Source organism: Stieleria varia (assembly GCF_038443385.1).
GTDB classification, from domain to species: Bacteria; Planctomycetota; Planctomycetia; order Pirellulales; family Pirellulaceae; genus Stieleria; species Stieleria varia.
Window position 1 is genome coordinate 4498067 of the sequence record NZ_CP151726.1, and the last position, 922746, is coordinate 5420812.

At 55.8% G+C, this 922746-nt stretch carries 643 protein-coding genes, 5 tRNA genes and 3 pseudogenes (1 of these 651 running past the window's edge); 291 read left to right on the forward strand and 360 right to left on the reverse strand.

All coding sequences use genetic code 11. From position 1 onward, the window contains the following. Positions 1–786 precede the first annotated feature (786 nt). A complete protein-coding gene (locus tag Pla52nx_RS15110) occupies positions 787–4890 on the forward strand; it encodes a carbohydrate-binding domain-containing protein (protein ID WP_146521763.1) in 4104 nt (1367 codons plus the stop codon). Between the two features lie 628 nt (positions 4891–5518). Here Pla52nx_RS15110 and Pla52nx_RS15115 read toward each other — a convergent pair. Beyond that, positions 5519–7675 carry a hypothetical protein gene (locus tag Pla52nx_RS15115; protein ID WP_197454847.1) on the reverse strand — a complete coding sequence of 719 codons (2157 nt, stop codon included), beginning with the start codon at positions 7673–7675 and terminating at the stop codon, positions 5519–5521. A gap of 253 nt (positions 7676–7928) precedes the next feature. On the opposite strand from Pla52nx_RS15115, the gene wecB (Pla52nx_RS15120) reads away from it, so the two are divergent. Then, positions 7929–9098, forward strand: a complete 1170-nt coding sequence (wecB, locus tag Pla52nx_RS15120) for a non-hydrolyzing UDP-N-acetylglucosamine 2-epimerase (protein WP_146521766.1) — start codon at positions 7929–7931, stop codon at positions 9096–9098. A 272-nt stretch (positions 9099–9370) separates the two neighbouring features. Here the strand turns inward: wecB (Pla52nx_RS15120) and Pla52nx_RS15125 are convergent, their stop codons facing one another. After that, the gene (locus tag Pla52nx_RS15125) at positions 9371–12517 is read right to left on the reverse strand and encodes a carboxypeptidase regulatory-like domain-containing protein (protein WP_197454848.1); all 3147 of its coding nucleotides are present in this window, start codon (positions 12515–12517) and stop codon (positions 9371–9373) included. A 901-nt stretch (positions 12518–13418) separates the two neighbouring features. Between Pla52nx_RS15125 and Pla52nx_RS15130 the strand changes: the two genes are divergently transcribed. After that, the gene (locus Pla52nx_RS15130; protein WP_146521768.1) at positions 13419–14033 is read left to right on the forward strand and encodes a hypothetical protein; all 615 of its coding nucleotides are present in this window, start codon (positions 13419–13421) and stop codon (positions 14031–14033) included. Positions 14034–14039: 6 nt separating this feature from the next. Here Pla52nx_RS15130 and Pla52nx_RS15135 read toward each other — a convergent pair whose 3' ends face one another. The 3 genes from Pla52nx_RS15135 to bcp all read right to left on the reverse strand — a co-directional run bounded on the left by Pla52nx_RS15135 (position 14040) and on the right by bcp (position 17392). Further along, positions 14040–15140 (reverse strand): hypothetical protein, encoded by a 1101-nt coding sequence (locus tag Pla52nx_RS15135; protein WP_146521769.1) that lies wholly within the window; start codon positions 15138–15140, stop codon positions 14040–14042. Between the two features lie 109 nt (positions 15141–15249). Then, a complete protein-coding gene (locus Pla52nx_RS15140) occupies positions 15250–16110 on the reverse strand; it encodes an inositol oxygenase family protein (RefSeq protein ID WP_146521770.1) in 861 nt (286 codons plus the stop codon). A gap of 811 nt (positions 16111–16921) precedes the next feature. Further along, positions 16922–17392 (reverse strand): thioredoxin-dependent thiol peroxidase, encoded by a 471-nt coding sequence (gene bcp, locus Pla52nx_RS15145; RefSeq protein WP_197454849.1) that lies wholly within the window; start codon positions 17390–17392, stop codon positions 16922–16924. Between the two features lie 226 nt (positions 17393–17618). Between bcp and zwf the strand changes: the two genes are divergently transcribed. Together zwf and Pla52nx_RS15155 are read left to right on the forward strand one after the other, a co-directional pair. Further along, on the forward strand, positions 17619–19076 hold the full coding sequence (gene zwf, locus Pla52nx_RS15150) for a glucose-6-phosphate dehydrogenase (RefSeq protein WP_146521836.1): 1458 nt from the start codon (positions 17619–17621) through the stop codon (positions 19074–19076). A gap of 71 nt (positions 19077–19147) precedes the next feature. After that, positions 19148–19921, forward strand: a complete 774-nt coding sequence (locus Pla52nx_RS15155; protein ID WP_342190410.1) for a class I SAM-dependent methyltransferase — start codon at positions 19148–19150, stop codon at positions 19919–19921. A gap of 1243 nt (positions 19922–21164) precedes the next feature. Here Pla52nx_RS15155 and hemC read toward each other — a convergent pair. Beyond that, complete coding sequence (gene hemC / locus Pla52nx_RS15160) at positions 21165–22100, reverse strand: hydroxymethylbilane synthase (protein WP_146519075.1); 936 nt, start codon at positions 22098–22100, stop codon at positions 21165–21167. A gap of 257 nt (positions 22101–22357) precedes the next feature. Here hemC and Pla52nx_RS15165 point away from each other — a divergent pair, with 257 nt between their 5' ends. Beyond that, entirely contained in the window at positions 22358–24970 is a 2613-nt protein-coding gene (locus tag Pla52nx_RS15165) for a protein kinase domain-containing protein (RefSeq protein ID WP_146519074.1), read from the forward strand. 958 nt (positions 24971–25928) lie between these two features. Here the strand turns inward: Pla52nx_RS15165 and Pla52nx_RS15170 are convergent. The 4 genes from Pla52nx_RS15170 to Pla52nx_RS15185 form a co-directional block, all read right to left on the reverse strand. Beyond that, entirely contained in the window at positions 25929–26270 is a 342-nt protein-coding gene (locus Pla52nx_RS15170) for a hypothetical protein (protein ID WP_146519073.1), read from the reverse strand. A 126-nt stretch (positions 26271–26396) separates the two neighbouring features. Further along, a complete protein-coding gene (locus Pla52nx_RS15175; protein WP_315854993.1) occupies positions 26397–27446 on the reverse strand; it encodes a Gfo/Idh/MocA family protein in 1050 nt (349 codons plus the stop codon). A gap of 351 nt (positions 27447–27797) precedes the next feature. Beyond that, the gene (locus Pla52nx_RS15180; RefSeq protein WP_146519072.1) at positions 27798–29096 is read right to left on the reverse strand and encodes a Gfo/Idh/MocA family protein; all 1299 of its coding nucleotides are present in this window, start codon (positions 29094–29096) and stop codon (positions 27798–27800) included. A gap of 137 nt (positions 29097–29233) precedes the next feature. Then, positions 29234–30727, reverse strand: coding sequence for a DUF1501 domain-containing protein (locus Pla52nx_RS15185; protein ID WP_146519071.1), 1494 nt, complete (start codon positions 30725–30727; stop codon positions 29234–29236). 360 nt (positions 30728–31087) lie between these two features. Here Pla52nx_RS15185 and Pla52nx_RS15190 point away from each other — a divergent pair, with 360 nt between their 5' ends. The 3 genes from Pla52nx_RS15190 (at position 31088) to Pla52nx_RS15200 (ending at position 33588) form a co-directional block, all read left to right on the forward strand. Beyond that, the gene (locus Pla52nx_RS15190; protein ID WP_146519070.1) at positions 31088–32098 is read left to right on the forward strand and encodes a PIN/TRAM domain-containing protein; all 1011 of its coding nucleotides are present in this window, start codon (positions 31088–31090) and stop codon (positions 32096–32098) included. A 64-nt stretch (positions 32099–32162) separates the two neighbouring features. Next, positions 32163–32236, forward strand: a tRNA-Arg gene (locus Pla52nx_RS15195). 452 nt (positions 32237–32688) lie between these two features. After that, positions 32689–33588 (forward strand): phosphatidylserine decarboxylase, encoded by a 900-nt coding sequence (locus tag Pla52nx_RS15200; RefSeq protein WP_146519069.1) that lies wholly within the window; start codon positions 32689–32691, stop codon positions 33586–33588. A gap of 57 nt (positions 33589–33645) precedes the next feature. Here the strand turns inward: Pla52nx_RS15200 and Pla52nx_RS15205 are convergent, their stop codons facing one another. Then, positions 33646–34866, reverse strand: coding sequence for a HEAT repeat domain-containing protein (locus tag Pla52nx_RS15205; protein ID WP_146519068.1), 1221 nt, complete (start codon positions 34864–34866; stop codon positions 33646–33648). Positions 34867–35133: 267 nt separating this feature from the next. Here Pla52nx_RS15205 and Pla52nx_RS15210 point away from each other — a divergent pair, with 267 nt between their 5' ends. The 3 genes from Pla52nx_RS15210 to lpxK are packed head-to-tail and all read left to right on the forward strand — an operon-like array spanning position 35134 to position 37481. After that, a complete protein-coding gene (locus Pla52nx_RS15210) occupies positions 35134–35955 on the forward strand; it encodes a phosphoadenylyl-sulfate reductase (protein ID WP_231741834.1) in 822 nt (273 codons plus the stop codon). 12 nt (positions 35956–35967) lie between these two features. Then, complete coding sequence (locus Pla52nx_RS15215; protein WP_146519066.1) at positions 35968–36393, forward strand: Rrf2 family transcriptional regulator; 426 nt, start codon at positions 35968–35970, stop codon at positions 36391–36393. Between the two features lie 11 nt (positions 36394–36404). Further along, the gene (lpxK, locus tag Pla52nx_RS15220; protein WP_231741833.1) at positions 36405–37481 is read left to right on the forward strand and encodes a tetraacyldisaccharide 4'-kinase; all 1077 of its coding nucleotides are present in this window, start codon (positions 36405–36407) and stop codon (positions 37479–37481) included. A gap of 670 nt (positions 37482–38151) precedes the next feature. On the opposite strand, the gene Pla52nx_RS15225 is transcribed toward lpxK, so the two are convergent. Beyond that, on the reverse strand, positions 38152–39531 hold the full coding sequence (locus Pla52nx_RS15225) for an IS4 family transposase (RefSeq protein ID WP_146520886.1): 1380 nt from the start codon (positions 39529–39531) through the stop codon (positions 38152–38154). A 364-nt stretch (positions 39532–39895) separates the two neighbouring features. On the opposite strand from Pla52nx_RS15225, the gene tnpA (Pla52nx_RS15230) reads away from it, so the two are divergent. Then, positions 39896–40429 (forward strand): IS200/IS605 family transposase, encoded by a 534-nt coding sequence (gene tnpA / locus Pla52nx_RS15230; protein ID WP_231741832.1) that lies wholly within the window; start codon positions 39896–39898, stop codon positions 40427–40429. A 1142-nt stretch (positions 40430–41571) separates the two neighbouring features. Here the strand turns inward: tnpA (Pla52nx_RS15230) and aspS are convergent. Together aspS and Pla52nx_RS15240 are read right to left on the reverse strand one after the other, a co-directional pair. Further along, on the reverse strand, positions 41572–43353 hold the full coding sequence (aspS, locus tag Pla52nx_RS15235) for an aspartate--tRNA ligase (protein WP_146519065.1): 1782 nt from the start codon (positions 43351–43353) through the stop codon (positions 41572–41574). 231 nt (positions 43354–43584) lie between these two features. Further along, the gene (locus Pla52nx_RS15240; RefSeq protein ID WP_146519064.1) at positions 43585–45105 is read right to left on the reverse strand and encodes an MFS transporter; all 1521 of its coding nucleotides are present in this window, start codon (positions 45103–45105) and stop codon (positions 43585–43587) included. 271 nt (positions 45106–45376) lie between these two features. Here Pla52nx_RS15240 and Pla52nx_RS15245 point away from each other — a divergent pair, with 271 nt between their 5' ends. Further along, complete coding sequence (locus Pla52nx_RS15245) at positions 45377–45910, forward strand: glutathione peroxidase (protein ID WP_231741901.1); 534 nt, start codon at positions 45377–45379, stop codon at positions 45908–45910. A 468-nt stretch (positions 45911–46378) separates the two neighbouring features. Here the strand turns inward: Pla52nx_RS15245 and Pla52nx_RS15250 are convergent, their stop codons facing one another. Together Pla52nx_RS15250 and Pla52nx_RS15255 are read right to left on the reverse strand one after the other, a co-directional pair. Further along, positions 46379–47812: an IS4 family transposase gene (locus Pla52nx_RS15250; protein WP_146523889.1), complete on the reverse strand. Its 1434-nt coding sequence runs from the start codon at positions 47810–47812 to the stop codon at positions 46379–46381. A 476-nt stretch (positions 47813–48288) separates the two neighbouring features. Then, positions 48289–48900: a thymidine kinase gene (locus tag Pla52nx_RS15255; protein ID WP_146523545.1), complete on the reverse strand. Its 612-nt coding sequence runs from the start codon at positions 48898–48900 to the stop codon at positions 48289–48291. 160 nt (positions 48901–49060) lie between these two features. On the opposite strand from Pla52nx_RS15255, the gene Pla52nx_RS15260 reads away from it, so the two are divergent. Together Pla52nx_RS15260 and Pla52nx_RS15265 are read left to right on the forward strand one after the other, a co-directional pair. After that, complete coding sequence (locus Pla52nx_RS15260; protein WP_146523544.1) at positions 49061–49453, forward strand: heavy-metal-associated domain-containing protein; 393 nt, start codon at positions 49061–49063, stop codon at positions 49451–49453. A gap of 20 nt (positions 49454–49473) precedes the next feature. Then, positions 49474–50259 (forward strand): sirohydrochlorin chelatase, encoded by a 786-nt coding sequence (locus Pla52nx_RS15265; protein ID WP_146523543.1) that lies wholly within the window; start codon positions 49474–49476, stop codon positions 50257–50259. Between the two features lie 57 nt (positions 50260–50316). On the opposite strand, the gene Pla52nx_RS15270 is transcribed toward Pla52nx_RS15265, so the two are convergent. Together Pla52nx_RS15270 and Pla52nx_RS15275 are read right to left on the reverse strand one after the other, a co-directional pair. Continuing rightward, positions 50317–51666, reverse strand: a complete 1350-nt coding sequence (locus tag Pla52nx_RS15270; protein ID WP_146523542.1) for a DUF1552 domain-containing protein — start codon at positions 51664–51666, stop codon at positions 50317–50319. A gap of 89 nt (positions 51667–51755) precedes the next feature. Then, positions 51756–54098: a DUF1588 domain-containing protein gene (locus Pla52nx_RS15275; protein ID WP_146523541.1), complete on the reverse strand. Its 2343-nt coding sequence runs from the start codon at positions 54096–54098 to the stop codon at positions 51756–51758. A 351-nt stretch (positions 54099–54449) separates the two neighbouring features. On the opposite strand from Pla52nx_RS15275, the gene Pla52nx_RS15280 reads away from it, so the two are divergent. From Pla52nx_RS15280 to Pla52nx_RS15310, 7 genes are all read left to right on the forward strand, one after another. Then, complete coding sequence (locus Pla52nx_RS15280; RefSeq protein WP_146523540.1) at positions 54450–55370, forward strand: TIM barrel protein; 921 nt, start codon at positions 54450–54452, stop codon at positions 55368–55370. Positions 55371–56209: 839 nt separating this feature from the next. Next, on the forward strand, positions 56210–58069 hold the full coding sequence (locus Pla52nx_RS15285) for a hypothetical protein (protein WP_146523539.1): 1860 nt from the start codon (positions 56210–56212) through the stop codon (positions 58067–58069). A 632-nt stretch (positions 58070–58701) separates the two neighbouring features. Next, positions 58702–58968, forward strand: a complete 267-nt coding sequence (locus Pla52nx_RS15290; RefSeq protein WP_146523538.1) for a DNA-directed RNA polymerase subunit alpha C-terminal domain-containing protein — start codon at positions 58702–58704, stop codon at positions 58966–58968. A 332-nt stretch (positions 58969–59300) separates the two neighbouring features. After that, a complete protein-coding gene (locus Pla52nx_RS15295; protein WP_146523537.1) occupies positions 59301–60365 on the forward strand; it encodes a hypothetical protein in 1065 nt (354 codons plus the stop codon). Further along, positions 60362–60742 (forward strand): hypothetical protein, encoded by a 381-nt coding sequence (locus Pla52nx_RS15300; RefSeq protein WP_146523536.1) that lies wholly within the window; start codon positions 60362–60364, stop codon positions 60740–60742. Before Pla52nx_RS15295 ends, Pla52nx_RS15300 begins: the two co-directional genes overlap by 4 nt. 46 nt (positions 60743–60788) lie before the next feature. Next, positions 60789–61499 carry an ATP-binding protein gene (locus Pla52nx_RS15305; RefSeq protein WP_146523535.1) on the forward strand — a complete coding sequence of 237 codons (711 nt, stop codon included), beginning with the start codon at positions 60789–60791 and terminating at the stop codon, positions 61497–61499. Between the two features lie 3 nt (positions 61500–61502). Continuing rightward, a complete protein-coding gene (locus Pla52nx_RS15310) occupies positions 61503–62171 on the forward strand; it encodes a hypothetical protein (RefSeq protein WP_146523534.1) in 669 nt (222 codons plus the stop codon). A 58-nt stretch (positions 62172–62229) separates the two neighbouring features. Here the strand turns inward: Pla52nx_RS15310 and Pla52nx_RS15315 are convergent, their stop codons facing one another. Continuing rightward, complete coding sequence (locus Pla52nx_RS15315; RefSeq protein ID WP_231742824.1) at positions 62230–63183, reverse strand: SMP-30/gluconolactonase/LRE family protein; 954 nt, start codon at positions 63181–63183, stop codon at positions 62230–62232. Positions 63184–63384: 201 nt separating this feature from the next. On the opposite strand from Pla52nx_RS15315, the gene Pla52nx_RS15320 reads away from it, so the two are divergent. Continuing rightward, complete coding sequence (locus Pla52nx_RS15320) at positions 63385–63828, forward strand: 6-pyruvoyl trahydropterin synthase family protein (protein ID WP_146523532.1); 444 nt, start codon at positions 63385–63387, stop codon at positions 63826–63828. 96 nt (positions 63829–63924) lie between these two features. Here Pla52nx_RS15320 and Pla52nx_RS15325 read toward each other — a convergent pair whose 3' ends face one another. From Pla52nx_RS15325 to Pla52nx_RS15335, 3 genes are all read right to left on the reverse strand, one after another. After that, the gene (locus tag Pla52nx_RS15325) at positions 63925–66489 is read right to left on the reverse strand and encodes a serine protease (RefSeq protein ID WP_197455118.1); all 2565 of its coding nucleotides are present in this window, start codon (positions 66487–66489) and stop codon (positions 63925–63927) included. A 113-nt stretch (positions 66490–66602) separates the two neighbouring features. Continuing rightward, positions 66603–66824, reverse strand: coding sequence for a hypothetical protein (locus Pla52nx_RS15330; RefSeq protein ID WP_146523530.1), 222 nt, complete (start codon positions 66822–66824; stop codon positions 66603–66605). A 100-nt stretch (positions 66825–66924) separates the two neighbouring features. Then, a complete protein-coding gene (locus Pla52nx_RS15335) occupies positions 66925–67605 on the reverse strand; it encodes a redox-sensing transcriptional repressor Rex (protein WP_231742823.1) in 681 nt (226 codons plus the stop codon). 603 nt (positions 67606–68208) lie between these two features. Between Pla52nx_RS15335 and Pla52nx_RS15340 the strand changes: the two genes are divergently transcribed. Together Pla52nx_RS15340 and Pla52nx_RS15345 are read left to right on the forward strand one after the other, a co-directional pair. Beyond that, on the forward strand, positions 68209–70059 hold the full coding sequence (locus Pla52nx_RS15340; protein WP_146523529.1) for a hypothetical protein: 1851 nt from the start codon (positions 68209–68211) through the stop codon (positions 70057–70059). Positions 70060–70512: 453 nt separating this feature from the next. Beyond that, on the forward strand, positions 70513–72156 hold the full coding sequence (locus tag Pla52nx_RS15345) for a prenyltransferase/squalene oxidase repeat-containing protein (RefSeq protein ID WP_231742822.1): 1644 nt from the start codon (positions 70513–70515) through the stop codon (positions 72154–72156). Between the two features lie 125 nt (positions 72157–72281). On the opposite strand, the gene Pla52nx_RS15350 is transcribed toward Pla52nx_RS15345, so the two are convergent. Continuing rightward, entirely contained in the window at positions 72282–72488 is a 207-nt protein-coding gene (locus Pla52nx_RS15350; protein ID WP_146523528.1) for a hypothetical protein, read from the reverse strand. Positions 72489–72665: 177 nt separating this feature from the next. Here Pla52nx_RS15350 and Pla52nx_RS15355 point away from each other — a divergent pair, with 177 nt between their 5' ends. The 3 genes from Pla52nx_RS15355 (at position 72666) to Pla52nx_RS15365 (ending at position 75767) form a co-directional block, all read left to right on the forward strand. Beyond that, positions 72666–73223, forward strand: a complete 558-nt coding sequence (locus tag Pla52nx_RS15355; protein WP_146523527.1) for a hypothetical protein — start codon at positions 72666–72668, stop codon at positions 73221–73223. Positions 73224–73386: 163 nt separating this feature from the next. Further along, positions 73387–74691: an FMN-binding protein gene (locus Pla52nx_RS15360; RefSeq protein WP_146523526.1), complete on the forward strand. Its 1305-nt coding sequence runs from the start codon at positions 73387–73389 to the stop codon at positions 74689–74691. Continuing rightward, a complete protein-coding gene (locus Pla52nx_RS15365) occupies positions 74691–75767 on the forward strand; it encodes a non-reducing end alpha-L-arabinofuranosidase family hydrolase (RefSeq protein ID WP_146523525.1) in 1077 nt (358 codons plus the stop codon). The genes Pla52nx_RS15360 and Pla52nx_RS15365 overlap by 1 nt, the downstream gene beginning before the upstream one ends. A 149-nt stretch (positions 75768–75916) precedes the next feature. On the opposite strand, the gene Pla52nx_RS15370 is transcribed toward Pla52nx_RS15365, so the two are convergent. The 6 genes and pseudogenes from Pla52nx_RS15370 to Pla52nx_RS15395 form a co-directional block, all read right to left on the reverse strand. Beyond that, complete coding sequence (locus Pla52nx_RS15370) at positions 75917–76912, reverse strand: AAA family ATPase (RefSeq protein WP_146523548.1); 996 nt, start codon at positions 76910–76912, stop codon at positions 75917–75919. A gap of 92 nt (positions 76913–77004) precedes the next feature. Continuing rightward, positions 77005–78327, reverse strand: coding sequence for a hypothetical protein (locus tag Pla52nx_RS15375; RefSeq protein WP_146523524.1), 1323 nt, complete (start codon positions 78325–78327; stop codon positions 77005–77007). Further along, positions 78327–79139, reverse strand: coding sequence for a DUF4129 domain-containing protein (locus Pla52nx_RS15380; protein ID WP_146523523.1), 813 nt, complete (start codon positions 79137–79139; stop codon positions 78327–78329). The genes Pla52nx_RS15375 and Pla52nx_RS15380 overlap by 1 nt, the downstream gene beginning before the upstream one ends. 50 nt (positions 79140–79189) lie before the next feature. Next, a complete protein-coding gene (locus Pla52nx_RS15385; RefSeq protein ID WP_146523522.1) occupies positions 79190–80188 on the reverse strand; it encodes a hypothetical protein in 999 nt (332 codons plus the stop codon). Next, positions 80178–81305 (reverse strand): stage II sporulation protein M, encoded by a 1128-nt coding sequence (locus tag Pla52nx_RS15390; protein ID WP_146523521.1) that lies wholly within the window; start codon positions 81303–81305, stop codon positions 80178–80180. Before Pla52nx_RS15390 ends, Pla52nx_RS15385 begins: the two co-directional genes overlap by 11 nt. A gap of 239 nt (positions 81306–81544) precedes the next feature. Next, positions 81545–82441: pseudogene (locus Pla52nx_RS15395) on the reverse strand (RDD family protein); the annotation flags it as partial. On the opposite strand from Pla52nx_RS15395, the gene Pla52nx_RS15400 reads away from it, so the two are divergent. The 4 genes from Pla52nx_RS15400 (at position 82440) to Pla52nx_RS15415 (ending at position 90925) form a co-directional block, all read left to right on the forward strand. Next, positions 82440–82760 carry a hypothetical protein gene (locus Pla52nx_RS15400; protein WP_146523519.1) on the forward strand — a complete coding sequence of 107 codons (321 nt, stop codon included), beginning with the start codon at positions 82440–82442 and terminating at the stop codon, positions 82758–82760. The pseudogene Pla52nx_RS15395 and the gene Pla52nx_RS15400 sit on opposite strands and share 2 nt — an antisense overlap. 6 nt (positions 82761–82766) lie before the next feature. Then, positions 82767–84455, forward strand: coding sequence for an Nramp family divalent metal transporter (locus Pla52nx_RS15405; RefSeq protein WP_146523518.1), 1689 nt, complete (start codon positions 82767–82769; stop codon positions 84453–84455). Between the two features lie 1268 nt (positions 84456–85723). Continuing rightward, positions 85724–89449 carry a PVC-type heme-binding CxxCH protein gene (locus tag Pla52nx_RS15410; RefSeq protein WP_197455116.1) on the forward strand — a complete coding sequence of 1242 codons (3726 nt, stop codon included), beginning with the start codon at positions 85724–85726 and terminating at the stop codon, positions 89447–89449. A gap of 36 nt (positions 89450–89485) precedes the next feature. Further along, positions 89486–90925: a sensor histidine kinase gene (locus tag Pla52nx_RS15415; RefSeq protein ID WP_231742821.1), complete on the forward strand. Its 1440-nt coding sequence runs from the start codon at positions 89486–89488 to the stop codon at positions 90923–90925. Between the two features lie 121 nt (positions 90926–91046). Here the strand turns inward: Pla52nx_RS15415 and Pla52nx_RS15420 are convergent, their stop codons facing one another. Beyond that, positions 91047–92036 (reverse strand): CvpA family protein, encoded by a 990-nt coding sequence (locus Pla52nx_RS15420; protein WP_197455115.1) that lies wholly within the window; start codon positions 92034–92036, stop codon positions 91047–91049. Positions 92037–92201: 165 nt separating this feature from the next. Between Pla52nx_RS15420 and Pla52nx_RS15425 the strand changes: the two genes are divergently transcribed. The 6 genes from Pla52nx_RS15425 to Pla52nx_RS15450 all read left to right on the forward strand — a co-directional run bounded on the left by Pla52nx_RS15425 (position 92202) and on the right by Pla52nx_RS15450 (position 97846). Beyond that, entirely contained in the window at positions 92202–93710 is a 1509-nt protein-coding gene (locus tag Pla52nx_RS15425) for a sulfatase family protein (RefSeq protein WP_146523515.1), read from the forward strand. A gap of 633 nt (positions 93711–94343) precedes the next feature. Continuing rightward, a complete protein-coding gene (locus Pla52nx_RS15430; protein ID WP_146523514.1) occupies positions 94344–94859 on the forward strand; it encodes an ankyrin repeat domain-containing protein in 516 nt (171 codons plus the stop codon). A gap of 10 nt (positions 94860–94869) precedes the next feature. Further along, complete coding sequence (locus Pla52nx_RS15435) at positions 94870–95466, forward strand: suppressor of fused domain protein (RefSeq protein ID WP_146523513.1); 597 nt, start codon at positions 94870–94872, stop codon at positions 95464–95466. Positions 95467–95759: 293 nt separating this feature from the next. After that, positions 95760–96176 (forward strand): hypothetical protein, encoded by a 417-nt coding sequence (locus Pla52nx_RS15440; protein ID WP_146523512.1) that lies wholly within the window; start codon positions 95760–95762, stop codon positions 96174–96176. Between the two features lie 694 nt (positions 96177–96870). Continuing rightward, complete coding sequence (locus Pla52nx_RS15445) at positions 96871–97179, forward strand: hypothetical protein (protein WP_146523511.1); 309 nt, start codon at positions 96871–96873, stop codon at positions 97177–97179. A 67-nt stretch (positions 97180–97246) separates the two neighbouring features. Beyond that, positions 97247–97846, forward strand: coding sequence for a tetratricopeptide repeat protein (locus Pla52nx_RS15450; protein ID WP_231742819.1), 600 nt, complete (start codon positions 97247–97249; stop codon positions 97844–97846). Positions 97847–99121: 1275 nt separating this feature from the next. Here the strand turns inward: Pla52nx_RS15450 and Pla52nx_RS15455 are convergent. Then, positions 99122–100687 carry an IS110 family transposase gene (locus Pla52nx_RS15455; protein ID WP_146521838.1) on the reverse strand — a complete coding sequence of 522 codons (1566 nt, stop codon included), beginning with the start codon at positions 100685–100687 and terminating at the stop codon, positions 99122–99124. 917 nt (positions 100688–101604) lie between these two features. Next, positions 101605–102411, reverse strand: a complete 807-nt coding sequence (locus Pla52nx_RS15460) for a transposase (protein WP_342190412.1) — start codon at positions 102409–102411, stop codon at positions 101605–101607. Between the two features lie 342 nt (positions 102412–102753). Between Pla52nx_RS15460 and Pla52nx_RS15465 the strand changes: the two genes are divergently transcribed. From Pla52nx_RS15465 to Pla52nx_RS15480, 4 genes are all read left to right on the forward strand, one after another. After that, positions 102754–103680, forward strand: a complete 927-nt coding sequence (locus Pla52nx_RS15465) for an Rpn family recombination-promoting nuclease/putative transposase (protein ID WP_342190413.1) — start codon at positions 102754–102756, stop codon at positions 103678–103680. Then, positions 103622–104677: a site-specific tyrosine recombinase XerC gene (xerC, locus tag Pla52nx_RS15470; protein WP_342190414.1), complete on the forward strand. Its 1056-nt coding sequence runs from the start codon at positions 103622–103624 to the stop codon at positions 104675–104677. Before Pla52nx_RS15465 ends, xerC begins: the two co-directional genes overlap by 59 nt. Positions 104678–105158: 481 nt before the next feature. After that, a complete protein-coding gene (locus Pla52nx_RS15475; protein ID WP_146523552.1) occupies positions 105159–105578 on the forward strand; it encodes a hypothetical protein in 420 nt (139 codons plus the stop codon). Next, positions 105575–106183: a hypothetical protein gene (locus tag Pla52nx_RS15480; RefSeq protein ID WP_146523553.1), complete on the forward strand. Its 609-nt coding sequence runs from the start codon at positions 105575–105577 to the stop codon at positions 106181–106183. Before Pla52nx_RS15475 ends, Pla52nx_RS15480 begins: the two co-directional genes overlap by 4 nt. A 431-nt stretch (positions 106184–106614) precedes the next feature. Here the strand turns inward: Pla52nx_RS15480 and Pla52nx_RS15485 are convergent, their stop codons facing one another. The 4 genes from Pla52nx_RS15485 to Pla52nx_RS15500 form a co-directional block, all read right to left on the reverse strand. Then, positions 106615–107154 (reverse strand): hypothetical protein, encoded by a 540-nt coding sequence (locus Pla52nx_RS15485; protein ID WP_342190415.1) that lies wholly within the window; start codon positions 107152–107154, stop codon positions 106615–106617. A gap of 569 nt (positions 107155–107723) precedes the next feature. After that, a complete protein-coding gene (locus Pla52nx_RS15490) occupies positions 107724–108092 on the reverse strand; it encodes a transposase (RefSeq protein ID WP_342190426.1) in 369 nt (122 codons plus the stop codon). A 2205-nt stretch (positions 108093–110297) separates the two neighbouring features. After that, positions 110298–111386: a calcium/sodium antiporter gene (locus tag Pla52nx_RS15495; protein WP_146523556.1), complete on the reverse strand. Its 1089-nt coding sequence runs from the start codon at positions 111384–111386 to the stop codon at positions 110298–110300. A 141-nt stretch (positions 111387–111527) separates the two neighbouring features. Beyond that, complete coding sequence (locus Pla52nx_RS15500) at positions 111528–112049, reverse strand: DinB family protein (RefSeq protein ID WP_146523557.1); 522 nt, start codon at positions 112047–112049, stop codon at positions 111528–111530. A 95-nt stretch (positions 112050–112144) separates the two neighbouring features. Here Pla52nx_RS15500 and Pla52nx_RS15505 point away from each other — a divergent pair, with 95 nt between their 5' ends. Then, positions 112145–113470, forward strand: a complete 1326-nt coding sequence (locus Pla52nx_RS15505) for an acetylxylan esterase (protein ID WP_231742833.1) — start codon at positions 112145–112147, stop codon at positions 113468–113470. A 282-nt stretch (positions 113471–113752) separates the two neighbouring features. On the opposite strand, the gene Pla52nx_RS15510 is transcribed toward Pla52nx_RS15505, so the two are convergent. Beyond that, positions 113753–114550, reverse strand: a complete 798-nt coding sequence (locus Pla52nx_RS15510) for a hypothetical protein (RefSeq protein WP_146523558.1) — start codon at positions 114548–114550, stop codon at positions 113753–113755. 174 nt (positions 114551–114724) lie between these two features. After that, positions 114725–115522: a hypothetical protein gene (locus tag Pla52nx_RS15515; RefSeq protein WP_146523559.1), complete on the reverse strand. Its 798-nt coding sequence runs from the start codon at positions 115520–115522 to the stop codon at positions 114725–114727. A gap of 131 nt (positions 115523–115653) precedes the next feature. Between Pla52nx_RS15515 and Pla52nx_RS15520 the strand changes: the two genes are divergently transcribed. The 7 genes from Pla52nx_RS15520 to carB all read left to right on the forward strand — a co-directional run bounded on the left by Pla52nx_RS15520 (position 115654) and on the right by carB (position 125022). Then, complete coding sequence (locus Pla52nx_RS15520; RefSeq protein ID WP_146523560.1) at positions 115654–116946, forward strand: hypothetical protein; 1293 nt, start codon at positions 115654–115656, stop codon at positions 116944–116946. A 100-nt stretch (positions 116947–117046) separates the two neighbouring features. After that, positions 117047–118024, forward strand: a complete 978-nt coding sequence (locus tag Pla52nx_RS15525) for a rhomboid family protein (RefSeq protein ID WP_231742827.1) — start codon at positions 117047–117049, stop codon at positions 118022–118024. Positions 118025–118127: 103 nt separating this feature from the next. Further along, complete coding sequence (locus Pla52nx_RS15530) at positions 118128–118733, forward strand: redoxin family protein (RefSeq protein ID WP_146523561.1); 606 nt, start codon at positions 118128–118130, stop codon at positions 118731–118733. 30 nt (positions 118734–118763) lie between these two features. Then, positions 118764–120014, forward strand: coding sequence for a precorrin-6y C5,15-methyltransferase (decarboxylating) subunit CbiE (gene cbiE, locus Pla52nx_RS15535; protein WP_146523562.1), 1251 nt, complete (start codon positions 118764–118766; stop codon positions 120012–120014). A 29-nt stretch (positions 120015–120043) separates the two neighbouring features. Continuing rightward, complete coding sequence (locus Pla52nx_RS15540) at positions 120044–120379, forward strand: histidine triad nucleotide-binding protein (RefSeq protein ID WP_146523563.1); 336 nt, start codon at positions 120044–120046, stop codon at positions 120377–120379. Between the two features lie 2 nt (positions 120380–120381). Then, on the forward strand, positions 120382–121566 hold the full coding sequence (locus tag Pla52nx_RS15545; protein ID WP_231742828.1) for an aminotransferase class I/II-fold pyridoxal phosphate-dependent enzyme: 1185 nt from the start codon (positions 120382–120384) through the stop codon (positions 121564–121566). 204 nt (positions 121567–121770) lie between these two features. Then, positions 121771–125022, forward strand: a complete 3252-nt coding sequence (gene carB, locus Pla52nx_RS15550) for a carbamoyl-phosphate synthase large subunit (RefSeq protein ID WP_146523564.1) — start codon at positions 121771–121773, stop codon at positions 125020–125022. 270 nt (positions 125023–125292) lie between these two features. Here the strand turns inward: carB and Pla52nx_RS15555 are convergent, their stop codons facing one another. Beyond that, a complete protein-coding gene (locus Pla52nx_RS15555; protein ID WP_231742830.1) occupies positions 125293–126996 on the reverse strand; it encodes a glutaredoxin family protein in 1704 nt (567 codons plus the stop codon). A gap of 184 nt (positions 126997–127180) precedes the next feature. Here Pla52nx_RS15555 and Pla52nx_RS15560 point away from each other — a divergent pair, with 184 nt between their 5' ends. The 13 genes from Pla52nx_RS15560 (at position 127181) to Pla52nx_RS15620 (ending at position 138263) form a co-directional block, all read left to right on the forward strand. After that, on the forward strand, positions 127181–127627 hold the full coding sequence (locus Pla52nx_RS15560) for a universal stress protein (RefSeq protein WP_197455127.1): 447 nt from the start codon (positions 127181–127183) through the stop codon (positions 127625–127627). Positions 127628–127801: 174 nt separating this feature from the next. Beyond that, the gene (locus tag Pla52nx_RS15565; protein ID WP_231742832.1) at positions 127802–128635 is read left to right on the forward strand and encodes an FAD/NAD(P)-binding protein; all 834 of its coding nucleotides are present in this window, start codon (positions 127802–127804) and stop codon (positions 128633–128635) included. Continuing rightward, positions 128632–129453 (forward strand): oxidoreductase, encoded by an 822-nt coding sequence (locus tag Pla52nx_RS15570; protein ID WP_146523567.1) that lies wholly within the window; start codon positions 128632–128634, stop codon positions 129451–129453. The genes Pla52nx_RS15565 and Pla52nx_RS15570 overlap by 4 nt, the downstream gene beginning before the upstream one ends. After that, the gene (locus tag Pla52nx_RS15575) at positions 129450–130751 is read left to right on the forward strand and encodes a Ni/Fe hydrogenase subunit alpha (protein ID WP_146523568.1); all 1302 of its coding nucleotides are present in this window, start codon (positions 129450–129452) and stop codon (positions 130749–130751) included. Before Pla52nx_RS15570 ends, Pla52nx_RS15575 begins: the two co-directional genes overlap by 4 nt. Position 130752: 1 nt before the next feature. Beyond that, positions 130753–131241 carry a hypothetical protein gene (locus Pla52nx_RS15580; protein ID WP_146523569.1) on the forward strand — a complete coding sequence of 163 codons (489 nt, stop codon included), beginning with the start codon at positions 130753–130755 and terminating at the stop codon, positions 131239–131241. Continuing rightward, entirely contained in the window at positions 131216–131656 is a 441-nt protein-coding gene (locus Pla52nx_RS15585; RefSeq protein WP_146523570.1) for a hydrogenase maturation nickel metallochaperone HypA, read from the forward strand. Before Pla52nx_RS15580 ends, Pla52nx_RS15585 begins: the two co-directional genes overlap by 26 nt. Continuing rightward, positions 131649–132320: a hydrogenase nickel incorporation protein HypB gene (hypB, locus tag Pla52nx_RS15590; protein WP_146523571.1), complete on the forward strand. Its 672-nt coding sequence runs from the start codon at positions 131649–131651 to the stop codon at positions 132318–132320. The genes Pla52nx_RS15585 and hypB overlap by 8 nt, the downstream gene beginning before the upstream one ends. Continuing rightward, positions 132317–134617 (forward strand): carbamoyltransferase HypF, encoded by a 2301-nt coding sequence (gene hypF / locus Pla52nx_RS15595; RefSeq protein WP_146523572.1) that lies wholly within the window; start codon positions 132317–132319, stop codon positions 134615–134617. Before hypB ends, hypF begins: the two co-directional genes overlap by 4 nt. Beyond that, positions 134608–134865 carry a HypC/HybG/HupF family hydrogenase formation chaperone gene (locus tag Pla52nx_RS15600; protein ID WP_146523573.1) on the forward strand — a complete coding sequence of 86 codons (258 nt, stop codon included), beginning with the start codon at positions 134608–134610 and terminating at the stop codon, positions 134863–134865. Before hypF ends, Pla52nx_RS15600 begins: the two co-directional genes overlap by 10 nt. After that, the gene (hypD, locus tag Pla52nx_RS15605) at positions 134862–135971 is read left to right on the forward strand and encodes a hydrogenase formation protein HypD (RefSeq protein WP_146523574.1); all 1110 of its coding nucleotides are present in this window, start codon (positions 134862–134864) and stop codon (positions 135969–135971) included. The genes Pla52nx_RS15600 and hypD overlap by 4 nt, the downstream gene beginning before the upstream one ends. Then, complete coding sequence (gene hypE, locus Pla52nx_RS15610) at positions 135968–137020, forward strand: hydrogenase expression/formation protein HypE (protein WP_146523575.1); 1053 nt, start codon at positions 135968–135970, stop codon at positions 137018–137020. Before hypD ends, hypE begins: the two co-directional genes overlap by 4 nt. 267 nt (positions 137021–137287) lie before the next feature. Beyond that, positions 137288–137770, forward strand: a complete 483-nt coding sequence (locus Pla52nx_RS15615) for a hemerythrin domain-containing protein (protein WP_146523576.1) — start codon at positions 137288–137290, stop codon at positions 137768–137770. 37 nt (positions 137771–137807) lie between these two features. Then, the gene (locus Pla52nx_RS15620; RefSeq protein WP_146523577.1) at positions 137808–138263 is read left to right on the forward strand and encodes a CBS domain-containing protein; all 456 of its coding nucleotides are present in this window, start codon (positions 137808–137810) and stop codon (positions 138261–138263) included. A 411-nt stretch (positions 138264–138674) separates the two neighbouring features. Here Pla52nx_RS15620 and Pla52nx_RS15625 read toward each other — a convergent pair whose 3' ends face one another. From Pla52nx_RS15625 to Pla52nx_RS15665, 9 genes are all read right to left on the reverse strand, one after another. Then, positions 138675–140216, reverse strand: a complete 1542-nt coding sequence (locus Pla52nx_RS15625; protein ID WP_146523578.1) for a sulfatase family protein — start codon at positions 140214–140216, stop codon at positions 138675–138677. A 338-nt stretch (positions 140217–140554) separates the two neighbouring features. Then, positions 140555–141511, reverse strand: a complete 957-nt coding sequence (gene ylqF / locus Pla52nx_RS15630; RefSeq protein ID WP_146523579.1) for a ribosome biogenesis GTPase YlqF — start codon at positions 141509–141511, stop codon at positions 140555–140557. Positions 141512–141890: 379 nt separating this feature from the next. After that, on the reverse strand, positions 141891–144404 hold the full coding sequence (locus Pla52nx_RS15635; protein WP_146523580.1) for an ABC transporter permease: 2514 nt from the start codon (positions 144402–144404) through the stop codon (positions 141891–141893). Then, positions 144401–145186 (reverse strand): ABC transporter ATP-binding protein, encoded by a 786-nt coding sequence (locus Pla52nx_RS15640; RefSeq protein WP_146523581.1) that lies wholly within the window; start codon positions 145184–145186, stop codon positions 144401–144403. Before Pla52nx_RS15640 ends, Pla52nx_RS15635 begins: the two co-directional genes overlap by 4 nt. 359 nt (positions 145187–145545) lie before the next feature. Further along, positions 145546–146997, reverse strand: a complete 1452-nt coding sequence (locus Pla52nx_RS15645) for an IS1380 family transposase (protein ID WP_342190199.1) — start codon at positions 146995–146997, stop codon at positions 145546–145548. Positions 146998–147599: 602 nt separating this feature from the next. Continuing rightward, positions 147600–149225: a serine protease gene (locus Pla52nx_RS15650; RefSeq protein ID WP_146522754.1), complete on the reverse strand. Its 1626-nt coding sequence runs from the start codon at positions 149223–149225 to the stop codon at positions 147600–147602. Further along, positions 149225–150565: a DUF1501 domain-containing protein gene (locus Pla52nx_RS15655; RefSeq protein ID WP_146522755.1), complete on the reverse strand. Its 1341-nt coding sequence runs from the start codon at positions 150563–150565 to the stop codon at positions 149225–149227. The genes Pla52nx_RS15650 and Pla52nx_RS15655 overlap by 1 nt, the downstream gene beginning before the upstream one ends. 10 nt (positions 150566–150575) lie before the next feature. Then, a complete protein-coding gene (locus Pla52nx_RS15660) occupies positions 150576–152843 on the reverse strand; it encodes a DUF1549 and DUF1553 domain-containing protein (protein ID WP_146522756.1) in 2268 nt (755 codons plus the stop codon). A 558-nt stretch (positions 152844–153401) separates the two neighbouring features. Continuing rightward, positions 153402–154880, reverse strand: coding sequence for a Gfo/Idh/MocA family protein (locus Pla52nx_RS15665; protein ID WP_146522757.1), 1479 nt, complete (start codon positions 154878–154880; stop codon positions 153402–153404). Between the two features lie 211 nt (positions 154881–155091). Here Pla52nx_RS15665 and Pla52nx_RS15670 point away from each other — a divergent pair, with 211 nt between their 5' ends. The 3 genes from Pla52nx_RS15670 to Pla52nx_RS15680 all read left to right on the forward strand — a co-directional run bounded on the left by Pla52nx_RS15670 (position 155092) and on the right by Pla52nx_RS15680 (position 159958). Further along, positions 155092–156135: a hypothetical protein gene (locus Pla52nx_RS15670; RefSeq protein ID WP_146522758.1), complete on the forward strand. Its 1044-nt coding sequence runs from the start codon at positions 155092–155094 to the stop codon at positions 156133–156135. A gap of 63 nt (positions 156136–156198) precedes the next feature. Beyond that, the gene (locus Pla52nx_RS15675; RefSeq protein WP_342190416.1) at positions 156199–157275 is read left to right on the forward strand and encodes a glycosyltransferase family 4 protein; all 1077 of its coding nucleotides are present in this window, start codon (positions 156199–156201) and stop codon (positions 157273–157275) included. Between the two features lie 184 nt (positions 157276–157459). Next, on the forward strand, positions 157460–159958 hold the full coding sequence (locus tag Pla52nx_RS15680; RefSeq protein ID WP_231742547.1) for a DEAD/DEAH box helicase: 2499 nt from the start codon (positions 157460–157462) through the stop codon (positions 159956–159958). Positions 159959–160049: 91 nt separating this feature from the next. Here the strand turns inward: Pla52nx_RS15680 and Pla52nx_RS15685 are convergent, their stop codons facing one another. The 11 genes from Pla52nx_RS15685 to Pla52nx_RS15735 all read right to left on the reverse strand — a co-directional run bounded on the left by Pla52nx_RS15685 (position 160050) and on the right by Pla52nx_RS15735 (position 172329). Beyond that, a complete protein-coding gene (locus Pla52nx_RS15685; protein WP_146522760.1) occupies positions 160050–162710 on the reverse strand; it encodes a type II secretion system protein GspD in 2661 nt (886 codons plus the stop codon). A 442-nt stretch (positions 162711–163152) separates the two neighbouring features. Beyond that, positions 163153–163734: a hypothetical protein gene (locus tag Pla52nx_RS15690; RefSeq protein WP_146522761.1), complete on the reverse strand. Its 582-nt coding sequence runs from the start codon at positions 163732–163734 to the stop codon at positions 163153–163155. Beyond that, entirely contained in the window at positions 163724–164422 is a 699-nt protein-coding gene (locus Pla52nx_RS15695) for a hypothetical protein (protein WP_146522762.1), read from the reverse strand. Before Pla52nx_RS15695 ends, Pla52nx_RS15690 begins: the two co-directional genes overlap by 11 nt. After that, on the reverse strand, positions 164419–165039 hold the full coding sequence (locus Pla52nx_RS15700; protein WP_146522763.1) for a hypothetical protein: 621 nt from the start codon (positions 165037–165039) through the stop codon (positions 164419–164421). The genes Pla52nx_RS15695 and Pla52nx_RS15700 overlap by 4 nt, the downstream gene beginning before the upstream one ends. Then, complete coding sequence (locus Pla52nx_RS15705; RefSeq protein ID WP_146522764.1) at positions 165036–166142, reverse strand: hypothetical protein; 1107 nt, start codon at positions 166140–166142, stop codon at positions 165036–165038. The genes Pla52nx_RS15700 and Pla52nx_RS15705 overlap by 4 nt, the downstream gene beginning before the upstream one ends. Before the next feature lie 144 nt (positions 166143–166286). Further along, positions 166287–167324: a type II secretion system F family protein gene (locus Pla52nx_RS15710; protein WP_197454996.1), complete on the reverse strand. Its 1038-nt coding sequence runs from the start codon at positions 167322–167324 to the stop codon at positions 166287–166289. Between the two features lie 182 nt (positions 167325–167506). Next, on the reverse strand, positions 167507–169333 hold the full coding sequence (locus tag Pla52nx_RS15715; protein ID WP_146522766.1) for a GspE/PulE family protein: 1827 nt from the start codon (positions 169331–169333) through the stop codon (positions 167507–167509). A 17-nt stretch (positions 169334–169350) separates the two neighbouring features. Next, complete coding sequence (locus Pla52nx_RS15720; RefSeq protein WP_146522767.1) at positions 169351–169683, reverse strand: STAS domain-containing protein; 333 nt, start codon at positions 169681–169683, stop codon at positions 169351–169353. A gap of 21 nt (positions 169684–169704) precedes the next feature. After that, positions 169705–171237, reverse strand: coding sequence for an ATP-binding protein (locus tag Pla52nx_RS15725; protein WP_146522768.1), 1533 nt, complete (start codon positions 171235–171237; stop codon positions 169705–169707). After that, positions 171234–171743, reverse strand: a complete 510-nt coding sequence (locus tag Pla52nx_RS15730) for a response regulator (RefSeq protein WP_197454997.1) — start codon at positions 171741–171743, stop codon at positions 171234–171236. The genes Pla52nx_RS15725 and Pla52nx_RS15730 overlap by 4 nt, the downstream gene beginning before the upstream one ends. A gap of 160 nt (positions 171744–171903) precedes the next feature. Further along, a complete protein-coding gene (locus Pla52nx_RS15735; RefSeq protein ID WP_146522770.1) occupies positions 171904–172329 on the reverse strand; it encodes a prepilin-type N-terminal cleavage/methylation domain-containing protein in 426 nt (141 codons plus the stop codon). Between the two features lie 578 nt (positions 172330–172907). Between Pla52nx_RS15735 and Pla52nx_RS15740 the strand changes: the two genes are divergently transcribed. The 6 genes from Pla52nx_RS15740 to Pla52nx_RS15765 all read left to right on the forward strand — a co-directional run bounded on the left by Pla52nx_RS15740 (position 172908) and on the right by Pla52nx_RS15765 (position 181668). Continuing rightward, positions 172908–173846: a hypothetical protein gene (locus Pla52nx_RS15740; protein WP_146522771.1), complete on the forward strand. Its 939-nt coding sequence runs from the start codon at positions 172908–172910 to the stop codon at positions 173844–173846. A gap of 229 nt (positions 173847–174075) precedes the next feature. Further along, positions 174076–175527 (forward strand): transcription termination factor NusA, encoded by a 1452-nt coding sequence (gene nusA, locus Pla52nx_RS15745; RefSeq protein WP_146522772.1) that lies wholly within the window; start codon positions 174076–174078, stop codon positions 175525–175527. 349 nt (positions 175528–175876) lie between these two features. Next, on the forward strand, positions 175877–178816 hold the full coding sequence (infB, locus tag Pla52nx_RS15750) for a translation initiation factor IF-2 (RefSeq protein WP_146522773.1): 2940 nt from the start codon (positions 175877–175879) through the stop codon (positions 178814–178816). A 230-nt stretch (positions 178817–179046) separates the two neighbouring features. Continuing rightward, positions 179047–179496 carry a 30S ribosome-binding factor RbfA gene (rbfA, locus tag Pla52nx_RS15755; RefSeq protein ID WP_146522774.1) on the forward strand — a complete coding sequence of 150 codons (450 nt, stop codon included), beginning with the start codon at positions 179047–179049 and terminating at the stop codon, positions 179494–179496. A 56-nt stretch (positions 179497–179552) separates the two neighbouring features. Beyond that, entirely contained in the window at positions 179553–180848 is a 1296-nt protein-coding gene (locus Pla52nx_RS15760) for a hypothetical protein (protein ID WP_146522775.1), read from the forward strand. A 73-nt stretch (positions 180849–180921) separates the two neighbouring features. Then, entirely contained in the window at positions 180922–181668 is a 747-nt protein-coding gene (locus tag Pla52nx_RS15765) for a YebC/PmpR family DNA-binding transcriptional regulator (RefSeq protein WP_146522776.1), read from the forward strand. Here the strand turns inward: Pla52nx_RS15765 and nagB are convergent, their stop codons facing one another. From nagB to Pla52nx_RS15785, 4 genes are all read right to left on the reverse strand, one after another. Then, the gene (nagB, locus tag Pla52nx_RS15770) at positions 181669–182442 is read right to left on the reverse strand and encodes a glucosamine-6-phosphate deaminase (protein WP_146522777.1); all 774 of its coding nucleotides are present in this window, start codon (positions 182440–182442) and stop codon (positions 181669–181671) included. Beyond that, positions 182442–183797, reverse strand: a complete 1356-nt coding sequence (locus Pla52nx_RS15775; protein WP_146522778.1) for an HD domain-containing protein — start codon at positions 183795–183797, stop codon at positions 182442–182444. The genes nagB and Pla52nx_RS15775 overlap by 1 nt, the downstream gene beginning before the upstream one ends. 428 nt (positions 183798–184225) lie before the next feature. Beyond that, positions 184226–184369, reverse strand: a complete 144-nt coding sequence (locus Pla52nx_RS15780) for a hypothetical protein (RefSeq protein ID WP_342190417.1) — start codon at positions 184367–184369, stop codon at positions 184226–184228. Positions 184370–184785: 416 nt separating this feature from the next. Further along, positions 184786–185490: a hypothetical protein gene (locus tag Pla52nx_RS15785; RefSeq protein ID WP_146522779.1), complete on the reverse strand. Its 705-nt coding sequence runs from the start codon at positions 185488–185490 to the stop codon at positions 184786–184788. A gap of 157 nt (positions 185491–185647) precedes the next feature. Between Pla52nx_RS15785 and Pla52nx_RS15790 the strand changes: the two genes are divergently transcribed. From Pla52nx_RS15790 to Pla52nx_RS15830, 9 genes are all read left to right on the forward strand, one after another. Next, complete coding sequence (locus Pla52nx_RS15790) at positions 185648–186154, forward strand: tRNA (cytidine(34)-2'-O)-methyltransferase (protein WP_231742553.1); 507 nt, start codon at positions 185648–185650, stop codon at positions 186152–186154. A gap of 79 nt (positions 186155–186233) precedes the next feature. Beyond that, on the forward strand, positions 186234–187754 hold the full coding sequence (locus tag Pla52nx_RS15795; RefSeq protein WP_146522780.1) for a redoxin family protein: 1521 nt from the start codon (positions 186234–186236) through the stop codon (positions 187752–187754). Positions 187755–187950: 196 nt separating this feature from the next. Next, on the forward strand, positions 187951–191430 hold the full coding sequence (locus tag Pla52nx_RS15800) for a family 43 glycosylhydrolase (RefSeq protein ID WP_315855014.1): 3480 nt from the start codon (positions 187951–187953) through the stop codon (positions 191428–191430). A gap of 253 nt (positions 191431–191683) precedes the next feature. Then, positions 191684–191998, forward strand: coding sequence for a hypothetical protein (locus tag Pla52nx_RS15805; RefSeq protein ID WP_146522781.1), 315 nt, complete (start codon positions 191684–191686; stop codon positions 191996–191998). Continuing rightward, complete coding sequence (locus Pla52nx_RS15810; RefSeq protein ID WP_146522782.1) at positions 191991–193397, forward strand: MFS transporter; 1407 nt, start codon at positions 191991–191993, stop codon at positions 193395–193397. Before Pla52nx_RS15805 ends, Pla52nx_RS15810 begins: the two co-directional genes overlap by 8 nt. Next, positions 193381–194142 carry a hypothetical protein gene (locus tag Pla52nx_RS15815; RefSeq protein ID WP_146522783.1) on the forward strand — a complete coding sequence of 254 codons (762 nt, stop codon included), beginning with the start codon at positions 193381–193383 and terminating at the stop codon, positions 194140–194142. Before Pla52nx_RS15810 ends, Pla52nx_RS15815 begins: the two co-directional genes overlap by 17 nt. Before the next feature lie 30 nt (positions 194143–194172). After that, positions 194173–195648: a RimK family protein gene (locus tag Pla52nx_RS15820; RefSeq protein WP_146522784.1), complete on the forward strand. Its 1476-nt coding sequence runs from the start codon at positions 194173–194175 to the stop codon at positions 195646–195648. Positions 195649–195693: 45 nt separating this feature from the next. Then, positions 195694–196935, forward strand: a complete 1242-nt coding sequence (locus tag Pla52nx_RS15825; RefSeq protein WP_146522785.1) for a glutamate-cysteine ligase family protein — start codon at positions 195694–195696, stop codon at positions 196933–196935. Between the two features lie 2 nt (positions 196936–196937). Further along, positions 196938–197717: an N-formylglutamate amidohydrolase gene (locus Pla52nx_RS15830; RefSeq protein ID WP_146522786.1), complete on the forward strand. Its 780-nt coding sequence runs from the start codon at positions 196938–196940 to the stop codon at positions 197715–197717. A 7-nt stretch (positions 197718–197724) separates the two neighbouring features. On the opposite strand, the gene Pla52nx_RS15835 is transcribed toward Pla52nx_RS15830, so the two are convergent. Both Pla52nx_RS15835 and Pla52nx_RS15840 read right to left on the reverse strand, forming a co-directional pair. Next, positions 197725–198537: a PP2C family protein-serine/threonine phosphatase gene (locus Pla52nx_RS15835; RefSeq protein WP_146522787.1), complete on the reverse strand. Its 813-nt coding sequence runs from the start codon at positions 198535–198537 to the stop codon at positions 197725–197727. 12 nt (positions 198538–198549) lie between these two features. Continuing rightward, a complete protein-coding gene (locus Pla52nx_RS15840; protein ID WP_146522788.1) occupies positions 198550–199389 on the reverse strand; it encodes a serine/threonine-protein kinase in 840 nt (279 codons plus the stop codon). A 270-nt stretch (positions 199390–199659) separates the two neighbouring features. Between Pla52nx_RS15840 and Pla52nx_RS15845 the strand changes: the two genes are divergently transcribed. The 3 genes from Pla52nx_RS15845 to Pla52nx_RS15855 all read left to right on the forward strand — a co-directional run bounded on the left by Pla52nx_RS15845 (position 199660) and on the right by Pla52nx_RS15855 (position 205370). Continuing rightward, positions 199660–200718, forward strand: coding sequence for a peptidase M42 (locus tag Pla52nx_RS15845; RefSeq protein ID WP_146522789.1), 1059 nt, complete (start codon positions 199660–199662; stop codon positions 200716–200718). A 91-nt stretch (positions 200719–200809) separates the two neighbouring features. Continuing rightward, positions 200810–202378: a bifunctional GNAT family N-acetyltransferase/carbon-nitrogen hydrolase family protein gene (locus Pla52nx_RS15850; protein WP_146522790.1), complete on the forward strand. Its 1569-nt coding sequence runs from the start codon at positions 200810–200812 to the stop codon at positions 202376–202378. 2110 nt (positions 202379–204488) lie between these two features. Next, positions 204489–205370, forward strand: coding sequence for an HDOD domain-containing protein (locus Pla52nx_RS15855; RefSeq protein WP_197454979.1), 882 nt, complete (start codon positions 204489–204491; stop codon positions 205368–205370). A gap of 244 nt (positions 205371–205614) precedes the next feature. On the opposite strand, the gene Pla52nx_RS15860 is transcribed toward Pla52nx_RS15855, so the two are convergent. The 7 genes from Pla52nx_RS15860 to Pla52nx_RS15885 all read right to left on the reverse strand — a co-directional run bounded on the left by Pla52nx_RS15860 (position 205615) and on the right by Pla52nx_RS15885 (position 212520). Then, positions 205615–206982, reverse strand: a complete 1368-nt coding sequence (locus Pla52nx_RS15860; protein ID WP_231742480.1) for an HTTM domain-containing protein — start codon at positions 206980–206982, stop codon at positions 205615–205617. After that, complete coding sequence (locus Pla52nx_RS15865; RefSeq protein ID WP_342190418.1) at positions 206979–207779, reverse strand: hypothetical protein; 801 nt, start codon at positions 207777–207779, stop codon at positions 206979–206981. The genes Pla52nx_RS15860 and Pla52nx_RS15865 overlap by 4 nt, the downstream gene beginning before the upstream one ends. A 338-nt stretch (positions 207780–208117) precedes the next feature. After that, entirely contained in the window at positions 208118–209389 is a 1272-nt protein-coding gene (locus Pla52nx_RS15870) for a TIGR03000 domain-containing protein (RefSeq protein WP_231742485.1), read from the reverse strand. A 381-nt stretch (positions 209390–209770) separates the two neighbouring features. Next, complete coding sequence (locus Pla52nx_RS15875) at positions 209771–210973, reverse strand: protein-L-isoaspartate(D-aspartate) O-methyltransferase (RefSeq protein ID WP_231742490.1); 1203 nt, start codon at positions 210971–210973, stop codon at positions 209771–209773. A gap of 128 nt (positions 210974–211101) precedes the next feature. After that, positions 211102–211887, reverse strand: a complete 786-nt coding sequence (locus Pla52nx_RS15880) for a class I SAM-dependent methyltransferase (protein ID WP_146522651.1) — start codon at positions 211885–211887, stop codon at positions 211102–211104. Then, entirely contained in the window at positions 211884–212150 is a 267-nt protein-coding gene (locus Pla52nx_RS32945; protein WP_390620410.1) for a PF20097 family protein, read from the reverse strand. Before Pla52nx_RS32945 ends, Pla52nx_RS15880 begins: the two co-directional genes overlap by 4 nt. Before the next feature lie 67 nt (positions 212151–212217). Beyond that, a complete protein-coding gene (locus Pla52nx_RS15885; RefSeq protein WP_146522652.1) occupies positions 212218–212520 on the reverse strand; it encodes a P-II family nitrogen regulator in 303 nt (100 codons plus the stop codon). Positions 212521–212680: 160 nt separating this feature from the next. Between Pla52nx_RS15885 and Pla52nx_RS15890 the strand changes: the two genes are divergently transcribed. Then, positions 212681–214012, forward strand: coding sequence for an NRAMP family divalent metal transporter (locus Pla52nx_RS15890; RefSeq protein WP_146522653.1), 1332 nt, complete (start codon positions 212681–212683; stop codon positions 214010–214012). Positions 214013–214559: 547 nt separating this feature from the next. Here Pla52nx_RS15890 and Pla52nx_RS15895 read toward each other — a convergent pair. The 4 genes from Pla52nx_RS15895 to Pla52nx_RS15910 form a co-directional block, all read right to left on the reverse strand. Next, the gene (locus tag Pla52nx_RS15895) at positions 214560–216776 is read right to left on the reverse strand and encodes a DUF4340 domain-containing protein (protein ID WP_146522654.1); all 2217 of its coding nucleotides are present in this window, start codon (positions 216774–216776) and stop codon (positions 214560–214562) included. An 8-nt stretch (positions 216777–216784) separates the two neighbouring features. Beyond that, complete coding sequence (locus tag Pla52nx_RS15900; protein WP_146522655.1) at positions 216785–219721, reverse strand: Gldg family protein; 2937 nt, start codon at positions 219719–219721, stop codon at positions 216785–216787. A 111-nt stretch (positions 219722–219832) separates the two neighbouring features. Next, complete coding sequence (locus Pla52nx_RS15905; RefSeq protein WP_146522656.1) at positions 219833–220591, reverse strand: ABC transporter ATP-binding protein; 759 nt, start codon at positions 220589–220591, stop codon at positions 219833–219835. 311 nt (positions 220592–220902) lie between these two features. After that, entirely contained in the window at positions 220903–221085 is a 183-nt protein-coding gene (locus tag Pla52nx_RS15910) for a DUF6800 family protein (RefSeq protein WP_146522657.1), read from the reverse strand. 379 nt (positions 221086–221464) lie between these two features. Here Pla52nx_RS15910 and Pla52nx_RS15915 point away from each other — a divergent pair, with 379 nt between their 5' ends. The 3 genes from Pla52nx_RS15915 (at position 221465) to Pla52nx_RS15925 (ending at position 230590) form a co-directional block, all read left to right on the forward strand. Then, positions 221465–223132: a hypothetical protein gene (locus tag Pla52nx_RS15915; protein WP_146522658.1), complete on the forward strand. Its 1668-nt coding sequence runs from the start codon at positions 221465–221467 to the stop codon at positions 223130–223132. Positions 223133–223134: 2 nt separating this feature from the next. Next, complete coding sequence (locus tag Pla52nx_RS15920; protein ID WP_146522659.1) at positions 223135–225270, forward strand: caspase family protein; 2136 nt, start codon at positions 223135–223137, stop codon at positions 225268–225270. 79 nt (positions 225271–225349) lie between these two features. After that, on the forward strand, positions 225350–230590 hold the full coding sequence (locus Pla52nx_RS15925) for a CHAT domain-containing protein (RefSeq protein ID WP_146522660.1): 5241 nt from the start codon (positions 225350–225352) through the stop codon (positions 230588–230590). Between the two features lie 5 nt (positions 230591–230595). Here Pla52nx_RS15925 and Pla52nx_RS15930 read toward each other — a convergent pair whose 3' ends face one another. Then, a complete protein-coding gene (locus Pla52nx_RS15930) occupies positions 230596–230817 on the reverse strand; it encodes a hypothetical protein (RefSeq protein WP_146522661.1) in 222 nt (73 codons plus the stop codon). A 226-nt stretch (positions 230818–231043) separates the two neighbouring features. Further along, positions 231044–231979, reverse strand: coding sequence for a hypothetical protein (locus tag Pla52nx_RS15935; RefSeq protein WP_146522662.1), 936 nt, complete (start codon positions 231977–231979; stop codon positions 231044–231046). Positions 231980–232089: 110 nt separating this feature from the next. Here Pla52nx_RS15935 and Pla52nx_RS15940 point away from each other — a divergent pair, with 110 nt between their 5' ends. The 4 genes from Pla52nx_RS15940 (at position 232090) to Pla52nx_RS15955 (ending at position 239281) form a co-directional block, all read left to right on the forward strand. Next, on the forward strand, positions 232090–232740 hold the full coding sequence (locus Pla52nx_RS15940) for a flavodoxin family protein (RefSeq protein WP_197454981.1): 651 nt from the start codon (positions 232090–232092) through the stop codon (positions 232738–232740). A gap of 1545 nt (positions 232741–234285) precedes the next feature. Beyond that, positions 234286–234882, forward strand: coding sequence for a hypothetical protein (locus tag Pla52nx_RS15945; RefSeq protein ID WP_146522663.1), 597 nt, complete (start codon positions 234286–234288; stop codon positions 234880–234882). Between the two features lie 691 nt (positions 234883–235573). Further along, entirely contained in the window at positions 235574–237973 is a 2400-nt protein-coding gene (locus Pla52nx_RS15950) for a TolC family protein (protein ID WP_146522664.1), read from the forward strand. Between the two features lie 519 nt (positions 237974–238492). Further along, a complete protein-coding gene (locus Pla52nx_RS15955) occupies positions 238493–239281 on the forward strand; it encodes an SDR family NAD(P)-dependent oxidoreductase (RefSeq protein ID WP_231742493.1) in 789 nt (262 codons plus the stop codon). Positions 239282–239446: 165 nt separating this feature from the next. On the opposite strand, the gene Pla52nx_RS15960 is transcribed toward Pla52nx_RS15955, so the two are convergent. Next, complete coding sequence (locus tag Pla52nx_RS15960; RefSeq protein WP_146522665.1) at positions 239447–241006, reverse strand: glycosyl hydrolase; 1560 nt, start codon at positions 241004–241006, stop codon at positions 239447–239449. Positions 241007–241033: 27 nt separating this feature from the next. Then, the gene (locus Pla52nx_RS15965) at positions 241034–241900 is read right to left on the reverse strand and encodes an HAD-IIB family hydrolase (protein WP_146522666.1); all 867 of its coding nucleotides are present in this window, start codon (positions 241898–241900) and stop codon (positions 241034–241036) included. A 55-nt stretch (positions 241901–241955) separates the two neighbouring features. Here Pla52nx_RS15965 and Pla52nx_RS15970 point away from each other — a divergent pair, with 55 nt between their 5' ends. Both Pla52nx_RS15970 and Pla52nx_RS15975 read left to right on the forward strand, forming a co-directional pair. Further along, positions 241956–242132 (forward strand): hypothetical protein, encoded by a 177-nt coding sequence (locus Pla52nx_RS15970; protein WP_342190419.1) that lies wholly within the window; start codon positions 241956–241958, stop codon positions 242130–242132. 193 nt (positions 242133–242325) lie between these two features. Further along, positions 242326–244509 carry an HAD-IIB family hydrolase gene (locus Pla52nx_RS15975; protein ID WP_146522667.1) on the forward strand — a complete coding sequence of 728 codons (2184 nt, stop codon included), beginning with the start codon at positions 242326–242328 and terminating at the stop codon, positions 244507–244509. 203 nt (positions 244510–244712) lie between these two features. Here Pla52nx_RS15975 and Pla52nx_RS15980 read toward each other — a convergent pair whose 3' ends face one another. Next, positions 244713–245183: a PA2169 family four-helix-bundle protein gene (locus Pla52nx_RS15980; RefSeq protein WP_146522668.1), complete on the reverse strand. Its 471-nt coding sequence runs from the start codon at positions 245181–245183 to the stop codon at positions 244713–244715. Between the two features lie 425 nt (positions 245184–245608). Beyond that, complete coding sequence (locus Pla52nx_RS15985; protein ID WP_146522669.1) at positions 245609–246892, reverse strand: DUF2254 domain-containing protein; 1284 nt, start codon at positions 246890–246892, stop codon at positions 245609–245611. Positions 246893–247119: 227 nt separating this feature from the next. Between Pla52nx_RS15985 and Pla52nx_RS15990 the strand changes: the two genes are divergently transcribed. From Pla52nx_RS15990 to Pla52nx_RS16010, 5 genes are all read left to right on the forward strand, one after another. Beyond that, positions 247120–247665, forward strand: a complete 546-nt coding sequence (locus Pla52nx_RS15990; protein WP_231742494.1) for a DUF4112 domain-containing protein — start codon at positions 247120–247122, stop codon at positions 247663–247665. A gap of 650 nt (positions 247666–248315) precedes the next feature. Then, positions 248316–249269 (forward strand): zinc-dependent peptidase, encoded by a 954-nt coding sequence (locus tag Pla52nx_RS15995; protein ID WP_146522670.1) that lies wholly within the window; start codon positions 248316–248318, stop codon positions 249267–249269. Between the two features lie 230 nt (positions 249270–249499). Further along, entirely contained in the window at positions 249500–249886 is a 387-nt protein-coding gene (locus tag Pla52nx_RS16000; RefSeq protein WP_146522671.1) for a GntR family transcriptional regulator, read from the forward strand. Then, a complete protein-coding gene (locus tag Pla52nx_RS16005) occupies positions 249883–250851 on the forward strand; it encodes an ABC transporter ATP-binding protein (RefSeq protein WP_146522672.1) in 969 nt (322 codons plus the stop codon). Before Pla52nx_RS16000 ends, Pla52nx_RS16005 begins: the two co-directional genes overlap by 4 nt. Next, positions 250848–252938 carry a hypothetical protein gene (locus Pla52nx_RS16010; RefSeq protein WP_146522673.1) on the forward strand — a complete coding sequence of 697 codons (2091 nt, stop codon included), beginning with the start codon at positions 250848–250850 and terminating at the stop codon, positions 252936–252938. The genes Pla52nx_RS16005 and Pla52nx_RS16010 overlap by 4 nt, the downstream gene beginning before the upstream one ends. A gap of 59 nt (positions 252939–252997) precedes the next feature. Here Pla52nx_RS16010 and Pla52nx_RS16015 read toward each other — a convergent pair whose 3' ends face one another. The 3 genes from Pla52nx_RS16015 to Pla52nx_RS16025 all read right to left on the reverse strand — a co-directional run bounded on the left by Pla52nx_RS16015 (position 252998) and on the right by Pla52nx_RS16025 (position 259266). Continuing rightward, positions 252998–254353, reverse strand: a complete 1356-nt coding sequence (locus tag Pla52nx_RS16015; protein ID WP_315855012.1) for a DUF1501 domain-containing protein — start codon at positions 254351–254353, stop codon at positions 252998–253000. 27 nt (positions 254354–254380) lie between these two features. Next, positions 254381–256756: a PSD1 and planctomycete cytochrome C domain-containing protein gene (locus Pla52nx_RS16020; RefSeq protein WP_146522675.1), complete on the reverse strand. Its 2376-nt coding sequence runs from the start codon at positions 256754–256756 to the stop codon at positions 254381–254383. A 413-nt stretch (positions 256757–257169) separates the two neighbouring features. Continuing rightward, positions 257170–259266, reverse strand: a complete 2097-nt coding sequence (locus tag Pla52nx_RS16025) for a sigma 54-interacting transcriptional regulator (protein WP_231742496.1) — start codon at positions 259264–259266, stop codon at positions 257170–257172. 476 nt (positions 259267–259742) lie between these two features. Between Pla52nx_RS16025 and Pla52nx_RS16030 the strand changes: the two genes are divergently transcribed. Together Pla52nx_RS16030 and speA are read left to right on the forward strand one after the other, a co-directional pair. Continuing rightward, the gene (locus tag Pla52nx_RS16030; RefSeq protein ID WP_146522676.1) at positions 259743–261131 is read left to right on the forward strand and encodes a DUF1598 domain-containing protein; all 1389 of its coding nucleotides are present in this window, start codon (positions 259743–259745) and stop codon (positions 261129–261131) included. A 92-nt stretch (positions 261132–261223) separates the two neighbouring features. Beyond that, a complete protein-coding gene (gene speA, locus Pla52nx_RS16035; RefSeq protein ID WP_146522677.1) occupies positions 261224–263275 on the forward strand; it encodes a biosynthetic arginine decarboxylase in 2052 nt (683 codons plus the stop codon). 516 nt (positions 263276–263791) lie between these two features. Here speA and Pla52nx_RS16040 read toward each other — a convergent pair. The 4 genes from Pla52nx_RS16040 to queF form a co-directional block, all read right to left on the reverse strand. Next, on the reverse strand, positions 263792–264646 hold the full coding sequence (locus Pla52nx_RS16040) for a hypothetical protein (protein ID WP_231742497.1): 855 nt from the start codon (positions 264644–264646) through the stop codon (positions 263792–263794). Between the two features lie 549 nt (positions 264647–265195). Next, on the reverse strand, positions 265196–265420 hold the full coding sequence (locus tag Pla52nx_RS16045; protein ID WP_146522678.1) for a SlyX family protein: 225 nt from the start codon (positions 265418–265420) through the stop codon (positions 265196–265198). Next, positions 265417–266418 carry a sugar phosphate isomerase/epimerase family protein gene (locus Pla52nx_RS16050; RefSeq protein WP_146522679.1) on the reverse strand — a complete coding sequence of 334 codons (1002 nt, stop codon included), beginning with the start codon at positions 266416–266418 and terminating at the stop codon, positions 265417–265419. Before Pla52nx_RS16050 ends, Pla52nx_RS16045 begins: the two co-directional genes overlap by 4 nt. A gap of 83 nt (positions 266419–266501) precedes the next feature. After that, positions 266502–266864: a preQ(1) synthase gene (queF, locus tag Pla52nx_RS16055; RefSeq protein ID WP_231742499.1), complete on the reverse strand. Its 363-nt coding sequence runs from the start codon at positions 266862–266864 to the stop codon at positions 266502–266504. A 65-nt stretch (positions 266865–266929) separates the two neighbouring features. Here queF and Pla52nx_RS16060 point away from each other — a divergent pair, with 65 nt between their 5' ends. From Pla52nx_RS16060 to Pla52nx_RS16070, 3 genes are all read left to right on the forward strand, one after another. Beyond that, positions 266930–267616, forward strand: a complete 687-nt coding sequence (locus tag Pla52nx_RS16060) for a 7-carboxy-7-deazaguanine synthase QueE (RefSeq protein WP_231742500.1) — start codon at positions 266930–266932, stop codon at positions 267614–267616. A gap of 315 nt (positions 267617–267931) precedes the next feature. After that, positions 267932–268597 (forward strand): CPBP family intramembrane glutamic endopeptidase, encoded by a 666-nt coding sequence (locus Pla52nx_RS16065; RefSeq protein ID WP_146522680.1) that lies wholly within the window; start codon positions 267932–267934, stop codon positions 268595–268597. 273 nt (positions 268598–268870) lie between these two features. Next, positions 268871–269548, forward strand: coding sequence for a zinc metallopeptidase (locus Pla52nx_RS16070; protein ID WP_146522681.1), 678 nt, complete (start codon positions 268871–268873; stop codon positions 269546–269548). Positions 269549–269816: 268 nt separating this feature from the next. Here Pla52nx_RS16070 and Pla52nx_RS16075 read toward each other — a convergent pair whose 3' ends face one another. After that, complete coding sequence (locus Pla52nx_RS16075) at positions 269817–270998, reverse strand: GIY-YIG nuclease family protein (protein ID WP_146522682.1); 1182 nt, start codon at positions 270996–270998, stop codon at positions 269817–269819. Positions 270999–271472: 474 nt separating this feature from the next. Between Pla52nx_RS16075 and deoC the strand changes: the two genes are divergently transcribed. Both deoC and Pla52nx_RS16085 read left to right on the forward strand, forming a co-directional pair. Next, a complete protein-coding gene (gene deoC, locus Pla52nx_RS16080; protein ID WP_146522683.1) occupies positions 271473–272198 on the forward strand; it encodes a deoxyribose-phosphate aldolase in 726 nt (241 codons plus the stop codon). 45 nt (positions 272199–272243) lie between these two features. After that, on the forward strand, positions 272244–273455 hold the full coding sequence (locus Pla52nx_RS16085) for a nucleoside monophosphate kinase (RefSeq protein WP_146522684.1): 1212 nt from the start codon (positions 272244–272246) through the stop codon (positions 273453–273455). Positions 273456–274053: 598 nt separating this feature from the next. Here the strand turns inward: Pla52nx_RS16085 and Pla52nx_RS16090 are convergent. Further along, positions 274054–274314 (reverse strand): cold-shock protein, encoded by a 261-nt coding sequence (locus tag Pla52nx_RS16090; protein ID WP_425289850.1) that lies wholly within the window; start codon positions 274312–274314, stop codon positions 274054–274056. A 250-nt stretch (positions 274315–274564) separates the two neighbouring features. Next, positions 274565–277435 carry an ATP-dependent DNA helicase RecQ gene (locus tag Pla52nx_RS16095; RefSeq protein WP_231742501.1) on the reverse strand — a complete coding sequence of 957 codons (2871 nt, stop codon included), beginning with the start codon at positions 277433–277435 and terminating at the stop codon, positions 274565–274567. 529 nt (positions 277436–277964) lie between these two features. Between Pla52nx_RS16095 and Pla52nx_RS16100 the strand changes: the two genes are divergently transcribed. Next, positions 277965–278576, forward strand: a complete 612-nt coding sequence (locus Pla52nx_RS16100) for a hypothetical protein (protein ID WP_146522808.1) — start codon at positions 277965–277967, stop codon at positions 278574–278576. Positions 278577–278673: 97 nt separating this feature from the next. Then, positions 278674–279417, forward strand: coding sequence for a hypothetical protein (locus Pla52nx_RS16105; RefSeq protein ID WP_146522685.1), 744 nt, complete (start codon positions 278674–278676; stop codon positions 279415–279417). 674 nt (positions 279418–280091) lie between these two features. Here Pla52nx_RS16105 and Pla52nx_RS16110 read toward each other — a convergent pair. The 10 genes from Pla52nx_RS16110 to ndk all read right to left on the reverse strand — a co-directional run bounded on the left by Pla52nx_RS16110 (position 280092) and on the right by ndk (position 293270). Further along, the gene (locus Pla52nx_RS16110; RefSeq protein ID WP_146522686.1) at positions 280092–283367 is read right to left on the reverse strand and encodes a hybrid sensor histidine kinase/response regulator; all 3276 of its coding nucleotides are present in this window, start codon (positions 283365–283367) and stop codon (positions 280092–280094) included. After that, entirely contained in the window at positions 283357–284433 is a 1077-nt protein-coding gene (locus Pla52nx_RS16115) for a hypothetical protein (RefSeq protein WP_146522687.1), read from the reverse strand. Before Pla52nx_RS16115 ends, Pla52nx_RS16110 begins: the two co-directional genes overlap by 11 nt. Further along, a complete protein-coding gene (locus Pla52nx_RS16120) occupies positions 284433–284951 on the reverse strand; it encodes a hypothetical protein (protein WP_146522688.1) in 519 nt (172 codons plus the stop codon). Before Pla52nx_RS16120 ends, Pla52nx_RS16115 begins: the two co-directional genes overlap by 1 nt. Continuing rightward, positions 284948–285502, reverse strand: a complete 555-nt coding sequence (locus tag Pla52nx_RS16125) for a response regulator (protein ID WP_146522689.1) — start codon at positions 285500–285502, stop codon at positions 284948–284950. Before Pla52nx_RS16125 ends, Pla52nx_RS16120 begins: the two co-directional genes overlap by 4 nt. Before the next feature lie 9 nt (positions 285503–285511). Further along, positions 285512–286741 carry a sensor histidine kinase gene (locus Pla52nx_RS16130; RefSeq protein WP_197454984.1) on the reverse strand — a complete coding sequence of 410 codons (1230 nt, stop codon included), beginning with the start codon at positions 286739–286741 and terminating at the stop codon, positions 285512–285514. 83 nt (positions 286742–286824) lie between these two features. Then, entirely contained in the window at positions 286825–288750 is a 1926-nt protein-coding gene (locus tag Pla52nx_RS16135; protein WP_146522690.1) for a 6-phosphogluconolactonase, read from the reverse strand. A gap of 19 nt (positions 288751–288769) precedes the next feature. Then, positions 288770–289765: an ROK family protein gene (locus tag Pla52nx_RS16140; protein ID WP_146522691.1), complete on the reverse strand. Its 996-nt coding sequence runs from the start codon at positions 289763–289765 to the stop codon at positions 288770–288772. A gap of 79 nt (positions 289766–289844) precedes the next feature. After that, on the reverse strand, positions 289845–291635 hold the full coding sequence (locus Pla52nx_RS16145) for a GumC family protein (RefSeq protein ID WP_197454985.1): 1791 nt from the start codon (positions 291633–291635) through the stop codon (positions 289845–289847). 388 nt (positions 291636–292023) lie between these two features. After that, the gene (locus Pla52nx_RS16150) at positions 292024–292446 is read right to left on the reverse strand and encodes a hypothetical protein (RefSeq protein ID WP_146522693.1); all 423 of its coding nucleotides are present in this window, start codon (positions 292444–292446) and stop codon (positions 292024–292026) included. Between the two features lie 365 nt (positions 292447–292811). Continuing rightward, positions 292812–293270 (reverse strand): nucleoside-diphosphate kinase, encoded by a 459-nt coding sequence (ndk, locus tag Pla52nx_RS16155; RefSeq protein ID WP_146522810.1) that lies wholly within the window; start codon positions 293268–293270, stop codon positions 292812–292814. 242 nt (positions 293271–293512) lie between these two features. Between ndk and Pla52nx_RS16160 the strand changes: the two genes are divergently transcribed. Beyond that, positions 293513–294271 (forward strand): hypothetical protein, encoded by a 759-nt coding sequence (locus Pla52nx_RS16160; RefSeq protein ID WP_197454986.1) that lies wholly within the window; start codon positions 293513–293515, stop codon positions 294269–294271. A 12-nt stretch (positions 294272–294283) separates the two neighbouring features. On the opposite strand, the gene lexA is transcribed toward Pla52nx_RS16160, so the two are convergent. The 3 genes from lexA to Pla52nx_RS16175 all read right to left on the reverse strand — a co-directional run bounded on the left by lexA (position 294284) and on the right by Pla52nx_RS16175 (position 295849). Then, entirely contained in the window at positions 294284–294889 is a 606-nt protein-coding gene (gene lexA, locus Pla52nx_RS16165; RefSeq protein ID WP_146522694.1) for a transcriptional repressor LexA, read from the reverse strand. 333 nt (positions 294890–295222) lie between these two features. Next, on the reverse strand, positions 295223–295426 hold the full coding sequence (locus tag Pla52nx_RS16170) for a hypothetical protein (RefSeq protein ID WP_146522695.1): 204 nt from the start codon (positions 295424–295426) through the stop codon (positions 295223–295225). Positions 295427–295660: 234 nt separating this feature from the next. Next, positions 295661–295849 (reverse strand): hypothetical protein, encoded by a 189-nt coding sequence (locus tag Pla52nx_RS16175; protein ID WP_146522696.1) that lies wholly within the window; start codon positions 295847–295849, stop codon positions 295661–295663. A gap of 14 nt (positions 295850–295863) precedes the next feature. Here Pla52nx_RS16175 and Pla52nx_RS16180 point away from each other — a divergent pair, with 14 nt between their 5' ends. Further along, complete coding sequence (locus Pla52nx_RS16180) at positions 295864–297699, forward strand: DnaA ATPase domain-containing protein (protein ID WP_146522697.1); 1836 nt, start codon at positions 295864–295866, stop codon at positions 297697–297699. A 142-nt stretch (positions 297700–297841) separates the two neighbouring features. Continuing rightward, entirely contained in the window at positions 297842–299290 is a 1449-nt protein-coding gene (gene dnaB / locus Pla52nx_RS16185; RefSeq protein WP_390620412.1) for a replicative DNA helicase, read from the forward strand. 320 nt (positions 299291–299610) lie between these two features. Here dnaB and tsaD read toward each other — a convergent pair whose 3' ends face one another. The 3 genes from tsaD to Pla52nx_RS16200 are packed head-to-tail and all read right to left on the reverse strand — an operon-like array spanning position 299611 to position 304615. Continuing rightward, on the reverse strand, positions 299611–300633 hold the full coding sequence (gene tsaD, locus Pla52nx_RS16190) for a tRNA (adenosine(37)-N6)-threonylcarbamoyltransferase complex transferase subunit TsaD (RefSeq protein ID WP_146522699.1): 1023 nt from the start codon (positions 300631–300633) through the stop codon (positions 299611–299613). Then, a complete protein-coding gene (locus tag Pla52nx_RS16195) occupies positions 300630–303218 on the reverse strand; it encodes a tetratricopeptide repeat protein (protein ID WP_146522700.1) in 2589 nt (862 codons plus the stop codon). Before Pla52nx_RS16195 ends, tsaD begins: the two co-directional genes overlap by 4 nt. Further along, a complete protein-coding gene (locus tag Pla52nx_RS16200; RefSeq protein WP_146522701.1) occupies positions 303215–304615 on the reverse strand; it encodes a tetratricopeptide repeat protein in 1401 nt (466 codons plus the stop codon). Before Pla52nx_RS16200 ends, Pla52nx_RS16195 begins: the two co-directional genes overlap by 4 nt. 201 nt (positions 304616–304816) lie before the next feature. On the opposite strand from Pla52nx_RS16200, the gene Pla52nx_RS16205 reads away from it, so the two are divergent. Then, positions 304817–306337 (forward strand): carboxypeptidase M32, encoded by a 1521-nt coding sequence (locus tag Pla52nx_RS16205; protein ID WP_146522702.1) that lies wholly within the window; start codon positions 304817–304819, stop codon positions 306335–306337. 31 nt (positions 306338–306368) lie between these two features. On the opposite strand, the gene Pla52nx_RS16210 is transcribed toward Pla52nx_RS16205, so the two are convergent. The 6 genes from Pla52nx_RS16210 to Pla52nx_RS16235 form a co-directional block, all read right to left on the reverse strand. Then, complete coding sequence (locus Pla52nx_RS16210) at positions 306369–307328, reverse strand: response regulator (RefSeq protein ID WP_146522703.1); 960 nt, start codon at positions 307326–307328, stop codon at positions 306369–306371. A gap of 119 nt (positions 307329–307447) precedes the next feature. Next, complete coding sequence (locus tag Pla52nx_RS16215) at positions 307448–307690, reverse strand: BON domain-containing protein (protein ID WP_146522704.1); 243 nt, start codon at positions 307688–307690, stop codon at positions 307448–307450. Positions 307691–307788: 98 nt separating this feature from the next. Further along, positions 307789–308208, reverse strand: a complete 420-nt coding sequence (locus Pla52nx_RS16220; protein ID WP_146522705.1) for a hypothetical protein — start codon at positions 308206–308208, stop codon at positions 307789–307791. Positions 308209–309087: 879 nt separating this feature from the next. Next, positions 309088–310992: a sulfatase-like hydrolase/transferase gene (locus Pla52nx_RS16225; RefSeq protein WP_146522706.1), complete on the reverse strand. Its 1905-nt coding sequence runs from the start codon at positions 310990–310992 to the stop codon at positions 309088–309090. A 53-nt stretch (positions 310993–311045) separates the two neighbouring features. Further along, complete coding sequence (locus Pla52nx_RS16230; protein WP_146522707.1) at positions 311046–312215, reverse strand: sialate O-acetylesterase; 1170 nt, start codon at positions 312213–312215, stop codon at positions 311046–311048. Between the two features lie 291 nt (positions 312216–312506). After that, positions 312507–313835, reverse strand: a complete 1329-nt coding sequence (locus tag Pla52nx_RS16235; RefSeq protein ID WP_146522708.1) for a hypothetical protein — start codon at positions 313833–313835, stop codon at positions 312507–312509. A gap of 285 nt (positions 313836–314120) precedes the next feature. Here Pla52nx_RS16235 and msrA point away from each other — a divergent pair, with 285 nt between their 5' ends. Together msrA and Pla52nx_RS16245 are read left to right on the forward strand one after the other, a co-directional pair. Further along, on the forward strand, positions 314121–314624 hold the full coding sequence (msrA, locus tag Pla52nx_RS16240; protein ID WP_146522709.1) for a peptide-methionine (S)-S-oxide reductase MsrA: 504 nt from the start codon (positions 314121–314123) through the stop codon (positions 314622–314624). A 410-nt stretch (positions 314625–315034) separates the two neighbouring features. After that, positions 315035–315604, forward strand: coding sequence for a hypothetical protein (locus tag Pla52nx_RS16245; RefSeq protein ID WP_146522710.1), 570 nt, complete (start codon positions 315035–315037; stop codon positions 315602–315604). Between the two features lie 295 nt (positions 315605–315899). Here Pla52nx_RS16245 and Pla52nx_RS16250 read toward each other — a convergent pair whose 3' ends face one another. Further along, a complete protein-coding gene (locus Pla52nx_RS16250; protein ID WP_231742506.1) occupies positions 315900–317351 on the reverse strand; it encodes a BNR-4 repeat-containing protein in 1452 nt (483 codons plus the stop codon). 474 nt (positions 317352–317825) lie between these two features. Between Pla52nx_RS16250 and Pla52nx_RS16255 the strand changes: the two genes are divergently transcribed. Further along, the gene (locus Pla52nx_RS16255; protein WP_342190172.1) at positions 317826–319277 is read left to right on the forward strand and encodes an IS1380 family transposase; all 1452 of its coding nucleotides are present in this window, start codon (positions 317826–317828) and stop codon (positions 319275–319277) included. A gap of 295 nt (positions 319278–319572) precedes the next feature. Here the strand turns inward: Pla52nx_RS16255 and uvrA are convergent, their stop codons facing one another. Then, positions 319573–322104, reverse strand: coding sequence for an excinuclease ABC subunit UvrA (gene uvrA, locus Pla52nx_RS16260; protein ID WP_231742554.1), 2532 nt, complete (start codon positions 322102–322104; stop codon positions 319573–319575). Between the two features lie 594 nt (positions 322105–322698). On the opposite strand from uvrA, the gene dgt reads away from it, so the two are divergent. Next, on the forward strand, positions 322699–323841 hold the full coding sequence (dgt, locus tag Pla52nx_RS16265) for a dGTP triphosphohydrolase (RefSeq protein WP_146522647.1): 1143 nt from the start codon (positions 322699–322701) through the stop codon (positions 323839–323841). Between the two features lie 67 nt (positions 323842–323908). Here the strand turns inward: dgt and Pla52nx_RS16270 are convergent, their stop codons facing one another. Continuing rightward, positions 323909–325225, reverse strand: coding sequence for a PQQ-binding-like beta-propeller repeat protein (locus Pla52nx_RS16270; RefSeq protein WP_146522646.1), 1317 nt, complete (start codon positions 325223–325225; stop codon positions 323909–323911). A gap of 169 nt (positions 325226–325394) precedes the next feature. Here Pla52nx_RS16270 and Pla52nx_RS16275 point away from each other — a divergent pair, with 169 nt between their 5' ends. Further along, entirely contained in the window at positions 325395–328277 is a 2883-nt protein-coding gene (locus tag Pla52nx_RS16275; protein ID WP_146522645.1) for a hypothetical protein, read from the forward strand. A gap of 64 nt (positions 328278–328341) precedes the next feature. Further along, positions 328342–329013 carry a tRNA (adenine(22)-N(1))-methyltransferase gene (locus Pla52nx_RS16280; RefSeq protein WP_146522644.1) on the forward strand — a complete coding sequence of 224 codons (672 nt, stop codon included), beginning with the start codon at positions 328342–328344 and terminating at the stop codon, positions 329011–329013. A 129-nt stretch (positions 329014–329142) separates the two neighbouring features. On the opposite strand, the gene Pla52nx_RS16285 is transcribed toward Pla52nx_RS16280, so the two are convergent. The 4 genes from Pla52nx_RS16285 to Pla52nx_RS16300 all read right to left on the reverse strand — a co-directional run bounded on the left by Pla52nx_RS16285 (position 329143) and on the right by Pla52nx_RS16300 (position 334319). Beyond that, positions 329143–330684 carry a family 43 glycosylhydrolase gene (locus Pla52nx_RS16285; protein ID WP_146522643.1) on the reverse strand — a complete coding sequence of 514 codons (1542 nt, stop codon included), beginning with the start codon at positions 330682–330684 and terminating at the stop codon, positions 329143–329145. Positions 330685–330731: 47 nt separating this feature from the next. After that, entirely contained in the window at positions 330732–331733 is a 1002-nt protein-coding gene (locus Pla52nx_RS16290) for a sodium:calcium antiporter (RefSeq protein WP_146522642.1), read from the reverse strand. Between the two features lie 353 nt (positions 331734–332086). Further along, the gene (locus Pla52nx_RS16295) at positions 332087–332824 is read right to left on the reverse strand and encodes a prolipoprotein diacylglyceryl transferase (RefSeq protein ID WP_146522641.1); all 738 of its coding nucleotides are present in this window, start codon (positions 332822–332824) and stop codon (positions 332087–332089) included. Further along, on the reverse strand, positions 332814–334319 hold the full coding sequence (locus Pla52nx_RS16300; protein ID WP_146522640.1) for a radical SAM protein: 1506 nt from the start codon (positions 334317–334319) through the stop codon (positions 332814–332816). The genes Pla52nx_RS16295 and Pla52nx_RS16300 overlap by 11 nt, the downstream gene beginning before the upstream one ends. Positions 334320–334388: 69 nt before the next feature. Between Pla52nx_RS16300 and Pla52nx_RS16305 the strand changes: the two genes are divergently transcribed. Then, entirely contained in the window at positions 334389–334841 is a 453-nt protein-coding gene (locus Pla52nx_RS16305; protein ID WP_146522639.1) for a hypothetical protein, read from the forward strand. Between the two features lie 75 nt (positions 334842–334916). Here Pla52nx_RS16305 and Pla52nx_RS16310 read toward each other — a convergent pair whose 3' ends face one another. The 4 genes from Pla52nx_RS16310 to Pla52nx_RS16325 all read right to left on the reverse strand — a co-directional run bounded on the left by Pla52nx_RS16310 (position 334917) and on the right by Pla52nx_RS16325 (position 341454). Further along, positions 334917–335576 (reverse strand): hypothetical protein, encoded by a 660-nt coding sequence (locus Pla52nx_RS16310; RefSeq protein WP_146522638.1) that lies wholly within the window; start codon positions 335574–335576, stop codon positions 334917–334919. A gap of 161 nt (positions 335577–335737) precedes the next feature. Further along, positions 335738–338098, reverse strand: coding sequence for a hypothetical protein (locus Pla52nx_RS16315; RefSeq protein WP_146522637.1), 2361 nt, complete (start codon positions 338096–338098; stop codon positions 335738–335740). A 714-nt stretch (positions 338099–338812) separates the two neighbouring features. After that, positions 338813–340147 (reverse strand): ATPase, T2SS/T4P/T4SS family, encoded by a 1335-nt coding sequence (locus Pla52nx_RS16320; RefSeq protein ID WP_146522636.1) that lies wholly within the window; start codon positions 340145–340147, stop codon positions 338813–338815. A 101-nt stretch (positions 340148–340248) separates the two neighbouring features. Then, positions 340249–341454, reverse strand: coding sequence for a type IV pilus twitching motility protein PilT (locus tag Pla52nx_RS16325; protein WP_146522635.1), 1206 nt, complete (start codon positions 341452–341454; stop codon positions 340249–340251). A gap of 459 nt (positions 341455–341913) precedes the next feature. On the opposite strand from Pla52nx_RS16325, the gene Pla52nx_RS16330 reads away from it, so the two are divergent. From Pla52nx_RS16330 to Pla52nx_RS16340, 3 genes are read left to right on the forward strand one after another with little or no spacing between them, the layout of a single operon-like run. Next, positions 341914–342918 (forward strand): sugar phosphate isomerase/epimerase family protein, encoded by a 1005-nt coding sequence (locus Pla52nx_RS16330; protein WP_146522634.1) that lies wholly within the window; start codon positions 341914–341916, stop codon positions 342916–342918. Positions 342919–342929: 11 nt separating this feature from the next. Further along, positions 342930–343133 (forward strand): sulfur carrier protein ThiS, encoded by a 204-nt coding sequence (gene thiS / locus Pla52nx_RS16335; RefSeq protein WP_146522633.1) that lies wholly within the window; start codon positions 342930–342932, stop codon positions 343131–343133. A 22-nt stretch (positions 343134–343155) separates the two neighbouring features. Then, positions 343156–344040 carry a thiazole synthase gene (locus tag Pla52nx_RS16340; RefSeq protein ID WP_342190420.1) on the forward strand — a complete coding sequence of 295 codons (885 nt, stop codon included), beginning with the start codon at positions 343156–343158 and terminating at the stop codon, positions 344038–344040. Between the two features lie 13 nt (positions 344041–344053). Here Pla52nx_RS16340 and Pla52nx_RS16345 read toward each other — a convergent pair whose 3' ends face one another. From Pla52nx_RS16345 to Pla52nx_RS16360, 4 genes are all read right to left on the reverse strand, one after another. Next, positions 344054–345736 carry a hypothetical protein gene (locus Pla52nx_RS16345; RefSeq protein WP_342190421.1) on the reverse strand — a complete coding sequence of 561 codons (1683 nt, stop codon included), beginning with the start codon at positions 345734–345736 and terminating at the stop codon, positions 344054–344056. A gap of 219 nt (positions 345737–345955) precedes the next feature. Then, the gene (locus Pla52nx_RS16350) at positions 345956–346417 is read right to left on the reverse strand and encodes a putative molybdenum carrier protein (RefSeq protein WP_146522630.1); all 462 of its coding nucleotides are present in this window, start codon (positions 346415–346417) and stop codon (positions 345956–345958) included. Between the two features lie 18 nt (positions 346418–346435). After that, positions 346436–347275, reverse strand: coding sequence for an RluA family pseudouridine synthase (locus Pla52nx_RS16355; RefSeq protein ID WP_146522629.1), 840 nt, complete (start codon positions 347273–347275; stop codon positions 346436–346438). Next, on the reverse strand, positions 347272–348522 hold the full coding sequence (locus Pla52nx_RS16360) for a prolipoprotein diacylglyceryl transferase (protein ID WP_146522628.1): 1251 nt from the start codon (positions 348520–348522) through the stop codon (positions 347272–347274). The genes Pla52nx_RS16355 and Pla52nx_RS16360 overlap by 4 nt, the downstream gene beginning before the upstream one ends. A 160-nt stretch (positions 348523–348682) precedes the next feature. On the opposite strand from Pla52nx_RS16360, the gene Pla52nx_RS16365 reads away from it, so the two are divergent. Next, positions 348683–349489, forward strand: a complete 807-nt coding sequence (locus tag Pla52nx_RS16365; protein ID WP_146522627.1) for a hypothetical protein — start codon at positions 348683–348685, stop codon at positions 349487–349489. 80 nt (positions 349490–349569) lie between these two features. Here Pla52nx_RS16365 and Pla52nx_RS16370 read toward each other — a convergent pair whose 3' ends face one another. From Pla52nx_RS16370 to Pla52nx_RS16380, 3 genes are all read right to left on the reverse strand, one after another. Continuing rightward, positions 349570–351243, reverse strand: coding sequence for a DUF1598 domain-containing protein (locus Pla52nx_RS16370; RefSeq protein WP_197454977.1), 1674 nt, complete (start codon positions 351241–351243; stop codon positions 349570–349572). A gap of 310 nt (positions 351244–351553) precedes the next feature. Beyond that, positions 351554–352297 (reverse strand): arginyltransferase, encoded by a 744-nt coding sequence (locus Pla52nx_RS16375; protein WP_146522625.1) that lies wholly within the window; start codon positions 352295–352297, stop codon positions 351554–351556. Positions 352298–352694: 397 nt separating this feature from the next. Further along, positions 352695–354086, reverse strand: a complete 1392-nt coding sequence (locus Pla52nx_RS16380; RefSeq protein ID WP_231742477.1) for a DUF1598 domain-containing protein — start codon at positions 354084–354086, stop codon at positions 352695–352697. A gap of 560 nt (positions 354087–354646) precedes the next feature. Between Pla52nx_RS16380 and gnd the strand changes: the two genes are divergently transcribed. Next, a complete protein-coding gene (gnd, locus tag Pla52nx_RS16385; RefSeq protein WP_146522624.1) occupies positions 354647–356125 on the forward strand; it encodes a decarboxylating NADP(+)-dependent phosphogluconate dehydrogenase in 1479 nt (492 codons plus the stop codon). A gap of 779 nt (positions 356126–356904) precedes the next feature. On the opposite strand, the gene Pla52nx_RS16390 is transcribed toward gnd, so the two are convergent. Continuing rightward, positions 356905–358761, reverse strand: a complete 1857-nt coding sequence (locus Pla52nx_RS16390; RefSeq protein WP_146522623.1) for a Xaa-Pro dipeptidyl-peptidase — start codon at positions 358759–358761, stop codon at positions 356905–356907. Positions 358762–358875: 114 nt separating this feature from the next. Between Pla52nx_RS16390 and Pla52nx_RS16395 the strand changes: the two genes are divergently transcribed. Next, positions 358876–360180 (forward strand): Gfo/Idh/MocA family protein, encoded by a 1305-nt coding sequence (locus Pla52nx_RS16395; protein WP_146522622.1) that lies wholly within the window; start codon positions 358876–358878, stop codon positions 360178–360180. 954 nt (positions 360181–361134) lie between these two features. On the opposite strand, the gene Pla52nx_RS16400 is transcribed toward Pla52nx_RS16395, so the two are convergent. Genes Pla52nx_RS16400 through Pla52nx_RS16415 form a run of 4 tightly spaced genes read right to left on the reverse strand, consistent with a single transcriptional unit; the run spans position 361135 to position 365069 of the window. Further along, complete coding sequence (locus Pla52nx_RS16400; RefSeq protein WP_146522621.1) at positions 361135–361806, reverse strand: hypothetical protein; 672 nt, start codon at positions 361804–361806, stop codon at positions 361135–361137. Between the two features lie 31 nt (positions 361807–361837). Next, positions 361838–362308 carry a hypothetical protein gene (locus tag Pla52nx_RS16405; RefSeq protein ID WP_146522620.1) on the reverse strand — a complete coding sequence of 157 codons (471 nt, stop codon included), beginning with the start codon at positions 362306–362308 and terminating at the stop codon, positions 361838–361840. A gap of 50 nt (positions 362309–362358) precedes the next feature. Then, positions 362359–363216 carry a YgfZ/GcvT domain-containing protein gene (locus Pla52nx_RS16410; protein ID WP_231742472.1) on the reverse strand — a complete coding sequence of 286 codons (858 nt, stop codon included), beginning with the start codon at positions 363214–363216 and terminating at the stop codon, positions 362359–362361. 41 nt (positions 363217–363257) lie between these two features. After that, positions 363258–365069, reverse strand: coding sequence for an ATP-binding protein (locus Pla52nx_RS16415; RefSeq protein WP_146522619.1), 1812 nt, complete (start codon positions 365067–365069; stop codon positions 363258–363260). 235 nt (positions 365070–365304) lie between these two features. Between Pla52nx_RS16415 and Pla52nx_RS16420 the strand changes: the two genes are divergently transcribed. After that, positions 365305–366315, forward strand: a complete 1011-nt coding sequence (locus tag Pla52nx_RS16420; RefSeq protein WP_146522618.1) for a hypothetical protein — start codon at positions 365305–365307, stop codon at positions 366313–366315. 444 nt (positions 366316–366759) lie between these two features. On the opposite strand, the gene Pla52nx_RS16425 is transcribed toward Pla52nx_RS16420, so the two are convergent. Together Pla52nx_RS16425 and Pla52nx_RS16430 are read right to left on the reverse strand one after the other, a co-directional pair. Continuing rightward, the gene (locus Pla52nx_RS16425; RefSeq protein WP_390620409.1) at positions 366760–368148 is read right to left on the reverse strand and encodes a DUF1501 domain-containing protein; all 1389 of its coding nucleotides are present in this window, start codon (positions 368146–368148) and stop codon (positions 366760–366762) included. 6 nt (positions 368149–368154) lie between these two features. Further along, a complete protein-coding gene (locus Pla52nx_RS16430) occupies positions 368155–370908 on the reverse strand; it encodes a PSD1 and planctomycete cytochrome C domain-containing protein (RefSeq protein ID WP_146522616.1) in 2754 nt (917 codons plus the stop codon). A 241-nt stretch (positions 370909–371149) separates the two neighbouring features. On the opposite strand from Pla52nx_RS16430, the gene Pla52nx_RS16435 reads away from it, so the two are divergent. From Pla52nx_RS16435 to Pla52nx_RS16465, 7 genes are all read left to right on the forward strand, one after another. After that, a complete protein-coding gene (locus Pla52nx_RS16435; protein WP_146522615.1) occupies positions 371150–372172 on the forward strand; it encodes a hypothetical protein in 1023 nt (340 codons plus the stop codon). A gap of 85 nt (positions 372173–372257) precedes the next feature. Further along, a complete protein-coding gene (locus Pla52nx_RS16440; protein ID WP_146522614.1) occupies positions 372258–372869 on the forward strand; it encodes a nitroreductase family protein in 612 nt (203 codons plus the stop codon). Between the two features lie 586 nt (positions 372870–373455). Then, complete coding sequence (locus Pla52nx_RS16445; protein ID WP_231742468.1) at positions 373456–374724, forward strand: PP2C family protein-serine/threonine phosphatase; 1269 nt, start codon at positions 373456–373458, stop codon at positions 374722–374724. Then, positions 374702–375553: a sulfite exporter TauE/SafE family protein gene (locus Pla52nx_RS16450; RefSeq protein WP_231742466.1), complete on the forward strand. Its 852-nt coding sequence runs from the start codon at positions 374702–374704 to the stop codon at positions 375551–375553. The genes Pla52nx_RS16445 and Pla52nx_RS16450 overlap by 23 nt, the downstream gene beginning before the upstream one ends. 252 nt (positions 375554–375805) lie before the next feature. Continuing rightward, positions 375806–376669 (forward strand): TerC family protein, encoded by an 864-nt coding sequence (locus Pla52nx_RS16455; protein ID WP_390620411.1) that lies wholly within the window; start codon positions 375806–375808, stop codon positions 376667–376669. 59 nt (positions 376670–376728) lie between these two features. Beyond that, complete coding sequence (locus tag Pla52nx_RS16460; RefSeq protein WP_146522612.1) at positions 376729–377370, forward strand: hypothetical protein; 642 nt, start codon at positions 376729–376731, stop codon at positions 377368–377370. Between the two features lie 75 nt (positions 377371–377445). Next, positions 377446–378483, forward strand: coding sequence for a hypothetical protein (locus Pla52nx_RS16465; RefSeq protein ID WP_146522611.1), 1038 nt, complete (start codon positions 377446–377448; stop codon positions 378481–378483). 41 nt (positions 378484–378524) lie between these two features. Here Pla52nx_RS16465 and Pla52nx_RS16470 read toward each other — a convergent pair whose 3' ends face one another. From Pla52nx_RS16470 to truB, 4 genes are all read right to left on the reverse strand, one after another. Beyond that, positions 378525–380318 (reverse strand): arylsulfatase, encoded by a 1794-nt coding sequence (locus Pla52nx_RS16470; RefSeq protein WP_146522610.1) that lies wholly within the window; start codon positions 380316–380318, stop codon positions 378525–378527. Positions 380319–381003: 685 nt separating this feature from the next. Further along, positions 381004–384552 carry a hypothetical protein gene (locus tag Pla52nx_RS16475; protein WP_231742463.1) on the reverse strand — a complete coding sequence of 1183 codons (3549 nt, stop codon included), beginning with the start codon at positions 384550–384552 and terminating at the stop codon, positions 381004–381006. 444 nt (positions 384553–384996) lie between these two features. Then, positions 384997–387789, reverse strand: coding sequence for a DNA translocase FtsK (locus Pla52nx_RS16480; RefSeq protein WP_408022649.1), 2793 nt, complete (start codon positions 387787–387789; stop codon positions 384997–384999). A 177-nt stretch (positions 387790–387966) separates the two neighbouring features. Continuing rightward, positions 387967–388905: a tRNA pseudouridine(55) synthase TruB gene (gene truB, locus Pla52nx_RS16485; protein ID WP_342190171.1), complete on the reverse strand. Its 939-nt coding sequence runs from the start codon at positions 388903–388905 to the stop codon at positions 387967–387969. Between the two features lie 458 nt (positions 388906–389363). Here truB and Pla52nx_RS16490 point away from each other — a divergent pair, with 458 nt between their 5' ends. The 7 genes from Pla52nx_RS16490 to Pla52nx_RS16520 all read left to right on the forward strand — a co-directional run bounded on the left by Pla52nx_RS16490 (position 389364) and on the right by Pla52nx_RS16520 (position 397197). Continuing rightward, a complete protein-coding gene (locus tag Pla52nx_RS16490) occupies positions 389364–389900 on the forward strand; it encodes an NUDIX hydrolase (RefSeq protein WP_146522607.1) in 537 nt (178 codons plus the stop codon). Between the two features lie 3 nt (positions 389901–389903). After that, positions 389904–390563 (forward strand): MIP/aquaporin family protein, encoded by a 660-nt coding sequence (locus Pla52nx_RS16495; protein WP_146522606.1) that lies wholly within the window; start codon positions 389904–389906, stop codon positions 390561–390563. 598 nt (positions 390564–391161) lie between these two features. Next, positions 391162–391392: a hypothetical protein gene (locus Pla52nx_RS16500; RefSeq protein WP_146522605.1), complete on the forward strand. Its 231-nt coding sequence runs from the start codon at positions 391162–391164 to the stop codon at positions 391390–391392. A 677-nt stretch (positions 391393–392069) separates the two neighbouring features. Further along, complete coding sequence (locus Pla52nx_RS16505) at positions 392070–393437, forward strand: tail fiber domain-containing protein (protein WP_146522604.1); 1368 nt, start codon at positions 392070–392072, stop codon at positions 393435–393437. Positions 393438–393694: 257 nt separating this feature from the next. Further along, positions 393695–394945 carry a tail fiber domain-containing protein gene (locus Pla52nx_RS16510; RefSeq protein ID WP_146522603.1) on the forward strand — a complete coding sequence of 417 codons (1251 nt, stop codon included), beginning with the start codon at positions 393695–393697 and terminating at the stop codon, positions 394943–394945. A gap of 544 nt (positions 394946–395489) precedes the next feature. Then, a complete protein-coding gene (locus tag Pla52nx_RS16515) occupies positions 395490–396404 on the forward strand; it encodes a tail fiber domain-containing protein (RefSeq protein WP_146522602.1) in 915 nt (304 codons plus the stop codon). A 13-nt stretch (positions 396405–396417) separates the two neighbouring features. Continuing rightward, entirely contained in the window at positions 396418–397197 is a 780-nt protein-coding gene (locus Pla52nx_RS16520; protein ID WP_146522601.1) for a hypothetical protein, read from the forward strand. Between the two features lie 1934 nt (positions 397198–399131). Here the strand turns inward: Pla52nx_RS16520 and Pla52nx_RS16525 are convergent. The 3 genes from Pla52nx_RS16525 to Pla52nx_RS16535 form a co-directional block, all read right to left on the reverse strand. Beyond that, positions 399132–402650, reverse strand: coding sequence for an efflux RND transporter permease subunit (locus Pla52nx_RS16525; RefSeq protein ID WP_146522600.1), 3519 nt, complete (start codon positions 402648–402650; stop codon positions 399132–399134). Between the two features lie 4 nt (positions 402651–402654). After that, positions 402655–403824 carry an efflux RND transporter periplasmic adaptor subunit gene (locus tag Pla52nx_RS16530; protein ID WP_197454976.1) on the reverse strand — a complete coding sequence of 390 codons (1170 nt, stop codon included), beginning with the start codon at positions 403822–403824 and terminating at the stop codon, positions 402655–402657. 736 nt (positions 403825–404560) lie between these two features. Next, positions 404561–406327, reverse strand: coding sequence for a di-heme oxidoredictase family protein (locus Pla52nx_RS16535; RefSeq protein ID WP_146522598.1), 1767 nt, complete (start codon positions 406325–406327; stop codon positions 404561–404563). Between the two features lie 255 nt (positions 406328–406582). On the opposite strand from Pla52nx_RS16535, the gene Pla52nx_RS16540 reads away from it, so the two are divergent. Continuing rightward, complete coding sequence (locus tag Pla52nx_RS16540) at positions 406583–406945, forward strand: PilZ domain-containing protein (RefSeq protein WP_146522597.1); 363 nt, start codon at positions 406583–406585, stop codon at positions 406943–406945. A gap of 318 nt (positions 406946–407263) precedes the next feature. Then, the gene (locus Pla52nx_RS16545) at positions 407264–408277 is read left to right on the forward strand and encodes a hypothetical protein (RefSeq protein WP_146522596.1); all 1014 of its coding nucleotides are present in this window, start codon (positions 407264–407266) and stop codon (positions 408275–408277) included. Between the two features lie 604 nt (positions 408278–408881). Here Pla52nx_RS16545 and Pla52nx_RS16550 read toward each other — a convergent pair. After that, positions 408882–409133: a hypothetical protein gene (locus Pla52nx_RS16550; RefSeq protein ID WP_231742460.1), complete on the reverse strand. Its 252-nt coding sequence runs from the start codon at positions 409131–409133 to the stop codon at positions 408882–408884. 574 nt (positions 409134–409707) lie between these two features. Between Pla52nx_RS16550 and aroH the strand changes: the two genes are divergently transcribed. The 3 genes from aroH (at position 409708) to Pla52nx_RS16565 (ending at position 412122) form a co-directional block, all read left to right on the forward strand. After that, entirely contained in the window at positions 409708–410133 is a 426-nt protein-coding gene (gene aroH, locus Pla52nx_RS16555) for a chorismate mutase (protein WP_146522792.1), read from the forward strand. A gap of 6 nt (positions 410134–410139) precedes the next feature. Then, positions 410140–411090, forward strand: coding sequence for a hypothetical protein (locus Pla52nx_RS16560; protein WP_146522594.1), 951 nt, complete (start codon positions 410140–410142; stop codon positions 411088–411090). A gap of 177 nt (positions 411091–411267) precedes the next feature. Continuing rightward, a complete protein-coding gene (locus Pla52nx_RS16565; RefSeq protein WP_146522593.1) occupies positions 411268–412122 on the forward strand; it encodes a tripartite tricarboxylate transporter TctB family protein in 855 nt (284 codons plus the stop codon). A 4-nt stretch (positions 412123–412126) separates the two neighbouring features. Here the strand turns inward: Pla52nx_RS16565 and Pla52nx_RS16570 are convergent, their stop codons facing one another. Next, positions 412127–412513, reverse strand: a complete 387-nt coding sequence (locus Pla52nx_RS16570) for a ribonuclease E inhibitor RraB (RefSeq protein WP_146522592.1) — start codon at positions 412511–412513, stop codon at positions 412127–412129. 269 nt (positions 412514–412782) lie between these two features. Between Pla52nx_RS16570 and Pla52nx_RS16575 the strand changes: the two genes are divergently transcribed. Further along, entirely contained in the window at positions 412783–416088 is a 3306-nt protein-coding gene (locus Pla52nx_RS16575) for a DUF6797 domain-containing protein (RefSeq protein WP_231742451.1), read from the forward strand. Here the strand turns inward: Pla52nx_RS16575 and Pla52nx_RS16580 are convergent. Next, positions 416058–416876 carry an alpha/beta hydrolase gene (locus Pla52nx_RS16580; RefSeq protein WP_197454974.1) on the reverse strand — a complete coding sequence of 273 codons (819 nt, stop codon included), beginning with the start codon at positions 416874–416876 and terminating at the stop codon, positions 416058–416060. The two genes, Pla52nx_RS16575 and Pla52nx_RS16580, sit on opposite strands and share 31 nt — an antisense overlap. A gap of 617 nt (positions 416877–417493) precedes the next feature. Here Pla52nx_RS16580 and Pla52nx_RS16585 point away from each other — a divergent pair. The 3 genes from Pla52nx_RS16585 to Pla52nx_RS16595 are packed head-to-tail and all read left to right on the forward strand — an operon-like array spanning position 417494 to position 419427. After that, on the forward strand, positions 417494–418738 hold the full coding sequence (locus Pla52nx_RS16585; protein ID WP_197454973.1) for a TIGR03032 family protein: 1245 nt from the start codon (positions 417494–417496) through the stop codon (positions 418736–418738). Continuing rightward, on the forward strand, positions 418735–419034 hold the full coding sequence (locus Pla52nx_RS16590; protein WP_146522590.1) for a hypothetical protein: 300 nt from the start codon (positions 418735–418737) through the stop codon (positions 419032–419034). The genes Pla52nx_RS16585 and Pla52nx_RS16590 overlap by 4 nt, the downstream gene beginning before the upstream one ends. Before the next feature lie 27 nt (positions 419035–419061). Next, entirely contained in the window at positions 419062–419427 is a 366-nt protein-coding gene (locus tag Pla52nx_RS16595; RefSeq protein ID WP_146522589.1) for a DUF2200 domain-containing protein, read from the forward strand. Between the two features lie 693 nt (positions 419428–420120). Here Pla52nx_RS16595 and Pla52nx_RS16600 read toward each other — a convergent pair. From Pla52nx_RS16600 to Pla52nx_RS16620, 5 genes are all read right to left on the reverse strand, one after another. Next, positions 420121–422262: a hypothetical protein gene (locus Pla52nx_RS16600; protein ID WP_146522588.1), complete on the reverse strand. Its 2142-nt coding sequence runs from the start codon at positions 422260–422262 to the stop codon at positions 420121–420123. Positions 422263–423213: 951 nt separating this feature from the next. Then, positions 423214–423813 (reverse strand): hypothetical protein, encoded by a 600-nt coding sequence (locus Pla52nx_RS16605; RefSeq protein ID WP_146522587.1) that lies wholly within the window; start codon positions 423811–423813, stop codon positions 423214–423216. 1210 nt (positions 423814–425023) lie between these two features. Beyond that, positions 425024–429163, reverse strand: coding sequence for a non-ribosomal peptide synthetase (locus tag Pla52nx_RS16610; RefSeq protein ID WP_146522586.1), 4140 nt, complete (start codon positions 429161–429163; stop codon positions 425024–425026). 9 nt (positions 429164–429172) lie between these two features. Beyond that, on the reverse strand, positions 429173–435880 hold the full coding sequence (locus Pla52nx_RS16615; RefSeq protein WP_146522585.1) for a type I polyketide synthase: 6708 nt from the start codon (positions 435878–435880) through the stop codon (positions 429173–429175). A gap of 196 nt (positions 435881–436076) precedes the next feature. Then, a complete protein-coding gene (locus Pla52nx_RS16620; RefSeq protein ID WP_146522584.1) occupies positions 436077–437234 on the reverse strand; it encodes an ABC transporter permease in 1158 nt (385 codons plus the stop codon). A 251-nt stretch (positions 437235–437485) separates the two neighbouring features. Between Pla52nx_RS16620 and sppA the strand changes: the two genes are divergently transcribed. Beyond that, complete coding sequence (sppA, locus tag Pla52nx_RS16625) at positions 437486–438625, forward strand: signal peptide peptidase SppA (protein ID WP_146522583.1); 1140 nt, start codon at positions 437486–437488, stop codon at positions 438623–438625. A gap of 213 nt (positions 438626–438838) precedes the next feature. Here sppA and Pla52nx_RS16630 read toward each other — a convergent pair whose 3' ends face one another. The 3 genes from Pla52nx_RS16630 to Pla52nx_RS16640 form a co-directional block, all read right to left on the reverse strand. Continuing rightward, positions 438839–440998, reverse strand: a complete 2160-nt coding sequence (locus Pla52nx_RS16630; protein WP_146522582.1) for a hypothetical protein — start codon at positions 440996–440998, stop codon at positions 438839–438841. A gap of 206 nt (positions 440999–441204) precedes the next feature. Further along, on the reverse strand, positions 441205–441597 hold the full coding sequence (locus Pla52nx_RS16635) for a hypothetical protein (protein WP_146522581.1): 393 nt from the start codon (positions 441595–441597) through the stop codon (positions 441205–441207). A 743-nt stretch (positions 441598–442340) separates the two neighbouring features. Further along, positions 442341–445688, reverse strand: a complete 3348-nt coding sequence (locus Pla52nx_RS16640) for a DEAD/DEAH box helicase (protein WP_146522580.1) — start codon at positions 445686–445688, stop codon at positions 442341–442343. Between the two features lie 124 nt (positions 445689–445812). On the opposite strand from Pla52nx_RS16640, the gene Pla52nx_RS16645 reads away from it, so the two are divergent. The 3 genes from Pla52nx_RS16645 (at position 445813) to Pla52nx_RS16655 (ending at position 450900) form a co-directional block, all read left to right on the forward strand. After that, a complete protein-coding gene (locus tag Pla52nx_RS16645; protein ID WP_146522579.1) occupies positions 445813–446175 on the forward strand; it encodes a 2Fe-2S iron-sulfur cluster-binding protein in 363 nt (120 codons plus the stop codon). 400 nt (positions 446176–446575) lie between these two features. Further along, positions 446576–448561 carry a thioredoxin domain-containing protein gene (locus tag Pla52nx_RS16650; protein WP_146522578.1) on the forward strand — a complete coding sequence of 662 codons (1986 nt, stop codon included), beginning with the start codon at positions 446576–446578 and terminating at the stop codon, positions 448559–448561. 50 nt (positions 448562–448611) lie between these two features. Beyond that, positions 448612–450900 (forward strand): alpha/beta hydrolase family protein, encoded by a 2289-nt coding sequence (locus Pla52nx_RS16655; RefSeq protein ID WP_146522577.1) that lies wholly within the window; start codon positions 448612–448614, stop codon positions 450898–450900. Positions 450901–452010: 1110 nt separating this feature from the next. Here the strand turns inward: Pla52nx_RS16655 and Pla52nx_RS16660 are convergent. The 5 genes from Pla52nx_RS16660 to Pla52nx_RS16680 form a co-directional block, all read right to left on the reverse strand. After that, positions 452011–452376 (reverse strand): DoxX family protein, encoded by a 366-nt coding sequence (locus tag Pla52nx_RS16660; RefSeq protein WP_146522576.1) that lies wholly within the window; start codon positions 452374–452376, stop codon positions 452011–452013. A 123-nt stretch (positions 452377–452499) separates the two neighbouring features. Beyond that, positions 452500–452970 (reverse strand): DUF1579 domain-containing protein, encoded by a 471-nt coding sequence (locus tag Pla52nx_RS16665; RefSeq protein WP_146522575.1) that lies wholly within the window; start codon positions 452968–452970, stop codon positions 452500–452502. Positions 452971–453287: 317 nt separating this feature from the next. Further along, entirely contained in the window at positions 453288–455948 is a 2661-nt protein-coding gene (locus Pla52nx_RS16670) for a hypothetical protein (protein ID WP_146522574.1), read from the reverse strand. Between the two features lie 1872 nt (positions 455949–457820). After that, positions 457821–459272: an IS1380 family transposase gene (locus tag Pla52nx_RS16675; protein WP_342190172.1), complete on the reverse strand. Its 1452-nt coding sequence runs from the start codon at positions 459270–459272 to the stop codon at positions 457821–457823. Positions 459273–459813: 541 nt separating this feature from the next. Continuing rightward, a complete protein-coding gene (locus tag Pla52nx_RS16680) occupies positions 459814–461508 on the reverse strand; it encodes a S41 family peptidase (protein ID WP_342190173.1) in 1695 nt (564 codons plus the stop codon). A gap of 204 nt (positions 461509–461712) precedes the next feature. On the opposite strand from Pla52nx_RS16680, the gene Pla52nx_RS16685 reads away from it, so the two are divergent. Beyond that, positions 461713–461913, forward strand: a complete 201-nt coding sequence (locus Pla52nx_RS16685) for a hypothetical protein (protein WP_146519077.1) — start codon at positions 461713–461715, stop codon at positions 461911–461913. Positions 461914–463311: 1398 nt separating this feature from the next. Further along, positions 463312–466371, forward strand: coding sequence for a vitamin B12-dependent ribonucleotide reductase (locus Pla52nx_RS16690; protein ID WP_146519078.1), 3060 nt, complete (start codon positions 463312–463314; stop codon positions 466369–466371). Between the two features lie 151 nt (positions 466372–466522). Here the strand turns inward: Pla52nx_RS16690 and Pla52nx_RS16695 are convergent, their stop codons facing one another. After that, entirely contained in the window at positions 466523–466741 is a 219-nt protein-coding gene (locus Pla52nx_RS16695) for a hypothetical protein (protein WP_146519079.1), read from the reverse strand. A 10-nt stretch (positions 466742–466751) separates the two neighbouring features. Beyond that, positions 466752–468428, reverse strand: coding sequence for a S8 family peptidase (locus Pla52nx_RS16700; protein WP_197454385.1), 1677 nt, complete (start codon positions 468426–468428; stop codon positions 466752–466754). A 318-nt stretch (positions 468429–468746) separates the two neighbouring features. Here Pla52nx_RS16700 and Pla52nx_RS16705 point away from each other — a divergent pair, with 318 nt between their 5' ends. The 4 genes from Pla52nx_RS16705 (at position 468747) to Pla52nx_RS16720 (ending at position 477171) form a co-directional block, all read left to right on the forward strand. Further along, positions 468747–472298: a hypothetical protein gene (locus Pla52nx_RS16705; protein ID WP_146519081.1), complete on the forward strand. Its 3552-nt coding sequence runs from the start codon at positions 468747–468749 to the stop codon at positions 472296–472298. Between the two features lie 969 nt (positions 472299–473267). Further along, entirely contained in the window at positions 473268–473813 is a 546-nt protein-coding gene (locus Pla52nx_RS16710) for a cysteine hydrolase family protein (RefSeq protein ID WP_146519082.1), read from the forward strand. Positions 473814–473907: 94 nt separating this feature from the next. Then, positions 473908–476271, forward strand: a complete 2364-nt coding sequence (locus Pla52nx_RS16715; protein WP_146519083.1) for an ATP-dependent helicase — start codon at positions 473908–473910, stop codon at positions 476269–476271. Between the two features lie 147 nt (positions 476272–476418). Further along, a complete protein-coding gene (locus Pla52nx_RS16720) occupies positions 476419–477171 on the forward strand; it encodes a hypothetical protein (RefSeq protein ID WP_146519084.1) in 753 nt (250 codons plus the stop codon). Positions 477172–477757: 586 nt separating this feature from the next. On the opposite strand, the gene Pla52nx_RS16725 is transcribed toward Pla52nx_RS16720, so the two are convergent. After that, positions 477758–478636, reverse strand: coding sequence for a formate/nitrite transporter family protein (locus tag Pla52nx_RS16725; RefSeq protein WP_146519085.1), 879 nt, complete (start codon positions 478634–478636; stop codon positions 477758–477760). Between the two features lie 39 nt (positions 478637–478675). Further along, positions 478676–480538, reverse strand: coding sequence for a transketolase (locus Pla52nx_RS16730; RefSeq protein ID WP_146519086.1), 1863 nt, complete (start codon positions 480536–480538; stop codon positions 478676–478678). A 213-nt stretch (positions 480539–480751) separates the two neighbouring features. Between Pla52nx_RS16730 and Pla52nx_RS16735 the strand changes: the two genes are divergently transcribed. Both Pla52nx_RS16735 and Pla52nx_RS16740 read left to right on the forward strand, forming a co-directional pair. Further along, positions 480752–480961 (forward strand): acetyltransferase, encoded by a 210-nt coding sequence (locus Pla52nx_RS16735; protein WP_146519087.1) that lies wholly within the window; start codon positions 480752–480754, stop codon positions 480959–480961. A 314-nt stretch (positions 480962–481275) separates the two neighbouring features. Beyond that, complete coding sequence (locus tag Pla52nx_RS16740) at positions 481276–482667, forward strand: sulfatase-like hydrolase/transferase (protein ID WP_231741835.1); 1392 nt, start codon at positions 481276–481278, stop codon at positions 482665–482667. Between the two features lie 731 nt (positions 482668–483398). On the opposite strand, the gene Pla52nx_RS16745 is transcribed toward Pla52nx_RS16740, so the two are convergent. After that, on the reverse strand, positions 483399–484724 hold the full coding sequence (locus tag Pla52nx_RS16745) for a Gfo/Idh/MocA family protein (protein ID WP_146519089.1): 1326 nt from the start codon (positions 484722–484724) through the stop codon (positions 483399–483401). Positions 484725–484990: 266 nt separating this feature from the next. Between Pla52nx_RS16745 and Pla52nx_RS16750 the strand changes: the two genes are divergently transcribed. Beyond that, on the forward strand, positions 484991–485935 hold the full coding sequence (locus tag Pla52nx_RS16750; protein ID WP_197454387.1) for a hypothetical protein: 945 nt from the start codon (positions 484991–484993) through the stop codon (positions 485933–485935). Positions 485936–486015: 80 nt separating this feature from the next. Here the strand turns inward: Pla52nx_RS16750 and Pla52nx_RS16755 are convergent, their stop codons facing one another. Next, the gene (locus Pla52nx_RS16755; protein WP_197454388.1) at positions 486016–487083 is read right to left on the reverse strand and encodes an NAD(P)/FAD-dependent oxidoreductase; all 1068 of its coding nucleotides are present in this window, start codon (positions 487081–487083) and stop codon (positions 486016–486018) included. 101 nt (positions 487084–487184) lie between these two features. Next, positions 487185–488375 carry a glycosyltransferase gene (locus tag Pla52nx_RS16760; RefSeq protein WP_146519091.1) on the reverse strand — a complete coding sequence of 397 codons (1191 nt, stop codon included), beginning with the start codon at positions 488373–488375 and terminating at the stop codon, positions 487185–487187. A gap of 1222 nt (positions 488376–489597) precedes the next feature. Between Pla52nx_RS16760 and Pla52nx_RS16765 the strand changes: the two genes are divergently transcribed. Next, positions 489598–490257, forward strand: a complete 660-nt coding sequence (locus Pla52nx_RS16765) for a class I SAM-dependent methyltransferase (protein WP_146519092.1) — start codon at positions 489598–489600, stop codon at positions 490255–490257. A 33-nt stretch (positions 490258–490290) separates the two neighbouring features. On the opposite strand, the gene Pla52nx_RS16770 is transcribed toward Pla52nx_RS16765, so the two are convergent. The 4 genes from Pla52nx_RS16770 to Pla52nx_RS16785 all read right to left on the reverse strand — a co-directional run bounded on the left by Pla52nx_RS16770 (position 490291) and on the right by Pla52nx_RS16785 (position 495607). Then, positions 490291–491061, reverse strand: coding sequence for a tetratricopeptide repeat protein (locus Pla52nx_RS16770; protein ID WP_146519093.1), 771 nt, complete (start codon positions 491059–491061; stop codon positions 490291–490293). Next, positions 491058–491609, reverse strand: coding sequence for a hypothetical protein (locus tag Pla52nx_RS16775; protein ID WP_146519094.1), 552 nt, complete (start codon positions 491607–491609; stop codon positions 491058–491060). Before Pla52nx_RS16775 ends, Pla52nx_RS16770 begins: the two co-directional genes overlap by 4 nt. A 13-nt stretch (positions 491610–491622) precedes the next feature. Continuing rightward, on the reverse strand, positions 491623–493473 hold the full coding sequence (locus Pla52nx_RS16780) for a polyprenyl synthetase family protein (protein WP_390620373.1): 1851 nt from the start codon (positions 493471–493473) through the stop codon (positions 491623–491625). 85 nt (positions 493474–493558) lie between these two features. Then, on the reverse strand, positions 493559–495607 hold the full coding sequence (locus tag Pla52nx_RS16785) for a prenyltransferase/squalene oxidase repeat-containing protein (RefSeq protein WP_146519095.1): 2049 nt from the start codon (positions 495605–495607) through the stop codon (positions 493559–493561). Positions 495608–495876: 269 nt separating this feature from the next. Between Pla52nx_RS16785 and Pla52nx_RS16790 the strand changes: the two genes are divergently transcribed. Both Pla52nx_RS16790 and Pla52nx_RS16795 read left to right on the forward strand, forming a co-directional pair. Beyond that, positions 495877–497703, forward strand: a complete 1827-nt coding sequence (locus Pla52nx_RS16790) for a BBP7 family outer membrane beta-barrel protein (protein ID WP_197454389.1) — start codon at positions 495877–495879, stop codon at positions 497701–497703. A 5-nt stretch (positions 497704–497708) separates the two neighbouring features. Continuing rightward, positions 497709–498662: a hypothetical protein gene (locus Pla52nx_RS16795; RefSeq protein ID WP_146519097.1), complete on the forward strand. Its 954-nt coding sequence runs from the start codon at positions 497709–497711 to the stop codon at positions 498660–498662. Between the two features lie 263 nt (positions 498663–498925). Here Pla52nx_RS16795 and Pla52nx_RS16800 read toward each other — a convergent pair whose 3' ends face one another. The 5 genes from Pla52nx_RS16800 to xrtU (Pla52nx_RS16820) form a co-directional block, all read right to left on the reverse strand. Beyond that, positions 498926–500317, reverse strand: a complete 1392-nt coding sequence (locus Pla52nx_RS16800; protein WP_146519098.1) for a DUF1552 domain-containing protein — start codon at positions 500315–500317, stop codon at positions 498926–498928. An 11-nt stretch (positions 500318–500328) separates the two neighbouring features. Beyond that, a complete protein-coding gene (locus tag Pla52nx_RS16805) occupies positions 500329–502200 on the reverse strand; it encodes a DUF1592 domain-containing protein (protein WP_197454390.1) in 1872 nt (623 codons plus the stop codon). Positions 502201–502662: 462 nt separating this feature from the next. Beyond that, entirely contained in the window at positions 502663–505185 is a 2523-nt protein-coding gene (locus Pla52nx_RS16810; RefSeq protein WP_146519100.1) for a polysaccharide biosynthesis tyrosine autokinase, read from the reverse strand. A 399-nt stretch (positions 505186–505584) separates the two neighbouring features. Next, on the reverse strand, positions 505585–507354 hold the full coding sequence (locus Pla52nx_RS16815; protein ID WP_146519101.1) for a tetratricopeptide repeat protein: 1770 nt from the start codon (positions 507352–507354) through the stop codon (positions 505585–505587). Beyond that, entirely contained in the window at positions 507351–509144 is a 1794-nt protein-coding gene (gene xrtU / locus Pla52nx_RS16820) for an exosortase U (RefSeq protein WP_146519102.1), read from the reverse strand. The genes Pla52nx_RS16815 and xrtU (Pla52nx_RS16820) overlap by 4 nt, the downstream gene beginning before the upstream one ends. Positions 509145–509608: 464 nt before the next feature. Here xrtU (Pla52nx_RS16820) and xrtU (Pla52nx_RS16825) point away from each other — a divergent pair, with 464 nt between their 5' ends. The 4 genes from xrtU (Pla52nx_RS16825) (at position 509609) to Pla52nx_RS16840 (ending at position 514768) form a co-directional block, all read left to right on the forward strand. Then, the gene (gene xrtU / locus Pla52nx_RS16825) at positions 509609–511402 is read left to right on the forward strand and encodes an exosortase U (protein WP_342190174.1); all 1794 of its coding nucleotides are present in this window, start codon (positions 509609–509611) and stop codon (positions 511400–511402) included. Positions 511403–511405: 3 nt separating this feature from the next. After that, positions 511406–512944 carry a tetratricopeptide repeat protein gene (locus tag Pla52nx_RS16830; RefSeq protein ID WP_146519104.1) on the forward strand — a complete coding sequence of 513 codons (1539 nt, stop codon included), beginning with the start codon at positions 511406–511408 and terminating at the stop codon, positions 512942–512944. A 258-nt stretch (positions 512945–513202) separates the two neighbouring features. Further along, positions 513203–513799: a hypothetical protein gene (locus Pla52nx_RS16835; protein WP_342190175.1), complete on the forward strand. Its 597-nt coding sequence runs from the start codon at positions 513203–513205 to the stop codon at positions 513797–513799. Between the two features lie 135 nt (positions 513800–513934). Beyond that, complete coding sequence (locus Pla52nx_RS16840) at positions 513935–514768, forward strand: glycosyltransferase family 2 protein (RefSeq protein ID WP_146519106.1); 834 nt, start codon at positions 513935–513937, stop codon at positions 514766–514768. A gap of 59 nt (positions 514769–514827) precedes the next feature. Here Pla52nx_RS16840 and Pla52nx_RS16845 read toward each other — a convergent pair whose 3' ends face one another. The 35 genes from Pla52nx_RS16845 to Pla52nx_RS17015 form a co-directional block, all read right to left on the reverse strand. Beyond that, positions 514828–515376 (reverse strand): putative colanic acid biosynthesis acetyltransferase, encoded by a 549-nt coding sequence (locus tag Pla52nx_RS16845; RefSeq protein WP_146519107.1) that lies wholly within the window; start codon positions 515374–515376, stop codon positions 514828–514830. A 15-nt stretch (positions 515377–515391) separates the two neighbouring features. Continuing rightward, entirely contained in the window at positions 515392–516726 is a 1335-nt protein-coding gene (locus tag Pla52nx_RS16850) for a hypothetical protein (RefSeq protein ID WP_146519108.1), read from the reverse strand. A gap of 146 nt (positions 516727–516872) precedes the next feature. Continuing rightward, positions 516873–517970, reverse strand: coding sequence for a glycosyltransferase family 4 protein (locus Pla52nx_RS16855; protein WP_146519109.1), 1098 nt, complete (start codon positions 517968–517970; stop codon positions 516873–516875). 82 nt (positions 517971–518052) lie between these two features. After that, positions 518053–519231: a glycosyltransferase gene (locus tag Pla52nx_RS16860; RefSeq protein WP_146519110.1), complete on the reverse strand. Its 1179-nt coding sequence runs from the start codon at positions 519229–519231 to the stop codon at positions 518053–518055. Positions 519232–519565: 334 nt separating this feature from the next. Continuing rightward, the gene (locus tag Pla52nx_RS16865) at positions 519566–520465 is read right to left on the reverse strand and encodes a glycosyltransferase family 2 protein (protein ID WP_146519111.1); all 900 of its coding nucleotides are present in this window, start codon (positions 520463–520465) and stop codon (positions 519566–519568) included. Positions 520466–520566: 101 nt separating this feature from the next. Continuing rightward, on the reverse strand, positions 520567–522618 hold the full coding sequence (locus Pla52nx_RS16870) for a beta strand repeat-containing protein (RefSeq protein ID WP_146519112.1): 2052 nt from the start codon (positions 522616–522618) through the stop codon (positions 520567–520569). A gap of 393 nt (positions 522619–523011) precedes the next feature. Then, complete coding sequence (locus tag Pla52nx_RS16875; RefSeq protein WP_197454393.1) at positions 523012–524253, reverse strand: acyltransferase family protein; 1242 nt, start codon at positions 524251–524253, stop codon at positions 523012–523014. Further along, complete coding sequence (locus Pla52nx_RS16880) at positions 524246–525202, reverse strand: FkbM family methyltransferase (RefSeq protein ID WP_197454394.1); 957 nt, start codon at positions 525200–525202, stop codon at positions 524246–524248. The genes Pla52nx_RS16875 and Pla52nx_RS16880 overlap by 8 nt, the downstream gene beginning before the upstream one ends. A gap of 49 nt (positions 525203–525251) precedes the next feature. After that, entirely contained in the window at positions 525252–526457 is a 1206-nt protein-coding gene (locus Pla52nx_RS16885) for a glycosyltransferase family 4 protein (RefSeq protein WP_146519115.1), read from the reverse strand. Continuing rightward, positions 526457–527524 carry a glycosyltransferase family 2 protein gene (locus Pla52nx_RS16890; protein WP_146519116.1) on the reverse strand — a complete coding sequence of 356 codons (1068 nt, stop codon included), beginning with the start codon at positions 527522–527524 and terminating at the stop codon, positions 526457–526459. The genes Pla52nx_RS16885 and Pla52nx_RS16890 overlap by 1 nt, the downstream gene beginning before the upstream one ends. 38 nt (positions 527525–527562) lie before the next feature. Continuing rightward, positions 527563–528519, reverse strand: coding sequence for a glycosyltransferase family 2 protein (locus Pla52nx_RS16895; RefSeq protein WP_146519117.1), 957 nt, complete (start codon positions 528517–528519; stop codon positions 527563–527565). Continuing rightward, complete coding sequence (locus Pla52nx_RS16900; RefSeq protein ID WP_146519118.1) at positions 528509–529381, reverse strand: sulfotransferase; 873 nt, start codon at positions 529379–529381, stop codon at positions 528509–528511. The genes Pla52nx_RS16895 and Pla52nx_RS16900 overlap by 11 nt, the downstream gene beginning before the upstream one ends. 38 nt (positions 529382–529419) lie before the next feature. Further along, complete coding sequence (locus tag Pla52nx_RS16905) at positions 529420–530229, reverse strand: sulfotransferase domain-containing protein (RefSeq protein ID WP_197454395.1); 810 nt, start codon at positions 530227–530229, stop codon at positions 529420–529422. 7 nt (positions 530230–530236) lie between these two features. Next, positions 530237–531085 (reverse strand): FkbM family methyltransferase, encoded by an 849-nt coding sequence (locus tag Pla52nx_RS16910; protein WP_146519120.1) that lies wholly within the window; start codon positions 531083–531085, stop codon positions 530237–530239. 34 nt (positions 531086–531119) lie between these two features. Beyond that, a complete protein-coding gene (locus tag Pla52nx_RS16915) occupies positions 531120–532100 on the reverse strand; it encodes a glycosyltransferase family 10 domain-containing protein (protein WP_146519121.1) in 981 nt (326 codons plus the stop codon). A 1-nt stretch (position 532101) separates the two neighbouring features. Next, the gene (locus tag Pla52nx_RS16920) at positions 532102–533073 is read right to left on the reverse strand and encodes a sulfotransferase (protein WP_146519122.1); all 972 of its coding nucleotides are present in this window, start codon (positions 533071–533073) and stop codon (positions 532102–532104) included. Between the two features lie 8 nt (positions 533074–533081). Then, entirely contained in the window at positions 533082–534137 is a 1056-nt protein-coding gene (locus Pla52nx_RS16925; RefSeq protein ID WP_315854994.1) for a galactosyltransferase-related protein, read from the reverse strand. Positions 534138–534164: 27 nt separating this feature from the next. Further along, positions 534165–534755 (reverse strand): acyltransferase, encoded by a 591-nt coding sequence (locus Pla52nx_RS16930; RefSeq protein WP_146519124.1) that lies wholly within the window; start codon positions 534753–534755, stop codon positions 534165–534167. Positions 534756–534821: 66 nt separating this feature from the next. Then, positions 534822–536180, reverse strand: coding sequence for a glycosyltransferase family 4 protein (locus tag Pla52nx_RS16935; RefSeq protein ID WP_146519125.1), 1359 nt, complete (start codon positions 536178–536180; stop codon positions 534822–534824). Further along, on the reverse strand, positions 536156–537094 hold the full coding sequence (locus tag Pla52nx_RS16940; protein WP_146519126.1) for a class I SAM-dependent methyltransferase: 939 nt from the start codon (positions 537092–537094) through the stop codon (positions 536156–536158). The genes Pla52nx_RS16935 and Pla52nx_RS16940 overlap by 25 nt, the downstream gene beginning before the upstream one ends. 85 nt (positions 537095–537179) lie before the next feature. Further along, complete coding sequence (locus Pla52nx_RS16945) at positions 537180–538559, reverse strand: glycosyltransferase family 4 protein (protein WP_146519127.1); 1380 nt, start codon at positions 538557–538559, stop codon at positions 537180–537182. A gap of 63 nt (positions 538560–538622) precedes the next feature. Continuing rightward, positions 538623–539807 carry a glycosyltransferase gene (locus tag Pla52nx_RS16950; RefSeq protein WP_146519128.1) on the reverse strand — a complete coding sequence of 395 codons (1185 nt, stop codon included), beginning with the start codon at positions 539805–539807 and terminating at the stop codon, positions 538623–538625. Positions 539808–539812: 5 nt separating this feature from the next. Continuing rightward, positions 539813–540586, reverse strand: a complete 774-nt coding sequence (locus Pla52nx_RS16955; RefSeq protein ID WP_146519129.1) for an FkbM family methyltransferase — start codon at positions 540584–540586, stop codon at positions 539813–539815. Between the two features lie 3 nt (positions 540587–540589). Then, positions 540590–541579, reverse strand: coding sequence for a class I SAM-dependent methyltransferase (locus Pla52nx_RS16960; RefSeq protein WP_146519130.1), 990 nt, complete (start codon positions 541577–541579; stop codon positions 540590–540592). A 241-nt stretch (positions 541580–541820) separates the two neighbouring features. Beyond that, positions 541821–543140 carry a polysaccharide ABC transporter ATP-binding protein gene (locus Pla52nx_RS16965; protein WP_146519131.1) on the reverse strand — a complete coding sequence of 440 codons (1320 nt, stop codon included), beginning with the start codon at positions 543138–543140 and terminating at the stop codon, positions 541821–541823. Between the two features lie 48 nt (positions 543141–543188). Then, complete coding sequence (locus tag Pla52nx_RS16970; protein ID WP_146519132.1) at positions 543189–544091, reverse strand: ABC transporter permease; 903 nt, start codon at positions 544089–544091, stop codon at positions 543189–543191. Positions 544092–544166: 75 nt separating this feature from the next. Beyond that, complete coding sequence (locus tag Pla52nx_RS16975; RefSeq protein WP_146519133.1) at positions 544167–545255, reverse strand: glycosyltransferase family 4 protein; 1089 nt, start codon at positions 545253–545255, stop codon at positions 544167–544169. 139 nt (positions 545256–545394) lie between these two features. Then, on the reverse strand, positions 545395–546504 hold the full coding sequence (gene wecB, locus Pla52nx_RS16980; protein WP_146519134.1) for a non-hydrolyzing UDP-N-acetylglucosamine 2-epimerase: 1110 nt from the start codon (positions 546502–546504) through the stop codon (positions 545395–545397). Between the two features lie 111 nt (positions 546505–546615). Continuing rightward, entirely contained in the window at positions 546616–548928 is a 2313-nt protein-coding gene (locus Pla52nx_RS16985; protein WP_146519135.1) for an O-antigen ligase family protein, read from the reverse strand. Positions 548929–548988: 60 nt separating this feature from the next. Continuing rightward, positions 548989–549987 carry a GDP-mannose 4,6-dehydratase gene (locus tag Pla52nx_RS16990; RefSeq protein WP_146519136.1) on the reverse strand — a complete coding sequence of 333 codons (999 nt, stop codon included), beginning with the start codon at positions 549985–549987 and terminating at the stop codon, positions 548989–548991. A 379-nt stretch (positions 549988–550366) separates the two neighbouring features. Then, positions 550367–551683, reverse strand: coding sequence for a glycosyltransferase family 4 protein (locus tag Pla52nx_RS16995; protein WP_197454397.1), 1317 nt, complete (start codon positions 551681–551683; stop codon positions 550367–550369). Further along, positions 551680–552660, reverse strand: a complete 981-nt coding sequence (locus Pla52nx_RS17000; RefSeq protein WP_231741837.1) for a GDP-mannose 4,6-dehydratase — start codon at positions 552658–552660, stop codon at positions 551680–551682. The genes Pla52nx_RS16995 and Pla52nx_RS17000 overlap by 4 nt, the downstream gene beginning before the upstream one ends. A 510-nt stretch (positions 552661–553170) precedes the next feature. After that, complete coding sequence (locus tag Pla52nx_RS17005) at positions 553171–553953, reverse strand: PEP-CTERM sorting domain-containing protein (RefSeq protein WP_146519139.1); 783 nt, start codon at positions 553951–553953, stop codon at positions 553171–553173. 160 nt (positions 553954–554113) lie between these two features. Then, positions 554114–554449 (reverse strand): hypothetical protein, encoded by a 336-nt coding sequence (locus Pla52nx_RS17010; RefSeq protein ID WP_197454398.1) that lies wholly within the window; start codon positions 554447–554449, stop codon positions 554114–554116. Further along, the gene (locus Pla52nx_RS17015) at positions 554446–554823 is read right to left on the reverse strand and encodes a 4a-hydroxytetrahydrobiopterin dehydratase (protein ID WP_146519140.1); all 378 of its coding nucleotides are present in this window, start codon (positions 554821–554823) and stop codon (positions 554446–554448) included. The genes Pla52nx_RS17010 and Pla52nx_RS17015 overlap by 4 nt, the downstream gene beginning before the upstream one ends. A gap of 181 nt (positions 554824–555004) precedes the next feature. On the opposite strand from Pla52nx_RS17015, the gene Pla52nx_RS17020 reads away from it, so the two are divergent. Next, positions 555005–556267 (forward strand): redoxin domain-containing protein, encoded by a 1263-nt coding sequence (locus Pla52nx_RS17020; protein ID WP_146519141.1) that lies wholly within the window; start codon positions 555005–555007, stop codon positions 556265–556267. Between the two features lie 49 nt (positions 556268–556316). Here Pla52nx_RS17020 and Pla52nx_RS17025 read toward each other — a convergent pair whose 3' ends face one another. Further along, positions 556317–557489 carry a beta-propeller fold lactonase family protein gene (locus Pla52nx_RS17025; protein ID WP_197454399.1) on the reverse strand — a complete coding sequence of 391 codons (1173 nt, stop codon included), beginning with the start codon at positions 557487–557489 and terminating at the stop codon, positions 556317–556319. A gap of 53 nt (positions 557490–557542) precedes the next feature. Beyond that, on the reverse strand, positions 557543–563206 hold the full coding sequence (locus Pla52nx_RS17030) for an SdrD B-like domain-containing protein (RefSeq protein WP_146519143.1): 5664 nt from the start codon (positions 563204–563206) through the stop codon (positions 557543–557545). Positions 563207–563588: 382 nt separating this feature from the next. Here Pla52nx_RS17030 and Pla52nx_RS17035 point away from each other — a divergent pair, with 382 nt between their 5' ends. After that, complete coding sequence (locus Pla52nx_RS17035) at positions 563589–564956, forward strand: IS4 family transposase (RefSeq protein WP_146523890.1); 1368 nt, start codon at positions 563589–563591, stop codon at positions 564954–564956. Between the two features lie 161 nt (positions 564957–565117). Here Pla52nx_RS17035 and Pla52nx_RS17040 read toward each other — a convergent pair whose 3' ends face one another. Next, positions 565118–566482: a Gfo/Idh/MocA family protein gene (locus Pla52nx_RS17040; protein ID WP_146522133.1), complete on the reverse strand. Its 1365-nt coding sequence runs from the start codon at positions 566480–566482 to the stop codon at positions 565118–565120. 240 nt (positions 566483–566722) lie between these two features. Here Pla52nx_RS17040 and rsfS point away from each other — a divergent pair, with 240 nt between their 5' ends. The 6 genes from rsfS (at position 566723) to Pla52nx_RS17070 (ending at position 574134) form a co-directional block, all read left to right on the forward strand. After that, positions 566723–567256, forward strand: coding sequence for a ribosome silencing factor (gene rsfS / locus Pla52nx_RS17045; protein WP_231742307.1), 534 nt, complete (start codon positions 566723–566725; stop codon positions 567254–567256). A gap of 21 nt (positions 567257–567277) precedes the next feature. Beyond that, positions 567278–569272 (forward strand): arginine--tRNA ligase, encoded by a 1995-nt coding sequence (gene argS, locus Pla52nx_RS17050; RefSeq protein ID WP_146522132.1) that lies wholly within the window; start codon positions 567278–567280, stop codon positions 569270–569272. Positions 569273–570233: 961 nt separating this feature from the next. Further along, the gene (locus tag Pla52nx_RS17055; RefSeq protein ID WP_146522131.1) at positions 570234–570629 is read left to right on the forward strand and encodes a hypothetical protein; all 396 of its coding nucleotides are present in this window, start codon (positions 570234–570236) and stop codon (positions 570627–570629) included. Positions 570630–570836: 207 nt separating this feature from the next. Beyond that, positions 570837–572333: a serine/threonine-protein kinase gene (locus Pla52nx_RS17060; protein WP_146522130.1), complete on the forward strand. Its 1497-nt coding sequence runs from the start codon at positions 570837–570839 to the stop codon at positions 572331–572333. A 275-nt stretch (positions 572334–572608) separates the two neighbouring features. Further along, a tRNA-Cys gene (locus Pla52nx_RS17065) sits at positions 572609–572681 on the forward strand. Positions 572682–572847: 166 nt separating this feature from the next. Next, a complete protein-coding gene (locus tag Pla52nx_RS17070; protein WP_197454906.1) occupies positions 572848–574134 on the forward strand; it encodes a tyrosine-type recombinase/integrase in 1287 nt (428 codons plus the stop codon). Here Pla52nx_RS17070 and Pla52nx_RS32950 read toward each other — a convergent pair. From Pla52nx_RS32950 to Pla52nx_RS17080, 3 genes are all read right to left on the reverse strand, one after another. Further along, positions 574131–574544: a DUF1580 domain-containing protein gene (locus Pla52nx_RS32950; protein ID WP_146522128.1), complete on the reverse strand. Its 414-nt coding sequence runs from the start codon at positions 574542–574544 to the stop codon at positions 574131–574133. The two genes, Pla52nx_RS17070 and Pla52nx_RS32950, sit on opposite strands and share 4 nt — an antisense overlap. Positions 574545–574624: 80 nt before the next feature. Continuing rightward, a complete protein-coding gene (locus Pla52nx_RS17075) occupies positions 574625–575044 on the reverse strand; it encodes a hypothetical protein (RefSeq protein ID WP_146522127.1) in 420 nt (139 codons plus the stop codon). A gap of 303 nt (positions 575045–575347) precedes the next feature. Then, entirely contained in the window at positions 575348–577651 is a 2304-nt protein-coding gene (locus tag Pla52nx_RS17080; protein ID WP_197454904.1) for a DNA primase family protein, read from the reverse strand. A 1791-nt stretch (positions 577652–579442) separates the two neighbouring features. On the opposite strand from Pla52nx_RS17080, the gene Pla52nx_RS17085 reads away from it, so the two are divergent. From Pla52nx_RS17085 to Pla52nx_RS17130, 10 genes and pseudogenes are all read left to right on the forward strand, one after another. Next, positions 579443–580387, forward strand: coding sequence for a hypothetical protein (locus Pla52nx_RS17085; protein ID WP_146522125.1), 945 nt, complete (start codon positions 579443–579445; stop codon positions 580385–580387). Positions 580388–581124: 737 nt separating this feature from the next. After that, the gene (locus tag Pla52nx_RS17090; RefSeq protein ID WP_146522124.1) at positions 581125–582000 is read left to right on the forward strand and encodes a hypothetical protein; all 876 of its coding nucleotides are present in this window, start codon (positions 581125–581127) and stop codon (positions 581998–582000) included. Continuing rightward, positions 581997–583223, forward strand: a complete 1227-nt coding sequence (locus Pla52nx_RS17095; RefSeq protein ID WP_146522123.1) for a hypothetical protein — start codon at positions 581997–581999, stop codon at positions 583221–583223. The genes Pla52nx_RS17090 and Pla52nx_RS17095 overlap by 4 nt, the downstream gene beginning before the upstream one ends. A gap of 38 nt (positions 583224–583261) precedes the next feature. Beyond that, entirely contained in the window at positions 583262–583714 is a 453-nt protein-coding gene (locus Pla52nx_RS17100; protein WP_146522122.1) for a phospholipase D-like domain-containing protein, read from the forward strand. Between the two features lie 303 nt (positions 583715–584017). Continuing rightward, on the forward strand, positions 584018–584152 hold the full coding sequence (locus Pla52nx_RS17105; RefSeq protein ID WP_261344269.1) for a hypothetical protein: 135 nt from the start codon (positions 584018–584020) through the stop codon (positions 584150–584152). Between the two features lie 15 nt (positions 584153–584167). After that, positions 584168–584386 (forward strand): hypothetical protein, encoded by a 219-nt coding sequence (locus Pla52nx_RS17110; protein ID WP_231742306.1) that lies wholly within the window; start codon positions 584168–584170, stop codon positions 584384–584386. Between the two features lie 533 nt (positions 584387–584919). Beyond that, positions 584920–585204 carry a transposase gene (locus Pla52nx_RS17115; protein WP_231742305.1) on the forward strand — a complete coding sequence of 95 codons (285 nt, stop codon included), beginning with the start codon at positions 584920–584922 and terminating at the stop codon, positions 585202–585204. A 20-nt stretch (positions 585205–585224) separates the two neighbouring features. Continuing rightward, positions 585225–585893, forward strand: a pseudogene (locus Pla52nx_RS17120) (IS3 family transposase); the annotation flags it as partial. 101 nt (positions 585894–585994) lie between these two features. Next, a protein-coding gene (locus Pla52nx_RS17125) for an IS3 family transposase (protein ID WP_146522120.1) occupies positions 585995–587117 on the forward strand; the annotation gives its coding sequence in 2 pieces (ribosomal slippage) (positions 585995–586261 and positions 586263–587117; 1122 coding nt in all). 90 nt (positions 587118–587207) lie between these two features. After that, on the forward strand, positions 587208–587414 hold the full coding sequence (locus tag Pla52nx_RS17130) for an integrase core domain-containing protein (protein ID WP_390620404.1): 207 nt from the start codon (positions 587208–587210) through the stop codon (positions 587412–587414). Between the two features lie 128 nt (positions 587415–587542). Here Pla52nx_RS17130 and Pla52nx_RS17135 read toward each other — a convergent pair whose 3' ends face one another. From Pla52nx_RS17135 to Pla52nx_RS17165, 7 genes are all read right to left on the reverse strand, one after another. Beyond that, positions 587543–588445, reverse strand: coding sequence for an ankyrin repeat domain-containing protein (locus Pla52nx_RS17135; RefSeq protein WP_146522119.1), 903 nt, complete (start codon positions 588443–588445; stop codon positions 587543–587545). Between the two features lie 34 nt (positions 588446–588479). After that, the gene (gene brxL / locus Pla52nx_RS17140; RefSeq protein WP_197454903.1) at positions 588480–590543 is read right to left on the reverse strand and encodes a BREX system Lon protease-like protein BrxL; all 2064 of its coding nucleotides are present in this window, start codon (positions 590541–590543) and stop codon (positions 588480–588482) included. Positions 590544–590557: 14 nt separating this feature from the next. Then, on the reverse strand, positions 590558–593047 hold the full coding sequence (gene pglZ / locus Pla52nx_RS17145) for a BREX-1 system phosphatase PglZ type B (RefSeq protein WP_146522118.1): 2490 nt from the start codon (positions 593045–593047) through the stop codon (positions 590558–590560). Continuing rightward, positions 593044–596550: a DNA methyltransferase gene (locus Pla52nx_RS17150; protein WP_146522117.1), complete on the reverse strand. Its 3507-nt coding sequence runs from the start codon at positions 596548–596550 to the stop codon at positions 593044–593046. Before Pla52nx_RS17150 ends, pglZ begins: the two co-directional genes overlap by 4 nt. Positions 596551–596640: 90 nt before the next feature. Continuing rightward, positions 596641–600090, reverse strand: coding sequence for a BREX system P-loop protein BrxC (brxC, locus tag Pla52nx_RS17155; RefSeq protein ID WP_197454902.1), 3450 nt, complete (start codon positions 600088–600090; stop codon positions 596641–596643). A 53-nt stretch (positions 600091–600143) separates the two neighbouring features. Continuing rightward, positions 600144–600698 (reverse strand): BREX protein BrxB domain-containing protein, encoded by a 555-nt coding sequence (locus tag Pla52nx_RS17160; RefSeq protein WP_146522116.1) that lies wholly within the window; start codon positions 600696–600698, stop codon positions 600144–600146. Further along, positions 600685–601479, reverse strand: coding sequence for a hypothetical protein (locus Pla52nx_RS17165; RefSeq protein WP_146522115.1), 795 nt, complete (start codon positions 601477–601479; stop codon positions 600685–600687). The genes Pla52nx_RS17160 and Pla52nx_RS17165 overlap by 14 nt, the downstream gene beginning before the upstream one ends. Positions 601480–601664: 185 nt before the next feature. Here Pla52nx_RS17165 and Pla52nx_RS17170 point away from each other — a divergent pair, with 185 nt between their 5' ends. The 7 genes and pseudogenes from Pla52nx_RS17170 (at position 601665) to Pla52nx_RS17195 (ending at position 610305) form a co-directional block, all read left to right on the forward strand. Then, complete coding sequence (locus Pla52nx_RS17170) at positions 601665–603203, forward strand: SAVED domain-containing protein (protein ID WP_197454901.1); 1539 nt, start codon at positions 601665–601667, stop codon at positions 603201–603203. 17 nt (positions 603204–603220) lie between these two features. Beyond that, positions 603221–604366, forward strand: a complete 1146-nt coding sequence (locus Pla52nx_RS17175) for an SMODS domain-containing nucleotidyltransferase (protein WP_146522113.1) — start codon at positions 603221–603223, stop codon at positions 604364–604366. A 917-nt stretch (positions 604367–605283) separates the two neighbouring features. Then, positions 605284–606177 carry a HesA/MoeB/ThiF family protein gene (locus Pla52nx_RS17180; protein ID WP_342190176.1) on the forward strand — a complete coding sequence of 298 codons (894 nt, stop codon included), beginning with the start codon at positions 605284–605286 and terminating at the stop codon, positions 606175–606177. Next, complete coding sequence (locus Pla52nx_RS32955) at positions 606177–606662, forward strand: Mov34/MPN/PAD-1 family protein (RefSeq protein ID WP_197454900.1); 486 nt, start codon at positions 606177–606179, stop codon at positions 606660–606662. The genes Pla52nx_RS17180 and Pla52nx_RS32955 overlap by 1 nt, the downstream gene beginning before the upstream one ends. 439 nt (positions 606663–607101) lie before the next feature. Continuing rightward, entirely contained in the window at positions 607102–607560 is a 459-nt protein-coding gene (locus tag Pla52nx_RS17185; RefSeq protein WP_146522111.1) for a hypothetical protein, read from the forward strand. A gap of 36 nt (positions 607561–607596) precedes the next feature. Then, a pseudogene (locus Pla52nx_RS17190) lies at positions 607597–608652 on the forward strand (IS1634 family transposase); the annotation flags it as partial. 78 nt (positions 608653–608730) lie between these two features. Beyond that, positions 608731–610305: a hypothetical protein gene (locus tag Pla52nx_RS17195; RefSeq protein ID WP_146522109.1), complete on the forward strand. Its 1575-nt coding sequence runs from the start codon at positions 608731–608733 to the stop codon at positions 610303–610305. A 1077-nt stretch (positions 610306–611382) separates the two neighbouring features. On the opposite strand, the gene Pla52nx_RS32960 is transcribed toward Pla52nx_RS17195, so the two are convergent. Beyond that, complete coding sequence (locus Pla52nx_RS32960; protein WP_146522253.1) at positions 611383–611487, reverse strand: helix-turn-helix domain-containing protein; 105 nt, start codon at positions 611485–611487, stop codon at positions 611383–611385. Between the two features lie 1950 nt (positions 611488–613437). On the opposite strand from Pla52nx_RS32960, the gene Pla52nx_RS17200 reads away from it, so the two are divergent. Then, positions 613438–613743 carry a hypothetical protein gene (locus Pla52nx_RS17200; protein WP_146522108.1) on the forward strand — a complete coding sequence of 102 codons (306 nt, stop codon included), beginning with the start codon at positions 613438–613440 and terminating at the stop codon, positions 613741–613743. Positions 613744–614654: 911 nt separating this feature from the next. Here the strand turns inward: Pla52nx_RS17200 and Pla52nx_RS17205 are convergent. The 5 genes from Pla52nx_RS17205 to Pla52nx_RS17225 form a co-directional block, all read right to left on the reverse strand. Beyond that, positions 614655–614993: a hypothetical protein gene (locus tag Pla52nx_RS17205; RefSeq protein ID WP_146522107.1), complete on the reverse strand. Its 339-nt coding sequence runs from the start codon at positions 614991–614993 to the stop codon at positions 614655–614657. Between the two features lie 1751 nt (positions 614994–616744). Next, the gene (locus tag Pla52nx_RS17210) at positions 616745–617113 is read right to left on the reverse strand and encodes a hypothetical protein (protein WP_342190177.1); all 369 of its coding nucleotides are present in this window, start codon (positions 617111–617113) and stop codon (positions 616745–616747) included. Between the two features lie 130 nt (positions 617114–617243). Continuing rightward, a complete protein-coding gene (locus Pla52nx_RS17215) occupies positions 617244–617705 on the reverse strand; it encodes a hypothetical protein (RefSeq protein WP_146522105.1) in 462 nt (153 codons plus the stop codon). Between the two features lie 706 nt (positions 617706–618411). After that, positions 618412–618834: a hypothetical protein gene (locus Pla52nx_RS17220; RefSeq protein ID WP_146522104.1), complete on the reverse strand. Its 423-nt coding sequence runs from the start codon at positions 618832–618834 to the stop codon at positions 618412–618414. 62 nt (positions 618835–618896) lie between these two features. Beyond that, entirely contained in the window at positions 618897–619472 is a 576-nt protein-coding gene (locus Pla52nx_RS17225; RefSeq protein WP_146522103.1) for a hypothetical protein, read from the reverse strand. A gap of 336 nt (positions 619473–619808) precedes the next feature. Here Pla52nx_RS17225 and Pla52nx_RS17230 point away from each other — a divergent pair, with 336 nt between their 5' ends. After that, the gene (locus tag Pla52nx_RS17230; protein ID WP_342190178.1) at positions 619809–620381 is read left to right on the forward strand and encodes a hypothetical protein; all 573 of its coding nucleotides are present in this window, start codon (positions 619809–619811) and stop codon (positions 620379–620381) included. Between the two features lie 118 nt (positions 620382–620499). Here Pla52nx_RS17230 and tnpA (Pla52nx_RS17235) read toward each other — a convergent pair whose 3' ends face one another. Next, positions 620500–620979: an IS66 family insertion sequence element accessory protein TnpA gene (tnpA, locus tag Pla52nx_RS17235; protein ID WP_146523860.1), complete on the reverse strand. Its 480-nt coding sequence runs from the start codon at positions 620977–620979 to the stop codon at positions 620500–620502. A 445-nt stretch (positions 620980–621424) separates the two neighbouring features. Here tnpA (Pla52nx_RS17235) and Pla52nx_RS17240 point away from each other — a divergent pair, with 445 nt between their 5' ends. Beyond that, positions 621425–622225, forward strand: coding sequence for a hypothetical protein (locus Pla52nx_RS17240; RefSeq protein ID WP_146523859.1), 801 nt, complete (start codon positions 621425–621427; stop codon positions 622223–622225). Between the two features lie 390 nt (positions 622226–622615). Here the strand turns inward: Pla52nx_RS17240 and Pla52nx_RS17245 are convergent, their stop codons facing one another. Together Pla52nx_RS17245 and Pla52nx_RS17250 are read right to left on the reverse strand one after the other, a co-directional pair. Further along, complete coding sequence (locus Pla52nx_RS17245) at positions 622616–622954, reverse strand: hypothetical protein (protein ID WP_146523858.1); 339 nt, start codon at positions 622952–622954, stop codon at positions 622616–622618. 45 nt (positions 622955–622999) lie between these two features. Further along, complete coding sequence (locus Pla52nx_RS17250; protein WP_197455177.1) at positions 623000–623803, reverse strand: AAA family ATPase; 804 nt, start codon at positions 623801–623803, stop codon at positions 623000–623002. A 1486-nt stretch (positions 623804–625289) separates the two neighbouring features. Here Pla52nx_RS17250 and Pla52nx_RS17255 point away from each other — a divergent pair. From Pla52nx_RS17255 to Pla52nx_RS32965, 7 genes are all read left to right on the forward strand, one after another. After that, positions 625290–625736, forward strand: a complete 447-nt coding sequence (locus Pla52nx_RS17255; RefSeq protein WP_146523861.1) for a hypothetical protein — start codon at positions 625290–625292, stop codon at positions 625734–625736. Positions 625737–625940: 204 nt separating this feature from the next. Next, positions 625941–626513 carry a hypothetical protein gene (locus tag Pla52nx_RS17260; RefSeq protein WP_146522102.1) on the forward strand — a complete coding sequence of 191 codons (573 nt, stop codon included), beginning with the start codon at positions 625941–625943 and terminating at the stop codon, positions 626511–626513. Between the two features lie 218 nt (positions 626514–626731). Continuing rightward, positions 626732–627136 (forward strand): hypothetical protein, encoded by a 405-nt coding sequence (locus tag Pla52nx_RS17265; protein WP_146522101.1) that lies wholly within the window; start codon positions 626732–626734, stop codon positions 627134–627136. 881 nt (positions 627137–628017) lie between these two features. Continuing rightward, entirely contained in the window at positions 628018–628476 is a 459-nt protein-coding gene (locus Pla52nx_RS17270; protein WP_342190179.1) for a hypothetical protein, read from the forward strand. Between the two features lie 27 nt (positions 628477–628503). Beyond that, positions 628504–628932 carry a hypothetical protein gene (locus Pla52nx_RS17275; RefSeq protein ID WP_146522100.1) on the forward strand — a complete coding sequence of 143 codons (429 nt, stop codon included), beginning with the start codon at positions 628504–628506 and terminating at the stop codon, positions 628930–628932. A gap of 209 nt (positions 628933–629141) precedes the next feature. Beyond that, complete coding sequence (locus tag Pla52nx_RS17280; RefSeq protein ID WP_146522099.1) at positions 629142–630296, forward strand: hypothetical protein; 1155 nt, start codon at positions 629142–629144, stop codon at positions 630294–630296. A 110-nt stretch (positions 630297–630406) separates the two neighbouring features. After that, a complete protein-coding gene (locus Pla52nx_RS32965) occupies positions 630407–630706 on the forward strand; it encodes a hypothetical protein (RefSeq protein ID WP_146522098.1) in 300 nt (99 codons plus the stop codon). Positions 630707–630862: 156 nt separating this feature from the next. Here the strand turns inward: Pla52nx_RS32965 and Pla52nx_RS17285 are convergent, their stop codons facing one another. Both Pla52nx_RS17285 and Pla52nx_RS17290 read right to left on the reverse strand, forming a co-directional pair. Next, the gene (locus tag Pla52nx_RS17285; protein WP_146522097.1) at positions 630863–631072 is read right to left on the reverse strand and encodes a helix-turn-helix domain-containing protein; all 210 of its coding nucleotides are present in this window, start codon (positions 631070–631072) and stop codon (positions 630863–630865) included. Next, entirely contained in the window at positions 631072–631281 is a 210-nt protein-coding gene (locus tag Pla52nx_RS17290) for a hypothetical protein (RefSeq protein WP_231742302.1), read from the reverse strand. Before Pla52nx_RS17290 ends, Pla52nx_RS17285 begins: the two co-directional genes overlap by 1 nt. 201 nt (positions 631282–631482) lie before the next feature. On the opposite strand from Pla52nx_RS17290, the gene Pla52nx_RS17295 reads away from it, so the two are divergent. Continuing rightward, entirely contained in the window at positions 631483–631863 is a 381-nt protein-coding gene (locus Pla52nx_RS17295) for a YceK/YidQ family lipoprotein (protein ID WP_231742300.1), read from the forward strand. Positions 631864–632090: 227 nt separating this feature from the next. Here the strand turns inward: Pla52nx_RS17295 and Pla52nx_RS17300 are convergent, their stop codons facing one another. Further along, positions 632091–632444 carry a hypothetical protein gene (locus tag Pla52nx_RS17300; protein ID WP_146522095.1) on the reverse strand — a complete coding sequence of 118 codons (354 nt, stop codon included), beginning with the start codon at positions 632442–632444 and terminating at the stop codon, positions 632091–632093. A gap of 273 nt (positions 632445–632717) precedes the next feature. Continuing rightward, positions 632718–633011: a hypothetical protein gene (locus Pla52nx_RS17305; protein WP_146522094.1), complete on the reverse strand. Its 294-nt coding sequence runs from the start codon at positions 633009–633011 to the stop codon at positions 632718–632720. Positions 633012–634090: 1079 nt separating this feature from the next. On the opposite strand from Pla52nx_RS17305, the gene Pla52nx_RS17310 reads away from it, so the two are divergent. From Pla52nx_RS17310 to Pla52nx_RS17340, 7 genes are all read left to right on the forward strand, one after another. Then, the gene (locus Pla52nx_RS17310; protein WP_146522093.1) at positions 634091–636004 is read left to right on the forward strand and encodes a putative bifunctional diguanylate cyclase/phosphodiesterase; all 1914 of its coding nucleotides are present in this window, start codon (positions 634091–634093) and stop codon (positions 636002–636004) included. Positions 636005–636277: 273 nt separating this feature from the next. Further along, entirely contained in the window at positions 636278–637540 is a 1263-nt protein-coding gene (locus Pla52nx_RS17315; protein ID WP_146522092.1) for an SDR family oxidoreductase, read from the forward strand. A gap of 34 nt (positions 637541–637574) precedes the next feature. Continuing rightward, entirely contained in the window at positions 637575–643826 is a 6252-nt protein-coding gene (locus Pla52nx_RS17320) for a type I polyketide synthase (protein ID WP_146522091.1), read from the forward strand. A gap of 222 nt (positions 643827–644048) precedes the next feature. After that, positions 644049–645341 (forward strand): OmpP1/FadL family transporter, encoded by a 1293-nt coding sequence (locus tag Pla52nx_RS17325; protein ID WP_197454897.1) that lies wholly within the window; start codon positions 644049–644051, stop codon positions 645339–645341. A 726-nt stretch (positions 645342–646067) separates the two neighbouring features. Further along, positions 646068–647072, forward strand: a complete 1005-nt coding sequence (locus Pla52nx_RS17330; RefSeq protein ID WP_197454896.1) for a hypothetical protein — start codon at positions 646068–646070, stop codon at positions 647070–647072. Positions 647073–647359: 287 nt separating this feature from the next. Then, positions 647360–648835 carry a BON domain-containing protein gene (locus Pla52nx_RS17335; RefSeq protein ID WP_146522089.1) on the forward strand — a complete coding sequence of 492 codons (1476 nt, stop codon included), beginning with the start codon at positions 647360–647362 and terminating at the stop codon, positions 648833–648835. A gap of 70 nt (positions 648836–648905) precedes the next feature. Next, the gene (locus Pla52nx_RS17340; RefSeq protein WP_231742299.1) at positions 648906–650282 is read left to right on the forward strand and encodes a mechanosensitive ion channel family protein; all 1377 of its coding nucleotides are present in this window, start codon (positions 648906–648908) and stop codon (positions 650280–650282) included. A gap of 799 nt (positions 650283–651081) precedes the next feature. On the opposite strand, the gene Pla52nx_RS17345 is transcribed toward Pla52nx_RS17340, so the two are convergent. The 3 genes from Pla52nx_RS17345 to Pla52nx_RS17355 form a co-directional block, all read right to left on the reverse strand. Continuing rightward, positions 651082–651828, reverse strand: a complete 747-nt coding sequence (locus Pla52nx_RS17345; RefSeq protein ID WP_146522087.1) for an FAD-binding oxidoreductase — start codon at positions 651826–651828, stop codon at positions 651082–651084. A 68-nt stretch (positions 651829–651896) separates the two neighbouring features. After that, a complete protein-coding gene (locus Pla52nx_RS17350; RefSeq protein WP_146522086.1) occupies positions 651897–652703 on the reverse strand; it encodes an SDR family oxidoreductase in 807 nt (268 codons plus the stop codon). A 34-nt stretch (positions 652704–652737) separates the two neighbouring features. After that, positions 652738–652956, reverse strand: a complete 219-nt coding sequence (locus tag Pla52nx_RS17355; RefSeq protein WP_146522085.1) for a DUF2945 domain-containing protein — start codon at positions 652954–652956, stop codon at positions 652738–652740. Between the two features lie 192 nt (positions 652957–653148). On the opposite strand from Pla52nx_RS17355, the gene Pla52nx_RS17360 reads away from it, so the two are divergent. Continuing rightward, positions 653149–653334: a zinc ribbon domain-containing protein gene (locus tag Pla52nx_RS17360; RefSeq protein WP_146522084.1), complete on the forward strand. Its 186-nt coding sequence runs from the start codon at positions 653149–653151 to the stop codon at positions 653332–653334. Positions 653335–653552: 218 nt separating this feature from the next. After that, positions 653553–654278 (forward strand): hypothetical protein, encoded by a 726-nt coding sequence (locus Pla52nx_RS17365; RefSeq protein WP_146522083.1) that lies wholly within the window; start codon positions 653553–653555, stop codon positions 654276–654278. Positions 654279–654716: 438 nt separating this feature from the next. Here the strand turns inward: Pla52nx_RS17365 and Pla52nx_RS17370 are convergent, their stop codons facing one another. The 3 genes from Pla52nx_RS17370 to Pla52nx_RS17380 form a co-directional block, all read right to left on the reverse strand. Further along, positions 654717–655205, reverse strand: a complete 489-nt coding sequence (locus Pla52nx_RS17370; RefSeq protein ID WP_146522082.1) for a hypothetical protein — start codon at positions 655203–655205, stop codon at positions 654717–654719. 851 nt (positions 655206–656056) lie between these two features. Further along, positions 656057–656129: transfer RNA gene (locus Pla52nx_RS17375), tRNA-Lys, on the reverse strand. Positions 656130–656223: 94 nt separating this feature from the next. Then, a tRNA-Ser gene (locus tag Pla52nx_RS17380) sits at positions 656224–656312 on the reverse strand. Between the two features lie 315 nt (positions 656313–656627). Between Pla52nx_RS17380 and Pla52nx_RS17385 the strand changes: the two genes are divergently transcribed. Continuing rightward, entirely contained in the window at positions 656628–657617 is a 990-nt protein-coding gene (locus Pla52nx_RS17385; protein ID WP_146522081.1) for an FAD:protein FMN transferase, read from the forward strand. A 186-nt stretch (positions 657618–657803) separates the two neighbouring features. Here the strand turns inward: Pla52nx_RS17385 and Pla52nx_RS17390 are convergent, their stop codons facing one another. The 5 genes from Pla52nx_RS17390 to Pla52nx_RS17410 form a co-directional block, all read right to left on the reverse strand. Beyond that, the gene (locus tag Pla52nx_RS17390) at positions 657804–660404 is read right to left on the reverse strand and encodes a hypothetical protein (RefSeq protein WP_231742297.1); all 2601 of its coding nucleotides are present in this window, start codon (positions 660402–660404) and stop codon (positions 657804–657806) included. A gap of 267 nt (positions 660405–660671) precedes the next feature. Next, positions 660672–662249 (reverse strand): 4-hydroxy-3-methylbut-2-enyl diphosphate reductase, encoded by a 1578-nt coding sequence (gene ispH / locus Pla52nx_RS17395; protein WP_146522080.1) that lies wholly within the window; start codon positions 662247–662249, stop codon positions 660672–660674. Between the two features lie 130 nt (positions 662250–662379). Next, entirely contained in the window at positions 662380–662760 is a 381-nt protein-coding gene (locus Pla52nx_RS17400; RefSeq protein WP_146522079.1) for a transcriptional regulator, read from the reverse strand. A gap of 5 nt (positions 662761–662765) precedes the next feature. Next, a complete protein-coding gene (locus tag Pla52nx_RS17405; protein ID WP_146522078.1) occupies positions 662766–663374 on the reverse strand; it encodes a hypothetical protein in 609 nt (202 codons plus the stop codon). A 503-nt stretch (positions 663375–663877) separates the two neighbouring features. Beyond that, positions 663878–664606 carry a hypothetical protein gene (locus Pla52nx_RS17410; RefSeq protein ID WP_146522077.1) on the reverse strand — a complete coding sequence of 243 codons (729 nt, stop codon included), beginning with the start codon at positions 664604–664606 and terminating at the stop codon, positions 663878–663880. A gap of 416 nt (positions 664607–665022) precedes the next feature. On the opposite strand from Pla52nx_RS17410, the gene hisE reads away from it, so the two are divergent. Both hisE and hisG read left to right on the forward strand, forming a co-directional pair. Next, the gene (hisE, locus tag Pla52nx_RS17415) at positions 665023–665397 is read left to right on the forward strand and encodes a phosphoribosyl-ATP diphosphatase (protein WP_146522076.1); all 375 of its coding nucleotides are present in this window, start codon (positions 665023–665025) and stop codon (positions 665395–665397) included. A 105-nt stretch (positions 665398–665502) separates the two neighbouring features. After that, complete coding sequence (hisG, locus tag Pla52nx_RS17420; protein WP_146522075.1) at positions 665503–666366, forward strand: ATP phosphoribosyltransferase; 864 nt, start codon at positions 665503–665505, stop codon at positions 666364–666366. 227 nt (positions 666367–666593) lie between these two features. Here the strand turns inward: hisG and Pla52nx_RS17425 are convergent, their stop codons facing one another. Next, the gene (locus Pla52nx_RS17425; RefSeq protein ID WP_146522074.1) at positions 666594–668237 is read right to left on the reverse strand and encodes a hypothetical protein; all 1644 of its coding nucleotides are present in this window, start codon (positions 668235–668237) and stop codon (positions 666594–666596) included. A gap of 391 nt (positions 668238–668628) precedes the next feature. Between Pla52nx_RS17425 and Pla52nx_RS17430 the strand changes: the two genes are divergently transcribed. Further along, complete coding sequence (locus Pla52nx_RS17430; RefSeq protein ID WP_146522073.1) at positions 668629–670107, forward strand: oligosaccharide flippase family protein; 1479 nt, start codon at positions 668629–668631, stop codon at positions 670105–670107. A gap of 674 nt (positions 670108–670781) precedes the next feature. On the opposite strand, the gene Pla52nx_RS17435 is transcribed toward Pla52nx_RS17430, so the two are convergent. The 3 genes from Pla52nx_RS17435 to Pla52nx_RS17445 are packed head-to-tail and all read right to left on the reverse strand — an operon-like array spanning position 670782 to position 673128. Then, positions 670782–671135, reverse strand: coding sequence for a P-II family nitrogen regulator (locus Pla52nx_RS17435; protein WP_146522072.1), 354 nt, complete (start codon positions 671133–671135; stop codon positions 670782–670784). Positions 671136–671137: 2 nt separating this feature from the next. Then, positions 671138–672202: a Gfo/Idh/MocA family protein gene (locus Pla52nx_RS17440; RefSeq protein WP_146522071.1), complete on the reverse strand. Its 1065-nt coding sequence runs from the start codon at positions 672200–672202 to the stop codon at positions 671138–671140. A gap of 29 nt (positions 672203–672231) precedes the next feature. Next, entirely contained in the window at positions 672232–673128 is an 897-nt protein-coding gene (locus tag Pla52nx_RS17445; protein ID WP_146522251.1) for an AAA family ATPase, read from the reverse strand. A gap of 192 nt (positions 673129–673320) precedes the next feature. Here Pla52nx_RS17445 and Pla52nx_RS17450 point away from each other — a divergent pair, with 192 nt between their 5' ends. The 3 genes from Pla52nx_RS17450 to glgB all read left to right on the forward strand — a co-directional run bounded on the left by Pla52nx_RS17450 (position 673321) and on the right by glgB (position 679224). After that, entirely contained in the window at positions 673321–675009 is a 1689-nt protein-coding gene (locus Pla52nx_RS17450) for a PQQ-binding-like beta-propeller repeat protein (RefSeq protein WP_146522070.1), read from the forward strand. A 1107-nt stretch (positions 675010–676116) separates the two neighbouring features. Then, complete coding sequence (locus tag Pla52nx_RS17455) at positions 676117–676920, forward strand: ribonuclease HI (RefSeq protein WP_342190180.1); 804 nt, start codon at positions 676117–676119, stop codon at positions 676918–676920. A 57-nt stretch (positions 676921–676977) separates the two neighbouring features. After that, a complete protein-coding gene (gene glgB / locus Pla52nx_RS17460; RefSeq protein WP_146522068.1) occupies positions 676978–679224 on the forward strand; it encodes a 1,4-alpha-glucan branching protein GlgB in 2247 nt (748 codons plus the stop codon). 396 nt (positions 679225–679620) lie between these two features. Here the strand turns inward: glgB and Pla52nx_RS17465 are convergent, their stop codons facing one another. Together Pla52nx_RS17465 and Pla52nx_RS17470 are read right to left on the reverse strand one after the other, a co-directional pair. Further along, a complete protein-coding gene (locus Pla52nx_RS17465; RefSeq protein ID WP_231742295.1) occupies positions 679621–680511 on the reverse strand; it encodes a polysaccharide biosynthesis/export family protein in 891 nt (296 codons plus the stop codon). 16 nt (positions 680512–680527) lie between these two features. Then, the gene (locus tag Pla52nx_RS17470; protein WP_231742294.1) at positions 680528–684415 is read right to left on the reverse strand and encodes a hypothetical protein; all 3888 of its coding nucleotides are present in this window, start codon (positions 684413–684415) and stop codon (positions 680528–680530) included. A gap of 392 nt (positions 684416–684807) precedes the next feature. Between Pla52nx_RS17470 and Pla52nx_RS17475 the strand changes: the two genes are divergently transcribed. Next, positions 684808–688149: a mechanosensitive ion channel domain-containing protein gene (locus Pla52nx_RS17475; RefSeq protein WP_197454893.1), complete on the forward strand. Its 3342-nt coding sequence runs from the start codon at positions 684808–684810 to the stop codon at positions 688147–688149. A 229-nt stretch (positions 688150–688378) separates the two neighbouring features. Here Pla52nx_RS17475 and Pla52nx_RS17480 read toward each other — a convergent pair whose 3' ends face one another. The 5 genes from Pla52nx_RS17480 to Pla52nx_RS17500 all read right to left on the reverse strand — a co-directional run bounded on the left by Pla52nx_RS17480 (position 688379) and on the right by Pla52nx_RS17500 (position 695785). Next, positions 688379–689356: a DUF1207 domain-containing protein gene (locus Pla52nx_RS17480; RefSeq protein ID WP_342190181.1), complete on the reverse strand. Its 978-nt coding sequence runs from the start codon at positions 689354–689356 to the stop codon at positions 688379–688381. A gap of 49 nt (positions 689357–689405) precedes the next feature. Next, positions 689406–691103, reverse strand: coding sequence for a phospholipid carrier-dependent glycosyltransferase (locus Pla52nx_RS17485; protein WP_197454892.1), 1698 nt, complete (start codon positions 691101–691103; stop codon positions 689406–689408). 53 nt (positions 691104–691156) lie between these two features. Continuing rightward, complete coding sequence (locus tag Pla52nx_RS17490; protein ID WP_146522062.1) at positions 691157–692350, reverse strand: LptF/LptG family permease; 1194 nt, start codon at positions 692348–692350, stop codon at positions 691157–691159. A gap of 42 nt (positions 692351–692392) precedes the next feature. Next, positions 692393–694897 carry a glycosyltransferase gene (locus Pla52nx_RS17495; protein ID WP_146522061.1) on the reverse strand — a complete coding sequence of 835 codons (2505 nt, stop codon included), beginning with the start codon at positions 694895–694897 and terminating at the stop codon, positions 692393–692395. A gap of 510 nt (positions 694898–695407) precedes the next feature. Further along, on the reverse strand, positions 695408–695785 hold the full coding sequence (locus Pla52nx_RS17500; protein ID WP_146522060.1) for a BlaI/MecI/CopY family transcriptional regulator: 378 nt from the start codon (positions 695783–695785) through the stop codon (positions 695408–695410). Between the two features lie 291 nt (positions 695786–696076). Here Pla52nx_RS17500 and Pla52nx_RS17505 point away from each other — a divergent pair, with 291 nt between their 5' ends. The 5 genes from Pla52nx_RS17505 (at position 696077) to Pla52nx_RS17525 (ending at position 704528) form a co-directional block, all read left to right on the forward strand. After that, positions 696077–697453 carry an OprO/OprP family phosphate-selective porin gene (locus Pla52nx_RS17505; protein ID WP_231742291.1) on the forward strand — a complete coding sequence of 459 codons (1377 nt, stop codon included), beginning with the start codon at positions 696077–696079 and terminating at the stop codon, positions 697451–697453. A gap of 143 nt (positions 697454–697596) precedes the next feature. Next, on the forward strand, positions 697597–698952 hold the full coding sequence (locus Pla52nx_RS17510; RefSeq protein WP_146522058.1) for an NAD(P)/FAD-dependent oxidoreductase: 1356 nt from the start codon (positions 697597–697599) through the stop codon (positions 698950–698952). A 26-nt stretch (positions 698953–698978) separates the two neighbouring features. Further along, the gene (locus Pla52nx_RS17515; RefSeq protein WP_146522057.1) at positions 698979–700118 is read left to right on the forward strand and encodes an HlyD family secretion protein; all 1140 of its coding nucleotides are present in this window, start codon (positions 698979–698981) and stop codon (positions 700116–700118) included. Further along, entirely contained in the window at positions 700115–702316 is a 2202-nt protein-coding gene (locus tag Pla52nx_RS17520) for an ATP-binding cassette domain-containing protein (protein ID WP_146522056.1), read from the forward strand. Before Pla52nx_RS17515 ends, Pla52nx_RS17520 begins: the two co-directional genes overlap by 4 nt. A gap of 334 nt (positions 702317–702650) precedes the next feature. Further along, the gene (locus Pla52nx_RS17525; RefSeq protein WP_231742289.1) at positions 702651–704528 is read left to right on the forward strand and encodes a heavy metal translocating P-type ATPase; all 1878 of its coding nucleotides are present in this window, start codon (positions 702651–702653) and stop codon (positions 704526–704528) included. Positions 704529–704678: 150 nt separating this feature from the next. On the opposite strand, the gene Pla52nx_RS17530 is transcribed toward Pla52nx_RS17525, so the two are convergent. From Pla52nx_RS17530 to Pla52nx_RS17545, 4 genes are all read right to left on the reverse strand, one after another. After that, entirely contained in the window at positions 704679–706805 is a 2127-nt protein-coding gene (locus tag Pla52nx_RS17530; protein WP_146522055.1) for a hypothetical protein, read from the reverse strand. Next, positions 706802–707314: an RNA polymerase sigma factor gene (locus tag Pla52nx_RS17535; protein ID WP_197454891.1), complete on the reverse strand. Its 513-nt coding sequence runs from the start codon at positions 707312–707314 to the stop codon at positions 706802–706804. The genes Pla52nx_RS17530 and Pla52nx_RS17535 overlap by 4 nt, the downstream gene beginning before the upstream one ends. 396 nt (positions 707315–707710) lie before the next feature. Continuing rightward, positions 707711–709306: a YHYH protein gene (locus tag Pla52nx_RS17540; protein WP_197454890.1), complete on the reverse strand. Its 1596-nt coding sequence runs from the start codon at positions 709304–709306 to the stop codon at positions 707711–707713. 317 nt (positions 709307–709623) lie between these two features. After that, positions 709624–709887 (reverse strand): hypothetical protein, encoded by a 264-nt coding sequence (locus tag Pla52nx_RS17545; protein ID WP_146522053.1) that lies wholly within the window; start codon positions 709885–709887, stop codon positions 709624–709626. Between the two features lie 47 nt (positions 709888–709934). On the opposite strand from Pla52nx_RS17545, the gene Pla52nx_RS17550 reads away from it, so the two are divergent. Beyond that, the gene (locus tag Pla52nx_RS17550; RefSeq protein WP_146522052.1) at positions 709935–710312 is read left to right on the forward strand and encodes a hypothetical protein; all 378 of its coding nucleotides are present in this window, start codon (positions 709935–709937) and stop codon (positions 710310–710312) included. Further along, positions 710302–711018 (forward strand): hypothetical protein, encoded by a 717-nt coding sequence (locus Pla52nx_RS17555; RefSeq protein WP_146522051.1) that lies wholly within the window; start codon positions 710302–710304, stop codon positions 711016–711018. The genes Pla52nx_RS17550 and Pla52nx_RS17555 overlap by 11 nt, the downstream gene beginning before the upstream one ends. A gap of 109 nt (positions 711019–711127) precedes the next feature. Here Pla52nx_RS17555 and Pla52nx_RS17560 read toward each other — a convergent pair whose 3' ends face one another. The 3 genes from Pla52nx_RS17560 to Pla52nx_RS17570 form a co-directional block, all read right to left on the reverse strand. Beyond that, the gene (locus tag Pla52nx_RS17560) at positions 711128–712948 is read right to left on the reverse strand and encodes a sigma 54-interacting transcriptional regulator (protein WP_146522050.1); all 1821 of its coding nucleotides are present in this window, start codon (positions 712946–712948) and stop codon (positions 711128–711130) included. Between the two features lie 253 nt (positions 712949–713201). Next, the gene (locus tag Pla52nx_RS17565; RefSeq protein ID WP_146522049.1) at positions 713202–714452 is read right to left on the reverse strand and encodes a PQQ-binding-like beta-propeller repeat protein; all 1251 of its coding nucleotides are present in this window, start codon (positions 714450–714452) and stop codon (positions 713202–713204) included. A gap of 126 nt (positions 714453–714578) precedes the next feature. Next, a complete protein-coding gene (locus Pla52nx_RS17570; protein WP_146522048.1) occupies positions 714579–715775 on the reverse strand; it encodes a hypothetical protein in 1197 nt (398 codons plus the stop codon). Positions 715776–715986: 211 nt separating this feature from the next. Here Pla52nx_RS17570 and Pla52nx_RS17575 point away from each other — a divergent pair, with 211 nt between their 5' ends. Next, the gene (locus tag Pla52nx_RS17575; RefSeq protein WP_146522047.1) at positions 715987–717279 is read left to right on the forward strand and encodes a DUF1559 domain-containing protein; all 1293 of its coding nucleotides are present in this window, start codon (positions 715987–715989) and stop codon (positions 717277–717279) included. 725 nt (positions 717280–718004) lie between these two features. Here the strand turns inward: Pla52nx_RS17575 and Pla52nx_RS17580 are convergent. Next, positions 718005–718367: a thioredoxin family protein gene (locus Pla52nx_RS17580; RefSeq protein WP_146522046.1), complete on the reverse strand. Its 363-nt coding sequence runs from the start codon at positions 718365–718367 to the stop codon at positions 718005–718007. Between the two features lie 1447 nt (positions 718368–719814). Between Pla52nx_RS17580 and gdhA the strand changes: the two genes are divergently transcribed. After that, on the forward strand, positions 719815–721152 hold the full coding sequence (gene gdhA, locus Pla52nx_RS17585; protein WP_146522045.1) for an NADP-specific glutamate dehydrogenase: 1338 nt from the start codon (positions 719815–719817) through the stop codon (positions 721150–721152). Positions 721153–721325: 173 nt separating this feature from the next. On the opposite strand, the gene Pla52nx_RS17590 is transcribed toward gdhA, so the two are convergent. From Pla52nx_RS17590 to Pla52nx_RS17600, 3 genes are all read right to left on the reverse strand, one after another. Next, a complete protein-coding gene (locus tag Pla52nx_RS17590; protein WP_146522044.1) occupies positions 721326–722987 on the reverse strand; it encodes a sigma-70 family RNA polymerase sigma factor in 1662 nt (553 codons plus the stop codon). Positions 722988–723176: 189 nt separating this feature from the next. Beyond that, the gene (gene dnaG, locus Pla52nx_RS17595; protein ID WP_231742287.1) at positions 723177–725168 is read right to left on the reverse strand and encodes a DNA primase; all 1992 of its coding nucleotides are present in this window, start codon (positions 725166–725168) and stop codon (positions 723177–723179) included. A 582-nt stretch (positions 725169–725750) separates the two neighbouring features. Next, positions 725751–726479: an apolipoprotein acyltransferase gene (locus Pla52nx_RS17600; protein ID WP_146522043.1), complete on the reverse strand. Its 729-nt coding sequence runs from the start codon at positions 726477–726479 to the stop codon at positions 725751–725753. A gap of 706 nt (positions 726480–727185) precedes the next feature. Between Pla52nx_RS17600 and Pla52nx_RS17605 the strand changes: the two genes are divergently transcribed. The 5 genes from Pla52nx_RS17605 to Pla52nx_RS17625 all read left to right on the forward strand — a co-directional run bounded on the left by Pla52nx_RS17605 (position 727186) and on the right by Pla52nx_RS17625 (position 734165). Then, a complete protein-coding gene (locus Pla52nx_RS17605) occupies positions 727186–727611 on the forward strand; it encodes a BlaI/MecI/CopY family transcriptional regulator (protein WP_146522042.1) in 426 nt (141 codons plus the stop codon). Beyond that, complete coding sequence (locus tag Pla52nx_RS17610) at positions 727611–730199, forward strand: M56 family metallopeptidase (protein WP_146522041.1); 2589 nt, start codon at positions 727611–727613, stop codon at positions 730197–730199. Before Pla52nx_RS17605 ends, Pla52nx_RS17610 begins: the two co-directional genes overlap by 1 nt. Further along, entirely contained in the window at positions 730189–731502 is a 1314-nt protein-coding gene (locus Pla52nx_RS17615; RefSeq protein WP_146522040.1) for a DUF1549 domain-containing protein, read from the forward strand. Before Pla52nx_RS17610 ends, Pla52nx_RS17615 begins: the two co-directional genes overlap by 11 nt. A 1-nt stretch (position 731503) precedes the next feature. Beyond that, positions 731504–732724, forward strand: a complete 1221-nt coding sequence (locus Pla52nx_RS17620) for a DUF1501 domain-containing protein (RefSeq protein WP_146522039.1) — start codon at positions 731504–731506, stop codon at positions 732722–732724. 145 nt (positions 732725–732869) lie between these two features. After that, complete coding sequence (locus Pla52nx_RS17625) at positions 732870–734165, forward strand: DUF481 domain-containing protein (RefSeq protein ID WP_231742286.1); 1296 nt, start codon at positions 732870–732872, stop codon at positions 734163–734165. A 638-nt stretch (positions 734166–734803) separates the two neighbouring features. Here the strand turns inward: Pla52nx_RS17625 and Pla52nx_RS17630 are convergent. From Pla52nx_RS17630 to mch, 8 genes are all read right to left on the reverse strand, one after another. Continuing rightward, on the reverse strand, positions 734804–735799 hold the full coding sequence (locus Pla52nx_RS17630; RefSeq protein ID WP_197454889.1) for a patatin-like phospholipase family protein: 996 nt from the start codon (positions 735797–735799) through the stop codon (positions 734804–734806). Between the two features lie 121 nt (positions 735800–735920). Continuing rightward, positions 735921–737975 carry an acyl-CoA dehydrogenase family protein gene (locus Pla52nx_RS17635; RefSeq protein WP_146522037.1) on the reverse strand — a complete coding sequence of 685 codons (2055 nt, stop codon included), beginning with the start codon at positions 737973–737975 and terminating at the stop codon, positions 735921–735923. Positions 737976–738041: 66 nt separating this feature from the next. Further along, on the reverse strand, positions 738042–740234 hold the full coding sequence (locus Pla52nx_RS17640) for a 3-hydroxyacyl-CoA dehydrogenase NAD-binding domain-containing protein (protein ID WP_146522036.1): 2193 nt from the start codon (positions 740232–740234) through the stop codon (positions 738042–738044). After that, positions 740234–741544 carry a thiolase family protein gene (locus Pla52nx_RS17645; protein WP_146522035.1) on the reverse strand — a complete coding sequence of 437 codons (1311 nt, stop codon included), beginning with the start codon at positions 741542–741544 and terminating at the stop codon, positions 740234–740236. Before Pla52nx_RS17645 ends, Pla52nx_RS17640 begins: the two co-directional genes overlap by 1 nt. Next, positions 741537–743357, reverse strand: a complete 1821-nt coding sequence (locus Pla52nx_RS17650; protein ID WP_146522034.1) for an AMP-binding protein — start codon at positions 743355–743357, stop codon at positions 741537–741539. The genes Pla52nx_RS17645 and Pla52nx_RS17650 overlap by 8 nt, the downstream gene beginning before the upstream one ends. A 758-nt stretch (positions 743358–744115) precedes the next feature. Beyond that, positions 744116–745801, reverse strand: a complete 1686-nt coding sequence (locus Pla52nx_RS17655) for a fatty acid CoA ligase family protein (protein WP_146522033.1) — start codon at positions 745799–745801, stop codon at positions 744116–744118. Beyond that, positions 745798–746721: an ATP-grasp domain-containing protein gene (locus Pla52nx_RS17660; RefSeq protein ID WP_146522032.1), complete on the reverse strand. Its 924-nt coding sequence runs from the start codon at positions 746719–746721 to the stop codon at positions 745798–745800. Before Pla52nx_RS17660 ends, Pla52nx_RS17655 begins: the two co-directional genes overlap by 4 nt. Next, complete coding sequence (gene mch, locus Pla52nx_RS17665) at positions 746718–747716, reverse strand: methenyltetrahydromethanopterin cyclohydrolase (RefSeq protein WP_231742284.1); 999 nt, start codon at positions 747714–747716, stop codon at positions 746718–746720. The genes Pla52nx_RS17660 and mch overlap by 4 nt, the downstream gene beginning before the upstream one ends. Positions 747717–747995: 279 nt before the next feature. On the opposite strand from mch, the gene def reads away from it, so the two are divergent. The 5 genes from def to Pla52nx_RS17690 all read left to right on the forward strand — a co-directional run bounded on the left by def (position 747996) and on the right by Pla52nx_RS17690 (position 753324). Continuing rightward, on the forward strand, positions 747996–748580 hold the full coding sequence (def, locus tag Pla52nx_RS17670) for a peptide deformylase (RefSeq protein WP_146522246.1): 585 nt from the start codon (positions 747996–747998) through the stop codon (positions 748578–748580). Positions 748581–748664: 84 nt separating this feature from the next. Then, a complete protein-coding gene (gene fmt, locus Pla52nx_RS17675) occupies positions 748665–749618 on the forward strand; it encodes a methionyl-tRNA formyltransferase (protein ID WP_146522245.1) in 954 nt (317 codons plus the stop codon). Positions 749619–749740: 122 nt separating this feature from the next. Continuing rightward, positions 749741–749977: a hypothetical protein gene (locus Pla52nx_RS17680; RefSeq protein ID WP_146522031.1), complete on the forward strand. Its 237-nt coding sequence runs from the start codon at positions 749741–749743 to the stop codon at positions 749975–749977. A gap of 146 nt (positions 749978–750123) precedes the next feature. Further along, positions 750124–751284, forward strand: coding sequence for a hypothetical protein (locus Pla52nx_RS17685; protein WP_146522030.1), 1161 nt, complete (start codon positions 750124–750126; stop codon positions 751282–751284). A gap of 495 nt (positions 751285–751779) precedes the next feature. Continuing rightward, positions 751780–753324: a DUF1559 domain-containing protein gene (locus Pla52nx_RS17690; RefSeq protein ID WP_146522029.1), complete on the forward strand. Its 1545-nt coding sequence runs from the start codon at positions 751780–751782 to the stop codon at positions 753322–753324. Positions 753325–753510: 186 nt separating this feature from the next. Here the strand turns inward: Pla52nx_RS17690 and Pla52nx_RS17695 are convergent, their stop codons facing one another. Continuing rightward, on the reverse strand, positions 753511–754776 hold the full coding sequence (locus Pla52nx_RS17695; protein WP_146522028.1) for a transglutaminase-like domain-containing protein: 1266 nt from the start codon (positions 754774–754776) through the stop codon (positions 753511–753513). Positions 754777–755011: 235 nt separating this feature from the next. Between Pla52nx_RS17695 and Pla52nx_RS17700 the strand changes: the two genes are divergently transcribed. Beyond that, on the forward strand, positions 755012–755890 hold the full coding sequence (locus Pla52nx_RS17700) for a sugar phosphate isomerase/epimerase family protein (protein WP_146522027.1): 879 nt from the start codon (positions 755012–755014) through the stop codon (positions 755888–755890). A 32-nt stretch (positions 755891–755922) separates the two neighbouring features. Here the strand turns inward: Pla52nx_RS17700 and Pla52nx_RS17705 are convergent, their stop codons facing one another. Beyond that, positions 755923–756276 carry a hypothetical protein gene (locus Pla52nx_RS17705; RefSeq protein ID WP_146522026.1) on the reverse strand — a complete coding sequence of 118 codons (354 nt, stop codon included), beginning with the start codon at positions 756274–756276 and terminating at the stop codon, positions 755923–755925. A 494-nt stretch (positions 756277–756770) separates the two neighbouring features. Between Pla52nx_RS17705 and Pla52nx_RS17710 the strand changes: the two genes are divergently transcribed. From Pla52nx_RS17710 to Pla52nx_RS17720, 3 genes are all read left to right on the forward strand, one after another. After that, on the forward strand, positions 756771–757733 hold the full coding sequence (locus tag Pla52nx_RS17710; protein WP_146522025.1) for a cytochrome c: 963 nt from the start codon (positions 756771–756773) through the stop codon (positions 757731–757733). A 132-nt stretch (positions 757734–757865) separates the two neighbouring features. Continuing rightward, the gene (locus Pla52nx_RS17715; RefSeq protein WP_146522024.1) at positions 757866–759548 is read left to right on the forward strand and encodes an alpha-keto acid decarboxylase family protein; all 1683 of its coding nucleotides are present in this window, start codon (positions 757866–757868) and stop codon (positions 759546–759548) included. An 82-nt stretch (positions 759549–759630) separates the two neighbouring features. Beyond that, complete coding sequence (locus tag Pla52nx_RS17720; RefSeq protein ID WP_146522023.1) at positions 759631–761166, forward strand: PQQ-binding-like beta-propeller repeat protein; 1536 nt, start codon at positions 759631–759633, stop codon at positions 761164–761166. A 42-nt stretch (positions 761167–761208) separates the two neighbouring features. On the opposite strand, the gene Pla52nx_RS17725 is transcribed toward Pla52nx_RS17720, so the two are convergent. Then, positions 761209–761931, reverse strand: coding sequence for a PEP-CTERM sorting domain-containing protein (locus tag Pla52nx_RS17725; RefSeq protein ID WP_146522022.1), 723 nt, complete (start codon positions 761929–761931; stop codon positions 761209–761211). A 431-nt stretch (positions 761932–762362) separates the two neighbouring features. Here Pla52nx_RS17725 and Pla52nx_RS17730 point away from each other — a divergent pair, with 431 nt between their 5' ends. Then, positions 762363–764786, forward strand: a complete 2424-nt coding sequence (locus tag Pla52nx_RS17730) for a DUF1549 domain-containing protein (protein ID WP_231742281.1) — start codon at positions 762363–762365, stop codon at positions 764784–764786. Positions 764787–764808: 22 nt separating this feature from the next. After that, positions 764809–766263 (forward strand): DUF1501 domain-containing protein, encoded by a 1455-nt coding sequence (locus Pla52nx_RS17735; RefSeq protein WP_197454888.1) that lies wholly within the window; start codon positions 764809–764811, stop codon positions 766261–766263. A 114-nt stretch (positions 766264–766377) separates the two neighbouring features. Here Pla52nx_RS17735 and Pla52nx_RS17740 read toward each other — a convergent pair whose 3' ends face one another. From Pla52nx_RS17740 to ychF, 3 genes are all read right to left on the reverse strand, one after another. Then, positions 766378–766737: an amidohydrolase gene (locus Pla52nx_RS17740; RefSeq protein ID WP_146522020.1), complete on the reverse strand. Its 360-nt coding sequence runs from the start codon at positions 766735–766737 to the stop codon at positions 766378–766380. A gap of 4 nt (positions 766738–766741) precedes the next feature. Then, positions 766742–767362: a hypothetical protein gene (locus tag Pla52nx_RS17745; protein ID WP_231742280.1), complete on the reverse strand. Its 621-nt coding sequence runs from the start codon at positions 767360–767362 to the stop codon at positions 766742–766744. A 416-nt stretch (positions 767363–767778) separates the two neighbouring features. After that, entirely contained in the window at positions 767779–768870 is a 1092-nt protein-coding gene (gene ychF, locus Pla52nx_RS17750) for a redox-regulated ATPase YchF (RefSeq protein ID WP_146522019.1), read from the reverse strand. Positions 768871–769141: 271 nt separating this feature from the next. On the opposite strand from ychF, the gene Pla52nx_RS17755 reads away from it, so the two are divergent. From Pla52nx_RS17755 to Pla52nx_RS17780, 6 genes are all read left to right on the forward strand, one after another. Beyond that, complete coding sequence (locus tag Pla52nx_RS17755) at positions 769142–770146, forward strand: ketoacyl-ACP synthase III (RefSeq protein WP_146522018.1); 1005 nt, start codon at positions 769142–769144, stop codon at positions 770144–770146. Between the two features lie 3 nt (positions 770147–770149). Next, positions 770150–770827 carry a YqgE/AlgH family protein gene (locus Pla52nx_RS17760; protein WP_146522017.1) on the forward strand — a complete coding sequence of 226 codons (678 nt, stop codon included), beginning with the start codon at positions 770150–770152 and terminating at the stop codon, positions 770825–770827. Positions 770828–770868: 41 nt separating this feature from the next. Continuing rightward, a complete protein-coding gene (locus Pla52nx_RS17765; protein WP_146522016.1) occupies positions 770869–771609 on the forward strand; it encodes a metallophosphoesterase family protein in 741 nt (246 codons plus the stop codon). Beyond that, positions 771606–773057, forward strand: coding sequence for a sensor histidine kinase (locus Pla52nx_RS17770; RefSeq protein ID WP_146522015.1), 1452 nt, complete (start codon positions 771606–771608; stop codon positions 773055–773057). The genes Pla52nx_RS17765 and Pla52nx_RS17770 overlap by 4 nt, the downstream gene beginning before the upstream one ends. A gap of 383 nt (positions 773058–773440) precedes the next feature. Then, on the forward strand, positions 773441–785866 hold the full coding sequence (locus Pla52nx_RS17775) for a dockerin type I domain-containing protein (RefSeq protein ID WP_342190182.1): 12426 nt from the start codon (positions 773441–773443) through the stop codon (positions 785864–785866). A gap of 767 nt (positions 785867–786633) precedes the next feature. After that, a complete protein-coding gene (locus tag Pla52nx_RS17780; protein ID WP_146522013.1) occupies positions 786634–787848 on the forward strand; it encodes an Lpg1974 family pore-forming outer membrane protein in 1215 nt (404 codons plus the stop codon). A gap of 90 nt (positions 787849–787938) precedes the next feature. Here the strand turns inward: Pla52nx_RS17780 and Pla52nx_RS17785 are convergent, their stop codons facing one another. Next, on the reverse strand, positions 787939–788355 hold the full coding sequence (locus tag Pla52nx_RS17785; protein WP_146522012.1) for an OsmC family protein: 417 nt from the start codon (positions 788353–788355) through the stop codon (positions 787939–787941). Positions 788356–788817: 462 nt separating this feature from the next. Between Pla52nx_RS17785 and Pla52nx_RS17790 the strand changes: the two genes are divergently transcribed. The 3 genes from Pla52nx_RS17790 (at position 788818) to Pla52nx_RS17800 (ending at position 793026) form a co-directional block, all read left to right on the forward strand. Beyond that, positions 788818–789057 (forward strand): hypothetical protein, encoded by a 240-nt coding sequence (locus tag Pla52nx_RS17790; protein WP_146522011.1) that lies wholly within the window; start codon positions 788818–788820, stop codon positions 789055–789057. Between the two features lie 309 nt (positions 789058–789366). After that, complete coding sequence (locus tag Pla52nx_RS17795) at positions 789367–789705, forward strand: helix-turn-helix transcriptional regulator (protein ID WP_231742279.1); 339 nt, start codon at positions 789367–789369, stop codon at positions 789703–789705. 228 nt (positions 789706–789933) lie between these two features. Then, entirely contained in the window at positions 789934–793026 is a 3093-nt protein-coding gene (locus Pla52nx_RS17800) for a M28 family peptidase (protein WP_342190183.1), read from the forward strand. A 15-nt stretch (positions 793027–793041) separates the two neighbouring features. On the opposite strand, the gene Pla52nx_RS17805 is transcribed toward Pla52nx_RS17800, so the two are convergent. From Pla52nx_RS17805 to Pla52nx_RS17820, 4 genes are all read right to left on the reverse strand, one after another. Next, positions 793042–793434, reverse strand: a complete 393-nt coding sequence (locus Pla52nx_RS17805; protein WP_146522009.1) for a hypothetical protein — start codon at positions 793432–793434, stop codon at positions 793042–793044. A 1058-nt stretch (positions 793435–794492) separates the two neighbouring features. After that, a complete protein-coding gene (locus tag Pla52nx_RS17810) occupies positions 794493–795071 on the reverse strand; it encodes an ankyrin repeat domain-containing protein (protein ID WP_197454886.1) in 579 nt (192 codons plus the stop codon). Between the two features lie 433 nt (positions 795072–795504). Continuing rightward, complete coding sequence (locus Pla52nx_RS17815) at positions 795505–798120, reverse strand: hypothetical protein (protein WP_146522007.1); 2616 nt, start codon at positions 798118–798120, stop codon at positions 795505–795507. Positions 798121–798717: 597 nt separating this feature from the next. Beyond that, positions 798718–798803: transfer RNA gene (locus tag Pla52nx_RS17820), tRNA-Leu, on the reverse strand. Positions 798804–799059: 256 nt separating this feature from the next. On the opposite strand from Pla52nx_RS17820, the gene Pla52nx_RS17825 reads away from it, so the two are divergent. Continuing rightward, the gene (locus tag Pla52nx_RS17825; protein WP_390620406.1) at positions 799060–801033 is read left to right on the forward strand and encodes an alpha/beta fold hydrolase; all 1974 of its coding nucleotides are present in this window, start codon (positions 799060–799062) and stop codon (positions 801031–801033) included. A gap of 54 nt (positions 801034–801087) precedes the next feature. On the opposite strand, the gene Pla52nx_RS17830 is transcribed toward Pla52nx_RS17825, so the two are convergent. Then, the gene (locus Pla52nx_RS17830; RefSeq protein WP_146522005.1) at positions 801088–801510 is read right to left on the reverse strand and encodes a carbon storage regulator; all 423 of its coding nucleotides are present in this window, start codon (positions 801508–801510) and stop codon (positions 801088–801090) included. Positions 801511–801598: 88 nt separating this feature from the next. On the opposite strand from Pla52nx_RS17830, the gene Pla52nx_RS17835 reads away from it, so the two are divergent. From Pla52nx_RS17835 to Pla52nx_RS17850, 4 genes are all read left to right on the forward strand, one after another. Then, complete coding sequence (locus tag Pla52nx_RS17835; RefSeq protein ID WP_197454885.1) at positions 801599–801841, forward strand: hypothetical protein; 243 nt, start codon at positions 801599–801601, stop codon at positions 801839–801841. Positions 801842–801886: 45 nt separating this feature from the next. Next, positions 801887–803359, forward strand: a complete 1473-nt coding sequence (locus Pla52nx_RS17840) for a L,D-transpeptidase family protein (protein WP_231742278.1) — start codon at positions 801887–801889, stop codon at positions 803357–803359. Between the two features lie 40 nt (positions 803360–803399). Then, the gene (pyrE, locus tag Pla52nx_RS17845; protein WP_146522004.1) at positions 803400–803957 is read left to right on the forward strand and encodes an orotate phosphoribosyltransferase; all 558 of its coding nucleotides are present in this window, start codon (positions 803400–803402) and stop codon (positions 803955–803957) included. Between the two features lie 171 nt (positions 803958–804128). Continuing rightward, entirely contained in the window at positions 804129–804809 is a 681-nt protein-coding gene (locus Pla52nx_RS17850) for a hypothetical protein (protein WP_146522003.1), read from the forward strand. 440 nt (positions 804810–805249) lie between these two features. Here the strand turns inward: Pla52nx_RS17850 and Pla52nx_RS17855 are convergent, their stop codons facing one another. Further along, positions 805250–805840 (reverse strand): hypothetical protein, encoded by a 591-nt coding sequence (locus tag Pla52nx_RS17855; protein ID WP_146522002.1) that lies wholly within the window; start codon positions 805838–805840, stop codon positions 805250–805252. Positions 805841–806231: 391 nt separating this feature from the next. Between Pla52nx_RS17855 and Pla52nx_RS17860 the strand changes: the two genes are divergently transcribed. The 3 genes from Pla52nx_RS17860 to Pla52nx_RS17870 all read left to right on the forward strand — a co-directional run bounded on the left by Pla52nx_RS17860 (position 806232) and on the right by Pla52nx_RS17870 (position 812476). Next, a complete protein-coding gene (locus Pla52nx_RS17860; protein WP_146522001.1) occupies positions 806232–808112 on the forward strand; it encodes a hypothetical protein in 1881 nt (626 codons plus the stop codon). Positions 808113–808237: 125 nt separating this feature from the next. Next, complete coding sequence (locus Pla52nx_RS17865) at positions 808238–808504, forward strand: hypothetical protein (RefSeq protein WP_146522000.1); 267 nt, start codon at positions 808238–808240, stop codon at positions 808502–808504. Positions 808505–808561: 57 nt separating this feature from the next. Next, complete coding sequence (locus Pla52nx_RS17870; protein WP_146521999.1) at positions 808562–812476, forward strand: FtsK/SpoIIIE domain-containing protein; 3915 nt, start codon at positions 808562–808564, stop codon at positions 812474–812476. 551 nt (positions 812477–813027) lie between these two features. Here the strand turns inward: Pla52nx_RS17870 and Pla52nx_RS17875 are convergent. The 3 genes from Pla52nx_RS17875 to Pla52nx_RS17885 all read right to left on the reverse strand — a co-directional run bounded on the left by Pla52nx_RS17875 (position 813028) and on the right by Pla52nx_RS17885 (position 819022). Continuing rightward, a complete protein-coding gene (locus tag Pla52nx_RS17875) occupies positions 813028–813957 on the reverse strand; it encodes a dihydrodipicolinate synthase family protein (RefSeq protein WP_146521998.1) in 930 nt (309 codons plus the stop codon). Positions 813958–814021: 64 nt separating this feature from the next. Next, positions 814022–815803, reverse strand: coding sequence for an L-arabinonate dehydratase (araD, locus tag Pla52nx_RS17880; RefSeq protein ID WP_231742277.1), 1782 nt, complete (start codon positions 815801–815803; stop codon positions 814022–814024). A 93-nt stretch (positions 815804–815896) separates the two neighbouring features. After that, the gene (locus Pla52nx_RS17885; protein ID WP_146521997.1) at positions 815897–819022 is read right to left on the reverse strand and encodes a glutamate-ammonia-ligase adenylyltransferase; all 3126 of its coding nucleotides are present in this window, start codon (positions 819020–819022) and stop codon (positions 815897–815899) included. Between the two features lie 476 nt (positions 819023–819498). Between Pla52nx_RS17885 and Pla52nx_RS17890 the strand changes: the two genes are divergently transcribed. Next, complete coding sequence (locus Pla52nx_RS17890) at positions 819499–821070, forward strand: RNA polymerase sigma factor RpoD/SigA (protein WP_390620405.1); 1572 nt, start codon at positions 819499–819501, stop codon at positions 821068–821070. Positions 821071–821485: 415 nt separating this feature from the next. Here the strand turns inward: Pla52nx_RS17890 and Pla52nx_RS17895 are convergent, their stop codons facing one another. The 15 genes from Pla52nx_RS17895 to Pla52nx_RS17965 form a co-directional block, all read right to left on the reverse strand. Further along, positions 821486–822130: a hypothetical protein gene (locus tag Pla52nx_RS17895; protein WP_146521995.1), complete on the reverse strand. Its 645-nt coding sequence runs from the start codon at positions 822128–822130 to the stop codon at positions 821486–821488. A gap of 453 nt (positions 822131–822583) precedes the next feature. After that, positions 822584–823423 (reverse strand): polyphosphate kinase 2 family protein, encoded by an 840-nt coding sequence (locus tag Pla52nx_RS17900; RefSeq protein WP_146521994.1) that lies wholly within the window; start codon positions 823421–823423, stop codon positions 822584–822586. A 31-nt stretch (positions 823424–823454) separates the two neighbouring features. Beyond that, positions 823455–824867 (reverse strand): O-antigen ligase family protein, encoded by a 1413-nt coding sequence (locus Pla52nx_RS17905; protein ID WP_146521993.1) that lies wholly within the window; start codon positions 824865–824867, stop codon positions 823455–823457. A 55-nt stretch (positions 824868–824922) separates the two neighbouring features. Then, positions 824923–826041 (reverse strand): tetratricopeptide repeat protein, encoded by a 1119-nt coding sequence (locus Pla52nx_RS17910; RefSeq protein ID WP_146521992.1) that lies wholly within the window; start codon positions 826039–826041, stop codon positions 824923–824925. Between the two features lie 47 nt (positions 826042–826088). Further along, positions 826089–826616 (reverse strand): hypothetical protein, encoded by a 528-nt coding sequence (locus Pla52nx_RS17915; RefSeq protein ID WP_146521991.1) that lies wholly within the window; start codon positions 826614–826616, stop codon positions 826089–826091. After that, the gene (gene gspL, locus Pla52nx_RS17920; protein ID WP_146521990.1) at positions 826613–827956 is read right to left on the reverse strand and encodes a type II secretion system protein GspL; all 1344 of its coding nucleotides are present in this window, start codon (positions 827954–827956) and stop codon (positions 826613–826615) included. The genes Pla52nx_RS17915 and gspL overlap by 4 nt, the downstream gene beginning before the upstream one ends. Then, a complete protein-coding gene (locus tag Pla52nx_RS17925; protein WP_197454884.1) occupies positions 827956–828528 on the reverse strand; it encodes a type II secretion system protein N in 573 nt (190 codons plus the stop codon). Before Pla52nx_RS17925 ends, gspL begins: the two co-directional genes overlap by 1 nt. Before the next feature lie 117 nt (positions 828529–828645). Next, complete coding sequence (locus Pla52nx_RS17930; RefSeq protein ID WP_146521988.1) at positions 828646–829614, reverse strand: type II secretion system protein GspK; 969 nt, start codon at positions 829612–829614, stop codon at positions 828646–828648. Beyond that, a complete protein-coding gene (locus tag Pla52nx_RS17935; protein WP_146521987.1) occupies positions 829604–830185 on the reverse strand; it encodes a PulJ/GspJ family protein in 582 nt (193 codons plus the stop codon). The genes Pla52nx_RS17930 and Pla52nx_RS17935 overlap by 11 nt, the downstream gene beginning before the upstream one ends. After that, positions 830182–830625, reverse strand: coding sequence for a hypothetical protein (locus Pla52nx_RS17940; protein WP_197454883.1), 444 nt, complete (start codon positions 830623–830625; stop codon positions 830182–830184). The genes Pla52nx_RS17935 and Pla52nx_RS17940 overlap by 4 nt, the downstream gene beginning before the upstream one ends. A 116-nt stretch (positions 830626–830741) precedes the next feature. Continuing rightward, the gene (locus Pla52nx_RS17945) at positions 830742–831254 is read right to left on the reverse strand and encodes a prepilin-type N-terminal cleavage/methylation domain-containing protein (protein WP_146521985.1); all 513 of its coding nucleotides are present in this window, start codon (positions 831252–831254) and stop codon (positions 830742–830744) included. Further along, positions 831251–831676, reverse strand: a complete 426-nt coding sequence (gene gspG, locus Pla52nx_RS17950; protein ID WP_146521984.1) for a type II secretion system major pseudopilin GspG — start codon at positions 831674–831676, stop codon at positions 831251–831253. The genes Pla52nx_RS17945 and gspG overlap by 4 nt, the downstream gene beginning before the upstream one ends. Beyond that, positions 831666–832871 carry a type II secretion system F family protein gene (locus Pla52nx_RS17955; protein ID WP_146521983.1) on the reverse strand — a complete coding sequence of 402 codons (1206 nt, stop codon included), beginning with the start codon at positions 832869–832871 and terminating at the stop codon, positions 831666–831668. The genes gspG and Pla52nx_RS17955 overlap by 11 nt, the downstream gene beginning before the upstream one ends. 3 nt (positions 832872–832874) lie before the next feature. Next, positions 832875–834599 (reverse strand): GspE/PulE family protein, encoded by a 1725-nt coding sequence (locus tag Pla52nx_RS17960; RefSeq protein ID WP_146521982.1) that lies wholly within the window; start codon positions 834597–834599, stop codon positions 832875–832877. Beyond that, complete coding sequence (locus Pla52nx_RS17965; RefSeq protein ID WP_146521981.1) at positions 834542–837067, reverse strand: secretin N-terminal domain-containing protein; 2526 nt, start codon at positions 837065–837067, stop codon at positions 834542–834544. The genes Pla52nx_RS17960 and Pla52nx_RS17965 overlap by 58 nt, the downstream gene beginning before the upstream one ends. 375 nt (positions 837068–837442) lie before the next feature. Between Pla52nx_RS17965 and Pla52nx_RS17970 the strand changes: the two genes are divergently transcribed. The 4 genes from Pla52nx_RS17970 (at position 837443) to Pla52nx_RS17985 (ending at position 841459) form a co-directional block, all read left to right on the forward strand. Continuing rightward, positions 837443–838228, forward strand: a complete 786-nt coding sequence (locus Pla52nx_RS17970) for a PEP-CTERM sorting domain-containing protein (RefSeq protein WP_342190184.1) — start codon at positions 837443–837445, stop codon at positions 838226–838228. An 84-nt stretch (positions 838229–838312) separates the two neighbouring features. Beyond that, positions 838313–839272, forward strand: a complete 960-nt coding sequence (locus Pla52nx_RS17975; protein WP_197454881.1) for a DUF1559 domain-containing protein — start codon at positions 838313–838315, stop codon at positions 839270–839272. Beyond that, a complete protein-coding gene (locus Pla52nx_RS17980) occupies positions 839272–839691 on the forward strand; it encodes a hypothetical protein (RefSeq protein WP_146521978.1) in 420 nt (139 codons plus the stop codon). The genes Pla52nx_RS17975 and Pla52nx_RS17980 overlap by 1 nt, the downstream gene beginning before the upstream one ends. Positions 839692–839749: 58 nt before the next feature. Then, positions 839750–841459 carry a Kelch repeat-containing protein gene (locus Pla52nx_RS17985; RefSeq protein ID WP_146521977.1) on the forward strand — a complete coding sequence of 570 codons (1710 nt, stop codon included), beginning with the start codon at positions 839750–839752 and terminating at the stop codon, positions 841457–841459. Between the two features lie 788 nt (positions 841460–842247). Here Pla52nx_RS17985 and Pla52nx_RS17990 read toward each other — a convergent pair. Next, positions 842248–842637, reverse strand: coding sequence for a hypothetical protein (locus Pla52nx_RS17990; protein ID WP_146521976.1), 390 nt, complete (start codon positions 842635–842637; stop codon positions 842248–842250). A 624-nt stretch (positions 842638–843261) separates the two neighbouring features. Next, a complete protein-coding gene (locus tag Pla52nx_RS17995) occupies positions 843262–843750 on the reverse strand; it encodes a hypothetical protein (protein WP_146521975.1) in 489 nt (162 codons plus the stop codon). Between the two features lie 138 nt (positions 843751–843888). On the opposite strand from Pla52nx_RS17995, the gene Pla52nx_RS18000 reads away from it, so the two are divergent. Then, positions 843889–844083, forward strand: coding sequence for a hypothetical protein (locus Pla52nx_RS18000; RefSeq protein WP_146521974.1), 195 nt, complete (start codon positions 843889–843891; stop codon positions 844081–844083). 561 nt (positions 844084–844644) lie between these two features. Here Pla52nx_RS18000 and Pla52nx_RS18005 read toward each other — a convergent pair. The 4 genes from Pla52nx_RS18005 to Pla52nx_RS18020 form a co-directional block, all read right to left on the reverse strand. Further along, positions 844645–844926, reverse strand: coding sequence for a hypothetical protein (locus Pla52nx_RS18005; protein WP_342190185.1), 282 nt, complete (start codon positions 844924–844926; stop codon positions 844645–844647). A gap of 223 nt (positions 844927–845149) precedes the next feature. After that, on the reverse strand, positions 845150–845776 hold the full coding sequence (locus Pla52nx_RS18010) for a hypothetical protein (protein WP_146521971.1): 627 nt from the start codon (positions 845774–845776) through the stop codon (positions 845150–845152). Between the two features lie 590 nt (positions 845777–846366). Further along, positions 846367–847119 carry a hypothetical protein gene (locus tag Pla52nx_RS18015; protein WP_146521970.1) on the reverse strand — a complete coding sequence of 251 codons (753 nt, stop codon included), beginning with the start codon at positions 847117–847119 and terminating at the stop codon, positions 846367–846369. A gap of 1053 nt (positions 847120–848172) precedes the next feature. Beyond that, a complete protein-coding gene (locus Pla52nx_RS18020; RefSeq protein ID WP_146521969.1) occupies positions 848173–848565 on the reverse strand; it encodes a hypothetical protein in 393 nt (130 codons plus the stop codon). Between the two features lie 958 nt (positions 848566–849523). Here Pla52nx_RS18020 and Pla52nx_RS18025 point away from each other — a divergent pair. Beyond that, complete coding sequence (locus tag Pla52nx_RS18025) at positions 849524–849886, forward strand: reverse transcriptase domain-containing protein (RefSeq protein ID WP_261344268.1); 363 nt, start codon at positions 849524–849526, stop codon at positions 849884–849886. Positions 849887–850177: 291 nt separating this feature from the next. On the opposite strand, the gene Pla52nx_RS18030 is transcribed toward Pla52nx_RS18025, so the two are convergent. The 16 genes from Pla52nx_RS18030 to Pla52nx_RS18105 form a co-directional block, all read right to left on the reverse strand. Next, positions 850178–850558, reverse strand: a complete 381-nt coding sequence (locus Pla52nx_RS18030; RefSeq protein WP_146521968.1) for a hypothetical protein — start codon at positions 850556–850558, stop codon at positions 850178–850180. 156 nt (positions 850559–850714) lie between these two features. Continuing rightward, entirely contained in the window at positions 850715–850915 is a 201-nt protein-coding gene (locus tag Pla52nx_RS18035) for a hypothetical protein (protein ID WP_146521967.1), read from the reverse strand. Beyond that, the gene (locus Pla52nx_RS18040; protein WP_146521966.1) at positions 850912–851139 is read right to left on the reverse strand and encodes an addiction module protein; all 228 of its coding nucleotides are present in this window, start codon (positions 851137–851139) and stop codon (positions 850912–850914) included. Before Pla52nx_RS18040 ends, Pla52nx_RS18035 begins: the two co-directional genes overlap by 4 nt. Before the next feature lie 198 nt (positions 851140–851337). Continuing rightward, positions 851338–851562, reverse strand: coding sequence for a hypothetical protein (locus Pla52nx_RS18045; protein WP_197454879.1), 225 nt, complete (start codon positions 851560–851562; stop codon positions 851338–851340). Positions 851563–852611: 1049 nt separating this feature from the next. After that, a complete protein-coding gene (gene ltrA / locus Pla52nx_RS18050; RefSeq protein WP_342190186.1) occupies positions 852612–854060 on the reverse strand; it encodes a group II intron reverse transcriptase/maturase in 1449 nt (482 codons plus the stop codon). Positions 854061–854628: 568 nt separating this feature from the next. Next, on the reverse strand, positions 854629–855372 hold the full coding sequence (locus Pla52nx_RS18055; protein ID WP_146523851.1) for an ankyrin repeat domain-containing protein: 744 nt from the start codon (positions 855370–855372) through the stop codon (positions 854629–854631). Positions 855373–856037: 665 nt separating this feature from the next. Then, positions 856038–856469: a hypothetical protein gene (locus Pla52nx_RS18060; RefSeq protein ID WP_146523852.1), complete on the reverse strand. Its 432-nt coding sequence runs from the start codon at positions 856467–856469 to the stop codon at positions 856038–856040. A 154-nt stretch (positions 856470–856623) separates the two neighbouring features. Then, complete coding sequence (locus Pla52nx_RS18065) at positions 856624–857160, reverse strand: hypothetical protein (RefSeq protein ID WP_146523853.1); 537 nt, start codon at positions 857158–857160, stop codon at positions 856624–856626. A gap of 238 nt (positions 857161–857398) precedes the next feature. After that, a complete protein-coding gene (locus Pla52nx_RS18070) occupies positions 857399–857869 on the reverse strand; it encodes a hypothetical protein (RefSeq protein ID WP_342190187.1) in 471 nt (156 codons plus the stop codon). An 842-nt stretch (positions 857870–858711) separates the two neighbouring features. Further along, the gene (locus Pla52nx_RS18075; RefSeq protein ID WP_146523854.1) at positions 858712–859239 is read right to left on the reverse strand and encodes a hypothetical protein; all 528 of its coding nucleotides are present in this window, start codon (positions 859237–859239) and stop codon (positions 858712–858714) included. A 527-nt stretch (positions 859240–859766) separates the two neighbouring features. Further along, positions 859767–860291 (reverse strand): hypothetical protein, encoded by a 525-nt coding sequence (locus tag Pla52nx_RS18080; RefSeq protein ID WP_146523855.1) that lies wholly within the window; start codon positions 860289–860291, stop codon positions 859767–859769. 144 nt (positions 860292–860435) lie between these two features. Further along, the gene (locus Pla52nx_RS18085; protein WP_146523856.1) at positions 860436–860840 is read right to left on the reverse strand and encodes a hypothetical protein; all 405 of its coding nucleotides are present in this window, start codon (positions 860838–860840) and stop codon (positions 860436–860438) included. Between the two features lie 272 nt (positions 860841–861112). Then, entirely contained in the window at positions 861113–862510 is a 1398-nt protein-coding gene (locus Pla52nx_RS18090) for an IS91 family transposase (protein ID WP_425289823.1), read from the reverse strand. A gap of 14 nt (positions 862511–862524) precedes the next feature. After that, on the reverse strand, positions 862525–863478 hold the full coding sequence (locus Pla52nx_RS18095) for a site-specific integrase (protein ID WP_342190189.1): 954 nt from the start codon (positions 863476–863478) through the stop codon (positions 862525–862527). A 491-nt stretch (positions 863479–863969) separates the two neighbouring features. After that, positions 863970–864764 (reverse strand): hypothetical protein, encoded by a 795-nt coding sequence (locus Pla52nx_RS18100; protein WP_146521554.1) that lies wholly within the window; start codon positions 864762–864764, stop codon positions 863970–863972. Beyond that, a complete protein-coding gene (locus Pla52nx_RS18105; protein WP_146521555.1) occupies positions 864736–864924 on the reverse strand; it encodes a hypothetical protein in 189 nt (62 codons plus the stop codon). The genes Pla52nx_RS18100 and Pla52nx_RS18105 overlap by 29 nt, the downstream gene beginning before the upstream one ends. Positions 864925–865029: 105 nt before the next feature. Here Pla52nx_RS18105 and Pla52nx_RS18110 point away from each other — a divergent pair, with 105 nt between their 5' ends. Further along, complete coding sequence (locus tag Pla52nx_RS18110) at positions 865030–865197, forward strand: hypothetical protein (RefSeq protein ID WP_342190190.1); 168 nt, start codon at positions 865030–865032, stop codon at positions 865195–865197. Between the two features lie 87 nt (positions 865198–865284). Here Pla52nx_RS18110 and Pla52nx_RS18115 read toward each other — a convergent pair whose 3' ends face one another. The 8 genes from Pla52nx_RS18115 to Pla52nx_RS18150 form a co-directional block, all read right to left on the reverse strand. Continuing rightward, positions 865285–865626 (reverse strand): hypothetical protein, encoded by a 342-nt coding sequence (locus Pla52nx_RS18115; protein WP_146521556.1) that lies wholly within the window; start codon positions 865624–865626, stop codon positions 865285–865287. 132 nt (positions 865627–865758) lie between these two features. Continuing rightward, complete coding sequence (locus tag Pla52nx_RS18120) at positions 865759–866076, reverse strand: hypothetical protein (protein WP_146521557.1); 318 nt, start codon at positions 866074–866076, stop codon at positions 865759–865761. 158 nt (positions 866077–866234) lie between these two features. Then, complete coding sequence (locus Pla52nx_RS18125; protein ID WP_146521558.1) at positions 866235–866792, reverse strand: hypothetical protein; 558 nt, start codon at positions 866790–866792, stop codon at positions 866235–866237. A gap of 117 nt (positions 866793–866909) precedes the next feature. Then, complete coding sequence (locus tag Pla52nx_RS18130; RefSeq protein WP_146521559.1) at positions 866910–867353, reverse strand: hypothetical protein; 444 nt, start codon at positions 867351–867353, stop codon at positions 866910–866912. Positions 867354–867487: 134 nt separating this feature from the next. Further along, positions 867488–867889, reverse strand: a complete 402-nt coding sequence (locus Pla52nx_RS18135) for a hypothetical protein (RefSeq protein WP_197454812.1) — start codon at positions 867887–867889, stop codon at positions 867488–867490. A 108-nt stretch (positions 867890–867997) separates the two neighbouring features. After that, on the reverse strand, positions 867998–868411 hold the full coding sequence (locus Pla52nx_RS18140) for a hypothetical protein (protein ID WP_146521561.1): 414 nt from the start codon (positions 868409–868411) through the stop codon (positions 867998–868000). 115 nt (positions 868412–868526) lie between these two features. After that, positions 868527–868973 (reverse strand): SMI1/KNR4 family protein, encoded by a 447-nt coding sequence (locus Pla52nx_RS18145; RefSeq protein WP_146521562.1) that lies wholly within the window; start codon positions 868971–868973, stop codon positions 868527–868529. Between the two features lie 12 nt (positions 868974–868985). Next, a complete protein-coding gene (locus tag Pla52nx_RS18150; RefSeq protein ID WP_197454813.1) occupies positions 868986–869135 on the reverse strand; it encodes a hypothetical protein in 150 nt (49 codons plus the stop codon). 106 nt (positions 869136–869241) lie between these two features. Between Pla52nx_RS18150 and Pla52nx_RS18155 the strand changes: the two genes are divergently transcribed. Then, positions 869242–869412 (forward strand): hypothetical protein, encoded by a 171-nt coding sequence (locus tag Pla52nx_RS18155; protein WP_342190191.1) that lies wholly within the window; start codon positions 869242–869244, stop codon positions 869410–869412. Between the two features lie 1049 nt (positions 869413–870461). Here the strand turns inward: Pla52nx_RS18155 and Pla52nx_RS18160 are convergent. The 3 genes from Pla52nx_RS18160 to Pla52nx_RS18170 all read right to left on the reverse strand — a co-directional run bounded on the left by Pla52nx_RS18160 (position 870462) and on the right by Pla52nx_RS18170 (position 872763). Beyond that, positions 870462–871394, reverse strand: a complete 933-nt coding sequence (locus Pla52nx_RS18160) for a hypothetical protein (protein ID WP_342190192.1) — start codon at positions 871392–871394, stop codon at positions 870462–870464. Between the two features lie 69 nt (positions 871395–871463). Then, positions 871464–872042 carry a hypothetical protein gene (locus Pla52nx_RS18165; RefSeq protein ID WP_146523862.1) on the reverse strand — a complete coding sequence of 193 codons (579 nt, stop codon included), beginning with the start codon at positions 872040–872042 and terminating at the stop codon, positions 871464–871466. Between the two features lie 571 nt (positions 872043–872613). Then, positions 872614–872763 (reverse strand): hypothetical protein, encoded by a 150-nt coding sequence (locus Pla52nx_RS18170; protein WP_342190193.1) that lies wholly within the window; start codon positions 872761–872763, stop codon positions 872614–872616. Positions 872764–872868: 105 nt separating this feature from the next. Here Pla52nx_RS18170 and Pla52nx_RS18175 point away from each other — a divergent pair, with 105 nt between their 5' ends. Continuing rightward, positions 872869–873036, forward strand: coding sequence for a hypothetical protein (locus Pla52nx_RS18175; protein ID WP_342190194.1), 168 nt, complete (start codon positions 872869–872871; stop codon positions 873034–873036). Positions 873037–873158: 122 nt separating this feature from the next. Here the strand turns inward: Pla52nx_RS18175 and Pla52nx_RS18180 are convergent, their stop codons facing one another. Next, positions 873159–873677 carry a phosphopantetheine-binding protein gene (locus Pla52nx_RS18180; RefSeq protein ID WP_231742884.1) on the reverse strand — a complete coding sequence of 173 codons (519 nt, stop codon included), beginning with the start codon at positions 873675–873677 and terminating at the stop codon, positions 873159–873161. A gap of 209 nt (positions 873678–873886) precedes the next feature. Here Pla52nx_RS18180 and Pla52nx_RS18185 point away from each other — a divergent pair, with 209 nt between their 5' ends. Next, positions 873887–874141 carry a hypothetical protein gene (locus Pla52nx_RS18185; RefSeq protein ID WP_197455169.1) on the forward strand — a complete coding sequence of 85 codons (255 nt, stop codon included), beginning with the start codon at positions 873887–873889 and terminating at the stop codon, positions 874139–874141. A gap of 98 nt (positions 874142–874239) precedes the next feature. Here the strand turns inward: Pla52nx_RS18185 and Pla52nx_RS18190 are convergent, their stop codons facing one another. The 4 genes from Pla52nx_RS18190 to Pla52nx_RS18205 all read right to left on the reverse strand — a co-directional run bounded on the left by Pla52nx_RS18190 (position 874240) and on the right by Pla52nx_RS18205 (position 877066). Next, complete coding sequence (locus Pla52nx_RS18190; RefSeq protein ID WP_146523864.1) at positions 874240–875469, reverse strand: hypothetical protein; 1230 nt, start codon at positions 875467–875469, stop codon at positions 874240–874242. 131 nt (positions 875470–875600) lie between these two features. Continuing rightward, a complete protein-coding gene (locus tag Pla52nx_RS18195; RefSeq protein ID WP_146523865.1) occupies positions 875601–875906 on the reverse strand; it encodes a hypothetical protein in 306 nt (101 codons plus the stop codon). Positions 875907–876064: 158 nt separating this feature from the next. Beyond that, positions 876065–876514: a hypothetical protein gene (locus tag Pla52nx_RS18200; RefSeq protein ID WP_146523866.1), complete on the reverse strand. Its 450-nt coding sequence runs from the start codon at positions 876512–876514 to the stop codon at positions 876065–876067. 117 nt (positions 876515–876631) lie between these two features. Further along, positions 876632–877066, reverse strand: coding sequence for a DUF3806 domain-containing protein (locus tag Pla52nx_RS18205; RefSeq protein ID WP_146523867.1), 435 nt, complete (start codon positions 877064–877066; stop codon positions 876632–876634). Positions 877067–877334: 268 nt separating this feature from the next. Here Pla52nx_RS18205 and Pla52nx_RS18210 point away from each other — a divergent pair, with 268 nt between their 5' ends. Then, entirely contained in the window at positions 877335–877505 is a 171-nt protein-coding gene (locus Pla52nx_RS18210) for a hypothetical protein (RefSeq protein ID WP_342190195.1), read from the forward strand. A gap of 39 nt (positions 877506–877544) precedes the next feature. Here the strand turns inward: Pla52nx_RS18210 and Pla52nx_RS18215 are convergent, their stop codons facing one another. Beyond that, a complete protein-coding gene (locus tag Pla52nx_RS18215; RefSeq protein WP_146522264.1) occupies positions 877545–878027 on the reverse strand; it encodes a hypothetical protein in 483 nt (160 codons plus the stop codon). A gap of 279 nt (positions 878028–878306) precedes the next feature. Between Pla52nx_RS18215 and Pla52nx_RS18220 the strand changes: the two genes are divergently transcribed. Both Pla52nx_RS18220 and Pla52nx_RS18225 read left to right on the forward strand, forming a co-directional pair. Further along, positions 878307–880034, forward strand: coding sequence for an integron integrase (locus Pla52nx_RS18220; RefSeq protein ID WP_342190196.1), 1728 nt, complete (start codon positions 878307–878309; stop codon positions 880032–880034). A 388-nt stretch (positions 880035–880422) separates the two neighbouring features. Further along, entirely contained in the window at positions 880423–880722 is a 300-nt protein-coding gene (locus Pla52nx_RS18225; protein WP_146517923.1) for a hypothetical protein, read from the forward strand. A gap of 681 nt (positions 880723–881403) precedes the next feature. Here the strand turns inward: Pla52nx_RS18225 and Pla52nx_RS18230 are convergent. Continuing rightward, the gene (locus Pla52nx_RS18230) at positions 881404–883518 is read right to left on the reverse strand and encodes a neutral/alkaline non-lysosomal ceramidase N-terminal domain-containing protein (RefSeq protein ID WP_231741597.1); all 2115 of its coding nucleotides are present in this window, start codon (positions 883516–883518) and stop codon (positions 881404–881406) included. A gap of 258 nt (positions 883519–883776) precedes the next feature. Between Pla52nx_RS18230 and Pla52nx_RS18235 the strand changes: the two genes are divergently transcribed. From Pla52nx_RS18235 to Pla52nx_RS18280, 10 genes are all read left to right on the forward strand, one after another. Beyond that, positions 883777–883950, forward strand: a complete 174-nt coding sequence (locus tag Pla52nx_RS18235) for a hypothetical protein (RefSeq protein ID WP_197454181.1) — start codon at positions 883777–883779, stop codon at positions 883948–883950. After that, entirely contained in the window at positions 883950–884855 is a 906-nt protein-coding gene (locus Pla52nx_RS18240; RefSeq protein WP_146517921.1) for a DUF58 domain-containing protein, read from the forward strand. Before Pla52nx_RS18235 ends, Pla52nx_RS18240 begins: the two co-directional genes overlap by 1 nt. Next, the gene (locus Pla52nx_RS18245; RefSeq protein ID WP_146517920.1) at positions 884852–887242 is read left to right on the forward strand and encodes a BatA domain-containing protein; all 2391 of its coding nucleotides are present in this window, start codon (positions 884852–884854) and stop codon (positions 887240–887242) included. The genes Pla52nx_RS18240 and Pla52nx_RS18245 overlap by 4 nt, the downstream gene beginning before the upstream one ends. Next, positions 887239–889623 carry a VWA domain-containing protein gene (locus tag Pla52nx_RS18250; RefSeq protein WP_146517919.1) on the forward strand — a complete coding sequence of 795 codons (2385 nt, stop codon included), beginning with the start codon at positions 887239–887241 and terminating at the stop codon, positions 889621–889623. Before Pla52nx_RS18245 ends, Pla52nx_RS18250 begins: the two co-directional genes overlap by 4 nt. A 3-nt stretch (positions 889624–889626) precedes the next feature. Further along, positions 889627–895674 (forward strand): hypothetical protein, encoded by a 6048-nt coding sequence (locus Pla52nx_RS18255; RefSeq protein ID WP_197454180.1) that lies wholly within the window; start codon positions 889627–889629, stop codon positions 895672–895674. Beyond that, on the forward strand, positions 895671–896810 hold the full coding sequence (locus tag Pla52nx_RS18260) for a prenyltransferase/squalene oxidase repeat-containing protein (RefSeq protein WP_231741592.1): 1140 nt from the start codon (positions 895671–895673) through the stop codon (positions 896808–896810). The genes Pla52nx_RS18255 and Pla52nx_RS18260 overlap by 4 nt, the downstream gene beginning before the upstream one ends. Before the next feature lie 3 nt (positions 896811–896813). Further along, on the forward strand, positions 896814–897545 hold the full coding sequence (gene bshB1, locus Pla52nx_RS18265; protein WP_146517917.1) for a bacillithiol biosynthesis deacetylase BshB1: 732 nt from the start codon (positions 896814–896816) through the stop codon (positions 897543–897545). Positions 897546–900064: 2519 nt separating this feature from the next. Then, a complete protein-coding gene (locus Pla52nx_RS18270) occupies positions 900065–902329 on the forward strand; it encodes a hypothetical protein (protein WP_342190197.1) in 2265 nt (754 codons plus the stop codon). Positions 902330–902459: 130 nt separating this feature from the next. Next, entirely contained in the window at positions 902460–903062 is a 603-nt protein-coding gene (locus tag Pla52nx_RS18275) for a sigma-70 family RNA polymerase sigma factor (protein ID WP_146520230.1), read from the forward strand. Between the two features lie 8 nt (positions 903063–903070). Next, positions 903071–905608 carry a serine/threonine protein kinase gene (locus tag Pla52nx_RS18280; RefSeq protein ID WP_146520231.1) on the forward strand — a complete coding sequence of 846 codons (2538 nt, stop codon included), beginning with the start codon at positions 903071–903073 and terminating at the stop codon, positions 905606–905608. A gap of 154 nt (positions 905609–905762) precedes the next feature. Here Pla52nx_RS18280 and Pla52nx_RS18285 read toward each other — a convergent pair whose 3' ends face one another. From Pla52nx_RS18285 to Pla52nx_RS18310, 6 genes are all read right to left on the reverse strand, one after another. Beyond that, entirely contained in the window at positions 905763–906956 is a 1194-nt protein-coding gene (locus Pla52nx_RS18285; RefSeq protein ID WP_146520232.1) for a hypothetical protein, read from the reverse strand. Further along, positions 906953–908038: an MlaD family protein gene (locus Pla52nx_RS18290; RefSeq protein WP_146520233.1), complete on the reverse strand. Its 1086-nt coding sequence runs from the start codon at positions 908036–908038 to the stop codon at positions 906953–906955. The genes Pla52nx_RS18285 and Pla52nx_RS18290 overlap by 4 nt, the downstream gene beginning before the upstream one ends. Continuing rightward, complete coding sequence (locus Pla52nx_RS18295) at positions 908038–908778, reverse strand: hypothetical protein (protein ID WP_146520234.1); 741 nt, start codon at positions 908776–908778, stop codon at positions 908038–908040. The genes Pla52nx_RS18290 and Pla52nx_RS18295 overlap by 1 nt, the downstream gene beginning before the upstream one ends. A gap of 5 nt (positions 908779–908783) precedes the next feature. Continuing rightward, positions 908784–909668, reverse strand: a complete 885-nt coding sequence (locus Pla52nx_RS18300) for an ABC transporter permease (protein ID WP_146520235.1) — start codon at positions 909666–909668, stop codon at positions 908784–908786. Positions 909669–909895: 227 nt separating this feature from the next. Then, complete coding sequence (locus Pla52nx_RS18305; RefSeq protein ID WP_146520236.1) at positions 909896–911386, reverse strand: DUF1501 domain-containing protein; 1491 nt, start codon at positions 911384–911386, stop codon at positions 909896–909898. A gap of 55 nt (positions 911387–911441) precedes the next feature. Then, positions 911442–916595, reverse strand: coding sequence for a DUF1549 domain-containing protein (locus Pla52nx_RS18310; protein WP_231742002.1), 5154 nt, complete (start codon positions 916593–916595; stop codon positions 911442–911444). Between the two features lie 371 nt (positions 916596–916966). Here Pla52nx_RS18310 and Pla52nx_RS18315 point away from each other — a divergent pair, with 371 nt between their 5' ends. Next, positions 916967–918226 (forward strand): prepilin peptidase, encoded by a 1260-nt coding sequence (locus Pla52nx_RS18315; RefSeq protein WP_197454611.1) that lies wholly within the window; start codon positions 916967–916969, stop codon positions 918224–918226. Positions 918227–918507: 281 nt separating this feature from the next. Continuing rightward, entirely contained in the window at positions 918508–919314 is an 807-nt protein-coding gene (locus Pla52nx_RS18320) for a hypothetical protein (RefSeq protein WP_146520238.1), read from the forward strand. A 437-nt stretch (positions 919315–919751) separates the two neighbouring features. On the opposite strand, the gene Pla52nx_RS18325 is transcribed toward Pla52nx_RS18320, so the two are convergent. The 3 genes from Pla52nx_RS18325 to Pla52nx_RS18335 form a co-directional block, all read right to left on the reverse strand. Continuing rightward, positions 919752–920750 (reverse strand): NAD(P)-dependent alcohol dehydrogenase, encoded by a 999-nt coding sequence (locus Pla52nx_RS18325; protein ID WP_146520239.1) that lies wholly within the window; start codon positions 920748–920750, stop codon positions 919752–919754. 361 nt (positions 920751–921111) lie between these two features. After that, entirely contained in the window at positions 921112–922233 is a 1122-nt protein-coding gene (locus Pla52nx_RS18330; RefSeq protein WP_146520240.1) for a hypothetical protein, read from the reverse strand. Between the two features lie 430 nt (positions 922234–922663). After that, positions 922664–922746, reverse strand: partial view of a glycoside hydrolase family 18 protein gene (locus Pla52nx_RS18335; protein WP_146520241.1) — the 3' end only. It continues 841 nt past the right edge of the window; only the last 83 of its 924 coding nucleotides appear in the window; its start codon lies beyond the right edge, outside the window; it ends in the stop codon at positions 922664–922666.

The following is a 922746-nucleotide window of genomic DNA, read 5'->3' on the forward strand; positions in this document are numbered from 1 at the left end:
GGAGGGGGCGTCTGCGGAAGTAAGCGTTTGGAATTGGTAGAACGTTTTCCGGGGCGCGCCATCGACTTGGAAAGTCGAGCGGCGATTGTCGTTCGACTCTCCGAGTCGAAAACGAACACCATCATGCGCTCAAACACAAACCATACGGCCTCCACAACCGTTTGACCCGTAGCCGAAGGCGTAGGGGGATGTGGCGATTGATTTAGCGGTGCGATCCGGTTGGTGGTGGCGATGACGCCTGCGGCTAGTCGTTAAACGACGCGCATGGTCACCTCCCCCAAGGAACTTGGGGGAGGTCGAGCAGAGCCGTTCAGGCGAATGCGAGGGAGGGGGCATTGCGCGCCGGTTGGGCATTTCAACGCGGTTTGCGCAGTGTAGCCCCCTCCCGGATCTTGCTTCGCTCGATCCGACCTCCCTCAGCTGCGCCGGGAGAGGTGACAGAAACTTGTGCAGCGTCGCGGTGCCACAAACCCGAATTTGAACAGCCCAGGGTTAGCGTGGGCTGTGTCTCGGAAACCGTGGCTATCGCCAAGACGGCTCATTCACCGAACTCATGTTCTAAGACTGTTCTGTGCCGTCATGTCCCGCGTTTCAGGGAATGCTGGCGAATCCCATATCGGGATGGGGAGGTTGGGCGGAATCTAGAGATTGGGTGGGGGGCGGACTACGATGTCTGAGCCAATCCATTTTTGCGATCCCAGTCCGTCCGTCTGCTGCACGCTTGTGTGACGAAACCGCGTGACATTCGGGCCTCCTCCACCCTTCCGATAGATAGTATCAAGACCGATGATTTCATCCAGACGATGGTTGTCCCGACCGTTTGTTGGTGCTCGCCAGCCATTCCGCTTGCGGACGAGTGAACTGGAACGCCGGCTATTGCTGGCGGCAGACATTTCGACGCCGGTCGTCACCTCACCGACACCGGCGGCGGGTACGCTGCCGGCTGAGTCGGTCGTAGCAGCGGCAAACATCGTGTTCATCGATCAAGCGGTTGAGTCCATCGATCAATTGAGCGATGCGGTCTTGTCCGACAGCGAGATCGTGTTGCTGCGTGCGGATCAAGACGGTGTGGATCAGATCAGCAAGTATCTTGCAGGTCGCTCCGACGTGCATTCGGTGCACTTGGTTGCTCACGGTGCCGCAGGCCGCCTGCAGCTTGGTAACTCGGTGGTGGACATCAACACCTTGGAACAACGCAGTGAACAAATTCGAGCGTGGTCGAAATCGCTGGCAAGTGACGCTGACGTCCTGCTGTATGGTTGCGACACCGGACAAGGTGTTCGCGGGCAGGAGTTTCTGGCCACCTTGGCAGAGCTGACGGGAGCCGACATCGCGGCTTCGATTGATACGACGGGGCAAGGCGGCGACTGGGAATTGGAACGCGAGATCGGTGTGATCCAAGCGAGCTTGGCGTTTGATGCGACGAAGCTGTCGCGATATCGAGCCCACTTACCCATCACGATCTCCGCGGCGGGCGCCGAGAACACCGAGCAAATGCAATTGCTGATCGACAACAACGTCGTACAGACTTGGGACAACATCGGTGGCGATGCCGGTGAACGGATCTACCAAGATTATACGTACAACGTGGATGGTATCTCGGTCGATCGAGTTCGAGTTGCTTTCACGAACGATTTCTTGGATGAATCCAATGGCATCGATCGCAATCTGCGTGTCGACAAGATCACCGTCGACGGCGTCGAGTATCAAACGGAAGCCCCGACGGTCTTTTCCACCGGCACGTGGTTGCCGGCTGACGGGATCCAGCCTGGATATCGGCAGAGTGAATACTTGCACACGGATGGCTACTTACAGTATGCCGAGTCGAGTGCTAATGGTTCGTTGATCCAGGTCACGGCTTCCGGTGACACCGGTGACGAGTCGATGGAGTTGCTGATCGATGGGGAAAGGGTCGCCGCATGGGACGACGTCAGCACCAACGAGCAGACATACACCTATCAAGCGAGCGAAACGATCACGCCGGATCGAGTTCGAGTCGCGTTCACGAACGATTTGTACGATGAGGCAGCCGGCATTGACCGCAATTTGAACGTCGACAAGATTCAGATCGACGGGACGACGTTTGAGTCAGAAGGGCCGAACGTGTTCTCCACCGGCAGTTGGCTCCCCGGGGACGGCATCACGCCTGGATTTGGGCGAAGCGACACCTTGAATTCGGACGGCTATTTCCAATACGGCAACGTCGATCTGGATCCGAGTCCTGATCCCGGATCGATCGTGATCTTTGCCGCGGGGACGACGGGCACGGAAACACTGGAGCTACAGATCGACGGCACCACGGTCGCCACGTTCGAGTCCATCGGCGGGGATGAAGACAGCGGTTCATTCCAACGTCTGGATTATCAGGCCGCGGGTGCGATCAGCGCATCACAAGTACGCGTGGTGTTCGTGAATGATTTGTACGACGAAGCGGCCGGCGTGGACCGCAATTTGGTCGTTGACAAGATTGCGATCGACGGCGTGGAGTACGAAACGGAAGCTCCCGATGTCTTTTCCACCGGGACTTGGCTGCCAGCGGACGGGATCGTACCAGGGTTTCGTCAATCTGAGACGCTGCACAGCAACGGGTACTTTCAGTACGCCGGCGACACTTTGCAGCGCGGATTCATCGGGTTGGGTGGAACTCAATTCACGGTCGACGAGACTGACGGTTTCGTGGAGATCCCGTTGATTCGATACGAAGGCAGTGAAGGTGCGGCGACGGTTTTCTTGCAGAGCTTGGCCGTCTCGGCAACCGATGGAGAAGATTTCATCGGCACAGATTCTTTGCGAGTCGACTTTGCCGATGGGCAGACGGTCGCGACCGCGGTGCTGAATCTGTTGGATGACGGCGATGCCGAGTCGATTGAGACGTTCAGTGTGTCTCTGTTTCGCGCCGAAGCAGCGGAGTTGGGCGTGCCAAGGACCGCGATCGTGACCATCGTAGATGACGAGTCGGGGGCGGATTTGGTGGGCCGATGGCGATTGGACGAAAACTCTCTCGCAGTGCCCGTTGCGGATTCATCGGCCAGCGGCAACGCAGGCGTATTCCGAAACTTTGGTTCAGGCAGCGGCCCGCAGTCCGATGCGCCGAATGTTGACTCGCTCAATTCTGGTAGTGTCCGATTTGACGGCGTCAACGACTACATCGCCGTTGCCAGCGATCCGTCGTTGAATCTCAGCGGTGGTGCTTTCACGCAATCGGTATGGATCAATCCGAGCGGAGGAGCGTCGGGATATCAAGGAGTGCTTGGTTACCAAGGTGGACTGGCGACCAACCAACGCTATCCCGGCATTTGGGTTTACCAAGGTGACCGGATTCACGCCGGATTTGGTGATGGAGCGAACTGGAATAGTTTTCTCACCGGCAGCGTGCTGACTCAAGGAGAGTGGAATCACTTGGCGACCACGTTTGACGGCACCACCTATCGTGCCTTTGTGAACGGTTCTCAGGTGTTTGCGACGGATGCGTTTGCGGGGCGGACGCCGACCAACACGCAGCAATTGGATATCGGTCGCGTCGACAACTATTTCTCGGGCGGCATCGATGATGTTCAGATCTACTCGCGTGCTTTGACGCCGTCGGAGATCGGCGTCTTGATCGACGGCGCGGACTTGCCCAGTCTGCCGGTCGACGGTGAGTTCATTGCACAATCGTTGTACTCTGGATTTGATACTCCGTTGGCGGTGGATTGGTTGCCCGGTGGTGATATGTTGGTCGCCGAGCAAGCCGGGCGAGTGATCCGGATTGCGGCGGATGGAACGCGTCAGTCGACGCCCCTGCTGGACATCACCGATCGTGTGAACTCGGGGACCAAGGACCGAGGCATGCTTGGCTTTGCCGTCCATCCGGACTTTGACAACAATCCGTACATCTATGTTTCGTACACCTACGATCCGCCGGAGGTCTATCAGCACTCAGGTCTGGGAGGCCCCGACGGCAATGGTGCCCGTGTGGCGAGAATCTCGCGGTTTACCGTCGACGCATCGGGAACCTTTGCGAACCCCGACAGCGAGTTTGTGTTGGTCGGCAATAACAGTATCTACGACAACATTGGCAATCCGGACATTCGCCCCGGACTCGATGACCCACATTCCTGTTTTGACGCCAACGGTAATCCACTGGAGGATTGTATCGCGGCCGATGAAACCAGCCATACGATCGGCGACTTGGAATTCGGGCCGGATGGTTCCTTGTACGCGTCCAGCGGCGACGGAGGTTCATTCGGCAGAGTCGATCCCGTCAACCTTCGCGCGTTGGACTTGGACTCTTTGTCAGGAAAGGTCTTGCGTATCAATCCGATCACCGGCCAAGGTTACACGGACAATCCGTTCTACGATGGCGATTTGGATTCCAATCAGTCCAAGGTCTATCAATACGGTTTGCGAAATCCATTCCGTCTGGCTGTGAATCAGCAAACAGGGGACGTCTACAGTGGCGATGTGGGGTGGACTCAATGGGAAGAAATCAACGTCGGCCGAGGTGCCAATTTCGGATGGCCGGCGTTTGAGGGAGGAATCAATGGTTCGTTGCGAACGAACGGCTATCGTGATTTGGCAGAGGTCCAAGCGTACTACGCAACCAATCCGGATGTCACGGCGCCTGCCTGGGCTCGCTTGCACAGCGACGGTGCGAGGGCGATCGTCATGGGCGACTTCATCAGCGGTGCCGTCTATCCCACACAGTACCAAGACGCGTTGCTGTTCACGGACATCGGCGACCAAGTGCTACGCGTGGCGACCTTTGATTCCAGTGGCAACATCGACAATGTTCAAGTGGTCTCATCGAACCTAGGGTTCCTGGTCGACGTGCAACTTGCCGCCGACGGATTTCTGTACTACGTCGACATCACGGGCAGCGTGGGACGTTTGAACTTTCAGTTGGCCTAGTGTGGGCTTTTAGAAAGTTGGAGTTTTCGGTTTGCGAGGGTTTCTGTCACTTTTCCCAGCGCGGCAAGATCCGAGAGACGGCATGCGCTGCGCAAATCGTTACTGCGCTGAGCATCAGTTCGTTTGACCCGCAGCCGAAGGCGCAGGAGACACGACCAACCGGATTGCACCGCAGTGCCAAACGCCGCTTCCCTCCTGCGCCGTTGGCTACGGGTCAAACGGGTCGTTGGGGTAATCCTGCTGGATCGTTTGGCCGGCAGCCGAAGGCGTAGGAGACACGACCAAGCGGATTGCACCGCAGTGCCAAACGCCGCTTCCCTCCTGCGCCGTTGGCTACGGTTCAAACGGGGCGTTGGGGTAATCCTGCTGGATCGTTTGACCCGCAGCCGAAGGCGCAGGAGACACGACCAAGCGGATTGCACCGCAGTGCCAAACGCCGCTTCTCTCCTGCGCCGTTGTCTACGGGTCAAACGGGTCGTTGGGGTAATACTGCTGGATCGTTTGGCCGGCAGCCGAAGGCGCAGGAGACACGACCAAGCGGATTGCACCGCAGTGCCAAACGCCGCTTCCCGCCTGCGCCGTTGGCTACGGGTCAAACGGGGCTTGAGGGAGATGACGGTGGCAGAGACTAGTCTTTGGAATTGCTGCGACGTCGACCGCCGCCTCCACCGCTGCGTCCGCTACTGCGACTCTTTTGTTGGGGCGATTTCTTGTGGTTTTGGATGTTGCTTTCGACCAACAAGTCGATCAACTCCAACCAAGTCGGCACGGGCTTTCGTCGGGCCGAATCGTCACGGTCTGTGTCGCTATCTGCAGCTGGTTCTGTCGAACGTGTTTGACGACCACGGGGAGCATCGGGATCTCGATCGCTGGTGGTCGAGTCGCCATCCTCGCGTTTGTTGTCGCGACCACGCCCCCGACCGCCACGTCGTCGCCTTCCGCGACGCATGACTTCGACTTCCTCGGCGTCTTCGTGATCGTCGTCAAAGGCCGAAACCGGTTCGTCGTCGTCATCGACATCCGACCAGCCGATTTCGTCGACCAACGGCATGTCGTCTACTTCGGCATCCGTGGCCGAGCTGGTTTCAGATTTTCGGCCACGCCCGCCACGTCCTCGACGTCCGCGCTTGCGACGTCGTTTTCGTGGTTCTCCGGACTCGTCGTCGTCGTCGGAATCTGATTTCTCCGCTGACGTCTCCAGGAGATCATCGTCGTCGTCATCGTCAAAGGGATCGATGTCCAATCCGAAACCATCAAACTCATCCAGCGGCAGATCATCGTCTGGTCGCTCGGCACGTCCTCGGCTTCCGCGTTGCGGTTCGGATTTTGGTGCCGACGCAATGTCGGAGCGTTCGCTACTGCCGCGTGATCGACGTCGTCGGCTGCGAGGGCGGTCACCGTCGCCACGCACAGACTCGCCACGCACAGACTCGCCACGTTCTGAATCGCTGCGGCCTAAATCGCTGCGACCTAACTCGCTGCGGCCTGACTCGCTGCGGCCTGACTCGCTGCGGCCTGACTCGCTGCGTTCTGCTGCGGGGCGATCTGATGACACGCGATCTCGTCCGCCACGTGACTCTCGCTCACGACCAGCAGGTTCACGACCAGCAGGCTCACGTCTGGATTTCGGTTGCGTTTGCGTCTGGTCATCTTCGCCGACCGACTCGACGACTTCATCCAGATCGATCTGCTGTCGCACACCGCGACGACGTCGTCTGCGTGGCCCGCGATCGTCGCCTTCGACGGTGTCTCTCTCTGTTCGGAACGAGTGTTCTTGATCGGGCTCGTTTCTTTTATCGCGTTGACGCTTTGCCGCACCACGCGGTGCAGAGACGCCCGTCCATGCTTCACGCGGGACGACTTCGATGATCCCGATGTCATCGCCTGCGGGCGAGTGATCGTCATCGTCGTCTAAATCGGCGAAGGAGGAAAACGCAAGCGGGTCAACAATCTTTGGCTCGGATTGGGGGGCGGGTGCGGGAGACTTTGGTTCGTCATCGACCGCGAAGCGGTCACTCACTTCGCTCGCTTCGTCATCATCCAGGTCGTCAAAACCGACGAATCCAAGGTCGGTGCCCGGAGTTGACTGTACGATCGGCTTACTTGAGACTTCATCGAACTCAGATTCCGACTCCGGTTCGTCTGCCCCCAAGTCCAGACCGAGTCCGCTGCCAAAGCCAGATCCAGAACGCGGGGGAGCGGGCTTCTTGGTTTCGCTGACCTTGGATTCAAAAGTCTGTGGTTCACGATACGGTCGCGGTTCGTCGACGGCGTCGACTCCCAGTTCCCCCGCCAACTCGTTCCACGCGGAGACATCCACTGGACTTGATGGCTCGGCATCGGAGGCTTCGTCGATCTGACTGGTACTCGCTGTCAGCTCTGCCAATTCGTCTCTTTGGGCGAACAGGCTGTCAGCCGCTGTGCGTTCTTTCTTTCGATCCAGCAACTCTGAGACAACCGGCTGTTTCTCAGCCGGCGGTCCTGCTGCGGTCAGATCTTCCAGAGCCGGGTCAGAGTCCCGCACGCCAAATCCCGGCAGGGTCTCCGCAGGAACAGCGGCGGTTAAGGCGTCCAAGACATCGACTGACGATGGTGTGTCGCCGGATGAAGGCTGTGCGGCGGGAAAAGCTGGCTTAGATGCAGTTTCTGCGTCGGAATCGGGGTCTGTGGTCGGTTTCTCTTCAGCAGCCTGGGGCGCCGGATCGTCGTTTTTTTTCTTGGGCGGTTTTGCTGGTCCAGGGGTGCCAAGCAGGTTTGCCAGAAAATTCCAATGGTCAGATGACATGAATGAACTAGTACTTTCGGTGGTGTAATCGCAATTTCGCGGCCGCTGTCTATCTTGGTCTCACGTGATCAAGGCGCCGCAGCGATAACGGGTACGACGCGGCGCGGCGACCGAAACTCAGGGTCGGCCCGCCAGCATTCCGCATCGGTACGTTTTCTTTGCATACTTATAGCCTTCCCAATGCACCCGCCCAAGGGCGACCGCAGGGAATCGCCCCGCATTCCACCGTGAATTACCCAACTATCCGCTCAAGATGACCAAGTCCCCCGAAACCACCCAATTTTCCGCTATCCCCCGCCGATCCGGCGACCGACTCAGGCCGTTGATCGTTTTCGGTACTCGACCCGAGGCGATCAAGATGTCGCCCCTGATCCTGGAATGCACCCGCCGCAGCGATGAAATCGACCCCCTGATTTGCAGCACCGGCCAGCACCGCGAGATGCTGGACCAAGTGCTCGGCTATTTTTCGATTCAGCCCACCATCGATTTGGGGCTGATGCAACCCGGCCAAACCCTGTCGGGGCTGACCGCGCGATGTCTGACTGCGGTGGACGCCGTGATCCAAGAGCAGCAACCCGACTGCGTGGTCGTCCAGGGAGACACGACGACGGTGATGGTCTCTGCGATGGCGGCCTTTTACCATCGCCTGCCCGTGGTGCACGTCGAAGCCGGATTGCGGACGGGCGACCTGTCCGCCCCCTGGCCAGAGGAGTTCAACCGCCGCGTCGCGGGAATTGTGACGCACATGCACTGCGCACCGACCCAGCGTTCCTGTGACGCGTTGTTGGCCGAAGGTGTTCCGCAGCAGAACATCCGGGTGACGGGCAATACGGTGATCGACGCGTTGCTAATCGCTGTCGAGAAAGAACGAGCGAACGCTGCCCGCTGGCAAGAAAAATATCCGCAAGCCATGGCGGAGAGTGTTGTCCTGATCACCGGACACCGACGCGAAAACTTCGGCGGCGGACTTGCCGAAATCTGCAGCGCTCTGGTCGAGTTGGCGACGTCCCATCCGGAAACCCAGTTCATTTACCCGGTTCACTTGAACCCCAACGTTCAAGGACCGGTGCACGAGCAATTGGGCAGCATCGCCAACATTCATCTTGTGCCGCCGGCCGACTATCCCGAGTTCGTGTGGCTGATGGACCGGGCGAACGTCGTCTTGACGGATTCAGGCGGCGTGCAAGAAGAAGCACCTTCGTTGGGCAGCGCGGTGCTGGTCACGCGAGAGAAGACCGAACGACCCGAAGCCGTCGACGCCGGATTGGCGGAATTGGTCGGCACCAATCGAGAACTGATCGTTCGACGGGTGAGTGAATTGTTGGCACAACATGCCGGAGGCACGGGGGCGAAGGTCATCGAGAATCCGTACGGCGACGGTCACGCGGCCAAACGAATTGTCGACTGGATGGTTGGCGTCTGAGGAAACATCGCTGGACCCCACGAGTCGAAAACAAAATTGTCGTTCGACTTTCCAAGTCGAAAACGAAATTGTCGTTCGACTTTCCAAGTCGAAAACGCGAACGAAGGGTTCGGTGTGTCATCACCGAAGGCCCCTCCAACGTCATCCGCCAAGTTCCACCACGTCCACCAAGCGGGGTGACGGTATGTGATTGAAAATCATTTGGTGCCGTACGCTATCGACGTGGAACGTCGAGCGACAATCGCTCGACTCACCGAGCCCGATCACACGACCTACGACTTAGGGTTCAGCACCACGGTCACATCGTTTTCCGTTCCGGTTGGTTTCAAGGTCACCGTTTGCTCAACGGGCTCATAGCCTGGATGATCGATCTTGATCCGCACGTCGCCCTGTTTGCCGTACAAGTACGAATACAAATGAAACGGTCGAAAGCGTATTGATTCATCGTTTTCAAGATCTGGACTTATGATCTCGATAGCGACCGGCACGACGACACGGTTTTGATCAACGACGTTCACATTGACAAAACCGGGACGTTCATTATCCCTGGACGGTACAGTGAACTGCACCTCGACATCTTTGCCCCCGGCAACCTCCAATCGACCGATGATCGTGCTGTGTCGCATATTACCGCTGCGTAAGACGTAATTGCCATCGGGAACGCCGTTCACTTGAGCAAGTCCCGGTTCCTGTTTATCTTCTTGCAAGTAAAAGAGGATTCGAGAATCTTCGCTGAGCATCATGCCAAACTCGTTGCTTGGTTCGCCGTCAGCGTCACGCATGCGGATGGTGACGGTTGCCTCGCCGTGGGGAATCTCCAATGGCAACGTCGTGTTGACGAAATCATCCGTTGGCAACAATCGATGTTGGATCGAAAACGTACCTGCACCGGAACAAACCAGCTCCAAATCCCCCGGTGCCACTTGCTCGAACACAAAGGGCTCGTGTGGCTGAGTGCGGGGCAAGGCCACCGCGGCGTCGCGTCCGAAGTAATGGTCATCGCTGTAAGCACGCAGCTTGACGTAGAGACCTTCGGGCAGCTCGCCCTGTTCCATGCGTGGTCGCACCGTCAGGGTGCCCAGTTTGTGCTCGATGAGTCCAAGATCGACATCGCCGCTTCGCGGAATATCGACCTCTCGCACTTTTGCCCATTCGCTACGCTGCCCATCGAGTTCTCGGTAGAGTACCCACTGTCCTGGGGGCGGTCCGTGGAACGTGAAATTGCCTTGATCGTCCGTTGAGACGTACATTTTCATCGCCCCGAATGTCGAGTCGTGACCGCCGATTTGAAGCCTTGTGTTGGCAAGCGGCTCACCGTTGACCAAGTATCGACCGCGCATGCGTCGTTTACCGCCGAAGTTGACTTCATGGTCCATGCCATCCTGAGCGGTCACCGCATGCCTCACGACGCCGATGCCCTGCCATTCATCTTTGCGGCTGATGTATACCGGAGCCGACGGCATGCGGTCGATGCGATATCGTCCTTGGTCGTCCGTTGTGGTTTTCCCAAAGAAGCCTGCTTCGCGGTCACCGCCTCCGTAGGCATAATCGTCGTAAAACTGCAGCGTCTCATTGGGCTGTGGATTGCCATCAGCATCGAAGACTTGACCGTGAATCGTTGCTCCTTTGGAGAGCGTGACCGTCAAAGGTTTTGCTTCGAGGCTGACCACCTGCTGTGGCAATTCTGCGAAAACAAACTCAGGATGTTCCACGCGAATCGAAGTCCAACCGGCGGCCAGATTGTGAAGCGTGAACTTGCCATCGACGGTCTTGACCGCTCCTTTGTCTGTCACGAATCGACCTAACGTGCGAGGCATCGCGCCGCCAGCCAACTGCGACGCGCGTACGGTTGCCCCGTCAACGGGATTGCCATCCGGATCCAGCACCACGCCATGAAAGGGGACCTCTGGTTTTAACTTGATGGAGATCATTTCGTCGGGAGCTTCGTCTGTGTTCACCATTTCGCTGGTCGCAATCGCATATCCTTCGGCCAACACCGAAACGCTATAGATTCCAGGACCGATGACCTCCGTCTCGAACTCGCCCGCTGCGCTCTTGGCGACTTTCCAAGCGTCATCCTGCACGTAGTTGGGTCCACTGAGTGTTTGATGTTTGGCGACTCGAAACTGGTAGACCGAGATCGGTTTGCCGGTTGCTTCGTCTGTCACAATGCCTTGGACGTGCGGTTTACCCCGAGCCCTGAGTACGAGTTGCAAAGGCTCCTCGTTGGGAATGGCCACGTCATCCAAGTCGTCGAGATTCTTAATCTTCCTGAGGTTCATGACCTCCAGTTCTGGACTTTCGGGGCGAATCCTGTAGATGCCTTTCGGGATCGGTCCGATGCGTACTTCCTTTTCATTCGGACCCACGTGGTGACTGATATGATGCTGCGTTTGAGCACAGTAACCCGAAATGCTGAACCCTCGCTCCAGCGGCTTGCCGATCCAGCGGATTTGGCAAGTCAGATAGTTCATCGACTTGGGTGATGGATAATCCATCTTTCCTTGCACCGGCTGCTGCATCTCGGTCAATTTCTCCGCCGTCAAAATGTTCCGCGAAGTCGACATGCCGTCACCAAGTGGAATCGAGACAGACACGTTGTATTCACCGGGCCCGATGTGGGGCAACACAAACGATCCGTCTTCGCCGATCTCGGTGCCGCGAGGATAGGAACCAAAATTCCACCAAGTGGGCAGAGCCAATACATTCCAGCCGGCAGGTGGCAGACCGTCTGAACACACCGCGTTGCCTTTGATACTGACACCTGGCTCCAAAGTGATCTCAAATGCTGAAACCTTATCCGGATCGGTCACTTCCGCGTAAACATGATCCGGCGCGTGCGATTCGCTTCGCACGCCGATCAAGTACTTTGCATGTTGCGGCTTCAAGCCGCCGATGGTCAACTTGCCTTCTTTGTCGGTGGTATGACGATCGGTATTGGAAAAATCGTCCCCATCGGTGGACTTGCAATACACCGCCGCGCGAATGGGATTGCCGTCTTTGTCGTGAACGAGAATCTCGATCTTGCACGCACGCGGCAAAGTGAAATCCTGCTGATGCTGCTTGTCCGGTTCCAACGTAATGCGTGGCAACTCGCGGTAATTGGTAAATCCGACCCAGCCTTTGGATTGGATGCGGATTCGGTATTCGCCCGGAGTGATCTTTTCCTCAAACACGTATCGACCATGCTCGTCACTGATGGTGCGAAAGTAGCTATCGCCCTGCAAGCTGATCTCGGCATCGGTCACTGGCTCGCCTTCTTTATCGATCAGGCGACCGAAGAGTGCTCCCTTCAATGGCGCTCCCTTCAATGGCTCCAGCTCATTCTTTGCGTTTGCATCCTGGCCATTTGCAGAACAGAGGTAGCCGATTGAGAGAATCGAAACGCAAAGCGTCCGAACGATCAATGCAGAACTCATTCTGGGCATCCCTTTCACAAATAGACAGTGAATCATCGCAACAACCGCGTGAGTAAACGAACTGTGTTTCAGACGATTCTAACCGATTTTGCATCGGGCTACTGATCGCCGGGCTACGGCAAGAAAATCGTACGCCAGCCTTTCCAGGCTTGGGCTTTCAACATCTCTGTACTGAACGTTAAACCATGAAGAACACTGGATTTCCCCGTTGCAAAGGAGTTGCAGACATGTCATGGATGGCTATGTAGGCATCACGCTCCGCCGTGATGCGGTGCGACCAAGCGGTTTGTAACCCAGGTAACGTCGTCGGCCCTTGGGTGTCAAACGAAGCTACTACCGGCATCACCGACCCTCCAATCAACTGTTCGACATGTTCGACTGAGATTGCGAAATCAATCGTCGGGCATCATTCTGCGGGGGACGTGAAGTTTATTGCTGTCGTCTTTGATTACCCATCTGTATGGGGACTGAGTCGGGAAAGTGAAATTGGATCCCGCGAGGGATCGCAGAAGGTAGCCACGGGTCGCCGAAGGCGCACCCGCGGTATGCGACAACCATGCTGAATCGACCCCGAAGGGTGTCGCAGACTTCTCGGAATCGGGGCTGCGACCGCCTCCGGGGTCGGTTCTCGTCAGTCCGAATGAACCGGCGATGCTCGCTGCGCTCTATCGCCGGCTACCGTCTGAGACCGCTTCACGGTCATATGCAGCAACAATTCTTTCACGTCCCGAGCAGGATCGCTACGTAGATGTTAAAAGCTCTGGCCTTTCTCGGCTGACATACCCTGGGCGTGATCCTGCGACAATGACAGCCTGGGAAGGCTGTCGTACAATTCGATGACAGCCTGGAAAGGCTGTCGTACAATTCAGGCTTCAGATTCATCGCTCTATGGGACGAGACCTTGGGATTCTTTCAGTCGCTCTTTGGTGCCAAGAAGTCACCGCGTGTGAACATCACACCTGATAACGTTTGGCTGACCACCGATTCAAAGTTCTCCGGATTGAGCAAGGAACTGCGATCGCGATCACCCGAAGACACGATTGCGGTCCTGCTGGTGGCCCATTTCCCGGACGTACTGACGCGTTTAAAAAAGATCGCCGCAGAGAATCACTTGGTCCCGACGCTGGCCATCCCCGCCAGCCAAATCAAACCGGATATCGCTGCGGCGCTGCATCTGGACGAAAACGCCACGGTCGACATCATTGTCGCTGAACGGCATCCGTTGCGTGAGATCGACGAACGCTTGAAGCAGTTTGCTGCCGAGTTGCCTTGTCGTTGCCGGATCACCCATCATCTTTCCATGGAGGATCCGTTGCTGCGGCTTTTCGTCAACGATCGCACACGAAAGTTGATGCAGCAGATCATGAGCGCGGGTGAGTCCATCCAGAGCAACATGGTTTCGCAGAGAATCAAAAGTGCCCAGGACCGGATCGAAGCATCGTGCCGATCACCCAGGGATGCCGACTCCGCGGAAAATTGGATCGAGCAGAATTGCCCCGATGCAAAGAGCGATTAGAGACAGTCAGGCCATCTGACGCTTTGGCTCAAGGTAAGCCTTGAGTCGCGACCACTCATCGTCACTGGCGATATGGTCCCGCGCAAGAAAATAGTTTTGATTGAGCTGAGTCGAAAGCACAAACATGGCTCCAATTTCCCTGTAGCTGACGATTCGATCAAGCGAAAACCTGACACCGCGGCCATTCTGAAAGAAGGCCATTTCGGCGGCGCTGAGCCAACCGGATTGATTCCATGAAACGACGTTGACTCCACGCAAATAGCGTTTCCATTGAATGCCATTGGTCACGGCGGCAAAGCATCCAAATGCGATCAACCCAACGCGAATCCAAAACGGGATCTGTGTGACCGCAATGCCCAAGATCAGTGAAGTGGTGGCAATGACGAAGTCGATGATCAGGCTTCGTCGTATCTGGGGAGTTCGCAGTGATTGTTCCAGTTTGACGAAACCTCGAAACGAAACTGAGTCCGTTGGAATGTCTCCCAGTTCTCGAATCCCCACTTCATCTCCTTCGTCAACAGTCGCGCCACCTGTCTTTCTAGATTCACGCCACTTTCTTTGCAGACTTCGACAAACTTCTGAGTTGAAGCCATCAAACAGCCGGGAAGTGATGGCCAAGAATCGATATGTGTTTCCGTCGACTTGAATACGAACTCCAGTACGAGACACCTTTGCGTTTCGCAACGACTCTGGTGAGAACCAGTGCAGAAGCGCTCCGTCATGAAAGCGGACTCCCGATTCGTTGACGACTCCAGATGCGGGACCCAATAGATCGGGGGACAGTTTCAGCTTTCGTCTCGCACGACTCAATGGTCGGTTGTACAAGTAGATGATCACGGCGCCTGCTATTATCGCAAACGTCACAGCGAAGACCGATACCAATCGATTTTCCCAGCCCCGCGTGATCAATCCCCATGTGATCATCACAAGAGACAGTGATGCCACGGCAGCCAAAATCAGCATCAATCCCAGGTAGATCTTTGACTCAAAATCTTTGATGGGCAGCAGCTCAGCGTAATCACGCTCCTCAATCTCACCGTTGAAATTCAAGCTTGTGCGGTCATCAATTGGGACGTCGGGGGCCGCGTAGGGATTGGTGTCAGGCATTTGGTGGTCGCCCCTTCTTTGGTCTGTTGCCGTTGGCCATAGAGCCGTTGTGGTTCCAATTGACGGGATGTGAATTCTGGCGAATCCCACTACGGGGATGCCTCAGGCCTTACCAAGCCAATGTTCCAGGCAAGAATTCATCGATGAGCTCCTGGTAGAAGGGTCTCAGTGCTTCCACATCCGGACGCGTCGCACTTTTGGTGTACAGGTCGTACGGATTGAAGAGACGTACCCAGTGGAACATCTCTTGATCGTGGTCGTTCATCAAATGGTCGTACGCGGATTCGCGGTGGCCCGCATAGAACGAGTGATACCGGATCATTGCAAGTGCCGGTTTGGGCAAATGATCTTTGACGACTTGGTACAAGTACTCGTCGTGACCCCACGACATCTGAATGTTGTCCAGTCCCGTGTTCGGTTCATAGATGCCATAGGGTGTGTTGTATCTCGCATCCGCCCAATCAGGGTTCTCCGCAAAGTACTCTGGAAACACGATCCGATCGGAGAAGGCACAGCCAACAGGAAACGTGTCGCCGACAACCGCCCACTGTGGTTCACCAAACAAGCACAGGACCTTGCCCAAGTCATGGATCAGTCCGGTCAAAATCATCCAGCGAGGATGACCGTCCGCACGAATCGCTTCCGCAGTCTGCATCAGATGCTCGATCTGAGTCAGGTCCGTGTCCGGATCGCTGTCGTCGACCAAAGTGTTGAGAAACTCCATCGCCTCCCAGATGCTCATCGTTCTTTGCCGCAACGGTAAGAACTGTTCTCGCTTCTGACACACAAACTCGACGCACTGGTAGCGATGATTCAAATGATAGAACTCGCGTACTCCAGGACGAGTGTCATCGCCGTAGTTGCGAAAGGCATCTGCCGGTTTGTCCGGTTCGGGATACCGGCGAACGAGGTCCGCTTCCCAGTCGTGCAAATCCGCTAAAGGATTCTCATTTTGAGACGGGTTTTGCATGGAGTTTTGTACGCTGTAGGGGAGTCGATTCAGTGGGAGTTTGAATCAGGATATTCTATCGACTCGTCCCTGGGGGCATATCAGCCGCCACGCTATTGAGAGCGTCCCGTGTAGGGTGAAAAGACTACGTGCACTCGCGCATAAAAAAACCGCCGGCCAGAAGTTGTCACAATGGGGCAAATGCGACATCAACCAGCCGGCGGCATTAGCGATCTGTGATCGCGGGTCAAATCTTGAGTACCAAAAGATGGAACAGAGTTAAACCGAGAACGCGTCGTCATGCGAAAAATGACCGTGAACCCTCAAGAAAGGTTGCCGAGCCACAGACGCGTCCCCCAGCTGCGCCGGTGGAGGTGACGCGCACGACACCTCCCCCAAGGAACTTGAGGGAGGGCGCTCGTGCGCCGGTTGAACGCATCCAAACGGTTTGCTCCTCGTATTGCCCCCTCCCGGATCTTGCTTCGCTCGATCCGACCTCCCCCAGCTGCGGAGACTGCTGATTTAGTGAGCCGCAAGGCGCTAGCCGCGGGCCTAATGGTGTTGACGGAACCCTTCGAAGCCCGTGGCTAGCGCCATCGGCTCACAGACACAATGCAACACGACTAAATCAGCAGTCTCCTGCGCCGGTGGAGGTGACGCGCATGACACCTCCCCCAAGGAACTTTGGGGAGGTCGAGCAGAGCCGTCTAGGCGAATGCGAGGGAGGGGGCGTCAGCGGAAACAGACGGTCAGGATAAGCAAACCGATTTCCGTCTCTCGCTATCGACTTGGAAAGTCGAGCGAGTACGCCCTAGCGAGCAGCGGGATCATCCTAGAGTTCTTTCAGAGCGTCGATGACTTGTTGGTCGTGCCCGTCGACTTGGACTCGTTTCCAGACCTTGGCGACTTTGCCGTCGGCGTCGATCAAGTACGTGCTGCGTTGGATCCCCATGGATTTTTTGCCGTACATGTTTTTTTCCCGCCACGCGCCGTATTTCTCCAGCATCGTGTGCTTCTCGTCGGTGAGCAATGGGAACGGCAGGTCATACTTTTCACGAAATTTGACGTGGCTTGTTGCGTCGTCGGCGCTGACGCCGAACAACTGGGCACCTACCTGTTGTAGCTCCGCGTAGCGATCACGGAAGGCGCAGGCCTCCTTGGTGCAGCCCGGGGTGTCATCGCGGGGATAGAAGTACAGCACGACCGGCTTGCCTTTCAGGTCGGCCAGTTTCACCTTGTTTCCTTGATCATCAGGCAGAGTGAATGCGGGAGCTTTCTTTCCAGGTTCCAACCAATCGGCCATGACGTTTACGACTCCAAAGATGTGTGTGGGGAATACCGCTGGGCAGGTTGTAGCCAGTGTAGAGGACGGGCAACGCATGGTCACCTGCCAATGGTTTTCTTGGATTGCGATCCGCCAGCCCTGGTGACGCTCCTTGTCATCATGGCGAGCAACCGATACGCTCCCGATTCGGCATTTTGCCGGACCGTCGCCGATTATTTACACGCTCGACAAGGACCGTTCTGCCATGGCCTACACCGTCGTCATTTTTGGAGCGTCAGGCGACTTGACCAGTCGCAAACTCATCCCCGCGTTGTACAGCCAGTTCAAAAAGAACACGCTGAAGGAAAAGCTGCAGATCGTCGGGGTTTCGCGAAGCCAGTTTGAACACGATCAATGGCGTAATGCCTTGCGTGAGACGACGGCAAAATTCGCCAATGAGCACTTTGACGACGAATCGTGGGCCGAGTTTAGCCAAAACGTCTACTATCACGCCGGGGACATCAAAGAGACGCAGGATTTCCACGAACTCGCCGTGTTTCTGGAAAAGATCGAAGAAGGAAAGCCGTGCGGTCGGGTCTACTACCTGTCCACGATGCCACAACTGTATGAGGTCGCAATCCAGCAACTTGGGGCGGCCGGTTTGGCAGACGACAGCGTTGCCTTTCGCCGCGTGATCATCGAGAAGCCGTTCGGCACGGATCTGAAATCCGCCCAAGCCTTGAACGAATCGATCCACAAGGTGTTTCGTGAAGACCAGATTTATCGCATCGATCATTATCTGGGCAAGGAGACCGTTCAAAACATCTTTGCCTTGCGGTTTGCCAATTCGATCTTTGAACCGATTTGGAATCGCAACTACGTCGACCACATCCAGATCACCGTGGCCGAAAGCGTTGTCGTGGGACGCCGAGGCGGGTATTACGACGAAGCCGGCATTCTGAGGGACATGTTCCAGAATCACTTGTTGCAGTTAATGATGATCACTGCGATGGAACCGCCGGCCCGGTACGACGCCGCGTTGGTTCGCGATGAAAAGGTCAAGGTTCTACACAGCGTACGCAAAATGAGCGGCGGTGATTTCGCTGCCAACACCGTTCGAGGACAGTACCTCGGCTACTTGGACGAAGAAGGCGTGCCGCCCAACAGTGTCACGGAGACCTACGCCGTCCTGAAACTGTTTTGCGACAACTGGCGTTGGAAAGACGTCCCGTTTTACTTGCGGAGCGGGAAAGGCATGTCGTGCCGAACGACTCAGATCGTCATCCAATTCCGACAAGTCCCGCATATCCTATTCGGACAAAAGACGCGCATGCCCCTGGGCAATCGGTTGGTGATCCAAGTCCAGCCGGCCGAAGGAATCCAGTTGCACTTTGAAACCAAGGTGCCTGACAGCGAAATGAAAACCAGAACCAGCACGCTGGACTTTGATTTCAACGCGATGACTCACGGCAGCATTCCCGACGCCTACCAACGTTTGTTGGTCGATTCGATTGTCGGCGACGCGAGCCTGTTCGCCCGCAGCGACGAAGTCGAGCTGGCGTGGAGCATCATCGATCCGATCATCGCGGCATGGCGGAGTCCCGCGGCGCCGACGTTGTACCCCTACGAAACCGATTACTGGGGACCCACCGAAGCGACGCAGTGGATGGCAGACCAGCACCGCGAATGGTTTGACTTTTGTCCCGTGATCACAAAGGAGTGATCACCAAAGAGTGATCCGCGCGACGACGTCAATTTTCAACTTGATTTTCCAACAGTGACAAAGGATGCCCTGTGGCGACTTGGTACGACCATCCCGAATATTTTGACATGCTGTTCCGTGACGAAACGGAAGGCGAGGTCAAGTTCTTTGAAAAAGCGTTTGAACGTATCGCGAAACGCAAAGTGAAGCGAGTTCTGGAGCCCGGTTGTGGCAGCGGACGATTGGTCGTTGCCATGGCGGCCGAAGGATACGAGATGACGGGCCTCGATTTGAGCGAGTCGATGTTGAATTATGTCAACAAACAGCTCAAGCGAAAGAAGCTGACGGCGGAGACTGTGATCGGCGACATGACGCAGATGGATTTGCCACACAAATACGACGCGGCCTTTTGTACTTTCAATACGTTTCGGCATTTGTTGAGCGAAAAGGACGCCGAGGCGCACTTGCGATCCGTCGCGAACCATCTCAACAAAGGTGGCATCTACATCCTGGGTTTGCACTTGTTGCCGTTGGATGCGTTTGAACACGCGATCGAACGTTTCACAACCAACTACGGCGGGACGCGTGTCACCACCACGATCAAAGTGATCGAGTTTGATCGCCGAAAACGCATCGAAGTCTTGCGGGTGTTGGTCAAAGCGACGAAGCGCAGCGGGGTGATCGAGCGGGTCAAGAGCGAATTTCCGTTGCGTGTTTATACCTGTCGGCAACTCAAGAGCTTGTTCAAGAAAGTGGACGACGTGCTGGAACTCGCCGCGGTGCACGACTACGAGTACGACATCGACGAAACCGCGACCTTCGATGACGACTTGACCGAAGGCGTGTTTGTGCTGCGAAAGCGATAGTCGCTCGACGTTCCACGTCGATGGCGTGCGGAACCGTACGACCGGCTATCGCCTTGCGATCCCACGCAGCAAGCCACGCGGAGTGTGTTGGCGGGCGTTTTGTTTAGAAGTCCGTCAGCTTCGTTCACGTTTTCGACTCGGAGAGTCGAACGACAATGTCGCTCGACGTTCCACGTCGATAGCGTGCGGAACCATACGTCCGGCTATCGCCTTGCGATCCCACGCAGCAAGCCACGCGGAATGTGTTGGCGGGCGTTTTTTTTAGAAGCCCGCCAGCTTCGTTCACGTTTTCGACTCGGAGAGTCGAACGACAATGTCGCTCGACGTTCCACGTCGATAGCGTGCGGAACCATACGTCCGGCTATCGCCTTGCGATCCCACGCAGCAAGCCACGCGGAATGTGTTGGCGGGCGTTTTGTTTAGAAGCCCGCCAGCTTCGTTCACGTTTTCGACTCGGAGAGTCGAACGACAATGTCGCTCGACGTTCCACGTCGATAGCGTGCGGAACCATACGTCCGGCTATCGCCTTGCGATCCCACGCAGCAAGCCACGCGGAATGTGTTGGCGGGCGTTTTGTTTAGAAGCCCGCCAGCTTCGTTCACGTTTTCGACTCGGAGAGTCGAACGACAATGTCGCTCGACGTTCCACGTCGATAGCGTGCGGAACCATACGTCCGGCTATCGCCTTGCGATCCCACGCAGCAAGCCACGCGGAATGTGTTGGCGGGCGTTTTTTATAGAAGCCCGCCAGCTTCGTTCACGTTTTCGACTCGGAGAGTCGAACGACAATGTCGCTCGACGTTCCACGTCGATAGCGTGCGGAACCGTACGACCGGCTATCGCCTTGCGATCCCACGCAGCAAGCCACGCGGAATGTGTTGGCGGGCGTTTTGTTTAGAAGCCCGCCAGCTTCGTTCACGTTTTCGACTCGGAGAGTCGAACGACAATGTCGCTCGACGTTCCACGTCGATAGTGTGCGGAACCATACGTCCGGCTATCGCCTTGCGATCCCACGCAGCAAGCCACGCGGAATGTGTTGGCGGGCGTTTTGTTTAGAAGCCCGCCAGCTTCGTTCACGTTTTCGACTCGGAGAGTCGAACGACAATGTCGCTCGACGTTCCACGTCGATGGCGTGCGGAACCATACGTCCGGCTATCGCCTTGCGATCCCACGCAGCAAGCCACGCGGAACCAAACGCCGGTTCCGCCTGCGCCTTCGGCTGCGGGTCAAACTTGAGCGTGACGTTATCGGATCAGTTTCGCGGCTCCTTGTTCGATCAGCACGTCCGCCAGTTCATTGCCAGCGGCAATCGCGACCGTTTCCCAAGTGTCCGAGTCGAGGTCGATTGATGTTTCGTTTTCTGCTTCACAAATCTGTTTGCCATCAGTCGACAGAACGCGCGCCGTCAATCGAAGGGTTCCGTTTTCGCAGACGCCGTGCGCGGCGATCGGGGCCAAGCATCCGCCGTGCAACTGCGACAACAACTTGCGTTCAGCCAAGACAGCTGCTGCGGAACTTGGGTCGTTCGTGCGGCGAACGATTTCCAATGCCCGCGAGTCACTGCGGCGGACCTCGATCCCCAAAGCACCTTGTCCGGGGGCCGGAAGCATCGTTTCCAGGGGCATTTCCGTTCGGCTGACGTGGTCATATTGCAAACGCAGTAGACCTGCGTTGGCCAAAACGATCGCTTCGAAGTCGCCATCCGCCAGTTTTTGCAATCGCGTTTGGACGTTTCCGCGGATGGGCAAGACGTTCAAGTCGGGACGTTGGCGGCGGAGTTGTGCGGCCCGACGGGTGCTGCCTGTACCCACCCTGGCCTCCTGTGGCAATTCCGCCACCGTCCAGCGGCTTTCGCTGATCAGGCAATCAGCCACCGTTTCACGTGGGGGAACCGATGCGAGCACAAGTCGTTCATCGACTTCCGTCGGCAGGTCTTTCAGCGAATGCACCGCCACATCGGCTTCGTCGTCCAACAACGCCTGTTGAATCCGCTTGGTAAAGACGCCAATTTGCCGTGTTCCGTCGATCGGCCGCATGTCCACATCACCTTTGCTGACCAAGGGAACCAGGACCGTTGGAACGCCGTGATCGGCCAACAGGGCGGCGAAATGTTCGGCTTGCCACATCGCCAGCGGGCTTTCTCGGGTCGCGATTCGCAGGGGGGGAGGCTCGGATGACATGACAATGCAACTCAGCGGTGGGAATCTGGGGGATTTCGGTCTGGCTAGGTACCTTTTGAGCACTTCTCACGCCCTAGGTCCGTTCTAAATTAGAGCGTGGAACGACTTAGATGAAAGGGATGCGATCCCAGGCAGTGTAAACGTCCAATGGAATCGCGATACGTGCCGCAAAGTCGCCAGCCCTCCTTTTGGGGAGTTCACGCCGATTCTAGCAGCGTCACACACGCGTAATCACTCTCACCCGCCCGTAGCCATTCGTGTCATCATCATCCGATTCGGACTTCCCGATCAACGACCAACCGACCCGCGATTTTGGCAGCGTGTCGTCGGATGATGATTTGATCAGCGGGGAGATCGGTGACACCTCTTCCTTGCCCAGCAGCGAGCCGATTCCGTCGCGGATCGGAGACTATGAGATCCGGCACTTGATCGGTTCCGGAGGCATGGGCGAAGTTTACTTGGCCGAGCATGTCCGCATGCAGCGCAAGGTGGCTGTGAAGGTCTTGCGTAAGGACAAGATGCAGGAGCCTGCGGCGATTGAGCGGTTCTATGATGAAGTCCGCGTGGCGTCACGGTTGATGCACCCGAACATTGTCGCTGCGTTCGATGCCGGAGAGTTCGACGGCATTCATTATCTGACGATGGAGTACGTGGATGGATTGAACCTGACGCGGCTGGTCAGCAAGAAGGGGCCGTTTCCTGTCGGGATGGCGGCCGCCGTGATTCGTCAAGCCGCGATGGGCTTATTGCACGCTCACCGAGCCGGGATCGTTCACCGAGACGTCAAACCGGGCAACTTGATGCAGGCCAGTGACGGCACGATCAAAGTGCTCGACCTGGGACTTGCCCAAATCAACCAAATTCAATGGTCCGAGGACGGCCGTGAGTTGGGCTCCATCCCAGATCCTGATTCTCACCATAAACGCAAAGGCAAGCTCGTCGGCACACTCGCTTACATGGCTCCCGAGCAGTTGGAATCGCCCGACGATGCGGACCCACGTAGTGACATCTATTCGCTCGGCGCGGTGCTGTTTTTCTTGCTGACCGCTAGGCCTCCGTTCACCGGCGACTACTTGGAGCAAGTCTACGGGCATCGCCATGGCGCGATTCCGGACTTGATGCAAGAACGCGACGACATCAGCTTGGGCTTTGCCAACATCTTTCGGCGGATGATGGCCAAGAAGGCGTCGCAGCGTTATGCATCGATGGATGAAGTCATAGAGGATTTGAGCGAATACGCTGACGACACCTGCGCTCCGTCATGGATTACCGAGTTCCGATACCGACAAAACAAAGTCGATGTGTCGACGGCGTCCGGCGGCTCCACGGCAATCGCGAACATGCCGATCCTGGCGATCGACTTGGACATGTTCTACGCGACGGCGGCGGAAGCGGTCCCGGGCAGCGGCGTACGGTTGCTGAGCGCGGGAAACGATGCCCAGCCGCTGTTTCGCATGGCGTTTGCAAGCGACAACGGACGACTGATTTGCGATTCGGACGCCATCGACATGCGTACCGATGACCCCAAACAAGTCGTCCACTGTTTGCCCATGTATATCGGCAAGGACGTGGTGGACCGCGAAGTCTGTGGGAGAAAGTGCCCGCCGGAGGTCTTGTTGGGACTGGCGATCCAACGGGTGATTGCGAACGCATGGCCGGAACGCGCCATCCCGCGAATCGCCGCGATCGTTGTTCCCGCATGTTACGATCAGTTTCACCGACGCAGCATCGTACAAGCCGCCCGGATCGCCGGATTGGAATCGATCCGATTGGTCGATCGATCCGTTGCATCGGTTCAGTCCACGATGCTGGATCCGGAGTTGGAATCGCTTAGCGATTCGTCAGTTGATGTTAAAGAAAAGGAACTGATCCTGTATTTGGGTTTGACAGGTCAAGCGACTGAGATCGCCTTGATTCGACGCGATGGAGTGCAACTGACCCAGCTGGCGACAGCCGGTCACTGGCACACAGGCGGAACAGCGTGGCTGCATCGTTTGGTGGACTTGGCCGCAAAAGCCTTCGTCAAAGAACACAAGTTCGATCCGAAGAAAACGCTGAAGTATGCTTCGCGTCTGCAAATGGCGTGCGAGCGAGCGATCAATTCGATGTTGTTGTTGCCGGAAGTCATCATCGGGATTGATACGGATGAGAAATGTTTGACGGTGACGGTTTCTCGCGACGAGTGGCTTGAGCGAAGTGGTGATTTGATTTACCGCATGCGTCGCTGTATGCACGAGGTTTGCACACAGGCGGGCGTCAGTCCCAAAAGTATCCAGACGTGCATCACCATGGGGCCGCTGTTGCACATGCGTGAGCTGCATGAACGCCTGCTGCACAAGTTGTCGCCGACGATCCAACGAAAAGCATTGGATCGACCCGATGCCGCACGCGGCGCGGCTGCTTGTTTGGCAGCAGAGTTACCTGGGCGTTCCGATTTGGCGCTGCCGCCTCAAACGGTGGCCAGTCAGTCGATCGGAATCGTCATCGCGGATAACCAAGGCCGACGTCGGATCTTGCCGATCATTCAGAAAGGCACGCCGCTGCCTGCTCGCACGAACCGCAAGCTCTCGATCGCCAAAGATCGTCAGTCGATGACGTTGTCGATCGTTGAGACCTCTGGAGTGCACGGCAAGAGTTGGCATTCTCTGGGACGCTACGAGTTCGAAGTCGACAAGGATTCCGACAATCGTTTGAAGCGAACGCGAATGATCGGTTTCGAACTGAACGTGAACGGTTTGTTGACCGTCCGTGCCCAAACACCGGGAACTCCAGAGAGCACCAAGTTGTCGGATATCCCCATTTCGATGCTCAACGAGCGGGATGAACCCCAATGGCAACGCTGGATCAGCGACCTAGTGGACACCCGCTGATCGCTTCACCCTCGCTGGACTTTCCACGTCGATAGCGTGCAGCGACGTACGTTCGGATATTGTCGCGTGCTTGACTCGCTGGAGTTTGAGGTTGACAGTTTTTTTGCCGCAGCGTTTCGTTTCACATGTCACCTCCCCCAAGGAAGTTGGGGGAGGTCGAGCTTAGCCGTTGAGGCGACCTTTGGCAGCACAGCTCTACGCTGGACTGCTCAAAACTTGGTCTTGACATGCAATTCCAACTGCCGGTTTTGTTCCTCCACTTGGAAGATACGCCGAAGGCGTTTAACAACATAGCCCAGGGTAAGGTTCCCGCGAGTGTGACGAGCGGGACCGCCACCCTGGGTTGAAAATGCGATCGACTCTCACCTCACTCCCGCTCCGATTTTGGCGGCGAAGCCGCCAAAATCGGAGCGGGAGTGAGGTACTGGTGGGGACGTTGTCTGTACCCAGGGTTGCAGCGTCATTCGCCAAGGCGAATGACGGCTTTAACCCTGGGCTATGCTGTTAAACGCCTTCGGCGTAGGGAGAAAAGTTGCGCATGCCAATCCTGGCCAGTGGCTTGGAGCTCACCAAATCGATGTTTGACCCGTAGCCGACAGGCGCAGGCGGAAGTGGCGTTTGGTTCTGCGGTGCAAGCCGGTTGATCGTGTCTCCTGCGCCTTCGGCTACGGGTCAAACGTTCGGAAGGTCTCTCGCGCTTGGTCAATGCGAAAACAGTCTGCATCTATCAGCCGCCACGCGATAGCGTCCGGTTCTTACTGCATCTATCAGCCGCCACGCGATAGCGCCCGGTTCTTACACCTAAATACGAGAACCGCTCTCTATCTCGCTGCAACTGACGAATAATCCGGGCTAGCCATGCAGGCTTGAATGTGTTGATAGCCGTTCTGCTTGGAAGGCTTTTTTGGCTTCGATCTCGTTTTCGATTCGAAGAGTCAAATGACGCGGATTCAGCCACCTACTCTTTGCCGTACTCCACCGTCACCGTTCGCCCATCTACTGCGGTGACCTTGCCGAAATCAATCTTCTCCGAGAACGCTTTCACGTCGGTCACCGGTGAGAGTTTGATCGTCATCGAACCATTCATGGAGGTGGAACTCATCGAGTGACTGTTGCCGTCCACATAATCCTTCAGCGACTCCGTCAGAGCGTCTCGATCAGACTCGTTGTCGACCCCGCTGACTTTGATCGTCACGGTGGTGGCCGGGTCTTGATTGAGGCTGAAAGAGCAGCCACTGGTGGTCACGAAAGTGGCAAGCAATACGACGCCAGCCAGTCGAGCAATCGAGGCGGAAAACATTTGGGAACTCCAGGGTCAGGGACGTGTCGACGATCGTTGGTTGTGAGGGGAATTCTGGCGAATCCCATTACCAATTGTAGGAATGAGGTGTTGGTGAAGGCATGATTTGCGAGAGGACGGGGCGCGTCAAAATGATTTCAGCAGTTCGTCGGCCGACTTTTCTGCCGCTGACATGACTTCGGCCAACGTTACCGCTTCTCCGCCGCGTTTCTTGCTCTCTGCTGCGGCTTCCATGAAAGCGTAGATTTCAAGCGTTTCTGCGGTTTCGATCGAGGGCTTGCCGGTGCGGAAAAAAGTAGCGATCTGGCGTAACAGGGGTTGGTAGCCCGAGTACGGACCGACTTGCAGGGAACCTTTGCTGCCGAACGCGGTGCCACCGTAACCAGACTTCACGGCTCGTAGACCGCGATAAGTCCCGATCCGATCGTTGGACCACGTGCCGACGACGACATCCATGCCCGCGTTGCCCGTGTGGGTCACCGACTGGCAGCCGGTGCCCAGGGCGGTGAACAGGGGCTCCACACCATGGATGCCGTACCAAAACAGATCGGTGTGCGATGGTTCCAATGAACACGGACTGAACGTGTCACACGCGACGACGTCACCGATCTCGCCAGACCGAGCGGCTTGAGCGCCTTCGGTGAAACGCAACGCGGAGCTGGAAAACATTGGCACGCCGTGCTTCGCGGCCGCGCGATAGATCGCAACGACTTCGGCCAGATTGGCTCCGACGGGTTTGTCGATAAACACCGGCTTGCCCGCTCGAAACACCCGCATCGCTTGTTCCAAGTGCGGCTTGCCATCGTTCGTCTCCAACAGCACCACGTCGACTTGGGCGAGCAAGTCTTCGATCGAATCAACGATCTCAACTCCCACCGCTTTGACGTCCTCGGTGTATTTGGGGATTCGACTGTAACTGGACTCAATCGTTCGGCTGCCATGTGGATAGGCGGCCACGACGCGACAATTCTGCATCGCGGGATCGGCAGGCTCCGCGTTGAACTGTTTTGCAAAGGCGGCCGCGTGCGAGGTATCCAATCCAATGATTCCGACTCGCAACAACTGATCGGTATCCGCGGCGTAAAGGTTTGTCATGACGCTGACCGCAATGAGTAACGATGTGATTTTGATGAAATAGGGCATGATGGATTTCGGTGGAGGGATGGAGGCAGGCATCTGGCGTCGGTTATACCAAACACTTGGTGCCGAATGAGTCCATGCGGTGCAACTTGGTTTGCGGCTGATTTGAGGCAGTATGTCGAGAGATTCAATCTCTTGTCGTCGACCGTTACCTCTCCCGGGCCGCACCGGTGGAGGTGACGCGCACGACACCTCCCCCAAGGAACTTGGGGGAGGTCGAGCAGAGCCGTTTAGGCGAATGCGAGGGAGGGGGCGTGCGTCGCGGTTGGTTTTCGTAACACGATTTGCGCTGCGTATGCCCCCTCCCGAATCTTGCTTCGCTCGATTCGACCTCCCCCGGCTGCGCCGATGGAGGTGACGCGCGCCAGGTGCTACGCCCTATGTGCTTCACACCGGCTCCCAGCCTGGTGCGTATTCTTTGGTCCAAAAGGCTTCGGCAGCCGGGTTGTTCAGGATGTGTCCGTTGTTGGGATCCAGTTTTAGATCAGACTGGGTGCGATAGGCGATGTTGCCGAGGTGACACAACAGCGTGCTCTCGTGAGCTTTCTGGATGTCCGCGTTGGGGAGTCTGGCGGTGCGGACGGCATCGAGGAAATCGGCAAAGTGATCGGCGTCGCCTCCTCGATCGTCGACGGTCTCAATCTCTTTGCCACGCATGTCCAATTCGACGTGTCCGTTTCCGCGAACCACAATCGAACCTTCGGTGCCGTGAAAGCTGATCCCAAAGCCGGTGTCGTGCGGTCCCAGGGGTGACCACGAGAGTCCTTCCCAAGTGATGGTTTTGCCGCCAGGGAAATCGTAGGTGACCATCATCGTGTCTGGCGTTTCTTGGTCGTCCTCATGACGGTACTTGCCACCGCCCGCGGTCACGCGTGTGGGATACTGAACTTGCATTCCCCATCGTGCGACATCCAAACCGTGAACGCCGTTGTTGCCCAGTTCACCGTTGCCCCAGTGCCAATGCCAATGCCAGTTGTAGTGCAGCACGTTGTCCTTGAAGGGCTGACGAGTGCAAGGTCCTTGCCACAGCTCCCAGTCAAGCCACTGCGGAGGATCAGTTTGTTTACCGGTGCCGATCGGGCCGCGTCGGTTGTTGTACCAAGTACGAGCGTAGTGAACGGTACCGATCTTGCCTTGATGGATCTTGTCGATCGCGCTGATGATCCCTCGCCAACTGCGGCGTTGGGTCCCCATTTGAACGATCTTGTTTGCTTTGCGTGCCGCTGCGACCGCCAATTCGCCTTCGTGAGGCGTGTGGCTGCACGGCTTTTCGACGTAGACATGTTTGTCCGCGGCGCAGCCCAAGATTGTGGCGGGTGCGTGCCAATGATTGGGGGCGCTGCACACGAACGCGTCAACACGTTTGTCGTCCAAGATCTTGCGAAAGTCGCCGACCAACTCGGGCGAGGGAGTCTGTCCGTCGCGAACAAACTCACCGACACGCCCCCGAGCACGCTCGTCGACGTCACAGATGTACGCGATTTCGACTTGGCCGGTCGCCAGCATGCCTTTTGCGATCGCGGCTCCGCGACCGTTGACGCCCATGATACCCAGCGTGATCTTATCGTTGGGTGCGACCGGTTTGGTGTCTTCTGCGGATGACGATTGGGCAGACGTGGCGAGGCCGAGAGACGACATCGCCACTCCGGCTTTGAGAAACAACCTGCGATCCAGTTCACGGTTCATCAATACGTCTCCGGAGTAAAAAGGCGGGTAAAAAAATTCGTAATGAGATTCGCCAGAATTCCCTCACACAGGATTTCTGGCGAAATCCACGACGTGCATGACTGGCAAGCGTTTCACGTGCAGAAACGGCATTCCCATCACGCGAGCAATGGCTTGACCACGTGACCGTGGACATCCGTCAGTCGAAAGTCTCGGCCTTGGAATCGATACGTCAGACGCTCGTGATCGAATCCCAATTGATGCAAGATGGTGGCTTGCAAGTCATGCACGTGGACCGGGTTCTCGGCGACGCCGAAGCCCAGTTCATCGGTCACTCCGTACTCGAATCCACCTTTCATTCCGCCGCCCGCCATCCACATGGTGAAAGCGTCTGGGAAGTGGTCGCGGCCCAAGATCTTGCTCTTCGCTGTTCGGCCTTCGCGAAACGGCGTGCGTCCAAACTCGCCGCCCCAAATCACCAGCGTCTCGTCGAGCATGCCGCGTTGTTTCAAATCACGAATCAGCGCTGCAACGGGTTTGTCCATCGACGCGCACTTATTGGTTAGTCCGTCGGTCAAACCCGTGTCGGCGCCCGTACCATGGAAATCCCATCCCCAATCGAACAGTTGGACGAAGCGAACGCCGGACTCGACCAACCGGCGAGCGAGCAAGCAGTTGTTGGCCAGCGAGGACTCGCCCGGTTGCGCGCCGTAGTCGGCTAAGGTCTCGGCTGATTCACGAGTGATGTCCATCACTTCGGGTACCGACATCTGCATGCGAAAGGCCAGCTCGTACTGCGCGATCCGCGTCATCGTTTCGGGGTGTCCCATCTCACCGGCTTGGATACGATTGAGGTCACTCAGTGCGTCCAAGGTTGCGCGACGCAGATCACGATCCATTCCCGGTGGATCGGACGAGTACAGTACCGGGTCACCTTTGGAGCGACACTGGACTCCTTGATAGACCGAGGGCAAGAATCCGCTGCCGAAAGAATTCTTGCCGCCGTTGGGTTGCACGCCACTGGAAATCAGCACGACGAAGCCGGGCAGGTTTTCGTTTTCACTGCCCAGTCCATAGGTGACCCAGGAACCCATCGATGGCCGACCGCTGCGAGGCGATCCGGTGTAGACCAACAGCTCGGCAGGCGCGTGGTTGAACTGATCGGTGTACATCGAGTGCACGACACACATCTCGTCCGCGACGGTGTGCAAGTTCGGAATGGCATCGGACATCCACATTCCCGATTGACCGACCTGCTGCCACTGGCGTGGCGAGCCCATCAGTTTGGGGACGCCCGAAGTGAACGCAAATTCTCGACCGGCGAGGAATTGGTCCGGGCAATCCTGATCGCTACGTTTGCTCAGCTCCGGCTTGTAGTCGAACAAGTCCAGGTTGGGCGGCGAACCGGTCAGGTGGATGTAGATGACTTGTTTGGCCCGCGCGGGAAAGTGAGGTTGGCGGGGTGCCAACGGGTTGACGATGCCTTGGCTGCCGCCGACGTTCTTACCTCGTGACCCGGCTGAGTCGACCGATTCAGCCGCATGCGTGGTAAGCCCCATCGCGGCCAACGCAGCTGAGCCGATGCCGGCAGTGGAGTGCTGCAGGAAGTGACGGCGAGTGTTCAGGGCGAGCCGTTGGATGTCCGGGTCCATCAGAATCACATTCGGTGGGAGGGAGGATTCAGGCGGGGGAAGGGATTTTTCAGGTAAAGATTGCGGGCAATGAATTCACCCACGCAAGCCTTTGCCAAAAATCACTCAACCATCATTTTGGTCGAAATCCGCGCAGCGTGCCACGCAAGTTGGCGTTTTTCGCCGGAACCTTGCCCAAGTTGTCGGTGGAACCCGCCACCCCAATGCTGTGTCTTGGCAGGATCAAGCCGTATATTCGGAGCGATCATTGCCGATCACGTCCCCGCTGGCATCGCTCCCCCTTGGGGCGACAATCACTCCTGATTTAGACTGTGTCAGTCGGTTTTGCGAAAAACGCTCCCCACCTGAGTTTTCAGACAGATGTCCCTGATCATATTGCGATGCATGTTCCTCCTGTGTGCTGGCGGTATCTCCGCCATCATCAACACTGGATTGCCCAGCGATGCCGGAGCACTGACTCCCTGGCTGATCTTTGCCGGATTGATGGGCACGGCGTTGGCTGTCGTGGTCGGCGACATTTACATCCCGCAAAAACGCATCGATACGATCTCGGCGGTCTATTTCGGTGTGCTCATCGGGATTCTGCTGACGTACATTCTGATCACGGCGATCGAACCGTTCTTCGGTGACAGCAACAATCTTGCCAAAGCCGTGCAGCTGATCGTTGCGCTGCTGTTGTGTTATATCTGCGTGAGTGTGCTGCTGCAGACCAAGGACGACTTTCGGTTTTTGATCCCCTACGTGGAGTTTGTCCGGGAGGTCAAAGGGTTCAAGCCCTTGGTCTTGGACACCAGCGTGGTCATCGACGGACGCATCGCGGACATGGTCCACACGGGCGTCTTTGACAACCAATTGATCATGCCCCGGTTCGCGTTGACGGAGCTGCAAGCCATAGCGGACAGTAGCGACAAGCTCCGGCGGACACGTGGTCGCCGCGGCCTGGACGTGCTCAACCGCATGCGTGCAGACAACAACGTGGACCTGATCATCTTTGACCGCGAGCTGCCCGAGCTGGCCGGCCAGACTGTGGATTTGAAGCTCGTGTTGTTGGCAAAACACCTAGAGGGCAAAGTCGTCACGGGAGACTACAACCTGAACAAAGTCGCCAAGTTGCACAACGTTCCGGTCATCAATCTCAACGAAATCAGCAACGCCTTGCGTCCGGCCTACCTGCCCGACGAAACCTTTCGCGTCAAAATCATCAAAGCGGGCGAGGGCCCCGAGCAGGGCGTCGGCTACCTCGATGATGGCACGATGGTGGTGGTGGAGGGTGCCCGGAACAAGATCGGCCAGGACTTGGACGTCCGCGTGACGAGCACCTTGCAGACCAACGCCGGAAAAATGATTTTTACGAAAGTCGAAAGCCGCTAGGCTGCTTGGGAACCCGCTCCCGAACGGTACAATACTGTTTCAACACAAAAACCAACCCACACCCGCGCCCATAGCTCAGCTGGATAGAGCATCGGACTTCTAATCCGACGGTCGGAGGTTCGAATCCTCCTGGGCGTACTGAAGACTCGTTTGCTACGCCTAAGTTTTAGGATAGCGAAACGCGTCAAGAGTTTCGGCTGTATGCGAAAAAGGGCCGAAGGTCTTGGCGACTTCCGCTCCGGACCAACACTGATTTTCAGACGGCGCAGACCACTAGTGCATCGTCCGGTCTTGATTTTGGGGTTAGCCGTTTTGGCGATAGCCACGGTTGTGTCACGAAAACCGTGGCTAACGCCAAAACGGCTCATCTACCGAACCCACGTTCTAAGACTGGACGATGCACTAGTGCGGATTATTCATAACCCGACGCGTAAGCGAGGGATACTCGGTAAATCCCTCGCTTACGCGTCGGGTTATGAAAAACTATCAGCCGCCACGCGATAGCGTCCGGGCTGAAGTCAGTTTGCGGAGCTTCTGGCCCCCTCGCGTCTCCTCCTGTTCTCACCCGCCTGCCCCGTCGATTCCGCCGCATGGATTCCGAACCGATCTATTACTTCGATCGATACCGCAAGGAAATCTGTGAGGAGAAGATCTACGGCGAAGGATTCCTGCGTTGGACTTACGAATCGCTCGGCGGGAAGCTAGCACTCGCCGCGATGGTCAAACATGCGTGGTTCTCACGCTGGTACGGTTGGCGGATGGATCGTCCCAAATCACGCGCCAAGGTCGCTCCGTTCATCCGCGACTATCTGCTCGATCCGAACGAGTTTGTGCGTTCGCCAGACGAGTTCGAACACTTCAACGCGTTCTTTTATCGCGAGTTGAAACCGTCCGCGCGACCGGTGGATGACGATCCCCAATCAGTGGTCTTCCCCGCCGATGGGCGACATCTGTGCGTGCCCGATCTGTCGCGATGCGAAGGGCTGTTTGTCAAAGGCGAGATGTTTGACTTGAGGACTCTGGTCGGTGACTCGCAATTGGCTGATCGGTACGCCAATGGCAGCCTGCTGCTGTCGCGGCTCTGTCCGGTCGACTATCACCGGTTTCATTTTCCCACCGCCGGTATTCCCGGTCCGGCTCGATTGATTCCCGGCCCCCTATTGTCGGTCAACCCGATCGCCTTGCGTCAGAACATCCAGATACTGGCGACCAACAAACGTGCGTTGACCGTTTTGCAGACGGAGCGCTTGGGCGATGTGTTGGTGATGGAGATCGGCGCGACGTGTGTCGGCAGCATCTGCCAGACTTATGAGCCGGGACAATCGGTGGCGAAAGGTGACGAGAAAGGCTTTTTTCGATTCGGCGGTTCGTCCACGATCATGATCTTTGAACCCGACCGAATCGTGTTCGATGAGGACTTGCGAGAACACTCGGCGAATCAAGTCGAGCTGTTCGCCAAAGTTGGCGACTCGATGGGGAAGGTTCAATAGTACAAGACCCGGCCGCTCACGCGATCACGGCTCACGGCGTTTTGTTGGGTCGACAACTCACAGGTCTCGGTTCAAGCCGCCGTTGTAGCTTGTCAGTTGCTCGGCAAAGTAATCCAGCCAAGCTTGTTTGTTGTAGCCAAAGTCCGCCCCCGGCGCGATCTCTCGCAGCAAGAGCAACGCATCAGGATTCTTGAAGTCCTCCTTGATCACGACTTTTTTGCTGCCCGTTGAGAACGAACCGTTACCGTTCTGAGAAAACCCGGCGTTTGTCCCAGCACCCGCCGGGATCTCCGTTTCGTGTGTCGTTACCAATGCGTCAGCGTACACCCGCCAAAGCTCCGGATCGGGCGCCCGTAACAAAGCGGCCAACGCATTTTTGACATCGCGATTGCTGCTCTTTTTTGGGTCCAGCATCTGCACGTACAGCCCGGCGGCCGATCGCCAGCCGAATTGTGTCAGTTGATTCAACGCTTCGTCGCGGACATCTGGATCGGCATCGTTCACACCGGCTAACGTCAACGCTTGTACTGCGGGACCGTTGCGAAACTGGCCGAGTTTTTGAACCCACAGCAACCGCATTGCTTTGGGCTGTTTACCGCCAGCAGATTTCGCAAGCTCATCGGCAATCGCCTCGGCCGCCAGTGGGTCCTCGATCGCTTGCAGCGCCGCCAACGATTCGGCCGCGTTCTTGTTGTTGGATAAAGCCGCTTTTCGCAGCGAGGCAACTTCCCTGTGCCAGCGTTTCGCCGTGAGCGCCGCCTCGTCTTTCGCCTCTTCCAACGCAATCGCCTCTGGCAGTTTCCATCCGCCCGAATTGATCAGCCCCCGATTACGTTGTTGCTCCTCAAACAGAATCCATCCCTTGCCACTTTGGACGTAGCCCAGCGCCGATCTTGCTTTGGAGTGATCCGGATCCAATTCGATTGCGCGCTGCATGTGGTAGTTTCGGTGAGCCGTCAGCTCTTGGGTGGCGCATAGCCTCGCCAGCTCATAGTGTTTCTCCGGATCGTCGCCCGCTGCTGCGGCGGCTTTCGAATAGCCAGCGAACTCGCTGTCCAGCAGCAATTTGGAAACCTTGGCCATCGGGACCGCCAATTTCATTTGATCGTTGATCGCGATGATCACCGTTCCCGTGTCGTTGGATCCCTTCTTTTCAAGTATTCGACCGCTGATCTGACCACCGCCGACGAGATCGATCGTATCAGCGGGCACGGTGGGGGCTGCAGCCACGCCGACCAGCAGAAACCCGGCAATCAACAGAAAAGAGCGGCAAGTCATCACAGGTCCAAGACAAGAGGTGTACAGTGTCGATCCGACGCCTTCATTGTAGGCCTGAAGGCGGACGAGTGCCCAAGCGAAAAAATCTGGTCTGGCCAATTGATACCGCCCACCGTCAAAATCCGCTCATGAATCAACACCCCGTTTGCCGAAACCATACTTGACTAAACGGATCAACTTTATACCATTTGGCAATCACTCCCAGGGCGAGCCGCCAAAATGTCGAATCAGCAAGTTCTAGAAACACCAGAATCCACGCAAAATCAGATGAATCAGCCTTCTGGCGAGCAGCCGTCACCGGGCAACGGGTCGCCACCGAAGTTGCCCATTTTGTCGCAATCGTCGCCTGCCGATGATGGGCCGCAGGGTGCGTTGGCTGCCGATCCGCCGTTGAAACCCGACGAGGATTTCTTGGCCGAGTTGGCCCAGCAGAGTGAAAAGCTTGAGACCGCGACCCCGCAAGAAATTTTGCGGTGGGCGGTGGACCGCTACGGCGACAAGTTTTCGATGGCGACGGCGTTCGGCCCCGAAGGCATGACGATCATCCACATGCTCAGTGAGATCGCGCCGCAAACACCGATCTTTAATCTCGACACCGGCTACCAGTTTCAGGAGACGCTGGATTTGCGTGAGCGAATCATCGATCGTTACGGGATCACGGTCGAGTTCAAGCAGCCTGAGTTGACGGTGGAGCAGTACGAAGCGGCCCACGGTGGGCCGGTCTACAAAACGAACCCGAATCAATGCTGCTTTGACCGTAAACTCAAAGTCCTGCATCAAGCCGCCAAGGGCTTGCATGCTTGGGCCAGCGCGATTCGGCGAGATCAGAGTCCCGACCGCGCCAAGGCGCCGATCGTGGGTTGGGACCGCAAGTTTCAATTGGTCAAGGTCAGTCCGCTGGCGAATTGGACCAAGAAGGACGTGTGGTCGATGATCACAAAGAATGACATTCCGTACAACGAGCTGCATGACAAAGGATACCCGAGTGTCGGATGCCAGCCGTGTACGAGGTCCGTTTTGCTGGGGGAGGATGAGCGTGCGGGACGTTGGTCGGGATTTCAAAAGACCGAGTGCGGACTGCACGATTGACGAGGTGTTGTGATGCTGATTTCTGCGCGTGTCCATTATGCTTCGCTGGCGATGATCGAGCTGGCGGCAAACCGTTCTCGTAAAGCGCCGGTGACTGCGGGCGAGATCACGGATCGTCAGGGGATCCCCGGTCCGTTCTTGGTCCAGATCCTGCGAACGCTTCGTTCGGCCGGTTGGGTGCGTAGCACGCGAGGCAGCAACGGCGGTTATCGATTGGCGGTGGAACCGGAGGATGTCACACTGTTGGACATTGTCGATGCGGTCGGTTGCCAGGACGCGGCGTGTCAAACGGAGAGTAAACCGACGCCGGCGGATGAGGCCTTGCGTGTGGCGTGGGACGAAGCGACCGAGGCGTCGCGATCGGTTCTCGCCAAAACCCGCTTGATCGATCTCGTGCAAGCCAGCAATCGTGACGACGCAGTCATGTTCTATATCTGAAGGAATGATCGTTGCCCAATAAGTGGATGGCCATTGACCATCGAACGATCATGTCCGGCCAGCGCCGCGGACCGGCGGCGATGATGTTGCGCGCCGTCTTGAGATGCGCAAGCGTCCCCTACGGGATCGCAGTCCGACGACGCAATCGCGGCTACGACTCTGGCAAAGCAGAAATCCATCACGCAGGTGTCCCAGTGATCAGCGTTGGCAATTTGACCACCGGCGGCACGGGCAAGACGCCGATCGTCTGTTATCTGGCCAAGCTGCTGCGTGAAGAAAACTTGCGTGTGTCCATTGTCAGTCGTGGTTACGGACGAGGCGAAGCCGACCAGAACGACGAAGCTGCCGAGTTGGCCGAGCGTTTGCCCGATGTGCCGCATGTCCAAGATCCCGATCGGGTGGCAGCCGCTCGAATCGCTGTGGAAGAATTGGAAAGCGAAGTCATCTTGATGGACGATGGATTTCAGCACCGACGTTTGCATCGCGATTTGGACATCGTGGTGATCGACATGACGTGTCCCTTCGGATTCGACGCCTTGCTGCCTCGCGGCCTGTTGCGTGAGCCCGTCACCGGACTGCGACGCGCCGGTATGGTGATGCTGTCGCGATGCGACCAAGTCGATGCGGGTGATATCGATCGCGTGCTCACGGTGATCCGGCAGCATGCGCCGGATGTCGCGGTGATTCGGACCCAGCATCGTCCGGAATGCATGTTGGAGTATCCCAGCGAGACCTTGCCATTGAGCGAGCTGATCGATTGTCCGGTTGCGTTGATCAGTGCGATCGGAAATCCGATGGCGTTTGAACGAACGGTTCAGTCGTGCGGAGCAAGAATCGTCGCGTCCAAGCAATTGCCCGACCACGATCCCTATTCACCCGAGTGTGTCGCTGAGCTGGATCGGTGGCTCCGATCGCTTGATGGGGTTGCGAAGGTTTTGTGTACCCACAAGGACTTGGTGAAACTGCAAACCGATCGATTGGGCGGCTTGCCGCTTTCGGCGATGTTGATCGGATTATCGGTGGATCAACCGGAGCTTGTGCGCGACACGGTGATGCAAGTGATCTGTCGCCGCTCCGCTGCTGAATAGCTGCGGAGCAGCGACAGCGTCATGCGTTTGGTGCAATCCACATGCACGGTGTTTCCCCGTGCAATCTGTCGCCGCTCCGCGGCTTGATGGGGTGTGTGGGGTGGCAGTAACCTGGGGCTCACGCCCCAGGCTATGTGCTGTCGTCGCATCCGCGACTGAATAGCTGCGGAGCAGCGAAAGCATAAAGCATGGGGTGTAAACCCCATGTTTTGTGCAACCCGTTCACCCAGCCAGCTGCGGAGCAGCGACAGCGTAATGCGTTTGGTGCAACCCATAGGCACGACGTTCCCGGATGCAATCTGTCGCCGCTCCGCGGCTTGTTGGCGGCGTCTGGCGGCGTTCACCTGGGGCTCGCGCCCCAGGCTGTATGCTGTCGTCGCGTCCGCGACTGAATAGCTGCGGAGCAGCGAAAGCATAAAGCATGGGGTGCCAACCCCATGTTTTGGAAAGCCCGTCAGACCAGCCAGCTGCGGAGCAGCGACAGCGTCATGCGTTTGGTGCAATCCACATGCACGGTGTTTCCGCATGCAATCTGTCGCCGCTCCGCGGCTTGATGGGGTGTGTGGGGTGGCATTAACCTGGGGCTCACGCCCCAGGCTATGTGCTGTCGTCGCATCCGCGACTGAATAGCTAACCTGGGGTTCACGCCCTTGTCTTTACCCACAAGTCGTCACGCCTTTTTTGTATCAGCAAGTTCCATTCCGGCAACTAGGAGCTGAAGTTTCTGGAATCCGTACCAGATGGTGTGCCAGCCTGGCTCGCCGTCGCTTTTTCGCCCAATGAATCCACCCAGGTTGGCAACTTGACGAAAAAATTCGTAAACCGTTAGCTTAGTGAGTTTCAACTTGGGGCGGTACACGGCAAGACAACGCAGCCAAGCGTGCGGAATTCGATTTCTGGCCTTGGCGGTCTGGTCGTTGCGTCCAACAAGTTTCAACTGAAACAAGCGGACACCTATCACACTGGTCAATGCGATCTGAGCTTCCAGACGATCCGCCGAACGCAACGAGTGGCCTTCAAGATTACATCCGGATTTAAGTACTTTGTGGTACTCCTCGATCAGCCAACGATTTTCATAATCCGAGACGACCTGCCAAGCATCTTCCAGTGTCGCCGCTGGAAGACTTGTCAATAAGACCCACTCAATAGATGAGACTCCCTTTGGTGCATTGACTTCTCGTACAACCACCACATTCATCGTGATTTCTTCGATCCCAAAGCTCCGAATCTTCGGGCTCACCTGTGACGGACGAGGAAAGGTTACTTCGGCAACGAGTATCTCCATCGTTGCCGTTCTTGCCTTCACTCCTGGGCGGCTGCGCAAAGATAATTCATAAGTGCCAACGCGCATTGCATTGCCCACAGCCTGCCTAAGGCTCACCTTTTCTCCGCGATTATCGATGACTTTACGCGAAAGCCTCGAAGCACGAATTACCCAGTCATCCCCAGTCCTAACGATATGGCACATGGTTTCGAAGCTATCGCCACCACGATCAAAAACGTGGACCCACTGGCTACCCTCCGGGGAAGGCCCGATGCGATCGACAAGATCTCCCCACAAGCTGCTTTCGCGATAACGTTTCAGGCGTTGTGTCCGAGTTTCATCTTTTGGGACATGTTTTCGTTTGAATAGAATTGCCCCCGCTTCGCCGACAATTTGCTCGTTATCACAATCGTACATCAAGCAATTGTGCAATTGAAACCCGCGACCGACGCCACTGCCCAACATCCCAAGGCCTGTGGTCGCCTTGTGAGAGAAGTGGTCGATGTCGGTTGTATCGCTGATTAACAAATACCGACCGGGCTTTGTATCGCGAGTCTTATTCCAATGTGATGAAGCGATCGAATCCAATGTCGCTTCGGGTCGATTGAACAACCCGTACGCGGCCTTCAGATCGGACCATTTTGTGTTCTGTTTGCACAAAGACTGATCCGGAGCGTCGAGCATATTTTTAGCGACGGTCTGTAATCGTTTATTCCGTCGAGGGTCCCCCAAATCGCAATTGGAGAAATGTTCCTCAACCCACTGCGCATTGTCGAGCACTTTCATCACAATCCATTCCCTCAAAAAAATCTGTGACTAGGCCGACACCTCCTTGCCGGCGCTTCTTGGTAGCTTCCAAATCATCCTGGCCACAACGCAATCTTTGCGATTGACAACGACCAATTCACCTTCATCGTGTTTCACGCGATCACTCACACGGACAAAAACGACGTGAAAATCCCTCGCGTTTCACGCCGATTGGTAGACTTGTGGGTAAAGACAAGGGCTCACGCCCCAGGCTATGTGCTGTCGTCGCATCCGCGACTGAATAGCTAACCTGGGGTTCACGCCCCAGGCTGTATGCTGTCGTCGCGTCTGCGACTGAATAGCTGCGGAGCAGCGAAAGCATAAAGCATGGGGTGTAAACCCCATGTTTTGGAAAGCCCGTCAGACCAGCCAGCTGCGGAGCAGCGACAGACCCGAGGAGGTAGAGCACGTGTCCAGCACCCACACAAACCTTTTGTTTCATATCGTTTTCAGCACCAAATATCGTCGCGATTTGATCACACCGGAGATTCAACCTCGTCTCTATGAGTACATCGGCGGCATAGTCCGGGATCAGCACGGTTCATTGCTGGAAATCGGTGGCATTGCCAATCACGTTCATTTACTCGCAAAGCTCAGTCCTCGAATAGCATTCTCTGACGCAATACGTGTTGTGAAAGCAAACTCAAGCAAGTGGCTGAATGAAACCTTTCAACCGAAGCACACTTTTCGATGGCAGCGCGGCTACGGCGCTTTTTCGGTAAGCCTTTCGTCCGTTCCAGCAGTCACGCAGTACATACAAAATCAAGAGAGTCACCACACCAAGCGGACTTTTGAAGATGAGTACCGCGCGATGTTGATACGCCACGGCATCCAGTTTGAGGAGCGGTACCTGTTTGAAGACGAGCACTTTCAGTGATCTGTCGCCGCTCCGCGGCTTGATGGTGTGTGTCGGGCGGCGTTCACCTGGGGCTCGCGTCCCAGGCTGTATGCTGCCGTCGCATCCGCGACTAAATAGCTGCGGAGCAGCGAAAGCATAAAGCATGGGGTGTAAACCCTATGTTTTGTGCAACCCGTTCACCCAGCCAGCTGCGGAGCAGCGACAGCGTAATACGTTTGGTGCAACCCATAGGCACGACGTTCCCGGATGCAATCTGTCGCCGCTCCGCGGCTTGATGGTGTGTGTCGGGCGTTCACCTGGGGCTCGCGCCCCAGGCTGTATGCTGCCGTCGCGTCCGCGACTGAATAGCTGCGGAGCAGCGAAAGCATAAAGCATGGGGTGTAAACCCCATGTTTTGTGCAACCCGTTCACCCAGCCAGCTGCGGAGCAGCGACAGCGTAATGCGTTTGGTGCAACCCATAGGCACGACGTTCCCGGATGCAATCTGTCGCCGCTCCGCGGCTTGTTGGTGGACGTCGGGCGTTCACCTGGGGCTCGCGTCCCAGGCTGTATGCTGTCGTCGCATCCGCGACTAAATAGCTGCGGAGCAGCGAAAGCATAAAGCATGGGGTGCCAACCCCATGTTTTGGAAAGCCCGTCTGACCAGCCAGCTGCGGAGCAGTGACAGCGTAATACGTTTGGTGCAACCCATAGGCACGACGTTCCCGGATGCAATCTGTCGCCGCTCCGCGGCTTGATGGTGTGTGTCGGGCGTTCACCTGGGGCTCGCGCCCCAGGCTGTATGCTGCCGTCGCATCCGCGACTAAATAGCTGCGGAGCAGCGAAAGCATAAAGCATGGGGTGCCAACCCCATGTTTTGGAAAGCCCGTCTGACCAGCCAGCTGCGGAGCAGCGACAGCGTAATACGTTTGGTGCAACCCATAGGCACGACGTTCCCGGATGCAATCTGTCGCCGCTCCGCGGCTTGTTGGTGGACGTCGGGCGTTCACCTGGGGCTCGCGCCCCAGGCTGTATGCTGTCGTCGCGTCCGCGACTAAGGCGGTTGCTGCGCAATCCAGAATCGTCGTTGGATAGCTGCGGATCGTTCACCTGGGGCTCGCGCCCCAGGCTGTATGCTGTCGTCGCGTCCGCGACTGAATAGCTGCGGAGTAGCGGTCGCTTTATGCCTTCGGTTTTGGCAGCACCGTACGTAAATGCAGCTCGGCCAGCTGGGCGTCGTCCACGTTGCCGGGGGCTTCGGTCATCAAATCCGATGCCTTTTGCGTCTTGGGGAACGCGATGACTTCGCGGATGTTGTCCAAGCCGGCGAAGAGCATTACCCAGCGGTCGATTCCCAGGGCGATACCGCCGTGTGGTGGCGCTCCGAATCGTAATGCGTTGAGCAAGAACCCGAAGCGATCTTCCGCGGTCGCTTCGTCGATTCCCAGCAACCCGAACACTTGCGACTGGGTGGCTTGATCGTGAATCCGGATCGTGCCCCCGCCGGCTTCGCTACCGTTGATGACCAAGTCATAGGCTTGGGCGCGACAGGCTTGCGGCTCGCTGCCCAACTTTTCCAGATCGCTTTTCAGCGGCGCGGTGAAGGGATGGTGCATGGCGTTCCAGCGTCCCGACTCTTCGTCCTTTTCGAACATCGGGAACTCAGTCACCCAACTGCAGTGCAGTGCGTCGTCGTCGTAAAGTTTCAGTTCAGCACCGAGCCGTTTGCGCAGTGCGTTCAGTCCTTTACAGGTAACTTCCCACGTATCGGCCAGGAACATCAGCAAGTCGCCTGGTTGGCCGCCCATCAGGGATTTGATTTCGTCCAAGTGTTCTGCTTCAAAGTTCTTTGCCACGGGGCTCCACAGCGACCCATCGGCTTCGACGCGGAACCAAGCGAGTCCCTTTGCTCCGAAATCTTTGACGAAGTTCGTCAGTTCATCGATCTGGCGACGCGAGTACTGTTCGGCTGCGTTTTCGACTCGGAGGCCGCGGACGAAGTTGCCCGCATCGGCGGTGGCGCGGAAGACGCGGAACTCGGTCTTCTTTGCGACTTCGGTCACGTCGGTGATCTCCATGCCGAATCGCAAGTCCGGCGCGTCGTGCCCGAATCGCCGCATGGCTTCGTCGTACGTCATGCGAGGTAGCGGCAGTTGGATGTCCTTGCCGTGGACTTCCTTGGCCGTGCGTGCGACCAGCCCATCGATCAAGCCCATGATGTCATCAGAATCGACGAACGACATTTCCAAGTCGAGTTGGGTGAACTCGGGTTGGCGGTCGGCCCGCAGGTCTTCGTCGCGAAAACACTTGGCGACTTGGACATAGCGGTCGAAACCGGCGACCATCAGGATCTGTTTGTAGAGCTGGGGCGACTGGGGCAGCGCGTAGAAGCTGCCGGGGTGAACGCGGCTGGGAACCAAATAGTCGCGGGCGCCTTCTGGAGTGCTGCGTCCGAGAATCGGCGTTTCGACATCGACGAAATCGTGTTCGGCGAAGTAGTCCCGCATGATCTTGATGATCTTGCTGCGAAGAAACAGGGACCGCTGCATGTCGCTGCGACGCAGGTCCAGGAAGCGGTATTTCAACCGCAGGTCTTCGCCGGGCAGCTCGGATTGGCCGGGGGTGAAGGGAGGGGTTTGGCAGGTGTTCAGGATCTCGAACTCGTTGCAACGGACTTCGATATCCCCGGTGGCAAGTTTCGCGTTGGATTTGCCTTCCAAGCGATCGGAGACGGTGCCGCGGATCAGAATCACGCTTTCGGCGGGGACGCGACCGACGTTTTCGATTTGCGCCGCGGTGGCTTCGGGCGGCCCGATGACGACTTGGGTCAAGCCGTAGCGGTCGCGAAGGTCGATGAAGACCGCGCCGCCGTGGTCGCGTTTGTTCTCGACCCAGCCGCAAAGGGTGACTTCGGTTCCGACGTCGGATTTACGGAGTTGTCCGCAGGTATGAGTGCGTAGCACGGATTCTGGATCTGATGGAGGAAAGAAGCGGGAGGGGTCAAGGCGACGAATTCTAAACGCTGCAGCCGCCATTGCTCAGGGGCTGCACAGCAAGGAAATCGGTGGTTCGCAAAAAAAGAACGCCCCGGTCCGATAGGAAAGAGGCGTTCTCAGGTGCAGTGTCGGATCGGTCAATCAAGAGAGACTGGGTCTCCGGGGTGATGACCGATCATTCTTGTCCGATGCCCGGCATCAATACTCCGCAGGGCCGGTTTGGGCGATTTCCTCGGCTTCCTCGGTGTGCCCGTCCTTGGGAGCTTTGAATCCCAGCAGTAGGATCAGGTAGAGAATCGCCATGGCGGCCGGTACCAAGGCAGTCACGCGAATCGCCATCCTGCTACCGTGCAAGGTTGCTTCGGCAACGGGTCCCGCATCGACATCGGCGAACTCTTTGTTTGCTTCCCACCACTCAGCTTGGGCTCGCAAACCTTTGAATTCGTCCTCTTGAATGCGATCGCCGGCGATTTCAACGTCGGAAAGTACCGCTTCGCCGTTGTCGCTCAACATCCCAGCCTTGGAGCCATCGATGCCGGTGATTTCCGGAAAGAACAAGAACTGATTGGCATTGGGAGCTTTAACTCGCTCATAAGTTTCCTTGGCGTTTTCCTGGATGTACTGAGAAGCAAAGTAGTCTTGCTTGTAACCGATACCAGGTCCGCCCAACAATCCGGCAGATGTCATTCCGACAAAGCCCATCAAGGCCATTGCCACGGTGGCACTTTGAGGGAAACGTTCGCCAACCACACCGAGCATGGTCGGCCACAGGAATGTCTTGCCCAGTGCGTAGACCGTAGCGGCAAAGAACATGAACGGTGTGCTGTCGCCGATGCTGATCAGGTACAGACCGACGGCACCGGTAACGGCACTGATAAGCAGCAGCCCGAGTGAGCTGATCTTGTGGACGATCGGACCGGCAAAGAAACGCAGTGCGGTCATCAACAGAGACGTGTAAATGAACAGGGCTGTTCCCAGTTCAACGCTCTTGAGAATTCCGCCTGTGATTTTGTTGATCCAGCTATCGGTTCCCAGCTCCACATAACCGACGCATGCGTGAGCAAGCAACAAGATAATAAAGAACGGCCCGATCAGGTTGGAGAACATGCCCGCGTAGGAAATCGAACCCTGTTGGGCATCCGTTTGCGGGAACGCTTCCTTGAGCGAGATGAACCCGTACATCGCGACGGGAATCAAGTAAGTCGCCAGCAGGATTTCCCAGCCGATGCTGCCCTTAAGAAAAACGATCAGACCACCGATGACCAGACCGGCGGGCCATCCTGCGTGCAGAATGTTCAGATAGTGAGTCTTCTGAGCGGGAAACAAGGTCGCGGTCAAAGGGTTGATCACGGCTTCGCAGATCCCGTTACCGACTGCGAAAATGAACGCCGACCAAAATAGAATGCTGTAAACCGCGTCCTTGCCCAGTGCATTGAAGACGGGAGTCGCCGAGAAAAGCATCACGGCTGAAATCAGGTGACAGGCAAACGCGATCACAAGAAGGGGTTTGTATCCGATCTTGTCGACCAACAATCCGGCGGCCAGGATCACCAGGCCGAAACCGAGCAACCCCCCACCGGTGATTTGGCCCAGCTCAGTCATTGTGAAGCCGTACTGTTTGGACCAGATGTCCAACAAACCCGCACGGACGGCAAATCCGATCCCTGCAGCAATCAGGGTCAGGAACCCTGCGGTAAGAAGCTTTTTCCGGTTTTCCATCTTCAATAATCTGTGCGGAGGAGGGACAAAATTCCAAGTTGGCGGAGATGCTGCCACTAACGCCCGATGGTGTCAAGCATTGAGAGCATTAAAACGACAGCCAAGAACCTAATTCCTAGCGGCTCTCCATGCCACTAGCACGCTCGCTATAGTTGACGCAGAAGTCAAAAATTGTCGCCTTGGGCGAAATTCCCCTCTGTCCCCCATCCCTGGAGCACCCAAAATGCGTCTGATTCTTTCCGCTTTCCTTTGCCTCGGATTGCTCGCCACGATGACCCAAGCCGAACCGCACGCCAAGCCGCACGAGGGGGAGCACGAGTGCGCCCTGGATTTCAAAGCCAAGAACATCGACGGCAAAGAAGTCGATCTGGAGGACTATGAGGGCAAAGTCGTCTTGATCGTCAACACGGCCAGCAAGTGCGGCTTGACCCCTCAATACGCCGGTCTGCAAAAGATGTATGAGAAGTATGAGGACAAGGGCTTCGTCATCCTCGGCTTCCCCTGCAACCAGTTCGGTCGCCAAGAACCCGGCTCGGCCAACGACATCAAGGAATTCTGCTCCAGCAATTACAGTGTCACCTTTCCCATGTTTGACAAAGTAGACGTCAACGGTGACGAAGCCGCACCGATCTACAAGTACTTGACCAGCAAGGACGTCAAGCCAAAGGGCAAAGGCACCGTGACCTGGAACTTTGAAAAATTCCTCATCGACCGCGAAGGAAACTTGATCGCTCGATTCGAGCCACGGACCGCTCCCGATGATGCGGAGTTGGTGAAAGCCGTCGAAGCCGAATTGGGTAAGTAAAAGGTTGTTCCACTCGCCGAGTGTTACCACGTAGCCGCGTCTCTCGGGAGGTGCGGTAAATAAAAGTAGGATGGGCACTCTTGCCCGTCCGTGATCTCTCGGGCAAGAGTGCCCAAGCTACATGAGTTAATTTCCACACGTCCCGAAGGGACAGAAATAAGTAGCCCAGGGCAGAGCGCAGCGTCGCCCTGGGGTGCGGTGCGTCGTTACCATCCTCAAGCCCCGACGTGGGCGTTACAGTGTTTTGCCCCTTCAGGGCGAAGGTATTCGGCGGGTGTTCGATTACCCAGGGCGGCGCTGCGCTCTGCCCTGGGCTTTCATGTTCGGCCCCTTTGGGGCGTGGCGACAACAAGCGTCCTGGCTCTTTGCAAGAATCACCCGGATCAATGATTGCTATGTGGATTCAGTAATCCCCTCAGTCGCGGATGCGACGACGGCATACAGCCTGGGGCGCGAGCCCTCTTTATCCTACACATCTCCGATGAGCCTTTTGTAGGCGAGGAAAGCTTCGTGGTACGACTCGATTTTCCGCATTCCTCGCCAGATCGTTGTGGAGCCGGGCGGGCCTTGGCCTTTCTTGTCCAGATAGCCGCCAAGCTTGGCGACCACCAGCATCCATTCGCCGATCGTGGGAGGTGTTTCGGGAACCTCACGTCCGGCAAAGACCACGAGGTACGTCGCCTTCCAAAAACTGGCATCGTAGAAACGCTCGCAACTGACTTGCGGACAAACTCGATTGGCGGTCTTGAGTTGCTCGACTCGAAACCCAGTGATCATCAAAAGCGTCACCGCACGCACGTATGTATCGATCTGCTCGTACTTCAGCTTCTCAATCTTCATGCCGCTCTTGAGCGTCTTGAAATACAGTTCGATGTCCCAGCGGCGACAATAAGAACCAATGACTCGTTCGATTTCCGAGATCGTCGAAATGGGGAGCGATGTAAAAAGTAACCAGCGGATCGGCTCTTCGCCTTCGGGTGCGTCCGTTTCGACGGCCTCGACAACATTGATCGTCACGTCGGGAGCACGACCACCAGGGCGTGCCGGGCCGCGTAAAGTGACCTGCCGGGCACGAATCGAAATCGATGCTACCCGGGCACTGCGACTCATCCGACGAGCACGCGTTTCTCCGATAATTAATGACTTTCGCTCGCTTAAATCGATTTCACGCTGAAACTGAAACTCCGTCTCCTGCATCACTTCGGAGATCGTCCTGGTTTCACCTTGATCGAGCACTGTGCGATCTTGGCAACCACGAATGACGTAGTCATAGTTGGCCGCCAGATCATCGGTTTGCGCTAGCAATTCATAAATATCAGACTCGCTGTCCGAGACGCCAATGTAGTGCGTCTGGGGATGAGCCAGTGCGATTTGCTCGCCACTTTGAAACATCTCCAGCCAACGGTAGCTTTCTTTTTCTTCAAAGGCTTGCTGGCGTCGCAGGTTGACTTTTTCTGTTTTGTTCAGATCCGTCTTGATGTCATCACGCGTCCAAATGCACTGATCGACCGTGCCCAGAACAAGTCCATCCTCGGTGATCGCATAGAGTGGGTGCAGAAAGAAACCGAATTTGTCCCGACTCTCCAACGGCCCGGCCCCGCGGACTTGCCGCTGTGGTTTGGTGAGATCACAGACGGTGGTATCCTGGGATAGGATGACGACCGGTTGCTCGGCGGTGCGAGCGATTGAAGCATCATTGTGGGCTTTGAGAATGCCGTCCACAGGGATATTTCGATTGTTTACCAAACGGTAGGTTGCCTCAAGTTTCGCGTTGTCCTTACACGCACTGGGCGTAGATTCGGCAATCTCGGACTGTTGCTCAAGAATCAGGGCGACACGTCGCTCCCGCCGCTTATCACCTAAATCCAAAGTCCGAAGCTCATCTTTTATCCAGCTTGCCATTGTCCCGATCCCTGGGGAAGTGTTTTGTCGACTCCAACCGACCAAAGGGTAGAAAAAAAGATGTGTAGGATAAAGAGGGCGCGAGCCCCAGGTGAACACCCGACGCCGCCAACAAGCCGCGGAGCGGCGACAGATTGCATCCGGACCACCGCGTGCTGTGGGCTACACCAAACGTTTTATGCTGTCGCTGCTCCGCAGCTTCTGGGCGGACTCGCTTGCAGAAACATGGGGTTGGCACCCCATGCTGTATGCTGTCGCTGCTCCGCAGCTATCGGAGCTAAACCGGGGTGCGCTGGCTTCGCCGCGACCCCAGGCTATGTTGTTTAACCACTTCGTGGTCGGTTTGGAGAATAAGTGTCCACTCTCGTTACCAAAATCACGCGGAGAGATGATTGCTAATTGGATTTCGCGACACTTATTTTCCGCACGTTCTCCGAGACGCGAAACATCGACTTAGAAAGTCGAGCGACGATCGGCTAATCGTTCCACAGCGGGAGTTCGTCGCGGGCTCGTTCGGACATTCCGTCTTTGAAATGTTTGCGGCATACCGACACGTAGCGTTCGTTGCCGCCGATTTGAATCTGTTGGCCGTCTTTGATTGGGCGGCCGCGGTCATCGATCCGCAGCACCATTGTGGCTTTGCGGCCGCAGTGGCAGATCGTTTTGATCTCCGACAAAGTGTCCGCCCAAGCCAACAGATTCTCGCTTCCCTCGAACAGGTTGCCTTGGAAGTCCGTTCGCAGCCCGTAGGCCATCACCGGGATGTCCAGCAAGTCACAGACATCGCTCAATTGTCGCACTTGCTGGCGGGTCAAAAACTGGGCTTCGTCCACCAGCACACAGTTCAAGGAACCTTTGGAGCGTAGATCGGTGATCAAAGACAGCAGATTGTCCGCCGTGTTGAACGTCACCGCGTCGGCTTGTAGCCCGATTCGCGAAGTCACCTTGCCGGCGGCCACCCGGGTGTCGATTTCCGGCAGCAGAATCAGCGTGTTCATCCCGCGTTCGCGGTAATTGTGGCTGCACTGCAGCAGCACGGTTGACTTCCCCGCGTTCATGGCGGAGTAATAGAAATAGAGCTTGGCCATTGCGTCCGAGCGAATTCACGGGTCAAAATCACGAATCAAATCGCGGTTGCGGCAATTTGACGCCAGAGGATAACGATCGGTTGATCGGCTATCATTATGGGACAGATCCACGTCAGTGGATACGCCCGCCAACATCACACCACCTGCCTCGGAGTTACTCATGCGTTCGGTCGTCTACGGAGTCGCCATCTTGGCTGCAGCCGGAATCATGTATGTCGTCGCCCAAACACCCTCTGACCCGGCTACCAACCAGGAAACCGCGGTCGCAACGAGCGTGACCCAGCCCGCGACGGTGGAGCCATCCGCCGAACAACTCACCAAGGTCACCTTGAGCGTCCCCGACATGATGTGCCCACATGGTTGCTACCCGTCGATCAAGGAACGATTGGAGTCCTCCGATGACATCGTGTCCGTCGAACTGGGGCCACAGAAGGTCGAGGGTGAGATCGACAATCGTCAAATCATCGTGACGCACAAAGAGAGCTTCAACGTCGACGACGCGATCGCCCAGTTGGAGACGATCGGATTCAAGAACGCGAGCGTCGTGCAGTGAACCACGACGCGGCCCCGTCGATGGCTGAGCCCGCTCCGGCGGGCGTGATGCTGATCGGCCACGGGACGCGTGACACAGAGGGCACGGAGCAGTTCTTTCAATTGGCTTGCCAGCTTGATGCGGTGCTGGGCCGGCGTGATGTTCCGTTGCCTCTGGCGGCTTGTTTGTTGGAGTTTCAAGAACCCACGATCAGCCAAGCCTGGGATGCCCTCGTTGCTCGGGGTGTGAAACACATCCACGTGGCGCCGCTGCTGTTGTTTGCCGCGGGACATGCTCGCGACGACATCCCAAAGGCATTGGCTACGTGCCAGCAACGCAACCCCGACGTGACTTGGGATCAAGCAGGCCCGATCTCGCGTCACGGTGCGATCCTGGATCTGTTGGAAAGACGGATCGGTGAAGTCACCGGTCGGTTGGACGGTTTGGAACTTGATCGGACCGCATTGGTGATGGTCGGCCGAGGCAGCTTTCACCCCTGTGCCCAAGCCGACATGCGAGTGCTGACGGAAGTGCTGGCTCGCCGTATGAACTTTGCCGTCCATCGAACGGCTTTTTACGCGATGGCCGAGCCGAAGCTGCCGGAAGTGCTCAGCGCGGTGGCGACGGACGACATCACGGATGTGATCGTTCAACCGCACCTGCTATTTCAAGGGCGTTTGTTCGACGCAATTGCTGAGCAAGTAGCCGAAGCGGGGCAGAGGTACCGCGGTGTCCGTTTCCACGTGGCGGGGTACTTGGGGCCAGAGCGAGCGATCGCGCAAGCCATCCATGATCGTGTTTTATGTACGTTAGGCTTTCTAGCCTGACATGTCTGCGCGTAGGTCAGGCTAGAAAGCCTGACGTACATTCAGCCTGACCTGCGATCAGCTCAGGCCGGTGAGGACTCCGTCGCCGCAGTGGTCGGGGTTGCCGAAGGATGGGGTTGGGAAGCCGAACGACTCGGCAATCGTCATCAACAACCGATTGTGCGGCACGCCACCCATCTCCAACGCCTGGCCGGTCTTGAAATCCAACCCGCCGCCGACGAATACGAACGGAATGTTGTCTCGCGTGTGCGAGTTTCCTTTGCCCAATTCGTTCGTCCAGACGATCGTTGTGTTGTCCAGCATGCTGCCGTGACCAGAGGGGTCAGGGGTTTCGGCAAACCGTTGTGCCATCGCCGCGACTTGCTCGGCGTACCACGTGTTGATCTGGATCAGCTTCTCATAAGCTGCTTCGTTTGAATCCGGTTCGTGAGACAATCCGTGGTGGCCTTCATCGATTCCCAGCCATCGCATGCGTGGTTGACCGACGCTGTTGGTGATCTGGAACGTCGCGATGCGGGCAAAGTCGGCGGCGAAGGAGTTGACCAGCAACTCGATCTGCATCCGAGTGATCTCAGGCATGTTGTCGTTTTGTTCTTCGATGTTTGGTGGCAACACGGGGACGGCATGCGAGACACCATCGTTCTTCGTTGCTGCTGCCAGCTCCGTCTTCAGTTCTTTCTCGACCGATCGGACCATGTCCAAGTGCCGGTGCAACATTTGGCGGTCTTCTGCCGAGATCATCGACTCGACTTTCTTGAAATCGCCAGCCAAGTCGTCCAGGACACTTGCCAGCAGTTTTTGGTTGCTCGTTTGTCCGTACAGTTTGTCGAACATTTGGTAGGGATCACTGATCGGTGCGACTGGCTGATTCGCGCCGGCATAAGACATACGAGTCCATGTGTCCGCACGTTCGGGAACCATCACGCCGAACTCCAGCGATCCGAATCGGGTCTGCGTCGTCGGATCGGCCTGCAACAGATTCTTGAGGTGTTGATCGATCGAGATCCCCATCGACCAACCCGCCGGCGTATCACTGCCGCCTTGAACGTCGCCGGGGAACAACTCGATACCGGTCAGCAAACATCCGATGCCACGCATGTGCCCATCGCCGTCACCTTTGATGCGGTTGTTCAAACCGTGCATCGTCAGCACTTGATCTTTGAACTTCTCCAGCGGTTTCAAGATCCGTTTGAAATCCAACTCCGGTGCTTTGGTGTCAGGCCAAAAGTGATCGGGGATCACGCCGTTGGGGCTGAACACAAAAACGAGACGACGCCGACGCGAGGAACTGGCGGCCCATCCCAAGCTGGGCAGTCCGACCAAAAGTTGTGCGGCCGCGGCGCTGACGCCCAATCGCATCAGGAAGTCGCGTCGGTTCAAACCGTTTCCGTTGGATGTTCGTGGCATGGTTCGTTTTCTGTTGAGGCGGGGTGAATGAGGTGGGCGAGTCAGGCGGATGGCAGGTCAGGTCGATCGCGAGTCAGGTCGATCGCGGGTCAGGTCGATGGTGTCGATTCGTCGGGGACCATCGCAGCGATGACCGCGATTTCAACGATCAGTATCCTGATGTTGTAACCGCTGTCCTGGAAAGATTTTAACAGTTTCTGCGGCGTCTCGGGGCCATAGGCTAGGATCGGCTGTTTGGTGAAAAACTCAAACGCATTTTCGACGAATGCGGATTGGGCGTCCGTGCTGTTGGCGAAAAACTCCGCAAGCTCTCTGGGACCGTCAAAGCTTACCTGCTCGCCTCCGCGGGTCACGTAGCTACCACTCGCGTCGATCGGCTTTTCCTTTTCCATCGCTCTGAATCGTCCCACGGTGTCGAAATTTTCCAGGGTGAAGCCCAGCGAATTGATCTTCTGGTGGCAAACCTGACACTTTGCTTCGCCTGTCTGCAGTTCAACGCGTTCACGCGTGGTCAGCATCGGGTGCAAGTCTGGATCTGTCGGTGTGAAGGCGGCGTTGGGTGGACGAAGGGTTCGTCCCAAAGCGTGGCGGATCAAGTAGACGCCGCGATGAATGGGGGACGTCGTGTCGTAGTACGCCAAGTGGCTCATCAGTAGCGGGTGGCTCAGCACTCCAATTCGGCTTTCGGGGGCCGAGACGCTACGGACCACTTCGCCCGGTACGGCATCAGATGCCGGTTTCCAGGTCTCGCCATAGAACTCGTGCAAGCGTTCGTTGGTGAACGTCCAATCGGCGAGGAACAGTTGACGGTAATCGCTCGAATCACTCCAAGTGACTTCGTCCAAGAAAGCATCAAGTGAAAGCCTCAAGTCGAGCAGCAGCTGTTTATCAAATCCCGCGAACTGTTCTTGGTTCTTGGTGACTTCCGCCGTCGGGTCCAATTTCAACCATGTGTAGAACATCTCGTGCAGTTTGCCGCGTGCACGAGGGTCGCCGATCATCCGCTCGGCGGCCTGCCGCACTCGGTCTTCTTTTTCCAAAGCGTTCTTTTCAGCGTCTTTGATCAGCCAATCCGATGTCGGCAGCGAGTCAAAGAGAACCAGCGCCAGCCGGTTTGCCACGCGACGCGATCGCGACTGGGTGTTGTCGAGCGTCGGATACAGAAATCGAGGTGACTTGATCGCCAGCAAACAAACACGTCGAATCGCCATGGCATTGTCTGGTTCGGCATCCAGTTGTCGATCGATGTACAGTTGGCGAGTTTCCTCGTCGACCTCGCCACGAAATGCGACTTCCAACAGTTCTGTCAGGAAGCCCCGGAGTCGACCGCGATTCTCGTCGGAATCCTTCTTGTGCTTGCGCTCGTAGTCTGGCCAGAGTTCTGTCGTGGCGATCTCGGCAAACTCAAGCGCCGCTCGCGTGGTGGATTCGTCCCATTGGCGATTGATGTCGGTGCCACGCTGGTAGCCGTAGCTTTCATCGTCCGGTGGCAACTTGGTTTCGATCGCAAACGTTGCGGGCAAAGTATTGACTGAGAGATTGCGGGTCGGGATCAACTGCTCGGTGCCGCCCGGTGGGACCCAGGAAAGCGAGAACTTCGCTGGCGGCAACTCGGTCTTACGCTTTCGCTGTTTGAACTCGATCCACAATGGATATTGTCGGCCGGCCAACAACGTAACGTAGCGTCGGAATTCCTCCTTGCCTTCGGACTGAACATGGTTGTCGATGAGCAGGCGTTCCCAATTGCCGAAACGGAACTGCATCGAGCAGCTTGAGCGGACCACCAACTCGTAACGACCGGTGTGTTCCGCTGTGAGCGTTCCACGCCAATCGATACGGAATTCTTGGGGGTCGATTCCGTTACCTGGACCGTCGTTGCCGAAGTCAAAATCGATCACGGCGTCTGTCCGCTCGATCTTGAGATTTTCCTTCTTGCCGCTCGTGGTGGTGTAGTATGAGCCCTTCAGGCCGTGCTCTTTCTCCACCCAGGGATCGCCGCCGAAGGAACCGTAGAGGTCGGCAAGACTTTGCTGCAACTGGCTGCCGGTCAGGCGGGCAAAGTGATGCGTGGCAGGCCGGTTTCTCAACCGGGCGGCTTCGCCATAGAAGGCCTCGTGGATGTACGCCGCCACGGCTTGAGCGTCATCGCCGACACAGCTCTCCGGCTTTTCCTCTGGCATCGTTTCAGCGATCACCGTTGTCAACTCGCCGATGGAGGAGTCGCCGATCAACGGATCCGCGTAATGATCCTTGACGCCTTGACCGGACTCGCCGTGGCAACTGGCGCACTTGGACTCATAGATCACTTGTCCTTTGGCGATCAGAAAATCGTCGACTTCTGCAGCGCGTACGCTCCATCCGAGCGTGGTGCAAAGAGTGGCCAGTCCGACCGCCAATGCAGCGGACGACCTGATCTGGCTGAAATTTCGCATGGATCGTTCTTGGTGGGATGCAGTCTGCGGGCGGGGTGGCACGTGCCGGTCGGTGTAAGGGCCGGTCGGGGTAAGGGCCGGTCGGTGTAAGGAACGACTCTGGTACCACAGAAGACTGTATTTGGGCGGGAATCGGCCTTCGCCGACACCCTCCATTCTAGCCATCACGCCTGTTTTTGCACAGTCTTGATCTTTGCAGGCGATCTGCGGCAGAAAGCCCCTTGGACCAAACGGGGTGATTCTGCGATACTACGCCCTCACCACTCAATTAAACGTCCATTTACCTCTTTTTTTAACAGTCCATGCACCCCCACCGGATGGCGGGGTTGAGAAGGATTGACAGGAAACAGAATGCTGAAGAACTTTTCACCCCAATCGCTCGGTCTCAACGGTCGCCAAAGTGAGTTGATTGAGTTGGCGTTGACCTATGCCTTCCGCGGGATGGACGTCGACATGTACGAGATGCTTCGTCGCAGTCAACGAACGAGTCTCGACGATGCTGCCAAGTACTTGCGTTCGGCATCGATTGCTCTGGGCGGATTCAACTTGGAAGTCAACTTGGACGCAGACGACGATGCGTTCACCAGTCAGTTGGGTGCCGTGCATCCGGTGGCTGAGCTGGCAAAGGAACTGGGAGCCACGCGTGCTTATACGGTTCTGCCGGCGGCGACCGATCGGTTGCCCTACCACGAGTACTTCCAGACTCAAACGGGACGACTTGGGCAGATCGCAGACGTACTGGGCGCTCAAGGCATCAAGCTCGGTGTGACTTTCCAAGCTGCCGCTGGTCTGGCTGACGGCAAACAGTTTGAATTCATGCGTAAAGTGGAAGGCCTCGTTGCCTTGGTCCGCAGCGCCGGCAACTCGAATGTCGGTTTGGTGATCGATACGTGGGATTGGGCCGTCGGCGATGGTGCGATGGATCAAGTCAGTGAGTTGAAGGCCGGCGAGATCGTCGCGGTCCGGCTCGGATCGTTGCCAGCCGACGTTGATGCGTCAAAGGCCAAGGTGTCTGATCGTATCCTGCCGACGTTGCAAGGCACGATCAATCACGTCAACTTGATCAAGCATCTGGAGTCCATCGGGTTCGATGGCCCCGTCAGTCCGTCGGCATCGCCTCTGCAGTACAAGAATCAGACGCGTGAAAAGACGGTGCAAGACGCCCAAGAAGCGATCGATGCGATTTTCCGTGAAGCAGGACTGCACGTTCCCGCATTGCCGATGGATACGATCGAAGACATCGTGTATGAACCGACTCCGATCATCAACTGATCGTTGTCCGAGACGAGAGTCATTCGAAAAGGCGTGATGATTTTTTCATCACGCCTTTTTTGTTTCCCGTGGCCTGACGGCCAGCGGTTCAGGGCATATGGCACCATCATACGCCCTGAGCCGCGATGCGTGAGCAATCTGTCGCCGCTCCGCGGCTCGTTGGCGGCGTCGGGCGGCGTTCACCTGGGGCTCGCGCCCCAGGCTGTATGCTGTCGTCGCATCCGCGACTGAGGCGGTGGTTGCGCAATCCAAAATCGGCGTCGGATAGCTGCGGAGCAGCGACAGTGCTAACCCCATGTTTTGGGCTGGGCTCGCGGCCTTTGCGAATTGTTCTGAGCAATCCAACGCAAATCGTCTCAATGCCCTGTCAACCTCCTCTAACCAATCGGACGCGAGTGAGCGGACCTGCACAAGTGGCACATTCCCAACCTTCTTGGTCAAACGCCATGTTTTTCCGGATCCGAAAGGAAAGCCCAGGCGGCAAAGTCACCGATAGCTTCCCATGTTCCGCTGACGGGCTCACAACTCGCCTCGCGTCGGAGCAGAACAAATTCCCGCCTCACTCACCACTCAACCGTCTCAGAAAGGACTGCCGCACTGCCCAGACAAATCATGATCAATGAACCAACGTCGCGCAGGATGGTGCGTGAGTGTCTCGGTGATTTGCCATGAACCCACCGGAAAAATGCTGAATCGTCAACGGATGGATTTTCCGCACGACGCGAAACGACGATCAGCCAGGGACGGCATTAGCGGATGGCTTTCAGGAGGAAACCTATATCATGAAAATGACTCGTCGAATTTCGAAGCGGCTCCGCCGTTTTGCACTTTTCTGTTTCATGGCCACTGGCTCATCCGGCTTCTTGACGCCATTTCCTCTCGCCGCCGCTGAACCAGGAAAAGCGATCACGCCGACTCCGGTCGAGTACCGTGTCGATGATCCGTCGCAATGGTGCGGTTGGATCATGGAAGAAGCCATTCCTAGCGACACGTGCAACTACGACACGTGGTCTCAGTACGAAGACGAGTTGGTCGCCAAGGCAAAGCGGACCGATCGCAGCGAAAAACAGATTGACAAACAAATCACAGAGCAAGACTCAGAGGCTCTCGCCGACGCAGAAGCCGTCACGGAATGCTCCGAAGAACACTTCGCGGAGTACCTTGGTCCGGCCACGCACGATTCACTGCCGCAACCGGCATTGTCGACCCAGCCCACCATCTCTCGCACTTCATCTCAATTCGACTCATCGATCGCCGCCGTTGCCGCGACCGCCTGTGCCAGTGCCGGGATTCCTTTTGAGCAAATGGTCGAGCCCTTCGCGATGGTAGGAACTCGCTTTGGTGGCTCCGGTGATCAAATCGATCGCTTTCAACAGTGGTGGATCGAAGCCGCGGAGAAGCACGCAGCGGCACAGGCCGCGGAGCAGATCGCGGCTTTGGCGGCGGACGTCACCGCAGAGAGTGACGACAGCGAACAGTCTGTCACAGATGAATCTTTTCTTGATGAGGGCGACGCTGACTCGGCCTCCAGCGCGATTGCACAAAAATCGGACGCTGAAAACGAAGAGGTCAGCAACATGGTGCCAGTAGTGGACTTCGATAGCGAGATTGCAGGCGACGAACTGTGGGCCAACGAGAGTGAGGCAGAGGTTGCCCAAGAAACCGCCGAGGTTGTCGAAGAGATCACGGAAGTCGATGAGGCGTTGATTGCAGCCCAAGATGAGGTGGAGATCAAAGCCGAGTTGGATCGACTTGCTGGCGAAGAGCCCGTGGACGCAGACGAAAAACTGGATCGCACGCTTGGCAAGAGCGTGTTGGCCATGGATTCCATTCCTGCCGAGCCTGAGGAGACGACGGAGTCCGTCATAACGGAGTCGTTGTCCGCAGAAGTCCAGTCAGAATCGTCATCAGAAACGTCTCCTGAAACGTCCCCTGAAACGTCCACGGGCAGTGTGGCAACGGCAGAAAACGCCGAGGTGAGTGAGCCGACTGCGGAAGCGTCGGTCGCCCGTGCCGCCATCTCGGAAGGGCAGCAGGTCGATGAAATCTTGATCGGCAGCTCGCCCGTTATCTGCACGATCCCCGAAGCCTACTTGCCGTACGACTTGGCCGCTCGTGACTTGCCACACAACGGTCTGTTTTCCTTTTCCAAGCAACCGTTTTGTGTTCTGACACAAGACTTGATCGCGGACGTCAAGCAAGAACCGGCTCAAAGCGGTGACTGGAGTCCGCTGGACCCCAACGCAGTGCCGGTGGCTGAGTTGACAGAAGAAATCGGCGCGGAGGACGTCCGGTATCTGGAGCATTTGTTGGATGAAGTTGTATCGAACGCCTCCGAGGTCATCACGGAAAATGATCTCGCGGGCAAACGGCTCTCGGCCGACCAAATCGGGCAAGACTTCGCCGCACTCGTGGTGAGCGGAGAAGGCTTGGTCCAGAATGTTGCACGGCAACTGGCTCTCGTATGGCCAGCCCAACCGCAGCAGGTCGGTAACGCGGGAGCCGAATTGTTGGCGCGTGCTCAGGCTGTGGAGCAGATTGAACCGGTCCAGTCCGATCAGCTCGCCGAAGCAACCGCCACTGTTTTGCAGTGGGTTGACGCCGCCCAGAGGGTCGCAGATTCCGTTGGTCAGAGATGGCAGGAAATCACTGAGGTTGCCCGAAATCGTGGAACTCAGTCCCAGCCGACTCGGCGATAACGCCTGTGAACGTCTGAAAGGTTGAAAACAGATTCGCCGGTCTCGTCCATCCTGCCGGCTCCCCAAAATCTGGATTCACTGCACAATCCGCTCGTTCTCTCAACGCCCTCCCTTGTTGAGAACGGGCGGATTTTTTTTGCTTGCCGTTCGGTCACTTCCTCCCAAGGAACTTGGCATACCCGTAATGGGATTCGCCAGAATTCCTTCCTGCTGGGATTTCTGGCGAAACCCACTACGACAACGACTGAAGATGCATCCCTCAGCCGTACAGACGCTTGCGTTTCGAATTCGCAACACGCTTGGCGGGGCACGCTATCGACTTGGAAAGTCGTGCGACGATCGTTCGGCTCTCCGAGTCGAAAACGAACACTATCGTGAGCCCAAACAAAAACCAAACGCTAGCGTTTGAAAGTTCGAAAACTCGAGTCAATCTTACCCAGTTTGCCAGCTCGGCTCTTTGCCGTTCTTGTTCGACGTTTTCATGTTGAAAACTTGTCCGTCATCCTTTGCCAAATCGTTACAGATCGCTTACTCTTTGCGGCCAATACGTTCACGTCGCTGGCGTTGAACGATGCATCGCATTAGACAGCGATGTGTGGCTGCATTTGTAGGAATCCAAAAGGAGTTTGGCGATGAGCACGCGAATCAAAATCAGTCAGGCGGAAGAAGACGCTCGTTTGCGTAACGAGCGATTGGACCTCAGTATCGCTGAGATGGGTTTGTCCGTACGGACGACCAATTGTTTGGAGGAAACGGGCATTCTGACCGTCCGTGACCTGTTGCATGCGACGCCAAAACGTTTGCTGGGGATCAGCAATTTTGGCGAAAAGACTCTCGGCGAAGTCTACGGAGCCTTGGAAGAGCTGGGGTTCTATCGCCCCAGCCGCCAACCACGTTGAGCCTAGCAGGCGACGCTGCGTAGCATTTTGACAGTCCAAAATACCAGCACGAAACGCAAGCGAGTGAATTTTGCGAGTCACTCGCTTGCGCTTCGTGCTGGTAAGTGCCGCGTTTGAGCATATGAATGCTTCACAGCGTTGCCGATAGGGGGCAAGGGGCGTGTCGGCCGCGATTCGGCTGACGTAGAATCTGAGGCGTCCAGACGGCGTCTTTCCCCAATGCTTGGGCGCCATCGTCATGGACCCAACGCCCCCTGCACAAAGATGTGCGAAACGCCTCTGCACAACGATGTGCGATCCCTCACTGCCGAATTCCTCCCCCGTCGTCGATCATGTTTCGTTTTCCCCGTCCATGGAGCAAGAAGCGGGGTAAGCGATTTGTGGGAACGCAGCTGCGCAGCATCCTTTGGGAGGTCGCGTTCTACTCCGGCGTATTCATGCTCGGCGTGTTTGTTCTCTCGCTGGTATTGCTGAACCGGTTTTCTCCTGAGACCACCCAAGACCTGAGCGTCGATGCATTAGAGGACAATAGTCTGAGCGTGTGGGTGTTTAGCATCCTGGCCCTGGCGGCGATGGGCAGCGGTGCGGGCGGCATGCTGTATCGATTGATGAGCGTGGGTGCCAGCAGTGAACGACGCTCGGCGATGGCCAACCGAGCCGGATCGATTGAGTTGATCGTTCCCAGCAGCGATGACATCGCACGGCTGCCAAGTGTCCCGCGTGGCGCGGCGTTGACGGACAGTCCTGGCGAGCGTTTGACCTATCGCTTGGCGTCAGAGAATTCGCAAGCCGGAGAGTTGATGGGACCGGCAATTCTGGCCCTATTGTGGAACACCGTTTGGTTCATTTTGTTGGCCGTCGTGGTGTTGGGATTTTGGTACGGAAGTCCTCGGTACATTTTGGCCGGACTGTTGGTGCCCTTTGGCACGATCGGCTACTGGTCCTTTCGCTATTTTCTTTCTCATCTACGGCGATTCGCTGGGATTGGTCCCACAATCGTCGAGATCAGCGACCATCCGTTCTACGCGGGCCACAAGTATCGCGTGCATGTTTCACAGGCCGGTCGGCTGAAATTCAGGTCGCTGTCGGTGCGTTTTGTGTGCGAAGAAGAAACGATTTTTGCGCAGGGAACGGACGTTCGGGTCGAGCGCCATGAGGTTTTTACCCAAGAACTGTGCGATGAAAAGAATGTACGAGTTGACCCGGAGGTGCCTTGGGAACAACAATTCACCTTGGATCTACCTCGCAACGCCATGCATTCGTTTGTGGGGGCTCACAACGCGATCCGCTGGAAAATCATTGTCACTGGAGAAGCACGGCCGTGGCCATCGTTCTGCCGAAACTTTCTCGTCGTCGTTCACCCTCCGGGCTTACCGCTGAGACGCAGCCCGCGGTGAACGTTGCGCTGTGTCGCGCCGACGGGATTTACCAAGGCGGCACGAACCTCGCGGCACGCTGGCGAGTCAGCCGCGTGACCCTGGATCAGCTGCAGGCGATCGAGATCTCTGTGCTGTGGTACACCGATGGCAAAGGGGACCAGGATCTACACGTCCATCACTTTGAGCGTCTGGATGAAAGCCAGATTCAACGGACCGGTCTGGCCGACGAGCACCGACTGACCTGTGAACTGCCGGCCACCCCGTTGAGTTATCATGGGCATCTGATCTCGGTTCGATGGTGTATCCGCATGCGTCTGTTCCTTTCGGACGGTCGTGAGATCGTCACAGAACAGCCTTTCTATTTGGCCGCGAGTTCGCCCTCGACGCTCGTTTGAGCATCGATTGTCCCCTACCGTTTGATTGCTCGACGGAGATTCCGGCGTGACGGATCGGTTCACCCCTCAGCCCACCAATCCGTTCGCGACTTCTCGCACAAGTCCAGGCGTCGTGCCGTACCGTTTTGCGCCCGGTCGTCGCGGCGGGAATCCGCAAGCCGCCAACATGCACCTGGAAACGTTGCTGGCGGCATTGAAGGAATGTCGGCGTGGTTTGATCGTCGGCCCCCACGGCACCGGCAAGACGACCCTGGTGCACAGCTTGCTGCCCAAATTGCAGCGGGCCTACCCGATGGTCTCGTTCAACCATCTGTCGTCAGACCCGAGTGATGGCTGGTTCAAACGCTTCATCGCGCGGCTGAAACACTATCGAAAGATACGGGGCGAAATGCTCCGACTGCCAGGCGACGGATTGTTGGTGGTTGACGGCTGGGAACAACTCAGTCGCTATTCCCGTTATCGTCTCGCTCGCTCCGCTTTTTTGCGAAACATCAATCTGCTGGCAACCGCGCACCGACGCATCACAGGCTGGACCGTTGTCGCCGAGACATCCACATCTCCGGAAATGATTCAGTCACTCGCCGGAGACTTGTTGGCGGAAACACCCCACGAAATCAAAAAACTGGTCGCCGACCAAATCAAATCCCGGCGAGTCAGTGAGCGAACCAACGTCCGTGAACTTTGGTTCGACATGTATGATGTTGTCGCGAAAGCACAAACCGAATCCCGACGCGACAAATCTTTTGGAGAGCTGTAAACCATGGCGGTACGTTTGAATGTGGTCATGGTGCAAAGCCCACCTCCCCTACCCGGCGCATCCGTGATCGCGGAAACGTTGGTCGGCGAACTGATCGGACGCCCAGGCATCGATCTGATTCTGGTGGAACGTCTGGACCGAATCACAGAGTCCTCCACCGACCATCTGACCCTCCATTCTTTGCAAGGAGACGTGGCGGTGTTGGATTGGTCGTCCGCCGCAGAACAACAAACGGCACTCGCCCAAATCGGGATCCCGTTGCGAGTGGCACCACATTCCCTGGCTTCAGATTCCCCGGAGCCTGATTCGAACCGGTCCGTCCCTGCCACGGTCAACGGTTCGCGTCGCCTCTACGGGTTTGACTTGTCCACTGTCCAGAACGCCGACCGCGTGATCAAGGCACTGCTGGAGTTACAGCAAACACGCTCGGTGAAAACGTTCTCACTGGGAAACATTCCAGTGATTCAGAAAACAGCGCCGCAGAAAACATCGGACGCGACAGCGAACACGTCACCCGCGTCTTCCAAGATTTCCGCGGCCACGACTCAGTCGCCCCACTCGCCATCCAATCGCAAGTCAAACGCCAATCACCCAACGAGCACCAGTCGTCCTTCAAACGACGACGAGTCCTTGGATCGGCTCTTGGATGAACTGGATGAGCTTGACGTCTGACCGGCGTAGTGGACGAGGTCACGAGTCCCGACCAGCGTCACGGATTGATCGTGAGTTGCTATCGAGGGAACTTGGGCGAATCAAACCCCTGCGCGCTCAATCCGCTGTCGGCGACAAACAATCGGCCCGCATTGGGGCATGCCTGTTGATCCGCGGGGCTCATGTTTTCCACCGCCGTGGTGATCACGAGTTGCAAACTGCCGTCATGTTTCACCAGCGCCGGACAAGTGTTTTGAGGTGACCCTGCGGTACGCCACGTCGCCCGCAATTCACCGCTGGCCAAGTCATACAACCGTGTTTCGCCGTGATCGGCAACGGACGGCAGGAACATGGACACGATCAATCCTGCTGCATCGGGGGTCAAGATCGCACCGTCTGGGACCGCCGGATCGTCGGTCAAGTCCAGCACAACGACCGCGTCAGTCAGTGTGCCCGCGTCGATGTCCAACTCGTATCGAACGACCGTTCGTGTCGGCGAATCGATGTCGATCAAGTTCAGCTTTCCGTCGATCATCATCGTCGCCTTTCCGTTGCTGCAAATCTGATCATCGCGCAAGCGGATCAGCTTCGCGTCTCGGCCGCGATACAGATACAAACCGGCTTTCTTCGTTGCGAACTCGAGGTCTTTGGTGCCAAAGACCAGATTGTCTTCGATCATCAGGCCATCGTTGATGATCGTATTCTCGACGTCGGCATCGACTCCTTCGCAAAAGACATCCCAACTGCCATCCGCCGTGTCAAAGATTCCCAGGGATCGCTCGCAACCGACAACGAACTTGCCATTGGATTGACAGGGAAACGCAAACCCTGGGCGTCCGGGCAACTCAAACGACCGGTTTTCGCCCGTCCGCAGATCCAGCAGGTTGACGCTGCCGTGTCGGGCGTTGGCGCCGTGTTGGATGCCGACCCAGGACAAGACGCTCTCGGAGTACTGGTACGGGCCTTCCGGCAGGAATCGCAATTCGCTGGTTGCAGGGACGTCCAACGGGCGGGCTTCGTAGGTCTGGCTCACGTGAGCATGCTCCAATAAAACGGTGAAAACGGACAGGCAACCGACAGTGTAGAAGCCACGGCTTTTTGCTGAAACCGGGTGCCGATGCGAGCCCTCGTCCGTCGTGACGGAGGGCTGCCCAGTGGTTGACGATCGATCTATCATGACCGAGTTGAATATCGCTACCCGAGCCCCGAGAGCCGTTTCGTGTCATTGAGCATCATGCGTCGTTTTGTCTTCTGCGCCGGTCATCGCCTGGTGGGACACGAAGGCAAATGCCAGAATTTGCACGGTCACAACTACGTCGTGGAAGTCTATGTGACAGGAGCAGAGCAAGACGCGGTGGGGCGGATCTTGGATTTCAAATTGCTCAAGCAACGCGTCAACGGTTGGCTGGACGACCACTGGGACCACACCTTCATTTTGTGGGACCAAGACGAAAACGGTCTGGCCGCGATCCGCTCATCGCAACCCCACCGGATCTATGAGCTTGATTGCAACCCGACAGCCGAAAACATGGCGATCCATTTCTTGGAAAAAATCTGCCCCGTGATCCTCGACGGCACCGGAGCAACTGCTTTCAAGGTGCGGTTATGGGAAAGCGAAGAAACCTGCGCAGAGGTCGAACTGAATCGCCAAAAACCGACCAACCCGGTAACCCCGTAACCCGATCGTTTAACGACAAGCCGCAGGCGCAATCGCCACCACCAACCGTCCCACACCGCACGTATCCCCACCGTAGGAGCCAACGCCGCAATCCCATCAGGGGCTGACAAAGTTGTACAGTTCGATGTCGGCTTCACCGCTGCCACTGAGGTATCCACTCGGTCCGACGGAGATCAATTCACGGGTCTTGAACTCATCGTAATCCTTGCCCGACTCTTTGCCTTGTGCCCAAATAGAGAACCGATCGCCATGGATTTGCTTGCCGTCGAACGTCAGCAATGACGCTTCACCGGGCGCGAATTCAAATACCGCTGCTTGACCCGCCGGCGGATACCAGCGTGTTTGGCCATCGGATCCTTTGACGCGATAGCGAACCATCACTTGCAAATCTTCACCGGTTCGATTGGCAATCTTCAACAGCTTGGAAGAGTATTTGACAAAGGCGTCCGGCAGCAACTCTTTGGCTTTCCTGAAGTCGCTTTCTGCTTCGTTTGACCTGTCCAATGCCGAACGGGCCTGACCACGAATCGAGTAGCAATCCGCATCGTCGTCAACAAGGCTTATCGACTGAGTGAGATGAGCAACAGCATCGTCAAACTTACGCAGCTTCAGACTTGCGTGTCCCCGATTGAGCCAATAAATGTAGTTGCCGGGATCAACTTGCGTTGCGATGGCAAACTGTGCTTCGGCAAGCGGGTAGTTTCCCAGATCAAAACCGACCAATCCGACTTCGTTGTAAACCCGATGGTCGGTTTCATCGATCTCGATCGCGGAGATCAAGTTTTCCGTTGCTTGCTGAATGTCACCCGTGGCGATCAGGCAACGAGCTTTTGAAATCCAATAGTCGGCGTTCGTGCCGTCCAACGCGGTGGCGATGTCAAAAAGTTTCAGTGCGCCATCCAGATTGTCGACCGCTTGTGCTGATTTTCCCATCAGCCAATAAAAATGGGGTTCTTTCGATTCCAAGTCCACCGCGGTTTTGATCGCATCGATTGCTTTCAAGTGCTGATCAGATTTGGCCAGCATGTCACCGCGATTGGCATGCGCCCAAGCGTTGCTGGAATCGGCTGCGACTGCTCGATCAAAATCCGCCAACGCCTTATCCAACTCATCGATGTGAGAATAGACAATGCCGCGTTCGTTGTAGAACTCGGAGGATTGTTTGGGGTCCACCGCGTTCTTGATCGCATAGGTCAAATCCACCAACGCTTTGTCGAACTCACCCAGGTCAAACTGAACGTTCGCGCGTCCATGGTAGGCATACAGCATCGTCTTGTCCGCTGCGATTGCATCGTCAAACTCCGTCAGCGCCGTGTCCAAATCGTCACGTTCATAGAACACCCAACCCCGCAGGGCCATCACCTCCGCATTGTTCGGATCCAGACGCAGTGCTTGCGTGAAATCCGCAAGCGCCTGGTCGGTTCGTCCCGCCGCACGATGATGCTTGGCTCGCGCCATGAATTGTTCCGCCGTGGCCGGCTGCACCAACGGCAACGCGTCTTTGAGGAACGCTTGGACTTCTGACAACGCGATGTAGAGGCTGACCGAACGCGCCGTTGTGCTGTGGCCTTCGACCACGGCGACCAATTCTCCGGAGTCGTTCACGACCGGCCCGCCGCTGTTTCCTTTGTTGGTCTGCATGTCGGCTTCCACCACATCTGCGTTGTAGCCGTTGGCCATCGATCGCGAGTACACCGCACGGACATCGCCCGAAGTGTAGATCCAGTATCCTTCGCTGCCCGCTGGAATGCCGCCGAGCGAGTGGAGCCGTTGACCGAGTGACGGAGCGTCGGATCCGAGTTTCAATGCACTTGTTTGGTCTGTCGGCAATCGATCCGCCTGAATGATCGCCAAGTCTCGCGCTTTGTCGCCATAGATCACCGTCGCATTGATCGCCTCAGCGTTCCTCGCATAATGCCCAGCATCGTGGATCACTCGCCCGTCACGGTACTCGGGGAAATACAGTTTCATGCTGGTCACATTGCCGATCTTCTTGTCATGCGCACCGGCGTTTGCGACGTGATCGTTGGTGACCAGCAACCGTTTCTCGTAATCCAGAATCCAAGCCGTTCCGGTCCAGTGGTAATCGCGGTCATCGCTGCAAGTCACATTCGCCGTGGCGTGCAACAGCTTGGCCACAATGTCTGTAGGCCCCGCTGAAACGACCGGGGCGGCATCCGTCAGTTTCATTGCAGGTTGATCGGAATCCTTGCGATCGCCCTTTTCACCGATGATCTGAAAAGGGTACGTGCCGAGCTTTTTTTCGTCGTAAAAGATCTCCGCGCGATACTGGTCGCTGATGGGAAAGGGCGCCGTGGGATGCAGGCTGAATACGCCGTAGGCGTTGGCGTCCTTGGCAACTCCCGTGGCGTCCAATCGCGAGAGGTCGGCCGAGGCGACTGTGATCTCTTGCTTGTCCAGGTAAAACTTGCAAGACAACACGCCGGTCTTCGGACGCGAGTTCAGCGATACCTTCAAGTAAACCGTGTCCGTCGGCGCAAAACGGGTGCCCGTTTCGCTCACTTGGTCTGCGTCCGATATCGATTTCCCAAACTCCGCTCTCGCGACCTCAATGTCTTGAACGACCGAATCCTGCGCCTTGCAGGGAGCCAGAGCAAGCAAACCGGCAAACACTGCTGCCGGTACAAGGGATTTGGCCATATGGAAACTCGGCAAAAGGAGAACGACAAGCATTTCAGAACAAGAAGTGTCAGTTTACTTCCCCTGCAGCCTTCCCACCTGCTGGACATGCGATCATTAGCGATAATCGTTGATCACTTCATCGCGATCCAGCGGTATCCGTTGAACTGTTTGACGTCTCGGATCTTGACTCGGATCAGCCAACGGCCCGAGCGAAACGTGACCGAAATCCTTGAGCGGCTGACCGGCTCCGAGAAACAATTCAACTTCGTCGTTTGGTAGGGGCGCCAGTGCTGGCGGTCATTCTGTTTGCAGATCTCGCAGGGCACTCCCGGTTCGATTCGAAACGACTGCATCTCGCGTCCTCCATGGCTCGGCGGTGTTGGAAAAAAACACTGCCACAGAAGATGCCCAGAACGCCGACACCATCGGTCATGAGTACTCGCCCGGGCGTCGCTATCGAGCCGAGTTCTGGACGCTAAAGGCGAGCCGTTGCAATTCGCTGGCCAAGTCGACATTCACAACGGCCGTCGTCCCAGGCAGCTTCAGCATCGTGGGTGCAAAGTTCAGAATACCGCTGACTCCCGCACCGACCAAAACAGCAGCTACCTGTGGCGCCTGGTCGGCAGGCACGGCCAAGATCGCCAATTCCGGCCGAGTCTCCATCAGCCGTCCCGCCATGACCGATGCATCACTGACCAGCACGCCGCCGACCTGTCGCCCCCATTTCGCGGGATCGGAATCAAACGCATCCGTCAAACGAAAGCCCAGTCGTTCAAATCCTCGGTAGCGTAGCAAGGCGTCTCCAAGAGATCCGACCCCGACCAACACGACTCGCCACTGCACACCACTGCCCAGCAATTGGCCGATTGCATCGATCAACTTCACCACCTCGTAGCCCACACCGCGGCGACCGATTGTGCCCATTGCACTGAGGTCTCGGCGAACCACGGCGGGCGAAACGTCCACCAGTTGCCCCAGTTCGCGACTGCTGGTGTGGGAGGTGCCCCCGTCATTGAGTCGATGCAGCTCTCGAAAGTAGAGACTCAGTCGCCCCACCGCCGGCTGAGGCAACCTGCCCGACGGCTCGTGCGGCATACGGCCGTCCACTGGTCCCTCGTCAGGTTCTTTTGACACTGTGAATCACCTTGGGCGACCGGTTCGGCTTGAGAAAGGCATCATCAGATGCCTCAAAAATCACTTCGTCATCCAACAAATCGATGGCGCGACTCAACGTCGAGGGGCTGTCGGATTCACAATCATAACGGTTGTAACAACGTTGCGTGCAATCATCGTGACGCGAGTCAGCGGCGTGCGGCTTTTGGCGACGCGTGTGGTGTTTTCACGACGCGGAATCACCCGCCAGCGGACGTCAAAATCGATACCATCGATAAGCTCGATATTGGCAGCAGTTCAGGATGACGCAACCCTCCTAAATTCGCTTGGCTGCCCCCTTTGTTTGTTCCAACTTTCTTACGCAGTCGATGTAGAGATTGCATCGGAACCCAATTCCAGATTTCGCAAGGTTTGCGTGATCGCTCCATCTTCCTCCCGCCATATGCGTCGGGCTGATGGGGTCGAGTTGATGGCCTAAGCACTTGTACTGCGTACAAGTGCCGGGCAACTCATCTTGGACGGGGGGGTTCTCTTTGTCGCAGAGTCGCTTGAGCAAGGTGCTCCGGGTGACGTCGCATGCTGCGTTCTTGCAACCCACAAGTTGTTTAACTGGAGAGAGTAAAGATGAAAAGGCTGTGGTTAATGCCTGCCCTTGCGATCATCGCGATCGTTTCGGGTGCAAAATCCTCAAGCGCTGCTTATTGCGGCGCGATCAGCTACCAAGGCTGTAGCGGATGTGGAAGTTCGGTCGTCGCCGAAGGTGCTGCTGCTGATGCAGTGGTTTCCGAAGGCGCTATCGTGGACGAAGCTGCTGGTGCAGCCGTCGGCGGTGGCAGCTACACCGTGATGCGTAACGTTCAGGAAACGGTTTACGAGCAAGTTCAAGAAACTCGTTATCGTACCCGCAACGAAACGTACTACGAAGACCAAGAAGTCCAAGCGACTCGCATGGTTCCCTACACGGAACAACGCGAAGTCCAGTACACGGTCATGGTTCCAACCTATGAAACCAAGACCCGCACGATCAACTACACGGTCAACAAGCCCGTGTATGAAACTCACTCACGAGTGATCAACTACACGGTCAAAAAACCCGTGTACGAGACCAAGACCCGTACGATCAACTACACGGTTCAAAAGCCCGTGTACGAAACGCACGAGCGAGTGATCAACTACACCGTCAAGAAGCCCGTTTACGAGACCAAGACTCGTACGATCAACTACACGGTCAACAAGCCGGTTTACGAAACTCACAGCAAGACCATCAACTACACCGTGATGGTTCCTGTTCAAGAGCAAAAGAGCCGCACGATCAACTACACGGTCTACAACACCGTGCAAGAGCAAAAGGTCCGCACAGAGAACTACAGCGTTGTTGTTCCTGAGCAATACACCAAGACGGTAACCGTCAACGGTGGACATTGGGAAACGCAAACCGAAACCGTTCCTGGCCCGATGATGCGTCGCACCGTTCGTGAGCCTGGCACGTGGACGTTTGATCCGTCGACCTGCCGCAACGTATACTGCCCAGGCGCTTGCCGAGTAGAATGCGTTCAAGGTTGCCCGAAGACCATCTGCAAGAAGGTTTGGGTCCCAACCTGCGAGCAAAAGGAAGTCACCTGCACCCGCTATCGTCGTGAGTGCCGAACTCGTGAAATCCCTTACACCGTGTGCCGCAAGGTAGCCGAGTGCCGCTCGAAGGTTGAAAACTACACCGTCTGCAAGATGGTCCCAGAATGCCGCACCAAGGTTTGCAACTACACCGTTTGCAAAATGGTTCCTGAGTGCCGCACCAAGACCTGCAACTACACCGTTTGCAGCTACGTCTGCGAGCCTCGCACCAAAGTTTGCAAGTACACGACTTGCAAAATGGTTTCCGAGTGCCGCACCAAGACTTGCAACTACACCGTTTGCAGCTATGTCTGCGAACAACGTAGCAAGACTTGCAACTACACCGTCTGCAAGATGGTCCCAGAATGCCGCACGAAGACCTGCAACTACACCGTTTGCAAAATGGTTCCTGAGTGCCGCACCAAGACCGTTTGCGTCAACAAGTGCCGTCAAGAGTGCTACACCAAGACGATCAAAGTCGCCAAGTGCCGCAAGGTTTGCGAACCTTACACGGTCACCAAGTGCGTCCCACGAGTCGTCTGCAAGCAAGTTCCTGTGACCGTCTGCTGCCCAGCTCCCGCTTGCGGATCAGCTTGTGGTGACGGTTCAGATTGCGGATGTGGTGCTGCAGCCGGTAGCGACTGCGGATGTGGCGCTGCCAGCAGCGACTGCGGATGTGCAGCTGCTCCAGCTTGCGGTTGCGAAGCTCCCGCTTGCGGCGGTTGCTCGGCTCCCAAGTCCTGCTTCGGCGGTGGCTTGCTGAAGAAGTTGTTCGGCGGTTGCAACAAAGGTTGCAGCAGCAGCTGCTGCGACGTTGTCGAACCAGCTTGCGGTTGCGAAGCTGCTCCCTCCTGCGGATGCTAGTTTCAAACAACTTGAGCGGCCCGACGCATAAGGACGCTTAAGTATCGCAGAATGCACGCGACACCATAGCGGGGTGGATTGCCAGAGGCGGTCCACCCCGTTTTTCGTTTATTATCGCGCATTCGAATCTCGCCGAGCCGATGCAAAGTCGACTCACCGGGCGGACTTGGCTACACTGAATCTGTCGGTCGGACCACTTTTAGCGTCCCCGCCGTCTCTCTCGTCTTCATCACACGGTCTGCAACGATGTCCCGAGCGGATGCCCCTAGCGACTCTTCCACCAGCTCGGAAACGAGACCCGTCGTGGGACCGTTGCAGCCCCCACGGACTCCGCCGCCGCAACTTGGCCCCCCCGTGGCCCCACCCACAGCTGTGCCACCCACAGCAGTCCCACCTACAGCTGTGCCACATACAACCTCGCCCCCCACTGGTGCGTCGAAGGCTCCGCTGGTCGTGGCGACATCTTCCAAGCCCAACAAGGCCGCGCCGCCCAAGCGAGACGCCAGCCAGTTGCCTCCTCCGCCGCCGCCTCGCAGCAAACCGGCCCCGTTGCGACCGGCACCCGAAATTGCTCCCCGAGTCAGTGGAGTTGGTACCGCTCGTGTTCGCTGGCGTGGAGAATTGGAAAGCATCAATCGTGAAGCGGAAGCTCGTGAGCGAGCCGAAAAAAGGCTCGCGGCGGGACTGCCGGTCGATGACCCGGACGCACTGGCGGACGACTCAGAAAATCCGGTTGAAACGGTCACCCGTTCGGCACCACCCTGGTTGGTCAGCATGGTGGTCCACTTGTTGGCCCTGCTGATCTTGGCTTTGGTGACGACACCGGCCGGTCAAGGAATCACGAGGATCATGCTGGAGTTCGGAACCAGCGAAACGCCAGCGCCGGCACTGGATCTGGAAGTCTTTTCCGTCGACACCGAGATCACGACCAATCAGATGACCGAGCAGACGGAGGACTCGCTCGTCGATGCTCCCGTCCCTGAGATCTTTGAAAACGTCGAGACGCTGGAGATGTCGCCGATCGACAAAGTCGAAATCGGTGAGACTTCACTCAAAGTGTCCAAGCCGATGTTCAACGGTCGGACCGGGGCGATGAAAAACGCTTTGCTGGCCGTCTATGGAGGCACCAAAGAAACTCAAGACGCAGTTCAGCTTGGCCTGCAATGGCTGAAACGGCAGCAAAGGTCCAACGGCAGTTGGAGCATGCGAGGGCCGTACAGCGACGGCGGCTTTACCGAAAATCAAACCGCAGCGACCGCGATGGCGCTGTTGGCATTCCTGGGCGACGGCAACACGCACAAAAGTGGACCGTATGCCGGTGTCGTCGACAAAGGTGTCAAGTTCTTGTTGTCTCAGCAAGACCGCAACGGCTTCATGGCCGCCAACGCACGCGATCACGAACGAATGTACGCCCAAGCACAAGCGACGATCGTGCTGTGTGAACTCTACGCGATGACCAACGATTCCTGGCTCCGACCACGCGCCCAGTTGGCTGTCGAGTTTGCCCAAGACGCCCAGGCTCAAGAAGGCGGTTGGCGGTATCGCCCACGCGAGGATTCTGATACCTCCGTGACCGGTTGGTTCGTGATGGCGTTGCAAAGCGCGATCGCGGGCGGACTGGAAGTACACGAGTCGAAACTCGATCGCGTGAACCTGTATCTCGATTCGGCCAGCAGCTTTGAAGGCGCGGGCTACTCCTACCAACCTCGCGGGGCACCCTCCCCGGCGATGACCGCGGAAGGAATCCTGTGCCGGCAATACCTCAAATGGACTCGTGACTCACCGCCACAGAAACGCGGTATCGATGCGTTGCTGTTGGATGCACCGTTCACAATCAAAGACCACGATGTCTATTACTGGTACTACGCCACGCAAGTCATGCATCACTACGGCGGCCAACCTTGGCAAGAGTGGAACGGGGCAATGCGTGTGCAGCTGCCCGCGGCTCAAGTCAAGTCGGGTGGCGAAGCCGGCAGTTGGGCTCCCCAACAAGACCAATGGGGCCGCAACTCGGGACGCCTCTACACGACTTGCTTGTCCATCTTCTGCCTCGAAGTCTACTACCGGCACATGCCGCTCTACAAAGACGTCCACTAGTGCATCGTCCGGTCTTGATTTTGGGGTTCGCCGTCTTGGCGTTAGCCACGGTTGTGTCACGAAAACCGTGGCTAACGCCAAAACGGCTCATCTACCGAACCCACGTTCTAGGACTGGACGATGCACTAGTCTGTTGCTGATTCAGGAACGATCGTCCATTCACCGCGCAATTGGTAGTGGGATTCGCCAGAATTCCTCTCGCCCAGGATTTCCGGCAAAACCCATTTCTCCATCGATTGATGCTGCGTTTCTATGCGGCCGACGGCGATCACGGCGGGCGTGTTGGTCAGGATGCAACCCTTCCAAGCCCGTGGTGAACGCCATCGGCTCATAAGAATTCTGTAACGGATCAAATCGTCAGTCCACAGGGGAATTTTTGCAAATCCGCGTCGTCAAACTATAATCAGGCGACTCGGATTCTGTCTTGACACCACCGGTGGAGCATCTCTACCAGTGAATTTCAGGAATCGGATTCCCTGTTGTCTTCGCGATTGCTACGGAGGTCCAACATGGCATCAAACAACGACGACAGTGTTGATCGAAACGACGAAGCGGCGAATTCAGGTTCGGCGATCGAGCGTTTCTTCCGCGGACTCAATGAGTTCATCTTTCACTCCAAGCTCGGAGTGGCTGACGTGCAGTTGGTCGACTACGTCAGCGAAATGATGTTACGCTTCGTTCGCATGGACTCGCTCTATTCCCTGCGACGCTCCGACGGCCAACGAGCCAAGCACGTCTTTCAGATGATCTGCGACTCGCAGAAACGCAAAGGTTTGGCTCGGCGTGAGGTCAATCGTCAGATCGGTGACTTTACCCTTTTTTGGTCCGGGATGTTCCCCGAAAGCTTGGAACGCCAGAACCGCAGTCCCGACGGGTTGCTCGACTATCGACGCCAGGGGAAACGCGCCTACGCGATCGCCGCTGAGATCCAAGGCGGCGACGAGAGACCGCCCGCTGAACTGCTTTTCCGACTCAGCGAACAATTCGAAATGTGCGCCTACGGATTGCGTGAAGTTCGCCGTCAATGGGAAGAAGGCGACCATGGAAACGACCTCCTGATCAACTAGTCTCCGAGTCACCCGTACGTCAGCTACCCGTACGTCAGCCTTTCCAGGCTGACTTACTCCCCAACGTAAACCGAAGTCCACCGCCCTCGAAAAAAACGATCCCAAACAGTTCCCGCCGTCGGTTACAATTCGGTTCCCCAACCGACCATCTATCGGGATCGACATGATGAAGCTCCGCGACACTCGAATCCTATTACTGCTGCTGACCATCACACTGTTTGCATTCTTGCAGTCTGCTGCTGCCCAAGACTCCGTCGAATTCCTTAACGGCGTCAACATGCAAGGCAAGATCATCGAGATCCGCAAGGACGCAAAAGAGTTCGATTTCGAAACCAAGATCGCCAGTCGTTCCATTACCAAGACCTATCCCTACTCCACCGTTCACGCGGTGACGATCAAGGGCAAGCGGTTCGTGCTGACGCCGAAAGTCGAAACGGCTGCCAACAAAGATTCAAGTTCCGACTCCAATGGTGGCCCCAGCCGCAGTCGCGCCGAAGTCTTGGCGTTGATCGAGTCCGTCGGCAGCCAGCCGCCCGACTGGCTCGAATCGACGCCGTTGAATCATCCGCCGACACTCGAATTGGATTGGCCCCTCAATGCAGACGGGCCATGGGACGAATCTCGCAACGTTGGTCAGTACATCTGGGGACGCGTCAACCCGAACGAATCTCGCTGGCGATCTGGAATTAAACTTGTTCATCAGTGTATAGATTTGCATGCCACCAACCCCAGCTTGCTCAACCGCGACATGGAAAAGCTCGGCGACATGTACTTCACGTTGCTGCAAGATTATCCTCGCGCCGCTTACTGGCTACAAAAAAAGGGTGCGACCGTCAGCAATCGCACCGGTATCTACTTGGCCGAATGCTACTGGCGTCTGGGCAACAAAGACATGGCGCTCGGGCTGTTGAAAGCACCGCAGTTACATCTTGATGCGATCAAGTTGCTCGGAGACATGGGGGAAATCGACTCGGCGTTGCGTGTGACCCAATCGTACAAGAACACCGGACTGTTCAACGAAGCCTTTCTGAACGCGGGCGACGCCTTGCGAGGCGCTGGACGTTTGGAAGAGGCCATCGAGTACTATCAAGCGATCTTGGATCGCAACCAAGCTCGAAACGAAGAGTATCGCAAGCGATACACGGCACGCGCCGCTGGGGCAATCGAAGCCATCAAGTTGTTTGACCAAGCTGACGTGGCCAAAGTGAAAGACGGAACGTATACCGATTCCAGCACCGGGTACAACGGACCGGTGAAAGTTCAAGTGACGGTGGCCGACAGCAAGATCACGGACGTGCGGGTGACGAAGCATACGGAGAAACAATTCTACGCAGCGATCTCGGACACGACCGGGCAGATCAAACGCACGCAAGGTGTCCGGAAAATCGACGGGACCAGCGGCGCAACGATCACGTCCCAGGCCATCATTCACGCGTCTGCTCGCGCGCTGGCTCAAGGAGCCCGCTGATGAACTGGCTCACCTGTCTCGTCGCCCTGACATCCGTATTCACATGGTTTGCGACAACGACACATCATGCAGGAGCGCAACAGAAATCGACTCAGATCACCGAGGACGGTCCATGGACGACCGGATCGTTTCGTTGGCGAGTTGGACCACCGATCTTGGGTATCGACGCAAATCGGCTGCCGGCGTCGGAGGCACATCCGTGGATCGCGGTCAAGGATCCCAGTGTTGTCCGATACAACGATCGCTGGCATCTGTTTTGCACGTTACGAAAAGCGAAGTCAGGTGACGGACGCATCCGAATCGGCTACTTGTCCTTCACCGATTGGGCTCAAGCCGACCAAGCGGATTGGAGCGTTTTGGACCTGACGCTTGGCTATCACGGTGCGCCACAGATCTTTTATTTCACGCCGCAGCGGAAGTGGTATTTGATCTATCAAGCCGCTGATGAAACTCGAGGGTTGCGGTACGGTCCGTGCTTTTCGACGACGGATGATTTGAGCGACCCCAAGAGTTGGACGCTGCCAGAACCTCTGTACGTGGTCCCCGAGGGCACCAAGGCGGGGCTGGACTACTGGGTGATCTGCGACGAACAGTCCGCATTTCTGTTTTTCACGACCCTGGATGGTCGGATGTGGCGGTCGCAAACCCGATTGGATCAGTTCCCCGATCAAGGCTGGACGGATCCGGTGGTGGCACTACAAGGGGACATCTTCGAAGCCAGTCATACGTATGCATTGAGTGGGCGATCGCAGTATTTGACGATCGTGGAAGCCCAAGCAGGCAAGCGTCGATATTTCAAAGGGTACGTGGCCGACCGTCTGGACGGCAAATGGAAACCGCTAGCGGACAGCAAAGTAAAACCACTGGTTTCACCGATCAACGTGATCAATCAAAACGAATCGTGGGCGACGTCCTACAGTCACGGCGAGTTCATTCGCACCGGTTTCGATGAACATTTGCAGATTGATCCACACGAAACACGATTGTTGTTTCAAGGTGCAGACGACGAGGAATATCAGCGAGGTGACTACGGCCAAATCCCATGGCGTTTGGGTTTATTGGACTTGGTCCGCTAGCCCGGGGAATCGTCGCTCGACGTTCCACGTCGATAGCGTGCTCCCCATTGAGCTTCCATCACACGATGCGTTGAGTGGCACAACACGGATGGCGATTCACGCTATCGATCTGGAAGATCGAGCGACTTTGGCTTGTCGTTCGCCGTCGATCAATCCCTCGGCACTTCGATACCTCGGATCATTGCTGACAGTTCTTCGTCGGAACTTCGACCTTCGATCTCCGCTTCCGCTGTCAACTGCACTCGGTGACGAAGCGCCGGAATCGCGACTTCGACCACATCGTCAGGGATCGAATAATCACGCCCGGCAAACCCTGCCAAGGTTCGTGCCGATTGCATTAACGCCAATCCCGCCCGAGGCGATGCTCCGATGTGAAATGCGGGCCATGATCGTGTTGCTCGCACGATGGAGTTGATGTAATTGACCAGTGAATCCGTGATGCGAACCGTACCGCATAGCTGGATCATCTGTTGGACCAACTCTGGGTTGGTCAATACTCTGATCTCATCACGCAAACGCTGGTTCAGATCGATTTGGCGGCTGTGCATCCGCAAAATGTCGGCTTCTTGTTCGGCGGTCGGGTAGTCCACCCGCAGCTTGAACATGAATCGATCCAACTGGGCTTCGGGCAAGTTGTACGTGCCCTCGCTCTCGAGCGGGTTTTGCGTCGCGAGCACCAGGAACGGCTTGGGAACCTTGTGGCTCGTACCGTCGATCGTCACACGGTACTCCTGCATGATCTCCAGCAAGGCCGCGTGAGTCTTTGCGGGCGACCGGTTGATCTCGTCCGCCAGCAAGAGCTGAGTGAAAACCGGACCTGGGCGAAAACGAAATTCGCTCTGTTGCATGTCGAACACGGGAGCGCCGGTGATGTCCGACGGCATCAAGTCGGCAGTGAACTGGATGCGACCAAACTCACACCCGAGGACTTGACCCAAGGTCCGTACGAACAGCGTCTTGCCAAGACCTGGAACCGACTCGATCAACACGTGACCACCGGAGAACAGAGCGGTCAAGGTTCCCAGCACCAATTCGTCCTGGCCGACAAAGAGCTTTGCGACTTCGGACGAAACGGCTTCGTAAAGTTTCTTGACCGGCGCAAACTTTTCACTCAGACCTGATGGCGGAGCAGTGGGCGGCGTCATGTGTTCTGCAGCGGCGACCGGTGGAGGTTGCTGTGGTGTAGCCGGCGGGGTGACTTGTGGCTGATTGGATTCTGGGGGGACGTTACTCAAGTTCATTTCCTCGGGGACTCAATGATTTGCGTCTTGTGTAGTGATTCGGGCATTACCCATGATCCAACCGTTTCGCCGCGGACACGGACCATGTAGTCACTGATCTGTCGATGGGCAAATTGGGCACCCCCGTTTTTTCGCATCAGTTGTGCAACGGCGTCCAGGTGATCTCCAAAATCATTTTGGCTGCCCCGGTCGATTTTTTTGGCGCGTCCAAATATCGGCAACATCATCAGACAGGCGATCAATCCGAGCAAGGCGGCGTGGACGGTCACGAGACTGATCGGATAGACCGTCAACAGTTCCATGCCCGCCGATTTCTCAACCGTGTTCGATGTTTCACTGATCGGCAGGTCGCCAGGTGCATTGCAAAAGCCTGCGATCGGATCGGTCTGCGTGGGGCTCGATTGTGAAATCAGAGTGCCCAACAATTGACGATTTGACGGCCGCGTCATCGCAAAGTTGGTCAGCAGCGATCCGCCAGCGACCACCAAAATTCGTGAGTTCGGCCAATTCGTACTGGTGATTTTTGCGACGATGGAATCGGAGTCCGCGTTTGTGATTTCGCTATCGAAGTCGACTTCTGTGTTCGACTCCTGCAATTCGACGTAACCGCCCCAGGATGGAGCGTTGGGGCCGGTGGGGCCGATGGAGAATCCTGAATAGGCCGTTGAACCGGTCTGATTGCCGGTATTCGAATCATGCGGCTGGATGATCCATTCCAGTCGCACTGAACTTTCATCGCTCTCGCTGCTCTCTGCGTTTGATGCGTCAGAGTCACCTTGTCCACGACCCTCTGCGATCAAGTCACGCGCGACGGAGTCCTGGAGTTTTGGCTTCAGATCAAACCATCCATTGGACGTGATGCTGCTGCGATTGAGTTGCCACCGTTGCTGCTGATTCAACGCTTTGGCATATCGTCGTCGGTACTCCAGTCGCTCGCTCGGCGCTGCCCCTGGTCTTGCTTGCCGCCAATAGTCGGCTTCGCTGCCACTGTCGGGAACGATATAAACGAGCGTCCGATTTCCCTGAGCCAGCCAACTCTCCATCCAGTTCGTCACCGGTCCTGAGATCGGCGAAAGATAGACGGGCGTCCAAACGATCGTGTCAATCTTTCGGATCCGATTGGAAAGCCTCGTCACATCGCGGTCCTGGAACCCCGCTTTCACGTAGGCGCCACGCATCGCCGTAAATCCGTTCACGCTGGAACGACCGCTGAATCCCTTGGACGATCCATACTGAGTGGAGATCCCTTCGCTGCCGCATCCCGAGAAGACGCATAAAATCAGTGCTGTCAACAGCAGCACCGCGTGCGACGTACGCATCAGGCTGCCTCCTTTGTACGAGACACGGCGGTTTCCATCATCTGGTTCTGCTGCCAAAGCTGTCGGAACTCGGCTGATGTCAGCGAATGGTTTCCGAAGAAGGATCTCTCGAACGCGGTTGCGGTCTGACGAAGCCAGTTTCCACAATCCGCGTTGGCCATTCTGGTCTCTCGAACGTATTTTCCGTTGGTTTTGCCACGACTGAGTCTCAGCAAGCCGTGCCCATCCAGCAACAGCAACTGATGTCCGAAAAGCAAGATGATGGCTTGATCAAACTGTCCGGCGTTCATCAAACGCTCCGCTTCACTACGTGGATTGACATCCGTCCGTCGCAATTCAGCAGGCAGCTCTTCGATCCGTCGCAGCATCTGCTCGTCGGGGGTGTGCTTGCCAGTCTTGCTGGCATTGGCGTTTGCCGAGCCCATCTCAAATTCCGTCTTGCTGAGTGCGAACAGGATCAGGGCGACCAAACCGGCGATGATCAAGGCGACCAAGACCCAAGCCCAAGCATTGCCGACAGTGAACCAGCCTGTTCCTGCTCCGGCGCCGGGCGCGGCGGCGGGTGTAGCAGCCGAGCTTGCCGGCGCGGCCTTTACTTTCTTGGGCTTGGGCAGCCAGCGACTGCCACGGTTGATCGAATCGTCCGATTGAGTTCGCACGGGCACAGACTTTATTTCACCTTGATCGGCATCAAACCAAGGTGCACCGCTGAGCATCTCCTGGACCGGCGGAACCGAAACTTCGCTTGGTGGGGACAGCGGATCCTGCGCGATTGCTGGAATTGAAAATAGGGCGAATATCGCGATAGCCATGATGAGAGGGACGCAGTTCCCTTTTCGCGATCGCGATTCAAAAGCGACGGTCATGACCCCACCCCCGCTGTTTGGTCTTGTTTGACCGTCGTCTGAGCAACACGCTTGGCATTGATAGAGCGAGGATCTTGTGCGATCGGTGAATCTTCGTCGCCAAACTGTCGCATCGCTTCGGCACGCAACGCCAACTCCACATCCCAGCCTTCGAATCGAATGCGAGTGTCGAGGTAGGCCAACAAACGCACCAGAACAGCAATTCCAGAGATCAGCCAGAGCGACAGTGGAAAATAGACCAGCAACGTCATCAGTCCCAGTTTCCATTTGCCCGTGATCACACCTTGAACCCAAGTCATACCGTACAGAAAACTGGCGCCGATCACGATCAGGGTCATGCCGATGACAATGAACCGGCTGCCGACATCGCCGCCCCCGGGACCATGCAAAGCCTTGGACCGACGTCTCAACGTGATCGCGGCTGGATCTTTGGATCGTACCGGACACATTTCCAGGACGATCATCTCGGGCAAGAACGGGCGTGCACCGCGGACGATCAACGCCCAAACCAACAGCATTCCCAGCAAGAACACATCGACTGCCGCATCACCATCGCTGCCCCACATCATTGCGGCAAGCACCATTGCCGGAACTGCCATGCGATAGATCGCCAATCGTGGAAACCATCTCCAGAACTGCGAACGAGCCTTCTTGATTGCGCTGCGAACCGTCGGTCGTTGTTCAAAGACGGCTTCGCCAAGGTAGATCGTCGTCACGATTCCCGCCGCAGGCGTTTGCAGAAACACCAACACGCACATCCACCATCCGTATCTCAGCAACTGAGCCCTCGCCTCTTCGTCCTCCAGTCCATAGCTGGCTTCGCGAATGGGCAACCAGTACAGCAACAATGCATTGAGTAGCACCCATGGCGCGGCGCCGATTGCAAACGCCCCGAAGATCGCCCGTGGATAATGCCGTAACATGATCAGCGACAAATCGCCGATCTCGGACAGCGTTCGCACACGGACTTTGACATGAGTCTGATCAAGTTGCATGGCGACCTCCGGAAATGAATCCGGCCGGTGGCGTCGCATCAACAGCATTGAATGTTGGCCCGTGCTCGCTGCCATCCATCAATTCGTCGTACGACACGGCTCGGATCGGCGACTCGCTGGCGGCACTTTGACTGGGGAAGCCAAGGATGACGAAATAGAAACTGATCAACCCGGACGTGACCACCGACCAAGTGACTTTGAAAAGATAGGGTGCCGCGCTGGGCGACAGGAACCCTTCCGTGAAAGCCGCCAAGATGAACATCACGGCCGACGCCGTCATGATGGGAACGGCCCGACGACCACTTTCACGCACCGATTCTGATCGTGTCAAACCGCGAGTGCGAAACAAGCCCATGCCGATTCGCAAACCCGCGCCGGCGGACAGTGCAATCGCCGTCAGTTCCAACGGACCATGGGCGGTCACGAAATTAAAGAAATTGTCCGCGCCGTCGATGCCTTCGCGAGACATGTACCCAAAGGTGGAGCCAAGCACGATGGCATTGAAAGCCAACGTGAAGATACACGGTATCAACAAAATGCCGCCGGCGAAACACTTCAGGCCGATGCTCGTGTTGTGCTGAATGTAGAACGCCGCCCGAGGCGCATACTCCATCGAATTCACGCCGAGCGAATTGGTAAAGGATTCACTGGTCTGCTCCAACGTCTCGGTCCCACAGATCGCCTCGGCCACACCTGGAAACGTCGACTCGGCAGCGCCGATGTACATCGAGAGAGCAAACAGGCCAAAAAACACGATCGTCGCCACTCGGACGCATCCATCGGCAAAGATCTGCTGCGGGGCTTCCTCGAAAAACATTTTCAGCCAACTCGTCGGCTGGAATGATCCGACGCGATAGAGTTGGTTGTGGGCTCGGGCGACCAAGCGGTGCAAGTAAGACACCGTGCTGGGAGGCAACTGATATGCGTCTGCCAAGGCCAGATCGGCGCATGCGGAGCGGTACAGCGTCGCAAAACGGGCCACTCCCGTCGCTCCCTGATGATTTGGATGCAAACGAGCCGATTTACTGGTCTTGCCACGTACTTCCATCGACTCGCACAGTTGCTCCAACTCCGCCCACTGCTCTCGACGTTTTTCCAACAGCAGGGCAACATTCATGACGTCTGCTCCGTTGATCGGCTCGCATCCGCGACATTCGGTTTGTCCGCATCGGTGATATTGCTGGAAACAATCGGAGGCGGCTCGATGACTGCAGCTCCATTGTTGTCGGTGATCTCCTGCGCTGGCAGGACGGGCGAGTGCGGATCGATCTTGGTTGCTTCGGACGCGATGATCGGTTGGATCGTTTCTCGTTGGGATCGTAAACCCATCGTCAACGGTGTCTTTCCATTGTCTGCGGAGGGCAATTGTTTCGCTGCGTCTCGTAGCAGCGGACTGTAGCCGGCGAGGGGACCAAGGTCGGCGGGTTCTGCGGACGAGTCCGCCAGGAACGTTTTATAATACAACGCATAGAGCAACAGGTCGGGATCGATGTCACGCTGAAACTCGAATCGTTCGATCAGTTTATCGGTCAAATGTCGCGCGACCTCACGACGTCTCGCCGGTGTGAGATAGTGGCGTCGCTCGGCGTACGTCGCCAGAGCCCTCGCCATGCTGCGGGTCACGCGGTAGTCGCCGGGAACAAAAGCTGCCAAGGCAGGAACACGCGCGTCGTCGACTTTGGCAACCGGCAGCCGCCAACTGCGTTCATCCACCACCACCATCGTACCGGCCGCGAGGTCGCCCAAACGCTGCAGACGTTTGGTGGAAACCATGCATGCCAAGCCGATCACGCCGGTCGCCAAGATCGGCACGGGCGCCGCGTCGACGAACAACAACGTCAGCGGGGCGATCGGCATCAAGTCAGCGACACGCAGCAGATTTCGCAGAATCGCGCTGCGACCATTGACCGGTCGCCCGTCGACATCAATCACGCGGATGCCGCACATCCATTTTCCCACAGTGCGACCATTGAAACGTGCTTCCATGAAGCTGCCGTAGAACCAGCTCACCAGGAAATACATGATCACACCGATCGCCATTGCGAACGTGCCGAAGAACCCCGAAAAGAAACTCATCATGCCGCCCACAATCAAAATCAACACGCCCGCGACGATGATGATCGCCCATCGCACGACCAAATCGACCAAGTAAGCAGGCAGGCGACGAAACGGACCCGCCAACTGATACTCAAAGGCGATGTTCTCGGGTGTCACCACGCCGATCGTCGTGTCGAGCGGTTGATTGGCAGCCATGCAATCCGGAAAAGGTCGAGAAGCGTTGGTGTGGCGAATGATTCTCGCCTGTCCGCTCGGCGAAACGATCTTGCGGGACTGGTTGAATCGGATCGATCAGCCTCAGTCCAACAGTGATCCTCAGATTATCGCCCCGCCGGGGGACGCATTGCAACCTGCCACGACGGCTTCCTACAAGATCTTTCGTGATCCGCACACGTCGGTTGTTCTGCCGCAACATCACTTGAATTCCGTTTTGGTCACAAAATGTCGGCCGCCGAAGCACAATGGCGGACTCCGTTTCGGCTATCATCCTGCCAACACCTCCCCCCTACGGTGACAGCACATGCCCGAATCGCCATCCCCTGGCCAGAACTCGGACGACTTGCCGATCAACCAGCAGCCCCCAGAGGGCGATGCTCTCGATCCGTCGTCACAAGACCCAGTGTCACAAAGCGTCGATCCGCCCACCACCTTGTTTCGCATGCTGGCCTGCGTCGGCCCGGGACTCATCGTGGCCGGCTCGATCGTGGGCAGCGGTGAGCTGATTGCGACGACCAAGACGGGCGCCGAAGCAGGTTTCAGCTTGCTGTGGCTGATCCTGCTGGGATGTGTCATCAAAGTCTTTGCACAGATTGAGTTTGGACGTTACGCGATCACGAGCGGCAAAACGACCCTCCAAGCATTGGACGAGGTTCCCGGGCCACGTTTGGCCGGTCGCGGAAATTGGCTGGTCTGGTATTGGGTGTTGATGTGGTTGGCCAGTATTTCCCAGCTCGGTGGAATCGTAGGCGGAGTGGGTCAAGCCCTTGCGATCAGCGCGCCGATCACTCAAGCCGGCCAGGAGTACAACGTTACCGCTGATGACATTCACATGCGACGCTACGAAGAGTATCGCAGCCAAGTCGTCCGGGATGGCGGCGCCGAGTCGACGGCGGTCATCGAGCCTGTTGAATCAGTCGATGCTGAGCTGATGGATGCAACCAAGGACGTTGTCGAAACAGAAGCATCTCGATGGAGCGAGTACAACGCCAAGCACGGCGTTGACTCCGATGGAAACCCCAGCGTGCCGCACGACGCAGCGATCTGGGCTGCGATCGTTGCCGTCCTGACCAGTTTGGTCCTGGTGTGGGGACGCTACGGCCTGATCCAATCGCTCTCCACCATCCTTGTCGCTTCGTTCACGTTGCTGACCGTTTTCAACTTGTTCCTCTTGCAAGGCCAACCAGAGTTCAGTGTTCGATGGTCCGAGTTTTGGTCTGGCTTGATGCCGTCATTGCCAGAACGCACCGCCGGGATCAACCCGATCGGCACCGCGCTCGCCACCTTCGGAATCATCGGCGTGGGGGCCGCCGAGCTGGTCGTCTATCCGTATTGGTGTTTGGAAAAAGGGTACGGCAAATTCACCGGAGTCAACGACGGCAGTCCCGCGTGGCGTGAACGTGCCGCCGGTTGGATGCGAGTCATGCACATCGATGCGTGGGGATCGATGATCGTCTACACTTTTGCCACCATCGCGTTTTACTTACTCGGTGCGGCAGTCTTGCACCGCTTGGGATTGAACCCGGAAAAGAACGACATGGTGCGAACGCTGGCGGTCATGTTCCGTCCGGTTTTTAGCGAGTGGGCGGCGATGGTGTTTCTCTTCGGTGCATTTGCCGTGCTCTACTCGACATTCTTTGTCGCCAACGCCAGCCACGCCAGGACATTCTCCGACGCCTTGCGTGTGGTCGGGCTGATCGCGGAGGATGAAGTCACCCGGGAGCGTTGGATCCGTATCCTCAGCGGCGTTTTTCCGATTCTGTGTCTGGTGATTTTCTTGGCCTTTCAAGCACCCGCGCAACTGGTACTGCTGAGCGGGGTGGCACAAGGAATCATGCTGCCGATGCTCGCCGGCGCGGCGTTGTTCTTTCGGTACAAACGTGTCACCGAAGGCCTGACGCCGGGACGCTGGTGGGACCTGATGCTCTGGCTCTCCGCCGCCGCCATGCTGGTCACCGGCGTCTGGACCGTAGTGGACAAGTTCTTGAACTAGTGCGTCGTCCAGTCTTAGAACGCGGGGTCCGATCAATGAGCCGTTTTGGCGTTAGCCACGGTTTTCGCGACTCTTAGAACGCGGGGTTCGATCAATGAGCCGTTTTGGCGTTAGCCACGGTTTTCGCGACTCTTAGAACGCGGGGTTCGATCAATGAGCCGTTTTGGCGTTAGCCACGGTTTTCGCGACTCTTAGAACGCGGGTTTGATCAATGAGCCGTTTTGGCGTTAGCCACGGTTTTCGCGACTCTTAGAACGCGGGTTTGATCAATGAGCCGTTTTGGCGTTAGCCACGGTTTTCGCGACTCTTAGAACGCGGGTTTGATCAATGAGCCGTTTTGGCGTTAGCCACGGTTTTCGCGACTCTTAGAACGCGGGTTTGATCAATGAGCCGTTTTGGCGTTAGCCACGGTTTTCGCGACTCTTAGAACGCGGGTCCGATCAATGAGCTGTTTTGGCGTTAGCCACGGTTCTCGCGACTCTTAGAACGCGGGTCCGATCAATGAGCCGTTTTGGCGTTAGCCACGGTTTTCGCGACTCTTAGAACGCGGGGTTCGATCAATGAGCCGTTTTGGCGTTAGCCACGGTTTTCGCGACTCTTAGAACGCGGGGTTCGATCAATGAGCTGTTTTGGCGTTAGCCACGGTTTTCGCGACTCTTAGAACGCGGGGTCCGATCAATGAGCCGTTTTGGCGTTAGCCAAGGTTTTCGCGACTCAACCGTGGCTAACGCCAAAACGGCTAACCCCAAAATCAAGTCTGGACGATGCACTAGAGCCCCAGACGGACTAAAGCGGGACTGCTCAAAGTTTGGGGTTGTCACGTTTTTTTGATGCCACCGTCTTATTCCTCGTGGCACCTCCCCCAAGGAACTTGGGGGAGGTCGAGCAGAGCCGTTCAGGCGAATGCGAGGGAGGGGGCATGCGCGCCGGTTAAACACATCAATGCGCATTGCCCAGCGCAGGCCCCCTCCCGGATCTTGCTTCGCTCGATCCGACCTCCCCCAAATTCTTTGGTGGAGGTGACAGCAGACCCGCGCAAACACAAAATTCCACAACATAAAACTTTGAACGGTCCAGCCCAATGCCGCCATCCGCATCGCTAACGCGTCAATTCGCCCGCTGACGATTCGGGAAAACCGCTCTATACTGAGTGGACCGCATCAAGAATCGATTTGAGTACCGATTGGTTCTCACTGCGCAGTCCCACCTTTTGCCGAACGATCGGCCTCTCTTTCTAATTCAACCATTTGATGAACCCGGATCGTCTGATGAAATCCTGCCCGTCGTTGCTCCCACTCTACGCCCTCTCGCTGATTTTCGTTCTGGTCCCGATTGCGTCCGCCGACTCGGCTAAGTTGTCCCTGTCGCCCGAACAAAAGGTCGCCGTGATCGGCAACTCTCTCGCCGAGCGGATGAATCTTTTCGGCGATTTTGAAACACGCTTCCAGCTTCGCAACGCCGGAAAGAAAATTCAGTTTCGTAATTTCGGCTGGCCGGCCGACGAAGTGGCTAATCGGCAACGCCCCAACAGCTACACGACGATCGACGATCCCCTGAAGATCTACTCGCCGAACGTTTTCTTGTGCTTCTACGGTTTCAACGAGTCGTTCGCCGGGACATCACCAGAAACGCTCGCCGCTTTCCGTGACGCTTATCGCCAAAACATTGCCAACATGGCATCGACCTACGGCGCGGACGGCAAAGCTCAATTTGTCCTGATCAGCCCCACCGCTTTCGAAAAGTCAGACAACCCGCTCGCGCCTGACGCGGATCAGATCAACGCAGCACTGGCAGCGTACACCCAAGCCATCCAGGAGGTCGCACAGTCAGACGGGCATCTGTTTGTGGACTTGTTCACTCCCACATCTGAACTGTTCAACGCAACCATCGGAGCTCAGTTCACGATCAACGGTGTCCATCTCAACGAGGCGGGCGACCGAGTTCTGGGGCGACTGCTCGATGCCGCATTGTTTGGCAGCGAAGCCACTGCAGATTCTGAAAGCGACCTGTTCAAACGCATCAATCGCTGGGTGAACGACAAGTCCTGGTATCACTTGCAAGACTACCGCATGCTCAATGGTTGGTACGTCTACGGTGGACGCCGAACGTGGGACACCGAAACGTTCCCGACCGAATATCGCAAGATCCGCAATATGGTCCAGGTGCGTGATCAGTACATCTGGGACTTGGTAGCCGGTCGACCGGTACCCGACGAGCCCGACGATTCGAACACCGGCAGCGTCTTCACCCCCGAAACCATGTTCGGCACACGCGACGAAAACTTTCGCCAAATGCGTGAGCCCAAAGAATTGCGTTACCCGTCGCCGGAGGAATCGATCGAGATGATGTCGATCCCCGAGGGTTTCAAAGTTGAGTTGTTCGCGTCGGAACGAGAGTTTCCCGAACTGGCCAACCCCAATCAAATTGCGTTCGACTCGAAAGGACGCCTGTGGGTTTCTTGCATGGCCAATTATCCCCAGTGGCAACCCGGGGCCGCCAAACCGAACGATCGCTTGCTGATCTTGGAGGACACGGACAACGACGGCAAAGCGGACACTTGCAAGACGTTTTATGACAAGCTCATCTGTCCCACCGGATTCGAGTTCTACAACGGCGGCGTGCTGGTGGTCGATGAACCACGTATCCTGTTCATCAAGGATACCGACGGGGACGACGTGGCTGATGAAGTCACCCATTTGATCGACGGGATCGCTACCGATGACACTCACCATACCGTCGGTGCTTGGGAGTTCTCGCACGGCGGCCAACTGCACATGCTGGAGGGCGTTTCTCTGTCAACAACGATGGAGACTCCCTGGGGACCCGTCCGCAATCGCAATACCGGAGGCGTCTACACGCTTGACCCGGTGACGCTGCAAATGAGCCACTATCGAACGCCGGGATACGGCAACCCTTGGTGCATGGTGTTCGATCCATGGGGCAACGGAATCGTCGGTGACGGCACCAACGCAAAACAACACTGGATCGCTCCGCTGGCGGGCAAAGAAGTCCCGTCGCGGAAAACGCTGACACCGGTGTTCGACAACGAAGGCATGCGTCCTGCGGTGGGCAACGAGTTCTTGCTCTCCCGGCACTTGCCTGACGAAATGCAAGGCCAATTCATCTACGCATGCGTGATCAACATGCACGGTATGCCCCGGTTCAACTTGCGTTACGAGTCCAACGGGGCGGGCTACCAAGGAGAACGGGTCGACGATTTGCTCTCCTCCACCGACATGATCTTTCGCCCTGTCGATCCCAAGATCGGACCCGACGGAGCGATCTGGTTTGGCGATTGGTGCAATGCACTGATCGGTCACATGCAGTACTCGCAACGTGACCCCAATCGCGACCATACCCACGGTCGTGTCTACCGCATGATCAACACCAAGAAGCCATTGTTGCCCGTGGTGGACTACAGCAATGCATCGATTCGCATGATGTTGGACGATCTGCGCGTTCCTGAGTTGCGAACCCGCTATCGCATCCGTCGAGAGTTGCGAGCGCGTGACCGCGCTGAGGTTTTGGCCACGGTGCGACGCTGGGCGGCGGAACAGACCGACGCGCTGCAACTTTGTGAAGCCATGTGGATTCAAGAGAGTTTTCGTGAACTCGATCCGTCATTGTTGGCACGGATCCTATCGGAGTCGGACTACCGGGCGCGAGCCGCAGCGATCAACGCGATCACCAACGAACGCGATCGCGTGGACGGGTTTCACGATTATCTGGCGGCTGCCGTGAAAGACCCGCACCCGCGGGTTCGACTGGAAGCCCTTCGTGGAATCAGTTTTTTGGAAACGCCCGACGCAACCGAACTTGCGTTGGCCGTCAGCGACCAGCCGATGGACCATTGGCTGGAATACACGATGGAACACACGCTGCAGGCCTTGGAGCCACAATGGTCTGAGCAGCAGAAGAATGAAAACTTCCTTGCCAACAGCAGCGAGCAAGCGAAGAAGTATTTTCAACGCTACGTCCGCATGTCCGGCCCGGGCGGAGACGCTGTCATTCCACTGGAAATCGCGGAGAACGTAGACGGTGACATGAGGGGTCGCTATCAAGCCGTCCGCATGCTAGCGGGCATCCGCGGCGGCAACGCTGATCGCGGTGCCAATGTTTTCAAACAAGTCTGTTCGGCTTGCCACATGATCGGTGATCTCGGCAAAAAGTTCGGCCCTGAACTTTCTGACATCGGACAACGCATGGACACGGAGAAACTGATCCGGTCCATCTTGATGCCCAATGATGAGATCGCAAAAGGATACGAGACGGTTCAAGTGCTGGATGTCGACGGTAAAGTCACCAACGGTTTTGTCTTGGCCGAAACCGATGAGAAGTTGACGTTGGGGGTCGCAAACGGAAAAACGGAAGAGATCTTGAAGGACGACATCGAGCTGACCAAGCCGATGAAAGCAAGTTCGATGCCCGAAGGTTTGATCACGCAAATCGCGCCGATTGAGTTTTTGGATTTGGTTGAGTTCCTCAAACGGCAGCGGGCAATCGGCAAGTCAACTCAGCGGGGATGGATCTCGCCGACATACCGAACCGCTCCCAAACTGCGAGAACACAACGGCGTCAAAGAAATCGCGTATGATGCAGCCTTGAAATTCGGACCCCATTTTGCCGACGGTGGATACAACGAAAACGCCCACCTCTTTCTGACGACAGTCGAGCCCGATGGTTGGCGATTCTCGTTTCACAGCGTCGAGAATGTTGACGATCCGTACATCACGATCCGGCTCAAGAAATCCTCGACGTTGAAACACATGTGGCTTCGCAACCGCGCCGAACCCCAGTTCTATCAGCGGGCCAAAGGACTCACCGTCTGGGTCAGCCAGGACGATGAGAACTACACGAAAGTATGGTCAGCGGAGAATCTCGGCGCGGAATGGATGATTGATTTCCCGCCGGATACCCAAGCCCGCTACATCCGAATCGGAATCGAGGGAAATGGGATCTTTCACCTTTTGCAAGGCGCGGTCTACGGTGAGTAATCCGATGGACCGAACTCAATCAAGGCAGCGACGGACGTGAATGCCATTCGCGACCATTTGGCGTTGCCGTTGATCTCGCCGGCAAGACTCGGCTCTTCGACTTGGCTGCTGTACTTGCGATCCTTTGCGGTCGTCGGGCAGTTGATGACCATCCTGATGGCAGGCTGGATCTCGGACATCGACTTGCCCTACGTGCCGCTGCTGGTTCTCGTCGGACTGACCGCCACGACCAACTTGATTTACGGCATTTGGTTACGACGTTGGAGTCCCACGGCGGAGCACGCGAGGATCGCTGAAGCGTCACCGCTTTCCAGCGTCGCGGACGTGGATGAAAACACGCCGGTGATCCGAAACGTTTCGCTGGCGTTGATGCTGTTGGACTTGGTCACCCTGACCGCGATGCTGTATTTCAGCGGTGGCGCAGAAAATCCCTTCAGCTTCTTTTACTTTGTCAATCTCGCCGTCGGTGGTGTGATGATCCATCCACGGGCGGCTTGGTCTTTGACGCTGACCGCGATCCTCGGGTACGCCTTCATTCTGCACTACTCGGTTCCGATCGACCTGTTTCAACGTTACAACGTCGCGCCGTCGGGAGTGGATGGGCTGGCGGCGGACGCATCATCCAATGGAATGATGGACATTCATCGTGTCGGATTGATGCTCGCCTTTTCAACCTGTGCCTCGGTCGTCACCTACTTCGTCACCCGTACCGCCGGTCTGCTACGTGACCGTGAACAACAGTTGCGTCGAACGGAGGCCGAGAAAGCAGCAAACCGACGGCTAGAAAGCTTGACGACGCTCGCTGCCGGGGCGGCGCACGAATTGGCGACCCCGCTGTCCACGATCGATGTCATCGCCCGAGAACTCACACGTCACCTGGACGATGTTCCCAAGCCGGTTTCGGTCGACAACGACCTGCAACTCATCGACCAGCAACTGGAGATCTGCCGCAACATCTTGGAACGCATGCGAGGTGCAGCCGGTGACTCAATGGCTCAGCGTTGGTACCGAACCACCGTCGGCGATTTGATCGACGCAAGCCTCGATGGCGTACGTGATCCGCATCGAGTGAACGTGGTGGACGGGCCAGATGATGTGGAGGGCCAGACGTTGTGGATGCCCGAGGAAGCAGTCGCGCAGGCGATTCGAAACCTGATTCATAACGGACTCGATGCCAGCGGCCCCAGTGGTCAAGTCACCTTGGAGTCGCGATTGGACACCGCAGCGCAACGCGTCGACATTCTGGTGACCGATCAAGGACAAGGGATGACCGAGGAAGTGCTCGGGCGTATCGGCGACCCGTTCTTTACCACCAAAGAACCCGGTCGCGGCATCGGGCTCGGTTTGTACTTGACCCGGAACGTCGTTTCACAACTCGGTGGCGAACTCCAATTCAGCAGCGAACCGGGTAGAGGCACCACCGCGATCGCTTCCCTGCCATTGGGAAAACAGGACGCGTCGACCAACCAAACCTGAATCGCCCCGTAACAACCCCGTCATGGGATTCGCCAGAATTCCCTCACGCCTTTGCATCCCCGCTCCAATCCCGTTTTCAATTTCGCCAGCAAAAAGTTCGTTGCACTTAAGCTGTCCACCCTTAAGCAGCCGGGCGATTGCGATCCATGGATTCGATTTGATTCATCAGCAACTGCTTTGCGCGCTTCATGAAGTCCTTTTGATCGACCATGTCTTTGATCGCAGGATTGCTCATCAAACGCAGTGCCGTTGCTCGGTCGATCGGCTGCCCCGACTGCAGGATCTCTTTGATCTCGGGATCGGCGAGCAAGTTCTGCATTGCGAGCTGAAACTCGGGTTCCTCTTGCAACTGCCTGATCGATGGATCGTCGATCATTCGTCTCAGGTTCTGTGGATCACTCAAAACACGAACCGCCTTCTGAGTGGTACCGACTTGGCGCAGGACGTCAAAGTACTCGAACGGATTGTACTGCTTGACGATCGGACCCACTTTACTGGTGCGGGTATTGTCGGCCAAATTGACCACCCATCGATTCGCTGCATTGGGCTCAACACCGTCCGCTTGCGTGGGCATCATGGGCTCTAGGTACAAGATACCGCCGAGCAGCAGCAAAGTCGCAAAAGCGGCTTGTCCCAAACCCGTGATGCACCCGACATATCGGTCCGCCACCGCCCAATTGCGTCGACGCTCCATGAAACGAGTGATGATCTTGTGGCTGAGAAAACAGACGAGTGCAGAAATCACGATCCCGATGACGGCGATCGACAGAAAACGATTGGTCAGACCGCTTGTTTCCAATACTCGTGAAAACTGATACTCGTACGTGGTGCCCAGTCCGGGGGCAAATCGGTACGCCAACGCAAACCCCAAAACGCACGAGAACAGCCTCGCCACACCGACGCGAAACCCGCTCAAGGCACTCAGGCCTGTGACCGCAATGAACGTTGCGGTCACAAAGTCACGTTGGTAGGCAAAGCAGGCGAACCCTCCCAGGGCTCCGATGACCAACGCCCACCTCAGCTTGGGAGGCATTCGAATCGGCTCCGGTTCCGGTCGGTCGTTGTCCAACTCCGCTTCGGAATAACGCTCAATGGCTGAAAAGTTGCTCATGTTGCCGAGCTCAGTGGGGGGGGCTTGGTTCGAAAATCGCGAATTTTCTGATTGCATGGCGTGTGACGCCACAGACAAATCTCTACCGACTACATTCAAACGTAGCTCGCAAAACGAGTGAATTGTTCGCTGAAAACGCCCCCTCCTGAAGAAACCTGACAAAAAATGTTGGCTCGAATTCTGTTCCTTACCTGGCTCGGATTAACTCTGACAGGCTTGGCTCCATTAGGTGTCGCTCTCGCCGATACTGCCAGCCGGCCCAACGTGATCGTTTTTATCGCGGACGACATCAGTTGGAATGATTTCGGTTGCTACGGGAACACGGCCGCCAGGACTCCAAATATCGACGCATTGGCAGAGTCCGGTATCCGCTTCGATCGAGCTTTCCTGACAGCCAGCAGTTGCAGCCCGTCACGCAGCAGCATCATCACGGGGCGATACCCGCACAACAACGGCGCGGCCGCCGAGCTTCACAAACCGATTTCGAAACACCTTCCCTGGTTGCCCGGCGTGCTTAGGGAATCCGGTTACTACACCGCTCAGTCTGGCAAACATCACATGACGACGACTGCGGCAAAGAATGAACAGCCGGTGTACTTTGACCTCGTCGATGGCGGTCGCCAGCCGGGCAACTCCGGTGGCCACGCGAATTGGGTTTCCGTCACAAGCGATCGCCCCAAAGACAAACCGTTTTTCTGTTGGTTTGCTTCCTACGATGCCCACCGGGACTGGGACGCGGACAAGCAGTGGGACGAATCCCAGTACGGCTCGATGCATCGGCCCAGCGACGTGATTGTTCCGCCATTCTTGATCGATGATGATGCCACCCGGCAGGACTTGGCGTCCTATTACAACGAAGTCACCCGGTTTGATCACTATGTCGGTGCCGTCGTCCAAACGCTGAAAAGGCAAGAGGTGCTGGACGACACGTTGATCTTTGTCTTGGCAGACAACGGCCGCCCATTCCCGCGAGCCAAAACGAGACTGCATGATTCGGGAATGAAGACCGCGTTGATTGCGCACTGGCCCTCCGGCATCCAATCCACCGGCGTCAGTGATTCCCAGGTCAGCGTGATCGATCTGGCCCCCACCATTTTGACAGCAGCGGGAGCGACTGTTCCACAAACGATGCAAGGCGTCTCGCTGCTGCCGGTTTTTGCCGACCGCTCCGCCAAGGTGCGTGACTACGCATTCTCCGAACACAACTGGCATGACTACGAAGCGCACGGGCGCGGTGTTCGCCACGGCGACTTCCTGCTGATCCAGAATTTCCGAACGCAATTGCCTTGGCAAGGACCAGCCGACTCGGTGCGTTCACCGTCACATCACAGTCTGCAGGCCGCTCGCGACGCCAAGCGACTCAATGCCGCTCAACAGGATGTCTTCTTGACGCCGCGACCGGAAATCGAGCTGTACAACTTTCGCCAGGACCCGCATCAGCTCGTCAACCTAGCCGGCCAACCGAAAACGGAGTCGACCCAAAAACACCTGCAAGAGATTCTGCGTCGTTGGATGGACGAGACCGGCGACAGCGTGCCAGAAAAAATCAGTCCCGATACCTTCGATCGTGAAACAGGAAAACACATCCCTGCTAGCGACGTCGACACGACCGGCGTGTTGACGCCCGGCAGCGACCGAAAGGCCGACCATGTTCTCGCTCCCGGCCCTCGCTAGTGCTGTGATTGTGAATCGACATCGATTGGAAACGAGCCAAATACCAGCACGAAGCGCACGCGAGTGAATAAAACGCCATGAATCATTTGCCTGGGCGTCATGCTGGAGCTAACAGGTCCCAGTAGGTCATGCTCTGCATGACGAAATCCGGTATCCCCATCATTAAGCAGGGTGTCTCGGGTTCGATGAAACGTCGATTCTTATCCGGCAACATTGGGTAGGCGTCATGCACAGCATGCCCTACCGGATCTCAGTCGCGGAGGCGACGGCAGAACGGGTTCGAAAAGGGGAAGGGGGTTTTGAAACAGGTTCGGATTTTGGATATTGTATCAGGTAATAAACGCAAGGTTTAGGTCGATCAGCAGCAATGCTGCGTCAGGCTCGACATCGTTAAGTGTGGATGTTCAGCTCTCGATAAAGTAGCATTTTGGTTCATTGCAGTAAAGCGAAAAGCGTAACGCGAAAAGCTTCACAACCTAGCCATCGCGCCGATGACCCATGTGCATAGCGCCGAATACGCCAGGCATATCTATCAACGACTTCGAGCAACGCGGCAGCCACCAAGCGATCTCACAGAGAATGTTATTGAAGCGTTAGCAAAGATTAGAAAAAACTTAGCGGAGGGCATGGAACTTGGCGACTAGAATCGATCAGCTTCTTTATGATTTCACAACATATGTGAAGACATCTCAGTCTGAGCAAGCAATTGAAGTGCTCAAGTGCTATCCCGAGCTAATTAGGCATACAGATTTTCTTGACGAGTTCCCGCTTATGATTGCATCTCGATATGACTGCACCCCTGTAGTGCAGTATCTGGTCGATCAAGAAATAGATATTAATCGAAGTAGTTCCAATTCGAACGCGCTCTCAATAGCTGCTCGTGAAGGCTCTTTGAACGCGGTGAATCTTCTGCTTGACGCCGGAGCCGACCCGGACCTCTGTCGAGCCATCGTGTCCGCTGTTCTAGCCAAAAACAACAAGCTCGAAATCATAAAAACGCTTCTGAATCATCATTGTGATGTCAATCAAGTTTTTCTAATGTTCAATGACCCAAGTAATAAGAGAACTGCCCTGGATTTTTGTCGCGCAGGTTCCGCTGAGGAATTGCTATTGCGAGAGAACGGTGCCGTTTCGGCAAAGTCATTGTAGGTAACAAAGAATGATCCCTCCGCACGCAACCGAAATCATTGAGTTTTTTGAGACCCGATATGGATCGGTCGAAAGTTTGTCGTACAATCAAATCGTGTTCGATACCATGCAAATTGCGGTATGCGTCGCTAGCAAAGGCAATGTAAGAACATTATTTACCGTGGGAATGAGTAATGAGTCGCTCAAGGTCCCCCAGGGGTTTGATGAGTTTCAATATGTGGAGTTGTTTATTCAGCTTCCGCAGACGCATGAGATAGAGATAGCTCCTGGAAGTTGTGGCAGTTGGCCCGTCGATTGGTTGATTAATGTTGCTAAATTTCCTCACCGCCAGAACACATGGCTAGGTGCTCCGGCAGTAATCTTAGCAAAAAATGGTCCTGACGACATTTTTTCTGACACTTGCAGATTTAGTGGAATGCTTTTGGTAATAGACTGCCAATGCTTGGCTGGGTATCGTAGTGTCAATCTCTATCGGATGTGTCCACTTTACTGGGATGAGATTGAGCTGGAAAGGGAAATTGGAACCCCTGCCTTTATGCAAAAGCTTGATGAACGAAAGGTATCATTTATTGTTGACTGCAATCGGCCAAGCATTGCAGCAAGGTGAACCGGATTCACCTCTCAAGAACTTTATTAATTGTTTGCCGAACCGTGATGGGTAGGGGGTAATGCCGTCGGGGTTGTCAATTGACAATGCGGAAACGTGAATGGATCAGCCAGTCGTTGTACGCAAGTTCGCCTCACGCTTGCGATGATCAACTGAGCGTTAGCGGCAGCTTCAATTCTGTTGTCGCCCCACACCTTTCAACAGACAACCGCTGCCCAGTTCGAAAAAGGGAACAGTTCGAAAAAGGGAAGAACAGTTCGAAAAAGGGAAGGGGGTTTTAAAGCGGGTTCCTGTTGATCCAAAATTTCAGAACGCAGTTGCCTTGGCAAGGACCTGCGGACTCGGTGCGTTTACCGTCACATCACAGTCTGCAAGCCGCTCGCGACGCCAAACAACTCAACGCCGCGCAACAGGATGTGTTCTTGGCACCGCGTCCGGAAATCGAACTGTACAACTTTCGCGAGGACCCACATCAGCTCGTCAACCTCGCCGGCCAACCGGAAACGGAGTCGACCCAAAAACACCTGCAAGAGATTTTGCGTCGTTGGATGGACGAGACCGGCGACAGCGTCCCTGAAAAAATCAGCCCCGATACCTTTGATCGTGAAACAGGAAAACGCATCCCTGCTAGCGACGTCGACACGACCGGCGTGTTGACGCCCGGCAGCGACCGAAAGGCTGACCATTTTCTCGCTCCCGGCCCTCGGTAAATTGAGCTTGCTTCCTAACCCGACGCGTAAGCGAGGGATTTTTCCGTTATCCCTCGCTTACGCGTCGTGCTGGTATCAAAGCTCAACTCGCAATTTTGGTACTAGCCCGGATTATTCATCAGCCGGCACGCGATAGCGTCCGGTTCTCGTGTACGTGCGGAAGAACCGGACGCTATCGCGTGGCGGCTGATATGCGCAGACTGCTTTCGTGCCATTCCGCGCAAGCCGTTTCACGCAAACGTGTTGCGATGACCGTTTTGAGTCGCGTGAATAATCCGGGCTAGTGGTCTGGGACAGCTAGAAGTTAGGTTTCAACGTAATGGATCTTGCCAAAGATCCCACCGCTACAGGATCTTTAACAAGATCCACTACCCAAAAATAAGTTGTCCCAGACCACTAGGCACCGTTCCTGCGTGGCTCTCTAAGCAAGCAAACAGCCGTTGACCGATTTGTAGAAAACGGACTGGTTTCCCATTGCTCGTCCGCTGCACCATGCGATAATCAGTCTCAGTCGGTGAAATCACTTGCCTGGAATGCACGTCGATGCACCGCTTATTCTTGAACAGCAATGGCTCGGTGCCAACTCTCTCCATGCTCTTCGCTATCCAGGCTCATTGCCCGACGCTGGCATTTGGTTCAGAGGCATCTAGGTAACGGCAAAACTGGCCTTCATTGCTGGCTCAGTTTTACGCTGATGCTGTCGATGTTGATCCAGGTCAATGTTTCCGCAGCGGCTGCGCCCGACAACGTGGCACGGAATCAATGGGCCGCAGATCAAATCGTTGGTCAGGATTCCTGCCAGCTCACCCAACCGGCCAAGCTGGATGCAGTCGCATGCATTGATGTTTCCAGTTGGCATATCAGCCAAATCCAAACCGGCCATACCGCCATCGCATGGACGGCGTTCTTGGATACGGGATGTTTTGCCGAGACGCGTTTCTCTGGCGTCACGTCTTACGACATCGTCACGCTTGTGGAATTGAACGTTCGATTGCAGATCTAGGAATCGTTTGCGTTTCCTTTTTCCTTCAGTGCTTGAACGTTCTACAAACCATTCCAAGGCTCAATGTATGTCCACGGCTAGAAAATCCAACAATCACTCGGCACCGCAATCATGCCAACCCGCGCCTGCCCACTCTCGTTTTGCGAGCAACCCGACTCTACGTAACGCATGGACGCTGATACAGCTGCGAGACTACGTTGCTGCGGCAAACATACTGGGATCCGCCGGACGTGATCCTCAGATTCGAAACGCGTTGAGCGTCTGCTTGATGCGATCCGGTTGCGTCGACCTTGCCGTCGATATCCTACGATCCATTGTCCTCAAGCCGGGGACTGTCGTCCAGCGTCCAGAAATGAGCGATGTGTGCAAACGTAATTTTGCGACAGCGTTGCTGATGTCCGGGTTTCCCAATGGTGCATTGGAGGTACTTGACGAGACAGCCGATCCTCAGCATCCAGTAGCCCAACAGCTCCGGCAAGCGATCAAACGTTGGGAACGGACGTTGTCATGGATTCGGCTGCTGGACTGGAAACTAAACGGAATCCATCCATCAGATAGTCGGGTTCCAATCGATTTCGAGCCAGGCGAGTTCGAATCGGACGCCAATCCAACGCGACCGGAAAAACCAGGTGGTTCGACCGATGGTTCGCTCAAGCTTGCGGCGTAGCTCCAGTAGGTCATGCTCCGCATGACGAAAGCCGGTACGCCCGTCATCATGCATGGTGTCATGAGTTCACGAAAATTCCGGTTCACATCCGGCAACACCGGGTAGCCATCAACGGTAGGCCTTATGCGTAGCATGATCTACCGGATCTCAGTGGTGGATGCGACGGCAGCATACAGCATCGTGCGCAAGCCTGGACTGTTCAAAGTTTGGGGTTGTGGCACTGTGGCGCGCCGCAAGTTTCTGTCACCTCTCCCGGCGCAGCTGGGGGAGGTCGAATCGAGCGAAGCAAGGATCAGAAAAGCACTGTCATGGTCGAACTTTGATTTGGCCGCCTTGGCGAGATACGCGCGTACCTCCATCGGCATTACCTCACGGTAACTTTTTTTGAACTCAAAGTCCAATGGTTTGTCCGCTGCCTAGGCACGTCTCTGGCAGCTTGGATGGTTCCGTCTCGCCACCCTGGTAGATATCCGAAGCTTAGAAGCCTCACACTGTCTTATCCGGCGTTGGAACCGCTGACAGAGCATCACGCTTTTTCCACGGGCTTATTGACTGCAGCTTCGAAAAGCCACGCCTGCCCTCGGGGAAGGATCGATGTTGTCAGTGTGCCGCTTGCGCAGCGATGACAAACCAATGTGGGCCCTAAGCTTCGGACGTCTTTGATTCTAACTCGCAATAAGGGGAAGAACTCGCAATAAGGGGAAGGGGGTCTTAAAAGCCGAGTCGTGGATAGTCGCGGATGCGACGGCAGCGTAAAGCATGGGGCGTCAGCCCCATGGGGTGCCACATTTCCGATTGCGAAAGCCGCGGGGAAAGGCTTCGCCGGGGTCAGACTCGGGATTCGGGATTCAACCGCAGTTCACTTCTTAAATCCCGAACCCTCCGCCGAGCGCGCGGACGTTGATTGAGGGTTTCTTTCTTTGACCAGAAAAAGCACTGTCATGGTCGAACTTTGATTTGGCCGCCTTGGCGAGATACGCGCGTACCTCCATCGGCATTACCTCACGGTAACTTTTTTTGAACTCAAAGTCCAATGGTTTGTCCGCTGCCTAGGCACGTCTCTGGCAGCTTGGATGGTTCCGTCTCGCCACCCTGGTAGATATCCGAAGCTTAGAAGCCTCACACTGTCTTATCCGGCGTTGGAACCGCTGACAGAGCATCACGCTTTTTCCACGGGCTTATTGACTGCAGCTTCGAAAAGCCACGCCTGCCCTCGGGGAAGGATCGATGTTGTCAGTGCGCCGCTTGCGCAGCGATGACAAACCAATGTGGGCCCTAAGCTTCGGACGTCTTTGATTCTAACTCGCTCGCTTCGCGAACTCCAAGTCGAATAAGAAGTGGGATCAGTAATTCGCCGATCGATGAGGTGCCCCGCCGCTTCTTGCCCGCCAGCTCTGCTAACGGCTTGCCTTCGGTTTGATGCACCGACTTGGGAAGCCATTGATAAGCCTCGTTCATGTGAGCGACGGTTTGATCCAGTGGCGTCGCGTGCGCGTGATGGAATTCACGTAGCTTGAACAGAATCGCCTCGCAATCAATGCCTCTGCCACGCCACACTTGGCGACCGCTGACGATCTGAAATACCATCCGATTGGCCCGGTTGGCCATTCGACAATTGCGATCTTGAGTTTTAATGTTTCGCGTCGCCCAGACGGCCGATAACCCGCGGTAGTAGGGATGGCACTTGATGAGGTTCTTGGCCAACAAGATGCAAGCCGCGCGGAGTCGTCGGTTGCAGTTCTTGGCAACCGTGTCGGTGCGGTCGACTTCGTCACTTTGGTATCGTGACGGATAAAGACCAGCACGACCGTTGATTGCGGTGGCGGAAGCATAGTGCTCAATCGGACCTGCTTCGCCGGCATACTCCGATGCTGAGACAACGTTGATGCCTTTGATCGAAAGCAGCAGAATGTACGGCGTTTTAGCGAGAAATGATGCCGATTGCCTTTCCGTTTGAGTGATCTGTGCAGAAAGCATGTCACGCAACTCCAGCAGTTGCTTCCACTGCTCGGTTAATAGTTCGATAAGTGGATCGGGCTCGGCCGCTTGCAGGCTCCATGCATAAATCTTGTCGAGCGTGCGTTCTTGGAATCGTGTTTTGGAGCGTCGCAAGTATTTTGCCAAGCCGGCCTGTTTGGCTTTCTTGATCGACTCGGCCGACGAGAAGTTTTTTGCGATCAGCATTGCAACCGAGTGGCTGAACAGTTTGTCTTCTTCCCAAAGGTCCGCGTAGCCTGGCATCGTCTGATGCATGAGAACTCTGATTTGAACATTCAGTCTGGAACGCTGCTTGACCAAGTTACGGCGGTGACGTGCGAGCCTTTGGAGCGAACGATAGGTCTCGTCGACTGGAAACACCGACAGTCCGTATCCAGCGGCAGCGGCGAGGAAGATCGCTTCGAGATCGTTGTCATCGGTTTTGTTGTCCGGGTGCAGTGCTCCTCTGTAGTGTGCCGATGCGAAGGGATGAACCGTGCGTGTGTCAAAGCCCGCCTTGCGAAACGCACGTTGCACCGGCTTGTGGTAGATACCGGTCATTTCGACGGCGACGATAGAGTCCTGTATTCCTTCTGCTTGGCAAGCTTCGAGGACTCGCATGACCATTGCATCGAGCGTCCCACGTTCGTGATCCACTTCGGTCGGTTCGATGATGACACGTCCGTAGAAATCGCAGAGCATCCATTTGGATCGCCGCTTTGCACAGTCGACCGCAACGATCCCAAATCGTTGCGGACCGACCTTCAGGACTCTTTCCTGGATGACGCCACCGGGCTTGCCGATGTAGCGTCGTTTGGAAGACTTGTTGCTGTTCTTTCTGGTAGACTTGGTACGAGAGACCATCTGAATTGCTCCATTGGTTGGAAGGTAAAAAGCTCTTCCAATGGAGCGTTTGGATGGTCCTTTCTCTAGATTTTTTTTGATCTAGGGGACATACCAGGGGAACGGACCAGAAAAAGGGGAACGGGGTTTTATTCGCACCTCTTGCCCAAAGGCACGTACGTGTTCGAGTACAGCGTGCGATGATGCCTAGGTTTGGCTGTCGAAAGCCGGGCTGCAAAAGGTTGGGCGGGCGGCATTCACGGTCTACGCAAGATGGATTCTTTGCTTCCGCCGGGCTTGCCCCGGTTCGGAGCAACAAATGGCAGCTACCCTCAACACAAACGCATTCACTTCCCCACCGCCCGCGAATCGCCGAAGGCGATTCGCGGGCGGTGGGGAAGTTTTTTTGGCGTGCGTTGGTAGCCGTCAGTTGTTTCCTCCGCCGAGACAAGCTCGACGGAAGGAGTTTCGAATCAGGAAAAGGAGAACGGCGTTCTATTCGAACCTCTTTGATCACGGACTTGCCCGTTCCGGGGCGTCCGACCACTACGGAAAGGCTTCGCCGGGGTCAGACTCGGGATTCGGGATTCAACCACACTCGACTTCTTAAATCCCGAACTCTCTGCCGAACGCGCGGACACTGATTGAGGGTTTCTTTCTTTGGTTGGCTGCCAGCTAGATTCTGCTGGCTTACCTGGTTGCCAAGGTTGCCCAGTGTGACTTGGGTAAGCAACGCGGTTTCTTGCTCTTGGTTGGTTCGATTGCAGGTGATGCGATCTCTCTGAGTGACTCGAAACGGTCTCGCCAAGGCGGTTGAATTTGCTGTTTGGTGCCAATTTCATCGTGATGTGATTGCATAGACGATGGATGAGCCTGATCGGTTTGTGTTTGGAAACCAATGGGTGCGGAACAACGCGATTGATAATTTGAACTCGATGTCACGGTGGTCTCGCGGTTGCTTCGGGCCACTCTACTTCTTCGCTCACCAATTCGATCGCCTGTTCGATCAAGCTCAACCAATGAGCATCAGGCTGAATCAGTCCAGATCGCATGCCATTGATGAATGCGTTCTTGCTTGGCATCGATATCCGCTGCCCGATCACCGCAGCCAGTGCCCGTCGCCAATGGGGAACAACCTGAGTCGTTGTGGCTTGCGTCTGCTGCCATGTCACCACCCAGTGCGCGACCGCCAACAGCGAGACCGTCAGCGATCCTTCCAACTGGCCGGCCGGGTCGACCAAGCCGTTGCACTTCTTGCAGCGATAGTCGTGAGGTTCCTTGGTTGTTGATTCTTCCAAAGGCGATTGCGAATCCAACTCTGTCGGGTCGTCCGATTCGGGATGCGATTGTTTCCACAGCTTGCGGCACAACTCCTGGTACTTTTTACGCACATTCGGGGCGAAGCAGCCTGCGTAGCGGGTGCGTGGCATTCCATGTGGCAGAATGTGTCTTGAGAACGCGTAACAGAACTCTTTTGGCGGCATCGATACTTCCACACGCGACTGGTCGCGATAGTCCTTCGCGTCGAACACCACCTCATCATCGTTTACACGGATCAATCGCCCGTCACCGATCGCCACGCCCGCCACGTACTTGGCCAAGTAGCCGAAGACGTGTTGATTCTCACTCTGCCCACGATACTCAGGCGGTGTGCCTTGGATGTCGGCGATCCAGTCTTTGTTTTGCACCGTTGTCAAAACGGACTGCAAAGCCGACTCGTCCGCCAGGTTTATCGGCAATCGCAATTCTCGTTATCCGTTGCTCCGTGGGGCAGGTTTTTAACCTGCCAGGTTTCCCGTCAGCTCGGCAGGTTAAAAACCTGCCCCACGTCTTTTTCGGCTGATAACAGGTCATCAGGCGTCTAAGCCGACTGGTGCGACGTCGTCACGGTTTCGTGTTAGCCGACCGAGGATTCCAAAAGCAACACCGGTAGCGGAGAACACGCCGCAGGCAAACCAGGACTTGGCCGCGTCCCAAGGTGCCGGCAGTGAACCGGCCTAGTGGCGCGATGTCTCCCTCTCCATGGCTCTGATTTGTGTAACATGGAGTTCGTGTTCGTCCGTTGTGCCTATGCTTGGAAGCCATCTATGCCGCTCGGAATTCGACCGACCGTTGATTTTGCCTTCAAAAAAATCTTTGGTTCTCCACAAAACTCTGCTGCGTTGATCGGGTTGCTCAATGCCATCCTCGATCTCGATCGACCGATCGTTTCCGTCGAGATTCTTAATCCTTTCAGCTACCAGGAGTTTGCCGAAAGCAAACTGATTGTGCTCGATATCCGTTGCCGCGATTCCTCTGGTCGCATGCTCAATGTGGAGATGCAAGTATCGGTCTACGCGGGCCTGATTGAGCGACTGGTTTACTATGCCTGTAGCATGTACGTCGACCAACTGTCCAAAGGCGGAAACTACGCCCTGGCCGCGCCCTCGATCTCAATTTGTCTGCTCAGCCGCGTTCTTTTCTCCCAAACCACCCAAGCTTACCACCGTTTTCAGCTCCTGGACCAACGGAGCGGTCGTTCAATTTCCAACGGGATCGAAGTCCACACGGTAGAATTGACGAAGTATGCCTTGGCAGAGCAGACGATCTCCAGGGCGAGTAAACTGAATCAATGGGTATTCCTGTTGCTACACGCCCAGGATTACGACGGGGAAGCTCTCCGCCGATTGCTCCCCGGGATCGAGTTTGAGCCAGCGATTTCCACGATAGAAACCATCTCCGCTAAAACGGAAGACAAGCAAATGTACGATCAACGCGAAAAGGCTCAAAGAGACTATGAGTGGGCCATTTCAGGTGCCCGTGAGGAAGGACGCGAGGAAGGACGCGAGGAAGGGCGTGAGGAAGGACGCGAGGAAGGACGTGAGGAAGGCAAATTAGCAGGCCAAATCCAGCTTCTCGAGCAGCTCTTGGGAGAGGCCCCCACTGGTGACGGGGAACTGCTTCCGCAAGGCATCGATGCACTTACGAAGCGAATGTCAGACCTTCAGAAGCGACTGCGCGACAGGGAATCTTGATAAGTCTCCGGTCTCCGGCTCTCCGGAGAGGGCATGGGAGTTTTTAGCGTTCGGCGACACCAACGACCCACGCGGCTTCTATCGCCTGTTGGTCGAGCACACCGATCGGCTTCGCATTCGCAACTACAGCGAAGCGACGATCAAGAAGCGAATCACCTACGTTCGCGGCTTCGCAATCTGGTGCCAAGACCGCGACCTGACGTGCGTGATCCACATCACCAAGCCGATCTTGGAAAGCTACCAACGTCACCTGTACCGGTACCGCAAATCCAACGGCCAGCCGTTGAGTTGGGGCAGTCAACATCTTGCGCTCAAAGAAATCCGAACGTACTTCGCCTGGCTCGCCAAGATGAACCATATCGCGTTCAGTCCCGCCGCCGACTTGGAGCTCCCCCGGCAACCCAAGACGCTTCCCAAAGCGATCCTGACGGCCGACGAAGTCGAGCAGGTGCTCGCCGGACCAGACACGCGGACACCGATCGGTCTGCGAGATCGAGCGATCTTGGAGACGTTTTACTCGACCGGCATCCGTCGCTCTGAACTCTGTGCGCTACGTCTGGACGAGATCCATGTGGAGCGTCGGGCGTTGTTCATCGATCGGGGCAAAGGCCAAAAGGACCGCTACATCCCGATCGGCACCAGAGCGTTGCTCTGGATCGCCCGCTATGTCGACGGCGTCCGCGACAAGTTCTCAACCCCCAAGAGCGACAACACGCTATTCCTGACGATCCACGGCACGGAGCTCGAGCCGGACACGATCACGGAGTACGGTCGCCGCTACATCCAAGCCGCTGGCATCGACAAGCCGGGTGCGTGTCACATCTACCGACACACCATGGCGACACTGATGCACGAGAACGGCGCGGACTTGACGTTGATCCAGCAGATCCTGGGTCATGCCAAGAGCGACACGACGCAGATCTACGCCAGAACGTCGATCCGCAGGTTGCAGGAAATCCACGACAAAACGCATCCCGCAGAGCGAGAAGAAGACTAACCGCATCGCAGTTGGATGCCATACAATGAGTCACATGCAACGACGACAAAAAATCCCCCGCCGCCAACCCGTCACCGTCGCCCACGCGCGCGGGGGAAGTCGTCGTTGCCATCAGCCCGTGCGAAATCACGTCTTACCAACGCCCCACCGCCTCAAACGCCGCTGCACCTTCAACGCAGTCACTCAAGTGGAGTCTTGCTCCAGAGATCCGATCGGGTATTGGGATGGGCATTCACTTTATCGGTTCTATGCGTCGACTACTAAAACTGATCCCAGTGGCCTCACTACGAAGAGTAAGGCCAAGTTCAGTTGTCGTGCAGATCCAGGGTGTGGTTGCCCCGGGACCATATCCGCACCTGAATATGATTTGGCAACTTGGGATAGCATTGTAGACGGTCCAGGCTCGATGGTCGGTTTAAAGCTGACTCTAAAATTCACTCCAGACGATGGAGAAAGCTGTAGATGCGAGAAGTTCGCATTCATGCAGATTGCTGAAGCGAAACCAGGTCCCTGGAAGACAATACCACTCATAGATGGTCCTTTTGTCGACGGTGACGCCAAACCATATTACTGGACTCCCGATCATCTGCATTGGCCTGATGATATCGAAGTTAGAGATGAACCGAATCAGCATCGCAGTCGAGGCAACCTGAACGGTTCAATGACGTTCGAGACCTGCGCTTTGTGTATTCGTTCTGGCGAGGTTGACGCGGTATTGGGATGCGTGACTTGGGGTTATAAGTTCACCAAGGACGATCCATCAAAAGACGAGCTAATTCCAATGGACACATCTGTCCAGCCCTCAGACAAATTTCTAAAAACTGTGTGGAAAGAATACTCTAAACATGACCTCAAACCGTGTGACCCAATACCGAGTTCATATGCGCCTCCACTGGAATGAAAGTGCAAATGATGAAAACTGGTCTACTTTGGTTAATTGCCTTAACTGTGGTCGTGATCGCAGTGATGTGGTTTATTCTGCGAGATTCACCCGCTGATGGTGAAACTCAATCCAGATTTGGAAAAGCCGACGGGATTAGCGTCCGCTGCGAGATCATCGAAGCAACCGACAATATCTTACTTGAACTCCGATACGGCTTAATAAGCGACAGCGGAGTTGAAATTTACATGTCTCAAGATGGCGCGGCTCGATGGCAAGCGTACGCCCAACCATTGGGAGTGGATCATTCGGCCTATCGACATGATGTCGAATGCAAAGTCGAAGGCGATCAGTTGTATTTAAAGAGTACCGGGTCCGCAGGAACGTTTGCTGAGTGGAGAGATGTTTTCTCCGGTGATCTGATTCAGCGGAAGCAAGTTCCTGAGCTCTTGGGTATTAGAAAGCGGAAAGTCGATGAGACTGAATCAGACAATTTGAGGATTCAAGACCGGATTGAAGGATTCCGGAAGGGCAATCTGACGGACGAAACAAAGGTGTCAGGACGAAACAAAGGTGTCGGACGAAACAAAGGTGTCGGACGAAACAAAGGTGTCAGGACTCAATAACGAGAGGTAGCAGGGCGATTGCACGGCGATTTACCGACTGAAAACGGCCTTTTCCATGTAGTCATCGTCCCACCCGGCGGTGAGCCGCCTGTTCACTTCTTAATTCCCGAACCCTCCCGCAAGCGCGCAGACGTTGAGTGAGGGCTTCTTTCTTTGGGACGCTGCCAGCTAGATTTTGCTGGTTTAGCTGGTTGCCGAGACTGCCCAGTGTGACTTGGGTAAGCAACGCGGTTTCTTGCTCTTGGTTGGTTCGATTGCTGGTGATGCGATCACTCTTGGCGACGCGAAACGGTCTCGCCAAGGCGGTTGAATTTGCTGTTTGGTGCCAATTTCATCGTGATGTGATTGCATAGACGATTGATGAGCCTGATCGGTTTGTGTTTGGAAACCAATGGGTGCGGAACAACGCGATTGATAATTTGAACTCGATGTCACGGTGGTCTCGCGCTTGCTTCGGGCCACTCTACTTCTTCGCTCACCAATTCGATCGCCTGTTCGATCAAGCTCAACCAATGAGCATCAGGCTGAATCAGTCCAGATCGCATGCCATTGATGAATGCGTTCTTGCTTGGCATCGATATCCGCTGCCCGATCACCGCAGCCAGTGCCCGTCGCCAATGGGGAACAACCTGAGTCGTTGTGGCTTGCGCTTGCTGCCATGTCACCACCCAGTGCGCGACCGCCAACAGCGAGACCGTCAGCGATCCTTCCAACTGGCCGGCCGGGTCGACCAAGCCGTTGCACTTCTTGCAGCGATAGTCGTGAGGTTCCTTGGTTGTTGATTCTTCTAAAGGCGATTGCGAATCTGCTTCCAAAGGATCGTCCGACTCGGGATGCGATTGCTTCCACAGCGTGCGGCGTACTTGGAAAGGGGAAGGGAATTTTTTAGAGTTTTGTGACAGACGCACACTTCTGCGATTCTTCCGCAACAGAGTCAGAGTCCACTCTCGAATATTTTGCGCGGCGCTCAATGGTTCAGACCGGAGATGGTAGAAGATTACTGGTAGAAAATGTCACAGAAAACGGCTCGCCCGTGCAGTCGCTACCAGTAATCTTCTACCAAATCGCACTTCGCCAACTGAGTTCTTCGAAAAGGGGAAGGGGAGGGCTAGCTTCTTCCGCTGATCTGAATGCTCGCGAAGCTTGTCTCCCCCAAATACAGAACCAAATCCTGCCTTGCCGGTAACTGCTGGCCAGCCGCCTTCATCCAGCCTGCTTGCAGTTCTGCTGATTAGTGTTCGATTCGTGCCCATTAGTGTTCCCAAAGCAAGCCACACTCAAAGCAATGAGATACAGGTCGGCCTGCTGATCAATAACGACGCATCGCAAACGTGAGAACGGATCGTACTTCAAGAGAAGCAAAACCACTAATCTTCACTGATCGAACACTAATCGGAGTACTTCTTCGAAAAGGGGAACGGGGTTTCTAACGCGATTAGATTGAATCCCGCTAGGGATCGCAGAAGGTAGCCGCGGGTCGCCGAAGGCGCACCCGTGGTATGCTTCACGGTCATAGGCAGCAACAATTCTTTTCACGTCCCTAGCGGGTGCGAGGCATCCCGTGCGGCAGGATGTGTCGGGAGAACTCGTAGCAGAACTCCTTGGGCGGCATCGACACTTCCACATGCGACTTGTCGCGATAGTCCTTCGCGTCGAACACCACCTCGTGATCGTTGACGCGGATCAATCGCCGATCACCAATCGCCACGCCCGCCACGTACTTGGCCAGGTAGCCGAGGACGTGCTGATTCTCGCTCTGGCCACGGTACTCCGGCGCTGTGCCTTGGATCTTTGAAAAGGGGAAAGGGGTTTTATTCGCACCTCTTGCCCAAAGGTACGTACGTGTTCGAGTACAGCGTGCGTGTGTAACATCGCGGGCAGTATCAAACCGGTCTGGGCAGCATCCAATGCATGTACGCCCCGAGTTCTACAGCCACAGCGAAAGCGTTGAGCTACGGGGACGGTGAACCTTGTCACCCCGCGATGATGCCTAGGTTTTGCTGTCGAAAGCCGGGTTGCAAAAGGTTGGGGGTGGCGGCATTCACGGTCTACGCAAGATGGATTCTTTGCTTCCGCCGGGCTTGCCCCGGTTCGGAGCAACAAATGGCAGCTACCCTCAACACAATCGCATTCACTTCCCCACCGCCCGCGAATCGCCGAAGGCGATTCGCGGGCGGTGGGGAAGTTTTTTTGGCGTGCGTTGGTAGCCGTCAGTTGTTTCCTCCGCCGAGACAAGCTCGACGGAAGGAGTTTCAAATCAGGAAAAGGCTTCGTCGGGGTCAGACTTGGGATTCGGGATTCAACCGCAGTTCACTTCTTCGGGAAAGGCTTCGTCGGGGTCAGACTCGGGATTCGGGATTCAACCTCACTCGACTTCTTAAATCCCGAACTCTCTGCCGAACGCGCGGACACTGATTGAGGGTTTCTTTCTTTGGTTGGCTGCTAGCTAGATTCTGCTGGCTTACCTGGTTGCCAAGGTTGCCCAGTGTGACTTGGGTAAGCAACGCGGTTTCTTGCTCTTGGTTGGTTCGATTGCAGGTGATGCGATCTCTCTGAGTGACTCGAAACGGTCTCGCCAAGGCGGTTGAATTTGCTGTTTGGTGCCAATTTCATCGTGATGTGATTGCATAGACGATTGATGAGCCTGATCGGTTTGTGTTTTGAAACCAATGGGTGCGGAACAACGCGATTGATAATTTGAACTCGATGTCACGGTGGTCTCGCGCTTGCTTCGGGCCACTCTACTGCTTCGCTCACCAATTCGATCGCCTGTTCGATCAAGCTCAACCAATGAGCATCAGGCTGAATCAGTCCAGATCGCATGCCATTGATGAATGCGTTCTTGCTCGGCAGCGTGCAACGCAGCGCAAGCACTTCGGGGAGTGCCCAGCGCCGGGAGGCGAAAAGGTGGTTTTATTCGCACCTCAAAATACTGCAATCTGATGTGCGATCTGAGTGAAGGCTGCTGAAGATGAAACGCAGAGAGCGCAGAGGGAAAGTTTGCTGCTGCCACGGTGGCTTCCTTTGAGACTGTCATCTCCACCCCCGCAGCCTTTTTCTTTTTTGATTCTCACGCGAAGGCGCTAAGACGCGAAGAAAGAGGCTCGTCCTTCGCGTCTTAGCGTCTTCGCGTGCAAACATTCGAGACACGACAGATTCCTTGCGCTGAACAGATAGAGTCATCAATACGACATGCTCCGCAGTTCCAGTAGGTCATGCTGTGCATGACGCCATCGATACATCACAACCAGCACACCGGACGTCACCGAGCGTAGTTCCTGAGAACAGGTCACCCCACGTGTTAATGCGCGTGCCGTATTTCGTCATGCACAGCATGACCCACGATTACTTCGCCTTGAACAGATAGCTGCGGAGCAGCGATAGGGCAAAGTATGGGGCGTCAGCCCCTTGGGGTGCCACATTTCCGCGTCTGAAAAGCCGCAGAGCGGCGACAGAGACGGCACGATATCGCCCGCAATCTGTCGCCACCTTCGGGGCTCAATCGGTATCGTTGCGGAACGAGACCTGGGACTTACGTCCCAGGCTTTACGCTTCCGCCGGCTCCGCGGCTTTCTATTGCCTGTGCGTTCACTTCTTAAACTTCTTAACTTCTTAAATCCCGAACCTTCTGCCGAGCGCGCAGACGTTGATTGAGGGTTTCTTTCTTTGGAGTGGTACCAGGTAGAGCTTGCTGGTTTACCTGGTTGCCGAGACTGCCCAGTGTGACTTGGGCAACCAAAGCGTTGGCTTGCTCTCGGTTGGTGGGATTGCAGACGAAGTTGAGGGTTCTCGCCGAATCCAGAACACTGGGCCATCAGAAAGGTGTGTCGAAATTCGTCATGCGGAGCATGACCAGCGATTGCCAGCGATTGCTGTCAAGCTCTGTCGCTGCTTCGCAGCTTCTGGGCGAAATCGTATCTCATAATCATGGGGTTCGCACCCCATGCTTTACGCTATCGCTGCTCCGCAGCTACCCGATGCGTTGTAGCAACTAGTGGCCGCGTTCTGCATGACGAATTCCGTTGCTCCATGGGGCAGGTTTTCAACCTGCCACTTTTTTGCGACTCCTCGGCAGGTTGAAAACCTGCCCCACGACGTTGTGGCTGATATCAGGTCACTGGTGGTCTTGGCCGACTGGATCGACGTCGCCACGGTTTCGTGTTAGCCAACCGAGGATTCCAAAAGCGACACAGGTAGCGGGAAACACGCCGTAGGCAAACCAGGACTTGGCCGTCCCCGCCCAAGGCATTAGCAGTGATCCGGAAATCAGCAGCGCGGTGTACGAAACAAATAGCGTCAACATCACGGCGCCTTCGGTTCGGCTGACGATCGCGCCACTGAAAAAAATCGGCAGGCATAGCAACGCAGTCGAAACCATCACGACCATGTCAAACCTCAGCGTCTCCGCCGCGACGGGGACGCCGTTGTTGGAGACGATTGCTGCCGTCGCCAGAACCATCAACAGATTGAACACGTTACTGCCAACGACGTTTCCCACCGCGATATCACGTTGCCCTTTGAATGCCGCGACGACAGAGGTCGCCAGTTCTGGTAGTGACGTGCCAGCGGCGACGATCGTAAGTCCGATCACGATGTCGCTGACACCCAACGAGCGGGCGATCGTCGTCGCGGATTCGACGAGCAATTGGGCGCCCCAAACGAGCAGCCCTAATCCGATTGCCAACTGCAGCAGGCTGACGACCACGCTCATGCCTCGCGGCGAGACACTTTCTGATGTTTCGCTGCTTTGATCGGGAACTTGTCGCCGACCCTCTCGAACCAACCAACCGGTGTACGTCAGAAAGACCAGCAGCATGCCGACTCCTTCCCATCGCTGGATTGTTCCGTCGACGGCGGCAAGCCATGCAGCGATGGAAACAATGATCATGATCGGAACGTCTAATCGGATCAGTTGAGCAGATACCGACAGCGGTACAATCACAGCCGACAATCCCAAGATCAGCAGCACATTGAAGATGTTGCTGCCGACGACGTTCCCGAGTGCGATCGCGGAATCTCCCTTGAGACCCGACACGGTCGAGACCGCCAACTCAGGTGCGCTGGTACCAAACGCTACGACGGTCAAACCGATGACCAACGGCGACACCCTTGCAATCTCCGCCAGGGAAACCGCTCCTCGTACGATGATCTCAGCTCCAACGACCAACACCACCAACCCAAGTAGCAATAGAGCGTAGACCATTTGGCGAGAAATGCACCTCTGCAGAAAGGGGACAATGTTTGGCAACAGACGGATCGGCAAACAAACGCAAGGTATTTCGCGAATCCTACGCCACACCTGTTTCAATGAAAAGCGGCAAAGTTTGAAACACCCTGCCGTAACTTACGCAGGACCGAGTCCCATCGCTCGTCGCCAGGCGCTCATTTGGCCCATGTGCAACATGAAGTGCCCGCCGAGATAAAATCCGTGCATCGCACCGACGGTGGGAAACTTGCCTCGCATGGCTTCGTTTCCGTTTGGCTGCAGAAACAAATCGTCATCGGCTGACTCCAGCGTCTCGATCGCCAATTGATGGCTTTTCATCAACGCATCGACGACTTCGCCCATCGGCGGGTACAGCGTTCCCTCCGGATCGTCCACGCAGCTAGCGTCTTTGGAATACACCGCCAAAAAACCATCGGACGGTTGCACGGAACTGGCATCACCGCCCAATTCAGCGATCACGCGTGGAGCGTAGAGGCTCAAATGCCCGAAAATGAAGGAGGGGTGATTGGACTCGATGATCGTACTGCCAACTCGGGCAAATCTCGCAAAATCCTGCTCACGAACGTCTTTCAGCAAACGCTCTGCGTATCCCAAGCTCAAACGCGCCGACGCAGCAATCATTGGACCGATGTTGGACATCAAAAATTTTCTCCAGAAACGAAACGTGTCACCTGTGAACGTTTTACAATGATGTGCTCCCCACCGCCATCCACCAAGAGTGAGACCCCGCCGTGATGATTTCCCCGCTTGCCCGAAAATCATTTTCACTGTTGTTTCTGCTGACGTTGTCGTTCGTTTTCTTGGCACCGACGATCGCCGAGGCTCAGAAGTTCGTAGCGAACTACGATGAATCAAAGATCCCCGATTATCAATTGCCAGATCCGCTGGTCACTCAGGCCGGTGAAGCGGTGACGACGCCCGAGCAGTGGCGTGAACGACGATCGGTGTTGGTGGATCTTTTTGAGAAACATGTTTACGGGGTTTCGCCCAAGCCGTGTCCGATTCGTCATTCACTGGTCAGCTGCGACGAGAATGCCTTGGGCGGGAAAGCAGTTCGGCGTGAAGTCGACGTGTTCTTTGGTGAGTCGGACGACGCCCACTCGATGCGATTGCTGATCTACACGCCAACCAAGTCAACGGGTGCGAGCGCCGCGTTCGTCGGATTGAATTTTCAAGGAAATCATACGATCGATCCCGACCCATCGATCTCCATCACTGAGAGTTGGGTGCGTGATCGGCGCGACGATTCGACGGACGGACATCGGGCGACGGCAGCGGGGCGTGGCGTCGCAGCCAGTCGATGGCCGGTCGAGACGATCATCGATCGCGGGTACTCGTTGGTTACGATCTACTATGGGGATATCGATCCCGATTTTGACGACGGATTCCAGAATGGCATCCATGGACCATTGGGATCGCAGCTCGATGACGTGCCGCAGGTCCATCGATGGGGCAGCATCGCTGCGTGGGCCTACGGTCTCAGTCGTGCGTTGGATTACTTGGAGACCGATTCAGCAATCGACGCAACTCGCGTTGCCGTCATCGGCCACTCGCGTCTCGGCAAGACTTCGCTGTGGGCCGGTGCCAGTGATCCTCGGTTTGCGATGGTGATCAGCAACGACTCCGGCTGTGGAGGCGCAGCACTGAGCCGTCGCGCGATCGGTGAAACCATCGGACGCATCAACACGTCGTTTCCACATTGGTTCTGCGATCAGTACGTGAAGTACAATGAGAATGAAAACGCGTGTCCGGTCGACCAACATGAGTTGTTGGCATTGATCGCGCCGCGTCCTCTGTACGTGGCCAGTGCGACGGAGGATCAGTGGGCGGATCCCAAGGGTGAATTCATGTCCGCAACGTTGGCCGATCCGGTTTATCGTCTACTGGGGACCGATGGAATGGGCGGCAAATCGCTACCGGACGAAATGCCAGCAGCGGATCAGCCGATCAAGTCCGGCAGGATCGGCTATCACCTTCGAACAGGCAAGCACGATTTAGCGAAGTATGACTGGGAGCAATACCTTGACTTCGCTGATAAACATCTAACAAAGAAAGAGTAGTCTCGATACAACACGGACTCGATCAACAGGCCGTAACGACACCGGGCAGAGCAGGGGGCCTACGCTGGGTAATACGCATTGATGTGTCCAAGCAGCGCGCAAGCCCCCTCCCTCGCATTCGCCTAAACGGTTAAGCGCGACCTCCCCCAAGTTCCTTGGTGGAGGTGACACGGGAATAAGACGGTGGCATCAAAAAGACGTGTCAACAGCAAACTTTGAGCAGTCCAGCGTAAGGCCCGGCCGCTTACGCGTCGCGGCTCACGGCGTTTGGTGGCGAACGATCTACTCGGCCGGTTGAGGTGCTTCTTCCGCGGGGACTTCTTCCGCGGGGATTTCCCCTGGCTGCAATTGTTTGGAGAAATGCGAGTTTCGGTAGGAGTCGATGATGTGGAATTCGATGGGCAATCCCAAATGGGTTGCAACGTCCACACCGAATCTTTCAAAGGCTGCGACCATCTCCACATCCTCCCACACGCCGTCTTGCACAACGACGGAAACCATTTGTGTCTCATCATCGGACGCGATATCGAGATAGACGTCTTTGGTCGATCCGCCGTCGAAGTAATCGATCGCCTTGAGTGCATCTACCAACGCTGATGCTTGCTCCGGCGTGGCGGGGCTCAAGTAACGGACCGATTCAGTTTCCGAAGCTTTGAGGCTGGTCTCTGTTTTCGTGATGACCATGCGTTTCATGAGATTGATACTGTCATCAATCAAGTCGACGTTCAATGGCGGACCGCCAAGACTTTGTGCGACTTGTCGACCGACCGACTCAAACGCCGAGACAACATTGGGATCGTCCCAAACGCCGTCTTGAACGACAAATGAAATCGATGTCCCGTCGGTGTCTTTGCGTAGCAAGACATCCTTTTCGTTCTGATTGTCAAAGTAGCCCATATCGACGAGCATTTTGCCCAGCGAATCGGCGTCCGCTTCGGTGGCATCGCCCGAGTAGTTCACAGACTCCTTGTCAGTGATCTTATGTCGCGTTCCTATCGCCTTGGAGCGACTGTACCAAGTGACGAGTCCAAAGACGAAAAAGCCGAGGAAGATCAACGGCACTATTTTCTTGATCAACATTCAACGTTACTCAATTTCTGATGGGCTTGCTCGGTATGGTGTAGCAGAACACGCTGGTGTTCATCGCTGAACATCTTACCTGGAAAGCGGGAATAGCAAGGCCGTGAAAGTAAAATCTTGCGATTCGCAGAACGAGAAAGTCACTCGCCCGGAGCTTTTATGCGACTTGTTGATTCACTCCGCGAAGGAGTTGGAGTGGTGCAAGTTATTGGACTTGTCGATCAAACGATATTCGATTGGAGCGTTGATGATGCCTGCCAACCCTGCGAACAGAGCATCAAAGGACGCTACCATTTCGGGATCGTTCCAAACGCCTTCTTGGACCACTGCGGAGATGATTTGCGTCTCTGAATCCGAGCCAATTTCGAGAAAGACGTCCTTTGGGTTGTTGCCGTCGAAGAATCCTACCTTCTTGAATGCGTCTGCCAGCAAGTCGGCTTGTGCTTCCGTTGCCGGGCTCAGGTACCGAATGGACTCGCACTCCGACGCGGCCAACACCGACTCGGATTGAGTGATGCTGAGGCTTCTGCGAACGTTGATGTCGCTGTCGATCAGGTTGACCGTCAGAGGACGCCCGCCAAGTATTTGGTGGAGCTGACGTCCAAGGGACGCAAAGCTGGTGACGGTACTGGCACTTTCCCAGGCGCCATCCTGCAGCACGAACGAAACGGTGAAGCCGGAATCGTTCTTGCTCAGCAACACATCCGCGTCGCCCTGTCCGTCAAAATAGTCCAGCTCGACAAGACGTTTACCGAGCGTTCCAGCGTCGGTTTCGGTCGCATCCCCGGAGTAGCTGACGGTTTCCTTTTCCGTGATCTTGAGTTTGGTACCGATGGCCTTGGAACGGCCGTAGGAAGAGACCATTCCAAAGACAAAGAGGGCCACGAAGGCAAGGGGCATGATTTTGGCACGCATGATTTTTTCGGCTTGGCTGTCGGTGAGTTGGCTGCCGTCGATTAACAAGTGGCTCAATGGGATACAGAACGCGGAGTTTCACAGGTCTACTCCGACGGCTAATATGGGAGTTTGGGTCACCGGAAAATCGTTGACGCCGCAAGCTGCATCGTCAGGTTGATTTATTTGTTCCAACGAAGGGATTCTTGATGCGATTGAAAGAACCGTCACAAGTGGACCGTCGCATTCCCATCTTGGTTGCCGTTTCGGCTCTCATGCTTTTATTGGTCCTATCGATCAACGGCGGCACGTTGGTTGTTGGGGCCGAAGCCGACGCAACTTCCGCCGACGCAACTTCCGCCGACGCAACTTCCGCCGACGCGATGGAGCTGCCGGAGAGTCTGCAGCCGAAGGATTTTGATGCGACCGACATCGCGGTGGCCAACTCGTGGGCGGAGTCGTTGCACTTGGCCGATTGGCTGGGGCCTCTCGCACCGCTTGCGTTGTCCCCGTTCTTTGGGATCACTTGCCTTTCAGGGCTCGCGCTTTGGGGCCCCGAGTGGATCAAGAACAATGCGCTGCTGGGCTCCACGGGCCCGTTGCAAAATGAAGTGCTCTTTGGAGTGTTCCTGGTGTTGACCGTTCTGACGAGCTTGCCCCGTTTGACGAAGGTCAGCAAGCCGTTCGCGCAGGCGGTTGATCAGCTGGAGACTTATTCGGTGATTGTCATCCTGTTGGTGATCAAGTTTCTGGCAGACTCGGGAGCTGCCCATTCGGGCAACGCGGGCGAAGTGGCGATGGTACAGCTCGGTGTGCTGTCGTTTACCGTCGAGACGTTGCTAGCGTTCGCGATGGTTGTGAACGTGATCGTGATCAACTGCGTCAAATTCTTTTTTGAGTTGTTGGTCTGGCTGACGCCGATTCCGTTTTTGGACGCGGTGTTTGAGGTTTGCAATAAAGCGTTGTGTGGATTGTTGATGGCCGTCTACGCGTTCAGCCCGACGATCGCCACCGTGATCAATTTGATCGTGCTGGTGTTGGCCGCGATCATTTTGCGTTGGACCGGGCGTCGCATGCGGTTTTACCGAACCATCTTTTTGGATCCGGTGATCGCGAGGGTCTGGCGATCCTATGCCTGTCCTGATTTGCGTTTGTCTGGCGGGAAAGGAATCGTGGTGTTTCCCAAGGATTCCGGAGCGGGATTGGTTGCCAAGAGTCGCTGGCGCCTGTTCGTGGACGATGATGGATGGGTGATGCGTCCGACGGGCTGGCTGCCCGGCGAGGACGTGCGGATTTCCAGCGATTGTCGGCCCATGTTGACGCGTGGCTGGTTCATGCATGGTTTGTCCGCGAAATTGGCGGATGGAACGCCCGTGGTGCTCAATTTCAGCCGTCGATTTGACGGGCAATGGGAGATTTTGGTTCAACAAGGACGTTTCGAGCTGGGCGACGAGGCACAGGAACCGCTTGATCGCGGTTCGGCGGCTGCCGAATTTGCATGAGCGAAGAGTCTTCGTTCTGCGTCGGATCAGGTAGACGGAGCCTTTACCGATGGGGCTTTGCCAATTCCGGGCTCTCAAGCCACAATGAAGCGTTCCTGCTTTGAACACCTTTCCCCAAAACGCGACGCCTGGAATCTTCATGGGTCTCTACGAACGCGACTACGGACGCGATGATGCGTTGACTCCGTGGGAGCAGTACGAACGCGAGCAGCGACGGATGCAGCCAAAGAGTGTGGTGATCATTCTGTTGGTCGTGACCGTTGCCATTCACTTGTTGGACATGCTGTTCCAGGAGAAAGTCGACATCAGTGGCCAAGTGGTTTCCGTCAGCCGGTTTGCCCAGTGGTTTGCGGTGCGGCGGGACACGGTCATTGAGCCATGGACGTGGTACCAGTTTTTGACTTACGGGTTCATTCACGATCAGAGAAACATATTCCACATCGCGTTCAACATGCTGGGCTTGTTCGTTTTCGGACGACCCGTGGAGCAGAAGATTGGGCGTGGCGAGTTCCTGCGGTTTTATCTCGTCTCCATGTTCATCGGCGGCGTGCTCGGCTCACTGACGTATTGGGTGACGGGAAAGGTCGACGGCGGCGTGATCGGGGCCAGTGGTGCAGTACTGGCGACGACGATTCTGTTTGCCTGCCATTATCCGCACGAGAAAGTGCTCTTGATGATGGTCTTTCCCATCAAAGCGTGGATCATCGCGGTTATCTTCGTTGCCGGCGACCTGTTGGGGACGCTGACGATGTTGAGCGAAGCGAGCTCTGGGATTCAGTCCCGAGGCGGCACGGCGTTCACGGTCCACTTGGCGGGCGCCGCGTTCGGCGCGTTGTACTTCTATCAACGCTGGAATCTTGAGTTCTTGGACGTCACACGCTTTCGTGACAACGTCAAGACATCAGCACGTCGAACGAAGTTAAAGGTTCACGATCCGGACAAAAAGTTGCGACAGGAGGAAGCGGAAGCCGACCGCATCCTGGCAAAGATTCACGAGTCGGGCGAAGCGAGCTTGACCAGCAAAGAACGACGAACATTACAACGTTACAGCAAGCGTAAGCGAGAAGGTCGTGATTGACGTTGCCGTGTCGTTGAGATCACATTCAATCACGTGAAACCGACCTGTGTTCAACTCCAGAAAGTTCTACTTCAGAAACACGAACCTTGCTTTGGAAATCCGAATGATGTTCAAGACCAGCCGCCTCATCGCCCCTCGCCTCATCGTCTGTTGCTTGACGATCACATTGTCGGCGTTAACGAGTTATCCTGTTTCCGCGCAAAACACTGCCGAAAAGACGCCGACTCTGGCGGATGGCGACAAGGCTCCAGATTTTGAACTGCCGTTGGTCGGCAGCGACGATTACTTGACGCTCAAAGATGCCATTGCGGACGGGCCGGCGGTTGTCATCGTGTTGCGGGGCTATCCTGGGTATCAGTGTCCGCTGTGCAGCAAACAGGTTTCATCGATCGCCAATCGCGCCAAAGCCTTGGGGCAACAGGCGAAGCGTGTGATACTAGTGTATCCCGGCGAAGCGACGTTGTTGGAGCGGCACGCGGAAGAGTTTGTGGGATCGCGATCGCTGCCCGAGCCGCTGGTCATGGTGCGAGATCCGGGAATGAGAATGATCGAATCCTGGGGGCTGCGTTGGGACGCACCACGCGAGACGGCTTACCCTGCAACCTACGTGATCCAAAAGAACGGTCGGGTGGCTTGGAGCAAGGTCAGCAAGTCACACGCAGGACGCAGCACGGTGGACGAGATTTTGGCGGCACTGAAGAAGCTGTAATCGGACAACAGACAAGCAAGGAATTCACACTTGAACGAACGCATACACATTGTTGGGATCGGTGACGATGGCTTGGACGGATTGACCGGTCATGCACGTCGGCTGGTCAGCGAAGCCGAGGTGTTGATCGGCAATCAGGCGATGTTGGACAAAGTGACGGACGGAGATTCCGTCGACGATGGGGTTCAACGAATCGCTGTGGACGGAACGTTGGATGCGCTGACGAAAAAGCTTGCTGGTCTGGACGGCAAACGTGCGGTGCTGTTGGCCGGCGGTGATCCGCTGTTCTATGGCATCGCCAAGTTCTTAACGGATTCGTTGGGCAAGGAGCGATTCGAAGTCGTCCCGAACGTCAGCAGCATGCAATTGGCGTTCGCCCGTGTAAAAGAAAGCTGGGACGATGCCTACCTGACCAATTTGGCGATCGCTCCGTTGGATCGTGTCGTGGACACGATTCGCACCGCGGATCGTGTCGGATTGTTCACCACAGAAGCTATCCCGCCAAGGGCTGTCGCCGAAGCGCTGTTGGATCGACGGATCGATTATTTCAACGCCTATGTTTGCGAAAATCTGGGCACACCGAACGAAACGGTGACCCAAGGTGACTTACAATCGATCCGCCAACAGAGCTTTTCGCCGCTCAATGTGATGGTGTTGGTTCGACGCAAGGGCGTTGCGGATCGACCCAGTGGAGCGACACGCCATCGTTTGTTCGGAAATCCGGATGATCTGTTCTTGCAATCCAGACCCAAGCGTGGATTGCTGACTCCGTCGGAAGTTCGCTGTATCGCGTTGGCCGAGTTGGAGCTGACACCGGATACCGTGATGTGGGACGTCGGCGCAGGCAGCGGATCGATGGCGATCGAAGCTGCTCAGATCGCCCGTCAGGGCCAAGTCTTTGCGATCGAGATGGACGCGGAGGACTACGGATTGATGTTGGAGAACGCCAAGATGTTTGATGTTCCGGCATTGCAACCGGTTCACGGCCAAGCGCCCGAGGCATGGCAGAATCTGCCGGATCCGACCGCAATCTTTGTGGGCGGCAGCGGACGAATGGTTCCCGACCTGGTGCGTGCGGCCCTGCAGCGGATCAAGCATGGGCGAATCGCGGTCAGCGTGTCCAGTCCGGATAATTTGGTTGCGGTTCAAGCCGTGATGGAATCGTCAGGCGTTCAAACGGAAGTTCGCATGATCAATATCGCACGAGGAACCAATCAATTGGACCGTGTCCGTTTCGAATCACTTAACCCCATGTTCTTGGTCGTCGGTCAAGTCGGCTGAGCGGCAGATTTATTCGGCAGGAGAGAACCATGTCGGTTTTTAAGAAAATCATCGATCGTGAGATTCCAGCGGACATCGTTTTCGAAGACGAATTGTGCTTGGCGTTTCGCGACATCAATCCGCAGGCGCCGGCTCACATCTTAGTCATCCCGAAAAAGGAAATCGTTTCCTTGATCGATCTCACCGACGAAGACGAGCAGATCGTCGGCCGCTGTGTCTTGGTGGCGACAAAGATCGCGGCCAAAGAAGGTCTGTCGGCAGGGTATCGATTGATCGTCAACTGTGGCGACGACGGCGGACAAGAGGTGCCCCACCTGCACTTTCATTTGATGGGTGGTCGCAAACTCACTTGGCCGCCGGGCTGATCATGGCCTTTGAGCATCTGTTTCAGTCCCAATCGCAACGGCGTCGCGAGCATCGAGATCGCGTTCTGGTTCCGCGGCAATGCGACGGGACGATCTTGATTGAACCCGATGGCAGCCGCCTGATCAATTTCGGTTCCAACGATTACCTGGGATTGGCGGCATGTCCCGATAGCGTGCCGGATGGCATGTCCGCTGACTTCAGCAATGGCCTACCCAGCGGCAGCACGGCAAGTGCTCTGGTTTGCGGTTGGTCGGATTTGCATCAACAGTTGGCCGACGACCTGGCAACGTTGGAGTCGACCGAGGCGGCGGTGCTGTTTCCCAGCGGATTCGCGGCGTGCTGTGGAACGGTCGCGACTTTGGCCGAGAAAGGCGACTTGATCTTGAGCGATGCGTTGAATCACGCGTCGCTCATTGACGGCTGTCGTCTCAGCCGTGCGGACTGCCTGGTCTATCCTCATCGCGATGTTTCAGTTGTTGAGCAGTTGCTGCAGACGCACCGAGCCAAGTACGCGCGCGTATGGATCGTGACCGACACGGTATTCAGCATGGACGGGCATACGGCACCCTTGGTCGCGTTGTGCGATTTGGCGGAGGAACATGACGCGACGTTGATCGTGGACGAGGCGCACGCGACGGGCGTGCTGGGAGCATCCGGAGGCGGATTGTGCGAGCACTTGGGAGTCCGGCAGCGAGTTGCGATTCGGATCGGCACGCTCAGCAAGGCGATCGGGGCGCAAGGGGGGTTCGTTGCTGCACCCGCGATCGTGGTCGATCACTTGATCAACCACTGTCGGACGCTGATCTTCAGCACGGCTCTGGCGCCCTCCGCGGTGGCGGCCGGCCGCTCGGGATTGCTGCAGATTCGCCAGCATCCCGAGCGTCGAGAGCGTGTTCGGGCATTAGCGCAGCGGCTGCGAGCTGACTTGGGACTGACGTGCGACGAGCCAGAGAACAGCGTGCCGATCGTCCCGATCCCACTGGGTTCGGAGCGGGTGGCGTTGACGATTTCCCGGGAACTGAGGGAGCTGGGTTTCTACGTTCCCGCGATTCGCCCGCCGACCGTCCCCGAGAATGGATCTCGACTGCGAATCTCGCTTTCCGCGGCTCACCGTGATGATCAACTGCAGCGACTGACGCAGGGGCTGCAGAAATTCCTCGGCGAGAATCAACGGCCGGATTTTTAGCGGCAATTCGCCAATGTTTCATCGCGGTTTGGGGGCTGTGCAAAACCTTGCACGCTGAATCGGTGGCAAATCGTTACTCAAGCTCAGCGGCTGCGTAAATGTGTGATTGCGTGTCCTACGCAAACCTGCCCTCTATCTGATATCTTCTCATACGTTTTGGGCGATCGTCCCTCAGTTCCCCTCCGACCCTGCACGAGAATCGCAGTGCCACGACGCGACGACATCAAAAAAATCCTGTTGATTGGAAGCGGCCCGATTGTGATCGGCCAAGCTTGTGAGTTCGATTATTCGGGGACCCAGGCTTGCAAGGCGCTACGCGAGGAAGGCTACGAGGTCGTCTTGGTCAACAGCAATCCGGCCACGATCATGACCGATCCGGCGACCGCGGACGCGACCTACATCGAGCCGCTGACTTGGCAGATGGTCGAGAAAGTCATCGCGCGGGAACGCCCCGATGCCTTGCTGCCCACGCTGGGGGGGCAAACCGGACTCAATGTCGCGATGGATTTGGACGCACACGGAGTTTTGGAGAAATACGGCGTCGAGATGATCGCCGCGAATGCCAAAGTGATCGCGAAGGCCGAGGAACGCGAGCAGTTCAAGCAGGCGATGGAAAAGATCGGCTTGGACGTCTGTCTCGGCCGAACCGTCAAAACGTTGGAGCAAGCACGCGAGGCCTTGGAGCTGGTCGGGTTGCCCGCCGTGGTGCGTCCCAGTTTCACCATGGGCGGCAGCGGTTCCGCGATCGCGTACAACAAAGACGACTTTGACGTGTTGGTCAAAAGCGGGTTGGATCAGTCTCCGGTGACGGAGGTTCTGATCGAAGAATCCATCATCGGATGGAAAGAATACGAGATGGAAGTGATGCGGGATCGTGACGACAACGTCGTGATCATCTGTAGCATCGAGAACTTCGACGCAATGGGAGTACACACCGGTGACTCCATCACCGTCGCACCAGCTCAGACGCTGTCCGACAAAGAGTACCAGCGGATGCGTGACGCCTCGTTGGCCGTGATTCGTGAGATCGGTGTCGAGACCGGCGGCAGCAATATCCAGTTTGCGATCGAGCCCGACACGGGCCGCATGATTGTCATCGAGATGAATCCTCGGGTCAGTCGCAGCAGTGCGTTGGCGAGTAAGGCGACCGGGTTCCCGATCGCAAAGATTGCTGCAAAGCTCGCAGTCGGTTACCGCCTCTGGGAATTGCGTAACGACATCACGCAAAAGACGAAGGCTTGTTTTGAGCCCACGATCGACTACGTCGTGACCAAGATGCCGCGATTCGCGTTTGAAAAGTTTCCTGATGCCGATTCTACGCTGACCACACAGATGAAATCGGTCGGTGAGACGATGGCGATCGGGCGAACGTTCCGCGAGTCACTGCAGAAAGCGTTGCGAGGACTGGAGGTGGGTGCCTTTGGCCTGGGTTGTGACAATCGTGATTTGTGGGGAACCGACGAGCAGCCAGACATCGATGCGATCAAAGCAAAGCTGGGGACGCCGGGCGCCGAACGTATCTTCTACATGCGATACGCGATCAAGGCCGGGATTTCGATCGATGAAATCTTTTCCCTGACACACATCGACCGATGGTTCTTGGACCACATGGTTCAGATCATCGAAATGGAAGAACGCATCGCGGCGATCGGCAGTCTGGACGAAATCAACCATGACCAGATGTGGGACGCAAAACGCGACGGGTTTTCTGATCGTCAATTGGCGAAATTGCTTGGGTCGACCGAGACCAAAGTCCGTGCCCGACGCTTGGAACTCGGCATCAAACCGGCGTACAAGAGCGTCGATACCTGCGCCGCGGAGTTTGAAGCTTACACGCCTTATTACTACAGCACCTACGAGACCGAAACCGAACTGCCGCCCAAAGGCGACCAAAAACGTGTCATCATCCTGGGTGGTGGTCCTAATCGAATCGGTCAAGGAATCGAGTTCGACTACTGTTGTTGCCACGCCAGTTTCGCGTTGCGTGAGATCGGTATCGAAAGCATCATGGTCAACAGCAACCCGGAAACGGTCAGCACCGACTATGACACGTCCGACATCCTGTTCTTTGAGCCGCTGACGATCGAAGACGTCTTGAACATCTGCGATGCGACTCAGCCCGACGGAGTGATCGTCCAGTTCGGCGGACAGACCCCGCTGAACTTGGCTCGCGGATTGCAAGAAGCCGGTGTGCCGATCATCGGAACCAGTGTCGACACGATCGAGGCCGCCGAAGACCGAGAGCGTTTCCAGCAGTTGATCAACGACCTGCAATTGCGTCAGCCGCCAAGCGGAATTGCACGCAACATGGAGGAAGCTCGCAAAGAAGCGGATCGCATCGGGTATCCAGCACTGGTGCGTCCGAGTTTTGTTTTGGGCGGACGTGCGATGGAGATCTGCTACGACCGATCACAGTTCGAGCGTTATGTCGCGGAAGCGTTCATTGTCGCCGACGGACAGCCGGTCCTGATCGATCGTTTCCTGGAGGATGCCACGGAAGTCGACGTGGATGCGATTTGCGATGGAACCGATGCGGTGATCATGGGGATCATGGAACACATCGAGGAGGCCGGTGTACACTCGGGCGACTCCGCTTGTGCGATTCCACCGTTCAGCATCCCACAGCCGGTGCTGCAAGAGATTCGCGAGGCGACAGAGAAACTCGCCAAGGCGCTCAATGTCATCGGCATGATGAACATTCAGTTTGCGATCAAGTTGGAAGACGGAACGCCGACGTTGTACGTCTTGGAAGTCAATCCTCGCGCGAGCCGTACGGTGCCGTTTGTTGCCAAGGCGACAGGTGTGCCCGTGGCAAACTTGGCCACCAAAGTCATGGCGGGTCACACGTTGAAGCAACTGGGGGTCACTTCGGAGCCTATCCCGCGTCACGTGTCGATCAAAGAAAGCGTTTTTCCGTTTCGCAAGTTTGCCGGTGTCGACATCGTCCTGGGTCCTGAAATGAGGAGCACCGGCGAAGTGATGGGCATCAGCGAGCTGTTTTCGCTGGCGTTCGCCAAGAGCCAAATCGCTGCGGGTGCCGAGTTGCCCGATAGCGGAAAGATCTTCTTGAGTCTCAGTGCGCGACACAAGGATTCCGTGCTCAGTCTCGGCAAATTGTTGCGGGAGCTCGGGTTCAGCCTGTTGGCAACCACGGGAACCGCCAAGCGTCTAGAGGATGCCGGCGTCCCGGTCGAACGCGTCAAAAAGATCGCCGAAGGACACCCCAACTTGATCGACTACCTCAAGAACGAGGACGTTCAGTTGATCCTGAACACACCCAGTGGCAAAGGTGCCAGAACGGACGAAGGCAAGATCCGAGCCGCGGCGGTGCAGTACGGAGTTCCCTGTATCACGACTTTGGCTGCCGCCGAGGCTGCCGTCAGGGCGATGAAAGTGACACGTGAAATGCCGATGGAAGTGTTGTCACTGCAGGAACGATACGCCGAAACGAACTGACAGCGAAGTCCCCGCTAGGGCTGCGATTGTGAATGGACTTTGATTGGAAGCGATGCAAAAACCAGCACGAAGCGCAAGCGAGTGAATATAGAACAGTGAGACACTCGCTAGCGCTTCGTGCTGGTATCAAAGCGCAATTCGCGATTTTGGCACCTAGTAATCTGCGACAACTTATCTTTAGGGTAGTGGATCTTGTTAAAGATCCTGTAGCGGTAGGATCTTTGGCAAGATCCACTACGGCAAACCCTAACTTCTAGCTGTCCCAGACCACTAGTGGCCAACCAGCGTCAGCCAGCTGGGACGGAAGATCATGACGAGGCCGAGGACCAGGATCACCAGTCCGCTGAGAAGTTTCAGCCATCGGCCCTCGCGTTCTTGCATCTTGCGATTGGACAGTGTGACCACGGTGATCCCCAGCAGGATCGAATCGTCGAGCATGTAGGCCAAGATGTAGAGTCCGAGATACAGATAGTTCTGCCATGCGGGCAGATCCTGCAGCGTCAGGATTTGGGTGTACAGAGCGGGCAAGCCTGCCGTGCAGAGTAGCTCGACCATGTTGACGACGACGGCCAGAACGACAACGCCTGCCAATGCCGCGGTCATGTACTTGGCTTGGGCAATCTCACGCACGCGTCGGTACAACCCAGGCTTGCTTTTCTCAGGGATCGAAAGCGACACGCCTTTCTTGAACGCGAAAAAGTCCTTGACGTTGATGACACCGATCGTCAAAGCGATCAGCCCCAACGCAATCTGAACGGGGCGAACAATTCCGATCAGCAAGAACATGCTCAGCCAGGCAGCCATGAACGCATAGTAGGCGAGGCCGCTGACGACGACGAAGGTACCGGCGATCATGATGATCTTGCGACGGTCTTTGATGTTGACCAGGATCGACAACAGGAAGACCAGAATCCACATCGCGCACGGATTGAACCCATCGACAAGCCCGACGATGAACGTAAAGAGTGGCAAGCCCATGTCGGTGACACGAACTGGGCCGAACCATGGCAGCTCGATCGTATCCGACGGCGTACCGGATGCCTCCTCGGGCGGTTGCAGTGTAGCCGCGCCGACATCGCCCTCGGTGGCTTCACCCGGCAACTCGAATTCAGGAAACTCCATCACCGGTGAATCGTTTGAATCCGACGTTTCGGATAATGCATCCGGTGCTTGAGCGGCTTGCAACACGTTGATCAGCGAAATCAATCCCGGTTGGACTTGCGACGGTTTGGTTTGCGACGGTTTGGGCGGCGGTTTGTCGTCAGGTTTCCCGGCAGGCTGTTTTGCAGACGGTTCGCTTGCGACTTCGCGGATCCAGTCCTCCAGTTGCCGGCCGGTTGTCGCGTCCCCGGAGTAACCCACAATGACGCGACCCGCAAAATCAAACGTGGGCAGACCCGGCGATCCGCCCACTGCGCTGCTGAGGGCATGCCAACGGGCGCGAGCGATATCGTCTCCAGTGATTTCGTGTATTCGATACTCGATTGCTGGCCAACGTTGCTTCAATTGAGGCAAGAACCGTTTGGCTTCCTGGCACTTGGGGCACGTGTCGCGGGTGTACACGTCCATCGTCAGCAAAGCTTCGATCCCCGGGCCACTTCGCTGTGCGTCCAGGAAACCGTAGTACATTTGTCGGCAACTGTAGAAGCTCGGCACCACTGGTTTGGGGCGGCCAAATCGTTGGGTCAACGCGTACAAGCGTGCCAGTTGCTCGCGATCCTTGAGCACATCATGAACGACGACATCTAGGCCGGGACGTTTGTTCTTGAGGTGTTCGATGTACGCGATCGTTTCAGCGGACTTTGGCAGATCCGAGCGTAGGAAGACCTCCATCTGTACCGTGTGGACTGCACTAACGTTGGCGGCATCATCGTCGCTCCACGCTGTCGTCGGTGTGTATGAGAGCAACGCAAAGAGAAACACCAGTGGAGTCACGGCGGACAAACGCAGTCGTGCGAAGGGGTCAATGAACATGCTGAACATGCGGGCGTTGGTGGCGTGGGCTGGGCTGATCCGTCACTCGTCCGCAAAGCTTGTGCCGCAACACCAATTCTGTAGCTCGTTGTTACAGTGTGCCGCATGGCACTGCATTTGCATTAACACAGTCGCCACCAAGTACACCGAACATACTCACACGAGAACGGATGAGGCTGCGACGATGTCTGGACTGCGACCACAAAAGACGCTCGTTCCGATTGATTTTAGTGATCTGGCATACGATGCTTTGGAACGTGCCCTGGAAATCACGGATCCTGATGGTTACGTCGATGTCGTTCACGTCTTACCGATCCTGTCAGCGATGGAACTCGGCTATCTTTACGGTAATCTGACGGATGATTCGCGGATCGCGCACGTGACAAAGATCTTGAAGGAGCGATTCGCGGCCGTGAAATATGACCGAGTGGAACTGCACATTGCGATCGGCGATCCTGGCAGCCACATTGCCGAGCTTGCGAAGCAGCTGAAAACAGATTTGATCGTCATCCCCTCGCATGGTTACGGTTTTTTGAAGCACTTGCTGCTCGGTTCTACGGCAGAACGTGTGATACGATTGGCTACCTGTCCTGTGTTGGTGTTGCGTGAATCGTCAGAATCGCCAGAGTAGCGTGGGCGAATCCGCGCGGTATGTGCGAGGTGCGTGCGGCAGTGCACAGATCACAACGGCCGTGACATCGACAAACATGTCTATCGAACAAAAGATCTGCAATCCGCTTGAGTTTCTGGGACGACAAAACCAGTGCCGAATATTGATGACGAACCGTTTACAAAGAGGCAATCCTTGTCTGATCCTTGGCGTGTCATGCCAGCGGAGATCGTCGGCATAGACGACGAAGTTCGTTCGGTGAGGACCTACCATTTGCGGCTGAGCGACAGTGGTGATGCGGCGAGCTATCGCTTGCGCGCCGGGCAGTTCAACATGCTGTACTTGCCGGGGATTGGCGAAGCCGCCATATCAGTCAGTGGCGATCCGAGTGACTGCCACGAATTGGTCCACACCGTCCGAGCGGTCGGAAACGTCACCAACCGGTTGGCGTTGTCCACCGTCGGCACGACGTTGGGCGTTCGCGGACCGTACGGTTCGCATTGGCCGTTGGAACAGTGCAGCGGTTGCGATGTGGTTTTGATCGCGGGAGGGATTGGGTTGGCACCGCTGCGTCCAGTGATCTACGAATTGTTGGCCAAACGCGAGCGTTTTGGCCGCATCTGGTTGCTGATGGGGGCACGCAGTCCGTCCGATCTGCTTTACGCGACTCAGTACATGAATTGGTCGTATGAAGGCATCACGGTGCAGACGACAGTCGATCGACCGACCGATGATTGGTCGGGAAATGTTGGTGTCGTCACACCGCTGGTGGAGCGTCTGGAGCTTGATCGCCCCAATCAAACGGTGGTGATGACTTGCGGACCAGAGATCATGATGCGGTTCGCTGCAAGGTCGGCGCAGCGCATCGGTGTGTCGACTGATCACATTTGGGTTTCTCTGGAACGAAACATGACGTGCGCCTTTGGCCATTGCGGGCATTGTCAGTTTGGACCCCATTTCATTTGCAAGGACGGACCCGTGCTGAGATACGACCGCGTCGCAGCGTTGTTGGAGGTGCGATCGCTATGAGCAAGTCAACGACACGCAAGCGGTTGGGAGTTTTTAAGTTTGCTTCGTGCGACGGATGCCAGTTGTCGCTGTTGAGTTGCGAAGACGAGTTGTTGGATGTCGCCGACGCGGTGGAGATTGCTCATTTCCTGGAAGCCTCCAGCCATATCGGTGAGGGACCCTACGACTTGGCATTGGTCGAAGGCTCGATCACGACGGCAAGGGATGCTCAGCGAATCTTGGAAATCCGTCAACAGTCGCGCAAACTCGTCACGATCGGTGCGTGCGCGACCGCGGGAGGAATCCAAGCCTTACGAAACTGGGCCGATCATGCGGAGTACTTGCGGCTGGTTTACGCGAATCCACAGTACATCGACACGTTGGCAACGAGCACGGCGATCGAAGAACACGTGGAGGTTGATTTTCAGCTTCGTGGTTGCCCGATCGACAAGATACAACTACTGACGGTGATCAAGGCGATGATCACGAATCGTCGTCCGAACATTCCGACACACAGTGTCTGCATGGAATGCAAACGCAGGGGAACGGTGTGCATCGCAGTCACGACCGGTCAGCCTTGCGTCGGCCCGGTCACTCAAGCCGGATGTGGGGCAATTTGCCCCGCCTATGACCGACCGTGCTACGGATGCTTTGGGCCTGCCGAGCAAGCGAATTGTGAGCCGTTGTCGGACCACTACTTGGCATCGGGAACGTCTCCGCAGCATTTGATCTCGCAACTGCGCAACATGAACGCAGGGGCACGCGTCTTTCAGATCGAAAGCGATCGTGTCGAGCGTGGCAGACCGAAACTTATTTCAAAATCCGAGACGAACTCATGACAGACGGATCGACTCGCAAGATTACCGTGGAGGCGCTCACTCGCGTGGAAGGCGAAGGCGCGCTGCACGTTCGGCTTCGCGATGGCGGAGTCGAAAGCGTGAAACTGTCGATCTACGAGCCGCCCCGATTCTTTGAAGCGTTCCTGCAGGGACGACGTTTGGAGGAAGTGCCCGATATCACCGCCCGCATCTGTGGAATCTGTCCGGTTGCCTATCAAATGACATCCGTGCACGCGTTGGAACAGGCCTTGGGAGTCGAAATCACACCCGAGATCCGCATCCTGCGTCGCTTGCTCTACTGTGGTGAGTGGATTGAGAGCCACGTCCTGCATATTTACATGCTCAACGCACCCGATTTTTTTGACTCACACAGTGGGATCGAACTGGCAAAGCGGTTTCCCGACGAAGTCACCCAGGGGCTGAGGATCAAGAAGGTTGGCAATCGGCTATTGGAGATCCTGGGCGGACGTGCGATCCATCCCGTCAACGTCCGCGTCGGCGGTTTCTACAGGTCTCCGGAGGTTTCGCAGCTGACCGAGCTGCTGCCGGACTTGGAGTCCGCTCTGGATGCGGCGATTGAGTCGGCACGATGGGTGGCCGGATTTGACTTTCCTTGTTTTGATCTGCCGATGGAGATGGTCGCGTTGCAACATGACGAGGAATATCCGATGAACGAAGGTCACATCGCGTCCTCGGCGCGGCCAAAGATCGCTGTGGCTGACTACGAGAAACACTTTGCCGAAGTCCACGTACCGCATAGCACGGCACTGCAGTCGGAGATCGGTGACGCAGGGGCTCCGTATTTCCTGGGACCGCTGGCGCGTTTGCGATTCAATCACGAGAGACTTTTTCCGCAGGCAAGACGCTTGACCGATGAATTGTTTCCCGATGGACCGACCGAGAATCGCTTTCATTCGATTCTGGCGCGCAGCATCGAAGTCGTTCATTCGCTGATCGAAGCGATCTCGATCATCAAGTCGTTTCGCCCACTGAAGCGTCCTTTCGTGGAGTACACGCCGTGCAACGGATTTGGTTGCGCCGCGACGGAGGCACCGCGAGGGATGATCTATCACAGCTATCAGGTCAACGACGTCGGCGAGGTGGTCACGTCAAAGATCGTTCCACCGACGTCACAGAACCAAAAACAAATCGAACTCGATTTAGTCGGATTTCTGCCATCGATCATCCAACAGTCCGACGATCGCGTGGCGGCGGAATGCGAAAAGTTGATTCGCACGTACGATCCCTGTATCAGTTGCAGCACTCATTTCCTCCGATTAACGATGGAGCGCCGATAGCATGGTTCGCGACAAGCATACTTTGATCATCGGGATCGGCAGCCCACACGGTGACGATCAAATCGGCTGGTTGGCGATCGATGAGTTGTTGTTACACGGTGAACTACCCTGCCGCGCGATCAAGGTGAGTAACCCACTGCAATGCTTAGATCATTTGGACCGCGCCGAGCGGGTATTGATCATTGATGCGGCCGTGGGAATGGACGTTTGCGTGTTGAGTATGCGGTATGACGCTTCATCGCAGTGGGATGATTGTGCTACGATCAACACCAAGGACCCGCGTGGAACACATGATCTTGGACTGCCCAGTGTCTTGGAGTTAGCGTTGAACCTAGGGCACCGCGTTGATCACGTCGAGATTTGGCTTGTTCGGGGATCACAGTTCCAGCCGCTGTCGGCAGTCAGTGAGGCGGCGCTGGCGGGGACTCACGAATGTGTACAGCGAATTGTTCAGGAGGTAGCCGATGCACGAAACATCCTTGGTGCGTAGCTTGCTGCGGCAAGTCAACGATGTGCTTGCTCAGAACGGTGGCATCGCCGCGAAAGAGATCGTCATTGAGATCGGACCACTGTCCGGGGTCGAGCCTGATTTGGTCGTCAGTGCGTTTGAGCAATTGGTCCCGGGCACACGCTTGGCCGACGCAGTCTTGAACATTCAATTCACTGACTTGTTGGTCAAGTGCCGGCAATGTGATTCAGTGTCTGAGGTCCAAGGATTTGTGTTCCGCTGCAACGCGTGCGGTTGTCGTCATGTGCAGGTGATTTCGGGTGATCAAGTGCTGTTGAAAACGGTGACCATCGTGGACTCAAATGTGGATGAATGCATGGATCATCGATCGGATCGGGACAACGACCGAAAGGTCGCGAGTGACTGTGGTTTGGCCGCGGGAGCACAGCATGGCTGAGACGATTGTGAGAGTGAACCGCGATGTGCAAGCCGACAAGAGAGCGGCGGCCCAGACGCTCCGCGAAGAAATGACACGGCGCGGCACATTCGTCGTCAACCTCGTTTCATCACCGGGCGCCGGGAAAACAAGCCTGTTGGAAGCCACCTGCCGTCACTGGGGATCGCGATTCAAGATGGCCGTCTTGGTCGGCGATTTGGCAACCGACCGAGACGCGCAACGGTTGGCTCCGTTGGTGCCAGTTGAGCAATTGACCACGGGCGGTGCGTGTCATTTGGAATTGAGTTTGGTGAAACGAGGGCTTGCGATGCTACCTCAGATCAATTTCGATTTCTTATTCATCGAGAACATCGGTAACCTCGTCTGCCCGGCGTCGCATGACTTGGGCGAGCATCTACGTGTCGTTGTGCTCAGCACAACGGAAGGCGATGACAAGCCGGGAAAGTATCCCAAGATGTTCCGCACCAGCCAGTTGATGGTGCTGACGAAAACGGACCTACTGCCTTACGTCCCGTTTTGTGTGGACAATGCGACCGAGGACGCACGGCGGATCCAGGGAGACGTGGATGTTCTGCAGGTTTGCTCGATCCATGATGACGGGATCGATGCGTGGTGTGAATACTTGCAACGCAGTCGACGTGAGATGTTGGAGCGTTTGTCGTGAGCGTCGTACGAACCGAATGCGAGCAGCAGCCATGCCGAAACTTTGTACTGACGGGACTCGTCCAAGGTCGTGGTGTGCGTCCAGCCGTTTCACGCTTGGCGGTTCGTTTTGGACTGCGCGGTTTTGTCCGCAACTCCGCCGAGGGAGTGGACGTGACGGTTACCGGAGATGTTGACGGTTTGACAGCGTTTGCTGAGAAACTTGGTCAGACCTACCGAATCGCGAATGCATGGACAAGCGATGCGGGAGAGCAGTTCGATGGATTTGTGATTCGAGAAAGTCGGGTGGAGGGAAGTTTCGCCACCGTCGTTCCCACTGACGTGGCGATTTGTTCGAAGTGTATCGCGGATCTCAGCGACGGCAATTCGCGTCGTTTCGGCTACCCCTTTACCACTTGTACCCAGTGCGGTCCACGATACTCCATCTTGGCTGCGATGCCATTCGACCGGCAGCGAACCAGTATGCATGAGTTTGCGATGTGCAACGCGTGTCACAGTGAGTACACCGACGCCGCCGATCGACGATTTCATTCGCAGACCAACTGTTGTGCCAACTGCGGCCCGAGATGCTGGGTGACCGATCAATACGACAATGTTCTAGAGAGCGGTCCGGGATTCTTGTCTTTCATCGCCGACGCGATCGTCAGTGGACAGATTGTCGCGGTCAAGGGACTGGGTGGCTATCAGTTGATGTGCGATGCGACGCAGCGGGATGTCGTGGCTGAGCTTCGAACGCGAAAACACAGAGCCAGAAAGCCGTTGGCAGTGTTGGTTCGTGACTTGAGAATGGCGGTTGAGATCGCAGAGATTGATTCCGGATCGCAGACGCAGTTGAGCGACCCTGCAAACCCGATCGTGATCATGCCGGCGAAGAACAACGGGTTGCTTGCAGAGGAGATCTCACCGGGATTGAACACGGTAGGGGTGATGTTACCGGCAACCGGATTGCACTGGATGATCGCAGATCGAGTTGCTCGACCTTTAGTGCTGACCAGCGCGAATCTGTCTGGCGGAGCGATCGTGTATCGAAACGATGATGCCATGAGTGCCTTGAGAGAAGTTGCCGATCTCTGGCTTCACCACGACCGCGAGATTCTTCGCCCGATCGATGATAGCGTCGTTCAATTCGTTGCCGGGCAATGCATGACCGTGCGGGCGGCGCGAGGAATCTCCCCGATGTCATGGTCGCGGTCTGTGCCATCGTCGGACACGATCGTTTCCTTGGGTGGACATCAAAAATGTTCTATCGGAATCGCGACAACCTCTCACTGGCTTCTCGGTCCGCATATCGGCGACCTGGAGACGGAAGAGACACGGTCACGGTTCATGGAAGAAACAGCCGCATGGCAAAAACTCATCGGAAATAGAGTCGGCTCGTACGCTTGCGATCAACATCCCGACTACTTCAGCTCCATGCTGGCGGAGAAATCCGGCCAATCCGTCGTTCGGGTTCAGCACCATCACGCCCATGTCGTGTCCGCTGCGTTCCAGCACGGGTTACTAGATCAACAAGTGCTGGGGATCGCGTTTGACGGCAGTGGTGCAGGGAGTGACCAGACCATTTGGGGAGGCGAGATACTGATCGCGAGTCCATCAGAGTGCAACCGTGTGGGATATCTGCAGCCGTTTCGATTGCCCGGAGGAGCAGCAGCCATCCAGCAACCGTGGCGGACCGCTCTTTCGTTGATTTCGCAAGTGTGTGACGGTAATGAATTAGATGCTTGGATTCACAAGTTCACCGACCGGCTCGATTTATCGACGGCATGCTTCATGATCGACAACGCCCCCATGACGACCAGCATGGGGCGGTTGTTTGATGCGGTTGCGGCGATTTCGTTGGGTATTTTTCAGGCGGATTATGAAGGCGAGCCGGCGATGCGACTGGAGTCGGCTTGTGACGAAAGTGAAACCGGCAGCTATCGGTTTGAGTTGCACAGCGGCGATTCGCTGCTGCTCGATTGGAGGCCTTTGCTAGTCGATTTGTTGGAGGATCTGCCAAGCTTGTCGTCTGGTCGGATTGCGATGAAGTTTCATCGTGCGGTCGCAAACGCAGTCGTCGAAGTTGCGGGACGCTTTGCAGGTTTTCCGGCGGTCGTTTGCGGCGGCGTCTTTCAAAATCGCTTGCTGTTGAAATTGATCCACGACCGAGCGACTGCACTGGCGGTTGACATTCGGTTTCCCGGCTCGATCCCAACGAATGACGGCGGCTTGGCGTTGGGACAGTTGATCGCTGCGTCAGCGATGACACCGCACTCGGGAGAAGCTCATGTGGCCAGAGAGGATTTGTCATGTGCCTAGGTGTTCCAGGACGCGTTCAAGAATGGCTTGATCAGGACCCACTGTTTGCCCGGGCTCGGGTCGAGTTTGCGGGAGTTTGTCGAGATGTTCATATGGCTTGTGTGACCGATGCCAAGGTCGGTGACTATGTCGTCGTCCATGCCGGGATCGCAATCTGCATTGTCGATGAACAGCAAGCCCAAACGACGCTTGGGGAGTTGTCTCGATTGGACAAAATGGATCGTGATGACGAAGCGGAGAAACCATGAAGCATGTTGATGAATATCGTTCGTCCCAACAGGCGAAGACGCTGGTCGATGAAATTCGCCGCATCTGCACGCGACGCTGGGCTTTGATGGACGTCTGTGGTGGTCAAACGCACGGTTTGCTCCGCAGTGGCATTCAGCAGCAATTGTGTCAGACGGTTGAGCTGATCCATGGCCCGGGATGTCCCGTTTGTGTGACACCGCCGGAACTGATTGATTGGGCCGTGGCAATGTCGCATCAGCCCAAGACGATTGTGGCAAGTTTTGGCGACATGTTGCGAGTGCCTGGCAATCGGGACTCGTTGTTGGATGCCCGAAGCCGAGGAGGGAGTGTGCGGATTGTGTACTCGCCGATCGACGCGGTGGAACTGGCGAGTCGGCATCCCGATCACATCATCGTATTCTTTGCCGTCGGTTTCGAGACAACGGTGCCGGCGACCGCTTTGGCTGTATTGCAGGCTGCCCAGCGAAAGCTGATGAACTTCTGTGTGCTGCCGGCGCATGTCCGCGTGTTGCCGGCGATGAGAACGCTTGCCGCCAGCGAAGACAATCGCGTCCAAGGATTCTTGGCCGCAGGTCACGTCTGCGTCGTCACCGGTTTTGACTGTTATGAATCGTTTTCCAATGAATACAAGACTCCCGTTGTCGTGACCGGGTTCGAGCCGCTCGATCTACTCGGCGGGATTTTAGCGTGTGTGACACAGTTGGAATCAGGCGAACACCGAGTCGAGAATCGTTTTGGACGCAGCGTTTGTCGGCAAGGAAACTTGGCAGCAGCGGATCTGATCGATCAAGTCTATGAAGTAGCTGACAGCAATTGGCGTGGTTTTGGCTTGATCGCTAGCGGCGGCTATCGTCTCCGTCGTCAGTGGCAGGAATTTGATGCGTCATATCGTTTCGCTCGTTGTTTCTCACCACCCATCGTTGACCGGGATGTCTGTCGGGCGGCGGATGTCATGTCGGGCAGGATTGAGCCATATGAATGTGCCGAGTTTGGCAAGACTTGTGTTCCCGAGTCTCCGCTCGGCGCTCCCATGGTTTCCAGTGAGGGCGTCTGCGCTGCCTACTTTCGATTCGCGCCGTTGGCTCAAACAGGAGAGCATTCATGAAATCAAACCAGGGAGTCAACTGTCCGCTTCCCTCGACGGCGAGTGATCGCATCACACTGTTGCATGGCGAAGGCGGCCGAGTGATGCGTCGATTTTTACGCGAACGCGTTTTGGGGCGTTTGGGGGAATATGATGTTCAGATCGATGCCGACGCTGCGGATCTGGGTCAGTTCGAGGGCGAAGTCGCGATCACGACGGATAGTTTTGTCGTGTCCCCGAGATTCTTTCCCGGCGGTGACATCGGCTCATTGTGCGTTCACGGTGTGGTCAACGATCTTTCTGTGTCTTGCGCGACACCGAAGTACATGACGTTGGCGATCATCGTCGAAGAAGGCTTTGCGATCAGCGAGTTTGACCGGATCGTTGATCGGATTGCCGGTGCCGCCAAAGCGTGTGCCATCAAGATCGTTGCGGGCGATACCAAGGTCGTTCCCAAGAATTCCGTCGACGGGATGTTTCTCAGTGCGACGGCGGTCGGTGTCTTTCGAGAACCGCGATTGGTCGGTCCCAAGAGATTAAAGACGGGTGCAAAGCTGATCGTATCGGGACCGATAGGTGAACACGGTTTTGCCGTGTTGTGTGCGAGAGAGTCACTTGGATTCACGCCTGCACCGAAATCCGATTCATCGCCGTTGCAGTTGGCGACTATGGCATTGCATGCGGCGCTGGGGAGCGATCTATTTGCGATGCGTGATGCGACTCGCGGCGGCGTCGCGGCAGTTTGTCACGAATGGGCCGAAGCGTGCGGAAATGCGATGTGGATCGACGAATCACAACTGCCGCTGTCCGATTCCGCACGCGGCGTCAGCGAGATCTTGGGACTCGATCCGCTATTCGTGGCCGGAGAAGGCGTTTTTGTCGCGGCAGTGGCAAGTCATAGGGCAGACGATGCGTTGCAAGCATTGAGGCGGGTGGAGATCAGCCGACATGCGTGCGTGATTGGCGAAGTCCAGCCGTGCCGCGTCTCACCTGTGCTGGTGCGGCGCGGTGTTGGTGTCGACCAACCCTTGGATGAACCGTTGGCCGCGATGCTGCCACGGATCTGTTGATAGCTGTTCCAAACACGTAGCCGAGCCTCTCCGAGGCTCGAAAGTTCGCGTCTCGGAGAGACGCGGCTACGTGATTTGGAAAAACCGACAGTCTGTCGATTTATGTTGTTGGGTAACGAATTCGCCCAGGCTCACTATCGCCAAATATCGGGATTCCGTGAGGGGATTTTCCTTGCATGGCATCGTAATTGCATGGTCGAATGAATGTTGTGCGGAATTCGAGTCCCATCGCATGAGTCTGGCGATTCACGTGGCAAGAGGTAAAGCATGAGCACGAATATCGACAGCAGTCTTTGTCAGATCTTTGCCGATTGGCGAGACGACGACCTTGCCTTGCAGTCTCAAATCGACGAATTGCGTAGGTGGATGGCGGAAGTCACCCAGCTTGGCATACCGCGTTTCGGTGAAATGGCGGGCAAGCTCAAGCCGCTGCAAGACTACATCCACAATCACTTCGCCCGCGAGCTTTCACTGCTGGAGCGACTGGTGGACAAGTATCCCGAAGTGGCTGATCAGGTTGATGCGGTGCGTCGGCAGACAAACCATGATCACGACGTGCTGGGCAGACGCCTGCAGGAGTTCATTGATCGATTGAATCAGCCTGATCCACCGTTTGATTCATGGACGGCTGCGATCGATGAGCTGGAATTGATTGTCGATGCCTTGGAACAACACGAAGATCAGGAGTCAGAGAGCTTGCACATTCTGATGCCCAAGGAATGCGAAGTGGTGGAGACCAAACCAAGATAGTCTGGGCGAACACAACAGCGACTAAAGGACAATTGCCATGATCGATGAGAAAAAGCTTGGTTCAAGCGTTTCCGATCTGATGTCATGCGACGTTGTGACGATCCGTTCGGACGCGACGATCGGCGAGCTGCTGGAGTTGATGCAGCGCGAACAGGTTTCGTCGGTGCCGGTGGTCGATGATGGGCTGTGTGTCGGCATGGTGACGTCCACCGATCTGGCGAGGCTGATTCGCGACACGAACGAAGTGCTGCACAGTGACTACCCGCACTATGAAGACTGTGTGTGGGCAGTTGATTTGGCACGCCGAAAATTCAAAGAAGATCCCGTGGTGGAAATCATGCAAGGAGGGATCGTGAGCGTCGCGCCGACCGACGACATCAGCCAAGCTGCGAAAAAGATGATGACGCAGCGTGTCCACCATCTCGCAGTGATGGACAACGGCAGACTGATCGGTTTTCTGTCATCCTGTGATTTCGTACGAGCACTGGGGTAGATGGCGGCTCATTAAGTCAATAGGCCACTTGACGCAGAAGACACTGCCAACTGGATTACACCGGAGTGTCCAACGCTGCTTCCGCCTACACCTTCGGAAACTGCTGACTTAGTGAGCCGTGACGCGTCAGCGGCCGGGCCCCTAGCCCGGATGATTCATAACCCGACGCGTAAGCGAGGGATACTCGGTAAATCCCTCGCTTACGCGTCGGGTTATGAAAAACAATCTGCATTTCCCAACGATGTCACAACTCATTGTCAAGAATCTGTTTGCGCTAAAATCAATCAGCCGCATGAATAATCCGGGCTAGCGCACTGCCCGGTGCCTTACGGCCCACGGCTCACCCTTGCGTTCCTGATTTCGATTTAATCAGCAGTCTCCTTCGGCTGCGGGTCAAACGCAGGCAAACTTCTAATCCGGGGCGTACTCTGCTTCACTCATCCAAGTCAGATCGCTCCAATAGGGAGTGTCGTTCGGCTGTGAAGCGCCGGAGGTTGATCTGCCGTTGCGAACGATGTCGGTGATTCGCTTCGTCAACACCGCAACCCGTTCAGGGTACTTGCCCGCGACGTTGTTGGATTCGCTGGGATCGCTCGCCAAGTCGTACAGTTCGATTTTTGATTTGCGATGTGGCATGATGAGTTTCCAATTCCCGTCCGTGATCGCTAATCGTCCTGCGGCGGAGTGATGGATCAGCGGAACTCGTGTGTGAGGCAGATCGGGTGAACGAAGCAAGCCGGCAAAGCTCTGGCTGTCGGGGGCGGCGTCGGGCGGTAACTGGATCGACAGCAGGTCAGCGATGGTTGCCGTGATATCGATTTGTCCAACGAGCGCATCGGAGCGACGTCCCGGCGACGCGATCCCGGCCGGCCACCGCAAAAAGAAAGGCACTCGATGGCCGCCTTCGTAGATGTCGCGTTTGCCGCCGCGATAGGGTCCGTTGCTGTGATGCGCGAACTCCTTCACGCGCGCTTGCCAAGAATTCTCGGGACCGTTGTCACTGGTCACGATCACCAGCGTGTTTTCGGCGAGTCCGCTGGCATCGAGATGATCCAACAGTCGGCCGATATGGTGGTCCGTTTCGATCATGAATTCTCCGTATCCACCACACTGGCCTTGGCCCCAAAACTCGGGCAATGGGCAGACAGGATAATGAGGTGACGTCAGTGGCAGATACAAAAAGAACGGCTTGTCCTGATTCACTCCTTGTTCGTGCCGATCGATCCACTGGATGGATTTATCGGTAAAGGTCGTCAGGCATTCGTTGTCCACAAAATCCTTGGCGATCTCCATCCCGGGTTTGCCCAAGACCTGTTTGGTTTCCTGCGGCGTCGCTTGGTAAGGAGGCATGATTCGGTAGTCGACATGCCGATCGTTTGGTTTCTTGGCCGTGAACAGCGTCGGCGGAACTTTCGCGTAGCGGCCTTCGAACCAAGCCAATACGCCGTAGTTGAGAGAGGCGGGAATGCCAAAGAAATACTGAAATCCTTTGTCCAGCGGCATGTCCTGCACGGGTTGCGTCCAGTCGCGAGAATCTTCGGTGCCGGGGAAATCCATCCCGAGATGCCACTTGCCGACTATCGCGGTATCGTAGCCGTTCTGAGCCAACATGGACGCGATCGTCATCCGATCATCGGCGATCAAGCACTTGCCTTCGGCCCCCATGACCCCACTCTTGAGCGTCGTGCGCCAACTGTACCGGCCAGTCAGCAATCCGTACCGAGACGGCGTGCACACGGTGTCGCTGCAGTGTCCATTGGTCAGCGTCAGCCCTTCCGCAGCCAAACGATCCAGATTCGGAGTCTTGAACTTTGAATCTGGATTCAAACAACTGGCGTCCCCAAACCCTTGGTCATCGGTGTAGATGATGATGATGTTCGGCTTGTCGACCGGATGTTGAGCAATGCAAGGCAATGTGGTCAGCAGACAAACGGCGAGCGATAGAAGTCGCATGGTAGTTCTTGGGGCATGATGAGGACGCGGGACGCGTCGTCAATCATGTCTAAGTGGTCGCCTGAAATCAATTGTGGTGAGGGAATTCTGGCGAATCCCATTACGCGGTGGTGAGGGAGTTCTGGCGAACAAATGGCGAAGCCAATGTAGTGGACCTGTAAAAGTCGCGCACCGGGAAAGAGATCGACAGAACAGCCAAGAACTTGGCGTGAGTTCTGGCCGTTCCGCAAGAAGATAACCGCCAACCCGTAAGCCGACGGAACTGATGGGGGTTTGCACTAACTGATACCTTTGACGAACCCTCGCTCGATTTGCGGGTTCGAGCGAAACGACGTGAGCTATTGCATCTCCTGTGACTTGCGTTTCGCACGCTGCTTGTCGCGGAATCTTTTTTTCCGCTTCGCGTCTTTCTCCGCCGTCGCGGCTTCCTTCTCCGCGATCGCTCGCTTCGTTTCGCTGCGTTCACGACGACTGGACTCGGGAGACTCCAACGTCAAACTTCCCATTTGGCCGGAACGGAGTTCAGTGACCAGGATTCGCGACGCGCGGTCGATGTCGATCAAGCGACTCTTGCCCAAACAGCCTCGTTTGCGTCCGATGGCCTCGATGATCTCCAACTCTGCGTCGGGCAATTCGTCCAACTCGTATCGCTGAGCCAATCGATCCGGATAGGAGTCTCGCATGAATCTCGCTGCAAAAAAGCCGACGTCGGCGTAGTCCATCGCGGTCTCCTTGATCGAGCCCAGCAGAGCCAAGCGATAGCCGCTGCGGACATTGTGAACGTTCGGCCACATCATTCCCGGCGTGTCCACCAAAGTGATGCTGTCTCCGATGCTGACACGCTGCTGCTGCTTGGTGACGGCTGGCGTGTTTCCTGTTTTGGCAATCTTGCGATTGGCCAGAAAATTGATGATCGTCGATTTTCCGACATTGGGAATGCCGCAAATCATGATGTCGATCGTTCGCCCGCGTCGCTCGGGAACCATCTGCGTGGCGATTTGCTTTAACTGACGAATGGTCGGCACGTCGTCGGTCGTGACCGCATGGGCTCGAACACCTTCCTCTTGGCTGAAATGGGCAAGCCAGCGCGCCGTCATCGATTCATCGGCAAGATCGCTCTTGGCCAGCACCTTCAAACAAGGCTTGGTGCCTCGAAGCTCCTCGAGCAACGGATTCTCACTTGAATACGGGATCCTGGCATCGAGAACCTCGATCACCACATGAACCTTGGGAAGCGTTGCCTCGATCTCAAGCCGGGCTTTGTGCATGTGGCCGGGGAACCACTGAATGGTCATCTGAAAATCGCTGCTGGAGTGAGTCGAGAAATGTGTCTCCCCAGTGTCTCGTCTGACGGCTCTGCTGGCTAACCCCCAATTGGAGGAGATGCGGAGATCGGGCGAAGATTTGCCAGCGAATAGGGTTGCTGAGAAACTTAGAAGCGATATACCGTTTACAACCGTACCAGGTGATGGGATTCGCCAGAATTCCTTGAGCCTGTTGGCCGGCTGGTGGAACAGGGAGAGGTGCGCGCGAGCGGCTAAAGCCTGGACTCCAACTGCTATTGGTAATGGGATTCGCCAGAATTCCTCTCGGACAGGATTTCTGGCGAAATCCACTTCGGGGTGTGAAGGTGATTTTGTCGCTGTCGCTGACTGGTCCGGGACGAGCAATCTGTCACTCGTACCGCAATGCTTCGGTCGGTGCGAGCTGTGCCGCCCGCTCTGCGGGAATCCAAGCGGACAGAAACACCGTGGTCGTCGCCGCAGCGATGCAGCCAAAGAATAGCCAGGGATAAAAATGGAACACCACCGGGTGGCCGAGCACCGGCATGGCGGCCAAGTTGATCACGTAAGCGATCCATACTCCCATGGCCGCACCGGGGATCAATCCGATCAGGCCCATCATTGCGGCTTGAGCAAAGATCACGCGGCGAACTTGCCAACGCGTCATCGCGACAATTCTCAGCATTCCCAGCTCACGCGTTTGTTCCAAGACGTTCATCGTCAATGTGTTGACGACGCCGAAACTGGCGACGACGAAGCTGAGGACCAGCAACGCACGCAATGAGCCGGTGATTCCGCCGAGCATCGCGTTGACGGTAGAGACGAGTCCGGCGTAGGACTGCAGCAACAAACCGTGTTCATTGCAGATACTTTCGAGCTGTTTCTCAACACTCTTGAGCGACTCCGGCTCACACTTGACGACGAAGATGTCTTCGCCGGTCACGCCCAGCAGTGCCTTGCCGCTCTGACGACTCATGTACACCGTCAGCCCGCCACCGATGTAGTCGTTAGCAATTCCGGCGATCATCAACGGTTTGGGACCGTCTGCGGTTTCGATCGTGATGGTGTCGCCCATTTTCAATGAACGGCGCTGAGACAGCACGGTCCCAATCACAACTTGACCCTCGTTGACGGCTTCGATCACGCTCGCCGGGTCTCCGGTTTGCAGGTCAAAGTAGACCTGATCGCTGTTGGTGAACTCGCGTACAACCACTAGCACCGTGTCCTGCGTGTCCGTTCGCACAGAAACAAACTTCAGGGAGTCCAGACTCGTGACCTCCTCGATCGATTCGATTTGGGCTCTGACGCTCTCCGGCATGTCGGCGGCTTCGCCGGTCGCCATGTCAGGCATCATGGCGCGAACGAAGAAATCGCCCACGATGGCGCGCTCGTACCACGTTCGCACATCGTTCAAGTTGTTTGATATCGTTGTCGCCAATGCGATACCCGTGCTCATTGCGATGAACAGCACGCCGATGGTCAACGTCGTGCGACCTCGATGACGCAGCAACTGACGCCGTGCCAATCGAGACTCCACCGGAATCGATGCAAGCAGCGATCGCTCGACGAGTGCCGAGACGGGTCCGACGACGACAGGGATCAGCATGACCAAACCCAGCAAACCGCCGACCGACCCGATCGCCGCCAAACCGACGGGCAAGCGACCTTGGATGCATCCCGTCAGCAAGACGGCAGACACAGCCAGGGTGAGCAGCCCAAGGACAGGAACCCACCATGAGACCTGAGATGAATGTTGAGGTGGCACGCTGACCAAGGCTTCCACCGGAGTCATCGCCGCTGCTTGACGGGCGGGCAAGTAAGCGCCCAGCATCGCGAGCCCCAAGCCAAACATCGTCGCGATGACCAACGAAGTCGTTGTGATTTCGACATCCGGCAACTCGACCAACATCACGTCGGCCACCGCCGTGGTCAAAATGCGGGCCCCGAAAACACCGAGCATGATTCCCAGAATCGTTCCCAAGACTCCCATCGCGAGTGCTTCGCGATACAACACCCCGGCGATCTGTCGACGCGTGGCACCGATCGCTCGCATCACCGCAAACTGACGCCGTCGCTCGCCGACGTTCATGGCAAAGGTGTTGCCGATCACAAACACCGCCAGCATCAGAATGAACGCCGTTGCCAACCGCAGACCTTGCTCGTTGGCCAACATCGCTTCGTCCGTCACATCGGTTCGTGTGGATGGGCGACCGATCGTGACGGTGTCCGGCAGCGCGGCTTGCAGTTCGTTTCGCACCGCATTTTCGTCGGCATCTTCGTTCAACACGATGGAGATCGTATCGATTTGCCGCTCGATTCGAAATCTTGCTTGAGCCACACGCAGGTGCATCATGACCAAGCCGCCTTGAACGACAGACGACCCACCGGCAGGTTGCACCAATCCGATCACGGGGGCCGGTTTCAGTCCGCTCCGCGTCAGTAACTTGATCTCGTCACCCACGACAACCTTCATTCGACGCGCTAATCCCACATCCATCCAGACGCCGATGTTTTTCCCAAGTGGCTCTCCTTCGACAAGTTCATAGTCGCGGACTGCGGAGTCCTTTTCAGGGTCGATGCCCAACGCGGTCAAGGTGGCACGCCCCTCCGGTCCATAGAGGATCGTGTTTCGATGAATCAGCGGAACGGCAACGGCAACACCCGGAGTCTTTTCGGCTACCGCAACAAGTTCTTCGTCAAAACGTTTCCCTCCGAAACCCGTGATCTCCAAATCGGCACTTCCGTTCACCTTTTGGAACATCTGTCGATAGGCGGCACGAGTGGTGCGGGTCGCAGACAAGACCGAAATCACCGACGCGACACCAATGACCACGCTCAATAGCGTCAACAAAGCACGCCCGGGACGTCGTCCGACTTCACGCCGGCTAAAGGACCAAAGGATCATCGCTTTGAGTCCTGCAGCGAGTCACTCGTCGAAGTGTCGTCTGCCGTGTTGCCGTCGGGCGATTCTTGCCCGCTTGCGTCCAGTTCCGGCGTCTCTTGATTGGGAGGTCCATCGTGTTCGATCATTCCGTCACGCAGACGGATGATGCGTGTCGCTTGCTGGGCGACTTCCATATCGTGCGTCACGACCACGATCGTTTGATCACCACTGGCGACGAGTTTCTTGAGCAACGCGACGGTCCGTTGGCTGTTTGCCGTGTCGAGGTTTCCGGTGGGTTCATCCGCTAACAACAATGCGGGTTGGATGACCAATGCTCGGGCGATTGCGACTCTCTGCTGTTCGCCGCCCGACATCTCGCTGGGCAAGTGCCCCGCACGGGCCTCCATTTCCAGGCTGCTCAGTGCACTCAAGGCTCGCTGCATCGACTCGGCTCGGGACACACCGTCCAATTCCAGTGGCAATGCGACGTTTTCAGCCGCTGTCAGCGTGGGCAGCAGGTTAAAGGACTGAAAGATAAATCCGATCCGTTGACGTCGGGCGATGGTTCTCTGGTCATCCGAGAGGCTCGCCAAGTCGGTGTCTTCCAGCAACACACGTCCTTCGGTTGGCAAGTCGACTCCGCCCAGTAAAGCCAACAGCGAGCTTTTTCCACAGCCCGATGGGCCGATGATCGCTACCATTTCGCCGGTGTGGATGGTCAAGTCCACGCCACGCAGTGCTTCCACCCGTGTCTGGCCACTGCCGTACGTCTTCTTCAATCCCTGAGTTTCAATGACGGGCATTCATTCAATCCTGGTGTTCAGTCCTTGTGCCGAGAGTTCTCGTCGTCGATTACTGGGCTGATCAAAATTTGGGGTTATACGGGGATTGGCCTGCGTAATTGTACTGCTCAAAGTTTGGTGTTGACATTGTTTTTTCCGTACATGTTTTTGTTCCATGCATCGCAATCAAAGTGAGCCTCAGGCGCTAGCCCGGATATTGCATCCATCGGTTATTGACGCGGGGTTGCGAGTTCGATACGTCCGCTTTTGGGAAATGATTTGATTTTGATGGGGGCTTTCGCAGCGCCGCGCAGAAGGCCCCCCCTCCCCCAAGCGAATGATTCGCTTCGTGGTTGCGTTTTCCTCGAGGGTTGCCGCCCTTAGTCGCTTCGGCAAAGACGCGCCATGACTTCGTTAAAGAGACTCGCGCTAGGGCAGTGAGTCGGAAGGTGAAAAATCACTCGCCGACAAGTCACGCGTACTCGCGCGGCAATCTTGAACAGACGCAAGCGGATCGTATCCACACGCATCCGAGCATGTGTAGTGCCCTGAAGTGCCAACCGGCGGATTCCGTCGACCAACACATACGCCAACGACGACAGAATCAAACGAAACTGATTGGCCATGAAGTCTGTGCAGCTGGTTCGATCGGCAAACAAACACATCTGTTGTTCCTTGATCCGATTCTCCATTTCACAACGCTGACAATAACGTTCTCGATAGAAATCCTTCGGGTTCCAAGCAACACTGCAGATCGTTCCAGGATCGAGGATTTGTCGAACCTGTTTGCCGTCCACGCGAGGGCGATGATAAGTCGGCTCGACGATCCCTTGGGCACTGGGCAGGTTTGTCACGACGAAACGCGGGTTGGCTCCCTTGTCGCCGTGCTCCGCCTTGCCGAGAACCCAGCGATGACGGTCCCATGTTTCCTGAGTGCGATAACGGAACCACTTGAAAAGCGTTCGCGTGGATTTAAATTTCAAATGCTCAAGTCGAGCACGGGTCATTTCGCAGGCAATATTGCGGATCAAGACGTTGTTCTTGGGCAATCCGAAGACATAGTAGACGTCGTTTTTATCGCACCAACGCATGAGTCTTTCATCAGAATATCCGCCATCGCCACGTAAAATGATTTTCGTCTCCGGCCATCGCGAACGAATCTTTTGAACCAGCAGTTTGGTCACCGCGCGAGCGTGATGGGCTGCGCCAAAACTGCTGGGACGTAAGTAGGCGACAAGCAACTGATAGCCACAGAACACGTACAGCGGCAGAAAACAGTGGCCGTCGTAGAATCCATTGAAGTAGTTTTTGTCTTGATTGCCGTGCGTCGGATCATCTGTGGCATCATAGTCCAACGTGATTTCTTCGGGCGGTTTCTCGTAGCTGTCCAGAAAGGTGTTTACGATTTCTTCGTGGATAGCCAGCATCGCTTTGCGATCGACACGATTTTCGAAACGTGAATGCGTTGACGGACTGGCCAAAGGAAAGTGTTCGTCGCTGTCATAGTCATTCTGTGCAGGTGTGCGTCCGGCAGCGACTTGAAAGGCTGCATCATGCCGCAAGTGGGCGTGATCGTTGCCGTCCTCGTAGCCTGCCGCAATTCCAAAGATACGACTGGTCAGGATCTCGGCCTGCGGATGTGCGGTGTAGATAGGATCGCGTGGATCGGCAATACAAGCGTCGACTCGGCGGATCAGGCCGAGTCGTTGATCGACTTCGCGAAGCAGTAGCAATCCGGCGTCGGACGTGAGCGTTCCGCCATCAAAATCAAACTCGACAGCTTGGCGACGGAGGCGTTTCAGTGCAGCTCGTTTTCGATTACGCTTTGTCATTGCCGAGAGCCTTGGGCTTGGGATGTGTGAAGTGTTGTAACTCCAATGCATACCAGGACTAAGGCTCTTGCGCTATAGGGGGAAACAAATTTTCGGATGCAATATCCGGGCTAGCCGTGGGCCGGCACCACAATCCGCCTCAGGCCCACGGCTAGCGCCTGAGGCTCACTGGGGGCCACCAGCTGCGTCGGCAGAGCCTCAGGCGCTAGCCGTGGGCCGGCACCACAATCCGCCTCAGGCCCACGGCTAGCGCCTGAGGCTCACTGGGGGCCACCAGCTGCGTCGGCAGAGCCTCAGGCGCTAGCCGTGGGCCGGCACCACAATCCGCCTCAGGCCCACGGCTAGCGCCTGAGGCTCACTGGGGGCCACCAGCTGCGTCGGCAGAGCCTCAGGCGCTAGCCGTGGGCCGGCACCACAATCCGCCTCAGGCCCACGGCTAGCGCCTGAGGCTCACTGGGGGCCACCAGCTGTGCCGCCAGTAGGGACATAAACTTGCGCAAACCCAAAACGAAACAACACCAAACTTTGAGCAGTCCACGCCAGCGCCGTCGGCTCACTATATCGACAGACTGCGAGCTGTGGCGATCTCGTATCCGACAATCTTACTGTCCCGTCAGCGAAAGGGCACTGATGGGTAGACTGGGGCGCAGCCGAAAGAGCGCTTTTTCGTGGACCGGCTGCTGATCTCCTGTCGGTGTTTCGTCGCCCGACTGCCTGCCAATGATGCGGAAATCCAATACGTTCACAATGGGCTCTGTCGTGGAAAGTTTGATCTGAACACTTTTTGAAGTGCCGCCTTTTGGTTCCGATTTCACTTGTTCAGACGTCACAAACTCGGGCAACCCCTCTACTGAAATCTCGATTACGCCACTGAAACCTGGCAGGCGTTTCACCGTGACGGGAATTTCGAGTGGCTTCTCTTTCGTGAGGACAAAACGATCCGATGTGACGCTCAATTCAAATACAGGTTGATACTGCTCGACCGTAAGGTAATAGAAATGCCGATCGCCGTGCCCATCCACTCGGTCGCTGACGTGGATCTCGACGAAGCCGTCCGTCTTCGCTTCGAATGTCGTCGCCGCGTCATAGCGTCCGCGTTCCAGATCCTCATTGCTCGCCAGAATCTCACTGGACGCTCGGTCGATGATCTTCAAGTGCGAGTCCAAGGGGAATCCATACTGATACGATCGGACTTGTGCCCAATACTTTTTCTGTGCAACCACGGGAACGATGAAGCGATCGAGCTCGGCTTGTTCGCTGATATGGCCAAATAAAGTTGCCGGCAACGCGTTGACCTGCTGAGCTGCGGCATTTGAAGATTCGCACACGCGTGGACCGCCAACGAGCGAGCGATCCCAAGTCCAGCCCAACGTTTCAGGGACAAATAGCGTTGGCGGAGAAACCGTGGTTGCCGGGGACACATGCGTCTCGACTTTCTCGGGCAAATTCCAGCCATAGACCTCAGCGCGACCATCGGACGCTGCCACACCGTGATCGACTATCGGTCCCGTGGTGACGTTGATCGCATAAACAAAGCTGCTGGAGCCGGCCAGTGCGATCGTGCTGTTCGGCGTCTCCGGAAATGCAAAGATGCGAATCACCAGCTCGGTGTCTTGTCCTACGTGATGGACGATCAAAGGATCCAGGCCGCAGTCGTCATCTGATTGTGCAAGCACGTTTCCATCTAAATCGACGATCTGCAAAACGGCATCCATTGGCGACGCCAGGATCTCATTTGCAACCGCAGCGACGACTAATGTCTGGCCGTCGGTCACCTTGATTCGATACGAATCAACATCACCGTTCTTGGCCAATCGGCCGGCGACAACGGTGGGCAGGTCGAGCGATCCAGCGTTGCCGATCTCGTTGTTCGGTTCGGACTCGACGGTCACGGCGGCGGATGTCATCAAGACAGGCGTCCATGCCGAGATGGCGTTCTGGCTGTTGACGCGAATCCACGCGACTCCGGGGGCTGCGTTGGCGTCCGTTGTGAAAGTCAACGTGTTCTTTTCGTCGGGCGAGGCTGTGATGCGAACTTCAGCGCGATCGCATTCAAAATCCATCGGCCACGCGCTGAGATCACCTTCGGCGACCAACTTGGAATCGCTGCCTAGCGTGACCACGGGCGGAAAAAAACGCTCCAGTTTGACTTCACCGGCAACGACCGACGAAAGGCAGACGCACAGCGAGATCAAACAGTTCAGTGGAGAAATGGGTGAGCCGAGCACTATGCCATCAACTCCATGATCGGCGTGGCGTCGCTGACCAAGTGAACCGGTCTGCCTTCGGGCGTGTGCATCGTCTGTCCGGGATCGATTCCCAATTTGCGATAAATGGTTGAGACAAAGTTCTCCGGTGATAAAACGCGTTCAACCGCGCTGTAGCCTTGTTTGTCGGTCGCGCCGACAATTTGTCCACCGCGAACACCACCGCCGGCGAACATCACGCTCATCGCATTGGACCAATGATCGCGGCCACCTCGCTCGTTGATCTTTGGCGTGCGGCCGAACTCGCCCAAGACGACGACCAAAGTTCGTTCCAGCATCCCAGTTTGCTTGAGATCCGCGATCAACGCCGCCACGGTGGCTTCGAACGGCGGCAGCTTCTTTTCCAGCTCCTCGAAAATCGACACGTGATGGTCCCAACCGCCATGATACAGCGTGACAAACGGAACCCCTGCTCCGACCAATCGGCGAGCCAACAAAGCGCGTTGACCGAACGAGTTTCGGCCGTAGGCTTCGCGGACCTCGTTGGATTCTTGATGAATGTCGAATGCGGCTTGTGCTTGCGGGCTGCTGATGATCTGCAGACTTTGCTGGTAGAAACGATCCATTGCGACAACGGGGTCGGCAACTGCCGGATCGTTCAAACGCATCATCGTGTCGATACGTTGGCGAATGTCTTGCCGAGATCCAAAGCGGTCCGCCGTCAGTCCGGTCGGGATCGTCACGTCGCGGACGCGAAAGCTGCTGCTGTTGGGATCATCCGGCACGACAAAGGGCGCGTACTGGCTGCCCAAGAAATTGGGGCCACCGGAGCGGGACATGCTCGGCAAAGAAAAATAGGCCGGTATCCCGTGGGGAGCGCCAATTTGTTGCGCCGCGACGCTACCCAAGCTGGGGTGAAAACTGACAAAGGCACCGCATCCGACCGGTATCCTTGGCGGAGCACCGGTCATCATGTAGTGGTTACCGGCACCGTGGTTTCCCTGGTCGTGGCGGATCGAACGTACGATGGCCAAGTCGTCGGACATCGCCGCGAGCTTTTGCATCGGCTGCGAAAAATACACGCCGCTGGTCTGAGTCCGAATCGGTGGAAAGGAGCCGCGGATCTCGACCGGCGCATCGGGTTTGGGGTCAAACGTTTCGTAGTGACTGGGGCCGCCGTCCAACCAAACCAAGATACACGCGTCGGCTTCACGCTCAGAGGGGACCTGCGTGAATGAATCGTTCGCGTGAGCACGCGCTCTCAGCGCGCCTGTCAAGCCGCCGGAGATCAGGCCGCCCAGTCCCAGACGCAGACAATCGCGTCTCGCGATCCCTTCACAATTACGCCAGCTCGTTGCCATTGGATTGCACCTAGTTTTGAATGGAAAATTCAGGTGTATTGAGCATTGCCCACATCAAGTCCTCGATCGCTCCGCGTCGGTTTTCCCCCGCCGTTGCGATCAAGGATTCCGCATACTGTCGCTCGCCCTCGCTGGGGTAGCGTGAATAGACGGCCAAGTAAAGTTCGTCAATGATCTCGGTCGCTGATCGGTCACTCGACGCAAGCTGCGCCACTCGTCCATCATCGTTGGTGATCCGTCCGCTCAACTCGCGAGAATTCATCAAGTGCAGCGTTTGAGTCACGGAGGTATCGGGAATACGTTCACAGGGTGGGTCCTGGTTTTCATTGGGGCGACCAAATGTGTCCAGGAAAACAGAATCCACACGCGTCGTCCAAATTTGATTCGCCTTTGATTGCGTGGGCATCGCCGTGAACGACGTTGGTGTCAGCGTGATGTCGGAAATCGCGTCCGAAAGAATCTCGGCACGCAACCGCTGTCGATAATGACGGGAATGATTCAGCCGGTCCGACGAGTTTGTTTCATTGGGAATCGACGACAGTGCATAGACGTTGGAAAGTGCGATGGTACGCAGCATCTGTTTTTGATCGTAACCGATCTCGCGGAAGTGATCCGCAAGAGCATCCAGCAGTTGTGGATTGCTTGGCGGATTCGTGCTTCGCAAATCATCCACCGGCTCGACCAAGCCGCGTCCCATCATGTGTGCCCACAATCGGTTCACGTGTACTTTCGCAAACAGCGGATTGTCCGTTGTCATCCATTGTGCCAGAGCGACACGAGGGTCATCGTGTTGCGAAAGATCCACGGAACCGAACAAAGGCGTCGGCGTCATGATCTCACCCGATACGGGATGTTTCACGGTGCCGGATTCGGAAGTCCAGATGATCTCTTCTCCGCCCGAGATTGGCGGCGACAGTCCGGTACCGCGATGGGCGACTTTGCCAAAGAACGCGGCGAACTGATAAAAGTCCGCTTGACTGTAGCTTTCGAACGGATGGTGATGGCACTTGGCACATTCCAATCTCACCCCCAGTAGCAACTGACTGACCAAGGTCGCCATCTCATCGGGACTTCGACGGTCTCGGTACAACGTCACGGCACCGTTTCGCCAAGTGCTGCCTCTGGCGGTAACGAGCCGCCGAGCGAACTCATCATGCGATAGGTTTTCGCGAAACTGCTGTCGGATCCAGTTGTCGTAGTTCAAGACGGCTTTGATGCCAACTCGATAGGGATTCGGCCTCAGCAGATCTGCCCATTGATTTGCCCAATGGTCTGCGTACTCTCGTTGAGACAGCAGCCAATCGACCAAGTGTTCTCGCTTACCAGGGTCGGCGGACTCAAGAAACTCGCGGGCTTCCTCCGGACGCGGCAGACGCCCGATCAAATCAGTAAACACTCTGCGCAAGAACACCCACTCCTCGGCCGGCTCGGAGGGTTTGATCCGCAGACTCTGTAGTTTTGCAAACACCAGTTCGTCGATGAACCCGTTGCGTGGCAGATCGTGAAAGACGCTCGCGGGGATTTCTTGTTCACGTGGAATCTGAGCATTTGCCACACAGATGTGGTTCATGTATCGCGCCATGATCGCAGTCTCGCCGGGTAACGAACCTGCCAGCATTCGTCCTGCCGCATCGACCGACACCACGGCGGGATCGTTCGACAAGTACGTCGCCTGAGATGTCACCGTCCGCTGTGATCCATCGCTGTACGTTGCCGTCAGAGACAGCTCGGCGGTTTGACCGCTGGACATCACGAACTCGTCGTTGCCAAGGACGACAGATTCCAAGACGGGCTCGTTGGGCACACTTCGCTTGGCACCTTGCTCGATCCAACGCAGCAACGTCAGATGATCGGATGAGCCTGGTTCGATCTTCACGCCTCCACCATGTGGCACAGTCGCGGTAGCTTTCTGCAGCAATAAGCTTTCATGAGGCGCGGTCAACGAAAGACGCCGCCCGCGTGAACTGCGAACGATCGCGTTGTGATCAAACTCGGAGTCAAAGCCGAGTAGCGAAAGTTGAAACCCGTTTTGCCCACGCTGCTTTCCATGACAGGCACCCGCATTGCATCCTCGCGCGGTCAGGATCGGTTGGATATCGAGCTGAAAGCTGATCGGCTGATGGATCGCGGATGCGAGGGAAACGCTGCCGGGCTCCGCACCATGCGATGAGGAACAGCACCACGTGGCGAAGTTGATCGCTAGAAACCAACATGCAAGAATCGGCCCGCGGGTGGACCATGTTGGCCATCTTGGAGAGGCGGGAGGTTGACTGCACATCAGCAGTTCGGGGGCAGGCGTGAGGCGGGGAGGGGGCGGGATCGAATGATTATAGACGAATCGGGCCCCCAGTGCTGCGCTGTTTGACCCGTAGCCGTTAGGCGTAGGTGGAAGCTGCGTTTGATTCTGCGGTGCAAACCGGATGGTTGCGTCTCCTGCGCCTTCGGCTACGGGTCAAACGGGGTGGTGCAAAGCGGCTGTTTGACCCGTAGCCGTTAGGCGCAGGGGGAAGCTGCGTTTGATTCTGCGGTGCAAACCGGATGGTTGCGTCTCCTACGCCTTCGGCTGCGGGTCAAACGGGGTGGTGCAAAGCGGCTGTTTGACCCGTAGCCGATAGGCGCAGGGGGAAGCTGCGTTTGATTCTGCGGTGCAAACCGGATGGTTGCGTCTCCTACGCCTTCGGCTGCGGGTCAAACGGGGTGGTGCAAAGCGGCTGTTTGACCCGTAGCCGATAGGCGCAGGGGGAAGCTGCGTTTGGCTCTGCGGTGCAAACCGGATGGTTGCGTCTCCTGCGCCTTTGGCTACGGGTCAAACGAACTGTTTCCAGGCGGCTGCGGGTCAAACGTTTTCGACCGTCGGGACTTGATACGCTGCGTTGTTCGGATCCTTCAGCAACTTGTTGGCTTGCTCGGCATCCTGGCCGACAAAGCGTTCGGTCTCTGGGTCGAAGCTCAGTGTCGGTCCGACGATGTACTTGCCGCCGTCCTTGGGGACGCCGACTCCGTCACGCATGATGGCGTGCAGTCGACTGAAGTGTTCTGCGGCGTCGGCGTTGTCACCGAACTTGCCCGCCTTTTCGCTGAAAGGCACTTCAACTCCCAGTCGATACGAGTTGTTCATCAAGTGTCCCAACACGCAACCATAGTGTGCGTCCATGACGTTGCCGTTGGCCAAATTGGGGTCACCGGCGCGGACAGCTGCGATGAACGCGTTCCAATTGCCGCCCGGCGTGACGTTTCCCGGTTCCAGTTCCAGTTTCTCGGGTTTCGTTGCACCGGGGCGCAGGATCTGGTAATTTCCTTCGCCCGTGATGACGCTGCCGTCCTCGAGGTAGTACTCGTTGAACACTTGCTTCTTATAGCCTTTGTAGTTCACGTTGCGAACATTAAAGAACACTTGTTGTCCGTTGGGATACTCGGCCATCGCGAACATCGTGTTGGGCGTTTCGCCTTGATCATCCCATTGGAACCGGCCACCCAATGCGGAGACCTTGACCGGGTGAGTTTGATCGTCGTCGATCGCCCAGCGTGCGACGTCCAACTGATGGGTTCCTTGATTGTTCAAGTCACCGTTGCCGCTTTCCCAGAACCAGTGCCAGTTGTAGTGGACGTAGTTGGCGTGATACTGATCGATGACCGCCGGTCCTTTCCACAAGTCCCAATTCAGGTTGGAGGGTGGATCGGTCGGCGTCTTGTGGCCGATGCCGCCGCGGGGTTTGCAGCAGTAGCCGTAGGCGATTTTTAGCCGCGGCAGCTTGCCCGATTTGAGAGCCTCGTGCAGTCCGGCGATCCCGCTGCTGCTACGTCGTTGCGTTCCGTGTTGGATCACTACGCCGTACTTCTTTTGCGCCTCCACGGCCACGCGGCCTTCCATCACATCATGGCTCATCGGTTTTTCGACGTACACGTGTTTGCCCGCCTGTGCACCCCAGATGGTCAACAGTGAATGCCAATGATTGGGCGTGGCGATCGAGATCGCGTGAACGCTCGGGTCGTCCAGCGCAGTCCGAATGTCCTCGATCGGTTTGGTGGTCAGTTTCCCTTCGCTACGTTTCTCCAAACCCTTCATCGCATTGGCCAGGACTTTGGCATCCGGGTCGGCGATGTAGGCCAGTTCGACGTTGTTCGCCTTGGCCCATCCGGCGATATGACTTTGCCCACGTCCGTTCAATCCGGCGACGGCAATCCGGACACGTTCATTGGAGCCGACCACGGCACCGGAGGAACGGGTGTTGGTCAAAATGAGCGATCCCCCGACGGCGGCGGAGGTTTGCAAGAACTGACGACGACTGGGGGCGGAGGGGCTGATGTGCGACATGATTGAATGAATGCGGGTCGAGGAATGAGGGGAAGGACCTGAGGGTCGGTGGGACGCTGAATGTGCAGTTTAACCGGATCTGATGCCGCCGATGTCGGTACTCCGGCTTCGTTTCGGCTCAGATACGCGTAAAAATCATTTTTCCGGGTGTTTGCCCGGGGCTAGAATAGAACGTGCCCGGACGTGAACTTCCCGAATGAAAGTTAAGAACGTGAACAGACTGCTCGCCATTAGCCCCGTATTGGCTTTGATTTGCTGCCTCTCAGGCACCGCAGCCGCACAGCATTACTATGGTGCCGGCGGGCACTCGTACAGCAACGGGTACCGCGGAGCCGTCTCCAATGGCTATTACGGTGGTTACTCGCGGGGCTATCACCCCGGTTCGTACGGCTCGGGTTTGCTTTATTCGGGTTCGCGATATTCGGGTTCTCTCTATGCGGGTTCTCTCTATTCGGGCGGAGTCTACGTGGCCCCTGTCTTGCCGCCACCGGCAAGCGTACGGATTCGCACGCCGTTCTTTTCGATGGATACGGGGCCGGGATACTCGCGCTACGGCGTTGGTTCGTCTGCGATCTACGGTTTCGGGAGTCCGCTGGGATATTCCGCTGGCAGCTACGGACTCTACGCGCCAGCGTATCCGTCGACTGCACCGCTCTATGACCCGCTGTATCCGTCCTATGTGCCAAGTGATCTCTACGGGACGGACGCGTACGGCTACGACCCAAGTGTCGCGCCGAGGGACGATCTCTATCAGCCGGGAATTGATGGCGGCATCCCAGAAGTCTCCGTGGGGCGACCTGCATTCACGCCATCCTCGCAACCAGCGGGGGCCGTCAATCTGCTGGCGTTGCGGATGTCAGCCGATGTCCTGCGTCAAAACCTTGAGCGTCGCCGAGACGATGCCGACATCTGGCTCGACTACCTGTCCCCAGATCGCGTGATCGCGGCCATTGACGCCGGCCAACCCGATGCCGGGATCGCTGAATTGGCGGATCACTATGAGGGAGTCGCTGGAAACACGCAGTTGCGATGGCTGTTGTCGACACCGGGATTCGAAGCGACACGTCGCGGTCTGCGGCAATGGGTCAGCCAGTCCGCTGCGACAGGCGAGCCCCGCGACACCGGTGCCGGCGAAGGATCCATCTTGGGACCTGAATCGGGAACAGCAACACGTCCAGCCGAAACACGTCCAGCAGAAACACTGCCGACCGAAACACTGCCGACGCCGGTTCCCGAAGTCCTGCCGGCAGAATAAGTTGTCATCAGAAAGACGTTTTTCCGTTCGTGGGATGGCACCTGTCCGTTGAAAATAGCTTGCGTGATCCATTCGCTCTCCGGTGGCGGCGCGGAACGAGTGATGGCATCGCTCGCTTCGCGGCTCGCATTGCGAGAGCACGCAGTCACGTTGATCACGTTGGATGACGGAAGTAGCGACCGCCACGATTTGGGCAGTGATGTCGGGCGAATCACGCTCAACGTGATGGGGGCGAGCGAATCGTTGTGGGACAAGCTTTCGCGTTTTCGTGCCCGCTACACCGCTTTGCGAAACGCGATCGTAGACACACGCGCCGACGTCGTGCTCTCGTTTTGCGATCGCACGAACATCGAAACTTTGATCGCCGCAAAACGGACCGGTATTCCCGTCGTCGTCAGCGAGCGAAGCGACCCACGATGGCAAACCCTCGGGTCGTTCTGGGAATGGATGCGTCGACGCACCTATCGACGTGCCGCCCGCGTGATCGCGTTGACGGAGACCACAGCTGAGTTCTTGCGTCCACTGAATCCTCGCACCGTGGTGATTCCTTCCGCCATCGAGTGTCCACCGATACGTTCGGATCGCGTTGCCGCTCAACTCGAAAAGATGATCATCGGCGTCGGTCGATTGGAGCCGGAAAAGGGCTTCGACCGGTTGATCGAGGCCTTTGCGATCGCAACGACTCAGCATCCCGACTGGCGGCTCAAGATCCTGGGCGATGGTTCGCAGCGAGAAACGCTGATTGGGCAAGCCAAATCACTGAACATCGCCCACCGCGTCGAGATGCCCGGCTGGGTCCGTCCGATCTGGGAACCACTTTCTCGGGCAACGATCTTTGCATTGGCGAGTCGATACGAAGGATTCCCGTCGGCGTTGATGGAAGCGATGGCGTCGGGTGTGCCTAGCGTCAGCGTGGATTGCCCCAGCGGTCCGCGTGAGATCATCCGTGATGGAGACAACGGGCGTTTGTGTGGCAATGACGTGTCATCGCTAGCCGACGCGATTTCAGAATTGATCTCCCAAGACGAAAAACGTGAGCACATGGGGATTCAAGGGACCGAAATCGTCCAACGCTACAGTTGGGACAAGATGGTTTGCAGCTACGAGACCGTTCTGCAAGACGTGGTCAGCAACCGGTAGAAATCACCCCGCATCCTCGTAATGGGATTCGCCAGAATTCCCCGCACGTGCAAACTCGCATTGGGATTCGCCAGAATTCCCCTCCCAAAGGCTTTCTGGCGAAATCCACTACGGTGGTGATCGCAGATGCGGCCCTGGAGTGCTCCGATGGCATCGCTCGGCACGTTGGTGTTACAACATGGCGATGAATGACTCGACTCCTAATGAAGCAAACGGCACCGGTGTGGAACCCATCGATCGCGATACGCTTGCCACTGAATACTTCTCCTTGCTGCCCTACGAGCCATATCCGGTTCAAGAAGAAGCCTTGCTGGCGTACTTCACCAACGACCAAGGTGTTCTCGTCTGCGCTCCGACCGGCACGGGGAAGACACTGATCGCCGAAGCCGCGGTGTACGAAGCGTTACGCACCGGGCGTCAGATGTATTACACCACGCCGCTGATCGCGTTGACCGACCAGAAACTCGACGAGCTTCGTGAGAGTGCCGTCCGCTGGGGCTTTTCGGCGGACCAAGTCGGCTTGGTCACAGGGAATCGACGCGTCAATGCCGATGCCCCGGTGTTGGTCGTCGTCGCCGAAATCCTACTCAATCGTTTGCTCAATCATGAGACATTCGACTTTTCCAAAGTCACGTCGGTCGTGATGGACGAGTTTCACTCGTTCAACGATCCTGAACGCGGCATCGTTTGGGAATTGACACTCGGCTTGCTGCCCAAACACGTTCGCACACTCTTGCTCAGCGCCACCGTCGGCAACGCCGTCGATTTCACTTCTTGGCTTTATCGTTCCCACCAACGTCGCTTGCAACTCGTCCGCGGTGACCAGCGTAAGGTTCCGCTACAGTATGAATGGGTCAGCGATGAAATCATCAATGACTTTGCCGAGAAAATCGCCGCTGGTGACGAGACCCAACGACGCACGCCGGCGTTGATGTTCTGTTTCAGCCGATCCCAATGCTGGACAACGGCTGAAATGCTGAAAGGCAAGAAGCTGATTGACAAAGAACGCCAAGCACAACTGTCGGACTACTTGGACGCCGCCGACATGTCGACCGGTGCGGGGCCCAAGCTGAAACAAATCCTGATGCGTGGCGTCGGCGTTCACCACGCGGGCGTCTTGCCCAAGTATCGCCGGATGGTGGAAGAATTGTTTCAACGCAAACTGCTTGCGTTTTGTGTGTGTACCGAAACGCTGGCCGCCGGCATCAATTTGCCTGCACGCAGCGTGATCCTGCCCAGCCTATTGAAAGGGCCCCGAGACAAAAAGAAACTCGTCGACACCGCGTCCGCTCAACAGATCTTCGGTCGCGCCGGTCGCCCTCAGTATGATGATCGTGGTTTCGTGTACGCGCTTGCGCACGAAGACGATGTGAAGATCCATCGTTGGCGTGAAAAGTATGATTCGATCCCGGAGGACACCAAAGATCCGGGATTGATGAAAGCCAAAAAGCAACTGAAAAAGAAGATGCCCAAGCGTCGGGCGGGTGAGAGTTATTGGACCGATCAACAGTTCACGCAACTGCAAGAGGCCGACGCGGCAGACTTGTCCAGCCGCGGTCAGTTGCCTTGGCGTCTGCTGGCTTACTTGCTCGGTCGCGATGCTGCCGTCCAGCCGATTCGTGATCTGGTGGGCAGACGTCTGCTGACTCCGAAAAAGATCGAGGAAGCGCAGCGTGATCTCAACCGCATGTTGATCACATTGTGGTCGGCCGGTTTCATCGAGTTGGACCCCAAACCCGTCCTGGCTCGCGGCCCAAGTCAGCCTGCGAATTCGAACGCAGCACAGCCAAAGAAGCCTTATGATCCCCCGGCCACCACCGGCTTGTTCGGTGAAATTCTGGATCAGATGCGTGATCCAAACAGCGACGATGCCAAGTCCACCGAGGAGAATGCCGACCCGGCGTTGATCGAAAGCCGTGGCTACGAAGTCGATGACTATCGACCCGTCACAGCCGCGCCCACCGAGCGTCTGGATCGGCTGGTGCATTTGCGCAGTATCAATCCACTCTTTGGCGTCTATCTGGCTGACCAACTGGCGATCGCGGATCCGAATGAACGGATCGCGGCCCTGGAGAGCGTCTTGGAAGTCCCCGGAACAGTTGCTCGCCACACACGGATGCCTTCGCTGGACGACATGCCCGCCGGAACCCTGGCCACCACGCGTCTGGATCCCCAATTGTTGACGATGGGTTTGGCGACGCCGGAGGAACTGGGCGCCAAATCAGGCGATGACGACGAAGACGTTGTGAATCGCGGATTCGGACGCGTCATGTTCGACGAGCCCCGAGTCTGGCCGCTGACGATCGGAGAAAAAATCTTGCGACTGTTTCAGAACGAGTACCCGCGTGTGCACAACGTCAAGGTAGTCCCTGTTTGGATCGTAGGCGACCTGTTGAACTATGGTGGTGATTTCAACAAGTATGTCACCACCAAAAAACTGCAGAAGGAAGAAGGCATTCTGTTACGACATTGCCTACGCATGATCTTGTTCTTGGACGAAATGGCCAACGTGCCTCCACTGGAAACCACCGTCGAAACTTGGGAAGACTGGCTGGATGATCTTGCCGATACGTTGTCCGAGTCGTGCCGAAAAGTCGATCCACAAACCACCGATGAAATCCTGTCCAAAGGCCTCGAGCCCGTCGACGAACTGATCGCAGCCGGACGACGGTGCTCGCGTTGACGGTAGCTACCAGTTGTTGGTCCGAACCGGGGCAAGTCTGGCGTAAGCAAAGGATAAATGTTGCGCAAGCCGAGAATGTCACAGCCCCATCTCAGAAGCCGGGCGGGCTACGATAGATGAGTTCGCTGGAGGCGTGCTCCGGCAACGTGTCCTGCAGCTGATGGTGCTCGATCATGCGTGGGCCGCACGGTTGCTCCATGATGTGTGTCACCAGTGCGATCACCAGCTCGTCACGTTTGAAGGTGCGTGATGACTTTCGGAAAAGTTTTCCCACCACGGGAATGTTTCCAAGGATCGGTTTCTCGGCGTAGTCCGAACCTTGGTTTTCCCGAATCAAACCGCCGATCACCAGACCACCACCATCGGGCATCAGAACCGTCGTGGATACTTCCGTCGTGTCTTCTTCTGGGAATCCACTTTCCGAGATTCGGCCCCCGGAGACTTTGGGCAAGACGGTCATCAGGATGTTGCCGTCGTCGGTAATGACGGGCGTCACGGTCAGCACAATTCCGACGTCCAGGAATTGAACATTCTGGACCGTGGACGTCTGAGTGGTCGTGGCTACCGAGTAGGGCAGTCGTTCGCCGATTTGAATTTTTGCTTCTTGGTGATTGACCACCGAGACTTTGGGGGATGCCAAAGTACGCGACGTCGTATTGGTGCGAATCGATTCGATAAAGGAATCCATGTCGCGACCGTCCACACGCAGCGACACGGTCGGACCTTCGCTTGATTCTTCTGCAAAGCCGCTGCCGGCAAGGGTAACGCGTGCATTTCCCAGGCGAGCCAACAAGTTGAGATTCACGCCATGACGTTCATCGTTCCCCAGATCGATTTGCATCACGTGAGCTTCCACCAACACCTGCTTGGGAGCGACGTCGATTTGGGCAAGATACTGTGCAACGCGTTCGTGTCCGGCTTCGATATCTTCCACGACGATCAGCTCACGTGTCTTGAGTTGATCATCCGATGCGGACTGACTGGTGAAGACTTTGCCCACCGGCGACAACAGACCTGAAACCACGTTTTCAACGTCTGCAGAAGCAAGATAGTCGAGCGGGTAGACCTGCAATCGGCGACCTTGAACGCGAGGCGAGATCCCAGGAGTGACTTGACCGGTCACGTACAACAGGTTCTCGACTTGATGCCAATTAAAACCCGCCACACCAAGGATCGCGTCGAGGACTTCCTCCAATCGAGCACCTTGAATGCTGACAGTGACGGGCCCGGATACTTCGGGTCCAAGAACCAGGTTGAGCCGATGATGGTCGGCAATCATCTTCAGGACGTCGGGCAACTTGGCTTCGGTGGCAACCAGTGTGACCAGCTTTCCGTCACCTTTGATGGACGCATTGCTGGGAAGTTCAGCCCGCTGGATCGGTACGGTCAGGGGATCGAGCGACTGTGCGAGCTGTACCGGACTGGTGGATTGGGGTCGGCTGGGTTGCAGAACATTGGTTTGCGTAGTGGATTGACGATGCGCCGGCGGCGCTGTCTGCAGTTGCGTCGCATAGCCGGCGTTCTGAATCGGCGTTTGGTGCGGAACTTGTCGCAGCGAATCGCCGACAAAATTTGCGTCGGTGACGTGAACCATCCGATCGACCGATTGGCTTGCCGTGCTGATCTCCGTCTGCACACTTTCTATCGCATTCGTGGCAGCAGACTCGGAGATCGGGATGGCACCCGCGATGACCGGCATTGATGCGGCGCTGGAAAGTTGGCGTCGGGAAGCTCCACGAGGCGGAGCGATCGGATTAAGATCCGTTACCTGGACGACTTGCGACGGCGTTGGTGTGGTGTCAACCCACTGATGCGCCCGTTGGATGCCGCTTTCGGTCTCCATGTCGACGGATGAAGCGTCGGCGACCGCGATTTCAAGATCGGCACTGAGTTGCTTGTTTGTGTTGCCAAAGGACTCCGGTGCAACCGGTGGCGACCCGACAACTTGTGTCGACTGTGCAAAGTTGACTTTGCTACGTGGTGCCGGCTGTAACTGTGCCGCTTCGACGCGGACGTCGAGCGCATCAGAATCTTGTCGCAACCGTTGTGGCAACGGTTCGCCTATCGCAGACTGAATCTGTTGCGGAGGATGATCGGGACTCGGCGAGGTTTGGATTCTTGAAGCCGTTCGGGGCGGCGTCGGCTGGGCTGGCGCTGGACGAGTCGATCCGCTAATCGTTTGTGAGTCACTTACGTTTGAACGGTCGACGGTCTGAGGGATCACTGGAGAATCACCGGCGAGAGGCAGCCCTCGGACGGGGCCACGTCGCTTGTGGCGTGCCGGTTCAGTCGTTTTGCGTTCTGCAGCGTTGGGCGGCAAGATGCTGGTCGCTGGCGGTGGCCCGTTCCCCACAACCAGTGTCTTGCGGCTCACCGGTTCGGCGAGCCGCTTACGCTTGATGACTTGGGTATTGACCTCAGGTTGTTGTTGGATCGCGACCGCGCGATCGGAAAGATGTAACGTGGGGGCAGAGTCCGCCAATGCGCCTGTTTGCAACAGAGTCTCAGCTGGCAACAGAGTCTCAGCTGGCAACAGAGTCTCAGCTGGCAACGAGGCAGGCGGATGATCTATCCGTACGGCTTTGCGACGCACCAAGCGGATGGCTTGCTCGGTAGCTTGCCTAGTGAATTGACCGGTGTCGGCTGATGCAGACGCGGTTTGCGCAGCGGCCGGATTGCAATTTCCGATGGCGCAGGCGACAACGCAGCACGCGATCCATGGAAAGAAGCAATTGTTTGTTGGCCGCCGCATGGGCTCCACATCCCTGTGTATCGATTGGACCTGCTACCGCAGCGTGCTTCTAGCGTGAAACTCGCCGCACAGGTGTGAGAACCCTCATAACCGTTAAAGTTCTCGGTATAGGGTTTCATCGGTCAGAGATCTCGATGGCCGGAATGAAAATGGCGAAAGTACCTCAAAATCCGCCGGCCCCCTCCGCTAGTGGCCTGTTGATTCAATCGAAATTGGGAACGCAAGGGTGGGCCGTAAGGCACCGGGCAATGCGGTAGGCCCGGCCGCATACGCGTCGCGGCTCACTAAATCAACAGCCCGCTAGCCCGGATTGTTCATAACCCGACGCGTAAGCGAGGGATACTCGGTAAATCCCTCGCTTACGCGTCGGGTTATGAAAAAAAATCTCATTGTCAACAATCTGTTTGCGCTAAAATCAATCATGCGCATGAATAATCCGCGCCTAGCGGGCGACTTGAATCCCCTCTTCGGTGATGCTCAGGATCTGGATTCCACTTGGTAAAGGCTGCCCGGCGCGAACGATCTCGTTTGGCGATTCGTCCTTTCCATCTACGTTCGAATCGATCAGAGCCATTTGCATTGAGCCACTGGCGTCACCGTAGACAGCGCGGACGCTGAAAACGGACTCGGGGGCGACGGTTTGCGGGCTCAACTGCGTTTCAGGTTCCTCTGGTGCGGGCAGTGTTGACGGTGGGGGGCAGAAGAGGTCGCGTGAAACGATTGCTTCGATGTCGATCGCTGGCAGCGAGATGACTTCTAGGAAGTGTTCTAAAGGTTGTTGAGAGTTTGACGCACTGGACCCTCCGGCTTGCTTGAGCGAGACCAGTTGCAGCGTCGCAGAATCCTGAGAAAAATCCGAATCGGATTCTGAACCTGGCTGGGTGGCGACGGCCAGCACGAGTCCGAGTACCAGAATCACAATGATTTTCATCTGCGATTTCTGTTTGTTGGGAGCACGCACCAAGCCGCGTGAATGTTCCAGGCCGCGCGAACGATCCTGGCCTGTTGATGCATCATGTTGCATTGAGATTGACTCCAGGTTGCGTGGGGGCGCCGATCAGTTTCTCTGCAGCGGTTTGCTGTCCGACAAAGGGAACACGAATTGAGATTGTGGCGGAGCACTCGACTGCGTCGTCAGAAAGCTCCCTGGGGGCAGTTGGGTCAACACCTGAGTTCTGCTTGTCTCGAACCAAGTCGATTTCGTCACACCAGAACGGTTGCTGTTGAGTGCTCAGTGTATGCAACAGATGGCAAACGTTTTCGTAGCGCCCGTGAACTTCGAGGATCACCTTGAGCACCGCGACGCGGGAGCCCGTGAATTCTTGATCTCGTCGCAGCGAGAGAACATGCAACTGTTTGTCGGTCGCCGTCTTTAAGAGAAAGGCCCTGACGGGATTCCATTTTTGCTCCTGTGGCAACCAGTTCTTGATGACATTGACGCGGGCGTCCAAGTCGTCTCGCTCGGTTTTCGCGTCCGTCTCGCGTTGCCGCCAGAGATCGCTTTGAGAGATCAGTTGGATCGCCTCGTCGATTTGTTCCCGTGAGAACTCACCCTCTGATGTCATGGACTGTGGGTGGAGGTACGACCATGTCACGGCAACCATCAACAGCAGAGACAAGCTGCCGCCGATGATGTGGCAACGGCGCGGCGATCCGAACAATTTGGTTTGCCAGTCGATCGGGGCAAACAGATCCAGTTTGCGTTGGCTCATGGCAGGACCTTCGTCGAAACGGGCTGACCAGATAGTTTGGCGACCGCCTCAGACCATTTTCCGTTGGGCGTGGACACGTCAACCTGTCGAACGCGAGGACTTTCCGCGACGCGCTCCATCCATTCCATCGCTTGCCCGCGTGATTTCGTGATTGCCACTACGCTGAGGCTGGGCTGGGCCCAGTTGGGTGTTGCATCCGCAGATGCGGGATATTCCACAGGCAGTTTGATCGATACCCGCTGGACGTCGAGATGCTGTTCTGCGTTCTGTGGTGTTGCCGGGTGCGTAGCGGCGGTCACCACGGCTAGCGATTGTAGTAGGCTATCGTCAGGTTTGGCCGTTTCGACCCACTGCACCCATTGACGACGACGCGCGTTGTCGGATTCCAGCACCGTGACTATCCGACGAAGTTGGTTGACGGAGGATGACGCAGCAACAATCTCTTGATCTCGCGCTTGCTGCTGAGCATTTGCTCGCCATTGCAGGGTCAGATTCCCGATCAAGATCGCCGCGAGTCCAAAGACAGCTGCTGTCCACAACAGCACGGCTCGCTTTGCTTGACGCAAGAGTCGATAGTGTAGTGGATACAAGTCGAGTTGTTGGGTGTCTCTACTCATCGCACGTATCCTCCTGACGAGCATTGGGACGCGGCGTAAGCCAGGGACACCGCCGTTGCATAGCGGGCATCATCCAAACCGGAGATCGTTTTTGATGAAACCCGAGAACAAGGCGTTGGTCGCGACATGCCGGCGTATCGCCAAGAACAAACGGGGCGTCCCAGGTATTCCGCCAGTCTTTCAACGAGCTTGGGAACATCAGCCAGTTCGCCGCAAAGGACCACCGGTTGCTCGGCAGGGCTATTGTTGGGCAGGCTATAGGGCAGGCGTCGAGCAAATCGCGTCGTCGCGTGGATCTCGCGGGCGACAGACTGCAGCCAACCCGTCAGTGAGTCCAGTCGTGGAAGGTCGCTGCTCGATGCGAGTTGCGAACCGGAGGCGAGAATTTCATCAGGGAGTTCTGGCAAGACTCTGCTGAGTCCGGTGACGCCGTGATTTCGCAGAGTCACCATGCTGCCAGTGCGTTCCAGCAGGACCACGCAATCGGAATTGACGCGGGTCAACGGCAGCAGTGAGTCTGCCAGCGCGATCCCGTGTGGCAAGATGCATTGCACTCGATATCCAAGATCGGTGATGGCATCGATCAGCCGACAGGCAAGTTTCTCACTGACGCTGGCAACGACGAACTGATCATCTGGCGTGGCCGGGCGGTCGGCCAAAGGGGCAATGGGCCAATGTGCCGAGTGCGCGGTGCTCTGGAAGATGGAATTCAGGAAGACGTCATTGCTCTCCGCTTTCGCGTCGGGCAAATCGCATGCGGCGATCGTTTGGTAGAGTGTCCATGAAATAGGCAGCGAAATTGCCGTTGCGTGTGTCTCTCCGTCAACACTGCGAGGCAAACGTTGCAGCAACGAGTCCACCGTGAGGTCGATCCATTGTGAGGACGGTTCGTTGTCACCGAGGGAGTGGGAACCAAAGCAAAACTTGGACTTCCAACGCAGTCTGTTTTTGGCCCCTAACGTATTTGTCAGGCCCAGTGCCGCAACACGAACTTGATCGACACCGATATCGATACCCACAAAACAAGCTGGTCGGTGTGTGAGATAGCGACGCACCCAAGCGATACGCTTCGTCGATTTCGGAGATTGGGTGCTGGTGGACATGAGTGATTGAGTGAAATGCTCGCGTTGCTTGTATTATCCCGGAGGGATCTACGTCACGCAAAGACGCGATTCAACCTCTGATGGGTATGTCAGCAGGTGGAGTCAAGCTCGGCGAGTTTGCGAGCCGTTCGATTGCTATGATCGTTATGTCCGGACGGTCGAAACATCCAGCAGCGGCAGCATTACAGACATCACAACGCCTGCGACGACGACACCCATGACCAAGATGATCAGGGGCTCTAACGCGACGACGAGTCTTTTGATTCTGCGACCGCCCTCCTGTTCGTAGAACACACCGATGTCCTCAAGGACTTCAGCGACTCGACCGGTTCGCTCGCCGGTCGACATCATCTGGGTGGCTTCTGGGGGCAAAAAATCGACGTACCTCATTGCTTCACTCGCGGGCAAGCCGTCGATGAGATTGTCCTCGATTCGATCCAACAAATCCTGCCAGGACACGTCGGTGGTTGTTTGTCGCGTCAATCGGATGGCTTGCAATAGCGGAACGCCGCCGCGGACCATGCCGGCAATGGTGCGAAAGGTACGTCCGGCGATCAACGGACGATAGGCTTCACGGATCATCGGTCCGTACAGCAGAAAGTGTCCCAGCGGCCGACGGATCAGTTGATGGTTTCTCAGCAGGACGAGTGTGATCAGCGTTCCGGCAATGGCCGGCAGCAAGATCATCCAGTTCGATTTGCAAAACTCGCCAAAGTTGAGCAACATCTCGGTCGACGGTGGAACCGGCTTGCCCATCGATGCAAACACTTTGCTGAATTGCGGCAGCACGCCGACGATCAGAGCGGCCATCACGATCGTTGCGGCGGAGACCAGGATGATGGGATAGATCATCGCGCCCAGGATGGTGGCACGCATTTCCATTTCGCCTCGCATTCTGGCGCAGACCTGCGTCAGCGTATCGGGGACTTCGCCGGTGGCTTCTGCCGCCGCGATCATCGCCGGCAAGGTTCGGGGGAAATGTTGGCCATGGGCGGCAATCGCGCCCGAGAATGTGTTTCCTTCGTTAACCGATTCGTGAATTCGCAGTAGCGAATCGGCCAGTCTGGGGTCGCGGCAGTGTCTTGCAATATGCTCGACAGCCTCTGCCAGTTCCACTCCGTTTTGACTCATCACGGCCAACTGGTTCAACGTCAACAAGACCGTTGACGAAGACACTGGCATCAAATGAAACCCGGAGCTTGCTTGGCGATACGGGGACGTCATGGCACGTTGAGCCAGCGGCGAGAGGCTCGACGTAGAGGTGAAGTTTGCTTCGAGACTGCTGCTGCGGCTCGCAACAGGCGTCGCGTTCGGTGATGTTCGGGAGGGATTCAGTAGTTGCATGAAACAAGGGAATGCGTTGCTTAGTCAACCAGCGCGACGCGTCCCACCTCCTCTAGGCTTGTGACGTTGGCTTCTGCCAGACGCAGTCCTTCGCTCAGTAGTGTGGGGCCTTGTTGAGCGGCCCTGAGTTGTTCGAGGTCAGCGCCGTTATTGATCAGCGTGCGGATTGGCTGAGTGCACTCAAAGAGTTCATAGATGCCGGATCGACCTCGGTAACCGGATTCAAAGCATTCCGTGCAACCTCGACTGCGTGCGAATCCGTGACGCACATCGCCTTGATAATGAAACTGCTCCAGCAGTTTGGACGACGGGTAGTAGGTTTCTTTGCAGCCGGGGCAGAGGTTTCGCATCAGACGTTGAGCGACGACACCGACGAGTGACGCAGCAATCTTGAAACGTTCCACGCCCATGTCCATCAGACGCGTGATGGCTGAGGCGCTGTCGTTGGTATGCAGCGTACTGAGGACGAGGTGCCCGGTGAGCGCGGCTTGGATGGCGGTTTCCGCGGTTTCGCGGTCACGGATTTCGCCCACCATGATCACGTCGGGGTCTTGACGCAGAATACTGCGGAGCGCTTGTGCGAACGTGACTCCGGATTCTTTCTGCACGTGAACTTGGTTGATCAGTTCGATCTGATATTCGACAGGGTCCTCCACCGTGATCACGTTTCGTTCAATGCCTTTGATCAACTCCATCGCAGAGTAGAGCGTCGTCGTCTTTCCGCTACCGGTTGGACCGGTAACGAGGACCAGACCATGGGGACGCGCAAGCATTCTGCGGACGCAGGTGAGCGAATCGGGGGGAAGTCCCAGGCGATTGAGATCGAACGTGACGTTTTGTCGGTCCAGAACACGCATCACCACCTTTTCACCCAACACGGTGGGCAGCGTGCTGACGCGCAAGTCGACATCGCGACGATTGATACGAACGTGCAATCGCCCGTCCTGGGGTTGTCGGTGTTCGGCGATGTCGAGTTTCGCCATCACCTTGATCCGTGAAACGATCGCCGCGTGCATGTCTTTACGCGGCTTCATGATTTCTCTGAGCAAGCCGTCGATGCGAAAGCGGACCGAAGTTGATTTCTGCCCGGCTTCGATGTGAATGTCGCTGGCGCCTTGTCGGACGGCCTGGATGATCGCGTAATTGACCAAGTTGATGACGGGGCTCCCCTCCGCCAACATCTGGCTATCGGGCAAATCCAAGTCGATCGCGTCGGATTCCAGTTCCAATTGCTCGACGTCCATGTCGGCGGTGACCGAGTCGACGGCAAAGTCTTCTTCGTAGCATCGTGGCAGCAGTCGATCGATTCCAGACGCCAGCGTGAACACTGGGCGGATCTTGCATCCGGCCAGTCGCGAGAGCGCGTCGATGGCGGTCAAGTCCTGAGGGTCAGCCATCGCGACGGTCAGTTCGCCGCGGACTTGCATCAGCGGCAGAACATGAAACCTCTCCGCCACTTCGCGCGGCACCAAGCGTACGGCCGCCGGGTCAATCAGTCCTTCGCGTAACCGGACGCCTTCGACGCCCAGTTGTTCACCCAGCAGAGGCAATAGATTGGATTCATCGACCAAGCCGAGTTCCGAGACCACTTCGCCGAGACGTTTGAAAGTGCGTCGAGTGGCCGGTTCATTGGAACTGTTTTCTCGCAACGCGATTGCCCGCAGCCGTTCTTCTTCGGCGGCCTGGTGGGCCAACGCCGTCTCCAATTGATCTTCACGAATCAACCCGGCTTCGATCAGCCGTCGACCGAGGGGCACAATCGCATTCGTGATCGCGGCTGCATCGCGAGGCAGCGTGATCGGCGGTAAGACCGAATGGTCGTGATCGATCTCGAAGAGTGAGTTCATGGTTGGATGGCCCCTTGTTAGGCGAAGCTGCCCAGGGCGGACGTCAGATCAGGCAGGGTTTCGATTCTGTCACCCACGCCCGTGATGCGTAGCAGGTCGCTGCAAAGCTCATTGACGCCACAGATTCGCATGCAGCCACCGCGACGGCTGATGTTTTCGCTCAAGCAAAGCAGCCATTCCAAGCCGGCACCGTCGATCAGAGGGGCGGCGGAAAAATCGATCACCATCAGTGGAACACCACCGCCGAGATGTGATGACACCATTTCGTTGAGAGGGCTGACAGTGTCGCAGCGCACCGGGCCACTTGGGCGTAGGACGGTGATGGTTCCGTGACGTTCGATCAATGGCATGGCATGGTTTCCTGGTTCGGGTCAAATGCCAGAGCGAGATTGGCCACCGACGGGCAGTCGAATCGTGAACACCGAACCGTCGCCCAAACTGCTTTCGAGATCGATCTCACCACCGTGCATTCGGATGACTTCACGGGTAAACGCCAATCCGAGGCCGTTGCCGCGTTGATCGGATTCACTCGCTTGTGCACCGCGAAAGAACTTCTCGAACACTTTGGATTGTTCTTCGCTGCTGATACCTGGGCCGTTGTCTTGCACGTCGATGCGAACCCAGTTTTCCTCGACGCTGCAGCGAAGAATGATTTCGCCGCCTTCCTGCGTGTACTTGACCGCGTTGCCGACCAAGTTGACGAGTGCTGCTTGCAGCTTTTCTCGGTCGCCAAAAACGGTTGGCATCTTGGGAGAGAAGTTGGTGAGGAGTTTCTGTTGTTTCTGATGGGCGTGTGCGGCCAATTGTTCGGTGACGTACTCCATCATCGGCAGCACATCCAATTCGTGACGATTCGCGATCATGGAGCCTGCTTCGAGTTGACCGACCGTCAAGAGTTGGTCGACCAGTCGTCCCAAACGGTGTGCTTCGGAAACGATGATGTTGCAGAATTCTTTTTGACGCTCAACATCCAAGCCTTCTTCGGCTTGCAAGGTCTCTGCGTAGGCCTGCAAGTTATTCAGGGGCGTCCTGAGTTCGTGTGTCGCTGTCATCAGGAATTGATCGCGAGCGCGTGTCGCCAACTCTTGCTGGGTCGAGTCGAGCAGGATCCAAGCCAGTCCGTCCCCGTCGCCACTGCGGCCGACGAGTCGCGATCGAGCGATTCGCAGGTGCAAGTGCTGGCCGTTGATCTCCAGCTCGTGGCGTTGCTGAACCATTTGCACGTTGCTGAGCAGCCGCTCGCCTTTGGTCAATGTTTCGGAATCGCCCACTCGCAGTCCGAGCAAATCCAGTAGATCGCGTCCGACATGGTTGGCGGTATCGTTCAGGTTGAACAGACTGCACGTCGGCGGACTGAGGAACAGAATTCGTCCGGTAAGATCGGTGATCACCCAAGCGACGGGGAGGCCGCGCATGGCGCGAGCCAACGTGATGGCTTCCTCGTCCAGCGTTGCGGGGGAACGATGGGTTTGGTGCTGTTGAGCCGACTCGATTTCTTGCAGCAGTTCATTCCAGCCTTCCGTGATCTCATCGTCACCGATGATAGGGCGTGCTGCGTGCCAGCGACGTGGATCGCCAACGGATCTGCGCAGTTCGCCTTCGATGGTCCGCAAGGTTCGAGCGGATCGCATCGAGATCAATCCCGACAGCGAACAAACCGCAACGGTCAAGACCCACATCAGTGCGTTAAAAGCTTGGCTTTGCGAGTAAAGATTGGCCAACAAGGCAAATCCGAGTGTGCAAGCGGCCGCCAAGACAAACATGAATCCGATCCGCGTCGTCACCAGTGGACGCCGTGACTCGATCGGTCGAGCGTAGGGACGTGAGTTGACCGAGCGATTGTAATCGACCGATGGCGAGATGTCCTTGTGCGTCAGTTCGCTTTCCATGACTGTCATTCTCATTCGACTCCGAGCGTCGGAGTTTCGGTTGATGCGTCGATCGAGAGCGGTGGTCCAAACGGTGTATTGACGGGTGAAGTATTGACGGGTGGGGCGATCGGCGCTGTCGTTTCAGCAACACCTTCCTCCTGCGAGCTTGCGAGGGCATCGACGACCAGTTCACTCAGCTTTCGGGGACTGAACGGCTTGTGCAGAATGGCAGTGAGTCGAAATCGATTCCGCAATGCTTCACCATCCAGCTCAAGGCCTTTGGCGGTACAGAGGATAGCGTTGGGGCGTTTATAGCCGGGCACATTGTCAAGTCTTTCCAGCAGTTGCAGTCCCGAGCAAATCGGCATTTGGTAGTCGGTGACCAGAAAGTCAATTCCTCCTCGCATCAGACGCTCGTATCCCTTTTCACCATCGCTGGCGGTTTCCACGGCAAATCCGGCCTTGGATAGCGTGAAGCTCAAGACGCGTCGAAAAACCGGGTCGTCTTCGATGATCAGGATGGCGGGTGAGTTGGACATGACGGAACCGGTGATGGAGAGATGAGCATACGGTGCCAGCGAAAGCCACAGCCAATGTGCTGCAGCCTTCGCCGTCGTTGGGGACTTGTTCGATCCGGATCGAGAGCGAGTGAAGCGAACGTGCCTCAACAACATCTCGGGCAAGCAGACGCGAACGAGACTACCAATTGAAGCCTTCTTCCGTGGCAGCAACATTCAGCTTCACACTGCCGTTGGCTGGCTTGTACGCCCATCCGCCTGCTGCGGTCGAGTCGGCAACGACAGGAGTGCTGGTGTTGGTATCCGTGTCGTAGTAGACGGCGGCATCGCCGCGTGCGCTGCCAATCGTGGGAGCGGGAAAGGGGCCATTGAGCAAAGCCGTCATGGCGGTGGGCAGTGCGTTCGCTGCCGGATAGCTGCCGTTTTGAGCGCGATACATCTCGATGGCGTTGCGCAGAACCGCCAGTTGCTGACGCGTGGTGTTCTTCTCAGCTTGCTCCGCTGTCCCAAACATGCGGGGAGCAGCGACGGCCGCTATGATTCCAAGAATGAGGATCACGATGACCATTTCGATCAGCGAGAACCCTTTACGTTGAGTGCGATTCATTTTGCCAAGCCCTTAAGTCTCAGAGTTCAGTTGGATTGTCCACGCGTTCGGCGGGAAAGTGGGAAATCACAAGACGAACAGCTCCACCTGAGAGCTGCCCCCGTTTTTGTGTTGCAAAGAAAACTAGGCCTCAATTTGAGGGGAGCTTTCCAACACCGGCTGTTTTTTCTTAGTTTTCTACCACCCACATTGGTGCCGTGAGGCAATACGACCCTCCTGTTCGGTACATGCGGCATCGCGTCGACCATCTGCATCAGGTGTTGCATGATTGCAACGCCCGATGAATCGAAGAGTCAACATGATCGCGGCGGCGGGAGTCAGCGGTTTTTGAAAAGCGGCGTGGAATCTGTAAGAGGAGATGGAGAAGAGTTTCAGTCACAAATTGCCCCCAGCGCACTGAATGTCGTTTCTCAGCCAGATTTTTGTTCATTGAAGAACGGTCTGCTTGAGCGTTCGCGACGACCTCGGAGGCAGAGTCGCCGCTAAACAGGTTGGATCGAAGTGCGTTGTTGGTGCGATGTTTGCGTGGAGCTACCCAAAGTGTTTTATCTGGGTACGCAAACGGGAAAGGCTGAGAGTTGAAAATCTCAATCAACGCATTTCGTAAAAGTCGAGAAGTTACAAACGGGGATGCCCCCCACCGTGATCGTCTGCGTCCGGTGTGGGCACTCTTGTTCGCGATCTTGTTTGCGACGATCGCATCCCAAGCAAAATCGCAAGAGCGTGGTGCTGCGGAACCCTTAGCGATTGACCGCGCCGAATCCGCCGAGTCTGTTGAGCCCGCCGAGTCTGTTGAGCCCGCCGAGTCTGTTGCGAAAGCCGAGGTCGACGCACGTGAGGGAATGACGATTGTTTTTTACAACGGGGAAACTCGCTGGCTGCCGATCGCGAAACGCGAGGATGCCAATCCGAGATCAACCCTGTCTAGCGGCAGTCAGCCGATGAATCGAGCAGGCCGTCCTCGTTATGCCGTGGTTCATGCCGACATCGCCAACTTTGATCCGGACTCGGATCCAGACGGATGGATTGCAACGCTGCAGTTGTTTGATGGGAATGATCAGCCGGTTGTCCGCCGCGCCAATGCGACGTTTCGATTGACTCCACGGGTGTCCGTCGCAGATGTTGGTGGGTTCGTCAACGGCGACGTGCCCGCCAAGACTTGGTCCACTCCACTGGATTTTGACCAGCATCACGTCGCGACGGCTCGTTTACGTCTGACGTCTCCGTTCGATCGAGTGTTCGGGTGGCAGTCCACGTTGGGAGACCGTCGCAGCAGCTATGACCGCAGAACGGGCGGTGGCTCCAATGTCGCGGCAGGCGCGATTCGATTTCCTTCTCGGCCGACGGCAATCACCTCAGATTTGTCTGGAATTGCAATCAGGAATCACTTGGGGCGACCGGCTTGGGGAGAACTGGCGGTCAAGATCTCCGTTCCGGGCGAGGGTATCTTTACAGCGACAACGGTTGTGCCGATGCGGCGGTCAGTCTTGGTTGACAGTACGTGGCCATATCGATAGGCTACGGAGATCGGACTGGTTCTCAAACAACTGCCCGGGCCTGTATAGGTTCGGGTTTGTTTTTTATCAGAACCAAGGGAGTGCCCCTTTTTGTCTGAGTTTTTCCGTTGGCTGTGCTTTGAGCTTGGCTGAGCTTTGGCTGTGACCTGTACCGGGCAAGATCAAAGTCACAAACAAGCGTTGTGTTCATTTCATTCCCGTCCGTTTCTTCTGATCCCCACGCGCCGTTATGAATCCGCAAGACATTTTGCGATACGTCGATTCGCTGCATCGCGAAAAAAACATCGACACGGAGTTGGTCTTTTCTGCAATCGAAGCCGCGTTGCAGACGGCGGCGAAGCGCCAATACGGCGAAGATTCCAACATCGCCGTGCAGTTGGATCGCAGCAACGGGCGTGTGACCGCAACATTGGATGGCGAGCCGCTGGGTGAAGACCAGATCGGTCGCATTGGGGCGCAGACGGCAAAGCAAGTGATCATCCAGAAGGTCAAAGAAGCCGAACGGGATTCTTTGATGCTGGAGTACCGCGATCAGATCGGTGATATAGTTGCCGGGATCATCGGACGGGCCGATGGTGGCGTGGCGACAGTTAACCTGGGTAATGTAGAGGCGATTCTGCCGCGAAGCGAACAGATTCCAGGCGAGTCCTTGCATGCTGGTGAGCGTGTTCGCGCTGTCGTGTTTGAGGTCCGCGCTGCTGGGAACCGTGTCCGCGTTGTTTTGAGTCGTACGCGGCCGCAGTTGGTGCAGCGGCTCTTTGAGCAAGAGATCCCCGAGTTAAGCGAAGGTGTGATCGACATCAACTCGATCAGCCGGGAGCCTGGTTATCGCAGCAAGGTGGCTGTCAGTAGTCAAGATTCTCAAGTCGATCCGATCGCCGTTTGTGTCGGGTATCGCGGCAGCCGTATCAAGGCCGTTCGCGAAGAGCTGGCTGGTGAGCACATTGACGTGGTCCGCTACAGCGATGACCCGGAGGTCTTGATTCCAAATGCACTGCAACCGGCGGAAGTCGAGCAGGTGTTGCTGTGCGATATGATCGGGCGAGCAATCGTGCTGGTTCAAGAAGACCAGCTGTCGTTGGCAATCGGCCGACGAGGCCAAAACGTGCGGTTGGCGAGCAAGCTGTGTGGTTGGGACATCGAGATCATGACCAACAGCGAACTGGAAGAACAAATTGAACGTGCCGTCGGCGCGTTCAGCTTGATCGAGGGGATGACGGAAGAAATCGCCCAGGGGCTGGTTGAGCAAGGTTACCTATCCTATGACGATCTGTCGGTGATCGAGCCGGATGCGTTCATGGAAATGAGCGGCTTGAGCGAAGAAGACGTGGCCCGGATTGTCGCGGAAGCCGAAGCGAAGGCAGAAGAGGCCGAAGAAGCCGCAGCGGAAGAACGCCGTGTCCGCCGTGATCGAGAGCGTTTGCAGCGAGAGGCAGAGGCAGCCGGGATCGCCGAACCAGAAGGGGACGCGACTTCCGAGGACGCGACTCTCAGCGACGCAGAGCAGGAGTCGGACGCTCCGGATGCGGCCTCAGATGATCCATCGGCTGAGCCGACAGCAGATCACCCGGAAGGGGAGGATTTGGAACCTGACAGTGACCCAGAAATGGTGTCAGATCCCATCGAGACCTCCTCTGAGGGTGAAGACGGCATTGTCGCAGAAGAAAAGACGGAGAGTTGATACGCTGTCTCGGAAGCGGGGTGGCGGGGTGGATATTCCGGTTCGCCGGCGACGCCTCGTGGGCTTCCGAAGTGAAATCGGGTGTGAATTGGGTAAAACAAAACGGAAAAGTTCATTTCCAGAGCAAGTGAGACCTGCTCGGATTTGATTTTTTTCGGTATCCTTACCATTCGGCCCGGAAAACCCGTGTTGAAAACGATTTGAAAATCACCCCCGATTCAGCTGCCCATTCACATGAGGGCCTGAGTCGATGGAGGATCCCTTTATGTGACCTATCACCAGAACGCCGGGCTGAATTCCCAAATAGATACGGGGACAGTCCAATCAAAATTGACAGGATTTCTACCAAGTGGCACGCATTTACGCGCTCGCAAAAGATTTAAACCTAGACAGTAAAGATCTCGTTGACCTCGTCAAGAAAGTTGGCATCACCGGGAAAGGCTCTGCGCTGGCTAGTCTGACCGAAGACGAAGTTCAACGAGTGAAGGAGCATTTGGCGGGAGCATCCGCTTCTGCACCCAAAGCGGCAGCAAAAGAAGCTCCCGTGGCGACACCGCAAGCGGTCCGTGAGACCATTGCGCCTGAGCGCCGTCCGATCACCATTGCGTCAGCGCGATCATCCAATTCAGAAAAGCCGGCTGCAGAAAAGAAAGCGGCCAAAACGGAGCGACCCCCGGTGCCGACTTCTGTTTCCCTGCCCCCCATTGATGAGGCGGCTGTCACTCCGCCTGCCGATGAGCCTCCTGCTCAAAAACCCGATGTTCGCTTGCCTCCCAGCTCAGGCAAGGCGAGCGGATTGGCCGCCCGGATGGGCCGCCAGTCGGGCGTCAAGCCGGCTTCGCAGGCGCCTTCCAAAGCCCCTGCGAAGGCTCCGGCCAAGGCAACGCCGACCAAGCCCAACCCCAACGCAACGCCCGCCAAGTCGGGGCCGTTGTCGGTGGCCAGTCGTACGGCGACGGTCGGTGCCGTGCGCGGCGATGCAGGCGACGGTGGCAAGATCCGCTCGCTGGATCGTCCCGGCTCAGGCAGCGGGTCTGAATCCAAAAAGAACGATGGCGACAGGTCCAAGCGTCGTGAGCCCCGAATCTCGGTCAAGATGGCGTCGTTGCCAGACGCGCCCGCTGCGATGCCCACGACGAGCTCCAGTGAGCCGAAGGCGCAGAAGCCGGACATCAAGCTGAGTAAAGACGCCATCGTCGGTCACAAGCAAGGAATGAAGGCGCCGCTGGATCAGTTGGCTGCCGAGTCTGCTGAAAAGAAACGCGGTGCAAAAAAGGTAGGTGGCCTGACCGGGTTTACCGAAAAAGGAAAACGAGGGGACGCGGCCGAAGAAGAGGATTTGCGTCAACGCAAGAAGCTCTCGGGAATGGCCAGCGTCCGCGCCGATCGCGGCACAAAACGACGCCGTGATGTCGACCCGTCGCGTTCCTACGGTCGTGACACCGGTCGGTCCAACAAGACGTTGCGGCACAAGGGCACCAACACGGCCGCGCCACGGAAAGAACCCGTCGCGATCGAACTGCCATGTACCGTGCGGAGCTTTTCCGAAGCTGCCAGCATTCCAGTCGCCACCGTTCTGCGTGCCATGATGGGCATGGGGATCATGGCGAACATCAACGCGGAACTGGCATTCGAGACCGCTGAATTGATCGCGACCGAGTTGGATCTGCAACTCATGCTCAAAGAAACCGAGACCCTGGAAGATGAGCTGATCTCGGATATCGAAGAACAAGAAGACGATCCCGATTCCTTGGTCACACGTCCGCCGATCGTTACGTTTCTCGGCCACGTGGACCACGGCAAGACGAGTCTGCTGGACTATTTGATCGGAATCAATGTCGTCAGCGGCGAGGCCGGAGGTATCACCCAGCACATCCGAGCTTATGAGATCGACAAAGACGGTCGGTCAGTAACCTTTGTGGATACCCCGGGTCACGAAGCGTTCACCGAAATGCGTGCCCGCGGTGCCAATGTCACGGACATCGCCGTGCTGGTCATCGCAGCCGACGACGGGATCATGCCGCAAACCGAAGAAGCGATCAGCCACGCAAAGGCTGCCGGTGTTCCGATCGTCGTGGCGCTCAACAAGATTGACCTTGAGGGCGTGGATGCCAATCGCGTGCTGTCTCAGTTGACCGAACATCAACTGACGCCCAGCGAGTGGGGTGGCGAAGTCGAAGTCGTTCGTACGAGCGCGATCTCGGGAGAAGGTATGGATGAGTTGCTCGAAACCCTGCTGACGATTGCAGAACTGAACGAGTACAAAGCCAACCCGGATCGAAAAGCACTGGGCGTCTGCTTGGAAGCCGAACAGCAAGGCGACCGCGGTGTCTTGGCGAAACTGGTGGTCCAAAACGGTACCCTCAGCGTCGGCGACGTGGTTGTCTGCGGGCCGACCTATGGACGTGTCCGTGCGATGACCAACACCCTGACCGGTAAACCCGTCGAGCATGCCGGACCAAGCACGCCGATCAACCTGATGGGACTGGAAAGTCCTCCGGGTGCTGGAGACCGATTCCATGTGCTGAGCGATATCACGCAAGCACGCGAGATCGCCGCCAACCGAGCCGATGCCGAAAGCAGAAGCTCGCTCTCGGGGGTCACGACGAAAGTCTCCTTCGAAAATTTCCAAGAGATGCTGCAAGGCGGTCGCTTGGGACGACAAGACGAAAAGGTCAAATTGAACTTGATCATTCGTGCCGACGTGAAGGGATCGTTGGAAGCGATCGACAAGGAGCTCAGCAAGTTTGATCATCCGGAAGTCGAGATTCGAGTCTTGCAACGTTCGGTCGGTGGCATCACGCTCGCCGACGCTACGTTGGCCTCTGCGTCCGACGCGGTGATCGTCGGATTCAACGTGATCCCCGATGAACAGGCTCGGTCGCTTGCCGATGAACGGAACGTCCAGATTCGTCGATACGAGGTGATCTACAAGCTCACCGACGACATCAAGGCGATGATCGAAGGACGGCTCAAGCCAGAAGAACGTGTTGTCGAGCTTGGACGTGCGTTGGTCAAACAAGTCTTCTCGATCAGCCGCGTCGGTGCGATCGCCGGTTGCTATGTGGCACAAGGCTCCATCCAACGTGGCTGCCGAATTCGCGTCAACCGTGACAACCGAACCATTGGCGACTATCCGCTGGATTCGCTCAAGCGTCACAAGGAAGACGTCAAGGAAGTGCCACGCGGAATGGAGTGCGGGATACGCCTGAGTGGATTCAACGACATCAAGCAGGATGACGTCCTGGAAGCTTATCGCATCGAAGAGTTTGCCCGTACGCTGGACTGAGCCGGCCCCAATCAAGCACTCCAGCAGGCTGGTCTGATCAGCCTGCTGGCCCGTCGGCGTGTCACAGACAGTGTCGACCTCGTGCTGCCGATCCCAATCTTGCAAGTCAAACTCCCGATTGCCAAACTCCGGTCTGCCTGACTCCCGATTACCAGCCCCTCCTTTCACCGCCCGTCTTTTCACCGCCCCTCCTTTCACCGCCCGTCTTTTCCTGATCAACCACCCTGCCTGTGACTAGTCGTCGATTACTCAAAGCTGCGGAAGCAATCCGCGAAGTCGTCGCGTCGGCGATCTTGACCGAAATCCGTGATCCACGCGTTCGTGACGTCACGGTTATCGGCGTCAAGGTCACGCCTGATATGCGAGAAGCCACCGTGTCGGTCAGTGTGATGGGCGACGAAACACAAAAGCAACTTTCGCTGCGTGGTCTACAGAACTCGGCCGGATTCCTGCAAAGCAAAATTGCCAACCGCATCGATACGCGTTACACCCCCAAGCTGCAGTTCGAATTGAACCGTGGCACCGAGAACGCCATTTTGGTGGGTGAATTGCTAAGTAAAATCAAACGCGAAAAACTGGAACAGGGCGTGGACCCCGATGGTGACGTTGCGGGCGAAGAACCCCTCGACGATGAATCGGGTAACGACGAATCAACACAGAACGATGAATCGGTCGATTGATCGCCGATCTGACCACTGACATCTCAATAGACCTCCAAATCCCCGTGACGAGCAAAATGGCTGCAAGCAACCGAGCCAAACTGATCACCAAGCTGCACACTGAATTAAAGAAGCGATACGACGTCTCGCCCACTCAGCCGTCACGTCCGCTGCTGGAGCATTTGTTGTACGCTTGTCTGCTCGAGGATTGCCCGCAAGATTTGGCGGATGAAGGACTGGCGAAGTGTGAGCAGGACTTCTATGACTGGAACGAAGTTCGCGTGACGACGGTCTCCGAGTTGTCGCAGGTCCTGGGGAACTTGCCCGAGCCTGCGAAGTCAGCGAAACGACTCAAAGATAATCTGCAGTCGGTTTTCGAAGAGTTCTATAACTTTGACATCGACTCGCTCAAGAAGGAGAATCTGGGTAAGGCGGTCGCAAAGTTCGAAGCCATGCCAAGCATGACTCCCTTTGTGTTGAACTACACGATTCAGCACGGTTTGGGAGGCCACGCGGTGCCGATTGATTATTCCGCGATGGTCATCATGCTGGCTACTGGAATCGCCAGTCAGCCGGAAGCGGCTACGGGCAAGGTCCCAGGGATTGAACGTGCCATCCCCAAGAACAAGGGAGTGGAGTTTGCGGACTTGTTGCATCAAGCCGGTGTCGCTCTGAAGGCGGACTCGAATGACAAGAAGGCGCGTCAGTTACTCGACGCTGTCGTGAAAGGTGCCTCGGACCAGATGGACGAGTGGTTTGCGAGCAAGAAAGCAGCAATCCGCCGAATCCGAAAACGCCGCAAGGACGAAGCAGCGGCTGCGGAAGCAGCGGCGGAGCAAGCCGCCATAGATGCCGAAGCAGTGGCGTCGGCAAAAGCTGAACGTGCGGCGAAGAAAGCCGCTAAGACATCGAAAACGACATCCAGCGCCAGTGCGTCAAAGTCGGATACGAGCAAAACGACCAAGTCGAGTTCATCGGGCAAGCAAGCAGCAAGCGACTCGACGAAGACGACGTCGTCAAAGAGCTCCTCCACAAAAGGTTCATCGACGCAGCCGGATTCTGAGAAATCCAAGTCGTCAACCGCCAGCAAGTCGACGGCCAGTGGATCGACGAGCAAAAAGAAGGTCTCGTCATCGAAAACATCTTCTACATCCGAGTCCACCAAGAAGAAGAGCACGGCAAAGAAGTCGACTGCCAGCAAGTCCTCCGCCGACTCATCCGCAAAGAGCACTGGATCGAAGAAGAAATCCAGCACAACGAAAAAGTCGGCGAAGACATCAGGAGCTGCAACGCCAGCCCCAACCAAAAAGACGTCAGCAACCGCGTCCAAGAAGACTTCTAGTCGCAAGCTGTCGAAACGCAAGCCGCGTTAGGTTAGCGGCCGAGCTGTTGATGGCGAATCAGTACTGTTGACCTTTTCCATTTTCATCATCGTTTTGAATCAACATGGCAGGCCATTCCAAGTGGGCGAACATCCAACACCGCAAGGGGCGTGTGGATGCAGCCAGAGGCAGACTCTGGAGCAAGCTCAGTAAGGCGATCATCGTCGCTGCTCAATCTGGCGGAGGGGACCCGAGCTCCAATTTCCGTTTGCGTAAGGCGATCGAAGACGCCAAAGCGGTCAGCATGCCGAAAGACAATATCACCCGTGCGATCAAACGCGGAACGGGTGAACTCGGCGGCGGACGCATGGAGGAGCTGGTCTACGAGGGCTACGGTCCCGGCGGCGTCGCGGTGATGTGCGAGATCCTGACGGATAACCGCAATCGCACCGCCCCCGAACTGCGATCTCTGTTTTCAAAGCTTGGTGGGGAACTCGGTAAAACCGGTTGCGTCGCCTATCTGTTCGATCGCAAAGGGCTGTTCGTCTTCAGTGCCGAGGACCACGACGAAGAAACCATCACGATGGTTGCGTTGGAAAATGGTGCAGAGGATGTGGACGTCAGCGAGGACGGCAGCATCCAAGTGACATGCAGCCCCGAAAACTACGATGCCCTGGACGATGCTTTCTCGGCCGCCGAATTGCAGCCTGAGATGAAATCTGTCTCGCAAATCCCCCAAACCACCGTCGATGTCGACGTTTCGACAGGTAAGAAAGTTCTACGTCTGCTGGAACAGTTGGACGAGCACGACGATATTCAGAACGTCAGCACGAATCTGAACATCACTGACGAACTGATGGCGGACGACTAGTCAAACCTCACTCAGTTTCGCTCCCGCAGCCGAGTCGATGATGACCGTCACATCGCTGTGGAATTGCAGCAGCGAGGCAGGATGATCCAGTGTGGGTTCACCGGCGACCATTCGCTCGATCGCCTCAGCTTTTCCCTCTCCGAACGCAATCAGCAGGATCCGTTTGGCTTCCATGATCGTCCCAATGCCCATCGTGATCGCGGTATTGGGTACGTCGTCAATGGATTCAAAAAATCTCGCGTTGTTCTGGATCGTCTCCTCGGTCAAAGCAACTTGACGCGTGCGGCTCTGCAGCGACGAACCGGGTTCGTTAAAAGCAATGTGACCGTTGTGCCCGATGCCCAGCAATTGCAGGTCGATGCCGCCGCTACGTGCGATCATCGCCTCGTAGTCCCGGCACTCCCTCTCAACGTCGCTGGACACACCATTTGGAACGTGGGTCTTTTCGCGACAGAAGTTCACTCTGCTAAACAAGTTCTCTTGCATGAAGTATCGAAAGCTCTGCGGGTGCTCCGCGCTGAGCCCAATGTATTCATCGAGATTGAAAGAAGTTACCTGAGAAAAATCCAAGCCGTCCGCCAGATGCATTCTGGTCAGTTCGTCGTAAGTCCCGACTGGAGTCCCTCCGGTTGCCAATCCGAGCACGCAGTTGGGATGGGAGCGTAGACAACTCGCGATCATCTCGGCGGTCCGACGGGAGACCGATGAACTATCACCGACAACGATGACGTTGGGCGAAAAACGCTGTGTTTTAGACTGTAAACTGGAACTCATCAGACCCATTCCGCCTCGGTTATTTCGATCGCTAATTCAACTTGTTCTGCCCACGATTGGGCGTCCGGTAATCGCTGCCTGAGTTGGTCTCGCAGAGCGGGCCGCACAAAGACTCTGACACGTTTGACGTGATCGTCGAACTGCCTGTGGGCGAGGACGGCGACCACGGGCGACATGTCGCCCAAGCTAGCGGTTGTTCCGTCACGACTGACAATATCGACGTTGATATCCACCTCCAGTTTAACAGGCGGAGCGTCCAGCAGGATGTCAGCGGCAGCCACCATGACGCCTGTCGATTGTGAGATCAGTTCAGCAAGCCGCTCGCTGCAAGCAACCAACCACCAGTAGGGCCGTCGAGCAAGCTTTTGGTGCAATGACGCCCCCGCATTGACGCTGAACTGGGCGACACGTTTGTAGAGTTCACGGCGGCGGCCAAAGATTCCTTGGACCAATGGTTCGGCAATGCTGCCTTCAGCGGCGCGTTGTAGCAGAGTGATCCATTCGCTCTGCGTCAGATGAAACGACGCTTCCAAATCCATCCGGTTCTGAAGCAGGAACACGCTGCGTTGCAGCATCGCGGTCGCGGAGCGAACGGTGTGATGCCAGTAGACTTCGCTGAACATGATGTATCGTGAAAACACCATCATCTCTGCCGCCGTCAGGCCTTTTTCTCCGACCGCCAACGTAAAACGATCAGGATGGACGCAGAGGGAATCGATCAACCGGCTGACATCAAAATTCCGACCATAAGGAACGCCGGCGTGCAAACTGTCTCGCCCCAAATAGTCGAGCTTGTCGACGTCGACGGGGCCACTGAGACAACTGTGAAAAAAACCTTTGGTTCGCTGGCTTGAGTCACCGGTCTGATCAAATTTGCCCTCCAACAATTCACAAACATCAGTCACATCGCATTGCCAGTCTTCCTCGATGCAATCGGCCAGCTCATCCTTCGTCAGCCAGCGTCGAACCCGTGATTCATGCTGGTCCATTCCCTCCAACCGCATGTCCTCGATCGGGTGGCAATACGGCCAATGCCCCACGTCATGGACCAACGCCGCCAAGACAAACGCGTCGACATCACGAACGCTGATGAAATCCTTTAATGCAGGATCGTCGATGAAACGTGTCAGGAACCTCAACGCGTTGTAATAGACTCCCAGCGAATGCTCCATGCGAGAATGGGTCGCACCGGGATAAACCAGACTGACCATTCCCAGTTGGCTGATCCGACTCAATCGCTGCATCGCGGTGGTGTCCACGACACGTCGAACCCGGTCGGTGAGAGGCACACCTGTGTCGGGTGGAATTCGAACGAGAGACTGGGATCGATGCGGTGATTGAAGCTCGGGAATCACGTGCTGTTTTTCGTTGTGGTTCAGATCGAGATGCTAAAATGATACGGCTGTTTAGGCTAAGGATGGGCTGTTCGAAATTTGGGATCGTGTCACTGCGGTGGCCCGCAAGTTTCTCGCACTCCACCTGGCGCAGGAGACTGTGGATTTAGTCGCGTCGGGTTATGAAAAGCAATCTGCAGTTCTCAACGATGTTACAACTCATTGTCAAGATTCTGTTTGCGTAAAAATCAATCATCCGCATGAATAATCCGCGTCTAGCGCTGGACCGCTCAAAGTTTGATGTTGACATTGTTTTTTCAGTTCATGTTTTCGTTCCATGCACCGCAATCAAAGTGAGCCTCAGGCGCTAGCCGTGGGCCGGCACCACAATCCGCCTCAGGCCCACGGCTAGCGCCTGAGGCTCACTGGGGCCACCAGCTGCGCCGGCGCTATGGCTGGGTAAGCGGCACGCCCGCCAACGCAACGTTGCTTGCCGCCGAGAGCAACCAGATGCCGACGAAGTAAACGCCGGCGTGGATGACGCTCAAAGTTTGATGTTGACATTGTTTTTTCAGTTCATGTTTTCGTTCCATGCACCGCAATCAAAGTGAGCCTCAGGCGCTAGCCGTGGGCCGGCACCACAATCCGCCTCAGGCCCACGGCTAGCGCCTGAGGCTCACTGGGGCCACCAGCTGCGCCGGCGCTATGGCTGGCTAAGCGGCACGCCTGCCAACGCAACGTTGCTTGCCGCCGAGAGCAACCAAATGCCGACGAAGTAACCGCCAGCGTGGATGACGCCGATGAAGTAGTCCAATTCAAAGCAACCCGCAGAGGCAAGGCCTCCCAGTGCTCAAAGTTTGATGTTGACATTGTTTTTTCAGTTCATGTTTTCGTTCCATGCACCGCAATCAAAGTGAGCCTCAGGCGCTAGCCGTGGGCCGGCACCACAATCCGCCTCAGGCCCACGGCTAGCGTCTGAGGCTCACTGGGGCCACCAGCTGCGCCGGCGCTATGGCTGGGTAAGCGGCACGCCTGCCAACGCAACGTTGCTTGCCGCCGAGAGCAACCAAATGCCGACGAAGTAAACGCCGGCGTGGATGACGCCGATGAAATAGTCCAATTCAAAGCAACCCGCAGAGGCAAGGCCTCCCAGTGCGATCATCCCACACAGCGTAATGCCAAAGAACGTATAGGACATCTCATTCGCGTGCTCCAGGTCCAGCAGGTACGCGGGGACAAATGCGTAAACGATCCAGGTCAGAACCAAGAGCCCCGAACAGATCAAGACACGATTGCGGAGTTCCGGCCCCACATAGGGCTCACGTTCTTGATCATACAAGAACGTATAGCCGGCCCAAACCAGCGGGGGAGCCAGCAGGAACAGGCCCAGTAGCTGCGCCCAAAACGGTGCCGACCCTTCTGCCGAAAAGCGAAAGGCAGCCGCGACGATGAATGTCAGCAGCACCGCAGCGACGGTGATGATCAGACCACGTCGCGTGACGTCAGTCTCCTTTCGCATGATTGGCTTCAGGACGCTCTGGCCGCTTTTGTCCTTGGGGCTGTCGTCCGGGGGCGCGTGAATGACGACTTCTTCATTCTTGTCTGGGATCTGGATCGGCTTTTTGCAGCTCGGGCAAGGTCCCGTTTTGCCAGCGAATTTATCGCTGACCTGAAATCGCTTTAAGCAGTTGCGGCAGGTGACTTGGATCGGCATGAATCGTCTAAACTGCCCAGCGGAACGGGCTCGTGTGACCATGGGGATGAGAAAAAGGAGAGCGTCGTTAAGATAGCTGTTTCTATATCCCAAAACGCTGGCACACAGTTTGTCACGTTCCAGATGCCCCCCGCAACCCATCCCCGCCGAGTCAACGGTGAATGAACCCAAGTTAAACTCTCCAGGACCCGCCGCGCATGTCGTCCTGTACCAGCCCGAGATTCCTCAGAACACAGGGAATATTGGTCGAACCTGTGTCGCGACGGGTTCTAAACTCTGGATTGTGCGTCCCATGGCGTTCCAAATCGACGAAAAAAGGGTTCGTCGGGCGGGGTTGGATTATTGGCAACACCTGGACTATGAGGATGTGGCAAACTGGGAGGAGCTGACGTCACGACTTGCCGGAAAACGCATGTTTTTCTTCTCGCGATTCTCCAAGAAATTGCTTTGGGAGGAACCGTTGCAGCATGGCGATGTCTTCGTCTTTGGACGGGAAACCAGCGGATTGCCTGAATCCATTCTGCCACCCGGAGACACCCGTGGTTTGAGGCTGCCCACGACCCCACAGGTTCGAAGCCTCAATTTGGCCACCACGGTCGGCGTGGTTTTGTATGAACAAATGCGTCAACTGAATGCCGGTGGCATTTTGCCGCCGATGGGTTGATCTCATCATCCAACATGGAGCGGCGATACGCTAAACTCATTGCTGCACCGCCACCATCATTTCTCTTTGGAGCATTCCCATGTGTTGTCGAACATTCTGGCAGGTCCTGATTCTCGTCGCGGTGTTTATCCCGCTCACTCAAACAGCAGTCGCGTTGCAGGCCCAGGACGCGGACAAGACAGACACGACAAAGTCTAACGCGGCCGCAACAGAAGCAGCCAAATCGGACGATACAGCCGATGATAAACCGAATGAGCCCGATGCGCCAGAGCCTCCGACGGTTCCCGAACAAGTACAAGCGGCACTGAAAACGGGTGATGCAGCAGAAGCGGCAAAGCTGATCGACGAAGCGTTAAAGGAAAGTCCTGATGACAGGCAACTCGCACAACTTTACCAGTCGGTTGCCTACGGTTATCTGAGAAAACGAGACTACGCTGGCGCATCGGAGCAGCTTATCAAACTCTTTGATTTCTTGTTGCCACGGACTGATTCTCCATCCTCGGCAATCTATCTCGCCACGGTCGTTCAGCAACTGGGAATCTTTGCTGCGCAAGGCGACGAAGCCGAGGCACTGGAGACGGCAACAGAAAAAGCAATCTCGCGTTGCCGAGAGTTGGCTTCTGAGTATCCCGTCGAAATCCAAGTACCACTTTCCAGATTGATCCAATTGCGTGCGGCAGCGATCGCCGGAGAGGACAAGGAATCCGCGCAGCAAATGATCACGCAGCAACTCGAAACACTGCGAGCGATCAACAACACGGACGACGCCAGCGAAGCAACGATTTCCGCAGCGCTCAGCTTGTTGACCTTTGCCGCACTCCAGTTCGACGACGAGAATGCCAACTCCGAAGCGGACGAACTGTTTGCTCGAGCGCTCGAGACCTATCCGGATTCAGAGTCGTTGCTCGGCCTCTACGCCAGAAATGAATTGACTGCCGTCAGCGCGTTGTCGCGTGAAAAACCAGATGTCGCCAGCGAACGGCTCGAAGCGGCGGTGGAGAAACTGACACCCTTGGCGGAGAAATCCCGCATCGTAAAAAGCTCGCTGCAACAGCTCCAATCGATGAAGAGTCGCATCGAAGCGGCAAAGAAGCAGTTGGAAATGGTCGGTAAACCCGTTCCTGACTTGGACATCGACGGGTGGGCCAACAGCGACATCGATAGTACCGACTCGCTCAAGGGCAAAGTCGTCCTCTATGACTTCTGGGCCGTCTGGTGCGGACCATGTCTGGCTACATTTCCGCACCTCAAAGAATGGCGGGAAGAGTTCGGCGACAAAGGCTTTGAGGTCGTAGGGGTCACTCGCTACTACGGGTATCGTTGGAATGAGGAAAGCAACAATGCGGAACGTTCCAAAGAAGAAGTCCCAGCCGAGGAAGAACGCGATGCGATTGCAAAATTTCTGCAATCAAAAGACATGAAGCACCCCACGATCTTCACTCCCAAAGACAGTCAAATGCAAAAAGAGTTTGCCGTCACGGGGATCCCCCACGCAGTGCTGGTCGATCGCGATGGAAACGTGCAAATGATTAAAGTCGGCAGTGGACCAAGCAATGCCGAAGCGCTACATGCAAAAATCGTCGAGTTGTTGGGCGAGTGAGCTGCGGTGACTTGAGAATGATCCTCAAGCGATTGAGGATCATTGCGGCTGAGCGTTTTTCGACGCAGCGTTCTCGTGGATTTCGCGGTCCACGCGGTAAATCTGTTTCGTAGTTGTTATGCTGAATGGATCGAGCCAGCCGGGCGGCGTCTGCCAGGCTGCTCGATTGATTCCCCTCAACACGATACAGAATCTGATGGCTCGATCGATGACCATGATCCCAACAAACGGTAGCCAGCTCCTACGCATCGGTCGGCTCGCGTTGACCGCCTACGTAGCAGTCGCATTTCTTTTCCTGTCCTCTCATGCCAATGTTGTTGCTGCTCAAGAGATAGTTGACACTTGGCAGTACACCTTGCGGCGTCCCGAAGGAAACTGGCGGCAGGTGGATTTCAAAACCGACGGTTGGAAAGAAGCCTCGGGCGGTTTTGGTACACGCGAAACGCCGAATTCTCGCGTGGGCACGGTGTGGGCCACGAACAATATTTGGCTGCGTAAGTCGTTTCAAGTGGACGCGTTGCCTGCGAAGCCAGCGTTGTTGATTCATCACGACGAGAGTGCCGAAGTTTTTCTCAATGGTGTGCCCATTGCCACGCTGAAGGGATACAGCACCGACTACCAAGTGATCGAGATCCCAAACGACAAACGAGATGCACTTCGCCTGGGCAACAATGTCCTCGCCGTCCATTGCAACCAAACCGGTGGCGGTCAGTTCATCGACGTTCACGTCATCGACGCCGATAACGTGCCTGAGTTGCCTGAGCCGAAACGTAGCACGACGCCGTTTCAATCCGAATTGATCACCCAATGGGGAGCCGATGTAACGGCGGAGAACGCTTGGACGGAGTATCCCAGACCACAACTCAAACGGGATTGGTGGACCAATCTTAACGGCAACTGGGACTACGCCATCACTCCCGTCGAACAAACGCAGATGCCCGCGCAATGGCAAGGCAAGATTTTGGTTCCGTACTGCTTGGAGTCCAAGTTGGGTGGAGTTCAGCGATTGCTCGATTCCACGGAAGCCCTTTGGTACCACCGAACGTTCACGGCCGACGTCAAGGACGGCAACGCGGTTGCGTTGAATTTCGAAGCCGTCGATTATCGATGCGAGGTCTGGGTCAATGGCAAGTCGGTCGGGACTCATCAGGGCGGCAACACGCCGTTTTCCTTCGATGTGACCGCAGCGTTGCGGTCCGGCGAGAATGAGCTGGTCGTTCGGGTGGAGGATGAAACCGAAGCGTACCAGCTACGAGGAAAGCAAACGCTCAACGCACGCGGCATTTGGTACACGCAAGTGTCTGGAATCTGGCAAACGGTTTGGTTGGAGGAAGTTCCCAAGACTCACATCAGCGACCTCAAGTTCACCACGCGTCCGGAGACCGGGGAGATCGTGGTGCAGGCAGAGGTCGAGGGTGATACCGGGGGCCATGGGCTGGACGTGATCGTTCGAGACGGGGCAAAGGTTGTTTCTCGTGCGACGGGTAGCGTCGCCGACGGTGCCACCGCCGTGATCGCACCGGAAAGCCGCAAACTTTGGTCGCCCGATTCGCCTCATTTGTATGACATCGAGATCCAGCTGCGAGACGGCGGAAACCAAGTGGTTGACAGCGTTGTCTCCTACGCAGGCTTGCGAAGCGTCGGCAAGACACGCGATGCCGATGGACACTGGCGTTTCACTCTCAACGGAGAACCGATTTTTCATTGGGGGCCGTTGGATCAAGGCTGGTGGCCTGACGGCTTGCTGACTCCGCCGTCAGATGAAGCCATGTTGTTCGACATCGAGTGGCTCAAGAAAGCCGGTTTCAACATGATCCGCAAGCACATCAAGGTCGAGCCTCGTCGCTACTACTATCACTGTGACCGGCTGGGGATGCTGGTTTGGCAGGATCAAGTGAGCGGGGGGCCGAATCCCAAATGGACCCGATTGGATCCAGAGCCGAAGGATGCGGATGCTCAGTGGCCGGCGGCTCAACACGAACAGTTCATGTTCGAATTCGAAGAGATGATCGATAGTCTTGAGAACCATCCATCGATCGTTGTGTGGACGCCGTACAACGAGGCGTGGGGGCAGCACAAGACGATCGAGGTCGGGCAGTGGACGGTCAAACGTGATCCGTCGCGTTTGGTCAACATTGCCAGCGGTGGGAATTTCTGGCCGGTCGGCGACATCGTGGACGCTCATTCCTATCCGAACCCTGATTTCCCGTTTCACCAAGGACCCGACGGACGCTTTGATGATTACATCAAAGTGATGGGCGAGTTCGGCGGCCACGGCTACCCCGTCGCAGGGCACCTGTGGGATGCCGATCGACGCAACTGGGGGTACGGTGGGTTGCCCGAGAATGAAGCTGAGTACAAGCAACGCTACCTGACCTCACTGGACCTGCTCAACGAGTTGAGGGGCAAAGGAATCGCCGCGGGTGTTTACACGCAGACGACGGATGTCGAAGGTGAGATCAACGGCTTGATGACCTATGATCGCAAAGTCATCAAGATTCCCGCGGAGGATTTGGCCAAGTTGCACGAGCGGCTTTTTTCCAAGGCCAAGCCGAAACGGGCGGACGAGTTTCCCGCGTCAGCGTTCATCCAGGAAAAAAACGATCGAAAACCAGGGCCGGTGATGGATGCGGATACGATTCGAGCAGGTCTGGTCAGCCATGATCGCGCTTTGTTCATCAAGTCCGGTTGGATCCGAGATCCCTACATCACCCTCGGCCCGGATGGATTCTACTATTTGACTGGAACCCAGCCCAACGAAGGTGACCCGCTTGAACAACAGGATCCCTACAACATCGGCCTGGGAGACGAGAGCATCGTGGGCGGGCAAGTTCGTGTTGACAAGAGCAAGGATCTGGTCAACTGGGAGTCACTTGGGTCGGTTTTTGAACTCAAGGACACCTATCACGTCCGGAACGCGAACAAGAAGCCCAAGAAGAAACTGATCTGGGCACCGGAGGTGCACTGGATGGGAGATCGATGGGCGTTGGTTCATTGCCCCAAGAATCTTGCCAGTTTGGCATTGAGCAAAGGCAAGGATTTGAGCGGCCCCTGGAGCCATCCGATGGCGGATCGACTGGGTGATCGACATGACCCGTCTTTGTTCACCGATGATGACGGAACCGTCTATCTGTTGTGGCAGAACACGATGATTGCTCCGCTAAACAAAGACTTGACGGATTATACGGCGGAGCCGGTGCGGATTGATCCCGCCGGCACTCGTCCCGGGCCGGACGGCGAACCCATCAGCCGCATCGGGCACGAGGGGGCGACCATGATCAAAGTGGGCGGAAAGTACGTCCACCTCGGAACGGCTTGGTCGACCGATCAAGGACGCAAGGGCTCGTACAACCTGTATTACTGCGTCGCGGACGCGATTACCGGGCCGTACGGTCCGCGGCGGTTCGCCGGTCGGTTTCTCGGACACGGCACGCCTTTCCAGGATAAGGACGGTAAATGGTGGTGCACCGCTTTCTTCAACGCCAATGTCCCTCCTGTATCGTCAGAGGGGATCGAGAAAGTCGATCTGGGTGCAAACGCTCAAACCATCAACGAACAGGGCGTGACGATCGTCCCCCTGGATGTCAAAGTCCAGGCGGACGGTGATATCTATATCCGTGCCAAGGATCCAGCCTATGCGACGCCGGGACCGGATGAGGCTCAGTCGTTCGAATAGACGAACGAGATTTTCGCGAATCCCACCCCGCGAATCCGACCCGCAGGACGCGGAGTTAAAAAAAGCGGTCTAGGCAAGGTGGCGGGGCGAACCCTAGAATCCGCGCCGATTGAAACTTCGGGGATGTCTCACAAAGCATTGTTGATCGGTTGAGAGCAATCCCCGGGAGAGCGATTAGTATTGTGTCCGATACACCCTCCCGAGCATCGGGTTTGGGGCACGAATTCTACAGGCCGCGTGACGCGGATTTGTCATGAGTTTTGTTCAACGAGAGCTGCCGATCAAGATCACCTTCAGTTCGGCGGTCAAGCGACCGAAAAAGCTGCAGCAGCACATCAAACGCGTTTGGATCGCTGGCCCAGAGGACTTCATGCCCGAAGAGCTGGAGTTAGACGCGGATGACGTGGCCAGCGGCGGCGTGATGCTGGTCGAAGATTTATTACTGCCGGAAGACTGCGAAGTCGTCGATCGACGTGGTAACGATCCGGTGGTCACTGTCCCCAAAGCCAGCAAAGACAAACACCACGGTCGAGGAAGACGAGACGGTCACGACGACTACGATGACTGAAATCGCGCCAGCGGAGACCGGGGGGCAGTGGAGCGGTGATCGATCCAAGGCAAACCGAAGCGACGTGCGCCACAACCTGCTCTACAGCATGGGGGATGCATCAAGTTTTGGGGCGATGGTCGGAATGGGGGAAACCTATTTCCCTGCGTTCGCGCTCGCGGTCGGAATGAGTGAAGCATCGGCTGGATTGGTTGCCAGCCTGCCGATCATTTCCGGTGGCCTGATGCAGTTGCTGTCATTGCACCTGATGAAGTATTTTCGCAGTGAGCAGAGCTGGGTGGTGCTGTGCGCCGGCATACAAGCTGCCGCGTTCATTCCGTTGATACTGGTGGCGGCCTCTGGCGGAGTGACCATGCCGATCTTGCTCGCGATCGCGTCTCTTTATTGGGCGTCCGGTTTGGCAAGTGGCCCGGCGTGGAACACTTGGATGGACTCGATCGTGCCCACCGCGGTTCGTCCGAAGTACTTTTCCCGACGAAGCCGCTTGCAGCAAGCGTCCACATTCACAGCCTTGATTGGCAGTGGGCTGTTATTGCATTTTGCCCAGACGGGCGATTGGGTGTTGCAGGGTTTTGCGATACTGTTTGTCTTGGCTGGGATCTTTCGAATCATTTCAACCGTTTGTCTCGCGCGGCACCGCACCGATCCCCGACTCGCGAGGCGCGCGACGGGTCGTGGGCAAACCAACCACTCGGGTTCTGTCACTCGCACCGGACGGCGATTGCTCGTCTACCTGATTGTCGTGCAAGCCTGTGTTCAGATCAGTGGTCCCTTTTTTGCGCCGTACATGCTCAAGTCTTTGGAACTCAGCTATTTTCAGTACGTGTTCCTGATGTCGGTGGGATTCATGTCTCGCATCATTGCGATGTCGCGATGGACGGCGATCGCGAGTGGCTATGGTGCGTCCACGTTGTTGTGGATCGGCGCGATCGGGTTGATCCCCCTGTCGTCCTTGTGGATCTTGTCGAGCAACATGATCTGGTTGGCGATGGTTCAAGCTTGCAGTGGTGTCGCCTGGGCGGCGTACGAACTTGGGTTCTTTTTGTTGTTTTTCGAGACACTTCCGGCGGGCAAACGCACTAAGATGCTGACCTATTACAATTTTGGAAATACGGTCGCGATGTTTGCCGGCGCGTCGTTGGGTGCGTTCCTGTTGGGATGGCTCGGCTCGAATCAACAGGCTTACTATTGGTTGTTTGGGGTATCGAGTTTGGGGCGACTATTTGCAATTGGATTGCTTTTCCGGACGAAACTCAGGCCGGCGCCTGTCCATCAGTTTGCGATACGTGTGCTGGGTATTCGCCCGACCTCCGCTATCTTTGACGTACCGATCCTATCGTCGTTTCGAAACACCAAGAGGCCTGCCGTAAAGGAGGCCAGTGATGAAGCACGCGCTTGAGTTCGAGATCGAATCTCAGCCTAACGATTCGAGTTGTGGCCCCACCTGTTTGGCGGCCGTGTACCGCTATTGGGATGAATCGACGTCGATCACCGTATCGAGCTTGATTGATGAAATCGGCCAACTCACTCATGGGGGAACGTTGGCGGTTCAGTTGGGCTGTCACGGACTCAAGAGCGGCTTTGACGCGGTGATCACCACGTACAACCTGCAGGTTTTTGATCCCACTTGGTTTGGCACGGATGACGGCATCGGGGACAACACACATCTTTCAGAGAAATTACGTTGTCAATTGCAGATCAAACGCTCGCGACCAGACGTCGATCAGTTGAGATTGCAAACGGCAACAGATTTCTACTTGCAGTTTTTGTCGTTGGGCGGTCGAATTCAGATGTGTCCACTCAATGAGTCGTTGATCGTCGCATCCTTGACGCAGGATGTTCCGATCCTGTGCGGGCTCAGTGCGACCTACCTGTATCGCGAGTCTCGCGAACGATGGCAACCGATGGACGTCGCCGGTCGTACCAGCATCCCTGACGACGTCGGAGGTGACCCGACGGGCCACTTTGTGGTCTTGCACGGATACGACCCAAAAACGAAAAAGGTATTGATTGCTGACCCCTTGCCGCATGCCGGTACTAAATCGAACAAGTACGAAGCATCGCTCAGTCGCGTTGTTTCTGCCATCATGTTGGGCATCGTTACGTTCGATGCCAATCTACTTACGCTGGTTCCACGCCTTTAGCAAAACGGATAGCGCGAATAGCGCCTCTGCATGAACATTGTCATTGTTGCCGAACCCGGCGACGACTGGTTGGGACGATTTGACGGAGTCCAGACGATCACGCCGAGCGAGTTCATGTCCACAGCGGACTGGACGCTCAAGCGTGGAACGCGGATTTACAATCTTTGTCGATCGTATTCTTATCAATCGATGGGATACTACGTGTCGCTCTTGGCGGAAGCACGTGGACAACGACCGATTCCCGATGTGATGACCATCCAGGACTTGCGTGGCACGTCCGCAATTCGGCTCATTCCTCCGGCATTGGAGGAGTTGATCCAAAAGTCGCTGCGTTCCATCACAAAAGACGAGTTTGTGCTCAGTGTTTATTTCGGACAGAACGTTGCCGAAAAGTATGACCGGCTGTGCAAAGAATTATACGGAATCTTTCAGGCACCATTGCTGCGTTTCAAGTTCACGCGACGCAGCAAGTGGCGGCTCCGCTCCGCTTCTGCAATCGCACTCAACGGTGTTCCCGAGACGCACCGCGAGTTCGTTGCCAATGCCGCCAGCAATCACTTTGCTCGTCGAAGCTTGGCCCGCGTGAAACGGCAAGCCATGCGGTACGACATGGCGATTTTGCACAATCCCGACGAAGGCGAGCTTGCTCCGTCAAACGACGTGGCGATCAAAAAGATGATCAAGGCGGCGGCGAACGCGGGGATCGCGGCGGAGTTGATCACGCGGCATCAGGCGGGACGATTGCTCGAATTTGATGCCCTGTTCATTCGAGAGACCACCGCCGTTGCACACCACACCTACCGACTCGCACGACGTGCCGAAGCCGCAGGGATGGTCGTCATTGATGACCCGCTCTCGATCCTTCGTTGCACCAACAAGGTTTACCTCGCAGAGTTGCTCCAGCGAGCCAAGGTTCCGATCCCCAAGACCATCGTCGTGCACCGCTGGAATGCCGACAAAGTCGCCGACGAACTCAGCTTTCCCTGCGTTCTGAAACGCCCCGACAGCGCTTTTTCCAAAGGTGTCGTCAAAGCCAACGATGCCGCCGAGCTGAAGCTTCGGCTGGATGAGTTCTTTGACGATTCGGAGCTGATCATCGCGCAAGAATACATGCTCACGGACTTTGACTGGCGGATCGGAATCCTGGACGGCGAAGCACTCTTTGCGTGCAAGTATCACATGGCGAAAGGGCATTGGCAGATCGCAAAGCACTCCGACGCCGGTGTCAAACCGCAATTCGGCCGATGCGACACGTTGCCCGTGGAGCTTGCGCCAGCCAAAGCGGTTTCCGCCGCTGTTAAAGCCGCCGGCTTGATCGGCAACGGCTTTTACGGGGTCGACGTCAAAGAAGTGGATGGCAAGTTCTTTATCATCGAAGTCAACGACAACCCGAACCTTGATTCGGGCGTCGAAGATGATGTGCTGAAAGACAAGTTGTACCGAATCATCATGGAATCGTTTGTCAGACGGATCGAGGCAAGTAAGCAAGTGGTGAATCACCGATGAAATCGATTGAGCGGAATCTTGTTTCCCATCTGTTGGGAGTGACCAATGTCGCGTAATCCACTTGGGTTGTTTGACGCATTCGGCGTTGAACTGGAATACATGATCGTGGATCGGCAGACATTGGACGTTCGTTCGGTGGCCGATGAGGTGCTGTGTGCTATGGCGGGAACACCGACGAGCGATGTCGAGCGAGGACCGATCACATGGTCCAACGAACTGGCGGCGCACGTGATCGAACTCAAGACCACGATGCCAGAACCTGATCTTGCGACTTTGCCACAGTTGTTCCGCACTGCAATCAACGATTTGGATCACGTGCTGGAGCCGATGCACTTGATGCTGCTGCCCACCGCAGCGCATCCGTGGATGAACCCTGAGAAAGAAACCGAACTGTGGCCGCATGAAGGCACAGAGATCTATCGTGTTTACGATCGAATCTTTAACTGTCGCTCACACGGATGGGGGAATGTTCAAAGCGTGCATCTGAACCTGCCGTTTGATGGAGCAGAGCAGTTTGCCAGATTGCACGCCGCCATACGACTGATTCTGCCGCTGCTGCCGGCTCTCGCCGCAAGTTCGCCGGTGGTCGATGGCGCATTTGGCGGCTTCATGGACTGCCGAATGAAGTCTTATGCTGACCATTGCAGCGTCGTCCCCGTGATGACCGGTGACGTGATTCCCGAGGCGATCTACGACGAAGCCAGCTATCGAAGTGAGATCTTTGGACCCATCGCAGCGGCCATTGAGCCTCATGACTCGGATCGATTGATGCAAACCGATTTTCTCAATGCCCGGGGAGCGATCGCACGGTTTGATCGAGGAAGTATCGAGATACGCGTGATGGATGTTCAGGAATATCCCGCTGCCGACGTCGCCATCTCAGCGGCCGTCGTTGCTGTGTTGCGTCGGCTCGTTGACGAAACATGGACAAGTCATTCCTCACAGCGTGAGATGCCTGCTGGTGAACTTCGGCGAATACTCGATGCGACGACAATGGACGCTGAAAGAGCGGAAATCGATTCTGCTGTGCTGTTGAATCATTTCGGTTTCGACGAGTCGAGCATGGCGGCATCTGAATTCTGGCAGCGTTTACTGAGTGAAACCGATGGCGTCGCCGCTGAGTTGAGTGATCACTCTAGACCATTGCAAGTGATCCTTTCACAGGGATCGCTTGCCAGTCGCATCATGCGAGCGTTGGGGCCGAGTTTTGATTCGCACGATTTGCATCGGGTTTACGGCAGGGTCGGTGAATGTTTGCGGCAATGGGGCTCGTTTGAGCCTGCCTAACGATGACGCATTCTCTGCAGACAAAGGAATTTGGCACGGACGCTTTGTCAACGCGACCGATTCGGTTTGTCTTGACTTGCGAGCACGGTGGAAATGAGATCCCGACCGCGTATCAAGGCCTTTTTGACAGCGGCGAAGCGCGTCAGCACTTGGCCAGTCATCGAGGGTATGACCCAGGTGCGTTGGAAGTTGCAGTTGCGGTCTCTAAGCGTTTGAATGTTCCTCTGCTTTTTAGCACCGTTTCGCGTCTGCTGGTGGATCTGAACCGGTCACAGGAGACGCCGAATCTGTTTTCAAAGTTCGTCAACGCGGCAACGGTGCAGACAAGGCAGGCGATCTTGGACGAGCACTATCATCCCTATCGAAACGGCGTCAGGGAATCGATTCAAAGGAGTGTGGACGATGGGTATCGCGTGCTGCACATTTCAGTCCATACATTCACGCCACGATTTCGCGGCACACAGCGTCGGCTCGACATCGGGATTTTGTTTGATCCAGCGCGGGCGTTCGAAGCTAAGATTTGCGCACGTGTGCTGAGTGAGCTGAGCAGTGTATCGAGCGGCAAATCGAGCAATGGTTTTCGGGTTCGATTCAACGAGCCTTATTTGGGAACCGACGACGGTTTCACAACGGTGTTGCGTCAAGAGTATGGCGATGCGTGTTACGCGGGCATCGAATTGGAGCTGAACAATCGCATTGCAAAGCTGAGTGAACGGACGCGAGTCAGATGGTGCGATCGGATCGCATCATCCTTTCTGGCGAGTGTTGCCGACGCTGGGTAAGTGATTTTCAGCGGCGATTGTAGACCAGAAAGGTCAGGTCATCTGGTTTTCCCGGCTGACCTTCGACGACTTGGCTCATGCGTGACGTAGCGAGTTTGGCGAGTTTGGCGACGCGGTCGACTGGTTTTCCGGATCTGCCCAAAGCGATGATTTCGTCAAAGTGCAGATTATCGAACAGTCCATCGGTGCCAACAATCACGGTGTCGCGTTGAGACATTCGGTGAACCGGTCCGATTTCGATGTGCATTTCACGGGAACCGACCAGATTCGAAACGATGTGCCGTTCCTCGTGTCTCATCGCGTCGCTTTCGCTCAGCAGTCCGGACTCGACCGCGTAACCCACGGGGGAGTGTGGCGTTGATTTCCATTTGATCGCACCTCGTTGGCCGAAGATGACCGTTTGGGAATCACCGACTTGATAGCCACGGACGCCGTGTTCTTGAATTTCAACCACGGCAATGGTGGTTGCCGCTCCGACGCCGAGATCGAGGATTTCGCGATTGGCAGATTCGATGCCGTCGAGGATGGCGGGGCGCAGGTCCGTCAGCTTGCTATCCAAAACGCTTTCGGAGACCGACTGAACGGCGATCGACGACGCTTTGTGTCCCATCGGTCCGCCGCCCACGCCATCGGCGACGATCAGAACGATGGCACCATTTTCGGTCTCAACCACGCCCGCGCTGTCGTCATTGGGTTCGATACGTCCTGGGCACCGACGGCACAAGGCAACCACGTTGCCGCCGGCAAGCGACAGGACTTCTGGCGACTGCATGTCGCTTTCGATGAAGTGCTTGATCACGGTTGATTTGATGGAAGGCATGAGTGAGACCTTTTATCCGCGATTTCGTTTCGCGTACCGAATGGCTTTTAGCCGGACTTTCTCGAACTCACTGAGCATTTGGGCGGCGTCCTTGAATCGCCCGCGGGCGTTGATAACGAGGGATTTCCGGATCACGGCGATCAAGTCCGGGTGTGCCGTTCGACGCAAGCGACTGTAGCCGCCCATCGGCCAATCAAACGGATACTCGGGCCAACAGCCGGAGAACAATCGATACGCGATCAGTCCCAACGAAAACACATCCGAGCGTGCCGATGGTTTTCCCATCGCTTGCTCTGGAGCCATGTATCCGATTGTGCCGGTTCCCGACCCCGTGATGGTTGTGCTGGCAGCCTTGGCGATGCCGAAATCCGCTAGGCGGACGGCACCATCCTTGAACAGTAGCACGTTCTCAGGTTTGATGTCGCAGTGAATGATGCCCTGCTGGTGGGCGTGGGCCACCCCACTGAGCAATTGTTCGAAGATGTCGATTGCTCGGTCAAACCCAAGTCGCTTTTTCAGCCGTTCGTCCAGGGTCGTCTCCCCCAGGGGAGCCACGATGACAAAGTGTCCATCAATGAACGTTGCGTCCCGAATGGGCAGAATATTCGGATGTTCCAGCTTGACCGTCATTCTCGCTTCTCGCCGAAACTCGTCCAACAGGTCTTGGGAAACCAAGTGTTCCATCGGAATCTTTAAGGCAACTTTGATCCCCAGCACCGTGTCGGTAGCGGCGTACACCGACGCAAAGCCGCCGCTGCCGATCCGCCGATCCAATCGGTACTTTCCCAATTTGGAGCCACACCTCAGCTTGGCGTTGGACTCTCTTGGTTGGTTTGTGGTGTTGGAAGGCATCAATCAACGTGTTGTTGGAGTGAGTGCATTTGCCGTCGGAGCTGACGTGAAAACAATGAGCGTTGAGTACGAAGAATACGCCAATGTTGATCAGCATTGCAAAGTCTGGCAATCTGACCAGGATACAAATCGTAATTCAGTAAGAGCAAACGCCGCACCAAGCGGGCGGTGTACGAATCATGCTGATTGTCTCGGATACGCCACTGGACCGAAACACCACTGAGTCTCATACTTCGCGTTAACCCTTAAACGAAAGACGAACAAAAACGCATGGAAAAAGGCCTTCTCACCAGCGAGGCGATCCACTTGCTACGTTCGTTGATTCGAGAACCATCCGTCGTCGGTGCCGAGGACGCGTTCTTTCGCGTTCTGAGACGTGAGTTGGAGGAGTATCCGATCTCGGTCAAGCGTTATCACGGATTGCTGGTTGCTCAGGGAAACAAGCCGGACAGCATCTATTTGTCGGCACATCTGGACCGCAACGGCTTGCTGTGCACTGGCCCCAATGAGTTTCAGTATGCCGCCTTCATTGCCGGAAACCGGGGAGAGCTCGACGGCGACAGCATTTCCGAACAGTTCATGGAGCAGATTGCCAATCGATTTCATGGGCAACGTGTCCAGGCGCACTCACCCTACACAGGGACCTATTTGGGACAGGGAAAAATCAACCAGTCCTATGTCTGTCCTCGTCGCCGCAACTTGATCTTTGAACTGGACGGACTGGGCTTCTTGCAGCCCGGCACACCTGTCTCTTTCCTGGACCGCTTGAAACTGGAGGACGGGAATCTTTCGGCACAGCTCGACAACGTGGTTTGCGTCGCCTTGATCATCCACTTGTTCCGTTTGGGATTCCAGGGGACGGCTTTGTTCGCAGCGGGCGAGGAAGCCGGCAGGAGCTGGCGATACTTGGCCGAGTGGTTTCAGAGGTTTGACATTTCAACCAATCAGGTCCTAGTATTGGACACCAGTCCCTTTCCCGTCGAAGCCGCTGGGGCTCAACAGGTGGTCTTGCGATGGCGCGACGCGCAGGGTGAGTTCTGTAAAGACACGACGAAGTTTGTCCGCGACGGAGCCGATCGACTTGGCATCTCGTATTGCTTCAAAGACGAGTACATCCGCGCGCTCAATGCCACGCGTGAGAAGCCGCTTTCCCTTGGACGAACAGAACTGGGCCGATTGATCAATGCCACTGGCGGCCAAGTTTCCGGAACGACTTTGCAACTGCCGACGTCTTCGTATCACACGGCGGCGGAGACCGCATCGGTGGACAGCTTTGATTCCATGCTGCGGCTGCTCTGTCATTTGAGCAATGTGCCGGTTGGCTCGTAGCGGCGAATCGACGGAGGCCGCATTACCAATATGTTGGGCTCAATGATTTCACTTTCCCTTCACTCACTATCAAGAAGTAGATCAGAATCGTATGGATGGTCAAAGCACGATCGACTTGAGCGACTTTGAATCAAAGCTCGTCGTCCGCAAGATGACACTGGATGATTTCGATGCAGTCGTTCAGTTGCAAAAGAACTGCTTTGAAGGCATGCAGCCGTGGGGACGGGCTCAGATCGAAAGCCAGTTGGAGATCTTCCCCGAAGGCCAGTTGGTGATCGAAATTGATGGTGAGATCGCCGCATCATCATCCAGTTTGTTGCTGAACTACGATGATGATTTGGAATGGCACAACTGGCAAAAGACCGCCGACAATGGGTACATCCGGAATCATGCTCCCAAGGGCGATACGCTCTACGGGATCGAGATGATGGTCAGCCCCGAGTACCGCGGTATGCGATTGTCTCGCCGGTTATATGACGCTCGCAAAGAACTTTGTCGGACCAAGAACGTGACGCGGATGATCGTGGGCGGTCGGATTCCAGGGTACCACCGGCATGCAGACGAGATGTCCGCTCGCGAGTATGTGGAACGTGTGATCAACAAGTCACTTTATGATCCCGTCTTGACTGCGCAGCTCGCCAACGGTTTTTCGCTCCAAGGTCTGATCCCCGACTATCTGCCGTCGGACACTCAGAGTGGTGGCTATGCGACTTTCTTGGAATGGACGAATCTCGATGTTCGACTGAAAGGAAAACGCAGATTTCGTCGAAGCGTTCAGCCGGTTCGAATCGGCGCTGTCCAGTACCAGATGCGAACCGTTACAAACTTTGATGAGTTTGCCAAGCAAGCGAGGTACTTTGTCGACGTCGCAGGCGACTACAAATGCGATTTTCTGTTGTTCCCCGAGTTGTTCACCACACAATTACTCTCCTGCATGCCCAGCCAACGACCGGGTAGCGCAGCGAGGTCGCTCGCGGAGTTCACGCCACAGTATCTGGAACTGTTTTCCGATATGGCGATTTCATTTGACTGCAACATCATCGGTGGTTCGCAGTTCGTGGTCGAAGACGACGTGTTGTACAACGTGTCGTTTTTGTTTCGACGTGACGGCAGCATCGAAAAGCAATACAAGATTCATATCACGCCGAGCGAGCGGAAATGGTGGGGAGTATCAGGCGGTGACAAGATCGAAGTCTTTGACACCGATTGCGGTCCGATCTCCATTCAGATTTGCTATGACAGCGAGTTCCCTGAGATGACGCGGATCGCGACCGCCAAAGGTGCCCGTATTGTCTTTGTCCCCTTCAATACCGATACCCGACACGGCTATCAGAGAGTGCGAACCTGCGCTCAAGCTCGTTGTGTTGAAAACCACGTTTTTGTTGCGATCGCTGGTTGCACTGGCAATCTGCCTTTCGTGGAGAACGCCGACATTCACTACGCTCAGACCGCAATCTTCACGCCTCTGGATGTGATGTTTGCCAGAGATGGCATCGCTGCAGAGGCAAACCCGAACGTGGAGACCGTGATCATCCACGATGTCGACCTGGAACTGTTGCGTCGGCATCGCGAGCAAGGCACGGTGCAAAATTGGAACGACCGCCGCACCGATCTCTACCAAGTTCGCTACCAGCAAGACGGCGTCCAAGAAGACGTGTAATGGGATTCGCCAGAATTCCCCTCGCTCGCGAAATCAGCGATTCCCTTGAGATATGCTGAGCCATTGCAAGAGCAGAAGTGTCCCAGGCTAATTCGATGGACTGCTCAAAGTTTGGGGTTGACATTGTTTTTTTCAGTCCATGTTTTCGTTCCATGCATCGCAATCAAAGTGAGCCTCAGGCGCTAGCCGTGGGCCTGAGGCGGATTGTGGTGCCGGCCCACGGCTAGCGCCTGAGGCTCACTGGGGTCACCAGCTGCGCCGGCAGTAGGGACATAAACTTGCGCAAACCCAAAAAGACACAACACCGAACTTTGAGCTGCCCAGGCTAATCCGATGGACTGCTCAAAGTTTGGGGTTGAAATTGTTTTTTCAATCCATGTTTTCGTTCCATGCATCGCAATCAAAGTGAGCCTCAGGCGCTAGCCGTGGGCCCGAGGCGGATTGTGGTGCCGGCCCACGGCTAGCGCCTGAGGCTCACTGGGGCCACCAGCTGCGCCGGCAGTAGGGACATAAACTTGCGCAAACCCAAAAAGACACAACACCGAACTTTGAGCTGCCCAGGCTAATCCGATGGACTGCTCAAAGTTTGGGGTTGACATTGTTTTTTCAATCCATGTTTTCGTTCCATGCATCGCAATCAAAGTGAGCCTCAGGCGCTAGCCGTGGGCCCGAGGCGGATTGTGGTGCCGGCCCACGGCTAGCGCCTGAGGCTCACTGGGGCCACCAGCTGCGCCGGCAGTAGGGACATAAACTTGCGCAAACCCAAAAAGACACAACACCGAACTTTGAGCTGTCCAGGCTAATCCGATGGACTGCTCAAAGTTTGGGGTTGACATTGTTTTTTTCAGTCCATGTTTTCGTTCCATGCATCGCAATCAAAGTGAGCCTCAGGCGCTAGCCGTGGGCCTGAGGCGGATTGTGGTGGCGGCCCACGGCTAGCGCCTGAGGCTCACTGGGGCCACCAGCTGCGCCGGCAGTAGGGGCATAAACTTGCGCAAACCCAAAAAGACACAACACTGAACTTTGAGCTGCCCAGGCTAATCCGATGGACTGCTCAAAGTTTGGGGTTGAAATTGTTTTTTCAATCCATGTTTTCGTTCCATGCATCGCAATCAAAGTGAGCCTCAGGCGCTAGCCGTGGGCCCGAGGCGGATTGTGGTGGCGGCCCACGGCTAGCGCCTGAGGCTCACTGGGGCCACCAGCTGCGCCGGCAGTAGGGGCATAAACTTGCGCAAACCCAAAAAGACACAACACTGAACTTTGAGCTGCCCAGGCTAATCCGATGGACTGCTCAAAGTTTGGGGTTGAAATTGTTTTTTCAATCCATGTTTTCGTTCCATGCATCGCAATCAAAGTGAGCCTCAGGCGCTAGCCGTGGGCCCGAGGCGGATTGTGGTGCCGGCCCACGGCTAGCGCCTGAGGCTCACTGGGGCCACCAGCTGCGCCGGCAGTAGGGACATAAACTTGCGCAAACCCAAAAAGACACAACACCGAACTTTGAGCTGTCCAGGCTAATCCGATGGACTGCTCAAAGTTTGGGGTTGAAATTGTTTTTTCAATCCATGTTTTCGTTCCATGCATCGCAATCAAAGTGAGCCTCAGGCGCTAGCCGTGGGCCCGAGGCGGATTGTGGTGCCGGCCCACGGCTAGCGCCTGAGGCTCACTGGGGCCACCAGCTGCGCCGGCAGTAGGGACATAAACTTGCGCAAACCCAAAAAGACACAACACCGAACTTTGAGCTGCCCAGGCTAATCCGATGGACTGCTCAAAGTTTGGGGTTGAAATTGTTTTTTCAATCCATGTTTTCGTTCCATGCATCGCAATCAAAGTGAGCCTCAGGCGCTAGCCGTGGGCCTGAGGCGGATTGTGGTGCCGGCCCACGGCTAGCGCCTGAGGCTCACTGGGGCCACCAGCTGCGCCGGCAGTAGGGACATAAACTTGCGCAAACCCAAAAAGACACAACACCGAACTTTGAGTTGCCCAGGCTAATCCGATGGCGTCTTTCCCTCATCTGGGGGTTTTCGCCCAGTTGAAATCCGCATGGGGCAGAATCATCAGGAAGGTTTCTCCGACGCACCGGCTACGGCTCACGTATAACCTCGAGATTCCGATGATAGTTCAATCCAGCACTGTTCCCCGAATTCTGCAACGCGCGATCGCAAATCGTGCCACCGAACTCACCATGCTGCCCGCTATTGCGATGGAAGCACTGAAGCTTGCACGCGATCCGGATTGTACCGTGGAGCAGTTCGCCAACTTAGTCGCCAAGGACATGGCACTTGCATCAGAAATACTGTTGTTGGCGAACAGTCCCATCTATCGGACACGCGGTTCCAAGGTTTCCAGTCTGCGACTGGCGGTGGTGCGTTTGGGGTTGAGGCAGTGTAGAAACCTCGTGCTGTCCTGCAGCGCATCGAGCTTGATGAAACGGATGCCTGTCCAACACGAGTGGGTTCGCAAAGTGTTGTGGCAGCATAGCTATCGAACGGCGATGACCTGCACCTACTTGAACACCAAACTGAGATTGGGATTTGAGGGCGAGGAGATCACGGCTGGGTTGCTGCATGACTTGGGCCGGATGCTGTTGGCAATCGCGGCCCCAGAAGATGCCGCCGACGCCGACGACTTGTCATTCTGCGATGAAGACCAGCAGTTGAGTCAAGAACGAATGATACTGGGAGCAGACCACTGTTCCTTTGGCGCGTGGTTCGCCAAGAAACAGGGGTTGCCTGACGACTTGGTTGCCGCGATCGAACACCATCACCAACCGCATGACGACCATCCGTTTGGAAAACTGATCTCGTTGGTGGCCACTGCCGACCACATGGCCAACCATTTTCAGCGATTCGAGGAAGCCGGAGATTACGACATCACCAGCAATCCAGGTGCGCACGCGTTGGCGGATCTCGGGTATCCCAAACTGCTTTGTGACGATGCGTCCATCTGCGAAAACGTCTTCTCGATCGTTCTCGGCGGCGACGAAGAAGCCTAGTGCATCGTGCGGTCGCGATTTTGGTGTTAGCCGTTTTGGCGATAGCCACGGTTGTGTCACCAAAACCGTGGCTAACGCCAAAACGGCTCATCTACCGAACCCACGTTCTAAGACTGGACGATGCACTAGCCCGGGTTATGAAAAACAATCTGCATTTCCCAACGATGTCACAACTCAATGTCAAGAATCTGTTTGCGCTAAAATCAATCATCCGCATGAATAATCCGCGCCTAGTGCATGCGGATCAATTGATGTGGATGTCGCTTTGACCAGCATCCGCATCGAGATCCTTCTTGAGTTCTTTGTCGAGCTCGCGGGTCAGCTCACTCTCGCTTGCTTTGCGATCTCGACGCTTCTCAACGATGCTCTTGATTCGTTCCTCGCGCTTTCGCAATCGTCTGACGCGGCTCTTGTACTCTTCTTCACGTTCCTTTAGCCGTGCCGACCGACGCTTCAGCTTCGCGGATGCCTCCGTGTAGCGTGCCTTTCGTCGCTTGAGCTTTGCGTAGGCTCGACGAAGCTCCCCAACGGTAGGTGTCTTTCGGGTCGTCTCGGTATCTGTCGCTGGATCTGATGACGAACCGGCAACCGACTCATCGTTCCATTGAGCGAACTGTTCGCTTTCCTCGGGAAGCAGGCCACGAGCGCGACCGGCAATCCATTCTGGCGGGACGAAGATGCAATTGGCGGCGATCATCATCACGCCAAATGTCGCCATCCCGAGGAATAAGGCAATGCCACCGTGGACCGCAATTGCCATCGCCAGGACGAACGGTCGGGTGGCGCGAGGCCAGACGAGGGCGATGTAAAAGATCTCCCAGAACAACGTGATGTTGGTGAGAAACGAAACGATCGATGGGTACTTGGCTAGCCAAGTCATGTCCATGGATTGGTATTCAAAGTTGGCCACGGCATACCAGACTGCGGTTCCGTCCCACCACAAGTCACCTCGTGCTTTGGCTAATCCGCCAAACAAATAGATGATGCAAAGGTGGATTTGCATCAAGCGGGTTCCCACCGTCGCAGAGATGCTTGGTTTCCACTGAGGAAAAATCCACTGACGCAGCCTGCTCGATCCGTCGTGAGTTCTGAAACGCTCTCTCAGCCATGCATCGACGGAAAACCGGCTGCCACAGGGTGTCAGCATCATGTACATGACGCTGTAGGTCACGATTTGATCGAGACCGAACAGAGCGCCCGTCAACCGATGGATGTACATCAATTGCAAGAACCAAGCGGCTGGCGCGGTGATTCGGGTCAAACATCCGATCATGAACAGAAACGTCACGATGATTGTCACACCATGATGAACCCACAGCACGCCGGGCGATGAGATCCGCCACAAGTACGAACGTCCCCAGTCATTGAGTCCGAATGCACCGTCGTGTAACTGCCGGGCAGTCTCATTATTGATCCATGCTTCTGTACCCACGAATGAGAGCAGGTCAGTTGCCAAAACGAGGTGCGCATACAAGAGCATGGCCCCCGTCACGATCCGCAAGACGCACAGGGTGTCGGGCAAAGTCGGTGTGAACCAAAATCGTTCCCAAATCGTCGCCCACAGTCGGGCGAAGCTCTTGGGCCATTCTATCAGTGCAGACGCGTTGATCACTGAGCGTCTCCATTGGTCGAATCAGTCGCGTTGGTCGACTCGATCACCCCTTCAGGCTGCGTTGCCACAGCAGGCTCGGTTGCCGCAGCAGGCTCGCCCTCCGCGGATGTGTCTGTCGTGGATGTGTCTGTCGTTGGTGTGTCTGTCGTTGGTGTGTCTGTCGTTGGTGTGTCTGTCGTTGGTGCAGCGGCGCCGTTGTTTCCTGCCACCGGCGGCGCGGGGATCAATTCGGCCGGACCCACGGGCTCCAGTAGTTCGTCTGCGATCTGTTGGTCCTGCATGATGATGTACAGCCTGGGATCGCTGATCGAGATCGGAGCGTTCGCAAATTCGACGTGACCAGGAATCACATGCTCGATGCGTCGGATTGCGACTTCCTTTCCATCGTGTTTGTTTTCCAGATGTTCGACATATGACTGTCGCACATGTTCATAACGCAAACGCGACTGGGCCCACATCTCCGCACCCAAGCGATCGATTTCGTACAGTTCCGCCGGTGGTCCTGGGGGCTGATAGACTTCGTTGAGGAACTCCGACAGCATAAAGTGTCGGTGGTACAACAGCCGAGGCCACTGAGTCTTTCGATCGGGAGAGAGTGTTTCCGAAACCACGCCGGAACTGTCCGTGACTCTTGCTTGGATCAAATGGCTTGGTCCTGGGTCAGGCGCAAAGAACGCGTAGCCGCGATTCAGATACAACATTTCGCCGTAACGACGGAACGGTTGCAGCAACGTGTCGACAAACGGGGATGGCCCCAGTGCGCCGGCCGCCTGGAATGCCAACGGCGGCAAAAACATGGCCATCAGATGAAAGATCACGAAGAACGTAACGGCTCGTTTGGCCCACTTGCCGGCTGCTGAAATTTCAGTGGCGAGGTCGTTTCCTGACGCGTTTGTTGGCCTCTGGTTTTCAGCCGGATGAACCTTGGGCGTTGAGGGTTTTCGGGGACGTTTGGATGGCATTTTCGCGTCGCTAAGCAGTTTGAATCACTAGCATATTACGGTAACTGGATGCGTCGCGATGTACAGTCCGGAATCGGGCCGGCGGGCGCGTAAAAAAACCGCTTGCCTGGGTATTCCCGAGCAAGCGGTGTGCGTGATGGGACAATGGGTCCCACATAGTCGATTTGAGAACGCTAGTTCTTGGCGATCGCCGAATCGTCAAAATCAAACTTCAGCTCATTTTCACTGCCAGCAGCGACATTGATCGTCTGCTCACGGCTGATCGTCTGACCGTTGACCTCTGCCGTTACACGAACGGTGTAATCGGTCCACTCTTCACCGCTCTTGAGCTGAGTCGTGCGGAACGTTCGGACGGCACCGTGGCCGCTGGTATCGTTTCCGGCCAAGTTGACTTTCGCGTCGGCGGGAACGTGAATCTTGACGACCGTGATGACAGGTTCATCGGCAGTCGTGCTCGACGTCAGATCTTCACCGACAGGGTCGGCGTTGGCTGGTGGTTCGAAGACGATTCGCTCGGTATCACCGGGACGCAGTTTGACTTCGCGTTCATCGGTCAGATCTTTACCGTCCAGTTGGTACTCGATCTTGACCACGTACGTGTACAGGTAACCGTCTTTCAATCCACGTGACATGAATTGACGAACGATTCCGTCGCTGGTGGTTTCGTGACCATTCACGGTGACCAACGCGTTTTCGCTGGGAACCGCAACCGTCAACAGAGCAGCGTCATCGTCCAACACAGGTTTGGATGACTCATAACGATCTGCTTCTGCAACAGCGGCTTCCGTTTCGGCCGAGATTGAATCCGATACTTCATCGCTCACCGATGCGTAGGACGGATATGACGACTCGATCACCGACGATTCATAGACGTTGGACGAATCGGCCAACGAAACGGAATTGCTGATGACAGGTGCCGAGTAGCTGGCCAATGGTGCTGAGTAGCTATGGCTGAGTGAACCACCGCTGCTGCCACTGGGAGCATACACGGCAGGTGCAGCGTAACTGACTGGCGCCGAGTAGCTGATGCCACCGCCACTGCTGGCGGAGTAACTTGGCGCGGAAACGTAGCGAACTGCGTAGCCACCAGATGAACCGCCACTGCTGCCACCGGATGATCCTCCCGACGATCCATGCGATGCATGGTGGGCACGAATCTTGGCAGCCAAGCGACGCAGAGGCCCGACGTGACCGCCGGATGATCCTCCACTGGAACCGCCACTGCTGGCGTAGGATGCGACGTAACCGCCCGAGGAGCCCAGGCTGCCGCCGGATGAGCCGCTGCTCATCGCTGCACGGCGGGCGCGATGAGCGGCGAACAATCCCCCGCCACTGCTGCCACCGCTGCTGCCACCGACGATCCCGCCGCTACTGCCGTAGCCACCGCTACTGCCGTAACCGCCAGAGGATCCACCGGCCTGCGTGAAATTGGAGTGACTTGTCATCGCGACCACGATGGACGCGCAAGCCAGCAAACGGAAATACCTCATTGATGCAAAACTCCCTCCGATAAAATCCAACAAACACCGGCCAACGTGGGCGGCACAGACTTGCGTAGGATAACGGTCTGATTGCGCCGATCAAGCAGATACGGCAAATTTTGCGCAACAGGCAGCTTGGGAAACATGTGTGTTTTACTGCTTGAGGCGTTTTTCGTGCCCTTCTGGCACACTGGGAGCAAACGGGCCAGATGAGCTAGGGGACGCCTCGTCAATAGAAGGCGAAATGGGTTGGGTCAGAAATCCTGTGCGAAAGGAATTCAGGCGAATCCCACTACCAGGTGCGCCGGCGAATGAAGCATCGATCCCGCAGCACGAGGCCGAGGCTCATTTCACCGGTTCGATCTTCACGTCATCGAAATCTGCTTGTCCGGTGGCCCCAAAGAGCCCGATCCGCAGGATGGCTTCGTGTGTCGTGGGCGGGATTCGGATCAGCCGGCTGGAGGGACGCCAATCGCGGGTTCCGCGAAACGGGCCGAGCCAAAAGGTGCCGAGATCTTGTCGGGTTTCGTTGTAAAGGCTGATCGCGACCATCGGCAAAGCGTCTGGGGTGGGGCCTTTTTCCACGTTGACCGTCCTGACTTGCCCGCTGAGCCGAATCATCGAGATTTCGCGTCCGTCGATCGCGATGCCTTGCAGGAGGTGAGAATTCCGTCCCGGCGTGATGTTCTCGAACCGGGCAAAATGTTTTCCTTGGCCCCTGTCGTTGGACGTTGCTGTCACCTGCCGGACTTGTCGACCGTAGTACCAACCGGGAACGACGTCGACCATCTCGCCGTCGCCTTCTTCGGCCATTTGCTCGAAGTCGCCGTTGATGACTTGGGGGTTCTTAGGATCCGGCTGCAACTGACGCGAGTCCTCTGCTTCGCCGGTCATCGGGACGAACAGAGTCGGACGCAAGGGTTGCCGTTCCAGCTTTCCGTCTTTCTTGATCATCCGGTACATGGTCTGCTGGTAACGCTCGCCGACCGGGATGATCATCATACCGCCTTCACGGAGTTGGTCGATCAGCGGTTGCGGTACTGATTCAGGGCTGCACGTGACGATGATCTTGTCAAAGGGTGCCGCATTGGGCCAACCAAGGAATCCATCACCGACACGCGTGGAGACATTCTCATAATCAAGTTTTGCGAGCACATCCGCAGCACGCTCGCCCAGTTCCGGGACGATCTCGATCGTGTAAACATGCTCTACCAGCGGGCTCAGCACGGCGGCTTGATAGCCACTGCCGGTTCCGATCTCGAGCACTTTGTCGGTCGTCTCAGGCTGCAAAGCCTCCGTCATCATCGCGACGATGAAGGGGCTACTGATGGTTTGCGAGTGGCCGATCGGCAGTGCCATGTCATAGTACGCGCGTCGGCGTTCCGATGCGGGAACGAATTCGTGTCGAGGTGTGCTGCGGATGGCTTCCAGGACACGGCTATCGGTCACTCCGGCCGTGGCGATCCGTTCTTGCACCAACTGATCACGCAATTGAGCGTACGGATCATCGGCACGGGATTCTCCGGGAATGAAAATCAATGAAGGCATGAGCAGCAGAGCCGTTGAGAACAAGCGGAAATAGAGAACGGATAAATTCATCACGAATGCAGCCCGGGAACGAGTTCGAAGCATCGAATGGTTAGAGCGTTTCGGCGTGGTGGTCAGCGTGGTGGATTTCAGAAGACCGGTTTGACCGCGCGTGTTGCCATGAAGGTCGCGATCTTGTCGGACAGCGGATCGTCGCCTCCCCAGCGGTCTTCCATCATATCTGTCAATTGTAGGCCCGCATCCAATTGGCCGCCGATCAAGTCGCTGAGCGAATGGCCAAAATCGATCGGACGCTCCGGTCCCAATGTTTCCTCACGCTGGTCATCCGGCAAATCCAAATCGCTGTACGGGATGGAAAATCGCACGACGAGCTGGCCTCGCTGCATTTTGGCTTGGTCAAAGAGATAGTTCACCGGCTGAATCAGACCGGCCAACAAAGCCCCCCCGGACTTCAGCACTCGGGCAGCTTGTTGCCAAACGACTCGAGCATCGGGACAGAAATTGACTGAGCATGGATTAACGATCAAATCGAATTGCTCGTTGCCAAGGACACTTAGATTCGCCATGTCGGCTTGGACGGTGGTCAGAGCCAGCGAATGTTTGTCGGCCAACCGTCGATCGATTGCCAATTGCGATTCACTGAAATCCACCACTGTGACTTGAGCGCCCGCAGCAGCCAACAAGGGTGCCTGATGACCGCCGCCGGCAGCCAAGCACAGGACCTGACGTCCCATGATGTCACCAATCCACTGTCGGGGAATGGATTTGCAGGCCGTCAAACGTAAATCAAAATCGCCGTCGCGTGCGCGCTCAATGGCTTCGTCCGAAACGTGTTCAAACCAGCGATGGCGGCTGGTCGCGATGTTGTCCCAAGCGATACGATTGAATTCAGTCGGCTCCACAGGCGTACTCATCTCTTGATCAGCATCAGACGACAATGGCCGCAGAAGTGAGCGGGAACGCGAAAGCCGAATCCAGACTTGGAGTTCGCGATTTTTCTGCCTCCGGTCAAGAAGGTTTGAACTGGGTTGTCAGAATACGAACGCCACCTGATCGCTGCGGATGACGACAAGTCACCGTCGTCCATTTGTTGTCCACACTGGGGACAAGGGACGAAAGACTGCTCCGGTAACACAGTTGGTGGGGCGTAGGGTGAATTTTGATTCTCGTGATTCATTGCACATCGACCATTTCTTTTGATTCACTCGCCACCAAAAACGCACTCGCCTTGAAGTGAATTTTTATCACTGAAAGGTTGTGATAGGCATGACGAAAATCTTTCCGTCACCGATGCGACCACTGCGTGCCACTGCGTTGATCTTTTCCAGCGTTTCCTCAAGACGAGAATCATCGACCCACATGGTGATCTCGACCTTCGGCACGAAGGCTTCGGAGTACTCTGTCTCTTGGTACTCGTCCAAGTAGGTCTTTTGCCTGCCGTAGCCTTTGACTTCCGTCACCGTCAGTGCCTCCAACGGAGCGCGACGCAGGGCAGCGAGAACGTTCTCCGCGAGATGCGGTCTGACGACGGTGATAATTTGTTTCATTTTTGGCAGACATGGATGGAGGACGCTGCGGTCAAGGATAACGGCTGCGAAAACGAATCACCAGTGCGTGGCAACGCCGTGCCGCCGATCGCATACAATTCTGCGGACTCGATGAAGTTTTCGCCCCCGCCGCCCTGTTCCCGAGCGTCCTGTTCCCACCATGCCCGACCCGTATTCCTCGCCTGACCCGGTTGCCGACGAAGTCGATCCGTCATCCGATGCTGCCGCCCCTGGACTCTTGACGCGACTGCGACGCATCGGACCGGCGATCATCGTCGCGGCGGTCGTTTTGGGCCCCGGCAGCATCGTCAGTGCCAGTCGTGTGGGATGTCAGTATGGCTACGACTTGCTGTGGCTGGTGCCCTTGGCTGGTTTGTTGATGACCGCGATGACGATCGCAGCCATGGCCAACGGCGCATTGCATCCCGAGACTCCTTGCTCGGCCGTTGCCAAGCGTTTCGGCAGACCGGCGGCTTGGATGGTCGGTGGTTCGATGCTGGTCGCGGTCACGATGTTTCAAGCGTCCAACAACAATGCGATGTTGATGGCGGTGGAAGGATTCACGCGGACACCCGGCACCGCCGCCGAGCCGCATTCGGTGATCGTTCGCGTGGGGATTCCCTTGCTGTTGAACCTTGGCATCATCGCGATGCTGATTCTGGGCAAACGCAACCTGTATCGTTGGATTGAGTCCGCCATGGCATTGCTCGTCGCAGCCATGGTACTCGCCTTCGCCGCAAACATGCTGGCCGCCACGCCGTCGCCGATGGCAGTGGCTCGCGGGTTGGTCCCCAAAATGCCGAACACCGAGTTTGGCGGCGCAGTGGCTTGGTTGACCGCCGGTGCAATGGTCGCGACGACGTTCTCCGTCGCTGGAGCCTTTTACCAGTCGTATCAGGTACGCGAGAAAGGATGGGGGCGAAACGATTTGTCGACCGGTGTGACCGACTCTGTCGTTGGTATCGCGACCTTGGCATTGATCACGATGATGATTCTGATCACGGGCGCTGCCGCGTTGGGCGGTCGTGTGAAACCGAGCGAATTGACCGACGCTGCAGCGGTCGCACAAGCACTTGAGCCGATGTTCGGCCGGATGGCTCAGTACGTGTTTGCCGCCGGAGTCTTTGCCGGCGCGATCAGTTCGTTTGTGGTCAACGCATTGATCGGAGGGGTCGTGTTTGCCGATTCGATCAACATCGGCAGCAAGATGTCACAGCCCGGTGTCAGAAATTCCACCATCGGCGTCTTGATGTTGGGATGGCTGGTGGCAGCCGTCGCGATTTGGACGGAAACACCGCTGGCGGATTTCATCATCATTGCCCAATCGCTAACCGTTCTCGCCTTTCCAATTCTGGCCGCGACGGTGATTTGGCAGTATCACCAGGTTGATCGCAGCCGCTTGCCGGGATGGGTATTGCCCGCATGCTGGCTTGGGCTGCTGGTCGCAGTTGGATTGTCGATCCGAACGGTTGCGAAATTGGTCGGTGGTTGATGACGGCTGGATACGCCGTTACCCACTTGGAAAGCGATTGTCGCTCAGCTCTCCGAGCTGTTAGCGTGTTTGGAGCGGAAAACGCGTTGACTAAACCGAACTCCGCTGCCAAACCTTGCTCCACAGCATACGTTCAACGTGGTACTCGCTGTCGACTTGGAAAGTCGAGCGACAATAGCGGCCAAACGTTGCTCCACAGCATACGTTCAACGTGGCGCCCGCTATCGACTTGGAAAGTCGAGCGATTGTCGCTCAGCTCTCCGAGCTGTTAGCGTGTTTGGAGCGGAAAACGCGTTGCCTAAACCGAACTCCGCTGCCAAACCTTGCTCCACGGCATACGTTCAACGTGGCGCCCGCTATCGACTTGTAAAGTCGAGCGATTGTCGCTCAGCTCTCCGAGCTGTTAGCGTGTTTGGAGCGGAAAACGCGTTGCCTAAACCGAACTCCGCTGCCAAACCTTGCTCCACGGCATACGTTCAACGTGGTGCCCGCTATCGACTTGGAAAGTCGAGCGACAATAGCGGCCTGCCCCGAAAGGCAAACCGCATCAGTTCCCGAAACCGCCTGGAGGTTGGAATCCGCCGGGGTTGCCGAAGTTGATGCCGGGACCACCGGGAGGCGGGGCGGGCGTGTCGCTTTCGAACAAGTCTTCCTGACGAATCAGCAGCTTGCTGTAGGTTTCCTCGGGGATGACGTAGTACCAGTCGGCGAATCGCTCGTTCAAACTGCGGGAGCGACGTTGAGCATTTGCCAATCGTTCCTTGCGAGCATCAATCTTGCGTTCGTTCGACTTGGTGATTTGTTCTTGGACCGCAGCCAAACGCTCCTTCTTTTCTTCCTCTGTTTCCTGCTTAGCCGGAGCAGGCTTGTCGGCGTCGTCCCCAGCCGTCTCTGGGCTGGAATCACCTGGGCTGGAATCCGCAGGCTTTGCAGCCTCGGAGTCAGGTTTGCTTTCCGCCGCTGCTTCCGTTTTCGTTTCAGCCGTATCATCTGCAGTGGGTTTCTCGGCGTCCGTTTCAGCAGCGGGCTCTTGCTCAGTGGGCGCATCGGCGTCCTGGTCCTGACCTTCGCCGACCGTCGTTGACTCACCAGAACCACTTGCTTCGACTTCGCCTTCCTGGGGCTCGGTTGGAGCATCCGTTGTCTCGGCTGGCTCAGGGGTACCTTCTGCAGCTTCTTTGTCCGCGTCGTCGGGCTTTTCAGTCGAGTCGGCTTCATCCGCTGGTTCGGATTTCGAATCGGCAGAATCGCTTTCGCCGGACTCAGCGGGAGTGTCCTTCATTTCTTCTTTGTTCTCGGTCTCACTGTTTTCCGTCGCCGCAGGCTCGGGCCGATCCGATTCAGGAGTCTCTGATTCGGTCGCCGGTTTTTCTTCTTCGGTGGGTTTGGTCATCGGCGGGTTCAGCTCAGGTGGCAGCTGATCTGGAGCGGGCGCGGCTGCTTCTGCCGCCTTGTCCATTGCATCGAGATCCTCCAACGTTTCTGGCACGACCTCCAATGCCGGTGGCGGGAACATTTCTTCGTCGACGACGGTGGAGACCATCAGATAGCGATTCACGCCCGCGGAAGACTTCGGTTTGTCTTCTTCGGCCTCGGCGGAATCCTCTTCCGACTCGTCTTCTTTCTCGCCAAGTCCGGAGATGCTACCGAATCGCAAGATGTATTTCACGCCATCTTTCGTGGTCGTGGTCAGTTCGCCGTTGGCCGACAGCAACTCAAATTCACCATCCGCTCCCATGCGCACGGGATAGAATCCACGTTCGATCAGTTGCGAGCTTGCTTCACGGTCATTTGCAAAGTCCGCATCGGCTCGCAAGTTGGCACTGATGCCCTCGGGCTTGCGTTGCACATTGACGAATTTCAAGTCATCCAGTGCGGTCTTAATCCCGTCCAGCTTTGTTTTGTTCAGCTTCTTGGACTCATCGACTTCGACAACAGTCCCGGGTGCATTGGGTTTTGTGGGGTCAAATTCTTTCAGTTCATCCAGCTTCCACTCTGTGCCTTCCATCTCCAGCGTGGCTTCGTAGTTCTTTTCTGTGTTGATCACCAGTCGCGGTTGCAAACCTGATTGATCCAGTTGCAGCTCGGTGGTGTAGTCTTTGAGCTGAACTTTCTGCACATCAATGCTGCTCAACTGCAGCAAGTCTTCTTCGATCCAATCTTCGAATTTCGTCGTCAGCGGGCTGTCGTCCAGGGCAACGCTGTACACTGGGTCTTGTCCAGGAATCCGAACGTAGACCTGACCTGCTTGACCCTCGACGGGCTTGCCGATGATCAGCGATCCGAGTTCTTTGCCGTCTTGATCGTTGAACGAAACCAGTCGACCGACTCCCTCGTCGCCGATGGTCAATTGCTCTTCGTTCGGCTCGATAACACCGAATCCCGCATGGTCTTCGGCGAAGGCGGTCGGCGAGTCGAGCACTTTCAGGTCCACCAACGCATTCGCTGCGTTTCGCATCTGTTCCACCGCGTCGGCTGGGTAACCGCCTCGGGACGGGATGGTCCAGACGCCGGTTTCCTTGTCACGTAGGACCTCGAACTTGGACAGGGTGCCTTGTTCGTCGTCAAAGGTGACGATTTTCATGTTGGCTGCGGCTAGCGGATCTGAAAAGCTTGGCAACAGCACGCTGCCGGGCGCAATGCCGCTGCCTTCAGTTTCCGGATCGTTGGTCGCCGTCGGCCATGCGATGATGGCAGCAAGCACCGCTGTGACGGCTGCAGCACCCCAGAAAATACCAGTCTTTTGTGTTTCGTTTTTGCTCATGGTATCGCCTATTTCAATCGGCTCTTGCTGATGTTTTCTCGTTCACGCAATCGTCGTGCTGCGAAGACAACCACGCCGACGATGAGCGGCGGGATGCAGGGCAACGCGACCGCGTAGCCTTTGACTTTGTTCTGAATCGACGTGACCTTCTGGTCCGCCTCTCTGCGAATGTCGGCAATGTTCTTTTCTTGCTCGCGTTTGGCTTTCACATTGCTGATATCTTGTTTGGTCTGCAGACGTTCGGAGATCGTTTGGAATTCGATCTGCTTGGCTTCCAAGACCCGTTGTGGAATCTTTCCATCGCGGCTTTTCTCTTGCATATCTTTGAGTTCTTCCTTCAGAGACTGCAGTGCCTTCTCGCGTGCTTCGTCGGCCTCGCGGACCTTTTCGTCATAGGTCTTTTGGAACTGTTCCGTTTGCTCACGCACACCCTTGTTCGCATCTTCTTTGACCAAATCGATCATCCGCAGGCTTGCGAAAATGGGCTCATGCTTTCGGACTTCGATGAAGTCGGTTTCTTGGGTGAGCCAGTCGATCAAGTTCAAAACGAAGGTAACGTTCTGGAACTGAAAGCGGAGGTCGGGTGCGGAGTTCGGGTCGGCCCGGATCTGCAAGAACACCTCCAACATCAAATCGGTATCGGCAACATAGGCCACCTTCAATGCCGGCGCGTCGCTCGACGTTTCCCCGTCGGCTTCTGCTGGCTTGTCGGCTGATTTCGTTTCATCCTCGATCGTCATAGCGACCGTGCAGGAAGGTTTGAGCGTCTTGATATTGCGAGCGATCTCGTTCTGCCGACCCGTCCTGAGCAGTTGATTGATCTTGCTGAACTCGATCGTTCCCGTGTCGCCACGGGTTCGCAGCAACGGAGTGTGCTTGAGCGTCGGCTTGTCGACGGGGTAAATCGATCCGGCATACAGAGTCAGCACCTGACGCAGTCCGTTGGTGATTTCGCTATCGGGGTTCAACGACGCGATCACACTTTCGGGTCCGCCTGCTTCGGGCGTCGTCAGTCGAGAACCGCCAGGGGAGTTTTCATCAATGAACAGCCACAGCGGGTCGGTGTTCTGATCGAGGTTGGGGTAAGGATTGAAAATCTGCCAAACGAGATCGGATGCAAAACTCTCTGGCTGAGGCTGGCCGTCGCTGCGGAGCTGCAACAAATCCCACATCTCGACGATGTTGCCTTTGGGTTGAGGCTGGCCACCCATGCCGAACATACCGCCGCCGGCTTGCTTGGGCTCGCTCGTTGGCGTGATGTCTTGTCGTCCCAACGGGAACGGATCCTCGAACACAGCGGTGGGCACGCCCGCTTTCATCGCATCGAGCAGCCGTTGAAACTGGGCCGGCTGCAGCGATGAAGGCTGGACGGCGATTAGAGCGTCGTATTGGCCGACCGAGATCGGTGACTCCAAATCGACTTCGTCGACCGTGTACTGTTTGCTCCACTCATCCATCAGTGGGTGGCGATCGATGCGGGCCATCGACATGCCTTGCATGCTGACGCCGCCGTTCATGTTGGCATCGGTCTTCACCACGCCGATTCGCTTTCGGCTGCCGCTGGCGACCGTGTTGATGGAGCGTACGAGTTCGTATTCGACGGGGATCCCGTACTCAAAGATCGGAACAACGACTTTTTGGAGTCCCGCTCGGAAAGCGGCACCCATGATCAAGCGTTTTTGCTGCACAGTTCCTTGTTCACGAACCATCCGCGTGACGGGCTCGATTCCGAATCGTTCTTCGGCCAAAGCGGCTTCTTCGCTGAACAGGTCGATGTTGTCGTACAAGTTGACTTCGATGGTCCGCCCGTTTGCTGCCGCCGTGGACTTGAATTCCTTGAGCAAGTTGATCAGTTCGTAACGCGTCCGAGCGTACATTTCGGGGATTTCGTTGCTGATGTAAGCATCGATTTTGATAGGACGATCCGAATCCAGCTCGCGGATCAATTTCAAGGTAGCCGGTGCCAACGAGCTGACTTGGCCGTCCGTCATGTCGCGTCGAGCGACGTCCTTGGATCGAAACATCACGACGGCGGAGATCGTGATCACGATCAACGCGACGATCCGAGCCAGGTAGTGGTAGGCCATCGTGTTCCCGTCTTTGCCGCCCGTCCAGTGACGGCGACCGATCAGCACCATGCAGAAATACAATGCGACGGCCGTGACGAAAATGAAGTAGATCACGGAGGAGGAGCTGATCACGCCTCGCCCGAAATCGTCAAACGGTCTGGCGATGCCACTGTTCTTGATCAATTCACCCCATTTCAATCCCATCAGCTCTGATCGTCCGAGGACCGTTTCGGCCAAGGAAGCAAACGCCAGGGGTGCGTTGAACAAGGCCCCCAGGATGAAACCGACGGTCAGGTTTCCGGTCAGGAACGACGCGACCATGCCGATCGCGATCATGGTCGCACCGACGAACCAGTACCCCAGGTAAGTCGAAAAGATCAGCCCGGTGTCCAATCCGCCTTCGGTCAGAATCGCCAGGGTCACCGACGTACTGAGTTGGCTGAACAGCAGCGACGCGGTGAAAATCGCGGCCGCTGCCATGTACTTGCCGATCACGATGTCAAAGTCGTCCGCGGGCAAGGTCAGCAGCAACTCGTCTGTTCCTTGGCGACGCTCCTCCGCCCAAATGCTCATCGTGATCGCCGGGATGAACACCAGCATGATCCACGGGTACCAGTAATTGAGCTGATCTAGAGTGGCGAGATTTTGGTTAAAGAAATCGTGGGGCCAGAACGCTGCGGTCGATGTCAGGAAGACAAAGATGCAGAGGAACACATAGCCGGTCGGGTTGCTGAAATAGCCGACGAAGTTCCGTTTCATGACGGCGAACGCGGCACGCTTCGTTCCGGCAACCAAGCCAAAGATCGCCAGGAGCACACAGACGAAAATCACGTCGTAGAGTAGCAGTGTCAGCAGGGCTGATAGAACAGGGATCATTTTGATTTCTTGGAGATACTGAGACGGAAAAAAGTGTCGCCGCGTTGGGCGGGTCCAAGGAATGGGCGTTTCTCAGGCCGAATGTGGTGAGCCGCGGGGAGCATGCTTTGCTCACGCATCGGGTTTCGATGCTTCGACACCGGTCAGGCTATGGAACGCTTCGTCCAAGTCACCTTTGCCGATCGTCCGCAATCCATCCACGTCGCCTTCATAAACCAATCGACCTTCGTTGATTACGACGACGCGATTGGCCATCGCTTCGACTTCTTGCAAGATGTGCGTGCTGAGCAGGATCGTTTTGGTTTCCGCGAGGCGACGCATGGTACGTCGAACGCCTCGGATTTGGTTGGGATCCAAACCGGCGGTCGGTTCGTCGAGGATCAAGACATCCGGGTCGTGCAGCAGAGCTTGGCTCATCCCGACCCGCTGTTTGAAACCTTTGGACAGTTTTGCGATCGGTTTGTACATCACCGAGGAGAGGTCGCAGATGTCGACCACGGCATCGATCCGGTCGCGTTTCTTTGCCCCCGTCAATCCACGGGCTTCGGCAAAGAAATCCAGCATGCCGGTGGGCGTCATCTCCATGTACAGCGGTCCGCTCTCGGGCAAATATCCCAAGTGCCGGCTGCCTTCGATGCGGTCGTCCATCATGTTGTAACCCGCGATGCGAGCTTCGCCTTCGCTGGGCGCGATGTAGCCCGTCAGCATCTTCATCGTCGTGCTCTTGCCGGCACCGTTTGGCCCCAAGAAAGCGACCAGTTCTCCCTCGCGAACTTTGAAAGACACCTCACGAGCAGCGGCAAAGGGGCCGTAAAACTTGCTCAGCCCGATCGCTTCGATCATCGGGCGTCGTTCATCTTGCTTCGTCATCAAGGAATCCGTCGTGTGGATGAATAGAGTTCAAGCTACCGCTACGCCCAAAGGATCGCGTCGGTTCACGGGGCGAGGAAAAAAATATCATCAAACCAGTGCCTCGTGGTGGTGCCCAGATCTACCCATTCCGCCAGCAGCGAAACTCGTCAAGACTCTCGGCGGTTCACGTTACAGGCGGTACACGTTGCAGTACGTCCCATACTCTTGACGTGTTTCGCGACCCGTGCTCGGTTCTGACCTTCGCGCACGCAACCTACACCCGCGGAGAGTCTTGCGGGTCACCAGATCCGACAAACCGTCCGTTCGTGTTAGGACAGCAGCTCTTCACGAGCGATGATGACTTCGGCGCCTGGGGTGAGGCGACGCAGCTTGCGAACGACTTCGGCCTTTTCCATCGTGCCCGCTTTCGCGCGTGCGATCAGCTTGGCAACTTTCTTGCGACGGGTACGCAGACGACGGATCTCTCGGACGCGTTCAATTCCGGACGGCATGTTCAGACTCCGATGTGGGAAATTCTATGAGAATAGAAGGGGGTGAATTGTGTTTTTCGGGCTCGATGACCGTGAGCCAGCGGATTTCGCGGAAGGCATCCCCCCTGGCGAATCGCATATGGTAGCGGAAAGCAGCGATTCGACGAAGTGGGCTTTTTGCTTTGCTGCGAAGACGTTGACCAATGGTCTACGCAACGAAATGTGTGGGCGAAATGTGTGGACAATGGAAGGCTCTGCGGGTTCAATCGTTATCCTGTGCGAGTACGATTGATCGAACTTGACAGGTAGCCCCCCATCTATGCGGTGCTGCTCCGTGGTGCTGCTTGATCGAGACCGTGTCGACTTGTTGAATTTCAGTTGGATAACTAAGGAAAACCAAATGTGTAAAAGCGCCGTCATGAATCCGCTGCAGCATGTCGTTCTGGCCTGCTTGATCGCGGTAGCGTCCCTGCCCATCACTGCCAGGGGGGAAGCCCCCGCAACGCCTGCAGAATCTCTTGCAAATCTAGACGGTGCCGGCATTTTGGGGCAACTCAGAAATGGAGGACCGGATTCGCCAGGAGCGGAGGCCCTGGCAGCGACTGCGCTGTTGCTCGTTGACGACAGCGAGCTTGACTCGTCCGTGGCGGCGCTCGACACGATGCTTGCAACCAAATCAGAGGCCTATCGAGAGCTGCGCGACCAAGCACTGGCGCTGAGGAAATCGGACCTTGAGGTCAACCCTGGAGCGGTCACGTTTGACACCTTGTTGCTGACTAATGAAATGCAACAGTCGATGCTACGGGCAGCCGTGAGCGGTTGGTCGGATGAGGTCGCCGAGACCAAATCGCAAGTCGCCGCTAGCGAGCTTCCCGCTCCGATCAAGCAGCACCTGACTCGCTATGCCGACCTGTGTGCCAATTTGGCCGATGCATTTGCACAAACAGAACTCGCTGCGGCAACCGGTCGAGAGGTTGCAATGGGGCTCGCACATGACAGAGAGGTCGACGAAGCGTTCAACATGCTGGGGGACTATCGCAAGGATCCCGACAGCGTCGAACGAGGGCGAGCAGGTGAGGCGAATGAGTTTACCGTGATGGCGGCCCAAGAGAGCGCGAAAGCCGACATGGTCAATGCGATCACGGCACAATACAAGGCCTACCTGGATGGAGAGAAGACAAAACTGGAGATGATGAAGACGCTGCAAGAACTGGAGTCCGGAGCGTTGGACTTGAAAGAGAAGCGGGCAACGATCTATTGGACGCTCCGCAAATTGCGAGAGGAAAACTTGGCCGAAAAGCGGGCTCAGCAAATCGCTCGCAACAAAGAGATCACGACACAGGACAAGGAAGAGACCGCAGCGGATCTTTCTCCCACTTGGCCCAGTGCCTTCGAGCATCGAGAATTGAAGCCACACGCGGACCAACTTCGTGAGAATCTCATGTCCTACGGCCCCAGCAACAGCGGACAGCTCTCGGCTTGCTACGCCAAATGCGTCTCCAACATGCGATCGTTGCATCGAGTCCTTGGCTCTGGCATCGATGGCGTCTCTGTCGAACAGTGCGCCGCGCTCCGTCGCTATTTGCGCAAACTAGATGCTGAGTTGCAGCAGAACTACCGTTCGGACAACTATATCGCCAGTTTGGTCTCCTCGCCGTCGAGCCAAAACATTGCGGACTCCGATCTTCAGGAAGAGTTCTTTATCGATGTGAAACCGGCGAAGCTGCGATTCACAGGCGACAACCGCCAAATCGCCAGTTTTGCGATTTATCGCTCGCTGTTGTCGGCCATCGTTCGTGCCGGGGCCGCTGGAAACACCGGAGAGCTCTCAACGTTGGCCAAACAAGTCCGAGAATCATCTCTGTTGCTGCCCGAACACCGTGAAAGCCTCAAGAAGATCGGATCATCGGTCTACAAGAATGCCGGCAAAGCCTCATCAGTGGAAGACCTGGGCGATGTGCTTGCCGTCATCTCGGGCGCGTCCGACTCGGCATCGAGTCTCGACTTGCCAGCAGATTATCAAGCAGAAGCCTATGAGATTCTGATCGCGTCCACACTGGGAGACTGAACATGGCGGTTCGCCATTTCTCGCTCGTGTGCTGTTGGTGGGTAGTGTTTCTGCCGGCAGTATTTCTGCCGGCAACTCCTCTCTCCGCAGCAGAACCGGCTGCGAAGCATGCGTTGCTGATCGGTTGCACCGACTATCCTCGGCTGGACGATTTTTTTCAGCTAGAGGGACCTGTCAATGACGTCGCCTTGATGCGTCAGGTCTTGATCGAGTCATACGGGTTCACCGCGGAGTCAGGCCGGATGGTCACGCTGGCCGCATCGGAAGATGCGATGCATCAACCGACCCGCGCTAATATCCAGCGTGAGTTCGAGTCTTTGGCTCGGCGTGTACAGGCGGGTGACGAAGTGCTGATCTTGATGGGCGGGCACGGGAGCCAACAACCGGACAACGACCCCGAAAACCCAATGGATGCAGAGCCCGATGGATTGGACGAAGTGTTCTTGCCGTGCGATGTCGGTCCTTGGGACGGCAAAGCAGGGATGATCGAGAACGCGATTGTTGACGATCAGCTTCGCCAGTGGTTGTCCGCATTGGTGGCCAAGCAAGCCTCGGTGTGCATCATCATGGACGCTTGTCATAGCGGTTCAGGGGTCCGTGGAAGTGATGCGGAGAGGTCCCGTCAAGTTCCTCCTGGCCAGTTGGTTCCTAAGGCATTGCTGGATTCCGTCAGAGAGTCGTCGTCAGAAGATGACGCGTCGGACTCGCTCTTTGACGGGCCGGGTGATCTAGTCGCCATCTACGCTGCTCAGCCGCACGAGACAACTCCGGAGAAAAAGCTGCCACTCACTGCAGATCCCGATGCACGCAAGTACTACGGCCTGCTCTCCTTTACCCTCTGTGACTTGCTTTCCAACACCAATCGCAAACTGACCTACAACGAGTTGATCCAGGAAGTTCAATCCCGGTATGTGGCGATGGGGCGAAGATCCCCGACCCCGCTGATCGAAGGCAGCAATCGTGATCGAATCGTCATGGGCAAGGAATCGTTTCCCGAACGCTCACGTATTCGGTTGTCTATCCAGTCGGATGACGAGGGCACGATCAATTCCGGTGCACTGCAGGGAGTGACCAAAGGATCGATCTATCGCATCACGGCGCCGCTGGATGATGCTGGCCGCTCGAACAAGGACACCAGCGGATTCGTTCAAGTGACCGAGGTCGACATGACATCCGCTACCGTCGTCCCCGTGGCTTACGATGAATCGCCGAAAGTTTCGTTGGCTGATGTGCAGCAGCGTTCTGTCTGTGAATTGGTGTTTCGTGATTTGGGCGATCGTCGTTTGGGTGTCGCGGTTGATTCCTTCGATGACTCGGGGACAGCGATCGCTGAATCGCTTCATCAGCGATTGACGCAACTCGCGTCTGAGCTCGATTCCGAGCTGGTGGAGGTCGTAACGGATCCTCAAGATGCTCAATGGCTGATTCGCTACAACGAGGGCGAAGTCCGATTGGTTCCGGGTGCGGGGATCGCAACGGGCGACGAGTCCAGCGTTTTTGTGTCTCACGGAGTTCGATCGGACTGGCCCGAGCTGATGCGTGAGGATCTGAGACGGATCGCCCGCGCAACGAACTTGTTGCGACTCACCGGCGACAACGCAGAAACAGATCGCGGAGGCTTGATCGGCCTGTCCATCAAGACGTTCGATGAGGAAAACAATGAAATCCAGTGGCAGTCGGCCGGCCGGGTGCTGAAAGAAGGCCAGCAGATCAAAGTCCGCTTGCAGCATTTTGGGCGTGAGAACGTTGATGTCACCCTGCTGTACGTCGACAACGCCTACGGAATCACTTGCTTGTATCCCAACCCCGGTGAAAGCAACCGATTGCGAACAGGTGACTCGCAATCGATTCGTTTAAGAATCAACGCGGAAACGGTGGGACTGGAGTCACTGGTTGCCATCGTTGTCAAATCAGACGGACAGCCTGTTGACTACAGCGTCTTGGAGCAACCTTCGTTAGAGCGAGCCAGCGCGGAGCTTAGTCGCGATGTGAATCGCGGAGGCGTCGGCTTGTTCGAAACGCCGCTGGGACGACTCTGTAAAACATCACTTTACGGCGTCGGTGCCAGCCGGGGTGTGACCCGCGAAGCCGAGCAGAACTATCGCGTGTCTGTGATGAGCTGGAAAATCGAACCGTGACATCTTCCCGCTGCCGTCACCTTTTAACACTATCTAATGACTTGGCGCTGATCCAATCACGTACCCATCGAAAGAAGTCATGTCTGCGTCGATCTTAGGCCTTGCCCCATCGGCCATCCGTTTACTGCTTGCAGTGTTCCTGGTCACGTCATCTAGCATGGCGCTGTTCGGTCAAGAAAAGGATCAGGTCGAGGGCAAAGCCAGCCAAGAGGATTTGGCGACGAAGGTGATCACCATCGCCCAGGGACGAGCCTTGCTCGCCAGTGATGCATCGCTCGAACATGGTCGCGCCGCCGTTTTTAAAAAGGATTGGCCGGAAGCAAAACGGTTTTTGGATAACGCACTCGCTGAAGAACGCAAAGCGTTTGGAGACTCCTATCCTGGCAACTCAGAGCTCTTGTTTTTGCTGAACATTGCAAACAGGAATCTGGGTGACGGCAACGATGAGCTGACAAACCAATTGACAGCATCTCTCGATTTCGCTGACTCTGCAGATTGGTCCGTGTTACCTCCTGAAGACAGAAAACGTCTTACAAATCAGACTCGCGAATACAAGGAAAAACTGCTGAAAGAGACATTGCGACTGGTCTCAGCAGTAGGGGATTTGGGCAGTCTGGCTGATCAGCAAGGCACTCCAGAGTTTGCAGCGGTAGCCAAAGCCTTGTACATGCAGTATCGAGCCCTGGAGGCAATGTTCAAGGAGTCGTTTGACGAGCAAAGAAAAACGTTGATTCAAATTGCTGAGCTGGGCGGTATCGATGCAGAGCAAGATAAAGACACTCAACAAATGATCTCGGACACCCAGTCTCAATTTGAGACGCTCCGAGACGAGCAATTGGGACTGCTGGCCCCCATGGCAATCGCAGCGTACGCAGAGTCACTGCCTCCGGATCAAACCGATCTTGCTGCCGAGCTGCTCAGCGAAGCATTTGATCGGTTGCAGCGAGCCAATCCAGATTGGGCAAAAGATGAGAACATCTTTTATGGCGGTCGAGCGATCGCAAATCAGTTGGTCGGCGTACTAGATCAACAGCTATCAGAAGCGAGATTGGCTGCGGATTGGCAGACGGCCCAGCAGTTGCTGGAGCAGATTTTGCCGATCGTCGAAGCATTGGGCAGCTCCATCGATGAATGGCGTGTTTTGGACGACGAGGCCAAACGGCTGGTATCCAAGTCTCATCAACAGCGAAAGGAATACTCGGAAACCATTCGGATTGAGAAAGAGGATTTTCATCGTTTGCGGAATACACCGCAGGCCGCCCAAGCAATCCCAATCGGAGTGGCGATCGTCGACATACGCACACAGATCCTTGGACGAGATTGCGTACAAGCCGCTTGGACGAATCGAATTCTCGGCTATTTGCTTTGGACACAGCAGCGATACGTTGAGGCGATGCAGCGTCTGGAATGGTCTTCACTGAGTTACTCAAAATTTGTGTCGCCTGGAAACAATCGCATGCAAAGTGCGATTCAAGACCTGTTCATCAATGCCACGGCAACTACTGAATCTGGCTTGATGACAACAGAGCGATCACAGTCCTTGCATGCAACCGCGAGGACGCTTGCGAGTCGACTTGGGAAAGACAACGCGACGATAGCGTCTGCTGAACTGACACTGCATCGACTCGATTCGTTGTCTCAATTTACCGAGCAACAGAGGGAGGCCTATCAAACGCTCCAAAAGAAAATGACTGTTCGAGACAACCACTTTCAGAACGGCAATTATGCAACAGCGCTGTCGGTCGCCAATGATGTCGTCAATGAGACCGCAGCACTCTTTGGGCTCGATTCCATGGAGTCACTCATGGCCAAGCAGGCTCATGCCAACTGTGTCCGCATGACGGGGGATAGTGATGCAGCAATCGAATCCTATCGGTCAATGATGAAAGACTTTGACCATGCGCCCTTCAACAAGGTTCAAGGTTTCGCCAATGTGTGCTCTGAGTTTGCATCTTTGCTGTCGTACATCGGCGGGATTGAGAATCAAGACGAAGCGTTGCAGTGGATTGGACGAGCGAAGGAATTGACCGAGAAGACGGTTGGCAAGAGTTCTTACAGCTACGTATGGCTGTTGATGAGTGAAGGCGAAATACTGCGGGACGGAAAAGGTAAGGCACAAACGTCGCTGACAATATTCCAGGAGGCGGGCATGCTCATCAATGACTTGGGCGGGGCAGAATCCTTTGCAAACGCCCAATCGCTCGTCAACGTTGCCCTCTCTCAAAAGATGCTCGGCCTTTATGAGGCAAGTGACCAACATCTACGCGATGCGTTGGAAATTCGAAAAACACAGGGCTTGAATTCGCCTCACTATCTTGCTTGGAATCTCTGGGCCCTTGGAGAAACCAATTTTCAGTGGGGAAAGTTCCAAGACGCAGCGAAATACTATGCAGAGTGCTTGGATGTGAAGGAAGAATTTACGCCGGGAGCGACAGATATCGGTGAAGTCTATGGAAACTATCTTGCATCCGCATCCTGGATGCCCGACCCCGAACCCGCAATCGAACGCGTTGTCCAGCGATTGACCAAGAACCGCAGCAGTCACTACGGTCAAGATAAATCTGCGTTCGCAGCGGAATGCGTTCGCGCCGCGGGAAAGGTCATGATCGAGCCGGGCGGCAGTTTTTACGGACGAGTGAGTGATCTCCGCGCTCACACAGTCATGCGACTGGCTGCGATGGCGGTGAGCGTGCTGGAAAAGACGAATTCCGATCCAATTGCACTGGGAAATGCGTTGCAATTGCTGGGCGATGCGGAAAGGTATCTGGGCAACCATCAAGAATCAGTCCGACACTATGAGCGGCTGTTAACGCTTCTCGATCAAGTGAATGATGCACCGGCGTGGTTGCGAGGCAACGCTCATGTTGGACTATCGATTGCCTATGAGAACTTGTCTGCATTTGACCAATGCTTGCTGCAACGACGCAAAGGCATTGATGTTTTTTCTCGTGGCTATGGTCCGCAGTCCCCCCAAGTTGTCAATGCGACGCTTGGGTTAGGCTGTGTCCTCATGATCCTGGGAGATTTGGACGATGCCGAGCGTCTGACACAGGAGGTGTGCGACTACTGCGGTCAGCGTCAACTTGCTGAAGCGATGCGGCAATTGGCGATCATCTCTCGGCTGAGAGGGAACTTGGGACGCAGCGAACAATGGCTTCACAGTGCTCGACGAGTCACCGACGAACTGAAAGGCAATCAACAGCTCTTGGCATTGATTGACCTGTCACTGTCCGAGCTGTACCTGATGCGAGGAGAGTTTGAACTGGCCAAGACGCTAGCCCAAAAGACGATTGATAGTGACCATCTCCAAGAACAATCAACCGCTGAAGAGATCTTGGCGGTTGCGACGCTGCAGACCGGCGATCTGAAAGAGGCAGAGTTGCTCTTGGAAAAGAGATTGTCGGTACCCAACCCATCATCGCGAGCACGTTTCGCAATGGCGGCACTGAAACAATCCTCCAACGATCATGCAGCCGCAAAGCAACAACTGCTTGAGGAACTGCAGTTCGCCGTTGAATTCCAGCAAGCCTATGGACACGTGCTCTCTCAGCGGCAAAAACTCAAGGTCCGTCAACGTGTGGACGGTGCGATCGATCAATTCGTCAGCTTTGCATTGCAGTCCGATACCTCACAAGATGAGCTTTATCGCTGGTTGATGCCCATGAAGGGGTTGGTCTTCGAGGAAGAGTTCAATCGACGCGAGAAGCTCCGCAGCAACACCGATGCTGATAGTCGTAACTTGATTGCCAAGCTGGACGCTGTGAATCAACAGCTTTCACGAGAGCTGTTCAAGGAGTCCGCGGGTGCTGCTCGTGTCGATACGGTGGACAGGATCCAAAATCTGACGCTGCAGCGAGAGAACCTGGAGCGGTCGTTGGGATTGGAAAGCCAATCGAATGTTCCCGGCTCGCAGGCTGTGTTTCAACAGGGGCTGGATCAACTGCAGCAGCGACTCGGCACAGATGACGCAATGATCGATTACATCTTCTATTACCATCACGATCGCATCGGAGTCCCCAATTCGGTTCCAACGCTAAAGGCTCTGGCGTTTGTGGTCAGGAGTGACTCTGTGTCGATGGTTGAACTAGGGGGCGCTGAACCGATTCGCCAAGCGATCATGCAATGGCGAGAACACTTGATCGAGCGAAATTCGGAGCTATTTACCGAGGCAAATCAAGACTTACGGAAACTAATCTGGAGTGCAATTGAACCTCACGTTTCTGACAGGACAAATCTCATCCTTTCCGTCGACGGATCGCTTGCCCAGGTTTCTTTCGCCGCGTTGCCCGACGCGAGGAACGGTTACTTGCTGGATCATCACCGCATCACTCTCGTATCAGCCCCTCGGGTCTTGCTACATGCTGATGAAGATTCTGAGCCCGTACCTCCAAGTTCAGAGCGGCCGCGTTCGGAAACCGACTTGCTGCTGGTGGGCGGATTGGACTATTCGCGTCCAGCCGACGGGAAGATCGAAGTTACTCCCGCACGTGATTCACATGACGAATTGATCGAAGCGATAGAGCCGGCTCTTCAAACGACGTCCATGATCGCGCTGCGTTCAGTCAATCCGGTCACGGCTTGGCAACCGTTGCCTGGAACTGAGGCCGAGATTCGCAACCTGAAAACCATGGCAGAGTCTGCTGAGCAACCGATGAACGTCACGCAGTTGACCGGGCGTGCGGCGAGCGAAGCGGTTCTGAAAGAGAAGATGCCTTTGGCCCGCTGGGCACACATCGCAACTCACGGTTTCTTTGCCAAGCAGCCGGGCGAAGATCAAAATGGCGAAAGCTCTCCTTGGGCATTTCAGTCGTTGAGCCAAGAGTCCGTGGTGGGATTTGATCCGAAACTGCTATCCGGGATCGTCGTCAGCGGAGGGAACGTCAGAGATGACGACTTGCAAGACGGAATCCTGACGGCCGCTGAGATCGAAGTCCTGGATCTTTCGCAGACCGAGCTCGTGGTGCTCTCGGCTTGCGAAACGGGATTGGGTGACGGACAGTCCGGCGAAGGAGTGATGGGCTTGCAACGAAGCCTGCACTTGGCCGGATGCAGCGATGTCGTGGCAAGCCTTTGGAAAGTCGATGATGCGGCGACAAAGATACTGATGACATCGTTCTATCAACAGCTTTGGAGCGGCAAGAATCCCGCCGAAGCACTGCGTCAAGCTCAGTTGGCCTTGCGAAACGGAGAACTGGAGGGCTCGGACCGCTTGAGAGGGGTGACACGTGTCACCGAAACAAACGCGGCGCCCGAATCAACACGAGTAGTCGCACCGATCTACTGGGCAGCGTTCACCATTTCAAGCACGAACGCCAATTGACGCTGTCACGACGACGAGGCGTCACTCGATGTTTTCGGATCGCTCAACGATTTCGCTTCCGGAGCCCGGATGGGAACGAGCACTTGATCTCCATCGGTCAGCGAAGTCGGGCAAACCTCCTGCTCTTCGCATTGCCGACAGATCACCCGAATGGCGTCGGGACCGGCGATTTGCAGGTCATGTTTTTCGCAAAGTTCAAATAATTCGGTCAAGTGTTTGCAAGGCATGTTCAGGACTCGTTTGAGGGATACGCGGTCCAAGGCCGCCAACATGACTGCGCTTTGTATGGAAGGTAAATCGTGAACAAAGCTTTGCCGGACAGCGGACGGAAACCAATTGTTGCCATGTCCCTCTATCATTGCAAAACGGGAACATTCCCGATAGCGGTAAATCGACCAAAGGCGGGGCTTTCGCCCCGCCTAACATTAGGCCGTTCACAGACTAATCAAGTGATTAGAAAAGAGGCCCACCGGGTAACGGATCCATGGTGCCGATGATGTTGTGAAAAACAACGTCGACAGATATCGGTGTGAGTACGATTCCTTTACCTGCATCAGCACTGGAGCTTTCAGGTGACGGATTCGTGACCAAACCACCATTGTTGGAACCTACGTTCGGTGCGGGCTCCTTTTTTCCGCCATCGTTTTCGGCAGGGTCCCGAGTCAGATCATTGCGAAGCAGCACCTCAGTGGTTTCGCTCGTGCGTCCAGCTTTAGACTTATCATCGCCGTCCGTCGGGGAGCCGATCGGCTCGTTTCCGTCACCACCGTTGCCCTCGGGGTTCGGCATTTCGGAGTTGCTGTCACCTGAGGAGTCGTCCGTTTCGTCACTGTCGGAATCGCTTCCCGATTCGCCGCCATTAGTGCCTGCGTCTTGGCCGTTCTCGTCTGTTTGTGATGCGGCATCAGCAGCTTTCTCCGCCTCATTTATGATGACCCGAGCACTCCTTTCCCCGAAAAAGCGTTGCCCGTCTTCTTCGTCTTCGGCAATCTCGGCCTTTTCGTTGATGGAGTCACCGTAGATTCTCGCTTCAAACTCCGCGTCGTCCTCCTCACTGTCAGGAGCGGGTTTTCCATTGTCCTGGCCAACATTGACGGACAGGCCGCCGCGGTCGAAATCGATCTGTGTGTCAAGATCCGAGAGTTTTCCCTTTGCCTCATCTAGCACGATTTTATCGATCATGCCGGTGAGATCCTCTTGCATCGCGTCGGTGTCCAACTGTTTCTTGAGATCCAAGTCTTGTGTGAGGGAAATTCTTGTTTCGGAAACGAATGCCGGTTTCGTGTCGGCAGCTTGAATCACTGCTTCCAATGCAGCGGCAGCCATCAGCTTTCGGTCTTCGAGGCTTTGGATTCCAGTTCCGACACGGTAAAACTTGCGCAGACTCATGATGTTCTTCTTTCGAAAAGATTAGGGGGAAAAGGTATCTGCGGTGCTAAGCGGAGCCTCAATTCGCCTGTTACAACGAATTTTGAAAAAGATCTTTGGCATTTTTTTTCATGCCTGGTCGCTTCGGATACGCTTCCCCCGCCAGCGTTTTGCTCTCGTTTTCATTGCTACCACCGAGTCCCGCGATGTTCCCCAAGTGTTTACTGGTCAACGGCAGTGCTAGGCCGACTGAGGGCAACTCAGCAGCGTTATTGAGTCAGTTTGAGCGATTCGCCGATGGCTTTGAGTGTCGAACCCTGGACCTGCTGCATGCGGACAGTCTAGGAAAAGCCATGTCGGAGCTGGATTGGGCGGACGCTTTTGTCTTTGCGACCGGCACCTATTGGGACAGTTGGGGATGGCCGCTGCAGCGTTTCCTGGAGTACGCAACGGCCACGGAGGGGACGTCGACTTGGCTGGGCAAACCCGCCGCGGTGTTGGTCAGCATGCATAGCGTCGGCGGCAAATCCGTTTTGTCGCGGCTCCAAGGAGTGCTCAATACGCTGGGTGTGGTCATCCCGCCGATGTCAGGGTGTGTGCTTTCGGCGGTCGGTCAAGCCGCGTTGAAGTCGTCGTCGCCGCAGATCCTTGGCGATATTTGGTGCATCGAAGATCTACGAGTCGTCGCCGCCAATCTGCGCTGTGTTTGCGAAGGACGTCGAGACTTTAAGGCCTGGAATGTGGATCGCGCGGACTTTACGCAGCGCTGGGTCGATTTGTAGACCCAACGACAATCGTCGCTCGACTTTCCAAGTCGATAGCGTGCCCCGTCAAACGTCTTGCCAATTCCAAACGTTTACTTGTGCAGACAGGCCCCGCTCCCTCGCATTCGGCTTAACGGATCTGCTCGACCTTCCCCGAAGTTCCGTGGGGGACGGTGACGCTGTGGAACGCGGTCCCGGACTTATGATTTGTTTTGGGGCGGATGGTGGCGTTCGTTGTCGACTTGGAAAGTCGAACGACAATCGTCGCTCGACTTTCCAAGTCGATAGCGCGTGCCCCGTCAAACGTTTTGCCAATTCCAAACGTTTACTTGTGCAGACAGGCTCCGCTCCCTCGCATTCGGCTTAACGGTTCTGCTCGACCTTCCCCGAAGTTCGGTGGGGGGGCGGTGACGCTGTGGAACGCGGTCCCGGACGTATGATTTGTTTTGGGGCGGATGGTGGCGTTCGTTGTCGACTTGGAAAGTCGAACGACAATCGTCGCTCGACTTTCCAAGTCGATAGCGCGTGCCCCGTCAAACGTTTTGCCAATTCCAAGCGTTTACTTGTGCAGACAGGCCCCGCTCCCTCGCATTCGGCTTAACGGATCTGCTCGACCTTCCCCGAAGTTCCGTGGGGGACGGTGACGCTGTGGAACGCGGTCCCGGACTTATGATTTGTTTTGGGGCGGATGGTGGCGTTCGTTGTCGACTTGGAAAGTCGAACGACAATCGTCGCTCGACTTTCCAAGTCGATAGCGCGTGCCCCGTCAAACGTTTTGCCAATTCCAAGCGTTTACTTGTGCAGACAGGCCCCGCTCCCTCGCATTCGGCTTAACGGATCTGCTCGACCTTCCCCGAAGTTCCGTGGGGGACGGTGACGCTGTGGAACGCGGTCCCGGACTTATGATTTGTTTTGGGGCGGATGGTGGCGTTCGTTGTCGACTTGGAAAGTCGAACGACAATCGTCGCTCGACTTTCCAAGTCGATAGCGCGTGCCCCGTCAAACGTTTTGCCAATTCCAAACGTTTACTTGTGCAGACAGGCCCCGCTCCCTCGCATTCGGCTTAACGGATCTGCTCGACCTTCCCCGAAGTTCCGTGGGGGGCGGTGACGCTGTGGAACGCGGTCCCGGACGTATGATTTGTTTTGGGGCGGATGGTGGCGTTCGTTGTCGACTTGGAAAGTCGAACGACAATCGTCGCTCGACTTTCCAAGTCGATAGCGTGCCCCGTCAAACGTCTTGCCAATTCCAAACGTTTACTTGTGCAGACAGGCCCCGCTCCCTCGCATTCGCTTATACGACTAATTGCGACCTCCACCAAGTTCCGTGAGTGAAGTGCCTGTCGTGAAACACGCAAAGCACCGGCGTCATGCGTACGCCGACGCCGATCGATTCATCCGGTATCACTGTTAGATTCGTAGCGATTGATTCAACACGCGAGATTCGCAGAAGACTCCTTGATCAGTCCCGGCATCGCCGATCATACGGTTGCTGCTGTTGGATTGCGCGGAAAGGATTCCCGCAAACGATGTTTCTCAATCGTGTTTCACGACGGATCGTACCATGACCAGGCTTACCGGTTGTTTGTTGGTAATGTTGTTGCCCACATTTTTGATGGCGCATCACCCAGATCGGCAAAGCTATCCCGTCCGTCCTCGGGTCGATCTCATAGGCCCGGTCGGCAACAACCTGAAACCTGATTATCGCCGCACGTACAATCGCCCCAGTAACCTGATGGGCAAGATTGCATATAAAATCGCTCCGTCGAGCCAAGAAGCCATGGCGTGGCACAAAGCTCAGCATGCCGGGCTGTACAACGGGAATTGCCCCCGCGTGGTCGATCATTATTTCTTTCCCAAACCCTGGGAAGCATTGCGGGTCGGCCCACGACCCGATCGCGATGCCGTCGAATACCGCAGCCAATCCGTTCGTGCTTTGATCAATCAAGACATTGAGGAATTAGATAAAGCGGGTCAAGAACTGAGCAGCGAAGAGGGTATCGACATGAGCCGAGCCCTCTCGGACGAGCAGATGTACGACAAGAGCGAAGTCTTGCAGCTGGAAGATTCCCTGCCGCTGGAGTTGGTCCCCAAGAGCGAAACCGAACTTCCCGAGTTGACTCCGCCTGCAAAGACGCTGCCAGAGCCGATCGAGCCATAGGCTAGTGTTGGGCTGTTCAAAACTTGGCGTTGACATTGTTTTTTCAGTCCATGTTTTCGTTCCATGCATCGCAATCAAAGTGAGCCTCAGGCGCTAGCCGTGGGCCGGCACCACAATTCGCCACAGGCCCACGGCTAGCGCCTGAGGCTCACTGGGGCCACCTGCTGCGCCGGCAGCCACAGGCCCACGGCTAGCGCCTGAGGCTCACTGGGGCCACCTGCTGCGCCGGCAGCCACAGGCCCACGGCTAGCGCCTGAGGCTCACTGGGGCCAGCAGCTGCGCCGGCAGCCACAGGCCCACGGCTAGCGCCTGAGGCTCACTGGGTTCACCAGCTGCGCCGGCAGTAGGGACATGAATTTGCGCAAACCCATAAAGACACAACCCCGAATTTTGAACAGCCCAGTCAAGACTGGACAATGCACGTAGTCGCGTCTCCCCGAGACGCGAAATTCCGAGCATCGGAGAGGCTCGGCTACGCGAATTGCTTGCATCGAAATCGCGAATCAGAAAATTCTTAATAACCGTCAAAGTTTACCCAGTCGCTCGCCGATAACACTCTCGGGCAAAGTCTCGACCGACACCGAAGGGTGCCGCGAGAGACTTTGTGGGGGGGCTTTCCATTTTATTCGTCTAACGCTGACTGGTGCGCTCGAGGTGCGCCGGAACGCGATGACCAAGGGAAGCCCAGGGCATGAATCGCTCTTTGTTTCGATATACCGCATTTCTGCAGCTAGGCCTCGCGGTCTTGTTGGCGACCGGTTGCGCACAAACGCAACCGTTCTTCCTCAACGAGTCCCCGGACTTGCAGCACTACCTCAACGCCGCCACTGCCATCGAGTATCCCGATGTGCAGGTGGAGAGCTTGCCAGGTACGTTGCAAACACTGGCTCCGCTGACGTTGGGCAACCACGACTATGAGTTCTGGAACCTGACGCTGGAAGAGTGCGTCTCCATGGCGCTCCAGAATTCCAAGTTCTTTCTCACCACCAGTGGGACTGCGGAGTTTCGTCAGAACATCGCGACCCAATTTGTCAGCGGCCAATCGGAGCAGTTTGGTAGCGTCTACGACGTTGCCATTCAGCAGACGACGACCCAATCGGCACCACTGGCTATCGATGGCAATGGCAACCGCTTGCTGCCTCGTGGTGTCGTGCGTGCCAACCAAGTCGGCGGCGTGGAGGACGCATTGGCGGAGTTCGACGCCCAAGCCAGTTCGTTCATCGATTTCTCGACCACCGACCGTGCTCAGAACGTCGGTGCTGGCAACACCATCAACCCGCAGTTCGCAACGGCGAGAAACGCAACGCAGCAGGCGGCATTGAGCAAGCGACTTGCAACCGGCGGCGTCGCCACATTGCGGGAGCAAGTCCTGTACAGCGCCAACAACACACTGACGCAATCCCAGGCAGCTCCCGGGACGATCGCTGGTCGAGCCGTGGGCAGCGACTACACCGCCATCTTGGAAGCACAGATTCAGCATCCACTGATGCGAAACCGTGGAACGCTGATCAACCGCACGCCCGTCGTCTTGGCGAGTTTGAACGAAGACATCTCGGTCGCCGACTTTGAAATCCAAGTCCGCAACCTTGTCCGCGACGTCGAGAACGCCTACTGGGATCTGTATGTAGCTTACCGGAACGTATCGACCGCGATCATTGGTCGCAACAGTGCCCAGGCAACCCAACGCTTTGCCGAGTTGCAGTTCGAAGAAGGCGTTGGAAATATCCAAGAACTATCGCAAGCCCGAGAACAGTACTTTCAATTCCGCGCCCGTGTTCAAGCCGCACTGGCGGGATCGAATCTGCCCGGTGACGATCAGCTTGGTGTATACGGTCGCGAACGCGCCCTGCGTGCCTTGATCGGACTGGAAGCCACCGATGGACGACTGATTCGCCCGATCAATGAGCCCTCGCTGGCTCGTCTGGAGTTTGACTGGAATGAATCCGTCGCTCAAATGCTGTACCTCAGTCCCGAACTGCGTCAAAACAAGTATCGCATCAAGCAAAACGAGCTGGAATTGATGCTGGCAAAGAATCAAATCCTGCCGGATGTCAACCTGTCATTCTTGTATCGTTGGGTCGGTGTGGGCGACACGCTGGGACCACCGAACCGTCGCGACGTCGACTTCCCCGCCGTGGGCAGCAGTGCTCTGGCAGAGTTGACCGGCGGCCAATATCAAGAGCTTGGCGTTCGTCTAGAGTTCACCCCGACCCCGATCGGATCCGCTCGCGAGCTGGCCCGCGTACAGAATGCGAAGTTGAGATTGCAACAAGCACAAACCTTCTTGCAAGAAGCCGAGCGAATGGCTGTGAACCAACTCAGCGACGCCGTCGCCAAAGTTTCGACTCACTATCAACTGGTGCAAACCAACGCACAACGTTGGCAGGCCGCCGAGCAAGAAGTGGAAGCGCGTTTGATCGAGTACGAAAAGGGACTCAGCGCCGTGAACGTGGTCCTGCAAAGTCAACAACGTCGTGCCGATGCACAGATCACCTACTATCGAGCGTTGACCGAGTACAACAAGTCGCTCAACTACGTCGAATACCTCAAGGGAACGATGCTTGCCAACAGTGCCATCACCTTGCGTGAAGGCGTTTGGAACAGCAAAGCGTACTTGGACGCACTGGAGCGAGCACGGGAACGAGCAGCGGGATACCAACTGCAATACGGCGTGACACGTCCCGGTGTCGTGCGAACCGGTCCAGTGCGAGACGGTGACGCCGCCGTGCAAATCACCGGCTCAGGTGCCGAGAGCGTGGGAGCACACGTGCCACCGTCGGAGATGATGTTCGATGGACCGATGGGCTCCTCAAACCCGACGGAATTGGATTGGGTACCAGCCGATTCTGACCTGAATATGGATGAAGTGCCTTTGAGCGAAATGGGCACACCGCGAGAAATGTTCTCGCCCGAGGCAATCAACAATCCGGCACTGATGCCCAAGGCGGAAGCCAGCATCCTGTTGCCAACACCACCTGCGCTACAGGCACCTGTGACCGGATCGGTCGCACCGATGAGCTATCAAAGCGAAACGGTCGACCATTCCGGAGCACCGGCCCCTGTCTCCCGACGAGCTTTGCCAGTCCGCTAAGCACACCAATTCATCCGATGGGCGGAGGAACTGCGAGGACTGTGCACCAAGCGTCGGTGTCTAGACAACGGTCCTCGCAAACGAACAGCTCGAGCTGCGTCGAAAGACGCCTCGAGCTTTTCGTGTTCAATGTACGTCAGCCTTTATGTACGTCAGCCTTTCCAGGCTGACATCAAACCTGAAAAAACGAATTGCGCTCGTGTAGAATTGTTCGGCTGGGCGGCTCGGGGTAGGCTGTTCAAAATTTGGTGTTGACATTGTTTTTTCAGTTCATGTTTTTGTCCGATGCATCGCAATCAGAGTGAGCCTCAGGCGCTAGCCGTGGGCCGGCACCACCATCCGCCTCAGGCCCACGGCTAGCGCCTGAGGCTCACTGGGGGCCACCAACTGCGCCGGGAGAGGTGACAGAAACTTACGGAGCGCCATAGTGCCACAACCCCGAGTTTTGAACAGCCCAGGCTCGGGATATGTCAGGCTAGAAAGCCTGACGTACTTGTTTCAAATTTCGGAGAACACATCTTGTTTGATTTGACCGGTCACCGTGCTTTGATCACGGGTGGAACACAAGGTGTCGGCGCGGCGATGGCAATCGCGATCGCCGCAGCGGGTGCCGATGTCCTGATCACTGGCTTGCGCGACGATGAGTTTGCGCAAGCCACATTAGCTAGTTGTCGTGAGCGCGGTGTTGCCGCAGAGTTGATGATCGTTGACTTGGCTCAAGAACCAGAGTCTTACCTTGACGACTTGATTAGCTCGGTCAACAACACCATGCCGGGGATCGATCTGTTGGTCAACAATGCCGGGACCTTCATCGACGTGCCGTACTTGGAAATGGATTACGCTCGATACATGCGAACGATGCACCTGAACGTGACCGCCGGATATTTCCTCACACAAGCGTTGGCACGTGGGTGGGTGCGCGACGGCGTCGCGGGTCGCGTCTTGTTCACCGGATCGATCAACGGGCTGCTGTCCGAGCCGGTCCATACGGCCTATGACACCAGCAAAGGCGCCGTGGCGGCGATGGTACGCTCGCTGTGCGTTGCCTTGGCACCCCACGGCATCCGCGTCAACTCGGTCGCACCGGGTTTAGTCCGCACGCCGCTGACGGACGTCTTGAATCAAGACGCAGGCCTTGATGCATGGATGCGAATGCACACACCCAACGGTCAGGTGCCAGGCCCGGAGGTTTGCGGCGGCGCGGCTGTGTTCCTGTTGTCCGACGCTGCGGTTCACATCCACGGGCAAACACTGTACGTCGATGGCGGCATGAGCGTCTGGCAGCAACCCGATCCGCCACGCACGTAGCCGAGCGTCTCGGGACGTGAAATCTATTGCTGGCGTAGTGGATGAGGTTACGAGTCCTGGAGTACGGGACTCGTGACCTCGTCCGCTTGCGAAATCCGTCACTTATTGATTTCACACCCCCGAGGCTCGAAACTTCGCGTCCCGAGAGATGCGGCTACGTGGAGTTCAGCCGACGGTCAAGTGTTCGTCGGACTGCGTCGGGGTGCTCAGTCGTTCCAGTTTCGCATTACTGATCGTCAGCACGGTGCTTTCGACGTAGACACCGACGGCACCACGTTGAAAGGTTTGATCAGCCAGTGACAGAATGACGCGACCATCGATGGAAAGCTCCAAGTAGCTGCCCAGGGCGATCAGCTTGAAGCTCGCTACACCGCGATCGGGGTTGTCCCAGAATGCTTGCTGGAGCGATCTGAACTGCATCATCGACTCGCCGCTTTCCTCCGGGCCTGTTCCCCAAGCACGCAATTGGGCGACGCCTTTGGTCAAGTCCAACGACAAGTAGTATCCGTCATGCGTCTCTCGGTTCACTCGAAACACGAGGCCACATTTTCCGAGACCTTCGATATCCAGTTTGGCTGAGAGACGAAAGCAGTCGACGTCGTCATCGAACAAGAACGCTTGGAAACCCGACTCGCTCGCCAGTGTGAGTTGTTCTTCTCCGACCAAACAAAAGTCACCATCGCGTGATTTTTTCAGCGTGCACATCCGCTTGGTGCTCAATTCATGCAGCACGCGATTGTCAAATCCTTCAAACGTCTTGACTCGCAAGTAGCCGTTGGGCAATCGATAGAGTCGCTTGGGGGGCGGCATCAGGTTTTGAGTGATCCGATCGTCACTATTGGCGGTGTAGAAGTTCCACAGCAGGTACCCCTGATCATCCTTGCAGATCCGGCCAGCGTAGTTTCCAGCGGCCAACAAGACGTTGTCGTGATAGCTTCGCCAATGTTCTCCGATCGCTTCGGTATGCCAGTATCGAATCTTGGCATCTTCGCGGATGCTGCCGATGAGATAGTACTCGTTGTCGATCTTAAACAAATTGGGGACTTCTACATCATCGTACAGTCCTGGGTGATGCAGCGCCGGTCGAGCGACGAAGTGGTTCTCGGAGGTCTCTTCCAAGACGGCCACGCAACCACGGCGAACAATGGGTCCTTCGTTGACGCGTCCTGCGCAGAGCAAGAATCCGCTGTCTCCCTCACGATAATAAAACGGATCTCGCCAAGAGACCCAACTGCGTCCTTCGTCGATCGAGGACTCGTAGTAAGAAGGGTCGGGAGCGAGCGGATAACAGCTTGCTTCGTCGCGATCGAACAGCGGCTGGTCCTTTCGAGTCGGCAGCTTGTACGGCAGCTCGCTTCGACGGTCAGTCCAGTGCACAGGAGCTTTTTTCCAATGAAACAAGTCGTCACTCTCGGCCATGCCTAGACGTTGTTTCAGTCCCCGATCGCATCGCGACAGTCCGGTGTAAAACATCCTCCAACGACCTGCTTGAAACGGATGTGGCGAAACGTGCATCGTCCACAGCATTGAGTCATCCCAGGCACCTGGGTGCCCGAGAAACAACGCGTTCTCGACGCGTCGCCAATGAAAACAGTCGTCGCTGACCGCGTGGGCGATGAAATCGTGGTTGGGCAAGACCAAATGAAAGAGGTGGTAGACTCCTTCGTGGTAAAGCACATCCACATCCCCGAGACTCTTGCGGCTGCCGAGAGATTCTGCGTACATCTTTGCTTCGCTTGTTTCGTTCTTGCGTCAGTTGGATGAAAGGATGAAGTGCTTGATTCCTTGCAGCACACCGCTGGTGGAATCGCTGGTTGCCTGAAAAATATTGGCTCGGTCAAGTGCGCGAGCGACCGAACGTAACTGTGGATCGGCGTTACCGACGAGGATCGTGTTCACGCCACTGGCAACCACTGCGGCGTCATTTCCGGAATCGCCCGCGAAGACCAACTCGTCACTTGCGATGGACTCCTGTTGCAGCAACCATCGCAGCCCATAGGACTTGTCGACGTTCTCGGGCAAAAGATCCAGTAGTCCGGTACCGGTATCCACACAACGGCTGGTCACCATTGACAGCGGTGCCCCGCTCTCGCTCAACCAGTCTTGCACTCCCTCATGAACTTGATCGAACAGATCATGCGGAAAATCAAAGCTGATTTTCGCTAATGTTTGCTTCTCCGGCGGTTGCAATACCAGCGGAATGCCGAGTTCGCGGACTTTCTCTTGAATCGACGCTGCGGACCAATTGCCGAGGATCTCCAGCATCCGCGATCTGTAGTCATCAATCTCAACATGTCGATCGTTGCGATGCTGCAGAATGCGAGTGCCTACGTCACAGATGACTCGGTCGGCCACAGGCAAGTCGTATTGTGCAATCGCATGCTGGGTCAATTCCCACGACCGGCCGGTGACGAACCAAAGCCGAACTCCATGTGTGGTCAATAATCGACCAAGTTGGATCATCGACTCCCGATGCTCGTTCTTGTTCCCAAGCGGTATCAGCGTGCCATCGAGGTCTGTCGCGAGAACCCGTATTTTTTTAATGAAACTGATTTTATCTGCTCCAAAGTGAAATGAAACCGAAACGATTAGGCAAAAGGAACGCAAGTTGCTCCACATGAAGGTGGTTTATTTATCTTCTCAAATCAAGTGCCATCGAGAGCTATCAAGTGCAATGATTACCGAAACCACCATCTCCATTGAAACCGTTCACGGACTCAGCTTCCCCCTGATTGTCCAGGAATCTTCGACGACGAAGACCCCAGGCGTGGTTGATTCCGCGACCAACGAAGTGCTGCCAACAACCCGCAATGGGACTCGCCAGAATTCCCAACGAACCACCAATCCGTAATGGGACTCGCCAGAATTCCCGCCACAACGAGTTGATGGCGAGATCCACCACATCAAACATCGGCTGATTTGCAGCATCGGAAACGAGTCGGCAACACACGCTCGACAGTTTTGCTAGAACTTAATGCGTCAAGCTGAATGCTCTGGGTCGTATCTAGTGCCGTCCCTGTTACCCTATTTCTTTATCCCCGGACATGACCATTAAGATTTCGTTGATCAGCCTCCACGGGCTCATTCGTTCTCAGGACGTTGAATATGGACGTGACGCTGACACGGGAGGACAAATCAAGTATGTGCTGGAGTTAGCAGCAGAGCTCGCCCGTCGAAGCGATGTTCACGAAGTCGAATTGCTGACCCGACAGATCTTTGATCCCAAGGTCGACAAGCAGTATTCGGTTCCGGAAGAGCAGATTTCGGACAAAGCACGGATCGTTCGAATCCCATTCGGCCCGAAACGCTATTTGCGAAAGGAAGCTCTCTGGCCGTACATCGAAATGTTTGTCGATCAGACCCTCGCTCACTTCAAACGCACCAGTGTTCCGGATCTGCTCCATGGTCATTATGCGGACGCAGGCATGGCAGGGGCTCAGTTGGCTCGCTTGCTGCATTTGCCCTATGTGTTTACCGGCCACTCTCTCGGCCGAGTGAAGCAACAGCGTCTGTCCATCGGACACAAGAATCCGGAGTCGCTGGAGCGAAAGTATCAATTCACTCAGCGGATTGAGGCAGAAGAGATCGCCTTGGAGACCGCCTCGATGGTGGTGACCAGCACGCATCAAGAGGTTCAGGATCAGTATGCACTGTACGATCATTATGTGCCGTCTCGAATGAACGTGATTCCACCGGGCGTGGATTTGACGCGATTCACGCCAACCAATCCTACCGAGTCTGAGCCCGACATCGCCAAGTCGATCGCCCGTTTTCTGGTTGATCAGAACAAGCCGATGATTTTGACGTTGGCACGTCCCGATGAGCGAAAGAATCTGGAGTCTTTGGTTCGTGTCTATGGCGAATCGAGCCAGTTGCAGAAACTGGCCAATCTCGTGCTGATCTTGGGGACGCGTGAGGATCTTGATTCGCTGCCAAAAGCACAGCGTCATGTCATCGAGCGGATTCTGGCTTTGATTGACAAGTATGACTTGTATGGCAAAGTGGCCTACCCCAAGACGCATGCCTCGCAAGACATCCCTGACCTGTATCGTTTGGCCGCTCAACGAAAAGGTGTTTTCGTCAATCCGGCGTTGACCGAGCCATTTGGATTGACGCTGCTGGAAGCCGGCGCGACCGGTTTGCCGATCGTTGCGACTCATGATGGCGGCCCCAACGACATCATCGGTAATTGCGGAAACGGTTTGCTGATTGACCCACTCAACGATGGCGACATCCGCGACAAGCTGATCGCCAGCTTGTCGGACCCCGAACAATGGATGCGATGGTCAGATGCAGGCATCAAAGGCACTCGGCAACATTATTCTTGGGAGCATCATGCCACCAGGTATTTGAATGTGGTGGGCGAGTTCGTGAAGCAGGGATCGGCAACCGAAGGCGTGAATCGTCCGGTTCGCCGCTTGCCACAGTTTGATCGATTGATTGTGACGGACTTGGATAACACCCTGACCGGAGACGATCATTCGCTGCGCGAGTTTGTTGAACTGGTCAACTCGCACAAGAACATCGGGTTTGGAATCGCGACCGGCCGGCGATTGGATAGTGCGATGCAGTTGATAGAAGATTTGCATTTACCGCGGCCGGACTTGATCGCCACGGATGCGGGGACACAACTTCACTATGGCGACAACTTGACGGAAGATCGATCGTGGAGAAAGTCGATCGGTTACGCTTGGAAACCCGATGAGATCCGAAACGCGTTGAACGATGTTCCGGGTGTGTTCATGCAACCTGAATCCAATCAGTCCCAGTTTAAAATCAGCTACCAGATCGATCCTGAGATATGCCCCAAGGTGACGGTGATTCGCAAGATATTGCGAGAAGCTGGCGTGCGAGCAACTGTGATGCTGTCGCTGGGAGTTTATCTGGACATTCTGCCTGTGCGTGGCGGAGGCGATTCCGCGATTCGTCATGCATTGTGGAAATGGGGATTCGCCCCGGAAAACGTTCTCGTCGCGGGCGACTGCGGCAACGATGCGGGAATGTTGCTCGGACAAACACTTGGCGTTGTCGTCGCAAATTACAGTCCCGAGCTGGAGCGGTTGAGAAGATCACCCAGAGTGTATTTCTCTGACCGCGCTCATGCTGCGGGAATCATTGACGGCATCCACTACTACAACTTCCTCGGTGACGTCACCATTCCGAATGATCGGGTGGAAGATTTTCACTCGCAGGAGTCAGAGGAACAGAGTACGAAAATTGCCGTTTAAAGCATTACACTGTGGAGTGTGTGCGTAACGTTGAAATCCCCGGCCGCTTACCGGCTTGTTGACTTAGATGTAGGTCGGTCACTCTTCGACATTCATTGACGGGCAAGAGTGCCCATCCTACAGTCATTGAATATCCAACACGGACGAAAGCAACAAGCCGCTCAGGTGTCACGGCTCAGGATGATTGGCAACACCAAACGCGTTCATTTCGCCTTGAACGCGTCTCGAAGATCGCGAATCGCGTCGTGCCCTTTCTTGACCACCGAGTATTGGCTAAGCAATACGTCGTTCAGCACACTGCCCGTGGTCTTTTTCAAGACATCTTCGTAGGCATGCTTGATGTGGTCTTCACCCCGCTCGGCTTCGATCAGGATCACGGTCGCATCCCCGCCGTTGAGCTTGGCACGTAGGTCCAGAAGCGATCGGTGTAGAGCCGCAAGGAATGTCCCTTCCTTACGCGGCTGGCCACCGCTGATTTGCACATGAGACTGCAACTCGGTTGCGAGTTCATGCCGTGTTTCCGCCATTCTTGTGAACAAATCGGTCAAGTGAATGTCGTCGACCACTTCGGCTGCCTCTCGGAATCCCTTTTCCGAATCGAGGTTGGCTTGGATCAAGTCTTGAATTCCATCGAGGGTTTCTTTGTTCAGGTCGTTGGTTGTCTCGAGGCTCATGGTGGTCTCCTTGTATGTCTGTGAAAATTGAATCCGTTGCTTGCCGGATTGTTTCGCATCACGCGTTTGAAAAACCATGTGAGCACCGCGACTTTGATAGTCGCTACTGCTTGCTCACTGCAATCGCGCGATCCATTGAGATAGTCAATAGGTGCAACCTTCGTGCCGAAAACATGTGTTCTCCGGCGGTTGGACGTTGAATTTCAAGCAAAATACCAGCACGAAGCGCACGCAAGTGAATAGAAGAACCAAAAGACGGTTCGCTCGTTCGCGCGTCGTGCTGGTAAAGACGAGGCCCCGTTTGACCCGCAGCCGAAGGCGCAGGAGGCGCTACCAACCGGATTGCACCGCAACGTTGACGCCGATTCCTCCTGCGCCTTCGGCTACGGGTCAAACAAGTCGGTGACTTGGTCGCAGGGGAACCACTATGCCGATTTTTTGACCATGACCTGCCACGTCGCCTGAAATCGTCTGAGCGAATCATTCAGTTCGGCGGACTGCGAAACGCTGACCAACGACTCGATGGTCCCGGTCAGATGACGAGAAACATTGGCATCCGCAGCTGCGTAAGGTGCGAGTTGTCCGAAGGCGGCATGCACGATCTGGTCCCAATTCGGCTGCGCTGCCACGATTCGCAGTGTGTCGTCGTCGTCGACTCGAAAACGCGAAGGCAAATGACGTTGAGAAATACGCGTCATCGCTTGGGCGAGTCGGTCGATACATTGAATCGCGGTAAACGGATCGTTCACGCCCGGGGACAATGCCCGGATGGCGATTTCGACAAACTGGTTGATCGCAAAGAAGATATCTTGAGTCGGTGTGCGTGAATCACCGATGGCGAGCGTGGAATGGATATGATCCACATAGAAGTCCGCATCCGGCGTCTGTTCCGTTGGTTTCGTCACCGCCTGGCAGACAATCGCAATGACTTGGTTTTCCAGGAGATGATCTCCGGGACGAACCTTCAAGTTGACGACCAATTCGTTTTCAACCGCGAACTTCATCAGTGATTTCGCATCCACTCCTTGAAGATACCCCTGCGTGCGGCAATTCACTTCCACGCCGTTTCCCCAATCTGGCTCGCTGACGATCGGTTGGCTCTTGGTGGACCCGATTCGCTCCGGAAAGAAATCGTCCGTCTTGGCATCGATCATCTCGGTGATGCCATTGAGCACGTGTGTGATGGAAATGCTTTCGGGGATGTGATGGATGAAAAAGATGAGAACCCCGACACTGGCGAGCGTCAGCGCGATCGCGATGGTGATTGCCAATTGCGGCACAAAGACTTCCGTTTCGAGAGCGTTGTCCGAGGTTTGACCGGTACGCACGGACCGCAAGACCAGCAGGCAGTACAGGAACGTCGCGACAAAGACACCGAGTGTGATTTGGTTTCCACGATCCCTCATGAAATTGTCCAGCAATCGCGGTCCGAAGTGCGACGTGGCATACGAAACCGCTAAGATTGTCAACGAGAAGGTGACGCCTGTCACGGTGATCATGGAACCGGCGACGGTTGCCAAGAGCGATCGTGCGCCATCGGGTTGATTCAAGCTTGCCCACCAAAAATCGCGAAGCCAATCATCGCCGTAGACACGATCCAACCAGACAAAGAATTGACTGGCAATGATCGCCGTCAACGCCATCAGTGCCGGCAGGAACCAGTAACTGCCACGGATTGTGTAGAGCAACTGTTGAATTTTGGCACGCAAACGGATGTCCTTGCTGGTGGGGTTGCGATGAAAGTGATGTCAGGTGAAGTTTACCTGCTGGGCAACGCGTCGGACGTTCAGTTCTAGAGGTTTTGAGTTCTGGAGCGTCGAAGGATCACGATCTCAGTAATACTCATACCGCGAGTTCCCAGCATTCGGAAGTACAGCGATACTGAGCAAGCAGATTGCCCCGCCACAACCCACTCCAATCGTAGGAGCCATTCGGAATGCCCAAGAACGAAAAGACGTTGATGAATTCGATTGACTCCGAGTTGTCTGACGCAGGCGATCCTTATCTCTTGACTCAGGCACAGCGGGACTCCTCACCAGAATTGGCGTGGGTCGATTCAGTGAGTCGACTTTTGGACACCAAGTTCCGGATACCCGGCACCAACACACGGTACGGCGTCGACTTCATTCTCGGATTGGTTCCAGGATTCGGAGACGCGTTGAGCATGGGATTCTCTGGCGTGTTGATCGCCACGATGGCGCGACACGGTGCCAGCCCTCGCTTGGTTGCCCGGATGCTATTCAACGTGGCGTTGGACACCCTGGTGGGCTCGATCCCCGTGCTGGGCAATCTGTTTGACTTGTACTACAAGGCAAACTATCGCAATGCGAAATTGATGCGGGAGTATTACGACGATGGCAAGCACACCGGCAGCGTTTGGCCTTTGGTGATCGGCATCCTGGTGGTGATGGGCGTGTTGTTTGCCGGTTCTCTGTATCTCTGCTACCGCCTCGGCGTGTGGATATGGAATGCGATTTCGTAGTCACCGAAGCACTGTACCACTCAACACTCAGTCGCGATCAAATGCCAATTCGTTTTCTGTCTGTCGCAACCTAGTGACCAACACAACTCCAAACGGGATCCCAACGACCAGCAGAGGTGAAAGTATAGGAATGCATGCGAGAATCGCACCACGGTAAGCAAGGCGGTAGTTTGAGAGCCTGAGAACGCAAAAGCAGCCGGCGATTTGAAGCAAGTGAGCTGTCAAGAGAATGGAATACTCCGGCATGCCAATGAATTGCATTCCAGATCTGGGACTATTTATTTCGGACAGGAGGCCAGTAAGATCAATCATGGCATGGAAGCTTGCCAAGAGCAGGATGATCGTGGCGGGCAGCCTTAGACGTTGTCTCGCATTTCGTATCTCCAATTCGGGAAAATCTACGTCCAGCTTAGGCGGTGCGTACGGATTCTCGCTCATCGTGTTTCAAACCTGTGACCCGAACACAAGCCGCTCATGGTTGCGTTTCGTCTTTCGATTTCACGCCGAATCGGCAGTTCCAAATTGGATTGGATCGTCAATTCCGCGATTTGGGGAGGCGACGATAATCGTTGGTGGTTCTCGTTACAATCTAGCAAACGCATCGTTCATCAACACCTTTTTTCTTCCTTAGACCCCGACACACATTGGCGATGTCCTTCACTAACGATTCATTCCGGTTCAAATTCTACTGTCTCGTGGTCTTGTTGGCCGGATGGCACTCGATCAGCGATGCATGCTCTGCAGAGCCAGCGACGGCGGTCTCCGAGTACCGCGTTGAGAAGCCGCCGGCTGACTGGCATCTGCCCGCATTCTACGCGAAGTACGTCGACGCGAGCGGGTATCCGATCGTCAGTTCAGGCAAGGTCAACGACTATGCTCTCAAGGAAGCCGCTTATCTCGTCGACATGATGCTTGCTCAGCGTCCCGACGTTCGCAAAGCCATGGTGGATAGCGGCTCCAGGCTGATCGTGATGGCTCATGATGAGTTCACAACCCAGATCCCAGAGCATTCCCATCTGACGCCTCGGGATTTTTGGGACGCCAGGGCTCGTGGACTTGGCGGATCACGCGACGATGCGGTTTGCTCGTGCGCCGAAGAAAACGTGTTGGGCTTTGACGGTGATCCGTACTCGACAGAGAACATTTTGATCCACGAGTTCGCACACAACATTCATCTCCGCGGCATGGTGAATGTAGACCCGACGTTTGATGATCGTTTGAAGCAAGCCTATGAACAAGCGATGGCTCGGGGACTTTGGCGGGGCAAGTATGCATCGACCAATCATGCGGAGTACTTTGCCGAAGGCGTCCAGTCCTGGTTCGACAACAATCGCCAACCCGATCACGATCACAACCATGTCGATACACGCAAAGAATTGCTGGAGTACGATCCCGGGTTGGCTGCGATCTGCGAGGAAGTCTTCGGCAATACACAGCTCGTTTACACGAAACCCGCCACGCGATTGACCGGACACATGGCGGGCTACGATCCGTCTGCGTCGCCAAAATTCCAATGGCCCGAGCGACTCAAGGAGAGCAAGGCGAAGATCATCGAGGATGTGAAAAAACGCGGCGACGATCGAAAGCAGGAGTACAAGAACTGATCCGCGGCTCCGGTCTGCCCTTGGGAGCAACGATAAGTTTGCAAGCGCACCTGGTAATTGGATTCGCCAGACTTCCCCTGCGGATCGGATTTCTGGCGTAATCCACTACGCCATCTATTGAGGATGCGCTCCCTCCCATTGCACATCCTTTTTTTTCCAGAATCTGCTTGACCTGACACCCACTGGCCTGTACTGTACTAGGGTCCGCAGTACAGTAGTGAGGTCTTCCATTGCTTCAAATCCAGGTCATTACCGGCAGCAAAGTGCCCATTTACCGTCAGGTCGTGGACCAGATTCGGTCCGCGATCGGATCGGGTGCGGTCGCCATCGGGCAACCGCTTCCCTCCGTCCGCTCCTTGGCCGGTGAGTTGGTGGTCAATCCCAACACGATCGCAAAGGCCTACGCCGCGTTGGTTGCCGACGGCGTGGTGGAGAGCCAGCAGGGTCGCGGATACTTCGTCGCCCAGCGTCGCGAGATCTACACCAAGGCGGAGCGAACGAGGCGTCTGGACGAAGCGGTCGGGCCGATGGTTGCCGAAGCGCTTTCGCTGGGTTTCAGCGAGCAAGAGATCATTGGGGCGATCAGCAAGCACTTTCAAAAACTGGGAAAGTCATGAATCAACCGGCAATTGAACTGAAACGATTAACGCGTTACTTCGGCTCCAAGCCCGTTGTTCGCGACTTGGATTTTGATGTCCCCGTGGGCAAGGTGACCGCGTTGTTGGGTCTGAATGGGGCTGGCAAGACGACCACCATCCGAATGCTGATGGGATTGTTGTCGCCGACTCGTGGCAGAGCGATCACGTTGGGGCAGGACGCGGCCGAGATGACCCCGCAGACTCGTTCACGGATCGGGTATCTGGTCGAGGGACACTATCTGTATGGCTCAATGCGAGTTTCCGATTGTCAGCAGTTTCAACGGGCGGGCAATGAACAGTGGGATTCGCGGTTATTCGACGACGTGGTTCGTCACTTTGCGATTGATCCCAAGTCGCGGGTCTCGAACCTGTCGCGTGGCCAGCGGGCGGGTGTCGCTTTGGCGTTGGTGTTGGCACCGGGACCTGAGTTGCTGGTGCTCGATGATCCCGCATTGGGGCTCGATCCGGTCAGTCGTCGAGCGTTGAACGAAACACTGGTGCAGTATGCGGGGGACGGAGAACGCACGGTGTTGCTCAGCACTCATTTGCTGGACGACGTGGAGCGGATTGCGGATCGCGTTGCAGTGATGATCGGAGGTCGATTGAAAGTCGATACGACGATGGAGGATTTTGGATCCCGGATCACAACGTATGCGGCTCGCAGCGAACGACTCGACGCCGACCAATTGGCTGCCGTACCGGGGTTGGTGGAAGCTCGCCGACTCGCCGACCGATGGCAACTAACGCTGGCCGATGAAGACGACGAGAGCCGCGCGGCATTGAAACGTTTGAACTTTGTCGATCTGGAACAAACCGAATCCTCGTTTGCCGATGCGGTGCTTTCCTATCTGACACGTGAACGATCCGACGGTTCGTTCTTCACACAATCACTGGTATCGATGAAGACACAAGACGGAAACGTAGCGAGTGGAGTGACACGATGAAAGCAATCTTTGTCAAAGAACTGCGAGATGTGATACGTCTTGCTCCGGTCGGCTTCATCTTTACCACCGCGTTTGTCTTCATGAGTCTGCCGGACTCTTCGTATGCGGCAAGCATGGTGGACAGTCAACTGGTCGCACCGGTGGCGTTGGTAGGCGGCTTGTTTGCGATCGCGTTGGGGCTGTACCAATCGTTGCCGGATTCGCGCGCGGATGCTCGCGGATATCTGTTGCACCGCACCGCGACGCCCTCTGAAATCTATTGGGGAAAGGTCGGCGCCGGTTTTGTTGCGTACCTGATCGCCACGGTGATCCCCTTGCTGATGCTTGGAGTCCGATTGGCGTGGATCGGAATCGAGGTCATGCCGGTCAGTGCATTGCAAGTCCTGCCGGCACTGCTGGTGAGTGTGTTGATGTACTTGATGCACCCGACAATGATCTGGATCGTGTATCGCGATGCGAGATGGCTGGGAACTCGTTTGCTGCCAGCGGTGTTTGTCAGCACGGTTTTCGGCTTTGTGGTGGGAAGCCTGATTCAGTGGATCCATGGAACCGAATTGTTCACAATCACGCTGCTGCTTGCTGCGGTACTGATGGTCGCGTTGATCGTTTTAACATCCGGGCGACACGCATTCACGGCTCTTTCGTTCTTGCCGCCACCGTCATCGCCAAAGCGGCGTCATTTGCCATCTGCATTGGGGCTGCTGCTTGGAGCGGTAATGGGGTACGGAGTGGTGGTGGTCTTTGTGCTGCTGTCGCTGCCTGGCGAGAAACGCGATCGCAAGATCTATCAGGTGGTCTTGGACCGTGACGGGCAATGGTGGGAGGTCGAGCAGAAATACTCTGCCAAAAACTGGAATCAACAGGCGATCGCAAAACGCCCGATCAATTCCGACGAAGCGTTTCAAGAGGTGTCGGACACATCGCCTTGGGTCGATGCGACGCCTCTCTCCATGCAGACTTGGGCTCACGATCATTACTCTCTGGCACAATTTGAGTTTTTGGGCCAGTTCGGAACACGCACACGTCGAGGGGCAATCACGACGCTGATCCAATCCGGCGGAAAGCTATTGGCGTATGGTGCATCCGACCAATTGCTTGGCATCGTCACGCCGGAGGGTACATTTCATCATCCGAATGAAGTGACCGGAGGATTTCAAAATCCATCGCTCGGCTTCTACATGGGTGGTGACTGGAAAAACGGTTACTCCAACGAAGCCAACCCTGTGATCTTTCACGACCGAGGTGTCTATCAGATTGATTTGGAGAACGTGGTTGCAAGGGAGTTGGTGGATCATCCCGTCGAAGGGCTTGGGATGATTTTTGAGAACGATCAACACCCGGCATCTTTTTGGACGATCAACCAAGGAAGCTTGATTCGATACGATGTCAAACCGTTGAATCCTGATGACTCGATGCCCAGAAATGATGATCAGGTGATCCGTGATACGAGTATCGTTTCGATTCCTCAGATCGTGATTTCGGAAGCGGAACGTTTCACGGTGGAACCTATCGGTAAGCACGAGACGTTGCGAGTTGTGAGGTCGACCGAGGGCGATCACTATCTGCTGCGAAACGACTTGCTCAACAACATCCAGATCGTGCCACTGGCTGACACAGAAGAAATCATTTCGGTACAGACGGAGCAAAACGACAACGGGAATGAAAGCGAGTTCGCCGTCGCTGCGTGGGGATTTCCACCCATCATTTCGGCGGGCGTGTACGCGTTGGTCGTTTTGTTTACGTCCGAGGTTGGTCGTCTGCCGATCCCCGCTTCACTTTGGATCATGGTGTCGCTGCACGTGGCTCTTTCCATCGGCGTGATGATTTGGTTGACGCGAGGGCGTGGTCTCAGTACTCGAGCACGGACGATGTGGGTCGTGATCGCTGGACTGTTTGGAATGGGGACGAGTCTAGCCGTTGTCGCGATTGTCCCCAAACCGATCATGGTGCCGTGCCCACGATGCGAAAAACTCCGGTGCGTCGATCAGGAGCGTTGTGAGCTGTGTGATCAACTCTTTGATCCGCCGCCTGCGGAAGGCATCGAGATCTTGGAGTCCGAGTCACCGCGTCGACTGAGCTACACGTAGCGGCGTCTCTCCGAGATGCGGAATTCTTGCGAGTCTCGGAGAGACTCGACTACGTGAGGTTATGCGAAGAGGTCGGTGACGACTTTGCCGCCGTCGGGGCCGGTCAGGCGGTGGTGACGACCGGCGTGCCAGTATTGCAGATCGTTGGGCGGCAGCCCCAATAGGTGCAGGATCGTGGCGTGCAAGTCGCGGAAATGAACCTTGCCTTCCACCGCACGTGCTCCGGTGGCATCCGTCTTGCCGTGTACGTAGCCTCCTTTGACACCGCCTCCGGCAAGCCAAAATGTGAATCCGTTTGCGTTGTGCCCCGTTTCGTCTTTCTTGTCGTTGGGGTTCAACCCTGGACGCCCGAACTCGCCGCCCCAGATCACCAAGGTGTCTTCCAGCAGCCCGCGTTGTCGCAAATCATCCAGCAGTGCGGCGATCGGCGCGTCCGTCGCTTCGCAATTGGCCCTCAAGTCGCGACGATGGTTCTTGTGCTGATCCCAGCTTCCATGGTTGACTTCGACAAACCGCACACCGGCTTCGGAGAAACGTCGCGCGAGCAAACACTGGCGGCCGAAGTCGGTCACTTTGCACGTGCCGACTTGTTCGGTCTGTTTGCCGACTCGATATCGTCGTAGAGTGTTTTCTGTTTCGTCGCGGATGTCCAACAGATCCGGCGATTCGGCTTGCATACGAAATCCCAGTTCCATCGATTCGATCACGCCGTTGAGTTGATGGTCGACCGCACGCGAGGAAACATGCTGGCGATTGAGTGACTGAACCCAATCCAGTTGTCTGCGTTTGGCGTCCATCGGCAAGTGATCACTCTCGATGTTGTTGATCGTGGCCGTGGACATGTTCTCGCCGTTGACACCGATTGGCGTACCGTTGTGAATCGACGGCAGAAACTCGCTGGAGTAAACGGAACTCTTGGATGTATTGAGACTGATGAAACCCGGTAAATTCTGGTTTTCGGTGCCCAGCCCGTAGCTGATCCAAGATCCCAAGCTGGGACGTTTTCGCAACCGTTCGCCGGTATGCAACTGCAAAAAAGACTGAGCGTGAATTCCCGTGTCGGCATGCATTCCATTGATGACACACAACTGGTCCGCGTGACGCGCTGTTTCGGGCAGCAGTTCTGAGATCGGCAATCCGCTTTCGCCGTGTCGATCGAACGCAAAGACGCTGCCCGGGTGTCCTTTGCTGGTCGTTTGCGGTTTGTGGTCAAACGTGTCCATCTGCGCAGGCCCGCCGCTCATGCACAAAAAGATCACTCGCTTGGCTCGCGGGGCGATCGGCGGTCGCTTGGCGGACAAGCCGGATGCGGTCGCCGTGGCCGCGAAGGCTTGTTGGTGACACAACGCTTGCAGAGCAAGGTATCCAAACCCGCACGACGTTCCGGCCAACAACGCTCGTCGATCGATGCTCATCGGCATGCTCCTGAAAACTGCATGGGGTCAATCCACATAACGAAACTCGTTGCTGATCATCAAGCCTTGAGCAACACTAGACCAAGCGGCCAAGGGGTCGCCTAGTTGATCGATCATGTCACGCAAGAATTGGGTTGCGTCGTCGGTTTCCGAAGTACTCGGCTCGCGACGCAAGGCTTGGCGAAAGACAAACCGAATCCGTTGCTCGACCGAAGAGCCAGCGGACGATACTTGCTCAGCCAACGCCCGTTCCGCCAGCCGCGTGGCATTCTCGACGACGACGGAGCTGTTCAATAAGTACAAGGCTTGGCCGGGCACCGTGCTGTCATCGCGTTGAGCGACGACTTCGGTGAAATCGGGCAAGTCGAACGGGGCCAGTGACGGAGGCGGCGAGCTACGCAGATAGCACAGATAGACGCTACGTTGCGGAGTTGGTTGGTGCAGGTTGCCGGCCAAATTGACCAGGATGTCACGGTGCTGAACGATCGATCCGGGCGAGGCAATAAGGTGCAATTGTCCGCTGGCTTGCAACATCGAATCTCGCAGTGTTTCGGCATCGAGGCGTCGACGCGAATGTCTTGAGAGTAAGAAGTTTTCCTCGTCGGCTTGGATCAAGTCGTCAGAAGCAGACGAGCTCAACTGATAAATCCGGCTCAGCGCGATCGCCCGCACCAGTCGCTTAATCGACCATCCATCGCGGACGAATCGGCTGGACAAGTGATCCAGCAGTTCCGGATGGGATGGTCGCTGGCCATAAACACCGAAATCATTGGGGGTGCGCACGAGTCCATTGCCGAACAGGTGCATCCAAATGCGATTGACCATCACGCGCGCGGTCAGCGGGTGCTGAGGGTGCGTCAGCCATTGTGCCAGTTGCAACCGACCGCTTTGACCAGGAGGGACGACGAAGTCTGGTTCTGCATCGCCTTCGTCTTCGCTGCAGACTTTGCATGCCGGTAAGAAACCACGAGGAACGGGTTCGCCGAGTTTCTTGGAGCTGCCTTGGATATTCAGCTTGCAGTCGGCGGGCTCTTTGCGATCTCGGACGCCCATCGCGAGCGGCGTTCCTGGGGCCCATTTTGATTTCGGAATCGCTTTGGGGATTCCCGTTGCGGAATCCAAGACGATGACGGTTTCGACAAAATCCTCCGGTGGCAGGACTTTGGGAGCCGCAGTCAAAACATGCAGATCGGTCGGCGGCGCGGTCAGTTTTTCGTGTCCGGCGACGCCCCACATTGATTCGGTACTCGTGAAGACGCCCGCCAATGCGTAATAGTCTTTCATCGAGACCGGATCGAATTTGTGGTCATGGCAACGTGCGCAAGCGACACTGAGCCCCATCACACCGCTGCCGACGACATCGATTTGATCGGCGACGATGTCCATGTCAAAGTCATCGTTCATGGCTTTGGCCGGTTTAGCGGTCATCGCTAAAAAACCCGTCGCAATCAACTGGCGATCACGTTGATCAGGTGAGTCACTCGGCATCAGGTCACCGGCGATCTGTTCCCTCAAGAATTGATCGTACGGCGTGTCATCGTTGATGGAGTCGATGACATAATTGCGATAACGCCATGCGTGAGGAAACGTCGGGTTGCGTCCCAAACCATCGTTGCCGTTGGACTCTCCGTAGCGTGCAACGTCCAGCCAATGTCGCCCCCAGCGTTCACCGAATCGTGGACTGGCAAGCAGTCGATCGACAAGCCGTGCCGTCGCTGCGTCACCGTCACGTTGATAGTCGCGGATGAATTCATCGTACTGCTGGACCGAAGGCTCCAAACCGATCAGGTCGATGTGAAGTCGTCGGGCAAGTTTTGCGGGTTCGGCGTCACTGGTGGGCGTAATGCCAGCAGACTCAAGTTGAGCCAACACGAATCGGTCGATCGGGTCGCGTGGCCAGTCGGCCTGTTGAACTTCGGGGATGGCTGGATGGGTGACGGGTTTCAACGACCAAAGTGTTTCGGTGTCGTTGGCGTCAGACTTGTTGTCGGTTTCGTCGCCGGATTTTGGACTGGTTTGCGGGACGACCGCGCCACGTTGGATCCATTTTTCAAAGTCCGCGATGACGGCCTCGGGCAATGGAGCTTCGGGCGGCATCTCAATGTCTTCGTACCTCAGAGCTTGCAAGATCAAACTCTGGTTCGGATCGTCCTGGTCGATCATCGGCCCGGACTGGCCGCCGTCTTTCATTGCTGCGACGTCATCCAGCAAGAGACTGCCGCCTAGTTCTTTGGCGTTCTGCGAGTGGCATTCGTAGCAGTGTTGCACCAACACCGGACGGATCCGTGTTTCAAAAAACGCGACGTCACGTGGGTTGGGGCTGTCGCTCAGCGCGGACCGGGAGTGCAGACTCACAGCCAGTGCGATGGCGGCAACGATGAGGGGGCGGGAGGCAGGGTGCACGGCGGTTCATCTCTGCGGTGCATTTCAGGCGGGATAGGTGGGTGTCCGCTGAGTCGTGTTGGTGGGGACGCCCAGCGAACCGGACGCAGCGAACCTGACCAGGATACCATCTCGCGGGGGTCGCGTGTGAGATCTTTTTTGCCGGGGTGTTGGAACCCGTCTTGAGGCTTAGAGATGAGCCAAAGTCGCTCGACAATTGTCGCTCGACTTTCCAAGTCGATAGCGTGCCCTGGCAAGCGTTTAGCCATCGCCAAATGGTTTCTTGCGCAGACAGGCCCCCCACCCTCGCATTCGCCTCAAGGGCTCTGCTCGACCTCCCCCAAGTTCCTTGGGGGAGGTGACGCTGTAAGTCGCGGATCAAAGCGGATGGTCGTGTTCGTTTTCGACTTGGAAAGTCGAACGACAATTGTCGGCTAAGACGACTCGCCATATCGCTTCAGTTTACGATCCAGGGTGCTGCGTTCGATGCCGAGTATCGAAGACGCCCGGCTCTTGTTGCCTTCCGTGTACTGCAAGACACGATCGATATGTTGTCGCTCCAGTTCGGCGATCGTGATTTCGATCTGCTCCGGTTGATTGGGAAACACGTTGGTTTGGCCTTCCGACATTGCTGGCAGCAATACCAAGTCATGCACGTCAATCGAGTTCCTCGTATTGAGCACGACGGCGCGTTCGATCACGTTTTTCAGCTCGCGGATGTTTCCGGGCCAGGAGTACGACAACAGCAGCTTGGCGGCTTCGGGCGTGATCGACTCGATCTTGCGGCCCATCTGCAAGTTGAACTGTTTCAAAAAGTGGTTGGCCAACAACAAGATGTCTTGGCCACGTTGTCGTAGCGGCGGGACAACGATTTCGACGACGTGCAAACGGTAATACAGGTCTTGTCGAAATGTTCCTTCGGCGACCATCGCTCGCAAGTCACGGTTGGTCGCTGCAACCACTCGCACGTCGACTTGGATGGGCACGTGACCGCCCACGCGTTCGAACGGATGGCCTTCCAAGACACGCAGAAACTTTGCCTGAATCTCGGCGTCCATCTCACCGATTTCGTCCAGCATCAACGTTCCTCCATCGGCCGCTTCGAACTTGCCTTGTTTGCGGTCCGTTGCTCCGGTGAAGGCACCTTTCTCGTGTCCGAACAACTCGCTTTCCAGTAACGAAGGCGACAGTGCGGCGCAGTTCATGCAGACCAACGGACCGCCACGTCGCTGGCTGCCATGATGGATCGCGGCGGCCACCAGTTCTTTGCCGACCCCGGACTCGCCGCGAACCAAAACGGTCGCGGATGTCGGGGCGGCCAACGCGATCGACTCGATCACTTTCTGCACCGGCTCACTCTTGCCCACGATTCGGACTTTGTCGGTGAGTTGTTCTTGCAGTTGTCGCAGCTGGCGTTTGGTCTGTTTTAGGGAGCGATCCAACCGGGTGCGTATTTGGAGGCCGGAAAGTAGTTCAGCCAAGATTTCAGCGACCGCCAGCACAAACTCCAGGTCTTCTGGACGCAGCAGCGGCGTTCCCCCGTCGGAGGTCAGGTGCAGCAGTCCACGCAGGACGCCATCTCGATCGCGAACGGGGGCCAAGATCAGGCTCTCCGCGTCGACTTCGCCGTGGCTGTTTTCGGTGGCCAGCGAGCGATCGCCCATCACATTTCTTGCCAAGACGGCTTCGCCGCCGTCGCTGCTGACGCTGGAGATGAGTGATTCCGGCGGCCGACGATAGCTCTTGGCTCCGTTTTGCCGAGTGGCCGTCAGGGTCGGTGAATCATTCGCATCGGCAGCAGCGGACTTGGTTGCCGACGGTGGGGCGTGCATCAAGTACGCAGCGGCGGTGGAAATTTGCAAATTTTCCGTCAGACGATCCAAAACGATCTCGATCGCTTCGTTGACGTCTTCGGCGCGTGCCAGCTCGAATGCCAGTTGCAACAATTTGCCGTGTGCGACCACTTGAGCGGACGCCGCCGACCCACTGACCGTGACGGGCGGTCCATAAAGATATTGACTTCGTGAGCGTCGATCCGTGATCGCGCTGGGGTCCATTTCCATCGTCAACTGATCGTCGGTCGCTTGGCTGCTCTCGCCCGCGACAGGTTTTCCCGTGCCGGCACCTTCGATCGTGCGGACAAATTGGATGGAAAATCCAGCGATTTCGATGGTGCTGCCATCTTTCAGCGGAGCGTCGCCCGTGATCGTGGCACTGTCGACGATGGTTCCGTTTCGGCTGCCCAGATCCTCGATCCGCCATGAGTCGCCGGACCAGTGGATGCGTGCGTGACGCCGGCTGGCTTTTTCGCTGCGGACCACGATTTGGCTGGCCGATGAACGACCGATGATGGCGTCACCGGGTGGAGAAAGCCGGAAGACGTCGCTCCAGCGTCCGGCGGACCGCAGAACCAAATAGGCGTTCTTTGTGGTACTGGCCGCAGCGTTATCGGGAGGGCTGGCGTTGGCGGGCTCGGTGGGCGGCGTGATACCGCTAGCGAGCTCCGAGGATTCTTTGGGGCTGGGAGTCAAGATTCACGGAGCCTTGGTGATTGAGAAAAGCATCGGAGCGGGCGAAACTCTGCCGGAAACTCTGTTGGGGGGCCTGGTTGATCGGCCCACCGCTGACGTTCTCTGACCGCAGCGGTATTGGTCGCGCCGTCAGGGTTCGCGCGGGACGGTTGTCACGATTGTGTCGAGGACCGGCATCTGAATCGTCCGCAGGATGAGTCTTCTGTTGCGACCGACTGGGGGCGCAACTATTCTAAACTTCGTCGGAACCGACATTTATCGCGGGAATTGCGATCATGAAACGTTCCGCCAAGTGATATTCTATGACTTGGAGCTGCAGAATGCAGCACCGGTCCGGATACCGCCTCGATCACTTTTCCGACCGTTCGGTCTTACACCCTTTTGCAAAAATCCTTTCGACGCCACTGATACTGACCGTCTGATCTGACCTGGGGAGGTCGGTGAAACCGGCGTCGAAGCTTTCGGAGATCCATTCGATGGAATTGGGCATTGCTCGTTTAACACGTTCTGTCGTCGCCCTGACGTTCGCAGGTTTCTTGGTGGCAGCGTCACTGGATGCCGGTTTCAATGGCGGCGGCGGTGGTCGCAACGTCGGGGGTGTCATGATCGATACCGCTGGTGTGGTGCGAACGGCGACGGTTGAGGAACAGCAGGAATTTGTCAACTTGATGCGAGCCGGCGTCGCTGGCGCTCGAGGTGACTTGGACAAAGCAACCGATCTGCGGATGGTTTCGCTCTCGGGACTGCAAAATGCGATCACGGATGTTCGCCAAAAGGGCGGTCGTCTGCCTGAGTCCATTCAGTATTTGGCCGGTCTGACGCGAGTCGAGTACGTCTTTGTTGATGAGAAGACGAACGACCTGGTCATCGCCGGTCCCGCAGAACCGTGGACCGTCGCCGCCGATGGATCGATCGTTGGAACCAAAACCGGTGCCGCGATCCTGCACCTGGAAGATCTTGTTGTCGCCATCCGCAGCGTCGAAACGGCTCGCCACGGCGGCATCAGTTGCTCGATCGAGCCGACCGCGGAAGGTCGCCAGCGGCTGCATCAATTGATCGCACGGATCAAACAACGACCGGTTCAAAACCCGGCTGTTTTCGAAGAATCCATGAAACAAGCCTACGGGCCGCAAACCATTGAGTTGCACGGCATCCCCGCCGACAGTCGCTACGCGTGCACCATGGTCGCAGCCGACTACGAAATGAAGCGTCTAGCAATGGGCTTGGTCGATGCCCCGGTCAAAGGCATGCCCAGCTACATCGCCATGTCTCGCAACGCAGCACATTCCGCCGGGCAAAACCCACGCTGGTGGATGGAATGTAATTACGAAAGCCTGTCCCGCAACGCAGCGGGTACCGCTTGGAAATTGTCCGGTCAAGGAATCAAGACGCTGACCGAGCAAGACGTGATCGCCGCCGACGGGACAGCCACGGGCTCGGGTCGCAAAGACAAGCTGGCGACCCAGTGGGCAGAAAAGATGACGGAAAAGTACACCGAGCTGGCTCGTGAACTACCGATCTTTGGCGACATGCGTAACCTGATGGACCTCACCGTCGTCGCCACCTTGATCGTCCAAGAAAACCTGGAAAGCAAAGCAGGAATGGAATTGAGCGTTCTGCGTGACGGCAAAGCCTTGGAGCCGATCGCCTACGATCCTCCGCGGACGATCGCTCCTGAATGCAGCTTTGTGAAGGGTCGAGCAGGCTGGGTGGTCACCGCCTCGGGTGGCGTCAGTGTCAACGCTTTTGAGATCGTCGCCGGCTCCGTGGAGAACGAAGCCGCCGTGGCGGAAACCCACAGCATCGCGATGGCCAAAAAGACCGGCGATCAAAAGACCGGTGAGCAATGGTGGTGGAACCGCTGAAAAGGCCTCTCGCCCAATCGGCATTCGATGGAATAAACTTGAGCCTGCACTTTTGCACCGCTCGATAGCCTCTCCATCGAAATGAGAATCCGTTGAAGCAATCCGACCAGGATCGGTGGACGATCCACGACGCCGCCCGTGAATATGGTATTGATCGCTGGGGAGATGGGTATTTCTCCATCTCCCAGCAAGGCACGGTACAGGTCTCCCCTGATCGGACGCCAGAATCGACCATTGATCTCAAATCCTTGGTGGATAGCCTCAGCGACCGCGGGCTGCAACTTCCCATCCTGATTCGCTTCAACGGGATTCTGCGTGATCGACTGCACTGCCTCAATGATTGCTTTGCCAAAGCCATCGAGGATCACGCCTACGGAAACCGATATCGTTGTGTTTTCCCGATCAAGGTGAATCAGCAGCGTGAAGTCGTCCAGCAGATTGCGGCCGAGGGTGCCAAGTTGGGCTTCGGAATCGAAGCCGGCAGCAAACCCGAGCTGCTCGCCGCCGTCGCGATGAGCGACCCATCCGTTCCGATTGTCTGCAACGGATTCAAAGACGAAGAGTTCATTCGTCTGGCGATGATGGCTCAACGGCTCGGTCGAACCGTGCTGCCGGTGATCGAGAAAGCGTCCGAGTTGGACTTGATCCTCCGCGTGGCATCGGAGGTCGGCGTGCGTCCGACCTTCGGCATGCGGGTCAAACTCGCCACTCGCGGAACCGGACGATGGCAAGCCAGCGGGGGCTATCGCAGCAAGTTCGGCCTGACCGTTGCCGAAATCCTGTTCGCTCTCGACCGACTGATTGCGATGGACTTGGCCGACTGTTTCCAACTGCTGCACTTCCACGTCGGCAGCCAAATCGGAAACATCCGTCAACTCAAAGCCGCGATCTTGGAAGCCGCCCGGATCTACGTCGACTTGAAACGACGTGGAGCAGGAATGGGCTACCTCGACGTCGGCGGTGGTCTCGGAGTTGATTACGACGGAACTCGAACCGACACCGATTCGAGCATGAACTACAGCATCCAAGAGTACGCCAACGACGTCGTGTATCACATTCAAAGCGTGTGTGACGAAGCCGAGGTGCCGCACCCGCAACTGATCTCCGAAAGCGGTCGTGCGATCACGGCTCAACACAGCGTCCTGATCATGGACACATTGGGCGTGACCTCACAAGGAACGCCGTTTCACAACGCGCCCGGAACGGCGCTGATTCCGTCCGAACCCGGCAGCGACCCCAAGACCGGTGATCCGCAAAGCGACTCGATCCCGGAGGAATTCGAACAACCGGTTCACGACCTTTGGTTTGCCTACAAGAACTTGACCGAAGCCAACGTGATGGAGTCGTTCCACGACGCACAAGTTTCATTGGACCTCTGCATGAATCTGTTCAGCGGCGGTTACTTGCCATTGGAACAGCGTGTCGCTGCGGAAAACCTGTATTTCGCGCTTTGCCACCGAATTCGCGACATGTCAGAGAAAAGCGACGGCATCTCATCGGAGCTGAAGCATCTGGATCGCTTGCTGTCCGATATCTATTTCGTGAATTTTTCGCTCTTCCAATCAATGCCCGACGCGTGGGCGATCGATCAGTTGTTCCCCATCATGCCGATCCACCGGCTGGACGAAGCTCCCACGAGGAACGCGGTCCTGGGCGATATCACTTGCGATAGTGACGGCAAAGTCGACTCGTTTGTCTGCGAGGAAGGACGCGGCAAGACGCTGAAGCTGCATTCGCTGCAATCCGGCAAGCCGTATCAAATGGCGGTGTTCATGGTCGGTGCCTACCAAGAGATCCTGGGCGATCTGCACAACTTGTTCGGTGACACCCACGCGGTTCACGTGGACTGCCAAAACGGGGAAGTCAAAGTGAAATCGATCGTGAAAGGCGACACGATTTCTGAAGTCCTCAGTTATGTCCAATACGACGACCGCGAGCTGATCGAAAACATCCAAGGATCGGTGGAGGACGCGATTTCAGACAAGTTGATCAACAACCAACAAGCAGGCCAGACGATCCGTGCGTTCGAAAAAGCGCTCGCCGGTTACACTTACCTCAACCACAGTACCAACGGCGCCGCGACATCTGAACTGACATTCCCAGACCGAGTCGATACAGATCAAGATGCCACCGTCAGACGCTAATCCTGGACTGATCAAGATTTGGGATTGACATTGTTTTTTCAGTCCATGTTTTCGTTCCATGCATCGCAATCAAAGTGAGCCTCAGACGCTAGCCGTGGGCCGGCACCACAATACGCCTCAGGCCCACGGCTAGCGCCTGAGGCTCACTGGGGGTTGTCGAACGACAATTGTCGCTCGACTTTCCAAGTCGATAGCGTGCGCCGTCAAACGTTTTGCCATCGCCAAACGCTCGCTTGCGCAGACAGGCCCCCTCCCTCGCATTCGCCTAAAGGGCTCTGCTCGACCTCCCCCAAGTTCCTTGAGGGAGGTGACCGTGGACAAGAAATGGCTCAAGACCAATGCCGAAACATCACGTCGACGCCGTTTTTGAACAGCCCAGTGGGCCGATGATTTAGTCGTAGGTTGGCCACTTTTGGCCGACACTCAATACACAGACGGTCAAGAGTGCCCATCCTCCAGTCATCAAATCCCCAACGCGTACTAAATCAACGAACCGTTTGGGATTCGGATACCAGATCAGGAGTCGTTTGACTCGCTGGAGACGGATTCGCTTTCGGGAACCTTGCGTTCTTCAGCCAACCGGGTTGCTTCGGCTGCTACCGCCACGGCGGTACGCAGTTCGAGAGGCGAGAAGAACGGAATGTTGCCGGTGTACTTGCTTTCCACGCGATTCTTTTCCGCCAGTTTTTCCCACGACAGGTTGTCGGTGAAGTGCCACGTTGCGGCTTGCGCGGTGTTTTGAGTCACTTGGCGATTTCCCAAGGCTTCGCAGATCACGTGCACACGGGCGTCCTTGGTGAACTGGTCCAGAGGAACGATCTTGTATGCCATCTTTGGGTTCGGGTCCGGCTTGCCATGCTCCAGGCAAACGGTTTGCACGGCGATTTTTTGTTGACGTTCGGGACCGACACGCATCATGCCGCCGCCCATGCCGCCCATTCCACCACCGCCCATGCCGCCCATGCCGCCGCCGCCCATGCCGCCGCCCATGGATTGACCACCGCCGCCGCCCATGCCGCCCATTCCGCCGCCGCCCATGCCTCCCATGCCGCCACCACCCATACCACCCATGCCGCCGCCACCAAACTGTGCGTCGATGGGAACACCGGCAAAGCGAGCGGGGAGCTGAATGTTCAGCGGTTTGTCGGTCAGGTTGCGAACCAAGACGTTGGCTGCCGTCGCATTCATCGGGATGAACTTGACATCGATTTGACCAGCGTCGATCGCCGCAAACATTTCTGCTTGCTCGGCATTTTCATCGCGTCGGCTATCAGCGGCGTCGGATGATGGGGCAAACAGAGCGCCGATTGACAGAGCGGCGATGCCGCACAAGAAGCAGCGTCGGAGATTCAGTTGGGGGAGTTGGGACACGTTCACGTTCCTTTTCGTGGGTTCGCCTCGCAGCGGACAAGTGCATTTGCGAGATCAGCAGGTGATGCGTTGAACTGCATCAGATGAATCGTCATCAACGCGATTCATCCGTCAGTTCTGACCAGTGTTGACAGAGCCATTGTTGACAGAGGAGGCGTAGAGAGTTGGTCCGCCCAACCGGATGCCAGTCGCGCTCGAAAGCGGGACCAGACCGATTCCCCAGGGGGCAACTGCTCAATCTGTCAACACCCTCATCATACTTCCCCCATAGCCTGGCACCAAGCGGAAAGCATCGAGCAGAAGCCACGTTTCGGCAGAATCCGGAAGCCCGATTTCGACGCATTTTGCCGAAAATGAGGTGTTTTCGATCCCCAGTGGGCCGTTTCCGGCCCGATTTCGCCGTTTGGCTCGATTTGGACACTAGTGCATCGTCCAGTCTTAGAACGTGGGTTCGGTAGATGAGCCGTTTTGGCGTTAGCCACGGTTTTCGTGACACAACCGTGGCTATCGCCAAAACGGCTAACCCCAAAATCAAGACCGGACGATGCACTAGTAGTGCGGCGGTTTTTCGCTCAGCGGGTCGGATTCCTCACCGCCGTCTTTGTTTTTGAGGCGATCCACGGTATCCAGCAACTTTTTGAGCTGCCGGACCATGCGATCCTGGATCTTGCCCTGCTCCGTCAACACCTCATCCAACTGGTCGCAGTGGTGCTGCAAATGGGCCAATTGGATCTCCAATTCGGTGATCCGAGACTCCGGGGATTTTTGGGTCATCCTTTGATGTCCGCAAAGGTTCTCAGGGAGTAGGGGATTTGCACGTAATCGAGCACACGGCACAGTCCGCGGAGCGCAACGCCGAAACCATCGGGGCCGCTGAAGCCGCCGAACTGACCGCCGCCTTTGACGTGCGGCTCCATGTCGATGAACACGCCATCGGCGCCGCGTGCCGTCATGCGGGCGTGCACTTCGGGCAAGTAATCCCTTAGGTCCCTCAAGATGGCTTCGTGCCCACTGTCACCCATGTCGGCCGGTACGAAATTCGCCAAGCTGGCTTCGTCCACATGCTCAATACGACCGGTGGGCGACGGATCATGGTAATCCTTGATGTGCAGCCATCCCAAGCTGGGTTTCATCGCGACGTACTGGGCAAAGGTTTCGTCGGCCGTGAATCCTTGCGTGACGATATTGCCACCGTCAAAGATCGTCAGCATCGCTGGGTGGTTCACTTTTTCCGCGATCACTTTGAGCAAATCACCGGTTTGTCCGACCAAGTTGGCTTCGACCTCCAGACCGAATGTCAAACCTCGTTTATCGCAGATTTCGGCGATTTGTCCCAACTGATCGGCAACTTGGTCGACGTGATCTGCGGGGTCAGTGCCCTTGGGATGGTAGAACGCAAAGCCGCGAATCAATTTTGCCCCGAAAGCTTCAGCGCGATCGCAAGCTGTCGCGACGTCTTCGGCCAAGTACTGCTTGAACGGAACGAACTTGTTGCTCGTTCCGTCGTCGACGTCTTGCAGCTTGACCTTGCCGATCGGCGATCCAATGCTGCTGACCTTTAGCCCGTAGTCGCCTTGCATTTTGACCAGGTGTTGGATTTCCGGATCGGACAACGCCATCACGTTCTTGATGCCTTCGCCGGCGTCGATGAATCGGATCGAGTAGTACCGTAGACCGACGGCCGCAAAAGCCGAGTACTGCTGAACGGCCAGTTTCTCGTTGGCTGCTTCGTCGGCAAATCCACTGAGCAAGACGGGGGGCGTGTTAGACATGTCGGGAAAATCTGTTTTCGGCGAAAGAAGTAGGGAATGAAGTACGACCGGGGTGTTGTACGACCGGGTGCTGATCGGCTCGATCAATCCTCGGGATACTGGACGATGATATTGCTGTGCAGCCCGCCACGGGGCGTCCACTGGCTTTCCACCGTCACTTGCCTTGGCTTCACAACGGCGACGAAGTCATCCATGATGCGGTTGGTCACCGCTTCGTAGAAGATCCCTTCGTTGCGGAACAGCTGCAGATACATTTTCAGGCTCTTGAGCTCGACGCAGACTTTGTCGGGCACATAGGTGAAAATGATTTTTCCGTAGTCCGGTTGGCCCGTCTTGGGGCAGACCGACGTGAATTCCGGACAGTGGTGTTGGATGGTAAAATTTCGTGCCGGGCTGGGATTGTCAAAGACTTCCAGCGTCTCGCGGAAATGACTGTTGTCGCTCAATTTTGAATTCTCCTTTTGATCAGACCGGATTCTCACATACGTCGCCCCGCGCGACCAGGGGGACGGTGCGCGTTGCGGAAACCTTCACCAGCCGTCAAGGCGAAGGCAAATTGACGGGCGTGGAGAGTTTTTTCGTGCGGACCAGCGGCTGCAATCTGCGATGCTGGTTTTGCGACACACCCTATGCATCGTGGAATCCCGTCGGCGAGTCTCACTCCATCGACTCACTCGTGCAACAAGCAGTCCAGTCCGGATGTCGCCACGTGGTCCTGACCGGTGGCGAACCGTTGCTGCCCGAGTCCTGCGTCGCCTTGACTCAGCAATTCGCCGCCACCGGACTCCACCTGACCGTGGAAACGGCGGGAACGATTTTTCGCGACATCGCCTATGATCTGCTGTCGCTGAGCCCCAAACTGGCCGCCAGTGTTCCCGACGCGTCCGATCATCCACGCTGGAATGAACTGCATGAACGAAGAAGGATGCCGATCGACACGATGCGACGATTGATCGAGGTGTCCAAAGCGTTCCAAGTGAAATTTGTGGTGGACTCGCGGGATGAGTTTGACGAAGTCGATGAGGTCGTGCGTTTGTTGCAAGTCGAACCGGACGATGTCTGGATCATGCCCCAAGGCAGCACGAACGAATCGCTCGATGCCGCGGCGAGTTGGCTCACCCCGTGGGCTCATTCGCAAGGCTATCGCTATTGCGACCGAATGCAGATTCGCTGGTACGGCAACCGCCGTGGCACTTAGTGTTTTGGTACGGCAACCGCCGTGGCACTTAGTGTTTTGGTACGGCAACCGCCGTGGCACTTAGTGTTTTGGTATTCGCCTTTCCGGTAATGGGATTCGCCAGAATTCCTTGAGCCTGTTGGCCGGCTGGTGCAACAGGGAGAGGTGCGCGCGAGCGGCTGAAGCCTGGACTCCAACTGCTACTCGTAATGGGATTCGCCAGAATTCCCTCTTGCATGCGTTTCCTGACGAAATACCAATCCTCCTCGGCCGTTTCCCGACGACAAAAGCTGCTAAACTCTGTTTACCTTCGCCACCCCTCACCACAAAGGAGCCATGTTGGATTTCGACGATCACGAAAAGAACGCCCCCCATGATCCGACGACGGTTTTTCTGTGGGCGACCACGTTTGAGATCGGTCTGGGTTTGATCGCACTGATCGTCGGCTGGATCATTGGCCCCGATGCGAGAGAGTTGCTGCCACAGTTGAGCAACGATTCCGTGGGTTTGCTGCTTTGGCAAATTCTGATCGGATGCGCCGCCTCCCTACCCATGGTCGCTCTCGTCGCTTTGCTGTTGCGACTGCCATTCGAGCCGATTCGTGAAATCACTCGGTTATCCGAAGACGACACGATGAAGGCCTTGCTACGCCTGACTCCCATCGAACTGATCGTCATCAGTGCTTGTGCCGGCGTGGGCGAAGAACTCTTGTTTCGCGGTTGGTTGCTGCCGTTCCTTGCCGGTGGCAGCAACGTATTGGAACAGCCGACGATCGCCATTGGTGCGTCCATCATCGGATCATCGATCCTGTTCGGATTGGTTCACCCCATCACCAAACTGTACGTGGTGCTCGCCGGATTTATGGGTGTGTACTTTGCATTCCTGATGCTGGCAACAGGCAGCCTGTTGATCCCGATCGCAACGCATGCCTGTTACGACGCGATCCAACTGCTGATCGCATCACGACAATCCCGCCAACAGCCCAGCCAGATAAAACGCTAGACACTGTTCAACAATCGTTCCGCATCGAAAGATTGTTTTTCATAACCCGACGCGTAAGCGAGGGATCTACCTCTGACGACGGTCCATCGATCGCCCCAAAAAACGCGGAATTGCGACCGCTGCACCAATTTTGGTCTAAAAATTGCATTCACGTGGTCAGCCGCACGCCGCAACTGCCAAGTTTTACGGTGCGGGAACGAATCAACACCCAGTCCGTCCGAATCCAAACTGAGCACCCACGCTCAAGTCATCAGACATACAAACGAGATAACGATGTTTTTCGACCCATGGTACTTTCTGTTCATCATTCCTCCGTTGCTGCTGGGGCTGTTTGCTCAGTACCGAGTGAAGAGTACGTTTGCTGCGATGAGCCAAGTGCCGGCGCGGATGAGCGGAGCGCAAGCCGCACGCCGGATGCTGGATTCGGGTGGATTGCACAGCGTCGGCATCGAACAAGTCCCCGGGCACTTGAGCGATCACTACGACCCTCGGTCGAAGGTATTGCGATTGAGTCCAGATGTTTACAACGGTCGCTCGATGGCAGCCCTGGGCGTGGCGTGCCACGAAGCCGGGCATGCGTTCCAAGATGCCAAACAGTACGCGCCGCTTGTGATCCGAAACCTTGCGGTCCCTGCAGCGAACTTCGGCGGCGGTTTCGGCGGAACGATGGCGCTGTTGGGTCTGATGTTTCATCTCAAGCCGCTGTTGCTGATCGGCATCATCCTGTTCGCCTGCGTCGTGTTCTTTCAAGTCGTGAACTTGCCCGTTGAGTTCGACGCCAGCGCGCGTGCTCGCCGCCAGCTGACCGAGTTGGGCTTGATCGCGGACCGCGAAGAACAGTACGTGGCCAAGGTGCTCAATGCGGCCGCGTTGACGTACGTTGCGGGGACCTTGCAAGCCATCATGACGCTGGCGTACTACGTGTTCCGCTACATGGGTGACCGCCGCTGATCGACTGACGCAGCGGCGAGTGCCGGTCAAGCCGTCTTAAGTCAATGATTGGGGATGGCGAAACGCTTGACGTGGCACGCTATCGACTTGGAAAGTCGAGCGACGATTGTCGTTCGACTTTCCTAGTCGAAAACGAACACCACCATCCGCCCAAACGCAAGTCATTCGCCTTGTGCCCCGATGGGACGAGATGTGACGCGACTTCACCATAAATCCCGGTCGCTCACGCGTCTGCGGCTCACCAAATCAACCGCGCGCCAGTGGAGGGTCAGGCGACGTGGGATTGGCGGTGGTACTTGTGGCCGGCTTGCTCGGGAGCAAACGTGCGGCCGAGTTCGTCCTTTTGTTTGCGATACCAGGAGGCGACGATGGAAAGTGTTTGTGGAAACGGGCCATGGCCTCGTTGAATCGAACTGGTCAACGTCGCGGACCATTGAGCCAGCAAAGGTTTCATCCGTTTGTAGTCGTTGGCGTCGCGTGGTGCCGCTGCCACCGCCGCGACTTCGCCACAGTGGATCAAGTACCATGTTCCACAGCCGTCGTATCCGGGAACGCTGTAGATAAAGTTGTACTTGTTTCTCGCTGATGCCAACATTGTCAGCTTGCGGTGGACGTACGAGACGGCTTTCAGCGTTCGGTGAGCGCGACCGGCGAGTTCGTACTGGCGATTGGCCGATGCAACGTCGATTTGGTCTTGGATCGCGACAAGCGGCTCGTCGTTGAATCCGTCCAGAAAACTCTGCGCCGCGTTGACTTGCTCGTCGTATTGAGCACGTGTGCAGGCTGCAACGCACGGTCCACTGCACGTGCCCACTTCGTATCGCAAGCATCCCGGACGATAGTCGACTTCAAAGAGTTGTAACTGCTCAGCGAATCGGAACACCTGTTTTTGGCTGCAGTCCCGCAACCGAAAGACTTTGTTGAGCGTGTCGACAGCGGCCCGCATGCGTCCGGCTCCATGAAAAGGTCCTTCTACCGCAATGCATTCCTCTGGTGGCACGGCCGCCAAAAAGAATTGGGGCACTTTGCGCCCCAGGCACAGGTAGACAGGACGCTGGCGGTTGGGAATCCCCTGCACATTCCAGCGGGGAGTGAACTGGCGAATCAATTGCTGTTCACGCAGCAGGGCGGCAAAGTCACTGGGCTGAGTCTCCCATTGAATCGCCCTCGCATTCTCAATGATCCGGCCGCCCTTTTCGTCTTCGTTGGACGCGGCGAAGTAGCTCAGCAAGCGGGAACGCAATGATTTGCTCTTGCCCACGTAGATCAGGCTGCCGGATCGATCCAGCATGCCGTACACACCCGGCACCCGTGGGCAAGACTGAACGATCGCATTACGCAATGTCTCGCGATCCCTGGCTCCGACGATCTCGATCGGGCGCGAGCCATGAGGGTTCAACGGATTGATGCCGAACCCAAACTCCGGTTGTTTGTCGTACAATGCGTCCATGCCGGACCGTCCCTGAAATCATCACGTGCGAGATCCGAAGTCACTTCGGAGATTCGATGATTATGCCCCATCTGGGCTCGAAACGCATAGACGGAAGTTTGAATTCGCAGGATCACGTCTGGAGGCTGAGGAAATGGGCAAAATGCGGCACTTCTCGCTGATCGCCACCACTGGTTCCCAGGCTCCTGCCTGGAAACCCAATGATTGGCAGGCTCCTGCCTGCCGATCTGTTGACCATTTCCAGACCACGCTGATTTTCGCGAGGCAGAGCTTCCGTGGCAGTGCGTTCCCAGGCGTGAGCCTGGCAACGAGCGTTCTGCGGGGTGGCGATCAGCGAGAAGTGTCCAAAATACAGGCGGTTCCCTTGGGAATCGTCGAGATGCCCGTCTGCGGACCTTTCGCGATAGCAATCCAGAGGGCATCATTTACGCCCACCACGTTTGTCAGCGATTTCTTGGACCTCGGAGCCCCCTTATGAAACACTCGTATTCCGATCTTGCGAAGATGATCGATCATTCACTGTTGCATCCCACCATGGATACGGCAACGTTGGAGGCCGGGATCGATCTGGCGTTGGCCTACGACGTCGCCAGTGTTTGCATCATGCCGTACTATCTGAAGCGATGTGCCGAGCGGCTTGCCGGCAGCACCGTGCAAGCATCCACGACCATCGGGTTTCCTCACGGCGGTCACACCACGGCGATCAAAGTCGCCGAGACGTTGCAAGCGGCCAAGGACGGATGCCAAGAATTTGACATGGTGGTCAACATTTCCAAAGTGCTCAGCGGCGACTGGGATTACGTGCGTGGCGACATCGCGGCGGTGACCGAAGCGGTCCATGACGCCGGTCAAAAGGTCAAAGTCATTTTTGAGAACTGCTATCTGGCAGACAGCCACAAGATCCGGTTGTGCGAAATCTGCGGCGAACTGGGCGTGGACTGGGTCAAAACGTCCACGGGATACGGAACCGGCGGCGCGACCATCGATGATTTGATTTTGATGCGTAAACACTCGCCCGATAACGTGCAAGTCAAAGCAGCCGGCGGCGTCCGCGACGCAGAAACCTTGATCAAAGTACGCGAACTGGGAGTCAGCCGCGTCGGCGCAAGTCGAACCAAAGAAATGCTGGACGAAGTTCGGCAGATGCACGCAATGGAGCCCATCGAGATCGGCGACACACCGAATCCCAGCGGCTATTGATCTCAACGCGACGGAACTAGGCTTCATTCACTCTTGGATGGTGACGTGGATTCACAACTCAACAGCAATCGCAGTAACGCCGCCGGATCAGATGAGCTGGAGGTCAAAGACGCCCAGCTGATCTTTCACTCCGTCTGGAAAGATTTGGAGGAGAAACATGGACGGTTGAATCTGCGGTTTCCGACGGAGTTGATCTTGCTCGGTGGTGCCCCCGGCGCGGGCAAAGGCACCAACACGGACTTTATCCGTAAAGTTCGCGACATTGCCGCCGCGCCGATCGTGGTCAGTGCCTTGTTGGATACCCCCGAAGCCAAACGGATCAAGAGCATCGGTGGGATGGTGGGCGACCGAGAAGTATTGACGTTGGTGCTGAGCGAACTGCTCAAGCCCGCCTATCAAACCGGTGCGATCTTAGACGGTTTCCCCCGTACCAAAGTCCAGGTCGAGTGCCTCAAGATGCTGCACGACCGCATGAAAGCCTTGCGGCGGGAACTGCTGGACAGCCCTCACATGGCACAGATGAAACCGCCCGTGTTTCACATCATGGTGCTGTTCGTGGATGAAGCCGAAAGCATCAAGCGACAACTGGCTCGTGGTCGCCAAGTGATCGCGCACAACGAGGAAGTTGCACGAAGCGGGATCGGTGAGCTGTGGGAAGAACGCCCCACGGATTTCAACGAATCCTTGGCACGCAACCGATATCGGGTTTTCAAAGAAAAGACCTACGATGCGTTGGTCTCGCTGAAACAGCTCTTCCATTTCCATTTCATCAACGCACAAGAATCGTTGAAGAAAGTGCAGAAGAACATTCTGCAGGAGCTGGAGTACCAAAGCTCCTTGGAACTGGATCCGCGAACGTTTCATGCGATCGGCGGAATCCCGCTGGCAAGCGACATTGCCCAGCACGCGAGACGAGATCTTGTCAGTCGATTGGACGACTACGAACACGAGCACGGACCGCTGTTCCACAAAGTGATCGAGTTGATCGAAAGCAAGCTGGTCCCGATCGTGCTGCGACATGCGATTTCTGGACAAGCCATCATCAGCTCCGAAGACGAAATGCTGGACGATCCGTTGGCGTTGCAAATGCTGATCGACGTGTTTTCAGAACGAGGCTTTCACGCCGTGATCGACTTGCGACGCAGAGAGATCCCAGAACGGATCGATTTGCAGACCGGTGAAGTCACATGCCGGATTCAGAAGGTGTATCGAATCTCGATTCGATTCAAAGGCAGCGAAATTCGCCGCGGCGGTTGACCGCCCATCCTTCGCTCAGACGCAATCTCGTTTAACGACAAGCCGCAGGCGCAATCGTCGCCACCAACAGGATTGCCCCGCAGAATCCAACGTCGCTGACGCTTTGTGTTTCCAAGAACCAATGCGTCTCGCAAAGACGCACCTTCAACAGTTACGACTTAAGCTGGACTGCTCAAAGTTTGGTGTTGTGTCTTTTTGGGTTTTCGCAAGTTTCTGTCACCTCTCCCGGCGCAGCCGGTAGCCCCAGTGAGCCTCAGGCGCTAGCCGTGGGCCTGAGGCGGATTGTGGTGCCGGCCCACGGCTAGCGCCTGAGGCTCACTTTGATTGCGATGCATGGAACAAAAACATGGACTGAAAAAACAATGTCAATACCAAACGTTGAACAGTCCAGCCTGGAAAGGCCGACGCGTCTCAGAGCGAGAGCAAGAAGAGAAGTGCGGACACCATCCAATGGGATGGCGTCGCACATGAGAGCCTGACGCGACAGAGACAGTTTTACGGGCTCTGTAGTGGGGCGAGTAAATGGGAGGCAACGACTAGGGAAGCCTGGTGTGACAGCGTGCGTTCCTAAAAAAATGAGAACGCGGGCGACTGTCGATCAGTCTTCTTTGAGCTGAACGTTTTCGGCGCGAGGTCCCTTGGGGCCTTGGCCGACATCGTAAGTAACTTCCTGACCTTCGCGCAAGTCGTCGTAACGAACGCCTTGCAAAGCTGAGCTGTGAAAGAACATGTCCTTGTCACTGCCGCTCTCGATGAAACCAAATCCTTTGTCGGTCAATCGCTTGATCTTGCCTTCCATCCCGTAATTCTCCGCAACTTTTTCTTGAATCGAGTCTCGTGGTCGAAACCTGTAACGCACAAGTTCGTTTGACCACCAACATTCTCAGCGGTGGAGACCTCGTCATCTAACGGCAGGCAAGCCGCAAAACAAAAAGAACTCCGACGCAATTCAACAACACCACACACGGGTGATTGCCGATCTGCTACCGCTCTTGTCTGGCCGTAAACATACCCGAAATGCCCGTGTCAATGTTCGCGGGGAAGCTCGGATAGAATTTTTTGGGGAATTCTGGCGAATCCCATTGCTGGTGCCTGCGTATCGTTGTCCTTTAGTTTCGCGAAACGGATTCCAGGTGCTGATTCACCTGTGACTCGCTGATTCCTCGGATTCGGCACACTTCCTCGACGCTGTACCCATCGCGGATCAATCTCCAAGTCCAGTACTCGTCAGGCCTTACGACATCGTTGGCGGATTCAGGCCGCGACGGCGTGGAGGGCGAGTTGGCGTTTCCGCTGGCATCGGGCGGGTCAGCCCGCAGGACTTTCTTGGGGTCGTGGGCGGACTGGGACGAAGTCGTCTTGGTGGGTTCGGGCGCAGATTGCCCGGTTTCACATTGATGCTCCGCGATGACTTGCAAGATGTCGTAACCGAACTGCTCGATCGTCGCATCGCCCACCCCTGAGATCGCTTCCAACTGCCCCGTCGTTTGCGGTGCCGACTCCGCGATCCGGTCAATCGTCGCGTTGGTCAGCACACGAAATGCCGGAATTCCTTGTGCGGCGGCCGTCCGCCGACGCCAACGCTTGAGCGCCTCGGCCAATTCTTGTTGAAGCTTTTTGGCTGGTGGCAACAGTTTCTCCAAATCAACTGTCTTGAATTCCTGTCCACCAGGTCCCGCCAACGTTTCATCAATGACTTTGGCCGCATGTGCCGCCAAGTCACTGGAGTCAGAAGCGGGCTGGGAATCGCCGGGCATCGTCGAGGTCTCGGTCGTTTCGCTCGCAGATGTTTCGTTCTCAGCAGGCCGATCAGCGGACTCCACGTCGGCGGACTCCACGTCAGCGGACTCCACGCTCGCGGCAGCCATTGCCAAACGTTTGCCGAGTGCCAGTTTCAGCGTGAATGAAGCGGGCAGCGGATCGGTCATGTGCATTACCCGTTTTCCCGCTTCGCTGATCTCGACGGTCGGTCGCCTTTGGTCGACTTCGCGTTGTTCGACCAAGCCTGTTTGGATCAGCGCGTCGATGATCTCCACCACTTCGGTCTGTTTCAGTTTGGACAACATGCCGTAGGTGCTCAGTCGATCCAGCCTCCATTGCTGAATCCGTTTGTTCAGCGAACCGGAGAGCATTTGAGCGACCATGTTCTTGCCAAACCGGCCATGCATGCGTGTGACGCCGCTGAGTGTGACTCGGACACCGGTCAATAGTGCGTTGGGATCGACACCGATGCCGGACGATGCGTCGGCTGATTTTGCGTCGGCTCCACCGACGTCGCATCGGTCGCACATACCGCAGTTGCTGCTCTCGGGGTCGCCAAAGTAATCCAGAATGATGCGTTGTCGGCATCCACTCGTCCTGGCGAACCCAATCACGGCCTCCAGTTTGTCGTACTCGGCAGCCTTTCGCCGAGCGAGTTCGTCGAAGTCGATTTGCAGATTTTCGAAGGGGACGTCACGTTGGGTGAAATGAACGGCGCGGCCGCGAAAGGGCGGCACGTAATCGAACGCGTGCAGTCGACTGAGTTCACGAAGGTTGCGCATCAGCTTTTCACGATCGACATTGGCGAGGTCCATCAGACGTTTGGGACGCACAAAAACGTCTTCGCCACGTCGCTTGCCGATCACTTGTTGGACGGCGCTCATCACGCGGCGTCGCACTTTGGCTTCGCGAGGCAGGAAATCCAGCAATGTGGGCGCGTCGCTGTCGATTCGGATCAGGATCTGATTGTTGCTGCTGTCCAATCGTTTCAGCACGCCGGCCTTGGCCAACAGAGTTTGCGATGCGCCGATCGCTTCGCTACTGTCACTCGATTTGATCGCCGTCCGAACTTGCTCCAGCGTCAACTCGATCGGGTCCTCGGGTCTCGAGAGCAAGTACTCGTAGACCTTGCGAACCGTCTCGGGCGACGGGTAGCGATTTTCGATAAAGAACTCTTGGATGTAGCGATCTTGGTAAGAAAAGAACAACGCGCAATCGCTCAACTGTCCATCCCGTCCCGCGCGACCAGCTTCTTGATAATAGGCCTCCAGCGTTCCCGGCATCTGGAAGTGAGCGACGTATCGGATGTCGGATTTGTCGATGCCCATCCCGAACGCGTTGGTCGCGACGATCGCGGAAAGCTCGCCGGACATGAATTGTTCTTGAACCACGCGGCGATGTTGCGGTTCCATTCCCCCGTGATAGACACCGATGGGGCGACGCGTTTTTTCGGGCAACCATTCGCCCAGCTCTTCGCACATCTTGCGTGTGGCCGCGTAGATGATGCCTGCGCCTTCTTGAGCCTTGACGAATTCTGTGAGCTGGCGTTCTTTCTCCGAATCACTCTTGCTGTGCTTGACGGAGAAACGCAAATTCGTTCTGGCGAATCCGGTGACAAAAACGCGTGGATTGTCGAGCTCCAGTAGTCTGCAGACGTCTTCTCGGACCAGCGGGGTCGCGGTGGCGGTCAATGCGATCGTTTGGACGCCGCTGAGGTATCGCTTGCGAACTTGTCCCAGCCGTGAATAGTCCGGTCGAAAGTCGTGACCCCACTCGCTCACACAGTGAGCTTCGTCGACCGCCAGCAGAGACACGTTGCTCGCCGCAATGGCTTCCAGGAATCGACCGTTACGCAACCGCTCCGGTGCGACGTAGATCAAGTCCAACTCGCCACGTGCCATTGCCGACATCGCGTCTTCTTGTTCGCTCAAGCTCTGGGTGCTGTTGATCAGCCGCGCAGCGATGCCGATTCGTTCCAACGCGTCGACCTGATCCTTCATCAACGCGATCAAGGGAGAGATGACGATCGTTGTTCCCGGTCGCGCCAGGCTGGGTAACTGATAGCAGAGGCTCTTTCCGCCTCCTGTCGGCATCACGCACAAGACATCTTGGCCGGCCGCCAACGTGTCGACGACGTCTCGCTGTCCAGGTCGAAAATTTTTGAGTCCGAATCGTGGCAGCAGCGATTCGGGATCGACAGGCGAGAATTCCGTAGGCATTTGAGATTCCATGGGCCTCTGGCGTGACAACGGCTCGGTCGGATGAACAGATTGACCGGAAAGTGAGTCCTTGCTCATGGTCTGTCGCTCCAGCGGTTGCAGCGGTGAAAAGAGGCACGCGTGCGGTTTTGCGGCCAGCGTTCTGCCAAGTATAGGGGATTCGCCGAAGATTTCGATCGGTCGATTCAGCGGTCCGGAGCTCCGTGCAAATCCTGCAAATTCGACGGGCTCGGCCGGAAAGAGACATTTCAGTCGTCGTGGCTTCAACTCCGTGGGGCGGATGGTGGGGGTCGGATGGTGAGAACAGTGTTGTGCGTCTATAATTTGTCTGGAAAGCCGATCACCCGTACGGTTTCAGCAGAACCGTTTCCTACCGCTATTTTCTCAATCCGAGTCCATATTCATCGTGCGAAAATCACTCCATTTGTCGTCGGGTTGCGACTCGCTTGCTGACACAAGGCACTTTCTCTCTCGGTTCCGATTCGCCCGTGTTCTTACTTTTTTCTGTGTGTTCACTCTTGTTTGTATCATTTGCGCGACAAACTCGACGCAAGCCGCCGAACCTGACGCCGCTTTTGTGGATCATTTTGAACAGGGTACAGATCGGTGGGAGTTTTTGGACCCGGACACGTGGAAACTGGCTCAGCGAGATGGTTCCAACGTGATCGAGATCACAGATCGCGGCAGCAAATACAAACCGCCCGTCCGCAGTCCCGGCCACGTGGCGCTGGTCAAAGACCTGGAGTTGGAGAGTTTTGACATCACGTTTCGTGTCAAAAGCACCAAGGACACTGGCAATCACCGCGATTGCTGTGTGTTCTTTAACTACCAAGACGATCAACACTTTTATTACGTGCATTTGGGGGCCAAGCCCGATCCGCACAGCGGCCAGATCATGATCGTCAAAGAAGCGCCACGGTTGGCGCTGACCAAGAATGAAGCGTTGACACCTTGGGATGATCAATGGCACCGGGTCAAAGTCAGTCGGGACGCAAAATCCGGCATGATCGCGGTTTACTTTGACGACATGAGCAAACCCCACATGCAAGTGATCGACAAAACGTTTGGTAAAGGACGCATCGGCATCGGATCGTTTGACGATTTGAATGCTTTCGATGATGTCGAAATCACTGCGAGATAATCAACTCGTCCGTTCAACTGTGTGCTGTCTAATTCAATCGCAAACCAGACACACGCCAACCAAACCGCACGCCAGCAGAACCGAAGGAGTGTTGTGAATGAGTGACTACGGCGCTTTCAGCGATGATTACTACCTGAACATGAACCTAGCCACCGAAATGGAGCTGCCCCAGTCGCGCGAGTCGGTGTTGCACTATTTCGAGCAAGTCCGTCGTCGCTATCCCACCATGCAGAATTTTTACTCGCGAGAGAAATCCGAGTTTGTATTGGAGGAAGAAAAGGACCAGGGCGCCTACCGTTGGGTTTCGATTGAGCAAAAACGACTCAACAGCGGCGCGGTCAATCCAGAGACTTATGAATCGGCGGTGGATCAACATCGCATGGTGCTGGAGCTGATCCCCTACGAACTCTCGATCACGCCCTTGGACTGCGAATCGCTGAGCGTGATGCTGGGTTTCGATTTCAATTTTCGCGGCAACCACAACGAAGTGCTCGCCGAAGCGTTGGGGATGACACCGGCACTGGAAAAGTTTTCACAGAGTCCGTATTTTAAGTTGCTCTCGCACGAACCAATTCTACAGTTCGCGTTGGACGAGGATTGTCGCACTCAGTGCCGCGTCAGTTTTGAGTCACGCACGACGGCCTATCAAGTCCGTACGGGCGAGTACGGTGACGACCAGTTGAGCGTCTACTTGACCGTTCGTCGCTACGACAGCTTGGCCGCAGACGAATCCTTTGCCACCGAATTTGATCGGCTGTCGGCACTCTGCCGAGACCTCGTGGACGAGTATCTCGTCGGTAACGTTTTGAGGCCACTACAGCAAGCCATCTCGCTGAGATGAGCGAGTGACTCGTCAGCAAGTCCAATGCAAGTGTGAGCCGTGGGCCGTAAGGCACCGGGCAGTGCGCTAGCCAGGCAGTACGGTAGCCAGGCAGTACGCTAGGCTAAGCCTGGACTGCTCAAAATTTGGTATTGACTCGATGTTTCGGCGTTATTCTTTGGGCCGTTTCTCGTCCACTGTCACCTCCCCCAAGGAACTTGGGGGAGGTCGAGCAGAGCCGTTTAGGCGAATGCGAGGGAGGGGGCGATGCGCACTGGTTGGGCATTTGAACGCGGTTTGCACAGTGAATGCCCCCTCACGGATCTTGCTTCGCTCGATCCGACCTCCCTAAGCTGCGCCGGGAGAGGTGACAGAAACTTGCGGAGCGCCACATTGCCACAACCCCAAATTTGAACAGCCCAGCACTAGCCTGGACTGCTCAAAGTTTGGGGTTGACATTGTTTTTTCAGTCCGTGTTTTTGTTCCATGCATCGCAATCAAAGTGAGCCTCAGGCGCTAGCCGTGGCCGGTATCACAATCCGCCTCAGGCCCACGGCTAGCGCCTGAGGCTCACTGGGGGGCACCGGCTGCGCCGGCAGGTCGCGTCATCCGCTTAGATACGTTGAATTGTTGAGGATAGAATCCAAATTTCTCGCTAAGTACTTTGATTCCACCGCGTACTAAGCGGGACGCACCTAACCGTTCTCCGATCGGAGTGAAGCAAGCTGAGTGCGGAATTGACCCAGGATGTTCGTTGTCATGACATTGAGTTCCTGGATCTCAGCCTGTAGTTCGGTCGTTGTTGCCGTGGCCGCGTTAACCTCCAAGTGAGCGGCCGCGTCGACCACTGGTTGGATTTGAAAGATTGCTGCGTTGCTCTTGAGCGTATGCGCGCCACGCATCAGCCGAGTGCGATCATCGGCAGCCAAACCCGTTTCAATCTCAGTGATCAGCTTGGGGCATTCGTTGAGAAACAGCTCGACGAACTCACAAAACTGCGCATCGTTCCCGGGGATGCTTTTTCGAGCAAGTACCCAATCCACCTTGAAATTTTCGGTGGGAATCTGTGGCTGGGCTACGGGAGGTTCGGATTCGCCATTGCGTTTAATGATCGGCATATCATTCTCCTTTTGTCGGCGTCCAGAGAGCACGTTAGCAGGATACTCGGCCACGACCCGCAACAGTTCCGGAGCGCTGACCGGTTTGGAGATGTAAGCATCCATGCCGGCTTGCAAGCACTTTTCTTTGTCTCCCTTCATCGCGTTGGCCGTCATCGCGACAATGGGGATGTGCGTGTCGGTTTCGTGTTCGCGTTCCCGGATCAAACGCGTCGCTTCGTAGCCGTCCATTTCGGGCATCTGTATGTCCATCAGGATCAAGTCAAACGGTTCTTTTGCCGAGACCTCGACGGCTTGCAAGCCGTCTGCGGCTACTACGACTTCGTGCTTTTGCCACTCCAGGAATCCCAACGCGACGCGTTGATTGACCAGACTGTCCTCAACAAGCAGGACTCGGCGTGGCTCAATCTGATCGTCGGGAACGAATGTTCGCCTTGTCGGCAGCGTACGCTTGCCCGATTGGGCGGGCAAACGATTCACCTGTTCCATGATGGCATTGAGCAAATCAGACTGTTTCAGCGGTTTTGCCATATACCGACGGATACCCAAGCTTTTGCATCTCGCGGTATCTCCCTGACGCAATCCGGAGGAGACCATGATGATGGTGCAATTGGCAATCTCCTCGTGCTCTTGCACTTGCCTGGCAAATTCGAATCCATCCATTCCGGGCATCATGCAATCCAGCAGAACCAGCGAGAAAGGACGGTTTTCGTAAACGGCGCGATGCATCTCTGCTAAGCCGGATGGACCACTATCTGCCACCACGGGACGCATGTTCCAACTGTTCAACACTTCCTGCAAGATCTTGCGATTGGTGGAATTGTCGTCAACGATTAAAGCTGCGACATCACGTAGGCTTTCCAAATCGATGGAAAGTGGTTGCGGTGATGGATCGTGCACTGGCAAGCAGATGTTGAAATGGAACTGAGTGCCGACGCCGACCTCGCTTTCGACCCATATTCGACCGTTCATCAATCGTACCAATTCGGATGAGATGGCAAGTCCCAAACCGGTGCCTCCGTACTCTCGGGTGGTCGATGAGTCAGCTTGAGTGAACGCTTCAAAGACTTGGTCTTGCTTCTCCGGCGGGATCCCGATTCCTGTGTCGCGGACCATAAAGTGCAGTCGCACTTGGTCATCCGAAATCATTTCTGGTTCGACATTGACGACGACCTCGCCTGCGGTGGTGAATTTGATCGCATTGCCAATCAGATTCACCAAGATCTGTCGAATCCGATTCGGGTCGCCGATCAAGGTGTCGGGTATTTCCGGGGCGATTCGACAAGCCAGTTCCAGGCCTTTCTCCGATGCCCGCGACATCAACGTTTGGCCGGTAACCACAACGGTATCACGCAGGGGAAATGGAATATGCTCCATCTCCAACCGACCGGCTTCGATTTTAGAGAAATCAAGGATCTCATTGAGTAAACGCAGCAGTGAATCCGCCGAGTCTCGGACCATATTGAGGTAGTCACGCTGATCGCTCTTGAGTTTTGTGTTGGACAACAGTTCTGCCATGCCGATGATACCGTTCATCGGAGTGCGAATCTCGTGACTCATATTGGCCAGAAACTCGCTCTTGGTTTGATTTGCCAATTGTGCTTGATCACGAGCCTTTGCCAGGTCATTCAACGCTTTCTGCAATCGTTGACGCATCATGTTGAATGAGTGTGTCAATTGTCCCAGTTCGTCATTGCTCGTGATCTGGATGTCATCGTTAAATCGACCTGCGGCCAGTTCTTCCGTCGCCGTGGCTAGCAAGGAGATGGGAGCAGCCAATCTGGCGGCCGACCTTTGAGAAACAATCCAGGCGACGACCGCCATGAACGCGATCAGGGAGAGCAAGGCAAAGAAGGTCCACTGACTGATCGACTCCACCATTTCAGCTTCTCGGTCCATCAACCGCAGTTGTCGATCGGAAAGCGATTTGAGCAAACGAGTGGCGTTCCTCGATGCCGGAATGGCTTCTTCCGTCAGCACATGTTGAGCGACATTCCAATTCGACGAACGACGCACATTGATCGCCTCCTGACACAGCACCTGATAGACTTGGAACTCATCAATGATTGTCTTCAGGTGCCCTTGCTGCGTTGCCGACAGTGACTCGCGTTCATCCGTCAGTTCATCCAACTGGGATTGCGCATAGTCAATTTGCTTTCGGAACTCTCGTTCCTCGGCATCATTGGCCGTCTGCAAGAACGAAGCGATCGTGGTTCGCGAACGAGTGAACGTGAAACGAAAGTTGGCCAAGGGAATCAACTTCGCTTCATTGCTGTCTTCTGCGTTGCCCTTCTGTTCTTCGTCAAAAATACGCTGCATCGCGTTCATCAAATCGTCCATGACCGGGTCGACTTGCTTTTCGACTAGATATTTCGCGGGTTCATTCCCCGGCATCCAAGCGACGTCCTCGATCCACCATTGAGCATCGCGAAGATCTTCCAGCGCCCGCGTTGCTTCTTGAAACTCATCTCGAGTTTCCTTCGTCGTCCATTCCTGACTCAGTTCTTTCAATTTCGCCAATGACGGCAAGATCCTGTCGTTCCACGCTGCGTGTCGTTCGTCTCGAAATTGGGAATCGCCGACCAACATCCAGCCTCTCAATGCTGCCAGTGATTGCTGAACGCCGCTTAGCGTTTGAATGGACGCCTGTGCGGTTGGCGCTCGAAGTCGAGCGAGATGGAGCGCGCGATTGCGGAGCCAGTGGGTTGCGAACAGAGCCACCACGAGGATGACGATGCTGAATACGGCGACGATCAAGTGCGATCGTAGCAATCGACGACGAAGACTCGGACCCGAAAGCACACATGCGTCCGGATCGACCTGGCTCGATGACTCCGATTCGCTATCGGTCATCCGCTGGCCTCCCCGACGCGTTTGACGCCCGCTGCGCGTTCTGCCAACCGTCGGCCAGGTTTCCCGCTGCTACTTGCTCCAACAGCAATTGAAGCTGCTGCTGCAGAATTCCGGCACGCTGAAAAACCTTGGACGGTGTCTGAGGTCCCGGATCCACCGATTTTCGAGGAGGTTTTGCATCGGCGAGTTTTCCGTGTAGAAAAGCAACCTCCGAGACCAAGAGGGACGCGATGTCGTGTACATCACCTGGCACAGCCTGTTGAATCTCGTTTTCATCGATGGAGAGTTCCAGGATCGTCAGGCCAAGATGCACCTCGATCTGCCGAATGAGCTCAAAGCAATCGAGCAAGCGGCGGAAAACGTCTGGCGGGATCTTGCCGTCGATCAAGTCCGGCGTCGGCGGGAAACGTTCGACGCCTGGATACTGTGCCAGGATCCGCGCACAGTAACTGACCGCTAGATTCACTTGCTGAAACACGTCTCGCGGTGCATACGGTGTCTCCAACATCAAGTTCAACTGCCGATTGGCTTGGACAATGCTGCGAAAAACGTCCGTCGGTGTCCGCTCGGCCTCCCGTATTGGTTCCTTGCACTCTTGGGTGATCCCCAAGTGCGACTTGATTTTCAGGATCTGATGCAGCGATGCATCGATGACCTCCAAGACATCGGCGGGGCGGATCTCTCTTGGTGATTCGAACGTCATCCGAACCACATCGCGGGTCAGATCAAAGGAAAGGCGTTCCGACTTTCCAAACAACGTCAACGCTTGGAAGTAGACCTCTCGCGGCGCTGCCCCTGAAACCGAGATTTCGCTACGTTGCACCGCCTGACGATCCAGTCGTCCGCGGATCAGCTCCAACTCGCATCGATACAAGGACATTCGTGCATAACAATCAGGCGGCTCAATCTCTTTCTCGAATGCCCTTGTTGAGTCTTGCAAGCGTGCTGAGTCTCGTGGCAGGGCGATTCGGGGGATCATCGTCAGCGTTGCAACTCCGTAGATCATTCGCATGCATTGGCGACGATTAGGCCTATTCGCTGGGACGCTCTCCCGAAACCGATTCATCAGGTCGCCTCACTTTGGGATGGTCCCGGAACGTGTTCCCAGTCGTCGGGTTGTCGTCGAGAATCGACCAGCACACTCAAACCGGACGCAAGCAGCGTATTGTCGCTCTCTGGCATCTCACCGGCGACAACGTTCATGCCTGAGTCATCGTTCCAATCACTCAGGATGATGTAGGTCGCAGGTGGGCTGATCATCCATTGAACGAAGTGCTCCGCCAATCTGGTCGACAGTTCCGCGTCGGCATCAGGAAATGGACCGTTGGCGACAATCAAAAAATGGCAAGCCTTCATGTCTCTAGGAAAAAGGCGGTCACAGCCACGTTGCAGTGCACCGGCGAGTTGATGCCGGAGAAAGGAGACTTGACCATCGAACTCGGCATTACGGTACTCCGCAAGGCTCTCGGGATCGGATCGCAACAGTGGCACTGCGGTTCCATCCATTCGGATTCCACCGACGTGCCAATCCAAGGTCGCTGTGTCAATCAGGACGACCAAGAAAACAGGTTCACGGTGACTCATGACACTTGGTCCGTGATACGTTGCAGATTGGATTGCAGGGAGACGCACTGTTGCTTGAGTTGACTGGCCAACTCGGGATCGACGCGGTCGTTTTCGATCTGTTCCAGCAGAGTCAGAGAGTCGATCAGGTAGCCCTCAAGCTCTGCGTGCACACGATGTTGTGCCGCAATGGTTTCGTAGTGTTCGGCGGCTTCACGAAGCGCCTCCAGCAGGTCCTCCGGATCCCACGGCTTAGTGATGTATCGGTACAAACCGCCCGTATTGATGGCTTCTACCACCGAACGAATGTCTGCGTAGCCGGTGAAGATGATACGGATTGCCGAGGGATGGATATCGCGGACTTGGCTCATCAGTTCCACCCCGGTCATGGTGGGCATTCGCTGATCGGTCATCACGACCTGAATCGGATGCTCGTTCAGGATGTCTAATGCTTCCTTACCGCTTTGGGCCGTGTGAACTTGGAAATCTTTCCTGAGCAAGCCTGTCAAGGAGAACAACACGTCGGGTTCATCATCGACGATCAAGACGGCGGGTTTGGTTATTGATTCCATGAGTGTTCATCACGTGTTGAGTGGCAAGCGAATGTTCACTTCGGTTCCTGATCCAGGACTGCTTTGGATCGTGATGGTACCGCCGTGGTCACGGACGATCCCATAACTGACTGCCATTCCCAGTCCTGTTCCTGTACCAACTGGTTTTGTCGTAAAGAATGGTTCAAAAACTCGATCGAGAGTTTCGCGATCCATTCCTTCTCCGTGGTCGTTGACACGCAAGCTGGCAAACTCGCCGTCTTCCTCCAGGATAACGTCAATGACCGCGCCGTGCGCACTTGCCTGGACGGCATTGAGCAGTGTGTTGAAAATCACCTGCTGGATTTTGTCGCCATGACAGGCGATGGACAGAGGTTGATCCCGCGAAAAATGAATCGAAACATCTTTTTCAGCGAGTAAATTGCTGAGCATGTCGGCGGCATTGCGTGCCGATTGCGAGAGATCCAAGGTTCCGTAGGCTGCCTGGTCCAAACGAGCAAAGTCTCGCAGATTGCTGATGATGTCTCGAACCCGCGTCAAGCCTTGACTTGATGACGCCAAGAGTTTGGGCAAATACTCCTGCAACCACTGACAATCACATTCTTGCTCCAACTCGTCGATTTCTTGGACCAGTTTCTCAGGGGCGTTGTCGAGGTAGGGTCGCGTCTCCCGGTATTTGTTGACCAAATCCATCAGTCCGGTCAAATCGCGTTTCATTACGGCCAAGTTATTCGTGACAAACGCGATCGGATTGTTGATCTCGTGTGCCATGCCGGCAGCAAGTTGTCCCAAGCTCGCCAGTTTTTCGCTTTGCACCAACGCGGCTTGAGTTTCTCTGAGTTGGCGGTTTTGTTCAGCCAATTCAAATTGCAGTCGAATGATTCGCTCGCCCTCACGCAATCGAACCCGCAGTTCTTCGCCGTCGCAGGGTTTGACGAGAAAATCATCCGCGCCGGCTTCCATCGCATGAACGAGATCTTCTGTTTCGGACTTGGCCGTCAACAGAATCGAGTAGCAATAAGGACCCGATGGCGTCGCACGAATGCGTCGGATCAATTCCAAACCATCGACCTCGGGCATGATCCAATCCGTCAGCACCATCGAGATGGGTTCAGCTTGAAAGGCCGCCCAGGCCTGTTCTCCGTTGACGGCTTCGATCACGTCGTATCCCCAATTGCGAAGATGAGTGACCAAGAGACGCCGCATCAGGTCACTGTCTTCCGCAACGAGCACCTTCATCCCGTCGATGGCATTCTGCATAACATGATATCCCTGCGTCGTGACATCGGGCCAAACGAAGTGCCATTGGGGCGTGAATGATCATTTATACTCGATCAGCAGACCTAGATCTCCAGTCCCGAGTTTCCGTCCCATTTGACGAACCCTTCGATGGCTTCGTACTCCGCCAATCCGAGCTGATCGTAGCGTTGGGCGGTTTCGCGGTTTCGGGACTCGGCGCGTTGCCAGAATTCACGTAAATCGGTGCCGGGGAACAAGGCACGGTCCTTTTGTGACTCGTGCTTAAAGATCGCCACGCGTTTGCGGTCGACTTCGCGAGGGCTGAGCGGAACCGCCATTTCGATCTGCTCGATGGGCCATTCCTGCCACGCACCGCGATACAGCCAGACGATGCAATCTTGATACCAAGGGTCATCGGAGCACCGCACACAGGCTTGCAAGATGGCGCTCAAACACGTCCGGTGAGTGCCGTGCGGATCGGACAAATCGCCGGCAGCATAAATCTGATGCGGTTGAATCTCGCGTAACAAGTCGACCGTGATCTGGTAATCCTCTTCGCCCAACGGTTGTTTTTGAACACGACCGGTTTGATAGAACGGCAAGTTGAGGAAATGCAGTTTGTCGTCATCGACGCCACAGCATCTCGCCCCCTCGCGGGCTTCACCACGCCGGATCAGTGCTTTGATCCGCTGAACTTGATCGCTGTCGATTTGTCCCGAGCGTTTGTTTCGTAAGAACTCATCGACGTGTCTCTCAATGTCGTCCATGCCCGACGCTTGAATTCCAAATTCACGGCAAAAGTCCGCTGCAAACTCGGCAAACCGCATCGCGTCACTGTCAAAGACGGCGATGTTGCCCGATGTCTGGTAGGCGATATGAACCTGATGACCTTGATCCACCAATCGAATCAATGTGCCGCCCATCGAGATGACATCATCGTCCGGGTGCGGTGAAAAGACGACGACGCGTTTGGGAAAGATATCGTCACGGTGTCCTGGACGATCGCCCGCCTGTTTGATCCGATCCGGCTTGCCTCCGGGCCAACCCGTGATGGTGGCTTGCAAGTGACGAAACACGCTGAGATTGATTCCGTAGGAATCGCCATGACTTGCCAGTAAGTCCTGCAATCCGGCTTCGTTGTAATCCTGGTCGGTCAGTTTCAAGATTGCTTTGCCGTTGGCGGTGGCCAAACCGATCACGGCACGACGCGTCGTTTCGGCGTCCCACTCGGTTTCGCCCAACAGCCAAGGACTTTGGCGTCTGGTCAACAGGCTCGCTGCGGCTTCGTCCAACCACACCGTCGCGCCGACATGCCCCTGCAAGAACGACGCGGGGACTCCAGCCATCGATGGATCCTCCACCGTGCGAACGATGATCGGTGCCTTGCCCTCACCGAACGCCAACAAAAAGATGCGCCGAGCATCCAGGATGGTGCCAACACCCATCGTGATCGCATGTCGTGGTACGTTTTCGGCGCCAAAGAAATCACTGGCGGCGTCCATCCGCGTGAAGCGATCAAGTGTGATCATCCGCGTGCGACTGTTACGGTCGGAACCCGGTTCGTTACAGGCAATGTGACCGGTCTTGCTGACGCCCAGGAGCTGAATGTCGATGCCACCGGCGTCGACGATTCGCTGTTCATAGTCGATACAAAACTGCTTGACGTCCTCTCTGGCAATGGAACCGTCAGGGACATGAACATTGGCGGGAGCAATATCGACCAGATCGGTCAGGCTGTCACGCAGGATCCTGGCGTAGCTTTGTAGCTCCTGCGGGTTCATCGGATAGAACTCGTCCAATGCGAACACGGTCACGCCGGCAAAGGACAGGGATTCCTCTCGGTGCATCCGAACGAGTTCCTGATAGACACCGATCGGCGACGAGCCGGTGGCTAGTCCCAAGACGCAGGGTTTGTTTTCGGAGGCGCGGGCTCGGATCAATTGCGCGATCTCGGCTGCGACGGCAGCACTGGCATCGGAGGCGCGGGCAAAGATCTTGACGGGGATACGTTCGACCGAATTTGGATCCATCACAAACTGTTCCTGTGAATCAACGTGCCGAGCGGGAAGAACGGTGGCGAGCAATCATGCCGGCGCCGCACACGCCAGCGTCGTTACCCAGCGACGCGAACTGAATGTCCATGTTACCACCGACCTGAACCAACGTCGTTCGTTTGACACTTTCACGCACCGCGTCCAAGAACATGCGTCCTGTCGCCGTTGCTTCGCCGCCAAAGGTCATCGCGCCACCCAGAATCACGACTTCTGGATTGCAAACTTGCCCCAGCATACCAATCGCTTTGCCGACATGACACGCCGTCTCCATCATCACATCGACGCAAACTTGGCATCCTTTCTCGGCATGCGTGGCGATGTCCCGTGTGGTCACGTCCGGTGAGAGTAGCTCTGGGGAGATTGACTCCACCGGCAAGGCACGTAGGCGGCGTTGCAGGTTGGACAGAACCGCTGGTGCACCCGCGTAAGATTCCAAATGCCCGCGACTGCCACAGGTGCAAGGGATCGCGGTGTCGGAAAAATCGATCGTGATGTGACCCAGCTCGCCGGCACAACCGTGATCGCCGCCATGGGGGCGTCCCGATAGGACCAGACCGCCGCCGATGCCAGTTCCCAGGGTCAATAGCGCCAAGGAGCCATCGCCGAGAGACCGAATCACATGCTCGGCATAAGCCGCCGCATTGGCGTCATTGATCAGTTGTGTTGGCAGCTTGGTGATCGCAGCCAGATGCTTGATCAACGAAACCCCCAACCATCCCGGCAAGTTGACGACTTCACGTAGCACGCCGGCGCGTGTGTCCAAGACGCCTGGGACGGCAACCCCGACGCCACGTAGCATGTCGGCGGGCAACTCATGGTTGAGCAGCGTTTCGTTGGCGTATCGGATCGCGTATTCGAATACCGCGTCGGGGCAGCCGAGCGGTCGCGTCGGGGTCTGGTGTTTGAAATGAACGTTTCCACGATCATCGACCAAACCCAATTTGATGTCGGTACCGCCAACATCGATGCCAAGAAAGAAATCAGAGTTCATCAATGCGATTGGTCGTTGCGTCTGCTCCGCCAAAATGAAAAGTGCGGAGAGCTTGGGTGTGGGGGAATGGGACGAGGTCTCACCTGGGACGCTTGGACGTCGGCTCTAAGTCCGATTTGGGCTCCGCGACCGCGCCTTTATCGGCAAGTTCACCGGCCGAAAAATCAACGGTCGGCGGATCACCCGTAAGCGATTTTTGTCGTGTAAAGAATTCGCTGGTGTCCGACGAAATCGGACGTTGCCGGCGTATCGAGGAGGTGAGGACGGGGGAGTTTGAGTTTGTGGTTTGTGACGAAGTCAAATGTCCTGCCGGTTCCGGGGCGGTCGCATCGGTGGGGGAATGCAAGTGACCGGCCGTGGGCGAAGGCAAATCGTTGGACGCAAATGGATTGAAATCCTGATGCCACAAACCACGCACGGCGGCTTGGCACAAGGATACCATGGCGGCAAATCCCAGTCCCGCGATCAAATAGATCATTCGTTTGGGGCCGACCTTCTTTAGCTCCAGCGTGGCAGGCTGGGCAACCGAAACATCACTCAGCTTGAGTGCCGCCAGCGATTCGAGTTGTCGTGCGTTGGCCAATCTGCCAGCGGTTTCCAAATAAGTCGACTCGGCGACGCTGGCGTCCCAAGTCAACTGAACCAATTCGACGCCGATCTGGTTGAGCTGAGTCAGTTCTTTTTGCAAACGTTCGAATTGTCGCGTCAGTGCGTCACGCTTGGCCTGCAAACCGGCTTGTCTGGCAATCGCGGTGCGAAAGGCTAGGTCGAGGGACTGCAGCGTCGGGTTCAGGACTTCTCGCAACTGCGGTTCTTGCCCGATCTCGCTAGTTGCGGTTTCCTTGGCCGCGGCAAGTTGCGAATCAACCGCGACGCGTTTGGGGTGATCCGGTTTGTATTTCGACGCCAGCTCCTGAGCTTGCACCTCCAATTCGTACAAACGTTGACGCACCAAGTCGCCGCTTCGTTTGTACAGCCCGGTGATCTTCTCTGCTTCCACCGTCGCGGGCATGGAGCCGATTTCACTGGCCAGTTTGTCCAGTTCTGCGTCCACGGAGCTGAGTTCGCTCTCGACGTTGTTCATTTCCGACTGGACGCTACTGAGTTCACCACGCAACGCGCTCTTGGCGGAATCCAGCTCGATGATTCCGTTGTCCGATTTCAGCTTACGGACTTTCTCCTGCAAACGAGTCGCCACCTCATAAGCCTGTTTGGCTTCCGACTCAAAGAACTCTACTGTTCCGGCAGGTCCGTGAGCGGACTTGTGATAAGCGGGGTATTGCCGGACGAATGCGTCGACGATGTCGTGCGCCAAGAACGGAGAGTAACCGACCCATTCGACGGTGATCGTGTACGCGTTTTTCGCAGGATGGATATCCAGGTCGTTCTCAACCGCCACGCAGGCTTCCGCGACCTGCATCATGTCGCTCATCTGCGTCGCGGTGTAGCCGGCTTGCGGTTTCGGCGCGGACTTGGGAATCCATTGGCTGAGCCAAGCCTTCGTTTTCGCGATCGCACCGGCCGGTTCCAGAATGCGATCGGGACCAACGTCTTTCACGACGCGCTCGACCATTTCCTTGCTACGCAACAACTCGACAATCGAGTTCACTTGCGGGATCCGACTTTCTTGCAGCGATACCGTGGAACTCAAACCGGCAGTCGGGTCGATCGCCACTGAATCGGGGCCGAGCCGCACCAACAATTGTGCTTTGGAAACATAACGGTTGGGCAGCAACAAAACCGCAAAGAAAACAAGCACCGACAAAGCGATGAAAACTCGCACGGCGGCCCAGCGACGTTCCCAAGTCGCCCGAACAATATCGAACACGTTGAGTGTCGCGAATGCGTCGAGAGGAGAGGGGTTGGGCACAGCGGGGGTCAATGGTTGGAGGAATATTGGTGCAGCCCGCGTTTCTCCAGGCCGGATTGCATCAGAGCAGTTTACTGACGAAGGGCCGAGTTTTGTAGGTTTCCGGTAAGGTTTTCCCCCGAGTGCAGTGCCTTTGTTGCGTTTGTAGGGCCTGGATGGTCACTAGTGCATCGTCCAGTCTTAGAACGTGGGTTCGGTAGATGAGCCGTTTTGGCGTTAGCCACGGTTTTCGTGCCACAACCGTGGCTAACGCCAAAACGGCTCAGGGCCTATGACACCACCCAGCGTTTGGTAACACCACCATGCTAGGCGGGGACGCTCTCTATCGCGTGGCGGCTGATATGCGCAGACTGTTTTCGTGCCAATCCACGCAAGCCGTTTCGAAGCATCATTTGCTCGCGATCTGGCCGGATTCGACGAACGGGTTTTGACGGATCGCACCCAGCTTTTCCGGGCCCGACTGGCTCGTTTGACCGTAGCAGGTTCCGCAACTGCTGGTCGTTACGGTTCGTGGCGGCTGATAGAAATCAGTACGCAGACGACCGTTGTATCCACTCGGCGCGGAAACCATCGGTGGCGATGCAAAAGGGCTCATTCCGTACGGGCGAGCATAACGGGCGCCGTAATAGACCGGAGGGTTGAGCGCGAAATACGGAGGCGTCGGTGTGTTGTTGTTGAACTGCACACCGTAGGGCTGATAAAAGCCGAACGGAACGAACGGATAGCCACCGGGATGCTGGGCGGAGGCGGTGTCTGAAATACAAACGGCAGCAGCAAGTGCCACCACGGAAGCAACCAAAAGACGTTTCATGAAAGAACCTCGGGGGCACTGCGTGTTTGGGGGTGGTCACATTGCGTTTGGTCTAAGTCAAACGCGATGGCAAAATTCCCTCGTGTAAATCCCACGCTAGTCGCCGCCCGTAACGTTTCAACCTTATCAAATGCTGAAAACGGTTAAACGGGCGACGTTTTCAGGTCACGCCCCACGCAGAGGTCCATGCGATCGATTCAATCGCTACAAACCGGCCCGCGGTGAATCAAGTTGTGCGAGATGACAGAGAATCACGCCGCACGTTTTTAATTCACTATTTCTGTCCACCGCGTCTCACTTGGCACAAAGCGTCTGGTTTGTATTTGAGCGTATCGTGGTGTTCGTTTTCGACTCGGAAATGCGGATCACTCGTCACCGGCTCGCAAGAACGGGACCAGGACCGGCTGGTAATCACAGAATTCACTTTCATCAAAGTACAAAGCCAGCTCGCGTTGGGCGGCGTCTGGACCGTCACTGGCGTGAACCAAGTTCATTTGCCGGCTGCTGCTGAAATCGCCTCGGATCGTCCCCGCCGCTGCTTTCAATCCGCTGGTCGCTCCCAGCATGTCCCGGACGACCTGGATGACATCCAAACCGTCGATCGCCAGCGCCACAATGGGTGCCGAGGTGATAAAAGACTCCAGGCTCGGGTAAAATGGCTTTTCGACGTGCTCCGCGTAATGCTGTTTGGCAAGCTCTGGTGTGACCTGCAACATTTTCATCGCCACAATGTTTAATCCTTTGGCCTCAAACCGGGCGATCAATTCGCCGATCAAACGCCGTTGGACAGCATCAGGTTTCAACAAGACCAGCGTGCGTTGCATCGAATCCGACATCCTAAATATCTCCTGGGTTCTCAATTGGGGTTGGGGAGTAGAATTATCCGCACAAAACGGATCGGCGCACAGGCCTGTTGGCTCGGCGATCAGGACTGTGCTATTTTGCCGCGGAATTGGAGCGCCCTGATCACTCGCGATTGGGGCCGGTCTTGGCGTGAGACTAAATTCACGGCCCCTATTCACGGTCCATTGTTCAATTTTCCCTGCGCCGCACAGAGACGTCCCCGATGAACGCTGATAACACAACCGCTGAATCCACGCCCCAACCAGAACCGGTGGAGTCGAAGCCTGGGCAGAGCAAGAAAAAGCGAGTCCTGCTGATTCCCTACCCGAAGTTTGTATTCATGTACCCCACATTGATCATGGCCATCATCGGGGCAATCGTGCTTTATTTCGGCGGGTACCATTCGGTTGATCCATCGCAAACCACGCCCGTTGCAATCACGGGGCTGTTCTTGGCGATCCTGATGGCGAACATGTTCATCATCGTGTTCGACTTTCCGCGAGCCACTTCGCTGACACTGATCTTTGTCGTCAGCACCCTGGCGCTGGCCCTCTGGATGCTCGGTTTAACGCGTCCGGACATGCTGCCGTCGATCGAATCGATTATCCAACATGTCCGACCTGTCGCCAACGACACGTTCTTTATCTGTATCGCAACGGCCATGGGCCTGATGTACGCAGCCGTGTTCATCAGCGCTAAGTTCAACTATTGGGAACTTTCCAACAACGAACTGCTGCACCACCACGGAATGCTCAGTGACCTGAAACGCTATCCGGCACCCAATCTGCGAGTCGACAAAGAAATCAACGACGTGTTCGAGTTCATGCTGCTGGGGGCGGGGCGGTTGATTTTGCACCCCAGCACGGAAAAACGCTCCATCGTTCTGGACAATATCCTCTTCGTCGGTCGTCGCGAACGCGAATTGACTCACATGCTCGGTTCGATTCGCGTCAAGATCGGAGACGACTCAGATCGAAAGTGATCAAACGTCGATTCAAAGGACATTACGGACCACGCCGACGGCGATGCCAATGATCTTCGCCTCTTTAACATACAGAGGCTGCATCGCCTTGTTGGCCGGTTGTAGTCGTATCCGGTCTCCTTCCGGGAACCAAAACTTTAAGGTCGAATCGCCCGACGGCGTTTGAGCAACCACCATCTGACCCGGTTTCGCCGTGTCCTGCTTTTCAACGACCACAAAGTCTCCGTCTTTGATGTGGGCGTCGATCATCGAATCGCCGGAGACCTGTAAGATGAAGCGATCTGATTTGCAAAACATCTCGCTGAAATCCATTCTCGACGTCTGCTCGAACGCGAGCGACGTGGTTCCCGCGGCGACCTGACCGGCCATCGGCAAACTGTGTCCCGTCCGGTCGACACGCTCGGTCAACTCGATCGCTCGGGATTTGTTCGGACTGCGAACGATCAGCCCCTTCTTTTCCAACGCTCGCAGATGACACATCACTCCGTTGGGACTCTTGATCCCAAACTGTTCTCCAATTTCGCGGACGGTCGGACCATAGCCCCGGGTCAGAATCAATCCCCGAATCAGCTCGTACACCTCGCGCTGGCGTTCAGTGAGTTGCGGATTCGACATCATGCTGCCTTCTAGTAATAGATGAACTCTGTCGTCGCTGTGAGCACATAGTCTAACAGCTGGTAAACGCTTGTCCATGGCGGGGGGTGAAGTGACCGCCCTTCTTGACCTCCCGACCATGAGAGTGGGGAATCGGTTTTCTCCCAAAATGGGTGAAACCGACGCGTACACTCTGGACAACTGTTTATTCGCAAGCCCGTTACGCGAATAAAACTTTTTGTCGATTTGCATCCTTGGTCTCCTTCATTGAAGGAAGTTCGCGGGGCGATGCGACAACAAAGCCCTCATCAACGGCTCAAAAACCACAGATTCTGTTTTTGCGGTCCCCTGTCGAGCTCAGCCGAGACCTCGCGTCGGTTCTGCCTGGCGTCCTCGGTTCGTCTCTAAGTCATTGAACAGCATGGACTTGCGGTCGCTGGCAGGTCGTGGGTTGCGGCCGTTTACTTCGCTCGGTGAGAGCGGATCTGGAAATGAAAATACCGTGAATGATTGGAGAGCATTCTTGGTCAACAGGTTTTCCACCGCGGCACGACGGGGCATGTCAGAACTTTTTTAGTGCCGTTGGAATGGCCGATGGAGGCGATGTGACCGCTTTTTGTTACCTGAGCCGAACCACTGCAACCGCATTGTGGACAAGCTCAAGCAGATTCCACCGAACCGATTTGACTTGCGTGCTAGCAAACATAGAATCTGCCCACGATCGCAACGGAGGGCTTATTCGTCTCCGTCGCGGTTTGGATGATCGCGGGGAGGCATTAGTGTCGCCCAGCGGAGCTAGGTTGGCGAACGTGATGCCAACGCTTTGGCTGCCTCCACTTTTCGAGATCGTCTTTCCCCCAAACGCTTGCGGATTTCGTACCGATCGAAACGCATGATCTCATCGGTTTGCTCGTTGGAATGCTCCAACTGCAAACGCGTTGCGTCATCGTGCAGATCAACGATTCTTGCGGCGACCTTACGCACACACCGCGACATCCATGAAGGAGGATTGCGCTACCGGTATGGCTGCAACGCACGGCTGCAACGACGGCAAGGATGTCGTCGAACAATTCATGGAGGCGTTGAAGCAGCGTATCGGGGCAGACCGGTTCGACGTTTGGTTTCAAAACGTCGGGTTCGATTTTGCAGCGACGCAAGGCGGTATCGCCGAAGTGAACTTGATCGTTACGGTCAACGGTCAGTTCGCGCTCGATCGCATCTCCAAGAACTTTATGCCACAGTTGCGTGGTGCGGCCAGCCAAGCCGCTGGGATGACCGCTGGCGTTGTCTTGCAAGTCGCAACGGCTCGCCAAATCGAACTGCCGTTGGAAGATGCGGCGACTGAGCTGAATGGGCAAGAGGATGTTGGGTCATTACGGAGCGACTGCGAAACGGTTGCAAAGCTGGCACCCAGTGCCAACGGGAACAGTGCCAACGTTAGCAAACGTGAGAGCGCAGGTCACACGAACAACAGCTACAAGCGACAACAGCGTCGTGGCGTTGCGTCGCTCAAGTCCGTGTTGCTCGATGGTGTAAGCAATCGGCAACCAGAGCGCCCGGTGCGACGAGCCGTTGCGGCGCGAAGCACTGCTGATGGCGTGACGTTCGATCCCAACCAGCCCGCTTTGTTTCCAGAAATATCGGGCGTGACGAGTGGTTCGAGTCCGCTGTCCAATGGTGAGACGAAGCCTGCTCCCGTGGGCGACCCAAACGCTCAGGCACCCAGTGATTCCAACTCCGCGACATCGCCGACTTCACAGTCAAACTCGCAGCCGACCTCGCAGCCAACGACGCCACCACCGCGTTGGGAAACGTTCGTTCATGGCAAGTGCAACGAGCTGGCTTATACGGCTTGCCGAATGGTCTGCGAGTCACCATCGCTTGCCGCACCCTTGTTCTTGTGGGGACCTCCCGGAACCGGCAAATCACACTTGCTGCATTCGCTGGCCCATCAGTTGCGTCGCATCCATCGACTCCGCCGAGTGATCACGTTGTCCGCGGAAGCGTTCACGAACGACTTCATCGGATCGGTTCACAACAACGGATGCGGTTTGCCCGCGTTTCGCAGTCGCTACCGTGATGTTGACGCATTGTTGATCGACGACATCCAGTTCATGGGTGCCAAGAAAGCGACTTTGCGCGAGCTGCTGTACACCGTCGAGACGCTTGCCGAAGCGGGCCGGCCGATGATTTTTGCCGGCACCTACGCACCGGGCGACATGCCAGGACTCAGTGTCGAACTTGCCGGGCGAATGGCCGGTGGCTTGGTCTGTCAGATGCAGGGTTTGGATTTGCTGACGCGTCGAACGATGCTACAGAATCACGCGACACAGCACTGCCCGATTGCTTGGCCTACCGAAACGTTGGATCAAATTGCAATGTCCATCACCGGTGATGGGCGTGTCATCCACGGCATCGTCAATCTCATCTCGCTGTTGCAGCGGATGAACAACCGCATGCCGACGATGGACGAGATTCGCCAGTTCGGCGGGCATCTGATGCGGATGTCGGATCAGCCGGTCACGCTGTCGGCGATCGAGCGTGCGGTGGAGCGTGTGTTCCAGTTGCCGCCGGACTCGATGCAGACCGCCGCGCGAACAAAAACGGTGACCGAACCGCGAATGCTGGCTATGTACCTTTCCCGCGAAAAGACTTCCAGTGCCTTTGGCGAAATCGGACGTCACTACGGTGGGCGTAGTCACAGCACGGCGATTCTGGCGTCTTCTCGGGTCGGACAGTGGCTTGAGGACGGCAGATCCATCGGTAGAGGGGCCGCCGCAATCAGCGTCCAAGAGGCACTTCAGAAAGTCGAAACCCTGTTGCGATCCGGCTGAGCCGGATACAAAAGAGAACGGCGTCGTCGTCACGTCGTCCTAAACGCGAGCGTCGCACGTTTTTCGCCGTTTTGACGCAATTGCCGTCGCCGCCACCGATTCACCTCCATTTTCTCACCGTTTTCCAAGGACCGGAATCTTGATCGCAGACGACTCAGACCGCTACGACAACCGCCGCGGAAAAAAGAAACGCCCCGCCTCCGCCGCCGAGATTCTGTCTCGACAGCCTCCTTATGACTTAGAAGCAGAGATGGGGGTACTGGGTAGCATCTTGCTGTTGCCCGAAGTCTGTGACGACTTGGCGTCGCTCAAAGCGGATGACTTTTACGATGACGCAAACCGCATGATCTACGCTCAATTGCGAGACATGCATGACTCGGGTGAAAAGATCGACATCACTCTGCTCGTCTCGCGACTCAAAAAAGCAGACCATTATGAAAAGGCAGGTGGCGCGGCTTACCTCGCACGGCTTTCCAGCAGCGTCGCCAACGCCGCCCACGCGGTCTATTACGCCGGTATCGTCGGCGAAAAAGCCGTCTACAGAAATCTGATCACCGCCAGCACCGAGATCCTTCGCGACGCTTACGAACAGAATAGTGAAGCGCGTGAACTGTGCGCCCAAGCGGAACAGAAGGTGTTCTCGATCATGGACGGTCGCTCCACGCAATCGTTGCACACCATGAGCGATGTGCTGCACCAATCGATGGATCGAATGGAGGCCCGTCTGAGAGGCGAAGTCACAGATGGAACGGTCGAAACCGGTTTGGCAGATTTTGACACCATGACCGGCGGTCTGCACAACGGTGAGTTGATCATCTTGGCCGCGCGCCCGTCGATGGGCAAGACAGCCTTGGCGATGAACATCGGCGAACACGTGGCGATCGAAGTCCGTGAGCCGGTGTTGTTCGTGAGTTTGGAAATGTCCGGAATCGAACTTGCCGACCGGATGCTCTGCTCATTGGCACGTGTCAACGGTCACCGCATGCGAAACGGAACGATCAGCTCCGAAGACCAGACACGCTTGATCAGCAAAGCCAACGAGATCAGCCAAGCACCGCTGTACGTGGACGACTCTCCCAGTCGAACGGTCAGCGAAATCGCCGCGGCCGCCCGTCGTATCAAACGTCGCGAAGGCAACTTGGGGCTGATCGTGATCGACTACTTGCAACTGATCGAACCGGACAACTCACGCGATCCGCGACAAGAACAGGTGGCAAAGATCGCGCGACGTTTGAAAGGGATGGCGCGTGAACTGGAAACACCGATGCTCTGCCTGTCGCAATTGAATCGACAAGCAGAGGACAGCAAGGATCACCGTCCCAAACTCAGCCACTTGCGCGAATCAGGTGCAATCGAGCAAGATGCTGACGTGGTGATGTTTGTCCACCGCGAAGAGTACTACCACCGTGGCGAAGACCGTGCGCAGTACGCCGGCCAAGCGGAAATCATCATCGCGAAACAACGCAACGGTCCGGTCGGCGACGTACAACTGACCTGGGAAGCCGACTTCACCAAGTTCTCCAACCGGGCCCCCGAACGCCACAGCGAATTCGATGGCTACGCCGAATTCACCAGCCCCGGCGGTTTCTAGGGCAAAACATTGATCAACGCAGGTTTCCGGGCGTAGGGCTGGGCTGTTCAAAAATCGGGGTTGACATTGTTTTTTCAATCCATGTTTTTGTCCCATGCATCGCAATCAGAGTGAGCCTCAGACGCTAGCCGTGGGCCGGCACCACAATCCGCCTCAGGCCCACGGCTAGCACCTGAGGCTCACGGCTAGCGCCTCAGGCCCACGGCTAGCGCCTGAGGCTCACTGGGGGCCACCAGCTGCGCCGGGAGAGGTGACAGAAACTTGCGGAGCGCCACAGTGCCACATTCCCAACATTCTAGCTGTCCACGGATCACCCCGAATCAGAACCCACGCTGTAATCCGGCTGTGATGTCCAAATCGAGCGATGCAAACTCGCCTCGCTTGATTTTCTCTAGCGCGATCGCTCCCATCACCGCATTGTCGCTGCACAGGTCCATCGGTGCGATCACCAGTTGAAATCCGTCCGCATCCGCGGCCGTCTGTAACTGTTCTCGCAAGTACGGATTCGCCGCTACACCGCCACCGACAATCAATCGCGGAGTTTTGTAGGCCGCCACCGCTCGACGGCTTTTGGATACCAGCACGTCCACCACCGCGGCTTCAAAAGAGGCACATAGATCGGCCTTTTCTTGCTCCGTCAAACGGACCGCAGAAAAATCACTCTTACCCGGACCCACGATGCAATATCGAACGGCTGTCTTCAGGCCGCTGAAACTGAAGTTGTAGTGCTCGTCATGGATCATGGATCGCGGAAACGCATGGGCGCGACGGTCGCCAACGGCTGCGAGCTTTGACACTGCGGGACCACCGGGAAACCCAAGGTTCAGCATGGCCGCCACCTTGTCAAACGCTTCCCCCGCCGCATCGTCGATGGTGCCACCGAGATAGTCCAAATCCAACGCGGATTGACAGTGGTACAAGCTGGTATGGCCGCCGCTGACAACGAGGCCGATGCACGGATAGACCGTGCTGTCCGCTGCCAACTGGCATGCATAGAGGTGTGCATGCAGATGATTGATCGAAACGAGCGGAATGTCCCAAGCAACAGCAAGCGTTTTTGCGGCAACGACACCTACCAGCAACGAACCGGCTAAACCTGGTCGATCGGCGACTGCGATTGCCGTCAATGTATCCGGTCTCACGCCGGACTGACGCAGGGCAGTATCAATCACCGGCATGATTCGCTCCACGTGTGCTCGCGCCGCGACCTCGGGTACCACTCCCTGGAACTCCGCGTGCAATGCTTCCTGAGTCGCAATGCATTGCCCCAACACGGTGCCGTCGTCGGCGATCACTGCAGCAGCGGTTTCATCACATGTTGACTCGATGGTCAGAATGGTCACTTGGGCTCGTCCTCAGTCGCCGTATTCACCGCGAGCGGAAAACGCCATGGTTTGCCCGCTCGAAACTGTTCGAACGCTTCGCCGAGCCAAGATACAGCCGACACGCCCTGCTGCACACTCATCTGCTGCGATTGCTCCGCCGCCTTGATTGCTTCGGCAATCTCGCGATTCTCTGCATGAGCCAACGCCAAAGTCGCGAGCGCCAAAGGCGTGTTCTCGATCTGCTGTGCTTTTTCGGCCCAATGAAACGCTTTGGCTCCATTACGATCGCTGCTCACGGGTGACGCGGCCAAGTAAGCAGCGAGTGAAAGCATCGCGTCGAGCGATTCGGGATCCAGCTCAAGCGATTTTTCAAAGTCAGCGATAGCCAAAGTGTAGCGGCCTGCCCGACCATGCAACTTGCCTCGCAATACGTAGGTTCGAGCTCGTTGTCCGTCCCCCAGGATGGCGCCGTCGAAATCGACCAATGCCTCGTCGTCGCGTCCAAGTTGCGTCAACGCGTAGGCTCGAGCGTGTAGTAGCGATGCATCTTGAGGAGTCTCCTGCAGATTGTGGCTGTAGTCCACAATCGCATCTTCAAAGCGTCCGATGTTGAGGAAACTGTCCCCACGGTAATTTCGTGCGCTGCGATTGGCCTTTCCCAGACCGACCAAGACGCTGAACTCGTACGCCGCCTCTTGAAACTTGTCCTGACGAAACAGGGCCATCGCTAGGTTGTAAGTCGCATCGGCGTTGAGCGGGACAATCGACAACGCGACCTTTGCGTCAGACTCCGCGTCGGGGTAGCGATCGGAGTTCAATTTGACGAAGGATCGATTGACGTAGTGACGCCATTCATCTGGAGCCAATTCAATCGCCTTCGAATAAGCCTCGTCGGCCTCGACCATTTGGTCGGCGTCACTCAACATGTCCGCCAGCTCGCTCCAGCGAGTCGCATTGCGGGGATCAATCTCGGCGGCCTTTTTGAAATCACTTATCGCCAAGTCTGTGTTACCGATTTGCTTGTGGGTTGTTGCTCTCAAGAACCAAAACTCGGCCTCCCCATCGTCCAGCTCGATGGCACGATCCATATCGGTGATTGCTGCATCGAGCTGCCCCTGATCTCGTTTGACCCGACCGATGTTGGACCATGCCAACGCATCCTTGGGGTTCTCATCAGACAAAGCTTGAAAATCTGCCAGGGCTTCCGCGTACTGTTGATTCATGCGATAGGCGACACCACGGTTGTTTCGATAGGTGCGATTCTCTGGCACAATCCGAATAGCTTCGTTATACGACGGAATTGCATCCGCATATCGTCCTTGCGATTGCAGGATGGTCGCCAAGTTAAAATGTGCCAACGCGTCCTCGGAATTGAGTTCGATCGCGCTCTGCAACATATCAATCGCTTCGTCGTCACGTCCCAGCTTGTGCAAGGTGAACCCGAGGTTCGACCTCGTCAAGGAATCATTCGAATCCAACTCCAAACTTCGACGCAGCACCAGCTCCGCTTTCTCCGGCTGGTTCAGCTCCATCAACGAAGCACCCAGATCACAAAACGCTTTGCCGCTATTCGGGTCCAACTCCGTTGCTTGTTGGAAATCGCTCTGAGCCCGAGCAAAGTCTCCGAACTCAAAAAGCAATCGACCACGAGTCAGGTAGTTGACCGGATTAGCTGGATTGACCTCAACAGCGAGAGAGTAATCCTCCAAGGCAGCTTCAGTGTTTCCCACCAGTGAGTAGACCTGCCCTCGACTCCGGTATACATAGTCAACTTTTTTTGTCTTCAACACACGATCGTAGTCCTCCATCGCCTCCTCCAGCTTACCCTGCTTGAAGTACAACCTGGCACGATTGCTGTAAGCGACGACACTTTGGTCGATCTCGATTGCTTTGGAGTAATCCCTGATCGCGTCGTCCACCTTCTCACGCTTTGACTGAGCCAAGCCGCGATTGACGTACAACGCGGATGAATCAGGGCTGAGCTTCAAACCTGCGGTGCACACCTCAACCGCATCCTCGAACGATCCGGCATTGGTCAGCAACAGTCCGCGAAAAACGTATCCGTCGATGAAATTGGGATGCTTTTCCAAAAGGGTTTTGGTCAACTGCAACGCTTCATCGACGCGGTGCTGTTCCGAACGAAGCAGTGCTAGGCGATAAAGTACGTCGTCACTGTCTTCGTTAGACTCCTGCAACTGTTTCGCATAGTGCTCTGCAGCATCCTCATGATTCATCACAGCATTTGCCGGAACCCAGCGTCGGTTGCCGTACTCGTCCAGCACACGCAGCTCGTCGTCTCGTCGCTCGACGATATCAATCAGCAGCCCCGATGGCATCGCAGGTTCGCCGTCGGCGGCCGGTTGCTGCTTGATCAACATCCCGCGGAACGGAACGCTTTGTTCCGCCGCTTGATCCTCCTGCGCGATGGTGTGGCTGGCGGCGAGCCAAGCAAAGCAACAGAGAGCGATGCAGACGAACCGGACGCTCGGTCGACTGACTCGATGAAATCGTCGGATGTTGGCAAGCGGTTTTGTGGCAGGCATGTCAGGTTTCTTGGATTGATAGAAAACGGCTAGCAATTCACGAGCAAGATCTCGGGTCATTCAATTCTCGCGGGTTGTTTGTTTTGATAAAGCTCCAGCCTTGTACGAATGTCCGCCTGTTCTTCCTCGGATTCCGCCAACTCGATGGCTTTCTGTACCCATGTCACGGCATTGTCAAAGTCACCCAGTTCCGCGTGCGCCGCGGCAATGTTGTCCACCACCCACGCTTGCTTGCCCTCATACAGTTCATTTGCCTTGGTGGCCAACTCCAAGGCCAACCTACCGTCACGAACTGTTTCGTCAGGACATCCTGAGAGAAGCCACGATAGGTTCCCCAAGGCAATGGGATCGTCATCCGCCCCGGCTTTCAATGCTGCCAAGTAGTCAGCTTTGGCTTCAGTAAAACGTTTCAGACGTTGACGTGCATAGGCCCGCCAGACCAGTGCGAGTTCGTATTCCGGATCCAGCTTCAGAGCTTCCGTGTAGAACCCGTCGACTTTCTCGTACTCGTCCAAATACTCATAGCAAGTCGCCAAATTCGCGTACGTCCACTGATCGGGGGCCAGTTTGGATGCCGCCAAATAGTCGTCAATGGACGCTTGATACAGTTCCAGCTCCATATAGCAACCGCCGCGAGATTTCAACGATTCGGGCACATTGGTGTTCATGCCAATGAGGGCAGAGTAATCTCTGGCAGACATCAGCAACTCTTCGCTTGCTTGATAAATCTCCGCACGAATCTCGATGGAGTCTGTATCGAGCGGCAGTACGGCGAGTCGTTGATTGATGTCCGCGATCGCTTCGGCATACTGCTCTTGCTGCTGATAAGCGATTGCACGCTGACGGTGCGCGTTCGTGTTGTTTGGATTGATCTCAATCGCTCGTGTGTAATCTGCGATCGCTGCCGCGGGATCGTCCAATGCCAAATGCGTCTTGGCACGTTGAAAGAACGAAAACCATCGCTGGTCGTCCAACGCAACGGCTTTATCAAACAGCTTCAAGGCGTCATCGTGCTTTCCGAGAGATTGGTTGGACAGAGCCAAGTAAAGCCAGCCGTCAACTGATTGATCGTTGATCTCGATGGCACGCTGCAAATCCACGATGGCGTCCTTGTTCTTGTCTTGAAGCCATTTGGCCATGCCACGCCCCGCGTAGGCTTCAAAGCGGTTGTCATCCAGCTTGATCGCTTCATCAAATGCCGACTCGGACTCCGTGTACTGCTTGACTTCCATGAAGCACCTCGCCACTCCAACTTGTGCTTCGTACCCCAGCACGCCATCTTTAGCGGAGGCGTTGTACAGCGAATACGCCTTGGCGTATTGACCACTGTCAAACGCTGCGTCGGCTGCGGAAAGATCCGGCGACTGCGCATCATCGGCTCGGCTCATACTGGCCGACGAAAGCAGCAGGATCAAGGGAACAATCGCAAAGAGTGAGAGGGCAGAGACTCGGCTCATGGTCGTAACCACTGTTGGGTAGGAATCATTTCACCAATAAGATAGCACGCCCCTGTATACGTTGGTCAGACCACGTCGACACAAGAAAATCTTGGTCGATTTCAGGGATTTTGATTCAGGGTGGTGGTTCGTTGCTTGCGATTTTTGCAGACTTGTCGCTTCACGCACACCTGTACCTCCAACATTAGAACCCAGCCGTCCATGACTCTCCATCAATCTGTGTTCGAATCCGTTTGCCGCCAGGCCCGCGAAGCCGCCCTGCTGACCTCCATCGCCGACACGTTGGAGTGGGATGAGAGGACCGGAATGCCTCTGGCCGCAGGCGAATACCGCGCTGAACAAGTATCCATGATGCGTGCCTCGGCACATCGACTCAGGACGTCTGGGCAGTACGGCGAGCAACTGCAGCAGTTGTCAGATACCGCGAGTGATGAGTCCGTACACTCGGACACCGTGGCGACGGTGCGGGAATTGCACCGCGACTGGCAGCGAGATTGCAAGCTGCCGACCGAACTCGTCGAGCAAATCAGCCAAGCTACCGTTCGTGGGCAACAGTCTTGGGACGCGGCCCGAAAAGCGAACGACTTCGCCGCCTTTGCTCCAGCACTTTCGAAAATCATTGATCTGAAACGCGAAGCCGGACAGCGGATGGCCGAAGGTACCGGGCGCAGTGCCTACGAAGCGTTGATGGATGAGTACGAGCCCGACGCACGCGTCGAATCCCTGACGCAGACCTTTGACGATTTGCGAACTTCATTGACCAAGTTGATCCACTCCATACGCAACGCACCACGGCAGCCGAATGTCGACATCCTGAAACGCGATTTCTGCGTGGACGCCCAGCGTCAGTTTAGCCGTCGAGTGGCTGCCGCCGTCGGCTTTGATTTTGCCCGCGGTCGACTCGACGAGACCTCACACCCCTTTTGCACGACACTTGGTCCCAATGACTGCCGAATTCTGACGCGTTATCAACGAAACTGGTTGCCGGCTGGACTTTTTGGGACGCTGCACGAAGCCGGTCACGGGATGTACGAGCAAGGTTTACGGACCGAATGGTTCGGTTTGCCACCGGGGCGATACGTGTCACTTGGCATTCACGAGTCGCAATCGCGTTTGTGGGAAAACCAAGTCGGCCGAAGCTTGCCGTTTTGGCGTTGGCTCTATGCAGAGACACAATCCACGTTCTCACCCCAACTCGACGACATCGAGCTTGATACGTTTCACTTCGCGATCAACCAAGTTCAGCCGAGTTTGATACGAGTGGAAGCCGACGAGGCGACGTACAACTTGCACATTCTGATTCGCTTTGAATTGGAACGACGATTGATCGAAGGGACGTTGTCTGTGAACGAGTTGCCTGATGAATGGAATTCACAGTATCAAAGCTGCCTGGGGATCCACAGCGAAACAGACGCCGATGGTGTCTTGCAAGACGTGCACTGGAGTGCAGGATTGTTCGGTTATTTTCCGACCTACACGCTTGGGAATCTGGCAGCGGCACAACTGTTTGACGCTGCCAAGAAACAGCTGGGCGATGTCGATGGCCTGTTTCAGCGAGGTGAGTTTCAGCCTCTGCTAGAATGGCTGCGCCAAAATGTGCATCGTCACGGCGCCTGTTACACCGGCGAACAATTGGTGCAGAACGCGACAGGCGAGCCACTGAGTGCTGACCACCTGATCCGCGACTTGACCGACAAACTGCAGCCGCTCTACGGTTTTTGAGTTTCGACGGATAACGTTGGCATAAGCACCATCAAAACGCTCCGTCGGGGCAACGTCGTTTGATCATCGTGATTTCGTTGCCCGACTCGTTCCAGCGGACTTCATCCATGAACGTGCGAATCAACACGAGTCCTTGACCGCTGTCGTTGTCGAGTGTTGCCGAGTCGTTCATCTCGCGGATGCAGGACTTGTCAAAACCAGCGCCGTCATCGCGAACCACAAAAACGCCTTCTTCGGGCGTCAACTGCACTTTCACGCGGATCCGACGATCACAAAATGGTGATTCTGTACTCCGCCACTCGATCAGCGACGGCTCACCAGCAACGATCAATTCTTCGGCCTCAAGTTGTTCTTTGGTCAATTCTAAATTGCCGTGGCAAAGCGCGTTTGACAGGGCATGTTCCAACGCCATGCCAACCCGCACTCGTCCGATCTCGTCACACAGGCCCACTCCTGCGACCATCCGTTGAATCAAGTCGACCAGTGACGTCACCAACTCCGCTTTGTTCTCTAAGACGAAGCGGAATTCGTTGTACTCAAGAGATCGGATCAGCTCCGAATAGCTTTCGCTCGCATTCGTCAAAGCCAGGACTTGACGGACTGTCGCAAGCAACTTTTCGCCCAGTTGCGATTTTGGCAAATAGGCCGCTGCGCCGCGTTCCAAGGCCTCCATTGCCAGCTCGTCGCTCCCCGTTGCCGTGATCAGAACCACGGGAATGTCGGTCAAGTTGTCATGGAGTGCCGAGACCAGTTCCAGCCCATTCATGACGGGCATCTGAACATCGGAAAGAATCAGATCCGGTTGAAAAGCCGAGATCATCTCAATCGCCGCTTCACCGTTTCCCGCCGTTGCGACTTCGTAGAGATCCTCGTTCAATTGGGCCGCAATTCGAATCGCCTGCGTGGGACTGTCTTCGACCAACAGAATTCGCGTCATGATGAAATCCAATTGAATGACCAAGTCCACGATCCCGCTAATCGTGCGACACACCTCATTCTACTGGATTCAACATGCCTCGTGGGGAATCGAAGCAAGTACGCTCAAGCGACTTTCTCGCAACGCAAGCAAGGTTTGGGAATCCCGTGCCAATCGCAGTGATGTAAAATCGACTACTCGACCTTCTTTTTTACTTCCAAACGTATTTGATCGACCACACGTCCGATTCCCTGAACCGCTGACACGCAACGTAGGATCGGCTTGCGTTCAAACTCGTTTTTGATGCTGCCTGTCAGCGTCACATCCCCTCCACGAACACTCGCGTCAATTCGATTGGAGCCGGCGCATTTTTGCGCTAGCTTGCGAATTACATTGACTTGTAACGTCTTGTCGGGAACTTTGTTTCCAAAACTCATGCTTCACTCCTGGTTGGGGAACTTTACTGCAGCGGATTCCAACGGATCGGCTTGCAATGAATTGGGTGTCTCTTCGCGGAATCAGAACATCCCTCGCTTCAGTGCTTCGCTGCACCGGACGAAATGGCTTCAACCCGGTACGCCCGCGAGGGTTCGCACCAGATCAAACGATGGGAGAGCGTGACGTGGTCGGATCGTTTCTCTAACGCGGTTAGAACGGCACTCATCGTTGCCGCTCGAAGTGGTGTTTCGCTCTGATCGACTGGGTCAATCACAATCAGACGAACCACGTTTCCCGGCAAAGCCAACTGATCCTGCAGAAAGCACTTCACCAGCGGATATGGCGTCAACTCTTCTTTCGTGTGAGAGCAGTACGCGTCGTACGGTTGTTTGTCGGTGAATCCATATACGGCGACGCATTCGCCGGATGGATGAATGGGCAGCAGGCTGGGGCCGATACGCTGATGATCTTCATCCAGTAGGACGTAATTGGGGGTCTCCACAGACAACGTGTTCATTGGGTTCTTTCACATACTCGGGATCATCATGCCAAACGTCAGATCGTTCTTCTGTGAGCGTCGCCATTACAAGCGTTGACGGACATCACTCAGAAAATTCAACCCAGATCACATGACAGAATGATGAGGGGGGGCTCGCCGTGTTTCGTTTTGCCACGACGAACGTCAGCCAGATGCCGACGATCGGTACCCTGTCGCGTCAATGCCCAGTCGTTGCTGGACACCTGCTGCATGGCTTGTCGTAAAAACGAGTAAAGTGACAAGCCGAAAAGAGTTCGAAACCTGAGGCTACGCCCGCAGGCCAAGTGTCAGCCCGGAAAGGCTGGCCTATTGCTGAGATCGTCTTGGTGGTGACCGGTGTGGTGATTCAGTTGCATGGGATACGCCACGCAATGATTCAACCGATACGAGACCAGTAGAGACTTACTGGCTCTCATTCTAGAGCCAGCAGTGTACGGATCGATAGGAAATGTCGAAAGATTTCGACACTAATCCGCGATCAACGTCTGTCGATAGAAGCCAGGCTAGTGGTGGGCTGTTCAAAATTTGGGGTTGTAGCACTGTGGCGCTCCGCAAGTTTCTGTCACCTCTCCCGGCGCAGGAGACTGCAGATTTAATCGAAACCAGGACCCAAGGGTGAGCCGTGGGCCGTAAGGCACCGGGCAATGCGTAAGGCCCGGCCGCTTACGCGTCACGGCTCACTAAATCAGCAGTCTCCGCAGCTGGGGGAGGTGACAGTGGACAAGAAACGGCTCCAAGAAAAACGCCGAAACATCAAGTCAACCCAAAATTTTGAACAGTCCAGTCTAAATCCCCAGCACGGACTTAATCAACAAGCCGCTATGGTCCACGGCTCACGCTTGCGTTCCCGGATCTGAATCAATCAGCAGCCCGCAAGCCGAACTCCGCCGCACTTGCGAACGCGTTGCCGTTGATTTCGGACAGAATTCGAACCAGGACATATCTGCCGGATGTTTCTGGGATAGTCATCGTTTGCGGTTTCTTTGTCCTGGTCAATTTTGCCTTTCCGACAGGCGTCCCAAACTGTTCGGGATCGTTCGCGACGAAAACTTCCAGTTCGGCAACCGTCCCGTTCCATCCGTTGTCTTGTCGGGCTAGGTAAACGAGTCCGTCCACTTGATGCGTTGCCCCCAAATCAATCACCAATTCGTGCGGTGGAGGGGCCAGACTGGGGCTGAACCGTGTGTGCCAAAGTGTATTTGGGTCGCCATCAATGGCGTTGGCCGCATACTTGCCGTTCCCACTGTTCTCGCTGCTTGCCCGCAACACCTTCCATTTCTTGTTTGAAATCATGCCTTCCACGGGAAGGCTGTACTTCGCCGTTTCCTTGGCGGCTTTCTGGGGCGGAGCTGGATCATCATGCTTGCCAAACTTTGCCCGCCGATCGCGCTCGTGTCGATCGGTTCTTGCAAAGGTTCCTTCACGCACCGGCTCGTGCGCACGCTCGGCTAGTTCGCTAAGCTCGCGAGCGATGTCGCTATGGTCGGCGGCTACATCGTTGGATTCGCTGGGATCGATGCTCAAGTTGTACAGTTCCCAATTCGCTTTCGGACTCGGCCGGACCGCTCGCCAGTCTCCGCGACGAATTGCGGTTTGACCACCGATCTCCCAGTACAAGTATTCGTGTTCCTTCTGAGCATGCCCGGCCGCTTGCTCACCGATCAACTCCGGCAATATGGAGATCCCATCGATGTCCGCAGGAGGCTTGGCTCCGGTGACGTCGGCAATCGTGGGCAGGATGTCGGGAAAGTACCCGAGGTGATGGCTGACCGTGCCCGGCTTGATCTTGCCGGGCCAGTAGGCGAGGAAAGGAATCCGCAAACCGCCTTCGTACAGGTTTCCCTTGCGACCACGATACTCGACTCCCGTTTTCGGGTGCACGTTGGCTTTGAAAAATCCTCTCGGCTGTTCTTTCGTTGCAAAATAGTCCGCGCCGCCGTTGTCGCCGCTGAAGAATACCAACGTGTTGTCAGCGATGCCCAGCTCTCTCAGCAATCCCAGAATCTCGCCGATCTGTCGGTCCACCATCGTGACCATCGCCGCATAGCGTCGCACTTGCTCTGGCCAGGGCTTGTCTTTGTAGATTGCCCAAGCCGGATCGGAATCCGGAATGTTGAACAATCCGTGAGGCGGCGTGATGGGCAAGTAGGCAAAGAAGGGATTCTTGCTGTTGTCGCGGATGAACTGGACCGCAGCTTCGTGGATCACGTAGTGCGAGTAGGTTTCGCCACTGACACCCACGTTCCCCATCAAGGGAACTTCTTCGCTATTGCGAATCAAATACGGCGGGTAGTAACTATGCGCATGAACTTGATCGTAGTAGCCCAGAAAAACGTCAAAACCGTGTTTCTCAGGCACGCCAGTGGAGTCTCGTCCACCGGTTCCCCACTTGCCGAATCCCCCTGTCGAATAACCAAGAGGTTTCAACATCGACGCGATCGTCGGCTCATCGGCTCGCAGAGGTGTTCCTCCGCCGTTGGAACGGACGGATGTGTGCCCGCTATGTTTGCCAGTCAGAAAACAGCACCGCGTGGGCGCGCACACAGATGAACCCGCGAACAGATTGTTGAACCGCATTCCTTCGGCAGCCATGCGATCCAAATTCGGCGTCTGAATATCAGGTCCACCCATGAACCCGGGTTCAAAGTAACCCAGCTCGTCGGTCATGATGTAGACGATGTTGGGCTTGGCCGAATCATCACCGGTTGCGGGCAAGGGCTGCAACAAAGCAACCAAACAAAGGATCGCAAAGAAGTATTTCATGGATTTCTGATGGGAGGATGTCGAAGGTTCTGGTCGGAAATCAATGCGGGGTTTCACTTCGACGTTGACGTCATGGAAACAATCGCATCAGCGAAGCCCTTTCCGATCTGAGCCATGATTTTCGCCGAACCGTTGTAGTGAAACTCGGCATTGGAGCTGCCTTTCAAGATCTCCAGTTCGCGTGGGGTGTAAAGCTGTTCGCGGAACTCAGCCAACTTTGCTTCACGCTGTTGGCGGTTCAAACTCTCGTCGGCGTCTAATTCTTTTGACTTTTCCTTGATCTGTCCGCCCCTCGCTTTCAGTTCTGCAAGTTCTGCGTCCCAGTACTTTTCTGTCAGCACGGCGGCCACGTTCCCTTGGAACTCGGGCATCTTCGCCGGGGCCGCCATCGCGGCTCGAAAACCCTCGTGTGTGCTTTTGTAACGCTGCTGACTCGGTCCGTACTGATCGACCGGGCCGCCGACTCCCATGACACCGATCACGAACGGCATCTTTTCTGCATCGAGATCACGGCGAACGTCGCGAATGAACTGCGCCAGCAGCTCGCTGTACATGGCATAGCCGCCGGGCTGAGAACGATTCGGGTACACACCTTGGTCGACCATGTCATTCCAACCTTGGAACCAAACCATGCCGGCGAGTTCATAACCCGCGTCGGAATCGTACTTTGGATAGACTCGCTTGATATCGGCCAAAACATTTTTCACATGTTCGATCATCAATCGATAATAGTGGCCTGATGCTTGCCTGCGTTCGGCCTGCATTTGCTCGATGTCCTTGCCCTGTTTCTTCAAATTGGCAAGCTGTGTCTCGTTGAATTCATACGGACCGGCACTGGGGGGGCGAAAATCCGTGTGCAATGACTTGCCACCCCAGGCGGTCTTGATGATCAGGATGGGTTCGTCGAGGGTCTTTTGCGTGTAGATACCGAAGGTGAACTCGGGACCGATCTTTGTTCCTCGCCCCATGGCTCCGTAACCTGCCGTCAGTTGACCATGATGCTCTGTCTCCGTACCGTCGTTTCCGATGGACGAGATCCAGACGTTCTTGCAAACCGTTGGGCTACCGTCTGCCGTTCGCATGTCCTTCAAGAGCCCGGCGGTCGCGGGATCCATGCCGACGTGATCAAACGTAGAAACCTCCGCGTGCCCCTGCATGTTGGATTGCCCCACCAAGATGAATACCTTCAACGGCGTGCCGTCTGCTGCAGAAGCGTGAGGCATCGCGCAATGAGGAGCCAGGACGCCAACGAGTGCCGGGAAAACGAGTGCCGGGAAAAGGACCTGCGACCAGAAACGAACGAGTGGCAATTTTGTCATGGAATGTGGGCCGTCAGTTGGGTAGGAAGCTTAGTGGAGGGACAATGATTGTAGCTGGAGTCTCGGGCACCAGTGGCCGTCTTTGCGAAGTTGATCTCGTTAGAAATGCTCTCTGCAGCAAAACGCGTCATGGATTTCCCCAGAGTTCTCTTGTGCGACGGGAATTCTGGCGAATCCCATTACGATGGACGCTGGTCAACGAGGTGTCGCCTTGAACACGACCACGTAGTCGGTGTCTTCGTCACATTCCCTCGGGTTGGGCAGCAGCAAAAAGTCGTCGGCGATCACGGGCTGGAATTCGGCTCCCTGGATGATTTCAACGTCCTTGATCCGCTCGGGCAACCAATGAACGATCGGTCGCCAACCACGTTGTGCACCGTTGACATTGACCGGGCGAAAAGAGTCCGCGCCGTGATTGGGGCTCACACGGAATGTGTAGACGCCGTCCTTGTAGGTCAACGACTGCTCATAGCGTTTTTCCATCTCCGCCATTCGCGCTGACCATTTCGGATCCCCGTAAAACGCAACGACGTCGCGGTCAAAACTCAGTCCACGTTGGTCACCTGACTGGGTCTCCAAAGCATGTAGTAGTGCCTGATGGTTTGCAAAGAACGCTTCGGTCAATGTGTATCGACCCGGCTGCTCAACAAAGTAATCCAGCACACCCCATCCGCCGTACCCAAACCAGGTCGGCACGGTGTAGCCGATCATTTGCTTGACACCAACATCGTTCATCCAAGCAAGCGCCATCGCGTCTGGTCCATCGATGTGTCCCATCAAGCAGTTTCCGATCGGTAGATAAACCTTGGGGTTTTGAGAATCAATCTCGATACGCCGCCTCTGCGTGTCTTCCCCGAACATCTGTCCCTGGGACGACTTGAAGAACCCGTTTCGATACGTGAATCCGATTTGCCAGTTTCGCTCGGTAGCGTGGCCGGAGGTGACAAAGAGATCGGGCTGAAAATCATTCAAGCTCTCGACGAGGGCTTTCGTGGTATCGGTCGGGCACGGCAACTTTTTGATCTCAGCGTTTTCGTCTTTTCGTACCAGCTTGTTGGCGACCAGTTCGTCGTACAACACTGCTTGCTCACACATTTCCAATGCAACTTCGGTTCCAGAGGCAACCTTGTGAATCGTCAGCGGCTCTCGATGGCGTGCGATCGCCAACGCATTGGCGGCGTCGTAGCCCGTCAAAATTCCCCAAAAAGTGTCCGTGTAGGGATCGTCGTCGTAACGTCGCGTCAATTGATGAACCGTGGCGACGAACTGACGTCCTGCCTTCTGGTGCGGTGTCACGAAGCACGTGTAGCGAGGATGGAATTGCTGGAGATCAGATCGCAACTCATCCGGAGTGGTCGAATAAAAAAGAAGGTTACCGTCATGTTTACTGACCAATTCATCGGCCACCAATCTCCAATCGGGATCGTCATAGACAGATTGTTGAATCACGACACAGTAGTCACTGGCGGCCAGCCAATTCGCCAGTAGAAAGCAGAGAGCCGATGATAGAATGAATCGTTGCATGGTGGTCAGAATTGGTTGGTTGATTGATTCCGTCGTGGACGACGTCACGGCTCCGCAGCTATTGGACCTCATTGGACTCGTGACCTCGTCCACTACGGGGACTCCGACAGCATTGTAGAGCAAAATGAGCATGATGTTGGGAGCCGGGCATTGCCGCCTGACTGGACGTCGGCGCTACAATCAACAGTCGCCAGTCTGGAGGCTGGGCGATAGACTGGGACATCACGATGGTTTCCTTGCCATCGCATGAAAGACAATTGATCGAGAGAACACCGAGAGAATACGATGAGCGAGCGAGCAGTACTGGCGGGTGGTTGTTTCTGGGGCATGCAGGATTTGATCCGTAAGCTACCCGGCGTCGAGTCGACTCGCGTCGGATACTCCGGAGGCGACGTGCCCCATGCGACGTACCGTAACCACGGCACACATGCGGAAGCGATCGAGATCCTGTTCGCCCCCGAGACGATCAGCTACCGACGACTTCTCGAGTTTTTTTTCCAGATCCACGACCCGACAACGCCCAATCGGCAAGGAAACGATCGCGGAATGTCGTACCGTTCCGCAATCTACTACACCACCGACGAGCAAAAGCAGATCGCACTGGACACGATCACGGACGTCAACGAGTCCGGTTTATGGCCCGGTGCCGTTGTGACCGAAGTCGAACCAGTGAGCGATTTTTGGGAAGCTGAACCCGAGCACCAGGATTACTTGGAACGCATTCCCGACGGCTACACGTGCCACTTCCCCCGCCCGAATTGGGTGCTGCCAAAGCGCAACGCGGAATGAAAAATACAGCCACGGTCAAGTCTTGGCGTTTCTATGCATTCTGCTAGCCCGGATTATTCATGCGGATGATTGATCCTAGCGCAAACAGCTTCTCGGAAATGAGCTGTGACATCGTTTACATAACCCGACGCGTAAGCGAGGGATTTACCAAGTATCCCTCGCTTACGCGTCGGGTTATGAATCATCCGGGCTAACGTTTTCCGTCATCGTGGCATTCATGAATCACCAAGGGCTGAGGAAAGTGCAAATGCATTTTCCATGCGTTCATCGGACTCGGCTATACTGGGCTGCCCGCCGACAATCGTCCAACCTCTCTGAACAGGTGATTTATGTTCTCAAAAACGTTCCCTGAGTCCAGCCGATCAGAACGAGCAGTGCGCTCTTTCGCGATTCAAATCATCGGCATTTCCATGGCGTTGATGCTTTGCCCCACTCCCCTGCAATCTGCCGAAAATGATCGGCCCGAAATTGCTTTGAACGTGGATGGCGTTTCTGAGGCAGTTGCACCGAAGCGAGCGAAGCGTGCAAAGCGGCAACGCAGACGCGCGCGTGGCCAGATGCGAGAATCGGTTTCTACCGAACGATCACAACGTCGTTCACTCAAATTGACGACTGATGCAGGCACTCCAGGCCAGCTTCATCTCGACGGTTCATTCGAGTTGATCCTTGGCGATAACTCTTCCTTGCGGGGAGAAGGCAGGATCACGATTGACGTTGATCAGAACGACCTCCAGAAACTCAACAGCATGGTGGTGGATCATGTGGATTGGTTCACTCCGATCGCCCACGATACGCTTGATGCCGTTGCTGCATTGCCAAAGACGATTGAATCGACACGCGAGATTCTGACGCTGCTGAGCGACCCGGAGACACAGAAAAACCTTCGTCATGCAGAACAAGTACTGGGACTGCTGCGGCCACTCTCGGCAAGCGGCATCACCGGAGCAATACCGGCCGGTCAGAAAAAGTCTGTCGAGTGAGTCCTCAAAGAGTCCGATGGAAAATGCTCGTCAATCGTGATCGACGTTTTGCTGAACAAACCGGCTAGTGCATCGTCCGGTCTTGATTTTGGGGTTAGCCGTTTTGGCGATTGCCACGGTTGTGTCACGAAAACCGTGGCTAATGCCAAAACGGCTCATCTACCGGACCCACGTTTTAAGAAAACCGTGGCTAACGCCAAAACGGCTCATCTACCGAACCCACGTTTTAAGAAAACCGTGGCTAACGCCAAAACGGCTCATCTACCGGACCCACGTTCTAAGACTGGACGATGCACTAGTTCATTTTCACTGGGCTTGCCGAATTTGATTCCATCACTTCGGGCAACTGAAACACATCACCGTCTGCATTGGTGAAATAGAGACGTGAATCGGATGGCTGTCGCCCATGCCCATCGGCCCAGATGCCGATGAAATCAGGGTGTGCATTCAGAACTCGACGAACGTAGCCGTGATTCATCGGACTGTTACGAGTTAGCTCGCGCATCATTTTCCAGGATGCTCCTTGATCGCGGCTTTGCCACATCACGATTTCTCCGCCGGGGTTGTACGCTTGAGCTCCGTCCCCCGTAGGTGCGATTACTCGCCAGTCGTCGTTGGCCTGTAACCATAGCTCGCCCATGTCGTAGTTGTTGTCCGAAGTGGTGATCTCGGAGAATCGCCACTCCGCCCCGGTCCAACGAGCGATCATCCAAGTCCGCGGGTCGTTCTTCGGCCCGGATTCGTATCCGCCGCTGGTGATGTACAGCAACACAGGGAAGTCGTTTTCGTCGAAACGAAGATCTTTGAGGTAGACGTTCAATCCGTCGGACTCGTAGTCACGAATCAGTGCATCGTTGCGAGGATTCGTCAGTGGCAACGACAGAGGCTTTCCGCCAACGGTCTGCCAAGTCTGCCCGTTGTCGAGCGTTTCGACGTAGTACAAATTCGTTCGCCAGTTCAGCCCTTTTTTAGCGGGATGATAGTTGAACATGGATGCCAATTTGGTTCGACCGGCACCGGAGATCTGGTAATGCCCCTGCTGGATTGCTGCAATGCGTTGCCATTGGCTCCACTGGCGACCATCACTGCTATTCATGAAGCAGATTGTGCGGTCTGCCGGGTACTTGTATCGCGTAAAGAAGGCGGAGAAGCCCTGGGGAGGTGAATTCCACACCTGCATGTACGAAAAATTGTTGATCGGCACCTGTTTGTCGCCGTCGGCTCGGGTTGCCTCGACGAGTTCAAACTCGTCAATGTTGTAGGGAAGCTTGCTGCGGTGAATGTACGATGGACGGCTGAGGCCGTGCGACGTCGAAAAGATCCAGATATAGCCATCGGTGTCGACCGAAATCACCGGATTGTCATGCGCGTCGTCCGTTTGCTTGTCCAACAGGATCGTCGGACGGGGGACCGTCCCCGTGTTGTGATCATAGTAAGACACCATGTGGAGCAATCTCCGGCTATTGTCGACCGTGGCGCCGCCGTAGCAAAAGAAGGTTTTCTTGACGGCTGCACAGTAGACGGCAAACGGTTTGTGCTTGGCGCAGTAGGTCCCCATTCCGCCACTGTACTTGTAGACATACTCGTCATTGGACGGCTGGTTCATGTACCAGATGCCTCGGTAACCGTCGGCTTGTTGATTCAGAGTCGGGGCCTCATCCTGAGCGACCAACCCAGGCTTTGGCAACGACGTCAAGAGTATGGCCAGGGCAGCGAGCAGACCCATCCGAAGCGAAAAATGTGACATGACGTGGGTTTTCCGTTGGGAACATGATTGACGATCGAAATCCAACTTCAGCAGCAACGTCCTCACCGCCGATCCATCGCGCAAGCTAATCGGGACGTCAACAACAAGCAAGTGCCTGGATCGGGCAACGCTGGTCTGGCAAAGGTTGGGTTTGTGGCACTACAACGCGCCGCAGTTTCTGTCACGTCTGACGATGAAACTAGGGGAGATGACAAGAAACCCAGTGAGCCTCAGGCGCTAGCCGTGGGCCTCAGGCGCTAGCCGTTGGGCCTGAGGCGCTAGCCGTGGGCCTGAGGCGCTAGCCGTTGGGCCTCAGGCGCTAGCCGTGGGCCTGAGACGGATTGTGGGGCCGGCCCACGGCTAGCCCGGATATTGCATCCGAAAATTTGTTTCCCCCTATAGCGCAAGAGCCTTAGTCCTGGTATGCATTGGAGTTACAACACTTCACACATCCCAAGCCCAAGGCTCTCGGCAATGACAAAGCGTAATCGAAAACGAGCTGCACTGAAACGCCTCCGTCGCCAAGCTGTCGAGTTTGATTTTGATGGCGGAACGCTCACGTCCGACGCCGGATTGCTACTGCTTCGCGAAGTCGATCAACGACTCGGCCTGATCCGCCGAGTCGACGCTTGTATTGCCGATCCACGCGATCCTATCTACACCGCACATCCGCAGGCCGAGATCCTGACCAGTCGTATCTTTGGAATTGCGGCAGGCTACGAGGACGGCAACGATCACGCCCACTTGCGGCATGATGCAGCCTTTCAAGTCGCTGCCGGACGCACGCCTGCACAGAATGACTATGACAGCGACGAACACGTTCCTTTGGCCAGTCCGTCAACGCATTCACGTTTCGAAAATCGTGTCGATCGCAAAGCGATGCTGGCTATCCACGAAGAAATCGTAAACACCTTTCTGGACAGCTACGAGAAACCGCCCGAAGAAATCACCTTGGACTATGATGCCACAGATGATCCGACGCACGGCAATCAAGACAAAAACTACTTCAATGGATTCTACGACGGCCACTGTTTTCTGCCGCTGTACGTGTTCTGTGGCTATCAGTTGCTCGTCGCCTACCTACGTCCCAGCAGTTTTGGCGCAGCCCATCACGCTCGCGCGGTGACCAAACTGCTGGTTCAAAAGATTCGTTCGCGATGGCCGGAGACGAAAATCATTTTACGTGGCGATGGCGGATATTCTGATGAAAGACTCATGCGTTGGTGCGATAAAAACGACGTCTACTATGTCTTCGGATTGCCCAAGAACAACGTCTTGATCCGCAATATTGCCTGCGAAATGACCCGTGCTCGACTTGAGCATTTGAAATTTAAATCCACGCGAACGCTTTTCAAATGGTTCCGTTATCGCACTCAGGAAACATGGGACCGTCATCGCTGGGTTCTCGGCAAGGCGGAGCACGGCGACAAGGGAGCCAACCCGCGTTTCGTCGTGACAAACCTGCCCAGTGCCCAAGGGATCGTCGAGCCGACTTATCATCGCCCTCGCGTGGACGGCAAACAGGTCCGACAAATCCTCGATCCTGGAACGATCTGCAGTGTTGCTTGGAACCCGAAGGATTTCTATCGAGAACGTTATTGTCAGCGTTGTGAAATGGAGAATCGGATCAAGGAACAACAGATGTGTTTGTTTGCCGATCGAACCAGCTGCACAGACTTCATGGCCAATCAGTTTCGTTTGATTCTGTCGTCGTTGGCGTATGTGTTGGTCGACGGAATCCGCCGGTTGGCACTTCAGGGCACTACACATGCTCGGATGCGTGTGGATACGATCCGCTTGCGTCTGTTCAAGATTGCCGCGCGAGTACGCGTGACTTGTCGGCGAGTGATTTTTCACCTTCCGACTCACTGCCCTAGCGCGAGTCTCTTTAACGAAGTCATGGCGCGTCTTTGCCGAAGCGACTAAGGGCGGCAACCCTCGAGGAAAACGCAACCACGAAGCGAATCATTCGCTTGGGGGAGGGGGGGCCTTCTGCGCGGCGCTGCGAAAGCCCCCATCAAAATCAAATCATTTCCCAAAAGCGGACGTATCGAACTCGCAACCCCGCGTCAATAACCGATGGATGCAATATCCGGGCTAGCGCCTGAGGCTCACTTTGATTGTGATGCATGGAGCAAAAACATGGACTGAAAAAACAATGTCAACCCCAAACTTTGAACAGCCCACCGTAACCCCAACTCCAGAACGGGGAACGCGGGGATCATGCTTCTCTTGACAACACTTGTTTCAAAAAACGTCCGGTGGCGTTGTTTTTCATCGCTGCCAAAGATTCTGGCGTTCCACTTGCCAAAATGTTTCCACCCCCGACGCCACCCGTTGGACCCAAGTCGATCAACCAGTCGCAAGCAGCGAGTAAATCCAAATCGTGTTCGATCACGATCACCGTGTTGCCAGCGTCGACCAGTCGTTGCAAGACAGTGATCAGGCGATCGATGTCGTGAAAGTGCAATCCGGTGGTGGGCTCGTCCAGCAAATACACGGTCTTGCCCGTTGAGACACGAGCCAGCTCCGTGCCAAGTTTGATCCGCTGTGCTTCGCCGCCGCTGAGCGTCGTGCTGCTTTGACCCAGATGCAAATACCCCAGCCCGACCGACTGCAGCGATTGACACAGCCGCAGAGCGGAGGGAACGTTTTCAAAAAACTCCGTCGCTTCGTCCACGGTCATGTCCAGGACATCAGCAACACTCGCACCTTTGAATCGTACCTGCAGCGTCTGTCGATTGAAGCGCCGCCCTCCACATCGTGGGCACGTCACGTAGAGGTCGCTCAAGAAATTCATCTCGATTTTTTGGACACCGTGACCTTTGCACAGGTCACAGCGACCAGCCGCAGAATTGAAACTGAAGCGGCTGGCAGTAAAACCACGCGTTTTGGACTCGCGTGTCGCCGCGTAGACTTTGCGGATCTCGTCCAACAACCCGCTGTAAGTCGCCGGGCAGCTTCGTGGACTGCGTCCGATCGGAGCTTGATCGATCGGCACCAGTTTGTCGACGTGCTCGATTCCCGTCAGCTCTTGAAACTGTGTGACGCTGCTCGGTGTGATGGGCAACGGCTTGCCATGATTCAGTTGGTACGCCAAAGCCGGGTAGAGCGTGTCGTTGATCAATGAACTCTTTCCGCTGCCCGAAACGCCACTGACACCGACGAAGCATCCCAGGGGAAAGGTCGCCGTCACGGATTTCAGATTGTGCGTCGTCACGCCGGAGAGCGTCAACGATTGGCCGCCGATCGTGCGCCGTTCGGCTGCACCGCCGACACGTTTCTTGCCGCTCAAATACTGACCGGTCAAACTATCTTTGTTCTTACGAACGGCCGCCGGAGTACCCGCGCAAACGACTTCACCGCCGTGGGTTCCTGCACCGGGGCCGATGTCGATCAAATGATCCGCCGCCATCATCGTGGCTTCGTCGTGTTCGACCACGACGACCGTGTTGCCTTGTTGCTGCAAGTCTCGCAGGCATCCGATCAACCGATCGTGGTCCGCTGGATGCAAGCCGATCGACGGTTCGTCCAAGACATAGCAAACGCCAACCAGTCCGCTGCCGATACTCGTCGCCAATCGAACGCGTTGTAGTTCACCGCCACTGAGCGTGTCGGCGCCGCGTGAGAGACTCAGATACGACACTCCGACGCGTTTGAGGAACTCCAGTCGTCGCAAGACTTCGCGACAAATCGGCTCGGCTACCATTTTATGCAGCGCAGAAAGTTCACTTTCGATGCCAGCGATCCAATGCGCCGCGTCATCCAGTGGCATGTCGACCAGAGTCGCGATGTTGGTGTCGGCGATGGTGACCTGTAGAGCTTCCTTGCGCAGCCGTCCGCCATCGCAGGTCGTGCAAGTTACCCATGTCGGGTTGCCTTCCGCGTCCTCAGCGGGGACTTCCCCCAGGCCTTCGCATGTCGGGCACATCCCGTACGGGCTGTTGAAGCTAAATGTACGCGGCTCGATTTCTTCGACACTGCTGCCACACTCGACGCAGGCCATGGCGGTGCTGTAGATCTTGTGGGTCCACTGCTCGTCGTCTTGCAGAACAAGTGTGGAGAGCAGTCCGCTGCCCAGTCGCAGGGCCAGGGCCACTGACTCGGCCAAACGCGTCTCGATACCTTCGCGCATGACGAGTCGATCCACGACGGCTTCGATCGTGTGATTCGCTCTCGGGGCCAACTCAGGAACATCCTCCAACGCGTAGATCTCGCCATCGACGCGAACGCGAACCAAACCTGCGGTTTGGATCGACAACAGGACTTCGCGATGCACACCCTTTCGCCCGCGAACCAACGGCGCCATCAGGACGAACTTGGTTCCTTCGGGCAATCCCAACAGGGAGGCTTCGATCGCATCGGCTGTCTGCTGGGCGATCGCCGCGCCACACTTGCCACAATGTGGCACGCCGACACGAGCAAACAGCAGACGCAGGTAGTCATAGATCTCGGTGACCGTGGCGACGGTGCTGCGCCCGCTGGTCGAACCGGGTTTCTGGTCGATCGCCAGCGTCGGGGCCAATCCGTCGATGGAATCGACATCGGGGCGGGGCATTTGATCAAGGAATTGGCGGGCGTAAGCAGACAGGCTGTCGATGTACTGCCGCTGGCCTTCGGCGAAAAGCGTGTCGAACGCAAGTGAACTCTTGCCGCTGCCCGAGACTCCTGTGATCACGGTCATGGCGTTGCGAGGAATGTCGACATCGATTCCTTTCAAATTATGTACCCGGGCATTGCGAATGCGGATCACGCCGCCCTTGTTGGCTGTTTTGCGAGGCGTACGTGCTTTTTGTCCGCCATTTCGCGACGACGGCTGGCTTTTGCGGTTAGACGATGGCGATGCAGGAGCCACGGATTTGGGGGCCTTGATGGGGGAGACACGTCGTGGTGCTTTGCTTCGTCGCCCGGCAGGGGGTAACTTGCCCAGCATACAAGCGGCAATTGATGTGGGAGATCGGGCGTCAGGCGGGTAACATAAAAGCTTTCCGTGCCAGGAATCGGCGCGGCAGCAATTCATGAGGCATTGTTAGGCATTCGGACAGTCAAAGATACTAGTGCATCGTCCAGTCTTGGAACGTGGGTTTGATAAATGAGCCGTTTTGGCGTTAGCCACGGTTTTCGCGACTCAACCGTGGCTAACGCCAAAACGGCTAACCCCAAAATCAATACTGGACGATGCACTAGCACGAAGCGCAAGCGAGTGAATTTGGCGACTCACTTGCTCACTCGCTTGCGCTTCGTGCTGGTATGTTCCGCTTTACAGCGTTGTCCATCGGAGGCAGCCGCCGAAGTATTGCAAATCGCGAAGGTTCATTTCTTTACATCTCGGACAACTTGATCGGACATGCTGGATACGCGTCGATACGACGATCGCGAACACTTGCTGCTGGCATCCTTTGCCATGAACAGTCGAGACACGGCTGGACGAATCTACGCCGAACCGACCCACGAGTATCGCGGTCCGTTCGTCCGTGACCGCGACCGAATCTTGCATAGCAGTGCGTTCCGACGCTTATCGGGCAAGATGCAAGTGTTTACCGGTGAGATGGGGATCTATCACCGAACACGATTGACGCACACCTTTGAAGTCGCATCGGTGGCCCGCACGATGGCGCGAGTGCTGCGGCTGAACGAAGATCTTACCGAAGCCTTGGCGTTGATGCATGACATCGGTCACCCTCCCTACGGCCACTGCGGCGAAGACGCGTTGAGCGAGTGCATGAGAGACGTCGGCGGATTTTCGCACAATGAGTTCGCATTGGTAATCGTTCAAGAATTAGAGCAACGATATTCAGGGTTTCCAGGACTGAATCTGTCGGTGGAGACGTTGGGTGGACAAGACGTCCGGGCGCACAAGGAAGAAGCCAAGGTGGGGCGCTCGCCGTTGTTGGAGGTCCAAGTCGTCGACGCTGCGGATTCGATCGCGTACGACGCGCACGACGTCGATGATGCTCTGCAAATGGGGCTGCTGTCGCTGGATGAACTTTCTGAACTCGCCATCATCCGCCGTGCTCTCGCTGCCGTCAGTGAGCGATGGGGAGTCAACCGATCTCGCGAACAACGGCAATTGTTGGTCAGGCAGTTGATCGAACTGCAGGTAACAGACTTTGTCGATCAAGCCACTGAGTTGCTGGTGGAGTATCAAGGTCAAACGGCATCAGAAGTCCGCGACGCCGGCGTGCGTCCCGACCACAGTCCGATATTGGCCGCCGAACGCAAAGAACTGGAGTCGTTCTTGTTCGATGCCGTTTATCGACATCCCAGGCTCATCCCGGTCCGACGCTCCGCGTATCATCGATTGCAGGACATGTACGCCGTCCTGGTGAAACGCCCCGAACGATTGCCGCTACGTTTCCGCCGCCGGGCAGAAACGCGACCGGTGGAAAAGGTTGCCGGAGAATACCTCGCCGGCATGACCGACGACTTTTGCGATGCCCAGTCACGCTACGCCACCGACAACAACAGCGGCCCACTGGCCGACTGGTAGCACGTACGTCAGGCTTTCTAGCCTGACATCGCGTATTGTGTCAGGCTAGAAAGCCTGACGTACTCTGTTACTTTCCAAAGCAGTACAGACGGTTGCGAGTTCGCAGCAGCAGATTGTCGCCTGCGGGGACCGGGCTGGAGACGGTTGTTGGGTCCGAGTCTGTAACCACATTCGTGGCCACGACGGTCGGTTGAGCACTTGAGAGTGGTCCGATCACGTACACGGCGGCGTCTTCGCCCGTGACGTACAAGTGATCGCCGGCAACGAGTGGCGAACTGCTGAACGACTTGCGGGATTTAGGAATCTGAACTTCCCAAATCGTCTTTCCTGTCTCGTTGTCCAAGCATGCCACCAGTCCCCGCATCTGCTTGTCATCGGAGACAACATAAACGCGTCCGTCGTGCGCCGCAGGTGTGGGAACGTCGCTGCCCAAGTCATCGCGGAACCACGCGATCGCTGCTTTGCCCTTTCCGTTGGCGAGTTCACTGATGCGGACTGCCGTGAGTGACTGTCCACGCTGGTAGGGGCAAACGACGATACCGTTGTGAGCGACGGGCGACGAAATCGATCGCTCACGCGTTCTTTCCTCGGGATTGAACCCACCTAGACGTGCCAACTCCTTGCCGCTTTTGGCATCGTTCAAAGTGAGGTGGTCTGCACCCATCACAGCGATGCCGGGCAACCCGTTGATGGTGACATTCACCGGCGTCGTATAGCTTTGTGCGGACTCCTCGGGAGCCAATACCTTGCGTTCGGTTTTCCAAAGCTGCTTGCCAGTCGTTTTTTCAAAGGCAACCAGATAGCTCGGTCCGGTTTGCATCACCGCAACGACCACCGCGTTGTCGGTCAGCAGTGGGGAGGTTCCCAAGTCCCACCACAGGGAGTCTTCTCCGAACTCTTTTTGCAAGTTGATTTGCCACTGGATCTCGCCAGCGAGCGAAACGCAGGCGAGGTCGCCGCTGCGGAAATAAGCGTAGACGGATTCGCCGTCGGTGACCGGGGACGGATTCGCGCCGCTGCCTTTCTGGTGTTTTCCGCCGGCGTCGCCACCGAGTTCAACTTGCCAATCGAGTTTGCCAGTCTTGACATCGACGGCCAGCAAGTGGTTCTTTTCATCTGCACCTGCGGTCAAGAATGCTTTGCCGCCAGCCACGACGGGCGTGCTGCCGCCCCTACCTGGCAACTCAAGTCTCCATTTGGTGCCGTTGGTCTCGCTCCAGACAGTAGGAAACGAATCGCCGGGGGCGAACCCGTTTTGCTCTGGCCCACGCCATTGTGGCCAACTGGCGACATCGGCTGCCGAGGAAATCCCTGACGCATAGAGCGAGAAAATCACAAGGATGGCCGCAGTGCAGGACTGCGCGAGAGAAAATTGAGTTCGCATGATCGATCGCTCCGCGTCGGTGAAGGTGAGCATTTTGAGGGGTGGACGGCGTCGAGGGGAGTATTTTGCGTGGACGCTCTGATAGAATTCTACAATGTCTTGCGGGCCTTGGGTCCAGGGCAGATTTCCGTTGCGATCCTCATCAGAACGCCATTTGCGTGTGTACCCCATGATTCGCCCACTCACTAGCCTGCTGATCCCACCGCCGCCTTGCGATTCGGTACGACTCGCCTCGGCGAATCAACCTTGGGGCGACTTCGCATCGTCTGATGACACATTGGGTGCTGGATGGGCAGGAAACCGAGTCCTGGTCGTTCTGGTCTTTTTCGGCTGGATGTTTCTGAGCTTGGCGGTCGGATTGACGCACGTTTCCGCACAGGAATCTCAATCGGAGCCAGATCCCGCGGAAACTGGTTCGCCATCGCAATCCGATCCGGTCACGGCAGAGAACCTGGCAAAAGACGACTATGCGAGCCGACAACGAGCGACGATGCAACTTTGGCGCGACCGCGAACACCGTCGTCAGGAAGTTCAGGACGCTTCGCGGCATCCTGACCCAGAGGTCGCTCAGCGGGCCAACTGGATTCTGCGACAGTGGCGGCGAGGAGCAGTGTTTGGCAGCCCCATCCCCATCGAAGAACTCGACGACGCCTTTACATTGCAACGAGTGCTCGACGCTGGCGAATTCCGGGCCGTTCAGGCGGCCGTGGAAGAGTCCGCCGGAACGGTCGATTACGACCAGATCAAAAAACAAGTCGCTAAGTTGCTTTCTCTGCGTTTTCCCTTTTACGCCAAGCATGCGGTCGATAGAGACAACGCGATGCAACTTCTCGAGTTGGTCAACGCCGTTTGTGTGAATCAAGAACTGGCGGTTTGCCGAATTTCGATAATGCAGATGCTGGGCGTGCCCATCAACGATGACAATCTGCTGCCTCAAACCGCCAACGCGTGGAGTGAAGCGGAAAAACGAATTTCGTTGGTCCAAATCCACTGCCTGTTGGGCCAGCACGACCAAGCCTTGCCGATCGCGGTGGACGCCGATGATCGTGAACTGAAACGAGTGGTCCGCATGTTGATGGGCCAGTGGCAAGAATTGGCCGCGGACAGCAAACAGGATGCGGAGAACGCCGATGAAATCAACTCCCAAGTGCTCCATTGGGCTTGGACGCTCGTCGCAGCGGATCGATCCAACAATGACTCTCTTGCGGACGAAGCATGCCAAATGCTTGCCGTCCGTCAGCCCAACGAGTCCTTTCAAACAACAACGATTCGCTGGAAAGCACTCGCGTTGCACGGACGCATTGACGAAGCTCTTGCTTTATTACGAGAAATCGACCCCAACGATTGTGCGAGCGTCGCTCTCGCTGCATCCCGCCCGTCCACTGCGATGGACGTGTTGGGGTACCCCTATTCGGAATTGGATGCCAACCTGGACCAATGGCTGACCGATGCGATCGTCGATCAAGTCACCTCGGGTGAAACCAAAATCTCACCCGCGGTCGATTCGATGATGACTCTGATCGGAGTGCTACTGAATATCGGACGCACCACAGACGCTTGGATGATCTGCGAGCGTCTCAATCGCCCTGATCTGACCATCGGCATGAGCAACGAGTCGATGCGTGACCGGCTGCTGCGTTCCCTACTCAGCACGCCACGTACGGACTGGGTCGCCAAACTTGCGGCTGTTCCCGGCGATCGAGTGACCAGTTTCGCGTCACGCTGGTGGGTGGCCGAATCGCTCGGTGTCGACGAAGAAACCCTGCGTGTCTTGCTTGATGTCGTCGGGTCGCTCTTTCCCACGCGAGAATACCCCGATCGATTTTCGATGGTTTGCCAGTTGATTGCCGGTGAGTTGCCCGAAGGATTCGATGCCGACCGAGACTTTGAGCGAATCTACGAACGACTTTCCGACGCTCGTCGCTTGCAACCCATCCAAGGACGCATCATTCGTAATAGCGTTCGCATGAATCAGCACATTGTCGACATGTTCTCTGCCCAACAACAGTTTGACATCGCACGTCGTGCTTTGCTGACCATGGTGGCCGCTGGCGATATCGAAGCCGCACAGAAACTTGCCGAGATCGAACTGCAACGAGGAAACCACGAGGCCGCCGAGCAGCTTTTTGACAAAGTTTGGCAGCTCGCGACGCGTCCAGATGTTCAATCCGGGATATCCGTCAGCACCGAGAAACCGCTTGCGGCGACCAAAGCGTTGGTGGGGCAGTGGATTTTGGCAAAGCGTGCCGGCGACACCGAAGCTGCCGAGCGGTTGCTGCGTCAATTGCGTTTGACCCTGTGTTCACCGTCGACCGATTTGCGAAATCAGATTGCAGAGTACTTGCGAGACCAAGACGAATCGGCGCTAGCCAGCGAAGTCCTGGAGACGTTGGTGAGCATCACCGCCTTTGGCTCCTCAGAGGCCACTGAGTTTTATGACGTTGCCCGCAACTACTCCGCAGCCATCCACGACACGGATGTGGCCAAGGCTGCAAGTTGGTTCGACTTGGCAGTCGGTGGAACGCTGGAAACCACCAACTATCGAGCCACGGCTTACATCTCGCTGCCATTGTTCGTTCGCCGTTGGATGCTGGAATCCGCGATCAAGGATGCTGATGCGGAAGCCGCCAAGAGGCACATCGAGCGGATCGAGTTGCTGGACCCATTGAACATCGATTTTGCCGAACGTTTGCTGCCCGAACTCAGGGAAGCGTCCCTGGGAGATCTGGCCGACGAAGTCTTCGATCGATTGATGGATCGTGGTTTGGAATACGTCAAGGTGTATGCCCAAGACGCGACGACGCTCAATAATTTGGCCTGGTCCGCAGCGATGAACAAACGGCGACTGGATGAAGCCCTCGAGTTGTCCCAACGATCGGTTTACTGGGAACCAGACAGCGCGATCTATCGCGACACGCTGGCTGAAATCCTGTTCTCGATGGGACGTTCGGAGGAAGCGTTGTTGATCGAGCAAGCCTGTTTGCTGGACGACCCAGAGGATTGGCATTTCCACACGCAAGTCGAAAAATACCGAGCCGCGATCAAAGATTGATAGACTCCATCTAGCGAGTCTCGCTGGTTGATCAGCACCAGTGCACCATCGCGAGGATTTAACATTGCCCAAATTAGACAAGCGACTCAAGACCGTCGCGAGGCTGATTCGCTCGCAAACACATGCCGACATCGGCAGCGACCACGGTCACTTGCTCGCGGCGCTGCTGGCTGCCGGTCGCGTCGAGCGGGGCATCGCCATCGAAAACAAACGCCAGCCGTTTCTCAACTCGACCGCCACGCTGGCTGGCAAGAATGCAGAAGTGCGTTTCGGCGACGGCTTGGCGGCTTTGTCAAAAGGCGAAGTGCAAAGTCTCAGTATCTGTGGGATGGGCGGCGAAAGCATTGTGCGGATTCTGAACGAGAATCCTGATCGCGTCCCGTCCTCACTCGTCTTGCAGCCCAATCACAAGGCCGATCAAGTGCGCCGCTGGGCTTGGCAATCCGGCTACCATCTCCGAGACGAACAATTTGCTCCCGGGCATTGGCAGTACGTTGTCTTGGCGTACAGCAAAGCAACACCGCCTGAGTCGGAGGCACCAGATCCCGCGTACGTGAACCTGGATCTTGAAGCAGCGTTTCTCTTTGGCCCCACCGCGATTCGAAATCCATCGAAGTCTTTTCTGGAGCGATTGCAAGAAGAACGCGAGTACCTGACGCAAATGAAATGTCACACGCCGGTGACAGACCAGCGTCTGCGTGCGATCGACCGCCTGATGGTGCACTCCACCGTTTGACCCGTAGCCGCAGGCGCAGGAGACACCACCCAACGCAATGCACCGCAGAGTCAAACGCCGCTTCCGCCTACGCCTTCGGCTGCGGGTCAAACAAAGGCTTCAGTTGTGGGGCATAACAACTGCCCGTCCTCAGGGGACAGGTTGCGGCGACGATGTCGGCCCCCAGACGGCCAGTACATCGGGGCCGTCGTCCTGAGGGACAAAACGTAGCCGGTCGATGGAGAGCTGTCGCGGCTCCGTTTCGGTGAGCGAAAAGTGGCGGTGATACACGATCCACTTTTCTTTGCCGTCGAGAGATTCGGTGATGCAGTGGTGCGCGGTCCCGTGTGCATAGGCGGTCGATTTCATGATCGGGTTGTATTGATACTTTTTCCATGGCCCCAAGGGACTGTCCGACGTCGCATAGCCGACCGCGTATTCGGGACTTTCAAAGTGGCTGCCGGAGTACGTCAAGTAGTACACGCCGTTGTGCTTGAGGACTTCGGGACCTTCCGCGATGGGCGCCTGGTGACGCTCCCAACCTTGATCTGGCTGGATTAGCCGCTTTAGCGAGCTTTCGTCCACCGTGATCATGTCATCGTTCAACTTTCCGCCCCATATCTCGTTTCCACGATTGAAGTGGACGTAGTAGAAGTAACATTGCCCATCGTCATCTTGAAACACGTGCGCGTCGATGCGAATAGAATCGGGGCTCATCGGCCGGTCTCCGATCTGCTTGAACGGACCCGCCGGCGAATCCGCGACCGCAACGCAAATCCGGGTGTCCGCCGCGTAGTACAGATAGAACTTGCCGTTTCTCTCAATGATGTCCGGTGCCCAGAAACGGGAATCCCCCCAACTGTCCTCGTTCCGTACGATGTATCCTCGATCATCCCAGTTGACGAGATTCGGCGAAGTGAACAAGCGGATGCCTCGACGCATATCGGGATGATCGTGCGAATGCGTGCAGTACAGGTAATAGATACCCTCGTGTAGCAAAACTGTGGGATCGGCGATTCCTGGCTTTAGCGGATTGGTGTAGGTCGGCGCTGCATTCAACGGTTCCAACTCGCGGATCACCAAATTGCGAAACCGCGATTCTCGGCCGAGAGAACGCAAACCGACTTGGCCAACGCGATTCGCTTGATCGATTCCGTCGATGATCGGGAATTCAGTTGATCCTGCTGCGACGTTATCGACAAAGACCTTGACGTTGGCGTCACGAACGATCAGCCTCAGACGGTACCAATGCGACGAGTCGATGGGACCGGGTCGACTGGCAATTTGACGCCATGCTCCTTCGCTTGCTCCCCACAGAATACTCTCCGCGCCCGCGTCCACACCCACGTAGTAGCCGCGATAGGCGTCCACTCCGGGTTGCGAGTCAGCGACGCGAAAAACAACGCCGGCTTGGGCATTGGTTCGGACCTCAACCTCCAACTCAAAATCCTGCAAAGACTGATTGGTGAGCATCAGCCTCGGACCTTGGCCTCCCGTCACCGTGATTCCAGATGCCCCTGGACGCCATTGCCCGCCAGCAGTCGACCATCGGTCCGCCGCCAATTGTTGCAACGAGTCGCTCAAGATCACCGCACGCGATGCGTCTGGCTCTGCTGCTGCGATGGATGCACGGCCTGTGGTCGTAGTCAGTACGACGAGAACGAAGAAGAGGATGCTGGTTTGTCGAATCATGTTGCTTGATGCAGGGGAGGGCGAATTGCGAGTGAGTCCTTGCACGTTCACATCGAGTAAACAAAGTAGAAAAACAGCAAGGCCGACAGGATCACTCCTGCGGCATCAGGCTCCAAGTACCAGATCCGTTTTTCCACTCGGTACAAGATTCCCATCACCGCGATGGTGGTTGTGACAATGATCCCCAACGCTGTGATCGCATGCACGGGGCCCAGATCGCTGAAAAGCGGCTTGTGATAGAATGCATCGATCGCGACGAGGATCAAGAGATTGAACGTGTTGCTGCCGAGAATATTTCCGATCGCCAGATCGTGTGCGTCCATTCGGGTCGCTTGATACGTCGTGACCGCTTCGGGCAACGATGTGACCAATGCGATGAAGACGGCTCCAAAGAAGGTGCCGCTGAGCCCCAGGATCGTTGCGAGCGATTCTGATGTGCCCGTCAGCGGCGCCGCTAATGCTAATATCACGCCGGTGGCGCCGAGGTAGTAAAGCAATGGACGCAACCAATGCCGTGTCGGTTGCTCAGACGCTGTCTCGGGCAAGATGCTGACGGACTCGTGCGGTTCCACGGGCTCGCTGGTGACTCGGTCGACGAAGACCAATCGTACGGTGACAAAATACGACAAGAACACCAGCACGGTTCCCACGTGGAACCTGCCCAGCGTCGGTAGTCCGGGCATCAACACACAAACGCCGACGATGGCCGCCATCATGATCGAAGCCAATGCGGCCAAAGCGTGCGCCGCTGCCCGCCGACTGAGTATCCGACCTCGTGAACGTTGAGATAAATCGATGCCCGCAAGGATCAGCAGATTGATCAAACAACTGCCCATCACCCCGCCCACAGCCATGTCGGGCAGATCATTCCACGCCAGTTGGCCACTGACGATCAACTCCGGCAAGCTTGTCGCGGCGGCGAGCAAGATAAAACCGGTGACGGATCGTTCCAAACGAAAAGCTTCCCCCAGTTGATCTGCCGACGATGCCAGAACGATCCCCGTGACACCGACACCCAGAGCAAGCAAAGTAAACCAGAAAGCGACCATATGAGTTCCCGTTGGAGAGTCTCATGTTCTAACGAAAATTGGCCTGTGCGTGCGACAGGAGTGACAGAATTGCCGTCCCACGATTCCACGTTATCGCCAGAATGGAGGGTGTTTTGTCAGTGGTATGCTTTTTGGTGGCGAGGGGGGCAGGCTAGAAAGCCTGACGTACACTAGCCCGGATGATGCGCGCAGCCTATTTTCGTGCCAATCCGCGTATGTCGTTTCGTGCAAACATATTGCGAAGACCGAAGTGAGTCGCGTGAATAAACCGGGCTAGCCGCCTTGCGGCTCACTGAATCAGCAGTCTCCTGCGCCGGGAGAGGTGACAGAAACTTGCTGGCACCCTGATGAAACTACCCTTGCTGAGCTGACGTTTCCACTTGACTTCCCAATGCAAGGAACTGTTGACGACGATCACGCCACCAAAGGACGCTGAATAGTACGATGATTGCTAGGCTGGCCCACTGGTAGGCTGTCAGATTGGCGACCAGTCGGGGTTCGGGACGAATCATCTCCGTGACCACTCGATAGGAGGCGTACAAGATGATGTACAGTTTGATCAGATTGCCGCGAAAAATTCCGCGACGCATCAGTGCCCACAACGCGATCGCTGCGGCCGTGTGAAAGAGCGACTCGTAGATCTGGGTGGGATGTCGCGTCAGCAGGTCGATTCTGGGAAAAACGACCGCCCATGGCAAATCGCTGGGTGTGCCATAGCAACACTGTGCTTGAAAGCACCCCAAACGCCCCACCGCGATGGTCGCCGCAACCGGTACGGCAAAGGAATCGCCTGTCTTGGACTTGATCTGCATCGTCCACTTGGCAATCTCGACGCCAAAGTAACCGCCAACCAGACCGCAAAGAATCGTCTTGCCGTTTTGAAACCACGCCGCGCCGGACATCAAGGCATCAAGGTCACCAAACAAATACGGCAACTTCGCTCCGATCATCGCGCCGCAGAACGCACCCATCAGGACACCCAATCGTTGCGTCCGATCCAGCGATAGACTGCGCTGCGACAAACGGCTGAGCAGAAACCCCGTCGTCATGGCGGCTCCCATGATCAACGTGTACGCAAAGTCAACGTTCATCGATGGAGACCAAAGGCAACGAGGGCCGTTGCGGGGCCTGTTGTCGACCAGGGCTTGAGTCGTTGCGAACGTCGACGAGTTGCGGCAACGGAACATGCCCGTCCCGATACAGCACGTTGTAGGCAGAGAACGGAATGAGATGACCCGTGGGCAATAAATGATGCACGCAGGATTTCATCAGTTGACGCACATCGAAATTGTACGCGTCCATGAACGACGTGATCGTGATGCGTAGCAAATCTGACTGACGCAGCGTTTGCGTGGCGGCTGCCATGAAGAATGCTTGAGCGGTTTGCGTCAAATCGTCGGAGGTTTCCGTTGCCGTCGGACGAGCGACCGCAATCGAAGGCTCGCAACCACCGGGGCCGCAGGCGGCTCGGGCCAAGTATTGGCTGACCAGAGATTTGGCACGTTCTCGTGTGAACACGATTCCGTTGGCCAGCAAGTCCATGTTGGCCGCGATATCGATGAATCGATTCAACGGTACGGTTGTCCCGTTCCCACGATAGGCGTAGGCCAATGAATGGCCGTTGGGGTGTGCACAGGGCAATGGCAAAAAGTCCGATTCGGCAAACCACTCACCGGCTTGTTCGGCGATCGCGGCAATCACATCGGGAAACGTGATCCGATCTTCGAGTTGCTCTGGCAAGAAATACCTCCCGGTGTAGGTCGCGGGTTGAAAACTGACGCCGGTGATGTGTGGACGCTCGATGGCGTGTCGAATGATCGGTCCCGGCTGATCGTCATTCACTCCGGCTTGCAGCGTGCAAACCAGCGTCGTGTTCAACCCGACTTCGCCGAGCACCTCGACCGCTTGCAGTTTGGTTTCCAAAAGCGATTTGCCTCGCAGCAATTCGTGATGTGATTCGCTGAACCCGTCGAATTGCAGGTAGACCTCCGCGCGGTGCCTCCACTTCGCAACCGCATCACGGAACTCAGCATCCTTCGCAAAACGCACTCCGTTGGTGTTGATCATCACGACATCGATCGGCTGATCGCAGGCGTACTGCAGGATCTCCAGAAAATCTGGATGAATGGTCGGCTCTCCGCCGGACAACTGTAGGACTTCCGGTTTCCCCTCGACCTCAACCAAGCGGTCAATTGCACGCTTGCACTGCTCCAGCGTCAGATGCTTGCCACCGGGGGCGCTGCCGGCGAAGCACATCGGGCAGGTCAGGTTGCAGCTCGATGTGATTTCCAGCAAAGCGATACAAGTATGTTGTTCGTGTTCGGTACACAAACCACAATCGTAAGGGCAGCCGCGTTTTGATTCAGCGCCGTGGATCAGAGGTAATTTCCCGGGAGTACTGTACTGGCTTTGATCGAACTGACGGACATCAGAGCAAACAAAATCCTCTCGGACGCCGTGTGTCGAGCAGCGTTTGCGAAAGTAGACTCGCCCGTTCTTGACGATGATCTTTGCCGGGACCAGCTCCAGACATTCGGGACAGAGGCTTTGAGTGGTTCCGATGAATGAGTGTTCTCGCAGTTTCATTTTCGACGTTTCCAGAGCGCGCGGAGCACAAAAAAGCCAGCTACCAGTCCCAAAGCTCCCGAGCCGAACATGGCAACTGGGAATATGCTCTGCACCGCTCTACTTGATCCCGAACTCTCCATCGCCAGGATTCCAAAACACGAAGCGCTACAAGCGATGAAGAACGCGGCGCAAGCCGCAACACAGGCCGTGATCACTCCGGCAAGCGATGCAAAGAACAATCCCGACTTTTGCATCGTCGAGATTTCCTCTCCCGCGTTCCTTTTTCGGTTGGCGACCACCGCGGTCCGAATCAACGCGGGTGCAACCACGATCGCCAGCATGATGGCCAGTCCAGGAGCAGCCGTGCCGAGCGCCAACAGCACGACGACCAAACCCACAATCAAAACGATGCTGGGAAAAGTCGACTGCCCGGAATCCTCCAGCATCGCGGGCGCCGCGTACGGATTGGTGATTCCTGGTACCGGCATCGGCGCGGAGTTTGCTGGAACACGCTCGGCGTTGGCAGGGATATTGCTGTGACAAAGCCAACACGATTGCCCTTGCGGATTCTCTGCAAAGCAGGTCGGGCATCGAACCGTGCCGATTGCTATGGGGTCACTGCTCATCCGTCGTCCTCCCGAACCGTCGTTCAGCGTAGTGTTTTGCCATCGCCCGAAACCGTCGAATCATCTGACCCAATACAATTCCGGTGATGCCGATCGCCAACAGTGTGATGATCTGATGGTAACGTGGAACGACGCCGATGATTCGGTCGCCGAACAAGTGAGGCCATTTTCCCATCGCGAGCAGGTATAGGTACGAGACGATCGCCGCAGCCGTTGCCGCGCGGACCAGCGGCAAACTGAATCGCAATGCGGAAAGAATCAGGATCAAGAAGTAGCCGAGAATCAACGGACTCGCCTGTCCGCCTCCCAAGCACAAGATGGCGGTGAGCAGTGCCAGGTCTAAGCCTGTGGTCACGTATGGAGTGAAGAGAGGAAAAATTCGCAGACGCAAAGAAAAATCGATCGTCAAAGCCATCAGCAACCAACCGGCGACGATGACCGTCAGCGCGACGTGAAAGATTTGATCCGGAGGCGTGTCTGATTTGAGCAGTCCACCTGGCTGATAATGTTGAACGAGATGAACCAGGTAGAACGCGACGATGGCGAGGATCCGTAGATGGTTCGCACGGTGCTCTCCTGCCAGTTGTTGCCATCGACTGGCAACAAACCAAGCTTCATCGTCACTCAATGTTGTTTTGGCTGTTTCCACGGCACGCCTCAATGCGAAATGTACGTCAGGCTTTCTATCCTGACACGATCCCCCCACGATCCCTCATGCCAGCCTGGAAAGACTGAGTCACGGGGAATATGTCAGCCTAGAAAGGCTGACGTACGAAAGGCTGACGTACATTTAACATACAGCCCCAGCGTTCATCTGGCCATCGCTTGCAGCCAAGGCTCCAATTGCACCTTTGCGATCTGATACCAAAAGTCGACTTCGTCATCGGTGCTCTCCAGCGGGTGCAACGCCGCAAAATCCAGTAGCTGCGAGAGTGTATCGTTTTTCACCGCTCCTTTGACCGCTTGCAGTTCCACGTGGCTCAGCGTTTGCACCGAGCGAATCGTTTTGATGAATAACTCGTGCTGAATCACCCCCGTCAACGCTTCATAGTCCGTGGCGAACAATTCAGGCGACAGGGCTAAGAGCCCGCGAGCGGCGAATGCTTTTCGCGAATCCTGGCCAATCAGGCTCAGCAGACCAGCGACGCTCGCGTGGCAAAGTGGGCCGTTGTTCTCGTCCAGCAACAATTCCTTGAGCACCATGCCGGAGTACTTGTTGCGTCGCATTGCTGTCAGACAAGCTTCCCGGGTGACTTTCATCGGCCATCCCGATTCAGGCAACAGTTCCGGCGCAGCGTTGAGGACCGCTCTGGCAACGAACTCTGCCGCGACCTGCTGAAAGTTACCCTGAAAGACCTGGTCTGACGGTATAGAAAACTCGTCATCAGAACGATTCTGTTCGTGTTGGATTACCCGACATAAGATTTCGTCGGCGATGCACAACGCACCGTCGTCCACCATTTTCCTGGCGGCGGAGATGGCAACAGGATTGACAGACGCGGCATCCGGGTTGCTTTGTCGAGCATAGTGTTCATAGATCGAAACGAACGGGGGTGAAATCAGGTACGACGCAAAGGTGCTGATTCCATGCTGTCCCAGATGGCTGTTCGGCTTGGCAGTGACTCGGTCAATGATCGGTTGTTTGACTTGGTCGAGCAATCCAGGTGCGAACCGAATCGTCGAATTCTCGCTCGTCCAACTTTGAATCTGTCCCGATTCCCGGGCGATCCTGATCTCAGATCCTTTGTTGCGGATCGTCAACTCGCTCGAAGTCAAATTCGTCTCGACATTGGGATGATAGGCGAGCGAAATTGCGTCTGCCGGAGTCATTCGCCAGTGATGGGAACAAGGCAGCTCATCATCTGCTCGCCGTGAGTTGATGTTGCCGTTGAACACAAAGTTGAGTCCCTTTTCTGGGTCTTTCGCACCTCGCAAAGTCGTCGTGAACCAAACCTTGCCTTCGACGAGACCCAGACCGACATGAAAACAAGTCGGATTGTCGGAGTGGTCAATGATCAAATGCTCCGCATCAACAAAGATCGTCGCGGTCCGGGCTTGATGGTTGCCATCGGATGGTTCGCTGGTGTGCTGGACGAACAAACCGCTGGATGATTGGATAGCGTGGACTGTCATCCCCATGTCGTCTTGCTGGAATGCAAACTCGGTATCGTCATTTCGTTGGTGGGCATCAATCAGCCATTGACGCATTTTCAAAACGACTCCTGCGATTTCGTTGAATGATTCGCCCAGCCGAGGGCCGTAGGGAATCTCAGTCACAATGATCGACAGCTTTCCCGATGCGTGATCGTGCGAGACCTCAAACTTTTCGAAACGTCCGCATTGCCAAAGTCTCGCGCGCATTTGTTGCAACCTGGATTCGGAGACTTGTTGTCCCGGCTCCAGATCCAACCACTTCAGCAACTCTGTTTCCGAGTTTCGTTGCAACCCAGTGACCTCGATGTTTGCAATGCGATCGGGCTCGTTTTCGTTCACAATCGAAATTTGCAAATCGACAGTGTGGGTGTTCATGTCGGGAGCAAGCTTGACCAACGCAAACGCATTGGAGAATCCGAGCGATTTGAGTGCTTTATTGACAGATCGACTAAACTCTCGTTCGCTATCCAAAGCGATCTTTTCGCCGGGAGTCCAATCGGGATCGCTCAGTTTTTGAGGTGCACCGTCTTTGTCGGTCCACACGGTTTCGATCGACTCGCCATCGCTCCACAGCGTCGGCGTCCATCCTTCCTTGGGCATTCTCTTTGTGAAATGATCCTTTAATTGCTGGGCGTCAATCACCTTGCAGCCGTCAATCAAGATCTCGTCCCGCACATACCGTTCACCTTCCGCGATTTTGCAGACCAATTCGCTAGGATGCAGTGCTGATTCGGCGACGATCACCACGTCGCCATACCCCGCAGCACGGTACCCTGCTCTCAACAGCTTCGTCGTTACAGCGTTCAGCTCCAGCGGTTCCGCCAACGGATGCATCGCCAGCAAGAAATCGGGTTGTCCCGACAAGGTCGCGAGCAATTCATCGTCCGTGAAGGTCGTGTTGCCACGAAAAGTAATGCGTTGAGCCGCTTCGGTAGACTGAGCTGAGAGAAACGTCGTGTGCGGAAGAAGAATCGCGACTGCTATCGTGATTGCTATCGCTCTAAAAATTTGAGTCATGGGAACGTCGTCCGTGACAGGATCAAGCCGAGAGAACGAGGGGCAGTATTTCCTGTCGAGTCGGTTTTCGGCAATAGCAATGACAGTGCGTCCGTTGCCGGCCATGGAAAATGGCTCGATCTGGGGCCGAGCTGCTCTTCCGTAGGTCATGCGGGGGACGTGAAAAGAATTATTGCTGCATATGACCGTGAAGCGGTCTCAGACGGTAGCCGGCGATAGAGCGCAGCGATCATCGCCGGTTCATTCCGTCTGACAAGAACCGACCCCGAAGGTGGTCGCAGCCCCGATTCCGAGAAGTCTGCGACACCCTTCGGGGTCGATTCAACATGGTTGTCGCATACCACGGGTGCGCCTTCGGCGACCCGTGGCTACCTTCTGCGATCCCTCGCGGGATCCAATTTCGCACTCACGAATCAGCACCCATACAGAAAGGCAATCAAAGACGTCAGCAATAAACTTCACGTCCCCGAGGGACGTGCAATCAATAAGTGACGGATCTAGTAGTGGACGAGGTCACGAGTCCCGTGCTCCAGGACTCGTAACCTCGTCCACTACGCCAGTAATTGATTTTCGCGTCCCGTGCCTGACAAGAGACGGTAAGCCAGTGCTCTTGGGACGGATGCTCTCGTTTCGCGTTCAACGTTGAGTGATTTCCGGTGACATGCATGGCGTTGAGCGGAGTGTGTCATGCACAGCATGACCTACCCATTCCAATCAGCGTGAAAATGCTCGTTTGAGTTCATCCAGACTGGTCAAACCACGAGCGACCGTCAGGACGGCTTCCGTTTGCACGGGGCGGAAACCTTCGGAGCGGGCGATCGCTGTCAGTTGACCCATGTCTTGAGTCTTCTGCATGGCGTCGCGGAATTTTTCGCCTGGGGTCAACAGCTCAAAGATCGCCGTTCGGCCCATGTAGCCGCGGCCTTGGCAAACGTGACACGGCGTGATCGGAGCCGGGCGGCCTTGCTCGTCCACTTGCTGCTCGATCGGCGGTGGGACAAACGGCTGGTACATCATCGTTACCCGTCCGGGTGGAATTCCGAGTTGCTGCAGCAGTTGCGGCGGCGGCTGGAATCCGAGTTTGCAGTTGTCACACAAGCGGCGAACCAAACGCTGTCCAAGCACACAACCGAGGGTGGACGCGATCGCGGATTTTTGTTCGGGGTACTGTGCCATCAGCCGGGCCACGCCTTCGATCGCACCGCCCGCGTTCATTCTGAGAATCGCTTGCTTTTCGTGCGTGGAGACTTGCTTGAGCACAGTGCCCATGATCTCTGGATCGGGCAGCGTGGGGAACATGAATACGTCAGGCTCCTTGAGAATCGCCTTACGCACTGAATCGGCCAGCGTGAGGCCCGTGTCACCACCATAGAAGTTTGGATTGATGTTGATGATCTCTGGCTCGGGCGACCCTTTCGGCTCAAAGGATTGAAAGTCGCGGACCAATCGGTCGGCCGCTTGAATGGCCACGTTCCAGGTCGTCGTCAGGCCTTCCGTTGTCGGCGCGGTGATCAGAACGATGTTCCCTTCACCGTCGATGGTTTGCTTGAACGTCTCGATCATCTTGTCTCGCATTCCGAGATCGCCCAATCGTTCAAAGGGGACATTCTCGGAATCGATTTTCAGCAACACGCGTTCACCGGTCGGGACTCCTTGCGATTGGAGCGTCAAGTTGAACTTGGCCTTGGCAAGTTTTACTTTGACGGAGCCTGCTTGGGCGCTGCGTCGATCCGCCGGGTTGAGCAGTGTCAGTTGCTTCAACGCGTACAGCATCGCATCACCGGACTCACGATCCAGCGGTGGCAACTGCTCCCACTGTCCGTCGATCTGGTACCGCACCGCGCATCCTTGGGCGGTAAAGTCCAGCAGCAAGTGTGTCGCTCGCGAGTGAATGCCGTGGGACACTTGTCCGGCCGCGATGGCAAATCCGATGCCCTGACGGGCGTTGATCAACAACGCCTGCACTTGAGTGTTGTCGCTCAGCTTGGGAGTGAATTCGACCGGCGGAACGGTTTGCCAAAGTTGAGTGGGTTGTGGTTGTTCGGCCATCGTGGCGTTGGTGACGTTGGTTGAGAGAGTGTTGTTTCAGTGGACGGTAATTGTGTCGCGTTTGGACGGGGAGACCAACGACGCGACCTGAAAAATAATGATCAAAGAATCCCGGGGGCTTTGACGTCGATTCCTTTGAGCGCCATTTTCAGAGCGTCTTTGTTCGGAGCAACGGCAAAAGCGGTGGGGCGGTCGATCAGTTCGTCATCGATTAGTTTTTTCAGGCTCATCGTAAAGTCTTGCATGCCGTCTTCGGCACCGATTCGGATCGCGTCTGGCAATTTTTCGTCTTTGCCTTCCAGGACCAGTTTTCGGACCGTCGGATTGAACGTCATGACTTCGCAAGTCGGCACGCGAGAAACACCGGGCTTGATGCTACGCAAAAGTTTCTGCGCCACGATGCCTTTCATATTGAACGCGATCGCGGAACGGATCGCGTTGTGCATTTCCTCGGGGAACAAGTCCAAAATACGTCCGATGGTCGTCGATGCGCTGGCCGCGTGGATGGTTCCGAACACAAGGTGTCCGGTTTCCGCTGCGTGGATCGCCGTCATGAAGGTTTCTTCGTCTCGAAGCTCGCCAACCAGGATGATGTCGGGGTCTTCCCGCACGGCGTGTTTCATCCCGATCGAAAAGTCCTTGACGTCCTGACCCATTTCACGCTGATTGATCAGACACTTGTCCTCCGTGAAAAGGAATTCGATCGGGTCTTCCAGGGTCAAGATGTGTTTGCGGTAGATCGAGTTGATGTAGTTGAGCATCGAACCGATGGTGGTACTCTTGCCCGAACCGGTCACTCCCGCCAACAACACCATGCCCTGATCGTAGTGGCACAAGGCTTCGATCGAGTCGGGCAGGAACAGACCGCGGAAATCGGGAATCCAGTTGCTGATCCGGCGAGCGACCAAGCCGATGTTGCCGAGCGATTTGAGCATGTTGACACGGAATCGCCAGCGAGTGCCGTCGACGTCGCAGGTGTGCGAGAAGTCAGCCCCGCCTTCCTCCTCAAAAATCAGCAGGTTTCGCTCGTCCATCATCGGAATCAACAGACGGACCATTTCTTCCATGTCGATAGGGCCACGGTTGAGCGGTTTGAGATCGCCGCCGACACGGACGATCGGGGGCTGGCCGACTTTGAGGTGCAAGTCGGAGCCCTCCAGCTTGACCAACGCGCGAAAGATCTTGTCGACCTCCAGCTCCTTCTTTTCCTTCAGCAAGGACGCCTTGAGTCGAGCTGCAACGGCTTCCGCGGAATTGTCGGCATGTCGTGATGCCTGAGGAGCTGCTTTACCGCTTTTGTGTGCCATATCGTTGGTGGATTTGAGTCAGAGAAAAGAGATGGGAGATCAGGAATCTGGCTTGTGGGTGCAAGTTCATACGTGCTCGAAAAAGGACAAACCCGCTCGCCAAGGATGCATCGGGGATGATTTAACCTCTCAGGATAGCCCAGGCGAAGCCCAACCGTAGATTTTGACGGTCTGGCCGGTCGATGCGGCACTGATATTCTAGGCAACAAGCGAATCCCCTCAATGATCCCAAGTACCCGAGGGGCTCAATCGACGCCCTTTCGATCCGCATATTCGGTCGGACAATGCCTGACATTGCCGGTCGACCGGGTTCTGCCGACGGGGGGCGACCAGGAATCGCGGTTTTCTGGGGAACATAGTCCTCGCCGGGTTGTTGCGGTTTCGCTGTGAAAAACGCAAAATACCGGCTCAGATTTATTGTTAGCAATTCCCCACATGACAACTCCAACGGAGATCTCCATGGCTCGCCCCGTCACACTGTTTACCGGCCAATGGGCCGACCTGCCGATCGCAGAAATGGCCAAGATGACCAAAGGATTCGGCTACGACGGAATCGAATTGGCTTGCTGGGGGGATCATTTCGAAGTCGACAAGGCGTTGGCAGAAGACGATTATTGCGACAAAAAGCACGCCCTGCTCAGCGACGCCGGGCTGGAGTGCCACGCGATTAGCGCCCACTTGGTCGGACAAGCCGTCTTGGACACGATTGACGAGCGTCACAAAGCGATCTTGCCGGCCTACGTTTGGGGCGACGGCGACCCGGCAGGGGTGAACGAGCGGGCAATCGAAGAGCTGAAAAATACCGCGCGTGCCGCTCAGAAATTTGGCGTGGAAGTCGTCAACGGGTTCACCGGCAGCAGCATTTGGCACCTGCTCTACTCGTTCCCACCCGTTCCGCCGAGCATGATCGATGCCGGGTTTGACCTGCTGGCCGAGCGATTCAATCCGATCTTGGACGTGTTCGGTGAATGCGGCGTCCGGTTTGCCTTGGAAGTCCACCCGACGGAAATCGCGTTCGACATCCATACCGCACAACGCGCCCTGGATGCGTTGGACAACCGACCCGAGTTCGGATTCAACTTCGACCCCAGCCACTTGATCTGGCAAGGCGTCGACCCAGTGAAGTTCATCCGCCAGTTCCACGACCGTATCTATCACGTCCACGTCAAAGACGCGATCGTGACGTTGGACGGCACAAGCGGAATCAACTGCAGCCACCTGAACTTTGGTGACCATCGACGCGGATGGGATTTCCGTAGCCCAGGTCGCGGTGGTGTCAATTTCGAGGAAATCATTCGCGCCCTGAACGATATCGATTACCAAGGTCCCCTGTCGATTGAATGGGAAGACAGCGGAATGGACCGTGAGTTTGGTGCCCGTGAAGCTTGTGAGTTCACCAAAAAACTCGATTTCTCACCCAGCGGACGCGCTTTTGATGCCGCGTTCGACGAAGCCAACGATTGATCGCCAAAGGCATGATTAAGATCACCGTGAACGGAAAGGCCGTTCAGATCGAAGAACCGATGACGGTCCAGCAATTGCTTGACACGGTCGAGGTACCGCCCAACTATTTGGCGGTCGAGCTGAACGCAGATGTCGTTCCCCGAGAGGAATACGGCTCGCACACCGTTCACGATGGCGATGATGTCGAAGTCGTCACCCTGGTCGGTGGCGGCTGACATCAACCCACCCCTCAACCACTTGAGCAACATCATCAACTTGCAAGAATCCTCCCTGGAATCCTCGTCGCCCGAGTCGCCGTTGATTGTCGGCCGACACACCCTGGCCAGTCGCTTGATCGTTGGCACCGGTCGTTACGACACGATGCAGCAAATGAAGGATTCGTTGGACGCGTCGGGCGCCGACTGTGTCACCGTCGCCGTTCGCCGTGAAAAGCTCTACGAGCGAGGCGGCCAAAACATCCTCGATTTCCTCGACTTGGACCGCTACACCCTGCTGCCCAATACAGCGGGTTGCTACACCGCCGTCGATGCAATCCGCGCCGCAAAACTTGGTCGAGAGATTCTGCGTACGCTGGGAAATCCGGGCGCGGACTGGGTAAAACTAGAAGTCCTGGGTGACAGCAAGACGCTCTTGCCCGATCCGGCCGCCACGGTGGAAGCCTGCCGTGAATTGGCTGCCGAAGGTTTCTCGGTGCTCTGCTACACCAGCGATTGTCCCGTGACCGCCCGTCGGCTGAAAGAAGTCGGTGCGGCAAGCGTGATGCCAGCCGGTAGCCCGATCGGCAGCGGACAAGGGCTGCTGAATCCGAACAACTTGAGGATCGTTCTGGAGTACCTCAAAGAAGACGATCCGAACTATCCCGTCATCGTGGACGCCGGCGTCGGCACAGCAAGCGATGTCAGCGAAGCGTTCGAATTGGGCGGTGATGGCGTGTTGCTCAACACCGCGATCGCCCACGCTCGTGATCCCGTCCGCATGGCAGCAGCAATGAAACACGCTGCGATCGCCGGCCGCCACGCATTCCTTGCAGGCCGCATCCCCAAGCGACTGTACGGAACCGCCAGCAGTCCATCGGAAGGAGTGATCAGCACACGCCCCTACGGCAGTGAAACAAAAGAGTGATGATTGATCTCGCTTAGCGGACTTCTGATACGAACTCGCAGTTGGGAAAGCAATCGCGTAACCTCCTCAATGCCACTTCGGTCAGGTCCGTGTTTCGAACGTCCAATTGGTCCAAATGATCCAGGTTCAATTCTGATGGAACTTCGCAAAGGGGCAAGACAACGTCATCGCAAGCAAACGTGCCTCGCAAGCTGACGTCACAAAGCTGAGGTAGGCTATGGAAGCAACTGAGGACGCCACCAGAGATCGGGCAGCCCGATAGATCGATCCTCGTGATCGCTGTGTCCTGGGACGCTAGCTGTTCACTCGAACTGGCGAGTTGTCGGCGATTCCCTCGAAAATGCGACTTCAACCCATGGAGTTTGCCCTGCTCGACCAGCGATGAAACAACGTGATCGTTGATCGCGGTGACTTCCAGCGTCACGATGTCCAATTTGGCAAGCTTCGCGATTTGAGCCATGTGCTCCTTGGTCAGGTTGTCATTGAAAAGCTCAAACTCGACCAACTGCTCGAATCGATCCAAACGACTCAATCCATCGACGGTGACCCTGGTGTGGTCCAAGCAGAGTGACTGAAGCGATGGCAACTCGCCGATCAGCGAAAGCCCAATGTCGTTGATACCGGGACCGAGCGTGAGATGTGTCAGTTGAGTGTTGCCATTGAGCAGAGCCAAGCTCGTGTTGTCGACGAGGCAAGCACTCAGATTCAGCTGACGCAGCATGGGCAATTGAGTCACCCACTTTAGATCACGCAAAACGTCTCCCCTGGTGCTGGTCTCCAACGCCAGAGAATTGATTTCGTCATCGCTCTCGGGACGCTCACCGGCTTCGTTCGATGCACCCGGCAACAAATGAAGCATTTCCTCTTTCCCAAGTACCGATAGAATGTGGTCGGTCAAGTTCAGATTCAGTGTTTTCAGATTCGGCAGTGACTTCAGTTGGGGCAACACCGTGCTGCTCAACTGGTAGTCTCCGTGCACCGTCTTGAGTGACAGGTGAGTGATCTCTGTATCGCTCGTCGCTTGTTGGCCATTCGCATTGAATGCGCGTGCGAATCCGCGACCACGTCGGGCAACATGCAACTTGCCCATGGGTAGCAAAGTCGCAACGCAATGCTCGTCCAAAATGAACTCGCTCAAGTCGACGCGCTGCAAGGAGGGCAATTGGGCGATCGCCATTTCCAGTGATTTCGGTGAAACGACAGAACGGTTGAACTTTAGCTCGACGATCTTTGAATCGTCGTCAACGGCCTCGCCCATGTTCGCACGCGCCGCATGTCCGGAGATGGACGCATACCATTTGTGCACACAGCCATTTCTCAGCATCGCCTGAAAAACGTCATCATTGACTTGGTCGGCATGAAAGTGCATCTGTTGCAATTGGGGCAGCTTTACCAGAGTCTCGACGGCATCACCGGTGACAGGAGCATTGTAGAGCTCGATCGAGATGATCTCAGAATCTTTGGTCGCTCTCGTTGGGGATCCATTGATCGACTTTGGCACCTGACTCATTGCGCCGGGCAACTCGTGCAGCCTGCCCAGTTCGCTCAATTGGGCAATGACATCATCTGTGACGTATCTGTTCTGAGTCGGGGTCTCGACTCCGCACCCGGACATCAGCACGAGAACGAAAAAAAGAGGAACGAGTGACCGGTAACGATCTCTTGGAACCGCGATACGCCGTCTGACCACACTCATCTCAACCTTTTCCTGGCGGCCCGAACGCACGCCGATGGGGAGAGTCTGCCACTTGCCCGATGATAAGTGCCCGGCCGACGAATGCATTGAAATCGCCGCACGCACGCCCGAGCGTAGAAAGAAGTTTAAGGGGTTGACGGGGGTGATTACAACTTGATTATTAAAAAACGTGAGGAACTGACGGCGAATCCCATTACGCCCGCAAATCATTGCTCGTTGCTAACTGAGAATGCGCACCACGAATTCCATACAACGATCCTGGATCCCGGGCGAGCTCGTCTCTCGTGGACCGGCGACGTTCAGGGTCAATGGGCGATGTTGTTGCAACCACGATTGTGCGATTTCCACTTGATCGCGATCCAATCTCAAGCACAGAACGGGCTTGCTCCACTTCTCCGCCAGCCGTTTCGTCAACAAAGTTCCACCCTTCAGTCGACCTTCGTACAGTATCAGCGTGGCATCCGATTCGATCACGTTTTGCTCCGTGCGTGGCGGATACTCAGGGGAACTCATTTCAACGAGTTCGTACCGACTGGGGATGGAGCCGTCTTCGGAAAGCCGGCCGGCTGGGCACCATCCTCCGTGTTCAATGCCCAATGCGATCGCAGCATCCAACGCCCCGCGATCGACTCCTGTCTGACCGCCTGAGACAATCCGCTGTGGGCAAAAGCTATCGGGCACGAATCTGCCGCTCTTGGTTTAGGTTGAATTTTGAGTGACCGGAGTATCCGTGGTCCAGTCCAACGCTTGTGCTATGGTCTGCTGAGCGTCCGCCTCACCAGCGATGCCAGCAAGATTTCCCCAAAAGTCTGGTAGGGGCGCGACGAATCGCAGCGGAGTCGCTCGTGTGGGATGTGTAATTAAAAGCTGCCAACTGTGCAGAGCAACCCCGAGTTTGAACGCGACGTCGGCGCCGTACTTGCGATCGCCGATGATCGGATGCCCACGATCGGCCAGTTGAAGACGAATCTGGTGCTTTCGACCGGTCACCAATCGAATCGCCAGCATCGTACGATCCGCCATTCGCCCGAGAACAGCGTATTTCATTTCGGCTCGCTGCGTATCGGTGCGTTTTGCTCGGGCAACACGCATTCGGTGCGCCGCGTCGTCTTTCCAAACCATGTCGACGAGTGTTCCCGAGTCACTCAGTCCGGAGTCACTCCAGTCGCCTTGCACGATCGCCAAATAAAGCTTCTGTGCCGCATCGGACGCTTTGCGTTTGCGGTTCTTGCTCGCATCGGATGGATGTCCGCCGCCTGCAAATTGCGTCGACAATCGGCTGGCTGCCTTGCTGGTTCGCGCCAGCACCAAAACACCGGTGGTCATCGCATCGAGTCGACTGACGATCCCGACAAACACGTTCCCGGGTTTGTTGTATTTGTGCTTCAAATAGGCAGTCGCCATGGCATGAATCGTAGGCTCGCCTGTCTCGGCACCCATGGTCGCTACGCCGGCGGGTTTGTTGATGACCAGCAAATGGTTGTCTTCATAGAGCACCGCTTCGCCAGCAAGCTGTGTCGTGTGGTTCCCTCGATTCATGCCGGCTCACGCCTAGTGAATTGAATCCACGCCATGCCTGCGACGGAACATATCAACACAACAATACTGACCCACTGTGAAATCGTTAGCGCGGTGTCGAACTGGCCGGCTTCATCGACGCGAACGATTTCCAGGACAAACCGCAACACGGCATAGCTGGCAAAGCCAAGCATCATCAGTGTCCCGTCACGAAATTTCCAACGAGACAGGAAGCACAATGCGATACAGAGTGTCAGCGCAGAGACGCTGCTGATGATTTGAGCTGCGCGGACGGGCAAGGCCTTGGGGGGAAGCTCGTCGGGTCGGAAGGGATACTCACGCCCCGATACTTCCACCACCCACGGCCTGGGGACATCCTCTGCAGGCAGCTTCAACGCTTCCGAGTCCGCTCGGGGACGTACGGGATACGCGCCACGGAAAATCTGCCCCTCTTCGATTCCCCGTTGTGCCGCCAGTGAGTCTTCTTCGACCGCAAGGATTCGCCCCGTTTCTTCATCCACCCGCAGCCCGATCAGTTCCCCGCTGGCTGCTTGGTCCTCATAGACGCGACTGCCCGGCGGAAAATGAAGTGCCATCACGCCGTCGTCGCAACGTCCTCCATAACAGCATCCGTTCATCAAACATCCCAGCCTGCCGAAAAACACCCCCAGGAACATGCAAGGCACGATGATGTCGCCGAGTTTCAATAACGGCAGCTTACGCCAATACACAAACCCGACCGCAGCGAGAAAGCCACCGATGAACGATCCGTAGACCACCAGACCGCCTTCGTTGAACATCAACATGTTTCGAACGGTTTGGCCGGGAGTTTCACCGACAAAATTTTCAAAATACTGCACGACATAGAAAACGCGTGCACCGACAATCCCCGCGACGAACACCCAGGGAGCAAGCGAATAGATCGTTTCGGGGTTCATTCCGCTTCGTTTGGCCCGTATCGCAGCCAAAGCGACCGAAGAAACGACGGCTATCAGTAGGAACACGCCGTAGCCGCGCACCGCCACCCCGACCGGTTCACCCTCCAGATTCTTTAGCTCGACCATCGGCAAGACGAAGACGATCGCAGCGGCAACGATGCCCCACAAAATGCTTTCTGACGCGATCAACTCCCCAAACGACTGCCCCGATCGCCGTGCAACGAGCAGCCGCACGACGACGAAAATGGCGAACAAAATCAGTATCCAGCCGATGCCAAAAACCGGCAGTCCGGCGATTTCGTGAGGAATGAAAAGGAGCGTGCGACGCATTCGAGGATCTGGTTTTCGCGTAGGAAGGAGGGGAATCGCGATTGCTCTGGACGGTCCAGAACTGTCTTTTCTACGCTTCGGACATAACAATCGTCCAGCCGAATGCTAGCCGAAAGCAGGCCAACGCATCCGGAATCGCCCTCAATGCCCTGGAAACGCGATGAGTTTTCGTCCAAACACTCGTCCAAATGCCGCTCCGCAGCACGACGTTCCCCGTCCGAATGACGGCATGGCGACGTCCGTCCGCGGGATCGTGCTCGCGATTTGTAGCAGCCTGATTCTGCTGTCACCCTCCCTCTGGGCAGATTTCCCGGTGTTCCGGGCGACCATTACCAACACCACCGATGAATCGGCATCTCCGGATGCGTTGCATTTGATCCTGTTCGATGGGGCTGATGTCTACGACTTTTCACTTCGCCCGCCATACACCGTCACGGTGATCCAGTCAGACAATGAGCGAATTGTGATGTTGGCCAATGAAGAACAAGTGCAGTGCAAACTTTCGACATCGGATTTGATGAATCAAGCCGTTCGTGTCAAGGAAAGCGCGACCACACCTGAGCTCAAGGAACGCTGGGGAATCTCTGCTGTCGCTGAGTCCAGCGACGACAAAACGTACGAACTTGCTTACGGTGCATTCCATTATCAAACGACGACACAGCCTGCTCACTCACGCGCTGTGGCCGTGGAGTTCGCGCGTTTCGCCGATTGGGCGTGTCGATTGAACATCCTGAGAAAACTCGGTCCGCCGCCGTTCGGTAGAATGACACTCAACGAACAAATCGCTGCGGCTGATCAACTGCCCCAATCGGTGACCTTGACGTACAAGTCGGACTCGGGCGAGCAAACCTTTCACTCAACGTATGAATTCACACTCGATCTCACCGACGCAGATAAGAGACGAATCGAATCGGTGCAGGAAAAGATAAACACCTATCGCGAAGTCCCGCTCAAAGCGTTTCCTTGACGTTGTGGGTTTCGACAGAAATCGAGGAAGAGAGGAACTCTGGCGAATCCCATTACATGGCGAGGATGCATCGGCGTCAGTTATCGGTCCCACCACCAGCGTTGAATGGTGGGTGGCGCGTTTTGCTCGGTTCCACGCAAGGATGTCAGTGTTGGGTAGTCACTGATGTTTTCGCCGACGGCCACGCGGGTGTCCACGGCGACACCGCCGCTGGCCAACAAGACGTGATGCATCTTACGACCGTTTCGAACTTTATGGAGCGTCGCGATCGATTCGACTTGGCGAGGCGCCGTCAACGCGTATTGCGGGTATGTTGCGTCCGCAGCCAGTCCCGCCAATAACCGCTTCGTCGCATCGGCGTCTGCATGTTGATGCATCACTTGGGCGGCCGACGCGGCGTGATAAACCGACTCGAGAGCCGCGTAGACCGGATACCGATCGCGGATCGCGCCGAACTGTCGGTTGAACTCGTCCACGAACATTTGGGTTCGCGGATCGACCAAGACGTTGCCGCGTCCACCTGTTGCCAAAGCACGTTGGTTTTGACCGCTCAATTGAATCGCATCACCGGCGATTTCGAACACGGTCCGATCCGCGTCGGCCCGTACCGATTGCGGCCGCGCGGTGAACCAAAGTCTCAGCAGCAACTCATCCGGTGGTCCTTGAGCAATCGTGGCATCGATTGCATCCAAATAGTTTTTTACTCCCTCAGGCATCTCGGCTTCACCCAACGCCAGTTGTTTCATGTGCCGGTCGGCTTCGACCATCAAGTGCCCGATCGCAGTGTCACCCGCGATCCCAAAGACCTCCACACGTTGCATGCCCAAGGCGTCTTGCAATGATTTTGCAGCCAATCCGATGGGGAGCTGTCCGGATTTGATTCGGGCGCCGACCTCGGCCGCCTGTTGCATGCCCGCCGGAGTCGGATCGATCGTGCATCCGAAGGGTTGATTGGCCGAAGCGGAAGCCAAGCAGGCAAAAAGGAAATCGCTTCGCATTGCCGCATCGCCACTTTGTCGATCAAGATACCAGCCGCCTGCGACATCGATGCCACCCACCGGACCACCGACGATCACATCGTCGTCGGTCAAGATCACGTATTGGATTCGAGACAGTCCTGCCATGTGACGCATCGCGTCGTCGTAGGCAATGCCCGCAAGCTGACGTTCGGCCATCACATCGCGGAGGCGACGAAGTGAGATGAAACGCATGGCCGATGGCGACATCCATGCGTCGGCGTGGTCGACGTCCCCTGGCAACGGTGGTGTCAGCATCGCGTTGAGTTGCCTCAGCGGATCCGATGCCGCCACTGTGAGGCACGGCTGGACGGTTCCCACCGGGTCGACGTAGACGCCTTGGGGATACGGTGCCATCGTGCTGGGACCGCCGAGTGCTTCCCATGTGTCCGGGACAACCGTCTGCTGAATCAGCTGCATCAGCGAGTCAAAGTCGGCGAAAGAGCTGCCGCCCCGTGCGGCGCCGATGGCTTGCCGGCGAGCATCGGGGGAGTCGATGCCTCGAAGGGTAACGCCGGCAGCAACGGGATCGCCCGAGGACGTTTGAGCGACAGCGATCTGAGCCAAGACCTGGTCCCGCTGAGCAGGAATGCTGTTGGGTACCGCAGCCTGTTTGGCCACGGAGAATTCGCCTGCCGCAATTTGCTTCCGCAGGTCATCGGCAAAGCCGGCTGGAGGGGCAATATGCAACGCTGCCAAGATCGCAGCAACCGTGAGCGTCAGATTCAGCAAGCGCATCTCGAAATCCTGAGTGGAGAATACAGCGGACAAGTTCGACGTCATGTCGGCGGAGGCGGCGACAACCAGTTTAGCAAATGCCAGTCCAGCGGCGAATCATTTTCCGAAATGTGCGATTCCGGGTTTTTCGTTGGGTCTGCCGAAAGGGAGGGTGTTTGATCGAGTGTTGCATTGTGCAACGATTGCCGCAAATTGCTGCACCAAGGGGGCAGTCTGCAAACGGAAACGCTTGGGACTCGCCGCACGTTTGGCGGGGCACGCTATCGATTTGGAAAATCGAGCGACGATTGTCCTTCGACCGTTTGACCAATCATTTGCCTTCCGCGATCGGCACCCATTTGCCTTCGATCAGTCGTTCTTGTGGACTGAAACGGGCTTTGTAGCTCAGATGCGGGTTCGCGGCGACATAGAGCCCGAGGTAGAGAAACTCGCGTCCGGTGTCGAGGACACGCTGGATTTGTTTCAGCACTGCGTAGGTGCCCAAACTGTAGCGGCTGAACTCGGGGGCAAAGTGTGTGTAGACGGCGGAAAAGCTGGTTCGTCCCCAATCGACGATCGCCACGGCGATCAACAAGTCATCCAGCGTGATCGCCAGTTCGGTGGTACTGAAACAGGTCTCGGTCAAGAACGCCTCATAGCTGAGCAAATCGACTTCGTCACCGTCGGAGAGTTTGCGTAATCGACGGTGGTCGTTGAACAATTGGACGCGACGATCGTCGGCGATTGGCGTTCCCCAGTGGCACCGCAGGTCGCGATCCCCTCGCTTCAAAACACGTTGCATCGAACGTGACCAGTTGAACTGATCGGCCCGCAATCGCGTCGGCTGGCAGGCTTGGCAAATCGGGCAACGGGTACGGTACAAGTACACGCCACTGCGTCGATAACCGGCAGCCAACAACGCATCGGCATCGTCGCCATCGAGTTTGCCGACGGATACTTCCAGCGGCATCCGCGCTGTTTCGGCGAGGTAAGGACACGGCTGCAAGTGATCTTGAACGACCACCAGTCGACGCCGGCCCTCTGTCTGCTCCGAATCGGGATGACGATGATTCATAGGATTGACGCTTGGCCAAAGGGCTGTTGACTGGGTGCGTTAAGCAATTCTTGTGAGCCGATGGCGCTAGCCACGGGCTTCGAAGGGCTGGATCATCAACCAAGGCCCGCGGCTAGCGCCGTCGGCTCACGAAACCAACAATCCCGCGGCTAGCGCCGTCGGCTCACGAAACCAACAAGCCCGCGGCTAGCGACGTCGGCTCACGAAACCAACAAGCCCGCGGCTAGCGCCGTCGGCTCACGAAACCAACATGCCGCGAGTGTTGCCGGGCATTTTGCTGCTGGAACGATAGCGATGCCAAGGGGAACGTCAAACAAAAAAAGCCCGACTCGGAGAAGTCGGGCTTTAGGGTTTGCGGTGTGTTTGACCGGCTGAAGCCGGGAGACCTGCGGAGAGATCAGTCCCACCACCATTGGCCTGGCTGCAGACCTGATGGGCCTGCTGATTGCTTGATTTGGTTGTTTTCGCCTTTGCGGTCGATCACCAAATACTCTTTGTCCAACGCCTTGCGAGGCTGCATTTGAACGCCGCCACCCAGAGGGGTCATCAGCGTGTTGCCTTTCCAAATCGCGTTGACGGCCGTTTCCACTTGCTGCGGGGCGGTGTAGGTCTGAACGGCAAACTGCGATTCGTCACCCAAGACGGGCATCGACCAACCGGCTTGTCCGTAGAAGTCTTGTTCCTGGATGTAGGCCGCAGCGATCGAGACATCCATTATTTGACGCAATTCCGCGTAGATACTGACGCGGTCGGCGATCATGTTGTATTTCTCGGTGAACTCCTTGCAAAACGCTTCGCTGGCCTTGTTGACTCGCTTGGTTGCGATGCGATTTCCGCCGGCGACTCGCTCGTTTTCACCCACGAGTTGCACGCCACGCTCGTTGATCCGCATCGCCAATCCGTCTTCGCTAACGGCAACACCGTCATAGCGAGGTTGAAAATACCAGCGTTCCATAGCGTTGGCGGCGACCGATGTCGGGTTGGCACGCTCGACATAGCTGGTGACGCGGACGGGCAGACGCTCCAGTCCGATTCCGATCAGCTTCATCCGATAGTCGGCTTCCACCAGCACGCGGGCAAAGTGGGTCGTGTCAGGGACTCCGTTAAAGGTCACGGTTTGCAGTCCCAGATTTTCCTTCAGGCCACTGGCCAATCGCTGCGCGTCGCTCGGTTGAACTCGACCGCGGACGGCGGCGAGGAACTGTTGCATCCGCTGCAGTCCCTCGGCGGTCGGGTCGATCGACACACTGATCACGCCCGTTTCGGGGCTGCCAGGTGCGAAAGCTCGCATGGCGGTCACCATGTCTTCGAGCAAAACGGTCGGGCGACCGGATTCGATCCCAATGAAACGGTTCGTCGGATCAGCAGCGAATCCTTCTGCAGGACCAGCGATCACGATGTCGTTGGTGTCGGGGTAAAAGAAGACGTATTGAACCGAAGTCAATCCGGCCAGGGCTTTCATGGCGTCATCCGGCTGACGTCCGGCGGCGACTTCGGCTGCCAAGGCGGCTTCCAGTCGGTTGAGCGAGACCTTGCGGAGCTTGCTCGATTTCATCAAATCGCTGTCGGCCATCCGGCGGGCGGCTTCAAAACGCTGGCGTGCGAGCTGGTGGTCAAACTGCTTGACCTGCAGCACGCCACGGGCGTCGACATCGATCCCTGCGATCGGTTGCGCGAAATTGTTAACATTATTGCCACCGCCATTGTTCTGCGCAAATGTATTTGCGGCGGGAAATGCGAACAGGCAAAGGGCCGCAAAGGCGGTCATCGAACGGAAAAGGTTTTTCATCACTCAAGCCAACTTCAGATGGTGGCACCAGAAAAGGTGTGGTTTGTGAGCTCGACAATAGTTGCTCGGAGCCGTTTCGGCAACAAACTGGCAGTTCTGGGGAAGGAATTCGGGTAAGGATTGATCCGGTCACAGCGAATCGATCGGCCGGTGGCCGCTGAATCTCCGTGTTGGAGCGTCCCGATGGAGCAAATCGCGTGCCTTGGACTTTTTAGAAAAACCCGTGTTTTCCCGCCCGAGCCTCGTCGATCCCCCCAACCGTGGACTGCGTGCAACCTTATTCAGACGCGATCCGGGGACTGTCCGTTCCAATTGATGGGCCTAAAGGCAGACAATCCCACGAAAACTTAGCTTGCCACTTGATCGGCGTCCGCACCCTTTCGGATTTTTCACAACCACCTAAAATCCGGCCTTTGCTGGAAATCGACCCCCTCGCGGACGGTCAAGCGACGCGTCGCCCAAAATGAACCTGATTCCCATTGCATCGACGCGGGTTCCACTGACGATCACGTTCCCCAGACGCTTAGCGGGCGTCGCAGAATACAAGAGACAGATTCAAGATGAGTGGTGATTGCGATTTTGGTTTGATTGGCTTGGCCGTGATGGGCGAAAACTTGGCTCTCAATGTGGAGAGTCGTGGTTACAAAGTCGCCGTCTATAACCGTACGACCAGCAAGGTCGACGAGTTGATTGCTGGCCGCGCCGCTGGCAAGAATTTTGTCGGCACCCACACCCTGGAGGACTTTGTCAAATCGGTCAAACGTCCACGCAAATTGATGATGCTGGTCAAAGCAGGCCCGGCGGTCGACGCCTTGATCGAAACGTTGATCCCACTGTGTGAACCCGGCGACATCATCATCGACGGGGGCAACACCCACTACGTGGACACGGAACGACGTACCAAGCAAGTCGAGGATGCTGGATTGCTGTACGTCGGTTGCGGCGTTTCGGGTGGCGAAGAAGGCGCGCTGAAAGGCCCCAGCCTGATGCCCGGTGGCAGCAAAGCGGCCTGGCCGGAAGTCAAAGAGATGTTCCAAGCCATCGCCGCAAAGGTCGGACCCAACGACGACATCCCTTGCTGTGAATGGGTCGGCCCCCGCGGTGCCGGTCACTACGTCAAGATGGTCCACAACGGGATCGAATACGGCGACATGCAGCTGATCTGCGAAGCCTATCAGTTGCTGCACGAACTGGGCGGATTGTCCAACGACGAACTGTATGATGTGTTCGACGATTGGAATCGCGGTGACCTACAAAGCTATCTGATCGAGATCTCCCGAGACATCTTTAGCGTCAAAGACGACCAAGGTGGTGACGGACACTTGGTCGACAAGATCATGGACGTGGCCGGAGCCAAGGGGACGGGCAAGTGGATGAGCCAACTGGCGCTGGACCTGGGCGTTCCTAGCACCCTCGTCACCACGGCCGTGTTTGCCCGCGGTCTGTCGGCACAGAAAGACGCCCGTGTGCGTGCGAGTGAAAAACTGGAAGGCCCCGCTGCCGGTTCCAACGCCGAGATGAACGCGGTCGTTGAAAAGCTGGTCGGTGACAAAGCTGCGTTTGTCGAAGCCGTCCGCCAAGCGCTCTATGCCTCCAAGATCGTCAGCTATGCCCAGGGCTACGTGCAGTTGCAAGCCGCATCGCAGGAGCACGACTGGGATTTGGACTATGGCCTCTGTGCTCTGCTGTGGCGTGGCGGCTGCATCATCAGGGCAAAATTCCTGGATCGTATCAAGGAAGCCTTTGATGCCGATCCGAACTTGGAAAACCTGTTGTTGGACAAGTTCTTTGACGAAGCCATCCAGAACGCGCAAGAAGCTTGGCGGGCCGTCGTTGCCACCGCATCGATCGTCGGCATCCCCGTCCCCGCGTTCAGCACCGCGCTGAACTACTACGACGGCTACCGCTTGGCTCGCTTGCCCGCCAACTTGTTGCAAGCCCAACGCGATTACTTCGGCGCCCACACATACCAACGTTTGGACAAAGAAGGCACGTTCCACACCGAATGGATCCAGCTTCGCAAAGAACCCAAGGCGTAGGTGCCTATCTATTGTCGTTCGACTCTCAGAGTCGAAAACGAACGCCACCAAACGCTTTGGGCCGACTATTCAGCAATCGTATGTCATGCTGTGCATGACATACTGCCCGCTTGTCTTCACGGCGTCCATTCTGCGACGCCCTTCGGAGACTGCTGATTTAGTGAGCCGCAAGGCGCTAGTGGCCTGTTGATTGAATCGAAATTGGGAACGCAAGGGTGAGCCGTGGGCCGTAAGGCACCGGGCAATGCGGTAGGCCCGGCCGCTTACGCGTCGCGGCTCACTCAATCAACGGCCCGCTAGCCCGGATTATTCATCAGCCGGAACGCGATAGCGTCCGGTTCTTGACTATAGGCATGAGAACCGGACGCTATCGCGTGGCGGCTGATCTGCGCAGACTGTTTTTCTGCCAATCCGCGCAAGCCTTTTCACGCAAACGTATTGCGATGACTGTAGTGAGTCGCGTGAATAATCCGGGCTAGCCGCGGGCCTAATGGTGTTGACGAAACCCTTCGAGGCCCGTGGCTAGCGCCATCGGCTCACAGACACAACGCAACACGACTAAATCAGCAACCACCGGCGGTGTTCGCTACGCTCGACCGCCGCTACCATCTGGGACCATTTCATGGTCCGCTGGCGCTTAGCCGCTGAGGCGAATGCGAGGGAGCAGGCCTGTCTGCGCGAGTGAGTGATAGGGACTGGCAAAACGTTTGGCGGGGCACGCTATCGACTTGGAAAGTCGAGCGACGATTGGCCAGTCACAGACCCACGGCGTTGTGGACCTACTCCGCACTAGGCATCAATGCCGTCTGCAGTGCTTCCTTTCCCCCGACCACGGGCAAGGACAGCGTGGTCTTGTTGGGGTCGATCGTTAGCTTGGTTCCCGGCTTGGGATGCAGCGTGAACTCCTTGTCACTCGAAAAGATCATCAGACCGATCTTTTGGCCGGCCGGGATGACTTGATCATCCGGCTGCAATGCGAAGGAGACATCGTACAATCGACCCGGCTCCAACGGAGCACTCTTACGAATCGATTCTTGATTCTGAGGGTCCGCCCAGCCACGTGTGATGATGTTGTCCGTGATCTTGGCATCCTTTTTGTCGTTCCACGGCAGTGAAACCATCCAGACCGACAAGTTGGCCGCGGGTTGATCGCAAGCCATTCGCACGGTGATCTTGGGTGTACCCGAGAGATGCAAGTCCGTCGTCAGTTCCGGCGTCACATAGATCAACCGGTGCTGTGTCGATTCTGCTTTGGCCAACGATGCACCGTCGAACGAAAAGTTGTCGATCAATGTCTCAAGGGGCTGCTCGGATGGAGCCTCCATCGACAAGGTGCCTTGTCCGGGGCTGCCGGCGATCATGTGAACTGGGACGTGCTGAGAATCGGGGTGAGGATAATCGACGTACGACGTGGGGTTCTCGCGTTTATCGGATTCACGAACGATCCAAGATTTGGGATCCTTTTCGACGTCGTTTTGCACTCCGTGCAGGTATCGAGTGAACCAACGGTTCATCAATTTCATCGGCGGAGGACCACCGTGGCCACCTTGATGAAAGAAGACTTGGCAGGGAACGCCTTTTTCTTTGACGGCTTCGTAGATCCGCACGCTGTGTTCGGGAACGACGTTCCAATCGTTGAAGGCGTGGGCCATCAAAACGGCCGCTTTGAGTGGTTGGAGATCGTTGAGGTAATCACGCGAAGCCCAGAAATCGTTGTAGTCGCCCGTCTCGCGATCCAAGTTCTTGAGCATCAGTTCGTCACGGACGTTGCAATCGCAGTAATCCCGGTTGGCCTCCAGTCCGCTATGGATGAACTCGTACAAGACATCAATGTCTTCGCCCATGTAGCCGCCTGGGTGACGGACCAGACCGTTGGATCGGTAATAGTGATAGTACGACGTATTGGGTGCCACCGGAATGATGGCTTCCAAACCATCGACGCCGGTGGTGGCTGCGGCCAAGGGGATCGTGCCGTTGTAGGACGTGCCTGTCATGCCGACTTTGCCCGTGCTCCAAGTCGCATGAACGGGCTGGCCACCCTCTGGCTCTGAGAATCCTTTGCCTCGACCGCACAGCCAATCGATGACGGCTTTCGGGGCCAACGATTCGTTGTCTCCACCGACCGTGGGACATCCTTGCGAGAGCCCTGTCCCGGGCGATGAGGAATGGACGACGATGTATCCGCGTGGCACCCAATCCTCTGTGTGCGATTTGGAAATGATGGGCCGTGTGCCGGTTCGCTTGACTGGCGGCGCGATCTCCCGTTTGGGTGGCGTTGCCCCCAGTTCTTGACGAGGCGACCAGAAATATTCGTCGCCCGACACGCCGACGCCAGCGAAATAAGGGCTTGAGACATAGACCACGGGCAATTTCAATCCCTCAGTCTCCGTCTGCGCCGGTCGCGTCACACTGACGTGCATGCGATCCGGCTTGCCGTCGCCATCGGTGTCGAATTCGGTTTCCACCCACAAATCGTGTCGCAGCCAGTACGCGGGATCCTTGAACGCCTCGACCACCTGGGCCTCCCCGTCCTTGAACACCGGCCCGACCGGCTCACCGTCATCCGCGACCGAGCTGCCGACGTGACAACAAAGAACTCCAAGAAATAGGAAACAAATCAGGTGCGTGGATTTCATCGGCTGGTCAAACGGGGGAACGAGAAATGCAAAGAAATGCGGGTCGCGGATCCGCTATGATAGACGCTCCTGATCGTCTTGAAACTGACGTACCCCACCGGAGCATGCTGAGTCATGAAAAACAACCGACGCGAATTCCTCGCTGACACCTCGAAAATGGTCGCCGCCACGGCAGCCGCTTCCGCTTTGATGGGCACGCCGCAGTCGCAAGCCGCCCAATCGAGCCAATCTGCCAACGACCGGATCAACTTGGGCGTCATCGGAATCGGGCCACGATGCCGGTACGATTTGGCCGCCATGCTGAACCTGGACGACATTCGATGTATCGCGATCGCCGACGTTCAACAGAGCAGGCGCGACGTCGGTAAGAAAATGGTGGACGATCATTACGGTAATACCGAATGCCAATTGCATCAAGATTTCCGCGAACTGTTGGATCGATCGGACATTGATGCCGTGTTGATCGCGACAGGCGACCGCTGGCACGCCGATGCATCCATGCTGGCTGCCCAAGCGGGCAAAGACGTGTACAGCGAAAAACCCTGCGGCATCACGATCGAAAAATGCCAACAACTCGCCGACACCATGCATCGCGAGAAACGTGTCTTTCAGGCGGGGACTCAACGCCGAAGTGTGCCGAACTTTCAACAGGCGGTGAAGTTTGCCCACGACGGAAAGCTTGGCAAACTCCACACCATGCATGCTTCCGTCTATATTCCCGAGCTGGATAACACTTGGTTGCCTGCCGAGCCGACACCGAAGTCCGACGTTGTGGATTGGAACATGTGGCTAGGCCCAGCCCCGTGGCGTCCCTTCAATCAAAAATACGTGGACGGTCGCTGGCGTGGCCAATGGGACTTTGACTCCGGCGCCCGCCTGCTGGACTGGGGCGCACACACGGTCGATCTGTGCCAATGGGCCAACCAAGCCGACGATACGATGCCGCTGGAATACGCGCCTTCCGAAAACGAAATCGTTTGCACTTATGCCAACGGTGTGAAACTGGTCATCGACTTCCTCAAGGATCCCTTTGGAGAACGCTCGCCGCACTACGTCACTCGGCTGGGAACCTGCCCTGTTCGTTTCGAAGGCACCGAGGGCACCGTCGAAACGGGTGACTCTGGCGAATTGGTGGTGTCCAGCGAGTCACTCAAAAAGGAACTGCCGGACTCAGAAAAACGTGTTCGGGGATTAGATGTCTCCGCACACGCGAGAAATTTCTTTGACTGCATGCGTACACGGCAGGCCACCGCAGCGAACGCCGATGTGATGCGGCGTTCCCACATCGCCTGTCATGCCGCCGCCATCGCTTGGGTACTGGGGCGGAAACTCACCATTGACCCCAATACGGAATCCTTTGTCGGAGACGAGGAAGCCAACCTGATGCGGTCACGCCCGTCGAGAATGTGGCACAGTTAGCCCCATTGGTTGACAAAGATACCCCTTTGCAGCAAGTCCACTTCGGGTTAATTCAGTTACCCAAGGTGAACTGATGCCACGGGAACGAGAAAATGTGGCTCGAAAGAATCATAACCCGACGCGTTAGCAAGGGATAACGGCAAAATCCCTCGCTAACGCGTCGGGTTATGAAGTGATCTTAATTCGTTACCGCTGAACAAAGTCGGTAACATTCATGAACATGCTCCATGAGACGAACTTCCCGAGCACGTACGGTTCACGCAACCAGCTCGGGAGTTTTCTCATGTAGACTCCGATTGGAGCGATTGGAAAGCCGCTGCATGCTGGCAGCAGCAATCGTCGACACCTTGGATGTCAACGATGACGGACGTGTGAGCTGAAATTGATTTAGACACCGACTCGATCGATAGACAGACCCAGTTGGACTTCACCCGCGACCTGTACTTGGCATTACAAGCCGAATTAGCTGGCAGAATCGCGAGTCGAGCTGGTATTTGCATCGTCTCCAATCATGGTCGATTCATGATCGCAGCACTGACGCTGGGCTGTTCAAAAGGATGGGTTGTATGGGGATTGGTAGGCGCAAGTTTTCTCTCTACGCCGAAGGCGTTTAACAACATAGCCCAGGGTTAAAGCCGTCATTCGCCTTGTCGAATGACGCTGCAACCCTGGGTATAGATAACGTCCGCATCAGTTTTCAACCCAGGGTGGCGGTCCCACTCGTTACACTCGCGGGAACCTTACCCTGGGCTATGTTGTTAAACGCCTACGGCGTATCTTCCAAATGGAGGAACAAAACTGGCGAATTGAAGCTGCATGTCAAGACCAACGTTTTTACAGCCCAGTTCTTGGACGTGACAAAGCCCTAGTCACCGTCGGCCGATACTCATTGCTCCAACGGACAAGAGCGACCGGACTACGTTTGATTCCCTTCACAAATCTCAAGCCAAAACCTTACCGCTCATCGCATGCGATCGAAATCACGATCGGGTCGAAGCCGCAACGCCATGAGATTCGTCGGTTCGGCTTGATCCCCCGTGCGGAGAGGCAGATGGACATTCCAAGGAATCGTGCGACGGCGTATCGGCCCAGTTCCTGATCGACAAACGACCGGTGCGCCCTCGCAGACGCGAGATTCAATGGATTGATTGCTGCGGCAAATTGCTTTTCTGAATCAGAGTTCAAAACAGCCGCCAACAGGCTTCGGTAGACACCCCTGCGGCGATGCGATCTGGCGACCCTGGCCGAGTACAGCCAACGTGTATTGTCTGACAATTGGAAACGCAATCCCAGTTCGGGTTCGTTGAAACAAGTGGAGGCGAGCCACAAACCGCCGATCGTATCGCTGTTGTTCTTGGCGATCCAAGCGACCGCGTCTGGGGGCGGCATGGAGGCGGTTACTCTTGCAGCATCATCGATTTCATCCGCCTTGGCGATTTGAAAAACGTGATCTGACTGGTACTCGTCTTGGACGTCACCCGACTTCGGTGGTTTGAGCCGATAGATTCGGAACACCTGGAATCGAAACAACCATGGAGGGACGACACGATTGAATGCGATTCCGACCAGAAACAGGAAACCTCGCGAGCGTACCCGCGAAATCAAGCCGCTGATGCCGCGCGACATGGATTGTCGTCGATCGACTTGGGTGCCGCGTTCATGCAAGTCGCAACGCCAATACTGCGGCGGTCAGCGCAGCGCCGGACGAAACAGTTAGCAACACCAGCGCGGCGCCTGCACAGCCGGACTTCTTTTCCTGCAGCAAGCTGGCTGGCAATTGATCACCCATTCGCTCAATCAGTGCGTCGATGAAGCGAAGCGATTCCTTGAGGTTTTGCCCGGAGTGAGCACGGTACAAATGGATCGCAGCGAGCTTTTCACCTTTCTTGAGCTGATCCAAAATCTGGTCCATCTGCTCATCGCTCAATTCATCCGCCTGGATGCCTTCCGTAAGCGAGTCATGACCTTCCAAATTGGAATCTCGCTGTAGGTCTTCGACGAAGCTCTTGGCTTTGGAGAGCGAACTGCCCGTGATGTCCATGTGCATCTTGATAGCGCCCAGCTTTCGGCCGGCTCTCAATTCATCCCGTAATTGATCGATTTGACCGGGCGAAAGTTCATTTGCCATGACTGGGGTTCCTTGATGGGGCAGGCTGAGTGGTGTTGACTTTGATGAAGTTACGATACGACTGTGGCCGTGAATGCATGTCCGTTCTTGGACGTGCCGTTCGCCATCGAACCTGGTTCAAAATGGCTACGACGGGCGACACCGATTGCGAATGCTTTGGTCTCTGACACTTGGGCGATGCTGGTCAAACGCCCCACCAGTTTTTCATCGACAAAGACTTCGCATTCTGGTTGCACGTCCCCGTGGTCGACCGACCAACGGACCAAACATTTTTGTACCTGTCCCAATGCGTCCAAGCGTGCAACGGTCTCCTGGCCGAGATAGCAACCTTTGGTAAAAGAGATCGCGTCGGGACGGGACGCTTCCTGCGGCAAATTCTTGTCATCGAAATCAATGCCGTGCCACGGAAACGCCGCCAGCGTTCTGGCGAAATGAAAATCGCGATCATCGCCGATGGCATTGGCCGAATCTGAATCGGTCCACTCCAACGATACGCCTTCGGAGACCAGCCAGACCCTGGTTTCGCTGCCCAACCAGCCGACGCAATGATTCTCGATCGTTGGCGGCGGATCCAGGTCTTGATCTCCAATGGTGACAAAGACCTCGAAATCGTTGTCTCGGATCGTAGCGACGGCGTCTTCGCGGATGGTGTATCGATCCGCATGATCGACGATGGCCTGGGATTGACCGTCAGCACCGATGAGTCGGAAACCGTTCTCGATTCGACAAGCATACACGTGTCCCAACGTCTTGCCTTTGACATCCGTAATGAATGTCTCGACGTTTTGGCCGACCGACAGGTTCTTGATCTGATTCGTGGTCAGATTGTGCAGGATGGTCTCCGCATCCTGGCCCAATAAGTCCACGATGGAGAGAGAGCTGAGGCGAAAGATTTTTCTGGAGGACATGGATTGTTTCAAGCAGGAACGGGTTAGCGATCGGTCGTGTGTCACAGCAGCGTGGGGGCGCCGTCACCGTCGGTACCGTGATCTTGCTGTGGGGGCAATGTCAAGCGAAAGCGGCTGCCGGTGCTCCGATCATTGGGCATGATCTGGATCGTGCCGCCGTGCTCTCGCATGATTTTTGCGCTCACAGGTAATCCAAGTCCGGTCCCACGGGCACCTTTACGCGACTCGAACAACGAAAAGATCTTTTCACGATCCTCTGGCGCGATCCCAGGTCCGTTGTCGATCACGTCGACATACCAGCCCAACTCGGAATCAAAACCGGTTTGGATCTCCACGGTGGGCGGAGGTGCTTCGGCAACGACCATGCCCGAATCGCCGTCCCAGTGAAAGTCCGTGTCGGCGTTCTCGTCGTTCAACCTGCCGGCGGCAGCATCGATTGCGTTGGTGACCAAGTTCAAGACCGCTTGGTGCAACGCATCGGGATCAAACTTTGCGGTCGGCAGTTCGCCGGAGATCTGCGATACCAGTTTGACGCCCATTTCGCTGGCTCGCGTCTTCATCAGCTCGGCAATTTCGCCGACCATGTCGTTCAGATCAGAATCGACCTTCTGGGGAACACGCTCTTTGGAGAACGACAGCATGTCCATCACCAAGTTGCTGATTCGCTCTTGGTTTCGGTCCACCATCGACCAACCGCGTCGGACCGCATCGGTATCGTTTCGTTCCAAACCGGCTTCGATCAAATAGCTGCCGCCGCGGATTCCTTGCAGGATATTTTTCACGTGATGAGAAAGCGTTGCGATGGTCTGCCCCATCGCCGCCAACCGTTCACTTTGCACCAGCGCCGAGTAATACGATGTGTCTTCGATTGCCAATGCGGCTTGGTGGCCGATTGCGGTGATCAACCGCAAGTGATCGTCGGTAAATCGCGGGCGTGCTCCGCTGCCGATCAACTGACCAGGCGGAGTATAGGTGTCGATGTAAAGTGCACCCACAATGTCGTAACGACCCTGCAACGGCACACACAAGGCTTCCCGAACGCCACCTTGGACGATGGACGCGGCGGAGTCAAACCGCACATCGTCTTTCGCGTCGCTGGTGCGGACCCCTTCCTTGCGTTCCATCACATAATCGAGAATCGTGTGGCTAATATTGATCGGTCCCCGTTGTTGGGAGTCGAACGCGACGTGATCACGGTCACAACGTCCGGCTGGGCGAAGCTGACCGGTTTCGTTGTCACGTAGCATGATGCATCCCCGATCGGCTTCGACCCAGTCAAATACCAGACGCAGGATTCGGTTGAGCAGTTCGTCCAAATCGTCCGTCCGGCCGACGGCAATCGCGGTCAGGTACATGACTTCCAGAGATCGATCCGCATCACTGGTCGGCAAGGAGGAAACGGAGCTTTCGGAATCAGACGCGTTCGATTCATTTTCGCCCACTGAGGTAGCGTTGTTGCCCAAGAGGGGTTGGCTGATCGACGAGACGATCCGACTGGCATCGGCGTGCCCTTTTTGCAAAACGATATCAACACCATGCGCGGCATTCATCGCTGTGGGCTGACCGGTACCGGTGAAGATCATCATCGACGAGCCGATCTCGATGCGATCGCCGCTCCGCAACTGCCGACTGGTGATGCGAGCACCGTTGACTTTCGTGCCATTGCTGCTGGACAAATCAGCCAGAACACACTCGCCGGTGCCGGCAATTGCGATCTCCGCGTGATGCCGGGAGGCTTCGGAATCCAGCAATTGGATTTCATTGGATGCTTCGCGACCGATGCGCACCAGCGCCCCCGAAAGCACATGATGCTTTCCTTGATCGCGACCGCGGACGACGTAGAGTGAGGCCATGACAGCAGCATAAATCAGCGGCTTCGGCTGGACCACCCAAGATTGATTTCAGCCGATGCCAATTTATGCCGATTGAAGGGATTACAAGGGGGGCGAGCCGGTCGCGAAACGACGTGCGCTTGCCAAAAAGACAAGTTTTACGCTTGCCAACTACCACGTTTTGGCTCGGCATCGCGGAAAAATCCCGCCTTGCCCAGCGTTCTCACACGACCACTCGCGTTCGACGGATCGAATCATGCGCCTTTCGCTCAAACGTTTTCTCGCCTTACTGGCACTGCCCGTCCTTTCATGCGGATTGTCCGCCACGGCGGATGCCCAGCGGCCGGTTGTCCCCGGGACGGGGTCAGAAATTGTCGGAGTCGCTGACGATTTTGAGGACCCATCTTGGGACTACATACCACGCGATCCCAAGAGTACCGAAGACATTGACGAGAACCAACGTGGTCCGATGGGCCGCAGCACCAATGGTCGTTGGTACGAAGGCATCAAACGCGGCCATCCGGACATCGTCCGTCGAGTCGCAACGCCGCCGGGCGGAATCCCCGGCAGCCAAGGTGCTCTGTTGATGCGATCCAAGTTCACGGGAATTCCCGGACGTCCCAGCAACACGATGCACCAAGACGACTTTGTCTGCAACATTCAGTACCGGCTCAAGCGTCGACTGGACATTTCAGAAGTACCCAGTGTCACCACGCGAGTTTTCTTGCCGCCGGTGGATCAGTGGGAAAACCGCAGCGGACCTCACTTCGGATTTCGCCTCGCGCTGGAAACCACCGCGATGGTGGACAAGGAAGTCGGGATCGGGATCTTCAAACGGACTACCGAGGAACTCGGTAATGAGGTCTATTGGCCGGGATTGTTTGTCGAGTTCGAAAGCAAGAGTCAGTCCAAAAAAGAACACGACTACGCGTACTTGCGAATCCGAGGCAATCGTCGCGGCGGTGATTTCCGTGGTCCGCAAATCACCACGACCGGTTGGTGGACCATGGGCATGAGTGTCACCCCAGACGGCATGGTGCACTATTACGCATCACCCGGTGTGGATGACTTAACAGAAGAAGACTACATCACCAGCCAGTTCCCGTACGACTACCGCGCCGAACGCTTCCGCACGTTCTTCTACAACGTGTGCAGTGCCGACGACGGTGTCCGCTGGAGCACGTCCTTCATCGTCGACGATCCCAAGCTCTACGTCTTGCGTCCTAAGACTCAAATGGCATCGCGCAGCTCCAGTAACCGAAAGTAAACGCGAGGGACGGCCGCAGTTGGCATGTCTTGCCCCGAGGGGGCCGAACATGAAAGCCCAGCGCAGATCGCAGCGCTGGACTGCTCAAAGTTTGTTGTTGTTTCTTTTTGGGTTTGCGCAAGTTTATGTCCGTACTGCCGGCACAGCTGATGGCCCCAGTGAGCCTCAGGCGCTAGCCGTGGGCCTGAGGCGGATTGTGGTGCCGGCCCACGGCTAGCGCCTGAGGCTCACTTTGATTGCGATGCATGGAACAAAAACATGGACTGTAAGAACAATGTCAACACCAAACTTTGAGCAGTCCAGCGCAGCGCCGTCCTGGGTAATCTGTAACGCCCACTTCGGGGCTTTGAGGTTGTAACGACGCACAACAACCCAGGGCGACGCTGCGCACTGCCCTGGGCTATTTTGTCATGTCCCTTCGGGACGCATCCAAGCCTCGCACCCCTACGCTAGAATCTCGTTGACCACGTTTCCGTGGACGTCGGTCAATCGGAAATCGCGACCGGCGTAGCGGTACGTCAGACGTTTGTGATCCAAGCCCATCAGACGCAGGATCGTGGCGTGTAAATCGTGAACGTGCACCCGATTTTCAACGGCTTGGAATCCGATCTCGTCGGTCGCGCCCACAACGTGGCCGCCCTTCACTCCGCCACCGGCCATCCACATCGTGAATCCCCAGTGGTTGTGGTCGCGCCCGTTCATCTTGCCCTGGTTGGAACCTTCCTTGGGCATTTCCACCACGGGTGTGCGTCCGAACTCGCCGCCCCAGATCACGAGCGTTTCATCCAGCAGACCCAGCCGTTTCAGATCGCTCAGCAACGCGGCGATCGGCTGGTCGACTTGTTTGGCGAGCCGTCGGTGTCCTTGTTCCAAATCATCATGGTTGTCCCACGGTTGTCCCGCGCCGGTATAAAGCTGGACATAGCGAACTCCGTGCTCCACCAATCGTCTCGCGATCAGCGTTTGTCGGGCAAAGTCGCCTTCACCGTACGCTTCGCGGATATTGGCCGGTTCACGTGACACGTCGAATACTTCCGCCGCCTCGCTTTGCATTCGGTACGCCAGTTCAAAGGACTCGATTCGTGACTGCAATCTCTGGTCACCTTCGCGTTGACGCAGATGCTCTGCATTCAGTTTGGCCAGCAAATCCAACTGGTCACGTTGGTCGCCTGGAGCCACCAATTCGCTACGGATGTGATTGATCAGCTTGTCCACGCTGCGATGACTGGAATCGACATAGGTCGCTTGGTACTTGCCCGGCAAGAAAGCGTTCTGCCAATTCTGTGACTCTTTGATCGGATAACCACCGGGACACATCGTCACGAACGACGGCAGGTTCTCGTTCTCGCTGCCCAAACCATAGGACAGCCAGGATCCGACACTTGGGCGCACCAACCGAGACTCGCCGGTGTTCATCAGCATCAACGAGGGTTCGTGATTGGGCACATCGGCACGCATTGAGTTGATCACGCAGATGTCATCGATGTGCTGCGCGGTTTTCTCGAACAGTTCACTGACATGGATCCCCGATTCGCCGTACTGCTTGAATTTGAAGGGCGTGCCCATCACGTTGCCGGTCGGTCGTTCTGTTCGCAGGTCGCCGGTGGGCGCAGTCTTACCGGCATACTTCTCGAGCGCCGGCTTGTAGTCGAACGTGTCGACTTGACTGGGGCCGCCGTTCATGAACAAGTGAATGACGTATTTCGCGCGCGCGGGAAAGTGCAATGGGACGGCGCCGTCGGATGCCATCGCTTGACGCGTCAGCATGTCGGACAGTGCCAAGGAACCCAGTCCGGCGGTGCAACTCTTGAGCAATTGTCGTCGGTTCAACATTTTCAATTAGTCCACAAATGCAAATTCGTTGCTGAGCAACAGGATTTGAGCGAGCTGGGCAAAACGATCCAGAGGCTCGACGCTGTTGGCGTCTTTGGGTGCGGCAAAGTCGGCTTCGGAGTCGGCTTCGAACAACCGACCGTCTGTCGCGGTCATGGAAATTTGGGCCCGCCAAAAAAAGGAATCGTGCGACGCGGACTCACCCGGATCGGCAACAAAATCAACCGCCTCTCCTTTTGCGACCGTCGTCGTCAGCGGTCCGTACGGACGATTGTTCATCTTTTGTGTTTCCAGGAAAACACGATTCTTGCCGACCCAGATTGCAGCGCGGAACCCGTCCCCATTGTCGCTGCGGTGTCCCATCAAACCGCTCAATCGCAACTCGCCATCGGCCGGCGCGATCCAACGTCGAATCACGGCATCACGATTTGCCGGATGCCCCGCATCGCGTGACAGGAACGCGTGTCCCATCGCAGACTTGGCCGGGAATTCATTGGCGGCTTGCCATCGCGAATCTTTGAACACGGCAAACGGAGTGAAATCTGTCGGCCGGACATCGTCATCCGTGGGCGACGTGCCGTACTGCCAAGCCAGCGTGGATCGATATTCCGCAACGGACGGCCGCGCCGGACGAGACAGAAACTCGACGCAAATTTGCAGCTCGGGTTTTGTCGGTGGGCGAGACAAGATCGATCGGAACAACGCATCAATCAACGGCTCCTGTGCTTCGCTACCGACTTGCTCGCGGCTGTGTTTTGCAGCAAGCCGCGCCAGTTCACCCGTCTGATCCGAGTTCAGCAGGTACAACGCTTGTTGCGGGACAGTGGTGAAGTATCGTTTCGGCGCGTGAGCATCAGGGTTGGCGAAATCAAACGTTCGGAACAGCGATGGCAGGTTTTGTCGATCGATCATCGCGTAGATGGTTCGTCGTGGCGTCAAGGTCGGCAACGTGATTTCGACCGGCTCGCCTCCCAAGGATTGATCCAGGAACCCGCAGACGTCCAACATGGAATCACGTAAGGACTCAAAGTCACGACGTTTTCGATTGGCTCTGGCTAACAACTGGTTGTCCGGGTCTTTGGACAGGTTTTCCGCAGCCGTGTGGACCGACTGACGGTAAACACGAGTCATGACGATGCGTTTCACCAGCCGTTTGATGCTCCAATGCGTCGAAAACTCGGCCGCCAAATCATCCAAGACTTCGGGGATCGCCGGCGGCGCGGTGCGTACGCCAAAGTCACTCGGGGTATCGACCAGCGGTCGTCCGATCAAGTGTGCCCAGACACGGTTGACCATCACGCGTGATGTCAGTGGATTTTCCGAGTCGGCGATTCGCAGGGCCAATTCCAGTCGTCCGCTGCCGTCGGTGAATCGCTGCTCATCGGGTTTTCGCAGTGCGGTCAAGTACTGTCGGGGCGCGATCGGGCCGCGGCTTCCCTGCTGGCCCCGCAACAAAATCGGGTGGTCACCAGGTTTCTCTCGGTCGACCATCATCAACGGACTTGGTCCGTCTTGTTTCCACTCGCTGCTATTCATCACGCCGAACAGGGAGTAATAGTCTGCCGTGGGAATCGGATCGAACTTGTGATCATGGCATCGTGCACAGGCAACGGTCAATCCGAGCAGGCCACGTGAGACAACGTCGATGCGATCATCAATCACATCAAGGTTATTGAGAAACCGTCGGCCGATGGTCAGGAATCCCATCGCGTCCAGATTGCCATTGGTGTTGTCGCCGTCCAAACGATCAGCGGCCAATTGCAGGCGAATCATTTCGTCATACGGCATGTCCTCAGCGAACGCTTTGACCAACCAGTCGCGATAACGCTGGCTACCTTGGATGCGTCGCTCCTTGCCGCCCAGTGCATAACCGACCGTGTCCGAATAGCGGGCCACGTCCATCCAATGCCGTGCAAAACGTTCCGCATACTCAGGGCTTGCCAACAGAGTATCGATCAACCGTTCGTACTTGTCAGGATGTGTGGACGAGACAAACGCTTGGACCTGCTCGGTGGTGGGCGGCAGCCCGGTCAAATCAAAATAGAGTCTGTGGATGAGCGTTTCGTCCGATGCGACGTCGGCACGTTGCAGACCGGCCTGACTTGCGCGGGTGGCCGCAAGCGTATCAATGACGTCGACGTGTTGATCACCGGACGCATTGGAATCATCGATGCGGGCGCGTTGAGGGATTTGAAAAGCCCAGTGTTCGGTCCAGTTTGTCTGTGACTCGTTGGCCGGCTGGTCGGTCGCCGTATCCTCCCTCGGATCCGGTGCGCCCATTTCGATCCATTTCCGCAGGACCTCGATCGATTCATCGTCGAGCTTGTCCGACGGTGGCATCTGGAGTTTTCGGTCGTTGTAGCGAACTGCGCGAAGTATCAAACTTTTTTCTGGTTGTCCGGGAACCAGTCCCGGTCCCATGCTGCCGCCCCGCAACAGGGCCGCTGCGGAGTCGAGTCGCAGATCGCCGGATGATTCGCCGGACTCAACACTGTGGCATTCGTAACAGTGTTCGACCAACAGGGGACGGACGTTGGACTCAAAGAAATCGATGGCTTCGCGGGAATGTTTTGCATCCGCTGGCGGTTTCCCAGGATTTTGGGCCGATTTTTCTTCGGCTTGTAGAACCGTTCCGGTCAAGGGAATGGCAAACCAAGCCAAGGCTGTGCAGACAAACCGCGATGCGGCGATGGAAAATACGGATCGCTGGCAGTCGGAATGGTCAAAACGAGTCGACGGATGACTTTCAGTAAACAGCATCTTGCGGGAGACACACGTTGGAGGGGGGGCTGAGGCGGGACCTTTATTCTACCAAATCAACCGCAATCCGTCTGCTGCAAACACTCTTTCCACATCGCAAACTTTACGCGACCAGTGCGTGCGACTTGGAAAATACCGTTCTTACGGCGCATTCGACGCCGGGTGGTATCGTTTGATGAAGATCCTTCGGTAGCCTGTGTCTCTTGATGGTTGTGACCCGCTTTTACCACGATGGACGCTGATGACTGCCGACGACTCCTTTCAACCTCCTTTTCAATCTGACGAAGACACAGACGCTGCGGTTTCTGACACCGTGTCCGAATCACAGGATTTGCAACACGACACGGACGTGTCCGCAGAACACACAGACGCCGACGTCGAGTCGATTTCTGATTCGGACCTGGACGAAGCCAAGGCGGCTTGGGACGAAGCCGAAAATGCGGGCGAGCCGATCCTGAGCGACGAAGATCTGCAGCGTTTGACTGAGCTAGCCGAGCCGTTCGTCGGTCTGTGGAACCAGTTGATCAGCACCACCAACTGGGAAAAGGGAAAGATCATCAGCCAGTGGCGTGAGAAGTTGATCCAGAGCGGTGTGCCGGCAACGGAATATTCCGACGAAGCCTGGGCGCGGCGAGTTGGCGGAGTGACGTCACCCCACGTCGGTCGCCTTCGTCGAGTCCATGACCGCTTTGCCTCCGATTACGCATCGTACGAAGGCCTCTACTGGAGCCACTTTCTCGCGGCGTTGGACTGGGAGGATGCCCCCATGTGGTTGCAAGGTGCCGTGGAGGAAAAATGGAGTGTCGCCGGGATGCGGCAAAAGAAATGGGAGGCAGAAGGCGCCGTGGAGTCCAATCGTCCGACGTCCAGCCAGGTCGTTGAAGTTGACTTGGATGAAGATGTCGTGATGCCCGCACAGGGTGGCGGACGTGAACGCGAGTACGACGACGGTCCGGACGGTGTCGCCACGGGGCCAACCTATGAAGGCCCAGACTTTGGCGAGGAAGAAGAACTGTCGCCGATGGGCGCCGAACGCGATGGCGGCAGCGGAGCGACGGCGCTGACGGAGGATCCTGAATCGGAGCCGGTGCAAGGCCCCGTGCAGCCTTTCGTGGGTCTGCCCGAATTGCCCGATGACTTGTCCGATGCGATCGAGTCCCTAAAACTCTCACTGTTACGCCACAAGACCGACGGTTGGCGTGACGTGGAAATCGATACGGTTCAGAGGTACTTAGACGCGATCGGTATCATGATTCGCAATTGAGGTCCAGCTCGGCGTGGCAAGGATTTGTTGTTGACACCTCAGAAGAATTCCTCGCGAAACTTTCGGCACGACAAGGTTTTTATCCATGAGTATCAATCCCGTTGAGCACGATGTGCTGCCCGCGATCAAGCAGCGCTGGAGCCCCTATCGCTATGACGCTCGGCCTGTGGAAACGGAAAAACTGCTGGCATGCTTGGAGGCAGCGCGATGGGCAGCGAGCAGTTTTAACGATCAGCCTTGGTCGTGGATCGTGGCGCGGCGTGAGGACAGCGATGCGTTTGACACGATGTTGGGTTGCTTGATGGAAGCCAACCAGCCCTGGGCGGCTTCCGCAGGCGTCCTCCTGCTAAGCGTGATCCGGCCAACCTTTCGCAAAAACGGAAAACCGAATCGCGTGGCGCTTCATGATCTCGGCCAAGCCGCAGCGCACTTGGCATTGCAAGCGGCAGCGCTGGGCTTGCAAGCCCACCAGATGGCAGGGGTAAATCTGAGCCGAGTACGATCTCAGTACCAGATTCCAGAGGATCACCAGCCGGAGACCGCCATTGCGATCGGATACCCCGATGACTCAGAGCCCAAGGACGAGCTTGGCGAGAGTCTGCGGCAACGCGAGGCGGGGCCAAGGACTCGAATTCCCTTGTCCGAACAGGTTTTCAGTGGTCGTTGGGGCACTACGGCAAACTTCTCCGACAGGTAGGGATTCCGATTCGATGACGCGTCGGTGCCTTGGTGGAGTTTCGTATTCTCCGGTCAATGGCACTTGGGAGGCTGTGATATCGGTAGAATCACGATTTTGTCGCCTGCATCCTGTACTCGGGTAGGTCAATCGGGCGACTGGAAATACAATGAGAGCTAGCAGACTGTGAAATTAGTGAGCCGACGGCGCTAGCCGCGGGCCTGTGAAATTAGTGAGCCAACGGCGCTAGCCGCGGGCCCGTCGAATTAGTGAGCCGACGGCGCTAGCCGCGGGCCTGTCGAATTAGTGAGCCGACGGCGCTAGCCGCGGGCCCAGTGGTTAAGATGCAACCAATCGAGGCCCGTGGCTAGCGCCATCGGCTCACAAGAACGGCCCGTGGCTAGCGCCATCGGCTCACAAGAACGGCCCGTGGCTAGCGCCATCGGCTCACAAGAGTTACGTAACGCACTAATTCATTAGCCAGCTAGCCTCGCTGTGGTGTCGGCCACCACAATAGAAACATTTGTCGCCCAAATCAGTCGAGCGGTCATCGGTGTCGGAAGATTGGAACCCTGGAATTTCGTACGCAGCCCGAACCGATATCGGTATGCGCAGAACGAACAACCAGGATTCCCACGCCACGATTCCCGCCAAGAGCCAAGAGCGTTTTCTGCAGCGAGGACATTTGTTTATCGTTGCCGACGGAATGGGGGCACATGCCGCCGGTGAACTTGCCAGCCGGATGGCAACCGACCACATCGCGATGAACTATTTTCGACTCGGTCAGGACGATTCCGCTCAGGCACTGCTCGAGGCCATCCACACGTCCAACGCAGAGATCTATCAGCGTGGACAAAAGAATCCCGAGTTCTACAACATGGGCACCACCGCCAGCTCGTTAGCGATCGTGCCGGACGGCGCGATTGTGGGGCATGTCGGCGACTCACGCGTCTACCGGCTTCGTAAAGGCGTGTTCGAGCAATTGACCTTCGACCACTCCTTGGTTTGGGAGATGCACGCGAGCGGACAAGTTCACCCAGACAGTGCGTTGGGGCAAGCAATTCCCAAGAACGTGATCACACGTTCGCTCGGTCCTAACGCCGATGTCAACGTGGATATCGAAGGACCATTCAAAGTCGAACCTGGCGATCAGTTTTTACTGTGCAGCGATGGGCTGTCCGGTCAAGTCGACGATGTGGAGATCGCGACCCTGGTCGATTGCTTACCCGAGGCCTTGGCAGTTCAAGTCTTGGTCGATCTGGCAAATTTGCGAGGCGGTCCCGACAACACGACTGTCGTCATCGTACGTGCGGACGAGGGGATCACTCAAAGCAATTCCGCTGTCAGCAAGCCAAAGCCGGTGGACCGCAACCAGAACATCATGGTCGCCTCCTTCGCTGCTTGTATCGTGTTGACTCTCGCCGCGATTGCGTTTTGGTCTCAAACGATGCCGGGTGCAATGGTCTTGTGTCTCCTTGGCACCTTGATCACCCTCGGGATCGGAATCACCGCTCTGTCAAACCGCCAAAAAAGCTACCCGTCAAGAAACGGTGCTGGACACCATGCGTCTCAATCGATTGCGCCTCAACCGTTCGGAGGAAAGGCGCCCTACAGACGGTACCAATCCGCACCCAACAACGAACTGTTTGCCAAACTCGGTTCGACCGTCAAAGAACTGAAGGATGTCGCTACCACAAAGAACTGGCTGATGGACTGGGGGCACATTGATCAGTTACAGGCTCAAGGCGCGGACGCCATGAAATCCGGAGACGGACGAACCGCCATCCGATTGCAGGCCGAAGCCATCGTGGAAACGATGCAGCAATTGCGAGAGCAACACAATCGCGCCGCCGATGAAACGGCGATTGACCATTGATGAAATGGACTTTTTGACCGCACTCGCACCCGTTGCGGCCATTCTCTCGATCGGCATCTTTGTCCAGTCGGCGGCAGGTTTTGCGGCCGGATTGCTCATTGTTCCCTCGATGCTTTGGATCGGATACCAGATCCCCGAAGCCTCCACGGCGTTGCTGGTCGCGACCATTCCACAGAACATTCTCGGCGTTTGGTCCCTTCGTGATTGCATCGAGCCCAAATCAATCGCTTGGCCAGGAGTGGCTCGCGTGCTCGCTCTGCCGATCGGTGTCTACGTGCTGAAGCTCATCGAGCAAAACTATCCGGTGGTCGGAATCCGCCAGTTCGTCGGCGGTGTGGTGCTGCTCGCGACGCTTTCGATCATCTTCATCCGCCCCAAACCTCGCCCGACGATCCATCCAATTTGGGCATGGCTGACGTTTCCACTCAGCGGCTTTCTGCAAGGACTCGTTGGCATGGGCGGGCCAGTGATGGTGTTTTGGGTACAAGCACACGATTGGAGCAGTCGACGGACACGTGGCTTTCTCTTTGGCATGTACTTGGTCAGCATGATCCCAGCCCTTGCGGTGTTGTGGTACGTGTTCGGCCACCGCATCGTTCAACCAGCCTTGCTCTCTGCGTGTTCGTTACCCTGTCTGATCCTGGCGACTCAATTGGGGCTACGATTGGGCAACTGGCTTGGTCGAGACCGTCTACGCCGCGTGACGTTGGCGTTGCTGTTGCTGATGGGAATCTCTGGACTCGCCACACCGTGGATCCAGCCCAGACGTTCCGAAGCAGAGACTGCTCCGGAGACAGAGTCGGCACCACTCAGCCCGCCATTCCAATAGAACACGCCATTCCGATAGACTACGGTCGACGCTTTTGACTGTCTTCGTTCTCGCCAATGCACAGAACGAAGGTAGGACGGGCACGCAATCCCGTCGGAGCGATGCTTGACGCTTTTGCAGTTTTCCTCCACTGTTTTCAGGAATCGCTTGATGCTCCTCGCCAACGCACTTTTTGCTTCGACGACTCAGCTAGCGGGCTACGAAAGTCTCTTCACACTCGACGCTGCACTGGCGCTGTTGACCCTGACGATCATGGAGATCGTACTGGGAATCGACAACATCGTTTTCATCGCCATCATCACCGGCCGGCTGCCCGAGCAAAAGCGGTCCTTCGCCCGTCGCTTTGGACTGTTGCTGGCGATGGGTTCACGCATCCTGTTGCTGCTGATGATCGGCTGGCTGATCACCTTGGTCGAACCGCTTTTTCACCTCAGTGCGATCGCGCCAACGGAGGCTCTTGCGGAGCAGTTGCGTGAGAACGAAGAGGTCGATGTGATTTCATGGAAAGACTTGATCATGCTCGGTGGAGGACTGTTTTTGCTTTACACCGCTGTCCGAGAAATTCACCACAAGATCGAAGGCGGCGAGGACGAAGCCGAGCTCGGAAACTTGCCCGGAGACACAGGCGGTTCAGCCGATGGCATCACGCCAGTCGATTCCCCCGACGCCAAGATCTCTGTCGGTGGCGTTTTGTTTCGTATCGCAGTCATGGACGTCATTTTCTCTCTCGACTCCGTGATCACCGCTGTCGGAATGGCTAACCAAATCTCGATCATGGTCGCAGCCGTGATCATCAGCGTCGGAGTCATGATCGCGTTCGCCAATCAGATCAGCGATTTTGTGCAAGAACACCCGACCGTCAAAATGCTCGCCCTGTCGTTCCTGATCCTGATCGGCGTGGTGCTGGTCAGCGAGGGCGCAGGCACACCGATCAGCAAAGGATACGTCTATTTCGCGATGATGTTCTCCTTGACTGTGGAATTCTTGAATCTGCGAATGACAATGAAACGCATTCGCCCTAGTCGTGGCGAAGGCGAAACGGGCAGTTTTCTAACCGACCCAGAAATCGATGATCCAACCGCCGCACGCGAACCGTCTGTTGATAAAGCAAATTAGCAAATCGTTTTTCGACACGCGCCAACCATTCCCTTTTCCAACCGCCCGAGAACGCTGACATGATTCGAGCCGAAGTCGACCATGGGTACTTCAGAAAGTTCCTGTTCGTTTTTCTCGGATGCATGGCGTTTGCAGGCTGGTGTCTCTACGACGCGCTGATCAAATACCCCAGAGCGTTGGAGATTGCAGAAGCGTACGAGAAGATTGACGAATCTGTCCGCCGTGAACAATGGCCGATCCTGACGAAGGAAAAGGGTTGGCCGAAAGCGACACCACAGAAGTCGGCGGAAAAGATCTCTCAGGGAATCGGCCAGCAGTATTTTATGTTGATCATCTGCCTCGCGATGGGAATCCCAGCGGTGCTGAAATGGATGTCGGGACAAGGAACCTGGGTGGAAGGCGACGAAGCCACCATCCGCAACAGCCACGGAAAGACGGTTCCGATCGATTCGATTACCAAAATCGATAAACGAAAATGGAGCGAGAAAGGAATCGCGAAGATCCATTTCCAAGACGGCAGCTCCAAAAAGACGTTCGTGATGGATGACTTTAAATATGAGCGAGCTGCCATGTCACAGATCATGGCGATGGCGGAAGCCAACTTGAGCGACGACCAAATCATCGGCGGACAGAGAGAATCTGCCACGGAAGCCGACGAAACATTGCCGTCCGAGCCGGAAACAGAATCCGAATCAACATAGGCCATGCTGTGCATGACGAAATACTGGGCAATTCAAGCATGACTGTTTTCAAAAAGTGACCGAATGGACATGCCGATGGAACCGCTTGAACGACTGCGTCGACTCACACTGACGATCTTGTCATCACAGCATCCGGCATCCACACTTTGGCCAGAGATTCGGGAACTCGCCGCAGTCCTGGAGGGACTTGAGAATAATGCCCTGAGGCGAACTCAGGAGATTGAGGCGGGCGAGACTCGCACTGCGAATGGGTTGGCCCTGTCACCAACGATGGCATCACTGTGCTTGGATGATTTCGTTCGCACGATCCAGTTTCTGCGCGGGACTCACGCGGCAATCACCGATTTGAAAGCGTCGGTTGTTCATCGGCCCGTCCGTGTACTGTATGTCGGCTGCGGCCCCTACGCGACGTTGGCGTTACCGCTGATGACCGTTTTGACCAAGGACGACGCAGTCTTTACGCTCCTGGACATACACCCCGAGTCGATCACGAATGCCAAATCCATCATCAACCAACTCGGACTCGATGACTCCGTCGCGAGTTTTGAGACAACCGATGCGATGAGCTATGCCATCGACACAAACGAGCCCCCTGACATTCTGCTGCTAGAAGTCATGCAGGCATGCTTGGAATCAGAGCCGCAGGTGTCCGTGACCCGGCACTTGATCCAGCAAGCTCCGTTTGCCGTTTTGGTGCCTCAAGAAGTCCGTGTGATCCTGAAACTTGTCGATTCATCGCAAGAGTTTTCCTTGAACTCGAACGATTCCAGTCCATCGTCGCCACAGCGGGATCGTCTACCCATCGGCGTGGCCTTTGCATTGAACAAGGAGACAGCGAGTCAGTGGGATGACGGCGATGCAAACCACATCGCCGCATCGACGCTGAGTATGCCTGCAAATTGGGATGCCCGCTATGAACCGATGCTGTTTACGGAAATCGTCGTTTACGGTGAACATGTCTTGATGAGCTATGATTCCGGTTTGACCTGCCCCCGACACCTTTCTGTTGATGGAACGATCGAACGAGAAGCGATCATTGACTTCGTTTACCAACTCGGTGATCGCCCACGACTGACGGGCAAGGTACGACCGCCGCAAGAGTCTTGCAAATGAGTTGTGCGGTGGACTTTTGTTTGCGTTGTTGAAAAGGTTGGTCATCTCACCAAGCGTTTGACGTAAGCAAAGTAGCTGCCAAAAACTTCTCCGTTGGCGGTGACAAAGGTTCCGGTCATGGTCGTTTTTCCTGCGGGCAGCTTCAGCTCAAAAACAACTTCCTTCTGACCGGGAGAGACGTCGGCAGATGCGGTCACGTCACCGATCCTTACGTTCGCCTTCACCGCGGCCACGGGTTTTCCAGGTGTCTCACGATAGGCCCTTTGTCCCGGAACGGGTTCACCAGGCGGTATCGAGTCATCGATCGCTCTGTCGACTTCGCTCGGCCAACGTCTCAAGACGACTTCATAGATGCCAGCCGAAGTGACATTCACGTTCCAGAATCCAGTGTTCTCATCTCCGTTCATCGCTGCCCGAACTTGCGATTGATTCCACGGTGTCATTCTGGTTGTGATCCAATCGTGGCTCGTCAATCGCGCTCGTTCATCGTCGGGATGCCCCAAAGAAATCGCTGTGGACTGGGAGAACGTCGGCTCAAGCTCCGTCCACCAGTCGTCGTAGAACTTCGTCAAACGCGCAACCACTTCGGGATGATCGCTCGCCACGTTGATTTTCTGCCCTGGATCGCTGTTCATGTCGAATAACTGTTTGCCATTGCACAAACGCCAGCGTGTCGTCATCACGCTGCTATTCTTCCACTTGATCGGATCTTTGACCCGTTGTGAATCCGTGATCAACATCCGGTCAGGCCACCGGGTCGCCGAATCGTTGAACAGGGGAACCAGGCTGACTCCGTCAAATCGAACGCCGGCGGGTGAATTCAATTTGCACCAGTCGATCAAGGTCGGCACGACATCGACATGCGCGGTAATGGGGTCGATGTCTCGTCCTCCGGTCACTCCACCAGCAGGCCAGTGGACAAAGAACGGTACTCGATGGCCGCCATCGTACTCGCTGCCTTTCTTGCCTCTCATTCCGGCGTTGAACACCCCATCGCCAGATGATGTCCCATTGTCAGTGGTGAAGATAAAGATCGTGTTCTCAGTCAGTCCTTCGTCGTCAAGGAACTTTCGCAGCGAACCGATGTTGTCGTCGATGTTTGCAATCATCCCGAAAAAGTTTGCGACATTGGCCCCCTGGTCTTTGTAGGGGGCGCTGTAGGACTCAGGGCAATGCATCGGTCCGTGCGGAGCGTTGGTGGCGATGTATGCCAAGAAAGGCTCGCCGGCGGACTTCTTTGATTTGATAAATCGTTTGGCATAGTCAAAGAAAACGTCTGTGCAGAAACCGTTGACCGGCGTGGGAGTTCCGTTGTGCCAGTACGATCCATCAAAGTAAGCGTTGTCCCAGAAATCCGGCGTTTGGCCGACGCCGCCACCGCCGTGCCGCATGACTTCGTCAAATCCACGGTCCTCTGGTCGGTAGGGATGGTTGTCACCCAAGTGCCACTTTCCGAACATCCCCGTCTTGTAGCCGTTGTCAGAAAAAATCTTTCCCACGGTGACTTCGTTTTCTCTTAACATCGATCGTCCCATGATCGTATGCCAAACGCCCGTACGGTTGGTCCAGTGTCCCGTCAGCAATGCACTTCGCGTCGGTGAACAGGTCGGCGAAACGTGATAGTCCGTCAAACGGACGGATTGCGAATACAGATGATCGATATTTGGCGTCTTCAGGACCGGATTGCCCGTGCAAGACAAATCCCCATAGCCTTGATCGTCCGTCATCACGATCACCACGTTGGGGCGCTCGGCCCGAGCGGAGGCGACCGAGATTATGAGTACGTTAGCAGTAAAAACGAGCGCAACGATCGCGATCCCGGTGAACCGATTCATCAAGGAGTTCCTTTCAAAGTGCAGACGAGTCTTGGGGAGACTCGTAGTCTAACTGATCTCGAAAGGGGGGGGTGTTGCGACAGACACTAGCGATGGCATGTTCAACATCTGAGAGGTGCGGCACTGCGGCGCTCCGCAGGTTTCTGTCACCGCTGCCAACGCAGGAGACTGCTGATCTAATCGTGTTGCGTTATCACTGTGAGCCGTTGGCACTAGCCACGGGCCTCGAAGGGTTTCATCAACACCATCAGGCTGGACTGCCAAAAGGTTGGCATTGACATTGTTTTTTCAATCCACGTTTTTGTTCCATGAACCGCAATCAAAGTGAGCCTCAGGCGCTAGCCGTGGGCCGGCACCACAATCCGCCTCAGGCGCTAGCCGTGGGCCGGCACCACAATCCGCCTCAAGCGCTAGCCGTGGGCCGGCACCACAATCCGCCTCAGGCGTTAGCCGTGGGCCGGCACCACAATCCGCCTCAAGCCCACGGCTAGCGCCTGAGGCTCACTGGGGGCCACCAGCTGCGCCGGCAGTAGGGACATAAACTTGCGAAAACCCAAAAAGACACAACACCAAACTTTGAGCAGTCCACCCATTAGGCCCGCGGCTAGCGCCTTGCGGCTCACTAAATCAGCATTCTCCACAGTTGCGGGAGGTCGAGTCGAGCGAAGCAAGATCCGTTTGTCACTCAGCTCTCGACCAGGTGATGACTGAGCGATGGGTCGCTGGCCGCGACACGCATCGGATCCGCTCCCAAGGTGCCCTTGAGTGACTGCAGATACTCGGGGGTTGAAACTTCTTTCAACTGCAGCTTGGCATACGCAAGACGGTCTTGAATTTGCAAGTCACTTCCGGAATCTCCCTCTTCGGCATCGGCCAAGTAGTTTTCCAAGCGTGCGACGCTTTGTCGCCAGTGATAGATGTCCCGCGACTGTTTCTCTTCCAGGCGAAGCTGATACCAGTCGCTTGAGAGCAGATACTCTTTGGTAAAGAGTTTCCTGACATCAGGATCATCAATCGTCATGCCTTCGTATTTGCCGGTTGCCAAAATGCTCAGCACCGCGCGCAGTGGAGGACAAGCCAATTCGTAGCCGCCGTCGGACATGTATCGCTTGGCGACTTTCTGTTGGGCCTCGGCAATGTGCAATATGCCGTCGGCAAAGGAGTCCGGGTCCTGAAGTTCGGGTTTCAGAATCTCGTCCGTGAACACCTTGGAGGGATTGTCAAAGACGCGTGCCAAGTAGGTGCGAACAAAACGACGCGTGATGCGATAGCCGAGTCGACTGGCAGGAATCATAGTCCCGTTGTGCTCAAAATCCTCGATGGGTTCCAGCATGCCTTTGCGGATCATCTCTTGCGGATCACGTTCTTCCGGTCCCATTCGACACCAGACTTCGGGGATCAACAACGAAATGTCATGACCGACTTGATACCGCGGCCCGATGTGTCCTGCAGCGGTGCTGAATCCGCCCAGTTGAGTCAGAATCATGGAGACGATGGCGTTGTTCAAGTCGATCGACGGCATCAGCATATTGAACGGCCCCTTGGTCAGGGCACCTTCGCTGCCCGCTCCCGTCGTACTGGGGCTCTTGCCTGTCAACGAGCAGACAAAGTCCATGAACAGTTCGGGCAGCTCTTGGTAGTGCAATGGCGAGTACACCGCCAGCGAGCGGATGCCGGCTTCGCGATCCGGCGGATTATTTCGTCGTCCGCAGAGCACCGCGCCGACGGGAACGTGGACCGGGTCGTCCGCCTTGAGCGCTCGATGCAGTTGGATTCCACGTCGAGCGACGTAAGTCTCACGCGCATTAACCATATCGGGACGATCTTGCAGGTACCTCGGATTCTTTGTCGGCAGTCCATCGATCAAACGTGGGTCTGCGGTGCTGACCACGTAGCCATCCTTTTGCTTGGCTGCCTCCAACAACATTTCTTCCATCGGACCGGTGAACTTGTCGAACTCGATCGCGTCATCGATGATCTCGCGAACTTCGTCGTTCGTCAGCGGTTGAAAATTGCTGATGAAGTTGCCCGGTTGAGACAGGTCAAATTCCGTCTGCTTGTCCAATCCGCGATGCACTGCATCATCTGGCCGTTGAAACAATCGAAACTCACAGTTCTCGACAAACTTATAGCTTTCAGCCGGACTGATCGCTTCCCCGAGTTCACCAGTGACGCTGGCCGGCAACACGACGCTGCAACTGATATCGTCTTCGCGTTGGACCTTGGCCGCTGCCATGAAGTCCTGACGAAGTTTGAAGGTACGCCAGCGTGAGCCGTCCAGTCCGACGCGTAGGTAGGTGCCGACCAAAGTGCGCTCGCCGATCTTGAGTTCGTGCCCCGGAGAGCCGTTCACGATGTCGACGCCGAAGTGCTCGTGCCAATTCTCCTGCATGCCTTCGGAGGTAAAGCGTTTGATGATCAACGCGAGCGAGTAGACGTGATCTGGGATCTTGCCGAGCCACTCGTTGTAGGCATCACTGAAATCGGGCGACGGCGTCAACAACTTGATCACGCTGCCCAAACTGCGAGTCGGGTCCAAAACGCTGCGACTGGTGTGATCACTGTAGTCCTTGCGTCCGGGGTAGGACTCAGACCAACGATCGGAAAAGTCGCGGCTAAAGATTTTGTCCAACCAGTCAAAGTCGGACTTGAGGTCACTGACAAAGATCGGGCCGAAGAGCATGTAGTCGCCCAAGCTCTTGCTGATCTCACTCTTGCCACCGCCGCTGACGGTACAGGGTTTGTGACAAAAGATGCCATCGCCGACGGTACCGACCAAACGCCACGACGGTGCGTTGGGGTGTTTCTCCAAGCGTATTTTGTAGCCCGACGGTGCAATATAAATATTGGTCGGCTTGAGCGGGATTCGCTGCTCCTTGCCCTCATGCATCCACTTCACGCAACGATCAATCAGCGTTGCCTTCGCCTTCTCTGGAATGTAGATGACCGTCGGATCATGGCGATCGATCCCGTATCCCCCCGGCTGAACATCCACAAATGCAGCGTAGTCCCTGGCAACGTCCTCGAACGTTCGTCCGTTGTAACGTCGGCTGTTGACTTGGAATTCGTCGCCGAGTGAGTACGAAGCGAACGCGAGCGCGCCGCCGGCGTGCTCCTCCTCCGTTGCCCCCATCAAATTGCACGCAAAACTGATTTGCGTTTTGACTTCTTTTTTGCAGTACCCGTAATAATTGTCCGCGATCAACGTGATCACCACGCCGGAGTGGTCTCGACAGGTGAGTTTGAATGCCGTGCCGTTGTTGTAGAGATCGCTTTCGTTCTTCCAACACATTCCATCTTTGCGTTGACGCTCGGTTGCCTTGTCGATGTGCGGCAACCCGACTTCTTTCTTGGTCAGCGTGCAAAGGTGCGGTGCCAGGATCACGCAGCCTGTGTGTCCGGTCCAGTGTTCCACGTCCAAACCCGCGTCGTTTCGCGGGCTCATCGGGTCGCCAGCGTTACCAAAGATCGATTCAACGAAATCGAGGTTGCTGACCAAGGAACCGGGGACAAAGAATCTCGTTTCCAGCGATTTCTCTGAGCAGTATCCTTCCACCGCAGGACAAACAAGCGGCCGCAGCATCAAGGAAACCCATGTCGCGGCGGTGGATTGGGACTCGCTGGAGTACGGCAGTTGCATGAGTTCGCTCGGAGGCGACATGGCAGCGCGAAACAAAGCGACAAATGTCTCCTTCGGAACAATGAACTTGTCACCAGGAACGGGCAGACCGCCAGCGGCGATGTGAAAGGTACCGGCGGTGGTTCGCCGGTCTGCTTTGGGATTGTTCAACACACCGTTCTTGCACCGATACGAACTGACCAAGTCCGTTTTGAATGAATTTCCCTCGATCGGCAGGCTCAACTCTCGGGCCATCCCGTGTCGGTCCAATGTCAGCGTTCTGGATGGTAGCTGGAGCGGTTGGTCACCGGTGATGTCCTCAAAGTAACGCTTCAGGAAAGCTTCGATACGCTGGTCGATGGGGGCTCGGTATCCCGTCAGCAGCCGATTCTTTTCTCGCAAACTCTCCAGGATTCCTGCCGAGAACTCCGTCATCGAGTCGCCTGACTTGGACTCAGGAACAGGCAGACCCGCAGCCGCCAACTGCAGAACGATATAGTTTCTGAGGTTGCTGCGTGCTGCCGGCGAACTGGCGAGCAGTTTGTCCCAACCGACACTGCGTTGTAACTGAGCTGGGTTCTTGATCAGAGACAGGTTCTCGGGAGCGATAGTCATTCGTGCCCTTCCATAGCGGGTTTGAGTTCATGGGACGTTGAGACGTGCGAAAAAAAAATGTCGCGAAATCTACGTAGCAGTCATCGCTCCGCGTGATCTTTACGATGAGACTGGACACGTATTTTCTGCACGTCCCTCCGCCCCAAGATAACAAACGGGTCAGGGGCTCTGTTCCGATCGAGCAACCGGTAAACCGTTAGCGTTGGAGCGTGTCCCGTTATCGCTGCGCGACGGGGCAATGTGATCCCGAACACAAGTTTGCGAAGATCAAAAGACGCCGAAACTTCATAGAAACGGCCCAGGTCTGAATTTTTTCGGCGGGCAGGAATCATCCTCCATTGGAAATCAATGGCCGTTCCCGGCGCATTCGTGCCAGTCGAGTTGATGGATCTCGGCTGAGCAGTGGATGTCGGCCATGAGTGACTGAGCTACGACTGAGACGCGTCAGACATCTTCGTCATCATCGTCGTCGTCCTCGTATTCTTCTTCCTCGTACTCTTCCTCGTCTTCTTCTTCGTAGTCGTCGTCGACTTCTTGCCCCTCGTCGTCGGACGGGGAGTCTGATTCTGGGTCCAGTCCTTGCATCTCGTGCCACTGCTCGATCGTCAGCAGAACGTCCCGTGCCTTGCTGCCGTTGTACTGCCCGACGATGCCGTCTTCGGCCATGAAATCAATCAGCTTTGCCGCTCGACCGTAACCGATTCCGAGGTGTCGTTGCAGCAGCGAGCAAGACCCGCGGCCTTCTCGGATGATGACTTCGACCGCACTGTCATAGATGTCTGGACGTTCCTCACCCAAAGCCTCCGAGTCACCGCCTTCCTCGCCCTCGACGACCTTGAGGTTCATCAGTTCGCCGACAAAACTCTGTTCCAGCAAGCTGCAGTGGGCGCAGACGTTGTCGATCTCATCGTCGGACAGGTACGTGCCTTGACCACGAATCAGCGTGCTGGTTCCTGGCCATAGGAAGAGCATGTCACCGTTGCCAAGCAACTTGTCCGCGCCATTCTCGTCCAACACCACGCGACTGTCTGTCTTACTGGCGACTTGGAAGCTCAATCGAGCGGGCAAGTTGCTCTTGATCAAACCGGTGATGACATCGACGGTCGGTTTTTGAGTCGCAAGGATCAAGTGAATACCGACGGCACGGCTCTTCTGTGCCAATCGGATGATGTGCTGTTCAACGTCTTTGCCAGCCGTCATCATCAAGTCGGCCATTTCGTCAGCGACGATTACGATGAAGGGCAACTTGTCTGGAACGCTTCCGTCGTCCTCATCGGGACCGATGTCGATGCGACGCAGCAATTCTTCTCGTCCCAGATCGTTGTAGCTATTGATGTGACGAACGCCCACGTTGGCCAGCAGCGAGTATCGCTCCTCCATCTTCTCGACGGCCCACGCCAGAATGGCTTCGGCTTTACGCATGTCCGTGATGACCGGATGCATCAAGTGCGGCAATTTTCCGTATCCGCTCAGTTCGACCATCTTGGGGTCGATCATCAACATACGAACTTCGTCCGGCCGACAGGTCATCAGGATGGACGTGATGATCGCATTCAAACACACGCTCTTTCCGGTACCGGTTCGACCTGCGATCAACAGGTGCGGCATTTTGGCCAAGTCGACGACCATCGGGTTACCCGAAACGTCCTTGCCCAAGAACACCGGAATGTTCATCTTCAGCGAACGCGTGTCGGACTCTTCCATCACGTCGCGTAGACGGACGACTTGACGTTTCTCGTTGGGGACTTCGATTCCGACGGTATTCTTTCCGGGGATCGGCGCGACAATTCGTACGCTCGGCACACGCAGCGCAATCGCGAGGTCTTCCGCCAACCCGGTGATCTTGCTCAGTCGCAACCCGGCCTCAAGCTCGATCTCATACTGCGCGATGACCGGACCGGTCTCGATCTCGACCACGCGGATGTTGAAACCGAAATCTTGGAACGTGGCTTCCAGGATCTTTGCTTTTCGGCGGACTTCAGAGAGCTGTTCGTCGTAGCTGATGTCATCGCTGGCTTCGAGCAACTGAATCGGTGGCAATCGGTAGTCTTCCGTGCCGATCGGCGCAGCTTCTTTGACGCTCTTCTGAAACTCCTCCTTGGGGTCGGACTTCTTGCGTTGTGGCAGCCGGATCTTTGGAGCCGGCACATCGTGGGACTCATCACTGCGCAAGGTGACCTGTTCGCCATCAAGCTCTATTTCCCGGACAACGGATTCGTTGGGCTCGTTTACTTCGATGTCTTCGTATTCGCCTTCGCCTTCATACGAATCGTATTCTTCGTTGACCAGTTCGTCTTCTTCGCTGGCAAGCGCTTCGGCATCCGCAGCGGCATTTTTCGCACCAATGCTGGCAGCTCCTGGCATGGGCTCTGCGGCGACACCGGTGCGTTTGGCACGCCGGAACTTGATGCGAGGTTCGCTCGTCACCTTCGCTTCGTCGGTCGGAACATGGTCGGTCAACTCGCGATGCTGACTATCAACTCGTTGTTCCGCGTCGCCCGACGCCGCCTGCGGAGCATGATCCGCGTCGCCCGCGAATGGAGCGTTCAAGTCCACGTAGGGTCGACGCTTGGGACGCAACCGCGGGGTTGCCTCTGCGGCTCGCTTCATGCCGCGTTTGGAAATCTCCGTTCCGGTCGCAACAAGGCGTTTGCCTGCGTAGAGCAACGCATAGTCCGTCGTGAGCAGCAGCCCAACGGCCATCAAACTCATGGTCAGAATCCAACCGCCGCCGGGAGCAAAATGCGACTGCAACCATCCCGACGTCATCGCGCCGAGATAGCCGCCGGCGCCGACGACCGGCATCCCTTCCATGCGAGCAGGAAACATCGCCGCCGCCGTGGACACGGCCACGATCATGATGGTTCCGCCCAGTGATCTGAGCACCGGCGCGTTGAGGCTGCCTCGCATCAACAATGCCGTGGCGACTCCGCCGATGCCTGCAATCACCAACGCGGATGACATCCCGACCGCATCAAACAGAGCCGACGCTGCTAGAGCGCCCCAGTACCCGCACGCGTTTGTGATCCGTTGCGCTTGAGGGTACACCAGTTGATCAGGCTGATAAAAAACGCTGATCGGCCAGATCGGTGTATCCAATGGATCGGCCGGATTACGCGTGACGACGGATACCGTCATTAACAGTGTGATCGCCACCAGCGCGATCGCGAAAACGTCGCGACCGAAGTCCGGGTTTCGTGTTCCGTCGTCTTGGATGTCAGCCGACATAGTCCGCAAGCGATACCGTTGAGGAGATGTGGTTGGCTCCGACTGTGCGTGCAGTCAGACCGCTCATCTCTCGGTATCGGCGTGTTCACATCACGCGATCATTACCAGGGTTGGCACCGGAGCAATGCATGGAGATGCCAAAAGTTTTCCGATCGCTAAAAACTGCCATACTTGCCTAATTGGGCGTCAACTCGGTTCCGGGAAGACGCGGTAGGGTCCCCAAAGTCCGTTCTTGGGTTTCACCAATGCTCGCAAATCGCCGCGTTCGGTCATCGCTGCCGCCAAATCGGCATTTTCGACTTCTTTTCCGTCAAGAATCGGTCGACCCTGCACCGTTTGCCCGTTTCCCAATCGCTCATCGTCCTCTGGTCCCACTGAGAACTGTGGCAGATTGACGACGGCCAGAGCGGGCGGCATCAGCAAATCCTCCAGTGGACCACGACGAATCTGCTCCACCGAGATGCTGTCTTCCAATCGAAAAGGCCCCACGCCGACGCGGGTCAGCGAGGTCATCACGGCCGTGGAGCCGACCGCCTGTGCCAAATCCATCCCGAGCGATCGCATGTAGGTTCCGCTGCCGCAGACGACATCCAGCTCCATGATGGGAAACTCGTAGTCCAGCACATCGAGCTGATCGATGCGAACGGTTCGCGATGGCATCTCCACCGACTGTCCGGAGCGGACACGATCGTAGGCGCGGCGACCATCCACACGCACAGCCGAATAGGCCGGAGGAACTTGCGTGATCAGCCCCGTCAAACCCGTTGCGGCGGCACGCAATTGATCGGCTGTGGGCTGTGGCAAGTCTGGGTAGAGGGTTGGTTCGAACTCCAGATCGCCGGTCGGAGACTGTGCCCCGAGCTGAAACGTGCCCCGGTAATGCTTGGCCTGATCCTGCACCATCGGAACCAATCGCACCGCCGGACCGAGCCCGACGACCAAGACGCCTTCTGCAAGCGGATCCAGGGTCCCGCAATGGCCGACTTTGCATCGCCGGCCCCGAAGTTGCCCCTGGACGATGTTCACGAGATCCCGTGAAGTCATACCCTTGGGCTTATTGCAATTCAAAAAACCGAACAAACTCACGGTCAATTGGCCCTCAATGCCACTTAGAAACTTAACCACCCCGCTATCGTCGACCGCTACAGCTCGACAAACTTTCCGATACAGTATCTCGCAGTCATTGAATTGACGAGGCTTGGCAACTCAAGACAAACCACTAGTGCATCGTCCAGTCTTGGAACGCGGGTTTGATAAATGAGCCGTTTTGGCGTTAGCCACGGTTTTCGCGACTCAACCGTGGCTAACGCCAAAACGGCTAACCCCAAAATCAAGACTGGACGATGCACTAGTGCGAAAACAGTCTGCACATATCAGCCGCCGCGCGATAGCGTCCGGTTCTCCCACTTCGGGAACCGGACGCTATCGCGTGCCGGCTGATGAATAATCCGGGCTCGTATCGTGAATTTCTCCAGGAATCCCTTGAGCACGGTATTCCGGATTCCGGCAATTTTACAACTAGGTTCAACAGTCATGGATTCGTTGCTCCTTTCCCTCGCTTTTTCTTTTTCCGGCAGACGAACATGAGCGATCCAGAGGAACCGATTTTGTTGCGTGGTGCTCGATTCAACGTTCATGCGATGACGCTGAGCGGTGACGACGGCAAGACGTATCAGCGTGAAGTCATCCGGCATCCGGGCGCTGTCGTGCTGATTCCCGTGATCGATCGCGACACGGTCGTCTTGATCGAGAACACTCGACCGACCGTCCGCGAAACCTTGCTGGAGCTGCCTGCGGGTACTCGAGAGCCTGGCGAGCCGGCGGAAAGCACTGCAGCCCGTGAACTGATCGAGGAGACCGGCTACTCCGCTGGCAAGTTGTCGCTCGTGCACGAGTTCTATTCAGCGCCCGGAATCTGCGACGAATTGATGCATCTGTATTTGGCGACGGAGCTGACGGAAGGTCAACCCGATCGGGAAGCAACCGAGCAAATCCAAAATCGCGTGGCGTCACGTGACGAAGTCGTCCGGTGGATCCGCGAAGGCAAAATACGAGATGCCAAGTCACTTGTCGGTTTGTACGCTTTTCTCTACTCACCCGAAATCCTAGCGGCGATTTGATCCATGGACGCTCCCCTAACACGTCGATGCGTTGCCGAGTTTCTTGGCACCTACTGTTTGATCCTGATGGGCTGCGGCGCGATGGTCGTGCAACAGCGATCAGAATTATTGACTCACCCCGGCGTCGCGCTGACGTGGGGTCTGGTCGTGATGGCGATGATCTACACGTTCGGTCACATCAGCGGCGCGCACATCAATCCTGCCGTGACCATCGCAATGGCAGCGTTGAGCAAGATCACGTGGAAAGAAACCGCGTTCTACGTTGTCGTTCAATGTTTGGGAGCCACCGCCGCCGCAGCCTGTCTTCGCCTCGTCTTGGGCATGGATGAATCACTACTTGGTGCAACCAACTCCTCGCTCCCCACTTGGTCAGCATTTGCGGTCGAGTTCATGATGACCACTATTCTGATGATGGTGGTGATGGGAGTTTCCACGGGCGCGAAAGAAGAAACGATCACGGCGGGCTTGGCTGTGGGGGCAACGATCGCAATCGAAGCCATGGTGGCAGGCCCGTTGACCAAAGCGTCCATGAACCCGGCACGCAGCCTTGGACCCGCATTGATGTCCGGTTCACTTGATCAATTGTGGATCTACTTGCTTGCTCCAATCGCCGGGGCACTGACCGGAGCGATGATCTATCGCTACCTGAAACCGAGCAAGTAACGACTGAGCAAGTAACGACTGAGCAAGTAACGACTGAGCAAGAATCGCCTTGGCGAGGTGTAGACGTGGGCGAATCACACCGCTGAGTCGGTGCGATCCCTGGGGCAGACTCGGGATTCAAGCGGTGACCGATCGGTCGCGAAGGAACGAAAGCGATGGCAGGAGGTCTTCGCCACTTCGGGCAGGATGCTTACCACTCGCGTACTGCTGAGGATGCGGCACTTCATCACCCAAAAGAAGAGGCAGGAGAAAACAGCGATAGGGGGAAAGTGGTTTTAAAAGCCGAGCCGTGCACAGTCGCGGATGCGACGGCAGCGTAAAGCATGGGGCGTCAGCCCCATGGGGCTGACAGATTTCCGTATGCGAAAAGCCGCGAAGTGGCGACAGACAGGATATTGCGCACCACCCATCAATTAAGCATGTCGGCTCGGCCGCTCTTGGCTTATCAGTTTCCTTGCACTTTGTCGCCATGAGCCGGGCTACCGAACAAGACCCTTTTGCTGGGGCTCCTCGGCACGAAAGCTGTTGCCGACCTTTTTAATGTCGCATTTTTGGCCGAACTAAGACTGGGTGGATTTTTGATTCTTTTGAGGGGTGCGTGGCCGAATTGTTGCAAAGATTGGAGAGACCTCTCGACGACTCCGCTTCGCCCGACTCTCTGTGGATGGTCTTGGTCGATGGCCTCTCGCAACGGGACATCGCCCGCCGGCTGGGCCACTCGCGAAACTCCGTCGTCAAGGCACTTCAGTCCGCCGTGCAGAGCGACGGCATGCCCAGTCGCCGTCGTGGCGGCGACTGCCGATTTCGATTGAGGACAGACTGCAGCTGAAAACCCAATGCAAAGCCTGTCCCCCTGACCCCGGCGAAGCTCTCCCCACGAAACTGTATCCCCGCGTCGTCCGCGGAGGCGGTTGGGAGCACGATGCCGATCAGCTACGCAGCGCGGCAAGAATGCCGTCTTCACCGGAATGAAAGGACCAAGATCCCCAGGTTCCCCGCAGCATTTGGTATCACACCGACGCGTTGTCCGTCGGTTTCCACGTCGTCCGTCCGCTGACCGAACCAAGTGAAGAAGAAAAGAAGCGGAAGTGGGAAAACACGCTGCCCGTGCAGCTCGATCCGGTGGAATGAACTCGCACCTCCAACAACGCGATTTCGCAAGTTCAGAATCGCTGTGGAAAGATAGAGTCCCCGTTCAAACAGCATTTCACAGCCAACACCTGAACAGGTTGCCAGTGTTCATGGCGGCTATTGTCCGAGGTCTGAAAAAACGTTTTCCTACCACGTTTCTCCCTTGGTGACGCGTCAGGATCGAAACCAGTGCAGAAAAAATCTCTTGGGCATCGCAGATCTGGATTGGAATAACCACAAAAATCGTTTCTTCAGGCCGACCAGCGGATACGATGGTGGTTGATTTTCAATCGATTCAGAATTGCGTGGCTCGTTGTTGAGCTTGATTGGCAAGACCTCAATGACTCCACAGGTTCCTCTCTCGGAGTGCTTGAGATGAAAACGGCCGTTCTTTCACTGTTGCTTCTGTTCAGCATTTTCGCCGTCAAGGCCGATGGTCAAAGTCTTACGGGTGAGCGTGTCCTGTTAGATTCCAGCTTTCCTTACATTCGATTCACTCGCACAAGCGATCAATCTCACTACATCGACTGTCTGACTGATCAATTGTCATTCCTGCTAAATGGTTCCTACAGGTTTCGCGTCTTCGAGACGGCTAAGCCAGATGCATTGGTGGTTGACAGTCAGGGAATCACCGTTGCCGGAAGCGGTACGGGGACACAAATCATCATCGATCAGGTACCGACATCCCAGCAGTTTGGGGTCACAAGCCTTTCCTCTCAGCAGGGGCTTCACAACGGCGGAATCGGTTTCAGGGTAGACAGTGCTTCGTATCCCTTTTATGTCTTTGATACAGCTAATAACGAATCACTTTCTGTTCGTGAGGAAGGAGTCGGCATCGGCACGTACGACGCGACCGCTCCTTTGCATGTTTATTCAGATGGAAATCCATTTTCAGAAGCCAGCGTTCGCGTGGAGAATAACCTGGGTGGTTCTCCCGTTCAGCGAGAGATGTTCTCGTTGGTCAACAATGGCGGATCCAAATTCACCTTCACCGATACGAGCAATGGTAACAGATGGCTTTTTGCCACGCAGAACAACGGTTCCTTTGTTTGTAGTCGCAGTGGCACCAACGGAAACGAGTTTGTAATCACAGCCGATGGACGGGTGACGATGGGGCCTGGACCGGCGATCAACTTCAACTTGGCCCCCAACGGAAACCTTCAAATCGCTGGTACGCTCACGCAATCCTCTGACAAGAATCTCAAGACGGCGTTCATGAGCGTTGATCCGTTGACGATATTAGATCGCGTCGCATCGATGCCGGTGCAAAGCTGGCAGTTCAAGTTCGATGAACCCGAGTTACGTCACCTCGGCCCCACGGCGCAGGATTTCCATGCCGCGTTCGGTCTCGGCCAGGATGACAAGACGATCGCGCCGGTCGATGGGATCGGTGTGTCACTCGCTGCGATCCAGGCATTGAAAATCGAATGTGTTGAAAAGGACAATCGCATTGACGAGCTGGAAGTGGAGTTGTCCTCCTACAAACGAGACATGGATCAACAGAAGGAGCAATTGACGAAACAGGGAATCTTGCTATCCGAGCAGGACGAGCGTTTGTCCAATCAGAATGCTCAGTTGTCGCAGCAGAGAGAGTCAATTGCCGAGCAAAGAAAAACACTCGTGGAATTGATGTCTCGGTTGGACAACATCGAGAATGTTAGACGCCATGAGCGGAATGATTCCTCTCGCGTCGCCCCCAGCCAAAAGGAAAGTGCGACAAGTGATGATGCTGTCTCGTTTTGAACTGGACCTGCATCATGTCGTCATGTGAGCATTTGTTCCATCTGAAGCTCGAGGAAATGCTTGACAGAAGGTGATTTAGCCGCAGTTACTTCAATCGAAACAAAATCGCATTTCCCCACTGTAATCAATTGCCGTTGGACGTAGGGCGGATACGATGAATGAATGTTTGTCCCTTGAATTAAGTTTGAGTGGTTAGTTGCGGCGTTTTATTTTGGAAACTCGTCAATTCCACGGTTCCAATTATCGGAGTGCTTGAGATGAAAACGGTTGCCCTTGCCTCACTGCTTCTGCTCAGCGTTCTAGCCGCCAATGGCAATGGACAGACTATCCAAGCGGAGGTTTTGTACCTGAAAGGCGCTTTGGCACATATAGAATTTGATCGAAATGGATCAAGTCAATACATCGTCCCGCTAACTGATCAATTGTCCTTTCTGGTAGGCGGAAACTATAAATTTCGCGTTTTTGAAGATGCCAAAATAGACGGCTTGGTTGTCAACAATCAGGGAATCTCCGTTGCCGGAGATGGAACTGGAAGGCAAGTTACGATCAATCAGATCGACACATCGCAGAAGTTTGGGATCACAAGCCTTTCTTCTGCGCACGGACTAAACGATGGCGGTATTGGCTTCCAGGTCGACAGCTCTCCTTTCCCCTTCTACGTCTTTGACACGGCGAAAAGCGAAACTTTGAGCGTTCGCCGTGAAGGCGTGGGGGTGGGGACCTACAACGCCAACGCTCCATTGCATGTTTATGCAGACGGATATCCGTTTTCGGAAGCCAGCGTTCGCGTGGAGAATAACCTGTCTGGCTCTCCAGTTCAGAGAGAGATGTTTTCGTTGATCAACAACGGTGGCTCAAAGTTCACCTTCACCGACACGAGCAACGGAAACAGATGGCTCTTTGCCACCCAGGACAATGGGTCCTTTGTTTGTAGTCGAAGTGGCACCAACGGAAACGAGTTTGTGATCACAGCCGATGGACGGGTGACGATGGGGCCTGGACCCGCGATCAACTTCAACTTGGCCCCCAACGGAAACCTTCAAATCGCTGGTACGCTCACGCAATCCTCTGACAAGAATCTCAAGACGGCGTTCATGAGCGTTGATCCGTTGACGATATTAGATCGCGTCGCATCGATGCCGGTGCAAAGCTGGCAGTTCAAGTTCGATGAACCCGAGTTACGTCACCTCGGCCCCACGGCGCAGGATTTCCACGCCGCGTTCGGTCTGGGGCAAGACGATAAGACGATCGCGCCGGTCGATGGGATCGGTGTGTCACTCGCTGCGATCCAGGCGTTGAATATAGAAGTCATCGAAAAGGACAAGCAAATTGAGGAACTTCAGACAGATCTCTCCATCTGCAAACGACAACTGGATCGCCAGGCATCCGAACTCCAGTTGCAATCCAAAGAATTGAATGAGCAGAAAGTGCTGTTGTCCGAACAGATGAAAACGCTGACGTCACTGATGAGTCGCCTGGAAAAGGTCGAAAGTACAAAACGCCAGTGACGACAACGAATCCGATCAAACTCAGTTCCGCGAGTGAAAACCAGGGAGTTTCGCGGTACCCTGCATTACGATGTCCCCCTCGACTCGATCCACTGAGAAAATGCAGTCTTTTGAAATTGTGTTTTCCATTGATCGATAGCGAAGATTTGTTGAGAAGATACAGTCAAGTTTTATCGTCAATTTGTTCGATTTTGAGTGGTTCGTTGTTGAGCTTACGCTGGGGCTAAGACGGCGACTCCACCGACCCTTCACTGGAGTGCTTGCGGTGAAAACGGCAACCCTTTCATTTCTGCTTCTGTTCTGCGTTCTGGCCGCAAATGGTAGCGGTCAAGTCATCAACGGGGAAAAATTGATTTTGGAGTCAACCTTTCCGTATATACATTTCATTCGCACAGGCGAAACAACTCACTTCATCGACTCCCTGAGTAATCAATTATCATACTACTTAGATGGTGAGTACAGATTTCGCGTTTATGACAATGCTAAAATTGACGCCCTGGTTGTCGACAGCCAGGGGATTTCCGTTGCCGGAAATGGGCTTGGAATGCAGATAGCCATCCACCAGGTCCCCACGGGCCAGGAATTTGGGATCACGAGTCTTTCCTCTGCAAACGGGCTGCACAATGGTGGAATCGGCTTTCAAGTCGACAGCGCACTTTTTCCGTTTTTTGTCTTCGACACGGCCAATGAAGAAGCGTTGAGCGTCGGTGGTGAGGGCGTGGGTGTGGGGACATACAATGCAAACGCTCCCCTGCATGTCTATACAAATGGGTTCCCGTTTTCAGAAGCCAGAGTTCGCGTGGAGAACGACCTGGGGGGCCCTCCGGTTCAGCGAGAGATGTTCTCGTTGGTCAACAATGGCGGTTCGAAATTCACCTTCACCGACACAAACAGTGGTTATCGATGGCTCTTTGCCACGCAGAACAACGGTTCCTTTGTTTGTAGTCGCAGTGGCACCAACGGAAACGAGTTTGTAATCACAGCCGATGGACGGGTGACGATGGGGCCTGGACCGGCGATCAACTTCAATTTGGCCCCCAACGGAAACCTTCAAATCGCTGGTACGCTCACGCAATCCTCTGACAAGAATCTCAAGACGGCGTTCGCAAGCGTCGATCCGATGGAGGTCCTGGATCAAGTGGCATCAATGCCGATACAGAGCTGGCAGTTCAAGTTCGATGAACCCGAGTTACGTCACCTCGGCCCCACGGCGCAGGATTTCCACGCCGCGTTCGGTCTGGGGCAAGACGATAAGACGATCGCGCCGGTCGATGGGATCGGTGTGTCACTCGCTGCGATCCAGGCGTTGAACATCGAAGGCATCGAAAAGGACAAACGGATCAACGAACTCAAGACCGATCTGGCCATGTGCAAGCGACAATTGGCACAGCAGCAAGATCAGTTGAAGAAGTTGCTGTCTCGGCTGGATAACATCGAGAACATGCAACGCAAGAAATAGAGGGAAGCTTGATATGATGAACGTTCAATTGATGAGCACCGCCGTTTTGGCGTTGCTTCTGTTCGGAGCAGTTCCTCCGATTGCAGCGCAAGATCCGGATCAGCGGCGTGAGGTGCCTAATTCTACTGAGGAAACGCCGATCAGAGCGGCGGAACCGCGTGAGTTTCAAATGTCGGGGCAATCAGGAACACGCGAGTCTTTCGGGCATTTGGCTGAATTTCCCGGGATGCTTGTCCACAACGACGTCTTTTCGCTGCTGCAATACAAACCTATTCGCAACGCAATTGAAGTCACAGACGAGCAGGCAACCGAGTTGGCCAAAGCTCAGATAGAACAAATCAAACTTCGACAGCAGACCTTGCGTGATCTCCCTCGTCCGGTCGGGCCACTGCAAGGGGACGCGGAGAGTGCAAAACGCCGCGCGGACGCTTTCGCGGAACTCGATCGCAAAACGCAGGATTTGTACCGTCAGATACTATTGCCGAAACAGGTCGAGCGTCTGACGGAAATTGCCTTTGAACTGCGAATCCAATCGATGGGTATCGTCGCGTTTCTCAAAGATCCGCAAATGGTCGCGGAACTTGAGATCTCGGACGAACAGCAAGCCCGACTGGATCGGCAAGCCATTGAGTCATCGCAAGATCTTGACGCGAAGGTCGGCGAGTTGAAACGTCAAGTTCGCCGGGACATCATGGCGGTGCTGGATGACAACCAGCGAGCCCAATTGAAAAGCATGCTCGGTCAGGAATTCGACTGGAGTCGTGCCAGCGCAGCCGCTCCCGAAGGCGAATGAAATGACGACGGACTTTCGTCCTTTTTTTACTACGGAGAGCTTCGCTGGGGTCAGGCCTTGCATTGGGTTTTCGACGGTGACAGATGTTACCGGCCTTTTTCATGTCGCATTTTTGGACACTTCTCGCTGATCGCCGCCACTGGTTCCCAGGCTCCTGCCTGGGAACCCAATGATTGGCAGGCTCCTGCATGCCGATCTGCTGACAATTTCCAGACCACGCTGATTTCCGCGAGGCAGAGCCTCCGTGGCAGTGCGTTCCCAGGCGTGAGACCGGGAACGAGCGTTCTGCGGGGTGGCGATCAGCGAGAAGTGTCCATTTTTGGCAGAATTGAGACTGGGTTGATTTTTTATTCTCTTGACGGAGAGCTTCGCTGGGGTCAGGCCTTGCATTGGGTTTTCGACGGTGACAGATGTTACCGGCCTTTTTCGGAGAGCTTCGCTGGGGTCAGGCCTTGCATTGGGTTTTCGACGGTGACAGATGTTACCGGCCTTTTTCATGTCGCATTTTTGGACACTTCTCGCTGATCGCCGCCACTGGTTCCCAGGCTCCTGCCTGGGAACCCAATGATTGGCAGGCTCCTGCATGCCGATCTGCTGACAATTTCCAGACCACGCTGATTTCCGCGAGGCAGAGCCTCCGTGGCAGTGCGTTCCCAGGCGTGAGACCGGGAACGAGCGTTCTGCGGGGTGGCGATCAGCGAGAAGTGTCCATTTTTGGCAGAATTGAGACTGGGTTGATTTTTTATTCTCTTGAGGCGTGCGTAGCCGAATTGTTGCGAAAATTGGAGAGACCTCTCGACGCTTCTTCGTCTCCCGATTCTCTCAGGATGGCCTTGGCCGAATTGAGATCGGATGGTTTCATTGACCAGAAGTGACTCATTGTTCACAGTCTACGTAAGATGGATTCTTTGCTTCCGCCGGGCTTGCCCCGGTTCGGAGCAACAACTGGCAGCTACCCGGTAACACAATCGCATTCATTTCCCCACCGCCCGCGAATCGCCAAAGGCGATTCGCGGGCGGTGGGGAAGTTTTGTTGGCCTGGGCGAGTAGCCGTCAGTTGTTTCCTCCGCCGAGACAAGCTCGACGGAAGGAGCTTCGAATCAGAGAAAGTAGGATCGGATCATGAGTGGAAGTTAGAAATGGGAGGAGTGAAGTTGGTAGTTGGCTTTTCGTGCTCGAAGTCGCTTGGGATGGATGCGTGTTGGGTGAAGCAACGTTTCAGCGCTCAGCCCCCTCATCCCCCGCCTTCTCCCCCAGAAAAGCTGGGGGAGAAGGCGGGCGGCGAGATACTGGCTGCGAGGGCGGGCGAAAGTGTACCGAATTAGCGGTGTACGACGCCTTTCCTATTCCAACCACAAATCGGCCCAGAACGCGCGGGATTTGCGATCCAAGCGAGGCCGGTAACAGCTAACGCCAAAACGGCTCATTCGGCGAAACCGTGTTCCAAGACTGGATGATGAGCTAGAGAGTTGGGACGAACCGAGCGAGCGTTTGGTTGATCGTTGCGATCACGCATGGGACAATCCTGATCGGCAATCGTCGCACAATGACCGCTGTCGCAGGATTGCACTTAAAATGCTGAGCGAATCATTTTTGATCGATGTGTCAAATGCACCCGACAACACAATGTTCCGCGACCGGATCAACCGCCTACTGGCGCTGGCGGTCTTACACTTAGCCCGGGTTATGAAAAGCAATCTGCATTTCCCCACGATGTGACAACTCATTGTCAAGAATCAGTTTGCGCTAAATTCAATCATCCGCATGAATAATCCGGGTTAGGCCGCCACAAGGCCATCGCCTTAAGTGAAGTCGTGAGTGGACACAGTAGAGCAACTCTGGTTCGCTTTTCACGTCGCATTCACGTAGGCGAGCCTCTTCGAGCCTCCACGAGGCTCGAAGTTTCGCGTCTTGGAGAGACGTGGCTACGTGGCTCATGCCAAACGTAGGAACCGCTGTAGGTCCATGAACAAGACAAAGACCACCGGTACCAAGACTAGGGTAAAGCATGTTGAAACGACCATGCCGCCCAAGAACACCACGCCCAACCCGCGGTACAACTCGCTGCCCGCACCGGGAAAGAGTACCAACGGCAGCAATCCCAACACGGTGGTCAACGTCGTGATGAGAATCGGGCGAATACGCGTACGTACACTTTCGGGGACCGCTTGGATCGGAGTCAAGTTTTCTTCGCGCATGTGGATGAGTGACTGGTGGACGATCAAGATCGCATTGTTCACCACGGTTCCGATCAAGATGATGAAGCCCAACATTGTCAACACGTCCAACGATTGTTGAACAAAAAAGTTCAACAGCCAGAGCCCGACAATCCCGCCGACGGCTCCCAGCGGCACACTGAAAATCACGACGAGCGGATACAGCCAGGACTCAAACAAGGCCGCCATCAACAGGTAAGTGATCAACAACGCCAACAGAAAGTTGTATTGCAGCGCATCCCAGGCTTGACGCAGTTTGTCTGCCGTACCTGATAGGGCGACGAAGTACTCGTTGCCGATGACGCCTTCATCGATCATCGGTGAAATGATCTGATTGTTGACCAAGTCCATTGCGGCCTCCAACGGCATCTCAGACGCGGGGCTGACTTGAACGGTGATCGACCGCAATCGCTCGCGGCGCTGAATCTGCTCTGGCCCACTTCCATATTTCATCTCGGCAACCGCCAGCAACGGTACGATTTCGCCATCGCTCGTTGCCATCGGCATGGACATCAGCAGTTGTGGATCCTTCGTTCCCGTCTCGGATCCCTTAATGGTCATGTCGATCTTCTCACCGCCGACGTAATAGTCACCCGCATAGGCGCCGTCGACCAGAGCGTCCACGACATACCCCAAGTCCGTCGTATCGATGCCCATCTCCGACGCCGCCAGCAATTTAGGACGAAGATGAATCTCGGGACTGGAGAGTTCCAAGCTCGGCTCCGCGGAAGCTTGCGCGCCGGGCATCAGTCGTTCGACATCGGCCAAGACCCTCGCGGCAATGTCCACCATCCTCTTCAAGTCGGGACCAGAGATCTCGATGTCAATGGTTCGACCGCCGGTCAGACCTCGGCCGAACAAGCTGGATTGTGCGCCGATGACACGGATCCCTGGCAGTCCGGCGCCGGCGGCTCGTACCAACGGAATCAACTCCGCCGCACGTGCTTCATCTGCCGCCCGAAATCCCATGAAAAGACTTCGCTCGCGGATCGAGCAGAAATAGTAGTCGATGGCCGGCGCGTCCGCCCCGTTGCTCGGTCCTTCACCTTCATTGACATCCCAATAGGGGCGCAATCGTTCTTCAACAATCGCTCCGATGTCGGACAGTTCGTCCAAGTTATACCCGGGCGGCAAGGAGAATCGGGCGAAGACGAAGTTGCGATTCCCGGTCGGCAAATACTCGACTTTCGGCCACAACCAATAACTGACCCCGAGCGACAGACCTGTCATCACCAGGGCAACCGTGATCGATCTCAATCGCGACGTCAGAATCCAAGAATTGAATCCGACCACTGCACTGACCAACGCACCGGAAACGGCCATCACCCAACGCTCCAACCATCCGCTGTGACGCTCGGATTCCGGCTGCCGCTCGGATTCCGGATGCCGCTCGGATTCCGGATGCCGATCGGGCGATGTATTCGCTGTCGTTGCATTATCCAATTCGGACGATGCGTTCGCGTCTACGGCGTCGCTGCGGCGAAACAGTCGTGAGGCGGCGACTGGAATGACCGTGAAAGAAACCACGAGTGAAAATGCGATCCCACAACTGATGGCAAGGGCAATGTCGCGAAAGAGCTGACCCGCCGTTGCTTGGACAAAGATCACCGGCAAGAACACAGCGATCGTCGTCAACGTCGACGCGACAATCGCGCCGGCGACCTCGCTCACACCCCGAGACGCTGCGTTGAATGCGGTTTCACCCATCTGCTTTCGCCGCGTGATGTTTTCTAAGACCACGACAGCGTTGTCGACCAACATCCCGACGGCAAACGCCATTCCGGCGAGAGAAATCACGTTCAACGAACGGCCCAGCAACGTCATGCACAAGAACGCGCCTGTGATGCTGATCGGAATCGCCAGCGCGGCGACCAAGGCACCACGGGCATACCGATAGCCCAAGATGATGATCAGTGCCAACGTGCCAAGGTAGTACCACGGCGACAGATAGACGGACGCGACGGCGGTGGCTGCGATCGCGATGCTGGAGAGCATCGTGGCACGACTGAAGTGCAAGAAAAGCATCAGCACGATGATGGTTGCCGCGCTGCCGATCAGCATGTTTTGCAACACCAACGCAATCGCGGACTCAATGTACTCCGTTTCGTCGTAATACTGAAACAGCTCCAGCCCCTCTCGAGCCAGGAAGCCTTCGTTCAATTCTCGTTCCGCCTTTCGCAGTCCGTGCATCACTTCTAACACGTTTGCACCGGTGACCCGCTGCACACTCAATCCGATGCTCTCGGTCCCGTATCGACGAGACACGCTATCGCGATCCTTGTAGCCCAATCGGACTTCGGCCACATCGCCGACATACACACGCATGTTGCCGTCGGATACCAGTAGCTGCTGCTTGACTTGTTCGGGGTCACGAAACTGCCCCAAGGTTCGGATGACCCATGTTCGCTTGCCTTGGAAAATCTCACCCGCCGTGCTGTCGCTGTTCTGGCGGTTGAGAGCCTCTCGAACTTGGCGAATCGTGATTTGGCGGGCCGCCAGTTTTTCGGCATCGACGATGATCTGCAATTCTTGTTCGCGACCTCCGTTAGTTTCCGCATCCGCGACGCCGGGGACTCGTTCCAAGCGAGGCTCGACAAAGTTCTCTGAGAACTTGCGGAGCTTTTCCAGGTCGATCGGCGGTGGACGAAGCGTCTCCAGTTGCGGATGGATCTCACCAAACTCGTCCAAACAATTCTGCAAACGGAACACACGCAACGCGGAATTGCGTGCCCGTCGAGCCGGTTCCAGCAACTCCGCCAATTCAGGATGTTCGGTTTGGAAAGCAACGATCGCTTCGTTGCTCGGCGGACGCGGCGTCAATGCGAATCGTGCAATGGGGCGGTCTCCCAAGTCCGACGCTTCGATGACCGGCTCTCCAGAATCAACCGGGTACTCACGAACCTGTTGCAAGCGAGTGTTTACTCTGGCCAATGCGTCGTCGATGTCCGTTCCGATCTCGAACTCCAGCGTCAGTTCGGCGTTGGAGACACGGCAGCTGGACGATAGTTTGACGAGTCCCTCGACACCCTGCAGTTGTTCCTCCTGCTCCAAAACGATTTCGCGTTCGATCTCCTGTGGGCTGGCGCCAGGCCAATTGGTCTCGATGGTCAACACCGGATTCTGAACTTCGGGAACCAATTGTTTGGGAATCAACCCAAGCGACAACGTGCCGAACAACGCAGCTAGAATTGCGCCGACGTAGACTTTGACGGGATTTTGAATCAGGGTGTCAAACACTGTGTTACTCGACCTCAGCGGCAAACGAAACCGACTGCCCGATTGCCAACCGCTCGTTTCCTCGTGTAACCACCCATTCTCCTGCTTGCAAATCTCCCGTCACCGCAATCAACTCGCCGTCGGCGATCCCAAGCTCCACAGGGACGCGGCGAACCGCTCCGGTCAACATGCCTGCTTGTCCATCCACATCGACGACGAACACGCTGTGTTTCGTGCGATCCAAGACGATTGAATCGGTCGGTACGAACAGTGATTGAGTTTCAGGTCCGACCGGCAGGTCAATTCGCACAACCATCCCTGACATCAAGATCGGGATGCCGTCGACGGTTCGATTCTCGATTCTTAACAAGATTGGAAATGTTCGAGAGCGAGTGTCTGCCGAAGGCACGATGCGTTCCAGGGTAGCCAACAGCAACTCGCCGGGACGCTCGGGACACTCCACGCGAATCGATTGTCCTTGGCGAAGTGCAATGATTTGGGAAACCGGCACCGCGACTTCGACCAAGACGGTATCCAACTCGATCATGTCGATGACCGGATCACCTGCCACCACCCAAGCACCGGCTTCCGTATGCTCTGCAGTGACATAGCCATCAAACGGTGCGACAACGGTGTGCTTTTGCAAACGGTCCTCCAACAATCGAACGCGTTCTCCCTGCAGATCCACGCTCGCTTGCGCTTGGGCGATCTGTTCCAAGCGAGGACCCGCGACGGTCCGATCGTATGCGACCTTTGCTGCTCGATAAAGTTGTTCCGACGAGTCGGCATCGGCAATAGCAACGTCGACTTCGTCAGCCGAGGCCGCATTGGATGCGATCAGTCGCTTGATGCGTTTCATTTGGCTTTCCGAACGCCGGGAAATCGCAGCGGCCGCTTCCATTCTTGCTCTGGCTTCCTCCACATCCTCGGAGCGTGATCCCGCTTGCAGCTCCGCAAGCTGCTGTTGCGCTAGGCGATGCTCTGCCTTGGCGGCCGCGATCTCGATCTTGATGACTTCCGTTTTCAGATTTGCGATATCCTCTCCCTTGGCCAAGTGATCGCCACGTTTGACGTGCAGAATATCGACGCGTCCGGCGAGCGCGCAACCGATGGTGGTCATCCGGCTCGGCGTCACCGTTCCCAGCAGTTGGTAGGATGACTTGGATTGTCGAAGTTGGACTTTGCTGGCCGTCACGGGCGCTCCGCTGTCTTGTGCGGTCGCCCTGGTTTTGGCGGTACCGGGTAGGAACACAGCAACAACAAAAATCAGCCACAAAAACTTGCGTCTGGAGCGATCTGAAAAAATGAGCGTACAGTCAAGTCCGTACGCACTTTCGGGAGGCAATTCACGCATACATTTGCCTGCCACCCCACGCTGAGTCGCGAAATGGGATGGGGATCGGTGGGAGGAGGGAACGAGTGAGGTACGAACAGGTGGGGGCATGCCGCAAAGCGGAGTCAGGTGCATGCTGTCGTGACATCTTAGTTGGCGGTCGAGCATGAAACCATGCGTCCATGGCCAACGGTCGCCAAAACCGGCAGAACGCCGGGCTTCGCTCGATTGACCCGCAGCCGAAGGCGTAGGAGACGCGACCAACCGGATTGCACCGCAGCGCATAACGCCGCTTCCGCCTGCGCCGTTGGCTACGGGTCAAACGGGGCTGGTGTGAGATTGCAACGCCGGGCAAGTTCGTTTGACCCGCAGCCGAAGGCGCAGGAGACGCTATCAACCGGATTGCACCGCAGTGTCTAACGCCGCTTCCGCCTGCGCCGTTGGCTACGGGTCAAACGGGGCTGGTGTGAGATTGCAACGCCGGGGCTCGTTCGATTGACCCGCAGCCGAAGGCGCAGGAGACGCTATCAACCGGATTGCACCGCAGTGTCTAACGCCGCTTCCGCCTGCGCCGTTGGCTACGGGTCAAACGGGGCGTTCAGTCCATTTGCATGATTGCAAGAGCCTGACGTGAGAAATCGGAGTCCGACGTATCCTGGTGATTGACTTCGGAAACACTCACTTTGGAATCGCTGATCTCGCTGGCCGACCAACCGACTTCGTTCAAGAATTCTTCGTCGCCCATTGCCAAGGCGCTCTGTGCTGGCAAAGGAGCCTTCAAACTGCTCAAAAACGCAATCACTGATTCTTGATCGCCCCACGTCAGCTTTCGGTAAGCGGTCGCAGCGGAACTCGCTTCGCCGCCGTGCCAGCGGATGGCGGCATCAATCGTTTCGGCCCGACCGTCATGCAAGTACGGTCCCGTGTCAGCCAGTCCCCATAACGGCGGCGTCCGCCATTCGCGTGCAAAGTCATCCCATCCCATTCTTGTCACGTCAGGTGTGGGAGCTGACGCGTCCACCGACTGACCATAGGGAAACTGGGGGAACTCAGGTCGTGGATACGGATAGGGCATTGGTAATGAACGACCACCGTAGTATTCCAAAATCGGACTTCCTGACGAATCCGAGAGCCCGGGGACACGCATCCGGGCGACGCCGACGGACGTCGGGATCGGGGCGGGCGACGGTGCGGAGAGGAGATCTCCCATGTCGTGCAGCAGCAGGTCGCTGTAGATGCCGTAGGCAGGGCGAATGTTTTCGACGTGACACACCGCGCAGCCGATTTTTGCAAACAGCCGTTCGCCGTCGCTGACGTTCTTGGGAACAGCAACACGTTGCCGTTTCGGCGCGGGAATGGACACTACGAACTTGGTCAACTCTACGACTTGCGTTTCATTCAAATCAACGCCTTCGCTGCGATAGGTCTCATCCGCGATGTCCGGCGTTTGGGGAGTCGAGCGGAGCTGCAAGCCGAGTTCACCCGCGCATGCTCCGCGAACAAATTGCTGTAGCGTCCCCGTCTGTGCCCTCCAGCCAAACCTGCCGACCCCCAACCTCCCCGAGACTTCACCGCCACTGGTCCGGACTTGGGAAAGTGCAATCTTGTTGAGTTGCCTCATCTCGATCCGATTGATCGCCCCCAAACCGTACAACGGAGGCGAGTTTCGTTGACTGAGATAAAAGTCCACGTTCTCGGTCCTACCCGACAAGACAGGTTTGGCTGCGATTGCACTGGAGGTCCGCGTCGATTCCTCGAGCCACTCATCAGGGACGTCGCCCGCAATCTTGCGTTTGAGTTCCTTTCGAACCAGATCGTAAAACGGGCGAGTGGATCGAGAGTGCACAACGATATCGATCGATATGCTGTTGTTGGCGGAAACCAACCCGGGAAAGATTTCCTTGAGTTCCTGCAGATGGGTCGGATCAAGTCGTCGAGCTTCGACGGCTTTCGTGATGACGGGTGATCTGGGATCGATGGTCAGCAACGTGACGTTGTGATTCACGCCGGACGCCCCGCCACCGACATGGCAAGCCTCACAGGATTGGGCATTGTGCATCGGCCCCAGGCCATCACCGCGAACAAACCCGCCAGCTGGTGCGTCTTGCGGAGCCGGCTCGAATGTCCATCGTTTCTGAAAAAGGTACTGACCTTCCGTGATCGACTCGGCTCGAGACGATGCACTGCTGCTTGGACTGGGCGACTGAGCAAAAGCGACGATGTGGGGACATGCCCAGAAAGCAACCAAGGCGACCAACACTGGCCATCGAATTGGGCAATTGAGTGGAGCGATCGTGGTGGAGAGGGATGCGACTCTCGAGAGTCGTGCTCTGGAGAGCGACGCGGATTCTGACGATTGAGTCATCTCAATTTCCCGTGCGAGGGTAGAGAAGAAGAGGAGTACCTTCGTTATCCCGTTATGAGGGATTAAATGCAAGGATTTTCTGATTTTTGACTCGTCTCGCACTAAATCAGTTTGCCTAATCGATTTTGTCCCCCAACCTTACTACGGTGGCGCGTGCCTCCAGCGATCCGAATCATCTTTGGAAATCTTGCGTCTTCGGAATCTACCGGTAACCCGCTCCCTAACGACGCTAGGGGCAATGGAGTCTCATCGATCATGTTACGTCTTAGTGGAACGGCGCCCTCTCGCGATGTGGAAGACTTGATCCGTGAACTGTTGGAGGAAGATGCCTATTACGATCGCACGGAGCACCGTTCTACGCACCGGGAAACACTCGTGCGTCCGGTGCAAATCAGCATCCGAGGCGGGGAAACGATCAGCGCTTTCTCCAGAAATGTCTCCGCCGCGGGAATGGGATTGATCACCAATCAGGTCATCGCCGAACGCGCCATCGGCGTGTTGACGATCGAACGCATCAAAGGCATGCCATCCAGGTTGCTGGCCGAGTGCCGTTGGTGCAGAAGCTATGGCGGGGACTGGAAAATATCTGGCTGGCAGTTCATCAACGTGCATCAGTAGTGATCAGACTGACATCTGATTTGAGAAACAATACGGGCTGTTCCGATTGTCCGCATTGGATGTTGTGTTTCGTTCGTGCTCTCTTTGATGAGCATATCGATCGCAAGGCCCATTTCTGTGTCAATTTGTGACCGTTATCCCGCCTGAGGGTATCCCGTCATCTCAAAGTGACGGATCACACGGGCCGCGACGATTGGATCTGTGACGGCCCACCCTCATCAAAATAGCCACAGGCTACCAGGTGACCCCACAGACGAACCGGTACGGATACCAAACTGTCGCTGGGCCGAATTAAAAACGATGCATGGAGGTATGATGATGCGCAAACGAAAATTGTTTAGCATCGCTACGCTGGCGGCTCTCGCACTTGGATCCACAATCAACGCAAACGCAAGTGACGTGAGCTTGGTCGCGGTCGACGTCGCTTATGAGCAAGATCTGATCACCGAATCGGACGAGGACCGCACGGAGACCGTCAACACCGCAGTGTTGCTCGAAGACCGCTTCGCGAACATGGAAGCTCGTCTGTCGATGATCGAGTCTCAAACCGTGGTCGCCGCACCGGCACCGTCGGCTTGCAACAGTTGCCCGACTCCCAGTAGCCGCATTGCCACCAACTGTGTTGGCAAATGCACCACATACGCAGGTGTTGAGCTGGCGATCTTGAAACCGCACACCGGTGCGCTTTCGATCACCGCGCTGGGAACCACGACGAACTTGACGCCTGCGTTTGACAGTGACGTTTCGCCGCGAATCTTCATCGGACGCGAACTGTCCAACGGACTGGGTTTCCGAGCCACCTACTGGCAATATGATCACAAGACCGACGATACCGCGATTGGTGGATTGTTCACCGGTCTGGAGATCCACGCGTTGGACTTGGAGACCACCAGTCGCACACAGTTTTACGGCAGCGACGTGACCGTTTCTGCTGGTCTGCGATACGGCAACATGGAACTCGGATTGACGGTTCCAGGACTCGGCAGCGCCGCGTATGAAACGGAAGGCGTCGGCCCGACCTTCGCCGCTCAAATGCGACGTCAACTGGGTTCGTCCAATCTCCACTACTTCCTCGGTGGTCGCGCCAGCATCCTGCTGACGGACAGCTCGTTGGTCATCCCCGGCTTGGTGAGCTTGGACGCCGACGACACGGTCACGCAAGTCCTGGAATTGCGATCCGGTTTGGAAGCACGTCGTCGCTTGGGCAGCAACGAGTTGGTCGCGCAAGTGGCGTTTGAGACACAGAACTGGCAAGCCGGAGCGATCGCGGGACTCGTCAACCCAGACGTCGCTTTGGTAGGCCCCGCATTCCGATTGGGACTGACTTTCTAGTCGATTGAGCCCGATCGCTTGAGCAAGATCGATTGAGTCAAACCGATCGACCCTGTACCTCAAGGACAAATGAATCGCCCTGGTGTCTCCCGAGCACCAGGGCGATTCTCTTTTGTGGACGATGTGACGTGAGGCCTACAGCGTTTGTCCGTCTAACTCCCGAAACGATTACGTCTGCGACTCCACTTGAACTCGAATCGCTTCCAAGTCGATTATGGAAACATCAGAGGGAAACTCGCGGTCGAGCAGGAAAACGGCTGGCAAACCACCGCAACAACAACTCCCATGCACAGAAACACGGGGCAGCAAAAGCCATTCACGCGATGGATAGCAATCACGTTAGGAATCTCGTCTGAAACAGCGTGCGGAGGACTTTGAAAAGACTACCGCGAGATTCTGACAGGATTGCGAAGCGATTGATGGCGAGGAAAGCAGCCACATATCTGTAGTGGACGAGGTCACGAGTCCTCCAAAGCTTTTTTCGCCAAGCGACTCGTGACCTCGTCCACCACGGCAGCTACAGATTCATCTGCCGCTCGCGTTACTTGGCCGAGCGAAACGCAAGCGAGACATTTGGATCCGCCGGGTCAACGGATCGAGATGTTCAGCTCAGCTTTGCGATCGCTTCGGCCACCAATGCAGGATCGTCCTGCTCACGCAAGTGCTTGATCTGTTTTGCGTCCAATCCTGCTTTTTCTAGATGACTGACCAAGCGCTTCCAAACGGTCTCCCGTTTCTTGCCTTCGCTCAAGTACAGCTCGGTGATCGCTTCCTGAGCTTTTTGCAGCCCGATGGAATCACGATTCCGATAGTAGTTCTTGATGATGCGATCTTGATGGGGAGTGCGATTGGACATCAAAGAGACTCCAGCAATCGATAGAGAATGAAAAAATCAGACGAAAATGGAACGATCATGGATGGACGCATGCGTTACACCGCCGACGATTGTTCTGTGAGCAATAAGTTTATCGGCCGCGGAGCCATCCCTCTAGAGTAAGCTTACCGGCTTCTGCCGGGCCCCGTCCCTTGTCGTGGGGCCTGTATGTAACCTGCCGAAATCTTTGATTTCGTGAGCCGACGGCGGGTAAGAGAACGTCCGGCTTAGAACGTGGCGGAATCACGGTTTTTAGCCGGAGTTTGCATCCAATCCCAAACTGCTCAATCCCTAACAGCTCAACGTATCGAAGCGGATAACGCTACCAAACGCAGTGAGCCGTGACGCGTGAGCGGCCGGGTCTTGCACGCATCGAGCATCCATTTCAGTGTTTCGACTAAATCAGCCGCCCGCTCAAGCTTCCTATTGGGGGCCCCTTTCCGAACGCCTGTCCGACGCAGAGAATACGCAGGCGATGCGGCGGTCCCCAGAGTGGTGGCCAGACAATATACTTGATCAGAAATCACAGAAAACGGCAAAGAAGCGGGAGCAAGGAATGACGGTGTGCCGAGGCGTCCGTGGCGCGACAACGGTTGAAAACGACGATCGAGACGAGATATTGCTCGCAACGCGGCAATTGATCGGTTTGATGATCCGCCAAAACGGAATCGACTCGGCCGACTTGGCAAGTGCATTCTTTACGGTCACCAAAGACCTGACCGCTGAGTTTCCCGCGCTTGCGGCCAGACAGTTGGGATGGCTGGAGGTTCCGCTGCTGTGCGGCTACGAGATCACCGTGGAAGGCTCGTTGCCGCGATGCATCCGAGTCTTGCTGCACTGGAACACGACAAAAACGCAGTCGGAGATCCATCACATCTATCTCCACGAAGCGGTCAAACTTCGCCCCGATCTGTCCAAGTTGCCACCGGTCGACTTTGAAGAACTTGAGCAATGGATCCGCGGCCACCTGTGTGAGGACTGATCTCCCGTGGCAAAATTTTCCCAGGTCCAGTTCAAACCTTCGGTTGACCTGAGCGCCATTCATGCCGCTTACGTGGTCGCGACCGGTGCTGCCTGCACGGATGAGCGTACTGAGAACCTGTTGGTCAAGCCGGCGGCGGAACTCAATACACGTCTGCTGTCATCATCCATCGACATCCCGATGTTCTGGCACAGCTTGTACGCAGCCTACGCAGCCGGCGAATCCGAACAGACTGCTTGCGAGTCTGCCTTGTCCGCAGGTGGTTGCAGCGAGCTACAACTGGAACAGACCGGCAAGGCCGTTGCCCGACTGGTGGCCGAATGCACCGGCAAATTCAAGAAGCGGTTTCCAAAGCTCGAGGCCCAACTGGAGTTGCGAGCCAACCCGCTGAAAACCAAATGGGAGACTTGCGGCCCAGGACTGCTGATCCAAAGTGCCGCACTGATCTGGGATTCCACACCTCCGACCGGCTGGTGGCCCGCGAAAATCCACGGCTGGTTGGTTCAGCCGATCCGTGGCGGCGACGGACAGTTCGACGCCAAGACACAACGGTTTTGGATCGAAGCGATGTTGACCGATGGAGATCCTCGGATTCCCGAAGTGTTGCGAGTGGGGTGGCTCGTCACTCAACTTGCCATCGCCAGGAATTCCGGAACGAAGGTTGCCGACTCGAGCGGCCGGATGCCTTGGGGATTGGGAACCATCCCGATTGTGTTGGCGGCAGGAGCGGAGTTGGATCTCGTTCATGGACCGCTGCCGATTGCGGATACGGTTCGATGGTGGCGGATGGGCGATGACGCCATCGCAAAAATCTTGATCGATTGGTGGGGCCAATGGCGGCAGACAAAGACCTCGATGCCGGTCGCCCTCAAAGCCTTGGACAAGATGCTGCAATCCACCCGACAGCCGTTTTTGCAACGCAAGATCGACTTGAGCGACATCGAAGACGAATTGTGAGCCAACACCGGTGTTGTCAACCTCCTCTTCATGCGAGTGATTCCTGCGTCTGCGGAGCAAAATCCAACGAATCTTGACTCCCCAAGAGACTGCATTGCACGGAAAAGGTAGAATAGGAGTTGCAGATGGTTCTCTGCTCCCTGTTCTCGTTCCTTTTCACTCTTTGTCGTTGGGTCCATGCCGATTCAGATCAAATGTTCGTGCGGGAAATCGCTCGCTGTCCAAGATCAGTTTGCCGGTCGGAAGGTGAAATGTCCCGGTTGCGGCCAGCCCGTCCAGGTCCCCGGTTCGCCGCAGGCTGGCTCCCCTCAGACAAGCTCACAGCCGAACCCGAAACCGGCCCCTGGTTCTCAGCAACAAGCCTACGCGCAGGCTCCCCAAGCTCAGCCACTGCAAGCACAAGCTCCACAGCAAGCCCCCGCTTACGGCGGCTTGGACGACTTGTTCGACGAAGCAGGATTTCAGAGGAATGTCACGTCGGTTTGCCCAGCATGCAACGAACCGATGCCACCCGAAGCCGCGTTGTGCGTCAAATGCGGTTTCAACAAGTTGACCGGTCAGACGGTTCAGCGTCACATGACCGTCGGCGTCGACATCGATCCCAGTGAAATGGTTCTGCGGAAAGCGGAACAGGACATGAAGGATGCGGATCGGATGCAGCGGAACATGACGGAGAATGCAGGCATGCCTTGGTGGATGCTCGGCTTGATCCTCTTTGTTCTTGGATCAGCCACCACCGTTGCGGTCCTGGCGGTCAACGCCGCCAACCGTGTTGAGAATGTCGGTTTCGATCCAATGTCGATGTTTCTGCAACTTGCCGGTGCGGCCTGTTCGTTGGTCGCCATCGGTGCCACGATCAAACTGATCTTTGACGGTTTTCAGGAAAGCCCCAAGACAGGCCTGTTGTGCTTGACCATCGTCTACCTGTTCGTATTCACCTTCCAAAAACCGAAAGGCCGAATCGGGGCGTTGATCGTCGCGGTTGTCATGGGCGGCATCGCAGGCGGATTGTTCGCCGCATCCAACCGCTGACTCCTTACTCGTCGTCGTAATCGTCTTCGAGCATCACACCCCAACCATCGGAAAGGCCACCAAAGGGGCTCGCGATGCGCGTCAGGTCGTCTTGAATGCGTACGATCTCATCGTAGGTCGGAACCATCTTGACCGTCACATAGATGTCCCAAGCCGGGCCGAATTCTTCATCATCCGGATCGATGATGCCATCCTCGTCCGGTTCACCTTCATCGAACTCGATGAAGGCTTCGTAGCCGGCTTCGACCAATGCTTTGGCGATCGCGTTAGCCGATGCTTCATCAACGGTCAGAACCGGAAACTCAATTTCCATCGGCTGCGTCATGTCGACGCCTTGCGATGCGAGATCCGCCAACACCATCCCGTCTTCGTCGTTTGGATAGTCCGTCATATCATACTCATAGGGTTAGGAAGGCGAATGGTCGTCCATCTGCCGATTCGGGCTTGTACCGACCACAAAAAACAGTGGCTCACCGGCATTCGATCGCAGATTGGAACAACAATGCCACGTTTTGGCAACGAGTACCACTCATTCGCCTCATGCCGACGCGTCCCAGGTAGAATGGTCACTCCGATGGTAGCAACCACTGTGCCCTCGGTGGCCCGCCGTCTCCCGCCTTCACATACTCGCTTCCCTCATCAATCCCGACGGATGACCGGATGACTTTCTCCAGCCGCTGTCTGATTCTGCTCTGCTGTTTCGGCGTCCAACCACTCGCCTCCGCCGAAACGCTTCGTCATCCGGCAAGCCTGCAAGACCAACTGCTAGCGACTGACCCAGAATTCTTGGCACTCGAAGCCGATTTGCGGGGTGATGCTCGACGTGGTGCGATCGTGTTTTTTAAATCCGCAGCCGCTTGCGTGAGATGTCACAGCACCAGCGACACGCGATCGCCGCTCGGACCAAACTTGAGCCAGTTCGATGAACCGGTCAGTCACCGTTACTTGATCGACGCGATCCTCAGACCGTCGGCAAGCATTCGCAAAGGTTACGAGACGGTCGCCGTTCTGAAGACCGATGGGCAGGTCGTTCAAGGCCTGCAGGTCAAGGAAGACGACGAAGAGATCGAACTACGCGACGCGACCGATCTGCAACGCTCGGTGGTGATCCGCAAAGTAGACGTGGAGGCGATTCGTCGCTCGAACAAGTCCATGATGCCCGAAGGCTTGGCCGGTACACTACGAGATCAACGCGAGTTCTATGACTTGGCCAAATACCTTTTCGAAATCAGCCGAGGTGGCGAGCAACGAGCGGACGAACTGAAACCGACTGATGAACAGCTCGCGGTCGTCGACGATTCCCAAAATCTGGACCACGCAGGCATCATCAAACGGCTGAAACAAAGGGACTTTGATACCGGATCGGCAATCTTTCACGGATACTGCGTGAATTGCCACGGTCCGGACGGCAACCGGCCTTCGCTCGCGACGGCCCGCGCGTTCGGAACTCAACCGCTCAAGTTTGGCTCGGATCCCTACCGGATGTTCATGACCCTGACACGCGGCGGAGGACTGATGGCGCCGATGAGTCAATTGACGCCGATGGAACGCTACCAAGTCGTGCACTACATCCGCGAAGCGTTCATGAAAGATCGCAATCCGGACTACGTCAAAATCGACTCGCGGTACCTGGATTCACTGCCCAAGGGAACGGAAAAGGGCGACCGAATCCCAGAGGTCCAGCGGGACTTTGGACCAGCCCTGGCGTCACAATTGGAACGTCGGTTCCCCAGCGTGCTGTCCATCCCGATGGGCAATGTGACCCTCTCGTACGACCTGCACACGATGGATCAAGCCGGTTTGTGGTCGGGTGGTTTTTTGGATCTCAGCGAGACGCAACACATGCGCCCACGCGGCGAAGGAACCGCAAACCCACGCGGCCAATTTATCGATGGCTTGCAGGGATGGCGATGGGCGCACGAAGGACGGTTCGACTATCCAACCGAAGACGTTTTGCCCCGCGGTCCGCTGCCGATCAAGTGGATGGACTATCACGGGCATTACTTGCACGACAACGATGTCGTCCTCAGCTATTCAATCGACGGTCGAGAAATCAAGGAATGGCCATCTGTCATTCCCCAAGACGACGACAACCTTGCCGTGCGTCACGTGATGGAGATTGATCCCGGTCCACCACTGACACTATCGGTCGCTCAATCCGTCGCCAGTGAAAATAACCGAGGTGGCGTTTGCACCGAAACTCCATCGGTGAACGACCCAATGACGGGCGATGCAAACTCGTCCGTCGCCTATTGCGAAAACAACGTCGGCGGCAAATCGGGCGGCGTTTCATTCGCCCAGGTTCGCGGCGACACAAACGGATTGACTTGGCAGATCGATGACGAGTCCCGGATCGTGCTCGTGATCCCTCAGAGCAATGAAAAACGTCTCATCGAAATAAGACGCCAGGTTGCAACATCAGCGTCTGCGTTTGGCAGTCTTGTGGGCCAATGGCTGAATGAGCCCGCTGCTGAAATCACAGCCGAGACCACAGCTGAGATCGCATCCATCCAATCCATGACCAGCGGCGGTGAGCTGCGGTGGCCAAAAGTGATCTCAACGATCGGCTACCCTGGTTTGGAAAATGGAGCCTACGCGCTGGATACGATCACGATCCCGGACGAGTCTCCCTCGAACACTTGGTTTCGCACATCGGCGTTGGACTTTTTACCCGACGGACGGATGGTCGTTGCGATGTACGGTGGCGACGTTTGGATCGTATCGGGAATCGATGATCAGCTCACCGGTCTGCAGTGGAAACGTTTCGCGGCCGGACTTTACGAACCATTCGGACTGCGGGTCGTCGATGGCCAGGTTTACTTGACGTGTAAAGATCGGTTGGTGCGACTGCATGATTTTAACGGGGACGACGAAGCCGACTTTTATGAAAGTTTCAGTGCGGAAACGGACGTGTCCGTGAATTTCCATGCCTTCAATTTCGACCTGCAAGTCGATTCGAAAGGCAATTTCTACTACGCCAAAAGCGGCCACGGCGCCGATTACTCTTTGCCCGGAGCGGTCATCAAAGTCTCACCCGATGGAAGCCAACGCAGCGTCCTGAGCACAGGATTTCGTACCCCCAACGGAATCGGAATGCTGCCCGACGACCGCGTGGTCGCGAGTGATAACCAAGGACAATGGACGCCCGCATCCAAGATCAGCGTGCTCCGACAAGGCGGATTCTATGGCTGGGTCCCGACCTACAACATCGCGGGCAAGTGGTCGCCCGATGGCGGGAAGATCGATATCAAGTCCATTGTGCCGCCCACCACGTTTGATCGACCGATGATCTGGATGCCGCAAGAATTCGACAACTCATGCGGCGGACAACTCTGGGTCGATGATCCGCGTTGGGGACCACTGTCGGGTCGCCTGCTGCACACAAGCTTCGGCAAAGGATGGATGTCGTACACAATGATGCAGCGTGTGGACGAAGTCGATCAGGCCGCGATTGTGAAGTTGCCATTCGATTTTCGAACCGGCATCATGCGCGCGAGGGTCAATCCGGCGGATGGCCAAGTCTACGCGTGTGGGCTGCAAGGCTGGAACGGTGGCGGTCGCGTCGGCTTACTCGAAAACGGAGTTCAACGGCTACGATACACGGGCAAACCGTTTCAGATGGTCAGCGATTGCCAAGTGGAATCGGACGGACTGTTGATTAGGTTCAATTTTCCGCTGGATCCGGTGTCTGCGACCGATCTGCAAAACCACTTGGCCGAATACTGGAACTACCACTGGCGGAGCGACTACGGCAGCGACATGTACTCCCCAACGACCGACAAACCCGGCAAGGAAGCGATCCCTGTATCAACGATCTCACTCACCCCAGACCGCATGGCCATGAAGCTACACGTGACAGATCTGAAACCTGTCGATCAAGTCCACTTGATTTTGAAGGTCAAAGACGAGAGCGGACAACCGTTCGAAGAAGAAATCTATTGGACCATCAACCGCGTACCAAGGTGATCCGCAATGGCCCGCATGGTTTCATCGGGCATCGGGTCATTGTGCCCCAAACCAGGAACGGTGATGAACTCTTTGTCTTGAGTTCCCAGTTCCGCAAACAAGTGTTCCGCATGCTCGATGGGTATCAGGCGATCTGTCGTGCCGTGAATCTGTAGCACAGCACCGTCGTAGTCTTTCAGCCGCGCGATGCAGTCGTAACGATTTCGCATCAACAACCGAATCGGAAAGATCGGATACTTGCCAGCCGCCACATCAACAAGTCGTTCAAACGAGCGTTCCAGAACCAACATCTGAGCGCCGCGCTGATCAGCGACCGCAGCGGCACATCCACCGCCGAGCGATCGTCCGTACAAAATGATTTCTGAATCGGTGACACCAAAGTATTCTTTGACGGCATCATGTGCCGCCAAGCAGTCGGCGATCACGGATGCTTCACTGGGCGTGCCCTCATCATTTCCGAATCCGCGATACTCCGCCAGAACCACCTTGGCATTCAATGCACGCGAGAGCTGCCTCGTCCAAGGCTCCAACCAAGCTGCTTGAGAGCCGTTTCCGTGGAAAAACAACACAATGTTCGGTGCGTCGGCGGGGCAATACATTTGGCCGGTCAGCATGACGCCGTTTTCCGTAGGGTACTCAAACGGCAAGAACGCCGGCTCGCTGCTTGATGTGCTGTTTGCTGGGGAAGCAAATCTCGCAGTTGCGTCCATGTACGCACCCGGATAAACCAAACGAGTCTCCATCGCGACCAGGGCGATCAAGCAACCCACGTAACACAGAGCCGACACCCTAAGAAACTTAACGAGCCCGCGCCGCCAAAGAGGTTTCCGTTTGGCGGGCTCTGGTAATGATTCGTCCGACATGGCAATGAGGCTCGCCCTTTTCAAGGTAACGAATGACTAGTGGTCTGGGATAACTTATTTTTAGGGTAGTGGATCTTGTTAAAGATCCTGTAGCGGTGGGATCTTTGGCAAGAAACACTACGTTAAACCCTAACTTTTAGCTGCCACAGACCACTAGTGCATCGTCCGGTCTTGATTTTGGGGTTAGCCGTTTTGGCGTTAGCCACGGTTGTGTCTTGATTTTGGGGTTAGCCGTTTTGGCGTTAGCCACGGTTGTGTCACGAAAACCGTGGCTATCGCCAAAACGGCTCATCTACCGAACCCACGTTCTAAGACTGGACGATGCACTAGTACGTTTGCGGCTGTTGATTCTGAGCCGGAACGCGTAGTGGACGACGTCACGAGTCCCGACGCATCAGCCGGAACGCGATAGCGTTCGGTTCCCGAGTATAGGCGGGAGAACCGGACGCTATCGCGTGGCGGCTGATTTGCGCGGACTGTTTCCGCACCAATCCGTGTAAATCGTATGGTAAAAACGTGTTACGAAAACTCTAGTGAGTCGTGTGAATCATCCGAACCAGCCCATCTCTCGCAGCTCCAAAGACACCAATTCCCCGCGATTTGAGTCTGGCAACCAAACCGCTTATGCTGTCGGCTCAATCAGCTATCTCTATTTGAGCGGGAATCAAGCATCTGTGACAAGTGACGACGAGGGCAATGCGGCTCAAGCAGGCAAAAAGGATGCTTTGCCAATGCGCGAGATCAACTATCGCCACAGCTCGCAGTTTGTTCCCATCCTGGATCACTTGGGCGTTTCCCTGCTAATTTCAACCTACGCGGCTGGCAAAGTCGTCTCGGTGGGCTTGAGCAAGAGCGAATTGACACTGGGGTTCTCCAATTTCCAGCAGGCGATGGGGATCGCGGTTGGCAAAGATCGGCTTGCGATCGGCGGTCCCAATCTGATCTGGAAACTACGAAACGCACAAGAATTGGCGTCCAAGATTGAGCCGGCGGGCACATACGATCGTGGCTACTTGGCCCGCGAGTCATTCGTGACGGGCAACATCCATGTACACGAGATGGGATGGGGCCGCGATGGCGAACTTTGGATCGTCAACACACTTTTCTCGTGCCTTTGTAATCTGCACGACGCCTACAATTTCGTCCCCCGCTGGCAACCGTCGTTCATCTCCGAGTTGGCACCTCAGGATCGCTGCCACCTCAACGGAATGTGCATGATTGATGGCAAGCCGCGATACGTGACGGCCCTTGGGACAAGCGATTCGCCACGTGGATGGCGTGACAATAAGTCCGACGGCGGCGTCGTGATCGATGTTCGCAGCAACCAAGTCGTCGCCAGCGGTTTCTGCATGCCTCACTCACCACGATGGTACCAGGGCAAGCTGTACCTGTTGGACAGCGGTCGAGGCCGGCTGGTAGTGGTCGATCCCGAGTCAGGAAACTTTGAGACCATCGTGGACTTCCCAGGCTACGGCCGCGGACTGGCGTTTGCCGGTCAATTCGCGCTGATTGGAATGAGTAAAGCAAGGGAGACCTCCGTGTTTGGTGGCGTCCCCATTTGCAACGACCGTGCGTCGATGCGATGTGGAATCGTCGTCGTTGACATGATCTCCGCAAAAAGTGTCGCCTACCTGGAGTTCGAATCAGGCGTCGAAGAACTCTTTGATGTCCAAGTCATTTCAGATTCCAAGCGAACCGTTATCTGCGGCCCGTTTCCCAACGAAGACGGTCAAACTCCAGTCTGGGTTGTCCCCAACTCGCAACAAATCGATCGGATGCCTCTATGACCAACCCGTATGAACCGACAGCGACCACAACGGATACTCCGCCACCCGAACCAAAGTCCGCTTGGAAAGTGACGACCGGTTTGATCGGCTGGTGCTTTGCCGGACTGGTCTATCTGGTCATCGGCTGGCCGGTTGCCGCCGCGTTGGCGTTCTTTTATTCCTTCAATCGCAAGGGACTTGCCGAAAAGGAAGCATTAGAAGCAAACGTGCGTGCGTGCCCGAATTGCCAACGCGAAATCGGTGCGAATTCTCGTATCTGCCCTCGATGCATGACTCGTTTCGAAAACTCAATTTGAAAACCCGACAGAGCTTCTGAGATCCCCATGAGCCAATCAAAGTCCCACGATCAACGAATCGCAGAACTGACTTTTGCGTCAGTGTATCCGCACTACCTGGCAAAGGTGGAGAGAAAGGGGCGAACCAAAGAAGAGCTGCATGAAGTGATCCAATGGCTGACAGGTTTCAGCGAAAAAAAGATGCAACAACAGATCGACGAGGGCGTGACGTTTGAGCAGTTCTTTCAACGCGCCAAGCTCAACAAGAACGCTCACCTCATCACCGGCGCGATCTGCGGCTACCGCGTGGAAGAAATCGAGAATCCACTGACGCAGAAAGTGCGGTACTTGGACAAGTTGGTCGACGAACTGGCCAAAGGCAAGAAGATGGAAAAGATTCTACGCCAAGAGTGAAAAGAGATCACAAGACCAAACGGCCCTCGCCCACCATTCTTGCTTCCACTGCCAAAAGCCTGAATGGACAACTGCGGCAACAAGAGTTCTGCGAGCAGGAGCATGCCGCACGGTGTAATTTTCACCGTGTAATTATTGCAGATGAGAAAAATGAGGACACAGCACATCAATAGTTTGCTGAGCGTTCCTGCGTGCCTTCCAAGTCCGTCCCCGGGGGTAATCTTTTGCACCGCCCCATGCTTAATGCTGCCATCGTCTCCGCGACGAGCATCAGATGACCACCAACGGCGTAGCTCTTTATGGAAAGCCGCGGAGGCGGCGGAAGCGTAAAGCCTGGGACGCCAGTCCAAGGTCTCGCTCTGGTAGAAAATTACGGGTAGAAAATGTCTCAGAGAACGATTCTTCGGTACAGTCGCCGCCGACAATCTTCTACCCGTAATCTTCTACCAAATCACAATTGACCAACTGTACGGCTCGACCTTCGTGATGAACACGAAAGCCTTGGAAGAGAAGGTTACGGGAGGAATGGTCAATGATTGACGAATCAAGGACCGTTACATCCAATCTGCCAAGACTGAAGAAGAAAACCACCCCCGTCCCCATCCGTCCCCTTTCGTCCCATCCGTCTTGTTTTCTCGCTTCAAAGACCTCCGTCCCCTTATTGTTCGTCGCACCGGTGAGTGAATATCGAAGTCATTCGTCCAGGACATTGACTTTCACTGAATTGGCAGTTTCGGCGGACAAGTTGACTTCACCAAGCGAATGAGAATCGTTTGGTTCAGTGGACTCGGAGTGGAGTCGCAGACTCGCGCCGACAGGAAGTTTCTCTATCGTGTAGTAGCCTTCCGCGTCCGTCTTGACTTTCAAGCGTTTCCATTCAATGGATGTGTCGAGTGGATCCAGCGGGTCCTGATCTGACTCTTGATCGACCTCAACGCTAACAAACGCGTTGACGGATCGTCCAGCAATGGGCTCTTCGTCTCGGCTGAGCAATCTACCACGAAAACTTATGGTGGGTTGCAGCATGACACGCAGCATGCGTTGCGGTTGATCGACTGTGACAATGCCTCCCCAATCACCGTCTTCGCTGTACGCGATCACGGCCACACGCGTGGCCATGGTATTGAACGAAAAAACTCCGTCGTTTCGAACCGAAACCGTTACCGTACCAGGAAACCGTCCATCGATCGATCCGGCGACCACAGTCAAAGTGCTAAAATCAATCTCCTTGTGATCTCCTTTCACGCAGACGCCAAGGATTGTTCTCGGTTCGTCGAACTCCCGATGAATGGTGAGTTTGTTCGGTTGCCCCACAACTACGGGGATCTTCTCTTCGACACGCCAATTGGGATCGAGGATGCTGACCTCAAGTTCTTTTCCCGGTTGGACGTGCACGACAGCACCACCATCTTCGTTGGTCCTCACCCATGAGGCGCGAGTGCCACTCCCGTATTCCTTCTGACCATTTTTTAGCCAACTGAAAACGTGCGTTTGACACACAAGGAGTTGTTGATTGGGTAGTGGACGATGGTTTTCGCCAGCGGTTACTTGGATCTCCAACGCAGCCGATCTCTGTATGTCAAGTATAATCGGCGTTGGCTCTCTTCCGTCATCGGGCGCAGGAATCAGATCGATCATGTCGCTCGTGAATTTCGTATCGTTGACGCAAACGCAGTAGGTCGCACCCGGCAGCACATCGGCCACGAATCGGCCCTCTTTGTCCGTCACCGAAAGAAGAACATCACTGCGGCGTAATCGTTCGCCCTGAAAACTTCGCAATTGGATGGTAAACCCGGCTTTCGACCCCTTGGTACGTTTCAATACTCCTGAAACCTTGACTCGTTTACGCTTTTGTTCGACTCTGACGAGAAAGTCATTGATTACCCACTTACCCTTGTCGACTTGGAACCACTGGTTGTCATCCAAATCGACGTAACAACTATGATTCTCCCAGTCGGGAAACCATTTGAATACAGCGTCACCTTGATCATCAGTCACCATCTCCGACGCGTCGATGGTACCCATTAAGTTGTAGAACGGTGGCGGTGTCCCTACCTGAAATTGAAATCGAATACCCGACACAGGAATGTTATCGCCGTCAACGACATGAATCTTCAGTGGACGACACTCATGAAGCGTCACCGTGTGCGTCTCAGCGTCAGGGTCCCGAATAGGTTCACGATCAAAATAAAATCCGCCAAACCAAGGATTGTCCGTCCACGTGGTGATCGCACGAAGTTGTTCATCGCTAAGCAAGTCAAACGCCGCAGAACCGTCGTCACCGGTGCGTTTGATCATCACGTGACCCGTGCTCATTTCCAACTTGACGTTGGCTTTGGCGACAGGTGATCCATCTTGAACGGCTCTCACGGTGACCGTACGAACGCAGTGGCGAAGCGTGATGGGCAAACCGTCGATTGCAGTTTGCCGCAAGCGGACCCGATCAATGGTTAGATCGCTGCGCTGGGAACCGTCTGCCGATACGGCATCAATACGCACTGCGTACCAGTCCTGGCGATGCACCGGCAACCATACTTCGTATTGATTCCCCGTCACCGTCACGGGCAAAGTTTCGGAAACCGTCCTGCGGTTCAACTTCGCCGACACAGACGGATTCGTCGCTGGTTCGCCTGAGGGCAGCAGGATGTCACCTTTTAATCGAATCTCCAAATCATCCAGGTTGCCCCGGATCCATTCCTCCGCAGTTTCTGCCTCGTCTACGCTGTTGGGAGCGACTGATTCTTCTCCTAGGCTTGCCATCGCAAACGGCAGGGTGGCGATTGTGAAAAGCAATACAAACCGAACGGTTCGAAAAACATTAGCGATTGGCAGCATCGTGATCTCAAAACCAGTAGGGTCCGACGGACGATTCCAAGGACCACTGTATTGCCAGCCAGTAACCACGTCAAACTTATGCGCCCTCGCGACCTCATCGAAGGAGGATCGCCGCCAATATGTTTGATATGGCAAAGAAAAAGGGACGGCAAAGAAAAAGGGACGGGCAAAGAAAAAGGGACGGGGGTAGTTTGGGCCGGGGGTAGTTTGGGCACACGAGACGGCAGCGTAAAGCGTGGGGCGTGAGCCCCATGGGGGGACGCACCACCGCGTCTGAAAAGCCGGCAAAGAAAACGGGACGGGGGTAATATTGGGCACACGAAACGGCAGCGTAAAGCATGGGACGTGAGCCCCATGGGGGGCGAACCACCGCGTCTGAAAAGCCGCGACGCGGCGACAGATACGTCACGGATTCTCACACAATCTGTCGCCGCCTCCGCGGCTTGTCTGGCGTCGTTGCGGAACGTGACCTGGGACTGACGTCCCAGGCTTTACGCTTTCGCCGCCTCCGCGGCTTTCGATGGCGAACGAGCAATAAAGTACTGAGGGTGAGAGTAATTGGTGTCGGATGCCGACTTGGGCGCGGTCTCCGCTTTATTGCTGCCCCTGGTCTCCCCGAATGGGAGCAGACAATATGGGGAAGGGAGGATTAGGCAGACAACGGATGAGAGCGCCGCCTCGATGTGGATGTTTGCACGCGAAGGCGTTAAGACGCGAAGAGTGGGCACTTGTCTTCGCGTCTTTGCGCCTTCGCGTGAGTAAACTTGGAGGGTGAGAAACGGTGTCGGACACCGAATTGGAAGGATGAGCGATGATCAGGAGCGACGTGTTCGTTCTCGTGGACAATCCTTGCGACGAATTGGCGATTCGAGATCGAACTTCCTCGCAGTCGAATCCAGTTAGGACTCGTCGCCACACGGAATGCCGCGGCGCATGCTTCAACGGAGCTTCTCATGTTCCGTCAACCAAATTGGCTTCCGACGTCTTCTCTCCTCCGGAATCGCTAGGATTCAAGGGTTCGGAACCTTCGACGTCACCGCTGAACAATTCCCATTGAATTGGCTGACGCGTTGAGAGGTAGATTTCAACTTCATTCCCAGGAACTCTTGCGACTTTGAAAATCAAGTCGCCGTCATTAGGGATGCAGACGCAAGCGAATTCTTCTCCGTGAATCTTGAAAGAAATGTTGTTGCCTTTTAATTCACCGATGCTTTTCCAAGCAATAAGAACATTGTTGAAACTGATAAACTCGTCGCTCATCGTCTCGTCACCTTCCCGCTCTACATCCTGGACGACCTTATTCACGACGCCGGAGTCTGAAATCTGCCAGAACGAATTTCCCTTCACTAATGAGTCGATGACCTCGAGCTTGCCATCATTTGATCGATACCGTGCGAATCGCGGCGACGGTCCCTTGAAATCGACGAGCGTAAAAAACGACCACTGACCTGCGTCCTTATCCAACAGAGCATAGGCGTCACAGGAAACGTCGACCTCATAGTTCGGGGAAGTAATCGCACTGCGTTCGGTCACTCTTTTCAATCGAACCACGAATCCGCTGTACTGTTCTGTCTCGACTAACGTGAGTTCATTTGGAGTGAGCCACTGCGTTTGTGGGCTTTGATGCTTGGAACAGCCTGAAGCACTCGTCAGTGTTGCGACAACCACTAACAGGAGCGAGCACGAAATAATTCCACCCAAATCTAGGTGATTCATTGAAACTCAGCTCCCGTGAATTCTGGAATTTCGGATGACAAAACTCTTGCTCTACCCTCGTCATTGTTTTGATGGGGACAGAGTATTGTCGGACTAGTCAGCAAAGTGAACGGTCCCAGTTCGTGAGTTCACAATTTCACAAGTTCGTCTTCTTTCCAATCGTTTGCCGCCTTTGGCGGCAAACGATTGGAAAGACGGAGCCACGTTAATGGAGGCCTCGTCAAGCTAACTTCGAAACTCATCTACTCATGAGGCAAGCTCATGGGGGTCCAGAGGATGATGCAGGGTATTATATCGCTTCCAGCTTCCACCTCAAATTCCCAGTCGCAGATGCGACGGCAGCGTAAAACATGGGGCGTGAACCCCATGGGGGGCGCACCACCGCGTCTGAAAAGCCGCGACGCGGCGACAGATACGTCACGGATTCTCACACAATCTGTCGCCGCCTCCGCGGCTTGTCTGGCGTCGTTGCGGAACGTGACCTGGGACTTGCGTCCCAGGCTTTACGCTTTCGCCGCCTCCGCGGCTTTTTAAGACGAACGAGCAATAACGGCCGATTGGTCCCACCCATCAACTTGACACTGCGTTATCGGGAAATCGTATGCACATCCTGACACAACAGATAGCGTTGAACGGATGGCGTCATGCAGAGCATGACCTACCGGGATCCCAGTCGCGGATGCGACGGCAGCGTAAAGCATGGGGCGTGAGCCTGGACTGCTCAACATTTGGTGTTGACCTGTTTTACGCTGCCTCCGTTTTGTTCACCATGTCACCTCCACCAAGGAACTTGGGGGCGGGCGAGCAGAGCCGTTTAGGCGAATGCGAGGGAGGGGGCAACGGTGACGCGAGAGGCTCGTCAACGCGTATTGCGGCGCGTAGGCCCCCTCCCGGATCTTGCTTCGCTCGATCCGACCTCCCCCAGCTGCGCCGGTGGAGGTGACAGTTAACTTGAACGAGCAATAATGGGAAAGGGGTTTTTACGCGTAAGGCCTACGAATCCGCCTTCGAAATCCTCTACGCCACCCATTGATGAGGCGTCCCCTTAGCGGGTTGCGGGGAATGGTTGCGTCAAGGCGTCGGCTAACTGCTTGACGTGCGGTTGTTGCACCATGCTGTGATGATGACCACTCACATACTGCACATCCACTTGTCGCACCCACTTGCTCCAACCTCGGTCTGACTGTGAATCAGATGCGGCCTCCATCGGGACATCGGTGGGGCGGACCAACAATACATCGACATCCAACGGTTGCAACTCGTACTGCGATGCAAGCTCGACGTGGTGTCGAAACAAACGCTTCAAATCGGCGATGATCTTCTCCACCAATGCCGGTGGCGTCTCCTCAGCCAAAACACCGAGTTTTTCCGCGTGGCGGTACAGCATCGGCAGAATCTCGTCTTCCGATAGTTGTGCCAGATCACGGAGCGAAAGATCGATTCCGTACTCCAAACCCACCGCGTTTGCGTCCTCGTCCGCAGATCGCTCCGGAATGGTTGTGTCCAACAGCACCAGTCGATCGACCGACAGTCCGGCCGACATCATCTGTCTGGCGATCTCATACGCGACCACGCCGCCCAAGGACCAGCCGCCGATTTGATAGGGACCGTCGGATTGGATCGTACGAATCGCTGCGATGTACTCGTTCGACATCTCATCAATCGTTTCCGGCAGTCGCTCCGTACCATGCAATCCACGTGATCGGATCGCCCACAGCGGCTGCTCGGCAGGCATCGCATCGGCCAGTTCACGATAACAAGCAACGATCCCGCCAGGCGGATGGATCATGAACAGCGGACGAAGCTCCCCAGAGGGCTTCAGCGGCGCTAGCAGCGGGTGCAGGTCACTTTCCGAATCAGAATGAATCGATCGCTTGGCCCACTCGACACAGTGCCGACCGAATCGCTCCTCCATCTGCGATTCGTAAAGCTCCACGAGTCGACGTGAGAGCTGGCTGATGTCGGCCAAGTCAAAAAGGAGTGCCGTGGGGACATCGACACCAAGGATGTCCGACAGAGTTTGCGTCAACATTGCGGCTTGCAGAGAGCTGCCGCCGAGCTGAAAAAAGTTTTCGGTCACGCCGACGGCAGGCAGTTGAAGTGTCTCTGCCCACAAGTCAGCCAAGAAACGTTCCAGCTCCGTCTGCGGCAATACGCCCACATCTTGGCGTGTCGATTGACTGACGATCTCCGGCAACTGATTCCTCAGCAATTTGCCGCTCGTGCCGGTGGGTAACTCCGTCAATCCCGAGAACACCTGCGGACGTTTGTAGCTGGGCAACTTTTCGGCGACAAACCGGGTCAGTGAAGTGACCATCGCGTCATTAAGTTGAGCTGACGGTTCACCGTCGTCGCCGTCCGGGACGACGAAGGCCACGAGCATTGCAGAGGGTGAGTCGGCATTGAGAATCTTGCATGCGGCTGCGGAGACTTGAGGATGGTTGGCGACGACCCGCTCAATCTCCTCCAGCTCGATCCGATACCCACCTAGTTTCACTTGTCCATCGTCTCGCCTGAGAAATTCAATCTGTCCATCCACGCGACGACGCCCGATGTCGCCCGTCAGATAGACGCGTTGTTCGTTGTTTGCATCAGGCAAAGCAACAAACGAATTCTGCGTTTTCATCGGATCGGCAAGGTATCCGGTGGCCAGTCCACGACCGGTGATCGCGATTTGCCCAGGAACCGTGGGCGGATTGGGTTGCAGAAACTCGTTGACAATGCGAATCTCCGCGCCGTCGATTTCTGTTCCGATGGGGACACGCCGATTGGCGGGATGATCGGTCGCACAATACGCGGTGGCTTCAACGGAACATTCCGTGGGTCCATAGAAATTCCACAATTCCGCTTTCGTGATTTGGCGAACAAGGCGCGGCAGGTCACTAGGCATCGCTTCGCCGCCACACCAAATCTGCCTGACGCTGGTAACCTTTCGAAACCGCGGACGTTGCAGCAGAACACGGATCAAGCTGGGGACGGCGGGCAAGATCGTGATGGAGTCGCGAATGATCTGATCGATCAACGAATCGGGATCACGAAACACACCAGCGTCAGGCCAAACAAGCGTGGCACCCTGAGCGAGCGTCGTGAACGCTACTCCAATCGCCGCGTCGAACTGATGCGACAACAACATCAACACGCGATCGTCGCTCAAAAGTGGCACGTCGCGGCTACGCCAACGAAGCGTGTTGGCGATTCCACGGTGAGGAACCATCACTCCTTTGGGCGTGCCCGTTGATCCGGAAGTGTAGATGACATAAGCAAGATCGTTCGGAGAAACATCATCGTTCTTTGACACACTCGACGGTGAGTCTTTCATTACATCACGCAGCTCGATTCTGCGATCCGCCGGTACTGATTCTTGCCAGGAACCGGTGTCATCAACGATGGCGAAAGGAATCGTGGTATCGCACTGAAGCTGCTGAAACGAAACCGCCGGTTGCGAACTGTCGATCGGAATGAACGCGGCACCGGACGCCATCACGCCAAGGATGCCGATCATCGCATCGGCTCCTCGTGGGGCGCAAACCGGAACAAAATCACCAATACCGACCTTCGCCGCGTTCAAATGCGCTGCCAATCGAAGCGCACGATCCAGAACCTCTCGATAAGTGAGAACAACGTCGTCAAGCTGCATCGCCGGTCGATCTGCATACTCGCACTCCGCTGGACCGAACAACAGCGATTTGAGAGTCTCCTCAGGGCTGTCAACACGGGCATGACCATGCGACGACTCGATCCGTTTGTCATTCCACGCGACGGACTTCACTCTCTCATCTGGCGAACGAAGCAACTGGGTGAACAGTGTTTGAAAGTTCTGCGACATCTGTTCAACGGTGTCACGCTGAAACAAATCTCGGCAGTAACAAATCAATCCACGAAGCTCGTTTTGTGCAAACTCAAAGACGAACTCGACGTCGTGATGGCAAGTCGGGTGACGCACGAAGAATCCTTCCTGATTGAGGCCTCCTTCGTCGACATAACTCTGTTGCGAATCCATCAAGAAACCGGCCCGTCCCTCCTCGCTCCGCAAATGCGCCTTTTCAAACGTACACGACACTTGGAACAGCGGAGTTCGCCCTGCATCGCGTTTTGGACCGACTTGTCGAACGATCTCGGAGAGCGGCAACTGCTCGTGCTGCAACGCATCAAACATGTGCTGACTGATGGTCGACACAAAATCGGCGAAACAAGGATTGGCCGAAACATCCGCCGGAATCGGCAACATGTTCACAAAAAAGCCGACGGTGTTTTCAAAACGCTGCTGGCTGCGTCCCGAAAACGGCGTTCCGACAAGAAAGGCGTCTTGTCCGGTGGAGCGGGCAATGAAAACGGACAATGCAGCCATCACAACGGCGTTGGGTGTGGTGCCGAATTTCGCGGCGCTTTGTTTGATTTTGTCGACGAAGCCATCTTGCATCGAGAAGGTGACGACGTCGGCACGTCCTGTGAAGCTTTCAGGACGATGGTAGTCCGTCACCCAATCCAGCACGGTCGGGATGCCTGACAACGAACTTTTCCAATACTGGCGGTCGGTCTGCGATAGAGGACTGTCCAAGCGTTGCCGCTGATGGTCGACAAACTCATGGTAATTGTTCGATGCCGCCGGCAATTCAGGCTCCCCGCCGCTCGCGAATGCCGAGTACGCGGTACGGATTTCGCTCATCATCAAGATCAACGACCAAAAATCGACCACGATGTGATGCGTAGTCGCCACCACAACGCAATCGGTTTCACTGCGCCGTAGACATGCAACTCGAATCAGCGGACCGGTCGTCAAATCGAACGGTCGCTGCGTCTGTTCCAGCACCAACGCTCGAAGCGCCTCGTCATCCGCGCCTGACGCGTCGGTGATCGTGAACTCAGGTGCCAGTTGTGGGTGAACGGTTTGTTTCAGTTCACCGGACTCTGCAGAGAACGTGGTACGTAGCGATGCGTGTCTCTGGGCAAGCCACACGATCGAACGCTCCAGCGCGTCGATGTCTAAGCGTGAACGAATCCGTGACGGCAGAAAGACGTTGTATGCCGTTGAGTTGGGATCCCGTCGGAACGCGTGCCACAGGCCCTGTTGCCCCAACGACATGGGGAAACAACTGCTCGCAACGCTCCTTTGCTGCAGCAGGTTCCGCAGCAGTTCACGTTTCTGCTCAGGCGTCAGTCCATCGATGGGGCCATTTAAATTCATCAGGTCGCACTATTCCAACATCTGCTTGAGCAGTTGATCGACCGCCGACTCTGACATGCCGGGCAACTGTTGCAGCAACAATCCGGCTTGGTCACCAGTGATGGGTTCCGGGAGGGTTTCGTTCATGGGAATTTTGCTCACGGGCGGCGATTTCTGCGACTCATCGTAGGAGCCGGGCGACTGCATGGTCAAGGATTCGATCTCGGTTGCCAATTGATCGATGCTGGGACAACGCATCAGCATCGCGATGGGCAAGCTGATCTCGATGCGACTTTCGATCCAGTTTCGCAATTCCACCGCCATCAGTGAATCGAGCCCCATCTCCACGAGCGGTCGATGCGATTCGACTTGGGAAAGTTCCATCCCGAGCAGACTCGCGGTCTTTGTGCACACAATCGCGCGGATCATCTCTCGCCTGTCCTCTGAGTCCGCTTCGCGAATCTGCTTGGCCGTCGCCAGCGTGTTGACGCCGCCGGAGACAAACTCGTTACGATGTTGCAGCAGATGAGCGAACCTTGGTGACGGGTCGGAGGTGATCCCCAGACCACGCCAAAGCGACCAGTCCATTTTCAGGACGCTCAATTGCAACGCTTCGTTCTGCATTGCGAACTGCAAGGCATCCGTTGCTTGTCGGACGGTGAAACTCAGCACGCCTTGGCGTTCCAGTCGTTGCCCCAGTTCGTCTCGTTGAGCAAGGTAGCCGACTTCGCCCAAATGTCCCCAGTTGATGACGAGTCCTGGCAAGCCGACCGCGCGACGATAATGCGTCAGCGAATCCAACAAAGCGTTCGCTGCGGAATAGTTGGCCTGTCCGGCATGACCGAAAACGCTTGAAAGCGACGAAAACAATACAAAGTGGTCCAACGAGCGATCCAACGACGCTTCGTGCATGTTCCAACCACCGATGACCTTTGGCCGCAAGACACGCGTCAGAGTTTCGCGATCCAGGTCGGCCAGCAAGCGGTCTTCTAACACCATCGCGGTGTGGAACATCCCCTTCAGTGGCGGCATGTGATCATCGATGTGCCGCAACACGGAGTCCACATCAGCACGACACGTGATGTCGGCCGGCAAGACCTTGACCTCGACGCCCATCGACTTCATCGATTCGACTTGCTTGGACACGTCCGCTGGCAGCTTTTTTCGTCGACCACTCAGCACAAGATGCCGGGCACCGCGTTGGGCCATCCATCGCGCGATTTGCAATCCGAATCCACCGGTCCCACCGGCAATCCAGTACGTTGCGTCGGCACGAAACTCCACCGGCGGTCGAGCGGAGGGATACAACGCGTCGGGTGGTGAGTCGAATCGCACGGTGACTTTACCGACATGCTTGGCTTGCTGCATGAACCGATACGCCTCACGCGTTTCTGCGACAGGGTATGCGATCGTGGGCAGCGGTTGTAATTCGTTGGACTCAAACCTCGGAACCAGGTCACGCAGCATGTCGCCCATTCGTTCCGGCTGGACCTTGAACAATTGATCCAAATCGATCGCGAACATGGCCAAGTTGTTTCGCATGGGCGCCAGTCCCAACGGCCGATCGGCGTAGATGTCACGCTTGCCGATCTCCAAAAAGCGTCCGCCGGTGTTGAGAATCGACAGTCCCTTCTCGATCGCTTCGCCGGGCAATGAGTTCAGAATCGCATCGACTCCGCGCCCACCGGTGATCGCCATTGTTTGCTGAGCGAAGGCAAGCGATCGTGAATCCATTGCATAGGATGCACCAGCGTCGAGAACGTACTGCCGCTTCTCTGCCGTACCGGCCGTTGCCAAAACCTCAACACCCGCTGCGAGCGCCAATTGAATCGCAGCCAAGCCGACACCGCCGCTGGCCGAGTGAATCAATACGCTCTCGCCTTTTCGCATCCGGGCGCATTCGTGCAACGCGTACTGAGCCGTCAAGAACGCGATCGGCAACGCCGCAGCTTGCTGAGCGGAAAGATTCTGGGGTTGCCGAGCGACCAGGGCCGCGTCCACGACGACTTTATCGGCAAACGATCCCGGGGCAATCGCGATGACTTGGTCACCCGGCTTCCACTGCGAGACATTCTGTCCGACGCGAGAGATTCGTCCGGCACACTCGGCACCCAAAGCGACCGGTCCATCCGGCAATCCGGGGTACAAATCCAGGGCTTTCATCACGTCGCTGAAATTCAGACCGGTCGCCTCGACAGCGATTTCGACTTGATCGTCCAGCAAAATCCTGCTCGGTTCGGTTTCATACCGAAGCTCTTCGATTGCGGCGGAGTTGCCTCGACGCAGGCGGTAGCTCCCATAATTCTTTGGTGTCGGCAACAACGGCTGACGAGCTTGCGGTACGAAGCGTCGAACAAAACGCTTTCCATCGCGATACATGATCTCGTCTTCGTCGTCGCCGCAGGCCACGATCTCGGCCAGTAGTTGGTCGACGGTTTGAATTGTGCGTGACGGCTTGATCACGTCAGCAAACGGAGCACTGCGGGTGACATCAACCAACTTGCAACGCAGACGCGAGCATTCGCTGATCATCACGCGTCCCATACCGATCAGCGGGGACTGCGCAACGGCGACTTGCTGGATGGTATCGTCGGGACTCTGTGCATCGGTCGTCACCAGGGTGAGGTTCGCCGCCGAACCGTCGTGAACCCGCTCCCATGCCTGAACCCAATGCGTCGGGGCCAGAGTCGTCAGCACGGTGCTACGTTCCAGTCGGGCAGGATTCAGATCGCTGTTCTCCGGAGCGTCGAGTCCCCAGAGAAAGACGATGTCAGTGGGCGGTTGCTCCATCTCGTCGAGGACCCTGGCAAAATCATCCAAATTCTCAGGATCGATGATGAAGGTCCGATCGTCGAGTCGGCGATACGACGTTCCATGCTGAATCTGGTACACATCGCCTAGTTGTCGAAGCGAACCGACCAAAGCCGCACCAAGCCCACCTCGGTCACTCAGCACGCACCAAAGTCGTTGCGTGTTGTCGGAACTAAGCGATTTGACCTCCGACGGCTGCCAAACGTAACGGTAAATCAAATCGATCGAATCGATCTTGTTGGGATCGGCTGTAACACTCGCTGGTCCGGAGACCCGTCGACTCTCAAACCCACGAATCGATACGCAGTGCTGACCGGATGCGTCGACGATGTCGATGTCCGCCAGCATCCGGTACGGATCTTTGCTCAAGATGCGTACGTGAGCAGTCAACATGCCGGCAACAGGTCGGTGAACAATGATTTTTTGAATCGTATTGGGCAGATACAGATCACTCAGCGTGTGATCAAACGCCGCGTCGGCGATGATCATCCCATGAAAACAACTGTCCAGTGCGGCCGGGTGCAACGCATATCCTGGATCAGATCCGCGGACCTTGATCGTCACGACCGCTTCGCCGTCCCGTCGATCCGCACCGACGACACAACGAAACTCCGGCCCGTACTGAAGCCCAAGGGAATCGCAGTACGCGTAGCAACGTTCCGCGGTCACGGACTCTTCGCAGCGTGCGATCGCCTGCGAAATCGATTCCACCGACCAATCCGAGGTCATCTCAGAATCAAGAATCTGCATCGGCAGCGTCGAGTCATCGCTCAGCGTGACATCCGCTATCGTCTGCCAAGTCGACTCGTCGGTCTCACTGGCGCTGAAGGTCAGCCGATTACGTTCGACGTCAAAACGAACATTCATTCGCTTGGCGTTCTCGTCATCGAGCAACAGCGGATGGTGCAATCGCAGTGACTCAAGGCACACTGCTGGCGAGTCCATTTGTTTGGCATCGAAATGTGCCGCGTCCTCGGCGATCTGCTTGCCAGCCGTATAAGCCATTTCAATGATGGCTGCGGCCGGTAAGACAATCTTTCCGCGAACCGCGTGATCGCGCAAGTAGCGTTGCAACCGCAAGTCGATACGGCCTTGCCATTGCGCGTTGCCGCTGTCGACGGAGTCTTGCAATAGCGGGTGGTAGTCTGCAACCGTTCGTGTGCTCAGCGACTCCAACGATTCCGACCACAGGCGTTGACGCTGAAAGGGATACTCGGGCAAGTCGAGTTTACGCGACGGCTTGTCGTTCAGCCGAGACCAATCCAAGTCCAAACCGATGCTATACAAACTCGCCAGCGAATCGGTCATGCACAGTAGGTCGTTGCGATCACGGTGTAGCGATGGAACCACGCGTACCTCGGCACCCGTGCGTTGATAACACTCCGTGATGGCAAACGAAAGCACTGGGTGGGGGCCGATTTCGACCGCGACCGCAAAGCCGAGTCCGCTTGCGACTCGCATCGCGTCGGCAAACAGGACGCTTTGGCGGACATTTTGCCACCAGTATTCGGCATCCAACCCGGTTCCGTCAAAAACATCCCCGGTCACCGTCGAGATCAACGGCGTGTGCGTGGGACTTGGTTGGATGTTGGCCAACGACCGGATCAGTTCGTCCCGGACCGGCATCATCTGAGGGCTGTGGAAAGCGTACTCGACTTTCAAGCGACGACAGAACACACCCGCCACGTTGAGTTTTTCGTCCAACGACGCAATCACCGATTCGTCACCCGAGATCGTGATCGATGTCGGCCCGTTGATCGCCGCGATCGAGACGTGATCCAAGCAGTCGCGAATCCATGGTCTGACTTCATCTGGCGAAAGCCCCACGGCGATCATCGCGCCGCGAGACGTTGCCAGATCCATAGTTCGACCGCGGTGGATCGCCACGCAACATGCGTCTTGGAAACTGAGACCGCCCGACAGGTGCGCCGCTGCAATCTCGCCCACGCTGTGACCGACGATGGCGGTGGGAACGATTCCCCAGTCACGCCACGTCTCCGCTACCGCGACTTGCAGCGCAAAGATGCACGGCTGCGCGATTCGCGTGGACTGCAATCGCGATTCGGTCTCGCGTTTCGACAATTCATCCAACAGCGACCAACGGACGTACTTGGCAAACTCCCGATCGCATCGCTCGATACAATCGCGAAACACTTTGTTATTCTCCAATAGCCCGCGACCCATCGCCCACCACTGGGGTCCTTGTCCGCTGCAAACAAACAGCACACCACGATCCAGCTGACTTTTGGATAACCGATGCTGTGAATGTTTATCGGGATCGGCCGCGATCTCACGAAGCTGAGCGGCCCACTGCTCTCGGGATTCGGCAACGACGCCGACGCGGTACTCCAGGTGGCTGCGTTGATGTGCAACCGCATCAGCGATCGCCGCGTCATCGACATCGCTCGGCAATTCGTCCAGCCAATCGGCATATCGGTCCGCGATCGCCGCAAGGGATTCCGCATCGCGAGCGGACAGAGGCAGCAGGTTGAGTGCCGGATGCTTGGAGATTGCGGATCGTTTCGTTGAGGAAATCGCGGTACTCGGTGCGACTTCATCGGGTGCTTGGCCGACCAAGACGTGCGCGTTCGCGCCCCCGTATCCAAAACCGTTCACTCCCGCCAAACGAGGCGTATCGCTTGCCGGCCACGGAGTCAGTGTGGTGGGGACACGCAGGTTCAATGATGCGAAATCGATTTGCGGATTCGCCGATTGAAAATGCAAATTCGGTGGAATCTGAGCGTTACGAATCGACAATGCGACTTTGATCAAGCTCGCGATTCCCGCTCCGGCTTCCAGGTGTCCGATGTTTGTTTTGACCGAACCGATCAGGCATGGCTCGCCGCGATTCTGTCCGCCGCGATTCTGTCCCACCACGGCCGCCAACGCGTTGGCTTCGATCGGGTCACCGACCGGCGTTCCGGTTCCATGAGCTTCCACGTATTGAATCGCAGCGGGATCGATATCCGCGATCTGGCAAGCTCGACGAACCAATGCTTGCTGGGCATCGCCGCTGGGCACTGTCATGCCTTGCGTGCGACCGTCTTGATTCAAGACACTGGCTCGGATCACTGCATGAATCTGATCGCCGTCGCGTTGGGCGTCCGACAACCGTTTCAACATCACCATCCCGGCGCCTTCGCTGCGAACGTATCCGTTTGCTCGGGCGTCGAACGTTTTGCAACGTCCGTCCGGCGACAGCACGCCGAGTTGGCTGAAGGCCACATAAAAGTCAGGCAACAGCAACGCGTTCACGCCACCGGCAAAAGCGACACTGGTATCGCAACGCTGCAAGGACTCGCACGCCATGTGAACGGCGACGAGGGAAGACGAGCACGCAGTGTCAACCGCGACGCTGGGACCGCGCAAGTCGAAACAGTACGAAATCCGATTCGCTGCGATACTGCTGCTGCCGCCCGTGTTGCTGTAGGGACCGATCACGCCGCGATCCTGGTAGCTCAATCCGGCGACCGCGTAGTCAAAACTGGAGATCCCGACGTAAACACCTGCTGCGGTGCCGGCCAGACTTTCGATCGGGTGACCGGCGTTCTCGACGCAGCGCCACGCGACTTCCAGCAACATCCTTTGCTGTGGGTCCATCGCGGCCGCTTCACGTGGCGAGATCCCAAACAATTTCGCGTCGAACTGATCGATGTCAGAGACGTATCCGCCCCACTGGCTCTGAGTCTTTCCAGGGGCGACGGGGCCAGGTGCGTAGAATTTTTGCAAACTCCATCGCGTCTCTGGCGTTTTCTGGATCGCGTCACGCCCATTGCTCAGCAATTCCCAGTAAGCATCCGGATTGTCCACGCCGCCTGGCAGTCGACAACCCATCCCGATGATCGCGATCGGTTCATAACGTACTGCTGCGGCGTCACCGTGACGCGCATTGCGGTGATTCGATGGTGGAGGGGATGAGGCTGCCACGGTGTCGGTCTTCAGGATTAGGGGGGAGGTATGCGGGGGAAACGCTCCATTGAACTGACTTCAAAGAGCCCGCGGGGGCGAAAAGCAATTGCATGCATTCCGCCTCAAACTCACCTCGGTCGTTTTATTGTCCGGAATCAGTTCCGATTAGGCAAACGACAGAACACCGATAATCTTCCCAACAAACACGGCCGGTTTACCAAGGACGAAACGCTTCCGTCGGCATCATCCGGCTGGCCCGTCTGGCTGGCAGGATTGCACCCAACAGCCCGATCGTCAGGCCCAACACGGCTCCCTGTAGCAGTACCGGCAGATCGATCACCGGCGTCAGGATCCCGCGAACGGACGGTGAAAGCGATAAAATCCAGGTCAAAAGAATCGCCAACAGGCTGCCCAGTACGACGGAAACAATCGCCAATACCAACGACTCCAACAGAATCATCCACGTCACCCTACGGCTCGGCCAGCCTACCGCCCGTAGTATCCCAATCTCTCGCGTCCGCTCCATCACGCTGGTCATCATCGTGTTGAGTGTTCCGATCGCACCGATCACCACGGCAATCATGGACGTCATCCAAGCCATCGCGCCGGCGATCTGCATCCGAGTGTCGGTCTGCACGAACTCGTCAGTGGTCAAAGCCAACAATCTGCGATCCAACTGCTGGATTTCCTCGGAGATCTGTTTCGCTGACTCCACCGTCGCGTCGGAGCGCAGCACGACGTTGATGTAAGTGACTTGGCCGTTCCTGTCGGTCAACAATTGCAGCTGCTCCAGTGGCATGATCATCGAGCCGTTCTCCCAAGCACTGCTGCTCTCAAAAATTCCCGCGACCAAATACGGCTCCTCAAAAAGCGAGACCGATCCGCCGATCCCCACGCCGAGACGATCGGCCAAGTTCACCCCCAAGGACACTTGCGCTTGATCGGCAACCGAACTCGCTGATTCAGGATTCTCTGACTCAGCATTCTCTGCTCGCTCACGCCAACGGTAATCGTCTCGCAGCCAACTATCGGTGCGAATCCCCATCGTCGGGATCCCATAAACTCCTTGCTCCTCAAACGACAACGTCTCCAGCAAAACCCCAGCCGCGTTGTCTACTCCGGGGATCGCTCGAATCTTTTCCTCAAACGCTTCGTCGACACTGCTGCTGAGACGATCCGCTGACCCCTGCCGTGAAACCACGATGTCGACGCTGTGGGATTCATAGACACCCGAAAATGACTTCGTGAAACCGCGAGCGATCCCAATCAGAGCGACCACGGCGGCGATGGCGGCGGAGAACGCTAGCAACGTCAGACTAGTACGAAGTGGCCTGCGAGTCAGATTTTTGAGCACGAGTGATGAAAAACGCATCCTTGACGCCAGATCGAGCTTGCATTGATTCAGAAAAACCGGCAAAAGCACCGTAAGCATGGCCCCCCCGTCGGTCCCTTGCAACCACAGGTTCCTGAACCTCGATCACGTTTGGGAATTGGTGGCACGTTTTCGACTTGGAAAGTCGAACGACAATCGCGAAACATAGTCGCTCGACTTTCCAAGTCGATAGCGCGCAACACCGAACAAGCCAACCACAGTCCAAGACACACCAACCAAGCGACAATCGAATGAGCCGACCGGCTGATTCACGACCGAAACAGCAACCCGTCACGTCCCTACTTTTTGTCACGGCGGTGCTTCTGTTCACCTTTGTCGGCTGCGGTCGTCGAACCCTGATGCACCGAGGCGAGATGACCGTCGGTGGCAAGATGGGAGTCAGTGGCGATGTCGGTTTCTCCGGCGACGTCAACATGAACGGTGACATCAACACCACAATGAGCATGATCACCAACAACACGGCATCGCGGCTCGCCCCTGTGTTGGTTTCCGGATCGACGCAAAGCGGCACGCAAGCCAAAGTGGCTGTCATTGATGTCGATGGTCTGCTGCTGGACAAAAACATCAGCGGGTTTGGCTCGATGGGTGAGAACCCCGTCGCGTTGTTCCGAGAAAAGCTCGACGCGGTGCGAGAGGATGCGAACGTCACTGCCTTGGTGTTACGTATCAACTCGCCCGGTGGCGGCGTGACCGCATCGGACATGATGTGCCACGAACTGGAAAAGCTGAAGACCGAACGCAAGATGCCTGTGGTCGCGTGTTTGATGGACACCGGAACCGGTGGCGCGTATTACTTGGCCAGCCATTGCGATCAAGTCATCTCGCATCCGACGACTATCGTTGGCGGAATCGGCGTGATTTTGAATGTGTACAATCTCGAAGACACGATGGGTTCGTTCAACATCTTGTCCACTCCCGTTAAATCTGGTGAGCAGATCGATGCTGGCACGCCCGAACGGACAATGGCTGACGAGGAGTTGGAGATGTTGCAGGCGATCGCCGACTCGTTTCATCTTCGTTTCACCGATCACATCGCCCGCGTCCGCAGCAAAGCAACCGATGCGAAGTCGTGGTCCGAAGGCCAAGTGTTCTCGGGGCAACGAGCTGTTGAACTGGGCTTGGTCGATCGCGTCGGATATCTCGATGACGCGATCGAATTGGCGCAGCAAATGTCGGGAGCGACCAGCGATTCTGGAGTGGTCATGTACCGCAGAGACAACGACCGAGCGTACACACCGTTGGATGTGACTCCCAATCAACCCACGATGTCGTCTTTGTTACCGATCAAGATGCCCGGGTTGGATCGCAGCAGCATGCCAACGTTCCTGTACCTTTGGCAACCCGAACCAAGCATGTCATCGGGCATCTGAACACATCCATCGTTTGTCAGCATCTTGTTAAACGCTCGATTTCCGACCCTCCCAACTGCGTCGGGAGGGTGACGTAGGTGGCTCTCCAGCAACATCTTAAAAACTGCACGACCTCTTTCTTGGGGGAGGTGCCAGTGGACAAGCAACGGCTCAATGAATAACGCCGAGCAGTCGAGTTAACACCTAGGACTGAACAGGCCAGGGAGAGTTTAGCTACTCGGGGACGGTTCGGACGAGAGTCTCTTGCTGACTCTTTTCCGTGACGGTGACGCTACCCAGCCAGTGTGGCTTGTTTTGCTGCGGTTTGCTGGTTGAGAGATTGACCTCCGCACCGATCGGCAGACCCTGCAATTGGTAATATCCTTGGTCATCCGTCGTCACACTAAATCGTTTCCACTCGAATCGTGTCGATAGTGGCATCAAGGGATCTTGATCACGCTCCTGCGCGACTTCGACAGAAACGACTGCCAACACCGAGCGGTTAGATGCCGGCTGATTCTCGGCAGTGACCAACCTGCCACGAAAATCGATCGTCGGTTTCATCGTCAAGCGAAGCAATCGTCTTGGGTTGTCGGCGGTGACGATGCCGCCCAGTTTGCCGTCGTCCGTCACCGCAATAGCGCCAACTCGTGAGCCCATGGTCGTGAACGAAAAAACTCCATTGTCACGCGGCGAAACCTTCTCCGTTCCCTGAACTTTGCCATCCACCGATCCAGCGAGAACCGAGACACTTGAAAAATCAAACTCCTTGTTGTCGCCTTTTACCACGATTCCTAAAACAGTTCTCGGCTCGTCAAACTCTCGATGGATATGCAGCAGGCTCGGCTGGCCTTGCACCACATCTATCTTTTCCTCAACGGACCAAGCAGGTGTATGGATGCTGACCTCCAATTTCTTACCGGGTTCGACTAGAGCGATCGCTTTTCCGTCTTCGTCCGTTGTCGCCCAGGAATCTCGCGAGCCGATACCATTCTTCGTCTCGTCATTCTCTAGCCAAGTGAATACATGAGACTGACGCAGATACAAGAGCTGATCAGCAATGGGTCGTTTCGATTCACCAGCCGTGACTTGTATCGTCACGGGCGACGCTTTCAGAAACTTGAGATTGACCGCGTCGCCCAACGCTCCGTCATCTCGAATGGGAATCACGTCGATCATTTCGCTGACAAACGCGGCATCGTTGACGCAGACGCAATAGGTTTTGCCCGGCAATACTTCTGCGTAGAAGCGTCCATCCTGGTCGGTAACAGCAGCTGCTACGTCGCTCCGTCGTTCCTGTTCACCTTGGAAACTCCTCAATTGAACGAGAAAACCAGCTTTTGATCCCATGGCACGAGCGATCGTTCCAGACATCCGCTTTCTCGCTGTTCGGGGTTTCACTTGCGTCACAAAGAGGTCATCTTCCCACCGGCTCTTGCCGTCTTGAACCCATCTCGCGTCGTCAATGTCGACGTAACAGTGGACTTCCTGCCAATCAGGAAACCAATCGAAAAAAGCAACGCCGCGATCATCGGTTACCATCGTGGATTGTTCTAGCGTTCCCAAATAGTTGTAGTGTGGCGGTGGAGTGGCGATCTGCAATTGCATGGACACCCCAGCCAGCGGTTCTCCATCTCCATCGACGACATGGAATGCTTGTCGGCGGCAATGGTGCAACTGCACGACATGTGCATCCGCCGCAGGGTCACGAACGGGCCCTCGAGAAAACTGGTAGCCTCCGATTCGCCGGTCATCGGTCCAAGCCGTGATGGCACTGAGTTTCTCGCTGGGTAAGAGATCAAACCGTGCCTTGCCCTGCTGATCGGACAGACTTGTCAATTGGTAGCCACTCTCCAGTACAACTTTGACATGCGTCCCTGCAACGGGGACATCATTGTGTATCACCTCCAGAGTCACGGTCCGATTGCAATGTTGCAGCGTGATTATTTTCCCTTCGATCGCTGCCTCACGCACCGCGAAACGGTTGATCAGCATGCCATTGCGTTGCGACTTGTCATCTGAAACCGCCATCAAACTCACCCCGTACCAATCGTCTCGATGCGCTGGCAGCCAAACTTCAAACTGGCTGCCAGTCATCGTCACGGGAATGGTCTCAGGCAAATTCTTTGTCAACATGGCTGTGACGGTAGCAGAAACCGCCGGCTCGCCCGAAGGCAGCAGTACAACACCTCGCAATCGAATCTCAAGGTTCTCGCCGTCTCCACGAATCCATTCCTCAGTGGACTCGACGGTGGGACTGTCCTTTCCGGGTATGACACTCGAATTAAGTGGCGGTATATCCGATGCCGTCGAGGTGTCAGATGAAGACAATAAGATCAGCGTGACCAGCAGCATGCCCAAATACAGTCGAACTCCGGAGATCGTGATGTGCATGGCTGTCTCAAACGCAGAAGGGATCTCGGACGAAAGTAGTTTGGCCCACTGTATTGTCGATCAACGCCTGCGTCAAATCTTTGCGATGTCAACGCCACCGTCGCTCGATACTGCAGATCGAAAGTGTGCTATGTAACGTGCGATAATAAAGCGTCTTTTGTGCCCCTCAGTCCAAAGTCAAACAGACGACGAGTGTTCATTGGACCCTATCGAGCTCTACGCGGGTGATGCGTCGACAAATTTGCTGCGACATCGCTGCCCGCGAGAACGGCGACCGTGCGGTCGATCCCTGCTTTCATCAACAGACGACGTACGCCGACCATCAACGCGTGCCACATCTGGATCGTCTCCGGCGTTGGGACACAAACGGCATCGTCGGCGCCAAATCCTCGTTCACTGACGGTGATGCTCGGCGGCAGATGCAACAAGGCTTCCAGCATCAAGTGTTGGCGGCACTCGTTTTCCGTCAGTCCCGGATCGTCGTAAATCCAAAGGTGGGGCGACAGTGCTCGATCGATCGCAGCCAGGGCTGCTTGCTGTGGAGAATCGCCATCAAGAACCAAGTCAACCGGACCACATTGAACGTAAAACTTTGCCATCGGATTGTCTCTTCCGTGAAAGAACTCTGGAGCGGAAAAGCAAGGCGGTGAACCTCACTGCCTTGCGACAGTGAGAGTTATCGCAGGCCTAGGGACACGTCTGGTCCAAGGGGAAAAACACTGATCTTCAGCGTAGTGGATCTTGTTAAAGATCCTGTAGCGGTGGGATCTTTGGCAAGATCCACCACGGCAAACCCTAGCTTCTAGCTGTCCCAGACCACTAGGCGCGGATTATTCACGCGACTCCCTACAGTCTCCGCAACACGTTTGCGTGAAACGGTTTGCGCGGATTGGCACGAAAACAGTCTGCGCACATCAGCCGCCACGCGATAGCGTCCGGTTCTTGCACCTAGACTCGGAAACCGGACGCTATCGCGTGCCGGCTAATGAATAATCCGGGCTAGTGTCTCACTTGGTTGTGCCCTCGGCTCTTGTCCAATGCCTTGCATTCTTGCCGCTCCCGACGCTAGTGGCCTGTTGATTTAATCGAAATTGGGAACGCAAGGGTGAGCCGTGGGCCGTAAGGCACCGGGCAATGCGGTAGGCCCGGCCGCTTACGCGTCGCGGCTCACTAAGTCAACAGTCCGCTAGGCTGGGAGACTTCTGGGGAGACGCGATTGCTCAGGTGAACGTTGTCGCTTGTCGAGACGTTTGGCGGGGCACGCTATCGACTTGGAAAGTCGAGCGACAATGAACGCACGCTATCGAGTTGGAAAGTCGAGCGACGATTCAACGATCTCGGCTTACCCCGCGACAACGCCTTCCTTGATCAACCGGATCAGATCTTCCGTTTCCATCTTGGCGGCGCGATCGGTGCCGTCCAAGACGCCCGCGACCAGTTCGCGTTTGTCGGCATGCATTTCCAGGATCTGCTCTTCGATGGTTCCCGATGCAACCAATCGGTACACCGTCACAGGGCGTTCTTGACCGATGCGGTGCGCACGGTCCGTCGCTTGATCTTCCACCGCCGGGTTCCACCAGGGGTCCAGGTGGATGACGTAGTCGGCGGCGGTCAAGTTCAAACCTGTTCCACCGGCCTTGAGTGAAATCAAGAACAACTCACCTTCGCCATCCTGAAACGCGTCCACGCGTCGCTGACGTTCTCTAGCAGGCGTGGCTCCGTCCAAGTATTGATAGGTGACACCGGCCGCGTCGAGTGACTCACGGATGACGGTCAAGTGTTTGACAAACTGGCTGAAGATCAACGCACGGTGGTCGCCTTCACGCAGCTCCTGGACAAGATTGAGCAACAATTCCAACTTGGCACTGTTCTTCTTCCAACGCGGATCGACCAAGCGTGGGTGACACGCCAGTTGTCGCAATTTGGTGAGCCACGCGAGCGTTCTCATGCGATGCTCACCCGTTTTGGACGGGTCATCTGCGCCGCTGAGTTCCGCAAGTGCCGCAAGCCGTGCGTCGTCATACAACTTGCGTTCCGCAACACTGAGTTCGGCTTGCAAAGTGATCTCGGTGCGCGGGGGCAATTCGCTGAGTACCTTTTCCTTGGTTCGACGCAAAATGAAGGGACGCATCAAATGCGCCAGCGATGCTCGCCGCTCACCGTCCTTGTGTCGCTCGATCGGATCAGCAAATCGTGTGCGGAATCGTTCCCAGGACCCGAGCAGCCCGGGGCTGAGTGTACGAAAGAGACTCCACAGTTCGCCCAAATGGTTTTCCAGTGGCGTGCCCGACAAAGCGATTCGCCAATCCGCATCCAAACTGCGGATCGCACGAGACGTCTTCGTTTGAGCGTTCTTGATGTACTGAGCTTCGTCCAACACCAACGTGTTCCATTCACGCTTGGCAAACCTTTCGGCGTCACGTTGCACCAGTTGGTAGCTGGCAATGACCAAGTCGCCAGGTCCAGCCGCTTCGATCAATTTCTCTCGGTCGCTGTCTCGATAGAGCAGCGGACGCAGGGTTGGCGCGAAACGCTCGGTCTCGCGAACCCAATTGTCTCCCACGCTGGTCGGGGCGATCACGAGAGCCGGACCGTCCGCCGAACGTGTCAGCAACACGCCGAGCGCCTGCACGGTCTTGCCCAGACCCATGTCGTCCGCCAAAACAGCACCGACGCCCCATTGGCTCAATCGCGACAGCCATTGGAAACCATCGAGTTGGTAATCGCGAAAATCCACGTCCAACGCGGATGGCTTTTCTGGTGTCCAATCTGCCAGCGACTCCAGCTTGGCGATCGTCTCCTGCCATCGGGCCGTGGTTTCCAAAGTAACATCGTCGCCGATCAGTTCGGCGATTGCGGGAACGGCAGCATCTGCAACGCGAAAACTGCCCCGTTCGTTGACCAACGTGTCGCCCAATTGCTCCAACCTGCGACGAAACGCGTCGCTGATCTTGGCAAACTCGCGATCGCCGACACGAACGAGCGAGCGGCGTTCTTGCACAGCGGCCAACAAATCTGCGAGCTTGATTTCTTGACCGTCCAGCGAAACGGTGCCGGAGATCCCGAACCAGTCCTTGCGATCCTCGATTTGGACGCGCAGCGCCGACGGTGTGATTTCTCCGCGGACCTTGATCGTCTCTCCTTCGGGCCAAATGATCTGCGGCGCGTCTTCTCCTGCTTCGTATAGCTTCGTCAACAGATTCAGCGCCGTTTCGTCGGTCTCGGCTGTCCACTTCCACGCTTGATCCTCGGACAACTGATCGAGCCCAAAGCGTCGAACGATCGCGTTGGCTTTTTCACGCTCGTCCACGAGATTGCGTCGTAGTCGAACGGGCCCATCGTCACCCAAACAAGGAACGATCTTGGGTTCCTCGGCCGGTACCTGTGTTTTGGGAAAACGCGGCTCGTGCGCGCTGAGTGTGACCACCATTCCAGCGCCCGGACGCGGTCGCATCTCGAAAACCAACTCGGTTTCGGCAGCGACAATCGGTCCGGCCAGTTGATCCGGCAGATCAACTCGGACCAGCGATCCCAAGCGTGGCAGACCCATGGTCATTCTCGCTGCGGTATCGCTATCCAACAGGACTTCGGATAAATCACTTTGCAGCAAGAACTTGATCACACGCGTGGCTCGCGGATCCCGCAACTCGCACAACGCGATCCGGTTACGCTTGGTATCGATCGCCAAAACGACCGGTTCGATCGGACCGGCCTTGCCAAGCAAGAACGTATTGCTGCCGCCCTGGAGTTCCATGCCGGGAATCGACAGGACCGGACGAAATTGAGTGTCGGGCGTGGTGCCTGGCTCCTCGTCTGCTGCAACATTGACGGGTTGCAACATCAATGAAATCTCCCCGCGGCAAACATCAACCGGCCGTCGATCGTTGTCATCCCAAACAACGTTGGGGTGTCCTGCAAGTTTTCTCAGTGCGCGAAAAACATGAAAGTGCTCGCCTTCCACGTTGTACGACGGGTGAGCAACCAACATCGCGATCTCTGCGTCGATCGGCGAATCGGAAAAGTCTCGATCCAGCAAATCGTAGCTTTGAATCTCACGACCTTTCGTCCACCCCGCGCCCGTTTTTCGCGGACGTTGCTCGTAAGCGGTGATCGTCAGCGGACCGTAATAGTTGGACTGATTCAAGCGAATTCGCCATTGAATCCGTGAAACATTTTCCGGCTGCGTCTCAGCGGCTTGATCGGCAAATGACAGAAGTCGATCCACCATTTCACGCCCCGCGGCAACCGTGTCGACCTTCAGCTCACCGAGAAACTCAAAAATCTCTGTCACGCTGCGGCGCGCCAACTGCTCCTGCAACCACCAAGACGTTGCCAACGTATGACTACAGCGCGTTACACCCGGCTGCAAAAAATCTTCGCATTGGCAAGTCGGGCACGCTTCCAGCGAAAAACTCAGCTCCGACAATTCATCGATACTGCTGGTCAACTCGGTGTCTTCGTCGTCGTGGTCGTAGATGTCCAGGGTGACGATCGAGGGTGGCTGTCGATTGGCTCGGACGCGGAATTCAAACCGCAGCGATCCATCGATCTGGGAAAACCGCGGCGGTTCCACCCGCATCATCGCGGCCCGTTTGTCCAACGTCTGATCGTGCGAGTCCACCAGCCGCTGCGCTGCTTCGGTCATCAACAGCCCGAATGCACCCGCAGTGTTTTCCGTCGATAAATCCATGCGCTCCGTGTTCCTCTCGATGTGGGGCCGCCGACAATTGGCCAATCCGCTATTCTACCGATGGATTTGGTTTTCGCGATGCCAAATGGACTGATCATTCCCCTCAAATCATGAAGTTTTCAAGATGCCGAAGTTGACCGTAGAAGGTGTTGGTGAATTCGAAGTTGCTGCCGGAAAACGACTTGTCAAGGCCCTCACCGAGGACGCCGGAACCGACCAATTGCACGCCTGCGGAGGCGTTTCACGCTGTACCACTTGCCGAGTGAAGTTCCATTCCGGGGAGCCGGACAAGATCACCGAGGCCGAAAAAGAAACCCTGAGGGTCCGGGAAGTCACCGAGAAAGGAGTGCGATTGAGCTGCCAAATCGCTTGCGAGGCAGACATGCACGTCGAGCTGATCAGCCGCTTCGAGGGTTCCGGCCGCAAGGACGCAGGCTCCCCCGTCGCCGACGAAATCGAGCCCACACCCGTCTGGACCGAAAAGTAGCGAACACCGCCGGTCCACTACAAGAAAGCTCCTGCCACCCACCTAGCCCGGATTATTTACGCGACTCAATACGGTCATCGCAACACGTTTGCGTAAAACGGCTTGCGCGGATTGGCAGAAAAACAGTCTGCGCAGATCAGCCGCCACGCGATCGCGTCCGGTTCTCACGCCTATGCTCGGGAACCGGACGCTATCGCGTGCCGGCTGATGAATAATCCGGGCTAGCGCCCGAGGCTCACTGGGGCCACCAGCTGCGCCGGGAGAGGTGACAGAAATTTGCGGAGCGCCATAGTGCCACAACCCCTCGTTTCACCCCCATCTAACCAACGCGGACCATCTCGAGCGGATACAATGAAGCGCCCTCCCCGCCAGCCCATTTTCTCCCACTCCCGGTGCGCGAGTGAATTCATCCCGCCTCTGTTTGTCGCTGCTTCTCTGCTTGATTTCCCTCGGTTGGTGTTCGCCTCTGGAACGCATTTTCGCCGAAGAGCCAACCCAGCCTGCACGGCCCACCAATCGACTCGCCGCTGAGTCCAGTCCTTACCTGCTACAACACGCTCACAATCCGGTCGACTGGTATCCGTGGGGCGACGAAGCGTTCGCGAAAGCAAAACGCGAAAACAAGATGGTGTTCTTGTCCGTCGGCTATGCGGCATGTCATTGGTGTCACGTGATGGAACGCGAGACGTTTGAGGACGCTGAGATCGCAGCGTTTCTCAACGAGCACTTTGTGTGCATCAAAGTCGATCGCGAAGAACGGCCCGATGTCGACCAGATCTACATGACGGCGGTGCAAATGATCTCGGGCAGTGGCGGTTGGCCAATGTCCGTCTTCTTGCTGCCCGATGCGAAACCGTTTTGGGGAGGAACGTACTTCCCAGCCCGAACAGGTGACCGTGGCCAAGCCACCGGATTCTTGAGCATCATCCGGCAGATCAACGAGGCTTGGAAAAGCCAGCCGGACACCGTTTCCAAACAAGCAGAGCATGTGACCTCTGCCATCCAAGCCCAACAGGCACTCGAATCAAAAGAGGAAAGAAGCAAGCGACCTGCGTTGCAGCCATCTTGGGTCGACGCGGTCGCGAGAGAGCTGGCAAGACAGTTTGACGAGGATCACGGAGGCTTTGGCTACTCGGAAACCAATCCCAATCAACCAAAGTTTCCCGAGCCATCCAACTTGATCTACCTATTGCATCGCGCTAAGCAACAGGGACTCGACGAAGTTGAGCGTGAGCGCGCCCGGACCATGTTGACCGCCACACTCGACGGCATGATCGCCGGGGCGATGTTCGACCATATCGGCGGCGGATTTCACCGTTACAGTGTCGATCGCTATTGGATGATTCCGCACTTTGAGAAAATGCTGTACGACAACGCCCAATTGGCATCGGTGTTTGCTCAAGCCTACCAACTCACTGAAAACCCCGAATACCGACTGATCGCCGAGCGAACTTGCCAATTCGTGATCGATGAACTGACGGCACCCGGCGGCGGATTCTATAGCTCGCTGGACGCCGATAGCGAAGGAGTAGAGGGCAAGTTCTATCGATGGACCAAGGAAGAGCTGGACGAGGCGGCAAACGAAATTGACGGCTACGCTACTTTTGCGAAAACGTACCGATTGGATCAGCCACCGACATTCGAAGAAGAGTTCTTTGTTCCGCATCCTGGAAAGCCGCTCGCTGAGATCGCGGGCGAAACCGGCAAGACTTTTCCGGAGCTTGTGGCCTCATTGGAAGCCTCTCGCAAGCGGTTGTTGGAGGTGCGGGCAAAACGCAAACGACCGCCAACAGACACCAAGATCCTGACGGCATGGAACGGACTGATGATTGCAGGGCTTGCCGACGCAGGCCGTTTGCTCGATCGCCCCGACTTCATCGATGCCGCGATTGCGTCAGCAGACTTTATCCAGTCCAACCTCGTCGATGAAAACGGACGATTGTTGCGAACCCACGCCGGCGGCGCAGCCAAACTGAATGGCTACATCGACGACTATGCGTTTTATGTGTCCGGATTACTCGCGCTCTATCAAGCGACCGAAAACCCCAAGTGGCTCGCCGCCGCCGAGCAATGGAATGACAAGTTGCTAGAGTTGTTTTGGGACGAAGCCGACCATGGATTCTTCTTCACCACGCACGACCATCCAACGTTGATCGTCCGCGTCAAAGATTCCGTGGACAGCGCCGTCCCATCGGGCGTCGGCGTGACGCTGCAGAATCTCGCGGACTTGGTTCGTCTCACCGAAGACAAGGGCAAACCAAAGCTTTATGTAGAACGCATCCTGCAGACGCTCTCGTCACTCACACCGTACTTCCAACGCGCCCCCGCATCGGTCCCCCGGGCCGCCACCGTGCTGGCCCAAAGTACGTCAGCCTTTCCAGGCTGACATACCCTGTAAGACCGGTTGGACTTCACGTTTTCCCGGAATTCGTCCCAATGAAAGCCTCCATCTACAACCTTCTTCGCGTACTCGTTGTCTCATGTCTGGCTTTCGCAGCATCAGCAAATTTGACCGCGGACGAGCCAGCGGCAACGAGGCCTTTGCAGAATTTGCCGGAGGAACCCGCAGCCGAGATGGTTGCCGGCATCGATCGTTTTCTGCTGCAACAACTTGCTCTCACCGGTCAACAACGCGACAAACATTGGCAGGAACGGCGACAGTGGGATGAGAACCGCCAATTCCTGATCCAACAACTCGGTCTTGAGCCCCAACGCTATTCGCCGACAACGGGATTTCTTCATGAAGATTCCCCCGTTCACTCCGGTGATACGTTCACGGCCACACATGTTCGTTGGCCTGTGCTCGGGCACCCCGCTCCACAGGCCGCCGACGCCGTCGGGATGTGGGGGGAAGCGATTCATTTGCGACCGCATGCCCCAGCGGGCAGGCTGACGATTGTGATGCCCGACGCGGACGAGCTGCCCGAAAGTTGGCTGTTCCCGCTGGAGGTCGAATCAGACGACGATCAGCATGCATGGCAAAATCGCCGCGTCTACCTACAAACGCTCGCGCAAAGCGGAACCGACGTGATCATCGTCGCCACCGTCAACCGCGGCCTACATCAGCACAACTCGGCAACGATGACCCGTCGTGAATACCTGCACCGCGCAGCGTTCGAACTCGGACGTACGCTGACGGGCTACGAGATTCAAACCATCCAATCGCTTTTGGATCGATTCGCCGACTATCAGCACAAGTCTGTTTACGCGGCAGGCGAAAGCATCAATGCTGCTTTGATGGCAACCGCAATCGACTCTCGCGTCGATTCACTTACCGTGGAAGGTCTGATCGGCACGCGAGCCAATGTTTGGAGCGAGCCGATCAGTCGTCAAATCTTCGGTCTGCACAACCGCTTCGACAACGCTCACTTGTTGGCATTGATTGCACCACGAAAGGTAACCGTGATCGAGGCGCGTAACTATTCGATTGAGCTACCCGGTGGCGGCGGAGCACCCGCGACCTGGCAATCTCCAGACCGGGCCGAGTATGAGGCACAACTGGTGGTCTTACGAGAAGTATGCAAGCGAGAAGGTCTGACATTGTCTTCTTGGTTCAACTCGTTACCCGATGACGCTCATTTAATGCCCCATCGCAACTCAGCGATCCAGCTCGCGAAGTCATCAAACGTGAACACAATTCTGGCACAAGCAAGCCGCCGCAGCGATCGCCTATTCGACACCATCGACGCATACAATCAACTGCTGCTGACGGAGTCCGAGTATGAACGCGAGGGATACCTGAATATCGGATTACAACGCAATGACCACGAAACCAATGTCGTCGACGCAAGTTCCATCGCGGCGTATCAAGACTCCATCGAGCCTTTCCGCGACGATTTTCGCGAGAACGTGATCGGCTGGTACGACGAACCACTGCTCGCCCCGGATCCCCGTTCAACGGTTGCCTTTCAGGGTGAGAGCTGGACGGCTCACCATGTGATGCTGGATGTCTTTCCCGACGTGTTCGCGTACGGCATTCTGCTGTTGCCAAACGATATCCAGCCGACGGACTCACGTCCCGTCGTGGTTTGCCAACATGGACTCGAAGGTCGCCCGGAGGACACGATCCGGGGTGACCATCGCGCCTATCACGATTACGCAGCCAAGCTTGCTGACATGGGATACGTGGTCTTTGCACCCCAGAATCCATACATCGGACAAGACAAATTTCGAACGCTGCAGCGAAAATCGTATCCGATGGGCAAGACGTTGTTCTCTGTCATCGGTGCACAGCATCAGCAGATACTGGGCTGGCTGAAGACCGTGCCGGGAGTGAACGCGGACAAGATCGCGTTCTATGGTTTGTCATACGGTGGTAAATCTGCCATGCGTCTCCCCGCGTTGTTGCCCGATTACTGTTTGTCCATCTGCTCAGCGGACTTCAACGACTGGGTTTGGAAAAACGCGTCCTCACGTTCGCGATACAGCTACATCGGAACGGGCGAGTACGAAATCTTTGAATTCGGCTTGGGCAAGAAGTTCAACTACGCCGAGATGGCTGCCTTGATCGCCCCAAGACCTTTCATGGTCGAACGGGGCCACCACGACGGCGTCGCACCAGACGATCGAGTGGCCAAGGAGTTTGCCAAGGTTCGCTACCTCTACGAAGCACGATTGCAACTTGCCGACCGATGCGAGATCGAATGGTTCAACGGCCCCCACACGATCAACGGCCAAGGAACCTTTCAGTTCCTAGAGAAACATCTCGGCAAAGCGAAAGACTAGTGCGGTGTCACATCTAAGAAATAGGGTTACCGTGGACTGCTCAAAGTTTGGCATTGACATTGTTTTTCAGTGCATGTTTTTGTTTCATGCGTCGCAATCAAAGTGAGCCTCAGGCGCTAGCCGTGGGCCGGCACCACAATCCGCCTCAGGCCCACAACTAGCGCCTGAGGCTCACTGGGGCCACCAGCTGCGCCGGCAGTAGGGATAATCCTGAGCTGAACAAAACTTGGCGTTGACATTGTTTTTTCAGTCCATGTTTTTGTTTCATGCGTCGCAATCAAAGTGAGCCTCAGGCGCTAGCCGTGGGCCGGCACCACAATCCGCCTCAGGCCCACGGCTAGCGCCTGAGGCTCACTGGGGGCCACCAGCTGCGCCGGCAGTAGGGATAATCCTGGGCTGAACAAAACTTGGCGTTGACATTGTTTTTCAGTCCATGTTTTTGCTTCATGCGTCGCAATCAAAGTGAGCCTCAGGCGCTAGCCGTGGGCCGGCACCACAATCCGCCTCAGGCCCACGGCTAGCGCCTGAGGCTCACTGGGGCCACCAGCTGCGCCGGCAGTAGGGATAATCCTGGGCTGAACAAAACTTGGCGTTGACATTGTTTTTCAGTTCATGTTTTTGTTTCATGCATCGCAATCAAAGTGAGCCTCAGGCGCTAGCCGTGGGCCGGCACCACAATCCGCCTCAGGCCCACGGCTAGCGCCTGAGGCTCACTGGGGCCACCAGCTGCGCCGGCAGTAGGGATAATCCTGGGCTGAACAAAACTTGGCGTTGACATTGTTTTTCAGTCCATGTTTTTGCTTCATGCGTCGCAATCAAAGTGAGCCTCAGGCGCTAGCCGTGGGCCGGCACCACAATCCGCCTCAGGCCCACGGCTAGCGCCCACGGCTAGCGCCTGAGGTTCACTGGGGGCCACCAGCTGCGCCGGCAGTAGGGGCATAAACTTGCGCAAACCCAAAAAGAAACAACACCAAACTTTGAGCAGTCCAGCGGTACCGGTGGCGAAAGTCGTCAAGACTTTCGGCAATTTGCACGTTGCCGAAACTCTTGACGAGTTTTGCTACCCCCAAACTGATTGCCGGACGACGCACTAGACGATAATGTCGCTGCTCACGCCTGCTTGCCGAACGCCAGTCGAAAAACAGCGGGGCTACGAAGTCCCAGTGCGATCCATGCGAGAACGCCGATGATAATCGGGAAATAGAATGGGTCGCCGACGCGAATGTGCGTTGCGGTGGCTCCTCCCAGATAGGCCGCCAACAGGATTGCAGCGACAAACGCTGTTTGTGGGATCAGGAATAGAATCGCAATGGCCACTTCGACCACTCCGATCCAGAACATGACGTCTTCCGTCCAGCCCAACTTTGCAAACATCTCCGCCTTGCCTTCCCATTGCGTGAACTTTCCCATCGCGCTGGCCACGATCAGAAACACGGCAATCAAAACGCTCAACACCCATCCGGCTATCTTCGGCATCGTTATTCCTTTGATTCAATGGTCACGTGAATCAACACTTGCGATAGTAAATCTCGAAGAATGAAACGGGACAGCCATTCGATAGGATCGATGGATTCGCCAAGTCATTCTGTGGTTCATTTGTCATGCTCGGGTGTGACTGCCAAGCATGAATCGCTTCCACTCACCCGAGTCCGTCTGTATCTCGCTGATGAACAACCAGGTATCGGCGTCGATGGTCTCGATCGTGTCGCGATACTTGCCCAGACCGCTGCCATCGAACTTGGGGCCTTCCGAATAGAGCGGCAACCGATTGCCCGCCGGATCGAGGACACCATGATAGGGCCAAATATTCGCCATCATGGACCCGATGAATGTTCCGACATACTGATTCTGTGTCGGATCAAAGCCTAGAGTCATGATGGACGACCACTGCCCGTCCGGCGAATCCCCACTGCTTTCGCAGATCAACCACAATCCGCCAAGCGACCGGCAATTCATCAGCCCTTGAGCAGACGTCTTGCTGCCGTCCGGCATTTCGCACTCGTGCTCAAATTTCCACTGTCCGACCAATCGGTCGAGCCAGACGTGTTCCTGTTGTGGTTTCGAAAACATTTTTCAACTCCGATACGGATAGAATGGCAATGAATGCCCGTTTTGCGTCACTTCTGTACATGGTCGATCCAACCAAGCCAGAATCGACAACCTCTTCCATGAAGTCAGCCATTCTTGCAAAGAAGTGCCCCGTCAGGAAGAAACGATCCAGTGGTTTGTCAGCACTAAGGATTCGGGTTCTTTAAAGCGAGCGTATTGAGCTACCGTTTCCCCCTCCCTCGCATTCGCCTAAACGGCTCTGCTCGACCTCCCCCAAGTTCCTTGGGGGAGGTGACACATGCAACAAAAACATTGACAAAACAACAGACCATCGTCAGTCACTCTTGGCCGACATCTACCGTTTTGAGCACCGTGTACATGCTTGAAGAATTGAGTTCGAGTGTGTCGCCGCGGAGGGTGGTTCCTTTGTCAACAGGGTAACCGTTGGCGTCGGTCAGGTGCACCGTATACGGTCGGTTTCCTTTGAACCGCACTCGACCGTCGATTTGCCGGACGTTGATCGGCAGGCTGCCCGTGTTTTGAATCGTCCCGGACGTGGATTGGAATCCGTACATCTTTTCTTCACTGAATGCTTGGATGAGTATTCTGCGCGACTGTGATAGGGGCGTGCCGTCGAGGCTGATCACATGAATGGTCCCGTACTGCATCTCCGATTCGATCTGTATGTCCGCGAGCTCAATCGAGCCTGCCTTGGACAGAAAACCTGTCACCGCCTGACTGCACGGTGTGTTCACCGTCAACCAACCGTCGTGATAGTTCCAGTTCAGCTCCCCGGTGATGCTCTTGATAAGACCCGATTCTCGGTCAATGAAGCGACTGATGTCTAACTCAGCTGGCTGGGCGTTGGGAGAAAACGAACGTTCGACTCGGCCGACAAACGGAGTCAAGGGATCAAAACTTTGCAGCGTCGCTTGGGAATCGGATGCCGGCTGATCGGAAGTCCGGAAGTCGGCATTTCGACCTTCGATGATGTGCGTCCCACGCAACGACATCACGTCATCGTCATTGGAAACAAGCCTACGTACCGGAGCCGACTGTGCCACGTCACCCCGCCGGTATTGCAACGCTGCCGCGGGTGATTGACCGATCTCGCCCGGCATCATCCATGTCCACTTGCCGTTGCCCGTGTTTTCCCACTTGCCATCGGCCGCCGCAAACCACACGTAGCCGTCCACTCCTTGCAGGGCCGCATAGCTTGCAGTGAGTAGATTCCCGTCGGCGATGAAGCGGTTCGGTTTGTTCCAGGCGATCTCGCTGTGCAGATGCGGACGACCGGCCGTTTGCCAATAACTGATCGGAACATTCTCTGGATTCAACAAGGCACTGGCATCTTCGTACCGTTGCCCTTCTCGGACGGAATACCCCGACGCGTCGCCCTCATGTCGGGCTCCGAAATACCCGTGCTTGTCGACCACATCGGTTGCCATATAAGTCCATCGTTCGATGCCGCCCAAGACTGCATTGTCGGCCGTCGTCCAGTTGCTTGCGGACATCAATGACTTACAACCGACGTCTCGCATGTGCTTGGCAGTCGCAGCGTAGTAGTCTCGCTGCAGCGTCGCGAGAAACGCAATCTGATCCGTCATGCGTCGACGCTTGCCATCGCTGCTCCTCATGCCCTCGCGGGTCATGTTCCAAGCATCAAGCACAGCCACGCGTCCCTGGGCAGCATTGTCCCGTGGATGCGTTTCAGGCCGCCACACTTTGAGTGCGGATTCGATGCTGCCATACTTTGTGTTTAGGTACTTCGCAAACTGAGTCTCGAGAGTCTTTAGTGGGCCAGGCCCGAGATTCTCGGCACTGAAGGTCCAGAAGAACAAGCTGTCTTCATTGATGATTTCGATGCAAGCGATCGCGGGTTCGTCGGACAATCGCCGCCCATCGACTGGAGTGGACAGGATCTGTGTGACCCATTCACGCGTCATCGATTGCATCTTAGGTTCGAAGTACGGTAGCGCGAACGGATGCTTTCCGATCGCGCTGCCATTGATCTGGTCCGATGGTTTTAACTTCATCCACAGAGGAAAGTAGAATGAGATGTGCGAGTAGATTCCTTCTCGCTTGAAAGCATTCACCACATGGTGCAGTCTTTTTAGTTTGTCGCGATCAATGCGAGATGCATCATCACCTGTTCGGTCGAACAACGCACCATGGATCCGAACGAGGTTGATGCCAAACTTTGCCCAACGTCGCGCCGTCATGCGAATCGTTGCGTCATCGGCTTTCAGCAGCTCATGGCCGGTGTTGATGCCCCAGAAACGCACCGGCGCGCCGCTGCCGAGCAAAAACTGTTCACCGTTTGATTTTATAAACCCGTCTTGTCCTGCCGATTTCTCGTTGAGGAAACGCAAGTCGACCAATGCGTTGGAGTCAAACGGATCTGGATCGGGTTCGAACGCCCACCACCCCGATTCAGCGAGCCCCAGTTTCTGCCCAGGCTGTAACGTTCCTGACGGTTCGAATTCCGACTGGGTCAACAGAAAACAGTCGATCCCACCGTGATGGTTGTTGTTGCTTTCCATGCGAAACTCAATCGTCGACTTTCCTGCTAAGAGCTTGAGCGAACCCACTCGAACCCAGCCGACAAATCGGAGATCTGGCTTTCCATCATTGGCAATGTTCACCACATCAACAGCAGAATGCGTATCGATCGCGTTCCATCCGGATTGATTGATCTGATAAGACAAACGGGAGGCAATCGGATTGGTTCGCACCCAGAATGAATAGTCGCCCGGTTCAGTGACATCGATTTCATAGCCGACCGTGCCGATGCCACTGGCGTCAAAGTGACTCGCCCAGTTCTTGCCTGATAGCAGATCTTTCTTCACCGCATCGCTGTACCAGGAATGCGGTTTCAGCTGCTGAGTCTGGCTATTTTCGCCTTCGATCCAGATGTCATCGGCAACGACCGGTGAACCGAACTGGACCAAGCAAAGGGCTGAGCTCAATACGATGGAAAAGATGGCTAAGCGGAACATGTGGGAACACTCATTGGCTCAAAAAACTCTGTCTTGGTTGTTAAACTCGAGCTGAATGATAATCCCTTGTGTATCGCATATGTTCCTTCCACAAGAGGGCCGAGCCAACGTAGATTTCTGCCGGGCTAATCCTGGGCTGAACTAAACTTGGCGTTGACATTGTTTTTTCAGTCCATGTTTTTGTTCCATGCATCGCAATCAAAGTGAGCCTCAGGCGCTAGCCGTGGGCCGGCACCACAATCCGCCTCAGGCCCACGGCTAGCGCCTGAGGCTCACTGGGGCCACCAGCTGCGCCGGCAGTAGGGCTAATCCTGGGCTGAACTAAACTTGGCGTTGACATTGTTTTTTCAGTCCATGTTTTTGTTCCATGCATCGCAATCAAAGTGAGCCTCAGGCGCTAGCCGTGGGCCGGCACCACAATCCGCCTCAGGCCCACGGCTAGCGCCTGAGGCTCACTGGGGCCACCAGCTGCGCCGGCAGTAGGGCTAATCCTGGGCTGATCAAAACTTGGCGTTGACATTGTTTTTTCAGTCCATGTTTTTGTTCCATGCATCGCAATCAAAGTGAGCCTCAGGCGCTAGCCGTGGGCCGGCACCACAATCCGCCTCAGGCCCACGGCTAGCGCCTGAGGCTCACTGGGGGCCACCAGCTGCGCCGGCAGTAGGGATAATCCTGGGCTGAACAAAACTTGGCGTTGACATTGTTATTCAGTTCATGTTTTTGTTTCATGCATCGCAATCAAAGTGAGCCTCAGGCGCTAGCCGTGGGCCGGCACCACAATCCGCCTCAGGCCCACGGCTAGCGCCTGAGGCTCACTGGGGCCACCAGCTGCGCCGGCAGTAGGGCTAATCCTGGGCTGATCAAAACTTGGCGTTGACATTGTTTTTTCAGTCCATGTTTTTGTTCCATGCATCGCAATCAAAGTGAGCCTCAGGCGCTAGCCGTGGGCCGGCACCACAATCCGCCTCAGGCCCACGGCTAGCGCCTGAGGCTCACTGGGGGCCACCAGCTGCGCCGGCAGTAGGGATAATCCTGGGCTGTACTAAACTTGGCGTTGACATTGTTTTTCAGTTCATGTTTTTGTTTCATGCGTCGCAATCAAAGTGAGCCTCAGGCGCTAGCCGTGGGCCGGCACCACAATCCGCCTCAGGCCCACGGCTAGCGCCTGAGGCTCACTGGGGCCACCAGCTGCGCCGGCAGTAGGGATAATCCTGGGCTGAACAAAACTTGGCGTTGACATTGTTTTTCAGTTCATGTTTTTGTTTCATGCGTCGCAATCAAAGTGAGCCTCAGGCGCTAGCCGTGGGCCGGCACCACAATCCGCCTCAGGCCCACGGCTAGCGCCTGAGGCTCACTGGGGGCCACCAGCTGCGTCGGCAGTAGGGATAATCCTGGGCTGAACAAAACTTGGCGTTGACATTGTTTTTCAGTTCATGTTTTTGTTTCATGCGTCGCAATCAAAGTGAGCCTCAGGCGCTAGCCGTGGGCCGGCACCACAATCCGCCTCAGGCCCACGGCTAGCGCCTGAGGCTCACTGGGGGCCACCAGCTGCGCCGGCAGTAGGGATAATCCTGGGCTGATCAAAACTTGGCGTTGACATTGTTTTCCAGTTCATGTTTTTGTTTCATGCGTCGCAATCAAAGTGAGCCTCAGGCGCTAGCCGTGGGCCGGCACCACAATCCGCCTCAGGCCCACGGCTAGTCCGGATATTGCATCCATCGGTTATTGACGCGGGGTTGCGAGTTCGATACGTCCGCTTTTGGGAAATGATTTGATTTTGATGGGGGCTTTCGCAGCGCCGCGCAGAAGGCCCCCCCTCCCCCAAGCGAATGATTCGCTTCGTGGTTGCGTTTTCCTCGAGGGTTGCCGCCCTTAGTCGCTTCGGCAAAGACGCGCCATGACTTCGTTAAAGAGACTCGCGCTAGGGCAGTGAGTCGGAAGGTGAAAAATCACTCGCCGACAAGTCACGCGCACTCGCGCGGCAATCTTGAACAGACGCAAGCGGATCGTATCCACACGCATCCGAGCATGTGTAGTGCCCTGAAGTGCCAACCGGCGGATTCCGTCGACCAACACATACGCCAACGACGACAGAATCAAACGAAACTGATTGGCCATGAAGTCTGTGCAGCTGGTTCGATCGGCAAACAAACACATCTGTTGTTCCTTGATCCGATTCTCCATTTCACAACGCTGACAATAACGTTCTCGATAGAAATCCTTCGGGTTCCAAGCAACACTGCAGATCGTTCCAGGATCGAGGATTTGTCGAACCTGTTTGCCGTCCACGCGAGGGCGATGATAAGTCGGCTCGACGATCCCTTGGGCACTGGGCAGGTTTGTCACGACGAAACGCGGGTTGGCTCCCTTGTCGCCGTGCTCCGCCTTGCCGAGAACCCAGCGATGACGGTCCCATGTTTCCTGAGTGCGATAACGGAACCACTTGAAAAGCGTTCGCGTGGATTTAAATTTCAAATGCTCAAGTCGAGCACGGGTCATTTCGCAGGCAATATTGCGGATCAAGACGTTGTTCTTGGGCAATCCGAAGACATAGTAGACGTCGTTTTTATCGCACCAACGCATGAGTCTTTCATCAGAATATCCGCCATCGCCACGTAAAATGATTTTCGTCTCCGGCCATCGCGAACGAATCTTTTGAACCAGCAGTTTGGTCACCGCGCGAGCGTGATGGGCTGCGCCAAAACTGCTGGGACGTAAGTAGGCGACAAGCAACTGATAGCCACAGAACACGTACAGCGGCAGAAAACAGTGGCCGTCGTAGAATCCATTGAAGTAGTTTTTGTCTTGATTGCCGTGCGTCGGATCATCTGTGGCATCATAGTCCAAGGTGATTTCTTCGGGCGGTTTCTCGTAGCTGTCCAGAAAGGTGTTTACGATTTCTTCGTGGATAGCCAGCATCGCTTTGCGATCGACACGATTTTCGAAACGTGAATGCGTTGACGGACTGGCCAAAGGAACGTGTTCGTCGCTGTCATAGTCATTCTGTGCAGGCGTGCGTCCGGCAGCGACTTGAAAGGCTGCATCATGCCGCAAGTGGGCGTGATCGTTGCCGTCCTCGTAGCCTGCCGCAATTCCAAAGATACGACTGGTCAGGATCTCGGCCTGCGGATGTGCGGTGTAGATAGGATCGCGTGGATCGGCAATACAAGCGTCGACTCGGCGGATCAGGCCGAGTCGTTGATCGACTTCGCGAAGCAGTAGCAATCCGGCGTCGGACGTGAGCGTTCCGCCATCAAAATCAAACTCGACAGCTTGGCGACGGAGGCGTTTCAGTGCAGCTCGTTTTCGATTACGCTTTGTCATTGCCGAGAGCCTTGGGCTTGGGATGTGTGAAGTGTTGTAACTCCAATGCATACCAGGACTAAGGCTCTTGCGCTATAGGGGGAAACAAATTTTCGGATGCAATATCCGGGCTAGCGCCTGAGGCTCACTGGGGCCACCAGCTTCGTCGGCAGTAGGGATAATCCTGGGCTGAACAAAACTTGGCGTTGACATTGTTTTTCAGTTCATGTTTTTGTTTCATGCGTCGCAATCAAAGTGAGCCTCAGGCGCTAGCCGTGGGCCGGCACCACAATCCGCCTCAGGCCCACGGCTAGCGCCTGAGGCTCACTGGGGGCCACCAGCTGCGCCGGCAGTAGGGCTAATCCTGGGCTGAACTAAACTTGGCGTTGACAGGGATTTTGGTTTTGCAAGTTTTGTTCCGCGAAGCTCCTTCCGTCGAGCTTGTCTCGGCGGAGGAAACAACTGACGGCTACCTTCGCACGCCAACAGAATTTGCCCACCGTCCGCGAATCGCCGAAGGCGACTCACGGGCGGTGGGCAGGTGATCGAGCGACAGTGGCCTTCACTCGCCGGTGCGTTGACTGATCTGTGCGCTACTGCTCGCGAGCGATTCGATCGCTCGTTGCAGAACCACGTCTTCCTTGTCCGTCAGGATGCGTCCTGATTGGTCCGGTCGAGCCGCGATGTAGGTTTCCTGATCGGGGTCGTTTTCCACTGCGATCGTCGGCAACACGCCGTTGAGACTGATCTCACGCCCCTTGGGCGAGTAGAACTTCGCCGTCGTCAGGCACAGCCCAAATTTAGCCGACTGCATGCGAAAGATACCTTGTACGCTGCCTTTGCCGTAGCTGCGCTGACCCACGATGCTGCCACGAGCACTGTCGGCGATGGCACCGGCAAAGATCTCACTGGCACTGGCGCTGTCGCCGTCGATCAGAACCGCCAGGGGAACGCTCCAGGTGTTTGCACGGTGTGCGACGTAGTCATAGTTCTCTCTCGCATTACGTCCGCGAGTGGTCACGATGCGACCGTTGTCGAGAAAGCGGTCTGCAACTTCGACGGCTGCCGACAACAGACCGCCGGGGTTGCCACGCACGTCCAACACAAGAGCTCGCATGCCTTGACGGTGCAGCTCCCACAACGCCCGTTCGACGTCGCGAGTGGTGGTCTTTTGAAAGTTGGTCAGTCGCAAGTATCCGATGCGTGTGACCGGATCAACAAGGTGAACGTTCTCCACACAAGGAACTTCCACGCGGCGACGCTCAACGGACAATTCGCGAGGACGACCGTTGCGGTCCACCACCGTCAAGGAAACTTCGCTGTGCTCGGGGCCACGCAGCAGATCAGCCGCAACATCGGGATTGGTTTGTTTGGTGTGAGCGGTTTCGACGCGAATGATCTTTTCGCCCGCCATGATGCCTGCTTCTGCGGCCGGTCCACCGGGGATCACCGACAGGATTTGCAACGCGTCAGAGCTCGTTTTCAATTCGATTCCGAGACCGACAAAGTTTCCTTCGATGTTCGAGAACATTTCATCGAGTTGGTCGCCCGACAACAAACGGGTGTAGGGATCCAGAGTCGACACCGCGCCACTGACGTACTCCAAGATCACCGCCGTGGGACTGAGCCCGATTTCGGCGTTTGCCATTTCGGCGACCAGTGCAACCGTGCCACGAAGATCATAACGGTTGTTCGATGGACGTTGCGAGATGCGTTGGTGGATACCCAAGCGGAACTCTTCCACGGCTTCACGAGCAACGTCGCTGTCGAGGCTCAGTTGGTTGTCGATAAACTTCTGCTGCGTCAATGCGATCTCAAGTGCTGCGGTGCCATGCAACAAGATTCGTGGCAATTGCGTCGTTTCGACGTAGTGCGTTTCCAAGTTGGCGAGGATCTCGGAGTAAAGATCCAACGCTTCTGCGGCGCTAAGCGTCTTGGTTGCTTCCAAGAAGCTTTGATCGACATAGCGACGGTTGACATCGTAATGCAGTCGGCTGATCACCAACCGTTGATACAGCGTGCGGCTCTCTGGAAAATCACGCGAGGCTTTCTCGTAGTGGCGGATCGCTTCGTTCCACTTACGCGCCGACTCCAAAGCCAACCCGGCGTCGATCGCCCGCTGCTCTTTGGAAAGCTCGATCGGGGTCGCCTGTGAGATCACGGGCGACTTGGTGAGCTGACCATCGGTTGACGAATCAAACGCCGGCGGTTGGATCGTGATGGGCGGTTGCGCACTTGCTCGATTGTCTGCCCCCATGGAAGACAAACAGAGCGTACAGAGTGCTAGACCAGCCCAAACCCGTGCGAATCGCGACATGCGTGAAATGTCCATCGAGTGTCTTGGGGAGGGAGTCCGCGGAGCCAACTGAGGAGGCTTCGACACGCGGCCGCATCTGACACTCGAGTACGTGCGGCCACGGGAATATAGGTCACAAAAGATGCCCGGTCAAAAAACCGCGCGATGAGCAACCCAGTCAGACCGAACAACCCGCACGACCTCGCAAAATGCGAATCAATTGTGCCGGATGCTCTTCTCGCTCCGCCCATTGGTGCCGTCAAGGAGCTGAATTTGATCAAGAAAAAATCTGATTTGTTGATCCCAATCCAGCATGGCAACGTGGTTGAGCTGTGCTCATCACCGCCGCGCCTCCCTGAGCGTTGACGCTCGGAGTTCCCGAGCGCCCTGGCCTCGCCGGAAATCCTCCGGCAAGCCAACGATACGCAGTGTCCCCAGCAAAGAAAACGGTTGTGTCGGGGAAATTGCCAGGATTGTTGTTGCGGGTCTCTGCAGTCTCTGCACATCCGCCGCCACGCGATAGCGTCCGGCCGCATGGTTGCGTTATCAAACACTGGGAGGTGACATCCGCTTGGATACGTTGAGCTGTTGCGTCTTTTTGGGTTTGCGCAAGTTTATGTCCCTACTGCCGACGCAACTGGTCGCCCCAGTGAGCCTCAGGCGCTAGCGGGCCGTTGATTTAGTGAGCCGCGACTCGTAAGCGGCCGGGCCTACCGCATTGCCCGGTGCCTTACGGCCCACGGCTCACCCTTGCGTTCCCAATTTCGATTAAATCAACAGGCCACTAGCCGTGGATTATTCGTCAGCCGGCACGCGATAGCGTCCGGTTTCCGATTACAGGCGTGAGAACCGGGCGCTATCGCGTGGCGGCTGATAGGCGCAGACTGTTTTCGTGCCAATCCGTGTAAACCGTTTGGTGCAAACGTATTGCGAAGACTGTCGTCAGTGGCGTGAATAATCCGGGCTAGCGCCTGAGGCGGATTGTGGTGCCGGCCCACGGCTAGCGCCTGAGGCTCACTTTGATTGCGATGCAGGGAACGAAAACATGGACTGAAAAAACAATGTCAACCCCAAACTTTGAGCAGTCCAGGCCAGCGCCGACTGCTCACTAAATCGACAGCTCGACACCGACTTCCCATAACCCCTATTCTGCCCAGGCCGACACATCGAGAAGGCGTCCCAATGCCCCCATTCGCTTCCCTCTGCCAAGTCACCGTAAACCTCCTGTTTTGAAAGATCAAAAAAAAGTTTTCCACAGTGACTTTTCCGTCTGCGGTGATCAGGGAGCGGCAATTCTTCACTAACCCTTCATGGTCATTGGGCTTACGTCAGTCCGACCGCCCAAGTTTCCACTCCGCCCCGATTGATCACAGGGGGCACAAGTCTTTTGCTACTATACAGTTAGGATATCCATTTGTTTTTGATTGACAGGATCAAAGCAATCCCTAAGATTCCCCGCGTCGCCCACATTTAGTGAGTTGCGCCCAAAAAGGCACTACGGGTAGTGACGGCATTGCCGATTACGGAGACCTTTTGGTAACAACTTATGCACAGGTTTAAACTTTAGGGTTTGGGCACGCATCGCAATTGAGGCAAGCCGCAATGAGGCACCCCCATATGTGATGCTGTTCATCGCCATGCGATGGTCGACCAACTGTTCATTTTTCTTTCTGTTCACACCGACCGGCAACGCAAGGAAGCGAAGAGATTCTCTCGCGGTCGCGTTGTAGGTCCCCCAAGGATGACTAAAGGAGTCTGTAAGAGATGGCCACCGTAATGCCCTTGTCAGCAACTGAGCCCGCCCGATCCTCCGACATGGATCCGGCACTTGAGAAAGTCAACAATCAGCACGGAGTGGAGTACGCAGAGACCCAGTTCGGAACTCGTCTGCGTGAGAAGGGCCGTAGCGGCCTGAAGGTCAAGCCAACGTTTTGCCCAGTCAACGACCAAACACCATTTGCTACCAAACAATGGGAACTGCGTTCGGCAGCGATTAAAGACGAGAATGGAAACGCGTTGTTCGAGCAGAACAATTGTGAGATCCCCGCCGACTGGTCCCAGTTGGCCACCAACGTCGTGGTCAGCAAGTATTTCTATGGTGACCCGAGTACCGACGGAGAGCGTGAGCGAAGCGTCCGGCAGTTGATTCACCGCGTGACCCGAACGATCGCCGACTGGGGTCTGGCCGACGGATACTTTGACACCCCCGCCGACGGCGAGAACTTCTATCGCGATCTGACTTGGTTGTGTCTGCACCAGCACGGTGCGTTCAACAGCCCGGTTTGGTTCAATGTCGGCCTGTACCACCAGTACGGCGTGACGGGATCCAAGTGCAACTGGGCGTGGGATGCTGAGGCAAAGACCACTTTCCAGCCAGAGAATCCCTACGAGTATCCTCAAGGGAGCGCTTGTTTCATCCAGTCGGTCGACGACAACATGGAAGACATCATGCGTTTGGCGTGTGCCGAAGCCATGTTGTTCAAGTTTGGCTCGGGAACGGGAACGGATTTGTCAACGATCCGTTCATCTCGTGAGAAGCTGTCCGGCGGCGGCACTCCCTCCGGCCCGCTGTCCTTCATGCGTGTCTACGACTCCATCGCCGGTGTGGTCAAATCGGGCGGCAAGACCCGTCGTGCGGCAAAGATGCAGTCCCTGAAAGTCTGGCACCCGGATATCTTGGAATTCATCGAGTGCAAATGGGCGGAGGAGAAGAAAGCTCATGCTTTGATCCGCGAAGGCTACGAGTCGAACTTCAACGGTGAAGCCTACAGCAGCGTCTGTTTCCAGAATGCAAATCTGTCGGTTCGTTTGACAGACGACTACATGGTCGCCGTCCGCGACGGTAAGCGTTGGCAAACTCGCTGGGTCAGCGACAAGGCAAACGGCACCGCGCCGGAATACGACGCCAAGGAACTGCTCAATAAGATGTCCGAGTGTGCTTGGCATTGCGGCGACCCCGGCGTGCAGTACGACACCACGATCAACAAGTGGCATACTTGCCCCAACAGCGGTGCGATCAACGCGTCCAATCCATGCAGCGAGTACATGTTCTTGGACAACACGGCATGCAATTTGGCATCGATCAACTTGATGAAATTCGCCAAGAAGGACGGTTCGTTCGACGTCGAGCGTTTCCGCGCCGCGTCACGCATTTTCTTCATCGCCCAAGAGATCTTGGTCGATCACGCCAGCTATCCCACCGAACCGATCGCTCGCAACAGCCATCGCTATCGCCCGTTGGGTCTTGGCTACGCCAACTTGGGCAGTCTGGCGATGTCGCGTGGTTTGGCATACGACAGTGATGCGGCACGCGGTTTGTGTGGCTCGTTGACCGCTCTGTTGCACGGCGAAGCCAACCGCACCAGTGCGGAGATCGCTGGAGTTGTCGGCACATTTGACGGATACGCGGACAACGAAAAGCCGATGCTCGGCGTCATGCAGATGCACCGCGATGCGGCCGACAAGATCAACGACGAAGGCCCCGCGGAGCTGAAGCAAGCGGCTCAGAAGCTGTGGGACGACGTTTTGGAGATCGGTGCCAAGTACGGATTCCGAAACGCGCAAGCCACCGTGTTGGCTCCCACCGGAACGATCAGTTTCATGATGGACTGCGACACAACCGGCATCGAGCCAGACATCGCGTTGGTCAAGTACAAGCAGTTGGCCGGCGGCGGAATGCTCAAGATCGTCAACCAAACGGTCGCGCCGGCATTGACCAAGCTGGGCTACAGCAAGGAGCAGATCCAAGCCATCCTGGCGTTCATCGATGTGAATGACACGATCGAGGGTGCACCGGAAATTGACACCGACCACCTTAAAGTGTTTGACTGTGCGTTCACGCCGGCCAACGGAGTACGCAGCATTTCGTGGCGTGCACACATCACGATGATGGCGGCCGCTCAGCCGTTCCTTTCCGGAGCGATCAGCAAGACCGTCAACATGCCCCAAGACGTGACACCGGACGACATCGCTGACGCGTACTACTGGGGTTGGGAACTGGGGCTCAAGGCGATCGCGATTTATCGCGACGGCAGCAAGCAGTCTCAGCCGCTCAATACCAAGAGTGAAGAGGGCGGCTCGGCAGGTGCCAACACGAAGGTCGTCACGAAGACCATCGAAAAGATCGTTTACCGTCCTCGCCGCGAACGTTTGCCCGACACGCGTCAAAGCGTCACGCACAAGTTCACCATCGCGGGTCACGAAGGCTATCTGTGCGTCGGACTGTACCCCGATGGTCGGCCTGGTGAGATCTTCATCACGATGGCAAAGGAAGGCTCGACGATCGGCGGAATCATGGACAGCTTCGGAACCGCATTGTCGATTTCGCTGCAATACGGAGTTCCGTTGGAAGTCTTGGTCAACAAGTTCAGCCACACACGGTTTGAACCCATGGGACACACGAGCAACAAGGACATCCGCATCGCCAAGAGTGTTGTCGACTACATCGCACGTTGGTTGGGCCTGACCTTCATGAGCGGCGATACCCATGGTCCTGGAGCCGTGAAAGAAGCGGACACCAATCCGCGATCGATCAATAGCGGCAATGGACCTGAGCTGGCTGCCCCCAGGTCGTCTGTGATGGAAGCCCTCAAGCAGGACTCGGGTGCTGCCGTCGCTTTGGCCGAGCGAGCCACCATGCTCGCCAGTCTCAAGGACACACCGTCGACCAATGGCGGTGGCGCAAAGAAAGAGGGAACGCGACAGGAGCAGTTCGCTCGTTTCCAAGTCGACGCACCCACCTGTGACAACTGCGGCAGCATCACCGTCCGCAACGGCAACTGCTACCTCTGTCACAACTGCGGTGCCAGCATGGGCTGCAGCTGAGTAGCAACCCGCTGACAGCAACCGTACGTCATCCTTTCCAGGCTGACTTACGGCTTGAATGACAAACGGCAAAGCCTGACCGTACGAAAAAACGCCTGTGACTCTTTGGAGTCACAGGCGTTTTTCATTTCTACCAGCGGCGTCGGTCGTTTCAATGAGGCTCCGGATCAGAGTGAGCAAACACCGAAATCACCTTGGCATTGGACTCAATCTTTTTCGCGGAATCCTCGCTCGCCTGGACGTACAGCACTGTTTCTTCGCCCATCGGAACAGGTTCCAAGTCTTCCACTGAACCGCCGTCCTGAGAGATGGCCTGCTTAATCGACTCGACATCCGAGTCTGATTTCACTGTCACGAGCCAACGTTTCATTTCGCAATACCTAGCAGTTTGGAGGATCAACGATCAGGCTATCAAAATCAGACCAATCGGTCGATTCGATCAAGCGGTACGCAGCAGCGGCGTTGATGACACCGTGCCCCGTATTGAGATCATATCCCGGCTGTCCAATGCTTGTTGCGGAACGGATCAAAGCACCCTTGAGTTGGGCTGGCGTCAAACCCGGAAACGCTGACAAGAGAAGCGCGCCGACTCCTGCTGCCACCGGACATGATGCAGATGTTCCATTGTCGAAGGCTTGATTGGAGGTTCCTGCTGGGCGTCCTGGTCCGAAATTGCCAAAGAAATGCGAGTAAGCGGAGATATCCGGTTTGCATTTCTCAAACCCATCGCTGTCACCGGGTTGCCGGTGTGCGTGACTTGGCCCCTGCGACGAGTATCCAATCCGTTCGTGCCTCGAATTGACCGCCGCCACCGTGATCACCTCAGCCAATGCGTTGGACGCTTGAATGGATTTGCCAGAACCGATTCCACTGGGTTGACAGCGTCCACTGGCACATGGCTCACCACAGTTGCCCGCCGAAAAGAAACAGGGTGCCCCCGACAAAACCACTTCTCGAACCTTTCGATGAATGGGGTGGTTGATGTTGTTCATTTCATGAGATGGATCGGTGGTGATGCCCGTGAATCCATAGCTGTTGCTGGTGATGTGTGGAGTTCCGTTTGCCCGACGCTGAGTCAGCACCGCCTGGAACATTGCCAACGCACCACCCGAATTTGGTACTCCCAAGAATGGATAGTCCATCAGTTTTGCATGAGGCGCCGCAACCAGCACGTCTGCAGCGCACATCGATCCGTGACTCTGAATCGATGCCGAACCTGGTGCCGGTGACAGCGGGTCATTCAAACCTCCGATCACCGGATAGACAGAACCATTGATTCCTTGGTCCAGGATTCCGACAACAATGTTCTGACCCCGATTTCCATCAAACCAAACGCGTTCGACTCCCAACAAAGCTCGAATCACGTCGATTGAGACGGCGGGTTGGAATGGGCGACAGTCGATTGCCGCACCACCGGATGGAGACAGGTCCAGAATCTCACCAAGCATCTGACCAGCCATGCGGGCGCTGCCGGACAATGACTCTGACGTGTGCGGCAGAACACCGGGATAGTGCGGCAGAACACCAGGATATCGTGATGCGAGTTGGGCGGCGAGCACAACAATCTGTTCAGGAGACAGGTCCTCGAACGTGTGTGGCAAAACTCCAGGGAAACGGCGTCGGACGTCAGCTTGCGGATCAACACCACTGGCAAAGTGTGGCGGAAGCCCCGGATAGCCTCCTCCGTCAGGTTCGCAGTTGCATCGTCGCTCGTTGAAATACGACATCTGGGAACTTGGCCACACTTTGACGACCGATCTCTTTCGTTCGCAAGCAGCCCATTTTGCCACGTCGATTTTTGCGGGCATGACCCAGGATCCACGACGCGGTGTGGCTTCCGTAAACGCCGTCGCAGCAAAGCCGGCTAGCCTCTCAGGATCGCTGAACAGCGGGACCGCAGCCGAGTTTTCGGCAAGCTCCAGACCCACACCGTCGAGACTCTCAGAGAGCTTGTCGGCAACGTTTTCCCTGACGCTGGAACTGGCAACGACCGCCGATGCCTCGTCGAAATCAATCGGCTCATTCTTGAACTCGATGAGAACGTCAACTTTTCGCATTGAACTGCCCCTCTTTTTGGGATGAAGATAATCGAAAGGCGAAGGGGCCATGCCCCCTCTGCAGGGCAATCATCGCTCGAAAAAACAGCAAAATCAACCTTCGAGAAGTCCCTTTTCCCTCAAATGTCCAATTTGACAGCGTTAAACGGTGCGGGTTATCAGGCTTATAGGTCGAGTGGCATCCTCGCCTGTCGTCGTCATTGTGATTTGAATGATCTGAATAATCGACATAAGACGATGTCGGTTGGGGGGCACCCGTCAGAGGTGGCACCAAACAGGTCCAATTCTGAAATCTCGAAACACCAAGGATGACCACTCATGATTGGGGTCAAAATCAAACAGACATTCGTGGCAGTATTTTGCTTTTCGATCATCTTCCTCCAGCCGCTGCAGATGTATGCCGGTGGTCCGTTGACTTGGTTCAACCAGTCGGATGTCGAGAAACTCGCCGGGCAAATCGATTGCCTTGAGAAACACATTGAGAAGTACGGCAGCGTGGTCGCCAAGAAACCGGATGTTTGGGGTGAGGCCAGACTGACACGTCATCGCAGTGAGTTTGAACAGGTCATGAGCGAGGAACTCAATGGCTTTAAAGAGACCATCAATGCCACCCTCACTCGCGCGGACTCGGCATACCTAGCCAATGCCTTTGCCTTGTCCGCGGCATTGCAAGAAGGTGTTTCGTTGCCATCGGCGAAAGAGTCCGATGCGGTTGCGATCATTACCGACGATGGAATCACCAAGAGAGCTGAGGCCGCGATCGCGCGTTCCAATCCTCGCGCCAATGCGACATTGGGATTCAAAGCCAGCGAAGGTGGTATCGCATTGGAGCCGGTGATCAAACTGGACCAAATGAAACGTTACTTGGATCACCTCAACGAAATTCGCCGAACCAACGAAGGCGACGACGTGGGTGATTCCCCCGGCTACGCGATCAACTTGGTTCGCATCCCGGTTTCCGTACTGCCGGGCAACCGTACACAAGAAGGCTATGGGGCCGAAATCTCGGTCACAGCCACGCCACACTTGTCCGAAGAAACATTGCCGCAGGTGTTCCAGAGCTGGGTCATCAACGATCTGGTTGATGAACTAACCCTACCGGTCTTGCGTCACGCTGACTTGAAAACCTGGGATACGCTTCTGAAAAGATTTCTTGCGTTGTACGAGTACTTGGATGCGAACGGCGATTTTCCGCCTCAACGAGACATTGTCTATGGAGAAGTTCTCAACGAAATCCTGAATGGACTCTACACAAAGAGCAGTCAGACCTACGGGACGCGGCCTGTTATTCAATCTGCAGACGTTCAGAAACGACAATCTGATGCCATTCTAGAGATCAAATCCGTAAAGTTGGATTTGGAATCAATTGAGCAACGCACATCCAGTCAAATCGGATCATCTCGAAGTCGCCATAGTCGTTACTCCGTTCCAGCTTCACTGCGACCGCTCGTTTATGGACGTTCGTTCCATCGGATCAACTACAAGGGACAACCCACTCCCTATCTTTTTGAATTGGATCGTCTCAGCGAATTGGCGAAACGAATCAATCAAACACTCGCTCTGACCCAATATCCCAATGGCCAGATTCCAAACACGGAGGTTCGTGATTTCCTTCGTGAAGAACTCAAAGCGTCGTACGACTTCCTCATCGAGGCCGGACGTCGCAATCCAGCGATTTGGGATCTGACCGAAGGGCTTTACGAAATCATTCGAGACGGCCGCGATCTCGAACTTCTGGAGCGTCAAAAGCTCTACGCACACTTGATCGGCGACGGAGGCGACGGTCGATCGATACGCATGCAGCCACAGAATGAATACCAAGTCACCGAAGACCTCGCGTGGTGCATCTTGGTTGAATCCGCTTTGCTGAATCGTCAACTGATCGACGACATGCAACGATTGGCGGCCGACAAGAACGCACCCTGTGTGGTTTCCACCCCGCTCGACCGTTTCTATTTGCCGTCGCACATGTTGGCTCCAGAGACAACGTATGCCTTCAACGAATATGTCAAGTGTCGTTGGCCGATCAAGGTGTTCGCATTGGACCCAGTCACTCAAGATCAGAACGTTGCCGATGCCTTCAGCTTGCGACGTGAACTGCAACTTGCCGCGTCGATCGCCTTTGCATCGGGCGAAATTGGCATCAGCAACTTTTCGCAGTTTGCTCGACGGATCGAGTTGGATGCGGAAACAATTGCTCTGAACCGAACCGTCATAGGGTTCTCGCACGGCGACGATACCTTTGGTTGGCGCTTCAGGCCACGCTACCAAACACCCGAAATCAAAGGCACCATCCAAGCGTTCGGGCAGACCCTGTTCGGTGGGCCTTCACGCAACAGCTTGCTGAAGGATCAACGAATCGAACCCGGCATTCGCGAATGCACCGCAATTGTGATCGCTCCGAATTTTGTGCCGTATCTGACCTTTGACACTCGAGCCAATTGGTACAAACTCACTCGACCGGGTTGGAAACAGTTTGATTTGAAAGACAGCACCAGCCTCGGCAAAGAGATCGTTGAGCTGCGGCGTGCCAAGGCAGCTTGCGTCGCTGAGCAGCATCTGCATCGCGACGGCGAAGTATACCGGTTGATGCGGGCCGTCGATCAACTCGAAGCCCGATTGCCACTGCAGACGACATTCGTGCAGATGCCGACGGAGGACACCAAGGGCGGATTTCAAACACTCTCTGGTGGCACGACCAATCTCGGTCCAGAACTGGTCGGCTTTTATGGCCAACCGGGCTACGATCCGACCAAGGATTCGTCTTTCTTTCTCGTTGGCGACAATTTCAGCGTGCACGACACTCGTGTGATCGCTGGCGGAGAAGACCTGAGAACTCGAGACGTTACTCAGTTGGTTGACGTTGTAGTAGAAGGCGAGGAGCCAAAGCAAACGGCTGTCGTACTGCCAAGCCAGGTCCGAATGTTGAGCCGTGACATTTTGGAGGTCCGCTTGCCGAAAGAGCTGAAACCCTACGAACGCGAGTATGACGAAGGTAAGAAACGCAAGGTCATCGCAGTCCAAGTTGGAACTCCCTATGGCGTATCCGCTGTCTTGGAAATCCCTGTGTTTGAAGAAGACAAAAAGGCGGAGGAAACCGCTGCGGCCACGGCTGCGGCAAAGGCTGTGACAGCTCACGTCGAAGCGTTGCATCCGGTCAGCTACGGATGGGAAAAAACACCCGATGCGACGGCCACGGTGGTTTTCGACACAGGAGGTATCAACGTCTTGGATATCCACGACGGGATTGGGATGCTGAAGTTGGAAATGAACCAAGCGGAGAACAAAGATGTCCACGATCTGCTCAATACGGGCGATGCAATCCATGCGGACATCGTGTTCCGTGTTGAGGCGACCTCCAACAAAGAAGGCACGAGTTCCGTCAAAGGCAAGACCATTGGGCCACTGCAGATCACCTTGGGTATGGATTTCGATCCCGGCCAACTTGAGGTCCCGTTGCAAGCCGCACTGCGAAGCTCGATCTTGCCAAGCTTTGATCTCAAGGAAATCAGCCTGCAGGGTTACGTGCGGTTCTACGCGACCGACGGGCATGACTCTCACATGGGCGGACGTGAACGACATCGCGATCGCCCGATTTTCAAGCTGACCAATGCTTTGAAAATCAAGGTGACCGAAGCGACGAAGTGCGAGGTGGAGTGCGTTCCTGCACTCACTCCACCCACTACCGTTCACAGTATTCCAATCGAGTTGCTGCAGGGGACTCCTCTCAGCAAAGCGAAACCGTTGACATCAACGGATTGGAATCGTGAGACCGAAACGGAACCGTATGCAATTCGCCTCGTGACTGACACCGTATTCGATGATCTTCATCGTCAATTGTCCACGGTGTCGACAGCGTCGGGTCGATAGCCATCGGTTCCGGCCAATGAAACGTGACAGGCTTCACTCGTTGGCAACGGGGCTGCTGTAAACTCGGGCTGTTGACTTCACCTAGTCTCGGCCCGACTGTTTTGTGCTAGCCAGGCAAGTCATCCATGGACACTCATGCAGATTTTAGACGGGCCAGTGTCAGACGGGCCAGTGTCAATCGGGCTGGCGAAGATGCCCGCTGGGACGTGCGAAAAATAAGTGTCGGAAAATCCGACACTTCTCGCCGATCGCCAGCACTGGTTCCCAGGCTCCTGCCTGGGAACCCATGATTAGCAGGCTCCTGCCTGCCGATCTGCTGACAATTTCCATGCCACGCTGATTTTCGCGAGGCAGAGCCTCCATGGCAGTGCGTTCCCAGGCGTGAGCCTAGGAACGAGCGTTCTGCGGGGTGGCGATCAGCGAGAAGTGACGAAAATCCACGTGACAGTCATCGCTCCGCGCGATTTCTGCAAAAAGACAGGATACTTATTCTCCGCATGTCCCTTGGGGCAGCGATGTGACGCATTCTGACGGTCGAGGATATTGGCACGACGCGCAAGCGAGTGAATCTGGCGACTCACTCGTTGGCGCATGCGTGCTGGTATGTCTCGCGTTGCAGCAGAAAATGCTTTCCATCATTTTCCTTGGGGGGACTCGCTTCGGGGGCGAACCGGCGAACGGAAGTTGAGAGAACCATCAGAATCGGAACTGACGCATATCCGGGCCTTGCTGGAAACGTCGCAGCCGGCTGAGTCTCCTCGACTGTTTTTTTTCGACTCGTGCGGTAAGATAAGCCGACTGTGTGGGTGAGGTGAAGCAGTCACTTAGCAAGCAGCGACTCAAAAGCTGCAGGCCCGCCTCCTCGGGTCAGAAGACATCGCACCAATCTCACGGTCGTGCATTATGTTAGCATCACGACTGAGATTCTGTTTTTGGTTCTAGCGCTTTCTAGAAAGGGATGACAACGACATGACGCGAGCCCTCTTGGTCATCGATGTTCAACGTGAATATTTTGACGGCGCCCTGCCGATCACTCATCCCGCCGGGCACTTGGAAAGCATTCTTTCTGTGATGGACACTGCATCCGCCGCCGGTGTACCGACAGCGGTGATTCGACATCATCAGGCCGACCCTGAATCACCGATCTTTCGTCTTCACTCAGACATGTGGCAGTTGCACGACGAAGTGGAAAAGCGACCGCGTGATGTCTTGATCGACAAGCAGTTCCCTGGTTCGTTCACCGGCACCGGTCTCAGCGATTGGCTCCAGGAAGTAGGAGCGGACACCATCAGCATCGTGGGCTACATGACGCACATGTGTTGCGACACGACGGCCCGGCAAGCGTTTCATCGTGGACTGAAAGTCGAATTCTTGAGCGACGCGACAGGAACGTTGACGGTTGAAAACGAAGCTGGCAAAGCGACCGCAGAGCAATTGCAAGAGTCGATCTTGGTGGCCCAGCAAATGTTCATTAGCGAAGTCCTGCCGTCTGCAGCATGGAAAGAAAGACTGTAGAGCGGGGCAAGACGTTAGCGGAAAATGCGTTAGAATAATGCCAACTGGTTTCACTCAGGACCAGGAACTCACGAAGGCAGGAAAATAGGGACGCATGGCTGGTTTACTTGATCAATTGACTCAGCCCCAGCGTGACGCCGTCACGCATGTCGATGGCCCCTTGCTGATCTTGGCCGGCCCCGGCAGCGGAAAGACGCGAGTCGTCACGCATCGCATTGCTCATTTGCTGGAACAAGGCATCCCGGCTTGGCAGATCGCGGCGTTGACTTTCACCAACAAAGCCGCCGAAGAGATGGGGCATCGGGTGAACGCTTTGGCACCAGGAGCCAAAGTCTGGATGGGGACGTTTCACCGGTTCTGTGCTCAATTGCTGAGACGTCACGCCGCCTTGGTGGGACTTGCCGAGAACTATTCCATCTACGACACGTCCGATAGCAAGCAGGCGATGAAGCATGCCATCGCCGCCGCAGGAGTCTCGCTCACGCACGCGTCGCCGGAAAAGATTGCCTCCTCGATCAGCCGTTCCAAGAATCGTCTCGTCACACCGGAGATGCTGCAAGGCCAGTCGCTCGGGCCGGTAGAGGCGATCGCGGCGAAGGTCTACCCGGTCTATCAGCAACACTTGCTGACTGCCAATGCGGTCGACTTTGACGATCTGTTGTTCCATGTCGCAAACCTGTTGCGATACAACCCGGAACTACGCAGCGACTTGGACGCAAAATTCAGATACATCTTGGTGGACGAATACCAAGACACGAATTTGGCCCAGTATGCAATCGTTCGCGCACTCTCGATCGACCACCCAAATTTGGCGGTCACCGGCGATCCTGACCAGTCGATCTACGGCTGGCGAGGCGCGGACATCAAGAATATTCTTGACTTTGAAAAGGACTACCCGTCGGTCACCACGGTACGGCTTGAGCAAAACTATCGCAGCACTCCCAACATTCTGCGTGTCGCCGATCAACTGATCCGCCACAACCGCCGACGCAAACAAAAGAATCTGTTCACGGACAATCCGGAAGGCCAGCCGGTTGTCTTGCGGATCTTTGAAAGTGGATTTGACGAAGCCGACGGGATTGCGGATGACATCGTTAACGCGATCGCTCGTGGCGACGCGACGGCAAACGACTTTGCGATTTTCTGTCGTATCAACGCGATGACGCGATCGTTGGAGCACGCACTGCGAAATCGCGGCGTGCCCTATCAAATCATCAACGGTGTGGAGTTCTATCAACGCAAAGAAATCAAGGACTTGTTGGCTTACCTGCATTTGATCAACAACCCGTGTCACGACGTCGCGTTGGCTCGCGTTATTAACACTCCGACGCGTGGCATCGGCGCAAAGTCGATCGAGCATTTGCGGAGTTTTGCCGAACTCAATCGTATCCCGATGCTGGAAGCCGCTCGTCGTGCCAGCGAGATTCGCGAACTCGCCAAACGATCGGCCACGATGATTGCCAAGTTCGTCAGTTTGTACGATCGTTTGGCCACCAAAGCGACCGCGCCGCTGGAAGAGATCCTGCGTTTTCTGGTGACCGAATCGGGCTACGCAACCTATTTGGAAAACTCGGCCAACGATCAAGACGAAAACAGCCCGTTGGCCAACGTCGATGAGTTGATCACCGCAGCGGTCGAATTTGATCGACGACATCCCGACGACGGATCGCTCGACGCTTTCTTAGAACAGGTGGCGTTGGTCAGCGATACCGATGCATTCGAAGAATCCAGTGAGCGAGTGACGATGATGACGCTGCACGCTTCAAAAGGACTGGAGTTTCCACGTGTGTTCTTGATCGGCGTGGAAGACGACATGTTGCCGCACGCGCGCAGCAAAGAAGACGAGTCTCAAGTGGAAGAAGAACGCCGTCTGTTGTTCGTCGGAATCACACGCGCGAAAGAGTTCTTGCAGCTGAGTTGTTGCAAACGCCGTTCGATTCGCGGCGATTTTCGCCCTGTGATTCCCAGTCCGTTCTTGAACGAATTGCCACTGCAAGAGATTGAGCGGATCGAAACAAAGGTCGCGCGTGATTGGTTCAACGAAGATTTTGACCAAAGCTATCCCGATTCTTGGGACCTACCCGAAATCGATGTGGAGCAGTCCACAGCACCTCTGAGCGTCGCGATCGAGCCGGACGAATTCAATCAGGACGTTCCCTCCGTCGAGCTGACAGACGACTCAACCGATACTGGCGGAACGTCATCGGTGCAAGAAAAGGGTAAGAAACGATTAATCTCAGCACTCGGTTCACTGAAAACCGCGTCGGATTTGTTGACGGAGACGCCGACACCGTTGACTGCGTATCGGGAAGGCGCTCAAGTGCGGCATCAACAGTATGGCGAAGGAACGATTGTGTCGGTGACCGGACGGGGCCCCAAGCGTACGGCGACGATTCGCTTCGATGACGGCGATCACAATTTCCGACTCGCGTTCGCGAAGTTGGAACTTGTTCAATGATTTAAAAGTTGACGGACAACGGACATCATTTTAGTCCGTATTGGAAGTCGACAGACATTCAGTGAGCTAGGGTTACGGTAGCCGGGGGAACCTTGTCCAATCGTCCCATAACGCACGCTCGATCCGTCTACGGACAGGTCGGCTCCAGTGGCTATGTTCGTCAACCCAAACTCATTCGTCGCCTCCAACAGCTACGCGATCGCTTTTCGTTCGCCGGCCGTTCGAAGCACCGGCGCATCATCTAATGCGAAGGCGTTGGGCAGTGTGTCCCTTGAGTTGGCCAAACTTCGCAATCAGCTCTTTGAAATTCGACAAGCACTCGCCAATCTTGCCGAGCCACTGAATCTGTCACGTGGTGCGCAACGAGACAGAAACGTTGACGTTGCAGCGACGGCTCAGTCCAACGCAGCACTGGCGTTGGGGCTAAGGGTCGCAACGGCAGCAACCCTGGCGTCGTCAGACGATGCCGCCAGATCCACTGACGATTCAGGGCGGGCGGATACAGAAGAATTCGTCGACAGCTTGCAATCGTTTTCCACAGAACTGAACCGTCTCTACGCAGACTCCGTAGACGGCGGATTCGATGGCGATTACATCGAGTCTCTGCGCAGTTCCATTCAAGAATTGGTGCTGGCTCACACCGACGGCAAGCACTCCGTTACGTTGGTCGATGGTTTCCGAGTGGATTTCAGTACTGAAAGTAACGAAGTCATTCAGTTGGCGCCCGCCGAAGCGTTGGCCCAATCGGTCCGCGTCAATGAGAACGCCTTCAATGCAGCGTTATACGGAGGCGAAGAATCCGGCCTGATCAATGACTTGACCAACTTCTTTGCAAACGCGGAGGTCGACCTGAGTCATCAAATCCGCCAATCCGGCGGACTGGTTAACCTCTTGGCCTAGGCCCGAACCATTGGAAATCTGGGGCTGTGGTACTGCGTCGCTGCGCAAGTTTCTGTCACCTATCCCAGCGCAGAAGTCGTGCAGTTTTCAGGTTGTTGCTTGACAGCGACTAACGTCTCCCTCCCGACGCAGTTAGGAGGGTCGGAAATCGAGCTTTAACGAGATTTCCGGGGAGGGCCGTCTGCGCGTATCCAGCCGTACTCGCCCCTTCCCTCACATTGCTTCCCTTGTTCGACCCTCCTAAAGTGCCTTTGGAGAGGGTGAAGTCTCGTAAAGCTCGTTATTTCCGACACTTCTCGCTGATCGCCACCCCGCAGAACGCTTGTTCCCAGGCTCACGCCTGGGAACGCACTGCCATGGAGGCTCTGCCTCGCGAGAATCAGCGTAGCCTGGAAAGCGTGGCCTGGAAATTGTCAGCAGATCGGCAGGCAGGAGCCTGCGAATCATTGGGTTCCCAGGCAGGAGCCTGGGAACCAGTGGTGGCGATCAGCGAGAAGTGTCATTTTTAAACAACTTAAAAACTGCACGACCTCTTCCTTGGGGGAGGTGACGGTGGAGTGGACCGCTATGATCAGCTCAGCTTTCTTCATCTTCCTGTGGTCTGTGATGTTGGCTCGTCCGGGCGTGCATGAGTGTGTTTCAGCAAAGCTAGAAAGACCGGACCCCCGATGGCATTGCCAAGCGTCGCCCAAAACAGGAAATGAAAAAACTCGCCCCACGTCGTCGCATCAGATGTGAATACGCCGGCGAGGACTTCGACCGTTCCGACGATGCTGTGGTGCAAATGCCCGATTCCGATGGCCGTTGTGACCAGCCAAACGATCACAATCTGGCTGATCGTGTCACGTCCTGCCGCGACCAACCATGACAACAACCCCATCAACCATCCGGCCAAGATGCCACTGAGCAGAATCGTCTGCGGTGGATGCTCGACCAAGCCCCGCGCGATCTCGGTAAAGACTTGGCGATCAATGACGCCGAGTGACGGACCGACATGAGCGACCAGTGCAGCAAAAGCCGCTGCGCCGACGATGTTGGCTGAGTAAACGATTGCCCAGAGACGCAGCAAACCCTTTACGTTTTCCCGCCCGCTCAAGACAGGCAAGACCGCCAAGCTGGTGTGTTCGGTAAAGAGTTCCGAGCGACCCAAGATAACCAGAATGAACCCAAACGAGTACATGTTTGCGATCAATAGTTTTGAGACCGAATGCGGCACCTCGTCTTGCATCAGCGTCTGCATCGCGGCCATCAAGAACAAACTGAACCCGATTTCCAGTCCGGCTGACAACCCTGAGAAAAAGAGTCGCCCCGACGGACGTTTGAACGCCGCCATCGCCTCATTCAGTTCGTGTCGCATGATCTGCTGCGACGCCTTCTTGGGTTCGTCTTCGTTGATCTCCGAATCCGACTCGAGTGATGAAGTGTTCTCCTTCTTGAAACCCGACTTGGATGAATCACTTCCCATCAATGTTACCCGTTAGTGTGCCTCAGGCGTGTCCGCTCGTCATCGCGTCATCCATCGTCGAACAGCATCGGCGATTTTGGCTGCAGAAATTTCTTCCGCATCAAGCAACTTCTCCGATGATCCGCTGAGGGGACGTTTGCGAACGGCTAGGCAGTTGACTGGCGTCGGGTGATCCGACAGGCTGGTCAACACTGCTTCACCGATACCGCCTTCGGGAAAATGGTCCTCGACCGTGAACACCACTTGAGTCTGGTCCGCAGCTTTCCGAATCGTTGCGTGATCAAGCGGTTTGATGGAGTAGAGGTCGATCACGCGAGAGTTGACACCCGCGTCCTTCAACGTTTGATGAGCCGACAGGCATTCGTGCAGCGTGATGCCTGCTGCGATGAGCGTCACTTGATCATCGTCGCTCTGCCGCAGTACTTTGCATCCGCCCACGACGAATTCTTCGTCAGAATCGTAAATCACCGGCGTCTTTCCCCTCGTCGTTCTTAAATAGGCGACGCTGTCGTGCGCGGCCATCAGATCAACCAACGCTTCGGTCGATACGGCGTCACAGGGATACAATACCAAACCGTCCTGGATCGTGCGAAACATCGCGATGTCTTCCAATCCCATCTGCGAGGGGCCATCTTGTCCGATGGAAACACCGCAGTGTGAGCCGACAAACTTGACGTGAGCATCGGAGTACGGCGTCATGCGAATTTGGTCGAATGCACGAGTCAGGAACGCAGCGAACGTGGAAACAAAAGGCGTCTTGCCTCTCAGCGCCAAGCCCGTAGCCGCCCCGACCATGTTCTGCTCTGCGATAAACATCTCAAAAAAACGATCGGGAAACTCATCTCGAAAACGCTTCGAACGAGTTGAATTGCAGACTTCGCCATCGAGTGCAATCAGTGTTGGATACTTGGACGCGAGTCGAACGAGCGCATTACCATAGGCGTCACGAGTCGCAACTTCATCACCAATTGAATAGTCCGGAGCGTCGATGCCGCGAGAAGCGGGCAAGTTAGGTTGGTAGACGATCGGCTCTGCCAACTGGCCACGGATCGACTCATTCGGCTCGCCCAACTGCGACAGTATCTTGCCCAGTGCATCGTCATCGACCGGCTTGCCATGATGCCCACCTTCGTTCTCCAACGCCGGAATCCCTTTGCCCTTGATGGTTCGAGCAATGAACATTGTCGGTTGATCGTTGTGGCCCGCCGTCTCCAATGCTTCAAAGGCTTTCCTCACCTGAGCGTGATCATGGCCATCGTCGATCACAATGCATCGCCAGCCGAACGGCTCGATGCGGTCGCGATAGGCCTGCAAGTCGTGGCCATACATCGTTTCGCCACGCTGGCCCAAGCGGTTGACGTCAAGGATACCGATCAGGTTATCCAGTTTGTAATAGGCGGCCAATTGGATCGCTTCCCATTGAGACCCTTCCGCCATCTCGCTGTCACCCAACAAGACAAATGTTCGACTGGGCGACTTATCCAGGTACCTCGCCGACAAAGCCATTCCAAATCCGATCGAAAGCCCTTGACCTAGCGAACCGGTTGCTGCTTCGGTGCGAGGAAAACGCGACGTCGGATGTCCTTCCAGTTTGCTGCCGAACTCTCGATAGCTCATCAGATCGTCTGGCTGGATCTGCCCCGCAGCAGCCCACAGCGAGTAGAACAACGGCGAAGCGTGTCCTTTTGAAAAGATCAGTCGGTCATTGGCAGGATTGTCCGGCTGATCGAGGTCAAATCGAAAGCGATTGTCAAACATCAGATCGACCATCAGCTCGACGGCCGAGAGCGAAGACGTCGGGTGCCCCGATCCGGCGTGACTTGTACAGCGAACGATCCAGCGTCTGATTTGTTGGCACAACTCTTCGAGATGTTCCTTTTGCGTTTCGGTTGCCGTAGCCATGTTGATCTCCGTATGTGGTGTTTGTCGACGAACACTGACACGCTCACGTCGTGATTGAAATATCGCTTGTGATAGGACAACCCAATGCAAATAGCGCGCCAGGAAACACGACGAAATCCATTCTCGTTGGAACGCGATTTGCTCGCTTTTGTTTTCGTTGACCCATGTGTGAAATACGTGAACCGTTCAGCTCTCATCAACAAGGAAAGTCTCATGTTTGTCAAAGAACAAAATTCGAACGACCTCATCCGAGTCAGTCTCGTCGACCAGCTCATCAGTCCTTTGGAATCGAAGGTTCTCGGTAGGCGGCAAGCGGGCGAAGAGGAACAGGACGAACGCCTGTTTGACAAGTCAAGTCTCGAATTCCCATCTGGCGAACCCTTTCCACAGTGCTGGACGGACGAGCAATATCAAGTTCGCTGATCTCTGCGAATCGGAATGGCAAAACACTCGTCGGGGCACGCTATCGACTTGGAAAGTCGAGCGACGATTGTCGTTCGACTTTCCAAGTCGAGAATGAACACCTCAATACGCCCAAGCACAAATCGTACGCCTTGTGCGTAACGGTTATCTCTCCCAGCCTCCCTCTGGTACACAGCGTCCTTCTGGAACACAGCGTGACGCTCTTCAGTTACAGTGGGGGACGTCCTCATGACTGTTGCTCCCCCCAACGACGCCCCCCCATTCCTAGTGAGTTGCCCATGCATCGGTGCCTTCACGCAGTTTTTTTGTTCGCCGTGTTATCCCCGTTCGGTGCTGCAGGCGTCCATGCTGCAGAGACCGACAAGCCCAACATTGTTTTTATCTTTGCCGACGATCAGTGTTTTGAGACCATCAACGCTCTCGGCAACAAAGAAGTCCAGACGCCGAATCTGGATCGTTTGGCGGCTCGTGGAACGACATTCACACACGCGTACAACATGGGATCGTGGAGCGGAGCGGTTTGCGTTGCCAGTCGCACGATGTTGAACACCGGTCGGTTTGTTTGGAACGCAAGATCAGTTTACGACAAGAGCGAAGCCGAGCGTGCGGCCGGTCGCTGGTGGAGCGAGTACCTCAAGTCGGCAGGCTATCGCACTTACATGACCGGAAAATGGCACTGCAAGGCCAGCGCGGAGAAAGCGTTCGATGTTGCCCGCGACGTTCGACCGGGAATGCCCAACCAAACGCCAGCAGGTTACAACCGACCGATCGGGCCCGGCGAAGACACCTGGTCGCCCAGCGATCCGAAGTTCGGCGGTTTTTGGCAAGGCGGAACGCACTGGAGCGAGGTCGTCGCTAATCATGCGACTGATTTCTTTGACGACGTCAAAGACAACGATGACCCGTTCTTTATGTACCTGGCTTTCAACGCACCTCACGACCCTCGGCAATCACCCGCCGAGTATGTCAATCGATATCCGCTTGGCAATATTTCGCTGCCCAAGAATTTCTTGCCTGTCTATCCCTACGCCGAACAAATGGGGGCTGGCAAGTCGCTGCGAGATGAAAAGCTCGCTCCGTTTCCACGAACCGAGTATGCGGTGAAGGTTCATCGCCAAGAATACTACGCGATCATCACGCACATGGACGAAATGATCGGCCGCATCTTGGACTCGCTGCAGGAGTCCGGCAAAGCCGACAACACGTGGATCTTCTTCACTGCGGATCACGGATTGGCAGTGGGGCAACACGGTTTGATGGGCAAACAGAATTTGTACGACCACAGCGTTCGAGTGCCGCTGTTTGTCATCGGACCCGACGTGAAACAAGGAGGCAGGAACGATCAGCCGGTGTATCTGCAAGACGTCATGCCTACCACACTGGAACTGGCCGGAGTCGAGCGCCCAGAGCACGTTGAATTCCAAAGCTTGCTACCGCTGTTGGACGGCAAAAAGAGCCAATACGATGCGGTTTACGGGGCGTACTTGGAAAAACAACGCAGCATTCGAACCGAGCGCTTCAAACTGATCGCGTATCCCGGAGCCAAAACCCTGCGGCTGTACGACATCCAAGCCGACCCACTGGAAATGAAAGACTTGGCGGGTGACGACGAGCATCAGTCCACGGTTAAAGACCTGTTTGCCAAGCTGACCGACTTGCAAAAACAGATGCACGACGAGGTCAGCTTGGCAGGGTGTCTGCCGTAGGTTGGATGGGTATGTCAGTCTTGTAGGTCAGGTGTCCAACGAAGCAACTGCCGGCATCACCAACCCTCAAATCAACGGTTCGACAGGATCGACCGAGATTGCTTAACCTGTCGTCGGGCGTCATCCTGCGGGGGACGTGAAAAGTATTGTTGCTGCATATGAGAGTGAAGCGGTCACAGAAGGTAGCCGGCGATAGAGCGCAGCGATCATCGACGGTTCATTTTCACGTTCCCAGCAATCCCCTCAGTCGCGGATGCGACGACAGCATACAGCCTGGGGCGCGAGCCCCAGGTGAACACCCTGCGCCGCCAACAAGCCGCGGAGCGGCGACAGATTGCATCCGGACCACCGCGTGTTGTGGGCTACACCAAACGTTTTATGCTGTCGCTGCTCCGCAGCTTCTGGGAGGACTCGATTGCAGAAACATGGGGTTGGCACCCCATGCTGTACGCTGTCGCTGCTCCGCAGCTATCGCAGCTATCGCAGCTATCGGAGCTATCGGAGCTATCGGAGCTAACCCGGGGTGCGCTGGCTTCGCCGCGACCCCAGGCTATGTTGTTTAACCACTTCGTGGTCGGTTTGGAGAATAGGTGTCCTCTCTCGTTGCCAGAATCACGCGAAGCGATGATTGCTACGTGGGTTTCGCGACACTTATTTTCCGCACGTCCCGACCAGGATGGCTACTTAGATGTTAAGAGCTCTGGCCTGGAAAGGCTGACGTACTTTCGTTACTACACTTCCCAGCCGGCTCTGTACTCTTTCGAGATGTACTGGTCGGCTTCTGGGCAATTGGTGGCTTTCAAATTTGCCGCGTCCCACTCCAATGCCTTGCCAGCTCGATAGGCGACGTTGCCCAACAGAACGGATTCTGTCAGCGCGCCGGAGTAATCGAAGTTGCACGTGGTCGTTCCGCCGTTCTTGCAAGCTTCGATCCACTCGCGGTGGTGGCCAATGGAGTTGGCGATGGTTTCCGGTGGCGGCTCCCAGCCCTTGAATTTGTCTCGGGGGAACATGCGATAGTTGCTGTAGTCCGCGAACATATGTCCGTCGGTTCCGACAAACATGACTCCACTGCCGGGAACCTTTTCTCCGGCGACTTCTTTCGGGATGCGATTGCCGTCGTACCAAGTCAGCTTGACCGGCACCATGTTCTCACGTTTGGGGAACTGGTAAGTGACTTGCAAACCCAGCGGGCAGGTTTCCGGATGGACAGCAGGACCTTCTGCAACACAGCTTGTCGGGTGTCGCAGTTTCAATGCCCAGAAGGGCAAGTCCATGTAGTGGCAGCCCATGTCGCCCAGCGTTCCTTGGCCGAAGTCCCACCAGCGTCGCCAGTTGGCCGGATGATAACGACCGGCAACGTAGGGACGCTCGGGTGCCGGGCCAAGCCAAAGGTTCCAGTCGAGTGTCGCTGGTGGTTCTTCACCGCCTTCGGGGCGATCACCGCCGCCCCAACCTTTGCCGACCCACACGTGAACTTCACCGACATCGCCGATCGCGCCCGACTGGATGATTTCGACCACGCGTCGATAGTTATTTCCGGCGTGGATCTGTGTGCCCATTTGCGTGACCACGCCCATCTCCTTCGCGGCCTCGGCGATCTTTCGAGCTTCCGTCACCGTATGCGTCAGTGGTTTTTCACAATAACAGTGCAATCCCGCCTTGATGCCTCGCATGGCCGCAGGAGCGTGGTTGTGATCCGCCGTCGCAACCACGATCGCATCGGCTTTGTCAGATTCCTGGGCGATCATCTCGCGATAGTCGCGGTACGTTCGGGCGTCTGGGAAACTGCTTTTCGCGCGATCCAAATACAACTGGTCCACATCGCACAACGCGACAATGTTTTCTTCTTTGACGCCATCGATGTTCGCCGACGCGCGGTTAGCGGTGCCGACGCAAATGATTTTCAGCAGGCTGTTGGCTGACGTCGACTGCGCGGGGGCAAGCTCCGTCCAGAATCCGCCGGAGACCGAACCGGCTGCAGCCGCTACCGCGGATGCTTTGAGGAACTGTCGACGTCGAGGGTTGTGCGATTGTTTCGGAGTAGGTTTTGTCATTTCAATTGGCGGGGGGAGTGTGGAGAAATGGGGAGGGAGCAACATGCTGGAACGACGAGCGTGCGTCACGCAAGCAGTAGCTTAATCGACCCCGACTGCCCTGTGGGTAGGCGACGCCGGGTGGGCGGGGACCAGATCAAATTAGTTGTTGGTTGCCCGACGATGTCAGGAATTTGCCAGCTAGCCCTCCAAAACGGTATGCCAGCAGGAAAAAACAAACAGATCATCATGTTGTCTTCGCCCGATTTGGCCAGACATTTAGTACCATGCAGGTCTTTCCATTCGACTCTCGTTATCGACGACACTTACCACACATGCAGATCAAGTGCCCCGGCTGTTCCAAGGTTCTCAACATCCCCGACACGGCGGCGGGAAGGGTCGTGCAGTGTCCTTGTGGCAAGCAACTAAGGGCTCCCGGTGGGTCACCTGCGGTAGCGGCTTCGGCACCAGCCGCTCAACCGATGGGAGCCGCACCCGCCCGCGTCGCTCGACCGCAACAGCCGACCGCCCCCATCGGTGGAGGTTTTGGGTTGGACGACGATTTGTTTTCCGAGTTGACCGATACCGATATGAGCGGAATCGCCGCCGTGGCACGACCGGGAGTCCCTCAAAAAGCTGTGGCAGCCGCTCCCAGTGCAATGCTGAAGCAATACGCTGGCGAAGATACCAATGCGAAGAAAGCCCTGAAGCCTGGACAACGCCCTGGAACATTGACCTTCCTCGGAGTCCTCAATATCCTCGGCGCTTTGCTGATGGGTGGCATCATCGCGTTGGTTGTTGGCGTTGCTGCCATGCTGCAAATTGATCCGGCCATCTTACTCGGAGGCATGGCTGACGCGACGATTGCATTTATCGTTGCTACCGTCGTATTTTGGTTCATTCTGCATACTGGCGTCGCCATTTCCTGCTTCGTTCCGTCCTGGTTCACCTGGCAGGTCCTGATCTTCGGTTACGCGTTCATGACGAGCTATCGAGTCTTGGACATCACATGGTCGATCATGACAGAAGGCTTCGTGCTCGGACGATTCTTTCAGATGATGATGTATCTCATTGCATCCATTTGTTTTTGGGCGTACGCCCACCAGGACGAATCACGAAAGTTCTACCAAGTCGGTCCATTAAAGGCGCCGCAGGTGCTCGCGGCGAACATCCTGGGCGTATTGTTCGGCATTGGATTCGGCATCATGCCCTTCTTTCTCACCATTGAGTGAGCACGGCAGACGTGTTGATACCCGAGTCCTCGTGCTCATTCTGAATCTGCGTTGCAGCTTTCGAGAAATTGATCCTACACTCACTCAAGTTCAGCGAGGTAACGTTCCGCGTCCAGTGCTGCCATGCAGCCTGTTCCTGCTGACGTGATGGCTTGTCGATAGTAGTCGTCAGCCACGTCACCGGCTGCGAAGACGCCTGCGGCGCTGGTGTTTGTCCGGAACGCTTTTTTCCATTGAATGTAGCCTTCCGAGTTCATTTCGACGGCACCGTCCAGGAACGCAGTGTTGGGCGTGTGCCCAATGGCGACGAACATGCCGCCCACCGTCAAGTCGCGAATGCTGTCGTCCAACGTGCTCTTCACGCGCAGGTTATTGACCAATTTGCCGTCTCCCTGGACCTCCTCGACCACGGTATTCCAGAGAACTTCGATCTTGGAATGGTTCAACGCGCGATCCTGCATGACTTTGGAAGCGCGCATTTCGTCGCGGCGGATCAGCATGTAGATCGTTGCCGCGTCCTTCAGATTCGCAAGATAGACGGCTTCCTCCACCGCAGAGTCACCGCCGCCGACGACGGCCAGCGGCTTGCTGCGATAGATCGGCAGCGCACCATCGCAGACCGCACAGGCGCTAACGCCTTTGTTCTTGTATTCTTCTTCGCTTGGCAGTCCCAAGTAGTTTGCACGTGCGCCGGTCGCGATGATCACGGTGTGTGCCTCGACTGTGTCGCCGCTGCCTGTGGTCAGTTTGCGGGTGTCGCCGCTGAAATCCACACTCACGATGTCGTCACCGACGACTCGGGTGCCGAAGTTGAGCGCCTGCTGTTTCATCAACTCCATCAACTCGGTGCCTTGAACGGCATAATGCGGCTGGCCGTCTTTTTCGTGCCCGGTCGGAGCGGGAGGCAGATTCCAGTGTCGATCCTTGTCAACCGCCGACTCGATGAACGCACGAACGTTACCTGCCGGAAAGCCTGCGTAATTTTCGACTTCGGTGGTAAATGCCAACTGGCCCAACGGAACCATTTCCGGTCTGACGGTGCCCTCATAGAGCAGCGGATTCAAATTGGCGCGAGCGGCGTAAATGGCTGCTGACCAGCCGGCGGGGCCGCTACCAATGATGATCGTCTTTTCGATTTCGTTGCTCACGCTCTGGGTGACTCCTATAGTCGAACTGCGTTTATTTTCGAATGCGTTGTGCGAATCTGGATCGGAATGGGTTCTGGCCCGAAATTCTGTTTGAGCCAGGATTATAGGGAGCCTTGCAAAGGCTGACACCTGGGCATCAGGCTCTTGTAGTGCGAACGGTAAGACTCGATCATCGAGGGGATGGAGAAATCCGCTCTCACGCGAGCCTGGTTTGCTTCGCCGAGGCGCTCAGCCAATTCCGGATTGTCAAGCAGCGCATCGATCCGCCGCATCATCTCATTGGAGTCGCCCGCAGGAAAACTTTGGTGCTCCTTCGCATGCGACAAAAGTTCGTCACTGCCCTCCACCAGACTGCACACGACTGGGCGGCCAGCCGCCATGGCTTCCAAGATCACGTTCGGCATGCCTTCGTAGTGGCTGGGCAAGACCAACAAGCGAGCCGCTCGCAGGAAAGCTCCAATATCGCTTTGCCAAGGCAATAGTTGGCACCTTTCAGGTCCAACAAGGTCCGCCCATCGTTGCAGGCCGCTGCGCAAGGGTCCATCGCCAATCAGCAGCAACTTGCGCCGACTGCCGATGGGTGCGATGGTATCGATTTGCGACTGCAGCAACTCAATCCCCTTTTGCGGATGAAATCGCCCGACGAAAAGCACGACATCGCTGTCCGCGTCCCAGGACATGACGGAGGGCCAACTGGCGGGCGTTGCAACACTGAATCGTGGAACATCGACGCCGTTGGGGATCACGCGTGTGCGCTCCAGTGAGCAACCAAGATGCGATTGAGCGAAACGGGCAACCGCTCCGCTGACGCAAACCAGTGAATCCATCCTGGATACGGCTCGCCGCTCCAGAAAGCACCTCATGCGGTTTCGCTCGGCTACGCGAAGCCCACCGACGAAACAGGGCATCGGCGACAGGGGAACTACGGATTCGGTATCGTCGGGTAAACCGGCATTCTTGGTTTTGCCGATCGCTCGCAATGCCATCGCGGTCAAGCAGTTTGCGTGGAAGAGAAACGACTGGCAGACATCCGGTGTCGAAACGCTGAGCCAATCAATCAGACGACGACGAGCTTTCCAAAACGCCAAGACGTTGTTCGCATCCGCCGACGTGATTTCGATCCCGCTTTCCAAAATCTTGTCCACCAACCCCGCTTTCTTTCCCGTCGGCAGCGAGCCGATAGAAAACACCCGGACTTGGTCACCTTGCTCGTGCATTCCGCTCGCCAACTCGGCCAGACAACGCTCCGCGCCACCGGCAAAGAGCTCCGTGATAACAAAATCGATTTTCATGATGGGGGAGGATCAAGAACGAGCGGAGCGCTGCCGACCTTACTGTGTATCCAAAGTGGATCACAACATCGTTAAGCGGCTTTTTGCGGTGCTTTGTTTCACATCGAATGCGTATAATGTTGTAAGGACAAGATCGTCATGACCCGCCAGTTGGGGCATGCATGATCGGCACAAATGTCCTGATCGATGAGGGTTTACAACACATGACGTTTTGATGGGATTTTCGAGCCCGGAGCCCGACAACTACGGGCGAATATTGCCGTAGCCACAAGACGCTGATTTTGTGGACAAGGCGGACGTGGCTTTCACCGACCAAACTTTCCCATGGCACCGTCCTGGACGGTACCCCACTGCGAGTCGCCCAAATGATTCACGCCAATCTGTTTACGATCGAAACTGTCCACGGTTTGAAAGAAACTTTTGCGTTGGCTCCCAACGGCAAAGTTATCTCACCGTATTCAAAGCCAGTCCATACGCCTCACGTTTCTAGCAACGGTGGCAAGGACTCGTCGAAGCCATCTGTACCGTCGAAAAAAGGCGAAAAAGACGACATTTCTCGCTGATCGCCACCCCGCAGAACGCTCGTTCTCAGGCTCACGCCTGGGAACGCACTGCCATGGAGGCTCTGCCTCGCGAAAATCTGCGTAGTGCATCATCCGGTCTTGATTTTGGGGTTAGCCGTTTTGGCGTTAGCCACGGTTGTGTCACGAAAACCGTGGCTAACGCCAAAACGGCTCATCTAACGAACCCACGTTCTAAGACTGGACGATGCAGTAGTCTGGAAATTGTCAGCAGATCGGCAGGCAGGAGCCTGCTAATCATTGGGTTCCCAGGCAGGAGCCTGGGAACCAGTGGTGGCGATCAGCGAGAAGTGTCAAAAAGACTGACTCAGATCGCCTTCATTGTTCAACCGGGTGGTTTGGTGTCCGCTTAGCGTTCGCCGACAGACTGTCGTTTGTAAACGCCAGGTAATAAATGGATTGAAATGGCAGCGTTTGCTGTCGACTCCTGGCCAGCAAACCGTTACTGCAAAAGGCGTTGCAGCAATTGTTGCCCCCTGGACATGGGTTTGACTCGGCGATGAAATCTGCGATGTTTCTCTGTAGGCTCGCTGCGCAGATTGTCTCCTGGAGAGATTTGCCATCGGACAAGTCCGCGATCTGCGGGCTCTAAGGGCCAAACACACCCAACACAGAAGTTGCCGATCAGGAAAGCTCAGTTCATGAGTCGTACCGTTGAGACTCCGACGCCGAAACGATTCCGCGTCCCCCACGCTGCAAAGCTATATCACAACTTGGTTCCCGCCTACCAAGCGTTTTGGCCGGCGGTCGCTGGCAAGAACATGCGTGCAGCGCTCGCCCGAACGGATTTCCCCGATGGGTGCCGTGTCTTGGAAGTCGGCGTGGGAACGGGACTCTCGCTGAGCAGCTATCCCAGCAATATCCAACTGACCGGGATCGATCTTTCCGAAGCCATGTTGGCGGAAGCCCAAGCGTTGATCGAAAAGAACAGTTGGGATCACATCGCCGTCCAGGAGATGAACGCCGAGTCGCTGGATTTCGAAGACAACAGCTTTGATTTTGTGACGTCGTTTCACACGATCAGCGTGGTATCGAACCCTGAAGCAATGATGAGCGAAATCGTCCGCGTCTGTCGCCCCGGTGGCCGCGTGTTGATCGTCAATCATTTTCGCAGCGAGAATCCCTTGATCGCGCGCGTGGTGGACTCTGCCGGCAACCTGACCCGTTTACTCGGCTGGCGGACGGACTTGAAACGCGAAGTCGTGCGTGAGTTGCCGCTGCGTTTGGAGAAATGTTACAAGCCCAATCCGCTGTCGTTTTTTACGATCATCGAAGCGGTCTGCAAGCCTGACGAGGTTTGATCCCAGCGTCTCGGAGAGACGCTGCTACGTGGGTCATTTGGCTTGAGACAAATGCTTTGCGTACACGCGTGCGACGTCGCCCATGTAGTTCCGCGGGGCATTCTTTGCACAACGCTCCAGCCTCCGTTGTGCTTCGTCTCGTTTGCCTTTTGCGTCTGCGTACAGACCCAGGTAGAACTCGCCATAGAAATCCGCTGATGCTTTCATTGGCGAATCCTTGTCGATCGACTCCATCCGTTTGACCACCAAATCCGTGTCACCGGTTTTCAGCATCTCCAGCACTTCGTCCATCGGCACACGGCGATCACCGGGCGCGGGGAGCAATTGTTTTTGGCTTGCTTGAAAGGACTCTGCTTTGGCAACGCACAGAAAATGCCATGCCGCGTTTTCGACGTCGTTGGGGTTCACGTGGCGGTGTTCTTCGAACTGTTTGGCACCTTCGGCAAAATCGCCGACGAAGTACAACGCGATGCCGCGCTGCCACAGGTAAGGCAATTCGCTGGCGTGCGACTTGAGGTACTCATCAAAGTATTTCAAGGATGACTTAGCGTCGCCGGCGCGCAAGTACACATCTGCCGCAATGCGATAGATCTCCGAGTTTTTGTCAGCCAGTTCGGCCATGCCGTCGGCGGCAGCTCGAGCGGCCGTGATGTCTCCGCTACGCAAAGCGGCGTCGGCGGATCGGCTGAGTTGAGAGAAATTCGCGATCGGCGTGTCGTCGAGTGATTCTTGTGCGACACACAATTGCAGATTTGCGAACAAGCAACATGCTGCGATCAGCAGCCCCATCATGCGAATCATCATGAAACAATTTCCAGCAGTTCGATGGCGGGCTCACCGTCACAGTAAATCAACGCGGTGCGTCCATAAACGACCTTGCCCTGAGGGACCTGCAGCATCTGTGCCAAGGATTCGCCCGCGGTGACTTTCCACAACTCACACAAGGTGACTTTGCGGAGCACGTTGTGCTCGATCAAGACGCGACCCAGCGGTGTCTCCTGACTTTCAATCCGCTTCCAAACCTCCGGTTCCAAGGCGTCGACATTGAGCCGAACGATTCCGTATTGGACCGTTTTTTTGGAGCCCGTCGTCTGCAACGTGATCTCACGCGCGTACCAATTGTCGTGACGGTGAAAGCGGTGAACCACCACATCGACGGTTTCGCCATGGTGCGATTCAACGGTCACCGTCATGTGCTTGTTGTGATTCAGCAGGGAATCGTACGGCTGAGGTAAATCGGTTGCCGATTCGCACCGGCCCAGCTTTGCCCAGCAAGTTTGCGAGTCATAAAACTCGTCCAACAATGCCTCGATCTTGACCAGAGAATCGTCGCGTGAAAGCCCGCTCGTCATCGCTACCTCATCCTCACTTGGTTTGCAGGTTCACACCCAGCGAAACGACCTTTGGACTGGGCAACTCGGGGCGTTCCAGCACCGTATCAATCAAAAAGTAAAACAGTCGACGCAAAGGTTCCGGTTCGATCTCATCGGCGACCTGCTCAGCCCGCTGCTGGTGCTTGTCCACCAAACGCATTGCGGTATCGAACACGCCCGCTTTCCAATAAAGCCGCTCAACGGCGGCAAACCGTTCACGATCCGACAATCCGCATTGGTCATCAGCCATCGACAACAATTCAGCTTGATCGTCCTCCTGCAAACCCTCCAGGGCGAGCGCCCACAGGATCGTCGGGCGTCCGCCGAAGACATCGCCGCCGGCGGAAAGTTTGTTGTGGTCGTCGCCGGAGATGTCGCCCAAATCGTTCAAGATCTGGAACGCGACGCCCATGTTCCGACTGAATTTTCGAATCGCCTCGCGGTAGGGTTCCGCATCGGCCGCCAATCGGATCCCGCTGTACAAAGCGGCTTCGAAAGCCGGCGACGTCTTGAGTGCATAGATCTTCAATGCATCCAACGGAGTCAGGTGTCGATTGCGTGTGTCTCGCCACAGCAGCTCGGCACCTTGGCCTTCGCTCAGTCGCATGTGTGCTGCCGCCAAGCAATCCACCACATCCATGCGTGCATCGGCTTCGATCATTTCCGCGTTGCGTTTGTCAGTCAGCAATCGATAGCCCAGGCCGATCAAATAGTCGCCGACGTTGATCGCTGTGGGGACGCCGAATTGACGATGAATGGACGGTTGACCGTAACGAAACGCGTCATCGTCTTCGATGTCGTCGTGGATCAAGCTCGCTTTGTGGAACGTTTCGATACTCATGGCCGCACGTCGCACGGCGTCCGGGATCGCTTCGACCGCGGTCGTGAACTCTGGCCCGGTGCAATTGCCGCCTGTCATCGCATCGTATGCTGCCAATGTGATGAACGGTCGGGAATGCTTGCCTCCGCGTGCGAGGAAGTCATAGCCGATGTGCTCGGTCGCGGCGATCGCATCCATCGACGCAATCCGTTGCAAGTCCGCTGGCTGATCCGTCAACGGTGTTTGGTCACGCAAACGCGGCGCCAAAGCGTCCATCGTGTCGGGTTGGAACAGATCGCTCGCGGCACGCATCAAGTGGACATACGAGCGTGTCGCTTGCTGAGCCGGTTCGTACGGGGTCCGAATCATCTGGTCCACCCAGGACTCGTCGACTTTGGTGTTACGGCAATCGCTGCTCAACAGGGGGACTGCCATGCAGGGAATCCCGGCCAATAGGACTTTGTCGATCGCTTTTTCCAACACGTTCAAACAAGCGACACCGATCACGGCATCGACGTATCCACCCACGATGATCTTCAACACCACCGGCGACCCTTCGGCCACCAGGACGCGGTAACCCATCTCCTCGGCCAAACCACGAAAATCAGCGATACTGCAGGCCCCGCAGGTCTTGCAGTTCATGCCAAACTCGTCGTAGTCTGCCGGGCAACCTTCGGCGTGTTTCAGACAATGTGGCAACAGAAACAGTCGGCGATGCGGGGGCACGGATTTCAACGCGTCACGCCAGAACGAAGTGCTGATCATCACCATCGTCCAGCCCAAGTAGGCTTCCGGCAAATCGGCTTCGCTCAACAATCCACGTGCGACCGTTTCCAATTCATCTTTCGTCATGGGCACGTCACGATCCAGACGATCGGCGACTTGCTCACAACGCTGACGCAAGTTTTCTCGCATCTGCAACGTTTCGGGAACGTCTTTCAGATGGCTGGTCTTTCGTCGGGACGAACGGGGGGCATCGGGTGCGCCATCATCGGCAACAGAGGGGCTCAATCCAGTCGACAAACCGATTACCTCGGATTGGGTTTATGGGGGCAGGCACACGCCGAACGAGCTGGTCGCATCCAACGGTCTGGACGCTTCAGCACGCTCACCGCGGCCATTGTGGGTCATGTTCATCTGTCGTCGCTCGCAAAAATTTGCCCAATGCGGCGACAGTGAAAATCAATGGGTAGGATTTCTCATGGTACCAAAGCTTGGCGAAGTAAAACCCGATCGGCCAAGCGATTCGGTGTCGTCCATCACGCACACTTTGGAGCAAGAATTCAACGCCCCCGATTATAGCCGCAGTCAGTGAATCGGTCTCGTCGTATCCGCCAAGTTGACGGTGTTGCTGCAAAACTGCAGCGGATTCCACTTCAGGACTTGTAACACCGCTCCTCGACGCCTGGACCGCTCGGGAATCGCAATCCACCGCCATTTGACCAACAAAAGCGTGTTCAGACGCGTCTCGACGGTGCAATACGACGCTGCACAGGGCATCCACCGCCAATGCGGTTTCTTCCACGCTGCTCGTCAAATGGTCGGGAATCTGCAGCTCAGAAAACTCTGGCCGTTCTTTCAACAACACACGTAGTTTTTCGGAGACCGAGACGCCACCTCCCCAACCACCGTCCCCATTCTGTGTCTCCAACAAGAACTTCACCCCGAGATGAAGTTTTTCCGGTGAGGCGGCACCCGACAACAAAACCTTAGCCGTTCCGTACACGGGGTTGATCTCATCGGACTGGTCTTGGTTGCCAAACCACAGTGGCAACCAAGCCCCGTCGGGCTGTTGCATCCTATCTAAATAGCGTTGCCCTTTCCGGATCGGCCCATCGAACTGGTGGTTCTGGTCAGACAAAGCCCGGATGGCGTGCGCGGTCAAGTCGGTGCTGCTGCGGTCAAACGGCAGCTTTCCCCAGCCGCGACAAAAGGTCGGCCAGCCGCCGTCGCCGTTTTGTAGTTGCAGTAACCATCGGCTGCCCATCGCAATCGCAGAGTCGATCTGAGCATGATGCGACGTGTCACTCCAACGCTTCATCACACGCAACGCAAGGATGGCGCCCGGGGTGTCGTCACCATCGGGAACCGCACCGGATAAATCCGTCCAGCCCCAGCCGCCGGGACTCGCTCCGGTGAACGGATGACGGACTCGATGCTGACAATCCAAATGCCAACGCAGCAACGACTGGCTGAACCACGAGCCGTCATCCAGCGGGTCGCATGCCAGTGCGTGAACGGATAACGAAGTCACCCAGGTGGCAAGATTGGTGTCGATCGGCCAACTGCCGTCCTCGGCAACGGAGTCTTGCAAGAAACGAAGTGCGTTCAGTGCGACCGGATGATCGCCGCGACCTGTTGCGGCCAAGCTCATCAGGACGAACGACGTTAGCGGCGTGGCCTCCAGATACCCGCCACTCTCTGGTTGCATACGTTCCAGAACCGCCATCGTTCGCGACACGGATGCCGATCGCATCGCGCGAATCGGAAACCAACTCCGTGGCCCCAAGAAATGTCTTGCTTGGCCGATCGCCACCAAGGCGGGAATCGCGTAACTGACGACAGGCATCCTGAGGAACCGGTACCACGACTGAGGAAAAACGGCGGCCTCGAACGGCAGCGCTGAAACCAACTTCCAGTCGACCAGTCCGGCGATCGCCATGTTGGTCAGGATCGGAACAACGAACGTTTTGTCTTTGCCATAGCGAGCTTTCAGACCCGCGATCTCGCCCGCGTCGCGAAGATAACGTTGCAGGTCGTCTCGCTGGTCCGCATGCAGTCCGGCTGAATCGCCCAGGACTTGCCTGGCCAACGAATCCGCGGCCAAGACGAGGTAGCTGGTGGCGATGTTGGAATGGCTGCGATCGGTGTCACCAAAACCACCGTCTTGATTCTGCTCGCCACACAGGTACTGCATTCCTCTCCGGACCAACTCTCGCATCCAGTCCTCACCGCTCTGATGACGCATCACGGCGGCGATGGCGCTGACGGCCGTTGCGGTGCTGAGCGCTGAGGCGGACAGCTGCCCCGTCCAGTGGTCGTCTTCGCCACGTTGCGAGATCAGCTCGGTCCGCAACTGATCCAGTGTTTCCCGGGCACGCACCCGGATTTCGACTATGTCTCGTGTTTTCTCAGGTGGGTCAGTTCTTGGAGTCATCGTCGCATTGTCCTGAAATCACCCACGGAGGGAAAGGGACGCCGCCAATCGCCTGTTTCACGGGTTTTGTTTCGCAGGTGATGCCGCAAAATCCGCGTAGTCGTCAAAGCTTGCCAAGTTTATTTAATCCGAACAACCGAAAGGGTCGATGAACGAAAGGGCCTGGGCACATCCATGTCCAGACCTTGATTTCACTTCTTGCCGTTGGTTGGAAAAAAACGATGTCCTCGCCTGGCAGACGCACGCTCCACAAACCGTTTTCAATCCAAATGCACGATTCCTTCCAGTGCCGCACGCGAGTCTTGGGGTACACCGTTGGCTTCGGTCGTATCTCGCTGTGCCTCGCTTTGGCGATCCTGGCATCGTTGACCAGCAACGTGCAAGCTCAAGTGCGTGGCAAAGCACCGGATCGTGGGACCTACCAACCGCCGGTCATCGTCAAGCAAACGACGCAAAGGCAAGGGCTGCCCAAGCCTGTTTCACTGGCAGAGCTGGATGAGCAACAATCATCCTCACGTCCCGTTCGTCCCGATTCGAATGAAATCGGCTCTGTGCGCCATGTCGTCGACTTGCAGGAAGTCGACCAGGACTCCGCTGGTGGACTTCGACCGATCGGCCAAAGCAGTGGTGTCGTGAATCTGGCAATGCCGCCGGCGCCCGTTCGGTCCCGTCAGACCGCTTCGCAGGAGCATCAACCGGGGCAGGCAAACGCACAGCATGCCAAGTCTGTTCAGCCGGTCAACCATCAACGAATCGACATGCGTCAATTGGCTCCTCAGCATCAACCACTGCAAGATCCCGGACACGTACAGAGCTGCTCCTGCGAGTCGTGCTCTGGCGGGCAGGCTGTTTCCGGACATGCGATCTCCGGCCAGGCAAGCGGTGGCTGGGTAGAAGCTCCGGTCGTTTCCTCGGAACATTACGGGCCCACGATGTGCGACGCATCAGGGGGATGTGATACGATCGGCTGTGACTCCATCGGCTGCAACTGCGGTCGCTGCTCCCAAGGCTGGGCACCTGCGACGCTGAGTTTCTGTCCTGACCGTTGGTTCGGATCGATCGAGTTGTTGCACATGGCACGCAAAGGAGATCGATTGCCGGCCTTGGTGACGACGGGCCCCGACACGGACTCGGACACTGCGGGAGAACTGAATGTTGCCGGGACACGCAGTTTGGTCGGCAATGACGCTTATTTGAGAGACGGACAACCCGGCGGGCGATTGACCCTCGGCACCTGGCTCAATCAGTATCAGAGTCGCAGCTTGGTGTTTCGCGGCTGGGCGTCGGGCGAAGAAACGTACGACTTCAACGCAAATCAAGATTCGTTTTCTGTCCTTGCACGTCCGTTCTTTAACGTCACGGACGGACAGACAGCCGCTCAAGACACGCAGTTGATTGTGTTCCCCGAGCTGGCCAATGGTGATATCAGCGTTCACATGGACAGTAGCGTTTATGGTGGAGACGCATCGATTCGTCAGATGTGGTACTGCGGCTACGGCGGTTCGGTGGACTTGTTGTACGGATACCAATACATGCGGCTGGACGAATCGCTTTCGATCGACACTCGATCGACTTCGCTGAGCGACGACTTTGCACCCTTGGGATCCGTGTTGGCCGTTCGCGACAGCTTTGGCGTAGAGAATGAATTCCACGGCGGTCAACTGGGAATCGCTTCGCGGTACCGCGAGGGCTGCTGGTCGTTCAGCGGGCTTGCCAAAGTCGGCTTTGGGTCGTTGAGCAGGCGAGCCGAGTTGTCCGGTGGCACCACCACCAGCATCGACGGCATCAGTGCATTCGATCCCAACGGGCTGCTCGTTCGCAGCACCAACGCCGGGACGCGTACCGACAGCACATTTGCTTGGGTTCCGGAGCTGGACTTCTCGATCGGCTATCAATGGTTCCGGCGGTGCGACGTGACGTTCGGTTACCACATCGTCGCTTTGACCGATGCCCTGCAGGTTTCCGGGACGATCGATCCCAATCTGGCGTCCAACCTTGCGTCACCGCCGACTGGGCAACAACGCCCTCAAGCGCGGATGAGTTACGACACGTTCTACGTCCAAGGCGTTCACTTGGGACTCTCCTACATCTACTGAGTGCGATGGCCAGCAAGGAACCACAAGGCTGTCGACGGTACGTGGACATGTGGGCGTTGCCCGGAATCCACCCGAGCAATGTCGAGTTTTTGCAAAAGCTCAAGACAGCCGACACCAATCATTTCACCACGCACATGGACTGCGTGGGGACGGTTTCCGAAATGGACCAGGAGTCCGGGGATTGGAGCCAGACCCATCTGATCGGGCTTCGTACCGATGTTTGGAAACCGGACGGCGAGGAGATGGAAAGCGCCCTGGGTGCCATCCAAGACAAACGCCGTAGCGAGCTGAAACGCTCGATCAAACGTCACGGACGACTGTCGGCCAAACAAAAGCAACAACTGGATGAACAGTTGGCTGCTGACGAAGTCATGAAGATGCAGTCTGGCGAGATCGAAACTCGACGATTGGTATTGAAACTGTTCAAGACCACGACGGAGCGTACGCGTTGGCTTGGCACGATCGAGGAGATCACGACGGCGGAGGTGCACAACTCGATCGGTTCGAACCGCACTCTGTTGACTTTGGCTGTGATGCTGCCACGCAATCAGATGGTGACGTACATCCAACAGAACCATCGAACGTTTCGCATTCCTGCGGTGTTCACGTTCTGTTTTCACGACGGAGCTCGGATGTGGAACCTGTTGCTCAAGCGATACTGGTTTTCCATCGGAGCAGATTTTGAGATCGAAGCCGATGGAGAGGCGATCGGCGAGATCGACGGACGACTGTTTTCCTTTGGTTGTGACAGCTACGTCGAAATTGACCCACACCCATTGGCCGAGCATGGGCCGCTCGTGGATCTGTTGACCTTGTTCGCCGCGTCGGTGGGGTACCACAAAGCGATGCGTCGCAGCGTAGGGCGCAGGGTCGAAGCCGCGCTGAGTGGTGAATCACACCGCAACGTCATCGGCGGCGACGAACTGCGTCTGAGAAACAACGGCCGCGCCGCGGCGTAGCCCGGGCTGCTCAAAATTTGGCGTTGACATTGTTTTTTCAGTCCATGTTTTCGTTCCATGCATCGCAATCAAAGTGAGCCTCAGGCGCTAGCCGTGGGCCGGCACCACAATCCGCCTCAGGCCCACGGCTAGCGCCTGAGGCTCACTGGGGCCACCAGCTGCGCCGGGAGAGGTGACAGAAACTTGCGGAGCGGCAGAGTGCCACAACGCCAAATTTTGAACAGCTAAGGCCACGGGTATACCCGCGTTGATGCATCCGGAACCTACGCCAGCACGCCGGGCAGTACACCTGTGCTGTCCGCAAAACTCTTCTCGCCGGTACCCAACGCTGTCAACATCGATGTGTACAGATTCGACAACGGCGTGTCTTTGCCGTAGGACAAGTGCTGGCCGCTCGCCAATCGGCCACCAGCCCTGCCGCCCAGCAGGATCGGCAAATCATGTGGGCTGTGGCTGTTCCCGTCTCGCAGACCCGATCCGTACAGAATCATCGAGTTGTCCAAGACCGTTGATTCCCGCTCTTTCATGCCATTGAGCTTTTGCAACAGATAGGCGTACTGTTGGACATGCCATTGAGTGATCAGTTGATACTGACGCAACTTGTCTTCTTCGTTCTGGTGGTGTGAGTTGTCATGGTGTCCGCCGGTGACGCCGTCCAGGAATGAAAAATTCCGTGAACTGACTGCGTTGCCGAACATGAACGTGCACACACGAGTCGTATCGGTCTGAAACGCCAACGCGATCATGTCCAACATCAATCGGACTTGTTGCTGATACTCGTCGGGACGATCCTCCGGCGGACGCTGCGCCGGATCGAGCTGCGCAAGTGGTTTCCAGTGGCGGTCTGCTCCGGACTGTTGGTTCTGAAGTCGTTCTTCGATCGAGCGAACCGACTGCAGGTACTCCTCCATTCGCTGCCGATCTGCTGAGCCGAGCCGCCGATTCAACTCATTGGTATCACCGAGTACTCGATCCAGCAACAGAGAATCACGACGCGTGCTGGCTTGGGACGGGTTCGCTGCGCGAAACAGTCGATCAAACACCAACCGTGGGTCGAGCTCTTTGGCCAGCGGACTGGTTGGACCGTTCCAAGCGATGTGCGATCCGTAAACCCGAGTGTATCCGACATTGGTGTCAACACCCGTGGTCACTGGGTCGATGCCCAGTTCCAAGGATCGCAGCGGCGTGAGTGCGCCCAAGTGATCCGCCGCGACTTGATCCATCGACCGACCATTGCAATTGAGATCGATGCCGAGAGATTTGTTGATGGTGGTGCAAGTCAGAAAACCGGAAGTCTTTACATAGTGTCCATCGCCGAAATCACTGGCTTGATTCCACAGATTAGAAAAGATCAATAACTGGTCTTTTAGGTCCGACAGCGGCTCCAGCGTCGGAGACCATTTGAAATCACTGCCTGTTCCGTCCGGTGTCCACATGTCGGCGCGAACGCCATTGGGTGCGAACAAGGCTGCCAATCGGAGAGGTGCATCGCTCGGCGGTTTTCCATCAGCCTCTGCCGCATCGGCTCGGCTGGGCATCATCGCCTCCAGCCACGGCAGCGCAAGACCTGCGCCTACGCCACGCAACAGCGTTCGGCGGGAGAGCGGGAATCCTTTGTTGCGGTCGTCGTCGAGAAACACCAGTTTTCGATTCATTTCATTCCCCATCATTCGGACTCCTTGTTTGAATTGCCAACCGACACGTTCACCGCTACCGCACGATCCGAACGCCCTTGTTTGTAGCGAAAAGGAACGCTTTTGACGATCTCCAGCACCAGTGTTTGTGCTCGATAATCATCTGCTGCCAACTTTTCGCCAATCGATTCCACCACACACTCGTCTTCGTTGGTCAAACCTCGCGCCAGTGCATAACCGAGCATTTTGGTGGTCAAATGTCTGATAAACAGGTCTTTCCGCTCCATCAGCAATCGTTTCAACGCTTCTGGACCATCAAAGGTTTCGCCGCTGGGCAGCTCACCACTGGCGTCAATCGCAATCCCATCGGCTTTGTCCCTCCATCGCCCCAGGACATCATAGTTCTCCAAACCAAAACCGAGTGGATCCATGGCATCATGACAGGATGCACAGGTGGGATCGGTACGGTGTCGCTCCAGTCGTTCCCGTAGTGATTTTGGTTGGCTGGCTTCTTTGGACTCTTCCAGAGCGGGCACACCCGGCGGCGGTGGTGGTGGCGGCGTGCCCAAGAGTGTTTCCAGGATCCATTTGCCCCTCAGCACCGGGCTGGTTCGATGGGCATACGAAGAAACCGCCAAGACGGCGCTCATGCCGGTCAAACCGCCGCGGTGGCTACCGTCCGGTAAAGTCGTTCGTTTGGGCTGCTCGCGGAACTCACCTTTGATCCCATAATGCCGTGCAAGTTTTGAATTGACGTAGGTGAAATCGGAATCGATCAGATTTAGCAACGAGCGATTGTCGGCCAGCAGGTCTTCAAAAAAGAAAACCGGTTCGTATTTCATCCCGCCCTCGAGTTCGGAATCGAAACGACCAAATACCGTCTCGTCGGGTTTGAACTCTCGTCCCAACGCCCGCGTCCCCAACCACTGCTCAGTGAAACTCCTTGCGAACTCACGAACCTTGGAATCACGCCGAAGCCCTCGACCGTCGACGGGGCTCTGCAACATCCTCGCCACTTGCTGTGCAAGTACGTTCTCATCGTGCAACTTGCCTTGCTCCGCCAAACGCAACAGCTCCTCATCCGGCATCGACGCCCACAGAAAGTAGGATAGTCGTGTGGCAAGCTCATGGTCTGAGATCAGGACAGGTGCGTCGGTCTCATTGGGTGCTTCCCACAAAAAGATAAACTTGGGTGACACCATCGCGGCTTCCAGTGCAAACTGGATGCTCGAATCGAAAGACGAATCGGTTTCATAGGCAGCATCGAAGAGGTCAACGTACTCTTGGACTTCGCTTTCAGCTACCGCACGTCGAAAGGCACGCGGCAGGAACTTGGTCAAGACGACTCTGGCTGCATCGCTCGGAGAACGATCGTTGGAGGGCTGCGCCACAATCAAACGCTTGCGTGATCCGGGATCGGTCAACGCATGCCCCAAAGCCGATCGCGCCGCGTCGATATACTTTTCGGCATAGATCGGCGAGATAAAAAGTGTCTCTGCCGCATTGTCAAATCCTTCACCGCCCGCTCCGTCGATCGGCAACGCGTGAGCAGCGTTGACGTGAATGCCGAGCAAATCACGCACCGTGTTGGCGTACTCGGTGCGGTTGAGCCGTCTCAGCATCGGTCCACCAGGAGAGACTCCATCGTCGCAGACAGCAGTGTGAATGGTCGAGCGAACCCATTTCACAAATGCGTCGCGTTCTGCATCGCTCGGTGCCTCGCTGTCTTTGGGAGGCATCTGACGTTCGGCAACCCTCTGTGCGATTCGGTTCCATGCTTTGATAGAACTCGTGACATCATCCTTGGAATGAAAGGTTTGCAAGTCCAAACCCGATTCGGCATCCTGCCCTGTATGGCAGTCCACACAAAAGCGTTGCACAAAGCTTATGGATGCCTGATCCATTGCTGGATCGTCAGCCAAACATGAAGGCAGATTCTGCGTGCAGATGATCAAACACAGTAGGGGCGGGATCGTGGATCGAAGATCGAGCATGATTTCAGACGAACACGATGCGTTGCCGTTGAAGCACGACAGATTGCGTTGTGTATCGTTATCTTGGTGGGCAACGGTGAGGTGGGTAAACGACAGTATACCCCACCGAGCCGACGAAACACCACGGGAAATGCGATGTGCCACGAATCAGAATGGAGAAGCCGAAGCGGATTACCGTTTCGTGAAGCAAGAACATGGCGGGCGGAACCCGAACACCATCCCTGGCAGCGTGGTTTTCGGGTGGCAAGGTAATGATTGGCGTAGTGGATCTTGTTAAAGATCCCGGAGCGGAGGGATCTTTAACAAGATCCACTACAATAACGCCACATAAAGTTTGATCGTTCCTAACGGCTCCAGCACGATCAATCGTGCCTAGCGGGACGAATAGCTTTCGTCCGGCGTGGACTCTGCGTTGGTTGATCCAGTGATCAACGTCGGTGAGACATCGGGCGGAGCGACCACTGTCGGAGCTTCATCCGATTTGCCTTTGACGATGTACGTGTCGGTCGCGTTGGCTTCCTTTTGGTAGCGTTGACGGTATTTATCGCCGTAACCGTAGCCGATCGATTGGTAGCTGCCGCTGGCACTCGCCTTGTACGACGCACTACCGCTGACTTCGTCGATCTTGTTGACCACAACTCCGACGATTCGCACGCCGGCGGATCGCAGCATGGCAACGGACTCTTTTGCATTCGGTTTGCACCGACGACGAATCCGCATCACCAGCATCGCGGCGTCAACGTAAGTCGTGACCACGGCCGGGTCGCTGACCATCAGCAACGGTGGCGTGTCGACGATGACAAAGTCGTAGTTGGCCCGAGCCCAATCAAAGACATCGCTGAGCTCGGCGATCGTGAGAGCTTCCGCGGGGTTTGCCGGCAGAGGGCCACAAGCCATGATGTCGAGGTTCTCGATAGGTGTTTCGTGAACGGCAGCGCCGGGGCTCATCTCACCATTGAGCACGTTTGTCAGACCGACATCGGATTGCAAATTGAATCGCAGTGACATCCGAGGACTTCGCAAGTCCAAGTCGATGAGCAGGACTTTCTTGCCCGACTGAGCAATCGAGCAACCGATATTGGCTGCGATCGTGCTTTTTCCGTCACCCGGCAATGGGCTAGTGATTTGGAATACCTTGCTGTCGTAGGCGCGTCGATCGAAGAACAACGCCGTGCGAATCCCTCGAATCGCTTCTGCGGATGAGGAATACGGCCGGTGGACGACGGAGAGTTTGGGATCGAGCCGAGAAAGCTCTTTGTCCATCACGGTCTTGCCTTGTTGGACACGGCTTTCGTCCAACGGGATGTGCGACAGAACCGGCAACCGCAGTTCCTTTTGGATTTCCTCTGCACTGCGGAACATCTTCGCACCGGCTTCGAACAACATCGCCATCAAACCACTCAAACCGAGCCCGAGCATTCCGAACAGGATCAAGTCCTTTTTCAAGTCAGGGCCGGTCACATACGCGTTGCCCGTGTTGAGCAAAGGTTCGACGACGATGCCGCCGTTGGTGTTGGCCAAGTCGAGTTCTTCGATCCGTTGATCCAACTCATCCAGCATTCCCTTCAGGAAATCCATCTTGCGATTGAACGCTTTGTCGGTGTTCTCGGCTTTGTGCAACTGGTCGGCGAGTGCCTCTTCCGTAGCGATTTTTTGATCCAACTCACGCATATCTTCTTGTAGGACCGTCAAACGCTGAGCCAAGCCGCCCATGTACGCGGCCACAAAACTCGAGGCACGTTCTTGCCGCTCTTTCAGTCGCAATGTGTTGATGTCCGTCGTCTTGATTTCAGCCCGCAATTGGGCCTGACGTGCCGCCTTCTGTGATTCCAACTCATTCAGTCGCCGCCGAATGTTTTCGATCTTGCTGGTAATGGAAACCACTTGCGGGTGATTGTCACCGAACTGTGAAATCAACTCAGCACGCTCGGTCTCCAATGGCACAAGCTGCTGCTCCACTCCCAGACGCTCCAATTCCAAGTCGTCACCCAAGCCCAAGACGTTCGCTGCCATGGGGGACTGGATCTCAGAAAAGCGATTGGGGTCGCCCAGCCCAGCGCTCCCACCGATCATTTGTGCCACCATGATCGGGTCAGGATTTTGCTGTCGGATCAGGTCCGCGGTCTTCAGTTCCCGCTCATACTTCATTGCCTCGGATTCCAAGTCCTCACGTTCCGCTTGCAGTCGAAGCTGTCGTTCGCGGTGGGGATTGATGACCTGGCGATCTTTGTCCCATTTCAGTGGCGAGTTTTCTTGGAACTCGTGGTATTCCTCAACCAGTTCCTCGTACTTTGGTAACAAGTCGTTGTAGGCTTGATTGACCAGCTTGCCGAGGTTGTCGAGTTGCGATTCGCGTTCGGCGTCAAAGTGGTCGCTGATTGCAGCGCTCATCACGTTGACGGCGGCAACGCAGAGCGCGGGATCGCCACCTTCGAAACTCAGCGAGGCAATCATTCGGTCGCGAGAATCGGCGGCGTTGGTGATCGTTTGAAATCGAACTCCACTGCGGATCGTCGCGGCGATCTGCGCTACCGACTTTCCTGTCATCGACGGCAGCAGCGTCAACGCAGGATCTTGCGCGACGCTCGCCATGATCGAGTCCGACGTGATCACCGACTGCATGATGTTGCCGCTAGGGATACCGCCTTCCATCACACCGGTCTGCGAATTCAAAATCAGCGGCTTGTCGCTGCGAAACATCAGTTTCGAGGAAGCCATGTACGTGGTCGGCTTTCGCTGGTATACCCAGTATCCCACACCGAGTCCGACTGCGGTAAAAATTACCAGCAACCACTTGAACCGCCAAAGTACGGTCAGCATTGACTCGCCGGACAGGCCAGGCAGATCCTCGCCAGCGGCGGCGTCATTGATCTGGTGAATGTCTTGTTCCAACATGAATCAATCTTAGATCATTGGGACGAAATGTGATGGTGGCAGTCTGCGGTAGTGAACGTCGAGGACATCAGCCCCTCGGGACGCGACCTCTGGAGAATCGCCAGAGCACTCCCTAGTCTACACGTGAGCAGTCTACACGTGAGCTATGCCGCCCCTGACCAATATGGCAGAGAATGACGGTAGACCGAAACTTACAGACAACTGTTCTGGCAAATGTGATGGTTGCGCGTTACGACCCTTCAAACTGTTATTCGGACACTGCCCAGAGAACGATTGTGGGTTTACCGCCATTTTTGTCAAAAGCTTCCACGGCAAACCGCCAAGGGGGCTTTTTACCGCTACCACCGTCAAATACCTATTGCCCGCATCGGAAAAACACGGATTTTCAGCGATTCGACTTTAGTTCTCTGAGACGTTAACCGGCGACGTTAGTTCCCCTGAACGAACATTCACCGTCCGATCGGCTTCGTTCGCGAGCTGGGAGTGCTTGGCTGCCGAGGAATCATCGCCGATCTCGCGGAAAATCTCCGCCAGCAATTCGTGACATGTCCGCTCGCTGTCCGAACAGGCCAAGACACGTTCCAGATCCGCCCTAGCGGCTTGGGCCTCCCCCATCCTGTGCAGGAGCTTCCCGCGAGCCAACAGCAATCTCCAGTCATCTGGGCAGCGTTGCAGGGTCTGGTTGAGCAGTTTGAGCCCTTGCTTTTGATTGCCGGGATCTCCAACGCCCAGCAAACCGGCGAGAACAGAGACCAGGTGAATCGCGTCCGCTTCAGATTCACGCCGGAATGCCAAATCCAAGTGAGGACGCGCCTTCGATTCGTCACCGGCCAATAGAAACACGATCGCTTCGATCAAATGGGCTCGCTGGTTCGAGTTGTCACGGAGCATCGCCAAGTGCGCTGCTGCTGTGTTGCTAAGATCGACTGACGGCGAGTCATGGGCGAGTTGCAAGAGGGCCTGACGGACGTCGACGTGATCCGGGGCGACCAGAGCAGCTTGAGCGACGATGTTGGCCCTTTGCAGAAACGATTCTGAATTGTCGACAGACGCCCCCAGTTTTTCGCTCATCGTCAGCAAAGCTTCGGCGCATGGCCACCGAAGCCGCTCGTCCTCTGCGACTCGCATGCCTTCGCTAAGCGTCTTGTACGCGAGATGGTGCTCGCCGCGGATAGCAAACGCCCTGGCCAGCCCCAACCTGCTTTCGACATCAGCAGGGGTTTCACGAATGGTGGCTTGCAAATGAGTAACGGCTTCCTTGGCTAGCCTGTTGGCGTTTTGCTGATCGCCCAATTCCGCCATCAGTTGGGCAGCTTGCAAACTCTGCGATCGATCTTGCCTAGCAAGTTCGTCAAACATCTCCGCCGCCGGCTTCGTCGCACCGGTGTCCATCAGGAAATGGGCATACAACTCGCTCGCATATCGAGATTCCTTTTCGGGCAGTCTTCCCTTTGTGATCTGATACAAACGATCGATCATTTCACGCTGGGAATCGGACCATTGGGTGCGACGCGTCATGCCCTCGCGAACCATCGTACCGCCTCGCGGCGCGATACCATCAGAGGCGTTAACAAACATCATCGAATCCAGAACCCACAATGCCGCCGGCGAATACTGGTCCGACATCGCTAGTTGATTCATGATCGCCATTGCATCTGTCGGATGGCCCTGCAGTTGATACAACAACGCTAATTGGAATCGATAGCCCGGATTTTCAGGAGCGAGCACCAAGAGTCGCTCGGCGGCGATCTCGGCTCGTCGCGTCTCCGACTCACGAATGGCGTTCGTCAACACGTCCCCGTAGGTCGTTTCGCTCTGTGAATCGTCCCGCAGGATCGCAATGAGAGCTAAGGCAGTCAGCGTCGATGCAACTGCGATCGCTGGAACGGCTGGCAGGATCGACTTGACATCCCGTGTAGCAAACCAGCGAACGATGAATTGCATCGTCCAGGCGAGCCAAGAAAACGGATTGATGAGTCCTAACAATTTCAGTTCTTGATCATCGTCTGACCATTTGCGTCTCAAACGAATCAACCAGTCGCTGTCGGACAACGGTCCAGAATGATCGAAGGAATCCCACAGTGTAGAAATCCGTGGCAGCCGCAGCGCGCGTCTGACAGACATCCATCGGTCCGTTGCCCGTTCCCAGAACTCGCTCAGAGAGCTCATTTCACGGCCTCCGACATCACATCGTGGACCGTTTTACCCGAAAACATTGCGCGCGCGGTGCGACGCGGGGTGTTGGACGACGAGAAATCTGCTTGCGTGTATTTCGTCTTGTGCCAAGTCAGAGATTGCTGAACGACCGACCGAAATTGATGGAATCGACGCCCCAGCTCGAACAACTGGTCGTCCGAAATGGGTTGGGCTGACTCGTACCAAAGCTGCAACATCAGTTTTCCGCCCGCACCTTCCTTCGCTCGATTTTCTAAGTCGGTATCGCTTCTATACATCGCATTGACTGCACCGATCAGCGGAACACCCAATCGCCCTCCGTATCCATCGACGGCATCAAAGAACAAGTGCCCCCTGACTCCCGTTGAATTCGTGAACAGTGCTCGCGCGATCGACGGAGATTCCATCGGATCATTTGCATCGACGTTTCGCCACGCAGCATTCCATTCTTGAACCCTCCAGTCATTCGCAGTGTAGTATCGACGTAAATCATGCCAATCCTGATAGGGTTGACTAATCGAGATCAGGATTGGCGAGCCTTGGAACTCGCCTGACCAAACATCGGTGTATTTTAAGTCACGATGTTCGTCGACACTTTGTAGTGATTGGCCACGAATCAATGCGTATCGAGCCAGCAACTCGTCCATCTCGGTTGACTCCGCCCAGGGCGTGATCGCTGCGGGCATGGGGAAAGCCTGTGTCCAATTCATGGTTGTCGTCAGGACGCCCAATGAAGCAATGGGTACGGCAAAAAGCATCGCGGCCCAAAGCATGGTTTTGGTCCAAACGATGGGCGGAATGCCCGGCTGGTCCATTTCGGATGGATGCCATTGGGAATCCAGTTCTTTCTCCAACGCCGTGCCCCAAGCCATCAGCCAATTCCAGCCCATTGACAACGGATTGCTCAATCGACCCGCTTCGGTTTCCGGTACCGGATTGCTCGCGATCGCCAACAGACGATCCGTTGATAAGATCATCAGCATGGCCAAAGCCAACGAGCCAACACCGAGCCATCGGTTCATTGTTGGATCAGCAGGGTCAACTTCGTACCACTCCGCCCCCAAAGCCACGATCGTCACGTGAATTGCATTGACCGCAACGAGCCATGCTGCACAGACACTCCAATAGACAGGAGCCATCATCGCTGGTCGACGAAAAACGACAAACCAGATCATCGTCAGCATCAATAGCAAAGAGAGCGTCGGTGTCCCTTTGCAGACTTCCGAGACAAAGATCGGTCCGCCACTGATCTCCAAGACGTCTTGTCGGACATAGTGAACCACGTCCATCGCATCGAGCAACCAGCTTGCCATCGCCCCAGAGATGCCTGACATCCGGGTGAGAAATTTGTCTGTGATACCAGCAGGAAAACGCACCAACATCAGTGGTAGCCACGCCAAATAAACAAGGCTTTGGCGCGTGGTCGCAAAAGGAAATTGGCTCCGCAGGCAGGCCGTCGCGGCGAGCAGGAAACCGAGGGCAGAGAGCGCCGGCGAGAATCGAAATCCAGAATACGCCCCCAATGCCAAACTCATCGCGACCAAGATCACCGAGAAGACGCTCGAAGGCATCCGCAGAACTCGGTCCCAGCGATTGGCCACCAGCCCTGTCAATGCCAACAATATCGCGGGAATCGTGATCCAGCGGTCATGACTGGGCAATCCCGCCAAATAGGCGACGGTTCCTGGAATGGAAGCCAGCAGGACTGCGAACCAAAAAAGCAGCACCGAACCGGCGTATGCACGCAAGCGTTTGGGGGCCGATGCTGTTTCTCGGATAGGCAACTGATTGTCCCTCGTGCGGTGGGTATCCTATTGTGGACTTTTGAAACGTGGGAGTAAATGGAGGCAAGGGATTTCTGATGATCGCGTATGGACAAGCGTACACGCCCCGGTGCCGCTCTTGCAGGATTTCGAGGGAAAACCAGAGAATGGGTCTGTGTTCGCTTGCTACAAATCGTGACGCCTCTCTTCTCTATCTGTCCAAACGAACGATGAATCTGACGTAACTTTCGTTCGATGGGATGTCCCGTTTACGCCGATTTTGGACGTTGCGCGATGCCCAGATGGACGACTTATTTGAAAACCATCCCTTGGCGTTTGATTTTTCGCATCGCTTGAGAAACCGTGAACGATGTGTCGTACAGATCATCGCATCTGACTTCCCTCGGTGTGCCCCGGTTGGAACAAGCCATAAAACCGGATCATTCGTGTCACACACTCCCGCCCACCATCCACTTCGCAAAACCGTGCCTGAATCTTTGGCCTTAGCCGCTGCTGATGACCCGTCGACCTCCGGTCAAGTCCAAGCCGAATCGGGGGACTTAGAAAGGGAGAGAGGGGGTGTTTGGGCATCTCCGTACTTGCTGACGATTTTGGTCGCCCTCGGTTTCCTGCCCTTGCTTTATTGGCATGTGCTACAGCTGGCCCAGAAGTCCCATTATCACTTTTTGGCGGTGTTGCCGATCGCGGCGGTCGCGCTTGCTCGTGGCATTGCAGCCCCGAAACAGCGTAAGACCACGCGGGGCTCGGGTCAGGAAGCAGAGCCGATCAGTGTTTTGGCCACAGATTTCAGCAGTCCGCTCGTTCCGTTGGGCTGTTTAGTCGCGGCATTGCTTGGTCTCGTTGTGGCCATGTACGTCTGGTCCCCGTGGCTGGCAGCCGTCGCGGCATACTTTGCTGTCTTGCCCTGCCTGTGGTTCTTTCGCGGTTGGTACAGCGTTCGGCGATGGGCGCCTCTGTGGGTCCTGTTTGCGGTGGTGATCCCGCCACCTTTTGGAATGGACGAAGACCTGATCCTGTGGCTTCGCGGTCACGCAACCAACATGACCAGCGCGGTACTGGATCAGTTCAATGTCTTGCATCGCAGCTACGCCAACGTGATTGAGCTGCCCGAGCGCAAGTTGTTCATCGCTGACGCTTGCAGCGGTATCCATTCGCTCTACGTCTTGTTGGGGGCGGCGCTGTTTCTCGGTCTACTCAATGGTCGAAACTGGATCCACATCGGCGTCCTGCTGTTGACGACGTTCGGAATCGTGCTGGTGGAGAACGTCGCACGATTGACCTCGGTCGCATTGGGATTTCAATACCGGATGGACCTCAGTGAAGGTCCCAATCACGCTTACCTAGGTTTCATACTGTTCGGATTGTCGCTTGGCTTGGTGCTTTCCGCCGACCAGTTTTGGCGATTCATCCTGGGAGCAAATCCCAAGCTGCCGTTTCTACCTCGGAGCACCAAAGCATCCAGTTCGGCAAGCGAGAACGATGAGAGCAACCATAGAATCCCGCGTGCTTGGCGGATCGTACTGCTGAACATCGGCTTGTGCTTTCCCCTGTTGGCCGTTGCTCAGGTTTTCGCGATGCCCGGTGCGCCACCCACAGTAGCACACCTCTTTGACGACTCACTCTCGCTGCCCGATTTCGGCCCCGATGCTGCCCCGGAGCAATTTGGTGGATTCAGGCGGTTTGATTACGAACGCATCCGCCGCGTGCCCGGCGATCCTTTCGGTCAGGAAAGCCAGCAGTGGGTTTACTCCCATCCAGACGGCACGCAAGCGATGATCTCGATCGATTTTCCCTACGAAGGCGTTCATGACGCATGTGAGTGCTACACCCAAGTCGGTTGGGACATTTATGAACAATCGATTCAAACCGCTGAACAACTCAGCGGCATCGGGGGACTCAGCATCGTACCTGACGGCCCGATGGGCTTGGCGCGAATGAGGCAAACGCTCGATGGCGAAGGATTGCTGCTATCCAGTTGCAGTGACATGGAAGGCAATGTGGCGGTGGTTCTCAAAGAGTTGTTGCAAAGAAATGCGGGTGAACGTTTGGCGGCACGCTTCGGCGGCGGCACCGACAGGGACACCATCGCATCGGCAGGGCAAGGGACCGCGCCGCCATTTGTTCAGTTTCAACTTCTCGCTAAATCCGCCAACGGTTTTTCCGAGCAGCAGCTCGCTGAATTGACCAACTTGTACTTGACGGTTCGTGCTCACCTGAAGAGCGAAGTGCTGCGGTCCGTTCTTGAGGCAAAGCAATAAACCATGTCAAATCGAACCATCGGTCGCTTCCTGGCAGTTTCCCGATCGCTGTGGCGAGGCACTCGGCGTTGGCTTGCTCGATTCTTCAAAGCCACCATGGCGAGAAGCGGTCGATTCTTTACTTTCGGCTGGCTGCGATCAGCTGGTCGGAAGTGGTGGAATTTGGTCGGCGGAATTCCTATCCTGCTGGTCGCATTATTGGTCGGCTACCTAGCGATCTCATGCTCGATTAGCTCCGAAAACGACATTCGCAGCCGCTATCTCGTGCACGCCGACGCAGCCGCGGCGTCGGGCAACCACAAATCAGCGACATTGCTGTACGAGCGAGCAATGGAAATCCGCGAGCTGACGGATCCATCACTTTTTCAAATGGCAATGTCAGCCTTAGAAGCCGGCGAGACAGCCAAAGCAAATACGATCATCCAAAAAATCGCGCCGCCCGACGAAGCACGCTATGCGAGAGCCCACTTTTGGCGAGCGTCTCAACTGCTCGACAATCCAAGACGCACCATGGATGACGTCATCGCGGGCGAAGATCAATTGAAGCTCGCTTTGCAGCTCGAGCCCACGAACGACAACATCCGCGCCGCGTTGGCCACGCTCTATTTTCAATCAGGACGCATAGATAGGGCCGCAGCCGAATTCTCGAATATCACTCCACAACACCCCGAGTTGGAACTTCGGCTTGCCAAGTCCTTGGCGCTCCTGAAACGAACAGACGATGCCAAAGCTCACGGCGAGAAGGCGTTGAAGTACTTAAAGGAGCAAGCAGCTAGGGACCCCGATAATCTCAACGCAAGGTACCAACTCGCTGATTGTTACGCGTTCCTGGAGGAGTTTCCCACGTCAGCGAAAATCCTGACGGAATTGATCGCTCAGTCACCTGCCAAGCCTGAATTCTCGAAAGCTCTGTCGACCGTCTATGTGAAGTGGGAAACCAGTCTGATTGGGGACGACATCGAAACCGATCGCAATCGCTTCGCGCTGCTCGCCCAGGCGCTATCGGTTTACTCCAACGACATACAACTTTTCGATCGCTTGATGCAGTTGCTCGGGAAGCGAAACGAAGTTTCCGAGGAGTTGGCTGCGTTTCTGAATCGAAACATCGCCGAAGGGCGAGCGTTAGGATTGAGCCACCTGATCCTGGGGTCCCGAGGTTTTCTGGACGACCGTGTTGAGCCCTCGATGTTTCATTTGGAGCGTGCCTACGAATTGATGCCAAATGCAGCCATCGTCGCCAACAACTTCGCATGGTATTTGCTCAATTCTGACCCTCCAGCACCACAGCGAGCCCTGCAAATCCTTGGGCCGATCATCGAGAAAAGCCCTGAGGTGAGTGCGTTGCGGGATACCCGTGGAATGGCCTATCTGGCAATCCAAGAATGGCGAAAAGCCGTCGCGGATCTGGAATTTGCGATCGAGAATGGCCTAAGAGGCAGTGTCACCACTCACCGGGGACTCGCCGAAGCCTACACGCAGCTCGGATTACCGGAACTCGCCGAAGAACACCGCAGAATTGCTGAAAAATCAGCCGATCAATGACCTGTGCAGAATCAGAGGGATTTCCCTCAGCGTCGGTGTGGTAAATTCGGCAAAGTTTAACTTTTTCAATCAAAATTCGTTGACCGGCGACTTTGCCTCATTCATACTCCCCCCATCTAGCTTTCCGTCACCATTGGACCACACATCATGTTTCGAGCGTTTCTTGCCCTCGCCGCGCTAGCCCTCATTGTTCAATCCAACGCCCATGCAGTTGCCATCACTGGCGTTAACACAACCACAGCGAATGGCGGGTTGACGTTGAATTCGAGTTCTATCATTACCGGAGCAGAAGGAAACAACGACTTCGCGGGCGCCTTCGGCACGAACCCCAACCGTGTGAACCTGAATTTCACGATCTTGGACAAAGGTATTGCGGACCTGATCACGTTCAATGTGGATGCGACCAACACGACAGCATCTGAATATGAATTTGCGGTCACCTTCAACTTCACGGGCCATGGTCACGTCAATGGCTTCGACATGCAGTTGGTCAACACGCCGAACGCTGCACTGACGCGTTTCGAGCTGTTCCCAGATCCGGCTTTGCCCGGCCCATTTTCGACGGCTACTGGCACTGCTGGCGCTTTCGCATTTGAAACTCCCAACTTGAATCCGTTTCCGAACTCGGCTGGTCCGCTGCGATTCGGCGGACTCAGTGGCGGTGGTGGTCACTTGATCAACGATGGCAGCACAGTCACAGCATTCTTCACGATCGACTTCGCGGATGGTGCGGTCGGCCCGAATCAGTCCTTCGCCCTGCAATTCACTGCCAACCCAGAGCCATCATCTGCCGCACTTGCTGTGTTGGCACTTGGCCCCCTCGTTCTGCGTCGTCGTCGACGAAACGCTGCTTGATCGATCGACCAGCCAGCTAGATCAAAAGGCGGACCGTGTTCAGCGGCCCGCCTTTTTTCGTAGGCAGTTAGGCTGTATCGTAGGCTATCAGCGCCAGCGGCCAGAGATAATAGCTATGACGGATCTTCGCTCACAATGACCCATCGGATTCCTGTCTCCGTCATCGTCCTTGCAAAGAACGAAGAGCAGAACATCGTGAGATGCCTAGGATCGCTGCATTGGGCCGAAGAGTTGGTTGTCGTAGACGATCGTTCGACGGACCGTACCGCTGAACTGGCGCGTCTACACGGAGCCCGAGTGGTCGATCATCCCTTTGAGTCTTTTGCTCAGCAACGCAATTGGGCGCTACGAGAAGGTGGACTCAGAAATGATTGGGTGCTGATGCTCGACGCAGACGAAGTGTCAACGCCGGAGTTTGCAGCCGAGATCCAGCGAGCGATTATCGACGCATCCAACGATACCGTCGCCTTTCGGACTTGTCGAAAGACCATGCTGGGTGACGCTTGGCTGCGTCGTAGCGACAGCTTTCCGGTTTGGATCATGCGACTCGTGCGACGTGACCGCGCATGGTTTGCCGATAGCGGCCACGGTGAAGTGCCCGTTCCCGAGGTCGATGGCGAGATGGGAACCATCAGAGAACCGTTCGTACATCATCCGTTCAGCCGAGGGTTGAACGACTGGTGGCAGCGTCACATACGCTACGCGGAACGGGAAGCACGACTGGAGATGCTCTCAGCGACGCAGTTGTCGTGGAGCGACTTGATCAAGTCCGACGCGAGCAAGCGTCGTCGTGCCTTAAGGGAGCTAGCGCGCAGGATGCCGTGTCGTGGCAGCCTGCGATTCATCTATCAGTACATCGTCAAGCGAGGTTTTCTTGACGGCCGGGCAGGTCTGCAATTCTGCCGAATGATGGGATGCTACGAGCGAATGATCGTGGTCAAGAAATGGGAGCTGTCCCAGGAACGCTAGTACGTCAGGCTTTCTAGCCTGACCTATCCCCTGTATGTCAGGCTAGAAAGCCTGACGTACTACATCTCACGCGTCCCAACCTGCTTTGCGGGATTCCCAGCCACGATCGCCCAGGCGTCCACATCTCGCACAACGACGGCCCTTGCGCCCACAACCGCGCCCTGCCCAACGGTCACGCCCGGCCCCACAAACGCGTCGGTGCAAACCCAAACGTCATCAGCGATCTCGATGGATGCTTTGATCAGCGGCAACGTCGCATCACGATGGTCATGACTGCCACCGCAGAGATGGGAACGTTGTGAGATCGTGACTCGCTTGCCGATGACCATTGGTCCAAGGTTATACAGCACCGAGTCGAACCCAACGGAAGACCAGTCACCGATCGTCAAGTTCCAGGGAATGAACACGCGAACGCTGGAATGAATATGGACATGCTTGCCAATCTTGGCACCAAAGAGACGCAGCATTCCTCTGCGCCAACCCCAAAGCAGTCGCGGAGAAAACCGAAACAGTGGTGATGCAAGACTCCAAAGCATCCGTCCCGTCAGTTCACGCAACGACCATTTACGTTGAAGTCGGTTTTCGGCAATTGGCTCCAGTTCGTTCATGGACCTTTTTCTCAATCAAGCCGCTGAATGACGGGGCCGCCGTTCAAGTTGTTTGATCTTACGTGCTTTTGCAATTGACGTGACGCCGAATGCTATCCCAAGGACGATCAATACTAAGAGCGCCGAAGGAGGGTCGCCGCTGAACTGCTGGTGAGAGACAGTGAAAGATGCAAGATTTGCAACCACAATCGAGATCATGCAGAGTTGTGCCACGGCACCGTGCCAACTCGCCGGGACTCGCTGGACCGCGCTCATGATCGCCCGAATCAACGACCATGCTGAAAGGACGACAAAGATCACGCCGAACAGACCAAGCTCCCTGAAAATGCGACTGACGCCGTCTTCCTGCCAACCGCCGCTGCTAAATCGATTCCTTCCTTGGCGACGGTCGTGCTGCATCAAGTGGTAGGAGCCTTGAGTCGCTGTTCCGATCCCTTCGCCCAGGACTCCTGACTGGATAATGGTTCCTTGAACCGAGCCGACCACAACCTCTTGGTAACGCTCCACACCGCTTGTGAAAAGCGTCCCGGCGAAATTCATGTACTCGGTGCCAACATATTCATCCGTCGCAACAAGAAAGACGCCACCAATCAGCGCTGCCGCCGCGACTATCGGGACCACAATGGCTTGTACACGAGTGATTTTTCGAATGTACGTCAGCAACGCCAGGACGGCCAAGAAGACCAACGGCATCCCAAGCATCTTTCGTCGCCCGGACAACAGTAGACACAAGCAGCCGAATAGAGCGAGCACTATCCAGATAGGTGATTGCCGACGCGACTTTTGGATCGCCAGCGTCAATGAAAACATCACCACCTGGGCAGCGTGCAGTCCCATGATGTCTGGGCTTCGATAAAGTCCGCCAATCAGCTTGACGGTTTCCTGGCCGGAATAGCGTATCCATTCCATTCCTCGCAACCCGCCCAATGCAGGCCAATTCGCTCCCGAGTACTCCGCGATCACGCCTGTCAACGCTATACCATTCACGATGCAGTAGAACATCATGAACCCACTGATGTCCTTCGGTCGACGCGAAATCAAGTAGCCCAGCAAGATGCCAGCAAATGGAGCCAAGTATGAGATGACGCCCAAGCCGACCATCTTGTAGCCGCCTTGGTACAGTGCCAGCGACAAGATGCTGCCCGGGATCATCGCAATAGCCAGATACCGGATCGCAGAAAATACTCGCGGGTGCTCACGAAAGGCGATTTGAATTTGATTCCTGGATCGCATCCACGCGGAAACAGTGATCACTGCCCAAAGTCCGAGAACACTAATGGTGATCAGAACTGACTCACTCGGATCCATTTTGCGTACTGGATCTCGCAAGAAATCGAGCAGAATTGCCATGTAGATAGCCTTCCGCCAATCGGCGAGGGCCACAAGGCACGCGAGTCCCAATAAACTGAAATATCCCAGAGTGATCATAGCTAGCGATCGTAGTGATTCATTCCCAAAAACGCCATTGCGTTTTTCCTATCGCTGATGTGCTGGCTTCAGCCGACAACGTCAAGATAGATTTGCCTCAACGTATCTGAAAATTCGCCGATCCCAAACGCACTCGCGTGCTCGGCCCCTTTTGCTCGCATCGTGCTCGACAAATCGCTGTCGGACAGCAAACGCAACAGATTCCCCGCCATCGCTTCAACGTCCCCCACTCCAGATACCAACGCCGCATCTCCCACCACCTCTCCAAGCGATCCGCCGTTGCTGCAAACCACGGGGCACCCAAGTGCCATCGCTTCGATCGGTGGCCAGCCGAAACCTTCGTAGAAGCTCGGGAACATCAAGACGTCTGCATGTCGATACAAGAGATGAACTCGTTCGTCCGATGGATAGGATTCGAACGCCACCCTTTCTGTTAACTGCAACTGTCTCACGCGATCCAGATGCTCTAGAGTAGGAGGTGGGCCTGCGAGGATCAATCTGTGTGGAATCTCTGCGGCCACTCTGGCGAAAACCTCAATCACTCCCTTTCGGTTCTTGTAGAAACCGTTATTCCCGATATGAAACACGAACGGGACGCTCAGATCAGCAGGTCTCGTTGAGGTTGTATCGATCTTGCGAATTGAGAATTGGTCCTCCAACGGCGGAAACAAGATACTGTGCTTGCCTCGATTGGATATCCCTAGCCCAGCAACATCGTTCAGGGTCGACTGACTATCGAAAATCAAATGATCCGCAAACGGAAGTCCGCTGAGGGAAAAATTAATGATCTTGCGAGAGAGAAACCCAGGGGACGCTGTCTCAAATTTTCCCATGGACTGCAGCTTAGGGATGACGTCATGAACCGTAACAACCGTTTTATAGTGTCGCAGTACACGAGCAAGATAGCCATGGCTGCCATCGATGACGTGAAACAAGTGCGCGTCCGATTGCTTCGCAAGTCGCCGTCCATTTCGCACCACCGACGCATGATGGGCGAGTGTGCGTAATTTCCCAGGCAAGCGCTGCACATCGCCTGCGACGCACGCACGCTCGACGTGAATCCTATCGTCGCCGGCAAACGCCGATGCGATGATATCCGCATAACGACGCATGCTGCCCTTGGAACTAGGCAATGCGGTTTCAACAAGACAGACGGTGAGGGGCATAAATGTACGTCAGCCTTTCCAGGCTGACTTATCTTGGGATGAAGTGTCAGGCTAGAAAGCCTGACGTACGATTGCGGACCTACTACCGCACCACGTAACGCGCAGCATCTCGAATGCCTTCGGCCGCTGCCAATGGAGAGTACTTTCGAATCAGTTCAAACGCCTTCGAACCCATCGAGGACAGATCGACGTCGCAGCTCGCGGCCTGCATCATTCTCTGCGTCAGCGAATCCCAGTCACCGAATGCGAACGAGAACCCGGTCTCCCCCTCCACGATCAAATCTCGCTCACAGCCAACTTGATCACTGACGATCGCGGGACGTCCACACGCCATCGCCTCGTTGACCACCAGCCCCCAGGTCTCACCATGATCCGACGGCAATACGAGACAGTCACACGCGACGTAGGAGCCAACGATTTCGGATTGATTCAGAAAACCCGCAAAAGTCACCGGCAGCCCACTCTCAGCAACCAACCGCTCGCACTCGGCTCGCAACTCACCATCACCGACCATCAGCAAATGGAGGGCATGCTGCGCATGACGTTCTTTGGCAAGCCGTACCGCATCACCAAACGCTTTGACCAATTCCACCGGATGTTTTTTCTTTTCAAACTTGCCACAGAACAGAAAGCAAACCGCGTCCGCCGGGATACTCCACTGGCGTCGCAACTCACCACGCTCGCTCCTCATCGACTGTGCGGCCCGTTCAAACCGATCATTCTCGATACAATACCGGGCATCAAACATCTGCTCGCCCCGCACACCGTAGCTCGCGTAGAAATCACGATTCGCGGAACCGATGGGCAAGTAGGCGTCGTAGCGACGAATCAGCTGCCGCTGCAACACCTTTTTCCACCACGGCCGCGGCCGCAAGTGATTCGCTTCGCCGCGAACAATGCACGGAATCTTGAGCTTCTTGCAGGCTCTCAATGTCTGCACACACGTTTTCACTACCCATCCATTGACCACCACCGCATCGATCTTTCGGGTTCTCAATTGATCGACAATCCCTGGTGTGTCGCAACCACTAAAGTGGGTCACGCCTGGGTTGTCGGCAACGTTCTCCAGCACGTGGTGCTGATATCCATCCAGCAACGGGACGTCCCATTCAAACTCCATGCCGAAACCGGCACCCTGTGCCGCAGCATCAGGCAGCATCGCAAACAGAACTTGAAAGTCGATGTCATCAAATCCACTCAGATGCCGGAAGACGGGAACTTGATATTGAATCGGATGGCTGGTGACGAAAGCGAGCTTCATATCGGTTAGCTGTTAGCGGTTGACGATCGTCACTCGGCCTTCCGAGCCGATAGCGTATCGAAGCGATAGAACACATTTCACTGCATGACCATCCAATTCAATTGACGTCCACCACCTTGGACTCAAGGATTGGATCGTCTTCTGATTTATCGCCTCAGCGTCCGAAGCCTTCTGCAATGTTAGTGAGCTTTTTCCCAAACAATCGGATCACGAAAACAATTCATGACGACTCTCCGTAATGTGTGAGGCAAGATCCTTGCCAGTCAACACTGATAGACAAGCATTCGGAATGCCAACAAATTGACCCGAGCAAGCGAACCGCACCTGCCCTCTGTTAGCTGCTAACCCGCTTCTTTTCAACCAATTGCTTCGCAGCAAAATACGCTCTTATTTCGCCAACCAACTTCACAGGAATCCACCACGGATGAGTCAAGTGGAACTTCGTACGCACTTCCCGCAGAATCCGTTTCATGCAATAAGCTCGTGCTTCCGTGGGCGAATCCGCATGCAGCAACGCAAAATAGTGATCACCAACACCGTGTTTAGGATCGGCACTGGTGAGGTGGGAACCCGAGCTGCGTGTTCCGCCTCGTTCGGCACGCAGATGATCGATTCCGGCTCCACCAAGAAATCGAATCTTGCCACCCGCTTTTCCGATTCGTCGGGCAAACTCCGTCTCAAACCGATAAGCGGAACCCACAAAGTTCTCGTCAAAGCCGCCGATGGAGAGAGCTCGCTGACGATGGACGCAGAGGTTGCCAGCCATCACGTTTTGGACATCCATGTCGCGGGTGGAATGAAACGGAAAGTCTTCGTCGATCCGTAGTCCTATGGTTTTTCGAGGCGCCTCAACATCCTCGGGTTTCTGCCACGGCTGGATCACCTGTCCCACCGTTGCCCATAGTGATGGATCATCAACGTGGGCCGCACTGTGAATCGCAACAATCTCGGCTCTCGGCAAGATGTCATCGTCGAGAAAGAGAACCAACTCTGACATGGCATGCTGCAATGCGTGGTTCATGGATCGCGTGATGGACGGCGTCTCCAATCGAATCCATCGTATGTCTCCGAGGTCGTGCCAGTCTTGCAATTTGCGCTGGGTTTCAAGATCGTGTTCGGGGGTCTGATCGATGACCAGAATTTCATCGGCCCGAATCTCCAGTGACAATAACGCACTGACCGAGTCGATGAGCACCGCGTCGCGTCCATACGTAGGAATGGCGATCGTGATCATGCAGAGGTTGAATTCATAGATGTAGCGGTCTCAATGCAAAACCGGTCAGATGAAGTAATCATCTGACCGGTCGAGAGATAATCAGCGAGACGCGATTCCTATCAGACAACCACGATGGTCACACCACCGTCGGCACCACCTCGGATGTACTGTCCGGCGTCAACCGTCAGTGTGCCAGCGCCGGCGAAGTCACCAATCAGTTGAACGCGTGAATCGGCAATGCTGTCGATCAGCCGATCTCCACCAGCCAGATCAGCTGTGCTGAAAATGAGGTCGACATTGTCCGCGGAGAGGATATCGCCACCGATCGACAGATTGCCGTTGGTTCGGATTATCACATCGCCACCGGGCACGTTAACGTCGATGGTTCCGCCCAGAACCACGCCGTTATTATGAAGCACGCTGAATCTAGCCAAATCGCTCGCTCCGCCAAGGGAAACAAGTGATGCCGGCATCGCTGGTAGCCCACGGATTTCTAGTGCATTTCCGTTTCCGATGACGTTACCCATAACGTCAATGGCTCCTCCTCCACGCGCGAATAACAAACTGTCACCCAGTAGGTCCAAATCTCCATTCACCGAGACACTGCCTGTTGCGAAGAGGCCACCGGCAACACCAAAGACTCCCGCTGCGCTCGCCATGTTGAAGCTGATGTCGCCCCGACTGGTCATCGCAGAAATGCCCGAATTGAATGAAGCCGTTGGAGCTTCGATCTCGATCGAACTGAATTCACTCATTTGTGAGAGGATCGTGGCCGAAGTGACGGCGGCGATAGTGAGTGTAGGAACGTTTGCGCCAACGGCCAAAGCACGCCCGTTGACCGTGATCGATCCATCGCCTCCCTGGCCCGCCGGTAAGGCTTCAAAGACAATATTTCCCAGCCCAGTGAATGCACGACCATTGTTCAGGTTCAACGTGGTTGCTTCAAATTCGGTCGTATTGCCTCCAGCATCAATACCTTCATTGACATCGATGGTTTGCGCGATCAACGAAGCGTTCATCGGAAAGGAAAGGTTGCTAGCCGACAACCCATTGTTCACCAACGTAATCAGTGACGTTTGCGTAACGCCCTTCTGTCCGCCAATTGTGAGATGTTCGTATCCAGAAAACTGGGCGATGTCCGTCGCATCAATCACCAAGCTGTCTGGGGCGGTGGGGGAGGATGCCGTGTTGAATACCGTGATCGGATTCCCCGCAACTCGAGAACGCAAGGTCACCTCGCTGCCTGCTAGAACATTCGGTGCTACCGCACCGGAAATATCCAAGGCCCCGCCCTCGATGGTCAGGTCGTCCACCATCACCGTTGATAAATTAAGATCAGGGCTGGTGAGCACTGCCGTATCACTTGTCAGCGTGCCAGCGATGCTGACTTGTGTGTTTCCCTCGATGGAGCTGCTGTTGGAGCCAACGTTACCAGCGAAAATGGCCAAGTCAAATGCAAGGACGCTTAAGCCATCTAGTCCAGTCGCGTCCGAAAGAAACTGGACGTTACCACCTTCCACACCTAAGCTCGAACTGTTGGCGGAGCTAACCGGACCGTTGAACGTCACCGCGCCTGTGCTTGCGCCTACAAAAGAGCCATTGGTGACATCGACTGTATCCCCTGTGTCGGTCCCAAATTCAATCAGATTATTATCAGATGTCTCAATGTCTCCGCCCAGTTCAATGAGGTCTGTCAAAATCTCTACCTGTCCGCGGCCCGCACCAGTCTGCACGTTCACGCCCCCGCTGCCAATAATCGTCAGCTCATCGGTTCTTGTGTCATTGTTGACCCGAAGGCCCTCGTCACCCCAACCAGAACCGCCGTTTCCATTGATCGTAACCGTATTCATGCCGTCTCGCATGTTGACTCGAACTCGATCGGTTACCAACGAGCCGTCAATCGTCACGGTGTTCGCATTGACTTGAGTCATGCCAGCACCCGGCGTGGTCAGAGTCAACGGATTGGTATCGGTGATCGTATAAAGGTCGGCCGCATAATCGACCGTCATGTTGTTGTTTTCTGTCACCAACCCGTCGATTCGCAATTCCCCTAACACGACGGCAGCGGTGGCCAAATTGAGCCGTGCTTCCAACTGCTCGAGTCGGCGAAGCTTGCGTCGTTTTGCTTGACGCGGTTTGGATTTGGCTAATGAACGGAGTTTGTTAATCATGGAATGGATGCCTTGGGGGGATGTATGCAATGAAGCAAAACAGGAGGTGTGGGGAAACATGCGGTGGGAGGACTAAGCGGTGGCCCCATGCACCTGACAGTCCTAGACGGTAGACCCTCCGATGGCGTACCAATGGTTGCCGTTCAACACCGGAAAAACCCGGGTTATCCTACTCCGGATGATCTAACGCCGCAATGATTTGAAGAAAAAGTTCAATTTTTTGCAGAGTGGACGTTGGGATTAGTTGGGCGACAGATACCTATATTTGCCGTCAGATTGAACGCGTGGGACAGCCGAACGGAGGGCCGCTCGGTAGCGCAGCGTTTGGCTCCCTCCCAGTGAGCTGCGCTGAGCCTGAATCAGGACGAACGGAAGCCCCCCTCGTGGGTATGTTCAATTCTCAATAGCCGGATTCATGTCGTCCCAGTGGGGTGGTGGGACCAGTTTGCAACTCGGCATCACCCACGAACGTAAACGCAGAAACGGGCGTTCGATCGTGTGCGACAAAAGCAGGCCCAAACCGATCGAGGCGGCAAAAAAAAGCAATCGGTTGAGCCACTGAATCCACGAATCAGCGAAGCCTGCAGAATCCAAAGCCTGATTCATCTGAGTTTGTGCCGATGCCACACCTGGTACAAAAAAGATGATCGAGTGAGCGAGATAGATAGTGTAAGAATAGACCCCGATTGCCGAGACCATGTGAAAGGGTGCCCGAATCCATACTGAACATCCGTTGCCAAGTTGCGGATTCAGAGCCGCCAACAACACCAGTGATGCAGAAGCGACGAACAGCAGGCTGAAACCGATGCTCGATGTCGGCCCGCCACTTTCCAAGGGATACCGCCACACAAACAGCACGCCTGCCGCCACCAGGAATACGGAGGTCCACGGCAGCCATCGCGTTGGACCTTGGAACCAGCCTCTCAGCCAAGCCCAGCTCGATAGCACACCAAAAAGCAAGGAGTCCATGCGGAGATGGCTTCGGTAATAGTTGATTTTCCAGCTACGTCCTGTGGACAGGTTGTGCAGACGCATTGCCAGGATCGCGAGGCAGATCAGCAGGATAACACCGATGAAACGATTCGGATTGGCACGCGTCCCAAACAGCATCGGCTTGAGTAGCAGTAGCAGCAGTGGCAGTAGCAAGTAGAAGTGCTCCTCGACCGCTAGCGTCCAGCTGTGAGGCCAAGGGATGCAATCTAAGTAGTTTTGCAGAAACAGCCCGTTGGGGATCGCGTTGGACGCCGTATCGCGGAACTGCGTCGCATTTGTCGTCAACCCATGGTGCAATAATTGCAAGGCGACGCAGCCGCCATACGCAGCAAAATATGACGGCCAGATCTTCATGCCGCGCCGGATCCAAAACCGTTTCAATCCAATGGTGCCGCTCTTTTCAAGCTCGCGAAACAGCAAAGCCCCGATCAAAAAGCCCGACAGGACAAAGAACAGGTCGACACCGATCCAACCGATTTGACGCACGAACAGGAACGCGGTGTCGGCAAATGAACTGGGGGCAATGCCGAGTTCCGGACTGTGCCGAAACAGCACCAGCAAAGCCGCAACTCCGCGAATGACGTCTAGGGTTTCCAGACGTTTTCCTGAGCTGAGAAGATCCAGTCGCGAGCGATCAAACATTACGGGCGATGATCCAGAACGTCCAATTGTGTTGGTCCGCATCGGCGAGCTCGATCACGCTGTCCAGTTCATCAATCGCCCGTAGTTTGTCAGGTACAGCATAGCGTCGCAGCACGCGTCGAATCACACTGTCTTCTTTGGCCCGAAATTGGTCATATCCCTCTATGTGGTTGTAGATTTCTCGCAGTCTCGCGACCACCGTTTGGACGTTGCTGCCGAATCGGGGCAGCAGGTGAGGATGGAGTTCGAGCAACAACACGGGACGGTCACGCCGCAGCACGTCGAATGCACCCTCGACCACTTCGGCCTCATAGCCATCGACATCAATCTTGATGAAGTCACACTTTTCCCGAACGACCTCCGAAAGTGGTTTCATGTCCACCGCTGCGATCCCCTGTCCCTCCGTTTGAATTCCGCTGTTGATTCCACCACGGACCTCAACGGTCGTTTCTCGTGAACCGACAGCGATCTCATAAAGGTCGACGTTTTTTAGAGTATTTCCAGAGATATTCGCTTTCAGCTCCGTAAGATTCTCTGGACTCGGCTCGATCGCGGTGATCCGCCCGGACCCACCAATCCGTTGTGCGAACATCAGGACGTGGTAGCCGATGTTTGCGCCAACATCTACGACGCTCATCCCAGGCTTGACGTGTTCATTGATGAGCGCCCGCTCGGTGATGTGCCGTTCGCCCATCAGATACAGCAACTGTTGCGATAAGCTCCGTGACAAATCCAAATGCATCCGGTAGCCAAACAGATTCCGTGTGGTGAGGCAAGGAGACGGTAGGTTGCGGAAGACCTTTTGAGCGACACTCACTTCAGCAACCCGGAACAGGTGATTGAAGAGTCGTCCGATGGTCCATCGAATCCGGTGGTTTGACCAATTCAACGTCGATTCTGCGACTGTGACGTCTTTTGTTTTCGCATCACGTGTTTTCACATCACTCATTCGAATCTCGATGAAGGGGACCGGCGTGGGATTGGCGAAGCGTTTGCGTTCACCGTTTTTTTGCCAAGAGCTCTCGGAAGAATCCTTCCAATTCAGCACCGCAGACTCGCCATGTCTTGGCGTGAGCGTAGTTCGCGGCTGCTGCCGCCATCCGCGGTGCCTGTTCGTCAGAAACGACATCCAGAATAGCCGAGACAAAAGCATCGACATCGCCGACAGGGCATACGCGACCGTTGACAAAGTCTTTGATGTAGTCGTGAGTGCCGCTGTCATCGGAGGCCACGACGCACATGCCGCGGGCCATTGCTTCGAGCGCGCTCTTGGCTGCGCCCTCGCACAACGTGGGAAACAAGAAAATGCCGTGCTCGTCAAAAATATCAAGCAGTTCTTCCTGGCTGGTCCAGGGAACCCAGCGAATCCGAGATCGATGCTCGCTGGAGATCAGGCGTCTTGCTTGATCACATCCATCGGGCGAGGTCACCCACGTCATCGATAGCTTGGACGTTCGCGCGAATAGGTGATTTAGGATTTGAGCAGTAACGTGAGGACCCTTGAAAAAGGAAAATTGCCCCACATGCAAGATCTTGTTTCGTCTCTGGTCCGAAAACGGTAGGACGGAGCGAGACAAGATGGAGTCGCTAACTCCGTGATGAATGGTCCGAATCGGGATGGCGTCCTTAGGGTAGGTATCCTTCAAAAAAAGTCGATCCATCTCACACGGTACAACAATCCCGTCCATGTAACGAACGATATCATTCCATTGCTTTGTCAGCAGGGACTGCAGTGGTTTGGAGAATAGGTTTCTTGGGAATCGATTCTGTGGCACGCCGAGTGCTTTATGCCACTTCGGTAACGCAGCATCGGCACGCAACTCCAAGCCGTGACTGCGGTTGACGATCACGCCTGGGAAACCCTGTCGTTTGAGTTGCCGGCCGACCAAGTACCCTTGAGGTTGGCTCACCATGACCACGTCGTACTCGTGACATGCGACCGCTTTGCTGACCTCTCGCCAGTAGTTGCGGGGCTGTTCCAACAGCGAGTGCAGATTGCCGTGTGAGATTCGGCGGGGCCCCAAGTCGTCTGCCCAGATGGAGTCGACGGTGTGCCCGAGACATCGAAAAGCAGAGTTGGTGTGGTAGACTGTACCGGCTGCTCCACTATTGGGATCGGGGGGGACATTGGCGACTGTCAGAATCCGAAGTGGTTGTCGCGGTACGTCACTCCAGCCGTCGTTGATTTCGCCTTGAGTGGGCATTACGCGTCTTGCCCCTGACCACCGCGGGCACAGGCATCTCGTTCAGCATTCGCGCCCGAGAAAACAAAGAGCGAAGACTGTGCGAGCCGGGCCCACGCTCTCCAGTGATGCGGCCGATGCCGAATGACTTGCCAAAGGTAGGCTCGCCCGCGGGCATCTCGATTCTTGATCAACTGCGAGCCAATCATATAGTTCGTGTTGCTCTGATTGAGGACTCGGGACCGTTGCTGAGACCGAGTCGGCTCGCTGTGCCGACGCTCATCTCGCTCCTGTCGTAGGTCGGCCGACAACTTTGCTGCTTTCGCCAGTATCGGAGTTTCGTCTTCGCCCGAGATCCGAGCCTGATGGCACTCACGTCCAAATACGCCGAAGCGTTGTTGGACTTGTCGCCCCGAACCGGTGATCCCCACAGAGTCAATCTGCACTTGGTAAAGCACCTCGGGAACGTATCCGATTTTGGAAACCTCAGCCAAGCGAAGCCATAGATCGGCGTCTTGACCACAGTAGAACTGGTGACGGTATTCGCCCACCTTTTCGTAGATGGGTTTGCGGAACATGACTGTCCCATGGGCAGGCGGCCCGATTCGATCGTGGAGCAATTGTTTTGTTGCTTCGTCCGGATCGGTCGGTCGGCTGGTCTGGCTGAGAAACTCGCCCTGGGGTCCGACGTACTCCGCGAAGCAGGAGACGAATCCGAGCGAAGCGTCTTGATCCAAAAGAGCGATTTGAGATTCGAGGCGTCGCGGTCGGGAGACGTCATCGGCGTCCTGTCTCGCGATGACATCGGTTTTGGCAACGGAACACCCTGCGATTAATGCTTTGGTCAGTCCCGTGTTGGCCTGATGAATCACACGGATGCGTGAATCGCGATCCGCGTATGCATCCAGTATCTCGCCGGTTGCATCGGTGGAGCCATCGTTGACCACGATCAGCTCCCATCGGCTAAACGTTTGGTTCAAGATGCTGTCCACGGCTCGAGAGACGCATGACTCATTGTTGTAACAACTCATCACGACGGACACTCGTGGCTGCGACTGAGACGTTTGATCCAAAGGTTCTCGATCCATTCAAAAAACACTAATTCACGACAGGCTTTGCGCGAGTCCTATCGTCGAAGCGCTTCACCCAGTTTGACCGTCAACCACCACCCCAAAACGGATTTGATCTGACGGAATCTTTTCGTGGCGGGTTGCCGTCCGTTAAGGATCATCATTTCATCTGAAATGTTCAGAGCGGCCTCCGCCTCTTGCACTAGCCCACGCTCGCCACACATGCGAGCAATCCAGAAAAGAGTCCTACTGAGTGGTTCGACGTAGGTCCAGTCTGTCTTTCCATGCTGTTTCATCAGGCTCCAGATGGACTCATGAGCTTGAAAGAAATATAGGGTACGATCACGTGTGAACCCCGCGTTCATCCCACTTGCTCGATCCTCGTTGTGATCGACTACCGTACACAATTCTTGGTCAACCCGAGTGACTCTTGTACCCAGCAAACCGGCTCGCAGATCGTGCTCCCAGTCTTCCATCACTCGATAGGATTTCCAAGGACCAATCGCGTCACAGACCGCTCTTCGCCACAGCGGAGTGAGTGTGGCCCAGCCACGTTTAGGCAGAAAGGATGGAAAGATGTTCTCGATCGATTCCGCCGTTTTGGCCCAAGAGACCCATCGGTTGGTTCTGGGGTCTTGCCTCAGTGTGATGCAGTAACTCACGCCCGCATCCGTATTCTCGGTCAGTGATTGCACCTGTTTGCTGAACTTCTCGGGATGCAAAACGTCGTCACTATCGAGGTACTGAATGAATTCTCCTTGGGCAATGGCAAGTCCGGTGTTTCTGGCTGCTCCCGGCCCCGAATTGGACTGCGTGATCACGCGGATGATCTCGGAATGCTGCCGATGCAGTTCTGCGAGCACACTTGACGTCGTGTCGGTGCTGCCATCGTCCACCAGAATGATTTCGATCGGACGATAGGTTTGCGACAGCACACTATCAACGGCTGCCCGCACTCGATCGGCCCGATTAAAAACGGGGATGATCGTCGATACGAGACCATCAGCTGGCATGTGTTGCCGTGGGTGGTCTGAACGATGGTTGTTTGAGATTTTGTCCGGACAGGGGATAGGATGCTGAACGATTCAGGTTTTCCAGTCCAGGCAGCAGTGCGTAGGCGAGCTGGATGTCACGCCGAAAAAACCAGCGGTGGTCGTAGGTGGTGGCTGTGCTTTTCCGTGCATCCAGTCGCATCGGATTGCCTGTGGCGATGTGACCATGAGCTCCGGAGGGATTCTGCATCGATTCAGAATACGGCAACTCTAGGAACTCGCAAATGCCAGCAGTGGATGCGTTCGAAAACAGGCACAGTTCTTCGTAGCCCACGCTGTGCACGGGGAGCTGGTGTTGCTTGAGCGCATCAAGTTGCTGCAGGACGGAAGCTTTCCAGAATCGCAAAGCACGCATCGCGTTGAAAATACCACTTCGCTCACTTCGCACCAGTTGAGACGCAGCATGGGACCTCGCGTCACGCACCAGATGAATAACCTTCAGCGACTCGATCGCTCCACGACGCTTCAGCTCCAGCCAAGCATCCAAGCCTTGAGCGTTCTTTGATGAATCGCTCAGCCATCGGTTGGATCCGACGGATTCGCTAAAACGATGGGCTAGCTGACCGAGCGCGTCGACGTGGGTTGTCTCGGGATTCGAGACGAGCGTCTGTGTGACGGTTCCCCACAGAACGCACTCTTGCAGAGTTTGTCCACAGGAGCATTTTTTGGTTTCACGTTCGGCCAGTCGTTTCTCTCGGTAGTCCGGGCTCGTTAGCATGCTTGCTTCGCCGGTTCCGACGATTCGATCATGGCCGCTCAGCATCAAGTCCAATAGCGTGGAACCGCTGTGGCCAAGTCCGTAGATGTACACGACGTTTAGCATCGGCGTGATATGTGATCTTGATTCATGAGATTACCGGTTTATTGTTCCGCGACGCTGTTGGACGTTTTCTTCGCTCGCACAATATTGTGTGCCATCGCTTTGAGTGAATACATGCTATTGCAAAGAAACTGACTCGCTACGTTGTGCACTGGAGCATATTGATTTCGTTTCATCCAATCACGCATCTGCCACTCAAGTGCTGCCACGATCGATGGAGCCAGGGTGTCGCGAAAGCTGCCTGAGGAACCCGATTGGATATGATCGCGGTGCAAGAGCGTTTCGCTGTTGAACTGATTGTTTCCTTCGCCCTGGTCCGCGGTGGTGGTTCGCATCGACTGACGTTGTCGATCAACGGAAAACTCATCGGCGAGCATCTCGGCGTCTGACTCCGTTAGCTTGATTCCGAGAAAATCAGCGAGGTTTATCGCTTCACCTGCTATATCCCTGGTCAATGCTTCGTACGAGGAAATGTGAATTCCCGGCACGGAGGTCCAAGCATCGTATTCCTTCATCAATGCCGTCAGCCCACCATGAACGAATGAGAAAGGAGGGCTGTCGTATTTTTTGACAATCGATGCGACCACATCGCGTAGGTCACGATAGACGTAGACGATCCTCGCTCTCCCGGTATGAGATAGTTCAGCGGCTTGCGGGAGAAACTTGTGCGATTTGGCCACGATCGTTGACTTAGGATCGCGGTGATCCTGGAGAAAGGCTGCGATCGTGTCGGGTGTGACCAGATGCACCGTAGGGCGTCCCAAAATTGCCGAGACGAGCTGTGTTTGCAAAGTCGATCCGCCGCGGCGCATACCGACGCAGAAAACATAATCGTATTGAGAGTTGGGCAACAAATGACTATCGATGAGAGGCGAGCGAAGTGTACATGACATTGCATCCGACGGTACCGGATTGGACATAGCCGTTTTGTTTGAGAAATTCGCTGACTGACAAATCAGATCCCCCACTGTTGTCTTCCACAACAATCAGTCGCGGACGCAGGGTTCCCAGATTGGCGGCTTTGAGGACCGCGAGTTCAGCGCCTTCGACGTCGATGCTCATGCAGTCGATCGCGTCAATGGAATGCTCAGCGAGCACGGACTTGAGGGTTCGTGCTGGAACCGTGGTTTTCTCAATCGTTCCGCCCCGAGATAGAATCCTTGCTTCATGATCCGGAGCTTGACCGAGGAAGCTCAGCGTGTCCATGCCGTTGGGGCCTCGAACCATCGAGAACTCTAGGGTCGGCCCATCCACTTCACCGAGTGCCGCATGGACCACTGTCGCGGCGGGGCGATTCGTTCTGCACTTTGCAACCAATTCCGGGTGTGCCTCAATGAGGAGGGATCGCCACCCGATCGACTCAAAAAAGAGGCTATTGCTGAGACTGATTCCGTCGTAGGCACCGATCTCAATGAACACACCCTGAGTTCGGTAATTGAGAGCCTGCCACAGATAAAGCTCTTCCCCGTGCTGAGCTGCGCATCGGATTTTATCAAACGGCCGATCGACCAATTGTGCTGCGATCGCTTGGCTGGTCGCGCGACTGATGATGCCAAGATTTTGCTCCAACACTTGGCGATGCTGCTCGGAACGGTGCAGCCGCAAGTGAACTTCACGAAGCTTCTGCCAGATCTTCCACGAGATCGCAATCGCCGCAGTGGAGACAAGCAACGCAAGGACGGATGTGAGGACTGCTGCAGCGTTCATAGAGGTTGATTCATGCTTTAGGTGGATCTCGTCGCTAGCGATTCAGCGAGAACATCGTCGCGAGTTTTTTTGCAGCGCGATGAAAAACGCTCGGGGGAGTGATCGAAATGGGTTGCCAGGAGCCGAGCCCCGGGGGCAGTGATTGCGCCACACGCCGAAACAAAGAGGGATGCGAGTGCCAGCCGTTTCGGATCGCGATTTCTTTGTTCTTTAACGCGAACGGCTTCAGATGATCGTATAACTCCGAGTTCACTCGGGACAGTATCTGTTCAAGCTCATCGAGTGTCGAGAAGCACAGCAATCCTCGTTGATCGAAGAGCTTTCCGATGCCATCGCAGCCGTAGTAGATCGGAATCGTATCCACCAACAAGCAATCGATCAGTTTTTCGGAAAAGTAGAAATCGGAAGCCGCGTTTTCCATTGCGATGGAGAAGCGGTACGGAGCGATCGCTTCCTCCTTACCGCCCACTTCTTTGATGCCTTTCCCAAAACAATCCACATCTGATCGCTCCAAAGCGTGCTGGGCAACACTGCGACGAAAGCTGTAGGCTCCCGAGTCGGTGTGCTGAATGCTGCCCATGAAGGAGACGTGTTTGACTTTCTCGGTCTGTGATTTCAGAACGGAGTCGCTGTCTGAGTCTGTCCAAACGCTAACCCAATTCGTACCAAAGTGGAGTTCGCGGTAAGGAGCCCCTTTTTGAATCAGGTGGTGCTGATGCGTGTAGATACAATCAAATCTCTGCTCCAAAAGACTTAGGTGCTCGTAACACGCATTGATCGGGCTTTCCAGCAGTGCTGCAAAACGCTGGTGGCGAGGATAGCTCAATGCGGCTTCGTCGGTGACGTGCATATTCGCAAACAAGCCGGCATGAAAGGAAGCTCCGCGCTTGAGTACGTCATCCAAAACGAATTGGTAAAGCTGATCCGCCCATCGGATCTCGACCGTCGGCGGACCGATCTTGATTCCTCTGCAATCAATGCGAATCGCATCGGAATTCAAACTGCAATCGGGCATCTTACACTCGCTCTGTGCTTGGCATCGTCGACCACCAGTGGGGTTCACGATACAGAGGGACGTCAAATCGATCCCAGACCCGTTGGACCTGGAGGATTTGTTCGCCGCTCAACTGTCGTTTCCAACTGTCCGCCATAGCGGCACTGTTGCGGTTGACGGCGTGGGTATGGTAGTCGCCCGGGTCAATTGATCCATTCATGCACAAACGGGTGTGTCGCTCACGCGTTTCTTCGGTGTATGGCAAGCCGACTTCGTGGAAGATTGTTTGAAAACTTTCGATCGGATGCTCGCAAAGCTCCTCGAATAGATAGTGGACAATCCTGGGATTCTGCTGCAGCTGATTCCACTGCACGAGATTCAAAACTCCGTGCAGAACGGTCGCCGCAGCGGCGTCGTTTCCATTTTGATGCGTCTCCATCAGATCGACATGAGGATGCAAGTGATCCTCGATCAAATCTTGGCGTGAAAGGAAATCTTTAATGAGATCGCCGATCGGCCAACCGAGTCGCAGGATGCTGGAAACGAATCCGGCCGGGTGTCGAAAGAGAGCGAGCGTTTGAAAATCAAAATGTTCGGCCAAGTATCCCGTAAGCAGGCATGCCAGAGGATCTTTGATCATGGTCCGGCGGATCGGCGGGCGAAATAGCCTGAGAGGCATCAGGCGATGGTGTGTGTTTGGTGTAATGGACGTGATTCGAAAGCGGCCATCCAGAATCGCCGCTACATAGCTGTCGATGTCGCTGCGTTTGCAGCTGGGCGATGCGTAGGTAAATCCTTGTGACCAAATGTTTTTGTTGGGATTGAACGGTTCATGGATGTACCACAGTCCCGGTTCGGCCATCATGCTGGCGAACCATGTCGTGCCACTTCGGTGGGTTCCGCCGATGAAGATCGGCGGTCCACTTGGGAAACCACGCAGCTGTGCATGTTGCCTCGGGAACTGTTTCCAGGCGGACAAGATCTGAGTCATCATGATGTGATTCACGGACGACACCAATCATGCTGGGGAGCCTCCGAACCGAAATTGGTGTGGGCCAGTTTCTCAATTCGCACTTTCGGTGCAAGTAAGCGTTTTTGAGATAGGAAATTTCCCACGTCGGCGTCTCGGCTCGCGGTCTCGTGCCACAAATGAGCAATCGGCAGAAATCCGGATTCGCCGATTTTCAGCGTTCGCATTCGATCAATGAACTCGTTGTCTTCTCCACCCCACCCGTAAAACGATTCGTCGTGGCCACCAATACGTAGGTACGCGTCGCGTTGAATCACGATCGGATTGGGTGCATTGTGGACAACGCATTCAATATGCTCGACGGCGTCAACGGTCCTCGTGCGTTGAACGATCGCGGAATCCTCGCGAGACAGGTAGAAAATGAATCGGACGGGACGAATCGCTTCCAATCCTTTATCGAGAACTCGCACGCATTCGCAAGCAAAATCCTCCGGTATCAACATGTCTGCGTCCATCAACGCGACGTAGCGTCCGCGGGCCATCCTGACACCGACGTTTAGTCCCCAAGAACGATTGTAGGGCAAGCTTTCCTCTTTCAGTAGAAGAAGTTTGTGCCGCACCCCAGCGGGAATGCGATGCGCGTATTCGCTTTTTGTGCCCTGCTCAACCACGATCACCTCGGTCGGTATTCCGAGTTGGGAAAGCATCGACGAGATCGAAGCCTCGAATTGGGCGGCCCGGTTGAGTCCCCGCACGCCGACAACAAAACTGAGCAGCGGCGTCCCTTTGGTTGGATCCTGCTCAGTGAATGAAATCGGAAACAGGTTGTTGCAGTGATGAAACAGTCGTTGAGATACTCGTGGGAATAATCGCGTGACCGTTAGCTTTGAACTGTCCTGCCAATCGCAGTAGCGGCCACCGGTCACAGTATCTTTGACCAGTCTCTCGCTCCTGTTGCACAGATCCAACCATGAGAGTCCAAACTGATTTGCAACGCTTGGTGCGTTCAGGACAAGCTCGGTTTTCCAACGCTCATGCAGCCAGCATCCGATTCTCTGCCTAAGGCTGTTCAATGAAATGCCATCCACTTTTGAGTTGAAACTCTTTCCGCGCTGTTAGTCTCGCGAAGCAATCCGCTTTGCAGGTACGCCGGCCCATATTTCATACTCTGGGATATCGCGAGTGACGACGCTGCCCGCGCCGACGATCGCCCCACGATGCACGGCAACCCCTGGCGTGATGATCGCGCTGGCACCGATCCACACGTCATTGCCGATGATCACTCCGCGTTTATGCGGTGGGGGAGTTTGATCTTTGATGGGGGTTCCTCGGGAAGTTCCGTGATTGCTTGCCACGAGGGAACAAAATTGGCTGATCAGACAACCTGAGCCAATGACGATGTCTCCGCCTCCCGCTCGGAGATTATTGTATTCTCCGATCCAAGTTTCGGCGCCGATGGAAATACGGCCGAAGCCGTTGAGCTCGTCACCGAACGCGAGGATGGTTCCCCCGCAGATGTTCACCCTGTCGCTGAGGTCGCAGAGGTCCTTACGGTATCCGATCATTCGGATGTCACGATCAATTTTGCAGCCCGATGCGGAACTCTGGATCTCTTCGATCCGCTGCAGGTGAAAGCGGCGTTCGCCCAAATCCCGAACGATTTCTGGAAAGCGAAGCAAGGCCAGTCCTCGAATCCAATTCAGCATCGGCTCAGAAGATCCAGGTTCGAGGCAACGGAGAAGGTTGCAAAATGATTGAAGTTTTCCGCATGCTCATTTTCGTGGAGACTCTCCGTGATCACGTTCGCCTGCCAAAACCAGGAACGCTTCATGCGAGGTTTTCGATCCAGACAGGGTGTGCGGCCACTCGCCTCCAGGGCCGTTGTCCGGGGGTTGATGTCTAACCATCTTTCTTACAAAGCCTGCGATGCGATGACCGACGATCGGATCAAGTCTTCCCGAGGGAGGCAGTTGACAGTGGATCTCGCCAATCTTCGGCGTCATCTGGATGAGGGCATTCAGGATTCGACTCCAGTTCGCAACCGATACTTCACAAGAGAGCTTCTCCGTGACGGTTTGGAATGCATTCTGACGGATCTGATCACGCAATCGGAGTTGATCTTCAATGGCAATGATTTGTTCAGCGGCGGCGTCCACGTTCGCAACGTCAAACAGCATACAGTTCTGCTTATGGTGGAGCAGTCCTTCAAGTCCGCTACCGGTGTAGCGAGAAGAAATCACGGGTGTACCCGCTGCCATGCTTTCCCAGATAACAATCGGTCCAGTTTCCCAGCTTGAGGTTACAATCAATGCGTCGCAGACGAGGTAAAGTTTATCATTGAGTTCTGTCGGTTGAAGAAATCCCAGAAACTCAAAATGAGCAGAGAGATCGCATTGCTCGACACGACTCAGGAACATCTCTTGTTCGGGCCCCGTTCCTGCAACCAGAAAGCGAAAGACTCGGCCAGCGCGGCGGAGTCTGATGGCGATCTCAATGAGGTCGTGGATTCGTTTTTGAGGCTGTTCCAGACGCCCCGAATATCCGATCGTGAACACCGGGTTTGGTGATCGTTGTGGAAGCAGTGGCGGCACATGAGTCCCGTATGCGCAGTGGAAAACTCGGTCCTCCGGAACTTCGCCCAACTCAGTCGCCAGTCGGCACGCCAATCTGTTGGTGCAGACCACGGCATCCAGTTCGTCACGCAGCCGCTTCATGTCCGCGAACAGATCCTCCTGGATTCCGTGGCACGTCATGACGGCTCGGGTGTCTCTGCCGCGGCATCGCTCCATTGCCGCAGCGCGGATTGCGTCAGGTATGTTGACCGACAACACGACGTTCGGAGCCAAATGCTGGATCGTTCGACGGAGGGACCTTATGCGACCCGCTGGTGTCGAATCCGGACAGTCGATTGACACCGTTTTTTTGAACGGATGAACGTGCAAGTAACGGTCCGGTTGGTGATGGCGGGGACCTGCCACAAGGCCGAGTGTGACATCCCACCCCTCCGCGTTCAGACCGGGCAGCAGATAATCTAACCAGGTGGACAGTCCGCCAAGCGTATACGCTGAAGGCGCGACGAACAGTATTTTTGCATTGCCCGCCATCATCACTTGCCAACGCGTCGAAGCCATATCCCGGCACCGGTGTTCTTGAAACACATTGGCATCAACGATCGCATCAAGTCTGGGCGATGAGTGCAGAGAGCGTCGCCCCAAAGGTTGATTTCAAATCCACTGCTGTGCATCAGCAGGCATCTCAACATGTACGCTTCGTTCCAGGATCGACCGGCCAAAATCCATTCTTCGGGGTACTCGAATGGATAAAAAACATCGTGAATGTGAATCCAAACGCCCGGCTTCAATCGCGGCAACACTTCGAAAAAGAGGAAGTTGACGTCGCTGGAAGCCTTACCGACATGCGAGGAGTCGATGAATAGAATGTCAGATTCGTTGAGTTCATCAAAGGTCGAAAGCGGAACGTCTTGGACCTTTTGAACCATGACCTTAGCCGACCCTGCGTCGGTGGGACGCATGTTATCGTGCAATCGCTCTGGATACGGCTCGATAAAGGTGCAATGAAGTGTTCCGTTGAGGAACAGTTCGTTGACATCAAGCGTCAGGCAGGACGAGAATCCCGAACCGATCTCGATCAGCTTCGCCGGTTTGAGATGGCGCAGCAGAGAGTAGAGCAGGATTCCGTCGGCGTAGCAGTAAAATCCGTTGTCAAAATAGTATCGATGTTCGCCGCGCTGCTCTTTTGTTTCGCCGAACGGGATCTCTGAGTAATACGCCGCGAGTTTTGTGATCAATGCTTCTTGAGCATCCCAGTTGAGTGCTATGCCCGGGAGTTCTGAAAGCTGTTCTCTGCCAGACTTACGGCCGATTCCAGCGACGTCATTCGCACTCGGTACGGGCGAATAATAATGTCCCGGAGGGTACGACTGCCTCACTTTCCAGGTCGCCAGTTCCTGCAGTAAACGGTCGCGATCCCGGACCAGATTACGAATCCCCGGAAGTCGCTTTGCCAAATCGCGTACAATTCTCATTTGCAACTCCTGGGAATGTGCAGCATGTTGATGCACCGGTGGGAGGCAGGCTTCACGCCTCGACAGCTAGCGCTGACTGACTGGTTCATTGATGCGATTTCTGATCCAAATGAGCATTCTCAACACTCGTTGATGGCAGCTGCGGAAAATGGGGAATGGCATCGGGGGCGATTGAGATTCCCATCGCGTTGGAGACGTTCTCCAACAGATCACTATTTCTGCAGCGATAGTGAGGCCATTCTTCTCCACCGGATTGGTGCGGGAAATATCGGTGCCTGAGTCGCCGGTATCGCTCCAGCCAAGATTCAGGGATGCCGAACTTTCCTCTCCGCCTAGGAGTCTGAAAACTCGTTCCGGACGTGATTGAAGGTCGTGCCCAGCATTCCTCTAGGGCTTTACTCCAACGCAGGCCGGAGGCGTGCGGCGAAAAATTTTCGTTGATGTGTCGTCGAGCATTATCGCCCATTCGTTCACGTTCGACCGAGTCGTTCAACAGCCCCGCAACCAAGATGGCAGCTTGCTCGACGTCTCCCACTGGGAACGTAAGTGCATTCACCTTGGGCAGAACGAGTCCTTCGTCGTGAAGTCCAAAGAATTCGGATGTCACCGGCACAACACCGTGCGCCATCGCTTCGGCGATCGATAGGCAGAACGCTTCGTTAGACGAGAAGTTGACAAACACATCCAAATGAGGAAAGAAGTCCCGATAAAGTTGCTCCCGTGACAATCGTCCAAAGCACCGGACGTGCTCAGGAAATTGATTCGCAAATTCCTTGATCTCGTGACTGATGTTGCCATCCCCGGCAATCCAAAGTTCTGCCGATGGCGATAACTCGTGCAGACGCTGAAAGAATGGGATGGTGTCGCGAACTCGCTTTCTGCCTTCCGAATCCAGTCGGCCTGCGAATCCGACGCGGAGCGCGGAGCCGTGCGACTCGTTCTCGTTCGCCGTGCCTTGAACCGCGTTGGGCAAATGAACCAGTCGTTCGGCGTCGAATCCCCACGGCGGCATTCCCATTACCGCCATACTTTGTCGACCGATACAGACGGCCAAGTCGATTTCATCACGATGGCTCAGCAAAGCCGCTGCTTGATGCGAGAAATTCCCGTGGTTCGTCACCACCAGCCGTAAGTCGCGTCCCTCATTGCGGACTCGTTGGATCGCTTCAAATGCGGAATCGAGACAGTTCAGAATGACGATTTCTGGATCGACCTGCTTGATCGCGCGGCAGATGGCCAAGACCCGCCCCTCTTCCGTTCCGGTTCGTCCGTCCATCCACACCGTGCGAAATCCGGGCCGGCAAGCTTCGATCTTTGCCGGATCATGAAACTCTCGCCCCCAAGCCAAGCCGATCGTCACTTCCCACCCATTGGCCTCTAGTTCGGGTGCCAACAGTTCCAACCACGTCCCGATACCGCAAACGGTGTGTGAGGAATAGTAAAGGATTAGGATTTTACGTTGCATCAGGTTGCTTCAGATCGATTCTGGTTATCAGCAATCGTCGCCGCTGGGAACTTGCGTCATCAATCATTGGTCGCACCCGGTGAATCGCCGAACCGATTCAACAAACCGAGACCGCGTGAGAACGTTCTGGCTTACATGGGCGCTTGACTCAGCCATTCGTTTCAACTCGCCCGGATTTGTCGTCATTTCCAAGAGTACCTCCGATAATTTCGTTGGCTCCAATGTGTTGGCAACTCGCCCGAGTTCATGCTCTGAATAGAACGTTGTTAGCGACCCGTATGTTGGCGTGTGTACAAAGACCGGCCTACCCGTTGCCACGTAAGTGCTGAACTTGGTCGGAAACGAAAGAGTCGTCATCGGCCGCATGACGCCCTCGAATGCCTGCGGCATGTAGAGCAGATCGCACTCGCTCATCAACGAATGCACTTCCGTCAAACTTCGCCAGCCATAGAATATGGCTTTGGCCGGCTTTGATGCACGGAGGGAGATTTCACCACCCGCGATCACCAGTACCACGTCACGATCGGCCAGTCGCCAATCGACATGGTCCAGCGCTGCAAGGAACGCTCTCCAGGCCGAATGAGAATACATGCCGCCACAGAATCCAATCCGAAACTCTGTTGGCTCTGGAACATCTGAGCGAGGATGGCACTGGTCAGCCAATCCGTGACGAACGATGATCGGCTCACCCTGCGTGTATGGTCGGTAGGCCTCCAGCATCGATTCACCTATGACCGCCACGCGATCTGCCCGTCCCAGCAGTTGATGGAAACGTCGCATTGTTCGATCTCTCGTGAGTCGATCGAGCGAACGTTGCATCAACAGGTACATCGGGTCGTCCCAAACTTGAATCAGCAAAGGAATCTGTATCTGGGCACTCAAGTGCCATGCGACGTCGATCGCCGCAGTCGAATTCAGGATGCACCACAATTGTTCTGAACGAATCTGCTCAACGTGAGCAAAGACGTTTCGCGCGGAATCGCGAATCGCCGGTTCATAGTTCTTCATTCGCTTGAGAATGCGTTGGGCTCGACGCCACCATTGGATCTCCAGAGCTCCCCTTTCATTCGGGACACAAAAGATGTTTTTTTGAGTTTCCTCTTTTGACGCCAGTGTTGCTCCAGTTTTTAACAAGCCAACCGTATTGAGCATTCCCGGCGGAACGCAGTCGGCCATTTCTCGCAGCAGAACGCATCCCACATTTGCGTCTTCGGGTTCGACGCTTGAAATGATCGTTGTGGTGAGCATCGGTGCTAGTTTTGGCTCCTGCCAAGCATCAGTTCTGTGTTCTCAAAAAGACAATCGAATTGCAGGATTCTTCCATCTTTTTGACTTCTCCATTGATCAATATTACCCGCGTACTCAAATCCATGAGATTTCATCAAAGAGTAGATTTTATCGAACCCTGGTTCGCCCAGGTACAGTGGTTTCGCACTGATCTCAACAACGACTGCCAGGGTGCGAGCTAGGGTGTTTTTAGCGCCTAGTAGTACTTGTTCCTCGTAACCTTGAACATCTATCTTGAGAATGTATTGGCCTTTCCAATCTCGCTCGGCCACGATGTTGTCGAGGACGCTGACGGTAATCTGTTCTTGTTCTGCCGACGCCGTGTGTGGCAATTCTTGTTTGTGTAGTTCGCCCATTTCGAGCAGTGATGAACTTGGCGTGCTTGCACAGCGATTGATGAATGTGGTGGATGGTGAATCACCGAGCGCTGTATGAAACGCTTCAAACGGTTTAAGGTTATCCTGGTTGCTTTTCAATTCTGTGTAGCACGACTCAAGAGGCTCGAAAGATACGATCGGTGTTTCGGGCATCAGCTGCCTTGCCAGCATTGCGAACTGACCTTCATTGGCACCGACGTCAAGAATCAGGTCGGCGTTGTAGATTTGCAGACACCGCCAGCAGGATATCAGTTGCTTCTCGTACTCGAGTTTCCGCCTTTCTTCGACCGAAACTCTGCGTGACAGTTCCCATCCGCATTTGCGGAGAAGCGATAACGTTAAGTTCTTGAGTGGTCTGAGCACTGTTTACCTACATTTCCTCGACGGGCGAAGCACAACAAGAATGTGATCGGCGAGACTCGTACCATGTGGTACAGCAATTTCATGCCGCAAGTACTTCAGACCTGGGACATGACACATGGTCCTTGCCACAAAACCAGCAACCGGGTTCTGCAAACTCCTCGCCCAATAGTACAGATGTTTGATTGATTGGTGGAAGCGTTCTGTACCGCTCGAAACTTGATGAGAGTGGTGAATCAGTGCATCAAGATTCCAGCCACGGTCGTTGCAAACCTTGCGGAAAAATGCGACTCCGCCAAAGGATAGATGTTGTGCCGAGTGAAGGTACCAATGGTGTCCCCGAAGTAGTCGCCACGTCCAGTGATCGGCATTCCCGGTTGAGATATAAAGACGTCCATCGGGCTTGAGCATTGTCATCAGCTCGTCGAGAGATGTGCTAAGGGAGGGTAGGTGTTCAAAAACGTCGAACAAAGTGATGACGTCGAATTCATGTTGCAATTCTTGCGCTGTCGTAGCGTTCAAGAAATCTGCTCGGTGCTCGATTCCGTTCCGTTTCAACTTTTCCCGTGCGTCGTACGAGGGCTCAATCGCGTGTTTGATCCAGGCAGCCGGCAATGCTTTCAGAAAATCCCCTTGATGAGCACCAACGTCCATGATTTTGATAGGATCGTCTTCGCTGTAGACATCAAGCAATCGCTTTCTGGCCGCGACCCAGGAGCCGACTTTCTCGACATCATACTTCCACATGGACTCCGGCAACTCGCGATAGAGCGAGTCAAGATCTGAAAGCCCGACTTGTGGATCACGAAATGTTAACGCACAGTGTGGACACCGAAAGAGACGGCTGTCTCTCAATCGATCGGCGATTTCCTTGACGATCGCTGGAAAACCCTTTGCGGTGCATTCGACAGGTGTTCGGCAGGGTCCAAGATCAATGCAATCGCGTTGACCGCAGAATGGACAGAACGAAGACAACGCGGCATTCACAGTGAGCATAGATAGAAGCGCGAGTTTGGAAGCGTCGCAATTCGCCGTACCGAAAGCTGCCAGCGATGGCCGGTTGTACAAATCGTGCTGAAGAACACATACACCTCGGTCTGCAAATCCTCGATCATGATCAATTGGTCGCCCACGAGATTATGCGTTAGAATCTGCTGCTATGACGAATTCCAGTGGCTCCAAAGTCATTTTCAAATCGATGTTGTCCTGATTCGAGGTCACATCGGCACTCGTGAGATTAGCCAACGCCAAGCTTCAAATCCTGAAGATTCGGCAGCTGTATGGCTCCCCATGCAGAGTTCCAGCCTCGGAGGTCGGTGGCGGAGAGCGTGATGGAGAATGGTAGGACGTCGGCCAGCGAATCGTGAAGCCTCTTGCCTTCCGAACGCGCTTCTGAAATCGATACGGCGCAGTGGTATTGACCAGGGCCGAGTGGAAACTGGGCTTGGAATTGGGTCGTGGCTGTCGAACCTACGGCTGGAGCGGCGACCGGGGTTGTGAAGGCACTTCCGATCGGCGTCTTGTCTTCCGCATAGATCGTTAGTCCCAGGATAAATGGCCCAGCCTCTTCGTTCGCTCGAATGGTTGCATCCAAAACAAAGGGTTGATCTGTGCTCAATGATCGGTCTTCGCTAAGTCCTTGCAGTTTCAAATCAACGAACTCAAGGTGACGATCCAATCCACCAAAGGGACGAGGGGCATTTGCAATGCTGACGGGTGACTCATCGGTCACCAGGTTTTCTTTGATGTATCGCGAAACCGCCTGGTCGGTTGAACCGTCAAAGGCGACGCCTCCTTTGGACAGCACCACGCACCGTTCGGTCAGACTGCGGATGGAGGCGAGATTGTGACTAACAAACAAGACCGTTTTACCGGACTGAGCGACCGATTTCATCCGTCCCAGGCACTGTCTCTGAAACTCCACGTCACCCACTGCCAAGACTTCGTCGACGATCAGAATTTCGCATTGCAAATGCGCCGCGACGGCAAACCCCAGCCGGACCATCATCCCGCTGCTGTATCGCTTGGTCGGCGTATCGAGGTATTTGGCACAACCACTGAAGTCAACGATGGAATCCAGTTGCCCCGTGATCTCATGACGCTTCATTCCCAGAATAGCACCGTTGAGATAGACATTCTCACGGCCAGTGAGTTCGGGGTGAAATCCTGTCCCCACCTCCAGCAAGCTCGCGATTCGCCCCTTGGTCTTAATGCATCCTTCTGTCGGTGCAGTGACTCGGCTGAGCAGTTTCAACAGCGTGCTTTTACCAGCCCCGTTGCGGCCAATGATGCCAAGGATCTCGCCTTGGGCGACGTCCACACTGATATCACGCAATGCCCAGACGTAGTCGGGAGTTGTTTCGTTCTTAGTTCCTGGTTCTTGGTTCTTCGCTGTTGACTTTGTCCGGTCGTTGACTTGACCGACTTTGGCATAGGGGTCGTCTTTGCCTCGGATCGTATGCCACCAGCGATTCAAATCATGCGACAGCGTCCCCGTTCCGACTTGGCCAAGTCGGTAGAGTTTAGAGACGTTCTCGATTTTGATCGCTGCGTTCACGCTAGTTTTCTGGTATTTGATAATGAACTACGACGAGTGGCTCTTCCGCTACACCGTATCCATAAACGTTTGCTCGGTTCGGTTGAACAACAGGACTCCGACGGTGAGCACAGTCAACGTAAAGAGCGTGGTGTACAGCAAGCCACCGACGGATGCTTGACCCGAACCGAGAAAACCATACTTGAACGCTTCGATGATATGCGCGATCGGATTCCACCAAAGGATTCTCTGAAATCGCTCACTCAGCGTGCTCATGGGATAAATGATCGGAGTGGCGTACATGGCAAGCTGGACACCGAATGCCAGCAGAAACGTCAGGTCGCGGTACTTCGTTGTCAATGAGCTGAAGATGACTCCAAATCCTAATCCCAAACCTGCCATCAGCAGCACACAGTAAAGGGTCGACAGCATCCAAGCATTCGGATGGATCAGATCCGTGGAGGCGAGATACCACGCCCAGACGAGCAAGAACAAACCAAACTGGATTCCAAATTTGATCACGTTGCTCACGACAATCGATAGCGGAACGATCAGACGTGGAAAGTAGACCTTGCCGAACACGTTGGCGTTGCTGACAAAGGTGGTGGACGTCTTGTTGAAGCTGTCCGAGAAATAATTCCAGAGCGTGATTCCCGCCAGGTAGAACAATGGTGCTGGTATCTCGTCCGTGCTGATCTTGGCGATGTTCCCAAAGACAACGACGTAAACCAACATCGTCATGACGGGCTGAACGAAGAACCAGATCGGTCCCAAGATTGTCTGCTTGTAGACGGTGACGATGTCCCGCTTGATGAACATGAACAACAGGTCACGATACCGCCACAATTCCGCGAGATCGACATCCAATAGGTGACGCTTCGGTCGGATGACCAAGTCCCAGTCGTCATCGGCGCAATCATTGCCCAGTGATTGAGTGGAGGTTTCGGGATTGGTTGACGGAGCGAGAGACATTCGGGTTGTTGGTTGTTGGGGCTTGGTTGGCCGTTCTTCCTGCACGCGGGGCGAGGGGAGATGTGTTCGGTTTTGCTAACTGCCAGTTGCCAACCGCTCAATTTTGGAGAATGGTTTGACGCATTCTTGCCACGTCAGCGTTGCGGCTCTTGTCTTGGCGGCTTCGCTGAGGGTTTGCCAATTGGTTTGATTGGTCAGGAGCTCTTGGAGGGCGTCGGCGGTCCATTGCGGGTCTTCAACGGGGCCGAAGAGGCCCGCTGGTTGGCAGATCTCGGCGATCGCGCAACAGTTGGTGCTGACGATCGGCGTTCCAAACGCCATGGCTTCGGCCGCCGGGATGCCATACGACTCGCAGTGACTTGGCAATGCGTATACCTGATTGATTGCGTACTGACGATGTAGTTCTTCATCGCTGACGCGACCCAAGATCTCGACAGCGTCGGCCAGTTTAAGAGAGTTGACTTGATTTCGGATACGCTGCTCGTAATCGCTGTCGGGCCATGGGCCGACCAAACGCAGTGTTGCGGGGATGTCTCGTTTACGCAGGATCGCGACTGCATCGACGAGCGTGTGGGCGCCCTTCCACGCGGCCATCGCCGAGACGGAAAGGATGGAATAGGGATCACGAGACAAGTCGGCGTGCTCTCGTGCTGCTTCAAATGTGTCTTCGTTGAGACCCACGTAAGCGATCTCGTGTGGACATTCTTTGCGTCCTTGATTGTCCGCCGCGTACAGGCTGCGTAAGTGGTCGGAAATGTAAAGCATCAAGCCAGCATGCTGAAACGCTTTGCTGTAGCCCACACGTTGCAGCCTCGCCTTCAGTCGCTCTTTCCAGTTCCGATGAACGATCGGACGGTAACACCACGGATTCTGGCACAAGACGGCTTGAGGGACCGGACATCGAGGGATCAGGGCTCCCGATACCGTCAAAACAACATCTGATTTTCGCTCGCGAACCAGAGACGGAAATTTCGTTGTTTCCCAGAGAGTCCTTTTGGCCCAATTTCGGTAGTGGTCCGAAAGTGGAACCGACACCGCGCCCTGCTGCAGAATATCGTCTGGAGGTGGGTTGGATTCATAATGCAGAATCTCCAACTCATGTTCGGGCAAGATTGACTCGCTGTACGGGCGCAGAAAGCCGTACACGACATGATTTCCGCTCATGGAGCCGATCGAAAGAGTGTTGACGAGGAGACGCAAGATTTAGAGTTGGCAGGAGGCAGGAAGGGAAGACGACGGAGTTTGTGGGGGCGGCACTGGTGGAGCAACTGCCTACTGACTCCTGACAGCTAACTACTAACTTCTACTTCACTCGAATCGGGGAGGCTTTCAACAGTGCTTGGGCAATTCTTTGGGAGGCTTGGCCGTCCCAGAGGGCAGGACATTGTTTTTGCGGTGGGGTGGCCTGCAAGTCTTGCCAAGCATCGAGCAAGCTTTCGCGACCGGGTTTCACCAGACGATTCGTGCCTTCGGTAATCGTGATCGGGCGTTCTGTGTTCGGGCGAACGGTGAGACAGGGGACGCCAAGGTACGTGGTTTCTTCTTGGATGCCGCCGGAGTCCGTGATGACGGTGGCAGCAGATTGAACCAAGGCCATGAACTCAAAGTAGCCCCTTGGCTCAAGCATTTGAATCTTGGGATCAGGGACGATTCCCAGTTCGTTCAATCGACGACGGGTACGCGGGTGCACAGGGAACACGACGGGAATGTCCGCTGCGATCTGTCCGAGTGCATCGATCAACTCGCCCAGCATACTAGGGTCGTCGACGTTGCCGGGTCGGTGTAACGTTGCCAGGACATACTCTTCTGCTGTCAGTCCCAGGTCGCGGACAATCGTTTGCTCGCTGAGGATGGGCAACGATTCGACCAGGGAGTCGATCATCACGTTGCCTACACATTTGATTTTGTTTCGCGGAACGGACTCGTTGATTAGATTCGTGTCGGCGTCGCTGGATGGTGTGAGCAGCAGATCAGCGATCGAATCAACGACAATGCGATTGATTTCCTCTGGCATGCTACGGTCCCCCGATCTCAAACCGGCTTCCACATGCGCGATCGGAATCTCCAGCTTTGCTGCCGTCAAGGCACACGCGAGAGTGGACGTGACATCACCGACGACGATTAACCAGTCGGGTTGGTGATTCATCAGAACGGGCTCGAATGCCAGCATGATCCTAGCGGTCTGTTGAGCTTGGGTGCCGCCGGAGATTCCTAGGTGCTCATCCGGTTTGGGCAGTCGCAACTCGTCAAAGAAGACGTCCGACATCATCGGGTCGTAGTGCTGTCCGGTGTGAACGAGAACTTGTTTGATCGCCGGATCACATGCATCCACCGCCCGCATGATCGGTGCGACTTTCATGAAGTTTGGTCGTGCGCCGACGACGAACAGAAATTTTAGGCGGTTGCGAAGCATACGACGGTGGTATGAGGCTTTGGAAAGTCGCCCAGAATGGGCGACACTATCGATTTGGAAAATCGAGCGACGATGGGGAGAGGCTTTGGAAAGTCGCTCGGGCTGGGAACGCTATCGATTGGAAGGATCGAGCGACGATGGGGTGAGTGAGTCGGTGGGGAAATGGGGAAACGAGTTGGCTGAGTTGAGCACACGATCGGACATCTCGGGTCTGAGGTGGATCACTCGCTGGTACATCGACAATGCGTTGCCGTAGTCTTTGTTGTCCGCGCTGTATCGTGCAAATTGGAACAGAACCGACGGGTCGTTTCGGTACAACGATTGTGCTTGCTGTATCGCTTGCTCGGTCAGTCCTGGTGTTTGGTGGACGAACTCCAGGTAAACCAAATTGTTTCGCGGCTGAATCGCGAGTGGCCTGGTTTTCAGAATGTCTCGGGAAAACTGCAATGCTTGTCCATAGGGACTCGCTGCGGATCGTTGTTCTTCATCGACCGGCAGAGGCAGTAGTTTTTGGTTAGTCTTTGTCGCAGCCAGTGGAATCTTTTCTGAACTTGCTCTCCAGGCCAAACGGCGTACGGTGCGTGCTGTGTTGAAGGAAAGTTGCGAGACATCGCTTAGATTTCCGGCGCTGGCTAAACCGATTTCATTCAATCGGCCTTGTTGAAACCGATACCTTGACACGATGTCTTGCAGGTCAGCGGTTGGATGTTGAACAACTCGCGCTGCGAGTACATCTGCTCGCTGGATCAACTCGGGAAGGTCTCCTCGCAGGCTACGAAGATGGATCTTTGCGTCGCGAACGAGATACTCGTTGATGGCATCTTGTTTCAGGCGTCCCGCTGCGATGACTCCCAAGCCCAATAGGCTGGCGGCCAGCATGGTCGGAAAAATCAAGTCGCTCCAGCGGGACATCGACAGACGGCCTGAGCCGGATTTGAGCAGTTGGAGTTTTTTCTTTCCTGAGCTTGCTTTTTCTGATTCGGTTGATTGCTGCGGTTTGGTGCGGTCTGAACGAACGATCACGCTTGCTGCACGAGAAACGATGACGGGAATCAGCAGGCAGACGATGATCAAATTGGACGGGATGATCAAACCGAAGTCAAAGAACTGGCTGATCAACAACAGCAGCACGCAGTACCAACCGGTCAACCGCATGGCTTCGTCGATCGGATCGTACGATTTGCTCAGCCGCACGAGGCTCCAAACCATGACCATCCAGAACGCTGTCCAGATCAGCAATCCGCCGACGCCGAGTTCCACCAGCATTTCCAGCCACAGGTTGTCGGCGTGGTGGTGCCAACGCCACGAACTGGTTTGTTGAAAGGGGAGGTAGGCGTAGCTGTAGGTTGCCAGTCCACTGCCCATCGGCAGAAAACCGAGGAACGTTCGAAACCCATCGGGCCAGTGCGCCAGACGTCCATCGTTGGTGAGTCGATCGGCATTGTTGTTCAGTGAGGATTCGAGTTGATCCAGGGGCGTGTTGCTGAGCTCTGATGGCAGGGCCAACAGCACACATCCGCCGCCGACGATCACGACCGCGATCAGGACGATCGCGATGGCACGACCCGAGCGGACCATCGCCACACTGGCAATCCCTGAGACCAGCAGGGACAGGATTCCGCCGCGCGAACCACACAGTGCGACTCCCAGCAGGCAGATCAGTCCGCATGCGATGGCCATCAGCGAAAGAGGGTTTCCGAAGGTTTCCTGAAGTTTTGAAAAGGTGATTCTCTTGCGTCGTGCGGGAGCGTCCGGATCGTTGACGTCGGACATGCTGCGAAGTCGCCAGGTCAGTAGCCCAAGACAGCTTGCCAAGGCCAAGTTCATGGTCAAGGCTGCGTTGTTTCGATTCAGGAACGTTCCAAACGGTGCTCCTTCTCCGCCACTGGTAAAGCTCCACATTTGGAACGATGGCACCAGCTTGCGAGTGATCCCGATGACCGCGGTGATGGCGCCACCGAGGGCGATCGATGCCAGCAGGAACGCGATCCGTTCTCTTGTTCCGTAGACGACCGGTGCTGCGGCGGCGGCCAAGCAGGCGATGACCAACATCGCCAGCGTATGTTGCGTGTCCAGTGGAGCGATCGAAATGGGAAACTCGCTGGGGCGTTGGTTTGCCTCCATCAGCGGCGCGGCCCAGGTCAAATAGGCGTCGTGGCTGGCGGGGCTGAGCCAGTGAACGGTTTCGGCCGATAGGCTGACGGTCTGTATCCATGCGTAGCCAGCCAACAGTAGCATTAAGATCACGACGGCATGCGTACGATGGTTGATACGGCTGGCGGATAAGGTGTTCCAACTGAGTGTGTTGCCGACCAGGGCGATGGCGAACGCGATCATGATCGCAACGGCCATCATGTGTTGAGTCCATTGCAATACGCCGCCAAAATCGCTGGCGGCAAGTGGTGTGATCCAAATGAAGATCACACCTGCGAGCCAGAGGGTCCACTGGCCGAGTTGAATTCTAGAGGGCGTAATGGTGGTGAACTATTTCAGTGCGTCCAAGTCGGCTTGGACCATGATCTTTGCCAACTCGGGCAATTGAGTCGTCGCCGTCCAGTCCAAGTTCGCAGCGGCTTTGCTCGGATCGCCCACGAGCTGAGCACCTTCGCTGCGTCGCATGTATCGCGCGTCCTGCTGCACGTACTTTTCCCAGTCCAGCCCCACGGTTTGAAACGCAGCGTCGAGGAAATCGCGGACACTGTGATCTTTACCGGTTGCTAGGACAAAATCATCCGCATCGGGTTGTTGCAGCATTCGCCACATGGCTTCGACGTAGTCAGGTGCGAAACCCCAGTCTCGTCGGCCATCGAGTGAACCGAGCGAGAGTGAGTCCTGCTTGCCTTGCGAGATCGCTGCAGCGGCACGCGTGATCTTGCGGGTGACAAACGACTCGCCGCGACGTGGTGATTCGTGGTTGTAGCAGATTGCGTTGCACGCGAATAAATCGAACGAGTTTCGGTAAAGCGTGACCATCTGCGTTGCGAATGTTTTCGCCACACCGTAGGGAGTGACTGGACGCATCGGTGTGGATTCGTTTTGGGGGGACGTGTCGGGACGTCCAAAGATTTCGCTGCTACTGATGTGCAGCAGTTTCGGCTGTTTGTCCAGGTCTCTGATGATCTCAAGCAGTTTCAGCGTGCCCATTGCGGTGAAGCGGCAAGTCGTTTCGGGAATCTCGAAACTGGCTCCCACGTGGCTTTGACCTGCCAAGTGATACAGCTCGTCGGGGCGGCTGCTGATCAGAATCCGTCGAATCGTCGTTGAATCGTCGAGGTCGGCGTAATGCAGGAACAAACGCTTTTCGTGGACGTCACCATCGTAGAACAATTTATCCAGCCGGTTTCGCGCCGTGGTGCTGCTACGGCGAACGATCCCGTGAACGATGTACCCTTTGTCGAGCAGCAGTTCTGTGAGGTAAGAGCCGTCTTGTCCGGTGATACCGGTGATCAAGGCGACGGGAGCGACAGAGGTGGGATTGTTCAAGGGAAGTCGGTTCGACGAGAGTTTGTTGGGTGTCAAGGCTTTAGCCTGAACTGCTCAAAATTTGGCGTTGTGGCATTTTGGGTTTGCGGAAGTTTATGTCCCTACTGCCGGCGAAGCTGGTGGACTCCAGTGAGCCTCAGGCGCTAGCCGTGGGCCTGTGGCTGATTGTGGTGCCGGCCCACGGCTAGCGCCTGAGGCTCACTTTAATTTAGACAGGCCCACGGCTAGCGCCTGAGGCTCACTTTAATTTAGACAGGCCCACGGCTAGCGCCTGAGGCTCACTTTAATTTAGACAGGTAGAACAAAAACATCGACAAAATTAGCAGTGTCAACACTAATCTTTGAGCAGCCCAGTTGGGTATGTTTGCTGTATGTCAGCCTAGAAAGGCTGACGTACTTGGGCTGATGTACTTGGGGTGGGTAGGGGGGAGAGTGTTTGAGGTGTTGATTTGGGATGGTTGGTTAGCTCCCCTAGCAACACTCGGAACTTGTGGACGATGACGTCCCGGTCGAACTGCGAGATTGCGATTTCTCTCGCGCGGTCGTTTCGCTCGGCACATTGCTCGTTGATCGCACGATTGACTTGGGCGGCAATTTCAGCCGGGTTGCCAGGGGTGCAACACCATCCAAGGTCGTGTTGCTCCACGGTGCGGCACAGATCTGTTTGCTCGTTTGCAATCGCCAGCACAGGACGACCGGCGGCAAGGATGCCGTATAGTTTGCTCGGGCACAGACACCCGCCGATGTTTTCGTGCATCGATACGACGTGCAAGTCTGCTGCAGAAAGGCTCTCCGCCAACTCGGATCTTTTGCGGTAGGGTAGAAACGCGATGCGATCATTGAGCTGCTCGGGGGAAAGCAGCGTGGGTGCCAGTTCGCGAAGTGATTGCTCGGACGCACCGCCGCCGACGAGCAGCAACTTTGCTTCGGCCGGCCAGCACTCATGTGCGGCTGCTCGCAGCAACACATCCAGGCGTTGCGTCAAACCCATGTTGCCGCTGTGCATCACGACGAAACGACCGTCAAGATTCTGATTTTGTCGAAACGAGTTTCTGTGATGTGGAATCGGTTCTATCGCATCGCAGTCCGCCCAATTCGGAATGACATCGATCTTGTCACCTGACAATCCCCAAGGTTGCCGTATCAATCGATCACGCATGCATTCCCCGAGTACGATTACGCGGTCGGCTCGACGGTAGGCGTTGCGAAGCAAGCGGCGTAAAGTCGATGCGACTCCAGGGATCTTGGATTTGCCGACCGCTTCGGCGACATCCGGGTAGATATCTTGGAGGTAGCAGACATGTTTTGCGGTTGATTTTGACGTCGCAGCATCCCCAGCCAGGGGCAGCAAAAAGGGATCGGTTTCCGTGACGATCACATCGGCCGTCAGTTGGCTTTGTTTTAAGTATCGTTTGGCCGCGCGGTAAAACGAAACGAGATTGATGATGCGAGCTGCGGAGAACCGTTTTGGGAACTGATAGTGTTGCAGCCGATGGATGGTGACACCGGCGCGGCAGGTTCGTTCTTGTTTCTCAAAATCGGTACCTTGTGTGGGCGTGTTCGGCTGTCCACAGATGACATGAACGTCGAACGACAGCGCCAACTGCTCGCACAGATCGGTCAGCAACTGCCCTGTCGCTTCGACATCGGGCCAGTAGCTCCGATTGAGAAAGACGATGCGAGGAAGAGTGTTCAAGGCAGGATGATGTTTTGTGACCAAGGCTTATTGTCTTGATGCCATTGCACGCAGGCTTTCAGACCCTCGGGCAATTCCGTTTGGGGAGACCACCCCAATTGTTCACGGGCTTTGGAAATGTCGGCTGCTGTGATCTTAATATCGGCTTTGTGAAACGGCTTGGTCTCGTACTGCGCCTTTTTGCCCAGCAACGATTCCAACATCGCGATCATCTCGTTGAGCGAGACGGGCGTGCCGCCTCCGCCGAGGTTGAATATTTCGTAGCCGACGGGTTGTATCGCTGCGATGGTGCCGGAGGCGATATCATCGACGAAGGTAAAATCGCGGGCTTGGTTGCCGTCCCCGAACAATTCGATCGGGGACCCTTCGTCGATCCAACGGATGAACCGAAAGACGCACATGTCGGGTCTGCCGGCGGGTCCGTAGACGGTGAAGTAGCGGCAGATGGAAATGTCGATGTCGTACAAGTGGTGATAAGCGTACGCCATCGCTTCGGCCGATTTCTTGCTCGCCGCGTAGGGTGAAATTGGAGTGTTGACAGCCAAGGTTTCGCGGAACGGCATCTCTTGACCGGCGTATAGCGACGAGGTCGATGCCAAAACGTATTTGGAGACACCCGTTCGCCGAATCTGCTCCAGCAGATTGAGGCTGCCCATGGCGTTGGTCGTCATGTAGATATGTGGGTTCTCCATGCTGTAGCGGACGCCTGCGCGGGCGGCCAAATTGAGTACGGCGTCGAACCGGTTTTCATCAAACAGTCGAGTCAACGCGGACTGGTCTTCGATGTCGATCTCTTGAAACCCAAATCGATCACCATGGAGCTGGTCCAATCGGTGATTCTTGAGCGAGACGTCGTAGTAGTCATTGAGGTTATCAATGCCGACGACCCGGTGTCCTTGATCGATCAAGGCTGCGGCGACACGAGAGGCGATGAAGCCTGCGACGCCGGTAACGAGGTATGTTTTTTGAGTGGTCACGGTTGAAATGGCTCAGTCTGCGCGGACTTCGTCCACGTGGGTGGCAGCCCATGGTCGATTGATGGAAATGGTCGCGTTTGAGTCAACGCCATCTGGCTGGGGCTCGGTAACGGCTAGCAATACAGGGTGCTGAGTGTGCCCACAAGTTCAAAGACATGTGGGCGGCTTGATCGTCCTGGAACCAGATTGGAAATCAGGCTGTTTTTGGAGCCATCAAGAGCCGCTGTGAGTTACTTCGGACCAGAATGCCCGAACAGATTACTTGACCCGATTTAGCCTCGTTAGTCGATAGTAGTCGCCCAAGCCGAACAAGGTGTTTAACCGTTCCGGTCGTGCCAATCAGCACGCAGTCGGCTGGTTCCCGGTGAATCGACCTTGAGGGTGACTGCGGATTCGATCCACGACCGAGTCGCACACGATCAGAACGAGCACACTTGGCCGTCAAAATGATGAGTGTTGGCGAAGAGACGGCCAATTCACGGCCTGTTCAACAAGCACACATCGGGTGGTTCAGGCACAACCCGCAGCGAGCGTATTGCGTGAACGGCGTCGACGCAGGAGGCAGCCGGTGCCCAGAAGACCCAGCAGAGCAAATGATGTGGGTTCCGGGACGGCGGTGACTGAGTTGATGCTCAGTCGTAACAAACGAGGAGCCGCCAAGGTTCCGAAAATCACTTGATCGACGCTCGGAAGGTTGGACTCACCGGTCGCGAAACCAAACCCAACGTTGTCTACTTCGCCCGCTGATCCAGGAAAAATCGCCGGATTGTTCTCTTCGAACAAATCACGGTCGATCAAATCGAAGTTGGTGATGCCTTGCCCTTTGACGTTGAATTCAAGCGTCGCAACCTGGATCGTGCTCTGTCCTCGACCGCGTCCCTGAGTAAAGATAACGTTTCCTCCGCCGTCAAATACCTGTTGACCTTCCGTGCCGAAGAGGTCAGTCCAATTGCCCGATGCAACCAATTTTCCAGCAGGGGCAATGACCGCTCCGTTGATATTGAAGAGCGGATTGACGGTCGCCGAGGTGACTTCGGCAAACGTGTCGTCGTAGTCGGCTGCGATGTCAAACCCGATCAGGCCTCGATCATTCAAAAACGTATCAGCACCGGTCTCAACGTAAAAAACATCCACGCTGACGTTGTCTCCAACGTTTGCGTTGACGACTAAAGGTGTTGTGTCCGTTGGCGCGACGCCGGTCACACTGAAGCCGAAGAAGACGTCAGCAGAAACGCGATGACAAGCAAAGAAGCTCAATAGCGTCACTACGATGATGGCGAAAAATGCTTTCATCTGCCGGTCGGGGAACCTGGGGAATAAAGATGAGAAGCTTTGAATCTAGGCAAACTGCGGTGCGAGTCTAGCGTCGCGATTAGATTTTTGCGGATTTCTTTGAAAATCTCATTCGCGGCAATCGTAGCACCCGAGGACAGCCACCCCCCGATTGGCGGTTTCACAAGTCGCCGTCCATGATCGCATCACGAATGGACTGCACGGTACCGCGCCGCCCAAGCCGATTGACTTCGCGGTGGTCGATATTCATTCCCATCGATTGGGCAATTCGAATGGCGAGCGCCAAGTCGTGGACACCGTGATACTGATTGGTCACTCCGTCATCGAGATAAATGGTCTCGCTGTCGGACCGAAATCCGGATTCGAATGCGGTGGCAAGTTCCGAGACCCATTGCTCGGGAACTCCACGATCGCGACAGTGTTGCACGTTCCAAATGTCGTCACCGGTGCACTCGCTCAGCAACGCCAACGCACGGTGTCGTGGCAAGCGAATCACGGCGCTTCCTCATCGATCAAACGGTCGATCTTGGCCGCCAGGATGAAATCGTTTTCGCTCAATCCGCTGATCGCGTGTGTGGTCAGATCGATCGCCAGATTTCGATATCCCGTGACGTGCAGGTCTGGGTGATGCTGTTCCTGTTCCGCCAAGTCCGCGATCCGGTTCACTAATTCGATGACCTGGACAAAGTTCTTGCGATTGATCGCGCGAGAGATTCGCTGCGTGTCCTCAGAAAGGCACCAATGTGGAGTAGCCTGCAAATAGGCCTGCGCGGAATCGCGGTCCAATTTGGGCACGCCACCTTCGCAGGGCACGCACTGCTTTGAGCAAAGCCGATCGGCGGTAGTGGATGAATTTGCGGGTTCAGGCATTCCGGTGTCCTATCGAGTGCGAGCACGTCCAGCGGACGGCCGAACGCTTTGTTTGGAAGAAATCAGAGTAAGACTGTTGCAACCACGGTAGCATAACGACACGGGAATCGCAGATAATCCCCTGCGGACGAAGCGTGCGGTTGCGGTTTGTTCCCTTCCATCTGACGAGCGAGAACTCATCATGCGAATGCCCTTGAGCACTTATCTCCGTTTCACACTGGGTTTGACCCTGCTGAGTTTTGCCATTACCTCCGCAGATGGGCAAGATGCTCCTGGCCCTGCGGAGAAGGAAGCGGGAACGGTGCCGGCTGATGCGTTGGACATCAAAGTCGTTGGGGCGGCGGAAGAGAAAGCCGAACCAGTCGAGCCCGAGGCCTTGACGATCGGCTCCAAAGCACCCGCTTTGAACATTGAGCATTGGGTTCAGGACGGCAATGGCAAGTATCCTTGGGTGAAAGAGTTCGAATCGGGCAAGGTCTACGTCGTGGAGTTTTGGGCGACATGGTGCCCACCATGCATTGCCGCGATGCCACACATCGCTGAGCTTCAGACCAAACACAGCGAAACGGTACAAGTGGTCAGCATCACGCGTGAAGACCTGGAAACGGTTGAGAAGTTTTTAGATCGTAAGCTGGGAAAGTCGCGAACCTCAAAAGACGCGGAAGAGGAACCGAGCGACGAGTCCGAGGACGAGCCGATGACGTATCGCGATTTGACGAGCGTCTATTGCTTGACCGCCGATCCGGATGAAAGCAGTACCAACGATTACATGTTGGCGGCCGGGCAGAATGGCATCCCCTGCGCCTTCTTGGTAGGCAAGACAGGCTTGATCGAATGGATCGGCCATCCACTGTCGATCGATGAGCCACTGGAAGCTGTGCTGGGCGACAGGTGGGATCGCGAAGCCTTCAAGTCGGTTTTTGAAGCGGAACAGAAGGCTGTCTTGCTGCAGGCAAAGATTGTTCGGCTGATGCGTTCGGGCGAAACGGATGCCGCGTTGAAAGTATTGGACGGGGCGATTGCGGACAAGAGTTTTTCTGCCGTCAACGCAGACTTGAAACAGATGAAACTGCAAATATTGGTCTCCAGTGAAGACCATGAGGAACAAGCTGTCGCGTACATGCTGCAGCGGCTGGACGATCCCAATCACGATGCGACTTCCGCAAACGATTTGGCATGGCTGATCTTTCGGCTTGCCGACGTCGGACGATTCGAGGACGACGCGGTAACAGCGCGTGCGGTGGAGCTAGCTCAATCAAAGATTGAAACGGCCGGCGCGACCAAGCCGTACATCATGGACACCGTCGCGCGACTTCTTTCGCTTCAAGGTAAGACTGACGAAGCGATTGAGTTGCAAACGAAAGCCGTCGAGCTGGCAGACGAGAAAAACCGCCCGGACATGGAAGCATTCCTCAAGCAATTGCAGTCCGGCAAAGACGAATGAACCAACGTACGTCAGGCTTTCCAGCCTGACATGCTGCATCAATGTCAGGCTAGAAAGCCTGACGTACCATGAATCGGATGCAAACTGGGGAACCGACGGTGGCTTGGTGCTCCGTCTTGGTCAATTTTCCGGATTCGGCGTCGATCTTATAGACGACGATGGAGTTCGACTTCTGGTGTTCAACCAACAAAAACTTGCCCGACGGATCGATGACGATGTTGCGAGGAGTCTTGCCGTCGAGCTGCAGGTTCTGCTGGACCGACAGTTTGCCCGTCGAGTCGTCTACGGCACAGACCGTGATGCTGTCGTGACCACGGTTGGAACCGTACAGGAATCTGCCCGAAGGATGCACAACAACTTCTGCGGTGGACATACCGGAGAAGTCTTCGACGGACTCGGGCAGCGTTGAAACCGTTTGCACGGGATCGAGTGTTCCCGAGTTGGCATCGTATTGGAATGAGGAGATTGTCAGTTTCAGCTCGTTGATCACAAACACGAATTTGCCATTGGGGTGAAAGCACAAGTGGCGTGGCCCAGAACCCGGCGTCAAATCCGCCGAGCCGCGTTCCTCGAGCGTCCCGGCGGCTGCGTCAAACCGGTACACCATGACTTTGTCGATCCCCAAATCGGCGACGAGCGCGAAGCGGTTGGCGGGGTCGAGATTGATCGAGTGCGCGTGCGGCTCCTTTTGTCGTCGGGGATTGATGCTGGCGCCACGATGTTGCACCAGCGCTGTGCGCTCCCCTAGCTTTCCATCGGAATCAATCCGGAACACTGACGCATTGCCGCCAGAGTAGTTGGCGACCAAAGCAAAGTTGCCTGCGGCGTCGACATTGATGTGGCAAGGGGCTCCGCCACCCGAAACGACTTCATTGAGCGCGGTCAGATCGCCGGTGGCCTCGTCGATGGCAAATGCATGGATGCTGCCGGAATCCTTGTCGCCGTCCCGCTGGTCTGCCGTTTCGCCAACCGCGTAAAGAAATTGCCCGGTCGGATGAATCGCCAGGAACGACGGGTTCTTCATTTCGGCGACCAAACGAGGTTCAGATAGCGAGCCCGTCTCGGTGTCCAGTGTGAAGTGATGGATTCCTTTGCTGACTCCGTCGGTGTAGGTGCCCACGTATGCGCTGAGTGTTTCGGCTGCGGCGTTCGGGGAGACCGTCGCAGCAGTCATTGCGAGGCAAGTCAGAGTCAGGCAGATGGGAAAAAAACGACGAAACATGCTGGGAACCGGTTGAATGGGGAAACTCATAATCAACGCAAATGATAATTGACTCAACGAGCCAAGAACAATCGTTTGTTGATCAACCGGGGAGCTTGAACGACAACCGACGCCAAATCGTCTTCCGTGGCCACCCCATTGTCGGGAGTGCTGTCGCGGTCAAACTCGTTCGTCGCCACCAATTCGATCGGCACTTGGCGAATCCCCCGAGCGTCGACTCGCAGGTTCAGAACGAGGCGAGACGCTGATCCAGCGGCCAAATCTCCCAGCGTCCAAAGGCCCGAGACACTGTCAAAGGAGCCGTCTTGTGGCTGGCTGCTCATCAAAGTAAGGGTGTCGGGAATGGTGACGTTGAACACCACTCCGGTCGCGTCGGCGGGGCCTTCGTTGGCCGCTGTGAAGACGACTTGGACGACATCGCCCTCCATCGGCTCCAGGTTGTCAATCGTCCCCAGCACGGATACATCAACCACGCGAGGTGTGACCGCCGCCGTGGCCTGGTCGTCTTCGGCCGCGTTGCCGTTTCCGGGCGTGCTGTTGGGATCGATCTGACGAGACATCACAATTTCGGCGGCATTGGTCGCCGACTGTGCGCTGGTGACCGCAGCTGTCAATCGCAGGGTTTCCGGTGCGCCGACTGAAATTTGGCCGATCGTCCAATTTCCTGTTTCCGGATCGTACTGGCCGCTGCTGGGGTTGGCGGCGACCAAACGTAGGCCGGAGGGCAGTTGATCGGCAACCACGACACCGGTAGCCGTGTTGGGACCGGCATTGGAGACCGTGATCAGGAATTCTATTTCATCCGTGCGCCCTGGGTTTGCGTTGTCGACGGTCTTGGTCAACGAGAGATCCGCTATTTGCGTGGTCAACGTCACGGACGCTTGATCATCTTCTCCTGCGACCGCGTTGCCTGGGGTGCTGTCCAAGTCCGGTTGATCAACGCTGCGGATCTCGGCCGTGTTCTCTGCGCTGCTGATCATCTCCACGATTGCTTCGATGATGATCGACGGTGTTGCTCCCGGAGCAACGCTGCCGACGTTCCAAATACCGCTGCGCGGGTCGTAGCCTCCGACGCTGCCGCGGGTACCGCGGAACGTCAAGCCATCGGGAAGCAAATCGAGCACCGTCACTCCCGTCGCGGTCGAGGGGCCTTGGTTAGTCAAACCGATTTCAAATTCTACGACGTCACCGATGTTGGGATTGTCGTCGTTGATGGATTTCGTCAGAGCAAGGTCGACCAGTTCAGGCGACAACGCCGCGCTCGCTTGGTCGTCTTCATCAGGCACGTCGTTGGCCGGCGTGCTATCGGGGTCGAATTGATCACTCGCCGTGATCTGTGCTACGTTCGTTTTATCGTCAACGGAATCGACGCTCGCGGTAATCCGCAACACGGCGTCTTGGTTAATAGCCAGTGCAGGGATCGTCCAGATCCCGGAGTTCTCATCAAAGCTGCCCAAAGTCGGAGCATCTGAGACAAACGTCATGCCGGCCGGCAATTGATCACGCACGTTGACGTTCGTTGCCGGATCAGGGCCGCTGTTGTTGACCGTGATGGTAAAGACGACGTTGTTGCCGACGTTGGGTGTGTTGTCGTCGACGGTCTTGGTGAGCGACAAATCCGATGTGGCGGGCGTGATCTCGGCAAAGGCTTGGTCGTCCTCCGTTGGCAAGTTATTGCCCGGAATGCTGTCGATATCGCTTTGATCCGCAGCGGTGATCTCGGCACTGTTGGTCAAGGTGACTTCCGTGTCCGCCCGCGCAACAATCTCCAAACGGTTCGTCGTGTTCAGGCCTACTCCGCCGACGTTCCAGATGCCGGTGACGGGATCATAAACGTTGGCTGGCAAGCTGCGTACAAATGTCAAACCGGCTGGCAGTTGATCGGTCACTTGAACACCGGTCGCTGGATCCAATCCGCTGTTGGTGACCGACAGCAGGAAGGTCACTTCATCGCCCGGGTTGGGTTTGTTCGTGCTGGCGGTCTTGGTGAGCGACAGATCGATTTGCTGGGGCATCAGCGCAGCGCTGTCCTGGTCATCCTCGGTCGCAACACTGTTGGCCGGTTGGGAGTCAGGATCGCTTTGATCGCTCGCGGTGATCTGAGCGGTGTTGCTCAGGTCGTTGGTCGTCTCCAGCACGCCGTTGATTCGCAGCATGACCGTGCTGTTGGTGTTGACCGAAGAGGTTTCCTCCGTTGTCGACGAGACGGCGATGTCCAGATTGCCTGTCACGTTCACGTTGGGAACATCGACGTGTTCCAGTGCGGCATTGAGGAATCGAATCTCAACGTTGATTCCATTGGCGTTGTCCGATCGGGCGACTTCTCGCAATTGAAACTGCGATGGCACGTAGCCCAGGGCGATCAATGCGTTTCGAGTTTCCCCCAGCGGATCGGTGCGGAAACTTGCCAATTGGCTTTGGTAGGTCGCGGGGCTGTTCTGCTGAGTGAAAAGCAGTGTGCCGCTGGTGGCAGAATAAATCTGTGAACCGATCACCAAGACTTGTTTTTCCGTCGGCGCCGGGATATTACCGATCGTCCACACCCCACTGGATGCGTTGTAAATACCTTCGGAGAGTGTATTGGAAGTAAACCGGATCCCGCTGGGCAACAAATCAGTGACCTGCACGCCAGTTGCGTCGTCCGGTCCGGCGTTGGTCACCTCGATGTCAAAGGAAACGGTATCTCCGACATTGGGACGATCCGTATCCACGACCGTCTTGGTCAATGACAGGTCCGCCACTTGGGTGGTGAAGCTGACCGATGCTTGGTCGTCTTCGGTGGCAACGCTGTTACCTGGAATGCTGTCCGAATCGGATTGATCCGCACTGCTGACTTGTGCGACATTGGTGCCCGAACCGATGGAGTCGACTCGCGTCCGGATGCTCAAAGAGACGGGATCGTTCAAACCGATGGTACCGATGTTCCAGACGCCGGTACTGACGTTGTAGCTGCCACGTGTCGGCGTGTTGCTCAAGACCGTGACCCCTTGGGGCAACTGCTCGGCCACCAACACGCTTGTCGCGACATCTGGTCCAGCGTTGTTCACCGTGATGACAAACTCGATCTCGTCGCCGACGGACGGCGAAAAATCGTTGACGGTTTTAGTGAGCGACAAATCGATCTGACGAGGTTGAATCGACGCATTGTCTTGGTCATCCTCTGCTGGGTTTCCGTTGCCCGGCGTGCTGTTGGGATCGCTTTGGTCCGATGCGATGATTTCGGCTGAGTTTGTCGTCAGCCCAGGAGCCGTGACCAAGACGTTCAGATTCAGCGTGACGGGAGCCCCAACGGTGACATCACCGACATTCCAAACGCCCGTGGTTTGGTTGTAGTCTGGGTTTCCAGGACGATTGGTGCCCGCACCGTAGGTTGCGGAGACGAACTGGGTTCCGGCGGGCAGTCGATCACGTACTTGGACGCCTGTGGCGTTGTTTGGACCGGAGTTGCTGACGGTGATTTGAAAGGTGATCGTGTCACCGACTTCGGGCGACAAATTGGTCACGCTTTTGGCCAACGACAAGTTCGCCGCCTGCGGTGTCAGCGACACGCTCGCTTGATCGTCTTCCACCGGTGCATTATTGCCGGGACTGCTGTTGGGGTCATTTTGATCGACCGTTTGAACTTGGGCCGTGTTCGTCTTGGTGCCGACGGTGTCGACCGTCGCGGCGAGGGTCAACGTTGCTTCACCACCAGCCGCGATCGAACCGATCGTCCAAACGCCGGTTGCTGCGTTGTATCCACCACCGACACTGGCGTTCTGGAACGTCATGCCGATCGGCAATTGATCCAACACCGTCACACCCGTGGCCGCATCCGGCCCTGCATTGGAAACCGTGATGGTGAAGTTCACGTCATCGCCGACATTGGGCAATGGGTTGCTGACAGTCTTGGTCAAGGACAGGTTTGCACTGGGAGTCGTCAAATCGACGCTGGCAAAGTCATCGCCTGTGCCATCTCCCGGCGTGCTGTCGAAATCACTTTCCCCTGCCGCGATGACTTCGGCGCTGTTTGTGCGCGAGCCAACCGTGTCGACCACTGCGGTGATGGTCAATCGCTCGGTTTCGTTGATGCCGACCGTACCGACCGTCCAAATCCCCGTGCCCGGCGTGTAGGTTCCTTGGGTCGTCGTGATATCGCCCGCGTTCTCGATTCGCAAACCGGACGGCAGGAGGTCTCGGACGCTGACGCCCGTCGCCGCGTCCGGCCCGGCATTGCTGACGTCGACAAAGAACGTCACACGTTGACCGATATTCGGTGACGTCGTGCTGGCGGTCTTGTTGACAGACAGATCGATTTGACGAGGCGTTAATGTCGCGGATGCCGAGTTGTTGGACGTGATCGGGTCCGTTTGATCCGAGCGTGTGATGCTGGCCGTGTTGGTCTTGCCACCGAGACTATCGACGCGTCCAGTGATCGTCAGGTCTGCGCGGTTTGCCGCTCCGACCGGCAACGAGCCGATGTTCCAGATGCCGGTGGCCGTGTTGTAGGCTGCGTTATTGGACGACGATAGGAATGTCACACCGGCGGGCAGTTGATCGGTGACTTGAACGCTGGTCGCCGTTTGAGGACCAAGGTTGGTCACAGCCAATGTGTAGGTCACGGTGTCGCCGACATTGGGCGATTGGACGTTGGCCGATTTGGTGATCGATAAATCGGCTTGTTCAAAATTGTCGAAGTTTGCTGTGAACTGAGTGGCCGCGAACGCGCCGATCAACTTCGCCGATCCGTTGGTCTGATTCATTCCCTGAATCACCAACTCGACCGCCGTCGCGTTAGTAAAATCAGCACCTCCGCCGTTGGCCGTGAATGCGGAGAACGGCACGAACTCCATGACCGTGTCCAGCGCGCTGTTGACGATCGGGATGTCCACCGTCGCGGTGCTGAAACGGTTGGAGGTTCCGGCATTGGAATCGTTGCTGTAGACACGCAGCAGAGCGGTGCTGCCGGCGATGTCGGTTCCCATGTCCAAGATGAATCCGAGAGAATTTCCGCCCCCGGTCAAATCCGATACGAAACCGCCAGTATCGGCCACCGTCAGCGGGTTGCCGTCAGCGTTTCCGTCCCAGACGATGCGTCGCTCGCCGTCGCCACCGGTGATGGAGTCGAACGTGATCACGTCCGCAGCGGCTTCGTTGACCGACAACTGAATACTGCCGTTGGTGCTGGTTTTGTTGACAATCAGATCACGGTGACCGCCGATCGCATCCGTCGTGGCTTGGCTGCTGGTGACCGGGACGCCGTCCGCTACGCTGTCCAAGACCGTTTGGCCCGTTGTATCAAACGTATCGATCGGCTCGACCAACGTGCCTTGAACATCCGTGGCAGAGATCACGATGACCGGTGACGTCATGTCACTCAGTTGGCGACCGCCTGGAATCGTTTGACTAATCTGTCGAACGACATAGCTACCCTGTTGCAGACGCGGGAACGTGTACACTCCGCTGGAGTTCGTGGTGGCCGACAGAGGCTGGTTGTTAGTGCCCAGAATCGGCGAGCCGCTCCCGTTCTCCAAGCGAACTTCGGCGCCGACGATCCGCGGCTCTCCCGGTTCAGCGACGGAGTTGCCGTTAATGTCGTCAAACAAGATCCCAGTGATGGCCGACAAGTCATCGGCTTGTGCGAGCACACGTCGGCTTTCCAGAATTTGCAATTGCGGACGAAAACGCAAGCGGCGACGGCGCGCGCGATCATTGGATGGAGCAGTGGGTCGTTTCATGGATGCGCTTTGGGGGAGGGCCGCAGCGATCGCAGGGGGTGGGAGTTGGAGGAGGCTCCCGGCAATCAATGCGGTACGTAACGCATTGGGTATCGGCAGGGAACAAGCCGCTATGAAAGAATTCGAATCGACTGGCCACCAACTGGCGCTGGTTGACTGTCAGAACCCGTCGGACAGTCATATCTTGGGATGAAAGATCTCAATCTCGCGATTGAACCAGTCAAGACGATTGATCCAAGTCCGTAAATTAGCGGGTCGCGCAACACGACGACGCGTTGGAGTTCAGGCTTCAGCCCAATACCGCTAAGTTAGTATTCAAAAAAAGCAGCATCCCTGCGAGGATTGTGGTGTTCAAATACATCACCTCAGCAAGGAAGCTGCCATGTCAAAGCGTGACAAAAATACGGTCGCAACGCAAGAGAAGCGATTCTGCCGCGAACGCATTGCTTGCTTGAAGAGAATCGTCGGCAGTCGGTTTGTAAAGTCGGAGGTTCGGCAACGCAACCTGCAGAAGCGATCGAGCCGAAAGTGCCCTGCCGACGTGATGGCTTGGTTCGTCATCGCGATGTGGCTCTTTGGTGATTCGGCTTACCCCAAAGTCTTTCGGTGGCTGCATCGGTTCGTCAAAGATCGCATGCCCTCCTCGAGTGCCTTGACCCAAGCCCGTGCTCGACTGGGCATACCCATCATGGCATCGATCTACCAGAAAACGGTCTGCTGTCTTTGCCAAACCAGCACATCCGGTGCTTTCTACGCCGGGATGCTACTCGTCGCCGTCGATGGATTTGTCCTCAATTTGCCCGACAGCAAAGCCAACCGGCGAGCCTTCGGAAGGCCCAAAAACGGAACCTCGATGGGAGCTTTCCCTCAAGCCAGAATCGTGGCTCTGTGCGAGATCGGTTCGCATGTCTTCTTCGGCTTCCTCCTCAAGCCGATTCGCTGCGGCGAAGTCACGTTGGCGAAGCTCGTTTACCGCTATTTGCCGCCCCAAAGCTTACTTCTATTTGACATCGGCTTCTGTACGACAGACTTGATGCGGCAGGTGATCGACGGGAAATCCGACTTCCTGGGACGCTGCAAAACCAACCGTTGTTTTCGCAAAGACAAGGTGCTTCGTGACGGTTCATATCTGTCGAAGATTTACGCCACTGACTACGACCGCCTCAAAGACCGCGACGGAACCGTCGTGCGTGTGATCGAGTACACGCTGGATGATCCTCAGCGTGCTGGCCATGGGGAAACGCATCGACTCATTACGACGCTGCTGGACGAGGCACAGCATCCTGCCGAGACGCTGATCGTTCTTTACCACGAGCGTTGGGAAGAAGAGATCGCGATTGACGAAGCGAAGACTCACCTACGTCATCAACCGAAACTCCGTAGCCACAGCCCGGCCGGTGTGATGCAAGAGGTCTATGGCCTGCTGATCGCTCACTTCGTGATCCGCAAACTGGCTTTCGAAGCGGCCAAGAAGGCTGACGTGCCTCCCAATCGGATTTCATTCACCGGCACAGTCGAAGTACTGCGTGTCAACTTGGCCGAGGCACCGCGTAGCCCACGAAATTTTTCGCATTGGTACGAATCGCTGATCCTGGAACTCAGCCGCGAGGTGCTCCAACCACGTCGCAACCGAGTCAATCCGCGAGTGATCAAACGACCACAAAGTAAGTGGCCAAAGAAACGCGACAAACACCGGCATTTGCCGCCTCTGAAGCACCACTTCGACGAAACCATACAAATCTTAACTTAGCGGTATTGGGCTGAAGCCCGGCACACCAGCAATCGTCGTTCGACCAGCCATCCAGTCGCATGCGAGGAAGGGGGCCGGTCTGCGGAAATCTGCGATGGGGATTAGCAAGACGCTTGGTGAGACACGCTATCGACTTGGAAAGTCGAGCGACAATCCCAACCTCAAATCAGTTTGGTTTCACCGGGAACGGCAAACTTGGGCTCGGGACGGGACGCTTTCATGTCCAGCTTTTCCGGGAACAAATTCAGCTTTGACTTGTTGGTCAAGAAATCCCAAGTGACATCTTGCCCGGTGTACGCGGCGACGCGTCCAAGGGTTGCCGTCAGCGAACTCTCTGCGGTTGCTGCAAGTTCAACAATCGGCTCACCAGCTCGAATCGAGTCCACCAAATCCTTGTGCTCTTGTTTGTACGCCGCGCTGAGATCGCCTTTCATCGACCACAGTTCGTTGCCATCGCGATCCGTGATCGTTGCACCTTGATTCGCACCGTAGATCGTCGCGATGCCTTTGGTGCCGTAGATCACGTTGCTATTGTCACCCTTGGTTCCCGGAATCTGCCGACACTTGAACGAGATCATTCGATTGCCAGGATAGATGTAGTCGACGGAGATGCTGTCCCACATTTCGCTGCCTTCGGGACGAGTGAACCTGCCGCCGCTGCCGTAGGCTGATTCGGGCGGACCGCCCATGATCCAGTTGATCGTGTCGATGTTATGGACGGCTTGCTCGGTGATCTGGTCACCGGAGAGCCAGATGTAGTGCATCCAGTTAAACACTTGGTACTCCGTATCGGTCATGCCCTCTGGACGAGGCTTGAACCAGATACCGTTACTGCAGTATCGGGTGGTGCCGCCGACGATGTCGCCGATCTGACCTTCATGAATACGCTTGATCGCTTCGACATAGTTGGTCTGTCGACGATACTGGGTTCCGGTAACGATCGCTGTCTTGTTCGATTTGGCCTTGGCGTCAGCAAACAAACAGGTGCGGTAGCCGGCGGGATCGACGCAAGTGGGCTTTTCGGCGAAGACGTGTTTGCCAGCGTCGACGGCTTCGACCAAGTAGTCCGGTCGGAAGCCCGGGGGCATCGTCAGGAAAACCAAGTCGACATCGGGATCGTCCAAAATCCGCTTGTAGCCGTCGATGCCGACGTGCATTTTGGACGGATCCACATCGACCTTGCCCTCGAACTTTTTCAAGCGGTCGACGATTCCAAACTTGCCCTCGCTCAAATCCGCCAATGCGGTCAATTTGACGTTTTCGTTGATCGACAGTGAATCATTGATGGCTCCGGAGCCTCGCCCCCCGACGCCTACAACGCCGATCCGAACCACTTGCTTTTCCGTGTCCTCGGGTTCCGCGCCACGAACGGGCCGAGTGGAAACCATGCCGGCACCCGCGGCCAGTCCGGCCGACAGCACCGAACCTGACTTCAGAAAGCCGCGTCGCGTAGATGGCTGTTCCGAAGGAGCCTGTGCCTCGGTGGTGTCGATTTCTTGTTGCCGGGTGACGCTGCGTTCTTTCATTACACTTCTCAATAGCGGGGAGACTTTGGGGGGGGACTGAGCTCCGGGGAGATAGGTACCTCCAGCCGGAAATTGCTTTGGAGCCAGTGGACAATGCTCAGTCACCATGCCTTGCGACCATGCCTTGTGACCGTGCTTTGTCTCCGTCTCCAAAGGCCGCTGATAGCCGTGCGGCTTCCCTATCATAATGAAATCGCGCTGCCGACGTGACAGATTGAACAAAACTGATAGACTTTCGCCATGACTGAACCAAGCTCCCCCCCACCGTTGGATTCTGATGACTCGGGTACCCCCGTGGAATCTCGCACAGAATCACCCGACGCCTTAAAATCAGCAGCTTCTGAAACTAAGAGCGTATCGTCCAATCCGATGGTCAACCCGTCGCGATCGATTCGTCCACATGGCATCGCCGAATCCAAGAAACTTGCCGCAGCTGCTGCCCAAGTCGCCCTGGATAATAATGGCCAGGATGTCGTGGTCTTGGATGTCTGCCATCAATCTGCAGAATTCGATTTGTTTGTTTTGGTCACTGGCCAAAGTCGTCGGCAATTGCATGCCATCAGTGAACAGATCGATGATGCCTTGGAAAAGGACCTCGGCGAACATCGATTCGGGATCGAAGGCTACGACGAGAGCCGCTGGATTGTGTTGGACTATGGCAGCGTCGTGATTCACTTGTTCGATGAAGAAACCCGAGAGTACTACGATTTGGAGTCACTCTGGGCTGACGGCACATCCATCGATCTGGCCGATCTCGGTATCACGGTTCACTGATCAACGCGCTTAGTCCACTCAATGCACATCTCTCAACTTGTCAAACAACGTTTGCAGGATGCCCTGACAACGTGCCCAATCACAGCGTCTCTCGAGTCGCTTGATTCCTACGCATCCATGGTTCGCCCGACGACCGATCCCAAGTTTGGCGATTATCAAGTCAACTGCGCCATGCCACTGGCAAAGCTGGTCGGTTCGAATCCGCGAGAAGTCGCCGCAGGTCTCGTCGACGCACTGCAGGTGGCTGACCTTTGCAAACCACCGGAGATCGCCGGTCCTGGGTTCATCAACCTGACACTCACGGACGAATTCTTGCAGGATCAAATGCTAAGAATGCTTGCGGATCCCCGCTGTGGTGTTCCCGAGAGCGAAAATCCAAAACGCATCATTGTCGATTTCTCGTCACCCAACGTTGCCAAACCGATGCACGTCGGGCACATTCGCAGCACCGTGATCGGTGATTGCCTTGCACGCACCCTGCAGTTCCTAGGGCATCAGGTCATCACCGACAATCATTTGGGCGACTGGGGAACTCAATTCGGAATCATCATCTACGGATACAAACATTTCGGGGATGTAGCAGTCGTTCGCGAGAACCCGGTTGCAGAATTGTCCACACTGTACCGTCGTGTACACCAATTGATGGGATATCACTCGGCGAAGAAATCGATCGCCAAGCTGGAATCCGAAATTCAGGCCTTGAGCGACGAACACCACAGTGCCTTGTCGGCGGCCGATGCAGCGGACGGTGCCGACGCCAAAAAGAAACGCAAAGCGGCCGATGGACTTGTCAAAAAACGCAAGGCAGCCGAAGCCAAGCTGGAGGAAGCTCGGGAAAAGATCGATGCCGTGGAGCAGGACGCTGAACTGCTTGCCCTGGCAAAGCAGCATGTGGACATCGGACAACAGGTTCTGATCGAAACATCCAAGTTGCATTCTGGCGATCCAGAGAACTTGGCATTGTGGAACGAGTTTTTGCCGTTCTGTAAAGATGAGATCAATCGTGTTTACGATCGACTCAACGTGACCTTTGATCACGTGCTAGGCGAAAGCTTTTACCATCCCATGCTACAGGATGTCGTCGACGAATTGAAACAACGCGGGCTTGCCAAACTGAGCGACGACGCTGTTTGCGTTTTCTTGCCCGAGTTCGACGCTCCGATGATCGTGCAAAAGCGAGACGGAGCGTTTCTCTACGCCACGACGGACATCGCAACGCTGCGGTATCGACTCACCGAATTCAATCCCGATGAGATCCTGTATGTCGTGGATACTCGACAGGGCGAGCATTTCGATAAGCTGTTTGCCGTCGCTCGCTTGATCGGGATGGATCAAGTCAAATTGGTCCACGTGAACTTTGGCACCGTCCTGGGGGACGATGGCAAGCCGATGAAAACGAGAAGCGGCTCTTTGATTGGTTTGGAAAGTCTGCTCGATGATGCCGTCGCCGCCGCCTACAAAGAGGCTTGTGATCCAGATCGGTTGGCTAAGATGGACCCGCCGATGGACGAACCTGAGCGACGCGAGGTGGCCGATGTGATCGGTATCGCGGCAATCAAATACGCCGATTTGGGACACGAACGCACCAGCGACTACAAGTTCAACCTGGACAAAATGGTCGCTCTCAACGGAAACACGGCCACGTACGCTCAGTACAGCTATGCCAGGACGGTCGGGATCCTGCAAAAGAACGAAACGGACGAAGAGTCGGTTGCTGATAGAATGGCCCGTGACAGATTTACGATCACTCACCCCGCCGAACGTGCCCTATCGCTGGCCCTGTTGCGTTTCGAGGAGGCACTGCAGAGTGTCTATCAGGACTACGCGCCCAACCACCTAGTGGAGTACGTGTATTCGCTTGCCGAGACGTTCTCCAAGTTCAATGATCAGTGCCACGTCCTGAAGGCTGAGAGTGAAGCGATTCAAACGACGCGTTTGGCATTGGTAACGATGACCAAGCGAGTGCTGAAGCAAGCTCTGGAATTGCTCGGCATCAGAGTCGTCCGCCGCATGTGAGCACCGTTGGCCGTCGACGAGGTCACGAGTCCCGTCTCGCAGGACTCGTGACCTCGTCCACTACCGAATTGCCTCTTGAACGCACTGCGTCCGACAAAAAGGCCAACGCTGATTCGTTTTCTGGGTGGTCTGGCACCTGCACTACAGGACTGACTGATCCCAATTGATTGCACTGATCGGCCGCTGTAGATGCTTCGTTCACCGTTCGAGTGATACCACTACAGAGTGGCTGCATGCAGGTCACATGGTCGAGTTTTTCTCTGGCGCCAGAGGTTCGATTGTTTCTATCAGCGATTCGCATTTGTTCTCCGAACCTAGTATCCAGATGCGGACATCAAAGGAATATCGCTTGATTGTCAGGGTAAGAAATACACAATCACCGCTGCAATGGATTGCTCAGTACGACGTTCGATAGTGGAATCCGCTCATTGCGACATTCACTTTCATTCAATAGCTAAGGCTTACAAAGTCCTAATGGCTGCGATCGAATGAATCCGACGAGCGGACATCGTCTTTGTATCTCGTACCTACCTTTCTTGTGTAGAACGCCATCGGCTTTGAACTGGTCGCGAAATGATTGATTGACAACGTGTAGAGAGAGTATGAAATGGTGTATCAAGCCAAACAGCCATTGACATCATTTTTCCATGGCTTAGCTTTATCGCATACATTGCACACGTCATAACGAATGCGTGGGGACAGCTTCGACGTGCATCTGCTTCGTTAGGTATCTCTTTGCTGATCGGTTATTGAAGTCTTGGCTGTGACCTCAATGCAAATCGAACAGTCAGCAGAACGAAACAATCATGGTGCGAGAGTGGGAGGGTGCACTCTGATAAATGACGTGCGATGTGCAGATTCCGCGAATCTCACCTAAGAAATCGCGGATGCGAGTAGCGACAAAGTTTTCAACCCCACCGCCGCACGCACATGGTTGCGGCAAAACGAAAGGCAATCAGTCATGGCAAAGAAATCAGCAAGCGGCGTGAACAAGTCCAAAGAGATCCGTGATTATTATGCGGCGAATCCGAAGGCCAAGCCGAAGGAGATCGTAGAGGCAATGGCGGAAAAGGGAATCAACGTTTCGGCCCAATATGTCAGCACGATCCGCATCAACAGCAAAAAGAAATCCGGTAAGAAGACCGGCAAGAAACGTGGCCGCCCGGTGGGCAGCACAAAAGGCCGCCCAGTGGGTCGTCCAGCAGGCCGCCCCGCAGGACGCCCCCCATTGAGCAGCAAGTCCACCGACATGGTCAATGTGGACGCATTGCTCGCGGTCAAGAAAATGGTCGAGCAAGTCGGCGGAATCGACCAAGCCAAATCGGCGTTGAACGCCCTGGAAAAGCTGACCCGCTAATCGCAAGAAGTGGGGTGCAGGGACGTTCTATCCGCTAGAACCCTATCGATTGAACGATTACCAATGAAAAGAGGTCCCGTCTCGGGGCCTCTTTTGCGTTTGAGCATCGTTTCTGGGCAGTCGATGACCGCTGATCTGTGTAAACTGACGTCAGGCGGGATGTACTGATTCGCTTCTCATTATTCGCTGCAGACTTTCTTTTCACCTATGGAAACGCCCACAACTGACGAGTTTGCACGCCGCATCTCCAACGCTGGCCTTGCCGACCGCAGGGATGTCGATAGAGCATTGGGCGAAATCGGCGCTGATGCGACTTTGGAGGATGTGGTGACCGGCATGCAGCGGCGTGGCATCATCACGACGCTGCAAACCGAGAAGCTGCTCAAGGGCGATCGTCACGGATACTTCTATGGCGACTACAAAGTCCTTTACGTGATCGGTGCGGGTACGTTTGCTCGCGTGTACCGTGCCAGCAAAGGCGATGAAGTTTTCGCTGTGAAAGTGCTGCGGAAGCGATTTCGGGACGAAGCAAAAGAGTTGGAACAGTTTCTACGCGAAGGACGCATGGGTTTGCGACTTCGCCACCCAAACATTGTGTCGATCATTGACGTCATACCAGATGTCAGAAATCCGTTCTTGGTGATGGAGTTTGTCGAAGGTCAGACGCTCCGAGAGCTTGTGCGTTTGCGTGGAAAGCTGCCTGCCGACTTGGCATTGCGATTGATGGGCGAGATCGCGGCAGGGTTGGCTCACGCTGCCAGCCTCGGCATCTCTCACCGCGACTTGAAACTGTCCAACGTGCTCATCTCGTCGGATGGGAAAGCCAAGTTGGTGGACTTTGGGTTGGCCGCGTTGACGGACCGAAAGAACCCGGATCAGATCGCTGACTGTCCTAATGCCCGCGCCATCGACTACGCCGCATTAGAACGTGGAACGGGCGTGCGAAAGGACGACCCTCGTAGCGACGTTTATTTCTGCGGCAACATGTTGTATCACATGCTGGCCGGTCAACCCGCGTTGACGGAAACTCGTGACCGCTTGGCCCGTCTGAACATTTCCCGTTTCCAAGAAATCCGTCCGTTGCATGAATTGGTGCCCGATGTCCCCGGTGCGGCCAATCAAGTCGTCCAAAAGGCGATGGAGTTCAACCCCGACAAGAGACTGCAATCTGCCGCTGCGTTGCAGGCAGAGTGCCGCAAAGCACTTGAGATCCTGGAGAAGGGACCATCAGAACGTGATAACGATGGCTCGGCTGCTGGTGGTCATCATGATGATGACGACGTACCCACCAATGAGGGCGAAGGGTACGTCGTGATGCTGGTCGAATCCAAGGCCAATCTACAAAATGCCATCCGAGATCGGTTGAAAGCACGTGGCTACCGCGTCCTGATCATTCAGGATCCTGGCCGAGCGTTGGCTCGTTTTAACCCCCTGGACGATCCCCCGGCCGACTGTGTCATTTTCGGCTGCGCCGAACTCGGAACCTTGGCATTGGAAGCCCACAACCAATTTGCCAACGACGAGCACACGCGAAACATTGCAACGATCTTGCTGGCCGATCGAAAGCAAGCCAGGATCATCAGCGAAGCGCAGCGTGGCGAGAACCGGCGAATGCTCGCATTGCCACTCAAGGTCCGTGAGCTGCGAGCCGCGTTGATGCAGGTCCTGGCTGGAAAACAGCGTCGTCCACCGGGCACCTATTGAGTCGCCCGTTTCTAGGCGATCTGACGCCGGCAACGGGCCGTATTGGAACCGTTTTCTCGGGCAAAATGACGATCTAGAAAATTATCCGGTGCTCGGTTCAAGCTTTACACTGTTTGGAACCGATACCGTTTGTCATCCTCAGCCGGTTTTACTGGATGACAGGATCTTGACGATTGATCGGGGATGTCCTACTCTCCCCGTTACGGGCTCCCTAAATTGCCCAAACGGATCTGCCAGCATCAAGTAAACCAAGCTGCGAGCAGAGATCGTCTCCAGGCGACGTGGCCAAGTGGCTAAGGCGAAGGATTGCAAATCCTTTATTCGTGGGTTCGAATCCCACCGTCGCCTCTTCTATAAGTTGTTGCGGTAAAAAGACTTACCGCCTCTCGCCGGCATGTGGGCAAATCAGCGATTTCGGTATGATTCGGTGCGCACACCGAATCTGAATCTTTGGGTATTAACTCTAGCGAGCGAAAATCTTTACCCCAAGTATGCCACTGACGATGAGGTCGCAATGCACTACCGACAACCGAAGTACCAAAAACATGTCAGCGGGAAAGCTCGCGTATACCTTCAGGGCAAAGATCGTTGGCTCGGCAAGTATGACTCCCCAGAGTCCTACGCTAAGTACAACTATCTTGTCGGACTAGACATGGCTGGGTTGGTGATTGACGAGGAGCTAAACAAAGCCAGTCTTCCACCGTCCCCTCCAGAGGGATTCACTGTCAAAGTGGTCTGTGCGGAATTTCTCAAATACGCGAAGAATCATTACGTCAAGCACAATCCACTCACGAGCCGGATTGAGCAGACGAATGAATTCGACGCTATGGTCCGCGTCGTCAATACCGTCGTTCAGCTATTTGGCGACACGTTTGCACGTGACTTTGGCCCCCGTCGGCTCGAAGAAGTGCGTGATCACTACATCGCAAACTCAAACAAGAGCCGACAGACAATCAACAAGGACATCGGGCGAATAAAGACAATTTTCAAATGGGGAGCTGGGAAAGAACTTGTGCCAATTGAGGTGCACCAGGCACACACCTGTGTTACGCAATTAAAGAAGAACAAAACTCCAGGAGTTCACGATGCCCCCAAAATCGGCGCAGTTGATGACGACGTGTTGATTGCGACGTTTTTGGAGCTTCCGCCAGTCGTCGCCGCAATGGTCGACTTTCAGCTCCTCACCGGTGCGCGCCCAGGGGAAGTGGTGGCGATCCGTCCCTCCCTGGTGGATCGCAGCCGCGAAGTTTGGGAGTACCGCGTCGAGGGTGACAAAATGGAAGGGAAATTCGGCAAGGATCAAGGTGACCGGGTCGTCATGATCGGGTTACGAGCCCAACAGACATTGCAACGGTACATGGATCGCCCCAGTGACCAGTTCTGCTTCTCACCTGCAGAGAACGCGAAATTGGTGCGAGATATTCGCACGCGAAAGCAATTGGGCCTCCCGCCAGATGCGCCGCTTCCCGAGCCCAAAAGGCAAAATCGAAAGAAGGCCAATCCTCGGCGACCGCCAAAAGACTTCTACACGACAGGGTCATACGGGCAGGCGATTCAGCGAGTCGCAGAGAGAGTGTTCCCTTTTCCCGATGGACTCACCCCCGAGGAGAAGGAGGCGTGGAAACGCCGACACCATTGGCGTCCGAATCGATTGCGTCACAAAGCTGCAACTTCCATACGGGCACAATTTGACACTGATACGGCTCGTGTGCTGCTGGGACACAAAGAAGCCTCCACGACGTCAATCTATGCCGAGCAAGATCTCGTGCGGGCTCGGCAAGCGGCACTCGCTGCAGGCTAAGTCGCGATGCCAAATGAAGCAAGCACATCGTCAGCAGCCGCATTGGTCCTTCGGATTTCATCATCGACAAGCGTGCTGTAATTGCGAGGGCTATCGCAGCTGAGTGCATCGATGAACTCGCATACCCAAGTGCGTCGAGTGCGTTTGCACCCCATGAAGAACGCAGTTCGAAGGTGGACTCCTTTTAAGCCTTTGTTCACCCATCGGTAAACTGTGCCAAGGTGCGGGAGTTCACCCGTCAGCTCCTCAATGATGGCTGGTACGTCCCTCAGACGAATTAGCAAATCCAATCTTAAATCTCCTTTGTTCAGTGTAAGAAATGAGGCCGTGCTGGGTCTGTGTAGGCTCAGTACATAAAGATTATCCAAAAGCACGGCTTGACGGTTACTCGTGTCTTTAAGGCCAAGCACAGGGAGCCGTCATCAAGGCTGGTTTGCAGAAACCGAAACCTGTCGACGACTCCCTGCACTAGAAGCAACGAACAGCAGCATTAGCCGTTCTGCAGTCTGCCTTCTGGCGCGCTATCTATGCTTTGTTGGATTGCATAGATCAAACTATCAGCCAGATTCCCGAAGTCTTTCTGGCTAAGGATTGGCCGCGTATGGTCCAGCACGATGCCAATTAGAACCCTTGCGATGGCAACTACTTCAGTCCGAGGGATGAGATCGCGGCTAACCTGAGCATGACTCAAGGCGGCATTGGAGCATTTTGCCAATGTCGACATCAGCTTTTCGGCCAATGCAAAGTTGCCACTGTTGACTGATTCTTGGACCATCATTCGTAAAATGGCGATGTCGTCCGAACCCATCAGGGCATAGTCACCCTTAAGGCGGTCCAGCTCAGCTTGCGTGCCTTTATCGATAAGCCGGTAACGATCTATTGCTGTTTCCGGAATCGTGACTTCAGACATGAGAGCCCACCTCCCTTCGGCCGTCAGCGTGTGTGTCGCTGTCGATGATTATCCCATTCGACGCAGCGTTTCCCGTGGTTCGACGGCCAATTTGGCTACGCTCCCCGGTAGGCACTAAGAATGTTCCGCATTCAGGTTCTCGGGCGTTGGAATCACTGAAGACACTATTCGAATCGACCTCTAACTCGCGATCGAGCAGTTTGGTTTTCATGGACTGCCCCCTTCTTCCGGCCTTCCGAGCCAAGAGTGTGTCAGTTGCTGCTCGATAGAACAAAACTCGAGCACACTTTTTAGTAAATCGCTTCATACAGCCAGCTCCATCGGACGCAACCCCTTGACTACGCGTGGACGCTCAACCCTAGTGATGCTTGGGTCGTGGTAAACTCTGTGACTTCCTACTGACTCAGCGAATGGATTGTTTAGCTTTCCTGAATTGAGTAGTTTCGGCTCCGCTTCAATCAGCCGCTTCGCCAGCTTACCGGGAGTCGGTTTGTCAGCTTCTTCATTCCAGTCCTCGTAAAGACGTGCGATGAGGTGATGACTTGTACACGCGGACTCATCAAGTTCAAAACACTCATCAATGAAGCTCTTAAGCGGTGCGGACTCTCTCGAAAGTGAGTCACTGAATTCCTGCCAACTTTTTGGCTGAGTAAAACGCCCACCGTTCAATTCGAGGCGCCGCACCCCAGCCAAGGCCCAATTTACAATCCCAGGGAGTTGAGCATGCAATTCTGCCTCAAGACCATGATCGGGATTTCCTGCAAAGGACTCGGTGAATCGAGCATATCGCATCCGACGCTGCAACGCCCCGGACTCATCTTCAAGACAGAGCATTTGATTGCTAATCATCAAAATTGGAGCTGAAAATCGCACCGTTATTTCTGGGCGATTCTTCCGATTAAGTGGCATGTCATCTCCCGCTGACATCTGCTTCAGGAAAGAAATGACTTGCGAGCTAGAACGCCCGATATTCCCATCTGCTTCGTTTACAATAATCAACCGCTTGTTGAACGAGTTTTCCAATGCGAAGTCACCCGTGAGTTTTGCCAAGGCGATTGACCCTGTGGCAGACTGTCCGCCAACGATAGCTATGATCAGTCTCGCCAAGACTCCCTTGCCAGCTCCAGTCGCACCCAAAAAGAGGACAATCACTTGCAAACAGCGGGATGAGAAGCATAGGTAACCTACGTACTCTTGCAATGTGCAAAGTTCTTCCTCTGTCATCCTCAAAGATCTAAGAAACTCTTTGAAGCGAGGCGATTCAGCGTCTGGCTCGTAGTTGCACGGTGTTCGATCGCGAATGAAGTACTTTGGGTCGTGATCGAACAGTTCACCAGTCGCAATGTCCAGGACTCCATTGTTGAAGGCGAAGAGTGTTGAGATGTCGGCTCCGTCACGTCTGAACTTTGATTTGCAGTGATCGGTCCTATACCGGCCTTGAAGATGTCGGACTACCGTTTTTGTGTGCGCATCGCTTAGATCTTTAGGGGTCGTCGCAGTGCCTGCACGTTGCATTTTTAGGTGGTGGTCTCGGAGATTCTTCGTGCCAACCTTGATCGCAAGAGCCCGTAGTTCGTCAGGCGAGACTTCCTGGTAGCACCCCTTACTATAGATATAGTCCTGCCCATCGTGGTGAATGTAGTTGTATTGTGCAGCGAGACTTTCTGCCGTAACAAGCGAATGGTGAATCGGGTACTCAATGCCGTCAATCAACGTTGGTTGATGAAGGAATTCCTCAAACTTCTCACCAAAGAGCTCTTCAAGATCTGTGAGCCCTCGTGACTTGCAGTTCGCCTCGAAGCACTTGAACCGCAACTGTCCATCGGAGCAAACCAAAAGTGAGGCGTTCGCGTCTTCTTGCCCTCGGAAGGGGCACCTAGCAAAATCAAGAGTGTACAGTATGCCGTCTTGCTTTTTCTCTCGTAGGGTGACTGGATGCCCGTGTTTGTTGCACCACTCAATTATGGCGTCTAAGTCAATCATCGTGTTGGACAACGCACCGAGCTTGGATTCCGATACGTCGCCGCCGAGTTCACCGATGAGACGCCTCAGTTCTTCCAGCGTCATTTCGCCATCACCATTGTCAATCACTTCACAAACACGACCGGACTTTGGATTGATCGAGCCTTCCACTCGCATCAGTCTTGCAAGGTCGTTAACCGTTGTGTCGACTTTAACGATATTGTTGTCGACGAGAAGGTTGACGCATTTCTGAAATGCTTGGAGATCGCGCTGTCCCTCTGGCGGGATGTCGCATGGCCAGAGGAGCCAGTAGCCTCGGCCAGAGAAAAAGGTTCTAGGCTTGGGCACACCCAGTTCCGTAAGTCTCTCGACGACCTTCTTAACCTCGCGCAGCGCCGCTTCGGACTGATCATCGCTGTCAACAAGATCGAAGTCGACAAACATTTTGGTGTACCGATCGTGGTCACTGTTGCGAGTTCTTTTGCCCAGCTTTGTGCCGTTTCGAGGGCGATTCACAGGGCAAAACATCCCCTTTGAAGTAGGTCTCTGCTTTTCGAGAACTTGAGCCTTTTCTTCGTCAGAGTTCACAACGAAGTAACGTACGTAATTCTCTTGCAACTCAGTAATTGTGTATGGATATTCCATGTTTCTTTTTTGGCCTGCAGTTAGATCACCGATGACTCCAGCAGACCTATTGGGGTTTCGGTGTTTGCTCGTCGGTGCGAGCTCAATAACCCGACGATGAACGTGTTCATGCCGGTGTATACAGCAAGTTGTGACCAGGAGTCGCATGTAGAATGTCTCTTGCCTACTTGCTCTCCCTGAATCGGTTTGAGGTTCAATCAGTCATCAATGTCGCCCGGTAGGGGAGTTGGTGCACTTGGTTCGGTCGTTTCCAACTCAGCGAACGCTATTGCTACAAGGCGTGTATGTGGTCTCTCTCGTTAATATTTTTTGGAGTTGAAAATAGCTACACCAAGTGAACCAGCTCAGATCTACCCCGGAAAAGACGGTGTTTTCGCGATTTCCAGACTGCACCACTTTGTCCACCAAGGTTCAGGAAAAGTGAGCCAACTGATGGCCAGAGAGCACGCGATTTCGCAATTCGGTGATCCCCCAGTGATTTGGACGTGATTTATCGACCAATGGCCTAGATAACAAACCCAATCGCTGGACCAAACTCCGGTCATCTCCATCCTTCCGAGCACCGTAGCTGTGGCGGCCCTCTGACGGCCTGTAACAAGACGAGCGCGGCTATCGGTTCAAAGAGCGTTCGTCACTCAACAGGTACACACTGGCCCTCTTGGGAGCTCAAGAACGCTGTAAACAGAGCCCCGATGTCGATGCGACGAAAGCCTCTCTCACGACACCTCATGAAAAAGCGCGCTATCTTAAATCGTCGATAAACAGCCCCTTTTTCCCACGCCACAGATCGTCAAGCACCGCAGGAGCAGAACGCCCCATACTGAACGCCAGGTCTTCAATGCGACGATATCGCTTTACTTTTCCTCGATCAATTCGAACACAAGGCTGATCAGTTCGGCACCGTGGGTCTGCGTTAAGCAACCACATGGGATGCTCTCCGCACCAAGTAGCGATTTGCCGAACACGTAAGCGTGCTAGGGATCTCACTATGGATATCGGCATAGAACCAGCGGGTAAGAATCGATTGCAAACAGGTGGCATCTCCTCAAACATTCGGAGCCAAGCCGTAAGCCTATTGTCAAAGCTGAACCTGCGGTTCCAGTGATCTTCAGGATCTCCGTACCCAACCCAAACTGGCAGATTCTCACTCTGCCACTCCCACACTCTCATTTAACGCTCCTATCTGCTCAATAAATACTCCACATAGTCCCGAACCGTCCCGACCGCCCACCACTGGTACAGCCATGTCCAAGACCATCATTAACCACACTCTCTCGACTCCGCCGATGCTGAGATTGCCCCGAGCATCTGGATGTGTCACAACGAATTTGTGTTTCTTGGAAGCTTCCAGCCGGCAAAAACAATACTGTCCTCAAAACCGTTCGTGCGGATGATATTGCAAAACACTAAAAACTCTGAAGGAACAGAAGCCATCGCCAGTGCCGAATGCCCTGTCACTCAAGTGACGTCGCCAAGCGGGTGTGCAATCCGAAAATCTCGAAATTCTTTGTGTTTTTTTCCTTGGCCTCAACCGTCGCAAAACCCTGTGCTAGGCGTGCCCATTCCGTCACCCTCCAGCCACGAGAGTCGATTCCGACAGCGGACAGACTTGGCTTCAGACTGAATGCTCATAATGAAAGCTTGACCTAACGAATCGTCGAAATCATCCTCGAAGCTCAATGTCTCTGGAGCTTCGTGAAGCCCATCAAATCCAGCCGCGTCCATTCTGCAGAATTGCACTCCCCTCTGAGCCCTTCTCGGCGATACCCTGCCACGCTTCATTACCGATCCATGAATCAACTGCCTTACACCCCCGAAGCTTGTAGCTGCAAAGACGAGGCAAGTAACGATGTCGAGAATCGCGCGAAACGAACGAGGCTTTTGGTTTCAATATTCCTAGGCGTGGGATTAGTGTTCTTTCTATGCTGGGGACTAGTGCTCACTTACCACCTCAACAACCCGACATCGACAGCGCAGTTTGGAGACGGCTTCGGCGTCGTTAATGCTTTCTTTTCCTCGATGGCGCTCGCAGGCGTGATTGCAGCCTTGATCATTCAAGCAGGCGAATACAAGCTTGCTGAAACAGACCGAAAGGAGGGCCTGAAAGCGCAGGAAATTATTGGGCGACAACAGTACGCTGCGTCGTTAACCGCAGCTATCAACTCCTTGACAGAGCTCAATCGTGATCGCCGAGTCGAGCGGAAGCTCGCGGACCAAGACGCCAACTACATGCGAATGGTAGTCGATCAAGGGCGAATGAGATCGATTCTGCTTGCTTTGGTTCAGTCACTGGAGACGTATAACCCAAGCTCGAATGCGCCAGTTGAACTACGACTCGATACTGAGCAACGGCGGCTCCGTAATACCCTCGCAGAGATCAGTGATCAGCTGATCGATTTTGCCGAGATCTGTGAGAAACATGCTGTTTACATTGCTGATGAAGTTAAGCCGGATATCGACGAGTTGATTCACGCTGCAAGTAGCGAAGTCAAGTCGGCTGCTTCCACTATTCTTGCCCCCGACTTTGTAGACAAGCATCTACGGGAGCAGGTGCCTTACTTCAGGGCGACCTTGTCGTACTTGTCCAGCTGCCCGATAGATCAGACGCTCGGAGATAGGTATCCCGACCGCATCATTGCAGCCAAACGGCTGATCGAGGTCCGTAGCGATGCAATGGAAGCAGTTGCGACATTATCGGGCGTATTCTTCGATGAGGCATCCAGGGAGGAATCTTGAACAGCATTGTAATCGGGCACGTTGCGTTTTCGATTTGCTCTGCCGCAAACTCGCGGGCAATGATGCGTGCAACGCTTGGTTGGAGCAGGGGCCAAGCTCCTCTTACTCTTGCTTGACTGAAACGCCGAGATCCACATGCTACCGGTATCGAAGCTCGCACTCGATGTCTCTTGAAGGAAAAAAAATCTCGACACCCCACCGGCTGTCCACCACTGTTGAGAAGCCGAATTCTTTTGTCAGTACGTAGCGATTCCACTACTTTCTTCATCCTATTTTACGGTGTGATCCTCTAGTAGGTTTTGTATTCGCGTTGGGCTCGATTTCCTGAAATAAGTTTTTTTGACGTCGAAGCCCGTACCCGACGGTACCGGCTTGATCAAGGCTGCAATCAAACCATCGGCACGTTCTCTGAACGTCCGAGCCTGACGGCCCAATAGGCGTGATTGCAAAACAATACTTTCTCGGCGAATGGCTAGGCTTTGGAGCTATTTCGTCTTGCGACTCCATACGTTTGCGTTTGACGAAGACTTCTTTTTTCCATGGCTGTGTAGACGGACCCCAGTGGATCTGCGATCCAAAACAGCCTACATCGGGAGTTCGAAATCACTAGCTCGCTCTCTTCGGAATCTTCGAGTGTGCTAAAAGGACCCGAAGCTCACTCGCAGTGCAATTCCCAAGAGCTTCGGAGCAGTAAGCCGATCACCGTCTACGCGGAAGATCTGGTAGACTTTCAATCCATGATGCAAATACTTCTGATCTTGATGCTTCTTGTCATTGCCGGGTGTGACCATTCTGCAGGGACTGCACTATCAGATTCGCGTCAATGTCAGCCTTCACCAGTCCCGGCCCGCCCGGAAACTGCCGACACGATCCGCATCCTGGCTTGGAACGTCGAATCAGGCGGAGCCGATGCTGAAGTGATATTTTCGCAGATGCGTCAAATGGGCACCTACGATGTTTGGGCATTGAGCGAGGTCTCACCAAGAGCCCTTGGGACCTACGCCGATGCTTTGGTGGCCTCGTTCCAGTCTGAGGAGAGCACACCGGGCAGAGCCGATCGCCTTCGATTCCTATTCAATCGAGAACGTTTCGAGTTGATCGGAGTTGAGGAACTTAACCAAGAGGGTAGGTTCCGGTTGAACGACGGCAACCACCGGTCGCCGCTTGTGATCCAACTCTTGGAACGCGAGACGAAAACCACGTTCCAAATTACGGTAAACCACTTGGCCCGCCGTCGCGCCGAGCTGCGGGAGGAGCAAGCCTCCGGACTCCGAGAGTGGGCGAGACGTCAGACGATACCGAGTATTGCTAATGGCGACTTCAACTTTGATTACAGTTTCGAAACACAGTCCGGAAATGATGCGTTTACGGCGATGGTGCGTGATGGGGTGTGGTTATGGGTCAAGCCCCAAGAGTCGATCGATACCAACTGGTCTGACTCGAACAATGACGGCATCGACAACTACCCCGATTCAATGTTGGGCTTTGCGTTCGCCGCTGGTCCAGCGCGGGATTGGAGCCCGATGTGTCGCGTAATTCAACGTGACGGCGATTTCCCCCATAACGAAGCAACGAGTGACTACAGCCCCACCGAACTGACTCTGAGACCATGACAATCAACCTGCGATTATTTGTCTTGCCTTTGGCAACACTTGCATTAGCTCTCGTATCGACAGTCAACGCAGATGGACCTGTACGTGATTGGACCCTGATGCGTGGAACCTTCGAAGAGGATGCTGGCTACAGCGTGAAAGTAGAGCATTGTGGTCGAGTAAACGTGGTAGGCCGCACTCAAGGTGCTTTTGACGGCTACGTAAATCCAGGTGGGAATGACGCGTATCTGCTGTCCTTTTCGACTAGCGATCCACAAAATGTAACGATAAATCAATGGCACAGTGGCAACAACGATCGCGCCACGGGAGTCGACGTCGACCCCTGCGGCAATCGTTTCGTCGTAGGCAGCATGGGCGACCTAGGTCATGAACGCGGCTTCGTTCGGAAATTCGACGTCCGAGGACACTGCGTCTACCACCGCGAATTCCATTTCGGACATAGAACACTTCCCGAGGACTGCGTGGTCGATGGATCAGGCACCGTCTTCGTCTATGGTCGAGCCTCAACTCTTGAAGCAGTTACGTTCGTTTTCATCCAGGTCTACGACTGCAATGGGCGATTACGAAAGACGCTCAAACTTGGCCATGACAGTTTCGCACAGCCAACTGCGGGCGAAATCACGCTCGATCATTGCGGGAGGCCCATAATCGCTGGGTACACAAACGGGCCATTGGCAGGTATTAATGTGAACGGGCGTTCTGATGGGTTTATCGCAAGAGTGTCGCACAATCTCGAATGGGATTTTGTACAGCTTTCGGGCTTGCCTGGAAACGAACTTTCCAGCGGTGTCACCGTAATGCCCGATGGCCGAATATTGACGACAGGGGCGAGACGGGTCGTGGTGGAAGGCAGCCAAGCAAACAATAGGCGATCGGATGCCACAGCGACAGCAATTGACCGCATCTCCTACCCGAACTTTATAGTTGACTGGGGAATTGATGGCAGCACTCGACGCGAGTTGATCACTTCACTGAATGGTGGAGGGCATAGTATCTCAGCGATTTCAAACGAGCACGCTTTCATTTCTTCAGCGACGTTCGTTGCCAAGGTTAATATTGATTCGGGCGCGGTTGAGTGGAAGGAGGCCTTCCCATGGACGACTGGCGGCAGTTGCGTAGACGCTCTCGGTCGATTTTATGTGACGGGGGCCGCAAACTACCCCATGCATGGCCAGCCTGTGAAAGGCAAAAATGATGTTTTTGTTGTTCGATATAGCCGCTAATTAGCGTCGCGGTCACTCATCCGAGTCATTCTGAAGCCATGCGATTTCTCCTAGTTCTACTTTTCGCAAGTCCCGTTTCTGCTGTTGGCGTCGTATTGGCACCATTTAAGGGGTTACCAGAGGCGATCGAGCATGCCTTGAACGCAGCAGACAGTTCGATCGATCTTGACATTTACGGTTTTAGCGATACCCGTACACGAAAGAAGCTCGGAGATGCAGCGAATCGAGGTGTCACGGTACGCGTGATCCTTCACGCTGCAAAGAATCGAATCAAGCTAGCCAAAATGATTGAGGACGTTGGTGGGGATGTTTATTTCGTGACGAAAGTGATGCACCAAAAGTTCGTTATCTGCGATCGCAAACGATTGCTCACCGGGTCATCGAACTGGCTCCGTGGAGGCTACTCCAGATACGATGAAGACTTACTGACTTTCGGTGAGAACGATAGTGAATTCGTTGATGCGTTCCATTTTGAGTTTGAAGAGGTTTAGAGCCAAGCGAAGGATTTTGGCGAGTTCCGATTCTCGGAAAAGCAGGCTGCCGAATCTGACGCTGACGTCAAATTCACCTCGGCAACTATGACGGCCACACACCACCGAGGGCAACCTACCTTCAAAACTAGCGCAGGCCTACCTGGAATTTTGCGGTCCATCCGGGAAGCTCGTGGGTTGGGTCGAAGTTTCCTCAAAGGAGAATCACCGTGCAAGATAGGGAACTGTATCAGCAAATACTGGGACTCCGCACGCCCTGGTCTGAGAGCGACGTTAAACTTGATGCCGCGTTGGTTCCTCTTCGTGACTAACTGGACCGAGGATTCTCGCGGTGCCGACGAGCTGCTCGCTCACTACCGCAAGCGTGGCACGTTCGAAGTCCGGCTTGGCGAGTTTAATGAGTCGATTGGCGTTCACTTGTCGGCGCAAGGCTTCTAGGAAAACGAAGCGACAATGCTGCTTGCGTTGAAGGTTTTCAATCTGAATACGATCTGTCGTAATGAGCTTGAGGATTCAATTGGTGGTGATCGGGACATGCGAAGTTTCGTTGGGTCCGTGCTGAAGGTCGGCGGCTGGATGGTCAAGCATTCGCGGAGACTGGTTCTGCGGATCGCTCAGTCAGCCGAGCCGCTGTGGTCACGCCTGATCGAGCGTATTGAGGCTGGCAACTGACGCTGCCTAAACCGATTGTTGACCAAGGCTTCATGCCTCCCCGGAGCACGCCCACCTGCGCGAAGTGCTTCGTTAGTAACGGCCCCCATCGACACGAAAAGCGACTCTGGGGAGGGGCCGTTGTGCGATCACAGCCAGAATCAACGCCAAAATCACGAGCAGCGACGCATACGACCGAGCCTTCAACAAAGACAATAGATCCTACACGCTTGGTCAATAATGCGGGGTCAAAGCATTTGCATCTCAATTGCTTTTTCACAAGGCGTTGCGCTCACCACCCGCTCATCGAGCTGGGCCGCCATCTCCTGGTTCTCAGCTTCTTTCTAATTGCTGTAGCTCTACAAGTCGGGCGAAATGGAGTTAGTTTTCATCAACCGTAGATGCAAGTCGCTGAGCAATATGGTCCACTCCAGTTCTGTCAAACAACGAAACAACCGAAGCAGTTGAGTCTCTGAGGTGGTGCCGTTTTTGGGGGCCACCAGGAAGCTAGAGATTTGGTACAACGATCAATCACTAGCACATGGAGACCAAGGATGGCCAAGAAAGCAAAAACACGTCGAGTGTACGATGAAGACTTCAAGCGAGATGCAGTGCAAATGCTCCTCGATGGACACTCTGCAAAGTCGGTAGCCGAACGTTTGGGCATTTCCTGCCCAACCATCATCCGTCGCTGGAAAACACAGCAATTGGCGGAAGCGGGGCCCGTGGCCGACGTGATGGATGCTCGGGTCAAAGAATTGGAGAATGAGCTGCGCCGCGTCGAACGAGAGCGAGACGTTTTAAAAAAAGCGTTGATCATTTTCGGCCGCAACGAGTAGCTGAAGTCTATCCAGCTGCCGCTTCAATCATTGAGCAGCAGATTGCATCCGAGCGAGAGGTTTGCGCCTTCTTGTCGCTCAATCGGTCATCGTTTCAAGCTTGGCGACGCTTCGAACTTTCGGAGCGTGAAGAATCGGATGCTGCGCTGACGCCGGTGGTCACGGCGATCTTCCGAAAGCACAAGCGCCGCTACGGAAGTCGTCGAATCGTCGAGGAACTAAAAACAATGAACATTCATTGCAGCCGCCGGAGAGTGGCCAAAATCATGGAAATCGCAGGACTTCACGCGATTCAGCCGAAGTCGTTTATGCCTCGGACAACGGAAAGCCGGCATCGGCTTGGCTACAGCCCCAATCTTTTGTTGGACCTGCCGGAGCCCAGCGGACCTGGTCAACTTTGGGTTGGCGATATCACGTACATTCCCGTCGCTGGCATCGGTTTCGGATACCTCGCAACGCTGATGGATCGTTACACGCGGCGGATCATTGGTTGGGATTTTCGCGACGACATGACCGAACAACTAACAGTGACAGCTCTTCAGCGATCGATTCGCTCGGTGCAACCGCCATCGGTATTGATTCATCACACTGACCGTGGCGGCCAATACGCCGGCACACGCTACCGTGGGATCCTCTCACGTGCATCAATGCGTCAAAGCATGAGTCGTGCTGGCGACTGCTATGACTGAGCTAGTCCCCAATTCCTGCACCACCAGCTAAGGTAGCTTTTTGATCAATCTTGCTGGTACCCTGCTGGTCGGTTAATGCCCCCGAATCGAAGGATAGATTCATGGCCAAACGACGCAGAGTCATCGGCGCGAAAGAAAAAGCAAAAGTAGCCCTTGCGGCTGTCAAAGAGCAGAAGACGGCTCGTGAGCTGTCCACTCACTTCAAGGTGCACATCACTCAGGTTGGTGCCTGGAAAAAAAAGCTCATCGAGGCAGCTCCAGAAATCTTTGAGCGTGACTACAAAGGCTCTCGAGAGCAGGAATTCAAGCAGCGAGAATCCGAACTCTACGAGGAGATCGGACGACTCAAAATGGAGCTTGAGTGGGTCAAAAAAAAAGCTGCAACATTCGACTGAAGCACTGAGATCGCTTGTCGAACCAGGTCATGCCTCATTGAGCATCCGTCGCCAGTGCGAGCTGCTTGGACTCCCACGTTCAACCTACTACATGGAGCCAGCTAGCGAGTCACCGACCAACCTGAAGCTGATGAGGCTGATCGATCAACAACACTTGGAACATCCGCACATGGGACGTCAAAGCATGACCCAATGGCTTCAACTGCAAGGACACCAGGTCAACATCAAAAGAGTACGTCGATTGATGGACCTTATGGATTTAGTCGCTATTTACCCGCGTCCGAGGACCACGCTGCGTAACCCGGAGCATTCGGTATACCCGTATTTGCTGCGTGGCGTGAAGATCGAACGCGTCAATCAAGTCTGGAGCACTGACATCACTTACATTCCCATGGAGCAAGGATTCATGTATCTCACCGCGGTTATCGACTGGCGAAGCCGGCATGTACTTTCGTGGCGTCTGTCCAACACCCTGGAGAGTTCATTCTGCATTGACGCGTTAGAAGATGCCTTGGTGGCATCGGGCAATCAACCAGAGATCTTCAACACCGATCAGGGCGTTCAATTCACAAGCCATCGCTTCCTGGAGGTGCTTCAAACGCGAGACATTTTGGTGAGCATGGACGGTAAGGGACGCGCGATTGACAACGTTTTCATTGAACGCTTTTGGAGGAGTTTGAAATACGAAGACATCTATCTCAAGGCCTACGAATCAATAGCCGATTTATACAAAGGGCTTGAGCGATACATCGAGTTTTACTCGACCCAGCGGCCACACCAATCGCTCGGCGGAAAGACACCGCAAAGCGTTTACGAGCAGGCCGCCTAAGCAAGCCAAGACGTTCTCAACCACTCCACTCACACCACGGTTTTGCCCGACCAGGGCGACCTACCGGCAGCATCTTAAATCGCGCCGCTGGTGGTACAGGAATTGGGGACTAGCTCAGACAACGCTTTCATGGAATCCTGTTTCGGAACACTCAAGACGGAAATGAGCATGACCGAATACAAGAGTATGGCAGTCGCAAGACACGAGTTGATCGAGTACATCGAGTACTACAACACTCAGCGACGCCACTCATCTCTCGGCTACCTAACGCCGACAGAGTTCGAAGCCGCCGCCTGAGCGGCGCAAGCTTCCTGGTGGCCCCCAAAAACAGCACCACCTCACTCATCTAAGAATTGTTGCAGGTTCGGTTTTTTGTACGCTTGAGGAATTTTGAATCAGCTCAGTATCTGCAGTGCAGAGATTGGTTATCGCTTGCGATGCGATCTAAGAACGAAGGCAACTTCTTCGTGTCCGTTCGATTCAGCTACGTCCAAGGCCGTTTCCTTCATGTGCGATTCGACAATCCGAGGCTCTGCTCCACACGCAAGTAGAGCTTTGACCGCTTCGACGTGCCCATTTCTAGCCGCGTAGTGCAGAGGCGTGTAATCAATGAAGTAGCCACCCGGATGCCTGGATTCACGAGAATTGGAATCGACCCCGTGGTTGCAGAGAACATGAATCACATCATGGTGCCCGTAAGCTGCGGCGTAGAAAATGGGAGTTCGACTGTCAACCCAACACTCATGTGGCGACGCGCCATGCTCAAGGAGACAAGAGACAATTTCGGCATTTCCGTTACTTGCAGCGACATGCATCGGTGTGTTGAAAAAGTACCACCCCAGCTCTTCATCGAAATGGCGTCCGCTGGATGCGACCGAATGGTCGACGTTTAGAGAAAGAAGCTTTTCGACGATCGTGACATTGCCGCCAACAGCGGCTGAATGCAATGCAGTCCAATCCTGCTCGCCGCGGATCTGTGGGTCAGCGCCAGCCGATAAGAGTATCGCAACTGCCAGTAGATGATTGTATCGAGCTGCCAGCATCAGCGCCGTGTGACCGGGCTGAAAAACAATCTCACCTTCGTCGTCGACACGCTTACCCGACCGATTATTGACATCGGCTCCAGCCACCAACAGCATTTGCATCACACCAACGTGGCCTTTATTTGCAGCACAGTGAAGTGCGCTGTATTCATCGTGTGTATTGTCACGCGCGTCAATCTCATCACAGCAGTCAAGCAACCACTGAAAAACGAAATCTTCGTTTCCATCTTTTGCCGCTGCAATCAATGCCAAGAGGCGTTCACTGGTTTCTGGATCTTTACTCATGGCCTCGCTGTAGTACCTTTCGTTTTCCCGGAAGCTAATCCAACAAACACTTGAAGAAGGCGTCCTGCGCGTCCTTGTAAAATTCGATGCTGATCTTCGTCCAAAGCTCGTCGGGCAGATCGTTGAGTTGCCGGCGGGCGGCGACGGGCATCAGGAGTGTGGTGGCTTGCTTCTCGATGGCGACTTCGGCGATGGCGACCGGGTTGGGAATCATCTCTACAGATCCGCCGAGGTTCAGCGAACCGACGATGATCATGCCGCCTTTTGTGCTTCGTTCGAGCAAAGAACTGGCCAATGCGATCAGAGTAGGCAAGCCGATACCGACACCGCTGTGGTCGTTGTCCATTGCACGCATCTGGATGGAGAACTCGTGGGCTCTTGGATCGCGATCGCCTACGAGTTGCTTGCTCTGGGTGTAGAGATTCTGTTCGCCGATCTTCACGCTTTCGCGAAAAGATGGGGGCGTCGGAGTGTTCAAGATTCGAACGCCGCTACCGGGACCGGAGGTGACTTCCAATCGATAGAGCCCGGGGCCCGCTTCGCCCGAACCGGGGCTGATTGCCCAGACTTGGCCCGGTGGTAGCGGGTCGCCGTCTATCGCGGCGTCACTATGCAGTTCGGGTGTCGCGACGAACTGTTCGACCCCGTCGACACCCATCGTGAAGCTGAAGTGCGTGTTGCGGAACTCGCTCTTGAGACACTTCTTCTGTTGTTCTTTCACGCGTCGGCGCGATTCCAGCGCCAAGCGGACCAGCAACTCCAGGTCTTCGTCTGAGACTTCCATGTCAGGATCGGGGAACACCAGCTTCAACAAACCGCTAATCGTTTTGTTGACCGCCTCGATGTCCCGGCCGCTCAGAGCGCCGCCAAAGAATACCCGATTCTGCAATGTCGAGACGCGGCTTAGCATTCGCAAGTTCGTCCAGCATTCGCTCAGGAAATCGCTGACAAGGCCAAAGTGGTTGGTGAGGTGCTCATTCGGATTCAGTTTCGGGAAATCCCAACCGGGAGCGAATGCATGAATACGGTCGTGGAAGGCGGTGTCGTCACGCATTTCTGGTGGTAGAGGGCTTAGCAAGTGGCCGATGCGTTGTTGCTGCTCAACATCGACATCGAAGTTGCCGACCATGACAATGCCACCCTCGGCACGGATACTCTCTTTGCCGCGACTGAACTCTCCCGATGCCATGTAGCCCTTCATGATGTTGACGCCGTCCTTTTGGTCGAAGGAGACGCCCGATACTTCATCGAAGCAAACCACGTCGTACTGACAAACCAAACCGCGTTGTCCGCTGGCGTTGTTGACGAACATCTTTGCGACGGTCGCCTTGCCGCCGGAGATCAAATGGGAGTACGGCGAAATCTGCTGGAAAAGGTGGCTCTTGCCGGTGCCGCGCGGTCCTAGTTCGACCAAGTTGTAATTACGTTCGACAAACGGCACCATTCGCAGCAGGACGACATACTTCGCCCGATCCGATAGCACGGTCGGTTCCAAGCCGATTGAACGAACCATGAAGTCGATCCATTGCTGTGTTGAATACTCGGCTCGTCCACGTTTCAGTACATCCAAGATGTCTGACTTCGACATTTGAATGGGACGCAGCGACGCGATTCTGAACGGTCTCCCGTTTTTCTCCTGGGCGACAACTGCGTCATACTCCAGCGTGATTTCAGCGTAGAAACCGTCCGTCAACATTCGCTCGTGATCGTCGACCAGTTTGTCGTCGATCAACGCGTCCTTAATTGCCAAGCTAGGAATTTCTGCGTAGTAGCAATCCGACTTCGTGTCGAGCTTCGCCTTCACCACGTCGATTAGCTTCACTGAGCCTTTGTCGCGAGCTTGCTTAATGAAGACCTCCTCTTGGCCGGTCTTCACCGTTCGGTTCTGCAATTGCTTTTCGACAATCTGCAGTCCCTCAGCAATTTCCTCTTCGTCCACCGTCGCGCAATAGCGACCGAGCAAGAACTCGACCACATAAGTTGGTACGGGGTATTGGCGGGCGTACTTCCGGACGAGGTCCTTGCGAACCAAGTACCCGTCAAACACGGACGCGGACATTTGATCCAGTCCGTCCATTTGCATTGTTGTTGCGTTCATACATTCATCCCTATTTACTCGCCACCGATAGTGGTGTTTTGTTTTGCAATCGTTTGGCCGGCATCATTACACACGGTGACCGCGACGACCGATTCCAACAGATCGTCGTCCTCCACAAACAGCGTGACTGTCTCGTTCCCGTCAAGCGGTTTGCCGCCATCTGCGACGGAAGTAGCCGGATCGTTCGGCTTGTTACGCAAGTCCACGCGTAAACCAGCCGATGCGGGCGACACCGAGATACGACAACGCAGTCCCTTCCAATCCACCTTCGTGATGGAAACGTCCTGATGCACAGGCTGATTCTGTAGGGTTACGGACATGTCTGGAATCAAACATTCCTGCAAACTGATCCCGCCGTGCGCGTAGGCATGTCCCGCCGAAAAGCATCGCACGCCGGGGCCGGTCGCGAACTCGGCCGACTGGTTCCAATGCCAAGTTGCCTTGGGCACATTTGGCTTCGACTCACCCTTGATCGTTGCGCACCGAGCCCACTTCGCTTCGGTCAGATAATGCGGCAGATCTTCTTTCGGAAGGCCTCCCGGCATCAGCAACCAGCCGTGGTCGGTAATCACGCGGACCTCACGCCAACCGGCATCGAGCAGTTCCGCGATTCGTTCCGCAATCAATTCAACTTGCTCTGCCACGACCGATGCCAGCTTGGCCTGCATGCTGTGACCGCGTTTGTCGATCTCACCAAACTCGCACCAACCACGCGATTTAGCGGCAGCCGGATCGCCGACCTCACCCGCGCCGATGATCTGGTAGCCGTCTGCCTTCAACAAAGAGTGCATACGAGCGAACGTCAGCGACTTTTCTGGATCGTCGGCCAAAGAGGGGGCAAAGCTATCCGGCAGGCCCACACCGCGAACTTTGGCCGTTACCGGCGACACAGCGGGCTTGGCCGTTGCGGTCACCGATGGCAACGCAGACCACCGTCGCCGTGACGCGACCATCAAGCTGCGTTCGGACAGAGCCAGCGACAACCGCTGCGCCAGGTCGTAACGCAAACCGTCAGCAAACAGCAAGCAGCACCCGGCGTCCGCCGAAATAGATTCATAGGAAGAAACCGTTCCATGTGAGCCGTAGGCCGCATTCTCAGGTCTGCCGCCGTAAACACCAGTCGCGCTGCGGCCCGCGGCAAGCGCCGTCGGTTCGGGAAGACGCTCCGATACACGATCGGTCAGTCGGGGCGGGTCACGCCATACTTCCTGCAATCGAGTTGCCGCCTGATCCAACCACGGCAAGTACAGCGCTCGCACCGCGGCGTGTACAGCCACTGCGTCGGCTGCCGTACGGACAGTCGCCATTGCCGCGAGAGCCGCATCATCGACCAAGTAACCGCCGTCCGCATACAGCTTCGCCAAGTCCTCGGGCGAATCGCCTCCGAGTGCCGTCTGCGTCCGCTCGGCCAGGTGCCCGAGGTGCTCCAAGGCTAGTGCAAGCGGGGCTTGGTCTAATCGAGCCCAAACCCATGATCTCCGAAAACCATGAGCCTGTTCCAACTTTGCGATCGCCTCACGAGCATGCGTTGCATCGACGCCATCCAACGCAGCCAGTGCAGTGCGAAGCGACGCTTCCTCCGTTTCATTTTCGTCCGGCCATGTTTCTTTCTCGTAAGCGATTCGGTTGGTCGGCTTGGCTCGGCGAAGCAGATTCGGAATACCGGCATAGGCCTTGGGTGATTCACAATAGCGTCCCCACAGCCCCTCCCAAACATTCGTTTCCTGCATGCCGAGTTTTTCGGCGGCCACCAGTTCGCCATCGGTATCCGGATCGAATCCATAATCCTCGCGGCAGCGATTACAGAAGGCATGCCACGTGCCGCCCTCGCTATCGACGCCGCCCATCTCTTCACGCACTACCGATGGGTCACTCATCCAACGCAACAGGTCACGCGGATGGTCACCGATCATCAGCTTGTCAAAATCTTCCGCCTCTAGTCGCCGTCCCGTTAAACGGGATACCGGCGTATCGGCCAAAACCGACAAGGAAGCCATCATCGAAAGCTTGGTGTGGCTGTCGCCAGCGACATCCAGCTCAAGTCCCGGCGCATCCTTGCTGACCAACATCGCCTCGACCGACCAATCGCGACCGTTCTTCTGTGTCCACACCGCACCGCGATACAACAACTCGACCAACGGCTGCAGCTGCAGCGGACATTCAGTGCCGGCACGCAACGTTTGCCGGCTGACCAAGGGCAGATAGACGATCGGCGTCAATCCCTCAAGAATCTCAACCTCAGGCAACTGCCGAGCAATCGCACATTTCAACCAGATCGCCGGGCCAGTTCGTTTATAGCGGTCGTATTCACCATGAACCAGCAATTGCGGCAATCTCGCACGCAGAGTTTCGACCAACGGCAACCATTCGCCTTTTGCATCTGTCCACAAGATCGCAACCGGTGGAACCTCGCCGGCGGAGTGCTTGGCAGCGTCAACGAGAGACCGACACATTGATTCGAGCATCGTGTCACTCGCGAGCGATTTTGTTGAGACACCACTCATGACTCCGTCTCCTGCTTTGCTGCACGACGAGCTGCTTGTTTAAACTCGTTGGTGTAGTGGCAATCGCTCCAGCGGACGCCATCGAATTTGACGTCTCCGGTGAAGTTAACCGTCTGCTCGTCCCAGCTCCAGAGCCAGGGGTATTCTTCGATGGGGTGCTGCGGCTCCTTGCCGCGGTCCTTGGTCCATTTGATCTTTGGCTTCACTCGGAAGACGCCCGCATCTTTCGGGACGCCCGGCAGGTCCATTGCCATAAACGGTCGGATGTTGATACGGACTCCGTCGTTGATGTCTGGTTCAAAGCCGATCGGTTGCTCGTGGATCGGTTTCCAGCGAACGAAGAGATCGTATGGCGGTTCACCCGCCAAAATCGCTTCGAGACGTTTAAACAATTCTTCGGCAGCCAGTAAGCGAGCCTCTGCTGCCGGCAACTCACGTTTTACTTCGTCTTTTTGACGCGTGATCCAATCACCCAGATAGCTGTATGTCAAACTCTCCAGCACCTTGCGGCCGCCGGGACCAGCCAGCTTGTGGTAGTTCACCAATGCGTGGAAACCGTCTTGTTTACGACCATCGTAGATGTGCCAAACAAACGGACATTGATCGAAGGTTTCGCAGTGTTCTTTGAAGAACTTGTCGCGCAGCCAGTCATCGAGATTCTCATTCGTCACGACATCGCACGCCGACAGCAACCGAGCGAGTCTATCGGCGGCTGCGTCTTCGCCGCGAACCGATGGAATGCAGACGATGCCGTCATCGTCGATGAACGAATCGAGTTCGCTGCAACGAGCAACCAACGCCCGAGCACGCTCACTCAATCGCATTTCAGAGTCAAGTTCCGCCGGCCAGCGATAGCCTAGCAATCGAGCAACAGCAACTTGCATAGGTGAGGTTGATTCAGAAGGCCATCCGTGGAAGAGCCACTGCGTTGGATCGTCCGATTCAGGCTCAGGGAGCCCCGATGGAAATCTCGCATCCGCAGCTTGCGTCCAGCGATCAAGATCGAATGGAACCTGAACCATTGTTGCGTTTGCAACTTGGACTTTTTGATTTATCTTCCTGACATCACGATTGAACTCGTCGGAGGTACAGTACGTGTAAATTGCCGGCAATAGCTCCGGCCGCTTAGGCACCATAACTGTAGCACTATTGTCGTAGAACGATCCTACATACCTACCCGCGGGCAAAGTCCCCAACCATGCGATGGCAATGCCATCATTGCCCCAAGCTTTACGCCCGCGAATAGAGGCGAGCGGCGATTCATCAAGTGAGCCATCTGCAAAACGTCTTTTACAGATGAAATGCATTCCAGAAAAAGGGGTTCCCTTCTTAGGTGAACTGGCATGAAGGTCCCAACGGCTCAGGTAGTCCTGGACTTCCCAGAAATTCAACCGATACTGTTTGATGTCGCCAAGCCCCGACCCTTGGTAAGCATCTGCGTATTTTGCTAACGCGGGAAATTTCGACTGTTCGTCCAGCACGATAGCTGCGTCGGGATTGTCTATTTGGCATGACTGCTGCACGCGCAATGTGGGTGACGATTCGGATGCGATCAACATTGACGCCTTGACATCAGGCTTCTTCGCTGCCGCTACGTCTACTCCAACAATTTGATGCTTTTCACTCGGCTCCATGTTGCAGATGCAAACAAGCTGCGAGTTAAAATCCCACATCGGGGTTTGAAACGCTTTAGGTCCTAGACGTGCGATAAAACGCCATTGCTTTGCCTTTAACAACTTTACTCGAAAGTCTGAATAGGTCGTCAAGAACAGCCAATTCTGGGGCGATACATGTGCCATCGCACCGCCCTCTTGGAGAAACTCCAGGCTTCTTAGGCCGAAGGTTGTTGCAAGATCAACACCGCCTACGTCATAGAACTCTGAGACATGGCTTCTTAAGGGCTTACATTGCTTTCTTCGCCCAAGGTAAGGAACATTGGTCAGAACGAGTGTGTATTCTTGAGCAAGCAGCTTAGACGCGGTCGCTAGACCCTTTGCCGCCAGCCCCAATTCATGCGATTCCGGTTCTGTATTTGGATCAGCCGCAACTGCCGTCTCCAGTAAGTCGTACAGGTATGCGGTCTGCTCATCGCTTAGCAAAAAGGAATCGAGCGAACGCCGTGGATTTATCAAGCTACCCAGCGTGGCAGCCTTGCTGAACATGTCATAAAGCTGGCCCCAGAAAAAACCGAGCCCTTCTTGAGCTTCAGCAGGGAGCGTTTGTCCTTCAAAACGATCGACTTCTGCTGTTGTTTCTTTTTTGAGCAACTTCATCCACTGCTCACGCGTGGCTCCGATCGATTGACCAACGTGTGCGATCGTCATCGACGGCAACCCGCGGTACCGATCCATCCTCCAAGCGGACATCGCGACGTTGAATACGGCAATCTGAACACAGCGTTTGTCCAACTCCAGACCGAACAGATTGTCTTCCAGCACTGAATCAATCGCCGACGACAGATCGAGTGATTCTTCCCGCATCCGTAGCCGAACCAAGAGTTCAAACGCAGCGACCAAGAAATGTCCGCTCCCGCAGCAAGGATCAAGAAGTTTCAACTCCGCCGCAGTCCGGGGCCAGCCTTCAAACGCACCGCCCATCGGCCGCCAAGCTCCGTCGCTGTCCTCAGACCCGCCGTCGGCTCCTTGCGGATCACGAATGAATCGCAGGTACTCGAACTCGTATCCATCTGCCTCGGTCAGCGCAACGGCTCGGCGCAACTCATGTTCATCTTTAGCTGTGTTGGCTAGCTCTGGATTCTCCGCCAGCAACTTGCCCGCATGCCAAGCACCCAGCGTGTTGTGCAGTAAGAACATCACCATGTAGTCTTCGGTGAAGAACTGAGTCACCGCCGGCAACGTTGCAGCGTTGATTTTCTCAACCGATTTTTTCGCTCGCTCGTTGGCGTCGTTCTGCCAATACTGATAAACCCAACCCAGACTATCGTCGGCGAGGAACACCTCACGCCCCAATCCATCCTTATCGCTCTCGCTGGCTGGTTCTTCGACCAGTTCGATCAAACCGCTCAACACCTCCGGCGGCAACTTGACTTCCAGTACCGGATTGTCGGCTGGAAAGATGGCCGGCAATGCAGCCTGAGCGAAACGCCCCGCCAATTCCCACTGGTGCGTACCCTCTTCGTGCGCCAGCTCCTCAACTTCCTCCAACGAGACCAACGCCTTCAGGTCAGGATGCCACAAACAATCGTTTTCAGCCAGGAAACGAGCGAACAGAATGCGATGCCAATGTTGATAGGCACATTCTTCGACCAGCCGGTCGATCGATTGCGCCCCCGAAGCGTCGCGGCGATCCCCCAAGAACCGACCATGAGCACGCAAACGGTTCCGCAGTTGAATCTGTTCCTCGGTCTTAACATGATCGCCCCGCTTCGCCTCATGCACCGTCAACGATTCCAACGCCTGACGAGCACCCCGCTCAGCCACCTTGCGTGCTTCAACCACCGCCTTTTCGAGTTTCCGTCTCAGTTCGCTAGAAAGTGATGCCATGGATTTCTTCGTCTTGCAGTTGGCCGCTTTTGATTTCGGCAGTGAGTGTCAGGAATCGCAACAGTGCCCACGCACGTTGGTACAGCTTGTTCAACTAATGACGACGGGGCCGTCTTTCAGTTTTTGATTGATGGCTGCTTCCTGCTCTGCCAACCACGACTTCACATCCTCAGGCGTCTTCAACGTTCCACTCGACAAGTGCATGCGTTGAAGCTTGGGTTCATGCAACTTGGCTGCTCTCGCGTCGGCACTGGCAAATCGACTCTTCAGTGCATCTGTTTTGTCTTTCCATGATGAAAGCGGGGTCGCATCCAGCGTTCGCAGCAGTTCGTCGTCACTGCCAACGGAGATCGCCGGAACCCCGTCCAACCCTTCCGCCTGCATCAACTCAGACTGTTTTGCTGCATCCGTCTTCTGCCAGGAATCGCTGGCCTTCAAAGTGTTCAACTCGGAGTTGTAAGTGTTTTCGTATTGGTCGTGAGAAGAAGTGACTGCCGACCGCAATGCTGCTGCAGCCTTCTTCACCAACGGTGTTACGTGGTCGGTCTTCTCTAGCAGCAAACGACTGTCGCGTATTCCATCGGCCGCAGATTGAATGTCAGCGAACTCATCCATCCCCTCGCCGTGCTTCATCAGCCGGCCAAGCCGTTCCCACTGGGGCATTCTCTTCTCGGACAGCTCAGCAAGCGATGTCCAATCCTCGGCTTGTTTGCTCAGTTCATCGCGGACCGCCAGCATTTTTGCGAGGCGTTCGTTGCCTGCGTGATTTCGCAGGTCAGTCAGATGATCCGTATTGGGACGAACAGGTAGTGGGGCATCGCCGCCGGCGCGGCTGGCCAAGTCAAACATCGCCTTGAGGAACTCGCTTGACTTGTCCTCCAAGTCATCGCTGGGGCGTGTCGGAACCCCGGCGGTCGGGAACAACCCGCGAAGCGCAATCTTGTCGCTGGCCGATAGCGTGATCGTTTCCTGTCGAAGTTCCGCTTTCTTAATCTTGGTTTGGTCCAACTTGCCTGGCGGGACACTGTCACCGCCAGCGCGAACCGTGATATCGCCTGAGTTGTGCAGCGCCATGATTGCGCCGTCAATCGCGTCTTGCGACCAACCGTAGGGTGCATTCCCAAAAATCTTCTGCAACTGACGACCTTCGCAACCAGCTCCTATCTCACGCAGAATCGCCTTGCACACCGGGTGGGCCTTGGTTTCGCCCGTCCAACTGACGGCCCCCAGCGGTGCGTCGTCGTTGTTCTTGGCGCGACTAATGACGACGGGCCAATTCTTGTGGTCGCCGTCACCAAACTTGGGGAACATCCGGTCGAGAGCATCCTTAGCGGCATCTTTGACCTTTTCCTCGATCGTCAGCGACATCACCTCGGCACCGCCACCCTTGAATACTTTGGCGGCGTCGACAATCTCTCCGAGGATTTCATCGCGAGTACGCTGGGCATCGGTTTGCCGACTTTCCATTGCGCTCCGCGCTTCGTCACCTTCTGGCGTGCTTGGAACGCCCTTGATCTTGATGGTTCCTGTCGAAGCCTCATGCCGGACGATCTGCTTCTCCAAGTCCTTCGAGTTTCCACGGGGCAGGAAGACAAAGACAATCGGACTGTCGGTTCCGGCGGCACGAGCTGAATCGACCACGTTCTTTTCACTGGCCGAGTACTCATCGCGAATCCATACGGGCACCGCATCACCGTCCACGACTGGGGCATCGTCACCGAAGTGGATCGCCAATTTGCGTTTTTCTTTTCGTTCACCTTGGATCAGCGAAATGCCCTTGATGGCGTCATGGCTGGCTGCACGGATGAGCGCGTCGCGCTTGGTGGTCAGCTCGCTTGAGTTTGCATTGAGCTGCTGCTCTCGCTTGCGGAACTCAGCGTCCCAGTCGGAATACTCCTTGGTTTGAAGGTTGTATTCGCTGTGGTCCTTCAGCAAAATCCCGTCGTTGACCAGCTCCTCAAGCAAGTCTGGAATCTCTTTGCGAAGCCGCGCCCCGTCGTCTTGCAGATCGCTGACCATCAAGTCGGCCAACATCTCCTCCGACGCGCGAACGCCGATGTCAAAACCTGCTTCACGTGGGATCTTGCGAATCAAGAAGGTCAGACCGCAAAGCCGGCGTTTCAGTTTTCCCTTTTCGGTGCCGTCGTCGAGTGATCGAATTGTTTCATCGAGTTCACGAAGTAGCACACCTTGGTGAACTAGGCTCGGCTGAAGCTGGTCGAACATCAGGTCGGCCGGCACCACCGTGCCTAGTCCGCTGGATGCGTAGTCGTGCAGTGCATCGTGAATGATCCGCAGCTGGGACCGAAGCATTCCGCTCGTGCCTGTTGGATCGACGGCGCGGAACACGTGCTCCCAAAACCGACGACGCACCGGCAGCAATGGGTAATCCTCAACCATGATTTGGCGGTCGCTGCCTTTGCTTCCTATTCGCGTCCCGGAGAGCTGACGTTCAATCTCACCGGAGTGCACATCAAGGCATTTACGAATCGCGTCAACGTGTTCGGGCTTTTTCTGCAACAAGACACGACGCGTCACCGTTTCGACATCGGTATCCGAAAGCTCGATCGGAATGGTGAAGCGATCTTGAAGCCATTTGAAGTGTGGTGCCTGTGACGCGAGAGCATTCTGGCCCGCGCCAACGACGATGATCCGCGATTCCAGCTGCTTGCTGAGCGCCTCGGCAACATCGACCACATCTCGAGTCCGATCCTTCGAGTCGCCGATGTGGATTTGCACTTCATCCAGCACGATGATCGTGCATGGCAACTTCCCATCGACCGAAAGCACCTCACGTGTCAGCTGCAACAATTCTGACGAGGAAATGTCCGCTGGTTTCTTGAACTGCCCTCGGATCGTTTCCCGTGCCGACTTGCGGTCGCCATATCCAGCATCGACCTCGACCAAGGCGTCGTGCAAAACGGGACTGACCGTCAGGTCGTTCAGCTCCCGAAAGAAGTCTTTTCCCTTGGCTTCAACGGCAGCTTTGACTTGATCGTAGAAACCGTTGTTCTTGAGGTAGAGGCAGAACTTCGCCGGAGCATATTGTTCGGGCAGTCCCTTTGATCGCAGAATCATGCCCAAGACGGTCAAACGAACGCTGCTGGTGTCACCTGAGGGCAGCGTCCCCGAAACGGCGTGGAGCCCACCAGCCTTGCGGCCTTCGGTGTCCAGCTCCTTCAACGCTGCGACCACGTCCTCGGGTAAATCCTTTACCAGCGAACGGGCGCGAGAACCATCAGGAAACTCGGTGTCGATCCAGAGGTGACACAGCATCTTTAGAAGGTGAGATTTACCACTTCCAAAGAAGCCGCTGACCCAAGCGGCCGGCTGACTTGTGCCATTAAGGTGCTGAAGATACGACTCCAAGATGCGAACCATTCCATCTTCGTACTGGCCTTCGCATACAAAATTTGAAAGCTCTTCGCGAAGCGTGTCGCGTTCCTGGTCGGTACCTTCCGACGTGATCCGTGCCTGACCATTATTCATCAGCTCCGAATGGGCTGGATCACGGACGAATAGCTCGCTGTTCTTAATCATGAATCGACTCTCGATAGACTTTTTGTTTGATTTGCTGTGCGTGGAATAGCCGGCTATTCGCCTTGGTGAAGCGTGATGGGCGTGGCGAGATAGTTCCAGCCATCACGAGCGCCCAGCAGGCTGTAGTTGTCCTGCTGAAATGTTCCAGGAAAGAACAACACCATGCGTCCGCGGATGTCGCCGACCGATTTGTCGAGGACCTCGGAGACTCGCAGGAATCCATACAGCGAAGATGTGCCGTAGATTGCGACGACAGTGTTTTCGTCAACATCGTCGGCAGTCAACTCGGCCCGCACAGCCGCGACGACATAGTCGAAAAACTCAGTGTCCAGCTTGAGCTGCAAATCTTCAGGACATTCAAAATAGGACTCACGGTATTCTTCCGCTGACATCCAAGCGGGAAACAGTGGCGCGAGATCAAGCTGCCGCCAGCCATAGCCGGCACCCTTCGTGCGAACTTCAAAGTCACCGATTCGTGCATTGAGCTTTCGTTCATCCTCTTTCGCATAGACGACGAAGATTGCTTTCTGGGCGCCAGCGAGATTTTTCTGCCAAGGCGCTTTGATGTTTCGCTCGTAACTGTCGGCCAGGTCTTCAATTCGTCCCATTTGCAATCCTTAGTTCACGTTCGGTTAGCAGAGCACCAAAGCCAACGTCAAAAATATCTTGTGCTCCTCGCAGAGAAATGAGCCCCAGTCTCCTCGCGTCAATTGCCCGAGCCAACGCGATATCCTCTGGTGCATCCAGCAGTCGCATGAACTCACTCGACAACAACTTCTTGCCGCGCAGCCCCATGACGTACCCGAGCAGCAAAGCAAACGTGACCGTGACTGGTGTTGCATCGACTTGTGTTCGCACCTTCCGAACCCGTCCAACTAAGTGTCCAGACTGACTCCAGGATGAACTTGTGTTGCGCGCAACCTTGTCGATTGTTGACTCACCCATGCGCCCGTTCGTGAAGTCATCGATCGAGCTACAAACCGATTGACGCATCAGTTCCATGCCATCCGGCGTCTCCAAAACGGTTGTCGCGGTTGATCGCAGCAACGGGTCGCGAGCGTACGCAATCAAAATCGCCAGTAGCGGTTGCCCTGATTCATCCAAGTCCCACAACGATCGAAAGACACGAAACAAGGGAACCGACTTATCAAGCGAGTACAGCTCACGGAGTCGACGCAGAGTTCCTTTGCGATTGGAGTCCGTTGATTTACCCAACAGGTTTTCATCGACAACCACGCGGTGGTAGTCAGCGAATTCAGCATCTGCCGGCAATGCATCGAAGATCTGGCGAACGTCCTCAAGCGTCATTGTCCGGCTGGAATGCGGCCCACTGGGGCCGGCAATCAAGCCGAACTCCGCCGCATGCTCCGACACTGAATTGAACGTCATGCTTCCCACTTCATCTCCCGCATTGATTGAGGCCAACGGGAGGTATTATCCGCAGCCAATCAGGTGAGTCAATGCGTCGTTCAGAAAGTGCCGGCAAGTTTGCCGGCACTCACGTCCTGTCTTTGACTTCTTCCGGAGATGTGCGTACTGTTACGGCACCACCCAAGCCGCCAGGGAGCAATTCAGTGAGTGCAAGTTCAGCACGCCAGTTAGGGGACGAAGCCCATCAGCATCTTTTTTGGTATAAGGCTTGTCGGATGCTTGCTGACGGGAAAATTGCGTCAGTTGGCTATGAAACCGCGGAATTCAAGGCTTTTGACGATGTCGGCATAAAGTACCTGTCACCGCAACCGGATGGATGCGGTAGCCATTACGACGAGCGCCACGTCCAAGCGAAATTCTCCGTAGGCAGCGAAAAGCAGATCTCTGGAGAGACGCTCACAGACCCTGGCCTGATCAATGCAAGCAAGGTTTCATTGCTGCAGCGACTTCGCTATGCGGTTGACTCATCCAACCAGACAGGGCGGCGATGCCTATTTGAACTTTGGGCTCCGTGGCAGATCGATCCGGGCGACGTACTGGCGAAAATTCACCGACGTGACCACGGAACGCTGGACCTAGACAAGCTATTTGCGGGCAAAACGGCCAAAAGCAAATCGGGCAAGCTACGCAAGGCTTGGGCGGACCATCTGGAGATCAACATGAACGATCGAGCCGAATTCGATCGTATTTTTGGCCGTCTTAGGCTCACGCAAGACATGCGGTCGTTTACCCACATCCGCGATGAGCTGTCGTCAATCATGCCGCTTGCCGGCTTGAAGCCGGTCAACATGGCGTGCATTTCCGATGTGTACTGCACCCTGATTCAACGACTGAGCCGTGACGGGTCGCAATGGTTCAGCCCCAGTAGAATCGAATCGATATGCAGAGCTGAGGGCTTGTGGATTGGGAAGCCGAGCCTTTCAATTCCGGCGACACAGCTGGGGATTCGCAGCTTCTCAAGATTCGCAGAATCGCTCGAAGACACCGTCGACGACCTGCTATGTCTCGAGGAATTCTTTGACGATCGACACATTTCTGACGTCAGCCATTGGCAGACAGATGTTCTTCCGCGGCTACAAGAGTTTTTGTCAAAGAATCTGAACCCCGGCCAATTGACTCGACTACATCTTCCCGTCGTCAGCTCGATAGCGTTCACGGCAGGCTATCTCGCTGAACCGAAACTTGGTGCAAAGATCGAAATCGTCCAACCGGGGTCGCTCGGCGAAGTGACTTGGTCAGCATCAAGCGATCAATCAGCTTCAGTCAATTGGACGGTAGACCAACAAGACTTGAACACGTCAGCCGACGCGATTGTGGTTGCGATCAGTATTTCGCATTACGTCCGACAGGATGTGACTGCGTTTGCAAGCGAGAAAATCAGCGACGCCCGCGCCGTACTCGACATTCGACTAGATCAGGTTGGGCAGGCTGCGATTCGCAATGGGCAGCACGCGTTTGATGCAGCGAACCAACTGTCCACCCTAATCAAAGCGAAGCAGGCTGAGCTTGGATGCGTGAAAGCCCATCTGTTTTGGGCCGCACCGAATTCGTTCGCGTTCTTGCTTGGGCAGGCGTCTCGGACCCTGGGACCTATTTCTCTTTACGAGTTCGATTTTGGCGGTGCTGGCGTTGGTCGGTACACGCACTGTTTCACTCTGAACCCGGACTTTCGTCTGAACTAACACTGGAGTTTCCAACCATGGAATTGCCTTCCTATTTCGCAGACTTTCTTTCCGCCATCCGGCCAACCGAAGCTCAGCGGAAGAAAATGCAAGAGCGACACATTGAGTTACGCGATCGGCTGCGTGCGGATGAAGAACTCGGGCCGCTGATCGTATCGACCTTCATTCAGGGCAGCTATCGTCGATTCACCGCCAATCGTCCCACCGATGGCAGTCGCTGCGACGTCGATATAATCGCGGTGACCAAAATTCATGAAAACGATTGCACCGCCGAAGAGGCTCTGGAAAAATTCCGACCGTTTTTGGTAAAGCACTACAAGGGAAAATACCAGCGTCAGGGGCGATCCTGGGGAATCAATGTCGACAGCGACATTTCGCTGGATCTCGTTCCCACTTCCGCGCCATCGGAAGCAGAAGAGCAGGCGATGGCGAACGCGAAGGTTTTTGAATGGGACTTTCCAGACATCCCTGATCTTGGCAATCCGCTGACGTACAACAGTCTTATCCTTGAAGGAAGCGGCTATCAGTTTAATCAGTTCACCAAGGCCGCCAGTGCTCCGGACTGGAAGACTCAGCCGCTGCGAATTCCCGATCGTGACGCAAATTCGTGGGGCGACACGCACCCGCTGGAGCAGATTCGCTGGACCTGGGAGAAGAGCAAACTGACCAACGGGCACTTCGTGAACGTCGCTAAGGCAATTAAACGGTGGCGTCAGGTGAAACAGCCGACGCCCAAGTATCCGAAGAGCTACCCGCTTGAACACATGATCGGTGATTGTTGCCCTGACGGAATTCAACACGTTGCCGCCGGGGTGGCCGAAACATTTGAAGAGATGGAGCGACGATATCGACCCTACGTCAAAATGGGGATCAAACCGCAGATTTGGGACCGAGGAGTCATGGGTCACGACGTTCTTAAACGCGTTTCGTTTGAAGACTTTTCAGCCTTTCTTGATCTCTCGAAGGACGCCGCTGTTCTTGCGCGAGAAGCTCTCGATGCCGACACGGTCAAAGGAAGCGCGAACCTCTGGCGTAAACTATTGGGTGATGAGTTTCCTGAGCCGCCGGACAATGGCGGCGGCGGTGGATCGTCGACGGGAGGCGGTGGAGGCTACACGCCTCGCGTCAAAAACACGACGATTGATGGAGGGCGTTTCGCGTGAGCGCGACACGCCCAGTACCAACCGATGGACTTAGGTATGGCCGAAGGCTCGTGGAATCGCTCGGTCAGGCCGAGTTGCTACGCGACTTGGAATGGGATGAGCGGCTGGGATGGCGGATCACCGTAGCAATCACAATTGATTCCGGTAACGAGGAGCTGGTGCCGGCCAAAACCAATTGGTCTATCTATCTAGACGAACAGCATCCTTATGGGACTATTGATTTCTACCCTGCCGTCGAAGGTGGCTTGGCCGGAACATTTGCTCACCAGAACTACAATGGCTTGGTCATTGGGGATAGGCTAAGCGGGAACATTTGCATCAAAGCACCGCAGTTCGTGTTCAGGCGTGACGCATATGACGCCGATCCCATCGGACACAAAAACCGTTTGGCGTGGTACATCGAAAAAGCAGTCGAGTGGCTGACGGCGGCAAGCCAAGGCAAGCTCCTGGATGAAGGTGACTACTTCGAGCTGCCTGTTTTCTACTCGCCTAAAATGACGGACCACACGATTGCAACCAATGAGAACGCTGACTCCTTCGCCTTGTGGCAGTCTGCCACTCAAAACTATGGATCAGCAGAATTGGTGGCGGTCGGCCCGAATTCCGCGCCCACGTTCGCGGTACGGCGTTTTTTTGATGCCAAGTCAAACGCAATTATGGAATGCGATTGGGGAGTCGAAATTTGCCATTCCAAGCGAACTATCCAGCCTGCGATCTGGACACTGGCCGACTTCCTACCAGTGCTTGAGCCGTATCAAGTTCCCACGACTTGGAAGGAAATGAGACGGGTTTTTCTAGCGCATGGTGATAACATTGACACAAGACTCCGCGATTGCTTTCGTCTGATCCGTGACGGGTACCAACGATTCCTGCTTGTTGGAATCCCTGTCAGTAAACGAATCGGCGAAGCACCGTCAATGATTCACTGGCAGCCACTGGCCCTACCCCCTGTTTCCTTTGGCATCAATTTTGCCAAGGGATTTCGCCCCAATGATGAAGGTTACTGGCGCCGCGATCGGCGCGAGTTGGTCGGAAACGGCGAGACGATAAATTGGCAAACCGGTAAGAGCTGGGGCAAAGACGATTTGACCATCAGAGGACGACTCGAAAACAAATTGAGTGACAAAAGAATTGCGATCATTGGAGCCGGCGCGGTTGGGTCGGTTTTGTCTGAGTTGATGTGTCGTGCAGGGGCGCACAAACTCACAATCGTGGACTATGACGATTTGGAGCAGGGGAATCTTTGCCGTCACCTCCTAGACATCAGCGACCTCGGACAGAACAAAGCGGTCGCGATGGCAACTCGACTGAACAAAGGCCACCCACATTCGGCCTGTACAGCGATCGATGCGAGATTTCCTAAGCAAACGCAGCAACAGAATCTGAAACTCCAAGAGGCAGACCTAGTCATTGATTGCACCGGCGATGATCAGGTAACTCGTGATCTGGCGTCGTTTGCCTGGACAGATGAAAAGCAAATTGTGTCACTGTCGCTCGGCTATGCAGCCAAGAGGCTGTACTTCTACGCAAACCCGTCTGGTAAATTCGATCCTAAGGACTTTGCGTCGAAAGTAACTCCATTTCTTGAGCAGGATGCGAGCGAACACGATGGCCAGTTGTTGCATCAGGGCATCGGGTGCTGGCACTCAGCCTTTCCAGCACGCATTGATGATGTTTGGATGTTAACATCGGCCGGAATAAAGTTGCTGGAAGCATGGTGCACTGGTTTGTCAGAGGGCAATTTCGCTGTACTAGAGCAAGTTATCGATGAAGGCGGATTCTCCGGTATTATCCGGCGCGGAGCTGCATAGTGCTATTCCCCTATGAGTATTGGTCCGAGTGCGGAAAATTCGGGCTGCAGATTCCCGAGAAGCAGCAGGGCGAACTCATATCGTTTTGCCGAAACGCAGGAAGCATCGAGACGGGCGGTATTCTGCTAGGCAGATACGTCGAAGCTGATTCATGTGCGCTGGTTACAATCGTTACAGGGCCTCCACCGGATTCAAGGCAAACCAGTAGTGCATTTGACCGTGGGGTGAACGGCCTGCAGCAATTGCTGGATCGATTGTGGACTAAGAACGAGGCATACTACCTTGGCGAGTGGCACTACCACCCCGCACAAGTTCCAACCGCAAGTCCGCAAGACAAACTGCAAATGCAAAGCATTGCCGGTAGTCAAGACTACGCCTGTCCTGAACCTTTGCTAGTTATTGTTTCACATGGAGGCAATACGACCGAATTTCATTTGGCCGTTTCCGTTCACAGGTCAAAAATGCAGCCTATTGCACTAAAGTGAAACGGCGAATCGGCTTGGTCAGATAGCTCAACTGGCCTTGAACTGTCTGGTTTCGCTCAGCCTAGCCCAACTTCCCCAACGTTTTCGTTGAGAGATTTTTTTTCGATAATTTTCGGGGTGTTCGGGGCCAGATTTGGTTGCCGCTGTTTTTCAGCTTTCCCAAATTCTCGTGTTCTGTCCCAACCTGCGTTGTAGTGACGACTTTTGAGCTGGCGTACCCTGCTGCGATGCCTAACATCCTGGCATGTTCATTCGGCAAAAGTTTCGAAACAAGAACGGCAAGCGACACGCCTAATGGGCGCTCGCCGAGTCCTATCGCACCGAGAGAGGACCAAGGCAAAGAGTTGTCTCCTGGCTTGGCAAGCTCGACGAGCAAGGACGTGTTAACGTCGACAGTCTTGCGGAATGTCAGAATCAACAACAAGACAACAAAGGCCAAGTGCAACTCGAGCTCTTCGACGCCCCAAAACCACAATGGGTCACCGTCGATGCTGCAAACGTTCGCGTCGAAAACTGCAAGCAGTTTGGCGCCCCCTGGTTGGCAATCCAATTGATCGAAAAACTCAAACTCGATCAATTCTTCGAGCACGTTATGCCGCGTGGGCAAGAAACCGTTCCATGGGCAACGACCGCGATGCTGCTGATCATCGCCAGACTTTGCGATCCTCCCAGCGAACTCTACATCGCTGAACGATGGTATCCTAAAACGGCACTACCTGACCTACTTGGAGTTCCCATCTCACGCGTTGATGACAACCGGCTCTACCGAGGACTTGACCATCTTTTGCCTCACAAAGAACTCTTGGAAAAGCATCTAAAAGATCGACTTGGAGACTTGTTCGAACTGGAGTACGACCTGCTGCTCTACGACGTTACAAGCACCTACTTTGAAGGTTAAGCCGAGGCAAATCCGAAAGCGTAACGAGGACACTCTCGCGACAAGCGACCGGACTGCAAACAGGTCTGTATCGGCCTGGTCGTGTCGCGATGTGGAATGCCGTTGGGATACCGTGTTTTCTCGGGGAATACGGAAGATGTGACAACGGTCGAGGAGATCGTCGAGGCGATGGAAAAACAGTATGGCGTCGCCGATCGCGTGTGGGTCATGGATCGCGGAATGGTCAGCGAAGACAACTTGAAGTTTTTCCGAGCAGGTAATTTTCGCTACATCATTGGCACGCCCAAGTCGATGCTCAAGAAGTTTGAAGCCGAGCTGTTGGCAAAGGACTGGCACGAAGTCCGTGGTGGCCTGGAAGTCAAACTTTGTAAGCGCGACGATCTCGCCGCGGGCGAGTGTTTTGTTGTGTGTCGTTCGGCTGATCGTCGCAAGAAAGACGAAGCGATTCTTCGTCGCAGCGAAGAGAAGATTGAAGCTCGATTGAAAACGATGACCGAGCGTTGCCTGAAACAGAATCGCGATGTTCAGAAAGTGGAACGAGAGATCGGTAAACTTCTCGGCAAAAACACTCGCGCGGCAAAACTGTTTGAGGTGGTGGTGAAAGCGGACGAAAGTGGTGCCGCAAAAATCCTCTGGAAGAAGATCACTTTAGAGACGGATTGGGCGAAGCTCAGCGCAGGTTGTTATCTACTTCGGACGAATGTAACGGATTGGAAAGATGAGGATCTTTGGAGGGCCTATACGCAACTGAGCGAGGCGGAGAATGCATTCAGAATTCACAAAACAGATTTGCAACTGCGTTCAATTTGGCATCAGGAGGAAGACCGTTTGGAGGCCCACTTGTTGGTCTGTTTTCTCGCGTACGTTCTGTTGAAAAGTTTGGGTAGGCTGTGTGCTCGCGCGGGGTTGGGAGACGAGCCCCGTCGGGTGCTTGAGGAGTTATCTGAAATCCGACCGATGGACGTCGTCCTTCCGACATCGGCGGGGCATGAAATCCGTCGCCGATGGGGTGCAATCCCATTTCGTCGACGCTTTTTGCTGGCAATAGCTTTCGTGAAGTTCGTCGAAGGTGGTCCCTCTTTGTTGCGTTGAGTTTCGTACAATTCCTCCTTTGGAAGGATCGATTCAAATACAGCGCAAGGATGCGACATGCACACAAGAGGCGCGACCATGGACGGACCAGAAGGCAAGCAGATCGAATCTGCCGAGGAAATGATTGGCCGTTTCCTCGGGGAGTTGAATAGCCAGATTCCTCATTGGAAGCAATCTCTGGACCAATCGCCAAGTCAACTCGAACAGATCGAAAGAGCGGTTCATCAATCCTTCGCACGCGGCGCTGACATGCTCGTTGCCGGATTGCTGGCGATCACGATGGTCAGCGACCAGCTTCAACGGGCCGAGCAACAGACTCGCAAGAACTATTCCCGTCCGCTCGCAAAGGGGCGTGAAAGGACGATCGCTGTGAGGCTCCTGGGAGGAATGTTTTTATGGGTAACGACGCTCTATTGTCCCCCCAAAAAGAAGCGTTTCGGACGAGACGACAAACCCCGAGTGGGGATCGATCTCACACTGGCACAGTTTGGATTTGGCAAAGCCGTTTCGCCTGCCCTGCAGAGTCAAGTTGCCCGAAAAGTCGCGCTTTGCCCTTCGATCAGTTTTGCACATCAAGAACTATTACGTGACGGCGTCCAGCTCGATGCCAAGACTGTCAAACGTGTGACCTATCAATGCGGCGAGGGGCTTCTAGCGTTGCGTACTCACCGCATTGAGCAAATGCGACAAGGCAAGCTGCCCGTGGGAGATGAATTGGCCGGAAAGCGAGTGTCCGTGCAAATCGACGGCGGAAGAATGAAGATTCGTGGCCCAATGAGGAAGAAGCTCAAGACGAGTGAGAAAGTCGACGACGATGGCCTTTTGATCGAGGACTCCCCGGGCCGCTCACGCAAGGTTCCAAAGCGCACTTATCAGACGGATTGGCGAGAGCCGAAACTGGTGACAATCTTCATCCACGATGAGTACGGCAAAATGGAAAAGAAGACGAAAGCAACGATCGATGGCACGCTCCGTGGTCCCGATGCAATCGCTGAAGTGATAGCGATGCATTTGCATCGGTTGGGGGCGGCCAAAGCGTTGAGCGTGACTTTTGTTGCTGACGGAGCGCCGTGGATCTGGGACCGCGTCAGCTGGATCATCAAAATGGCGGGGCTGCAAAACGTCGAAACGGTCGAGGTCTTGGATTGTTGCCATGCAGTGCATCACATATCGCTTGCGTTGGCCGCATTGGGCTTATCCAAAGAGGAGCGAAATCCCCTTTACCGTCAGCACCGTACGCTTCTGCGAAATGGCCAATGGCGTCGTGTGGTTGAGGAGCTGTCTTCACTTCAGCGGGAAGATGATCCGATTGACGCGTTGAATACGGAAACCTCTTACCTTCGCCACCACGGTGAGGCAGGTCGGCTGAGCTACGTCTCGTTTCGCTCTCGCGGTCTGCCGTGCGGCAGTGGTGCGATCGAAAGCGGGATCCGCCGGGTGATCAATTTACGGCTAAAAAGCAACGCGATGTTTTGGACGGCCGAGAATGCGGAATCGATGCTCCAAGTTCGTAGCCAAGTGATCCCAGATCAATGGGACAAAGCAATGGTGGAGCTTGCGGAATTCCGGCGGACGGTAGCATACGATGGCTACCAATGGACTCCAGTGGAGACAAGCTGCAAAAGTGAAAACTCTCATAGCACCGCAACTTGATCCCGCAATTTACGGGTTTCTAACGACGCTTTTGTTGGATTGCGCCCCGCCGATGCGTTTCGCGACCCAGTGAGCATCAATCGATCCCGCTCGATCGACTGGGCCTCAAACTGCCCAGCCGTCTCTTTGGCACGGAAATGTAGTGCCAACTTTTTTATAAGAAAACCCCGGCTTTTACCGCTCCAGGCACATTTCGCTGGGGAAGTTGGGCTAGCATTGCCTCCCGATAAGAATTGGTATCGCCAGTACCAGAACTACTTACCCGTGCCTAATGGTGCAACTTCAGTCGCTGCTCAATGATCTCGGCGCGAACGTTGAGTTGACGAACGAGTGTCAACGAACGACCAAGGCTGGAATGTTCACAAAATGCGAGAATCTGGATCTACTTCGCGAATTGTCGGGACTATCAATGAGTGCCCGAAAATGTGGCCGGGTCAATATGCATTGCACGGATTCGTGCCTCCGGCGTTGACGCTACGAACAATAGTGACGGAATCCTGGGCTGGTGCCACAAAGGGCTACAGCTTGAAACGCCTGACAAACAAGCCACCTCGGCCGTGCCCCCATACTGTTACATCTTTCACGTGCCAAATCAGTACGAGGTGAAAACATGACGGATCACCCAATAAACGAGATGCGGATCACAATCTCCGCGGCTTCTCTTTGTCCAAAATTCAAGCGGTGCAGCTCAATCAATCTCTGCGCAGCTGAACGCCGATTTGGAAGATCGACCAGAGCATGTCCAATTTGCTATGCAGAGAACCAATTTGCAGGATGGCTGACGAACGCGTCGGCTTCGACAGTTGGAAGGATGACTTGAGCAGCAACCCAAGAACTCCGACTAGATTAGAATACCTGCAGTGCCGTCGATTGGATCACGTTTGACTTTTGCCCCGAGCGGACGCATCTGGCCGACGGCACTTCCTCCTTTTCCATGCCCATCCGCGACAGCAATCTGTTTAACATCGCAGTGCTTGTCGAGCTCGCGAAGGTCGGCATCGATGCAGCGGCTGTCTATCCAAGACGTTCTTCAACAGTCTGAATGGCCACACTTTGCGTTTGCTGTCAATCAATGAGCTACAGGTCGTCGACCAACTCGGCTGGTGTGACGCCTATTGCATTGGCTAAACGGTAGATCGTCAGCAGCGCGGGGTTTCGCTCGCCATTCTCGTATTCAGAAATGACTGGCTGAGCCGCGCGATTTCGCGTGCTCTGCGCATTCTTTGTCTGGTCTCTCCAATCTAAAGTTCATTCGCACTGACGGGGGGCCATTGCTGCCACGCATTGGTGAATTGAGAGCAATGCTGTTAAAAGAAGGAGTCTTAAAAACATTGGCTTAGGTTCCTTAACATGGTCGACTGTCCCCAGATCTTTCCTTCAAAACCTGTGGAAGACGTGCGTCAATAGTCATTTTGGAGGGTATGTATCATGAGGTCGCAGATTAGCTAAACCACCGTAATAGCTTGGTTTGATTCAGCTTGAGTTGAATAACAGAGAGCTCGGTGACGAAATGTGCAAAACGGTATTTTGGCGACCGGCCCTCAACATACCGTCGAAAATTTTCCCCTACAGCCGCATGCGATCCTAGGTGGCTTGAGTTGCTCCAAGAATCGCGAAACGGCTAGAATCGTAAACTTAGCGCACTCAGCTCTCTTAGCGAACCACCAAGTAACGACCGACCTGCTTCACCGGCCAGTTAAGGTTTAGTAAAGCTTGAAGCATCGATCCGTGACGCACATCAAACAAATAGTGCTTCATCGTTCCCGAGTGTAGTCCTCGCCATCTACTGATAGTTTGAGTGCGGAGCCATACTTCGCATCTCTTTACCTCTTCTGGGATTGACGGTCGGGAGAGTGTTAGAACATCAGAAAGTGACATTTTGTTTCCTCATTTTGGTATGAGCTTGAAACGGAAGGAGATCCCAATGAACGTTCATTTGGGAAAGAAACGCGCTAGCTCGCGCTGGCGCTTCACATAGGTGCATGCGGTGTGCTCACGCACCTCTTTGCGCATCTCAACCGGCTGTCGTAGGGCAGCAAGTCTTCAACGCGCTAATGGTCGGATTTCTCAGTTGCAAACGGCGCTTGGGTTGGCGCTTGTGAAAGCATCTGAATCCGCGATTTGAAATTCGAAACGAAGGAATGAAAGGGCCCGTTGCGATTTGGTTGTTCTCGATCGATATGCTGAAGCGATCTGGTGCCGAAGGTTGATCGCATTGATCGGTTATCCTTCAGTGAACCGCTCGATGGGTTTAGTTCGCCGCTCGCTTTGACCACTCAATGCGCGGCAATGCACATGCATGTTGCTGCGTCCAGGGTGAATTTGGTTCAAAGTGCATTTATGGCGATTTGTGAGGTGAACCGTCGCCCCGGAAGGGCCCAACTCTCAACAACCAATCGGACAAAGAGGTCTGGGCTAGGTAACGTTGATACCAGCCATTCCTGCGTTACGTGACGCAGCGAGAGCGACGCACTAGGGTTTGGAGGAGAATGACTGATCCGTTCTTAGTTAGCTTGTGTCTCCATTCCTTCCTCAACCCGGTGTTTGGAAAGTCAGGGAGAAGGGGTGGGGAGGGTTATCCCACCAACGGAAACAAGGCACTCGATAACTCTGACGTCAGTACCCTTGTGTCACTATTTTCCAGTTTTCTTGAAACTTGGCGGGTCTCAAAGAAGAAACCAAGAGAATTGATCGCAAGAGAAGAGGGTGTCTCGGTTCAAGAAGCAGATTCACCAGAGTAAGTCCCGTTATCCGCACAGACTAACTAAACTGGTTGATATAAACGGAGTTTCTGGAAAAATCGTTTCGCTACTGCTTGAGGATTAACGTCGGTTGCTTTAGTTTGCCAGGGATGAACGATTTAATCTGTTTTCAACCGACGCAACAGCACGCGGCGCAGAATAACCACTACCTCCTTTCTAATGAGCAGCCTCGCAAAGAGGGTGACGGAGGTTTTGTGTTGCTCATCCTTCTGATGGCAGCAGTCGCATTTTTCTTCCTGGTTCCCCATCCATCCATCGATGACGATCCTGTGATTAGATGACGTTCGAGGATGGAGCTTGTCTCCTTCTCAATGCAGTCCAGTCTAAATGCACCTTGCCTACGGGCTATTTTGAATGTTCGAGCCAAGCTATGAAAGAAGACCTTCAAGAAGCAATTTCACAGTTCCTGGGACGACAGGTTCTCTTCCATGAAACTGGTTCGAGCGATGGCAAACTATGGTTTTCCTTTCTTGACATTGACGAAGTTGAATACGTTGCCTTTGGCAGCAGTTCGCTGGAATCTAAAGTTTGGCAATTTACGCTTGTGTCTCATCCAGAACATGTGAGCTTTCGCAAAAGTGGTGCTATTGAAAGGGGAGATCTGCTTTCCCAGGGCGAGTTGTTCATCGTACTGAGAAGCGCACCGAAAAACGGTGTTGAAACGGCGCGAAAATAGCTCGGATCTCCTGACGCTTGCAAGGAATCTGGAAGCCGTATATCCTTACGGCAGCTAGGGTTAGTGCCTTTGCTGGCGAGAGCTGACGTGGGGATTGCAAATCCTTTATTCGTGGGTTCGAATCCCACCGTCGCCTCTTTTTTTTCGGATTTGGGGAACAGCAGCCTCGTGAATCCGAGTTTTTAGTGAGCCTCGTTGGAGTGGAAGGCTTCAGCCGATCTGAGCACTCATCGAAAACCGTTTGAGTGGTAGGCTTCAGCCGATCTGAGCATTCATCGAAAACCGTTGGAGTGGTAGGCTTCAGCCGATCTGAGCACTCATCGAAAACCGTTGGAGTGGCAGGCTTCAGCCGATCTGAGCATTCATCGAAAACCGTTGGAGTGGAAGGCTTCAGCCGATCTGAGCACTCATCGAAAACCGTTGGAGTGGCAGGCTTCAGCCGATCTGAGCACTCATCGAAAACCGTTGGAGTGGCAGGCTTCAGCCGATCCGAGCACTCATCGAAAACCGTTGGAGTGGAAGGCTTCAGCCGATCTGAGCACTCATCGAAAACTGTTGGAGTGGTAGGCTTCAGCCGATCTGAGCACTCATCGAAAACCGTTGGAGTGGCAGGCTTCAGCCGATCTGAGCACTCATCGAAAACCGTTGGGGTGGTAGGCTTCAGCCGATCTGATCACTCATCGAAACAGGTTTGAACGGCTGAAGCCTGGACTCCAACAGGAGGTGGACACAGGGCACCTGTCTAACCAATCTCAACACCCCCCCAACTGTCGGCGATGGACATTGAGGTCTGATCCAAGAATCAAATGGTGCTGTTTCCCCTGCGACTTGTCTGTTCATGGCCGTCGTGCTGCTGGGAATTTTGATCGGCGTCCTGATTGCTTGATGCTGTCATCCGTGCACAGCGTTGCTCATTGTCCGCGATGCTGCTTGAGAACCTTCTTGATAGCATCGTGAGTTTTGATTGGAGCACGAATGACCAAACTAGCGTTTTGCGGATAAGGTGCCATTGTTGCCGGTCCGCCGCGAGCTTCCCACGTATTGGGAGCAACTGTCGTCTGCAGGTACATCATCAAAATCTCACTGTCGAAATGTCCGTCCTTTGTCCAGACGGGCAGGTCACCAATTCGATATTGCTCGACTACGATTTGAACTTTCTCATCGGCCGGTTTATCCGCCAAGAGTGTCGCTGATGAAAAAGCGATGATCACCGCGACAGCAAGTAGCACGATGGGTTTCAATTTGCTCATCTCAGACTCCGTAGTGTTAGAAAGGGGGTGAGGCTGGGAAGCACTGTATCGAGCTTGCTGATCTGCGCAAATGCCAATCCTTCGGCGGCGACGTCCACGATGTGGCCCCAGAGGACAAAAGGGTCAAGAGCCGTTTAGCATGTCTTTACGTGAAGGATCCTGACCCTTCTGTACTTCCCTAGATCAGTGCGGAGCCAACGCGATGTGCAGGCATCGGGAGTTGGGCTTCCATGTCAAGTTGCTGACCACTGACGCTCCTGACCATCGCATCGAGATCCCACTTCTACAGGCCAGCGGCAGAAACGCCATTCGCGTGATGACTCTCGGACTTCAAAAAGGCGTCGTAAACGGCGTAGAATTCTGACTCGGTTAGAGTACGCGGGCGATCGCGGATTGACGTCGGAAGTAGCCGGTATACCGACATTCGGTAGTCGCGTCTCGAGTCCAAAATCGCAAGGGTCTGTTCAAGGCCGTCGCGATTGCAGCTTCCGCAGCATCCCTCGTATATCTCCGTCGAAAAACTCGAAAGTCCAGGCAAATCTGCCAGCCTCGATACGTCTAAATTGTCGTAGGCGTTGATTGGAACTGTCACATGCATTACGCGAGCACCTAAGAAAGGGCGTTGAAGTGACCAAGGCGCATACTCAATACGCCCTCCATTGGATTCAACCTCGCGTATCAACATGAGCCGAGGATACTCAATCCATAGATAGGCCCCACACGGAACAGCCGCGAAGATGGTCGCCGTCAAGAGCGAGCGAATGCTGTAGCGAATTCTTGGCATGAGGTCTGTGGAATCGGAGGAGCTGACCGAAGATGGCCGTTGAGGTTTCCATTTGTAAACACGTCACGCCGTTCTTCGCTGATTGGCATGATTCCGCAATTCACGTCCCATCGACGCGAGTCTGCTGGGAACGCGTATTAGAGCCGCTATGGTACACGACAAAGCAATCAAGATCGCTGTCATCTCGTAGATGTCATGCGTGTCTAGAAAAAGCTTGCGACAAGTCACTAAAAGTGCCACGAATAATGTTGCGGCAAACAGCGATGTTATTGAAAAGCGATATCGAGTCAGGCCCCCGTCCCGGACCCAAACGTACGTATCACACGTCACGAATATTGCTAATGCCGCATTAAGTAGTAGAGCGTAGACGTTTACATGGTCCCAAGGGCAATTGTCAAACGGCCACCGTGAATATGCCGCAAAGGGGGCCGGAAAAGATCTTGCCGATGGTTGACCTTTCTTGCCTACAGGATAGACACCGATACGAAAGAGTCCCGCGAATGGCCAGCCATGTATCCAGTTCCCTCCACCAGAGTTAAAGACGCGTTCTTGCGGCACCTTGTAGTCCTGAAACGACGGAAGATTTGGATTGCGAGACTGGAGAGGAAATCGGAGTAAGTGCAAGGGTTGACCGTCTGCATTCACAATTGCAAATGCAGAGAGAGTGACAATTGCGGCTGCTATTGGGATTAGATTGTTGCGCAACTTAAGTAGCCTTTGTTTTCCGAACGCTGGCGGTATCCGAGACGCTGGGTTTGATCCGTGGATTGTACCGCCCGTTTCGCCCGCGTTGCAAATCGAGTCCTGAATCCGCGGGAACGAGAAAAGGTGAACGAGAAAAGGTGAACGACACCTTATCTCCACCGACACCTTTTCTCGACCCCTGGTTCTAATGTGCTTAGCTCTCAAGATCGCGTTGTCGCCCGCTCGTGTGCAACGGAATGGTTACACGGCGATTCGGTATGAGTCAGCCGAGCGAAAGAACCCTGCAACCCGTGATCTCCTTAAGTCGAGACTCTTGCGAGGTCTTGAGAGGATTTACAAAAATGACAGTGTCCGCCTGACGATCGGAAGCCATAGCGGCAAGTTCGTCCACTTTGCCAGCACCAATAATCGTGGCGGCACGTAATGGCGCGTTCATTTTTGTGACCCCTCCAGGTTTCTTAGCGCTTGATACACCGCGACGTTGAACGACACGACCGACCACAGTTGCGCCGAGTCGAGTCAACATCGCTTCAACTTCGTCTATGTGCTGGGGCGCATCCTTGTCCTTGGCCGACACGAGTCCGGCGATTATGCATCGTGTTCCCGCAACGTCGCTTTCGCTGACTTTCATGACACAAGAAACTCCACTTAGGCTTTTCCGTATAACGTAGTCGATCAGCCAGCGGCGACGGTTGATCTTCCATTTCAAGACACCCCACTACCGCGACTCGGTTGCATCGGATGGTTCGTCGATTGCTTGACTATGAATCCGGGGCTCGGCAGTTGTACCGATTGACCAACCAGAAGACAAACGAAAGAAAACCGTGTGAAACTAAAGTTGCCAAAACAAATGCCAACAAAGCATGCCCCCAAGACGGAACAAAGTTCCCCGATGCTCCCCAATAAATGAGCATCACTGGACCTTTGTTGCACCAGAATGCATTCAGATTGCCAAGCATCACGCCGACCGCAAGCAGCCAGCCATTGCCCCTCAGTGTTGAGAACCGATAGGCCAATACGGTTAAGAAGCCCAGGAGTGCTCCTCCCATGTAGGGGAATTCTGTTTCCCGAGGACCGGTCCAAATGGCAGCCCACTGTAAAGCGGTACCGAAGAAGAACCCGAATACCAACGATGGCCACCACCGGACTCGCGGAGTACCGGAGGCAAAATCGACTGCCGAGCGCGATTCGATTGGAGCGTAAGGATTGAGTGGTTCGGACATATTCGCTTCAACCGACGAACGGTGGTCGTCACCGAGGACCGCCAATGTGGTTTCCATTTGTAACCGCGTGACGCGGTCCTTCGGTACACGACATGGTTCTGGCTTCAGGATCGCTCGGACGCTGGAGGTCGTAGATAAGTATCGCCCACCAGTTTACCGAATTCTGTATGTAGTGTCTCTACTCTTGTGTCGAAGATTCGTCGGTGTACGGCCTGAGTACAATTTCTGTCGCACTCGCCGGAGGGATGCGTCGCGTCAAACTGCTAATTAACGACGCGGGCACCGGATCGGAATAGAAATATACAGTTGGTGCGGAGTAGCATTGAAGCGATGCAGGGAGCGTAATTGCGAAAAAGAGTGTCACAATCAGAAGTGTCCGAATCGAGAATTGCGTAATAGGCCTCATGGTGCAATCTAAATGGGTAAGAGCAGTCGTTGTGTCGCAGTGTGAACGAGAAAAGGTGTCCGAACGAGAAAAGGTGTCCGACACCTTTTCTCGCGGATCAGCGGCAAGGGCCCTTGGCGTCTTTCCACGACGTCCGGCGTCCAGCGCGCTTTATCCAACGAGTATCTGGCCGCTGAGGGCTTGTTTATTCTTGAAGAGTACTGGCTATCGCTTGCATCCTTGAGGCGAAACGCCTAGTGCGGACCCGCATGCTAGGTGTTGTGGGAGGGGTCCCGGGCAACCGGGCCCCTATCCCGATTGTCATGGTTCGCCGCTTACGTTATCGGGATGTTTGCGCCTGTATCGCCGTGGAGGCGGGTTTCGATTCCAGGCGTATGTCCATTCATCCCACCATACAGTCAAAGACGTAAGGTGAAAATACATCTTTGAATTGCGAGCAGTTGAATCAGCATCGATAAGCCCAAGTGCGCGGGCATGTTCCCAAATCGTGTCTCCAAAAATCATCGGCCGCTGCACCTTGGATTGCACAAGTCGGTCACGTTCCTCGTCAACCCTGTAGCTCGGCCAGCAGTATCCGGCGCGATAGGCCTCCGAAAACACACGAAAGAAATCCTGCTTGTATGGCTCCTGTTCAACACTAACTACATCCTCGTAGCCCTTGAGCAAATCGAATATCTGATCGAGGAACGTAGCGTGTTCGGTCATCCATAGTTTTTTGGCCATAGCAGCAATCTATTGCACGCAATGTCTTTTGGAACCTAAGGCTCGTGGGCTCGCGGTCACGTTCATGAATCGATTCCGTTCATCATTTTAGTGCCTTGCTCAGCTGCGGACATTCCAATGCGGAGTTGGTTGACTAACCCGATTCCACTATTCAAATAGGCGTACCCGCAAGCTCGCAAGGCGGTTTGAAGCCCCATTAAGAAAGCGTAGTCTTGGGATCGCTTGATCGCGTAGTGCTTCACAATCGCTTCGACACCTACTGGCGCATGACGATCCATGTTCTTTGCGAAAAACCCGAAACCATGTGCCTTGAAGCGAAAATGAGGAGATGTCGCCCCCTGACTTTCAATTGAGGACGCGAATGAGTACCGACCCTTGTTTCCTGGATATGGAATCAACTCAAAACCAGATGAATTGATGCTTGGAGCGAGAACAATCGTCTGTGAAGTCAAAGCGAGAAACCACTCCGCAATTGCACATGAGACGTCGTTGGTACCAAGGTTGGAAAGCATTCGGAGAGAAAACAGGCTAATGAGCAAAATTTCGCCCGTCCGGTCGTCATCGTTGTGAGGTGATGAATCCGCATAAACCGACACTTGTTCAGGCTGGTGGAAATGAATCTCGGCGGTGTTCGTCATTGGCATGGTTTAGTTTCTGGCGCGAAATTGCATGGCAAGCCTGTCAGGTCAGCGGGCCTGGTTTCTGGGTATCAGTGAACGCTACGCGTAACCGGGAACGCGCGGGAAAGTGTCTAACGGCCAAATCGCTCAGCTCGCGTTCTCCGGTTCACGCGATGGTTACCCGCCAATGAAGCACATTATACCAGTTTAATTGCAAGCAGGTCATCACGATGAATCTGGCTCCTGGTACTCCGGAGGCGCTCAAAGGGGTCAGGCCTCTTTGTTCGCCAATTGCGTTCACCTAAGAAGCCTGATCCCTTTGTTTTCCTATCATGACAAACAGCGAGATTAACTATGCTTGGATTTCCACGGCCACTCGTCTTTGCTGAACCGCCACCGTACGTCGATGGCACTGGTGCTGAATATGCGCGGACATTGGCCGAGAAAGGACAACGGCATTCTTTCCGACTAATCGTAATCGGATGGGTCTTCATTATCGCCGCGGGCATTTGCGCACTGCTGGGGACAACCGCACGAACCCAATTTGAGGTTGAGGAGAAGGACGGCGACGTCATCGCGTTGAAGTCCGGAGCCGGGCACTGGCTCCACGCCAACATTGGAACGGTTTTCGGCGTTTGCGCAATCGTGTTTGCCGGAATTGGCTGGCAATCACTCGATAGGGCGACGGCGGCCGCACTGCTAGCGTCAGCTGCGACAACCGCACTGTCGTTCTTGCCCGCTGCCGTTGATGAAACCGCAGATATTAAGGTCTATAAGATGTGCCTTGAGGCGAAGTCAGGATGGCTCGAAGGGCGAATGAACCACGACCGGAGAAATACGATCGCTCAGTCTTTTTTTGGTGAAGGCAATACCCAACCGACCTCACGTAACCCAAAACCGATACCCAACGACGCCGACGAACAATGACATCCACCGAAGGACGCCAGCCAAGCGATTTAGCATTGGTGACTCTTTCACGCGTCCCCGGTGACGAGCGACGTTCGTCGCCGCGGACGCCGCCATGAGTTGGTTAGCGTAGTGCGATTCAATGAAGGGCGATCAAAGGAGTCAGACGATCAAGAGGGTCAGGTCTCGTTGTTTGCCAGTTGCGTTCACCTAAGAAGTTTGACCCCTTTGTTTTTTCCTTGCGTTCACCTAAGAAGCCTGACCCCTTTGTTTTTTTCTGCTGGGCAAGTGAGAGCGATCCGCTAGTCTGAATTCTCTCGATGACGGCCAGCAGGATGTCGATTCGCTGTGCTGGGATTTCGATGACGGCTCCGACGGTCAGGCGAACTCTCAGAGGCGGTTCGTCATCGATTGACTCGCCGGGGAGAACTTCAACGGGCAGGAAAGTCTGCCTCGGTTGGTCGGCCGTTTGCGAGAGTTCTCGCCGCCATTTGTAAAAGGATGCGGTCGAGATTCTTTGGTTGTCACAAAACCGAGCGATGCTCAATCCCGAGTGTGACTGGCGAGAGATCAATTCTCGCCAAGCCTGCCGCTGGGCAGGATCCGGTTTTCGCGTCATGGTGGACTCCGTGTAGGCGGGGCAAAACCCGCCAAGCTAAACCGGCAGTCAAGATGAAACCTACGTGCGCTTACCAAAAAGCAGATGAAACCATGCAAGGATGACACGGGATTGATCAATGAAGACGTCATAGAGTTTTCTGAACGTGGATGGTTCTTGAAGCCAAGGGTGGCACAAGCGGATTCGGGACGGCACAATATGGTCGCTAAATGAGTGGGCCGTGGATAGACAACGGCCTTCAACAAATATTGAATCTCAGTAAGCCCCCAACGAATGACAGTAGCGATCTGCAGTCCGCTGTTGACAATCATGATCGCGTTCTTGCATCCGTATCTCGATTCAATGTAACTCGAAAAGGATTTCTAATTGGAGTAGTTTCGGCGATTCATAAGATCGGTCGGAACGCGTCATACCTTCAAAACTGGCCAAGAGGCACCTGATCAACATGGTTAAGATGGAAAAGCTAACTGCAAAAGACAAACATTTACTTGGTGCAGTTATTGACCGAGACTCAATTCACGCCCCGATCTTGAGCACATTTAGCGAAAAGGGGTGGTCAGATACGACTGACATCGGAATTTATAGGCGTATTGAATATGATCAACCAGAAGAATTGATTCGTGGAGTAGTGATTTCGGTTCGGCAGCGATGGAATTCTTACGCGAATCAGCGGGAGCGAAATCGATTTCCAAATGATCTTTGGATGGAAGTCCTTTCCGCGTCCGCAGTACATGACAACCAACTCTTTAATAAGATGATCGAAACTCTTCCAACGAGTGGGAAAGGACCATCAAATGCGACATGCGACCTAATAATTTACGAAAGATTGCTAGCGACGATCCGGAAAACACCATTGCCTGCAGAACACTTCAAACATAACGACTTCAAATCACGAAGGCGGCCGTACACAACTGCAATATTAGATTGTATTGCGTCGTTGTCCGCAGCTGATCCCGAAGTTTTCTCGGCTGGCCTAGAGAAGTTATTGGCATCTAGCCGAAATGACAGAACGGCTACAGCCGAAAGGCGACTCATGTGCATTCATGCTCATGGCCTTTGGGAGATTGGCAACAAAGTGAACCCTCAACTAATCTCAACCTGGGATGTGTCCACCAATTTGCCGTGGGATCGAGGCTTTCATGCTTTTGTCCAGGAGGTTGGGGAAGCAAGTAAATTCATTTCTGATTATACAACAAGTTCTCACTTGCTCAATCTAATCAAGCTGCAAGAGCTTCGTCCAAGTTGACTAATGGAACGAAATGGGTTGATGAAAAGGAGGAAGCCTCGCGGCGGAATTAAATGTTACCAGCCTTTTTGATGTTGCATTTTTGGCCGAATTGAGACTGGGTTAATTTTTGGTTCTTCTGAGGGGTGCGCGGCCGAATTGTTGCGAAGATTGGAGAGACCTCTCGACGGCGTTTTCTCAATCGACTCTCTTGGGATGTTCTTGGCCGAATTGAGATCGGATGGTTTCATTGACCAGATGTGACTCAACTTTCACGGTCTCTTTCTGCGATCGCTCGGGCCGGATCGACTCGACAGCGCATCAAAAATGCGACCGCCCTTTTGGAACGGTCGCATTGCGATCTGCTTGTTTCCGATGATACCGGCACGATGCGGTGGCAACAGGTTTAGCTCACGAAGATTGTGATGAGGCCTGTTGCGACGGGGCGGATTGGCCGAGGTCGCTTCGGTATTGCTCCAGCCAACCTTCCAGGATTTTCACCGCTGGCAAGAAGTCGTGCCCGTAGTGCATCATCAAGTCGATGTTGCTGGTGTTTTCCCCGCAACAGAAGCAATGAGCCATGTTGTTTTTCGGATTCAGCGTCGCCCGTACTTCGCCGCAACGGGGACACTGAAAACGAAAGTATCCGTCCGCTTGTTTCCCGATCGGACCGCGACGCCCCAGTCGACTCACGGTTAACTTCATCGGTAATTCGTTGCGGATTGCCCGCAGGAGTTGTTTTGTAATCATAGGATTGCCCAAGGTGTGAAGTAAAGAAGTGAGTGGGGATGAATTTCAAGAATCCATCAGGTCGACCTCCTTTTGCCTGTGGGGTTGCATCAGCACGCGGTTGACCAAGTCGATGTCGATCGTCGTGCCCGACGAGGCACGCACCGCTTCGAGCATCGAAGCAAGACAGAGGTTGCGGCAACGACGCAGCACTCCGTCGGCGGTGCGGATGATCAACTCGATCGCACCGGCGGTGAACGTGTTGTGCCCCAATCCGATGCGATCAAGCTGACGCTCGATGAACTCACGCATCGCGTCTTCGTGCAGACGTTTGGTAATGACTGAATAAGTCACACGGCTTTTGATGTCCTGGTTGACCGCCAGATCCAAGCTTGCGAGCAACTCGACTTGGCCGACCAGGATCAAGTTGTGGTTCTTAGGAAAATCCTCCAGCAGGAGCCGCAAGCGGCGGAGGTTTTCCATGTCCATTAGGTGCGCGTCATCGATGACCGTGACGAGCATCTTGCCCGATCGATTCAGAGCGAAAGCTTGCTGGATCAGTTTGCGTTCGCATTTGAACGCGCTGGTTTCGAACTCGATCTTGAAGGCCTCACAGAGGATCTTCACCGTGTTGGTGTAGGTGTGCAGCGTGCGTGCGATCGACGCGACCAGGTAGTCTTTGTCGGGAAGTCGCTTGAGGGACTCTTTGATCACGGACTTGCCCGTTCCGGGGCGACCGACCACCAGGCACAAGCCGCCTTGTTGGCTGTGAACACGTAGCGTGTCGTGGATTTCTTGCTGGTGGGAGAGCAGTTCAATGTCGCGCAGGGCGAATGGGTCTTGAGTGAGACCGAAGTAGGATCGAATCATGGGTGGATGTTGGAAATGGGAGGAGTGAAGTTGGTAGTTGGCTTTTCGTGCTCGAAGTCGCTTGGGATGGATGCGTGTTGGGTGAAGCAACGTTTCAGCGCTCAGCCCTCTCATCCCCAGCCCTTCTCCCCCAGAAAAGCTGGGGGAGAAGGGAGCCAGGGTGGACGAGTGGTGCGGATTGTGGTTCGGGGCCCACGGCTATGCGCGGATGATTCATCAGCCGGCACGCGATAGCGTCCAGTTCCCGATGACAGGCGTGAGAACCGGACGCTATCGCGTGGCGGCTGATATGCGCAGACTGTCTTCGTGCCAATCCACGTAAACTGTTACCGGCCTTTTTGATGTCGCATTCTTGGCCGAATTGAGATCGGATGGTTTCATTGACCAGATGTGACTCATTGTTCACGGTCTACGTAAGATGGATTCTTTGCTTCCGCCGGGCTTGCCCCGGTTCGGAGCAACAAATGGCAGCTACCCTCAACACAATCGCATTCACTTCCCCACCGCCCGCGAATCGCCTTTGGCGATTCGCGGGCGGTGGGGAAGTTTTGTTGGCTTGGGCAAGTAGCCGTCAGTTGTTTCCTCCGCCGAGACAAGCTCGACGGAAGGAACTGCTAATCAGAGAAAGTAGGATCGAATCATGGGTGGAAGTTTGAAGTGGGAGGAGTGAAGTTTGAAGTTGGCTTTTCGTGCGCGAAGTCGCTTGGAATAGGCATGTGTTGGGTGAAGCAACGTTTCAGCGTTCAGCCCCCTCATCCCCAGCCCTTCTCCCCCAGAAAAGCTGGGGGAGAAGCCAGAGTGGACGAGTGGTGCGGATTGTGGTACGGGGCCCACGGCTAGCCCGGATTATTCACGTCTGCCCTCGGTGGACGGATCGGCAGCTTTGATTTCATTTATTGCGATCTATTTGTGGGACCGCTACACAAGGCCCCTTTCCCCCAATCGCACTACGGTCGATGGAGCGTCGCATTCAACGTGCGATGGGGGCAGTTAGCCGCTCGGTGAGAATGCCGCCAGAGTGCGGCTCACCTTGAAAAGAAAATTTCCGTGCGGCCAACTCGACGGAATCAGGAGGCGGATGCGACGTGTAGTGGCTTCCACGCGTGCGGCAACCTTGATCACCAGCGTCCGCCATGTCATCGCTCGTCCACGACCCAAACGAGAAAAGGTGCAAACGAGAAAAGGTGTCCGACACCTTTTCGGGAACCATTCTATTCTTGCTTAAGGCCGTGTTAGTCGTGGCCGTCCTATTGACCTTCCGAAGATTCATCCTGGATACCAACGACACTGTCGAGACCGTGGCGATGATCATTGCATTTTCGGCGATAACCATTACTCTGATACGAGTTGTTGTCGGCATCCGGTCTCTGGGGAAAATGTTGCAGAGCAAGGCGATGAACGACGAGCGGCAAAGTCAAGTTGTATAAAGTGGTGGATCACTCGTCGCCGCCGCGTGATCGCAGCCGTTCTGCCAAGCAAATTGACCATGGATCGACTGAGTAACGTCTACCTTCCACAGAGCATTGTCGACATTATTCCGGAGAATGTCGCACGAGACTATTGTGTCATTGCGATTTCGATTCGCAACGGTCTTTTGACAATCGCCTGCCCGGCGAACGATTTTGACTCCGATGCAGAGAAACTCGTGGAATTCATCTTGAACCGAAACGCTCAGTGGATCCGTTTTCCTTGTGCTGAGATTGCTGATGCCATCGACCGACACTACATCGTTGATGGTGCGATACTCGACTGTCGTTTTTCCGACAGATGCCCTCAGCGTTGGCGGGACCTGGCTGAGACTGATGTAATTTCAGTTCGTCATTGCATCACGTGCGATGAGGACATTCATCTTTGCTATTCCAGACATTCGCTACCATGGCACAACGCGCGAGATCATCGCATTGCGATCGTTGATGCAACCCTGCCGCGCTGAGACGTTGATCTGGAAATGGCAGAGTGTCATCAAAGGTGTCAGGACTCTTTTTCGAGTCAGGCAAGAGCCGGGGGTCAGCCTGGAAGAGCCGGGATCAAATTTTGAAGGCGACCACAGGGGTCAGGCCTCTTTGTTCGCCAATTGCGTTCACCTAAGAAGCCTGATCCCTTTGTTTTCCTATCATGACAAACAGCGAGATTAACTATGCTTGGATTTCCACGGCCACTCGTCTTTGCTGAACCGCCACCGTACGTCGATGGCACTGGTGCTGAATATGCGCGGACATTGGCCGAGAAAGGACAACGGCATTCTTTCCGACTAATCGTAATCGGATGGGTCTTCATTATCGCCGCGGGCATTTGCGCACTGCTGGGGACAACCGCACGAACCCAATTTGAGGTTGAGGAGAAGGACGGCGACGTCATCGCGTTGAAGTCCGGAGCCGGGCACTGGCTCCACGCCAACATTGGAATGGTTTTCGGCGTTTGCGCAATCGTGTTTGCCGGAATTGGCTGGCAATCACTCGATAGGGCGACGGCGGCCGCACTGCTAGCGTCAGCTGCGACAACCGCACTGTCGTTCTTGCCCGCTGCCGTTGATGAAACCGCAGATATTAAGGTCTATAAGATGTGCCTTGAGGCGAAGTCAGGATGGCTCGAAGGGCGAATGAACCACGACCGGAGAAATACGATCGCTCAGTCTTTTTTTGGTGAAGGCAATACCCAACCGACCTCACGTAACCCAAAACCGATACCCAACGACGCCGACGAACAATGACATCCACCGAAGGACGCCAGCCAAGCGATTTAGCATTGGTGACTCTTTCACGCGTCCCCGGTGACGAGCGACGTTCGTCGCCGCGGACGCCGCCATGAGTTGGTTAGCGTAGTGCGATTCAATGAAGGGCGATCAAAGGAGTCAGACGATCAAGAGGGTCAGGTCTCGTTGTTTGCCAGTTGCGTTCACCTAAGAAGTTTGACCCCTTTGTTTTTTCCTTGCGTTCACCTAAGAAGCCTGACCCCTTTGTTTTTTTTGACCAGCAGCAAGCTTATAGAAAGGTCGTCCTTCAAGCCATCTCGCAGTTTGAGAAGCTGGCACGTCGACTACACCCTGCAGTGTCACAAACTCAACACGAAGAAGCAATTGGTGAACTGAAGCGGAAGTCATTCGATATTGACTCACGAATTGCTGATGCCGACACTTTTGCGATTGTTAAGTATTTTGAGACACATCCGAGTCTCGATCCGCGGATTCTGTCTTTGAGATTTACGGACCAAAATACGATCCAAATTACGACTGGTGTAGTCCGCGGCCCACTTAGCGGCGGCGGTTTTTATTACATAGCCAGACGTGAACACGGCCGATGGATCGTGAGATCGAAAGGCGGCTGGGTATCGTAGAGGAAGAGCAAAGCCGTGAACCGGAGCACGCGATCCTGCGATTTTGACATGGTCGAGAAAAGGTGTCAGACACCTTTTCTCGTTCGCAGGGTGTCAGGGAATTGGATCTCGGTACGTCGCGAATTGCATCCGAGTTTGCGAAACGTCCGCGTGTTTTCCCCGACCCATCGCCTGTGCGAGAAAAGGGGATGGAGGTCTTTGTTGCATTCGTAAGATGGAACTCCCCTCCAGGTCCGATTCGGGCGTCCTGAGATTGGCTTCCAGCATTCCAGGCCTTCCCTTTTGTTGGGCACGTATAGCATTGAGCAACGTCTCACACACCTCTGCCAAACACGGGCACTCTTTCAATCGTTTCCTCCAGCGAAATTCCAGCAGCGCTTCTGCCACTTTCAGGCGTTTCCAAATGGCCATGCCCTCGGATTTGACGCAAATTAAGTAGGCAACAACATGCTCACCATCAAACTCCCACCGCTCACGCTGGGCAGTCTGATGATCCCATCGCAACTTCGCGTGCCAGATCGCCAGCCAATCAGGCTTCTCCGATGCGAGAACGCTATCATGCACCCTATCGCTCCCATGATCCCGCCTGCTCTTGGGTTTTGTCGTTCCGTGCCTTTCAGCTCCGAAATCCAAAGGCACAAACTGTCCGTGCTGTCAAAATGCAGTCCCTACTAAGCGGTGCCAACCCCACCCGGAATTGCTCTCAAAGCGGCAACTGCCTATAATGCGTGGAGTTCTTATTGGTAAATTGCTGCAAAGCTTGGTCAAAATCAGTCAACTGCCAATAAGACCGGGATAACGCGAGGGGCAACCGCCCATAAGGCGTCATGTAGCCAACCGCCAAGTCCTAACCCCCTTTATCACAAGTTCGCTGCGAAACAGTGGAACCCGACAACCCAAACGCTAAACACACCGTTACGATCCACGGAGACGAATGGAAGGTTGTCGACCTCACGGACGAGGTAGCATGGGCTCTGACGCAGGTATGGCGCAGAGAGAAATGGAAGCCGTCCGCCGCATTGATCGACAAATCAGGCGGGAGCAGCACGCAGTACCAGGGCCAGAGCTTCGATGCAACGAAAACGGATCTGGTAAGTGAAGGTTGGACTCACGATCATTGTGCCATCTGCTGGTGGACGCTACATGAAAGCGAGAATGAAGACGAGGGCACAGGCTACCGAAGCCAAGGCAATGCATGGCTTTGTGGAGAGTGTTTCGGTAAGTTCATCCGAGATGACTCACTAGGCCTTACCACAGCAGCGAACCAGCCGATGCAACCGAGCGGCGAAGTCGGGCGTTTTGAAGTGAATGATCAACCGTCGCCGCCCGCTGATCGGTAACGTTCGTTGGACTGAGGAGTAACGTTTTTGCGATTTCCACAATTTCGCCTGAAAGCCATTTTTTTATTCGTTGCACTGATCGCGGTTGCGTTCGCGCTGGAACGGCTCTCTCGCGGAACATCTGCTGCAACGTATGGTGCCTTTCAGGACACCGTAAGTCCCGGCAACGTTGCGACGATTGAAGACTGGCTAAACAATAACCACTACGAACGAACATCTAAACCGCGTTGGGCAGCCGACTATGTCGACTCGGAGCAAGATTGGTATCGATCCACTAGTGATGACTTTCCGCTATTCGTGGACGTACGTCGCTACTCAGAAGTTCTCGCGATTGATGTACACTACGAGATAGAACTAGCTGCCTTCCAAACTGCCAAAGCCGAACGAAAAGTTGCAGAAACCCGCGCATCGATCATACGGGCTGTGATGCAATCCCAATCGCTGTCGGAAAATTAGAAGACCAGAAAAAGGGATGAAGACCAGAAAAAGGGATGGGGGTCTTTGTTGCATTCAGACCTTTTGCGATTCCCTCAGCGCAAGCTTGCTATTCAAGGCTCATGCGGGGATAATCCTGAAAAATTCCGCAACAACCTTGCGGTAAATATCCCCCATCCCTTGTTCTTATCCCGCATCAACCCGTGATAAACAAGTTATCGGGCAATACCATGCGTTACGTCATTGTCATATCGATTACTCTGGCCATGTGCGGTTGCTCAGAGCAACGTGCGCACAACGCCGAAGCTAAAACCCAGCCCCGATCAGCCGCTCAGCCACTTACGCCGATTGAAAATCCAGATCTGGACTCGGAAGACGTCTCCCTCACTGACATTCCGAAGCTCAACCTCTCTCCAGCTTCCGAGCCTTCTCACAGCGATGAGCAGATCGAGAAACTGATTGCTTCTCTCGCCGCCATCGAAAGTCCAGATTTTGGTCTTTCTCCTACAATGAGCGGCAACGCCTTTTTGCCAATTGAAGGACAGAGTAACGCGGGTGCCCTCTTGCTCACCGACCACAAAATCAAGTCTTCTGATGCGCTGAAACAGCTCGTCGCAGTCGGCCCCACCGCGTTGCCAGCGTTACTGGCGCACCTGGATGATGCGACGCCGACCAAACTCAAGATCGACCATGGCGGGGATTTTGGTGGCATGTGGTTCGCCAACGAACTCTGGGGCAATCCGGTCAACAAGACAGAACAATCTGCTCTCCAAGCTCGTCCGCAAAATGAGAATGATCCGTTGGGCGGCGATCACGTCGATTCGTACACGGTCAAGGTTGGCGATATTTGTCTCGTTGCTATCGGCCAGATCACGGGTCGCGGATATCAAACCGTCCGGTATCAACCGACAGCCTGCATTGTTCTCAACAGCCCCACTCACGACCAACTGTTGTGTGCACAAATTCGCGCAATGTGGCAAAGCGACGACCCGAGACAGCGACTGTTCGATTCACTTCTGTTTGATTTCGCGACACGTGGTAAATTTAACGGTGAGTCATTCGATGGTTGGTACGTTGGAAGCAATCTGCAAAAGGAAGCCGCAATGCGGTTGCTATACTACTATCCCGACGCATCCGCTCGGCTGATCGCCGACCGGCTTCGCAAATTGGATGTCCGAGAGACTGGGCCACCCAGTTCACAAGCAGCAAGCGAGTCGGAAATGGAAGTTTGGGTGAAACGCGAGGTTGCCAACGGTATCCGCACTGATGACTTCATCAAGGCCGTCGCATGGTGCAAGCATCCGGCCATCGTCGAGGAAATCAAAGGTATCGCGGCTCGCACGGACGATCAGGACATAGCTGAAGTCGTCGGTGAAGCCCGCTAACAATTGCGTGAACCGGAGCGGCGAATCCGGCGGCATCTGAAATCAACGCGCAACGTCGCCGCCCGGTGACGCTGGTTGTTATCGCAAAGAGAACAATTTGAGACTCGCCGATGCCCTCCGATCTCGTCCGAGACATCTTGCGTAGGATACTGAAGCCACGCTGGTACGATCGCGTACTGTTCTTTCCCCAACGTAGGCTGTCCGATGAGCAGCGACGTTTTCTAGCAAACTACGTCGCAATCCTAGACTCGATGACGCCAAAAGAGCGAGAGCGACCCAATGTCATCGACGATTCTCGAACTAGCCGAATAGTGATTGGAAGTGGCGTCGACCCAACAATTGCCGGAGCGATTTTGCGAGGACTGAAACGGTCTTCCTATCGGCGTGGCACGGATTCCGCTGACAACTAGCTTGATTTGTTCTCGTACAATTTCCAGCCAAACCAAGTCACTCGACGGTTTTCTCCCAAATGCCGGAATGCGATATCCATGACATCCACCGAAGGACGCGACCCGCACATTTTGGCAATGGTGAGTCTTTCACGCGTCCTCGGTGATGTCCGACGTTCAACCTAAGAACGGCTTCGTCGGCAAGTTGTTCGCGTATTCCTTAACCTCTGATCTCAGCAATCGGGGACGCGTCGAATTGCCCACGAAGCGACGCTTTAAAAAGCCGTCGCGAACGAGTTTCGACACGGTCGGCCGGCTCACTCCAATGATGGCCGCTGCCTCCACATAGGTCACGGTGATCGACTTTCCTGCGTCTCTTGTCGTCATCAAGCAAGCTCCAATACACGCTGATTGGACCCAACCCACAGTTCATTCCGCAGGTACCCTTCGACGACACTCCCGACGAGCTTTGCACGGCCATGATTGCCCACTCCAAAGAGGATACGGTTGACGCCGCCGGTGATCCGGTCTGCGGCACGACGGATCAACAAGCCCAGACCTGCCAGGGTTTCATTCAGTTTTTGATGCTTGCTCATTGCTCCTCCGCAACAACGATCCGCAACGCGTCCTGCATCGCTGACCGATCTAAATGCGCCATCGCTTCGCTATTACCAAGAGTCGACTTCGGCGTTATCAGGAACGATTCCCAATGTTTACTTGTTCTGGCACAGAATCTGACGTTTACCCACATTCTGAAATCTGCTATCGCTTCCATCGTGAAGTTCTTGGAGTGCGTCATGAGATCAATCGTTCCTATTGCCATTGCCATTGCCATTCTCTTGCCGGGGTGCGGCACACTGCGCAATGTTTCGTCAATCCCTGAATCTGCGAATCATCAGTACACGCCTGCGCCCAAATTGGTGTACGGTGGTGTCAAAGATGATCTCATCCTAGCAAGCGAATCTGCGGTAGCCGTTATGGAATTCCCGATGGCAAAGCTTCTCAACTTAGTTTGTGCAACAGGGTTCGCCATTGATGTCCCGTTCTCGCTGGTCGGTGACACGTTGACGCTACCATCAACGATCCCAGCCGCAATTGATCGCGCAACTGTAGGCTATTACCTCCCCGACGAGAACAACGACACAGACGAACCTGAAAGAACTGATTCCGGAAACTGACGAAAACACAAAACAGCACCGACGCTGAAATGGAGTTGGCGGTTGTTGTTTTGTGGACTTGATACTTCTTGGACTGCTCGCAGTCGCTCAGTTTGCTCTCACGGATGTTGCAATCGTCATCGTCAGTCAACTTTGCGTTTCGATGCTTCTCACCCGCCGTGGACTGCCATCTACACAATCTCAGCGATCCACGAGACGAGCGACCTCTTGGAACTTTCGGTGTCATGTCAAACCTCCACCACATCAGGAGCCAAGCCAGCGGCGACCAAGCGATCCCGTAACACTTCCGCGATCCGCTGGTCACTCGCACCGGCCTTGCGACCGTCCATGACAGTCCGCTGACGAATCATTTCCGGATTCGGCTTGGCGGTCGTCATTGGCTTTGGTAGCTCAACCTGCCATCCCGCATCCGCGTCGAGATTCGGATGACAATTCTTCAATCGCCAGTACAACGTTCCCGGACCGACGCGATCACCGAGCTGCCGGTAGTGGGCGATGCAGTCCAAAACGTGTTGAGGCCCAACTCCGCTTTGCTGGCAGGCTCGCAGGACGCGACGCCAGTCGCCCAACAACTCACACAAACAGCCGCCACCTCCTGCCAAGATGCTCGGGGTTCCGCAGCATCAGACCGGTCGCAGGACACAGACACCGGTTTGGGGGCAGATGGGGGACGCTTCTCTTTACGCTTACTGACGCTTCGTAGGACACACTGTCCGGGGTTCGCGTCAAACTGTCCGGGGTCACTGTCAAACTGTCCGGGGTTGGCGTGCGACTGTGCGGGGTTCGCTTGACTCGTTTTCAGGCTGATCTCACCCCAGTTGATCGAGTACCGATTGGTACGTCCCGGACGCTTTTCAATGATCACGAGTTCCAGGTCGACCAGCAGCGAGAATGCGCGACGAACGGTTCGCTCGCTGCGATTGATCTCTCTCGCAATGGAGGGTGCCGAAGCGTAGGACTGCCCCGATGTCCGCGCGTGGGCTTCCATCGCTCTCAACAAACTCGTCCCCGTAATAGCTCGCCGCGTCCCAGTCCTCGTCCTCAACCTCTGGAAGCGACCAATTGAACACGACAGCGACCACGATCGACCAAGCACCAAAAGCGACACCTCCAACAATCACAACGAGCGTTTCGATCACCCAGTCCATCCGCCGACTTCCTTTGGTCCCTACACGAAAACAGCCCGCCGAAGATTCGCTTCCAGGTACGGTTGGTTGCGGTCGGGCCCTCGGCGGGCTGTTGAGTCGTTGTGTATTGCTTTGCGAAGACCACCAACCGTACTGCGAGAAGGTTAGGCGGAGATCACACACCGTCGAGAATGTTGACCGGCACAAAAAAGGCCGATCACGCTGACGCAGGGAAACGACACACGCACGCAATCCCACGCACAGAATGTTTTTGTGATTGGTGCGGAACTGGCCATCATTCCTTCGCTGATCGATGAGCGGTGTCAGCTTCCCCAAATCCAGGTCAACAGATTGGTCAACAGCTGCAGATCGGAATCGCGTTACAACTCGCAAAACCGAAACTTCCGGCTTCAAAACGTCGTCGTACGCAAGCACGCGACACCGCCTCGCAAAGTCAAAGGATTTCAAGTCCTTTATTCGTGGGTTCGAACCCCACCGTGGCCTCTGTTGAGGGCAGGGCGGTTATCCTCTACCCGAATCAGGGATTGTGCTTGCCGCAGGTCGGCCCCGCAGGTCGGCCCCGCGGTGCCACGATTTCGGAATGTCGACTGGTGGTCACCGTCCGGATCTAATTCAAGTCTCAGCACATGCAGATCAGCAAAGTGGGTTTGCAATCCCATCCATCGGTTTCTTCTGTCCACCGGGCCTTATTTCGCTTGGTCCATCTTTGACTCTCACTCGTCCAACACGCTTTGCGTTGGCCGGCAAGAAGGCTCCACCCGCCATCGACGTGGAACGACTGCCTTTCAGTCCAACCTCCCAACGGCTTTGATCGCGGCGATTCACCAAACTTTTTATGGGGTTGGCCGAACGGTCCGCTGGCGGGAAACCGGGGCGATTTTCTTGCTCTCGGACGGTGAATGAGCGGTTCAACCGGAATATTCCGAAGGCACTGGGGCTGACTTGGCTGACAAGTTTTGGGGGATTGCGACATTGGACCTTCACCACCTGACATTGCATTGTACTGACCTACACTTGGGTGGGCATCGTTACTAGAGGGTTCAGTAGCTACAACACACTTGCATGATTCTTTCTGAGACATGATCGACTGGGGCAAACCATCGGAATGCAACGCGGTATTCGTTGAATCAACGAATGCAGATGAACTACGTGCGCAACGCGTATGGCGTTTCGTCATCGTGCTTTGGTTTACCTGGATCTTCTTTGCCGTGTTTCTCACCTTTCGTGGCTATACGGATGCCGCGCGAGTTTGTTTGGTCAACTCCGTCTTGCTCTTCGTGATCAATTGGACCTATCGCAAAGACAAAGACTTTCGAACCGTCATGAATCTCAACTTAGCGGTGAGTGGATTCGGATTGTTGGGAGTCTCAGTCAGCAACCCGGCGATGTACGGAACGATGCTGTTCTACCCGATCTCAATCCTTGTCGCGTCTCAACTGCTGGGTGTGCGTGCGGCGATGAGTTGGTTCATTGTCAACGTGCTCGGAATCACAGCGTTCTTTATGTTCGTCTATGGGGTCAATCAATCCATCTACACATCAAAGCTTGATGAGTTCGTGCTGTTCATTGGCGTCGCGGCTTGTGTCTATTTTTGCTGCCAGCAAGGCGAAGAGTATTACCGCAAACGAACCATGAGCTTGATCCAACTGAGTGAGGATCTCAAAGCAAAGAGCGACACGCTGCAAGTGCTAGCGACCACCGATGCACTCACTGGACTGACAAATCGTTTTCAGTTTCAGGAGTTGCTGCAAAATGCAGTGGACGATGCGATGGCGACGTCCAGTCAGATGGCGTTGTATTTGATTGACATGGATGGGTTCAAGGAGATCAACGACACAATGGGGCACCCCGTCGGAGACGACGCGTTGGTCGAGATTGCAAAGCGACTGACCCTAGAATTCGGCGACAGATACGGGGTTGCCCGATTGGGCGGAGACGAGTTTTGCATCATCACGCCTTGCATCGAAGGACCGAAAGAGGCGGATGCGATTGCGAGACATCTTTGCGCGGTGCTAACCGATCGCTATGTGTTGGGCGATGTCGAGTTTCCTCTCGGCGCGAGCGTAGGTTACGCGCTATGCCCGAGCGATGCGACAAACACCAAAGACCTGCTGGCGTTTGCGGATACCGCAATGTTTCACGCCAAAGAAAACCAAATGGGCTTTGCGTGCTATCAACGAGAAATGACTGAAAAGTTGATCGAGTACCGAGCGGTGCAAGAGAAGCTATCGCTGGCGTTGGAGCACGACGAGTTCTTTTTGGTCTACCAACCACAAGTCAACATTCAGTCCGGCGAAGTGATTGGCGTCGAAGCTCTTTTGCGTTGGCGAAGTGACGGCGAAATTGTTCCCCCCACTCGATTCATACATTTGTTGGAGAGAAGTCGAGAAATTCTACCTGTAAGCAACTGGATCATTCGTCAGTCGTGCCGTCAATTGGCAGAGTGGAACGCTCAGGGCTACCTGGTCGAAGTCTCTGTGAACGTCAGCGTCTTGCAGTTCAATGATCCCCATTTCATCACGTGCATCAAGAATTCAGTCAATGAGTTCGGCATCGATCCGAGGCAACTCGATTTCGAAATCACCGAGGGCTTACTCATTGAGAACGTGGACGAAGCCGTTGCGAAATTGCATGAGATCAAGGCCCTTGGATCAAGCATCAGCATTGATGACTTTGGAACGGGCTACTCCTCCCTGTCCTATTTGAGATTATTCCCAGTCGATCGTTTGAAGATCGATCGTGCGTTCGTCAAAGACATCCCAACGGCAGATGATGGCGTGATTGCGTCAAGCATCATCGTGCTAGCCAAATCCCTAGGGTTGAAGGTGCTTGCGGAAGGCGCTGAGACCCAAGAGCAGCTGGACTTTCTCGCAAGGCACGACTGCGATGAGTATCAGGGCTATTTCTTTAGCCGTCCCATCGCACCGGACGAAGTGTCCGCATTTTTCACCAAGGCATCGCCACAAGCGGTCAACCACCAGCGGAATGATTGACCAAGTTTCTTTCTTCGCTTGATTCGAGCCTGGACCTCCGGTCGGTTGCGCAGTCTGCAACGAGAGGGGTGGGGTAAACCTGCATGCCCTGCCACCCGTTGTGCACAGCGGACGATGGCAACAGCGCGTTCTTTGATCGAAAACAAAAGAACGACTGTAGAATCTGAAATAGAATTCTGTTCATCGCCCATTCAGTGGCTACAATCGGCCTCAACAAGGATGGTTTGACGAAAGTCAGGGAGGTGAGTACTTATCGTTGAGAGGGGCAGCAAATTGCTTAAGAACGAAGATATCTTTTCACGCGTGGTCAATTGCATTTCAGCGACCACACGCTATCCGATCGTGTTGTTGACGGAGCAAGCGGACTTAGAAAATGACTTGGGAATTGATTCGGTAAAGCGACTAGAGATCGTCGTCGCGTTGGAAGAAGCGTTTGGGCTTCGATTGAGCGATCGAGAGCGAGATCCGTCCATTCGAAGTATCGGAGACATCGCTCGTTGGATCGAGGAAATTGTCTTTTCACAGGGCACGGAGAATCCTGTCGTGGCCGACTCTGTTCGGCAGGACAGAGTTCCATTTCCACGGGGAGAAACGGCGACGCAACCATCGCGTCAATTGAACGACAACACGACGAGACGCGAATCGGATTTTCATCGAGATCCTCCTCAATCCATTTCGCCCCCACATTTCACTCCCGGTACTCCGCCGTTGGAGAACGCAAGCGTAGGAAAAACACTTGCAGGGCGTGTTGCGTTGGTCACTGGTTCTGGACGAGGCATTGGCAGAGTCATTGCGCGTGTTCTGGCATCCAAAGGTGCAACGGTGATTGTCAATTCGTTCCACTCGCGTGAAGCCGGGGAACAGACCGCCGCAGAGATCAATGCACAAGGAGGCTCGGCAATTCATCTTTGGGGTTCGGTAGCCAATGTTGGTCATTTGGATCAAATTTTTTCGCAAATCAAATCACGATTTGGTCGACTGGACATATTGGTTTGCAATGCGTCCGATGGGCGCATCGGGGCTTTCATGGAGTTGACACCCGATGATTGGGATCGCGCTTTTCGCACCAACGTCATCGGTCACCATCAGTGCGCCGTGATGGCATCTGAACTGATGCGGGGTTCAGGCGGCGGTTCAATCATCACAATGTCAGCTGTCGGCGCGAAAGGATGGGTCGACGGACTGGGCAGCCAAGGCGTGGTGAAAGCCGCAGTAGAGACCATGACACGCTATTTAGCATGTGAGCTGGCACCGTTTGGAATTCGTTCGAATTGCGTCGTAGGCGGTCCCGTGTATGGAGACTTACTGGACAAGTTCCCCAACGCGCGAAACGCCCAGGATCATTGGGAGACGCACGCGCCGGACGGGAACCTATGCAGCCCTTTGGAATTGGCCAACGCAATCGCATTTCTGGTAAGCGACGACGCCAGCGGAATCAACGGATCCGTGTGGGTGGTTGATCACGGTTTCTCAGCCGTGGCCAATGGACAACCGAAACGTGTAGGTGAAGCCAAACGCGTGATGTCGTCACGTTGAGCTGAACTAACGCAATTAGAAATGGGGCTGAATCGTGGGTTACTTTGCTACCGAGTACACCATTCATTTTGATGACACGATGGCATATGGTGGCCATCATTTTCTCACGGCATTCAAATTTCAGTGTGCCGCGAGAGAAACATTCATGTTTGGTGAGCACATTTTCGATGTGCCTGGGGTCAAAGCAGCGCTCAACGGAGTCCATTTGCTGACATCCGATGCGTACTCTCGCAATCTACATTCGACGCAGCTTGGTGATCGGGTGGCTATCCTGTTGACGCTCGAAGACTGGGGGCGTGTCAGTGCACGGTTCTGCTATCGAGTGATCGACGCTCAAGGCAGACCGATCAGCGCCGGTTTCCAGACCCTGATTTGTGCAGACGCGAAAACGGGCGAACCGATCCCCTTGCCGCCACCGCTGCGTCAGGCGATGGATGCCTTGCGAGAAATCGAAGAAAAGCGCCCCGTCGATGATTCCTTCCGTGATTGTGTTTTGGCCGGCGGAGGCAAGCTGGATTCGATCTTTGGTGATCGAGAACGCGCCGCGGCAGTGCACTTTCTCTCGCAACGCTATTCCCGCCCGGCAGTACTTTCGACGCCTGGGACGACCGAAGAAATGGAACGCGATGCAGGGACTGAACAATCATCAGATGGACAAGATGCGGTCACCGAGGAACGGGAAGCCTGGGTGTTCGCTGGCCAAGGAGCCTTTGATGCGGAGTTGTTCTGCGAACGAATCATCGCGTATTCCAAAGTCGACGCGTCAACCCAGGCCGAACTGAAGCGTTGTTCGCTCGTCGCACGAGAATTTCTGGGAGGCGATGCCGAAGCACTGGTCAGCGGTAATGCGAGTCGCGTGCGTGCAGCTATCGACCAAACGTCGGATTTGTTGCAAGTGGCCATTCATCTACAGAATGTGTTGGGAGGTTTGCTGTGGAGAAATCTTGGGCACCGCCCGACCGTATTGCTGGGGCACAGTTTTGGCGAGATAGCGGCGATGGGCCTGGGAGGCTGCTTTGACTTGCCGACCGGGGTTCAAATCGTGTGTATGCGTGCGGATGCAATCAACAAACACGCGCCTCCACGCGGTGGGCTGGCGGTGATTTCAGCGAGTCGGCATGAAGTCAGAGCAGAAGCGATGTTGTTGGGTTTGGACCGAATCTCTATCGCCGGACGCAATCATGAGCAACAGACGGTCGCCTCGGGTCCAATCGATCAACTCAATCGCTTACAAGAATTTTTCCAGAGTCTCGGTGTCGGGGCGGCTACGATTCCGAGCCCGACTTCGTTTCATCATCCTGATCTTCGCCAAGCTGCATTTCATTGGCTCCAACAGCTTCGAGGAGTGACCTTCAACATCCCGACTCATTCGATCTACTCCCCGATCGGACGTCGCTTTTTGAATCCCAATGATGACGTAGCCTCGACTCTCGTAAGCCAATTGCTAAGACCTTTTGATTTGCAAGGTGGGATCACGGATGTTGTCGCCGCAGGCATCACTCAGTTTGTAGACTGTGGTTCAACCGGTTCGCTGGCACGATTGATTGACAAAGGCAGCAAGAACGATGTGAAGGTATGTCATGTCCAGACCATCCCTGAACTACCGCTCTCTGCAGGTGCAGACACCGCGACAACCACTTCAACCTTGGGCCGAGATGTGCCGCCGTCACTGGGCGCGGCGATCGTCGGTCAGGGTTGCATCTTGCCCGCTGGAGTCAGTTCGCCTGGCCAACTCTATGCAGCTTTGGCCGAACAGCGGCTTGGCATTGTTGACCAACGCGATCATGACCCGCATTGGTCCGAAGACTTTTATTCGGAAACGTTGGTTGCGGACCGGTCCACCTCCCACTTGGCGGGACGGGTCAACGAAGAGGACATTTGCGTTCCATTGGGCGTCGATCCGATCGTTTTTGAGGGATTCACCCGGACGCAGCGACTACTTTGTATCGCGTTAGCTCCTTGTGTCGCCGCGCTCGAAGATGCCGAAAGGGTGATCTGTCTTATCGGTGCCACCGCCGACGGATTTGAAGATCAAGACGAGGTATCGTCGCTCCTTTTTGCGGGGATCGATCCCTCCAGTCCCGAAGTCAATCGGCGACTGGCTGCTGCCAAATCGGGGTTCAGCACTCCCCATGACGCGCTCCAGGAGGTCTTTGACAAGATCGTTCGTCCGGGATTGAAACTGACGTTGGTCGATGCGGCGTGTGCGTCGTCGCTCTACACAATGGCCTTGGGAATGCGGGCTTTGGAAAGCGACAAGGCGGATGCAGTGATTGCCGGCGGCGTTTTCTGTCCTGGTCCCGGCAACAGTTGTCTTTTCTCTCAATTTCACGGAACGACATCAACCGGCTGTCGGCCGTTTGATGCAGGGGCCGACGGAGTCGTTTTCTCCGAAGGCGCCGCGTTGGTGACACTGCGACGGCACGCGGACGCTCAGCGACTGGGGCTGGCGATTCAAGCGACGGTCCGAGGAGTGGGGCTTTCCAGCGACGGACGCAGCCCTTCCGCGAATGTCCCGCAATCCAGCGGACAAGTTCTTTCGTTGCAACGCTGCTATGAAAATTACCGTATCGACCCGGCTTCGATACAGGCGATCGAGGCTCACGGTACATCGACTGCCGTCGGGGACTCCACCGAGCTGGAAACACTAAGACGATTCTTTGAAACACACGCATCGTCACCGATACCGGTCCATAGCCTAAAGGGTTCGCTTGGACATGCAGGCTGGGCAGCCGGAACGGCATCGGTCATCGCAGCATGCGAATACTTGCGTCGCGGCACCTTTCCGGCACAGGCGTTTCATCGCCAACCATCAGACGCACTCAAGAAATGTCACGCAACGCTGACCGTACCCACGCGACCGGTTTCCCTACAGCAGCCAAATCGACGCATCGCAATCGATGGTTTCGGTTTCGGTGGCGCGAACGCGCACTTGGTGATAGAAAATTTTGTCCGCGATGACTTGCAGAAACGGGACTCGCACGAAGAACCCGTTATCCGCGAAGATTCCGATCAAGATCTGGTGATTGTTGCTCATCATCGCGTCACGCCAACGGTTCAAACAACCAATGGCTTGGTTTTCGACCGTGAGATCATCAAGCTCCCTGATGGCTGTCTTGTGCTTCCGGAACTTGCAGATGACATGGACATCAGCCAGTCGTTGGCGGTCATCCTGGGCAAGCAAATCATCGACCAGTTGCCTGACTTTGATGATGCATTACGACGCGACACGAGTTTGATACTCGCCATGCGAGGTAAGACTGAGCGAGGGATCGAAGCAACCGCCAGGATCATGGCACCACGACTACGTCGCGACTTGCAGGGCGATGAGCATTCGGTTGCATTATTGGATCGTGTGAATGATCACTCCAGGCCCTCGGGCCCCTACACTTTGCAGTGCATGATGCCAAACGTGGCAACGGGTCGAGCGGCACTGTTGCTCAATCTGAATGGCCCCAACTTCGTCGTCGACTCGGGCCGCGAGTCCTTGTCGGCGGCCTTCGAATCCGCGGCATTGCTGCTGCGCGGCAATAATGACGGAGCAAAGCTAGCGATCGTAGCAGCGATCCAAGCCAGATCTTCACAAGCAATCCATTGGGTCGGTGCACAGGAAAGCGAGGAATTCGCATCTGCATTTGGCGTCACGACTCGTCAGTTTGCTCAATCGCAAGGGTGGAGTGTCATTGCAGGTGTCGATGAAGCGCTTACATACTTGCTACGCCATCCTGACAACGGCGACTCGACGGCCAGCATGCGAGATCAAGTTGAGGCGATTGCCGATTGGTTGAGCCCGCACTCGACTCATCCTTCGACGAAACTGAAGTCCAGTCCGGCGACCATTCAGCCGCCAGCGGATCCCGAGTGTCTGCTGCACACCCCTGTTTGGATCGAGAAACGATTGTCAGAGAAACGATCCCGAAGTTCACTGACACCGATCGACTCACTCATAGCAATCGCTCCAGCCAACGCGAACCTGGTTTCCCGACTGTGCGTATCCTTGCCAAAACTTGCGTCGCGTTTCTTGATCGCCATTGTGGGTGACTCGGCGTCGGAGATCGCATCGACGTGCGACAACCCGAATGTCATCCCAGTCGACCAATTGAATGAATCCATGGATTCTGTTGGGTTGCAAAGGATTCAAGAGTTGAATGCGAACGTCGTTGTTGGCGTGGATGCGATTCAAACGTGGGGACTGTTGGAGACACTGTCGAGTGTTTCCAGTGATAACGGTCTGTGCGAATTGATGTTTCTCATTGCCCGGCAGAACATACAAAGACTTCAGCGGGGCGAGATGGAGTTGTGGGGCGTGTTCCAGGACGCGTATAATGGTCGAGCGCATCCCCGATCTGGTTCCATCGCAGGATTGCTCAAGTCCATCCATCGAGAAATTCCGTCGCTCCGTTGCGGGACCATCTGCACGCAAGGGATTGGGCTGACGCAGGCAATGGAAAACTTGATGCTAGAAAGATCTCAACAAGATTTGGAGCTTGAGATCGCTTACGACCAACGCGTGCGCCTGGTCAGGCGTCTGTGTCCGGTGCCCCAGACATCCCATCCATCACCGCAAGTGGTGCTGGACTCAGGCTCCGTGGTTGTCGCCAGCGGGGGCGGTCGAGGAGTGACCTGCGTGATGCTGGAGGAGATTGCTCGTTCCCATCAGTGCACTGTGATCGCCTTGGGACGAAGTCCATTGGAAGCCGGTCCTGACCGAGACGGTGATGCAGACGTCCAGCAACAGTACTACCAACAGTTCTTGCTAGATCATCCGGGTGCTTCAGCACGAGAGATGAAAAAGAGTTTTGAACTCGCTCGCGCTCGCTGGGAAGCTCATCGCAACATCACGACGTTAAAAAACGTGGGTGGTCGTGTCGAATACATGGCGGTTGATGTCACGGATCGCACGCAGGTGGCCGAGGCCGTCACGCAGATCGTAGAAAAGTACGGCAAGATCGACCTATTGATTCATGGTGCCGGTGTTCAGTATTCCAAGCGTCTGGAAGATCGTACGTTGGACGAGTTCCGAGCCACGTTTGCCGCCAAAGTTTCGGGGCTGAATCATCTGGTGCAGTGTTGCCAAACACAATTAGGAAGAACCGTTAGCACGCACGTGTTGACCTCTGCGTACAGCGTTTTTGGCAATGATGGTCAACACGATTATGGAGCGGCGAATGAGACCATGGACCGGCTCTGCTCCCTCAGTCGGATCGGAAATTTGCACCGCTGGTCGAGCATCGCGTGGTTGGCATGGGACGGCATCGGCATGACCCGTGGCAGCGAATACCGTGCTTTGGCAAAGCAACGCAGCTTGTCCGGCGTCGGGTCAGAAACTGGCCAACGACTGTTCCGCGATGTGCTTGATGGACGAACGGATTCGGCAATCAATGTACCAGTATCCGATGCCGAACATATCCAATATCAAATCAAGACGGTACCATTGCGGTCCGCGAGTGGGACTGGACGAAAGATTGAAGTCTCAATCGACCTTTCGTCGATCGAATGCCTTCCGTTTCATAAAGTCCGCAATACGCCCACGTTGCCTGGAGCCTGGATTCTCGATCGGCTCGTCTTTGCTGGTTTGCAACTGTGTTCTGATTCAGATCGGATGACACAGGTGACGGTCGAAGACGCGACGTTCAAGCGATTTGTTCGATTGGTCAACGAACAAGATCCGAATGTACGTGTCATTGCGGAGCAGAGAGATGACGCGATTCACGTCTCGATGCTGGTCGATGTGATTCATCCGTCAGGGCAATTACTGGCCAAAGACGTTGTCTCTGCAACTGCACGTCTCTCATTCAGTGCCGAGCAAACATTGTTGAGTTCGGTGGTGCATGGACCAAACTCATCTGACAGTCCAGGCTTGAGCCGATTCGTGAATGATCCTTATTGCCATGGAGACAGCGGCGAAGTGGATTTGTCGGGGCCCTTTGATTGCCTTCGCGAAATCGAGATTGGAGCTGCAGGGCGACGAGCTACCTTTAACCCTGAAATAAGCTTTGATTCTGTCTGTGATATCCCTGCGTTGCTTCTGGACGCGGCTTGGCGAGTGGCTGCGGTGTACGCCGTCTCATGGAAGAACGAACTTTTTGTCCCCGTGCACATTCGTCGAATGGTCATCCCTCTCTCAGGGAGAAAGGATTCCGGCTCTGCTAGAGGGTGGGAGATGCGATCGACCCTCCCGATGCCAGAGGGGCAAGACGTTCGCTGGGATCGAACGGAGGTGATCGATGATAAAGGCGTTCTGAGACTGGTCGTCGAAAATGGACTCGCCAAACGGCTGGTTTAGCAGCAGCCCGTATGAACGGGTTACTGAGTGCTGCACGCCGCAAAACCCGCCCGGCACCGGCAAACTCGACCTGACCGAAATCATCCTCTTGAAACGCGTGGGGGTAGTCGCTCAATCAAAGGGGCTTGGTTCACGAGGAATCCACATTCGGACGATAGCAACGGAACCAGTTGGGCTATCGGATTCCTCTGGGGAAACATGAACGGATTGAGGATGATTTCCATGAGCGTAAGGTTGAATCTGCGTTGGCGCACCACACTCGTGGCTTCCCTGGCGATGCTGATTTCCGTCAGCAGCAGTCTCTATGGAGACGGGATTCTACGCGACGGAATTGGAGCGATCTCGACTGGCCGTGGTGGCACCAACCTGGGATTTGCGGACAATGGAAACGTGATCCTGGACAATCCGGGAGCCTTGGTCAACGTTGATGGTTCAGGTCTCGTGGAACTTGATTTGGACCTTTTCATTACGGATCTCTCCTACAGCGATCCGGACAACGCGACGACCAGTGCTTCCAACAGTCCCTTCCCAATGGGTCAGCTCTCCGTTATCCGAAAACTGGACGAAGGCAACATTGCGGTCGGGTTCGGCGTGTTCTCGCATGCCGGTTTTTCCACTCATTACACCCTCAATGGGCCGGGGCCTCTGGCTGGTCCGCAAAACTACAAGTCCGTCGGCGGACTGATGAGGATTCTTCCCAGCCTTTCGATTGCGTTAACGCCACGATTGTCCATCGGTACAACCTTGGGAATGGCGGTCAGCCACACGGAACTGGAGGGCCCCTATTTCACGCAGGCGGCAACCCCATTTCGTGGCACGCCAACTCTCTTGGACCTGCAAGCGACCGGAACGGGTCTGAGCTGGTCACTCGGGGCACAGTACCTCCTGAGCCAATCGACGACACTCGGGATGGCCTTTCAAGCGGAAACTCATATCACCGCGGATGGCTCCGCAAATCTCGTGATTCCCGGGCTAGGCAGCTCAGGCTTTGACATGGAACTGGAAACTCAGTGGCCAAGTACGCTAGGTGTCGGTGTCACGCACCAAGCCAATCCTTGCACGACTGTCGCAGCCGATGTGATTTGGACGCGTTGGTCTGGAGCAAAAAGTTCATACAACATGCAGTTGAGCGATCCCAGCAATCCTGCATTTGCATTCCTGGGACCATCGTTCCCAGAGGTGTTCCCACTCAACTGGCGCGACAGTGTCGCTCTCCGGCTGGGAGCCGAACGCTCTCTGGGAATGGGACGTGTTGCGAGAGCTGGCTACGTTTACCATCACAATGTGATTCCAAACGAAACGCTGACCCCGTTCATTCAGGCCACCGTGGAACACTCGCTATCCTTCGGATACGGTTGGAAAGTGCGTGACTTCGGAATCGACCTCGGGTACCAAGTCATGCTGGGTGATGATCAAACTGTGGGATCCAGCAACTTTGTCGGCGGCGATTTTGACGGTTCCACTTCTTCTGCATCGGCACATTGGTTTCTCGCCAGCTTGACTCGTCGCTTCTAGCGCCGCTGATTCGATATTTTGAAGGCAGTCGAACGAAAGAATGTTGATGGCTGTTCAAGCGTGCGAAACGTGAGCAGTGCGGTCAATCAACGTACAGGTCGATTGACTTTGCACCAGCCTGGATCATTCGCTGCATCTCACACGACTCGTTTTGCTAGTGAACTGACGATTCTGCGAGTTGCGACGCGATCGGGACGCCTTATCAATCGGTGGCGCAGAGGATTTCGCCAGAAATCTAGTGTGAAAGGAATCCTGGCGAATCCCATTACCAAGCGCGGCAGTAAATGGATCGTCACTCCTAGACGGCCGGGTGTTGCACGCGTCAAGCATCCCTTTCAGTGCGCAGAATCCGTGGCCTGATGGCCCGGGGCCCATGACATATGTCACGACCCAGCGTTTGGTAATACCACCATGGTAATAGGGACGCTTTCATTCGTGCTGCGGCTGATGAACTAATCATACCCCGACGCGTAAGCGAGGGATACTCGGTTCGTGAGCCGTGGCAAGCCCAGATTATTCCTAACCCGACGCGTAAGCGAGGGATACTCGGTAAATCCCTCGCTTACGCGTCGGGTTATGAAAAACAATCTGCATTTCCAAGCGATGTCACAACTCAGTGTCAAGAATCTGACGTTGGCATGCTGTTTGCCTCCAGATCTTCTTCAATGGCCGCGACACGTCCGACTCGCGGGGATAACCACTTCGCTCTTATTGGAGAATCTTCCTATGAACAGGAAATCACTGAAAATCGGTTTGGGCACTTCGCCCATTCTCGCAATCGCTTTCGCACTGCAATGTTTTGCCGTTGATCCAGAGAACGAGGGGGCGAAGTATGAAGACGATGCGTGGTACGACGTATCCGAATGGTTTGATGGAAACGACTACAATCCGACCGATGAAGCGATCGGACGCTGGGATGATGAAAAATTCAGCTACGCCGACAATCGCTTCAGCTCAGACCTAAACAGCGATCAGGAAACGATTCCCGCAGAGAAGTTCTACGGTGAAGACTATGACGACGGTTACGCGATGTGGTGGGACGAGGACAAAGACGGAAACTATGAAAAGATGGCTCGCTACCACGACAGCGACGGTGACTACTTGAACGACAGTTACGCGACCTACCATGATTCCGACGGCGACGGGATGTACGACACCTATGACTTCAGCGAACTCTCCCATACGAGCGAGAATGCGATCCACAGAAGTCAAGTCGCTCAGAGCACTCAGAAGGGGCTAAGCGGTAAAGCCCACCAGGTCGCCGGTACCGTCGCGGAAACCAAAATGGTGGAGCGTCTCGGTAAAGTGAGTTTCATGGTGAAGCTCCAACAGCCCAAAGACAACATCACCTGGGTCGACTTTGGTCACACCGGTGCAACGCTGCAGTTGTTCAAAGGCGATAGCTTTCTTGCTTTTGGCCCCGTCGTTAAGAGGGGAGACAAGTATGTCTTGGTCGCTACAACCCTGCAGCAGGACGGGAGGCAACGTGCAATCACTCGCACGGGCCGACGCTACACCGGCACTGTTGAATCGACCAAGACCGCGAAGGTGAAGGGCGATGAACACTTGGTCGTGAAGCTAAAAACGGAGGACGGCAAAAAGCTGACGGTGGACATGGGAGACCCTGCATCGGAAAAAAACATCCAGCAGGGCTCGGAAGTCACGGTCACGGGGATTCCCGTTAAAGTTGGAGATCGAGTGATTCTGATAGCCGACAAATCCCAGCGATAGCGCAGAGAGGCTCGGGAACCGGGCTGTTGCTCAATACACAATCTGAAAACGTGACAATTCAAACTGTCACGTTTTTTTACAGGCTCGTTGATCTTAAATCTCTGACTGAGCTCCATTCGTACACGTTGGTCGCTGAGCAATCGCCTTGTCAAAACAAAGCATACCGAGCACCCGCAAACACGTCGTTTCTTTCTTTGGCATCAAGTTTGCGTTCCTCATCCTCTCAGAAGCCCGAAATTCTAGAAACGCTGAACGTTGATCCTTCCAGCAAAATGAGATGTACCGTGATGAAAGTCCCCGCATTCAAGACAATTGCCTTCGCATTGGCCCTATCGCTGAGCCTGAATCAGACAACGCCATCCGTATTGGCAAATGAGCCCGCCTCGGGCGAAATCGTCAAAGCCATCGAGGCTGATCTCGCTGATGCAGAACGAATCGTCGCGAGCGAAATCGATGTGAAGCTGGATCGCGGTGTTGTCACACTCGGAGGGACCGTCAACAGCATTCTTGACAGAGACCTCGCATCCGAAATCGCCAAACGAACACGCGGCGTCCAGGCTGTTGTGAATCAGATTTTGGTGCAGCGATCTGATCGGAGCGACGACTCGATCCACGAGGATGTTCAACGCGTGCTGATCACCAACAGCAGTGTCGACGAACCACAAATTGTCGTTGCGGTCAATCAAGGAGAGGTGTCCATGACGGGCGAAGTGGACTCGCTTGCGGAAAAGCGGATCGCGGGCTTTGTTGCGTCAGGGGTTCGCGGTGTTGTCTCGATCAACAATCAACTGACGGTCGCAATGAGCAGCGATCGAACAGACACTGATTTGCGTGACGAAATCAGTGCATTGATTCATCACTCCGTTTACCTTGACGACGTCGAAGTAGAAATCGCAGTGGATGAAGGTGTCGTCAAGCTTACTGGCAACGTACATTCTGCATTGCAAAAGGATCATTTAGAGAGAATCGCAGAGATCTGGGGAGTCGCCGCTGTCGACGTGAGAAACATTCGAGTCGACCCGACGGCCGATGGTCGTGCAATTCGTCAGAAACGGTACGAGAGTGTCACTGACGAGTCTATCAAAGAAGCATTGCAACGAGCATACAGAGTAGACCCGATCTTGTTCAGCCGTGCAGATGCAATCGAGATCAACGTCAGCATTGGCAGGGTTTCGCTGAGTGGATCGGTGGATCGTTTGCGAGTAAAGAATCGAGCAGAGAAACTCGCTGGTGACGTGATCGGTGTCCGAGCAGTGTCGAACAATATTGAACTGCAACTTCCAGGGAAACCGCCAACCGACATCGAGATTGTTCACGAGACACAAGACGCCTTGGCAAGAAGTGCTCATTTGGATCGCCGTGATATACGCGTTCACTCTCAAGCGGCTCATGTCAGCTTGTACGGAGTCGTTGAGAGTGAACTGGAGAAACGCGTTGCCCAGTGGGTGGCGGACGGTGTCACCGGAGTTGTTCACGTGAACAACTCGTTGGCGGTTGAACGTGAATGGGAGCAAAAATCCGACGAGCAGATCAAAACCGCGTTAGAACGAAAACTAAGGTTTGCGTTCTATGAGGAGAGTGATGATCTCTCTGTCGACGTTCAGGGAGGCGTCGCGATCATCAAAGGAACGGTCGATACGTGGAGGCAGTGGCAGACTGTCATGGATCTCGCAATCGAAGCGGGATCACGACACCCGCACAACCTCGTCAATGTTCAGTACCACCCGCCCCACGGAGCGTCGGACATCTATGTTCCTCATTGAAACCGGCCGTGACCAACCCCGTAATGGGTTTCGCCAGAATTCCTTCAGGTTTGGTTTCCTACTCCTAACTTTGCTCGTTTCTACGACCTGTCTTGCCCAGGACGTAGCCAATGACGAGACGACGATCGAGGCGGTCGAAGACGAGTCCGCGGTCGAAGCTCCTGAGAAGGTGGATGTTGATCCGTTGACGAGCGACGAAGACATCTCATCACGATTGAAAAGAATCTTTGTCGCAACAGGTTGGTTCACGGAAATCGACATCCGGACAGACGAGGGAGTCGTGTTTCTCACCGGTGTTGCTGACACCGAAAAGCATCAGGAATGGGCTGAGCGAGTAACCCAGAGGACATCAGACGTGGTGGCCGTGGTCAATCGTATCAGCGTGCGGACTCGACCCATTTGGGACGTCAGTCCTGTTCTCGCCCAAATTCGCCAACTGGCACGCGACTTCCTGCAATTGCTGCCGCTGATTGTCATTGGCGCGATCATTCTGTTGATCGCGTATGCAATGGCAAAACTTTCCGCATCGGTAGCAGGACGCATTTCCAAGCGACGCGTTCCGAGTCAATTGCTGCAACAAGTGATTTCAAGTGTCGTTGCCGTGCTGGTCATGATGATCGGGCTGTACATCGCATTAAAAGTCTCCGGTCTGAGTCGGTTGGCGGTGACTGTCCTGGGCGGTACAGGCCTGGTCGGAATCGCGTTGGGTTTTGCGTTTCGTGACATTGCGGAAAACTATCTTGCCAGCATCCTGATCAGCTTGAACCGCCCCTTCAGTGTTGGCGATTTGATCGAGTTGGATCAGTACAAGGGGTTTGTGCGACGTGTGACGACCCGAGGAACCCTACTACTGACCGTCGAAGGCAACCACATTCAAATCCCCAATAGCATGATCTATAAGTCGCCCATCACGAACCACTCCTCCTCGCCGCGAATTCGAAAGAGTTTCTCTGTCGGAATCGGGTACGACGATTCGGTAACGCAAGCACAGGAAATCATCCACGAGACATTGATCAAACACGCGTCCGTACTGCCGGATCCGGAACCATTGGTGCTGGTCGAGTCACTCGGCGCGTCGACCGTGAATCTGCTGGCATTGTTTTGGCTCGATGGCGAGCGGTTCGACGCGGGGTCGGTCAACAGCGCATTGATGCGTCAGGCCAAAGCGGCATTGACCAAGGCCAAAATCAGCATGCCCGACGAAGCACGTGAAGTCGTGTTCCCCAACGGTGTGCCCGTCGAAATGCTAAATGATGAAAGTCACGCGCTGACAAAGACCGACGGCAACAGAAGAGCAAGCGTGGTAACAAGGCAGGCGGCAGATACCGACTCGAGAGATTTTGAAAGTGCGAGCAAGGGCGAGGGTAACCTTGAGAATACCGATGAAGAAATCCAACGTCATGGAGAAGATACTGACCCGGTAGACTCGACTAATCTCATCGCCTGATTGTTCCATTGCGAAAGGGACAAATGATCAGGCAGAGTCACTGCGATTTACTATTCCATCAACGCTTTCGAGAAAGTGGATCATCAAATGTATCAAACAAGTGTTAAACCACCGCAGCCGCAGCCCACACCTCGGCCGGGACCAGTTCCAACGCCTCTGCCAAACCCCGGCCCTGCCCCCAGCCCACTACCGCCAGGATCACCCTTTCCGACTCCGCCGGTTCCAGGACCACTCAATTATTCTTGGTAGATTCGCTACCATGAAGGTCGAGGAAAGAGCCCGCGAGCTCTCGAATTCGGGATTGCGAGAATGTTGGTAAGAACGCAGACACTCCGCGACCGTTCTCATCACGGGCTTCGTCTGCCGGCGCAGCCGGTGGCCCCCAGTGAGCCTCAGGCGCTAGCCGTGGGCCTGAGGCGGATTGTGGTGCCGGCCCACGGCTAGCGCCTGAGGCTCACTCTCCCGGCGCAGCCGGTGGCCCCCAGCGAGCCTCAGGCGTTAGCCGTGGGCCTGAGGCGGATTGTGGTGCCGGCCCACGGCTAGCGTCTGAGGCTCACTCTCCCGGCGCAGCCGGTGGCCCCCAGTGAGCCTCAGGCGCTAGCCGTGGGCCTGAGGCGGATTGTGGTGCCGGCCCACGGCTAGCGCCTGAGGCTCACTTTGATTGCGATGCATGGAACAAAAACATGGACTGAAAAAAAATGTCAACACCAAACTTTTTGCAGTCCACTCTCGTCTGGCTGAAAGAATTGTCAGTCAAAGTGATTGATCTACGATCATCTTCTATAGATAGGCCCGGCGATCACTCGGTGTCTTCGGTCACAATCGCGTGGGGATCTGCACCGAGTTCTTGAAGAGCAACGCTGATGTCATCCACCATGGGCGGTGGGCCGCAAACATAGAATTGTTGGTCGAATGATTTGACGCGGGATTGCAGCCAGTCCTTGTCGATTCTGCCCGATTCATAGTCGGGATGGGTTTCTTCCGTCAGTGTGCACACAACTCGGTGTCCCAAGCAGCGAAAGAGTTCTCCTTGCAAAAAGACATCTCGGACCCGTTTGTTGCTAAAGAAGAGTCGATTTCCGGCAAGTTTCTGCTCTTGTTCCAGTTGCCGAATGATGGCGATGAACGGCGTTATTCCGGCACCGCCAGCGATAAATACACCGGGTCCGCTGTACTCAATCGCCCCCCAGGCATCACCAAAAATGACTCGGTCGCCGACGCAGATGTCGCGTCCCAGATGCTCCGTCATTCCTTCATGCTCTGGGTTTGATATCACCGGATAGGATTTGATGACAAACTCCAACCGTGGATTGCTCGGCAAGCTGGTCAAGGTGAATGGTCGTTTCTGCTCCCGCCATTCCTGCTCGTCGATTGCAAGTTCAACAGCTTGTCCTGGGCGAAAGTTGAAGTCGTCTGGTTTCTCAACCACATAGAGATGAACATTGTCAGCAAGTTCCTCACGGTGCAAGACGCGACCGCGGTGACGGGCGTACTCATTCCAATCGGCGGTACCGGTCTGCGGCCTTTGGTCACTTTTTGTATTCATGATGTTTCCTAATTGTGGAAGACGTTGATGACACGGGCATGGAGAAAGCCAACGGAGAGCTTTCCCAATCACCGTTTCAAATAGTTTTCTCGATACGCTGTGGCAGCCAGCGGCGTCGCGGCTTCAAATCCGCCATCGACTGGCCAGCTTGCGCCAGTGACAAATCCCGCCATGTCCGAGGCGAGAAAGTTGATCACCGCAGCAACTTCATCAGGATGCCCCGCGCGTCGAGCGGGCATCGCAGGACGTTTTGCACTGTCAAAGTCGTCTGCTGACATGCCGTTCATCGGCGTTGCGATTTCGCCGGGCGCAACCGCATTGACCGTGATGTTGAGTGGAGAAAAATCCAACGCAAGGCATTTGACCATGCCGCCTAGGGCATGCTTGGTCATCGTGTAGAGCGTGTCCGTCGGATTTGCGATGTGCTCGTGAACACTCGTCACGACGATGATGCGTCCTGGTGTGTCACGAGGGCCACCGTCGGGACCGTCAGGCAGCATGTGGTGCATAGCCCGCTGGATCACGCACAACGCACCGAAAGCGTTGACATTGAAGATCTGATAGGCTGTCTCTAGGTCCAAGTTCGGCATTCGCTTTCGAACCATCATGCCAGCATTGTTGACCAACACATCCAAACCACCGAGTTCGTCGACCATTTCATCGACGCACGGATTCGCCGATTCTGGTGAGGACAGGTCGAGCTTCTTGATCACACAACGTCTGCCCGCTGCTTGAACCAGCTTGGATGTCTTCTCCGCTTCGCTCTCGCTGTGTGCGTAGGTGATCGCCACGTCGTGCCCGGAACGAGCCAAGGCAACTGCGGTGGAGCGACCAATTCCAGTGCTGCCTCCAGTGACGACTGCTTTTCGATTCATCTCGTTTGCTTTCTTTGGTGTAGGAGTAGAGAGATCAGGCATCGGTTAACTCAGATTCGCTCTTGAGTGCTTGGTCACCATCCTCCTGCTCGACCAGATAAGCAGGATCGTCCGCCGTTGCGTTACGGGTCACTTCGGTGCCTTTCAAGGTCTTGGTGACCTTCTCTTTGAAGGCCTCTTTGATCTGTCCTTTCGCAGTTCCCCCTGCGAAGTTCCACTGAACATACTGTTTGACTCGAAATTTCTGAGGCATCGTTTCCTGTTCCTGTCTATCGACCGGTAGTTTGAAAAATCAACTGATGACGCAAACGCTGGGCCAAACAAAACTTGATTCGCAGCTCCTTGGCGAATGTCTAGAATTCAAATTGCAAGGAAGTACCGGACCTGCGGTCTCCCTTCTTGAATCCGAGTTGCATTTTCAAACTCCAGTCGCATACAGAGTACCATGAGCATTGAGAATCCAGATCAATCATCGCTGAATCACGTACGATGCCCTGGTTGCGGCAAATGGGTCGACGACCGAGCGCCTGCGTGTCCCGAGTGTGGCGAGAAGATCTACGTTGAAACGCCAGGCGACATCACGCCGACGAAGCATCCTCAATTGCCGATGAATCGCGCCGATGAGCCCTGACCGGCGATGGACGATCGGCGGACTTGAACGAAAATCAACGCGTTTGAGTGATGTCGAACCAAAGTGAAGTCGCGGCACGATGATTTCGCTGGGAAACGCTTTGTTCGAAATGCCTTGTTCGTTGTCCTGCACAAATGACGTCTTGCATGAGAACGGGCAATGCAGCGAATGCCGTTCATGCATTCGGGACTCGATGCTGATTCTAATAGGTCAATCGTATGAATCGACTGTTTCAGTATTCAATCCGCAGACTGATGCTGCTGATCACCCTTGTCGCAGTATCAATCGCGAGCTTCATGCAAATCCAGCGCGGGCATCAGAAAGAGCTGGAGGCGATCGCGCGTCTCGAAAAAATCTCTCCGCGATGGAGCGTCTCGCAGAGCGTTCAATCTGAACTCGACTCGGCCGCTCCGGTTTGGCGATGCGGATATTGGTCGCCTCACGTTACAATCATCCATGATTCGATGCTCCCCGATTGCTTTCAACGCATCGAAGGATGGTTTGGGATCGACGCTTTTCAGCGAGTCAGCTCAGTCGATTTCCAGGGAATCTGGGATCCACAAGCGGTTTCAGAACTCTCAAACTTTCGGTCTCTTCGCTCAGTTGATACCGGCATTGCATCGAGCGGTTTCACCAAAGTCGTTGAGCAGATTGGATTTTACTACTCAATGAGAATGTATGAGTCGCTGAACGACGATGTCGCAGTGGCATGCGAGCCGGCAAATTTTCCAACCGAGGAAATCGAGAATGTTGAACTCGTCAATTTGAAGTTCCGCTACGTCTATCAATTGAACCAGCAGTTACTGGGAGAGCTGAGAGCAATCAAAGCAACGGAGGGGCGACTTGCGATGGAATCTGAGAGATCGACCGTTGAAGATAAAACGCTCATGAAACGCGAAACTCTTTCCAACGGTTCGGACCCGTTTGGAAGTGTTGCGAAATGATGTGGGTAAGTCAGCCTGGAAAGGCTAGAGCTTTTAACATCTGAGTAGCCATCCTGCTCGGAACGTGCGGAAAATAAGTGTCGCGAAATCCACGTAGCAATCATCGCTTCGCGTGATTTTGGCAACGAGAGTGGACACGTTTTCTCCAAACCGACCACGAAGCAATCTGTCGCCGCTCCGCGGCTTGTTGGCGGTGTCGGGCGGTGTTCACCTGGGGCTCGCGCCCCAGGCTGTATGCTGTCGTCGCATCCGCGACTGAGGGGATTGCTGGGAACGTGAAAATGAACCGGCGATGGTCGCTGCGCTCTATCGCGAGCTACCATCTGAGACCGCTTCACGGTCAAATGCAGCAACAATTCTTTCACGTTCCGAGCAGGGTGGCTACGTAGATACAAAAAGCCTTGGCCTGGAAAGGCTGACGTACGTGTGGCTGACGAATCAGGGAGTGTCTTCAGTGGGCTCGACACAGATGACGTCGCCCATCACACACATCGATCCCATCGTCACCGTTGGCTTGGGGTTTTTCGATGGAAACCACTTTCCCACGATCGGTTGGACGGTGCGTACGATCCAAGGTGAGGTGGCGAACACACCGGCGCTTGCGGTTAGCAACGCAATGAGAGCACCGATGGAGAACTGCAAACGTCGCTTCGCCAGCTTCTTTTCCTGCGGTGGGCATTCGCTCGTGACGATGGTGCCATCGGGTCGCCGGTAGATCTTGGCACAAATCGTACCGTCACCGGCAAAGAGCTCTAACGCTTCGTCTCGCGTCATCTGTGAAACATCGTAAACGTGTTTCTCGCAGCGGCTACAGAATCGTTTTCGGTTGTCGCCATCCATCAAGCCCCAGTCCATCGTGCAGGGCGTCTTGATCACCAAATGATCCAAGCTTGTGGTCGGCTTGGCTGGGGTGTTTGCAACAACCATGAGCTGAACTCCTCTGTTACGCAATGAGACTGAGATTACTCATCAGACGCTTCCGTGGACCATTTTCTTAGGGTATTTTGCAAGAAACTTTTTGGACACATCCATGAATCCATTGGCATTTGGTCTTTGAGTCGCAATCGTTTCCGTGAGGTAACGCCGTTTCTTAGATACGCATGCATCTTGCCAAAGCGGCCAAAACAAGTTCGGTCATCACTATGCTTTCTCAGACCAGTTGGCGTACCCGGAAAGCCAGTGCTGCATGCCGGTGGCCAGGTTCGGCTCGGGGGTACGAAGGAGCGCGTGGATGTGATTGGGCATTCAGCAAAACGCAAAGACCTCCCAGCCGCACCGGGAAACTTGCTCAGTGAGCCCGCGGGTGAAGCGTTCGTAGTGAGCTTCATCGTGAAACAGTGCCCGTCTCGGCCATCACCCCGGGTGATCAGGTAATAGATAGCCCCAGGGAACTGGACGCGGTGAGGACGAGGCATGGTCAACCTTGGAGCGGAGGACGATCAAACGGCTGTTGAATCAAAAGCCGCCGAAAACCCAATGCAAGGCCTGACCCCAGCGAAGCTCTTTCAAAGTCTTCCGGCCGCCAGTGGTCCAAGGGGCAGCGAAGCATTGCGGAGTGCTTTGTCGCCTCGGACAGTTGACGCTTTCTTTCGGTTGAAAAGTGCTTGAGGGGCTGATCGTCGACAGCAATTGCAAGCCTGTCTCATCATGCCTCTGCAAAGGAATGCTGTTCGGCGTCGCAGCCGGCACCACAAATATCCAGAGCCATGGCGAGCCTGTAAGATTGGTGGGTGGCACCTAACATCGCCCCGGCGGGTGTACCGGCAAGAAAAAAGAAGTGAGAGTGCTGGGACTCGAACCCAGGACCAACGGATTAAAAGTCCGTTGCTCTACCGACTGAGCTACACTCTCCTGTTTCGTGTTCCCATAGAACCCGAAAACCAAACGCGGACGTAACAGAGGTCCCGGAGAAAGTTCCGGCAGATCGTTTTACGAAGGCGTCAAGCGGAGCGGACAGGATTCGAACCTGCGGAACCAGTTTCCCGGTTCACCGATTTAGCAAACCGGCGCTTTCGACCACTCAGCCACCGCTCCGGTAGGCTTAACGCGGTTTCTGGAGGCGTTTGACTCCAGAAAGCGGAATTGTGCTGCATCACACGTTTTTCCGCAACCCATTGTCGGCATTCCTTGAAAAACTCGCCACCAAGAACCCAAAAATTTGCCGTTTCCAGCGATTAACAAGAGTTTTCCCGTTTGCGGCCCACTGGGGCGAAGCCGATATTCATTCTCGTGCCCCCCGAAAAGCTAGGTTTCCCCTGTTGTTCCTGAGTGCACGGAATGAATGAGTGCACGAATTCATGAGTGCTTAGGGACCTGAATGGTTCACTCCAACGAAAAAAAACTGATCCGATGCCAAGTGGCCCCCTGCTGACGTCTGTTTCCCACCGCGCGATGGCCACCGAATTCGTCGTCATGCTGCCCGCCACCGATGCTCACTTGGTCGACGCGGCCCTGAATGCCCTGGAGTCCTTGGACGCAATCGAGAAGCGGCTGACGGTCTACGATCCCGAGAGCGAGGTGTCCGCCATCAATCGCTCGGCGGCAGATTCTGCCGTCGCGGTCTCTGAACTGACATTCGAGCTGCTGACAAAGTCGCTCCTGTGGTCTCATCGCACGCAGGGTGCATTTGACGTCACGGCCGGGCCGTTGATCACCGCTTGGGGATTCACCCAGCGTCGCGGTCGTAAACCGAGCCGCCTGGAAGTCGAGTCCGCACTCCAAAGCGTTGGACATGAGAAAGTCTTGCTGGATGAAATCAAACGGACCGTTCAGTTCACTCAGCCCGGCGTCGCTATCAACCTCGGGGCCATCGGCAAGGGACATGCGTTGGATATACTGCTGACGCAGCTCGTCGACGCGGGCATTCGCAATGCGTTGATCCACGGAGGCAATAGTTCCGTGATCGCGATCGGTGATCAAGAACCCGAGTCGGACAGCGAGGATCGCCACGGTTGGCTGGTAGGGCTGGCACATCCGACGAAACCTGGACGTCGGGTGGCAGGGGTAAGACTAAAGAACGGTGCGCTTTCGACTAGCGGCTCTGGCAAACAGTTCTTTCACCACCAAGGACGCCGGTACGGTCATGTGATTGATCCACGAACGGGGTATCCCGCCGGTGACTTGCTGTCGCTGACGGTGATCGAAGCCAACGCGACGGACGCGGAAGCGCAGAGCACTGGCTACTTTGTCATCGGTCGCGAAGGAATGCGAACGACGATGGCGGAACACGACCTGCCGCCATTGATCGCCGTCGCACCAGGGAACCGGCAAGACGAGGTGCGGATCGAAGTGATCAACGGAGAGTCGAGCGAAAGGTTCGAGCTGATCGATGCGATTTAGCGAGTCATCCAGTTCGAAGAGTAAGTGAGTGAGCCGCCAAGGAACGCTTCATCAATAGATGGCGTAGTGGATCTCGCCAGAAATCCTGTGTAGGAGGAATTCTGGCGAATCCCATTACTGGGTGCGCCTGTAAATGGTTCATCGTTCCCGAGTTCACTCGCTTGCGCTTCGTGCTTGTGTTTTTGCCTACTGGGTTTGCCAGCGGATGTCGCCTTTTCGTTGGCGGGCGGTCCATTTCTTGATGACCGAGACCCGCCGCACCGCGTTGTCTTCTTCGGCGCGAAAATACAGCGTGGTGCCGGTGATTTGACGTAGGTTTTCGATCGCCAGGACCCGGACGGACATGGACGTCGCGTCCAACCAGTCGACGAGCTGGATGTCTTTGCCCTCGACCAATTCAGGCTGGGAAAAGCCAGTCAGCAGCTTGAAGAGCGTGTTGCTTTCCGCTGCATCCATTCGCGTGATTGCATCCTGGACGGTTTGGGCAGACTCCACGCTCTGATCAACCATTCGCTTGACGGCTTGAAAATGACTGTCCCAAAACGTTCTTTGCTTGGGCTGAGAAAAAATACCGTCGACGCCAAAATAGACATCCGCGGCACCCAAGCACAACATGGTCTTCGCGGCAAGCGCACCAACTTCGCTGCGCCGAAACGGCAATGCTTCACGCAACGCGGGCATCAGGGGGCGGTCACGGAGCAGGTCCAGCAAGGCATCCTTTGCTTCGGCATCCAACGATCCTGGCTGCTCAATCTCGGGGTCCATCCATGTCGGCGGCAGATCTAATTCGGCGACGCGGGCGGGTTCCGATTCCATCGACAACCACTTGGATCCGGCCGGCAAATCGACGTCGCCATTGGGCGTTGCGAGTTGGACTGCTTGGTTGGCGGCGATGAGGCTGACGATACGCTTGTGGTTCTCCGCTTTCAGTGGATCTGCACCTGGCTCTCGAACGAAACGCACGTCGACTCCCAGCTTGGTGCCTTCCACTGGCATCGTCACCGTGACGACTTCTCCCGCCACATCCAGGGGCAGGACCACGTCAGATGCCGTTGACTGCACGGTAAAACGTCCGGAGAGCAGGTTCAGCTCTGCACTGGGTTGATCACTATTGGGTTGATCACTATTGGGTTGATCACTATTGGGTTGATCACTATTGGGTTGATCACTATCGGGCTGCTCATTCTGCCACATCACGTTGACCGGCCCGATCAGATGGACCTGGTACCCGGAGTCGGTTTGGATCTCGGCTCGGAATTCCGGGGCACACCAAATGGTGGTATCGACTGGCACCGGTGAATCGCCGGGTAGTTGTTTCCAGTCCGATTCGCCGGCGTTTTTCGCCGGGGGAACGATGACGAGAGAATTTTTGTCGAGCAGTGTGCCGATCGATGGAGTCGCAGCTGCCGGGGGCTGCGGTTGCTTTGGTTCTTCGATCGCCGATGCGTCCGGTGGATTGGATGCGACTGATTCGACTGCGGGGGCCGGCTGCATGCCCGTTTCTGATGTCTCTGCTATATCGGGATCTGCGGGTGTCGTAGGATCGGGCTGCATGTCCGTTTCAGCACGCTCGGTCGGCTCGACCGAGGTCGTGGGGTTGGCGGTGCCGGTTGAATCTGGCGTCTCCTCAGTGGGCAATCCCGCATCGGAATCGGACATCTCGGCTCGCGTGGGAGGCTCGTCATTTGTGGCAACGTCAGTTGTTGCATCGTCGTCCGGAGATGGGGCGGGTAAGTTGGCGGCGGAGACGGGTTCGCTCTTGGAGCGGTCCAGATTTCGACCGGGAGTACCGACTTCCACCATCGGCGGCGCCGCGTCAGGCGGTACGACGACCTCGTCCTTTGTCGGCGGCGGGACGGCGGCAGGGATTCCAACGGACTCTGACAGTTTTTCTTCGTCGTTGACAGCGACTGCGTCGCCACGCAGCAGCGGGTTAAATATCTGAACGATGGCGAACAGCAGCACGCCGGCCAAGGCAAGAGAGACGAGCCAGGGCGTGATCCGTGAGGGACGCACCGAATCGGAAAACAGATCGCTGCGTTCGATTTGCTGGCGAGTCCGACTGCCCGCGATCGCTTGACCATTCTTGCCTTGCTCCTCCTGCATGGCTTCGGTTTGACGCATTCGTGTGACGGCATCAAACACGCCAGAATCGCCCGCACCGACGGGCTGAACCGGCACGCGTGCTTCATCGGCCCCGGAGTCGAAGTCCGACTCCGGTGGCAAGTCGATCGTCGGGATCGCGTCCTGGGACGGCTCACTGTGCTGAACGACGGGAGGTGGCCCGGCGACGGGTGGACCTGAAAATGGTGGCGTGGAGGTTCCGACGCCGGGCAGCGGTTCGCCGGGAGCTGGAACGTTCAATCCGGAAAAGTTCATGCTCGTTGAGCCGCGATCGGCTTTTGTCGTACCGATCTCATAGATCCTGCTTCGCAAATCATCTGAAACTTCTGCCGGTTGCCCCAACGCCATCGTCAAGATCTGGTGGCACGATGCGGCTTCGGCCAAATGAGGTTCTGACTCAAGGCAAGCTCGCTCGATTTCCGCGATCTGCTCCGGCGAAAGCGTGCTGTCGAGATACTCGCTCATCAAGTTGGCTTCGCTGATCGGATTGACCGAATCTGGCGGAGGTGCCGAAAGCTGTGCGTTGGCCAACGAAGCTCGAATGCGCTGTACCAGCTGTGTCGCAAAACCGCTCTCGGTCAGCTTCACTCGGATGCTTTCTGCGTGTTCGGCGTCGAGCGTATTGTCCAGGTAGGCCAGCAGGGTGCGCAGTGTCAGTCGCATGAGGGTAGTCTCAAGAAACGCATTGGATTGTCATCAAGGCCCGAGCAAAAGCCGGACTCTAGTGATAACAGTGACAATCCGTGGCATTGTCCGTGCAACAATTTGTCAGAAAATCCGTTTTAGCTGCCCAGGCGGGAACGGGCGGAGCGTTGCAGCATGCGGGCGGGCGGCGGTCGCTGAGTGAACCTAAGTATCGCAACGGCCATGGTTTATGAAAACATTGAACAATACCACAGTTGAGCGAAAAACCTGCCTCAGCATGATTTATCAACCACGGTTAGCGGCATGCCAGCGTCGAAGCGACCGGTTGCGAAACTCGTTCCAATTCATTTTGGCGGACTCGAACACGCTGCGGTGATCGTGCCACACGATGCGACAAGCGATTTCAAAGAGTACTCGTTCCATCAAGCTCACGATCCGACGACGAAACGACGACCATCCTTGCGCGAGCAAATTTTTCTGCTGCTGTTGAAATTGAACGTGTGATCGCTCGTCTCGCATCACACGCCGACAAATCGCTCGCAGTGTGGATGACTGTGTCGCGCGAAAAAGTGCAAGGTAGTAAACTTGTGCCATGATCTCGGCGGTCACCAGTACCGACACGGAAGTCCTCAGACCGGCCAAATGACGCAAGAATCGAAAACAGCCATCGGACCATTGTTTGTGCAGCAAACATTCGTTCTCTTGTCGCAGGAATCTTGCCAACAAATCCGAGTGCACGTGTTCTTCGTCGAGGAACAGCTTTGCGGCATCCAAATAGTCAGGGTCACCGCCGGTATCGATCCACGATCGTGCGCACGCCAACAGGTGCTTGCCTTCACCGCTCTCCCCCAATTGAAACGTCTTGATGGATCCGATCACCGCGCGAGATTCTGCGGGTGTCAATGTGGGCGATCTCGACCAAGGGACGGCAGGTGTGTCCGCCAAGTTGTTGCGGAAGTAGATCGACCATTGCCGATTGCTCCATTGCCGGCGGTCATCCACCTTGTGCTGCGATCGCGTCAATTGCTCGATCCGTTCTTGCACCGCATCGATCGTTTCGTCGGGCGTGGATGTGCCGGCTGTGAGACCGACGGTCTCGACGCCATCAAACCACTCGCCTCGAATGTCACGTGGCGATTGAACATGATAAGCCACACTCCCCAGTGTGCGACAACGCTGAGCGAGTCGTCGCGTGTTGTTGGAGTTGATGCCTCCTACGACGATCACCAATTGTGTCTGTGCACACAACGCGTCGATTGCCGATTGGCGTTGTTTGGTCGGTCGGCAAATCGTGTTGATCCATCGTAGGCAGGCATCCGGATTTGATAGAGCGATCGCGTCACGACACGCTTGGGCGACTTCGCCAGGCATCGTCGTTTGGCAGACGATGCCGATCTTCTTAGCCGGATACACCGACACTTCATCAACCCGTGACACCACCTCCCATCGACCTTCGGGCAAATCTTCCGTGATCCCTTGGACTTCCACATGATCTCGGCTTCCGATCACGACGACAAAGTGATCTTGTTCGGCAAGTTTCGTTGCAGCCGCGTGTACTCGCTGCACCAGAGGACAAGTCGTATCGATCAGTCGCTTGCCGGCTTGGATCAACGCATCGCGTCTGGTTTGACTGATCCCGTGCGCCGTGATCATGACTTGCGAGCGAGCAGGCAAGCCTTCACGTTCCGCTTCGGCGATCGTTTCGAAACGTCGCGAATTCAACCACTGGTTGACTTCCGCGTTGTGGACCAACTCGCCGTAGACGGCGGTCTCCTCAGGGCGTTCAATCTGCTCGGCGGCTTTCAACGCGTCGCGGACACCGAAACAAAACCCCAAATGCGTGGCTCGGATGATCGTCGTCATGAGAACTCCTGGACGAAGCTTTGCAATGCAAAGCTTTGGTTTAAATAAAGGGGCGATGTGTATCGCCGCCGGGTGTGTGGAAAGTGGTCTGTTGTCGTTCGTTGCTCAACGAAACCTACAACGGCTCGTCTCACTCAGTCGCCAATCGACCTTTGGATCTTGCCGCGTTGGTTTTCATTTGTTTCTGTGCATCGCCGATCACGCGTTGCAGCTCAGCGAGGTATTGCAAGAACCGCCCTCGCCCTGAATCTGTCAAAGCGCAGATCGTTTGCGGCCGTGAACCCGTCTCATCGCGACGCGTGCTGACCAAGCCGGCTTCAGCAAGCTGTTTGAGGTGTCGGTTCAGGTTGCCGTCGGTCAGATTGCACAGCGACTTCAGTTCACCGAACGTCAAACCATCGGGTGAACCGGCCAGACAGGTCATCAATCCCAGTCGTGCTTTTTCATGCAGTACACGATCCAGTCCGTCATAGGAGTACCGGGCGGAATCAGATTTTCGTTTTGCGGGCATGTGGGTCACTCCGTACTGTGTTGCGGGTGACGATAGATCAGCCAAGCGGTCAGCAACTGACCGCCGCCGAACGGGATCGCCATCGACCATGGACTCAGAGCGTAGCTGTCGCGAGCAAGCATCAACGTTGCCATTCCCATCCCGAGGTACCAAATCCCGATGGATTGCAACGGTCGAGGCAGATAGGGAGCTGTCGAATAAATCCCCAGCCCCAACATCAATGCCCAAAGTCCGGGTAGCATCCATATCGTCTCGGGTGCCGTTTCGCACAACACCAATGTCAGACCGCCTCCGACCACGATGGCGGGTGACAACCGCTTCAGGACCGTCAAAGTCAACCGACGTGCGCGAGCGGTTGGTGATTGGTAGTACCGCATCGCCATATCGCTGAAGATGATCGCGAGCGCGGCGACTGCGACGATGACCCAAAGATCAACGAATGCGAAAGCGCGGTCTGAAGCGTGACTCATCCACCAGGGCTGGATCACACCAGCGGCGAGACCGAATAAACCTGTCAGCGCGATCGGCACGCTGCGAAGTCCTTGATAGACCGTGGAACGTTCCGCCAAAGCAGACATTGCATCGATCTGCTGCAACGCTTCGTCAATTCTCATAGCTACCGATCGATAGGGTGGTGACTCTTACGCGACCCGTTTCAGCCAGATTCAAGCCGGCTGACGAAAACTCTGCAATGCAAAGTAAGCGGTTTTGGTTCGATCGTCAAGCACGAAAAATTGATGGAATCCGAAAGGAGGGTACCGCGGTGTTTCGACCGCCGGGCGAAGCGATGTGGTGTTTGGTTTCGACTTGGAAAGTCGAACGACAATCGTCGCTCGACTTTCCAAGTCGATAGCGCGCCCCGTCATGCGTTCTGCCGATTCCCAACCATTGACTCGCGTAGACCGGCCCCCTCCCTCGCATTCGCCTAAACGGCTCTGCTCGACCTCCCCCAAGTTTCTTGGGGGAGGTGATAGTGGACAAGAAACGGCTCAAGGAATATCGCCGTAGCATCGAGGTGATGCCAACTATTGATCAGCCCGGGGTAGGTCAGCCTAGAAAGGCTGACGTACGAAAGGCTGACGTACGAAAGGCTGACGTACGAAAGGCTGACGTACGGTTAGGAGCTGGGTTGGCGGATCCAGTGACGCTCTCTCGCTGGCGTGTCCGGCTTTGCCTCTGTCGGCGTCTGGAACTTGCCCGTTTGAACTGGCTCATCCACGGTCGGGGTCGGCAGCGAGGGATTTGGCAGCGAGGGATAGGGCGCAGCCGCGAGCACCGAGTGCCCACGTGGTTTTGGTGATTGTGATGCCGGCGGGGTTTCAGCGATGCTTGCTGCAGCAGATCCAGCTGGGTCAGGGTTGGGCTGGGAAAAGACCGGTTGGGAATTGACAGGTGGCGCGATAGCTGCGGATGGCGCCGGCTCGCTTGAAGCAGCGATGGCGTTGAATCGTTTGGCATACTCTGGGCCCCGATCGATAGGAACGGCCAAGTCCTCGTAGGTCAGCGGCATCTGGATCTCCCGTTTGACGTACTGGGGGTTGGGCCACCGGGCCTCCGGCGCGTACAGGACTGGCGCCTTCACATCCTCCGTCACTTCCTCAACCAGCATTTCCAGCGAGGTGCGAGTGAGAGGCGATCGATCGGACAGTTCGTCTGTCGGCGAGGCTTCCAGAGAAGCGTCTTTGGTGGGTTCGGGGCGGCGAAAGGGTAGCGAGGCGGCGAAACCGACACCGATGATGAGGGCGCCAAGGGATAGTTTTCGCAAGATGACGACTCGAGCTGGAGGGTTGGGAAACCAGCGATCGTCCGTGAACCAATAAGAATGCGTCGTGCAAGTGTGTTTCATCGGCACTCCCGGGCGTGTTCTTGAGGACAATTCGGAAAAAAATGCGAGGGCTTGTGGAATCCTGGCTCGGAGGGGGCGTTGGGTCGTTGGCAATCCGTCGTTGGGCATCTACGATCGGTCTGCCATGGAGTATTCCTCAGGACGTCAGTGGGATGTTGATTAGTGGGTTACGCAATCCCTTGTGAGCCGATGGCGCTAGCCACGGGCCTCGAGGGGGCGAGTTCTCACCATAAGGCCCGCGGCTAGCGCCGTCGGCTCACCATAAGGCCCGCGGCTAGCGCCGTCGGCTCACCATATCAACAGCCCGCGCGTGGGCTGTTACCCTGATTCGCGATGGAATTGAACGTGGAAGTCATGCGTTCGATACCCGGCGATCCCATCACCCATTCCCTCGACCCGACAAAGACTGTTTGCGAATGAGTAACGCGTTGGAACCGATCTCACGACTGATGGCCACCCTTGCCCAGCGAGCAGCCGATCGACCAGCGGGGTCATACACCACTCGGCTATTGGACGGTGGTCCGGAAAAGATCGGCGGGAAGGTACTGGAGGAGGCCCGGGAACTGATCGAGGCGGCTGGTGAGTCCGGTGATGAGGGACGCAACCACTTCATTTATGAAGCGGGGGATTTGATCTATCACACGCTCGTCATGCTCGCTTGGCGTGGCGTCGATTTGAGTGAAGTCGCCCAGGAGCTGGCCAAGCGCGAGGGAGTCTCCGGGTTGGTCGAGAAAGCGAACCGGCCGGCCAAGGACCCGGAATCCGAAAAACACTCAGGGCACGAATCCTGAATGACATGACTGAGCTGGCGAGCTCGACCGAAAACTGATTTTCAACTTAACCTTTTTCGCCAGTGGAGCGAACGCATGACCACCGGCACGATGAACTGAGAGTAAATGTCCACACACGCCACCAGATTACGAATCGGCATCCCCAGCAAAGGTCGTTTGAGCGAGTTGGCGGGTGAGCTGTTGTTGCAAGCCGGGTTGAACTTTCGTCGACAAAATCGCGGTCTCTTTGCCAAAGTTTCCGGCCTGCCGATCGACTTGATCTTTCTGCGAACCGATGACATTCCGACATTGTGTGCCGAAGGTGCGATCGATATCGGGATCACCGGCAGCGATTTGGTGGAGGAATCTCAAGCCAAAGTGTCGACGCGGATGCGATTGGGAGTAGGCGGCTGTCGATTGGCCATTTGTGTTCCCGACGACTGCGAGATCCGTGCCGCCAACGAGCTGGATGGAAAACGCATCGCGACCAGTTTTCCCTCGATCACCAAGGCCTACTTGGGACAACACGGGGCACTGGCACATCTGGTTTCGATTTCCGGTAGCGTGGAAGTGATGATCCAGTTGGGGGTCGCTGACGCGATCGTTGACTTGGTCGAAACGGGCAGCACGCTAGCCGCCAATCGACTGCGGATCTTGGAAGAGATCGGTACGTACGAGACCGTATTGATCCAGAACGACCGATGTCGCGATGTCGAGATGGCCGACCGGGTGGTCAGACGGCTGGAAGGCGTTGTGATCGCGCGAGACTATTCGATGTTGGAGTACAACGTGCCGCGAAGTTCACTGGCGGAGGCGGAAGCGATCACGCCGGGATTCAACTCGCCGACCGTCGGTAACTTGGAAGACCCCGATTGGTGCAGCGTCCGTGTGATGGTTCGCAGTCGCGATGTGATCGACGTGATGGAGCGATTGGAAAAGCTCGGCGCGTCCGCGATCTTTCAAACGACGATTTCGAACTGTCGTCTGTAACGGGGCGCGGCGTATTTGGGGGTCATGTCAGCCTAGCAATGCTGACGTACTCGCTAAGTCTCGTTTGACCCGTAGCCGAAGGCGCAGGAGGAAGCGGCGGTAGACGCCGCGGTGTAATCCGGTTGATCGTGTCCCCTGCGCCTTCGGCTGCGGGTCAAACGACGTAAACCTCAACACAGCGGTCGAATCGAATCTTGAAATTCGGCGTTGAGTTGCGTCCCGCAGACCTAGGCGGTCACCAAGACTTCATTCGGTGGGAAGCTGAATCTGCCGTATTTTGCTTCGCCCACAACCTGGGAAATCTCACCGTCGCGGCTGCGGATCTCAGCGACGGCTCGGCGTCCAAGCTTCGCCACCCCGCGTGCTTCGCCCGGTTCGAACGCGATCACACTGGTCTGACGCGATTCGGCAAGCGAGACCACTTTTTCCAAGTGCATCGCCAACATCTCGGCCGGCTCGCTGGACATCGCTTTTTGGTAAACCGCCGACGGCTCGACGCGTGAATCGGCAACTTCAAATGCGTTGGAGAGCGTGACGATGGGCATTCCATCGCCGAGGACGCTGACAAGTCGCGTCCTCAATACCTTTGTCTCGTCGGACCACTCCATGTCCGAAACGATCATTTCTTGGCAACCGAGTTGGATCGCCGCCGGGATGACATCATCATTGCGGTGCCAAACCCATCGGCCAGGCTCCGTGAAGCCGGCTGCGATCAAACGATCAATGTGGTCTCGTAAACCCGGCGGAACCACCACGGCGGATGACTCCAACAAGTCATCATCGTTGTAGGTGGCGGTTTCGACGACCGGTGTCATTCCGCAGGCTTGTTCGTAACTCAATCGCTTTTCTGGTTTCTTCGGTTCCGGATCCATCGACTCAAAGAATCGTCTGGTCAAGAGCTGACAGGGAACACTCATGCATGCTGCAACGCCAATGAACATCGCATTGAATCCCATCGATTGAAACAGCGGGATCCCGTCCACGGTGCCGAAGTGGCCGCGGGTGACCATCATTCGGTATCCCCAGCCGATCATGACCACACCGATGGCAAAGTAAACCACTCGCGTTGCCACACCGCCTCGTCCGTACCGCATCGGGTACCCGGCCAAGCTGATGATGGAGGCGAGCGGGAAGTACCAAAGTGTAGAAAATCCAGCCCCGCCGCTGCAACAAAGGATCAGGCTGAGTGATAGCCCCAATCCCGCAAATAAAAATTGATTGCTGGCCATGTCCAAGTCAGGCGCGTGCTCAGTCGGCACGATCTCGTACATGAAATTCGCCCGTGGCTGATCCTGATCGCTGGCATTCAGATCGTCTCCTAAAAAAGGAAACATCATGTTGTGTCCGACCGGTCGACGTAACAATCCTGTCAACGCACCATTCTCGTCGATTTGACGTCTGGCTTCCTCCAGCAACTCAAAATCAAACGGCAACGTCAGGCGACCAAGAATCTGATTCGGATCGGCACCCGCCGGGATCACTTTCGGCGGCTGAAATGCATTGAGTACGGCGGCAAGGGGATCGCTGCCGCCGAAGTGGGCCGCCATCAACTGCTGCACCTGCTCGGGAGACCCGGGGTCGAAATCTTTGATCAAGGCATCTAGCTCGTCTGGGTCGATCTCGTTGATGGAGTCGATCGTGGAGTCGTAGACGTCGACGCCTGTCAAGGTGATGAAGGCGAATTCACCCGGTCCGTTTTGGATGAAGGTTTCCCAATCCATCTCGGTCGGCCCGGAACTCATTGCGGTCGCACGGTGAAATCGGTCCGTCAATAGAAACGTTCCGGAAACGGCACACAACGTTGCGATGACTCCGCCAAAGATAACGCGAAAGGGACGCGGTGGCGTCGAACGGTGGCCGGTATAACCCATGGGAAACGTCGTGATGTCGGGGTGCAGCGGACTTGTGTCGGTTCAGGGAACGAAGCAGCAGCGCGAGTGGATCGGATTTCCAGACTCCAAACCATTCAGCGTTGAAGCCTAGCTCACGCAAAACACGCGGCACGTACACAGGTGTGCATGCAATCGATGCGATAAGACATGGATCTGCTGGTCCTCGTCGATGCAATCGCTACGATCCGACCGCAACACCGCACGAGCCAGCATTTGGATACAGAATGCTCCTTCGCCAATGCAGAAGTCTCGAAGTCTGAGCCAACCTTTCGAAATCCACTCGTTCGCGATCCGGCTGTCGCGTGCGAGTTGTTGAGTGGATGTCATCCGTCGATTGGTTCGCTGCTGAAGAATCACCCCAAACAAACCTGTGTCTGAAGAAAACAAATCCGACCGATTCTCCGCGGACTCACTTGCCGTCGGCATGATGGTGATGCTGGCGATGACAATCGTTCAACGCGGCTTCGGCTTCTTTCGAGGAATCTGGTTTTGCCGACTGATGGACGAATCCCAAGTCGGGATCTGGTCGATGGCGTTCGGATTCATCACGATGGTCACGCCCATCATGTTACTGGGGATGCCTGGCGCGTTGCCCCGCTATGTCGAGCACTTTCGTCGTCGCGGGCATCTGACCAGTTTGGTGCGCCGAGTATTCTTGGCGACGGTGATCTGCACCGCCGTTTTTGTCAGCGCGATCTTGATCGCACCTGAGTGGTTCGGCTGGCTAGTATTCCTGGAGCCTCAGAACACTTCGTTGATCTATGCCGTTGGCTTCGCCGTTGTGGCGATCATCATGTTCTTCTTCGTCAACGAGCTTGTTTCATCTCTCAGACAGGTCCGAGCGGTTTCGTTGATGCAGTTCGTACAAAGTGTTGTGTTCACGGTCATCGGTGTCGCTTGGCTGTCATTTGGTGGTGGCTTGACCGGCCTTGTCGTTGCGTTTGCCATCGCAACTCTCTGCGCGGCACTGCCGGGCATCTGGCTGCTGCGTCGCGGATGGAGCAGTCTGCAACGGAGCACCGAAGCGTTTGACGCGGCGGCGATGTGGCGTCGTTTGCTGCCGTACGCTGCAGCGTTGTGGATGATGAACCTGCTGGCAAACGTGTTTGAGCTTTCTGATCGCTACATGATTCTGCACCTTTCACCAGGTGGCGAGATTGCCGGTCAAGCTGCCGTCGGGCAGTATCACAGTGGGCGGATCATTCCCATGTTGCTGATCAGTTTGGCATCGATGGTCAGCGGCGTCCTGATGCCCTATTTGACTGCGGAATGGGAAGCGGGAAAACGTGAGGACGTTCAACGTCGGCTCCGCGGCGTGCTGATGGGGATTGTGGTGGCGTTCACCGGAGGTGCTGCGTTCGCGTTGATGATCGCACCGTGGTTGTTCTCGACCCTCCTGCAGGATCGATACTCCAGCGGATTGGCATTGATGCCAATGGCATTTGTCTTCTGCATTTGGGCATCCTTGGTCACAATCGCGCAGAACTATCTGTGGGTAGTGGAAAAAGGAAAGCTCGTCGGTGTCGCTTTAGCGATCGGCCTGGTCGCTAACTTAAGCCTGAACGCGATACTTCTGCCTGCTTTCGGATTGACCGGGGCTGTGGTCGCGACCTTGCTCGCTCACGGTATCGTGATGCTGGGAATCTGGGTGGCGATGTGGAAAACCGGGTATCCCGTCGACTGGACGATGGTTCATTTGAGTTTGTTACCCGCAACCTTGTTGAGCAATCCTTGGATTGCCCTGGCCTGCGTGACGTTCACCCTGATCGTCAGCCCCGATGCCAAAGGATGGCTGGCGGTGATCGCGAAGCGAATGCCAAGGTATCGTTTAGCTTGGCCGATTCACTAGACGCTATGAGTCATCGTCGCTCGACTCTCCGAGTCGTTAGCGTGAGCGAAGCGTTTGCGTCCAACCCTGGGCTGATCAAATTTGGGGTTGTGGCACTGCTACGTTGCGCAAGTTTCTGTCACCTCTCCCGGCGCAGGAGACTGCTGATTTAGTGAGCCGCAAGGCGCTAGCGGGCCGTTGATTTAGTGAGCCGCGACGCGTAAGCGGCCGGGCCTACCGCATTGCCCGGTGCCTTACGGCCCACGGCTCACCCTTGCGTTCCCAATTTCGATTAAATCAACAGCCCGCTAGCCGCGGGCCTAATGGTGCTGTCCCAACCCTTCGAGGCCCGTGGCTAGTCCGGATTATTCACCCAACTCACTGCGGTTTTCGCAATGCGTTTGCACGAAACGGTTTGCGCGTATTGGTACGAAAACAGTCTGCGCATATGAGCCGCCACGCGATAGCGTCCGGTTCTCACGCCTATACTCGGGAACCGGACGCTATCGCGTGCCGGCTGATGAATAATCCGGGCTAGCGCCATCGGCTCACAGCGATAACGAAAAACGATTAAATCAGCAGTCTCGTTCCTTGGGGGAGGTGCCTGTTGTGTGTGACAGCTCCACCGGCGACGAAAATATCGCATGAAAATTTCAGCCGCACGCTATCGACGTGGAACGTCGAGCGTCTGTCGGTCAGATGTCGTCTTCGACCGCTCCCGCATACCCTGCTTCCATGTCGATGGCGTCTGCGACGGGCAGCACAAAGATTTTGCCGTCACCGATTTGACCGGCGGAGCCTGTCAACGCGTGTCTGCGGATGGTTTCGATCGTCGGCTCCAGCAACTCGTCGCGGACCAGAATCTCCAGCTCGATCTTTCGAAGCAGTTCCACTCGGTACTCGTTGCCTCGAAAGCTGGCAATCTGTCCCCGCTGCCGCCCGTATCCAATCGCATCACAGACGCTGAAACTGTGCACGTCCATTTCCCGCAACGCATCGCGGACGGTGGAAAGCTTTGTTGGCTGAATGATGGCGATGATCATTCTCATGGTCAGACCCTGCTGCTGGGAACAAATGAAGTGACGGACGCCGCATCAGCCAGTTCGACGCGGGTTTCGGACTGGAGCGATTTTGACAAGGCATCAAGAATCCGGTGGGTATCGATTGCCTGCGTTTGGTAGTTCTTTAGCGATGCATCGCCGACCAGTTTCGCAATCATCACGCGTTCTTGGGCACCGCCGAAGGTGTGTGACGCTACTTCTCCCGACGCTTCGTGAATCCAACATCGCGTCGGACGATCGTCCCAGGGACGTGTGAAATCGTCGCAGATCAGCGACGAAGCACTGCCCGCTACCTCAAACCATTTTCGCGTCGCCGTATCATATCCACACGAAAAACTGGCGGTTGAATCGTCGTCGAAACGAAGCATTCCGGTCACTCGCATCGGCACGTCACCATGCATGACCGCATCCCCCATGACGCTGACGGGCATCTTGTCGGTCGCCCAACGAATCAATCCACAAGTGTACCAGGCGAGGTCCAACAGACATCCGCCTCCCAGCGAAGAATCCAATCGATGTTCGTCCGATAGGAATGGTTTGTAGAAAGACACAGCGGCCGTCACGTGCCCGATCTCGCCGAAGCGGTTTTCCAACAACCACTGCTTCATTTGATCGGTTCGCGGATGGTGTTGCCAGCCTGTCGCGTCCAACCAGCGGACCGAGCTGGCCGAGCACACTTGGTCGATCTCGACGGCTTGCTCCGCGTTCATTGCCAGTGGTTTTTCACACAGCAGGTGTTTGCCCGCCTCTGCAGCTTTCACGCACCACTGGTGGTGCATCGAAGGTGGCAACGAAATATAAACCGCATCGATGTCGTCACGTTCCAGCAATGCGGCGTAGCCAGTCACCGCGTTGGCGATACCGTATTGATTGGCAAACCACTGCGCCCTCTGCTGGTCACGACTTGCGATCGCGGTCACGGCCACGCCGTCGGTGGATTGCAGGTCGGCGACCAGGCGTCGTGTGATCCGACCGGTGCCTATGACGCCAAAGCGTGTGTCGCGGCGTGTTGTCGATGCCGGTGGTTCGGCGGATGGTATTTCGGAAGCCGTCATCAATGTGTTCTTTGTCTAGCGCTATATGCTTAAACCGGCACTGGGATCTGCTGCAACAATTCCGTGATGCGTTGCTCGGTGGCTGACCGCGAGGCGCCTTGAAAAACGTCACTGGTGCTGACACGGTGCGCCAGGGTGGGCACGGCAAGCGATTTGATGTCGTCGGGTGTGACGAAGTCACGGTGCATGGTGATCGCGTTGGCTTGGCAACCACGATAGAAACTCAGTGCGGCACGCGTGCTGACACCGACATCAAAACCATTCTCGCTGCGAGTCGCGTGCACGATTGCCATCAGATAGTCGACCAGTGCGTCGTCAAAGCGAACATGACCGACTGCCTGTTGTGCCGCGACGACTTGCTCGGCGTCTACGACGCTGGTCAATTTTTCGACAGGCTGGCCGTTGCGATGTGTCTCGAAAACGCGGCGTTCAAATTCGGGCGATGGGTAACCGACGCTGGTTCGCAGCAGAAAACGATCCAGTTGGCTTTCGGGCAACGCATAGGTGCCTTCGAATTCAAACGGATTCTGCGTGGCCACTACGATGAAGGGTTTGGGCAGTGGGTGACTGGTCCCATCGACAGACACTTGGCCTTCGCTCATCGCCTCTAGCAGTGCGGACTGCGTCCGAGGTGGAGCACGGTTGATCTCGTCCGCCACGATCACATTTGCAAAGATGGGACCACGACTGAACTCAAACTCGCGAGTGTCGGAGCGAAAGATCATGCTGCCGGTGATATCGCTTGGCAGCAAATCCGGCGTGAATTGCAAACGAGCGAACTTTCCGCGGATGCTTTGGGCAAGCGCCTTAGCGACCAGAGTTTTTCCAACGCCGGGGACGTCTTCCAGCAGCAGGTGTTCGCCGGCGAGCAGGGCGACCACGACCGCCCGAACGACCTCCTGCTTTCCCAACACGACCTTTTCCATATTCTCCCGCAATGCTTGTGCGGTCTGGAAAGCGTGAGGAAACATGGGTGCATTCATTGCGTACGAGGGGATGGCGAGCGTCAGAGCGATTGAGGGGATAGCAGGCATCAGGTGTTTTCGTCCATATTAACCAATCGCCTGTTCGTAGCGGAACCACGGGTCAAATTCAGCCCGCCCACATCCTATTGAACCATGAATCAGCACGACGAATCTCCTGAAGTCGACGTTTCCAGCTCCTATGAGCCGGAATCACCTGTTGCGCCGCCCGGGACGCCCGCTCCACCTAGGTACGACCGAGGATTCCTGATGTGCGTCGGAATCGCTGTACTGGGTTTGGCGGTTGCCGTCGTGGCGCAAGTCTTCGCGCCGGATTTGGATCACCAAAATGCAAATATTGTGACCATGGTGGCCGTCGCTGTCGCTTGCATCGCACTTCTGGTGCTTGCACATCGCAAACTGCGCAAACTAAGCATCGCGTTGGTTCCGGTCTTCACCTTCGGAACGTTTGCTCTCCTGGCGATCCTGTTTCGGTTCGATGGTTTCAGCGGCGAGATGTGGCCGATCTTTGTTTGGCGATTGAGTGGCGATGCATCGATCCCATTGCCGGAGTTGGAAAGCGAGTCGCTCGAAGACATCACGAACCCTGGAGGGCTGGAGTCAGGTTCACTTGATAGAACGTCCCCTCAATTCCTCGGCCCCAACCGAAATGGTGTTTACGCCCGGAGGGACTTTGACGTTCCTCGCACGCTCTCGGACGTGCAGGTGCTGTGGGATCAAGGCATTGGCCCAGGTTGGTCATCCTTTGCCGTCGCTGACGGACTGGCCGTCACGCAAGAACAGCGAGAAGAATCCGAATGCTTGACTGCCTATCGGATCAATGATGGTGCGTTGGTCTGGATGCAAACCCATCCAGGGCTTCACACCAACTTGCTCGGCGGCTCTGGGCCGCGCAGCACACCAACGATTCACGAGAATCGTGTCTTTGCGCTCAGCGCGACCGGCTATCTGTGGTGCGTGGATTTGCATACAGGCGATCTGGTTTGGACGGCGGACCTGAACAGCATCGCGGGTTGGAGCCAGAGCGAATTCGAACAAGTCGCTCCATGGGGACACGCTTCCTCACCGCTCATCGTCGATGGACTTTGTGTTTTGGCTTTTGGTGCACCGGATTCGTTCTCAGGTGGCAGAAGCCTGATCGCAATGAGCACTGAAACAGGAGACATTGCCTGGACCGCCGGCGACGACCAACTCAGCTACGCCTCGCCGGTCTTGTTGACTTTGGCAGGCCAACGGCAAATCGTTTCGGTCAACGAAAGCACCGTTTCGGGACACTTGGTCGGCGACGGCAAACCGATTTGGTCGTTTTCATGGCCGGGATCGACGAACACGGGGGCCAACTGTGCGGCAGCAATCCCAGTGGGTTCCGATCGTGTCTTGGTCGGCAAAGGTTACGGGGGTGGAAGTGCGTTGTACCAAATCTCACAAAACGAAGATGCTACGTTTTCAGCAACCGAGCTCTGGAAGTCCAGCCGGGTGATGAAAACCAAATTCAACCACGCCTGCATCGACGGTGAGATCGGTTTTGGGATCAGCAACGGAGCCGTCCAAGCGGTTGACTTGAGAGAAGCGTCCCAGTTTTGGCTGCAGCCGCGAGCCGATCGCGCCGGACAAGGGCAAATGATCCTCGCCGATGACGTCTTGATCGTCCAGTGCGAGAGTGGAGAAGTCCAATTCATCGCGGCGACACCCGAGCAGTATCGAGAACTGGGCCGCTTGGACCTACTGAACTCCAAGACTTGGAACATTCCCACGTTGGCTGGACGTTATTTGATTGTCCGCAATGATCGCCAAGCCGTCTGCATGTTGCTGCCGCAGAGATAACGTACGTCAGGCTTTCTAGCCTGACACTCAGCCGAAAGAGACCGCTGATTGAATCGAGATTGGGAATGCACGGGTTAGGCTGGGCTGCTCAAAGATTAGTGTTGACACTGCAATTTTGTCAATGTTTTTGTTCCACCTGTCACAATCAAAGTGAGCCTCAGGCGCTAGCCGTGGGCCGGCACCACGTGAGCCTCAGGCGCTAGCCGTGGGCCGGCACCACAATCCGCCTCAGGCCCACGGCTAGCGCCTGAGGCTCACTGGAGGCACCGCAATCCGCCTCAGCCCACGGCTAGCGCCTGAGGCTCACTGGAGGCACCGCAATCCGCCTCAGGCCCACGGCTAGCGCCTGAGGCTCACTGGAGGCACCACACGCCTCAGGCCCACGGCTAGCGCCTGAGGCTCACTGGAGTCCACCAGCTTCGCCGGCAGTAGGGACATAAACTTGCGCAAACCCAAAATGCCACAACCCCAAATTTTGAACAGCCCAGGGTTAGGCTGGGCTGTTCAAAATTTGGGGTTGTGGCGCTGTGGCGTTCTGCAAGTTGCTGTCACGTCCCTCGAACGCAGCTGGGCGGTAACAGTTGCGAAGCACGGCACACGGCGTCTGGCTTGTGTTTGGGCGGATGGTGGTGTTCGTTTTCGACTTGGAAAGTCGATAGCGTGCCCCGCCAAGCGTTTTGCCGTTCCCAATCATTGACTTGCGCAGACAGGCTCCCACCCTCGCATTCGCCGAAACGTCTCAATAAAAACGCCGAAACATCAAGTCAACGCCAGATTTTGAGCAGCCCAGTGTCTCCTGCGCCTTCGGCTGCGGGGCAAACGATGTGACGCCAACCTGAACGGTTGTAGCGACTGACCGCTTTCTGCGATCGGGTGTGAACTTGCGTCGGCAAATTCCTTTGGACAAGCTCCGGTGGCGCGGCAAACTTTGACGACTGCTTAATGTGTACCGAGGATTGTCCGCCCCTCCCTTTCAGTGGCCAAGTCTGAGTGTACAGCGACTGAGGTACCGAGTTCCGCTGGAACGGTACCGCCCATCGAAGGATCGATGCGTCGATGCGTGTGTTTGGATACCCGACGAATCCCCTCCCGCTGGAGCTATTTGCTGTGAAGCTGACCCTGCCACGTTTGTCCGACGCCAACAAACCTGATGCGTTTCAGTACTCGCAAGAAGCTGCAGAGGGTGTCCAAACACATGCGTCATCCTGTGACGCATTCGATCCTTCGCCACCAACTGCCACCCATCACCGCCCATTGATGATGCCCGTCACCAAACAACAACTCCAACACGATGGCCAGTCTGAGTACTTGCTCGTCTGCGAAGCGCGCTCGACGACGCTGAGCGATGGCGCGTGGCGATTCAGCTTGGAGACGGTTGACGGAGTCCAAGTATTAGAGGCCGAGGACCAGGACTTTGGAGACTTGAATCGACTGACTTTGTTGGCTGCCGTCCGTGGACTTGAGGCGATCGAAGGATCGTCGTCGGTCACGCTGTTGAGCAACAATCGTTACTTGATCCGATCCTTGTCCGATTCCCTGCCGCGTTGGCGACAAAACAATTTCATGTGGGAACATTTCGGTCGACGCATCGATGTGCAAAACGGAGACCTTTGGCGACGCGTCGACCATGCTTTGTCGATCCATCGCGTGGAAGCCTGTTTGATCAGCTCACGACTGGTGAGCTTTGGCAACACGGTAAGCGTTGATGAAACGAGCCAAGGTTCCAGTGACGGTCTGATTGTACGGGTTGATAACGCGCACAACGGACCGTCACCGCGACGATCAGCCGATCGACTGCGAAGATTGTTGATGGGTGGCAGCGGAGCGGGCGGCTCCGTCAGCGAGACAGCGAAGGCGAACGCAAGTCGTCGTCGCCGGTTCACCTCACAAGACTTGCTCAACAACGGTTGAGCCCCCTAACCATTTCACCATTCCGCCACTCCTCTGCCAAATCGACGCTAGCGATCCATGCATACCCAAGTCTCCCTTTCCGACATTGGTCGTTTGATCACCGGTGAGTTTGAAAATCCAGCCGCGGTACTCGGTCCCCACGCGGTCGACTGGCGTGGCCAGACGGCGATGGCCGTCCGCAGTTTTCTGCCCGATGCCCGCGCCGCATGGGTGATTGACCGTGCCAGCGGCGTCCGCCGACCGATGCGACAACTGCATCCTGCGGGGTTTTTTGAGGCAATTTGTGACGGTCCCATCGACGGCACCGTCATTAGCGGTGAAGATGGCAGGGTGGGAAACGCCCACTCTCGTTACCGTATCCAGATGGCCAACGACTCAGGCGACATGATTGACATCCAAGATCCCTACGCTGTTCCTTCCATTCTGACCGACTACGACCGATACCTGATGGGCGAAGGTCGGCATCACGACATCTATCACCGTCTAGGGGCACAGATCCGAACGGTCGATGATACCCCCGGCGTGAACTTCGCCGTGTGGGCACCCAACGCACGCAGTGTTCAGGTGGTCGGTGATTTCAACGGATGGGACGGCCGCAAACACGTTGCACGACAATTGCCCAACATTGGCGTTTGGGAACTGTTTGTTCCAGGTGCTAAGACCGGCCAAAAATACAAGTTCCGTTTGTTGGATCACAACGGGCAATGGGTCGACAAGACCGACCCCATGGGCTTCGCCGCCGAGCTGCCGCCGCTGACCGCTTCGATCATCACCGATTTGACGACGCATCATTGGAGCGACGGCGAATGGATGGAGCAGCGTCAGTTGCAAAATCCGATGCACTCGCCGATGAACGTCTACGAAGTTCACTTGGGCAGCTGGAAAAAAGGCCCCGGTCGCACGCACGGCTGGCTGGACTATCGGGACCTCGCCAAGCGACTGACCGACTACTGCCATCGCATGAATTTCACACACGTGGAACTGTTGCCGATCACCGAGCATCCGTTCTCCGGCTCCTGGGGCTATCAAACCGTCGGTTATTTTGCACCGACCAGTCGCCACGGCAGCCCGCAGGACTTCATGTACTTTGTCGATTATCTTCACCAGCACGGCATCGGTGTGATCATCGACTGGGTCCCAGCACACTTCCCCAAAGATCAACACGGATTGGCTCGGTTCGACGGTACCGCGTTGTACGAGCACGCGGACCCGCGTCAGGGTGAGCATCCCGATTGGGGAACGATGATCTTTAACTTCGGACGCAACGAAGTCCGAAATTTCCTCGTCGCCAACGCTTTGTTCTGGTTGGACAAGTATCACATCGACGGACTGCGAGTCGACGCGGTCGCGTCCATGTTGTACCTGGATTACAGCCGAGAAGACGGCGGCTGGATTCCCAATCAATACGGTGGACGTGAGAACCTGGAAGCCATCGATTTCTTGCGTGAATTCAACACGGTCGTACACGAAAAGTTCCCTGGCGTCGTGACCGCTGCAGAAGAGTCGACGGCATGGCCTGGTGTGTCGCGTCCCACGTACGACGGGGGACTTGGTTTCACGTACAAGTGGAACATGGGATGGATGAACGACTCATTGGAGTATTTTCACAAGGAGCCGATCCACCGCAAGCATCACCAGAACGACCTCACGTTCAGCTTGATCTACGCGTTCACAGAGAACTTCATGCTGCCGCTCTCGCACGACGAAGTGGTGCACGGCAAGGGTTCGCTGATCAGCCAGATGCCGGGTGACATGTGGCAAAAATTCGCCAACTTACGCCTGCTCTATTCCTACATGTGGACGCACCCGGGCAAGAAACTCTTGTTCATGGGCGGAGAACTGGGACAGTGGAATGAGTGGAACGAAGACGACGGTCCCGACTGGCTGTTACTGGACTTTGACACCCACCGTGGCATCCAGCAGTGTGTATCTGATCTGAACCGAATCGTGAACGAGAACCCTGCCCTTCATGAACTCGACTTCAGCCACGAGGGATTCGAGTGGATCGACTGCATGAATGCAGAAGACAGTGTGTTAGTCTACATGCGGAAAGGCATGGAAGGTGCCGCGCCGATCGTCGTGTGCTGCAACTTCACCCCGGTCGTGCGACGATCCTATCCCGTCGGTGTGCCAGAAGCGGGTTTCTGGAAAGAGATCTTCAACAGCGATAGCGAAGCCTACGGGGGCAGCAACATGGGCAACTACCCGGGACGCAACACGCGTGGTGAAGGCCATCACGGTCGCCCCGAAAGCATCCTAGTCGACCTGCCACCGCTGGGCGTAACGATCTTCCGTCTGGAGTAATCCAGTACGTCAGCCTCCAGTACGTCAGCCTTTCTAGTGCATCGTCCAGTCTTGATTTTGGGGTTAGCCGTTTTGGCGTTAGCCACGGTTGAGTCGCGAAAACCGTGGCTAACGCCAAAACGGCTCATTTATCAAACCCACGTTCCAAGACTGGACGATGCACTAGCCCGGATTATTCATGCGACTCAATACGGTCATCGCAATACGTTTGCACGAAACGACTTGCGCGGATTGGCACGAAAACAGTCTGCGCATATCAGCCGCCACGCGATAGCGTCCGGTTCTTGCACCTATACTCGGGAACCGGACGCTATCGCGTGCCGGCTGATGAATAATCCGCGCCTAGGCTGACGTACTTGGGGAAACGTCAGCCTGGAAAGGCTGACGTACGTACTGCTACCGCTCATAGCTGCGGCAATGGGGACAACTCTTGTCGCTGCCAAATGCCACGCTCTGCTTGACATCCTCCCAGAGCGTGATGCTGGGAACATAGATTCTGTCTCCCGGTTGGAGCTGGTAGTTCGTCGACACGTCGCCCAGTTGCACCACTTGCTTGAAGCATACCGGCAGGACTTGTCGCGGCTGACCATCCAATCGCGGACGTGTCAGGATGATCTTGTGCTCGTTTGCCCGGTCCGACAATCCACCGGCCGCAATCAGAGCATCCAGTACCGTGTCGGCACCGATCAAAGGATACGACCCTGGCGCATTGACTTCGCCCATGACGTAAAACTGTGCGTCTTCTTTGTTGACCAGTCGGACGCTGATGCCGTAGTCGACGACTTCCTCGGCCGGGGCCGAGCCGGAGTTTCGGTGTGAGGCCAACGCGATCCGGTTTTGGCTTTTCTCCGTTTCTCGCGATGCGACACGCGTTTGGACAAGCTGTTGAATCTCGTCCGTCGTCATCCCCATGACCATGAAACGTCCATAGTCACCCAACTCAATCGTGCCATCCTGCTGAACCGTCTGATCGCTTTGAATACGAATGGGAGAGTTGAAGTCGTTTGGTTCGATGACCAAAACATCGCCCGCCTCCACTCGCGACGGCGGCAAGGCGACCTTGGCCAATTCCGTTGCGATATCAGAACGATGGCCGACGCGTTCACGCAAATGAGTCGCGTGAGGCAACAAAGCATTCGTGTTTGCCGAAACCGGAAGCCCGATGGATGCCGCTGTTCGACAACCTGTCAATGACAGCATGGCGGCAATGCACAGAGCCAAGCAGGTCCCCGTCACGCTCACCGGATTTCGCCTGGCAAGAATGGGAAAAGGAAAATTTCGATTCATCATTCGGCTCTCGTATTCATCGGAGTTGTCGGTTCTGTCGAGACTGCTCGGCGATGTTGGCCACGTCGGCCCCAAATCCGGCAGTCAGAAAGAATCGCAATGTGTCTTGAGTCAATTGTTTTGCAGGTTGCAGGCGTAGGGTTGGTTTGTTGGCGGTACCACCGACGTGAACGTGCACCACACGATCCTTCATGGCTTCGTTCGCTTTCAAGACCAATGCGACAGGGGCAGGAGCAGCTAGCATCAGCGGTGAGTCCGTTAGGAAACTCAAGCCGTCGGCCGGCCCCACCGTGCCCGTTGCGGCGGTGATGTCAAAGTCCAAACGTCCGTCCAATGATGCCGCTCCATCCATCAGCACCTGGACATTGCTCTGCGTGATTGCCAGACGATCAACGTGCAGTTGCCCATTGGAAAGTCGGCCACGCATGACGCCGGTGTTGTCACGAGTGGCACCAAGGGAAGGGCTCAAGCGGACCAATTGATCAAGTTGATCCAGGATCGGCAGCTCCAGGGAATCGACCTGCGCCATCGTCAAATCAAAGTCTCCCGCGATCTGCTCCGGTCTGGTTGCCCGCCTTGCCCACAGGTTGACTTGGCCGTTCAGGATTCCCGCACCCGTGGTGTTGCCCCGTATGAGTCGAGTGGTGTCGATCTGGCTCAGCTTGGCAGTCAAACGCATGTCCAGTGCACGGGAATATTCGCCCTCGGTGGCGACATTGATCTTTCCGTTGCCAACTTCCACCACTCCTGAGCGACATCGCCACGTCAGGTTCTTTGTGGACGGCGTGATCGTCCAGTCGAATGGCATTCGAACCGCGCGTACGTTCAAACTGGCAACGGTTGAATTGTCCGCCGAGACGTCCATTCGTCCCGCCAACGTTTGGCCGATTCGTCCCGAGACACGTACACTGGCAGTACCAGAAACGCTGCCCAGGGATCGTTGTATCGGTGCTGCCGCCTGACGTAGATTGACTCGATTGGCGCTGAACTGAAACGTCCCGCGAGGATCGTTGCCCAACAGGACCTCCGCGCGACCATTGAGCTGGCCGTCGGCAAAACGTCCGTCGATGGACGTCAGTTTGATCCGATCAGGATACAAGTCGACTTTAGCGGTGATCATCTGCGAGAGTCGCGCGGAGTCCCATCGCAGATTCTCGAATGAGCCAGTGGCGGAACACATGGTCCCGTCGCGGACATCGGCCTCATTCCGCTTACACGTCGCATGCACAAGTCCCGACAGTGGATGCAAAACAGGGTCCAATCGCAACGTGCTGATGCATTCATTGATCGCCAAGCCCTTGATTTCCGCTTCACCGAACAGCGGCAATCGACGTAGGTCCGCCGGGGCGTTTGCGAAACGTAGCAGCTCCGCCCATTCGCCGGACAATCGACCGGTCACGCTTCCTCGCATGCAGTTGGCTTGGGAAGTGACCGACAGTACTCCGGCTGCGAGTTTGATTTTGCCACCCGCGTTTTCAATGGGAATCCGTTCTACCAAGAATCCTCGACTGATCACCCAAGCTGAACCAGAGAGATCTTGGATGGCTCCCGACAGAGCGAGTGAGCAACCGCCGTCGAGGGTGCCCGTCGCGCTCAGCGAGTTTGAAAACACCCGCGACAGCCGGGGTATTTGGATTCCCGAGAACTCACATTCCAGCGTCGATTGATTCCATTGAAAAGATCGAAGCATCGCGAGAAGGGAGAACTTGCCGCCGACGAAATCATTGGATGCACTCTGGATTTGCAGGCCGGTGTTGTCGGCAACCCAGTTCAGGTTCGCTGAGCCGATGCCGGTGCCCGCATAGATCACATCCTTTGCCACTGCCTGACCAGACGAATGAAAGTTTCGTTCTTTCGCGTTGCCCGAAAAGCGTCCCGCAAGGAATCCGATTCCGGTCAACGGGACGTCCATCTGCAGCGAGGTCGAGCACACGTCGGCCACATCGGCGAGTGATACCGGTCCTGCGGAGAATTCTGCATCTCCGATGAGATTCTGCTGCAATCGTCCGGAAAGAGCGATCGTGCAAACGTTCTCTCGCCAACGCAACGTGGTCGGTGCGACGGTGACGTCGCCCTTGTTCAGGTGCCCAACAAGAATCACGTCGTCGATCGGCTCTCCGGCAACCACTAGGTTGTGAGAGGCAAACGTTGAAACAACATTCCACCGCTCGGGGTTCGCGATCGACTCCGATGCAACACGGAGCGAGATTTGATTGGACAGGGAGCCGCCCCACAAATCGGCGTGCATCCCAAAGGTTGTTGCAATGTTGGTCAGATTCGTCAGCTTGAGATCTACCGAGCCATGGACAATCGGTTCCTCCGAGCTTGTTGTCAACGAACCGCGAGCAGAGGCCAGCATCGCGCCTTGTGAGTCTGATACTACGATTTCAGGAAAGCCAACCTTGATCTTGCCCGCATCCAAGACGCATGTGATTTGGGAATCGGACAGTTTCATTCCGTGGCCTCGAATGCCGGTGCTTCGCAAGGTGGCATTGGCTTGAACGGTTGACCAATCGAGTAGTTCATTCAGAGATGCTGAAAATGAAGCATCGCCTCCAACGGTTCCTGAAAGATCGTCGATCGCCAGACTTTGAGAGAGACATCGCAGATCGATGTCGGGCAATGTAACTTGGCCCATAATCGAACCTTTCACCGCAGTAAGCAAATCGAGCGGTTGCGAACTCAGGTCGACTTGGCCACGGCAGTCCGACTGAAAGCTGGCATCCGTGAGTGCAAGCTCATCGACTCGGATGTCATGCCCGCGTGCTTTGATGGAGTGATCGAATCGGATGCTGCTGCCGTCCCAGTTCACGGACGAGCGAGTCGTCACATCACCCAATGCCTTGATTGCGATCGGCAAATCAAGCAGTCTCATCAGCGGTGTCAAATTGCAGTTCGTTACTTCGCTCGTGATTTGGGCTGTCATGGGTGCGACCACCGCGTCCGTTGTCGCTTTGAGCTTGGTTTGCCCATCGAGCATTTCAACGGTAACATCGAGATTCAGCCCCTGGTCATCCATGCTGGCCAACAGTGTCAATTGCTCAACCACAGTACCAAAGTCTTTCGCGGCAACGTCATCCAACGTCACACGAATCTGCACGGGGTGTTTTGCAAAGGAGGCCTGCTGACCGGCATGATTCACCGTTGCGTTCACAGAGAATCCCGCACTGAGTGAGGACCAAGGTTCCGAACTGGGCATCAGACCGCGAGGAATCAGATGTCTGTTGAAACGGCAGTGATTAATCATCAACTGCGACTTACCGACGAAACTGGTCAGGTCGATCCTGCTTTGAAATGCAAGTGTTCCACTGAATAGGTCTGTGATCTGAGCACGCACAACGGCAAAGTGTCCGAAGTGTGCGGCGAGATTTGCACCGGCAATCAAGATCTTTTGCTCTGCGTCCTGGTGAACAATAACGCTGGCATTGGACACCTTGAGGGATCGAATCGGGATCGTGGGGGAACCACTTTCGTTTCCACTCGACTCAGGGAATTGAGACAGCAGTTTGCCATCAGCGGCAAAATGCAGATGGAGTTGGGGGTTGGTGATCGAAACCGAATCGAGCCAAACGCCGCTCAGCAAGCCCTGTAGAATCGATGTAGTGATCGCAACTCGATCGACTTGGATTTGAACCTTGGTCCTATCATTGGGTTCAAAAACTTGCATGCCGTCGACGCGAATTGCATTCCAGCCGACGAAGACACGATCGATCTCAACCTTTGTCCCCAGCAGTGAGCTTGCAACTCGCTGGGAAACCGCTCGTGAAACCCAATTCCGAGTTACAAACAACACGGCAGCCAAAACCAACAGCAACTGGCAGGCTCGAAAGAGCAGTTTTCGGGCGTATTTGAGCGAGAGCAAGCAGGTTGTCCTGCGTTGATGGAGCAAATGGGCGGTCAGCACTGACGATGGACCTGGAGGTACATCAGGCTTGAGCCCCAGGTCAACGTCTCCTGTGCCTTTGACGCATTGTCGCCGAACGAGGGAGGATAGGACGCCGCTAGGGAATCTGCCCCGTGCGCCGGGTTTCTCCATTCTTAGAGGACATCGGGGAGAGATCACATCAACCACATCCTGCGATTGTGAGCGTGTGGTTGATCATTCTCTACGATTCGGTCAAACAATAGGCTCAAACGATGCAGTGTCGGTCGAGTCCGTCCAGCTCACGTTTATCTCGATACCTCCATCTCTCAGTCTGACGTATGAACACAGCGAATCGAGCCGACCGATCGAAGTTTCCGCCAACAGAGCGGGACCATGGTGAGAGGCGATGGGTTTCGTTGCTGGTTTTGACAATGTTTCTCGTCTCTGCGGGGTGGACCCGGGGGCAAGACGTCAACGGCCAAACCAGCAGTTCCGGCAACAACGACATCTCCATCGAGTCTGTCGAGAAAAATTTGGCCGAGTTGAGTTCAGATTCGAACTTGGACGAATCCAGCGTCAAGCAACTGGAGGGAATCCTGCAACGCGCAAAACAATCGCTCGGCGAGGCAGAGAAATTGGACGCGCAAGCGAGTCAATATAATCAAATGGTGGAGGACGTTGCACAGGAATTGATGCGCGTCGATTCCGCGATTCTGAAAATGCAAGAGACGCCAACTGATGTCAACGCGGATGCCTCTGTAGATCAAATCTCTCAGCGTTTGACCGCTGCGAAGAGCGAGTTGAGCCAAGCCGTTGCCAAGTCAGCCGAGTTGTCCGGCGAACCAACACGACGAAATAAACGGCTCACTGAAATCCCACAAGAGATCACCCAAGCGGAGACGGCGCTTGCAGAGATTCAAGAGCAGCTTTCCGCACCGCTACCGACGAATGAGACGGACTGGCAATCTCAGGCAAGGTTGACTTTGCTGAAAGCGCAATCTCGTGAGTTGAATGCGCGAATTGAATCGCTTCGGCAAGAGCAAGCTGCGTACATGGCAACCACGGACTTACTGCCAAAGCAACAAATGCTCGCAAGCCAAAGGGCTGATCGCCTGCGTTCCGAGATCGATCGACTGCAAACCGCTTTGACGAGCAAACGCTGGTTGCAAGCGGAAGACGAAGCTCAAAAACTGCAAGAGACACTGCAAAGCGTTCCCGCTGCCCTGCACGAGTTGGCCAAGTCCAACTTGGTGATTGCCAAAAGCCAACAGCAGATCATTCAGGATTCCGAAACCGCAAACAACCGATTGACAGAAATACAGCAATCATTTGACAAGGTCAAATCCGATCTGACGACCGCGTCCGAGAGGGTCACCGCTGTCGGACTGACGGATGCGTTGGGGATGATGCTACGTGAACAACGTGACAGTTATGAAACCTTGCGTGCGAAGTACCGACCACGTGTTGACTTGAGCGAGAAAGTCGACGACTACAGGATTGCCGCATATCGTTTGGAGGATGAAGCCGAGACGATTGATAAACAACTTGCCTCCGCGGAACCACTTGCCATCGACTGGAGAACTCAAGATCTGGATTGGTCCACGCTTAGCCAGCAACAAGCCGAACTGGTCTTGCTACATCGTCGCCGTGAGCTGATTGGGCAAACACTGCAATCGCAAAGCAGTCTGGTTCAGACCATGTTGACCACAGACACTCTACGTCGCGAACTCTTGCAGGCGATCGATCGCTTTACGGACTTCGTCGATCGCAATCTGTTCTGGACTCGCAGTGCGCCGGCGTTCTCCGTTTCGGAGTTGCAGCAGATGCCCAAGGCGGCGGAATGGTTTCTGTCGCCGAGCAATTGGCAAAGCGTGAGTGCATCGACGATCGGTACCGTCCAATCGCGTCCTTTGAAGTCGATCCTGTTGATCGTTTTGGGAATTGCAATCATGTTGTCGCGTCCCAGAATGCGACGCGTGGTGTTAGCCGAAGGCAAGAACGCATCTCGGTTTGATTCTGGATATCGTGAAACCGGAATCACGTTGCTGGCCACTGCGACATCGGCCGCTTTTTGGCCCATCGGATTCGGCCTGACCGGTTACTTGCTGCTTTCCAATCCCGTTGGCAATGATTTCGCGAGGGGGCTGGGGGCTGCGGCAACCGTGGTCGCCATCTATGTCGCATCGCGTGAATTGCTCAAGGAAGCCTGTCGCGATGGCGGGCTTGCGGAAATCCATTTCGGTTGGATCGATACGCTCCGCCGCTATTTGCGTCGCCACATTCGCTGGTACACGCTATTGGGCGGCATTGGAATCTTTCTGATGGTCGCCTTGCATTCGCACCCGAATCCCGAAGTGCGGACTTTTGGCGGACGAGTTTCGGCAACATTCTTGTTTTTGGTCACGGCGATCTTTCACCACGTTCTGTTTCGCAACAGCAGTCCGCTCTACCATCAGATCGCAAAGTCGTCTCCTGATTCCATCTTGATTCGTCGCCGGCGAACGATTTGGTGGTTGAGCACTTTGCTGCCGGTTTCATTTGCCCTGATGTCCATGGCCGGGTATCTCGACACGACCTATCGATTAGGGCGGTCCCTGCAATCGACGTTTCTATTGTTGGTCATTTGCATCATCGCACTTGGCCTCGTCTCTCGTTGGCTGACCTTGCATCGTCGCGACGTGATGATTCAGCGTGCGAAGGAGAAACGCAAACGCAGGGCGGAACAAGCGGAGCAGCAGGAGAAAGCAGGCGTGGCGGAACTGGGTATCGAACTGGACGAAGACATGCAGTCGGACTTGCCAACGCTCGATCAACAAACCCGCCAGACGGTTTCGGCCATTGCGGCGATCTGTGTGGTCCTCGGCTTAGCATTTATCTGGAGCGACGTTTTACCCGCGCTGAGATATTTTGACGATATCACTCTTTGGCAAGTCGGAACGGGCGAATCCATCGAAACGGTCAGTCTGTTGGACATCGCATACGCGATCCTCGCTACTGGCGCGATTTTTCTCGCGTCGAGAAATCTGCCCAGCATGTTGGAACTGCTGGTTCTGAGCCGAACCACGCTGGATAGCGGTGCCCGGTATGCGATCAGTTCATTGCTGAGTTACGTCGTTTTGGTCGTCGGTGCACTGGTGATCATGAATTTGCTGAGTGTTCCCTATCAGCAACTCGGTTGGCTACTCGCTGCGATCTCCGTCGGCCTCGGATTCGGATTGCAGGAAATCGTCGCAAACTTTGTCTCCGGAATCATCCTGCTCCTTGAACGACCCGTACGCGTGGGCGATGTGGTGACCATCGACAGCACGACGGGAGTCGTTTCGCGAATTCAGATGCGAGCGACGACGGTGACGAGCTGGGATCGCAAGGAGCTGGTGGTGCCGAATAAGGATTTGATCACTCAGAAACTTCTGAATTGGTCTCTGTCCAATGTCATCAATCGATTGACTCTCGAAATCGGAGTCGAGTATGGCGCCGATCCTGATCATGTTCGTGAGATCTTGCGAGACGTCGTCACCAGCCATCCAGAAATCATGGACGATCCACCACCGTTGATCAACTTGGAGACATTCGGCGACAATGCCTTGATCTTTCATGTGCGATTCTATCTGGCAACCTTGGAAGCCCGAATTGAGGTCACACACCAAGTCAATGCGAGAATCGCCAAAGCGCTCTCGAAAGCCGGGATCTCGATTCCGTTTCCTCAGCGAGATGTCCACTTGCGAGTGGAGGATGGTGCAAAACTGTTGCAGCCACGCAATACCGAGGAGTGACTTATCTTTAGGGTAGTGGATCTTGTTAAAGATCCTGTAGTGGTGGGATCTTTGGCGAGATCCACTACGGCAAACCCTAACTTCTAGTTGTCCCAGACCAATAGTGCATCGTCCAGTCTTAGAACGTGGGTTCGGTAGATGAGCCGTTTTGGCGTTAGCCACGGTTTTCGTGACACAACCGTGGCTAACGCCAAAACGGCTAACCCCAAAATCAAGACCGGACGATGCACTAGTAGTCGAACCAAATACCCAAACCGGCGATGGATTCTCGCCTGGTAAAGAACTCGTATTGGCTTGTCGGTCCGTCACTGTAGTGAAGACCGAATCGAAGTCGTCTTCCTGACTTGGGGCCAAGATACCCCATGCCGACTTGAACGGAAGTCGAGACGTCGTAGTCAACGGCTTGACGAAAATTGAAATGGGCCGCGGCAAACGGCATCAATTTTCCCGGACGATTGGGGGCGGGTGTGAATTCAGCACCTGTTTGAAACTGGTACCGTCTCGCCCCATCGGATGCGCGAAAGGCATTCGCCATTTCGCCGTACAACCGTATTGCGTCGACGGGTTTATAGCTCGCCCCCAGAATCATTGACTCGGTGACATAGTTGATACGAGTAAACGTCGGGTTGCGAACCAAGAATTCGTCGCCGACGTGTGAGCTGATGTGAAAGTAACCGAACTTCATCGCCCACGGTCCTTCCGACTTCGTGATCAAGGTGCCAAAACGATAGTCCATCGATTCGACGTCCTCGGCATGTTGCAGATCCAATCGGGTCATGACGGCTCCTTCGAGATCCCATTGCCATCCCTTCGGATCCAATGCTCCTGATGTGCCGTACCGCAACAGACCGACACGGCCACCCAGCGTTGCATCCCAAAAGAAATCAGCGTTATTGTTTTGCGTGATCACCATCGAGATGCGAGGCTCATGTGGATCCGCCAGATAGGAGTGCCATAGCAATCCGTCGGGCAGCACCTCCCAGCCCCGTTTCTGAGGATGGGTCGGGTGAACAGAAACGCTGTACGGGGACGAATGATGCACACCACCGCGACTGCAGATCGCGTCACATTCCGCGCTGACATCATCAATCATGCGTTGTCCATCGTCAAAGACGGAACTGAACTCGTCAGCAAACTCCACTTGATCCGGGTACCACTTTTCGTCGAGCTCAACTGCCCATGTGTAGGAGCTTGGAGTATGGATCACTATCCGGAGAATGACCACGATAGCAATTTGCGTTGCGATTTTGGCCATTCTAACGACGCTCTCCATTTTCGTCGCGCGCTACCCGCGGCACGGAATCGTTGATTGGCTCGGCAATGTAGAGGTGTTCGTGATCGGTTGTCATGACCAGTCGATGCGAAGATGCGATGGCTTCTCGCGTTAACGCAATGTGTTCGTCCGCCGTCACCACGATGGCAGATTGATGTCGCGCCATGAACTCAACAAACTGTTGCCGCTGTTCCATGGGAAAAAACTCGTACTTCATTTCGGGAAAACTCATCCGCACTGCATGCGGTTTTTCGCCAAAGAATACCACCAACCTCTCCGGATACTTTTCGACAAGCGTCGCCATCTGGACGTGCATAGAACGTGCATAGGAAGCAGTTGCCAGCAGTTTTGCAGATGCGAATCCCAGTACGATAACACCAACGAAAGCAGTCGCGGCCCATGCAACCGGCTTCGCAGATATCTCGTTCTTCCACAGCCAGATCGTCGCGATCGTCCCCGCCACACTCAGCGAGGCAGCAACAATTGTTACCCACGTGACGGCGCCCGCGATCCAGCAATCGGCGACGATGAGTCCCATCCACACAATCAGAACCGTCAAGATGGTTCTCTGTGGAAAGGTTTTCATCAAGCAATCCAGCCGAACGGTCAGTTCAGCACCGCAGAGCACGCGATCCACCAGCGTCCCTGAGATCAAGCAAAGCATCGGGATCGCTGGCAGAATATAAGTCGGCAGCTTGCAACTGGACAATGAAAAAAACAACAGGGTCCATGCAGCACTGCAAAACAAGAACCCGAGACTCTTGGTTCTATGCGCGCCAACGCGTTGCGATCTGCTAGCGAGAAACATTCCAACCAACGGCATCAACAGCGATGTGGGAAACATTCCCAGCAGTACGACGGGAATGTAAAACCAAAACGGCTCACGATGATTTGAGCCTTGGGTGAATCGCTTGAAGTTGTGTTCCCAAAAAAAGTAATCCATGAATTCGGCATTTCGCAATGCGACGGCAATATACCAAGGCGTGCAAATCAACAGCATCGGGACGATAAACACGGCCCACTGTAGAACTCGAGGACGAGTGTGATCGGCACACAGCCAGCCGCTTGCCACCAACGGAGGAGCACACAGAACCAGCGCCACCGGTCCTTTGGTGAGGACTCCCAGTGCACACGCAAATGCCGCGAGTGCCCACCAGGACCAACTGAACTTTGTTTCACGAACTGCCAAATAGCTGGAGAGCAAACACAGGGTGGTAAAGAAGGTCAGCATCGCATCCAAAATGACGAAGCGTCCAGCCATGACAAAGCCACCGCACAACGCCAACGCGATGGCGGCAACCCATGCTGCGCGACGGCCGACGATCTTGCTGCCCAAGAGATAGACCACGACAATGGTCATGATGGCAGACAGCGTCGAGGGAAACCGAGCAGCAAACTCATTTTCTCCCATGAATCTCAGGCTCAACGCGGTGCACCAGTACATCAATGGTGGCTTGTCGAGATAGGGCTGACCATCCAGCATCGGTGTCACCCAATCACCGGTCTCGATCATGTTCAACGCGATCTGAGCGTATCTCGTTTCATCAGGCTCGATCAGCGGATAAGACGGATTGAGCAAAAACACGGCGGCAGATGCCAGCAACAACGTCGCCCACGCCAACACATGACGGGGCGCAGATGACTGAGAGGCGGGGGTCGGTTGAGCCGTTGCGGGGAACATCGAATCGTTCCACCAACGACGAATACGAGATTTGTAGGGTAAATACATGAGTATCAGGCGGGGCGATAAACCAGGTTGCGGATCATGACAATGCTGGTGGCGATGAAGACCAGATTGGCAATCCAAACGCCTTGCGCGATGATCCGCCCATCCTTGGCCATGTCCACCGTCAATGCGAACAAAGGGTAGTAAACCAACAGAGTTGGTAAAAAGACGATACCGAACGCAGTCATCGTGTCGGCTGTGCGTAGACGAATTGCCAGTGGGATACCGATCATCGACATTGCAAGACAAGTGAATCCGCTTGCCCAACGGCGGTGCATCTCTGCGTTGAGTCGATGAAGCCGCTTTTCGCTCGCGTCAAGACCTGCGGCGCGACTTTGCAACTCAGCACCGGCAAGTGCATCGTTTCGGCTGGAGAGCAGGCTAAACCCGACTTGGACGGCGATCTCGCTTTCTCGCCGCTGAATGTCAGCAGCTTGACTGACCGAAGCCGCAGGCAAGTCGCTCATCGGCATGTGAGAGGGATTCTCCGTCAGCAAATCCAATGCAGGGCCGGACTTCAGTGGAATCCGTTGCACATAAGTGTCCGGAAAGTGAAACGACGCGACATTGCCGACCTTGGCTGCCCCGTTGGTCAAACACAGCTTGATGGCTTGCTCATCCTCCTCATAAGTCAATACGGCTTTGCTGGCAGTGATGGTGACCAGCTCATTCTTGCTACGACGAAAATGAATGACCGGCTCCAGCAAGTCCTCCCCGTTGACTTCACGAACACGCAAAGAGAGCGGACCTTGTTGAAAGTAATGTTCACGCTGCAAAACACCATACGCAACTCGCTCCACCGAGGACATCACGACATTCTGAACGCCGTAGAATCCCCATGTGAACGCTACGTTGATCAGCCCGACGGTCAGCACGCTGAGCATCGTGGTCAACGCGATCGCGGGCCACATCGTTGGAATGGGTGAAATGCCAACCGACTGCATCGTCGTGAACTCGTTGTTGGCAGACATCCGCCCGTAGACGACGCAAACGCTGAAAAGTGCGGTCCCTGGGACAGCGAGCGACAGTGCATCCGGCAATGCAAAGGGAATGAGTTGCATGACACCGATGACACCGAGGCCTTGATTAAATGCCTCGCGTGCCACCCCGATGAACATGACCATCAGCGTGATGACAAATAGCGATACGATAAACATCAATGAGATGTCGCGTAACACTCGTCGTTGAATCGTAGTCAGCACTCGATCACCTCCTTTGCTCTCGGTGTCCCGTGACGGTGACGGTCATCTCTGAACTTCGCCACCGACGGACTCAGGCGTCCGTGCAATGCGTTTCACTGACTCTGGATTTCGTACTTCGTAGACCGATGCCATTCCACGTTCACCAAGTGGTGTCAAGCGAGCGCTGCGGGGCAGGACTCTCCGCAATGCCAGCACATTGACATCGTTGTCGATGATCAGCAGGCATCGATCATTTTGCGAAACAAACTCCGGCAATCTGGAGTCGCCGAAGTAAGGAAAGTTGACGATGTTGCTGCGATTTAAATAGAACGGAACTTCAGAAAAATCATGGTCGACAGTTACGATCGGAGCGTTTTCTTGCGAGGCAAATGTTTCAGCAAACGGCGATGTTTCGCCCAGCAATGTCTGGGACCTGCTGTACGCCGGAACCATTTGGTGCATCACCATCACGGAGAACAAAAACGCGACACCGGCCGTGGAGCCCCACGCCAGCTTGGCTTGAAAGCGATCCCCCATCAACAACACCGAGATCACCAGCAGGGCCGTCCACACCATCGCCCAGGCGTAGATCGAAACGGACGATTCACCCACATACAGCATCACAAAGAACACAAAGCCGACGGCAGCCAGACAGGTGGTTGCCGTTGCCGAACGAGCCGACCAGAAACGGGCGAGCCAGAATTGGCCTTCCGTGGACCTGGACCGCAGTACCAAATCCAGGTAGTGGCCGATCATCAGCGCCAGCGCGGGAGCCGCGGGCAGCAGGTAGGCTGGCAGCTTTCCTCTCGATACTGAAAAGAAAGCAAAGCACCAGACGCTCCACAGCATCAGAAATCCAACGTACGAAGGCCGCAACCGGCGAACGTCCTCTGAATGTCCAAACAGAAACCGACTGTACGGAACCGTCAAAAAGGACCACGGATGACCGGCAATCAACAACACCGGAATGAAGTACCAAATGGGCTCAGCGTGAAACTGGCCGGTGAAGCGTTCGATGTTGTGACGCACGAAGAGTTCGTAGACGAAGTCTGGCGATTGCAGGGAAACCGCTACCAACCAAGGCGATATGACCGCCGTCACCACCGCAGCAAAGATGCTGTAGTCAGCCCAACGTGGTTTGGTGACCGACTGAGTCAGCCATGTGAATGCAAAGACGGGTGGCAACCAGAGCACGATTGCAACGGGACCCTTGGTCAAAATGGCGAGCCCGCAGAAGACACTCGATAGCACCCACCAACTCATCTTTAACTTCGTGCCGCGAATCGCTTCGTACGCAGAGCATAACGACAGCATCATGAGCAAGGTCAGGACACCATCGAGCAGCAAATAGCGACTGTTGAACACAAAGCCGACCGAAAGCATGAGCACAACGCCGGCGATCAGACCCACTCGTCGACCGAGAACTCGCGACCCAAAAAACATCGTTGCTGCGACCGTGGCAAGCGCAGCCATCGCCGGGACCAGTCGTGCCGAGTATTCGCTCGTGCCGAAGATGCTAAAACTCAACGCACACAGCCAGTAAACCAACGGCGGCTTGTCGTAGTAGGCTTCAAAGTTCAATTGCGGCAGCACCCAGTTCCCCGTCGCGATCATCTCGCGAGAAACCTCCGCGAAACGAGTCTCATCTCGATCGATCAATGGGTAGCCGAGGTTGGAAAAAATGAAGATCGCCGCGACGAGCAGCAAGCCGATTTGCAAGTATCCGCTGTTGGACGCGAGCCTCGATTGATTCGCCTGGAGCTCACTGGCATGCTGTGAAATCTCGACGGACACCGCTTCGGTCGCCACCGCGGGGAACTGAACCGCGTTCCACCAATAGCGAACCAGGCTCATCAGGACCTTGGGAATGTGCCTGATCGAAACCGTGCTAGTCCCCTGGGTGCGTGGGCGGTGCGAAACACCGACTTCGACCACGCTACGGCCTTGCTGCTTGGCTTGGACCAGCAGTTCCGAGTTCACCAAGAACCCATCGCCAGTGATCTCAAGGTCCTTGGCAACCTCACGATGAAACATCTTCAAGGCGCAGTCCACGTCACGTACTTCGGTACGCAGCAGGATGCGAACGAGCTGGTTGTAAACTTTGGAATAGAGACAGCGAAGCGCAGTGTCTTTGCGATCGATTCGATAGCCACAGACAACGTCGTACCGCTTGGAGAGCAGCACAAAACGATCCAGCTCGGTCAAATCGAACTGACAATCCGCATCGGTAAAGACGACCAGATCCTTTGTTGCCGATGAAAAACCTGTACGAATGGCGGCACCGTATCCCTGATTGACTTCGTGACGCACCAAGCGGACGCGTGGATTGTCGCCGGAGCACTCTGTCACCAGTTCATGCATGCCGTCCGTGCTGCCGTCATCGACAACGATGATTTCGTAATCGGCGCAGATCTCGCGGAGCGCCTCATCGGCTTCTGTGATCGCGCTGACAATACACTCGCGTTCGTTCCAGGCAGGCAGAATCAGGGAGATTGCAGCCTCGGAATCGCCTGCAACGCATTGCTGAGACGACGCCTCGCGACAGGTGGTTTGTTCGGGCTGTTGCATCCTTGCATCCCTGAAAAACGATTGATGTACTGGTTGAGAGAACGATAGCTTTGCCTGTGATCGCGTTGCAACATCAACTCCCAAACTTTTAGTAGTTCATCGTGCATCCGGGGACAGAGCTGGACCGCTCAAAGATTCGTGTTGACGCTGCTACTATTATTGTCTTTGTTTTTAATCCACCTGTCGCAATCAGAGTGAGCCTCAGGCGCTAGCCGTGGGCCGGCACCACAATCCGCCTCAGGCGCTAGCCGTGGGCCGGCACCACAATCCGCCTCAGGCCCACGGCTAGCGGGCCGTTGATTTAATCGAAATTGGGAACGCAAGGGTGAGCCGTGGGCCGTGGGCCGTAAGGCACCGGGCAATGCGGTAGGCCCGCCCGCTTACGCGTCGCGGCTCACTCAATCAACAGCCCGCTAGCGTCTGAGGCTCACTGGGGCCGCCAGCTTCGCCGCCAGTAGGGATAATCCTGGTTTTTTCGGGTCGGGCGATCGACTCCAATTCACCCGGCCCTCATGAAACCTCCAGGCTTTCTGCGGCCGACCGAACGGCTTTGATGTCCTCTGCTGAAACATGAGACGAATGCAGCAAGCTCAAAACCAACGATCGCGTGGACCCGCCAAACATCGTGTCGACAAATGATTTCAGCATGCCGTCACGAACGCATTCCCGCGACACAGAGGCAACGTAGGTGTTCGCGCGTCCGATTTTCTCACCCCGGCATACGATTCCTTTGTCCTCCAGGATGCGGAGCGTCGTTAGCACGGTGGTATAGGCCAAGTCGCGATCGATGGCATCCACGACGTCGCCAACAGTCACCTGTCCTTGGCCCCAGACGACATCCATCACTTCGGCTTCGCATCTGGTCAGCTCAGCAGGGTTCTTTTTCATGTGCGGCATTCTGGACGATCCTTCCATCGCGGCCGTTGGCCACCCAGGAGCTTGGTTCAATTCCTCGATTCTAAGAATGCACCTGCTGCAAACACAAGATAGATCCGGATGCATCCCGGTTACAACGACTGGGACGCTAGCAATAGCCTCTCCTGCTGCTCAGCTACTGCAGAGCCGAATAATCCGTTTATACCGCTGTCGACGCCTATTTGTGTTGAAGCGATTTAACCTCGCGCTCGGGTAATGATGACGATGGGATGCAGTAAGAAGACCGCCGATGCTAGCAACCTTGTGAAGATCCTTCTTGGTATGGTCGTGCTATCGGTTGCGGGCGGCTTGTCGACAAGATCGATCGCCCAGTCACCCCATCCCGATGTTGATGTGGCGTCAGAGCTCGCCGACTTGCAGAGTCAAATCGACGCGTTGCGCCATTCGGCTCAGGCCATTAGTTCTGAGGACGCGGCTGTTTTTGAATCGACGGAACCTGAGCACACCATAGTGATCTGCGAACCGCAGGAAACAAAGCCAAGCTTTCCCAATGTTCGTTTGACCGGATTTTTTCAAGCCGACGCGGCATGGTTTGGCCAGGATGCAAACAACATCGCTACGGTGGGCGACGTTCAGGATGGTGCCGACTTTCGACGTGCCCGATTGGCTGCCGTTGGAAAAGCATGGGACAACGTCGGCTACCAACTGGAGATGGACTTTGCGTTTCCGGGACGCCCCAGTTTCATGGACGTCTGGCTCAGCCTGGATGATATTGTCGGAAACAATGATCTGAGAATTGGTCAGTTTCGGCAACCGATGGGAATGGAGGGTTTGACAAGCGTCAAAGAACTGACGTTTATCGAACGATCACTGCCTTTCGCATTTTTGCCGTTTCGCCAAATCGGTGCGATGCTGCACGGCAACAGTGACGACGAATTGATGACGTGGGCATTTTCCGGCTATCGCTTTCCCACGGACACTTTTGGCGGCAACGTTGGGGACAACGGCGGTTACGGAATGAGCAGTCGCGTGACAGCGCTGTTGATGGACCGCGGCAACGGAGACGGCATACTGCATGTCGGAGGGGCGTATAGCTTCATTGATCCGGCAAACGACATGTTCCAGTATCGAAATCAACCTGAGATCTTTGTCTCCGAGACCGGCGGCGGAGTCCCGGCGGGTGTCCCGCCCACCGTGCCTGCCTTTGTCGACACGGGGCTGATCATGGCCAAAAACTCAAATCTGTTTGGTGCTGAGATCGCAATGGCCAAGGGCTCGTTTTATGCTCAGTCCGAAGCCCTTTATGCGGCGGTTGATCAGACAAATGGCCCGACAGTGTTTTTTCCAGGGGCCTATATGTACGCAGGTTATTTCTTGACGGGTGAGCAGCGTCAGTACAACCGATCCGGCGCGGTCTTTTCTCGCGTGGACCCCAATTGCAATGTCGGAAAAGATGGCGGAATCGGAGCTTGGGAAATTGCAACCCGATACTCATACTTGGACCTCAGCGACAAAAACATCCAAGGCGGCCGATTGAACAACCTGACGCTCGGTTTGAACTGGTACTTGAATCCGCACACCAAGTTTCAGTGGAATTACATCCACGCCATGCTGGACAGTCCAGGTAACATCGAGAGCAATGCCGACGTGTTCGCGCTGCGGGCACAAGTGGACTTTTAGAACCAACTGACGCTGGTGATTTGCCCGGTAAACGCCGCACCCTTGGCGAATGCTTGCTATCTCGCAAGAATGAAGAAACGCCCGGCGATGTGCGATCACACACAGTGGTTGCCAGAGGGGCGGAGGGAGCAGGCAGGATATCGATGTGCAAGAAATCAAGACACCACGTTGTGATCGTCGGCGGCGGATTCGGCGGCCTGGAGGTCGCCAAGCGTTTGCGTAAGGTCGACGTGTCGGTGACTTTGGTGGATCGCCACAACTACCACCTGTTTCAGCCGTTGCTGTATCAAGTCGCAACCGGTGGACTTTCTCCGGCAAACATTGCGACTCCGTTGCGATCGATTTTGCGAAAGAATCGCAATTGCGAAGTCTTGATGGCCCATGTCACGGATTTTGACGTGGAGGGCAAACGTCTGATTCTCTCCGACGGTGAACTTCGCTATGACACGCTCGTCGTCGCTGCGGGATCGACCCACAGCTACTTCGGTCACGACGAATGGGCTCGCTACGCACCGGGACTGAAAACGATCGGGGACGCTGCAGATATTCGACGACGCATCTACACGGCGTTCGAGGCCGCTGAGCGAGAGACCGATGCCGAGTTGCGTAAAGCGTTCTTGACTTTCGTGGTAGTGGGCGGCGGCCCGACCGGCGTCGAGCTTGCCGGCGCGTTGTCTGAAATCGCACGCCACACGCTCAAGAATGACTTTCGCCGCATCGACCCCACCGAAGCTCGTATCATGTTGGTGGAAGCGGAACAGCATATTCTGGCGCACTATCCCGACGATCTGTGCCGTCGTGCTGCAGACAAGGTGCGTTCACTGGGCATCGAAGTTCATACGAACACAAAAGTCACCAATGTCGACGACGAGCACGTGTATCTACAGACCAATGAGGAGTCGGTCGTCGTTGCCACTCGGACCGTGCTGTGGGGAGCGGGCGTCCGGGCGAACCCATTGGGAAAAAAACTCGCCGTTGCATGTGGAGTGCAAACCGATCGCGGCGGTCGTGTCCCGGTTGGCGAAACACTGCAAATCGATCGACACCCCGATGTTTTCGTCGTCGGTGACATGGCGATCTGTTTGAATTCAAACGGCAAACCGTTACCCGGCCTCGCATCCGTTGCCGTCCAACAAGGCGGATACGTTGCAAAGGCCATCGCCTCTCTCCAGCAGAACTCTTCGATCTCGGAACCGTTCGTCTACCGAGACAAAGGAACCATGGCAACGATCGGTCGCGCGGCTGCGGTGGCGCAAATCGGTGGTCGTCAATTTGTAGGACTGTTCGCGTGGCTGCTATGGCTCTTCGTGCACTTGATGTTGATTGTGCAGTTCCAAAACCGCGTGTTGATTCTGATTCAATGGGCTTGGAATTATCTGACATTCAACCGCAGCAACCGAATCATCTTGGGCGAACAGCCCGTACTGGTTCCCGAAGTGCCATCAAGCACGACGGCCACAGACTCGGGTAAAATTGACGATTCACCATCCGCCTCGTAATCAGGCAAGACTCAGCGTGATCGATCATGGCAAAACCACTCATTCCCACTGCGTTGATCGTGACCGCTTTACTGGGGCTGATCGCATACAGCAAATGGAATCCCCCGCCCCAGCGCGCCTCTGGTTTGGTGCAAGCAGACGAAATACGGCTTGGCTCGCGTGTTGGCGGTCGAGTCGCTCGCGTCCATGTTCAGGAGGGAGAGGAAGTCTCATCGGGCACGGTTCTGATTGAACTGGAACCTTACGATCTTCTGGAGAGAGAAAAGCAGTTGGAGTTGGAACTCGCGGTCCGCCAAGCCGAATACGAGCGCTTTCAGGTGGGGTTTCGTGCGGAAGAGATCGCGCAGGCACAGGCAAAGCTGGCACAATTGCAGGCTCGCTTGGACCTGTTAAAGGCCGGCCCACGCGAGCAAGAGGTCAAAGCTGCCCAGGGACGCGTCGACGTAGCCCAAGCAGAGCGGAAGCTGGCGGAGGAAGGATTTCAACGCATGTCCAAGCTGGCAAAATCCAACGCAACTTCATTGCAGGAACTCGATAAAGCACGTGAAAGCTTGGAGGCTGCTAAAGCAGCGTTCTCCGTTCGCCAACAAGAACTGGAATTGCTGGAGGCTGGTACGCGTGAAGAAGAACTGCGAGAAGCCGCGGCTCGGGTGGAGGAAGCATCCCAGGCCGTCGCCTTGATGCAGAACGGATATCGTCGCGAAGAAATCCAGCAGGCGAAAGCATCGCGTGACGCCGCCAAGGCCGCACTCGATGCAATCGGCAAACAGACGGCGGAACTCGTCATCAAAAGTCCCGCCAATGGAACGATTGAAGCATTGGACTTGCAGCCCGGCGACATGGTTCCACCCAATGCCCCTGTCGTGTCGTTACTCGATCGCACGCAGTTTTGGATTCGTGCCTACGTTCCGCAAAACCAACCGAGGCTACAAATCGGTCAGTCCGTGCCCATCAGTATCGATGGCTATCCGGATGAAGTTTTTGTCGGCACGATCACATTCATTGCGCGTCACGCGGAATTCACGCCCAGCAATGTTCAGACACCCGAAGAACGGTCCAAACAAGTCTGCCGCATCAAGGTCGCCCTCAACGACGACGACGAGCAACGACTGCGACCAGGCATGATGGTCGACCTCTGGCTCGACCAACTTGGTGATGAAAAATGAGCGAACCGATCATCGACGTTCGCTCGCTTTCTCGGTCGTTTGGGCCAATCGTCGCTGCTGACAATGTCAGTTTTCAAGTTCATCGCGGATCGATCTTTGGGCTGCTGGGGCCAAATGGCAGCGGTAAATCGACCATCATCCGCATGCTGCTTGGCATCCTATCGCCCACCGACGGCGACGCTAGCGTGTTGGGAATGAACGTGACATCTGACGCGGAGCGGATCAAACCGCGGGTCGGCTACATGTCCCAACAGTTCAGCCTCTACGGTGATCTCTCGGTTCAGGAAAACATCGATTTCTACGGGCGAATCTACGGTCTGGATCGTCAGCAATTGAATCAACGTCGACAGGATGTCTTGCAACTCACTGGACTGGGAGATCGTCTGGAACAGCTTGCCGAGACGCTTTCGGGGGGATGGAAACAGCGTTTGGCCCTCGCGTGTGCCTTGATTCATGAGCCGGATGTGTTGTTCTTGGATGAGCCCACTGCGGGGATCGATCCCGTCGCGCGACGCCATCTGTGGGATTTGCTTTTTGAGCTGTCCGGTCGTGGAGTGACCCTTTTTGTGACCACACACTACATGGATGAAGCCGAGCGATGCAGTGAAGTCGGCTACCTCTTTCAGTCGCGTCTGCTCGTATTGGGAAAGCCACACCAATTGAAACAGCTTCGAGAAGTCAATCCGGATGGGACGCGTCGTTTCGAAGTCCGACTGCCTGAGCCAGCCAGGTACCTCACTGCACTTCGGGAGCTATCCGATGTACACGATGCGACCTTGTTCGGCGAATCGATCCATTTGTTATTGAATGAAACGAGATCGCCCGAAGAGGTTTTCGCCGAATTGTGCGTGGACGGCGTGGAAGACATTCATGAAATCCCGCCGAGTCTGGAAGACGTCTTCGTCACGCTCACCAGTAACGCGGAGAAACGAAAAAAAGACGGCGTTGAGATCTCAGATACGCCTTTGATGCCAGCCTTGCCTCAACCCCGTGACGAGTCCCACACAGAAAACGGTCGTGCGAAACATGCGGGACGGCGCCGTCTGAGTACGTGGTCTGGCTTGTGGGCCGTGTTGATCAAAGAACTCGTGCACATTCGACGTCAACCGACCACATTGTTCTTTATGCTTGTCGTCCCTGTCATCCAGACGATCATCTTTGGATACGCGATTGACACACAGATTGAACACATTCCAACGGTTGTGTTCAACATGGATGGCCGCCAAACCTCACAAGACTTGATTTCTTCGTTTGAGAACACTCGTCGATTTCAGATCATCGACCGTGTTTCGGATGAAGAATCCTTTCTGCGAGCGATGTCGTCCGGCCGAGCTAAGGTCGGGATTCGGGTTCCCCCTGATTACGCCGATCAGATCTTGCGAGGAGAGCAAGCGGTGCTGCAAGTTCTGATCGACGGCAGCGATTCGCAAGTGGCGACGACTGCTCAAAGCACGGCGCAATTGCTCGGTCTGAATCTTTCCATCCAGATCGCAACCGCGAAAGGAGAAGCGTTGCAACTGGCTCCGGCGCGAGACTCAACAGGTAAAGGCACGTTGCCAATCGAAGTTCGTACGCGAATGTTGTACAACCCTGACCTAGACAGCTCTCATTTTTTTGTCCCCGGTTTGGTGGGGATCATCTTGCAGCTGGTCACGCTGTTTTTGACATCGTTTGCCGTCGTTCGCGAGCGGGAGTTGGGCACTCTGGAGCAACTGTTTGTGACACCGGTCGGTCGTAGCGGACTGCTGCTCGGCAAACTGTTGCCCTACGCGCTCGTCGGCTTCGTCACCCTGCTGACCGTCCTGACGGTGATGATTCATGTGTTCGGCGTCAGCATTAGCGGCAGCGTTGCGTTGCTGCTAGTGCTCTCAATGCTGTTCATGCTGTGCTCGCTTGGTCTGGGGTTATTTGTATCCACGATCGCGAAAACACAACTTGCTGCCGTTCAGTTTGCTTTCGTGATCATGTTGCCTTCGGTGCTGCTTTCCGGATTTGTATTCCCACGCAGTGAGATGCCGCTGCCGATTTACTTGGTCACCTTTGGCATTCCCGCCACGTATTACATTGAGATCCTCCGCGGTGTGGTTCTGCGTGGGGCTGATCTGGTCGATTTAGCGCCTTGGATCATCGGGCTGACCATCTGCGGATTCGTTGTCATCACGCTCAGTGTATTTCGATTCCAAAAACGGCTGCGGTAGGAGCGGCGATCCGTTTACTTGCTCGCCTTGTCGTGGGATTCGCCAGAATTCCTTTTGCGGAGGACTTCTGGCAAATCCACACCCCCACCTATTGATGAGGCGTCCTACAGGAAGACGGATCGAGGCACTGATCAGCAAGAGTCGAGCCTGCTATGATCCACCTGATCGAATTGGTTCAATGTGCTCGGGGACATATGGAAAATAACCGATGTAGCTTGGGCACTCTCGCCCGAGAGATCACGGACGGGCAAGAGTGCCCATCCTACTTTTGTTTTCCGCACGTCCCATGGCACCTGTGACAACTGCTCGTTTCGACATGCAAAAGCCCCCACTGATGTCTGATGAAGTTTCGCTAGCGGATTCGCCAACCACATGGCGTTCACGCGAGATGCTGATCGCTTTCTTTACGATTGCGATGATCTCACTGCACCTCATTCTGCGTTTTGCGGTGTCTACTTCGGAAACCACCTACAACGTGCCCTTGTGGCTGACTCTGGCGTTGGGTGGCATTCCGCTGGTTTGGGAATTGCTGAAAAAGCTTTGGCGACGAGAGTTTGGGTCGGATTTGCTGGCCGGCATTTCTATCGTCGTCTCGGCGATGCTTGGTGAGTATCTCGCGGGGGCGTTGGTCGTTCTGATGCTTTCTGGTGGCGAAGCGTTGGAGGCGTTTGCGGTCAGCAGCGCTTCCTCTGTCTTGAGAGCGCTGAGCAAACGGATGCCCTCGGTGGCGCATCGAAAAGTCGACTCGGTGGTCGAAGACATCCCGCTGAGTAAGATCCAAATCGGTGACCACTTGGCCGTCTTTCCACACGAGACCTGTCCGATCGACGGAACGGTGGTGGAGGGGCACGGTGTGATGGACGAGTCTTACTTGACCGGCGAACCGTACTTGATGTCCAAGGCTCCCGGCGCGACCGTGCTTTCGGGGGCCATCAATGGCGATTCGGCATTGATCGTCCGAGCCGACAAGTTGGCGGTCGATTCACGGTACGCCAAGATCATGGAGGTGATGCGGACGTCTGAACAAAAGAAGCCGCAAATGCGTCGGATGGCGGACACGCTGGGTGCATGGTACACGCCACTGGCCCTGGCAATCGGCGTCGTCGCGTGGATCGCGAGCAATGATCCGGTGCGTTTCCTCGCTGTGATGGTGGTTGCAACACCGTGTCCACTGTTGATTGCGATTCCCGTCGCCATCATCGGCTCCATTTCACTCGCGGCACGACGCGCTATCATCATCCGTGATCCGTCATCGCTAGAGACAGCCGACACATGCCGTACGCTGATCTTTGACAAGACAGGAACGTTGACTTACGGCGAACCCAATCTTGTTGAGCAGTTGCTGGTCGATGACAGTCGACAGCACGAACTGTTGTCCTACGTCGGCAGCTTGGAACGGTTTTCCAAGCACCCATTGGCAGGAGCGATCGTCGCAGCAGCCAATCGTGCAAAAACAGTGCAGCAAAACGTGTCGGAAGTCAGCGAACTGCCCGGCAAGGGGCTCACCGGCATCGTGGCGGGCCACCGCATCGAGGTGACCAGCCGCAAGAAACTGCTCGCCCACCAACCGGAATCTTCTGATGCGTTGCCTGCACAAGCCGGCGGCTTGGAATGCGTGATCTTGGTGGACGATCGCTACGCCGGGACCTACCGGTTTCGAGACACACCGCGTCCCGACGGCGCATCCTTTATCAAGCACCTTGGCCCACGGCACCGCATTGATCGCACGATGTTGGTGTCGGGTGATCGAGAGTCCGAAGTCGAGTACTTGGCCGAACAAGTGGGAATCAAGGAAGTCTACTCCAGTCAAAGCCCTGAACAGAAACTCAACATCGTCAACGAAGAAACCGCCAAGGCAAACACGATTTTTGTCGGTGATGGGATCAACGACGCGCCGGCACTGATGGCTGCGACCGTGGGCGTTGCCTTCGGTCAGAACAGTGACGTGACCACGGAAGCGGCAGACGTGGTGGTGATGGACAGCTCTCTCCAAAAGATCGACGAGTTTCTACACATCAGTCAACGCATGCGCCGGATCGCCTTGCAAAGTGCATTTGGCGGAATGGCGTTGAGCCTCGTGGGCATGTTTTTCGCGGCTGCTGGTTACCTGCCACCGGTTGCCGGCGCGATCTGTCAAGAGTTCATCGATGTGATCGCAGTGGTCAACGCGTTGCGAGTCGCCATCCCACCCAAGAAGCTTTTCGACTACTGATCGAGACCATGCAAGCTCGATGTTTCGACGCTATTCTTGTCAACTGAAACTGCAACCTCCCCCAGTTGCGCCGGGAGAGGTGATAGAAACTTGCGGAACGCCGCAGTACCGCAACCCCAGATTTTGAATAGCCCAGACTTACACCCAGATCTACCGATCCGGTGAAATGCCTTCTGTTGGAGAACGAACGTCGACACCGGGCAGCAGTTCTCGAAGTTTCTCGACAGGGAGTGTCCACTTGCCGTGATGTCCGACGTACAACGTCTTCAATCGAGGGAGATTCGCCAAAGTTGCCATTCCGGTGTACGTCACCGTGGTCTTCGGATTCGTTGCGTAGACCGGCGCTAGAACGAGCGTCTCTAGAAAGGGTAACTCGCACAGTTCGCTGACCGACGCATCATTGAGGTGTTCGAATGAACTCAAGTACAGCGTATGCAGGCTCGGTAGTGTTGCTAGGTTTCTCAAGCCGCCGGCGAAGTTGGATTGACTCAAGTCGAGCAATTCAAGCGACTTGAGAGACGACAGTTTGGCGAGGTCGTCGCCGATCAGACGGCGCGATGCTGAATCAAACACTTGAACTCCACTGAGAGACAGCCGCTTGAGATTGGTCAGGCTACCGATCGTGTCCAAATCACTATGTGTCAGATAGAGATGCGTCATGTCCAGTCCCTGCAGGTTCGTGAACTCTTTCAAGAATTCAAATCGCGACGAGGATCCATCTCGGTTCGGTTTCCAACTCGGATCCACTTCCCTAACGACGACTTCGTCGCTCGGTTCAGATGAAAGCTGAAATTCGATGAACTCAGGCATCATTCCCAGACTCAGGAATTTAACTCTGGATTGTTCACCACGATTGCGAATCTCCTGAAGCTTTGCGAAGCTTCGGATGGTCTCGGCGGGCAACTCGAAACGCGGTGTTGAGACTACAACGGTATTCCGAACGATATCTGGTCGCAAAACCGCATCTGGTTTCTTGGGCAGTTGATCTCGGCCAACATTTTGGGTAGTCAGATCTGCGTAAACGATCTTGTATTGATCGTTCGCGTCGGGGGAATACCAGAGCAATGGGCGATTCGGTTCATTCAACACAGCGCCACCAAAATAGTGCCAGTCATTCTCTGGCTTGAGGGAGAACTGGAACGCGATTGCCCGCCCCAGGGCGGTGCCAAACTGCATGGCGGATTCCAAAGCTTGGGCCTTTTCAGATTCAGTACCCTCATTTACCTGTCTTTCGAGTGAGTTGGAGAACTCTTTTTGGATCGCCAACGGCGTTCCGAGTGAATCATCGATCGACAACCAAAGTGGAAACTTTGACTGGTTTGCGTTTGCGCAAAGACGCAACATTTCGATGACGTCGTCAAGCGTTGGACGCGAAAAATCAGTCGCCGCATCACTTGCAATCAGGGATTCAAAACCTGCAGGCACCGTTGTCGAGAACTGCTCCTCTGCTACATCAATGTTCAGGTTGATGTCAGACATGATTCGCCACATCGGCAAGGCTTCACCATCCGTCATGTGTTCTGGTATCTCAAATCGCACCGCTACGATCACCGGAGCGAGTGTATCAACATCGAACCATGCTCTGACGATCTCACCGCCTAGAGTGGATTCATAGCCTTCCAATGTCCTGTCATCTCGCACCTGCTGCCCAAGTGACTTGATCTCTTTGTCTCCGATACGATCGGATCGAAAGTGGTGGAGCAACGCTTTAACCAGTCTCACCGGCGAAGTTGCATCTATCACGGAAGTTGCAATACCGTCGGAGACGATTGCCTGTTTCGACTCGGCCATCAATAGAACAGAGCGATTTTCTTCACGGTCAATGATTTGGACCGTGCCTAGACGCTCGTCTTCAATACGATGCTGTGATGGCGCGAGATAGATTACTTTTTGCTCGCCGCCAGTATCCCTTAGTTCATTCAGTTCACCTGTCGATGAGAATTGTACTTGGAACACCATGGATGAAAGCGACTCCAGACGTTTGACTGCCTGTGCATACACGCTGCTGCTACCAAACGGAACTCCGAGCCATGCGAAACCGCCAACGATTGCCGCCAGCACGGATGCTGCGACCGCAAACCGCAAAACCACTTGATATCGCCGTGAACTCACGCGATGGTTTGCCGGTGGAACGGCAGGATAAACCCCATCGCGAGCTCGTTGCTTCACCCGATCGATGGCATCAGCAGGGACGGGATCACTTAACACAGCCCACACGGCTGTTTCCAGTGGTGCATCCAAGTCTGGATGGTCATGGTTGTTCATACTTTCATTCATGATTTGTCTCCTAAGACAACAGCCAATTGGCTGGAAAGTTTCTTGCGAGCCTTGTAGAGCGTTGTAGAGACAGCTTCTGGAGAAAGGTCCAACGCTGTTGCAATTTCGTTTCTCGAAAGCTGCTCGAAGTATGCGAGGCTGAATATCGCAGCCTGTTGATCGGGCAAATTCCGGATCTCGTCCCGAAGCCAATTCGCGAGTTCGGTCGCGATGAGTTCTTCGTCCGGTCCCCGTTTCGACGAAACGGCTTCGGCAACCTGACAGCTGACCGGCTTTCCCCGCTCGCGTCTGAGCCGATCAATCGATCGAACAGTGGCTAGGCGAACCATCAGGCCTGTCCAGGTGCGCACAGGGCCGGATTGGTAGACGGCCATGGCCTCGACGAAGACCTCCTGGCTGACATCTTCGGCGTCATGAACTGACCCGAGAATGCGGTACGCAATGCGGAACACTCGTTCCGCGTGCTTTTCAATGACTTTTCCCCAGTCCGGGGCGGCAGGATCGGACACATTGGCTCTCCTCTGAGAAATTGGGTGACTGCCATGTGGTCGAGCCAAGCGGTTCCCCATGACCTAAAAAAGTCCCAAAAAATACGAATTCTGAATCCCCACTGAAGATTGATCCTGGCGGGGGAGGCGGTTGCTGGACTGGAACCCATCGTGAGGGGCGTCAGTTTCTCTGTGTCAAACGGCCTGCGAGGATTGTTCACCAATAAGTTTGCGACAATCAGCCGCCACGCGATAGAGAGTGTCTGGCTTAGCATGGTCGTGTTACCAATCGCTGGGTGTTGCCACAGGCCCCGCGCCGCTGGCCGTCAGGCCACGGGTTTTACGCACTGAAATGGATGCTCCATGCGTGCAAGACCCGGCCGCTCTCAGGTCGCGGCTCACTAGACGAACAGCCCGCTAGCTGCCGGTCGTGATTCTTGAGCGACGATGCCAGCGAAAACCTAGCCAGGTGACGACAACAACAGTTGCCAGACCCAGTGCAAGCCATCGCCAATCGCTGATTGAACTCCTTGAGTAGCGAAAACTGAGGGTGCCCTCCGCTATCGTGATCCCAGCGATACGGCTCAAAAGCTCTGCTCGCGTTACCTGAGTCGTGTTCCATTCTGGTTTCTCAGACAACGCGTAGACCGTTGCGTTGTACGTCTTTTCTCCGGGCCCGCGTGAGCACATCGGATCGTATTTCGCTTGACCTTTGTCATTGAGCCCCATCACTCCCACGTCGACCGCGTTGCGAGACAGCTCAGTCACAGTGGCGGGAATGTCGTAGATCAACCAATACGATTTGATGTCACCAGGTCCAGGAATGTGCCAGAGCGACACGGCGTAGCATACCGTGCCAGGAGGCCCTTGAGTCCAACTCAACGGCGGCGAGTCGCCTGCGCCATCACAAGTGAAATCCGGCGGCAGAACTCCGCCATTGTCAAACGCAGGACTGGAAACGATCAGAGACGCTTTCGGCTTGGTCGAATCGTCCTGAACTCGCTCCGGTTCGTCGGACGCAACAGCGGAAATCTGCAAGAACGCTATACCGCCACGTCGCTGATACGACTCGCTTCGTAACGATTCTCCCGGAGGTTGAAACTGAAAATCAACGCGTCCACCATCGTGAGTGGTGTATTCAATCGTGCCCTTTTGATTGGCCAGTTCGTAGGTCAACCGAAACTGATTGCCGTCACGATGAAAGTCCGTGATGGCGGCGCCGCGTAAAGGATTTCCTGGCGGACGAGCTGGCGAGTCTCTCGGCTGAGGATCAATTTGTCCGTCGCGGACGTTCACAACACCACGCAAACCGCCGTTGATATAGGGATAGGTTTTCGTGGCGTGGTAGTGATATTTCCCCTGCTCGTCGAACTGTCCATTGAACTCATCCAGCTCGCCCGCGTCAGAGCTTTCGTGATCGAGGTACCCGTAGAGCGGGAAGCCATCCAAGGCAAATGCGATCGGGTTGCCTTTGCCGGCGACTGCTTCTAAGTGCACTGGCGCGATGTGATAGTGATAGTCGTCACCGCGACCGCAATGCCCTCCCCAGTTGTCCAGTTCACCAGCCAGAAAGGCGTCTTCTCCGCGATTGTTCAAAGCGTTGAAGATCGGCACGCCGTTGACAGCGATTGCGATCGCACCACGAAACAAGTTCGTGCGGGCAGAGATCGGCCGCTCAGCTAACTTCGGTTTCAACGGGATTCGCCACGCATTTTGCCCGGTGTATGGCTGAGGCAGTGGAACTTGTTGTTGCCAAGACCGGATCCCGGTCATCATGCCATGGCGGGGCAGCCCGTTCGATTCGATCCACAGGTATTGATCATCCCTGCGGACGCGGACTAGATGCTGAAAGGAACTGAACGCGGACTCGGGAAACTCATGGCTGCCTGCGGCATGGTCCGGCGCGAAGTTATTGATATGGGCGCCGTCATGCACATCGTCATGCGCAGTCACGATTCCCGCGAGCAGCACCCAAGCAACGACTGTGAACGACAATGGGCGATCTGAAATCATCGAATCGACACCTCATGAATTAGCAGACAGCAAAAGCTGCAAAAAAGACTGACCCATCCACCGCACCAGTAATGGGATTCGTCAGAATTCCCATCCGCCGCACCAGTAGTGGGATTCGCCAGAATTCCCATCCGCCGGATTTCTGGTGACCTACACGACGCCAACCATTGATCATGGCGTTTCTGCAACGTTGCTGAAACAGCATTCCAGAACATGAAACGCATCACGTTTCCATCATCCACATGAGTTCTTCACGCTAAGTAAAGTTCCTCAATCGAGTGTGGCGGGATTGACGGTGGAGTTGCTTGATTCCCACTTCACGATTGAGGATTGATCATGATGACGTCCGAAGCTGGCAAAGCCGATCGGCTCTCACGGCAGAATCGATACCCCGTTGACCGGTTTTCGATCAACCTCGGGATGCCGACGGCGGTGAATCGATCGGAAACACGCTCTGTATTGATTTCCAACAGGTCCCGGTTGGCTTTTGGATCTGTTTCCGCGAGCAAATCGCTGCTTTTAACGACTGGCTCAGGCGAGGCCAAGACATTGGCACACTTGTTGCACTTGGGAACGCTCATGCTCGATGAACTTACACGAGCCGTTACCACATAATGAGGAGAGAGAGATGAAGATCTTGGCCACAGTTACAATGGCTTTGTTGACGTTTGCGATGATCGGGTGCGATGAGTCGATGCTGGATGAACAAGCGGACTCCATTCGTGACACGACACAGGAACAGGCGGAAGACATTCGTGACACATCACAGAATGCAGCAGAGGCCACTCGTGAGGCGTCACAGAATGCGGCAGAAAACCTTCGAGATCGTGCGGACAACGCTTCCGAGTCCGTCCAAGACGCGGTAGAAAACAAGGCAGACGCGATCGAGTCGAGGGGCGAATCCAAAGCTGATGCGCTCGAAACCCAAGGCGAAAACAAGGCCGACGCGGTCGAAGACCTTGGGGAAGAGAAAGCTGATGCGGTAGAAGAACTCGATGACAAATAATACTGTCGCAGACATTCCTCCCAAAAGTACAACACGGCTGACGATCCTCGCGATCGTGGCCGTGTTGGTCATTTTGGGCGCCGTCGTCGCCTGGGTGCTGCTAAAGCCAATAGATCATCTCGCATCGGGAAAAAAGGACGACACGATCATCATCGACTGCGACTTTGACAAGTTCCGGCAGATCATGGTCAGAAAGAACGCAACAGCGGCAATCCTTGGCCAGTCCGGAATGAGGTTGATCAGCGATCGTCTGCAAGACGTGCAGGTGGACTTGAGCAAGGACGATCGGCCGATCCTCAATGCGATTCGCGGCAGGTCAAAATCGGACGTCAATGCGATCAAGCATCTCACCGTGAGCCTGAACGATCCTACGCTGCACGCGGACGAATTGCAGTTACGTCAAGTTGCTGAAATTGAGCCGGGTCTGATGTACGTTCGAACTTCATCGTTACGCGAAGCGGGCAGGTTGCTGAACTACGAGACCACCTTGACGGCCAAACCGAGTGGCGAAAAAACGGAAGTTCAGTTGTCAGTAGAGTTAACGGTCAACACGTCGGTCCCGAAACTTTTTGTCAGTCATGCGGAACGAGAGGTGCAGCGAGCAGCTGATGATGCGGTCGCAGGTCAAGCGAAATCAATCCGAGATTTTGTCACACAATACGCAGACCAACGATTGATCTTGCCTGAATTTCGGGGAGTGAAGTAGCGAATCCGCCGTCCTGGATTTCGCGGGAACTCTTTCGCGGGGGAATCTTGGCGAATGGTGGGACGAGCTGGGAGGAATGCCGGCGAATTCCAGTACGAGGGTTTGGTCTTTAGTCTCTGGGGATGTCGTACTCGGTGAGTTTCCGGTAGGCGGTCGCCCTACTAATCCCCAGCAACTTCGCCGCTTCGGGGACGCTGCCTTCAGTGCGTGCGAGCGCTTTGCGGATCAGTCGGCGTTCCCACTCATCGATTCTCAAGGTGTCCATGCTGCTCAACCCAGTGTCACGCAGTCCCAGATCGTGTGCTTCGATGGCGGGATCGTCCGCCATGACCACGGCGCTGTCGATGACATTTCTCAGTTGTCGGACATTTCCCGGCCAAGGGTATTCTTGCAATCGCACACGGGCAGCGTCGGACAACTGCAGTCCGCTACGGCCGTGTTGGACACGGAAGTGCTCCAGAAAGTGATCGATCAGCAAGTTCAAGTCGTCCTCTCGTTGTCTCAGCGGCGGCACGAGCAACTCAAAAACGCTGAGTCGAAAGAACAGGTCTTCTCGAAACCTCCGCTCACGAACAAACTCTGCTAGGTCTCGATTGGTCGCAGCAATCACGCGGACGTCCACCGATACTTGATCGGTACCGCCGACCGGCAAGAACGGATGGCCTTCCAAGATACGCAATAGCTTGGCTTGTCCGTCCAGCGTCAACTCACCGATTTCATCCAAGAACAGCGTTCCGGTGTGAGCTTGCTGAAACCAGCCGTCGTGATCGGCGTCGGCCCCCGTAAAGGATCCTTTCTTGTGACCAAAGAGCTGGCTTTCGATCAATTCGGACGGGATCGCAGCGCAGTTGACGGTCAACATCGGTCGCATCGACCGCAAGCTGTTTTCGTGAACGGCGCGGGCGACGAGTTCTTTTCCACATCCGCTTTCGCCCCGGATCAGCACGCTGCCTGATGCGCGAGCGACGCGAACAATCTTTTCCTTCAATCGCATCATCGGCGCACTCAGACCGATCAAATCCTTTGTGTCCGCGTTTCGCTGTGAAATGCGTTGGTGGTCGTTTCGCAGGACGTCCTGTTTCATCGCACGTACCAGGGCAACGGCCAGCAACCTAGCGACGACGATCGCCAACTCAAAACAGAGTTTGTCGAATGAAGGTTCATTGCGGTACAGATGCAGAACACCTAAACGTGACTTACCCGCATCCAAAGGAACATAGATCGCGTCGGACCATTTTCCCAACGACGGTGTGTCGTCTTGGTCTTGATGTTTATTGACCCAGATCGCTTCCCCGTCTTTGACCACCCGCCGGATCATTTCGCGACTGAGTCTGATCGTGTTGGCGGAGGACTTTGGGTTCACTCGCTGCGGTTTGTAGCGTCCTTCGCCGGCATCAAACGAGACGCCGACAGCATCAGCAGAGGTCATTTTGCGGAGTTGTGCCAACACCACATCAATGGTCCCATCGGGATCTTCGTTGCGCAGCAGCTCCAGGCTCAGCAGATACAACTCGCGGAGATAGCCGGAGTCGTTCAGGCTGGTCAGCGGATCCAGCTCCCGTTCGACCGATTGGCCTTTGACAAAAACATCTTGAACGACTGTCTGATAAGTCTCATCGCCGTCGACGCTGTCAGACGAAGGCTCGATCAACATCAACTCGGTTCCACCGATGGTGATCGTGACTTGGTCCAACAGTCTCGCGTGTTCGATCTTTTGATTGTTTACCAGGGTGCCATTGCGACTGCCGGTATCGCGTATCTGCCAGCAATCGTCCTCACGAAACACGACCGCGTGGAATCGGGAGCTGACGGGATCAGAAAGCATGATTTCGCAACTAGATCCTCGACCGATATGCATCGGTCGATCGGGATCCAGAGCGAAGTGTCGGCCCTTTTCAAGACCAGACGTGACGGCCAAGTATGCAACCATGAATCATTCATCTGTCGACGAAAGTCTGCCCGCAGGATCATCATGCGAGCCGAATGGGAAACTCCACGCCTCGGTACCAAGTCTCGAGATGAGTCTCGAAATGAGTCTCGAACAGCCACCGCTTCTGCCGTTGATGCATCGCTACCTTAGCTGTCTCATTTTAAGGCGCAGTGTCCCTGGGTGAACCTCATTTGGCTCGTCAACGAACGATTCATTCGGAAAAAAAGGCAAAAACGAGGCTTCGGACTCTTGTTCAGCCAGCTGCGACGCGGATCAAGCCATTTTCGGTTCGCAGAAACAAGCTATCACCGCTCACAGCGGGGCTGGCAAGAATCTTTTCACCGATGTCCGATTCACCGATCACTTCGCCTTCGTCCCCACGGTCGGCCACGACAACACATTTTCCGTCCGCGTCCAGGATGTAGATACCGGTTGCCGTCATCACTGGCGTGGCCCAAACATTGCTGAGTTTTCCAAGTCGAGCTTGCCAAAGCACGCTTCCATCGCTCAGGGAGCCGGCGACCAGCACGCTGCCTCTACCCATGTAAACGCGATCTTGTGAAACGACCGGCGTGCATCGCTGCGGTCGCAGTTTTGAGCTTTCCCACGCGATCGATGCGATTTCACCGTCACTCAAGTTGTCATCCAAACGCAATGCGGTTGTGTTGCCACCGGGAATGATGACGAAGGGATCCGAGTAGGCGATCGACGCAGTGCCATCGCCGCCGAAATCAAAATGCTGAACGGTCTCGCCGGTCAGTCCATCGATGATGTCCACGCTGGATCCATCATTCAGAATAAATCCGGTACGTTGATCTTTCAAAGTGATCGGTTGTGGGGACGACCAATTGGAGCGTGCTGATCGGTCGATCGTCCACAGAACCTCGCCGGTCGACGCGTCCACCCCGGCGGCAAACGAGTCTCCTTGATTCTCCAATTGCACCATCACGACACCACCACTGACGACGGGAGAGCTACTCATGCTGACGTCGTTGCCCGTTTTGGGATGATCGAGCGCCAGGGCTCGGTACCATTGCAGCCGACCCTCCAGGTCATAGCAAACTAGGTCACAACTGCTGAAGAGTGCGAAGACTCGCTGCCCATCGCTGGCCGGTGTGGGCGACGCGTTGCTGCTGGTGGGGTGAGTGAAGGGGCGTCCCGTCGCTCGCATCGGGCGCGACCAATTCTTCACGCCGGTTTCCACCGAAAAGGACTCGACATACAGGTCACGCTCGTCTTCACCACCGCAACCCGTCACGATGACTTGATCACCGATCACCAGCGGCCCGCCGATTCCTCGTCCGGTGGTACGGATATTCCAGGCCACGTTTTCACCCGACTCGACATCAAACGTAGCGGGTGTTTTGGCATCAGGTGCGCAACTCTTGCCGCCTCCACGGAACGAAAGCCAGTCCTGGGACGAGACGTTCGTGGACGAAATCAATGGCAACAGCAGAAAACACGTCAGCGGAATGAAGCGAATTGCAGGAGGTTGATGGTTCATGATCGAGATCGGCGTTTGAGGAAAAATGATGTTTCGGTCTGGGCACAGTCTGTGAACAAGGCGGCGCTCAATGGACACGACCTACCCTTCGGGCGCGGGTTAAACGAAAATTAAACGGCATTGTGTTTACTCGGCCTCGGGAATTGCGGCTCCGGACGGATCGGTAAACCGGAATTGGAACTGCCAGTCTTGCGCCCATGGTTCCGTCTGTGCATTTTGAAGCACTTTGATCAAGATCGCGTTGTCGCCGGGTTGCAGTTCACAGAGTCCGACATATTGGTCGATGCGTGTGCCGGAGTGGTAAACGTTGTTAGCAAGAACCAGACGCCCGTTGACCCAGACCTTGTTAGCAGTGATGCATCCCAGTCGTGCCTCGGCAGGTCCGGCACGTTGTGGATCCACTTTGAAATTGACGAAAGCGTAACTCACGGCGTCCTTGGCATTGGCAAGTGATGGATTCAGATCCACCATGCCCATTTCTGATTCGCTAGTGACGGATTTCCACTCGACCGGTCCGTCCTTTCCCTTTTCTTTCTGAGCCGCTGCATCGGACATCGCGATCGGGCTGCCGTCGGTCAAGTAACGTTGTTCAGGGGGATACGCGGTGTCGAAATGCTTGCTGTCCGTGTTATCAAAGGGACCAATGATCTGCCAATTTCGAACCAAGCCGAGCGCTGCGGCAACATCGACTTCGATATCCAATTTGGCCAATGCATCGGCCGCGGTCTTGAGCTGATCGGGTCTTCTCGCATCGTTGACGATCGACTGATAAGTTGCGATCGCCGATTCACGGTCGTCTGTCTTGACTGCAATACGTGCGTTCTCCAACAGCGTCTTGATCTTCAGGTAACGTACGGGCAGCGAAGGATCAGATGCTGCATCGGCCAACAGTTGTTGTTGATCGGCACCGTTTGCGATCAAGAGCTGGAACGCCAGATAGCGTCCGTCGGGATCGTTGCCGCGATCGTCAAAGTACTGTTGCACCATCTCAGTGGGAAAGTCACCGTTGTCAGCAACGTCACTCGCAATGCTCCGCAGCCAGTTCTTGCCGCGTTTGGTTGCACCGGCGAATGAGTCTAAAACAAGGCCGATCCGCTCAGCGGGCAGCGAAGCAACGACGGACGCGGACGCAACGGCTCGGGTGTGAGCTGCAGCGGAGTCATCGACTTGGGTGATCTGTTCCAACGCAGCAACAACGGCTTGATCTTGTGCCGCGACGTCCGTCTGAGATTTCTGGTCAGCAAGGACTGCTCTGGGTGTGTGGATGCCAAGGGGAAGCAACAATAGGCAAGCGATAACGGGAAAAAGCGGTTTGCGTTTCATGACCAACGGACGCCGATGGGAGGATTTTGTGTGTGCGGCCACACAGCGAGCACACTTCGTCCAAAGTTTACCGAACTGAAAACCTCCCCGCGAGCAGACGGGACAGATTGCCTGCCAGTTTCACTCACCAGGTTCACCCGCGTGTCTCGCGATGCGATAGAATCGTCGGGCAGCCCAGCCTTTTCTTCTTCCCAGACGCGGTTTTCATACGATGCGGCAGACTCAACCGATGCGCAGGCCTGGATTCACGGTCCTGGAGATGTTTGCCGTCCTGCTGGTCATTACGGTCTTGATCTCGTTGTTGTTGCCCGCCGTCCAGTCTTCTCGAGAGGCCGCACGGCGATCGAGTTGCCAGAACAATTTGCTGCAGGTCGGGATGGCGGTGCACCTGTACCACGAGGCATTTGACCATTATCCGGTCCAATTGCACGGAACGGATGGCAACGTCACGCCTGGGAAGGATAACGATCGCAGACTCAGTATCTTTGTCGGTCTGCTGCCGTTCATGGATGGCAATGTGCTGTTTGAATCGATCCAAAGCGAATTGGTAGAGAATGACTTCGACGAAATGGACATGTGGATGGGTGATCCGGCAGCATACAACGCGGAAATGCGCGTCGACGAGTCAGAAGGATATGAGTCAGTGGCAGAGTCCGATTCTGAAACCAAGACACAACGAAAGTACTTTCCCGCAGGTGGTCCTGAGCCATTCACCCAAACATACCAACCGTGGATGATCGAGACGTCGCCACTACGATGCCCAAGTGATCCAGGTATTGGGGCACCTGGTCTTGGACGCATCAACTATGCGGCATGCTTGGGCGATGGCATTGTGGGGTGCAACACGGGGCCATTTGTCGATCGCGCCGGCACATGGGTGTTTGATTCGAACATGCAACGGCAGTGCGAAGCATCGATGCGTGGTATCTTTGTTCCACGCGTGGTCACCCGTAAATCCGATGTGACGGATGGACTGTCCCACACGATTCTGTTGGGTGAAATCGCGACCGACCTCGGCGACCAAAACCGTTTCACCACGCCATGGTTTGGTGCAAGCGAAGCCGAACTATGCGAGAATCCCGTTCGGGGAGATTCCAATACGGAGCCGGAGCGGCCCATGTATTGGATCGACTCGCCGAAGCTGTTGACGAACACCGATAGCAGTTGGAATCGAGGGATGTCTTGGGCGGACGGCATGCCGTTGCACACGTCCTTTCAAACCATCTGGCCGCCAAATTCGCCGATCGTTGTCACGGCAAACTCGGATACGGCGTCTGGGATCTTCTCCGCCAGCAGTCGGCATCTGGGCGGCGCGAGCGTTTACTTTGCCGATGGTGCAATCCGGTTCATCAGCGACAGCATCAACGCCGGGGATGCGACTGGCTCCATCGTTTGCATCGGCAGCAGCAATCCACCGGGCAGTGAAAGTCCGTTTGGTGTTTGGGGAGCACTCGGGACAAGATCATCCAACGAACTGAAGTCATTTTCGTTGCCTGATCGTTGATTCCGTGAGCCGACGGCGCTGGGCTGGGCTGTTCAAAATTTGGCGTTGTCACTGATTTTGGTTTTGCATGTTTTGTTCCGCGAAGCTCCTTCCGTCGAGCTTGTCTCGGCGGAGGAAACAACTGACGGCTACTTCGCACGCCAACAGAATTTGCCCACCACCCGCGAATCGCCTTCGGCGATTCGCGGGTGGTGGGCAGGTGAATGTGCTTCTGTTGACGGTAGCTACCAGTTGCTGCTCCGAACCGGGACAAGCCCGGCGGAAGCAAGAAAAAATCTTGCGGAAAATAGGACCAAAACCCCAACTTTTTAGCAGTCTAGTGCATCATCCGGTCTTGATTTTGAGGTTAACCGTTTTGGCGTTAGCCACGGTTGTGTCACGAAAACCGTGGCTAACGCCAAGACGGCTCATCTACCGAACCCACGTTCTAAGACTGGACGATGCACTAGGGCATTGCGCACACTGTTAGGGTATTTGAACGCGGTTTGCGCAGTGTAGGCCCGCTCCCGGACCTTGCTTCGCTCGATCCGACCTCCCCCAAGTTCCTTGGCGGAGGTGACAGTAGACAAGAAACGGCTTGAAGAAAAACGCCGAAACATCAAGTCAACGCCAAATTCCGATCAGCCCAGCGCTATCGGTTCACAAGAATTGCTCAACGCACGAGATCAACAGCCCGCTCACGCGTCGCGGCTCACGGCGTTTGGTGGTGCCGTACGATGTGTCGATCAGTGCTTGATCGAGTTTGCGATTTCACCCAGCAAGCTGCGGACCGTGTTGGCGGGTTGATAGCCGATGCGGTGCGCAACCACTTTTCCTTCCGGCAAACCGATCAATGTGGTCGGATACGCAGGGACCTTGATTCGCGATAGTGTTTCCGCATTGTGTTCGGGTGTGAGTCGAATGGCGACATATCCATCTCGCAACTGTTGTGTCACCGATTGATCGCACCACGTGTCACGTTTCATCGCGTCACAGTAGATGCATTGACGTGACGTGATGAAAATCACCATCGGTCGCTTCAACTGACGGGCTTGTCTCCAACCTGCTTCCAGGTTGTCGTGCCACTGCACCCCTGATGCGGGAGACATCTCGGCAGTTGTGCTGACAAGCTGTGGTGTTTCCGCTGAACTTGACCCTACGGACAATAAGAGCAGGAGGGATCCGAATCCCATTGCAACCATGATTCTTTTCACGGCAGATTCCAATGATTAGGAAGGTTAGTAGGAATAGAGAGACAAAGTCTACTCACTTTGGTTGCTAGCGGAAACACGGAGGCCCACAAATAGGGTTTTTGGGTGGTTTGAAGCCATTGGACTGTCAAAAGGTTGGCGTTGACATTGTTTTCTCTGTCCATGTTTTCCATGCATCGCAATCAAAGTGAGCCTCAGGCGCTAGCCGTGGGCCGGCACCACAATCCGCCTCAGGCCCACGGCTAGCGCCTGAGGCTCACTGGGGTCACCAGCTGCGCCGCAAGGGTAAAATAAACAGCAATCAAAGTGAGCCTCAGGCGCTAGCCGTGGGCCGGCACCACAATCCGCCTCAGGCCCACGGCTAGCGCCTGAGGCTCACTGGGGTCACCAGCTGCGCCGCAAGGGCAAAATAAACAGCAATCAAAGTGAGCCTCAGGCGCTAGCCGTGGGCCGGCACCACAATCCGCCTCAGGCCCACGGCTAGCGCCTGAGGCTCACCGGGGGCACCAGCTGCGCCGGGAGGGTTAAATAAACAGCAATCAAAGTGAGCCTCAGGCGCTAGCCGTGGGCCGGCACCACAATCCGCCTCAGGCCCACGGCTAGCGCCTGAGGCTCACCGGGGTCACCAGCTGCGCCGGGAGAGTTAAATAAACAGCAATCAAAGTGAGCCTCAGGCGCTAGCCGTGGGCCGGCACCACAATCCGCCTCAGGCCCACGGCTAGCGCCTGAGGCTCACTGGGGTCACCAGCTGCGCCGGGAGGGTTAAATAAACAGCAATCAAAGTGAGCCTCAGGCGCTAGCCGTGGGCCGGCACCACAATCCGCCTCAGGCCCACGGCTAGCGCCTGAGGCTCACTGGGGTCACCAGCTGCGCCGGGAGGGTTAAATAAACAGCAATCAAAGTGAGCCTCAGGCGCTAGCCGTGGGCCGGCACCACAATCCGCCTCAGGCCCACGGCTAGCGCCTGAGGCTCACTGGGGTCACCAGCTGCGCCGGGAGAGCATCTCAGCCGCCACGCGATAGCGTCCGGTTCTTACACCTATACTCAGGAACCGGACGCTATCGCGTGCCGGCTGATGAATAATTCGGGCTAGCGGGGCAGGAGCCGCCTCTTACTTTCCCATGGTCCACTTCGCTCCCACAAGATGGCGAATCTCCGCCACTAAACTGCTGGCCCGAGCGCATCGATGGCCGCTGCGTAGGATATCCCTCATCGATTCGACCCATTCGCCCAGGATTCTTGCCTTCTCTCTCGGGTTACCCACGCACACTTGCGTTGAACTGAATCCCCCGCGGGAAGTGCTTTACCGCCTTGCCAAATCTTACGAGTCCCCAGGAATGTTTTTATGAAAGAGATCGATCAATTCATGGATGGACTGCGGAAACGCAACCCACATGAGGTGGAGTTTCACCAAGCGGTGGAGGAGGTGGTCGAATCAGTGATGCCGTGGTATTTGGACCACAAGGAATACCATCGCGAGCAGATCCTGGAGCGCACCACCGAACCGGATCGCATCATCATCTTTCGTGTCTGTTGGGAAACCGACAGTGGCGATGTCCGCGCCAATCGCGCATGGCGAGTTCAATTCAACCATGCACTGGGACCGTACAAAGGCGGATTGAGGTTCCATCCCAGTGTGACGCAGAGCGTGCTGAAGTTTCTGGGGTTTGAACAGATCTTTAAAAACAGTTTGACCGGATTGCCGATGGGCGGAGCCAAGGGCGGTTCGAACTTCAATCCCAAGGGCAAGAGCTCTCGTGAAGTCATGCGGTTTTGCCAGTCGATGATGGTGGAGCTGTCGCGACATATCGGGGAAGACGTCGACGTGCCTGCAGGGGACATCGGCGTTGGTGCTCGCGAGATCAGCTATCTGTTCGGCCAGTACATGCGTTTGGAAAATCGCTGGTCGGGCGTTCTGACCGGCAAGGGACAGACGTTCGGCGGCAGCGCCGTGCGCACCGAAGCGACCGGGTACGGATGCGTGTACTTTTGCGAGCACATGCTGAATCAACACGGCGAAGGAATCGCTGGTAAGACGGTTGCGATCAGCGGCAGCGGAAATGTCGCGACCTACGCAGCGGAAAAGGCGATTGAAAAAGGTGCCAAGGTTTTGACATTGAGCGACTCGGATGGATTCATCGAAGTCAAAGGTGGCTTGTCGATGGAACAATTGCAGTTCGTCAAAGATCTTAAAGAAAACCGTCGTGGGCGGATTTCGGAAGTTGCGGACACGTTTGCCGGAGTCACCTACCACGCCGACGCGACGCCATGGGGAGTGGCCTGTGACATTGCGATGCCATGCGCGACGCAAAACGAGATGGACGACCACGATGCCAAGACACTCGTGAACAATGGCGTCATCGCGGTTTGTGAAGGGGCCAATATGCCGCTGACCAATCACGCCGCGGGCGTACTGGCCAAGAACAATGTGCTGCATGCCCCCGGCAAAGCGTCCAATGCGGGCGGCGTTGCGGTGAGCGGATTGGAACAGAGCCAAAATGCGATGCGAATCAGTTGGGACCGCGACGAAGTCGACACGAGATTGCAAAAGATCATGACGAGTATCCACTCACGCTGTGTCGAGCACGGCGAGCACAACGGCAGGGTGAATTACGTCACGGGCGCCAATATCGCCGGATTCAAAAAGGTAGCCGACGCCATGCTCGCCTACGGCGTGGTTTAGCCACGGGGCTGTTTGCCTCGAAGCCGAAGGCGCAGGCGGAAGCGGCGGATGATTTTGCGGGGGGCGCGGATGGTGGTGGCGATGGCGCCTGCGGCTAGTCGTTAAACGAAAAAAAAAACGGCATGACGGGTGGCCGTCATGCCGTTGGTTTTCTTCAATGCATTCTGATCGGACTACGCGGCGACCTTCAGGAACGATGCGATGCGATTGGCTCTCGATGGGCTCTGCAACTTCGCAACCGCCTTGGCTTCGATCTGCCGAACGCGTTCGCGGGTGACCTTAAAGATCCTGCCGCATTCTTCCAGCGTGTAGCTGTAGCCGTCGACCAAGCCGTAGCGAAGACGAATGATTTCACGTTCGCGGTAGGTCAGGGTCTTGAGCAATTCGTCGATCTTGCTACGCAGCATGCCGCTGGCTGCCATGCGTACCGGGTTATGGCTATCGTTGTCTTCGATGAACTCACCAAAGCTGCTGTCTTCGCCTTCACCGACCGGGCGATCCAAACTGACGGGGTGGCGACCGATGTCCATCACGCGACGAACTTCGTCCAATGGCACCTCGGTATCCTCCGAAATCTCCATGTACGTGGGCTCACGTCCGAACTCTTGGGTCAGGCGTTTTTGCGACTGACGAAGCTTGCTGAGCACATCGATCATGTGCACGGGAATGCGAATCGTGCGTGCTTGATCTGCGATCGCACGCGTGATCGCTTGGCGAATCCACCAAGTCGCGTAGGTGCTGAACTTGAATCCGCGACGATACTCGTACTTGTCCACAGCTCGCATCAGGCCGGTGTTTCCCTCTTGGATCAAATCCAGGAAGGACAAACCGCGGTTGCGATACTTTTTGGCGATTGAAACCACCAAACGCAGGTTTCCGCTGCTGAGTTCCCGCTTGGTGGTTTCGTAGCGGTCAAAGTACTCGCGTGCTTTGACCACTCGGTTGTGCAAGCTCGTGGGGCTTTCTTGCGTCAGCAGCATCAGTTCGCGTTGCTCGCTACGCAAATTCGCTGCTTCGTCTCGGCTCACCGCATCGCCGGCCAGTTCTGACAAGCGTTGGCGGATGAAGTTCATTCGTTGCGAGATGTTTTCCAGTTGTTGCAACATCGGTGTGACGCGGCGACTGCGAAGGCTCAGCTCTTCGACCAACTGCAAGCACTTTTGTCGACGCATGATGAAGCGTCGGCGAACTTCAGCTTTCAAACGCGGCGAAGTGCTCTTGCGGACCATCAAATCAAAGTCGAGTTTGTTTTGCTCGATCAGCATGTCCAGCGTTCGCAGGTTGTGCGGCATGCGAGCGGAAATCTGCTCCTTGGTCAATCGCTCGGTCAAGGAGACCTTGATCGTGCGGTCAAAGGGCAGTTCGCCTTGATGGACGCGATGCAGAGTCGCGACCGTGTTACGCAAGGCGTAGTCGGATTCAAGCAACGCACGACGGAATTGCCGACGGGTGACTTCGATCTTCTTTGCCAACGAGATTTCTTCTTCTCGGCTCAGCAAGGGGATTTCGGCCATTTGGCTCAGGTACATCCGAATCGGATCATCGCTTGCCTTGGGCATGTCAGGCGTCGCCAAGTCGTCTCCACCCAAATCCGTGGACGGAGGACGCATTTCGATCACATTCGGCTCAGGCCGACGCGACAACGCGGGATTGAACTCATGAGCCGATTCAACCAGGCGGATGCCTTTTTTCTCGATCGCCAACAAGAGTTGGTTCAGCTTCTCCGGATTGACGTCTTCGTCCGGCAGATATTCGTTGACTTGGTCATAAGTCAGATAGCCTTCCTTGGCCGCTCGGTTGATCAACACCGAAAGATCTTGTTCCATCAGTTGCATCGTTCCAAAACCTCATGTCTTGAGTGTTCACGCATCATTTGCGTGAGATGTTTGTGTGGCGGCAAGTCCACGGGACGAACTCGCCGGTAATTCAATCCGTTACGATATGGCTATTGCGGATAGCCATGAGAAAGATAGCGCTGGGTCGTCTTCTCCTCCTGAGATAGTGGCCGATGCGTGTGGTAAGAATCAGTTGATCTGCTGCCGTGCTTTTTCCGAATCAAAGAGTTGCTTCAAAAGCGCCAACTCTTCGTCTTCATCCATCACTGTCGTTGCAAGTTTCGCAATCTGACGTGATGTCTCTGCCTCCGACTCTCGCAATCGATAACGAGCGACGACAGCGAGGTATCGTTCTTCTGCTGTGAGCGAAATCTTATCCCCTCTTTGCTCAATGCGGAACAGCAGGGTAGTCACTTCGTTCTTCAAAAACTCATTTTCTAATAGCAGCAATAGTGACTGCGAGGTTAAGTCACGTCCTTGCAAGTCCAGGTCTTGGTAGGCGGAAAGCAACATCTTAGCGGTGTTGGACGACAACCAATCCGGATCGATCGCTTCCACTGCAATAGCTGCCAAGTCGGGTGATTCGATCAATGTTTCAAAGAGTTCCCGATCGATCCCGCTGAGCGATTGCTGCAACACTTCGGCGACATGCGATGTCGGCTCGTCATCGTAAGCAAAACCGCTCGGTGCAAAATCAAATCCATCCATGTCCGCCGATTCGGCGAGCATCAGGTTGGGATCGAATGAGCCGTCGGCCGATTCGCGAGTTTGGGGTTTTGGTTTGTGGCCTGATTGTTCTTTGCTGCGAGCGGCCTGCAAACGGAACTTGGCCCGCGCCGCACTTTGCTTGGCAATCTCCGCACGTCGAGCGACGACGCGCTGTTCGAGTTTTTCCGTGGTGGTGCCAAAGGTTCGTGAAAGTCGCAACAAGAGTTGGTCTTGTTTGACCGGGTCCATCTTGGGAGCCGAAGCGATCACGCCGACCATGGTGTCGATCGCGTGCATCACGGCATGCGTGTCCGTTGCGATGTCAACGCCTTCGGTCAGCTTCGCCAGTTTGTGGGACAAGCAGTCGGGGGCGTCCGCAACCAGTTGCTCAAACGCCTCGCGTCCATGCTGTTGCAAGTAGTCGGCGGGGTCACTGCCGTCGGGCAGCGTCAGGACTCGCAAATCCGCGTCGGCTTGGACGAATAGTTCCAGCACTTCGTCGGCGCGTTTTTGTCCCGCCGCATCGCCGTCGAGCACCAAGACGACACGTTGGGTAAGGCGTTTCAGAATGTCGACATGTGCAGCGCCCAATGCGGTGCCCAAGACTGCGACGACGGGTTCGATGCCGGCTTGGCGAGCGGCGACCACGTCCGTGTAGCCTTCCATCACAAGAGCTTGGCCGCCCTTGCGGATCGGCTCGCGTGCCAACTGCATGCCGTAGAGCACATTGGATTTTCGAAACAGCAAGGTTTCCGGGCCGTTGATGTACTTGCCGCCAGCGTTCTCTCCATGACGTTTCGCGATCTCGGGGATCACACGACCGCCCATGGAAATCGCCCGGCCTTGAATGTCATGAATCGGGAACATCAACCGTCCACGGAACATGTCATAGCTGGACCCGTCTTTGCGATGAAAGGCAACGCCGGCGGCGTGCGCGATCTCGGGTCGAAACTTGTTTTGCTTCAGCAGGTTGATGACAAAATCCCAGCTGTCGGGTGCGAAACCGATCTGGAATCGTTTGCGGTTCTCGTCGTCCACGCCCCGAGCGGCCAAGTAATCGCGAGCGATCTTTGCGTCGTCGGTCTTGGGACTATCGAGCTGCTGAAAGTAAGCGTCGCAAACAAGCTGGACGGCAGACAACAGGGTCGATTTGTCTTGGGCGCTGCCCGCCTCCACCTGCTTTCCGGCTTGGATCTCAATACCAGCTTGCTCGGCCAGCATTTTCAGCGCGGTAAAAAAATCGACGCCGTCGCGACGCATCACAAAACTGAACACGTCCCCGCCGATGTCACACGGCCAACATTTCCAGGATTGGCGTTCCCGGTTGACTTGGAGAGAGGGGGACTGATCGTTGTGCCACGGACACTGAGTCACATACAAACGACCCTTTGGCTGTAACGACAGCGATGAACCGATGACATCTACAATGTCAACGGCGCTTCGCACTCGTTCTTTCAGGTCGAAGTCCATCATTGTCGGACTCGGCGACTCCAATGAGACGTACCTTGGCTTGTCTGGCGAAACATTCCAGGGGGCGCACACGCATCCCCGTTTCTTGTTCCACCACCAAACGGCCGGCGAAATCATCCGGATCGGTCCACTCGAATCCCGTCACGGGATTGGACCACATCCAAGTGGCCACACGAGCAAATTTCGATCACACGCACTCCGTTGCAGCGTACCAGATTGAGCCAGCTAACAAGAGACATGGCTGCCGATCCGTATCGCCACGAGCGAAGACCGATTCTGCGAAAACTGAGATTTCGGGTCAAGATCAATTTGCCGGCTGCCGAGACCGCGAGCCAAGTCCGTCAATCACATAGAAAAAGGACACTTCTCGCTGATCGCCACTCCGCAAAACGCTCGTTCCCAGGCTAACGCCTGAGAACGAACTGCCATGGAGGCTCTGCCTGGCGAAAATCAGCGAGGCTTGGAAAATGTCAGCAGATCGGCAGGCAGGAGCCTGCTAATCATTGGGTTCCCAGGCAGGAGCCTGGGAACCAGTGGTGCAGTGGTCGCGATCAGCTAAAAGTGTCAAAGAACGCGACAGAATCCTTACGAGGACGGTCCGTTTTGATGAATTCGTGGCAAATAAATATCGATTTGTTTCTCGCCAAAGATTCGATATTTTACGCCGTGACACCAAAGCTCAAAATAGCTCGCCAAGGGATCGTCCAGCCCCACGGATTCTCGATAAAACGGCCACATCAGATGGTCCCGCAGCATGGGATCGCAAGCGACGAAGTAGTAAGCAGGACGCAATAGCTCGGCATGAGGATCCACCCCTGAGATCGATTCACACATCGCCGCACAAGCCTGAGTGACCGTTTTCATCAACCGCGAACGCTCCTCATCACGCTTGGGGGCCTTGGGTGGAATCCCTTCCAGGACTCGGACCGATGGCGTTTGCGAAAGAACGGACACTATTTCCAGATTCCCAACTTTCTCGGCGATCCGAACAAGCCCGGTGAGCCACTGACCGGCCAACTGCTCCGCGTCCGCCGGATCCAGCGGCTGAGGCTTTCGGACGACAAAGTAAGCGTCTTGTCCGCCTCCGGGACGTTGGCTGTTGCCCGCTGCGTCATAAAGTTGCCCGAGCCTGTCATGAAGTTCGTCGCCGCACGGCAAAGTCCGAATCAGCGACGCAAGTGACTCGCCGTCGGGCCGAAACATCTGAAAAATGCCAATCAGCGAATCCGCGTCGCCATTGTCTTGCTCCGGCGCAGAGACGCCAAGCCGTGCGGTTAAATCGCGACACTCACTGAGAAACGCTGCTGTGGACAAGTTATCGATCTGCCGCTGGTGAAGGGGAGTTGGGTTTGAAATCGCTTCATGATATCGAGTCGTCTAGCGGCGTGTTGGCTTGCGAAGGTAGCCGTCTGTTGTTTCCCCCGCCGAGACAAGCTCGACGGAAGGAACTGGACTGCTCAAAGTTTGGGGTTGTTTCTTTTTGGCTTTGCGCAAGTTTATGTCCCTACTGCCGGCGCAGCTGGTGGCCCCCAGTGAACCTCAGGCGCTAGCCCGGATATTGCATCAGCCGGAGTGCGATAGCACCCGGTTCTCGTGTTTTGCCGTGTGAACCGGACGCTATCGCGTTGCGGCTGATATGCGCAGACTGTTTTTGTGCCAATCCGCATAAACCATTTGGTGCAAACGTATTGCGAAGACTGTAGTCAGTGGCGTGAACAATCCGGGCTAGTGCCTTGCGGCTCACTAAATCAGCAGTCTCCGCAGCTGGGGGAGGTGACAGTGGACAAGAAACGGCTCATAGAAAAACGCCGAAACATCAAGTCACCCCCAACCTCTGAACAGCCCAGGCGTAACGCACTCGGGCTGATCCAACACCCAGGCTTGCCATGAAAAATCGCCCCAAATCCGAACGGATTTCACTTGACTTTACGACAACGTTCGTAAACCATTACGAACACTGTCATAAATCCGGTTGGCGAGCGGCAGAAAGCGGACTCCTTTTCGATAACACAAAGCGATCATGGCTAAGAAACGACCGGCGCTCAGACTGACCAGCGGAGAAGTCGACTTGATGGACTTGCTCTGGCGACACGGACCGATGACGCTGCAACAGGCTCACCGCGCGTTCGAGTCGGATTTCCCGAGTAAGTCCGTCGGGTACACGACGATGCAGACTCGTTTGAATCGTTTGGCCGACAAAGGGTTTGCATCGCGATCACCGGATCGACCCGCGGTGTACGCGGCTGCCATCGATCGCTCGGATGTGCAAGCTGATCATTTGGACGATGTGCTAAAGCGTTTGTCGGGCGGCAGCGTCGTTCCGCTGGTTGCACACTTGGTCCAAGATCGACAGATCGCGCCTGAGGAGTTGGCCGAGCTGAAGCGTTTGGTTCGCCAAGCGGAGAAGGATTTGAAGAATGCATCGCGAAACGAGGAGGCAGAATAATGAGCGAGCCGGTCGCAGCATTCTCGCTGCATTCCCCCTTGATCGTCACCACGATGATGCTTGCCAGCTGCGGCCTCGTCGTCGCTTGGATCTTGAGAACGTTTCAAATCCGGTCGCTTCGGCTTCGCTCTGTCTTGATCACTGGTGTATTGCTGCAGGGAGCAATGTTTGCACGCATTCCGATTCACCTCGGGCTTTGGGAATCCAACTCAGCGGGTCATGTGGACGTAGTATTGGATGAATCGAGTTTGCCGAGTTCCTCTTTGGGCGGCTTGCCAAACCAAGCGAGTTCGTTTGACGCGTGTGTCGGGGAAATGGCAAATGGCGAAGCGGTCCGTTCAGCGGAGAATGGTTCCGCGTTAGGACTGCTGGGAAATGGCGACGTGGCGGTGCTGGGGCGATGGTTTGCTGCGATGGAGTGGCAGCGCATCACCACGGTGCTTTGGTTCGTTTGGGCGGTTGGCGTGCTGCTGCTGGTGACGCGAACGATTTTCACGTATCTGCGAATGCTGCATCACGTGCGCCGCTTGCCTCTCGCGGATCAGAAATGGCAGAGAGACTGGCGAACCGTACTACGGACACATGGAGTGGCATCTCGCGTCTGCCCGGTCCTGCAGTCAGAATCCGTTGGTCCCATGTTGGTTCGCTTGCCCGATCAATACGCCCTCGTCATTCCTCGCGCGTTCTGGGAACGCTTGACCGACATCCAGCGGCAAGCCGTCATGACGCACGAAGCGCAGCATTTGTCTCGGCGAGACGTGTGGCGACAGCTCGCCGCTCGATTCATTGCGACCATTCATTGGTTCAATCCTGTGGCGTGGTGGGCCGTCCGTCGACTCGATCAAACCGCAGAACTGGCATGCGACCGCGCGGTGGCACAACGGGGCAACGAATACTCTGCGGGATTTGCCGGCGCTCTGCTCATGCTGGTTTCAGACATGCCGGCACAGAACGTTCACCAAGTAGCTTGCACGGCGATGGCCACGCCGCCGCTGACACGCCGCATCACCGATCTTCTCCACCCTTCAGGTCACAAGGACTCCGTTATGAAATCCCTAGCGTTGCTATTGCTGTCGGTTGTCGTCGTGATGGCCTCCTGCATTCAGTTCCGTCTCACTGCGGCCGACACCACCACACAAGATTCACGAGCCGAGGTTGGCTCCGGCGATGCATTGCCGGTGATCGACGACGCCGAATTGGCAGAATTGGTCACTCTGTTTCGCTCGCTGGACGACAGTGACGGAGCGTCCAAGCAACTCCTTGCGTTGACAGAATCGACGGGCGGAAAACTTGCGTTGAGTGGATACATCGATCAACTGCGTGGCGATGCAATGCGATCGATCAAGGATCGGGCGATCGAGGTGTATGGCGAGGCAATGTTTGAGAAGTCACCCGAGGGTCTACGTTTACGTGATCAAGGCAAGGCCGATAAATGGACCAATGCTGCCAGGCGTCTTGATGAAAGCGTACGCGGTATTCAGGCTGCTGCGTCCGAAACGGTCAAGCAACTTGATGACAGCAGCAATGCAGGCGTCTTGCTGAAAAGATTCCTTTCCGACAAAGAGGCCTCGATCGCTTTGTTGTTGTTCGAAATGGACTCTGGAGGCGATCCCGTAGCCGCGTTCATCAACAAAGCATTGACCAAGATCTTGGTGCAACGAGGTGACGGCCAATATCAGGTGATCGCGTCAGCGAAGGCGGAAGCGGAGAAAGAAGCGGCGAAGTTTGAGACGGCAGCATTGATTGCAAAACGTCTGAAGAAACAGCTTCCGATTTTCGCCGGCGAATTGGACATGACCGACGAAACCAGCAAACGCTTCGCCGACTATTTGAATAAACCTCTCATGTCCAACGTGATCGCCATCGAGCTGGCCAACAAGAACGGTGCCACTCCGGTCTCCGCCGTGGAGAAGCTCTTTGAGTCCCTCGAGTCGGCTTGCCAGGAAACCGCCAACGGACTGAGGCTTCGCGACGGTGAGGTGCGGGACAAAGTAGACGAGCTATGCATGATCGTTGATCGAGCCGAGACGCTGGTGCAACGCACGGGCGAACGACTGATCGAGATCGCCGACTCAATGGCCGATGACGAAGTGTCCCAGAGACTGGCCGCAGTGATGCGTCAAGACTTGCTGGCCACTCTGGTCGCCGCGGAGATCCCCTACAGCGACTCGATGGCTGGTGACGAACTGCGGACGCTGTTGACGCAGGTCTTGGAAAAGGGCGACTCAGGAGGTTTGGTTGTGCGAAGCGATCGAGCCGACGAGCTGTCGGAGAAAATGTCTGAACTCTTGGAAACCTGTCGAAGCATTCGCCGCTATGCCGTCATGGTCGATGAACTGCTGGAGCAGATGGCAGATCAAGAATTGGTCGCAAAGATGGGCGATGTCGGTCGCTATTTGATCTTGGATGAAGTCCGCCGATACGTCGAGTCGGCACGCCCCGATGCCGTTACGCTGGTCCGTGAACACTTGGTTCAAGATGATGGAAAGGGAACGCTGACGCTTCGCGATTCCAGCCGTGTGCTGATCGCACAACTGACACGTCAAGCCGACCGGCTGAATCAAGCGAGCCCGGCCGATGATTTCTAGCCTTCTAGCAACAGCGTTCCTGATCCTCATCGCGACCTCCACTGCGTTTGCGCAACAGGCTCCGCTCTGCGACGACAACACCTTTGTGCGCCGGGCATCCCTCGATTTGATCGGACGGATCCCAACCGTCGACGAGCGAGAATCGTTTCTGAGCACAGGCGACCGGGCGGCGTTCGTGGACCAGTTGCTGGACCATCCCGAGCACGCACGTTTTTGGTCTCAACATTGGGCGACGTTGCTCGTGGGACGTTTCCCTATCCGAGAAACCGACCGTGAGCTACTGCGTGCTTGGATCGAGCAGTCGATTTTGGCAGACAAGCCGCTGGATCGCATGGCGTTTGAGTTGATCAGCGCGTCCGGCGTGTCCACCTTGGACGGCCCGACGAACTACATGATCGCCAACCGTGACGACCAAGTTCTGCGGCTGGGGCGTGTGTTCTTGGGAGTCCAGTTGGACTGTACCAAGTGTCATGATCATCCGACGCAGCGGTGGACGAACGCAGATTATGTTGCGATGGAACGTTTCTTTCGGCCGTTGCGATTTCGAGAAGTGTCTGGCGGGGTGGAGGTTTACGACGAAGGCAACCTGTCCAGCGACGCGGAGTTGCCGCAATTTCTAAGTGGACGCGAACCGCTCACATCGGCTTGGCGCCGCGAACTGGCGTTGATGGTCGTACAGAGCAAGCCCTTCAGCAGAGCGATGGTCCAACGTGCATGGCATTGGACAATGGGCGGCGGAATCAGTGGCGACGTGGATGCCGTCGATCGTGATTCGAATCCGATTGCTTTTGCGAGCTTGGAACAACTCTCTGAGCGTTTTCGCAGCAGCCGATTTGACTTGGACGAACTGCTCCGCGAAATCTGCTTGTCACCCGGCTATCAATCGCAAGTCGCTTTGGACGCGGCGAACGATTCGCCGTCAAGTGAATGGGAGCCTCAACGAGCGACCCGCATGCTGCTGCCCGAACAGTGGATCGCGTCGGTGGCGATCTTGACCAATGCGAACACCGCGAATTCGCGTCCGCCATCGGCCGCGGAGCTCTCCGAGCAAACGCGTGAGTTGCTGGGGCAGCCGCAAAGCACACTCGGCAGCGATCCCTTTGATCGGACGCCGACCAGTCAACAAACATTACGTGGTTTGAATCGCAGCGTGTCGTCCAGCTTCACGCAACTGGACAAGTTGTTTCTTGCGGCGTGGGGCCGTCCGCCGACCGACGCAGAACGAGAGTCATTGGGGACGTTGACGTCTGATCAATCCTTGTTTGTGATCATCCAAAGCAATCCTTTTTTGTTGAATCAGTAACATGAGACAGACCACACGCCGCGAGTGCTTGGCCGCAGCCGGATCGGTCGGACTTTGCGCCGCTTTTGGAAATCAGCTTGCCGCCGCCACGCCACGTCTCAGTCAGACAGCGCCCTTTCGACGATGCTTGGTCCTGTGGATGGAAGGGGGCCCGAGCCACATCGACACATTCATCCCCACCCGAGATGAACATGTTCAGACCGCTCTGGCGGACATGCCCTTTGCACCCGCGATGCAAGCGTTTGTGGCGTACGCGAGCGACCTGTGTGTCGTGAAAAGTGTTGGTGGCAGAGAAGGAGAACACGTTCGAGCGTCATCGCTGCTGCACACCGGCTTTGCGCCCAGCCCTTCGTTCCCTAGGCCTTCGTTTGGATCGATGGTCTCGCATTCACGTATCGATGAAGGCCTGCCACGTTACGTGACCTTGGGCAATCAGGCTTACGGCCCCGCGTTTCTGGGCGTGGAGAACGGTCCGTTTGTGATCAGTGATCCTGAACAAGCGATGCGTCAGATTCAGCGACTGGGCAAGCGAACCGTAGAACTGGATGCACTGCAACGTTTCAACCAACTGCATCACTTGGGCGATTCACGGGCGATTCGTGATGCGTCCCAGCGGCGTGACGCCTCGGTCGACTCGGTTCGGCGACTGTTGGCAACGGACTTTGGCGACGCCCTGGACACCACGCGGGCACCGTCTGATCAGCGCGCGGCGTATGGCCAAGACGAGTTTGGCAAACGGATGCTGGCTGCGCGACGACTGCTGGAGGTGGGTGTCCCGATCGTGGAAGTCCAACTGGGCGGGTGGGATTCGCATGTGGACAATCTGAGAACGGTAAATCGATTGTGCGGTCAACTGCTGCCACCTTGGATCGCGTTGATCGAAGACCTCAAGCGGACCGGACAATGGAGTGACACTTTGATCGTTTGGGTTGGAGAGTTTGGACGCACCCCCACCATCAACGGCCGAGCCGGACGAGATCACTACCCAGAAATCATTCCCGTCGTACTTGCCGGCGGCAATCTGGGCGGACACGTCGTTGGTGCCACCGACAACCAAGCGGGCAGTCGCGTCGGGCCAAAACACACCGTCGCGGATCTGATGGCAACACTGCTCTTCCTGATGGGCTTGGATACTCAAACGGAATACACCACGAGCTTTGGAAGCCCCACATCGATGACAGATGGTGGAACACCCATCGATGAGATCGTGAAACTCGTCTAAAGACTGCCAAACTTTGCAGAAATCGTTTGATCGATGCTGACATCGCCGCCTGACGTTTGATAACGAATCTGATTGCCGGGGAAGTCCACCCCCGTGTGTTTTTTACAGGCAAGCAATCTTATTCGTTATCACTCTGGCAACTCTCATGGCAGCAAATCGCCCCGGGTCCGGTTTCCGACGTTTCGTCGGCATCGGGATCATCTGGACCTTTTGGATCTCTCCGCTGGTTTGGAACGCAACTGCATGGACGCAAGACATGGCTCCATGGCAACTCGGCATGCCACAATTCAACCCCGACGCCACCGCTGCCAATACGTATACCTATAACGCAGCATTACCTGCGGCAAACACCGCTGCCAACACGAGCGCCAACACGAGCGCCAACATGAGCGCCAACATGAGCGGCGGTACCCCGAGCTATCAACTGCCGGTGGATCCCGCTTCGGCCGCACTGGCCTCCGCCGAACTAGCCGCCACGGTCAACGGAAACGATGGTGTGTTTCAATTGCCTGGCTATCGGATGCAGGACGGCGACTCAGCGACAGATATCCAACTGGCGGCGCACGCGCAGCAACCAATGCTTGATGCGCCGACCACCGGAACTTATCCGACACTGCCGATCGCTGATCCCGCGACATCGGACATTCCACCCGCAATCCCCGGGATGGACGAAACCTTGGGCTCGGCCATCGCACAAGACATCGCGAGCGAGATCCCGCCGCTGCAACAGGAAGTCGAATCGTGGTACATGTATCCTTGGCGATGGATGACCCAAGGATGGCAGAACCATGCCGAGTTGGGTTTGGACGGAAGCCGCGGAAATGCTCAAACGCTGGCGATTCAAACCGGTTTGGAGATGAAACGCAAAACGGATCTTTATACCTTGGGAATCGATATCGACTACCGATTCGCCAACACACGCAACCAAGTGACCAATCAAGAGCAGACGACCGAAGACAACGGGCGATTCAACTTGGACTACGACCGCTTGCTCAATGATTCGCCGTGGTCGGCGTTTGGCAAGTTCGGCATGGAGTTCGATCAGTTCAAAGCCTTTGACCTACGATTGAACTTGAACGCTGGTGTCGGATACCACTGGATCCGAAACGATCGTACCACTCTGGTCACTCGCTTCGGTTCGGGTGCATCGAAGGAGATCGGTTCACCAGATGACGCTTGGAAACCGGAAGCTGTGTTTGGGTTGGAAAGCGAACACCAGCTCAACGCGTCCAACAAACTGAAAGCCAAGGTCGATTATTTCCCCGCCTGGGAAGACTTCAGCGACTACCGTTTGGTCACCGACCTGGGCTGGGAAATCCTGCTCAACGACTCAGAGAACTTGAGCCTGAAACTCGCTTTGACCGACCGCTACGACAGCACGCCGCAAGGTGCCAAGCCCAACGACGTGTACTACTCCCTGTTGTTCCTGGTCAAATTCTGATCGCTGTTTTGTCACGTAGGCGAGTCTCTCGGGAAGTGCGGTAAATAAAAGTAGGATGGGCACTCTTGCCCGTCTGTGATCTCTCGGGCAAGAGTGCCCAAGCTACATGAGTTATTTTCCACACGTCCCGAAGGGACAGAAAAAAGTAGCCCAGGGCGGCGCTGCGTCGCCCTGGGCTTTCATGTTCGGCCCCTTTGGGGCGTGGCGACAATAAGTGGATTTAGCTAACCCCTCAGTCGCGGATGCGACGACAGCATACAGCCTGGGGCGCGAGCCCCAGGTGAACACCGCCCGACGCCGCCAACAAGCCGCGGAGCGGCGACAGATTGCATCCGGACCACCGCGTGCTGTGGGCTACACCAAACGTTCTATGCTGTCGCTGCTCCGCAGCTTCTGGGCGGACTCGCTTGCAGAAACATGGGGTTGGCACCCCATGCTGTATGCTGTCGCTGCTCCGCAGCTATCGGAGCTAACCCGGGGTGCGCTGGCTTCGCCGCGACCCCAGGCTATGTTGTTTAACCACTTCGTGGTCGGTTTGGAGAATAAGTGTCCACTCTCGTTACCAAAATCACGCGAAGCGATGATTGCTAAGTGGATTTTGCGACACTTATTTTCCGCACGTTCCGAGAGAGACGCGACTACGTGGGCGCGCAAACTCGCTGTGAGAACTTTCGATGCGGTAGCTCGGCGAGGACACGCCGTCCCGCTCGGCGGCCTTCTTCGATCAGTCGCTCGGGATTTCGAAAATCGTACCAGTGGCGATGCCCCACATCGGGACGGATGATCAGGTCGCCGTGTCGCAACGAGTGACGACGGTGCAGTTGCTCGCCGATCTCTTCCACCCGCATCATCACTTCTACTGCCGACTCACAGGGGCCGGAGCGTTGCAGCCCGCTGCCCACATCCACTCCGATGACCAAGTCCGCGGGGTACGATTTCGCAATCGTCAACGGCAACGAATCCAACACTCCGATGTCGCACAACATCGCATCGCCCCATGCCACGGGCGGAAAGAAGCCGGGGATCGCGGTCGATGCCAAGATCGCTTTACGCAACGAACCAGTTTCCAAAACGATGCGATGCCCACTGACCAAGTCGGCGGCGACGATGCTGATCGGGATCGCCGTCTCTTGCAGATCGATGTCCGGTATCAATTGCTCGATCGCTTCGTCAAGGATGCCGCTGGTCATCAATGCCGGCCCACTGAGCAATCGACCGACATGCCGACCGGTGCGGATCAAGCGAACGATGCGAGTGTACCAATCGCTGTACCAGACGCTGGAGGGTGGTGTCGCGACGACACGACCCTTGCCTCGCGATCCGACCTGTGACGCAGAACCGAGCAGTTGATTGCATGAAGCGGAAAACATCGGCGAGTCAAGGAGTTGCATCGCGGCGGCTTGCATACGGTAGATGTCTTGATGAACGGCATACAAGCCGCCCATCAGACCTCCGATGCTGACACCAACGATACGCTCGGTTAGAACTCCTGACTCGCCGATCGCTTCCAGTGCACCCAAATGTGCTAATCCACGCGCACCGCCACCGCCCAAGGTGACGACAGCGCGACATGGCCCTGGTTCTGGCGCAGCAGTCTTGCTGCTCGGCAGAGCAGGTAAATCAAGTAGTTTCATCGATCTCAATGCCTCCTGGTGCGTTGACATGTATCGTAAGTCAGGCTCGTGTACGTCAGGCTTTCTAGCCTGACTTGTTTGGGGTAGGTCAGGCTAGACAGCCTGACGTACGTGGGGTAAGTCAGGCTGGAAAGCCTGACGTACTTGGGTACGACTGCATGATCGGACCGGACTTGATGCCGGACAGTTCACTCCAGCCGTCGTTCGCGATGGTTGCTCCCAATTGTGTGACTTGTCGATAGTCCGCATCGCTGGGGGCTCGACCGGTCAGCTTGCCACGTAGCTCTCGGCAAACCGTGTCGGCCGCTGCCCTCGTGACTGGATCCTTGACTTCTGCCGCGTACAACGCTGTGACCAACATGGTGACGGCGTTCTGCACACGCAAGGACAAAGCCGACATGCGGCATTGACGATCCGCAAGCTTCAGTTGATGCCGGCGCATCGTTGAACTGATCTCCATCGCACTGCGCGACAAGAGATCTTGCGCAAACCGTACATGACCATTCAGTTCGTTGGTGAAGTCGCCGGAGCCGCCCGACACGGTCGACCATGACGAACCCATTATCATGCGTTTACCGTACCAACTGCCGTATTTCATCATCGGCCCACGCAACGCCCACAGGTGCGCCGGATTGATCAGGCTGGGTTGACGCACTCCCAGATCGTTCAGCGTGCGACCGATCGGTTCAAAGTACTGCTTGCCGTGCGCCTTAACGAGCGACTTAAAGAATGCCATCGCCAGCATCTCTCCTTCGCCCTCATAAATGCACGGAGCCAAGAAGTCGTGCACGTTGTCGCCAAACAAGTGTCCGTGCAGAAAGGAACGGCCACCGTGGGTCTTCATGAACAGCTCGATCGCGGCTTCCTTTTGCGACTCGCTGCCGAAGATCTTGGCGATGATGCATTCCATCTCCCCGCGGTATCCTTGATCGAGCAAGTTCGCGCACCAGTGGGTCAACGCATCGCAGGCGACGATCAAACCGGCCATGCGACCGACGCGGCGACGCACCAGTTCGCGTTGATCGATCGACTGACCGTACGTCTTTCGAAACTGTGCCCAAGGCAACATTTCCGCTAACATCCATCGCATCGCTCCGGCCGCGTTGGCACACAAGGAAACACGTCCGAGATTCAATCCGTGATAGGCGATCGTCAGCCCGTCTCCCCGCATCGGCTGTAGCAAGTTCTCGGCCGGGACGCGGAAATTCTTGAACACTAACGCGTTGTTGTGTGCGTGACGCAGCGCGTACAGGCCGTAGCTGTCGATGTGAAAGGTTTCCGTGTCGGTAGCTGGCAGCTCGGCGATCAACACCGCCGGCCGTCCATCGATCTTGCAAACCAGCCCGATCGTTCGCCCATAAGTCGCATTGGTGATGAAAAGCTTTTTGCCGTTGACGACGTATTCATCTCCGTCGCGAACTGCCGTGGTCTTCAGCGCGGTCAAGTCGCTGCCGGCGCCGGGTTCGGTCAACGCGAACGCGGAGAGACGTGATCCGTCGGCCAGCCCAGGCAGCAAGCGTTCCTTTTGGTCGTCCGTGCCGAATGATCGAACGGGATCAACGGCGCCGATGCAACCGTGGACGGACGCCAAGCCTGCCACTGTCGGATCGACCGTCGCCATTCGCGTTATCATTCTGGCAAAATCACGCATGGTCGCGCCGCTACCACCGTATTGAGGGCTGACCAGCAATCCCCAGTAACCCGCATCGGCCAAGTCCATCATGACTTCGTCGGTGATCTTGCCCGCTGAGTTGAACAATGTCCCTCGGTCGCGATGCATCCGAGTGATTTCGACACTGCGATCGATCACACGTTGCACGGCTTCACTGGGCAACGACAAGCTCGGTCGAAACGTTTCCGTGTCGACGCGACGATCCCAGACAGCACGGTGAATCGGGCTGCTGACCGTTTGATACTTGGTCGCAAACAAATCTTCCACTTGATCGTCCGCGGTGTCCAAGACGCCCGTTCGCTTGGCTTCCTCTTCCGACGCACCGCCAAGACGCAACGCGACTTCGGCGAACGACTCAGGACCACTGGAGCGAACCACGTCGTCCGTTGCCCCATTATCGGATGGCAACGTGGTGTCCGTGGATACCGGTTGTTCTTTGGTGTGACCGGTGACCAAGACGCTGTCGTCGTTGAGCGGCGTGTTGTGATTGATGTCAGTACTCATTGTTACTCTCCTGTTTGTGAAAACTCACTGCCCCAGTTCGTCAGCCGGAATCGTCGCTTCAATGCATCATGGTTTTGCCGTTGCTGGTTGCTTGCTGAGACTGGTCGCCAAAAAACGCTGTCCACTGCCCGCCATTGCGATCAATGACTCGGGAGGACTGAACCGTGGTCCGTGGATCGACCGGAGGATTTTCATGTTGCCCATTACACGATCCGCACCGATCGAATCGATGACGGACAGCGGTCCGCCTCGATGCGGCGCAAAACCGGTGCCAAGAACCATCGCCAGATCGATCGCCCAAGCGTCTGCGACCACGTGCTCCTCCAAACAGCGGACCGATTCGGCCAACATCGGGTAGACCAAACGACGTTGCGTGTCATCCAGTGAATCGCCAGGGAATCCTCCAGGAATGGTGGCGGGCATCACTCGCCTCGACTTCTGTTGCGTTACCGCAACGCGTTTGCGTTTCTCGTGGTAGTCGTAAAATCCGACCTTGGTTTTCTTGCCCAAGTGGCCGCGATCCACCATCGTTTGCAACGTGTCGATCACCGCCGAAGCATCGGGCAGCACGCTTTGCAATCCACCGGCAACGTGCAGTGCCACGTCCAAGCCGACTTGATCCAACAATTCAAGTGGTCCCATCGGCATGCCAAAACGCTTGACCGCACGATCGATCGACTCGACACTGTGACCTTCGGCGACCATCCGGATCGCTTCGCCCAAATAAGGAAACAACACGCGGTTGACCAGGAACCCGGGTGAATCGTTCGTCACGATCGGTGTCTTGCCGAGTGCACGCACCAGTGTGACCAATCGGGCAACGGTCGCCTCGGAGGTTGTTGGTCCACGGACGATCTCGACCAACTCCATCGCGTGAACGGGATTGAAGAAGTGCAATCCGGCGAAATTGTCCGGTCGTTGCAGGCCTTTACTCATCTCGGCGACGCTGAGCGACGATGTGTTGGTCGCCAAAATGCAATGCTTTGCCACCATCGGCTCCAGATCACCCAGCACTCGTTGTTTGACATCCATTCGTTCCACGACGGCTTCGACGATCAAGTCCGCGTCGGCCAAGTCGACTTGCAGAGCCGTCACAGAAACCTTGGAACGCAGGTCAACGCGTTGCCCGTCATCGAAACGCTTGCGATCGGCGTACTCGTCGATCATCCGGTCCACGTTCACACGTGCCTTCTCCGCGGTCGCCGCATCGATTTCTTTGAGGCAGACCGAGTATCCGCGGGTTGCGGCGAGCTGTCCGATGCCAGCGCCCATCGCACCGGCGCCGACCACGCCGACCTTGCGAATCGGCAATTCCATTACCGCACGCGTCTCGCCTGGCGTCCACGTCCGTGGATTTCGAGCGGACTCGCGGGCAAAGAACAGTCTCAGCAGTTGTCGGCACGTCGGTGTGGCCAGCAGCTTGATGAACTCACTTCGCTCGGTATCAAACCCGCTGCGGTCCCCTCGATAGCCGTCGGAAATTGCGTCGATTGCCGAGCTCAAAGCTGGATAATGATCCGCGTGTTTCGCAATGCTCCGTCGAGCTGTCTTGAGGATGTAGCGGCGGCCCATCGACGTGGAATCGATCAGCCTGCTGAACCAACGTCGCACGATACGTTGACGCGGTTTCTTACCCGTCGCCAACAGGTGCGCAAACGCGTTGACTTCTTCGGTCCAATTCTCTGGCTTGATCGCGCGATCGACCAGTCCCATCCGCGCCGCGCGTCCCGCATCGACCTGAGTCCCCTGCAGGATCATCTTCAGACCGGCGGCCAAGCCGACACGAGCCGGCAAACGTTGCGTGCCTCCCCAGCCTGGGATCAAGCCGAGTTTGATTTCCGGTAATCCGATTTTGGTGCTGCTGTTGTCGCGGGCTAATCGATGGTCACATGCGAGTGCCCACTCCAAGCCGCCACCGAGGCAGGGCCCGTGCAGCACCGCGACCGTTTTCATTCGCAGACGTTCAATGCGTGCAAAGAGCGATTGCCCTGCCACCAGCAACGCTTCGGCTTGCTCGGGCGATTGGATCGATTCAATGATGGCGATGTCGGCGCCGGCCAGGAACCCGCTTTCCTTGCCGCTTTCGAACAGGACGACGGAGGCGGTGACGTTTTCCTCCAGGTCGGAAACGATTCTTTCCAGCTCGGTCATCACGTCGTGCTGCAGAACGTTCATCGGCCGATTGGGCACGTCGAGTACCACATGGCAGATCGCGCCGACTTCCGTCACGGTAAAGTTCTTGTAGTCATGAGCGTTCATCAGTTCATCTCCAAATCGGTTTGCACCACGATCGCGACACCTTGGCCTCCGCCGACACACAGCGTGGCCAATCCCCGTCGCCCTCCGCTTGCCTTCAATGCACGCAACAATGTCAGAATCAGCCGCGTGCCGGTCGTTCCCACCGGGTGCCCCAGTGCGATTGCGCCGCCGTGGACATTGGTTTTCTCTCTGGCAAATGTCCCCAATGCCGAATCCATGCCCAGCTCTTTCGCCGCAAACGATTTTGATTCCGCCGCACGCTCGCAAGCGATGACTTGGGCGGCAAACGCTTCGTTAATCTCGATCAGATCGAAATCACGCATCGTGTAGCCGCTTTGTTTGAAAAGTTTTGCGGTTGCGAAGACCGGCCCGAGCCCCATTCGACTGGGATCGCAACCCGCGATCGCGTAGTCCGTCACGTAGCCCAACGGAGCAGGGAACGACTTGGCGTTTTCCACGTCCGTCAGCACCAGCGCAGCGGCTCCGTCGGTCAACGGGCAACTGTTGCCCGCCGTGACGGTACCGTTGCGATCAAAGATCGGTCGCAATTTGGCGAGTTGTTCCATCGACTGGTTGGCTCGCGGTCCGTTGTCTTTGCGAATCGGATCGCGATCACCAAGTTGCAGCGGCGTGATTTCACCCGACAGAAAACACTTCTCTTGCGCCGCGGCGGCTTTCTGGTGACTCATCAACGCGTACTCGTCCTGGTCTGCTCGCGTGATCGCGAACTCCGATGCCAGCACCTCCGCCGTCTCGCCCATGTTCAGGCCGCTGACAGGATCAGTTAATCCGAGTTGCACGCCGATCACGGGTTTGAAGTCGGAGGGACGGAACGAAGCCAGTGTTTTGAGGCGTTGCCACATCGTCTTGCTTCGACCCAACTGCATCCAGCGTTTCGCTGCCGAAGGTGAAACCAACATCGGAATCTGTGACATCGACTCGGTGCCGCCAGCGACGGCCAAACGAGCACGTCCTGACGAGATCGATGTCCACGCGTCGAGCACGGACTCCATGCCCGAGGCACAGTTGCGATTGACCGTGTGCGCGATCCGGTCGATCGGATGACCGGACTTCAAGGCGATCACGCGAGCAATGTTCGCTGCGTCGGCCGGTCCGGCGACGTTTCCCATCACGACTTCGTCGATATCCGAGATCGAGAACCCTTCGCGTTGCACGGCTGCGGCATGGACAGCGGACGTGACAGCGTGAACGCCCAAATCGACGGCGCTGACGTCTTGCAAAACGGTGAACGCTTTGGCCAACGGCGTCCGAGCACCGCTGATCACGGCAAGTGGCTTTGGCTTATTCATCTTGAGATCCTCCTGGCGCGGCGACACTCGATTCCGCCGACTCGCTGGCTTCCCTCAGCTTTCGGCGGATGACTTTGCCGAGAAAGTTTCTTGGCAAATCGTTTGAACATGCGGTGTACTTCCGGGGACGCTTGTGCTTGGACAGCGATTTCTCGCAGTGAGCACGCAACGCGGCTTCATCCATTTCCTCGCCAGGTTCCATGACCACGTACGCCGAAACGATTTCCCCGCGTTGGGGATCCTTTTCGCCGATCACGGCCGCGTCACGCACGCCCGCGAAGTCTTTCAACTTCGCTTCGACTTCTTTGGGATACACGTTGAACCCGGAGGTGATGATGAGGTCTTTCTTTCGACCGACGATGCTGTAGTAGCCGTCGGGATGGCGGACCGCTAAATCGCCCGTGTACAACCATCCGTCTTGAATGGCTTCGCGAGTTGCCGTCGCATCACCCCAGTATCCCAGCATCACTTGCGGTCCCTTGATCGCCAGCTCGCCGACCGCCCCCACGGGCATGTCGATCGACAAGTCATTGGGATCTACGATTCGACATTTGGTGTGGGGCAACGGCAAACCGATCACGCCGTAGCGAGCAGGGCGGAACAAGTGTCCCACGTGCGTGACCGGAGAGGCTTCGCTCAAACCGAATCCCTCCACGATCAACGCGTTGGAGTGCTTGCCGAACTCGATCGCCGTGGCCGGGTCGAGGGATGCGCCCCCCGAGATCACCCATCGCAACGAATCCAACCTGGTAGGATGGGAGGCCAAGTGTGCGTTCATCGCGACGAGCATCGCCGGCACGGCGTGCATCACCGACGGTTGGTGCGTTTCGATCAGTCGGATGACTTGCGCGGTATTGAATCGATGATGCATCACCAAGGTTGCCCCCATCATCGCGCCGCCCATCAACGTTGCGGACATGCCGTAACTGTGAAAGAAAGGTAGCACCGCTAGCATCTTTTCGATGCCAAACGAACGCTTCGTCCACACGTACTGTTGCCATGCGTTGGCGACCAAGTTCGTGTGGCTGAGAGTCACGGCTTTGGGTTGCCCCGTCGTCCCGCCGGTGGGCAGAATGAATGCCGGATCGCCAGCCGGGTCGATGTTGATCGGTTGCCAAGCCCGATCGATTTCATCCATTTGTTCCCAAAACCATCCAATGGTGTTCTCCGCCGTATTGCTACGTTGACTGAACCATTGGTAACCGCGTTTGAGCAAGTATCCGATTTGCTCGTGCGCAGCCAAGTGTTTACGAATGGAAACCAACAGCGTTGTGCGATTTTGTTTCGCGTTACTCTTGGCTCCGTCGTCCAGCAAACTGGTCAACAAGTCCAACGCAATCACGAATCGACAACGAGTGGATTTCAGCATCGCGCTGATTTCGCTTGAGACCATCAATGGGCTGAGCGCCAGCACAACGCCCCCGGCCCGCCAGATCCCGTTTGCCGCGATGGCAAACTCAGGAACATTGGGCAATAGGATCGCAACGCGATCACCCGGGCGTACGCCTAGCCGTTGCAGCATGGCCGCACATCGGATCGAGTCCGCGTTGAGGTCTCGAAAAGTAAATTGCGTTTCACCGTACTGAACGGCGACACGATCGGGCAATTGCTCGGCCGCGTGCTGCAAGACGCCAAAACACGGTACGTTTCGGTAGCTCGACAGACCGCTCGCTCGAACCGACGACCGCTTGGGAGAGGACTGCCGCAAGGCATCCATCATTTGCGAAGCGATAGCGGTGTCATGATGAACGGATTCATCATGAATGGGGGAACGTGCGTTTCCATCGCCCCCGCTCGGGTTCGAATTCAACATCGCGAGACCTCCCTTCGTCGGCGCTCGTGCGCCGAAGGTGGCCCGGTGAGGGGGTTCCGTCTCGCTCGCGGGTTTCCATTGCGAGACCGGACTGTGGTGGTGAACCGAAACGGAACCCCTCAGTGGTTGATTAGCACGCCTATCGGACGACGTGGGGCAGCTTGCCGCTGCCACTGCCTTGCAGTCCAGGAAGATCGATCAAACCGGGCCATGGTCAATGTCCCTGTCATGCACTCGATTATACGCCAATGTCCAGCTAGCGTGAACTGAAATCCCGCCAAAAACCTATAAAGGCAATTTCTCTACCCTTGTCGGTTTGCCGTCATCGCGGTTCTGTTTGACGCGTGGTCTGGGCTGATCAAAATCTGGGGTTGTGGCACTGTGTCGCTACGCAAGTTTCTGTCACCTCTCCCGGCACAGCTGGAGAGGTGGCAGTCATGAGACTCGGCTCAGCTCGTTTGGTTTGTGTTTGCGCGGATGGTGGTGTTCGTTTTCGACTTGGAAAGTCGAACGACAATCGTCGCTCGACTTTCCAAGTCGATAGCGTGCCCCGTCAAGCGTTTTGCGATTCCCAATCATTGACTTGCTCAGACAGGCCCACCGCCCTCGCATTCGCCTAAGCGAGACGTCACCCCAAGTTCGTTGGGGGAGGTGACACGGGTTTTGGTTTTGCATGTTTTGTTCCGCGAAGCTCCTTCCGTCGAGCTTGTCTCGGCGGAAGCAAGAAAAAAACAACACCAAACTTTGAGCGGTCCAAGCTAAGCGTCGCCGGCGAGCTCGTTGGCGAGCTGTTCTCGAAAGATTTTGCTGTTGTGGCGAATGTCCACCGGTAGTGGAGAATCACGCACGATGATTTCGTCGATCCGCATGGTCAGCGGATTGCGTTTGGCCAAGTCCAGCAACTCGGCGACCAGTTCACTGCGCTGCGCATCGGTTTGTGGCAATCGGTCTGGATAGGTTTCTACCATGACGACCGGTTTTTGATTGGGTCGCTGGCCGCGTGGCACCAAGGCGCTTCGGTACACCGCTGGATGTGCGTTGAAGATCGCTTCGCAGGGAACGCTGAACCAAGTCTTGTTGCCGTCAACCACGCGATGAGCTTTTCTGCCACAGAACCAAAATCGGTTGCCATCATCCAAGTAGCCGACGTCACCCATCCGATGCCACACGCGATCTCCATCGGCGACTTTGTGAATCGCGTTTTGATCCGCCCGAACAACATACTGTGTCGTCACCATGGGGCCACTGACCATCAACTCACCGATCTTGCCCGTCGGCAGGATCTGAGCGGACGCGATGTCGGCAATCGGTCCGTCATCGATTGCGATCACGCGCCACTGCACGTCGGGGAATGGCGTGCCCACGCAGACACCTTTGCCTTTCGCGGCGGCCGGCCCTGTTTCCGCGATGACTTGACGCGACTCGATCGATGCGATCGGCAAGGCTTCGGTTGCACCGTAGGGCGTGTGAATGTCGGCATCGGGATCGATCAGTTCGCGGAGCCGCAGCATCGTTTCTGCGGGAACCGGAGCGCCGGCGGAGAGCACGCGTTTGAGTGTTGGAAAGGGACGTGGGACGTTGTTGTTTGCAGCCCAGCGGACGACGGTGTTCCAAAGTGCCGGTGAACCGAACGCTTGGTCGATCTCCCATTGCTGGCAGGCTTCCACTAATCGCTGCGGATTCACGTCCGCTGGTCGAGTCGGGTCCATGTCCGGGATCACCGTGGTCACACCCATCACGGCGTCGAACAAACCGAACAATGGAAAGCACGCGAGGTCTTTGCTGCCGCGATGGATGTCGTAACGCGCGCGGATGCGATCGATTTGCGAATGAAATGTTCCGTGCGTGTAGAGCACGCCCTTGGGTGGACCGGTGCTGCCGGTGGTGAAGATGATTGCGGCGGGATCACCATCAGTGACGCTCGGCATCGCGACGTCGGTTGAATCCAGTGGCTTTTCGCCGAGCGATTTGATTTGCGCCAGCGTTTTTCCACCCCAAAACCAGCGACGCCCCACCGTCACGTTCCACCGAGCGTCAGGAAATCGACCACGCAGGACCGAGCGTACGGCTTGCGCTTTGGGGATTCCCACAAATCCATCTGGTCGAGCGTCCGCCAGGCAGCGAACCAAGTGTTTGCGGCCCATTCCGGGGTCGATCAATACGGACACCACGCCTGCTTTGAGCAATGCAAAGACGAGCTCAATGAATTGAGCGCTGAACGGGACCAGCATCGCCAGACGCATGCCCGGGCGAACGCCCCAACGCAGCAATCCCCTCGCGATGGCTTCGCTGGATTCGTCCAAGCTCTGAAAGGTTGTCAGCGAGTAACTTCGATTGCCGTCAGGTTGGGGCGGACCGTCGGGTTGTGCAATGGCGATCCCTCCGGGCGTCAATCCGGCGATGGCCCTCAGTCGTGCGGCAACGTTTCGATCCGTAGATGTCATGAGGAAACCGCCGCGTTTGCATCAGGAACGCAGGTTTGCTGCAGGGCATGAATGATCCGCTCGGCCAAGTTTTCGTGGATCACACTTTGAGCACCCCGCCAACCTGGAATCGCGTTGACCTCCAACAACATCGGACCCTGGTCGGAATCGATGAAGTCCACCGATGCAAAGGTCAGTCCGATCCGTTTGGTGATCCGCAACGCTTGTCCTGTCAGTTGTTCGCTGGGCGTGATTCGCGAAGGCAAGGCGCCGACGGACACATTGGTGCGAAAGTCGGCGGGATTTTCTCGCCTGATCGCGAACACATCTTCGCCGATCACCAAAAGTCGTGTATCACGGCCTCCCGGCAAAACGAATTTCTGAACATAGAAAACGGCATCCAAACGCTCGAGAGTCGCAAACGTGTACCAAGCGAGTTGTTCGTCCGTGATCCGCATCACCCCGCGTCCTTCGCCGCCAAAGATCGGTTTGACCACGCAGTCGCCGCCGAGTTCGCGAAACGCGTCCATTGCTGCGCGACGCGATTGGACGACTCGTGTTGCCGGTACGGCGAAACCCAAGTTTGCGGCAACGGCCAGAGTCGCGAACTTGTCGATCGCAACCTCCAATCCCCGCGGCGAGTTGATGATTGGGTAACCGGCTGCTGCGTGCGCGTGCAGGATCGCCAGACGAAACGTGATCTGTTCCATCGATCCGGCTGGCATCGTGCGTGTCAAGATCGCGTCGAATTCGCTCAACCTCCCCGCATCGCAACGCAACTGGACGGGGCTGCGAGAGTCGTTCGACGCATCAATGTCAGACTGCAGCGATTCATAGCTCGCTTGCGAGAGCGACACGCCGGCGTGATCGGCCGCGGCGGCGAGTTGATCGAAGTGCCAACCGGGGCCACCGCCCAGCACGAGAAAACGGAAGCCGGTCATGACCCCAACGAAGCCCTTAACCCGAACGAGGTTCTGAGCACATCGACGTCGAGTTTGCCTGCGGAGAACGTGCGGCCGGAACAAAGGTTGTGGATCGTCACCATCGCGGGACTGAACAACAATGGGTCGACCTTATAGAAATCGTATTCGTAGTCCTTGAAGATTTGTGCGAAGGGACGCCCGTAGTCGGACGAGGAACAACTGGGGACTTCCGCGATCAACTCGGCGACTTCCTCATCATCGCACTCCACCCACAAAGTCACGCGGGCTCCGTACAGCATCGCATCGTTGGTTCGTCCGATTCCGGCAACCATGTCGCCCGGTTTTGCGGGCGGCGGCAGCGGAGCGAAACCGGTTGCCGAAATGATGGAGGTCACGTCAAACTCCAGTTCGTGCAGTTTGTGCATGGCAGTTTCGATGCTTCTCGCGACCACTTGGACGCTGCCGGCGATCGAAGTGCTGGGGGCAATCGCCAGAGAGATTTTATCAGGCGATACACCACAGTCTTTGGCGATCAACGCGATGGCCGATGCACTGGGATACTTGTCCGACTCCAAGACTCCCACTGCATGTTCGCTCGGTTCGGTAAGCCCCAGTTCAGTCAGCACCGGTTCTTTGCCCCTCAGCAAACGCATCGGGCCGCTGCCCATGGCAAAGAAATCGTCGGTCTGAATCGGCCACCCTGCGTACTGGCATCCGAGGCAGGAGATCAGTGGATTGTCGGTGTGAACGAACACACCGTTTTCAACGGCGAATGTGCCGGGGTCGCAGGGAGTGATGCTCACGTCGGCTTCACCGCCCATGCAGATTTTGGCCAACAGGAGTCCAGCGGCAAGCGAACCGGGGCGATTGATGCCGGCGTCCAGCAGCGTCGCACCTTCGACCGACGCCACGCATGTGCCGCGAATCGCATTGTCAGACGGGCTGCGGGGGATCCATCGGGCGGCTCGTGAATTGATGGACAGCATCTGCGACTCATTCGGGTTGGCATTCATGAGAAAAAATGTCTCGCAAGATCGCCTGCCTGTCTAGCGGGCTGTTGATTTGGCGCGTCACGCAATCCTTGTGAGCCGATGGCGCTAGCCACGGGCCTTGTGAGCCGATGGCGCTAGCCACGGGCTTCGAAGGGTTCGATCATGACCATAAAGCCCGCGGCTATCGCCGTCGGCTCACTCAATCAACGGGACTGCACAAAACCGACTCAATACGTCATCTTAACAAGTGCCGTTTTTGACAGAATCCTCACGCAGTCCAGCAATCCCCGGCAACGCGACATGGCCCTCGACATCATCATGCATCCCCACCCGACCCTGCGGTATCAGAGCAAGCCGATACGGCGGGTGGATGCCGAATTACGCAAGATTGTCGACGAGATGTTTGACTTGATGTACGAATCCAGCGGCGTCGGACTTGCGGCCAACCAAGTGAACTTGCCGCTCAAGCTGTTTGTCGCCAACCCGTCTGGGGTTCGCGGGGACGGCGAAGAATTTGTTGTCATCAATCCGGAAATCCAACGCCCCAAAGGCAGCGAAGTAGCCGAGGAGGGTTGCTTGAGTCTGCCCGGTGTGCTGGGAGATGTGAAACGCCCCAAGTCGATTCAGTTGAGTGCTTACGATTTGAAGGGAAACGCGGTGGACGTGACCGTGGATGGATTCCTGGCGCGAGTCTTTCAACATGAAATCGATCACCTCAACGGCATCATGTTCTTTGATCGAATGGCCGATGATGCTTTGGCGGAGATCGCGGGCAGGATCCAAGAGTTCGAGCTGGATTTTCGCTCCCGTCAGTCCGCCGGCGGCTTGGCGGACGATGCGACTTTGTTGGCTGAACTGACTCAATGGACCGACAAGTACGCGTGAGGTGAGGTCAGGGTATGTCAGCCTGGAAAGGCTGACGTACGAGTGACTGACTTACTTTTTCCCATTCCCAGCGGAGCGGACTGCATGCGATTGATTTTGATGGGCACCGGACCTTTTGCGGTACCTTCCTTTGACGCCCTCCGAGCAGCCGGTCACGAGATTGCATTGGTCGTGACCAAACCCGAGCCGCAGGTCCGTAGTCGCAAAGGACCGCCGCCGGCACCGGTTCGCCAATGGGCGACGGAGAATGACTTGCCCGTGTTCGACCCGGTCAGCATCAATGAGTCGGATGCGATCTCGCACATCACATCGCTGCGTGCGGACTTGCTCGTCGTTTGCGACTACGGGCACATTTTGGTCTCCGGCGCTTTGGCAGCGGCCCCGCTGGGCGGGATCAATCTGCACGGTTCGTTGCTGCCCGCCTACCGAGGCGCCGCACCGGTTCAGCGAGCCCTGCTCAGCGGCGATCGCGTTACCGGTGTCACGGTGATCCACATGACGCCCAAGCTCGATGGTGGTCCTATCTTGGCGTCAGTGGAGACCCCGATCCGAGACGATGAAACCGCCGGTGAATTAGAAACACGTCTTTCTGAACTCGGCGTTGCGATCACGTTGCGATCGGTCGAAATGCTGGCACAGTGGGATCGACAGAGCGAGATCGGAGAACCGCAGGATCCGGCGAAAGTCAGCAAAGCCCCACGGTTGAACAAGGCCGAGGCAAACATCGACTGGACCCGCACGGCACGTGAAATCGACTGCCTCGTCCGCGGCATGCAGCCCTGGCCGGTCGCCTTCACTCACGTGGCGACCCACCCGGACAAGCCACCGGTGCGGCTGGCGATCTTGGAGGTCGAAGCGGTTGAGGCCGATACATCCGGTCTCCAGCCGGGCCAAATACTCGGCGATGGAAACTTTTCTGTCGCGGTGGGTGATGGTGCGATCGCCGTCAAAAGGCTGTGTCCTGCGGGAAAACGCGAGATGGGAGGAGAAGAGTTTCTGCGTGGACATCAGCTCGGCCGTGGAACACCGCTGTCGTGAAACCGGAATCAGCAGGTTTGGTTTCAAGATGTAACGATTGTCCGGCCGATACGCATTGCAACGACTATTCTCGTTCCGCTTTTGCACTGTTGACGCAGTTTCGACTGGAAGGCACCCAAGCCATGAGCCGCACCACCAAACCTGGACCGATTGCCCGAACCGCCGCGATGCTGATTGTCGCTGGAGGATTGCTGGCCAGCACCGGGTGTCAAGTCTCGATGAACGGCCAGAACCTGCCAAGCCCCTACTATTTGCAGGACGACATCCAGTATTTCCCAGCCGGGCCAGAGTTTAAACTCAGCCGTGAAGCTGCCGCGCTGCGGGCCGCAAGGGCTCAGGAGAAACTGGATCGGCAGTAACGTCCAAGTAGTCTGGGACAGCTAGAAGTTAGGGTTTGCCGACGTGGATCTTGCCAAAGATCCCACCGCTACAGGATCTTTAACAAGATCCACTACCCTAAAGATAAGTTGTCCCAGACCACTAAGTACTTTCTGCTGAGTCCCGTTTGGATCCTGCTCCCATCAATCCGTATCAAGCACCTCAACCGTCCGTTGAGGTGCCGACACTGGAACGTCTGCTCGGCTCCGAACCGCTACGGTTTGAGTTCACGCTGACGGACCAGGGTATCCGACGCGCGTTGCGAACCACTCAAATCCGCCCGGAGATCATCAATCTACGCGGCGGCTGCGGATTTCTTGCCATTGTGCCACTCGCGTTCCTCACGTTCGCACTCTTGGTCGGCGGCACAAGCCTGTTGATGCTCGGATTCACCATCGTCATTTTTTCGATGAGTGTCTTTCCGACGCTTTATTTGATGCGCACGCTGGTCAAAGCACACCAGCATATCACGGGGCCGGCTCGTGGTTGGATCGATGCGACATCGCTGCATATCGAGCAAGCGAACCAGACACGCATCATGTATTTCGATGCATTGGTTTCCGCAAAACACTCTCAGGACTGGTGGGCGCTGTCTTTCGAACAGACCCGCAGCCAAATGGAGTTCTTGCCCCGGTCCGCGTTCACCGATCAAGGTCGACTGGAGGACACGATCACAGTCGTTGATCAGTTGATGCCGGACACGAAACCACAGCCCGTGGACCTGCGTCGATTGGAATTGCCGACAAGGCCTCTGGAATTCACGCCGGGTGACAACGCGATCCTCTACTCTGGCAAACTCTACATGGAGGATTTGGTCAACACCGAGTTCATGTCGATCAACCGGAGGGCGGCTAAGATTTCATGGTTCATCGTGCTGCTCATCTTGATCGCAGCGATTGTGATCAGTGTGACGCTTGGCGACAGTTTTTTTACCGCACTCACTGCAGTGGTTTACGTGTCGGTATTCTTGCTGCTCATCGTCAGAGCATACCTCAAGATCCGCAGAGCCAAGAAACACAGCCGCGACGACACCCAGGACAAACAGATCGTGTGGTGTTCCCGCGGCTGGTTTGACGCTGACGGCATCGTGTCCTCCACGATCTCCGGTGAATCCAAAACGAAATGGGCTCACTTCACCAAAGCCGAAGTGACTGATCGCGTGATCGCATTGCAGAGTCCATCGCCCAGAGCTTGGCATCTCTTTGGCCGAGATCAATTCGAAAACGACGAGCAGTGGGGCAACGCGACTGATTTGGTTCGAAACAGCGGCTTGTTGATTGAATCGTAGGTAGGTCACTCTTGACCGAACTGGTGCACTTAGGCAGGAAAGAGTGACTAGTGCATCGTCCAGTCTTAGAACGTGGGTTCGGTAGATGAGCCGTTTTGGCGTTAGCCACGGTTTTCGTGACACAACCGTGGCTATCGCCAAAACGGCTAACCCCAAAATCAAGACCGGACGATGCACTAGTGCATGGGCGCCTGTCACCACGACGCAAGTGGTAGTATCGACTTGGTTTACGTTGAAAGTAGGACGTTAGGTTTTGCCGATAGGGGATCTTGCCAAAGATCCCACCGCTACATGATCTTTAACTACCCTACAGATATGCTACAGGATCTTTAACAAGATCCACTACCCTACAGATATGTTGTCCCAGACCACTAGCCTAGTGATCTCACCGGTCGCCTTCTTTGTCATTGGCGTCGAATTGACAACAATCATGCGCTCTGCTCGACTAAAATCTCTGTCAGTCGACCCTCTGCCCCTCAATTTCGGACCAACATCATGCGACTCGGGATCTGTCTGCTCCTGGCCATTGCTGCCACTTGTCTGTTTGTAAACAGCTCCAACGCTCAAGGCCTGGACTCGGCCAAGCAATCGGTTGTCGCTTTCGACATCCAGATCGCCAAAATCCGCAGTGGATCTCTGGCGCAAAAAATGCACTTTGACGACATGATCGCCGAAGCTCAGCGTAACCAGCGAATGAATGAAGTCGACCTGACCAAGGTTGACCGAATCATCGGCTCGGTCAGTGCACCTGAAGGTATCGCTGCCGTTGCCGGAATGGGGCGTGGCGATAATCTCCCGATGGACTTCTTTGTGAGAATTCTGTTCAGCGATGCCGCTGGTGCAGAAAAGATGTATCAAGAGTTCCTGGGTAAGAGCAAAGTCGTGGAAGCCAATGGACGCACTTTTCTGAGACCCAAAACGGAGAACGATCCACAGAACATTTCGATTTGCCGCATCGACCCCAAGACGATCGAGTTTGGTACCGATGGATACGTGATGCAAACCACACGAAACTTTCGCACCGATAAGCTAACAGCGACCTGGAACGCGATGCCCAACAGCCCCGTGCGTGTTGCCGTGGACTTGGATGGCGCTCAAGCGTTGATTACAGAAGCCGTTGCGATGGCACAGCAGCAGTTGCCGCCCCAAGCGATGATGTTTGTGGACATGGTGACCAAGATGTCGACGCTCAGCATCGTCGCAGATCCCGATGACAGTCCAATGTTGTTGTTGACCACGACCGGTAAAGACGCCGAAGCAGCCACAGCGATAGAAGCCACACTGAACGGAGTCCTGGGTATGGCTCGCGTCGGTGGCCAACAAGCCGTTGACTCGATGAAAGAGTCGGATCCCGAACTGGCAGCAGCCGGAGCCTCCATCTTGGCAAGCCTGCAAGCAAAACGAAATGACTCTGTCGTCACAGTCGAAATCCAACGTCCTGCGGGATTGGAGGAAGCCTTGTCGGCAGCGATCACCAAAGCACGAGGCACGGCCCAACGAATGAAGGGCATGAACGACGTCAAACAAGTCGCTTTGGCGATTCATAATTTCGAAGCCTCCTATGGCCGACTGCCATGGGCGCCCTTGAACGACCAAAGCGATGATTTGAGCTGGCGGGCCAGGGTGTTGCCGTTTGTGGAGCAAGCCCGCTTGTACGACCAGCTGGACATGACGAAGGGAGCTGCCGATGCGCCCAACAGCCAATTTGCCGATCAGATGCCGATCGTGTTCGGTGCGGACGGATCGCACTCAGGCATCTACACGGTTTCTCACGACGTGATGCCGAGTCGATTTCGTGACATCATCGACGGCATGTCCAACACGATCATGTTGATTCAAACCGATGGCGACGTGCCGTGGCTGAAAAAGGGTGATTTGACGATCGATGAAGCCGTCACCGTGATCACTTCGTTGCCACCGGGACAATCCGTCAACGTCGGCTTCTACGACGGCAGCGTCCGGGCGATGGACTCCAGCGCCTCAGCCGACAACCTCCGCGCGATGATGACCTACAACGGCAAAGAAGTCATCGAGTTTTAGTAGTGGTAGGTCATGCTCTGCATGACATAAACCTGTGTCGGGCTTGCTATCGTTTGACCCGTAGCCGAAGGCGTAGGAAGCACCACCAACAGGATTGCACCGCAGCGTCATAAGCCGCGTCCGCCTACGCCTTCGGCTGCGGGTCAAACGCAGTGGTCGGTCATGCTCTGCAGGACCGACCACCGCTTACCTTGCATCGATGACTTCGATTCTTGGTTCGGCCAAGTACACGATCGGCATGTCGCCGGTGTCGGTTGTGAAGTAGGGAATGTGATAGATGCCACATCGAAGTTGTCCGCCGCCGGTCGGGTCGACTTGTTGCCATCCGGTTTCTTCGCGATAGAACTCGGCCCAGATGTGTCCGGCGCTGCCGTAAAACCAACCGCCAATCTGTCTGCTGGGGACACCGGCGGCGCGAGCCAGGGTGACGAAGCAATCGGAGAAGTCCCAGCAGTGACCGAAACGCTGGTTAAGAACCTGCAGTGTTCCCCATCGTGACCCGGTTTGCCCGGAGTACTTGAGGTTTCGGCCGGGGGCGAGCCATTGCAGAATCGCCATGGCTTTGGCGCCATTGGAGTCTCGACCGGCTGTGATCTGTTTGGCAAGTTCAACGATCTGAGGTTCATCGGCCGGCCAAAAAGTTGTAGCTGCGGTCATTTCGCGTCCGGGAGGCTCGCGTTGTTGCGTCAGCCCGGTCATGCCAACGGTCACGTCCATCGCGGTCGTCACATAGGGGACGCCGTAACGCTGTGGCGGTTCAGGAAACGTGTAGTGGACAGAGCTGCCGCCAGCGGTCGCGCCGGAGGACTCTGGCTCAAAGAGGTAATCACTAGCGACTGGGTTGGAAGCGGGTTTTCTAAGTTTGAGTGAATTGCCAAAGGTGAATTGTTGGGCAAGTTCGCCGATTTCCGCTGCGGCATTCTCATCATCCTCCGTAGCGACCGACGCGAATTCTTGGAACAGTGGGTTGCAAGCCATGTAGTCGGCTTTTTCAATCAAGGCCAGTTGAGCCGTCACCCGGTATCGCACTTGATTGGGTTTGGGCAACAGGCCCAGCTCATACGACGTCTTCAACGCCAACGCTTCATCGGCATCTTGGCCGACGTATTCGACCACCGTCGTTCCTTTCTTGACACAATACGGATAGGGCTTCAGTTTCAATAGCGCCGAATGAATCGCGTCGGCATCGGCAGCCGTAACAGCTGTGAACGCATTGACTTGGATAGTTCGCCCGTGCACGCGCAAGACGGTGTTGGAGAGTCGATTGACGTTACCGCCAAATTTTTCTCCGATCATTTTGGCTTGATCAGTCGGAATGGCCAGCGATCGGGAAACGAACACGCCCGGTGGCAAACCGCTAAAAATGGATTCCGTGGGTGGATCGCATCGAGCGGGTGTGATGATCGAAAGCACCAGGGCGATGGCGAACAGAGTTGAGAGAGGTTTTGGCATCGGATTATGTTTTATTGGTCGTCAATCGGGGGTCTTTCAGCATAACAGAGTCGTGATGACCGGACTTCAGGCGATTCGAGAAGACTCGCTTGAGCGGGCGTGTGTATACTGGAGCGAATAGCGAATTCCAGGGCATGCTGGCTGGGCCAGGTTGAATCGAGCCGACACAATTGGGCCGACACAATGGGGCCGAGTCTGAGCATCCGCCAAACTTTCCCCTGAATCTAAAACCAACATGAAACGACGTCATTTCCTTGGGGCTGGTGCGGTCGCCACCCTTGCACTCGCAAAGCCTGGTTTCTTGTACGCGTTGGATGCGGACAATGTCTATCGAAAGAACATCGGGATTCAACTTTACACGCTGCGGAATCAGATCAACGCCGATGTCAAGGCGACCCTCAAAGCGGTCGCCGATGCCGGGTACCGTCAGGTGGAACCGTACGGATTTCCCAATGCCGTGCCGATGATCCAGGCGGCTCGCGACAACGGCATGGAAATTCACTCCAGCCACTTTGACTGGGACAGCGTTGTCAATCCGGATGACAAAGGTGTTCGCCCGTTTTCAGAGATCCTCGATGCGGCCAAAGACGCCGGGCTGACTCATTTGGTGGTCCCCTATTTGGCCGATCGAAATCGCAAGAATCTGGACGACTACAAACTGCTGGCCGAGAGATGCAACAAAGGGGCCGAGGAAGCAAAGAAGGCGGGCATCCAGCTTGCCTACCACAACCATGCGTTTGAATTCAAACCGATGGATGGCGGTAAGACAGGCTACGACGTGATGATGGCTGAGTTTTCCGACGAGATGAAATTTGAAGTCGATGTGTTTTGGGTCGAGGTCGGCGGGCACAACCCGGTCGACCTGATCGGCAAACTGAAGGGCCGTGTGTCGCAATTGCACCTCAAAGATTTGAACGCATCAGTGAAGACACCGAATTTTGGTTCGGTACCCAACGAAGCGTTTGAGGAACTCGGCGACGGCGTGATCCCGATGGAGCCGATCATCAAGGCAGCAGCCGACGCAGGCGTCACGCACTGTCATGTCGAGCAGGATCAATCGCCCGATCCGCTGGCAAGCATTCGGCAGAGCATCGACTACCTCAAGACGCTGTAGCGTTCGAGTGGTTTGTCAGCCCAGGTGGTTTGTCAGCCCAGGTTGGCTCGGTTCTGCATCATCATCGACTTCATGAAATCCGGCACGGCTCCGATGTAGCAATCGCAGTGACTGCAAACCGATGCCGATGCGGAAACGGATACGCCGCAACGGGTACATGGACGCATCAACTCGGTCTCCGAGGGTGCGGTATGACTTGGAGGTGGGGTTCCCAGAATTCGGACCACAGCGGTGTCTGAGACCTGCTGCTTGTAGGTTTCACCAAAAATGAACTTGCTCTTGCATTTCGGGCAAGCGATTTGTTTGCCGATCAGTTGAGCCGGTCCTCGCAGTTTGTGTCCATTGGGACAATCGCATGTGAGTTTTTCATCGGTGGGTCGTACCATTCTTGTTCCCTTTCCCGTGTTTGTGATCGGCCGAAGGTGAGTGCAAAGCATCAAACTCAGCCTGTTGTCTTACGATGGTCCGTCATGATCGACTGGAGCATGAATCATTGGTGCCCGTTCAGGTCGCATGGCATCGCCAAGTCATCGGATTTTCTGTTCGCTGAGAATCGTAGGATCTTGGCAATTCCGCCATCCGCGTCCCTTCGCCACAGGGCGATCGAAGCGAGAAGGGGCAATTTCTGATTGTTTTGTATCCAGTGATTGAACCACACAAGCCAAGGCTTGTTTCGAAAAGAAATCGGGCGATCAAAGCGATTGTTTTGGGAAGTTTTCCTGTTTCACGCTTTTCCCCTCCTTTTCGTGCCCTCTGCAACAGTCATTCACGCGTCAGCAACATCTCTCGCTTTTTCCCGCAGCGGTTTTCGTGGTAGAATGCACTCGTCGAAACGTGACACATTGCCCCAGCCAAATTGCTCCCGTCGAGGATCCCCCCGGTGCTCCGATCTCATCACCTGACCCGAGTTTGTGTTGTCGTTTTGGTGATTGCCACGCTGGGCTGGTTAAAAGTCTCGGCGGACGAAAAGCGTGCTGCTCCGCCGCAGTTTTCCGACAAGGACCTTGAAACCGTCTTCTTTGACAAACTCACGGACGCGTTTCGGGGAGAACGTCCTTCCTTGTCCAAAGTCCGCAAGGCCGCTGCGGCGACAAACGTCGCTGCTGACACTGCGCCGGCGGCCGGTTCCAACGGTGGGGCGGCGGAGGGAGGAAATCTATGGACAAAGCTGATCACGCCGGTCTCGCTGGAGGACGAAGTGAAGCGGGTGAAGCTGCACTACGACGGCGTGATCACCACGCCCAGCGCGTTCAACAGCGGTGGCTATCAAGATGCAAGATTGGACCTGACGATCCTGGCCACCATGTTCGCCGTCATCTCCGAGCACGAAGGAGACGTGCGTTGGAAAAGCAGTGCCGCGGCGGCTCGCGACATCTTGGCTCGAACCGCGTTTCGCTGCAGCTCAGGCTCGACCCAGGTCTACAATGAAGCGAAGACGCGGAAAGCGGACTTGCAGGATTTGGTCAGCGGATCGGGACTTTCCGGCCCGGCCAGTTCCGAAGCCAACGACTGGTCCGTCGTCGCCGATCGTTCGCCGATGATGGAGTACTTGGACGAGCTGAAGGAATCACTCAAAGGAGCGACCAATAGCGAGAGCACGGTCAAAGATGACCCAGCGACCGCACGTCGAAACGCAGAGCTGATCGCAGTGGTCGGTGAAGTCTTGATTCAGGAAGGGCTCGATGACGCGGACGATAAAGACTATGTAGCGTTCAGCAAAGTGATGACGTCGGCGGCCAGCGATGTGACTCGAGCGATTGAACTCGGCGACTACGATGCGGTTCGAAAAGCCGTCGGCGCAGTCACGCAAAGCTGTGACACATGCCACGACCAATACCGATAACAGCCCTCCCCGTAATGGGATTCGCCAGAATTCCCCCCAGAACAAAACATCAACTCTCAACGGAAAGGAATTCCCCAGAATTCCCTTCGCAACGGGTGTCGGACGAAGTCCATTGACTGAAAGGATGAAACCATGGCACCGAGTGATCCGCTACGTCGCAGCATGGCCAACGTTTCGATCGGCCAGTATCTGATCCAACGCTTGCGTGACTATGGGATCGAACAAATGTTCGGCATCCCAGGCGACTACGTGTTGTCGTTCTACAGCGAACTGGAAAAGAGTCCGATCGAAGTCATCGGATGTACGCGAGAGGACTGCGCCGGCTTCGCCGCGGATGCCTACGCGCGGCTCAGGGGCATGGGAGCCTTGTGTGTCACCTACTGTGTCGGCGGATTGAGCGTTTGCAATTCGATTGCCGGCGCTTATGCGGAGAAATCACCAGTGGTCGTGATCAGCGGATCGCCGGGTCTGAAGGAACGTGGCGGCGGGACGTTGCTGCACCACATGGTCCGCGACTTTCGGACTCAATATGACGTCTTTGAAAAGTTCACCATCGCGGGTACGGAGCTGTCCGATCCCGTCACCGCGTTTTCCGAAATCGATCGTGTCCTGGACGCTTGCGATCGTTACAAACGACCTGTCTACATCGAATTACCCAGAGACATGGTGCATGTTGTTCCGCCGGTGACCCATGGCTACCGAGGCCACGTGCGTGAACCAGACTCCGGTGCGACAGCAGAAGCCGTTGCCGAATCGGTGGCCCGAATCGCCCAAGCCGAGAAGCCGGTCATCATTGCCGGGATCGAAATCCATCGCTTCGGACTGCAAGACGAGTTGCTCGCACTGGCGGACAAATCGCAAATCGCGATCGCGACAACCATGCTGGGCAAGAGTGTGGTGAGCGAACGTCACCCTCGGTTCATTGGATTGTACGAAGGAGCCCTGGGAAATCAGGATCTGACACGGTTCGTGGAGGAAAGCGATTTGGTGTTGCTGTTGGGCGCCTTTCTCAGTGACATCAATCTTGGGATCTACACCGCGCAACTGGACCCGACTCGCTGTATCTATGCGACCAGTGAAGAAATCCGGATTTCGCATCATCACTACCACAACGTTTTGCTGCGAGAGTACCTGCAGTCGCTCGTGGCGTCCGAGCTGAAGCCCACCGGGCGGACGATTCCCACTTCGTTGGTCTGTGGAGCAGGTGAAGTTGGCCAGGACCACGAACCTGCCGACGAACCGCTGACAACGAGCTGGATGGTAAAACGGCTCAATCGCCTGATTGATGCCGACACGATTGTCATCGCTGATGTCGGAGACTCGTTGTTTGCGGCCACCGAGTTGACGATTCATGATCGAGGCGAGTTCCTCGCACCGGCATACTACACCTCCATGGGTTTCAGCATTCCGGCCGCCTTGGGTGCGGCCACTGCATGCTCAGACCATCGAGTCGTTGTGCTTGTCGGCGACGGTGCCTTTCAAATGACCGGTCAAGAACTCAGCACGCTGGTGCGTTACGGTCACAATCCCATCGTGATCTTGTTGGACAATCACGGATACGGAACCGAACGCTTCTTGCACGCCGGTCAGTGGCGGTACAACGAGATTCAACCGTGGAACTATACCCAGCTATTGTCCGTGTACGGTCGCGGCGAGTCTCACTTGGTGACCACCGAGCGAGAGTTCCAGGCGGCCTTGGAGCATGCGTGGCGAACGACCGATACGCCGCATTTGATCCAAGCCAAACTGCTAGAGGGCGACGCCAGTCAGACCCTCAAGAACTTGGCCGAACGAATGGGCAAGAACGTCGGCTGATATCCAACAGATTGAACGGCACTGTTTAATCGCATGGTTCCGATCGAATCAGCTGCTCCGTTTCCTAACAGCAAACCATTTCATGAAACGTACTCTGGCACTGCTTATCTTATTTTTCCTCGTTGCTTGCGATGTCATTGCCCAGACATGGCCGCAAGCGGCGGGTCCAAGCGGTGATTTCGTTGCCGACGGATCTGCGGTTTCTGATTTCAGCGTTTCACTCGACAAGAATGTGCTCTGGACGACGCCGCTGCCAAGCACCGGACAGGGGACTCCAGTCGTGGTCGACGGAAAGGTTTTTCTGACATCGCACGCTGCGATCTCAGCAGATAGCGAAACGGGCAGCGATATCCTCGGGATGTGTTTCGACGCGAAGACCGGCGTCGAGCTTTGGCGTCGCGAGATACCGGGCACCCGCGAAACCGACTTGTCCAGCTTGTTCAGCGACAACACTGCGGCATCGCCCGTTGCGACTGAACACGCGGTGTGCTTTATCAATGTGGGCGGCACCTTGGTCACCTTTGATCTTGATGGCAACGAACTGTGGCGATCGGTTTGGACTCCCTTTGGACGGCACCACGCCCGGGGACACGAACCGATGCTGCACGATGGCCACGTGATCTTGATGCATGTGCCTCGAACGGATTTGCCCATCTCGGCAACGACCAAAGCGGGTGCGCAACCTTTGGGGACCGACTACGAATTGTGGACACGTCTGCAAGCGTATGATCTTGCCACTGGGAAACGTTCTTGGATCGCCGACGCGGGGACTTCGGTTCACTGCACGTCGATCTTGCAAACGCTGCCGAATGGTCACCACGCGATTTTGACCGGTCGCGGAGGAGGCCACCAGCCGCCGGAGAAACCCTACGGACTTTCACTGATTGATGCATCCAACGGTCACAGCATCTGGGACCGCGAGATCCCGGGTTACGCGGCACATCAAAATGTGTGCTGGGACGGTCGTCGGATCGCGTGCATGATCGGCAGCGAACATTGCACGCTGGACGCGATGACGGGAAAGGAAATTCTGCGAGCATCATTGCTCGACAACGTAAGTATCTGTCGCCACATCGACGGACACTACGTCACGCAGCACAATCAGTCCTTGTCGGCCACCAAACAGCGTGCCAGAGGCATCACGTACCAAACCAACTGCTTGGTTGGCGACTATCACTATTTTTTGGCACACCATGATCATCTCGTCGGACGCGTGAATGTTCAGAGTGGAAAGGTCGAGTATTTGCAGGTGCCCGTCCAGGTGATTCGCAACCCGGGTAAGAGCGATGAACTGCTATGGGACAAGGCTCTGCCCAACGACATGAAGAACGCGGATGGTTTCCTCGCGACGCAGGACAAACGCAACGCGGGCAGCGGCTGGGGCCACGTTTCAGCGGCCAGCCCCATTGTCGTCGGTGACCTGATCTACATGCCCACGATGGTGGGAACGGTTTACGTTTTGAGATGGAACGCGGATGATTTGAACGCGGACGCATTGGTGTCCATCAGTGATCTCGGCCCGGCCGGCGAAACATGGTCCCTATCCAGTCTCGCCTACGCCGATGGTCGACTGTACGCGCGGACGCTGAAGCAGTTGATTTGCATTGGACTAGAGTGACGCTGGGCTATTTGCCCTTCGGTACTCTCACTTCGCTACTGGTCACACACGTCGGCGTCGGACAGCCATGATTCCGCCGATCAGTGTCAACAAGATGAATGCGGACGGCTCAGGAACCGCGCTGACTTGCCCCAGCATCACATGGTCGAAAACGTAACGCATCGTGCCGCTGCCGAGTTGCGTGGTCAAACGAACCTGTGAAATTGAATTGTTTCCGCCGTCGTCGTACAGGCCGAGGAAGTACGCCGTGTCATTGACTGGCAAATCCTCCTGCTCCAGGGCTGTCCCGACACTGACCGTCGCCAATCCACCGGTGGTCGACAATGCGATGGTGCCAGCATTGATCGGATTGAATCGATCAAAATAGACAAACAAACCAACCGAGTTCTGTGCCTGATCGAAGTCAAAGACAACTTCGCTGGTTTCATCAAATGTGACCGTCGGCGGAATCACTCCAATTGGATTCTCTCGGTTGACGAAATTGGAAACAGAATTGATGCCAAAGGTCGGGCCGTTTGCCAAAGCGTCTCCCCCGGCGTCGGAGATCATCAACACATCACCATTGGTCTCCGTAAAGGTGATCCCGCTCAACGCATTCAATGAGGTTCCGGACGCCGTCGAGTCAAAGTCGACAATCTGCTGAGTTGCCGAAGTGTTCGCGCCGTAAACTGTCAGCGATGACGTCGAAACAATGGCCGCAGAGGAAATCATAGGAAAGCACCCACAACCCACCACGACGGCTGAAATCAAGACAAGTCGATTCATGTCATTTTGCCCAAAAGATGAAGTATCACAGATGTGCTGGGCATTTTAGCGTACTCACACCCCTCAGTGGGGAAGCCAGGAACGCCATGCAACAAAAATGCGGCAACTGTCCACTGGTCCACTTGGACGGGCCCACTTGGACGTATGCTGATCCGCCCGCTGCGTCCTCTTCGTCGCCTTCGTCGCCTTCGTCCTATTCGCCCCGTCAGTGTCACTGCCAAACTGACGCAGCCCAGTGGCCTAGCGAAAAGACGCATTTGATTCCTGCTAGAATGATGGTCAGCAACGAACGAACCAATGCCCCCAAAAAAAGCATGTCGAGAGAATTCTGGCGAATCCCACTACGGGGTACGAGGGCGGGTGATTCGTTGCTGCTGAAGCTTGGAAAAGGTTGAAACCCAAACACCAATGGGATGTTTTTGATGTTGAGGATGAGTTTTCTCCTGTCTTTGTTCCTAATCTGCGTTGCAGGTGGGCTGAATGTCTGCGCGGCGGAGATCGATTTTTCGCACGAGATTGTTCCAATTCTCAATGCCAACTGTGTTACATGCCACGGTGGGCGAGAGAGCGAAGGCGATTTTTCGCTCAACACGCGAGAATCACTAGTTGATTCGGGCATGGTGGACATAGGCGACGCAGCGGCTTCTCATTTGGTCGATTTGATCGCGTCGGATGACACAGATATTCAGATGCCGCCGTCGGACCGACCTCGGATGTCGGATCGCGAGATCCAACTGATTCGCCGTTGGATCGACGAAGGAATGAAATGGGAGCCAGGGTTCTCGTTTGAAATTCGCAGCTACGAACCACCGGTGCGTCCGCGGCTGGTGACGCTGCCGCCGCCGACACCGGGGCGTGAACACCCGATCGATCGATTGTTAGATCGTTACCTTGCCGAGCGTGATCTGAACGTCCCCGCGACGATCGACGATGCAGCATTTCTCAGACGCGTCCATTTGGATTTGATCGGGCTATTGCCGACGCCGGAGCAATACAGCGATTTCCTCGCCAGCGGTGCAGAGGGTCGTCGTGAGAAACTGATCGATGATCTGCTATCCAGGCGGATCGAGTATGCCGATCACTGGCTCACTTTTTTCAACGATTTGCTGCGAAACGACTACAGCGGAACAGGTTTCATCACCGGTGGTCGAAAACAGGTCACGGAGTGGCTCTACTCGGCGTTGTTGGCCAACAAGCCCTTTGATGAAATGACACGCGAATTGGTTGCCCCGCCGACGGCGGCCAGCCAAGGTTTCATCGATGGGATCAAGTGGCGTGGAGAGGTCAGCGCCGGACAAACGAACGAGATTCAGTTTTCGCAAAGCATCTCGCAATCGTTCTTGGGGATCAACATGAAGTGTGCTTCGTGCCACGATAGTTTCATTGATCGCTGGACGCTGAAGGAAGCGTACGGATTGGCGGCGGTTTATGCGGACGCGCCATTGGAGTTGCATCGTTGCGATAAACCGACCGGAGAAACCCAAGCCGCCGCGTGGCTGTATCCGGAACTCGGACAGATAGATCCCAGTGCACCAAGAGCAGAGCGATTGCGTCAACTGGCCGGCTTGATGACCGATCCGCAAAACGCCCGCTATGCTCGAACGATCGTCAATCGCTTGTGGAACCAGATGATGGGCCGTGGTTTGGTTCATCCATTGGATGCGATGCAGACCGAGCCTTGGAATGAAGAGTTATTGGATTTCTTGGCCAACGATTTTGTCGCCAACGGATACGATTTGAAGTCCACCCTGCGACTGATCGCGACATCGGAGGCCTATCAATCTCGCACCGAAATCGTCGATGGCGACGACGGCGGTCAGTACGTTTACCGGGGACCTCGCCAACGTCGATTGACGGCCGAGCAGTTCGTTGACGCGGTTTGGCAATTGTGCTCCGCCGCACCGACCAAGTTTGATGCTCCGGTGTTGAGAAGCACTGTCACGGATGCCGAGATCGCACAAACGCAGATCACCGGTAAATGGATATGGGGGAAACTGCAAAACGGATCGTCACCGGGCGGCGAAGAATTGCTGATTCGCAAGACGATCGAACTGCCCGCGGACGTTTCTCAGGGTGGCGCCGTGATCACTTGTGACAACGAATATGTCCTCTACGTTGGCAATCGACAGATCATCGCGGGGACCGATTGGACTCAGCCGCAGGCTGTCTCAATGACCGGGGTGCTCAAGAAAGGTAGCAATCAGATTGTCATCAAAGCAAAGAATGCGGGGGCGGTGGGTGGAATGAACCCCGCCGGCTTGTTCTTTCAAGCTTCCTTGAAGCTGACCGACGGCAGCGAGGTCAGCATCGCGAGTGATGAGACATGGCAGTACAACCCCGAGGTGCCCGAGTCCCGCGAGGGCAGAATGTCGGCACCGAAACAGGGTTGGCAACCCGTTACAATCGTTCCAGGTCTGGATGTGTGGAACAAGGTGCTCGATGAGCAAGCCCGTCGGTTGTTGGCACCGATCATGACGACCGGTTCATCTGGCAAAATGATCCGGGCATCGTTGATGAAGAACACACCGTTGATGCAGTCCCTGGGGCGCCCGTTGCGTGAGCAGATCGTGTCGATGCGACCGGACGGCTTGACGACGTTGGAAGCCATCGATCTGGCGAACGCGGAGACGTTGACTCAGTGGTTGGCGCAGGGTGCCGAGCATTGGTCGGCTCGCGATTGGCAGACAAGTGACGCGTTGGTCGAGGAAATGTTTGTCGCAGCGTTGTCGCGTCAGCCGACACCAGGCGAACGGAACTTGTTGGTGGCTGCACTCGGCGAGCGTCCCGATCCGCAGTCCGTTCAAGACGTCATGTGGACGATTTTGATGCTGCCGGAATTCATGCTGGTGAGATAGCGTTGGTAAGACAGGAATGAACATGAGTGATCTAATGAAGAACGAAGACCAGCCCAAAGCGATCGTGCGGCGTGATTTTTTGCGAGGATTGTCCGCTGCGTCTCTGGCGGCGTTGGCATGTGGTGCGCCGCGTGCTTTGTCGGCCACGGAAGTAGTGGAGCAGCCCGAACCGAGCGCCGATGCGTGCATTTTGATCTGGTTGGCCGGCGGTATGGCGGCACCCGATACCTTTGATCCCAAACGCTATTTGCCGTTTGAAAAAGGATTGAAAGTGGCGGACATGCTCAGCACGTTTCCGTCGATCGATACGGCGGTGGACCAAATCAAAATCTGCGAAGGACTGGAACAGATTGCGTCTGTCATGGATCGCGGAACACTGATCCGCTCGCACGTGCAACCGGATTTGGGCAGCATCCTGCACTCGCGTCACCAGTACCACTGGCACACCGGGTACGTTCCCCCGCAAACGGTCGCTGCACCGCATATCGGGTCGTGGATGGCCAAGGTGCTCGGTGCGCAGAACGACGTCATGCCGGCGTTCGTCAACATCGGTCAACGTCTGGAGGGCGTCGGTGAAAGCGAGGAGCTCAAGGCGTTCACCACCGCGGGTTTCTTCGGCAGCGAGTTCGCACCGATGAATCTGCCGTATCCCGATCAAGCCGCGATTTCGGTGCGTCCGCCCAAGGGAATGGACGCGCAGAGATTTGCAAATCGCGATCGATTGTTCCGCAGGCTGGTCGACCAGAGTCCGCAGCGAGAGTATCTCAGCGATTTCCAGCAGGAGTCCATGTTGCGATCGATGGACAATGCGTATCGGTTGCTGAGTAGCGAAAAGCGAAACGCGTTCGACATCACGCTGGAGGAGAAGTCGAGTTACGACAAGTACAACACCAGCCGATTCGGACAAGGATGCTTGTTGGCGAGGCGATTGGTGGAAGCCGGATCACGGTTTGTCGAGGTCACGACGGAGTACGTGCCGTTCTTGCATTTCGACACGCACAACGATGGGCACACGACGATGACGAGAATGCACTCCGAGATCGACGGGCCGATCAGCCAACTGATTTTGGATTTGGAGTCGCGAGGGTTGCTCGATCGCACCTTGGTCGTGATCGCGTCGGAGTTCAGTCGTGACGCATTGATCGAGGGCGTTCCGGGGTCGACAGCGAAAGACCAGGCGCGTGACAAAGTCGATGTGATCAGTGAGATGAAACACTTTGGACTGCACCGGCATTTCACCGGTGGCTCCAGCGTTCTGATGTTTGGCGGTGGCATTAAACGCGGTCACTTGCACGGCGCAACGGCGAACGAACGCCCGCTGGTGGCAATCGAAGACCCGGTGTCGATCGAAGACATGCATGCGACGATCATGACCGCGATGGGAATCAGTCCCCGCACGGGTTTTGACATCGAAGGACGCCCGTTCTACGTGACCAAAGACGGCAAGGGCGTTTCGCAGGACGCGTTGTTCGCGTGACGGTTGTTTAGGTCGAGGTAGGTCATGCTCTGCATGACGCCATACGTTTCTCGCAACCTAGCAGTCGCCTAGCATTTAGACGGGTAGACCGTATTTCGTCATGCAAAGCATGACCTACTTTTGAATCACTTGGCTGATTGCGTTGACGGCGGTGCGTAGCGAACGGGCGGCCATGACGAAATTGGTATGCCCGCTGACTTCCGGTTGGATTTCTTCGTACAACTCGGTGGCTCGACGCAGCTTGGAAAGTTTTTTCTTGGCCATTTTCAAATAGGCTTTGACGTCCACGGACTCGTCCATGGGACCGACGGCCAAGATGAAGTCGTACAGATCGCGGACCACGCCCCGCAGCTCTTCATCCTCTTCGGCTTCGTCGGCATGTTTGAGAAACGTGCGCACCATCCAGACGTGGGCGATCTGGGTATCGATCGCCCGAACATCGCTGATCAACGCATCGGAGTCGTCTGCGGACATCGAACTACTCGGACTCAGTTGCCGTCTCGGACGGGGCTGCGTATGGATTGACTGCGTCCGTGTGCGAGGGTGTCTCGGCTGCGTGCGGTGCGGCATGTTCCGCGTGACCACCGGCACCGGGACTCGGTGCCGCGTGACCGTGTGGCGTGTTCATTGCCACGATCACGACACCGACGACGGTCAACAGCATTCCGCCCCAGAGCGGAACGCTCATCTGATTCACACCACCGAGCTTGATGGCCGAGACGATCGCGGTGACCGAGACGGCGCCTCCGAACACGATGGGCATCACCAACAATGCGTTGCCTTTGCTGATCATCATCGCGCTGGTCAAACAGATTGCACCGAAGGCTCCAAGACAGCCGGCGAGGAAACCCCATTTAGCAGCAGGGTAGTATTGTCCAGAGTAGCTGAAACTGTCACCTTTGATTTTCATCACGGCGAGGCCGCCGATGATCGCGATCACGAGGTAGGCGATACCGATGAACACGTAGGGTTTGAAGGGCGACCAAAGGGGCCTGCCGTCCAGTTTCGGAGCTTGTGCGTTACCAATCGTGGGGCCGTAGCAGCCCCAAAAGATGGCGGTGCCGAGGGCAAAGAGAATGGGAATCAACATCTTGTTCATGTCATTTCAGGCGAGGGGATGACGGACGGGTTTGGGAAACACGTAGGCGAGCCTCTCCGAGGCTCGCAAATTTCGCGTCTCGGAGAGACGCGGCTACGTGGTTTGGATGTGTTTGGGGACCACTATCCCGGATTATTCATGCGGATGATTGATTTTAGCGCAATCAGATTCTTGACAATGAGTTGTGACATCGTTGGGAAATGCAGATTGTTGTTCATCACCCGACGCGTAAGCGAGGGATTTACTGAGTATCCCTCGCTTACGCGTCGGGGCATGGATCATTCGGGCTAGTGCATCGTCCAGTCTTGATTTTGGGGTTAGCCGTTTTGGCGTTAGCCACGGTTGTGTCACGAAAACCGTGGCTAACGCCAAAACGGCTCATCTACCGAACCCACGTTCTAAGACTGGACGATGCACTAGGTCTTATTGAGGAAGTGGCAGATGTCACCGTCTTGGACGATGTAGTCTTTGCCTTCCACACGTAGTTTACCGGCTTGGCGAATGTCTTTCTCGTTGCCGTAGGTTTCCAGGTCCTCCAGCGTGTAGACTTCGGCGCGAATGAATCCTTTTTCAAAATCGCTGTGGATCACTCCGGCGGCTTGGGGGCCGGTCGCACCAACCGGGATCGTCCACGCCCGGACTTCTTTTTCTCCGGCGGTGAAATAGCTTTGCAGGCCGAGGGTTTTGTAGATCGCGCGGGCGATGTGATGGAGTGCCGGTTCGGCCAAGCCGACGTCGGCGAGCATCTCGTCGCGGTCTGCGGGATCCAGTTCGGCGATTTCCGATTCGAGTTTGGCGCTGACGCAGACGATCCCTGCGCCTGCTTTGTCGGCGTGATCGCGTACGAGCGTGACCAGGGGGTCTTTGCCCTCCAGGTCGTTTTCGCTGACGTTGGCCACGTACAAGATCGGCTTGGCGGTCAGCAGTCCAAAGCTACTGATCGCTTTGGCTTCGGCGTCGGACAGTGTCAGTGTTCGTAGCGGCTGTTCCGTTTCCAGGTGTGCGTTGCATTTTTCGATCGCGTCCAAACGCACCTTGGCTTCTTTGTCGCCCGCGCGTGCGGCCCGCTGAGCTTTGCCGATCGCGTTTTCCAGCGTCTGCATGTCGGCCAGCATCAGCTCGGTGTCGATCGTGTCGATGTCGGCCAGCGGGTCGACTTTCCCGGCCACGTGGATGACGTCAGGGTCGTCAAAGCAGCGGACGACTTGAACGATTGCGTCGACTTCGCGGATATGGGTCAGGAATTTGTTCCCGAGACCTTCGCCGTCACTGGCACCTTTGACGATCCCGGCGATGTCGACCAGTTTCAGGGCGGCCGGGATGATTTTTTGCGGCTTGATGTATTTCGTGATCCTTTGCAGACGTGGATCGGGCACACTGACGATGCCTTCGTTGGGCTCGATGGTGCAGAACGGGTAGTTTTCGCTCTGTGCCGATTGCGAGCTTGTCAAAGCATTGAAAAGGGTGCTTTTGCCGACGTTGGGCAATCCGACGATCCCAGCTTCCATAACGTGTGATCAAATTTGGGGAAAACGGTTGGTAGGTCCAGAGGCGGAAATCGTATCATCCGACCTGCTTTCTTCGTAGGGCGGCGCGTCTGCATTTGGCGAGCGTCCGATGAAGGCCGTCAAGATGTTTTCCGTTGGGGTCGCCGGGGTCCCAATCGAACGATTCCCCGGTAAACTTTGGGCACCGTAGCGACGCGACCTTTGAGAATCCGCCCGCGACAGTTCCCCCCAACCTCTGAATCTCCCCTGATTGGCGAAAGTCGACCGCCTCGTGCCCTACGCTCAACTGGATCAGATCGCCGTTCACTTGCCCGAACGGATCGAAACCAACGCAGAACTTGCACGTGAGTTTCCGCGTTGGGACATTCCTTTGATCGAAGAGAAAACGGGAATTCGCCAGCGACATATCGCCGCTGAGAACGAAACCTCCAGTGATTTGGCGGTGGCGGCGGCGGAGAAGCTGTTTTCAGAGCACGGAATTGATCGCGGGTCGATCGACTTTTTGATGCTATGCACGCAAACGCCCGATTATCCGTTGCCCACGACGAGTTGTCTGATCCAAGACCGATTGGGTCTGAGCACCGGGTGTGGCGCGTTTGATTTCAATTTGGGCTGCAGCGGCTATGTGTACGGCATGGCGATGGCGGACGGGTTGATCCAGAGCGGTGCGGCTCGACGGATTTTGTTCATCACCGCCGAGACATATTCCAAATACATCGATGCGGAGGATCGCAGTCTACGAACGATCTTTGGCGATGCCGCCGCGGCGACGTTGATCACGGCGGCTGAGACACCATCGATGTGGGGGTTCAAATTTGGCAGCGATGGCAGCGGCGGCGACATGCTGCTGGTCGGCGACGGAGGGACTCGGGTCGCAGAGGATGCGATCCAGCCGCGACACCGAAAACGCTGGAAAAGCCGCTTGTACATGGATGGGCCGAGCCTGATCGAGTTCACCGTGGAGGCGATTCCCAGGTTGGTCGAGGAGATTTTGGCTGAGAATGGATTGAGCGACGGAGAGATCGGCAAGTACTTGATGCACCAGGCCACCTGGAAGATGCTCGATCAACTCCGGGAGCGAATGGGGGTTTCGCCGGACCGGTTGCCGATCGAGTTGTCGGACGTCGGCAATACGGTTTCGTGCACGCTGCCGATTTTGATCGATCAAATGCGAAATCGTGGCGGATTGGACCCCAAATCGGTTAACATGCTGGTGGGATTTGGAGTCGGTCTTTCGTGGGCCGGCTGCCTTTGGAAAGACCAAGCCAACGGTTGAACCATGAAAACGAATTTGAGCGGTCGTCTACTCATCGCCTCGCCTTACTTGAGCGATCCCAACTTCATGCGTTCAGTGGTCTTGATCATCCGGCATGATGTCGAAGGTGCCTTTGGGCTGCTGATCAATCGACCGACACTTCGTCGCTTTCGCGAATTGGTCGAGATGAACCTTTCGACCGGCTCGGTGCGAGAGGACGATTTCATTTTTCAAGGCGGACCTGTCGATGGACCTCTGCTGGCTTTGCACGACTTGGCCGGCGTAGGGGAACCGTGTGGGCAGGCAGAACCCAAGAACGATGCCGAGTTCTACGGTCCGATGGAATCGCATTCACAGGGCGCCAAGCACACCGTGTTTGATCATCCCGCCGAACCTTGGGGATCGATGTCGATCGAGTTGGGCAATCCGCCGGCTTGGATCACCGGAGACGACGACCATTTGCGAATTTTGCTCCGCCGACCCGATGCGCGGGTCCGCTACGTCCATCAGTACAGCGGATGGGGACCTGGGCAGTTGGAGGACGAATTGGAAATGGGCGGTTGGCTGATCGGCGACGCAACCGCGGATTTGATCTTTGGCAACGTCGACGAGATCTGGGAAACCGCGGTGAAGCGATGTGGTCATGAGATCCTGGCGTCCATCTCTCCCGGCATTCGCTTTGTCGACCCGATCGTGAACTGAACGATGTTTCCAACACGGAATGGCGGGAAAGACATTTGTCGATGAGGCGTTTTGTAATTGGCGACATTCATGGATGCTCCAAAGCGTTGCGGACGCTGATCGAAACGATCGCACCGACCCCAGAGGACGAGATCGTTTTCCTAGGCGATTACGTCGATCGCGGACCCGATAGTCGCGGTGTCATCGACCAAGTCATTGAGTTGCAGGAGCAATGCCGTGTCGTTGCCTTGCTGGGAAACCATGAGATCATGCTGCGTGGCGTCGCCATGCGTGGGCTGGACCCCAAAGTTTGGCTTGCCAGTGGTGGGCACGCGACGGTTGCCAGCTACGGCGGTTCACTGTCAAAGATGCCGGAGTCTCACGAAAACTTCTTTTGCAATCTGCAGCATTTCTATGAGACGAGCGATAACATCTTTGTACATGCTTGCTACGAGTATCACTTGCCCATGGACCAACAGTCCGAAGAAATGATGTTTTGGAGTCATCTGACCCACCCGCTGCCTCCGCCACATTCCAGTGGCAAGCGGGTGTTCGTCGGACACACACCTCAACCCGGCGGCGTCGTTTTGGACATGGGCTATCTGGTTTGCGTCGATACCTATTGTTTCGGTCATGGGTATCTCACCGCCATGAACGTTGCGACCAACGAGATGTATCAAGTTGATCGCAAAGGGTTTCGCAGGCGAGTTCCCGCGGAGGATTTTATCGCTGGCGTGCGGTGGGCGTGGAAACGTGTCCGCAAGCTGATTCGCTCGTCACCAGTGGAGCAGAGAGACGCATGATGCAAGGACGCGGGTTGGTCGGAACGAGGCCACAGGCGGGAGGCGACGACGTGGACGATCTGCCGGATGATTCCTCAGACGATTCGTCGGCGCATGGTTTCAAGCCGTCACCGCTGTTTCATCAGCCACAATTGCGTTGGACGATCATCGGTATCTCATGCATTGTGATTAGTGTCGCGATCGCGATCGCATTCGATGCAAAGCCGACTTCGATTTTGATCGCCACGGTCGCATCGGCGTTCTTGGTGGGAACGATTCTGTGTCTAGTGCAGATCAATCGATGGGAACAAGCCGGTTTGTTTTACGACGACCAGCACGCCGAGTCAGCGAAATGGAGTTCCCGCTGGAGAGCATTGCATGCGCAGTCGCAACAGACTGTCACCGTGCTGTCACACCTGACCGATGGCGTCATCATGCTCTCAGCCGACACGCAAATCTTGTTGATCAACAGTTCTGCTCGGCGTTTGTTGGCGCTTTCGCCGGATCACGTTTTGCTCGGACGCCGACTTGCGGAAATCGTTCGTGTGCCGGAGATCACCCATGCCGTCCAACAGTCTCTCAAGAACGCAACGGTTGGCAGAAAGTCGCAAACCCGTGAGCTGACCGACAGTATCAACCAAATCGAAATCATCGATGGTGCCACCGTGCGTCCGATCAGCGTTCGGATCAATCGCATCTCCGACTCGTCCGACAGCAATTTGATTTTGCTGATCAGGGACGAAACGGATGCCCAGCGTGTCGAAGCGATCCGACGAGAATTCATCGCCAATGTTTCACACGAATTGAAGACCCCGTTGGCGGCCATCAAAGGATACGCGGAGACGGCGGAACTGGCGATCGAAGATGACCCCCAAGCCGCTTCGCACTTTGTTCGTCAGATCGGCGGTCAATGTTTACGACTGGAAAAGCTGGTCGCCGACATGATGCAACTGGCCAGAGCACAATCCAGCCGCGAAAATTTGGACATTGTGCCGATCTCACTTGAGCAAGTCGTTGAGAAGTCGATGACTTCGTTTCATCCGATCGCCGAAGCCAAAGGCGTCGCATTGAGCTTCCTCCGCGATGAGACCTCTGGCGATCATGAGCATCTCAAAGTGCTCAGCGATGCGGAGGCAACACTCACGATTTCGAACAACTTGATCAGCAACGCCATTCGGCATACGCCCAGCGGAGGTCACGTTCAAATCCGTGTCGAGCGTCGTGATAATCATGTCGCATTGGTCGTCAGTGATGACGGGGAAGGCATCCAGGCAAAGGAACTGGACCGAATCTTTGAACGTTTTTACCGAGTGACCAAGGCTCGCCAACCCAAGGACGGTGGCTCAGGAGTCGGGCTTTCTATCGTCAAGAATCTGGCTCGCGCTCTCAACGGACAGGTCAATGTGAAAAGCAGTCCGGGCAAGGGGTCGACCTTTGAAGTCCTGTTGCCAGCGGTACTAAGCGACTGACGTAATCGTTGTCCCAGCATGGCTTTGGGGCACGGATGCCGGTTCACCGCTCGGCCTGACCATAGAACGTCCGTACACCTCTCTCTTTAGCGGACTTCATCGTCGCGGGGGAGGAGCGAGGTTGCAGTGAACTGCCTGGCAACTCGGCCGGCAACTGGCTGGCAACTGGGCTGGAGTCTCGGCCGGCAACTCGGCCGGCGCTCCGACCGGGAAAATGAACTTACATCGTTCTTGTATCTTGCCAGGCCTGCTTGGGTTACGATGCTAGCTATCTTGCGCGACCCGCATGGTTTACCATATCGGATCGGGGCTTGACCAAGATGTCGCCCTTGCCGGCTGATGACGCACACTTGAATCGCAACAATGAGAATTAGGAACAGGCAATGATCTTTCGTCGCAACCGCTCCATTGATCGCAAGCACCTCAAACAAGAGCGTGAGACAAAACGGCGTCGACTGAGCAAGCTCATGTCGCGACGACCACAGGTCGAGTCGTTGGAGGATCGCCGTTTGTTGGCGGTGGACATCTCGTTAGCTGCCAGTACTGCAACGGTGAACAGCGATGGCGCCGCCGACGAAATGTTGATCACAGTTGATACAACGACCGCAGGCGGACCGCTCTTACAGCACAACCGCTTCACTGCAGGCGATGTCGGTTATGCATCTGACTTGGACTGGGACAGCACCGTAGCGGGCGAACAGACTTTAGCCGCGTTGGCAACTTCCACCATCAACATTGCCAACATGGGTGCCGGGGACGACACGATCCGCATCGTACGAGGGAACGATGGGGTCACTGGATCAGGCGACATCAACGCATTCATCGACACAGATGCCGGCGGCCCTGGCGATGACACGATAATCGTTGATGACAGCACACGAACAGCATCGGGTGTCTATAGCTATTCGTCTGCCAGCACAGAGTTTACCGGCCCCGCTCTGACAGTTGATCTAGGCATGGCACACGAAGGAGGTTTCTTTCTCATTACGGGTACCGGCAACGATACGGTCAATGTCGACAGTACCTTCGGCGGTCCTCAGGAGGTGAATCTGAATTCCGCTGGTGGAACTGACACCGTTAATATCAACGCAGTCGCGAGCGTACTTCTCAGCAACATTAACATTGCCAATACACCCGCTTCCTCTATCGTGAACATCGACGCGAGCGGTGATGCCGCAGCGACTTACACGGTGGCTGATGGGCAGATCACTTCTTCGCTGACGGCGGCCGCGATCAACTACGTCGGCGCTGATCTTCTTGAGCTCCATTTGCAAACTGGCGACGACGTCGACGTCGTGAACGTTACCGGCACGACCGCGTTGGTTCCGACAACGATCCAAACCAATGGCGGAGCCGACCAGATCACGGTGACCGCGTCGATGGTCAGTGGCCTGACCATCGACGGCGGCGATCCGACCGCGTCACCAGGCGACACGTTGACCGTCGATGTGGTGGGAACGACCGGTGCCAATTTGAGCGTCCCCGGGGCAGGTTCCGGTGAATTCACCTTTGATGGCGGAACCACGATTTCCTATTCGGACATCGAGTCGGTGGGCACCGTCAATGGTGCAGTGACGGTAGCCCCGATCCAAACCGGTGCGGGTGATGACGCCATTGTTTTGCAACTCATTGGTGGGGACACGGTCGTCACATCCAACGGGACCGAAATCTTTCGCCTTTCAACCGCGTCGGTGACTTCGCTCACGATCGACGGCCAAGCTGGTGACGACTCGTTGACGGTCGACATTGCCGGAGGCTTGCCCACGTTTCCGATCACTTTCAATGGTCAGGGCAACGTCTCCTCCATGCCCGGTGACCAGTTGATGATCGTCGATAGCTCGGGTCTGGTCGTAGTGAACGACGCGACCTACACCTACCTGAACAACAACGACGGCAACGTCAACCTAGATGGATCGCTAATCACTTACACCGGTCTGGAACCGGTCACCGCATCGATCACGGCGACCAATGTGACGATGAATTACAGCGCAGCGAGCGAGACGATCACGGCGGTTGATGCCGGCGGCGGCATGACGACCGTCGACTCTACTCTTGGCGAAACCACAACGTTCACGAATCCGACGAACAGCCTGACCATCAATACCGGCGGCGGAACCGACACGGTGAACGTGGACGGATTGAATTTTGCGACGAGCGGCCTGACAATCAATGACGTTGACGGCGATGACACGGTCAATTTCCAGACCGCACCGACCAACCTGGGCACAGGAAATTTGTCTGTCAACACCGGTGCGGGCACAACCAACATCAACGAGCCGTTGACGGCAGGCAGCTTGGTGATCGACAGCGGCGGGGGTGTGACCAACATCAACACGCCAACCATCACGACGACGGCAAGTCAATCGTATCGCGACCCTGTGTTGCTATTAGGTGACCTGCTTACAACAGGTGTTGGAGTAGGTTTCTTCGCAACGTTGGATGGTGGGTTCAATCTTACGCTGAACGATAGTGACGTCGCCTTGAACACCGCCTTCTTCGGCGATGTCGGTTTGATCACTCCTCTGGCGAGTATCACCACTGATGCGGCAGGGGAAACCGGAATCGGAAATTCAATCGGTATTAGCGTTGTGACAACTGGTCCACAGACCTACAACGATCCGGTCAAGACTTTTGAATCCGGATTGTCAGTGACGATCACATCGATGGGTGGCGCGATCACGTTTGCAAGCACCATCGACGACAACGCCGGAAGTGATGACACGCTGGTTATCAACTCCGGCGGCGGTCCCGCATCCTTTGGCGGTGTCATTGGTGGCATTGTGCCGTTTGCATCTATGACGGTAAACACGAATGGTCCCTTTGCTTTAGGACAGAACACGACAGTGGTCGGTGACTTGACGATCAACGTCCCCGATACGCCCGCACTCAATGTCGACAACCTGACGATCAACAACGCGGCGGTCATCACATCGAATACCGGCAACGTTTTGTTCAACGTCGGCGACGACGCGGACATTCAAGCCGGTACGACGGTCAACGCACCTGCTGGCACCCTGACGGTCAATGTGGACCCGATTCCGCCTGCAGACATGGACGTGGGCACGGGCAGCTCATTGATCCTGGCCGGTACGATCACGGCGATCTCCGCCGCGGTCAACGGTGGCAACGATAATGACACCTTCACGATCACGCCCAGTGTGTCCACTCCGATCGCGGTCGACGGCAACGATCCCGTCGGTCCATCCGTTCCCGGCGACCAATTGATCTACATCGGAAACGCAACCAAGACTATCAATGGTGCGGGAATCGGAACACTTTCCCAAGCCGGGTTTGCCGACGTCACTTTCCAGGAAATCGAAACCCTGCAAACAGACGCGGGCAACACGTTCGACGACGTGGTCAACGTCGCAGCATTGCCCGGTGGCGCCGACGGACTTGCGAACAACATCACGATTGAAATCGATGCCAGTGGACAGTTCATCGATATCCTGTTCGACGGTGATACGACCGATGCAAGTCCAGCCGTTCTGTTCTCGCGACAACTGATCAACAGTGTCGGCACGATCACGGTCAATGGCAGCACGGATGATGACACGTTGACCGTCAATCACGGCAATGGTTTGGTGGGGATCAATCCGATCACCTTCAACGGTGGTGCCGGTTTTGATTCGCTGCAAGTAACCGGAAACCCCGGTGTCACGATCGCACGAGAAACCTACATCGTTGGCGCGACGGAGGACGCTGGAACTTGGGTGCTGGACCCGAACGACAGTGCCGGCCCAGGGGCCGCAGGAGCCTTTGACGGCGACGAATCTGTCATTGTTTTCACCGGGCTCGAACCGGTGGACACGGATGTGCCGGTTGGCACCTTTGATGTCGTCTTTGCTGCTGGCAACGCCGACGATATCACGATCGAAAACGGCGGACTGCTCGTCGGTGCCGACTCGATCCGCGTCATCGATAACAACGCCACGTTTGAAACGTTCCGATTCGCTAACAAAACGACCACTCGGCTGCACCTCAACGACGGTGCTGATATCGCGACGCTCAATTACACGACACCGGCAGCCGGATTGACCACCCTGGAGGTCTACGGCCACGGAGCCGCTGGTGTGGTGGGAGTGATCGCGGAAGACAATGCAGCCGATCTGTTCCGCCTAGATGCGACGGCGGACAACGCGGCAGTCGGTCCAGCGTTTGACACCTCCGTATTCGGACAAGGTGGCGATGACCTGTTCAATAATTTTGCAGGTGTGATTCCTCCTGGGGGCAACAATTCGCTAGTGGCTCTGAGTGGGCGGATCAACATCGATGGTGGTGACGGCATGAACGACGTCATCGGTCTCAACGCACAAGCCGATGCGGGGCCGATGGCGGTGACCTTGACCAGCACCCAACTCACCGGAGCGACGCCGGGGACGATTGACTACGCAAATGCCGAAGCACTCCACCTCAATACGACGGATGCCGACGACACGATTGATATCCTTTCGACCAATGTGGCGACAACCTATTTGGTGAGTGGTCGCAGCGGAAACGACACGTTCACGATTGGCAACTCCACTGCGGATTTCAACGGAAATGTGTTTGACGGTTCGTTGGCGGCAATTGCCGGCCAAGTGATCATCTCACCTGACGACACGACGTCGGCCAATGACATGGACACATTGAACGTCGACGCCAGCGGCGACGCAGCATTGGCGGGTGTGGCGAGCATCGACAACATCGGTTCGGACTCGATCGCATTCGATGCTTTTGCCAACACCGGAAACACGACACGGTTGGCAGGCTTTGCTCCCGCCAACATCGACTATCGGCACGACGACACCTCCGGCGGGCACTTGGCCGTTGGTGGGAACCGGCTAGAGTTCTTGAATGTCCGTGCATCCACTGGCACCGATACGATTAACGTGAACGCGACGACGGCTGTCGACACCACCACAGTCGATGCGTTCACCGGAAACGACAATGCGACCGTGACGATCAACGGCGACGGATTGAGCGCCAACAATGTCTTTAGCGGGAACACGGGCAACGACAACTTTGTCTTGAACGTCACCGCCAATCTTGGTGCGACCTCGTTTGTCGATCTGACCAGCTTGCAGATCAACGGAGACGCCCCTGCGGCCGACTCGTCCAATCGCGACACGCTGACCATCAACGACAACAGCGGCACCGCTCGTGACCTGGTGTTTGATTATCTCGACACGGCGGGTGATCTGGATGTCAATCCAGGAGTCGGCGGCGGTCTGGGGGCTGGCGTGGAAGACATCCCGGTCAACGTCCGAACCATGGAAACGGTGGTCTACAACGGCAGTGGTGCTGCGGACAACGTTTCCGTCGAGGGTACGTCGGGAGATGACGATTTGACCGTCGCGCCATTGACGCCAAACAGCGCTCTGGTCTTCCTCGACGGCGATCCTTGGGACGGCCCCAGCGAAGGGTCTCAGTTTGATCAGTTCCCCGGTGTCGCCGGCGGAGGCAACGGTCCTGACTTGCAAATCGCAGGTGTCGTCAGCTCGGGAATTCGCGTCGCCGGTGGCGGCGCGGGAGCCGCGGGCGACCAACTTTACGTCTACGCGGTCAGTGAAGCCGACTTGGTCGATGCGGCCACGACGATCGATCCCTTCGGGTTTGGTGCCGGCGTGATCATTCCCGGCTCGACCAACAATCCAGGCCTTTTCCCCAGTGCCTATGACTTGATCAACATCGCCAACAACACCAGCGTGGTGACGATCACTAACGACCGCACCGTGCCGGGTGCGGTTCCACCGTCGACACCGAGCGTGTTGCTGCCGGTTGTCCCCGCGGCGGGAACATTCGCGCAAACGGACCCGTTGATTCCTGGATTGGTCGTCAATGGCGGCTTCGAAGCGGCTCCTGCAGCGGATGGAATCGGCGACGACATCTTGGCGTTCTTGTCGACGGTATTGCCGATTCGAATCAACGGAGGCGATCCTGATCCAGCGCTCGCGCCGATGGGCGACCGGTTACAAGTCTTTACTTTCAACGAAATCAATGTTTTCAGCGACAAATCGACTCCACCAATCGTCAGCGTGACGTCAACGATCAGTGGAACGCCGACACTGCCGCTGAGTTTCAGCTCGATCGAGAACACGATTTTGACGTCAGGTCCAGGTGCTCAGCAAGTCAATCTGATCGGTGACAATAACGATCCCACGGTCGACCAGAACGACAACTTCGTCGTGGTGGGGCGTGACGTCGATTCGACGTTGGGCAGTTTGGCAGCCGTCTACCCAGGTTCCGTGATCGATCCGATTTTTGAACCGGACCCAGACGGTGCCAACGAGTTCACTTTGCAGATCAACGGCAGCGCGCCGATCGGTTTCCGCAACGTGACGGATTTGAATGTCTTTGGTGATGACCGTCCCGACCTGCTGACACCCGGCACTCCGAGTATTGCCAACGACATCGATACGCTGGACATCACACCGTTTGCCGATGACACGCCGCTGGGATGGGGTCTGGATGTGTCCTTCGACGAAGGTAATCCGGCCGGCACGGACGGCGCTCAAGCTGACTTGATCATCTACAACACGTCAGCCTTCGGTGGCCAAGTCAGCGAAGCGATCGTGGTTCGCCCATCAGGTCAAGACAACGGCGAAATCGTTGTCACGAATCTTGGTTTCGGAACACCGATTGTCGATATCGACTTCGTCGCCAATACCGACATCATCATCAATGACAACGACGGTTTCCTGAACGACACCGATACGTTGACCTTGCTCGGTACCAATCCGGACAATCCGGGAACAAGCGGTAATGAAACGATCATCGCCGACTTCACCGCCGCCGGGGGCGTGGGGACGCAGCAAGTGCTCGTTCAAGACGGAGCGGCGATCCTGTACGCGGTTCGCAGCTTCACCGGATTCACTTCATTGAATGTCAATCCGCTGGGCGGCGCCGACACTTTGAACTTCACGCCCGACACGGCCAATGCCAACGGGCTGCAGAATGTGACGATCAACTACGACGGTGGCGATCCGGTCGCTTCGGACATTTTGATTGTGAACGCCAACGCAGGTGCTCGTATCACTCAGGGCGTCGATTCGACCTCCGGCTTGGTTGATCAACTTGGTGCGGGTGTCGGTAACGTCAACTACATCAACACGGAATTGCTCAACGTGACTTCCGCGACCGCGGCTAGCACTTTGACCGTCCGTGGAACCCACGACGAGGACGCAATCGCCTTCGCCCCAACGGCAACTGCCAACGAAGCTCGGGTGTGGATCAATGACGGAACCGTCATCACGGCAAACTCAGGTGGAGCCAACGCGAACTTCGGTACCGTTTCGGTACAAGGTCGATTTGGCGATGACACTTTCTCGGTGGTCCCGGTCGCGGGTGTCGCCGCAACGATCGCCGGTGGCGACGGGGACGACGAGGTATCGGTCACCGGTACCGCGGTTGTCGATGCCATTACCTACACACCCACTGCGGTGGACGGCGGAACGATTGCGGTCACGGGCCTGGGGTTGGTAACGCTGTCGACAGTCGAAGGATTATCATTGGACGGTGCAGCTCCGACGACGCCAGCTGGCGATACGCTGAACGTTCCCACAGTCAATGCGGTACACACTCCCGGCGGAGTCCCAGGGGCCGGACTGATCGAGCCGGTTGACGCGAGCGGCAATCCACTGCTCGCACTCAATTATGCAAGCATCGAAACCGTGGCCATCACGGGTGGCACGGTCGTGATTCAGGGGACGGACGAAGACGACACGATCACCGTCTCGGCGGCCGGGATTGTCACTGTCACCAACGAGCTCGGATTCAACAATGTCACCGACGTGTCCGGGTTCACCAGTGTGGTGATCAATGCTCTGGGCGGCGACGACACATTCAACGTGCTAGGTGGCACACCGTTTAATCTCAACCTGATTGGTGGAGACAACGGTGACGGTAGCGACGTGTTGAACTACACCCAAGCCGGTGCGGCAACGTTGGACCTTGCCAACGAGCACATTGATGAGCCGGTTGGCGGTGCCGTCGAGACGACGTACAGCGGTATCGAAACGATCAACATGACCCAAGCCGCCTTTGCGTTGACGGTGGAAGGTCACGATGGTGCGAACGATGTCTTTGTCGTGACTCCGGTAGGTGCCAATGACGTGATGTTGCAACGCAACGGTGTCTTCCCGGTAGTGAACGCCAACAACACGACAGGAACGATCTCTGTTGACGGACTGGGCGGCACCGGTGATCAGTTGATCTACAACGGCACTGCCGTTGCCGATGCGATCACGGTCAATCCGACCGATGTGACGCACACCGGTTTCCGTACGATCAATTTTGCCACGGTGGAGGACTTGGAGGTTCACGCCGGCGACGGTGACGATACGGTCACGGTGGTTGGAGCGACGGCCGCATTCTTGACGGTATTCGGTGACGATGGCGATGACACGATCACAGGTGGCAGCAACGCCGAGTTGATCTTTGGTGGTAACGGCAACGATGTGATCAGCGGCATGGGTGGAGCCGATACCATTGATGGCGAAGCCGGCAATGACACGATCACGGGGGGTACCGGAGCGGACAACTTGTTCGGCGGCGCCGACTCCGACCTGATCATTTGGAACAACGGTGACGGCAGCGACTTGATGGAAGGCGGGACCGGCAACGATCGTGTCCAAGTCAACGGTGCTGGGGCGGCCGCTTCGAGTGAAATGTATACGGTTGGTCCAAACGGTTCCCGAGTCAGTCTGGCTCGCACCAACTTGGTCGCGTTCACGTTGGACATTGCTCAAGTCGAGCAGTTGGATTTGAATACCGATAGTTCGTCGGACAATGCGGAGGTCGTGACCGTCAACTCCTTGGTCGGAACGGACCTGCAAGTCCTGAATCTCGATGCGGGCGGCGACACCAACAACAGCTTCGTCCTCAACGGCAACGATTCGGCGGAAACCATCAGCATCGGACCGAATGAGCAGATATTGGGGCTCGGACCAGTCATCAACACCACGTTGACAGTTGGCGGCGCGTCAAGTGATGAAATCACGATCAATGCAAACGGTGGCGACGACACGATCACCGTCAACGCAGCGGTCAACGTCGACTTGATCCTCAACGGCGGCCAGGGCGATGACGTGATCAACGCTGCCGGACAAACCGATGCTGCACCCTCGCTGACCATCAACGGTGGCGCAGGCGATGACCACTTGGTTGGTGGATCAGGTAACGACACGATCAATGGAGATGCCGGCGAAGACACCATGGTGGGCGGCCCAGGCAACGATACCTTCGACGGTGGTGCCGACTTTGACACGATTCTGATCGCTGGAACGTCCGGCGCAGACATCATCGATGTCTTCCAAGCCGCTCCGACGACGTTGAATCACACCGTCAACGGGGACGCTCAAGTCGACACGCTGGTGGCCAGCACGGTCGAGCAAGCTCACATTGTTGCGGGCGCTGGAGCGGACTTGATCCGTGTCAACTGGCTGGACGCGCACGGTGTTAACGCAGCGGTCGATAGCCTGCGGATGACCGTGGACGGTGGTTCGGACGTGACCAGCGATCGCTTGGTGGTCGTCGATGACGGCACCGACGACTTGGTGCTGTATCGCAAGGGGCAATCCAACGACAGCGGCACGGTTCAAGTCGGACCAGGAAACGCTGAGCCGCTGTTGAACGTGTTCTCCGGAATCGAATTCGTAGACTTCGTCGACGAGAACGGTGTCGCCATCGACAATAGCGGTGGACCACAACTGACCGTGTTTAAACATGATCCGTTCGAGCTCAACAACGATCGCTTCACCGCAACCTATCTCGGCAGCGGCAGCACGATCAATGTCGATCCGACGATTGATCCAGGCCCATTGGCCAACCCGTTCGGTGACGGTCAAAACTTGGGAGGAGACCGCGACTACTATCGTCTGGTCGCCGAATCCACGGGAACGCTGGATCTGCAGGTTTACTTCCGCCAAATCGGTGCGCTCGCCAGCGGACGCCCAGGCTTGCCAAACAATGGAAACCTTGACATCAACGTTCGGGATGCCGCGGGCAATGTCATCGCCGGCTTCGGTGCCAACGATGCGACGGACGACGAGCGAGTTCGCATCCCAGCGGTGGCGGGTGAAACGTATTACTTGGAGGTATTCGGCAATGGCGGCAACGCCATCAATGTCTACAACTTCAGCGTCGTCAATCACGCTCCGCCGGTTCCCTATGCATTGGAGTTGCTGGACAACCCTGCCGATGGAACCACGAATCCGCCAGGCGGTTCGGTCAACAGCGACACCGGACGGTCGCAATTTGACAATCACACCTACGACAACACGCCGACGTTGTTCTTCCGTTTGGACGACGGGATCTTCCTGCATGACCTGCCAGGAAACCCCGTCAACGGAACTCCGCCGGACGAAGTGATCCCGATTCCATTCCGAGCGGGCTTGGCTCAGCCGAATCAACCTGGTTTTGCAATCGCGATCTTTGACGAAGGCAACACGCCTCCGCAAACGGGAACAGCTCCGCAAACACCGCTTGGATTTGCGACCGCGGTACCAGGTCAAGAAGGCATCTACACCTTCACCGTGCCTAACGCACTGGCGCTCAGCGAAGGAAGCCATTTCCTGTCGGCTCGTGTTCAAATGATCGACCCGGCGGTTGCTCAAGAGACCGGCTACGGCGATCGAAGCTTGCCGTTGGAAATCGTGGTCGACGTCACTCCGCCGAATGTTGTGTTTGGAACATTGGGCACCGGGCTGCACCCCGACAGTGATAGCGGCGATCCCGCTGTTGCAGCAACGTTGACCGATGGGATCACCAATGACTTGACACCCACGTTCTTTGGTCGCGCCGAAGCCAACTCGATCATCCGTGCATACGTGGACGCGGACAACAACGGCTTGCTCGATCCCGCAATCGATGTGCTGATCGGTCAAACGGTCACGACGCCCCTGGACGGTACGAACCAAGCGCCCACCGGCGAGTGGGAAATCACGTCCACCGTGAACATGAATGATCCGACGCTGCTTGGTGGCCTCGGATTCGACGGCTTGCGACGCATCTTTGTGACGGCAGAGGACCTCGCTGGAAACATCTCCAACCCGGTGGGAGACACCTTGGAGATTTTCATGGACACCCAAGGACCTCAGGTGACGGGCGTGTTCATCAGCGACTTCCCCGCGTTCAACATCTTCACGTTGAAACCGGAATCGCCACAACCGACGCCGCGAGTGGACAGCTTGACGATCTCCGTCCAAGACTTGCCCGCTCGGATCGCACCGTTCTTCTACAACGCTCTTTCCAATGTTCCCCCGTTGGCTCCGCTCGTACTGGTTGGTGACCACAACGGGATCATCCCGATTCAGAACCTTGTGTTCAATCCAAGCCCCTTGGCCGCAGGAATCGCAACGGGTGAGATCGTGTTGAGCTTTGCCGATCCGCTGCCCGACGATCGATACACACTGACGCTGTTGGACAGCATCATTGATCCCGCCGGCAACCAATTGGATGGAGAAAACAATGCGGCTGAGCCGATCGGCAGCCCATTCTTTGAAACTGGCGACTCGATTCCGGGCGGTGACTTCATCGCTCGATTCACGGTCGATAGCCGTCCTGAAGTTGCGACGTGGTCACAAGGCGTCGTCTATGCCGACATCAACGGCAACTTCGTCTGGGACCCAGAAGGCAAGGACAACGACTTCACCAACCGAGACTTTGCCTACAACTTTGGCGAAATCACCGACGCGTACTTCGCCGGTAACTTCTCCTCCGTGGCAACGTCCAGCGGATTCGATAAGGTCGGAGCGTACGGAGCGTTCAACGGAACGTACGAGTTCTTCCTGGACACCGATGACGATGGCATCGGAGATACCGTCGGCTCGATGGCGTTCCAAGTCAATGCGATTCCTGTTGCAGGTAACTTCTTCAACAGTGCAGCCGATGACGCGGCTGTGTTGGCAGGACAACGTCCACGCGACGAAATCGGTGCGTTCGATGGCCAAAGCTGGTACTTGGACGTCAACGGCAACAACAACATCGACGCGGGTGAACGATTCCCGACCGAGCTTCGCGGCATTCCAGTCGTGGGTGACTTCAACGGTGATGGCAACGATGACTTGGCGACGTTCAACAACGACACCGGCGTCTTCCAATTCGACTTGGATCGCGACGGCACGATCGACAATCAAGTCACGTTTGGTTTCAGCGGATTTGGCGAAAAGCCGGTCGCAGGAGACTTCAACCTCGATGGAATCGACGACATCGGTCTGTGGGTACCGGGACGCGAAGGCCAATTGCCCAAGCAAGCCGGCGAATTTCACTTCCTGATCTCCGACACACCGGCCAACTTGCCCAGCAATGTGTTTGAACCTTTCAGTCCTGCACCGTTGGGTAACGACTTTATCTCGCAGTTTGGTGACGACTTTGCATTGCCACTGTTTGGTAACTTCGATCCGCCTGTCTCTCCAGACGGCAGCGGTGCGACCTTCGTCGGTTCGCTCACCAACGACATCAATGCGTTGGACACCAATCTGGACGGACGAGTGTCCGCTTTGGACGCTCTGGTCGTCATCAATGCCTTGCGGGATCTTCGCGAGAATCCGGTGACTCGACCGTCACGCACCGTCAATGCGTTCAACGGATTGCGTCTGGATGCGTCGGCCGACGGTAACATCACGGCATTGGATGCCCTGTACGTGATCAATGGTTTGAAAGACCAAGCCGGTGCGGGGAACGCGGAAGGCGAGATGGTTCGCCCGGTCAGTGTTCCCGTCAGTTGGTCACTCGCAGCGGACAGTGCACTGGACAGTTCGGACGATGAGAATGACGACTTGCTGGACCTGCTCGCTTACGACCAAGAGCTCCAGCGAATCAAGAGCTAGCGTACGTCAGCCTTTCCAGGCTGACCTGCATGAACGTACGTCAGCCTTTCCAGGCTGACATACCCTGGACGGTTCAGTCATTCGGCATTGACTCAATGTTTCGGCATTGTCCGTTGAGCCGTTTTCTGTCCACTGCCACCTCCCCGGAGGAACTTGGGAGAGGTCACGGTTAGCCGTTTAGGCGAATGCGAGGGAGGGGGCCTGTCTGCGCATGTGAGCGTTTGGGATTGGCAAAACGCTTGCCAGGGCACGCTATCGATTTGGAAAATCGAGCGACAATTGTCGTTCGACTTTCCAAGTCGAAAACGAACACCACCATCCGTCCATGCACAAACCATTCGCCTTGTGCCGTGATGCCATTACGGTAACCTCGCCCAACTGCGTCACTCTTTCCCTCCGGACCTTCCTCCCTCGGAGGATATGAATTTGGGACGATTTATTGAATTCTGTGCTCGGTGAAGCCCCGACAACGGGCCCTCACCACGGAGACATTTTGTTCACTATGCCTTCATGGTGCGTCCCTAAGATCTTACATGACAAATGGTTACGTCGAATCCCCCAGAGACGCGAACGGTCCGGCTAGGGGGACTGCGTAATTTGCGGCGATGATGCCGGACGTGCACCATTTTTGTGGTTGTTCGGGTCCTACCCAGACGATTGATTGTGCACGTCAGCGATTGTGTTCCGGAACTGCCGCTTATCGTGGTTGTGCCTACCGGCAGAACGTCTGACAAGGACGATGACCCCACCGGCAAGGACTTCGAATCATGTTGTGCAAATTTAGCGAGCGAACCAAAGTTTGGTTCCATTCTTTCACTTTGGCTGCACTCGGATGTGTTGTCGCGATCCCCACGGGAATTTCCTCCGCGGCAAACGCAGCAGACAGCCTCGTGTCACACGATGCGTCCTTTGTGTCGCTATCGGATCAAAGCTCGATGAGTGAAACCGACTCGGCGATCGGCCAAGTCGGATTCTTGTCGGGCTCCAACGGTTGCGGTGCAGACGCATGCGACACGAGTTGCGACACGTTCACCGACGGTGGATGTGACTCATGCGGCGAAAAGGTTTGCTGCTGCTGCGAACCCTGGTGGGCGCACCGCACTGGCGGTTTCGGTCAGTTCTTGTTGCTGCGTGCGGGCAACGTCGATCACATCTACTCGATCGAACAGAACGACACGACGGCTAATGCCTTTCCGACCGGCCCGATCGGACGAGTGAACCTCGACGAAGGATCTGGATTTCGCGTCGGTGCCAGCTGGGCAGCCAGTGACTGCACCAGTTTGGTCGCATCGTTCACACGATTCGAGAGTGACACCGCGGACACAATCGTGCGAAACGGCGCGAACGTTCTGAACTCTCAAATCATTCACCCCAGCACGGCGACGACCGGTGCATCCAGCTTGCAGTCGTACGCCGAGTACTCGCTTGACTTTCAATTGGTGGACGTTGCTTACCGGCACATCTGGAAAACAAGTGACATCTACGCCATCAACTGGCTGGCGGGTTTCCGCTACGGAAACATGGAGCAGAACTTGCTCGCTCAACAACAAGTCTCCGTCGCGACCGGATTGGTCGACGTCGATGTGAACATGGACTTCAACGGATTCGGATCCATGTTCGGAATCGATGCCGAACGTCGCAGCCCGTCAACTGGCATGCTGATCTACGCCAAAGGTTTGAGCAGCTTCTTGGCAGGTGACTGGAAAGGAACGTATCGTCAAACCAACCAGTTCGGTGGCGGCGTGGTTGCCAACGAGTACGAAGATTTCCGCGTCACACCGGTTCTGGAGTTGGAACTGGGTCTGGGCTGGCAAAGCCGTTGTGGCAAGTGGCGTATGACCGCCGGTTACCTCAACAGTGCTTGGTACGATGCCATCTCGACTCGCCAGTATGTTGATGCCGTGCGAGCAACCGACTACACCAGCGTCGGCGACACCATCACGTTCAGCGGCCTGACGGCTCAGTTTGAACGTCGGTTTTAGCACTTAGAGGTTGAGAATCGTCCAATAAATGGCCGGCAGCAATGCCGGCCATTTTTCGTTGGATGGCATCGTCAGTCCGCTGACGATGGCTCAAACGTAGACGAAGCTGATGGGGGCATCGATCTCCGGGTGCAAGCTCTTGTGGACAGGGCATGCACGGGCGGCGGCTTCCATTCGGTCCCTCATGGACAGATCTGTGACCGCAGACGCGGCGACCGTGACCACGGTCGGCAATCGCCCGATCCGTCGGACCGGGGAAGTCACCATCTCTTTGGTCACCTGTACCGTGGTTCCTGTTAAATCCAGGTCGTGGCGTTCAGCCACCAACCCCAAGATCGTCAACACACAGGTCCCCAGCGCCGTAGCAACCAGATCGGTCGGCGAAAACGAACCGCCCAGGCCACCGTTATCTGTGGGAGCGTCAGTGGTCAATTCTGCGAGACTTGGCCCGTGAATTGCTCTGCAATTGAGTTGCCCAACGTATCGAGCGGTGATTTCAACAGACATCGTGAGATCGACTTCCTAATGGTGATGCAGATCGCGAAAGGAGAAAGAGGGTTCAGGCGTGCATTCGATCCTGCTTGAGGGTTCCAAATCAATTCTGTCTTGGACGGCCCATGGGCGGGGTGAACGTGCCGAAAAACCCGTCCAGACAGCGGATTATTGATAAATATGAAGTTTCAGGGAGTGTTTCCTGCGGACCCCCAATTAACTTTAGGCGATTGTTGCGGTAAACACTCCGCCTTTACGCATTGTTGAATGTGGCAAAGTTTGACCCGGTATTCGGCTCGACGTGATCCGATCGGGATGAGTAATCTTCGCCTCGCCAGCATCCCCGATTTTATTTGTAGCACCGAGGGCTTCCCGACGCTTGTCCAAGCATCAGGGAAGCCAATTCCTTCCTCCAATCCACCTCCCAATCCCCCCGCCAAACAGCCCGCTCCAAACCGCTGTTTGGGAGAAGCTCAAATGATGACGATACAACAAGCGTCGACTCGCGAAGCGAACTTGATCTTGCGAATCCAAAGTGTCTTGGAAGCACATGCTCAACTTTCCCCGTATCATCTTGGCCTGGATGTGACGATGGAAGGCCCGCGGGTCGTCCTGCGTGGCGTCTTGCCTTCGGCGGCACTCAAACAAGCATTGGTCCCCGCGATTCGCCAAGCTGGTGTGTTGGGCCAAGTCTGTAACTGCGTGGAAGTCGCCTGAACACTCGGGTGTCCACGCAAGCCTTTGCCTGCATCAGCAAGATTTTTCTGCGAAAATCTTGTCGCGAATTTGTCGTCCCCACCAATCGCGTATACTGATGGTGGAAGCGATGGCAGGTGGTCGATCCATTCAAAAAACGGATGGATGAGCCCGAGCGCCCGAGCGTTTGTGTGGCCCGAGCTCATGCATAGCAGGATGCGTGTCCCAGAAATGAATGCGACCCCGTTTGCGGCGACTCAATCAACAGGTCGTTGGGCAGCACATGAGACAGAATCCTTCGCTTCTCCAGTAACCTCACAGGCACATTGGATGAGCAAACCAACATCGCAGAAAAGTTCGTCGGTCGAATCGCAACAGGCCGCAACCCCTGAGCATGGACGATCTTGGACGTTCTTGAGCAACCACGCCCACGTCTTGATCGTCCTTCACACCGAGCCCGGACTCGTTTTACGTGAGGTCGCCTTGCGGGTGGGGATCACGGAGCGTGCTGTTCAGAGGATCGTGCTGGACTTGGAGGAAGACGGTTTCTTGCGTCGAGAAAAGGTCGGGCGAAAGAATCAGTACGAAGTGGTAACGGACAAATCGCTACGTCACCCCATCGAGTCGCACCGCAAGATCGGTGACCTGCTGTCGATGATCTCCAAATAGACCCTTGGGAGTTCTGGAGCGAGCTCAATCGAGCATGCATCGAGACACCGCTCCTGATGTGGTTGTCAACGATCGCCTCAGAAACTCGACTTGGCGTTATACTTCGTAAGACGAGCCGTCTTGGACCGAACTGTCCTTCGCAAGGCTTTGTCGAGAAAACACTTTGCCTGACGGTTCCAAAGCGTTCGCCCCATTGCTGCCCTCCCCCAAAGACACAAACTCAGCCTCATGATGCGTCTTTCTTTTTTAAACATGTACAAAGTAGCCTGGATCGCTCTCGGATTGGTTTCGATGGCGGTCGCTACACTGCCGGTGGCACTCGCAGAAGATCCGGTCGAGAATCCGCATGCTGTCGATCCGGCGGAAGCGGCCGAGTTGAGTCCGGAGCGGGAAGCGGAGTTGATTTCCGAAGTTCGCCAGATCACCTTCGATGGAAAACGTGCAGGCGAAGGTTACTTTAGCGCGGACGCCCGTCAGATGGTTTTCCAAAGTGAACGGGACGCCGACAATCCGTTCTATCAGATCTACTTGATGGACTTGGAAACGGCGGACGTTCAACGTGTCTCGCCAGGAATGGGCAAGACGACCTGTGCGTGGATTCATCCCGATGGCGAACAAGTTCTGTTTGCCAGCACGCATCATGATCCCGAATCGGTCGCAAAACAAAACGAACTGCTGGAGCTGCGTCGTGAAGGAAAGCAGCCTCGGTACGCTTGGGATTACGATCCCGAATTCGAACTTTATGAGCGTTCGGCCGACGGTGAATTGAAACGACTGACGGATGCCAAAGGCTATGACGCCGAGGGCAGCTACAGTCCGGATGGAAAGCAGATTGTTTTTGCGTCCAACCGCGCCGCGTATTCGCAACCGATGTCGCCCCGCGAACAGCAGTTGTTTGAGATCGACAAAGCGTACATGATCGACTTGTACATCATGAATGCGGACGGAACCCACATTCGTCAACTGACCGATGAGGCCGGTTACGATGGCGGGCCATTCTTTTCAGCCGACGGCAAACGGATTTGCTGGCGTCGATTCAGCGAAGACGGCGCGACGGCGGAGGTGTACTCGATGAAGACCGATGGCACCGACGTCAAACGTTTGACGTCGATCGGCGCGATGAGCTGGGCTCCCTATTTTCATCCCAGCGGCGACTACCTGATTTTCACCACAAATAAACACGGCTTTGGGAACTTTGAACTCTACTGTGTTCGCGCCGACGGCGCCGGCCAGCCGGTTCGAGTCACGTACACAGACGGTTTCGATGGGCTGCCCGTGTTCTTGCCCGACGGCAAGCATATCTCGTGGACGAGCAATCGAACCGCGGAGAAACAGTCGCAGATTTTCCTTGGTGAGTGGAACGATACAGAGATCCGCAAGCGTTTGGGGCTGGACAACACCGCCCCGAGCAGCGTAGCGGATCGAGACGCAGCGTTGGCTGCCGCAGATCAATCAACGCCAGAGTTTTCGCCCGCCGATGTCGCCCGACACGTCGACTATCTTTGCCGACCGGAACTCGGTGGCCGGCTGACGGGAACAGATGGTGAACGTCGCGCGACGGCGTACGTGGCGGCCTATCTGGAAAGCCTCGGTTATTTGCCTGCTGGCAGTGATGGCACCTATTTTCACTCGTTCGAATTCCCTGCGGGCAGCCAACTGACGGGCGAGAACACTCTGACCGTTGGTGATAAGAAGCTGACCGTTGAGACCGATTGGCAACCGTTGTCGTTTTCCAACAGCGGGGCGACTGAGCCCGCCGAAGTCGTCTTTGCCGGATACGGCATGCGTGTGCCTGGCAATGAGGAAGTCGAAGAGTACGACAGCTACGTTCACTTGGACGTCGCGGGTAAATGGGTGCTCGTGCTGCGTGACTTGCCGCAGGAGATCTCGGCCGAGCGTCGGCAGCAGCTTGCTCGATACAGTTCACCTCGGCGTAAAGCCACCGTCGCTCGCGATGCCGGTGCGCTAGGCATCATCTTTGCCGCTGGTCCGACCAGCAAAGTCAAGAATGAGTTGATTCGTTTCGATCGCGATGCATCGCAGGCTAACATCAGCATCCCGGTAATATCGGTGACCAACGCGGTGGCTGAGTCCCTGTTTGCCGGCAACAAAGAAACCTTGCAAGCTGCTCAGGCGAAAATCGATGACGGCTCGATGCAAATGGGCTTTGCACTGCCCGCTACCAAGGTCGCCGTGACGGTCAGCATCGAACGCAAGACGGGAACTGGGCGTAATGTCCTGGCTCGTCTGCCTGCTGGCGATGAAATCAATTGGGACGCGCCAGTTGTGATGGTCGGTGCCCACATCGATCACCTCGGACGCGGCGGCGGCAGCAACTCACTGGCCAAGGATGACGAACGCGATCAGGTCCACGTGGGTGCCGATGACAACGCCAGCGGCGTCGGCGTGATGTTGGAGATCGCGCAGTACATCGCAAACGAAAAATCCACCGGTCGGCTTGCCGGCCAACGTGACCTCATCATTGCGGCTTGGAGCGGCGAAGAACTCGGCTTGTTCGGTTCACAAGCCTTTGTGCAGTCGTTTCAGGAGCTGTATCCCAATGCTCCCCAACCAGATGCCGAAACGGACGACGTCTCCGCCGCTCATGCGCACGCTCACGCTCACGGCTCATCTGAGTCCAACGAGCCGCTGACGCAGGCCATCAGCGCTTATCTCAATCTCGACATGGTCGGCCGAATGTCGGACAAGCTGATCATCCAAGGCATCGGGTCGTCGCCCAAGTTTGCTGCGGAGGTGCAACGTCGAAATGTGCCGGTCGGGTTGAAATTGCAGTTGGACAAGACCAGCACTGGATTGCCCACCGATGCCTCAGCGTTCGTCACTCGTGGCGTTCCGATCTTGTCCGCTTTCACCGGAGCACACTCGGACTATCACACACCACGTGACACGCCGGACAAGCTGGATTACGAGAGCGCGGCAAAAATCGGTCGATTGTTCGCTTTGATCACACGAGGTCTGTTGACGTCGGAGACGACACCTGAGTTTCAATTGGACGAGGGAGAGAAGCAGAAGGATGCACCGCGGGTGCGTTTGACCGCTTACCTGGGGACGATTCCCGACTACGCCGCCGGCGAAGTCGTCGGCGCGCAGCTCAGTGGCGTCGCAGCCGATGGGCCGGCCGCGAAGGCGGGGGTAAAGGGTGGCGACGTGATCATCGAACTGGCGGGACGCAAGGTCGAGGATCTGTACGACTTCACCTACGCGATCGAAGCCCTCAAGATCGGTCAGGAGACAGAAATCGTCGTCAAACGAGGCGAGGAAACGCTGCGTTTGAAAGTTACTCCCGGCTCCCGCGACTGACATTGGCAATCGCGATCATTTTTCCAGTGTGATCGTAAAGCGGTCGTGATTGGGCGTCTTACCGAAAATCATCCAGACGAAATCGATCAATGCGAATGCAAGATGTTTGCCCGGCAAGAGCAACCACCGCACGAAATTGACATCGCGCTTCCTACGACGCTTGGTCAATTGACGTGCAGCTGACGTATTACGGTACGTCTTGGGCCGCAGGATGTAACCAATCATGGCGTAAATCATGACGCCCGCCGTCAAGAAAATCCTAAGCGGTAGCCGAGGTTCCGGCGCATTCCGCGAGAACCAATAGACGAATCCCGTAACCAGCAAAACGGCGAACACAAACTTGAGGATAATTCTGGAACGCGAGGCGGACATGAGTAATGAAGTCAGGGAGCGGTAAAGCAACAGCAAGTTGCAGACAAATGACGTTGTGCGTTGTGATGACTAAACTATTCGAGTAGGCCGGGATCTCTACGGCTTAGGTTACGGATTGTTTTCCCTGTTTGCCACCCGTTTCCTCTGGTGGTGTCGAAAGTTTGTTGCCACGCGGCATTGATCGCCGGCCCCTCGTAGATCCGGTAGTGACGAGTAACAGCATTCGGCTTCTAGTCCTCACATGTCTCCCGCATTCACTTGTTGCCGTTACAGGGACTTACGAGGACACAGGGACTTACGAGGACACAGGGACTTACGAGGACACAGGGACTTACGAGGACACAGGGACTTACGGGGACACAGGGACTTACGAGGACACAGCACTTTACCGATTTCCGCACGGGATCACCGAATCGATCTCAATCCCGTTTTTTCCTCCGCTCGGCTTGAGACAATGCGATGCCTCAACAGAGTGCTCATTCCCAGTTTTCTCCTTGCTGCGTTCTCCGCGATGGCCCCCCTGTTATCACTGCCCCTTGATAGATAACGTTGCCCAACGGAACACCAAGCTTGTCACTGCACCGATGACCGAGACAATCGCACTCATGATTCACATTGCACTACTGATAGCGATGTTCGCTGGAAGCTGGCTGTTGCCTCGTACCTTCGGATTGCTCGGGTTACTTTGCTCACACTGCTCCTGCGTAGTCGGTGTGATTGCGATTGGCTGCGTTTCAATCGCCGCCAATCTACCAGCAAACAAATAAAGCCGCGGAGGCGGCGGAAGCGTAAAGCCTGGGACGTCAGTCCCAGGTGGCGTTTCGCAACGATTCCAGCCAAGCCGCGAAGGCGGCGACAGATTGAACCCGTTTTAATACCAACCCGTTTTACCCCCTCTTCCCTTTCCAACCCGTTCTACGACCGGGGAAAAACCGAGGGCAGAGCACTTTACATTTGCTCAACGAAGGCTGAAAGAGCTAATGCTGACCTCCCCAGCAAGGTGCTCTGTCCCCAGTTGACCGTCCCCAGTTGACCCTCCGATCGTGAAATCTCCAGCAAAGTGCTCTGTCCCCATTTTGATGGGGACATTCAGATTACTTATCGGCCTGGAATAATTGAGCGATCTCGCGTGGTCCTTCGTTCACAGCAATGTCAGCCATCGTCTGCCCGTCCGCATTTTTTTGTAACGGATCTGCACCTGAACGCAAAAGCAAACGAACGAGGCGCGGCCGCTTACCGAGTATCGCCTCTCGTAGAGCATTGTTGCCAAAGTCGTCACTCGCATTTGGGTCTGCACCTGCGTCAATCAATAGCCACGAAATCTCGAAGCGACCGTCGAATGCAGCTTGAAACAACGGGGTCTTCTTCGTCATTTTCGAACGGATGCTAACATCCGCTCCACGTCGCAGCAGTAGATCGACGGTATCAATCGCGTTATTGCGCACCACATAAGTTAAGAGCGCGTCCCCCGCAGGATCAGTATTGCGAACATTTGGGTCAAGACCTGCGTCAAGTCGTTGCTTGATAAACGAGGTGCTAAGAATCGCCGCACGACTAAACACTGGCGAATCGTCGCTGAGAGACAGCGCTGCGTCCGACAGCGAAGGCTCGCCGCAACCAAGCAGAACCACAGAGAAGAATAGCAGAACTGCAAAACCTTTTAAGGCGTGCATTTCAGTCCGACACCGTCCCGCATCAACGGGGCGTGAATCTCGATTCTCCGTTCGTGAAAGAGTGCAAACCCGATCAACGCGTGTGCCCAAGTTTTCAGCCAAAATGAAGCCGTCGCGGCCGAGGACGATTCTAGTCATTGAGTTACGCATCGGAGACCAAACGAGAGCTAACACCGGGTGTGGAAATTCTACAGTACGTAGTAAAGGAGAATTGTGATACATGCTATACCGATACCCACCGCCACTTTGCGTTTTGATCGACTTGAAGCCACGACGGCGGACACAGCGAGGAGGATCGAAGCAATTCCAGCCACAAACTGCAGTAGCCATCTGCGAGATATTTCCCCAGGAGGCCATGACATCCATTCGCCTTCAAGATAACACACGACCGGGGACATAACACACGTCCGGGGACAGAGCACTTTGCTTTTGCTCAATGATATCTGATAGAGCTGACGCTGAACTCACCAGCAAGGTGCTCTGTCCCCGGTTGATTCAGTTGATTTACGGCTTTCCGCACCGATTCCAAATGCTCTTTCAATGCGTCCGATAAATCCGGCTGGAACTGCTCCGGTGAGATGATTTGAATGTCCACTCCAGGCAATTGCTCCTTAAGGGCCGAAACCTCGGACTCGCTAACAAAGCTCGAATCATCGTCAACGATCTCCAGTCGTTTTAACTTGGAGAGACCAGCCAACTCTTTGATTGCCTGCTGTTGCGGCGTCCCAAAAAAGCGAATGGATTCCAGATTTGTACAGACCTCATATCCGCTCGACTTCATCGTGCTCCGGTTCTGAGCTTGAATTTGCAAATGGACCAGTTTGGGAAGCTTGGCGAGAAATCGCAGATCGCCAAAATACTCGCCGCTGCCCAGGTACAGTCGTTGCAGTTGCGGCAGTTTACCGAGCGGACTGAAATCCAATGCTTGAAAAACGCGAAACCCGATGAAACCGCGTCGGTCAAACCGAAGCGTTGTCACGGCGTCCAATTCCGATGCATTCTTATCGAGCTGATCGATGTCTGGCAGCCAGAGCTTTGTGATCCGATTCTGCTCGTTCCAACCATAGGCCCAATGGTACTCTTTCACCGCTCGGCCAAATGGCAGTGTCTCGCCGGTCACTTTGAATGGGCTGCATCTGATCTTGGGATTCGAAAACGCGAGATCCCACATCGTCTGCGCGTCATCCAGAGACACACCTACAAAACGGAGGTCCGTTTCCAGCAATCTGACGAGATCACTGTCTAGCTCGGTGATGTGCAAGTGCATAAGTGAAACGCCACTCAGCGAGCTCTGTTTTGCGATTTCCGCTGAAGTGGAGGCACCCGCGGGCAAGTATTGCAAATCATATAAACAAAACGAGCACCGCTGGTTGGCTCGCAACACGGCATTCCAATCGTCCATGGTTAACGGTGCATTCAGATAGAAAGGCCTTTTGCGCGTCCCAGCATAGGCATCGATAAAATCCGCAAAGCCGGGAATGGGTTTGGTGCTGTACGTGGTTACGAACGGGGGCAGTGTCACGCCGCTCTCGTTGCGATCGGGCAACTTTGCATCGCAAAAGGCCAACGATGTGGTTTTGTGACAAAGATCTTCCATCTGCTCAGCCGTGATCTCGCGACTCAGGATGCCCACATGTCCTGAGTAACTGCGGAGCGGTTTGGTGTCCACAAACGGCTGTAGGTTCTCAATCGTGATAGACCTGATCCCGGGAGGAGGAATGGAGATCAAACGATGCAAACAGTCTGCGTCTCGTTCGCCACGGACGTTGACATAGAGCCCGAGTGAACCGTTGGAGCTGAACAGACGTGCGGCACCGTCGGTCAATTTCTGAATCCGCCGCGATTCCTCGGCCACACTCAGCAATTCCCAAGACGGCGGACGTGGATTCACCGATACCGATTCGAGCGCGCTCGATGCGATGGTCAGCGGATCATAGCGTTGCAGAGCGAACCAAGTGCTACAAACTGCGATCGTGGACAAGACCAGCGACCAGACTGAAACCAAGTGGTGTTTCGATCCGTCAGACGATTCGGCGGTCCAGAGGGGAACCAAAAATGCAACGATGAAAAAGAACGGGATCGTCGACCACATTACTATCTCAATGCAGTTTTCCAGGTATCCGAGTCGAATCGGTTGAGAGAAAGCCTGAATGATCCAAAATGCACTGACAGCAGTGACCAACCCGATCAAGCAGATCGCTTTCAGTGCCATCCATCTGCGATTTAAAAAATACCGCAAGACAAAATAGAGTGAGACCAGAAACGCGAACACCGCAAACATGACGGTGAAGAATCCGACAACGTAACGGTGCGATTGAAGTTCGGTATCGATGGCGTTGCGAAGAACAGTCGCCGGAAACATGACGACCGCGAAACCGATCATCAGCCGCTGCCGGTGCCGATTCAAGTAGGAACCGACACGCGACAACATCTTCACCAACCAGCCGTTGACTTTCTCAAACCATCGAACGTGGATGGAAAGCAGTGAAATGAGAATCGTCGTTGCAAACGTTCCCAACAGTCCGGTCAGTGGCCAACGATAGCGGGCCCAAAACTCTGGGAGCGACAATTCTGTCTGCTCTCGCCGCGGATCCCCGTGATACGCCCAATTCGCTTCGTGAACGTTCAGCCAACGCCCCGCGAAAAGAAAGATGACGAGCCCAGCAACAACCGTCAAGAAATAGATCGCAACGACTTTGCGCTCAATGGGTACCAGGACCACCGCCAAGCATAATCCCGCAGAACTGGCGATCAAAGCGTAGAGCGGCGGCATCGGCAATTCGATCGGGTCCAAATACGGAAGATCGGCGTACCAATACACCGAACCGACCAATGCCAAGAGCCAAAACCCGAGTGCGGCCAGTATCCAGGCATCCATGGGAGCCGGAATGAGGAATCGCCAAAGACGTTTCGCGTGACTCAAGGTAGGGATCTCGATGGTGGTTTCGATCGATCTGGACAAGCGTATTCGCTGGGACAACGCGTCGCGACATGCAATTGTATCGTAACGATCGACGGCGACGTCACGACTCGAAAGCAAACGCATCATCCAGGCTTGTAGCGTAGGTTCGAGGACAACAGGAGGACAAACAGGGAGAAAACCACAACCGGAACCACCACCGGGGACAGAGCTCTTTGCATTTGCTCAACGAAGGCTGATAGAGTTGATGCTTGCCAGCAAAGTGCTCTGTCCCCGGTAGACGCTGCTTGCGGTAGACGCTGTCCCCGGCAGACGTAGATGTTCAATAGACTTGTTGCCGGGTTGCGATGAACGGAAGTTGTCGCGCACGACATGCCCATCTGGATGACCGTCACGTCAGAGAACAGACAGTTTGGGCAAAAAAATGTGCGGGCAAAAAAATGCGAGACCAGATTGAGCATGACCATTTTTTTGCCCCTCCATTTTTTTGCCCAAACTCTCACAGAGTGAGGATGACGGGGATGACGGGGACAGAGCACTTTGCCGGCGGTTGACGTACAGCATCGAAATTCGATGGGGGACACAGCACTTTGCTGGCGAGCGATGCCGGAAAAGTATACTTCTGCGTTGCTGGCTGCGGATCTGCCCAATGAGAGCCTGAAAAATCGGCGCTGCGCATGAAAAAAGGGACTCACGGCTTGATTGCGTGAATCCCTTTAGGCTCAGTGCGGCCGAGAGGACTTGAACCTCCACGCCCTAAAACGGGCACTAGATCCTTAGTCTAGCGCGTCTGCCAGTTCCGCCACGGCCGCGTTGAGTGGGAGAAGTTTCGCATATTCATCTGATTCGTCAACGCCCCAGCGGGTTCGCCAGAAAAACGGCCTCGCCCCGGCCGATCTTGCCGCTGAAATTCGCCACAAAAACGTGAAACTGCCCATGAAACTGGCTAGTCAGCGGATCCCCAGATCAGAGCCGCCAGGCTCACGTTGACACGCCGGGGCTGCCTTTTCTAGTGTCCCGAGCAACATGTCGACTCAAACCGATGGATCATCGTGCTTGCCGTACTGGATGGGCTGGGCCCGGACCATGCTTGCTGCGCTGATGCTGACCATCCTGCTGGTACCCAGCGGTTGCTCGTCGGGTCGATATCTCACCAATCGTCGCGTGCGGGCCAATCCGCTGGAGGCGCCTCTGCAATTGATGGCCCGCCAGGGGCCACAGGTCAGTGAACGAACTTGGAACACGCTGAGGCGGTACGGCCTACGCGAGACTTACAACGAAGACACATCGCTGTGCTTGGACCAGATCCGCAGCACCGTCGCACAGAATCGCGACGCCGAACTGATCCATGCTCTCAGTGAACTGTCCTACGTCGAAGGAAAGAAGGCTGAGCGTCAGGGGCGACAAAGCACCGCGATCAACCACTATGCCTTTGCACTAACGCAGAGCTATGACTATCTGTTTAGCGAAGATCTGCGGGAGACGCGAAACCAGTTCGATCCGCAGTTCCGTGCGACTTGCGATTTGTACAACGAGTCACTTGAAGACACTTTGCGGTTGCTGTGCAGTGAAAACCGGATCAAGCCCGGCCAGACTTATCGCGTGAAATCAGGCGATCGCGAGTTCGTGGTGCGAACGGAGATGCGAGGAAAATGGCGAAATGAGGATTTCGCGAAGTACGAGTTCGTCAGCGATTTTGAGATCGAAAAACTTCGCAACCGACACACGACCTACGGACTCGGCGTGCCATTGGTGGCGGTCCGCAGACCCACTGAGAAATCAGACCCGCGTGAAGAATACTATCCCGAGGGCCTGAGTTACGCTGTGACTGCTTTGATGCGTTGTGAGCCTCCCAAGGCGGACGGCAAGGGCGAAGTCAACACGTGTGTCCTTGAGTTCTTTGACCCCATGACGGCGAACCAGGTACGGCTGGCCGATCACTGGGTGCCACTGGAGACCGACCTGACAACACCGTTGGCGTATTTCCTAGACAACCCCAAATTCCGAGAACGCAACGCGGAATTTGAGGGATTGATCAATCCGGCGGATGCGGAGAAAAATCGCGGACTGTACATGCTGGAGCCCTATGATCCCAATCGGATACCGGTGCTGATGGTTCACGGCCTGTGGTCTAGCCCGCGGACATGGATGGACATGTTCAACGACCTGCGCAGCTTTCCCGAGATCCGAGAGCGATACCAATTCTGGTTCTATCTTTACCCATCGGGTCAACCGTTTTGGTTGAGCGCGACGCAACTGCGTAACGATCTGGCGGATATGCGTAAGGTTTTTGACCCTGATGGGCGTGATCGACCGTTGGACGACATGGTCTTGGTCGGCCACAGCATGGGCGGGCTGATCAGTCGGATGCAAACGATCGATAGCGGAGATGATTTTTGGAAGATTGTCAGCGATCAACCACCAGACAAGCTCAAGGGCGACCCGGAACAACGCGACAAGTTGGTCAGCACGCTCTACTTCAAACCCAACCGCAGTGTTTCGCGTGTGATCACGATCGGGACGCCTCACAAAGGCAGCGAATTCGCGAACGATTTCACCCGATTTGTGGCACGCAAGTTGATCAAGCTGCCCAATCTGGCCGTTCGCACGACCGAGTCCCTGGTGGGCGGAAACCCAGACTTCTTTCGTGACACGGAACTGTTGACGATGGCCAATGCGATCGATTCGCTTGCACCCGAGTCACCGATCTTTCCTGTCATGCACAAAGCTCAATACGACAAGAATGTCAAGTTTCATAACATCGTTGGTATACTGGAGGATCCGTCGTTCTTGCAGCGTCGAGCGGGTGAGGGAGACGGCGTGGTCAATATCAAAAGCGCGGAGCTGCCCATCGCCAAGAGTGAACTGGCAGTCGACGCAGACCACACGACCATTCACATGACAGGCAAAGCAATCTTCGAGGTGCGCCGCATCCTGCTGGAGCACCTCAATGATGTGGACGCGGATGATCGAGTCGCGGACGGAAATGGCGATCCGGCATTTCGCATGGTCAGTGACCCGGAGAACAGCATCAGCAGGTGATGCCGACATTCATGCGATCGTGGCGATGAACCCCGATCACGGTGTGCAATTCAATCAAGTGGCGACAAACGAAGCCAAGGGAGCGGAGCGTTTCGCATTCTCAACCCGGTGACGGGTGAGCTTAGGCTGCGAGCCATCGGCACGTACCGTGCCGGTGAACAATTGCGGCTCCTCGGAACTGGCGGCTGGTTGGCTCGTCAAACGGGACTTCGGCGATGCGGTCGGTTTGGAGCGATGCGTCTTGGCCGTCTTCAGCGTCTGGTCTTCGGGGTGAGCGAAGGCGTGCTGCCGCTCGCTGTGCTCCAGTTCGACTTCACCGTCGATCTCCTTTCCGGCCAACTCGCCACGCAGGATATGAACATCCTTGGGGGCGGAGATTCCGATCCGGACTCGGTTGCTATCAATTTTGACAAGCGTCAAAACGATGTCGTCACCGATCATGATTTTCTCGTCGAGTTTACGTGACAGAACCAGCATGGCAGCTTCCTTTGCCTCAGTGGGCGGTATCGAGTCGTAGTCGGCAGCGACAGTGCTGCGTCCTTGAAAGTGGTTTAATGCAGTTGGTGTGCCAAAGCGATTATTTCAAGCACCGGAATCGGTGCGGATTCTTTTGAATGCTCAAGAACAGCGTGAATCCTGTGGTTTTCAAATTCTGCGGTGGCAATGCAAGCGTTCTGTGACGCTCTTGGCTTTGAAAGAATTACAAATTGAGGCGGTCAAAATGCAAACAAGAGCTGCAGAAAGCCGATCAGTGGAAAACTGGTCTGGAAATCAGCCGGGTGTTTTGGCTACGGTCCCACATGCGTGATTTTCTTTTGAAAGTATTGGCACGAATCCGTCACGGAGGACCATCGTGCAGACATTAAAGACTGCGGCTATCGTCGTTCTATTGCTGACTGTGATGTACAGCGGCTACGTATCCTTAACGACTCCCCCTGAACCTTTGTCCGACGAGGTCGAAGCGTTGGTGATCGATAGTGATCTTGGGATCACGTCGGATCCGATGATGCCATCGCTGGGCGACAGCATGCTGGGACCGATGGATACCGGCTCTGTTTCGAGCAACAGCATGGGAACCTCTGGACCATCGATCAACGCCGGGCAATCTCAACTTGATGGGCCGCAATTTGGCGGACCCGAATTCAATGCACCGTTGACAGATTCCGCCATTGAGTCTGGTGGCACTGGCGCGACGGTGTATCCACCGGTTGCATCAGCGAACAATGCGTCACCAGGTATGAACGTTTCGCAGCCATCGGGAAACTCGTTTGAAATCCCGCAGATCAACACCTCACTCGCTTCATCGCGTCAAGGCTCGCCGAGCCTGTTGCCTGCGGTGACCAATCCCGGACAAGTCAACGCGCCCGCATCGATGGAAAGCTATCCGTCGACCGACACCACGTTTCAGCTCCCCGAGCCGGGTACGGCCAGCGGCGGGTTCGATCCCAATCGCGGGACAGCATTCAATCCCAACAGTGCGAACACCGCATCCAGCACGGTCTATTCGTTGAATGACCAAGCGACGGACAATCGCGCGGCATCGGGGCAGGTCAAGACAAACTCGTTTGCTCAAGAGCCCCCAACGAGTGCTTACGGTGTCGGGAACACCGGCCTACCGGCTGCTGAGAATCGCGGATTGAGCAATGCCATCTTGGTGGCCGATCAGATGTACGAAAAGGATCAGCTGAAGGAAGCCCTTGCTACGTTGAGCGTCTTTTACAACACGCCCAACGTGAGTGAGCAGCAACGCAATGAATTGCTGAACCGTTTGGATCCGTTGGCTCGTGACGTCATCTACTCCAAGCGTCATTTATTGGAGCAGCCCTACCGAATGACCTCCACGGAAACGTTGACGCAGGTCGCCAACCGATTCGGCGTGCCGTGGCAGTTGCTGGCGAACATCAATGGAATCGTTGATCCGGTGACGATTCTGCCCGGCACCGAGTTGAAAGTGGTGCGGGGACCGTTTCGGGCGGAAGTCGATTTGGCCCGCAATGAGTTGACCTTGTTCCTGGGTGATTTGTACGCGGGTCGTTTTCCGATCGCGGTGGGCAATGACCCAGCACCGACGGAGGGAATCTACACGGTGCGGGACAAGCAAGAATCGCGAACTTACTATGATCGTTTGGGAGCGGCCGTCCCGCCGGGCAACCCGGAGAACCCCTACGGAAACGTGTGGATGGACCTGGGCGGTCAGTTGTGCATCCATGGCAGTCCGAACACGATGCAGCCGACGACCAAGGGCTGCATCAGCTTGGCCGGCGATCTGGCATCCGATCTTTATGGGATTGTGTCCCAGGGTTCATCTGTCACCATTCGTAGGTAACACTGTCACATTCATGTACACCTACGGAGAATGACGAGCGATGCAATACGATCGTGATGGATTAATTCAGATTTTGGAACAGGAAGCCCTGCAGCGTGGCGAGTTCACACTGGCGAGCGGCAAAAAGGCGTCCTATTACCTCGATTGCAGACGAATCACGCTGCACCCCCAGGGTGCAAATCTGGTCGCCGCCGGCATGCTGAGCGTGATCGAAGCGGCCGGTGATTTGCCTGCTGCGGTGGGAGGAATGGCCATCGGAGCGGACCCCATCACGGCCTCCATCGTGACCATCGCCGGTCAACGTGGCTTGCCGCTGAAGGGGTTCATGGTTCGAAAAGAACCCAAGGGCCACGGGATGGGAAAACAAGTCGAGGGTCCCGTTGAGCCTGGTCAAGAAGTCGTGATCGTCGAAGACGTGATCACGAGCGGTGGCAGCGCGATCAAAGCCGTCGAGGCGGCTGAAGCGTTTGGGTTGAAGGTCCGCGAGGTGATCGGAATCATCGATCGGTTGGCCGGAGGCGAAGCCGCATTTGCAGCCAAGGGGCTGAAGCTGACGACGCTGACCACGATCCGTGACTTCGGAATTGAACCGGAGTGACCCGCGAAGGGCAGCGTTGTGCTGCATTCTGACAGTCAAAGACACTAGCACGAAGCGCAAGCGAGTGAATTGGCGACGCACTCACTCGCTTGCGCTTCGTGCTGGTATGTCCTACGCTGCAGCAAAGCAAAATGCTTCAGGGGCGTGCGGTAGCAAGGAAAACGCGTCATCATGGAAACGACTCTCCACCGTCAGCTCAAACAGCTTTACGCCACCGATCTGACGCAGACGGAAGTCGTGATGGGGGACTATCGAATCGACGCGGTTCGCGATGACGAGCTGATCGAGATCCAATGTGCTTCGCTTGCTGCGATCAGCGCCAAGGCCACCCAATTGCTACGGTGCCATCGATTGCGTGTGGTCAAGCCGATCATTGCACGGACACGGATTGCAAAGAAAACGCGGTCAGGCGGTGCGGTCGTCTCGCGACGTTTGAGCCCCAAACGCGGCGACGTTCTGGATTTGTTCGATGAACTGATCTACTTCACACGTGTTTTTCCACACGAGAACTTGGTCGTCGAAGTCCCGATGATCCACGTCGAACAAACGCGAGTTCCCAACGCGAAAAAACGACGCCGCTCCTGGCACAAGGACTACCGGGTGCTCGATGTCAGCTTGGAGTCCATCGAGAAAACGTACGAGTTGCGGGTCCCGTCAGACTTGCTGAAACTGGCGAATTTATCGCAAGCGTGCGTATCGGATGCCGACGCGTTTGACACCTCGCAAATCGCCGCCGCAACGGAACGGCCACGATGGTTTGCGCAGAAGATTGCTTATGTGTTACGTAAGACGAATGCGATTGAGGCAACCGGTCGTACGAAGTCCGGGATCACCTATCGCAAATCGGCTTGAAGGCTGCGGGTCAAACGATAATCCTTGCGCATTAGGGTGGACTGCTCAACGTTTGGTGTTGATTCTTTTTGGGTTTGCGCAAGTTTATGTCCCTACTGCCGGCGCAGTTGGTGGCCCCCAGTGAGCCTCAGGCGCTAGCCGTGGGCCTGAGGCGGATTGTGGTGCCGGCCCACGGCTAGCGCCTGAGGCTCACTTTGATTGCGATGCATGGAACAAAAACATGGACTGGAAAAACAATGTCAACACCAAACTTTGAGCAGTCCAGCATAAGGGACTTGCGGGGAATAAGTGTCGCAACATCCACGTAGCAATCATCGCTCGCGTGATGTTGGCAAAAAGACAGGACACTGATTTTCCGCATGTCCCTAAAAAAACGCGGCGTGGTGGGCCACGCCGCGTTTTCGATTTTGTCACATGATCGACGAATCGATGTCCCTGGATTACTCCAGGATCTTCTTCAGGTTGGCGACAACGGCGTCGACGTCCAGTTGGTCGGCTTTGGCAACGGCATAGGTCGCTTCCACCTTGGACTTGTTGGCCATCACGATGGTGACTTCGGCCTTGGCGTTGATGCCGTAGTCATCGGGACCGTTTTCGAATTCGTTGGGCAGCACGAATGGGATGTTCTTGACTTTGCTCTCAGACGCAAACTTCTTCGCGGTGTCAGAAACGTCTTCCTTGCTATCGCCCATGAAGTTCACGAAGGCACGCAGCTGTGCGTCTTCGTTCTTTGCGATCGCTTTGTCCAACTCTTGGACAAGCTTGGCGACTTGAGGATCAGCCGAGCGGGTGAACACCATGACCTGAGGCCGTGAGGCGTTCTTGCAACGGTAGCACAAGTTCTTGCCTTCGCTGACGCCGTCTTCTTCGGCACCACAGAGTTTGGTCACGTAGAACGCGCCGATGGAGTCGCCTACTTTGGGGCCGCTTTGCAGTTGCTCGGCTGCTTTCTCGGCGGTTGCGGTTCCGGAGAACGTGCAAGCGACAAGGAATGCCAACGCGGAGAGAGTCATCACGATCGGATTCTTCATTTTCTGTCCTTTTGGTAAGGAAAGGGGGAGGGAAGCACGCGAACTGCGTTGCTTCAGGGGGTATTCTGTAGTGACCGTCTTGGTCCAGGAAGGCCGCGTCCTGCGCTGTTGCGAAACATGGTATGCCCTGGCATAGCGCCGGACAAGTTACGCGGGTCACTCGTTGCCACCGTTCGCGATACCTACAATGCACCGTGCGGTCGCAAGTCCGAACGCTGGGGTTCCAGTGATGCAGACAGTCTACTTGATTTGCCCCTACAAAGGGTCTTGAATAGGAGATGGTTTCTGAGTCTGTTGATCCGCCACCTTTGGCCTCGAAGTCTCCGCTTTTTTGAAACCCCACCCTCCGCGACCCGTTCCGCGCGACAATCCCTCCGCCGTGAGCCCGCTCATGCTTTCGCTCCTGAAATTGACCGTGTTCACCCTGCGAGATACGCTGAATAAGGCGTTTTTCGCTTTCTTGAGCGTTGCCCTTGCGTTGCCAACCGGTTCCCCCTGTGTTGCCCAATCTACCAATGTCTTGGCTCCCAATGTTTCGACTTCCACGATTGAGTCCGCAATCGATCGATCCCCGGTCGACTTGGTCGTCGACTCGTCAGGCAACTGGATCGTTTCGGCCAACGAAACCTCTGATAGCATCTCGCTGATCGACGTGGCGAATCGCCGCGTGGTGGACGAAGTTGCCTGTGGGCAGCATCCGTCGGCGATCGCGATCACGCCCGACGACCGAGTTTTGGTGAGTTGTGGCTGGTCCGGCGAAGTCGTCGTGTTTGCAATTCAGAATGATCAGTTGGAGAGGATCGGCGGGATCGATGTCGGATTTCACCCCCACGGGCTTGCCGTCAACGCGGAAGGGACACGTGCCTATGTCGGATTGAACGCGACGGGCGAAGTCGCCGAGTTGGATTTGGTCGAGTTGCGAATGACTCGAAAGTTCGCGGTCGGTCAATGGCCACGCTACTTGACGCTTTCACCCGATGGTTCGCGACTCGCCGTCGGCTGCAGCGGAGAAAGTGAAATCCGCGTCGTCGACACACAGTCGGGCGAACTGTTATACGAAGAACCTTTGTCGGGAGGGATCAACCTTGGTCACATGGTGACGTCAGAGGATGGACTCTATGCGTATTTTCCCTGGATGGTCTATCGCACCAACCCGATCACCGTGGGCAACATCCGCCGCGGATGGGTCTTGGCCAGTCGCATCGGTCGTGTGCGTTTGGATGGGCCGGCGTATCGCGAAGCCATCTCGCTGGACGTGCCAGAGATGGCTGTCGCTGACCCGCATGGTTTGGCGATCACGCCAGATACAAAACACTTGGTTGCCTCGGCCTCGGGAACGCATGAGTTGTTGGTCTATCGATTGAATGACTTGCCGTTTGTGGGAACGGGTGGCCCGGGCGATTTAATCGAGCGAGAGCTCCAGTTTGATCGCAAGCGTTTCTTTCGCATCCCGTTGGGCGGACGTCCCATGGGCATTCGCATTGCAGCGGACAGTCAAACTGTTTTCGTCGCCAACTACTTGCGAAATTCGATTCAGTGGGTCGACTTGAGTACACAACGCGTGGAGCACGAAGTCGATTTGGGTGGCCCCCAAGAGCAGACATTGGAGCGTCGCGGGATGGCGGTGTTTTACGACGGCCAGCGAAGTTTAGATCAGTGGTACAGTTGCCACTCCTGTCATCAAGACGGCGGCGTGAACTCCAAACCGATGGACACGTTGAACGATGGCACCGAGATGACCTTGAAATCCGTGTTGCCCTTGTACGGTGTGACCAAAACCGGACCATGGACTTGGCACGGTTGGCAAACAGATCTCACCGACGCGATGCACAAATCGATCACGACGACGATGCGAGGTGCAGCCCCCAGTGATGACGACAAACAAGCCTTGATCGCGTACTTGGACTTCATGCCCGAACCCCCCAATCCGTTCTTGGCAGCCTCCGGTGGCAAGCTTTCGGACGCAGCTCAGCGAGGCCGAGAAGTGTTCCAAAGCGCCAACGCGGCTTGCGCGGATTGCCACTCTGGCGATCACTTCACCGACGGCGAGAACCACGACGTGGGGCTTGGTTCGGAAGACGACCTGTACGATGGTTTCAACACACCCTCCCTACGCGGCTTGTATCGTAAGACGCGATGGCTGCACAACGGTCGAGCAAAGACGTTGCAGCGATTGTTGAACGAGCTGCACAGCCCCGAAAAAGTATCCGGTGGAGCACCGCTTACCGAGTCCCAAACCGCCGACCTGATCGAATACCTTTTGACCCTTTGACCGGCTGTGCGTCAGCAAATGAACGTCAGCAAATGGACGTCAGCCTTTCCAGGCTGACACCCAGCACTCGTATGTCAGTCTAGAAAGACTGACGTACTTGTCTCCTCCTAAACCAACAGAATGTCATGGGACTGGATCCACTGAACATCAGCCCGCTGATCGATGCACAGAATCGCTTCAAACGCGACTTCCTGGACTTTGCGCGGATCTGGCAAGATGCGAAGGATAACTGGCGAGACGATCGTTGCCGCCGATTCGAGCAAGAACACCTCGGGGCATTGGGGCCGAGTCTGAATCGCTTCACCGCTGCGGTCAACGAGTTTGCCGACATCCTGCGAAAAGCGCAAACTGCGGTACGTGATGATGCTCAGGGGTCCGATCAGCTATACTGAGAGGTGCTTTTCACTGCAGTTGATCAATCTGCGTAACGACCCCCAGCGTGCTCATCCATGAAAGACTCATCGGTCTCACCCGTCGGTTTGTTCCACCCCGGACGCCAACGACAGCTTCTGAGCGGTTTGACACAACGGTGTCGATCGAGCGCCGACCAGAAAAGCTCCTTGCTCAAACGTCACGAAGCGGAGATGCAGCGAGAAGAAGAATCGCTGATGTCTGATCGTTCCTCGGTGACTTCGGAGTGTCGCCAGCAGCGACGTTCCATGCTGACTCAGTGGGACGATGCCGAAGAAAAGCTCATCGCGGATTACGAAACCAATGCGATTCGGCATCGGATGGAACTGAATCGCTTGGCATCGCTTTACCGCAAGAAAATGGCCGAGGGCAAAACGGCGTTGCAGCGAAAAGTCGACGCGAGACGCGAGGCAGTGCTGCATCAGTTCGAACAACGCAAGGATGACCCCGGTAAACAACGCGCCGCCGAGATCGCCAAGATCAACGAGTCGCTCAAACCGCTGCAGGAGGAACTGAACCTTGCCCGCGAACTGACCGTCCGACGACTGGATCGTTTGCCGCCGGTGCCGCCCATCGAGTCGCCAGAGGAGGACATGAGCGAACCGGCACCGGCATCGGTTCAGCAAACGATCGAAACGATCTTTCAACTTTCTCGCAAAGGCCAGCAGACGCTGCTGGACATGCAGACCGACGCGACGGCAAAGATCGTGGACTCATTCTATTTGCCCGCCGGCGTTGCCATCGCCGTTGCCATCTGGGTCGTCAGTGTATTTGTCGCGCAGCCCGCCGCTCTTTGGCTATGGCTCGTCGGCGGTGTCGGCGTGATCGGTTTGATCGGCATCATCATCTATGGCATTCTGCTGTTGCCCCTGCGCAAGATGACGCGACGACTGCATCCTCGCATGGAACGGATCGCCATCGCAGCCGATGAATGCGCCGCCGTTGGTCGAAAAATCTCAACCGACATGGCGAATGAAACTTCCGCCGAGCTGCTGCAACGCCGCGATGCCCACCTCGCCGCTGCTCTGCGTTGGCAAGAAGAACAGTGGTCGGAACTGGTGGACCGACTGACCGCGGAACAAGAAGCTGCCAGAAAAGAATTGAACGCACGATTGATGACACTGGATTCCGAATTCGAGATCCAACAAGGACGCATCAATACCGAAATGAATGCCAAGGCTGAGCAAGTGGCCGCGAGGATCACGGAGGAGTTATCCAAGAGTGATCAATCGCTGCAGCAACAACGAGAAAAAAATGCGCAACGTCGACGCGCCGAACTCGCCCATGTCACCCAGCGTTTGCGTCAAGGCATCCAGGGTGGAATGGGGCACATCGAAGCCGCTGAGAAACTGATCCGCTCCCAGTATCCGGACTGGGAACAAATCCTCCATGGGGGCGATACGTCTCGCGCTCAATTAAATGTCGTCCCCGTGGGGCATCTCAAGATCGACGATCTACTCACGCGTTCATTCGACGCGCAGCAATGGTCGGACTTATCTGAGTCGGGCTCATCGAATGCTGACCAGGAAAGCGTTTTTAACGGCACGGACTTTCCCACCGAACTACCCATTGCGTTACACCGTCGATTGCACAGCGGGCTGTTGATCCGCGCTTCGAAGGAACAGATGCCACGCGCGGTGGACTTGTTGCATCAAGTCCTATGGCGATTGTTGACCGGCGTTCAGGGCTCACGAGCCAAGTTGACGCTGATCGACCCCATCGGCCGCGGTCAGAACTTCACCAGTTTCATGGCGCTGGCCGACCATGACCCTTCCTTGGTCAGCCATCGCGTCTGGGCAGCGGAAAACCAGATCGAATCCCGGTTGGGCGAGATTGCACAGCACGTCGAGGATGTCTTGCAATCCAGCCTTCGCGACCAGTTTCAACGCATCGAAGACTACAACGAAATCGCCGGCTCGATGGCGGAACCCTACCGCGCCGTCGGTGCCGTCGGGCTCCCCGAGGGATTGACGCGTGCGGGGTACAAACACCTCAAAGCGTTGATCGAAAGCGGCGTGCGTTGCGGCGTGTTCGTCCTGATGGTGGTCGACGCAGACCAACCTTGGACCAGCGACATGCCTTGTCCAGACGACGAACGTTTGTTGCAGCTCAACCTCGACGCGACCGGAAAGTGGACGCTGCAGTGCGAGGGACTCGACGACCTGCCATTCACCCCCGCGCCGCCACCGCCATCGGAGATGCGGTCCTCCTTGGCCGAAAACGTCGGACGCGCTGCCGTGGAAGCATCGCGGGTCGAAATCCCGCTGCAAAACATTCTGCCCGATTCGCAATGTGCCTCGGGAAACACCGACGACGGCATCTGCATCACCGTGGGCAGCCAAGGCGGCAATCGCTCGATCGCGTTGGACTTGGGCGAAGGCGTCCGACAACACGTGTTGATCGCCGGCAAAACCGGTTCTGGCAAGAGTACTCTGCTGCACTCGATCATCACCTCAGGAGCGTTTCACTATCGCCCAGACCAACTTGAGTTCTACCTGCTGGACTTCAAGAAAGGGGTCGAGTTCAAATCGTACGCCGACGCGCAGCTACCGCACGCGCGGGTGATTGGGATCGAAAGCGAGCGAGAATTTGGGCGCAGCGTGCTACAACGCTTGGACCAAGAGCTACAAGATCGCGGCGAGTTGTTTCGCGGATGCTCCACACAAGAGCTGAGCGACTACCGACGCGTCAGCGGAAAATCGATGCCGCGCATTGTCCTGGTCGTCGACGAATTCCAGGAGCTGTTTGTCCGAGACGATAAAGTCGCTGCGGAGTGTTCGATGCTGCTGGACCGCTTGGTGCGTCAGGGGCGTTCGTTCGGCATTCACGTGATCCTCAGCAGTCAATCGCTCGCCGGTGCCTACTCCCTGCCACGGGCAACGCTTGGCCAAATGGCGGTGCGTATCGCGATGCAGTGTAGCGAGTCTGACGCCGCGCTCATCTTGTCCGACGAGAACACCGCCGCTCGCTTGATCACTCGGCCTGGCGAAGCCATCTATAACGACGCGGGCGGATTGGTCGAAGGAAACCAGCCGTTCCAAGTCGCTTGGCTGTCCAACGACGTTCACCAGCAAATGCTCCGCGACATCGCCAATCGCGACCAAGAATTTGTCGATCTGCTACCGCCGCCCGTGATCTTTGAGGGCAACCGACCGGGACGTTGGAGCACCGCGCTTGCCAAAGCGGCTTCGCCGCCGTCGCCGTTGGGAGACCTCAGCGGTTTGCTGGGAGAATCCGTCGCAATCGGGCCGCCGGTTGCATTGAAACTTTCTCGCAACGCGGGACGCAATGTGCTGATGATTCCGTCGGTGGAAGCACGCCCGGGATTACTCGGCTCGACGATTTCCGGATTCGTCAAATCGGACCGGCGACTGGAAGTCGTCTACTTCGATGGCAATCGTGCCAGTGAAACCACGCCGTTGACTCCATGGCTAGAGACCGCAGGCATCCAACACACGGTGGTTCGAGCGCGTGAGAGTGAAAAGGAGATGCAGCGGATCGCCCAGATCGTTCGCGAGCGAGGTGACGACGCACCCGATGCACCACCGATCTTGATCGTCGTCGATCCAATGGATCGGTTCCGCGATTTACGTCAAGAAGAAACCTTTAACTTCTCGCTCGACGCCAGCGACGGCGGCGCCGACGGGGCGCAGTCCATGCGTGAAATCTTAAAGGACGGTCCCCCGGCAAACGTCTACTGCATCCTTGTGTGCGGCAGCACAGAAATACTCAATCGTTGGTTACCAAGATCCTCCCATCATGATCTTGAGCTGCGGGTGCTAGGACGGCTCAACGCATCAGACTCCTCCATGCTGATCGATTCGCCCGCCGCGTCTGATCTCTCCACTGCAACCTTGTTACTCTACGACGAGTCCGACGGCAGGCTCACCAAATTCCGCCAATGCGACCTCCCCGACCCTGATAGCGTCAATCGTTGGCTCACTGAAACCTAGCCCGAACGAGCTTCACGTAGAAGCGTCTCTCCGAGACGCTAACCAGGATTGTTCATAAGCCGCAGCGCGATAGCGTCCCGCCTAGAACACGGTGGTATCAGGGCCTTACGGTGGACTGCTCAAAGTTTGGCGTTGTCCCTACTGCCAGTGAGCCTCAGGCGCTAGCCGTGGGCCTGAGGCGGATGGTGGTGCCGGCCCACGGCTAGCGCCTGAGGCTCACTCCGAGACGCTAAACCGGATTATTCATAAGCCGCAGCGCGATAGTGTCCCGCCTAGAACACGGTGGTATCAGGGCCTTACGGTGGACTGCTCAAAGTTTGGCGTTGTCCCTACTGCCAGTGAGCCTCAGGCGCTAGCCGTGGGCCTAAGGCGGATTGTGGGGCTGGCCCACGGCTAGCGCCTGAGGCTCACTTTGATTGCGATGCATGGAACAAAAACATGGACTGAAAAAACAATGTCAACACCAAACCTTGATCAGCCCAGCATTACGGCACCACCGAGCGTTTGACAACACAATCATGCTAAGCGGGACGCTCTGTATCGCATGGCGGCTATACGCTTGTTGCGTTCTTTTCATCCACCATCATCGCGGATACGGCTTTGGCGATTTGTGCGATCTCGTCCGCGCTCAAGTTGCTCAGCATGGGCAATAGATCACCGGTATGGGCAATGCCGGCTTCGGCAACAGCATGGTGCAGCACACGAATCGGATTGATTCCGTTCCTCAAATCCTCCAGAGGCAAGAACCACTTGCGGATCGATTCCGCCGTTTCCAAATCGCCTGCATGAATCGCGTGCATCATTTCCATCGAACGTTTTGGTGCAACACAAACGCAACCGCTGGTGAAACCGGTGACGCCGAAATCGTTCAAGTGCACGATTGCCGGTTGTTCGCCGATCCCACTGACGACACGCTCAGCCGGAAACACCTCCAACACTTCACGCAAATAGTCATCGTCAGCCGGATCGTCACGAACCACGGCATACTTGATCCACGAGATCGCACCGTCATCTTCCAAAGCCTTGATCAAACTTGGCTTGAGCCAACGATCGAATTTCAAATAAAGCACGATGGGTTTGCCGAGTTGCTCGGCCAGCTGACGTACCCCACTGGCGATTCCCGCTTGATCGACAACGTCACGCGATGGCAGCAACATCACGGTTCCGAAATCATGATCACGCAACACGTCTACTTGATCCGCCGCCACGCCATACGCAGGACCGATCGAAGGAACGATGACCGTTTCGTCCCCGGATCGCTGGGCAAGCATGCGGAGCACCTCGTCGTATTCGCTCAGACGCATGTGATAGAAAACCGCGTTGCCTCCGTACAGGATTGAACGCACGCCGCCTTGCTCCAGGTATCGAATGATCTTTTCGTTTTCATCTGGGCAAACGATCCCGTTGGCATCGCGAGCCAAAGGAGGAACGGCGAAAACGGAGGTGCGCAGGAGCGCTGGGTTGAAGGCTGCGGTTTGCATATCGGTGTTCTTGGTTTGTTGATGGAAAGAGTTTGAGCAATGAAATGCCCGAGAGATGGAAGAACTAATGGATACCGGGTTCCGCACCGGGCGTTCGACCGACCAGGAAATCAAAATCGCATCCGATATCGGCTTGCCCCACATGTTTTGCGTACAAGTGAGCGTAGCCACGTGGCGGCAGTTCTTTCAGCGGTGGTGCGGCGGCGGCGCGGCGTTCGATTTCTTCGTCACTGACGTGCCAGTGGATGGTTCGCTCCGGAACGTTGATTTCGATCTCGTCGCCGGTCTGGACCAGCGCAAGCGGCCCGCCCGCTGCGCTTTCGGGGGCGATGTGCAAGACACATGTTCCGTAGCTCGTGCCGCTCATTCTGGCGTCACTCAGACGTACCATGTCGCGGACGCCCGCCTGTAGTAGTTTCTTGGGAATGGGCAACATGCCCCACTCGGGAAATCCCGGGGCGCCCAACGGTCCGGCGCTGCGAAGGATCAAAACGCTGTCGGCGCTGACATCCAAATCCGGGTCATTGATCTTGGACTTCATCTCGGGGTAATCGTTGAACACGACGGCAGGACCTCGGTGTCGCAGCAGCTTTGGATCTGCCGCGATCGACTTGATCACGCAACCGTTGGGTGCCAAGTTGCCTCGCAACAAACAAGTGCCTCCGGCCGGAGCGACCGGGTTGTCACGAGGACGGATGACTTCGCGATTGATCACCTCCGCACCGTCGCATTGTTGCCCCAGCGTGATACCGTTGATCGTTTGGCAATCCATGTTCAGCAGGTCACGCAGCTCATTGAGCAAAGCACGAAGTCCGCCGGCGTTGTAGAAGTCCTCCATCAGGAAACGACCGCTCGGGCGGATATCGCCGGTAACGGGCGTCGTGCGTGAAAGTTCGTCGAATCGATCCAGCGTCAGTTGAATGCCCAGGCGTCCGGCGATGGCGATCAAGTGCACGATCGCATTGGTGCTGCCACCGATCGCCAGTGAAGTCATCAATCCGTTGTCGATGGACTGTGCCGTCAGGAAGTCGGAGGGCTTTCGATTTTCCCATGCGATTTCGACCGCTCGACGCCCGGTGCGAGTTGCCAGTCGCGAGTGCTCGGCCACGACGGCGGGGATATCGGCGGCGCCCGGCAAAGTAAAACCGAGAGCTTCGGCGACGCAGGCCATGGTGCTGGCGGTGCCCATGGTCATGCAGGTTCCCGCGCTGCGACCGATGCAGTTCTCGATTCCTTTCCAATCACTATCGCAAAGATTACCAGCGACACGTTCGTCCCAGTATTTCCAGACATCGCTGCCGCTGCCCAAGGTAACGTCCTTCCACCGCGCGCTGAGCATTGCGCCGGCGGGGAAAAAGACCGACGGAATGTCAGCACTGATCGCTCCCATCAGCATGGCGGGGACCGTCTTGTCACATCCGCCCATCAGGACCGCCGCGTCGATCGGATGACATCGCAGGACTTCCTCGACCTCCATCGCCAACAGATTTCGGTACAGCATTGTCGTCGGCTTCATCAGCATTTCGCCGAGCGACATCACTGGGACCTCCACCGGAAAACCGCCGGCCTGCAGAATCCCCCGGCGAACTTCATCGGCCCGGTTGCGAAAGTGAGAGTGACAGGTATTGAGTTCACTCCACGTATTGAGAATCGCGACAACCGGTCGATTTTGATAGTCGATGTCATCAAACCCCATCGCCTTGAGTCGCGACCGATGCCCAAAGGAACGCATGTCGTCTGGACCGAACCAACGATGCGAGCGAAGCAGGGTGGGATCCCTTTGATCAACGGAAGCGGTTTGATCGACGGAGTTTTGCTGATCAACGGGGTCGGGTGTGTTGGTCACAGAAGATTTTTCAGGGTGGAAAGGGAGGAGTTCAAAATGCAAACGCGTTGACGAATTCCAGCTCGCGAAGTCGGTTGTCGCGTTTCGCGAAGGTTACATCGCAGCATCATCAAAGATCCGTGAAAAAATGCGTCGATTGGTCTGCCGGGCTTGCCGGACCTGCGCCAAGATCATTGCAGGATCATTTTCGCCCATCAAGAACGCGAGATTTTCTAGAGATTCTTGGCTCTCGGGCAATTCGTGTCGCGCCGGAGTGTTCATCAGACGCAAATTGGCTTCGATGCCCCTGAGAACACGGTACGAGGTGATCAGTTGCAGCGAGTCTTCTTCGCTCATGCAACCAAACTTCGCCAACGCTTGCAGGGAGTCCGTCGTGCCTGCCCTCAGTACCTGGGGAGTTTTCCCGATGTGTTTCAGGGTCAGCATCTGGCAGATGAACTCGACATCCACGGTCCCTCCATCGCCCCGTTTCAGATTGCTGACGTCAGCGGTCTGTTGCATGCGAAGTCGTATGGCACGGATTTCGTCCGCCATTTTTGGCGTCCATCGCGTGGATGACAAAATGCGGACGATGGCGTCGGTGGTGTTCTGTCGAAGCAATCGGGATCCGGTGATCACGCGTGCTTTACAGAGCGCCAAGCGTTGCCAAAGCGGTGCGACGCCTTGTTCGAAACGTTTGATGAAATCATCCAACGACACTGCCAACAAGCCTTCCTCGCCGGTGGGACGAAGTCGCCCGTCAAGTTCATACAGACGTCCTGGCGGCGATGGGTCATTGATCCGAGTGATGATACGTTGAGTCAGCGAGTTAAAGAAATGCTGATTGGTCGTCGTGCGTCGCGGCCCACCCACTCTGCGTTGGGTCTCGCCGTCAGCGGAGTAGAGAAACACCACGTCCAGATCGCTGTGGTAGTTGGGTTCACGTCCGCCAAATTTTCCAAGTGCGACCGCCAAGAGTTCTGCCGGTTCGCCGGATTGCGTTGCGGGATCCCCGAACTGCAACGCCAGCTTTTCTTGTTCGAACTCTGCAACACGCCGGACGCATGACTCGGCGGTATCGCTGATCGCGCAGTGGGTCGCCTCGATCGGCTCCAGCCCCAGCATGTCGCGGGTGCCGATCATCAGGTGGGCGCTATTCTTGAACCCACTGAGAATGAGATCGATATCGGTCGCACCTCGGCACAGTTCGATGGACTTGGCATCCAATCGACTTGCCGTCGGCAAACGGTTGGTCGACAACGAGTCGATCAGTTCATCGATCATTCCCGGCATATCGATCAGGATCTGGGTCAGATAGGGCGTGGAGGCACACAGCCGAACCATCAATTCCATCGTCGGACGATTGTTCCCGAGTAGTTCCCACAGGTACGCTTTGCCGCCGATCGAGTCGGTCACGCGGACCAGAGTTTCCAGCGTCGCATCCGGATGTGGCGTCTGACTGATCTGGGCCAACAACGTCGGGGCAATCGATGCCAGGAAATGGCGACATCGGCGTGGGCTGAGGAAATACGACCTTTCCTCGCTCAACGCGATCAAGTTTTCCATCGCTCGCGGAATGTCTCGCAACGCATATCGCTGCAGCGTTGACTGCACCACCGCCGCATCCGGCTCGGGGTCCAATACCAAGTCCGTCACCGAAACACCGCCACCGCCGTCCCCTGGATCGTCCACGGCCGGGTCACTGGGAGCGTCGGCGAGCAAGTGGTTGATCATGCGACGGTTGACGGCAAACGTTTCGTCCAACTGAGCCTGAAACCGCGCCAGATCTCCGCCGGACCCGTCGTCGCTGCGAATGCCCAGTTGCCATGCAAGCCGACGACGGAGCTGTTCGTCGTGTGGCAAGGTACTGGTGGGACGCCCAAAGAGCACCGAGAGTTGGTGCTGCAACCGACACAGCCTGGCGTAGTTGGACGCCAGCAAAGTTGATTCTTGATGGGTCAAGCATGTTTCGCGCTCCAGTGCCACGATTGCCGCAGATGTATTCGACAGACGAACGCTGGGCAGGTCACCGCCGTGCAGCAACTGCAAGAATTGGATCGCCAACTCGATGTCGGCTCGTCCGCCGGGGGCACTGTAGACGTCTTCGCCTTCATCGTCGTCCATTCGAGCGCGACGCTGTAGTTTTCGCCGAAGCGTCCGGACGTCGGCAAAATCCTTCTGGCTGGTAAAGCGTCGATAGATCCATGGTTCGATGCGATTGAGGAAGTGTTCGGCCAGCTCTGCGTTGCCCGCGACGTATCTCGCTTTCACAAACGACATTCGTTGCCAAGTCCGTCCCTTGGCCTCCAAGTTGGCGACGGCTTGGTCGACACTACAGATGACTCTTTCACTTCCCAGCGGTTGCAGCGACAAATCGACTTCCAGGGCCAACGCGGCCGATCGGGCTGCGAAGGTTTCATCGGGTACGATCAAATCGATCAATTCGCGAACCAAATCCTCGTAGAACTGCCGATGCGAAGCATTTTTTTCTTCGATCGCGTCGTACAGAAAGACCAATTGCATGGCCGAACCGTAGCCCATTTCTTCGCCGCCCATTGCCCCCAAGCCGATCACACAAACCTGGGGCGTTTGTCCGTCCACACGCTGTGGGACGCCGTCGCAGCGCTGCGAGAGTCGACGAAGCGTGAACTGAAAGGCGGCCTCCAGCACCGCGTCGCTGACGTAAGCCAATTGCTGGCCCACATGGTCAGGACTCAGGTTGCGGACAAACTCTCCGTACGCGATCCGGATGATCTCCCGACTGGTGAACTTGCGGATCGCCAACGCGGCTCGCACTGGGCTGTCGATCGCCTCAAGCTCAGCTGTCAACTCGTCGACCAGATAGTCACGGTGTGCCGGTTGACCATCACTGGCACGCATCAAGTCGAAACTTTCCGGATCTGCGATCAGCCGATTGGCCAGCGTTTGACTTGTCCCAAAAACCTGCAGCAATGCCTGCAACGCACCCGCGTCACGCTCGAAAAGAGCCAACAGCGACGTGGGGCTACGACTGGCCGCGATGAACCGGCTCAGGTTCGTGATCGTCGAATCCAGATCGTCCAGTTGACCGAAATGTTGCGTCAGCCGTCGACGCAACATGTCCAGCAGATCGTCGGGTATCCCCTGGCTCCAGATCTCCGCAAGATCCTGGCAGGCGTGATTCAGGTCCCGAAATCGATCGGGAGGCAGCCAAGTGAATCTTGGGTCTGGTGGCTGAGCAGGTTCGCTGTTTTGTTGCATGGAGAACTACGCGAGCGAATGGCCGCCACCTCACGGCCAAGGAACTTTACGGGTAAGTCAGTAGTCTAAATTCCCGAGGACGATGCGTGTAGCGGACCTCTTTTTGACTCAGGTGTTAAAGGTGACCTAGCTTTGACTGCCAGCCCTCACTTTGGTAGCCCACCTCCGGGTAGCCCAAATGTGTGCAACCCAGACGTGGGGACCGCAATAGGCACCGCAAAACCCTGCCCGCACAACCGCGGGCACGAATCACGGACACGACAATCGTTGACTTTATGCAACATTTCGTGGGGTGTTTCTGAAACGCGATGCCGTCGCGTTTCCGTTGGGGGGCTGGGTCACTTTTCACGCAAACTCTCCTCTGACAACGACTTGCTATGATTTCATCTCATCCCAGAAAGGTGAGCGGCACTCGCTCTGCATTGCTCCTGTTCGACCACACTGATCGATACACGCCGGGATATCAGGAGATGCTGATGGGAAAGAAGTACAACGGACGCAGCTTACAAGACGACGCCTTCAGTGCCGAAGAATCCAACGACCGACGATCCAGGGTGATGGGGCAACAGTACGCCGAAGCCCACTTTGTCTCAGGAATGGACGTCGAATCGAGCGTTCGGGAGGAAATGAGCACCGATCCGACCGAGGATCCCGTCCGAATGTATCTGATGCAAATGGGCCAGATCCCGTTGCTGACCCGCGACCAGGAAGTCTCAGCGGCTCGCCAGATCGAACGCACCCGCTACCGCTATCGCCACTGCATGCTCGCAACGGACTTTATGTTGCAAGGTGCCCTGAAGCTGCTGCAACAGGTTCGCGACAAAACGCTTCGTTTGGACCGCACGATCGAAGTCAGCGTGACCAACGCCTCAGAAAAGAAAGCGATCATGTTGCGGATCGTCCCCAATGTCCGCACCCTGGAGCACTTGCTGGAACAAAATCGCGGCGACTACCTCACCGCCATCAACAAACGCCTGCCCATGCGTCAACGCCGCGCCGCGTGGCGTAACCTCGTCATCCGACGCAACAAGGCGGTTCGCTTGGTGGAAGAAATGAACTTGCGGACGGGAAAGCTGCAGCCCGTCTTTGAGAAACTTCGCAAATCGTCCAACCGCATGGTCGAAATCCGCCGTCAACTGGCTGCGGGCAACAAAGACCTCATGCCCGGCATGCCGTCCGTCGAAGAGCTGAAGAGCGAACTTCACTACCTGATGCGACTGACCTACGAAACGCCTCGCAGCCTCGAACGTCGCGTCAAGAAATGTGACTCCTTGCGAGACGACTATGACGCCGCCAAACGAGTTCTGTCGGCCGGCAACCTTCGCTTGGTCGTGTCGATCGCCAAAAAGTATCGCAACCGTGGTTTGTCGTTCCTGGACCTGATCCAAGAAGGCAACACGGGCCTGATGCGTGCCGTCGACAAATTCGAGCATGCCCGCGGATACAAGTTCAGCACCTACGCAACGTGGTGGATCCGACAAGCCATCACCCGTGCGATCGCAGACCAAAGCCGTACCATCCGTGTTCCAGTTCACATGATCGACACGATGAACAAGATTCGTCAGATCACTCGTGACTTGGTCCAAGAAAATGGACGCGAACCCACGGCGGAAGAAGTCTGTGCACGCAGCGGTTTGACCTTGGATGACACTCGAGTGATCCTGAAAATGAGCCGCCAACCGCTTTCCTTGGATCAGCCTGTGGGTGAGCACGAAGACAGCGTGTTCGGTGAATTCTTGGAAGACCACCGAACGGACGATCCGTTGATGGAAACCAACCGTCAAGCCTTGAAGGCTCAGATCGACACCGCCATGGAAACGCTCAACTACCGCGAGCGAGAAATCCTGCGTCTGCGTTACGGTTTGGCCGACGGTTACACCTACACGCTGGAAGAAGTCGGTCGGATCTTTCAAGTCACTCGAGAACGCGTCCGCCAGATCGAAAGTAAGGCCGTTCGCAAGCTCCAGCAACCCTACCGCGCCAAAGCCCTGGTCAGCTTCCTCGACGGTGCCGAACTGATCACGCTGGAAAACAGCGATCGAGTGTAAAACGCTCTCCCGGATGATTGCTGGGGCGGGCTTCAAACTGGTTGACCCGCAGCCGAAGGAGACTGCTGACTTTGTGAGCCGTGACGCGTAAGCGGCCGGGCCTAGCCCGGATTATTCACGCGACTCACTACAGTCATCGCAAAATGTTTGCGTAAAACGGCTTGCGAGGATTGGTACGAAAACAGTCTGCCCATATCAGCCGCCACGCGATAGCGTCCGGTTCTTACACCTATGCTCGGGAACCGGACGCTATCGCGCCAGCGGCTGATGACTAATCCGGGCCTAGTGGTCTGGGACAGCTAGCAGTTAGGGTTTGCCGTAGTGGATCTTGTTAAAGATCCCACCGCTACAGGATCTTTAACAAGATCCACTACCCTAAAGATCAGTTTTTCGTCATGCAGAGCATGACCTACGCCTACTGTGTCGGCAGGGCCTCGACCGATCGTTGGCTGGAATTGATCGACCACTGTTTGGCATCACCCTCGGCAACGATCTGTCGCACGTCGTCTTCGCTGATCCCGTAGTTGAGGGCAAAGTGAGTGATTTCGCGATCGACGATCTGATTGAGCACTTTGTCCAGTTTCTGGCGAGCCGGAGCGTCTTTTTGCAACGGTACCTTTTTGTCGATTGACGATCCGGCGAGCCGTCGATAGTCGTGGTATATCGTTCGCCGAGTGGACTCGGGCAGATTGACCACGCGAAACTCCGGCTCGTCTGATTTCGCAGCGTCCATCGCCGTGTCTTCAGTGACGGGATCCACGGCGGCCGGCTTGGAACGCGACATTGCGATCGAAGCCCCGACCAAAATCAGCATCAGTAAACAAAGCCCGACGATTCCCGCAATCACCGGCGCGTACTGTGACCAGTCTGATGAGTCCGCATCATCATCGTCAGCATTCGTCGACGCCGGATTTGCTTGAGCCTGTCCCGCGGGTGCAGCTTGGACCGGCGTCCGTGCATTGAACACGGCACCGCATTGCGGGCAGCGAACATTGGTCATGGTCGCAACCACGTTGGAGGTCGTCTTGCACGCAGGACAAGTGACTTGCAGAACCGACATGTCAGCACCGATGGGAAAATGGAAACGACTGACGAAACTCAAACAAAAATAGAAAAACGACAATGAAGCAACAAGTCAATTGAACCCCACCTCGCATTAGTGCTTTGTCACAGCCACGGACTAGGGTCGCGATTTTCAGCCGCTGGGCGTTAGCCCGGGCTGTTCAAAAATTGGCGTTGCGGAACTATGGTGCTCCACAAGTTTCTGTCACGTCCCTCGGGCGCAGCGGGGAACGTGACCGATACGCATACGGCACAAGGCGGATGGTTTGTGTTTGGGCGGATGGTGGTGTTCGTTTTCGACTTGGAAAGTCGAACGACAATCGTCGCTCGACTTTCCAAGTCGATAGCGTGCCGCGCCAAGCGTTTTGCCATTCCCAACCATTGACTTGCACATACAGGCCCCCCCCTCGCATTCGCCTGAACGGCGAATCGGCGACCACTTTCGTCGCGCTCATCGTTGCATCTTCGCAGACGCTTGCTCGTAAAGTGCGCGGATCTCATCCAAATCGACTTCGATCGGCGGCATTTGCGGATTCATTTCTGACATGGCCTGCTCAACAATCCCGGCGACAGCCGCGTCACGGTACCACTTGTTGTCCGCCGGGATCACAAACCAAGGTGACGAATCACTGTTGCAACGAGTCATCGCGTCCTCATAAGCCTCGCGATATTCGTCCCACTGGTTTCGTGCCGCGTAATCCCCGGTGTTCAGTTTCCAGTGTTTCGCCGGATTGTCGAGGCGTTTTTTGAAGCGTTCCAACTGTTCTTCAGGGCTGATGTGCAAGTAAAACTTCAGGATCCGCGTTCCCGCGGCAATCAGGTTTTCCTCAAAATGGTTGATCAGCTCGTAACGTCGACTCCAAACCTTTTTAGGCACCAGGTCATTCACTCGGACCACCAGCACGTCTTCGTAGTGGGAGCGATTGAAGATCGAGATACGCCCTTTTGCCGGAGTACACTTGTGGATCCGCCACAGAAAATCATGTGAGGCTTCTTCGGCACTGGGGACTTTAAAGGGATACGTTCGACATCCCTGTGGATTCATCTGCCCCAAGACCTTGCGGATCAGCCCGTCCTTTCCCGCCGCGTCGGGAGCCTGCAGGACGATCAACAGAGACTGCTTGCCCTCGACGAACAAACGGTACTGCAAGTCCTGCAGCTTCTTGACCGTTTCGGCAGTGAATGCCTTTGCCTCGTCCTTGCCCGCAAACGGACCTTTCGACTTGGTGTCTATTCTCTTGAGCTGGATTTTGTCGCCCGGTTTGACGGCGTGTTGTTTGACGTAGTCCATTGAGTTCAACCAGTTGAGTGTCGCGGTGGTTTCATACGTTCGACATCACCGCAACCGATCCGTCTGCTGATCGCGTCGCAGCAATAGGGTTTGGGGTGATATCGTTCGGTGTGGGTACAAGATACTTCATTGCAAGATACACCGAACACGCGATCCAAAACATGGTGGCCGCTCCGGGAAAGGTCTCCAGCAGGGTTTCTTCCATCAGACCACAGATCAATAGAAAGGCCGCCATGGATCGGATGAACTTATTGTCCGCCATGAATGCCATCGAAAGCAACCAGCCCTGCAGCACCAGCATGATCAGCCCGCCACCGACGCCGGCAAGCATCATGGAATGCAGCAGCACGTTGTGGGTCGATTGAGAGAAATCCGTCATCAGGATGGCGGCGGCACCGAATCCATGTCCTGTCAGTGGCTTTTCCGCAATCAGTGACACGGATTTTTGCCAAATTTCGACCCGCCCCGTTCCACTGGTCAGCTCTTCCGCTTTACCTGACTTGGCAACCAGCCCCACCAACTTGTCGGTGATCCGAGACTCATCGCCTCCACTCAATGCAAACGCCAGCAGACCCAACATCAGTGAAAGCGAGAGAATGGTGGCCACCATGACTCCTGCAAATGAAATTAATCGATCCGCAAAAAGAACGAGCAAACCGGCACCGACCGCCACCGTCGCCGTCCGGCTCTGTGCGTGAATGAGTGCACTGAGCATCAAAGCCGACAAGATCACCGAAAGTGTCGTCGGCAAACCGTTTTGTGTCCACAAGTACAGAACGATCAAAAATCCCATTGCCGCCAATCGTCCGACACTGTTTGGATGCGCAACACCTCCCAATCGGATCACGATCAATCCGTCATCAAGCAATTCGGGGAAGGCACCGTATTGAGGCATGACGAAATAGAGAAACCACGCCATGACCATCAGACCGGTGAGTCCCGCCAACACGGCCATCATGAATCGACGGAGCCCCAGTCTCGACAAGCAGGTTGGAACAAAGACCAAGTAGCACAGATTGATCATCGCCGCTGGCAACGCCGACGACGATAAACCGCTGAGTGCCGAAGGAATGGTCAACACCAACAGCAGGGCAATCAGAATCGATGGCAAGCAAACGATCGTCCGCCGCGTGTGCTCCGAAAAACACAATCCGTAGAAACCCAGCAGCGCACAAAAGGCTGACGTCCCAAGCTTGAACGCAACGCGGGAATCCAGCCCGACCTGCATCGGCGCGGCTTCCAATGCCAAATCCAACGGTCCAAAGAATGCCGTTAACGCGATCCCTAACCACATCGCAGCAGACAAAAACGTCAGCGGTTCGGAATTCGCTCGCTGCAACACCGTGCCCGACGTCAGCGTCGGCGCATGATCGTCGGCACCAGCATTGGAGCTGGACGACGCTGCAGGCGACGAGACATGCGGTACGGATGATGAAGCACTCATGCCGTCAGTCTAATTGAGCATCGGTCACTGAAAACCGACTCACGGCTCACTCCCTTCAGTGGGAACGGAAATAGTCGTCCTCGCTAAGCGGCTCGATGATTTCCGGTTCGGATTGTCGCGGTTGCTCCAACGATACCGGCTGAATCCGCTTCACTCGCCGCACTTCCTCGTCGATCACCGCTGGCATCTCCGCGTCGATGGGGAACCCCAGCTCCCGAACCGCCTGCTCTGGAAACGCAGACTCTGGAAACTCGGGTTGCCAGTCCAGATCATCCATCTGGTCGGGATGAGTCACAGGAGAGTCAAGCGGAATGGCGGGTAATGTTTCTGGCAACAGGCTCTCTGGTCCAAACGAATCCTGCATCGATGATTCCGCCGATACCGGCAAACCTTCCGTTGGTCGTGATTCACTCTGCAGTCCACTTTCGCTGCCCACGGATCGTCGAGGCGTCAGGTCGATGATCTTCTCGGACCACTCCATCGTGTCGACCGCACGACGACGCTCCTCGTCCGTGTCAAAATCAGGTGTCGCCGGCCCCCGGTCCAAGACAGGATTGAAGTCCAACGCGAGTTGTTTGTCCGCCCAACGTCTCCACTGCGGCCGAGTTTCGATCAACACCAAATCCTGCAACTGTGCGATCAAGTGCTCGTCATGCTCGCCCATCCGAACCTTCAAGCGAACCAGATTTCCCAAGTGGTTCGGATTGGCGGGATCCATTTCAACGGCTTGCTCGTACAACATCAACGCTTCATCCGTTCGGCCTGCCGACTCCAGTGCGAGCGCCAAGTTGTACACCGCCGCAGGGTCCTGCGGCAGAAACTCCACCGCTTGCTCAAACGCCAAGACGGCTTGGTACAGGTTGCCTTGTTCATAGTGCAACAAGCCCAAGTTATTGTGCGCCGGTCCATACGCCGGGTCGGCCGCAATCGCCGCGGTGAATTGCTCCGCGGCATGTTCGACGTGCCCTTTGTGCAACGACGCGATTCCCGAACGAGTCAGCCGCGCGGCCTGTGCCGGATTCTGCTTGACTTGTACTCGCACGATCGACTCGTTGCTGCCGGAGGTCAGTCGACAACCGGCAATCAACGCCAACACCAGACAAGCACAACCCATTTGCCAAACCGCTACGCGTCTGCCAAGCAGATGTCGTCGGTTTCCAGGCAACTGGGGCATTGATGCGATTTGCTAGCGGACAGGGACGGATGCCCACGCGCAGCATCCTACGAATCGCTTTTCGGTGAAAAAATCATCTGGGTCAAGGTCATCTGAGCGCGCCACGTCTCGGTCGAACCGCTCATTTTGGGCTCCGAGAGGTTCAAGTCGCGAACGACGCTGCCCGTCGATTCGTCCTTCAACGCGTCACAGAAAGCGACGATTTTTGCCAGCGGTGCATGTGCCAGAGTGATCTCGATTTTACGCAGCAGAAAATCGGTCTGCCCGACACGTTGCGGTGTCATGGGAACTTGGTTGGACAACGCGTCTGCGGGCAGTCCCGCTGTTCGAATCGCATCCGTGATCCGGTTCAAAATGGCATCGGGCAACTCAAGATCGAACGCGGCGATACGTGGCGCGCTGGAAAGCTGCCGGATGTCATCGAGTTTGCGATTCAGTTCGACCAAATCCGACTCGGCATCTTGCAATCGATCCAACGATGAATTGACGCCCAAAAAGCTCATCAGGGCATACACGCCCAACAATGTCAACGCGATCGCCATCAGGACCCGATTTCGTGAAACATTCTGTTTCATGACTCGTCTGCCGATCCATTATCTGCCAACTCTCCGGGCCAAGTCGCCGTCAGCGTTGATTCGTAGGTCAAGATCGGTTCATCACGCGACGGGTCGATCTGCTGGGTCGCCGGCGGCAGCACGTCAAAACCGGCGTTCTCCAGACCGCTGGCCAGTTTGCCGATGTCGACCGACTCACGGACCCGAACGGTCAGTTTGCACTCTCCGTCGGTGACATCGATCTCGACGATCCGAAAGCGAACGTTGTCCTCCAGTCCAGCAATGACGCGACGCACGACATCCGTTGCTGCAGTCGGCGCGTCGACTTCACTCGAACGGCCGCGAGATCCCAAGATCTTGGTGTGTTGCCCCCGTACGTGACGCATCAGCATGACGGGTACCCGCGTCTCAGGGAACGCTTCACGAAACGCGGCTTGCTGCTTTTCACTGATCTGGTCGATGCGTTGCTCAATGCGACGGACTCGGTACCAGGAGCCAAAGATCAACACGGCACAGCAAACGGTGGCAGCCAAAGCCACCAGATTCAAAGGACCTGCGATCGGGCGGAGCGGATCTGATGGGGCCAGCGAGTCGCGTCGCAAGTCGCACCAGCGTCCCCAGCGATTGGCCAACGCGATCTCAGCGCCTGCGATCAAGTACGCATGCGGGTCTCGCGCGATCAACGCTCCATCGAAACCTGCGTTGGACAACGTTTCGGATTCTGCTTCGCCGGCAATCCACAATCGGGTACCGGGATGCAGACGTTGATGTCGGAGCAACGCTTCGGTTTGCAACTGTAGGTGTTTCCAACTCCGTAATCCATCGGCTTGCCAAGTGACCAAGTCACAACCCTCAGGACTGACGATCAACAACTCAGACACCGATGTCGATGTGTCGGCATCGACCCCTCGAGCGATCAATACGGCTGTCGGGATCAACGACATCACGTGAATCCCCCGCGACTCGACGGCATCAACGATTGTTTTCCAGCGACGCCATGAAATCGCAACCGCCGAGACAGCCCACTGGGAGCCCCCATCAGGCTGCTGAAGAGCAGGCCCAAAATCCGCGACAATGGATTCCGCGTCGATCGGTAGTTGATCTTCCAGCAAATACAGCATCGCATTGTGATCGCGTGTGCCCGCATGGTCGTCCAAATTGACGACGGCAAAGAAGCATGACTTGGATGGCAATGCGATCACGCATCGAGCTTCCCGCAGCCCTTGGCCACGGCACAACTCTGCCGCAGCTTGTGCGATTTGATCGTCCGTTGAGTCCGCGCTCAAGTCCTGCGTGTTTTCGCCAGCGGCGATCATCCAGCCGTCTTCACGTGCGACGATCAAGCAACCAGGCAATCGCATCAGTTTCGCCTCCCGTTGGCACCACGGCGTCCGCCACCGTTTGCACCAGATGAGCCGCTCAGTGCCTTCTGCAACCGCATGACGGAGTCCTGTCCTTGATAACGCAAGGTCACGGACTCGGAGTCGATCTCTTGGACCACCACCCCGGCCGGCAACAAATCCAATGATTGCCCTGCGCGAGCCACGTCGACTTTGCCAGACGCATCGGCGATCATTGCCACACTTTCGCCCGACTGAATCAGCGTTCCCACAAGCGTCAGTTCCAGTGGGTTCTTTCGCGGTGAGGGTGTCACCACGGGCGGTTTGAGCTTCGGAGTCTCGACCGGTGCCGCGGGCGGCGCAACCGGTTTGTCAAAAAGCGTGCTGCCCAATCGGAGCTCCAAATCCACATTCAGCGGCTCGGGCTCTTGCGACGGCGGCGCAACGACGAAGCTGGACTGCGCCCCAGACGAGTCAACGCCGGACAACTCTGTCGGAATCGGCATGAACGACCAAGCACCTCCAGCGACTGCACCCAACAGCAATGCACCGGCCATCCCAGTCAATAGTCGTCGTTGCTGAGTGATTTCCATGCTCTGTCCCAAATGTACGTCAGGCTTTCTAGCCTGACACTCGCACCACTCGTACGTCAGGCTTTCTAGCCTGACACTCGCACCCATGTCAGGCTAGAAAGCCTGACGTACATCGATTCAATACTTAAACTGATGATAACGGGTCATCCCCGAGTCATCTCGCTGCATCACAATGAACCGACGCAAAGAACGACGCCCTGTCGCTGACGCGTCGATCCACATGGAATGATTGTGACTGGTCTCCGAAAACATTCTAGACAGCTGCGCCCGCTGCGTCTCATCGCTCACCTGATTCTGAAACAGGATCTGAGCCGACATCGTGGGGTTCTCTCGATATCGAGCAACCAGCCGGCTGGCTTGGGCCTCGGAAACGACAGAAGCAACCATTGCCTGAATGATCTCATCGGACGCCCGTCGCAAATTGCTTTGTCCGCTGCCCCAACAAGTGATTCCGGTAGTCAAATTCGCCAGGGCGGCGTCGTTTCCAAATGCCGCCGAGATCTGGGAAACATCAAAAACTTCACCCCAACTGCGAAACGCATCCGGCAACGGTGCGTCATCACCCAAATCCTCACCACCTGCCACTGCACCCACTGTCCGTTCATTCCCACGCGTGGTCTGTTGGTCTACTGCCGGAGCAAGCCGAATCATCGAAGTCAACTCAGGTCGCACCAGTTTCTGCAAGACCGCCTGTGTTCGACGCTCACCGCCCAACCGATAAACGGCGTTCAGGTTCAACTTGGCGTCTTCATCGCCCAGCACGACGTCAAACGTGACCCTTCCCAATGTGATCGCATCTCGAATCGTCGTCGGCGGTGCCCCTTGGTCTTGCAACCGCCATTGCTCATCGAATTCCTTGAACACCTTGCCCGCTCGTGGCAGTACCGCCTGCTGCAGGGACTCGCTGCCCCAACGTTGCTGCAAGCGAACCTGTGCATCGGCCGCTGCAAGTCCTTGTTTCAGACTCGTTTTCGCAAGCCTGGCCAGCACCGTCGTCAGCAATACTGCAACTGCCAGTACCATCAACAAGATGTACCCACCTCGCCGACAACATCGCCTACCGTTGTAACCAAGTTCACATCGCATGATGATGAACCACCTCACTGTGCAAGACACGCCCGCTCTCACTAATCAACCGCACACGAAACGAATCAGGGATCTCCGGCAACCCGCCGGTCTCCACGGCCCCAGCCATCGAGCCGGCCTCAGCCGCATCCACCTCACTTGCCATCGCGAGCACATCCATTTGGAACGCCCCCATTCCCAGCCATACCAAACTGCTTTGACTTCCGCCAACCGACTCGACGCTTCGCACCAGGACGTTGTGATCACCTGCTCGCACGATCGCATAACGAACACGCCCAGGTGAATGATCTGGGCGCCCGTCGCGGATGCCAAGAAAACCATGCAGCACCAACTCCTGTTCACCGGCCACCATTCCGCGAGCGTTTTGCAAGTCGGTGAGCAAGACGTCCACCATCTGGTCGACCGCAGCACGATCGCTGTCGCGGCGTTCAAGCTCCTGTCCCTCACGAAGCGCCGACCACATGATGTTCAGGCACGCTGCCATCAAAATCGATGCCAACACCGCCGAGACAACCAGCTCAATCAAAGTGAATCCACGCCTTGGACAATCCCGAGTGCGATGTCGCTTCATCGCCCGACTCCTGCAACAGCGAAGCCACCGACACCATCCTGGACGGATTTGACCACGTCCACGGAAACCAGATTTCGCAACGAGATGCCTTCAGTGGAAAAAATCGTCAGACGCACGACGCGCACGGGCACACCGAGCGGTTGTGCAAGTCCGACCACACGAGTTTCCCAGATCCAGCCAGGCTGTCCCCCAATCACGCCGCGACCATCAAGTGGGATACCGTCGCGTTGTGAGGTCAACTGCAGCAACAATTCATCAGCAGCCATGGCGGCAACAATGCGGTCCTCGGCCAACGCCATCTGTCGGCGATGACGCGACAATGCCAATAGCGAGCCCACCAACACGCTGCCCATCAATACCAACCCAACCACAATCTCAATCAGCGAAAACCCACCCCGCGTTGGTGTCCAGGCTTCGGCCGCACGCGAGCACCTTAGCACTGGAAAAGCCGTTCCTAAAATTCCCCGCTGGCTCAGACGTTTTTTTGATTTCGCCGAAGATTGCAGGAGCTGGGAATTCTGGCGAAGCCCATTTCGGTTTTGAGACGCTGTCTCCTTCATTTCTCCGACTCCAGCAATGTCAGCAACCCTCGAGCCTCGTCCTGTCGCGGCGTCACAAACGTCTGACCGCTGCCTCCCAACACCACCAACCACACACGTGACTTGCCACCGCCCAACTCCACCACGTAGCTCGACGATCGCCCGTCACCGTCCACAGCAATTTCCACCTGACGCCCACCACTGCGCCGCGTCGCCAAACGCCAGGACAGGACATCCACCCGCTGGTGCAATTGAAACAAACGCTCGCTGCCATCCGCTTGAGGCACCACCATCGTCTTTGACTGCGTGTTCACCTTCGCCGATATCGGTTGACGCCATGCGCGGGCTTCGCGTCTGAGTCGCATGTCAAACGCTTCGATCGTCTCCACCGCTTGGCTCAATCGATGACGATCCATCGTGCTGCCGACCGACAGCACCACCAGCCCGGACAGCATTGCGATGATGACCAGGACAACGATCAGCTCAATCAACGTGAACCCACGAATCCGACCGTCACGAGTCTTGGTCATTGCGTGTCGTCTTGCAATTCATCGCTGGAGAAATCCTTGTCCTCGGACTCGCCCCCTTCACGTCCGTCCGCACCCAAGCAGATCACTTCAAAGCGGTTGTCTTGGACCAAATAGATGTAATCGTTCTTCCACGGATCCTTCGGCACCTTGCTCAAGAACCCGTCCGGCCACGTGTCTGTCGGCTGCACCAGGATCTCAAGTCCCTCGTCCTCCGTCGGATACCGCCCTTGATCGATTCGAAACGTCTCGAGCGCTTTCATGATGGTTGCAAACTCAGACTTCACCGCGTTCTGTCGCGATGTGACTAAGTATCCGCGTGTGCGAATCGCCACCAATCCCGCCAGCATGCCCAGGATCACCATCACGACGATCAGTTCGACAAGCGAAAACCCGCGTCGACGTTTTGTGAGTTCACATGACATTTCCGGCCTCCAGAATAGGAAGAATCGTGGCCAACAACAGAAAACCGACCAACGCGGCCAAGACAAGGATTAGCACGGGTTCCAACAGCGAAGTCAACCGCTCCGACGTCGTCGCCACCTGTCCATCATAGTCGTCCGCTAGCCGAAAGAGCATCTCGTCCAATTTGCCTGAGTCCTGACCGACGGAAAACACACGCACCGCCAACGGAGGAAAAACTCCTGTACTGGCCATCGCATCAGCAATCTCGACCCCCGCTGAAATTCGCTCGCCACACTCGCCGAGCGCTCTCTTGAATACTCGATTGCCGATCGACTGACCAGCCAAGTCAACCGCGCGCGGTAAATCAACGCCGCTTCGCGTCAACGTGCCGATGATCGTCGCAATCCGCGATACATTCTGCTTGATCGACATCGACCCGACCACCGGCAACCGCAGCACTGCGGAATGACACAGCTCTTTTCCTCGCTCAGATCGCAACACCAAATACAACCCAACAGCGCCGACCCCCGCCCCTGCGAGCAACCACCAACGGTAGCCCAGCAAGACGTCACTGATCGCCTTGGCCACTCGCGTCGGCCATGGAAGCTCGGTCAGTGTTTCTTGCAAGTTCTCCAACAAAGGCGGCAACACCGACGTCATCAGAAACACCGCGGCCGCCGTTCCAAAGCAAACCAAGAACAACGGATAAATCAACGCGGTGGTCACCGCGTCGCGAAACCGCATCTGCCGCTGTTTGAATTCCGCCAATTGCTGCAACACCGAATCCAACGTCCCTGAATTCTCTCCCACCGCAACCATGTGAACCGAAGCAGCGTCAAACAGATCGGGACGTTCAGCCAATGCGTCGGCCAAAGATGCTCCCGCGGCAACACGATCATGAACACCGAGGATCGCCGCGCGAAAGGTGCCCGTGTGTTGTTGAGCGATCGTGTCCAACGCGTCCAGAATCGGAATGCCCGCAGAAAGTAGCATGGACATCTCGTGAACCACGGTCGTCCATTGCGAAGCAGTCGACGAAAGTGAGAATCGCGACGACCAACGGCGTGAGTCTTTCTCAACACACGGCACCAGCTTGCGCACCTGCACGCCCTGCATCCGCAACAAATCGCGAGCCTGTCTGGGCGTGTCAGCCGCGATCGTTCCTTTGATGGTCTGACGTGACGGATCGACGCCGGTGTAAGAAAAAACTGCCATGATCTACAGCGTCGTTACCCTCAGGACTTCGTCTAGCGTCGTCACCCCCTGATGAATCTTTAGCAAACCATCCGTCGACAACAGATGCATCCCCGCGTCGATTCCCGCTTGACGAATTTGTGACGCGTTAGCCCGACTCTGGATCAACTCTCGCGTGTTGTCGTCGATCAACAACAACTCAAACAATCCGACACGACCTCGGTATCCGGTCTGGCGGCACGCGTCACAACCGACCGGCACATAGACACCCGCAAGCTCGGATGTATCGACACCGTAGGACTTCATCAGCGAGTCAGGCGGCAAGGGTGGACGAGCCGAATTCGGCGCGGCTGGACGCTTGCATTGCCCGCACAACTTGCGGACCAAACGCTGCGCAAGCGCGGCCACCAGCGAACTGCTGACCAGGTACGGCTCGATGTTCAAATCCAACAATCGCGTCACCGCACTGGCCGCGTCGTTAGTGTGCAACGTGCTGAAAACTAGGTGCCCGGTCAACGATGCTTGAATGGCCATCACCGCCGTCTCGCTGTCTCGGATCTCACCGACCATGATGATGTCCGGGTCCTGACGCAGAACGCTGCGCATGCCGGAGGCAAAGGTCATCCCCTTTTTTTCATTGATCTGCGTTTGGCTGATGCCATCAAGCTGGTACTCGATCGGATCCTCCAGGGTCAGCACGTTCAGATCATGTGAATTGATCTCCTGCAACGCGCCGTACAACGTCGTACTCTTTCCACTGCCTGTCGGACCGGTGACCAAAATCATTCCGTGGTCGCGGCGAATCAACTCACGAAACCGTGACAAATAGTGCTCGGGCATCCCAAGCTCACCCAGCGTGTACAGCCGAGCGCTCTTGTCCAACAAACGGATGACGATCCGCTCGTTGTGACTTGTCGGCAAGGACGCGATTCGCAAATCAACGGTCCGGTCGCCCAGTTGCACCGTTGCCCGACCGTCTTGCGGCAACCGTTTCTCGGCAATGTTCATCTTGCCCAAGACCTTGATCCGAGACAGGACTTCTTCCTGGACGTTCTTGGGAACATCAAACGCATCGAACAACACACCGTCGATCCGTTGACGGACCACCACGCGGTCTTCATACGGCTGGATGTGGACGTCCGATGCACCCGCTTTGACAGCGTCAAACAGCAAGTGGTTGACCAATTGGATGATCGGCGCTCGGCCTTCCGTGTCCAACAAGTCTTCGCGACTGCCCAGTTGATCGATCTCACGTAGCACCGTGTCGCGGTCGATCGTGTCGATCACCTGCTGCGCTTGGCTGGACCGGTCCGAGTAAGCCGCGTTGACCGCCTTGCTCAGTTCGGACGCCGTCGTCACGATCGGCTCAACGGCGCGCCCCAACACTCGACCGACGACATCCAGCGATTCGTAGCCGTCACGATCGCAGACCGCCACGAGAAGTTTTCCTTCGTGATCAAATCCCAGCAACCGTCGAGATCGTGCGAATGCAATCGGCAAGTATGCCAAGAAAACGGATGACGGTTTCAAGCGTGCCAGCTCGACGCAAACGGGGCATTGCAACCATTGCGCCAGCTCCCGAGTCTCTGCGGGCAAGTCCGACGCGATGTCGTCGGTGGAACTGGTGAGAACAGGTCCAACGATCGCCGCGTCTCTGTTAGCCGCACCTTCTCTGCTCGGCGCAGCCGACATCAGTGACGCGTCACGCGACTGGGCAGAGTCACCGGTTGTGGGGGAGGCGTCGGACATGGAATCAACATCGGCCCGCTACGAGGATAGTCGCCAGAAAGCTCGGCATCCTGTGTTTCGACATGAGACAAGTATTGCAGATCTCGGAACTGAGAGTCCCTCAAGATACGCGGTCGGATGAACAGAAAAAACGAAGTCGTCGAGTTGGCTTCGGTTCTTAGGCTGGTCAGCTCACGCAATATCGGCACTTTTTCAGCCCACGGCACCCCGGTGAACGTGTTGCTGTCGGTGGAGCGTTTCAGGCCCCCGACCACCACCGTCTTTCCGTCCGGGATCGTCACCACGCTGCCCAAGCTGTCGATCTGGCGCGGCGGAGGTAACGCGGCGGTGCCTTCGCCGACGAATGTGCTGAACTCGACCCGAAACTCCAATTGTAAATGGTCGTCTTCGTTAATGTGCGGCGTGACCTCGATCGTCGTACCGGCCTGCTGTGTCCCGCCCAAACTGGTCGTGGCGATCGTGTCCGCCGCATTGACGCTTTGAAATGGCACACTCGCGACGCTTTCCAGATTTCCCGTTTGATTGTCGTTGACCAAGATCTTCGGCGATGCCAACACGCGACTACGCGTGTGAGCCGATAAAGCTTGCACGATCACGTCAGCGACCTCCGGATCGATCAACACTCCGTTGAAACCCAAAGCCGGGTTGATCGTCAATGATCCGTCCGTCGGGTCGACTTCGCTCAAACCGAACGAAGTGAATTTGAACAACCGCTTGGCCCCTTGCCGATCACCGCCGGAGATCTCCACGCCCAATGAAAAGTTGTTGCTGGTGTCCACGGCCACAATGTCGGCTTCGATCAAGACCTGTGGACGTCGTTGATCCAACGATCGAATCAGTTTTTCATACAACGGCTGCACGTTGGCTGGGGCATAGATGATCAAGCTGTTCGTGGCGACGTCTGCAGAAATCCGCGCGCCACCTGGCAACGTTGCGACCTGCCCGCCACCTGCAAATCCGCCACCTGCAAATCCGCTTCCAAATCCGTTCCCCAACGGGCCGCCGAAACCGCCAAGCTGACCGCCGGCAAAACCCGGGTTGGCAAACCCGCCCGAGTTGTTCGCGATCAATGGAGAAAGCTGACTGTTCTGATTCGCTTCGCGTTGCGGCGATGTGCTGGTGATCGGCTGAGGAGGCATGCTGACCGTCGCGTTGGGATTGAAACCCATGTTGCCCACCATCGCACCGACGGGATACACACCGCCCACGTTCAATCCGCCCAATGTCCCAAATGCACCGGCCTGTAATCCGCCCGCTTGCGCAACGCCGCCGCTGCCGGTCGCTTGTTGCAATGCCATCAACGAATACAGCACTTCGATCGCCGTCGCGTTTTTTAGCTTGTAGAACTGAATCGGACTTTCCGCCGAATCCACCGCGCGATCCAACTCCTTGATCAACATCTCCACTTGTCGGTGGACTCCATCGGACGCACGGATGACCAACAAGTTTCCTTCCTCGTCCACCGTTGTTTCGATCTCAGCGTTTTGGTCCTTGGCGTCGCCCGGCTGCACAAACCCCTTGACCAATTTGTCGATCCGAGTGGCCGAGACATATTGCAGCCGGTAGACCTTCGTCAACGCTCCGCTGCCAGTATCCAATTGTCGCAACAACGTGACGATCTCTGTAACGACTTCGGTCTGACCCGCAACCAGAATGCGTGCGCCCGCTCGGTCGTGGAACAATTTGGGACCATCATCGCCACCGGGTTTTCGACTCGCGCCACCCGCCATGATCGATTCGGCTTGCGCGATCAGGGACTCAGGGGAACGGTTGACGGGCAAATAGATTTCGATGGAACCCTGGCCCTTGGGCTTGTCGATCATTCTCAGCATCTCGACAATTTCTTGAACGTCCGCCGCGTAACCGGTGACGATCAACAAATTCTGTTCCGCCAGGGCGATGATATTCGAACCGGTCTTTGACATGAACGGTTTGAGCGAAGTGGAGATGGTGGTCACATCGATGTATTTGATCGGGATCACTTGAGTGACCGCAGCAGCCGGCCCATTTCGCCTCGTGACTTCCTCCGCATCCCCGGTTCGTGCGTTGGACAAAATATCTCCAATATCGACCACGCGTTTCCACCCGGCGACGTCGGAGTCAACAATCGCAAGGTTGGCTTCGCGGAGCAGGCTGCCCAGCAATGTCGGCAACACGCTCTTGGGCAGCTTTGCGGGCGTGTAAACCGTGACATCCCGCTGGGCGATATCCGTTCCGTGCAGAAACCGAATGCCGAGTTCTTTGCTCATCAATTCCAGCAACGCGGTCACCTTGACCGTGCCGGACAAGTTCAACTCGACGATCTCGTCATTTGCCGCTGACTGAAACGTTGACTTAGACGGAGACCGATTAGCTTGAGCCGCGCAGGTGCCAGCCGACATCGTCCACGCCGCCAAGAAAGCGACGAAAAGGATGTGAGGAACAGGCCGAGCAAAGCCGACGGTGCGATCTGCAAGCAAATCAGGCAAGGGCGAATCCAGTGAGGACACTCAATCAACACGCTGCTAAACCCGTTTGCTAGGAAATCGCCCCCCTCCACGTCAAGCTCGTTGTTGATCGTCGAGCATTGTCCCGCAAAAAAATCCCTTCCAGGGCTTTCCATGACCGAACCGATCGAATATCATTCCGCTTGTTGAGAGGAATTCTCAATAGCGTTCTTAAGTAGCCAGCGAGGCATAAAGAGGGCTCGGATAAGTAGCGGAACACCCCGCTCCCACCGGACCCTCGATTGACCCCAGCTAGCAAGAAAGAAGCATCGCACTGAGTTGCATCGGGCAACCAGCGGACGTTTTCTGGACTTGTTTAGCAAGAGGTCGAGTGTCGTGTATGCCTTTCGTTTTCTAATGGTTTCGCTGATTTCAAGCGGACTTTGGCTCTGCCAGGCCAAGCTTGTCCGAGCGGAAATTTATGTCCCCGACCAATCGGTGCCGGGAGTCTCCGGAGACGTTTTTGGATGGGATCAAGGAGACGTGAATTCCTCCTTCGCGTTCTGGGACAGCTTCGACGATTTTCTGGGCGGATCAGCACCTGGATTTCTACCGGCGGGAAGCTCGCCGGCGGCGAATAGCGTCTTTGATAACGGCGGGCTACCAAGCCTGCTGACTTTCGAGTCAAACCAGTCGATCGCTTCCAGCGGTAACGCGTACGGTGGTCTTTTCGGACCGGGCGACGATTCCACATTCTTGACCGATGCGTTTGCGACGGTTCGCTCGGGAACCAGCGGAGGCTCGTTCACTCGCATCGTCGCACAGTTTGAAACCCTCGGATCGGAACTCGATTACTCGTCACTGTTGTTGAGCCTGACGGACGCGCCGGGCACGATCGCACCGAGCTTTGCGATCGAGACCAATCGCGTGTCGTTGGGCGGAACTTTCGGCGGCGAAGGTGTCAGTTACCTCGCGTTGTGGGACCTGGATTCCTCCCAAGCGGAGTACCGTTTTGACTTCATGGCTCAATCCAACAACATGTCGCTCGACAAAGTTCGCATCGACTCGTTCACCAGGAACACGCCTTTCATCACACCTTCGGCGGTACCAGAACCCAGCAGCTTCGCGATGCTTGGTCTGATCGGTACCACCATAGTCATGGCTCGACGCCGGCGTCGCGTGCTTCCACTGCTGGGTTCGTAGGGCTGTCGTTCTTTGGTCAGCGGCCGTCAACGACCGCTTTCTTTCTCCATCATTCAAACTCGTTCAAACTTGGGGGACACACGCGTGTGGATATCAACCCTTGCGCCAACGCGGCGCGCGTTCACGTTGATCGAATTGCTGGTTGTGATCGCGATCATCGGGATACTTGTCGGCTTGTTGCTGCCTGGAGTTCAGGCGGCTCGCGAAGCGTCACGTCGGATGTCATGTAGCAACAACCTCAAACAGATCGGGTTGGCGATGCACGCGTACAACGACGTGAACCGGAGGTTGCCACCCAGCGCATTGGGGATACGCGTTGCCGGAACCGCACGACAGCCGGTGCATCGAGCCGGCTTGACCGCGTTTGTTTCGATATTGCCGTACGTCGAGCAATCGGCGTTGTTCCTCGAATTCGATTTGGACGCCGACGCGTGGGCTCCCGAGAACGAGATCCCCGCCAAAAAGACACCTGCGGTCTACTTGTGTCCGTCGATGTCCCTGCCCGATAGCGGCGGAGCATCGGACGGCTATTCCAGCTACGCGGTTTCGACGGGAACGAAGAAGTATCGCAATCAGATCCATGATGGTGCGATCATCGATTCGATGAACGTTTTTCGAAATGAAAGAGTGACGGCCGGATTGCCCGACGATTTGTCTTGGCTGACTTGGGTGGCAGTGGACGACATTTCCAACGCTGACGGCACCACCAACACGTTGCTTGCCGGCGAGTTTGGAGTCCAAGTTCGCGAGACCACGTCTTTGCCGTTTCCCTATCCCGGTTCTGGTGGCGAAAGTGCGGGCAAGTGGGCGGTCAGCTACCCCTATCACTCGACAGCGTCAACATTCGGAAAGTTTAACGCCAAAGAAATATCGCTGTTCGACATTCCCTCCTATGAGTCCTTTCGCGGACCACACGCCGGTGGTGTTCAGTTCGTACTGAGTGATGGCAGCGTGCGATTTCTCACCGAATCGGTCGACGGGGTCGTCCTGCGGCAATTGACGGCTCGCAATGATGGCGAAGTCATCGACCAGGAGCCATGGTGATGCGCCCATTCACTCTGCTCTATCTGTTCGCCGGCTTGGCTTGCATTGCCGGATGCACCCAAAAAGCCGTGCCAGCCGTAACTGCTTCGGGCACCGTCCACGTGGACGGTGCCCCGCTATCAGGAGCGGTGATCACGTTTGAACCTCTCCATGGAACCACCGGACCCAATGCGTCGGTGCCAGTCTTTGCAGGACGGTTTGACGTGACGACGGAAGCGGGACTGCACGGTGGACGGTACCTCGTGCGGATTTCGCTGATTCCACCGGAGATACGCAAAACCCTGCCTGCGGAGCAATCCGCCACGCTGCCGCCAGAGGACGCTGTGATTGATCCAGAGTTCGACGCCAACAGTCAGTTGTCTTGCGAGCTAAAGCTCAACCAGACGAACCCGCTCGCCTTTGACGTCGAGTTCCTGTAGCCGTTTACTCCCTTTCCATGGTCAAATGAAGTCACCACTTTCCACGACGGAGTCACTCATGTTGTTCCCATACACGATTCGTTTCGCACTCATCGCAGTTGCTTGTCTCACGCTGCCGACACTCGCCCATGCTCACATGGCTTGGTTGTCGACGGATGATGATGGACACGTGGTGCTGTGGTTTGGGGAGTCACCCAATGACCGCACTTATCACATGCCAGAGAGCATCGCGAAGATCGAATTGCAATCGAACGGCTCTGGCATCGAGACCGAGTCAGTCAAGAATGATTCGCTGGTCGGTATTCGAAGCACAAAACCGGCTCCCGCTTCGGCCGAAGTCGCTGGCCGCGTGACCTACGGTTTGTATCACGGCACCAAGCTGACCTATCACGTCGAGCACTTGCCCCAATCGGATCCCAGCAAGTGGCCGGTTGATGCAAGGGCACAAACACCGCTTCAGTCCGTGATCCGTTCTCTACCCGAGGGTGGAATTCGCGTGACGATCCTGCATCATGAAAAACCCGCCAAGGACTTGGAGGTCAAACTGTACTGCGAAGAAGGTCACGAGGAGGGGGCGGCCAAAACCGACATCGCCGGAATGGTCACCTTCACTGCGTCCCAAGTCGAACCTGGGCTCAACGCGATCGTGGTTGGCATGACCGATCCCGATGCCAAAGGCACGCTCGATGGCGAAGACTATGGCAGCACCACCGACTACTTGACGGCTACGTTCCGTATCCCTGGTGAGGTTCGTGGCGAGATCCCCAGTAATACAACTTCGCGGGACGATGCGTCCAATCCCCAGCGTCCAGAGATGGATGATGCGATTGGTGCATCCGTCGTGCCGTCTAACCTTCCCGAACTGCCAGAGGAACTGACCAGCTTCGGCGCCGCCGTCAGTGGCCAAAGTCTGTACGTGTACGGCGGCCACACCGGCAACGCGCACTCGTATTCCACGCAAGAACAATCCAATCGCTTTTGGTGCTTGGACCTCTCTGCGGGCGAGCAAGCGGCGTGGCAGAAACGTGCTACAGGCCCATCGCTTCAGGGCTTAGCGTTGGTTGCACACGGCGATCGCATCATCCGCATCGGCGGTTTCACTGCGGTCAACGCTGCGGGTGAAACTCACGATTTGCGTTCGCAGAATCTAGTCGCAGCATACCACCCCGCCACGAACACATGGACCGATTTGCCTTCCCTGCCTGAGCCACGATCGTCATTGGACGCCGCAGTCCTCGGGGATACCGTCTATGTCTTTGGAGGCTGGAAGCTTGATGGGCAGAGCGACGACAGTCAATGGCACACGACCGCTTGGTCGCTGGACCTGAGTGATGACACGAGCGAATGGCAATCGCTTGCCCAGCCACCGTTCCAACGACGAGCGATCAGCGTTGCGGCACACGAAGGCAAACTCTACGTGATTGGCGGAATGAACTCACAGGGCAAGACCACAACACGTGTCGATATCTACGACCCGAGTTCGAACGCATGGACACAAGGTCCCTCGTTGCCAGGCAGCGGGATGTCGGGTTTCGGCTCATCATCGTTTGCCACCGGCGGTCGACTGTACGTCAGCACGTTGGACGGGCGGGTGCATCAACTCGGCGAAGACGGAGCCTCATGGCGGACCATCGCCAAATGCAATCCGGCAAGATTCTTTCACCGCATGCTGCCGATAGCCGACGACGAATTGCTAATGATCGGCGGAGCCAACATGGAGATCGGAAAGTTCAAGCAAATCGATCGGATCAAGTTGTCCGGTCATTGAAAGTCATGTGGGAAAGAAAATGCAGAACCAGAATAACCGTAGGTCATGCTGTGCATGACGAAATACGGCACGCCCATCTTCGCGTTCGCCCGCATTCATTCGAAAAAGAACTCCTGCTGACGACCGATGTTACCGACTTGCGATGGACGGATGCCGTCATCCAAAGCATGATCTACCGCAACTGCCAGACCAATGCTGCGTCACAAGACCGACAGCGAGGCCCCAGAAAATACAGGATCAGAACGAGCATGCTCTTGCCGAAACTTGTCTCACCAAGGTGCCTCAAGGACGGCGCGTAACCAGTCTCCATGAGCGTAAGTGGCAAACCAGCGATTAGGGTCGTTGTCTATTGATTCGTGTTTCAACAGACGCACGAGCATCTGCAGGTGCTCAAGGTTCCATGCCCAAATCCCGATTCCGCGAACGTCGATTCGGCAGAACAAATCAGATAGTTGTTCGTAAGTCAATGACGATTGCCGAAATGGACAGGTGTGGCAGACAATCGACCAGTCGGCAAGTTCCCACGTCCCTGCCGTGTCGCCAATGACATTGCTCTTTTCAAGCTCCCTTTCTTTTGTTGCTTCAGCAAGGCGATGACACCGTGGGCATACGACATGCAAGAGCCGCGCCCGTGATCGGTGGTCATAACGTACGTGAGATGATCCAGAAAGCAAGATTCGTCAACCCTGTGGCAGGGATGCCTGTTGCTGGCGAACGTCAGACATCACATGGGACGGACGGTTGATAGACCACTCGCACAAACGCCGCAAGCCGTCCTCACGTGCACGTCATGGTTCGGCTCCTGTAGCCACCATGGTTGTTTGACGCTTACCATTCTTGATGGGAACGACGTGCGGAACGCCAAGATGCTTGAGCCGTTCCATGATTGCATCGTGTTGAATCTTTGCCTGCTCGAGAGTGTAAATTGTGTCGGCGATTTGTATTTCGTCTGGAGACACTTCGGTAAACGCAAACTCTGCTTTTTCTGGAACTACTGGCCAAAGTGCGCCGTGAAGCTGATCTGCCCAAAGCACGCGTACACCCAGCAACTCCAGGGCTTCGCTTTCGCGAACAAGCGACGCTCGACGCCACTGAGCGTATCCGAATAAGATCGCGAAGGATGCCACCACAGCAAGCAATGTTGTGATTCGATATCGGATGCTAAGTCGTCGGATCATCTGCGGTTAGTGGCTAAAAGGAACACTGTCTTTGAACTCTTTAGTGGCCGAACGACAGCGGTAACCCAGCCGCAGCAATAGATTTTGCTGTAAGTAACGACCCAATCGGCGGCTTAGGTTCACCGCATGGTTCTGCCTTCTATACGCGTGCAAGCAAGCGATTGGCCATGTCTTTGGCTAGGTCTCGAATCGGGTCCGTGTCAGGGATCGCGCGCACCCTCTCCGCGACCTTCGATGATAGCGTTACATCAGCAAGCAAGCGAGCCTTGTACAGCATGCAATATTGAATCCACTCGAAAAGCATGAAGTCAGAAGTTCTGGGACCTGTGGTAGCCAGTGATTCCCATTCGTAGTTGGAATCGCGTGAGCTAGGAATTTTAGGTGTCGATCAACCAATGAGCAATGACGAATGTCAGGCAGCGACCAGATGTGGCCGAGACGTTCGATCAACCATTGACGCTTCGGGCGATTGCTAGAAAGCAACAAACGCTCGGTGATTTGATTAAGTTCGAGTTGACCGCGATAATCCATAAACTCTCGTTGGCAGAACGTCAAGGATCACGGCGGACGTGCGAACGACTCGCAAGCAGACCATTAAACACGACTCACGTCCTCCCGTGCAATTCATGGTTCTGCTTCTTTGCGTTGTTGGAGTACGCACCAGCGACTGTAGCTTTTACCATTCCTAGTCACGCGGCGTTCAGGACCATCCGGGTACAACCCAGGTGAGACATCACTGATTCCAACACTAGCGTTGAATACAGTGTAACCAATCGAAGCAATGGCAGAGATCAGATCGTGTCGTGCATAACCCGTGACACATAGAAAGAGCAATGAAGGGTCATCGTGGGCGGAGATTGTACCGTCGAAATCTCCAGACACGTACAAATTTGTTGACGGGTTTCCGGTGCTGATCGATCCGCCAAAGTCACCATCAACCCAGATTTTGGATGAACCAGTCGTGACGATCTGCCCGTTCATCGACCCGCCGATGTAAATATGGAGAAAGCCGTCGGCATGAATCTTTGCGTCCCTTGAAACATCACCGCAGATTAAGATTTCCTGGAATCCACCGGTTTCGAGTCCGGCATTCAGGTCGCCGTTGATATGCAAGACACCTCCGTCGGGCGCAGAAATCATTGCGTCACTATCACCGTCGACCTCGAGTGCATCCCGCTCACCTATGAGCATTGGTCGCGTTTGATTCTCCACGCGCGACCAGCGAGATTCGCTTGCGGACGGAAATCGCCAATGCGATATCGATTGATTGAACGGATGGTCGAGCAGGACATCAACATGTGCGACACGACGTTGGATTTCCGGCGGGATCGACATGAATGCTTTCTAGAGCAGAACGGTACGGATCACGCGGTCGCCGCGAGCGATCCTCAACTTCAAGAACCACGACCCGGCGACTCGTCGTGCATCCCATTGTTACGCCACTGACTCGTGTGAGAGCATTGGCGGAGCAACATACCAAAAGTTTTCTCCACTGCAATCAGACATTCCTAAGTACGCCCACAGCGTTGGATGGACGGACAATGCGATTCCCCACAATAACCTGGAATGTTCGGCAAGCGTCCTACGCTGGGGAGTCATATCACGAGTGCATTCACAAATCCATCCGTCTCCATTGACTCGTTGTTTCACATTGGTAGACCAGCTGATCGGAACGCGATCGCGAAAACTGGATGCCAGATCGATTGTTGGGAACGTTAGCTGGTGGTGAACCGTCCGAGAACGCTTGAGGTCATCACCGACCGCCCGTGCGTTCGAAAGCAGCTGGCCGACCGTGTCATCTGGGTAGGAACCAAATTCCCATTCAACGTCGCTCTCGCAGCAGACAGTTGCAAAGATTCGTCGAAGCCACCCTAACAATGTCAATTCCTCAATGGCGTAACAGCAGAATTCACGGGGAACGGGAGAGAGACGCAAGCAGACCGTTATACACGACTCCCGCTCGCCTGTGCATTTCATGGTTCCCCGCTGTATGGACCAAGGATCGAATCACGGTCCCCGATAGGTTCCGCCAGCTATCGCCAGAGACATCATTCCCCAATATATCCACCAAAATAAAATTTGGGCAATGCGATGGCGTCTTTCGTTTCCGAACCAAATACGTTTAGCGATTTCCAGCAGTGGTGTAGCGATGCAGACAATAATCGAAAAGATGAAGTTCAGCGGGAGAACCCACGGCCCCAGTTCGGTAGCGAGGGCAATCATTGGTAAGAACACAAACGCAGTTGAGAGCACTGCAAGGGGTTCGCCCGTTGCTAGCGTCGCGATCACGATGGGCGGAATAAAATGGTAACGAAATCGAAGCCAACTTGGGATACGCGAATTCGTGTCGCCACCAGTCACCTCAGGCTCTGAGGCGGGACTCTGGTACGGATTAGACGCGACGTTCAATGCTGTGACTTCAGTGGCGGAAGAATAGTGATCAGCGGGGACGGGCGAACGACTTGCATGCAGACGAGCAAACGGACAGCCCGTCCTCCGTTGAATCACATGTTTATTTGCCTTCTGTTTGCGGCGGAACGAATGTAGCCGTAGCGAGTTTTCGATCGCCAACAACTTTACGCTCAAAAGTTGATAAGACCAAGTCGTTGTCAGGCAACGCATCATCCAATCGCTGTTGAAGTGACTTTTGGTCATCCATCGCATTGCCTATGACAGTAATCTTCATGAACGTAAACGTTGCGTCAAGTTCGAAAGGCGTTGTGTTTTGCATTCCGCCATGCGCTGCAACACGGAATTGGTCTTGGTGTCTGGCGATCACTCTCAACTCACCCAGTTCTACCGGGTCATGGCCAGAGTGATAGGTCCTAGCGTACTGATCGCCCGTGCGATGATTCTTCCAGTCGGACCAACTCTGATTGAACCCGTCCAAGTCTTGCCATCGAGCGACGTCAATATCTAGGCCGTCAAACGTTACGCGGGGCGAGCCAAGATCATCGGCTGGAATCGACGCACCTACGATTTCCAGCGACCACTGGAGTGACTTTCCCTTTCCGTTGTTGAATTCGTCGCACCAATCTGGATCGTTGAGCCATCCCGCAACAGTCGCGGAAGCGATTGGATACTCGTTCTCGGAAAAATGGAACCCCGAAGGAGAATCGACGATCTGTTTTGGCGTCATGTTTCGACGAGGGTCGCACCCCGTAGAAAACGGAACGATGAAGCAAAACAGCACGAGTAAATATGTGCGATGCATCTAATGCAAATAATGCAGAGAACACCCAGCCGCTGCGGTGGTCTCTTGTGGTACTTAACGACAACACCCACGGCTTGGGTTCATCGACATGGATCATCGCGATACAATCAGCGACGGCTGGAATCAAAATCGCTCGTTGCCATTGTACCCGTTGGGCTCGACAGTGGGATAAGCGAAACCTGGAGTCTGCTCCTCTTCCACTCTGCACTCGATCACATGCCGCGACGGTCACAGAGATCACACAGTGGTGATGGTGGTCGTTGTGGTATCCAACGCGACTTCCTCGGCCCGAGCGCGCGCCTCGGATTGTCGCGCTACACGGAGCGACGGTCAGAACCAGAATCGCTCCAGGCAACGGGTACCCAGTGGACTTGACCGTGGGGAAATCGAGCACTCGGATCAGTTCCAACTTCCACACTGGACTTGATCACTAGCCGCGTTGATCGACCGACGTCAGCCAGAACGGCGGTTTGATTGTCCAACTGAAAACGCCCCATGCCTTCCTCGGTTGCACGTCAGGGTTCGTTGGTTTCTTCACTTGGATACGGCTGACCATCATAGGACCTGTACCCGTCGCCTGTCGACGAAATATCCGTCGTGCGGTTACCATCCCGACGACGGGCAACGTCAGTGATCTCGATCGCAAGAAACTCGCGTTCGTAAAGTCCCAAGTGTCCGTACTTACCCTCGGGGCTGAGATAGCCGATAACCTTTACGCGCGCAATCCGACCACGAATCGATTCAAGACGGCGTGCAATCTTATCGTCAACCTCTCGCTCGAATTGCGGCATTGGAAGAGGTTCCCACCTAATGTGATTCGTTTTGCACTCGTCAAGCGTTGACAACCACCATGAGTCTCTGGGCGATTGATTCTTTGGCTCGTAAAACGCGGATATCTCAGAACCAGTCAGCCAATTGCCCGTACGTTTGGTAAGTTCGTATCCAAATCCGCTAAGAACCTCGTGTGTCGCTGCGGGATTACGTTTGCGGTAGTCGATTCCCGCGTTGAGTCCCGCGAATTCTGGGTACTTCTCAAGGTCCATGTGTTCTGGGCTAAACCCTGTATATGCCCACAAAAACATCGAAGCGAATGCGCGGCGTTGCGCTCCAAAGCCATCCGGATTATCAGGCAGATTCTTGATGTGCTCGTCGGCCAACCGCAACACGAAATCGGGGATTGGACGATGTTTGTACCCCAGGTCCTGGGCGTGTATCGTCGTGCACGCAAACGCTGCCAATAGAGCGAAGATGAACTGACGTGTACGCATCCAATTCAATCCAACGAACGCCACCGTTCACCGAGCCCGCGCGATGAACGCATCCATTTCAAAAGCACCCGATCGCGGGCTTGGGTGAGTAGGCCGGGGTCTCTTTGGTATAGGTTACGGTTTGTTTTCCCTGTTTGCCACCCGTTTCCTCTGGTGGTTTCACAATATTGTAACCATGCCGCATTGCCCCCCGGCCCCTCGTAGATCCGGACGTGCCGTGTTGCAGCATCCGGCTCCCAGATTTCACCTAGCAATCCGCCTGATGATGGCGAGGCACGAACCAGTGCAATCGACCGACGCGCTGGAGTGCGCGTTGTGAAAGCAGGGGACGGGCTCTCGAAACTCCACGGACAAAAGGAACGCCGCGATCCAGCCTGGTTAGCACCGAGGGTCCGTCACTGAGTACGGTAGGTGCCAGGTCTGAATCGCGTGAAATCCCGACCGCCTTCCCTCGATCGATATTACTCGACTTCGTTCCACTTGATTGGCCTTCAAGCTTCAACAGTAGTATTTGGTCGTCCGACTCCCTGAGCGTCACTTGTCTTCGTCGCTCATTCCACTTCTCGGACATACTCACTCGCCCGCAATCGGAGATCGCGAATCGATCAAGAACCTCAGGGTCTCACCGGTTGCCTGACTGACGCTGTGTGTAGCGCGCGTGAGCCGACCAAGGCGAACAGCAAGCGTTCTTCGGGGCGCCGACTCCGGGTCTCTCCACGAAGCTCGCCAATGACGCGTCGTGAAGTGTTGCCTTGGGGCATGCACAAACCTTGGCCACTGCAATCACCTGATTGGCGCCAACAGATACCAAATTTCGCAGCTATTCCCCTTCACAGCCGCGCACACCGCCCACAGTCCATTCATCCTGACTACGTTTCTGCCTGTCTCGATCCTAAGAGTCCAGTGCTTCAACGACTGACTTCGACCACCGGTCTTATACAGCCGCTGCAACACTCAATACTGGGCCTGTGGCTAGCAGTTACCCAGGCGGGATCTCCCCCCGCTCGTCAATCAGACCTTGCCAGTCCGCACGTGCATTTTCTAGTTCCCCGCCTACGTGTCGCCGCTTGGCTTCGGCGTGTCGGATTGCGTGTAGCGTTCTCCAGTCTGCGGATCATACAGCGCGCATCCGAATCCTGCCATCACGTCTATCATCTGGTTTAGCGGTTCGGGGTTCTTTAGAAGCTTATAGCCGCAAGTCATCGAAACCTGAGTCGCCGTTACCGACCATGAAACCTCAAAGTAGCTCCCGTTTCCTTCCCAGGTCATTGATGTAAGTCCGTCTACAATGTCCGGAAATTCTGCAACAATCGCGGCTTTGATTTCGTCAATCGGGAGGAGTGCAATTCCGTCAATCAGCTTGTCTTCTGCAAGTTGCTGGCAGATTGCGTCGGGAGACAGAGCAGATGGTCTCGTTTGACGCCAGAACCAAAGATCGTACGACATGTTTCGCTGTATGCTCGATGCAAGTATAGAGTTTTCGTTGTAAGTCGGGGAACGGTACGGTTCAGCGGGGCCGCGTGAACGAATCTCGACTTCAAAAACGTCAACTCGCGGCCTCCGTTGCATTACGCCCAACATGGGCGTGATCTTGTGGGCTGAAAGTCCCCTGTACTTAGTTCCGGTAACGTCCAGTAGGAGACAGTATACCAAATGTAGATCCGAAAGAAGTAAGTACGAGGCCTGTCTCGAAGATACCCGGCAACTGCGCACAAGGTGACAAACCGTGGGGAGGAAGCCTGTGAATGTGAGCGTCAAGCTGGATAGCCGCCGAGAACCGTCCGGGTCATAGGGTCAGTCCCGCCGATTCGGGCATGGTTCAACGCAATTCGTTTCCAGACGCATTCACGCCAAGACCCATCAGGTCCGCGCGGAGCTTGCAGTAGCACGGAACAGAAACCCTATAGAGGCCGACACTGCAGGCCCATCGCTGTGCGATTCCCAAAAATCTGCTGACAGCGAAACCGAACCGGAAAAGTTGGTGGAGGTAGATGGGGAGCTTGGGTGGGGACTGATCACGCGTTTCAAGACCATCGCGTCTTGAAACGTCCCTTATTTGGGGAGGACTTCATCCTGTGCCCGCTAGTAGAGCTTGCTCCAACGCGGGGTGGGCCGTGGTAACACGAACCCACGATCGAAGTCGGCAGCAGAGGGCATAGGAGTAATCCGCCGAGTCCAACGGCGACACAAAGGCCTGAACGTCACAAGACAAGGAACGGACCACCGATGAACTCTGATGCTTCCTCGCTCTCCATCCGGGCTTGACCCGGTGGAAGCAAGACTGATGAGCTACAAAGAAGCAGTCGATTCGCTTGGCTCCCCTCCGGCCTCGTGCCGGTGGTAGCAAGGACGATCACTGGCCATCTCAAGTCGCGTTCGTCCCGTTGCCACTGGCACGAGGCCAGTGGGGAGATGGGGTTCGATTGGCCTGCGGTGTCGTAGCCAGTCAGTCGGATTCACCACCGGCACGAGGCCGGTTGGAGTCTGGTCAAATCGAACGAATGGTAACAGCTATGCAGACGACTTTGTGATTTTCACAAAGACCGAAGCGGCGGCGCAGCGTGTGTACGGGAGCACCGAACGCTTCTTGACCGAGCGTCTGAAATTGTCCGTCAATCACGACAAAAGCAGCATCCGCAAGACGGATGGGCTTGAGTACGTGGGCTACGAGTTTCGTGGCTACGGCGGCCAAATTCGCGTGAGCAATAAGGTCGTCGGGTACGCGCCTGCTACTGGAAACAGTGGCGGAAATCGAAGACCCGTCTGAAGAATCTGATGTCGTTGGGCGTGTCCTATCGTGTCGCTCGTGGCTTTGCGATGAGCGGCAAGGGCCCGCGTTGTTTGGCAGACAGAGCGACTTTCCGCGACTTCTGGTGTCCAGCGAGCTTTATCCAACGAATACCTAGCCGCCGAGGGCTTGTTCATTCTTGAAGAGTGCTGGCTATCGCTTGCATCCTTATGGCGAAACGCACTGTATTCATCGATCCTGGGCGGCCCCGCATGCTAGGTGTTGTGAGAGGAGTCCCGGGTAACCGGGCCCCTATCTCGATCGGCATGGTTACCCCACCTCGGCGTTGCGACGAGAGTCCAGCTTGACACGAATAGTAACGGCGATTCCGGTTGAGATCAAAGCACATGCCGCCGCTAGTCCCGCAATCCAGTTGATGACAGGAGCAATGTTTGGGGATGAGGCAAGTGGTAGCACGATCGCGATCGTGCCAATTGCAGCCGGAATAGCCCACAAAGGAGCACGGTTTTGAATATGGCGACAGCTGAGGTAGGCACCACCGATACCGAACACCGATGCGAGTGAAAGAAAGAACCCAACAAGCCGAGCAAGATCGTCGGTAGATCCGCTGTAACGACGATGGGATACGAAGGCGATCAACGCACCTGCAGTAAGTGTCAGCCCGAGGTTAAGCATCACCGCGGCGAACATCGCCCATCGGATCGACGGCTTCGATACTACGGTGTGCGATGTTGGTTCGTAAGGGTTCGGATGCAGTGTCGATGCTCCTGCTTGGGGTAACGATTGGATTAACGCGGTTCGCGCATTCGATGATTTAGTAAGCTAGATCAGCCCGCGAACTCGCGTTCAATCCTTGGTTCGTCCGATTGCAACAAAGCCCCCCTTCCCTTTTTCTCGAACGTGATGCAATGACACACCAGGCAAACCACGAACGATAGAAAAGAACAGCTCCGCAAACTCATCACCCAGGCCGATACTCTTTCCGTCGTACCAATCCCGCGCCGTTCGAATATCAAAATAGACCTCATCAACCAGACGTACGTTCATTTAGCTCGATCGGCTTCTAGCCTGGCACGAAGCTCATCGATCGTCATGCCACTCCCCGGGTTTTCCCGATACTTTGCCATCCTGCGATCTAGTTCCGCCTGGAATTCCGGACCAGGGGCCGGACAAGCGTCTTCGGGTAGAGAATCCCAAATTGCTTGGGCAATGCGAAGTCGGTCGGATGTTGGCAGCAAAGCCGCGTCAGAAATCAGTTGGTCAGCGGTCATTGAGTGTTCCTGGCAGTTTACGTGACTCTTCAAGTATAGCACGTTCGCCAACGGGAGCCATCCGAACGGCGGCTCACCCAGGAAGGCGGGTTTGTGGGAATTTCAGTCGGGTAAACGAAACGAAAACGAATTGCGGGCCGAGAAAAGGTGTCCGACACCTTTTCTCGACCACGGCATTGTTACACGTCTTTCACTGAGTCAGGCCACGAGCAATCGTTCGGGTTCATTGTAGCCGAGAAACGTCGCGTTCGTGTGGCGAGCAATAGTCGCGGCAAAGTGGAGCAGTTGTTGATTGGGAGCAGCGCTGTTCGTATCGAAACGGAGGAACCGCCAACGACGGCGACCGTGGTAGCAATAGATCGTATGCTGAAAACTGGATTGCATGCCGAGCGATGAGATTCCAAGCTCGTCGCCGTCATGCATGTGAAAATGTCGTGTTCGCACGCGTTTACCGCAAAGAAAAGTGGTTGTTCTAAGCGAGCGAGATCCAGAATCAACTTCGGCGTATGACCTCAAGTAGAAGAAGCAAGCAAACGTAGCGTTCCAACACGCAACAACGGCGAAGAAAAGAAGAAGGCCCAAAAGGTCGTGTGAGTTGGGTTTGCGAGCAGCAAGTATTGACACAGCTACCGCGAGCGGCATGCTCCAAGCAAGGACCGACATTGGAAGCAAAACTGTCAACCGAATCTTACGTGAAGCGCCGCAGTAAATCGGGACGCGATACAGTCCGTCCGAGATCGCTTCAATTGGCGGAACGTCGATCACAATAGTTCCTTCGGGTAACGGTACGCGTAACCGGAAACGCGCGGGAAGGTCTCTAACGGCCAATTCGCTCAGTTCGCGTTCTCCGGTTCACGCGATGGTTACCCGCCGTCGTGTGGGTTTGTACTCAACCTATCAGACGCGACAGACGCAGCTGTAAGTAATTGTGATTGATGATGCAATAGTCGAAAGAGATGGTAGTAGCCCAATCGCATGAAACCCATCATGACGCTCGCGAACGCGAAGGCTAGCAGACCAAAGTACCACGATGGCCGTGATGCGATGAAGGCGAATCCACCGACAGCTATTACGGCAGCGATAACGAACATTGGGTATGCCATTCTCCGCTGTGGCTCAAGATCCGAAACTGCAAGTATGCGTTCGAGTCGAGCGAGTTCGCGGTCGGAAAGTGTTACGCTGGCCATATTGGTCGAAAGACGTGGTAGGTAGGGCGGATCGTCGTTGTTAGCACTTGAGTCGGGTAACGGTACCGATCACCCGGTACGCGCGGTTGATTGTCCATTTGAGAACGCCCTGCTCGCGTACTGGGGGTGAGTAGGCCGGGGTCTCTTTGGTTTAGGTTACGGTTTGTTTTCCCTGTTTGCCACCCGTTTCCTCTGGTGGTGTCACAATATTGTAACCATGCCGCATTGACTCCCGGCCCCTCGTAGATCCGGACGTGCCGTGTTACAGCATCCGGCTCCCAGATTTCACTTGTCCCCCGCACTTCGCTTCGCCCGTGACATCGCGATCAGGTCCGTTAAACCGACGGGGCTCGCCAAGGGGTGACGCTCCGTGAAGAGATTGAAATCGTCCCAGTTCACGTAGCTCTTTTGACTGCGGCGGCTCAGGTGACGTTTTGCCATCCGGCGAACCTTGCTTCGGAACGCCATCAGCATCGGCCAATTGTCATTGATCCCGTAATACTGATAGTGCCCCCGAAGTTTCGCGTTGAGCACTTGCCACATTTCGCCCACCGGAGTGGAGAGCTGATGATGAAACCAGAGACGCATTTCACTCAGCTTCATACGCAGCTTCTTACCCGACGTTTTCCTTTTCAGTTTGAACTTCCCGGCACGTGACCGGCCGCAGTAATGAGTGAATCCGAGGAAGTCGAATACCGCTGGAGCGCCTTCACCCAACCGCTGGCTATCGCGACGGGCGAAACGTCCAAAACGGATCAACTTGGTTTTCTCCTCGGCGATTGACAGCGAGAACCGGGCAAGTCGCTTGGGCAATACCGCTTGGTATCTCCTCGCATCAGATTCAAGTTCAATGCCGCACACGAAATCATCAGCAAAGCGTACGATGTACGCTTCGCCCCGAAGCCGTGGCTTGACTTCTTGCTCGAACCATTGGTCCAACACGTAATTCAAATACACGTTGGCCAACAACGGGGAGAGACTTGCCCCTTGTGGGACACCGTCTTCGGTTGCCGTCAGCTTGCCATCGATCATCACTCCGGCTCTAAGAAAACCGGTGATCAGTCGAAGCATCTTCGGGTCGCTGACACGGATGCGCAGCAATTCGATTAAGCGTTCATGAGACACATTGTCGAAGAAACCTTCGATGTCTGCGTCACTGATCCAGTTCACTCTTTGCGTGGCGATGATCGCCCCAAGTGTCGACAGGGCCGCGTGACAGGATCGCTTGGGACGGTAACCATACGAAGCGTCATGAAAGTCGACTTCGTAGATTTGTTCCAAGATCATCACGACTGCGCGTTGGACAAGTTTGTCCTCCACGCAAGCGATACCAAGCGGCCTCGTTTTCCCATTCCCTTTGGGAATGTTCTTTCGCAAACTTGGTCTCGGCCGATAGGAGCCTCGGTGCAGTCGCAGAAGAAGGTCCTGCAGGTTGGCCCGCAGATTCTCTTCGTAGTCTTCCACCGTGACGTTGTCGACGCCGGGCGTCTTGCCTCGTTTCAATCGGCGAAAGGCGTACCAGAGCAGCTCGTAGTTGAGCAGCGAGAAGAGGTTGTTGAAAACCGCTCCCGGGTCCGCTTTCGCTCGTTGAGAGATGCGATCCAGCCTGGTTAGCACCGTGGGTCCGTCACTGAGTACGGCCGGTGCCAGGTCTGAATCGCGTGAAATCCCGACCGCCTTCCCTCGATCGATATTACTCGACTTCGTTCCACTTGATTGGCCTTCAAGCTTCAACGGTAGTATTCGGTCGTCCGACTCCCTGAGCGTCATTTGTCTTCGTCGCTTATTCCACTTCTCGGACATACTTACTCGACCACGATTGGAGATCGCGGATCGATCAAGAACCTCAGGGTCTCACTGGTTGCCTGACTGACGTTGTGTGTAGCGCGCGTGAGCCGACCAAGGCGAACAGCAAGCGTTCTTCGGGGCGCCGACTCCGGGGCTCTCCACGAAGCTCGCCAATGACGCGTCGTGAAGTATTGCCTTGGGGCATGCACAAACCTTGGGCACTGTAACCATCTGATTGGGGCCAACAGGTACCAAATTTCGGAGCTATTCCCCTTCACAGCCGCGCACACCACCCACAGTCCATTCATCCTCACTACCTTTCTGCCTGCCTCGCTCCAGAAAGTCCAGTGCTTCAACGACTGACTTCCACCACCGGTCTTATACAGCCGCTGCAACACTCAATACTGGGTCTCTGGCTACTGGGCCTGTGGCTAGCAGTTACCCAGGCGGGATCTCCCCCCGCTCGTCAATCAGACCTTGCCAGTCCGCACGTGCATCGGGTGGTTCGCATGCTTTATGCGCCACCGTTCGAGTTCAACTCGGCGACGATCTCTGTGAATCCGTTACTCGTCGCTATCGCGATGGGGGTATTGCCAACATTCGGATTCGTCGTTCGATAACCAATGTGACTATCGTGTTCGCTGTCACGTTCAAATCCGCCTGGGTTGTTTGCATTTGGATCAGCCCCATATCTTAGCAAGACCGCAACGGATGCAAGTCGATCTGCATCCGAAATGGCCGTGGCCCGAAGTACGGAATGCAGTGGGCGCCAACCGTCGTTGTCGACATGTTCGATATTCGCTCCCGCCTTAAGCAAGGCTTCGACCATTTTGGCGTCACCTTTCTGTGCGGCGATCGTAAGTGATGACATCCCGTAGTCATCCGTTAGATCTGGGTCCGCGTTTTGGGTTAAGAGAAACGTCGCGGTATCGCGATGGCCACTGTAAATCGCACATTGGAGTGGTGTCATCTGCCCGCTAATGCCGTCAATGTTTGCGCCTTTGATGAGCAGTAGTTTAGCGGCGTCGGTCTGACCAAAGTGCGCGGCAATCGAGAGCGGAGTGTTGTTGAATGCGTCAGAAGTGTTGGGGTCCGAACCATTCGCGAGCAGCCGTTCGATCTCGGCGGTATCGCCGTCGCATGATGCGTTTAGCATCGGGTTTTGAAAGTCGTTGAGATCAACCGTTGCGAGAAACAACAACGGAATCGCAACCAGCAAGATCACAACACACGCGAAAAGTATGGCGATGCGTTTCATTCCACCAAGTCATGCGAACGTCGGGGTTGACCGGGGACGAGCGGAAAGGCAACCACTACCCAAACGCGCTTTCGAGTCCTCCGCGTCCGACCCATGGTTCGTCGGTGTCTTCGGATCGTCCAAGTATATCAGATGCGTTGCTAATTCACGTCTGAACTAGGATCCGCCAACGCTACGTCAATCATTGCGCGTTCGCGGGCGAGCTGTATCTGCCACACGGCGAAACGCGCCACGAGCACAAATCCGGCCGTAGCAAACATCGACCCAATCATCGCGAAGAGCAAGTTCACGATAATGCCCACAGGATGATAAGTTGAGTCAAATTTGCACGGCCCGGTCTCGTGCGGGAGATGTACGGCATGATGATTGGTGCAAGCCGTCAGCGGAATCCCGAATTCGATTATGTACGGTTGCCGGAAACATTGATCCTCTGGAAGCGGAAAAATGAAGTTGCAGAGAGCGTGTTCTGGCGATGGGATCCGATTCAGCGCGCCAAAGCATGCGAAGACAGATGTGAAAAGAATCAACGTGCGAATTGTGAAACGTGGGAATGGCATCGTTACCTTCACACGACGAACGTCACCCGTCACCGAGGCCGGACGGTTGACTTTGCATTCAAGTAAACGCGCAAGCCGGCCTTCGGTGCACGGGATGGTTACCCGCCGTCATTGGCCGATGCCGCGCTCGCGAAGAAGCTCAATCTCAGCTTGCAGACGCTCGGCCTTTGTGAGCAATACGTCTTGCTGAAGTGCGATGCCATTGTCGAATTGCTGACGCGTCCAGTCCTCGATCCGCTTCATGTTGGCAACAACCCTTTCCCGGATTGCGATGCGATCAGCGGGTTGATTCGTCAATTCAAGCTCGGCATCGAGCAGCTGAGTTTCGGCAGCAATCACGACGGTGGTTTCCGTACGACCGCTTTTGTAGGACGCCTCGACTGCATCGAGACGCTCTCGGAGCGTGTCACGCCTTTCGGTCAACAGTTGACGTACGTTGCCGTCAGGAGCCGCTTCGTTGTTGTCAGCGTTTGTGAAGGCGGTCATGCCGACGCAGACGGCCAAAATAGCAATACTGCATAGTAACGTTCGGGTCGACATCAAAGTCTCCTTGTGGAAGTTGCAAATTCAGTCGGGTAACGGCCGCGATAACCGAATCGCGGGAGTTGACGCTCCATTTGAAAACGCCCTGCTACCGCGACTTCGGTTCATCGCATTGTTCTGTCACGGTGTTTGTGTACCGAGACAACGTAAACTAAAAGGGAATCTCATCCAACTCGGCGGCGGCTTGCACCCCCGCGTCGACTGTGATCCGGGACGCCAGTGCCGCAACAAAATCAGGCAGATGGCGAACCATGGTTTTGCGAACGTCAAAAGTCGATTCAATCAGCGGTTTTGATTCACAAGTCATTGTGGATTTGTCGCTGAAGAAAGGACCGCCAGGCGCGTCGACCTCGACGCACGCATCCCATTTCCGGAATTCGTAATAGAGTCGAAATCGCCCTTTGGCATCTGGTTTCCACGAAAGAACTTCTTCGTGCATCTCACCGTTTCCGCTTCCCCATTCGTCCATAGAAGCACGAAAGGAGCTATCGTCATCGGCAACAAAACCTTCACCAAGAGAGAAGTGAAACTCTTCTTTGGGCGCGTTAGCACTCAAGTAGGATTCCAGCTTCTTGATGTCATTTGATACGTGATCGCGGATTTCCGCGTGGTTCTTGATGACATCGTCAGCGGCGTCAATCGCCGCCTGCAGGGATTCCGAATGGAACCCATCGGGTTGAGTAGACATATCGTCTCCACCTAAATCAAGCGTTAGCGAAGGAGTCAACCTTCAGGATTTATTCCAATCAAGGACAAAGGAGCGCCAATCAAGGCTGCGCAAATGTTAGCGGATCGTGCTTCGCAGTCAAGTATCGAGTGACAGAACGGCGGCGATCAGCGGGCCGGGAGAGTTGACTTTCCATCTGTGAAACCCTGCAAGCCCGGCTCCGTTGCATCGCATGGTTCGCCGCGACTGTCTGTTGCGTTCAGTCGCCGCCTTCAGCGTAGTAGCGTAGCTGTTTTGCGTATTCGCCGTCAAACGATCCGTGTGGTCGTTCGCCGTCACGGAAGTAGCGCTCGAGCGTCGTCTTGGGGTGAATCCAATGTTGTTCGATGCCTTGTATCGGTGTGATCACGTCGGCAGGCAAGTCCGGTATGTCCTCGTTTGCGAACGCCACCAGCGATTCAAAGTCAACGGAAATGTGTTGTGCCGCCGCGTCCATTGTCCTCGGATCGGGGAGGTACTTAGTGTGGTACTCGTAGCCAACTAAATCATCCCAGTTAGCCGGAGGCGAACCGTCGTGGTCCTCGGCGTATGACGCGATGATGCAGGTAACGCCCCACTCGTAGTACGCCGACTTGATGCCGCGTTGAACATTGATGGCAGTCCATCCAAGACACGCGACTATCAGAGTCGGCAGTGCGATCCAAAGCAGCGTTTTGGTGCGTTGTCGCATCGGCATACTTCAGTGCAAGGTGACAACGGATTGATGATAGCCATTTCCAGTCGGCGAACGGCACCGTTCACCTAGCCGCCGGTGAACGGTATCCATTTCAAAAACGCACCTTCGGCGGCTTAGGTGCAACGGTTGGTTCTGTCGCGATCATGGGCTGCGTCACGACCCAAATCGATGACAGCCCGAACCAAATTACGGAATGAGTCGAAAATGACCTCGCGTTTGCCAATCCTATCGTGCATCAAGATCGATTCGTGTTCGAGTCGAACGATTGGGCAATCGTCACCATCGAAATCAGATAAGTCAAAGCAAATTGGATCATAACAACAATCCGGAGCTAGAGCAAATCGAACTAAGCGTAACGGCATCAGCGTATTGTTCAGTACCGGATCGGCAAACATGGTCGTCGAAAGGTCAACGAAATCGGTAGCTGGCGGATTCGCGAATAGTCGACATATGCGCAGATCCACCTCAAGCCAACCAAAGGACTCAGCGAACGACTCGAACAATTGTGGAAGTCGACCAACGCGTCGAAGGCCGTCAATGCGGACACGCGGAGCGGCTAGCCGCGTGGGATGCCACCTAACGATGCTCCAATCTTCAGCGGGTGCCTCGTCAACAAGCGCGGGTGGCGGAGGTCGATCGTGCGGACAGAACAGTTCGTCGAGAATCGAGAACGATTCCGCGAAGGCATCAAGCAGTTCGCTATCGCTCCGTGGTTTCATGCAAGTAGATTCTCTGCGACAGAACGCTACCAATCACCCGGCGGCGACGAGAGATTGTCCATTTAAAAACGCCCCACTTCGCCGCTCGGGTGCATTGGATTGTTCGCTGCCGAATCCTCAAAAATCAAACTCCAACGCTTCGCTTGAGCCGACCTCGATGCCCTGCGCCGCCCAGTGCTGCACAACAGCGTCGATATCAGCACGAATACCAGACAGGTCTGGCGGCAAGCCCAATTCTACGGCGCGGCTCCGATAGAGGACTCCGGCACCGAAGCCGGCCAATGCCGCGACGCACTTGAGATAATGCTCGGCCCGTCGAGCTGGACTACGCAAGATATTGTAGTCCAGACGCACTGCATCGAATGGACCGGGATGACGGTAGACCGGCTCTCCGTCCACCAACGGATAAAGCCAAATCGGTACATCGTCGCCTTCGTCGTTCAACGATCGTATTCCGAAGAAATCGTCCACCTGCTCAAACTGAAGGTCCGCCAGAGGTTCGAAAGCAAACTTTCCCGACGGCGAAAACTTAGGATGTCTGTCGCCGCAAATGAGAAACAGATCGCCAAATGTCGGGCGCGAAGGGGCGAACGAAATGTCGATGCTCGCGCCCTGGTAAAGCAGATTCTCGGGCAGATCAGCCATCTGCGACTCCTGGCAGCGAACGGCGGCGTTGACCGAGCGACGCCATTGTGGTTTCCATGTTCATCCGCCCGATGCGTCGCTTCGGTCCAACGCATGGTTCTGTCGTCTTCCGTGGCGGCACTGTACCGCTCGGATGCGACCATTGGATTGTACCGCATGCTCGAACCGCACTGCAATTCGAGTCCTGGATTCCGCTCCTGATTTTGCCCCGCCGACGATGTGGCCGAAGTCGAATGCCGATGCCGGACCGTCACACGTGTGCCAATGGGAACAAGTGGTTCGAGCATCCGGTCGACCACACTCCATTTGACGCGCAACGGTTCAGCGAGAGAACGCGCGGCCGAAGCCGACGTGCTGCTGTCGGCCCCATGATCTGCCAACTCATTCGATTGGTCGATCGCTACATCGACACGCGACGATCGAGCACTGTAACGACAGAACGAGTGCAATCACTCGGTCGCGACAAGAGAATGTCCATTTCATACCGCCCGACTTCGCGGCTCGGGTGCATTGCGTGGTTCGGAAAACTATGGCTCAAAATCCGGGTGAGAGATCTGACACGTGACAATACTTTGTACGCGCATTTGGTCGCCACCCGTCCGCACAAACCAAAGCTGGTCACCATCTTGGACGAGCTTGCAATCGGACAATGGGCTGTCCTTTTTGGTGGCGAATTCTTCAGTCGGCATCATGAGAATATTGAAGGTAGCGCCGTCGAACACGTGCACCTCGATCTTTGTCGAGAATCTTTCAAAGCGCGCAAGGCATTCAATCAAGAGTTTGGCTGGTTCGTGAACATCGAAGACGTCAAAGGGTGGCAATCTTCGAATCGATCGAATTTCCAACGATTCAAAATCGCCATGACGTCGCGCCAGCTCTCCATTTGACGCGACCTGCGATTGAACGAACTCAACAGTTTCCGAGGCGATTCGTTTATCGTCACTGGAGACCTGTCTCGTCTGGTGTGTAGCAGACTCACAACCGGAGAGAGCGACAACCGCCGCGCAAGCTAGGGCAGTACAAGTAAGGCTTCTGAAAGCAATAAGTCGCATTTGTCATATCTCAATTGGAGTAAGAACACAACGCGTTGGCGAGTTCCAACACCCAGTCTTGTCTGCCGAACGGTGGACATCACGGGGGACGCGCGAAGGACTCAACCACTGCCCAACCGCTCGGCTCGCGTCGTTCGGTGCATGTCATTGTTCCCCGCGTTTTTCCGTTTCGACAGGACATGACCCAACGTATCGGGAAAACGTCATGACATACGGATCGTCAACAACGAGTTGTGTGATTGAATTGTATGGGATCGCGTACGGCGCATCAAACCATCGTCCTGCAGAGTCAAAGAAAACAAATTCAAGTGACGAACCACCCAGCGCAACGATTCGACCGATGTGAAAGCCGAATTCCTCAGAGTCAGCGCAGTTTTCGCACTCGATCTTGACGTTCACGTTCTTTTCGTAAATGGATTTAAGCGCCGCTCGCAAGCTGTCGGTAGCAAACCACGGAGTCGTTTGGGCAAGGCCAGCGTGGCCTTCGGCTGCGATCATCTGGGTCCACGGCTCGTTGATGACAAGGTCAGCGACTGTCGATGATGGCATCACAACGTAGCCTGCCGGCAAAACCCGTCAAAGTCCCTCACGACGATCAACTGTGAGCTTCGCGACAGTAAGTAGCCGCGGATCTGCCCCTCCATTTTTCGTTTGACATCAATGATGTGAGGCGAACGTAGCGTCATGCAATGTAGTTTGTCATCAGTCGGCGAACGAATTGCGATCTATGCAGGCACAGGACGTGCATGCATAGATCGGGCGTTGAGCTTTGTCGGAGGTTGACGTCCCGTAGGACTTGGATCGGAGCGTCCAATCCACCCTCAAAAAGATTCTATCTCGAACGACACTCCCGGTGTCAAACCAGGCAGGTACATCTGGATCGCTTTTGCCGGTTCCGGCCCCGTTTCCATTGCGACTTCTACCTGCGTTTCCAGGTACCAGTCGTAATAATCCGAACCGTAGTGTGCCGTCCAGAACTCGCGGTGCGACTCCCGCTGGCGCTCCGCGTACCACTCCGGACACGTCTCACTCTCTCGCCAGAACAACTCCTTCCACGTCGGCTTGGGCGTTTCACACACCAAACTTAGCTCGATGCTCCCGCAGTGCGCACACTCGGGCAACGATGGAGGCTCCCACTGCGAGTCCATCGAATCGACCGCTTCGGTCGGCGTTTCCGAGACCTCCGGCTCTGTCCCCAGCAACTCCTGACAACGAGCCATGTAGCCTGCCAGTCGGTTGTTGCTCCAACCGCCGAAGTACCGAGACTTGGTCAACTGGTCCGGTTGGATATGCAGGCACCAGCGGCGTGTGAACTCGGGCACTGATAGCTTGATCGGGACTTGTTCCCGCTCACCGCCCACACGTTTTCCTTCACGGGCCATGAAGACCACCTCGTCGCTGTCCGCAGCGGTGATGCGGTGGTTGCTGATCGGCCCGCTGGTCAGATAGCGTGTCAAGTAGTTGACCACTTCGCCGCCACCACTGGTCTCCTTGGGCGGCGGTTGGATGTAGGCAACCCATTGAGTCGACTCCAGGTTCTTGACGAACACCTCCCAATTCTCATCGCTTTGCAGGTACTCGAACTTCCCGCCCAGCTTCAGTTTGCCGTCGCGTCGCAAGCGACGAAGTTTCGCGATCGCCCGCTTACGGAAGTCTTCCTTCAACTTCTCGGAGTCGACCAGATAGTAACCATCCGAATTGCGAACCCCCGGCGGCGTCTTGGCTTCTTTCCAGTCATCGCCACTCAAGCTCGGCCCGGCACCGGGCACCAGCATGTGAACATGCCAGTGTGCCTCCAGTTTTTGGTTCCAAGTGTGCAATACGCTGATCGCTGCCGGATCGTAGTCTTGCTCGGACTTGATGTTCTTGGAAAGGCTCTTCCAAGCCGTGCTGACCAACAAGTCCGCCAGCTCGTTTCGGTTGGCCAGTGCCAACTCGGAGAGATCGCTCGGCAGGGTGAAGACGACTTGATAGTACGCCACGCCGGATAGGATCAGCTTGGACGCCTTGTCATTGAAGTCCACTCGCTTGCTGCCACTGCATTGGGGACAGTGGCGGTCGCCGCACGAGTTGTACCGTGAGCTGCTCTTACCGCAGTCGTTGCACAGATACTCGCGACCGCCAAGCACATGCGTGCGGCAAAGCGACAGCTTCGCCAGCACGCTCTGGACTTGGCCGCAAGTCGATGCGTCGACCATCGACGCCGCACCGACCCGCAAAATCTCCGCGACGGTTAGCTTTTCTTGTTCGGCTGCGAATCGTCGTCTTTCTTTGGTTTCCCGTTCTCCTCCGGCGGCCCTTCTTCGGGTATTACGTACGTCGGCAGTTGTTTCACTGGCAGCCAGTCCAGCGGGCTCGGTGCGCTGCTGAGGTGCTCGCGACGACAGTGCAGATAAATCATCGTCGTCAGGAAACTCGCGTGACCCAGCAGCCGACTGATGGTCAGAATGTCCACTCCGGCTTCCAGAAGTCCGGTCGCGTAGCTGTGTCGCAGAGCGTGCGGAAAGATCCTCTTTTTGATCCCCGCCCGCTTGCCTGCTTCCTTCATCGCCTTGCGGATTGTCGTGTCGGCGTAGGTCTTGTTGGCCGAGTTGCCCGGGAACAGCAAGCCCTCCGGACGATACTTCAGCCAGTAGATTCTGAGCTCTTTCAAGAGCCTCGGTGAAAGCGGAACGCTTCTCTCCTTGCGTCCTTTGCCGCAGGCGATCTTGACCATCATGCGGTCCGAGTCGATGTCCGCGATGGTCAAGTTGGCTGCTTCTGAGAACCTCATCCCGCAAGCGTAGAGGGTCATCAGGAAGGTTCGATGTTTCAGATTGGGAGTGCACTGGAGCAGCCTGTCGACTTCGTTCCGGCTCAGCACGGTGGGCAGTTTCTTTTCACGTCTGCCGAAGGGCAGCATGGTGACTGGCCAGGAAACGGGGATGGAATGTTTGTAGAGGAACCGTAAGGCACAGACTGCCTGGTTGAAGCTGCTGTAGGAACCCTTTACCTCTTCGATCAGATAAAGCTGGAACAATCGAACGTCTTCCGGGGTTACGCGGTCTAGCGGTTTTTTAATGAAGTCGGCGAACCGCTTGGTGTGGTAGGTGTACGCGTCGATGGTGGCCTGAGCGTAATTGCGAATCTTCAAGTCTTCCGCGAGACGTTTTGTGAGTTCGCAGGAACGTTTTTGATAGGGAGTCATGTTGTGAATCCTGAGTGGAAAGGGAAACAAAAAAAGGTTGTCCAACCTGCGAATGAGATTGGTGTTTCCGAGGCTGCTTACGGTTAACAAAAGCGCAAGTAAAAACTGGAAATAAAGTCAAAAAGAATCAAAACGTTCAACGATTAACCCGGCGATTTACGGGTCGCATGCGAAGAAAAAAAGAATGAAAGAAAGACTGTCGCGAAGCGAATCAAAGACCTTTGAAAGACACGTCAGCATGCGTGTGCACTGGGGTCAGCCCAGCCCAAGCGGCGGGCGAAAGAAGGTGCGGTGTGCGAATGCAAGAAGAAGCACAATCAACGCTTGAAGTTGGTTGGCAAGGAAGCCAACGCCTCCTTTCTCGCAAGGATGCGTACTCCTAACTTGCCCCAAAGAACGATCAGCAATCCACTGCCAGATTCTTCACAAACTCAACCAACAGAGACCCGATTAAGTTCAACGACAGCGGTAACCGGGCCGCCGCCAAGAAACTATGATTCCAAATCCCGCGTCATCGGCGGCTCCGGTTCACCGCATTGTTCTGTGCCGTGCGCTGCGAGAACGGCGTCCACCGCAACAGACAGTGGCACGTTGTATTTGTCTGTGATCGTTGCTGCACGTGACGACGATCTGGGTTTGATTGTAATCGTATTGTCGCGAACGGCAATCGATCCACAAAGCGGATACACGTCATTCGCGGACTGTAGTTTCGTGAGAGTAGTGCGACCGCGTTGTCCGGCTCGTTTATCGGTGTAGGAAACAAACGCAATCGACTGTTCCTGCATCGGTCGAATCTGGAACGACACATCGACCCGATATGATGAAGTCTCTTTGGTTTTTACGATGATTTCGAGTTTCGAGCGGTATCGCTTTAGGTCTGCAGCAACATTCGCCAGTGTATCGGCAGTGCCGTCAAAAGCGTTGATCGCGAATGACGTCAGATCGACAATGTGATCATGTTTTGCATCGTCGTCCAATGAGTCCCATTGATCTAGTACTAGTCCAACATCCACGTATCGAATTCGGGCGTCCATGTTCAGCGTTGACGGTTCGGCAATGCCGGGCGGCAAAGCCGGCGTAAGGATCACGTACAGGTGATCGAAGCCGGGGAGTGTGAATTCACGTTCGCGAAGTTTGCAAGCAAACCGATCACCAATTGCGCCGAAGGATCGAAACGGAATCGAGTACAGCGTGCCGAGCGAATCGTGGCGGACGTTGCCGAACTCGGTACGCCCCGGATTCTCGTAGTAGCGGATGTCAGCAATCAGTTTCGGTTTCGCGTTCATCCGAGAATGTTGAGGCACAGAACGGTGGCGTTGACCGAGCGACGCCATTGTGGTTTCCATGTTCATCCGCCCGATGCGTCGCTTCGGTCCAACGCATGGTTCTGTCGTCTTCTCTAGCGGCACCGTACCGCCGGGATGCGACCATTGGATTGTATCGCATGTTCAGACTGCACTGCAATTCGAGCCCTGGCTTCGCGCCTGATTTCGTCCCGCCGACGATGTGGCCGAAGTCGAATGCCGAGGCCGGACCGTCACACGTGTTCCAATGGCAACAGATGACTCGACCATCCGGTCGACCGCACTCCATTTCGCGCGCAACAGTTCGGCGAGAGGTCGCATTGCCGAAGCCAACAATATGCTGTCGGCCCCAAGACCTGCCAACTCATTCGACTGGTCGATCACTACATCGACACGCGACGATCGAGCACTGTAACGACAGAACGGCGGCCATCACCCGGCACGCGCGAGTGAAGCCGCAACGTGAAAAACGCCCGATCGCGTGCTCGGGTGCATGGCATTGTTATTTGGCGTTTTCGTTGGGTTCAACTACGTAGTGCCTGATCCCACGGTCGTTGCCCCAAGGCTCCCAACGACCGTCATCCGAGATTTCACCGTAGCATTCAGTCTCTGTATTGTATCCGAAACAATATCCTTGGAAGTCGTCTCCGAGCAGGAAGATTCCTACGTGTTCATCTCGAGGACCGTAGATTTCTTCGGGGTCGATTGGGCCGGAGTAGATGTTTGGTCCAGCTTCAGTTTCGCCCCATCCGACAGCAGATAAATAGTCGAAGTAATCGTCGCGCAACTGTGGGTATTGTCGCCGAAGCTCCGCAATCGATTCGAATGTCAGTGGTGTGGGCATTTGTGGTCGATGCGAAAGGATGCACCGCGAGTTCTGAGCCAAATAACGGCAGCGTTCAGCGAGCCGGGACGGTTCACTTTCCACTTCATAGAATCGCGCAAGCCCGGCTTCGTTGCAACCCATGGTTCTGCTTTATTCTCTTGGTGGAATTGCAAATCGTTTATCTACTTCAGGAGGCAGGCTCGCCGCAAACTCTTGCATCGCAGCCAGCGCAGCATCTTCCGTCGCGTATCGATTCAGCAATCCTGGTATCCAATTTGAATTCGCGGCAGTACCGGGTAGTGAAAACTCTGACGTCAGCCAGTTGAGGAGTAGCCGTGGAGACTCGTCGTCCAATGTCTCGCCTTCAGGGTCCGCAAATCGTGCTGCGTAGTCGAGTCCTGACAAGAAGGCGATGACCTCGGCAAGCGTGCCGCCCGCCGTCCACATGCTTGGCTTAGCACAGATCAACTCAGCCAGATTCTTCGGCGTGCGGTACGGAATACGTTCTCGAGTACAACTTGTTAGCAGAACGGCACGCGTAACCGGGAACGCGCGGAAAAGTTTCTAACAATCAAATCGCTCAGCTCGCGTTCTCCGGTTCACGCGATGGTTCGCCGCCCTTTGCATCACGTGTCTGGTAACGCAATCGATTGAAGGTATTCATTCACAATGGACGGGAGTTTGTGAATGTCTTGGTGTGTCTCAAAGCCAATCGAATAGGTCTCGTCACCTTTCGTAACAATCGTTTCGTGACGGAACAACTGCCAATATTTCCAATCGTCCAATGTCTTGGATTCGTTTATGGTAACTCGATTCGGACAATCGTGTCCATGGAATTGGAAAGTGTCCGGGAAATGGCTCACGTCAATAGGTTCAGTGAGTCGTTCGATCCAGATTGTAGACTGGTATCGAAGGCCATGATGAACGCCTAGCCAATGCTCGTCGCGATCCGAATGGTACAAAGCGGGCTTCCAGTGCTCAGGAGCGATAAGCGACATCCCATTTCCATGATGAACGCGCCGCGTTTCGTTCGGTAGAGTAGCGGGAATGTCCGAACCAGCGAGCGAAACTTCACGTGCGGCACGAATTGCGGGGATCAATAGTGCGATGAGTACACCCGCGATTACGAAGACAACCAGCGCATCAGTTGGGGAGATGCGAAATCGTCTGCGCATGGTGTTCATAGGCGGGCGGACCTAATCACGGCATTGTCAGTCGGCGAACGACGGCCGTCACCTGGGACGGACGATTGATTTTCCATTTGTGAAACCGCGCAAGCCGTCCTCAGGTGCACGGCTTGGTTATTGGCGGTCCATTTCGCGGAGTGGGTCCATCGCCCTCGCATTAGCGCGCAATTTGGCCAATGATGCGGCTAAAGGCTTGGAGCACATCTTGGATATTGTATCAAAGTCTGCGGCGGTCACGCATTCCATCGCCGCGGCCATGTGCAGAAAGTCATCCGTTCTCTGGATCATCCACCAGCGGTCAAAAAAGTCAGTGGACAGTTCGGATTTGCCAGCAAAAAAGTTGTCGTCGTAGAATTCGCGGTAGTTCGCAACGAAGACGAGCTTCACTGCGGCTTCATGTTCAGCGTCACTGATAACGCGATTGCTCAGCATCTCCGGATTGAAGTAAATGTTGACCTCAGCGTGGAGTGATTCCGCAAGTTCCGAATCAAGTTCAGTACACGCGCGCAACGCATCACGAGCTCTGATGATGTACGCATATGTGCGAGGAAATGACACGATTTTCTGATGCCAATAACGTCCGGGATCAGCGGGCGGCGGAAGTTGACATTGATCTCACGAGAAACCGCACCACCGCCGCTCCGTTGCATCCCATGGTTCGCCGCATCTTTCTTCGCGGTTTCAAGTAGATTCTAGTGCCAGTCGTACCCACACCACAAGCATTGTTTCGCAACCGGGGTACGAACGAGTCGTTGACATTGTGAGCAGCGGTTTTCGATGAGGTCATCCCGCCGCGTTTCCAATACACGATCCACGGCATTTGCAACTCGGTCCTCGTGTGGATCCTGAAACGCGGTTAGCACGTCTGCATCATCGACGTGCCCGTCGCGTTCCTCAAGGTATTCGTGAAGCTTGAGGATCTTTGGGTGGTCGGAATCGCCAACAATCGGCGCGCTGTATTCGGTAACACGCCGTTCCAGCGGTGTCATCAAGTGGGGAAAGTGCTGCAACACGTATGCACGCAACGCAACATCGTCATCATAGGTGTCCGCGGTCATTGCGACGCCACAGAAGGTTGTTGGATGTAGCGACATGATGTGGGTTCACACCTTGTCGGCGAACGACCGGCATCACCGGGCGGGGAGAGTAAAGTTGTCCATTTCAAATTCGGCCGCAAGCCCCGCTCCGTGTGAATGCCATGGTTATGCACCGTTGTACTGCTTCAGGAACCATCTCTCAAGGAAGATGAATCCGTCAACAGTCATCAACGGATATTCGGCGGTATCTCTTTTCGTGGCATGTCGCACCAACTCGTCGCAGCGCCAGAGTTCGTTGGCGACAATGCGAAAAGTGAGATTGCCATCGTCAGAAGATGTTTCTCCAGCGGAAACTACATTCCAGCCTCTTTTCGCGAATCCAGTACATGCAGTCCATCGCGGGCGATGGATGCCAGTTGTAGGAGCAAGCTGTTCGTACGATGGTGCAAATCCGCGAAACTCCAATTGCATGACGTCACGAAAATGCTTGGAGACGTGAACGACTCGGACATAGGCAAAAGTATCGTCGACGGGAATCTGAATCACATCACCGTGTACTGCTTTTGAGCGTCGAATCATGAACAGTACCTGAGAGCCGATGGTGCATAACGGCAGGGATCAGCGGGCGGCGGGAATTGACATTGATCTCACGTAAAACCGTACTACCGCCGCTCCGTTGCATCCCATGGTTACGTCATTTCTTGAGGGCAACTCGGGCGACGAAATCGTTGAAGTCTGCGTATTCGGACGGAGTCAATTCGTAGTCTGATTCGTGATCCGCCCAGTATATCGCATCGCTGCATTTACCGCTGTCGAGTCCAAAGCACAGATAATCACCACACCCGTTGTCGGAGAACGGCAGAGCGATTTCCGCGACAGATCCGAGATACTCGGTTTCACTCCATAGGCTCCAGCCACTTTCCGGATCGCACGAGTATACGTGGGAGTACAAAAAGTCACCGGCACCGTATGTTGTGAGAAATCGTCGATATTGCTGTGGCAGTTGAATCTTGAATCGCTGTTCGATCAACGAAATGCGATCCGGAGTCAGCGGGTCATCCCTGTGCACGTGTGAGCCGTCGAACAGTTTCGATTTCGAGCGAATCTCGCTGATCATTGCATCGATGCTTGCATCATCCATGTGCGTTCAAATTCATTGACGCAACGACGGCGTTGACCGAGCGACGCCATTGTGGTTTCCATGTTCATCCGCCCGATGCGTCGCTTCGGTCCAACGCATGGTTCTGTCGTCTTCCGAGGCGGCACCGTACCGCCGGGATGCGACCATTGGATTGTATCGCATGCTCGGGCCACACTGCAATTCGAGCCCTGGATTCCGCTCCTGATTTTGCCCCGCCGACGATGTGGTCGAAGTCGAATGCTGAGGCCGGACCGTCACACGTGTTCCAATGGCAACAGATGATGATACGAGTCCTGGATCGCCAGCACACGATCTCATGCACAACAGTTCGGCGAGAGGACGCATTGCCGAAGTCAACAACATGCTGTCGGCCCCAAGATCTGCCAACTCATTCGACTGGTCGATCACTACATCGATACGCGACGATCGAGCACTGTAACGACAGAACGGTACGCGTAACCGGGAACGCGCGAAAAAGTCTCTAACGGCCAAAACGCTCAGCTCGCGTTCTCCGGTTCACGCGATGGTTACCCGCTGTTTTGATCGTGCCACGAGTGACCGCACGACACACACATCCTAGCAGTTGGCGTCCGACATAGGGCAGAGCATTCAGCGCAGTAGTTCAGGAAGATATCGTCCGCGTGGTCTCGAAGCAAACGTTCACGAATTGCAAGCCGGGTCGGAATACGTCCGGCAGCTACTAGGTCCTGTGCTTCGGACGTAAGTTCCAGCCCACGAAAATCCGAAAGCTTCCGTTGAATTACTGGGTTTTGTGCATGCTCCGCTTTGAGTCGCATGTTTAGTACGCGTAACGCCAAGTCCTCTGGCTCGGTGCAGTATCGACCGTAGTGGTCCAGGACGTACCGCGTCAGTTCGTCGTCTAGCGATGAGTCAGATTCAAACATCACTCTGTCGGGTAACGTTACGCATCAGCGGGGACGGGCGAGAGACTTGCAAGCATACCAAAACGCTCACCACCCGTCCTCCGTTGCATGCGATGGTTACCCGCCGTTTTGCGATTGGCACTCCGGCGGAATCATATCCTGTGGCAAGCGACGCCCAAACACGAGCTCGTGCGCCTCGTTGTAGGGGTCGTCAGACTGTAGCGGCGATAATTTCCCATTGTGATCGACGAAAACACATTCACAAATCGTGCATTTCCAGATGCAGTAGCCACCTGCGACCTGCAGTCGACGCGGTCCCCTTGAAGTTTTGCACCCGCCGATGATCTCAAGTCCCCGTTTGCGGCATGCTGGACAACGCCGCGGGAATAGTTTCATGAACACCACGAGTACGACTACGTAGCCAAAGATGACCACGATGCACCATCCGAGAAGAGTCAGTATTCCAGTCATCCCGTTGGTGCACGAAACATTAGCGCAAAGTGTGAATGAATTTCAGTCGGGTAACGTCTAAAATCACCCGGTCGCGACGAGCGATTCTCCATTGTCAAAACGCCCGACTTCGCGACTCGGGTGCATTTTTTTGTTATCCATCTTTTTGCAGCTGGAGCTGGCCATCCTGTAGGGCCAACAAAAACGTCAATTGTTCATGCGGTTCAATGGTGAATTGTAACGTATTCGATTCGCGTCTATCGGCGGAAAGATGGTCGTAGTCGCGAACGACAATTACATGATCGCCCGGTTCAAGTTCAAGGTACACGCAGTGCTTTGGGGCCGTATCTCGATCACGCGGGGCAGTCGCGCGAATATACCTATCGACATAGATTTTGAAGTCTCGCAACGGAGTATCGTTGTGCGAGGAAGGCCGGACAATAAGCGAAGCGGTTTCGCGTTCTTTCCGTTGTGATTCAAGCCGGTCCCATAAGTCGTCATTTCCAAAGTTGAACATTTGAGCGACGCAGCCGGATTCACAGTATCGGCCGGGGTGCATCGGTGCATGAGTGTCGATTCCGTTTTGCGGAGGTAGAGTTGTGGCGGCTTTGATTTTATTTGGAACGTCAGCGATGCTGATGTCGTCTGGCAACCAGTAGATCAGTGCAGCGCCACAACTAGGGCAGACTTCGTCATCAGCGACAATGCGTTTCATTCTTGATGGATAACGGCGGCGTTGACCGAGCGACGCCATTGTGGTGTCCATGTTCATCCGGCCGATGCGTCGCTTCGGTCCAACGCATGGTTCTGTCGTCTTCTTTAGCGGCACTCTACCGCTGGGATGCGACCATTGGATTGTATCGCATGCTCGGACCGCACTGCAATTCGAGTCCTGGTTTCGTTTCTGAATATGTCCCGCCGACGATGTGGCCGAAGTCGAATGCTGAGGCCGGACCGTCACACGTGTTCCAATGGCAACAAGTGGTTCGAGCATCCGGTCGACCACACTCCATTTCACTCGCAACAGTTCGGCGAGAGGACGCATTGCCGAAGCCAACAACATGCTGTCGGCCCCAATATCTGCCAACTCATTCGACTGGTAGATCACTACATCGACACGCGACGCTCGAGCACCGTAACGACAGAACGGCACGCATCACGGGGCCGGCGGTGATGACTCTCCACTTGAAACCGGCCCGACCGCCGGCTCCCGTGCATGCGATGGTTCGCAGGCTTTCTTCCATTGCTGATTGACGTTGGATCGAGCCCAATGAACTCTCTCATCATGATCCACAAGTAGCGATTCACCTGATTCGAACACGAAGATTGTATCACGTGATTGACCGAAACAGGCAATCTCACTGATCCGTTGCGGAACTGCTTGCGATGCGCATATGAATGGTGGGCATTGCTCTGTTGACCAACCTTCATTGCCTATCGCGTCCAGTATCACGACAGCCCGACCCGACGGAGTAAATTCGGCGTGTGATAGCAATCGCGAGTAAACCTCGTCTTCTTCCCCATCGAGTCCGCCCTTCTGGGCGAGCCCAAGGTCAGGGTCGGTTGGATTCCTGAATGGACAGCACGAGTAGTCGGCTTCATAGTTGGCAGTCATCATTGCACCCAGGAACGCATCCCAGTCCAGTCCGACCTCAGATATGAATGACGTTGATTCGGGGAAGAACTTCTTCACGAGGCGAGCGGCTTCCACGAATGCGGGATCGTTTCCTTTCATGTGTCTGCCTGCGAACGTCCGGCGTCACCGGGCGGGGAGAGTAAAGTTGTCCATTTCAAATCCGGCCGCAAGCCCCGCTCCGTGTGCACGCCATGGTTACCCGCCGTCTTCGGGAGCATCAAAATCATGGGGTGACGCCGTGATCGTTAATCCATGCATGTCGTTTTGGTACAAAACCAACTCGGATTGGTTGTACAGCTTGTAGTTCGTTTCCGAATGGACTGTTTTTTTGGTTGACTGATCGAAAATTGAAACCCTGACGGCAATCAAGTCGCCGGCAATCGTGCTCTCGGGCGCGAACGAATTCTTCAGGCTTACAGATCCGACATACGCGACGGACACCGATGGCGAAAGATTGCTATCGCTCGTCGACGAATACGATTCAGTGAACTTCGTGAATGGGCTATCCGGAGCGAGAGCTAGGCGATGTGTCGATTTAGTCCAGGAAGTTTTGATTGTTACACCAACCAACTCGGGTGCGGCACGTTTGGACGAGGAATGTGCTGCCGGGCTGTCGCATCCCGTAAGAAGCATAGATGCGATCAACAACAAGGTGCACGTCTTCATGAAATCAGTCGGGTAACGGCGGCGTTGACCGAGCGACGCCATTGTGGTTTCCATGTTCATCCGCCCGATGCGTCGCTTCGGTCCAACGCATGGTTCTGTCGTCTTCCGAGGCGGCACCGTACCGCTGGGATGCGACCATTGGATTGTATCGCATGCTCGGACCGCACTGCAATTCGAGCCCTGGTTTCGCTCCTGATTTTGTCCCACCGACGATGTGGCCGAAGTCGAATGCTGAGGCCGGACCGTCACACGTGTTCCAATGGCAACAGATGACTCGAACATCCGGTCGACCGCACTCCATTTCACGCGCAACAGTTCGGCGAGAGGACGCATTGCCGAAGCCAACAACATGCTGTCGGCCACAAGATCTGCCAACTCATTCGAGTGGTCGATCGCTACATCGACACGCGACAATCGAGCACTGTAACGACAGAACGGTAGTGATCAGCGGGGACGGGCAAGCGAAATGCAAGCAGGCGAGGAAACGGGCCACCCGTCCTCCGTTGCATCACATGGTTACCCCAAATTTTCTTACGTAAAGGCCATTCGTTAGCGTGACATTTTAGCAGCAACATCTGCGGGCAGAGCGATCACGACAGATTTGGCTCGTAGTTCTTCGATTTCGGAATCTGTAAGATCACGCCCCATCTCCTCGGCCCGGAATCGCTGAACGTCCGCGAAGTCGGGTATGAAAACCAGTTCGAATTCGTTTGGATTTGGTAGTACAGAGAGTTCACCATACGGACCAATCTGCGATTCGTAGAGTTCGCCGGAGCTATGAGGTTTACTATCGACCGACGATTGTTTTGATTCAGGTGCTGTTGAAGCAACACGAGCGAAGCCGGCGACAGTGAGACGCTCACAGATGCCGTTGGCAGATGCCGAGCCGGTTTCTGCTACAAGCCGCTCGTCGCGGATCGTAAGTTTAAGTTTGTCCTCAACGTCCATCGTAATCTCGACGAGGTCAAGATCGTCGCCACCCAATTCAGCAAACGTCGCATTGGGGTCAATGCTATCGGCGGTCCGGCCAAAGTGCGACGCAATGACGGATTTGATTTCGTCGAGCATCGGCGGATCGTTCGCGGTTTGCGAGCGTTGCGAATGCGGCGAACAACCGACCGATAAAGCGAAGGCGAGCATAACGACGGGTTTGAACATGCGATGAGTGGGGTAACGCTTGCCGTCAGCGGGCGGCGACGAAAGATTTACCATTCGTGCAACGGCAACTTCGCCGCTCCGTTGCACGGCATTGTTATGCGGCGTTTGGGATTGAATCAATGAAGATCACGTCATTTACAGATACATGGTATCCAGAGTGCATGAACCAAGTGCGTTCATCTTTTAGCGATGATGTGTCGCTAGATGCGGCGGCAATCGCAGATGCGATCATGGTTGCGGGAGCGTTTATTGCACAGTCGATTGACAACAGCATCGGACACACGGCAGAGGGTGGGAATGGTAGCACGTTGCTTGATGCGATCAACAATCTTGGGAGAGAGCTAAACGACATCGCTGACAAGTTTGTCGAGTGATTCGTCCGCATAACGTCTGGGGTCACGGGGCGGGGAGTTGACTGACCATTTTGTACACGCGTATTCCCGCTCCCGTGCATCCCTTGGTTCGTCCGTATCTAGGTTAGGTCGGTAGCAAATACGGTGTAGTAGCCGTGCGTGTCATATGCTGACATCTCCGGCCAGTCGCCGTCAATCAATGACATTATCTTACCGTGCAAACCCTCGGTCAGCCAAGGAACAGAAACGGATGGATAGTACCTCGCCATCCAGTCTCGTACCTCTGTATTGGTCGTTGCGTTCGCAATCAGCAGTTCCCTAGCCCTTTGATGGTCGGCTTCGTCGGGACGGTACCATTCAGCCAAATCGGTGCGGTTCGGATTGCATATGAACGGCTGCAATGCAGACGAAACGCAGAACGTGAATTGCACAAATGCGCCGAAATCATGAAATGCCACTGGATCCCATCGCGCGATGTGCAGGCCGATTTCATTCTCCGCGTCGAGAATGATGCACTCGTGGTATTTCGGCAAATGAGCCTGGAAATCAGCCAAGTCGTAACGCATTGGTTCCTCGAAGGACGAACGATAGCGATCAGCGGGCGAAAATGGCGCGAGTGATCTTGATTTCAGGAAAAAATCGGAACGCCATTTTCGCTCCGTTGCATCGCTTGGTTCGCCACATTCTAAGGCTCCCGGTTTCCAGTTAGGATCGAGGATCGAGATTCCCCGAAGCGCTCCCGATTTCTGAAATTCGAATCTAAGCTGACAGTCTGTTCGCAGGTATTTGATCCAAGGCCAAATGTACCCAAACGTCGGGTGTTTTTCACCACCTCCGGATTCTTGAGGATCTCCGAGGATTTGCACGATCTCGTTCCGCGACGAATTCTGCGTGATGTCGGATATTCCTATCCGTCGAAGTGCCTCATCCGTATCCGATAGCTTGACGTTTCCAGTGTAAGGATCGTCTACGTAATCGCAGTCGCAAAGGCCCGCCGAATCCGTAGATTTATGGCTGCAGCCAGGAGACTTGCAGCAATAAAGATTGAGTTCCGTCATGCATCCGTCAGCAATGTCTTCGATTTCCAACAGATGCAGGGCAAGTTTCCATCGGGATTTCGCTGATCGATCGCCGGCAGGATAGTAGGTGAATTCGAAGGGTCGCTTTTTTGACCCAACATGCCCGCCTATTAAGCAGCCACATTGAATTGCATCGTCGTAGTCCACACGTACATCTGGATCGCGTTTCGACTCGCCAATGAGGTAGTGTGCTTCGCGTATTGCGTCACGTAGATCTTCGGGGATTGCGACCTTGCGCCGTTCTTTTTCATTGGGCTCAGCGCGAAGCATTGGGATTTCTCTTGTGGCGAACGTTAGACATCACGGAGGACGGACGATGGATCCTCCACTTCAAAAACCACGCAAGCCGTCCTTCCGTGCATGTCATGGTTCTCCGCCGTCTTAGCGTTCACGAGAAAATATCATCGAAGGCCGTTCCCTTCAAGTTCACTAAGTGTGCGTTCGAGTCCGAGTGAGCCGATAGCCATACAATCGCCATCACGATCCGCCACCACCCATTGAAGCAGGCACATCGGATTACCATTGTCATCCTCGACTTCGTTTGGGCGAAATGAAACCGTCCATCCGATTCGATTCTTGACTATTGATGCGGGCACTGGATTGTAGTTTCCGCGATTGCGTCCAAGCGTGTAACACTCCATTCGCTCGACCGCAATCTGAGTTGCTTCGTCTTTGGAAAGTCGCTTGCGTTTGTGTGATCGTCCCATTAGTCGACTTGGTGTTCAGCCTTTGCTATCGAAGTGGAAATGCGAGTAAGGATAAACGAAGCGGTACCCGTGAAACGAATCTGCGGAAATGAAGACCTGAGCGGGAGAACGGCACGCATCACCGAGGACGCGCGTAAAGTTTTCAATTGCAGAATTGCTCAGCTCGCGTCCTTCGGTGCATGCGTTGGTTCTGCTGTATTCCGGGGCGACGATAGTTGAACAATCAACGACATTGTTCCTCCGATCAGAATCGGAAACAAGAGTATCAGGATTCCGATCAGCATCAAAATGATTGGCTGTGGGCTTTCAATTTCGTCCTCGCGAGATGGCATTGTTCCCTGTCCGATGAAAAGCAGTAGCGCACCGATGATGGTCGGAATCATCAACAGTTTGACGACGGTCGTTTCTCGCGTTGTTAGCGTTCGAGTGAATATCTCGGGAGTTGTTAGACGCATCGCTAGCACGAAGAACGCCCCACACAGTCCGCCGAAGACACCGGAAACCAGCCAAACCCAATTGGAAGGTTGTGCGGTTCCGTTCCACCACATGGCCAACGGAATACCGACCCCAAATAGTGCGCCGCCGATCGCGTAGTGGATTGCGTTCATGGAGCGTTGCTTAAAGCAGAACGTCACGCGTAACCGGGCACGCGCAAAAGATTCTCAATTCCAAAAACGCTGGCTCGCGTGCTCCGGTTCACGCGATTGTTCCCCTCAAAGTCGCAGTCAACCGTCCCGCGCAACACCGTCGGCAGCGATCTGTTCTTCGAGTGCAGAGACGACGCCCTGGTACAGTTCTGTCATATTGATTACGTCACCGGCCTCAACCCGTTTCACAATCATGTCACGCGGAAACGCCAAGACCATCCGCGATGGATGTTTGATCGCGAAATCCGATCCATGTTCGTCGGTAGCCACAACCCATTCGAATCCCAGTGTCTCGGCAACGACGTCACCGAAAGCACCTCCTAGCAGCTCAAGTGCAGCTTCATCGCCTGACGCGAAGGGTTCGGCGTCAAGAAGCGATTGGAGTGTTGGAATATCGTTAGGCGCTTTCTTCAGTACGTGCTCTGGCCCGAAACGTCGAAGGTATGCGTCAAGCCATTCCCGCTCGGAATCAAATCCCTCAACTTCGGTTTCATCGAGCGGGCGTATGTCCATCAAACTGCCTTCAGTCGGGGAACGACCGCGATGTGCGGGCGTCGGGAGTTGGGCATCCATGTCTAATTGCTGACCACCGACGCTCCGTACCATCGCATGGTTCTGTCGTCTTCCGATGGCGGCACCGTACCGCCGGGATCCGACCACTGGATTGTATCGTCCGCTGAGACCTCGTTGCAAATCGAGTCCTGGATTCCGCTCCTGATTTTGCCCCGCCGACGATGTGGTCGAAGTCGAATGCTGAGGCCGGACCGTCACACGTGTTCCAATGGCAACAGATGATGATACGAGTCCTGGATCGCCAGCACACGATCTCATGCACAACAGTTCGGCGAGAGGACGCATTGCCGAAGTCAACAACATGCTGTCGGCCCCAAGATCTGCCAACTCATTCGACTGGTCGATCACTACATCGACACGCGACGATCGAGCACTGTAACGACAGAACGCCTGCGGTAACGGGGCCGCCGCCAAAATACTATGATTTCAAAACCCGCGTCACCGGCGGCTCCCGTTCACCGCATGGTTCTGCGACGTTTGACGCGCTCCGACCAACAGCGGAGCACACCAAGCCTACCAATGGCATTATGGCAAAGAGGACAATCGGATACCACAAGGTCACCATCAAAGTCCAAATTGTGGAATCGGACGATTTGAAGTACCGATAGTAAATGCCCCATGAATCGCCAAATGCCTCTTCGCGTTCAAGCGGCGGATAAACGTTTCCGTCTGCGTCAACCAGTCCGATGATGCTGCCACGATACGGACCGTATTCAGCGTCGTTAAAGAAGACGAGTCGAGAATCAAGTCCGCGCGTCCATACACCGACGTGGGAATCATCGCTGAACGAAAAATGGTAATCCCATGGGCTGACGATGTAACCCACGATAAACAGTAAGATTGATATCGCGAGCATCAATGTCGAAAACACGGTCGCGATCTTGAATGTTCGATGTGCCACTGGATCAGTCGGCGAACTTGTAATTAAGGGGAGTCAGGACTTGGCGGTTGGTTATTTGACGCCTTATGGGCGGTTGGCCCTCGCGTTATCCCGGTCTTATTGGCAGTTGACTGATTTTGGCCAAGCTTTACAGCAATTTGCCAATAAGGATACCAGGCATTATAGGCAGTTGCCGTTTTGAGGGCAATCCCAGGTGGGGTTGACACCGCCTGGCAGGGTCTGCATTTTGACGGCACGGACATTTTGTGCATTTGGATTTCCGATTTGAGGGGGCATGCAATGACAAGATCTGAGAGCAGGCGTGAGAGTGGGTACGGTGGGGGTCATGAGAGCGTTGTCGCTTCGGGAAAGCCGGATTGGCCAGCGATCTGGTATGCGAAGTTGCGACGGCATCACCAAATTGCCCAGCGTGAACGATGGCAGTTCGATGGCGAGCATGTTGTTGCCTATTTGATTCGCATCAAAGCCGACGGCATGCCCATTTGGAAACGCTTGAAAGTGGCAGAAGCGCTACTGGAGTTTCGCCGACGCAAACGATGGGAAGAGTGCCCGCGTTTGGATGAGGTGTGTGAGACGCTGCGCAATATGAAACGAGCCCAGCAACAGCGTGAGCTTGGAAAGGAAGCGTTTGGGAGCAATCTCAGGACATCCGAATCGGACCTTGAGGAGCGTGGACACATTGACCCCAGAGAACCGATCGTGTTGCAAGAGTTTCGAAGTGTGATCCGAGCGAATCAACTTGCGTACAGCACTGAGGAAGCCTATGTCGCTCAGGTCAGAAAATTTCTCAGAGCAGTCAAACGCTTGGATGCGTTTGAACGCGTGGGGGCGGAAGATGGTTATGGGCTGAGTGACTTGACCGCCCGAGATGTGGAGTCCCATCTGACGAATTTAGCAGTGAAAGAGAACCTTGCTGAGAACTCTCAGGATCAGGCTTTTCATGCGATCCGCTATTTTTTCAGTCACGTCTTGAAGAGGGAACTGAAAGAAGTCAACGCGATCCGGTCGACCAAGCCGAAGCGAGTTCCCGTGGTGATGAGTCGACCAGAGGTCCGGTCTGTGTTGTCTCACTTGAGCGGCGTCTACTTTTTGATGGCTCAGTTGATGTATGGAACGGGGATGCGTCTGGGGGAGTGTTTGCGTTTACGGGTGAAAGACATCGACTTTGACAACCGCATGATTTATGTGCGTCGTTCTAAGGGCAAGAAGGACCGTCGTGTTCCTTTGCCCGAGACGGTGGTTGAATCATTGCAAAAGAAGCTTGAGTGGCGCAGGAAGCTTCACGACCAAGATTTAGCCGAAGGCATTGCTTCCGTGTTTCTGCCCAAAGCGTTGGATCGAAAGTACCCCAATGCCCACCGGGAGTTTCGTTGGCAGTTCATTTTCGCGTCTCATCGTTTGTCACGAAATCCACGAGACAGGCGGATGCATCGTCATCATTTGCACAAGAAAACGTTTCCTGATCATTTGAAGCGAGCGGTGGAGAAAGCAGGAATTGAGAAGCAGATCACGTCTCATGTTTTTCGCCACAGTTTTGCAACTCACTTACTGGCCAGCGGTACGGACATCCGGACAATCCAAGAGTTGTTGGGGCATGCGGATGTAAAGACGACCATGATTTACTTGCACTGTTTGAGCGATCCGTCGGAGACGGTTAAGAGTCCGCTGGATCGGTTGAACGAGGGCATTGTTGATCGAAATGATGCGTCGGAGCATGTCCGAGCACAGGCGACGGAACTGGAGCGTCACGCCTCTGACGGTGGCGTGGCGAAGCCTAGGAACGGTGGCGAATCGGTGCAAGAAAGTTCGAAAATGCAATTGCATATTCCGGATCAACCGGTCATTGACCGTGGATGCGTTGAAAGCACCCCGCCATTACCTACTTCTGAAGGAGGTTCGTCGCGTGTCGGTTTGATGAGGGATGCGAGTCGACGGATTGGGACGTGGGTCGCGGTACACCTACGTGGATTTGGCAAAAGGCAGGATCGCGGGGTGGCGAGTGGGTAGTGTCGTATGGGAATGCTGATCGTGAGATGTTGCCGTGTGAGTCACTGAAGAAGCTGTGTTGTTTAGATGGCGGTTGCTCGAGAACATTCGGGTCTGTGATATCTTCCTGCATTCGGTTTTCTTCTCTGCAAATTCGAACTTGGCGATGCGGCACGGTTGGTCACCTCGCTTCGCTCGCTGGGGTGAGCGTCTCGGAGAGACGCTTCTACGTGATGTGGTGTATTGGGATTTGTGCATGCTCATCCCCAAGCCTTTCTCCGCCAGATCCTGACTCGCTGGAAGCTCGCCAGGATTCGGGGGAGAAGAAAGTGGTCAGTCCGCTGGATCGACTCAATGAGCGGAACGCGATGCAGAGTGAAGTCAAGCGAGTGTTCCGGAGCGGATGGTAATGCCGGAAGGCAATCTCAGGACATCCGAATCGGACTTGGAGGAGCGTGGACACATTGACCCCAAAGAACCGCTTGTGCTGCAAGAGTATCGAAGTGTGATCCGAGCGAATCAATTTGCGTACAGCACAGAGGAAGCCTATGTCGCTCAGGTCAGAAAGTTTCTCAGAGCAGTCAAACGCTTGGATGCGTTTGAACGCGTGGGGGCGGAAGATGGCTATGGGCTGAGTGACTTGACCGCCCGAGATGTGGAGTCCCATCCTACGAATTTAGCAGTATCTGTCGCTGCATCCGCAGCTTGATGGGGTGATTATCGGTTGGACGTGGGGCTGACGCCCCACGCTTTATGCTGTCGCTGCCTCCGCAGCTGGAAGCGGTCACACGCAGAGCAAGTTTTCATGTTCCGTGGACAGCATCCATCGAACGTTTGACCAACACAGCAAAGTGTTGTGTCCCTCGGATCGCTGTGTCTCGGATCGGTGTCCCTGAAGTGTATTGCTGACGTCTCTGATTCCCCATCTTTATGGGTACTGATTCGTGAGTGCGAAATCGGATCCCGCGAGGGATCGCAGAAGGTAGCCACGGGTCGCCGTAGGCGCACCCGTGGTATGCGACCATGTTGAATCGACCCCGCAGGGTGTCGCAGACGTCTCGGGAACTGGGCTGCGACCGCCTTCGGGGTCGTCTGACGGTATGTGCATTGGACCGGGGATGCGCTGCGCGATCCCCGGCTACCCTCTACGACCGCTTCGCGGTCCAAACCGAATATGCGTCAGCAATACGTTTCACGTCCTGAGAGACGCTATTACGTGACCTGGTAAAATGAGTTCTTGCCCTCCTCATCCCCAGCCCTTCTCCCCCAGATCCTGACTCGCTTGGGCTCGAAAGGATTTGGGGGGGAGAAGTGGGGCTATTTTTTAATGTGCTGAGTGAGTGGGGCTGAGTGCAGTGCTGAGCGGCTGAAGCTCGGACACCAGCGGTGGTTACTGGAGTAGGTTGTTGATCTCGGTGGGAGTGAACGCTTTGTCGAAAAGTGCGAATTCGTCCAAGCGTCCTTCCCAATTCATTTCGGTGTTGCCGCCTAGTGACCAGGTTTCTGTGCCGGTTGTGTTGGCCGCGGCGGTGATCTCCGTTTCGATCTCGGGGGACGTTTGGCCGTTGATGTGGACGCGGAGTTTTTCGCCATCACATACGATCGCGATCTGGTACCACTGCCATCGCTCCAGCGGGGTCTTTCCGTATACCGTTTCGTTGTCGCCGATTTTGATCGCCAGCACACCCGGTTCTCCTTCTGTGCCAGCTACACCGGCGTGCCACTTGCTTGCGGCGGAGTCGGTGCCGCCGTCGCGAGAGAGGAACCAGCCTGCCATCGATCTCGCGTCGAGCGGCATGCCGTTCCATACTGACACGACGGCTGACCACTGGTTGCCCGATCTGTCGATGTTGGCCGACACTCGTCCGTCGGCGAAGTGCATGCACCGGTTGACTTCGTCGCCTACGCAAAATTGGTTTTCAGCGTCAGCCGCTTTGGGGCCGGGCAAGAAGAATAAAACGCCGGGATCGATCTTGCCGTCGTTTTGGTTGCCCGATTGGTCGCGGCAGACAGTGGCATCCATCGCGTCACATCGCCAATAAAGTACGGGTTGGTGATCCAAGATCGCTTGTGTCTTTTTGCCCACCGACTGGACGAAAGGACGACGTGGTTTTCCGGTGACGTCTTCCAATCCCGTCAGCAACGCGGCGACGATTTTGGATTCGGCGCTGACCTCCAGTCCGGCGGATCGTGCGGGCCATGTGTTGTATCCGCCCAAGGGGTGTTGTTCGGGAGGGGGAATGTAGCCATCGGCGCCGTTGGCCAATTCGATCACCATTGTCTTGTTCAGCGGCGATTGGTGCTTGAGTTTCAAGCCCGTCAGAGCATAGGTTTCGTTGGGAGTGGTCGCGATCGCAATGTCGCCGATCCGCAAGGCTTGGACGAGGATCTTTGTTTCCTGCATCTCGTGCAACAGCACGGCTTCGCGCGCGTAGACTTCCGTTTTGTCTTTGGGCTGGCGGTCGCCCATTTCAGCGACGATCTGTTGCGCCCATTTCAGACGGCTTTCGTTGGGGACTCGATATCGCATGGGCAATTCGGATTGCACCATTCTGAGGTCGGCGTCGCTCTGGTATTCGATCCCGTCGTAGACTTTGGCCGCGTGTCCGGCCATGGCTTGCGCGTACCCTTCGATCGTCTGGTCGTCTTTGCCGTTGTACGTCCAGTAGTCGCGACGCCAAATGTCGCCGCTGCAGCCATGGGACAACACGCCGACGATCGACGTAGGCGGATCGGCGTCTGGATGCTTGGTTTGGAAGCGTTCGCCGGCGTGTTTGGCGATTGATTCACTGAACAATCCGAAATAGTCGGCGCTGATGGGTTGGTCGCCGAAGTAGTGCATCGAGTAGTTGGCCAGGATCGCGATCGGGGCACCGTCTAGGGTTTCGAAGGCGATCATCGACAACTCGGGGTCCTCTGGACCGGTCGGACCGGTCACCATGTCCATCTTGGTCGCTGCGTGCATGTTTGCGCGGACGGTGTATTCGCCGAAGGGATCCACATCGAGCTTGTCGGGGCGTCGGACCCAGCGTCGAAGTGCGGTCATCTCGGGGACACTGGTGCTGCCCCAACCCACGCGTGCCGGTTGCAGGTTGGACTCCGCCGCCACGATGGCTTCCACAATTCGTTGGCGGATCACGGGCAAGTAATTGAGGTCAGCGGGAGTCCCCAGGGCGCCGAAGGAGGAAGGTGCCGTGTGTGTGTGGGTAGCGGAGATCAGCATGTTCTCGGCGGGGATCGCGGTTTTGGACGCGGCGAGTTGTTTGGCGTCGTCCAGCAGCAACCGAGGCATCATGCAACTGTCGACCACGACGATCGCGATACGCGTCTTGTCGTCTGCCAAAACAATCGCGCGTGCGTTGACGGTCGTTCGGATCTGGGTTGCGGTGCGAGAAAGCATGCCACCGTTGACGATGACGGGCATTTGGGTCGGATTGACATCGACGACGGCGGCGCCGACCCGCAGTTCGGCTTGGCAACTGGATTTGGCGGTCAGCGTGAGCATGAGTCCAGTAACAAGGAGCAAAACAGGCGGGATTTTCGGTGACGGTGGCATCATCTGATCGTTCTTTCCGTGTTGGATGTGCTGATGGCGGGGGACTGGGACGCGGGTTCTCCAGCGGAGTACGAGTTCCGTGGGCGATTCCAGCGGGGGATTCTCGACCGTTGAACTGGGAAACAGGTTATACTGTGCCCAAGACCTTGGAGGGCAGATGCGTCTGTCCGAACTGGATTTCAAGGTAGTGGGATTTGCCTGAGTTACATGGAAAAAGGGATTTCTGGCGAAATCCATTACGCCAGTGATAATGACGCCACTAATGATGACGCCAGTGATGTTGTCTTGTTTGAACCCGCCCACCAAATCACCCACCTCACGTTTCCCGCCTTCACGCCGCTCGGCACCGCGAATCTCGAATTTCGAATGATCGACCCCTGATGCGAATCCTGGACCTCATCAAACCCAAAGATCTATCGCGGATCGCCAAGTTGCAATATTTGGCGAGGGAAGTCGTCGAGGGATATTGCTCGGGGCGTCACCGTTCGCCGCAAAAAGGTTTTAGCGTCGAGTTCAAGGAGCACCGTCAGTACGTCCAAGGCGACGAGCTGAAGAACATCGACTGGAAAGTCTTTGCCAAGAGCGACCGGCTGTACATTCGCCAGTACGAAGAAGAGACCAACGTTCGCTGCACTTTGTTAGTGGATCGAAGCGGATCGATGGCGTACGGCAGCGCTCGTGCGATCGACGGGATGACAAAGTACGACTATGCGGTCCGGATGGCAGCTTCGTTTGCCTACCTGATGCTCAGCCAACAGGACTCAGTGGGCTTGATCGCGTTTGACGATCAGCCACGCGAGCAGATACCGATCCGCAGTCGCCCGTCTCACTTGCAAGCCATCCTGCGGGTCTTGGCCGAGCACGAGTCGCGCCGTGAAACGGATCTCGGCGGGGTGTTTCGAAAGATCACACCGAAACTCGGGCGTCGTGGGCTGGTCGTGATCCTTTCCGATGCGATGGGCGACATCGAATCGATCTCGCGTTCGCTGGCACAGTTTCGCGCGGCCAAACACGAAGTCATCTTTTTTCAGTTGATGGACCCCGACGAAACAGATTTTCCATTTGCCGGCCGTGTTCAATTTCGTGACCTTGAGAACACTCAGCATGAGCACACGGTCGATGCAAAATCGTTGCGTGATGTTTACTTGGAACGCCTGGCCGAGCACGATGCTGCCTTACAAGACGCTTGCCGACGCAATCGCGTGGACTTGATCCGATTGACGACCGACCGATCATTCGTCGACGCACTGCACGAGTACGTTGCGGCGAGGAGGCGGATTCGATGAGCTTTTTGAACTGGGCGTTGCTGGGCGGCGCGATGGCGTTCACGATTCCGCTGGTGATTCACTTGATGCACCGCAGCCGATTCACGACCGTGGATTGGGGGGCGATGCATTTGTTGGCCAGCGTGATCCGCGTCAATCGCCGGCGGATGCAAATCACCAACCTGTTGCTGTTGTTGCTGAGATGCTTGATTCCGATCCTGTTGGCGGCTTGTTTGGCGCGGCCGGTGATCACGGGATTCCAAGCTTTGCAGGGCGATGCTCCGACATCGCTGATCCTGGTGATCGATGACAGTCGGTCCATGGCCGCGGCCAACGACAGCGGGCGATCGCCGATCGAATCGGCCAAGCAGCAGATTCGCGTCTTGTTGGGTGAGATGTCGCGACGTGATGAAATCATCCTGGTACGCTCCAGTCGAATCGGGGCACCGGCCAGTCGCATGGGCGTTGCCGACGCGATCAAACGCGTGGCGGGGATCCAAGCGGTCAGTGGGCCGGTGGAACTGGGCAAGCTGATTGACGCTTCTGCAGACGCGGCCAAAGACGCCACGCATGCGAATCGACGCGTTTTGATTGTGTCGGATTTCCAGGCTAACTCGGTCGGTTCGGCGACCTTGGATACCGCGCGACGTTATGCGGCGTCCGAGTTGGATGTGGCGGCCAAGCCGGTGTTCAGCTTTTTGAATGTCGGCGGCGATGCGGGGGAAATGCGAAACGTCTCGGTCGACGAAATCTCAATCGATTCACCCGCCGTGGTCGCTGGACGCACGGCACGATTCTCTGCGCGTGTCCGCAATGCCAGCGATTTGAAAGCGACCGATCTGAGATTGATCTGGTCGATCGATGGACAACCGTTGCAGCCACGCGTGATCTCACTGGACGAACGCGCCAGCACCACGGTCCGACTTTCGCGGGTGATCGATGAGCCGGGTGTTCACCAAGTCACCGTGGCGGTGGAGCATGGCGATGCACTTTCGGATGACAACCGACGCTCGGTCGCCGTTGACGTGTTGAAAGAAGTCTCCGTCGTCTTGGTCGATGGTAAACCGAGCAAGGAACCGTTGGCCGGTCACGTGGATTATTTGTCGATGGCGCTCAGTCCGTTTGCGTTTGGCGGCGACGACCAGCCTGATCCGGTGCGAGCCGAAGTGATCTCTGAGAGCAAGCTCATCAAGACGCTTCAAGAGACTCGTCCGCAGGTCCTGGTGTTGGCGAATGTTGGCAAGCTGAACGATGATCAAAAAGCGGAGGTTGCCAAGTTTGTGCTCCTGGGTGGATCGTTGATGGTGTTCGATGGAGACGCCGTCAAACCAGAGACTTACAACGAAGCCTGGAAGGCCGAGGATGGCGAGATCCGTTTTCCCTCACAGTTGGCCGAAGTCGTTGGCAACCCCTCCGACTCCGATGCCTTGCCCGTCAAACTCGCCGACCCGAGCGACCAGTACACACCGTGGCGATTGCTGACGGAAAACCAGCAACAGCCGCTCGGTGACATCGACGTGATGGCGTACCGCAAGTTACAAGTCATGTCGGTTGCTCCGGTGACGTCCGAGCCGATCAGCGACGTTGCGGCGACTGCGGACGCAACCGGAGACGGGGAATCCAGTGAAGAAAAACCGATGGAGTCAGAACAGTCGGTCGTGCTCCTGTCGGCCGTCAACGGGGATCCGATTGTTGTGTCACGAGGGCAGGGAGACGGTAACATCATTCAATTTGCGATTTCCGCCAATGACGCTTGGACAAATTTCCCTTTGCGATTGGTTTACTTGCCGATGATGCAACAAATGGTCTTGGATCTTGCCGGCAAGAACGATGCGGCAACCTTGCAGGTCGGTGATCCCGTGGTCATACCCGTTGCCGCATTGATCAGTGTGACAGACGTCGGAGAGTCTGAAGACAGTGATTCTCCCAACGGCGATAAGAGTGACGAACTTGTTCGACGTAGCTACACGATCGAGACGCCCGGCGGAGATCATTCGATCAACCCGATCATTGGCACAGACGGGGCGGACAAGGATGACGAAGCCGGCAAGCTCGTTTGGACGGCCACGCATCAGCCGGGGGCGTACCGAATTCGCTGTGTATCGACCAAAGCAAGAACGAGCGACGCTGAACCCACGGTGACATCGACGTTGCGGGTGGTGGAAGTGGCGGCGTCGGAATCGCGTTTGGAAGACGTCGAATCCAGTCGGCTGGAGAATGTTGCCCAGAACATGAGTGCCAGCGTGTTCACTGAGATCGGCGATTTCCGCGCCGACGAGCGAGTGCGGCGGTTTGGTCGCGAGATCTGGCGTTGGCTGTTGGTTGCATTGTTGGTCGCGTTGGTGGCCGAAGTATGGCTGCAACAGAACATGGTTCGGCGTTCTGGATTGCAAGGAGCCCGGTCATGACGTTGGCAACCTTGTTGGGATCGGTCCGTTTCGCAGGCGACTTCGCCCCTTGGCTGGTCGCAATTGTGGCGTTGATTGCGGTGTTGGGGGTTTTGTACCTGTACGGTCGCGAAACCCGGACCCTTGGATTTCCGTATGCGTTTTTGTTGCCCGCGCTGCGTGCGACCGCTGTTGCCCTGGTGATCTTCATTTTGGCGGGGCCGGTCTGGCATCGGCGTGAAGTCGTCGGGACGCTGGGGCGTGTGGTGTTTGCGCTCGACAAGTCCGAGAGCATGTCGAAATCAGACACGGACGATGACGATTCACCGTCCACGCGATTGCAGCGTGCCACACGTTTCTTGATCGGTGATGAAAGTCGGGTGGGTTGGTTGGAATCGCTGCGTGAGACGCACGATGTCGACGTGGTAGCGTTTGACGAAGCCGACCCGGTACTGCTGTGGTCGTCGCGTGACGGACAACCGATTCCCAATGCGTTTGACCTGAATGCCGATGGCCCGGCAACGAATTTGCAAGCGGTGCTGGCATCGACGACCGAGTCGCTGAACATGAACAGTGAGCAGGACCGCGGGCCGAATGATCAGTCGGAATCCGCGGCCGAAAGTTACGAGGGCGACTCGTTGCAAAACGCGGCGATCGTCCTGATGAGCGATGGCCGCGTCAACGCCGGTGCCTCGGCGGTGGACTTGGCCCGCCAAGTCGGCTTGACCGGAACGACGGTCCACGCGATCGGCATGGGCTCGCCCGATGAACCGCCCGATGTGAGCCTCGTCGATGTGATTCGTCCAGAAAGCGTCGCAGCGGAAGGTCGACTTGCCGGTGAACTGGTCGTTCGCCGAATCGGTCCGACCGATCAGCCCGTAACAGTTCGGATCGAATCAGGAGGCAAGACCGTTTGGCAGCAAACGATGCCGCTGGGTGAAAGCAATCGGCACACGATCCCGTTCGATTTTGACGTCAAGCAGATTGTTGAGTCACTTAACGGCGAGACGCCGCGTGGAATCCAACGCAACAGTGTGATCTTGGACTTGGCCGCATCGGTTGATGCACCCGGCGACGACGACTCGACCGACAATAACTCGATGCCGTTCAGGGTATCTGCGTCCACTCGTCAACGCCGCATCATGATTCTGGACAGCTCCAGTCGCTGGGAAACGCGTTACCTGAGGAACTTGTTCAGCCGCGATCCGGCATGGGAAGTTGACACGATTTTGTTCGGCGAAGGAACGATGTTGCCACGTCTGCCGCGAGGCGAGCGACTGGGTCAGTTTCCCAGCACGGATGTTGCGATGTCCCAGTACGACGCCGTGATCATGGGTGAAATTGATTCTGATCAATTCACCGCCAGCGACGTCAATCGAGTCGCACAATTTGTTGCCCGCGGTGGCGGGTTGATCTTGATCGATGGACGTCACGGTCGTTTGCGTCAAGCGGCGCAATCTGATTTAGGCGAACTGTTTCCAGTGAAGTACTTGCCCGGGGAGCATCGCAGCGCCGCCGGGCCGATTCAGATCACGCCGTTGGGTCTGGAGCATCCGATCATGAACTTGATCGGCGACCAACAGAGGTTGGCGGATTTCTGGAAAAAGCTGCCCGCGCCGCGTAGCACCGCGAGAGTCGAATTGCAGCCAGGCGCGGAAGCTTGGGCGGAGATTCCCGGCCCGGGCGGCAAGGCATCGCCGTGGCTGGCGACGCGAATGTACGGCTCCGGTCGCGTATTTTACTTTGCGACCGATCAAACATGGCGTTGGCGATACAAAATCGCTGACCAATTCCACTCGCGATTCTGGAATCAGTTGTTGATCGCATCGATGCCGCCGCCATACTCGGCCAGCGATCAATTCGCCTCGGTGGGAACGGACAAAGTCGAGTACGAGCCCGGCCAGCGTCCCACCATCCGCGTTCGCTTGCGTGATCCACGCGGAAACCCGGTCGCTGATTCGACAGTGGACGCATTGTTGATCGCGGACGACAAGATCGTCGGTTCGGTGCCGCTGTCGGTGGAAGATCCGACACGAGGAACGTACCTTGGAGTCGCGCCGGACTTGCAACCCGGCGAGTACACGATCCGTGTTCGCGCGAGCGGGTTCGACGAATCGGCGTTGCAAGCGACCACACGCGTGTGGGTTCGACGTGCGAACAAAGTTGAGATGCAACAGGTCAGCTTGGACCAAAACGCGTTGCGTCAAATCGCGATCGCGGGCAACGGCCTGTATGTCCACGAATCGCAATCGGATCGACTGGTCGACGCCTTGCGACCACTTTCCAGCGGAACGGTGATCGAATCCGACACCGTTCTTTGGCAGTCCTATTATTGGTTCAGCGCCGTCATCGCGTTGTTGGCGATCGAATGGTGGTTACGTAAACGAGCGGGGTTGGTTTAAGACATGGCCACAGTGAATCCTGATCCGTCGGCGGACCCAAGACTTTGGAGCTCCGGAGCCAATTTGGCTCAAGCGACCACACAGTCGATGGAAAAATTCGAGCGACGACGACGTCTATTGCTGATGCTCAAGATCTTTGGGATCGGCGCGTTGGTCTTTGTCACGGCCATGATGGTCTTGGCTGTCATCGACTATCTATGGATCTTGCCCGACGCCGTTCGTTGGTCGCTGAGCGTGTTGGCGTACGCGTTGACTGCGGGCATGATGTGGTGGTGCGGAGGCCGTGAACTGTTTCGCCACGATCCCAAACAGCTCGCACGTCAGATGGAAGCCACCGCGCCGCAGTTGGGCGACGACCTGCTGTCGGCCGTCGAATTAGCAGACCCGGCAGCCATCAACGGATCGGAAGTCTTCCGCCAGCGTTTGCAAGGACGCGTGGCTCGTCAACTGAAGTCCGTCGACATCGTCCGTTTGTTACCGTTGGGATTGATCCGACGTTGGCTGCTCAGCGGCACCACGCTGGTTCTGTTCTGCATCGCGTTGATGTTCATTCCGTCGATGCAGTTCGGTCGACGATTTGCGCGAGCGATCTTTCCCGGCATCCCGATCGAACGTGCGTCGAAAACGAAGATCGAGATTCTGGAGCCGGCACCACCGACGCGTTACGTGGCCGAACGTGATGCGGTCGCGATCATCGCCCAAGTCTCCGGCGACGCATCCGACGAAGTGATCTTGCGATTCCGAACCGCCGAGGGCGGAGAAAGCGAAACGGTCATGCTGCCTCGGATCGGTGGCTGGCCAGGCAACCAACCCAAGTCCGCGAAGGATTCAACGGTAAAATCCGGCAAGGAAGATCTACCGCCGACCGCTGCCCAGTTGTCCGATGAGCTGGACCAAGCGATGCAGTCGGAGGTGTTTGCCGCCAATCTGTCTGTCGGCTCCTCACCCGTTCATTATCAAATCTTGTCCGGGGACGCGATCACGCTGTGGCACACGCTCACCCCGTTGCCTCGACCCCGCGTCATTCAGTTTGAAAAGACCTATCGATTCCCCGAGTATGCTGAGCTGGAGAATCGTGTGGAAGTGGAGGAACATGGCGATTTGCAAGCCCTGCAGGGAACGGTCGCCGAGATGGTCTTGACGTTTGACCAACCGGTGCAAGACACCGCGATTCGCTTTGGGAGCAACAGCGCCGAAGTCACGTTGACCGCAGTTGACGACGAACAAACGAAGTTTTCTGCCACGATACCGATCAAGACGTCGGCACAGTACAGCATCGACGCGGTCAGCGTTCAATCGGGACTGAACAACCCGTTTAGTCCGTTGCACACGATCACTCCGGTGGTCGACGCTGTCCCAATGGTCCGGTGGGGCGATCGAGTTCCCACTGCGTCGTTGGTCTCTCCGTTGCAGGTGGTCTCGCTGTCGGCCTCGGCAAAAGACGACTTGCCCATGGATCAAGTGTTGCAATCGTTTTCGATCAACGGTGAAAAGCCGCAAGAGTTTCCGCTGACCATCGACGCCCCGGCACGCTCGCACGAGCTTTCCTGGAAATGGGACCTGATGGATCGATTGGCCAGCGGAGAGGAAACACCCAAGCTCAAGAGCGGCGACATCGTTCAGGTCAAACTGGTCGCGGTGGACCGCAAGATGCATCGTAGTGAATCGCTGACGATCGAGATCCTGGTGGCCGACGACGGTTTTGACGCGGAACGACACAACCGATTGGAAGCGTTGCGTGAGCAGACGGCACAGGTGTTGGCATGGACCGACGCCGTGTTTGCGTTGTCAGAGAAGCTGAGGGTTGCCGCGGAAAAAGACGACAGCAGCGAACTGGGATCCATCGTTGATGCTTGGCCCGCACTGCAGGAATCCGGCGACGCGTTGAACACGATGTTCGCCGCTGCGATCAGTGACGCGGAGAATGTCGCCGACGCCAACACGATCGAGACAACCGCTCGCGCGATTTCGGATTTGCAACAGCGAATGACACGCGTGGTGGGACTGTCGAGACCTACGTTCGACAATGATCAACCGCAGTGGCAGAAAGAACGCAAGCGTCGAATGAACCAGATCATGGAGCAAGCTCGGCATGGTCGATATCAATCGGAGCGTCTGGAGCGTCTGGTGCGTGGCAATCTGTCGCTGGAATTGAGTGCCGCGATGTACGTCGATACTCAGGCGTTGGCCTCCAGTTTGAAACCGTTGTTGCAAGAGGATTCGCCGATCCCCAATGACCGCATTGGTCGATACCTCAACGTGATCGTTGGACGGCTTGGCGAGCTGGATCGGTTGGTGCAGCGACACAGCGAGCAATTGCTGCAAAGCACCGCCGATCATCTCCGCGGAGAGCAATGGTTGCGTTGGTCGGAACGATGGGCCATCCAATTGCAGAAGACGATCGAAGACAATCCCGGTCGCGAGAACTACTTGGCCGTCGTACGTGCGTTGGACGAACAGCTTCAGTCCAAACGCCACGATGGCATTGACGGCCGCATTTGGGATACCCTGCGAGATGCGTACAAGGATCTGCGGCGCGAAGCGGGATTTAACGGTGATTGGGTTCGCAACCTACGTGACTATGGTGCAGAAAAGAATGCAGCGGACGAGGCGGCTACCAAAGAGGACGATGCCGACAAAGTCATCGAGGCGACTCGCACGTCAGAGTGGATGGGGCAAGCTTACTCGCTGACACGAACTGGTTTGCTGCAGAAACTTGAGCGAGAACAGACCGTTCACCGTAAACGACCGATCGTTGACTTGCGCTATGCTGCTGATTTGAACCTGATGTCGGCGGCGGTGACCAACACGACATCCTCTGGTTTCGTGCCCTTCAAGGACGAGCCGGCCGAAGAGGTCTTTGGGAATGTTCGCAAAGCAATGCGGGTGATCGAAGCCTCGCAGGATTTGGCCATGTACCTCAGTGAGCTGAGAACTCTGTCCGCTGGCGAACACGCCTTCAAACAGTCGGCTGATATGAAGATCAAGCATCCGGCTTGGTTCATGCGACTGAGCAACGGAGTGGAATGGGCGATGCGCGCCCTGCAAAGCGATGGTCTGGACAATGAGATTGTCGGTAAAATCGACCAAATACGCTGGAACGACGACCATAACGCGTCGAGGGATCGCATTGAACGTCGCCGATGGAGTCGTGAAGAATTCATCGCGGCTGATGCTCCCCTGGATCGCATGATCAATGATTTGCAAGACGCCCTGATGCGTTCACAACCGATGGTCGAATCGGCCCGAGAGACCTTGAGTCGATACGTTCCGACGCTGGTCGAACAGGCCAAGAAGGCTGCCGAGAAAGCACGCGAGGCAAAGAAGGAAACCGACGAGCGGGAGAACGCCAACGCGGAGACCACGGAGAAGTTGGCCGAGAAACAAACCGATGCGTTGGAGGCCGCTGAGCAGGCTCTCAAGACGTTGATGGATCAAGCCAACAACGCGGACATCACCGACCAAGAACAGCGAGAACTGGCACGTGATGCCGACGCTGCGGCGGCAATGATCGAAGATGCGTTGAGTGAAGCCAGAGAAGCGTTGGATGAAACAACATCGCTCAATGCGGCCGACCAACGTAACGACGCCTTTGAGCAAACGGAACAAAAACTGGAAAAGTTGGCCGAGAGTCTTGAGCAAACGGCCGAGCACTTTGAGAAGGCCGACGCGGGCGAGGATCTGCAGGAGTCTCGCGAGCAATTGCGTGCTGCTGAAGAGGAATTGAGAGTCGCCCAAGAGTTGGAGGAACGTTACGAGCAAGCCGAACGACTGGCCGACGCGGCTCAGCAGTCGCCGCAATCGCTGATGGATCAACTGCTGGATGAACTGAGCAGAAACCCAAAGATGCAGGCGGAGCTTTCTGAGATCGCCAAGGACACAGCGGAGGCTGCGCAACGACAGTTGGAGCAGGCTGCGAGAGATGAACAGAGAATCAGCGAACGACTGGAAACTGCAGACCCCGTTTTTCAGGAGCAAAAGAATCAAATCAAAGGCATGCTGGAAGAACTCGACATCCGCACCCAAAGTGTGAAGAACGAGTTGCTGGAAACGGCGCAGCAAGCCGCGGACTGGGCGAATACGCCGGACGCGAGCAAGAAAGTCCAACAAGCGCGAGAGGCTCTCGATCAGGCCGTCCAGGCAAAGCAACAGGTCAACGACCAAAGCACCCTGGCGGAAATGCAAGATGCCGCAGCAGAGATGCAAGCCGCGATTCAGCAAGCCGCACGAGCGACCGAAGATGCCGCGAAGCAATCAGAACAAAAGCAAGATGAGAACATTCACGGCGACGACAAGAAGCGAAACCAAGCGGAGGATTCGTTGAAGCGGAACGCAAACAATTTGCGAAACCGTCAATCACAGTCACTCAATCGCCAGAGGCAAACTTGGAACAACATCGAGAACCAAGCGAAGTCCCGAGAACGCGCTGCCGATTCACGTAAACGACAACTCGAGGGCGATCAAAAACGCACCAATGATGCCGCGAAGAAGGACCCCGAGAATCAATCGCTGAAGGATCAGCAAGCCCGTATTGAAAAGGAGATCGCGGAGCAGGAGCGGACCGCGGAAGCCGCAAAGCAGACGCAGCAGTTGGCCAAGGAGCGTATCGCGGATGCGAATCAACGTAGCAAGGACCTGGAGAAAAACCGAGTCAATGAATTGGACAAACCCAATCCGGCGGCCGAGTTGGCTGAACGGACATCACAGAACGCTACCGAGCAACTGAAGGAACTGACCGAGGAACTGGCCGAGATCGCCAAGTCCAGTCAGATCGCAGATCAGTTGCAGACTCCCGAGCGTGAGTCCGAATCGTTGCAGAGGAATCAACAGCAGATCACGGAAGACATCGCTGCGGCGCAAGAGGATTTGGAACGAGCCGCACGTCACGAAGAGCGATTGGGGAATGAATCTGCTGCTGAGATGTTGAACCAGGCTGCCCAGGCGGTGAACGAGTCCGCCGTCGAGCCGGCGGAGAACGCGGGCGAGAAACTGGAGTCCGCTGCCGATGACGCCGGGCAATCGCCCGAAGCCAGCAAAGCCGTCGCTCAGGCGCAAGAAAAGATCGCCGAGCAAGCACAGAAGCTGGGCGAGATGCTGGAGCAAGCATCGCAAGCCCAGCAGGCAGCCGGGGAAAACGTTTCACAGCAGCAGTCTGGCCAGCAGCAAGGCGAACCGTCTGGAGAACAATCGAGCCAGCAATCGAGCCAGCAATCTGGCGAGCAACCATCTGGCGAGCAATCCAGTCAGCAATCTGGAAAACCTGCTGGCGAGCCAACAGGTCAACAGCCAGCCCAGCCGAATGATTCATCGCCATCTGGTGAAAGCCCATCTGGTGAAAGCCCATCCAGTGGGCAACCCAGCGGCGAGAGTGCTTCGCCTGCCGATGGTGAGTCGCAGAGCGATCAACGTGCACGGGAGATGGCTCAGACACTTGATGAGTTGGATCAGGCCATGTCGGCGCAAGCACGGCAGCAAGCTGCCGCGGGAGACCCGAGCTCCCAGCAAGAGGGCCAACCTCAAGACGGACAGCCGCAAGATGGTCAAGGCCAGCAGGCGCAGGGCCAGCCACAACAGGGCCAGCCACAACAGGGACAAGCATCGCAAGGTCAAAGCCAATCTGGTCAGTCTCAGTCAGGCCAAGGGCAAACCGCGATGGACGTTTCGCCCACGCTGGCCCAGAAAATGAACGACCAGATGCAGCAAGCTGCTCGCGAGCGTTTGCAGCAAATGCAGCAAGCCACCGGCGAGGCCTCCGGTCACCAATCCGGTTCCGATAGCAGCAGCGAGATGATGGCCCAGTCTGATGGCTCGTCGGCCAACGGCACGACACCGGGTGCTGGGGAAGGTGCCGCCAACGACGGTACCGTCAACACCGCGCGTACGGAGTTGATGGACGGCGACTGGGGTGACTTACGTTCACAGCGATCGGAGGATGCCAGTCAAGGACGTGCGGCGCAGGTCGCGCCCCAGTATCGAAAAGAAGTCCAAGCGTATTTCAAAGCGATCGCTCGCCGAGCCGCCGAGAAACGTGCAGCGGAGAATGCTCAGTGACACAACGTTTTCGCCACTCTGCCGCGACGATTGGATCTCGTCGTCGTTTTTTGTCCAACCTGTTCGCGGTCGCGTGCGCATCGGGCGTGTCGCTCGGTTTGCCTCGGCCGGCCCGTGGAATCGACGATTTTGAGTCACTGTACGTCGATGATGAGATCGATAAAGCCGTCCGCAAAGCGGTCAGTTTTCTCTTTGCGTCACAGCAAAAGAATGGCTCCATCGCCGATCAAGGCAACGTCATCGCGATGACTTCGTTGTCCATCATGGCGATGGCATCCATCGGGATCGAACCCGACGTCGGCACGGAAAACGGCCGAGCAATGCAACGGGCGTTGGACTATGTGTTGCTGGAGCCGCACCAGACCAAGGACGGTTACTTCGGCCAGAACGACAGCTCTCGAATGTACGGTCACGGGATCGTCACATTGATGCTGACCGAGATGCTCGGGATGGGTGCGACCTCCGAGCAAAACGCCTTGATTCACGAACGGCTGGAGAAGGCGTTGAAGCTGATCATTGAATCTCAGAAAGTGCGCAAGGAGCCGCAGATGAAGGGTGGTTGGCGGTACCATCCGACCAGCACCGATGCGGACCTTTCGGTCAGCGTTTGGCAAGTGATGGCGTTGCGTTCCGCCAAGAACGACGGCATGGCGATTCCGACCACCGCGATCGACATGGCCCTGCAGTACCTCCGCAATTCGTACAGTACGGGTCGACGGCGACGCGAGAACGTCGGTGACGATGTCGGCGGATTCAGCTACATGCCCGGACAGCAACAACCGACCTTTGCCATGACCGCCGCCGGTCTGTTGGCGATGCAAGTCTGTGGTCAGTATGAAGCCGACGAGGTCAAAGGTGCCGCAGAGTGGTTGCTGGACAATCCGCCCAAGCAGAACGAGAGGTACTTTTCCTACGGGCTCTATTACTACGCACAGGGAATGCACCAAGCGGGCGGCAAGTACGCTGAGGAGGCAGAACGCAACACGGCCGATTTGTTGATGCGGTCGCAACGCGCCAACGGTTCGTGGCTGTCGCCCAACCGTGAAGAATCCAATTTCGGCTACGTCTATGCGACCACCCTCGCAGTGCTTAGTCTGAGCGTTCGATATCACTACCTGCCGATTTATCAACGCTGACAAATGATTCACACTGCTGAGCCCCGGGACATTGGCGAGATCGAGCCTTTGGACTTTTTGGTGGTGGCACCCCATCCGGACGACGCCGAACTGGGAATGGGCGGCACGATCGCGAGGATGATCCAGCAAGGCTGGCGGGTGGGAATTTTGGATTTGACCACCGGAGAGCCGACGCCGCACGGTAGCGAAGAAATCCGCCGCGCCGAAACGCTAGCCGCCACCGAGATCCTCGGGGTGACTTGGCGGGGCAACGCGGGGCTGCCCAATCGTGAATTGCAGCACACACTGCAGTCACGTGCCCTGGTCGCCAGCTACTTTCGGATGTTGCGTCCACGCTGGATCTTTGCCCCCTACTGGCACGATGCCCATCCGGACCACATCGTCGCCACGGATCTGATCGAAGCCGCTCGGTTTTGGTCCAAGCTCAGCAAGACCGACATGCCGGGCGAGCGGTTTCATCCCGAACGTTTGTTTTATTACTACTGTGTCCACCTGCGATTGGCTGTTCAACCCAATTGGATCGTCGACATCAGTCAGCAGTGGGAAAAAAAGCGGGCCAGTGTTGCGGCATATGAAAGTCAGTTCATCACCGGACGTCCGACCGAGCCGGTGACGTTCTTGGACCGCGTCGAAGCGGACGCCGCGTACTGGGGCCGGCTGATCGACCGACAATACGGCGAACCCTTTGCCTGTAAAGAACCACTCGCGCTGACCAGTCTACGAGACGTGTTCTGAACAAAGCAAAATGCGAGCTGCAACGCGTCCACTACAGGGAAACTCTTGTCTGCCTCATGCCTTAGGAATGGCTGACGATGGACCAGGAAATGGTTCCAGATGGTAGCCGGCGCTCGAGCGTAGCGAACACCGCCGGTGGATGCGTATGGTGGTGTTCGTTTTCGACTTGGAAAGTCGAACGACAATTGTCGCTCGACTTTCCAAATCAATAGCGTGCCCCGTCAAACGTTTTACCAATCCCAAACGTTTACTTGCGCAAAGCGGCCCCCTCCCTCGCATTCGCCTGGACGGCTCCGCTCGACCTCCCCCAAGTTCCTTGGGGGAGGTGACAGTGTGCGTTTAACGACTAGCCGCAGGCGTCATCGCCGCAACCGACCGGATTGCACCGCAGAGTCAATCGCCGCATCTGCCTTCGCCTTCAGCTACGGGTCAAACGGATCTAAAGGGCGTATGGTTCGTGCTCGGCCGTACGGTAGCGTTCGTTTTCGACTTGGAAAGTCGAACGACAATTGTCGCTCGACTTTCCAAATCGATAGCGTGCCCCGTCAAACGTTTTACCAATCCCAAACGTTCACTTGCGCAGACCGGCCCCCTCCCTCGCATTCGCCTGGACGGCTCCGCTCGACCTCCCCCAAGTTCCTTGGGGGAGGTGACAGTGCGCGTTTAACGACTAGCCGCAGGCGTCATCGCCGCAACCGACCGGATTGCACCAAAGTGGCAAACGCCGCATCTGCCTTCGCCTTCGGCTACGGGTCAAACGGATCTAGAGGACGTATGGTTCGTGCTCGGCCGTACGGTAGCGTTCGTTTTCGACTTGGAAAGTCGAACGACAATTGTCGCTCGATTTTCCAAATCGATAGCGTGCCCCGTCAAACGTTTTACCAATCCCAAACGTTTACTTGCGCAGACGGCCCCCTCCCTCGCATTCGCCTAAACGGCTCCGCTCGACCTCCCCCAAGTTCCTTGGGGGAGGTGACAGTGCGCGTTTAACGACTAGCCGCAGGCGTCATCGCCGCAACCGACCGGATTGCACCGCAGAGGCAAACGCCGCATCTGCCTTCGCCTTCGGCTACCGGTCAAACGGATCTAGAGGGCGTATGGTTCGTGCTCGGCCGTACGGTAGCGTTCGTTTTCGACTTGGAAAGTCGAACGACAATCGTCGCTCGACTTTCCAAGTCGATAGCGTGCCCCGTCAAACGTATTACCAATCCAAAACGTTTACTTGCGCAAAGCGGCCCCCTCCCTCGCATTCGCCTAAATGGCTTTGCTCGACCTCCCCCAAGTTCCTTGGGGGAGGTGACAGTGCGCGTTTAACGACTAGCCGCAGGCGTCATCGCCGCAACCGACCGGATTGCACCGCAGAGTCAATCGCCGCATCTGCCTTCGCCTTCGCCTTCGGGTCAAACGGATCTAGAGGGCGTATGGTTCGTGCTCGGCCGTACGGTAGCGTTCGTTTTCGACTTGGAAAGTCGAACGACAATTGTCGCTCGACTTTCCAAATCGATAGCGTGCCCCGTCAAACGTTTTACCAATCCCAAACGTTCACTTGCGCAGACCGGCCCCCTCCCTCGCATTCGCCTGGACGGCTCCGCTCGACCTCTCCCAAGTTCCTTGGGAGAGGTGACAGTGCGCGTTTAACGACTAGCCGCAGGCGTCATCGCCGCAGCCGACCGGATTGCACCGCAGAGTCAATCGCCGTATCTGCCTTCGCCTTCGGGTCAAACGGATCTAGAGGGCGTATGGTTCGTGCTCGGCCGTACGGTGGTGTTCGTTTTCGACTTGGAAAGTCGAACGACAATTGTCGCTCGATTTTCCAAATCGATAGCGTGCCCCGTCAAACGTTTTACCAATCCCAAACGTTTACTTGCGCAAAGCGGCCCCCTCCCTCGCGATCGCCTGGACGGCTCTGCTCGACCTCCCCCAAGTTCCTTGGGGGAGGTGACGGTGCGCGTTTAACGACTAGCCGCAGGCGTCATCGCCGCAACCGACCGGATTGCACCGCAGAGTCAAACGCCGCATCTGCCTTCGCCTTCGCCTTCGGGTCAAACGGATCTAGAGGGCGTATGGTTCGTGCTCGGCCGTACGGTAGCGTTCGTTTTCGACTTGGAAAGTCGAACGACAATTGTCGCTCGACTTTCCAAGTCGATAGCGTGCCCCGTCAAACGTATTACCAATCCCAAACGTTTACTTGCGCAAAGCGGCCCCCTCCCTTGCGATCCCTGCCGGGATCAAGCGTGATTCGAGGGTCGTCAACTGTCCGCGTAGGGTAATGTTTTCCGCATTTCCGAAATTCTTTGACAGAAATCGACAGGTAACCCTGTAGCCCCAAATGAAGCCGCTGAGGCTTTCGTGTCGCCCGGGCTGGGTTCCCGTTTGGATGGGTGGGCCTGATGGTGGTGCACGCCAGAAAAACAAAACTTGGCTCCCCCCCTCCCAAATCCTGGCGACGCTCAGCGAGCCAGGATTTGGGGGTGAGGGGGAATGAGAATCAACAACATCCAACGAATCGAGCCTGTGATATGACACGCCGTAAGTCATCGCTGATCATCATGAACACTTCACAACTCTGCAAACAAATCGCGAACGTTGTACGACGGAAGACCGGTGCCGATCGAAAAGGACGTGGGCGAGTGCGCTCGTCCCGGCTCGGCATGGAACGATTCGAAGACCGTCGTATGATGACGGTTGCCTTCTACTCGCTGCCCGATCATTTCCTCGCGGTCGATCAAGGGTTCGACACCAACACGGACACCACGTACTTGGTCGGCTCGATGAATCAACAAACCGATTCGCCCATTGCCACACTCGTGACGTCGGTGGACCTGGAGACGTTTCAGGTGGATGAGTTGATTGGCTTGGGGCCAGGCACACAAGTCGAAGGAATCTCCTCGGATGGAGTTCGCATTGCCGGCGTTTCAAAATCGCCTGGTTCGATAAGTGTTGGCGAAGGAACCACGTGGCTAAGTTCCGCGCCAGACTCTCCAACCGGCATTGGTTTCGTGCCTGGGAATCCAGCTACGAGTGTCGCGATTTCTGCCTGGTCAGGTGGAGTTGTTGGCGACCAGGGCGGCATCCAGGATGGGATTGTCTGGACTCCAACTGGTGGACTGGTGGTGCTGTTCGACGGAGGTGGCGGCTCTAGCGTGGTAGATGTATCAGCGAATGGAGACACTTCTGTTGGTGATGCTTCTTCGATTGTCGTGGGCAGCGTTGGTGCAGCCTATTGGGATTCTACGGGCTTTCATGCCTTGCCGACTCCGAATGGTGATACGAGCCAGGCCATTGCGATATCGCCGAACGTTAATTTTATCGGCGGAAATATTGCATTTTTTGACCCGGCTACCTTTGATGGAGGACTGCAGGCCACCGTCTGGACCCTCGTCGATGCCGACTACGAACACAATTTGCTCACGTGGTCCGATGGTTCTCGTGTGCGGGGCTCCGTCGTTGATGTTAGCGACTCCGGCTACGCCGTGGTGTCGCTCTCCGGTGTCACGAGTGGGAGTTTCGGTGGCGGTGCGGCCATCTATCATGCCGACGTCGGTGTTTTGTCTTTGGCCGACTTCGTCGCTTTGCATGGTGATGGGATGCAGTTGCCGGACCCGAATGTTGTTCCTGTTGCCATCTCCGATGTCGCCGACGGTGTGATTCAAATCGCTTTTGAGACGCTGATCATCAAGGTTGACGTCAACGATGGCATCACGACCGTCGAAGGCACCGAGGGGAGCGACAACATCACACAACATATCGCCGCGGGCGAATCACTTCGTATTCACGGCAACGGTGGCAACGATCGAATCACCGTGTTCGTTGACGGTCCCGGGGCGACGTTGATCGTCGATGGGGGAACCGGAGACGATCACATTGTCGTCTACAACCGGGCTGCGGATTCCAGCTTGCAGATCGTTGGTGGCGAGGGTGACGAAACCGTCTCGCTTCACAGTACCAACGCCTCCGATGCAGCCATCGACGTCGATCTGGGCGGAGGTGCCGATACGTTCATGTCCTACGTCATCCAGTCACCCGGGATCGCGTCCTTCGTGGACATGGGTTCCGGCGACGACGCGGTGTACAACCACGTGCGAGAGTCTGATAGTAGTGTGTTTGGTTTTGACCTCGGCGAGGGGACCGATCGTTTCAGCAGCTACGTGTTCTACTCGACCGACGTTTCGGTGGGAGTGTTCGGCGCTGGTGGTGACGCTCGTGTCTCGCACTTCGCGTACGCTTCGCCCGGTTTTGTTCAGGCGACGGTCCTGGGCGAAGGCAATCACCGAGTGACCAACTATGCGTACTACTCCAACGGCGGCCGAAACGCCGTGTCTGTCGGTGGTGGACGTTCGATCGTCTACGACTACGTTTTCGCTTCCGACGACGTGCATGGTGTGTACGATTTCGGCGACGGGCGTTCGGTGTTCACCGGCTACGCGATGCGCAGCAACCGGGTAACGCACGAAGTGTTCGCGAGCAGCGCACAAACCCGCAGCCGTGGATTCGCAATCGGCAGCCTGGATTACAGCGTCACCCGCAGAGATCTCCACAGCGAGCTGAGCACGGACCCGGTGGGAGTCTTGGACGAGGTGGCGTGTTGGGTATGGTTGGGCGGATGGTGGGGACGTTGTCGCCTGCGGCTTGGCGTTAAACGACAATCGCTCGACGTTCCAAGTCGAAAGCGTGCTCCTGCGGGCGTTTTGCCACCCCCAAACGATGACGCAAAGGGGCAACTTTGTTCTGCTCGTCAATCAAAAGAGCTGTATTTTAGGGGCAGGACGACATTCCTTTGGTGACAACCGGGCATTTGGGGGGATTTTGGGGCACACAGGTGCGGACCGAATACGGTATCATGACGCATTCAGCTTGGCGGTTTTGACAAAGAGTCAATCTACATACTGCCTGCCGTTTCGGGTATTTGGAACGATGAGTTCAATCACTGAATTACTGTGTCGAAGTCGCGACGGAAAAGAGGGCGAGACCGACCAACTGTTTTCCGCCATGTACGACGACCTACGTCGTCTCGCGGGTCGTTTTTTACAGAACGAACCGCTGCGCCATCGCCTGAGCTCCTCGTCGCTGGTCCATCAAGCCTACATGCGGATGGTGGATCAGTCACAGATCAACTGGCAGGGCAAAACGCACTTCTTTGCGATCGGCGCCACCGTCATGCGGCGCATTTTGGTCGATCACGCCCGCAAGGTCCATTCGCTGAAACGAGGCGGAGGCTGGGAACGACGTCAGTTGACCGACGAAGTCACGTTCGAGCTGAGCCACGATGCGGATGTCGTCGCCCTGGATGATTTGTTGAAACAACTCGTCCACCTCAATCCGCGTCAAGCGAAAATCGTCGAGCTGCGATTCTTTGGGGGCATGACGATGCGTGAAATTGCCGCCGAGATGAATCTGGGACTGCGAACGATCGAGAAAGAGTGGGCGATGGCACGTGCTTGGATGCGACGGGAGCTGCGCAAAGACGATCTCGACGAACAAGATGCGGATTCCGGTTCCGAGTCGCCATCGGTTTGAGTCATTTGATGGATGCAGATCGTTACGCACGCGTTCGCGAGCTGTTTCTAGCGGTGGAGGAACTGCCACCGAGCGAGCAGCTTGATTACCTGAAATCTCAGGCGGGCGATGACCAGGAGTTGATCGACGAAGTTCGTTCACTTTTGTCGGAACACGACGCCGAGCTGGCGCGGATGGAGGGTGAATCGGCAAAGTCTCTGCTACCACCGGCCAACGACCCTGCGGTCGCGGCCAACGGGTTCGTTTTATCTGACGAAGTCGCCGCGTTGAGCGACGGCAGTGAAGCGACCTCGGCCACTGTGAACAGCGGAACAAAGCAGGGGGACTCAGCGACTTTCCGCTCCCACCCCGACAGCAAACACGCCGCAGCACGTCGTCGCGCCAATGAAGATTCAAAGTCGTCGGCCGCCAAGCCGGCCTCGGGCGCACAAATCACCCAGCACGGTTCACAGCGAACGCACGCTTCGCCACGAGACTTTGATGCACCCTCAACGGCCAAGAAATCGAAGGAGAAGGAGTTCTGGCAACACAGGGCGCGTCGCCATCGACGGTTCAATTCCGGCTGGCTGTGGTTCGCCGCCTTGCTGCCGACCGCGTTGGTCGGATGGTGGACGTATCACCAAGTCAACGAGAGTTTGCAGAATGCGATCGGCAATGAACTCAATGGCGTTGCCAACAGCGTGTCCATCTCCGTCGATCAGTTCCTCAGCGACAAAGCGAAGTTGACAGAGTCATGGGCGAGGCAACCGGTCATTCGCCAAAGTGTGATGGAACTGCTGGAAATTGCGAAACAACCCGACGCGAATGCCAAACTAAAGACGGCAGAGCAAAACGATCTGATCTTGCACCAACTGCAGGAGCTTTCCGGACGGGAGAATGTCAAGTTTGTGGTCTGGGCCCCCGCGGGAAAGATACTGGCGAGTTGGTTGCCCGATCGAGCGGACGTCGGTGGTTCGATCGCACCCAGTGGCGCGGCGAACCTGAATCGCGCGATGCGGGGTGAGACCGTCCTGTTCGGCCCTGAGATTTTGCGAGACGAAAGCAACGGATTTGTTCCCGAAACCAGCGTTCCGGTGATGGCGGAAATTGTTCCCGTTCGCGATGACGACAACGAAGTCGTCGCCGTGATGCTGGTGCGTGGATTTGGCATGTTTGCCGATTTTGACCGACTGTTTCGACAGGCGGCGGAGGCCGGCGGGCTGGATGTTTATGCGGTCAGCAGGGACGGAACGATGATCACCAACAGCCCACAAGCCAGCGTGCTGGCTGCGCAAGGTGTCTTGGCAGCAAAGGAAAGTGAAATCGCCGCGCAATTGCGGGTCAGTGATCCCGGGGTTGAGTTGACCCGTGGTAGCAGCAAGGGCAATCGAATGGCGCAGGCATTGACCTATGCCGCCGCGGGTGCCTCGTCGGGACAAGAAAACCTGCAACTGTCTCCGTATCGCAACTACGCGGGAATCCCCGTCGTCGGTGCGTGGCGTTGGCAACCTCGGTGGCAAATCGGAATGGTGATCGAACGCAGCGCGAAATCGGCCTTTTCGACGGCTCGAATTGTTCGATTCGGTTTCCTGATGCTCGGCGCGTTGCTCTCCGTCACAGCGTTCATCGCTGCCACCCAGATCGCCAAACGCACAGCGCTTGCGCAAGCAGCGACACATCCACTGAATCGCTATGAGCTGTTGTCCGAGTTAGGCAGCGGTGGCATGGGAGTTGTCTACAAGGCACGACACAAACAACTCGGACGCGATGCCGCGCTCAAAGTCCTCAGGAGCGATCGTCAAAATCGAGACGATCGTTTGAGGTTCGATCGCGAAGCCAAACTTGCTGCTTCGTTGAGCAATCCGCACACCGTGACGATCTACGATTACGGACGCAGTGACGAGGACGAAGCGTTCTGTGTGATGGAGTTCCTCACAGGAATCACACTGTACGATGTGGTTTCACGCAGCGGACATCAGTATTTCGGACGTGTTCTGTTCATTTTGCGACAGATCTGTGATTCGCTAGGTGAAGCTCACGCGTTGGAATTGGTGCATCGTGACATCAAACCGCAAAATGTCATGCTGTCGTTTGACCCATCCGTCGGTGACTGGGCCGTCGTATTCGATTTTGGATTGGCCAAACCACTCACACCCGACGCGGGGTCGTACCAGACCGCCGAGACCATTTGGGCCGGGACACCGATGTACATGGCACCAGAACGCTATCGAGAGCCCAACAAGATCGACCCGAGAAGTGACATCTATTCCGTCGGTTGCATCGCCTATTACTTGCTCTCCGGCCGACCACCGTTCATCGAGTGTGACCCCGAATCCTTGTTCGCACTGGTGCTGACGGAGCAACCGATCAGCATCGCAACGCATCGCGATGAATCGGTGCCCGATGATATCAACGAGATGGTGGCCAAGTGCATGGCGAAATCGGTTGACGATCGATTCAGCTCGATCGACGAATTGGCCGCACGCCTGGACGAGTTGCGTCAGCAGTATTCCTGGACGGTACACGAAGCAGCAGGTTGGTGGCGAATCCACGGCAGCGAAGTTTAGGTGTAGCTCCGGTAGGTCATGCTCTGCATGACGCCATCCCTCCAAAACAATTCAGCCAAGCCGGAAATCCCCAAGTGTATTCTCCGAAACCAATCCGCCGGCCGTTGAGGTGGTCATACCGGATTTCGTCATGCAGAGCATGACCTACCGAGGATCACAATGTCGGTGCAAGTGAGTTCTCAAGCTCGAAGACTTCCGCTAGCGTGTCCGAACGATCATCCGACTCACTGGCAAGGTCCTCCGTGGACTTGTTCTTCGCTGCCAACGCATCGCGGATTTTGACGGCAGTCAAACGCAGTCGAATTTCAACGTCCTGGGTATCTTGCATCAACGCGAATTCGCTGGCTTGGCGAATCCGTTGCCACGCTGCGTCCAGTTCGCCGCGAGCGTATCGGATCCGTGCCGAACGAATCAGACGGTCGACGGCCAAGTCCACTCGTTCTGTTGCGGCGTACGATTCTGCCGCTGCATCGAGCACGTTGGGGATTTCGCGATAGTGTCCGATGCATCGCAGCATCTGGACTTCACGGTCGCGATGCGCGCCGGCTTGCATGAAACCGGCTTCCAGATCATGGATCGCAGCGGCAACATCGTGTCGATCCGCATGAAGTGAAAAATCACAGGACTCGCTCGTCAACTCGCTCGCTCGAGCCAAATGCTGTTTCGCTCCACACAAATCCAACTGTTTGGCAGCTAACCGAGCGCGAGCCAACTCAATCCGGGCTTCGTACCCGCGTCGGCAGTCTTCTTCTGCCTTGTCCTCTGCATGGTGTTTTTCCAAGCAGCTCAGCCGCACGTCACAGCAATCTTGGGGCACATCGTTGCCACAGGCCGCGGACGGACCACACAAACAACACGTATCAACGGCATGGCACGGCGGGCAAGTCATCGCGGCGTAATTGACGAACCTTTCCGCGTCTTCAAAGCAGTTTTGAGCCATCGCGATCTCAGCCGACAACAGCCACGTGTTGCCCGTGGACGCGTTGGCACGGCGCAGTTCGACGCGAGAATCGACGAGCCACTCGGACGCTTCGGCATATCGCTGTTGGCTGACCAGGATTGCCGCCAAGTTGTACGCGACGGTGCCTGATTCGTAGGGGTCATCGATGGCCCAGGCACGCAGCAACGCTTCGTCATACTTTTTCTCAGCAACGACCAGGTTTCCTTCCTGATACGCACCGCGTCCATCTTCGACGTCACGAGAAAGAGATTTGTCGTTGCCGACAAGCTGTTTTGGCGCAGACGCACATCCTGCCGCTGTCAGCAGGACGCACGGCAAAGTGATCGCGATGAACAGGCCACGGGGAATGAGTCGTGCACGCGGATTGTGAGCCGCCAGTCTTGTCATCTCACCCCTCCACTTCGGACCGCCGAGGGGGAGAGCTGCTGGGTGGGCTTTTTGTCGTTTTGAGAACGTCGCAGCAACCAGTGATCGTTGATGTCGCCGACCAAGTCTTGAGTGTCGCTGACGGTATCGTTGATTCGCTCGGTGGTTCCGGGCAACTGCTCCGCTTCGCCGCGAACGATACGGACAACGGAACGTGTCTCCTGGGTCAATCGCTGGATCATTTCTGCGGTTTCCCTCAACTTCGCCAGCGTTTGCGCGACATCCTGTGCCGTACGATCACTTTTCTGATCGATTCCCGAAGCGAGTTGTTGGACGCCTTCTGCAGCCTGCGTGGCCGACAGTGCCGAGCGTTTGATCTCGGCGATCGTTTGCCGAACTTCTTGGTCCACCAGCTTGTCAACTCGCTCGGTCAGCTGCGTCACCTTGGCTTCCAAAATCTGGGTTGACTGTTGCACTTGCGCAAACGCGTCGACGGCTTGCGGACGTATGGCTTCGCTGGTCGCTAGGATGGAGTCGAATGCCGTCTCGCTGGTTTTGAACGCGGGATCGATGGTTTTGTCAAAGGACTCGTTGATCTTTTTCGCCGTGACATCAATGGAACTGCCCGCGGTTTCAACAGAGATCGCCATGCTATCGATGCGATCGTCATCACCGCGAAAGCGATGAATGGTCGATCCCGGCGGAATCTGCTTGGCCGGCTCCGTGCTGCCCGGCAGACGGTTACGTCGGATCCGAACCACCGGCGCGCCGACACCAAACTTTCGATCCAGCTCGACTTCGGAATCCGTTGTGATCTGATCGCTCCGCTTGGTCTCGATTCCAAGCTCAACGCGGACAAGCTCTGTGTCGTCCACGTACTGCAACGACTCCACTTCGCCGACCGTTTCGCCCAAGATGATCACTTCGGCGCCGGTACGGAGTTGACTGGCCGTTTCCTCCGGCAGCTCGATGTAGAACCGATCTTTCTTGACCGCCAAACGCGTGAAGAGCCGGACCGACACGACGCAGCCGATCAGGAAAACGACCATCAAGAACACGCCCACGATGTGATTGGCGTATCGCAAACGAATGGGTTCATTCATCAGTTCGCTCCCTCGCTCGTCAGCCTATTGTTGATGATCCGCCAGTGTGTCACTGGCTGTGCAAAGGACAGCGAATGATCGTCGCGGTCACCGGCAAAGAAGAGAACGGCGGTTCCATTGGACCGTAGCTCATCGATCACGGAGACGAAATCTTTGAACCTCGCCACGAAGACGAACTGCAAGGGACGCTCCAGGATCAACAGACGCGGACGCCCACTGACGGCGCGGATCAGTTGACATATTTGCAGCAGTGACGGCTCCACGATGGATGGTCGATTCGACAAGGCTCGTCCCACCAGATCGACTTGGTCGCCCGATAAACGTTGCATCCATTTGCCTATTTCGGATTCCACGTCTGTCTCCAACACGCCGTGATGGACTTGAGAGAGAACCAAGTTGTCGCGGACTGTCAGATTTTGTACCCATGCCGATCCAGCAAACACGCGTCCAATCTGGCTACGCATTCGGAAATGGCGATCGTAGTCTTTCCCAAGCCAGTCACCACCCATGAACAAGATGGTTCCCGAATCCAAAGGCTCCAGTCCCAAAATGGCCGATGCCAGATCGCGAGGGTCATGGTTTCGGTCCAGACTCACCTCCACCAGTTCACCTGATCCGATCGATGCGGAGAAGTTCTGCATTCGTAGTGACGTTTCACCGCTGCCGAAAAAGGTCACATCACGAAACTGCAACGTTGCCGTTGCTGGTTCTGCAATCGTTTCACTGTTAGCCTCTGACATGCCGTTCACCCGAATTGAAACACGAGGAACTTGTTGTAGAACAGAATCGACAAGACCGCCGAAACTGCAAACACGGCTGTCAAAGCACGGATTCCGGCTCGGCTGGCGATGCGTGGCACGTCGGTGATTCTTCCCCGAGCCTTGACGCCCTCTAGACAACAGATCACACCCGCGAATCCGCCCGCGACCAGAGTTTTAGAAACAAAAAAGATCAGATCCTCCGGCTCAAAATTGCGGGCGATATGACCGTAGAAATCATTCCACGAGGTTCGGATCGCATCCATCATCGACCCGATCGCGTAACCGGTCACCATCATCGTGACGGCCGTGATCATCGCCAAGCAGAACACACTCAACATCACTGCCAACACACGCGGCATGATCAAAAACGTCATCGGATCGATCCCTTGTGAATCGATGACTTCGAACTCACCGCTCACACGCATTGCAGCCAGTTCGGTGCTGATTGCGATTCCACTGCGCCCGATCACGACGAGACATGCCAACATCGGGGCGATCTCGCGGACAACCGTTCGCCACAGAATCGGGGCGATCTCGTCCGTCGAAATGCCAGCCGCGTCCGCCCATAGGACGGCTTGCACGATCAACAACAGCCCTACCGCCCCGCCGAATCGCATCGCGGCTGGGATCGCATCCACCGCAGTGAACAGGACTTGACGGGAAAAGACTGCTCGCACAGGCGGTGTCCAAGTGCGAGGCCGGGACGCCAATGCTAGCGTCGCCCACAGCACGGCGGCGATGTCGGCCATCCGCAACAGAAAATCGACAAATAGTTCTCCGACGAACTCACAAAGCTGCCAAAACCAACCGATACCGCTGCCGGCGATGTTGCGCAATCGAGCGATCGATGGGGCGAGAGGTGCAGGCACGTGTGAATGGAAGACCGATGGAGAAATGGATCAATGGGCAAAACCGTACTCATTGATCCAATCGGCCGAACCGGGTGCTAACGTTCCTGCGAAGCCGGACAACTGTTACGATGGGATCGTTGCCACGCCGTCTAACCGGCGCAATCGTCATGGTCGCGCCAGGGGTAGGTCATGCTGTGCATGACGTCCGTGGACTGTTTGGGGTATGTCAGCCTGGAGCTGACGTACTATGACAGCAATTGCGTCAACGCTTGTGCTTTGACCAATTCTCGCGGTTGGTTGAGGTGGTTGTAGACGATTGTTTCGGGATCGATCCCAAAGCTGTGATAGATCGTCGCGAGCAGCTCGGCGGGGTGGACCGGATTTTCCAACGGGGCGGATGCGGTCTTATCACTCTTGCCGTGCACGTAACCACGCTTGGTTCCGGCACCTGCCATTACCGCGGTGTAGCAATACGGCCAGTGATCGCGTCCGTCATCGGAGTTGTTGTTGCCGCTGGTGCTGACACCGCGTTGAGGGCTACGTCCGAACTCGCCCACTGCGACCACGAGCGTATCCTCCAGCATTCCTCGCTCATCCAAATCGCTGAGCAAAGTCGACAAGCCGCTGTCCAACATCGGCGCCGATTGATCTTTCATCCGTTTGCTAAGTCCGGTGTGCTGATCCCAAGAATGATTGTCGCTGTTAGCGACCTTGGGCCAGATGACTTCCACGACCCGCGTTCCGGCTTCGACCAATCGACGCGCCAACAAGCAGCTTTGGCCAAACGTGTTGCGACCGTAACGATCACGCAGCGCGTCGGATTCGCTGTCCAGATCGAACGCATCTCGGGCACGTCCGGAGACGATCAGCGACAAAGCCCGATCGTAGTAGGAGTCCAACTCAAACGATTCAACGGCTTTGTTGATATCGGGCATTTGCTCATTCAACAACGTGCGTAGTTGTGCGCGACGTTTCAGTCGAACGCTGAATACCTCCGGACGCAAACGCAGGTCGTCGATCTTGATGCGATTCATCTTGGACATGTCCAAATCGTCGCCATCGGGATACAGCGTGTAGGGATCAAACGACTTGCCCAGAAATCCTGCCGTACCGCCTTTGCCCACTACGTTGGATTCTTGCAGGGGGCGAGGCAGCATCACGAATGGCAGCATCGGCTCGTCTACCGGACGCATCTTGATGATGTTGCTGCCGAAGTTTGGGAAATCCTTTGGCGATGGCGGTTCCAACTGACCAGACGGGCTGACTTTGTCCGTCGTGTAGCCGGTCATCATTTGATAGATCGCCGCGGTGTGATTGAACAAACCGTTGGGCGTGTACGACATCGAACGGATCATCGTGAAACGATCGTTCAACTGGCTCAATTGCGGCAGGTTCTCGGTGAACTGGATGCCGGGGATCTTGGTGCTGATCGGTTTGAAGATACTCTTGACGTTGTCGGGCACGTTTTCCTTGGGATCCCAGAGATCCAAGTGGCTCGGGCCGCCTTGCAAGTAAACCATGATGATGCTCTTGGCTTTGCCCCAACCCGGTGCCCCTTTGCCGTGCTGAGAGGTGCCTGCGGCGGAGTTTGCGGCCGAAGCAGATTGCAGCTCCAGCAGGTTCGGCAGGGTCAGACCCAGCATTCCGCAGCCGCCGACTCGCAGGAACGTTCTGCGTGTCGGGGCCAAGTGTGGATCGCAAAGGTCCTTGGCTCGAAATCCTTTGAATGACAACATCGTGGATGCTCCGTGTGAGTACGAGTGTGCGGCAACGTATCGGTGGAAATGGGAATCAGTGATTGAACAAGAACGCGGGGCTGTTGATCAGCGCCCAAGTCAAATCTTCTGCGGCCGTCAGACGTGCGTGATCCAATTGTTCTTTGCTGAACTTGGCGTCTTCACGTAATCGTACCAGTCGAGGATCGTCGGGCGTGGGCTGTTTGAGCGTGTCACGTCGCTTTTCCAAACGAGTCAGTTCTTCGTCGGCCGGGACCGGCTGATTGGCGGCCGCGAGTTTCTCGTTCGCTTTTTTGAGGCCATCATCGGTTTTGGAGACGTAGTCGGTCAAACGTTTGGTTAACTCTTCGCCGCGTTTGTCGGCCGGTACCGACACGGCGGCTCTCAGTGGCTCGGACAGTCCCAGCGGGATGTCGCCGGTCGCCGTGGTGGCACTGATGCGGAAACGTCCCAACTGATGGTGTTCAGCAACATGGAATTGATGCAAACTGAACGTCAGCTGTACACCGTCTTCATTGGCGATCGGCTCTTTGAGTTTGTAAGTGATCCAGTGGTCAGAGCCGGTCGCGCCGGAGACCGCCCAGCCACCGTTGCCTCGTTTCTGGCCGTCAAAGGTTGCTTCGGCGGTAAACCCGTCCTGCAAGAAATCCGCTTTGCCACTTTCGATACCGACTGCAGTCTTCTTCTTGGGTTCCTTCAGCGATGCGGATTGGATTTCGAATTCCGTGACGACGAAGTTTCCGTTGGGCGGCAGGCCCGGTCCGTTCGCCGGTAGCGACGGGTCCGAGAGTGCTTCCAACCGGAAGCCGGTGATCTGCTTGAGATTCGTTTCATACGTCACCGTGTATACCCCCGTGCCTTTCTCGCCGCTGGCAACGATGGAGCGGTCGGGTTGCGGGGTCAGGACGGCTTTGTTCGTTGCCGTTGCCGCAGCGCTGCGTAGCGGATGCCACTCCACATCGTCGGCATTCTTCGCCTCCCAAGCCTTGACCGATTCACCCAACTTGGCGGTCGCCTCCTCCACTCCTTTTTTGGCAGCGGCAATTCGTTCCTCCCGCTCTTTGGCCAGCTTTTCTCGCTCCGGTTTGATCGCTTCGGTGCGTGCCACGATCTGTTGTTCGGTCTCGGCGAGATTCTGTTCTCGGATCGATTCCAACTCCGCGCGACGGGTCTTCCACTGCGCTTCGGCAGCAGCCAACTCTTCGGTCAACAACTGATGATCGGATTCGATCTGCTGCTTGATTTGGCTGAATGCGGCGAACTCGTGCTCACTAGGCAGACGTCCGAGTGATCGCAGAAAGATCTCGTTGACGAGTTCACGATCGTCGGCGTGCTGCTCCACGATCTTTTCCAGCTCGTTCTTGGGGTCCGCAATCGCCGAAGCGATGGTCGGGCCACCGATCAGCGCCATGATCGGGCCGAGCTGCAAATCGCTGGATCGTTCGCACTCGCAGGCGCTTTCCCGAACCGGACGACCGAGGTTCTGCAGGAAGCCGTCCTTGAGTTTGACGCCCGAATCGGTCAACGCGGCGGCTCGGGTTCCTTTGGGCATGCCGGGGATGTCGCTCTCGGAGCCTGTCAGTCGGTGAACCGCGTCATAGATGACTTCCGCTGGCAATCGTCGCGGCAAGGCGTGCGAATAATTTAGCGTGTCGTCTTCATTCCATTGATTGGTTTCCACACTCAGTTGATACGTCCGGCTGGTGCAGATCAAACGCAAGACATGGCGTGTATCGAATCCAGACTCGACAAACTCTTGAGCCAAATGGTCCAGCAACTTCGGATTGGTGGGTGGATTGCCGGCACGAATGTCATCGATCGGTTCGATCAGACCGACGCCGAGCAAGTATCCCCAGAGCCGATTGACGTAGCTCTTTGCAAAGTAAGGATTGTCGGGTGCCGTCATCCACTGAGCCAACTGTTGGCGTCGCGTCACATCGTCGCCCTCAGGCGTCTTGTAATCGACCGGATAGGGAAACTCGGGGGGGACAACGTTACCGGTGCGAGCATGTTTGATCTCGCCATCTTTTTTATCAACCACTTTTTCGAACAGAGGCGTTGCACCTTCGACCGCCGTTCCGCCGATCTTTCGGTCGCCTGATGCGGGGTCCTTTTCCAGTCCGACGCGACCGAAGAAAGCGGCCATCTCGTAGTACTGGTCTTGGGTCCAACGTTCAAAGGGATGGTCGTGGCATTTGTTGCAATTGAATCGAATGCCGAGGAACAAATGGGTCGTGTTCTCCATCGTGTCTTCGGGATTCCGCAACACCTTGTAATAGCTTGCCGCCGGGTTGTCGTTGTTCGAGCCCGACGCCGTCAGGACATCGCGCGCAAACTGATCGTAGGGTCGGTTTTCGGCAACGGCGGCGCGGATCCAATCACGGAACTTGGTGCTGCCTTCGACCCCCAGGAACTTGCGATTGACCTGCAGCAGATCGGCCCACTTGTTGGTCCAGAAATCCACGTACTCTTCGCTGGCAAGCAAAGCATCGACGACCTTTTCGCGTTTCGCTCGCGTCGGCGTCTCATCGGCCAAAAACTCTCGTACGTTTTGGCTGGTCGGCGGCATGCCTGTCAAATCCAGGTACACACGTCGCAGGAAAGTCGCGTCGTCGCACAGCGGGCTCGGGGAGACTTTCACACGATCCCATTTCGCGGCGACCAACTCATCGATCGGACTCCAGGTTTCCACGTCGGACTGTGCAAATCCACTGCGGTCACCCATCACCGTCAGCGTCGTCGCCGCGTACTTGCCTTCGTAGCGTGCCAGAATCGGAGCTTCACCACGTCGTACGGAGGTCAACAAACCGCCTTTGGCCGCCGTCGCGACTTCGGAGTTGCCACTGTCAATGAAGGCTTCGCGCGTCACGTCACGTTTTGTCCCGTCGGCATAGTGTGCAATCAGACGCACCTGTTGCTGCATGCCGATGGTTTGAACGACGGGGTTGATCGGAAAGATCTCCAGTTGGCTGACACGCGGTGTCTCCAGATTCAATTGACTGCCGTCCGCGATCCAGCGTTGCAACACGGCATGATAGGGATCGCCCTGGACCATCAACGAACCACCTTCGTGCGGCGTCAAGCCGAGTGGCTTGCGCAGCATCAGCGAGTGTTCGGGTGCCGCAGGATTGATACGACGAGCGGCCAAGTCATCCGTCAACGCTCGCAGATCAAAGATCGGATCGTAACCGCGGAGCGAAAGCTTGAATCCCGCCTTGCCCTTTTGCGCCCCGTGGCAGGTTCCTTGGTTGCAACCCAATCGGCTCAGGATCGGGTTCACGTCGCGTACAAAATCCACCGCGCCCGTCTCCGGTCCGGCATCGCTGACATTGGTGGCCGCCGAAACAATCTTTTGCTGATGCGAGCCAAACTGAACCGTGATCTCGCCGGAACCATTGCCGCTGGGGCGAATCAATCCCGCTGCGTTCACGCTGAGCCATTGCGGTGCCTGAAACTGGCAATCACGTGTGACATCGATGCGGTCACCCGCCTCCGTGGTTGCAGTGACGATCAGTTGGCAATAGGCATAGGGCGAATCGAGCTCAACGGACTCTGGGTACACGCTGATCCCGTTGATAGTAGAGGCATCGGGTTTGGGTGTGGAACCAACTTCCGGCAAAGCGTCTTGCCATTGATTCGGATCGAATCTCGGATGGGCAACGGCAACCGACGCGACTTTGGAGGGCAGCGAAGAAATGGATTTCACCAAATCGCCCGTCGGCGAATAATGACGAACGGTCCCGTCTCCGCAAGCGACGAAGAACTCGTTGTTGCTGGAAACGCAAATCGCGTAGGCTGCCGCGTCAGCGATGGTGACTTTCGCCAGTGTTTCTACTTCGCCACCGCGATAGGCAGTGACCTTCTCATTTTCTGCCGCTGATCGATCGGCGACACGTTTGGCGAGGATGGACTTGATCTCATTCTCGAGTTTGCCGCTGAAATCGTACTTCCAGACCTGTGCTTCGCTCTTTCCGTCCAGTGTTGCGACGGCTGCGATTCTCGAAGCGTCGGGGCTGATGGTGACGGAGGAAATGCGTCCGCTGAGTTTCGGGAGGCTGCGGATCAAGTTCGCGTCGTCACCGATCTTGCGGGCCGTTTCGCGAAAGACACGATAGACTTTGGCAACACCGTCTGCGCCACCGACAACGATCTCGTCTCGTTCGTGGTGAACATCGACACTGTTCAAGCCTCCCGAAAGTGCCCCCGGGGTGATCGAAGTGATGTTGTCGATGAAGCGTTCCGTTTCGACTTCGGTCAGCTTGCATGACATGTCACGCGCGACGCTGATCACATGCTTGCCGTCCTTGGTGAAGCCGACGTCGCGTACCCAATCATCGTGAGCACCTTGAAACAATACTTGCAAACCTGTTGTTGAGTCGATTGCTCGGACCACGTTGTCCGAAGCACCGAAGGCCAGCATCTTTCCATCGGGCGACCAGTCAGCCCCGCACAACGCGTCGTAGGTGTACGGTGTGGATAGTGATAGCTCCGCCGATTCGACTTCCCAAATCTGTACTTCGCCTGCAACCGCTGGGGTTCCGCCAACAGCCGCCAATCGTTTGCCATCAGGCGAGAAACGCACGGAGTTGATTCGAGGGCTCATGCCGACCAATCGGTGCGCCAGTTTGCCGGATGCGATATCGATCAATAGGACTTCGTGATAGCCCGCGACCGCAAGCCACATTCCGTCCGCTGAGACGTCGATGGAGGTCGTTGCCGCGGGTGCGTTGTAGACTGGTGGGTTGTCACTGCTGAATGCGGGGCCATCAGATTGGGGCGAGTCGTTCACCGCACCTTGTTCGATCCAGCGGGTGATGGTTTCTATCTCGGGTTCGCTCAGTGGTTTCGCCGGCGGTTCGGGCATCTCGGCGACACCATCGACGACTTTGATACGATCGAGCAAATAGCTTTCCGATGGTTTGCCGGGTACGATCGCCGCTTTCGTCGACTCGCCGCCAGCCAACAGGGCGGCAAAATCCGTCATCAAGTATTCGCCTTGCTGCTTGGCTCCCTGGTGGCATCCCAAGCACTGGCGTCGAAAGATCGGCAACACGTCGTCGTGATAACTGACTTTGGCCGAGTCAGCTGCCAAGTCCTTGGGGGCGTCCTCGGGAGACTGGTCCGCCCGGGAGACGTTGGCCAAACAAAGCGCCAAACCAAAAACCAACGACTTGCAGAGTAAGCGTCGATGTGCGTTGAGTGCAAACACAGATAGAACCTGGTGGGAACGGAATCGTTCCACCGGTGATTCGGTCGCGACGGTGAGAGCTTGATCGTTTTCCTGCGAAGCAGATCAAGCCGTCCGTGGGAGCGATGAAGCCCGATGGGAACGTTTTGGTCTGACAACGCCAATCCAACACCAACAACCGATCAGTGAAGGTAGCCCAGAAAGGGCAGGCGGGGATGTTCGAAAGCCCCGCAACGGGATCTTTCGCACCGCTATACTTTAACGGTGGCAATTCAAATCGTCAATGAAAGACTTTTGCAGCCGCCTATCGCCCCCCGTTGATTCGGCCGAAGATAGAGAAGCTGGAGCCCCAAAACCTCGATCAACGGACAAAAACAGTGATTGCGTGGTGGATGACGATTTCAATGGTTTTGCGGATCGCGATCCTTGCGGTCGTCGGAGCCGGGCTGGGGGCGGCGGCGAATCACCTGATCCACCGCTGGTGCCTGTTCAATCCTCGCCCGATCGGGCCGTGGGGTGTCCTTCATCCAGCAGCGACTCGACGCACAGCATTGGACCGGGTGCCCATTCTGGGCTGGCTGGGCATGAGCCGTGAGTCGGAGCTTCACGGAAAAGGGTTTTGGGTGCGCCCAATGCTGATCGAATTGGCGATGGCTGTGGCGGTCCCAGGACTGTATTGGTTCGAGTCGCAGACCGGTCTGTTGCTGCCCGGCGCATTCCGAAATCCCGCCTCGTTGGCTCAGTTTGAACCGTGGGGGACACAGATCTTTTTCGGTCACTTGCTGTTGCTGACGCTGATGGTCGCAGCCACCTTCATCGACTTTGACGAGCAAACGATCCCTGACATCATCACGATTCCGGGCACGCTCTTGGCGTTGACTCTGGCATCCTGCTCCCTGTTCTGGTTCCTGCCGACAGCAACCTTCAACGCTGCGGCCAATCGTGTGCTGTGGTATCCGACCACCTTTGAGATTCCGATACCGCCACCGGATGCAAAATGGTTTTCCGCTCAAGGACTTTGGACAGGGCTGGCCATTTGGACTCTCTGGTGTTTTGCCTTGGCGGACCGTCGATTGATTTTGCGTCGAGGTCTGCGGAAAGCCGTCGAGTTCTTTTTTGCCGGCCTGGTTCGCTATCCGACTTGGAAACCTCTCTTGGTCATGTGGATCGTCGGCTTGATCGCGGTCCGGATCGTCTGGGGAATCGGTGGCGATGCATGGCACGGTCTGCTCAGCTCCCTGGTTGGGTTGGCGGTCGGCGGAGGAATTGTGTGGGCGATCCGAATCGTGGCTTCGTTGGCGATGCGTGTGGAAGCGATGGGTTTTGGCGACGTGACCTTGATGGCGATGATCGGCGCCTTCCTGGGCTGGCAAGCGTCCGTGATCGCGTTCTTTCTCGCCCCGATGGCTGCCATTGCGATCGTGTTGGTTTATTTCATCATCACACGGGAATCGCGTGTTCCGTTTGGCCCGTACCTTTGTGCCGGCGCGTTGCTGACAATCTTTTTCTGGGACCAAGTGTCCACGCACTGGTTGATGCCGAACTTGGCATTGATGGGGCCGGTACTGCTATGGCTCGGCTTGTCGATCGTCGGCTTGATGGGCGTGATGCTGTTTGTCTGGCGGTTGATCAAGATTTCACTGTTCCGCTAAATGCAGTACCGTTCCACATTCGTTTAACCCGTGCCCGCAGGGTAGGCAGTTTTCCATATAGCGTCGCCTTCGGTTGCCGTTTAAACGAAAACGCCACAGCCGATTGCTTTGTTGAACGGTATTGCTGCTAAACGGGAACCAAAACGCTGAACGGTTCGTAGTACAATTCTCGTCAATCTCATCGTTGTCCGTTCATCACGTCCGCTGATTTTCGTCGCGAGCGGGCTCCCTGCGAAACGGCACGCCGCGGTCTCGACGCATCGAATCAGGAGTTATGTGCCATGCAGCCTGCTGATGAAACGGACCCAAACGGTCCTGAATGTGCACACGCCGCCGATACGCATACGCGAAGCACGGCAACACCGGGGCCATACACCAACGACGCGGCATTCTCCTGGATTCTTCGCGGTTTGGTGATGGGAGTCCTGATACTGGGCACCGCCAATGCGTTGTCGTTCTTCTTTCGCTCTCAGGGTTGGGGCAGTTTGTTGGGTGTGATGGAACCGGCTGACGAAGCGATCGGGTTTCCGTTGCAGGTTTGGGAAGAAGGCGGAGGGTATGGTTCACACGCGATGAACAAGACGGCTTTCGCCATCAACGCTGCCGCCGGGATCGGACTCGGCGTCATCATCGGAGCGTTCGCAGCGATCAATCGCCGAACACTCAACGAGATCATGAACCGTCTTGCCGGATCAGGTACCGAGCATCGCGAAGTGCGTCTTCAATTCTCACTTCGGGGACTGATGGTGACCACGGTGCTGGCTGCGCTCGCGGCAGCGACCGTACGTTACTTCACGCCACGGGTAGAGGTCCTGGCGGCGGTGTACGCGCTCGGGCCGATAGCGTTGGTGTTGGTCGCGTTCTTGCCTCGCGGGTTTTCGTGGCAGCAGCGAGTCGCCATCATCGCGCCAGCCACGGTGATTTTGATTGCGGTCACGATCACTTTGGGTGTCGCATTGGATGTGGCGTTCGACAAAGTCCTGATGGGAGTTTTCATTTGCTGGACACCACAAACGGCCATTGCCGCGATGGCGCTCACCGCCTGGGTCATGCTACGCGAATATCGAGAAATCCGCGCGGGAATTTAAGTTGATTCAACAAGCCGGTGGCAAATACGGAAACAGCCTGCTCATATCAGCTGCCACGCGATAGCGTCCGGTTCTCACGCCTGCATTCGGGAACCGGACGCTATCGAGAGCGTCCCGCTTAGAACGCATGGTTTCACGTTGAATCTCAAACAAAATACCAGCACGCAGCGCAAGCGAGTGAATAGAAGCACAAAAAGACGATTCACTCGCTTGCGCGTCCTGCAAGTAAAGACGAGAAAAATGGCTGGTGCGATCTACTTTCTAAGCGGGACGCTCTCTATCGCGTGGCGGCTGATGACGGGCTAGGCCGGGCCGCTTGTCACGGCTCACTAAATCAGCAGTCTCCTGCGTTGAGAGAGGTGACAGAAACCTGCGGAGCGTCGCTGTGCCACAACCCCGATTTTTGAACAGCCCAGTTCCGTCTGAATCATTCCAATCTAGTCTCTGACCAAAACCACTTTTCCTCGTCCGACTCCGTTCTCGACTCGGCGATGGGCGGCGGCCACATCGGTCAATGAAAACCGGCTGTCAATCGTCACGTGCAGTTTTCCAAGTTCGTACAACCGGATGATCTCGCGAAGGTCATCCGCCTTCGGTTTGGCCAGCATCACTGTTCCAGACTTCGACAGCGGCCATGTCAGCAACGTCATCAGCATTCCAGAAACATCCGGCTCCGTCGAAACGTATCGACCGCCTTCACTCAAGACTTCTCTCACATCCAAGTAACCTGACTTGCCAGCCGCGTCGAAGACCAAATCCCATTGCTCGACCGACTTGGTGAAGTCAAACTTTTCGTAGTCGATGAATCGATCCGCCCCTAAACTGAGACAGAAAGATTCATTTTCTCCGCTCGCAACGGCCGTCACGTGGGTGTCATACGCTTTCGCGATTTGTACCGCAAACGCACCAACACCACCGCTCGCTCCGTTGATCAGCACTCGCTCTCCCTTCTCAATTTTGCCGTGATCGCGCAGAGACTGCAGCGCCGTCGTGCCCGCCAAGGGGATGGCTGCCGCTTCGTCAAACGGCATCGACTCAGGCAGCTTTGCGGCGACATCAATAGCGCATACGGCGAAATCGGCACATGCCCCGCCACGAGCGTGATCGAGAAATGCCATCACGCGATCTCCTTTTTGGAACGGAGCATCGTCAGCACAATCGGCGATCGTCCCCGCGACATCGTAGCCGGGCACTCGGGGGAAACCGAACGGCAACAATCCCTTCATTTCGCCGGATCGCAGTCGATAGTCAATCGGATTGACACTCGACGCCGCGACCTCAATCAGCACTTGCCCGGGCAGTCGATCAGGTATCGGTATCTCCGCGATGTGCAGCACGTCGACATCGCCGTAATCGTCGTAGACCGTGGCACGCATGAAGCCATTGGTGGCTCGACTTCGTGATTCAGTCGTCTTCTCTGTGTTGATGCTCATCATTCTTCTCTCGGCTCCAGTTGTTCTGAATCGACGACACCCCGGTAATGGGATTCGCCAGAATTCTCTCTTCCTAGCCCGGATTATTCATGCGGATGACTGACCCTAGCGCAAACAGATTCTCGGCAATGAGTTGTGACATCGCTGGCAATTGCAGTCTGCTTTTCATAACCCGATGCGCAAGCGAGGGATTTACCGAGTATCCCTCGCTTACGCGTCGGGTTAGGAATAATCCGGGCTAGCCCGGATCACGCATCACCCGCAGCGGGGTAGCGCCGATCTCCATAGCAACTACGTAAGAACCGGACGCTATCGCGTGGCGGCTAATATTGGAACGATGCACATACCATCAACGGCTCGCATCTCAGTATCGAAAGACTGCTGCGATGCCTGAATCAAACGGCACCTGATCGGCCGGGCAGCAAAACACTTCTCCGCCATGCTGCAACGTCTGACAGAGAACTGCATTTGCTTGATCCGCGCTTACGCGATCTGAAGTGGCGATTTCACTACTCAGCATTACCGTGTCGACGCGACCGGTCTCGGCTGCTTCCGTTATCTCACTGATGTCACAAGAACCCTTGGACTGCGCAACTGCCGTGCCAAATCGCTCGACTTGATCAGCGTTGTCTTTCGTCAACTGTTTGGCGACGACGTCCTGGACTCGGTCATGAAGCTCTTTGTCGGTCCACTGAGACGGGCTACCCTCCACTTTCGCGTCGGCGGTGCAGTCCGTGGTCGATTCAAAATGCCCAGCGACTTCAGTGGTCGCTGCGATCACCAACGGTATCCCCAGATTGTACATCGCTCCCGACACCTGTTCCCCGACAAGCGACAGATACTGGTCACGATCGGCATTGATCTTGTCTTCTCCTTCGCCATGACCGTGGAACATCGCGGTCGACGGTCCAGCGTTGTTGATCGAGTTGCGATGACTGGTGTTCTGCAAACTTTCCTCGGGATCACGAGGCAGTACAAGATCATGAAACTTGGCCGGCAGCGATTCTGTCTCCACCAATTCAAGCTTGCCGTCACGCGACCGATACAACTTTGCCTCATCCCAAGTCAATGAAAGGACAAAGAAACTCTGATCGGCATCCTGCTGACCTACGAGAGGCAGCAGAAAAAACGAATCACCAACGCAAACATGCTCGTCGACCGAACTGGGCAATTGGACCAAGCGACAATGGTCCGCAGTCAGGTAAATCGCAAGTCCCTCTCCACAATGCTGCCAAAACTCAAGGTTGGTTGAAAGCGACTCAATGGGGTCGAGGATCGAACAATCGTGTCCTCCTTCCTCCAGCAGCTGCTTCGCCTTCGCGAACTGATTCTTGAAACGGATCGCACCCTGCTGTGTTTGGGGCCCTGAACGGTGAGTTGGCATGAGAATCGACACGCATGGCGATGCGGTTGTCTCTGCAAGCTCTTTCAGTTCGCCTGGTTTCAAACGACTCGGTGATTCGTTCCCGCTGGTGGTCGTGGACATGTCTTATCTCTCGTTGGAGGCTAAAAAGCAATCTGTTGCACGTGTAAACCGTACGAAGGGTCAACCAGTGCAAACGGAATGCCGCTCCCTACACTCAAGTCAACGGAAGAGAAATCTTTTCACCTGATGCGGGGACGCTGTGAAGCGTTTCGACAGTCGAAATTACCAGCACGAAGCGCAAGCGAGTGAATTTGGCGACTCACTCCTAGCCCGGATTATTCATTAGCCGGCACGCGATAGCGTCCGGTTCCCGATTACAGGCGTGAGAACCGGACGCTATCGCGTGGCGGCTGATATGCGCAGCCTGTTTCCGTGCCAATCCGCGTAAACCGTTTCTTGCAAATGTATTGCGAAGACTGTAGTGAGTCGCATGAATAGTCCGGGCTAGCGATTCGTACTGGTATGCCTCGCTTTCAGCAAACAAAATGCTTCACAGCGACAACGCGGTTCGGCTGATCGCCTGGAGCAGCGAACGTCGAGGATCGCTGGCATCCTGGCCAACCTCCCAGATCA

What these genes read in the sequence shown, in the direction of transcription:
- Pla52nx_RS15890 (WP_146522653.1), top strand. Translation starts at nt 212,681, where the DNA reads ATGCCCGACCCGTATTCCTCGCCTGACCCGGTTGCCGACGAAGTCGAT.
- Pla52nx_RS15725 (WP_146522768.1), bottom strand. Translation starts at nt 171,237, where the DNA reads ATGAGAATGACAGTCATGGAAAGCGAACTGACGCACAAGGACATCTCG.
- Pla52nx_RS15855 (WP_197454979.1), top strand. Translation starts at nt 204,489, where the DNA reads ATGATAGTTCAATCCAGCACTGTTCCCCGAATTCTGCAACGCGCGATC.
- Pla52nx_RS15340 (WP_146523529.1), top strand. Translation starts at nt 68,209, where the DNA reads ATGAAAAGGCTGTGGTTAATGCCTGCCCTTGCGATCATCGCGATCGTT.
- Pla52nx_RS17435 (WP_146522072.1), bottom strand. Translation starts at nt 671,135, where the DNA reads ATGAGAATGATCATCGCCATCATTCAGCCAACAAAGCTTTCCACCGTC.
- def (WP_146522246.1), top strand. Translation starts at nt 747,996, where the DNA reads ATGGCCCTCGACATCATCATGCATCCCCACCCGACCCTGCGGTATCAG.
- Pla52nx_RS32965 (WP_146522098.1), top strand. Translation starts at nt 630,407, where the DNA reads ATGCCCTCCGATCTCGTCCGAGACATCTTGCGTAGGATACTGAAGCCA.
- Pla52nx_RS15245 (WP_231741901.1), top strand. Translation starts at nt 45,377, where the DNA reads ATGACCCAAGCCGAACCGCACGCCAAGCCGCACGAGGGGGAGCACGAG.
- Pla52nx_RS18210 (WP_342190195.1), top strand. Translation starts at nt 877,335, where the DNA reads ATGGCAACAGATGATGATACGAGTCCTGGATCGCCAGCACACGATCTC.
- Pla52nx_RS15715 (WP_146522766.1), bottom strand. Translation starts at nt 169,333, where the DNA reads ATGAACTCACTCTTCGAGATCGATCACGACCATTCGGTCTTACCGCCG.
- lexA (WP_146522694.1), bottom strand. Translation starts at nt 294,889, where the DNA reads ATGATGTCGAATCCGCAACTCACTGAACGCCAGCGCGAGGTGTACGAG.
- Pla52nx_RS18115 (WP_146521556.1), bottom strand. Translation starts at nt 865,626, where the DNA reads ATGCCCACACCACTGACATTCGAATCGATTGCGGAGCTTCGGCGACAA.
- msrA (WP_146522709.1), top strand. Translation starts at nt 314,121, where the DNA reads ATGAGCGAGCGAGCAGTACTGGCGGGTGGTTGTTTCTGGGGCATGCAG.
- Pla52nx_RS16945 (WP_146519127.1), bottom strand. Translation starts at nt 538,559, where the DNA reads ATGCAACGTAAAATCCTAATCCTTTACTATTCCTCACACACCGTTTGC.
- Pla52nx_RS17195 (WP_146522109.1), top strand. Translation starts at nt 608,731, where the DNA reads ATGGACGGACCAGAAGGCAAGCAGATCGAATCTGCCGAGGAAATGATT.
- Pla52nx_RS16470 (WP_146522610.1), bottom strand. Translation starts at nt 380,318, where the DNA reads ATGAATCGGTTCACCGGGATCGCGATCGTTGCGCTCGTTTTTACTGCT.
- Pla52nx_RS15625 (WP_146523578.1), bottom strand. Translation starts at nt 140,216, where the DNA reads ATGCGACTTCTATCGCTCGCCGTTTGTCTGCTGACCACATTGCCTTGC.
- Pla52nx_RS17025 (WP_197454399.1), bottom strand. Translation starts at nt 557,489, where the DNA reads ATGTTTCGTCGTTTTTTTCCCATCTGCCTGACTCTGACTTGCCTCGCA.
- Pla52nx_RS17850 (WP_146522003.1), top strand. Translation starts at nt 804,129, where the DNA reads ATGGAAACGACTCTCCACCGTCAGCTCAAACAGCTTTACGCCACCGAT.
- bshB1 (WP_146517917.1), top strand. Translation starts at nt 896,814, where the DNA reads ATGATTCACACTGCTGAGCCCCGGGACATTGGCGAGATCGAGCCTTTG.
- Pla52nx_RS15140 (WP_146521770.1), bottom strand. Translation starts at nt 16,110, where the DNA reads ATGCAAAACCCGTCTCAAAATGAGAATCCTTTAGCGGATTTGCACGAC.
- Pla52nx_RS17990 (WP_146521976.1), bottom strand. Translation starts at nt 842,637, where the DNA reads ATGATCCGACGACTTAGCATCCGATATCGAATCACAACATTGCTTGCT.
- Pla52nx_RS17410 (WP_146522077.1), bottom strand. Translation starts at nt 664,606, where the DNA reads ATGAAACACACTTGCACGACGCATTCTTATTGGTTCACGGACGATCGC.
- bcp (WP_197454849.1), bottom strand. Translation starts at nt 17,392, where the DNA reads ATGGCCGATTGGTTGGAACCTGGAAAGAAAGCTCCCGCATTCACTCTG.
- hisG (WP_146522075.1), top strand. Translation starts at nt 665,503, where the DNA reads ATGTCCACACACGCCACCAGATTACGAATCGGCATCCCCAGCAAAGGT.
- Pla52nx_RS15445 (WP_146523511.1), top strand. Translation starts at nt 96,871, where the DNA reads ATGCTGTCGATGTTGATCCAGGTCAATGTTTCCGCAGCGGCTGCGCCC.
- Pla52nx_RS15190 (WP_146519070.1), top strand. Translation starts at nt 31,088, where the DNA reads ATGTCCCTGATCATATTGCGATGCATGTTCCTCCTGTGTGCTGGCGGT.
- Pla52nx_RS18095 (WP_342190189.1), bottom strand. Translation starts at nt 863,478, where the DNA reads ATGACTCCCTATCAAAAACGTTCCTGCGAACTCACAAAACGTCTCGCG.
- Pla52nx_RS17630 (WP_197454889.1), bottom strand. Translation starts at nt 735,799, where the DNA reads ATGAAACTACTTGATTTACCTGCTCTGCCGAGCAGCAAGACTGCTGCG.
- Pla52nx_RS16200 (WP_146522701.1), bottom strand. Translation starts at nt 304,615, where the DNA reads ATGAGCCGAGTCTCTGCCCTCTCACTCTTTGCGATTGTTCCCTTGATC.
- Pla52nx_RS17285 (WP_146522097.1), bottom strand. Translation starts at nt 631,072, where the DNA reads ATGACGACAAGAGACGCAGGAAAGTCGATCACCGTGACCTATGTGGAG.
- Pla52nx_RS17925 (WP_197454884.1), bottom strand. Translation starts at nt 828,528, where the DNA reads ATGGAAATCACTCAGCAACGACGACTATTGACTGGGATGGCCGGTGCA.
- Pla52nx_RS17090 (WP_146522124.1), top strand. Translation starts at nt 581,125, where the DNA reads ATGATGCAAATACTTCTGATCTTGATGCTTCTTGTCATTGCCGGGTGT.
- Pla52nx_RS18040 (WP_146521966.1), bottom strand. Translation starts at nt 851,139, where the DNA reads ATGACCGCTGACCAACTGATTTCTGACGCGGCTTTGCTGCCAACATCC.
- Pla52nx_RS15115 (WP_197454847.1), bottom strand. Translation starts at nt 7,675, where the DNA reads ATGTCATCTGACCATTGGAATTTTCTGGCAAACCTGCTTGGCACCCCT.
- Pla52nx_RS15925 (WP_146522660.1), top strand. Translation starts at nt 225,350, where the DNA reads ATGTCTGCGTCGATCTTAGGCCTTGCCCCATCGGCCATCCGTTTACTG.
- Pla52nx_RS15795 (WP_146522780.1), top strand. Translation starts at nt 186,234, where the DNA reads ATGTGTTGTCGAACATTCTGGCAGGTCCTGATTCTCGTCGCGGTGTTT.
- Pla52nx_RS18030 (WP_146521968.1), bottom strand. Translation starts at nt 850,558, where the DNA reads ATGTTCGCCGCGGTGATGCTTAACCTCGGGCTGACACTTACTGCAGGT.
- Pla52nx_RS18020 (WP_146521969.1), bottom strand. Translation starts at nt 848,565, where the DNA reads ATGTCGTACGATCTTTGGTTCTGGCGTCAAACGAGACCATCTGCTCTG.
- Pla52nx_RS17620 (WP_146522039.1), top strand. Translation starts at nt 731,504, where the DNA reads ATGAGACAGACCACACGCCGCGAGTGCTTGGCCGCAGCCGGATCGGTC.
- Pla52nx_RS18110 (WP_342190190.1), top strand. Translation starts at nt 865,030, where the DNA reads ATGGCAACAGATGACTCGACCATCCGGTCGACCGCACTCCATTTCGCG.
- Pla52nx_RS17510 (WP_146522058.1), top strand. Translation starts at nt 697,597, where the DNA reads ATGTGCAAGAAATCAAGACACCACGTTGTGATCGTCGGCGGCGGATTC.
- Pla52nx_RS15530 (WP_146523561.1), top strand. Translation starts at nt 118,128, where the DNA reads ATGATGTTCAAGACCAGCCGCCTCATCGCCCCTCGCCTCATCGTCTGT.
- Pla52nx_RS17745 (WP_231742280.1), bottom strand. Translation starts at nt 767,362, where the DNA reads ATGAACAAGATGTTGATTCCCATTCTCTTTGCCCTCGGCACCGCCATC.
- Pla52nx_RS16940 (WP_146519126.1), bottom strand. Translation starts at nt 537,094, where the DNA reads ATGAGAATTGTACGCGATTTGGCAAAGCGACTTCCGGGGATTCGTAAT.
- Pla52nx_RS16105 (WP_146522685.1), top strand. Translation starts at nt 278,674, where the DNA reads ATGAGTGACTACGGCGCTTTCAGCGATGATTACTACCTGAACATGAAC.
- xerC (WP_342190414.1), top strand. Translation starts at nt 103,622, where the DNA reads ATGCACTTACGAAGCGAATGTCAGACCTTCAGAAGCGACTGCGCGACA.
- Pla52nx_RS16435 (WP_146522615.1), top strand. Translation starts at nt 371,150, where the DNA reads ATGACTGCCGACGACTCCTTTCAACCTCCTTTTCAATCTGACGAAGAC.
- Pla52nx_RS17005 (WP_146519139.1), bottom strand. Translation starts at nt 553,953, where the DNA reads ATGAAAGCATTTTTCGCCATCATCGTAGTGACGCTATTGAGCTTCTTT.
- ndk (WP_146522810.1), bottom strand. Translation starts at nt 293,270, where the DNA reads ATGCAACGCACGCTGGTCTTGTTGAAACCTGATGCTGTCCAACGGCGT.
- Pla52nx_RS17260 (WP_146522102.1), top strand. Translation starts at nt 625,941, where the DNA reads ATGCTTGGATTTCCACGGCCACTCGTCTTTGCTGAACCGCCACCGTAC.
- Pla52nx_RS18255 (WP_197454180.1), top strand. Translation starts at nt 889,627, where the DNA reads ATGGCCACAGTGAATCCTGATCCGTCGGCGGACCCAAGACTTTGGAGC.
- Pla52nx_RS15785 (WP_146522779.1), bottom strand. Translation starts at nt 185,490, where the DNA reads ATGCCGATCCAAGTCACCTGCCGCAACTGCTTAAAGCGATTTCAGGTC.
- Pla52nx_RS18125 (WP_146521558.1), bottom strand. Translation starts at nt 866,792, where the DNA reads ATGAACACCATGCGCAGACGATTTCGCATCTCCCCAACTGATGCGCTG.
- pyrE (WP_146522004.1), top strand. Translation starts at nt 803,400, where the DNA reads ATGCAATACGATCGTGATGGATTAATTCAGATTTTGGAACAGGAAGCC.
- Pla52nx_RS18220 (WP_342190196.1), top strand. Translation starts at nt 878,307, where the DNA reads ATGACAAGATCTGAGAGCAGGCGTGAGAGTGGGTACGGTGGGGGTCAT.
- Pla52nx_RS16150 (WP_146522693.1), bottom strand. Translation starts at nt 292,446, where the DNA reads ATGAAACGTCTTTTGGTTGCTTCCGTGGTGGCACTTGCTGCTGCCGTT.
- Pla52nx_RS15615 (WP_146523576.1), top strand. Translation starts at nt 137,288, where the DNA reads ATGAGCACGAATATCGACAGCAGTCTTTGTCAGATCTTTGCCGATTGG.
- Pla52nx_RS18325 (WP_146520239.1), bottom strand. Translation starts at nt 920,750, where the DNA reads ATGATGAGCATCAACACAGAGAAGACGACTGAATCACGAAGTCGAGCC.
- nagB (WP_146522777.1), bottom strand. Translation starts at nt 182,442, where the DNA reads ATGAGTTCCAGTTTACAGTCTAAAACACAGCGTTTTTCGCCCAACGTC.
- Pla52nx_RS15580 (WP_146523569.1), top strand. Translation starts at nt 130,753, where the DNA reads ATGGTTCGCGACAAGCATACTTTGATCATCGGGATCGGCAGCCCACAC.
- Pla52nx_RS15665 (WP_146522757.1), bottom strand. Translation starts at nt 154,880, where the DNA reads ATGTCGCACATCAGCCCCTCCGCCCCCAGTCGTCGTCAGTTCTTGCAA.
- Pla52nx_RS16770 (WP_146519093.1), bottom strand. Translation starts at nt 491,061, where the DNA reads ATGATGATTCGCATGATGGGGCTGCTGATCGCAGCATGTTGCTTGTTC.
- Pla52nx_RS15330 (WP_146523530.1), bottom strand. Translation starts at nt 66,824, where the DNA reads ATGCAGTCGTTTCGAATCGAACCGGGAGTGCCCTGCGAGATCTGCAAA.
- Pla52nx_RS17770 (WP_146522015.1), top strand. Translation starts at nt 771,606, where the DNA reads ATGATGCAAGGACGCGGGTTGGTCGGAACGAGGCCACAGGCGGGAGGC.
- Pla52nx_RS16635 (WP_146522581.1), bottom strand. Translation starts at nt 441,597, where the DNA reads ATGGCAAAGTTTTACGTTCAATGTGGTCCGGTTGACTTGGTTCTTGAT.
- Pla52nx_RS17335 (WP_146522089.1), top strand. Translation starts at nt 647,360, where the DNA reads ATGAAAGTCCCCGCATTCAAGACAATTGCCTTCGCATTGGCCCTATCG.
- Pla52nx_RS17730 (WP_231742281.1), top strand. Translation starts at nt 762,363, where the DNA reads ATGAGTTTTCTCCTGTCTTTGTTCCTAATCTGCGTTGCAGGTGGGCTG.
- Pla52nx_RS16660 (WP_146522576.1), bottom strand. Translation starts at nt 452,376, where the DNA reads ATGCCGAAGATAGCCGGATGGGTGTTGAGCGTTTTGATTGCCGTGTTT.
- Pla52nx_RS18190 (WP_146523864.1), bottom strand. Translation starts at nt 875,469, where the DNA reads ATGCTTCGCGCTGAGCCCAATGAAAAAGAACGGCGCAAGGTCGCAATC.
- wecB (WP_146521766.1), top strand. Translation starts at nt 7,929, where the DNA reads ATGACCAAGTCCCCCGAAACCACCCAATTTTCCGCTATCCCCCGCCGA.
- Pla52nx_RS17015 (WP_146519140.1), bottom strand. Translation starts at nt 554,823, where the DNA reads ATGCCTGAACCCGCAAATTCATCCACTACCGCCGATCGGCTTTGCTCA.
- Pla52nx_RS15200 (WP_146519069.1), top strand. Translation starts at nt 32,689, where the DNA reads ATGGATTCCGAACCGATCTATTACTTCGATCGATACCGCAAGGAAATC.
- Pla52nx_RS16065 (WP_146522680.1), top strand. Translation starts at nt 267,932, where the DNA reads ATGTTGGATTTCGACGATCACGAAAAGAACGCCCCCCATGATCCGACG.
- Pla52nx_RS17705 (WP_146522026.1), bottom strand. Translation starts at nt 756,276, where the DNA reads ATGGTACGACCCACCGATGAAAAACTCACATGCGATTGTCCCAATGGA.
- Pla52nx_RS16010 (WP_146522673.1), top strand. Translation starts at nt 250,848, where the DNA reads ATGAAAGCAATCTTTGTCAAAGAACTGCGAGATGTGATACGTCTTGCT.
- Pla52nx_RS16395 (WP_146522622.1), top strand. Translation starts at nt 358,876, where the DNA reads ATGAAAAACAACCGACGCGAATTCCTCGCTGACACCTCGAAAATGGTC.
- Pla52nx_RS15970 (WP_342190419.1), top strand. Translation starts at nt 241,956, where the DNA reads ATGATTACCGAAACCACCATCTCCATTGAAACCGTTCACGGACTCAGC.
- Pla52nx_RS16830 (WP_146519104.1), top strand. Translation starts at nt 511,406, where the DNA reads ATGTCAAATCGAACCATCGGTCGCTTCCTGGCAGTTTCCCGATCGCTG.
- Pla52nx_RS16935 (WP_146519125.1), bottom strand. Translation starts at nt 536,180, where the DNA reads ATGGCTTCGACGCGTTGGCAAGTGATGATGGCGGGCAATGCAAAAATA.
- Pla52nx_RS15905 (WP_146522656.1), bottom strand. Translation starts at nt 220,591, where the DNA reads ATGACGAAGCAAGATGAACGACGCCCGATGATCGAAGCGATCGGGCTG.
- Pla52nx_RS17085 (WP_146522125.1), top strand. Translation starts at nt 579,443, where the DNA reads ATGAATCAACTGCCTTACACCCCCGAAGCTTGTAGCTGCAAAGACGAG.
- Pla52nx_RS15295 (WP_146523537.1), top strand. Translation starts at nt 59,301, where the DNA reads ATGTTTCGTTTTCCCCGTCCATGGAGCAAGAAGCGGGGTAAGCGATTT.
- Pla52nx_RS17715 (WP_146522024.1), top strand. Translation starts at nt 757,866, where the DNA reads ATGGCACCGAGTGATCCGCTACGTCGCAGCATGGCCAACGTTTCGATC.
- Pla52nx_RS15975 (WP_146522667.1), top strand. Translation starts at nt 242,326, where the DNA reads ATGACCATTAAGATTTCGTTGATCAGCCTCCACGGGCTCATTCGTTCT.
- Pla52nx_RS16235 (WP_146522708.1), bottom strand. Translation starts at nt 313,835, where the DNA reads ATGCAACGATTCATTCTATCATCGGCTCTCTGCTTTCTACTGGCGAAT.
- Pla52nx_RS16015 (WP_315855012.1), bottom strand. Translation starts at nt 254,353, where the DNA reads ATGAGCATCGATCGACGAGCGTTGTTGGCCGGAACGTCGTGCGGGTTT.
- Pla52nx_RS16890 (WP_146519116.1), bottom strand. Translation starts at nt 527,524, where the DNA reads ATGGATCGAGAACCTTTGGATCAAACGTCTCAGTCGCAGCCACGAGTG.
- Pla52nx_RS17815 (WP_146522007.1), bottom strand. Translation starts at nt 798,120, where the DNA reads ATGATGCGTTTGCTTTCGAGTCGTGACGTCGCCGTCGATCGTTACGAT.
- Pla52nx_RS17550 (WP_146522052.1), top strand. Translation starts at nt 709,935, where the DNA reads ATGAAGATCTTGGCCACAGTTACAATGGCTTTGTTGACGTTTGCGATG.
- Pla52nx_RS18240 (WP_146517921.1), top strand. Translation starts at nt 883,950, where the DNA reads ATGCGAATCCTGGACCTCATCAAACCCAAAGATCTATCGCGGATCGCC.
- Pla52nx_RS18000 (WP_146521974.1), top strand. Translation starts at nt 843,889, where the DNA reads ATGCGATATCGATTGATTGAACGGATGGTCGAGCAGGACATCAACATG.
- Pla52nx_RS18250 (WP_146517919.1), top strand. Translation starts at nt 887,239, where the DNA reads ATGACGTTGGCAACCTTGTTGGGATCGGTCCGTTTCGCAGGCGACTTC.
- Pla52nx_RS17765 (WP_146522016.1), top strand. Translation starts at nt 770,869, where the DNA reads ATGAGGCGTTTTGTAATTGGCGACATTCATGGATGCTCCAAAGCGTTG.
- Pla52nx_RS15980 (WP_146522668.1), bottom strand. Translation starts at nt 245,183, where the DNA reads ATGAGCCTCGAGACAACCAACGACCTGAACAAAGAAACCCTCGATGGA.
- Pla52nx_RS17245 (WP_146523858.1), bottom strand. Translation starts at nt 622,954, where the DNA reads ATGATTACAAAACAACTCCTGCGGGCAATCCGCAACGAATTACCGATG.
- Pla52nx_RS16410 (WP_231742472.1), bottom strand. Translation starts at nt 363,216, where the DNA reads ATGTCCTCCAGAAAAATCTTTCGCCTCAGCTCTCTCTCCATCGTGGAC.
- Pla52nx_RS16735 (WP_146519087.1), top strand. Translation starts at nt 480,752, where the DNA reads ATGTTTGTCAAAGAACAAAATTCGAACGACCTCATCCGAGTCAGTCTC.
- Pla52nx_RS16270 (WP_146522646.1), bottom strand. Translation starts at nt 325,225, where the DNA reads ATGCGAACTCAATTTTCTCTCGCGCAGTCCTGCACTGCGGCCATCCTT.
- Pla52nx_RS18135 (WP_197454812.1), bottom strand. Translation starts at nt 867,889, where the DNA reads ATGTCGCTACATCCAACAACCTTCTGTGGCGTCGCAATGACCGCGGAC.
- Pla52nx_RS16900 (WP_146519118.1), bottom strand. Translation starts at nt 529,381, where the DNA reads ATGCTAAACGTCGTGTACATCTACGGACTTGGCCACAGCGGTTCCACG.
- Pla52nx_RS16120 (WP_146522688.1), bottom strand. Translation starts at nt 284,951, where the DNA reads ATGAGTCACCGTGAACCTGTTTTCTTGGTCGTCCTGATTGACACAGCG.
- Pla52nx_RS16685 (WP_146519077.1), top strand. Translation starts at nt 461,713, where the DNA reads ATGAGCAACCCAGTCAGACCGAACAACCCGCACGACCTCGCAAAATGC.
- Pla52nx_RS17545 (WP_146522053.1), bottom strand. Translation starts at nt 709,887, where the DNA reads ATGAGCGTTCCCAAGTGCAACAAGTGTGCCAATGTCTTGGCCTCGCCT.
- Pla52nx_RS16290 (WP_146522642.1), bottom strand. Translation starts at nt 331,733, where the DNA reads ATGGTCGCTTTCTGGTTTACTTTGCTTGCTCTGGGTGTCGGTGTCACG.
- Pla52nx_RS15570 (WP_146523567.1), top strand. Translation starts at nt 128,632, where the DNA reads ATGAGCAAGTCAACGACACGCAAGCGGTTGGGAGTTTTTAAGTTTGCT.
- dgt (WP_146522647.1), top strand. Translation starts at nt 322,699, where the DNA reads ATGCTGGATACGCGTCGATACGACGATCGCGAACACTTGCTGCTGGCA.
- Pla52nx_RS17810 (WP_197454886.1), bottom strand. Translation starts at nt 795,071, where the DNA reads ATGCACGCCTTAAAAGGTTTTGCAGTTCTGCTATTCTTCTCTGTGGTT.
- Pla52nx_RS15495 (WP_146523556.1), bottom strand. Translation starts at nt 111,386, where the DNA reads ATGGTCTACGCTCTATTGCTACTTGGGTTGGTGGTGTTGGTCGTTGGA.
- Pla52nx_RS17720 (WP_146522023.1), top strand. Translation starts at nt 759,631, where the DNA reads ATGAAACGTACTCTGGCACTGCTTATCTTATTTTTCCTCGTTGCTTGC.
- Pla52nx_RS17095 (WP_146522123.1), top strand. Translation starts at nt 581,997, where the DNA reads ATGACAATCAACCTGCGATTATTTGTCTTGCCTTTGGCAACACTTGCA.
- deoC (WP_146522683.1), top strand. Translation starts at nt 271,473, where the DNA reads ATGAAACACTCGTATTCCGATCTTGCGAAGATGATCGATCATTCACTG.
- Pla52nx_RS15865 (WP_342190418.1), bottom strand. Translation starts at nt 207,779, where the DNA reads ATGTTTTTGCCGCCGTTGGCATTCCAGGCGGCCGGCGCACTGGGGCCA.
- Pla52nx_RS16520 (WP_146522601.1), top strand. Translation starts at nt 396,418, where the DNA reads ATGATGAACGTTCAATTGATGAGCACCGCCGTTTTGGCGTTGCTTCTG.
- Pla52nx_RS15520 (WP_146523560.1), top strand. Translation starts at nt 115,654, where the DNA reads ATGCGATTGAAAGAACCGTCACAAGTGGACCGTCGCATTCCCATCTTG.
- Pla52nx_RS17980 (WP_146521978.1), top strand. Translation starts at nt 839,272, where the DNA reads ATGCGCCCATTCACTCTGCTCTATCTGTTCGCCGGCTTGGCTTGCATT.
- Pla52nx_RS17890 (WP_390620405.1), top strand. Translation starts at nt 819,499, where the DNA reads ATGGGAAAGAAGTACAACGGACGCAGCTTACAAGACGACGCCTTCAGT.
- Pla52nx_RS15920 (WP_146522659.1), top strand. Translation starts at nt 223,135, where the DNA reads ATGGCGGTTCGCCATTTCTCGCTCGTGTGCTGTTGGTGGGTAGTGTTT.
- Pla52nx_RS15875 (WP_231742490.1), bottom strand. Translation starts at nt 210,973, where the DNA reads ATGCCTTCATTGATTTTCATTCCCGGAGAATCCCGTGCCGATGATCCG.
- Pla52nx_RS17220 (WP_146522104.1), bottom strand. Translation starts at nt 618,834, where the DNA reads ATGGCCAAAAAACTATGGATGACCGAACACGCTACGTTCCTCGATCAG.
- Pla52nx_RS18010 (WP_146521971.1), bottom strand. Translation starts at nt 845,776, where the DNA reads ATGACGCCAAAACAGATCGTCGATTCTCCTTCGGGGTTCCATTTTTCC.
- Pla52nx_RS17915 (WP_146521991.1), bottom strand. Translation starts at nt 826,616, where the DNA reads ATGAAACAGAATGTTTCACGAAATCGGGTCCTGATGGCGATCGCGTTG.
- Pla52nx_RS18295 (WP_146520234.1), bottom strand. Translation starts at nt 908,778, where the DNA reads ATGTCAGAGGCTAACAGTGAAACGATTGCAGAACCAGCAACGGCAACG.
- Pla52nx_RS15915 (WP_146522658.1), top strand. Translation starts at nt 221,465, where the DNA reads ATGTGTAAAAGCGCCGTCATGAATCCGCTGCAGCATGTCGTTCTGGCC.
- Pla52nx_RS18280 (WP_146520231.1), top strand. Translation starts at nt 903,071, where the DNA reads ATGGATGCAGATCGTTACGCACGCGTTCGCGAGCTGTTTCTAGCGGTG.
- Pla52nx_RS17780 (WP_146522013.1), top strand. Translation starts at nt 786,634, where the DNA reads ATGTTGTGCAAATTTAGCGAGCGAACCAAAGTTTGGTTCCATTCTTTC.
- tnpA (WP_146523860.1), bottom strand. Translation starts at nt 620,979, where the DNA reads ATGACGCGAAAACCGGATCCTGCCCAGCGGCAGGCTTGGCGAGAATTG.
- Pla52nx_RS15390 (WP_146523521.1), bottom strand. Translation starts at nt 81,305, where the DNA reads ATGAATGTTGCCCTGCTGTTGGAAAAACGTCGAGAGCAGTGGGCGGAG.
- Pla52nx_RS17305 (WP_146522094.1), bottom strand. Translation starts at nt 633,011, where the DNA reads ATGGACTGGGTGATCGAAACGCTCGTTGTGATTGTTGGAGGTGTCGCT.
- Pla52nx_RS16590 (WP_146522590.1), top strand. Translation starts at nt 418,735, where the DNA reads ATGACCAACCCGTATGAACCGACAGCGACCACAACGGATACTCCGCCA.
- Pla52nx_RS18065 (WP_146523853.1), bottom strand. Translation starts at nt 857,160, where the DNA reads ATGTCTACTCAACCCGATGGGTTCCATTCGGAATCCCTGCAGGCGGCG.
- Pla52nx_RS18145 (WP_146521562.1), bottom strand. Translation starts at nt 868,973, where the DNA reads ATGGATGATGCAAGCATCGATGCAATGATCAGCGAGATTCGCTCGAAA.
- Pla52nx_RS17540 (WP_197454890.1), bottom strand. Translation starts at nt 709,306, where the DNA reads ATGATTTCAGATCGCCCATTGTCGTTCACAGTCGTTGCTTGGGTGCTG.
- Pla52nx_RS18290 (WP_146520233.1), bottom strand. Translation starts at nt 908,038, where the DNA reads ATGAATGAACCCATTCGTTTGCGATACGCCAATCACATCGTGGGCGTG.
- Pla52nx_RS17900 (WP_146521994.1), bottom strand. Translation starts at nt 823,423, where the DNA reads ATGGACTACGTCAAACAACACGCCGTCAAACCGGGCGACAAAATCCAG.
- Pla52nx_RS15760 (WP_146522775.1), top strand. Translation starts at nt 179,553, where the DNA reads ATGGCTGCAAGCAACCGAGCCAAACTGATCACCAAGCTGCACACTGAA.
- Pla52nx_RS17485 (WP_197454892.1), bottom strand. Translation starts at nt 691,103, where the DNA reads ATGTTCCCCGCAACGGCTCAACCGACCCCCGCCTCTCAGTCATCTGCG.
- pglZ (WP_146522118.1), bottom strand. Translation starts at nt 593,047, where the DNA reads ATGAGTGGTGTCTCAACAAAATCGCTCGCGAGTGACACGATGCTCGAA.
- Pla52nx_RS16370 (WP_197454977.1), bottom strand. Translation starts at nt 351,243, where the DNA reads ATGCGCTTGCTGAATCTGACGCTCACGGTTGCTGCGATCTTGGCAGCG.
- Pla52nx_RS17570 (WP_146522048.1), bottom strand. Translation starts at nt 715,775, where the DNA reads ATGAAACGCAAACCGCTTTTTCCCGTTATCGCTTGCCTATTGTTGCTT.
- Pla52nx_RS16970 (WP_146519132.1), bottom strand. Translation starts at nt 544,091, where the DNA reads ATGTCTCTCGCTCCGTCAACCAATCCCGAAACCTCCACTCAATCACTG.
- Pla52nx_RS17515 (WP_146522057.1), top strand. Translation starts at nt 698,979, where the DNA reads ATGGCAAAACCACTCATTCCCACTGCGTTGATCGTGACCGCTTTACTG.
- Pla52nx_RS15325 (WP_197455118.1), bottom strand. Translation starts at nt 66,489, where the DNA reads ATGGCCAAATCCCTTGTACCGGCAGCAGTGTTTGCCGGTTTGCTTGCT.
- Pla52nx_RS17100 (WP_146522122.1), top strand. Translation starts at nt 583,262, where the DNA reads ATGCGATTTCTCCTAGTTCTACTTTTCGCAAGTCCCGTTTCTGCTGTT.
- Pla52nx_RS17225 (WP_146522103.1), bottom strand. Translation starts at nt 619,472, where the DNA reads ATGACGAACACCGCCGAGATTCATTTCCACCAGCCTGAACAAGTGTCG.
- Pla52nx_RS16405 (WP_146522620.1), bottom strand. Translation starts at nt 362,308, where the DNA reads ATGGCAAATGAACTTTCGCCCGGTCAAATCGATCAATTACGGGATGAA.
- Pla52nx_RS17080 (WP_197454904.1), bottom strand. Translation starts at nt 577,651, where the DNA reads ATGGAATATCCATACACAATTACTGAGTTGCAAGAGAATTACGTACGT.
- Pla52nx_RS17660 (WP_146522032.1), bottom strand. Translation starts at nt 746,721, where the DNA reads ATGACCGGCTTCCGTTTTCTCGTGCTGGGCGGTGGCCCCGGTTGGCAC.
- Pla52nx_RS17110 (WP_231742306.1), top strand. Translation starts at nt 584,168, where the DNA reads ATGCTGCTTGCGTTGAAGGTTTTCAATCTGAATACGATCTGTCGTAAT.
- Pla52nx_RS16225 (WP_146522706.1), bottom strand. Translation starts at nt 310,992, where the DNA reads ATGAAATACTTCTTTGCGATCCTTTGTTTGGTTGCTTTGTTGCAGCCC.
- Pla52nx_RS17655 (WP_146522033.1), bottom strand. Translation starts at nt 745,801, where the DNA reads ATGACATCTACGGATCGAAACGTTGCCGCACGACTGAGGGCCATCGCC.
- Pla52nx_RS15815 (WP_146522783.1), top strand. Translation starts at nt 193,381, where the DNA reads ATGAAGCACGCGCTTGAGTTCGAGATCGAATCTCAGCCTAACGATTCG.
- Pla52nx_RS16730 (WP_146519086.1), bottom strand. Translation starts at nt 480,538, where the DNA reads ATGGCTACGGCAACCGAAACGCAAAAGGAACATCTCGAAGAGTTGTGC.
- Pla52nx_RS16875 (WP_197454393.1), bottom strand. Translation starts at nt 524,253, where the DNA reads ATGTTTGATCGCTCGCGACTGGATCTTCTCAGCTCAGGAAAACGTCTG.
- Pla52nx_RS18195 (WP_146523865.1), bottom strand. Translation starts at nt 875,906, where the DNA reads ATGGGACGATCACACAAACGCAAGCGACTTTCCAAAGACGAAGCAACT.
- Pla52nx_RS18150 (WP_197454813.1), bottom strand. Translation starts at nt 869,135, where the DNA reads ATGCGATACAATCCAATGGTCGCATCCCGGCGGTACGGTGCCGCCTCG.
- argS (WP_146522132.1), top strand. Translation starts at nt 567,278, where the DNA reads ATGCACATCTCTCAACTTGTCAAACAACGTTTGCAGGATGCCCTGACA.
- Pla52nx_RS16135 (WP_146522690.1), bottom strand. Translation starts at nt 288,750, where the DNA reads ATGGATCCAAATTCGGTCGAACGTATCCCCGTCAAGATCTTTGCCCGC.
- Pla52nx_RS16445 (WP_231742468.1), top strand. Translation starts at nt 373,456, where the DNA reads ATGCGCAGAACGAACAACCAGGATTCCCACGCCACGATTCCCGCCAAG.
- Pla52nx_RS16695 (WP_146519079.1), bottom strand. Translation starts at nt 466,741, where the DNA reads ATGAAACGTTGGCTCGTGACAGTGAAATCAGACTCGGATGTCGAGTCG.
- Pla52nx_RS16375 (WP_146522625.1), bottom strand. Translation starts at nt 352,297, where the DNA reads ATGAATCATCGTCATCCCGATTCGGAGCAGACAGAGGGCCGGCGTCGA.
- Pla52nx_RS16840 (WP_146519106.1), top strand. Translation starts at nt 513,935, where the DNA reads ATGACCCATCGGATTCCTGTCTCCGTCATCGTCCTTGCAAAGAACGAA.
- Pla52nx_RS17790 (WP_146522011.1), top strand. Translation starts at nt 788,818, where the DNA reads ATGATGACGATACAACAAGCGTCGACTCGCGAAGCGAACTTGATCTTG.
- Pla52nx_RS16710 (WP_146519082.1), top strand. Translation starts at nt 473,268, where the DNA reads ATGACGCGAGCCCTCTTGGTCATCGATGTTCAACGTGAATATTTTGAC.
- Pla52nx_RS17795 (WP_231742279.1), top strand. Translation starts at nt 789,367, where the DNA reads ATGAGCAAACCAACATCGCAGAAAAGTTCGTCGGTCGAATCGCAACAG.
- Pla52nx_RS18075 (WP_146523854.1), bottom strand. Translation starts at nt 859,239, where the DNA reads ATGGCTGATCTGCCCGAGAATCTGCTTTACCAGGGCGCGAGCATCGAC.
- Pla52nx_RS17930 (WP_146521988.1), bottom strand. Translation starts at nt 829,614, where the DNA reads ATGCGATGTGAACTTGGTTACAACGGTAGGCGATGTTGTCGGCGAGGT.
- Pla52nx_RS16815 (WP_146519101.1), bottom strand. Translation starts at nt 507,354, where the DNA reads ATGAGCTCTCTGAGCGAGTTCTGGGAACGGGCAACGGACCGATGGATG.
- Pla52nx_RS17855 (WP_146522002.1), bottom strand. Translation starts at nt 805,840, where the DNA reads ATGAAGAATCCGATCGTGATGACTCTCTCCGCGTTGGCATTCCTTGTC.
- Pla52nx_RS16380 (WP_231742477.1), bottom strand. Translation starts at nt 354,086, where the DNA reads ATGAAAAACCTTTTCCGTTCGATGACCGCCTTTGCGGCCCTTTGCCTG.
- Pla52nx_RS15705 (WP_146522764.1), bottom strand. Translation starts at nt 166,142, where the DNA reads ATGTCCACCAGCACCCAATCTCCGAAATCGACGAAGCGTATCGCTTGG.
- Pla52nx_RS15870 (WP_231742485.1), bottom strand. Translation starts at nt 209,389, where the DNA reads ATGACAAGTCACTCCAATTTCACGCAGGCCGGTGGATCCTCTGGCGGT.
- Pla52nx_RS16885 (WP_146519115.1), bottom strand. Translation starts at nt 526,457, where the DNA reads ATGCCCACTCAAGGCGAAATCAACGACGGCTGGAGTGACGTACCGCGA.
- Pla52nx_RS15960 (WP_146522665.1), bottom strand. Translation starts at nt 241,006, where the DNA reads ATGTACGCAGAATCTCTCGGCAGCCGCAAGAGTCTCGGGGATGTGGAT.
- Pla52nx_RS15355 (WP_146523527.1), top strand. Translation starts at nt 72,666, where the DNA reads ATGGCATCAAACAACGACGACAGTGTTGATCGAAACGACGAAGCGGCG.
- Pla52nx_RS17970 (WP_342190184.1), top strand. Translation starts at nt 837,443, where the DNA reads ATGGTTTCGCTGATTTCAAGCGGACTTTGGCTCTGCCAGGCCAAGCTT.
- Pla52nx_RS17635 (WP_146522037.1), bottom strand. Translation starts at nt 737,975, where the DNA reads ATGAGTACTGACATCAATCACAACACGCCGCTCAACGACGACAGCGTC.
- Pla52nx_RS17040 (WP_146522133.1), bottom strand. Translation starts at nt 566,482, where the DNA reads ATGAAAGAACGCAGCGTCACCCGGCAACAAGAAATCGACACCACCGAG.
- Pla52nx_RS16005 (WP_146522672.1), top strand. Translation starts at nt 249,883, where the DNA reads ATGAATCAACCGGCAATTGAACTGAAACGATTAACGCGTTACTTCGGC.
- Pla52nx_RS18175 (WP_342190194.1), top strand. Translation starts at nt 872,869, where the DNA reads ATGGCAACAGATGACTCGAACATCCGGTCGACCGCACTCCATTTCACG.
- fmt (WP_146522245.1), top strand. Translation starts at nt 748,665, where the DNA reads ATGCGATTGATTTTGATGGGCACCGGACCTTTTGCGGTACCTTCCTTT.
- Pla52nx_RS17590 (WP_146522044.1), bottom strand. Translation starts at nt 722,987, where the DNA reads ATGCAACTGATGGAACAAGATCTTTCGGTGTTGATCAACCGAGCGGCC.
- Pla52nx_RS18080 (WP_146523855.1), bottom strand. Translation starts at nt 860,291, where the DNA reads ATGCGACTTATTGCTTTCAGAAGCCTTACTTGTACTGCCCTAGCTTGC.
- ychF (WP_146522019.1), bottom strand. Translation starts at nt 768,870, where the DNA reads ATGGAAGCTGGGATCGTCGGATTGCCCAACGTCGGCAAAAGCACCCTT.
- Pla52nx_RS16540 (WP_146522597.1), top strand. Translation starts at nt 406,583, where the DNA reads ATGTTACGTCTTAGTGGAACGGCGCCCTCTCGCGATGTGGAAGACTTG.
- Pla52nx_RS18045 (WP_197454879.1), bottom strand. Translation starts at nt 851,562, where the DNA reads ATGCATGACGGCGACGAGCTTGGAATCTCATCGCTCGGCATGCAATCC.
- Pla52nx_RS15995 (WP_146522670.1), top strand. Translation starts at nt 248,316, where the DNA reads ATGTCCTTCACTAACGATTCATTCCGGTTCAAATTCTACTGTCTCGTG.
- Pla52nx_RS18285 (WP_146520232.1), bottom strand. Translation starts at nt 906,956, where the DNA reads ATGACAAGACTGGCGGCTCACAATCCGCGTGCACGACTCATTCCCCGT.
- Pla52nx_RS18105 (WP_146521555.1), bottom strand. Translation starts at nt 864,924, where the DNA reads ATGCGATACAATCCAATGGTCGCATCCCGGCGGTACGGTGCCGCTAGA.
- Pla52nx_RS16490 (WP_146522607.1), top strand. Translation starts at nt 389,364, where the DNA reads ATGAGCGATCCAGAGGAACCGATTTTGTTGCGTGGTGCTCGATTCAAC.
- Pla52nx_RS17390 (WP_231742297.1), bottom strand. Translation starts at nt 660,404, where the DNA reads ATGCGACTGACACTGCGCACCCTGCTGGCCTACCTGGACAATACGCTC.
- Pla52nx_RS17255 (WP_146523861.1), top strand. Translation starts at nt 625,290, where the DNA reads ATGGATCGACTGAGTAACGTCTACCTTCCACAGAGCATTGTCGACATT.
- Pla52nx_RS15555 (WP_231742830.1), bottom strand. Translation starts at nt 126,996, where the DNA reads ATGTTCATTGACCCCTTCGCACGACTGCGTTTGTCCGCCGTGACTCCA.
- Pla52nx_RS15425 (WP_146523515.1), top strand. Translation starts at nt 92,202, where the DNA reads ATGTTGGCTCGAATTCTGTTCCTTACCTGGCTCGGATTAACTCTGACA.
- Pla52nx_RS17830 (WP_146522005.1), bottom strand. Translation starts at nt 801,510, where the DNA reads ATGCTGGTTCTGTCACGTAAACTCGACGAGAAAATCATGATCGGTGAC.
- Pla52nx_RS17280 (WP_146522099.1), top strand. Translation starts at nt 629,142, where the DNA reads ATGCGTTACGTCATTGTCATATCGATTACTCTGGCCATGTGCGGTTGC.
- Pla52nx_RS15275 (WP_146523541.1), bottom strand. Translation starts at nt 54,098, where the DNA reads ATGCGAAATTTCAGCCAGATCAGGTCGTCCGCTGCATTGGCGGTCGGA.
- Pla52nx_RS15420 (WP_197455115.1), bottom strand. Translation starts at nt 92,036, where the DNA reads ATGAGCAACTTTTCAGCCATTGAGCGTTATTCCGAAGCGGAGTTGGAC.
- Pla52nx_RS15385 (WP_146523522.1), bottom strand. Translation starts at nt 80,188, where the DNA reads ATGCAACTTGATCAGACTCATGTCAAAGTCCGTGTGCGAACGCTGTCC.
- Pla52nx_RS16425 (WP_390620409.1), bottom strand. Translation starts at nt 368,148, where the DNA reads ATGTTGAACCGACGACAATTGCTCAAGAGTTGCACCGCCGGACTGGGT.
- Pla52nx_RS15405 (WP_146523518.1), top strand. Translation starts at nt 82,767, where the DNA reads ATGCCCGAATCGCCATCCCCTGGCCAGAACTCGGACGACTTGCCGATC.
- Pla52nx_RS15820 (WP_146522784.1), top strand. Translation starts at nt 194,173, where the DNA reads ATGAACATTGTCATTGTTGCCGAACCCGGCGACGACTGGTTGGGACGA.
- Pla52nx_RS15845 (WP_146522789.1), top strand. Translation starts at nt 199,660, where the DNA reads ATGGAAAAAGGCCTTCTCACCAGCGAGGCGATCCACTTGCTACGTTCG.
- Pla52nx_RS17870 (WP_146521999.1), top strand. Translation starts at nt 808,562, where the DNA reads ATGAAAGACTCATCGGTCTCACCCGTCGGTTTGTTCCACCCCGGACGC.
- Pla52nx_RS16430 (WP_146522616.1), bottom strand. Translation starts at nt 370,908, where the DNA reads ATGCTGTTTACTGAAAGTCATCCGTCGACTCGTTTTGACCATTCCGAC.
- Pla52nx_RS18015 (WP_146521970.1), bottom strand. Translation starts at nt 847,119, where the DNA reads ATGCGTACACGTCAGTTCATCTTCGCTCTATTGGCAGCGTTTGCGTGC.
- Pla52nx_RS16910 (WP_146519120.1), bottom strand. Translation starts at nt 531,085, where the DNA reads ATGAACGCTGCAGCAGTCCTCACATCCGTCCTTGCGTTGCTTGTCTCC.
- Pla52nx_RS17150 (WP_146522117.1), bottom strand. Translation starts at nt 596,550, where the DNA reads ATGGCATCACTTTCTAGCGAACTGAGACGGAAACTCGAAAAGGCGGTG.
- sppA (WP_146522583.1), top strand. Translation starts at nt 437,486, where the DNA reads ATGAGCCGACCGGCTGATTCACGACCGAAACAGCAACCCGTCACGTCC.
- Pla52nx_RS17865 (WP_146522000.1), top strand. Translation starts at nt 808,238, where the DNA reads ATGGGACTGGATCCACTGAACATCAGCCCGCTGATCGATGCACAGAAT.
- Pla52nx_RS16675 (WP_342190172.1), bottom strand. Translation starts at nt 459,272, where the DNA reads ATGACAAAGCGTAATCGAAAACGAGCTGCACTGAAACGCCTCCGTCGC.
- Pla52nx_RS15810 (WP_146522782.1), top strand. Translation starts at nt 191,991, where the DNA reads ATGACTGAAATCGCGCCAGCGGAGACCGGGGGGCAGTGGAGCGGTGAT.
- Pla52nx_RS16630 (WP_146522582.1), bottom strand. Translation starts at nt 440,998, where the DNA reads ATGCACATCACGATCTCCGGAGTTCGACTGTATTTGGGCATGCTGCTG.
- Pla52nx_RS16300 (WP_146522640.1), bottom strand. Translation starts at nt 334,319, where the DNA reads ATGAAACTGCGAGAACACTCATTCATCGGAACCACTCAAAGCCTCTGT.
- Pla52nx_RS15270 (WP_146523542.1), bottom strand. Translation starts at nt 51,666, where the DNA reads ATGCCACGAACATCCAACGGAAACGGTTTGAACCGACGCGACTTCCTG.
- Pla52nx_RS17530 (WP_146522055.1), bottom strand. Translation starts at nt 706,805, where the DNA reads ATGAATGAAAGTATGAACAACCATGACCATCCAGACTTGGATGCACCA.
- hemC (WP_146519075.1), bottom strand. Translation starts at nt 22,100, where the DNA reads ATGTCATCCGAGCCTCCCCCCCTGCGAATCGCGACCCGAGAAAGCCCG.
- Pla52nx_RS15730 (WP_197454997.1), bottom strand. Translation starts at nt 171,743, where the DNA reads ATGTCCAACTCACCCGCCATCCTGATCATCGAAGACGACCCGGTTTTT.
- Pla52nx_RS16805 (WP_197454390.1), bottom strand. Translation starts at nt 502,200, where the DNA reads ATGGATCAGGCATCCATAAGCTTTGTGCAACGCTTTTGTGTGGACTGC.
- Pla52nx_RS16505 (WP_146522604.1), top strand. Translation starts at nt 392,070, where the DNA reads ATGAAAACGGCCGTTCTTTCACTGTTGCTTCTGTTCAGCATTTTCGCC.
- Pla52nx_RS17560 (WP_146522050.1), bottom strand. Translation starts at nt 712,948, where the DNA reads ATGGTTGCATACTTGGCCGTCACGTCTGGTCTTGAAAAGGGCCGACAC.
- Pla52nx_RS15835 (WP_146522787.1), bottom strand. Translation starts at nt 198,537, where the DNA reads ATGCCTTCCATCAAATCAACCGTGATCAAGCACTTCATCGAAAGCGAC.
- Pla52nx_RS16455 (WP_390620411.1), top strand. Translation starts at nt 375,806, where the DNA reads ATGGAGATCGTACTGGGAATCGACAACATCGTTTTCATCGCCATCATC.
- Pla52nx_RS15560 (WP_197455127.1), top strand. Translation starts at nt 127,181, where the DNA reads ATGTCTGGACTGCGACCACAAAAGACGCTCGTTCCGATTGATTTTAGT.
- Pla52nx_RS16575 (WP_231742451.1), top strand. Translation starts at nt 412,783, where the DNA reads ATGACTTTCTCCAGCCGCTGTCTGATTCTGCTCTGCTGTTTCGGCGTC.
- Pla52nx_RS18140 (WP_146521561.1), bottom strand. Translation starts at nt 868,411, where the DNA reads ATGATTCGACGCTCAAAAGCAGTACACGGTGATGTGATTCAGATTCCC.
- Pla52nx_RS15720 (WP_146522767.1), bottom strand. Translation starts at nt 169,683, where the DNA reads ATGCCATTGATCGAACGTCACGGAACCATCACCGTCCTACGCCCAAGT.
- Pla52nx_RS17825 (WP_390620406.1), top strand. Translation starts at nt 799,060, where the DNA reads ATGGGCTGGGCCCGGACCATGCTTGCTGCGCTGATGCTGACCATCCTG.
- Pla52nx_RS17370 (WP_146522082.1), bottom strand. Translation starts at nt 655,205, where the DNA reads ATGGTTGTTGCAAACACCCCAGCCAAGCCGACCACAAGCTTGGATCAT.
- Pla52nx_RS17555 (WP_146522051.1), top strand. Translation starts at nt 710,302, where the DNA reads ATGACAAATAATACTGTCGCAGACATTCCTCCCAAAAGTACAACACGG.
- Pla52nx_RS17210 (WP_342190177.1), bottom strand. Translation starts at nt 617,113, where the DNA reads ATGAAAGTCAGCGAAAGCGACGTTGCGGGAACACGATGCATAATCGCC.
- nusA (WP_146522772.1), top strand. Translation starts at nt 174,076, where the DNA reads ATGAATCCGCAAGACATTTTGCGATACGTCGATTCGCTGCATCGCGAA.
- Pla52nx_RS15265 (WP_146523543.1), top strand. Translation starts at nt 49,474, where the DNA reads ATGGCTGAGCCCGCTCCGGCGGGCGTGATGCTGATCGGCCACGGGACG.
- Pla52nx_RS15500 (WP_146523557.1), bottom strand. Translation starts at nt 112,049, where the DNA reads ATGTCCAACATCGGTCCAATGATTGCTGCGTCGGCGCGTTTGAGCTTG.
- Pla52nx_RS15290 (WP_146523538.1), top strand. Translation starts at nt 58,702, where the DNA reads ATGAGCACGCGAATCAAAATCAGTCAGGCGGAAGAAGACGCTCGTTTG.
- Pla52nx_RS15125 (WP_197454848.1), bottom strand. Translation starts at nt 12,517, where the DNA reads ATGAGTTCTGCATTGATCGTTCGGACGCTTTGCGTTTCGATTCTCTCA.
- Pla52nx_RS16550 (WP_231742460.1), bottom strand. Translation starts at nt 409,133, where the DNA reads ATGTCCAATCGCACTCCCCATCAAGATCGCATCATCAAGAACTACTAT.
- Pla52nx_RS16475 (WP_231742463.1), bottom strand. Translation starts at nt 384,552, where the DNA reads ATGACTATCGCTCCCGAGAACCTGTCTCTGATCAAGAACCCAGCTCAG.
- Pla52nx_RS16415 (WP_146522619.1), bottom strand. Translation starts at nt 365,069, where the DNA reads ATGGCCTCACTCTACGTCGTCCGCGGTCGCGATCAAGGAAAGCATCAT.
- Pla52nx_RS17060 (WP_146522130.1), top strand. Translation starts at nt 570,837, where the DNA reads ATGGAAACGCCCACAACTGACGAGTTTGCACGCCGCATCTCCAACGCT.
- Pla52nx_RS16865 (WP_146519111.1), bottom strand. Translation starts at nt 520,465, where the DNA reads ATGATCACGATCGCCATTCCTACGTATGGACGCGACGCGGTGCTCATC.
- Pla52nx_RS16850 (WP_146519108.1), bottom strand. Translation starts at nt 516,726, where the DNA reads ATGGCAATTCTGCTCGATTTCTTGCGAGATCCAGTACGCAAAATGGAT.
- Pla52nx_RS16775 (WP_146519094.1), bottom strand. Translation starts at nt 491,609, where the DNA reads ATGACGAGCGGGCTTTCACGCGACGATTCTCTGGTCAAGATCGAGGCA.
- Pla52nx_RS16665 (WP_146522575.1), bottom strand. Translation starts at nt 452,970, where the DNA reads ATGTTTTCGAAACCACAACAGGAACACGTCTGGCTCGACCGATTGGTC.
- Pla52nx_RS15830 (WP_146522786.1), top strand. Translation starts at nt 196,938, where the DNA reads ATGACGCATTCTCTGCAGACAAAGGAATTTGGCACGGACGCTTTGTCA.
- Pla52nx_RS17230 (WP_342190178.1), top strand. Translation starts at nt 619,809, where the DNA reads ATGCTTGGATTTCCACGGCCACTCGTCTTTGCTGAACCGCCACCGTAC.
- Pla52nx_RS17860 (WP_146522001.1), top strand. Translation starts at nt 806,232, where the DNA reads ATGCTTTCGCTCCTGAAATTGACCGTGTTCACCCTGCGAGATACGCTG.
- thiS (WP_146522633.1), top strand. Translation starts at nt 342,930, where the DNA reads ATGATTAAGATCACCGTGAACGGAAAGGCCGTTCAGATCGAAGAACCG.
- hypE (WP_146523575.1), top strand. Translation starts at nt 135,968, where the DNA reads ATGAAATCAAACCAGGGAGTCAACTGTCCGCTTCCCTCGACGGCGAGT.
- Pla52nx_RS15170 (WP_146519073.1), bottom strand. Translation starts at nt 26,270, where the DNA reads ATGTTTTCCGCCTCGATTGCTCGACTGGCTGGCGTCGTATTGCTTGCC.
- Pla52nx_RS17885 (WP_146521997.1), bottom strand. Translation starts at nt 819,022, where the DNA reads ATGCAACAAAACAGCGAACCTGCTCAGCCACCAGACCCAAGATTCACT.
- Pla52nx_RS17695 (WP_146522028.1), bottom strand. Translation starts at nt 754,776, where the DNA reads ATGCCAAAACCTCTCTCAACTCTGTTCGCCATCGCCCTGGTGCTTTCG.
- gnd (WP_146522624.1), top strand. Translation starts at nt 354,647, where the DNA reads ATGAGTGGTGATTGCGATTTTGGTTTGATTGGCTTGGCCGTGATGGGC.
- Pla52nx_RS16230 (WP_146522707.1), bottom strand. Translation starts at nt 312,215, where the DNA reads ATGCCTCACGCTTCTGCAGCAGACGGCACGCCGTTGAAGGTATTCATC.
- Pla52nx_RS17310 (WP_146522093.1), top strand. Translation starts at nt 634,091, where the DNA reads ATGATCGACTGGGGCAAACCATCGGAATGCAACGCGGTATTCGTTGAA.
- Pla52nx_RS18100 (WP_146521554.1), bottom strand. Translation starts at nt 864,764, where the DNA reads ATGAACGCGAAACCGAAACTGATTGCTGACATCCGCTACTACGAGAAT.
- Pla52nx_RS17200 (WP_146522108.1), top strand. Translation starts at nt 613,438, where the DNA reads ATGAAAGAAGACCTTCAAGAAGCAATTTCACAGTTCCTGGGACGACAG.
- Pla52nx_RS15180 (WP_146519072.1), bottom strand. Translation starts at nt 29,096, where the DNA reads ATGAACCGTGAACTGGATCGCAGGTTGTTTCTCAAAGCCGGAGTGGCG.
- Pla52nx_RS17360 (WP_146522084.1), top strand. Translation starts at nt 653,149, where the DNA reads ATGAGCATTGAGAATCCAGATCAATCATCGCTGAATCACGTACGATGC.
- Pla52nx_RS15225 (WP_146520886.1), bottom strand. Translation starts at nt 39,531, where the DNA reads ATGAAAGTGCTCGACAATGCGCAGTGGGTTGAGGAACATTTCTCCAAT.
- Pla52nx_RS16645 (WP_146522579.1), top strand. Translation starts at nt 445,813, where the DNA reads ATGCCGAAGTTGACCGTAGAAGGTGTTGGTGAATTCGAAGTTGCTGCC.
- Pla52nx_RS15930 (WP_146522661.1), bottom strand. Translation starts at nt 230,817, where the DNA reads ATGCCTTGCAAACACTTGACCGAATTATTTGAACTTTGCGAAAAACAT.
- Pla52nx_RS17800 (WP_342190183.1), top strand. Translation starts at nt 789,934, where the DNA reads ATGATGCGTCTTTCTTTTTTAAACATGTACAAAGTAGCCTGGATCGCT.
- mch (WP_231742284.1), bottom strand. Translation starts at nt 747,716, where the DNA reads ATGAATGCCAACCCGAATGAGTCGCAGATGCTGTCCATCAATTCACGA.
- Pla52nx_RS17640 (WP_146522036.1), bottom strand. Translation starts at nt 740,234, where the DNA reads ATGAACGCTCATGACTACAAGAACTTTACCGTGACGGAAGTCGGCGCG.
- Pla52nx_RS15370 (WP_146523548.1), bottom strand. Translation starts at nt 76,912, where the DNA reads ATGACGCCGCCCACTGCTCCGCCATCAGGTCTGAGTGAAAAGTTTGCG.
- Pla52nx_RS16680 (WP_342190173.1), bottom strand. Translation starts at nt 461,508, where the DNA reads ATGGGGGCAGACAATCGAGCAAGTGCGCAACCGCCCATCACGATCCAA.
- Pla52nx_RS17935 (WP_146521987.1), bottom strand. Translation starts at nt 830,185, where the DNA reads ATGAAGCGACATCGCACTCGGGATTGTCCAAGGCGTGGATTCACTTTG.
- Pla52nx_RS18170 (WP_342190193.1), bottom strand. Translation starts at nt 872,763, where the DNA reads ATGCGATACAATCCAATGGTCGCATCCCAGCGGTACGGTGCCGCCTCG.
- Pla52nx_RS18180 (WP_231742884.1), bottom strand. Translation starts at nt 873,677, where the DNA reads ATGCTCGACGAAATCAAATCCGTCATTGCGTCGCACTTTGGCCGGACC.
- Pla52nx_RS16110 (WP_146522686.1), bottom strand. Translation starts at nt 283,367, where the DNA reads ATGACCGATAGCGAATCGGAGTCATCGAGCCAGGTCGATCCGGACGCA.
- Pla52nx_RS16565 (WP_146522593.1), top strand. Translation starts at nt 411,268, where the DNA reads ATGCCGATTCAGATCAAATGTTCGTGCGGGAAATCGCTCGCTGTCCAA.
- Pla52nx_RS16960 (WP_146519130.1), bottom strand. Translation starts at nt 541,579, where the DNA reads ATGCTCACTGTGAATGCCGCGTTGTCTTCGTTCTGTCCATTCTGCGGT.
- ylqF (WP_146523579.1), bottom strand. Translation starts at nt 141,511, where the DNA reads ATGACCATTCAGTGGTTCCCCGGCCACATGCACAAAGCCCGGCTTGAG.
- Pla52nx_RS15360 (WP_146523526.1), top strand. Translation starts at nt 73,387, where the DNA reads ATGATGAAGCTCCGCGACACTCGAATCCTATTACTGCTGCTGACCATC.
- Pla52nx_RS17605 (WP_146522042.1), top strand. Translation starts at nt 727,186, where the DNA reads ATGGCTAAGAAACGACCGGCGCTCAGACTGACCAGCGGAGAAGTCGAC.
- Pla52nx_RS16535 (WP_146522598.1), bottom strand. Translation starts at nt 406,327, where the DNA reads ATGACTCAATCGTCAGAATCCGCGTCGCTCTCCAGAGCACGACTCTCG.
- Pla52nx_RS17165 (WP_146522115.1), bottom strand. Translation starts at nt 601,479, where the DNA reads ATGACGTTCAATTCAGTGTCGGAGCATGCGGCGGAGTTCGGCTTGATT.
- Pla52nx_RS17520 (WP_146522056.1), top strand. Translation starts at nt 700,115, where the DNA reads ATGAGCGAACCGATCATCGACGTTCGCTCGCTTTCTCGGTCGTTTGGG.
- Pla52nx_RS16095 (WP_231742501.1), bottom strand. Translation starts at nt 277,435, where the DNA reads ATGCCTACGGAATTCTCGCCTGTCGATCCCGAATCGCTGCTGCCACGA.
- Pla52nx_RS16510 (WP_146522603.1), top strand. Translation starts at nt 393,695, where the DNA reads ATGAAAACGGTTGCCCTTGCCTCACTGCTTCTGCTCAGCGTTCTAGCC.
- Pla52nx_RS17680 (WP_146522031.1), top strand. Translation starts at nt 749,741, where the DNA reads ATGAGCCGCACCACCAAACCTGGACCGATTGCCCGAACCGCCGCGATG.
- Pla52nx_RS16690 (WP_146519078.1), top strand. Translation starts at nt 463,312, where the DNA reads ATGGCCACCGTAATGCCCTTGTCAGCAACTGAGCCCGCCCGATCCTCC.
- Pla52nx_RS17035 (WP_146523890.1), top strand. Translation starts at nt 563,589, where the DNA reads ATGTCAAAGCGTGACAAAAATACGGTCGCAACGCAAGAGAAGCGATTC.
- ispH (WP_146522080.1), bottom strand. Translation starts at nt 662,249, where the DNA reads ATGACGACGATCATCCGAGCCACGCATTTGGGGTTTTGTTTCGGTGTC.
- Pla52nx_RS17445 (WP_146522251.1), bottom strand. Translation starts at nt 673,128, where the DNA reads ATGGAAAAGGTCGTGTTGGGAAAGCAGGAGGTCGTTCGGGCGGTCGTG.
- Pla52nx_RS18060 (WP_146523852.1), bottom strand. Translation starts at nt 856,469, where the DNA reads ATGTCGACCCGAACGTTACTATGCAGTATTGCTATTTTGGCCGTCTGC.
- Pla52nx_RS18055 (WP_146523851.1), bottom strand. Translation starts at nt 855,372, where the DNA reads ATGAAACGCATCGCCATACTTTTCGCGTGTGTTGTGATCTTGCTGGTT.
- Pla52nx_RS18035 (WP_146521967.1), bottom strand. Translation starts at nt 850,915, where the DNA reads ATGAACGTACGTCTGGTTGATGAGGTCTATTTTGATATTCGAACGGCG.
- Pla52nx_RS16180 (WP_146522697.1), top strand. Translation starts at nt 295,864, where the DNA reads ATGAAGGAGGATTGCGCTACCGGTATGGCTGCAACGCACGGCTGCAAC.
- Pla52nx_RS15800 (WP_315855014.1), top strand. Translation starts at nt 187,951, where the DNA reads ATGGCTCGATCGATGACCATGATCCCAACAAACGGTAGCCAGCTCCTA.
- Pla52nx_RS16305 (WP_146522639.1), top strand. Translation starts at nt 334,389, where the DNA reads ATGGCAACTGGGAATATGCTCTGCACCGCTCTACTTGATCCCGAACTC.
- Pla52nx_RS15135 (WP_146521769.1), bottom strand. Translation starts at nt 15,140, where the DNA reads ATGCCTGACACCAATCCCTACGCGGCCCCCGACGTCCCAATTGATGAC.
- Pla52nx_RS16880 (WP_197454394.1), bottom strand. Translation starts at nt 525,202, where the DNA reads ATGAGTGATGTGAAAACACGTGATGCGAAAACAAAAGACGTCACAGTC.
- Pla52nx_RS16205 (WP_146522702.1), top strand. Translation starts at nt 304,817, where the DNA reads ATGACTCTCCATCAATCTGTGTTCGAATCCGTTTGCCGCCAGGCCCGC.
- Pla52nx_RS17330 (WP_197454896.1), top strand. Translation starts at nt 646,068, where the DNA reads ATGAACAGGAAATCACTGAAAATCGGTTTGGGCACTTCGCCCATTCTC.
- Pla52nx_RS15410 (WP_197455116.1), top strand. Translation starts at nt 85,724, where the DNA reads ATGAAATCCTGCCCGTCGTTGCTCCCACTCTACGCCCTCTCGCTGATT.
- Pla52nx_RS16325 (WP_146522635.1), bottom strand. Translation starts at nt 341,454, where the DNA reads ATGGCACACAAAAGCGGTAAAGCAGCTCCTCAGGCATCACGACATGCC.
- Pla52nx_RS16845 (WP_146519107.1), bottom strand. Translation starts at nt 515,376, where the DNA reads ATGAACGAACTGGAGCCAATTGCCGAAAACCGACTTCAACGTAAATGG.
- Pla52nx_RS18320 (WP_146520238.1), top strand. Translation starts at nt 918,508, where the DNA reads ATGCAGCCTGCTGATGAAACGGACCCAAACGGTCCTGAATGTGCACAC.
- Pla52nx_RS17175 (WP_146522113.1), top strand. Translation starts at nt 603,221, where the DNA reads ATGGAATTGCCTTCCTATTTCGCAGACTTTCTTTCCGCCATCCGGCCA.
- Pla52nx_RS15655 (WP_146522755.1), bottom strand. Translation starts at nt 150,565, where the DNA reads ATGGCAACGAGCTGGCGTAATTGTGAAGGGATCGCGAGACGCGATTGT.
- Pla52nx_RS16160 (WP_197454986.1), top strand. Translation starts at nt 293,513, where the DNA reads ATGAACGCTGATAACACAACCGCTGAATCCACGCCCCAACCAGAACCG.
- Pla52nx_RS17055 (WP_146522131.1), top strand. Translation starts at nt 570,234, where the DNA reads ATGGCAAAGAAATCAGCAAGCGGCGTGAACAAGTCCAAAGAGATCCGT.
- Pla52nx_RS15210 (WP_231741834.1), top strand. Translation starts at nt 35,134, where the DNA reads ATGAATCAGCCTTCTGGCGAGCAGCCGTCACCGGGCAACGGGTCGCCA.
- Pla52nx_RS18270 (WP_342190197.1), top strand. Translation starts at nt 900,065, where the DNA reads ATGACACGCCGTAAGTCATCGCTGATCATCATGAACACTTCACAACTC.
- Pla52nx_RS17735 (WP_197454888.1), top strand. Translation starts at nt 764,809, where the DNA reads ATGAGTGATCTAATGAAGAACGAAGACCAGCCCAAAGCGATCGTGCGG.
- Pla52nx_RS15840 (WP_146522788.1), bottom strand. Translation starts at nt 199,389, where the DNA reads ATGCCTTCCAACACCACAAACCAACCAAGAGAGTCCAACGCCAAGCTG.
- Pla52nx_RS16390 (WP_146522623.1), bottom strand. Translation starts at nt 358,761, where the DNA reads ATGAAATCCACGCACCTGATTTGTTTCCTATTTCTTGGAGTTCTTTGT.
- Pla52nx_RS17875 (WP_146521998.1), bottom strand. Translation starts at nt 813,957, where the DNA reads ATGCAAACCGCAGCCTTCAACCCAGCGCTCCTGCGCACCTCCGTTTTC.
- Pla52nx_RS16545 (WP_146522596.1), top strand. Translation starts at nt 407,264, where the DNA reads ATGCGCAAACGAAAATTGTTTAGCATCGCTACGCTGGCGGCTCTCGCA.
- Pla52nx_RS16785 (WP_146519095.1), bottom strand. Translation starts at nt 495,607, where the DNA reads ATGACTCCAAGAACTGACCCACCTGAGAAAACACGAGACATAGTCGAA.
- Pla52nx_RS15895 (WP_146522654.1), bottom strand. Translation starts at nt 216,776, where the DNA reads ATGAGCAAAAACGAAACACAAAAGACTGGTATTTTCTGGGGTGCTGCA.
- Pla52nx_RS15255 (WP_146523545.1), bottom strand. Translation starts at nt 48,900, where the DNA reads ATGGCCAAGCTCTATTTCTATTACTCCGCCATGAACGCGGGGAAGTCA.
- Pla52nx_RS17945 (WP_146521985.1), bottom strand. Translation starts at nt 831,254, where the DNA reads ATGACCAAGACTCGTGACGGTCGGATTCGTGGGTTCACGTTGATTGAG.
- gspG (WP_146521984.1), bottom strand. Translation starts at nt 831,676, where the DNA reads ATGTCATGTGAACTCACAAAACGTCGACGCGGGTTTTCGCTTGTCGAA.
- Pla52nx_RS17700 (WP_146522027.1), top strand. Translation starts at nt 755,012, where the DNA reads ATGAAACGACGTCATTTCCTTGGGGCTGGTGCGGTCGCCACCCTTGCA.
- Pla52nx_RS17615 (WP_146522040.1), top strand. Translation starts at nt 730,189, where the DNA reads ATGATTTCTAGCCTTCTAGCAACAGCGTTCCTGATCCTCATCGCGACC.
- Pla52nx_RS15640 (WP_146523581.1), bottom strand. Translation starts at nt 145,186, where the DNA reads ATGCCCGTCATTGAAACTCAGGGATTGAAGAAGACGTACGGCAGTGGC.
- Pla52nx_RS15260 (WP_146523544.1), top strand. Translation starts at nt 49,061, where the DNA reads ATGCGTTCGGTCGTCTACGGAGTCGCCATCTTGGCTGCAGCCGGAATC.
- Pla52nx_RS16220 (WP_146522705.1), bottom strand. Translation starts at nt 308,208, where the DNA reads ATGAACACGTTGTCTGTGGAGACCCCCAATTACGTCCTACTGGATGAA.
- Pla52nx_RS17425 (WP_146522074.1), bottom strand. Translation starts at nt 668,237, where the DNA reads ATGGGTTATACCGGCCACCGTTCGACGCCACCGCGTCCCTTTCGCGTT.
- Pla52nx_RS15450 (WP_231742819.1), top strand. Translation starts at nt 97,247, where the DNA reads ATGTCCACGGCTAGAAAATCCAACAATCACTCGGCACCGCAATCATGC.
- Pla52nx_RS17525 (WP_231742289.1), top strand. Translation starts at nt 702,651, where the DNA reads ATGTCTGATGAAGTTTCGCTAGCGGATTCGCCAACCACATGGCGTTCA.
- Pla52nx_RS16285 (WP_146522643.1), bottom strand. Translation starts at nt 330,684, where the DNA reads ATGATTCGACAAACCAGCATCCTCTTCTTCGTTCTCGTCGTACTGACT.
- Pla52nx_RS17440 (WP_146522071.1), bottom strand. Translation starts at nt 672,202, where the DNA reads ATGACGGCTTCCGAAATACCATCCGCCGAACCACCGGCATCGACAACA.
- Pla52nx_RS16365 (WP_146522627.1), top strand. Translation starts at nt 348,683, where the DNA reads ATGAGTTTTCGTCCAAACACTCGTCCAAATGCCGCTCCGCAGCACGAC.
- Pla52nx_RS18200 (WP_146523866.1), bottom strand. Translation starts at nt 876,514, where the DNA reads ATGAACGCAATCCACTACGCGATCGGCGGCGCACTATTTGGGGTCGGT.
- Pla52nx_RS16030 (WP_146522676.1), top strand. Translation starts at nt 259,743, where the DNA reads ATGGAATTGGGCATTGCTCGTTTAACACGTTCTGTCGTCGCCCTGACG.
- Pla52nx_RS17500 (WP_146522060.1), bottom strand. Translation starts at nt 695,785, where the DNA reads ATGAAAAAGAACCCTGCTGAGCTGACCAGATGCGAAGCCGAAGTGATG.
- Pla52nx_RS17070 (WP_197454906.1), top strand. Translation starts at nt 572,848, where the DNA reads ATGCACTACCGACAACCGAAGTACCAAAAACATGTCAGCGGGAAAGCT.
- Pla52nx_RS17240 (WP_146523859.1), top strand. Translation starts at nt 621,425, where the DNA reads ATGGTTAAGATGGAAAAGCTAACTGCAAAAGACAAACATTTACTTGGT.
- Pla52nx_RS15575 (WP_146523568.1), top strand. Translation starts at nt 129,450, where the DNA reads ATGACAGACGGATCGACTCGCAAGATTACCGTGGAGGCGCTCACTCGC.
- aroH (WP_146522792.1), top strand. Translation starts at nt 409,708, where the DNA reads ATGACGGTGTGCCGAGGCGTCCGTGGCGCGACAACGGTTGAAAACGAC.
- Pla52nx_RS16215 (WP_146522704.1), bottom strand. Translation starts at nt 307,690, where the DNA reads ATGAGTTTTGGAAACAAAGTTCCCGACAAGACGTTACAAGTCAATGTA.
- Pla52nx_RS15435 (WP_146523513.1), top strand. Translation starts at nt 94,870, where the DNA reads ATGATCCCTCCGCACGCAACCGAAATCATTGAGTTTTTTGAGACCCGA.
- Pla52nx_RS18070 (WP_342190187.1), bottom strand. Translation starts at nt 857,869, where the DNA reads ATGCGACAACGCACCAAAACGCTGCTTTGGATCGCACTGCCGACTCTG.
- Pla52nx_RS17905 (WP_146521993.1), bottom strand. Translation starts at nt 824,867, where the DNA reads ATGAGTGCTTCATCATCCGTACCGCATGTCTCGTCGCCTGCAGCGTCG.
- Pla52nx_RS17345 (WP_146522087.1), bottom strand. Translation starts at nt 651,828, where the DNA reads ATGAATACAAAAAGTGACCAAAGGCCGCAGACCGGTACCGCCGATTGG.
- Pla52nx_RS15850 (WP_146522790.1), top strand. Translation starts at nt 200,810, where the DNA reads ATGGATGGTCAAAGCACGATCGACTTGAGCGACTTTGAATCAAAGCTC.
- Pla52nx_RS15465 (WP_342190413.1), top strand. Translation starts at nt 102,754, where the DNA reads ATGCCGCTCGGAATTCGACCGACCGTTGATTTTGCCTTCAAAAAAATC.
- Pla52nx_RS15545 (WP_231742828.1), top strand. Translation starts at nt 120,382, where the DNA reads ATGGCCTTTGAGCATCTGTTTCAGTCCCAATCGCAACGGCGTCGCGAG.
- Pla52nx_RS16620 (WP_146522584.1), bottom strand. Translation starts at nt 437,234, where the DNA reads ATGCGTTTTTCATCACTCGTGCTCAAAAATCTGACTCGCAGGCCACTT.
- Pla52nx_RS16495 (WP_146522606.1), top strand. Translation starts at nt 389,904, where the DNA reads ATGGACGCTCCCCTAACACGTCGATGCGTTGCCGAGTTTCTTGGCACC.
- Pla52nx_RS16275 (WP_146522645.1), top strand. Translation starts at nt 325,395, where the DNA reads ATGATTCGCCCACTCACTAGCCTGCTGATCCCACCGCCGCCTTGCGAT.
- Pla52nx_RS18165 (WP_146523862.1), bottom strand. Translation starts at nt 872,042, where the DNA reads ATGAAAGGAAACGATCCCGCATTCGTGGAAGCCGCTCGCCTCGTGAAG.
- Pla52nx_RS16045 (WP_146522678.1), bottom strand. Translation starts at nt 265,420, where the DNA reads ATGACCCAAAAATCCCCGGAGTCTCGGATCACCGAATTGGAGATCCAA.
- Pla52nx_RS17625 (WP_231742286.1), top strand. Translation starts at nt 732,870, where the DNA reads ATGGCAGCAAATCGCCCCGGGTCCGGTTTCCGACGTTTCGTCGGCATC.
- Pla52nx_RS17575 (WP_146522047.1), top strand. Translation starts at nt 715,987, where the DNA reads ATGCGGCAGACTCAACCGATGCGCAGGCCTGGATTCACGGTCCTGGAG.
- Pla52nx_RS16745 (WP_146519089.1), bottom strand. Translation starts at nt 484,724, where the DNA reads ATGACAAAACCTACTCCGAAACAATCGCACAACCCTCGACGTCGACAG.
- Pla52nx_RS17580 (WP_146522046.1), bottom strand. Translation starts at nt 718,367, where the DNA reads ATGTCTCCCGCATCAGGGGTGCAGTGGCACGACAACCTGGAAGCAGGT.
- Pla52nx_RS17160 (WP_146522116.1), bottom strand. Translation starts at nt 600,698, where the DNA reads ATGGGACGAATTGAAGACCTGGCCGACAGTTACGAGCGAAACATCAAA.
- Pla52nx_RS16070 (WP_146522681.1), top strand. Translation starts at nt 268,871, where the DNA reads ATGTTTTTCGACCCATGGTACTTTCTGTTCATCATTCCTCCGTTGCTG.
- Pla52nx_RS15710 (WP_197454996.1), bottom strand. Translation starts at nt 167,324, where the DNA reads ATGCCAGTGTCTTCGTCAACGGTCTTGTTGACGTTGAACCAGTTGGCC.
- Pla52nx_RS16250 (WP_231742506.1), bottom strand. Translation starts at nt 317,351, where the DNA reads ATGTCACATTTTTCGCTTCGGATGGGTCTGCTCGCTGCCCTGGCCATA.
- Pla52nx_RS16795 (WP_146519097.1), top strand. Translation starts at nt 497,709, where the DNA reads ATGGCCAGCAAGGAACCACAAGGCTGTCGACGGTACGTGGACATGTGG.
- Pla52nx_RS16705 (WP_146519081.1), top strand. Translation starts at nt 468,747, where the DNA reads ATGATTGGGGTCAAAATCAAACAGACATTCGTGGCAGTATTTTGCTTT.
- Pla52nx_RS17775 (WP_342190182.1), top strand. Translation starts at nt 773,441, where the DNA reads ATGATCTTTCGTCGCAACCGCTCCATTGATCGCAAGCACCTCAAACAA.
- Pla52nx_RS15365 (WP_146523525.1), top strand. Translation starts at nt 74,691, where the DNA reads ATGAACTGGCTCACCTGTCTCGTCGCCCTGACATCCGTATTCACATGG.
- Pla52nx_RS17115 (WP_231742305.1), top strand. Translation starts at nt 584,920, where the DNA reads ATGGCCAAGAAAGCAAAAACACGTCGAGTGTACGATGAAGACTTCAAG.
- Pla52nx_RS17295 (WP_231742300.1), top strand. Translation starts at nt 631,483, where the DNA reads ATGAGATCAATCGTTCCTATTGCCATTGCCATTGCCATTCTCTTGCCG.
- Pla52nx_RS18185 (WP_197455169.1), top strand. Translation starts at nt 873,887, where the DNA reads ATGAAGATCACGTCATTTACAGATACATGGTATCCAGAGTGCATGAAC.
- Pla52nx_RS17180 (WP_342190176.1), top strand. Translation starts at nt 605,284, where the DNA reads ATGATTCACTGGCAGCCACTGGCCCTACCCCCTGTTTCCTTTGGCATC.
- Pla52nx_RS16320 (WP_146522636.1), bottom strand. Translation starts at nt 340,147, where the DNA reads ATGGCCGAACAACCACAACCCACTCAACTTTGGCAAACCGTTCCGCCG.
- Pla52nx_RS15900 (WP_146522655.1), bottom strand. Translation starts at nt 219,721, where the DNA reads ATGATCCCTGTTCTATCAGCCCTGCTGACACTGCTACTCTACGACGTG.
- Pla52nx_RS15350 (WP_146523528.1), bottom strand. Translation starts at nt 72,488, where the DNA reads ATGAGCCGATGGCGTTCACCACGGGCTTGGAAGGGTTGCATCCTGACC.
- Pla52nx_RS15765 (WP_146522776.1), top strand. Translation starts at nt 180,922, where the DNA reads ATGGCAGGCCATTCCAAGTGGGCGAACATCCAACACCGCAAGGGGCGT.
- Pla52nx_RS16440 (WP_146522614.1), top strand. Translation starts at nt 372,258, where the DNA reads ATGAGTATCAATCCCGTTGAGCACGATGTGCTGCCCGCGATCAAGCAG.
- Pla52nx_RS16600 (WP_146522588.1), bottom strand. Translation starts at nt 422,262, where the DNA reads ATGCTGCCAATCGCTAATGTTTTTCGAACCGTTCGGTTTGTATTGCTT.
- Pla52nx_RS17290 (WP_231742302.1), bottom strand. Translation starts at nt 631,281, where the DNA reads ATGAGCAAGCATCAAAAACTGAATGAAACCCTGGCAGGTCTGGGCTTG.
- Pla52nx_RS16930 (WP_146519124.1), bottom strand. Translation starts at nt 534,755, where the DNA reads ATGCTGAATTGGATTCGAGGACTGGCCTTGCTTCGCTTTCCAGAAATC.
- Pla52nx_RS15175 (WP_315854993.1), bottom strand. Translation starts at nt 27,446, where the DNA reads ATGCCTGCCTCCATCCCTCCACCGAAATCCATCATGCCCTATTTCATC.
- wecB (WP_146519134.1), bottom strand. Translation starts at nt 546,504, where the DNA reads ATGCTTCGCAACCGCCTAAAATTTCTGTTCGTCGTCGGCGCACGACCA.
- Pla52nx_RS15375 (WP_146523524.1), bottom strand. Translation starts at nt 78,327, where the DNA reads ATGCGTACGTCGCACGCGGTGCTGCTGTTGACAGCACTGATTTTATGC.
- Pla52nx_RS15240 (WP_146519064.1), bottom strand. Translation starts at nt 45,105, where the DNA reads ATGGAAAACCGGAAAAAGCTTCTTACCGCAGGGTTCCTGACCCTGATT.
- Pla52nx_RS17020 (WP_146519141.1), top strand. Translation starts at nt 555,005, where the DNA reads ATGCGAATGCCCTTGAGCACTTATCTCCGTTTCACACTGGGTTTGACC.
- Pla52nx_RS15935 (WP_146522662.1), bottom strand. Translation starts at nt 231,979, where the DNA reads ATGAGTCTGCGCAAGTTTTACCGTGTCGGAACTGGAATCCAAAGCCTC.
- gspL (WP_146521990.1), bottom strand. Translation starts at nt 827,956, where the DNA reads ATGCGATTGCCTGGTTGCTTGATCGTCGCACGTGAAGACGGCTGGATG.
- Pla52nx_RS17405 (WP_146522078.1), bottom strand. Translation starts at nt 663,374, where the DNA reads ATGAGAATTGACGAAGCGTTGCAGCAGATCGATGCAATGTCTGCTTTG.
- Pla52nx_RS16975 (WP_146519133.1), bottom strand. Translation starts at nt 545,255, where the DNA reads ATGAGCGGAAATCATGTCGTGTACGGCTTTCTGCGCCCGTACAGCGAG.
- Pla52nx_RS17895 (WP_146521995.1), bottom strand. Translation starts at nt 822,130, where the DNA reads ATGTCGGTTCTGCAAGTCACTTGTCCTGCGTGCAAGACGACCTCCAAC.
- Pla52nx_RS15620 (WP_146523577.1), top strand. Translation starts at nt 137,808, where the DNA reads ATGATCGATGAGAAAAAGCTTGGTTCAAGCGTTTCCGATCTGATGTCA.
- Pla52nx_RS17645 (WP_146522035.1), bottom strand. Translation starts at nt 741,544, where the DNA reads ATGAATAAGCCAAAGCCACTTGCCGTGATCAGCGGTGCTCGGACGCCG.
- Pla52nx_RS15510 (WP_146523558.1), bottom strand. Translation starts at nt 114,550, where the DNA reads ATGTTGATCAAGAAAATAGTGCCGTTGATCTTCCTCGGCTTTTTCGTC.
- Pla52nx_RS15880 (WP_146522651.1), bottom strand. Translation starts at nt 211,887, where the DNA reads ATGAGTACGCCTGTGGAGCCGACTGAATTCAATCGTATCGCTTGGGAC.
- Pla52nx_RS17960 (WP_146521982.1), bottom strand. Translation starts at nt 834,599, where the DNA reads ATGTCCGACGCCTCCCCCACAACCGGTGACTCTGCCCAGTCGCGTGAC.
- Pla52nx_RS16915 (WP_146519121.1), bottom strand. Translation starts at nt 532,100, where the DNA reads ATGCCCGATTGCAGTTTGAATTCCGATGCGATTCGCATTGATTGCAGA.
- Pla52nx_RS15310 (WP_146523534.1), top strand. Translation starts at nt 61,503, where the DNA reads ATGGCGGTACGTTTGAATGTGGTCATGGTGCAAAGCCCACCTCCCCTA.
- Pla52nx_RS17760 (WP_146522017.1), top strand. Translation starts at nt 770,150, where the DNA reads ATGAAAACGAATTTGAGCGGTCGTCTACTCATCGCCTCGCCTTACTTG.
- Pla52nx_RS17075 (WP_146522127.1), bottom strand. Translation starts at nt 575,044, where the DNA reads ATGTCTGAAGTCACGATTCCGGAAACAGCAATAGATCGTTACCGGCTT.
- Pla52nx_RS16860 (WP_146519110.1), bottom strand. Translation starts at nt 519,231, where the DNA reads ATGAAGCTCGCTTTCGTCACCAGCCATCCGATTCAATATCAAGTTCCC.
- Pla52nx_RS15695 (WP_146522762.1), bottom strand. Translation starts at nt 164,422, where the DNA reads ATGAGCCAACGCAAACTGGATCTGTTTGCCCCGATCGACTGGCAAACC.
- Pla52nx_RS17610 (WP_146522041.1), top strand. Translation starts at nt 727,611, where the DNA reads ATGAGCGAGCCGGTCGCAGCATTCTCGCTGCATTCCCCCTTGATCGTC.
- tnpA (WP_231741832.1), top strand. Translation starts at nt 39,896, where the DNA reads ATGTTTTGGAAAGCCCGTCAGACCAGCCAGCTGCGGAGCAGCGACAGA.
- Pla52nx_RS16255 (WP_342190172.1), top strand. Translation starts at nt 317,826, where the DNA reads ATGACAAAGCGTAATCGAAAACGAGCTGCACTGAAACGCCTCCGTCGC.
- Pla52nx_RS16465 (WP_146522611.1), top strand. Translation starts at nt 377,446, where the DNA reads ATGGAACCGCTTGAACGACTGCGTCGACTCACACTGACGATCTTGTCA.
- Pla52nx_RS16950 (WP_146519128.1), bottom strand. Translation starts at nt 539,807, where the DNA reads ATGCTCACCACAACGATCATTTCAAGCGTCGAACCCGAAGACGCAAAT.
- Pla52nx_RS15215 (WP_146519066.1), top strand. Translation starts at nt 35,968, where the DNA reads ATGCTGATTTCTGCGCGTGTCCATTATGCTTCGCTGGCGATGATCGAG.
- Pla52nx_RS16715 (WP_146519083.1), top strand. Translation starts at nt 473,908, where the DNA reads ATGGCTGGTTTACTTGATCAATTGACTCAGCCCCAGCGTGACGCCGTC.
- Pla52nx_RS15480 (WP_146523553.1), top strand. Translation starts at nt 105,575, where the DNA reads ATGAAAGTGCAAATGATGAAAACTGGTCTACTTTGGTTAATTGCCTTA.
- Pla52nx_RS18245 (WP_146517920.1), top strand. Translation starts at nt 884,852, where the DNA reads ATGAGCTTTTTGAACTGGGCGTTGCTGGGCGGCGCGATGGCGTTCACG.
- Pla52nx_RS17565 (WP_146522049.1), bottom strand. Translation starts at nt 714,452, where the DNA reads ATGAACCATCAACCTCCTGCAATTCGCTTCATTCCGCTGACGTGTTTT.
- Pla52nx_RS15780 (WP_342190417.1), bottom strand. Translation starts at nt 184,369, where the DNA reads ATGGAACGAAAACATGAACTGAAAAAACAATGTCAACATCAAACTTTG.
- Pla52nx_RS16420 (WP_146522618.1), top strand. Translation starts at nt 365,305, where the DNA reads ATGCGCCTTTCGCTCAAACGTTTTCTCGCCTTACTGGCACTGCCCGTC.
- Pla52nx_RS16670 (WP_146522574.1), bottom strand. Translation starts at nt 455,948, where the DNA reads ATGTTCCGCTTAGCCATCTTTTCCATCGTATTGAGCTCAGCCCTTTGC.
- Pla52nx_RS15910 (WP_146522657.1), bottom strand. Translation starts at nt 221,085, where the DNA reads ATGCCGTCCGGAATTGAACGCGTCCGAGAGATCCGTCGTCTGCGTACC.
- Pla52nx_RS15250 (WP_146523889.1), bottom strand. Translation starts at nt 47,812, where the DNA reads ATGGCAAGCTGGATAAAAGATGAGCTTCGGACTTTGGATTTAGGTGAT.
- Pla52nx_RS17400 (WP_146522079.1), bottom strand. Translation starts at nt 662,760, where the DNA reads ATGCCCGCAAAACGAAAATCTGATTCCGCCCGGTACTCCTATGACGGA.
- Pla52nx_RS16655 (WP_146522577.1), top strand. Translation starts at nt 448,612, where the DNA reads ATGAAAGCCTCCATCTACAACCTTCTTCGCGTACTCGTTGTCTCATGT.
- Pla52nx_RS17465 (WP_231742295.1), bottom strand. Translation starts at nt 680,511, where the DNA reads ATGAATCGAAATTTTCCTTTTCCCATTCTTGCCAGGCGAAATCCGGTG.
- Pla52nx_RS15320 (WP_146523532.1), top strand. Translation starts at nt 63,385, where the DNA reads ATGCGTCGTTTTGTCTTCTGCGCCGGTCATCGCCTGGTGGGACACGAA.
- Pla52nx_RS16895 (WP_146519117.1), bottom strand. Translation starts at nt 528,519, where the DNA reads ATGCCAGCTGATGGTCTCGTATCGACGATCATCCCCGTTTTTAATCGG.
- Pla52nx_RS17650 (WP_146522034.1), bottom strand. Translation starts at nt 743,357, where the DNA reads ATGTTGAATTCGAACCCGAGCGGGGGCGATGGAAACGCACGTTCCCCC.
- Pla52nx_RS16760 (WP_146519091.1), bottom strand. Translation starts at nt 488,375, where the DNA reads ATGAAAATCGATTTTGTTATCACGGAGCTCTTTGCCGGTGGCGCGGAG.
- Pla52nx_RS16595 (WP_146522589.1), top strand. Translation starts at nt 419,062, where the DNA reads ATGAGCCAATCAAAGTCCCACGATCAACGAATCGCAGAACTGACTTTT.
- Pla52nx_RS15950 (WP_146522664.1), top strand. Translation starts at nt 235,574, where the DNA reads ATGAATCGCTCTTTGTTTCGATATACCGCATTTCTGCAGCTAGGCCTC.
- Pla52nx_RS17690 (WP_146522029.1), top strand. Translation starts at nt 751,780, where the DNA reads ATGCGACTCGGGATCTGTCTGCTCCTGGCCATTGCTGCCACTTGTCTG.
- Pla52nx_RS16115 (WP_146522687.1), bottom strand. Translation starts at nt 284,433, where the DNA reads ATGAATCGGTTTCGGGAGAGCGTCCCAGCGAATAGGCCTAATCGTCGC.
- Pla52nx_RS15285 (WP_146523539.1), top strand. Translation starts at nt 56,210, where the DNA reads ATGGCCACTGGCTCATCCGGCTTCTTGACGCCATTTCCTCTCGCCGCC.
- brxC (WP_197454902.1), bottom strand. Translation starts at nt 600,090, where the DNA reads ATGATTAAGAACAGCGAGCTATTCGTCCGTGATCCAGCCCATTCGGAG.
- Pla52nx_RS18305 (WP_146520236.1), bottom strand. Translation starts at nt 911,386, where the DNA reads ATGTTGTCATTCAAAGGATTTCGAGCCAAGGACCTTTGCGATCCACAC.
- Pla52nx_RS18205 (WP_146523867.1), bottom strand. Translation starts at nt 877,066, where the DNA reads ATGGACATACGCCCGCTCGATGAAACCGAAGTTGAGGGATTTGATTCC.
- Pla52nx_RS16400 (WP_146522621.1), bottom strand. Translation starts at nt 361,806, where the DNA reads ATGTCGCGCGGCATCAGCGGCTTGATTTCGCGGGTACGCTCGCGAGGT.
- Pla52nx_RS15185 (WP_146519071.1), bottom strand. Translation starts at nt 30,727, where the DNA reads ATGGACCCGGACATCCAACGGCTCGCCCTGAACACTCGCCGTCACTTC.
- Pla52nx_RS16355 (WP_146522629.1), bottom strand. Translation starts at nt 347,275, where the DNA reads ATGAATCGAGGGAACCACACGACACAGCTTGCTGGCGAAGCGGTGCTC.
- Pla52nx_RS16245 (WP_146522710.1), top strand. Translation starts at nt 315,035, where the DNA reads ATGGCGTTGATGCTTTGCCCCACTCCCCTGCAATCTGCCGAAAATGAT.
- hypD (WP_146523574.1), top strand. Translation starts at nt 134,862, where the DNA reads ATGAAGCATGTTGATGAATATCGTTCGTCCCAACAGGCGAAGACGCTG.
- Pla52nx_RS16700 (WP_197454385.1), bottom strand. Translation starts at nt 468,428, where the DNA reads ATGCGAAAAGTTGACGTTCTCATCGAGTTCAAGAATGAGCCGATTGAT.
- glgB (WP_146522068.1), top strand. Translation starts at nt 676,978, where the DNA reads ATGCATACCCAAGTCTCCCTTTCCGACATTGGTCGTTTGATCACCGGT.
- Pla52nx_RS15205 (WP_146519068.1), bottom strand. Translation starts at nt 34,866, where the DNA reads ATGACTTGCCGCTCTTTTCTGTTGATTGCCGGGTTTCTGCTGGTCGGC.
- Pla52nx_RS16460 (WP_146522612.1), top strand. Translation starts at nt 376,729, where the DNA reads ATGATTCGAGCCGAAGTCGACCATGGGTACTTCAGAAAGTTCCTGTTC.
- Pla52nx_RS17135 (WP_146522119.1), bottom strand. Translation starts at nt 588,445, where the DNA reads ATGAGTAAAGATCCAGAAACCAGTGAACGCCTCTTGGCATTGATTGCA.
- Pla52nx_RS15475 (WP_146523552.1), top strand. Translation starts at nt 105,159, where the DNA reads ATGCAGATTGCTGAAGCGAAACCAGGTCCCTGGAAGACAATACCACTC.
- Pla52nx_RS18275 (WP_146520230.1), top strand. Translation starts at nt 902,460, where the DNA reads ATGAGTTCAATCACTGAATTACTGTGTCGAAGTCGCGACGGAAAAGAG.
- Pla52nx_RS15540 (WP_146523563.1), top strand. Translation starts at nt 120,044, where the DNA reads ATGTCGGTTTTTAAGAAAATCATCGATCGTGAGATTCCAGCGGACATC.
- Pla52nx_RS16315 (WP_146522637.1), bottom strand. Translation starts at nt 338,098, where the DNA reads ATGACTCAAATTTTTAGAGCGATAGCAATCACGATAGCAGTCGCGATT.
- Pla52nx_RS18235 (WP_197454181.1), top strand. Translation starts at nt 883,777, where the DNA reads ATGGAAAAAGGGATTTCTGGCGAAATCCATTACGCCAGTGATAATGAC.
- Pla52nx_RS17785 (WP_146522012.1), bottom strand. Translation starts at nt 788,355, where the DNA reads ATGTCTGTTGAAATCACCGCTCGATACGTTGGGCAACTCAATTGCAGA.
- Pla52nx_RS17355 (WP_146522085.1), bottom strand. Translation starts at nt 652,956, where the DNA reads ATGCCTCAGAAATTTCGAGTCAAACAGTATGTTCAGTGGAACTTCGCA.
- Pla52nx_RS16345 (WP_342190421.1), bottom strand. Translation starts at nt 345,736, where the DNA reads ATGAGTGTGGTCAGACGGCGTATCGCGGTTCCAAGAGATCGTTACCGG.
- Pla52nx_RS16750 (WP_197454387.1), top strand. Translation starts at nt 484,991, where the DNA reads ATGCAGGTCTTTCCATTCGACTCTCGTTATCGACGACACTTACCACAC.
- Pla52nx_RS17205 (WP_146522107.1), bottom strand. Translation starts at nt 614,993, where the DNA reads ATGAGCAAATTGAAACCCATCGTGCTACTTGCTGTCGCGGTGATCATC.
- Pla52nx_RS16140 (WP_146522691.1), bottom strand. Translation starts at nt 289,765, where the DNA reads ATGAACTCTGATTTCTTTCTTGGCATCGATGTTGGCGGTACCGACATC.
- Pla52nx_RS16075 (WP_146522682.1), bottom strand. Translation starts at nt 270,998, where the DNA reads ATGGACGCATTGTACGACAAACAACCGGAGTTTGGGTTCGGCATCAAT.
- Pla52nx_RS17350 (WP_146522086.1), bottom strand. Translation starts at nt 652,703, where the DNA reads ATGAATCGAAAAGCAGTCGTCACTGGAGGCAGCACTGGAATTGGTCGC.
- Pla52nx_RS17450 (WP_146522070.1), top strand. Translation starts at nt 673,321, where the DNA reads ATGAATCAGCACGACGAATCTCCTGAAGTCGACGTTTCCAGCTCCTAT.
- Pla52nx_RS15945 (WP_146522663.1), top strand. Translation starts at nt 234,286, where the DNA reads ATGACCAGGCTTACCGGTTGTTTGTTGGTAATGTTGTTGCCCACATTT.
- Pla52nx_RS17215 (WP_146522105.1), bottom strand. Translation starts at nt 617,705, where the DNA reads ATGTCCGAACCACTCAATCCTTACGCTCCAATCGAATCGCGCTCGGCA.
- Pla52nx_RS15885 (WP_146522652.1), bottom strand. Translation starts at nt 212,520, where the DNA reads ATGAAACAAATTATCACCGTCGTCAGACCGCATCTCGCGGAGAACGTT.
- zwf (WP_146521836.1), top strand. Translation starts at nt 17,619, where the DNA reads ATGGCCTACACCGTCGTCATTTTTGGAGCGTCAGGCGACTTGACCAGT.
- Pla52nx_RS17725 (WP_146522022.1), bottom strand. Translation starts at nt 761,931, where the DNA reads ATGAATCGACTTGTCTTGATTTCAGCCGTCGTGGTGGGTTGTGGGTGC.
- Pla52nx_RS15990 (WP_231742494.1), top strand. Translation starts at nt 247,120, where the DNA reads ATGCCCAAGAACGAAAAGACGTTGATGAATTCGATTGACTCCGAGTTG.
- Pla52nx_RS15680 (WP_231742547.1), top strand. Translation starts at nt 157,460, where the DNA reads ATGAATGACTCGACTCCTAATGAAGCAAACGGCACCGGTGTGGAACCC.
- brxL (WP_197454903.1), bottom strand. Translation starts at nt 590,543, where the DNA reads ATGAACGCAACAACAATGCAAATGGACGGACTGGATCAAATGTCCGCG.
- Pla52nx_RS18315 (WP_197454611.1), top strand. Translation starts at nt 916,967, where the DNA reads ATGACGATTTCAATGGTTTTGCGGATCGCGATCCTTGCGGTCGTCGGA.
- Pla52nx_RS17385 (WP_146522081.1), top strand. Translation starts at nt 656,628, where the DNA reads ATGCCAAGTGGCCCCCTGCTGACGTCTGTTTCCCACCGCGCGATGGCC.
- Pla52nx_RS18330 (WP_146520240.1), bottom strand. Translation starts at nt 922,233, where the DNA reads ATGTCCACGACCACCAGCGGGAACGAATCACCGAGTCGTTTGAAACCA.
- Pla52nx_RS16330 (WP_146522634.1), top strand. Translation starts at nt 341,914, where the DNA reads ATGGCTCGCCCCGTCACACTGTTTACCGGCCAATGGGCCGACCTGCCG.
- Pla52nx_RS17325 (WP_197454897.1), top strand. Translation starts at nt 644,049, where the DNA reads ATGAGCGTAAGGTTGAATCTGCGTTGGCGCACCACACTCGTGGCTTCC.
- dnaG (WP_231742287.1), bottom strand. Translation starts at nt 725,168, where the DNA reads ATGATGGACTTCGACCTGAAAGAACGAGTGCGAAGCGCCGTTGACATT.
- Pla52nx_RS16125 (WP_146522689.1), bottom strand. Translation starts at nt 285,502, where the DNA reads ATGGAATCAATAACCAAACCCGCCGTCTTGATCGTCGATGATGAACCC.
- Pla52nx_RS16920 (WP_146519122.1), bottom strand. Translation starts at nt 533,073, where the DNA reads ATGATGACTCAGATCTTGTCCGCCTGGAAACAGTTCCCGAGGCAACAT.
- Pla52nx_RS16170 (WP_146522695.1), bottom strand. Translation starts at nt 295,426, where the DNA reads ATGCCCCGTCGTGCCGCGGTGGAAAACCTGTTGACCAAGAATGCTCTC.
- Pla52nx_RS15635 (WP_146523580.1), bottom strand. Translation starts at nt 144,404, where the DNA reads ATGATCCTTTGGTCCTTTAGCCGGCGTGAAGTCGGACGACGTCCCGGG.
- Pla52nx_RS17365 (WP_146522083.1), top strand. Translation starts at nt 653,553, where the DNA reads ATGAATCGACTGTTTCAGTATTCAATCCGCAGACTGATGCTGCTGATC.
- Pla52nx_RS15965 (WP_146522666.1), bottom strand. Translation starts at nt 241,900, where the DNA reads ATGTGGAGCAACTTGCGTTCCTTTTGCCTAATCGTTTCGGTTTCATTT.
- Pla52nx_RS18155 (WP_342190191.1), top strand. Translation starts at nt 869,242, where the DNA reads ATGGCAACAGATGATGATACGAGTCCTGGATCGCCAGCACACGATCTC.
- Pla52nx_RS15805 (WP_146522781.1), top strand. Translation starts at nt 191,684, where the DNA reads ATGAGTTTTGTTCAACGAGAGCTGCCGATCAAGATCACCTTCAGTTCG.
- Pla52nx_RS15660 (WP_146522756.1), bottom strand. Translation starts at nt 152,843, where the DNA reads ATGTGCAGTCAACCTCCCGCCTCTCCAAGATGGCCAACATGGTCCACC.
- Pla52nx_RS18225 (WP_146517923.1), top strand. Translation starts at nt 880,423, where the DNA reads ATGCCGGAAGGCAATCTCAGGACATCCGAATCGGACTTGGAGGAGCGT.
- Pla52nx_RS16050 (WP_146522679.1), bottom strand. Translation starts at nt 266,418, where the DNA reads ATGTCTAACACGCCCCCCGTCTTGCTCAGTGGATTTGCCGACGAAGCA.
- Pla52nx_RS32945 (WP_390620410.1), bottom strand. Translation starts at nt 212,150, where the DNA reads ATGAATCACGAGAATCAAAATTCACCCTACGCCCCACCAACTGTGTTA.
- Pla52nx_RS17030 (WP_146519143.1), bottom strand. Translation starts at nt 563,206, where the DNA reads ATGAAACGACCCACTGCTCCATCCAATGATCGCGCGCGCCGTCGCCGC.
- Pla52nx_RS17985 (WP_146521977.1), top strand. Translation starts at nt 839,750, where the DNA reads ATGTTGTTCCCATACACGATTCGTTTCGCACTCATCGCAGTTGCTTGT.
- Pla52nx_RS15600 (WP_146523573.1), top strand. Translation starts at nt 134,608, where the DNA reads ATGTGCCTAGGTGTTCCAGGACGCGTTCAAGAATGGCTTGATCAGGAC.
- Pla52nx_RS15585 (WP_146523570.1), top strand. Translation starts at nt 131,216, where the DNA reads ATGCACGAAACATCCTTGGTGCGTAGCTTGCTGCGGCAAGTCAACGAT.
- Pla52nx_RS17495 (WP_146522061.1), bottom strand. Translation starts at nt 694,897, where the DNA reads ATGCAACAGCCCGAACAAACCACCTGTCGCGAGGCGTCGTCTCAGCAA.
- Pla52nx_RS16515 (WP_146522602.1), top strand. Translation starts at nt 395,490, where the DNA reads ATGCAGATAGCCATCCACCAGGTCCCCACGGGCCAGGAATTTGGGATC.
- Pla52nx_RS15110 (WP_146521763.1), top strand. Translation starts at nt 787, where the DNA reads ATGATTTCATCCAGACGATGGTTGTCCCGACCGTTTGTTGGTGCTCGC.
- Pla52nx_RS16130 (WP_197454984.1), bottom strand. Translation starts at nt 286,741, where the DNA reads ATGCAGAATGCCATCGACGGGATGAAGGTGCTCGTTGCGGAAGACAGT.
- gdhA (WP_146522045.1), top strand. Translation starts at nt 719,815, where the DNA reads ATGAAAGAGATCGATCAATTCATGGATGGACTGCGGAAACGCAACCCA.
- Pla52nx_RS16360 (WP_146522628.1), bottom strand. Translation starts at nt 348,522, where the DNA reads ATGCGTCGCACGCTCCTTTTCATTCCTCACGAAATCGCCGGACTGCCG.
- Pla52nx_RS15735 (WP_146522770.1), bottom strand. Translation starts at nt 172,329, where the DNA reads ATGAATCGCACTCAACGTAAAGGGTTCTCGCTGATCGAAATGGTCATC.
- Pla52nx_RS16800 (WP_146519098.1), bottom strand. Translation starts at nt 500,317, where the DNA reads ATGAATCGAAAACTGGTGTTTCTCGACGACGACCGCAACAAAGGATTC.
- Pla52nx_RS16570 (WP_146522592.1), bottom strand. Translation starts at nt 412,513, where the DNA reads ATGACGGACTATCCAAACGACGAAGACGGGATGGTGTTGGCGGATCTC.
- Pla52nx_RS17250 (WP_197455177.1), bottom strand. Translation starts at nt 623,803, where the DNA reads ATGATTCGATCCTACTTCGGTCTCACTCAAGACCCATTCGCCCTGCGC.
- Pla52nx_RS16640 (WP_146522580.1), bottom strand. Translation starts at nt 445,688, where the DNA reads ATGGATTTATCGACGGAAAACACTGCGGGTGCATTCGGGCTGTTGATG.
- Pla52nx_RS15685 (WP_146522760.1), bottom strand. Translation starts at nt 162,710, where the DNA reads ATGCGGCGGCCAACAAACAATTGCTTCTTTCCATGGATCGCGTGCTGC.
- Pla52nx_RS15505 (WP_231742833.1), top strand. Translation starts at nt 112,145, where the DNA reads ATGATTTCCCCGCTTGCCCGAAAATCATTTTCACTGTTGTTTCTGCTG.
- Pla52nx_RS17475 (WP_197454893.1), top strand. Translation starts at nt 684,808, where the DNA reads ATGTTTCTCGTCTCTGCGGGGTGGACCCGGGGGCAAGACGTCAACGGC.
- Pla52nx_RS16765 (WP_146519092.1), top strand. Translation starts at nt 489,598, where the DNA reads ATGAGTCGTACCGTTGAGACTCCGACGCCGAAACGATTCCGCGTCCCC.
- Pla52nx_RS16295 (WP_146522641.1), bottom strand. Translation starts at nt 332,824, where the DNA reads ATGAACGTTGACTTTGCGTACACGTTGATCATGGGAGCCGCCATGACG.
- Pla52nx_RS15645 (WP_342190199.1), bottom strand. Translation starts at nt 146,997, where the DNA reads ATGACAAAGCGTAATCGAAAACGAGCTGCACTGAAACGCCTCCGTCGC.
- Pla52nx_RS15940 (WP_197454981.1), top strand. Translation starts at nt 232,090, where the DNA reads ATGCCTGGTCGCTTCGGATACGCTTCCCCCGCCAGCGTTTTGCTCTCG.
- Pla52nx_RS16870 (WP_146519112.1), bottom strand. Translation starts at nt 522,618, where the DNA reads ATGATTAACAAACTCCGTTCATTAGCCAAATCCAAACCGCGTCAAGCA.
- Pla52nx_RS15400 (WP_146523519.1), top strand. Translation starts at nt 82,440, where the DNA reads ATGCAATCCGGAAAAGGTCGAGAAGCGTTGGTGTGGCGAATGATTCTC.
- Pla52nx_RS15700 (WP_146522763.1), bottom strand. Translation starts at nt 165,039, where the DNA reads ATGAGTAGAGACACCCAACAACTCGACTTGTATCCACTACACTATCGA.
- Pla52nx_RS15280 (WP_146523540.1), top strand. Translation starts at nt 54,450, where the DNA reads ATGCTGAAGAACTTTTCACCCCAATCGCTCGGTCTCAACGGTCGCCAA.
- hypB (WP_146523571.1), top strand. Translation starts at nt 131,649, where the DNA reads ATGGCTGAGACGATTGTGAGAGTGAACCGCGATGTGCAAGCCGACAAG.
- Pla52nx_RS16790 (WP_197454389.1), top strand. Translation starts at nt 495,877, where the DNA reads ATGCACGATTCCTTCCAGTGCCGCACGCGAGTCTTGGGGTACACCGTT.
- Pla52nx_RS18085 (WP_146523856.1), bottom strand. Translation starts at nt 860,840, where the DNA reads ATGCCATCATCGACAGTCGCTGACCTTGTCATCAACGAGCCGTGGACC.
- Pla52nx_RS17955 (WP_146521983.1), bottom strand. Translation starts at nt 832,871, where the DNA reads ATGGCAGTTTTTTCTTACACCGGCGTCGATCCGTCACGTCAGACCATC.
- Pla52nx_RS15690 (WP_146522761.1), bottom strand. Translation starts at nt 163,734, where the DNA reads ATGCAACATGATGCATCAACAGGCCAGGATCGTTCGCGCGGCCTGGAA.
- hisE (WP_146522076.1), top strand. Translation starts at nt 665,023, where the DNA reads ATGAGTAACGCGTTGGAACCGATCTCACGACTGATGGCCACCCTTGCC.
- Pla52nx_RS16450 (WP_231742466.1), top strand. Translation starts at nt 374,702, where the DNA reads ATGAAACGGCGATTGACCATTGATGAAATGGACTTTTTGACCGCACTC.
- Pla52nx_RS18230 (WP_231741597.1), bottom strand. Translation starts at nt 883,518, where the DNA reads ATGCTCACGCTGACCGCCAAATCCAGTTGCCAAGCCGAACTGCGGGTC.
- Pla52nx_RS16810 (WP_146519100.1), bottom strand. Translation starts at nt 505,185, where the DNA reads ATGTTGGAACAAGACATTCACCAGATCAATGACGCCGCCGCTGGCGAG.
- Pla52nx_RS16195 (WP_146522700.1), bottom strand. Translation starts at nt 303,218, where the DNA reads ATGACCCGAGATCTTGCTCGTGAATTGCTAGCCGTTTTCTATCAATCC.
- Pla52nx_RS15825 (WP_146522785.1), top strand. Translation starts at nt 195,694, where the DNA reads ATGTCGCGTAATCCACTTGGGTTGTTTGACGCATTCGGCGTTGAACTG.
- Pla52nx_RS16725 (WP_146519085.1), bottom strand. Translation starts at nt 478,636, where the DNA reads ATGGGAAGTGATTCATCCAAGTCGGGTTTCAAGAAGGAGAACACTTCA.
- Pla52nx_RS17910 (WP_146521992.1), bottom strand. Translation starts at nt 826,041, where the DNA reads ATGCCCCAGTTGCCTGGAAACCGACGACATCTGCTTGGCAGACGCGTA.
- Pla52nx_RS15455 (WP_146521838.1), bottom strand. Translation starts at nt 100,687, where the DNA reads ATGGTCTCTCGTACCAAGTCTACCAGAAAGAACAGCAACAAGTCTTCC.
- Pla52nx_RS16610 (WP_146522586.1), bottom strand. Translation starts at nt 429,163, where the DNA reads ATGAATTTAAATGGCCCCATCGATGGACTGACGCCTGAGCAGAAACGT.
- Pla52nx_RS16855 (WP_146519109.1), bottom strand. Translation starts at nt 517,970, where the DNA reads ATGCCCCTCACCGTCTGTCTTGTTGAAACCGCATTGCCTAGTTCCAAG.
- Pla52nx_RS17740 (WP_146522020.1), bottom strand. Translation starts at nt 766,737, where the DNA reads ATGTCCGCAGACGACTCCGATGCGTTGATCAGCGATGTTCGGGCGATC.
- Pla52nx_RS15380 (WP_146523523.1), bottom strand. Translation starts at nt 79,139, where the DNA reads ATGGCTATCGCGATATTCGCCCTATTTTCAATTCCAGCAATCGCGCAG.
- rsfS (WP_231742307.1), top strand. Translation starts at nt 566,723, where the DNA reads ATGACTGAACCAAGCTCCCCCCCACCGTTGGATTCTGATGACTCGGGT.